At 71.1% G+C, this 900,874-nt stretch carries 850 protein-coding genes, 11 tRNA genes, 62 pseudogenes and 2 riboswitches (2 of these 925 running past the window's edge); of the genes and pseudogenes, 472 read left to right on the top strand and 451 right to left on the bottom strand.

Features of this window, described 5'->3' with window-relative positions:
- Positions 1-2,036, top strand: the 3' portion of a protein-coding gene (locus ACXKR8_RS38915; protein WP_458269227.1) for an NPCBM/NEW2 domain-containing protein. 730 nt of this gene lie to the left of the window's left edge; the window shows 2,036 of its 2,766 coding nt (coding positions 731-2,766); the start codon falls outside the window, past its left edge; the stop codon is at positions 2,034-2,036.
- Between the two features lie 832 nt (positions 2,037-2,868).
- Here ACXKR8_RS38915 and ACXKR8_RS38920 read toward each other — a convergent pair.
- Positions 2,869-3,819, bottom strand: coding sequence for a GlxA family transcriptional regulator (locus ACXKR8_RS38920; protein ID WP_458269228.1), 951 nt, complete (start codon positions 3,817-3,819; stop codon positions 2,869-2,871).
- Between the two features lie 71 nt (positions 3,820-3,890).
- Here ACXKR8_RS38920 and ACXKR8_RS38925 point away from each other — a divergent pair, with 71 nt between their 5' ends.
- The 6 genes from ACXKR8_RS38925 to ACXKR8_RS38950 all read left to right on the top strand — a co-directional run bounded on the left by ACXKR8_RS38925 (position 3,891) and on the right by ACXKR8_RS38950 (position 9,720).
- Positions 3,891-4,649, top strand: a complete 759-nt coding sequence (locus ACXKR8_RS38925) for a DJ-1/PfpI family protein (RefSeq protein ID WP_458275204.1) — start codon at positions 3,891-3,893, stop codon at positions 4,647-4,649.
- A gap of 563 nt (positions 4,650-5,212) precedes the next feature.
- Positions 5,213-6,058, top strand: a complete 846-nt coding sequence (locus tag ACXKR8_RS38930; RefSeq protein WP_458269229.1) for a DUF4397 domain-containing protein — start codon at positions 5,213-5,215, stop codon at positions 6,056-6,058.
- A 106-nt stretch (positions 6,059-6,164) separates the two neighbouring features.
- Positions 6,165-6,884 carry a class F sortase gene (locus tag ACXKR8_RS38935; protein WP_458269230.1) on the top strand — a complete coding sequence of 240 codons (720 nt, stop codon included), beginning with the start codon at positions 6,165-6,167 and terminating at the stop codon, positions 6,882-6,884.
- Between the two features lie 59 nt (positions 6,885-6,943).
- On the top strand, positions 6,944-7,495 hold the full coding sequence (locus ACXKR8_RS38940) for an RNA polymerase sigma factor (protein WP_458269231.1): 552 nt from the start codon (positions 6,944-6,946) through the stop codon (positions 7,493-7,495).
- The gene (locus tag ACXKR8_RS38945) at positions 7,482-8,318 is read left to right on the top strand and encodes an anti-sigma factor (RefSeq protein ID WP_458269232.1); all 837 of its coding nucleotides are present in this window, start codon (positions 7,482-7,484) and stop codon (positions 8,316-8,318) included. The genes ACXKR8_RS38940 and ACXKR8_RS38945 overlap by 14 nt, the downstream gene beginning before the upstream one ends.
- A gap of 227 nt (positions 8,319-8,545) precedes the next feature.
- A protein-coding gene (locus tag ACXKR8_RS38950) for an IS3 family transposase (protein WP_458269233.1) occupies positions 8,546-9,720 on the top strand; the annotation gives its coding sequence in 2 pieces (ribosomal slippage) (positions 8,546-8,819 and positions 8,819-9,720; 1,176 coding nt in all).
- Here the strand turns inward: ACXKR8_RS38950 and ACXKR8_RS38955 are convergent.
- A complete protein-coding gene (locus ACXKR8_RS38955) occupies positions 9,681-10,844 on the bottom strand; it encodes a transposase (RefSeq protein ID WP_458269234.1) in 1,164 nt (387 codons plus the stop codon). The genes ACXKR8_RS38950 and ACXKR8_RS38955 overlap by 40 nt on opposite strands.
- Before the next feature lie 219 nt (positions 10,845-11,063).
- Positions 11,064-11,264, bottom strand: a complete 201-nt coding sequence (locus ACXKR8_RS38960; RefSeq protein ID WP_458269235.1) for a hypothetical protein — start codon at positions 11,262-11,264, stop codon at positions 11,064-11,066.
- Positions 11,265-11,385: 121 nt separating this feature from the next.
- On the opposite strand from ACXKR8_RS38960, the gene ACXKR8_RS38965 reads away from it, so the two are divergent.
- Complete coding sequence (locus ACXKR8_RS38965; protein ID WP_458269236.1) at positions 11,386-13,638, top strand: tetratricopeptide repeat protein; 2,253 nt, start codon at positions 11,386-11,388, stop codon at positions 13,636-13,638.
- Between the two features lie 260 nt (positions 13,639-13,898).
- On the opposite strand, the gene ACXKR8_RS38970 is transcribed toward ACXKR8_RS38965, so the two are convergent.
- The 3 genes and pseudogenes from ACXKR8_RS38970 to ACXKR8_RS38980 form a co-directional block, all read right to left on the bottom strand.
- Positions 13,899-14,072: a hypothetical protein gene (locus tag ACXKR8_RS38970; RefSeq protein WP_458269237.1), complete on the bottom strand. Its 174-nt coding sequence runs from the start codon at positions 14,070-14,072 to the stop codon at positions 13,899-13,901.
- Between the two features lie 381 nt (positions 14,073-14,453).
- Entirely contained in the window at positions 14,454-19,475 is a 5,022-nt protein-coding gene (locus tag ACXKR8_RS38975) for an NACHT domain-containing protein (protein WP_458269238.1), read from the bottom strand.
- 78 nt (positions 19,476-19,553) lie between these two features.
- Positions 19,554-20,676: pseudogene (locus tag ACXKR8_RS38980) on the bottom strand (IS630 family transposase).
- Between the two features lie 153 nt (positions 20,677-20,829).
- Here ACXKR8_RS38980 and ACXKR8_RS38985 point away from each other — a divergent pair.
- The gene (locus tag ACXKR8_RS38985; RefSeq protein WP_462100017.1) at positions 20,830-23,205 is read left to right on the top strand and encodes a Shedu anti-phage system protein SduA domain-containing protein; all 2,376 of its coding nucleotides are present in this window, start codon (positions 20,830-20,832) and stop codon (positions 23,203-23,205) included.
- A gap of 173 nt (positions 23,206-23,378) precedes the next feature.
- Here the strand turns inward: ACXKR8_RS38985 and ACXKR8_RS38990 are convergent, their stop codons facing one another.
- Positions 23,379-23,564 carry a hypothetical protein gene (locus tag ACXKR8_RS38990; RefSeq protein ID WP_458269240.1) on the bottom strand — a complete coding sequence of 62 codons (186 nt, stop codon included), beginning with the start codon at positions 23,562-23,564 and terminating at the stop codon, positions 23,379-23,381.
- A 35-nt stretch (positions 23,565-23,599) separates the two neighbouring features.
- Between ACXKR8_RS38990 and ACXKR8_RS38995 the strand changes: the two genes are divergently transcribed.
- Positions 23,600-25,285 carry a hypothetical protein gene (locus ACXKR8_RS38995; RefSeq protein WP_458269241.1) on the top strand — a complete coding sequence of 562 codons (1,686 nt, stop codon included), beginning with the start codon at positions 23,600-23,602 and terminating at the stop codon, positions 25,283-25,285.
- 101 nt (positions 25,286-25,386) lie between these two features.
- On the opposite strand, the gene ACXKR8_RS39000 is transcribed toward ACXKR8_RS38995, so the two are convergent.
- On the bottom strand, positions 25,387-26,154 hold the full coding sequence (locus ACXKR8_RS39000) for a hypothetical protein (protein ID WP_458269242.1): 768 nt from the start codon (positions 26,152-26,154) through the stop codon (positions 25,387-25,389).
- 138 nt (positions 26,155-26,292) lie between these two features.
- Here ACXKR8_RS39000 and ACXKR8_RS39005 point away from each other — a divergent pair, with 138 nt between their 5' ends.
- From ACXKR8_RS39005 to ACXKR8_RS39015, 3 genes and pseudogenes are all read left to right on the top strand, one after another.
- The gene (locus ACXKR8_RS39005; RefSeq protein WP_458269243.1) at positions 26,293-26,445 is read left to right on the top strand and encodes a hypothetical protein; all 153 of its coding nucleotides are present in this window, start codon (positions 26,293-26,295) and stop codon (positions 26,443-26,445) included.
- A gap of 65 nt (positions 26,446-26,510) precedes the next feature.
- A pseudogene (locus tag ACXKR8_RS39010) lies at positions 26,511-26,942 on the top strand (precorrin-6A/cobalt-precorrin-6A reductase); the annotation flags it as partial.
- A gap of 139 nt (positions 26,943-27,081) precedes the next feature.
- Positions 27,082-28,098 carry a hypothetical protein gene (locus ACXKR8_RS39015; protein ID WP_458269244.1) on the top strand — a complete coding sequence of 339 codons (1,017 nt, stop codon included), beginning with the start codon at positions 27,082-27,084 and terminating at the stop codon, positions 28,096-28,098.
- 110 nt (positions 28,099-28,208) lie between these two features.
- Here the strand turns inward: ACXKR8_RS39015 and ACXKR8_RS39020 are convergent, their stop codons facing one another.
- The 4 genes from ACXKR8_RS39020 to ACXKR8_RS39035 are packed head-to-tail and all read right to left on the bottom strand — an operon-like array spanning position 28,209 to position 31,285.
- Positions 28,209-29,435 carry a hypothetical protein gene (locus ACXKR8_RS39020; RefSeq protein WP_458269245.1) on the bottom strand — a complete coding sequence of 409 codons (1,227 nt, stop codon included), beginning with the start codon at positions 29,433-29,435 and terminating at the stop codon, positions 28,209-28,211.
- 37 nt (positions 29,436-29,472) lie between these two features.
- Positions 29,473-30,762: a site-specific integrase gene (locus tag ACXKR8_RS39025; RefSeq protein WP_458269246.1), complete on the bottom strand. Its 1,290-nt coding sequence runs from the start codon at positions 30,760-30,762 to the stop codon at positions 29,473-29,475.
- A complete protein-coding gene (locus tag ACXKR8_RS39030) occupies positions 30,759-31,049 on the bottom strand; it encodes a helix-turn-helix transcriptional regulator (protein ID WP_458269247.1) in 291 nt (96 codons plus the stop codon). The genes ACXKR8_RS39025 and ACXKR8_RS39030 overlap by 4 nt, the downstream gene beginning before the upstream one ends.
- Entirely contained in the window at positions 31,046-31,285 is a 240-nt protein-coding gene (locus ACXKR8_RS39035) for a hypothetical protein (RefSeq protein ID WP_458269248.1), read from the bottom strand. Before ACXKR8_RS39035 ends, ACXKR8_RS39030 begins: the two co-directional genes overlap by 4 nt.
- 586 nt (positions 31,286-31,871) lie before the next feature.
- Here ACXKR8_RS39035 and ACXKR8_RS39040 point away from each other — a divergent pair.
- From ACXKR8_RS39040 to ACXKR8_RS39050, 3 genes are all read left to right on the top strand, one after another.
- Positions 31,872-32,060, top strand: coding sequence for a hypothetical protein (locus tag ACXKR8_RS39040; RefSeq protein WP_462100018.1), 189 nt, complete (start codon positions 31,872-31,874; stop codon positions 32,058-32,060).
- The gene (locus tag ACXKR8_RS39045; protein ID WP_462100019.1) at positions 32,060-33,274 is read left to right on the top strand and encodes an IS1380 family transposase; all 1,215 of its coding nucleotides are present in this window, start codon (positions 32,060-32,062) and stop codon (positions 33,272-33,274) included. Before ACXKR8_RS39040 ends, ACXKR8_RS39045 begins: the two co-directional genes overlap by 1 nt.
- Before the next feature lie 211 nt (positions 33,275-33,485).
- Positions 33,486-33,543: transfer RNA gene (locus ACXKR8_RS39050), tRNA-Lys, on the top strand.
- 207 nt (positions 33,544-33,750) lie between these two features.
- Here the strand turns inward: ACXKR8_RS39050 and ACXKR8_RS39055 are convergent.
- Entirely contained in the window at positions 33,751-34,749 is a 999-nt protein-coding gene (locus tag ACXKR8_RS39055; RefSeq protein WP_458269249.1) for a hypothetical protein, read from the bottom strand.
- A 238-nt stretch (positions 34,750-34,987) separates the two neighbouring features.
- Here ACXKR8_RS39055 and ACXKR8_RS39060 point away from each other — a divergent pair, with 238 nt between their 5' ends.
- Positions 34,988-36,403 carry an IS1380 family transposase gene (locus ACXKR8_RS39060; RefSeq protein WP_458267506.1) on the top strand — a complete coding sequence of 472 codons (1,416 nt, stop codon included), beginning with the start codon at positions 34,988-34,990 and terminating at the stop codon, positions 36,401-36,403.
- A gap of 151 nt (positions 36,404-36,554) precedes the next feature.
- Here ACXKR8_RS39060 and ACXKR8_RS39065 read toward each other — a convergent pair whose 3' ends face one another.
- From ACXKR8_RS39065 to ACXKR8_RS39110, 10 genes are all read right to left on the bottom strand, one after another.
- On the bottom strand, positions 36,555-38,339 hold the full coding sequence (locus ACXKR8_RS39065; RefSeq protein WP_458269250.1) for a hypothetical protein: 1,785 nt from the start codon (positions 38,337-38,339) through the stop codon (positions 36,555-36,557).
- Between the two features lie 195 nt (positions 38,340-38,534).
- Positions 38,535-39,362 carry a transposase gene (locus ACXKR8_RS39070; protein ID WP_462099892.1) on the bottom strand — a complete coding sequence of 276 codons (828 nt, stop codon included), beginning with the start codon at positions 39,360-39,362 and terminating at the stop codon, positions 38,535-38,537.
- A 204-nt stretch (positions 39,363-39,566) separates the two neighbouring features.
- A complete protein-coding gene (locus ACXKR8_RS39075) occupies positions 39,567-39,755 on the bottom strand; it encodes a hypothetical protein (protein ID WP_462100020.1) in 189 nt (62 codons plus the stop codon).
- Positions 39,756-40,032: 277 nt separating this feature from the next.
- A complete protein-coding gene (locus ACXKR8_RS39080) occupies positions 40,033-40,626 on the bottom strand; it encodes a DUF4365 domain-containing protein (RefSeq protein WP_458269251.1) in 594 nt (197 codons plus the stop codon).
- 458 nt (positions 40,627-41,084) lie between these two features.
- The gene (locus ACXKR8_RS39085; protein ID WP_462100021.1) at positions 41,085-42,500 is read right to left on the bottom strand and encodes an IS1380 family transposase; all 1,416 of its coding nucleotides are present in this window, start codon (positions 42,498-42,500) and stop codon (positions 41,085-41,087) included.
- 153 nt (positions 42,501-42,653) lie between these two features.
- Positions 42,654-43,559 carry a restriction endonuclease gene (locus ACXKR8_RS39090; protein ID WP_458269252.1) on the bottom strand — a complete coding sequence of 302 codons (906 nt, stop codon included), beginning with the start codon at positions 43,557-43,559 and terminating at the stop codon, positions 42,654-42,656.
- Positions 43,560-43,738: 179 nt separating this feature from the next.
- A complete protein-coding gene (locus ACXKR8_RS39095) occupies positions 43,739-44,797 on the bottom strand; it encodes a beta family protein (RefSeq protein ID WP_462100022.1) in 1,059 nt (352 codons plus the stop codon).
- A 747-nt stretch (positions 44,798-45,544) separates the two neighbouring features.
- Positions 45,545-45,618 (bottom strand) — tRNA-Pro (locus tag ACXKR8_RS39100).
- A 231-nt stretch (positions 45,619-45,849) separates the two neighbouring features.
- Complete coding sequence (locus tag ACXKR8_RS39105; RefSeq protein ID WP_458269254.1) at positions 45,850-46,218, bottom strand: STAS domain-containing protein; 369 nt, start codon at positions 46,216-46,218, stop codon at positions 45,850-45,852.
- 75 nt (positions 46,219-46,293) lie between these two features.
- Entirely contained in the window at positions 46,294-46,542 is a 249-nt protein-coding gene (locus ACXKR8_RS39110) for a hypothetical protein (RefSeq protein WP_462100023.1), read from the bottom strand.
- Between ACXKR8_RS39110 and ACXKR8_RS39115 the strand changes: the two genes are divergently transcribed.
- A complete protein-coding gene (locus ACXKR8_RS39115) occupies positions 46,535-48,367 on the top strand; it encodes a cytochrome c biogenesis protein DipZ (RefSeq protein WP_458269255.1) in 1,833 nt (610 codons plus the stop codon). The genes ACXKR8_RS39110 and ACXKR8_RS39115 overlap by 8 nt on opposite strands.
- A 120-nt stretch (positions 48,368-48,487) precedes the next feature.
- On the opposite strand, the pseudogene ACXKR8_RS39120 reads toward ACXKR8_RS39115, so the two are convergent.
- Positions 48,488-49,099 (bottom strand): annotated as a pseudogene (locus ACXKR8_RS39120) (TetR/AcrR family transcriptional regulator); the annotation flags it as partial.
- 101 nt (positions 49,100-49,200) lie between these two features.
- Between ACXKR8_RS39120 and ACXKR8_RS39125 the strand changes: the two are divergent.
- Positions 49,201-49,902 carry an SDR family oxidoreductase gene (locus ACXKR8_RS39125; protein WP_458269256.1) on the top strand — a complete coding sequence of 234 codons (702 nt, stop codon included), beginning with the start codon at positions 49,201-49,203 and terminating at the stop codon, positions 49,900-49,902.
- Between the two features lie 184 nt (positions 49,903-50,086).
- On the opposite strand, the gene ACXKR8_RS39130 is transcribed toward ACXKR8_RS39125, so the two are convergent.
- Complete coding sequence (locus ACXKR8_RS39130; RefSeq protein ID WP_458269257.1) at positions 50,087-50,980, bottom strand: LysR family transcriptional regulator; 894 nt, start codon at positions 50,978-50,980, stop codon at positions 50,087-50,089.
- A 132-nt stretch (positions 50,981-51,112) separates the two neighbouring features.
- On the opposite strand from ACXKR8_RS39130, the gene ACXKR8_RS39135 reads away from it, so the two are divergent.
- Positions 51,113-51,478: a YybH family protein gene (locus ACXKR8_RS39135; protein ID WP_458269258.1), complete on the top strand. Its 366-nt coding sequence runs from the start codon at positions 51,113-51,115 to the stop codon at positions 51,476-51,478.
- An 80-nt stretch (positions 51,479-51,558) separates the two neighbouring features.
- Here the strand turns inward: ACXKR8_RS39135 and ACXKR8_RS39140 are convergent, their stop codons facing one another.
- Positions 51,559-51,825, bottom strand: a complete 267-nt coding sequence (locus tag ACXKR8_RS39140) for a DUF6479 family protein (protein ID WP_458269259.1) — start codon at positions 51,823-51,825, stop codon at positions 51,559-51,561.
- A gap of 189 nt (positions 51,826-52,014) precedes the next feature.
- On the opposite strand from ACXKR8_RS39140, the gene ACXKR8_RS39145 reads away from it, so the two are divergent.
- Positions 52,015-53,064, top strand: coding sequence for an aldo/keto reductase (locus tag ACXKR8_RS39145; protein ID WP_458269260.1), 1,050 nt, complete (start codon positions 52,015-52,017; stop codon positions 53,062-53,064).
- A 16-nt stretch (positions 53,065-53,080) separates the two neighbouring features.
- Here the strand turns inward: ACXKR8_RS39145 and ACXKR8_RS39150 are convergent, their stop codons facing one another.
- Positions 53,081-53,746 (bottom strand): ArsR/SmtB family transcription factor, encoded by a 666-nt coding sequence (locus ACXKR8_RS39150; RefSeq protein ID WP_458269261.1) that lies wholly within the window; start codon positions 53,744-53,746, stop codon positions 53,081-53,083.
- 114 nt (positions 53,747-53,860) lie between these two features.
- Between ACXKR8_RS39150 and def (ACXKR8_RS39155) the strand changes: the two genes are divergently transcribed.
- Positions 53,861-54,568: a peptide deformylase gene (def, locus tag ACXKR8_RS39155; protein ID WP_458269262.1), complete on the top strand. Its 708-nt coding sequence runs from the start codon at positions 53,861-53,863 to the stop codon at positions 54,566-54,568.
- Between the two features lie 16 nt (positions 54,569-54,584).
- Here the strand turns inward: def (ACXKR8_RS39155) and ACXKR8_RS39160 are convergent, their stop codons facing one another.
- From ACXKR8_RS39160 to ppk2, 6 genes are all read right to left on the bottom strand, one after another.
- The gene (locus tag ACXKR8_RS39160) at positions 54,585-54,923 is read right to left on the bottom strand and encodes a P-II family nitrogen regulator (RefSeq protein WP_458269263.1); all 339 of its coding nucleotides are present in this window, start codon (positions 54,921-54,923) and stop codon (positions 54,585-54,587) included.
- On the bottom strand, positions 54,920-56,254 hold the full coding sequence (locus ACXKR8_RS39165) for an ammonium transporter (RefSeq protein WP_458269264.1): 1,335 nt from the start codon (positions 56,252-56,254) through the stop codon (positions 54,920-54,922). Before ACXKR8_RS39165 ends, ACXKR8_RS39160 begins: the two co-directional genes overlap by 4 nt.
- A gap of 196 nt (positions 56,255-56,450) precedes the next feature.
- Positions 56,451-57,101, bottom strand: a complete 651-nt coding sequence (locus tag ACXKR8_RS39170; protein ID WP_458269265.1) for a carbonic anhydrase — start codon at positions 57,099-57,101, stop codon at positions 56,451-56,453.
- A gap of 72 nt (positions 57,102-57,173) precedes the next feature.
- Positions 57,174-57,704, bottom strand: coding sequence for a cupin domain-containing protein (locus tag ACXKR8_RS39175; protein ID WP_458269266.1), 531 nt, complete (start codon positions 57,702-57,704; stop codon positions 57,174-57,176).
- 47 nt (positions 57,705-57,751) lie between these two features.
- Positions 57,752-58,837: a magnesium transporter CorA family protein gene (locus tag ACXKR8_RS39180; RefSeq protein ID WP_458269267.1), complete on the bottom strand. Its 1,086-nt coding sequence runs from the start codon at positions 58,835-58,837 to the stop codon at positions 57,752-57,754.
- Positions 58,830-59,744: a polyphosphate kinase 2 gene (ppk2, locus tag ACXKR8_RS39185; protein WP_458275205.1), complete on the bottom strand. Its 915-nt coding sequence runs from the start codon at positions 59,742-59,744 to the stop codon at positions 58,830-58,832. The genes ACXKR8_RS39180 and ppk2 overlap by 8 nt, the downstream gene beginning before the upstream one ends.
- Positions 59,745-60,099: 355 nt before the next feature.
- On the opposite strand from ppk2, the gene ACXKR8_RS39190 reads away from it, so the two are divergent.
- Positions 60,100-60,351: a hypothetical protein gene (locus ACXKR8_RS39190; protein ID WP_458269268.1), complete on the top strand. Its 252-nt coding sequence runs from the start codon at positions 60,100-60,102 to the stop codon at positions 60,349-60,351.
- 114 nt (positions 60,352-60,465) lie between these two features.
- Positions 60,466-60,885 carry an STAS domain-containing protein gene (locus ACXKR8_RS39195; RefSeq protein WP_458269269.1) on the top strand — a complete coding sequence of 140 codons (420 nt, stop codon included), beginning with the start codon at positions 60,466-60,468 and terminating at the stop codon, positions 60,883-60,885.
- 64 nt (positions 60,886-60,949) lie between these two features.
- On the opposite strand, the gene ACXKR8_RS39200 is transcribed toward ACXKR8_RS39195, so the two are convergent.
- Both ACXKR8_RS39200 and ACXKR8_RS39205 read right to left on the bottom strand, forming a co-directional pair.
- A complete protein-coding gene (locus tag ACXKR8_RS39200; RefSeq protein ID WP_458269270.1) occupies positions 60,950-62,773 on the bottom strand; it encodes a discoidin domain-containing protein in 1,824 nt (607 codons plus the stop codon).
- 271 nt (positions 62,774-63,044) lie between these two features.
- On the bottom strand, positions 63,045-65,528 hold the full coding sequence (locus tag ACXKR8_RS39205; RefSeq protein WP_458269271.1) for a beta-L-arabinofuranosidase domain-containing protein: 2,484 nt from the start codon (positions 65,526-65,528) through the stop codon (positions 63,045-63,047).
- Between the two features lie 273 nt (positions 65,529-65,801).
- Here ACXKR8_RS39205 and ACXKR8_RS39210 point away from each other — a divergent pair, with 273 nt between their 5' ends.
- Positions 65,802-66,266, top strand: a complete 465-nt coding sequence (locus ACXKR8_RS39210) for an ATP-binding protein (RefSeq protein WP_458269272.1) — start codon at positions 65,802-65,804, stop codon at positions 66,264-66,266.
- A 313-nt stretch (positions 66,267-66,579) separates the two neighbouring features.
- Positions 66,580-67,404 (top strand): Fpg/Nei family DNA glycosylase, encoded by an 825-nt coding sequence (locus ACXKR8_RS39215; RefSeq protein WP_458269273.1) that lies wholly within the window; start codon positions 66,580-66,582, stop codon positions 67,402-67,404.
- Between the two features lie 68 nt (positions 67,405-67,472).
- On the opposite strand, the gene ACXKR8_RS39220 is transcribed toward ACXKR8_RS39215, so the two are convergent.
- Entirely contained in the window at positions 67,473-67,739 is a 267-nt protein-coding gene (locus tag ACXKR8_RS39220; protein WP_458269274.1) for a GlsB/YeaQ/YmgE family stress response membrane protein, read from the bottom strand.
- Between the two features lie 226 nt (positions 67,740-67,965).
- Here ACXKR8_RS39220 and ACXKR8_RS39225 point away from each other — a divergent pair, with 226 nt between their 5' ends.
- Together ACXKR8_RS39225 and ACXKR8_RS39230 are read left to right on the top strand one after the other, a co-directional pair.
- Positions 67,966-68,274, top strand: a complete 309-nt coding sequence (locus ACXKR8_RS39225; RefSeq protein WP_458269275.1) for a hypothetical protein — start codon at positions 67,966-67,968, stop codon at positions 68,272-68,274.
- 137 nt (positions 68,275-68,411) lie between these two features.
- A complete protein-coding gene (locus tag ACXKR8_RS39230) occupies positions 68,412-68,987 on the top strand; it encodes a DUF421 domain-containing protein (protein WP_458269276.1) in 576 nt (191 codons plus the stop codon).
- A gap of 38 nt (positions 68,988-69,025) precedes the next feature.
- On the opposite strand, the gene ACXKR8_RS39235 is transcribed toward ACXKR8_RS39230, so the two are convergent.
- From ACXKR8_RS39235 to ACXKR8_RS39270, 8 genes and pseudogenes are all read right to left on the bottom strand, one after another.
- Entirely contained in the window at positions 69,026-69,502 is a 477-nt protein-coding gene (locus ACXKR8_RS39235; protein ID WP_462100024.1) for an arylamine N-acetyltransferase, read from the bottom strand.
- Positions 69,445-69,878, bottom strand: a pseudogene (locus tag ACXKR8_RS39240) (arylamine N-acetyltransferase family protein); the annotation flags it as partial. The pseudogene ACXKR8_RS39240 and the gene ACXKR8_RS39235, both read right to left, overlap by 58 nt.
- The gene (locus tag ACXKR8_RS39245; RefSeq protein WP_458269278.1) at positions 69,875-70,837 is read right to left on the bottom strand and encodes a DMT family transporter; all 963 of its coding nucleotides are present in this window, start codon (positions 70,835-70,837) and stop codon (positions 69,875-69,877) included. The gene ACXKR8_RS39245 and the pseudogene ACXKR8_RS39240, both read right to left, overlap by 4 nt.
- Positions 70,838-70,994: 157 nt before the next feature.
- Positions 70,995-72,014, bottom strand: a complete 1,020-nt coding sequence (locus ACXKR8_RS39250; protein WP_458269279.1) for a DNA polymerase Y family protein — start codon at positions 72,012-72,014, stop codon at positions 70,995-70,997.
- A gap of 5 nt (positions 72,015-72,019) precedes the next feature.
- The gene (locus tag ACXKR8_RS39255) at positions 72,020-75,586 is read right to left on the bottom strand and encodes a DNA polymerase III subunit alpha (protein ID WP_458269280.1); all 3,567 of its coding nucleotides are present in this window, start codon (positions 75,584-75,586) and stop codon (positions 72,020-72,022) included.
- Positions 75,587-75,869: 283 nt separating this feature from the next.
- Positions 75,870-76,577: a class I SAM-dependent methyltransferase gene (locus ACXKR8_RS39260; RefSeq protein ID WP_462100025.1), complete on the bottom strand. Its 708-nt coding sequence runs from the start codon at positions 76,575-76,577 to the stop codon at positions 75,870-75,872.
- A 454-nt stretch (positions 76,578-77,031) separates the two neighbouring features.
- Positions 77,032-77,700 (bottom strand): class I SAM-dependent methyltransferase, encoded by a 669-nt coding sequence (locus ACXKR8_RS39265; protein ID WP_458269282.1) that lies wholly within the window; start codon positions 77,698-77,700, stop codon positions 77,032-77,034.
- Between the two features lie 78 nt (positions 77,701-77,778).
- A complete protein-coding gene (locus tag ACXKR8_RS39270; protein WP_458269283.1) occupies positions 77,779-78,177 on the bottom strand; it encodes a VOC family protein in 399 nt (132 codons plus the stop codon).
- Between the two features lie 93 nt (positions 78,178-78,270).
- Between ACXKR8_RS39270 and ACXKR8_RS39275 the strand changes: the two genes are divergently transcribed.
- From ACXKR8_RS39275 to ACXKR8_RS39300, 6 genes are all read left to right on the top strand, one after another.
- On the top strand, positions 78,271-79,323 hold the full coding sequence (locus tag ACXKR8_RS39275; RefSeq protein WP_458269284.1) for a helix-turn-helix transcriptional regulator: 1,053 nt from the start codon (positions 78,271-78,273) through the stop codon (positions 79,321-79,323).
- Between the two features lie 30 nt (positions 79,324-79,353).
- Positions 79,354-79,944 carry an HAD family hydrolase gene (locus ACXKR8_RS39280; RefSeq protein ID WP_458269285.1) on the top strand — a complete coding sequence of 197 codons (591 nt, stop codon included), beginning with the start codon at positions 79,354-79,356 and terminating at the stop codon, positions 79,942-79,944.
- A gap of 132 nt (positions 79,945-80,076) precedes the next feature.
- A complete protein-coding gene (locus ACXKR8_RS39285; protein ID WP_458269286.1) occupies positions 80,077-81,168 on the top strand; it encodes a bile acid:sodium symporter in 1,092 nt (363 codons plus the stop codon).
- A 355-nt stretch (positions 81,169-81,523) separates the two neighbouring features.
- The gene (locus tag ACXKR8_RS39290; protein ID WP_458269287.1) at positions 81,524-82,288 is read left to right on the top strand and encodes a COG4705 family protein; all 765 of its coding nucleotides are present in this window, start codon (positions 81,524-81,526) and stop codon (positions 82,286-82,288) included.
- A 24-nt stretch (positions 82,289-82,312) separates the two neighbouring features.
- Positions 82,313-83,119, top strand: coding sequence for a COG4280 domain-containing protein (locus ACXKR8_RS39295; RefSeq protein WP_458269288.1), 807 nt, complete (start codon positions 82,313-82,315; stop codon positions 83,117-83,119).
- Positions 83,119-83,334 (top strand): hypothetical protein, encoded by a 216-nt coding sequence (locus ACXKR8_RS39300; RefSeq protein WP_458269289.1) that lies wholly within the window; start codon positions 83,119-83,121, stop codon positions 83,332-83,334. The genes ACXKR8_RS39295 and ACXKR8_RS39300 overlap by 1 nt, the downstream gene beginning before the upstream one ends.
- Before the next feature lie 9 nt (positions 83,335-83,343).
- On the opposite strand, the gene ACXKR8_RS39305 is transcribed toward ACXKR8_RS39300, so the two are convergent.
- Positions 83,344-84,204, bottom strand: a complete 861-nt coding sequence (locus ACXKR8_RS39305) for an aldo/keto reductase (RefSeq protein WP_458269290.1) — start codon at positions 84,202-84,204, stop codon at positions 83,344-83,346.
- 110 nt (positions 84,205-84,314) lie between these two features.
- Here ACXKR8_RS39305 and ACXKR8_RS39310 point away from each other — a divergent pair, with 110 nt between their 5' ends.
- The gene (locus ACXKR8_RS39310) at positions 84,315-85,214 is read left to right on the top strand and encodes a LysR family transcriptional regulator (protein ID WP_458269291.1); all 900 of its coding nucleotides are present in this window, start codon (positions 84,315-84,317) and stop codon (positions 85,212-85,214) included.
- A 46-nt stretch (positions 85,215-85,260) separates the two neighbouring features.
- On the opposite strand, the gene ACXKR8_RS39315 is transcribed toward ACXKR8_RS39310, so the two are convergent.
- The 8 genes from ACXKR8_RS39315 to ACXKR8_RS39350 form a co-directional block, all read right to left on the bottom strand.
- Positions 85,261-86,376: a MerR family transcriptional regulator gene (locus ACXKR8_RS39315; RefSeq protein ID WP_458269292.1), complete on the bottom strand. Its 1,116-nt coding sequence runs from the start codon at positions 86,374-86,376 to the stop codon at positions 85,261-85,263.
- A 61-nt stretch (positions 86,377-86,437) separates the two neighbouring features.
- Positions 86,438-88,108 carry a phospholipase D family protein gene (locus tag ACXKR8_RS39320; RefSeq protein ID WP_458269293.1) on the bottom strand — a complete coding sequence of 557 codons (1,671 nt, stop codon included), beginning with the start codon at positions 88,106-88,108 and terminating at the stop codon, positions 86,438-86,440.
- 77 nt (positions 88,109-88,185) lie between these two features.
- Positions 88,186-89,496 (bottom strand): iron uptake transporter deferrochelatase/peroxidase subunit, encoded by a 1,311-nt coding sequence (gene efeB / locus ACXKR8_RS39325; RefSeq protein WP_458269294.1) that lies wholly within the window; start codon positions 89,494-89,496, stop codon positions 88,186-88,188.
- Positions 89,496-91,541, bottom strand: a complete 2,046-nt coding sequence (gene efeU / locus ACXKR8_RS39330; protein ID WP_458269295.1) for an iron uptake transporter permease EfeU — start codon at positions 91,539-91,541, stop codon at positions 89,496-89,498. Before efeU ends, efeB begins: the two co-directional genes overlap by 1 nt.
- A gap of 84 nt (positions 91,542-91,625) precedes the next feature.
- Positions 91,626-92,822 carry a sensor histidine kinase gene (locus ACXKR8_RS39335; protein ID WP_458269296.1) on the bottom strand — a complete coding sequence of 399 codons (1,197 nt, stop codon included), beginning with the start codon at positions 92,820-92,822 and terminating at the stop codon, positions 91,626-91,628.
- Positions 92,819-93,487, bottom strand: a complete 669-nt coding sequence (locus ACXKR8_RS39340; RefSeq protein ID WP_458269297.1) for a response regulator transcription factor — start codon at positions 93,485-93,487, stop codon at positions 92,819-92,821. The genes ACXKR8_RS39335 and ACXKR8_RS39340 overlap by 4 nt, the downstream gene beginning before the upstream one ends.
- Positions 93,488-93,491: 4 nt before the next feature.
- Positions 93,492-93,746 (bottom strand): FMN-binding protein, encoded by a 255-nt coding sequence (locus ACXKR8_RS39345; protein WP_462100026.1) that lies wholly within the window; start codon positions 93,744-93,746, stop codon positions 93,492-93,494.
- Positions 93,747-94,047: 301 nt separating this feature from the next.
- Complete coding sequence (locus ACXKR8_RS39350) at positions 94,048-95,487, bottom strand: ferredoxin reductase family protein (protein ID WP_458269299.1); 1,440 nt, start codon at positions 95,485-95,487, stop codon at positions 94,048-94,050.
- 130 nt (positions 95,488-95,617) lie between these two features.
- Between ACXKR8_RS39350 and ACXKR8_RS39355 the strand changes: the two genes are divergently transcribed.
- From ACXKR8_RS39355 to ACXKR8_RS39370, 4 genes and pseudogenes are all read left to right on the top strand, one after another.
- The gene (locus ACXKR8_RS39355; protein WP_458269300.1) at positions 95,618-96,085 is read left to right on the top strand and encodes a protein-tyrosine phosphatase family protein; all 468 of its coding nucleotides are present in this window, start codon (positions 95,618-95,620) and stop codon (positions 96,083-96,085) included.
- A 91-nt stretch (positions 96,086-96,176) separates the two neighbouring features.
- Positions 96,177-96,539, top strand: coding sequence for a YciI family protein (locus tag ACXKR8_RS39360; RefSeq protein WP_458269301.1), 363 nt, complete (start codon positions 96,177-96,179; stop codon positions 96,537-96,539).
- Positions 96,536-97,870 (top strand): annotated as a pseudogene (locus tag ACXKR8_RS39365) (RNA polymerase sigma factor). The gene ACXKR8_RS39360 and the pseudogene ACXKR8_RS39365 overlap by 4 nt, the downstream one beginning before the upstream one ends.
- Before the next feature lie 233 nt (positions 97,871-98,103).
- Positions 98,104-98,547, top strand: coding sequence for a hypothetical protein (locus tag ACXKR8_RS39370; RefSeq protein WP_458269302.1), 444 nt, complete (start codon positions 98,104-98,106; stop codon positions 98,545-98,547).
- Between the two features lie 38 nt (positions 98,548-98,585).
- Here ACXKR8_RS39370 and ACXKR8_RS39375 read toward each other — a convergent pair whose 3' ends face one another.
- Positions 98,586-99,197, bottom strand: coding sequence for a LysE/ArgO family amino acid transporter (locus ACXKR8_RS39375; protein WP_458269303.1), 612 nt, complete (start codon positions 99,195-99,197; stop codon positions 98,586-98,588).
- Between the two features lie 68 nt (positions 99,198-99,265).
- Between ACXKR8_RS39375 and ACXKR8_RS39380 the strand changes: the two genes are divergently transcribed.
- The gene (locus tag ACXKR8_RS39380) at positions 99,266-100,150 is read left to right on the top strand and encodes a LysR family transcriptional regulator ArgP (protein ID WP_458269304.1); all 885 of its coding nucleotides are present in this window, start codon (positions 99,266-99,268) and stop codon (positions 100,148-100,150) included.
- 16 nt (positions 100,151-100,166) lie between these two features.
- On the opposite strand, the gene ACXKR8_RS39385 is transcribed toward ACXKR8_RS39380, so the two are convergent.
- Positions 100,167-100,913, bottom strand: a complete 747-nt coding sequence (locus ACXKR8_RS39385) for a Mut7-C RNAse domain-containing protein (RefSeq protein WP_458269305.1) — start codon at positions 100,911-100,913, stop codon at positions 100,167-100,169.
- Between the two features lie 185 nt (positions 100,914-101,098).
- On the opposite strand from ACXKR8_RS39385, the gene ACXKR8_RS39390 reads away from it, so the two are divergent.
- Positions 101,099-101,281 (top strand): hypothetical protein, encoded by a 183-nt coding sequence (locus tag ACXKR8_RS39390; RefSeq protein WP_462100027.1) that lies wholly within the window; start codon positions 101,099-101,101, stop codon positions 101,279-101,281.
- Between the two features lie 189 nt (positions 101,282-101,470).
- Here the strand turns inward: ACXKR8_RS39390 and ACXKR8_RS39395 are convergent.
- The 4 genes from ACXKR8_RS39395 to ACXKR8_RS39410 form a co-directional block, all read right to left on the bottom strand.
- A tRNA-OTHER gene (locus ACXKR8_RS39395) sits at positions 101,471-101,608 on the bottom strand.
- Between the two features lie 115 nt (positions 101,609-101,723).
- A complete protein-coding gene (locus ACXKR8_RS39400; RefSeq protein WP_458269307.1) occupies positions 101,724-102,455 on the bottom strand; it encodes a DUF7873 family protein in 732 nt (243 codons plus the stop codon).
- A gap of 82 nt (positions 102,456-102,537) precedes the next feature.
- Entirely contained in the window at positions 102,538-103,143 is a 606-nt protein-coding gene (locus ACXKR8_RS39405) for a hypothetical protein (RefSeq protein ID WP_458269308.1), read from the bottom strand.
- 116 nt (positions 103,144-103,259) lie between these two features.
- Positions 103,260-104,375: a serine hydrolase domain-containing protein gene (locus ACXKR8_RS39410; RefSeq protein WP_458269309.1), complete on the bottom strand. Its 1,116-nt coding sequence runs from the start codon at positions 104,373-104,375 to the stop codon at positions 103,260-103,262.
- An 86-nt stretch (positions 104,376-104,461) separates the two neighbouring features.
- Between ACXKR8_RS39410 and ACXKR8_RS39415 the strand changes: the two genes are divergently transcribed.
- From ACXKR8_RS39415 to ACXKR8_RS39435, 5 genes are all read left to right on the top strand, one after another.
- The gene (locus tag ACXKR8_RS39415; RefSeq protein WP_458269310.1) at positions 104,462-105,343 is read left to right on the top strand and encodes an AraC family transcriptional regulator; all 882 of its coding nucleotides are present in this window, start codon (positions 104,462-104,464) and stop codon (positions 105,341-105,343) included.
- A 39-nt stretch (positions 105,344-105,382) separates the two neighbouring features.
- The gene (locus ACXKR8_RS39420; protein ID WP_458269311.1) at positions 105,383-106,099 is read left to right on the top strand and encodes a Type 1 glutamine amidotransferase-like domain-containing protein; all 717 of its coding nucleotides are present in this window, start codon (positions 105,383-105,385) and stop codon (positions 106,097-106,099) included.
- 54 nt (positions 106,100-106,153) lie between these two features.
- Positions 106,154-106,858 (top strand): transglycosylase SLT domain-containing protein, encoded by a 705-nt coding sequence (locus ACXKR8_RS39425; protein ID WP_458269312.1) that lies wholly within the window; start codon positions 106,154-106,156, stop codon positions 106,856-106,858.
- 139 nt (positions 106,859-106,997) lie between these two features.
- Positions 106,998-107,549: an RNA polymerase sigma factor gene (locus tag ACXKR8_RS39430; RefSeq protein WP_458269313.1), complete on the top strand. Its 552-nt coding sequence runs from the start codon at positions 106,998-107,000 to the stop codon at positions 107,547-107,549.
- Positions 107,546-108,196 (top strand): hypothetical protein, encoded by a 651-nt coding sequence (locus ACXKR8_RS39435; RefSeq protein ID WP_458269314.1) that lies wholly within the window; start codon positions 107,546-107,548, stop codon positions 108,194-108,196. The genes ACXKR8_RS39430 and ACXKR8_RS39435 overlap by 4 nt, the downstream gene beginning before the upstream one ends.
- 39 nt (positions 108,197-108,235) lie before the next feature.
- Here the strand turns inward: ACXKR8_RS39435 and ACXKR8_RS39440 are convergent, their stop codons facing one another.
- Positions 108,236-108,976 carry an HNH endonuclease family protein gene (locus ACXKR8_RS39440; RefSeq protein ID WP_458269315.1) on the bottom strand — a complete coding sequence of 247 codons (741 nt, stop codon included), beginning with the start codon at positions 108,974-108,976 and terminating at the stop codon, positions 108,236-108,238.
- 220 nt (positions 108,977-109,196) lie between these two features.
- On the opposite strand from ACXKR8_RS39440, the gene ACXKR8_RS39445 reads away from it, so the two are divergent.
- The gene (locus ACXKR8_RS39445) at positions 109,197-109,850 is read left to right on the top strand and encodes a DUF4232 domain-containing protein (RefSeq protein WP_458269316.1); all 654 of its coding nucleotides are present in this window, start codon (positions 109,197-109,199) and stop codon (positions 109,848-109,850) included.
- Between the two features lie 29 nt (positions 109,851-109,879).
- Positions 109,880-110,674: a precorrin-6A synthase (deacetylating) gene (gene cobF, locus ACXKR8_RS39450; RefSeq protein WP_458269317.1), complete on the top strand. Its 795-nt coding sequence runs from the start codon at positions 109,880-109,882 to the stop codon at positions 110,672-110,674.
- Here cobF and ACXKR8_RS39455 read toward each other — a convergent pair.
- The gene (locus ACXKR8_RS39455; RefSeq protein WP_458269318.1) at positions 110,641-111,417 is read right to left on the bottom strand and encodes a cobalt-precorrin-6A reductase; all 777 of its coding nucleotides are present in this window, start codon (positions 111,415-111,417) and stop codon (positions 110,641-110,643) included. The genes cobF and ACXKR8_RS39455 overlap by 34 nt on opposite strands.
- Positions 111,418-111,517: 100 nt before the next feature.
- Here ACXKR8_RS39455 and ACXKR8_RS39460 point away from each other — a divergent pair, with 100 nt between their 5' ends.
- The 3 genes from ACXKR8_RS39460 (at position 111,518) to ACXKR8_RS39470 (ending at position 113,604) form a co-directional block, all read left to right on the top strand.
- Complete coding sequence (locus tag ACXKR8_RS39460) at positions 111,518-112,279, top strand: DUF2470 domain-containing protein (RefSeq protein WP_458269319.1); 762 nt, start codon at positions 111,518-111,520, stop codon at positions 112,277-112,279.
- A 25-nt stretch (positions 112,280-112,304) separates the two neighbouring features.
- Positions 112,305-112,439: riboswitch (cobalamin riboswitch) on the top strand.
- Between the two features lie 40 nt (positions 112,440-112,479).
- The gene (locus ACXKR8_RS39465; protein WP_458269320.1) at positions 112,480-112,698 is read left to right on the top strand and encodes a CbtB domain-containing protein; all 219 of its coding nucleotides are present in this window, start codon (positions 112,480-112,482) and stop codon (positions 112,696-112,698) included.
- Positions 112,699-112,731: 33 nt separating this feature from the next.
- Complete coding sequence (locus tag ACXKR8_RS39470) at positions 112,732-113,604, top strand: CbtA family protein (protein ID WP_458269321.1); 873 nt, start codon at positions 112,732-112,734, stop codon at positions 113,602-113,604.
- A gap of 16 nt (positions 113,605-113,620) precedes the next feature.
- On the opposite strand, the gene ACXKR8_RS39475 is transcribed toward ACXKR8_RS39470, so the two are convergent.
- Positions 113,621-114,583 (bottom strand): aldo/keto reductase, encoded by a 963-nt coding sequence (locus ACXKR8_RS39475; RefSeq protein ID WP_458269322.1) that lies wholly within the window; start codon positions 114,581-114,583, stop codon positions 113,621-113,623.
- On the bottom strand, positions 114,580-114,966 hold the full coding sequence (locus ACXKR8_RS39480; protein ID WP_458269323.1) for a winged helix-turn-helix transcriptional regulator: 387 nt from the start codon (positions 114,964-114,966) through the stop codon (positions 114,580-114,582). The genes ACXKR8_RS39475 and ACXKR8_RS39480 overlap by 4 nt, the downstream gene beginning before the upstream one ends.
- A gap of 121 nt (positions 114,967-115,087) precedes the next feature.
- Here ACXKR8_RS39480 and ACXKR8_RS39485 point away from each other — a divergent pair, with 121 nt between their 5' ends.
- The gene (locus ACXKR8_RS39485; protein ID WP_458269324.1) at positions 115,088-115,945 is read left to right on the top strand and encodes an SDR family oxidoreductase; all 858 of its coding nucleotides are present in this window, start codon (positions 115,088-115,090) and stop codon (positions 115,943-115,945) included.
- 710 nt (positions 115,946-116,655) lie between these two features.
- A pseudogene (locus ACXKR8_RS39490) lies at positions 116,656-118,361 on the top strand (lysylphosphatidylglycerol synthase transmembrane domain-containing protein).
- Between the two features lie 30 nt (positions 118,362-118,391).
- Here ACXKR8_RS39490 and ACXKR8_RS39495 read toward each other — a convergent pair.
- Complete coding sequence (locus tag ACXKR8_RS39495; RefSeq protein WP_458269326.1) at positions 118,392-118,751, bottom strand: hypothetical protein; 360 nt, start codon at positions 118,749-118,751, stop codon at positions 118,392-118,394.
- Between the two features lie 131 nt (positions 118,752-118,882).
- Here ACXKR8_RS39495 and ACXKR8_RS39500 point away from each other — a divergent pair, with 131 nt between their 5' ends.
- Complete coding sequence (locus ACXKR8_RS39500; protein WP_458269327.1) at positions 118,883-119,611, top strand: GntR family transcriptional regulator; 729 nt, start codon at positions 118,883-118,885, stop codon at positions 119,609-119,611.
- Positions 119,612-119,628: 17 nt separating this feature from the next.
- Here ACXKR8_RS39500 and ACXKR8_RS39505 read toward each other — a convergent pair whose 3' ends face one another.
- From ACXKR8_RS39505 to ACXKR8_RS39535, 7 genes are read right to left on the bottom strand one after another with little or no spacing between them, the layout of a single operon-like run.
- Complete coding sequence (locus tag ACXKR8_RS39505; RefSeq protein WP_458269328.1) at positions 119,629-121,554, bottom strand: primary-amine oxidase; 1,926 nt, start codon at positions 121,552-121,554, stop codon at positions 119,629-119,631.
- Positions 121,551-123,050: an APC family permease gene (locus tag ACXKR8_RS39510; protein WP_458269329.1), complete on the bottom strand. Its 1,500-nt coding sequence runs from the start codon at positions 123,048-123,050 to the stop codon at positions 121,551-121,553. The genes ACXKR8_RS39505 and ACXKR8_RS39510 overlap by 4 nt, the downstream gene beginning before the upstream one ends.
- A 43-nt stretch (positions 123,051-123,093) precedes the next feature.
- Entirely contained in the window at positions 123,094-124,554 is a 1,461-nt protein-coding gene (locus ACXKR8_RS39515) for an aldehyde dehydrogenase family protein (protein ID WP_458269330.1), read from the bottom strand.
- A gap of 42 nt (positions 124,555-124,596) precedes the next feature.
- Positions 124,597-125,445: a carbohydrate ABC transporter permease gene (locus ACXKR8_RS39520; RefSeq protein WP_458269331.1), complete on the bottom strand. Its 849-nt coding sequence runs from the start codon at positions 125,443-125,445 to the stop codon at positions 124,597-124,599.
- Positions 125,446-125,447: 2 nt separating this feature from the next.
- Positions 125,448-126,416, bottom strand: a complete 969-nt coding sequence (locus ACXKR8_RS39525) for a carbohydrate ABC transporter permease (RefSeq protein ID WP_458269332.1) — start codon at positions 126,414-126,416, stop codon at positions 125,448-125,450.
- A 3-nt stretch (positions 126,417-126,419) separates the two neighbouring features.
- Positions 126,420-127,742 carry an extracellular solute-binding protein gene (locus ACXKR8_RS39530; protein WP_458269333.1) on the bottom strand — a complete coding sequence of 441 codons (1,323 nt, stop codon included), beginning with the start codon at positions 127,740-127,742 and terminating at the stop codon, positions 126,420-126,422.
- On the bottom strand, positions 127,739-128,662 hold the full coding sequence (locus tag ACXKR8_RS39535) for an N-acetylglucosamine kinase (RefSeq protein WP_458269334.1): 924 nt from the start codon (positions 128,660-128,662) through the stop codon (positions 127,739-127,741). Before ACXKR8_RS39535 ends, ACXKR8_RS39530 begins: the two co-directional genes overlap by 4 nt.
- Before the next feature lie 809 nt (positions 128,663-129,471).
- Between ACXKR8_RS39535 and ACXKR8_RS39540 the strand changes: the two genes are divergently transcribed.
- From ACXKR8_RS39540 to ACXKR8_RS39550, 3 genes are all read left to right on the top strand, one after another.
- Positions 129,472-130,017 carry an ROK family protein gene (locus ACXKR8_RS39540; protein ID WP_462100028.1) on the top strand — a complete coding sequence of 182 codons (546 nt, stop codon included), beginning with the start codon at positions 129,472-129,474 and terminating at the stop codon, positions 130,015-130,017.
- A 291-nt stretch (positions 130,018-130,308) separates the two neighbouring features.
- Positions 130,309-131,925 (top strand): PP2C family protein-serine/threonine phosphatase, encoded by a 1,617-nt coding sequence (locus ACXKR8_RS39545; RefSeq protein WP_458269336.1) that lies wholly within the window; start codon positions 130,309-130,311, stop codon positions 131,923-131,925.
- A gap of 97 nt (positions 131,926-132,022) precedes the next feature.
- Positions 132,023-132,529 (top strand): DinB family protein, encoded by a 507-nt coding sequence (locus ACXKR8_RS39550; RefSeq protein ID WP_458269337.1) that lies wholly within the window; start codon positions 132,023-132,025, stop codon positions 132,527-132,529.
- A 13-nt stretch (positions 132,530-132,542) separates the two neighbouring features.
- Here ACXKR8_RS39550 and ACXKR8_RS39555 read toward each other — a convergent pair whose 3' ends face one another.
- Positions 132,543-133,127, bottom strand: a complete 585-nt coding sequence (locus ACXKR8_RS39555) for a TetR/AcrR family transcriptional regulator (RefSeq protein ID WP_458269338.1) — start codon at positions 133,125-133,127, stop codon at positions 132,543-132,545.
- Positions 133,128-133,253: 126 nt separating this feature from the next.
- Between ACXKR8_RS39555 and ACXKR8_RS39560 the strand changes: the two genes are divergently transcribed.
- The 3 genes from ACXKR8_RS39560 to ACXKR8_RS39570 all read left to right on the top strand — a co-directional run bounded on the left by ACXKR8_RS39560 (position 133,254) and on the right by ACXKR8_RS39570 (position 137,109).
- Positions 133,254-134,561 carry an MFS transporter gene (locus tag ACXKR8_RS39560; RefSeq protein ID WP_458269339.1) on the top strand — a complete coding sequence of 436 codons (1,308 nt, stop codon included), beginning with the start codon at positions 133,254-133,256 and terminating at the stop codon, positions 134,559-134,561.
- A gap of 574 nt (positions 134,562-135,135) precedes the next feature.
- Positions 135,136-136,497 carry a ricin-type beta-trefoil lectin domain protein gene (locus ACXKR8_RS39565; protein WP_458269340.1) on the top strand — a complete coding sequence of 454 codons (1,362 nt, stop codon included), beginning with the start codon at positions 135,136-135,138 and terminating at the stop codon, positions 136,495-136,497.
- A 237-nt stretch (positions 136,498-136,734) separates the two neighbouring features.
- Positions 136,735-137,109 carry a VOC family protein gene (locus ACXKR8_RS39570; RefSeq protein WP_458269341.1) on the top strand — a complete coding sequence of 125 codons (375 nt, stop codon included), beginning with the start codon at positions 136,735-136,737 and terminating at the stop codon, positions 137,107-137,109.
- 62 nt (positions 137,110-137,171) lie between these two features.
- Here the strand turns inward: ACXKR8_RS39570 and ACXKR8_RS39575 are convergent, their stop codons facing one another.
- Positions 137,172-137,816 carry a TetR/AcrR family transcriptional regulator gene (locus tag ACXKR8_RS39575; protein WP_458275206.1) on the bottom strand — a complete coding sequence of 215 codons (645 nt, stop codon included), beginning with the start codon at positions 137,814-137,816 and terminating at the stop codon, positions 137,172-137,174.
- A gap of 128 nt (positions 137,817-137,944) precedes the next feature.
- Between ACXKR8_RS39575 and ACXKR8_RS39580 the strand changes: the two genes are divergently transcribed.
- Positions 137,945-139,492 carry an FAD-dependent monooxygenase gene (locus ACXKR8_RS39580; protein ID WP_458269342.1) on the top strand — a complete coding sequence of 516 codons (1,548 nt, stop codon included), beginning with the start codon at positions 137,945-137,947 and terminating at the stop codon, positions 139,490-139,492.
- A 46-nt stretch (positions 139,493-139,538) separates the two neighbouring features.
- On the opposite strand, the gene ACXKR8_RS39585 is transcribed toward ACXKR8_RS39580, so the two are convergent.
- Positions 139,539-141,902 (bottom strand): HelD family protein, encoded by a 2,364-nt coding sequence (locus ACXKR8_RS39585; protein ID WP_458269343.1) that lies wholly within the window; start codon positions 141,900-141,902, stop codon positions 139,539-139,541.
- Positions 141,903-142,294: 392 nt separating this feature from the next.
- On the opposite strand from ACXKR8_RS39585, the gene ACXKR8_RS39590 reads away from it, so the two are divergent.
- On the top strand, positions 142,295-143,209 hold the full coding sequence (locus ACXKR8_RS39590; RefSeq protein WP_458275207.1) for a GNAT family N-acetyltransferase: 915 nt from the start codon (positions 142,295-142,297) through the stop codon (positions 143,207-143,209).
- Between the two features lie 7 nt (positions 143,210-143,216).
- Here ACXKR8_RS39590 and ACXKR8_RS39595 read toward each other — a convergent pair whose 3' ends face one another.
- The gene (locus ACXKR8_RS39595; protein ID WP_458275208.1) at positions 143,217-143,942 is read right to left on the bottom strand and encodes an SDR family oxidoreductase; all 726 of its coding nucleotides are present in this window, start codon (positions 143,940-143,942) and stop codon (positions 143,217-143,219) included.
- Positions 143,943-144,115: 173 nt separating this feature from the next.
- On the opposite strand from ACXKR8_RS39595, the gene ACXKR8_RS39600 reads away from it, so the two are divergent.
- Positions 144,116-144,481, top strand: coding sequence for a nuclear transport factor 2 family protein (locus ACXKR8_RS39600; RefSeq protein WP_458269344.1), 366 nt, complete (start codon positions 144,116-144,118; stop codon positions 144,479-144,481).
- Positions 144,482-144,527: 46 nt separating this feature from the next.
- Here the strand turns inward: ACXKR8_RS39600 and ACXKR8_RS39605 are convergent, their stop codons facing one another.
- Positions 144,528-145,043 carry an MmyB family transcriptional regulator gene (locus ACXKR8_RS39605; RefSeq protein WP_462100718.1) on the bottom strand — a complete coding sequence of 172 codons (516 nt, stop codon included), beginning with the start codon at positions 145,041-145,043 and terminating at the stop codon, positions 144,528-144,530.
- Positions 144,949-145,356: a helix-turn-helix domain-containing protein gene (locus ACXKR8_RS39610; RefSeq protein WP_462100029.1), complete on the bottom strand. Its 408-nt coding sequence runs from the start codon at positions 145,354-145,356 to the stop codon at positions 144,949-144,951. Before ACXKR8_RS39610 ends, ACXKR8_RS39605 begins: the two co-directional genes overlap by 95 nt.
- 41 nt (positions 145,357-145,397) lie before the next feature.
- Here ACXKR8_RS39610 and ACXKR8_RS39615 point away from each other — a divergent pair, with 41 nt between their 5' ends.
- The 4 genes and pseudogenes from ACXKR8_RS39615 (at position 145,398) to ACXKR8_RS39630 (ending at position 148,140) form a co-directional block, all read left to right on the top strand.
- Entirely contained in the window at positions 145,398-146,507 is a 1,110-nt protein-coding gene (locus ACXKR8_RS39615; RefSeq protein WP_458269346.1) for a DNA alkylation repair protein, read from the top strand.
- Positions 146,504-147,070, top strand: coding sequence for a P-loop nucleotide/nucleoside kinase family protein (locus tag ACXKR8_RS39620; protein WP_458269347.1), 567 nt, complete (start codon positions 146,504-146,506; stop codon positions 147,068-147,070). Before ACXKR8_RS39615 ends, ACXKR8_RS39620 begins: the two co-directional genes overlap by 4 nt.
- A gap of 119 nt (positions 147,071-147,189) precedes the next feature.
- Positions 147,190-147,597, top strand: a pseudogene (locus ACXKR8_RS39625) (helix-turn-helix domain-containing protein); the annotation flags it as partial.
- Between the two features lie 78 nt (positions 147,598-147,675).
- The gene (locus tag ACXKR8_RS39630) at positions 147,676-148,140 is read left to right on the top strand and encodes a DUF5959 family protein (RefSeq protein ID WP_458269348.1); all 465 of its coding nucleotides are present in this window, start codon (positions 147,676-147,678) and stop codon (positions 148,138-148,140) included.
- A 187-nt stretch (positions 148,141-148,327) separates the two neighbouring features.
- Here ACXKR8_RS39630 and ACXKR8_RS39635 read toward each other — a convergent pair whose 3' ends face one another.
- The 13 genes from ACXKR8_RS39635 to ACXKR8_RS39695 all read right to left on the bottom strand — a co-directional run bounded on the left by ACXKR8_RS39635 (position 148,328) and on the right by ACXKR8_RS39695 (position 159,482).
- A complete protein-coding gene (locus ACXKR8_RS39635) occupies positions 148,328-148,969 on the bottom strand; it encodes an alpha/beta fold hydrolase (RefSeq protein ID WP_458269349.1) in 642 nt (213 codons plus the stop codon).
- The gene (locus ACXKR8_RS39640) at positions 148,969-150,585 is read right to left on the bottom strand and encodes a sensor histidine kinase (RefSeq protein ID WP_458269350.1); all 1,617 of its coding nucleotides are present in this window, start codon (positions 150,583-150,585) and stop codon (positions 148,969-148,971) included. The genes ACXKR8_RS39635 and ACXKR8_RS39640 overlap by 1 nt, the downstream gene beginning before the upstream one ends.
- Complete coding sequence (locus ACXKR8_RS39645) at positions 150,582-151,328, bottom strand: response regulator transcription factor (protein WP_458269351.1); 747 nt, start codon at positions 151,326-151,328, stop codon at positions 150,582-150,584. The genes ACXKR8_RS39640 and ACXKR8_RS39645 overlap by 4 nt, the downstream gene beginning before the upstream one ends.
- Complete coding sequence (locus ACXKR8_RS39650; RefSeq protein WP_458269352.1) at positions 151,325-153,010, bottom strand: streptophobe family protein; 1,686 nt, start codon at positions 153,008-153,010, stop codon at positions 151,325-151,327. Before ACXKR8_RS39650 ends, ACXKR8_RS39645 begins: the two co-directional genes overlap by 4 nt.
- A 235-nt stretch (positions 153,011-153,245) precedes the next feature.
- Entirely contained in the window at positions 153,246-153,815 is a 570-nt protein-coding gene (locus ACXKR8_RS39655; RefSeq protein WP_458269353.1) for a TetR/AcrR family transcriptional regulator, read from the bottom strand.
- Between the two features lie 178 nt (positions 153,816-153,993).
- Positions 153,994-154,881: an RNA polymerase sigma factor SigJ gene (gene sigJ, locus ACXKR8_RS39660; protein ID WP_458269354.1), complete on the bottom strand. Its 888-nt coding sequence runs from the start codon at positions 154,879-154,881 to the stop codon at positions 153,994-153,996.
- A complete protein-coding gene (locus tag ACXKR8_RS39665; protein ID WP_458269355.1) occupies positions 154,881-155,690 on the bottom strand; it encodes an SDR family oxidoreductase in 810 nt (269 codons plus the stop codon). The genes sigJ and ACXKR8_RS39665 overlap by 1 nt, the downstream gene beginning before the upstream one ends.
- Positions 155,687-156,079: a hypothetical protein gene (locus tag ACXKR8_RS39670; RefSeq protein ID WP_462100030.1), complete on the bottom strand. Its 393-nt coding sequence runs from the start codon at positions 156,077-156,079 to the stop codon at positions 155,687-155,689. Before ACXKR8_RS39670 ends, ACXKR8_RS39665 begins: the two co-directional genes overlap by 4 nt.
- Positions 156,080-156,195: 116 nt before the next feature.
- A complete protein-coding gene (locus ACXKR8_RS39675) occupies positions 156,196-156,807 on the bottom strand; it encodes a hypothetical protein (protein WP_458269357.1) in 612 nt (203 codons plus the stop codon).
- The gene (locus tag ACXKR8_RS39680; RefSeq protein WP_458269358.1) at positions 156,791-157,282 is read right to left on the bottom strand and encodes an RNA polymerase sigma factor; all 492 of its coding nucleotides are present in this window, start codon (positions 157,280-157,282) and stop codon (positions 156,791-156,793) included. The genes ACXKR8_RS39675 and ACXKR8_RS39680 overlap by 17 nt, the downstream gene beginning before the upstream one ends.
- Entirely contained in the window at positions 157,279-157,926 is a 648-nt protein-coding gene (locus ACXKR8_RS39685; RefSeq protein ID WP_458275209.1) for a class F sortase, read from the bottom strand. The genes ACXKR8_RS39680 and ACXKR8_RS39685 overlap by 4 nt, the downstream gene beginning before the upstream one ends.
- Positions 157,927-157,998: 72 nt before the next feature.
- On the bottom strand, positions 157,999-158,343 hold the full coding sequence (locus ACXKR8_RS39690) for a sortase-dependent protein (RefSeq protein ID WP_458269359.1): 345 nt from the start codon (positions 158,341-158,343) through the stop codon (positions 157,999-158,001).
- Between the two features lie 167 nt (positions 158,344-158,510).
- Positions 158,511-159,482: an aldo/keto reductase gene (locus tag ACXKR8_RS39695; RefSeq protein WP_458269360.1), complete on the bottom strand. Its 972-nt coding sequence runs from the start codon at positions 159,480-159,482 to the stop codon at positions 158,511-158,513.
- 217 nt (positions 159,483-159,699) lie between these two features.
- Between ACXKR8_RS39695 and ACXKR8_RS39700 the strand changes: the two genes are divergently transcribed.
- The 4 genes from ACXKR8_RS39700 to ACXKR8_RS39715 all read left to right on the top strand — a co-directional run bounded on the left by ACXKR8_RS39700 (position 159,700) and on the right by ACXKR8_RS39715 (position 165,162).
- Positions 159,700-161,925 (top strand): MMPL family transporter, encoded by a 2,226-nt coding sequence (locus tag ACXKR8_RS39700; RefSeq protein ID WP_458269361.1) that lies wholly within the window; start codon positions 159,700-159,702, stop codon positions 161,923-161,925.
- A complete protein-coding gene (locus tag ACXKR8_RS39705; RefSeq protein ID WP_458269362.1) occupies positions 161,922-163,493 on the top strand; it encodes an MFS transporter in 1,572 nt (523 codons plus the stop codon). The genes ACXKR8_RS39700 and ACXKR8_RS39705 overlap by 4 nt, the downstream gene beginning before the upstream one ends.
- A 41-nt stretch (positions 163,494-163,534) precedes the next feature.
- Positions 163,535-164,125: a TetR/AcrR family transcriptional regulator gene (locus ACXKR8_RS39710; protein WP_458269363.1), complete on the top strand. Its 591-nt coding sequence runs from the start codon at positions 163,535-163,537 to the stop codon at positions 164,123-164,125.
- Between the two features lie 131 nt (positions 164,126-164,256).
- Complete coding sequence (locus ACXKR8_RS39715; RefSeq protein ID WP_458275210.1) at positions 164,257-165,162, top strand: TrmH family RNA methyltransferase; 906 nt, start codon at positions 164,257-164,259, stop codon at positions 165,160-165,162.
- A gap of 7 nt (positions 165,163-165,169) precedes the next feature.
- Here the strand turns inward: ACXKR8_RS39715 and ACXKR8_RS39720 are convergent, their stop codons facing one another.
- Positions 165,170-166,639, bottom strand: coding sequence for a cellulose binding domain-containing protein (locus ACXKR8_RS39720; RefSeq protein WP_458269364.1), 1,470 nt, complete (start codon positions 166,637-166,639; stop codon positions 165,170-165,172).
- Between the two features lie 507 nt (positions 166,640-167,146).
- Here ACXKR8_RS39720 and ACXKR8_RS39725 point away from each other — a divergent pair.
- A complete protein-coding gene (locus ACXKR8_RS39725) occupies positions 167,147-168,463 on the top strand; it encodes an extracellular solute-binding protein (RefSeq protein ID WP_458269365.1) in 1,317 nt (438 codons plus the stop codon).
- A 262-nt stretch (positions 168,464-168,725) separates the two neighbouring features.
- Here the strand turns inward: ACXKR8_RS39725 and ACXKR8_RS39730 are convergent, their stop codons facing one another.
- Positions 168,726-168,953, bottom strand: coding sequence for a hypothetical protein (locus ACXKR8_RS39730; protein WP_462100031.1), 228 nt, complete (start codon positions 168,951-168,953; stop codon positions 168,726-168,728).
- Between the two features lie 8 nt (positions 168,954-168,961).
- Here ACXKR8_RS39730 and ACXKR8_RS39735 point away from each other — a divergent pair, with 8 nt between their 5' ends.
- From ACXKR8_RS39735 to ACXKR8_RS39765, 7 genes and pseudogenes are all read left to right on the top strand, one after another.
- On the top strand, positions 168,962-169,456 hold the full coding sequence (locus tag ACXKR8_RS39735) for a carbohydrate ABC transporter permease (RefSeq protein ID WP_462100032.1): 495 nt from the start codon (positions 168,962-168,964) through the stop codon (positions 169,454-169,456).
- Complete coding sequence (locus ACXKR8_RS39740) at positions 169,453-170,292, top strand: carbohydrate ABC transporter permease (protein ID WP_458269367.1); 840 nt, start codon at positions 169,453-169,455, stop codon at positions 170,290-170,292. Before ACXKR8_RS39735 ends, ACXKR8_RS39740 begins: the two co-directional genes overlap by 4 nt.
- A 42-nt stretch (positions 170,293-170,334) precedes the next feature.
- Positions 170,335-171,909 carry a beta-N-acetylhexosaminidase gene (locus ACXKR8_RS39745; protein WP_462100033.1) on the top strand — a complete coding sequence of 525 codons (1,575 nt, stop codon included), beginning with the start codon at positions 170,335-170,337 and terminating at the stop codon, positions 171,907-171,909.
- Positions 171,906-172,157, top strand: a pseudogene (locus ACXKR8_RS39750) (GntR family transcriptional regulator); the annotation flags it as partial. The gene ACXKR8_RS39745 and the pseudogene ACXKR8_RS39750, both read left to right, overlap by 4 nt.
- A gap of 85 nt (positions 172,158-172,242) precedes the next feature.
- Entirely contained in the window at positions 172,243-172,476 is a 234-nt protein-coding gene (locus ACXKR8_RS39755) for a UTRA domain-containing protein (protein ID WP_462100034.1), read from the top strand.
- Positions 172,477-172,559: 83 nt separating this feature from the next.
- Complete coding sequence (locus ACXKR8_RS39760; protein ID WP_462100767.1) at positions 172,560-172,694, top strand: hypothetical protein; 135 nt, start codon at positions 172,560-172,562, stop codon at positions 172,692-172,694.
- A gap of 26 nt (positions 172,695-172,720) precedes the next feature.
- The gene (locus ACXKR8_RS39765) at positions 172,721-173,401 is read left to right on the top strand and encodes a GNAT family N-acetyltransferase (protein ID WP_458269370.1); all 681 of its coding nucleotides are present in this window, start codon (positions 172,721-172,723) and stop codon (positions 173,399-173,401) included.
- A 17-nt stretch (positions 173,402-173,418) separates the two neighbouring features.
- Here ACXKR8_RS39765 and ACXKR8_RS39770 read toward each other — a convergent pair whose 3' ends face one another.
- Complete coding sequence (locus ACXKR8_RS39770; RefSeq protein WP_462100035.1) at positions 173,419-174,030, bottom strand: ABC transporter permease; 612 nt, start codon at positions 174,028-174,030, stop codon at positions 173,419-173,421.
- 183 nt (positions 174,031-174,213) lie between these two features.
- Positions 174,214-175,176 (bottom strand): annotated as a pseudogene (locus ACXKR8_RS39775) (ATP-binding cassette domain-containing protein).
- A 99-nt stretch (positions 175,177-175,275) separates the two neighbouring features.
- Between ACXKR8_RS39775 and ACXKR8_RS39780 the strand changes: the two are divergent.
- Positions 175,276-175,989, top strand: coding sequence for a TetR/AcrR family transcriptional regulator (locus ACXKR8_RS39780; protein ID WP_458269373.1), 714 nt, complete (start codon positions 175,276-175,278; stop codon positions 175,987-175,989).
- A 14-nt stretch (positions 175,990-176,003) separates the two neighbouring features.
- On the opposite strand, the gene ACXKR8_RS39785 is transcribed toward ACXKR8_RS39780, so the two are convergent.
- Positions 176,004-176,255 (bottom strand): DUF72 domain-containing protein, encoded by a 252-nt coding sequence (locus tag ACXKR8_RS39785; RefSeq protein WP_462100036.1) that lies wholly within the window; start codon positions 176,253-176,255, stop codon positions 176,004-176,006.
- Positions 176,234-176,812 carry a DUF72 domain-containing protein gene (locus tag ACXKR8_RS39790; protein WP_462100037.1) on the bottom strand — a complete coding sequence of 193 codons (579 nt, stop codon included), beginning with the start codon at positions 176,810-176,812 and terminating at the stop codon, positions 176,234-176,236. Before ACXKR8_RS39790 ends, ACXKR8_RS39785 begins: the two co-directional genes overlap by 22 nt.
- A gap of 165 nt (positions 176,813-176,977) precedes the next feature.
- On the opposite strand from ACXKR8_RS39790, the pseudogene ACXKR8_RS39795 reads away from it, so the two are divergent.
- Positions 176,978-178,404: pseudogene (locus ACXKR8_RS39795) on the top strand (NADP-dependent succinic semialdehyde dehydrogenase).
- A gap of 63 nt (positions 178,405-178,467) precedes the next feature.
- Here the strand turns inward: ACXKR8_RS39795 and ACXKR8_RS39800 are convergent.
- Positions 178,468-178,929: a DUF5709 domain-containing protein gene (locus ACXKR8_RS39800; RefSeq protein ID WP_458269376.1), complete on the bottom strand. Its 462-nt coding sequence runs from the start codon at positions 178,927-178,929 to the stop codon at positions 178,468-178,470.
- 193 nt (positions 178,930-179,122) lie between these two features.
- Between ACXKR8_RS39800 and ACXKR8_RS39805 the strand changes: the two genes are divergently transcribed.
- Complete coding sequence (locus ACXKR8_RS39805; RefSeq protein ID WP_458269377.1) at positions 179,123-182,593, top strand: FtsX-like permease family protein; 3,471 nt, start codon at positions 179,123-179,125, stop codon at positions 182,591-182,593.
- A 98-nt stretch (positions 182,594-182,691) separates the two neighbouring features.
- Complete coding sequence (locus ACXKR8_RS39810; protein WP_458269378.1) at positions 182,692-185,613, top strand: hypothetical protein; 2,922 nt, start codon at positions 182,692-182,694, stop codon at positions 185,611-185,613.
- A gap of 37 nt (positions 185,614-185,650) precedes the next feature.
- Here the strand turns inward: ACXKR8_RS39810 and ACXKR8_RS39815 are convergent, their stop codons facing one another.
- Positions 185,651-186,415: a class I SAM-dependent methyltransferase gene (locus ACXKR8_RS39815; RefSeq protein WP_458269379.1), complete on the bottom strand. Its 765-nt coding sequence runs from the start codon at positions 186,413-186,415 to the stop codon at positions 185,651-185,653.
- A gap of 147 nt (positions 186,416-186,562) precedes the next feature.
- Positions 186,563-188,110 carry a hypothetical protein gene (locus ACXKR8_RS39820; RefSeq protein WP_458269380.1) on the bottom strand — a complete coding sequence of 516 codons (1,548 nt, stop codon included), beginning with the start codon at positions 188,108-188,110 and terminating at the stop codon, positions 186,563-186,565.
- A gap of 311 nt (positions 188,111-188,421) precedes the next feature.
- Here ACXKR8_RS39820 and ACXKR8_RS39825 point away from each other — a divergent pair, with 311 nt between their 5' ends.
- Together ACXKR8_RS39825 and ACXKR8_RS39830 are read left to right on the top strand one after the other, a co-directional pair.
- On the top strand, positions 188,422-189,651 hold the full coding sequence (locus ACXKR8_RS39825; RefSeq protein WP_458269381.1) for a hypothetical protein: 1,230 nt from the start codon (positions 188,422-188,424) through the stop codon (positions 189,649-189,651).
- Between the two features lie 201 nt (positions 189,652-189,852).
- On the top strand, positions 189,853-190,644 hold the full coding sequence (locus ACXKR8_RS39830) for a pentapeptide repeat-containing protein (RefSeq protein WP_458275211.1): 792 nt from the start codon (positions 189,853-189,855) through the stop codon (positions 190,642-190,644).
- Positions 190,645-190,684: 40 nt separating this feature from the next.
- Here ACXKR8_RS39830 and ACXKR8_RS39835 read toward each other — a convergent pair whose 3' ends face one another.
- Entirely contained in the window at positions 190,685-193,564 is a 2,880-nt protein-coding gene (locus ACXKR8_RS39835) for an FtsX-like permease family protein (RefSeq protein ID WP_458269382.1), read from the bottom strand.
- Positions 193,561-197,211 carry an ABC transporter permease gene (locus ACXKR8_RS39840; RefSeq protein ID WP_458269383.1) on the bottom strand — a complete coding sequence of 1,217 codons (3,651 nt, stop codon included), beginning with the start codon at positions 197,209-197,211 and terminating at the stop codon, positions 193,561-193,563. The genes ACXKR8_RS39835 and ACXKR8_RS39840 overlap by 4 nt, the downstream gene beginning before the upstream one ends.
- Positions 197,212-197,375: 164 nt before the next feature.
- Here ACXKR8_RS39840 and ACXKR8_RS39845 point away from each other — a divergent pair.
- Positions 197,376-198,736, top strand: a pseudogene (locus ACXKR8_RS39845) (MFS transporter).
- On the opposite strand, the gene ACXKR8_RS39850 reads toward ACXKR8_RS39845, so the two are convergent.
- On the bottom strand, positions 198,693-199,682 hold the full coding sequence (locus ACXKR8_RS39850) for a zinc-binding dehydrogenase (protein WP_458269385.1): 990 nt from the start codon (positions 199,680-199,682) through the stop codon (positions 198,693-198,695). The pseudogene ACXKR8_RS39845 and the gene ACXKR8_RS39850 overlap by 44 nt on opposite strands.
- Positions 199,683-199,810: 128 nt before the next feature.
- Here ACXKR8_RS39850 and ACXKR8_RS39855 point away from each other — a divergent pair, with 128 nt between their 5' ends.
- Positions 199,811-200,056: a hypothetical protein gene (locus tag ACXKR8_RS39855; RefSeq protein WP_458269386.1), complete on the top strand. Its 246-nt coding sequence runs from the start codon at positions 199,811-199,813 to the stop codon at positions 200,054-200,056.
- Position 200,057: 1 nt separating this feature from the next.
- Here the strand turns inward: ACXKR8_RS39855 and ACXKR8_RS39860 are convergent.
- Positions 200,058-200,289 (bottom strand): annotated as a pseudogene (locus ACXKR8_RS39860) (FAD-dependent oxidoreductase); the annotation flags it as partial.
- Between the two features lie 71 nt (positions 200,290-200,360).
- Positions 200,361-201,556 (bottom strand): annotated as a pseudogene (locus ACXKR8_RS39865) (NAD(P)/FAD-dependent oxidoreductase); the annotation flags it as partial.
- On the opposite strand from ACXKR8_RS39865, the pseudogene ACXKR8_RS39870 reads away from it, so the two are divergent.
- Positions 201,543-202,566, top strand: a pseudogene (locus ACXKR8_RS39870) (LacI family DNA-binding transcriptional regulator). The pseudogenes ACXKR8_RS39865 and ACXKR8_RS39870 overlap by 14 nt on opposite strands.
- Positions 202,567-202,598: 32 nt before the next feature.
- Here the strand turns inward: ACXKR8_RS39870 and ACXKR8_RS39875 are convergent.
- Both ACXKR8_RS39875 and ACXKR8_RS39880 read right to left on the bottom strand, forming a co-directional pair.
- Positions 202,599-204,053, bottom strand: a complete 1,455-nt coding sequence (locus ACXKR8_RS39875) for a dihydrolipoyl dehydrogenase family protein (protein WP_458269389.1) — start codon at positions 204,051-204,053, stop codon at positions 202,599-202,601.
- A 126-nt stretch (positions 204,054-204,179) separates the two neighbouring features.
- The gene (locus ACXKR8_RS39880; RefSeq protein ID WP_458269390.1) at positions 204,180-205,169 is read right to left on the bottom strand and encodes an LLM class flavin-dependent oxidoreductase; all 990 of its coding nucleotides are present in this window, start codon (positions 205,167-205,169) and stop codon (positions 204,180-204,182) included.
- A 208-nt stretch (positions 205,170-205,377) separates the two neighbouring features.
- Here ACXKR8_RS39880 and ACXKR8_RS39885 point away from each other — a divergent pair, with 208 nt between their 5' ends.
- Positions 205,378-206,253 (top strand): TIGR04222 domain-containing membrane protein, encoded by an 876-nt coding sequence (locus ACXKR8_RS39885; RefSeq protein ID WP_458269391.1) that lies wholly within the window; start codon positions 205,378-205,380, stop codon positions 206,251-206,253.
- Positions 206,254-206,273: 20 nt separating this feature from the next.
- Positions 206,274-207,468, top strand: a pseudogene (locus ACXKR8_RS39890) (MbnB/TglH/ChrH family RiPP precursor modification enzyme); the annotation flags it as partial.
- A 4-nt stretch (positions 207,469-207,472) separates the two neighbouring features.
- Here ACXKR8_RS39890 and ACXKR8_RS39895 read toward each other — a convergent pair.
- From ACXKR8_RS39895 to soxR, 15 genes and pseudogenes are all read right to left on the bottom strand, one after another.
- Positions 207,473-208,222 carry an SDR family NAD(P)-dependent oxidoreductase gene (locus tag ACXKR8_RS39895; RefSeq protein ID WP_458269392.1) on the bottom strand — a complete coding sequence of 250 codons (750 nt, stop codon included), beginning with the start codon at positions 208,220-208,222 and terminating at the stop codon, positions 207,473-207,475.
- Positions 208,219-208,881: a TetR family transcriptional regulator gene (locus ACXKR8_RS39900; RefSeq protein WP_458269393.1), complete on the bottom strand. Its 663-nt coding sequence runs from the start codon at positions 208,879-208,881 to the stop codon at positions 208,219-208,221. Before ACXKR8_RS39900 ends, ACXKR8_RS39895 begins: the two co-directional genes overlap by 4 nt.
- A 3-nt stretch (positions 208,882-208,884) precedes the next feature.
- Positions 208,885-209,868: an NADPH:quinone oxidoreductase family protein gene (locus ACXKR8_RS39905; protein ID WP_458269394.1), complete on the bottom strand. Its 984-nt coding sequence runs from the start codon at positions 209,866-209,868 to the stop codon at positions 208,885-208,887.
- On the bottom strand, positions 209,868-210,740 hold the full coding sequence (locus ACXKR8_RS39910; RefSeq protein WP_458269395.1) for an SDR family NAD(P)-dependent oxidoreductase: 873 nt from the start codon (positions 210,738-210,740) through the stop codon (positions 209,868-209,870). The genes ACXKR8_RS39905 and ACXKR8_RS39910 overlap by 1 nt, the downstream gene beginning before the upstream one ends.
- Entirely contained in the window at positions 210,737-211,753 is a 1,017-nt protein-coding gene (locus tag ACXKR8_RS39915; RefSeq protein WP_458269396.1) for a phosphotransferase family protein, read from the bottom strand. Before ACXKR8_RS39915 ends, ACXKR8_RS39910 begins: the two co-directional genes overlap by 4 nt.
- Entirely contained in the window at positions 211,750-212,481 is a 732-nt protein-coding gene (locus ACXKR8_RS39920) for an HAD family hydrolase (protein WP_458269397.1), read from the bottom strand. Before ACXKR8_RS39920 ends, ACXKR8_RS39915 begins: the two co-directional genes overlap by 4 nt.
- Positions 212,478-213,401 carry an acyl-CoA dehydrogenase family protein gene (locus ACXKR8_RS39925; RefSeq protein WP_462100038.1) on the bottom strand — a complete coding sequence of 308 codons (924 nt, stop codon included), beginning with the start codon at positions 213,399-213,401 and terminating at the stop codon, positions 212,478-212,480. Before ACXKR8_RS39925 ends, ACXKR8_RS39920 begins: the two co-directional genes overlap by 4 nt.
- 55 nt (positions 213,402-213,456) lie before the next feature.
- A pseudogene (locus ACXKR8_RS39930) lies at positions 213,457-213,774 on the bottom strand (acyl-CoA dehydrogenase family protein); the annotation flags it as partial.
- Between the two features lie 34 nt (positions 213,775-213,808).
- Entirely contained in the window at positions 213,809-214,456 is a 648-nt protein-coding gene (locus tag ACXKR8_RS39935; RefSeq protein ID WP_458269399.1) for an NADPH-dependent F420 reductase, read from the bottom strand.
- A gap of 28 nt (positions 214,457-214,484) precedes the next feature.
- Positions 214,485-215,255 (bottom strand): EI24 domain-containing protein, encoded by a 771-nt coding sequence (locus ACXKR8_RS39940; RefSeq protein WP_458269400.1) that lies wholly within the window; start codon positions 215,253-215,255, stop codon positions 214,485-214,487.
- Positions 215,256-215,356: 101 nt separating this feature from the next.
- Entirely contained in the window at positions 215,357-215,722 is a 366-nt protein-coding gene (locus ACXKR8_RS39945) for a GNAT family N-acetyltransferase (RefSeq protein ID WP_458269401.1), read from the bottom strand.
- A 10-nt stretch (positions 215,723-215,732) separates the two neighbouring features.
- Positions 215,733-218,663 (bottom strand): hypothetical protein, encoded by a 2,931-nt coding sequence (locus ACXKR8_RS39950; RefSeq protein ID WP_458269402.1) that lies wholly within the window; start codon positions 218,661-218,663, stop codon positions 215,733-215,735.
- A gap of 101 nt (positions 218,664-218,764) precedes the next feature.
- Positions 218,765-222,154: an ABC transporter permease gene (locus ACXKR8_RS39955; RefSeq protein WP_462100039.1), complete on the bottom strand. Its 3,390-nt coding sequence runs from the start codon at positions 222,152-222,154 to the stop codon at positions 218,765-218,767.
- Positions 222,155-222,296: 142 nt separating this feature from the next.
- Positions 222,297-223,241, bottom strand: coding sequence for a DUF6891 domain-containing protein (locus ACXKR8_RS39960; protein WP_458269404.1), 945 nt, complete (start codon positions 223,239-223,241; stop codon positions 222,297-222,299).
- Positions 223,242-223,419: 178 nt separating this feature from the next.
- A complete protein-coding gene (gene soxR, locus ACXKR8_RS39965) occupies positions 223,420-223,920 on the bottom strand; it encodes a redox-sensitive transcriptional activator SoxR (protein WP_458269405.1) in 501 nt (166 codons plus the stop codon).
- 64 nt (positions 223,921-223,984) lie between these two features.
- Here soxR and ACXKR8_RS39970 point away from each other — a divergent pair, with 64 nt between their 5' ends.
- Positions 223,985-224,383: a PPOX class F420-dependent oxidoreductase gene (locus tag ACXKR8_RS39970; protein ID WP_458269406.1), complete on the top strand. Its 399-nt coding sequence runs from the start codon at positions 223,985-223,987 to the stop codon at positions 224,381-224,383.
- A gap of 105 nt (positions 224,384-224,488) precedes the next feature.
- Entirely contained in the window at positions 224,489-224,770 is a 282-nt protein-coding gene (locus ACXKR8_RS39975; RefSeq protein ID WP_458269407.1) for a hypothetical protein, read from the top strand.
- Positions 224,771-224,849: 79 nt separating this feature from the next.
- Here ACXKR8_RS39975 and ACXKR8_RS39980 read toward each other — a convergent pair whose 3' ends face one another.
- The 3 genes from ACXKR8_RS39980 to ACXKR8_RS39990 all read right to left on the bottom strand — a co-directional run bounded on the left by ACXKR8_RS39980 (position 224,850) and on the right by ACXKR8_RS39990 (position 226,043).
- Positions 224,850-224,993 (bottom strand): hypothetical protein, encoded by a 144-nt coding sequence (locus ACXKR8_RS39980; protein ID WP_458269408.1) that lies wholly within the window; start codon positions 224,991-224,993, stop codon positions 224,850-224,852.
- 192 nt (positions 224,994-225,185) lie between these two features.
- Positions 225,186-225,689 carry an O-acetyl-ADP-ribose deacetylase gene (locus ACXKR8_RS39985; protein WP_458269409.1) on the bottom strand — a complete coding sequence of 168 codons (504 nt, stop codon included), beginning with the start codon at positions 225,687-225,689 and terminating at the stop codon, positions 225,186-225,188.
- A 48-nt stretch (positions 225,690-225,737) separates the two neighbouring features.
- Positions 225,738-226,043, bottom strand: a complete 306-nt coding sequence (locus ACXKR8_RS39990; protein WP_458269410.1) for a hypothetical protein — start codon at positions 226,041-226,043, stop codon at positions 225,738-225,740.
- A gap of 236 nt (positions 226,044-226,279) precedes the next feature.
- Between ACXKR8_RS39990 and ACXKR8_RS39995 the strand changes: the two genes are divergently transcribed.
- Positions 226,280-227,116, top strand: a complete 837-nt coding sequence (locus ACXKR8_RS39995) for a phosphotransferase family protein (RefSeq protein ID WP_458269411.1) — start codon at positions 226,280-226,282, stop codon at positions 227,114-227,116.
- Positions 227,117-227,281: 165 nt separating this feature from the next.
- On the top strand, positions 227,282-228,280 hold the full coding sequence (locus ACXKR8_RS40000) for an alpha/beta fold hydrolase (protein ID WP_458269412.1): 999 nt from the start codon (positions 227,282-227,284) through the stop codon (positions 228,278-228,280).
- On the opposite strand, the gene ACXKR8_RS40005 is transcribed toward ACXKR8_RS40000, so the two are convergent.
- Positions 228,178-228,879: a GNAT family N-acetyltransferase gene (locus ACXKR8_RS40005; protein WP_458269413.1), complete on the bottom strand. Its 702-nt coding sequence runs from the start codon at positions 228,877-228,879 to the stop codon at positions 228,178-228,180. The two genes, ACXKR8_RS40000 and ACXKR8_RS40005, sit on opposite strands and share 103 nt — an antisense overlap.
- 100 nt (positions 228,880-228,979) lie before the next feature.
- On the opposite strand from ACXKR8_RS40005, the gene ACXKR8_RS40010 reads away from it, so the two are divergent.
- The gene (locus ACXKR8_RS40010; RefSeq protein WP_458269414.1) at positions 228,980-229,372 is read left to right on the top strand and encodes a PPOX class F420-dependent oxidoreductase; all 393 of its coding nucleotides are present in this window, start codon (positions 228,980-228,982) and stop codon (positions 229,370-229,372) included.
- A gap of 39 nt (positions 229,373-229,411) precedes the next feature.
- On the opposite strand, the gene ACXKR8_RS40015 is transcribed toward ACXKR8_RS40010, so the two are convergent.
- Complete coding sequence (locus tag ACXKR8_RS40015; RefSeq protein ID WP_458269415.1) at positions 229,412-230,083, bottom strand: GntR family transcriptional regulator; 672 nt, start codon at positions 230,081-230,083, stop codon at positions 229,412-229,414.
- Between the two features lie 199 nt (positions 230,084-230,282).
- Here ACXKR8_RS40015 and ACXKR8_RS40020 point away from each other — a divergent pair, with 199 nt between their 5' ends.
- From ACXKR8_RS40020 to ACXKR8_RS40030, 3 genes are all read left to right on the top strand, one after another.
- Positions 230,283-231,812, top strand: a complete 1,530-nt coding sequence (locus ACXKR8_RS40020) for an NCS1 family nucleobase:cation symporter-1 (RefSeq protein WP_458269416.1) — start codon at positions 230,283-230,285, stop codon at positions 231,810-231,812.
- 4 nt (positions 231,813-231,816) lie between these two features.
- Positions 231,817-232,575, top strand: a complete 759-nt coding sequence (locus tag ACXKR8_RS40025) for an aspartate/glutamate racemase family protein (protein WP_458269417.1) — start codon at positions 231,817-231,819, stop codon at positions 232,573-232,575.
- Positions 232,576-232,644: 69 nt separating this feature from the next.
- A complete protein-coding gene (locus ACXKR8_RS40030; protein ID WP_458269418.1) occupies positions 232,645-234,408 on the top strand; it encodes a cholesterol oxidase substrate-binding domain-containing protein in 1,764 nt (587 codons plus the stop codon).
- A gap of 124 nt (positions 234,409-234,532) precedes the next feature.
- Here the strand turns inward: ACXKR8_RS40030 and ACXKR8_RS40035 are convergent, their stop codons facing one another.
- Positions 234,533-236,053 (bottom strand): M14 family zinc carboxypeptidase, encoded by a 1,521-nt coding sequence (locus tag ACXKR8_RS40035; protein WP_458269419.1) that lies wholly within the window; start codon positions 236,051-236,053, stop codon positions 234,533-234,535.
- A 217-nt stretch (positions 236,054-236,270) separates the two neighbouring features.
- On the opposite strand from ACXKR8_RS40035, the gene ACXKR8_RS40040 reads away from it, so the two are divergent.
- Positions 236,271-236,687, top strand: coding sequence for a VOC family protein (locus ACXKR8_RS40040; RefSeq protein WP_458269420.1), 417 nt, complete (start codon positions 236,271-236,273; stop codon positions 236,685-236,687).
- Positions 236,688-236,725: 38 nt separating this feature from the next.
- Here ACXKR8_RS40040 and ACXKR8_RS40045 read toward each other — a convergent pair whose 3' ends face one another.
- The gene (locus ACXKR8_RS40045) at positions 236,726-237,670 is read right to left on the bottom strand and encodes an SDR family NAD(P)-dependent oxidoreductase (protein WP_458269421.1); all 945 of its coding nucleotides are present in this window, start codon (positions 237,668-237,670) and stop codon (positions 236,726-236,728) included.
- A 180-nt stretch (positions 237,671-237,850) separates the two neighbouring features.
- On the opposite strand from ACXKR8_RS40045, the gene ACXKR8_RS40050 reads away from it, so the two are divergent.
- The 7 genes from ACXKR8_RS40050 (at position 237,851) to ACXKR8_RS40080 (ending at position 244,997) form a co-directional block, all read left to right on the top strand.
- Positions 237,851-238,432, top strand: coding sequence for a TetR/AcrR family transcriptional regulator (locus tag ACXKR8_RS40050; RefSeq protein WP_458269422.1), 582 nt, complete (start codon positions 237,851-237,853; stop codon positions 238,430-238,432).
- A 91-nt stretch (positions 238,433-238,523) separates the two neighbouring features.
- The gene (locus tag ACXKR8_RS40055; protein WP_458269423.1) at positions 238,524-238,964 is read left to right on the top strand and encodes a nuclear transport factor 2 family protein; all 441 of its coding nucleotides are present in this window, start codon (positions 238,524-238,526) and stop codon (positions 238,962-238,964) included.
- Positions 238,965-239,061: 97 nt separating this feature from the next.
- Positions 239,062-240,465: a Si-specific NAD(P)(+) transhydrogenase gene (gene sthA, locus ACXKR8_RS40060; protein WP_458269424.1), complete on the top strand. Its 1,404-nt coding sequence runs from the start codon at positions 239,062-239,064 to the stop codon at positions 240,463-240,465.
- 325 nt (positions 240,466-240,790) lie between these two features.
- Positions 240,791-242,902, top strand: coding sequence for a helix-turn-helix domain-containing protein (locus ACXKR8_RS40065; RefSeq protein ID WP_462100040.1), 2,112 nt, complete (start codon positions 240,791-240,793; stop codon positions 242,900-242,902).
- On the top strand, positions 242,883-243,206 hold the full coding sequence (locus ACXKR8_RS40070) for a tetratricopeptide repeat protein (RefSeq protein ID WP_462100719.1): 324 nt from the start codon (positions 242,883-242,885) through the stop codon (positions 243,204-243,206). The genes ACXKR8_RS40065 and ACXKR8_RS40070 overlap by 20 nt, the downstream gene beginning before the upstream one ends.
- Before the next feature lie 148 nt (positions 243,207-243,354).
- The gene (locus ACXKR8_RS40075) at positions 243,355-243,717 is read left to right on the top strand and encodes a YciI family protein (protein ID WP_458269426.1); all 363 of its coding nucleotides are present in this window, start codon (positions 243,355-243,357) and stop codon (positions 243,715-243,717) included.
- Positions 243,714-244,997 (top strand): RNA polymerase sigma factor, encoded by a 1,284-nt coding sequence (locus ACXKR8_RS40080; RefSeq protein ID WP_458269427.1) that lies wholly within the window; start codon positions 243,714-243,716, stop codon positions 244,995-244,997. Before ACXKR8_RS40075 ends, ACXKR8_RS40080 begins: the two co-directional genes overlap by 4 nt.
- On the opposite strand, the gene ACXKR8_RS40085 is transcribed toward ACXKR8_RS40080, so the two are convergent.
- Complete coding sequence (locus ACXKR8_RS40085) at positions 244,994-245,815, bottom strand: SAM-dependent methyltransferase (RefSeq protein WP_458269428.1); 822 nt, start codon at positions 245,813-245,815, stop codon at positions 244,994-244,996. The two genes, ACXKR8_RS40080 and ACXKR8_RS40085, sit on opposite strands and share 4 nt — an antisense overlap.
- 148 nt (positions 245,816-245,963) lie before the next feature.
- The gene (locus tag ACXKR8_RS40090; RefSeq protein ID WP_458269429.1) at positions 245,964-246,953 is read right to left on the bottom strand and encodes a phosphatase PAP2 family protein; all 990 of its coding nucleotides are present in this window, start codon (positions 246,951-246,953) and stop codon (positions 245,964-245,966) included.
- A 222-nt stretch (positions 246,954-247,175) separates the two neighbouring features.
- Here ACXKR8_RS40090 and pgm point away from each other — a divergent pair, with 222 nt between their 5' ends.
- Positions 247,176-248,813, top strand: coding sequence for a phosphoglucomutase (alpha-D-glucose-1,6-bisphosphate-dependent) (gene pgm, locus ACXKR8_RS40095; RefSeq protein WP_458269430.1), 1,638 nt, complete (start codon positions 247,176-247,178; stop codon positions 248,811-248,813).
- Between the two features lie 38 nt (positions 248,814-248,851).
- On the opposite strand, the gene ACXKR8_RS40100 is transcribed toward pgm, so the two are convergent.
- The gene (locus ACXKR8_RS40100; protein WP_458269431.1) at positions 248,852-249,271 is read right to left on the bottom strand and encodes a DUF1003 domain-containing protein; all 420 of its coding nucleotides are present in this window, start codon (positions 249,269-249,271) and stop codon (positions 248,852-248,854) included.
- 55 nt (positions 249,272-249,326) lie between these two features.
- Positions 249,327-251,081 carry an MFS transporter gene (locus tag ACXKR8_RS40105; protein ID WP_458269432.1) on the bottom strand — a complete coding sequence of 585 codons (1,755 nt, stop codon included), beginning with the start codon at positions 251,079-251,081 and terminating at the stop codon, positions 249,327-249,329.
- 113 nt (positions 251,082-251,194) lie between these two features.
- On the opposite strand from ACXKR8_RS40105, the gene ACXKR8_RS40110 reads away from it, so the two are divergent.
- Positions 251,195-253,381 carry a DEAD/DEAH box helicase gene (locus ACXKR8_RS40110; RefSeq protein ID WP_458269433.1) on the top strand — a complete coding sequence of 729 codons (2,187 nt, stop codon included), beginning with the start codon at positions 251,195-251,197 and terminating at the stop codon, positions 253,379-253,381.
- Between the two features lie 66 nt (positions 253,382-253,447).
- On the opposite strand, the pseudogene ACXKR8_RS40115 reads toward ACXKR8_RS40110, so the two are convergent.
- The 3 genes and pseudogenes from ACXKR8_RS40115 to ACXKR8_RS40125 all read right to left on the bottom strand — a co-directional run bounded on the left by ACXKR8_RS40115 (position 253,448) and on the right by ACXKR8_RS40125 (position 260,787).
- Positions 253,448-257,682: pseudogene (locus ACXKR8_RS40115) on the bottom strand (galactose-binding domain-containing protein).
- A 497-nt stretch (positions 257,683-258,179) separates the two neighbouring features.
- Positions 258,180-259,382, bottom strand: coding sequence for an FAD-dependent oxidoreductase (locus ACXKR8_RS40120; RefSeq protein ID WP_458269435.1), 1,203 nt, complete (start codon positions 259,380-259,382; stop codon positions 258,180-258,182).
- A gap of 163 nt (positions 259,383-259,545) precedes the next feature.
- Positions 259,546-260,787 carry a globin domain-containing protein gene (locus ACXKR8_RS40125; RefSeq protein ID WP_458269436.1) on the bottom strand — a complete coding sequence of 414 codons (1,242 nt, stop codon included), beginning with the start codon at positions 260,785-260,787 and terminating at the stop codon, positions 259,546-259,548.
- Positions 260,788-261,355: 568 nt separating this feature from the next.
- Between ACXKR8_RS40125 and ACXKR8_RS40130 the strand changes: the two are divergent.
- The 7 genes and pseudogenes from ACXKR8_RS40130 to ACXKR8_RS40160 all read left to right on the top strand — a co-directional run bounded on the left by ACXKR8_RS40130 (position 261,356) and on the right by ACXKR8_RS40160 (position 269,194).
- A pseudogene (locus ACXKR8_RS40130) lies at positions 261,356-262,800 on the top strand (ABC transporter substrate-binding protein).
- 80 nt (positions 262,801-262,880) lie between these two features.
- Positions 262,881-263,864: an ABC transporter permease gene (locus ACXKR8_RS40135; RefSeq protein WP_458269438.1), complete on the top strand. Its 984-nt coding sequence runs from the start codon at positions 262,881-262,883 to the stop codon at positions 263,862-263,864.
- 58 nt (positions 263,865-263,922) lie between these two features.
- Positions 263,923-264,786 carry an ABC transporter permease gene (locus ACXKR8_RS40140; RefSeq protein ID WP_458269439.1) on the top strand — a complete coding sequence of 288 codons (864 nt, stop codon included), beginning with the start codon at positions 263,923-263,925 and terminating at the stop codon, positions 264,784-264,786.
- Positions 264,770-265,819 carry an ABC transporter ATP-binding protein gene (locus tag ACXKR8_RS40145; RefSeq protein ID WP_458269440.1) on the top strand — a complete coding sequence of 350 codons (1,050 nt, stop codon included), beginning with the start codon at positions 264,770-264,772 and terminating at the stop codon, positions 265,817-265,819. The genes ACXKR8_RS40140 and ACXKR8_RS40145 overlap by 17 nt, the downstream gene beginning before the upstream one ends.
- The gene (locus ACXKR8_RS40150) at positions 265,816-266,937 is read left to right on the top strand and encodes an ABC transporter ATP-binding protein (RefSeq protein WP_458269441.1); all 1,122 of its coding nucleotides are present in this window, start codon (positions 265,816-265,818) and stop codon (positions 266,935-266,937) included. The genes ACXKR8_RS40145 and ACXKR8_RS40150 overlap by 4 nt, the downstream gene beginning before the upstream one ends.
- Positions 266,934-268,190: a 6-phospho-beta-glucosidase gene (locus ACXKR8_RS40155; RefSeq protein ID WP_458269442.1), complete on the top strand. Its 1,257-nt coding sequence runs from the start codon at positions 266,934-266,936 to the stop codon at positions 268,188-268,190. The genes ACXKR8_RS40150 and ACXKR8_RS40155 overlap by 4 nt, the downstream gene beginning before the upstream one ends.
- 32 nt (positions 268,191-268,222) lie before the next feature.
- Positions 268,223-269,194, top strand: a complete 972-nt coding sequence (locus tag ACXKR8_RS40160) for an N-acetylglucosamine kinase (RefSeq protein ID WP_458269443.1) — start codon at positions 268,223-268,225, stop codon at positions 269,192-269,194.
- A gap of 94 nt (positions 269,195-269,288) precedes the next feature.
- Here the strand turns inward: ACXKR8_RS40160 and ACXKR8_RS40165 are convergent, their stop codons facing one another.
- The gene (locus ACXKR8_RS40165; protein WP_458269444.1) at positions 269,289-269,804 is read right to left on the bottom strand and encodes an Lrp/AsnC family transcriptional regulator; all 516 of its coding nucleotides are present in this window, start codon (positions 269,802-269,804) and stop codon (positions 269,289-269,291) included.
- A gap of 216 nt (positions 269,805-270,020) precedes the next feature.
- Here ACXKR8_RS40165 and hppD point away from each other — a divergent pair, with 216 nt between their 5' ends.
- From hppD to ACXKR8_RS40195, 6 genes are read left to right on the top strand one after another with little or no spacing between them, the layout of a single operon-like run.
- A complete protein-coding gene (hppD, locus tag ACXKR8_RS40170) occupies positions 270,021-271,094 on the top strand; it encodes a 4-hydroxyphenylpyruvate dioxygenase (protein WP_458275212.1) in 1,074 nt (357 codons plus the stop codon).
- 11 nt (positions 271,095-271,105) lie between these two features.
- Positions 271,106-272,305, top strand: a complete 1,200-nt coding sequence (locus ACXKR8_RS40175; RefSeq protein ID WP_458269445.1) for a homogentisate 1,2-dioxygenase — start codon at positions 271,106-271,108, stop codon at positions 272,303-272,305.
- On the top strand, positions 272,272-273,183 hold the full coding sequence (locus ACXKR8_RS40180) for a hypothetical protein (protein WP_458269446.1): 912 nt from the start codon (positions 272,272-272,274) through the stop codon (positions 273,181-273,183). The genes ACXKR8_RS40175 and ACXKR8_RS40180 overlap by 34 nt, the downstream gene beginning before the upstream one ends.
- Positions 273,180-274,451 (top strand): fumarylacetoacetase, encoded by a 1,272-nt coding sequence (gene fahA / locus ACXKR8_RS40185; protein WP_458269447.1) that lies wholly within the window; start codon positions 273,180-273,182, stop codon positions 274,449-274,451. The genes ACXKR8_RS40180 and fahA overlap by 4 nt, the downstream gene beginning before the upstream one ends.
- 3 nt (positions 274,452-274,454) lie before the next feature.
- Positions 274,455-275,210, top strand: a complete 756-nt coding sequence (locus ACXKR8_RS40190; protein WP_458269448.1) for a CoA transferase subunit A — start codon at positions 274,455-274,457, stop codon at positions 275,208-275,210.
- A complete protein-coding gene (locus ACXKR8_RS40195; protein ID WP_458269449.1) occupies positions 275,210-275,854 on the top strand; it encodes a 3-oxoacid CoA-transferase subunit B in 645 nt (214 codons plus the stop codon). The genes ACXKR8_RS40190 and ACXKR8_RS40195 overlap by 1 nt, the downstream gene beginning before the upstream one ends.
- Before the next feature lie 58 nt (positions 275,855-275,912).
- Here the strand turns inward: ACXKR8_RS40195 and ACXKR8_RS40200 are convergent, their stop codons facing one another.
- The gene (locus ACXKR8_RS40200; RefSeq protein WP_458269450.1) at positions 275,913-276,605 is read right to left on the bottom strand and encodes a GntR family transcriptional regulator; all 693 of its coding nucleotides are present in this window, start codon (positions 276,603-276,605) and stop codon (positions 275,913-275,915) included.
- Between the two features lie 177 nt (positions 276,606-276,782).
- Between ACXKR8_RS40200 and ACXKR8_RS40205 the strand changes: the two genes are divergently transcribed.
- The 11 genes and pseudogenes from ACXKR8_RS40205 to ACXKR8_RS40255 all read left to right on the top strand — a co-directional run bounded on the left by ACXKR8_RS40205 (position 276,783) and on the right by ACXKR8_RS40255 (position 288,350).
- The gene (locus ACXKR8_RS40205) at positions 276,783-278,024 is read left to right on the top strand and encodes an amino acid ABC transporter substrate-binding protein (RefSeq protein WP_458269451.1); all 1,242 of its coding nucleotides are present in this window, start codon (positions 276,783-276,785) and stop codon (positions 278,022-278,024) included.
- Positions 278,021-278,905 carry a branched-chain amino acid ABC transporter permease gene (locus ACXKR8_RS40210; RefSeq protein ID WP_462100041.1) on the top strand — a complete coding sequence of 295 codons (885 nt, stop codon included), beginning with the start codon at positions 278,021-278,023 and terminating at the stop codon, positions 278,903-278,905. The genes ACXKR8_RS40205 and ACXKR8_RS40210 overlap by 4 nt, the downstream gene beginning before the upstream one ends.
- A complete protein-coding gene (locus tag ACXKR8_RS40215; RefSeq protein ID WP_458269453.1) occupies positions 278,902-280,722 on the top strand; it encodes a branched-chain amino acid ABC transporter ATP-binding protein/permease in 1,821 nt (606 codons plus the stop codon). The genes ACXKR8_RS40210 and ACXKR8_RS40215 overlap by 4 nt, the downstream gene beginning before the upstream one ends.
- Positions 280,719-281,489 (top strand): ABC transporter ATP-binding protein, encoded by a 771-nt coding sequence (locus tag ACXKR8_RS40220; RefSeq protein WP_458269454.1) that lies wholly within the window; start codon positions 280,719-280,721, stop codon positions 281,487-281,489. Before ACXKR8_RS40215 ends, ACXKR8_RS40220 begins: the two co-directional genes overlap by 4 nt.
- Positions 281,486-282,367: pseudogene (locus ACXKR8_RS40225) on the top strand (FAD-dependent monooxygenase); the annotation flags it as partial. The gene ACXKR8_RS40220 and the pseudogene ACXKR8_RS40225, both read left to right, overlap by 4 nt.
- Before the next feature lie 91 nt (positions 282,368-282,458).
- Positions 282,459-283,118, top strand: a complete 660-nt coding sequence (locus tag ACXKR8_RS40230; RefSeq protein ID WP_462100042.1) for an aromatic-ring hydroxylase C-terminal domain-containing protein — start codon at positions 282,459-282,461, stop codon at positions 283,116-283,118.
- Positions 283,115-283,921: a TIM barrel protein gene (locus ACXKR8_RS40235; protein WP_458269456.1), complete on the top strand. Its 807-nt coding sequence runs from the start codon at positions 283,115-283,117 to the stop codon at positions 283,919-283,921. The genes ACXKR8_RS40230 and ACXKR8_RS40235 overlap by 4 nt, the downstream gene beginning before the upstream one ends.
- Positions 283,918-285,648 (top strand): dihydroxy-acid dehydratase, encoded by a 1,731-nt coding sequence (locus ACXKR8_RS40240; RefSeq protein ID WP_458269457.1) that lies wholly within the window; start codon positions 283,918-283,920, stop codon positions 285,646-285,648. Before ACXKR8_RS40235 ends, ACXKR8_RS40240 begins: the two co-directional genes overlap by 4 nt.
- Positions 285,645-286,541, top strand: coding sequence for a fumarylacetoacetate hydrolase family protein (locus ACXKR8_RS40245; protein WP_458269458.1), 897 nt, complete (start codon positions 285,645-285,647; stop codon positions 286,539-286,541). Before ACXKR8_RS40240 ends, ACXKR8_RS40245 begins: the two co-directional genes overlap by 4 nt.
- A complete protein-coding gene (locus ACXKR8_RS40250; RefSeq protein WP_458269459.1) occupies positions 286,538-287,416 on the top strand; it encodes an NAD(P)-dependent oxidoreductase in 879 nt (292 codons plus the stop codon). The genes ACXKR8_RS40245 and ACXKR8_RS40250 overlap by 4 nt, the downstream gene beginning before the upstream one ends.
- A gap of 142 nt (positions 287,417-287,558) precedes the next feature.
- The gene (locus ACXKR8_RS40255) at positions 287,559-288,350 is read left to right on the top strand and encodes a GNAT family N-acetyltransferase (protein ID WP_458269460.1); all 792 of its coding nucleotides are present in this window, start codon (positions 287,559-287,561) and stop codon (positions 288,348-288,350) included.
- On the opposite strand, the gene ACXKR8_RS40260 is transcribed toward ACXKR8_RS40255, so the two are convergent.
- Positions 288,313-288,846 carry a hypothetical protein gene (locus tag ACXKR8_RS40260; RefSeq protein WP_458269461.1) on the bottom strand — a complete coding sequence of 178 codons (534 nt, stop codon included), beginning with the start codon at positions 288,844-288,846 and terminating at the stop codon, positions 288,313-288,315. The two genes, ACXKR8_RS40255 and ACXKR8_RS40260, sit on opposite strands and share 38 nt — an antisense overlap.
- 9 nt (positions 288,847-288,855) lie before the next feature.
- Between ACXKR8_RS40260 and ACXKR8_RS40265 the strand changes: the two genes are divergently transcribed.
- Positions 288,856-288,993: a hypothetical protein gene (locus ACXKR8_RS40265; protein WP_458269462.1), complete on the top strand. Its 138-nt coding sequence runs from the start codon at positions 288,856-288,858 to the stop codon at positions 288,991-288,993.
- A gap of 773 nt (positions 288,994-289,766) precedes the next feature.
- Complete coding sequence (locus ACXKR8_RS40270; protein WP_462100720.1) at positions 289,767-290,996, top strand: LCP family protein; 1,230 nt, start codon at positions 289,767-289,769, stop codon at positions 290,994-290,996.
- Between the two features lie 13 nt (positions 290,997-291,009).
- On the opposite strand, the gene ACXKR8_RS40275 is transcribed toward ACXKR8_RS40270, so the two are convergent.
- Complete coding sequence (locus tag ACXKR8_RS40275; protein WP_458269464.1) at positions 291,010-291,471, bottom strand: VOC family protein; 462 nt, start codon at positions 291,469-291,471, stop codon at positions 291,010-291,012.
- A 102-nt stretch (positions 291,472-291,573) separates the two neighbouring features.
- Between ACXKR8_RS40275 and ACXKR8_RS40280 the strand changes: the two genes are divergently transcribed.
- Positions 291,574-292,566, top strand: a complete 993-nt coding sequence (locus ACXKR8_RS40280; protein WP_458269465.1) for a helix-turn-helix transcriptional regulator — start codon at positions 291,574-291,576, stop codon at positions 292,564-292,566.
- Between the two features lie 39 nt (positions 292,567-292,605).
- On the opposite strand, the gene ACXKR8_RS40285 is transcribed toward ACXKR8_RS40280, so the two are convergent.
- From ACXKR8_RS40285 to ACXKR8_RS40305, 5 genes are all read right to left on the bottom strand, one after another.
- On the bottom strand, positions 292,606-294,363 hold the full coding sequence (locus ACXKR8_RS40285; protein ID WP_458269466.1) for a glycosyl hydrolase family 8: 1,758 nt from the start codon (positions 294,361-294,363) through the stop codon (positions 292,606-292,608).
- 127 nt (positions 294,364-294,490) lie between these two features.
- The gene (locus ACXKR8_RS40290; RefSeq protein WP_458269467.1) at positions 294,491-295,195 is read right to left on the bottom strand and encodes a peptidyl-tRNA hydrolase; all 705 of its coding nucleotides are present in this window, start codon (positions 295,193-295,195) and stop codon (positions 294,491-294,493) included.
- Between the two features lie 47 nt (positions 295,196-295,242).
- Positions 295,243-296,823: an aspartate-alanine antiporter-like transporter gene (locus tag ACXKR8_RS40295; RefSeq protein WP_458269468.1), complete on the bottom strand. Its 1,581-nt coding sequence runs from the start codon at positions 296,821-296,823 to the stop codon at positions 295,243-295,245.
- Positions 296,824-296,992: 169 nt separating this feature from the next.
- Positions 296,993-297,673 (bottom strand): ThuA domain-containing protein, encoded by a 681-nt coding sequence (locus tag ACXKR8_RS40300; RefSeq protein ID WP_458269469.1) that lies wholly within the window; start codon positions 297,671-297,673, stop codon positions 296,993-296,995.
- Between the two features lie 63 nt (positions 297,674-297,736).
- Positions 297,737-298,768, bottom strand: coding sequence for a LacI family DNA-binding transcriptional regulator (locus tag ACXKR8_RS40305; RefSeq protein ID WP_458269470.1), 1,032 nt, complete (start codon positions 298,766-298,768; stop codon positions 297,737-297,739).
- A 191-nt stretch (positions 298,769-298,959) separates the two neighbouring features.
- Here ACXKR8_RS40305 and ACXKR8_RS40310 point away from each other — a divergent pair.
- The 4 genes and pseudogenes from ACXKR8_RS40310 (at position 298,960) to ACXKR8_RS40325 (ending at position 304,268) form a co-directional block, all read left to right on the top strand.
- Positions 298,960-300,110, top strand: a pseudogene (locus ACXKR8_RS40310) (Gfo/Idh/MocA family protein).
- A 3-nt stretch (positions 300,111-300,113) separates the two neighbouring features.
- Positions 300,114-301,256, top strand: coding sequence for a dihydrodipicolinate synthase family protein (locus ACXKR8_RS40315; protein WP_458269472.1), 1,143 nt, complete (start codon positions 300,114-300,116; stop codon positions 301,254-301,256).
- Positions 301,253-302,116: a sugar phosphate isomerase/epimerase family protein gene (locus tag ACXKR8_RS40320; RefSeq protein ID WP_458269473.1), complete on the top strand. Its 864-nt coding sequence runs from the start codon at positions 301,253-301,255 to the stop codon at positions 302,114-302,116. The genes ACXKR8_RS40315 and ACXKR8_RS40320 overlap by 4 nt, the downstream gene beginning before the upstream one ends.
- Positions 302,117-302,330: 214 nt before the next feature.
- A complete protein-coding gene (locus ACXKR8_RS40325) occupies positions 302,331-304,268 on the top strand; it encodes a glycoside hydrolase family 9 protein (protein ID WP_458269474.1) in 1,938 nt (645 codons plus the stop codon).
- 28 nt (positions 304,269-304,296) lie between these two features.
- On the opposite strand, the gene ACXKR8_RS40330 is transcribed toward ACXKR8_RS40325, so the two are convergent.
- A complete protein-coding gene (locus tag ACXKR8_RS40330) occupies positions 304,297-304,617 on the bottom strand; it encodes a hypothetical protein (protein WP_458269475.1) in 321 nt (106 codons plus the stop codon).
- Between the two features lie 148 nt (positions 304,618-304,765).
- On the opposite strand from ACXKR8_RS40330, the gene ACXKR8_RS40335 reads away from it, so the two are divergent.
- Positions 304,766-306,181 (top strand): IS1380 family transposase, encoded by a 1,416-nt coding sequence (locus ACXKR8_RS40335; protein WP_458267506.1) that lies wholly within the window; start codon positions 304,766-304,768, stop codon positions 306,179-306,181.
- Between the two features lie 151 nt (positions 306,182-306,332).
- Here the strand turns inward: ACXKR8_RS40335 and ACXKR8_RS40340 are convergent, their stop codons facing one another.
- Complete coding sequence (locus ACXKR8_RS40340) at positions 306,333-307,280, bottom strand: carboxylate--amine ligase (RefSeq protein WP_458269476.1); 948 nt, start codon at positions 307,278-307,280, stop codon at positions 306,333-306,335.
- 191 nt (positions 307,281-307,471) lie between these two features.
- On the opposite strand from ACXKR8_RS40340, the gene ACXKR8_RS40345 reads away from it, so the two are divergent.
- The 3 genes from ACXKR8_RS40345 to ACXKR8_RS40355 all read left to right on the top strand — a co-directional run bounded on the left by ACXKR8_RS40345 (position 307,472) and on the right by ACXKR8_RS40355 (position 311,802).
- Positions 307,472-308,692: an NAD(P)-binding domain-containing protein gene (locus ACXKR8_RS40345; RefSeq protein WP_458269477.1), complete on the top strand. Its 1,221-nt coding sequence runs from the start codon at positions 307,472-307,474 to the stop codon at positions 308,690-308,692.
- Between the two features lie 714 nt (positions 308,693-309,406).
- A complete protein-coding gene (locus tag ACXKR8_RS40350) occupies positions 309,407-310,504 on the top strand; it encodes a hypothetical protein (RefSeq protein ID WP_462100043.1) in 1,098 nt (365 codons plus the stop codon).
- Positions 310,501-311,802 (top strand): glycoside hydrolase family 16 protein, encoded by a 1,302-nt coding sequence (locus ACXKR8_RS40355; RefSeq protein ID WP_458269479.1) that lies wholly within the window; start codon positions 310,501-310,503, stop codon positions 311,800-311,802. The genes ACXKR8_RS40350 and ACXKR8_RS40355 overlap by 4 nt, the downstream gene beginning before the upstream one ends.
- Positions 311,803-311,840: 38 nt before the next feature.
- Here the strand turns inward: ACXKR8_RS40355 and ACXKR8_RS40360 are convergent, their stop codons facing one another.
- From ACXKR8_RS40360 to ACXKR8_RS40395, 8 genes are all read right to left on the bottom strand, one after another.
- The gene (locus tag ACXKR8_RS40360; RefSeq protein WP_458269480.1) at positions 311,841-312,653 is read right to left on the bottom strand and encodes a polysaccharide deacetylase family protein; all 813 of its coding nucleotides are present in this window, start codon (positions 312,651-312,653) and stop codon (positions 311,841-311,843) included.
- 32 nt (positions 312,654-312,685) lie between these two features.
- Entirely contained in the window at positions 312,686-313,630 is a 945-nt protein-coding gene (locus ACXKR8_RS40365) for a glycosyltransferase family 2 protein (RefSeq protein WP_458269481.1), read from the bottom strand.
- A complete protein-coding gene (locus ACXKR8_RS40370; protein ID WP_458269482.1) occupies positions 313,630-314,961 on the bottom strand; it encodes a lipopolysaccharide biosynthesis protein in 1,332 nt (443 codons plus the stop codon). Before ACXKR8_RS40370 ends, ACXKR8_RS40365 begins: the two co-directional genes overlap by 1 nt.
- Positions 314,958-316,301, bottom strand: coding sequence for a glycosyltransferase family 2 protein (locus ACXKR8_RS40375; protein WP_458269483.1), 1,344 nt, complete (start codon positions 316,299-316,301; stop codon positions 314,958-314,960). Before ACXKR8_RS40375 ends, ACXKR8_RS40370 begins: the two co-directional genes overlap by 4 nt.
- Complete coding sequence (locus ACXKR8_RS40380; protein WP_458269484.1) at positions 316,298-317,074, bottom strand: glycosyltransferase family 2 protein; 777 nt, start codon at positions 317,072-317,074, stop codon at positions 316,298-316,300. Before ACXKR8_RS40380 ends, ACXKR8_RS40375 begins: the two co-directional genes overlap by 4 nt.
- A 310-nt stretch (positions 317,075-317,384) precedes the next feature.
- Complete coding sequence (locus ACXKR8_RS40385; protein ID WP_458269485.1) at positions 317,385-319,493, bottom strand: putative bifunctional diguanylate cyclase/phosphodiesterase; 2,109 nt, start codon at positions 319,491-319,493, stop codon at positions 317,385-317,387.
- The gene (locus ACXKR8_RS40390) at positions 319,490-320,296 is read right to left on the bottom strand and encodes an SAM-dependent methyltransferase (RefSeq protein WP_458269486.1); all 807 of its coding nucleotides are present in this window, start codon (positions 320,294-320,296) and stop codon (positions 319,490-319,492) included. The genes ACXKR8_RS40385 and ACXKR8_RS40390 overlap by 4 nt, the downstream gene beginning before the upstream one ends.
- Before the next feature lie 76 nt (positions 320,297-320,372).
- Complete coding sequence (locus ACXKR8_RS40395; protein WP_458269487.1) at positions 320,373-321,281, bottom strand: aldo/keto reductase; 909 nt, start codon at positions 321,279-321,281, stop codon at positions 320,373-320,375.
- Positions 321,282-321,476: 195 nt separating this feature from the next.
- Here ACXKR8_RS40395 and ACXKR8_RS40400 point away from each other — a divergent pair, with 195 nt between their 5' ends.
- On the top strand, positions 321,477-323,603 hold the full coding sequence (locus tag ACXKR8_RS40400) for an ArnT family glycosyltransferase (RefSeq protein ID WP_458269488.1): 2,127 nt from the start codon (positions 321,477-321,479) through the stop codon (positions 323,601-323,603).
- 60 nt (positions 323,604-323,663) lie between these two features.
- Here ACXKR8_RS40400 and nagB read toward each other — a convergent pair whose 3' ends face one another.
- The 3 genes and pseudogenes from nagB to ACXKR8_RS40415 form a co-directional block, all read right to left on the bottom strand.
- Positions 323,664-324,446: a glucosamine-6-phosphate deaminase gene (gene nagB / locus ACXKR8_RS40405; protein ID WP_458269489.1), complete on the bottom strand. Its 783-nt coding sequence runs from the start codon at positions 324,444-324,446 to the stop codon at positions 323,664-323,666.
- Between the two features lie 189 nt (positions 324,447-324,635).
- Positions 324,636-324,731: pseudogene (locus ACXKR8_RS40410) on the bottom strand (ArsR family transcriptional regulator); the annotation flags it as partial.
- 37 nt (positions 324,732-324,768) lie between these two features.
- On the bottom strand, positions 324,769-325,533 hold the full coding sequence (locus tag ACXKR8_RS40415; protein ID WP_458269490.1) for an AraC family ligand binding domain-containing protein: 765 nt from the start codon (positions 325,531-325,533) through the stop codon (positions 324,769-324,771).
- Between the two features lie 54 nt (positions 325,534-325,587).
- On the opposite strand from ACXKR8_RS40415, the gene ACXKR8_RS40420 reads away from it, so the two are divergent.
- The 6 genes from ACXKR8_RS40420 to ACXKR8_RS40445 all read left to right on the top strand — a co-directional run bounded on the left by ACXKR8_RS40420 (position 325,588) and on the right by ACXKR8_RS40445 (position 333,371).
- Positions 325,588-326,802 carry an MFS transporter gene (locus tag ACXKR8_RS40420; protein ID WP_458269491.1) on the top strand — a complete coding sequence of 405 codons (1,215 nt, stop codon included), beginning with the start codon at positions 325,588-325,590 and terminating at the stop codon, positions 326,800-326,802.
- Between the two features lie 123 nt (positions 326,803-326,925).
- On the top strand, positions 326,926-330,138 hold the full coding sequence (locus ACXKR8_RS40425; RefSeq protein ID WP_458269492.1) for a LysM peptidoglycan-binding domain-containing protein: 3,213 nt from the start codon (positions 326,926-326,928) through the stop codon (positions 330,136-330,138).
- 37 nt (positions 330,139-330,175) lie between these two features.
- Positions 330,176-331,387: a transglycosylase family protein gene (locus ACXKR8_RS40430; RefSeq protein WP_458269493.1), complete on the top strand. Its 1,212-nt coding sequence runs from the start codon at positions 330,176-330,178 to the stop codon at positions 331,385-331,387.
- Between the two features lie 70 nt (positions 331,388-331,457).
- Complete coding sequence (locus ACXKR8_RS40435) at positions 331,458-331,865, top strand: hypothetical protein (RefSeq protein WP_462100044.1); 408 nt, start codon at positions 331,458-331,460, stop codon at positions 331,863-331,865.
- Entirely contained in the window at positions 331,862-332,545 is a 684-nt protein-coding gene (locus ACXKR8_RS40440) for a hypothetical protein (protein WP_462100045.1), read from the top strand. The genes ACXKR8_RS40435 and ACXKR8_RS40440 overlap by 4 nt, the downstream gene beginning before the upstream one ends.
- 151 nt (positions 332,546-332,696) lie before the next feature.
- Entirely contained in the window at positions 332,697-333,371 is a 675-nt protein-coding gene (locus ACXKR8_RS40445) for a hypothetical protein (RefSeq protein WP_458269495.1), read from the top strand.
- 84 nt (positions 333,372-333,455) lie between these two features.
- Here the strand turns inward: ACXKR8_RS40445 and ACXKR8_RS40450 are convergent, their stop codons facing one another.
- Positions 333,456-333,848, bottom strand: coding sequence for a YciI family protein (locus ACXKR8_RS40450; RefSeq protein WP_458275213.1), 393 nt, complete (start codon positions 333,846-333,848; stop codon positions 333,456-333,458).
- Positions 333,849-334,097: 249 nt separating this feature from the next.
- Between ACXKR8_RS40450 and ACXKR8_RS40455 the strand changes: the two genes are divergently transcribed.
- The gene (locus tag ACXKR8_RS40455) at positions 334,098-335,906 is read left to right on the top strand and encodes an MFS transporter (RefSeq protein WP_458269496.1); all 1,809 of its coding nucleotides are present in this window, start codon (positions 334,098-334,100) and stop codon (positions 335,904-335,906) included.
- Positions 335,907-335,960: 54 nt separating this feature from the next.
- Here ACXKR8_RS40455 and ACXKR8_RS40460 read toward each other — a convergent pair whose 3' ends face one another.
- The 7 genes from ACXKR8_RS40460 to ACXKR8_RS40490 form a co-directional block, all read right to left on the bottom strand.
- Positions 335,961-336,332 (bottom strand): VOC family protein, encoded by a 372-nt coding sequence (locus tag ACXKR8_RS40460; RefSeq protein ID WP_458269497.1) that lies wholly within the window; start codon positions 336,330-336,332, stop codon positions 335,961-335,963.
- Positions 336,333-336,364: 32 nt separating this feature from the next.
- Entirely contained in the window at positions 336,365-338,170 is a 1,806-nt protein-coding gene (locus tag ACXKR8_RS40465) for a SpoIIE family protein phosphatase (RefSeq protein WP_458269498.1), read from the bottom strand.
- Positions 338,171-338,281: 111 nt separating this feature from the next.
- The gene (locus ACXKR8_RS40470) at positions 338,282-339,883 is read right to left on the bottom strand and encodes an APC family permease (protein WP_458269499.1); all 1,602 of its coding nucleotides are present in this window, start codon (positions 339,881-339,883) and stop codon (positions 338,282-338,284) included.
- A gap of 160 nt (positions 339,884-340,043) precedes the next feature.
- A complete protein-coding gene (locus tag ACXKR8_RS40475) occupies positions 340,044-340,499 on the bottom strand; it encodes a MarR family winged helix-turn-helix transcriptional regulator (protein ID WP_458269500.1) in 456 nt (151 codons plus the stop codon).
- A 105-nt stretch (positions 340,500-340,604) separates the two neighbouring features.
- Positions 340,605-340,808: a cold-shock protein gene (locus tag ACXKR8_RS40480; protein WP_380501362.1), complete on the bottom strand. Its 204-nt coding sequence runs from the start codon at positions 340,806-340,808 to the stop codon at positions 340,605-340,607.
- Positions 340,809-341,030: 222 nt separating this feature from the next.
- Positions 341,031-341,954, bottom strand: coding sequence for an alpha/beta fold hydrolase (locus ACXKR8_RS40485; protein WP_458269501.1), 924 nt, complete (start codon positions 341,952-341,954; stop codon positions 341,031-341,033).
- Positions 341,876-342,244 carry a hypothetical protein gene (locus tag ACXKR8_RS40490; protein WP_458269502.1) on the bottom strand — a complete coding sequence of 123 codons (369 nt, stop codon included), beginning with the start codon at positions 342,242-342,244 and terminating at the stop codon, positions 341,876-341,878. Before ACXKR8_RS40490 ends, ACXKR8_RS40485 begins: the two co-directional genes overlap by 79 nt.
- 86 nt (positions 342,245-342,330) lie before the next feature.
- Here ACXKR8_RS40490 and ACXKR8_RS40495 point away from each other — a divergent pair, with 86 nt between their 5' ends.
- The 5 genes from ACXKR8_RS40495 to ACXKR8_RS40515 all read left to right on the top strand — a co-directional run bounded on the left by ACXKR8_RS40495 (position 342,331) and on the right by ACXKR8_RS40515 (position 346,673).
- Positions 342,331-343,281, top strand: a complete 951-nt coding sequence (locus tag ACXKR8_RS40495; RefSeq protein WP_458269503.1) for a helix-turn-helix domain-containing protein — start codon at positions 342,331-342,333, stop codon at positions 343,279-343,281.
- A 112-nt stretch (positions 343,282-343,393) separates the two neighbouring features.
- Positions 343,394-343,978: a pentapeptide repeat-containing protein gene (locus ACXKR8_RS40500; RefSeq protein ID WP_458269504.1), complete on the top strand. Its 585-nt coding sequence runs from the start codon at positions 343,394-343,396 to the stop codon at positions 343,976-343,978.
- A gap of 89 nt (positions 343,979-344,067) precedes the next feature.
- On the top strand, positions 344,068-344,739 hold the full coding sequence (locus ACXKR8_RS40505) for an NAD(P)H-binding protein (protein ID WP_458269505.1): 672 nt from the start codon (positions 344,068-344,070) through the stop codon (positions 344,737-344,739).
- A 90-nt stretch (positions 344,740-344,829) separates the two neighbouring features.
- On the top strand, positions 344,830-346,122 hold the full coding sequence (locus ACXKR8_RS40510; RefSeq protein ID WP_458269506.1) for an FAD-binding protein: 1,293 nt from the start codon (positions 344,830-344,832) through the stop codon (positions 346,120-346,122).
- A gap of 86 nt (positions 346,123-346,208) precedes the next feature.
- Positions 346,209-346,673: a MarR family winged helix-turn-helix transcriptional regulator gene (locus ACXKR8_RS40515; RefSeq protein ID WP_458269507.1), complete on the top strand. Its 465-nt coding sequence runs from the start codon at positions 346,209-346,211 to the stop codon at positions 346,671-346,673.
- A 234-nt stretch (positions 346,674-346,907) separates the two neighbouring features.
- Here ACXKR8_RS40515 and ACXKR8_RS40520 read toward each other — a convergent pair whose 3' ends face one another.
- Positions 346,908-348,239: a DUF2079 domain-containing protein gene (locus tag ACXKR8_RS40520; protein WP_462100046.1), complete on the bottom strand. Its 1,332-nt coding sequence runs from the start codon at positions 348,237-348,239 to the stop codon at positions 346,908-346,910.
- Between the two features lie 458 nt (positions 348,240-348,697).
- Between ACXKR8_RS40520 and ACXKR8_RS40525 the strand changes: the two genes are divergently transcribed.
- The 5 genes from ACXKR8_RS40525 (at position 348,698) to ACXKR8_RS40545 (ending at position 354,078) form a co-directional block, all read left to right on the top strand.
- The gene (locus ACXKR8_RS40525) at positions 348,698-349,933 is read left to right on the top strand and encodes an ISL3 family transposase (protein WP_458274984.1); all 1,236 of its coding nucleotides are present in this window, start codon (positions 348,698-348,700) and stop codon (positions 349,931-349,933) included.
- 20 nt (positions 349,934-349,953) lie between these two features.
- On the top strand, positions 349,954-350,625 hold the full coding sequence (locus tag ACXKR8_RS40530) for a response regulator transcription factor (RefSeq protein WP_458269509.1): 672 nt from the start codon (positions 349,954-349,956) through the stop codon (positions 350,623-350,625).
- A gap of 104 nt (positions 350,626-350,729) precedes the next feature.
- Complete coding sequence (locus ACXKR8_RS40535; RefSeq protein ID WP_458269510.1) at positions 350,730-351,410, top strand: GntR family transcriptional regulator; 681 nt, start codon at positions 350,730-350,732, stop codon at positions 351,408-351,410.
- Positions 351,407-352,345 carry a dihydrodipicolinate synthase family protein gene (locus tag ACXKR8_RS40540; RefSeq protein WP_458269511.1) on the top strand — a complete coding sequence of 313 codons (939 nt, stop codon included), beginning with the start codon at positions 351,407-351,409 and terminating at the stop codon, positions 352,343-352,345. Before ACXKR8_RS40535 ends, ACXKR8_RS40540 begins: the two co-directional genes overlap by 4 nt.
- Complete coding sequence (locus ACXKR8_RS40545) at positions 352,342-354,078, top strand: IlvD/Edd family dehydratase (protein WP_458269512.1); 1,737 nt, start codon at positions 352,342-352,344, stop codon at positions 354,076-354,078. The genes ACXKR8_RS40540 and ACXKR8_RS40545 overlap by 4 nt, the downstream gene beginning before the upstream one ends.
- Before the next feature lie 17 nt (positions 354,079-354,095).
- Here the strand turns inward: ACXKR8_RS40545 and ACXKR8_RS40550 are convergent, their stop codons facing one another.
- On the bottom strand, positions 354,096-355,421 hold the full coding sequence (locus ACXKR8_RS40550) for an acyltransferase family protein (RefSeq protein ID WP_458269513.1): 1,326 nt from the start codon (positions 355,419-355,421) through the stop codon (positions 354,096-354,098).
- 82 nt (positions 355,422-355,503) lie between these two features.
- Here ACXKR8_RS40550 and ACXKR8_RS40555 point away from each other — a divergent pair, with 82 nt between their 5' ends.
- A complete protein-coding gene (locus ACXKR8_RS40555; RefSeq protein ID WP_462100047.1) occupies positions 355,504-356,259 on the top strand; it encodes a GNAT family N-acetyltransferase in 756 nt (251 codons plus the stop codon).
- Here the strand turns inward: ACXKR8_RS40555 and ACXKR8_RS40560 are convergent.
- The gene (locus ACXKR8_RS40560) at positions 356,193-356,714 is read right to left on the bottom strand and encodes a PadR family transcriptional regulator (RefSeq protein ID WP_458269515.1); all 522 of its coding nucleotides are present in this window, start codon (positions 356,712-356,714) and stop codon (positions 356,193-356,195) included. The genes ACXKR8_RS40555 and ACXKR8_RS40560 overlap by 67 nt on opposite strands.
- 82 nt (positions 356,715-356,796) lie before the next feature.
- Here ACXKR8_RS40560 and ACXKR8_RS40565 point away from each other — a divergent pair, with 82 nt between their 5' ends.
- Positions 356,797-357,276, top strand: a complete 480-nt coding sequence (locus tag ACXKR8_RS40565) for a hypothetical protein (protein WP_458269516.1) — start codon at positions 356,797-356,799, stop codon at positions 357,274-357,276.
- Here ACXKR8_RS40565 and ACXKR8_RS40570 read toward each other — a convergent pair.
- The 3 genes from ACXKR8_RS40570 to ACXKR8_RS40580 all read right to left on the bottom strand — a co-directional run bounded on the left by ACXKR8_RS40570 (position 357,260) and on the right by ACXKR8_RS40580 (position 360,242).
- Entirely contained in the window at positions 357,260-357,676 is a 417-nt protein-coding gene (locus ACXKR8_RS40570; protein WP_458269517.1) for a HEAT repeat domain-containing protein, read from the bottom strand. The genes ACXKR8_RS40565 and ACXKR8_RS40570 overlap by 17 nt on opposite strands.
- Before the next feature lie 28 nt (positions 357,677-357,704).
- Positions 357,705-358,874, bottom strand: coding sequence for a magnesium and cobalt transport protein CorA (locus tag ACXKR8_RS40575; RefSeq protein WP_458269518.1), 1,170 nt, complete (start codon positions 358,872-358,874; stop codon positions 357,705-357,707).
- A gap of 402 nt (positions 358,875-359,276) precedes the next feature.
- Positions 359,277-360,242, bottom strand: a complete 966-nt coding sequence (locus ACXKR8_RS40580) for a DUF1152 domain-containing protein (RefSeq protein WP_458269519.1) — start codon at positions 360,240-360,242, stop codon at positions 359,277-359,279.
- Positions 360,243-360,369: 127 nt separating this feature from the next.
- On the opposite strand from ACXKR8_RS40580, the gene ACXKR8_RS40585 reads away from it, so the two are divergent.
- The 4 genes and pseudogenes from ACXKR8_RS40585 to ACXKR8_RS40600 all read left to right on the top strand — a co-directional run bounded on the left by ACXKR8_RS40585 (position 360,370) and on the right by ACXKR8_RS40600 (position 363,831).
- Positions 360,370-360,443: transfer RNA gene (locus ACXKR8_RS40585), tRNA-Met, on the top strand.
- Between the two features lie 172 nt (positions 360,444-360,615).
- Positions 360,616-362,159: pseudogene (locus tag ACXKR8_RS40590) on the top strand (DEAD/DEAH box helicase).
- 173 nt (positions 362,160-362,332) lie between these two features.
- Entirely contained in the window at positions 362,333-363,001 is a 669-nt protein-coding gene (locus ACXKR8_RS40595) for a hypothetical protein (protein ID WP_458269521.1), read from the top strand.
- Positions 363,001-363,831, top strand: coding sequence for a hypothetical protein (locus ACXKR8_RS40600; RefSeq protein ID WP_458269522.1), 831 nt, complete (start codon positions 363,001-363,003; stop codon positions 363,829-363,831). The genes ACXKR8_RS40595 and ACXKR8_RS40600 overlap by 1 nt, the downstream gene beginning before the upstream one ends.
- Positions 363,832-363,924: 93 nt before the next feature.
- On the opposite strand, the gene ACXKR8_RS40605 is transcribed toward ACXKR8_RS40600, so the two are convergent.
- Both ACXKR8_RS40605 and ACXKR8_RS40610 read right to left on the bottom strand, forming a co-directional pair.
- The gene (locus ACXKR8_RS40605) at positions 363,925-364,158 is read right to left on the bottom strand and encodes a DUF6458 family protein (RefSeq protein ID WP_458269523.1); all 234 of its coding nucleotides are present in this window, start codon (positions 364,156-364,158) and stop codon (positions 363,925-363,927) included.
- 139 nt (positions 364,159-364,297) lie between these two features.
- Positions 364,298-365,112: pseudogene (locus ACXKR8_RS40610) on the bottom strand (RNA polymerase sigma factor SigF).
- Between the two features lie 274 nt (positions 365,113-365,386).
- Here ACXKR8_RS40610 and ACXKR8_RS40615 point away from each other — a divergent pair.
- The 5 genes from ACXKR8_RS40615 (at position 365,387) to pgi (ending at position 370,292) form a co-directional block, all read left to right on the top strand.
- Positions 365,387-365,791, top strand: a complete 405-nt coding sequence (locus ACXKR8_RS40615) for an STAS domain-containing protein (RefSeq protein ID WP_458269525.1) — start codon at positions 365,387-365,389, stop codon at positions 365,789-365,791.
- Between the two features lie 106 nt (positions 365,792-365,897).
- Positions 365,898-366,371 (top strand): ATP-binding protein, encoded by a 474-nt coding sequence (locus ACXKR8_RS40620; protein WP_458269526.1) that lies wholly within the window; start codon positions 365,898-365,900, stop codon positions 366,369-366,371.
- A gap of 417 nt (positions 366,372-366,788) precedes the next feature.
- Positions 366,789-367,370, top strand: coding sequence for a response regulator (locus ACXKR8_RS40625; protein WP_458275214.1), 582 nt, complete (start codon positions 366,789-366,791; stop codon positions 367,368-367,370).
- Positions 367,367-368,569 (top strand): sensor histidine kinase, encoded by a 1,203-nt coding sequence (locus ACXKR8_RS40630; RefSeq protein ID WP_458269527.1) that lies wholly within the window; start codon positions 367,367-367,369, stop codon positions 368,567-368,569. Before ACXKR8_RS40625 ends, ACXKR8_RS40630 begins: the two co-directional genes overlap by 4 nt.
- A 58-nt stretch (positions 368,570-368,627) precedes the next feature.
- Positions 368,628-370,292, top strand: coding sequence for a glucose-6-phosphate isomerase (gene pgi, locus ACXKR8_RS40635; protein WP_458269528.1), 1,665 nt, complete (start codon positions 368,628-368,630; stop codon positions 370,290-370,292).
- Positions 370,293-370,314: 22 nt separating this feature from the next.
- On the opposite strand, the gene ACXKR8_RS40640 is transcribed toward pgi, so the two are convergent.
- The gene (locus ACXKR8_RS40640; protein ID WP_458269529.1) at positions 370,315-371,109 is read right to left on the bottom strand and encodes an SDR family NAD(P)-dependent oxidoreductase; all 795 of its coding nucleotides are present in this window, start codon (positions 371,107-371,109) and stop codon (positions 370,315-370,317) included.
- 88 nt (positions 371,110-371,197) lie between these two features.
- Between ACXKR8_RS40640 and ACXKR8_RS40645 the strand changes: the two genes are divergently transcribed.
- A complete protein-coding gene (locus ACXKR8_RS40645) occupies positions 371,198-372,058 on the top strand; it encodes a thioesterase family protein (protein ID WP_462100048.1) in 861 nt (286 codons plus the stop codon).
- Between the two features lie 29 nt (positions 372,059-372,087).
- On the opposite strand, the gene ACXKR8_RS40650 is transcribed toward ACXKR8_RS40645, so the two are convergent.
- Entirely contained in the window at positions 372,088-372,966 is an 879-nt protein-coding gene (locus ACXKR8_RS40650) for a helix-turn-helix transcriptional regulator (RefSeq protein WP_458269531.1), read from the bottom strand.
- A 153-nt stretch (positions 372,967-373,119) separates the two neighbouring features.
- On the opposite strand from ACXKR8_RS40650, the gene ACXKR8_RS40655 reads away from it, so the two are divergent.
- Positions 373,120-375,525, top strand: a complete 2,406-nt coding sequence (locus tag ACXKR8_RS40655; protein WP_458269532.1) for a Tex family protein — start codon at positions 373,120-373,122, stop codon at positions 375,523-375,525.
- Positions 375,526-375,684: 159 nt separating this feature from the next.
- Here the strand turns inward: ACXKR8_RS40655 and ACXKR8_RS40660 are convergent, their stop codons facing one another.
- The 3 genes from ACXKR8_RS40660 to ACXKR8_RS40670 form a co-directional block, all read right to left on the bottom strand.
- Positions 375,685-377,313, bottom strand: coding sequence for a glycoside hydrolase family 13 protein (locus tag ACXKR8_RS40660; RefSeq protein WP_458269533.1), 1,629 nt, complete (start codon positions 377,311-377,313; stop codon positions 375,685-375,687).
- A 127-nt stretch (positions 377,314-377,440) separates the two neighbouring features.
- Positions 377,441-380,422, bottom strand: a complete 2,982-nt coding sequence (locus tag ACXKR8_RS40665; protein ID WP_458269534.1) for an AAA family ATPase — start codon at positions 380,420-380,422, stop codon at positions 377,441-377,443.
- Positions 380,422-381,585, bottom strand: coding sequence for an exonuclease SbcCD subunit D (locus ACXKR8_RS40670; protein ID WP_458269535.1), 1,164 nt, complete (start codon positions 381,583-381,585; stop codon positions 380,422-380,424). Before ACXKR8_RS40670 ends, ACXKR8_RS40665 begins: the two co-directional genes overlap by 1 nt.
- Positions 381,586-381,689: 104 nt before the next feature.
- Here ACXKR8_RS40670 and ACXKR8_RS40675 point away from each other — a divergent pair, with 104 nt between their 5' ends.
- Both ACXKR8_RS40675 and ACXKR8_RS40680 read left to right on the top strand, forming a co-directional pair.
- Positions 381,690-383,180: an AAA family ATPase gene (locus ACXKR8_RS40675; RefSeq protein ID WP_458269536.1), complete on the top strand. Its 1,491-nt coding sequence runs from the start codon at positions 381,690-381,692 to the stop codon at positions 383,178-383,180.
- A 2-nt stretch (positions 383,181-383,182) separates the two neighbouring features.
- Positions 383,183-383,854, top strand: a complete 672-nt coding sequence (locus ACXKR8_RS40680; RefSeq protein WP_458269537.1) for a maleylpyruvate isomerase N-terminal domain-containing protein — start codon at positions 383,183-383,185, stop codon at positions 383,852-383,854.
- On the opposite strand, the gene ACXKR8_RS40685 is transcribed toward ACXKR8_RS40680, so the two are convergent.
- From ACXKR8_RS40685 to ACXKR8_RS40695, 3 genes are all read right to left on the bottom strand, one after another.
- A complete protein-coding gene (locus ACXKR8_RS40685) occupies positions 383,832-384,914 on the bottom strand; it encodes a protein kinase family protein (protein ID WP_458269538.1) in 1,083 nt (360 codons plus the stop codon). The two genes, ACXKR8_RS40680 and ACXKR8_RS40685, sit on opposite strands and share 23 nt — an antisense overlap.
- A 131-nt stretch (positions 384,915-385,045) precedes the next feature.
- Positions 385,046-386,569 carry an MFS transporter gene (locus ACXKR8_RS40690; protein ID WP_458269539.1) on the bottom strand — a complete coding sequence of 508 codons (1,524 nt, stop codon included), beginning with the start codon at positions 386,567-386,569 and terminating at the stop codon, positions 385,046-385,048.
- 116 nt (positions 386,570-386,685) lie between these two features.
- On the bottom strand, positions 386,686-387,489 hold the full coding sequence (locus ACXKR8_RS40695) for a MerR family transcriptional regulator (protein WP_458269540.1): 804 nt from the start codon (positions 387,487-387,489) through the stop codon (positions 386,686-386,688).
- 118 nt (positions 387,490-387,607) lie between these two features.
- Between ACXKR8_RS40695 and ACXKR8_RS40700 the strand changes: the two genes are divergently transcribed.
- From ACXKR8_RS40700 to ACXKR8_RS40730, 7 genes are all read left to right on the top strand, one after another.
- Positions 387,608-387,898 carry a YiaA/YiaB family inner membrane protein gene (locus ACXKR8_RS40700; protein WP_458269541.1) on the top strand — a complete coding sequence of 97 codons (291 nt, stop codon included), beginning with the start codon at positions 387,608-387,610 and terminating at the stop codon, positions 387,896-387,898.
- A 20-nt stretch (positions 387,899-387,918) separates the two neighbouring features.
- Complete coding sequence (locus ACXKR8_RS40705; protein ID WP_458269542.1) at positions 387,919-388,686, top strand: hypothetical protein; 768 nt, start codon at positions 387,919-387,921, stop codon at positions 388,684-388,686.
- Between the two features lie 189 nt (positions 388,687-388,875).
- Complete coding sequence (locus ACXKR8_RS40710) at positions 388,876-389,688, top strand: MHYT domain-containing protein (RefSeq protein ID WP_458269543.1); 813 nt, start codon at positions 388,876-388,878, stop codon at positions 389,686-389,688.
- Between the two features lie 38 nt (positions 389,689-389,726).
- Complete coding sequence (locus ACXKR8_RS40715) at positions 389,727-392,225, top strand: sensor histidine kinase (protein ID WP_458269544.1); 2,499 nt, start codon at positions 389,727-389,729, stop codon at positions 392,223-392,225.
- Between the two features lie 11 nt (positions 392,226-392,236).
- Complete coding sequence (locus ACXKR8_RS40720) at positions 392,237-392,653, top strand: roadblock/LC7 domain-containing protein (protein ID WP_458269545.1); 417 nt, start codon at positions 392,237-392,239, stop codon at positions 392,651-392,653.
- A gap of 52 nt (positions 392,654-392,705) precedes the next feature.
- On the top strand, positions 392,706-393,053 hold the full coding sequence (locus ACXKR8_RS40725; protein ID WP_458275215.1) for a DUF742 domain-containing protein: 348 nt from the start codon (positions 392,706-392,708) through the stop codon (positions 393,051-393,053).
- Positions 393,034-393,636, top strand: a complete 603-nt coding sequence (locus tag ACXKR8_RS40730) for a GTP-binding protein (protein WP_458269546.1) — start codon at positions 393,034-393,036, stop codon at positions 393,634-393,636. Before ACXKR8_RS40725 ends, ACXKR8_RS40730 begins: the two co-directional genes overlap by 20 nt.
- Before the next feature lie 42 nt (positions 393,637-393,678).
- Here ACXKR8_RS40730 and ACXKR8_RS40735 read toward each other — a convergent pair whose 3' ends face one another.
- Complete coding sequence (locus ACXKR8_RS40735) at positions 393,679-394,482, bottom strand: lysophospholipid acyltransferase family protein (protein WP_458269547.1); 804 nt, start codon at positions 394,480-394,482, stop codon at positions 393,679-393,681.
- A gap of 159 nt (positions 394,483-394,641) precedes the next feature.
- Complete coding sequence (locus ACXKR8_RS40740; protein WP_458269548.1) at positions 394,642-395,088, bottom strand: DUF4395 domain-containing protein; 447 nt, start codon at positions 395,086-395,088, stop codon at positions 394,642-394,644.
- A gap of 178 nt (positions 395,089-395,266) precedes the next feature.
- On the opposite strand from ACXKR8_RS40740, the gene ACXKR8_RS40745 reads away from it, so the two are divergent.
- The 5 genes from ACXKR8_RS40745 (at position 395,267) to ACXKR8_RS40765 (ending at position 400,306) form a co-directional block, all read left to right on the top strand.
- Positions 395,267-395,680 (top strand): TlpA family protein disulfide reductase, encoded by a 414-nt coding sequence (locus tag ACXKR8_RS40745; protein WP_458269549.1) that lies wholly within the window; start codon positions 395,267-395,269, stop codon positions 395,678-395,680.
- A 225-nt stretch (positions 395,681-395,905) separates the two neighbouring features.
- Positions 395,906-396,691 carry an electron transfer flavoprotein subunit beta/FixA family protein gene (locus ACXKR8_RS40750; RefSeq protein WP_458269550.1) on the top strand — a complete coding sequence of 262 codons (786 nt, stop codon included), beginning with the start codon at positions 395,906-395,908 and terminating at the stop codon, positions 396,689-396,691.
- A gap of 51 nt (positions 396,692-396,742) precedes the next feature.
- Positions 396,743-397,711 carry an electron transfer flavoprotein subunit alpha/FixB family protein gene (locus tag ACXKR8_RS40755; RefSeq protein ID WP_458269551.1) on the top strand — a complete coding sequence of 323 codons (969 nt, stop codon included), beginning with the start codon at positions 396,743-396,745 and terminating at the stop codon, positions 397,709-397,711.
- Between the two features lie 90 nt (positions 397,712-397,801).
- Positions 397,802-399,214, top strand: coding sequence for an acyl-CoA synthetase (locus ACXKR8_RS40760; RefSeq protein ID WP_458269552.1), 1,413 nt, complete (start codon positions 397,802-397,804; stop codon positions 399,212-399,214).
- Between the two features lie 84 nt (positions 399,215-399,298).
- Positions 399,299-400,306, top strand: coding sequence for an NUDIX hydrolase (locus tag ACXKR8_RS40765; protein WP_458269553.1), 1,008 nt, complete (start codon positions 399,299-399,301; stop codon positions 400,304-400,306).
- On the opposite strand, the gene ACXKR8_RS40770 is transcribed toward ACXKR8_RS40765, so the two are convergent.
- Both ACXKR8_RS40770 and ACXKR8_RS40775 read right to left on the bottom strand, forming a co-directional pair.
- Positions 400,273-400,626 carry a winged helix-turn-helix transcriptional regulator gene (locus tag ACXKR8_RS40770; RefSeq protein WP_458269554.1) on the bottom strand — a complete coding sequence of 118 codons (354 nt, stop codon included), beginning with the start codon at positions 400,624-400,626 and terminating at the stop codon, positions 400,273-400,275. The genes ACXKR8_RS40765 and ACXKR8_RS40770 overlap by 34 nt on opposite strands.
- Positions 400,627-400,636: 10 nt before the next feature.
- Positions 400,637-401,137: a DUF1990 family protein gene (locus ACXKR8_RS40775; RefSeq protein WP_458269555.1), complete on the bottom strand. Its 501-nt coding sequence runs from the start codon at positions 401,135-401,137 to the stop codon at positions 400,637-400,639.
- Between the two features lie 125 nt (positions 401,138-401,262).
- Between ACXKR8_RS40775 and ACXKR8_RS40780 the strand changes: the two genes are divergently transcribed.
- The 8 genes from ACXKR8_RS40780 to ACXKR8_RS40815 all read left to right on the top strand — a co-directional run bounded on the left by ACXKR8_RS40780 (position 401,263) and on the right by ACXKR8_RS40815 (position 407,552).
- The gene (locus ACXKR8_RS40780; protein WP_462100721.1) at positions 401,263-401,994 is read left to right on the top strand and encodes a DUF4184 family protein; all 732 of its coding nucleotides are present in this window, start codon (positions 401,263-401,265) and stop codon (positions 401,992-401,994) included.
- A gap of 62 nt (positions 401,995-402,056) precedes the next feature.
- Entirely contained in the window at positions 402,057-403,271 is a 1,215-nt protein-coding gene (locus ACXKR8_RS40785; RefSeq protein ID WP_458275216.1) for a geranylgeranyl reductase family protein, read from the top strand.
- 76 nt (positions 403,272-403,347) lie between these two features.
- Positions 403,348-404,211, top strand: coding sequence for a sensor histidine kinase (locus ACXKR8_RS40790; protein WP_462100049.1), 864 nt, complete (start codon positions 403,348-403,350; stop codon positions 404,209-404,211).
- On the top strand, positions 404,178-404,459 hold the full coding sequence (locus tag ACXKR8_RS40795) for an ATP-binding protein (RefSeq protein WP_462100050.1): 282 nt from the start codon (positions 404,178-404,180) through the stop codon (positions 404,457-404,459). The genes ACXKR8_RS40790 and ACXKR8_RS40795 overlap by 34 nt, the downstream gene beginning before the upstream one ends.
- Entirely contained in the window at positions 404,459-405,124 is a 666-nt protein-coding gene (locus tag ACXKR8_RS40800) for a response regulator transcription factor (RefSeq protein ID WP_458269558.1), read from the top strand. The genes ACXKR8_RS40795 and ACXKR8_RS40800 overlap by 1 nt, the downstream gene beginning before the upstream one ends.
- A gap of 17 nt (positions 405,125-405,141) precedes the next feature.
- The gene (locus tag ACXKR8_RS40805; RefSeq protein WP_458269559.1) at positions 405,142-405,903 is read left to right on the top strand and encodes an enoyl-CoA hydratase family protein; all 762 of its coding nucleotides are present in this window, start codon (positions 405,142-405,144) and stop codon (positions 405,901-405,903) included.
- The gene (locus tag ACXKR8_RS40810; RefSeq protein WP_458269560.1) at positions 405,900-406,409 is read left to right on the top strand and encodes an NUDIX hydrolase; all 510 of its coding nucleotides are present in this window, start codon (positions 405,900-405,902) and stop codon (positions 406,407-406,409) included. Before ACXKR8_RS40805 ends, ACXKR8_RS40810 begins: the two co-directional genes overlap by 4 nt.
- Positions 406,410-406,745: 336 nt before the next feature.
- Positions 406,746-407,552: an acyltransferase gene (locus ACXKR8_RS40815; protein WP_462100051.1), complete on the top strand. Its 807-nt coding sequence runs from the start codon at positions 406,746-406,748 to the stop codon at positions 407,550-407,552.
- A gap of 112 nt (positions 407,553-407,664) precedes the next feature.
- Here ACXKR8_RS40815 and ACXKR8_RS40820 read toward each other — a convergent pair whose 3' ends face one another.
- On the bottom strand, positions 407,665-407,997 hold the full coding sequence (locus tag ACXKR8_RS40820) for an EthD domain-containing protein (protein WP_458269562.1): 333 nt from the start codon (positions 407,995-407,997) through the stop codon (positions 407,665-407,667).
- 68 nt (positions 407,998-408,065) lie between these two features.
- Here ACXKR8_RS40820 and ACXKR8_RS40825 point away from each other — a divergent pair, with 68 nt between their 5' ends.
- Positions 408,066-408,647 (top strand): TetR/AcrR family transcriptional regulator, encoded by a 582-nt coding sequence (locus ACXKR8_RS40825; RefSeq protein WP_458269563.1) that lies wholly within the window; start codon positions 408,066-408,068, stop codon positions 408,645-408,647.
- Between the two features lie 44 nt (positions 408,648-408,691).
- On the opposite strand, the gene ACXKR8_RS40830 is transcribed toward ACXKR8_RS40825, so the two are convergent.
- The gene (locus ACXKR8_RS40830; protein ID WP_458269564.1) at positions 408,692-409,960 is read right to left on the bottom strand and encodes an MFS transporter; all 1,269 of its coding nucleotides are present in this window, start codon (positions 409,958-409,960) and stop codon (positions 408,692-408,694) included.
- Between ACXKR8_RS40830 and ACXKR8_RS40835 the strand changes: the two genes are divergently transcribed.
- Positions 409,951-411,156, top strand: coding sequence for an ROK family protein (locus ACXKR8_RS40835; protein WP_458269565.1), 1,206 nt, complete (start codon positions 409,951-409,953; stop codon positions 411,154-411,156). The genes ACXKR8_RS40830 and ACXKR8_RS40835 overlap by 10 nt on opposite strands.
- On the opposite strand, the gene ACXKR8_RS40840 is transcribed toward ACXKR8_RS40835, so the two are convergent.
- Positions 411,143-411,976 carry a GNAT family N-acetyltransferase gene (locus ACXKR8_RS40840; protein ID WP_458269566.1) on the bottom strand — a complete coding sequence of 278 codons (834 nt, stop codon included), beginning with the start codon at positions 411,974-411,976 and terminating at the stop codon, positions 411,143-411,145. The two genes, ACXKR8_RS40835 and ACXKR8_RS40840, sit on opposite strands and share 14 nt — an antisense overlap.
- Before the next feature lie 210 nt (positions 411,977-412,186).
- On the opposite strand from ACXKR8_RS40840, the gene ACXKR8_RS40845 reads away from it, so the two are divergent.
- Positions 412,187-412,510 carry an SHOCT domain-containing protein gene (locus ACXKR8_RS40845; protein WP_458269567.1) on the top strand — a complete coding sequence of 108 codons (324 nt, stop codon included), beginning with the start codon at positions 412,187-412,189 and terminating at the stop codon, positions 412,508-412,510.
- On the opposite strand, the gene ACXKR8_RS40850 is transcribed toward ACXKR8_RS40845, so the two are convergent.
- Entirely contained in the window at positions 412,465-413,052 is a 588-nt protein-coding gene (locus tag ACXKR8_RS40850; RefSeq protein ID WP_458269568.1) for an ATP-binding protein, read from the bottom strand. The two genes, ACXKR8_RS40845 and ACXKR8_RS40850, sit on opposite strands and share 46 nt — an antisense overlap.
- 290 nt (positions 413,053-413,342) lie before the next feature.
- On the opposite strand from ACXKR8_RS40850, the gene ACXKR8_RS40855 reads away from it, so the two are divergent.
- From ACXKR8_RS40855 to ACXKR8_RS40875, 5 genes are all read left to right on the top strand, one after another.
- The gene (locus ACXKR8_RS40855) at positions 413,343-414,458 is read left to right on the top strand and encodes a PLP-dependent cysteine synthase family protein (protein ID WP_458269569.1); all 1,116 of its coding nucleotides are present in this window, start codon (positions 413,343-413,345) and stop codon (positions 414,456-414,458) included.
- Between the two features lie 7 nt (positions 414,459-414,465).
- Complete coding sequence (locus ACXKR8_RS40860) at positions 414,466-414,810, top strand: TetR/AcrR family transcriptional regulator (protein WP_462100052.1); 345 nt, start codon at positions 414,466-414,468, stop codon at positions 414,808-414,810.
- Complete coding sequence (locus ACXKR8_RS40865) at positions 414,807-415,109, top strand: TetR/AcrR family transcriptional regulator (RefSeq protein ID WP_462100722.1); 303 nt, start codon at positions 414,807-414,809, stop codon at positions 415,107-415,109. The genes ACXKR8_RS40860 and ACXKR8_RS40865 overlap by 4 nt, the downstream gene beginning before the upstream one ends.
- A 75-nt stretch (positions 415,110-415,184) precedes the next feature.
- Positions 415,185-415,937: an ABC transporter ATP-binding protein gene (locus ACXKR8_RS40870; protein WP_458269571.1), complete on the top strand. Its 753-nt coding sequence runs from the start codon at positions 415,185-415,187 to the stop codon at positions 415,935-415,937.
- Entirely contained in the window at positions 415,934-416,671 is a 738-nt protein-coding gene (locus tag ACXKR8_RS40875) for an ABC transporter permease (protein ID WP_458269572.1), read from the top strand. The genes ACXKR8_RS40870 and ACXKR8_RS40875 overlap by 4 nt, the downstream gene beginning before the upstream one ends.
- A 63-nt stretch (positions 416,672-416,734) precedes the next feature.
- Here ACXKR8_RS40875 and ACXKR8_RS40880 read toward each other — a convergent pair whose 3' ends face one another.
- Together ACXKR8_RS40880 and ACXKR8_RS40885 are read right to left on the bottom strand one after the other, a co-directional pair.
- Complete coding sequence (locus ACXKR8_RS40880) at positions 416,735-417,229, bottom strand: SRPBCC family protein (protein ID WP_458269573.1); 495 nt, start codon at positions 417,227-417,229, stop codon at positions 416,735-416,737.
- A gap of 91 nt (positions 417,230-417,320) precedes the next feature.
- Complete coding sequence (locus ACXKR8_RS40885; RefSeq protein ID WP_458269574.1) at positions 417,321-418,154, bottom strand: DeoR/GlpR family DNA-binding transcription regulator; 834 nt, start codon at positions 418,152-418,154, stop codon at positions 417,321-417,323.
- Positions 418,155-418,372: 218 nt separating this feature from the next.
- On the opposite strand from ACXKR8_RS40885, the gene ACXKR8_RS40890 reads away from it, so the two are divergent.
- Entirely contained in the window at positions 418,373-420,772 is a 2,400-nt protein-coding gene (locus ACXKR8_RS40890) for a hypothetical protein (protein WP_458269575.1), read from the top strand.
- 63 nt (positions 420,773-420,835) lie between these two features.
- Here ACXKR8_RS40890 and ACXKR8_RS40895 read toward each other — a convergent pair.
- From ACXKR8_RS40895 to ACXKR8_RS40915, 5 genes and pseudogenes are all read right to left on the bottom strand, one after another.
- A pseudogene (locus tag ACXKR8_RS40895) lies at positions 420,836-423,282 on the bottom strand (right-handed parallel beta-helix repeat-containing protein); the annotation flags it as partial.
- A gap of 143 nt (positions 423,283-423,425) precedes the next feature.
- Positions 423,426-424,280, bottom strand: a complete 855-nt coding sequence (locus ACXKR8_RS40900) for an MOSC domain-containing protein (protein WP_458269577.1) — start codon at positions 424,278-424,280, stop codon at positions 423,426-423,428.
- A gap of 159 nt (positions 424,281-424,439) precedes the next feature.
- Positions 424,440-424,925 (bottom strand): DUF6643 family protein, encoded by a 486-nt coding sequence (locus tag ACXKR8_RS40905; RefSeq protein WP_458269578.1) that lies wholly within the window; start codon positions 424,923-424,925, stop codon positions 424,440-424,442.
- Positions 424,926-425,210: 285 nt separating this feature from the next.
- A pseudogene (locus ACXKR8_RS40910) lies at positions 425,211-426,103 on the bottom strand (PAC2 family protein); the annotation flags it as partial.
- Positions 426,104-426,194: 91 nt separating this feature from the next.
- Entirely contained in the window at positions 426,195-427,187 is a 993-nt protein-coding gene (locus tag ACXKR8_RS40915; RefSeq protein WP_458269580.1) for a glycoside hydrolase family 18 protein, read from the bottom strand.
- A gap of 128 nt (positions 427,188-427,315) precedes the next feature.
- Between ACXKR8_RS40915 and metH the strand changes: the two genes are divergently transcribed.
- From metH to ACXKR8_RS40930, 3 genes are all read left to right on the top strand, one after another.
- On the top strand, positions 427,316-430,813 hold the full coding sequence (metH, locus tag ACXKR8_RS40920) for a methionine synthase (RefSeq protein WP_458269581.1): 3,498 nt from the start codon (positions 427,316-427,318) through the stop codon (positions 430,811-430,813).
- 65 nt (positions 430,814-430,878) lie between these two features.
- On the top strand, positions 430,879-431,601 hold the full coding sequence (locus ACXKR8_RS40925; RefSeq protein WP_458275217.1) for an HAD family hydrolase: 723 nt from the start codon (positions 430,879-430,881) through the stop codon (positions 431,599-431,601).
- Positions 431,602-431,893: 292 nt separating this feature from the next.
- Complete coding sequence (locus ACXKR8_RS40930) at positions 431,894-433,555, top strand: ABC transporter substrate-binding protein (RefSeq protein ID WP_458269582.1); 1,662 nt, start codon at positions 431,894-431,896, stop codon at positions 433,553-433,555.
- 79 nt (positions 433,556-433,634) lie between these two features.
- On the opposite strand, the gene ACXKR8_RS40935 is transcribed toward ACXKR8_RS40930, so the two are convergent.
- Positions 433,635-434,306 (bottom strand): response regulator, encoded by a 672-nt coding sequence (locus tag ACXKR8_RS40935; protein ID WP_458269583.1) that lies wholly within the window; start codon positions 434,304-434,306, stop codon positions 433,635-433,637.
- 44 nt (positions 434,307-434,350) lie between these two features.
- Entirely contained in the window at positions 434,351-435,211 is an 861-nt protein-coding gene (locus ACXKR8_RS40940; protein WP_458269584.1) for a RecB family exonuclease, read from the bottom strand.
- 97 nt (positions 435,212-435,308) lie between these two features.
- Between ACXKR8_RS40940 and ACXKR8_RS40945 the strand changes: the two genes are divergently transcribed.
- The 3 genes from ACXKR8_RS40945 to ACXKR8_RS40955 all read left to right on the top strand — a co-directional run bounded on the left by ACXKR8_RS40945 (position 435,309) and on the right by ACXKR8_RS40955 (position 438,183).
- On the top strand, positions 435,309-436,499 hold the full coding sequence (locus ACXKR8_RS40945; protein WP_458269585.1) for a site-2 protease family protein: 1,191 nt from the start codon (positions 435,309-435,311) through the stop codon (positions 436,497-436,499).
- 44 nt (positions 436,500-436,543) lie between these two features.
- Positions 436,544-437,509 carry a tRNA (adenine-N1)-methyltransferase gene (locus ACXKR8_RS40950; protein WP_458269586.1) on the top strand — a complete coding sequence of 322 codons (966 nt, stop codon included), beginning with the start codon at positions 436,544-436,546 and terminating at the stop codon, positions 437,507-437,509.
- A 110-nt stretch (positions 437,510-437,619) separates the two neighbouring features.
- Positions 437,620-438,183: a hypothetical protein gene (locus ACXKR8_RS40955; RefSeq protein ID WP_458269587.1), complete on the top strand. Its 564-nt coding sequence runs from the start codon at positions 437,620-437,622 to the stop codon at positions 438,181-438,183.
- A gap of 29 nt (positions 438,184-438,212) precedes the next feature.
- Here ACXKR8_RS40955 and ACXKR8_RS40960 read toward each other — a convergent pair whose 3' ends face one another.
- Positions 438,213-438,500 carry a ferredoxin gene (locus tag ACXKR8_RS40960; RefSeq protein WP_458269588.1) on the bottom strand — a complete coding sequence of 96 codons (288 nt, stop codon included), beginning with the start codon at positions 438,498-438,500 and terminating at the stop codon, positions 438,213-438,215.
- Between the two features lie 216 nt (positions 438,501-438,716).
- Here ACXKR8_RS40960 and arc point away from each other — a divergent pair, with 216 nt between their 5' ends.
- From arc to ACXKR8_RS41040, 16 genes and pseudogenes are all read left to right on the top strand, one after another.
- Positions 438,717-440,483 (top strand): proteasome ATPase, encoded by a 1,767-nt coding sequence (gene arc, locus ACXKR8_RS40965; RefSeq protein ID WP_458269589.1) that lies wholly within the window; start codon positions 438,717-438,719, stop codon positions 440,481-440,483.
- A gap of 196 nt (positions 440,484-440,679) precedes the next feature.
- On the top strand, positions 440,680-442,200 hold the full coding sequence (dop, locus tag ACXKR8_RS40970) for a depupylase/deamidase Dop (RefSeq protein WP_458269590.1): 1,521 nt from the start codon (positions 440,680-440,682) through the stop codon (positions 442,198-442,200).
- Between the two features lie 200 nt (positions 442,201-442,400).
- Positions 442,401-442,619, top strand: a complete 219-nt coding sequence (locus ACXKR8_RS40975; protein ID WP_458269591.1) for a ubiquitin-like protein Pup — start codon at positions 442,401-442,403, stop codon at positions 442,617-442,619.
- 11 nt (positions 442,620-442,630) lie between these two features.
- Complete coding sequence (locus ACXKR8_RS40980) at positions 442,631-442,792, top strand: hypothetical protein (RefSeq protein WP_458269592.1); 162 nt, start codon at positions 442,631-442,633, stop codon at positions 442,790-442,792.
- A gap of 72 nt (positions 442,793-442,864) precedes the next feature.
- Positions 442,865-443,710 (top strand): proteasome subunit beta, encoded by an 846-nt coding sequence (prcB, locus tag ACXKR8_RS40985; RefSeq protein WP_458269593.1) that lies wholly within the window; start codon positions 442,865-442,867, stop codon positions 443,708-443,710.
- Positions 443,711-443,767: 57 nt separating this feature from the next.
- Positions 443,768-444,514 carry a proteasome subunit alpha gene (gene prcA / locus ACXKR8_RS40990; protein ID WP_458269594.1) on the top strand — a complete coding sequence of 249 codons (747 nt, stop codon included), beginning with the start codon at positions 443,768-443,770 and terminating at the stop codon, positions 444,512-444,514.
- A 159-nt stretch (positions 444,515-444,673) separates the two neighbouring features.
- Entirely contained in the window at positions 444,674-446,035 is a 1,362-nt protein-coding gene (gene pafA, locus ACXKR8_RS40995; RefSeq protein WP_458269595.1) for a Pup--protein ligase, read from the top strand.
- Between the two features lie 171 nt (positions 446,036-446,206).
- A complete protein-coding gene (locus ACXKR8_RS41000; RefSeq protein ID WP_458269596.1) occupies positions 446,207-447,223 on the top strand; it encodes an FKBP-type peptidyl-prolyl cis-trans isomerase in 1,017 nt (338 codons plus the stop codon).
- Between the two features lie 62 nt (positions 447,224-447,285).
- Positions 447,286-447,657, top strand: a complete 372-nt coding sequence (locus tag ACXKR8_RS41005; RefSeq protein ID WP_458269597.1) for an FKBP-type peptidyl-prolyl cis-trans isomerase — start codon at positions 447,286-447,288, stop codon at positions 447,655-447,657.
- 141 nt (positions 447,658-447,798) lie between these two features.
- Positions 447,799-448,808, top strand: a pseudogene (locus tag ACXKR8_RS41010) (helix-turn-helix transcriptional regulator).
- Between the two features lie 26 nt (positions 448,809-448,834).
- On the top strand, positions 448,835-449,779 hold the full coding sequence (locus tag ACXKR8_RS41015) for a helix-turn-helix transcriptional regulator (protein WP_458275218.1): 945 nt from the start codon (positions 448,835-448,837) through the stop codon (positions 449,777-449,779).
- Positions 449,776-450,021, top strand: coding sequence for a hypothetical protein (locus tag ACXKR8_RS41020; protein ID WP_458269599.1), 246 nt, complete (start codon positions 449,776-449,778; stop codon positions 450,019-450,021). Before ACXKR8_RS41015 ends, ACXKR8_RS41020 begins: the two co-directional genes overlap by 4 nt.
- 10 nt (positions 450,022-450,031) lie before the next feature.
- Positions 450,032-450,277 (top strand): hypothetical protein, encoded by a 246-nt coding sequence (locus ACXKR8_RS41025; RefSeq protein WP_458269600.1) that lies wholly within the window; start codon positions 450,032-450,034, stop codon positions 450,275-450,277.
- Between the two features lie 109 nt (positions 450,278-450,386).
- Positions 450,387-450,683 carry a Sec-independent protein translocase subunit TatA gene (gene tatA / locus ACXKR8_RS41030; RefSeq protein WP_458269601.1) on the top strand — a complete coding sequence of 99 codons (297 nt, stop codon included), beginning with the start codon at positions 450,387-450,389 and terminating at the stop codon, positions 450,681-450,683.
- A gap of 91 nt (positions 450,684-450,774) precedes the next feature.
- The gene (gene tatC, locus ACXKR8_RS41035) at positions 450,775-451,761 is read left to right on the top strand and encodes a twin-arginine translocase subunit TatC (RefSeq protein WP_458269602.1); all 987 of its coding nucleotides are present in this window, start codon (positions 450,775-450,777) and stop codon (positions 451,759-451,761) included.
- Positions 451,762-451,942: 181 nt separating this feature from the next.
- Positions 451,943-454,825, top strand: a complete 2,883-nt coding sequence (locus ACXKR8_RS41040; RefSeq protein ID WP_458269603.1) for a DEAD/DEAH box helicase — start codon at positions 451,943-451,945, stop codon at positions 454,823-454,825.
- Here the strand turns inward: ACXKR8_RS41040 and ACXKR8_RS41045 are convergent.
- The 4 genes from ACXKR8_RS41045 to ACXKR8_RS41060 are packed head-to-tail and all read right to left on the bottom strand — an operon-like array spanning position 454,807 to position 461,630.
- On the bottom strand, positions 454,807-456,573 hold the full coding sequence (locus ACXKR8_RS41045) for an allophanate hydrolase (protein ID WP_458269604.1): 1,767 nt from the start codon (positions 456,571-456,573) through the stop codon (positions 454,807-454,809). The two genes, ACXKR8_RS41040 and ACXKR8_RS41045, sit on opposite strands and share 19 nt — an antisense overlap.
- Positions 456,570-460,190 (bottom strand): 5-oxoprolinase/urea amidolyase family protein, encoded by a 3,621-nt coding sequence (locus tag ACXKR8_RS41050; RefSeq protein WP_458269605.1) that lies wholly within the window; start codon positions 460,188-460,190, stop codon positions 456,570-456,572. Before ACXKR8_RS41050 ends, ACXKR8_RS41045 begins: the two co-directional genes overlap by 4 nt.
- Positions 460,187-460,825, bottom strand: coding sequence for an urea amidolyase associated protein UAAP2 (locus ACXKR8_RS41055; protein ID WP_458269606.1), 639 nt, complete (start codon positions 460,823-460,825; stop codon positions 460,187-460,189). The genes ACXKR8_RS41050 and ACXKR8_RS41055 overlap by 4 nt, the downstream gene beginning before the upstream one ends.
- Before the next feature lies 1 nt (position 460,826).
- Complete coding sequence (locus ACXKR8_RS41060; protein WP_458269607.1) at positions 460,827-461,630, bottom strand: urea amidolyase associated protein UAAP1; 804 nt, start codon at positions 461,628-461,630, stop codon at positions 460,827-460,829.
- A gap of 124 nt (positions 461,631-461,754) precedes the next feature.
- On the opposite strand from ACXKR8_RS41060, the gene ACXKR8_RS41065 reads away from it, so the two are divergent.
- Complete coding sequence (locus ACXKR8_RS41065) at positions 461,755-462,465, top strand: TetR/AcrR family transcriptional regulator (RefSeq protein ID WP_458269608.1); 711 nt, start codon at positions 461,755-461,757, stop codon at positions 462,463-462,465.
- Here ACXKR8_RS41065 and ACXKR8_RS41070 read toward each other — a convergent pair whose 3' ends face one another.
- Complete coding sequence (locus tag ACXKR8_RS41070; protein WP_458269609.1) at positions 462,466-464,004, bottom strand: amino acid permease; 1,539 nt, start codon at positions 464,002-464,004, stop codon at positions 462,466-462,468.
- Between the two features lie 508 nt (positions 464,005-464,512).
- Here ACXKR8_RS41070 and ACXKR8_RS41075 point away from each other — a divergent pair.
- Positions 464,513-464,806, top strand: coding sequence for a hypothetical protein (locus ACXKR8_RS41075; protein ID WP_458269610.1), 294 nt, complete (start codon positions 464,513-464,515; stop codon positions 464,804-464,806).
- A gap of 171 nt (positions 464,807-464,977) precedes the next feature.
- Positions 464,978-465,430: pseudogene (locus ACXKR8_RS41080) on the top strand (ATP-binding cassette domain-containing protein); the annotation flags it as partial.
- Between the two features lie 496 nt (positions 465,431-465,926).
- Here the strand turns inward: ACXKR8_RS41080 and ACXKR8_RS41085 are convergent.
- A complete protein-coding gene (locus tag ACXKR8_RS41085; protein ID WP_458269611.1) occupies positions 465,927-466,565 on the bottom strand; it encodes a DUF433 domain-containing protein in 639 nt (212 codons plus the stop codon).
- A 212-nt stretch (positions 466,566-466,777) separates the two neighbouring features.
- Here ACXKR8_RS41085 and ACXKR8_RS41090 point away from each other — a divergent pair, with 212 nt between their 5' ends.
- Complete coding sequence (locus tag ACXKR8_RS41090; RefSeq protein ID WP_458269612.1) at positions 466,778-467,122, top strand: hypothetical protein; 345 nt, start codon at positions 466,778-466,780, stop codon at positions 467,120-467,122.
- 22 nt (positions 467,123-467,144) lie between these two features.
- On the opposite strand, the gene ACXKR8_RS41095 is transcribed toward ACXKR8_RS41090, so the two are convergent.
- The 4 genes from ACXKR8_RS41095 to ACXKR8_RS41110 all read right to left on the bottom strand — a co-directional run bounded on the left by ACXKR8_RS41095 (position 467,145) and on the right by ACXKR8_RS41110 (position 469,296).
- Positions 467,145-467,789 (bottom strand): hypothetical protein, encoded by a 645-nt coding sequence (locus ACXKR8_RS41095; protein ID WP_458269613.1) that lies wholly within the window; start codon positions 467,787-467,789, stop codon positions 467,145-467,147.
- A 151-nt stretch (positions 467,790-467,940) separates the two neighbouring features.
- A complete protein-coding gene (locus tag ACXKR8_RS41100; RefSeq protein WP_458269614.1) occupies positions 467,941-468,492 on the bottom strand; it encodes a DUF6907 domain-containing protein in 552 nt (183 codons plus the stop codon).
- Between the two features lie 364 nt (positions 468,493-468,856).
- The gene (locus ACXKR8_RS41105) at positions 468,857-469,048 is read right to left on the bottom strand and encodes a hypothetical protein (protein ID WP_458269615.1); all 192 of its coding nucleotides are present in this window, start codon (positions 469,046-469,048) and stop codon (positions 468,857-468,859) included.
- Positions 469,045-469,296, bottom strand: a complete 252-nt coding sequence (locus ACXKR8_RS41110) for a hypothetical protein (RefSeq protein WP_458269616.1) — start codon at positions 469,294-469,296, stop codon at positions 469,045-469,047. Before ACXKR8_RS41110 ends, ACXKR8_RS41105 begins: the two co-directional genes overlap by 4 nt.
- Before the next feature lie 97 nt (positions 469,297-469,393).
- Here ACXKR8_RS41110 and ACXKR8_RS41115 point away from each other — a divergent pair, with 97 nt between their 5' ends.
- Positions 469,394-470,158: a GntR family transcriptional regulator gene (locus ACXKR8_RS41115; RefSeq protein ID WP_458269617.1), complete on the top strand. Its 765-nt coding sequence runs from the start codon at positions 469,394-469,396 to the stop codon at positions 470,156-470,158.
- A gap of 604 nt (positions 470,159-470,762) precedes the next feature.
- Positions 470,763-471,191, top strand: a pseudogene (locus ACXKR8_RS41120) (ABC transporter permease); the annotation flags it as partial.
- Positions 471,192-471,224: 33 nt separating this feature from the next.
- Here the strand turns inward: ACXKR8_RS41120 and ACXKR8_RS41125 are convergent.
- The 4 genes from ACXKR8_RS41125 to ACXKR8_RS41140 form a co-directional block, all read right to left on the bottom strand.
- A complete protein-coding gene (locus ACXKR8_RS41125; protein ID WP_458269618.1) occupies positions 471,225-472,049 on the bottom strand; it encodes a DUF4389 domain-containing protein in 825 nt (274 codons plus the stop codon).
- Positions 472,050-472,154: 105 nt separating this feature from the next.
- Complete coding sequence (locus ACXKR8_RS41130) at positions 472,155-473,021, bottom strand: Fpg/Nei family DNA glycosylase (protein WP_458269619.1); 867 nt, start codon at positions 473,019-473,021, stop codon at positions 472,155-472,157.
- A gap of 66 nt (positions 473,022-473,087) precedes the next feature.
- Complete coding sequence (locus ACXKR8_RS41135; RefSeq protein ID WP_458269620.1) at positions 473,088-473,660, bottom strand: hypothetical protein; 573 nt, start codon at positions 473,658-473,660, stop codon at positions 473,088-473,090.
- Between the two features lie 77 nt (positions 473,661-473,737).
- Entirely contained in the window at positions 473,738-474,697 is a 960-nt protein-coding gene (locus ACXKR8_RS41140) for a GlxA family transcriptional regulator (protein WP_458269621.1), read from the bottom strand.
- A gap of 120 nt (positions 474,698-474,817) precedes the next feature.
- Between ACXKR8_RS41140 and ACXKR8_RS41145 the strand changes: the two genes are divergently transcribed.
- Positions 474,818-475,117, top strand: coding sequence for a putative quinol monooxygenase (locus ACXKR8_RS41145; RefSeq protein WP_458269622.1), 300 nt, complete (start codon positions 474,818-474,820; stop codon positions 475,115-475,117).
- A gap of 3 nt (positions 475,118-475,120) precedes the next feature.
- On the opposite strand, the gene ACXKR8_RS41150 is transcribed toward ACXKR8_RS41145, so the two are convergent.
- Positions 475,121-475,828: an SDR family oxidoreductase gene (locus ACXKR8_RS41150; RefSeq protein WP_458269623.1), complete on the bottom strand. Its 708-nt coding sequence runs from the start codon at positions 475,826-475,828 to the stop codon at positions 475,121-475,123.
- 101 nt (positions 475,829-475,929) lie between these two features.
- On the opposite strand from ACXKR8_RS41150, the gene ACXKR8_RS41155 reads away from it, so the two are divergent.
- Positions 475,930-476,763, top strand: coding sequence for a helix-turn-helix transcriptional regulator (locus ACXKR8_RS41155; protein WP_458269624.1), 834 nt, complete (start codon positions 475,930-475,932; stop codon positions 476,761-476,763).
- Between the two features lie 34 nt (positions 476,764-476,797).
- Here the strand turns inward: ACXKR8_RS41155 and ACXKR8_RS41160 are convergent, their stop codons facing one another.
- Entirely contained in the window at positions 476,798-477,544 is a 747-nt protein-coding gene (locus tag ACXKR8_RS41160; RefSeq protein ID WP_458269625.1) for a response regulator, read from the bottom strand.
- Complete coding sequence (locus ACXKR8_RS41165; protein WP_458269626.1) at positions 477,529-478,857, bottom strand: sensor histidine kinase; 1,329 nt, start codon at positions 478,855-478,857, stop codon at positions 477,529-477,531. Before ACXKR8_RS41165 ends, ACXKR8_RS41160 begins: the two co-directional genes overlap by 16 nt.
- 224 nt (positions 478,858-479,081) lie before the next feature.
- Here ACXKR8_RS41165 and ACXKR8_RS41170 point away from each other — a divergent pair, with 224 nt between their 5' ends.
- Both ACXKR8_RS41170 and ACXKR8_RS41175 read left to right on the top strand, forming a co-directional pair.
- The gene (locus ACXKR8_RS41170; protein ID WP_458269627.1) at positions 479,082-479,780 is read left to right on the top strand and encodes an ABC transporter ATP-binding protein; all 699 of its coding nucleotides are present in this window, start codon (positions 479,082-479,084) and stop codon (positions 479,778-479,780) included.
- Complete coding sequence (locus tag ACXKR8_RS41175; RefSeq protein WP_458269628.1) at positions 479,777-482,230, top strand: ABC transporter permease; 2,454 nt, start codon at positions 479,777-479,779, stop codon at positions 482,228-482,230. The genes ACXKR8_RS41170 and ACXKR8_RS41175 overlap by 4 nt, the downstream gene beginning before the upstream one ends.
- Before the next feature lie 43 nt (positions 482,231-482,273).
- Here ACXKR8_RS41175 and ACXKR8_RS41180 read toward each other — a convergent pair.
- Positions 482,274-483,802: pseudogene (locus ACXKR8_RS41180) on the bottom strand (sensor histidine kinase).
- Positions 483,799-484,566, bottom strand: coding sequence for a response regulator transcription factor (locus ACXKR8_RS41185; protein WP_458269630.1), 768 nt, complete (start codon positions 484,564-484,566; stop codon positions 483,799-483,801). Before ACXKR8_RS41185 ends, ACXKR8_RS41180 begins: the two are co-directional and overlap by 4 nt.
- 283 nt (positions 484,567-484,849) lie before the next feature.
- On the opposite strand from ACXKR8_RS41185, the gene ACXKR8_RS41190 reads away from it, so the two are divergent.
- The 4 genes from ACXKR8_RS41190 to ACXKR8_RS41205 all read left to right on the top strand — a co-directional run bounded on the left by ACXKR8_RS41190 (position 484,850) and on the right by ACXKR8_RS41205 (position 489,249).
- Entirely contained in the window at positions 484,850-485,704 is an 855-nt protein-coding gene (locus ACXKR8_RS41190; protein WP_458269631.1) for an FAD:protein FMN transferase, read from the top strand.
- On the top strand, positions 485,701-487,188 hold the full coding sequence (locus ACXKR8_RS41195; RefSeq protein WP_458269632.1) for a ferredoxin reductase family protein: 1,488 nt from the start codon (positions 485,701-485,703) through the stop codon (positions 487,186-487,188). The genes ACXKR8_RS41190 and ACXKR8_RS41195 overlap by 4 nt, the downstream gene beginning before the upstream one ends.
- An 86-nt stretch (positions 487,189-487,274) precedes the next feature.
- Entirely contained in the window at positions 487,275-487,820 is a 546-nt protein-coding gene (locus ACXKR8_RS41200) for an FMN-binding protein (RefSeq protein ID WP_458269633.1), read from the top strand.
- A gap of 265 nt (positions 487,821-488,085) precedes the next feature.
- Positions 488,086-489,249, top strand: a complete 1,164-nt coding sequence (locus ACXKR8_RS41205) for a DNA gyrase subunit B (RefSeq protein WP_458269634.1) — start codon at positions 488,086-488,088, stop codon at positions 489,247-489,249.
- Positions 489,250-489,293: 44 nt separating this feature from the next.
- On the opposite strand, the gene ACXKR8_RS41210 is transcribed toward ACXKR8_RS41205, so the two are convergent.
- The 6 genes from ACXKR8_RS41210 to ACXKR8_RS41235 all read right to left on the bottom strand — a co-directional run bounded on the left by ACXKR8_RS41210 (position 489,294) and on the right by ACXKR8_RS41235 (position 494,063).
- Positions 489,294-489,692 carry an MmcQ/YjbR family DNA-binding protein gene (locus ACXKR8_RS41210; protein WP_458269635.1) on the bottom strand — a complete coding sequence of 133 codons (399 nt, stop codon included), beginning with the start codon at positions 489,690-489,692 and terminating at the stop codon, positions 489,294-489,296.
- Positions 489,693-489,823: 131 nt separating this feature from the next.
- Positions 489,824-490,033 (bottom strand): hypothetical protein, encoded by a 210-nt coding sequence (locus ACXKR8_RS41215; RefSeq protein ID WP_458269636.1) that lies wholly within the window; start codon positions 490,031-490,033, stop codon positions 489,824-489,826.
- A 75-nt stretch (positions 490,034-490,108) separates the two neighbouring features.
- Positions 490,109-491,041: an IS3 family transposase gene (locus tag ACXKR8_RS41220; RefSeq protein ID WP_458266876.1), complete on the bottom strand. Its 933-nt coding sequence runs from the start codon at positions 491,039-491,041 to the stop codon at positions 490,109-490,111.
- Positions 491,017-491,307 carry a transposase gene (locus ACXKR8_RS41225; RefSeq protein ID WP_458266877.1) on the bottom strand — a complete coding sequence of 97 codons (291 nt, stop codon included), beginning with the start codon at positions 491,305-491,307 and terminating at the stop codon, positions 491,017-491,019. Before ACXKR8_RS41225 ends, ACXKR8_RS41220 begins: the two co-directional genes overlap by 25 nt.
- A gap of 62 nt (positions 491,308-491,369) precedes the next feature.
- Positions 491,370-492,914 (bottom strand): alpha/beta hydrolase-fold protein, encoded by a 1,545-nt coding sequence (locus ACXKR8_RS41230; RefSeq protein WP_458269637.1) that lies wholly within the window; start codon positions 492,912-492,914, stop codon positions 491,370-491,372.
- Positions 492,915-493,073: 159 nt separating this feature from the next.
- Positions 493,074-494,063, bottom strand: a complete 990-nt coding sequence (locus tag ACXKR8_RS41235) for an Lrp/AsnC family transcriptional regulator (RefSeq protein ID WP_458269638.1) — start codon at positions 494,061-494,063, stop codon at positions 493,074-493,076.
- Positions 494,064-494,233: 170 nt separating this feature from the next.
- Between ACXKR8_RS41235 and ACXKR8_RS41240 the strand changes: the two genes are divergently transcribed.
- Entirely contained in the window at positions 494,234-495,091 is an 858-nt protein-coding gene (locus ACXKR8_RS41240; RefSeq protein ID WP_458269639.1) for an oxidoreductase, read from the top strand.
- A gap of 39 nt (positions 495,092-495,130) precedes the next feature.
- On the opposite strand, the gene ACXKR8_RS41245 is transcribed toward ACXKR8_RS41240, so the two are convergent.
- Positions 495,131-495,811: a hypothetical protein gene (locus tag ACXKR8_RS41245; protein ID WP_458269640.1), complete on the bottom strand. Its 681-nt coding sequence runs from the start codon at positions 495,809-495,811 to the stop codon at positions 495,131-495,133.
- A 122-nt stretch (positions 495,812-495,933) separates the two neighbouring features.
- Positions 495,934-496,842 carry a DNA-3-methyladenine glycosylase family protein gene (locus ACXKR8_RS41250; protein WP_458269641.1) on the bottom strand — a complete coding sequence of 303 codons (909 nt, stop codon included), beginning with the start codon at positions 496,840-496,842 and terminating at the stop codon, positions 495,934-495,936.
- Positions 496,843-496,932: 90 nt separating this feature from the next.
- Between ACXKR8_RS41250 and ACXKR8_RS41255 the strand changes: the two genes are divergently transcribed.
- Positions 496,933-497,895, top strand: a complete 963-nt coding sequence (locus ACXKR8_RS41255; protein WP_458269642.1) for a helix-turn-helix transcriptional regulator — start codon at positions 496,933-496,935, stop codon at positions 497,893-497,895.
- Positions 497,896-498,071: 176 nt separating this feature from the next.
- Here the strand turns inward: ACXKR8_RS41255 and ACXKR8_RS41260 are convergent, their stop codons facing one another.
- The 3 genes and pseudogenes from ACXKR8_RS41260 to ACXKR8_RS41270 all read right to left on the bottom strand — a co-directional run bounded on the left by ACXKR8_RS41260 (position 498,072) and on the right by ACXKR8_RS41270 (position 499,355).
- Positions 498,072-498,476, bottom strand: a complete 405-nt coding sequence (locus ACXKR8_RS41260; RefSeq protein ID WP_458275219.1) for a nuclear transport factor 2 family protein — start codon at positions 498,474-498,476, stop codon at positions 498,072-498,074.
- 90 nt (positions 498,477-498,566) lie between these two features.
- Positions 498,567-498,718 (bottom strand): annotated as a pseudogene (locus ACXKR8_RS41265) (flap endonuclease); the annotation flags it as partial.
- 94 nt (positions 498,719-498,812) lie between these two features.
- Positions 498,813-499,355, bottom strand: coding sequence for an RBBP9/YdeN family alpha/beta hydrolase (locus ACXKR8_RS41270; protein WP_458269643.1), 543 nt, complete (start codon positions 499,353-499,355; stop codon positions 498,813-498,815).
- A 334-nt stretch (positions 499,356-499,689) separates the two neighbouring features.
- On the opposite strand from ACXKR8_RS41270, the gene ACXKR8_RS41275 reads away from it, so the two are divergent.
- Positions 499,690-500,925: an ISL3 family transposase gene (locus tag ACXKR8_RS41275; protein ID WP_458274984.1), complete on the top strand. Its 1,236-nt coding sequence runs from the start codon at positions 499,690-499,692 to the stop codon at positions 500,923-500,925.
- Positions 500,926-501,638: 713 nt separating this feature from the next.
- Here ACXKR8_RS41275 and ACXKR8_RS41280 read toward each other — a convergent pair.
- A complete protein-coding gene (locus ACXKR8_RS41280; RefSeq protein WP_458275220.1) occupies positions 501,639-502,577 on the bottom strand; it encodes an AraC family transcriptional regulator in 939 nt (312 codons plus the stop codon).
- Between the two features lie 315 nt (positions 502,578-502,892).
- On the opposite strand from ACXKR8_RS41280, the gene ACXKR8_RS41285 reads away from it, so the two are divergent.
- From ACXKR8_RS41285 to ACXKR8_RS41295, 3 genes are read left to right on the top strand one after another with little or no spacing between them, the layout of a single operon-like run.
- Positions 502,893-503,654 (top strand): MBL fold metallo-hydrolase, encoded by a 762-nt coding sequence (locus tag ACXKR8_RS41285; RefSeq protein ID WP_458269644.1) that lies wholly within the window; start codon positions 502,893-502,895, stop codon positions 503,652-503,654.
- Positions 503,651-504,460, top strand: a complete 810-nt coding sequence (locus ACXKR8_RS41290) for an MIP/aquaporin family protein (protein WP_458269645.1) — start codon at positions 503,651-503,653, stop codon at positions 504,458-504,460. Before ACXKR8_RS41285 ends, ACXKR8_RS41290 begins: the two co-directional genes overlap by 4 nt.
- 31 nt (positions 504,461-504,491) lie before the next feature.
- Entirely contained in the window at positions 504,492-504,980 is a 489-nt protein-coding gene (locus tag ACXKR8_RS41295; RefSeq protein ID WP_458269646.1) for a zinc-binding dehydrogenase, read from the top strand.
- A gap of 73 nt (positions 504,981-505,053) precedes the next feature.
- Here the strand turns inward: ACXKR8_RS41295 and ACXKR8_RS41300 are convergent, their stop codons facing one another.
- Positions 505,054-506,013 carry a 5'-3' exonuclease gene (locus ACXKR8_RS41300; protein WP_458269647.1) on the bottom strand — a complete coding sequence of 320 codons (960 nt, stop codon included), beginning with the start codon at positions 506,011-506,013 and terminating at the stop codon, positions 505,054-505,056.
- A 127-nt stretch (positions 506,014-506,140) separates the two neighbouring features.
- Here ACXKR8_RS41300 and ACXKR8_RS41305 point away from each other — a divergent pair, with 127 nt between their 5' ends.
- Positions 506,141-507,040, top strand: a complete 900-nt coding sequence (locus ACXKR8_RS41305) for an oxidoreductase (RefSeq protein WP_458269648.1) — start codon at positions 506,141-506,143, stop codon at positions 507,038-507,040.
- Positions 507,041-507,062: 22 nt separating this feature from the next.
- Here ACXKR8_RS41305 and ACXKR8_RS41310 read toward each other — a convergent pair whose 3' ends face one another.
- On the bottom strand, positions 507,063-507,815 hold the full coding sequence (locus ACXKR8_RS41310) for a gamma-glutamyl-gamma-aminobutyrate hydrolase family protein (RefSeq protein ID WP_458269649.1): 753 nt from the start codon (positions 507,813-507,815) through the stop codon (positions 507,063-507,065).
- 181 nt (positions 507,816-507,996) lie between these two features.
- Here ACXKR8_RS41310 and ACXKR8_RS41315 point away from each other — a divergent pair, with 181 nt between their 5' ends.
- A complete protein-coding gene (locus ACXKR8_RS41315; protein WP_458266600.1) occupies positions 507,997-509,397 on the top strand; it encodes an IS1380 family transposase in 1,401 nt (466 codons plus the stop codon).
- A 200-nt stretch (positions 509,398-509,597) separates the two neighbouring features.
- Here the strand turns inward: ACXKR8_RS41315 and ACXKR8_RS41320 are convergent, their stop codons facing one another.
- Positions 509,598-510,350: a FadR/GntR family transcriptional regulator gene (locus ACXKR8_RS41320; RefSeq protein WP_458269650.1), complete on the bottom strand. Its 753-nt coding sequence runs from the start codon at positions 510,348-510,350 to the stop codon at positions 509,598-509,600.
- Between the two features lie 204 nt (positions 510,351-510,554).
- Between ACXKR8_RS41320 and ACXKR8_RS41325 the strand changes: the two genes are divergently transcribed.
- The 6 genes from ACXKR8_RS41325 (at position 510,555) to ACXKR8_RS41350 (ending at position 516,823) form a co-directional block, all read left to right on the top strand.
- The gene (locus ACXKR8_RS41325) at positions 510,555-511,916 is read left to right on the top strand and encodes a glutamine synthetase family protein (RefSeq protein WP_458269651.1); all 1,362 of its coding nucleotides are present in this window, start codon (positions 510,555-510,557) and stop codon (positions 511,914-511,916) included.
- 11 nt (positions 511,917-511,927) lie between these two features.
- Positions 511,928-513,298, top strand: coding sequence for an aldehyde dehydrogenase family protein (locus ACXKR8_RS41330; protein WP_458269652.1), 1,371 nt, complete (start codon positions 511,928-511,930; stop codon positions 513,296-513,298).
- A 14-nt stretch (positions 513,299-513,312) separates the two neighbouring features.
- The gene (locus tag ACXKR8_RS41335) at positions 513,313-514,113 is read left to right on the top strand and encodes a 3-oxoacyl-ACP reductase (protein ID WP_458269653.1); all 801 of its coding nucleotides are present in this window, start codon (positions 513,313-513,315) and stop codon (positions 514,111-514,113) included.
- A 150-nt stretch (positions 514,114-514,263) separates the two neighbouring features.
- Positions 514,264-514,596 carry a hypothetical protein gene (locus ACXKR8_RS41340; RefSeq protein ID WP_458269654.1) on the top strand — a complete coding sequence of 111 codons (333 nt, stop codon included), beginning with the start codon at positions 514,264-514,266 and terminating at the stop codon, positions 514,594-514,596.
- 9 nt (positions 514,597-514,605) lie between these two features.
- Positions 514,606-515,787, top strand: a complete 1,182-nt coding sequence (locus ACXKR8_RS41345) for a glutathionylspermidine synthase family protein (protein ID WP_458269655.1) — start codon at positions 514,606-514,608, stop codon at positions 515,785-515,787.
- A gap of 52 nt (positions 515,788-515,839) precedes the next feature.
- Positions 515,840-516,823 carry a DUF2510 domain-containing protein gene (locus tag ACXKR8_RS41350; RefSeq protein ID WP_458269656.1) on the top strand — a complete coding sequence of 328 codons (984 nt, stop codon included), beginning with the start codon at positions 515,840-515,842 and terminating at the stop codon, positions 516,821-516,823.
- Between the two features lie 63 nt (positions 516,824-516,886).
- Here the strand turns inward: ACXKR8_RS41350 and ACXKR8_RS41355 are convergent, their stop codons facing one another.
- On the bottom strand, positions 516,887-518,086 hold the full coding sequence (locus ACXKR8_RS41355) for an amino acid deaminase/aldolase (protein WP_458269657.1): 1,200 nt from the start codon (positions 518,084-518,086) through the stop codon (positions 516,887-516,889).
- 93 nt (positions 518,087-518,179) lie between these two features.
- Complete coding sequence (locus ACXKR8_RS41360; RefSeq protein WP_458269658.1) at positions 518,180-519,157, bottom strand: serine hydrolase; 978 nt, start codon at positions 519,155-519,157, stop codon at positions 518,180-518,182.
- Positions 519,158-519,295: 138 nt separating this feature from the next.
- Here ACXKR8_RS41360 and ACXKR8_RS41365 point away from each other — a divergent pair, with 138 nt between their 5' ends.
- Positions 519,296-520,045: an SseB family protein gene (locus tag ACXKR8_RS41365; RefSeq protein ID WP_458269659.1), complete on the top strand. Its 750-nt coding sequence runs from the start codon at positions 519,296-519,298 to the stop codon at positions 520,043-520,045.
- A 37-nt stretch (positions 520,046-520,082) separates the two neighbouring features.
- Here the strand turns inward: ACXKR8_RS41365 and ACXKR8_RS41370 are convergent, their stop codons facing one another.
- A complete protein-coding gene (locus tag ACXKR8_RS41370) occupies positions 520,083-520,385 on the bottom strand; it encodes a hypothetical protein (RefSeq protein WP_462100053.1) in 303 nt (100 codons plus the stop codon).
- Positions 520,386-520,777: 392 nt separating this feature from the next.
- On the opposite strand from ACXKR8_RS41370, the gene ACXKR8_RS41375 reads away from it, so the two are divergent.
- Complete coding sequence (locus ACXKR8_RS41375; protein WP_462100054.1) at positions 520,778-521,209, top strand: hypothetical protein; 432 nt, start codon at positions 520,778-520,780, stop codon at positions 521,207-521,209.
- Here ACXKR8_RS41375 and ACXKR8_RS41380 read toward each other — a convergent pair.
- Positions 521,206-521,559 (bottom strand): DUF1844 domain-containing protein, encoded by a 354-nt coding sequence (locus ACXKR8_RS41380; protein WP_458269661.1) that lies wholly within the window; start codon positions 521,557-521,559, stop codon positions 521,206-521,208. The two genes, ACXKR8_RS41375 and ACXKR8_RS41380, sit on opposite strands and share 4 nt — an antisense overlap.
- Before the next feature lie 440 nt (positions 521,560-521,999).
- Between ACXKR8_RS41380 and infC the strand changes: the two are divergent.
- From infC to ACXKR8_RS41425, 9 genes and pseudogenes are all read left to right on the top strand, one after another.
- A pseudogene (gene infC, locus ACXKR8_RS41385) lies at positions 522,000-522,698 on the top strand (translation initiation factor IF-3); the annotation flags it as partial.
- 241 nt (positions 522,699-522,939) lie between these two features.
- Complete coding sequence (gene rpmI / locus ACXKR8_RS41390; RefSeq protein ID WP_458269662.1) at positions 522,940-523,134, top strand: 50S ribosomal protein L35; 195 nt, start codon at positions 522,940-522,942, stop codon at positions 523,132-523,134.
- Between the two features lie 89 nt (positions 523,135-523,223).
- Positions 523,224-523,625, top strand: coding sequence for a 50S ribosomal protein L20 (rplT, locus tag ACXKR8_RS41395; protein ID WP_458269663.1), 402 nt, complete (start codon positions 523,224-523,226; stop codon positions 523,623-523,625).
- 160 nt (positions 523,626-523,785) lie between these two features.
- Positions 523,786-524,643, top strand: a complete 858-nt coding sequence (locus ACXKR8_RS41400) for a TrmH family RNA methyltransferase (protein WP_458269664.1) — start codon at positions 523,786-523,788, stop codon at positions 524,641-524,643.
- Positions 524,644-524,688: 45 nt separating this feature from the next.
- Positions 524,689-525,825 carry a sensor histidine kinase gene (locus ACXKR8_RS41405; RefSeq protein WP_458269665.1) on the top strand — a complete coding sequence of 379 codons (1,137 nt, stop codon included), beginning with the start codon at positions 524,689-524,691 and terminating at the stop codon, positions 525,823-525,825.
- A 103-nt stretch (positions 525,826-525,928) separates the two neighbouring features.
- A complete protein-coding gene (gene pheS / locus ACXKR8_RS41410) occupies positions 525,929-527,053 on the top strand; it encodes a phenylalanine--tRNA ligase subunit alpha (RefSeq protein WP_458269666.1) in 1,125 nt (374 codons plus the stop codon).
- A complete protein-coding gene (gene pheT / locus ACXKR8_RS41415; RefSeq protein WP_458269667.1) occupies positions 527,053-529,575 on the top strand; it encodes a phenylalanine--tRNA ligase subunit beta in 2,523 nt (840 codons plus the stop codon). The genes pheS and pheT overlap by 1 nt, the downstream gene beginning before the upstream one ends.
- A gap of 158 nt (positions 529,576-529,733) precedes the next feature.
- Positions 529,734-530,654, top strand: a complete 921-nt coding sequence (locus ACXKR8_RS41420; RefSeq protein ID WP_458269668.1) for a pseudouridine-5'-phosphate glycosidase — start codon at positions 529,734-529,736, stop codon at positions 530,652-530,654.
- Complete coding sequence (locus ACXKR8_RS41425) at positions 530,654-531,610, top strand: carbohydrate kinase family protein (RefSeq protein WP_458269669.1); 957 nt, start codon at positions 530,654-530,656, stop codon at positions 531,608-531,610. The genes ACXKR8_RS41420 and ACXKR8_RS41425 overlap by 1 nt, the downstream gene beginning before the upstream one ends.
- Here ACXKR8_RS41425 and ACXKR8_RS41430 read toward each other — a convergent pair.
- Complete coding sequence (locus ACXKR8_RS41430; protein ID WP_458269670.1) at positions 531,607-532,389, bottom strand: methyltransferase domain-containing protein; 783 nt, start codon at positions 532,387-532,389, stop codon at positions 531,607-531,609. The two genes, ACXKR8_RS41425 and ACXKR8_RS41430, sit on opposite strands and share 4 nt — an antisense overlap.
- Before the next feature lie 191 nt (positions 532,390-532,580).
- Between ACXKR8_RS41430 and ACXKR8_RS41435 the strand changes: the two genes are divergently transcribed.
- The 4 genes from ACXKR8_RS41435 to ACXKR8_RS41450 all read left to right on the top strand — a co-directional run bounded on the left by ACXKR8_RS41435 (position 532,581) and on the right by ACXKR8_RS41450 (position 535,561).
- Positions 532,581-533,045, top strand: a complete 465-nt coding sequence (locus ACXKR8_RS41435; protein WP_458269671.1) for a MarR family winged helix-turn-helix transcriptional regulator — start codon at positions 532,581-532,583, stop codon at positions 533,043-533,045.
- Between the two features lie 91 nt (positions 533,046-533,136).
- Positions 533,137-534,009 (top strand): HipA family kinase, encoded by an 873-nt coding sequence (locus tag ACXKR8_RS41440; RefSeq protein ID WP_458269672.1) that lies wholly within the window; start codon positions 533,137-533,139, stop codon positions 534,007-534,009.
- Positions 534,010-534,058: 49 nt separating this feature from the next.
- On the top strand, positions 534,059-535,033 hold the full coding sequence (locus ACXKR8_RS41445; protein ID WP_458269673.1) for a 2-dehydropantoate 2-reductase: 975 nt from the start codon (positions 534,059-534,061) through the stop codon (positions 535,031-535,033).
- Positions 535,034-535,141: 108 nt separating this feature from the next.
- Positions 535,142-535,561 (top strand): hypothetical protein, encoded by a 420-nt coding sequence (locus tag ACXKR8_RS41450; protein ID WP_458269674.1) that lies wholly within the window; start codon positions 535,142-535,144, stop codon positions 535,559-535,561.
- Between the two features lie 16 nt (positions 535,562-535,577).
- Here ACXKR8_RS41450 and hemC read toward each other — a convergent pair whose 3' ends face one another.
- Positions 535,578-536,519 carry a hydroxymethylbilane synthase gene (gene hemC, locus ACXKR8_RS41455; RefSeq protein ID WP_458269675.1) on the bottom strand — a complete coding sequence of 314 codons (942 nt, stop codon included), beginning with the start codon at positions 536,517-536,519 and terminating at the stop codon, positions 535,578-535,580.
- Between the two features lie 184 nt (positions 536,520-536,703).
- Between hemC and ACXKR8_RS41460 the strand changes: the two genes are divergently transcribed.
- Positions 536,704-537,060, top strand: coding sequence for a DUF805 domain-containing protein (locus ACXKR8_RS41460; protein ID WP_458269676.1), 357 nt, complete (start codon positions 536,704-536,706; stop codon positions 537,058-537,060).
- Positions 537,061-537,128: 68 nt separating this feature from the next.
- Here the strand turns inward: ACXKR8_RS41460 and ACXKR8_RS41465 are convergent, their stop codons facing one another.
- Entirely contained in the window at positions 537,129-537,986 is an 858-nt protein-coding gene (locus tag ACXKR8_RS41465; RefSeq protein WP_458269677.1) for a 3-hydroxybutyryl-CoA dehydrogenase, read from the bottom strand.
- A 127-nt stretch (positions 537,987-538,113) separates the two neighbouring features.
- Here ACXKR8_RS41465 and ACXKR8_RS41470 point away from each other — a divergent pair, with 127 nt between their 5' ends.
- The 9 genes and pseudogenes from ACXKR8_RS41470 (at position 538,114) to argH (ending at position 547,778) form a co-directional block, all read left to right on the top strand.
- Positions 538,114-538,902: an SDR family NAD(P)-dependent oxidoreductase gene (locus ACXKR8_RS41470; RefSeq protein ID WP_458269678.1), complete on the top strand. Its 789-nt coding sequence runs from the start codon at positions 538,114-538,116 to the stop codon at positions 538,900-538,902.
- 56 nt (positions 538,903-538,958) lie between these two features.
- The gene (gene argC / locus ACXKR8_RS41475; protein ID WP_458269679.1) at positions 538,959-540,002 is read left to right on the top strand and encodes an N-acetyl-gamma-glutamyl-phosphate reductase; all 1,044 of its coding nucleotides are present in this window, start codon (positions 538,959-538,961) and stop codon (positions 540,000-540,002) included.
- Positions 540,003-540,037: 35 nt separating this feature from the next.
- Positions 540,038-541,192, top strand: coding sequence for a bifunctional glutamate N-acetyltransferase/amino-acid acetyltransferase ArgJ (gene argJ, locus ACXKR8_RS41480; RefSeq protein WP_458275221.1), 1,155 nt, complete (start codon positions 540,038-540,040; stop codon positions 541,190-541,192).
- A gap of 14 nt (positions 541,193-541,206) precedes the next feature.
- Positions 541,207-542,151 carry an acetylglutamate kinase gene (gene argB, locus ACXKR8_RS41485; RefSeq protein WP_458269680.1) on the top strand — a complete coding sequence of 315 codons (945 nt, stop codon included), beginning with the start codon at positions 541,207-541,209 and terminating at the stop codon, positions 542,149-542,151.
- A gap of 86 nt (positions 542,152-542,237) precedes the next feature.
- Positions 542,238-543,382 (top strand): annotated as a pseudogene (locus ACXKR8_RS41490) (acetylornithine transaminase).
- A 5-nt stretch (positions 543,383-543,387) separates the two neighbouring features.
- On the top strand, positions 543,388-543,924 hold the full coding sequence (locus tag ACXKR8_RS41495) for an arginine repressor (protein ID WP_380500999.1): 537 nt from the start codon (positions 543,388-543,390) through the stop codon (positions 543,922-543,924).
- Positions 543,925-543,974: 50 nt separating this feature from the next.
- Positions 543,975-544,973 carry a hypothetical protein gene (locus ACXKR8_RS41500; protein WP_462100055.1) on the top strand — a complete coding sequence of 333 codons (999 nt, stop codon included), beginning with the start codon at positions 543,975-543,977 and terminating at the stop codon, positions 544,971-544,973.
- 177 nt (positions 544,974-545,150) lie between these two features.
- Entirely contained in the window at positions 545,151-546,350 is a 1,200-nt protein-coding gene (locus ACXKR8_RS41505; RefSeq protein ID WP_458269683.1) for an argininosuccinate synthase, read from the top strand.
- A gap of 6 nt (positions 546,351-546,356) precedes the next feature.
- Positions 546,357-547,778, top strand: a complete 1,422-nt coding sequence (gene argH / locus ACXKR8_RS41510; RefSeq protein WP_458269684.1) for an argininosuccinate lyase — start codon at positions 546,357-546,359, stop codon at positions 547,776-547,778.
- A gap of 92 nt (positions 547,779-547,870) precedes the next feature.
- Here argH and ACXKR8_RS41515 read toward each other — a convergent pair whose 3' ends face one another.
- Positions 547,871-548,608: a lysophospholipid acyltransferase family protein gene (locus ACXKR8_RS41515; RefSeq protein ID WP_458269685.1), complete on the bottom strand. Its 738-nt coding sequence runs from the start codon at positions 548,606-548,608 to the stop codon at positions 547,871-547,873.
- 248 nt (positions 548,609-548,856) lie between these two features.
- On the opposite strand from ACXKR8_RS41515, the gene ACXKR8_RS41520 reads away from it, so the two are divergent.
- From ACXKR8_RS41520 to ACXKR8_RS41550, 7 genes and pseudogenes are all read left to right on the top strand, one after another.
- The gene (locus ACXKR8_RS41520) at positions 548,857-549,444 is read left to right on the top strand and encodes an RNA polymerase sigma factor (RefSeq protein WP_458269686.1); all 588 of its coding nucleotides are present in this window, start codon (positions 548,857-548,859) and stop codon (positions 549,442-549,444) included.
- Between the two features lie 119 nt (positions 549,445-549,563).
- Positions 549,564-550,064, top strand: a complete 501-nt coding sequence (locus ACXKR8_RS41525) for a GNAT family N-acetyltransferase (RefSeq protein WP_458269687.1) — start codon at positions 549,564-549,566, stop codon at positions 550,062-550,064.
- 237 nt (positions 550,065-550,301) lie between these two features.
- A complete protein-coding gene (locus ACXKR8_RS41530) occupies positions 550,302-550,892 on the top strand; it encodes a GNAT family N-acetyltransferase (RefSeq protein WP_458269688.1) in 591 nt (196 codons plus the stop codon).
- An 83-nt stretch (positions 550,893-550,975) separates the two neighbouring features.
- Positions 550,976-552,172: a precorrin-6y C5,15-methyltransferase (decarboxylating) subunit CbiE gene (gene cbiE, locus ACXKR8_RS41535; RefSeq protein WP_458269689.1), complete on the top strand. Its 1,197-nt coding sequence runs from the start codon at positions 550,976-550,978 to the stop codon at positions 552,170-552,172.
- 365 nt (positions 552,173-552,537) lie between these two features.
- Entirely contained in the window at positions 552,538-556,275 is a 3,738-nt protein-coding gene (gene cobT / locus ACXKR8_RS41540; RefSeq protein ID WP_458269690.1) for a nicotinate-nucleotide--dimethylbenzimidazole phosphoribosyltransferase, read from the top strand.
- Between the two features lie 170 nt (positions 556,276-556,445).
- A pseudogene (gene cobA, locus ACXKR8_RS41545) lies at positions 556,446-557,665 on the top strand (uroporphyrinogen-III C-methyltransferase).
- A gap of 18 nt (positions 557,666-557,683) precedes the next feature.
- Positions 557,684-558,499 carry a TrmH family RNA methyltransferase gene (locus ACXKR8_RS41550; RefSeq protein ID WP_458269692.1) on the top strand — a complete coding sequence of 272 codons (816 nt, stop codon included), beginning with the start codon at positions 557,684-557,686 and terminating at the stop codon, positions 558,497-558,499.
- A gap of 30 nt (positions 558,500-558,529) precedes the next feature.
- Here ACXKR8_RS41550 and ACXKR8_RS41555 read toward each other — a convergent pair whose 3' ends face one another.
- A complete protein-coding gene (locus ACXKR8_RS41555; RefSeq protein ID WP_458269693.1) occupies positions 558,530-559,102 on the bottom strand; it encodes a TetR/AcrR family transcriptional regulator in 573 nt (190 codons plus the stop codon).
- Between the two features lie 144 nt (positions 559,103-559,246).
- Here ACXKR8_RS41555 and ACXKR8_RS41560 point away from each other — a divergent pair, with 144 nt between their 5' ends.
- Positions 559,247-560,383 carry a LacI family DNA-binding transcriptional regulator gene (locus ACXKR8_RS41560; protein ID WP_458275222.1) on the top strand — a complete coding sequence of 379 codons (1,137 nt, stop codon included), beginning with the start codon at positions 559,247-559,249 and terminating at the stop codon, positions 560,381-560,383.
- An 860-nt stretch (positions 560,384-561,243) separates the two neighbouring features.
- Here the strand turns inward: ACXKR8_RS41560 and ACXKR8_RS41565 are convergent.
- Positions 561,244-562,425: pseudogene (locus tag ACXKR8_RS41565) on the bottom strand (serine/threonine-protein kinase); the annotation flags it as partial.
- A gap of 464 nt (positions 562,426-562,889) precedes the next feature.
- On the opposite strand from ACXKR8_RS41565, the gene ACXKR8_RS41570 reads away from it, so the two are divergent.
- The gene (locus ACXKR8_RS41570) at positions 562,890-563,075 is read left to right on the top strand and encodes a hypothetical protein (RefSeq protein ID WP_458269694.1); all 186 of its coding nucleotides are present in this window, start codon (positions 562,890-562,892) and stop codon (positions 563,073-563,075) included.
- 126 nt (positions 563,076-563,201) lie between these two features.
- On the opposite strand, the gene ACXKR8_RS41575 is transcribed toward ACXKR8_RS41570, so the two are convergent.
- The 5 genes from ACXKR8_RS41575 to ACXKR8_RS41595 form a co-directional block, all read right to left on the bottom strand.
- Positions 563,202-563,273: transfer RNA gene (locus tag ACXKR8_RS41575), tRNA-Val, on the bottom strand.
- 19 nt (positions 563,274-563,292) lie between these two features.
- Positions 563,293-563,364: transfer RNA gene (locus tag ACXKR8_RS41580), tRNA-Val, on the bottom strand.
- Between the two features lie 19 nt (positions 563,365-563,383).
- Positions 563,384-563,455, bottom strand: a tRNA-Val gene (locus ACXKR8_RS41585).
- Between the two features lie 45 nt (positions 563,456-563,500).
- Positions 563,501-563,571 (bottom strand) — tRNA-Cys (locus tag ACXKR8_RS41590).
- Positions 563,572-563,601: 30 nt separating this feature from the next.
- A tRNA-Gly gene (locus ACXKR8_RS41595) sits at positions 563,602-563,673 on the bottom strand.
- 269 nt (positions 563,674-563,942) lie between these two features.
- Between ACXKR8_RS41595 and ACXKR8_RS41600 the strand changes: the two genes are divergently transcribed.
- Genes ACXKR8_RS41600 through ACXKR8_RS41610 form a run of 3 tightly spaced genes read left to right on the top strand, consistent with a single transcriptional unit; the run spans position 563,943 to position 566,714 of the window.
- On the top strand, positions 563,943-564,968 hold the full coding sequence (locus ACXKR8_RS41600) for a chorismate-binding protein (RefSeq protein ID WP_458275223.1): 1,026 nt from the start codon (positions 563,943-563,945) through the stop codon (positions 564,966-564,968).
- A gap of 52 nt (positions 564,969-565,020) precedes the next feature.
- Positions 565,021-565,842, top strand: coding sequence for an aminotransferase class IV (locus ACXKR8_RS41605; protein WP_458269695.1), 822 nt, complete (start codon positions 565,021-565,023; stop codon positions 565,840-565,842).
- Positions 565,843-565,847: 5 nt separating this feature from the next.
- Positions 565,848-566,714, top strand: a complete 867-nt coding sequence (locus ACXKR8_RS41610; protein ID WP_458269696.1) for a GNAT family N-acetyltransferase — start codon at positions 565,848-565,850, stop codon at positions 566,712-566,714.
- A 19-nt stretch (positions 566,715-566,733) separates the two neighbouring features.
- On the opposite strand, the pseudogene ACXKR8_RS41615 reads toward ACXKR8_RS41610, so the two are convergent.
- Positions 566,734-567,232, bottom strand: a pseudogene (locus tag ACXKR8_RS41615) (DsbA family protein).
- 121 nt (positions 567,233-567,353) lie between these two features.
- A complete protein-coding gene (gene tnpA, locus ACXKR8_RS41620; RefSeq protein ID WP_458269698.1) occupies positions 567,354-567,782 on the bottom strand; it encodes an IS200/IS605 family transposase in 429 nt (142 codons plus the stop codon).
- Positions 567,783-567,829: 47 nt separating this feature from the next.
- Between tnpA and ACXKR8_RS41625 the strand changes: the two genes are divergently transcribed.
- Positions 567,830-569,047: an RNA-guided endonuclease InsQ/TnpB family protein gene (locus ACXKR8_RS41625; RefSeq protein ID WP_458269699.1), complete on the top strand. Its 1,218-nt coding sequence runs from the start codon at positions 567,830-567,832 to the stop codon at positions 569,045-569,047.
- Between the two features lie 83 nt (positions 569,048-569,130).
- Positions 569,131-569,583, top strand: a complete 453-nt coding sequence (locus ACXKR8_RS41630; RefSeq protein ID WP_458269700.1) for a hypothetical protein — start codon at positions 569,131-569,133, stop codon at positions 569,581-569,583.
- A 28-nt stretch (positions 569,584-569,611) separates the two neighbouring features.
- On the opposite strand, the pseudogene ACXKR8_RS41635 reads toward ACXKR8_RS41630, so the two are convergent.
- A pseudogene (locus ACXKR8_RS41635) lies at positions 569,612-570,201 on the bottom strand (CGNR zinc finger domain-containing protein).
- A 191-nt stretch (positions 570,202-570,392) separates the two neighbouring features.
- Positions 570,393-570,806 (bottom strand): SsgA family sporulation/cell division regulator, encoded by a 414-nt coding sequence (locus tag ACXKR8_RS41640; protein ID WP_030248700.1) that lies wholly within the window; start codon positions 570,804-570,806, stop codon positions 570,393-570,395.
- A 276-nt stretch (positions 570,807-571,082) separates the two neighbouring features.
- Between ACXKR8_RS41640 and ACXKR8_RS41645 the strand changes: the two genes are divergently transcribed.
- Positions 571,083-571,154 (top strand) — tRNA-Val (locus tag ACXKR8_RS41645).
- A 61-nt stretch (positions 571,155-571,215) separates the two neighbouring features.
- Here ACXKR8_RS41645 and ACXKR8_RS41650 read toward each other — a convergent pair.
- On the bottom strand, positions 571,216-571,722 hold the full coding sequence (locus ACXKR8_RS41650) for an isochorismatase family protein (protein ID WP_458269702.1): 507 nt from the start codon (positions 571,720-571,722) through the stop codon (positions 571,216-571,218).
- A gap of 92 nt (positions 571,723-571,814) precedes the next feature.
- Between ACXKR8_RS41650 and ACXKR8_RS41655 the strand changes: the two genes are divergently transcribed.
- Positions 571,815-571,886 (top strand) — tRNA-Val (locus ACXKR8_RS41655).
- 64 nt (positions 571,887-571,950) lie between these two features.
- Here ACXKR8_RS41655 and ACXKR8_RS41660 read toward each other — a convergent pair.
- Complete coding sequence (locus tag ACXKR8_RS41660) at positions 571,951-572,679, bottom strand: 3'-5' exonuclease (protein ID WP_458269703.1); 729 nt, start codon at positions 572,677-572,679, stop codon at positions 571,951-571,953.
- Positions 572,680-572,849: 170 nt separating this feature from the next.
- Between ACXKR8_RS41660 and ACXKR8_RS41665 the strand changes: the two genes are divergently transcribed.
- The 4 genes from ACXKR8_RS41665 (at position 572,850) to ACXKR8_RS41680 (ending at position 577,429) form a co-directional block, all read left to right on the top strand.
- Positions 572,850-573,431 (top strand): DUF4365 domain-containing protein, encoded by a 582-nt coding sequence (locus tag ACXKR8_RS41665; RefSeq protein WP_458269704.1) that lies wholly within the window; start codon positions 572,850-572,852, stop codon positions 573,429-573,431.
- A 57-nt stretch (positions 573,432-573,488) separates the two neighbouring features.
- A complete protein-coding gene (locus ACXKR8_RS41670; protein WP_458275224.1) occupies positions 573,489-574,724 on the top strand; it encodes a hypothetical protein in 1,236 nt (411 codons plus the stop codon).
- 102 nt (positions 574,725-574,826) lie between these two features.
- Entirely contained in the window at positions 574,827-576,800 is a 1,974-nt protein-coding gene (gene thrS, locus ACXKR8_RS41675) for a threonine--tRNA ligase (RefSeq protein WP_458269705.1), read from the top strand.
- Positions 576,801-576,865: 65 nt separating this feature from the next.
- Positions 576,866-577,429: an HIT family protein gene (locus tag ACXKR8_RS41680; protein WP_458269706.1), complete on the top strand. Its 564-nt coding sequence runs from the start codon at positions 576,866-576,868 to the stop codon at positions 577,427-577,429.
- Positions 577,430-577,434: 5 nt separating this feature from the next.
- Here ACXKR8_RS41680 and ACXKR8_RS41685 read toward each other — a convergent pair whose 3' ends face one another.
- Positions 577,435-579,051, bottom strand: coding sequence for a hypothetical protein (locus tag ACXKR8_RS41685; RefSeq protein WP_462100056.1), 1,617 nt, complete (start codon positions 579,049-579,051; stop codon positions 577,435-577,437).
- Positions 579,052-579,219: 168 nt separating this feature from the next.
- Positions 579,220-581,420 (bottom strand): annotated as a pseudogene (locus ACXKR8_RS41690) (elongation factor G-like protein EF-G2).
- A 237-nt stretch (positions 581,421-581,657) separates the two neighbouring features.
- Between ACXKR8_RS41690 and pgsA the strand changes: the two are divergent.
- From pgsA to ACXKR8_RS41765, 15 genes are all read left to right on the top strand, one after another.
- The gene (gene pgsA / locus ACXKR8_RS41695; protein ID WP_458269709.1) at positions 581,658-582,308 is read left to right on the top strand and encodes a phosphatidylinositol phosphate synthase; all 651 of its coding nucleotides are present in this window, start codon (positions 581,658-581,660) and stop codon (positions 582,306-582,308) included.
- Positions 582,305-583,306 carry a phosphatidylinositol mannoside acyltransferase gene (locus ACXKR8_RS41700; RefSeq protein WP_458269710.1) on the top strand — a complete coding sequence of 334 codons (1,002 nt, stop codon included), beginning with the start codon at positions 582,305-582,307 and terminating at the stop codon, positions 583,304-583,306. The genes pgsA and ACXKR8_RS41700 overlap by 4 nt, the downstream gene beginning before the upstream one ends.
- The gene (locus ACXKR8_RS41705) at positions 583,303-584,487 is read left to right on the top strand and encodes a glycosyltransferase family 4 protein (RefSeq protein WP_458269711.1); all 1,185 of its coding nucleotides are present in this window, start codon (positions 583,303-583,305) and stop codon (positions 584,485-584,487) included. The genes ACXKR8_RS41700 and ACXKR8_RS41705 overlap by 4 nt, the downstream gene beginning before the upstream one ends.
- 2 nt (positions 584,488-584,489) lie before the next feature.
- Positions 584,490-585,032, top strand: a complete 543-nt coding sequence (locus ACXKR8_RS41710) for a LemA family protein (RefSeq protein ID WP_458269712.1) — start codon at positions 584,490-584,492, stop codon at positions 585,030-585,032.
- A 110-nt stretch (positions 585,033-585,142) separates the two neighbouring features.
- Positions 585,143-586,084, top strand: coding sequence for a pyridoxal 5'-phosphate synthase lyase subunit PdxS (pdxS, locus tag ACXKR8_RS41715; RefSeq protein WP_458269713.1), 942 nt, complete (start codon positions 585,143-585,145; stop codon positions 586,082-586,084).
- A 94-nt stretch (positions 586,085-586,178) separates the two neighbouring features.
- A complete protein-coding gene (gene pdxT, locus ACXKR8_RS41720; protein ID WP_458269714.1) occupies positions 586,179-586,775 on the top strand; it encodes a pyridoxal 5'-phosphate synthase glutaminase subunit PdxT in 597 nt (198 codons plus the stop codon).
- A gap of 73 nt (positions 586,776-586,848) precedes the next feature.
- Positions 586,849-587,610, top strand: coding sequence for a YebC/PmpR family DNA-binding transcriptional regulator (locus tag ACXKR8_RS41725; protein WP_458269715.1), 762 nt, complete (start codon positions 586,849-586,851; stop codon positions 587,608-587,610).
- Between the two features lie 164 nt (positions 587,611-587,774).
- Positions 587,775-588,320, top strand: a complete 546-nt coding sequence (gene ruvC, locus ACXKR8_RS41730) for a crossover junction endodeoxyribonuclease RuvC (RefSeq protein WP_458269716.1) — start codon at positions 587,775-587,777, stop codon at positions 588,318-588,320.
- Entirely contained in the window at positions 588,317-588,925 is a 609-nt protein-coding gene (gene ruvA, locus ACXKR8_RS41735) for a Holliday junction branch migration protein RuvA (RefSeq protein ID WP_458269717.1), read from the top strand. Before ruvC ends, ruvA begins: the two co-directional genes overlap by 4 nt.
- 8 nt (positions 588,926-588,933) lie before the next feature.
- Complete coding sequence (gene ruvB, locus ACXKR8_RS41740; protein ID WP_458269718.1) at positions 588,934-590,019, top strand: Holliday junction branch migration DNA helicase RuvB; 1,086 nt, start codon at positions 588,934-588,936, stop codon at positions 590,017-590,019.
- A gap of 209 nt (positions 590,020-590,228) precedes the next feature.
- On the top strand, positions 590,229-590,708 hold the full coding sequence (gene yajC / locus ACXKR8_RS41745; protein ID WP_458269719.1) for a preprotein translocase subunit YajC: 480 nt from the start codon (positions 590,229-590,231) through the stop codon (positions 590,706-590,708).
- 150 nt (positions 590,709-590,858) lie between these two features.
- A complete protein-coding gene (gene secD / locus ACXKR8_RS41750; protein ID WP_458269720.1) occupies positions 590,859-592,655 on the top strand; it encodes a protein translocase subunit SecD in 1,797 nt (598 codons plus the stop codon).
- A gap of 4 nt (positions 592,656-592,659) precedes the next feature.
- Positions 592,660-593,817: a protein translocase subunit SecF gene (secF, locus tag ACXKR8_RS41755; protein ID WP_458269721.1), complete on the top strand. Its 1,158-nt coding sequence runs from the start codon at positions 592,660-592,662 to the stop codon at positions 593,815-593,817.
- 19 nt (positions 593,818-593,836) lie between these two features.
- Positions 593,837-594,382: an adenine phosphoribosyltransferase gene (locus ACXKR8_RS41760; protein WP_458269722.1), complete on the top strand. Its 546-nt coding sequence runs from the start codon at positions 593,837-593,839 to the stop codon at positions 594,380-594,382.
- 119 nt (positions 594,383-594,501) lie between these two features.
- Positions 594,502-596,976 carry a RelA/SpoT family protein gene (locus ACXKR8_RS41765; RefSeq protein ID WP_458269723.1) on the top strand — a complete coding sequence of 825 codons (2,475 nt, stop codon included), beginning with the start codon at positions 594,502-594,504 and terminating at the stop codon, positions 596,974-596,976.
- 53 nt (positions 596,977-597,029) lie between these two features.
- Here the strand turns inward: ACXKR8_RS41765 and ACXKR8_RS41770 are convergent, their stop codons facing one another.
- Together ACXKR8_RS41770 and ACXKR8_RS41775 are read right to left on the bottom strand one after the other, a co-directional pair.
- A complete protein-coding gene (locus ACXKR8_RS41770) occupies positions 597,030-598,259 on the bottom strand; it encodes a DUF349 domain-containing protein (protein WP_458269724.1) in 1,230 nt (409 codons plus the stop codon).
- Positions 598,260-598,446: 187 nt separating this feature from the next.
- Positions 598,447-599,331 carry a peptidylprolyl isomerase gene (locus ACXKR8_RS41775; protein ID WP_458269725.1) on the bottom strand — a complete coding sequence of 295 codons (885 nt, stop codon included), beginning with the start codon at positions 599,329-599,331 and terminating at the stop codon, positions 598,447-598,449.
- Between the two features lie 200 nt (positions 599,332-599,531).
- On the opposite strand from ACXKR8_RS41775, the gene ACXKR8_RS41780 reads away from it, so the two are divergent.
- Genes ACXKR8_RS41780 through aspS form a run of 3 tightly spaced genes read left to right on the top strand, consistent with a single transcriptional unit; the run spans position 599,532 to position 603,284 of the window.
- Positions 599,532-600,242, top strand: a complete 711-nt coding sequence (locus ACXKR8_RS41780; protein ID WP_458269726.1) for an MBL fold metallo-hydrolase — start codon at positions 599,532-599,534, stop codon at positions 600,240-600,242.
- Positions 600,243-600,255: 13 nt separating this feature from the next.
- Positions 600,256-601,521, top strand: a complete 1,266-nt coding sequence (gene hisS, locus ACXKR8_RS41785; protein ID WP_458269727.1) for a histidine--tRNA ligase — start codon at positions 600,256-600,258, stop codon at positions 601,519-601,521.
- Positions 601,518-603,284, top strand: coding sequence for an aspartate--tRNA ligase (gene aspS, locus ACXKR8_RS41790; protein WP_458269728.1), 1,767 nt, complete (start codon positions 601,518-601,520; stop codon positions 603,282-603,284). Before hisS ends, aspS begins: the two co-directional genes overlap by 4 nt.
- A gap of 119 nt (positions 603,285-603,403) precedes the next feature.
- Here the strand turns inward: aspS and ACXKR8_RS41795 are convergent, their stop codons facing one another.
- Together ACXKR8_RS41795 and ACXKR8_RS41800 are read right to left on the bottom strand one after the other, a co-directional pair.
- The gene (locus tag ACXKR8_RS41795) at positions 603,404-603,583 is read right to left on the bottom strand and encodes a Uma2 family endonuclease (RefSeq protein WP_458275225.1); all 180 of its coding nucleotides are present in this window, start codon (positions 603,581-603,583) and stop codon (positions 603,404-603,406) included.
- Positions 603,580-603,708 (bottom strand): hypothetical protein, encoded by a 129-nt coding sequence (locus ACXKR8_RS41800; RefSeq protein WP_458269729.1) that lies wholly within the window; start codon positions 603,706-603,708, stop codon positions 603,580-603,582. The genes ACXKR8_RS41795 and ACXKR8_RS41800 overlap by 4 nt, the downstream gene beginning before the upstream one ends.
- 145 nt (positions 603,709-603,853) lie before the next feature.
- Between ACXKR8_RS41800 and ACXKR8_RS41805 the strand changes: the two genes are divergently transcribed.
- Complete coding sequence (locus ACXKR8_RS41805; protein WP_458269730.1) at positions 603,854-604,099, top strand: AbrB/MazE/SpoVT family DNA-binding domain-containing protein; 246 nt, start codon at positions 603,854-603,856, stop codon at positions 604,097-604,099.
- Complete coding sequence (locus ACXKR8_RS41810) at positions 604,099-604,392, top strand: hypothetical protein (RefSeq protein WP_458269731.1); 294 nt, start codon at positions 604,099-604,101, stop codon at positions 604,390-604,392. The genes ACXKR8_RS41805 and ACXKR8_RS41810 overlap by 1 nt, the downstream gene beginning before the upstream one ends.
- 54 nt (positions 604,393-604,446) lie before the next feature.
- Here the strand turns inward: ACXKR8_RS41810 and ACXKR8_RS41815 are convergent.
- The 3 genes and pseudogenes from ACXKR8_RS41815 to ACXKR8_RS41825 all read right to left on the bottom strand — a co-directional run bounded on the left by ACXKR8_RS41815 (position 604,447) and on the right by ACXKR8_RS41825 (position 607,073).
- Positions 604,447-605,081 (bottom strand): annotated as a pseudogene (locus tag ACXKR8_RS41815) (TNT domain-containing protein).
- A 119-nt stretch (positions 605,082-605,200) separates the two neighbouring features.
- A complete protein-coding gene (locus tag ACXKR8_RS41820; protein ID WP_462100057.1) occupies positions 605,201-605,995 on the bottom strand; it encodes a hypothetical protein in 795 nt (264 codons plus the stop codon).
- Positions 605,902-607,073: pseudogene (locus ACXKR8_RS41825) on the bottom strand (transglycosylase domain-containing protein). The gene ACXKR8_RS41820 and the pseudogene ACXKR8_RS41825 overlap by 94 nt, the downstream one beginning before the upstream one ends.
- Before the next feature lie 128 nt (positions 607,074-607,201).
- Between ACXKR8_RS41825 and ACXKR8_RS41830 the strand changes: the two are divergent.
- On the top strand, positions 607,202-608,548 hold the full coding sequence (locus ACXKR8_RS41830; RefSeq protein WP_458269734.1) for a replication-associated recombination protein A: 1,347 nt from the start codon (positions 607,202-607,204) through the stop codon (positions 608,546-608,548).
- Between the two features lie 341 nt (positions 608,549-608,889).
- Positions 608,890-609,504 (top strand): 30S ribosomal protein S4, encoded by a 615-nt coding sequence (gene rpsD / locus ACXKR8_RS41835; protein WP_458269735.1) that lies wholly within the window; start codon positions 608,890-608,892, stop codon positions 609,502-609,504.
- 76 nt (positions 609,505-609,580) lie between these two features.
- On the opposite strand, the gene ACXKR8_RS41840 is transcribed toward rpsD, so the two are convergent.
- A complete protein-coding gene (locus ACXKR8_RS41840; protein WP_458269736.1) occupies positions 609,581-611,776 on the bottom strand; it encodes an ATP-binding protein in 2,196 nt (731 codons plus the stop codon).
- Positions 611,777-611,994: 218 nt separating this feature from the next.
- On the opposite strand from ACXKR8_RS41840, the gene ACXKR8_RS41845 reads away from it, so the two are divergent.
- The 17 genes and pseudogenes from ACXKR8_RS41845 to ACXKR8_RS41925 all read left to right on the top strand — a co-directional run bounded on the left by ACXKR8_RS41845 (position 611,995) and on the right by ACXKR8_RS41925 (position 629,772).
- A complete protein-coding gene (locus ACXKR8_RS41845; protein ID WP_458269737.1) occupies positions 611,995-612,471 on the top strand; it encodes a DUF948 domain-containing protein in 477 nt (158 codons plus the stop codon).
- A 5-nt stretch (positions 612,472-612,476) separates the two neighbouring features.
- Positions 612,477-612,827: a DUF6167 family protein gene (locus ACXKR8_RS41850; RefSeq protein ID WP_458269738.1), complete on the top strand. Its 351-nt coding sequence runs from the start codon at positions 612,477-612,479 to the stop codon at positions 612,825-612,827.
- Positions 612,827-615,502, top strand: a complete 2,676-nt coding sequence (gene alaS / locus ACXKR8_RS41855) for an alanine--tRNA ligase (RefSeq protein ID WP_458269739.1) — start codon at positions 612,827-612,829, stop codon at positions 615,500-615,502. Before ACXKR8_RS41850 ends, alaS begins: the two co-directional genes overlap by 1 nt.
- On the top strand, positions 615,499-616,023 hold the full coding sequence (gene ruvX, locus ACXKR8_RS41860; protein WP_458269740.1) for a Holliday junction resolvase RuvX: 525 nt from the start codon (positions 615,499-615,501) through the stop codon (positions 616,021-616,023). The genes alaS and ruvX overlap by 4 nt, the downstream gene beginning before the upstream one ends.
- 200 nt (positions 616,024-616,223) lie before the next feature.
- Positions 616,224-617,942: an endolytic transglycosylase MltG gene (gene mltG / locus ACXKR8_RS41865; protein ID WP_458269741.1), complete on the top strand. Its 1,719-nt coding sequence runs from the start codon at positions 616,224-616,226 to the stop codon at positions 617,940-617,942.
- The gene (locus tag ACXKR8_RS41870; RefSeq protein WP_458269742.1) at positions 617,942-618,763 is read left to right on the top strand and encodes a shikimate dehydrogenase; all 822 of its coding nucleotides are present in this window, start codon (positions 617,942-617,944) and stop codon (positions 618,761-618,763) included. Before mltG ends, ACXKR8_RS41870 begins: the two co-directional genes overlap by 1 nt.
- Positions 618,764-618,868: 105 nt before the next feature.
- Positions 618,869-620,053, top strand: a complete 1,185-nt coding sequence (gene aroC / locus ACXKR8_RS41875; protein ID WP_458269743.1) for a chorismate synthase — start codon at positions 618,869-618,871, stop codon at positions 620,051-620,053.
- A complete protein-coding gene (locus tag ACXKR8_RS41880) occupies positions 620,050-620,577 on the top strand; it encodes a shikimate kinase (protein WP_458269744.1) in 528 nt (175 codons plus the stop codon). Before aroC ends, ACXKR8_RS41880 begins: the two co-directional genes overlap by 4 nt.
- Positions 620,574-621,684: pseudogene (gene aroB, locus ACXKR8_RS41885) on the top strand (3-dehydroquinate synthase). The gene ACXKR8_RS41880 and the pseudogene aroB overlap by 4 nt, the downstream one beginning before the upstream one ends.
- Complete coding sequence (aroQ, locus tag ACXKR8_RS41890; protein ID WP_458269746.1) at positions 621,681-622,112, top strand: type II 3-dehydroquinate dehydratase; 432 nt, start codon at positions 621,681-621,683, stop codon at positions 622,110-622,112. Before aroB ends, aroQ begins: the two are co-directional and overlap by 4 nt.
- A 113-nt stretch (positions 622,113-622,225) precedes the next feature.
- Entirely contained in the window at positions 622,226-622,942 is a 717-nt protein-coding gene (locus tag ACXKR8_RS41895; protein ID WP_458269747.1) for an AAA family ATPase, read from the top strand.
- Positions 622,943-623,006: 64 nt separating this feature from the next.
- Positions 623,007-624,129, top strand: a pseudogene (locus ACXKR8_RS41900) (M24 family metallopeptidase).
- A gap of 91 nt (positions 624,130-624,220) precedes the next feature.
- Positions 624,221-624,787 (top strand): elongation factor P, encoded by a 567-nt coding sequence (gene efp, locus ACXKR8_RS41905; protein ID WP_458269749.1) that lies wholly within the window; start codon positions 624,221-624,223, stop codon positions 624,785-624,787.
- A 2-nt stretch (positions 624,788-624,789) separates the two neighbouring features.
- Complete coding sequence (gene nusB, locus ACXKR8_RS41910; RefSeq protein WP_458269750.1) at positions 624,790-625,230, top strand: transcription antitermination factor NusB; 441 nt, start codon at positions 624,790-624,792, stop codon at positions 625,228-625,230.
- A 169-nt stretch (positions 625,231-625,399) separates the two neighbouring features.
- The gene (locus ACXKR8_RS41915) at positions 625,400-626,416 is read left to right on the top strand and encodes a hypothetical protein (RefSeq protein ID WP_458269751.1); all 1,017 of its coding nucleotides are present in this window, start codon (positions 625,400-625,402) and stop codon (positions 626,414-626,416) included.
- A 613-nt stretch (positions 626,417-627,029) separates the two neighbouring features.
- Positions 627,030-627,737 carry an AAA family ATPase gene (locus ACXKR8_RS41920; RefSeq protein ID WP_462100058.1) on the top strand — a complete coding sequence of 236 codons (708 nt, stop codon included), beginning with the start codon at positions 627,030-627,032 and terminating at the stop codon, positions 627,735-627,737.
- Positions 627,738-627,867: 130 nt separating this feature from the next.
- Complete coding sequence (locus tag ACXKR8_RS41925) at positions 627,868-629,772, top strand: helix-turn-helix transcriptional regulator (protein WP_462100059.1); 1,905 nt, start codon at positions 627,868-627,870, stop codon at positions 629,770-629,772.
- A gap of 7 nt (positions 629,773-629,779) precedes the next feature.
- Here ACXKR8_RS41925 and ACXKR8_RS41930 read toward each other — a convergent pair whose 3' ends face one another.
- Positions 629,780-630,940, bottom strand: coding sequence for a winged helix DNA-binding domain-containing protein (locus ACXKR8_RS41930; protein ID WP_458269754.1), 1,161 nt, complete (start codon positions 630,938-630,940; stop codon positions 629,780-629,782).
- A 78-nt stretch (positions 630,941-631,018) separates the two neighbouring features.
- On the opposite strand from ACXKR8_RS41930, the gene ACXKR8_RS41935 reads away from it, so the two are divergent.
- From ACXKR8_RS41935 to ACXKR8_RS41950, 4 genes and pseudogenes are all read left to right on the top strand, one after another.
- Positions 631,019-631,816: a class I SAM-dependent methyltransferase gene (locus ACXKR8_RS41935; RefSeq protein WP_458269755.1), complete on the top strand. Its 798-nt coding sequence runs from the start codon at positions 631,019-631,021 to the stop codon at positions 631,814-631,816.
- Positions 631,817-631,908: 92 nt separating this feature from the next.
- Positions 631,909-632,229: pseudogene (locus tag ACXKR8_RS41940) on the top strand (type II toxin-antitoxin system Rv0910 family toxin); the annotation flags it as partial.
- A 199-nt stretch (positions 632,230-632,428) separates the two neighbouring features.
- Positions 632,429-633,202 carry an SDR family NAD(P)-dependent oxidoreductase gene (locus ACXKR8_RS41945; protein ID WP_458269757.1) on the top strand — a complete coding sequence of 258 codons (774 nt, stop codon included), beginning with the start codon at positions 632,429-632,431 and terminating at the stop codon, positions 633,200-633,202.
- A gap of 27 nt (positions 633,203-633,229) precedes the next feature.
- On the top strand, positions 633,230-633,907 hold the full coding sequence (locus ACXKR8_RS41950; protein WP_458269758.1) for a GntR family transcriptional regulator: 678 nt from the start codon (positions 633,230-633,232) through the stop codon (positions 633,905-633,907).
- An 80-nt stretch (positions 633,908-633,987) separates the two neighbouring features.
- On the opposite strand, the gene bldD is transcribed toward ACXKR8_RS41950, so the two are convergent.
- Positions 633,988-634,491, bottom strand: coding sequence for a transcriptional regulator BldD (gene bldD, locus ACXKR8_RS41955; RefSeq protein WP_123503214.1), 504 nt, complete (start codon positions 634,489-634,491; stop codon positions 633,988-633,990).
- Positions 634,492-634,813: 322 nt separating this feature from the next.
- Between bldD and pyrR the strand changes: the two genes are divergently transcribed.
- From pyrR to metK, 15 genes and pseudogenes are all read left to right on the top strand, one after another.
- Positions 634,814-635,425 (top strand): bifunctional pyr operon transcriptional regulator/uracil phosphoribosyltransferase PyrR, encoded by a 612-nt coding sequence (gene pyrR, locus ACXKR8_RS41960; protein WP_458269759.1) that lies wholly within the window; start codon positions 634,814-634,816, stop codon positions 635,423-635,425.
- Complete coding sequence (locus ACXKR8_RS41965; protein ID WP_458269760.1) at positions 635,422-636,399, top strand: aspartate carbamoyltransferase catalytic subunit; 978 nt, start codon at positions 635,422-635,424, stop codon at positions 636,397-636,399. Before pyrR ends, ACXKR8_RS41965 begins: the two co-directional genes overlap by 4 nt.
- Positions 636,396-637,685, top strand: coding sequence for a dihydroorotase (locus ACXKR8_RS41970; RefSeq protein WP_458269761.1), 1,290 nt, complete (start codon positions 636,396-636,398; stop codon positions 637,683-637,685). The genes ACXKR8_RS41965 and ACXKR8_RS41970 overlap by 4 nt, the downstream gene beginning before the upstream one ends.
- Positions 637,686-637,755: 70 nt before the next feature.
- Positions 637,756-638,325, top strand: a complete 570-nt coding sequence (locus tag ACXKR8_RS41975; RefSeq protein WP_462100060.1) for a PH-like domain-containing protein — start codon at positions 637,756-637,758, stop codon at positions 638,323-638,325.
- Positions 638,325-639,452, top strand: a complete 1,128-nt coding sequence (gene carA / locus ACXKR8_RS41980; protein ID WP_458269763.1) for a glutamine-hydrolyzing carbamoyl-phosphate synthase small subunit — start codon at positions 638,325-638,327, stop codon at positions 639,450-639,452. The genes ACXKR8_RS41975 and carA overlap by 1 nt, the downstream gene beginning before the upstream one ends.
- On the top strand, positions 639,445-642,750 hold the full coding sequence (carB, locus tag ACXKR8_RS41985; protein WP_458269764.1) for a carbamoyl-phosphate synthase large subunit: 3,306 nt from the start codon (positions 639,445-639,447) through the stop codon (positions 642,748-642,750). The genes carA and carB overlap by 8 nt, the downstream gene beginning before the upstream one ends.
- A gap of 103 nt (positions 642,751-642,853) precedes the next feature.
- Positions 642,854-643,954: a quinone-dependent dihydroorotate dehydrogenase gene (locus ACXKR8_RS41990; protein ID WP_458269765.1), complete on the top strand. Its 1,101-nt coding sequence runs from the start codon at positions 642,854-642,856 to the stop codon at positions 643,952-643,954.
- A gap of 4 nt (positions 643,955-643,958) precedes the next feature.
- Positions 643,959-644,810, top strand: coding sequence for a dihydroorotate dehydrogenase electron transfer subunit (locus ACXKR8_RS41995; protein ID WP_458269766.1), 852 nt, complete (start codon positions 643,959-643,961; stop codon positions 644,808-644,810).
- Positions 644,811-645,772: pseudogene (locus tag ACXKR8_RS42000) on the top strand (dihydroorotate dehydrogenase).
- Positions 645,769-646,608, top strand: coding sequence for an orotidine-5'-phosphate decarboxylase (pyrF, locus tag ACXKR8_RS42005; RefSeq protein WP_458269768.1), 840 nt, complete (start codon positions 645,769-645,771; stop codon positions 646,606-646,608). The pseudogene ACXKR8_RS42000 and the gene pyrF overlap by 4 nt, the downstream one beginning before the upstream one ends.
- A gap of 357 nt (positions 646,609-646,965) precedes the next feature.
- Positions 646,966-647,289, top strand: a complete 324-nt coding sequence (mihF, locus tag ACXKR8_RS42010; RefSeq protein WP_182442798.1) for an integration host factor, actinobacterial type — start codon at positions 646,966-646,968, stop codon at positions 647,287-647,289.
- 48 nt (positions 647,290-647,337) lie between these two features.
- Positions 647,338-647,895 carry a guanylate kinase gene (gene gmk / locus ACXKR8_RS42015; protein ID WP_458269769.1) on the top strand — a complete coding sequence of 186 codons (558 nt, stop codon included), beginning with the start codon at positions 647,338-647,340 and terminating at the stop codon, positions 647,893-647,895.
- A 25-nt stretch (positions 647,896-647,920) separates the two neighbouring features.
- The gene (gene rpoZ, locus ACXKR8_RS42020; protein ID WP_030248832.1) at positions 647,921-648,187 is read left to right on the top strand and encodes a DNA-directed RNA polymerase subunit omega; all 267 of its coding nucleotides are present in this window, start codon (positions 647,921-647,923) and stop codon (positions 648,185-648,187) included.
- Between the two features lie 92 nt (positions 648,188-648,279).
- The gene (gene coaBC / locus ACXKR8_RS42025) at positions 648,280-649,482 is read left to right on the top strand and encodes a bifunctional phosphopantothenoylcysteine decarboxylase/phosphopantothenate--cysteine ligase CoaBC (RefSeq protein ID WP_458269770.1); all 1,203 of its coding nucleotides are present in this window, start codon (positions 648,280-648,282) and stop codon (positions 649,480-649,482) included.
- 140 nt (positions 649,483-649,622) lie between these two features.
- The gene (gene metK / locus ACXKR8_RS42030) at positions 649,623-650,831 is read left to right on the top strand and encodes a methionine adenosyltransferase (protein ID WP_458269771.1); all 1,209 of its coding nucleotides are present in this window, start codon (positions 649,623-649,625) and stop codon (positions 650,829-650,831) included.
- 83 nt (positions 650,832-650,914) lie between these two features.
- Here metK and ACXKR8_RS42035 read toward each other — a convergent pair whose 3' ends face one another.
- Positions 650,915-651,631, bottom strand: coding sequence for a C39 family peptidase (locus tag ACXKR8_RS42035; protein WP_458269772.1), 717 nt, complete (start codon positions 651,629-651,631; stop codon positions 650,915-650,917).
- A 53-nt stretch (positions 651,632-651,684) separates the two neighbouring features.
- Positions 651,685-652,053 (bottom strand): YbjQ family protein, encoded by a 369-nt coding sequence (locus ACXKR8_RS42040; protein WP_458269773.1) that lies wholly within the window; start codon positions 652,051-652,053, stop codon positions 651,685-651,687.
- Between the two features lie 72 nt (positions 652,054-652,125).
- Here ACXKR8_RS42040 and ACXKR8_RS42045 point away from each other — a divergent pair, with 72 nt between their 5' ends.
- Positions 652,126-654,312: a primosomal protein N' gene (locus ACXKR8_RS42045; RefSeq protein ID WP_458269774.1), complete on the top strand. Its 2,187-nt coding sequence runs from the start codon at positions 652,126-652,128 to the stop codon at positions 654,310-654,312.
- 41 nt (positions 654,313-654,353) lie between these two features.
- Here ACXKR8_RS42045 and ACXKR8_RS42050 read toward each other — a convergent pair whose 3' ends face one another.
- Positions 654,354-654,983 carry a hypothetical protein gene (locus ACXKR8_RS42050; RefSeq protein ID WP_458269775.1) on the bottom strand — a complete coding sequence of 210 codons (630 nt, stop codon included), beginning with the start codon at positions 654,981-654,983 and terminating at the stop codon, positions 654,354-654,356.
- A 220-nt stretch (positions 654,984-655,203) separates the two neighbouring features.
- Here ACXKR8_RS42050 and def (ACXKR8_RS42055) point away from each other — a divergent pair, with 220 nt between their 5' ends.
- The 5 genes from def (ACXKR8_RS42055) to ACXKR8_RS42075 all read left to right on the top strand — a co-directional run bounded on the left by def (ACXKR8_RS42055) (position 655,204) and on the right by ACXKR8_RS42075 (position 660,562).
- Positions 655,204-655,749, top strand: a complete 546-nt coding sequence (def, locus tag ACXKR8_RS42055) for a peptide deformylase (protein WP_458269776.1) — start codon at positions 655,204-655,206, stop codon at positions 655,747-655,749.
- Between the two features lie 38 nt (positions 655,750-655,787).
- Positions 655,788-656,717, top strand: a complete 930-nt coding sequence (gene fmt / locus ACXKR8_RS42060) for a methionyl-tRNA formyltransferase (protein WP_458269777.1) — start codon at positions 655,788-655,790, stop codon at positions 656,715-656,717.
- Positions 656,718-656,847: 130 nt separating this feature from the next.
- Complete coding sequence (locus tag ACXKR8_RS42065; RefSeq protein WP_462100061.1) at positions 656,848-658,221, top strand: RsmB/NOP family class I SAM-dependent RNA methyltransferase; 1,374 nt, start codon at positions 656,848-656,850, stop codon at positions 658,219-658,221.
- 41 nt (positions 658,222-658,262) lie between these two features.
- Positions 658,263-658,946 (top strand): ribulose-phosphate 3-epimerase, encoded by a 684-nt coding sequence (gene rpe / locus ACXKR8_RS42070; RefSeq protein WP_458269779.1) that lies wholly within the window; start codon positions 658,263-658,265, stop codon positions 658,944-658,946.
- Positions 658,947-659,101: 155 nt separating this feature from the next.
- Positions 659,102-660,562: a GuaB1 family IMP dehydrogenase-related protein gene (locus ACXKR8_RS42075; RefSeq protein ID WP_458269780.1), complete on the top strand. Its 1,461-nt coding sequence runs from the start codon at positions 659,102-659,104 to the stop codon at positions 660,560-660,562.
- Positions 660,563-660,576: 14 nt separating this feature from the next.
- Here ACXKR8_RS42075 and ACXKR8_RS42080 read toward each other — a convergent pair whose 3' ends face one another.
- Together ACXKR8_RS42080 and ACXKR8_RS42085 are read right to left on the bottom strand one after the other, a co-directional pair.
- On the bottom strand, positions 660,577-661,317 hold the full coding sequence (locus tag ACXKR8_RS42080; protein ID WP_458269781.1) for a DUF5995 family protein: 741 nt from the start codon (positions 661,315-661,317) through the stop codon (positions 660,577-660,579).
- A 53-nt stretch (positions 661,318-661,370) separates the two neighbouring features.
- On the bottom strand, positions 661,371-662,234 hold the full coding sequence (locus ACXKR8_RS42085; protein WP_458269782.1) for an NAD-dependent epimerase/dehydratase family protein: 864 nt from the start codon (positions 662,232-662,234) through the stop codon (positions 661,371-661,373).
- 131 nt (positions 662,235-662,365) lie between these two features.
- On the opposite strand from ACXKR8_RS42085, the gene ACXKR8_RS42090 reads away from it, so the two are divergent.
- Entirely contained in the window at positions 662,366-663,235 is an 870-nt protein-coding gene (locus ACXKR8_RS42090; protein WP_458269783.1) for a helix-turn-helix transcriptional regulator, read from the top strand.
- A gap of 131 nt (positions 663,236-663,366) precedes the next feature.
- Here ACXKR8_RS42090 and ACXKR8_RS42095 read toward each other — a convergent pair whose 3' ends face one another.
- A complete protein-coding gene (locus ACXKR8_RS42095) occupies positions 663,367-663,489 on the bottom strand; it encodes a hypothetical protein (protein WP_458269784.1) in 123 nt (40 codons plus the stop codon).
- Positions 663,490-663,651: 162 nt separating this feature from the next.
- Here ACXKR8_RS42095 and ACXKR8_RS42100 point away from each other — a divergent pair, with 162 nt between their 5' ends.
- The 6 genes from ACXKR8_RS42100 to ACXKR8_RS42125 all read left to right on the top strand — a co-directional run bounded on the left by ACXKR8_RS42100 (position 663,652) and on the right by ACXKR8_RS42125 (position 669,512).
- Entirely contained in the window at positions 663,652-664,467 is an 816-nt protein-coding gene (locus tag ACXKR8_RS42100) for an IclR family transcriptional regulator (protein WP_458269785.1), read from the top strand.
- Positions 664,468-664,614: 147 nt separating this feature from the next.
- Positions 664,615-666,072 (top strand): MmgE/PrpD family protein, encoded by a 1,458-nt coding sequence (locus ACXKR8_RS42105; RefSeq protein WP_458269786.1) that lies wholly within the window; start codon positions 664,615-664,617, stop codon positions 666,070-666,072.
- Between the two features lie 35 nt (positions 666,073-666,107).
- Entirely contained in the window at positions 666,108-667,025 is a 918-nt protein-coding gene (locus ACXKR8_RS42110) for an isocitrate lyase/PEP mutase family protein (protein WP_458269787.1), read from the top strand.
- Between the two features lie 5 nt (positions 667,026-667,030).
- On the top strand, positions 667,031-668,278 hold the full coding sequence (locus ACXKR8_RS42115) for a 3-isopropylmalate dehydratase large subunit (protein WP_458269788.1): 1,248 nt from the start codon (positions 667,031-667,033) through the stop codon (positions 668,276-668,278).
- Positions 668,278-668,805 (top strand): LeuD/DmdB family oxidoreductase small subunit, encoded by a 528-nt coding sequence (locus tag ACXKR8_RS42120; protein ID WP_458269789.1) that lies wholly within the window; start codon positions 668,278-668,280, stop codon positions 668,803-668,805. The genes ACXKR8_RS42115 and ACXKR8_RS42120 overlap by 1 nt, the downstream gene beginning before the upstream one ends.
- 5 nt (positions 668,806-668,810) lie before the next feature.
- Complete coding sequence (locus ACXKR8_RS42125) at positions 668,811-669,512, top strand: MBL fold metallo-hydrolase (RefSeq protein WP_458269790.1); 702 nt, start codon at positions 668,811-668,813, stop codon at positions 669,510-669,512.
- A gap of 36 nt (positions 669,513-669,548) precedes the next feature.
- Here the strand turns inward: ACXKR8_RS42125 and ACXKR8_RS42130 are convergent, their stop codons facing one another.
- The gene (locus ACXKR8_RS42130; RefSeq protein WP_458269791.1) at positions 669,549-670,781 is read right to left on the bottom strand and encodes a DUF3533 domain-containing protein; all 1,233 of its coding nucleotides are present in this window, start codon (positions 670,779-670,781) and stop codon (positions 669,549-669,551) included.
- Positions 670,782-670,928: 147 nt separating this feature from the next.
- Positions 670,929-672,896: a discoidin domain-containing protein gene (locus ACXKR8_RS42135; protein WP_458269792.1), complete on the bottom strand. Its 1,968-nt coding sequence runs from the start codon at positions 672,894-672,896 to the stop codon at positions 670,929-670,931.
- 175 nt (positions 672,897-673,071) lie between these two features.
- Here ACXKR8_RS42135 and ACXKR8_RS42140 point away from each other — a divergent pair, with 175 nt between their 5' ends.
- Positions 673,072-674,085, top strand: a complete 1,014-nt coding sequence (locus tag ACXKR8_RS42140; RefSeq protein WP_458269793.1) for a LacI family DNA-binding transcriptional regulator — start codon at positions 673,072-673,074, stop codon at positions 674,083-674,085.
- A gap of 91 nt (positions 674,086-674,176) precedes the next feature.
- Here ACXKR8_RS42140 and ACXKR8_RS42145 read toward each other — a convergent pair whose 3' ends face one another.
- Positions 674,177-675,268: a Gfo/Idh/MocA family protein gene (locus tag ACXKR8_RS42145; protein ID WP_458269794.1), complete on the bottom strand. Its 1,092-nt coding sequence runs from the start codon at positions 675,266-675,268 to the stop codon at positions 674,177-674,179.
- Positions 675,269-675,494: 226 nt separating this feature from the next.
- Entirely contained in the window at positions 675,495-680,561 is a 5,067-nt protein-coding gene (locus tag ACXKR8_RS42150; protein WP_458269795.1) for a hypothetical protein, read from the bottom strand.
- Positions 680,562-681,022: 461 nt separating this feature from the next.
- On the opposite strand from ACXKR8_RS42150, the gene ACXKR8_RS42155 reads away from it, so the two are divergent.
- From ACXKR8_RS42155 to ACXKR8_RS42180, 6 genes and pseudogenes are all read left to right on the top strand, one after another.
- On the top strand, positions 681,023-682,642 hold the full coding sequence (locus tag ACXKR8_RS42155; protein WP_462100062.1) for a hypothetical protein: 1,620 nt from the start codon (positions 681,023-681,025) through the stop codon (positions 682,640-682,642).
- Positions 682,633-686,703 (top strand): RHS repeat domain-containing protein, encoded by a 4,071-nt coding sequence (locus tag ACXKR8_RS42160; protein WP_462100063.1) that lies wholly within the window; start codon positions 682,633-682,635, stop codon positions 686,701-686,703. The genes ACXKR8_RS42155 and ACXKR8_RS42160 overlap by 10 nt, the downstream gene beginning before the upstream one ends.
- Positions 686,700-686,786, top strand: a pseudogene (locus tag ACXKR8_RS42165) (hypothetical protein); the annotation flags it as partial. The gene ACXKR8_RS42160 and the pseudogene ACXKR8_RS42165, both read left to right, overlap by 4 nt.
- An 84-nt stretch (positions 686,787-686,870) precedes the next feature.
- Positions 686,871-687,824, top strand: a complete 954-nt coding sequence (locus tag ACXKR8_RS42170) for a putative adhesin (protein WP_462100064.1) — start codon at positions 686,871-686,873, stop codon at positions 687,822-687,824.
- On the top strand, positions 687,824-688,246 hold the full coding sequence (locus tag ACXKR8_RS42175; RefSeq protein WP_458269797.1) for a DUF7919 family protein: 423 nt from the start codon (positions 687,824-687,826) through the stop codon (positions 688,244-688,246). The genes ACXKR8_RS42170 and ACXKR8_RS42175 overlap by 1 nt, the downstream gene beginning before the upstream one ends.
- Before the next feature lie 30 nt (positions 688,247-688,276).
- Positions 688,277-688,774: a YcxB family protein gene (locus ACXKR8_RS42180; protein WP_458269798.1), complete on the top strand. Its 498-nt coding sequence runs from the start codon at positions 688,277-688,279 to the stop codon at positions 688,772-688,774.
- Here ACXKR8_RS42180 and egtD read toward each other — a convergent pair.
- From egtD to ACXKR8_RS42205, 5 genes and pseudogenes are all read right to left on the bottom strand, one after another.
- Positions 688,771-689,749 (bottom strand): annotated as a pseudogene (gene egtD / locus ACXKR8_RS42185) (L-histidine N(alpha)-methyltransferase). The gene ACXKR8_RS42180 and the pseudogene egtD sit on opposite strands and share 4 nt — an antisense overlap.
- Positions 689,746-690,510, bottom strand: coding sequence for an ergothioneine biosynthesis protein EgtC (gene egtC / locus ACXKR8_RS42190; RefSeq protein WP_458269800.1), 765 nt, complete (start codon positions 690,508-690,510; stop codon positions 689,746-689,748). The pseudogene egtD and the gene egtC overlap by 4 nt, the downstream one beginning before the upstream one ends.
- The gene (gene egtB / locus ACXKR8_RS42195; RefSeq protein ID WP_458275226.1) at positions 690,510-691,865 is read right to left on the bottom strand and encodes an ergothioneine biosynthesis protein EgtB; all 1,356 of its coding nucleotides are present in this window, start codon (positions 691,863-691,865) and stop codon (positions 690,510-690,512) included. The genes egtC and egtB overlap by 1 nt, the downstream gene beginning before the upstream one ends.
- Positions 691,866-691,957: 92 nt before the next feature.
- Positions 691,958-693,223, bottom strand: coding sequence for an ergothioneine biosynthesis glutamate--cysteine ligase EgtA (gene egtA / locus ACXKR8_RS42200; RefSeq protein WP_458269801.1), 1,266 nt, complete (start codon positions 693,221-693,223; stop codon positions 691,958-691,960).
- A 191-nt stretch (positions 693,224-693,414) separates the two neighbouring features.
- Positions 693,415-694,698 (bottom strand): ThuA domain-containing protein, encoded by a 1,284-nt coding sequence (locus ACXKR8_RS42205; protein ID WP_458269802.1) that lies wholly within the window; start codon positions 694,696-694,698, stop codon positions 693,415-693,417.
- Here ACXKR8_RS42205 and ACXKR8_RS42210 point away from each other — a divergent pair.
- The 10 genes and pseudogenes from ACXKR8_RS42210 (at position 694,697) to ACXKR8_RS42255 (ending at position 703,514) form a co-directional block, all read left to right on the top strand.
- Positions 694,697-695,650, top strand: coding sequence for a transposase family protein (locus ACXKR8_RS42210; protein WP_458266773.1), 954 nt, complete (start codon positions 694,697-694,699; stop codon positions 695,648-695,650). The genes ACXKR8_RS42205 and ACXKR8_RS42210 overlap by 2 nt on opposite strands.
- Before the next feature lie 427 nt (positions 695,651-696,077).
- A pseudogene (locus tag ACXKR8_RS42215) lies at positions 696,078-697,328 on the top strand (alginate lyase family protein); the annotation flags it as partial.
- 93 nt (positions 697,329-697,421) lie between these two features.
- On the top strand, positions 697,422-697,793 hold the full coding sequence (locus ACXKR8_RS42220; RefSeq protein WP_458275227.1) for a ricin-type beta-trefoil lectin domain protein: 372 nt from the start codon (positions 697,422-697,424) through the stop codon (positions 697,791-697,793).
- A gap of 181 nt (positions 697,794-697,974) precedes the next feature.
- Positions 697,975-699,324 (top strand): uracil-xanthine permease family protein, encoded by a 1,350-nt coding sequence (locus ACXKR8_RS42225; RefSeq protein ID WP_458269803.1) that lies wholly within the window; start codon positions 697,975-697,977, stop codon positions 699,322-699,324.
- A 62-nt stretch (positions 699,325-699,386) separates the two neighbouring features.
- Positions 699,387-699,896 carry a hypothetical protein gene (locus ACXKR8_RS42230; protein ID WP_458269804.1) on the top strand — a complete coding sequence of 170 codons (510 nt, stop codon included), beginning with the start codon at positions 699,387-699,389 and terminating at the stop codon, positions 699,894-699,896.
- A 204-nt stretch (positions 699,897-700,100) separates the two neighbouring features.
- Entirely contained in the window at positions 700,101-700,724 is a 624-nt protein-coding gene (locus ACXKR8_RS42235) for a pyridoxamine 5'-phosphate oxidase family protein (protein WP_458269805.1), read from the top strand.
- 162 nt (positions 700,725-700,886) lie between these two features.
- Complete coding sequence (locus ACXKR8_RS42240) at positions 700,887-701,396, top strand: SigE family RNA polymerase sigma factor (RefSeq protein WP_458269806.1); 510 nt, start codon at positions 700,887-700,889, stop codon at positions 701,394-701,396.
- The gene (locus tag ACXKR8_RS42245) at positions 701,396-701,965 is read left to right on the top strand and encodes a hypothetical protein (protein WP_462100065.1); all 570 of its coding nucleotides are present in this window, start codon (positions 701,396-701,398) and stop codon (positions 701,963-701,965) included. Before ACXKR8_RS42240 ends, ACXKR8_RS42245 begins: the two co-directional genes overlap by 1 nt.
- Positions 701,938-702,666, top strand: a complete 729-nt coding sequence (locus ACXKR8_RS42250) for a hypothetical protein (RefSeq protein ID WP_462100066.1) — start codon at positions 701,938-701,940, stop codon at positions 702,664-702,666. Before ACXKR8_RS42245 ends, ACXKR8_RS42250 begins: the two co-directional genes overlap by 28 nt.
- A complete protein-coding gene (locus tag ACXKR8_RS42255) occupies positions 702,660-703,514 on the top strand; it encodes an alpha/beta fold hydrolase (RefSeq protein WP_458269808.1) in 855 nt (284 codons plus the stop codon). Before ACXKR8_RS42250 ends, ACXKR8_RS42255 begins: the two co-directional genes overlap by 7 nt.
- 18 nt (positions 703,515-703,532) lie before the next feature.
- On the opposite strand, the gene ACXKR8_RS42260 is transcribed toward ACXKR8_RS42255, so the two are convergent.
- Complete coding sequence (locus tag ACXKR8_RS42260) at positions 703,533-704,276, bottom strand: VOC family protein (protein ID WP_458269809.1); 744 nt, start codon at positions 704,274-704,276, stop codon at positions 703,533-703,535.
- A gap of 4 nt (positions 704,277-704,280) precedes the next feature.
- A complete protein-coding gene (locus ACXKR8_RS42265) occupies positions 704,281-704,748 on the bottom strand; it encodes a PPOX class F420-dependent oxidoreductase (RefSeq protein WP_458269810.1) in 468 nt (155 codons plus the stop codon).
- 111 nt (positions 704,749-704,859) lie between these two features.
- Here ACXKR8_RS42265 and ybaK point away from each other — a divergent pair, with 111 nt between their 5' ends.
- The 14 genes and pseudogenes from ybaK (at position 704,860) to ACXKR8_RS42335 (ending at position 717,485) form a co-directional block, all read left to right on the top strand.
- A complete protein-coding gene (ybaK, locus tag ACXKR8_RS42270) occupies positions 704,860-705,363 on the top strand; it encodes a Cys-tRNA(Pro) deacylase (RefSeq protein WP_458269811.1) in 504 nt (167 codons plus the stop codon).
- Positions 705,364-705,445: 82 nt separating this feature from the next.
- A complete protein-coding gene (locus tag ACXKR8_RS42275) occupies positions 705,446-706,678 on the top strand; it encodes a sensor histidine kinase (protein WP_458269812.1) in 1,233 nt (410 codons plus the stop codon).
- A gap of 25 nt (positions 706,679-706,703) precedes the next feature.
- The gene (locus tag ACXKR8_RS42280; protein WP_458269813.1) at positions 706,704-707,375 is read left to right on the top strand and encodes a response regulator; all 672 of its coding nucleotides are present in this window, start codon (positions 706,704-706,706) and stop codon (positions 707,373-707,375) included.
- Positions 707,376-707,508: 133 nt separating this feature from the next.
- Positions 707,509-707,639, top strand: a riboswitch (FMN riboswitch).
- Between the two features lie 234 nt (positions 707,640-707,873).
- A complete protein-coding gene (locus tag ACXKR8_RS42285) occupies positions 707,874-708,527 on the top strand; it encodes a riboflavin synthase (protein ID WP_458269814.1) in 654 nt (217 codons plus the stop codon).
- The gene (locus ACXKR8_RS42290; RefSeq protein ID WP_458269815.1) at positions 708,524-709,180 is read left to right on the top strand and encodes a nicotinamide mononucleotide transporter family protein; all 657 of its coding nucleotides are present in this window, start codon (positions 708,524-708,526) and stop codon (positions 709,178-709,180) included. Before ACXKR8_RS42285 ends, ACXKR8_RS42290 begins: the two co-directional genes overlap by 4 nt.
- A pseudogene (locus ACXKR8_RS42295) lies at positions 709,177-710,456 on the top strand (bifunctional 3,4-dihydroxy-2-butanone-4-phosphate synthase/GTP cyclohydrolase II). The gene ACXKR8_RS42290 and the pseudogene ACXKR8_RS42295 overlap by 4 nt, the downstream one beginning before the upstream one ends.
- 52 nt (positions 710,457-710,508) lie before the next feature.
- A complete protein-coding gene (gene ribH / locus ACXKR8_RS42300; RefSeq protein WP_458269817.1) occupies positions 710,509-710,991 on the top strand; it encodes a 6,7-dimethyl-8-ribityllumazine synthase in 483 nt (160 codons plus the stop codon).
- A gap of 80 nt (positions 710,992-711,071) precedes the next feature.
- Entirely contained in the window at positions 711,072-711,341 is a 270-nt protein-coding gene (locus ACXKR8_RS42305; RefSeq protein ID WP_458269818.1) for a phosphoribosyl-ATP diphosphatase, read from the top strand.
- Between the two features lie 99 nt (positions 711,342-711,440).
- Positions 711,441-712,289 (top strand): ATP phosphoribosyltransferase, encoded by an 849-nt coding sequence (gene hisG / locus ACXKR8_RS42310; protein WP_458269819.1) that lies wholly within the window; start codon positions 711,441-711,443, stop codon positions 712,287-712,289.
- Positions 712,290-712,303: 14 nt separating this feature from the next.
- Positions 712,304-712,771, top strand: coding sequence for a PH domain-containing protein (locus tag ACXKR8_RS42315; protein WP_458269820.1), 468 nt, complete (start codon positions 712,304-712,306; stop codon positions 712,769-712,771).
- Positions 712,772-712,891: 120 nt separating this feature from the next.
- Positions 712,892-714,261 (top strand): annotated as a pseudogene (locus ACXKR8_RS42320) (hemolysin family protein).
- Positions 714,258-715,277 carry a hemolysin family protein gene (locus ACXKR8_RS42325; RefSeq protein WP_458269822.1) on the top strand — a complete coding sequence of 340 codons (1,020 nt, stop codon included), beginning with the start codon at positions 714,258-714,260 and terminating at the stop codon, positions 715,275-715,277. Before ACXKR8_RS42320 ends, ACXKR8_RS42325 begins: the two are co-directional and overlap by 4 nt.
- 76 nt (positions 715,278-715,353) lie before the next feature.
- On the top strand, positions 715,354-716,283 hold the full coding sequence (locus ACXKR8_RS42330; protein ID WP_458269823.1) for an ABC transporter ATP-binding protein: 930 nt from the start codon (positions 715,354-715,356) through the stop codon (positions 716,281-716,283).
- Positions 716,280-717,485: an ABC transporter permease gene (locus ACXKR8_RS42335; RefSeq protein WP_458269824.1), complete on the top strand. Its 1,206-nt coding sequence runs from the start codon at positions 716,280-716,282 to the stop codon at positions 717,483-717,485. Before ACXKR8_RS42330 ends, ACXKR8_RS42335 begins: the two co-directional genes overlap by 4 nt.
- Before the next feature lie 28 nt (positions 717,486-717,513).
- On the opposite strand, the gene ACXKR8_RS42340 is transcribed toward ACXKR8_RS42335, so the two are convergent.
- Both ACXKR8_RS42340 and ACXKR8_RS42345 read right to left on the bottom strand, forming a co-directional pair.
- On the bottom strand, positions 717,514-719,436 hold the full coding sequence (locus ACXKR8_RS42340) for an AAA family ATPase (protein WP_458269825.1): 1,923 nt from the start codon (positions 719,434-719,436) through the stop codon (positions 717,514-717,516).
- Between the two features lie 420 nt (positions 719,437-719,856).
- Positions 719,857-720,138 carry a hypothetical protein gene (locus ACXKR8_RS42345; RefSeq protein WP_458269826.1) on the bottom strand — a complete coding sequence of 94 codons (282 nt, stop codon included), beginning with the start codon at positions 720,136-720,138 and terminating at the stop codon, positions 719,857-719,859.
- 358 nt (positions 720,139-720,496) lie between these two features.
- On the opposite strand from ACXKR8_RS42345, the gene ACXKR8_RS42350 reads away from it, so the two are divergent.
- Complete coding sequence (locus ACXKR8_RS42350) at positions 720,497-720,775, top strand: helix-turn-helix domain-containing protein (RefSeq protein WP_458269827.1); 279 nt, start codon at positions 720,497-720,499, stop codon at positions 720,773-720,775.
- 267 nt (positions 720,776-721,042) lie between these two features.
- Here ACXKR8_RS42350 and ACXKR8_RS42355 read toward each other — a convergent pair whose 3' ends face one another.
- The 4 genes from ACXKR8_RS42355 to ACXKR8_RS42370 form a co-directional block, all read right to left on the bottom strand.
- A complete protein-coding gene (locus ACXKR8_RS42355) occupies positions 721,043-721,243 on the bottom strand; it encodes a hypothetical protein (RefSeq protein ID WP_458269828.1) in 201 nt (66 codons plus the stop codon).
- Positions 721,243-721,431, bottom strand: a complete 189-nt coding sequence (locus ACXKR8_RS42360; RefSeq protein WP_458269829.1) for a hypothetical protein — start codon at positions 721,429-721,431, stop codon at positions 721,243-721,245. Before ACXKR8_RS42360 ends, ACXKR8_RS42355 begins: the two co-directional genes overlap by 1 nt.
- The gene (locus ACXKR8_RS42365; protein WP_458269830.1) at positions 721,428-721,841 is read right to left on the bottom strand and encodes a hypothetical protein; all 414 of its coding nucleotides are present in this window, start codon (positions 721,839-721,841) and stop codon (positions 721,428-721,430) included. The genes ACXKR8_RS42360 and ACXKR8_RS42365 overlap by 4 nt, the downstream gene beginning before the upstream one ends.
- Before the next feature lie 93 nt (positions 721,842-721,934).
- Positions 721,935-723,119: a helix-turn-helix domain-containing protein gene (locus tag ACXKR8_RS42370; RefSeq protein WP_458269831.1), complete on the bottom strand. Its 1,185-nt coding sequence runs from the start codon at positions 723,117-723,119 to the stop codon at positions 721,935-721,937.
- 205 nt (positions 723,120-723,324) lie between these two features.
- Here ACXKR8_RS42370 and ACXKR8_RS42375 point away from each other — a divergent pair, with 205 nt between their 5' ends.
- From ACXKR8_RS42375 to ACXKR8_RS42390, 4 genes are all read left to right on the top strand, one after another.
- Entirely contained in the window at positions 723,325-723,867 is a 543-nt protein-coding gene (locus ACXKR8_RS42375) for an NUDIX hydrolase (protein WP_458269832.1), read from the top strand.
- Between the two features lie 50 nt (positions 723,868-723,917).
- Positions 723,918-724,178 carry a hypothetical protein gene (locus ACXKR8_RS42380; protein ID WP_458269833.1) on the top strand — a complete coding sequence of 87 codons (261 nt, stop codon included), beginning with the start codon at positions 723,918-723,920 and terminating at the stop codon, positions 724,176-724,178.
- A 6-nt stretch (positions 724,179-724,184) separates the two neighbouring features.
- Positions 724,185-724,361 (top strand): hypothetical protein, encoded by a 177-nt coding sequence (locus ACXKR8_RS42385; protein WP_458269834.1) that lies wholly within the window; start codon positions 724,185-724,187, stop codon positions 724,359-724,361.
- Positions 724,362-724,532: 171 nt separating this feature from the next.
- The gene (locus ACXKR8_RS42390) at positions 724,533-725,087 is read left to right on the top strand and encodes a helix-turn-helix domain-containing protein (protein WP_458269835.1); all 555 of its coding nucleotides are present in this window, start codon (positions 724,533-724,535) and stop codon (positions 725,085-725,087) included.
- 121 nt (positions 725,088-725,208) lie between these two features.
- Here ACXKR8_RS42390 and ACXKR8_RS42395 read toward each other — a convergent pair whose 3' ends face one another.
- The 13 genes from ACXKR8_RS42395 to ACXKR8_RS42455 form a co-directional block, all read right to left on the bottom strand.
- The gene (locus tag ACXKR8_RS42395) at positions 725,209-725,364 is read right to left on the bottom strand and encodes a hypothetical protein (RefSeq protein ID WP_458269836.1); all 156 of its coding nucleotides are present in this window, start codon (positions 725,362-725,364) and stop codon (positions 725,209-725,211) included.
- 124 nt (positions 725,365-725,488) lie between these two features.
- Entirely contained in the window at positions 725,489-726,295 is an 807-nt protein-coding gene (locus ACXKR8_RS42400) for a phage antirepressor KilAC domain-containing protein (protein ID WP_458269837.1), read from the bottom strand.
- Positions 726,296-726,701: 406 nt separating this feature from the next.
- Entirely contained in the window at positions 726,702-727,688 is a 987-nt protein-coding gene (locus tag ACXKR8_RS42405) for a glycoside hydrolase domain-containing protein (protein ID WP_458269838.1), read from the bottom strand.
- Positions 727,688-728,563, bottom strand: a complete 876-nt coding sequence (locus tag ACXKR8_RS42410; RefSeq protein ID WP_458269839.1) for a hypothetical protein — start codon at positions 728,561-728,563, stop codon at positions 727,688-727,690. The genes ACXKR8_RS42405 and ACXKR8_RS42410 overlap by 1 nt, the downstream gene beginning before the upstream one ends.
- 88 nt (positions 728,564-728,651) lie before the next feature.
- The gene (locus ACXKR8_RS42415) at positions 728,652-728,993 is read right to left on the bottom strand and encodes a hypothetical protein (protein ID WP_458269840.1); all 342 of its coding nucleotides are present in this window, start codon (positions 728,991-728,993) and stop codon (positions 728,652-728,654) included.
- Positions 728,994-729,738: 745 nt separating this feature from the next.
- A complete protein-coding gene (locus ACXKR8_RS42420; RefSeq protein ID WP_458269841.1) occupies positions 729,739-730,116 on the bottom strand; it encodes a hypothetical protein in 378 nt (125 codons plus the stop codon).
- Between the two features lie 36 nt (positions 730,117-730,152).
- Positions 730,153-730,527 carry a hypothetical protein gene (locus tag ACXKR8_RS42425; protein WP_458269842.1) on the bottom strand — a complete coding sequence of 125 codons (375 nt, stop codon included), beginning with the start codon at positions 730,525-730,527 and terminating at the stop codon, positions 730,153-730,155.
- A gap of 70 nt (positions 730,528-730,597) precedes the next feature.
- Positions 730,598-732,742 (bottom strand): Kelch repeat-containing protein, encoded by a 2,145-nt coding sequence (locus tag ACXKR8_RS42430; RefSeq protein WP_458269843.1) that lies wholly within the window; start codon positions 732,740-732,742, stop codon positions 730,598-730,600.
- 178 nt (positions 732,743-732,920) lie between these two features.
- Complete coding sequence (locus tag ACXKR8_RS42435; RefSeq protein ID WP_458269844.1) at positions 732,921-733,400, bottom strand: hypothetical protein; 480 nt, start codon at positions 733,398-733,400, stop codon at positions 732,921-732,923.
- Positions 733,401-734,171, bottom strand: coding sequence for a hypothetical protein (locus tag ACXKR8_RS42440; RefSeq protein ID WP_458269845.1), 771 nt, complete (start codon positions 734,169-734,171; stop codon positions 733,401-733,403).
- 4 nt (positions 734,172-734,175) lie between these two features.
- A complete protein-coding gene (locus ACXKR8_RS42445) occupies positions 734,176-734,727 on the bottom strand; it encodes a hypothetical protein (protein ID WP_458269846.1) in 552 nt (183 codons plus the stop codon).
- Positions 734,718-734,927 carry a hypothetical protein gene (locus ACXKR8_RS42450; RefSeq protein WP_458269847.1) on the bottom strand — a complete coding sequence of 70 codons (210 nt, stop codon included), beginning with the start codon at positions 734,925-734,927 and terminating at the stop codon, positions 734,718-734,720. The genes ACXKR8_RS42445 and ACXKR8_RS42450 overlap by 10 nt, the downstream gene beginning before the upstream one ends.
- A 10-nt stretch (positions 734,928-734,937) precedes the next feature.
- On the bottom strand, positions 734,938-736,317 hold the full coding sequence (locus ACXKR8_RS42455; protein ID WP_458269848.1) for a hypothetical protein: 1,380 nt from the start codon (positions 736,315-736,317) through the stop codon (positions 734,938-734,940).
- A 109-nt stretch (positions 736,318-736,426) separates the two neighbouring features.
- On the opposite strand from ACXKR8_RS42455, the gene ACXKR8_RS42460 reads away from it, so the two are divergent.
- On the top strand, positions 736,427-736,714 hold the full coding sequence (locus ACXKR8_RS42460; protein ID WP_458269849.1) for a hypothetical protein: 288 nt from the start codon (positions 736,427-736,429) through the stop codon (positions 736,712-736,714).
- A 10-nt stretch (positions 736,715-736,724) separates the two neighbouring features.
- Here ACXKR8_RS42460 and ACXKR8_RS42465 read toward each other — a convergent pair whose 3' ends face one another.
- The 16 genes from ACXKR8_RS42465 to ACXKR8_RS42540 form a co-directional block, all read right to left on the bottom strand.
- Positions 736,725-739,958, bottom strand: coding sequence for a phage tail tape measure protein (locus tag ACXKR8_RS42465; protein ID WP_458269850.1), 3,234 nt, complete (start codon positions 739,956-739,958; stop codon positions 736,725-736,727).
- Positions 739,959-740,059: 101 nt separating this feature from the next.
- Positions 740,060-740,518, bottom strand: coding sequence for a hypothetical protein (locus tag ACXKR8_RS42470; protein WP_458269851.1), 459 nt, complete (start codon positions 740,516-740,518; stop codon positions 740,060-740,062).
- A gap of 89 nt (positions 740,519-740,607) precedes the next feature.
- Positions 740,608-741,831 carry a phage tail tube protein gene (locus ACXKR8_RS42475; RefSeq protein ID WP_458269852.1) on the bottom strand — a complete coding sequence of 408 codons (1,224 nt, stop codon included), beginning with the start codon at positions 741,829-741,831 and terminating at the stop codon, positions 740,608-740,610.
- On the bottom strand, positions 741,809-742,069 hold the full coding sequence (locus ACXKR8_RS42480) for a hypothetical protein (protein WP_458269853.1): 261 nt from the start codon (positions 742,067-742,069) through the stop codon (positions 741,809-741,811). The genes ACXKR8_RS42475 and ACXKR8_RS42480 overlap by 23 nt, the downstream gene beginning before the upstream one ends.
- A gap of 16 nt (positions 742,070-742,085) precedes the next feature.
- Positions 742,086-742,526, bottom strand: coding sequence for an HK97-gp10 family putative phage morphogenesis protein (locus ACXKR8_RS42485; RefSeq protein ID WP_462100067.1), 441 nt, complete (start codon positions 742,524-742,526; stop codon positions 742,086-742,088).
- 8 nt (positions 742,527-742,534) lie between these two features.
- Positions 742,535-743,062, bottom strand: coding sequence for a hypothetical protein (locus ACXKR8_RS42490; RefSeq protein ID WP_458269855.1), 528 nt, complete (start codon positions 743,060-743,062; stop codon positions 742,535-742,537).
- A gap of 25 nt (positions 743,063-743,087) precedes the next feature.
- Entirely contained in the window at positions 743,088-743,228 is a 141-nt protein-coding gene (locus ACXKR8_RS42495) for a hypothetical protein (protein ID WP_458269856.1), read from the bottom strand.
- Between the two features lie 3 nt (positions 743,229-743,231).
- Positions 743,232-744,122, bottom strand: a complete 891-nt coding sequence (locus ACXKR8_RS42500; RefSeq protein ID WP_458269857.1) for a hypothetical protein — start codon at positions 744,120-744,122, stop codon at positions 743,232-743,234.
- A 95-nt stretch (positions 744,123-744,217) separates the two neighbouring features.
- Positions 744,218-744,664, bottom strand: coding sequence for a hypothetical protein (locus ACXKR8_RS42505; RefSeq protein ID WP_458269858.1), 447 nt, complete (start codon positions 744,662-744,664; stop codon positions 744,218-744,220).
- A gap of 78 nt (positions 744,665-744,742) precedes the next feature.
- Entirely contained in the window at positions 744,743-745,726 is a 984-nt protein-coding gene (locus tag ACXKR8_RS42510; protein ID WP_458269859.1) for an HNH endonuclease signature motif containing protein, read from the bottom strand.
- 98 nt (positions 745,727-745,824) lie between these two features.
- Positions 745,825-747,330, bottom strand: a complete 1,506-nt coding sequence (locus tag ACXKR8_RS42515) for a hypothetical protein (RefSeq protein WP_458269860.1) — start codon at positions 747,328-747,330, stop codon at positions 745,825-745,827.
- A gap of 154 nt (positions 747,331-747,484) precedes the next feature.
- Positions 747,485-748,519 (bottom strand): IS3 family transposase, encoded by a 1,035-nt coding sequence (locus ACXKR8_RS42520; protein WP_458274906.1) that lies wholly within the window; start codon positions 748,517-748,519, stop codon positions 747,485-747,487.
- Positions 748,516-748,914 carry a transposase gene (locus ACXKR8_RS42525; RefSeq protein WP_458266979.1) on the bottom strand — a complete coding sequence of 133 codons (399 nt, stop codon included), beginning with the start codon at positions 748,912-748,914 and terminating at the stop codon, positions 748,516-748,518. The genes ACXKR8_RS42520 and ACXKR8_RS42525 overlap by 4 nt, the downstream gene beginning before the upstream one ends.
- Positions 748,808-750,541: a hypothetical protein gene (locus ACXKR8_RS42530; RefSeq protein WP_458269861.1), complete on the bottom strand. Its 1,734-nt coding sequence runs from the start codon at positions 750,539-750,541 to the stop codon at positions 748,808-748,810. The genes ACXKR8_RS42525 and ACXKR8_RS42530 overlap by 107 nt, the downstream gene beginning before the upstream one ends.
- A complete protein-coding gene (locus tag ACXKR8_RS42535) occupies positions 750,538-750,921 on the bottom strand; it encodes an XkdF-like putative serine protease domain-containing protein (protein ID WP_458269862.1) in 384 nt (127 codons plus the stop codon). Before ACXKR8_RS42535 ends, ACXKR8_RS42530 begins: the two co-directional genes overlap by 4 nt.
- A gap of 10 nt (positions 750,922-750,931) precedes the next feature.
- Positions 750,932-752,140: an NUDIX hydrolase gene (locus ACXKR8_RS42540; RefSeq protein WP_458269863.1), complete on the bottom strand. Its 1,209-nt coding sequence runs from the start codon at positions 752,138-752,140 to the stop codon at positions 750,932-750,934.
- Between the two features lie 59 nt (positions 752,141-752,199).
- Between ACXKR8_RS42540 and ACXKR8_RS42545 the strand changes: the two genes are divergently transcribed.
- On the top strand, positions 752,200-752,694 hold the full coding sequence (locus tag ACXKR8_RS42545) for an HNH endonuclease signature motif containing protein (protein ID WP_458275228.1): 495 nt from the start codon (positions 752,200-752,202) through the stop codon (positions 752,692-752,694).
- Here the strand turns inward: ACXKR8_RS42545 and ACXKR8_RS42550 are convergent.
- The 16 genes from ACXKR8_RS42550 to ACXKR8_RS42625 all read right to left on the bottom strand — a co-directional run bounded on the left by ACXKR8_RS42550 (position 752,691) and on the right by ACXKR8_RS42625 (position 765,605).
- Positions 752,691-754,571, bottom strand: coding sequence for a phage portal protein (locus ACXKR8_RS42550; protein ID WP_458269864.1), 1,881 nt, complete (start codon positions 754,569-754,571; stop codon positions 752,691-752,693). The genes ACXKR8_RS42545 and ACXKR8_RS42550 overlap by 4 nt on opposite strands.
- Positions 754,572-754,585: 14 nt before the next feature.
- Positions 754,586-756,229 carry a phage terminase large subunit gene (terL, locus tag ACXKR8_RS42555; RefSeq protein WP_458269865.1) on the bottom strand — a complete coding sequence of 548 codons (1,644 nt, stop codon included), beginning with the start codon at positions 756,227-756,229 and terminating at the stop codon, positions 754,586-754,588.
- Positions 756,198-756,737 carry a hypothetical protein gene (locus ACXKR8_RS42560; protein ID WP_458269866.1) on the bottom strand — a complete coding sequence of 180 codons (540 nt, stop codon included), beginning with the start codon at positions 756,735-756,737 and terminating at the stop codon, positions 756,198-756,200. The genes terL and ACXKR8_RS42560 overlap by 32 nt, the downstream gene beginning before the upstream one ends.
- A gap of 22 nt (positions 756,738-756,759) precedes the next feature.
- Entirely contained in the window at positions 756,760-758,901 is a 2,142-nt protein-coding gene (locus ACXKR8_RS42565; RefSeq protein ID WP_458269867.1) for a hypothetical protein, read from the bottom strand.
- 12 nt (positions 758,902-758,913) lie between these two features.
- Entirely contained in the window at positions 758,914-759,270 is a 357-nt protein-coding gene (locus tag ACXKR8_RS42570; protein WP_458269868.1) for a hypothetical protein, read from the bottom strand.
- 35 nt (positions 759,271-759,305) lie between these two features.
- On the bottom strand, positions 759,306-759,584 hold the full coding sequence (locus tag ACXKR8_RS42575) for a hypothetical protein (protein ID WP_458269869.1): 279 nt from the start codon (positions 759,582-759,584) through the stop codon (positions 759,306-759,308).
- A gap of 21 nt (positions 759,585-759,605) precedes the next feature.
- Positions 759,606-760,145, bottom strand: a complete 540-nt coding sequence (locus ACXKR8_RS42580; RefSeq protein WP_458269870.1) for a hypothetical protein — start codon at positions 760,143-760,145, stop codon at positions 759,606-759,608.
- Positions 760,142-760,327 carry a hypothetical protein gene (locus tag ACXKR8_RS42585; protein WP_458269871.1) on the bottom strand — a complete coding sequence of 62 codons (186 nt, stop codon included), beginning with the start codon at positions 760,325-760,327 and terminating at the stop codon, positions 760,142-760,144. Before ACXKR8_RS42585 ends, ACXKR8_RS42580 begins: the two co-directional genes overlap by 4 nt.
- Positions 760,328-760,371: 44 nt before the next feature.
- Positions 760,372-761,238 (bottom strand): SGNH/GDSL hydrolase family protein, encoded by an 867-nt coding sequence (locus ACXKR8_RS42590; RefSeq protein WP_458269872.1) that lies wholly within the window; start codon positions 761,236-761,238, stop codon positions 760,372-760,374.
- A 22-nt stretch (positions 761,239-761,260) separates the two neighbouring features.
- A complete protein-coding gene (locus ACXKR8_RS42595; RefSeq protein WP_458269873.1) occupies positions 761,261-761,542 on the bottom strand; it encodes a hypothetical protein in 282 nt (93 codons plus the stop codon).
- 20 nt (positions 761,543-761,562) lie between these two features.
- Complete coding sequence (locus ACXKR8_RS42600) at positions 761,563-761,754, bottom strand: hypothetical protein (RefSeq protein WP_458269874.1); 192 nt, start codon at positions 761,752-761,754, stop codon at positions 761,563-761,565.
- Complete coding sequence (locus ACXKR8_RS42605) at positions 761,751-762,110, bottom strand: hypothetical protein (RefSeq protein WP_458269875.1); 360 nt, start codon at positions 762,108-762,110, stop codon at positions 761,751-761,753. The genes ACXKR8_RS42600 and ACXKR8_RS42605 overlap by 4 nt, the downstream gene beginning before the upstream one ends.
- Positions 762,110-762,244: a hypothetical protein gene (locus ACXKR8_RS42610; RefSeq protein ID WP_462100068.1), complete on the bottom strand. Its 135-nt coding sequence runs from the start codon at positions 762,242-762,244 to the stop codon at positions 762,110-762,112. Before ACXKR8_RS42610 ends, ACXKR8_RS42605 begins: the two co-directional genes overlap by 1 nt.
- A gap of 538 nt (positions 762,245-762,782) precedes the next feature.
- Positions 762,783-762,998 (bottom strand): hypothetical protein, encoded by a 216-nt coding sequence (locus tag ACXKR8_RS42615; RefSeq protein WP_458269877.1) that lies wholly within the window; start codon positions 762,996-762,998, stop codon positions 762,783-762,785.
- A gap of 97 nt (positions 762,999-763,095) precedes the next feature.
- Positions 763,096-763,806, bottom strand: coding sequence for a hypothetical protein (locus ACXKR8_RS42620; RefSeq protein WP_458269878.1), 711 nt, complete (start codon positions 763,804-763,806; stop codon positions 763,096-763,098).
- Between the two features lie 152 nt (positions 763,807-763,958).
- Positions 763,959-765,605: a TROVE domain-containing protein gene (locus tag ACXKR8_RS42625; RefSeq protein WP_458269879.1), complete on the bottom strand. Its 1,647-nt coding sequence runs from the start codon at positions 765,603-765,605 to the stop codon at positions 763,959-763,961.
- 492 nt (positions 765,606-766,097) lie between these two features.
- Between ACXKR8_RS42625 and ACXKR8_RS42630 the strand changes: the two genes are divergently transcribed.
- Positions 766,098-766,283, top strand: a complete 186-nt coding sequence (locus tag ACXKR8_RS42630; protein WP_458269880.1) for a hypothetical protein — start codon at positions 766,098-766,100, stop codon at positions 766,281-766,283.
- Positions 766,284-766,552: 269 nt separating this feature from the next.
- Here ACXKR8_RS42630 and ACXKR8_RS42635 read toward each other — a convergent pair whose 3' ends face one another.
- The 9 genes from ACXKR8_RS42635 to ACXKR8_RS42675 all read right to left on the bottom strand — a co-directional run bounded on the left by ACXKR8_RS42635 (position 766,553) and on the right by ACXKR8_RS42675 (position 773,570).
- Entirely contained in the window at positions 766,553-768,598 is a 2,046-nt protein-coding gene (locus ACXKR8_RS42635) for a helicase HerA-like domain-containing protein (RefSeq protein WP_462100069.1), read from the bottom strand.
- Positions 768,599-768,837: 239 nt separating this feature from the next.
- Positions 768,838-769,206, bottom strand: coding sequence for a hypothetical protein (locus ACXKR8_RS42640; protein WP_458269882.1), 369 nt, complete (start codon positions 769,204-769,206; stop codon positions 768,838-768,840).
- Between the two features lies 1 nt (position 769,207).
- Positions 769,208-770,974: a hypothetical protein gene (locus ACXKR8_RS42645; RefSeq protein WP_458269883.1), complete on the bottom strand. Its 1,767-nt coding sequence runs from the start codon at positions 770,972-770,974 to the stop codon at positions 769,208-769,210.
- A gap of 137 nt (positions 770,975-771,111) precedes the next feature.
- Positions 771,112-771,672: a hypothetical protein gene (locus tag ACXKR8_RS42650; protein ID WP_458269884.1), complete on the bottom strand. Its 561-nt coding sequence runs from the start codon at positions 771,670-771,672 to the stop codon at positions 771,112-771,114.
- A gap of 15 nt (positions 771,673-771,687) precedes the next feature.
- A complete protein-coding gene (locus ACXKR8_RS42655) occupies positions 771,688-772,722 on the bottom strand; it encodes a DUF2637 domain-containing protein (protein ID WP_458269885.1) in 1,035 nt (344 codons plus the stop codon).
- Positions 772,723-772,805: 83 nt separating this feature from the next.
- Entirely contained in the window at positions 772,806-773,018 is a 213-nt protein-coding gene (locus tag ACXKR8_RS42660; protein WP_458269886.1) for a hypothetical protein, read from the bottom strand.
- Positions 773,015-773,164 (bottom strand): hypothetical protein, encoded by a 150-nt coding sequence (locus tag ACXKR8_RS42665; RefSeq protein ID WP_458269887.1) that lies wholly within the window; start codon positions 773,162-773,164, stop codon positions 773,015-773,017. Before ACXKR8_RS42665 ends, ACXKR8_RS42660 begins: the two co-directional genes overlap by 4 nt.
- Positions 773,161-773,340 carry a hypothetical protein gene (locus ACXKR8_RS42670; protein ID WP_458269888.1) on the bottom strand — a complete coding sequence of 60 codons (180 nt, stop codon included), beginning with the start codon at positions 773,338-773,340 and terminating at the stop codon, positions 773,161-773,163. The genes ACXKR8_RS42665 and ACXKR8_RS42670 overlap by 4 nt, the downstream gene beginning before the upstream one ends.
- Positions 773,337-773,570 carry a hypothetical protein gene (locus ACXKR8_RS42675; RefSeq protein WP_458269889.1) on the bottom strand — a complete coding sequence of 78 codons (234 nt, stop codon included), beginning with the start codon at positions 773,568-773,570 and terminating at the stop codon, positions 773,337-773,339. Before ACXKR8_RS42675 ends, ACXKR8_RS42670 begins: the two co-directional genes overlap by 4 nt.
- A gap of 181 nt (positions 773,571-773,751) precedes the next feature.
- On the opposite strand from ACXKR8_RS42675, the gene ACXKR8_RS42680 reads away from it, so the two are divergent.
- A complete protein-coding gene (locus ACXKR8_RS42680) occupies positions 773,752-774,051 on the top strand; it encodes a hypothetical protein (RefSeq protein WP_458269890.1) in 300 nt (99 codons plus the stop codon).
- A gap of 335 nt (positions 774,052-774,386) precedes the next feature.
- Here ACXKR8_RS42680 and ACXKR8_RS42685 read toward each other — a convergent pair whose 3' ends face one another.
- The 5 genes from ACXKR8_RS42685 to ACXKR8_RS42705 form a co-directional block, all read right to left on the bottom strand.
- Positions 774,387-774,788, bottom strand: a complete 402-nt coding sequence (locus tag ACXKR8_RS42685) for a type II toxin-antitoxin system death-on-curing family toxin (RefSeq protein ID WP_458275229.1) — start codon at positions 774,786-774,788, stop codon at positions 774,387-774,389.
- A 13-nt stretch (positions 774,789-774,801) separates the two neighbouring features.
- A complete protein-coding gene (locus ACXKR8_RS42690; protein WP_458269891.1) occupies positions 774,802-774,999 on the bottom strand; it encodes a hypothetical protein in 198 nt (65 codons plus the stop codon).
- A 113-nt stretch (positions 775,000-775,112) separates the two neighbouring features.
- Positions 775,113-775,466, bottom strand: coding sequence for a helix-turn-helix domain-containing protein (locus ACXKR8_RS42695; protein ID WP_458269892.1), 354 nt, complete (start codon positions 775,464-775,466; stop codon positions 775,113-775,115).
- Between the two features lie 40 nt (positions 775,467-775,506).
- Entirely contained in the window at positions 775,507-775,635 is a 129-nt protein-coding gene (locus ACXKR8_RS42700) for a hypothetical protein (RefSeq protein WP_458269893.1), read from the bottom strand.
- Between the two features lie 77 nt (positions 775,636-775,712).
- A complete protein-coding gene (locus ACXKR8_RS42705) occupies positions 775,713-776,156 on the bottom strand; it encodes a helix-turn-helix domain-containing protein (RefSeq protein WP_458269894.1) in 444 nt (147 codons plus the stop codon).
- Positions 776,157-776,363: 207 nt separating this feature from the next.
- Between ACXKR8_RS42705 and ACXKR8_RS42710 the strand changes: the two genes are divergently transcribed.
- The 8 genes from ACXKR8_RS42710 (at position 776,364) to ACXKR8_RS42745 (ending at position 782,739) form a co-directional block, all read left to right on the top strand.
- Positions 776,364-776,630, top strand: a complete 267-nt coding sequence (locus tag ACXKR8_RS42710; RefSeq protein ID WP_458269895.1) for a helix-turn-helix domain-containing protein — start codon at positions 776,364-776,366, stop codon at positions 776,628-776,630.
- 92 nt (positions 776,631-776,722) lie between these two features.
- Positions 776,723-777,655: a hypothetical protein gene (locus ACXKR8_RS42715; RefSeq protein WP_458269896.1), complete on the top strand. Its 933-nt coding sequence runs from the start codon at positions 776,723-776,725 to the stop codon at positions 777,653-777,655.
- Positions 777,656-777,663: 8 nt separating this feature from the next.
- Complete coding sequence (locus ACXKR8_RS42720; protein ID WP_458269897.1) at positions 777,664-779,040, top strand: replicative DNA helicase; 1,377 nt, start codon at positions 777,664-777,666, stop codon at positions 779,038-779,040.
- A gap of 42 nt (positions 779,041-779,082) precedes the next feature.
- Positions 779,083-780,018 carry a hypothetical protein gene (locus tag ACXKR8_RS42725; RefSeq protein WP_458269898.1) on the top strand — a complete coding sequence of 312 codons (936 nt, stop codon included), beginning with the start codon at positions 779,083-779,085 and terminating at the stop codon, positions 780,016-780,018.
- A gap of 82 nt (positions 780,019-780,100) precedes the next feature.
- Entirely contained in the window at positions 780,101-780,889 is a 789-nt protein-coding gene (locus ACXKR8_RS42730) for a DNA-methyltransferase (protein ID WP_458269899.1), read from the top strand.
- Complete coding sequence (locus ACXKR8_RS42735; protein ID WP_462100070.1) at positions 780,883-781,593, top strand: hypothetical protein; 711 nt, start codon at positions 780,883-780,885, stop codon at positions 781,591-781,593. The genes ACXKR8_RS42730 and ACXKR8_RS42735 overlap by 7 nt, the downstream gene beginning before the upstream one ends.
- A gap of 119 nt (positions 781,594-781,712) precedes the next feature.
- On the top strand, positions 781,713-782,201 hold the full coding sequence (locus ACXKR8_RS42740) for a hypothetical protein (protein WP_458269902.1): 489 nt from the start codon (positions 781,713-781,715) through the stop codon (positions 782,199-782,201).
- 61 nt (positions 782,202-782,262) lie between these two features.
- Entirely contained in the window at positions 782,263-782,739 is a 477-nt protein-coding gene (locus tag ACXKR8_RS42745) for a hypothetical protein (RefSeq protein ID WP_458269903.1), read from the top strand.
- A 53-nt stretch (positions 782,740-782,792) separates the two neighbouring features.
- Here ACXKR8_RS42745 and ACXKR8_RS42750 read toward each other — a convergent pair whose 3' ends face one another.
- The gene (locus tag ACXKR8_RS42750) at positions 782,793-782,996 is read right to left on the bottom strand and encodes a hypothetical protein (RefSeq protein ID WP_458269904.1); all 204 of its coding nucleotides are present in this window, start codon (positions 782,994-782,996) and stop codon (positions 782,793-782,795) included.
- Between the two features lie 101 nt (positions 782,997-783,097).
- Between ACXKR8_RS42750 and ACXKR8_RS42755 the strand changes: the two genes are divergently transcribed.
- The 14 genes from ACXKR8_RS42755 (at position 783,098) to ACXKR8_RS42820 (ending at position 789,335) form a co-directional block, all read left to right on the top strand.
- Positions 783,098-783,442 carry a hypothetical protein gene (locus ACXKR8_RS42755; protein WP_458269905.1) on the top strand — a complete coding sequence of 115 codons (345 nt, stop codon included), beginning with the start codon at positions 783,098-783,100 and terminating at the stop codon, positions 783,440-783,442.
- A gap of 98 nt (positions 783,443-783,540) precedes the next feature.
- Entirely contained in the window at positions 783,541-783,948 is a 408-nt protein-coding gene (locus ACXKR8_RS42760) for a hypothetical protein (RefSeq protein WP_458269906.1), read from the top strand.
- Positions 783,945-784,565 carry an ead/Ea22-like family protein gene (locus ACXKR8_RS42765; protein ID WP_458269907.1) on the top strand — a complete coding sequence of 207 codons (621 nt, stop codon included), beginning with the start codon at positions 783,945-783,947 and terminating at the stop codon, positions 784,563-784,565. Before ACXKR8_RS42760 ends, ACXKR8_RS42765 begins: the two co-directional genes overlap by 4 nt.
- Positions 784,566-784,618: 53 nt before the next feature.
- Positions 784,619-784,963 (top strand): hypothetical protein, encoded by a 345-nt coding sequence (locus tag ACXKR8_RS42770; protein ID WP_458269908.1) that lies wholly within the window; start codon positions 784,619-784,621, stop codon positions 784,961-784,963.
- 249 nt (positions 784,964-785,212) lie between these two features.
- On the top strand, positions 785,213-785,533 hold the full coding sequence (locus tag ACXKR8_RS42775) for a hypothetical protein (protein ID WP_458269909.1): 321 nt from the start codon (positions 785,213-785,215) through the stop codon (positions 785,531-785,533).
- Positions 785,534-785,633: 100 nt separating this feature from the next.
- A complete protein-coding gene (locus ACXKR8_RS42780) occupies positions 785,634-785,999 on the top strand; it encodes a hypothetical protein (protein ID WP_458269910.1) in 366 nt (121 codons plus the stop codon).
- A 13-nt stretch (positions 786,000-786,012) separates the two neighbouring features.
- On the top strand, positions 786,013-786,177 hold the full coding sequence (locus tag ACXKR8_RS42785) for a hypothetical protein (protein WP_458269911.1): 165 nt from the start codon (positions 786,013-786,015) through the stop codon (positions 786,175-786,177).
- On the top strand, positions 786,177-786,923 hold the full coding sequence (locus ACXKR8_RS42790) for a hypothetical protein (RefSeq protein WP_458269912.1): 747 nt from the start codon (positions 786,177-786,179) through the stop codon (positions 786,921-786,923). Before ACXKR8_RS42785 ends, ACXKR8_RS42790 begins: the two co-directional genes overlap by 1 nt.
- Positions 786,924-787,182: 259 nt before the next feature.
- A complete protein-coding gene (locus ACXKR8_RS42795) occupies positions 787,183-787,716 on the top strand; it encodes an HAD domain-containing protein (RefSeq protein ID WP_458275230.1) in 534 nt (177 codons plus the stop codon).
- Positions 787,709-787,936, top strand: coding sequence for a hypothetical protein (locus ACXKR8_RS42800; protein WP_458269914.1), 228 nt, complete (start codon positions 787,709-787,711; stop codon positions 787,934-787,936). The genes ACXKR8_RS42795 and ACXKR8_RS42800 overlap by 8 nt, the downstream gene beginning before the upstream one ends.
- The gene (locus ACXKR8_RS42805; protein ID WP_458269915.1) at positions 787,929-788,294 is read left to right on the top strand and encodes a hypothetical protein; all 366 of its coding nucleotides are present in this window, start codon (positions 787,929-787,931) and stop codon (positions 788,292-788,294) included. Before ACXKR8_RS42800 ends, ACXKR8_RS42805 begins: the two co-directional genes overlap by 8 nt.
- Positions 788,295-788,414: 120 nt before the next feature.
- Positions 788,415-788,624: a hypothetical protein gene (locus ACXKR8_RS42810; RefSeq protein WP_462100071.1), complete on the top strand. Its 210-nt coding sequence runs from the start codon at positions 788,415-788,417 to the stop codon at positions 788,622-788,624.
- Positions 788,617-789,030, top strand: a complete 414-nt coding sequence (locus ACXKR8_RS42815; protein WP_458269917.1) for a DUF6221 family protein — start codon at positions 788,617-788,619, stop codon at positions 789,028-789,030. The genes ACXKR8_RS42810 and ACXKR8_RS42815 overlap by 8 nt, the downstream gene beginning before the upstream one ends.
- Positions 789,027-789,335 (top strand): hypothetical protein, encoded by a 309-nt coding sequence (locus ACXKR8_RS42820; RefSeq protein ID WP_458269918.1) that lies wholly within the window; start codon positions 789,027-789,029, stop codon positions 789,333-789,335. Before ACXKR8_RS42815 ends, ACXKR8_RS42820 begins: the two co-directional genes overlap by 4 nt.
- A gap of 182 nt (positions 789,336-789,517) precedes the next feature.
- On the opposite strand, the gene ACXKR8_RS42825 is transcribed toward ACXKR8_RS42820, so the two are convergent.
- The 22 genes from ACXKR8_RS42825 to ACXKR8_RS42930 form a co-directional block, all read right to left on the bottom strand.
- Positions 789,518-789,859: a hypothetical protein gene (locus tag ACXKR8_RS42825; protein ID WP_458269920.1), complete on the bottom strand. Its 342-nt coding sequence runs from the start codon at positions 789,857-789,859 to the stop codon at positions 789,518-789,520.
- 175 nt (positions 789,860-790,034) lie between these two features.
- Positions 790,035-790,238 (bottom strand): hypothetical protein, encoded by a 204-nt coding sequence (locus ACXKR8_RS42830; protein WP_458269921.1) that lies wholly within the window; start codon positions 790,236-790,238, stop codon positions 790,035-790,037.
- Positions 790,235-790,618: a hypothetical protein gene (locus tag ACXKR8_RS42835; protein ID WP_458269922.1), complete on the bottom strand. Its 384-nt coding sequence runs from the start codon at positions 790,616-790,618 to the stop codon at positions 790,235-790,237. Before ACXKR8_RS42835 ends, ACXKR8_RS42830 begins: the two co-directional genes overlap by 4 nt.
- Positions 790,615-791,583: a coiled-coil domain-containing protein gene (locus ACXKR8_RS42840; protein WP_458269923.1), complete on the bottom strand. Its 969-nt coding sequence runs from the start codon at positions 791,581-791,583 to the stop codon at positions 790,615-790,617. The genes ACXKR8_RS42835 and ACXKR8_RS42840 overlap by 4 nt, the downstream gene beginning before the upstream one ends.
- Positions 791,573-791,890 (bottom strand): hypothetical protein, encoded by a 318-nt coding sequence (locus ACXKR8_RS42845; protein WP_458269924.1) that lies wholly within the window; start codon positions 791,888-791,890, stop codon positions 791,573-791,575. Before ACXKR8_RS42845 ends, ACXKR8_RS42840 begins: the two co-directional genes overlap by 11 nt.
- The gene (locus ACXKR8_RS42850; protein ID WP_458269925.1) at positions 791,883-792,209 is read right to left on the bottom strand and encodes a hypothetical protein; all 327 of its coding nucleotides are present in this window, start codon (positions 792,207-792,209) and stop codon (positions 791,883-791,885) included. The genes ACXKR8_RS42845 and ACXKR8_RS42850 overlap by 8 nt, the downstream gene beginning before the upstream one ends.
- A complete protein-coding gene (locus ACXKR8_RS42855; RefSeq protein ID WP_458269926.1) occupies positions 792,202-792,444 on the bottom strand; it encodes a hypothetical protein in 243 nt (80 codons plus the stop codon). Before ACXKR8_RS42855 ends, ACXKR8_RS42850 begins: the two co-directional genes overlap by 8 nt.
- A gap of 69 nt (positions 792,445-792,513) precedes the next feature.
- On the bottom strand, positions 792,514-792,813 hold the full coding sequence (locus tag ACXKR8_RS42860) for a hypothetical protein (RefSeq protein WP_458269927.1): 300 nt from the start codon (positions 792,811-792,813) through the stop codon (positions 792,514-792,516).
- Positions 792,810-793,103 (bottom strand): hypothetical protein, encoded by a 294-nt coding sequence (locus ACXKR8_RS42865; protein WP_458269928.1) that lies wholly within the window; start codon positions 793,101-793,103, stop codon positions 792,810-792,812. The genes ACXKR8_RS42860 and ACXKR8_RS42865 overlap by 4 nt, the downstream gene beginning before the upstream one ends.
- A 3-nt stretch (positions 793,104-793,106) precedes the next feature.
- Positions 793,107-793,292 (bottom strand): hypothetical protein, encoded by a 186-nt coding sequence (locus ACXKR8_RS42870; protein WP_458269929.1) that lies wholly within the window; start codon positions 793,290-793,292, stop codon positions 793,107-793,109.
- Positions 793,292-793,489, bottom strand: a complete 198-nt coding sequence (locus ACXKR8_RS42875; protein ID WP_458269930.1) for a hypothetical protein — start codon at positions 793,487-793,489, stop codon at positions 793,292-793,294. The genes ACXKR8_RS42870 and ACXKR8_RS42875 overlap by 1 nt, the downstream gene beginning before the upstream one ends.
- Positions 793,486-793,956: a hypothetical protein gene (locus ACXKR8_RS42880; protein WP_458269931.1), complete on the bottom strand. Its 471-nt coding sequence runs from the start codon at positions 793,954-793,956 to the stop codon at positions 793,486-793,488. Before ACXKR8_RS42880 ends, ACXKR8_RS42875 begins: the two co-directional genes overlap by 4 nt.
- Complete coding sequence (locus tag ACXKR8_RS42885) at positions 793,949-795,508, bottom strand: DNA cytosine methyltransferase (protein ID WP_458269932.1); 1,560 nt, start codon at positions 795,506-795,508, stop codon at positions 793,949-793,951. The genes ACXKR8_RS42880 and ACXKR8_RS42885 overlap by 8 nt, the downstream gene beginning before the upstream one ends.
- A gap of 43 nt (positions 795,509-795,551) precedes the next feature.
- Positions 795,552-795,998, bottom strand: a complete 447-nt coding sequence (locus ACXKR8_RS42890; RefSeq protein ID WP_458269933.1) for a hypothetical protein — start codon at positions 795,996-795,998, stop codon at positions 795,552-795,554.
- Positions 795,999-796,034: 36 nt separating this feature from the next.
- Positions 796,035-796,508: a hypothetical protein gene (locus tag ACXKR8_RS42895; protein ID WP_458269934.1), complete on the bottom strand. Its 474-nt coding sequence runs from the start codon at positions 796,506-796,508 to the stop codon at positions 796,035-796,037.
- A gap of 59 nt (positions 796,509-796,567) precedes the next feature.
- Positions 796,568-796,741, bottom strand: a complete 174-nt coding sequence (locus ACXKR8_RS42900; RefSeq protein WP_462100072.1) for a DNA methyltransferase — start codon at positions 796,739-796,741, stop codon at positions 796,568-796,570.
- On the bottom strand, positions 796,738-797,322 hold the full coding sequence (locus ACXKR8_RS42905; protein ID WP_462100073.1) for a hypothetical protein: 585 nt from the start codon (positions 797,320-797,322) through the stop codon (positions 796,738-796,740). Before ACXKR8_RS42905 ends, ACXKR8_RS42900 begins: the two co-directional genes overlap by 4 nt.
- Positions 797,323-797,410: 88 nt before the next feature.
- Entirely contained in the window at positions 797,411-797,947 is a 537-nt protein-coding gene (locus ACXKR8_RS42910) for a hypothetical protein (RefSeq protein ID WP_458269936.1), read from the bottom strand.
- Between the two features lie 51 nt (positions 797,948-797,998).
- Complete coding sequence (locus tag ACXKR8_RS42915; protein ID WP_458269937.1) at positions 797,999-798,349, bottom strand: hypothetical protein; 351 nt, start codon at positions 798,347-798,349, stop codon at positions 797,999-798,001.
- A 51-nt stretch (positions 798,350-798,400) separates the two neighbouring features.
- Positions 798,401-799,168 (bottom strand): methyltransferase, encoded by a 768-nt coding sequence (locus ACXKR8_RS42920; RefSeq protein WP_458269938.1) that lies wholly within the window; start codon positions 799,166-799,168, stop codon positions 798,401-798,403.
- Positions 799,169-799,208: 40 nt separating this feature from the next.
- Complete coding sequence (locus ACXKR8_RS42925; protein WP_458269939.1) at positions 799,209-799,502, bottom strand: hypothetical protein; 294 nt, start codon at positions 799,500-799,502, stop codon at positions 799,209-799,211.
- A 15-nt stretch (positions 799,503-799,517) separates the two neighbouring features.
- Positions 799,518-799,874 (bottom strand): hypothetical protein, encoded by a 357-nt coding sequence (locus ACXKR8_RS42930; protein WP_458269940.1) that lies wholly within the window; start codon positions 799,872-799,874, stop codon positions 799,518-799,520.
- Positions 799,875-800,057: 183 nt separating this feature from the next.
- Between ACXKR8_RS42930 and ACXKR8_RS42935 the strand changes: the two genes are divergently transcribed.
- Positions 800,058-800,327, top strand: coding sequence for a hypothetical protein (locus ACXKR8_RS42935; protein WP_458269941.1), 270 nt, complete (start codon positions 800,058-800,060; stop codon positions 800,325-800,327).
- 62 nt (positions 800,328-800,389) lie between these two features.
- Here the strand turns inward: ACXKR8_RS42935 and ACXKR8_RS42940 are convergent, their stop codons facing one another.
- The 33 genes from ACXKR8_RS42940 to ACXKR8_RS43100 form a co-directional block, all read right to left on the bottom strand.
- Positions 800,390-800,998 carry a hypothetical protein gene (locus tag ACXKR8_RS42940; protein ID WP_458269942.1) on the bottom strand — a complete coding sequence of 203 codons (609 nt, stop codon included), beginning with the start codon at positions 800,996-800,998 and terminating at the stop codon, positions 800,390-800,392.
- A gap of 136 nt (positions 800,999-801,134) precedes the next feature.
- Entirely contained in the window at positions 801,135-801,698 is a 564-nt protein-coding gene (locus ACXKR8_RS42945) for a LuxR C-terminal-related transcriptional regulator (protein ID WP_458269943.1), read from the bottom strand.
- An 85-nt stretch (positions 801,699-801,783) separates the two neighbouring features.
- On the bottom strand, positions 801,784-802,410 hold the full coding sequence (locus tag ACXKR8_RS42950) for a PDDEXK family nuclease (RefSeq protein ID WP_458269944.1): 627 nt from the start codon (positions 802,408-802,410) through the stop codon (positions 801,784-801,786).
- A 14-nt stretch (positions 802,411-802,424) separates the two neighbouring features.
- Positions 802,425-804,449 (bottom strand): AAA family ATPase, encoded by a 2,025-nt coding sequence (locus ACXKR8_RS42955; protein WP_458269945.1) that lies wholly within the window; start codon positions 804,447-804,449, stop codon positions 802,425-802,427.
- Positions 804,446-804,673, bottom strand: coding sequence for a hypothetical protein (locus ACXKR8_RS42960; RefSeq protein WP_458269946.1), 228 nt, complete (start codon positions 804,671-804,673; stop codon positions 804,446-804,448). The genes ACXKR8_RS42955 and ACXKR8_RS42960 overlap by 4 nt, the downstream gene beginning before the upstream one ends.
- Positions 804,674-804,694: 21 nt before the next feature.
- Positions 804,695-804,949: a hypothetical protein gene (locus ACXKR8_RS42965; protein ID WP_458269947.1), complete on the bottom strand. Its 255-nt coding sequence runs from the start codon at positions 804,947-804,949 to the stop codon at positions 804,695-804,697.
- A complete protein-coding gene (locus ACXKR8_RS42970; protein ID WP_458269948.1) occupies positions 804,949-805,326 on the bottom strand; it encodes a hypothetical protein in 378 nt (125 codons plus the stop codon). Before ACXKR8_RS42970 ends, ACXKR8_RS42965 begins: the two co-directional genes overlap by 1 nt.
- Positions 805,327-805,404: 78 nt before the next feature.
- Positions 805,405-805,926, bottom strand: coding sequence for a single-stranded DNA-binding protein (ssb, locus tag ACXKR8_RS42975; protein ID WP_458269949.1), 522 nt, complete (start codon positions 805,924-805,926; stop codon positions 805,405-805,407).
- Positions 805,927-805,977: 51 nt separating this feature from the next.
- Positions 805,978-806,562 carry a hypothetical protein gene (locus ACXKR8_RS42980; RefSeq protein ID WP_458269950.1) on the bottom strand — a complete coding sequence of 195 codons (585 nt, stop codon included), beginning with the start codon at positions 806,560-806,562 and terminating at the stop codon, positions 805,978-805,980.
- Positions 806,559-806,684, bottom strand: a complete 126-nt coding sequence (locus ACXKR8_RS42985) for a hypothetical protein (protein ID WP_458269951.1) — start codon at positions 806,682-806,684, stop codon at positions 806,559-806,561. Before ACXKR8_RS42985 ends, ACXKR8_RS42980 begins: the two co-directional genes overlap by 4 nt.
- On the bottom strand, positions 806,681-807,268 hold the full coding sequence (locus ACXKR8_RS42990; RefSeq protein WP_458269952.1) for a hypothetical protein: 588 nt from the start codon (positions 807,266-807,268) through the stop codon (positions 806,681-806,683). Before ACXKR8_RS42990 ends, ACXKR8_RS42985 begins: the two co-directional genes overlap by 4 nt.
- Positions 807,265-807,411 (bottom strand): hypothetical protein, encoded by a 147-nt coding sequence (locus tag ACXKR8_RS42995; protein ID WP_458269953.1) that lies wholly within the window; start codon positions 807,409-807,411, stop codon positions 807,265-807,267. The genes ACXKR8_RS42990 and ACXKR8_RS42995 overlap by 4 nt, the downstream gene beginning before the upstream one ends.
- Positions 807,412-807,464: 53 nt before the next feature.
- On the bottom strand, positions 807,465-808,097 hold the full coding sequence (locus tag ACXKR8_RS43000) for a hypothetical protein (RefSeq protein ID WP_458269954.1): 633 nt from the start codon (positions 808,095-808,097) through the stop codon (positions 807,465-807,467).
- Positions 808,094-808,294 (bottom strand): hypothetical protein, encoded by a 201-nt coding sequence (locus ACXKR8_RS43005; RefSeq protein WP_458269955.1) that lies wholly within the window; start codon positions 808,292-808,294, stop codon positions 808,094-808,096. The genes ACXKR8_RS43000 and ACXKR8_RS43005 overlap by 4 nt, the downstream gene beginning before the upstream one ends.
- Positions 808,295-808,349: 55 nt before the next feature.
- On the bottom strand, positions 808,350-808,529 hold the full coding sequence (locus ACXKR8_RS43010; protein WP_458269956.1) for a hypothetical protein: 180 nt from the start codon (positions 808,527-808,529) through the stop codon (positions 808,350-808,352).
- A gap of 30 nt (positions 808,530-808,559) precedes the next feature.
- On the bottom strand, positions 808,560-809,033 hold the full coding sequence (locus ACXKR8_RS43015; protein WP_458269957.1) for a hypothetical protein: 474 nt from the start codon (positions 809,031-809,033) through the stop codon (positions 808,560-808,562).
- A 36-nt stretch (positions 809,034-809,069) separates the two neighbouring features.
- Positions 809,070-809,927 (bottom strand): hypothetical protein, encoded by an 858-nt coding sequence (locus tag ACXKR8_RS43020; RefSeq protein ID WP_458269958.1) that lies wholly within the window; start codon positions 809,925-809,927, stop codon positions 809,070-809,072.
- Complete coding sequence (locus tag ACXKR8_RS43025) at positions 809,924-810,265, bottom strand: HU family DNA-binding protein (RefSeq protein ID WP_458269959.1); 342 nt, start codon at positions 810,263-810,265, stop codon at positions 809,924-809,926. Before ACXKR8_RS43025 ends, ACXKR8_RS43020 begins: the two co-directional genes overlap by 4 nt.
- A gap of 78 nt (positions 810,266-810,343) precedes the next feature.
- Entirely contained in the window at positions 810,344-810,604 is a 261-nt protein-coding gene (locus ACXKR8_RS43030) for a hypothetical protein (RefSeq protein ID WP_458269960.1), read from the bottom strand.
- Entirely contained in the window at positions 810,601-811,188 is a 588-nt protein-coding gene (locus ACXKR8_RS43035; protein WP_458269961.1) for a 3'-5' exonuclease, read from the bottom strand. Before ACXKR8_RS43035 ends, ACXKR8_RS43030 begins: the two co-directional genes overlap by 4 nt.
- A complete protein-coding gene (locus tag ACXKR8_RS43040; RefSeq protein ID WP_458269962.1) occupies positions 811,185-811,514 on the bottom strand; it encodes a hypothetical protein in 330 nt (109 codons plus the stop codon). The genes ACXKR8_RS43035 and ACXKR8_RS43040 overlap by 4 nt, the downstream gene beginning before the upstream one ends.
- The gene (locus tag ACXKR8_RS43045; protein ID WP_458269963.1) at positions 811,514-811,639 is read right to left on the bottom strand and encodes a hypothetical protein; all 126 of its coding nucleotides are present in this window, start codon (positions 811,637-811,639) and stop codon (positions 811,514-811,516) included. The genes ACXKR8_RS43040 and ACXKR8_RS43045 overlap by 1 nt, the downstream gene beginning before the upstream one ends.
- On the bottom strand, positions 811,636-812,466 hold the full coding sequence (locus tag ACXKR8_RS43050) for a phage antirepressor N-terminal domain-containing protein (RefSeq protein WP_458269964.1): 831 nt from the start codon (positions 812,464-812,466) through the stop codon (positions 811,636-811,638). Before ACXKR8_RS43050 ends, ACXKR8_RS43045 begins: the two co-directional genes overlap by 4 nt.
- Before the next feature lie 62 nt (positions 812,467-812,528).
- A complete protein-coding gene (locus tag ACXKR8_RS43055; RefSeq protein ID WP_458269965.1) occupies positions 812,529-813,083 on the bottom strand; it encodes a hypothetical protein in 555 nt (184 codons plus the stop codon).
- A complete protein-coding gene (locus ACXKR8_RS43060; RefSeq protein WP_462100074.1) occupies positions 813,080-813,898 on the bottom strand; it encodes a Rad52/Rad22 family DNA repair protein in 819 nt (272 codons plus the stop codon). The genes ACXKR8_RS43055 and ACXKR8_RS43060 overlap by 4 nt, the downstream gene beginning before the upstream one ends.
- Positions 813,895-814,050 carry a hypothetical protein gene (locus tag ACXKR8_RS43065; RefSeq protein WP_458269967.1) on the bottom strand — a complete coding sequence of 52 codons (156 nt, stop codon included), beginning with the start codon at positions 814,048-814,050 and terminating at the stop codon, positions 813,895-813,897. Before ACXKR8_RS43065 ends, ACXKR8_RS43060 begins: the two co-directional genes overlap by 4 nt.
- Before the next feature lie 47 nt (positions 814,051-814,097).
- Positions 814,098-814,538 carry a hypothetical protein gene (locus tag ACXKR8_RS43070; protein WP_458269968.1) on the bottom strand — a complete coding sequence of 147 codons (441 nt, stop codon included), beginning with the start codon at positions 814,536-814,538 and terminating at the stop codon, positions 814,098-814,100.
- Positions 814,535-814,870 carry a hypothetical protein gene (locus ACXKR8_RS43075; RefSeq protein WP_458269969.1) on the bottom strand — a complete coding sequence of 112 codons (336 nt, stop codon included), beginning with the start codon at positions 814,868-814,870 and terminating at the stop codon, positions 814,535-814,537. The genes ACXKR8_RS43070 and ACXKR8_RS43075 overlap by 4 nt, the downstream gene beginning before the upstream one ends.
- Positions 814,867-815,151 (bottom strand): hypothetical protein, encoded by a 285-nt coding sequence (locus ACXKR8_RS43080; protein WP_458269970.1) that lies wholly within the window; start codon positions 815,149-815,151, stop codon positions 814,867-814,869. Before ACXKR8_RS43080 ends, ACXKR8_RS43075 begins: the two co-directional genes overlap by 4 nt.
- Positions 815,148-815,459, bottom strand: coding sequence for a hypothetical protein (locus ACXKR8_RS43085; RefSeq protein WP_458269971.1), 312 nt, complete (start codon positions 815,457-815,459; stop codon positions 815,148-815,150). Before ACXKR8_RS43085 ends, ACXKR8_RS43080 begins: the two co-directional genes overlap by 4 nt.
- Positions 815,456-816,274: a phage antirepressor KilAC domain-containing protein gene (locus tag ACXKR8_RS43090; RefSeq protein WP_458269972.1), complete on the bottom strand. Its 819-nt coding sequence runs from the start codon at positions 816,272-816,274 to the stop codon at positions 815,456-815,458. Before ACXKR8_RS43090 ends, ACXKR8_RS43085 begins: the two co-directional genes overlap by 4 nt.
- A 100-nt stretch (positions 816,275-816,374) precedes the next feature.
- Positions 816,375-816,581: a hypothetical protein gene (locus ACXKR8_RS43095; protein WP_458269973.1), complete on the bottom strand. Its 207-nt coding sequence runs from the start codon at positions 816,579-816,581 to the stop codon at positions 816,375-816,377.
- Positions 816,578-816,790 (bottom strand): helix-turn-helix domain-containing protein, encoded by a 213-nt coding sequence (locus ACXKR8_RS43100; protein ID WP_458269974.1) that lies wholly within the window; start codon positions 816,788-816,790, stop codon positions 816,578-816,580. Before ACXKR8_RS43100 ends, ACXKR8_RS43095 begins: the two co-directional genes overlap by 4 nt.
- 245 nt (positions 816,791-817,035) lie before the next feature.
- Here ACXKR8_RS43100 and ACXKR8_RS43105 point away from each other — a divergent pair, with 245 nt between their 5' ends.
- From ACXKR8_RS43105 to ACXKR8_RS43120, 4 genes are all read left to right on the top strand, one after another.
- The gene (locus ACXKR8_RS43105) at positions 817,036-817,497 is read left to right on the top strand and encodes a helix-turn-helix domain-containing protein (RefSeq protein WP_458269975.1); all 462 of its coding nucleotides are present in this window, start codon (positions 817,036-817,038) and stop codon (positions 817,495-817,497) included.
- Between the two features lie 76 nt (positions 817,498-817,573).
- Positions 817,574-818,059: a hypothetical protein gene (locus ACXKR8_RS43110; RefSeq protein WP_458269976.1), complete on the top strand. Its 486-nt coding sequence runs from the start codon at positions 817,574-817,576 to the stop codon at positions 818,057-818,059.
- 44 nt (positions 818,060-818,103) lie between these two features.
- Positions 818,104-819,630: a recombinase family protein gene (locus ACXKR8_RS43115; RefSeq protein WP_458269977.1), complete on the top strand. Its 1,527-nt coding sequence runs from the start codon at positions 818,104-818,106 to the stop codon at positions 819,628-819,630.
- 468 nt (positions 819,631-820,098) lie between these two features.
- Positions 820,099-821,280 carry an acyl-CoA dehydrogenase family protein gene (locus ACXKR8_RS43120; RefSeq protein WP_458269978.1) on the top strand — a complete coding sequence of 394 codons (1,182 nt, stop codon included), beginning with the start codon at positions 820,099-820,101 and terminating at the stop codon, positions 821,278-821,280.
- A 28-nt stretch (positions 821,281-821,308) separates the two neighbouring features.
- Here ACXKR8_RS43120 and ACXKR8_RS43125 read toward each other — a convergent pair whose 3' ends face one another.
- Positions 821,309-821,539 (bottom strand): hypothetical protein, encoded by a 231-nt coding sequence (locus ACXKR8_RS43125; RefSeq protein WP_462100075.1) that lies wholly within the window; start codon positions 821,537-821,539, stop codon positions 821,309-821,311.
- Positions 821,540-821,955: 416 nt separating this feature from the next.
- On the opposite strand from ACXKR8_RS43125, the gene ACXKR8_RS43130 reads away from it, so the two are divergent.
- The 8 genes and pseudogenes from ACXKR8_RS43130 (at position 821,956) to ACXKR8_RS43165 (ending at position 828,896) form a co-directional block, all read left to right on the top strand.
- Positions 821,956-822,399, top strand: a complete 444-nt coding sequence (locus ACXKR8_RS43130; RefSeq protein ID WP_458269980.1) for an Lrp/AsnC family transcriptional regulator — start codon at positions 821,956-821,958, stop codon at positions 822,397-822,399.
- Positions 822,400-822,429: 30 nt separating this feature from the next.
- Positions 822,430-824,105: pseudogene (locus ACXKR8_RS43135) on the top strand (amidohydrolase).
- A 621-nt stretch (positions 824,106-824,726) separates the two neighbouring features.
- The gene (locus tag ACXKR8_RS43140) at positions 824,727-825,098 is read left to right on the top strand and encodes an HD domain-containing protein (protein WP_462100076.1); all 372 of its coding nucleotides are present in this window, start codon (positions 824,727-824,729) and stop codon (positions 825,096-825,098) included.
- A gap of 48 nt (positions 825,099-825,146) precedes the next feature.
- A complete protein-coding gene (locus ACXKR8_RS43145; RefSeq protein WP_458269983.1) occupies positions 825,147-825,548 on the top strand; it encodes an LppU/SCO3897 family protein in 402 nt (133 codons plus the stop codon).
- A gap of 106 nt (positions 825,549-825,654) precedes the next feature.
- Positions 825,655-827,331, top strand: a pseudogene (gene lnt / locus ACXKR8_RS43150) (apolipoprotein N-acyltransferase).
- Positions 827,332-827,396: 65 nt separating this feature from the next.
- Positions 827,397-828,231, top strand: a pseudogene (locus tag ACXKR8_RS43155) (polyprenol monophosphomannose synthase).
- Positions 828,232-828,334: 103 nt separating this feature from the next.
- Positions 828,335-828,658, top strand: a complete 324-nt coding sequence (locus ACXKR8_RS43160; protein WP_462100077.1) for an FxsA family protein — start codon at positions 828,335-828,337, stop codon at positions 828,656-828,658.
- 64 nt (positions 828,659-828,722) lie between these two features.
- Positions 828,723-828,896 (top strand): hypothetical protein, encoded by a 174-nt coding sequence (locus ACXKR8_RS43165; protein WP_462100078.1) that lies wholly within the window; start codon positions 828,723-828,725, stop codon positions 828,894-828,896.
- A 154-nt stretch (positions 828,897-829,050) separates the two neighbouring features.
- On the opposite strand, the pseudogene ACXKR8_RS43170 reads toward ACXKR8_RS43165, so the two are convergent.
- From ACXKR8_RS43170 to ACXKR8_RS43185, 4 genes and pseudogenes are all read right to left on the bottom strand, one after another.
- Positions 829,051-829,426, bottom strand: a pseudogene (locus ACXKR8_RS43170) (RNA polymerase-binding protein RbpA).
- 264 nt (positions 829,427-829,690) lie between these two features.
- Complete coding sequence (locus ACXKR8_RS43175) at positions 829,691-831,073, bottom strand: MFS transporter (RefSeq protein WP_458269988.1); 1,383 nt, start codon at positions 831,071-831,073, stop codon at positions 829,691-829,693.
- Positions 831,074-831,110: 37 nt separating this feature from the next.
- Positions 831,111-831,919 (bottom strand): annotated as a pseudogene (locus tag ACXKR8_RS43180) (glycerophosphodiester phosphodiesterase).
- 56 nt (positions 831,920-831,975) lie between these two features.
- Positions 831,976-832,410: a winged helix-turn-helix transcriptional regulator gene (locus tag ACXKR8_RS43185; RefSeq protein ID WP_458269990.1), complete on the bottom strand. Its 435-nt coding sequence runs from the start codon at positions 832,408-832,410 to the stop codon at positions 831,976-831,978.
- A gap of 118 nt (positions 832,411-832,528) precedes the next feature.
- Between ACXKR8_RS43185 and ACXKR8_RS43190 the strand changes: the two genes are divergently transcribed.
- Complete coding sequence (locus ACXKR8_RS43190; RefSeq protein WP_458269991.1) at positions 832,529-833,377, top strand: MBL fold metallo-hydrolase; 849 nt, start codon at positions 832,529-832,531, stop codon at positions 833,375-833,377.
- Positions 833,378-833,440: 63 nt separating this feature from the next.
- Here ACXKR8_RS43190 and ACXKR8_RS43195 read toward each other — a convergent pair whose 3' ends face one another.
- Complete coding sequence (locus ACXKR8_RS43195; RefSeq protein ID WP_458269992.1) at positions 833,441-833,623, bottom strand: hypothetical protein; 183 nt, start codon at positions 833,621-833,623, stop codon at positions 833,441-833,443.
- A gap of 137 nt (positions 833,624-833,760) precedes the next feature.
- On the opposite strand from ACXKR8_RS43195, the pseudogene ACXKR8_RS43200 reads away from it, so the two are divergent.
- Positions 833,761-834,274: pseudogene (locus ACXKR8_RS43200) on the top strand (DinB family protein).
- A gap of 195 nt (positions 834,275-834,469) precedes the next feature.
- Here the strand turns inward: ACXKR8_RS43200 and ACXKR8_RS43205 are convergent.
- Both ACXKR8_RS43205 and ACXKR8_RS43210 read right to left on the bottom strand, forming a co-directional pair.
- Positions 834,470-834,664: a hypothetical protein gene (locus tag ACXKR8_RS43205; protein WP_458269994.1), complete on the bottom strand. Its 195-nt coding sequence runs from the start codon at positions 834,662-834,664 to the stop codon at positions 834,470-834,472.
- 334 nt (positions 834,665-834,998) lie between these two features.
- Positions 834,999-835,184, bottom strand: coding sequence for a hypothetical protein (locus ACXKR8_RS43210; RefSeq protein ID WP_462100079.1), 186 nt, complete (start codon positions 835,182-835,184; stop codon positions 834,999-835,001).
- Between ACXKR8_RS43210 and ACXKR8_RS43215 the strand changes: the two genes are divergently transcribed.
- The 3 genes and pseudogenes from ACXKR8_RS43215 to ACXKR8_RS43225 all read left to right on the top strand — a co-directional run bounded on the left by ACXKR8_RS43215 (position 835,174) and on the right by ACXKR8_RS43225 (position 837,408).
- Positions 835,174-836,229: a hypothetical protein gene (locus ACXKR8_RS43215; protein WP_462100080.1), complete on the top strand. Its 1,056-nt coding sequence runs from the start codon at positions 835,174-835,176 to the stop codon at positions 836,227-836,229. The two genes, ACXKR8_RS43210 and ACXKR8_RS43215, sit on opposite strands and share 11 nt — an antisense overlap.
- A gap of 22 nt (positions 836,230-836,251) precedes the next feature.
- Complete coding sequence (locus ACXKR8_RS43220; protein WP_458269996.1) at positions 836,252-836,788, top strand: NUDIX hydrolase; 537 nt, start codon at positions 836,252-836,254, stop codon at positions 836,786-836,788.
- Positions 836,789-836,852: 64 nt separating this feature from the next.
- Positions 836,853-837,408: pseudogene (locus tag ACXKR8_RS43225) on the top strand (flavoprotein).
- 121 nt (positions 837,409-837,529) lie between these two features.
- On the opposite strand, the gene ACXKR8_RS43230 reads toward ACXKR8_RS43225, so the two are convergent.
- From ACXKR8_RS43230 to ACXKR8_RS43245, 4 genes and pseudogenes are all read right to left on the bottom strand, one after another.
- Positions 837,530-837,733 (bottom strand): DUF4236 domain-containing protein, encoded by a 204-nt coding sequence (locus ACXKR8_RS43230; protein WP_458269998.1) that lies wholly within the window; start codon positions 837,731-837,733, stop codon positions 837,530-837,532.
- A 220-nt stretch (positions 837,734-837,953) separates the two neighbouring features.
- Positions 837,954-839,500 (bottom strand): annotated as a pseudogene (locus ACXKR8_RS43235) (amino acid permease).
- A 168-nt stretch (positions 839,501-839,668) separates the two neighbouring features.
- Positions 839,669-841,306, bottom strand: a complete 1,638-nt coding sequence (locus ACXKR8_RS43240; protein WP_462100081.1) for a hypothetical protein — start codon at positions 841,304-841,306, stop codon at positions 839,669-839,671.
- Between the two features lie 128 nt (positions 841,307-841,434).
- A pseudogene (locus ACXKR8_RS43245) lies at positions 841,435-841,617 on the bottom strand (hypothetical protein); the annotation flags it as partial.
- A gap of 385 nt (positions 841,618-842,002) precedes the next feature.
- Between ACXKR8_RS43245 and ACXKR8_RS43250 the strand changes: the two are divergent.
- The 3 genes and pseudogenes from ACXKR8_RS43250 (at position 842,003) to ACXKR8_RS43260 (ending at position 843,614) form a co-directional block, all read left to right on the top strand.
- Complete coding sequence (locus ACXKR8_RS43250) at positions 842,003-842,395, top strand: ankyrin repeat domain-containing protein (RefSeq protein WP_458270002.1); 393 nt, start codon at positions 842,003-842,005, stop codon at positions 842,393-842,395.
- A gap of 59 nt (positions 842,396-842,454) precedes the next feature.
- Positions 842,455-842,976: a GNAT family N-acetyltransferase gene (locus ACXKR8_RS43255; protein WP_458270003.1), complete on the top strand. Its 522-nt coding sequence runs from the start codon at positions 842,455-842,457 to the stop codon at positions 842,974-842,976.
- Positions 842,977-843,043: 67 nt separating this feature from the next.
- Positions 843,044-843,614 (top strand): annotated as a pseudogene (locus ACXKR8_RS43260) (DoxX family protein).
- A gap of 7 nt (positions 843,615-843,621) precedes the next feature.
- Here the strand turns inward: ACXKR8_RS43260 and ACXKR8_RS43265 are convergent.
- On the bottom strand, positions 843,622-844,287 hold the full coding sequence (locus ACXKR8_RS43265) for a phosphatase PAP2 family protein (RefSeq protein ID WP_458270005.1): 666 nt from the start codon (positions 844,285-844,287) through the stop codon (positions 843,622-843,624).
- Positions 844,288-844,407: 120 nt separating this feature from the next.
- Between ACXKR8_RS43265 and ACXKR8_RS43270 the strand changes: the two genes are divergently transcribed.
- Entirely contained in the window at positions 844,408-845,157 is a 750-nt protein-coding gene (locus tag ACXKR8_RS43270) for a hypothetical protein (protein ID WP_462100082.1), read from the top strand.
- A gap of 5 nt (positions 845,158-845,162) precedes the next feature.
- Positions 845,163-845,858, top strand: coding sequence for a GDSL-type esterase/lipase family protein (locus ACXKR8_RS43275; protein WP_462100083.1), 696 nt, complete (start codon positions 845,163-845,165; stop codon positions 845,856-845,858).
- 14 nt (positions 845,859-845,872) lie between these two features.
- Here the strand turns inward: ACXKR8_RS43275 and ligD are convergent, their stop codons facing one another.
- Positions 845,873-846,913 carry a non-homologous end-joining DNA ligase gene (gene ligD, locus ACXKR8_RS43280; RefSeq protein ID WP_458270007.1) on the bottom strand — a complete coding sequence of 347 codons (1,041 nt, stop codon included), beginning with the start codon at positions 846,911-846,913 and terminating at the stop codon, positions 845,873-845,875.
- Positions 846,914-846,988: 75 nt separating this feature from the next.
- On the opposite strand from ligD, the gene ACXKR8_RS43285 reads away from it, so the two are divergent.
- Positions 846,989-848,056, top strand: coding sequence for an ATP-dependent DNA ligase (locus tag ACXKR8_RS43285; RefSeq protein ID WP_458270008.1), 1,068 nt, complete (start codon positions 846,989-846,991; stop codon positions 848,054-848,056).
- A gap of 7 nt (positions 848,057-848,063) precedes the next feature.
- On the opposite strand, the gene ACXKR8_RS43290 is transcribed toward ACXKR8_RS43285, so the two are convergent.
- On the bottom strand, positions 848,064-849,536 hold the full coding sequence (locus ACXKR8_RS43290; RefSeq protein WP_458270009.1) for a DHA2 family efflux MFS transporter permease subunit: 1,473 nt from the start codon (positions 849,534-849,536) through the stop codon (positions 848,064-848,066).
- 49 nt (positions 849,537-849,585) lie between these two features.
- Positions 849,586-851,235, bottom strand: a complete 1,650-nt coding sequence (locus tag ACXKR8_RS43295) for an APC family permease (protein ID WP_458270010.1) — start codon at positions 851,233-851,235, stop codon at positions 849,586-849,588.
- A gap of 186 nt (positions 851,236-851,421) precedes the next feature.
- Between ACXKR8_RS43295 and ACXKR8_RS43300 the strand changes: the two genes are divergently transcribed.
- From ACXKR8_RS43300 to ACXKR8_RS43315, 4 genes and pseudogenes are all read left to right on the top strand, one after another.
- Positions 851,422-852,276, top strand: coding sequence for a PIG-L family deacetylase (locus ACXKR8_RS43300; RefSeq protein ID WP_462100084.1), 855 nt, complete (start codon positions 851,422-851,424; stop codon positions 852,274-852,276).
- A gap of 108 nt (positions 852,277-852,384) precedes the next feature.
- A pseudogene (locus ACXKR8_RS43305) lies at positions 852,385-852,951 on the top strand (carbohydrate-binding protein); the annotation flags it as partial.
- Between the two features lie 73 nt (positions 852,952-853,024).
- Positions 853,025-855,121, top strand: a complete 2,097-nt coding sequence (locus ACXKR8_RS43310; RefSeq protein ID WP_462100085.1) for a carbohydrate-binding protein — start codon at positions 853,025-853,027, stop codon at positions 855,119-855,121.
- A 137-nt stretch (positions 855,122-855,258) separates the two neighbouring features.
- The gene (locus ACXKR8_RS43315) at positions 855,259-855,501 is read left to right on the top strand and encodes a discoidin domain-containing protein (RefSeq protein WP_462100086.1); all 243 of its coding nucleotides are present in this window, start codon (positions 855,259-855,261) and stop codon (positions 855,499-855,501) included.
- Between the two features lie 98 nt (positions 855,502-855,599).
- Here the strand turns inward: ACXKR8_RS43315 and ACXKR8_RS43320 are convergent.
- The 5 genes and pseudogenes from ACXKR8_RS43320 to ACXKR8_RS43340 all read right to left on the bottom strand — a co-directional run bounded on the left by ACXKR8_RS43320 (position 855,600) and on the right by ACXKR8_RS43340 (position 859,856).
- Positions 855,600-856,779 (bottom strand): annotated as a pseudogene (locus ACXKR8_RS43320) (GDSL-type esterase/lipase family protein).
- Positions 856,780-856,846: 67 nt separating this feature from the next.
- On the bottom strand, positions 856,847-857,416 hold the full coding sequence (locus tag ACXKR8_RS43325) for a TetR/AcrR family transcriptional regulator (RefSeq protein ID WP_458270014.1): 570 nt from the start codon (positions 857,414-857,416) through the stop codon (positions 856,847-856,849).
- Between the two features lie 88 nt (positions 857,417-857,504).
- Positions 857,505-857,873, bottom strand: a complete 369-nt coding sequence (locus tag ACXKR8_RS43330) for a VOC family protein (protein WP_458270015.1) — start codon at positions 857,871-857,873, stop codon at positions 857,505-857,507.
- Positions 857,874-857,883: 10 nt separating this feature from the next.
- Positions 857,884-858,906: an LLM class flavin-dependent oxidoreductase gene (locus ACXKR8_RS43335; protein WP_458270016.1), complete on the bottom strand. Its 1,023-nt coding sequence runs from the start codon at positions 858,904-858,906 to the stop codon at positions 857,884-857,886.
- Positions 858,906-859,856, bottom strand: a complete 951-nt coding sequence (locus ACXKR8_RS43340) for an ATP-grasp domain-containing protein (protein WP_458270017.1) — start codon at positions 859,854-859,856, stop codon at positions 858,906-858,908. The genes ACXKR8_RS43335 and ACXKR8_RS43340 overlap by 1 nt, the downstream gene beginning before the upstream one ends.
- A 137-nt stretch (positions 859,857-859,993) precedes the next feature.
- Here ACXKR8_RS43340 and ACXKR8_RS43345 point away from each other — a divergent pair, with 137 nt between their 5' ends.
- Positions 859,994-860,935 (top strand): NADP-dependent oxidoreductase, encoded by a 942-nt coding sequence (locus tag ACXKR8_RS43345; protein WP_458270018.1) that lies wholly within the window; start codon positions 859,994-859,996, stop codon positions 860,933-860,935.
- 13 nt (positions 860,936-860,948) lie between these two features.
- On the opposite strand, the gene ACXKR8_RS43350 is transcribed toward ACXKR8_RS43345, so the two are convergent.
- From ACXKR8_RS43350 to ACXKR8_RS43375, 6 genes are all read right to left on the bottom strand, one after another.
- Complete coding sequence (locus ACXKR8_RS43350) at positions 860,949-861,629, bottom strand: response regulator (RefSeq protein WP_458270019.1); 681 nt, start codon at positions 861,627-861,629, stop codon at positions 860,949-860,951.
- On the bottom strand, positions 861,626-862,948 hold the full coding sequence (locus ACXKR8_RS43355) for a sensor histidine kinase (RefSeq protein WP_458270020.1): 1,323 nt from the start codon (positions 862,946-862,948) through the stop codon (positions 861,626-861,628). Before ACXKR8_RS43355 ends, ACXKR8_RS43350 begins: the two co-directional genes overlap by 4 nt.
- Positions 862,949-862,987: 39 nt before the next feature.
- Positions 862,988-863,710: an ABC transporter permease gene (locus tag ACXKR8_RS43360; RefSeq protein WP_462100723.1), complete on the bottom strand. Its 723-nt coding sequence runs from the start codon at positions 863,708-863,710 to the stop codon at positions 862,988-862,990.
- Positions 863,711-863,797: 87 nt separating this feature from the next.
- Entirely contained in the window at positions 863,798-864,730 is a 933-nt protein-coding gene (locus ACXKR8_RS43365; protein ID WP_458270022.1) for an ABC transporter ATP-binding protein, read from the bottom strand.
- A 190-nt stretch (positions 864,731-864,920) separates the two neighbouring features.
- Complete coding sequence (locus tag ACXKR8_RS43370; RefSeq protein ID WP_458270023.1) at positions 864,921-865,439, bottom strand: hypothetical protein; 519 nt, start codon at positions 865,437-865,439, stop codon at positions 864,921-864,923.
- Between the two features lie 136 nt (positions 865,440-865,575).
- A complete protein-coding gene (locus tag ACXKR8_RS43375; protein WP_462100087.1) occupies positions 865,576-866,952 on the bottom strand; it encodes a TIM barrel protein in 1,377 nt (458 codons plus the stop codon).
- Between the two features lie 88 nt (positions 866,953-867,040).
- Here ACXKR8_RS43375 and ACXKR8_RS43380 point away from each other — a divergent pair, with 88 nt between their 5' ends.
- Positions 867,041-867,952, top strand: a complete 912-nt coding sequence (locus ACXKR8_RS43380) for a LysR family transcriptional regulator (RefSeq protein ID WP_458270026.1) — start codon at positions 867,041-867,043, stop codon at positions 867,950-867,952.
- Between the two features lie 31 nt (positions 867,953-867,983).
- Here ACXKR8_RS43380 and ACXKR8_RS43385 read toward each other — a convergent pair whose 3' ends face one another.
- The 11 genes and pseudogenes from ACXKR8_RS43385 to ACXKR8_RS43435 all read right to left on the bottom strand — a co-directional run bounded on the left by ACXKR8_RS43385 (position 867,984) and on the right by ACXKR8_RS43435 (position 880,116).
- Positions 867,984-868,967 (bottom strand): GNAT family N-acetyltransferase, encoded by a 984-nt coding sequence (locus ACXKR8_RS43385; RefSeq protein WP_458270027.1) that lies wholly within the window; start codon positions 868,965-868,967, stop codon positions 867,984-867,986.
- Positions 868,968-869,017: 50 nt separating this feature from the next.
- The gene (locus ACXKR8_RS43390) at positions 869,018-869,281 is read right to left on the bottom strand and encodes a hypothetical protein (RefSeq protein WP_458270028.1); all 264 of its coding nucleotides are present in this window, start codon (positions 869,279-869,281) and stop codon (positions 869,018-869,020) included.
- Positions 869,282-869,511: 230 nt separating this feature from the next.
- Positions 869,512-869,982 (bottom strand): DUF1877 family protein, encoded by a 471-nt coding sequence (locus ACXKR8_RS43395; protein ID WP_458270029.1) that lies wholly within the window; start codon positions 869,980-869,982, stop codon positions 869,512-869,514.
- A gap of 200 nt (positions 869,983-870,182) precedes the next feature.
- Positions 870,183-871,100 (bottom strand): serine hydrolase domain-containing protein, encoded by a 918-nt coding sequence (locus ACXKR8_RS43400; protein ID WP_458270030.1) that lies wholly within the window; start codon positions 871,098-871,100, stop codon positions 870,183-870,185.
- A 307-nt stretch (positions 871,101-871,407) separates the two neighbouring features.
- Positions 871,408-872,517, bottom strand: coding sequence for a tetratricopeptide repeat protein (locus ACXKR8_RS43405; RefSeq protein ID WP_458270031.1), 1,110 nt, complete (start codon positions 872,515-872,517; stop codon positions 871,408-871,410).
- A gap of 226 nt (positions 872,518-872,743) precedes the next feature.
- A complete protein-coding gene (locus ACXKR8_RS43410; RefSeq protein WP_462100088.1) occupies positions 872,744-873,022 on the bottom strand; it encodes a hypothetical protein in 279 nt (92 codons plus the stop codon).
- Positions 873,023-873,129: 107 nt separating this feature from the next.
- Positions 873,130-875,565, bottom strand: coding sequence for an FAD-dependent monooxygenase (locus ACXKR8_RS43415; protein WP_458270033.1), 2,436 nt, complete (start codon positions 875,563-875,565; stop codon positions 873,130-873,132).
- Between the two features lie 39 nt (positions 875,566-875,604).
- Positions 875,605-876,234: an acyl-CoA-like ligand-binding transcription factor gene (locus tag ACXKR8_RS43420; RefSeq protein ID WP_458270034.1), complete on the bottom strand. Its 630-nt coding sequence runs from the start codon at positions 876,232-876,234 to the stop codon at positions 875,605-875,607.
- 56 nt (positions 876,235-876,290) lie between these two features.
- A complete protein-coding gene (locus tag ACXKR8_RS43425) occupies positions 876,291-877,289 on the bottom strand; it encodes an alpha/beta hydrolase (protein ID WP_458270035.1) in 999 nt (332 codons plus the stop codon).
- Between the two features lie 27 nt (positions 877,290-877,316).
- The gene (locus ACXKR8_RS43430; RefSeq protein WP_458270036.1) at positions 877,317-878,216 is read right to left on the bottom strand and encodes a S1 family peptidase; all 900 of its coding nucleotides are present in this window, start codon (positions 878,214-878,216) and stop codon (positions 877,317-877,319) included.
- A gap of 231 nt (positions 878,217-878,447) precedes the next feature.
- Positions 878,448-880,116: pseudogene (locus tag ACXKR8_RS43435) on the bottom strand (FAD-binding dehydrogenase).
- Between the two features lie 157 nt (positions 880,117-880,273).
- Here ACXKR8_RS43435 and ACXKR8_RS43440 point away from each other — a divergent pair.
- Positions 880,274-880,882 carry a TetR/AcrR family transcriptional regulator gene (locus ACXKR8_RS43440; RefSeq protein WP_458270038.1) on the top strand — a complete coding sequence of 203 codons (609 nt, stop codon included), beginning with the start codon at positions 880,274-880,276 and terminating at the stop codon, positions 880,880-880,882.
- Positions 880,883-880,901: 19 nt separating this feature from the next.
- On the opposite strand, the gene ACXKR8_RS43445 is transcribed toward ACXKR8_RS43440, so the two are convergent.
- The gene (locus ACXKR8_RS43445; RefSeq protein WP_458270039.1) at positions 880,902-881,633 is read right to left on the bottom strand and encodes an alpha/beta hydrolase; all 732 of its coding nucleotides are present in this window, start codon (positions 881,631-881,633) and stop codon (positions 880,902-880,904) included.
- Between the two features lie 130 nt (positions 881,634-881,763).
- Here ACXKR8_RS43445 and ACXKR8_RS43450 point away from each other — a divergent pair, with 130 nt between their 5' ends.
- The gene (locus ACXKR8_RS43450) at positions 881,764-882,150 is read left to right on the top strand and encodes a winged helix-turn-helix transcriptional regulator (RefSeq protein ID WP_458270040.1); all 387 of its coding nucleotides are present in this window, start codon (positions 881,764-881,766) and stop codon (positions 882,148-882,150) included.
- Positions 882,151-882,245: 95 nt separating this feature from the next.
- Complete coding sequence (locus ACXKR8_RS43455; RefSeq protein ID WP_458270041.1) at positions 882,246-883,277, top strand: aldo/keto reductase; 1,032 nt, start codon at positions 882,246-882,248, stop codon at positions 883,275-883,277.
- 19 nt (positions 883,278-883,296) lie between these two features.
- Here ACXKR8_RS43455 and ACXKR8_RS43460 read toward each other — a convergent pair whose 3' ends face one another.
- Positions 883,297-884,925: a GDSL-type esterase/lipase family protein gene (locus ACXKR8_RS43460; RefSeq protein WP_458270042.1), complete on the bottom strand. Its 1,629-nt coding sequence runs from the start codon at positions 884,923-884,925 to the stop codon at positions 883,297-883,299.
- A gap of 578 nt (positions 884,926-885,503) precedes the next feature.
- On the opposite strand from ACXKR8_RS43460, the gene ACXKR8_RS43465 reads away from it, so the two are divergent.
- Positions 885,504-887,093, top strand: coding sequence for a carbohydrate binding domain-containing protein (locus ACXKR8_RS43465; RefSeq protein ID WP_458275231.1), 1,590 nt, complete (start codon positions 885,504-885,506; stop codon positions 887,091-887,093).
- A gap of 142 nt (positions 887,094-887,235) precedes the next feature.
- Here the strand turns inward: ACXKR8_RS43465 and ACXKR8_RS43470 are convergent, their stop codons facing one another.
- Entirely contained in the window at positions 887,236-888,999 is a 1,764-nt protein-coding gene (locus ACXKR8_RS43470; protein ID WP_458270043.1) for an ATP-binding SpoIIE family protein phosphatase, read from the bottom strand.
- A 428-nt stretch (positions 889,000-889,427) separates the two neighbouring features.
- Between ACXKR8_RS43470 and ACXKR8_RS43475 the strand changes: the two genes are divergently transcribed.
- Entirely contained in the window at positions 889,428-890,021 is a 594-nt protein-coding gene (locus tag ACXKR8_RS43475; protein ID WP_458270044.1) for a VOC family protein, read from the top strand.
- 20 nt (positions 890,022-890,041) lie between these two features.
- Here ACXKR8_RS43475 and ACXKR8_RS43480 read toward each other — a convergent pair whose 3' ends face one another.
- A complete protein-coding gene (locus ACXKR8_RS43480) occupies positions 890,042-890,623 on the bottom strand; it encodes a TetR/AcrR family transcriptional regulator (protein WP_458275232.1) in 582 nt (193 codons plus the stop codon).
- A 136-nt stretch (positions 890,624-890,759) separates the two neighbouring features.
- On the opposite strand from ACXKR8_RS43480, the gene ACXKR8_RS43485 reads away from it, so the two are divergent.
- Positions 890,760-891,869: an FAD-dependent oxidoreductase gene (locus ACXKR8_RS43485; RefSeq protein ID WP_458270045.1), complete on the top strand. Its 1,110-nt coding sequence runs from the start codon at positions 890,760-890,762 to the stop codon at positions 891,867-891,869.
- An 872-nt stretch (positions 891,870-892,741) separates the two neighbouring features.
- Positions 892,742-893,050 carry a hypothetical protein gene (locus ACXKR8_RS43490; RefSeq protein ID WP_458270046.1) on the top strand — a complete coding sequence of 103 codons (309 nt, stop codon included), beginning with the start codon at positions 892,742-892,744 and terminating at the stop codon, positions 893,048-893,050.
- Between the two features lie 293 nt (positions 893,051-893,343).
- Here the strand turns inward: ACXKR8_RS43490 and ACXKR8_RS43495 are convergent, their stop codons facing one another.
- Positions 893,344-893,742, bottom strand: a complete 399-nt coding sequence (locus ACXKR8_RS43495) for a LamG-like jellyroll fold domain-containing protein (protein ID WP_458270047.1) — start codon at positions 893,740-893,742, stop codon at positions 893,344-893,346.
- Between the two features lie 62 nt (positions 893,743-893,804).
- Here ACXKR8_RS43495 and ACXKR8_RS43500 point away from each other — a divergent pair, with 62 nt between their 5' ends.
- On the top strand, positions 893,805-894,203 hold the full coding sequence (locus ACXKR8_RS43500) for a membrane dipeptidase (protein WP_458270048.1): 399 nt from the start codon (positions 893,805-893,807) through the stop codon (positions 894,201-894,203).
- On the opposite strand, the gene ACXKR8_RS43505 is transcribed toward ACXKR8_RS43500, so the two are convergent.
- From ACXKR8_RS43505 to ACXKR8_RS43520, 4 genes and pseudogenes are all read right to left on the bottom strand, one after another.
- Positions 894,156-894,923 carry an FG-GAP repeat domain-containing protein gene (locus tag ACXKR8_RS43505; protein ID WP_458270049.1) on the bottom strand — a complete coding sequence of 256 codons (768 nt, stop codon included), beginning with the start codon at positions 894,921-894,923 and terminating at the stop codon, positions 894,156-894,158. The genes ACXKR8_RS43500 and ACXKR8_RS43505 overlap by 48 nt on opposite strands.
- A 145-nt stretch (positions 894,924-895,068) precedes the next feature.
- Positions 895,069-895,563, bottom strand: a pseudogene (locus ACXKR8_RS43510) (LamG-like jellyroll fold domain-containing protein); the annotation flags it as partial.
- Positions 895,521-896,720, bottom strand: coding sequence for an IS3 family transposase (locus ACXKR8_RS43515; RefSeq protein ID WP_462100089.1), 1,200 nt, complete (start codon positions 896,718-896,720; stop codon positions 895,521-895,523). The gene ACXKR8_RS43515 and the pseudogene ACXKR8_RS43510, both read right to left, overlap by 43 nt.
- Positions 896,721-896,750: 30 nt before the next feature.
- On the bottom strand, positions 896,751-900,041 hold the full coding sequence (locus ACXKR8_RS43520) for a hypothetical protein (protein WP_458270050.1): 3,291 nt from the start codon (positions 900,039-900,041) through the stop codon (positions 896,751-896,753).
- Between the two features lie 448 nt (positions 900,042-900,489).
- Between ACXKR8_RS43520 and ACXKR8_RS43525 the strand changes: the two genes are divergently transcribed.
- Positions 900,490-900,874, top strand: the 5' portion of a protein-coding gene (locus ACXKR8_RS43525; RefSeq protein WP_462100090.1) for an RHS repeat domain-containing protein. It continues 5,858 nt past the right edge of the window; the window shows 385 of its 6,243 coding nt (coding positions 1-385); its start codon is at positions 900,490-900,492; its stop codon lies off the right edge, out of view.

The following is a 900,874-nucleotide window of genomic DNA, read 5'->3' on the forward strand; positions in this document are numbered from 1 at the left end:
GCAGCGCCGACAGCTGCTCCAGCACCGCCGCCGCACAGGCCAACGGCAAGCCGCTGTGGGCCAGTGAGAACGGCTCGCAGGACATGAACACCGGCGCCCCGGCCCTGATCCGCTCCATCACACGCGGCTATGTCGACGCCAAGATGACCAGCTACTTCAACTGGCCGCTGATCGCCGCGATCTACCCCAACCTGCCCTACGCCACGGTGGGCCTGGCGACCGCAGGGTCGCCGTGGTCGGGGAACTACAGCATCGGCGAGAACACCTGGGCCACCGCCCAGGTCACCCAGTTCGCCCAGCCCGGATGGAAGTTCATCGACTCCGGCTCCGGATACCTGGGCGGATCGGAGTCCAACGGCAGCTACGTGACCCTGAAGTCACCCAACGGCACCGACTACTCCACTGTCCTTGAGGCCACCACCGCCACCACCGCCCAGACCGCCACCTTCTCGGTCAAGGGCGGCCTGTCCACCGGCACGGTCCACGTCTGGGCCACCGACGTGAACAACCCCGACCCCGCCACGGACTTCATCCACACCCAGGACATCACCCCCACCGCCGGCACCTACTCCCTGACCCTGCAGCCCGGCTACGTCTACACGGTGACCACCACCACCGGCCAGGGCAAGGGAACCGCCACCGCACCGGCCGCCCACGCCCTGGCGCTGCCCTACTCCGACAACTTCAACAAGGACGCGGCCGGCACCGAGGCCAAGTATGTCTCCGACATGCAGGGATCGTTCGAGGTGCAGAAGTGCGCCGCAGGCCGCTCGGGGATGTGTCTGCAGCAGATGGCCGCCGTCAAGCCGATCGAGTGGCAGGACGACAGTGACGCGTTCACCCTGGTCGGCGACCCGACCTGGACGAACTACTCGATGCAGGCAGATGTCGAGCTGACCAAGCCCGGCACGGTCGACCTGATCGGCCGCGCGGGTACCCAGACCCGGCCGCAGTCGCACCAGCAGGGCTACTACTTCCAGATCAGCGACACCGGAGCCTGGACGATCTTCAAGAGCGACTCGGGCGGTGTCCGCACCGTGCTGGCCAGGTCCTCCACGACCGCCCTGGGCACAGGCACCTGGCACAAGCTGAAGCTGTCGTTCGACGGATCGCTGATCACCGCGTCGGTCGACGGCAAGGACGTCGGCGTGGTCAACGACAGCAGCTACACCGCGGGGCAGGGCGGACTCGGCCTGACCTCGTACGTCACCGACCAGTTCGACAACCTCTCCTTCGCCCGCACCACCAAGCAAGCCCCTGCCGTGTCGCTCACCGCCGCGCCGTCTACCCCGACGGTCCAGCTCGGCGTGACCGTCACCGTGACCACCACCGTCACCGTCCCCTCCCGTGCCAAGGCCGCGGAGGGCGTCAACGTCACCCTCACGGCACCCGGGTTCACCTTCGACCCGCAGGCGCAGGTCTTCGGTGAGATCAAGCCCGGCCACAGCGCCACCGCGACCTGGCAACTCACCGCCCCCACCGACAAGGCGGCCAAGACCACCCTCAGCGCCTTCGCCACCTTCGCCGAAGGCGGCGTCGCGCACTGGCTCCGCCAGGACTCCCAGCTGGCAGCGGTCTACCCGCCCCCGCCGTCCGGTGTCAACAACGTCAGCGACCTGCAGTTCATCTCAGCGACCAACGGCTGGGGCCCGGTCGAGCGGGACGAGTCAGTCGGCGGCTCCAACGCCGGCGACGGCACACCACTGACCATCAACGGCACCGTCTACGCCAAGGGCCTGGGCACCAACTCGATCAGTGACGTCACCATCTACCTCGGCGGCAACTGCTCGAAGTTCACCTCCACCGTCGGTGACGACGCCGACGCCGGCGGCAACGGCACCATGACCTTCAGCGTCCTGGGCGACGGCAAGACCCTGACCGCTACCGGCACGGTCAAGGGCGGCGACCCCGCCCAACAGCTCACCGCCGACCTCACCGGTGTGCAGATGCTCGACCTGGTAGTCGGCGACGCCGGAGACGGCAACGCCTACGACCACGGCGACTGGGCCACACCCACCCTCACCTGCACCAGCTGAACACCACCACAGTCACGCCGGGCCCGGCCGCAGACCGTGCGGCCGGGCCCGGTCACTTCCGCTCGCATCCCTAGGGCGCCGGATCCCCGTGCACCGCTTTCGCATCGGTGCCGCGATTTCGGAGTTCCTGCGTGACGGCCGATCCGTCACTGCGCCCGGTGAGGGTGTTGGACTGCGTGTCATGCGGCCGCACCCGGTCGAGGTCAGGTACACATGCGAAAGCACATTGTGCAGTAGAGGCCTCAGACATGGACCAGCCCTTACCCACGCAGACGACCCTTGCCCTGTCCGGTGTCCCGGGCAGTACCGCAGCCGCGCGCCACCACACGCAGGCCTTCCTAAAGCAGTTGCGCCCACCCCTACCCACGCCCCTGATGCAGGATGCCGTACTGGTCGTCAGTGAGCTTGTCGCCAATGCGATCCGTCACGCACCCGGCCCCTGCACCCTGCATCTGCTGCGCGGGACGAACAGTTGGTGATTACGGTCACCGACAGCAGTCCCGACGTGCCGGTTGCGCGCACCCCCAATCTGGAGAGCCCAACGGGTGGCTTCGGGCTGTACCTCCTGGGCCACGTGGCCGCCCACACCGCGGTTCGCACCGGTCGGAACAGCAAGAAAATCACCGTCACCCTGAGCTCAGACCCCTCCTGACGGGCTTCAGGCGGGTTGTCCCGATGGATGCAGGCCCCGACAAGCCCACGTCACCGTGGGAAACAGGGGCGGCCACATGAGCGTGAGGCGATCGGCAACCCGCGGGCTGATCGCGCGCACATCCACTCCGCAGCGCCAGCTGACAGAAGCGATCTGATGTGTCCCGATCGGAGGCACGGCTCAAGGGGGGCCGAACGTGCGCCGGTAGGCGGTCGGGCTGGTACCGGTTGCTTTGCTGAACCGGGCGCGAAAGTTGGCGGCGCTGCCGAAACCGGCTCGTCGAGCTACCTCGTCGATGCCGCTGTCACCGGATTCGAGCAACTGCTTGGCCAGGTCGATCCGTGCAGTCAGCAGCCACTGAGTTGGCGACACTCCGGCCTCTTCGACGAAGCGTCGGGCGAACGTCCGCTCCGAAAGGGCAGCGTGCTCGGCCAGTCTGCGGACCGGCAGTGACTCGCCCAGGTGGTGCAGCGCCCATTCCCGGGTGCGGGCCAGCGATTGCCCGGATGTGTGCGGTACGGATTGCTTGATGTACTGGCTCTGGCCGCCGATGCGGTGTGGGGCGGCGACGGCGAGTCTGGCCGCGGTGTTTGCGGCAGCCGCGCCGTAGTCACGGCGTACGACGTGCAGGCAGAGGTCGAGTCCGGCGGACGCGCCGGCGGAGGTGAGGATCTGACCGTGGTCCAGGTAGAGCACGTCGGGGTCCACGGTGACAGCAGGGTGGCTGCGGGCCAGGCGCTCCGCCGTCCGCCAGTGCGTGGTGACGGTCAGTCCGTCCAGAAGTCCGGCCTCGGCCAGGGCGAAGACGCCGGAGCAGATGGACACTATCCGCACACCGGCCCTGTGGACCCGGCGCAGCGCCAGCAGGGCGGACGCCGGAACCGGTCGGTCCAGGTCGTACCCCGGCACGACGAGAGTGTCGGCCCGAGCCAGTTGGCTCAGTCCGCGATCGATGCTCAGCGAGAAGCCGTCCACGCTCGGCACCGCTCCCGGTTCGGGTGCGCACAAGGTGATGCGGTAGCGGTCGGGTAGCGAGCCGAAGACGAGCAGCGGAACGCCGAGGTCGAAGGTCACGACGCCGTCCAAGACCAGAACCGCGATGTTGGTGACGGGGTGAGCTAGAGACGGCATGGCAGGAAAGTAGCAGATATTGTCAAAACTGCCACTCGATTGAAGGTTCAACAATTGTTAGCGTGAGCGGCATGGACAAAGAGGGAACAACCGAGAATGAGCGTCCGCTCGAAGTCGCCATGCTTCTCTTCGGAGGCCACACTGCGCTTGACTTCGTTGGTCCGCACATGGCCTTCGCAGCCGCGGGCATGAGGATCCACCTCGTCTCTGCCACGCTTGATCCGGTCGTGGCCGACACCGGGATCGCCGTAGTGCCCACAACGACGTATGACGAGTGCCCCACCCAGGTGGACATCTTGTTCGTGCCCGGTGGAAATGTGGAGCAGGTGATGCGCGACAGCAGGGCTCTGGCCTTCCTGGTCGACCGTGGTGCGGCTGCTTCGTACGTCACCTCCGTCTGCACCGGATCCCTCGTCCTAGCTGCGGCCGGCTTGCTGGACGGCTACCGCGCAGCGACACACTGGTCCACTCGCTTGCATCTGGAACGGCTGGGTGTCGAGGTATCGGCAGAGCGCGTGTGCATCGACCGGAACCGTTTCTCCGGCGGTGGCGTGACAGCCGGAATCGACTTCGGCCTGACGATCGTCGCCCACGTCCTGGGCGAAGAGGCGGCGAAATTCTCCCAGCTGGCCATGGAATACGACCCGCGACCGCCGTTCGACGCCGGTTCTCCGGACGGGGCAGGGACTGAAGCGGTGGCGCTGTTCAACCAGTTCATCGCACGGGCCGACGCGAGGCTCGCGAACGCGGTGTCCGATGTGCTCGCACACCGAGCCGTGCCGGGCGTCCTTCCCATCGAACCCTACGGCGGGAGGATGGGAAGGGCGTAGCTAGTGCGGTGGCCGGGGAGGTTTGCCGGGTTGCGGCGTCCGGTGCGGTGCCTCGCAAGGCGGAGGGTCGGCCCTGTACTGGATGTACTGGGCCGTGCCCGACAACGTGGCGAGGTGCCGTGCCGGGCGTCGCAACACGGTGGACCTAGCCGGTCACCGCACTAGCTGGTTCACTGCGGGGGTGCCCTGAGGCGAGCGCTCGACACAATCCAGGCTGGACAAGCGGGTTTTTCCGGTCGGCGGTCGCCCTTTTCGGCACCTTGCGGGCCGCAACTGTCGGTGACGGCTATGCCGGTGGCCCCCGGTCCCAGAGCTAGAGCCAGGTGGCGGAGCCGGGTTCGAAGCAGGTGGGCCGCGCCCTGAAGGTGGCGGACGCAGGCATGCAGGTGTCCGTGCCGCCCAGTGGTCGACCCCGGCCCCCCAGGGCCTGGGAGCCGGAAGGTGTCCGGGGCGGGGTGAAAGTCCCTGCGCGGCTGCATCCGGATGCGCCGGGCCGGCCGAACTCATGGTTGTGGACACGCAGAGGGGCAGGCCCTCTGCGGTCCGGAACCAAAGGAGACGCCATGAGTTCACGTGTGGTGAAGGCGGCAGCCGGGATGGGAACCGTCGCGGCAGTGGCCCTGATGGGTGCAGGAGCGCTGGCCCAGCCTGCCGCGGCTGCGGGCGGCAGCGCCACCGTGAGCGTGCTGCACGCGGTGCCGGGACTGGACGTCGACGTCTATGCGAACGGCAAGGAACTGCTCCCGGACTTCAAGCCGGGCACGTTGACCGCTCCCCTGAAGCTCCCCGCCGGCACGTACGACATCAAGATCTTCAAGACCGGGGCCGGCCCTGACGGCACCCCGGCGATCGAGAAGAAGGTACCGGTGCCGGCCGGGGTGAATGCCACCCTGGTGGCGCACCTTACCGCGGACGGCAAGCCGACCCTGGACGCGTTCGTCAACGACATGTCGAAGGTGCCGGCCGGCAAGGCCCGGCTGACGGTCCGCCACGTCGCGGCGGCTCCCGCCGTCGACATCCGCGCGGGCGGCACACCGGTGTTCAAGAACCTGACCGACCCCGGAGAGGCCAAGGCCGTGGTCGCCGCGGGGATGGTCAAGGCCGATGTCGTGCTCGCCGGCACCACCATGGTGGCCATCGGCCCGGCCGAGCTGAACCTCGCCGAGGGCACCAACACGGTGGTGTATGCCTGGGGCAGCGCCGCGGACAAGAACCTCGCGCTGAAGACGCAGACCCTGACGGGCCTGTGGTCCAGCCCCGGGGTGCCGGCCGGGGAGAGCGGCGCCGCCCTGTCACGTGGCGGTGACGTGAACGACGCCCTCCCGTGGCTGGTCGGCGGCGGCGCCCTCTCGCTGGTCGTGGCCGGCGCTGCGGTCCGTCGGCTGCGGGCCACCTCCTCTGCCCGCTGACCTGGCAGATACAGCGCCGGGACAGGTGCGCCGGTCGGCGCCCGGGGCCCGGCCCCGGGCGCCGACCGGTCCCGTCCCCTGCGCGATCCGTTCCGGGAGGCCACCGTTGACTCGCACCACCGCACAGCGTCGCACCGTCGCAGTCCTGATCGTCAGCTGTGTCACCGCCCTGGCCTGCCTGATTGCCGCGGTCGCTCTCAGCCTGTCGGCGACCTCGCACGCCAGCCCGGCGGACTTCGGCACCGCAGTATCCGCCCCGCCCGCGCCGTCGTCCGTTGCACCGGGCCGCACGGGCACGGCCGCCGCCACAGCATCACGGCCCGCAGCGCTGGCCAGTGGGGCGTCGCCTGGCGAACCGGCACAGGCCTCAACCGGCCTGACCCCGGTCCGACTACTGATCCCGCGCCTGGGCGTGGACGCAGCGGTAGAGGCCGTGGGCGTCGCAGCCGACGGGACGGCGGCGATCCCCGAGAATCCCCACCAGGTGGGCTGGTACCGCTACGGCCCACGCCCGGGCGATCGTTCCGGGTCCGCGGTCATCGTCGGACATGTGGACTTCGCCACCGGCCGGCTCGGTGTCCTGGCCGCACTGGGCTCGCTGCGCGAGGGCGACCGCATCCTGGTCCAGGACGCCCGGGGCAGGCAGCGCACCTTCGTCGTCCGGGCCCGAACGAGCGTGCCCAAGCCGCAACTTGCCGCCTCCGGGGCGTTCCGCCGCGACGGCGACCCGGTGCTCACCCTCATCACCTGCACCGGACCCTATGTCAAGGACCGCGGCGGCTACCAGGACAACCTCGTGGTCACGGCAGTCGCGGAGCATCCGTGAGACCCTCCTGGGGCGGATCCCACGTCCTGGCGGCCGGAGGGTCCGCTAACCTGTGCGGCGTGACAGGGACGGGCGACGACCAACTCGCCGAGGGGTTCACCCGCGGCGACGAGGCGTGCCTGGCGGAGATGTACCGCCGCTGGGGCGGCCTGGTGTACGCCGTCGCCGCTCGCTCCCTCGGCGACCCCGACGAGGCACAGGACATTACCCAGCAGATCTTCGTCGGAGCCTGGCGCAACCGTGCGGGATACACCCGGGATCGCGGGTCACTGCGGGCGTGGCTGCTGGGCATAGCCCGCTACAAGGTGGCCGACGCGCTCGCCCTGCGAGCCCGCCTGCTGCGCGCGGCCGACGCCGCAGCCGCCGTCAACGCCGGGGCCGATCCCCACAACGGCGCCGAGGCCGTCGTCGACCAGGTCCTCCTCCTCGACGAACTGTCCCGCCTGCCCCAGGCCCAGCAGGACGTCCTGAGAATGGCGTTCTTCGAAGACCTCACCCAGGAGAAGATCGCCCAGCGCACCGGTTTGCCCCTGGGCACCGTCAAGAGTCACACTCGGCGCGGGCTCATCCAGCTCAAGCGCAGACTGGAGGTGGACGATGCAGCACATTGACGAGGACACCCTCGCGATGATCGCACTCGGTGAGGCATCCGACCCCACCACCGCGGCGCACCTGCAGCAGTGCGACCAGTGCCGGGCCGATGAGGCCCTGCTGCGACGAGCCGTCACCGGACTGCGCAACGCCGACCCGCTGGAGAACTCCCGCTTCCCCGCCCCTCCGCCCCACGTGTGGAAAGGCATCGCCGAGCAGCTGGGCACTGCCGCCGACATCGTCGCCTCCCGCCCACAGACGGGCAATCACCCCACCGCACCCGACGCATCGCCCGATCGACCCGCCGCGCCGCGGGCGCAAGGCGCAGGCCACGGAATCCCCGCGGACGCCACGTTCCTGCATGACCACTCCACCACACACCCGGAACACGGACGGGCCCGCCTGCGGCGCCTGCCCCGCTCCAGGCTGGCGCTCGCCGCCTGTGCGACCGCCCTCGGTGCCGCCCTGGGAACCGGCGTCACATGGTGGGCCGTCGGCTCCCACCACGCCACTCAGCAACAGGCTTCCCACCAGTTGCAGCCCATCCTGCCCGCAGCAGCAGGCTACGCCAGCCTCAGCAACACTCACGGCGAACGCGTCCTGGACATCACCGTCAAAGGACTGCCCGAGACTTCGGGCTACTTCGAGGTCTGGCTCATGGACAGCAGCCACACCAAACTCATCTCCATCGGCACCCTCGCACCCGACGGCCACGCGGTACTGCCCGTACCGGACAACGTCAGCCTGTCCGAGTACTCGACAGTCGACGTATCGGTCCAAGCCTACAACGGCAGTCCGGCGCACTCCGGCAAGAGCATCGTCCGCGGGCACTACGGCAGCTGACCTGCCCCGCCCGGACGCAGCGGCTCAAACCGCCGCCGACCCCAGGCAGCGCCTGAGCCGGGGCCGGGCTCTTCCTCGAGCTGCCGCAAGATTCGCCCTTCCCGTGCACTATCCGTGCGCACGCTCGTGGGGGAGCGGCCGAGATACGGCCGCTCCCCGGGCCTTTGCCCTTGATCGAGGACACCCTGATCATTGGATCGTGAAGATCCATAGGACAGGAGTTCCCGTTGGGGACGTTGAAGTACTCGCCTGAGTTTCGGGCCGATGCCGTCGCGCTGTACCGGGCAAGCCCCGGACGTACGTATGCCGCGGTGGCCAGGGGCCTGGGAGTGAACCACGAGACGCTGCGCGTGTGGGTGCGTGAGGCCGAGCAGGCCGCCGTGCCCGGCGCCGCGGAGTCGAGCGCCCTGGAGAAGGAGAACAGGCAGCTCAAGGCTCGGGTGAAGGAACTCGAGCTGGAGCGGGAGATCCTGCACCGGGCAGCGAAGTATTTTGCCGGCGAGACGAACTGGTGAGCCGCTTCACCTTCGTCGCCGACCACCACAGCGCCTACGGCGTGAAGCGGCTGTGCAGGCTCCTGCACGTCTCCCGTTCCGGGTACTACCGCTGGCTGCGGGCCGCCCCGGCCCGCGCCGAGCGCGAGCACGCCGACTTGGCACTGACGGTTCGCATCGCCGCGATCCACCAGGAGTCCGACAGCACCTACGGCAGTCCCCGGATCACCGCCGAGCTGCGCGAGGAGGGCCGGCCGGTGAACCACAAGCGCGTCGCCCGGCTGATGCGCCGCAGCGGGATCATCGGGGTGCACCTGCGGAAGAAGGTCCGCACGACCGTCCCCGCACCCGACGCGGTCCCGGTGCCGGACCTGCTCCAGCGTGACTTCACCGCGCCGGGACCCAACCAGAGATACGTCGGAGACATCACGTATCTCCCGGTCGGCGAGGGCCGGTTCCTCTACCTGGCAACGGTGCTGGACCTTTACTCCAAGCGCCTGGTGGGATGGTCGATCGCCGACCACATGCGCACCGGGCTGATAGCCGACGCGCTGCGGGCCGCCGCCGGCACCCGCGGCGGGGACCTGCGCGGAGCGATCTTCCACAGCGACAACGGGGCCCAATACGTCTCCAAGGAGTTCGCCGCCCTGTGTGGCGAGTTCGGCGTGGTCCGATCGCGCGGGGCCGTCGGCACGAGCGCGGACAACGCCGCCGCGGAGTCGTTCAACGCCAGCCTGAAACGGGAGACCCTCAAAAGCGCCAAACGCTGGCCCGGCGCCCGCGCCGCCCGCCTGGACGTCTTCCGCTGGCTGACCCGCTACAACACCCGGCGACGACACTCCGCCCTTGGCCAGCAGAGCCCGATCCACTACGAACAACGATCAACTACGCTGGCCCTCGCCGCATGACACCCGGTGTCCTCAATCAAGGGTGAAGCCCCGGAGGCCACCACCCAGGCCGTGTTGACCTGCCAGGACTTGGAGGGCAACAGCCCGAGTCCGACCCGCTTGATCGCCTTTACCCGGTCCTCCACCTCGTCGTGATCGCGGTACAAAGCGTCGAGGAACCAGGCCTGGCCGGAGCCGGGGACGGCGCAGAGGCCCTGGTGGGCGGGGATGTTGGTGGCCACGATCTGGTAGCGCCAGCCGGTGTGCTTCTCGAAGGCGGTGAGCTTCTTGGCGTCGCGGCGCGAGGGCTTGACCCGGCGCACGATCAGCCGCAACCCAGTGGGCCAGCCCGACAGGTCGCGCAGGCCGGTGATCTCGGCGACCTGGTAGGTGACGGTGCCGCCGTCCTCGGCCTCGATCTCGTGGATGCTGCCGTCCTGGCGCAGTGCCGCCGTCCACACGTGTCGGGGCAGCAGGGCGATGGCTTGCTCGTCGGCTTGGTTGATGGCCCAGCCGGTGACGAAGCGGACCCGGCGTCGTGTGGTGGTCAGGGCCTGGAGGTGGTCGAGCAAGCCGTGGGAGAAGGCCGCGCCGTCGATGCGGACCAGCAGTTTCGACCACAGGGGCAGCGGGATCTGCCGCAGGGAGGCGGCCAGGACCGTCTTGTGGTCGGCGATGTCGTTGGGAGCGGCGTTGCCCGGCCGCAGCAGCATGGCGACGCACTCGCGGGTGTTGGCGACCCAGGCTCCCAGCGGCATGTGTCCGAACGATCCTTTGTAGGTGCCGGCCGCGCCTTCCTTCTTGCTGGTGCAGGGCACGATGGTGGCGTCCAGGTCAAGGACGTACCAGCCGGTCAGTACCCGGCCGGCGACCTGTATCCAGGGGAACCCGCCGGGCCGCAGCGTCAGCCAGGTCCACACCACGCGCCGGATGGCGGCCCGCACCCGTTCGATGCGCGCGGCGACCGGGGCGTCGATCGCCTCCAGGGTGCGGCGCAGTGTGCTGTCGGAGACTGGGCTCGGGAACAACGGGCGCCAGTGGAACTGGAGGTGCTCGGCCTCCAGGAGGTTCGTGGCTCCCAGGGCGATTGCGCAGGCCAGCTGGACCAGTGCCAGGCCGCGGTCCCGCCAGCCTGGCTTTATCACCGAGTTCCGGCTCCAGATGTACGTCAGTTCTGACTCCACCGGTTCCCGCCGGGAACCGGTGTTGCTGAGAGCTGACTCCACCCTGCTGACGATCACTCGGGGGCCTCCCTCCTTGGGTGCCGATCTGCCGGCCGGAGGAGCGGGTCAAGGCCCTGCACTCCCGAAGCTGCCGTGAAGTGACAAGTAGCTCTCAGTAGTCGGTGTGCCCGTAGGTGACGTTCATGTGCGGTACTGGGCGAGGGTTGCGGTGATGGCGGTGATGAGGGTGAGGGTGGCGGCGAAGGTGGTGGCGGCGCGGGTGAGGGCGGCGGGGTAGGTCGCGCTGTCGCGACGGGCCAGGACGCCGGCTGCGACGGCGGCCAGGAGGGCGAGGGCCACGGCGAGTGCGGCGGCGAGAAGGACGATGACGATGCGGTCCACGACGTGGTCTCCCTGCGAGGGCGGGATGCTGACGTGACCGAAGATTCCGGAACCCGTGGTCAGCAGGCGTCAATCGGTGGATGCTGACGAAAGTTGAACGCGCTGGCCGGGAGGGGGCGGGGTGGACGAGGGGATCCGCGAGCGTGGTGGGGCGTTGACGGTCCTGCGCCAGCGGATGGCCGACGGCCTGGCGATGGCTGGCCTGACCGTGCCCGACGTGGTGCGCAAGACGGAGCTGAGTAGCACCACGATCCGAGGGGCGCTGCGCGAGGGGGATCCGCCCCCCTCGCGTGCCACGGTGGCGGCGTTCGCCAAGGCCCTGGGGGTGCCGGCCCAGGAGTGGCTGGACCTGCTGCGGGCCGCCACAGGTGCTGGGTCAGGGCCCGAACCGGTGGCCGAGGCGGCCCCGGGCAGGCCGATCGCGGCCTGGGATGCGTATGACCTGGAGGTCCACCCCGCGGGGGCCTCCACGGCGGGGGCGGCTGGTTCGGCACGGGGTCTGCCGGAATACGTCGAGCGCGCCCATGACCGGGCGCTGGCCGAGGCCGTGCGCCAAGCCGATGACGGCAGCAGTGCGATGGTGGTGCTGGTGGGGTCGTCCTCGACGGGCAAGACGCGGGCGTGCTGGGAGGCCGTGCAGCCGCTGGCGGGCGCGGGCAAGGGGTGGCGGCTGTGGCATCCCTACGACCCGACCCGCGCGGACGCCGCGCTGGCCGACCTGGGCCGGGTCCGCCCGAACACGGTGGTGTGGCTGAACGAGGCCCAGCACTACCTCGGCGACCCCCGGCACGGTGAACTCATCGCCGCCGCCCTGCACCGCCTGCTCACCGACCCCGGGTGCGGTCCGGTGCTGGTCCTGGGCACCCTGTGGAACAACTACGCCACCGAGTACACCGAACTGCCCACGCCCGGCACCCCCGATGCGCACAGCCGGGTCCGCGAGCTCCTGGCCGGGCGCACCCTCACCGTGCCGGACACCTTCGACGCCGCCGCGCTCAGCATCGCAGAGGACAAGGCCGCCGCCGGCGACCGCCTGCTTGCCCAGGCCCTGCAGCGTGCCCGCGCCCACGGCCGGGTGACTCAGGACCTGGCCGGGGCCCCTGAGCTGATGCGCCGGTACGAACAGGGCACACCAGCCGTTCGGGCACTGCTGGAAGCCGCGATGGACGCCCGCCGGCTGGGCGTGGGTCCATACCTGCCGCAGCCGTTTCTGACCGATGCCGCCGCCGACTACCTGACCGACCACGACTTCGCCCAGCTGACCGACGACTGGGCCGAGATCGCCTACGCCGACCTCGCCCGGCCAGTCCACGGCAAGCAGGCGCCCCTGACGCGCGTCAACCCGCGTCCCGCACGGCGCCCCCCGGGGCCGCCACCGGCCCCCCGGGAAGCCCCCGGGCCGGGCCCGGCGGTGCTGCAGCTGGGAGACTTCCTCGAACAGCACGGCCGCACCCACCGCCGGCGCCTCTGCCCGCCCGCCTCCTTCTGGCACGCCGCCGACGCCGGCGACACCACCGCCCTGAACCGGCTGGCCGCGATGCGGGAGGAGGCAGGGGACCGGCAGGGAGCCGCGGACCTCCTGCAACGCGCCGCCGACGCCGGCGACACCACCGCCCTGAACCGGCTGGTCGAGATGCGGGAGGAGGCAGGGGACCGGCAGGGAGCCGCGGACCTGGCCCAACGCGCCGCCGACGCCGGCAACACCACCGCCCTGTACCGGCTGGCCATGATGCGGGAGGAGGCAGGGGACCGGCAGGGAGCCGCGGACCTCCTGCAACGCGCCGCCGACGCCGGCGACACCACCGCCCTGTACCGGCTGGTCGAGATGCGGGAGGAGGCAGGGGACCGGCAGGGAGCCGCGGACCTGGCCCAACGCGCCGCCGACGCCGGCAACACCACCGCCCTGTACCGGCTGGCCATGATGCGGGAGGAGGCAGGGGACCGGCAGGGAGCCGCGGACCTCCTGCAACGCGCCGCCGACGCCGGCAACACCTTCGCCCTGTACCGGCTGGCCGTGATGCGGGAGGAGGCAGGGGACCGGCAGGGAGCCGCGGACCTGGCCCAACGCGCCGCCGACGCCGGCAACACCACCGCCCTGTACCGGCTGGCCATGATGCGGGAGGAGGCAGGGGACCGGCAGGGAGCCGCGGACCTCCTGCAACGCGCCGCCGACGCCGGCAACACCACCGCCCTGCACCGGCTGGCCATGATGCGGGAGGAGGAAGGGGACCGGAATGGAATGGAAGTGATTCTGCAGCAGCTCGCTGATCGGGGCGGTCAGATGAACCACGACTACCGTCCATTTGTTCGGAGACTGAAGCGGATGTGGCCGTACGGGCTGGACCCCGATGGCTCGCCGTCTGTCCCGTGGTGAACCGGGACAATGAGCTGCCAGAATAGTTACGAAGAGTTACTTGTCACTTCGCGGCAGCGTCGGGAGCGCAGGGCCGTCAAGGGGGAGCGCCCGCAGGCGGAGCCTGTGGTCGAACGATCATGACGCGGGACGGAAGCCTGCCACCATCACGGCGCGGAGGAAGGTTCCACCACAGCCGCCTGGAGTCAGAACTCACCTACAGAACGCACCTTCAAGATCGCCTGGCGGAGTCAGAACTGACGTACATCTGGAGTCAGGTCTCACATGCGAAGCCACCAGCCCGGCCCGCTGCCTGCGGGGAGTACGGCGGCCAGCGCGCGGGCCAGGCCGAGCCGGTCGGCGACCTTGCGCAGCAGCACGATGCCCGCCTGCCCGACCAGGTTCTTCCCGTCGGCCCGCACGGCGAGCCGGTGATCCCATTGGGTACTCTGCACCTGTTGGGTGTCTCTTCTCTGCGGCGTTCTTGATCTCAGCAATCAGATCATCGCAGGTGGGAGGCACCCTTCTGCTGTCGGTGCGTCAGCTCGCATTCTCTCCTGAATATATGAGGTTGAAGGCCCCAGGTTCCTCTACCCCTGGCACATCAGCTGTAGACCGCCCGCACTCCGGGGCGGTCTACCCCCACCTGTAGGAACAGCGAGCCGAGCGGGCAGTGGTAGCCCTACGAGTCGCAGCGGACCACCAGTGCGTCCCGCCACCTCTGCCAAAACTCCCAGCTCGCCCAGGTGCACCTGCTGGTCGTGCAGCACTCGGTCAGCCTCGAACTACGCCACGGCCAAGTGGCCAGGACTGCATAGCAGCCAGAACCTACTTATTCAGCGCCGGCTTCTTCTTACGTGGTGGATCCTTGGCTGCACGATCATGCGGCCGTCGGGCTCCAGCCCGACCGATTGGCTGAACTCCTGCCAGACCCGCGATTCGGCGGTGACGGGCTGGCGTTCGCCGAGGATTCCCTGGACTAGGCGGAGGTCAAGGGTGTCGAGGTGGGCAAGGACCCAGTCCTCGGCTGCGAGCAGGCTGCTTCCCTGGCCCGTGGGACGGCCGTGGTTGTGGTGCTGGACCTGCAGCACTCCGTCGGCGTCGTACCAGAGGGGTTTGCTCGGGTGCTGACGGAGGTTGGCGGACTGCAGCAGCCATCCGCTGAGCATGCTGACGTGGACCGGGCTGTCGATGGAGCAGTCACGGCCCGCGCTGGACCAGGTGTAGTCCTGGGTCACCGGCCATGCACTGACAGGCTTTCCCCGCGGACCTAGCGCCATGTCCGGCCCCTCCCCAGCAATGGGGCTCGGGAGCCACGGCGAGCGCTCCTCGGTGGTCGGACCCGCTTGCCACTGCCTGGCAAGTCGATGCAGCCGCGCATCGCGGGCTGCCGTCTGCCGCTCGCGCCAGGCGGCTACGCCGCCGTCGCTGTCGTCTGTTTCGATCCCCGAGTACCCGTAGACGTCCTGCAGGAGTGGGATGTCGGGGAGCCGTGTCGAGCTTGGCTCCTGTGGTGTGTCGTGAGCCTGCTGGGGCTCTTCAACCTCGGATCCCCGTGCACGGACGTGCCATTCGTCGTCGCCTGCATCAAGATCGAGGGTGGGCAGGAGCGGGATTTGTGCGAGGTAGACGCCGTGGTGCTCGCGAGGAGCCGGCATCCAGCGCCCCATGAGCGAGCGAGTCTTCAGGAACCTTAGGAGGGCGGGGCGTTGAGCCTTCGCAACAATCCAGCTGTGGATGAGGTGCCACTGCTCTGCCTGCCCCTCGCTCATGTCCCAGCCCTGGCCGGCCCAGCTGTCGCGCACGTACTCGTAGAGCACAGCCCAACGTCTCCCGGCCTCGTCAGTTCGCACGGCGAGGTCGGAGAGGTCCGGCAGGTTCTCCTTGCTTGAGATCCACTTGTCCAGTTCGTCGTCGGGCCCTGGCAGCCAGGGAGTAGCGGGTGCCCGGAAGTCGGCCGGATCGGCGGGGAAGGTCGATTGATCGACGCGCTCTTCCAGGGCCTCGTCATCCTCGTCCAGGAGGTGCCGGGCTGGCGGCAACGTCGGATCGATGTCGAGTAGCCCCGGGTCGGGGCCCTGGAAGACCGGTGCGTCGTCGTCGTAGATCTCCCGCACGTGGTGATGGTTGGCCAGTCGCTCAACCAGTTCGTGCAGGGCGAGCCATTGGTACTTTTTGCCGAAGCGCTCGGCCTTGTGGTCCTGGCGAGCCGAGGAGGGTGCGCCGCGGAATTGGTCGAACTCACCGAACAGGTCCGGTGACCACCCCAGGTCGTCGACACGTGCCGCGATCCACCGTGTGGCCCAGTCGGTGTCGATGGGTGAGTCGGCGAGGACTTCGTCCTCGGTGGGCTGTACCTGGCAGCCTTGGAGGTGGGCGAGCTGTGTGTTATCGAGGATTTGGTGGGCGGTGCCGCTCTGGTCAAGGAGGGCCTGGACGGCCTCCGGTGTCCCCAGTGCGGTTCGGACGTCAGCGGGCAGGCTGGCGATGAAGGCGGGAATTCCGTCGGTGGACAAGCGGGGCGGATCGCTGCGGCGTTCTCGGCGGGGCCGGGGCCGCAGGGCGGTCAGCGGTAGCTTGCTGAAGTTGCCTACCGCAGGCTCCACTTGGTAGCGGGCGAAGTCTCCGAAGGCTGAAAGCGAGGACAGGATCGATCCCCAGGACTGTCGGGGGGATTCTGGGTTGCGCGGGTAGCGTTCCTTGATCTGGTCCTCGGTCGGGGCTGGTCCTACGGGCGGGCATGCGTGGGGGTGTGCCGCGACGGAAGCCTGCTCGTGGGTGATCACTGCGGTGCTGGATGCCAAGCTGATGGTCCGGGTGGCGGCGTGGCACACCAGCACGTTCCGCGAAGCGTGCACGGGACCGCCCGGATCCCCGTAGACGCGATCAAGCAGCAGTTCTGCAAACTGGCGCAGCTCGTCCGGTGCGCTGCCGGTGCGGGCGAAGACCCCGTATCCGACCAGGATCAGGCGTTCGAACAGGTAGGGGTCATCGACCTTGGCCGCGTCCTGGCGAAGGAATCGTTCGGCGATGTCGAGCAGTGTCTTGGGGTGACCGAGCAGGAGCTGTACGAGGGCTTTGGTGGCTCGATCGCGAAGGAAGCGGTTCGGGGACGTCAGAGTCCAGGTCAGGGTCGTCGCCGCCAGGCGCACAACCTCGTCATCAGCCGGACGTGGCCTGCTCGGCGGGATGTTGTCCCGGGTTCGGGCTCGCGGCTGGAGAGTGCGGCCGGGCGTTGGGCTTTCGTCTAGGCGCAGGTGCGCGGGCAGCGGGTACTGCTCTGCCCAGCGAAGCAGCCGGTGCAGGGCTGTGGGGTGAGTAAGCGCGTAGTAGGTCTGCCGGCCCCATGAGGCGTCCCGGTCCGGCCGAGTGCGGCGGATGAGATGGCCATGGAGGTGATCCGCGTTCAAGCAGTGCCCGGGTTCGGCGGTGACCGCGATGATCGCCTCCAGCAGCCTTTCACTCAGTCCGTAGGCTTGGCCGGCCTCCCTCAGAAGTGCCACGGTCCTTTTCGTAACGCTTGCCGCGCTGCGCAGCGGCAGAGTGGTGACCAGACTGCTGGCCATGGCACGTTGCCGGCGCCCCTCCGGTGAGGCATCGGTGTCGTCCTGTGAGGATGGGTGGGTCAACAGGTCGGCCAGCTCGCGTCCGGTGGTCTCGGGTAGCAGCACAGTTGCCGCTTCCAACTGGTTCCCGGGAGCGTCCTCCAGCCATGCGCGCAGAGGGGACCCGGCAGCCAGGGTCTCGCTGGAACCGAGGTTGCCGAGCTCGTCGCGGTGCAGGTTCAGGACGGCGTGCACGACGCGGTCGTCGCCGAACGCCTGGTAGGGGAAGCCGATCGCGATCTGGCCCGGGAGCGCGAAGGCGCGCTCGTTGGACAGAAGCCCGTGGGCCAGGAGCTGGCCCAGCATGGTGTCGGGCCATTCTGTGCGGTGGGGTGCGAAGGCGTCGACCACCGCGCGGGCCTGCGTTCGGGACAGGACGGACATTCCGTCCTGGGCCATGTGCGCTGCCAGCGTCTCCAGTGCCTGGTGGACCGGCTGGTCGGCCGGGTCCAAGCGCAGTTTCTGGCAGATCTGGCGCGAGCGCATGTCCACGAAGGCGTCGAACACGGCGCTGCGGTCGCGAAGGACCTGGACGCTTCCCTCTCCGTAGTGTTGACGTACTGCCTCGCGCAAGCTGTCCACGTAGAGCTTGACGAACAAGGGGTTGGTGAACGCGGGTGCGAGCATCGGGACTTGGGGCAGGGCTGAGGGGAGGTCTCTCAGATAGGACTCAAGGGCTTCCATCTCGCGGCCCTTGAAGCCCGGGTGGGAACTCTGCGGGCCTTCGAAGTGCTCAGGCAGTACGAGGTCTTTCAGGGTGGTCCGGCAGGAGACGACGAGCGCGATGTGCGGGTAGGCCTCCAGGAGTCCTTGGAGACGTGGTAGCTCGGTCTTCCAGCCGCTGGGGTCGTCGGCGTCGTTCAGAGCGTCGATGATGAGCAGGAAGCGACAATCGCTGGCCTCTCCGACCGCGTTCATGGCCTGAAGCAGGTCACGGTGCGCCATGTCGCCCAAGCCGCAGTGGCGGCCGAGCTGGGTCAGAACGTCGTGCCCCTGCAGTTCCTGTCCGAACAGGACCAGCGCCGGCCGGTTGCCGTCGACCGCGCGCCGGGCAGCGTCCACGAGCAGGTGGGTCTTCCCCTGACCGGCTTCTCCCAAGAGCAGCCAGGCCCGACTTTCTGCGGCCTGCGCCGAATCGCTGCCCAGTTCGTCCCCAAGGCCTTCGGCCGCGCGAATGGCCCGATCCACAGAGCCGTGATCCTCGGCCAGGCCACCTACCCGGTTGCTGAGCTGGACCGCACGGCTCTCGGGCAGCTGCTGGGTCAATTCGGACGCTTCCAGCAGTCGCGCAGTGTCCTTGATTCGGGCGGTGACCTTTTCGAGTACGGCCTTGATGTCGTTGACGAGGTCGTAGCCGTCGGAGGCGGGCAGGCCCTTGCGGGGGCCAGGCCCGGGCAGTTCCCGCAGCAGGGTGTCGGCTGCGACCTTCGCCTGCGCCAACAGCGGGTCGATGGTCGAACGCGCTTGCGCGACGATCGGCTGCTCGTGCAGGGCCGTGAGCAGGAGCTCCCACTCCTGGGTGACTCGGGCGACAGCCTTGTGCAGGTCCCTCGAGCGTCTGGCGAGGCGTTCGCGGTATTCAGGGGGCAGCGCACATGCGTCGATGATCCTGCTCAGGGGCAGCGGCACGTGGTTCAAGGGCGTGTAACGCGATTCCGCCGCACGTTCCGAGGCGGTCATTTGCTCTCGGAACCAGTCCGGGCCAAGAGCACGCTGCTCGAAGAAGAACCAGCGTCGGCCCTCGTTGCCCGGCCGATTCAGACGCTCAAGCAGTTCTCCTCCGCCGACGAACTCGATCGTCATGTCGTCCAGCCCGGGCAGGTCCTTCTTCCACCGGGTGACCTCCGTGTTCCAGCGGTCGCGTGCCCCTACCCGAGTCCGTCCCTTCGGGGTGATCGGCGTTGGATCCGGTAGGTCGAACGGAACCAGGAAGGTCAGCTTGACGATGTTGCGGCTGGCACGGTTCGATCCCACCGTCTCGGCGCTCTCACGGGCCAGGGGACGGAGCGCGTCTACGTCAGCGACGAACTTCACCTGGAAGCCGTGGGCGGTCCCGTCGGGAGCCAGGTCGTACCACTCGACTCCTCCGTCGGGAGCGGCGGTCTTGATGGTCTGCCATCCCGGTGGTGCTTCGTCGCGCAGTTGAAAGCACAGCTCCTCAAAGGCCCGATGCTGGCTTCCCTCCCAGGGGCGGATGGCCCACCATGTGCGCCCTGCCTGGGTCGGTTCGTTGAAGGACTGCTCTTGCGCCACTTCGCTCCCGCATCCGCTGTCGCTGGCCGATGGGACAAGGCTAGTGCGTTGACCGGGTGACTTCGCCGGGTCGGTGGGCTATGCGACGGCGAGGAGGGGGCGTCCGCCCCAGCGGATGCCCTTCTCGCTGCGGATGCGGGCGCGTTCGCGGTGTTGAGCGGCCAGGACGTCGGGGTGGCGGGCGTGGGTGTTACGCCAGCGCAGGTAGGCGTGCAGTGCCCGGGTCTGGACGGTGTGGGTTGGGGTGGTGGGAGTTGGCCAGGGTGAACTGCCGCAGGGGTCCGAAGTGGGCTTCGATCGGGTCGGCCCAGGAGGCGTTGGTCGGGGTGAAGCACAGCTCGACCTGGTGCCTCTTCGCCCAGGTGCGGATTCTGGTGCCTTTGTGGGCGGACAGATTGTCCATGATCACGTGTATAGGTTCGCCGTCGGGGCGCGCGGCGCGGATCGACTTGAGCGCGGCCAGGGAGTTCGCGGCACTCTTACGGCGGCGGTTGACGCCCCACAGGGTGTCGGTGCCCACCGAGTAGCAACCGTGGAAGTAGGTCACTCCGTGGGTGCGGTGGTAGGTGGCCGGCAGTCTGTCAGGGTGACCGGACAGCGCCCAGCTGGACCCGGCGGTGGGGCGGATGCCGAGCGGTCCGAACTCGTCGAACGCGAAGACGCGCTGCGGTGCGTGCTCCAGAAGGTACTCGATGCGGTCGAGCTTGGTGTCGTAGTGCGGGTCGGTGGACTCCTTCCAGGTGCTGGTGCGCTGGAAGGTGACGCCACGTCGGGCCAGCAGGCATCGTAGGCCCTCGCGTCCCAGGCCGATTGTCCGGCCCGGGACTGTGGGGAGGTAGGCGGCTAGTTTTCGCAGGGACTAGCGGGTGAAGGGCTGGCCCAGTCGGGTCGGTCGGGTGGTGGCCGTCGTGACGACGAAGTCCTCGTCGTCACGGCTGAGCTGGCGGGGACGGCCTCCCGCCCACTGAGGGTCCAAGCAGGCCAGGCCGATCTCGTTGAACCGGTGGATGACGTCGCGCACCGTGTCCTCGTCAGCGGCCACCAGTTGGGCGATGACCGGGACCCGGTTCCCGCCCGCCGAGGCCAGCAGCATCATCGCCCTGCGGTAGCGGACCGTGTTCATGGTTCCGCGCCGCACGATCTGCTGCAGCTTCTGGCCCTCCTGGTCGGATAACCGACGGACCCTGACTGGCTCTGCCACCACGCCTCCGCGAAGCCGGAACGGACAAGCCCAACGCCCCCACCGTCCCACACCCCACCGACCCGGCGAAGTCACCCGGTCAACGCACTAGATGAGCGCCCTGACAACGAGTGTCCGAATCTCACCGAGGAGATCGGCCTGCCGAAAATCGGGATGCACGACCTGCCGCACACGGCGGCCACCATCATGATCAGCGAGGGTATGCCGATCGCCCTGGTCTCCAAGACCCTGCGCCACTCCACCCTGGCCACCACCCTCAACCTCTACGGCCACCTCCTCAAATACGCCGCCCACGACACCGTCGCAGCCCTCGCTGGCGCCCCCTGGACCGCGCCGACGCCCAACACATCCCTCACCGCCCCGCCACCACCCTGCGCTTCGCCGCCTGACGCACCGTCCGGGAGGAACAGTCCCGATCGTCCGACACGTAACGGCCCCGCCGTCCATCCTGGATGTATGACGCCCAGCGACCCCGTCCCGGCACACGCGCAGCAAGCGATCACCGCGGTGACGCGGTACGACCTCTTCAAGTACCTGCGCGGGATATCGGTCCCCTGGTGGGGGAAACTGGACGAGGTCGCTTTCCTGGAGGGCCTGTACGACCTTGACCGTCTGCCCTCCACGGACATCCGCTTCGCGACCTGTCGCGACGACATCCACCAGCACCGGTTCAACAATGACGACTGGCCCAACGACTGGGTCTTCAAGTACGACCCGTTCGAGCTCGCCAGCGGGCCGGACGAGACGCTGCTCGCCTTCCTGGCACGGCTGGTCCATCCCGAGGTGGCAGCCGACGTCGAGGAGGCTACGGAGCACGTCGGGGAGTTGAACCGGCTTCTGGCACCGGACGGATGGAGCCTGCGCCCCTATCAGTTCCTCTCCGGGCGCCCTCTCTACTCTCCGGTCCGTGTCGCGCCGACGGGCCCGCTGATACCGCTTCCCCTGGAGGACGAGGATGCGGGCAAGCTCGACCTGGTCCTTGGCCAGACCTACAGCCTCCTGGACTGCGGCGGCGAGGAATCCGCACGCGACCTGCTGCGCACCGCGGTCCTGACCCTGCGCCGCGACGACGACGGCTATTTCCACCCCATCCCAGGCGACGGATGGACCAAGAGCACCTACGAGGCGGTCCTGACTGTGGAGCGCGAGCTCCTGCCCACCTGTACCCCGCAAGTGCAGGAGGTGATCTGGCGGACGCTGGAGAGCGTGCTTGGACCGCTCGGACGCATCGACGTCCAAACCCTCGTGGTCGAAGGCGACACCCGGCCGCTGCCCAACATCCCGCCGGACTGGCACGACCAGGCTCTGGCTCCCGCCACCCCCATCGTTCGCGGATTCCGCCTCCCCTTCACCACCACCGAGTTCGACGTCACGCGCGCAGACTTCGCCGATCTGGAGATCCGCGGCCCGCAGGACGGCGGCGGGTTCCACTACCTCTACGACGCCCGCACACGTCGCATGATCACCGACTTCGTCCTCGACGACCGACCCCAGGTCGCGACCCTGTGCAACGTCACCATCATCAAGAAGGGCGACACCTTCACCCCCAGGATCAAGCTCTGGAAGAAGGACAAGAAGAAGGCCGGGGAGACCCCCGTCGCACAGATGCTTCCCGACACCGGGGCCACCCGGACCGTCAAGGCGCTCGTCGACACCGGGGACGTCCACGAGAACTTCTGGAAGGTCATCAACTTCCTCCAGGGCTGCGCCGGCCTGCGCACGCCCGGCGACTCCCTCCAGCTGGTGGCCGGTGACGAGGCCCAGCTGGCCCAGCTGCTGACCGGCCAGGATCGGACGATGGTGCTCGGCGCGGTCAGGACCGCGATCGGCGGTGGACTCACCGAGGCCGACATCCGGTTGATCAGCAACCGCAGAGAGCAGCTCCAGAGGTTCGAGCGGCTGCTGACCGATCCGGGCTACTTCGAGCAGGAGGAGAACCGGTCGTCGACCCGCGGAGCGGAGGCGGTCTGGCAGGCCTTCTTCGAGGCGAACCAGTGGATCTTCGGCTACGGCCTCAACCTCATCGCCTGCGAGTCCATCGACGACGGGAAGCTGGAACGCATCACCACCGGTGCCGACCTCTTCGGTGGGGCCGGGAAGCGTATCGACGCGATCATGCGGTCCAAGGGCCTGATCAGCAGCATGCTGTTCTGCGAGATCAAGACCCACGAGACGGAGCTGCTCGCCAGGACCCCGTACCGTTCGGGCGTCTACCAGGCATCGAAAGAACTGGGCGGCGGGGTGGCGCAGGTGCAGAAGACCGCCAGCAAGGCCCAGCAGCTCATCTCCCGCAAGTTCCTTGCCCGGATCTACGAGGAAGACGGCACCCCGACCGGCATCGAGCTGTCCACCGCTCGGCCCCGGCAGGTGGTGGTGATCGGGAGCCTGCGCGAGTTCACCCACAACGGCGACGTGAACCCGGAGAAGATGAGCTCCTTCGAGCTGTACCGGACGTCCATCCAGGACGTCGAGATCATCACGTTCGACGAGTTGCACGCGCGGGCGCGCTTCATCGTCGAGGACCGCTGAGCCGCATCTCCACCAGGGTGCTGGGGCGCGGTGCACGCTGGAGGAGACGCGTACGGCCGCGGCGACTGCAGCTTTCGCACAGCGGTGGATAGACAGTGCTGACCCAGGCGAACTTTCCGCGCCCCATGCCGGTATCGCCTCCGGCCCGGACTGGCTGAGGCAGTACTGCCCGGTCAGCGGAGCCGTTGCTCCTGCCAGTGGGGATGAGTGGCGTAGGCCTGGGCCAGGGCGTGCAGGGTGCGCTGGCCCAAGCCGGTGTCCGGAAGCCAGCGGCTGTCACCTCTGCCGGAGTGGTGGCAGGCGTTGGCGCGGACGGCCCGCTGGTTGGACGGCAGGGTGTCAGTGCCGGGTGGGACCATGTCTGACGGTCTGTGATGACGACGTGGGGTGTGGTGTGGCGATCAAGTGGGCGCGTATCAAGCAGCCTCGGTTCAACCGCGTGGTGGAGGCTTTGGTCCACCGGATGTACGACGCCACGGCCACCGTACGGGCCTTGGACGGACGCGGGGGTGACGGCGGAATCGACATCGACGTCGTCCAGGGCGGCCGCCTGCGCATCTTCCAATTGAAGTACTACCCCGACGGTTTCCCTACCTCGGCACGGGGCCGCCGGCGCTCGGTCGAGAATTCGTTCAAGCGGGCGATGGAGCACGACCCCTATGAGTGGACGCTGGTGGTGCCCTGCAACCTCACCGCTTCCGAGGACGCGTTCGTCCGGGATCTGGGTGCCGGCCGGTCAGTGAAGATCAGCGTTCTGGGCGTTGCGGCCCTGGACAGTCGCCTTGCCGCGCATCCTGACCTGGCTGCCTACTTCACGCGCAAGGAGCTGCGCCAAGCTGCGCGGGACTACAACCAGGAGAAGGCATTCCTCCTGGATCCCCAGCACCTGCCTGAGCGTATCCAGGCCCTGGGGCAGATGGGTGAGCAGCTGGACCCCCACTGGGCGCCGGGCTTCACCTGGTATGACGGCGAACTCGTCAGCACCGTGTATCCCAAGCACCCCCGCGCTTACGAGGTCAGCCCGATCACCATCCGCCTCGATGGGCATTGGCGCCCTGACGACACGCATCTGCGGACGGCCTTCATCAGGTCCATCGGCTACGGGCTCCCCGAACCCCTCACCCTGCCCCCGGAGGTGGTAGAGAGCCTCAGCATCGAGGGGCCGGCCTGGCTCGCGCGCACGGACCAGCACGTGGAGGTGTCCTGGGTACCGGTGCGCTGCGAGCCTGTGGACATCAAGGGCGAGCTGGTCTTCTTCGACGAGGGCGGGGACCGCCGGGTCTCCTACCAGGCGGTGGTCGAGCACCACGGTGCCGGGCCCCAGGGGCGCTCACTGGTCCTGCGCCTGTTCGGCCTGGTCGTCGTACAGGTCATGCTGCCCTCCAACGACACCGCACCGGTGGACCTCGAGGTCTCCACCGACATCGCCGGCGCCGATACCACTGCGGCACTGCTGGCCTTCGGTCTCGATGGGCACCTCCACACCCCGGGCCGCTTCGAGATCCACTTCGACGGGGACCGGTTCCTCGGCGCACGCACCTATCCGCCGAGGCCGACAGACGAAGCCGAGCTGGTTGCTCGCCTTCACGAGATGGTCAAGGACCTGGCACGGCTCCAGGACTACTGCGGGCAGTACTTTCCCGTCCCATCCCGCACCACCGCCCAGGAACGGATCGACCTGCGGATCGCACGCCTGCTCATCGAGGGAGCGTGCGTCATCGATCCCTCGGTGCGGATCATTACGATGACCCTCAACGGCACCGACGGCCCAGGGCTCCGCGGCATGCTCGCACCCGGCCCCCAGGGCCTGCGGGTAGTCCACAGCGCCTACGAACTCGAATTCGCCGGCCACAGCCTGCCCCTTGGCCAGATCAGTATGTTCCACACCCAGGTCAGCGCGCAGAACCGAGAAGCAGTCCTCCAGGCCTTGGACTCGGGCACAGCTTCCGGCGAGGCTCTGTCTCTGGTCCCGATCGGGGAGCAATGCTTCCGCCTCTACAAGCCAGAACTTCGAACCGACGACTCCGACGTGCTGACACCGATTCCACTCGCCCTTCCCGGTCTGCCAGAGCCCCGTTGAAGAGAGCGCGAGCAAAGTCCCCGAAATCTGGTGCAAGCGTCGTGCCTGGAGCCGAGCCGGGAACCTACGGCCATCGAGCCGCGAAAAGCTGCCCGAGAGGGTCATGCGCCGAGCGGATTACCGAAGGCGTCGATATCGGAGTCCTTCAATACCACGCGGGGCGGCCAAAATACGCTACCCAAATGAGGAGGCCAAATCTGCAGGTAGCCCGGCCCGTTGGCGGGCATCCTCCGCAGTACCGAATCCCCGGTGAACGATCCGCCGAAGACCTGAACGACGAAGCAGCCGAAGACAAGAGTCGCGCATATAGAAAGATCCTCCTGCTGCGGATTCGCAACTCTGTCCTCGCGGGCGTACAGCCGATGCCGAACCTGCACGGGCATTCCAGTGGATTCCATCGCCGCGACGCGCACCTGAACACTCGTCGGTGGTCCTGCCTGGCGCATTAGGAACTCACGCTGCGCCTGAGTGAACACGCGATGTCGCGTCTGAAACTCCAAAACCATCACCTTGAGCGTCGCCCAAGTGGCAATGACCATTTGTTGCTCGGTGCTCAGAGAGGCACTGTTGCCCAGAATCATGGGCGCCAGCCAATGCTTCACTTTTCCGTCGTAGGCGCCCATCCATATGTTGTTGCACGGCCTGCATACGGCAGCGATCTTTATTAGCGACAGCTTGTAAGCTCGCGACCGGCTGAAAATCTCCGCCGCGCCGGGTCCTACGACCGTACGCTCAGCTGTAATACTGGCGCCAACGACTTCTTCGGTAAGAACATCGTCAAGCCACTTGGAGATGACGTCTTCTTTCGTCATCTCCACTTCGGCAGAAGAAACGCCACAGAAGATGCAATTCAATTGCCGCTGTGCCATGGAACGAAGCCTACGGGGAACTACTGGCACGCGCGACGGTTTTACCGCTTCTGTTCTGGCAGCGCCACAGCCTGCGGCGGTAGGGGCGGAAGCGGTGCTCGGTGGTGCGCCATCTACTACTGCCCTGACCTCCCAGCAGTGGCACGAGGTTTCCAGGCAGGGTGCCCGAGGCCGGGCCGTCACGGGGCTGACTCCGCCGTCTTCGCCGCCTTCAACGCCTACGGCCACCAGGACCGCGGCATCAAGGTCTACGACTTCAACGGCCATGAGAGCGGCGGCGAACAGCAGTAGGTCGCCCAGCTGCGCTGGCTGCCCCGGTACCTGACCGGCTCCGGGCGTTGACGGCCGCGGGCCCGCTGCGGGTGCTGCTGCTCGGCGGGACCGCCGAGGCCCGGCAGCTGGCCGGCGAACTGGCCGGGGAGCCGGGCATGCTGGTGACCGTCGCGCTGGCCGGACGGGTGGCCGAACCGCTGCGGCCCGCCGCCGCCGAGCTGCGGGTCGGCGGCTTCGACGGGGCGGAAGGGCTTGCGTCCTGGCTGCGGGAGCAGCGGATCGCGGCCCTGGTCGACGCCACCCACCCGTTCGCGGCCCGGATCAGCGCCAACGCGGCGCAGGCCGCGGCGGCGGCCGGGGTGCCGCTGCTGGCACTGCGCCGGCCTGACTGGACCCCGGTCGACGGTGACCGCTGGCACCCGGCCGGGTCGCTGGAGCAGGCCGCCGAGCTGCTGCCGGGGCTGGGCGCACGGGTGTTCCTGACCACAGGTCGGCTGGGCCTGGCCGCCTTCGCCGGACCGTCCGCATCTGGGGCCCTGTCCGAGCAGTTCAGGACCGCGCTCGACCGCCCGTCTACGGCGTGATTGTGGATGTGCCTGGTTTCCACTGGTGCTTGACTGGTGTGATGACTGACGCGACGTGTCGGCCCGGGCCATGGGCGTCGGCACCGCGACGATGAGCGGAGCGGTTGCAGTTCTTCTCGGAAGGCAGAGCACCTTGGGCACAAGCAACTCTCTCGGGCGGTTTCTCTACTGGTCCGAGCGCGCCGTGCGGCAGTTCGCCGAGGACAACGGCGTCGAACTGGAGGCGCGACTGAAGCGCCAGGTGTCGGTGTCGGTCCCAGGCATAGCCCAGGCTGTTGTCGGCAACTCAGACCGCCGGACCCGCGATCTACTCGAAGAGACTCGTCGGATCGAGAAGAAGATCGGGGCCGACGCACTGAAGGTCCTCGACAGGCCGCCGCCAGCCGCCTTCGTGAAGGCTGTTGGGCGGGTAAACTTCGCGGAGTTTCATGGGAGCTACGCGCACAACAAGGGCGCGCTTGTCCACCTGAAGACCCACAGTGACACTGGGCAGCGAGTGGACCTGTGCCTATTCGGGAGCATGGACAACGTCCGCGGGTACGGAAAGCTCGACCATTTCGTCGACGGCTGGTTCTCCTCCGCCTGGTACGCCATTGAGGAGCTCCTGAACAGCCATGGCCAGAGGAACACCTCCCAGTGGGACGACAGCGAGTCCCGCTCTGTCGAGGCATTGAAGATCGCCCTTGAGCACGGCACCAGCCGCGCCACCCAGGCCGGGAGACCTGAGACCCGTGGCTTCACCGTCGGCCACGCCGAAGACTGCGAACTCATGGCAGAGGTCTACACCGACGTAATCCTCACGCCCAGCCGTTGGAATTGGACCTCCCAGGACGGAGAACTGGCCGAAGCACAGCGAATCATCGTCGGACGCCCGCTGTGGGTGCGCACCGCGACCCCCGAGGCGGTAGTCCGCTACGCCGAGCTGCGTAACGGCCCGTACTGGGCCCGCTGGTCGCGGCTGATGAAGGTGGACAGGTTCGTCCGCCGCCGATTCGCCCGACTGCCCCTTGTTCGGCATAACCCCGCACCACTCCCGCCGCCCCAGGTGGCGGAGCTCGATCCGCCACCAGCAGGCCGGAGCGCATGACCTGCTCTATCCGGGCAGTTGAGACCTCGCGCTGGCGAAGCAGCCCAGGAAGCCCTACGGCCGTTGACTGCTCGCAGCGGAGACCCGTCCGATGGGGATTCGCGCGCCAGTCAGTCGCGATCCCCGTACGCGTAGCCGTCGTGCCAGGTGTGGTCGCACCGGTGTCGGGGGAGACGTTCGAAGTGCTCAAGGCCCTCTAGCTGATGCAGTGAAGCCGGTGCGTCGTGCAAGGTCAGCAGTAGCGCCCATGCTTCGTCTGAGGTGTCGGCGGAGTCAGGCACTGTCCCATCGGCGAGTTCCTCGGCGAGCTTGTCGAGGCATCGGGCGAAGTCGATACGCCACTGCTTCGTGTTCTTCCAGGTGTCTTCGGGCAGCCTGGCGAATATCTGCCCAGAGACCACGTCCTCCTTCGTGATGGCGGTGTCACCGAGGAACTCTGCGTCGTCCAGCGCTTCGTCGGAGAGCCGCTGGAGTCCTGCGTACAGCACGGCGGCAGTGCGGGGCGTTAGCCGCCAGGCGGTTGCGGCGAGGTCTTCGGGTCGCGAGGGGATAGGGAAGAGGCGTGCGAAGTCTGGAAGAGAGTTCCCGCAGCAGGCGACATCGAGCGGAGGGACCGACTCATGCTGCCAGCCGCTGCCAAAGTCGGCGATGACGGGGATACGGCTCCAGGAAGCCACTTCATCGGCTTCCGCCTGGTTGAGCGCAGTGCAGATGACCTCGTCGGCGATGAGGTCCGTGCCCGCGATGAAGCTGCCGTCGTTGACCAGGTATTCGATGGCGCCAGCCAGGTCTTCGGGGTCGTGCTCGAAACGCTCCCCTGGCACCACTGCTGTCCACCCTTTCGCGTCGGCGGCAGCCAGGACGAGAGCTGGGCTACGGACGTGATACTCGGTCAGACGGGCCATGCGGACCACCGAGCCAGGCAGTTCGTGCAGCCGCAGACCCTGCACATGTGCGCTGTGCACCGTCCCGCACCCCCCTGCACCGCTGGAGTCGTTCTCCCGGGTGACGGCCGGGGATTCGCTCCGGCAGGGCCAGGCCCCTAGTGCGGCGTACAGCAGGCCCTGATGCAGGTCCGCCTCCTGTGTGGCAGACAGTTGGAGGCTGAGAGCGTTGACCTGGGCTTCGGCCAGCAGGTAGGGCCTCCGGTGAAGTGCAGCGCGCAGGAGTTCTGCAGCGTAGTCGGCGAACTCGCGAGTGGGGCAGCTGAGGACCTGCCGCAGCGTCTCCGGCCGGTCAGGGGTGCTGGTCAAGGCGAGTACCCGGTTGTCTTCGTCACGGTATTCGCAAAGGAAGTCATGAATGGTGCTGGAGAGGACGGGCGGATTGGCAGACACAGGTGACTCCCGAGTGTTGGAGGGTATGCGGGGGCGGTCAGCGAACGATGCGCAGGCGTGGTGTTGCGCCTTGACGCGCAGTCGGTGGTGTGGACCGGGGTGATGCGATGGGGTTGGGGGAGGGGCGGGCGGCGTCTGCGCGGCGTTGGCCGAGGTGGGTGCTGAGGGCGTCGCCGGCCAGGTGGATGGAGCGCCGGTCTGGGTGCAGGTAGCGTTCGGTGGTGTTGATGTGGCCGTGTCCGGCGATCTTCTGCAGCACGTGGATGGGCACTCCGGCGTCGGCCATCCAGGTCAGGCCGGTGTGCCGCAGGTCGTGGCGGCGCAGGTGCTCGTAGCCGAGCTTGACGACGACCTCGTCCCAGTGGGTGGCGTCGCGCAGGACGGCGGTGGAGATCCGGCCGCCGCGCGGGCCGCGGAACAGTCGCGCTTCGGGGTTGTATCCGAGGACGGTCATGCGGGCCTGGACCAGGGGACGGATCTCGGCGATCAGCGGGACGGTGCGCCGGCGTTTGCCCTTGGTGTTCTTGTCAGCCAGGCCGCCGGGGCTGGGGGTGGTCTGGCGGCACAGGTCCCAGGTCCAGTCGGTCAGGTTGATGTCCTTGACGCGTACCCCGGAGACTTCTCCGATGCGGGCGGCGGTGCAGGCGGCGAAGCGCACCACGTCGCCCCATCCGGCGAAGGTGTCGTGCGAGCGCTCGACAAGCGCGTCGGCGAGCGTCTCCACGCTTTCCCAGTCGGGCAGGGCCAGGCTGCGGGGGTCGTCGAGTTCGTCCTCGGCCTGCTTGTACAGGCGCTGCCAGTCCTTCATCCGGCAGGGGTTGTAGGTGATGATGCCGTCGCGTACGGCCTGCTCCATGATGCGGACCAGGGGGGCCAGGGTGTTCTTGACGGTGGAGCGGCCGACCTCCTCGGCGATCCAGTGGGCCAGGACGCGGTCGGTGACGCCGTGGGTGATGGCGTTGACCGGCAGGTGGCCCATGGCGGGAAGGATGCGCAGGCGCCAGCCGCAGAGGTAGGGGTCCAGGGTCTTGGGTTCCAGGCCGCGCATGGCCAGGTCCCAGTTCTCGCTGCCGTATTCGGCCAGGGTCGAGGTGAAGACGGTCGGGGCGATGCCGCGTTTGGCCGCGCGCTCCAGCCGGGCGATCCAGTCCTTGGCCAGGTCCTCGGAGGCCATGGACTCCGATATGGACTTGCGCCCCTCCTGCGGGTCGGTCCAGCGCACGCGAGCCCGGTAGCGGGTCTCGGGGCGGCGTTCGGGCCGGTGCTCGATGTCCGAGGTCAGGTCGATGCCGATCGGCACCAGATCGGTGAGAGGGTTCTTCGTCATGCTGCCGCCCCTTGCGGGTCCACGCGTCGAGTGGAGAGCCAGGCTTCGACGTCGGCGGCGCTGTAGGAGTAGTGACGCGGGGCCAACTGGACGAACGGCGGCCCCTGGACAGGGCGGGAGGTGCGCCAGCGGCGCAGCGTCGAGGGATCGACCTTGAGCAGCGTCGCCAGTTCCTCGGTGCTGTACCAGGTGCCGTGCAGCAGGGAGCCCTCAGCGTCCGCTGCTGAGGTGGTGGCCAATGCGAGGATGTGTTTGACCTGGGCGTCGTTGAGGAGGTGACGTGTCACAGGGCACCGCCGGGCCGAGCGAGGCCGATCGCCTCCGTCGGCAGATGGGGGAGTAGTCGGGACAACGCGCCCTGCTCGTGCCACCGGGGGGTGCCGTAGACGCCTTCGGCCTGCGGGGTGTCCTCCCGGCGCTGCTCGGTCGTATCGGTGGGCACCAGGAGGCTGACCCGGTGACCGGTCCGGGTGGGGGCGGTTTCGAGCATCGCGTTGCCGCTGGAGGCGACCAGGACGTGCATGGGGTGGGACCTTCCGTTGGAGCCGTTGGTGCTTGTGTCTCCACCCTCGCGATCACGGGGAGTGTGCAAAATCGCCACCGGTGTGGTATTAGCCGTGCTCTGCAGGTGGGACCGGCGACGCCACCGCTGACTGCGGGCCTCGGTCAGGGAGCCGCCGAGCGCGATTCCGTGCTGCTGACCCCAACGGGTGGGGCGGGTGACTGCACTGCCCGCCGGACTGAAACTGGAGGTATCCGTTGTTTCCGAGCGGTTGTCCCGGCAGAACCGCATCCTGTTCACGACCGAGGTGAATACAGCCTCAGGGGCCGCCCCCAGAGCCACGGATGGACTCCCTGGGACCTACCGGCACCAGCGGGACCGGCCTGCTGCCAGCGCGGGCGAGTACGTTGTGACCATGCCCCTGAACAGCCAGTATGTGGGCCTTGGCGCTATCGCTAGATCTGAAGGCTCCGGATGGGACCTCAGCCCGAATCCACCGATGAATGACCTGTCCGAGGCCTGGACATAACGACGCGGATGCCCTCTGACCTGGGACGATGGGACTTCCTACAGAACCAAGTCGCCAGAACGAGAGAACATCCGCGAGATGCAATCCTGCCATGCCGCCACAGCGGTTTCCGCCGTCTTCGACGAGCCGAACCTGATCGCCGATGCCGGGCTGCTGTCGCTGGTCCGGCTGGCCGAGCGGGCCGGCCTGCGGCAACTGGCCGCGCGTCCGCGCTCCGCATCGAGGGCGCCGACAACAGCGGCGGAGCCAACCCGGCCGCCAAAGTGATGTCGCTGATCAGCGCGATGTGCGCGGGCGCGGACAGCATCGACGACGCGGCGCGGCTGCGGCACGGCGCGATGGACCGCGCCTTCACCTCGGTCCGCGCGCCCTCCACCCTGGGCACCTTCCTGCGCTCCTTCACCCACGGCCACAACCGCCAGCTCCACCGCGTTCACCGCGACTTCCTGGCCCGACTGGCCCGCAGCACCCCACTGCTGCCCGGCGCCGACACACTGATGTTCATCGACATCGACCCCACCCACCGCCGCGTGTACGGCCACGCCAAGCAGGGCGCGCAGGTCGGCCGCCTCAAGGGCCAGCGCACCCTGCACCCGATCCTGGCCACCCTGTCCACCCCGATCGCCCGGCCCGTGATCGGCGCGGTCCGCCTGCGCCGCGGCAAGGCCGCCGACGTCCGCGGAGCCGAGAGCTTCGTGAGCGAGGCCCTGGCCATAGCGAAGGAGACCGGCGGCACCGGGATCCGCCTGGTCCGCGCGGACAGCAAGTTCTACACCGCCGACGTGGTCGCCGCCTGCCGCCGGGCCGGCGCCCGATTCTCCCTGACCACCGGCATGAACCCCTCCATCGCGGGCGCGATCTCCCGCATCCCGCAGGAGTCCTGGACGGCGATCCGCTACCCGGACGCCTTCGTCGACCCCGACACCGGCGAGATGGTCTCCGACGCCGAGGTCGCCGAGATCCCCTACACCGCCTTCACCGGCCGAAGGAAGTCCGAGCACGTCACCGCCCGGCTGATCGTGCGCCGGGTCCGCCGATTGAACGCCGAAGTGGCCCAGGGTCAGGGCGAGTTGTTCACCGCCTGGCGTTACCACCCCGTCTTCACCGACAGCTCCTTCGCGGTGCTGCAGGCGGAACTGCACCACCGGCAGCACGCCGTGGTGGAGCAGGTGATCGCGGACGGGAAGTCCGGGCCTCTGGCCCACCTGCCGTCCGGGAACTTCCAGGCCAACGCCGCGTGGCTGACCCTGTGGGCGATGTCGCACAACCTGCTGCGGGCCGCCGGTGCGCTGACCTCGGTCTTCCACGCCAAGGCCACCACAGCGACCCTGCGCGCCCACCTGGTCCACGTCCCGGCCCGGCTCGCGCGCACCGCGCGCACCAAATTGACGGTGCATCTGCCCGAGCACTGGCCCTGGCGCGACGCCTTCACCGCCCTGTTCGAGGCCGTCCACTCCCCACCGCCGCGCCCGGCGGCCTGACCGCCACAAGATCCCGCACCGCGACGGCCCGACGGCCACCGGCGACAGCGCCACCAACCGCTCCCGACCCCGCACAACCCCTCGGACAGGCCGCGACCCGCGCACGGCGGCTACCGCACACCCTCAACCTGTTGCCCCCAGCGGCCGACCGTCCACGGGCAGGAGAGCAACCCCGAAATGATCAGCCGGTGGATTCGGGCTCAGGGGTTGTCGCTCAATTGGCGGAGCTGTGGACTTTTAATCCATAGGTCACGGGTTCGAGCCCTGTAAGATTGATTCCGGTAAATGCCGCATTTGAGCTGGCCGGCCGAGGGTCGACGCAAATAACATCCTCTCAATGATGCTAGGCAGAATTGGCGCCGCGTTGTCAGGGGGCAAAGGGCGGCTTCTTGGCGGTCTTCGACCGTGGTGTCCGAATTTCAAGGAGTGCGCCCGGGCAGGCGGCAGGCTATGTGCTTCGGAATGAGGAGATTCAGCTAGGCGCTAGGTTGGGGATCTTCGAGGCTCGCCGCGGCAGTAGCGACCACTTCGCGGCGCTCCTGCTCAGCGTCTGCGAGGCCGTCAGCGATCTGAAGGAGTAGTACGCGTTCGGTATCGCTGCTCGTTTGGTGCTCGGCGATAGCGCAAGCGAAGGCTCTGAGCGCGAATCTGAGTTGAGTACCCTCAAGGTTCGCCATCAAGCCGTGGCCGGCTGCGTGCATCCAAGCTGCGGTTGCCTCGTTGGGTCGTGGGCCGACCAAATCCAACACGCTCAAGAACGCCTCGATTGCCTGCGGAAGTATCCGCCAGTGAGCTGGCTGCTGGAGCATCGCTGCGGCCGGACCGGGGTACCCGCCGTGGTCACAGGCCAAGTAAACGAGGTCCTCAGGCTCCAGAATGAAGTCGGCCACCCCAGCACGGGCAAGCTGGAGCACGTCATCGCGTATATCGCCCTCGAGCAGGTTTGACTCGTCGAGGGCATGAAGTAGCGCGACGGTGCCGAACGTTGGGCAGCCAGCGTTTCGGGCGATTCCGCGGAGGGCGACGTCGTCGCACCACAGCGAAGCGCCCCGCTCCATGCAGTGCTTGATGACCGTAAGCCAGGGATGATCGACTTCCGTCGGTGTCGTGATGATCGTCTCGAACGAGTCAACTTCACCGAGCTGCCTCTCCAGGGCATTGGCGCGAGTCATGAGAATCGCGCTGTCCGTGTCGGGAATGGTGAGGTATTGCGGCTTCTGCTGAAGGGCTCCGAATGCGAGCATGGCCATCGGGCCGGGAACCCGTCGAACCTCGGCACAGGAATTCAAACACTCGTAACTGGTGGCGGCATCGACGGCGACACTGGTGAACGCGGCACGCAGTTGCTTCCACCGCTTAGGGAGCTCGCAGGCTACGACAAGGGCGCTCGCGTCCACCACAACCTCGCCGTCCAGGGCCACGTGTGCATCGCGGATCTCCTCTGCGAACTCCCTCATCCGCGTCGGCACTGCCAAGATCGGTCCGTGCGCACGTGTGAGAAGCGCCTGCGTGTAGGAGCGATTCTGAAGCGTGCAGACCTCGTGGTACGGGCCTCGGTGATTCACGAGCCCTTGGCGTGTGGTGACTGAGCGTCACCTGGATGCAGAGACGGTGCCCCTACCTGCAATGATGCGAGTTATCTAGAAACGTATCGTCGCGAGGTGGGGCACCGAATCCGTGGGGAAGAATACTGGACGTCTGACCGATCTGGCCATGTCGGCTGACAGGAGGCGGCAGGTCGGGCATGCGGGTGGGGTGCATCTGCAGGTGCTGGCCGAGCGGGCGGGGCTGGCAGGGGCGCTGACGCAGGCGATGCGGCGCCCGGGTTTCCGGCCGGGGCACGAGCGGGGGCGGGTGCTGGTGGACCTGGCCTGCGCGATCGTGCTGGGGGCGGTGGCGATCGGCGACATCGCGGTGCTGGAGCATCAGCGCGAGGTGATGGCGGGCGGCCCGGCGGTGGCGTCGCCGCCCACGGTGTGGCGGGTCCTGGACGAGGTTGGCGAGCTGCAGGTGCGCCGGGTCGCCCGGGCCCGGGCGACGGTGCGCCGGCAGGTGTGGTCCTGGCTGGAGAACCGGCCGCAGGGGTTCCCGTGGATCGTGGTGGACGGTGCGGCGCTGACCGGTTGGACGGTGATCGACTCCGATGCCACGCCGGTGGCCTGCGCCTCGGAGAAGGAGGGCGCGGCCGGGACGTACAAGAAGGGCGTCTACGGCCTGTGCCCCATGATCGCTTTCTGTGACAACACCGGGGAGATGCTCGCGCAGGAGCTGCGTCCCGGCGACGCGGGCTGCAACAGCGCCGAGGACAACATCGCCTGCTTCGCCGCCGCGGTCGAGCAGCTGCCCGCCGCCTACCGCCGCAAGATCTTGTTCCGGATCGACGGGGCCGGGTTCTCCCACGGGCTCCTGACGTGGATCGCGAAGGCCGGTGGCCGTCGCCACCCCTCCTTCACCTGGCAGTACTCGACCGGCTGGGCGTTCACCGACCGTGAGATGACGGCCGTGACGGCGCTGGACGAACTGGAGAAGCAGGAGCGCAAGCAGGGCCGTTCGGTGTGGCAGGCCGCCCTCGACGCCGACGGTGCCGCGCGTGAGGACGCGCAGGTCGCCGACATCACCGGACTGCTCGGCGACCTCTCGCTCTGGCCGCCCGGGCACCGGGTGATCGTGCGCCGCGAACCGCTGCACCCGCGCTACGTCAAGGACGCCTCACCCTACGAGCTCGAACACGGCATGCGGCTGCAGACGTTCGCGACCAACACTCCCGACCGTCAGGCCTCATGGCTCGATGCCCGCCACAGGACTCACGCCCGGGTCGAGGCGAAGATCCGCGACAGCAAGGACGCGGGCCTGAACCGGTTCCCCTCGCGCCACATGAAGGTCAACCAGGCGTGGCTGCTGGCCACCGCGCTGGCCTGCGACCTCCGCAACTGGCTCCAACTCCTCGGCTGTGAGGGCGAGATGGCCAAAGCCACCCCAAAGACCCTGCGCTTCCGCTTCCTGCACGTGCCCGCCGTGATCGTGCGCGGCCAGCGCAAACGCACCCTCAAGATCCCCAGAACCTGGCCCTGGGCGAACGCGGTCGTCCAGGCCTTCCGCCGCCTCATGGCCCTGCCCTACCCAACCTGACCTGGGCAAACCGCCCAGCAGAGCATCGAGAGGAGGCCGACCCGCAGTCCCCGGGCCCGTGGAACCCGGCGCCACCGACGCGACAGTCGACGCGCAGCCCTACCCGGCGAAGCCCGCCAGGCAGAGCAAAAGCGACAACCCGGGCACACGATCAACGGGCCGCTGCGGTGAAAGATTCAGGCGGGAGCCTTCCTGAACGGCGAAGAGACTCAATCAGCGCCTCAGCAGGGGCCCGCGCTGCGAAATCAGCAGCGAGAGAATCCAATTTAGCTGCATAGTCGGTCACCACTTCGAGCGCCTCAGGATTGCGGGTCGTGTGCCTGGCGAGGGCAGCCTGGAAGCGCTCGACAAGTTCAGGACCTTGAGGCGGGATAATGGGCTGGCCCAATGCGTTGACCTTGTTGCCACGGGACAACAGGATCGTCACAACTCGTCGGAGCAGGTCTTGGTCCTCCGGCCAACGGTCAATCAGGTCTAAAGCCAGACTGGCATCTTGTGGACTGAAGCCGAAGTAGGCGTGCAGGGCGAGCCACAGTTGTGCGTGCTCGGCAGTAACGATGGGTGGATTGAGTTCTGCCATCCGCTCCCATGCCAGGCCCCAGCGCTGTTGAGAGTAGGCCGATGCTATGAAGTCCCACTCGGTCGTCACGTGGTGTGGATTTTCGCCGATGGATGCCCGGCAGTGGTCGTCGACGACCGACCAGTCTCGGTTGTTCCACGAGTCCCAGATCAGGGATCGGCGCAATGTCTCACGTTGTCCAGCAGCAAGCTCCGGCCGTCCGAGGATCTCGGCTGCGAGTGCGGCAGCTTCGCCGGAGCGCCCCAATCGGGTCAGCAGGTGCCATTGCCTCATTCTCAGCGGCGCATTGGCAAACCGGCGGAGAGCGCTTGTACATGCATCGAGTGCTTCCTCGAGATCTCCGGCGGACTCGAGGACCTCGACGAGAGTCTCGGCGCCGAGCGGCGAGGCCGTCACGTGCGGGCGAAGTCGCCTCTTGGCGGCATGCAGATCGCCACGGGCGGCCTCACTGCGCGCCTGGAGCATCTCGTACCCGTCGATGGTGATGAGGCCCGATGCGCGGAGAGCCTCCAACCTCTGGATGGGCCAAGTCCCTGAGTCCGCCAGGCGCGAGACCGCGTACACGACGATATCCAGGTCGAGATCCCCGGCGTTCTCCAGTACGTTTTGCCACCCCTGCACGCTCGTTGCCCGGTTCGGCTCTCCGCTCACCATGAGTCTGATGGCAGCTGAGTACTGTGGGTCCTGTGCGGAATCAGCTATCACTTCCGCTCCCACGGTGTCACCCAGCGAGAGTGCAACCCGCACACCTAGAAACGCTACGAGCCCGCATGCTGCTTCCCGCGCGAGGGCATCGCCGGCTGGCCACGCCGTTGCGAGCCGCTGAGCCGTGTCAAAGTCGCTGGCCATGATGTGGCAGTGCAGCAGCTCCACCAGCGGCTCCTCGCTGGGTCCAGCCCACGCAAGCCTCTGCTCGCGGGCGGTTCTGCACAGGTCCATCGCACGCCTGAGGTCGAGGGTTGGCACATGAGACATGCTGGCGGCAACACGGGCCAGGAGCACGCGGGCCAAGGCCACCTGCAGCATGCTGCTGTGGGGAGATGCCTCCAGCGCTTCTTCCAGGTACCGCATGGCCTCACTGAGGTCGCTGGCTGCGTGTGCGGAGTGGGCTAGGAAGATTCGATAGAACGGTTCGATGTCGATCTGTTCGACCGAAGCCTGCCGCAGCTCTGCTGTTCCTGTGGGGAATCCAGGCCCCTCGTGTTCGATGACGCAGCGGATCCAGGTGCAGAGCAGGTCGGGCGCGCCTGCAGCTACGGCCTTGACGAGACTTGCGTGCGCGGCGGTGAACTCTCCGGCTCCTGCCAGGGTCCAGGCAGCGAAAGCGTGGTGGCGGCCGGCCTTGTCCCCGGCCATGGTGGCGGCTAGGGAATAGGCCTGTGCCGCGAGTAGGGGAAAGCCATGATCTGCCGCGAAGACAGCTGCGGCCGCGCTGAGACGGCCGCCTGCACCATGAAGGTACCTCTCGGGGTCTGCAAGCAAGGCGGAGACTGTGGCCTCAGGAGTCTCGCGGCCTCGGAACGTGTCAAGTCAAATGAGACGTTCGTACGGTTATGCGCTCTGTTGTGCTGATTCGGGTTCTCTGCGTTTGGCGGGGTCGTTGATCCACGCCTGATCGGGGATCTTGGGCGGGCGGGGGCGGCGGGCGAAGCGTTCGGGGTGGCGGGCGTATGCCTCGTTGAGCGTGACGGCGCGCTGGTCCTGGACTTGGCCGGCGGTGCCGAAGTGCACGGACGCAGGCGTGTGCAGCCCGATGCCCGAATGGCGATGCTCATGGTTGTAATAGGCAATGAATGAGTCGAACCACTCGCGTGCGTGGTTCAGGGAGTCGAACCGCGCCGGGTAGTCGGCCATGTACTTCGTGGTTTTGAACTGGCTTTCGCTGTACGGGTTGTCATTCGAGACCTTGGGGCGCGAGTGCGAGCGCGTCACGCCCAGATCGATGAGCAACTGCGAGACTTTCTTGCTGGTCATCGAGGTGCCGCGGTCCGCGTGCAGGTGCTCGGGGGCGATGCCGTTGCGTTCGACGGTCTCGCTGATCAACTCCTCGGCGCGCTCGGCCGATTCGGCCATCTCCACGGTGTAGCCGACGACGTAGCGGCTGAAGATGTCGATGATGACGTAGGCGTGGTACCAGATGCCCTTGTCTGGTCCGGCCAGTTTGGTGATGTCCCAACTGAAGACCTGCGAGGGGGCGGTGGCCACGAGTTCGGGGATGGACTTGGCGGCGTGGGTGGCCTGGCGGCGGCGCTCGCCGGTCTGGCCCTGGGCCTCCAGGATCCGGTACATCGTGCGCACTGAGCAGTAGTAGCGGCCCTCGTCCAGTTCGCGCGCCCAGATCTGGGCAGGTGCCAGTTCGGCATAGGCCGGGCTGTTCATCAGTGCCAGGATCCGCGCGCGCTCCGCCGGAGCCAGAGCTGAGGGCGGCGAGGGGCGCGGAGCGCGCTCGCGCGGCGGGGGCGGGTTGAGCCGACGGTTAGTGCGTGGCCCGTGAGCGACCGGTCAGCCGGCAGGCCGCAGTGGTGTTCAACTCCCGCTCCAGCGACTGGAAGAGCTCGTCGGCGACCTGCTCGGCCTCGGCTTTCAGCCCGCACTCTTGGAGAGCAGTTCCAAGAGTGCGGAAGCTTTTCCCAGCAGCTCCAGGGCGGCGTCCTTCTGCGCCAGCTCCCGTTCCACGACGGCCAGCCTCTTGCGCAGCCGCTCGGCCTCGGCTGCTTCGGCGGGCCTCTTGGGGCGTGCGGGCGAGGTCCGCCGGTCGGCGAGCGTGGCCATCGCTCCGGCGTCTCGCGCGGCCCGCCACTCGATGATGTGCGAGTGGTACAACCGCTCGCGGCGCAGGACCGCGCCCTTCTCCCCGCTGGGGGCGGCATCGTACTCAGCGACGATCCGCAGCTTGTATTCCGCCGTGAACCGTGCGCCGCTTCGGCCGCGGGGCCGGGTCGGGCTCGGGGGCTGTGCGTGAGGTGGTGGTATTGGAAGCCATGCCGGGAATCTCCTGTCTCGCCCATCCAGACTAACCCGGACGAACCGGACGTCTCAGTCGAGACTGTCAGAGAGGGCCTCGGGACAGCGTGACGGCTAGCTGCAGGGCCATGAAGTGGTCGCACTCACCTGCGTCACGCAGAATCCGGCCGGTGTCTGGTGGAAGGTGTCGTGACGCGGTCGCAAGGACGCTGGGGTCGGCCGTGTGTGTCTGCAGTGCCAGCCTCTCGAAGGCCTCGTGAGCGCTGGCATCGAGGGGCTGGCTGGCAGGGACAAGGATCTTCCACGAGCGGCCGGTGAAGATGACCCTTTCCAATGTGACGTGCTGCCAATAGAGCTTATCGTTCACGTCATCAACGAGAATCACGACTACCGGCAGCGAGTGCTCCAACCAGTACCGGAGATGCTTGTCCGGCCTCTGGCCCTTCTTCGCATCAGGGCCGAAGTACCACCCACCGCCGTTCTGTGCGGGCTTGCGGAAGTACTTCTGCCGGCCGGTCTTCAACTGCAATCCGATCAAGCGCCCCGTTGCGTATAGCTCCCCCTTGGGTTCCGCTTGGCAGTCGATGCCGTAGTCCTCGATGGGTTGGTCGCGAAACAGCCAGCCCCATTTCTTGAAAACCACTTGCGCGAGACCCACACCGAGTTGTGACTCTGCCACCGAAACCTCCAGCCGAACTCGTACTACTGCCGCGAGCGGCTTGGAAGCCAGGCTATGCCCATCCACTGACAGCCAGCGCTGGATGGATACGGGCGCTAGCCGCTTTGGGGCCCGCGCAGGGGAAGGGGCCGTTGAAAAGATCATGCAATCCGAGGCGGTTTGACCATCCGCGCGCATGCCGCCCCACTGATCGGCTGATGGGTGTCAGAAGTCCGTGTCGAGCAGGGTGTACGGTCGCCGATCAAGTTTTGCCATCCGTGACTTGTTACGGATCCAGCCTGAATCTTTCACCGCAGCGGCCCGTTGATCGTGTGCCCGGGTTGTCGCTTTTGCTCTGCCTGGCGGGCTTCGCCGGGTAGGGCTGCGCGTCGACTGTCGCGTCGGTGGCGCCGGGTTCCACGGGCCCGGGGACTGCGGGTCGGCCTCCTCTCGATGCTCTGCTGGGCGGTTTGCCCAGGTCAGGTTGGGTAGGGCAGGGCCATGAGGCGGCGGAAGGCCTGGACGACCGCGTTCGCCCAGGGCCAGGTTCTGGGGATCTTGAGGGTGCGTTTGCGCTGGCCGCGCACGATCACGGCGGGCACGTGCAGGAAGCGGAAGCGCAGGGTCTTTGGGGTGGCTTTGGCCATCTCGCCCTCACAGCCGAGGAGTTGGAGCCAGTTGCGGAGGTCGCAGGCCAGCGCGGTGGCCAGCAGCCACGCCTGGTTGACCTTCATGTGGCGCGAGGGGAACCGGTTCAGGCCCGCGTCCTTGCTGTCGCGGATCTTCGCCTCGACCCGGGCGTGAGTCCTGTGGCGGGCATCGAGCCATGAGGCCTGACGGTCGGGAGTGTTGGTCGCGAACGTCTGCAGCCGCATGCCGTGTTCGAGCTCGTAGGGTGAGGCGTCCTTGACGTAGCGCGGGTGCAGCGGTTCGCGGCGCACGATCACCCGGTGCCCGGGCGGCCAGAGCGAGAGGTCGCCGAGCAGTCCGGTGATGTCGGCGACCTGCGCGTCCTCACGCGCGGCACCGTCGGCGTCGAGGGCGGCCTGCCACACCGAACGGCCCTGCTTGCGCTCCTGCTTCTCCAGTTCGTCCAGCGCCGTCACGGCCGTCATCTCACGGTCGGTGAACGCCCAGCCGGTCGAGTACTGCCAGGTGAAGGAGGGGTGGCGACGGCCACCGGCCTTCGCGATCCACGTCAGGAGCCCGTGGGAGAACCCGGCCCCGTCGATCCGGAACAAGATCTTGCGGCGGTAGGCGGCGGGCAGCTGCTCGACCGCGGCGGCGAAGCAGGCGATGTTGTCCTCGGCGCTGTTGCAGCCCGCGTCGCCGGGACGCAGCTCCTGCGCGAGCATCTCCCCGGTGTTGTCACAGAAAGCGATCATGGGGCACAGGCCGTAGACGCCCTTCTTGTACGTCCCGGCCGCGCCCTCCTTCTCCGAGGCGCAGGCCACCGGCGTGGCATCGGAGTCGATCACCGTCCAACCGGTCAGCGCCGCACCGTCCACCACGATCCACGGGAACCCCTGCGGCCGGTTCTCCAGCCAGGACCACACCTGCCGGCGCACCGTCGCCGGGGCCCGGGCGACCCGGCGCACCTGCAGCTCGCCAACCTCGTCCAGGACCCGCCACACCGTGGGCGGCGACGCCACCGCCGGGCCGCCCGCCATCACCTCGCGCTGATGCTCCAGCACCGCGATGTCGCCGATCGCCACCGCCCCCAGCACGATCGCGCAGGCCAGGTCCACCAGCACCCGCCCCCGCTCGTGCCCCGGCCGGAAACCCGGGCGCCGCATCGCCTGCGTCAGCGCCCCTGCCAGCCCCGCCCGCTCGGCCAGCACCTGCAGATGCACCCCACCCGCATGCCCGACCTGCCGCCTCCTGTCAGCCGACATGGCCAGATCGGTCAGACGTCCAGTATTCTTCCCCACGGATTCGGTGCCCCACCTCGCGACGATACGTTTCTAGATAACTCGCATCATTGCAGGTAGGGGCACCGTCTCTGCATCCAGGTGACGCTCAGTCACCACACGCCAAGGGCTCGTGAATCACCGAGGCCAGTCGCCCAGGCTGGCCTCACGTTCCAAGAGGAGCACGAGCTCACGAAGCTCACCCAAGATCATGACCCCATGCGTCAAGAACCGTACGCACTCTTCGACTGCCGGCGCGGTGTAGCCCGACGCTGAGATCATCAAGCCGTGTACGTCCGCTCGGGTCATGATGCGGACCAGGTGTCGGCTGACGGGGTTAACGTCCAAGGGCTTGGCCCACCATTTCACCTCCACCAGATATGTCCGCCCGTCCAGTTCGACCACTCCGTCGATTTGCTCAGCGGCCTCCCCGTCCTCCGTGCGCAAGGTGAACGACTCGCGGATCCCGATCCCGTCCAGAGCGAAGACGACGTTGAGAACCTTCTCCAACTCCATCCCTCGTTGGCGCGGGTTCTCCATGGCGAACAGGACCGCGACCTGCTTCCTCAGGTCCGTGTATAACTCCCTGCGCTTGCGCAACTCGGTCTCGGCAGCGTGACGGTGCGCCAACTGGGCCTCTCGTTCCTGGTCGCGCTCGTTCTGCATACGTGTGAAGGAGTCCTTCACTCCCACGACCCGGCGAATCTCCGCTACGAGTCCGCGTGCCTTGAGCTGATCGGCCGGCCAGCAGGTCGAGTAGTCCTCGAACTCCGTCACCCGGCGCAGTAGGGCACGCCGCACACCAAGACCCTGGTCGCCTTGCTCGTTGAGGCTGGCGATGACCTCGCGGAGGATCCTGTACTTGCTCACCGCTCCTCGATCAGCGGCGAGTTGCCGCCGGTAGCCCACGAGCAGGCTCTCGCTTGTTCCTGCCCCGCGCAGAAAGCTGAGGACATCGTCCTTGCTTCGGCACAGCAGCGGAATGGTGTCGGTCAGCAGTGCCATGAGCTCGGGAGGCCAGTGATATGCGTCGTCGTGGGTCATCGATGCGGCGGTCCAGCCTCTGAGCGATGGCGTCGGCCGCACGGCGCGGCTCCGTTCATCATCCGTCAGCGCTGGGTCGCACGTCCTGCACTCTGCCCAGATGCCTGATATCTCTGCGTAGACGTGGGGCAGCGGTGCGTACGGCAAGCGCTGATGAATGCACGGCGCTGCCCAGGACCCTATGGGGTTCCCTCGGCGCGGATGCGCTCGCTGACTGCCGCCAGGTGGTGCGAGGTGGTCCAGGCTCGCCATTCCCTGGGGCCTCCGGGGCCGGTGGGGTAGTTGGTTGCTCGGGCCGCGATCTGGCGGTCTCCCCATGGGGTGGGCAGGGCGCGCGGGGGCCAGAATTCGGACGCTGTCAGGGTGCGGCACAGGGCGAAGGACTCGTGGTTCTCCCGGGTCCGGGCGACCAGGACCTGCCATTCGTCGTCGGTGGTGTACCGCAGGTTCGCCCGGCCCCGGTATGAGGGTCCCGCGGGGTGAACCGGGTGGGTGACGCCGTAGTCGGCAAACGTGGGCAGTGTGCCGGCCGCGGCGTGGGTGAGCTGATGCCAGAGGCTGACCTCCCAGCGGTGCAGCCGCTGCGGACGGTAGGTCGCACGGGTGGGAACGGTCCGGGGGAACGAGCCGGCTGCCAGGCTGATGCGCCGCCACGGCATCCGGTGCGACCAGGACAGCAGCCCCAGCATCTCCGGCAGGGCCTGTGCAACTGCGCGGGCGTCGGCCACATAGCGGGCGTCGAGCAGCAGGTCCACCTCCTCCGGAGCGAGCCTGACTGCCTCCAGTACGGCCTGGACCCGATGCTGCAGTAAGCCGGAGCCGGAGCCTCGTGGTTGGTCGCCCAAGGCGACCCGTAGGCAGGCCCCGTGACGGTGCAACGTTTGCGCTTGCATGGCCTCGATGAGCGCGGCAGGTGGGTCGGTCGGTCGGACGACCGGTATGACCGGTTGCTTGAACTGGTCCAGGCCCTCGCTGAGCCATGCCAGGCCGCCTCCGCCGAAGCCGGTCCCAACCGGGCCCAGGTGACGCAGCGTGCCGCAGTCGAGCGTGATGACGACACCTGCAGGAAGGTAGAGTCGAGCCTGGTCGAAGAACCTCTGGACGGTGCCACGCTGCTGGCCCTCCAGGACGACCTCTAGGACAGGGCGGATCTCCTCCTGGACTCTGGTGCTGGTCTCGCTCAGGGCGATGAACTCACCCTGTAGCCCCCTGAGGATCGGCACGTATCCCATCGGCATCCCCCACAGAGCCGTGGACCTGCCCGCCAGGCCCGAGCCGTACTCCGTCAGTGTGCGCAGGGCCCCGAACCTTGACCAGACCGCGTCATGCCGAAGCGGATAGGGCTGAGGCTAGTGGGGCTGGGCTTGGGAGGCGGGGCCGAATGGAGCCGCAGTCGTCGGGTCGACGGGCTGCTTGCGCGAGCTGGAGCCACCGGTGGGATGTTCCACACGCGGCCCTGGGTCCTCGTGTCCCGCCCCACTGCTGTTCGGCAAGGGTGGCTCTGACCGGCTCTGCGCCGACCGCAGGACACTTGCTGCAGGGTTGGAGGGTGCCGAGGCTGTCTGCTGGCGCGTCAGCGGGAGCATACAGCCGCTGTCACGCACAGTGGCTGTCTGCTGGCGCGTCAGCGGGAGCATACAGCCGCTGTCACGCACAGTGACCTGAGGCGGGAGCGGAGGAGCTCTCCATGCAATTTCCCACAGGGCTTCCGGCGGCTCGGATTGAGCTATTCCTGAGGGCAGTCAAAATTACCTCTGCGTTCCAATCGCCGAACGCGATAAATGGACTCAGAGATGGCCGTTTCCAGTGCGGAGCGTGAGCGACGGGAAGCTCCGTGCAGGCGTTCTGGTCCCCAGTTGGTCCCCAGCGGGGTCGTAACCCCCTTGACTGGAGCCCGCCGGAACGTCCTTGACTCCTGACGGTCCGTCATGCAGAAGGCCGCTGACCTGGACTTTCGTCCGGATCAACGGCCTTCGTCTTCACTGTCGGGACGACAGGATTTGAACCTGCGACCCCCTGACCCCCAGTCAGGTGCGCTACCAAGCTGCGCCACGTCCCGAAGCTGCGCTGCCTTGCGGCTTTGCGGCCTGCGCCCGGTCCTCTGGGCACAGGAAGAACAATACAGCACGTCGGGTGGTGATCGCGCCCACCTTTCGCGCGGGGTTGGCGGGGCGTCTGCGGGGCGGATCCGCTGGTCAGGGCGGGGGTGGGTCAGGGGTGGGCGTGGATGGGGCGGAGGCGGGGCGGGGATCGGCCGGGGATCGGCCGGCGGTGGGGCGGAGGCGGCGGGTCAGCTGGGGTCGGGTTGGAGCTGGAGGGCCTCGGTGACGTCGGCGTAGAGGGGGATGGTGAGGCTGATGCCGGTCAGGTCCAGGATGCGGCGGACCGGTGGGGTGGGGGCGGCCAGGCTGAGGCTGCCGCCGACGTTGCGGGTCTCCTTCATGGCGCGGATCAGGATGGTGAGACCTGAGGAGTCCATGAAGGGCACTTGGGCCAGGTCGAGGACCAGATGACGGCGGCCCTGCCCCAGTTGGACGGCGAGTTGGTGGTGCAGCATCGTCGCGGTGTTGATGTCGAGCTCACCACGGACCGAGACCACGGCCCGCTCCGGTCCATGGGTGGTGACACTGACAGTCAGCGGGACGGACTCGGAGGGCACAGCCCACCTCCGGATATGTAGGGGACAAAGGGAAACAGGGGCAAGGTGACGGGGACAGCGGGAAACAGGTGACCGCTACCCGCGACGGCGCGGGTCATGTTCACCCGGGGAGGGAATCGCCTCCGCGGTAGTAGAGGGCGTACGGGGGCGGTAGAGGTAGAGGTAGAGGTAGAGGTAGAGGTAGAGGTAGAGGCAGGGGCGGTTGGTGGCCGGTGGTGGCCAGTCGGCCGTGCTGGGGGGTGTGCCTCCGAGGTGGTTCCCAGGCGGGGGGCCTAGGCTGTGGCCGCGCAGTGGACCGTCCCCCAGGAGGAACCCCTTGATCACCTTGCTTCTGATCGGGTTCGTGGGGGGCCTGATCACCGGCATCTCGCCCTGCATCCTGCCGGTTCTGCCGGTGGTCTTCCTGTCCGGAGGGGTTCAGGGCGCGCAGCGAGTCCAGGGGGCGCAGGGAGTTCAAGGAGCGCACGGAGACCAGGGGGCGCAGGCGGACCGTCGGCGTCCGTACCTGGTGGTGCTGGGGCTTACCCTCAGTTTCGCCACGTTCACTCTGGTCGGGACGCTGCTGCTGAGTTCGCTGCCGCTGCCGCAGGACATCATTCGGTGGGCCGGGCTCACCGTGCTGGTGCTGCTCGGGGTGGGCATGCTGTTCCCGCAGGTGGAGGCGCTGCTGGAGCGGCCGTTCTCGCGAATTCCGCAGCGCAGGGTCGCCGCGGACCGGGGCGCGTTCGTGCTCGGGCTGGCGCTCGGGGCCGTCTATGTGCCCTGCGCCGGGCCGGTGCTCGCGGCGATCACGGTGGCCGGCGCGACCGGTCGGATCGGGGCCGACACCCTGGTGCTGACCCTGGCCTTCGCGGTCGGCACCGCCCTCCCGCTGCTGGGGTTCGCGCTGGCGGGACGGGGACTCGCCGAGCGGCTGCGCTGGTTCCGCAGCCGGCAGCGGGGGATCCGGATCGGCGCAGGGGTGGTGGTGATCGCCCTCGCTGTCGCGCTGACCTTCCATGTCACCGACGCCGTCCAGCGGGCCATCCCGGACTACACCTCCGCGCTCAACAAGGCCGTCGACAGCCCGCACGGGGTGAGCAAGGCCCTGGCCGGGCAGCAGGGTTCCGGAACAGGCACGGGCACCGGCTCAGGATCCGGCTCGGGCTCGGGCTCGGACGCCAAGGCGGGGACGGTGCCGTCGTTCGCGCTCGCCGACTGCGTGCAGGAAGCCAGTACGGGTGAGGGTTCGGCGGGCCTGCAGGACTGCGGTCCGGCGCCCGCGTTCACCGGGATCCAGCAGTGGCTGAACACCCCTGGCGACGCGCCGGTCAGCCTGGCCTCGCTCAAGGGGAAGGTCGTCCTGATCGACTTCTGGGCCTACTCCTGCATCAACTGCCAGCGCGCGATCCCCCATGTCAACGCCTGGTACTCGGCCTATCGGGCCGACGGCCTCGAGGTGATCGGGGTGCACACGCCGGAGTACGCCTTCGAGCACGTCCCGGGCAATGTCGCGGCGGGCGCGAAGCGGCTCGGCATCGGCTATCCGGTCGCCCTGGACAACGACTACAAGACCTGGAACAGCTTCGGGAACCAGTCCTGGCCGGCCGAGTACCTGATCGACTCCACCGGCACGGTGCGGCATGTCGGCATCGGCGAGGGCGAGTACCCGGCAACCGAGGCACTGATCCGTCAGCTGCTCAGCGCGGCCAGCCCCGGGGTGGTCCTGCCTGCCGCGACCGAGGTCGCCGACACCACGCCGACCTCGGCCACCCAGACCCCGGAGACCTACCTCGGCTCGGCCCGTGCGGACAACTACGCAGGCCACACGCCGCTCAAGCCCGGCACGGTGACCTTCGGCTACACGGCCTCCGTCCCCGGCGACGCCTTCGCGCTGGCCGGCACCTGGAAGGTGACCGACGAGTCGCTGACGGCCAAGGCGAGCGCCGGGATCATGCTCAGCTTCGAGGCGGACAAGGTCTACCTCGACATCGGTGGCACCGGGACGATCACGGCGACGGTGGACGGGAAGACCACCAGCTACCCGGTCTCGGGGGCGCCCAACATCTACACCCTGGTCGACCGCAGGGCGGGGACGGCCCAGTCGCAGGACATCCTGCGGGTTACCCTCTCGCCAGGTCTGAGCGCGTACTCGTTCACCTTCGGCTGAGGGGCTATGAGGCTGCGTTCAGGGACGAGCGGCGGAGGAGTCGGCGGACGAAGCGGCGGAGGCAGTAGTAGCTGACGGGGCGGCCGGCTTGCCTGCGACGGAGCCTGACGGGGCGTCCGGCACGCCCGCGGCGTCCAGCAGGACGCCGGCCATCGCGACGGCCAGGCCGGCCAGGGGCTGTGCCTGGACCACGGTGCGGTCCCCGGCGCCGTCGAAGACGATGGTCAGCTGCCGGGCCAGGGTCTCCGGGGAGGGTGCTCCCGCGCGTGCGGCCTGGGTGTGGAAGAACGCGGTCAGGTCCTGCTTGAAGCGGCGGGCGACCAGGCTCGCGGGGTGTTCCGGGTCCTTCAGCTCGGTCGCGGTGGAGACGAACGGGCAGCCCTGGTACTGCGGGCCAGCCGAGAGCTCGTCCTGTCGCTCGAACACGTGCAGCATCAGCGCGCGAGGCGGACGGGGGTCGTCCGCGGACGGCAGCAGCAGCGCCTGGTAGCGGGGGCCGCTGCGTTCCAGGCTTGCCGCGAGCACCTCGTCCTTGCTGTCGAACAGCTGGTACATCGACCGCTTGGAGACCCCGGCGGCCTTGCACAGCGCGTCGACGCCGATGCCGACACCGTCCCGGTAGAAGAGCCCGGCGGCGGCGTCCAGCAGGCGGTCACGGGGGCTGGTACGCGGGCTGGTGCGGGGTGCGGCTGCGCGGGGCGCGCGGGCTGCACGGGGCTCTGGCGTGGTCATACCCCGAGGTTACGCCCGGCTGTGGCGATTGGAAACCGATCGGTGTATGTTCGGTGGAAACCGATCGGTTTCCAACCGTCGGCCCAGCATAGGGAGAGATCATGACTGAGATCGCAGGCGCCACCGTCCTCGTCACCGGTGGCAGCAGGGGCATCGGCAGGGCGCTGGTGGAGGCGCTGTACGAGCGCGGTGCGAAGAAGGTCTACGCCACCGCCCGCGACGCCTCGACCGTGCCGCACTCCGCAGCCGTTCCGCTGGCGCTGGAGGTCACCGACCCCGACTCGGTGGCGGCCGTCGCGGCCCAGGCCCAGGGCGTGACCATCCTGATCAACAACGCCGGGCGGGCGATCAGCGCGTCCTTCCTGGACTCGCCGGTCGAGGACGTCCGGAGCGAGTTCGAGACCAACTTCTACGGCCCGCTGCTGCTCGCCCGTGCCTTTGTGCCGATCATCGAGCGCAATGGCGGCGGCCACCTGCTCAATGTGCACTCCGCGCTGTCCTGGGCGGCGCTGGCCGGCTCCTACAGCGCCTCCAAGGCGGCCCTCTGGTCGCAGACCAACTCGCTCCGGCTGGAGCTGAAGCCGCGCGGCATCAATGTCACCGGTCTGCATGTCGGCTATGTCGACACCGAGTTGGTCGCGCACATCGACGCACCGAAGTCCTCGCCCGCGGACGTCGCCCGGCAGGCGCTGGACGGGATCGAGACCAACGCCTACGAGGTGCTGGCGGACGAGGTGTCACGTCAGGTGAAGCAGGGTCTGGCCGGAGACATCGGCGCCCTGTATCCGCAGCTGGCCGGTTAGCCGGGCAGTCGGCCTGCCGGGTGACCGAGGGTCGGGGCCCGGCTGGACGCCCCCGGTGAGGGATGTGCGGATGAGATGAAAGAAAAGGGTGCGCAAGCCGTTGATTACTGTGACGTGTACGTGCCATCCTTGGGGTGCCCGGACGGCGCTGGTCGCAACCCGCCGCCCGGGCACACATCTCCGTTCACGCCGGGAGCGTGAACTCCCTTCTGCAGTACCGCAGTAGCTCCTCCAGCGCGGTACTCCGAGGCGTCGTCCAGACCAGCGCAAGCACGGCCGGTGTGTCGATGTCCATGAGCGGGACGGCCGCCAGTCGGCCCGCGTGGGCGGCGGCCATCGACTCGGAGAGGACGGCGACCCCGAGCCCGAGGACGGCGAGGTCGGCGATCGCGCCGGGCGCACTCGCTTGCAGGGCGATGTCGGGGCTGAGCCCGGCGGCGGCGCAGGCGGTGTCGAACACGGTCCGGATGCCGGTCCCCTGGGGCAGGCAGACGATCGGGTACGCGCAGACCTCGTCCAGGGTCGAACCGTCCCGCCCGGCCAGCGGGTGCTCGGGCGGGACCAGGGCGACCAGCCGCTCGCTGACGATCGGCAGGGACTCCAGGCCCGGCGGCACCGCGCCCGACGCGCCGATCAGGGCGAGGTCGAGCGTGCCGCAGCGCACCCGGTCGACGAGTTGGTCGGAGGTGTCCTCGGTCAGCGTGATCTGGATGCCGGGGTGGGTGCGGTGGAACGCGGCCAGGGCGTCGAACAGCGGGGTGACCGTGCAGGCCGTGACCATGCCGACCACCAACCGGCCCCGGACCAGGCCGTTCACCTCGTCCACCGCCTTCTGCAACGCGTCCACGGAGGCGAGTGCGGCACGGGCGTGGCCGAGCGCGGCGGCCCCCGCCTGGGTCAGCGTCGCGGTGCGGCCGGTACGGCCCGAGCGGTCGAGCAGGCTTGCGCCGAGTTCGTGTTCGAGCTGCCGGATCTGGGCGCTGACCCCGGACTGACTGATGTGCACGCGCTCGGCGGCGCGGGTGAAGTTCGCCTCTTCGGCGACCGCGACAAAGTACTCCAGCTGCCTCAGTTCCATAGCCACTGATTCTAGTAGCGAGAAGAACCATCTGTTGGCTTTCTGATGCGGGCGGTTCCAGACTCGGAGAGAGCCGGAACGAGGCACCGAACGCCAGGCACCACGCATCACTCAGACCAACAGGAGGCAGCAGTGTCCGAGAACGAGCGAGCGATGAAGCCCGAAGACCTCACCCGCCTCTTCGTCGAACGTGGCAACGCCGGCGACGCCGCCGGGATCGCGGCCCTCTACGAGGAGGACGCGGTGATGGCCTACCCGACCGGCAGTCAGACGGTGGGACGCGAGGCGATCCGCGAACTGTGGGAGGAGGTGCTGTCCCATGCGCCCCACTTCGAGCCGGAGCAGCCGCTGCCGACCCTGCTCTGCGGCGACCTGGCACTCACCTCCACCCCGCCCAAGGACGGCACGGGCGCCAGGGCGCAGGTGGTTCGCCGCCAGGCCGACGGCAGCTGGCTGCGGGTCCTCGACCAGCCCGAGTTCAACCCGCCGGAGGCGTAGCAACCCGGAGGCCTGGCCGCGGAGGTGTACCAACTCTCGGAGGCGTAGCAACCCGAAGCCGTAGAACGAGGGGGCGGGCCTCAGCCTCTGGGCGCGGCATCGCCCGTCGGGGCCTGATCGCCCTGCGGGGCCTCGCCGGGCGTGGAGGCCGGGGTGGACCAGGAACCGGAGCCGGGGGAGGGCGCGTGCGGTACCGGGGCGGCGCTGGGCGGCGGCTCCTTCTCCTTGCGGCGGGAGCCGAGGACGAAGGCGGCGATCAGGGCGACGACCACGACCACGCCGATGATCAGAGCGATCAGGCCCGAGGACATGCCGCCCCCGGAAGCCTGCAGGATCTGTGTGTTCATGCTTTCTCGGCTACCCGCAGACCCATGGGCCACACCTGAAGCTCACCACACCCGCAGGTCAGCGGCCCGGCGGGCAATCCAGCAGGAAGCCCGGCGGGCAGTCCGGCCGCCGGGCGGGGGCTTGCCTTGGAGCGCACTCCACGTCCTAGAGTCCGCGGCACAAGGACTGGCCAGCAAAGGAGCATGACCATGCGCTACCGCGTCCTCGGCGGCACCGGCATTGAGGTGAGCACCTACTGCCTCGGGACGATGATGTTCGGCGCGGTCGGCAACCCCGACCACGACGACTGCGTCCGCATCATCCGCACGGCCCTCGACGAGGGCGTCAATTTCATCGACACGGCGGACATGTACTCCGCGGGCGAGTCGGAGGAGATCGTCGGCAAGGCGCTGCTGGGCCGCCGCGACGAGGTGGTGCTCGCCAGCAAGGTCCACTTCCAGATGGGGGAGGGGCGCAACCGGAGCGGCAACTCGCGGCGCTGGATCGTCAAAGGGGTCGAGGAGAGCCTGAAGCGGCTGCGGACCGACTGGATCGACCTCTACCAGGTGCACCGCCCCGATCACTCGACCGATGTCGAGGAGACGCTCGGGGTCCTGGGCGACCTGGTGCGCGAGGGCAAGATCCGCGCCTTCGGCTGCTCGACCTTCCCGGCCGAGGAGATCGCCGAGGCCCACCATGTCGCCGAACGGCGCGGGCTGTCGCGGTTCCGCACCGAGCAGCCGCCCTATTCGATCCTCGCCCGGGGCATCGAGTCCTCGGTGCTGCCGGTCTGCCGGCGCTACGGCATGGGCGTGCTGACCTGGAGCCCGCTCGCCTCCGGCTTCCTCACCGGCAGGTACCGGCAGGGCCGCCCGATCGACCTCTCCACCGGGCGGGCCCAGCTCACCCCGGCCCGCTTCGACCCCGCCATCCCCGAGAACCAGGCCAAGCTGGCGGCCGTGGAGCAGCTCACCCAACTCGCCGCCGGGATCGGCTGCAGCCTGCCCGAGCTGGCGATCGCCTTCCCGGCCGCGCACCCCGCGGTCACCTCGGTGATCATCGGGCCGCGCACCGGGGAGCAGCTGGCGCAACTCCTCAAGGGGGCCTCGCTGGTGCTCGACGACACCGCGCTCGACCGGATCGACGAGATCGTGCCGCCGGGGGTCAACCTCTACCACCCGGACGGCTCCTGGCGTCCGCCCGCGCTCGACGACCTGGCCGGACGCCGCCGTCCGCCGGCAGACCGCGCCGCGGCCTAGGGGTACGGCGGGTTCTTCAGGCCTGGTCGGACGGACCCGTGGCCGGCAGGAGGGGGAAGAGGCGGGTGATCAGGGCGACCGGGCGGGCGCCTTCGGGGCGGGCGGCGGGATCGTGTTCCCTGGCACGGTAGTTGGCCAGGGTCTGGCGCACCGCGTCGGCCACGGCGGTCAGTTCGTCGGGCGTCAGGTAGACCACGGCGCTGAACGCCTCGTCCCGGCGCCACTCGGGCGGGGCCTGGTCCCGCTGGGAGAGCCAGCGCTGGTGGCTCTCGTCCTCCAGCCCGCGGGCCAATACGCCGAAGCCCTCCCCGGCGGACGTGGACGCGCCCGCACCGGACACGTGGGAACCGGACACGTGGGAACCGGACACGTGGGAACCGGACACGTGGGAACCAGAGGGGGAGGTGCCGGACGGGTCGACCACGGCCGTCGGGGCCCGGCGCAGGCGCCAGGGACGGGCCCGGCCGCCGGTCTGCGGGACCTCCTCGATCCTTCCGTAGCGCGCGAGTTGACGCAGATGGAACGAGCAGAGACCGGAGCTGTGGCCGAGCCGGGCGGCCGCCTCGGTCGAGGTCACCGAGCCCAGCTCGTCCAGCAGTTCGAGCAGGGCGCGCCGGAGCGGGTGCTCCGGCAGGTCCTCGCCGGCACGCGGGTGCGGGGTGCGTACTTCGTCCTCGGTCACTTTGCAAAGTCTGCTAGTTTGCAAAGTGTCCGGTCAAGGTCAAGCAGCCTTGTTGACCGGCTTTTTGAGGCGATGAAGCCTGAGGTCCTGAGGTGAGGAAGGGTGATGGCCGCAGTGTCCGCGCATCATGACCGTCCCGGCGCGGTCGACCGTCGGGTCCGGGTGCAGGGCGTGCCTGTCGACTCCTACCCGAGGCTGCCCCCGGAGGCGGGTCGCGGCTCGGTCCGGCGGATCACGGTGGTGGGGGAGGAGGTGCTGCACCGCCCCTGCCGTGCGGTGACCGAGTTCGGCACCCCCGAACTGGCCCGGCTCATCGACGACATGTTCCTCACCATGTACGTGGCCGACGGCGCGGGGCTCGCCGCCAACCAGGTCGGCGTCGACCTGCGGCTCTTCGTCTACGACTGCCAGGACGAGGACCGCGTCCGGCACGTGGGCCACATCGTCAACCCGGTCCTCGACGAGCCCGATCCGGCCCACCGGGTGCTGATCGAGGACGGCGAGGGCTGCCTCTCGGTCCCCGGGGCGGGCCTGGAGGTGGCCAGGACCGACCACGCGCTGGCCCGTGGCTTCGACCAGGACGGGAACCCCCTGGTCATCGAGGGCACCGGCTACTTCGCCCGCTGCCTGCAGCACGAGACCGACCATGTGAACGGCTTCCTCTACCTCGACCGGCTCTCCAAGCGGGACCGGAAGGAGGCGCTGCGGCAGATGACGGAACGTCAGGAGCAGGTCTTCGCCGAGCGTGCGGCCAAGGCCGCGGGTCTGGACCGACGGGTCTCCGAGCCGGACCGACGGGTTTCCGAGCCGCCGGCCTCCTGAAACGGAAGGGCCCGGCTCAGAGCGCGTCGGGCCCGCGCTCACCCGTGCGGACGCGGACCACGGTCTCGACCGGGACGCACCAGACCTTGCCGTCGCCGATCTTGCCGGTGTGGGCGGCGGCGACGATCGCGTCCATCGCCGCATCGGCGGCGTCGTCCTCGACCACGATCTCGATCCTGGCCTTGGGGACCAGGTCGATCCGGTACTCGGCGCCGCGGTAGACCTCGGTGTGGCCGCGCTGGCGGCCGTAGCCGCTGGACTCGGTGACGGTCAGTCCGTTGATGCCGAGGTCGCGCAGGGCGTCCTTCACCGCGTCCAGGCGGAACGGCTTGATGACGGCGGTGATCAGCTTCATGGCGCGATGGTCTCGTTCCGATGGGCGGCGGTCCCGGCGAGGGCGCCTTGGTGGATGACGCCGTGATCGTATGCGGTCTCCGCGTGTTCGGCGAGGTCCAGCCCCGAGAGTTCGTGCTCGGCGGGGGCGCGGAAGCCCAGGAAGCGGTCGATCAGCTTGCCGAGCCCGTAGCTCATCGTGAACGCGTAGGCCCCGGTGGCGAGTACGGCCACGACCTGCCGCCACAGCTGGTCCAGGCCGCCGCCGTGCAGCAGGCCCTCGGCGCCGCCGGTCATCATGCTGGTGGCGAAGACGCCGATCAGCACGGTTCCGGCGATCCCGGCGACCAGGTGCACGCCGACCACGTCCAGCGAGTCGTCGTAGCCGAAGCGGAACTTCCAGGACACCGCGTAGGAGCAGAGCACCCCGGCGACCAGGCCGATCACCAGCGCGCCGAGCAGGTCCACCGAGCCGCAGGAGGGGGTGATGGCGACCATTCCGGCCACCGCGCCGGAGGCCGCGCCGAGGGTGGTGGGGTGGCCGTCGCGGAACTTCTCCACGGCCAGCCAGCCCAGCAGTCCGGTGCAGGCCGCCGCCTGGGTGTTGAGCAGGGCGGCCGCGGCGAGGCCGTTGGCGCCCAGCGCGGATCCCGCGTTGAAGCCGAACCAGCCGAACCACAGCAGCCCGGCGCCGAGCAGCACCAGCGGCAGGTTGTGCGGCCGCATCGCCTCCCTGCGGAAGCCGAGGCGCGGGCCGAGGACCAGGGCCAGCGCCAGCCCGGACGCGCCGGAGTTGACCTCGACCACCGTCCCGCCGGCGAAGTCCAGGGCGTGCAGCTGTGCGGCGATCCAGCCGCCGGGGGAGAACACCCAGTGCGCGATCGGTACGTACACCAGCAGGGTCCAGATCACCACAAAGGTCATCCAGGCGCTGAACCTGGCCCGGTCCGCGATCGCGCCGCTGATCAGGGCGGCGGTGATGATCGCGAAGGTGAGCTGGAAGGTGGCGTAGAGCAGGGTGGGGACGTGGCCGGTCAGCGTCTGCGGGGTGATGCCGCGCATGCCCAGGTGCTCGAAGCCGCCGAGCAGGCCGACGCCGCCGAGGTCGTGGCCGAAGGCGAGGCTGTAGCCGGCGGCCAGCCAGACGACGGTGACCAGCGCGATCGACACAAAGCTCATCATCAGCATGTTGAGCACGCTCTTGGTGCGGACCATGCCGCCGTAGAACAGGGCGAGCCCCGGGGTCATCAGCAGCACCAGGGCGGTGGAGATCAACAGCCAGGCGGTGTCGCCGGCGCTGAGGCCGGCCGGTGCGGCGGCGCTGAGAACAGCGCCGGAGCGGGAGTCGGTCATGGGGTGGCGGTCTTCCTTGTCTCCCGGTCCGGCGGTTGGATCCGGTGGCTGACGGGACGTCGGGAGAGGGTGATCAGGACAGCCGGGTGACCTTGATGGTCGCCCGGCTGTATTTCCTGTCGCGAACAGAAGTGTTTCGCCAGCGTTTCGCGTTACCTGGAGATGTCCTGGAGGAGGCAGATGTGTTTCCGCAACCTCACCGTTTGGCGGGTTCGGCGGATTCGACGGATTCGGTCGGCCCCACGACCAGGCGGGCGCTGCCGTCCGCCAGCCGGTAGGACATGCCGACGACGGCGACCCGGCCCGCGGCGACGGCCTCGGCCAGCAGCCTCGATCGCTCCAGGAGCTGCTCGACCGTGCGGCGTATGTGCAGGTCCACGATGTCGTCGGGCTCGGTCAGCCCGGCCGCGCGGGCGGCCAGCACACTGGGGGTGACCCGGCCGACCACGTCGCCGACGTAGCCGGGCTGCTCCGTCCCGCGCTCCACCGCGCCGATGGCCGCGCCCACCGCACCGCAGGCGTCGTGCCCGAGCACCACCACCAGCGGGCAGCCGAGCACGGTGATCCCGTACTCGATGCTGCCGAGCACCTCGGGGCCCGCGACATGCCCCGCGGTACGGACGACGAACAGGTCGCCCAGGCCCCGGTCGAAGATGATCTCGGCCGCGAGCCGGGAGTCCGAGCAGCCGAACAGCACCGCGAACGGGTACTGCGCCGGAGCGAGGGCGGCGCGGTGTGCGGCGTCCTGGTTGGGATGCTCGGCGAGGCCGTCGACAAAGCGGCGGTTGCCCTCCAGCAGCAGGCGCAGGGCTTGGTCGGGGGCGAGGTGAGCAGTGGCTTCGGGCACGTCGTGATCATACGGCGGACGCAGCGGAGCGGCCCGGAGGGGGCCGGGTGGGGCCGCTCGGACCCGTGGCGTCTAGGAGGTGGGGAGCGGCTCGCCGCACTGGCCGCAGTAGCGGGCCGAGGCTTCGGGGGAGAGGCGTCCGCAGCCGGCGCACACCCGGTTCAGGCGGCACGGCCCCTCGCCGCCGCCGCTCTCGCCGTCATCCGGCAGGTGCAGACCCTTGATGCTCAGGGCCGGGCGCCGCTGGTGCACGGTGAGGTACACCAGCCCCTCGGGTCCGGCGCGCAGTGCCCGCCGGGAGGCCCGGGGCAGCCAGGCCACGCTCCGCGGGGCCAGCACTTCGCCGTCGTCGTCGATACCGCCCCTGGCGACCGCGCCGCCGCTGAGCCGGCCGCCGCCCTCGACCACGACCAGCAGCACGTCCAGGTCCTCTTCGACATGCTCGGCGACCTCCGCCCCGGGCGGCAGCCGCACCAGATTGGCGTCCAGCTGCCGCCCCGCCTCGGCCAGCCGCCACAGTGCCCCGCCCTGCTCCGCCGCGGCCTGCGCCAGGCACTCGTCCAGCCCGAGCAGCACCTGCGGCACATTCCGTGTGGGGGACATCGGCTGCCGCCTCCTGGCGATCGAGGACAAAAGGACGAAGGGTCGGGTCAGATCCAGTCCCGCCGTCGGAAGACCAGATACAGCAGCAGCGACAGTACAACCATGATCGCGGACGACACCCAGAAGCCCGCGTGCGTTCCGAACCCCGGATAGGGGACGTTCTGGCCGTAGAAGCCGGTCACGGCCGTCGGGACCGCGATGATCGCGGCCCAACTGGTCACCTTCTTCATGATCAGGTTCATCCGGTTGCCCTGCACGGTCAGATTGGTCTCCATCACCGAGGTGACCAGGTCACGCAGTGACTCGGTCCACTCGGTGGCTCGCAGCACATGGTCGTAGACGTCCTGGTAGTAGGGCATCATCGCCTCGCTCACCACGTGCAGGTCGCGGCGCAGCAGGGAGTTGACGACCTCGCGCATCGGCAGCACCACCCGGCGCAGCCGGACCAGGTTCTTGCGCAGCTCGAAGGAGTTTCGCTGGACGGTGTGGATCGCGTCCCGGCCCTCTTCGAACAGCAGGCTCTCCAGCGCCTCGATCCGCTCGTCCAGATCCTCCACGGCGTGGAAGTGGCTGTCGACGATGTAGTCGAGCAGGCCGTGCAGCAGAAAACCCACGCCCTCCTTGGCCAGCTCGGGGGTGTCGTCCCAGCGGGAGACGATCTGGTCGAGGTCGAAGTGGTCGTCCTTGCGGATGGTGATCAGCGCGTTGGGGGTGATGAACGCCGAGACCTCCTCGGCGTGCAGCTGCCCGTCCTCCGGATTGCGGCAGACCGCGTGCGCACTGAGGAAGAGGTGTGTGCGGTAGTGGTCCAGTTTGGGCCGCTGCCGCTCCTGCCCGGCGTCCTCGACGGCGAGTTCGTGCAGCCCGAACTCCTCGGCGATCATGCCGAAGTCGGCCGAGGTCGGGTCGCAGACGTCCAGCCACACCGTGCAGTCCGGCTCGCAGATGTAGTCGGATATCTGCTGGACCGGGAAGTCCTCAAGCTCCAGCACGCCCTTGCGGTAGAGCCGGGTCCTGGCGTTGCCGGCGGTCCCGTCCCGTGCGGTCTCGTCCCGCACGGTCTCGTCCCGCACGGTCTCGTCTCGTGCAGTCCCGTCCCGCACGGTCTCGTTCCGTACGATCGGCTCAGTCATGGCCACGGACCAGCGAGAGCTCGGTCGCCTCCGCACTCACTTCCTCACCCACCTCCAGCAGGTTCGCCGCCGCGCCGACGATCCGCGGATCCGCCGTGCCGACGACCTCGGCGTCCTTGTCGGTGTAGTCGAACCGGGCCAGGACGCTGCGCATCGCCTCGACCCTGGCCCGCTTCTTGTCGTTGCTCTTCACCACGGTCCAGGGGGCGTGCCCGGTGTCGGTCTTCTGGAACATGGCGACCTTGGCCGCGGTGTACTCGTCCCACAGGTCCAGCGAGGCCAGGTCCATCGGGCTGAGCTTCCACTGCCGCACCGGGTCGATCTGACGGATGGTGAAGCGGGTGCGCTGCTCCTCGCGGGAGACCGAGAACCAGAACTTCACCAGGGCGATGCCGTCGTCCACGAGCATCTGCTCGAACGCTGGCGCCTGCCGCACGAACCGCTGGTACTCGTCGTCGCTGCAGAACCCCATGACCCGCTCCACCCCGGCCCGGTTGTACCAGGAGCGGTCGAACAGCACGATCTCGCCCGCAGTGGGGAGGTGCTCGACATAGCGCTGGAAGTACCACTCGCCGCTCTCGCGCTCGGTGGGCTTCTGCAGGGCCACCACCCGGGTGCCGCGCGGGTTGAGGTGCTCGGTGAAGCGCTTGATGGTGCCGCCCTTGCCGGCCGCGTCCCGGCCCTCGCAGACGATGACGATGCGCTGGCCTGTGGTCTTCACCCAGCTCTGCAGCTTGAGCAGCTCTATCTGCTGCTGCCGCTTGTGCAGTTCGTACTCCGGCCGCTGCATCCGCTCGTGGTACGGGTAGTTCTCGCGCCAGGTCTCCACCGCGCTGCCGTCGGGGCGGATCAGGATCGGCTCGTCCTGGTCGGTGTAGTCGATGCGGAAGTCGGAGAGCAGTTCGATGCCATCGAGCAGGGCCCTGGCTTGGAACCCGGTGTGGTCAGGTGACACGGGTCGTCCTCTCTTCTCTTCTTCCTCTTCACCGCTGTCGGCGCACGTATTCACGGTAGGGAGGCAAGGTGAACGCAGGACAGACACGCGTACACATCCGGCTACGTCCGCCCGGCGTCCACTGACGTCCTTCCGGCGTCCCCTTACGTCCCCCCGTGTCCACTGACGTCCCCCGCGTCCACTTACGTCCGCTGTACGCGCGCGAGCGTAGGGTTAACCGTCAGTCATGGAAGCGCTGGGGAGAGTGGCGTCGTCGACGACGGGTAGGTGGCAGGACAGTACCCACCCCCCGTAGGAGGGCAGTACCGTGTGGGCATGGCGGCGACTGCGATCCCGCTCCGAAGAACCACCTACTCAGGCTCAGTCGGCACCGCTGCCGCGCCTCGGCATCCGTCCGGCCGTCCCCACCCATCCAGCAGCCTCGCTGGACTACGTCCTGGCCCAGGCCACCGCGCTGCTCTCGTGCGCCCGCGCGGCCAGGGACGGGGTGGAGGTCCAGCGGCTGCTCCAGTGGATAGACGCCCGCCTGGACGAACGCCTACGGCTCACCCGCCCCTAGGCAGCCAGCCAGCGCCCACATCCCTGAGGTGTCCCCGGCGACTGCCTGGGGTTCGTAGGATGGGGCCGACGGCCCATCAGGTCCGCGACCGACCGACCCCGCCCGGGAGATCCCGTGCCCGACCTCGACAGCGCCCCTGAGTACGACCGTGCGCTGACTCTCTCCGTCCGCACCCACCCCACCGGGCTCCCGGTGCTGAGCGTGAGCGGCGACCTGGACTTCCGTACCGCCCCGCTGCTGCGCAAGAGCCTGGACGGCCTGCCGATGGACGCCGGATCCACCCTGGTCGTCGACCTCTCCGGGGTCGGCTACTGCGACTCCACCGGGATCGCGGTCCTGGTGATCGCCCACCGCCGGACCCGGGCCGCCTCCGCCGCGCTGGCCCTGGCGGGCGCCGACGCCGAGCTCACCCGGATCCTCGGCATCGTCGGCCTGGACCAGACCTTCGCCCTCTACGCCACCGTCGACCAGGCCGTCGCCGCGGCCGCGGCCGGCTCATCCGCCGCGGCAGCAGCCGTCGCCGAGCGCGGGTGAGGGGTGGGGCCGCCCGGTTGGGCGGCCCCACCCCTCTGGTGGTGCCGACAGCGCCTTGCGGACGTCAGCTGCCGAGGACCTGGAACTCATAGAGCGAGTAGCCGTAGGCCGTGGCCCGCTGCGTCCCGTAGACCCGGACGTAGCGGCCGGTGCCGGTGACGTTCAGGGTCTGGTTGCCGCCGGTGCCGGTCGTGGTGGAGTAGATGCTGGTCCAGTTGACGCCGTCGGTCGAGGTCTGGATCTGGAAGGCCTTGGCGTACGCGGCCTCCCAGTTGAGCTTGACCTGGCTGATGCTGTGGGTCGCGCCCAGGTCGACCTGGACCCACTGCGGGTCGCTGAAGGCGCTGGACCAGCGGGTCCCGGTGTCACCGTCGACCGCCGCCGAGGCCGGGAAGGTGGCGTTCTCGGTGGACGAGGCGGTGGCCGGATGGCCCTGGGACAGCAGCGTGCCGGTGCCAGTGCCCGTCGAGGGCGTGCCGTTGACCGAGAACTCGTAGAGCGAGTAGCCGTACGCGGTGCCGCGCTGGGTGCCGTACACCCGGATGTAGCGGCCGGTGCCGGTCACCGCCAGATCCTGGACGCCGCCGGTGCCGGTGGTGGTGGAGTAGATGCTGGTCCAGTTGACGCCGTCGGGGGAGGTCTGGATCTGGAACGCCTTCCCGTACGCCGCTTCCCAGTTGAGCGTCACATGGCTGATGTCGTAGGACTGGCCGAGGTCGACCTGGAGCCACTGCGGGTCGCTGAAGGCGCTGGACCAGCGGGTGGTGGTGCTGCCGTCGACCGCCGCCGAGGCCGGGGTGCCGGCGTTCTCGGTGGAGGAGGCGGTGGCCGTCTTGCCCTGGGCGATGTCGGTTCCGCCGCCGGGGTTGGTGCCCCCGCCGGGGGCCTTGTTGTAGACGGCGACGTAGTCGATGTTCATCTGGCCGCCGGAGACCGTGGCCGCGTTGGGGCCGCCGCCGAAGGCCGCCGGGAAGCCGCCGCCCATGGCCAGGTCGTAGATGATGAAGAAGGGGTGGTCCACGGCGTTCGCCCAGGTGGTGGCGTCGACCTGGCTGGAGTTGACGGTGAAGTAGTTGGTGCCGTCGAGGTACCAGCGGATCTGCTCGGGCGAGACCGAGCGGTCGATCTGCACGGCGTAGGTGTGGTACGCGGTCTGGCAGCCGGCGCAGGCGTGCTCGCCGCTGCCGATGCCCGAGGTCTCGTTGCAGGGGCCGCCCGGGTCGACGCCGCAGTGCAGCGTGCCGAAGACGGAGCTGCGGCTGTTGATGTCCTCCAGGATGTCCACCTCACCGGAGCCCGGCCAGGCGGTTCCGGTGCGCAGCGTGGAGCCGAGCATCCAGAAGGCCGGCCAGTACCCGGCGCCGTTGGCCGTGGTCAGGTTGGGCTGCTGGATGGAGGACTGCATCTCGACCACGCCGCCGGGAGGGGCGCCGAAGGTGGCGGCCTGGGTCTCGATCCGGCCCGAGGTCCAGTTCGAGTTGGGGTCGCTGCCCGAGTGCAGGGCCTTGAGGACCAGGTGCCCGGCGCCGTCCTGGTAGACGTTGGCGGTGCTGTTGCTCATGGTCTCGATCTCGCCGGTGCCGAAGCTGCTGCCCGGCCCGGTGTCGTACTTCCAGTTCCCGGCGTCGACGCCGCTTCCGGAGGCGCCGTTGAAGTCGTCGCTCCAGGTGGTGGTGAACCCGGTGGGGGCTGCGGGCACCGTGGCCGGGGCGACGGCGGCGGGAGCGGCCGCGGCGAGGGCGACCGTGGATCCGGACGCGCTGGGGGCTGCGGCGAGGCTGAGGCCGCCGAGGCTCAGGGCGCCGGCGGCGACGACTGCGGCGAATCGCTTGGTCCTGAAGCGGGGGTGGCGCTCTGGTGTGCTGCGTGCTGTGCGGCCCGTGAACATGGGTCTCCTTAGCGGAGGGTGCAGGCCCGCAGGGGAGTGCGGACGTGCGGGTGGGGGCCTCCGGCCCGGGGCTCGGCGCTGTCCGAATCGCTGGGCGAACGGGTGGATCGCTGGGCGAATCATTGGGTGAATCACTGCATGGATCACTGGGTGGATCATGGGGGATGATTCAGAGAGCGCTCTCAGAATCGAGACGCTACCAGGGGTTGACGACGTTTCGTCAACCCCTGTGCAGCTCCGGAACTGCGGCCCGAGCCACCGCGCCGGTCCGTCAGAGGAGTTGCCAGAGGTGGTCACTGGTGCCGTTGTCGCCGAACTGGACCACCTGGGCGCTGTCGGCGGTCGACATGCCCGCCACGCCCAGCACCTTCCCGGAGTTCTGGTTGCGGATCCGGTACCAGCCGCCGCCGTTGTCCAGGAGCTGCCAGAGGTGGTCGCTGGTGCCGTTGTCGGCGAACTGAACCACGTTGGCACTGTCGACAAGTGACATCCCGTCAACACCCATCAGATTCCCGGAGTTGAGATTGCGGATCCGGTACCAGCCACCGCCGCTGTCGACGAACTGCCAGAGGTGGTCGGCGGTGCCGTTGTCCTCGTACTGGACCACCCGGGCGCTGTCGGCGGTGGACATCACGTCCACGCCCGCCAGTTTGCCGGAGTTCTGGTTGCGGATCCGGACATAGCCGTTGCCCGGCGTCCAGGCCCGGCCGGCGGCCGAGGTGGTGGGGAAGGCGCTGATCCGCAGCCGGGCCGCGCCCATCGGGATCAGGGTGACCGTCTCGGTGGCGGTCGTGGTCAGCGCGGGGCTGTCCTCCAGGGTGGTGACCACGTGCTGGCTGTCCGCGGCCCAGGAGGGGATCCGCTGGGCCGGGGCGGTGATCCGCACCGGCGTCCCGCTCTGGGTGAAGGGGTTGGCGGCGAGCGCGCCCCCGGCGGCGGTGAAGGCCAGGCCGGCCGTGGGCGCGGCCGGGTTCAGCGCCAGGCCGTAGTTCCACGGGGTGGTGGCGTGCACCGCGAACTCGGGGAACTCGGCGCTGCCCGCGTACTGGACATAGCTCTCGCCGATCTGCAGCGAGTACTCCAGCGGTCCGTGCGAGACCGACACCGCGCTGTGGTCGCTGCCCCAGGTGCGGACGGCGGTCTGCTGCGGCAGCCGCAGGGTGACCGTGTCGCCGTTCGCCCAGGTGCGGCTGACCCTGGTGTACGCGGGACCGGCCGGTGCGCTCACCGGCTGCCCGTTGACCGCGAGTTGGGGGCTGCCGCACCAGCCGGGGATGCGCAGGTAGAGCGGGAAGGCGAGGCTCTTCGGCAGCGAGAGGGTGAGGGTGATCGTCTCCGCGAAGGGGTAGTCGGTGGTCTCGGTGATGGTCACCGCGGTGCCGTCGGCGACCTTGGCGGTGACCGAGCTGGCCGCGTACATCGCCGCCGCCAGGCCCTTGTCCGGGGTGGCCAGCCACAGCTCCTCGGTGAAGTAGGGCCAGCCCATCCCGTAGTTGTGCGGGCAGCAGCGGTACTGGTCGACGCCCGGCATATAGGCCTGCATGGCCCAGTTGTTGTCGAACTGGCCCTGGGTCTTGGCGTTGTCGTCCAGGTCGGTGCTGTTGGCGGCGGTGATGTAGTGGACCCCCTTGCCGTTGGGATCCAGGGCCGCCGGAAGGGAGTTGAAGGCCAGCTCCTCGCAGCGGTCGGCCCAGAGCGGGTCGCCGGTGATCCGGTTCAGCAGCTGGTGGCTGGCCATGAACTCGACGATGCCGCAGGTCTCGAAGCCCTGACGGGGATCGCCGTAGCCGGGCCGGGCGTTCTCGTCCCCGGCGAAGCCGCCGCCGGGGAACTGCCCGTAGGCGTTCATCACGGTGCTGTAGTTCTGGTACGCGGACTGGCTGAGCGCGGCCGAGGGGGAGCGCAGCGCGTACTGGGCCGGCTCGCGGAAGCCCTGGGCGATATTGACGTTGTGCAGGCTGGGGAGGTTGTTCACCCAGTTGGCGCCGCCGGCGTGGATCTTGTCGCTGAGGCTGAGCAGCGCGGCGTCGCCGGTGCGGTTGTAGAGCCAGAAGACGCTGTCCAGCGCGTCGCCCCAACGGAAGGACACCCAGCTGCTGTTGAAGGCGCCCGGGCCCTGGGCGTTCATGTAGTGGAAGAAGTTGCTGAGCAGCGGGACGATGCGGCTGTCCCCCGAGTACTCCTGCCAGGAGCGCAGCGCCCAGGTCAGCGGCAGGAAGGGCCAGAAGTCGGGGCCGCCGTTGAGCGAGGTGCGCAGCGCGGTCGGGCCGAAGAAGCCGTCGGGCTGCTTGGTGGCGACGATGGCGTCGATCCAGCTCTTGGCGCCGGCCAGCGCGGTGGCGTCCTGGGTGGCGATGGCCAGGTCCACATAGCCGCGGAGCCAGTAGGGCACCTCCTCCCAGCCGACCTTGCCCGGGTCGACCCAGCCGGAGTTGGCCTTGACCAGGAAGTGGGAGGTGTCCTGGTAGCGACCGCACAGGCCGTTCAGCTGTAACTGGAGCTGGCCGGCCAGCCACCCCCGGGCAGTGACGCTGCCCGGCGGCAGCCGGAGGAAGGCGGTGGGCTGGAGCGGGGCGGCGTTGGGCGCGTACAGCCCGCCGGGGGCGGGGGTGACGGTTGCTCCGGCGGGGGTGACGCTCGTCCCCGCAGGGGTGGCAGCGGGCGTGGCGGCGGTTGCCTCGGGCGGGCGCAGGAGCAGGCCTGCGGTGCCGGTGGCCAGGACGGTGCCGACGAACTGGCGTCGGTTGAGGGGCATGGCGAACTCCTGGGACGACGAAGGGGTGGGGTCGTTCCAACGTTGGAAGGGCGGTCGCAGTCGGAATAAGAGCATGCGTTGCCCTGCCTGTCCAGGAAAATGACGGAAGTTGGGGGAAGGGGATGGGTGATTTATCCGTATCTCAAGCTTTTTAACGTTGAAATAATAGGTGTCGGACTGGGGGGATTGCCCTGCTGGAACCGGGGTAGAGGATGCGCTGTCGCTCAAGAGGCCAGCAGGGGCCAGGGGCGCGCGGCGGGAAAGCGGGCAGGAATGGACCAGGTAGTGGCGGGCGCGGCGCAGGAAGAGAACCCGCTGCGGGACGTGCCCGTCCGGGCCGGAGACACGCCGGTCCGGGCCGGAGTCGCCTATGACGGCCGTCCCGGCACCATCGGCGCGGCCCGCGACTTCGCCGCCGGCTTCCTGCGGCAGGCCGAGGCCGAGCACCGGATGCCGGTCACCGAGCTGCTGACCGATGACGTCAGGCTGGTCGTGAGCGAGCTGGTCACCAACGCCGCCAAGTACGCGCCGGGCCCGTGCCTGCTGGATCTGGAGATCCTCGACGACGCGCTGCGGATCACCCTCTGGGACACCGAGGCCGCGCTTCCGATCCCGAGCGGGGCGGACGCGAGCCGGGTCGGCAGCCACGGTATGGAGATAGTCCTCGCCCTGTGCCGCCGCTTCGAGGTGGAGCGGCAGGCCGGCGGCAAGCGGGTCCAGGTGGACCTGGCGTTCTGAGCGGGGTGGCCGGCCGCCTGCCTGCTCGCCTACCTACCTACCTACCTACCTACCTACCTACCTACCTGCGCGCGCGCCTGCTCGCGCCCGCCCTGCTTGCTGTCGCACCGGGAAGTCGCTGTGCCCGGAGCCACGTATATGAGAGTCGCGCACCTGAGAGCCCCGCACAGGGAAGCCAAGCAGCTGGGAGTCGTACCCCGGGGAGTCGCGCAGTCGGCAGCGTCCCGGCCACGGGAGAATCCGGGTACGGGGGTCCGGCGCCGGGTCGGTTCCGTACCGGGGAGTTCCCCGGAGGGGAGAGTGGCGGGGTCGTATGCCAGAGGGTGATTCGGTGTTCCGGGTGGCCGCGGACCTGCGCGCGGTGCTGGCCGGTCGGCTGCTCACGGTGGCGGATCTGCGGGTGCCGGCCCACGCGACGGCGGACCTGGTCGGACGCCGGGTGCTGGAGGTGGTGCCGCGCGGGAAGCATCTGCTGACCCGGCTGGACGGCGGGCTGACCCTGCATACGCATCTGCGGATGGACGGCCGCTGGAAGGTCTTCACGGCCGGTGAGCGCTGGAACGGCGGGGCCGGCTGGCAGATCCGCGCCGTCCTCGGGACGGCCGAGCACACCGCCGTCGGCTACCGGATGCCGGTGGTGGAACTCCTGCCCACGGCGCGGGAGGAGAACGCGGTCGGCCACCTCGGCCCCGATCTGCTGGGCCCGGACTGGGACGCCGAGGAGGCGCTGCGCCGACTGGCCGCGCAGCCGGACAGGCCGCTCGCGCTGGCCCTGCTCGACCAGCGCAATCTGGCGGGGGTCGGCAATGTCTACGCCAATGAGCTGTGCTTCATGGCGGGGGTCACCCCGTGGACGCCGGTCGGGCAGGTGGCGCGGCTGGACCGGGTGGTGGCGCTGGCCCACCGGCTGCTGCTGCTCAACCGCCTGCGCCACGGCCATGTCACCACCGGTGACACCCGCGTTGACCGGCGGCACTGGGTCTACGGCCGGGCCCGGCAGCCCTGTCTGCGCTGCGGCACCAGGATCCGCACCTCCGGCATCGGCGCGCCGCCGCAGGACCGGGTGGTGTTCTGGTGCCCGCGCTGCCAGTCGGGGCCGGTCAGTACGCTCGGGGCGGGCCACGCCACTGTGCCCTGACCACGCCACTGTGCCCTGACCCCTGGTCAGGTGGGGGGTCAGGGCACAGTGGCGTGGTCAGGCGGGGGTCAGGCCCGTCGGCGGTTGGTATAGGCGGGGGTGGCGAGGGCGACCAGGACGGCGGCGACACCGATCTGGAGCAGGTGCCTGATCCAGTCGATCCCGTTGGTGTGGCGCACGCCCACGTAGTTGGAGATCCAGTTGCCTATGAACGCGCCGGCGATGCCGATGATGATCGTCAGCAGGATCGGGACCGGGTTGCGGCCTGGAACGGCGATCTTGGCGAGCACACCGATGATCAGACCTTCGATGATGAGCGCGACGAGCCAGAGCACGATGCCTCCTGGTTGCGGGCTGCGGCCCGCCTGATGGGCTGTCAGTTCCGGCGTTGCTGACCGGAACTGCCGACATCTCGCATGTGCCCGGCATCCCGGTGGCCATGCCTGCCGTATTCTCGCCAACTTTGCGTCCGGTCGGGGAGTGGTTGGCCGGAACCGGGGCAGACAGGCTCGGGATACGTGGATCGTCGGATGCACGGCAGGGACGGAAGGGGGTGGGCGCATGATCGCCGACGGTACGGGGATGATGGCGCAGGCGGCGCTGGCGGAGGAACTGCGGGAGCAGGCAAGCAGTTTCGTCAACCAGCATGTGGACGTGTGGGTCGCGGTCGAGGACGACGGCACGCTGGTGCTCGCCGCCGCGGATCCGGTCCTGGTGTTCCAGGCCGCCGCCGACTGGCTGGGGGAGGAGGCGGCCTACCAGGTCGTCGACGCCCGCTGGGAGCGCCGGGCGGTCGAGCCCGACCAGGCGTTGCGGCTGACCCTGCGGCGTGCCGCGGCCGGCGCGGAGGCGCCGCGTACGGCTGACTGACGGTCACCGAGGTCACTGACGGCCCTGGTGCAGGCCCGGGGCGGCTCGCGGGTGTCATGATGCTGACCGGTTTCAGCGTCATGCCCTGCCCCGCTTGCCCCCTCGCCCCTGCCTGCCCCACGCCTTACGGAGGATCCATGTGGCACGACCTGTGGTCGGTCCAGGTGCCCATCGCGGAGAAGGTCATCCGTACGGTGCTGGTCTACGCCCTGTTGCTGGTGCTGTTCCGGGTGGCCGGAAAGCGCGGTCTGGCGAACCTGAACACCTTCGACTTTGTGGTGATCTTCCTCCTCTCCAACGTGGTCCAGAACGCGATCATCGGGGCGGACAACAGCCTGCTCGGCGGCGTCATCGGCGCGATCACCCTGGTCGTTGTCAACGCCGCTGTCACCAGTTGGCTGGCCCGCGACAGCCGGGCCGAGCGCCTGCTCGAGGGCACGCCGACCACGGTCATCGAGGACGGCACACTACTGACCAAGGCGCTGCGGAGGCTGTCCCTCCGCAGCGGCGAGATCGAGCAGGCCGTCAGGCTGCAGAACGGCGACGGCATCGACGACGTGGCCCTCGGCAGCCTCGGCCCGGACGGCCAGCTCGTGATCACCCTCAAGCACTCCGAGCAGAACGCCACCCGCGGCGACGTCGAGGCGCTGGAGGCCCGCCTCGCCTCGATCGAGCAGCTGCTCGTGAACCTGACCGCCGGGCCCCGCGCGTGAGCCGTTGACCTTCCCTGCCGCCGGCCTTCGGCAACCGCCTACAGGGGAGGAAAACCCGCCTCCAGGCCGAAGCGCTCGGCCAGCGTGCTGCGCACCGCCCCGGCGTCCGGAAGCTCCTGCTCGACGGTTCGGCCGTCGGGCAGGGCTTCGACCAGGCGGTTGCCCCGGAGAGTGAGTCGCGATTCCACGCCCGGGAGCTGGACCAGAGCCTCGCGGGTGAACGCGGAATCGGGATGCCCGGCGTTGAAGTGGTTCGCCACCGTGTAGTCCACGAGGTGGTACGCGTCGAGGGTGAAGGAGTAGAGGCCGAACCAGGAGTCGCCGCGGCGGACCTCGAGTACCAGCGCCCCGCCGTCCCCGCCGTCCCGCCGTCCTCGGCGTCCCCGCCGTCCTCGCCGTCCTCGCCGTCCTCGGTGATCCGGTACGTCCAGCCGTCCTGGTCGGCCGTCCGGCCGGGGACCAGCCGCAGCGGGTCCAGCGGCCCGAAGCTGCCGCAGCCGACGTCGGCCAGCCACGCCTCACCCGCGACGGTGACGCGCAGCAGCATGTGCGTACGGGGCCGGATCGACCGGGAGCCCAGGCGGGTCCGGCCATCAGCCCCGACACCTCGAAGCCCAGGCTGAGCAGGACCGCCGCGAAGAGCAGGTTCTGCTCGTAGCAGTAGCCTCCGCGCCGGGCGCCGACCAGCTTGTCCTGGATGTCGGGCAGGGCCAGGGAGATCCCGCGCCCCTGGAGCTGGTCGAGGTTCTCGAACGGGACGGCCAGGCGGTGCGCCCGGTGCAGCCGACGCAGGGTGGCCGCGTCCGGCGAGAGGCTCTCCGCCGGCGCGGCGATCCGTTCGAGGTAACGCCCCAGGTCCAGCGCGGACACGTCGAGGTCCAGGCCGGTCATGACGCCGCCGCTCGGCGCCGGAGCAGCTTCGGCCCTGCCACGGCCAGGACGGCGCCCACGAGCATGAACAAGGAGCCGATCAGCTGGCCCGTGCCGATGGACTCGTCCAGCAGCACGAAGGAGAGCACCGTGCCGGAGACGGGAACCAGGAACATCAGCACGGACGCGGTGGTGGGGCCCACCTCGCGCACGCCGCGGTAGAACAGCGCGTAGGCGATCGCGGTCGGGCCGAGCACCAGGAAGGCCATGGTCCACCAGAAGTCGGCCGAGAGGCCGCTCCAGGCGACGCCGCCCAGGTCCGGCACGGCGAGCGCGGCGAGCACCAGTGATCCGAAGGCCATCGAGTAGGCGGTGGCCTTGACCGGCTCGATCTGCACCAGGATGCGCTTGCCGATCATGGTGTAGGCGGCCCAGCTCACGGCCGCGACCACGTACGCCAGCTCGCCCAGCAGGCGGTTCCGGCCGCCGCCGGCGTCGGCGACGCCGAGGAAGAAGAGCACCGCGCCCACGGCGCCGACGGTCAGCCCGGCGACGCGGTGCCACTGCGCCTTCTCCCAGCGCAGCAGGAGCGCGGCGGCCGTGGTCAGGATCGGGCTCAGGATGGGCACGATGATCGCGCCGTCCACGGCGGGTGCGTAGGTGAGGCCGAAGAACAGGAAGGCGTTGTAGACGAAGACGCCCAGGAAGCCCGCGACGGCCAGCGGCCTGATCTCGGACTTCCGGAGGCCGGCGCGCCCGGGCAGGATCAGCGGCAGGACCAGCAGCAGCACGAGGGCGCCGGAACCGAACCTGACGGCCGCGGCGACGCTGTGCGGGATGTCCTCCACGACGATCTTCGAGACCACGAATCCGCTGCCCCACAGCGCCATCGTGACCAGGAGCGGCGGCAGCGGGTGGCGCAGGCCGCCCGTGGGGCGGTCGGCGGCGGTGGCGTCGGCCGCCTTGGTGTCAGTGGACATGGACTGGTACCAATGTCGCGCCTACCGCTTCGGTGTTCATATCCCCATGCCCCCGTGCCAGCCAATGATCTTCGCGAAATAGAAGATCATTCAAGATAGGGGAGGGCAACCCCTGGTCCGGATACTGAGACGATAAGCGGAGCAGGATCAATCCGGACTATTTACGGAGATGTTCGCCCGCTACCGTTTCCTCCCGCGGGGTCCACTCCGTCCTCATTGACATCGAGCCGGGCTTCAGCATGCCCGGCCATCGAGCGGTTATGCGGTCGATGACGGGTTCCAGCCGGCGGGCGTTGTGCGCCTGACGGTCGAAGGTCAGTTGATAACCGGAAAGCTCCGCGGCCGCCAGTTCCTCGGCCCGCAGGGACAGCGAGGAAACCCGTGCCCGCTGCAGGCCCAAGGCGTCATGCAGCGCATACGCGTGGCCGACCAGGAGCGGAGTATGCGCGGTGGGTTCCGAAAGGGTGCGGCTGCGCGTGGTCGCGGAGCGGTCCGCATAACGGACGGAAAGCGTGAGGACGCGTGCCGTCCGAGCGTCGTTCCGCAGCTTGTCCCCGATTTCCACGGCCAGGCCGAGCAGTGCCCGACGCCGCGCCGATTCGTCGATCCTGGCACGGTCGAAATGGTACTCGAAGCCGATCGGCCGGGCCGCTGATCTCGGAATCACCGGCGTCGTGTCCAAACCGCGGGAGCGCTGATGGAACAGGCTCCCCTGCTTCCTTCCCAGGATTCTCTGCAGCGTGCCTTCCGGAACGCCGGCGACTTTTCCAACGGTGTCCAGTCCGTACCCTTTCAGCACCCTGGATGTTTTCGCCCCCACTCCGTCGAGCGAGCCGATCGGCTTGGCGCGCAGAAATTCAGAGACATCGCCCGGGCGGTCCATGAGGATTCGCACCGCCCCGGGGTCGCCGTCGCGTGCCACCATCCTGGCGAGCATGGGATTGGACGCCAGCCCTATGGTGCAGTCCACGCCGTAGGTGGCAAGGCAGCGCATGCGCACCATCCTTCCGATGTCGACGGGGCTCATCCGGAAATACCGCGTACTTCCGCTCACATTCGCCAGGGCGGCGTCAGGGGGGAGTGCTTCCACCACCGGGGTGATGCCGCCCAGCACCCTGATCAGCGATTCCCATGCCGCCTGGCCGCCCTCTACCGGCTGGGCGTAGATGATGTTCATCCCACTCACCCGGCGCCGCCCGGGCTCGAGTGCCACAGCTTGCGCCCGTTCTGGGTGCCGTCCCCGGCGGGCTTGAGGTCGGACCACGGGTGCATTTCGGCGCCGTTGCCCATCCGGATCGTGCGATTGTTCTGTTCCTGCTCGGAAGTCGGCCTGGTCCGGCTGTCTGCCAAATGCGCCGCGACAGCGTCCAGTCCGCCACTGCGGCGCATATCCGCCAGTTGTGAGAGATCCCAGGCGGCGGAACCGACCACGCTGATGGAGCGAGGGCCGCGGCGCTGCACTTTTCCCCGGACCAGCAACAGGCCGCTGTGAAATATCGTGTGCGCGTACTCCGCCTGGCTGTCACTGAAGAAGGCCAGGTCCACCAAGCCGGTGCCGTCGTCCAGGGTGGCGAACAGGATGCGTTTGCCGGTCCGGTTGGGCGGGGTCTGGTTGGCGACCTTGGCGCCGGCGACCAGGACCTGCTCCCCGGTCCTCAGGTCGTGCAGCCGGCGGGCCGGGACGGCCCCGAGCTCGGTGAGCAGCTGGTGGTGGTCGGTGATCAGGTGCCGGGTGACGTCCAGGCCCAGCACGGACAGCTCCGCGCCGAGCTCCTCCTCGGCGGTCATCACCGGCAGGCCGGTGAGGGCCGGAGCGGCAGTGTCGTCGCCGGCCAGGGCGAGCTGGGTGGGGACGGCGGTGTTCTGCTGCTGCCGGTGCAGCTCGGCGACCTGCAGCAGCAGGTCGCGCCGGGGCCGGCCCTGCGCCAGCGGGTTCAGCGCGCCGATTTGGACCAGGCGCTCGGCCACCGGCAGCGCGGGGCGGGCGCGGGTGAACCAGTCCGGGACCGAGGCGTAGGGCTGCCCGGCGACCATGCGGGCGACCTGCTCGGCGGAGATGCCCTGCACCTCGGACAGGGACAGCCGCACGCCCCACCGGAGCCCGTCGGCGGTCTCGACCGGCTCGGTGCGGTAGTCGGCGGCGGAGTGCTGGACGTCCAGCGGCAGGATCGGCACCCCGCGCCGGCGGGCGTCGGCCAGGATCAGCCGCGCCGGGTACATCCCCGGGTCATGCGTCAGCAGTCCGGCGTAGAAGGCGGCCGGGTGGTGGGTCTTGAGCCAGGCGGACTGGTAGGTGGGCACGGCGAACGCCACCGCGTGGGCCTTGGCGAAGCCGTACGAGGACATGGCGAGCAGGATCTCCCAGACCTCGTCGACCACCTGCTCCGCGTACGTCTTCCTGGCCTCGGTCCGGAACCAGGTCTCGACCTTCGGCAGCCGCTCCTTGTCCTGCATCGCCCGGCGGGCGACATCGGCCCAGCCGAGGTCGCAACCGGTCATCACCTTGACGATCCGCATCACCTGCTCGTTGAACACCACCACGCCCAGGGTCTCCTCCAGCGCCGGGATCAGGTCGCGGTGCGGGTAGTGGGGGCGGCGGCGGTCGTTCCGCACCTCGATGAACGGGGTGATCATGTCCGCCGCGACCGGCCCCGGGCGGAACAGGCTGATGTCGACGACCAGGTCGTGGAAGTCCTCCGGCTGCAGCCGCCCGATCAGCTCCCGCTGGCCGGGCGACTCGATCTGGAAGCAGCCCAGCGTCTGCGAGCTGCGGATCAGCTCGAAGGTGGCCGGATCCCCGGGCGGGAGCTGGGCCGGGTCGTCCAGGTCGAGGGTCCGGCCGGTGGTGCGGTGGATCTCGGTGACGGCGTGCGCCATCGCCGACTGCATCCGCACCCCCAGGATGTCCAGCTTGAGCAGGCCCAGGTCCTCGACGTCCTCCTTGTCGAAGAAGCTCATCGGCAGGTTCTCGCCCGGGGTGGGCATCACCGGGGTGCGGTCCAGCAGGGTGGCGTCGGAGAGGATCAGCCCGCAGGGGTGCATGGCGATGCCGCGGGGCAGCGCGTCCAGGCCCTCGACCAGCTCCCACAGCCGCCCGTACTTCTCCGCGTGGGCGGCCACCTCGCGCAGCTCGGGGAGCTCCGCCAGGGCGGCCCGCACATCACCGGCGCGGATGTGCGGGAACGCCTTCGCCAGCCGTCCGATCTCGTCCGGGTCGATGCCCAGGGCGGCGCCGGCGTCCCGGATCGCGTGCCGGACCCGGTAGGTCTCCGGCATCGCCACCGCCGCCACCCGCTCCGCGCCGAACCGCCGGAAGGCGGCGTGGTAGACCTCCAGCCGGCGGGCCGACTCCACGTCGACGTCGATGTCCGGGAGCGAGCGGTGCAGCGGGGAGAGGAAGCGCTCCATCAGCAGGCCGTGGTCGACCGGGTTGGCGGTGGCGATGCCCAGCAGGTGCACCACCAGCGATCCGGCTCCCGAGCCCCGGGCGGCGGTCCTGATGCCCAGCTCGCGGGCCTCGTCGACCACCGCGGCGACGGTGAGGAAGTAGGTCTCGTAGGACAGGCTCCTGATGATGTTCAGCTCGTCGTACAGGCGTCCCCAGAGTTCGGTGTTCCCCTGGTAACCGCGCTGCTGCATGGCCTCGAAGACCCGGGTCCGCAGCACCTGGTGGGCCGGCTGCCGGTCCGCGCCCACCAGGTGCGGTTCGGGCAGGTGGGCCCCGCCCTGGCTCAGGTTCGCCGCCGGGGCGAGCAGGCCCAGGTCCGTGTGCGGATCCAGCCGGCACTCCTGCGCGGTGCGCTCGGTCGCCGCGAGCAGGCGGGCTGCTCCGCCGTGCTCCTGGCCCGCCGCGGCGGCGATGTGCTCGGCGAGCTGCGCCATGGTGGCGGCGGGCTTGAGCCAGCGCTGGCCCTGGTCGAGCCGGCGCTCGTCGATCGGGACCAGCCGGCGGGCCGCGTCCAGCACGTCGGCGACCGGCGCCTGCGACTGGTCGGCGTAGCGGACGGCGTTGCTGAGCACGGCCTCGACGCCGAGGTCGGCGGCCAGGCCGACGGTACGGGCGGCCAGCCGCAGCGAGCCGGCCCCGGTGCCGCCCCGGTGGTGGGCGACCGCGGCCAGCCGCAGCCGGTCCCCGAACACCTCGCGCCACGGCGCGAGCAGCGCGACGGCACGGTCCTGGCGCCCCGCGGCCAGGGCGCGGAGCGGTTCGGAGTCGGGGCCGAGCAGCACGGTCAGGCCGTCATTCGCCCACTGCTGTACGGCGGACCAGGGCAGCAGCGGCCGACGGGAGCCCGGTCGGCGGGAGCCCGGGGCCCGGGCTCCCGGGTCGTGGGAGCCCATGGTGCGGGAGCCCGGGTCGGGGGAGTCCGAAGCAGGGGAGCCCGGGTCGGCGTGGGCGGCGGTCAGCAGACGGCACAGCGCGGCCCACCCGGCCGGGTTCCGCGCCAGCAGGGTGACCCGCGGCGCGGACTCGTCCACGAACGCGCCTCCGCGCACCGGCGACCGGCGTCCGGGGGACGCGCTCCGCGGCTGTTCGAACGCGGCGACGGCCAACTCGGCGCCGAAGACCGGCCGTACCCCGTGGTCCCGGCACGCCTTGGCGAACCTGACCACGCCGGACACGGTGTCCCGGTCGGTCAGCGCCAGCGCCCCCATGCCGTGCTCGGCCGCCCGGCGCACCAGTGCGTCGGGGTGGGAGGCGCCGAAGCGCAGCGAGTAGCCGGATGCGACCTGCAGATGCGTAAACACACCGCGGCCTCCCTCCTCCCACTCATCCTCATGCCCGACATATCCCTTTCGTCTGCTCAGCCTACGCCAATGTTCGAACAAGCATTCGATCGCGAGGTTAGCAGTGAACCACGAGGTGGCACCGGGGCGCGTGTGGCTGAGTGCCTGAGTTGGCCACCTGCGCGTGATCGTGAACGCCAGGGCAGGCCGATTGTCACTGGGGGTGCTGCCCTGTCGGAAGGTGGAGTCCGTGGTCATGCCATTTGCTGCCCCGTGCACTGGCGTGGCGGCCGGTGTGTGCGCGTCACAGAACGCGCGCCAGCTGGATGAGCTCACTGGTCTGCATGGTGAACAAGCCGCCGTGTCCATCGACGATGGATCGGACCTCGGCGAACAGGGCTGACCGCCTGTCCGGCGGCAGAATCCGGTAGGACGACAGGGAAAGCAGGAGGTCAAGATACCTGCCGGTGGTGAAGGGATGGGTCGCCTGGTAGGTCCTGAATTCCAGGTCTCCGAACCGTGCGTCGGCGGCCAGATCGCGGCCGGACGGTGTCGATGCCCAGACGTCGTCGTCCTCGGGAAAGGGATCACGGAGCGTGTGCTGCCCCGGAGCAGCAAGGTCATAGGCGTCGTGCAGGGCCCGCAGGTCGTCCCGCAGTTGCCCGGCTGGAAGGATGTTGGAATTCCACAGGAGGGCAAGTGCGCCGCCGGGCCTCAGCGCCCGGACCGCCAGGTTCCAGCGTTCCTCCGCATCTATCCAGTGCCAGGACTGCGCCGCGATCAGCAGGCCGAACCCCCTGTGCAGCCCCGCGTAGTCCTCCAGCGGCGACTCCACTACCGAAACCTGCGGGTAGGCGCTGATGTTGCGCCGCAGCACCCGCGCCATCCGCGTGTCCGGTTCCACGCAGGTCAGCGCGAGCCCACGGGCCGCGAAAGGTACCGTCGCCTTTCCCGTCCCGGCACCGGCCTCCAGCACGGGAGCGCCGGCCTCCAAGGCCGCATAGGCAAGCACCCCCTCGACCAGGGGTTCCGAATATCCGACCCGGCCTGACTCGTAAGGGCCGGTTGCCTCCCCGAATGTGCCGCGCCGATCCCTCATAGCCGCCATGGCGTGGACGTTATCTGTCACCAGTGGCCTTGTCGCTCCCACAGTTGCGGGCCGTCAGCTTCGGCCATTGCACCCTGGACCCCGGTGACCAGCGTCGCGCCGACTGCCAGATGGTTCTGACAGGGCTGAACCAGGTCCTGATCAACGCGGAGCAGGTCGGCGCATCGCTGTCCCCGGGGCCGGACCACGAACGTTGCGGGCGCGAACCGTGAGCGCCGGGGGCCTGTCAGGTGTTCGTGTTGAGGCCGGGCGCGGCGAACCAGTTCGCCCTCAATGCGGAGCAGCACCCAGTCGATGGCTGACCCGATGTGACGTCCCGTCAACGAGCCGAAATCGGGGCAGCCCCCACCCGACGGTCCTACTCGGGGACCCTGGTCATGGTGGCGACCCAGGCGCGGATGCCGGCCGGGTCCAGGGTGATCTCGATCGTGGTCCGGACCAGGGAGTCGATCCGCAGGGTGTCGGCGAAGGCGCCGATGATGTCGTCCCGGGTCAGCCGGTGCGGGCTCATGATTCCGGGTGGCCTGGGCTTCTCCAGGTCGCTGAAGCACAGCAGGAAGTAGCGGCCCCCGGGGCGTAGCGCCGCGTGCAGACCGCTGGTGAAGGCGGGGCGGTCGTCCGGATCGAGCATGTGGAACAGGCCGGAGTCGAGCACGGTGTCGAACTGCTCGCCCAACGCGGCCAGTCTGCGCGCGTCGTGGTGCAGGAATCGCGCGGTGGAGCCGCGCTGACGGGCCTTGTCCTCCGCGACCCGCAGCGCGGTGGCCGCGAGGTCCAGGCCGGTGGCGTCGAGGCCGAGATCGGTGCACATGAGCACGTGCTCGCCGGTCCCGCAGCCGATGTCCAGCACCCGCCCCCGGATGGCGCCCGACCGCGCGAGGTCGAGGAACGCCTGCTGCGGGCGTCCGATCTCCCACGGTGGCCGGACGGCGTACAGGTCGTCCAGCCGCTGCCAGGGGTTCACCGCATGAGCCGCATGCGTCACGTTCGCGGCATTCGCGTCGTCGTCCGAGGGCTGTCCGGCCATATGAGCGCCTCCGATCACCGTCGATCGTTGTCGTTCGTTGTCGTTCGACTTTACGCCGGTCGGGCGGTCGCTCCGGCGTCAGCGAGCGAACTTCTTGACGGCCTCCGGGGTGACCGGGGTGAAGAAGTTGACGAGGTTGCCGTCCGGGTCGCGGAACAGGAGCGACCGGTTGCCCCAGGGCATCGTGGTGGGCTCGGTGACGAAGTCGGTGATGAAGCCGGCCAGGTTCCGGTGCACGCCGTCCACGTCGTCGACCAGGAATTCGATGATCACGGTGTGGTTGTCGGCCGGCCGGGCGGAGTCGGCTGCGAACAGCACCACGGTGCGGGTGCTGCCGATCGCGAGGGTGCCGCTGGTGGTCCGAAGCTCGGCGAAGTCCTCGGTGGACCATTCCGCCGACACCCCGGTTGCCCGCTCGTAGAAGTCGACGAGGCGCGCGACGTCGTCGGTGATGATGCGGATCGAGACGAAGTCCATGGTGATCTCCTTGGCTGGTGGAACCGATGCACCTCGCACGCTAGAACAGATAGAGGACAGAAACGGTCCAGTATTCACGCTAGGCTCGGCGGCATGGCTCGACCTACTGGCCGCGTGCTCACGCTCCTGGAACTGCTGCAGTCGGGCGGCATCCGGACGGTGGCCGAACTCGCCGACCGGCTCGGCGTCGACGGGCGCACCGTGCGGCGGTATGTGGACCACCTGGTCGACCTCGACGTGCCCGTCGAGTCGGTGCGTGGCCGCTACGGCGGATACCGGCTCGCCGCCGGGTACCGCTTGCCCCCGCTCATGCTCAATGACGACGAAGCCCTCGCCGTGCTGCTCGGCCTCGTCGCGGGCCGCCGGGCGGGACTGCTGACGACGGCAGGCACCGCGAGCGAGACGGCGGCGGCCAAGATCCGCAGGGTGCTGCCCGAGCGTCTCGCCCGTCGGCTCGACGCGGTCCTCGAATCCCTCGCCTTCACGGCTCCACCCGGTGAGTTCGCCACCCCGGAGACCGGGATCCTGCTCACCATCGCCGACGCGGTGCGCAATCGCCGACCGATCGCGATCAGGTACACCGCCCGGGACGGCCGACGCAGTGAACGCACACTGCACCCGTACGGGATCGTCACCCATTCCGGCCGGTGGTACGTCACGGGCGCCGACCCTGCGATCGACCCCGACGTCGACCCCGGAACCGGCCAGGACCGGACCTTCCGGCTCGATCGCATCGCGGACGCGAGGGCCCTGGCGGGCTCGTTCGAGCCGCCGGCCGGACTCGATCCGGCCCAGCGCGTGCTGTCCGGGCTGGCCGAGGCCCCGTACCGGTACGAGGTGAGCCTGCGGATCCACGGGACGGTCGAGCAGATCCGCACCCGGCTTCCGGCCGGCGTCGCGAGCCTGGCGGAACTCGCGCCCGGGGGAGAGCCGGTGCCTGGGGGCGAGCCGGTGCCCGAGGGCGGCGAAGATCCGTCCACCGAGCGCTGGTTCCGCGTCGAACTGCGGGCGGAGCGGCTCGACTGGCTGCCCTCGGTACTCGCGTCGCTCGACCGTCCGTTCGTCATCGAGCGACCGGACGAACTCCGGGACCTCGTGGTCGCGCTCGCCGGTCGGCTCACGGCCTCCGCTCAGGGCAGCCACTGAAATTCGCCGGCCGCGCTATACGCTGAAGCGATGATCATATCCCTGCCGCCCGGCGACTTTCGGGCCTACTTGTTCGACTGCGACGGCACCATCGCCGACTCCATGCCGCTGCACTATCTGGCGTGGAAGCAGGCCCTCGACGAATGGGACTGCGTGTTCCCTGAGGACCTCTTCTACGACTGGGGCGGCCGACCGGTGGCGGACATCATCGCCTCGCTCAACGAGCGCCAGGGACTGGCCATGCCGGTCGAAACCGTCGCGCTGTGCCGGGAGGAACTGTTTCGAAAGTTCCTTCCGCGAATCACCGCGGTCCCGGGAATCCTGCCGCACATCGCATACGCCTCGCAGCACCTGCCGACAGCCGTCGTCTCCGGCAGCACCCGCGATTCCGTCACCGCGTCGCTGACCGCGCTCGGACTGCTCGACGCCTTCGACGTGCTGGTGTGCGCGGGCGATTACAGCAGGGCCAAGCCCGACCCCGAGGGATTCCTCCTCGCCGCCGCGCGCCTCAATGTCCCGGCGGCGGACTGCCTGGTGTTCGAGGACACCGAGAGGGGGATCCAAGCCGCCACGGCAGCGGGGATGGCCTCGGTCCGCGTCCCGCAACCCCGGCGGGGATGAACCACGCAGCCACGATTTCCCGTCGGATTCTCGGCAAACCACTCGTTCTGGTGAAAGTGCCGGGCGGGCCGCGACTTTTACGGGCGGGGCGTGATCGGATGTCTGCGAACGAGTTGCGGAGGGGGATCCGGAATGGCAACAGTTCGGCAGGAACCTGTATGCGCCCGGTTGGGCGCCGTGCTGCAGCGGCAGCTGCTGTGGATCATGCTGGCGGCGTACACCCTGGCGGCCCTGCTGCCCGGGCCGGGGGTGGCGATTCGCGGGGTGTCGCTGGGACGGGTCGGTGCGGCCGAACTTCCTTTGCAGGCCGGGCTGCTGGCGCTGGTGGTCTTCAACGCGGGGCTGACCGCCAAGGTCGAGCAGTTGCCCACGCTGCTGCGGCACCCCGGTCCGCTGCTGCTGGGCGTGCTGATCAACGCGCTGCTGCCCACGGTCCTCCTGGCGGCGGCCTCGGTCGCGGCCTCGGGCTGGCACAGCCAGCGTGAGGCGCAGAGCCTGCTGACCGGGCTCGCCCTGATCGGGGCGATGCCGGTGGCGGCCGGGGCCACGGTCTTCTCCCAGGGCAGCGACGGCAACGCCACCCTGAGCCTGGGGCTGGTCCTCGGCTCCACGCTGCTCAGCCCGGTCACCATCCCGCTCGGTCTGTACCTGGCCGGCTTTCTGGCCAGCGGCGACTACGCGAGCGACCTGCACGCCGCCGCACGGACCGGCGGCGGGCTGTTCGCCGTCCTGGTGGTGCTGGTGCCGTGCCTGCTCGGCCTGCTGACCGGGCGGCTGGTCAGCAGGATCGGCCCCGGACCGCGGCCGGCGCGGCCGTTGATCCGGCTGGTGAACCTGGCGGTGGTGGTCACCCTCAGCTACACCAACGCCTGCGGTGCGCTGGGGCAGGTGATCCGGCGGCCCGACCCCGACTTCCTGGCCCTGGTGGTCGTGGCGGCGGCAGCCATGTGCGGGTTGTCGTTCCTGACCGGTTGGGTGATCGCGGGTCGGCTGCGGATCGACCGGGCCGACTCCATCGCGCTCACCTTCGCGTCCGGGATGAACAACAGCAGCGCCAGCGCGGTGCTGGCGGCGACCCGGATACCGGACCACCCGGCGGTGCTGCTGCCGATCCTGGCCTACAGCGTGCTGCAGAAGATCATGGCCGGATCGGTCGGCCGGATGGTGCCGGCCGACCGGCCCGACGGGGTGGCCGGGAGCGTCCCGGAGCGGATCCGGGCCTGAGCCTGTTACCGCAGTGTTAGGTCCCGGTCGGGAGAGTGAGCCGGTCAATACCCTGCACCAGGAGGGAGTCCGGCGATGTCGCGAGAGCGCCTTCGGCAGTGGCTGCGGACCTTTGACGGTCGTGAGGTGCTGCTGTTCGTCGCCCAGGCGGTCGTGCTGTGGTTCGTCTCCACCTGGCCGTCGTAGCCGCGGCCGGCCTCACCGCGGCTGGTTCCCTCCGGGTCGGTATCCGTTCGAGGACCTCATAGACCTCATAGAGGGGTGCGTCATCATTTCCGCCATGCCGACGACTGGCCAACACCGGAGGAACGGGTCAGCGGCACCCGTTCAGCACGCGCTGAGCAAGGTTCCTGAGGTGACCCTCTACTTCTGGATCACCAAGGTGCTCACCACCGGGATGGGCGAGACCACCTCCGACTTCATGGCCACCCATCTGAACCAGGTGATCGCGGTCGCCCTGGGCGGGCTCGCCTTCGCGGCGGCGCTGATGCTGCAGTTCTCGGCGCGCCGCTACACGGCGTGGATCTACTGGACCGCGGTGGTGATGGTCAGCGTGTTCGGGACCATGGCCGCCGATGTGCTGCATGTCGCCCTGGGCATCCCCTACGCGGTGTCGACCGCCTTCTTCACCGTGGTCCTCGCCGCGGTGCTGGGCACCTGGTACGCGGTGGAGCGGACGCTGTCGATCCACAGCATCCACACCCGCCGCCGCGAGGGCTTCTACTGGGCCACGGTGATGGCCACCTTCGCGCTGGGCACGGCCGCGGGCGACTGGACCGCGACCACGCTGCACCTGGGCTACTTCTCCTCCGGCGTCCTGTTCGCGGTGCTGATCGCCGTCCCCACCGTCGCCCACCGCTGGTTCCGGATGAACCCGATCCTCGCCTTCTGGTTCGCCTACATCGTCACCCGCCCGCTCGGCGCCTCCTTCGCCGACTGGATGGCGGTCTCCCGCCTCAGGGGCGGCCTGGCCTGGGGAACCGGGCCGGTCAGCCTGGCCTGGGCCGTGGTCATCCTCGGCTTCGTGGCCTTCCTGGCCTTCTCCCGCAAGGACGTCGCAGGGGCGGAAACAGGGGCGGAAACAGGCACGGAGCCGAGTTGGGAACCGGTCGCGGAATGAGGTCCGAGGGATGAGGTCCGAGGGATGAGTACGGCCTGGGCGTTGTTCGCCACGGTGTTCCTGGCCTGCGCGGTCGAGGCCGTGGAGGCGCTGACCGTGGTCCTGGCCGCCGGGGCGGGCCGGGACTGGCGTTCCGCGCTGCAGGGGATGTTCGCCGCCCTGGCGGCTCTGGCCGTGACCGTGGCCGTCCTCGGGCCTGCGGTCGGGCTGATCCCGCTGGGCGCGCTGCGGCTGGTGGTCGGGGCGCTGCTGCTGGTCTTCGGGCTGCAGTGGCTCCGCAAGGCGATCCTGCGCGCGTCCGGCCACAAGGCCCTGCACGACGAGGCCGCCGCCTACGCCGCCAAGTTGGCGGCGGCCGGGGCCGCCGCCGCGGGCGGACGCGGGCGGGTGCGCGACTGGTACGCCTTCACGCTCTCCTTCAAGGGCACCTTTCTGGAGGGCCTGGAGGTCGCCTTCATCGTGGTGACCTTTGGCGCCAACCAGCACGATCTGCCGGTCGCGGTCCTGGGCGCGGCAGCCGCGGTGGCCGTAGTGGCCGGCCTCGGCCTCGCGGTCCGCGCCCCGCTGGCCCGGGTTCCGGAGAACACCCTGAAGTTCGCCGTGGGCACCATGCTCACCTCGTTCGGACTGTTCTGGTCCACCGAGGGAACCGGTGCCCACTGGCCCGGCGGCGACGCCGCCCTGGTCGTCCTGGTCCCGGCCACCGCGCTGCTCGCCCTGGGCGGCACCGCGCTGCTGCGCCGCGGCGGCGGCGGGACGGTCGGGGCCACCGGGGCCACCGGGACGACTGAGACGACCGAGACGACCGAGACGACCGAGGTGGGGCTGTGATGAAGCGCATCCGCTCCTTCGGCCGGTTCTGGTACGACTTCGTCGTCGGCGACGACTGGCGGATCGCCCTGGGCGTCGTCCTGGTGCTGGGCGTCACCGCGGGGCTGGTCCAGCAGCACCTCAACGCCTGGTGGCTGCCACCGGCGGCCGTCGCCGTCCTGCTCGCCCGGTCGCTGCGCCTCGCGGTGAAGGCGAAAGCCTCGGGCCGCCGGTAGCCCGCGGGCTCAGGCCGCGTTGAGGCGGCTCAACTCCTCGGGGGACAGGGTCAGTTCCAGCGCGGCGACGGAGTCGCGGATGGTCTCGGGGCGGGAGGAGCCCGGGATCGGGATCACCACGGGGGCCTTGGCCAGCATCCAGGCCAGGCAGACCTGCTGGGCGCTGACCCCGTGCTGCTCGGCCACGTCCGCGAACGCGGCGAAGCGCGAGCCCAGTTGGCCGGCCTTGGAGATGCCGCCCAGCGGGCTCCACGGGAGGAACGCGATGCCGAGCTCCGCGCACAGCTCCAGCTCCGGCTCGCTGGAGCGGAACGCCGGCGAGAACTGGTTCTGCACGCTGACCAGCCGTCCGCCCAGGATCTCGTTCGCCAGCCGGATCTGCTCCGGGTCGGCGTTGGAGATGCCGGCGGCCCGGATCTTGCCCGCGTCGAGCAGGTCGCGGATCGCGCCGACCGACTCCGCGTAGGGGACCGTGGGGTCGGGGCGGTGGAACTGGTAGAGGCCGATCGCCTCCACGCCGAGCCGCCGGAGCGAGGCCTCGCAGGCCTGCTTGAGGTATTCCGGCGAGCCGTTCTGGGTCCAGGAGCCGTCGCCGGGACGCAGGTGGCCGCCCTTGGTGGCGATCAGCACGTCGGAGGTGTCGCCGCCGAAGCCTGCCACCGCCTTGGCGATCAACGACTCGTTGTGGCCGACCTCGTCCGCGTGCAGGTGGTAGGCGTCCGCGGTGTCGAACAGCGTCACCCCGGCCTCCAGCGCGGCCTGGATCGTCGCGATGCTGCGCTGCTCGTCCGGCCGGCCCTCGATCGACATCGGCATCCCACCGAGACCGATGGCGCTGACCTTGACACTGCCGATGGTGCGAGTGTGCATGGGGATTCTCTCCTCGAGGTTTCCTGAGCTACCACCTCACCCTGCACCCTGGTCGATTAAGCTGTCCAACAGAAGATACTGATCCCTTTGAGCGCTTCTGGTGATGAATCGTGGAACTGCGGCAACTCGAGTACTTCGTCGCGGTCGCGGAGGAGTGCCATTTCACCAGGGCGGCCAGGCGGCTGCAGGTCGCCCAGTCCGGGCTTTCGGCCTCGATCCGCTCGCTGGAGCGCGAGCTGGGGGCCGCCCTGTTCCTGCGCAGCACCCGGTCGGTGGAGCTGACCGCGGCCGGGCAGGCGCTGCTGGTCGAGGCCCGGCGGGCGCTGTCCGCGACGGACGCGGCCAAGGACGCCGTCGCCGCGGTGCAGGGGCTGCTGCGCGGCAGCCTGTCCATCGGCTCGCTGCAGTGCCTGCACGTGGTGCACCTGCCGGCGGTGCTGGCCCGGTTCGCCGCCGACTATCCCGGTCTGGAGATCCGGCTGCGCCAAGGGGGGTCGAACGAGCTGACCGAGCAGGTGCGCACCGGACGGCTGGACATCGCCTTCGTCTCCCGCCCGGCCCGCTGCCCGGAGAGCCTGCTGGTGGATCTCCTGGACGCCGAGCCGCTGGTCCTCGCCTGCCACCCCGGTCACCCCTTCGCGGCCCGGGCCCAGGTCGATCCGGCCGAGTTGCGGGAGGAGCGGTTCATCGACTTCGAGCCGGACTGGGGCACCCGTGACCTGGCCGACCAGGTACTCGCCGCCGCGGGGGTCGATCGCCGGGTCGCGCTGGAGGTGACCGATGTGCACTCGCTGCTGGACCTGGTGGTCTCCGGCCTCGGCGTCGCCCTGGTCCCGCAGTCCTTCACGGTCAAGACCGACCGCGCCTGCTTCGTCCCGCTGGCCGGGGCGCAGCCGCGCTGGGAGACGGTCAGCGTCACCGGCGACCCGGTCAACCCGGCAGCGGCGGCGCTACTGCGCGAGGTCCACCGCAGCAGAGTCGGCGCCGAGCCCGCGGGAGCGCGGAACTAGGGTCGGCGCTCCCGCGCCCGACCGGTCGGTTCCCTCGCCCGGCCGGTCAGGTGACGATCAGGCGGAGGCCGAGTTCTGCTGTGTCGAGGGCGAGGAGGTCGCGGTTGCGTTCGGACCAGCGGCCTGAGGAGAGGTCCTCGCGGAGTCTGGTCACGGCCCGCTGCTCGGCCTCGGGGCCGACTCTGGTCCACACCGACACCGCGCGGCGCACCTGTTCGTCCAGGTAGGCCTCGGGCCGGCGCCAGTGGGCCTCGAAGAAGCCGTCGGCGCAGTCCCACGGAATGAGCACCGGCTCCGCGCGGCCGCCGACCGCGCGGGTCAGGTCGGCCAGCGAGGGCCAGCCGACCAGGAGGTCGGCGAACTCGGGCAGGTAGTCGCGGGTGAGCCAGAACCGCTGGCGCCAGTCGGTGGCACTGGCGTCGTAGGTGAACACCACCACCCGGCGGGCCACCCGCCGCATCTCGCGCAGGCCCGCGATCGGGTCCTGCCAGTGGTGGACGGTGCTGAAGGCCATCGCGGCGTCGAAGGACTGGTCCTCGAACGGCAGGCTCTCCGCAGCGGCGGCCACGCACGGCGCCGAGCCCGGGGGACGCTGCGCCCGCATGACCGCCGACGGCTCCACCGCGGTGACCTCGCGGTCGGGCGGCTCGTAGGAGCCGGTGCCGGCCCCGACGTTCAGTACGGTCCGGGCGTCCCCGAGCGCGTCCCAGATCCTCGCGGCGATCCGCGGCTCGGTGCGCCGGGTGGCCGGGTAGGCGGAGCCGATGGTGTCGTACAACTGCGGGCCGAGCATTTTGAGTTGTTCCTCCGGCGTGGTCCTGATCCCCATGGCCCGTGCCTCCAGTTCTCGGTCGATGGCCGTCACCATGGCGGCCGCGCGGTCGCGCTGTTCCAGTAGCAGGCCGCGCAGCCGGCGCAGCCGCGCGACCGCGTCGGTGGCCGGGTCGTCGACCAGATCCGCGATCTCGCGCAGTCCGAAGCCCAGCCGCCGGTAGGCGAGCACCTCCCGCAGTCGCTCCACGTCGCCCGCCGCGTAGGCCCGGTACCCGGCCGGTGTCCGCGCGGACGGTCGCACCAGGCCGATCTCGTCGTAGTGGTGCAGCGTGCGGACGCTCACGCCGGCCAGTTCGGCCACACGTCCCACGGTCAGGTGTTCCTCCATGCCGTCGACTGTGCTGCATGACGCCACGTGAGGGTCAAGCGGGCTTCGCTCCAGCACCCTCCTAGAACGCGTTGGGCCGGCGCAGGGCGCGGGGGCGGCCGTCCGGGTCGGCGAGGAGGCGGGCGGGGAGGGCAGCCAGGGCGGTGGCGGCGGGGGAGAGGCGCGGGGCGGTGTAGCGGCGGAGCCGGCCGGGCGGACGCGGGCCCTGCCGCCCGGCCCGGTGCCAGGCGTCCAGGGCGGACGCGGCGGCGGCGAAGGCGTCGAACGCGGCGACGGGGTCGCAGAGGCTGTCACCCGCGGGTTCTGGGCGAGCCGGGCCCTCGGCCTGGTTCTCGTCGTCGTCCGGGTCCGGGTCCGGGTCCGGGTCCGGGTCCGGCAGGTCCAGGTGTTCGCGGCTGAGCCGTAGCCGCAGGTCTCGGGCGTAGACCCGGGCGCCGTCGCCCAGGCCGCCGGGGTCGCGCGGCTCGCGCGGGTCCTCCGCTTCGTCGAGGACGGCGCAGCTCAGTTCCGAATCATGAGTCCAGGAGCGGAGGTTGACGTTGTCCGAGCCCACCGCCGCCCAGACGTCGTCGATCACGCAGACCTTGGCGTGGACGTAGACGGGCGTCCCGGCGTGGTTCTCCACGCTGTAGACCGCGAAGCGGTCGCCGCCCGCGCGCTGCAGCAGTTCCATGGCCCGGACCCGGCCGAGCAGGTTCATCGGTCCGGAGAGCCTGCCGTCCTGGTCCGGGAAGCCGGGGACGACGGCGACCATCCGCAGCTCGGGCCGGGTGGCCAGGGCTTCGGCGAAACCGGCGCAGACCTGCGCCGACCACAGGTACTGGTCCTCCAGGTAGACCAGGGCCCGGGCCCGGCGCAGCGCCTTGCGGTAGCCGCGGGCGATGCTGCGCTCGCCGTCCGGGGCGAAGGGGTAGCCGTGCCGCAGCGGCGGGTAGGTGCGCAGCAGTTGCACCGTCGCGGTCCCGCGCGGCTCCGGGTCGGGGAGCTGCTCGGGCAGCGGATCGGCCACCGTGTCCTGGCGCCGGGCCAGTTGCCGCAGCCGTCCGGGCAGGCTGCGGCTCAGCGGCGAGGGATCCTGCCAGCGCTCCCGGAATCCGGCCTCGACATCTCCCACCGCCGGTCCGCGGATGGCGAGTTGGAGGTCGTGCCAGGGCGGCCGGGGGCCGTAGGGGTCGGAGATCGGCAGCGGGTTGGGGTCGCCCCGATGTGACGCATTGTCACGTCGGCTGTGGCACAGGTCGATTCCACCGACGAAGGCCACATCCCTTTCGGGGCGGTCGGTATGACGGAGCACCACGAACTTCTGGTGGTGCGAACCGCCGGGCCGCACCCGCATGTCCAGCAGGCACTCGCCGCCCGCCGCCTCGATCTCCGCACCGAGGTAGGCGTTCTCGCGTTCGCTGAAGGCCAGCCGGTCCAGGTGCGAGCGCCACACCAGCCCCTTGACCACGACCCCGCGCCGCGCGGCGTCGCACAGCACCTCGCCGATCGCACTGCCGGGACCGTCCAACTGCTCGTCCGGATCCCCGCGCCAGTCGGTGAACAGCAGCACGTCACCGGACTGCTGCGCCTTGACCGCGGCCAGGAGTTCGGCGAAGTAGGTGGCGCCGTGCACCAGCGGCCGGACCTGATTGCCGCGGGACCAGGGCAGCCCGTCACCGCGTCGGGCGTCCAGCCGGGTCGCCGGGTTGCCCCGCTCGCCCGGGGCGAGCAGCCAGTCCTGGAGATCCATGGGGTCGGTCCTCTCTCCCGGTGGGGTTCAAGGACCGACTACCCGCGTTGCCCCGTTTTCCTCAGGCGATCAGGCGATCAGGTGGCGAGCAGTCCGCGTCCCAGCCAGTCGGAGTCGTCGGTGACGCCGGGCAGGACGTAGAAGTAGCCGCCGCCGGTCGGGGAGATGTAGTCGACCAGCGGTTCGTCGATCAGCCGGGTCTGCACCGCCTCGAACTGGCGCTTGACGTCCTGCTGGTAGCAGCAGAAGGCCAGGCCCATGTCGAGGTTGCCGACCGCGTCGATGCCGCGGTCGTAGTTGAAGCCCCGGCGCAGGATGCGGGAGTCGTCGGACTTCGCGGTGCGCGGGTTCGCCATCCGGATGTGGGCGTCCAGCGGGATCGCGTTGCCCTGCGGGTCCTTGGCGTAGTCGGGGATGTCGGTCTCGTTGGCGCCGTCCAGGGGCGCGCCGGTGTCCTTGCGGCGGCCGAACATCAGCTCCTGCTCGGTGAGCGAGACCCGGTCCCAGAACTCCACCAGCATCCGGATGATCCGGATCACCTGGTAGCTGCCGCCGGTGGCCCAGGCGGGCTCGCCGCCGCCCGCGTCCACCCAGACCAGCTTGTCCATCTCCCGGCTGGAACTGGTGTCGGGGTTGGCGATCCCGTCCTTGAAGCCCAGCAGATTGCGCTGCGCGCCGCTGGGGCGCGGGGTGTTCTGGAAGCCGTCGATCCGCCACTTGACCTGGATCAGGCCGCGGGTGTGCTTGGCGAGGTCGCGCATCGCGTGCAGCACGGTGTCCTGGCGGTCGGCGCAGATCTGCAGCGAGAGGTCGCCGTGCGACTCGGCGGCCGTGAGGTTGTCATTGGGGAAGGTCCGCATCGGGGTCAGCCGGCGCGGCTTCAGGGCGGCCAGGCCGTAGCGGGCGTCGAACAGGGACGCGCCCACCCCCACCGTGACGGTCAGGCTGTCGGTGGGCACGACCGGGCCGAGGATGCCGTTGTCGGACGGCGGGGCGCCGACGCCCAGGTCCGGTGGGGTGCCGCCGGAGGTGAGGAAGCGGATCCGCTCGGTCAGGGTGCGCAGCAGCTGCTCCAGGCCCTTGCGGTCGGCGGCGATGACGGTGCAGGAGAGGAAGGCCGCGAAGCCGGGGGCGGGGGTGGTGACCCCGGCCTGGTGCGCGCCGTGGAAGGGGACCGCGCCGCCTGCCGGCGCGGCGGCGGACTCTGCTGCGGATTCCGGGCTCGCGGCCGAGGCGGAGCCGGCGGTCGTCAGGGTGACCGCGCCGGCTGCCACGGCGGCGCCGACCGCGCCCGCGCCCAACGCCGACTTCATCACCGTGCGGCGCGAAGTCCCGTGGCCGAAGGGGCAGCTTCCGGTCGAGGGCTGGTGCTGGTGCTGATCAGTCATCAGGCGGACTTCCGGATCTCGAGCAGGTCGGGGATCGGGGCGAGGTCCTCCAGCAGCTGGCCGGTCGCTCCGTTGATGGTGGCGCGGGTGGTCGGGTCCAGCTGCTGCACCGGCGTCCAGGCGGCGCCCCGGTGCGCGGCGTCGAGCAGGGCCGTCAGCCGGGCGATGTCGGCGTCCACCCCGGTCAGCAGGGCCGGGCTGCGCTTGGCGATCAGCGGGCGCAGCACCGAGAGCAGTTCCTGGGTGCCGGTCAGGTTGGCCTGGACGGTGGCCAGGTTGCTGCCGCTGCCCTCGTCGGTGTCGCCGGTCAGCTCGAACTGGAGCGCGTTCTCCAGGATCTCGTGGGTGCGCAGCGGCAGGTCGGTGGGGTCGAAGTCCTGGGTCGGGAAGGCCTTCCGCAGCCCGGTGACGTCCGCCGTCAGCTGGTCCGCGACCGGGGCCAGGCTCGCCGCGGACTGGCCGTGCCACAGCCCGTACTCCAGCCGGTGGAAGCCGGTGAAGCCGGGGTCGGTGACACCGCCGGGCAGGCCGTCGGCCCGGCCGTTGATCTTCTGGTCGAAGTCGGCGAAGGTGCCGTAGGCCGCGCCCAGCGAGGCGTACTGGAGGTGCGCGGTGAGCCAGTCGGTCCTGGCCGCCGTCAGGTCCCCGCCGTGCAGGTCGGCCTGCAGCTTGGCGGTCTCGGTGGTCAGCGTGGCCAGGCCCGCGTTCACATAGGCCTTGTAGGAGGCCAGCGGGGCGTCCAGCTCGGCGGCGGACAGCGGCAGCACCGCCTGCACGGACGCGCTGCCGCCGCTGACCCGGACGGGCGCGGAGGTGACCGCCGTGCCGCCGGTGGGCACGCAGCGCCAGGCGTAGCTGCCGTTGCCGATGGTGGCGGTCAGGGTGCGGGTGGTGCCGGGGGCCAGGCCCTCGATCTCCCCGTAGACGGCGTTGCTGGCCGGGTCGATCAGATAGACCTCGGAGGTGGCCTTGCCGGTGTTGTGCATCTGGAAGGTCTGCTGGCCCGGCTTGGGGGCGGTGAAACCCTGGCCGCAGGCGGTCGGTGAGACCGAGACGGTGGCCGCGGCGGCGGGTTTGCCGCTGCTGGCGGCGATCACCGCGACCGCGACCACGGCGGGCACGGTCACCACGGCGGTCGGCAGCAGCCAGCGCGGACGGGAACGGGCGGCGGACGGCTCGGTCCCGCCCTCGGCTTCAACGGCTGCGGCAGCGGCAGGCACGGGCGCCGCCTTGGGCAGCCGCAGCCCCTGGACGAACAGGGCCATCACGATCACCAGGTAGGCGACGTAGGCGCCGAGCTGCAGCCAGGTCATCTGGGTGGTCAGGTTGAACACGCCCTGGACCAGGGTCGCGTACCAGGAGTTGGCGTCGACGCTGCCGCTGAGGTCCACCGCGAAGCTGTGGCCGCCGGGCAGCACGCCGCCCTCCTGCAGGTCGCGCAGGCCGTAGCCGAGCACTCCGGCGGCGATCACGATCAGCCCGGCGCCGGTCCAGCTGAAGAACCGGGTGAGGTTGATCCTCAGCACCCGCCGGTACAGCGCCCAGCACAGCCCGGTCGCCAGGACCAGGCCGACGGCCGCGCCGATCAGCGGCCCGGTGCTCTCACCGGCCGTCTGCGCGGTGGTCCAGATGAACAGCGCCGTCTCCAGGCCCTCGCGGCCCACCGCGAGGAAGCTGGTGGCGACCAGCATCCCGGAGCCGACCGCGAGCGCGGCGTTGACCTTGTCGCGGATCTCGCCGGAGAGGTTGCGGGCGTTGCGCCGCATCCAGAACACCATCGCGGTGACAAAGGCCACCGCGACGACGCTGAGCGTCCCGCCGAAGGCCTCCTGCGCGGTGGCCGAGAGATTGTTGGCGGTGAAGGTGAGCACGGCGCCGAAGCTCAGCGAGAGGGCGAGCGCGGCCAGCACCCCGGTCCACACCTGCGGCAGCCGGGACCTCTGGTCCGAGCGGACCAGGGTGGCGACCAGGATGGACACGATCAGTCCGGCCTCCAGCCCCTCCCTCAACCCGATCAGAAAACTCGGAAACGCGTCGTCCCACATAACAGGTTCCCTGGTTCCTTGGTCTCGTCGGACTTGTCCCGGCAGGCTTGCCCCGTTTAGCTGAGGCATACCTTACTAGGACGGTCAGGAGCCCGGCAGACGGAGGGTGACAGTTAGTCCGCCCTCGGGTCTCGCACTGGCGGTGACCTCCCCGCCGTGGGCCCGGGCCACCGCCCGGACGATGGACAGGCCCAGACCGGCCCCGGCCTTGGCCTCCCGGCTGCTGGGCCGGGTGCCGGGCCGACTGCTGGGCTGGCTGCTCTGCCGGGTGTCGCGGCCGCGATGGAAGGGCTCGAACAGCTGGTCGAGGTCGGCCTGGTCCAGCAGCGGCCCGTCATTGCTGACGGTCAGTTCGGCCCAGTCGCCGACGGGTCCGGTGGCGATCCTCAGCAGGCCGCCGTCGCGGTTGTAGCTGACCGCGTTCTCCAGCAGGTTGGTCGCCGCGATGCCCAGCAGCGCGACGTTCCCGCGCAGCGGTGCCGCCGCCAGGTCCGTGTCCAGAAGCAGGCCCCGCTCCCGGCACCGGGCGGTGATCTGGTCCAGGGCCTCGGCGGCCACGTCGGCCAGGTCGTCGTCCACCGGCTCGGTGACCCGCTGCTCCGAGCGGGCCAGCGTGAGCAGGGCGTCGATCAGCCGCTGCGCCCGCGTGGTGGAGTAGGCGACGTCCTGGCCCATGGTGCGCCACTGCGCCTGGGTCGGGTCCGGTTTGGCGAGGGTCACCTCGACCGCGGCCCGGGTCAGCGCGAGCGGGGTGCGCAGCTCATGGCTGGCGTTGGCCACGAACCGCCGCTGGGTCACAAAGGCGGCGTCCAGCCGCTCCAGCATCTGGTCGAAGGTGTCGCCGAGCTCCTTCAACTCGTCGGCGGGGCCTGGCAGGTTGAGACGTTCGTGCAGGGTGGTGTCGGTGGCCCGGCGGGCGGCGGCGGTGATCGCGGCGATCGGACGCAGCATCCGGCCGGCCACCCACCAGCCCACCAGCGCGGAGGTGGCGACCACCACGAGCAGCAGGATCAGCGCGATCCGCAGCAGATGCGAGGCAGCGGCGTCGCGGATCTGGTCGGAGAGGCCGATGAAGTGGTCGTGGTCCGGGTCCAGGCTGCTGGGAATCGCGTTGTCGGGCAGCGGCTGGAAGATCAGCCGGTAGAAGGCCGTGGTCAGGGCGAGCACCAGCAGGCTGCCGCCGACCGCGAACAGCGCGGCGTAGGTGAGGGTGAGCCGGGTCCTGATGGTCAGCGCGGGGCGTTTGGCCCAGGCCGCGCGCAGCGGTGGCAGCGGGTTCACGTCACGATCCGGTAGCCGGCCCCGACCAGGGTCTCCACCAGGTCCGGGGCGCCGAGTTTGCGGCGCAGCCGGTTGACGGTGACCCGGACGGTGTTGGTGAACGGGTCGGCGTGCTCGTCCCAGGCGCGTTCCAGCAGCTGCTCATGGCTGAGCACCGCGCCGTCCGCGGCCAGCAGGATCTGCAGCACGGTGAACTCCTTGGCGGTCAGCGTGATCGGACGACCGGCCCGGTGCACCGTCCGGCGCAGGGTGTCCATCCGGAGGTCGCCGCAGCTCAGCACGATGGACTGGGACCGGCCCTGGTGCCTCCTGCGGCCCAGGGCCTGGATCCGCAGGGTGAGCTCGGCGAAGGAGAAGGGCTTGCCGAGGTAGTCGTCCGCGCCCAGGGTCAGCCCGTCCACCCGGTCGTCGGTTCCGGCGAGGGCGGTGAGCATCAGGATCATCGGCGTGTCCGGCCGGCCGGTCAGCTCCCGGCACACCTCGTCGCCGGACCGCCCGGGCAGGTCGCGGTCCAGCACCAGGACGTCGTACGCCCCGTTGACCTCGACCTTGGCCAGGGCGTCGTCGCCGTCATGGCTGACGTCCACCGCCATGCCCTGGTCGCGCAGCCCCTCGGCGATACGCTCGGCCAGGCGTTGTTCGTCCTCGACGACCAGGATCCGCATGCCCTCATCCTCTCCCGGCCTTGTCGAGCGCTGCCTGCAGGGACCGGGCGTAGCCGATGGAGGTGTAGGTGGCGCCGGAGACCACGTCGATGTTCGCACCCTGCGCGGCCAGCGCCTCGGTCCGCAGCACCGGCAGCGCGTAGGAGTCGATCGCCCGGCTGCGCCCGCCGTCGGTCTCCTGCAGCACCACCACCTCGGTCAGCTTGCCGCCGGTCAGCACCGCCTGCACCTGCACCGGGCCGTACCGGGTGTCGACCACGGTGCCGGTGAACCGGCCGCTGGGCGGCGGGGCGGCGACGGTGCTGGGCCCGGCGGACGCGCTGCCGGCGGGGGCCGTGGGGTCGGAGGCGCAGGCCGGTGCCGCTGCGGGCTCGTGTCGACGGCCAGGGCGGAGCGGGGCGCCCCGGCGGACTGCGCCTTCAGCCCGACGACCAGGGCGATGCCGGTACTGGTGGCCGCGAGGGCCATGGTGATCCTGCGCACGCTGGTGCGGCCTTCCTGGGACGGTGGATCAGAACGGTGGATCAGAACAGGGGTCAGAACAGGGGTCAGAACGGGGATCAGAACTCGAACGCTTCGGTGTGGATCCGGCGCCGGGGGACTCCGGCGCGGTGCAGCTCCCGGCGCGCGGCCTGCGCCATCCCGGCCGGCCCGCACAGGTAGACCTCGCGCTGCGCCAGGTCCGGGACCAGGCGGCGCAGGTTCTCGGCGCGCAGCGGGTCCTGGTCCGGCCCGTGCCGGGGCCCGACCAGCGGATGCAGACCGAGGCCGCGGTGCGCGGCTATCGCCTTCAGCTCCGGGTAGAGCAGCAGTTCCTCGGTGCGGGAGGCCCGGTAGAGCAGGACCAGGTCCGCACCCCGGCCGGGCAGGGTCTCGTACAGGGCCCGGATCGGGGTGATCCCGGCGCCGCCGGCGATCAGCAGCACTCGCCGGGTGCCGCGGCGGCTGCGGCGGCGTGCGGTGAAGGCGCCGTACGGGCCCTCGAACCAGACCCTGGTGCCGGGACGCAGCCGGGCCAGCGAGGCGCTGGAGTCGCCGAGGTCCTTCACCGTGATCCGCAGTCGGTCCACCCCGGGGGCCGCCGAGAGCGAGTAGGGGTGGGACTGCCACCAGAGGCCCCGGGCCAGGAAGCGCCAGCGCAGGAACTGCCCGGCCTCGGCCCGCAGCAGGTGCAGATCCCGACCGGCCAGGTACAGCGACACCGCGCCCGGCCCCTCCGGCACGACCTGGGCTATCCGCACCTGGTGCCGCAGCGAGCGCCGCAGCGGGACCGCGACCCGGAACAGCAGCAGGGCCGCCGCCACCACCGCGTGCGCCCCGGACCACAGCACCCGGTTGCGCAGCGAGGTGGAGAAGTCGGCGCCGACCGCGAACTCATGCGCGAAGGCCAGCCCGACCGCCAGGTAGACCAGCAGATGGACGTGGTACCAGGACTCGTACGACAGCCTGCGCCGCACCGCCCGCGCGGACACCACCCCGACCAGCAGGAGCAGGCCGAGTGAGACCGCGGACAGCCAGACGTCGGTGTAGTCCACGACCACGCTCACGGTCTCCGCCAGCGGGTTCGTCCCGGTCTGCCAGGCGTAGCCGGCCACGATCAGCGCCGCATGGGCGCAGGCCAGCACGACGGTGTACTCGCCCAGCGCCCGGTGGTAGCGGACGGTCACATCCGAGCCGACCCGGTTCTCCAGCCAGGGCACCCGCGCCATCAGCGCGACCAGCACCAGCAGCAGGTACGCGGCCAGCAGCCCGGCGATCCGTCCGGCGGCGGTCAGATACGCGGCCGTGTTGCCCAGGGATCCCGGGATGGTGTTCTGCCACCAGAGGAACAGCACCGGCAGCACCCCGGCGCCGATCACCAGCAGCAGCGCCCGCGACCAGACCGGCCCAGGGCCTGGCAGCCCCGGCAGTCCGGCCGGTCCGTGCGGCGGGGGCGCGGCCCGGTGCCGGGGCGGGCCTGCGGGGGCCGAGCCTGCGGGGGGCGGACTGACCGTCGCCATGAGCGGATCCCATCGAACGGCGGAGTGGTGGACGCACCACTCTCGCCGCCGGCCCCTAACACTGCGGTAACAGCGGACTTTGGCTGTGCGCGGGCCCGCCGCCGCGCGGGCCGCTGGCTACGCTCGTTCCGTGAACGCTGCCCCGGAGGAACAACCCGCCCTCCCGGAGGACTCCGCCGCCTGGGAGCCCGCCGCGGCCGGGGTCCTGCGGCTGCCCTCGGGCCGGTTGGTCCGCGGCCGGGGGCTCCGCCGTCCGCTCCCGGCCGGTCCGGTGCCTGCCTTCGCGCTGTATCTGCTGGGCCATGAACCGCCGCCGGTCCCCTGGGCGTCCCACTGGCTCCGCTGGCCGGACTTCTGGCTGCCGTCCGACCGCGCCGCCACCGGCACCGCGCTGCGCGAGGCCTGGGCGCGGGCCGCGACCGAACGGGTCGAGATCGCCTGCGCCGGCGGCCGGGGCCGCACCGGCACCGCGCTGGCCTGCCTCGCCGTCCTGGACGGGGTGCCCCGGCAGGAGGCGGTCGGCTACGTCCGCGCGCACTATGCACCGCACGCCGTGGAGACCCCCTGGCAGCGCCGCTTCGTCACCCGCTTCAGATAAATATCTGCTCCGGTCGTCGATATCGGCCGATGCCGTTCGTATGGAGGGTGAGCGGTCGGAAGCGCCGCTCACCGAACCAAGGAGGAACACCATGAAGCACTACCTGCTCAGCGTGATGCAGCCGGCCGAGGGCAAGCGGCCCGCACCGGAGGTCCTGGAGCAGATCGGACGCGATCTCGAGGTCTTCCACCAGGACCTGCGCGCCGCCGGGGCCTGGGTCTTCGCCGGTGGGCTGCACGACCGGAGCACCGCCACCGTGGTCCAGTCGAAGGCGGGGGAGGTGCTGATGACCGACGGCCCCTACGCCGAGGGCAAGGAGTTCCTCGGCGGACTCTGCATCGTCAGGGCGCCCGATCTGGACGCGGCGCTGGAGTGGGGCCGCCGGGCCGCGCTGGCGAGCACCCTGCCGATCGAGGTTCGGCCGTTCATGGGCGAGGTGGAGGGGCAGGAGTGACCACCGCGCCGGGCCCGGTGGACGTGGAGCGGGTCTTCCGCGCGGAGTACGGCCGCGCGGTGGCCGTCCTGGTGCGCGCCTTCGGCGACATCGACCTCGCCGAGGAGGCGGTCCAGGACGCCTTCACCACGGCGTTGCAGCGCTGGCCGTCGGCCGGCCCGCCACCGAGCCCGGCCGGCTGGATCATCACCACCGCACGCAACCGGGCCATCGACCGGCTCCGCCGGGAGGCCTCCCGCTAGGACCGCTATGCCGAGGCGGCCCGAACCGCCCTGCTGCACGCCGACAGCGACAGGGCCGGTTACAGCGCCGGCTACAGCGGCAGCGACGCCGCACCGACCGAGGAGGGCCCCGTGCGCGACGACCGGCTGCGCCTGGTCTTCACCTGCTGCCACCCCGCGCTCGGCACCGCCGCCCAGGTCGCGCTCACCCTGCGGCTGCTCGGCGGGCTCAGCACCGCGGAGATCGCCCGGGCCTTCCTGGTGCCGGAGCCGACCATGGCCCAGCGGCTGGTCCGGGCCAAGGGCAAGATCCGCGACGCCCGGATCCCCTACCGGATCCCGTACGAGGCCGACCTGCCGGACCGGCTCCGCTCGGTGCTCGCCGTGGTCTATCTGATCTTCAACGAGGGCTACGCCGCCAGCTCCGGCGACCAGCCGGTCCGGGAGGACCTGGTGGCCGAGGCGGTCCGGCTCGGCCGGCTGCTGGTCGAACTGATGCCGGACGAGCCCGAGGCCAGGGGCCTGCTCGCGCTGATGCTGCTGGCCCGCTCGCGCCAGGCCGCCCGCTCCGCCCCGGACGGGACACTGGTGCTGCTCGCCGACCAGGACCGGGCCCGCTGGGACCGCGAGCTGATCGCCGAGGGCCAGGACCTGGTCCGCGCCTGCCTGCGGCGCAACCAGCCGGGCCCGTACCAGATCCAGGCGGCGATCAACGCGGTGCACAGCGACGCGACCGAGGCGGCCGGCACCGACTGGTGGCAGATCCGACAGCTCTACGACCAGCTGTTGACGCTCGCCCCCAGCCCGGTGGTGGCTCTGAACCGGGCGGTCGCGGTGGCCGAGACCGAGGGACCGACGACCGCCCTGGCCCTGGTCGACACCCTCGCCCTCGACCTGGACGGATACCACGTGTTCCACGCCGTCCGCGCCGATCTGCTGCGCCGGCTGGGCCGCCATGCCGAGGCCGTCCTCGCCTACCGGGCGGCCCGGGACTGCACCGAGAACACCGCCGAACGCGCGTTCCTCGAACACCGCCGCGACCAGTCGGAACGCGTCGAGGCCGCCGGGAAACACCAGGAGGGCCGGTCCTTGACGGACCGGCCCTCCTGACTCCGCTGTGTCCCCCACCCGGGAACGCGGAGAGCGGGCGGGCGCGGTCGGACGGGTGTGACGCCGTCCGTCGCGTCCAGTCGACGGCTGCGGGGGACCGGGAGCCGCTCCGGTCCTTCGCTGCCGCCAAGCTTGGCTGCCTGCTGTGATCACTATCCTGCCCCGCGCTTGTTAAGGGCGTGATGCGGATGCGTGTCGTGAACGTACGAGTTCTGGCCGCTATCGTCGCGATCATGCCGATGCCCGAAATCCTGCCGATCCGCCATGAGCCCGACCACCGCACCGAGACCATCGGCCGCCATCGCGGCGGGCAGTTCTTCGGCTACGCCACCGGGGTCCGCGGCAGCGACCGCTTCTACGCGGTGCTGCACCTCTTCGACCATGACGGCACCCACCTGCACACCAGGGTCTGGCCGACGGCGGCGGACCGCAGCGAGGACCCCCGGGTGGACGAGGTGCTGGCGAAGCTGGAGGACTGGCTGACCGCCCTCCCCGGGCGCGAGTACGGCGACATCGCGGTGCGCAGGTTCGAGGAGACCATCGACGGCCAGCAGTTCGGCCTGGTCGCCGAGTCGCACGGGGACTACCCGGAGGGCGCGGAGGAGGACGACTGGATCGAGCTCTACCCGGCCGGCCTGGGCTTCCACGCCCCCTGGGACGGCCACTACGACACCTGAGCAGAAGCCGCAGAGCCCCGCCGACCCCGTCAGCCCGGTCAGCCCCGGCCGAACATGACCACGCCCAGCGCCGTCATGGTGCAGGCGATCACGGCGTCCAGCACCCGCCAGGCCTGCGGGCGGGCGAAGAGGCGGCCGAGCAGCCGCGCGCCGAAGCCGAGCCCGGCGAACCAGAGCACGCTCGCGGTCACCGCGCCGGCGCCGAAGGCCCAGCGTTCCGATCCGTAGCTGTTGGCGACCGAGCCCAGCAGCAGCACGGTGTCCAGGTAGACATGCGGGTTCAGCCATGTCAGCGCCAGACAGGTGAGCACGCTCGCGCGCAGCGAACGGCTCGGGCCGCCGCCCGGGTCCAGCCGGGAGGGGCGCAGCGCGCGCCGGGCCGCGAGCAGTCCGTAGCCGACCAGGAAGGCGCCGCCGACCCAGGCGACCACGGTGAGCGCGCCCGGCCAGGACTTCAGCACCGCGCCGACCCCCCTGATGCCGAGCCCGATCAGCAGCGCGTCGGACCCCGCGCAGATCGCGACCAGCACAGGTACGTGCTCGCGCCGGATCCCCTGCCGCAGCACAAAGGCGTTCTGGGCGCCGATGGCCACGATCAGGGACAGTCCGGTGCCGAATCCGGCGGCCGCCGCGAGCAGAGTGTGGGGCATGACCTGAGACTAGGAACGGCAGCTCCATCAGACCAGCTAATGTTTCTTCAGTAACATAAGCGATTGTGATGACAGACCTTCCTCTGGACCAGGTCCGCACCCTGCTCGCCGCCGTGGACGAGGGCACCTTCGACGCCGCCGCCCGCGCCCTGCGGGTGACGCCGTCCGCGGTCAGCCAGCGGATCAAGGCGTTGGAGCAACGGACCGGACGGGTGCTGCTGCTGCGGTCCAAGCCGGTCGAGCTGACCGCCTCCGGCGAGGTCGTGGTCCGCTTCGCGCGCCAACTGGCCCTGCTGGAAAGAGATGCCGGCGCCGAGCTGGGCCTGGCCGAGACCGGCCGGCCGACCCGTTTGTCGATCGCGGTCAACGCGGACTCGCTGGCGACCTGGTTCCTGCCCGCGCTCGCCGCGGCGGCCGCGCAGCTGCCGATCTGCTTCGACCTGCACCGCGAGGACCAGGACCACACCACCCAGCTGCTGCGGCAGGGCCTGGTCATGGCCGCGGTCACCTCCTCCCCGCACCCGGTGCAGGGCTGCACCGTGCGCAGGCTGGGGCAGATGCGCTATCGGGCCATGGCCGCCCCCGGGTTCGTCTCCGACCGGCTGTCGCACGGCCCGCTGCGGGAGGTGCTGGGCGACGCCCCGGTGGTGGTCTTCGACCGCAGGGACGACCTGCAGGACGGGTTCCTGCGCCGACTGGCCCCTGGGCGGGCGGCTCCCACCGCCCGGCACTACGTCCCGGCCTCCGAGGCCTATCTCGAAGCGGTGGCGGCCGGCCTGGGCTGGGGCATGATCCCCGACGCCCAGGCGGCGCCCCACCGGGCCTCCGGCGCCCTGGTCGACCTGGCCCCCGACCGGCCCGTGGACGTCCCGCTCTACTGGCAGCAGTGGAAGCTCGACTCCCCGGCGCTCACCGTCCTCGCCGAGGCTGTCGCCCGCGCGGCGGCGTCCTGATCACGTTGGGTCCGGCTCAGCTCCGCGCGGCGCAGCCCCGTGCGGCAGCGGTGAGCTGCTGTGCCTCCTCGACGATCGCCTCCAGCCGGGCGTGGTGGGCGCCGCGCCAGTAGACCTGGGCGCAGTCGTCGCACTGGGCGAAGACGTCGTAGGAGCGTTCGGTGCCGTCGTGCAGCTGCTCGTGCAGGGTTGCCTTGTCGGCGGGGCGCAGGGTGCCGTTGCAGGAGGTGCACCGGGTCCACGGCCGCAGCTCCGGGGCGAACCGGGCCAGCACGTCCTTGAGCTGCTCGGGCGGCCGGTGGCTGTAGATGTACGCCCCGGCCCACAGCTCGCGGCGGCGCAGCAGCCCGCGGTCGCGGCTGAGCATGACCCGCTGCTCGGCGGCGGAGCGGGTGGCGAGGGCGGCGTCGCCGATGTCCACGCTCTCGTAGGCGGCGTCGATGCCGAGCAGCCGCAGCCGGCGGGCGAGCGTGCCGAGGTGGACGTCCAGCAGGAAGCGGGTCGGGCCCGGCAGCTGCTGCGGTCTGGCCACGGCGTCGACGGTGACCGTCTCGCCGTCGACCGGGAGGTGCGCCGTCCGCACCTGGCGTCCGTCCACCACCAGGGTGCCGACCTCGGTGAGCGGGATTCCCAGGGACTCCACGACATGGCCGAGCGTCGACGTGCCGTCGGTCAGGAGCGGCGAGCGCCCGGTCCGCCGGGCACCGGCGACGAAGATGTGCAGTTCAGGGGCGAATTCTATTGAGATCTCCGGTCTCTCCACCTCGTCAGCATGCCAGCGGGCGGCAGGTCCCCGCCAACCCTTTCCGAGCAACGGACGGGCGGCGGACCACAGCACGGGTGGTCCGGGCGCGATCCGGGCGCCGCGGGGGCGCACACTGGGGTATGGCCCTTCCCAGCGCACACGCATGCAGCCTCTGTTCCGCCGACGGTACGACCGGAACGACCGTGCACGAGGACCTGGTGGTCGGTGCCCCGCTGTCCATGGAGGACCTCGACGACGCCCAGCGGCTGGCCCGCTTCGCCGGCAAGTACGTGCACGACGGCTGCGAGGTGGTCGAGGTGCGCAAGGTGGAGTCCGACAGCCTCGGCGGCTACGCCTGGTCGGTCCGCTTCCTGGAAGGCCACTGAGCCTCGAAGGCCACTGACCGGTCCACCGACCGCTTCGGCCCTGGCGGCGGACGTGGCGAGACCCCGGAGCGATATCCCGCTTCCGGGGCCTCTGTGAGGTGCCACCTGGATTTCACGCCGGCACATTTAAGACGTCAGGTCAGTCCTGAGTTCGCATCGCTCTGCCATTGAGCGCACCCGGGCACGGAGAGCCCGGGGCCGGATTCGAACCGGCAGCCTGCGACGGGGGCCCGACGTCATTCGATCCGGCGATCGGTGACGATACTGAATCTGGAGCGAGAGTCTGAAGGTGATGGCGGTTGCCTCTACCACTTGGGCTACCCGGGCCTGTGGTGCCCGGGGGAGGATTCGAACCTCCACTTGACCGCGTTGTCAGTCTCAGCGTCAGTTTCAGCTTGCGCTCCTCGCGCACCCCGCCCGAAGGCGGGGAGTCTGTGGGGGACTACTCGAAGAGGTACCCGAACACCGCGCCGCCGACCCGCTGGTCGACCACCTCGGCGCCGTTCGCCTCCTCGCGGGCGAACTTCACTGCCTGCTGCAGCTTCTCCACCCGCTCCAGCAGGTCGTTGACCCGCCGGGCCGGCAGCGCGCCGGAGAACTTCACCAGGGTCCAGTACCCGACGGTGACGTCCTCGGTGTAGACGTCGACCTGGGCCGGGTGCTCCTTGGTGGCCTCGGCCTTGACGTGGTTGCGGTAGACCTTCTTGGTGCGGTGGGTCCGCACCGGGTCGGTCCGCCAGGAGTCCGTGGACTCGTCCTTGGTCCAGCTCTCGGACGGGTCGAGCACCGGCAGCTTCTTGACGAAGGTGTGCAGGTCGACCAACTGCTTCTCCAGGAACAGCAGATAGCTCACCGGTGCGCCCTCGACCAGCCTGCGGCCGTCCACCGTGACATCGGCCTTGGCGGTGCAGTTCGCCCAGTCCTTGGTCGCGGTGACGTCGAACAGCCGGGTGAGGGTCGCCGCGGTGGCGGCGATCGCGTCCTCGGCCTTGACCTGCACCCGGGTCGACTCGGGCGGGAGTACCTCGCCCTCCTCGTCCTTCGGCTGGTAGGTCCGGCTGAGCCCGGACAGCAGCGCGGTCTTCTGCACATCGTGGTGGGCGGCGGTGAGTTCGGCGAAGGACTTGGTCTTGACGCCCTTCTCCACCGCGATGATCTGGTTGAGCTTGGCCACGCTCTGCTCCTCTCCCTCTTGTCACTGATCCCTCGTGGACTGATCGAGACGGTACAGCAATCGAGTGACAGTTCGGACCGAATTATCCCGCGGCGCGGACCGCGCCGAGTTGCGTCTCCAGCGACAGCAGGGTCATCGTCCCGGCGTACAGCTCGCTTGTCCCGGCGGTGAGTTGGGCCGCGATCGAGTTGCTCACGCCGTCCACGCAGGCGTCCGCGCCCAGCCCCAGGTGGCCCAGCGCCTCGGCCCAGGAGCCCTGCGCCCCGGTGTCCGGCAGCGGCCGGAGGGCCTGTGCGGCCGCCACATCGCTGCCCAGCTGACTGCAGTCGCTGCCAAGGGCGTTGAAGTCCTGCCGGATGTTGTCGGTGGCGATCCGGTCTGAGTCCCCTGTGAGCAGGGTGACGGCCTGCTGCCCGCCGCCGACGTACCAGGCCTTGACGGCAGGGGCGCTGGCGGCGCCGATCCGGATCGGCGGCGGCGCGGGCGAACTACTGTTGGTGGCAGCGGAAGGAGCGCTGACGGGATGCCGACTTCCCTGGCCGCCAGTAGAATTGACGGTCAGTCCGATGGCGATCGCCGCGGCGGCGGCGACGCCGACGATCCACCGTCTGCGGACGGTTCTGCCGTCCCGCGGCACCGGCGGCTCACTGCCGAGGATGTCGCTGCCGAAGTCGTCGTTCTCACTCATCGCATCCGCCCCTTCGACCTGCCCGAAGGCTACCCGGCAGCAGCGCCGGCGCGGTAGCGACAGCGAGCGCGGGCCCGCGGCACGTCCACCAGGTGACCCGCACGGGGCCGGCGCGGTCAGTGCAGGCCGCTGTAGGCGGCCAGCACGATCTCCATGCCGCGGTTGTCCTCCTGCCGTTCCCGGTCGATCATCTGGTTCATCACATAGGCCACCGTCATGCGTGCACCGGGATCGCTCACCACCAGCGAGCCGCCCCAGCCGCCCCAGCCGAAGGTGTTGCCGAACTTGCCGAAGCCCACCGTCCAGGCCATCGGCGTCCCCAGCACGCGGTCGTCGCCGCGGAACACCTCCTGCCACGCGGGCTCGCAGCCCCGGGCGGACAGCAGTCGTACGCCGCCGGCCGAACCCTGGTTCGCCAGGACCGACTGGACCAGGGCGACCGAGCGGGCGTTGCCGAAACCGTTCACCGCGGGGAGCTGCGCCCGGCGCCAGGCAAAGGAGTTGGCGTCGCTGACCCGGATCACGGCACCGGTGTGCTCCCGGCGGGTGCCGTCCGGTCCTGGCGGTGCGGTGGCGGCGTACTCGTCGGTCAGTGACGGCGGCGGGATGAGCGGTGCGACGCGGTGGTCGTGCTCGGCGGAGAGCCCGAGGTGGAAGTCCGCGCCCAGCGGCTCGGCCACCTCTTCGGCGAAGAACTCGCCAGGACTGCGACCGGTGATCCGGCGGACGATCTCACCCACCAGGAAGCCGAAGGTGAGCGCGTGATAGCCGGCGGCCGTTCCCGGCTCCCACGCGGGCGCCTGCGCGGCCAGCCCCGCCGTCACGCCCTGCCAGTCGTAGAGCTCCTCGACCGCGGTCGGCCCGGACAGGTCCGGCAGCCCCGCGGTGTGCGACAGCACGTGCCGTACCAGCACGTTCTCCTTGCCGGCCGCGGCGAACTCGGGCCAGTAGGCGGCCACCGGCGCAGCCAGGTCCAGCTCGCCCCGGTCGGCCAGGATCAGCGCGCACAGGGCGGTCATGTTCTTGGTCGTCGAGTTCACACCGGTGAGGGTGTCGCGCTCCCAGCTGACGGAGCGGTCCGCGTCGGCGTAGCCGCCCCAGAGGTCGACCACCGGCTCACCGTTCAGGTAGACGGCCGCCGAGGCGCCCACGTCGTCCTTGCCGAGCAGAGCGGCGAGTGCCTCATGGACTGCGGCGAACCGCGGCTCGAAAAATCCCTTAATGTCTGTCATGGGGGTAAGCCTCAGACAACGCCGGGGCTTCCGGCCCGACAATTCCCGCACGCGTTTTGTCGGGCGGGGCGCGAGGACGGACACAGGTGCTGGAGCAGCTGAATCAGGCGCTGGACCACCTGGAGGCCTGCCTGGACCAGGAGGTCGACATGGCCGAGGTGGCCCGGATCGCGGCGGTGTCGGAGTACCACTTCCGGCGGCTGTTCTCCGCGCTGGCCGGGATGCCGCTCCCGGTCTACCTGCGGCGCCGGCGGATGACGCTCGCCGGGGCCGAGGTACTGGCCGGGGAGCTGACCCTGCTCGATGTCGCGGTGCGCTACGGGTACGGCTCGGGCGAGGCGTTCGCCCGGGCCTTCCGGTCGGTGCACGGCATCGGGCCGGGCGAGGCCCGGCGCACGGGCGCGGTGCTCACGGCACAGCCGCGGATGTCCTTCCGGGTCGTGGTCGAAGGAAGTACGACCATGCGGTACCGGATCGTGGAGAAGGAGCGGTTCCGGGTCGTCGGCAGGAAGGCCCGGGTCCCGCTCGTGCACGAGGGGGCCAACGCGGCCGCCGCGGCGCACGTGGAGAGCCTGGACGAGCGGACGATCGTCCGGATGAAGGCGCTGGCCGGCCGGGAGCCGGAGGGGATCCTGTCGGCGGTGGTGTACCTGACCGACAGTCGGGAGGAGGGCACCGAGGCGGACTACTGGGTCGGCGTGGTGACCGGTCCCGAGGCAGCCGCCGAGGAGCTCGACGCGCTCGACGTGCCGGCCGGGACCTGGGCGGTCTTCGACAACCACGGGCCCTATCCGAGCGCGCTCCAGGACCTGTGGCGGGACGTGTTCACCCAGTGGTTCCCCTCGAACCTGTACACGAGCCGGCCAGGTCCTGAGCTGCTGCGGACGCAGCCGGTGGAGCTCGGCGCGGAGACCGACTCCCAGCTGTGGATCCCGGTCGAGCGGAGCAGCGGGAGCGCCGGGGCCTGAACTTTGCCCGGTACTGACCCGTGCAACTAGGGTCGCCCGATGCGCATGTATCTCTCCTCGTTCCGGATCGGCCACCACCCCGACCGCCTGCTCGCCCTGCTCGGCGACGCCCCGGGACCGGCCGAGGTCGCCGTGATCGCCAACGCGATGGACGGCCAACCGCAGCACGAGCGGACGGCCGGGGTCGAGCGGGAGTGCGCGGCGCTGGCCGCGCTGGGACTGCGTCCGGTCGAGGTCGACCTGCGGGAGTACTTCGACCAGCCATCAGCGGCCCCGGCGGCGGAGGCCCTCGCAGCGGCGCTGGCGCGGTTCCCGATGGTCTGGGTCCGCGGCGGCAATGTGTTCATGCTGCGCTACGCCCTGGCCCGCAGCGGTGCGGACGCCGTGCTGACCGACCTGCTGCGCCGCGACGCCGTGGTCTACGCCGGATACAGCGCGGGGCCCTGCGTGCTCGCGCCCAGCCTGCGCGGGCTGGAGCTGTGCGACGACCCGCGGGCGGTGCCCGACCGCCACCCCGGCGCGGCCGTGGTCTGGGAGGGTCTCGGCATCCTCGACCACGCCGTCGTGCCCCATGTCGATTCCCCCGGCCACCCCGAGACGGAGGCGCTGGGGCTGGTCGCCGACGGCTACCGCGCCGCCGGGGTCGCCCACCGCACCCTGCGGGACGGCGAGGTGCTGCTGGTCGACGGCGCGTCCGTGCAGCTGCTGGGGCTGCGGCAGCTCGGAACCGGGGCGGGTGCGGTCGCGTCGGTGTGATCAGTCCCGCGGCGACGGTTGATACGTTGGCTGGACCTGACCAGGAGGCGAAGGATGCCAGCAGCACAGAGCCGGCGGCGATGGGGATGGGCCGTGGTGGTGGCCGCGGTCGTGGTGATCGGCTGGGCCGCCCAGCACCACGGCGGCAGCGGTGGCGGCCAGGCAGGCGCCGCAGCCACCCCGTCGAGACCGGCCTCCGCGACGGCCTCCGCGTCCGGGTCGTCCAGAGCGAGTTCGACCCCCAGCGCCTCCTCGACCCCGCTGGACCAGAACGACACCGCGCTGTTCGCACCCCAGGTGGTCACCTACGCCAGGAAGGCGGGCATCGACCCGCAACTGCTGATGGCGATCCTCTACAACGAGTCCTACAAGCCGCACGACCCGTCCTTCCAGCGGTCCTGGCAGCGGATCAAGCCCGATGCCGCCTTCGGCATCGCCAATATGCACAAGGCCGCCTTCGACGACACCAAGAAGGGCCGCGACTTCGCCTCCAGGAACTGGCAGGAACTCCCGGACGACCCGGGCCTCGCCATTGAGGCAGCCGCCTACTACCTGCACGACCTGGACACCCAGCTGCCCGCCCACCCCGTCGGCGGCCACACCAGGGACGAACTGATGGCCCTGGGCTACAACACCGGCGCAGGCAATATGCGGGCCTTCGCCCGCGGCGTCAAACCCGGCCCCCAGGCCCAGACCTACCTGGACACTCTGCACCAGAACTGGTCCAAGGCCGGCGCCGAGGTCAAGGCCGCCGAGTAGGTGCCCCGCCTGCCCTCGGGGAGGCGTGTTCGGGGACGCGTGTAACGCTTTCGGACGCTCGAGCCAAGTAGAGATGTAAGGCATTGCTCGTCCGTTCAAGGAGTCGTCCGTGCAAGCGGAGCATTCAATAGCGCCACCCGTGCGTGACCCGGCCGGGTTCGCCGAGTTCTACCAGCAGCAGTTCGACGCTGTGCTGGGCTTCGTCACCCGGCGCACCGACAGCCCGCACCTGGCCGCGGACCTGACCGCCGACATCTTCCTGGCCGCGCTCGAACAGGCGCACACCTACGACGCCCGGCGCGGCGCACCGGTCGCCTGGCTCTACGGCATCTCCCGCAACGTGCTGGCCGCCCACTTCCGGGGCAGCGCCCGCGAACAGCGGGCCGCGGCCCGGATCGCCGGCCGGCGGCTGCTGGACGACCAGGACGTCCATGCGATCGAGGGCCGCATCGACGCCGCCCGCGACGCCCGGCAGTTGGCCGCACGGCACGCCGCCCTGTCCGAGCCGCTGCGCGCGGTGCTGGACCTGGTGGCCCTGGACGCGCTGACCACCCGTGAGGCCGCCCAGGCCCTGGGGATCAGCGCGGCCACCGCCCGGGTGCGGCTGCACCGCGCCCGCAAGGCCCTGCAGCACGTCGACACCCAGACCGTCACTTCTTCCCTGCACGCCGTCTCGGAGGCCCGCTCATGACCACTCCCGTGCACTTCCAGCAGCGGCTCGCCGAGGAACTCACCGCCCGCGCCGCCACCCTGCCGCCCACCGCAGCGGTGCCGCTGCGGCCGCGCCACACCAGGCGGATCGCGGTCACCGCGCTGGGACTGGCCGCGGCCGCCACCGCTGTGGTGCTGATCCCGCATCCGGCCGCTCACCCCGCCGCCCCGCAGGCCCCGCAGGCAGGAGCGGGCCGGAGCACCGCCCCGGTTCCGAGCAGCAGTGCGCCGGTCCTGGGCGACGCCGCCTACACGGTGAAGTCCAACCAGGACGGCACCGTCACCGTCGAGGTGATGAACGTGCACGGCCTGTCCGGGCTCCAGGCGGCGCTGCAGAAGCTGGGCATCCGAGCGGTGGCCATGGCCCAGTCGGCCTCCTGCCATGAGCCGACCCCGTACGGGCTGCCCGGACTCGAGGCGGTGATGTCCGACGATCCGAACAACGGGCGGCTGAGCGTGATCCGGCCCAGCGCCATCCCGAAGGGGGAGACGCTGCTGTTCGCGGCGGCCAAGGCGCCCAACGGCGGGATCGGGAGCCTGCAGGGGATGCTGGTCCGGCACGTGCCCGGCTGCTACCCGCTGGACGACTCCGTCGGCGGCGTCGGCGGCAGCACCGGCAACCCGTAACCGCCGCGTCCCGGGGCGGGTGACGGGGGCGGGTGACGGCTACTCGGTGGGGAGGGTCTGGCTGGGGCAGCCGCTGAGGACCTTCTGCATGGCGGACTTCTCCGGGGCGGTGATCCAGAGCTTGTACTTCACCTTGACGGCGATCTGCCGGGCCACGTACTTGCAGCGGTAACCGGTGTTCGCCGGGAGCCACTCCGAGGCGTCGCCGTCGCCCTTGGCCTCGTTGGCCGGGCCGTCGGCGGCGATCAGTTCCAGCGGGTCCTCGGCCAGGTCCAGCCGCTGAGTGGCGGTCAGCTGGGCGGCGCCGGTCACCCAGGCGTCGCCGAGCGGGACCACATGGTCGATCTGGATCTTGGCCGAGTCCGGGCCGCGGACGAAGTGGATGGTCTTGCCGGTGTAGGGGTCCTGCAGGGTGCCGGTGGCGACGGTGCAGTGGCCCGACTTGTAGCTGACCCCGGTCAGGTCGCGGGCCAGTATGTCGTCCCTGGTGTCGCAGTGGTTGTGGCCACCGGGGTCGCCGTTGTTGTCGGTCCAGGCCGCGCCGAACTTCAGCCGGTCGTAGCCGGTCATGCTGCCCTTCGGACGGACCGTCAGCCCGGCCAGCGACTTGGCCGCGGCCGAGCCGCCACCTCCGTCGCCGGACGTCCCCGCGGTGGAGGTGGTACGGGCCGTCGACCCGTCGCCCGATCCGTCGCTCGACGTCCCCTGGACGGGGTGGCAGCCGGCCAGGCCGGCCATGACCACGGCGGCGCTCACTACGACGACCTGCAACCTGCGCACTCGGGCTCCCTCGGCGAACGGATGCCCAGCATAGGGGCTGGGCCGACGGCACCGCGCCGTCTCCGGATCCACTGCCCGGGTACGGTGGAGACATGCCCCCCGCCGCTCCGAGCGGCTCCGGACCGGGGGGTCACCGCGCCGGGGTGAAACCGTGACATCCAGTCAGAACCGCATGCCGCAGCCTTACGTCCCCTCAGGTATGAGACCTACGATCATGTCCATGCCTCTCCCTGTTCGACTCGTGCTGACCGCCGCCGCGCTCGGGCTCGCCCTCACCGGGTGCGGCAGCGCCGGGGGAGGCTCCGCGCCCGCACCGTCGAGCAGCGGCAGCGGCGGCGCGACCGCGCCGGGCACGTCCGGGTCCGGGGCGGCCGGCACCGGTTCGCCGACCCCCGCCCTGCCGACCGGCCCGGCCGGCAACGGCAGCTCCAGCCCGACGCAGGCGTCAGGGACGGGGGCCTGCATCGGCAGCCACCTCGCCGTCACCGCGGGCCAGACCGGTGCCGCCGCGGGCCACGTCGGTGCGCGGGTGGTCTTCAAGAACACCTCCAACGCGGCCTGCACCCTCTACGGCTTCCCGGGTGTGGCGGGGCTCGACGCCAACGGCAAGCAGCTCGTCCAGGCCAAGCGGGTCACCTCCAGCTTCCTGGGCACCGCCAAGGAGGCGTTTGTCACGCTCGCCCCCGGCGGGTTCGCCTCGGCGCTGATCGGCGGGGTGGACATCCCCAGCGGCAATGCCACCAGCTGCCCCAACTACCCCGCGCTGCTGGTCACTCCGCCCGGCACCAGGGCGTCCAGCAAGGTCGCCCTGCAGATGCCGGGCTGCCCGACCCTGGTGGTCTACCCGATCGTCGCCGGGATCCCGACGATGTAGGTGATCTCCCATGCGGCAGACTCGCGGGCATGAAGAAACTCCTTGTCATCGGCATCGGGGCGGGCGATCCCGACTACCTCACGCTCCAGGCGGTCAAGGCCATCGGCCGGGCGGACGTCTTCCTGGTCCTGGACAAGGGCGAGGAGAAGAGCGATCTGGTGCGGCTGCGCCAGGACATGCTCGCGCAGTACGCCCGCCCCGGGCACCGGGTGGTCCAGGCCGGCGACCCGGACCGGGACCGCGCCGCGGCCCCGGCCGCCTACGCCGCCGCGGTCCGGGACTGGCGGGCCCGCCGGGCCGACCTCTACCAGGCGTTCGTCCGCGACGAGGTGCCCGCCGACGGCACCGGCGCGCTGCTGGTCTGGGGCGATCCCTCGCTCTACGACAGCACCATCGCCGCGGTGGACGAGGTCCTCGCCCGCGGCGAGGTCGCCTTTGAGGCTGGGGCCGCCTTTGAGTACGCCGTCGTCCCCGGGATCAGCTGCGTCTCCGCCCTCGCGGCCGGCCATCGGATCCCGCTGAACCGGGTCGGGCAACCGGTGACGGTCACCACCGGCCGCCGGCTCGCCGCGATGGCCCCCGCCGACATCCCGGACGACGTCGCGGTGATGCTGGACGCGCACGACGCCTACGCCGGGCTCGCCGAGCCGGAGGCGTTCACCATCTACTGGGGCGCCTACATCGGCACCCCGGACGAACTGCTGCTCTCCGGGCCCGTCGCCGAGATCGCGCCGACCATCCAGCGGGTACGCGCCGAGGCCCGCGCCCGCAAGGGCTGGATCATGGACACCTACCTGCTCAGACGAGCCCGCGAAGCCAGCTGACCACGAAGCCAGTTGACCGCGGCGGCCACGTCCGTGACCGTCTCCACCCCGGGCTCCGCCGCCGGACGCCGCACCACGACCACCGGCAGCCCGGCCTCCCTCGCGGCGATCAGCTTGGCGGCCGTGGCCGCGCCGCCGCTGTCCTTGGTGACCAGGACGTCGATCCGGTGCTCGCGCAGCAGCGCCCGTTCGCCATCCAGGCTGAACGGGCCGCGGTCGAGCAGCAGTTGGCTCCGGGCCGGCAGCGGCGTCCGCGGCGGATCGACCGATCGGACCAGGAAGAACAGCTCGGACAGCCCGGCGAAGGCGGCGAGGCCCAGCCGACCCGTCGTCAGAAAGACCCGCGACCCAAGACCCGGCAGCAGCTCGGCGGCCTGCTCCAGCGACCCGGCCTCGTGCCAGCGGTCGCCGTCGACCGCGGTCCAGCCGGGCCGGCGCAGCGCCAGCAGCGGCACCCCGACCGCCGCCGCGGCCTGCGCCGCGTTGGCGCTGATCCGCGCCGCGAACGGGTGGGTGGCGTCGACCACGGCCGCGATCCGCTGCTCCCGCAGCCACGCCGCCAGCCCCTCGGCCCCGTTGAACCCGCCGACCCGCAGCTCCCCGGCGGCGGGCGGCAGCGGCTCGGCCACCCGCCCGGCCAACGCGGTGGTCACCGTCAGCCCCGGCTCCCGCCCCAGCTCGCCGACCAGCCGCCGCGCCTCCCCGGTCCCGCCCAGCACCAGCACCGCGGTGAGCGCAGACATGGATGAACCTCCCTTGTCGCTGACCACACCGTAGGGGTACTTGGCCTGGAAGCGAAGAATCTATAAGGTAAGGCTTGCCTAACTAGATGGATCCGGACGGATGGAGAGCCGCGTGGACCTCGCCGAGAGCCGAGCAGCAGAGTCAGCGGAATCGCGTGCGCATGAGCCCTCGGAGGCCGAGGTGGTGCGCAGCGTGCTGCAGCGGGCGACCTCGCTCACCGCCGTCGCCAACGGCAGCCGGCATGAACTCCTCGGCCCCGACCTGGTCGTGGTGGAGCGGGGCGAACTGCGGCTGCGGGTACCGGCCGACAGCAGGCTGGCCCGGGAGGCCGCGATGGTGGCCGGGGAGGGCAGCGGGCTGCCGCTGGTGCTGGAGTGGACCGATGTCGCCCCGCTGGCGGTCAGGGACCGGGTGCGGACCAGGGTGCGGCTGGCCGGCCTGCTTGCCTCCCGCCATGGCGGGAACGCCCGCCGTGCGCAGCAGTCGGACGGCACGGTGTCGCTGCTGCTGGACGTGCGCCAGGTGGCCCTCGCCACCGCCGGGACGAGCACCCTGGTCGACCCGGCGGAGCTGCTGCGGGTGGAGCCCGATCCGCTGGCGACGGTCGAGTCGGCGCTGCTGATCCACCTCGCCGAGGACCACCAGGACCATGTCGCCGCGCTGCTCGGCCTGATCGATCCTCAACTGCTGCGCGCGGTGGTCAGCGTGAGTCCGCTCACACTCGACCGCTACGGAATCGTGCTGCGGCTGACCCGCCGGCACTCCCATCAGGACGTCAGGCTCTCGTTCGGCGAGCCATTGCCGGACGCGGAGCAGGTGGGGCACCGGCTGCATGCGCTGCTCGCGGGTCGTCCGGCGTGATTGACGCGCTGCGTACAGGTCCGTAATCTCAACCCTGAGTGATGGCATGAGGAAGCTGGTGGAAATCCAGCACGGTCGCGCCACTGTGAGCGGGACACCGGACGTATCCAGATGAACGGTGCCTGCAAGTCAGACAGTCATCCATCACTCCGCTCCATTCGCTGAGGGACGCACGATCCCACTCAAGGAGGCTCCGACTCATGAGCAGTCTGACCGCACCCCCCGTCGCGATACCGACACCTGTCGTCCTCCCGGTGTCCAAGGCAGTCCTCTGGCTGTTCGGCACCGCGCTGATCGCGCTGGCCGTGTACTACTTCATCGGCGTTGACCAGGGCGCCTACTCCGTGTTCGGCAACGACATGCACATCCACGAGTTCGTGCACGACTCCCGCCACTTCCTCGGCTTCCCCTGCCACTGACGCGCCGCCGAGTAGAAGCACGGACAACTGGACATGGAGAAGAGACTCATCCTGCGCGGCATCATCGCCGGCGCAGTCGCCGGGCTGCTTGCGTTCGTGTTCGCACGGATCCTCGCCGAGCCCGTCATCAACACCGCGATCAATTACGAGAGCGCCCGCGACGCGGCCCAGGACGCCCTGGACAAGGCGGCCGGGGTCACCGTCCCTGACGCCGGGCCCGACATCTTCAGCCGCACCATCCAGGCCAATATCGGCATCGGTGTCGGCATGGTGTTCTTCGGCATCGCCATGGGCGCGCTGTTCGCTGTCGCCTATGCGGTCTGCCTGGGCCGGGTCGGCAATCTGAAGCCCCGCAACCTGGCGCTGCTGGTGGCGGCCGGCGGCTTCCTCGGCATGTACTTCGTGCCGTTCATCAAGTACCCGGCCAACCCGCCGTCGATCGGCCACCCCGACACCATCCACGTCCGGGGCAACCTCTATCTGGCGATGGTGCTCTGCTCGGTGCTGTTCCTGATCGGCGCGGTGGTGCTGGGCAAGCGGCTGCAGCCGCGCTTCGGCAACTGGAACGCCACCCTGCTGGCGCTGGCCGCCTACGCGGTCGCCATCGGCGTGGTGATGGCCCTGCTGCCGCAGCTGGGTGAACTGTCGGCCAACGTCAAGGAGTTCGGCCACCATGCGACCGAGACGCCGCTGCCGCTGACCGACAGCAAGGGCGCCATTGTGTTCCCCGGCTTCCCGGCGGACACGCTGTTCTCGTTCCGGTTCTACTCGGTCGCCGCGCAGTTGCTGCTGTGGGCCGTGATCGCCCTGGTCTTCGGCCCGATGGCGGAGCGGCTGCTCAGCCCGCGCCGCGAGCCGGCCGAGGCGCCGAACGCCCCGGCCCAGCCGGAGCCGGTCTCGCTCTGACGGACAATTGGGCGCGTCAGCCCAGCAGCCCCTCCGTCCGCAGGTCGTCCCACAGTTCGGCCGGGACGGGGCGGGCGATCATCGCCGCCGCGTCGGCGGCCTCCGCCGCCGAGCGGGCGCCGACCAGGACGCTGCGGACGGCGGGGTGGTCCAGCGGAAAGCGCAGCGCGGCGGCCCGCAGCGGCACGCCGTGGCGTTCGCAGACCGCCTTGATCCGCAGCGCGCGTCCCAGCAGCTCGGCCGAGGCGGGGGAGTAGTCGAAGGTGGCGCCGGGGCGCGGGTCGGCCAGCAGACCCGAGTTGAAGGCGCCGCCGACCACCACCCCGGTGCCGCGCCGCTGGGCCTCCGGCAGCAGCTCGGTCAGGCCGTCCTGGTCCAGCAGGGTGTAACGGCCGGCCAGTAGCACCACGTCCACGTCGGTCTCCCGGACGAAGCGGGTGAGCAGCGCGGACTGGTTCATCCCGGCCCCGATCGCCCGCAGCACGCCCTCGCCGCGCAGTTTCTCCAGCGCCGGGTACGCCTCGGCGAGGGCCTGCCGGCCGTGGTGGTCCGGGTCGTGGATGTAGGCGATGTCGATCCGGTCCAGCCCCAGCCGCAGCAGGCTGTCCTCGATGCTGCGGCGCACCCCGTCGGCGCTGAAGTCCCAGACCCGGCGGTGGGTGGCCGGCACCGCGAAGCCGTTGGCCAGGTCGTCGCCGCTGACCTCGGCGACCGGCTCCAGCAGTCGGCCGACCTTGGTCGACAGCGCGTAGGAGTCACGCGGCCGCTGTCCCAGCGCGGCGCCGAGCCGGCGCTCGGCCAGACCGATGCCGTAGTGCGGCGCGGTGTCGAAGTAGCGCACGCCGGCGTCCCAGGCCGCGTCGACGCAGGCGGTCGCCTCGGCGTCGCTCACCGCGGTGTAGAGGTTGCCGAGCGGGCCCGCGCCGAGACCCAGCTCGGTGACGACGACCCCGCTGCGTCCCAGCGTCCCGGTCCTCATGCGGCCCGTCGCTTTCCGGCCGCGTCGCGGACCTGCTGGGCCTCGACGATCTGCGGCATCCGCTGCTCGACCCAGCAGACCAGCTCCATGACCAGCTCCGCGGCCTCGACGCCGGACGCGGTCAGGCTGTACTCGACCCGGGGCGGGATCTCCGGATACGCCTCGCGCAGCAGGAAGCCGTCGCGTTCCAGGGTCTGCAGGGTCTGCGCGAGCATCTTCTCGCTCACCCCGTCGATCCGCCGCCGCAGCTCGCTGAAGCGATAGGTCCGCTCGGCCAGCGCGCCGAGGGCGAGCACACCCCAGCGGCTGGTGACATGCTCCAGGACCAGCCGGGAGGGGCAGTCCTTGCTGAAGACCGTGAACGGAATCTCACTAACTGACATGACACCAGCTTACTCCAAAGTGGGTACTTCCGAATCGAAAGTGGCTCGCCTAGCGTAGGAAGCGCAGGAATTGTCCGTTTCTGTTCGACTTGGGTTCCACGCAACGATCGGAATAGCTCTCATGACCATCCTTGTCACCGCCGCCACCGGCCAGCTCGGCCGCCTCGTCGTCGACAGCCTGCTGGAAAAGGTCCCGGCCGACCAGATCGCGGTGGCGGTGCGCAGCCCCGAGAAGGCCGCCGACCTCGCCGCGCTCGGCGTGGACGTACGCCGGGCCGACTACGCGGAGCCGGAGACCCTGAAGGCGGCACTGGCCGGGGTGGACCGGCTGCTGCTGGTCTCCGGCACCGACATGGGCGCCCGGGTCGGCCAGCACCGGGCCGTGATCGAGGCCGCGAAGGAGGCCGGCGTGGGCCTGATCGTCTACACCAGCATCCTCGGGGCCGACGACGCGACCTTCGGCCTGGCCGACGACCACAAGGCCACCGAGGCGGCGCTGCGCGGCTCCGGTGTCCCCTTCGCCCTGCTCCGCAACGGCTGGTACACCGAGAACTACACCGCCCAGATCGGCACCTTCCTGCAGTTCGGCGCGGTCACCGGCAGCAGCGGCGACGGCCGGGTCGCCAGCGCCGCCCGCCGTGACTACGCCGACGCCGCCGCAGTGGTGCTGACCACCGAGGGCCACGACAACGCGGTGTACGAGCTCAGCGGCGACACCGCCTGGAGCTTCAGCGAGTTGGCCGCCGAGGTGGCCGCGCAGTCCGGCAAGCCGGTGGTCTACCACGATGTGCCCGCCGACCAGCATGTGCAGATCCTGCTCGGCGCGGGACTGCCCGAGCCGGTGGCCCGGATGCTGGTCGACGTGGACGCCGGCATCGGCCGCGGCGAACTGGCCGCCACCCCCGGCGACCTCTCCCGGCTGATCGGCCGCCCCACCGCCCCGCTGGCCGACTCGGTGCGGTCGGCGCTGGCAGGCTGACCGGTCCGGTCGCAGCTGGTGCCCCGGTACTCCGGTACTCCGGTACGAGGGGGTACGGGAGACTGATTCCCGTGATCACAGCAGCGACCGGTGAGCAGCACGACCGAATAGGCCCCGGCGAGCTGCTGCTCGCCGTCCGGGCCCGGCGGCCCGAGGCGCTGATCCGCTGCGTCCTCGGGCTGCTGCTGCTCGCCCCGCTGCTGCTGTTGGCCGGGACGGCCGCCCACACCGCGGCTCCTTCCCCCGCACCGACCTCCGCGACGCCGTTCGGCGTAGTGGCGGCCGTGGCGCTGGCCGCCCTGCTGCTCCTGCCGGTGGCGTTCACCGTCCGGGGGCTGCTGCGGCGGGACGGGCGGCGGCTCGCCGACGGGGCCTTCGCCGCGGCGGCCGCCTGTGCGGCGGCCTTCGCGGCCAACCGCTGGCTGGTCGGCCCGGGCCCGGTCCCGGTGCCGCCGGGCGTGCTGCTGACGGCCCCGGTGCTGGCCCTGATGACCGCGGCCGGGGTGGGTCGGATCCCGCGCTGGCGGGTCTGGCTGGCCGGCGCCGTGCTGCTGGAGCTGCTGTCGGCGCTGACAGTACGTCATATCAGTGGTGTCGCCCTGCTGATCCCGCCGCTGATCGGCTGGACCGTGGCGCATGCCGCCACCTACGCGCTCGGCTCACCCAATGAACGCCCCTCCCTGGAAGGCCTCTTCGGGAGTCTGCGGCAGATGGGCTTCGCCCCGGAGGCCGCGTTCCGCACCGACGGCCGACCCGACGACCGGCAGGGCCACCGCTATCTGGTCCACCAGGCGGACGGGCAACCGCCGTTGGACGTCCTGCTGCTGGACCGCGAGCAGTCCGCGTCCGGCTTTCTGCACCAGGTCTGGCAGCGGCTGCGGCTGCGGACCGCCCCGCGCCGCCGCAGCCCGCTGTCGCTGCACGCCGCGCTCCAGCGCGAGGCCCTGCTCTGCTACGCCGCCCAGGCCGCCGGAGCCCGCACCCGCAATCTGCTCGCCACCGCGGAACTCGGCCCGGACGCGGCCGTCGCCGTCTATCAGCCGCTGACCGGACGCACCTGGGACCAGCTCGCCGACGAGGAACTGACGGATCGTCTCCTCGCCGACATCTGCCAGCAGGTGCGATTGCTGAACATCCGTCAGCTGGCCCATCGTCAGCTGGTCCCGACCTCGCTGCTGCTGGACCATGAGCACGGCGCGGTCCATCTGCTCGACCTCGGCAACGGCGACATCGCGGCGGGCGACCTCGCGCTGCGGCTCGACCTCGCCCAGCTGCTGACCACCCTGGCGCTGCGGGTCGGCCCGGCCCGCGCGGTCGCCGCGGCGGTCGCCGTGCTCGGCCCGGACCAGGTCGGCTCGGCCGTACCGCTGCTCCAGCCGCTGGCGCTGTCGCGGGCCACCCGGGCCACGCCCGAGCTGCTGACCCAGCTCCGGGACGAGATCCTACGCGCCAGGCCGCAGGCCCCGGTCGAGCCGGTACGGCTGCAGCGGCTGCGGGCCGGGACCCTGGTCACCCTGTTCGGCAGCGCCATCGCCGGGTACTCGCTGCTGCTCCAGCTCTTCGCGCGGAACGCCAACCCGATCGCCGCCCTGGCCCGGGCCCAGTCCGGGTGGGTGGCCCTGGCGGCGGTCGCGGCGGGGGCTGGCTTCGTCGCCGCGACGATGAGCTTCGTGGGCTTCGTCCCCGAGCGGCTGAATCTGCGTCAGGCCGGGCTGGTGCAGGTGGCGGGCTCGTTCGTGAACCTGGTGACGCCCAGCGGGGTCGGCGGGATGGCGATCAACACCCGCTTTCTGCAGCGGGCGGGCATCCAGCCGCGGCAGGCGATCGCCAGCGTCGGCACCAGCCAGGTGGTGGGCCTGGTATTGCACCTCCTGCTGGTGCTGGTGTTCGGCTATCTGGCCAGCACCCGCTACACCTCCTCGCTCTCGGTCTCTCCCGGACTGCTCACCGGGCTGTTGGCCGCCGCCGTGCTGCTGCTGGTCGCGACCGCCGTCCCCCGGTCCGCCGCTGGCTCGCCGCGAAGCTGCAGCCGCTGTTCACCGGGGTGGTGCCGCGGCTGCTCGACCTGCTCCAGCACCCCGGCCGGCTGGTCGTCGGCGTGGTCGGCCAGCTCGGCGTCTCGCTGGCCTCCGCGGCCGCCCTCTCCCTCTGCGCCCGGGCCTTCGGCCAGCATCCGGGCTTCGCCGCGGTGGCCGTCGCCAATCTGGTCGGCGGCGCCATCGGCGCGGCGATCCCCACCCCGGGCGGTGTCGGCGGGGTGGAGACGGCGCTGCCGCTGGCCCTGGAGCAGACCACCGGGATGGCGGCAGCCGCCGCCGTCCCGGTGGTGCTGCTGTACCGGCTGCTGACCTTCTGGCTCCCGGTCCTCCCCGGCTGGCTCGCCTTCCTCTGGCTCCAGCGCCGCCGGGCGATCTGAGGCCGACCTGCACACGGGGGCCGTCGACCATCAGTCGGGCAGGGGCGTTCTGTGCCGGTTCCCGGTGAGGGCGACGCGGATGAGGAGGCCGCCCCCGAGCACGATCATGGCGGAGCCGACCGCGATGGCGGGCGGACTCCCGGCGTGCTGGGCCGCGTTCTCGGCGGCCATGGCGTCGTAGTTGGATCTCGGCTTCCCTCCGGTGTCGACCGGTATCCCGCCGTCCCAACACACGTCGCCCGGGTACATCACGTCCGAACCGCACATCACCGGCCCGCTGGTGGGGAGGCCGATGAAGAGGAGGGCGAGGATGCCGACCGCCATGAGCAGCAGGCAGCCGCCGATCTTGTGCGAGTGAAGGGGATCCGCCACGCGGTCGCGCTGGGACATCACATGCCTCCTCGAAAGTCGCACCGGCCCTGCTGATCGGCCGTCACACTATCGTAGGGATTGTTCAACAATCCAACAAGATGCCTACCGGTAGAGTGTGGTCTTTCGTTCAACAATTCAGAGGGGGAAGCGTGGACGGCAGCGGTTCCGGGGCCTGGGTCGCGGGTCTGGAGCAGGACAGGGCCTCGCTCGGGCGCGGCAGCATCGCCGAGAGGGTGGCCGGCGTTCTACGGGACCGGGTGTCCCGGGGACTCGTCCCGCCCGGAGCCCGGCTCTCGGAGGAGGCCATCGGCGCCGCTCTCGGCGTGTCCCGCAACACCCTGCGCGAGGCCTTCCGGCTCCTGGCCCACGAACGCCTGCTCGTGCACGAGTTGAACCGCGGTGTCTTCGTGCGGACCCTGACCAGGGATGATGTCGTGGAGCTGTACCGGCTGCGCCGCCTTGTCGAGGGAGCCGCCGTGCGTGAGCTGGCCGGCGCCCCCGAGCAGGCGATCGCGGCGGTGCGCAGGGCCGTCGAGGACGGCGAGCAGGCCGCGGCCGACCGGTACTGGCCGGACGTCGCCAGTGCCGACCTGCGCTTCCACCAGGGCATCGTGCAGTTGGCCGGTTCGCCGCGGCTGGAGGAGTTGATGCTCCGCGTCCACGCCGAACTGCGCCTGGCCTTCCATGCCATGGACAACCCGCGCCGGTTCCACGAACCGTACCTGGTCCGCAACCGTGAGCTGCTGACAGCCCTGGAGTCCAGGAGCACCCAGCAGGCCGAGCTGCTCCTCTCGGCCTACCTCGCGGACGCGGAAAGACAGTTGCTACGCGCCTTCGACGACCTGCCGATCCCGCCGAAGGCCGGCGAGGCGTCCTGATCCGAGTCCTGAGCCCGCTACTCGCTGCCGTGGCAGTGGCTGGCCCCACCCCCCGTCGAGGCCGGGACGTCCAGGGTCGGGTTGCGGTCGAAGAAGCCGGAGGGCTTCAGGGTGAAGCCGCAGCGGTCGACCGGCATCACCGGCCAGTCCTCCGGGCGGGGGAAGTGGGTCGGTCCGAAGGTGTGCCAGAGCACCAGGTCGGTGTCGGTGAGCGGGTGGTCGGCGGCAACGAAGGCGGGCAGTCCCGCGCCACCGGGGTGCTGGTTGACGAGGTCACCGGCCGAATAGCGCTGGTCCGGGTCGTACTTGGTGACCCACAGGTGCTTGGTGGCGAAGCCGGCCCGGCCGTAGAGCGAGGAGGAGGGGTCGGCCAGCAGCGTCGGGTTGGGCTGCGGGTGGAGGGTGTAGCCGACCGGCTGGCCGAGCCCGTTCCTGGAACCGGAGTTGACCACACGCCAGACCCGGCCCCGGTCGGGGGCGTTCAGCCGGGCCGCCGACGACTCCCGCTCCAGCGGGGTGATGGTGCGGGTCAGCGCATTGCCGTAGGGGTTGTCCGGGCCGACCGGGCAGCCGTGCACGTCGATCTCCTCGACCGAGTTCTCGGTGCCGTCCACGGTCATGTCCAGCCGGGCGCTGAACAGGTGCTGGTGGCCCGGACCGCCGAGGCCGGGCGCGACCTCGGTGGCATAGGGCCAGTCCTCGCCCCGGTAGGCGGAGGTGAACAGGATGCCGGTGAGCTTGATCTCCAGCTCGATGGTGCCGTCCAGGTAGAAGTACCAGTAGAAGCCGTAGTCGTAGTTGCCGACGGTGGAGAAGAAGGAGACCACCAGACGCCGCTGCCGCCGGGTCTGGGCCGAGCCGTTGAAGATGTCGGTGTGCTTCCAGAGGATCCCGGCGTCCTCCTCGTGGATGCAGACCGCGTTGCCGATGGTCTGCGGCAGCCCGTTGTCGTCGGCCACGGTGGCGTCCAGGTAGCGGATCTCGCCGAGGCAGTCGCAGCCCAGCTCAAGGGAGTTGGCGAGGCGGCCGACCAGGTACTCGCCGCTGTCGAAGTAGTTCTGCCAGTAGCGGGTCGGGCCCGGGTCGCCGTAGGGGACGACCATCTCCGGCACCGAGGCGCGGTAGATGATCGGACGGCGGCGGCCGCCCTCGTCATAGGCGATCTGATGCAGGGTCAGTCCCTCGCGGGCGTCGAAGCCCACCCGCAGCGACCAGTTCTGCCACTCCAGCAGATTGCCGTCCAGGGTGAAGCTGGGGCCCTCCGGCTGGGTGATCTCGATCGGCTTGAGCCCGGTCCTGGCCGGTCCGCTGACCTCGGCGCGGTTGTAGTCGCCCGAGGTGGCCGGGATCGGCAGGTCGAGTTCGTCGACCAGCTTGAAGACCCGGCCCTCGACCAGGTCGACATAGGCCGCCACCCCGTCGATCGGGTGCGCCCAGGCCAGATCCTGGTCGTCGGTCTGCAGGAAGGCCAGCACCCGGACCATCCGCCGGCCCTGCTCGTCCGGCTCGTCGTAGGAGCCGGCGGTGAGCGGGCAGGCCCGGATCCTGCTGACGTCGGCCAGCCCGCGCTTGGCCATCGCCTCGCACCAGCCCTGGTCGGCGTGGACGATCTCCTCCGCCCGGGCGAAGTCCTGCATCAGGATCGGGACCTGACCGTCCGTCAAGGCGTCCAGCACCCGCTGCGAGCTGATCGTCCGGTCGGCCAGCGACACCACCACGTCCTGCGAGGCGCCGGTGACCACGTCGATCAGCAGGGCGCGCAGCGAGCGGCGCAGCGGTGCGCCCGGCAGGTGCGCCAGCACCTCGCCCTTGGGCTGCTCCTCCAGCCCGAAGTAGGCGAAGCGGGTGTTCGGGCCGAGCAGGCCGTGCTGGTCGAGCACCGCCCTGCCCGTGGCGAACTCCTCGGCCGAGGCCGGGTCGAGCGGATGGGGACGTGCGGTCATGTGAGGTCTCCTTGCAGGACGGCGGGCTCGGCCTGGGGGGCGTCGTCGTCGGCGACCAGTGAGCCGATCCGGTCGGCCAGCCCGGGGTCGCGGCTGACCAGGATCCGGGCGTAGCCGACCGAGACCAGCACGAGGGCCAGCGAGGCCCAGGGGAACCAGCTGTAGGGGGCGTCCTGGCCGGACTTGGCCAGGTAGTACAGCGGCACGATGATCACCAGCGCGCCCAGCCCCGGCAGCACGGCGTGGCGGACGACGGAGAACTCCTGCGGGCGGTGCCGGCGGTAGTAGACCGGCAGCGAGATATTGGTGAAGAGGTAGACCACCAGGATCGGAATGGTGCCCATGGTCCCGGACTCGGCGAAGAAGGTGATCGCGTCCAGGTGCCCGGTGGAGCCGCCGATCAGATGGCCCAGGGCCCAGCCGCCGAGGACGACCATGGAGATCGCCACGAACAGCACGGTGGCGTTCACCGGTGTGCGACGGGTCGGGTGGACCTGGCCCACCCAGCGCGGCAGCAGGCCCTCCCGGCCGGAGTTGAAGAGCAGTCTGGCCTGGGCGTTCACGCCCGCGATCAGGGCGCCGAGGGTGGAGGTGAGCCCGGCCAGGAAGGCGAAGAAGGCCAGCACCCCGAGGGTGTTGTCGGCCACGGTGATGAACGGGATGTCGGCCCCGGCGAGGGTGTCCACGTTGTAGCCGAAGCCGGTGACCGTGGCGTAGGCGAAGAGCAGGTAGCTGACCACCATGATGGCGATGGAGAAGAACACCGCCCGCGGCACGTTGCGGCGCGGGTCGCCGGTCTCCTCGGCCAGTGCGGCCGAGTTCTCCCACCCGATGAACAGGTAGATCGCGAGCGGGAACCCGGCGGCGAGGCCGGAGAAGCCGTTGTGGATGTGGGAGGGCTCGAACGGGGTGAGCGACAGGTGTCCGGAGTGCTGGATGATCACCGCGACCGAGACCACCACCAGCACCAGCATCTCGAAGGCGAAGAAGAACCCGGCGAGCTTGGTGGAGATGGCCACGCCGCGGGTCATCACCAGGACGGCGAGGCCGGTGAGGACGACGGTGAGGATGCCCCAGGGCACGGTGGTGTGGGTGTAGTGCTCGATGGTGATGGAGAGGAAGCCGCCGGAGATCGCGATGATCGAGGACATGGCGATGATGTAGCCGATGACCGCGACCAGCGCGGTGGTGACCGCGCTGGTCGGGCCGAGGCTGCGGCCGATGTAGGTGATGAAGCCGCCGGTGGACGGCAGGGCCTTGCAGAACTCGGAGAGGGTGTTGCCCAGCAGCGCGATGGCGACGCCGGCCACCAGGATGGTCAGCGGCGAGGCGATGCCGGCGGTGACGGCCAGGAAGGCGAAGCCGAAGAAGAAGCTCATGGCCGGGCCGATGTTGGCCATGGTGGCGGCGGCGATGTCGACCAGGCCGAGGGCGCCTCGGCGCAGCCGGTTGTCCTGCTCGGGGACGGGTCTCGGTGCTTCGGTGTTGTCGGTCATGGCGAGTTGACTCCCTGTCAGTTAGGGCTGTCAGTACCGGGGGTCAGTACGGGTAGTGCGCGGGGCCGTCCGTCACCGTGCGCCAGCGGCGTTCGGTGAACTCCTCCAGGTTGGCGTCGCCGCCGGAGCGGCCGCCGAGGCCGGAGGCCCCGATCCCGCCGAACGGGGCCAGTGCCTCGTCCTGCGGGGTGGCGTCGTTGACGTGCGTCATGGCGCTGTTCAGCCGCCGGGCCACCGCCGAGGCCCGGTGCGCGTCCGCGCCGAGCACCGAGCAGACCAGCCCGTACCGGGTGTCGTTGGCGAGCGCGACCGCTTCCTCCACCCCGTCGACCACGGCGATCGGCGCGATCGGGGCGAAGACCTCCTCGGTCCACAGCGCGGAGGAGGGGTCCACGTCCACGACCACGGTGGGACGGAAGAACAGACCGTTGTTGGTGCCGCCGGTGAGCACCCGGGCGCCGGCCGCGACGGCCTCGCCGAGCATGTCCCGGGCCCGGGCCAGCTGGACCTCGTTGATCATCGGCCCCAGGCCGACCTGCTGCCGGAAGGTGTCGCCGACGGTGATCGCCGCCGCCCGGTCGGTGAGGTTGCGCAGATAGGCGTCGGCGACCGCGCGGTCGACGATGTGCCGTCCGGCGCTGATGCAGGTCTGGCCCTGGTAGTGGAAGCTGGACCAGGCGCCGATGATCGCGGCCTGGTCCACGTCCGCGTCGTCCAGCACCAGCAGGGCGTTGTTGCCGCCCAGTTCCAGCGAGGTCTTCTTGAGCAGGCCGCCCGCGGTGCGCGCGATCTCCCGGCCGACCTTGGTGGAGCCGGTGAAGTGGACCATCGCCACCTCCGGGTGCTCGACCAGCCGGCGGCCGACCTCCTCGCCGCCCGGCAGCACCTGGAGGATCCCGGGCGGGGCCCCGGCCTCGGCGAAGAGTTCGGCGATGGCCAGCCCGCCGCAGACCGGGGTCTCCGGGGAGGGCTTGAGCAGCACCGCGTTGCCCAGGGCCAGCGCCGGGGCGATCACTCGCATGCCCAGCACCAGCGGGAAGTTCCACGGCGTCAGCGCCGCGACCACGCCCACCGGCACCCGCTCGGACAGCGAGACCCGTCCGGCGTGGCCGGTCTGCAGGATCTCGCCGATCGGACGGGAGGCCAGCGCCGCCGCCTCGATCAGTTCGCTCGCGGCGGCGCCGATCTCGTAGTCGGCCTTGCCGCCGATGCTGCCGGTCTCCCGGACGATCAGGTCCCGGATGGTGTCCGACCGTTGCAGCGCGTCGGCGACCCGGCGCAGCACCGCCGCCCGCTCCTGGTAGCCGCGTGCGGCCCACTCCCGCTGCGCGGTAGCGGCGGAGGCCGCGGCGGCGTCCACGTCCGCCAGGTCGGCGCTGCCGGCCGTGGCGAACACCTCGTTCGAGCCCTTGTCCCGGACGCCGAGGGTGCGACCGCCCTGCGGGGGACGGAACGCCCCGTCCACAAAGATGGCACCTGACCAGCGGGGTTCCTGCTTTTCCACGATCGGCTCCTCTGTCCTTCTGGGGTCCTTCTGGGGGTGGGGTCAGCCCTTCACGGCGCCGGCCGAGAGGCCGCCGACGACGAAGCGCTGGAAGGCGATGGCGAGCAGTACGGGTGGCGCCGAGGCGATCAGGCCGCCGGCCGCGACCAGGCCGAAGTCGGTGCTGTAGCGGCCGGTGAAGTCGGCGATGGCGACCGGGATGGTCTTGGCCGCCGGGGTGGAGGTGAAGATCAGGGCGTAGAGGAACTCGTCCCAGGACAGCAGGAAGGCGAACATCAGGGTGGCGAAGATCCCCGGCCGGGCGCTGGGCAGGATCACTCGGAACAGTGCTCCCATCCGAGAGCACCCGTCCACCCGTGCGGCCTCCTCCAACTCCGGGGGGATGCTGAGGAAGTAGTTGCTGAGGATCCACAGCACGAACGGTGTGACGTAGGAGCAGTAGACGACGATCAGGCCGAGGTCGCTGTCCAGCAGTCCGAGCGCGCTCATGGTCAGGTAGAGCGGCACCAGCAGCGCGATCGGCGGCAGCATGTAGGTGGTGAGGAAGACCATCATGGTGAACCGGCGGAACCGGAACCGCAGCATCGCGAAGGCGTAGGCGCCGAAGATGCCCACCCCCATCGAGATGGCGGTGGTGCCGACCGCGACGATGGTCGAGTTGACGACGGACTGCCGGAAGGCGGCGGCCACGTCCTGGCCCTTGGCCTGGAGGATGTCGCTGTAGCGGCTGAAGTCCAGGTGGCTGGGGATCCAGTGGTATGGGCGGGCGGCCAGCGCGGTCGGCGGGGTGACGCTGGCGACCGCCATCCACAGGAACGGCGCCAGGATCACCACCGCGACCAGCACCGCCGCGACATGGATGAAGACCCGGTACCGCCTGCTGCTTCGCATGGTCACATCAAACTCATCTCATTGCGGCGGAGCGTCCGCAGGTAGACCGCGGAGAGCAGCAGGATGCAGACGACGATCACGTCCGCCAGCGCCGAGCCGTAGCCGAAGCGCTGGTCCGAGAAGGCCTGGACGTAGGTGAAGTAGGCGATCGTCTGGGTGCCGTTGGCGGGGCCTCCGCCGGTCAGGATGTAGACCAGGTCGAAGACCTTGAAGGCGTCGATGGTGCGCAGCACGATCACCACCGACACGCTGGGCAGCAGCAGCGGCGCGGTGATCGACCAGAAGGTGCGGATCGGCCCGGCCCCGTCCACCCGGGCGCTCTCGTGCACCTCTTCCGGGACCGACTGCAGCCCGGTGAGCAGGAAGAAGGCAACCAGCGGTGTGGTCTTCCAGACGTCGGCCAGGACCAGCATATTGAGCGCGCTGGTCGGGGTGCCGAGCCAGGAGTGGTAGTCGGGGATGAGGTGAAGCTGCGTCAGAAGTGCGTTCAGGAAGCCGTACTGGGCGTTCAGCACGCCGCGCCACATGGCTCCGTTGACCACCGTGGGCAGCGCCCAGGGCAGCACCACGATGGCGCGGAAGAGCCAGCGGCCGCGCAGCGGGGCGTTCATCAGCAGGGCCAGGCCCATGCCCAGGGCGAGTTCCAGGGCGGTGGAGGCGAGGGTGAAGTAGAGGGTGCGGCCGATGGTGGACCAGAAGTCGGCGCTGCTGAAGATCTCGGTGTAGTTGTGGAGGCCGACGAAGGGGGTGCTGGTGGCGACCGCGCTGTTGACGTCGAAGAACGAGATCAGCACGGTGCGCAGGACCGGGTAGACGATGATGCCGAAGACGACGACCGTGGCGGGGAGCAGGAGCAGCAGCGCCAGCCGGCCCTGCGAGCTGGGCTTCCGCCGCTGCTTCTGTTTCCTTCGCTGCGTGGAGTGCGGCTCCGGTCCCGGGTGGTCGGCGGCTCGCAGTCGGGTCTCCGCCAAGGTTCAGCCCGCCATCAGCGGGGTCGCGTTCTTCACCGCGTCGTCCAGGGCGGCCTGGGCGGTCTTCTTGCCCAGCAGCGCGTTCTGCAGCTCCACCTGGATGATCTTCGATATCCCGTTGTAGTTCACCACCTGCGGCCGGACGATCAGGTCGTCCAGCTGCTTGGCGGCCGCGGCGAAGATCTCCGGCGAGCCCTGCACCACCGCGGGGGAGGTGTAGGAGGCCTTCCAGATCGGCAGCGCGTCCTTGGCGTAGGGGTCGAGCACCGGCTCGCTGGTGAGCCACTCGATGTACTTCCAGGCGGCGTCCTGGTTCTTGCTGCCGGCCGAGACCGACAGCGCCATCGCGCCGTTGACGCCGGGGCGCTTGCCGCCGGGTCCGGCCGGGGTCTGCAGCACCTCGATCTGGCCGACCACCTTGGAGTTGGCCGGGGTGTTGGAGGAGCCCAGGTAGTAGGTCCAGTTGATGCCCATCGCGGCCTGGCCGTTGTTGAGCGTCTTCTCGACGTCCTGCTCCAGGAAGGTGGTGGAGGCGGGGTTGGTGAGGCCGTCCACGATGGTCTGCCGCATCCAGGCCAGGGCCTCCACCGCGCCGCCCTGGTTCAGCGCCAGCTTGCCGGAGCCGTCCAGGAAGCTGCCGCCGAAGGCGCCGACCAGCTGGGTGTAGTCGCACATGATCGCCTCGGCCTGGGACCAGCTCCAGGCCAGCGGGTACTTCACCGCCCCGGACTTCTTCAGGGTGCGGGCGGCGGCCAGCACCCCGGCCCAGGTGTCCAGGGTGGCCGGGTCCACCCCGGCCTTGGTGAGCATCGCCTTGTTGTAGTAGAAGAACTTGGTGTCCAGGCCCCAGGGGACGCCGTACTGCTTCTTGTCGTACTCGGCGGTGGCGAGCGCGCCGCCGAGCATGGTGGTCTGCCAGTCGGCGGGGTAGCGGGCGGTGAGGTCGGCGACGATGCCCTTGGCCCCGAACTCGGCCGGCCAGATCACGTCGATCAGCACCACGTCGTAGGTGCCCGCGGCGGCGGCGGTGACGATCTTGTCGTGCAGCGCCTCGTAGGCCACGAAGACCGGGGCGATCTTGATGTCGGGGTTCTTCTTCAGGAACCCGGCCGTCATCGCGGTGACATCGGTGGTGCTGTAGCCGGCCTGCTGCATGAACAGCACATTGAGGGTGCCGGCCCCGCTGCCGGTGCTGCCCTTCTTCGCGGTGGCGCCGGTGACGCTGCAGGCGGAGAGAGCGGCCGTGGCGCCGACGGCGAGGCCGCCGAGCAGGACCTGGCGGCGACTGGTGAGGGCGGTCTGGAAGGGTCTGGGTGCGGTGCTCATGGTGCTGCCTCCGGAGTGAGGGGTTCGGCGGGCAGGGCTGCGGCGAGGGCGAGGGCGCCCAGCACCGGCGGGCGGTCGACGACGTCCACCGACAGCTCGGGGGAGGTTCGGTGAAGAACCGTCAGAAAACGTCGGTGCAGTCGTGGTTGTGCGGCGATGACGGCGCCGCCGGCCACCACCCGGTCGGCGCTGACCCCGCGGGCGAGCAACTGCTGGACCAGCTGGGCCAGATGGGCCCCGGCCCGGTCGATCACCCGTAGCGCGACCGGTGAGCCCTCGTCGGCGGCGGCGAAGACCTCCCCGGCGTGGCTGCCCCAGATGTCGGCGGAGCTGTCCAGGCTGAGCGCCATCGCCAGTTCGGGGCCGTCGCCGGCGCCGAGGCTGCCGAGGAGGCGGACGGTGAGCCGGTCCCCGGTGCGGTCCGCGTCCAGCTCGGCCAGCACCGCGCGGACCGCCTCGCGGACGATGCCGGAGGCCCCGCCCTCGTCGCCGAGGATCCAGCCCCAGCCGCCCGCGGTCAGCAGCCGCTGCCGGGCGTCCCTGGCCACGGCGATCGCGCCGGTCCCGGAGACCACCCCGATCCCCCCGGCCACCCCCATCGACCAGGGCATCAGCTCCGCGTCGTTGACCACCCGGACCGGTCCCGCGGTGTGCCGCGCCAGTGCCCGTTCCAGGACCAGGCACTGCTCGGTGCTGTCGCAGCCGTGCGCGCCGACGGCCAGCGGCCGCCGCAGGGCGTCCTCGCCGAAGGCGTCACGGAGCAGCGCGGCCAGCGCGGCGGCGTCCGTCTCCGGGGAGCGGGTGCGCCAGCCGGTGGTGCGGATGATCTGCTCGCTGACGACGACGCCGTCCCGCGCGGTGGCGAGATGGGTCTTAGTGGCTCCGACATCGATACCGAGGACAGAGAAAGCTTGACTCATAGGATCTGTCACCGAACTCTCCGCCGACAGATGTCGGCGCTGACGGGCTATCCTTGGCGAAGCGAGCCAGCTGAGGAAGCCTGGGCGTTCGTTAGGTTAACGAACCCATGGGGTCGTCACAAGGTCGGCAACGTAACTTTGCGGTTACTGCGGTCACTGCGGTCCTGCGTTCGGACAGCGGTGCGGGACAGGGATGCAGGACAGGAATGGAGACAGCCCGATGAGCGGCTATGAACTGCCGGACAGCGCCCGCGGCGTGCTGCGCACCCTCGCCGTCGGCGGGGCGGCGACCAGACCCGCGCTCGGTGAGGCGCTGGGGCTGTCCAAGGTCACCATGTCGGCGGCGATGTCCGAACTGCTGAAACTGGACCTGGTGGAGAGTCAGGGCTCCTCGCGCGGACCGACCGGACGCAGCGCCGTGCTCTACTCGCTGTCGCCCGCCGCCGGGCACGTCCTCGGCGTCGAGGTCGGCGCGACCCGGCTCCGGGTCGCCGCGCACACCCTGGACGGCCGTCAGATCGCCGCCCGCACCGAGCCGCTGCCCAGCCACAGCCTCAATGTCACCGAGGCGGCCGCCGCTGCCGCGAGCCGGCTCACCGAGCAGGTCCTGGACGAGGTCGGCGACACCAGCGGCGCGCTGCGGGACGTGGTGATCGCCGCCCCCACCCTGCCGCTGCAGCACGGCGGGGACAGCCAGCTCCCGGACGGCTTCGAGAAGCTGGCGGCGATGCTGCCGGTCCCGGCCGGGGTCCGGGTCTCGGTCGAGAAACAACGTCAACTGCGCCACCGTCGCCGAACACCGGATCGGGGTGGCCCGGGACCAGGACATGTTCGTCTACCTCCAGGTCGGGGTGAAGATCGGCGTCGGCATCGTGGTCGGCGGCAAGCTGCTGCGCGGCGCGCACCGGGCGGCCGGCGAGGTCGCGATGATGCCGTTCCCGTGGACCCCGGCCGCCCCGCCGCAGCGCGCCGGTCTTGAGGAGTACCTGGGCTCGGACGCGCTGATGGAGCGCTGCGCCGCGCACTGGCCCGCCCACGCGGGCGCCGCGCCCAAGGACGCCGAGGCGCTGTTCGAGGCCGCGGCCCGGGGCGACACCGACGCCCGGCGGATGGTCGACGCGCACTCCCGCGACATCGGCCGGCTGGCGGTCGCGGTGCTCTCGGTGATCGACCCCGGGCTGATCGTGCTCGGCGGCGGGGTCGGCCAGAACCAGCTGGTCGTCCCCGAGGTCCGCCGCACCGTCCAGGCCCTGGCCTGGGACACCGAGGTCACCGTCGGGGCGCTCGGCGACCACGCGACGCTGCTGGGGGCGGTCCACACGGCGATCGACCGGACGCTGGACCGGATCGCCTGAGGGTCGGTCAGGGGTGCCGGGGCCGCGCTTGCCGCCGGGCCGGATCCCGGGCCGTGCTGCCGCCATCCGGGGGAGCGCACAGCGCGCCAGCGGGGCGTGCGCCGACCCGGTCGCAATACTCCGGAGCAGGGAGCCGGACGCGGCTTTTGACGCCGCCGGAGCAGGGTCGGACTGACCACCGTAGTCCGCTCGGAAGCCGCTGAGAGCGGGTGCGCCGAAAATACCTTCCATTGAGCGCTATCTGCGAGCGGGGAAGGCGATCATGGGGAGGGCGGGGCTAGCGTGCTACAGGTGACCTCCACCCCAGAGCGCACCGGCGCCGCGGGCGAGAAGGCCCGGGGATATCCCCGCACTGTGGCGGCGGGGCGCGAGTACTGGCGCGCCTCCGGCCTCGATGCCGAGCTGCGCGCGCTCAACGCGCGGATCTCCCGCTACCGGGGCGGCCGCCGCGTCGACACCCTTCGGCTGCAGACCGAGCTGAACAGCACCTTGTTCGAGCTGGAGCAGACCGAGGGGCGGCTGCGGGAGTGCCTCCTGGAGCTCGGCGCCCACAACGACCGCAGCGCGGACGCCCACGCGGCAGCGCTGCGGCGGCTCGACGCGGTCTGCCGGCTCAGCGGGCTGCTGGTGGGCGAACTGGCCGGGGGCGAAACGGTCCTGCTGGAACGGGCGACCCGGCTGCTGGCCGAGGAGTTCGCCGCCCAGGTCTCGGTCTTCCTGGAGGCCGACCCGGCGACGGCCGACGGGACGCTGCACGAGGCCGCCACCGCGCCGGGACGGCGCGAGAGCGGAACCGATGACGGTGGCTCAGGCGCGGACGAGGGTGCTGGACTGGGGCGGGCACCGGCCGCGGCGGCCATGGACGCGGCGCTGAGGATCCACCGGATCGGCCGACCGCTGCTCCAGCGCCACGACCCGGGCCCGTCCGGTCCGTCCGGCCCGTCCGCCGGGCCCGTCACATCCGGTGCGCCGCCGGCGCACGGGGCGCTGCTGGGGGTGCCGCTGCAGGCGGGGGGTCGGATGCTGGGCTCGCTGGTGATGCTCAGGGCGGAGGACTTCGCCATCCAGGAGCTGGGCCTGGTGGAGGAGTTGAGCCGGCAGTTGGCGCTCGCGCTGGGGTCCGAGCGGGGACGCCTCCGGGAGGCCGGCGCGGCCCAGGTGCTGCAGTCGAGCCTGCTGCCCAGCGCGCTGCCGCCGGTCCCCGGCGTGCAGGTGGCCGGCAGCTACACCGCGCCGCGCGGCGGCGGCGCCGTGGGCGGGGACTTCTACGACGTCTTCCCGGTCCGGGACGGCTGGGGCCTGCTGCTCGGCGACGTCTGCGGCAAGGGCGAGGAGGCCGCCGCGGTGACCGCCGTCGTCCGCCACGGCACCCGCGCGCTCAGCGTCTGGGACCCGTGCCCGGAGGAGGTGCTGGAGAAGGTCGGCCAGGTGATGGCCCTGCAGAACACCAGTGACCGTTTCGCCACCGCCGTCTTCGCCTGCCTGCGTCCCGAGCCGACCTGCGGCCCCGGGGCGGTCCGGCTGAGCGTGGCCAGCGCCGGACACCTGCCGGCCGCGGTGGTCCGGGCCAGGGGCGAGGTGTCCTTCCTCAAGGGCGGCGGCTGCCCGCTCGGCATCACCGGGCTGTCCGAGGTCTCGGTGGAGGAGGTCGTGCTGCAGGCGGGCGACGCCCTGCTGCTCTACTCCGACGGGGCCACCGAGGCACGCGACGCCAACGGGGAGTTCTTCGACGAGCGCGGGCTCGCGGCGGTCCTGGCCGAGACCGAGGGGATGTCGGCGGAGGCCATGGTGTGGGCGATCGAGCAGCGGGTGCGGGGTTTCGCGGGCGGTGCGCCGCAGGACGACATGGCGCTGCTGGCGGTGCGGGTGGAACCGCATGCGGTGGATGCGGACGGCGGCCCGCCGTAGGGTGCGGACGGCGGCCCGTTAGGGTGGCGATCTTGGTGCCGCCGGCACCCCGGCGCCGCCACGCGCGCCCGTCCCTCCCATGAAAGGCCCGGCCAGTATGACCATCGAACGGATCGGTCCGTCCTCGACCGCCGGCGAGCGCGAGATGCTGCGCGACTTCCTCGACTTCCACCGCGCCACGCTCGCCATGAAGTGCGAGGGGCTGTCCGACGAGGACCTGCGACGGGCGTCGATGCCGCCGTCCACGCTGTCGCTGCTGGGCCTGGTGCGGCACATGGCCGAGGTCGAACGGGCCTGGTTCCGCCGGGTGTTCGACGGTGAGGACGTCCCGCTGGTGTGGTCGGACGCGGGGGACTTCCAGGTGGCCTACGACGCCCGGGACGCTGACCGCGTGCAGGCCTTCGAGGCCTGGGAGGCGGAGGTCGCCCGCTCGCGGGAGATCGAACGGGCGGCGGAGTCACTGGATCTGACCGGCTACAGCGCGAGGTGGGAGGAGGACGTCTCGCTGCGGATGGTGCTGCTGCACATGATCCACGAGTACGCCCGCCACAACGGCCACGCCGACTTCCTGCGCGAGGGGATCGACGGCGTGGTCGGCGTCTGAGCCTGCGGCAGCCTCAGCCCGTCGCCGCGTCGATCAGCAGGGCGGCGATGGTGCGGGCCGTGGCGGCGGCGGCGGGGTTGCGGTCCATCCGGGCGGTGAGGCTCGCGCCGTCGTAGAGCACGACCAGCTGCTGGGCCAGCTGCGCGGGCTCGGCCGCGCCCGCGGCCGTGGCCAGGTCCGTGAACAGCTTCCGGATCCATGCCCGGACCTCGTCCGTGACCTCGTTGATGGGGCTGTCCCGACGGGCCTCCGCGCTGGCGTTGGCGAAGGCGCAGCCGCGGTAGTCGGGTTCGGCGAAGACCTCGCCGAGCGCGTCGAAGACGCTGAGCAGCTGCTCCCGCGGGACGTCATGGCGCGAGACCGCCTCGGTCAGCCGGCTCCGGCGGACCGCCTGCCGGCCCCGCAGATAGGCGCGGATCAGCTCGTCCTTGCTGCCGTAGGCGCTGTAGAGAGTCGCTTTGGCGACTCCGGCGCGCTCGATCACCTTGTCGATACCGACGGTGTGCACGCCCTCCTCGTAGAAGAGCTCATTGGCGGCGGCCAGCAGCCGCTCGCGTGCGGTGGGCCTTTCCGCTGGTGCTGCTGCTCTGGTAGCCATGACTTGACAGTACCAGACAGATCTGTCTAGTGTCAGGTTCACCAGACAGACCGGTCTGGCTGAAAGGCCCGCTCCCGTCAGACACCGACTCCGATCCTGAAGCCGCTCGGCGAAAGAAGTCCTTCGATGTCCTCCCTGCCGACCTTCCCCGTGACCGACCCCTTCGTCCGCCGAGCCTGGCGGCTCCCCTCCGGCGTGGCCTTCTACCTCCAGGCGTCCATCGTGGTCGCCTTCCTCGCCGCCTCCAGCGCGCCGACCCCGCTCTACGCCGTCTACCAGGGCGAATGGGGTTTCTCTCCGATCACCACCACCATGGTCTTCGGCGTCTACGCGCTGGCTGTGCTGGCCGCGCTGCTCACCGTCGGGTCGCTGTCGGACCACATCGGACGCCGTCCGGTGCTGCTCGCCGCGATCGGGCTGCAGGCCGTTGCCATGATCGTGCTCACCACCGCGGGCGGTGTCAGCGAGCTGATGATCGCCCGGGTGGTGCAGGGTCTTTCGACCGGCGCGGTCGGCGCCGGGATGCTCGACCTGGACAAGGCCAAGGGCACCATCGCCAACGCGATCGCCCCGATGACCGGCACCGCCACCGGCGCCCTCGCCTCCGGGCTGCTGGTCCAGTACCTGCCGGCCCCGACCCACCTGGTCTACCTGGCGATCCTCGCGGTGATGGTGCTGCAGGGCGTCGGCGTCGTCCTGATGCGGGAGACCTCCACGCCCAAGCCCGGCGCGCTCGCCTCGCTGCGGCCCCGCTTCGGCGTCCCCAAGGCGGCCCGCGGGCCGCTGCTGCTGGCGGCCCCTGTCCTGGTCGCGGTCTGGGCCCTGGCCGGTCTCTACGGCTCGGTCATCCCGGCGGTCCTGCGCAGTGTGCTCGCTTCGCACTCGCTGCTGCTCGGCGGCCTGGCCCTGTTCGTGCTGGCCGGCAGCGGCGCGCTGAGCGTGCTGCTGCTCCGCAACGTCGCGCCGGGACGGGTGATGCTGCTCGGCACGGTGGCCCTGATCGTCGGCGTCGGCCTCACCCTGCTCGCCGTCGACCACAGCTCGGCGGCCTGGTTCTTCGTCGGTACAGCCGTGGCCGGAACCGGCTTCGGCGGCGGCTTCCAGGGCGCGATCCGCACCGTCGTCCCGCTGGCCGCCCCGCACGAGCGGTCCGGGCTGCTGTCCACCATCTATGTGATCTCCTACCTGGCGATGGGCCTGCCTGCGGTGATCGGCGGCTTCCTGGTCGTCCACGGCGGCGGACTGCTCACCACCACCCGCGAGTACGGCGTGGCCGTGATGGTCCTGACCGCCCTCGCCCTGCTGGGCCTGGCCGTCCCGAGGCGCGGCAGCCGGCCGCCGCTGGTGGTGGCCGGCGGCACGGCTGCCGCGACGGCGCCGAGCGAGGCCGTCGCCAAGTCCGAGTCCGCAGCGGCGGCGTACGCGAAGCGCTGAACCGCATCACACTGACCAGTACCGCAGCAGCCGCCCTGGCTGCTGCGGTACTGGTCAGTAGGGGGATGGCTGCTCTCTCCACCTAGTGAACGCAGCTGTCCGTAGTGTCGGATCTGTGCGGAGGGGGAAGCCGCTTCCGGTGCTATTAGGAAACTTTCCTTACGGTATCCCTTGACGAGATGTCATGGCCGATAGTTAACTCTGGCGCGACAGGCATGAGCATGTGTCCTGGCAGGAGCCGGTTCCGGGAATTGGTACAGACCTTGACCCGGGTTCGGTCTGCGAGTTGAATCACGATCTGAAGCATGAGGCCTTACTCGTCCGTTCAACTTCTGAATCCAGCCTGCCTGCTGACGAAACGTCGGACGCGGCGCGGTTTCAGGGCTGCCGGACGGCTGGGGTTCCCCGCCACGGTCGCCAGCTCCGACTCCTACCCCCACACGTCGGCGCACCGCCCCCCACTCTGGTTCCACACGCAGCGGGGCCCTGATGCTTTCAGGGTCCGCGCTGCGGGCGGAGCGCCGATCCTCTTCGGAAGCACCCCCACTTCCGACTGCACGCAGGAGGAATCCCCGTGACTTGGTCACGTCGAAAGAGAATGCTCGTCGCCTCCACGCTGCCGGTGGCAGCCGTGGCGATGAGCTTCTCCACCACCGCGTCCTCCCAGGCCGCCTCCAGCTTCCCGGCCCACTACGCCGCCCCTTATCTGTACATCAACAGCGGCAACGCCGGTGACCTGGCCAGTGACATGGCCGCCACCGGGCTGAAGAACTACACGCTGGCCTTCCTGGTCCCCAAGTCGGGCTGTACCCCGCAGTGGGGCGCCGGCGGCTCGGTCGGATCGTTCACCTCGCAGATCAACACGCTGAAGTCGGCCGGCGGCAACGTGATCCCCTCGTTCGGTGGAGAGCCGGACGGCAACAACCCCAACGAGATAGCCCAGACCTGCACCTCGGTCACCTCGTTGACCGCCGCGTACGCCAACATCGTCAACACCTACGGGGTCAACCGGCTGGACTTCGACATCGAAGGCAGCGTGATCGACGACTCGGCCTCCAACACCCGGCGCAACCAGGCCCTGGCCGCGCTCCAGGCGCAGAACCCCTCGGTGCAGATCGACTACACCCTCGCGGTGGACCCGAGCGGCCTGCCGTCGGAGCAGCTCAACCTGCTGAAGGACGCCAAGAGCAAGGGCGTCAACGTCAACCTGGTCAACATCATGACCATGGACTTCGGCGACGGGCAGAACGCCTACAACGACGCCATCTCGGCCGCCAAGGCCACGGCGTCGCAGCTGGCCAGCCTGTACGGGATCTCGACCTCGGCGGCCTACGCCAAGATCGGGCTCACCCCGATCGCCGGCCAGAACGACGACAACGAGAACTTCACCCAGGCCAACGCCACCTCGCTGGAGAGCTTCGCCGCCACCAACGGCGTCCAGGAGCTGTCCTTCTGGGAGGTCGACGGCTACGACAAGGGCGCCGGCTACGCCTACTCCAAGATCTTCAACAAGATCACCGGCGGAACCACCACCCCGCCGCCGCCCCCGCCCACCGGCGGCGGACAGATCACCGGCTACGGCGGCAAGTGCGTCGACGTGGCGGCCGCGAGCAGCGCCAACGGCACCGCCGTGCAGCTCTACACCTGCAACGGCACCACCGCGCAGAGCTGGGCGTCCTCCAACGGGACGCTGCAGGCCCTGGGCAAGTGCCTGGACGTGACGGCCGCCGGAACGGCGAACGGCACCAAGGTCGAGCTCTACGACTGCAACGGGACCGCTGCCCAGCAGTGGACCCACCAGTCCAACGGTGAACTGGTGAACACCGGCTCGGGCAAGTGCCTCGACGCCACCGGCCCCAGCTCCGCGGACGGTACCCGGCTGCAGATCTGGACCTGCTCGGACGGCGCCAACCAGCAGTGGAACCTCGCCAGTTGATGTCCACCCGAAGTTGATATCCGTCCGGTGCGGCAGCCACAGCTGACCGCGCCGGAACCCGGGGAACCCCGGGCCGCCCTCTCCGGCGGCCCGGGGTTCCCCTCGTTGGGCCCGCGCCCGCTGGGGACCGGCCCGCAGCAACACGCGGCGGCCGGCACGTGTCGCCACGGAGCGCCACGCGGCGGCCGGTCGAGGGGTGTGCCAAGCTGGCACCTCCTGTCACGAGGGAGAAAGAACATGCTTGGTTCGGCCCCTGTCACGGCCTTCCTGCCGTCCACGGATCCGGTCCGGTCGCGGGCCTTCTACGAGGGCGTGCTCGGCCTGACCGTCTCCGCGTCGGACGCGTTCGCGCTGGTACTGGAAGGCGGGGGCACGACGATCCGGGTCACCCACGTCGAGACGTTCGAGCCCCAGCCGTTCACCGCCCTGGGCTGGGTGGTCCCGAACATCGCCCCAGTGATGGCGCAACTCCGGCAGCATGGCGTCGAGTTCGTGGTGTTCGAGGGCATGGGCCAGGACGCCGATGGAACCTGGACCGCTCCGGGCGGCCACCGCATCGCCTGGTTCAAGGACCCGGACGCCAATCTGCTGTCGCTCACCCAGTACGCCTGAGACCGGCTGCGCGGCGGCCGCTCAACTGCCGCTCTCGGCTGGCATGGGCCTGCGCCCGGTGCTTATCCACCGTACTGGTCGGCCAGGCCCTTCCCGAGGAGGCGGAAGGCGCGGTCGGCGTCCTCGACGGCCTCGGGGTAGACCTCGTCGGCGGTGCGCCCGGTGGCGATCTTCCGCCAGTTTTCATGGGCGAGGACCTGGTGCACCGCGACGAGCTGCGTGGCGGCTACGCGCGGCGCCAGGTCGTACGGCTCCGCGGCGGTTGCCTCGCGCAGGGCATCGGTGAGGGCGTCCTGGTCCTGAGTGCTGAACCTGGCCATGCGCGCCAGCAGGGCCGGGTGGGAGTACACCAGGTTGAGGAAGGCGAGCACCGCCGGGTGATCGTTGAGCCCGGTGACCGGGTTGCGCTCACGCAGCCCACCGCTGAAGTGGTGCCGCAGCGCGGTCAGCGGCGACTCGCCGTCGGCGCGGTCGCGCACGACCCGGGCCGCCTCGCCCTGGTGGTCGGCGAACCTGTGCACCACCAGGTCCTCCTTGGTGGGGAAGTACCGGAACAGCGTCGGCTTGGAAACCTCGGCGGCGGCGGCGACATCGGCCACCGAGACCCGGTCGTACCCGAGGTCCAGGAACAGCGAGATCGCGGCCTCGGAGATGGCCTGGTGCGTCCGCTCCTTCTTGCGCGCCCGCAGGCCCCCCTGCTCGTTCATGCCACTCATGCCGCTCACCGTAGCAGGCAGCGCAACCTGGTCTTTATTGTTACTGAGTTGCTTTTTTAACCCGGTTGCTTTTTCATGGAGGTCGAACGAGTCGAACCAGGCATGGACGAGGAGTACAGATGACCAGCGTGCTGATCGTGGGGGCCGGACCGACCGGGTTGACCCTGGCCTGCGACCTCGCCCGGCGCGGAATCGCGGTCCGGATCATCGAGCAGGCCCCGGAGTTCCCCCGCAGCTCGCGGGCCAAGGGGCCCAACCCGCGCAGTCTTGAGGTGCTGGCGGATCTGGGCGTCGCCGACCAGGTGGTGGCCGCCGGGATGGCCGGCCCGCTGATCATGCGCAAGTACCGGGGTGGGCAGCCGATCGCCGACACGGACCCGTACGCGGACTCCAGTCCGACCCCCGACGCGCCCTACGACCGGGGTGCGCTGCTGGGCCAATGGCGGCTGGAACAGATCCTGAGGGACCGCCTCGCCGGGTACGGCGTGAGCGTCGAACTCGGCACCGAACTGACCGGACTCACCCAGGACGACGCCGGGGTCGTCGCCACGATCGCCGACGGCCGCCGGATGGAGACGTCCTACCTGGTGGGCTGCGACGGCGGCCACAGCGCGGTCCGCAGGCTGCTGGGCGTGCCCTTCGCCGGCGAGACGTCCGAGGAACAGGTGATGGTCTGCGGGGACGTCGAGTTGGACGGGCCGGACCGCGGCGTCTGGCACCAGTGGTTCGACGAGGACGGCGCGGTGATGCTCTGCCCGATCCCCGGCACCAGGTCGGGCTGGTGGTTCCAGGCCGGCCCCGAACGGGACGAGCGGGGCGGCCTGGTCGCGCCCTCGCGGGAGAGCTTCCAGCGGCTCTTCGACCGGCACGCCAGGATGCCCGGCGTCCGGATCGACGAGGCGGCCCTGCTGTCGACCTACCGGGTCAATGTGCGCATGGTCGACCGCTACCGGGTGGGCCGGGCCTTCCTTGCCGGAGACGCCGCGCATGTCCACTCCGTCGCCGGCGGCCTGGGCATGAACACCGGCATCCAGGACGCCTTCAACCTGGGCTGGAAGCTCGCACTGGTCCTCACCGGCCGGGCCGGGGGCGGGCTGCTGGACAGCTACGAGGACGAGCGGCTGCCGGTGGCCGCCTGGACGCTGAACACCTCCTCCGAACGCCTGCGCGCCGTCCTGGAGGCCATCAAGGCGCCGGGCGGCGGCCTGGACGCGGCGGCCACACCGGAGACGACCACACTGGGCCTCGGCTACCGGTGGAGTTCGCTCTCCCGCGAGGGGGGCGGGCGCGGCGGGCAGGGAGGTCGGGAGGGTCGGCTGCGGGCCGGGGACCGTGCCCCGGACGCCCCCTGCCGAGACGCCGCGACCGGCGCCCCGACCCGCCTGTTCGAGGTCTTCGCCGGCCCGCACTTCACCCTCCTCGGCTTCGGCCCCGACACAGCCGACGCCCTGCGGGAAGCCGTCGCACAACACGGTGACCTCCTCCGCGCCTACCCGGTGGACGCCGGCCCGGAGGGACTGCTCGACGACCAGGGGCACGCCCGGTCCGCCTACGGGACGGCCGAGGACACGCTGGTGCTGGTCCGCCCCGACAACTACGTGGCGCTGATCGCCCCGGCGGGCGGCACCCGGGCGGTTCTGGACTACCTGGCCACCCTCGGCCGCTGACCCCCGCCGACCCGCGGCCCTTGGCCCCCGACCGCCCCGGTTTCGGTCAGCGGGGGTCCAGCCCCTCCAGCATCTGCGGCAGTTCCCCGCTGTGGATGACCCCGAGGCTCTTCGTCGCGCGGGTGAGGGCGACATAGAGGTCGTTCACACCACGTGTGTGCGCCGCGAGGATCTCCGTGGGCTCCACGACCAGGACCGCGTCGAACTCGAGCCCCTTGGCCTCGGCGGCCGTCATCAGGACCACGGGCGACTCCAGTGCTGATGGATCGTCAATAAGAGTGACACCATCCAACTCGACGAGCCCGTCGATCAGTTCGGACGGCCAGCCCGGGGCATGGATGACGGCCATCCGGCCGCCGTCCAGCGCCGCGATCTCCTCCTCGACGGTGCTGCGCAGCGCCGGCCCCCGGTCGTCCTCGGGGATCCGGAGGCTCCACGGACGGACCCCGCCGCTGCGTACCGCACTGGGGGCGGTGAGCGCCGGGTCGACCGCCCGTAGGACGCCCTCGGTGATCTGCATGATCTCGGCCGGGGTCCGGTAGTTGATGGTCAGCTCGACCGTGCGCCAGCGTCCCGCCGTGTATTCGTCGAGCGCCTCACCCCAGGAGCTCAGCCCGGCCGGCGCGCCGGTCTGTGCCAGGTCGCCCACGATGGTCATGGAACGGCCGGGGCAGCGGCGGGTCAGCAGCCGCCAGGCCATCGGGGACAGTTCCTGCGCCTCGTCCACGATCACATGCCCGAAGCCCCAGGTCCGGTCTTCGACCGCGCGTTCGGCCAGCGGCCGGTACGCCTTCTCGCCGAGGTACTGGCGCGCCAGCATCTCCGCGTCCATCTCGACCAGCCCCACCCCGAAGTCGTCGAGGACGATCTTCGCGAACTCCAGTTCCTTGGCCTCGGCGGCAGCTTCGGCCCGGTGGGAGGTGGCGCTGCCGGGAAGCAGGCCGAGCAGTTCGGCGGCCTCGTCGAGCAGCGGGACGTCGGCGGTGGTCCAGCGGTCGGCCTGCTGATCCGAGCCCGCCAGCTGGTCCGGGTCCGAGTTGCCGCGCAGCACGGCGGCGCGTTCGGCCTCGGAGAAGTCCGGCATGGACCTGGCCAGCAGTTCCGGGGAACCGAACAGGGTGGTGAGCAACTGCTCCGGGCTCAGTAGCGGCCACAGCTTCTCGGCCAGGGCCCGGAACTCTGGCTCGTCGACGAGCGAGTCGGCGAGGTCGGCCACGGCGTCCAGGTCCATGCGCGCGTCCGGGTTCTTGGCGCCCCGGTTCTTGGCGATCCGCAGGGCCAGCTCCGAGGAGAGCCGCTCGACCAGGTCGAAGTGGGCCACATTGTGGGGTTCGGCGGACCTGTGCGCAGCGGCCTGGGCCCGCTCGCAGAGGGCTCGACCGATCTCCAGCACCTCCTGGTGGGCCGACCTCCGGCCCACCGTGATGGTCAGTGACTCCTCCGGCAGCCAGCGCAGCCCGTCCAGCGCGTCGGCGAGCACCCGCGCCATCCGCGCGTCGCCCTTGACCGCGGCCGCCTCGGCGCTCTCGGTGTCCGACCCGGTCACGCCGGGGTAGAGCGCGCCGATGCTGCTCAGCACGACCTCGCTCTCGCCGAGGGCGGGCAGCACCTGGTCGATGTAGCGCAGGAACGTCGTGTTCGGCCCGATGACCAGCACACCGCTCTTGGCCAGCCGGTCGCGGTGGGTGTAGAGCAGGTACGCGGCACGGTGCAGGGCGACCACGGTCTTGCCCGTGCCGGGACCGCCCTGCACGACCAGCACGCCGCCGAGTTCGGAGCGGATCACCCGGTCCTGTTCGGCCTGGATGGTGGAGACGATGTCGCCCATCCGCCCGGTCCTGGGCGCGGTGAGCGAGGCGAGCAGGGCGGTCTCCCCGCTGAGCTCGGAGCTGTCCCGGCCCTCCAGGGCGCTCACGCCGAAGGCGTCGTCGTCGAAGTCGATCACAGTCCGGCCCTTGCTCCGCAGGTGCCGTCGCCCGGCCACGCCGCCGGGCACGGCCGGGGTGGCCCGGTAGAACGGCTCGGCGGCGGACGCCCGCCAGTCGGTGAGGAGCGGCTCCTGGTCCTCGTCGGCCAGGGCGATCCGGCCGATGTACTGGCGCTCGCCGTCGGCGCTCTCGATCCGGCCGAAGCAGAGCCCGTACTCGGCGGCGTGCAGGTCCGAAAGCCGGCGGGTGTGGTGGATCTCCAGTGTGTCGCGCTCCATGCGGGACTGGATCGTGCCGCCCTTGTCCCGGAGGTGGATCTCGCGCAGCCGGGCCGCTGCGAGTTCGCGCTGGGCATCGAGGCGTTCGTACAGCGCACCGACGTACTCGTTCTCCGCTCGCAGTTCTCCGGCCCGCCAGCCGTCGGCGGGTCCGTTGCTTCCCCCTGAATTGAGTTCGGACGATGACGATGATGTGGGGACCAAGACTGGCTCCATTCCGGGGTATTTCTGGCCTCGGCCGACAATTCTGCGGCAGGACCAGGGCCTTGCCGCAAGCCCCCCGGTGCGCTATAGATTAGAAGTGGAGAAGAGTGGTTTTCCTCCTCTCCCTCCGGTCCGGTGGGGACGGAAAAGGGTTTGCGCGCACAGCCGCCCAGCAGGTAGAACTTGCTTTCGGATCCCTGCCCGGCACGGGCGAGGACCAGCGTAGCGAGAGGGGGGATAAGCCGATGCGTTCCATGACCATCGCGCCGGTTCCTTCCCGGGGTGCCGCCGACAGCTGACCCCGGAGTGAACGGGCACATCTTCCCCAGGAAAGTGCCTTGACCCCAGAACGCAACGATCTGCCAGAACACCACGATCTGACCGTGCGCCGGATGATCGGCCGCGAAGAACTCGAACTCTTCTGCCAGTTGCCCTATGTCCTCAACGAGGAGTTGGCGGACGATCTCGACTCCGGCCGCCGACGGCCCGAGTGGATGTGGATGGCCCTGCGGGGCGACCGCCTGGTCGCCAGACTCGCCTGGTGGGGACAGCAGGGGGACGATGCCCCGCTTCTGCTCGACGTCTTCGATCTCGACGACGCCACGCCGGAACCGGGGCTCGTGGACATCGGCGAGCGGCTGCTCAGGACCGCGATGGCCGAGACCCTCCCGGCGGCCGGCCCCCCGCCCGAGTACAGCCGGTTCGTCCCCGCCCAGTGGCGCGACGACGCGATGGCCAGACGCGCGGTCGAAGACCGGATGGCGGCCCTGCAACGCACCGGTGCCCGACTTCTCGTCGAACGGCTGCGCCTGGAGTGGCGGCCAGGAGCGCCGATCCCCGCGCCGAGGGCCCGCCTGCGGTTCAGGGCGGTCAGCGGCCGCGAGGAACTCGTCGGCTTGATGGCCCGCGTGCTGGAGGGAACCCTCGACGCGCACAGTCGCCAAGATCTCGACGGGAACCCGCCCGCGCGGGTGGCCGCCGAGCAGTACGACGACGAGTTCATGAACTACCGCAGCCCGCAGGACTGGTGGCGGGTCGCGACGCTGCCCGGCGGTGAACCCGTGGGCTTCGTCATCCCCGCTCGCAACAACTACAACCCGATCATCGCCTACGTCGGCGTCCTGCCCGGGCAACGGGGGAACGGCTACATCGACGACCTGCTCGCCGAGGGCACCAGGATCCTCGCGGCGCACGACGTCCCACGGATCCGGGCGGCCACGGACCTCGGCAACACTCCTATGGCGCAGGCGTTCCAACGCGCCGGATACGTCAACTTCGAGCGGGCCATCACCATGACCTGGAGCTGACGTGCGGTCAGCCCTGTGCGGTGGGCCGGACGACGAGTTCGTTCACGTCGACGTTGTCGGGCTGGGCGATCGCGAACCCGATCGCGTCGGCGACGGCGGACGCGGGGATGGCGAGCTGCTCGGCCGCCGCCCGCACCGCGGCGCGGGTCTGCGGATCGCCGCCCTGGTCCAGGAGTTCCGAGCGGGTGAAGCCAGGGCTGACCACCGTGACGCGCACCTCGGTGTTCTCCTGGCGCAGCCCCTCCGACAGCGCTCGGACGGCGAACTTGGTGGCGCAGTACACCGCCGCGGTGGGGTCGACCCGGTAGCCCGAGGTGGACGCGACGTTGACGACATGGCCGGCGCCCTGGGCGCGCATGATCGGAAGCACGGCGGCGATGCCGTGCAGCGTGCCGCGCAGGTTCACGTCGATCATCTGGTTCCACTCCTCGACGCGCAGGGCGTCCAGGGTCGACAGCGGCATCACGCCCGCGTTGTTGACCAGCACGTCGATGCGGCCGTGGCGCCGGTGGGCGGCCTCGACGAACGCGCGGACGCTGTCCAGGCTGGTCACGTCCAGCTGGTGGTGATCGGCTGCGCCACCGGCGGCCCGTAGCTCGTCGACCACGGCCGCGAGCCGCTCGGTGCGCCGGGCGCCGAGGACGACATGGTGGCCGTCGGCGGCCAGTCGGCGGGCGGTGGCCTCGCCGATGCCGCTGCTGGCCCCGGTGATGAGAATGATCTTGCTGGTCATGGCCGTGGTCACAGATGCTCCTGAAGCCGCTGGGACGTGCGGCGATCCCGCCGCGCGCTTCCGCTCAGCCTGCGGCCGTCCTGACCAGGGCAGAAGGCTGTGCCTTCCTAGGTGTGCCACACCTAGGAAGGCACAGCCTTCTGCGGCCACGGCGAACCGGGCACTGTGGAGCCATGACACAGCGCATCAGCGAGCAGCAGGTACAGCAGTGGGTCGAGGGCTATGTGGCGGCCTGGACCAGCGGCGACCCGGCGGACATCGAGGCGATCTTCGCCAAGGACGCGGAGTCCTACGAATGGCCCTATCAGACGGCGTGGGTGGGCCGGGACGCGATCGTCGCCGGCTGGCAGGAGCGGGCAGCCTGGCAGGAGGGCGGATGGGCGTTCGACTGGACGCTGCTGGCCATCAACGGCGACACCTTCGCGATCAGCGGCACCGGGGTCTACACCGAGCTGGGGAGGTTCGACAACCTGTGGGTGGTGACCCTGGGCGGAGACGGCCAGGCCCTCAGCTTCCGGATGTGGAACAACGAAGTCTGACCACGCCCGGCTCGCGGCTTGTGGCTATCGGCCTCTGGCCAACGCCTCACGCCGACGCGTACAGCGAGCCCAGGTACGCCAGCGCCTCCGCGCTGCGCGTGCCCGGCTGCGCCGTGCCGACGAGCAGCTGCTGGCCGGGAGCGTCGCGGACGTCGAAGGTCTGATAGGTGAGCTCGATCCGCCCGGCGTCCGGGTGCACGAACACCTTGTACGCGCGTGCCAGCCCGCCGACGGTCTGGTCCTCCCACAGCTCGCAGAACTCCGGCGAGGCCCCCAGCATGTCGTCCACCAGTGCACGCATCTCAGGATCGCCGGGGAAGTAGCCGGCGTTCAGCCGCAGCGCGTGCACGCTGGCCGCCGCGACCGTGGACCATTCCACGAACACCTCGCGCGCCCGGGGATGCCCGAACAGCACCCGGATGATGTTGCGGGAGCCGTCGAACGGGGACAGCAGGGCGTCGGCGAGCTCATTGGTGGCCAGAATGTCGAAGACCGGACTGAGTACGTACGCGGCGGCGGCCGGGAAGGAGTCGAGCAGCTGCAGCAGGGAGGGATGGACCAGATCCCGGCTGCTGCGCCGGGGCCAGGTTCGGGTTGAGCCCGGCCAGGCGGTACAGGTGGCCGCGGGCGTCGGCGTCGAGCTTGAGCGCACCCGAGATCGCGTTCAGCACCTGCGCGGAGGGATTGCTCTCGCGGCCCTGCTCCAGCCGCGCGTAGTAGTCGGCGCTGACCCCGGCCAGCACGGCGACCTCCTCGCGGCGCAGCCCGGCGACCCGTCGGCTGCCCCCGCCGAACAGACCCGCCTCCGCGGGCTCGATCCTGGCACGCTGGGCCCGGAGAAAGCCGCCGAGCGGGCCGGTCGCTTGATTTGTCACGATGACCACCTTATGTCCTGCCCGATGCTGAGGAGAGAATCTTGCCGTTCGCCGACGACCTCATTGGTGACCACACCGCGAAACTGCTGGTCAACGCGATCCAGGCGGCGGCGCCCGGCGCTTCGCTGCCGGCCCTGCGGTCCGCCGCGGGAGATCTGGGGGGAAGGCCGCTGCGTGAGCGCAGCGACCTGCTGCGCGATGCCCTGCTCGCGGACCTGCCGGGCGACTACGCGGCGCTGGCCAGTACAGTCCGCGCCGCCGCCCAGCAGGGCGCGCCGCCCTTCACCGGCTGGCTGATCTGGCCGGTCACCAGCGCCGTCGCCGCCAAGGCGATCGCCGACGGAAGCCCCGATGCCTTCGACGACGCGCTGGGGCTGCTGGCCGAGCTGACCTCCGGGCTCACCGCCGAATTCGCGATCCGGGGCTTGCTGGCCCACGATCTGGACCGCGCCCTGGCCGTCGTGCGGACCTGGACCGCCTCACCCGACGAGCACGTCCGCCGGTTGGCCTCGGAGGGCACCCGGCCGTTCCTGCCGTGGGCGGTCCGGGTACCGGCCATCCTGGCCCGGCCGCGCGAGACGCTGACCGTCATCAACGCCCTGTACCGGGACGAGAGCGAGTACGTACGTCGCTCGGTCGGCAACCACCTCAACGACCTGAGCCGGCAGCAGCCGGACCTGGTCGTCGAGACCGCAGCTGGCTGGTTGGCCGTCCCGGACGAGAACACGCCGCGGCTGGTCCGGCAGGCCCTCCGGACGCTCGTCAAACAGGGCCACCCCGCCGCGCTCGACCTCATGGGCTTCGCGCCCGCCACGGTTGAGGTCACCGGCCCGGTGCCGGCCGGCCCGGAGATCCCGTTCGGCGGCGAACTGGCCTTCACCGCGACCGTCGTCAACACCGGCACCGAGCCGGTCACCCTGGCGATCGACTACGTCGTGCACCACGTCAAGGCGACCGGCAAGCAGAGCCCCAAGACCTTCAAGCTCACCACGGCCACCCTTGCCCCCGGACAGAAACTGGAACTCTCCCGGCGGCACTCGTTCCGCCCGATCACCACCCGCCGCTACTACCCGGGAACGCATGCAGTCGAGCTCCAGATCAACGGCGTACGCCACGGCCGCCACGACTTCACCCTGCTGGCGGCACTGTGACCGCTCCTCTCGCTGTCCTGGTCAACGGGCTGCCCGGTGCGGGGAAGACGACCCTGGCACGCACCCTGTCCCGCCAGCTGGGCCTGCCGCTGTTCAGCAAGGACGTGATCAAGGAGGCTCACGCCGATGTGCTGGGCACCGAGCATGCCAACTGGCCGCAGCGGCGCTGGAATGCCGCACTCGGCGCTGCGGCCAGCGAGACGATGTGGGCCCTGCTGGCAGCCGCACCTGCCGGGGCCGTCCTGGAGTCCTACTGGCCGACCGACGTTCGCGACCTCGTGGTGCAGGGCCTGCAGCGCGCCGATAACCCTGCTGCCGTGGAGATCTGGTGCGATGTCCCATGGGGGACCGCCCAACGTCGCTGCGAAGCCCGTCATCCACGTCATCCGATCCATGGTGACCTGCCGACGGACGACGAGTGGGAACGCTGGCGCCGCACCGCTCGCCCGCTCCGCATCGGCCCGACCCTGCACATCGACACGACCTGCCCGGTCGACCTGCAGGCCGTCATCACCTGGACCCAGCAGCCCGAGCACGGCAGTCACACACCAGGGCCTGGATGACCCCAAATAACGTGAAGGCACTTGCGAAATACTGTGAACAACGCTGCTGCTGAACTTGGTCGGGTGATGTCGGGCTATTTGCCGGACAGTGCGCTGGTGGCTTCGGTAGTCCTTGTGGGGTGAGGCATCCGCAGGGTGGTGGCTTGGCTGACGTTGAGAGGGCCGTCCGGGAGCGGGCCCGGCTTCAGGTCTTAACTGGCTGCGAGTCTGGCGAGAAGAATCGGGAGATTGCTGCTGCGTTGCGGGTCTCGGAGCGGTCGGTGGAACGCTGGCGGCGCCAGTGGCGTGAGAAGGGTCTGGCCGGGCTGGCATCGAAGGGATCGCCCGGCCGGCCGCGACTGTCGGACACGCAGATAGCCACGCTGGAGCGGGAGTTGGAGCGCGGATCGCTGGCCCACGGGTGGGCCGACCAGCGGTGGACGCTGGCCAGCGGGAAGACGCTGATCGGCCGCCTGTTCCATGTCTCGTACACGGTGGAGAGTAGGTGGTGGCTGCTTCGTCGGCATGGCTGGATAGAAGGAAGACCCCAGGTCCCCGGTGTCCTGCGATGAGTCGTACGGCATGATTCAGGCGAGCTGAACATTCGAGGGGCGTGGAGGCCAGTAGTGTCGGAGCCGGTCGACCTGATTGACCTGTCGGATGCAGAGGGCAATTCTTGCATCGTTCGTGTGACCCGCCGCTTCCAGCCGGGCATCCTCCCCGGCCACGACATCCTGTGCGCGGACGTCCTGGCCTCCGCCAGTTTCGTCGATGCTCGGCTGGAGCTCTACCTGTTCCAGGACGACCTGGCAGCATGGGATCTCCAACTCGACCAGCTGGACATCGGTGGCGACGCCTCGATTGGAGGGGACCGCGGCTTGAGCCTGGGGTTCCACCTGCATGAGGACCACTCGGTGTCGGTAACCGTAGACGATCCTGATCGACTGACCACGGTGCTGTGGATGCGCCCGGCATCGGACTGGATCGAGGAACACCGCCGTCGACTCGCCCAGCTCCGGCAGACATGGCCGAGCGAGGTCATCGAGACCTCGCCGATGGTCTACGCATGGAAACCGGACCGCCGTAGCTGACCCACATTGATCGTCACAGCCGCCCGCACACTCAGGCTGTGAGGCTCCCGCCGGGCATGAAAGTTCGTTGCCCGCTGCACTGATCGCCGGGGTTTGATGAGCAGCCCGGTCCCGGTGAGGCAGCCGTGGATGAGGTGCTGGCGGTACTGGATCTTCTTGAGCCTGCGTTGTGCGAATGGGCGGGGTGTCATCGGCGGAGGGCCTTGGTGGCTGAGGTCAGGAACTGGGGCAGATGGGGGCCGAAGTCTGGGCGGGGTGGTTCGGGGCAGCCGGGGAGTTCGTCGCTGTTCGGCAGGAGGCGGCGGAGTGCATCGACGGTTTGGCGTTGGTGGTAGGGGTTCTCCGGGGCTGAGGGGAGCACGCTGATCGGCATGGTGAGCGTTGCCAGTTCGGTGTCGGAGACGCCTCGTAGGGTTTGGCCGTCAAGCAGGGCGTGAATGGTCTGCTCGAAGGCGCCCTTGTCGGTGAGGCCGCTGTGGGTGCGGGAGTCCACGGCGGGGTCTCCTGCGGTTGCGGGCCAGGCCAGGAGCAGGCTTGCGATCCGGTCCGGGAAGGACAGTGCGAGGCGGACGGCTACCGAGCACCCGTTGGATCCGGCCATCACGGACACGGGGTGGTTGGGAAGGACGGGTGTGAGGTGTTCGACCTCGGCGTCCCAGTTCGGTGGGTGGTGGAGGCGGTTGGGTGCCAGCACCGTGAAGCCTTCTCGTTCGAGGCCGGCTGAGATTCCCGGTGCTGCCCAGAACCGGTCGGCGTCCATGCCGTACTCCCAGAGGCCGCCGTGGATCAGGAGGACTGAGGGGTTGTCAGAACGATGGTGACGTGTCATCAGGTTCCCGTCTCGTGGGGTGTTGGCTTGGCTCCGTCTCGGTATTGCGGCGAGGCTGGGTTGTCGCTGGTGCGGGCACGGGAAGTCAGCTGATCGGGTGGACCTGGCGGGTCGGTGTGGCGGGGGAGTAGGACTTGGAAGGTGGCGCCCCGGCCGGGTTCTGAGTGCAGTTCGATCCGGCCGCCGTGGGCGGTGACCAGGGAATGGGCGATGGCCAGGCCAAGCCCCGCGCCGGCGCCTGTGGTGCGGGTGCGGGAGCTGTCGGCGCGGTAGAAGCGTTCGAAGATGCGGCGTCCTTGTTCGGGGGTGAGGCCCTGGCCCTGGTCGGCCACCTCCAGCAGGGCGTGGTCGCCGAGGGTGCCGACGCCGATGCGGATGGGGGTGCCCTGCGGTGTGTGGGTGATGGCGTTGCCGACCAGGTTGGTGACGACCTGGCGCAGTCGGGCCTCGTCGGCGAATGCCGGGGCGTGGGTCGGGGGGCCGCCGCCGGGGCCGGTCAGTTCGACCGGGCGGGTCGGGTCCAGGGCCTGGACGTCGTGGAGGGCGTCGGCGGCGAGGGTGCGCAGGTCCATGGGGGCCCGGTCGAGTGGCAGCACAGCACTGGGGTTGTCGTTGCCGGCCGCGCTCAGGGAGCGTTCGTCGAGCCGGGCCAGCAGGAGCATGTCCTCGACCAGGCGGGCCAGTCGGGTGGACTCGCGGGCGATGTGCGCCATGGTGCGGTCCACGTCCTCGCGTTCCGGCAGCGCGCCCATCCGGTAGAGGTCGGCGAAGCCCTTGATGCCGACCAGGGGGGTGCGCAGCTCGTGACTTGCGTCGGCGACGAAGCGGCCCATCCTGGCCTCGGACTCGGCGCGGGCGGCGAAGGCGGTCTCGATCTGGACCAGCATGCCGTTGAGCGCCGCGGTCAGCCGGCCCATCTCTGTTCCCGGGCCGGCCTGGACCGGGACCCGGCGGGACAGGTCGCCGCCGGCGATGGCGGCGGCGGTCTCCTCGATACGGGTCAGCGGCCGTAGCCCGGACCGGACGGCGAGCCAGCCGATGGCGGCCAGTGCGCTGAGCAGGGCCAGTCCGGTGGTGAGGGAGATGGTCCACATCCGGTTGATGGTGGTGTCCACCTGGCTCATCGGGGTGGACACCACCACGCTGCCGTTGCTTCCTGCCCGCGGCAGGGCGATCGTGCGCCAGTGCTGCTGCCCGTCGTGGCTGGGGAGGGTGAAGGCGTGGCGGGCGTGGGCGGCTACCGCGGCGGAGTTGAGCACGGGGAGGGCGGGGCTGTCCGGGGTGGGGGTGTGGGCCGGGTCGACCACGGTGTCGACGGTTCCGTCGGCGTGCAGGTAGGTGATGACCGGGTCGCCGAAGAGGCTCTGGCCGAAGGTCCCGCCGAACTGGTTGAGTTGGGCTGCGCCGCGGGCGACGGTGGGCGGCAGTGGGGAGAACAGTTCGGCGGAGGCCTGCAGTTGGCTGTCCACGCGTTGGAGCAGGTAGCCGCGCAGGGCGCTGTTGACCACGACGCTGAACAGCAGCAGCCCGACGCCCAGCAGGGTGACGGCGAGCAGCAGCAGTCGGGTGCGCAGCGAGGTCCTGGCGAGTGCGCGCAGGGTCGGGGTGGCGTTCACGGCTGGGGACCGCGCATGACATAGCCGATGCCGTGGACCGTGTGGATCAGTTTGGGGGCGCCGGTGTCGATCTTGCGGCGCAGGTAGCTGATGTAGGTGTCGACGATGCTGGGGTCGCCGCCGAAGTCGTACTGCCATACCCGTTCCAGGATCTGGGCCTTGGAGACGGTGCGTCCGGCGTTGGCCATCAGGTAGTGCAGCAGGCGGAACTCGGTCGGGGACAGGTGTATCGGTGTGCCCGCGCGCAGGGCCCGGTGTCCTTCGGGGTCGAGGGTCAGATCCCCCACCAGGAGGGCGGTGTTGGGGTCGCCGCTGGTGCGCCGCAGGATGGCGCGGATCCGGGCGATCAGCTCCTGCAGGTCGAACGGTTTGGTGACGTAGTCGTCGCCGCCCAGGAGCAGGCCGTTGATCTTGTCCTGGGTGGTGTCACGTGCGGTGAGGAAGAGCACGGGTATGTGGCCCCGGCGTGGTCCGGTCGTGGGTTGCGGCTGTTCGCGTAGTCGGCGGATGACCTCGAAGCCGTCCATGTCCGGGAGCATCACGTCCAGCAGCACCAGGTCGGGGGGTTCGCGCAGCGCCGTGGCCAGGGCCTCTTCCCCGGTCGCGGCGGAGGTCACGGTGAAGCCGGCGTAGCGCAGGGTGGCGGGCAGGAGTTCGCGGACGGTGGGCTCGTCGTCGACGACGAGCAGGTTGCCTGCGGTGCGGGAGGTCGCCTGGAGGGGATCTCGCTCAGTTCTGGTCATGGTTGCCGTTCAGCGATCGTCGGGGTTCCAGTGGTCGGAGATGACAGCGATGAGGACGGGAGCGGGGCGGCGGGAAGCAGGGCGGACGGGGGCGGGACGATCGGCTGCGCCAGTTGCCCGCCCACCGACCCGGCAGGGCGGCGAGGGCGTCGGGGCCCGCTTCGCCCGGGTCGCACGGCACCCTGCAGCAGGCTGCCGGTGAACCCCGCCGCTGCTCCGACCAGCAGGCCCAGAACGGCGGCCTGCAGCGCGCTGCCGCTGAGGCCGGCCTGCATCCCGATCAGCTGGGTGTTGAAGACGTCGACAGCGACCTGCCCGGAGGCCGGGATCAGGGTCGCGGCTGCTGCCATCAGCACGGCGGTGACCACGCCCAGGCGCAGGGCCAGGAGCAGGTGCCGGTGGTACCAGGCGCGGCCGTCCGACGCCTCGCCCGCCTCGACCGCGTCGCCCACCTTCCCCGCCTCGCCGCCTACCCGCGGGGTACGCGCGGCGGCGACATAGCCGCAGACCAGCAGGACGACGCCGACCAGCAGCAGGGCGACCGTCCACAGCGGCAGCCCGCCGACCTGGGTGCTGCCCAGGCTCTGGGTGTGGCCCGAGGTGCCGCAGGAGCCCTGCAGGTTTCCCAGCAGCGAGGTGAGCGCATTGCCCTGGCTCTTGGTCTGACCCATCGTCGTGGTCCAGGGTGACCCGACGCCCAGGGTCAGCGCCACGAGCACCAGGTTCGGCACGGCCAGCAGGACCGCGCCGGCGGCCGTCATCCCGTTGCCGCCCAGGGCGACTCCGGCGATGGTCACGACCGTGAGCAGCACCGCCATCAGTGCCAGGAGCACCCCGGTGACCGCGGAGACGCTCGGCCCCCAGCCCAGTCGCAGCCGGCTTGTCGCGATCGCCCGGGGGAACGGGGTCCGGCGCGCCGCCAGGCAGCCGACGGCGAGCACCAGCACCACCCAGAGCAGCCCGCCCAGCACCGTCGAGCCGAGACCGGTGCGGAAACTCAGCGAGGACAGGGCGCCGGTGATCCCCCCGCTGCCGAACAGACGGTCCGTCAGACCGCCGAGCAGGCCGCTGAGGCCGCCGCCGGAGCCGCCTTTCCCCAACAGGCCGCCGAGGCCCCCGCTCAGGCCGCCGGAGCCCCCCGTCCCGCCGAGCAGGGAGCCCGTCCCGGACTTGCAGCTACTACCGCCGCCTCCGCCGCCGCCCAGGCCGCCCATCCCGTTCAGCGCGGACGTCGGGATCTGGATGGTGCCGCGCGCGAGACCGGCCACGGCCGCGAAGAGCAGCGGCACCACGGCCACCACGCCGCCCGCGCGTGCGGCGAGTTCGGCGCCGGTCAGGGGCGGGCGGCGCCGTAGCGGTCGGAAGAACATCAGCGCCAGGACGACGGTGCCGACCAGCGTCACCCCGAGCGGCATCAGATCGACCGCGCCGCCCAACGAGATGTGGATGAGCCCCGAGTCGGTGCGCGCCGACCCGAAGGCGACCGTGCTGCCGACGGACATGGCCAGCACGGCCGCGGTCAGCGAGCCCAGCGACCCCACGGAGCCGGCGCCCAGCAGGGACAGGGCGACCACGGTGACCGCGACCATGGCGGCGATCGCCGCGGTGGCGGCGGTCATCCCTTCCACGGCGTTGCGCAGCGGTGCCCCCGAACTGCGGGCGCCGACTTTGATGGTGGACATACCAGGAGCCTCTCGTCTGCTTCCGGCCTTCGGATTCGGCCTTGCCGGGAAGCCTGGCCCAGGCAGTTGACCGGTCTCGGAGAGGTCTGGGAGTTCTCTGAGAGGTCGTGGGGGCAGTCGGCAGGAGGATGCCGGGGGAGCGGGTTCCGGTTCTCAGGACATTCCCAGGAACCGGTGCCCGGGACGGGTGCCCGCACCGGTGCCCCCGCCCGGCACCCCCGACCGTCGCCGTGGGCTATCCGGTCTTGAACAGGCGGGTGCAGGCGCGGGTGAGCGTCTCCCGGAGCACCTCGGTGGGCAGGTCGGCCAGCGAGGGCACGGCCGCGGCGACCCCGACGGTGATGTAGAGGGCGGCGCGCTGGTCGGGTGTGGGGTCGTCGCCGTAGAGGACGGTGACGGCGCGTTCGCGCATCGCCTCGAACGAGGCGGTGTCGGTCCCCGGCACGACCTTGATCGACGGATTGGCGTGCAGGATGCTCAGCGCCTCACGCTGGGCGACCAGCATGTCGACCAGCCCGGCGACGACGACGCGGATCCGCTCGGCGCGGGACCGTTTGGTCTCGGCGACGTCGAGCAGGTCGTCCATGGCCTGGAACTCGGGCACGACGATCGCGGTGAGGATCTCGGCCTTGGTGGGGAAGTAGTAGTAGACCGCGGCCTTGGTCACCCCCATCTCGTCGGCGATCTGCTGCAGCGTGGTGCCCTCGTAGCTGCGTTCGGAGAACAGCCGGCCGGCCGTGTCGAGGATGCGCTGCCGGGTCTGTCGTGCCTGTTCGGCTCGAGTGAGGGGTTCGGGATCCGTCATTGTCGCCTTCGTGTGCCGTGAGTGATGTCCGCAGGTTCGGTGCTTGTGTCGTGGCACCTGCGGAAACTATCGCATCACCTGCTGAGCGACAGGTCAACCACTTGCCACATGGCTAGTGGTTGACCTAGGCTTCACCGGCCAATCGGCTAGTGAGTGTGTGATCGAGGGGTGCCGGCGCTCAGGTCGCGGACGGACTGTGCAGCTTGTCCGGCGCCCGAATGAAGTCCACCCGGACGATGAGGTGGTCGGAGACGGTGAGCGCCACCACGGTGGTCAGCCGGGTGCCGTCGAACAGGCCGAGGCCCGGTTCGCCGTTGACCGAGACCAGCCGGACGGTCTCGCCCGGTTGGATCATGTCGGCCACCCCGAGCAGGAAGCGCGCCACCCGGTCGGCGCCGTACACCGGCTTGCGGGCGGAGGTGACCTGGCCGCCGCCGTCGCTGGTCAGCACCACGTTCGGGTCCAGTGCCGCGACCAGGGCGCTGAGGTCGCCACCGGTCGCCGCCTGCAGGAAGCTGCGCACCGTCGCGGTGTGCTCGGCCGGTCCGACCCGGACCCGCGGCGCCTGGGCGTTGACGTGCGCCCGGGCGCGGGCGGCGAGTTGGCGGACCGCGGGTGAGCTCCGGCCGACCACCCGGCCGATCTCGGCGAACGGCATGCCGAACAGGTCGTGCAGCACCCAGGCCGTCCGCTCGGCCGGGGTCAGCGATTCCAGGACGACCAGCACGGCGAAGCTGATCTGGTCGTCCAGGGTGACCCGGTCGGCCGGGTTCTGCCCGGTGGGCGCCTCCGCCACGATCGGCTCGGGCAGCCAGGGCCCGACGTAGACCTCCCGGCGCACCCGGGCCGAGCGCAGCGCGTCCACGGCGGCGCGGACCACGGTGGTGGTCGCCCAGGCTTCGACGTCCTGGATCGGGTCGCGGGCGTCGGCTGCGGACATCCGCAGCCAGCAGTCGGCGACCACGTCCTCGGCCTCGGCATGGCTGCCGAGGACCGCGTAGGCGAGCTGGACCAGGCGTGGTCGCGCCTGCTGGTAGGCGGCGGCGAGTTCGGCGTCCCGGCTCATCACTGCCCCAACCCGGCGCGCGACTCCCGGCCCGCGCCGTCGCCGACGCTGCCCGAGCTGCCGGCGTTGTCGGCGAGCCACTGGTCGAAGGTCTGGCTGCCGCGGGGCCCGGCCCCGGTCGGCAGCAGGCCGCCGCTCGCGACGGCCTTTCCGGCCGCGCCCGGAAGCCGCAGCGGCAGCAGCGGACGGCGGGAGCCACGGGCCCGGAGCAGGCGGCGGACCATGTCCGTCATCTGCTCCTGCCGGGGCCCGGCGAGCTCGGGCGCCAGCCCCACCGGCTCGCCGACCGCCAGCTCGACCAGCGCCTCGGCCACCTCGCGGGCGGCGACGGGCTGGCTGAGCATGCGCGGGGCCACCGCCAAGGGGCCGCCGCGCTCCAGCATCTGCGCCGCGAACTCATGGAACTGAGTGGCTCGGAGCACGCTGCCGGGGACGCCGCCCGGAACGTCCTCGGCCAGCACGAGGGCCTCCTGGCGCCGCTTGCCCAGGTAGTAGCCGAGGTCGACCCGGTCGACGCCGACGATCGACAGCGCGACATGGTGCGAGACCCCGGCGCGCTGCCCGGCGGCGAGCAGGTTCCCCGTGGCTGCCTCGAAGAACCGGATCGACTTGGCCGCGCTGGTCGAGGTCACATTGCTGACGTCGACCACCACCGACGCTCCCCGCAGGGCCTGGTCCAGGCCCTGCCCGCTGACGACGTCGACGCCGACCGACCGGGCCAGCACCACCGGCGTGTGACCGGCGGCGTGGACCGCCTCGACGACGAACGCTCCGACCACGCCGGTGCCACCGGCCACTGCGATCCTCATGACGCCACCTTTCCCGATTCGTTCCTACCGCCGGGCAGCAGCAGGAGCAACGCGAGCAGCACGATGCCGCCGAGCGTGACGATGTTGCCGACCTGGTCGGCGGTCCCGTACATGTCCAGGTGGGACATGTGGAACACCAGGTGCGGGATGCCGCAGGCGAGCCAGGCCACCGCGGTCAGCCGCAGGGTCTCCTCGCGCGGACGCAGCACGGCCCAGGCGCTGATCACCAGCAGCGCCAGATACAGGCTGCCGACGTCGCGGACCAGGTGCTCGTTGTAGGGGCCCATGGCCGACACCCAGTGGTGTCCCTGGACCGGGAAGGACCGGTAGAACGAGCGGGGGGCGAGGGCGGCCCAGAGTCCGGTGTCGGCGGCCGAGAGTGCCAGCACTCCCGCCACCAGTTGTCTGCTGCGAGTTCTCATGGCAACTAGACGGAACAGGGGCGGTCGGATGTGACATCCGCACCCCTCGGTGTGACGCGGACCACCACCCGCGCAGAGCGCACCTACCCCCGGGCGCGGCTGGTGGGGGTGCTGGACAGTCCGGAGCCGGACGGGGTCGCCGTGTGGGCCGGAGGGGGCAGGACCTCGTGGGTGGAGGTGGCCGAGCCGCGCGGGAAGCGCGGGGTGGGGCTGCTGGAGGCGGCGCTGCTGCTCACCGTGGGCGTGGGTGTCGCCGTGGCCGTGGGCGTCGGTTTCGCGGGCGGACGGGTGGCCGGCGCCGAGGGGTGGGCCGGTGCGCTGGTCGCGGGGGGTGCGAGCGGAGTCACCGGGACGACGGTGGCGGTCGGCCGCCCGGTCAGCAGGACCGGCAGCGCGATCGCCGTCGCGGCGGTGAGGGCCAGCACGCCGCCGAGGGCGGTGCGTCTGCGTCGTCGCCTGGTCGCGCCGCGGCGGATCCGGTCGAAGGAGCCGGGGTCCGCGGCGAGCGGCGTCTCGCTGCCGGGGCCCAGCAGCGTGACCAGCAGTTCGTCGTGGAAACCGTCCTCCGGGAGATCCGGGAGATCCAGAAGGTGCGGGAGATCCGGGAGGTCCACGGGGTCCGCGGGGTCCGCAGAGCGCGCGGAGGAGGAACCCGAGGAGTCCCGCGGGTCCGGGCCCTCAATGCGTCCGATCAAGGCGTCCTCCCAGCTTGGCGCGCAGCAGTTCCCTGGCCGCGTGCAGATCGGCCTTCACGGTGTTCTCGTTCCGTCCCATCAGCACCGCGACCTCCCGGACCGGAAGGTCCGCGTAGTAGTAGAGCAGGACCGGCGTGCGCAGCCGTTCCGGCAGTGACTGGACCAGCAGCCGGATGCTGCTGTCCGGCCCCTCGCCCTGCCGCCGCAGGACCGCCTCCGTGGTGGCCCGGCGCATCGCCCGGCGTTCGCGCTCCACCTTGCGCCAGTGGTCCCGGACCAGGTTCGCCGCCGTGACGTAGAGGAAGCCGCGCGGCTCCTCCACCTTGGTCCAGCGCGCCCAGAGCCGGGTGAACGCCTCGGAGGCGATTTCGCGGGCGGTGCCGTCGTCGTCGACCAGACGGCGGCACCAGCCCGCGAGGCGGGGATAGAGCGCGGCGAACAGCTCGGACGCGTCGGCGTCGTCCGACCGGCTCAATGCGTCGTTCCCGCTGCTGGGGCGGCGAGGGAGGCGTACACGACCACATTGTCGAGGTAGCCGCTCCCGTTGCTGCCGCGGGGGCCGCCGCAGGTGATCAGCCGCAGCGCGGGGTGGTCGACGTTCCCGTACACCGCATCGGTGGGGAAGTGCGCCTTGGCGACGGTCTGCACCCGGTCCACGGTGAACGCGGCCGAGGCCCCGTCGGCCAGCCGGACGACGATGCGGTCGCCCGTCCTGAGCCGGGAGAGGTGCAGGAACACCCCGTCCCCGTACTGGCCGACGGTCACATGCGCCAGGATCACCGAGGGGCCGGTCTGACCGGGAGTCGGCGACCCCTGGTACCAGCCGGCCGGGGCGTGCGCCGCGATCGGCGGCACCTGCACGCTCCCGTCCGCCGCGAGCCCGAGCCGGATCACGGGGGTGTCGACCCCGATGCTGGGGATCTCCAGCCGGACCGGTATCGAACGCGCGAGCGGGTGCGGTGGGGTGCCGGTCGTTGCGCCGCCGGGCGCCGTCGTGACGTTCCCGGCTGCGACCTGCGACGGCGCGGTGCTGGCACCGGCACCGGCACCGGCACCAGGGCTGCTGCCGGTGCCGTTGCCGCAACCGGCCAGCAGCGACGCGGCGACCACTGCGGTCAGCACCGCGCCCACCGCCCGCCGGTTCGGCCCCGGCCCCGGACGTCCCGTTCCCTCGGTTACTCCTGGCAAGGGTCAGCCCCGGACCTTGGACCTGCGGCGCAGCACGACCACACCGGCCGCGCCGAGAGCCGCGACGCCCGCCGCCGACGCGCCGAGGACGGCGGTGTCACTGCTTCCACCGGAGACCGGCGGAACACCCGTGTCCGGCGCGCCCTGCGGCACGGCGCGGACCTGGCCGCCGGCCCGGGTCGGGGTGGGACGGGCCGTTCCGGCGGGACTGGCGCTGGCCGTCGGCGCGGATGCGCTGGTGGGCCGGGCCGTGGCCGTGGGCGTGGGGCTGGCCGCGAGCGCGGGGCCGGCGGCGAGCAGCACCGCGCCGCAGGCCACGGCGAGCGGGAGCAGGGGGTTTGTGCGCATGGAGCGGCTTCTCTCTCGTCGGCCCGCCGTCAGGGGATGACGGCGGGCGCTGGTGTGAACGTGCGGAGAGACGAAGCAGCTCAGCGGCAGGTTGCAAAGGAATGGCAAAGTCTTTTTCGGTCACCGGAACGGGGCTCGGGAAGGATGTGCGAGGCCAGCGGCACGGGCTACGCGAAGCCCGCCACCGCGCGCGGGGCGTAGGGCTGCTCCAGCTGCTTGACCTCGTCCTCCGTCAGCGTCAGCGCATCCGCGGCGATGGCGTCCTCCAGGTGCTCCAGCTTGGTCGCGCCGACGATCGGGGCGGTGACCGTCGGGTTGTGCAGCAGCCAGGCCAGGGCCACCTGGGCCCGGGGCACGCCCCTGGCCTCGGCGACCTGGGTGACCGCGTCGACGATGGGCCGGTCGGCCTCGCCGTACAGGCTGCGGCCGAACTCGTCGGTCTCGCTGCGGGCGCTGGTGGCGTCCCAGTCGCGGGTGAGGCGGCCGCGGGCCAGCGGGCTCCACGGGATGACGCCGATGCCCTGGTCCGCGCACAGCGGGAGCATCTCGCGCTCCTCCTCGCGGTAGAGCAGGTTGTAGTGGTTCTGCATGGTGGCGAAGCGGGTCCAGCCGTGCCGCTCGGCCAGGTAGAGGGCCTTGGAGAACTGCCAGGCGTACATCGAACTGGCTCCGATGTAGCGGGCCTTGCCCGCCTTCACCACGTCGTGCAGCGCTTCCAGGGTCTCCTCGATCGGGGTCGCGGGGTCCCAGCGGTGGATCTGGTAGAGGTCGACGTAGTCGGTGCCGAGCCGGCGCAGGCTGTTGTCGATCTCGGCCATGATCGCCTTGCGGGACAGCCCGCCGCCGTTGGGGCCCGGACGCATCGTCCCGTGCACCTTGGTGGCCAGCACGATCTCGTCCCGGCGGCCGAAGTCGGCCAGGGCCCGGCCGGTGATCTCCTCGCTGCTCCCGATCGAGTACACGTTCGCGGTGTCGAAGAAGTTGATGCCTGCCTCGATGGCGCGGCGGATGAACGGGCGGCTGCGCTCCTCGTCCAGGCTCCAGGGGCTCCGGCCGCGGCCGGGATCGCCAAAGCTCATGCAGCCGAGGCAGATCCGGGAGACGTCGAGACCGGTCGATCCGAGCTTCACATACTTCATGGCTGAGAAGTCCTCAGGGTTGGAGGGTCCTTGTATCGACCGTATGCCCACCCTGCCCGGGCGGAGACACCGATCGGCCGGTTCACACCTGCTCGCCGACCCACCCGCCGAGGTGTCGGCAGAGCGCTCCTGCGGCGGCTCTTTACTTGACGGCCGGTTAGTAGAGTGGCAGCCTCAGCTTACCGGCTGTTAAGTAAGTAGCGGGTGGAGGAGAGACATGTCCACGTACTTGTACCGCTTGGGGCGCTGGTCGTTCCGGCATCGCCGAGCGGTGTTGCTGATGTGGTTGGTGGGGCTGGTCGCGGTGGTGGTGCTGGCTCAGGCCAGCGGCGGCAAGACGAACGACAACTTCAGCGTCCCGGGGACCCAGTCCCAGCAGGCCGCTGACCTGCTCAAGCAGAAGATCCCCGCCTTCTCGGGCGGATCCACCCAGATCGTGGTCGCCGCCGACGGGCAGGCCAAGGTCACCGACCCCGCGGTGCGGACCGGCATCGAGACCGCGCTGGCCAAGATCAGGACCGGTTCGCAGGTGGCGACGGTGTCCGATCCGTTCCAGGCCCGTACGGTCTCCGCGAACGGCAGGGCGGCGCTGATCACGGTCCAGTACACCGAGGGCATCGCGCAGGTGAAGGACGCCTCGCTGACCGCGCTGCAGAACGCGGTGCAGCCGGTACGGGCCTCCGGCGCGCAGGTGGAGTTCTCCGGCTCGGTCTACCCCGGCTCCCGGCCACCGGTCTCGGAGCTGCCGGAGATCATCGGCATCGCCGTCGGCTTTCTGATCCTGCTGGTCACCTTTGGCGCCTTCGTCGCGGCGGGGCTGCCCATCCTGACCGCGGTGATCGGGGTCGGGGTGGCGCTGATGGGCATCACCGCCCTCGCCGCGGTGGTCGACGTCGGCTCGGCCTCCACCGCACTGGCGATCATGCTGGGGCTCTCCTGCGGGATCGACTACGCCCTGTTCGTGGCCTCGCGACATCGTTCGAACCTGATGCGCGGGATGACGGTGGAGGAGTCCGTCGCACTGGCGGTGGGCACCTCGGGCAGTTCGGTGGTCTTCGCGGCGCTGACGGTGATGGTCGCGCTGTGCGGGCTGAGCCTGGCCGGGATCCCCTTCCTCACCGTGATGGGGCTGTGCGCGGCCGGATCGGTGCTGATCGCCCTGCTGATCGCGCTCACCCTGGTGCCCGCGCTGCTCGGCTTCGCCGGGATGCGGGTCACCCGCTTCCTGAAGCTCCCCGGCCGCCGCGGACCGGGTCGGGCCGAGCGGACCGCGATCCGCGGGGTCAGCGACCCCGAGCGCACCGCCGGAGCGGTGTGGGCCGGATTCGTGGTGCGCTTCCGGATCCCGGTCCTGATCGCCGGGGTGGCGCTGCTGGCCGTGATCGCGCTGCCCTCGGCCAAACTGCAACTGGGGCTGCCCAGCGGGCAGACCATGCCCGCCGCCAGCACCGCCCACAAGTCCTACGACCTGATCAGCGAGACCTTCGGCCCCGGCTACAACGGTCCGCTGCTGGTCGTCGCCGACCTGACCCACGCCGCCGGCCCGGCGGCCGGCCAGCAGCTCACCACCGCCCTGCGGCAGCAGTCCGGCGTGGTGTCGGCGAATCTGTCGATCACTCAGAACCAGACCGCGATCATCCAGGTCATCCCGGCCACCGGACCCAATGACGCCCCGACCGCGCACCTGGTCAACCAGATCCGCCACGACGCGGTGGCCATCACCGGCCAGACCGGCGCGAAGATCCTGGTCGGCGGCACCACCGCGGGCAACATCGACACCTCGAACAAGCTCTCCAGCGCGCTGCCGGTGTTCCTGGTCGTGGTGATCGGCCTGGCCCTGGCGCTGCTGACGCTGGCCTTCCGGACCGTCCTGATCCCGATCAAGTCCGTGGTCGGCTTCCTGCTCTCCGCCTTCGCCGCGTTCGGCGCCGAGGTCGCGGTGTTCCAGTGGGGCTGGGCCAAGAGCCTGTTCGGGATCACCCCGTCGGAGACCATCAGCTTTCTGCCGATCCTGCTGATCGCGATCATCTTCGGGCTCTCCAGCGACTACGAGATCTTCCTGGTGTCCCGGATCAAGGAGGAGTTCACCCGCGGCGGCGACGCGGTGGAGGCGGTGCGACGCGGCACCGGGATGTCGGCCCGGGTGGTCTCCTCGGCCGCGCTGATCATGTTCGCGGTGTTCGTCGCCTTCATCGCCGGCGACAACGCCACCATCAAGGCGATCGGCTTCAGCCTCGCCGTCGGCGTCTTCCTCGACGCCTTCGTGGTCCGGCTCACCCTGGTCCCCGCGGTGATGGCGCTGGTCGGCAAGCGGATCTGGTACCACCCGCGCTGGTTCGACCGCTACGTGCCCGACCTCGACATCGAGGGCGACCGGCTGGAGCAGGCACACCCCGGGCCCGGGAGCACGCCGCACCCGAAGAACGTGAGGGAATCCGCATGAGCACCGAAACCGTACGTCCGGATGACGGCCCGGACGGCCTGGACGGCGACGGCCCGGCCGCCGCCTCGTCGCGGCGCTGGTGGGCGCTGGCGGCGCTCGCCGTGGCCATGCTCACCATCGGCCTGGACACCACCGTGCTGACCGTGGCGCTGCCCACCCTGGCCGGCGACCTGCACGCGTCCACCGCCGACCTGCAGTGGTTCTCCGGCGCCTACACCCTCGCCCTGGCCGCCGCGCTGCTGCCGGCCGGGGCGCTCGGGGACCGCTTCGGCCGCAAGCGGCTGCTGCTGGGCGCACTGCTCGGCTTCGGCGGCGCGTCGGTGTGGTGCGCCTACTCCGGCGGCTCCGGGGATCTGATCGCCGCCCGTACCGTCCTCGGCCTCGCCGCCGCGGTGATGATGCCGCTGTCGATGGCGGTGCTGCCGTCGCTGTTCCCGGTGGAGGCCGAGCGCTCCCGGGCCTTCACCATCTGGGTCACCTCCACCGCGGTCGGGCTCCCGCTGGGGCCGATCATCGGCGGATATCTGCTGGACCACTTCTGGTGGGGCTCGATCTTCCTGATCAATGTGCCGCTGGTGGTGATCGGGGTGGTCGCCGTCGCGATGCTGGTCCCCGAGTCCCGCAGCAGCCGTCCGCTGCCGCCCGACCTGCCCGGGGTGGCGCTGTCCTCGCTCGGCCTGCTGGGGCTCACCTACGGCTTCATCAAGGCCGGTCAGGACGGCTGGGGCGGCACCACCGCGCAGCTCTGCATCACCGCTGGCATCGTGCTCCTGCTCGGGTTCGTCGCCTGGCAGCGCCGGGCCAGGCACCCGCTGATCGACCTGGGGCTGTTCGCCGACCGGGCGTTCAGCGCCGGCACCGGCTTCGCCACCGCGGTCAGCTTCGGCCTGTTCGGGCTGCTCTTCGCGGTGCCGCAGTACTTCCAGGCGATCGAGGGTGCGAGCCCGATGGGGACCGGGCTGCGGCTGCTGCCGATGATCGGCGGCCTGCTGGTCGGCACCCGCCTGGTCGGACTCATCGCGGCCAGGGCGGGCTCGGGCGCCGTGGTCGCGATGGGCTTCGGCCTGCTCACGGCCGGTCTCGCCATCGGCGCGACCACCACCGTGCACACCGGGTACGGCGTCACCGCCACCTGGCTGGTGCTCACCGGAGCCGGGATGGGCATCGTGCTGCCCACCTCCATGAACGCCGCCCTGGGCACCCTTTCGGCCGACCGGGCCGGTGCGGGCTCGGCGCTGATCGGAGCGCTGCGCCAGGCCGGCGGCACCATCGGCATCGCCATCCTCGGCACCATCCTCAACGACGGATACCGCAACGGGCTGGGGGCCGCGGCGAAGCCGCCGGTGTCCGACAGCGTCTCGGCCGGCGTCGCGACAGCGCACGCCCTCGGCGACGACGGGCTGCTGCGCACCGTGCAGACAGCGTTCGTGCACGGTATGGGCGCTACCCTGTGGACCTGCAGCGGCATCTGCGCGGTCTCCGCCGTCCTGGCGGTGTTTCTGCTGCCCAGGCGGCTGCCGGCCGGGCAGGGCAGTGAATCCGAGCCCGTGTCGACGGTCAGCATATGAGCCGGCAGGCAGGTCCTGCGGAACGAACCGGAAGGGACGTCGTGAGCGACGCAGCAGGGCAGGCCACGGACCGTGCGCACAGTGGGGAGCAGACCCGCGCGCGGTTGCTGGACATCGCACTGGACCTCTTCGCCGAGAAGGGCTTCGATGCCACCACCCTGCAGGAGATCGCCGACCGCCTCGACGTGACCAAGGCGGCCCTCTACTACTACTACCCGAGCAAGCAGAAGATCCTGGAGGCCATCCTGGCGGTCGGGCACCGGCGCGCCATCGAGCTGCTCGACCAGGCCGAGGCGCAGCGGTCGCAGTCGGCGCGGGTGGCCGTGGTGGTCGAAGGCATGATCGAACTGGCGATCCAGCAGCGCCGTACCGCCTCGATCCTGAACCACGATCCCGCGCTGTTCCGCAGCAACACCTTTGTCACCGACAGCGCCGCCCGCCGGTCCCGGCTGCAGGAGCTGATCTACGGCCGGAACCCCAGCGCGGCCCAGCGCAGCGCGTTCCAGCTGGCGACCTGCATCGGCGACGCGGTCGCCCGGCTCGGCGACCTCACCGACGAGGAACTGCGCGAGTCGCTGCCCCCGGTCGTCTACCGCACCCTCGGCCTGCGGCGGCCGTCCGCCCGTCCGTAGGCCCGGGCCTGGCCCTGGCCCAGGCCCGGGCCTGGCCCTGGCCCTGGCCCTGGTCCTGGCCTTGGTCCTGGCCCAGGCCCGGGGAAGGGTAACGTGGTCAACCGGACCACCAGGAGGGCGCGTTGGCCGCAGTGCAGCGGATCACCACACGGAACGCACGGTTCCAGCAGTGGCAGGCGCTTCTGACGAACCGTCACAAGCGTTCCAGAGCTGGTGAGTTCTTGGTCCAGGGGGTCCGCCCGATCACCCTTGCGCAGGAGCACGGCTGGCCGCTGCGGGCACTGCTGTACGACGCGGAGCGGCCGTTGTCGCGCTGGGCGGGGGAGTTGCTGCGGAGCTGCCCCGTGGTGGAGCGGGTGGCGATGGCGTCCGAACTGCCGGCCGAGCTGGGCGAGAAGAACGAGACGCCGCCGGAGCTGGTCGCGGTGGTCGGGATCCCGGCGGACGACCTGGCCCGGATCCCGGTCCGGGACCGCTTCCTCGGCGTGGTCTTCGACCGTCCGAGCAGTCCCGGCAACATCGGCTCGATCATCCGCTCGGCCGACGCCTTCGGCGCGGACGGGCTGATCGTGACCGGCCACGCCGCCGATGTGTACGACCCCAAGTCGGTTCGGGCGAGTACGGGTTCGCTGTTCGCGCTGCCCGCGGTACGGGTGCCGTCGCAGCGCGAGGTGGAGCAGTGGCTGGACCGGGAGCAGGCCGGCGGCCGTACGGTCACCGTGGTCGGCACCGACGAGCACGGCGAGACCGAGCTCTACGGATTCGACTTCACCGGCGGACCGGTGCTGCTGCTGATCGGTAATGAGACCGCCGGCCTCAGCGCGGGCTGGCGCGAGCGCTGCGACCGGACGGTGCGCATCCCCATGTCCGGCAGCGCCAGTTCGCTCAACGCGGCCAACGCCGCCACGGCGGTGCTGTACGAGGCTGCGCGGCAACGGGCGCTGCGGGAAACGGAGTCGGGGCGGGCGGTGCTGCCCAGGCAGGCTGGGCGGGCTGAGCAGACCGAGCGGGCTCAGCAGGCTGGGCAGCACCACTGACGGAAGGTCAGTTCGGGACAGTGTCGGTGAAGTGGGTGCCGGCCGCGTAGTAGCCGTTGACCACGCTGGTCACGGCCGCCGGGGTGAGCGCGTTGGTGTTGTAGTAGACCCAGTTGACCTTCTCGTCCCAGGTACGGGCGCCGTTGAAGGGCAGGTCGATGAACCACTCGTTGAAGTCGATGGTCATCTTCTCCCGCGGGTAGTACTTGCCGTTGCTGGAGAAGACCTGCGTGCCGTCGATGTAGTAGGTCACCGTGCCGCCGGCGACCGTCTCGACCAGGGTGTGCCAGCCCTGGAGGCTGCCGATGGTGTCGTTGGTGACCCGGTCGAAGGCGTCGGAGCTGTACCAGCTGGTGGTGTACATCGAGTTGGCCGGTCCGCCCCAGCCGCCGTTGGGCAGGTACTCGAAGTCGTCCTCGCTGTAGAGCGAGTCGTCCGGGGTGATGGTGTAGAAGGTCTCGTTGACGTGGTCGCCGTTCTGACCGGTGGTGGGGGCGTCGTTGAAGTAGACCCGGGCGGCGTAGGTGCCCTCGAAGAACTTCTTCCCGGTGGTGTCGATCTCGGCCTGCTTGGTGCCGGCGCTGGTGCCGTCGGTGCTGGCGGTGAGGTCCATGGCCTTGCCGCCCTGCGCGGTGGGGTCGCTGGGGAAGCTGAAGGTGCTGGCGGACCAGGTGTCCGCGACCCCGGGGCCGCCTGAGCCGGTGCGGATGGCCCAGCCGTGCGCGGCGATGTTCGGATCGGTGGCGCCGGTGTAGTGGAAGTCGTCGAACAGCGTGGCACCGGACGCCGGCGGCGAGGTGGGCGGGGGCGAGGTGGGCGGGCCCGTGGTGGGCGGCGCGGTGGTCGGGGGCGCGGTGGTGGGCGGAGCGGTGGTCGGCGGGGCGGTCGGGTTGCCGCCGGGCGCTGTGCCGGAGACGATCGCGCCGTCGACCGAGACGGTGACCTTGCTGTTCGGGCCGTAGCTGCTCTGACCTGCGATGAAGGAGTAGTCGTCGGCCTGGTTCACCGACTGCCAGTCCTGCCGCCACAGCCGCAGTTGCAGGTCCTGGGTGGACGCGCCGGGGGCGAGCGTTCCCGCGCCCGCGCCGAAGTCGACCTCCAGGTAGTGGTCGGCGGTGGCGGTCGGGGTGGCCAGGGCCACCACATGGCCGGTGACATTGGCGCAGCCCACCACCGCCCAGGCGCAGGAGAACTGGTACGGCGAGCTGCCGTCCGCGCTGAAGTAGTAGCGGATCGCCACCCGGGAGAGCGCCAGCGGCGAGCTGCCGGTGTTGCTGACGGTGAACCAGGGCTCCGACTCGTCCGCGGTGGCTCCGGTGGTGGTGGTCCTGTACTGCAGCGCGACGGTCGGGGTCGCTGCGGCCTGGGCGGTGCTGATCAGCCCGGCCGTGCTGAGTCCGCCGGCCGTCAGGGCGATGGCGGCGATCAGGGCGGCCCGGCGGCGATGGGGGCGCGCGGGACGTCGGGAGGCGTGCATGGGGGTCTCCTCGTCGTGACATGGAGGTGGGGAAAAAGGGTCGGTGCAGGGGGAGTTGGCAGTGGGCAGCGGCGGCTACGGTCCGTGAGGGTGGGGTCGGACCGGGGCGGTGCCAGTGCCGGTGCCGGGTCGGGCGCCGGACGCGGCTCCCAGCCTCCAGGGGGCTGGGCGACCGCGTCCGGCGCGATCGGATCGACCTGGCCCTGCGGCCTCCGGTGGCGGCGTGATTCGCTCTGGATCGGTCGGCGAACTCCGCAAGAGCTAACCACCGGTTAAGTCTTGGACCGGTCGGGGTCCAAGATGATGCTCTGCTCGAATCTTGTCAAGAACCTAGTTGGTGCAGGCCAATTGGCGATGTCTGCTGCGGTTGTGTGGTTCGTCCGCGATGCGCTGAGCAACCATCAGAAGCCATTGACATGACCAAAGGTAAGGTGCCAGCATCTGGCCTCACCACAGCGGATTCGGCTCGGCCCGACCGCGCACCCCGCCTCGTCAAGGAGGAACGCCATGCACAGACGTACCTGGACCGCACTCGCCGTCGGACTGACTCTGGCCTGCACTGTCACTGCCTGTAGCAGCGGCGGTGGCAGTGGAGCGACCAAGGCAGGGGCGCCGGGCCCGGCCGGCTCCGCCAAGGCCAGGACGTTGACGGTCTGGTACATGGACGGCGACCTCTCCGACAAGGCCGTGGCCGCGATCAACGCGGCGTTCACCAAGGCCACCGGGGCCCAGGTGAAGGTCCAGATCCAGGAGTGGGACAACATCAACACCAAGCTGACCACCGCGCTGGCCGGGGACAACCCGCCGGATGTGCTGGAGATCGGCAACACCGACGTGCCGATGTTCGCCGCCAGCGGCGGGCTGACCGACATCACCAGCCAGGTACCGGACATGACGGCAGGTCAGACCTGGCTGCCCGGCCTGATCGGCCCGGCCACGGTGGACTCCAAGGTCTACGCCGCACCGCTGTTCGCCGGGAACCGCGCCGTGGTCTACAACAAGACCATCTGGGCCAAGGCCGGCGTCACCGCGCCGCCGACCAGCTTCGCCCAGTTCACCGCCGACCTGGACAAGGTCAAGGCCGCCAACCACGCCGCCGACTTCTCCGCGATCAACATGCCCGGCAAGTACTGGTACAGCGCGCTGCCCTTCGTCTGGGACGCGGGCGGCCAGATCGCCGTGGACAGCGGCGGCAAGTGGACCGGGGCGCTGGAGTCGCCGGCCGCGCAGCAAGGCCTGCAGGCCTGGAAGTCCTTCCAGAACACCTACTCGGCGAAGTCCTCGCGCGACGTCAACGACCGTACGCCGGACCAGAACGCGCTGTTCGCCTCGGGCAAGACCTCGGCGATCGTGGTGACCTCGATCAACACCGCGGTCAAGGACAACCCGGGGATCAAGGACCAGATCGGCACCTTCCCGTTCCCCAGCACCACGCCCGGCAAGACCCAGCCGGTCTTCCTCGGCGGCTCCGACCTGGCCGTCGCCACCAAGAGCAAGAACCAGGACCTGGGGATCGCCTACCTCAAGGCCGCCACCAGCACCGCGGTGCAGACCTCGGCGATCGTCGGCATCGACGGCTGGACCCCGGCCTCCACCCAGCTGCTGGACCAGACCGTGTCCACGCTGCCGCCGACCTCGCAGGCCTTCTTCACCGCCGCCAAGAACAGCGTGGCCACCCCGTCCACCCCGGGCTGGGGCACCATCGAGGCCGACGACTCGATCAACAGCTTCCTCGCCGACATCGCCACCGGTCGCAAGTCGACGGCCGACGCCGCCAAGGCCTTCGACGCGCACCTCGACCAGGCGCTGAACGCCGCGCAGTGACCATGACCACCGAGACGGGCCTCGAACCCGAGCTGACACCGGAGCAGGCCGCCGCCCCCGCGGTGGGGGCGGCGGGCGCCCGGCCCCGCCGCGGACGCGGACGGCGGGGCCAGGCCCTGCCGTACGCGCTGCTGGCGCCGGCCGCGCTGATCCTGGCCCTGGTGATCGGCTATCCGCTGGTCCGGCTGGTGGTCATCTCGCTGCAGGACTACGGCCTGCGCGCGCTGTTCACCGGCACCACGCCGTGGATCGGCCTCGCCAACTACCGGGCGGTGTGGAACGACGACCAACTGGTCCCGGTCCTGGTCCGCACGGTGGGCTTCTGCGCGGCGCTGGTGGTGGGGACGCTGGTGATCGGCATGCTCACCGCGCTGATGATGCGGGCCCTCGGGCCCAGGCTGCGCACCGCCGTCACCCTGTCGCTGATCGCGGCCTGGGCGGTGCCCAACGTCGCGGCGACGCTGCTCTGGGAGTGGCTGTTCCAGCCCACCTACGGGGGTGGTCAACTGGCTGCTCACCGAGGCCCGGGTGTTCGGCGACTTCCAGCAGCACAACTGGCTCTCCAACTCGCTGTCGGCCTTCGGGGTGGTCTGGACGCTGGTGGTGTGGCAGTCGGTGCCGTTCGTCGCACTGACCCTCTACGCCGGGCTCAGCCAGATCCCGGACGAGTACTACGAAGCGGCGGAGCTGGACGGGGCCGGCTACTGGAGCCGGTTCCGGGTGATCACCGTGCCGTTCCTCCGGCCGATCCTGCTGCTGGTCGCGATCATGTCGGTGATCTGGGACTTCAACGTCTTCAACCAGATCTGGATCCTGACCAAGGGCGGTCCGGTGGGCGGCACCACCACGCTCGGCATCTGGTCCTTCACCAAGGCCTTCGCCGCCCAGTCCTACGGGCAGGGGGCGGCGATCGCGGTGGTCTCGGTGCTGCTGCTGCTCAGCCTGACGGTCTACTACGTGCGCCGTCTGGTGCGGTCGGGAGAAGAACTATGACGAGTCGTCAGGCCACAGGTGTCAGGCGGGGTGCGCTCAACACCGGGGCGGTGCTGTTCTGCGCGGTGTGGGCCTTCCCGGTCTACTGGATGCTCAACACCGCGTTCAAGCCCCAGGGCGACATCCTCAGCTCCACCCCGCACTTCCTGCCCTTCCCGTTCACCCTTGCCAACTTCTTCAGCGCCGTCCGCCGTCCGCACTTCGGCACCGACCTGCTCAACAGCGCGCTGGTCACCAGTGCGGTGGTGGTGGTCGCCATCGGCCTCGCGTTTCTGGCCGCCACCGCGCTGACCCGGTTCCGCTTCCTCGGGCGGCGCGGGTTCCTGATCATCGTGCTGGCGGTGCAGATGGTGCCGCAGCCGGCCCTGGTCATCCCGCTGTTCCTGGGCCTGAAGAGCCTGCACATGCTGAACAGCCTGATCGGCCTCTCGCTCACCTACACCGCGTTCGTGCTGCCGCTGACCATCTGGGTGCTGCGCGGCTTCCTGCAGGGCGTCCCGGTGGAACTGGAGGAGGCGGCGATGGTGGACGGAGCCGGACGGCTCACCATCATCCGCCGGATCCTGCTGCCGCTGGTGATGCCGGGGGTGGTGGCGACCAGCGTGTTCGCCTTCATCACCGCTTGGAACGACTACACCTACGCCTACGTGATGATGGACGACCAGGCCAAGTACACCCTCCCGGTCTGGCTCGCCTCCTTCAGCACCGCCGTCGGTACCGACTACGGCGGCCTGATCGCCGCCACCAGCCTGTTCGCGATCCCGGTGATCGTGTTCTTCATGCTGGTCCAGCGCCGGCTGGTGGCCGGCATGACCGCGGGCGCGGTCAAGGGCTGAGCCGTCGCGCACTTCATCCAACCCGAGCCCAGGGCAACCCTGTTGTATCCGATCCGGAAAGGCCACAGTGATCATCCCCCGCCCCGCCGCCGTCGAGCGGCACACCGGCGCTTCACCCTCGACCGGGGGGCGCGGCTGTCGGTCGGCCCCGGCGCCGAACGTCCGGCCGCTCTGCTCAGGGAGTACTTTGGCGCCCAACTCGGCTCCGGTGTCGGGGAGGAGGCCCCGACGGTTCGGCTGGCCCTCGGCCCTGATCCGGACCACGGCGGTCCCGAGCACTACACCCTCGTCATCACCCCCGAACAGGTCACCCTCACCGCCTCGGCCGCGGCGGGTCTTTTCCACGGCGTGCAGACGCTCCGTCAGTTGTGGACTGATGAAAGTCATTTGCCCTGCCTGACGCTGACGGACTATCCGCTGCTGCCCTGGCGCGGCTTTATGCTCGACGTCGCTCGGCATTTCATGCCTCTGCCGTACCTGCGTCAGCTCGTCGACCGGCTGGCGTTCCACAAACTGAACGTGTTGCACCTGCATCTGACGGATGATCAGGGCTGGCGGATCGAGATCGACGGGCACCCCCGGCTCACCGAGGTCGGCGCCTGGCGCACCGAGTCAATGGTCGGTCCTTCCGGCAGCGACCGCTATGACGGCGTTCCGCACGGCGGCTACTACACCCAGCGGGAGCTGCGCGAGCTGGTCGACTACGCCGCGGACCGTGGGGTCACCATCGTTCCGGAGATCGAACTGCCTGGGCATGTAAGGGCGTTGCTCGCTGCCTATCCGGAGCTTGGGAACCATCCCGAGCGTCCGCAGCCGGTGTGGACCGGGTGGGGCATCAGTGAGGACATCCTCGGCGTCAGTGATGCGGCCCTCGACCTCTGCCGGGAGGTGCTGGACCAGGTGCGGCGGGTGTTCCCGTCCGAGTACATCCATATCGGCGGCGAGGAGTGCCCCACCACGCAGTGGGAGGCCAGCCCGGCGGCCCGGGAGAAGGCCCGGCGGCTGGGCCTGGCCGGACCGGACGAGCTGCGCGCCTGGTTCCTCAAGGAGATGGCGGACTTCCTCGCCGTGCACGGTCGGCGCAGCATCTGCTGGGACGAGAGCGGCCACGCGGCCGGGTCGCTGCCGGAGGACATCACCGTGGTGCCCTGGCGCGACGCCGCCCACGGCGCGGGGGCGGTGCGGCGCGGGCACCAGGTGATCATGGCTCCGCACCGATTCACCTACCTCGACTACCAGCAGCACGACCATCCGGAGGAGCCGCCGGGGCAGCCGGGGCACCGGATCACCCTCGCGACCATCCACGGCTTCGACCCGCTGGACGGCGGTCTGCCGGTCGCGGACGGTCACGACCCCCGCCCCGGAGTCCTGGGCGCCCAGGCGCAGTTGTGGACCGAGTTCGCCCCGACCCCGGCCCATGTCGACTACCTGGTGTTCCCCCGGCTCTGCGCCTTCGCCGAGGTGGTCTGGAGCGGGGGCGGCGACTACGCCGAGTTCCTGGGGCGGCTGGAGCCGCACTATGCCCGGCTGGCGGCGCTGGGGATCCGTGCGGCGCCCGTCGAGCGTGGCGCCGACCGTCCGGAGTACACCCAGCTCGCTGGGAGAATGCAGCGGTGACCACCACCGACACCACCGATGCTGCTGACACCACCGACACCGCTGACACCGCCGATGCCGCGCGCAGGCCGACGGCGAAGCGGGACCGGGTCCGGCAGCATCTGCTCGATGTCATCGAGAACGCAGGCCCCGGCACCAGCCTCGCCTCCGAGCGGGACCTGGCCGAGGAGTTGGGGGTGTCCCGGCCCACGGTCCGGGCCGCCATCGACGAACTGATCGGGACCGGGCACCTGGTGCGCCAGTGGGGGCGCGGCACCTTCACCAGCCCGGAGAAGGTCACCCAGGAACTGAGCGACGGCCCCTCCGCCGCCTTCGCCGTCCCCCCGGCCGAGGGTGCCTGGACCAGCCGGGTGGTCGAGTTTCCGCACCGCCCCGGCCGGGCTGCGGGCGGCCCGGCTGCTGATCGGGGAGGACGAGCCGGTGCTGCGGGTGGTCCGGCTGCGGCTGGTGGACGACGAGCCGATGTCGATCGAGCGGCTGGAACTGCCGGCCCTGCTGGTACCGGGGCTGACCAGCACGGACATGGGAGGACGGCAACTTCTACCGGCTGCTGCGCGAGCGCTTTGAGATCGTGGTCTGCGACGCGGTGCAGACGCTGGAGCCCGCTGTGGCCAACCCGGACCAGGCCGATCTGCTGGACATCGCGGTCTATGCCCCGATCCTCCAGGTCGAGCGGCACCACCCGGGACACCCTTGGCCGCACCGTCGAGTTCGCCCACGCCGTCTACCGGGGCGACCGTTACCGCATCACCTCCCACCTGCGCTTCGACACCACCTCGGGGTAGTCGCGGGCTGCGGCTAGGGTGGGTTGATGACTATCGACGCGGAGCTTGTTCGGCGGTGGCAGCGGGGCTGGAGTCTGGCTCGGGGGCTGCCGCCCGCGGAGGCGATCGAGGACGGGCTGCGGATCAGGTGTGGCCAGCCCAGCCGGGAGGTCGAGGTGCTGGCCCTGCGCGCGGACGAGGTGCCCGGGTCGGTGGCCCGGCTGGCGGCAGGCGTGGCAGCCGAGCGGCTGAACACCTGGCTGACCGTGCCCACGCACCGGCCGGTCGAGGTGGCAGCTGAGGTCGAGGCCGCCGGGCTTGAGCTGCTGCATCGTTCCGAGTCGCTGATGACCGCTGAGCTGGCCCGGCATCCGCGGTACGCGCCCGCCGCGCCCTACCGGAGCGAGGTGCGGCAGGCCGGGCCGGTGATCACGGTGACGCTGCACCACCCCGCCGCTGAGGAGCCGGTCGCCCGCGGCACGGTGGCGATTGTCGGCAGCGACGCGATCGCCGACCGGATCGAGACTGCCGCCGCCCACCGCCGCCGCGGCCTGGGTCGGGCCCTGATGAGCGCCCTGGTCCAGGCCGCCCTCGACCAGGGCGCCCGCACCGGCCTGCTCATCGCCAGCGTCGACGGCCAGCACCTCTACTCCTCCCTCGGCTGGCACCCCTACGCCGCCGTCCTGATCGCCCACGCACCGAAGGGTTCCTCCGCCGAACGGGCCTGATGCCGTTCCCTTCGCCGTCACCGGCCGTGCCGGGTGAAGGCTCGGACGGCCAGGGGGCGGAGAGGGCGAGTAGCAGGGCTGACCAGGCCAGAGTGGCCGTGACGGGGTGGGCCAGCGGGCCAGGGCTGTGGCGCCCCGGTGGCGACGGTGCTGCTGCCGAAGAGGTGGCGGGTGGCGGCGGCGACGCTGCTGATCGGGTTCCAGTCGGCGACGGTGCGGAGCCAGCCTGGCATGCCCGCGGTGGGGACGAAGACATTGGTGATCATGCCGATCGGGAAGACCAGCACCGAGAGCTGGGCCGCTATGTCCTCCTTGCCGATGGCCAGGCCGAGGTAGAGGCCGACCCAGTTCATCACCAACCGGAACAGCAGCAGCAGCGCCAGCGCGCCCAAGGCGTCCGCGAGGCCGCCCCGGGCGCGCCAGCCGGTGGCGAGGGCGATGCCGAGCATCATCACCAGCACCACCGCGCTGACCAGCAGGTCGGCCAGGGTCTGCCCGAGCAGTGAGGCGGAGCGGGAGATCGGCATGGTCCGGAGCCGGTCGGTGACGCCCCGTCCGACGTCGCGGGCCGCGCCGACCATGCTGGGCACCACCCCGTTCACCGCGATCAGTACGAAGAGGCCCGGCATCAGGTAGTCGCGGTAGCTGCCGCCGCCGGGACCTGCATCGCGCTGCCGAAGACATAGCCGAACACCACCAGCATGGCCAGCGGCGCGGCCAACGAGGCGGCGATCAGGCCGGGGAGTGGCGGTAGTACAGCAGCACCCGCAGGGTGAGGGTGCGGGCGTCGGTCAGGGCATGACTGGCGCTCATCAGCGGGTCGCCTCCAGCGGGGCCGCGGCGGTCAGGGCGAGGAAGGCGTCGTCCAGGGAGGGCCGGCCGAGGGCCACGTCCACGGCGGTGACCCCGGCCGCGTCCAACTCCCGCACCAGGGACGGCAGGGCGAGCGTCCGGTCGGCGCGGGCCGGGTCGGTGAGCGCGCTGACGCGGAACTCCCCTGGTCGACGGCGGGTTCGCCGCCGGTGAGCACGGCCAGGACGGCGGCGGCCCGGGCCAGGCCGGTCGCGTCGGCGAGGGTGACCTCGACCCGCGTGCCGATCGCGGACTTGAGCTGCTCGGGCGGTCCCGAGGCGATCACCCGGCCGTGGTCGACCACGGCGATGTCGTCGGCGAGCCGGTCCGCCTCGTCCAGGTGGTGGTGAGCAGGACGGTGGTGCCGCCGTCCCTGAGCTCCCTGACGGTGGCCCAGATCTCCTTGCGGCTGGCCGGGTCGAGGCCGGCGGTGGGCTCGTCCAGGAACAGCACGGCGGGGCGGGTGACCAGGCTGGCGATCAGGTCGAGCCGTCGCCGCATGCCGCCGGAGTAGGTGCGGACCAGGCGGTCGGCGGCCCCGGCGAGGCCGTGCCCGCTGCAGCAGTTCCTCGGCGCGCTGCCGGGCGCCGCGCGCGCCGAGGTGGTGCAGCCGGCCGATCAGGTGGCAGGTTGTCGCGGCCGGTGATCCCCTCCTCCACGGCGGCGTGCTGCCCGGCGAAGCCGATGCTGCGGCGGACCTGGTCGGCGTCGCGGACCACGTCGAACCCGGCCACCCGGGCCTCGCCCGCGTCCGGGGCGGAGAGCGTGGCGAGGATCCGGACGGCGGTGGTCTTGCCCGCGCCGTTGGGGCCGAGCAGCCCGCAGACGGTGCCGGCCGGGACGGTGAGGTCGAGCCCGCGCAGGGCGTCGGTGCGACCGAAGCGCTTGTGCAGGCCGGTGGCGGAGACGGCAGGGGGTCCCATGGGGATCCTTTCCCGGTACTTATCTACGTACGATGTACGTAGAAGGGTGGCAGGGTCAGCGTACTACTACGTACGATGTACGTGTCTAGACTGATTTCCGTGAAGCCCAACGCCCCGGAGATGATCTGGCTGCGCCCCGAGCGCACCGGCCGCGGGCCGGAGCCCGCGCACAGCCGCGCCGCGATCGCGGCCGCCGCCACCGCCATCGCCGACGCGGACGGGCTCGACGCCGTCTCCATGCGCAAGGTCGCCGCCGCGCTCGGCGCGGGAACGATGTCGCTCTACAACTACGTGCCCAAGAAGGAGCACCTGTTCGACCTGATGCTGGACGCGGCGGCGGGTGAGTACGCACTCCCTGACGCACCGTCCGGCGACCCCCGCGCCGACCTCGCCCTGCTGGCCCGCGAGGAACTCGCCGCGATGCGGCGGCACCCCTGGATGCCGGGCCTGTCCGTCAGCCGCCCCTCGATGGGCCCGCACGCCCTGCGCTGCACCGAGTACTTCCTCGGCGTCCTGGCCGACGCCGGAGTCGAATGGGACGGCGGCACCAGGATGGAGATGTTCGCCCTGTTCAACGGCTTCGTCTGCCAGTTCGCCGAGTGGGAGCGCACGGCCGCCAGGGGCGGCAGCGAGCAGTGGCAGACCGAGCTGATCAGCTATCTGACCGGGGTGATCGGCACCGGCGCCCACCCGCACCTCGCCGCCGTCCTCGCCGCCGGGGCGGGCGCCGCCCCCGTCGATGCCGATACGGTGTTCGCACGCTCGCTGGACCGGCTGCTGACGCTGATCGTCGGCGGCGGAAGCAGGTCCTAGCAGGTCTTGGCAGCTCAGCCGGGCAGCAGCTCCTGGAGGGCCTGGGCCGCCCGCTGGGCCTCGCCGCCGCAGCAGGTGTTGAGGACGGCGTGGACGGTGGCGGCCTGCTGGGACAGGGTGACCAGGCGCTCGGCCCAGGCGGCCAGCTCCCGCTCCGAGTAGGCATAGCGGAAGCGGTCCTCCTTGCTGCCGCCGACCCAGGCCTCGCTGTGCCCGTGCAGCCGGACCACCGCTGTCGACGAGGTCACCGCCAGCAGTGGCGGCATCGCGCCCGGGTGGTCCCGCGGCATGTCGACGCAGACATAGGCGGCGTCGCGCGAGCGCAGATAGTCCAGGTGCGGGCCTGCCTGGCCGGGTCGGCGAGCCAGGAGGAGTGGCGGAACTCGACGGCGGCCGGCAGCGGGTGGCAGCGGTTCCAGCGCCTCGCTGATCCGTTGCTCCACCGCCGGCCGGCGGTGCACCAGGGCGGGAACTGCAGCAGCACCCGGCCCAGCCGGCCCGCCTCGGCCAGCGGCGCCATCGCCTGGTGGAACAGCTGCCAGGCCTGCTCGGGGTCGCGGGGTTCGACCCGCCCGGGGTGGCCGGTGAGGGCGCCGAACGCCTTGACGTCCATGACGAAGCCGTCCGGGGTGCTCTCCGCCCAGCGCCGCACCGTCGCGGCCGCCGGGATCGCGTAGTACGGCGAGTCCGCCTCGACCAGGCCGAAGCGGGAGGCGTAGTGGGCCAGTCGCTGCCCGGGGGTGCGGGTGCCGGGCGGGTACCAGCCGGACGAGGTCAGCTCCCGGTCGGCCCAGCCCGCGGTGCCCACAAGAATCGCGCTCATACCGGCCCGACTGCCCCGCCGGGCGGCTTTGGATGCCGGTGGCGACCCGGCGGGTATCAGTGGGGGGCAACAGTGACGGGTATCAGCGAGGGGTATCAGCTGGGCGGGGCGGGGCAGGGATCAAACAGTTCCGAATCATCACGAATCGAGAGGAGAGGGCCGGTAATGCCCATCGCCAGCGTCAATCCCGCCACGGGGGAGACCCTCGAAACCTTTGCACCGTTGGACGCGGACGGCGTCGAGGCCTGCCTCGCCCGCGCCTCGGCCGCCTTCGCCGAGTACCGGACCACCGGCTTCGCCGAGCGCGCGGCACTGCTGCGGGCCGCCGCCGACCTGCTGGAGGCCGAGCGGGACGACACCGCGCGGACCATGACCCTGGAGATGGGCAAGCCGGTCGGGCAGGCCGTCGCCGAGGTCGACAAGTGCGTCAAGGCCATGCGCTGGTTCGCCGAACGCGGCGGCGCGGCGCTGCTCGCCGACGAGCGGATCGACCCGGCCGACGTCGCCGACGCCGGGGCCGAGGCCGCCGTGGTCCGCTACCGGCCGCTCGGCCCGGTGCTGGCCGTGATGCCGTGGAACTTCCCGCTCTGGCAGGTGATCCGCTTTCGCCGCGCCCGCGCTGATGGCCGGGAACACGGCGCTGCTGAAGCACGCCTCCAACGTCCCGCAGACGGCCCTGCTGCTTGAGCAGGTCTTCGTCCGCGCCGGGTATCCGCAGGGCTGCTTCCAGACGCTGCTGGTGGCCTCCGACGCGATCGAGGGCGTGATCCGGGATCCCCGGGTGGTCGCGGTGACCCTCACCGGCAGCGAGGCGGCCGGCCGCTCGGTGGCCGCGATCGCCGCCGACGAGGTCAAGAAGAGCGTGCTGGAGCTGGGCGGCAGCGACCCCTTCCTGGTGCTGCCCTCAGCGGACGTGGCCAAGGCGGCGAAGGTCGCGGTGACGGCCAGAGTGCAGAACAACGGCCAGTCCTGCATCGCGGCCAAGCGCTTCATCGTCCACGAGGACGTCTACGAGGCCTTCACGGCGGCGTTCGTGGAGGGGATGGTCGCGCTGACCGTCGGCGACCCGCTGGAGCAGGGGACCGACGTCGGGCCGCTGTCCACCGAGGCCGGACGGGCCGACCTGGAGGAACTGGTCGAGGACGCGCTGCGGCAGGGGGCCAAGGCCCAGTGCGGCGGGCAGCGCCCGGCCGGGTTCGAGGCCGGCTGGTACTAACGAGCCGACGGTGCTCACCGGGATCACTCCGGAGATGCGGATCCACTTGGAGGAGTGCTTCGGTCCGGTCGCCACGCTCTACCGGGTGGCGAGCCTGGACGAGGCGGTGGCGCTGGCCAATGACACGCCCTTCGGCCTCAGCTCGAGCGCCTGGACCACTGACCGGGCCGAGCAGCTCAGGCTGGAGCGGGATCTGCAGGCCGGCGGGGTCTTCTTCAACGGCATGACCGCCTCGCACCCGGCGCTGCCCTTCGGCGGCGTGAAGCGTTCGGGCTTCGGACGCGAACTGTCCGGGCACGGGATCCATGAGTTCTGCAATGTCACCACGCTCTGGTACGGCGCGGGCTCCGGTCTCGACGCCGACGCGGAGGGCTGAGCGGAGGGCTGAGGGCCCGGGCGCGGCCGGGGCGGGCTGTCAATCCAGCCGCCCGGACGCCGCCTACCGCTCGGGGTCGTCGGTGATGTGCATCGCGGCCTCCTCGGCGGAGGCGGCTGAGCCGTCGATGCCCACGTCGGAGCCGACCATGCCGTCGTGCTCGTCGTGGGCGCCCTCGCCGGGGGCGACCAGGCGGCCGGATCGCGCGTCGCCGACCTCGCCGTCGCGCAGCTCGCCGTCGGTGTCCGAGGAGTCGCCGAGATCGTCGCCGTCACCGGGGTCGTTGTCCGGGACCTCCTCGGCCAGCCGCTGGTCCAGGCTCTCGCCGCGGCGCTGCTCGTCGGCGGTGATGCCGTAGTGCTCCGCGCCCAGCGGCCGCTCGGGGGGTGAGTAGCCCTCGTCCAGGGCCTCGTCCACGCCGCGGTCGAGCAGGGTGTCCTCGGGGTCGAGGACCCCCGAGTCGTCGATCTGGTCCGCACCGGGATCCGGCTGGTAGACGTCGTCGCCCATGGTCTCGTCGCTCATGGCCTTTTCTCCTTGTTCGTGCAGTGGCTACTGAGTACGTCTGCCCGTTTTGGGATCTTTGACTCTGTCGATTGATTGCTGCAATTCCATCAATATTTGCAAAGGACTCCCTGGTTTTCTCCAGCTGCCGCAGACTGTGCCGCATTGAACGCCGTGGTTGGGTGTGGTTCGGCATCAGCGCAGGGGGAGTCGCGTGGCCCGGAGACCGACCGGCAGCACCGCCCGAAGGGCGCTGCCGCCCGCTGTCCGCGGCTCCGTGCACCACGGTCTGGTGCTGGCCGCGACCGCGGTCACGGTGCTGCTGGCGAGTACCGTGCTGGCCGCCCTCGCGGCGCTGACCACCAGCTCGGTGGACGCCGGCGCGGCGGCCCGGCTGCTCGCGGACCCCAGGGCCGAGGTCGGGGTGAGCGCCTCCTACGGCGCGGCCGGCCTCCCGGCCGCCGACCGGGCGGTGCGCGGCAGCGTCGCGGCGGTGTTCGGCGAGGTGCCGGAGCACACCTACCTGGCCCTCTACGGTCTCGACCTGCTGGTGCTCAGGGGTGCCCGCCCCGGCACGGTGGCCGCCCAGCTGCAGCTGCACCCGGTGGCGCTGCAGGGCGCCGCCGCCCACGCCCGGCTGGTCTCCGGCAGCTGGCCGGACGGCGCGGCCGATCCGTCGGACGCGCAGTTCACCGCCCCCGCCGCCGCTGGGGTGGCTGGGGTGGCCGGGGTGGCTGGGGTGGCCGGGGTGGCCGAAACGGTGGACGCCGCCATTCCGCAACTGCTGGCCGGACGGCTGCGGGCCGGCCCCGGCACCCTGCTGACGCTGGCGGACCCCACCGGCCGGGTGGTCACCGTGCGGGTCACCGGGGTCTATGCCGCCACCGGGGCGCCCGGCTTCTGGCCCGGAGCGGTGGGCGTGGCCACCGACGGCGACACCAGGGCCGGGAACCTGTTGGTGGTCGCCCCGGCCGCCATGGTCGGCCAAGCCTCCTTCCATGCGGAGATCCAGGTCTCCTGGAGCGCCCTGCCGGACCTGGACCGGCTGCGGGCCGCCCAACTGCACGGCCTGAGCCGCCGGGTGGGCGACTTCTCGGCCAGCGACACCGGCAGCTCCGTGTTCCACGGGCAGCAGCCCCCGCTGGAACGGGTCTCGGTGGCCTCCACGCTGGCGGACGCGGTGGACGGCCTGGCCGTGCCGATGGTGGTGGCCCGCTCCGCGCTCTACCTCCCGGCCGCGCTGCTCGCCGTACTCGCGCTGGTGGCACTGATCTTGACGGCTCGTCAACTGGCAGCGCACCGGCGGGACGAGCTGGTGCTGCGGCAGACCAGGGGAGCCGGGACCGGGGGTCTGCTGGCAGCGGCGGCGGGGGAGTGGGCGGTGGTCGCCCTGCCGGCCGCGCTGGCGGCGCCGTTCCTGGCCGGGCCGCTGCTGCACGGGCTGCACGCGATCGGCCTGGTGGTCGCCCGTCCGCCCGCCGACGCCCTGGTCGCGCCCGCCTGGGCGGCCGTGGCGCTGACTGTGCTGATCCACGCCGGGGCGACCCTGCTGCCGGTGCTGCTCGCGGTCACCGGGGGTGACCCGGTGTCCAGGCTGCGGCTGCGCGGGGCCCGCGGTGCGGCGGCGCAGCGGGTCGGCGCGGACCTGGCACTGGCCGCGGTCGCGGTCCTCGGCTACCTCCAACTGGCCCACTACCGGAGCACGGTGAGTAACTCGGGTACGGACGGACTGGCCGACGTGGACCCGGTGCTGGTACTGGTGCCCGCGGTGGCGACGCTGGCGGCGGCCGTGCTGCTGCTGCGGCTGCTGCCCCTCGCCTCGTTCCTGCTCGACCGCTTCGGACGCTCCCGCCGGGGGCTGGTACTGCCGTTGGCGGCTTGGCAGTTGGGGCGGAGGTCGGCCCGCAACGCGGGCCCGGTGGTGCTGATGTGTCTGGCCGTGGCGGTCGGTGCGCTGGCCACCACGGCGCTCGCCGGGCTGGACCAACTCGCCACCGACCAGGCCGGGTTCGCGGTCGGCGCGGACGTCCGGGTGGACCAGCAGGACGTCCTGACCTCCCCGCCGGAGGCGCTGCGGAGCGCCCTGGCCGCGCTGCCCGGCGTCACCGCGGTGACCCCGGTCAGCGATACCGCCGCCACCAACAGCAACGGCCGGCTCGACGAGGTCATCGGTATCGACACCCGGCGGCCCACCCCGGGCGGGCCGCCGCCGCCCGCCCCGCTGTTGCGCTCCGACCTGGCCGGCCCCGGCTTCCCGGCCCGGCTGGCGGCGCTGAGCAGCCGGACCCCGCCGGACGGCCTGGTGTTCGCCGGACGCCCCAGCGCGCTGCGCCTGGACGAGACCCTGTCCAGCAACGGCAACCCCGCGCCGCCGCAGCTGGCGCTGACCCTGGAGGACGCCGCCGGGGTCGATTCCACGGTCACCGTGCGACTGCCCCCGGCCGACGGGGCACGGCACCTGGTGGAGGCACCGCTGGCCGTCCCCGGCGGCGGGACGCGCAGCTACCCGCTGAAGCTGACCGGGATCGCCGTCGTGGTCCCCGCGGAGCAGGAGCGGGCCCGGCTCACCCTGACCGTGCACCGGATCGGCGCGGTGGGGCCGGCGACCGGTGCTGGGCCCGCGACCGGTGCTGCGGCTGCGGCTGAGCCGAGTTGGCAGAGTGCGCTGCCGGGCGGGCTGATCTGGGCGGACCGCACCCCGCAGGCCCTGTACGCGGTGGAGGCGGACTGCACCACCGACGACGGGTCGGGCGACTCCTATGCCGTGGCGGGCCCGGCGGTCTGCGCCCTGCACCCCAGCGGCACCGACCTGCTCGCCGCCGAGATCGGCACCGCGCCCTACGGCAGACCGACCCAGGGCGGCGCGGCGGCGCTGATCGCCCCGGTGCTGGGAGCAGCCCCGTTGGTGCTTCCGGCGCTGGGTGACGCGGTGGCGATGGCGGAGGGGCAGCAACGGGTGGGGGACAAGGTCACCCTGGACCTCGACGACGGCCATGCGCTGCTGCTGGTCATCACCGGCACCGTGGACGCCATCCCCGGCACGGTCCGTACCCAGGGCCACTACCTGGTGGACCAGCGTGCGCTGGCCGCCGCCGAGGCGGGGATCGGCGAACCGCAGACCGCCCCGGACAGCTGGTGGTTGAGCAGCGGGGAGCCGGAGGCGACCGCGGCGGCGGTGGCCGCCGATCCCTCGCTGGGGACGGCGCAGACGGTGGACCGGGTGCGGGCCCAACTGCTGGACGATCCGTTCCGGGCCGGGATGCGGGCGGTGCTGGCGCTGTGCCGGCTGCTGGCGCCCGGCTTCGCGGTGATCGGTTTCACCGTGCACGCGGTGGTGACCACCCGGGAGCGGCGGCGGGAGTTCGCCCTGCTGCGGGCGATGGGAGTGCGCCGGGGCGGGTTGTCGACGCTGCTGTGGGCGGAGCAGTTGAGTGTGGCGCTGTTCGCGCTGGTGCCGGGCGCGTTGCTGGGAGCCGGTCTGGCGGCGCTGGTGCTGCCGCTGGTGACGGTGGACGACGCCGGGTCCGCGCCGTATCCGTCCTTGCTGCTGACGGTGCCCTGGCCGCGGGTGGCGCTGGCGGCGCTGCTGACGGCGGGCGCGATCTGTGTGGTGGTGATGTCCTTGGCGCGACTGCTGGCGCGAGTGGACCTGGTGCGGGTGCTGCGGGCGGGGGAGGGGACATGAGCGGCTCTCGGTGGACGACGCCTCGTCAGCCGGGCGGGTCTGGGGCGCGGATGGGTCGGCGGACAGGCCCGCGGCTGGGCCGGAGGGTGGGTCGGCGGTTGGGCCCGCGGATCAGCCTGGCCGGGCGGGAGGCCAGGGGCGACTTCCCGCTGCTGGTCTGCCTGGCACTGCTGGTGGCGGCGCTGACCGGGCTGGGCGCGCTGGTGCCGACCGTGGTGGCCGGACGGCAGGACGCCGCGCTGCGACAGCGGATCGCCGCCGCCCAGCAGACCGCGCCGCTGATCACCGTCGGCGCGGCGGCGATCCCGCCGGCGTTCGGGTTGAAGGACCCCTTGCAGCTGTTGACCACGGCCCTGGCGGTGACCGGCCCCCGGCTGGCTGCCGACGCGGGCCCCGCGCTCGGTCGGTCGCTGCACTACCGCAGGTCTGAGGTCGACTATGTCTTCGGCCAGTTGACGGGCGGGCCGCCCGCCCCCGACCCGCGGATCCTCAACAGCGTGGGCGCCTTCTCCTACATCAGTGACGGTTCGTCACATGTCCGGATGGTCGCCGGAACCTACCCGGCGGCGGTCACCCCGGCGAAGGCGTCGACGCAGTTCGCGGTCTCCCAGGCCACCGCCCAACGCCTCGGGCTGCGGGTGGGACAGCCGTTCACCGTGCGCTACGGCGACGAGGCCGGGGACGAGGCCACCACCCGGGTGGTGCTGTCCGGCATCTACCTGCCGAGGCTGACCGGCGACAGCTTCTGGAACGACCACGCCGCGCTGGACCAGCCGTTGCAGTACCCGCTGCCGACCAGCGGCCGGGACCAGGTCTCCTTCCACGGACTGATCGGCGCGGATGCCCCGGTCCGGCTGTCCGACGACGGGGTTCCGCTGCCCATCCTCGGCTGGGAGCTCGACGTTACCCCGGACCGGGCCGCCGTGGCCCAGGCCGCGCGACTGCCGCAGGCGCTGGCCGGCTACGGCAACGCGCTGCGGCGGGGCGAGTGCCAGATCGCCGACGGCGACAGCATCGATGACAATGGCGTTGACAGCAGTGGTGACGGTGGTGGCAGCGGTAGTGACGGCGGTGGCAGCGGTGACAGCCTCGGTGAGCCGAGCTGCTTCGCCGGTGACTGGCCGGTCCTCCCCTACACCTGGACCGACGGGCTCTCGCCGGTGCTGGACTCGTTCGGCCAGGAGCGGCGGCAGGCGGACGCGGTGCAGTCGTTCGCGCTGGCCTCGGTCGGCAGCGTGCTGCTGGCCACGGTCTTCGTGGCGATCCGGCTGCTGCTGCGGCGCCGGGAGCCGCAGCTGCGGTTGCAGCGGGCGCGGGGCGCCTCGGTGCTGGGCCTGGTCCTGCTGCGGTCGGCGGTGGCGACGCCGGTGGTGGTGCTGGCGGCGGCGGCCGGGTGGGCGGTCGGTGAGCGGGTCGGCGAGACCGGCACCTCGGGGTCGCCGCAGCCGGCCTGGGCGTTCGGTTCGGCCGCGGTGGCGTGGCTGCTGCTGCCGCTGCTGACCTGGCTGGCCGTCCGCGAGCCGCGTACGGTGCGTCGGGTCGGGCGTCGTCGGGGCCGGGGTCGGCCCGGGGCAGGGCGGCGGGAGGTGCTGGAGGGCACCGCGCTGCTGCTGGCCGTGGCCGGGGTGGTGTCGCTGCGGCGGCGCGGGGCCGTCCCGACCCAGGGGATGGAGACCCAGGGCGTCGACCTGTCGATGAGCGCGGTTCCGGTGCTGGTGGCGGTGGTCGGGGTGCTGCTCCTGCTGCGGGTCTACCCGGCGCTGCTGCGACTGCTGGCGGCACGGGTCGCCCGGGGACGCGGCGTGCTGGCCTTCGTCGGGCTGGCCCGGGCCGGGCGGGACGCGACGGCGACCGGGCTGGCCCTGTTCGTGCTGGTGCTGACGCTGGGGACGGCGGTGTTCGGCGGGATGGTCGCGCGGACCATCGCCGACGGGGTGACCACAGGGGCGGCCTGGAGCACCGGCGGCGACGCGGTGGCGCTGACCGAGGGGAACCGGACGCCGACGGCGCTGCCCAGGTCCTCCCCGGTGCGGGCGGTCGAGGAGCAGTCGCGCTCGCTCACCCTGACCGCCGACCGGGACGGAACGACGCTGACCGGGACGGTGCTGATCACGGTCGATGCGGCGCGGCTGGCGGCGGTCGAGCCTGATTCGGCACTGGCGAGAGCACTGCTCTCGAAGGCGAGCGGTGCTCCACTGACGCGCCCCGACGGTTCGGTGGAGATCCTGGCCCTGGCCGACCCGGTCCTGCTCGCCAGAGAGCCCAGCGGCGACCTCGCCGCGGCCTCCTTCGCCAACACCGACCGGAAGCACCCGGTACGGCTGCGCCCGACGGCGCCGCTCGGCGCCGCCGAACTCCAGGACCCGGCCCTCGGCCCGCTCACCGCCCAGCTCCCGCCCGGCACCGGGCTGCTGGTCGCGGACATCGCGGCCGAGCGCACCCTGGCCCCGCAGACCGCGGGCCGCACCGCGGTCCTGCTCTACGGCCACGACCCCGCCGCGCTCCGCTCCGCGGGGACCACCGCGCTGGGCACCCTCGCCGAGGTCCGGCTGCACGCGGACGTCCTGGCGGGCGCGAGGAACGACGGACTGGTCGGCGAACTGCGCCGGATCTACACCCTGAGCAGCGTGCTGACGGTTGGATTCGGGCTGCTCGCGGTGGCGCTCGAGCTGGTGCTGACCGCGCGCGAGCGCGGCCGTACCAGCTCCTACCTGCGGACCCTGGGTCTGGGCTCAGGACCGGCGGCGGCGCTGCAACTGCTGCAACTGCTGCCGTTCGCCTGCGCGGCGGCGGTGGGCGGGGTGCTGCTCGGCGTGGCCGAGCCCCGGCTGCTGGGCACGGCCCTGAACCTGCGCCAGTTCACCGGCGGCCCGGTGCAGCCCGCCCTGCACACCGACTACCGGCTGACGGCGGCGCTGGGTCTGGGCCTGGCCCTGGTGGTCCTCGGCGCGGCGGTGCTGGAGACCCTGGTGTCCCGGCTGCGCCGGCTCGGGTCGGTGCTCAGACTGGGGGAGATCTGACTGTCTGACGAATCGTCATGCCGTTTGTGTCGGAGGGTCAGACCGGCTTGCGTGCCTCGATCAGGAACCGGGTGGTGTGGGCCAGGAACGGCCCCTGGGCGAGGATCTGCTCGTGCAGCGCTTCCAGTCGGTCCCGGTACTGGTCCACGGTGAACCCCGGCACCATCCAGATCACCTTGCGCAGGAAGTAGACCACCGCGCCGATGTCGAAGAACTCGGTCCGCAGCGACTCCGCGCGCAGATCCACCACGGTGAGACCGGCCGCCTCGGCCGCGCTGCGGGCGTCGTCCGGGTGGCGGCCGCGCCTGGTCCGCTCGGACTGCGGCCCGAGGAAGTACTCGACCAGCTCGAACACGCTCGCCGGGCCCACCTGCTGGGAGAAGTAGCTGCCGCCCGGCCGCAGCACCCGGGCGATCTCGTCCCACCAGGTGGTGACCGGGTGCCGGCTCACCACCAGATCGAACGCCTCGTCCGCGAACGGCAGCGGCGGGGAGTCGGCGGTGGCGACCACCGCGGCGCCACGCGGATGCAGCAGGCGGGTCGCTTTGGCGACATTGGGCGGCCAGGACTCCGTGGCCACGGTGAGCGGCGCCAGTGTCGGGGTCGACCCGGCCAGCACCTCACCGCCGCCGGTCTCCAGATCCAGCACGGCGGAGGCCCGCGCGACGCGCGCGCCCATGGCCCGCTGGTAGCCCCAGGAGGGGCGCTGCTCGGTGGCCCGTCCGTCCAGCCAGGAGAAGTCCCAGCCCTCGACGGAGACGGCCTCCGCCTCGGCGACGAGTTCGTCAAAAGTTCGTGACATAGGCCGATGGTCGCCGGAGGGCGGGGGCGGCGCCACTCAAATATCGCCCGGCGGGGCGTTCGGCAGGGTGCCGGCGGGGTACGGGAACGGCCCGGTGCCCGCAGGGATCCATCCTGCGGCGCCGGGCCGTTCGTGGTGCCTCTGCTGTCAGCTGCGGACCGAGGCGATCGCGGTACCGAGCGCCTCCTTGATGCGCGGACCGATCCGGGCGAAGCCCAGCTCCTTCATCGCCGCACGCAGCAGTTCCTCGTCGCTGCGCTTGACGCCGTCACTGTCGATCCAGCCGACCACCGAGACCAGTTCGTCGGCGGAGTACGCGGTGACCGGACGGCCCGGCGTGAACGCCGGCTTCGGCAGGGCGGTGCCTTCGGCGGGTGCGGCAGCGGGGGCGGGGGCAGCGGCCTTGGTGGCCTTCGCCGCCCGGGGCTTGGCCGGGGTGGCCGCCTTGGTGGCGGCAGCCTTCGTGACCTTGGCCTTGGGCTTGGCCACGACCGGCGCCGCAGGCTCAGCGACCACGGCGGGCTCAGCAACGGCCTCGACCTCAGCGGCTGCGACCTCGGTGGCCTCGACCTCGGGGGCGATGGTCTCGGCGACGGTGGCCTCAGCGACCTCGACCTCAACCTCGGCCACCTCAACCGCGGTCACCTCGACCTCAGCCTCGGCCGCGACCTCCGCCGGGTCAGGGGTGATGACCTCGGTGATGGTCACCTCCTCCTCGCGCGGAGCGGGGACCAGGCCCTGCGGGGTGGCCTCCACCGCCGCCTCGGCCGGCTCCGCCTCGACGGTGACCGCGACCTCGGCTTCGCCGAACTCGCGGTTGACTGCCTCGGCCACGGCCTCGGCGTCCGCCCGGGCCTCCGTCAGTTCCGCGACCAACTCGCCGTACCCCTGCTCCACCAGGGCCGCGCGCAGGGCGTGCAGCGCCGGGAGGCGGTGCAGGGTGCCCTCGTCGGAGGCCAGGCGGTCGACCAGGTCGGTCAGTTCGTCGAGCGACAGCGCGGCGGGGTTGCTGTCGACCCGGAGCCGTCCCAGCTCGGCCAGCGCCGTGCAGGCGTCGTCCACGGCCTGGACTGCGGTGTCCAGGAACTCCAGGTCGGCGGGCAGCACCGGGTGGGCGTCGGTCAGCGACAGCGCGGCCCAGTCGGCGCGCTCCGCCGCCGCCGCGACCAGCGCGGCGTGCAGCACACCGCGCCGGGGGCGCTTGGCGACGGCGAGGCCGCGTGCGGCCTTGCCCAGGTTGAGGCGCTGGCCGAAGGACAGCTTCGCGCCCTGCTCCTTGCGCCACTGCCCGCTGCCGGTCGCCGCGGCGAAGGTGTCCAGGTGCTCGGACTCGTACGCGGTGGGGACCAGCACCTCGAGGGTGGAGCGCACCCTCAGCGTCAGTGCCAGCGCCCGGCCGACCGCGACGACGGTGTCGAGCTCGCCCAGTGTGGTCTCCTGGGCGATGCGGGCGGCCGCCTCGCGGGTGGCGGGGAGGTCGCGTCCGCGCAGTTCGGCGAGGACGGTGGAGGCGGCGCGGGCCTCCTCCGGGCTGTCGACGGTGTCGACGGCCGCGTACCAGGCGTGGGTCTCGGCGGTGAGGGTGAAGCCGCCGAGGGAGGCGTAGTCAATGAGGTTCTGGCGGGCGTCCGATGATGCGTCACCGGTACTGGCCGGTGTCGTCTCGTCGAGGGTCTGGGTGTCGAGCGCGGTCATAGTGAAATCCGATTCGTGGCAGGGAGCACTGCGGCGTCGGGTCGTGCGGAGCGCCTCAGGGGTGGTGACCGTCCGGCGCGGTGTTCCGTACGCGCGAGCGCCCACGATACGGGTGAGCCAGGGTGCCGCGCACGCACCCCCGGTTTCACCACGTGGTGTTGCCCCGGTCGGCCCAGTCCCGCGGAGCCGTTCGAAGGTCGACTACACGAATTCTTCACAACTGTATTGCCCCGCGGCAGACCGCAGAGGAGGCTGTCCGGGAGCGAGAGGCACCACGGAAGCAGTCCCGATCCTTTTCGCAGGGGGCACACATGAAGGCAACAAGTCGCTTACGCACGCGCGCGCTCGCCGCGGTCGGCGTGTTCGCGCTGCTCACGGTCGGCACGGTGGGCGCGGGTCAGGCGTCCGCAGTCGGCGCCGACGCGGCGGGGACGGTGACGTACACCGTCGTCGACCTCGGCACGCTCGGCGGAACCGCCAGCAACGCCACCGCGATCGACGGCGATACGGTCGTCGGCTCGTCCAGCACCACCGGGAACACCACCACCCATGCGTTCAGCTACAACCTGCGCACCCACCGGACGACCGACATCGGCGCCCTCGGCAGCCTTGGCAGCACCGGTAGTTCGAGCACGGCGACGGCCGTGGACGGCTCACTGGTGCTCGGCTCGTCCCACCGTCCGGGCGATCCCGCCACCTACGCGTTCGTCTACGATCTGCGCACCCGCCGGGTGACCGGCATCAGCGGCCTCGGCGGCAGCTCCACCAGCCTCGTGGGGGTCACCGGCCACACCCTGGTCGGCACGTCCACCACCGCGGGCGACGCGCAGACCCGTGCGTTCAGCTACGACCTGCGGACCGGTGCCAGGACCGACCTCGGCAGCCTGGACGGCCCGTCCGGGAACAGCTACGCGACCGGGGTCAGCGGATCCTACGTGGTCGGCGACTCGACGCCGGCCGGCAATCCGCCGTTGGCCCGGCGCGGGTTCGTCTACGACCTGCGGACCCACCGGACGACCGACATCGGCAGCCTCGGCGGTACCTTCACCAGGGTCTACGGGATCAGCGGGCACACCGTCGTCGGCCAGTCCCAGTCGACCGTGCCCGGCTACGGCGGGCTGGCGGTCTTCAGCTACGACCTGCGCACCCGGCTGATGTCCACGACCGGGCCCGGACTGAAGATCAGTCCGCTGATCAGCGGGAACACCATTGTCGGCAGTGACTCCCTGATCGAGTACAGCTACAGCCTCCGCACGCACACGACCACCGTGATCGGTCCCGGGATCGGGGTCACCCAGGCCAACGGCATCAACGGCAACCTGGTGGTGGGGGACGTGTTCGCGGCGAACTCCTTCGCCTTCGCCTACCGGATCAGCAGCAACAGCTTCACCCGGCTGCCGGCCCTGGGCGGCCTCAACTCCACGGCGAACCAGTCCAACCGGGCCGGGGTGGTGGTCGGCAGCGCGGCCCTGACCCCGCCGGACCCCTACACCGCCAACGGCCCCTACCACGCCGCGGTCTGGGTGCCCCACCGCAGCTGAACCAGGGTCGGCCGGGCTTTGCCCTAGGCTGGTCACGGCTCGTCGCCCCCGCCGGGCGGCGGCCGTGACCAGCACCTCCCCGCCTCGTCCGGAAGCACCCGACCCGTGCCCGAGAACCACCAGCCCGAACAGTCCGCGCAGTCCGCAGCGTCCGCACAGCCCGCACAGCCCGCAACGTCCGCACCGCCCGAGGGCGGCGAGCTGCGGGCCGACTGCGCCAACTGCTTCGCGCTCTGCTGCGTCGTCCCGGCCTTCGCGGCCTCGGCCGACTTCGCGATCAACAAGAACGCCGGGCAGGCCTGCCCCAATCTGCGGCAGGACTTCGGCTGCGGCATCCACACCCGGCTGCGGGACAAGGGATTTACGGGCTGCACCGTCTACGACTGCTTCGGCGCGGGGCAGAAGGTCGCCCAGGTGACCTTCGGCGGCCAGGACTGGCGGCAGGCGCCGAAGACGGCACGGCAGATGTTCGAGGTGTTCCCGGTGATGCGGGATCTGCACGAACTGCTCCACTACCTCACCGAGGCGCTGCGGCTGCCGGCCGCCCGCAGCGTCCACGACGAGCTCCGGGCCGCCCTGGACCGGACCCGGGCGCTCACCCTGACGCGCCCGGACACGCTGCGCCGGACGGACGTGCCCGCGCTCCGGGCAGAGGTCAATGTGCTGCTGCTGCGCGCCAGCGAACTGGCCCGGGCCGAGGTGAAGGCGAAGGGGAAGCGCAAGGACCACCGCGGGGCCGATCTGATCGGCGCCAAGCTGGCCTCCGCCGACCTGCGCGGCGCCAACCTGCGCGGGGCGTACCTGATCGGCGCCGACCTGCGGCGCGCGGACCTGCGCGGGGCCGATGTCATCGGCGCTGACTTCCGTGGCACGGACGTCCGGGGCGCGGATCTGACCGGCGCCCTGTTCCTGATCCAGTCCCAACTGGACGCCGCGGTCGGCGACAGCACGACCGTGCTGCCGCCGACGCTGGCCCGACCGGCGCACTGGTGACGCACGACTCAGGTATCAACTGTCCTTTTTCGTAGGCGTTCTACTGCCCTCCGCCACCGGCCCGCAGTTCCACCGCGATCTGTCGGCGGCCGATCACCGCCGCCTCCGCGGCGACCACCCCGGCGGCGAGCAGCAGCAGCCCCAGCCCCGGTGCCAGCAGCGGGAGCCAGTGCGGCTGGAGGCCGACCGCGCGGCCCGGGTCGGTGTCGCCGGCCAGCGCGGAGAGATCGACCGAGGGGCCGAAGAGCGGGATGGCGACCAGCCCGAGACCCGTTCCGGCGAGGACGCCCAGCAGGATCTGCGGCAGCGCCTCGACCAGGATCAGCCGGTAGCCCTGACGCGGCGTCATCCCCATCGTGCGCAGCCGGGCCAGCAGCGAGGCCCGTTCCGGCACGGCCTGGAGCAGCGACAGCAGGACGGCGATCAGGGTCAGCAGGGCCGCCGCGGCGACGGTCCACGCATACAACTGCTCCGCGCCGTTCTGCAGCGGGGTGGCGACCAGGGTCTGCGCGGCCACCTCGGAGCGGATCCGCAGCGCCACCAGGGTGTGCCCGGCGTGGGCCTTGACCGTCGCCCGCAGGGCTCCGGCGTCCACCGGGCCGCTGAGCAGCAGTGAGCTCGGCGCGATCGGCTTCCCGGTGCTGAGCAGCGGGGGCAGGGCGGTCTGCGGGACGACCATGAACTCGCCCAGCGGGTTGGCGAGGTCGTGCGGGAGCGTGCCCACGACGCGGACGGTGAGCGGGCCGAAGGCATGGGTGTCGAGGGTGTGCGGGCCGGCCCCCATGGAGGCCGCCAGCGCCCGCGAGGCCAGCACCGGGATCGGACCCGCGCTTCCGCCCGCGCTTCCGCCGCCCGCGCTGCCGCCTGTGCTGGCGCTGCCCGCGCTTCCGCCCGCGCCGCCGCCGCTGTACCGCAGCAGCGAGGGGGCGAAGGTGCCCGCGTCCACGCTGCGCGACAGGGCCGCGTAACGGGTCGGGTCCACCCCGTCGAGCTCGAAGAGCAGGCCGTTCGGGGCGTAGGTCTCCGGCTGGTCCACCCCGATGCCCAGCACCGACCGCACCCCGGGGCTGCGACCGACCGCCGTCACCAGCGCGGCCGGGAGCGGGCCGCCCTCGCTGCTGACCGAGGCGTCCGCGCCTACCAGCCGGAGCGACTGGGCGGCGTGGGCATCGGTGACGCCGCCGAGCACCTCGGTGCCGAACGAGGTCACGGTGAGCGCCAGCAGCAGGGCCAGCAGCGGCAGCAGCGAAACCCCGGCGGAGGAGCGTCCGGCCCGGGCCAGCCCCAGGAACGCCACCGCCCCGCCGCGCCTCGCGGTGGGCCGGGACGCGACGCGCAGCGGCCACGGGTAGAGCCGGACCAGCAGCAGTGCGCCGGCCAGCCCCAGCAGCGCGGGCGCGCCGCTCAGCAGCGGGTCGACCCCGCCGGCCGCCGCGCCGCCGCCGGGGGCCAGGCCCTGCCTGCGCACGGACACGGCGGCCGCCACGGCGACCAGCAGCGTGGTCAGTTCGGCCACGGTCCGCCGCCGGGACGGACGTGCCGTGAGCAGTCCTTCCGCCCGTGCGGTCGGCTGCGGACGGCTGTGCCCGGCCAGGCAGCGCAGCGGAACGGCGGTGCTCGCCACCGCCCAGACCGCGAACCCGGCCAGCGCGGGCACCGTCCGGTGCGGGGCGGGGAGCAGCAGGAAGGCCGCTCCCGCACCCAGCACCGCGCCGGTGGTGGTGCAGACCAGGGTTTCGCCGAACAGGAGGCGGGCCAGGCCGGGCATGCTCGCGCCGCGTCCGCGCATCAGTGCGAGTTCGTTCCTGCGCCGGTCGGCGGCGAGACCGCCGGCCATCAGCAGCACCGCGAGCACCGCCCCCGCGCAGCCGCTCACGCCGATGGTGAGCACCGGGGTGATCGCGTCGTTCTGCGAGGTGAAACCGGTGAGCAGGTCCGGCAGGCCGGTGCTGACCTGCATGCCGCCCGGCAGGCTGTCCAGACTGGCGAGGGTGGTCGAGTCCGGCCCGGTGACCAGGTCGGCGAGCTGGGTCAGCGCCGGGCCGACCTGGTCGACCTGGAGGCTGCCCGGCGCCAGCGGGAGCCACCAGTACGCCTCGACGTCGCCGATCGCGGTGAGCGTGGCCGTGGCGCCCGGTGCGACCAGGGCCTCGGCGTGCCAGAAGTGGATCGTGGTCATCGGCAGCGTCTCCAGGGCCGGAGCAGCGAGCAGCGGCTCCGCCGTCCAGTACGCCGCCCTGGGGTCGCTGGGGCGGAGGATGCCGACGACGTGGATCAGCAGCGGGCGCCCATGGGCCGGGCTGAGGTGCAGGGTGGCGCCGAGACGGAGCCGCAGGGCGTCCGCGGTGGAGTTGGTGATCGCCACCTCAAGAGTTGATGCCTCGTCAAAGGGCTTTTCTTGATCGATGATTGGGCCTCGTGGCAGCCTTCCCGAGAGCAGCCGGGCATGGGTGGCCGGGTCCGGCTGCGAGTCCAGGGTGAGGATCGGGGGCACCCCGTTGGGCGCGGGCAGCCCGGGGTCGGTCAGCTGGTCCGAGGCACTGGTGGTGTGCAGGCCGCTGCTGACGTCCTGAGGTCGAACGCTGAGCGGCGGATGGACGGCGTCGCTCAGCGAGCCGGCGTCGGCGACGAGGCCGGCCGGCGCGAGATAGGAGTTGGCGACGCCACGGTCGTCGATGTCCCGGCCGACCACGGAATGGCCCTCGATACTGCGGCCCAACTGCGGGGCCGAGGCCAGTGACCGGTTCAGCGCCTGGTCCTGATAGCGCTCCAACTGCCGTGGGAAAGACGTGGCCAGAAAGACCGTCAGCAGAGTCAGCAGGGTCAGCGCCAGCGCCGCACCCTTGGCACTGCCCAGCCGGGTCCGGGTCCAGGACGTCACCGCGGTTGAGTCGGACGGTGTCCTGCGGGTGCTGCTCATGACGCCTCCCGATCGCGCAGCACCCGGGTCGGTTCGCCGCTGCGCAGCCCGGCCAGGGCGGCGACCAGCAAGGGGACGGTGCCGACGGCCAACAGCAGCAGGCCCAGCTGCCCGCCCGGGATCCGCACCAGCAGCGGCGGGGTCGGCCGGGCCGCCTGCGGGGTCAGGATCAGCAGCGGGACGACCAGCCGGGTCAGCAATTCACCCAGCGCCACGCCGATCCCCATCCCGACCAGGACCGGCAGCACCAGTCGCGCCGTGGTCGCCCGGGCCAGCAGAACCGCTGACGCGCCCAGCGCGCGCAGGACCGCGGTCTCGCCCCGCTGTCTCCTGAGCATCGACACCGTGCCCATGGCGAAGCCCACCCCCGCCAGCAGCGCGGCCAGCGCCATCGCCGCGAACAGGGCGGTCTCGGGCCCGGTGCCCAGCGGATCGGTCCGCAGCGCCGCCTCGGTGTCGTCCCTGGTGTAGACGACCCGGACGTCGGGCAGCGCCCGCAGCTCGTCGGCGACCCGGTCCTGCGCCACCCGCTGCTCCGCGCCGGGTGCACCGTCGACCCGCAGCCACCACTCGCTCGGCAGCAGGACCGTGCCGCTGCTGCCGGCCTGGGCCCGACGGTCGTAGGAAGCCAGATCGACCAGCACCGCGCCGCCGTAGGTCGCCTCGGTGGAGCCGGCCAGGCCGGACCCCTGGACCGGCCCGGAGCCGCCGGACCCCTGCTCCGCCTCGACGCCGGTGCCGGGAATCGCATCGACCACGGCGGTGATCCGGATCTGTACCGCCCCGGCGCCGCCCGGCAGCGCCACGACCGAGCCGACCCGCGATCCGGTGGCGTCCAGGAACCCCTGGTCCACCACGGCGGGCAGCGGGCCGTCGCGTCCGGGCGGTTGCCGGGCGCTGAGCACGACGGTGGAGGCCAGCAGGGTCGGGTCGCCGGGATCGATCGCGGTGGGATCGCTGCCGACCCGGCCGCTGTCCAGGCTCAGCGTGAGCGGGGTCCCGGCGCTGCTGACGGCGGACCGCACCCGCCCGGGGAGGTAGAGCTCGGTCTCGGTGCCGTCGGAGTCGACCGCCCGGTCGCCCGGGCCCGCGTCGAAGACCGCCGACCAGGAGAAACCGGCAGGCAGCGGCACACTGGCGAGTGCGGTCGAGGGGGCGCCGGTCTGACTGGTGCGCACGGCGTCGATGGTGAAGTCCTGACGCACCGACCTGGTCGTCGAGACCGGTGACAGCAGACTGATCGAACTGATCGTCAACGGGTAGGCGGGGACGCCGCTGCCCGCCGCTGTGGTCAGGTCGAAGACCAGGCTGTGCACGGCCCCGTCCAGCGGCACCGACCGCGGCTCCTGGAGGTAGCTCAGGCCGTAGCGGTCGGTCAGGGTCAGCCGCAGCCGGTCGCTGTCCTGGTTCATCCCGGCGGTGCCGAGGTGCTGCCCCTTTACGCCTATCAGACCGGAACTCACCTTCAGGACAAGGGTGCTGGGTCGGCCGGGCAGCTGGATGCCCTGCTCCGCGGGCGGCAGCGGGGGATCGGCGAGCGGGCGCAGCAACTGCGCGGCGGTCCTGCCGTGGGTGAGGTCCGGGCGCCAGTCCAGCAGTCCGGACTCGGTACGAGTGTCCAGGGCGAGCAGCTCGCCGGTGCGTCCCGCGCTGAGGCTCAGCGAGTTCCGCGCCACCGGCACGGCCGCGGCCACCCCCGGCACCGGCGCGATGGCGCCGCCCTGCCCGTAGGCGGGGAGGCCGGTGTCGGCGATCCTGACGTCCGCGCCGGTGTTGAAGGTCGCCTGGTCCGACTGGGACTGCTGCCAGCTGGCGTTCTGGCCCAGCGCCAGGATACCGACAGCGGTGGCCAGGGCCAGCACCACGATCGGCCCCGCCCCCTGCTGCGGACGCCGGGACAGCTGCCAGCCCACCAGCGCGCCGGGCAGCCCGCGCAGCCGGGAGACCAGCCGGTCGGCGAGGTGGGCGGCGAGCGGCAGCAGCCGCAGGGCGGTGACCGAACCGGCCAGCAGGACCAGGGCCGGGGCGGCGACCAGCACCGGATCGATGCCGAGCCCGCCGCCGGTTCCGCCCGTTGCCGCGTCTCCGCCGTCGGCGACGCCGGTCAGCGCGCCCTGGCCCGCGTAGTGGTCCAACTGCCAGTAGGCCGCCGCGGCCAGGACGATCAGGGCCAGGTCCACGCCGCCGCGGACCAGCCCCGGCAGCGCGGCGCGGCGGGCGCGCGCCCCGATTCCACCGCTGGTCCTGGCCCTGCTGCCGGTTCTGGCCCGGCTCCTGGCGTCGCCGCGGATCTCGGCCAGATTCTGCAGCAGGGTCGGTCCGAGCAGCACCAGCGCACAGACCGCGGCGCTCAGCAGCGTCGCCCACCACACCGCGCCCGGTAGCGGCCCGTCCAGCCGCAGGCCCGCGCCCCGGCCTGCGTCCAGGCCGAGGCCCGCACCCGGCCGTGTGGCCGGACCGTAGGCGGCGAGCAGTCGGATCAGCGGGCCGGCCAGCAGCGGCGACAGTACGACGGCGGGCAGAACCAGCAGCGCGGCCTCGATCGCGGAGAGCCGGCCGAGCCATCCCGGTGCCGCGCCCCTGGCCCTGAGCAGGCCGTTCTCCGGCACCCGCTCCTCCGCCAGCAGCCGGGCCGCGAGCAGCAGGGTGAACAGCGCGAGCAGGGTCAGCTGCAGCACACCCACCAGCAGGGTTGATCGGGACACCAGTACCGACCGTTGCAACTGCAGCAGCAGGGAGGGGAGTTCGCTGCTGCCGGTGAAACTTCCACTGACCGAGTCGCCGATGGAGCCGCCCAGCTCGCCGCCGGAACCGCTGGTTCCGCCGGCGCCCGGCGGGGTGGCGAGCGAGGTCAGGACGGCGCTGTCGGCGGCGGCAAGGGCGTTCAGACCGCTTGCCTGAAGTTGCCCCAGGTCGGGGACGGCCAGCACGTCCAGGGTGTCCTGGACCACGGCCCCCGAGCCGAAGCTGCGGTCGTCGAGCAACAGCGGGCCGTAGGTCGCTCCGCCGCCGCTCTGCAGTACGCCCTTGCCGTGCAGGGGGTCGAGCTGCCAGTAGCGGTCCTCGCTGTCACGGGGGGCGTAGACACCGACCAGTTGGATCCGGAGCGCGCGGTGGTCGATCAGGCCGTGCAGGGTCAGCACCGAGCCGAGCGGCGCCGCCAGCCGCTGCAGGGCGGCGCCGGGCACGTCCACCGGGACCACCCCGGCCGGGGCCGCCTGCTGGTTCGGCCAACTGCCTTGGATGAGGCGGAGTTTGCTGTGGTCGAGGGCAGCCAGAGAGGCGGTGTCCTGGGTTGTCGGCGCGCCCGGTTTCACCACCCGGCCCGCCTGCGCGGGAAGCACCAACGGGCTTGACTGCGCCAGCGGGTAGAGCGTGAACGGCACCCCGGGAAAGGCGTGTCGGGCGATTGCCTGCGCCTTTTTCTGCGCCTTTGCCCTTTCCTGGTAGCTGAATTGGGCCTGGAGCAGCAGCGGGGTCGCCGCCGCGTCGGTCCCTGTCAGCGTGCGCCGCACCCCGGCGTCGCCGATCGAGGAGGTGAACCCGGCCAGGGTCGCCAGCACACAGGTGGAGAACAGCACAGTGAGCAGCGCGGCGCCGATCAGCAGCCGTTGCGCCCGCAGCCGCTGCAGCACAAAGCCGATCAACTCGCGCCCCCCGTCGCCGTGTTCGTCGGCACATCCTAGAGAGCGCTCTCCCAAAGATCCAGGGGGTATCCCCGAGCAACTTCAGCACGTACTCTTCGACCACCAAGCGATTCCTGAGGAGCTGAAATGCCCGGCTGCCCGAGCATGCGTTGACGTTGTAGGTCATGTCCGACCTGTCCTCGCATGCAGCCTCGGTAACTCAAGGAATCCCTGTGCCGTTCGTTTCTCCTGCCACACCCCTGTCCAGCCTCTGGCGGGACGGTGACTTTCGCAGACTGTGGGCGGGTCAGACCGCCTCCCAACTCGGCGCACAAGCCAGTCAGGTGACCCTGCCGCTGCTGGCTGTGGTGTCGCTCAACGCCGGTCCTGGCCAACTCGGCGTACTGCGCGCGGTGGAGCAGGCGCCGATCCTGCTGTGCTCGCTCCTGGTCGGCGCCTGGGTGGACCGCTGGCGCTCCCGTACGGTGATGGCGCTGGCGGACCTCGGCCGGGCTCTGGTGCTGGCGGTTGTGCCGATCGCCTGTCTGCTCGGCAGGCTCGGCCTTCCGGTGCTGCTGATCGTCGCCTTCCTGGTCGGCGTGCTCTCGGTGTTCTTCGATGTGGCCTACCAGGCCTCGTTGGTACGGCTGGTGACGCGCAGTCAACTCATTCAAGGAAACAGCGCGCTGGAGGGCAGCAGATCCGCGGCGCAGATCGGCGGCCCCGCAGTCGGTGGCGCGGCCGTGTCACTGTTCTCCGCGCCGATGGCCGTCCTGACCAGTGTGTTCTTCTTCGCGCTGTCCTTTCTGTCGATCCGCCGCATCCACCGCCCCGAGTCGTTGCCCGAGCCCGCCGAGCAGCGCATGCGGCTGGGGCGGCAGATTCACGAAGGTCTCCAACTCGTGTTGCGAGATCCCTGGTTGCGGTCGGTGGGTCTGGCCTCTGCGGTCTTCCAGTTCAGCTTCGCCGCTCTGATGACCGTCTATCTGCTCTTCCTGCCACGCGGACTGCATCTGTCGGGCATCGCGGTCGGCCTGGTGCTCGCGGCGATGGGACCGGGTGCGGTCGTGGGTTCGCTGCTGGCGGCCAGGCTGCCGAGGAGGTTCGGCTACGGCACGGTGCTGGTGTCCTCGGCGGCGCTCGCCGACGCCGTGATGCTCGGCGTGCCCGCACTGCACGGCTCCTCCGTCGTCACCATCCCCTGCTACTGGTCGTCAACTTCCTGTTCGGCGGCCTCAGTCAGTTGGTCGACGTCAGTGTCATGGCCGTTCGGCAGGCGGTCACCCCGGTTCGGTTGCAGGGCCGGGTGGTGGCGAGCATCAATGTCATCGGGATGGGGCTGACGCCGCTCGGTTCACTGCTCGGCGGCTGGCTGGCCGGCCAGTGCGGGCTGCGCCGGAGTCTGCTGCTGGCCGCCATCGGGCTGGCGTTCTCGCCCCTGCTGCTGGCCCTCTCCCCGCTGGCCCGCCTGGGGAAGGAACTGCCGGGCCGTACCGCCCCAGCTAGGGAATCAGCACGGTCTTGCCCACCGTCGCCCGAGCGCTGATCGCCTCATGCGCGGCGGCCGCGTCGGCGAGCGGGAAGCTCTGTCCGACCAGCGGCTTCAGCCGGCCGTCCGCCGCCGCGGCCAGCGCCTCGCGGGTCTGCCGCAGCTGCTCCTGCGGGCTGCGCGGACCCGTCGGCGGCCCGAAGTAGGCGGGGGTGAGGATGCCCCGCTCGGCCACCACCGCCGGATCGAGCACGGTCCTCACCCCGCTGGCGAAGCCGAAGGTGACAAAGCGTCCGCCCGGGGCCAGCAGCTCGAACGCCTGGCCGGCGATCTCCCCGCCGACCGCGTCCAGGACCACGGTCACCCCGTCCGGCGCGGCGGCCCGTACCTGGGCCGGCCAGTCCTCCGCGGTGTAGTCGACGGCGGCGTCCGCGCCCAACTCCCGTACCAGTTTCAGCTTCTCCTCGCCGCGGGCCAGCCCGATGATCCGCTCGGCGCCGGCCGCGCGGGCGAGTTGGATCACCTGGGCGCCGACCGCGCCGGCGGCGGACTCGATCAGGACGGTGTCGCCCTTGCCGATGCCGGCCGTCTCGATCAGGCCGACCGCGGTCCGCCCGGTGCCGAGCAGCGCCACGGCGTCGGTGCTGCTCAGCTGGTCCGGCAGCGGGTGGGCCATGGCGGCGACCAGCACGGCCAGCTCCGCGTACCCGCCCTGGGTCGCGGTCTGCCCGGCGACCCGGCGTCCGACCAGTTCCGGATCCGTCCCCGCGCCGACCGCGCGGACCACTCCGGCCACCTCGCGTCCCGGCGTCCAGGGCAGCCCGGCCGGGGCGGCCGGGGAGACGCCCTGCATGCTGCCCGCCCGTATCTGGGTCTCGATGAACTGGACCCCGGCCGCCTCCACCTCGACCAGCACCTCGCCCGGGCCCGGAACCGGATCGGGCACCTCTTCCCAGCGCAACTGCTCCGGTCCGCCGAACTCCCGCACCACGATGGCACGCATCAGCGTGCTCCCTTCCCTCGGCCTGACGACTCCCAGGCTCGACGCTATGCGGCCGACCGCCGCCCGGACCTCGGCCCAGGGGACTACGCCCGCTACGACTTTGGTGCTGGGCTTCTGCCGCCCCCCGGGTGCCGTTCGCCGAGGTGGAGGTGGTCTGCTCGGACCAGGCCGAGCACCGCCGCCGCGCGACCGAGCGCACCGTGGACATCCCGGACCTGCCGCTGCCCTCCTGGGAGGAGATCGCCGCCCGTCGCTACGAGGCCTGGGACCGGGAGCACCTCGTGGTGGACACCGCGCACCGCGCGGTCGAGCCGTGCGTGCGGGAGATCCGCGAGCAGCTTCCGACGGCGGGCAGCGACCCGTCCCCGCGGTGAACTACCGCTGGGCGTCCCGCCCGGAGACCAGTTTCCGTGCTGCGACCTGCACCGGGTCCCAGACCGGGGAGAACGGCGGCGCATAGCCGAGGTCGAGCGAGACCACCTGGTCGACGGTCATCCCCGCGGTGAGGGCGACCGCGCCGATGTCCACCCGCTTGGCCGCGCCCTCGGCCGACGATCTGCAGGCCGAGCAGCCGCCCGAGCATCTTCCGTCGGCCGGCGAGCATCGGCCCGGCCGCGAGGCCGGCTGGTGCGGCGTACCGCGGCCCCGGCGGCTGGTGATCACGGCCTTGTCGTCGGCTCAACCCGGCTGCGGTGGCCTCGCGTTCACGCAGTCCGGTGCGGCCCAGTGCGCAGACCTTGCTCACGGCGGTGCCCACCACCTGCCGGCCGCCGCCGATGTTGGTGCCGATCACCAGGCCGTGCTTATTGGCGTGGGTGCCGAGCGGATGTGCTGGTGCCGGCCCGAGACCAGGTTGAGCACCTCCACGCAGTCACCGCCCGCCCAGATCCCGTCTGCTCCCTCCACCCGCATGGAGGAGTCCGTCCGCAGCCGCCGGACTCGCCCAGCGCCAGCCCGGCCGCCCGCGCCAGCGCCGTCCGGGGCCGGACGCCGAGGCCGAGCACCACCACGTCGGCCGGTGCTCGCCGGCCGTGGTGAGCACGGCGCGGGGGCCGGCCCGAGGCGTCCAGCAGCACCTCCTTGGCCTCGGCGCCGGGGATCACCTGGATGCCCATCCCCTCCATCGCCTCGCGGACCAGCCGGCCCATGTCGGGGTCGAGGGTGGCCATCGGCTCGGCGAGCGGTGCACCATGGTCACCTCCAGGCCGCGCTGCACCATGGCCTCGGCCATCTCCACCCCGATGTAGCCGCCCGCGACCACGACCGCCCGGCGCACGCCGTGGTCCAGGCCGCTCCAGGGTGGCCAGCAGTGCGGCGCCGTCGTCCAGGGTCTGCACCCCGTGCACCCCGGGCGCGTCGAACCCGGGCAGCGGCGGTCGCAGCGGCTCGGCGCCGGTGGCGATGACCAGCTGGTCGAACCCGGTCCAGCCCTCGTCGCCGTCCCCGGCGGTGTCGGTGCGGCGGCTGCGCACCCGGCGGCGGTCCAGGTCGATCTCGGTCACCCGGGTCCGCAGCCGCAGGTCGATCCCGTGCTCGCGGTGCTCGGCCGGGGTCCGCGCGATCAGCGCGTCCCGCTCGGCGACCTGCCCGCCGACCCAGTAGGGGATGCCGCAGGCCGAGTACGAGGTGAAGTCCCCCTGCTCGAACGCGGTGATCCGCAACTGGTCAGGACCGCGCCTGCGACGCGCCTGCGACGCCGCCGACATTCCGGCGGCATCCCCGCCGACGACCACCAGATGCTCCGTCACTGCGAACCGCCTCTGTTCCGCCCCGCGACGCCCGGGCCGCCCCCGGACCCTCCCGACCCTATCCGCGGGTGCCGCCACCCCCGTGCGGGGCACCACGGCACCGGCCGGACGTATGCTGCCCTGCATGACCACGCGCTATGGATCCAGGCCGACCATGAAGGACGTCGCGGCCAGGGCGGGCGTGGGGCTGAAGACGGTCTCGCGGGTCGTCAACGGCGAGGCGGGCGTCACCTCGGACATGACCGCGCGGGTCCAGGACGCCATCGCTGAGCTGGGGTTCCGTCGCAATGACAGCGCGCGGCTGCTGCGCAAGGGCCGGACCGCCAGTGTGGGACTACTGCTGGAGGACATCGCCGACCCTTTCTCCGGCCAGCTCAGCCGGGCCATCGAGGAGGTGGCCCGCGCACACGGCTCGCTGCTGTTCACCGGCTCCAGCGGGGAGGAGTCCCGGCGCGAGCAGGAACTGGCGCTGGCGTTCTGCGCCCGCCGGGTGGACGGCCTGGTGCTGGTGCCGGCCGGGAACGACCACCGCTATCTGCTGCCGGAGCTGGCCGCCGGGATCGCCGCCGTGTTCGTCGACCGCCCGGCCCAGCTGATCGACGCCGACGCGGTGCTCACCGACAACACCGGGGGAGCGCGAGAGGGCGTGGCGCACCTGATCCGGCACGGTCACCGCCGGATCGCCTTCCTCGGCGACCTGCCGCACATCCACACCGCGGCGGAGCGGCTCCGCGGCTACCGGGAGGCGATGGCGGGCGCCGGCCCTGCCGGTGGACGAGCACTGGGTGGCGATGGCGCCGACCGATCCGTCCCAGGTGGCCGTCTCGTTGGACCGGGTGACCGGCGGCCCGGCGCCGGTGACCGCCGTGCTCTGCGGCAACAACCGGATCACCCTGGGCGTGCTGCGCCGGCTGCCGTCCCTGCTCCGCCGTCCCGCGCTGGTGGGCTTCGACGACCTGGAACTGGCCGATCTGCTCACCCCCGGCCTGACCGTGGTCGCCCAGGACCCGGCGGCACTCGGCCGCGCCGCCGCCGAGCTGCTGTTCCGCCGGCTCGCGGGCGACGACGCCCCGCCGCGCCGGATCGTGCTCCCGGCTCGGCTGATCCCGCGCGGCTCGGGCGAGACCGCTCCCTGACGGTCGGTCAGGGAGCTTGTCCCACAACGAGGTCAGCCCCGGTAGGTCTCCAGCAGGCGGAGCCACACCTCGCTGATGGTCGGGTACGAGGGGACCGCGTGCCACAGCCGGGCGATCGGCACCTCGGCGGTGACGGCGATCGTCGCCGAGTGCAGCAGCTCGCTGACGGCCGCGCCGACGAAGGTCGCCCCGACCAGTACCTCCCGGTCCAGGTCGACCACGATCCTGGCGTGGCCCCGGTAGCCGTCCGCGTAGAGGCTGGCCCCGGCGACATTGCCGATCTCGTAGTCCACCGCGCGCACCCGCAGCCCGGCCTGCTGCGCCTGGGCGGCGGTCAGGCCCACGGCGGCGACCTCCGGGTCGGTGAACACCACCTGCGGGACCGCCCCGGCGTCGGCCGTGGCGGTGTGCGCGCCCCAGGGCGCGGTGTCCAGCGGACGGCCCGCGGCCAGGGCGCCGATGGCGTCGCCGGCGATCCGGCCCTGGTACTTGCCCTGATGGGTCAGCAGCGCACGGTGGTTGACGTCGCCCACCGCCCACAGCCAGCCGCCGTCGACGGCGGTGACCCGGCAGCTGTCGTCCACGTCCAGCCAACTGCCGGGCTCCAGGCCCACGGTGTCCAGACCCAGGTCCTCGGTGCGGGGCGCGCGACCGGTGGCGAAGAGGATCTCGTCCACCTCCAACTCGCCTCCGTCGTCCAGCCGCAGGGTGACCGGCCCGTCGGCGTCGGGGCGGCGCAGCTCGGTGACCGAGACCTCGGTGCGCACATCCACGCCCGCTTCGGTCAGCCCGGCGGTGACCAGCTCCCCGGCGAACGGCTCCACGTTGGGCAGCAGGCCGGAGCCGCGGACCAGCAGGGTGACCTCGGAGCCCAGGGCGTTCCAGGCGGTGGCCATCTCCACCCCGACCACCCCGCCGCCGACCACGGCGAGCCGGTTGGGGACGGTGGCGGCGGAGGTCGCCTCCCGGCTGGTCCACGGCTTGGCCTCGGCGATGCCGGGAAGGTCGGGGACGATCGCCCGGGTGCCGGTGGCCAGCACCACGGCATGACGGGCCGTCAGAGTGACGCTTCCGCCATCCGGTTGGAGCACCAAGACCCGACGGGGGCCGTCCAGGCGGCCCTGGCCGCGGACCAGGTCCGCGCCGATGCCGCGCACCCAGTCGACCTGGCCGTCGTCCTTCCAGTGAGAGGTGAAGGAGTCGCGCCGGGCCAGCACCGCGGCGGCGTCCAGCCGTCCGGTGACCGCCTCGCGAGCGCCGGGCAGCCTCCTGGCCTCGGCCAGGGCGACGGCGGGGCGCAGCAGCGCCTTGCTCGGCATACAGGCCCAGTACGAGCACTCGCCGCCGACCAGCTCGCTCTCGACGACCGCCACGGTCAGCCCGGCGGCCCGGACCCGGTCGGCGGCGTTCTCGCCGACCGGACCCGCCCCCACCACGACCACGTCGTAGTCGGTGCTGCTGTCCTTCTCCTGCGGAGTGCTCGTCATGCGCTTCCCGTCCTCTAGGCAGATAAGTCGATCCTGCCCGAGTTCCACTGCCCCTGTCCGGTTTCGCCATGCGGTGTAAGCAATCGGTCAGCCCTCTGGACCGGTTAGCCCGCCGAACCGGTCCGTTCACCCGCCCAGGCGCGGGACCACCCGGTCGGCGAACAACCGCAGGCTCTCCCAGCCGGCGTCGATCGGCAGCCCGCCGCAGAGCGGGTGCAGCAGCAGGGTGCCCAGGGGGCCCTCAGTGGCGGCCACTGCCAGGCACTCGTCCGGGGTCAGGCAGGCGTAGATGCCCTCGGCGCGCAACTGCTCCGGGGTGGTCGCGGCGCTGGCCATGGCGGAGGAGATGTCGGCGGTCTGCCAGCCCGCGTAGGTGCGGGCCTCGTGCAGGAAGCAGTCGCCGTACTCGGCCCAGGCCTTGTCCGGGTCCTCGGTGCAGTAGATCATCGCGGTGCGCTCGGGCGGCAGCGAGGCGAAACCGCTCTGCAGACCGGCTTCGGCGGCCAGCGTGTCGTAGTACGCGACCAGCTCCGGCAGGTAGGCGGCGGTGAAGAACGGCAGCCCCAGCCGCACCGCCCGGCGCACCGCCACCCGGGACGAGCCGCCGACCATCAGCCCCGGGTGCGGACGGGTCAGCGGCGGCGGCGTGACCCGCACCGTCCGCCCCCGGTACTCGAAGGGCTCGCCGGTCCAGGCCTTCAGCAGGGTCTCCAGCACCTCGTCCTGGAGTGTGCCGCGCTGCTTCCAGTCCTTGCCGAGGGCGGTGTACTCCTCGGGGCGGTAGCCGAGCCCGGCGACCAGGGTCAGCCGGCCGCCGCTGAGGTGGTCCAGCACGGCGACGTCCTCGGCCAGCCGCAGCGGCTCGTAGAGCGGGGTGAGCAGGGCGCAGATGATCACCCCGATCCGCCCGGTGGCGCCGAACACGGCGGCGGCCGTGGTCAGCGGGGACGGGCTCCAGCCGTCGTCGGCGCCGTGGTGCTCCTCCAGGGTGACCAGGTCGAAGCCATGGCTGTCGGCGAAGGCCGCCATCTCGACGGTGGCCCGGTAGCGGGCCGACACCTCACGGCGGTCGAGGCCGGGGGTGACCTGGTTGAAGCGCAGGGTGGTGAGGGTCATCGGGACCTACCTCCAGCAGCTGACGCAGTGTCAGATATGGGCATGCCTACCATCCCGAGGAGCGGACCTCAAGGCATGCGTACACTGCACCGACCCAACCGGGAAACCGCCGGGCCGCACCCGGGCGTGCTGTCCGACGGACGGGCGTGCACCGCCGAAGACCCCCGCCCGGAGCTGTCGGAGCCTTGTTCCCCTCACGGAGGACGCCATGACCAATCCCTGGGGCCTCAGCGGCCCCCAGTTCCTCGGCCTGTACGTCGGCGCCGCCGCGGTGTCGTTCGTGCTGGTGCTGGTGCTCCGGTCACTGCTCCGCGGCTCGGGCCCGGCCGATCCCGGCCCGGTGGACGTCTACACCGCGGCGGCCGTGGCGGGCGGCAGCGACCGGGTGGTCGACACCGCCGTCTACGCCCTGGTCGAGGGCGACCACCTGCGCACCGCCAGGGACCGGACGCTGACCGTCTGCGGCGGTCGACCGGACGAGCCGGTGCAGCAGGCGGTGCTCGACTCCTTCGGGACCCGCGACAGCGCCACGCTGAGCGAGGTGCGCGGCTGGGCCGGGAAGACCCGCCAGGTCCAGGAGGCGGTCTTGGACGCGGTCGATCGGAAGCTGCTGGTCAGTGCGCGGCGGCGGGTGCTGGCCCGGTTGACCGGGCTGCTGCCGCTGGCGGTGCTGGTGGTCGGGATCATGCGGGCGGTGAACGGGGCGCGGCTCGACCGGCCGATCAGCAGCCTGGTGGTGCTGATGGCGCTGACCGTCCCGCTGGTGCTGATCCCGATGTCCGGCCCGCCGGAGCAGAGCCGGGCCGGGCTGCGGATGTCCCGGGCGGCCCGGCGGGCGCCCAGCGGCAGCGGGCTGGTCGGCGCCGCCTACACCTCCACCGGCGCACTGGTGCCCACGGCGGTGATCGCGGTGGCCGCGCTGGGCGCGGGCGGGGTGCAGGACCAGGACCTGCGGTCCGCCCTGTTCGGCAGCGTGGCGGCCACGGCGGGGGGCGGTGCCGGCGCGACCAGCAGTTGCGGTGGGTCGAGCTGTGGCGGCGGAGGCTGCGGTGGTGGGGGAGGCGGCGGCGGGTGCGGCGGGTGAGCGGGGGTTCTGGATTCGGCCTGGGGTTCGGGATCGGCTGGCGGCCGCAGATCGATCTGACGGTGGAGCGGTTGGCCGGAGTCGACTTCGTCGAGGCGGTCGCCGAGAACCTCGACCCGGGCCGGCTGCCGGAATCCCTGCGGGTGCTGCGCGAGCGCGGCTGCACGGTCCTGCCGCACGGGGTCGCGCTGTCGCTCGGCGGCGCGGAGCGTCCCGACCCGGTGCGGCTATCCCATCTTGCCGCGTGTGCAGAGGAGTTGGGGTCGCCGCTGGTGAGCGAGCACATCGCGTTCACCCGTGCGGGCGGCCTGGACGCCGGCCACCTGCTGCCGATTCCCCGTACCCGGGACGCGCTCGGCGTGCTCGCCGAGAACGTCCGGATCGCCCAGGACGCGCTGCCGGTGCCGCTGGCTCTGGAGAACATCGCCCCGCTGTTCAGCTGGCCGGAGGAAGAATTGACGGAGGGTCAATTTCTTTCGGAGCTGGCCGAACTGACCGGCGTGCTGTTGCTGGTGGACGTCGCCAATCTGCACACCGCCCAGGTCAATCTGGGGACGGATCCGGCCTCGGTGCTGGCCGCGCTGCCGCTGGAACGCGTGGCGTATGTCCATGTCGCGGGTGGCGTGGAGCAGGACGGCATCTGGCACGACACCCACACCCACCCGGTCACTGAACCTGTGCTGGCCCTGCTGGCCGACCTCGCCTCACGGCTGCCCGCAGGCTGCAGCATGCCCGGCGTCCTGCTGGAACGCGACGGTGACTACCCGCCGGATGCGGAGCTGGCGGGCGAACTGGCCGCGATTCGCATGGCGGTGCAGCGGGGCGCCGCAGCCAGGACTCATCATGCCGCTTCCTGACGCTGACCCCGGCCTCGACGCCGGCCCCGACTCTGACGCCGGCCCCCGTGCGGCTCTCGCTGCCGCGCAGGAGGCGCTGCTGGCCGCGTTGGTGGCGGGCGGGGAGTCGCCGCCGGGGTTCGACCCCGAGCGCCTGCGGATCCAGTCCCGGGCCCTGCTGGCCAAACGCGGACGCCAGGCCGCCGCCCACCACGCCTGGCTGGTGCAGGCCCTCCCGGTCGGCGACTACCGCGCTCACTTCGCCGACTACGCCGCTGCCCACCCGCTGCGCGCGGGCAGCCACGCCGATGCCGTTGCCTTTGAGCGATTCCTCCAAGCACGCGGTCTGCTGCCCCGCGCCGCGCGACCCCGCTGGTGGCGGCTCAGCCGCCGTCGAGCAGGATGAGTTCTCCGTTCAGATAGGACGAGGCGTCGCCGGCCAGGAACAGCGCGGTGCCCACGATCTCGTCGGCCGCGGCGATCCGGCCCAGGCTCACCCGCTCGGCGGTCCGGGCCTGGAGGGTCTCGGTGGGCAGGGAGCGGTGCAGGCTGTCGGTGTGGAAGGTGCCGCAGACGATCGCGTTCACCCGGATGCCTCGGTGGCCGAACTCCTGCGCCGAGGCCTTGGTGAGGGCGTTCAGCCCGGCTTTGGCGGCGGCGTAGACGACGGTGAACGGCGACGGTTGCAGAGACGCCTTGGAGCTGATGTTGATCACCGAGCCGCCGGGGCCCATGTGCTCGACGGCGAGCGCGGTGAGCCGCAGCGGGCCCTTCAGATTGACCGCGATGGTCTTGTCGAACAGCTCGGAGGTCACCGCCTGGAGCGACGGCGGCACCGGGGCGATGCCGGCGTTGTTGACCAGCACGTCGATGCGGCCGAACTCGGCGACGGTCGCGGTCACCAGCGCCTCGCACTGCTCCCAGTCACCCACATGGCAGCCGAACGCCAGCGCTCTCCCGCCGAGTGCGCGGATCTCCTCGGCCACTGCCTGGCAGGGTGCGAGCTTGCGGCTGGCGACGACGACGTCCGCGCCGGCCTCGGCGAATCCCAGCGCCATGGCCCGGCCGAGCCCCTTGCTGCCGCCGGTGACCACCACGACCTTGCCGTCGGCGCGCAGCGTGGGAATGCTCATTCGCTCGCTCCCAGTTCCAGTTCCAGTTCCAGTTCCAGTTCCGGCTCCAGCTCCGGGTCTGGGCCGTCGGCCGCGTCGCGGGCGATGCCCTCGACCAGATAGCGGATGTGCAGCGCGAACAGTGTGTCGGCGTCCTCGGCCGACACACCCCCGGCGTCGCCGCCCGGCCGCACCCCGCGCCTGGCCCCGCCGACCGGCGGCTCCGCGCCTGCTTCAAGCGCCACAAAGCCCACCGTCGCCCACATCACCAGCCGGCAGGCCCGCACCGCGGCGTCGGCGGCGAGGCCGTCCCGGCGCATCGCCTCCACCAGCGGACGGGAGGCCTCGACGTAGGCCTGTCGGCGTGGGGCCACGATCAACCGGCTGTCGCGCATCTGCCTCAGCCGGAGCCGAAGTTCGGCGGCCCAGCGCGGGGCGTAGGCGGTCCAGGGCTCGTCCTCGGCTCCGGGCGGGGCCAGGTCGGCGAGCAACTGGTCGGCGATGGCCTCGATCAGCGCCTCCTTGTTGCCGACCCGGCTGTAGAGCGGGACCGGCGACACCCCGAGGCGGGCCGACACGCTGCGCATGCTGACCGCGTCGAGGCCCTGCTCGTTGAGGATCGAGACGGCCGCGGCGACGATCTGGTCGGCGTCGAGGGCGAGGTCATGGGGCTTGGCCACGGTTCAGGCTCCTCCGAGTACGAGTTTGCCGAGGACGGCGCGGTCGGCCAGGCGCCGCAGGGCGTCCGGAAGTTGGTCGAAGTCCACGGTGCCGGTCACGGTGTTCCGCAGCCGGCCCGCGCCCACCAGCGCGGACAGTTCGGCGTGGACGCCGTCGAGTCCGGCCCGGGAGTAGCCGCCGGCGAACACCCCCACCAGCGAGGTGTTGCCGAGCACCCACTGGTGGGCCGGGATCTCCGGCCAGGAGCCGCTGGCGAAACCGACCGAGAGCAACCGTCCGCCCCGGGCCAGCGCGCCCGCCGCCTCGGCCGCGAGCGTCCCGCCGACCGGGTCGTAGACCAGGTCGACGCCGTGGCCCCCGGTGGCCTCGCGGAGCGCGGCGCCGAGCGGGGGTCCGTCGCGGTGGTTCAGCGCCACCTCGGCGCCGAGGTCGCGGCAGTACTGCGCGCGGTCATCGCCGATGACAACGGCGATGACTCGGGCGCCGAGCGCCCGTCCGAGCTGGATCGCGGCGCTGCCGCTCCCACCGGCGGCGCCCAGCACCGCCAGCCGGTCACCCGGGGCGAGCCGGCCCCGTGCGACCAGAGCGAGCCAACCGGTGAGGTGCGGGATCCAGAAGCCCGCCGCCCGGGCGTCGTCGAGACCGTCCGGGACCGGGAAGGTGGAGCCGGCCGGGGCCAGGCACTCCTCGGCGAACGAGCCGTGTCCTTCGGTGAACGCCGTCACCGCCAGCACCCTTGTCCCGAGGGGTACGTCGACCCCGGTTCCGACCGCGCTGACTGTGCCGACCACCTCCTGCCCCGGGGTGAACGGCAGGGCCGGTGTCAGCGGGTAGGTGCCGCGGCACATCAGCACATCCGGCAGGCCGATCCCGGCGGCGCTGACCCGAATGCGCAGCTGCCCGGGGCCCGGTTCCGGCGGATCGATCTCGACCTGGCGGAGCACCTCCGCGGGTTCGCCGTGCCGCTGCACCTGCCAGGCCCGCATCAGGGGCCCTCCGTTCCGAAGTCGCGGGCGGTCTCCTCGGGGAACAGCATGGCGGCGATATGGGAGAAGTCGCCCGCCGCCGGTGGCAGTGAGGAGCCGCCGCACACCCCGAGGATCTGGCCGGTGATCCAGGCCGAGTAGTCGGAGGCGAAGTAGACCACGGCACGGCCCACATGGGCCGGGTCGCCGAGGGGGCTGGCGAGCGGGTCGGCCGCCGCGAGCGGGGTGCCGCTGCGGATCAGCGCCAGGTTCTCCTCGGTGGTCGCCGCCGCGCTGGACTCGGTGTCCATCCAGCCGGGCCGGATGCCGTTCACCCGGATGCCGAAGCGCCCCAGCTCGGCGGCGGCGAACCGGGTGAGTTCGTCGACGGCGGCTTTGCTCACCGAGTAGCTGCCCATGAACGCCGCGGGTCGGGCACTGGCGATGGACGACATGGTGATGATGGACCCGCCCCTGATCCGCATCAGCCGGGCCGCGTGCTTGATGGTGTGGGCGGTGCCCAGCACATTGACGCCGAGCGGCAGCATCCAGTGCTCGGCGGTCAGATGGAGCAGCGAACCGGGCATCGCGGTCCCGGCGTTGGCCACCGCGATGTCCAGCACACCGTCCGCCGCCGCCGCGTCGACCGCCGCGGCGACCTGGTCCTCGTCGGTGACATCGGCGGTGACTGCCCGCACCCCGACCAGTCCGGCGGCGGCCAGTTCGTCCCTGGTCGCGGCCAGGACCTCGGGTTCCGGTCCGCAGATGGTGACCTGGGCCCCGGCTGCGGCGAGGGCGATCGCGGTGGCCTTGCCGAGGCCGGTCCCGCCTCCCGTCACCAGGGCCGTGCGGCCGGTCAGCGACAGCACCGGGGGTTGGCTGGGCTCGCTCACGTCAGGTCTCCTCGCTCGATGACGGTGATGGCGCTGTGCAGCAGCAGGTCGGCCTGGCGGCCGAAGTGCGCGTGCACCGGATGGGGGGACTGGCCACGGAGGAACATGGCGTAGCTGCCTTCGAGGACGACCGCGAGCTTCCAGCGGGCGAACACGTCGTACCAGCCCAGCGCGCCCACGTCGCGGCCGGACCGGTCGGCGTAGCGGGCGATCAGTGCGGAGCGGCTTGGGAGTTGGTCGACGGCGAAGGCGGGCTCCTTGCTGACGCCGAGCCGCAGCGTGCCCTCCGGGCCCGGATGGAAGACCAGCGCCCAGGCCAGGTCGACCAGGGGGTCGCCGACGGCCGCCATCTCCCAGTCCACCACCGCGAGCAGCCGGGGCGGCGATTCGGGGGCGAAGAGCACGTTGTCGAGCTTGTAGTCCCCGTGGCAGAGCGCCGCGGGCTGATCAGGGGGCTGGTTGGCGTCGAGCCAGGCGGCGATCCGGTGGGCGGCCGGCAGCTCCCGTCCGTCGTAGGACTCCAGTTGGGCCAGCCAGCGTGCGGTCCTGCTCCGGTCCGGGGCGGCGGCCGAGCGGTCGAGGTCGGCGAGGCCGCAGGCCCGCCAGTCCACGGCGTGGATCGCCACCAGGGCGTCGACCAGCTGGTCCAGGGCCGCGGGTTGCTCGGCGGGGGAGTGGGCCCAGGCCGCCGGGATCCGGTTGCGGACCGGCACCCCGTCGATCCGCTGCATCAGGTAGAACGGCGCACCGAAGACCGCCGGGTCCGCACAGGCCAGCACCGGGCGGGCGATCGGCACCGGCTCGTCCTTGATGGCGTCGAGGATGCGGAACTCGCGCAGCACATCGTGCGCAGAGGACGCACTGGCGTGCTTCGGCGCCCGGCGGAGCACCCACCGGTCCTGGTCGCGGGTCACCGCGAAGGCCTCGCAGGAGCCACCGCCGGTCAGCGGTTGCACACTGACGGGTCGTCGGTCACCGAGCCGTGCGTCGAGGAACCGCTCCAGGGGGGTCATCGCGCCCTCTCCCGGTGCAGGATCTCCCGGCGCACGATCCCGGGCACCTCGGCGAGCGCGGTGATCACGAAGTCGGCCTGGACCAGAGGCGGTTCGGGCCCGGCGTCGACCGTCAGCCAGGCCGTGCGCATGCCCAGCGCGGACGGCCCGTGCACGTCGTGGCGCGGGCTGTCGCCGACGAACAGCGCCTCCGCGGGCTGGCAGAAGGCCTTGGTCAGCGCGACCCGGTAGATGCCGGGATCGGGCTTGCAGGATCCGGCTGCCTCGGAGCTGGTCGCGGCGTCGAGCAGTTCGCCGAGGCCGAGCCGGTCGATGAGCCCGGCCAGTTGCTCCTGGTCCATGTTCGAGACGATCTGCACATGGACGCCCATCACCCGCAACTCGCGCAGGGTGTCCACGACGTCGGCCCGCAGTGTCGCCGCCTCGATGGTGGCCCGGTACTGGCGGTCCACGGCGGCCCGGGCCACCACGGGGTCGAGCTCCCGCCCCAGCGCCGCCGCCGTCGCGGTGAACGCCTCGGCGAACAGCTCGCGGTGGGAGTAGAACTGACTCCTGGTCACCGCCCGGTACGCGAGGCCCAGGCCCTCCCGGTATGCGGCCCGCAGCTGCCGGTCGGCGGCCTCGACGCCCACTGCCCCGGCCACGAACCTGAGTTGCTCCAGATGCACCCCGCGCAGCGCCCGGTCGCTGAACAGCGTGCCCGCGAAGTCGAAGAGGACGGCCTTCATATCACGCCCGCCGCCGCCCGCAGTTGGGCCCATTTGGCCTCGGCGGCGGGCCGGCGGCTGGGGATGTGCTCGGTCGGCCAGCCCTCGACCGGGGTGTGCCGCGCGAGCAGGGTGCGGGCGAGGACCGACTTGTGCAGTTCGTCGGGGCCGTCGCCGATCGGCCCGAACCGGGTCGACCGGTACCAGGACTCCACCGGCAGATCGCTGGAGTAGCCGAGCGCTCCGCAGACCTGGATGGTGCGGTCGAGCACACCGAGGACCACCTTGGACACATGGGCCTTGACCATGCCCAGCTCGGCCCGGACGGCCTTGGCGCCGTGCCGGTCCATCCGCCACGCGGTCTGGAAGGTGAGCAGCCGGGCCGCCTGGATCTCCATGTGCGAGAGCGCCACATAGTCCTGCACCATCTGGTGTCCGCCGAGCGGCCGACCGTGCGAGGTCCGCGACACCGCCCGCTCGCACATGATGTCCAGCGACCGCTGGGCCTGTCCGAGCCAGCGCATCGCATGGTGGATCCGGCCTCCGCCGAGCCGCTGCTGGGCCAGGACGAAGCCGTCGCCGGGGGCGCCGATCAGGTGGTCGGCCGGCACCCGGCAGTCGTGGAACCGAATCTCGGCGTGGTTGCCCGGGCGTCCGAACTCCACCTCCGGGTGGGCCATGGTGCCGATGTCGCGGACGATCTCCATGCCCGGGGTGCCGGCCGGCACCACGAACACCGAGGCGTGCCGGTGCGGTCGGCCCTCCGGCGTGGTCTCGGCGAAGACCAGCACGATGTCGGCCACCGAGGCGTTGGTGATGAACCACTTGTGGCCGTTGAGCACCCACGCGTCGCCGTCCAGCACGGCGGTGGTGCCCAGTACGGTCGGGTCGGCGCCGGCCGTGGAAGGGCTCGGTGAGGGCGAACGCGCTGGAGATCTCACCGCGCAGATTGGGCCAGAGCCAGCGCTCCTTCTGGGCCTCGTCGGCGCCGTGGGCCAGCAGTTCCATATTGCCGCTGTCGGGGGCCTGCACCCCGAAGACGGTCATCGACATCATGCAGCGGCCGATGACCTCGGACATCAGCGCCAGTTTCAGCTGGCCGAAGCCGGTCCCGCCGAGGCGCGGGTCCAGGAACGCACCCCACAGTCCCTGTGCCTTCACCTGGTCCTGGAGATGCTGCCGGACCACCAGCCATTCGTGGTCCGGCAGTTGGTCGAAGACAGGCTCAAGCGGAATCAGCTCGCGGTCGATGAAGGAGCGCATCCAGACGAGCTGCTCCTCGAAATCCTGGTCGGTCTCGAAGTCCCACGCCATGGATTACAGTGTTATCACACCGTCTCCCACTCAACTACCCCCTGACCACCGCGAAGTTGAAGTTCCCGTCGCCGAACGCGCCGAGGAGGCGCAACCACAGCGGCATCAGCAGTTCCGTCGCCCCCGCGCTCGACAGGTCGCCCAGGTCCAGGATCTGCCCGGCGGCCCAGCCGAAGGATTCCAGCAGTGCTGCGACCTGGGCCTTCGCCTCGGGGTCGTTGCCGCTGAGGAAGACATTGTGGTGGCCGGGGATCAGACCCGGTTCGACCATCACCGTGTTGGTCATGGTGTTGAGGGTCTTCACCACCCTGGTCTCCGGGAACGCCTTCTGCAGCTGCTCGGCGACGCTCGCCCCGTCCGGGGTGACCACGCTGGGCGGGAACCCGGCCGAGAAGTCCAGCGCGTTGGAGACGTCCACCAGGACCTTTCCACGCAGGTTCGCCGCGCCCGCGGCCTGCAGCGCCGCCAGCGACACCAGGCCGCCGGTGGCGTTGACCACCAGCTCACTGCCCGCGGCGGCGTCGGCGAAGGTGCCGTGCCCGCCGCCGCTCTCGGCGGCCCACCGGGTGGCGTCGGCGTTGTCGGCGGTGCGGGAGCCCATCGTGACGTCATGGCCGAGCGAGACGAGCTTGCCGGCGAGCCGTCGGCCGACATCTCCGGTTCCGAATACGGCGATCTTCATGGCGGGACACTCCTTCATCGGTCCTGGTTCATTGGTCCGTGGTGGGGGCGGTCACGGGGGACCCGTTCGGGTCCAGCTCGCGGACGAGCAGGGTCGCGCCGGCCACCGCGCCCGGCATGGCGAACACGGCGACCAGCGGGATCAGGAACAGCAGCACCAGCGGCACGCCGAAGCCCAGCGCCAGCGGCAGCCGTCCACGCAGTCGGCGTACGCGCTGACGGAACGTCAGGCTGCGTCGCTGGAAGGCGAGTGCGGTCAGCTGCTCGGTGAGGAAGAAGCCGGAGACGCAGATCCCGACGACCGGGATCACGGTCTGGCCGACCACCGGGATGAAGCCGAGCACGAACAGCAGCAGGCCGATGCAGGCGACCAGCAGCACCGAGGCCAGCGCGTCGCGCAGCCCCCACAGCAGTTGGCGCCACCACGGCAGGCCAAGCGGAGCGGGCCCGCCGCCCTCGATCTGCTCGACCCGCTCCGACAGCGACTCGTAGAACGGCTCCCCGATCAGCAGGGTCACCGCGGTGAAGGTGACCACGGCGAGCATCAGCCCGCCGCCGACCAGTATCAGCGCCGCCAGATCCCTGGTCGTCGTACGCAGCCCGGAGGACCAGTGGTCGGCGAACGGGGTGAGCCAGTCGGCGAGGTCCCCGACCCAGGTGACCAGCGCGGCGAGCGCGGCCAGGTAGAGCAGCAGCGACACCAGCCCTGGCAGCAGCCCGAACCCCCACCACCGGCCGTGCCGCATGGCCCAGCGCTGACCGTGCAGCAGATGGCGGAAGCCCCGTATCAGTTGACGCATGGGATGCAGTGTGCCGCACGACGAGGCCGGGGTGGCCATCCGGGTGCGGGGTCACGGTGCGGCGGTGACTGCGGGCGTCGCGGTCGTCACGGTCGCTGCGGTCACCAGAGCGAGGAGTGCTTCTCCACATAGGCCGCCGCGCGCTGGACCAGTTCGGGATCGGCGGGCGGGGCCTGGTCCGGATGGGTGTCGGCCCAGTGCTTGAGGTAGGGGCAGAGCGGGACGACCGGGCGGCCTTCAGCCGCTGCCGCGCGGTAGAACTCCACGGCGAGCCTGCCACCGATGCCCTGGCCCTCGTGGGCGGGCTCGACGATGGTGTGCACGCCGACGCGGGCGGCGGGGGCGCCCGGGTCGCCCTCCAGGAGGAAGTAGTCGATCCGGCCTGCCTGCCTGCCGTCGACCAGGACCTCGAGCAGGCTGTGACCGTCGTCCTGCAGCTGGAAGCTGTCCTTCTCCACGCTGTCCACGCTCTCCTCCTCAGCTCTGCCCCAGTCGCAGCACCGCGCCCAGGCGGCGCCCACGCGCGACGGCGGTTTCCACCACCGCCGCGCCGAGGACCAGCAGGGCCAGGCCGGCCCCCAGGGCCAGGGTAAGCCGGTAGTCGGTCCGAAGCGCGGGTTGGATCGGACCGCCGGTGAACTGACGCAGATTCAGTGAGTCGCCCATGAGCCGCGGCTCCAGCAAACCGAGCAGGGTGCCGCCGACGGCGGCGGCCACCGCCAGCGGGACCAGTTGCAGCAGGTGCAACGCCCCCGCCGCCCTGCTGCCGAGGCCGAGGGTGCGCAGGAACGAGGTGGTACGGCCGCGCTCGGCGGAGGTGAGCACCAGTTCCAGGGCCACGGCGAGCAGCCCGAACAGCACGGCGAGAGCAGTGCTCTCGGCGTAGATCGTGCCGACGCCCCGGGTCAGGCCGTCCTGGCGCAGGGCGGCCAGCGCCTCGGAGCGGACCCGGATCTGCGCCAGCGGGCCGAGCACCTGGGCCCCGGCGGTCCGCAGCGCGGTGGCGGTGGCGGTGGCTGTTGCCGTGGCAGGGGCTGTGGGGCCGGTGTCGTGGAGCAGGACCACGGTGCTTCCTGAGGACTGCTGCGGCAGCAGGTGCTCGGCGGAGGCGGTGGTGATCAGCAGCGGGGTACCGGGGGTGATGTGGGCAGTGATCGGGCCGAGCAGCGGATCCCGCAGGTCGGCGGGGGTGAGGGTGCCGCTGGGGTCCAGCTTCAGATGGACGGCGGGCTGGCCGTAGGCCTGGAAGGAGGCGGTGAAGCCGCCGCTGCGCTCCCGGGCCCGGAGGGTGGGGGAGGCGACAAAGGGGAGCTGGTAGGTGCTGCTGCCGAGATCCTTGGGAGCAGTGCTCAACTCCGAGAGCAGTGCTCTCGCGAGGGGCGAGGAGGGCGCGACCGCCGTCAATTGGTGCGGATCCACCGTGATCACGGCGACCGAGGAAATCCCGGCCCCGTCCGCCTCGCCCACCAGATTGAGCACGTGCGCCTGCTCGACAGCGGCGCGTATGCCGTTCGCCGCGCCGGGCTGCGCGCCCGCTGCCGCGCCCGCCTGCGCGCCCGCCTGCCCGCCCGTCGCCGCGCCGGCCAGCGCGCCCAGCGTTGGCGTGCTGTTGCCCTCCGTCGTCGCGGAGGCGTCCGCGCCGGTGCTCCAGGCCGCGCCCACGGCCGCGCCGTCGCCGACCGTCCGCTGCACCAGGCCGCCGAACACCGCCGTCCCCAGCGTCAGCACCAGCACGAACAGCGCCAGCCCGGTCGCCGAGGCGTCCCGCGCGGCCCGGGACAGGCCGACGAACGCCAGCAGCCCCGACCCGCGCCGGGTCTGCCGTGCCAGTAGCCGCAGCACCAGCGGATACACCCGCAGCAGCACCAGCACAGCGGCAACCGCCACCAGCACCGGCACCGCGCTCAACTCCCCGTCGGCCCCCTGCGACCGCAGCGCGACCACGCCCGCGACCGCCGCCAGCAGCACCGTCAGCTCCAGCACCGCCCGTCGCCCGCCGACGGCCCTCCTCCCGGCGGACCGGCCCGCGCGACGGGAACCCGCCGAGGAGCGCGACTCCCGTACCGCGAACCAGGTCAGCAGCGGCACCAACAGCGCCGCCACCACGGCGGCAGTGGCGGCGGGCACCGGCTGCGGCGAGCCGGAGGTGCCCGAGGGGGCGAGCGACTGCCCCAGCACCCAGCCGAGCACCGCGCTGACCAGCACCACCGGCCAGGCGATCGCGCTGCGCAGCAGTATCAGCCGCAGCGCGGACGCCCCGCGGGCCCGCTGCAACCGCAGCTCGCGGTCCCTGCGGCGCAGCAGCAGTCGGACCGCGACGACGGCGGTGGCCAGCGCGACCGCCGCCAGCGAGGTGACGGCGAACGCGCCGACGATCCTGGCCTGGTCGTCCTCGGCGGTGAAGGCGGTGAGCAGCGGGGTCAGCCCGTCCGACACCAGGAACGGGCCGGTTTCCTGGCTGCCGAGCTGGCAGCTCGGACCGCCGGTGATCTCGTCGGCGCCGTGGCACAGGGCCGCGTTGAGGTCCACGCTGTAGCCGGACAGCGGCCCGGTCAGCGTGCGGGCCCTGGCGACTGTCGCCCGGCCCAGGTCCGCCCGCAACTGCCAGGTCACCAACGGGCCCTGCACCCCGGCGTAGGTCAGCAGGTCGGCGGCGTCGGTGCCGACCAGGCCACGGGCGGCCAGTACCGTCCCTGCCGTGTTCTGCTCCGGATAGCGGAGCGGCTGGGCCAGCGTCGCCCGGCTGACCCAGAAGCCGTCGGCGGTGGCCAGCAACTGGAACACCCCGCTGACGACCAGCGTCACGTTGGGCGCGGGCTCCTCCATCTCGGCCGGGTTCTTGAAGCGGAGCTTCAACTGACTTCCGGTCCGCACGCCCAGCGCCTGCGCAGTGGCCTGGGAGAGGGCCACCTGCGGCGGGGTGCCGACCGGCGTCAGATCGGCCGGCGCGTGGCCGCTGATGTAGCGGAGATGGGCTGAGGTATCCGGGATATGACTGATGGTCAGGTTGCTGTCGGTGACAGTCAGGTCCGGCGGACGGGGTGAATCCAGGGCCGCCGCCTCATAGTCGTAGCTGCCGCCCCCGGCTCCGCTCCCGGTCACGGACAGGCTCTGGGCCGCGGCGCCGCTGAGCCGGTCGGTCAGCTTCGGGCCGTCCGCCAGCACCGTCGCCATGGACAGGGCGGGCGGCCCGGTGGCGTTCTCCACCTCGGGGACGGTGCTCACGGTCAGCAGCGGGGCCTGGGCCTGCGCGCTGGTGATCCGCTGCCGCAGCGCCTGGTCCTCCTGCCGGCCGACCAGCGCCGGACCCAGCGCGCACAGCGCCGTCAGCACCGCGACCAGCAGCGCCAGGCAGGCCAGCAGCGGCAGATCCCCGCGCGCCTCCCTGCGCACCAGCCGCAGCGCCATCGAACCGCCCCTCCCCGTCCCGTCCGTCCCCGACGCCGACCTGTCCGACAACGACCCCGTCCCGTCCGTCCCCGACCCCGTCCCGTCCGAACCCCCGCGGCTCATCCGCCCTCCCCGGCCCGGAGCACCCGTACCAGGTCCACCCTGGCCAGTAGCCGGGCCAGCGCCATCACCACGGCGCTGATCGCCCCGGCCGTCACCAGCGCGGTCAGCCCCACCCTGCCCCATGGCAGCACCAGCCGCAGCGGCGGATACGGGACCTGCCCGCTGTCGTCCACCGTGATCAGCGGCAGCACCGCGCCCGCCAGCGCCGTGCCCATCAGCGCGCCGGGGACCACCGCGAAGAGAGCGATGCTCAACTGCTCCGCCCCCAACAGCGAGGACAGCTTTCTCGACCGCATGCCCATGGCTCTGAGCAGTGCGAACTCCCGTCGCCGCTCCCGGCTGGAGATCACCGCGTGGACCGTGAAGCCGACCACGGCGAAGCAGGGGGCGAGGATCCGGCTCAGTTGCAGCACCTTCCGCAGCCCGCTGCGGAACGGGTCGGCGCGCAGGGCCGCTGCTGCCTGCACCTTGGTGACGGCGCTGCCCAGCGCGGGCTGCGCGTTGATCGCGGCGGCCGTCCTGGCGCTGTCGTCCGTGGTCAGCCACCAGAGCGCGGGGTCCTGCTGGGGAGCCCCGCTGACCGTCAGCGCGGCGGCGAGCTGCCGCTGGTCGGCGACCAGGTGCCCCTGCCCCCGGCCGAGACCCGGCAGGGAGTCCACCCGGCCGACGATCCTGGCGGGGACCCCGCTGCCGGTGCCGAGGTCCAGGGTGGTGAGACTGCCCACGGCGAGGTGGCTGTCCTTCAGGGCGAGGGCATCGGCCCGGACCGGGAGCGGGGCCGGCTTCGCGGACGGGGTCGCGACCAGGCGCAGCTGGCTGTTGGGCTGGGTGTCGACGACATCCATGCCGGGGAACTCGCCCGCCCCCGCCGGAGTGCCCCGGAATCCGGTGCTGATGCCCACCCGAAGCAGGTCGGGGCCGCCCGCCGCAATCGTGCACACGCCCGGCATCCCGTAGTTGTAGTTCCCGGAGACATTGCCCTTGCAGGCCCCCGCCGTGGCGTCCGCCGCGCCGTCGGTGCGGTCGGCCCAGGCCTGGCCCGACGGCAGCTGCGCGGCCCACCTGTCGGCGGCGCCGGTGCGCGAGCCGATCCGGTGCAGGTCGAGGTCCAGCAGCGCCGGATGCACATTGGGCTGCGGGAACAGGGTGATCGCGGTCACCGTCAACGGGTAGGCGCGGGGGTGGCCGCCGCTCAGCGGCACGTCCAGCGGGACCGCCACGGTGTGCCTGGCCCCGTCCGCGGGCGGCAGTACGCCCGACACCGTGCTGGCCAGTCCCGAGGCGTCCTGCAAGGTCACTTCCAGGCGCGGCGCGGCGGTGTTGCCGCCACTGCGCAGCGTCTCGTCCAGCAGCAGCGCGGTCGGAGCTTGCGGCGGCGCGGTCGGCTGTCCCGGCAGGGCGGTGCCGAAGACAGCCGGGGAGCGGGTGTCGGGCGCGGCCCCGGCGATGGTGCCGACCAGGCTCACGGTCACCCCGCCGGGAACGTTCGCCGTGGTCTCGGTCACCGGCGTCACCGCGGTCACCCCCGGCAGCGCGGCATAAGCAGCACGCAGCACGGTGGCCGGGTAGGTGCCGTCGCCGGACGGGTCGATCCGGACGTCCGCGCCGACGCTGAACGCAGCCTGGTCGGCGGCGAGGCCGTCCAGGCAGGCCAGCGCGGTGGTCGCGAGCGCGCCGACCGACACGGCCAGGCACATCAGCACCACAGGACCGGCGTTGCGGGCCGAGCGCCGGCTCAACTGCCACCCCGCCAGCGGCAGCACCAGGCCACCGCTACGGCGGCCGAAGCCGTCCAGCAGCCGGGACGTCAGCGGCAGCAGCCGGAGCAGCAGCAGCGCCGCGGCCCCGCTCGCCAGCACCGGGACCAGCACCAGCACCGGGTCCACCGACAGCCCGCCGCCCGCGTCGGAGCCGGCCACCACCGAGCGGTGCCGGTCCAGTTCCAGGTAGCCGAGCACGGCGACCACCAGCAGCGCCAGGTCGGCGCCCATCCGCTGCGCGGCCGCGGCCCGCGCGCCCCGGGCCACCCGCAGCCGCAGCGGCGGCAGCACCGGCAGCAGCACGGACGCGCCGTGCACCAGCAGGGTCAGCCCGACCGCCGCCCAGGCGGCCGGACCGAGCGTGCCGGGCTGCAGCAACCCGGCCAGGAACGGCGCGGCGACGGCGGCGGGAATGCCGGTGACGGCCCACTCGGCGGCGGCGCCCCGCAGCAGCCGCGCCGTGCCGGCCCCTCGGGCCTGCTGCAGCGCCAGTTCGCTGCGCCGGTGCAGGGTCAGCTGACGAGCCGTCAACACCAGTGCGGTCAGTGCCAACGCGGCCAGCAGCGCGGTCGGCAGATAGAGCGCGGAGCGGGCCACCACGGTCGGCACGGCCAGGGCGTCGATGGCCTGCGGCAGAGCGGAGAAGACGGTCAGATTGCTGAGCGGCGGCTGCGTCCCCCGGAACACGGAGAGGCTGGTCTGGCTGCCGGAGAAGGCCCGGACCCGGTCGTGCAGCCCGCCGAGGCTGCTCGAATCGAGGTGGGCGAAGTCGGGCTGGACCCCCCAGTGCGCGGTCAACTGCCCGTTCAGCACGGCGCTGCCGTTCAGCGCGGCGGGGGAGACCAGCAGCAGGTTCTGGGTGCTGCTGTCGGTGCCGGACAGGTCTCCGGCCATGCCGGGCCAGAATCCGGCCGCGCCGCGCTGCTGGTAGACAGCGGCGATCCGCAGCGTCATGGTGCGGCTGAAGGCGTCCTGCAGGTGGAGGGTCGATCCTGGCTTCAGGCCCAGCCGCTGGGCCAACTGCTGCGGTACGGCGGCGTCCACGGCGGCGGTGGATCCGGTGGCGACCCGGACGTCGGGCAGCGAGGTGAACGCGGCGGCGGTGGCGTCGCCGACCCCGGCGGGCCAGTGGCCGGCCACCAGTCGGCCGAACTCGGCCGCGTCCTGCACCGCGACCGGGTGCAGAGTACTGCCGCCGGGGCCGGCCGCGGTGGTGCCGCTGCCGTTGCTGCCACCGTCGATGCCGGTTACCGAGACCGGCGAGGTGTCCAGCAGCCCGAGGTAGGTCCGCTGCGGCACGTCCCCGAAGACCCGGCCGGTGGCGGCCCGTACGTCCCGGTCGGCGGCGGCCATTCCGTCGGCCTGGAAGTTCGCGGTCACCAGCACCTGGGCGCCGGCCGTCGCGGACAGCCGCTGGGCGGCCCCGCGGTCGACGGAGGTGCCGGCCAGCGCGGTGAGCGCGGCCAGCACCGCTGCGGAGAGCAGGACGGTCAGCGAGACGGCGGCCAGGATCAGCCCGTGCTGGGTAGAGCGTCTGACCGTGCTGGGAAGACGGAGGCGGCGGCGGTCCACGGCGGCGGGTCGGTGATGCGGTGGTGGCGGTGGTGCGACGGCCGTAGCGACCACGTGGGTCCCCCCGTGGTCTGGATCATGAATTGGTCACGGTGCGTCACAGTCTTACCGGGCGCGGAGGGTAGGTGCAAGGAATATCGGATATTCCGACCGGTTCCGGAACCAACCCGTCTGACTGGCCTGCCCTTGTTCCCAGCTACACCGGCAGTCGCTTCAGCCACTCCAGTGAGGTCACCTTGAGCGCGCTGTCCGGCGAGCCGTCCCACTCCACCCGCAGCCCGGCCGCGGTCAGCTCGGCCACCACCTCGGCGCCGATCTCGGCGGTGGTGGCGGGAACGGCCGCGGTGGAATCGGTGAAGTGGCCGTAGGCGAGCCACAGCGCCCCGCCGTTGGCCGCACCCTCGGTGGCCTGCTGGTGGAAGAAGACAAAGCCCCGTGCGCCCTCGGCCGCCTCCGCCCCGATCTCGCCGCGCCCGCAGGTGCCGCAGCAGGCGAAGTTCATCCGCGCGGTGACGCCCCGCGCCTCCAGCGCGGTGAAGGCCTCCGCCAGCCGGTCCGGGTCGGTGACGGCGGGCCAGGACTGCTGCTCCCGCTCGCGTTCCCGCCACGGCCCGACGACGATGCGGCAGGCCTGCTCCAGACTGACCTCGTGCTCCGCCGGATCGAAGTGCTCCTGCACCGCCCGCGCCACGTCCCAGTACCCGTCGAAGCCGCAGCGGATCAGCGACTGGGCGAACTCCTCGGCCTCGGCGCGGGCCTCCTGGTCCAGCGTGGGGGTCGAAGTGAGGTCCAGCCGGGTCCAGGCCACGGCGCCGCCCCAGGCCGCCCCGTCCCTGATCCAGTCCAGGAACAGCTCGGTGACCTGCCCCGGGCCCTCCGACTCCGCCCCGAACTGCCGCTCGGGCCCGCCCGCCCGGTGCTCCACCTCGTACACCCCGTCGTCCCGCCGCCAGGCCTGCAGGAACACCTCGTCCTGGCGCGGCTCGCAGTCCCGCTCGACGATGACGTAGCGGTCACCGTCCGTGCCCACCCGGGCGAGTACGGCAGCGAGGACGGTCGCGGTCGGACGGCTGAGGACCACCCCGTCCTCGGTGCTGAGCAGAACGGGCAGGGGAGCGGCGGCGTCGGCTGCGGTATCCATCCCCGCATCCTGCCAGCGCCCACCGACAGCGCGGCGGCCGCCACTGCGCCGGCCGCCACCGCGGGGGCGGCCAGCGGCCAATCGCGCTGGTGGTGTCCCTGCTGCACTTGGAGAACTTCCGCGCCAGGGGCGTCCACGGCCCGGCCCTGGCCCGCGTCCTGGCTGCCCCGGAACGCGGTCAGTCGTCGGCGGTCTGGACGGGCCCCTCGTCCGGGCATCGCGCGCCTTGGCATACCTCGCCCAGCAGACGGCGGGGGCCGGGGCCGTCGCGGCCGAGTTCGTCGCCGGGGTTCGACAGGCGGCAGGTCCGCAGTGACAGGCAGCCGCAGCCGATGCAGCCGTCGAGGTTGTCGCGCAACCGCTGGAGTTGCTCGATCTGGGTATTCAGTCGTTCGCGCCACGTTGCCGACAGGCGCGCCCAGTCCGCTTTGGTGGGGGTGCGTTCCTGGGGCAGTGAGGCGAGCGCCGCACCGATCTCGGCGAGCGGGATGCCCAGGTTCTGCGAAACCCTGACGAACGCCACCCTTCGCAGCGCATCACGCCGGTACCGGCGCTGGTTGCCGGCCGTCCGGCGGCTGGAGATCAGCCCTTTGGCCTCGTAGAAGTGCAGGGCGGACACCGCGACGCCACTGCGGGCTGCGAGTTCTCCTACGGTGAGTTCGGCGACCGTGATGACCATGCACGGAATCGTCCCATGCTCCGGTGCTTGACCTCAAGTTGACTTGAGGTTCTAACTTGGGGCCATGAACTTCACCGACGCCGAACTGGCCTATTTCCGGACTCAGCGGCTGGGCCGCCTCGCGACCCTCGCAGGCGACGGAACCTTGCAGAACAACGCGGTCTGCTACCACGCGAACACCGACATCGGAACGATCGACATCGACGGCTGGAACCTGGGTGCCAGCCGCAAGTTCCGGAACGTCGCCAAGACCGGCGAGGTCGCCTTCATCATCGACGACCTCACCTCGGTCGACCCCTGGAAGGTGCGCGGCATCGAGATCCGCGGCCGGGCCGAGGCCTTGACCGGCCAGGACCGCGGCAGCGAACACGTCGGCGCCGAACTGATCCGCATCCGTCCCCGCACGATCTTCACCTGGGGCATCGAACCCGACGCCGCCGGTATGACGCGTCGATCCGCATGATTCGGCCTTCTGGGAGCGTGTTCCAGCAGCGGGCAACCCGCCTGCATTTCCTGATCTTTCGCCAGTCACCGCACTGGCCGCACCGCTCCCGCTATGATCCCCGCCATGGGGGAGATCTGCTGCGGAACGTGCGGTTCGGAGCGGCTCGGGCCGCTGGGTGAGCTGCGGACGGACAACGAGGCGCGGCTGGGGGCGATGCACAGCCTGACGCTGCGGTTCCGGCGGCCGGGCGTGTTCAAGCCCCGGCCCGAGTACCAGGCGGCGTACGGCCGGATCTGCCGCGACTGCGGGGCGCTGACCGCCTTCCTCGACCCGACGGCGCTCAGTCGCTTCAACGCCGAGGCGGACACGGTGCTGCCGGTGGAGTTCGACCCGTACGACACCTGAGCTCGGCTCACGGGTCGGCCCTACGGGCGAGGCGAACTCGCCTGACGGAGGATCGGGATGGCGTTACTGACCCACGCTCCTAGGCTGCAGTCCGTGCCACGGCCAGGAGGTGCGAAGCTGCCGCCAGCAGCGCCGGATGGGCGTCCGCAAGGCGGGCCGCCGCCAGGGCCGACAGCAGGACCGGGTCGTCGTCCGCCAGTGGCTGCCCGGCCCTCTGCTCCACCGCCTTCACCAGGCCCCACAAACGAGCTGTCAGCCGCGGTGAGCCGGCGCGCGTCCCCGAGTTCTGTGCTGCATCCGGCCCGTACCCCAGCCACGGTCAGCCGCTCCGCCTCGGCATAGCCCGCGCCGTACCACGCGACGACCTTCGCGCCGTCCTCGTCCGTCGCCACCCCGGGAGTCTCCGAGGCCGGCACTACCGCTCCAGCTCCCGACGCAGGAGGTCGTACGACTCCTCGTCGAAGGCGACGAGCCGTACCGCCTCCACGGCGGTCGCGGCGGTGCGCAGGGTGTGGACCGCGATGCGGGCGGCTTGGTCCGGCGGGTAGCCGTAGACGCCGGTCGAGATGGCGGGGAAGGCGACGGATCTGGCGCCGAGTCCGTCGGCGACCTCGAGGCTGCGGCGGTAGCAGGAGGCGAGGAGTTCGGGTTCACCCTGGTCGCCGCCCTCCCAGACCGGGCCGACGGCGTGGATCACATGGGCGATCGGCGGGCCGAGGTCGAACGCGGGTGTCGCCATCGCGTCGCCGGTCGCGCACGGGCCGATCGCGGCTCCGGCCCTGGCCAGTCGCGGCCCGGCCGCGCGGTGGACGGCGCCGTCCACACCTCCGCCGCCCATCAGGGACTCATTGGCTGCCGTGACGACGGCGTCGGTGCTCTCGCTGGTGATGTCACCCAGCACCACGGTGATGGTGGTCATCCGTCGATGCTCTCATCCGCCACGGCCGCGGGCACCCCTGTTCCGGGCTCAGTTGGAAATCGACGAGTAGCCGGGGGCCATGGTGCAGGTGCCGGCCTTGTTGATCGTGTAGTCGACCGAGGTCAGCAAGCCGATGTAGCCGTCCATGGACCGGCCCGGCGTCGGCGGGCAGGTGATGGTGGCGCCGTGGACGACGAAGGAGTAGGTCAACGTACCGGAGCGGGTCTCCTGCCAACCGGTCTGAGTTCCGCCGGAGCCGCCGTCCGGGCTGCCTTCGATGCGGTCGCCCTCTACGCCGCAGCCGCCGCAGTCGCGGATCTGGACGTCCCAGGGAGTCGAGTCGGTGATCGTCACGACGAATCCCGTCGGCTTGGCTGCGCCGTCGCTGCTGCATCCCGCCGCCGTGAGGGCGACGACCGCGGTCGCCAGAAGTAGCGTCCACCGCCGCGAAATGGTCTCTGACCTGCGCATATTGTCCCCGCCCCGTACTGCCCGATGCTGTGAATCATGACTGTGACACGCGGGTTCGATCACCGCACTGCGATTTCCCTCACAGCCTTGGAAGCGGAAGAGCTGCAGGATCTTGTCCCATGACCTCTCTTCACTGGAGCACTCACGCGGTGGAGCTGGGGCCCCGCAGTGTGAGCAAGCGGTTTGGGTCTGGGAATCGTGAGAAGTGCGAGCGGGAGTGGCGGGCGCTGACGTTGCTCGGCACGTATGCGGCGGGGCTGGCTCCCGAGCCGCTGCGGGTGGACCTCGCTGCCGTGGAGCCGGTTGTGGTGATGTCCCGGCTGGCCGGTGAGCCGCTGCGTGGGCAGTCGCTGACCGAGCAGCAGATCAGGGCCCTGGCCGCGGCGGTGGGCGAACTCCATATCGCGGTGCCGCGGGAGATTCTGGCCACGGTTCCACCCAGACCCGGTCGGCATCAGGAACTTGTCGCCCACATCCGGTCCTGGGTGCCGCGGGCTCGCTCTCGGGTCGACGGCGAGGTGGCCGGGGCCATGGACTTCGGCCTGGCCTGGTTGGCCCGCTCGGACATGGGCAGGGCCGGACAACTGGACGTTCCCCCGGTCTTCGGGCCAGGGGACGGCAACCTCGCCAACTACCTCTGGGACGGCGCCCGGGTGCGGGTCGTCGACTTCGAGGACTCCGGCCTCAGCGACCGCGCCTTCGAACTGGCAGAGATCACCGAACATGTGGCCGGTTGGGTGGACCAGCCCTTTGACGTCGACACCTTCCTGAACCAGTTCGATCTGACCACGGCGGAATCCGTTCGGCTGCGTGAGTGCCGCAGATTGCTCGCCCTGGTCTGGCTGTTCCTCCTCTGCTTCGACTCCTTCGCCTCCCTCGACGACGGACGGAGTCCTCGGAATCCGCCGGGCACCGTGCTGCGGCAGGCCCGCCGCCTGCGGGAGCTGCTCTCTTGAGCGAGAGCCGGCGGCGAGGCCCCCAGCGAGCCCGCGCCGAGGCATTCGAAAAGGGCTTCGACAACGGTCCGCGAAACGACCACGTTTGAGTGACATTGCGGAGCAACCCCCCGTCCCCAGTGATAGATCTTCGGATTCGATGTCCGCGATCGTGGGGAGCCACGCATGTCAATCGACACAACCTCAGTGGCGCCGCTGCTGCTTGACGCGCCCGCGGTTGTGGTGAGCGAGCACCGGCTCACCTTCGACGGCTTCGAGTACGTGGCGCGCGTCGCCCGGCAGGGCGCCGGGGTGACCGCGCCGCTGGTCATCCTGGGCGGGTCCTCCCAGGACCGGTTCTCCTGGGCCCGGCACGAGACCGCGCTGCTGCCGCTCTGCGACGTGGTCACGGTCGACCTCCCCGGCTACGGCGAGGCCGACCCGCTTCCGGAGAAGTACGGCATGGACTTCCTGGCCGCCGCCACCCGGCACATGGTGGACTCGCTCGGCCTGGGCGAGGTCAACCTCTTCGGCGGCTGCTTCGGCGGGGCGATCGCGCTGCGCTTCGCCCAGCACTACCCGGACGCGGTGGAGCGGCTGATCCTGGTCGGAATGACCACCTTCGTCCCGCCCGAGTACGAGCAGGCCGCGAACCGCTGGCTGGGGATGCTCGACGAGGGCCGGTACGCGGCGATGGCGGAGGAGCTGGTGCTCCGCTTCATGGCCCCGCCGGGCACCGGCTCCATCCGCCGCCACGCCGCGATCGGGCGGCTGATCCACCGCCAGTTCATGGAGCAGACGCCGCGTCAGTTCGGGATGGCCGTGGCCGACCACAACCGCCGGCTGATGCGCCACGAGTGGTACCGCCCCGAGCCCGTGCCGCCGGTCCCGGTGCTGGTGTTCACCGGCGAGCACGACTCGCTGACCCCGCCCGCGATGGGCCGCCACCTCGCCGGGCTGCTGCCCGGCGCGGCGTTCACCACCGTCCGCGACGCGGACCACCTGGTGCACATGGAGCGGATCGAGGAGTTCACCGACCTGCTCGGCCGCTTCCTGACGGACTGCCCGGTCGACGCACTGCCCTACTGCAACGAACTGGAGTACCCGGGCTCGGTCGGGTCGGTCGCCACCGTCGGCTCGGCCGGCACCGTCAGCACGTTCGGCTCGGTCGACCTGCCCAGGTAGGTCACCGGCCCGGGGTAGGGCACGTCGATCTCGTGGAAGCCCAGCCGGTCGTAGAAGGCCCGCGCGTTGGTGTTGGTGCTGACCATGGCGAGGTAGACCGCGGGCACGCCCTTGGCGTGCAGCGCGGCGAGAAAGGCGTCCATCAGCGCGCGCCCGTGGCCGGAGCGCTGGTGCTCGGGCAGCAGGTCGATGTGCAGATGGGCCGGGTAGCCGGCCAGTTGAGGGACGATCATCCGCTCCGGCCAGTGCAGCAGTCGGATCATCATCTCGGTGGGCGTGGACGGCTCGCCGGCCGGCGGCGGGAAGCGGTCGGTCACCGTCGGCAGCCATTCGGTCCGGAACCGCGCGACGAAGGCCTCGGTGTCGGCCGTCCCCAGCACATAGCCGACGGCCCGTTCCCCGTCGTCGACGACAAAGGTGAGGTCGGGTTCGAGCACCGCGTACGGGGCGGCGAAGATGCTCGGGATCAGCTGCGGGTCCGGGTAGACCTCTCGGGAGTCGCCGCCCTCGTGGGCGGTGCGGACGCAGATGTCGTCCAGCGCGGCGCGGTCCTCGGGCCGGTAGGGGCGGACGAAGGGGCGGTGGCGGGTCGGGTGCATGGGTTGATCGTGGTCCATCTGAGAGCGCTCCCACAAGGCTTGCGGCCTGCTGGCCCGAGGACGGCCCAGGACGGCCCGTGCCGGGCATAGGCTGTCTGCTATGGCCTCCTCCTCCGCCCTGGACCTCCTCGGCTCCGGCAAGTACCTGCTGGTCACCACCTACCGCAAGGACGGTCGCACCGTCCCCACCCCGGTCTGGGCGGTTCGCGACGGCGACGCCCTGGGGATCTGGACCGTCGCCGACTCCGGCAAGGTCAAGCGCATCCGCAACCGCGGCGAGGTCCTGCTCGCCCCCTGCGATGTGCGCGGCAACCGCAAGGGGGACGACGTCCCCGGTCTGGCCGAGATCCTCCCCGCCGACCAGACCGGCCGCTACCGCGACCTGCTCAAGCAGAAGTACGGCCTGATCGGCCGACTCACCCTGTTCGGCAGCAAGCTCCGCCGCGGCGACACCGGCACCGTGGCGATCAGGATCACGCTCAGTTCCGAATAGCACAAGCACAAGCCCAAGAAGCCCCTGGCGTACCGGCTCCTACTGCTCCGCCTGCTCCGCGCCGAAGAGCAGTTCCCGGGTCACCAGCCGGTTCACCCGGACGTGCTCCAGGGCGCAGGCCCGGGCCCGGTCCGGGTCGCCGGAGGCGATGGCGGCCAGCAGTTGGCGGTGCTCGCCCAGCAACTGGTCCCAGTGCTCGTTCTGCCGGGTGAGCCGGCGCAGCCTGCCCTCCAGCGGTTCCAGCGCCGCGGCCAGCAGGTTGTTGTCCGCCATCGCCAGGATCCGCTCATGGAACCGGGTGTTGAGCTCGGTGATGTCCTCGGCCACCCGCTTCCCGGTGGCCAGCGCGGCCCGGTCCAGCAGGTCCTCCAGCGCGCGCAGCTCGGCCGGGGTGGCCCGCTGCGCTGCCAGTCCGGCCGCGAACACCTCCAGCGCCTCGCGCAGCTCGAACAGCTCGTCCACGTCCTTGGAGGTCAGCCCTCTGACCACGACCCGGCGCGGGGAGAGCGCGACCACGAAGCCCTCGGCGGTCAGGGTGCGGATGGCCTCGCGCACCGGGACCCGGGAGACGCCCATGGCCTCGGCCAGCTCGCGTTCCACCAACCGGCTGCCCGGCGGCAGTTGCCCGCTGACGATGCGTTCCCGCAGCTCGGCCTGTACCCGTTCGCGCACGGCGGCCAGCGGCTGCTGCGCGTCTGCTGCGGTTGCCACGGCCTGCTCCCGAGTGCTGGTGATCGTCCCGGCCCCAAGCCTAGCGGCGCCGACCGACCACCGGCCGTGCTGACCGACCGCCGGCCGTAACCCACAATTCACCGGGCGAACAAGGACGTAACACAAGGGGCGTTGCCCGGTCCGCGGTCGCGGTCCCATTCTCGGAGGAACAGCTTTGGTATACCAAGCACCGCCCAGCATGGAGGCGATCGTGACCGTTACGTCCAGTACCGAAGTGCCCGAGAGACCAGCACTCGACAACCCTGACCCCCGGCTCCACAACGAGGACCTCGCCCCCGCGAAGGACCGCAACTGGAAGGTCTTCGACCTCTTCGCGATGTGGATGTCCGACGTCCACAACCTGGGCAACTACACCTTCGCCGCCGGGCTGCTGGTCCTCGGCATGAGCGCCTGGCAGATCTTCAGTTCGCTGCTGCTCGGCTTCGTGATCATCTACTTCGGGATGAACCTGATGGGCCGGATCGGGCAGACCACCGGGGTCCCGTTCCCGGTGGTCGCCAGGATCAGCTTCGGCGTCTGGGGCGCCAACATCCCCGCGCTGATCCGGGCCGTGATCGCGGTGATGTGGTACGGCATCCAGACTTATCTGGCCTCGGTCGCGGTGGACGTGCTGCTGCTCACCGCCGCGCCCAGCCTCACCTCCTGGACCCACCACAGCTTCCTCGGCCTGGACGCCCTCGGCTGGGTGTCCTTCCTGGTGCTCTGGGTGGCCCAGGCGCTGATCATCAGCCGCGGCATGGAGTCGGTCCGCAAGTTCCAGGACTTCTGCGGCCCGGCGATCTGGCTGGTGATGCTCGCCCTGGCGATCTGGATCCTCAGCAAGGCGCACTGGAGCATCCCGCTCACCAGCTCGCTGAAGCACGTCTCCACCGGCGAGCAGGTGCGGCAGTGGTTCGGGGCGGTCGGTCTGATCCTGTCGACCTACGGCACGCTGATGCTCAACTTCTGCGACTTCTCCCGCTTCGCGCCGGACCGGAAGACCGTCAAGCGCGGCAACTTCTGGGGCCTGCCGGTCAACTCCACCGCCTTCGCGCTGCTGTCGGTGGTGGTCACGGCGGGCAGCCTCAAGGTCTTCGGGCACGCCATCACCGACCCGGCCGAGCTGATCGCCAAGGTCGGCAACACCGCGGTGCTGGTGATCGGCGCGCTGACCTTCGCGATCGCCACCATGGGCGTCAACATCGTCGCCAACTTCGTCTCGCCCGCCTACGACCTGGCCAATGTCTGGCCCAAGCGGATCAACTTCAAGCGCGGCGGCATGATCAGCACCGTGGCCGCGCTGGTGGTGCTGCCGTGGAACCTCTTCTCCAACCCGACCGTGGTGAACTACTTCCTGGGTGGCCTGGGCGCCTTCCTCGGCCCGCTGTTCGGGATCATCATCGTGGACTACTACCTGGTCAAGCGGGGTGTGATCGACGTCGCCAAGCTGTTCACCGCGGACGAGACCTCCCCGTACTACTACAAGCGGGGCTTCAACCCCAAGGCCGTCGCGGTGTTCGCGCCGACTGCCGCGATCAGTGCGGTGATCGCCCTGGTCCCGGCGTTCTCGCAGGTCGCGCCGTACTCCTGGTTCATCGGCACGGCGAGCTCGGCGCTGCTCTACCGGCTGGTGGCCGGCGGCGGGTCGAACCCGGCCCAGGCCCCGGCCGCCAACCCCGACCCGGCTGCGAACACCGCAGCACTCGCCGCCGAGGCCGAGGTCAGCTGAACCGATGCGGATCCTGGTCACCAACTGCAACACCACCGAGGCGATGACCGAGGAGATCTGCCAGGGTGCCCGGAGCGCTGCTTCTCCGGGCACCCTGATCCACGGTCTGACGCCGAGCTGGGGCCCCGAGTCGGCCGAGGGCTGGCTGGACAGCTACCTCTCCGCCGCCGCCGTGCTCGACCTGCTCAGGGGCGAGGCGGAACGCGCCGGCGCGGCGGGCGGCGAACCGTTCCACGCCGTGGTGATGGCAGGGTTCGGCGAGCACGGCCGCGAGGGCGCGCGGGAGCTGCTGGACGTCCCGGTGGTCGACATCACCGAGGCCGCCGCCCATCTCGCCTGTCTGCTGGGCCGCCGCTACGCCGTTGTCACCACCCTTGACCGCACCCGCGGCCAGATCGAGGACAGCCTGCACACCGCCGGCGTCGGCGCCCACTGCGCCGCCGTGGTCGGCACCGGCCTGGGCGTGCTGGAGCTGGACGACGAGCGGCGCACCCTGGCCGCGGTCGGCGCGGCGGCGGTACGGGCCAGGGCGGCCGACGCCGAGGTGCTGGTGCTGGGCTGCGCCGGGATGACCCGCTGGCGCGGCGAGATCGCGGCGCGGACCGGGATGCCGGTGGTGGACGGGGTCGGGGCGGCGGTCCGGCTGGCCGAGGCTCTGGTCGGGCTGGGGCTGAACACCAGCAGGATCGGCTCGTACGGGCGTCCGCTGCCCAAGCGGCGGGTCTGGTCCGCACCCGCGACAGCGCCCGCGCGCGTGCATTGACTTCTCTGTGTCAAGGTCCCAGCTTGGCATCTGACGTTCCGTCAGTTCCGAGGTCCGGAGGACCGTGCCATGGATTCGACCAGCCCGACCGCCAACCGCTCCGACAGCCACCCCACCCGCCGCGCGGTCCTCGGCGGCGCGGTCGGGGCGCTCGCCCTCGGGGCGGTGCAGTGGACGCCGCTCGGCCGGATCCCGGCCGCGAGCGCCGCCACCACCATCGCCGCGCCACCGGCCTTCCCGGCCGGCATCAGCCTCTACCAGCAGACCTTCCAGAACTGGTCCGAGGAGGTGACCGTCAACGGCCTGTGGAGCTGCGTCCCGGCCACCCCCCAGGACGTGGTCACCCTCGCCAACTGGGCCCACGCCCAGGGCTGGCGGCTGCGCCCGCTGGGCGGCGGCTACAGCTGGTCACCAGTGGTGGTCGACCCGGGCACCCCGGCCGCCAACACCGTCCTGGTCGACTGCACCCAGCACCTCACCGCCGTTACCGTCCACTCCGGGACGCCCGCCTCGGTCACCGCGCAGCCCGGCGTCACCATGGACTCGCTGCTGGCCACCCTCAAGGGGGCCGGCTACGGCCTGACCGCCTTCCCGGTGATGGGCTCGGCCACCCTCGGCGGCGTGCTCGCCACCGGCGGCCGGGGCACCGGCGTCCCCGCCGCGCACGAGACCCCGTTGCCGGGCCACGGCTACGGCTCGGTCGGCAACCTGGTGGTCAGCCTGACCGCCGTGGTCTGGGACGCCGCGTCCAGCAGCTACCTGCTGCGCACCTTCCAGCGCACCGACCCGCAGATCCAGGCCCTGATCACCAATGTCGGCCGGGCCTTCGTCACCGAGGTGGTGCTGCGGGTCGGCGCCGACCAGCGGCTGCGCTGCCAGAGCTGGTTCAACGTCAGCGCGGCCAACCTCTTCGCCCCGCCCGCGAGCGCCGGCTCGCAGTCGCTGGCGAGCTATGTCAGCGGCTCCGGACGGGTGGTCTGCATCTGGTTCCCGTTCACCAGCTCGCCCTGGCTGCGGGTGTTCACACCCACCCCCAGCAAGCCCTGGACCAGCAGGGCCGTCAGCAGCCCGTACAACTACCCCTTCAATGACATCGTGCCCAAGAACATCTCCGACCTGCTCTCGGAGATCATCGGCGGCACCGCCTCGATCACCCCGACCTTCACCGCCGCGCAGATGGACGCCATCAGCGCCGGGCTGATCGCCACCGGCAGCTGGGACCTCTGGGGCTGGTCCGCCGACATGCTGGCGTACGTCCGGCCGACGACCCTGCGGATCACTTCGACCTGCTGGAACGTCATCACCAGCCGGGCCAATGTGCAGCGGGTCGTCAGCGAGTTCTTCGCCGCCTACAGCGGCAAGATCTCCGCCTACCAGGCGCAGGGCCGGTATCCGATGAACGGACCGATCGAGATCCGAGTCACCGGCCTTGACAACACCGCTGACTGCGGAGTCCCCGGCGCGCTGGGGGCGCAGCTGTCCCCGCTGCGGCCGCGCCCTGACCACCCGGAGTGGGACACCGCGGTCTGGTTCGACATGACGACGATCCCGGTCACCCCCTACGCGCACCAGTTCTGCGGCGAGATGGAGGCCTGGATCCGGGGCAACTTCACCGGCTCCTACGGGCAGGTGCACGCCGAGTGGTCCAAGGAGTGGGCCAACACCCCGGCCGGGGCCTGGACCGACAGCGCTGTCATCGCCGGTGACATCCCCGCCTCCTACCGGGCCGGCCAGGCGGCGGGGGACGGCTGGGACGCGGCGGTGGCCACCCTCAACGCGCTGGACCCGAGCCGGGTGTTCAGCAGCGCCTTCCTGGACACAGTCCTCCGCTGAGGCGCGGTGCGGCGCGGTGCCTGGGCCGGCTGCCGAGCCCAGGCCCGCCCCGGCGCTCAGGCCCGCCCCGGCGCTCAGGGCCGCCCCGGCGCTCAGGGCCGCCCCGGCGCTCAGGCCGCCGTGCTCAGGCCCGGCGCGGCGCCAGGGCCGGTGCGGCGCTCAGGCTCGGACTCAGGCTCGGCGTCGCGCCGACGCCCGGCACCGCGCCCAGGATCGGCGCGACGCTCGGGCCCGGCACCGCGACCACCTCCGGCCGCGGCCCGAGCGCCTGCGGCGGAAGCGCCTGCGCCTGCCCGGGCTCCCGCCCCCGCCCCCGCACCTGCTCCTGCCGCGGCTGCCGCCCCTGCTCCTGCGCCAGCAGGCAGTGGTAGGTGGCGAGGGCGGTACGGGCCTGGTGGGCCACCTGGCGGGCGATCGGGATCCAGGCCGCCCGCAGCTCGTTCACATAGGCGATGCTGCGCAGCAGCAGCATCGCGTCCAGCTCGGCGTGCAGCCGGATCGCCCGCGGGTCCGTGGCGCCGTCCAGCAACTGCAGCAGCATCGCGGTCGCGCGCAGCGGGATGCGGTGTGCCAGGGCGTCCAGCGAGGAGACCCGGGCACAGGTCAGCAGCGTCGGCGGAACGCCGGGATGTCGCAGCGCCGGATCCCAGTCGTCGGCCAGTCCGGGGCAGACCTGCACCGCGCGCTCGGCGGCGCGCAGCAGCGGCCCCTCGCCCTTCTCCCCGACCGCGGCCGGGGAGAAGTACGGGCGTCCGCGCTCCAGCAGCCGGGCCAGCTGGACCCCGCTGCGGCGCAGCGCGTTGGCGCTCCCGTGCAGGGCGGTCCAGGCCGCCGGGTGCAGGGACTGATCGCTCATCAGCGGGCTGCCCCACATCGGGACCTCCACGATCGCGGTGACGCCCCCGTAGAGGTGCGGGTAGTACCAGGTCGAGTCGGCCGCGGTCTCCGACTGGCTGGCGAAGCTCTCCGGGACGCCGGGCGGCGGCATCACATAGATGCCTGGCCCGGGGCTCGGCCAGTACATGGCGTCGCAGGTGCCCACCGCTACCGGGATGCCCAGGTCGGCGGCGGAGGCGGCGAAGGGGGCGGCCAGGCCGGGGATGTCTCGGGTGAGCTGGATCCAGCTGCCGTCCACGTCCGCGCCGTGCAGCGAGAACTGCAGGAACGGCCGCAGTTCGTCGATGAGTTCGGCGAGCGCGCGGGTCTCCGGCAGTGCCTCGCCGGGGGAGCGCAGCGACGGGGCCCACTCGGGCTGCTCGTCGGTGACCGGGCGGAAGAAGTGCCGGTGGTGGTCGTAGAGGCTGCGCCGCTGGCGCGGCCCGGTCTCGTGCCGCAGCGCCCCGTCCGGGTCGAGGCAGAGCAGGAAGTTCCAGGTGGTGGGGGTGGTCAGGGCGTTGGCGCGGGCCGGCCGGGTGAGTTCGGCGAGGGCGTGTTCGGCCAGGGCCAGCACGGTCGCGCCGCCGAGCGGCTCATTGGCGTGCGGGACGGCGACGACCAGGACGTTCCGCCCGTCCGGGCCGTCCGGGCCGCCCGGCCGTCCGACGGACAGCAGTTCCAGCGGCCGTCCCTCCCGCGAGGTGCCGATCCGGCGCAGTCGGCACCGGTCCGGATGGGCCGCCGCGAGCATCCGGGCGGACCGGCTCACCTCCGCCACAGTCGGACAGCGATCCTGCAGGAGATGATCGTTACTGCCGCGCACGATGTTCCGCCTCCCACTTTGCAGGACCATCCAACTGATTCTGCCGCTTCGGAGGGGTGGTTCGCGAGGTTGTTGGCAACCGCAGAGGTGCCGCCCGGCGCGATACTGGGGGTGAAGGGGTAGTGAAACGGTCGTGGAAGCTCGGTGAGGAGCAGTGGTACCGATGGATGACAACGCCCCCGCACCCCAGGTCTGGCCGACCCTGCGCAGCAGCGACGCCCCCGCGCTGATCAGCTTTCTGGTGCGGGCCTTCGGTTTTGAGGTGACCGCCCAGTACGGCGGGCCGGACCGGATCGACCACGCCGAACTGGCCTGGCCGCTGGGCGGCGGCATCATGCTGGGCTCGACCCGTCCGGACGACGCCGAGGACGACTGGTCGCTGCGCCCCGGCCATTTCGGCGCCTATGTGGTCACCGACGACCCGGACCGGCTGATCGCCAGGGCCCGGGCCGCCGGAGCGGAGATCACCACCGAGCTGCACGACACGGACTACGGCTCGCGGGACTTCGCCGCCCGTGACCCCGAAGGCAACCGCTGGTCCTTCGGCACCTACCGCGGGGAGCCGCGCAAGGCGCTCTGAGCCCGCCGCCCTACAGTCCTACAGCTCCTCAAAAGGCCTCACAGCCCCAGCGTGTCCAGCGAGACCTGCCACAGCCGCTCGGCGGCAGCCGGGTCCAGCGCGTGCGCGGCGACGCCGTGGCGGGTGCCCTCCTGGTGCGGCTCGGCCTCGTTGCAGTCCTCGAAGTAGCGCCCGCCGACGCCGTCCAGCAGCGGGGAGACCGCGAGCAGCACGGAGGTGGCCGCGCCCTGCTCCGGCGTCTTCCACCGCGGAGCGCCGCCACCGCTGGCCGCGCGCATCCGGTCCAGCTCGGCCGGGTCGACATAGCGCTGCAGATTGGTCATGATCGCGCCGGGCATCAGCGCGTTGACGGTGATCCCGTCGGCCGCCCAGCGCCTGCTCGCCTCGACGGCGAACAGCACATTGGCGGTCTTGGACTGGCCGTAGGCGCTCCAGGCCTCGTAGGGGCGCTGCTGGAAGTGGATGTCCTCGAAGACGATCCCGGAGCGCAGGTGCGCGCTGGAGCTGACCGAGACGATCCGCGCGCCCCCGGCCGCGGCGAGCGAGCGGTGCAGTCCGGTGGCGAGGGCGAAGTGCCCGAGGTGGTTGGTGGCGAACTGCAGCTCCCAGCCCTGCGGGGTGCGCAGCTCGGGGGAGGCCATCATCCCCGCGTTGTCGACGAGCAGGTGCAGCGGGCCGTCCCAGCCGGCGGTGAAGGCCGCGACGGACGCCTGGTCGGCCAGGTCCAGCGGGGCGACCAGGGGCCGCTTGCCGCCGGTGGAGTCGGCTATGTCGTCGGCGGTGCGGTCCCCGGCGGCGGTGTCGCGTACGGCGAGGGTCACCTCGGCGCCGGCCGAGGCCAGCGCGCGGGCGGTCTCCACGCCGATGCCGGAGGCGCCGCCGGTGACGACGGCACGGCGGCCGGAGAGGTCGATGCCGGCGATGACCTCGGCGGCGCTGGACTCGAAGCCGAAGGGAGTGGTCAGACGGGTGGGCGCAGTCATGGCTGTCGACTCTTTCCGATGGAGGCGGCGAGACGGTGTCAGTACGCGTCGGGACGCGGCGGCAGGGGGCGGTGGACGGGGGACCGGTAGGATGGGAACCGGAGGAGCCTCCGCTGAGCCCACTGTAAGTGGAGCTTCCTCCGTTTTGCAAACCGGAACCACCACCCCTGAGGAGCGACCGTGCCGGCCACCGGTCCCAGCACCCCCCGCCCGCTGCGCGCCGACGCCCAGCGCAACCGGGAGCTCCTGCTCGCCGCCGCCGTCCAGGCGTTCTCCCAGGACGGCCCCGACGTCACCCTGGACGCCATCGCCAAGCAGGCCGGCGTCGGCATCGGCACGCTGTACCGGCACTTCCCGACCCGCGAGGCCCTGGTCGAGGCCAGCTACCGGAACGAGCTCGGCCGGCTCTGCGACGCCGCCGCCGAACTGCTCCGCGATCAGGCCCCGGACCGGGCGCTCCGTGCCTGGATGGACCGCTTCGTCGACTACATGACCACCAAGCGCGGCATGGCCGACGCCCTCCGGATGGTCATCGCCTCCGGCGGCAACCCCTTCGCCCGCAGCCGGGACCAGCTGCTCGCGGCGGTTGGCACGCTGCTCACGGCCGGCGCCGAGGCCGGGACGGTGCGCTCCGACGTGGCCGCGGACGATGTGCTCACCGGGATCAGCGGCATCACCCTGGCGGCGGGGGATCCGCCCCGGCGGGACCAGGCCGGCCGTCTGCTCGACCTGCTGATGGACGGCCTGCGGAAGCACTCCTGACTGGTCGTCAACTAACTGGTCTCCGTCTCTTCACTTCTCTCTTCCCGCTCCCCACACTGATATCTGACGCTGCATCAGATGAGGGGTAGCCATGCTGTCGCTGCAGGAGATGTCGGACCGGATCGAGATCCAGGACCTGCTGGTCCGCTACGCCCACGCCGTGGACACCCGGGAGTGGAAGCTGTTCGCCGAGCTCTTCACCGACGACGCCGTGGTCGACTACACCGCCTTCGGCGGCCCGCGCGGCACGGTCGAGGAGGTCACCGCCTTCCTTGCTTCCGTGCTGCCGATGTTCTCGGCCACCCAGCACCTCATCGCCAACAGCGCCGTCGTCCTGGACGGCGACCGCGCCACGGCCCGCACCATGTGCCAGAACCCGATGGCGCTGCCGGGTGAGGAGGGCCAGGCGGGCCTGCTGCTCTGCGGCCTCTGGTACGTGGACGAACTCGTCCGCACCCCGGACGGCTGGAAGCTGCGCGAGCGCTCCGAGGACAAGGCCTACTCCATCGTCCTCAAGCCCCCGGCGGCATAGCCCGCAGGCTCCCGGGGCCCGGCCCGCAGGCGCCCAAGACCCAGCCAGGAAAAACCCGCGCTTCCGTCAGGGCCCGGTCGGCTGTCAGACTCGCCCCGTGCCCGAATTCGACATGCTTGTCATCGGATCCGGCCCGGGGGGCCAGAAGGCCGCGATCGCTGCGGCCAAGCTCGGCCGCCGGGTCGCTGTCATCGACCGCCCTGACACGGTCGGCGGCGTATCCATCCATACCGGCACCATCCCCTCCAAGACCCTGCGCGAGGCGGTTCTCTACCTGACCGGCCTGACGCAGCGTGATCTCTACGGCCAGAGCTACCGGCTCAAGGACGAGATCACCGTCGCCGACCTGACCGCCCGCACCCAGCACGTGGTGGGGCGCGAGGTCGACGTCATCCGCAGCCAGCTCTCCCGCAACCAGGTCACCCTGCTCGCCGGGACCGGGCGGTTCACCGACGACCACACCGTCGCGGTACGGGACATCACCGGCCAGGACCGGCTGGTGACGGCGGAGCACATCGTGATCGCCACCGGCACCCGCCCGGCCCGTCCGGACCTGGTGGAGTTCGACGAGCGCACCGTGCTGGACTCCGACAATGTGATCAACCTGGAGAAGGTCCCCAGGTCGATGGTGATCGTCGGGGCCGGGGTGATCGGCCTCGAGTACGCCTCGATGTTCGCCGCCCTGGGCAGCAAGGTCACTGTTGTGGAGCAGCGCGAGGGGATGCTGGACTTCTGCGACCTGGAGGTGGTCGAGGCGCTGAAGTACCACCTCCGCGACCTCGCCGTCACCTTCCGCTTCGGCGAGAAGGTCGCCGCCGTCGAGCGCCACCCGCGCGGCACGCTGACGATCCTGGAGAGCGGCAAGAAGATCCCCGCCGACGCGGTGATGTACTCCGCCGGCCGCCAGGGCCTCACCGACGAACTCGACCTGCAGAAGGCGGGCCTGTCCGCCGACGGACGCGGCCGGATCACGGTGGACGAGCACTACCGGACGGTCGTCCCGCACATCTACGCGGTCGGCGACGTCATCGGCTTTCCGGCGCTGGCCGCCACCGCGATGGAGCAGGGCCGGACGGCGGCGTACCACGCCTGCGGCGAGCCGGTGCACCCGATGCTCGACCTGCAGCCGATCGGCATCTACACCATTCCGGAGATCAGCTACGTCGGCCGGACCGAGGACCAGCTGACCGATGCCAGCGTCCCCTTCGAGGTCGGGGTGGCCCGCTACCGTGAGCTGGCCCGGGGCCAGATCATCGGCGACGCGCACGGGATGCTGAAGCTGCTGGTCTCCCCGGAGGACCGCAAGCTGCTCGGGGTGCACTGCTTCGGCACCGGCGCGACCGAGCTGATCCACATCGGCCAGGCCGTGATGGGCTGCGGCGGCACCGTCGACTACCTGGTCGACGCGGTCTTCAACTATCCGACCCTCGCCGAGTCCTACAAGGTCGCCGCGCTGGACGCGACCAACAAGATCCGCCAGATCGACCACCTGCGGGACTGAGGGCGGCCTGTTCCAGCTTCCGGGCCGGCTCCTCCCACCGCCGTGGGAGCAGTCGGCCCGGAAGGTTCTCCCCCCGGGTTGAGTGCTCGGCGTGCCCACCCCCGTGGCGACACACCGCACCGCACCGTGCTCGGCGCTGACCACCCGTACACCTCGACGCGCCCGCTCCGGGCGCCGGACCCATTCTTGACGGGCGGGTCGTCCGGCGGAATGGCGTTGATCTGTCACTCCTTGGCGTTCATGTGTTGTCCGTATGGCGTCCCGTCGCAGCCATGGCCTAGGTTCTTACGCGGGCCGCGGAGTGGTCGGAACGATGGGGGATGCCGTGACGGAGAGCCTGGGTGCGCTGCTGCGCGGGTTTCGCTTGCGGGCCGAGTGGACCCAGCAGTCCCTCGCGGAGCGGTCGGGGGTGTCGGTCCACGCGATCAGCACGCTGGAGGCCGGGCGGCGGCTGCCCCGGCTGTCCTCGCTGCGCCGGTTGGCGGACGCGTTGAATCTGGAGTCGGCGGACCGTCAGCGACTGCTGCGCGCCGCGGCCACCCCGGGTTCGTTAACCGCGACGGAAACGGAACCGGCCCGAGCCGACCTGCGGCCTGCCCCGGCCGAGCAGGCCGTAACCGAGCCGGCCGCGACCAGCGGCGCCTCCGACAGCACCCCCGGCGCCCCCGGTAGCACCGGCACCGCCGACACCCGCGCCCCCGACGGCCAGGACGTCGCCGCGGTGAGCGCCCCGCCGAGCGGGTCGCGCCGGCCACCTTGGCCGACACCCGCCCAACTGCCGGCCGACATACCGGACTTCACCGGGCGTGCCACCGAACTGGCGGCCGTCACCGGCCTGCTGGCCAGTGCGGAGGCCTCCACCCGGCTGATCGTCGTGTCCGGGGCCCCCGGGGTGGGGAAGACCTCCCTGGCCACCCACGCGGCCCACCGGCTGCGGCGGGTCTTCAGTGACGGCACCCTGTTCGTCGACCTGCACGGCGCCGGCCCGGCGCCGCGGGACCCGGCGGACGTGCTGACCTCGCTGCTGCGGTCGATGGGCATTCCGGGGCGGGCCATCCCCGACGATCCGGCCGATCGGTCGGCCCTGTACCGGTCGCTGCTCGCCGACCGCGCCGTGCTCCTGGTGCTGGACAACGCGGCGAACAGCGCTCAGCTGCGGCCGCTGCTGCCCGGCGGCGGTCCCAGCGCCGCCCTGGTCACCAGCCGGGCCAGTCTGGCCGGCCTGGCCGGTGCGACCTGGCTGGAACTGGCGCCGATGAGTGCGCCCGAGGCCGCCGCCCTGTTCGCGGCCACCGCGGGCCGGGACCGGGTCGCACCGGACGAGGCGGCCGTCGCCGACGTGGTCGCCAGCTGCGGCCGGCTCCCGCTCGCGGTGCGGATCGCCGGTGCCAAGCTGGCGTCCCGGCCGGCCTGGACGGTGCGACATCTGGCCGACCGGCTGGCCGGGCACCGGCGGATGGACGAACTCCACGCCGAGGACCTCGATGTGCGCGCCAGCCTGATGCTCAGCTATCGCGGGCTGGAACCCGCGGTCGCGCGGGCCTTCCGGTTGCTCGCGCCGCTCGAGTACCCGGCCGCCTCGCTGCGCACCGTCGCCGCTCTGCTCGACCTGCCCGTCTACGACGCGGAACGCCTGCTGGACCGGCTGCTGGACGCCCACCTGGTGACCAGTCCCGCCCCCGACTACTACGGATTCCACGACCTGCTCCGCAGCTTCGCCAAGGAGCAGTCGCTGCACGAGGACGAGGGCCAGGTGCGCCGCCACTCGCTGGCCCGTGCCGTGCGCGCCTCGCTCACCGACCTCGCCGGGCAGATCCCGCACCCCCGGCCGGACGAGGCGCCGGAGCGGGCCGACGCCGCGGCCGAACCCCGCCACAGCGGGCCGGCCGCGGGCGCCGTGGTGCCGGACATCGAGCAGGACAACCTGATCGCCGCGCTCATGCTGCTGACCTCCGCCCCCAACCTGGACACCGTGCTCGCCGCGGAACTGCTGGAACTCCTGCAGCGCCCACTCGTCCTGACCGGGCGCTGGACCGACCTGTCCCGCTGCGCCGCCGCCGTCGAGCAGGTCGCCGAGGGCTCGGCCCGCACCACGGCCCACCGGGTCCAGGCCCGCGTCGCGATCCACCGCGACGACCGGCCCACCGCGCACCGACTGGTGTCGCTCACCCTCCAGCAGGCGCGGGCGGTCGGCGACCAGCCCGGAGAGATCAGCAGCCTGGTCATGCTCGGCACCCTGCACGGCCGTTGCGGCGACCACGCCGCCGCCGCGGCCGCCCTGGAGCAGGCCGTCCAGCTCGGACAGGGCGCCAATGTGCCGGTCCAGCTGACCATGGCCCACAACTACGCCGGCGAAACAGTACCTCCAGCTCAACCGGCCCGACACCGCGCTCCACCACCTGCGGACCGGGCTTGCGCTGGCCCGTGCCAACAATGACGAGGACCTCACCGCCATGGCGCTCTACCTGCTCGGCGCCGCGCACAGCCGCCTCGGCGACCATGACACCGCCCTCGGCCACCTCCGGCAGGCGCTGCGCCTGGCCCAGACCCGAGGCTCCGCCCACAGCGAGGCCATCGCCCACTTCCACCTTGGCCGGACCCTGCACGCCGCCGGGATGCACGACGAGGCCAACCGCGCGCTCACCGTCGCCGCAGAGCGGTTCCACACCCATGGAGACCACCATCGCGCCGCCCAGGCCCTGAAGATCATCCAATCCGGGCCCGCCGCGAAGACCCGGTAGCACCCGGACCCACCGGGATCCGGACCGGCGGAAAAGAATTCCACGACACCTGTCCGCTGGTGTCGAGAGCGTCGCTGCGGTGACGACCTCCCTGTGAAAGGCTCCCGGCAGGGGAGCCGGAAGCACCCGGAAGCACAGGAGTCACCCCATGAAGTTCATGCTGATGATCTACGCCAACCAGGAGACCTGGGACGGCCTCTCGGCCGAGGAGATGGGCCAGGGCATCGCCGAACAGGACGCCTTCAACACCACCTTCTTCGAGACCGGTGAGCTGATCAGCGCCTACGGCCTCGCCGACGCCGCCACCGCCCGCACCGTGCGGGTCCGGGCCGGGGCGGCGGCGGTGACCGACGGGCCCTACCTGGAGACCAAGGAGTACCTGGCCAGCTTCTGCCTGCTGGACTGCCAGGACGAGACCAGGGCGCTGGAGATCGCCGCGCGGATGCCCTTCGCCGCGTTCAACGCGGTGGAGGTGTGGCCGGTCATGCACGAGGCGGTGCCGCAGCTGTGAGCTCGGAGCCCGCCGATCCCGGCCGGCGTGTCGAGGACCTGCTCAGGCGTGCCGCGCCGCAGGTCCTCGGCGCGCTGGCGCGCCGCTACGGGCAGTTCGACGCCTGCGAGGACGCGGTGCAGGAGGCGCTGCTCGCGGCGGCGACCCAGTGGCCCGCCGACGGGGTGCCGGACAACCCGCAGGGCTGGCTGCTCACCGTCGCCTCGCGGCGGCTGATCGACCAGATCCGCAGCGAGAGCGCCCGCCGCGAACGCGAGCAGCGGCTCGCCGCCGCGGTGCCGCCGGCCGAGCTGCTGGCGCCCGCGCCGGGGGAGCGGCCGGAGGTGGCGGAGCAGGACGACACGCTGACCGTGCTGTTCCTCTGCTGCCACCCGGTGCTGACCGCGCCCTCGCAGATCGCGCTGACCCTGCGCGCGGTCGGCGGCCTCTCCACGGCCGAGATCGGCCGGGCCTTCCTGGTCCCCGAGGCGACCATGGCGCAGCGGATCAGCCGGGCCAAGCAGAAGATCAGGGACGCCGGGGCCACCTTCACCATGCCCCCGGCCGAGGAGCGGGCCGAACGGCTGAAGGCGGTGCTGCACGTCCTCTACCTGATATTCAACGAGGGCTACAGCGCCTCCTCCGGCGACCACCTGCAGCGCGGCGACCTCACCGCCGAGGCGGTCAGGCTCACCCGCCAGCTGCGCGCCCTGCTGCCCCAGGACGGCGAGGTGACCGGGCTGCTGGCGCTGATGCTGCTCACCGACGCCCGCCGGGCCGCCCGCAGCGACGGCCAGGGCAATATCGTCCCGCTGGCCGAGCAGGACCGGAGCCGCTGGGACGCCACGCGGATCACCGAGGGGGTCGCCCTGCTCACCGGGGCGCTGACCACCACCCGGCTGGGCCCGTACCAGGTCCAGGCGGCGATCGCGGCCGTCCACGACGAGGCGGCGAGCGCCGGGGACACCGACTGGCCGCAGATCCTGGCGCTCTACGCGACGCTGGAGCAGCTCACCCCCAACCCGATGATCACGCTCAACCGGGTGGTCGCGCTGGCCGAGGTCAAGGGCCCGCGCGCGGCGCTGGAACTCTTGGCGACGCTGGAGGGTGAGCCCTCGCTGGCCCGGCACCACCGGCTGCACGCGGTGCGGGCCCATCTGCTGGAGGCGGAGGGCGACCGCGAGGCCGCCAGGGAGGCCTACCGGCTGGCGGCGCGGCTCACCCTCAGCCTGCCGGAGCGGCGCCATCTGGAGGCCCGCGCCAGACGCCTCGCCGCCGACCCCGGTCCCGACCCCGCTTAGGGCTTGCGGCCGACGCCGGCCCAGACCGAGCGGATGGTCGGGTCCGCGCCGGGCGCGGGGCGCCAGTGCGGGGCCGAGACCAGGCCGGGCTCCAGCAGCTCCAGGCCGTCCAGGAACCGGGAGACCTGGTCGTGCGGACGGTAGGTGATCTTCTGCGGCATGAGCTCCCGCATCACCTCGGCGTGCCTGGCCATGACCTCGACATAGATGTCCGAGGCCGGCTGGGAGAGCGCCAGGTGGCTGCCGGAGGGGAGGGCCGCCATCACCTCGGCCACCAGACCCGCGGGATCGTCCTCGTCCGGGATGCAGTGCATCAGACCGAGCATGACCACACCGACCGGCCGGCTGAAGTCCAGGGTCTTCGCCGCCTCCTCCAGCACCTTGGCGGTGTCCCTGGCGTCCGCGTGGATGTACGCGGTGACGCCGTCGGGGTGGCTGGTCAGCAGCGCCCTGGCGTGGGCGAGCACGATCGGGTCGTTGTCGACGTAGACGATCCGCGACGCCGGGGCGACCCGCTGGGCCACCTCGTGGGTGTTGTCGGCGGAGGGGAGCCCGGTGCCGATGTCCAGGAACTGCCGGATGCCGACCTCGGCGGCGAGGAAGTGCACCGCGCGTCCGAGGAAGGCCCGGTTGGCGCGCACATTCTCGGTCACCACATTGCCGGCGGCCATGATCAGCTCGGCCACCTCGCGGTCGGCGGCGAAGTTGTCCTTGCCGCCGAGCCAGTAGTCGTAGACCCGGGCGATGTGCGGGACACCGGTGTCGAGCCCCGTGCTCGGGGGATCGAATGCCTCCGGACTCGTCCAACCCTTGACCATGCCTGCCCCCACCCGCGTCGACGTGCGCTTCCGGACCGGCCGACCGCTGACCGCAGCCCGGCGGGGACATCGTAGGCATACGACGGGGCCGCCGGGGCGGATTCGTTCACGTCTGCCACGTAATAACACGCTTACGCAGAAAGCCGGTTCAGCTCTGCGAGGCTCCGGAGGAGGCCTCTTCCAGCGGGTCGGCGCCGTTCCCGGCCGGCCTGCGCGGCGAGGGCAGCGCCGTCACCGTGGCCGCCTCCGACGAGGCCGCGCCCCGGCCGCCGCGCAGCCGGCGGCTCACCCGCGCCGACAGCCGCAGCAGCGGGTCCGTCCCCCACAGGCCGATCGCGGCCACCGTCGCGCCGGCCACCGCGTCCAGGAAGTAGTGGTTGGCGGTGCCCATCACCACCATGGCGATGACGAACGGGTACACCAGCCCCAGCACCCGCACCACCCGCGACCCGGCGTAGCGGTACAGCAGCACCCCGCACCACACCGCCCAGCCCACGTGCAGGCTCGGCATGGCCGCGAACTCGTTGGTGACGTCGCCGAGGCCCTTGGGCGTACCGCCGCCGCCGCCCCACCAGCCGATGTTGGCGTGCTCGGCCAGGGTGTCCACGAAGTCGTAGGCCGGGCCGAGCATCCGCGGCGGCGCGGTGGGGAAGGTCACAAAGCCGACCAGGCCGAGCATGGTGGTCAGGCCCAGCCAGGTGCGGGCGTGCCGGTAGTGGCCGCGGTGGTAGCGCCACAGCCAGAACAGCACCCCGACGGTCAGGATGTAGTGCAGCGTGGCGTAGAGGTAGTCGGCGGGTATGCCGAGCCAGGCGTGGTCGTAGAAGGTGTGGTTCAGCCAGTGCTCGGGGCTCAGGTGCAGCCACCGCTCCAGCGAGAGGATGTCCCGGCCGTGCTGCATGGCCCGGCCCTCGGCCCCGTTCACCAGCAGCCTGCTGCCGTCGTAGACGGCGTAGACCACCAGCAGCAGCTCCCAGCTCCAGGTGGTCTTCCAGCGCCAGCGGAACCTCCGCGGGCCGCGGCTGGGCGCGGGAGCGGAGTCGGCGGCCGCGGCGAAGGGGCGCGCGGCGGGCGCGCTCTCCCGCGAGTTCACCAGAGCTTCATCGGGGCCGGGAGGTACCGGCAGGTTGGTCGACACCGGGTCATCCTCTCCTGAGACGCTTACGAGATTCACATCTGGGTACCTGTTCCGCGCAAATCTTTACCTACGGGTGTTCGCTCCGGTTGCCGGAGCAGCCCGGTCCGGCGCACGGGAACGCATGGAACCGCGCCGATCCGGGCAGGTGGGCCGGGTGCGCCTGCCCGGCTCGACCCGGCTGCGCCATCATGGAGACGACGCGGGACGACGAAGGAGCGACGCATGGTTCACGAGCGTGCCGGACAGCAGGCCAGGCCCACCGACCTGGTGGACGTGGCCCGGCTGGTGACCTCGTACTACACGCTCACCCCCGACCTGGCCGACCCCGGGCAGCGGGTCGCCTTCGGCACCTCGGGACACCGCGGCTCCTCCCTGAACACCGCCTTCAACGAGGCCCACATCGCCGCGACCAGCCAGGCCGTCTGCGACTACCGGGCCCGGCAGGGCACCACCGGGCCGCTGTACCTCGGCATCGACCCGCACGCCCTGTCCGAGCCGGCCCAGGCCACCGCGCTGGAGGTGCTGGCCGCCAACGGCGTCACCGTGCTGATCGACAGCAACGACGGCTACACCCCCACCCCCGCCGTCTCGCACGCCATCGTCGCCCACAACCGGGGCCGGACCGCCGACCTCGCCGACGGCATCGTGGTCACCCCCTCGCACAACCCGCCCGGCGACGGCGGCTTCAAGTACAACGCCCCGCACGGCGGCCCCGCCGACTCGACCGCGACCTCCTGGATCCAGGACCGCGCCAATGAGCTGATCGAGAAGGGCATGGCGGACGTCCGCCGGATCCCCTACTCCCGCGCGCTGGCCGCCGACACCACCCGGCGCTTCGACTTCCTCGGCTCCTACGTCGCCGACCTGCCCTCGGTGCTCGACCTGGACGCGGTCCGCTCGGCCGGGGTCAGGATCGGCGCGGACCCGCTGGGCGGCGCCTCCGTCGCCTACTGGGGCCGGATCGCCGAGCAGCACCGGCTGGACCTGACCGTGGTCAACCCCAGCACCGACCCCACCTGGCGGTTCATGACCCTGGACTGGGACGGCAAGATCCGGATGGACTGCTCCTCGCCCTACGCCATGGCCTCGCTGATCGAGCAGCGCGCCGCGTACCAGGTCGCCACCGGCAACGACGCCGACGCCGACCGGCACGGCATCGTCACCCCGGACGCCGGGCTGATGAACCCCAACCACTACCTGGCCGTGGCCATCTCCTACCTCTACGCCCACCGGGACGGCTGGGCGCAGGACGCGGGGATCGGCAAGACCCTGGTCTCCTCCTCGATGATCGACCGGGTCGCCGCCGACCTGGGCCGGAAACTGGTGGAGGTTCCGGTCGGCTTCAAGTGGTTCGTCGACGGCCTGGTGGACGGCAGCATCGGCTTCGGCGGCGAGGAGTCCGCCGGGGCGTCCTTCCTGCGCCGCGACGGCAGCACCTGGAGCACCGACAAGGACGGCATCCTGCTGGCGCTGCTCGCCTCCGAGATCATCGCGGTGACCGGCCGCAGCCCGTCCGAGCACTACGCGGACCTCACCGGCCGTTTCGGCGCCCCCGCCTACGCCAGGGTCGACGCCCCGGCCACCCGCGACCAGAAGGCCGCCCTGGCCGCGCTGTCGCCCGAGCAGGTCACCGCCGACGAGCTGGCCGGCGAGCCGATCACCGCGGTGCTGACCCGGGCCCCGGGCAATGACGCGGCCATCGGCGGCCTGAAGGTCTGCACCGACAGCGCCTGGTTCGCGGCCCGCCCGTCCGGCACCGAGGACGTCTACAAGATCTACGCCGAAAGCTTCCAGGGCGAGGCCCACCTGGCCCGCGTCCAGGAGGAGGCCCGCACCCTGGTCACCACCGTCCTCGGCTGAGCCCGGGCCGGGCGGGCGGTCCGGGCAGGCAGGGGCGCTCAGCCGTTGCCCTCGCCGGACATCAGGCGGCGGTGGAGCTCGGTGGTCATCGCGTGGATGGCGCGGGTCAGCTCGGTGTTGGTCTTGAGCTCCAGCTCCTGCTCGACGAAGTCGTGGTCGGCCTTGGCCTGCTGGAACGCGGCCTGGCGGTTCTGGCCGATCATGACGAAGGTGGAGAGGAAGATCGCCTCCAGCGAGACCACCAGGGTCAGCGTCGGCCAGGGGCTGCCCTCGACCAGCAGCATCCAGACCGCGAAGCCCACCGCGTGGATGTAGACGAAGAGCATCGAGCCGGCGAACTTGGTGATCCAGTCGGCGATCCGCACCTGCAGGTCGGTGGCCTGTCGGTTGAGGTGGGCGTCCACCACGGGGTGGTGCAGGGGCTGAGGCTGGGCGTGGTGGTGCTGCTGCTCGGTCATGGGCGCGCCTTCCCGGCGGGTCAGGGTCTGTCGTCTGTCGGGCGGGTCCGGCCGGTCAGGGGCGAAGGGTGCCCGACGCAGCATCATCCCTGATCGGCGCGGCCGGCGCGGGCCCGTTCGGCCGACCGCTGTCACGGCCCCGCAGCAGTGAGGCCAGGGCGGCGACCACGGCCATCGCCGCGGCGGCGATGAAGACCACGGTGAGGCCCTGGTGCAGCGGTCCCGAGATGAGGTGCGGGAAGAACTCGGTGCCGGTCAGGGTCGCGGCGTTGTGGGCCGGCAGGGTCTGCAGCACGCCGGAGGGGGCCAGCAGATGGCCGACCGGGTTCTGCCCGAGGAAGGCCGCGAACAGCGTGGACACCGGCGGCAGATGGGCCACCGAACCGGCCACCCCGGCCGGCACGCCCTGGGCCTGCAGCCCCGAGCTCAGCGTCTGCGGCAGATTGCGGGCCAGACCGGTCACCATCAGCGAGAAGAAGATGCCGATCGACAGCGACATCCCGGAGTTCTGGAAAGTCGCCCGCATCCCGGACGCCGCGCCCCGCCGCTCGGGCGGCACGCTGCCCATGATGGCGGAGGTGTTGGGCGCGGAGAACATGCCCTGGCCGATGCCGTTGGCGAAGACGATCACCGCGAACACCGGGTAGGAGAAGTCGACCGGGAGGAAGAGCAGCCCCACGAACGAACCGGCCATCAGCAGCAGCCCGCCGGTGGCGAAGGCCCTGGCCCCGAAGCGGTCGGACAGGTACCCGCTGATCGGTCCGGACACCAGGAACCCGGCGGTCAGCGGGATCAGCGCGATCCCGGCCCACAGCGGGGTGTCCTCGTAGGCGTAGCCGTGCAGCGGCAGCCAGACCCCCTGCAGCCAGATGATCAGCATGAACTGCAGCCCGCCCCGGGCGATCGCGGTGAGCAGCGCGGCCGCGTTCCCGGCCGCGAAGGCCCGGATCTTGAAGAGGCCCAGGTGGAACATGGGTTCGGCGACCCGGGTCTCGACGATCCCGAAGACGATCAGCAGCAGCACCCCGGCCCCCAGCGCCCCGAGCACCGTGGGGTTGGTCCAGCCGGTGGGGTGGCCGCCGTAGGGCTGGATGCCGTAGGTGATCCCGGCGAGCAGCGCCAGCGCGCCGAAGGTGAAGGTGAGGTTGCCGGCCCAGTCGATGCCGGCCGGACGGCTGGCGCCGAGTTCGCGCAGGCTGCGGTAGGACCAGATGGTGCCGACCACCCCGATTGGCACATTGATCCAGAACACCGCCCGCCAGTCGACGGTGGCCAGCACCCCGCCCGCGATCAGACCGAGGAACTGCCCGGAGAGTCCGGCGATCTGATTGACGCCCAGCGCCATCCCGCGCTGCTCGGCGGGGAAGGCGTCGGTGAGGATGGCGGCGGAGTTGGCCATCAGCATCGCGCCGCCGACGGCCTGCAGGATCCGGAAGCCGATCAGCCAGAGCGCGCCGCCGGCGCCGTGCATCGGGTCCAGCGACAGCGCCAGCGAGGTGATGCTGAAGACGGCGAAGCCCAGGTTGTAGATCTTCACCCGGCCGTAGATGTCACCCAGTCGCCCGAGGGCGACCACCAGCACGGCGGTGACCAGCAGATATCCCATGATCAGCCAGAGCAGATAGCTGATGTTCCCCGGGGCCAGCGGGTCGAGGCCGATGCCCCGGAAGATGGCCGGCATGGCGATGATCACGATGGAGGCGTCCAGCGTGGCCATGAAGACGCCGAGCGTGGTGTTCGACAGAGCCACCCACTTGTAGCGCGGGCTGGGGGGCGACTGCTGCGAGGACTGCTTGGCTATGGCACGCACGCCGCCATCCTAAGAACCTTAGTTGGCATAAGCAATAGTGTCCGAGCGGACCCCACCCGGTCGGACCCGGCCCCTACCATGGGCCACGCGCCGAACGCCGAACCGGGGGACCGATGAGCACCGCACCGTACGATCCGCAGCACCCTCGTCCCGGTCGCCACAGCCGTGAGCTGCTGCAGAAAGCCGCCGATCTCCGCACCCGGGCCAGGAGCCTGCTGGCCGACCATGAGCAGGCCCGCAGCGCCGTCGAGCAGGCGGTGCGGCCGGTGCGGGACGCCCTGGTCGGCGCCGCGCTGGATGCCATGCCGGTGGCCGAGCTGGCCAGGACCACCAGCGGGCAGCTCCGGGTGGCCGCGCTGGAGCAGGCCGGCCTCGGCACCGTCGGCGCGGTGCTCCGCACGCCGCCGGAGACCCTGCGCAGGCTGCCCGGGGTCAGCCGGCTCAGCGCGGACCAGGCCCTGGCCGCCGCCCAGCAGTTGGCCGAGGCCGCGGACCACGCCATCAGCGTCACCCTGGACGTCGACCGCCAGGACGCCCCGTCCACCGCGCTGGTGCTGGCCCTGAACCGGCTGGTGGTCGCCGGATCCGAGGTGGACCGGGCCAGGGAGGCCGCCACCCGGCTGGACCGCGCGATCACCCCGCTGCTCGCCGAGGCCGCCCCAGCCCGCTCCCGGCTGCGGCACACCCTCTCCGGCCGGGGACGGCGCGCGTCCGCGCTGCCCGCCGTCGCCGCGCTGCACACCCTGCTGGCCGAGGCCGCGGCGGACGAACTGCCGCTGCTGCTCAGCCAGGCCGGGGTGGACCTGCTGCGCCCGGCCCCCTCGGCGGCCGAGGCCTGGATCGACTTCGAGCTGCGCGCCGCCGACCACTACAGCGTGCTGGACCGGGTCGGCGGCCCGGACCCCGACCCGGAGGCGTCCACCGGGCACCTCCCGGCCGAACTGGTCGGCCGGATCAGCGCCCAGGAGCTGGACCGGTCCCAGCTGCGGGTCTCGCTGCGCGGCTACCAGGCCTTCGGCGCCCGCTTCGCGCTGGCCCGGCGCCGGGTGATCCTCGGCGACGAGATGGGCCTCGGCAAGACCGTCCAGGCCATCGCCGCCATGGCCCACCTCAGCGCCACGGGCGGAACGCACTTCCTGGTGGTCTGTCCGACCGGGGTGATCGTCAACTGGATGCGCGAACTGGAGCGCCGCAGCGTCCTGCCCGCCGTCCGGGTGTACGGGGACGGCCGCCAGGACGCGCTGCGGGCCTGGCGGCAGCACGGCGGCGTCGCCGTCACCAGCTACGGCATGCTGCGCTCGCTGCCCGAACCGGCCGAGGTGGCGGCGCTGGCGATGCTGGTGGTGGACGAGGCCCACTTCGTCAAGAACCCGAAGACCCAGCGGTCCCAGCTGGTGGCCGGCTGGGTCGGCCGGGCCGAGCGGGTGCTCTTCCTCACCGGCACCGCGATGGAGAACCGGGTGGATGAATTCACCTCCCTGGTGGCCCAGTTGGGCACACCGCCGGAGCTGCTCGACACCCTCCGCGCGGCGGCCCGCGCCGACGACTTCCGCAAGGCGGTCGCCGCCGTCTATCTGCGCCGCAACCAGCAGGACGTCCTGGCCGAACTCCCGGGCACGGTACGGACGGACGAGTGGGCCGAGTTCTCCGCCGACGACCTCGCCGCCTACCGGTCCGCCGTCGCCTCCCGAAACTTCATGGCGATGCGTCGGGCCGCCTACCAGCACCCGGAGCAGTCAGCCAAGTTGTCACGACTGCGCGAGCTGGTGTCGGAGGCGGCGGCCGACGGGCTCAAGGTCATTGTCTTCTCCTGCTTCCGCGAGGTGCTGACCGCGGTCGACACGGCGCTGCGCGACCATGACGCCCCGGTCTTCGGCCCGCTGGACGGAAGCACCCCTGCGCTCGACCGGCAGCGACTGGTGGACGACTTCAGCGCGGTGCCGGGACACGCGGTGATGGTCAGTCAGATCCAGGTCGGCGGAGTCGGATTGAACATCCAGGCAGCCTCGGTGGTGATTCTCTGCGAGCCGCAGACCAAGCCGTCGTTGGAGAGCCAGGCGGTGGGCCGGGTCCATCGGATGGGCCAGGTGCGGCGGGTACGGGTGCACCGGCTGCTGGCGGCGGACAGCATGGACCAGCGGCTGGTGGAACTGCTGCACCGCAAGGAGCAGGCCTTCGACGCCTACGCCCGCCGCAGCGAGCTGGCCGAGACCGACCCCGGGGCGCTGGACATCTCCGAGGAGTCGCTGGCCCGGGAGTTGGTCGAGGACGAGCTGCTCAGACTGGCCGCCACCGCGTGAAGCCGGGGGCTCCTCCTCTCGGAGGAACCCCCGGCCGTCATGCGCGCACTGCTACGTGCTCACCGGCTACGGGTTCACCGTGATCGTGAACGTCGAGGTGGTGTTCTCGATGTTGATGAAGTTGTTGCTCTCGGTCAGGTGGTTGAACACCGCCGTTCCGACCGCCGGACCCTGTCCTGCCTCGGGCAGCTGGTTGGCCCAGATGCCGTAGCCGGACTTGGCGTTGTAGGCGTCACCGCTCTGCTGCGCGCCGGTGATGGACACATCGGTGAAGATGGTGTCGGTGACCGGGTTCTGAGCGGTGCTGCCGACGTAGTCGGTCTGGAACATGATGCCGGAGTAGGTCGGATCGGTGATGTCCACGCTGTTGACCCGGATGCCCCGGAACGGCTGCGTGGCCGAGAAGACCCAGATGGCGGGGAAGACCTGCCCGCTCCAGAAGTGCCCGCCGTCACGGACCAGCGAGACGTTCTGGATCGTGGTGGGCAGCGTCCCGAAGCCCTGGAAGGGGTAGCCGAAGTTCAGCGAGCTGATGGTGATGCCCGCATACGTCAACGTGTCGGCCACGTACAGGTTCTGCATTGATGTTGTTCTCGCCGCCGTAGACGGCGATGCCTGCCGCCCGCCACGGGGTGACCGCGGTCAGGTTCTGGAAGGTGTTGTTGGTCAGGTCGGAGGAGTTGTGGTCCTGGGCGGCGAACAGCGCGAAGCTGTCGTCACCGGTGGACCGCGCCTCGTCATTGCTGACCAGGTTTGCCCGAGCTGCCGTTGGTGAGGTTGATGCCGTCCGCGTAGGTGTCACGGATGCGCATGTTGGTGGCGGTCAGGCCGGTGACATGGGTGCCCCAGATGGCCACGACCGTGTGCTCGACCCAGATGTTGTCGATCGTCAGGTTGGACACGTCGGTGAGGTCGAAGACCTTGCCGGGGCCGTCGATGCGGGAGGTGTAGTTCCCGAAGAAGGCGAACCCGCTGAAGGTCGAACCGTTGGCGCTGGCCTGCACCGAGAATCCGGCGTCGGTGTTGGCCTGGGTCTGGTCGGTGCTGAACTGGGTGTACCAGGGTCCGGCGCCGACGACCTTGATGGCCTTCTGGCCGACCTGGAACTTGCCGGTGGTCTGGTACTGCCCGGCGGGCAGGTAGACGCCGGTGTAGGTGCTGGAGTTGGCGACGGTGGTCAGGGCGTTCTGCACGTCCTGCTGCGCGAAGCCGGCCGGCACCAGGTACTTGGTCGGGTCCGGGTTGGCGATCGGGGCGACCTGCTCGGTGTTGATGTAGTCGATCGCGTACTGCGAGGTGTTGGCCGCGTCCTTCTGCAGCCGGATCACACTGTTCGCCGGCACCGGGGTGTTCAGGACGAAGCTGGCCTCGTCGTAGATGTGACGCGGTCCAGCGGCGCTCGGGTCGTTACCGGGGCCGGTCTCGGCACCGTAGAGCCAGGCGAACTTGGAGTTCAGGGTGATGGTCTGGGCGAAGGTGCCGTTGACGTAGACGTCCAGGGTGGCCGTTGGTGCCGCCACCGCCCGGAGCGTCCGGGATGGAGAAGCGGGTGACCAGGGTGTTGGTCGGGTCAGTGGTGTTCCACTGGACATACGCGCCGGTGGAGTTCAGCGTGACCGCCTTGCGGCCGGAGGCCTCACCGGCCAGGTCGCCGATGGTGCGGTTCGGCCCGACGACCGCTGCGCCGCCGCCGATCATGCCGTCCTCGGCCTCGTAGGCGTCGTAGGGCATGTTCGCCCCGCGACCGACGAAGAACGAGGTGTCGGAGGTGTTGTTGCCCTGCTTGATCGGCAGTTCATTGGCGTCCACGGCCACCTGGGTGTGCAGGGTGTACTTGCCGTTGGCCGCGGTCCAGGAGCCCAGCGCGACCGGGCTGCTGGAGGCACCAGCGGCCAGGCTGCCGGAGTAGCTGCCGGTCAGGGTCTTGACCACACTGTTGTTGCTGTCGAGCAGGGTGAGGGTGATCGCGTGCGCGCCACTGGCGGTGGCCACCGTGCCCTGGTTCTTCAGCGTGACGTTGAAGTTGACGGTGTTGCCCGCGGCCGGGGTGCTCGGGGACCAGGTGACCGCTGAGGGCACCAGGTCCGAGCTCTGCACCGGGGTCACGACCAGATTCGTCGGGTTGGTGTAGGAGTTGTTGGCGTCATTGAGTTCGACGACGGTGTTGGCCTCGTCGACCTTGGCGGTCAGCGCGTAGCTGCCTGCGCTCTGGGTGCCGATGCTGGCGCTGACGGTGCTGCTGGCACCGGCGGCCAGGGCGCCCACGGCGGCCGTGCCGACCTTGGTGGTGCCCAGGTAGAAGTTGACGTTGGTGGCGCCCGAGGCCGCGGTGCCGGTGTTCTTGACCGTGGCCGAGGTGGTGATCGCGTCGGTCTCGATCGGGGCGGTGGGGGTCCAGGAGGAGGCGGTGACGGTCAGGTCGGGGTTGGGGGCGGGGATGCCGATGACCTGGAACTCGGCGGCCTGGCCGCCGGGGGCCCCGGTGTTGCTGGTGATCGACAGCTCCACGTCGGACACCCGTGCGGTCACCGGGATGGTGACGGTGTTGCCGGTGGCCGGGTTGAAGGTGTAGGCCTGCGCGGCCGAGATGCTGGTGAAGCCGGTCGCGCTCTGCTCACGGCCCAGCACCTGGATGGTCTGGGTACGGGTGCCCCAGGAGGCGTCCGGGTTGAGCTTGACCACCACCGAGGAGACATCCGCGTTGGCGCCCAGCTGCACGGTGAGCTGCGAGGGGTAGGAAGCCCCTCGAAGTAGGTGGTCACGTCGTTGTCGTTGGCGTTGGTGGCGACGAAGGTGAAGGTGGCCGGGGTGCCGGTGATCGTCTTGCCGATCGCCAGGTTCGTCCCCGTGCCCCCGCCGGTGCCGGTGCGGGTGACGGTGTTGCTCGCGGCGGACTGGTTCCCGGCCGCGTCATGCGCCTTGACGTAGTACGAGACGGTGGCCGTGTCCGGCTGCGAGTCGGTGTAGGTCAGCGCGGTCACCGTGGTGGCGAGGGCGCCGTTGCGGTAGACGTCGTAGCCGGTGACGCCCACGTTGTCGGTCGACGCGGTCCAGGTCAGGGCGATCTGGCCGGAGGCGGGCGAGGTGTAGGCCAGGTTGCCCGGTGCGGTCGGCGGGGTGGTGTCCACCGGGGCGGTGCCGGTACGGGTCACGGTGTTGCTGTTGCCGGACTGGTTGCCCGCCGCGTCGTGCGCCCGCACGTAGTAGGAGACGGTGGCGGTGTCGGGCTGGGCGTCGGTGTAGGTCAGCCCGGTCACCGTGGTGGCGAGTACGCCGTTGCGGTACAGGTCGTAGCCGGTCACGCCGGTGTTGTCGGTCGAGGCGTTCCAGGTCAGCTTGATCTGACCGGAGGCGGGCGAGGTGTACGCAAGCCCGGTCGGCGCGGTCGGCGGAGTGACATCGCCGCTGGTGGGCCCGTAGACCTCGAACTCGGAGATCTGGCCGGCCGGCCAGCCGGTGTTCGCGGTGATCAGCAGCCGCAGATAGCGGGTGGTGGCGGTGGGGACGGTGATGGTGACGGTGTTGCCGGTGGACGGGTTGAAGGTGTAGCCCGCCGAAGCGACCAGGCTGGAGAAGTTGCTGTTGTCGGTGCTGCCCTGGACCGTCAGTGTCTCGGTCCTGGTCGCCCAGGAGGTGTCCGCCGGGAGCTTCAGCACGACCTGGTTGACGCTCACCGACGCGCCGAGGTCGACCTGCAGCCACTGCGGGAAGGCGCTGTTGCTGCTCTCCCAGTAGGTGGACTGGTTGCCGTCATTGGCGTTGCTCGCGGTATAGCTCTGACTGACCCCGCTGGAGCTCATGGTCTTGCCGAGCGCCAGGTTGGCGGACGTGCCTCCGCCGGTCGCCCCGTAGAGCTCCAGTTCGGACAGCTGCGCCGCGGCCCAGCCGGTGTTGGCGGTGATGTTGATCCGCAGGTAACGAGTGCTGGTGGCACCGAAGTTGATGGTCACCGTGTTGCTGCTGTTGGGGTCGAAGGTGTACCCCGTCGAGGCCACGATGGTGGAGAAGGTCGATCCGTCGGTGCTGCCCTGCACGGACAGGGTCTCGGTCCGCGCTCCCCAGCCGGTCGGGAGCTTCAGCACCGCCTGGTTGACGGAGGTGGCCGAGCCCAGGTCGATCTGCGCCCACTGCGGGAACGCCCCTGAACTCTCCCAGTACGACGCCTGGTTGCCGTCGTTGAGGTTCCCGGTGACGTACTGCCCGTTGGTACTGCTCGCGGTGGCCGTCTTGCCCAGGGCGAGGTTGGTGCCGGCAGCGGCTGCCGGGAGCATGTTGAACACGGGGAGCATGGCGACGAGCATCCCGACCAGCGCCAGGACGGCCGTCCTGAGGCTGCGGGTTCTCGCTCGGTCATGACTGGTACTGCGCGGACTGCTGCTTGTGAGCATCCTCTTCCTCTGCTTCTGCTTCTGTTGGGGGCGCGCCGGGTCGCTGGAGTGACCGGGTGGGTGGGGGCGCGCGGCAGTGTGCAGCTGAAGGGGACATCACGTGCCTCTCCGGGGTGGCGGAGCGAGCCGTAAATTGCAGATCCAATCCTGTCGATTACCGACAGGATGATAGATATTTGCAGCTACCGGGCAGGAAGTTACAGAGCTGCCATGGCGACGTCAATGGATTGCGCAGACTTGGCTGCAGCCGCAATCCCGGTCATTGGCGACCTTGCAGGCCAAGGGAAGTGATGCCAAGTCAGGCAGTTGCGTGCTTCGCATGCGGATGTGCCAGCAGCACGTCGTCAAGTTGCTGACGGCTGGTGCGGCCCTGGGTTCTTCCTGGGATCTTCCTGGGTTCCAGCTGGGCTCTAGCGGCGGGACCACTGGGCGGGCCGGGCGCCGGGCAGCGCGAACCGGGGGTTCGCCTCGGCCTTGCCGAGGACCAGGTCGGCAGTGAGCCGCCCGATCAGCGGGGCGTACTTGCCGCCGTGTCCGGAGCAGGGCGAGACGATCACCAGCGAGCCGGCCCGGTCCAGGACGAAGTCCCCGCTGGGGGTGCTGGTCCGCAGGCTGGTCGCCGCCGCGAAGGGCTCCAGGTCCAGCCCCGGCAGCCGCTGCCGCACATAGTCGCTGACGGCCTGGCGCGAGGCCGGGTCCACCGCGCCGCTCCTGGTGCAGGCGGTGGTGACCCGGCCGTCGTCCAGCAGGCTGAGCTTGAACGCGCCGAGGACGCCGTCGGTGCCGCCGTCCGCCCCGGAGGGCAGGCCCATCACCTGGGGACCGCCCCGGCGGCTCGGCCCGCTCGGGCCTGCCTGGCCTCCCTGGTGGACGAATACCGGCCAGCCGGGGCGGGGGCCGGACTGCTCGCGCCGTCGGAAGTGGAACACCTGCTGCTGGGTCACCGTCAGCGGCGGCAGCCGCACGGCGAGCCCCAGCTCGGGCAGCCAGGCCCCGGCGGCGACCACCACCTGCTCGGCCCGGATCGGCGATCCGTCCAGGCCGGGGCCGCGCAGCAGGAGCTGCCCGGAGGGCAGTCGCTCGAGTCCGGAGACCCGGACCCCGGTGCGCAGCTCCGCGCCGTGGGCGACGGCCAGGCCCACGCAGGCCGCGACGGTGGCGTCCGGATCCAGCCAGCCCGCGTCGGGGTGGTGCAGCACCGGGCCCTGGTCGAAGCACAGCTGGGGCCAGCGCTCGGCCGCCGCCTCGGCCGCCAGCAGCTCGTGCGGCACCCCGGCCGCGGCCAGCCGGGCCGCCAGCCGGACCGGATCCCGGCGGGCGCCGAAGTCCAGCGCCCCGGTCCGGTGCCTGAGCCGGGTTCCGGCCTCCGCCTCCAGCTCCTGCCAGCAGGCCTCGGCCTGCCCGGAGAGCTCCACATAGAGGGGGTCGGCGCTGCTGCGGGCATAGACCTGCGAGCTGCCGTGCGAGCTGCCCTGCCGGTGGCCGGGACGGTAGGCCTCGACCAGCACGGTGGACACCCCGCGCCGCGCCAGCTCCCAGGCCGTGGCCGCGCCGGCCAGGCCGGCCCCGATGACGGCGACCTGGTACGGGTCGGTGGAGTCATGGGTGGTCATGGCACCCCCACAGTGCAGCGGCCTTACCGGAGCGGTGTCTGAACGACTGTCAGCCCCCAGTACAGCCCTGCCGTGTTGCCGCCAGGTTTCCAACAGCAGCACGCCCCGCTACACGCCCCCACCGCACGCCGTGCGCCCGCGCCCACACGCCCGGGCCGGAGGCCTACCGCGGGCGGATCCAGGGCACCGTCCGCTGTCGCCGCATCAGCAGCCACTCCGCCCGGCTCTTGGCCGGCTCCGCCGACCGCGAACGGGACTCGTAGGGGTCGTAGTGGATCCGCTGCGGCGGAACCCCGAGCAGCGCCTCCAACTGGACCCGGACCGCGTCCACCATCGCGGCCGGTCCGCTGACAAAGGTCTCCGGCCATTCGTCCGGTGCTGTCAGCCGACGCAACTGCGAACCGTAGCGCGTGAGTTCACGCAACAACGCGGCCCCGGACGACTCCGCCTCGCCGGCCCGCGGCGGCTCCTCGATGATCAGTTCCAGCTGCAGTCCGTCCCCGACCAGCCGCTCCAGCGCCGTGACGTCGTAGACCGCCTCCTCGCTGGTGGCGGTGAGCAGCAGCCGCAGCCGGTACGGCACCGCCGCCGATCCCGCCGCCTCCACCAGGGCCTTGGTCGGCGCCCAGCCGGTGCCGCCGGCGATCAGCAGCAGCCCCGGCGCGCGGTCGGCGGGCAGCCGCATCGTGCCGAGCGCGGGGCCGAGCCGGATCGCGCCGCCCTTGCCCACCTGCTCCACCAGCACCGTGCTGAGCAGCCCGCCCGGCACCCGGCGGACATGGAAGTCGAGGGTCCCGTCCGCGCGCGGCGCGTTGGCGACCGAGTACGGCCGCCAGACCTGCGGCAGTTCGGGGACGGTCAGCGTCGCGTACTGGCCGGGGACGAAGGGGTACGGCTGCCGGGGGCGCACGGTCAGCACGGCCAGGTCCGCGCCGTGCCGCTCGTGCTGGACCACCTCGCCGTCCCAGGAGGAGGGCACCGACGCGGGCACCTCGGCCGCCGCGGCGATCATGACCTCGGAGATGATCCCGTACGCCGCCACCCAGGAGGCCTCGATCTCGGGGGTCCAGGCGGCCCCGCAGAAGTACTTCAGGGTGGCGACCAGGCTCGCGCCGACGGCGGGGTAGTGCTCGGGCAGGGTGCCGAACTTGCGGTGGTCGAAGCCCAGGTCGCGCAGGTACGCCACCAGCGTGTCGGTGTCCGCCACATGCGTGGCGGCCGTGGTCAGGGCGGCGAAGAGGCGGTCGCGCTGCTCCTCCATCCGGGCCGGGAACATCTCCCGGACGCCCGGGTTGTGGTGGAACAGGTGGGAGTAGAAGTACCTGGACAGCTGCTCGGCGCGGCGTTCCACGACCGAGAAGCTCCAGGTGATGAGGGCGGGGTCGACCGATCCTGGTGCAGGCATTCCGGTCCTCGGACTCCGTGGTCAGTTCATGGCCTGGCAGTAGAGACGGCTAGAGGATAGCGAACCGTTGATCGTGAGTCGCGATCACGCACGAATCCTCTACACACCCGGTTCCCTGCACCGGATTCCGAACATTCTTGTTCGCTCAGTCCACCGTTGCACAACCGTCACTGAAGCCAAAAGCCGCAGCCACGTACATAACCACCAGTCTTGTTAGGAAGGGTTCTTGACAGTTCCCCCAATGCCCGCGACCCTTACCCAACATCACTTAGTAAAACTCCCTAACTAACACTCGGCCACGGAGCGAAAGGCAAAAACCCTCATGTTGAGAGGCACTTCGAAGAAGAGAGCAAGGGCGCTCGGCGTGACCGTCGTCGTCGCGTCCGCGCTGCTCGTCAGCGCCTGCGGTTCCGGCGGGTCCAGCAAGAGCAACCGACAAGGCGACCGGGGGCAAGCGCGGCGGGTGCTGACCATCGCGAACGTCCAGGGCGGCCTGTGGACCTGCTCGTTCAACCCGTTCAACAACTCGTCGAACTTCCTGTCGGCCGGCACGGTCTACGAGCCGCTGATGTTCGTCAACGCGCTGCAGAACGACAAGACCACTCCGTGGCTGGCCACCAAGTACGCCTGGAGCAACAACAACAAGACCGTGACCTTCACCATCAGGAAGGGGGTGAAGTGGAGTGACGGCCAGCCGATGACGGCCGACGACGTGCTCTACACCTTCAACCTGCTGAAGACGAACCCGGCGCTCGACCTCAACGCCATCTGGGCGGTCCTCTCCTCGGTCAAGAAGGTCGGCGACGACCAGATCGCGGTCAACTTCAACTCGCCCGCGCTGCCGTACTTCTACTACATCGCGGACCAGGTCCCGATCGTCCCGCAGCACGTCTGGTCCACCGTCAAGGACCCGGTCTCCTACAAGGACGACAAGCCCGTCGGCACCGGCGCGTACGTGATCAACCCCTGCACGCCGCAGAACATCACCTACACGGCCAACCCGACGTACTGGCAGCCGGGCCTGCCAAGGTCACCACGGTCAAGTACCCCGCGTACACCAGCAACGACCCGGCCAACAACCAGCTCGCCACCGGCCAGGCGCAGTGGGGGAGCCAGTTCATCCCCAACATCGACAAGTTCTACACCCAGCGCAGCAAGGACAACCACACCTGGTCGCCGCCGACCACCCAGGTCTCGCTGTTCCTCAACGAGAAGGTGGCGCCGCTCGACAACCCGGTGGTCCGCAAGGCCCTCGCCTATGCGACGGACCGTCAGAAGGCCTGCACCATCGGCGAGGGCGGCCAGGAGCCCCCCGGCCACCAGCTCGGTGTCATCCCCGAGACCTACCCCCAGTGGGTGGACCCCTCGGTCAAGGCGTCCGACGACTACAGCTACAACCCGCAGAAGGCCGACCAGCTGCTGGAAGGCATCGGCGCCAAGAAGGGCCCGGACGGCATCTATGTGCTGAACGGCAAGAAGCTCAGCTTCTCCGTGGTCAACCAGGGCGACTACGGCGACTGGGTGGCCACCCTGCAGGTCGTCGCGCAGGGCATGAAGGCGGCCGGCATCGGCCTGACCATCGACAACCTGAGCTCCGACGCCTATGACAACAAGCTGTTCAACGGCACCTACGAGATCGGCTACTACGGCGAGACCGGCGGCCCGACCCCGTACTACGAGCTGCGCCAGTGGCTGTACTCCAAGAACAGCGCCCCGATCGGCAAGCCCGCCGCGACCAACTTCGAGCGGTACAGCAACCCGGCCGCCGACCTGCTGTTCGACCAGTACGCCGCGACCTCGGACCCGGCCACCCAGAAGAACATCATCGGCCAGATCGAGAAGCTGATGATCGACGACGTCCCGGTGATCCCGGTGACCGAGTCGGTGGCCTGGTACCAGTACAACACCTCCAAGTTCAGCGGCTGGCCGACCAAGGCCGACCCCTACGCCCTGCCCGCGGCCTTCAACTTCCCCGACATCGGCCAGGTGCTGCTGCACCTCCAGCCCAAGTAGGCAGCCCCGCGGCAACCGCACCGACCGCACCGCCAAGCACAGCTACACGGACAGCTACAAAGAGAAGAGAGGTCCACAGGGTGAGATTTCTGATCCGCCGCCTGGGGTTCTTCGTGCTCACCCTGTGGGCCGCACTGACCATCAACTTCGCCATCCCGCACCTGCTGCCCGGCTCGCCGGTCACCGCGATGATGGCGCGCTACCACGGACACCTCACCGGCAAGTCGCTGGAGGCGGTCGAGACCGCCCTCGGCATCAACACCCACGCCAGCCTGCTGTCGCAGTACTTCACCTACCTGGGGAACTGCGCCACGCTCAACTTCGGCACCTCGGTGCAGGAGTTCCCGGCCTCGGTGACCAGCATCGTCGGCGCGGCGATCCCCTGGACGCTGGGCCTGGTCGGGGTCACCACCGTGTTCGCGTTCATCCTCGGGACCGGCATCGGCGCGCTCGCCGCCTGGAAGCGCGGAAGCAAGCTGGACAGCATCCTGCCGCCGCTGTTCGTGGTCGGCACCGGGCTCCCGTACTTCTGGGTGGCCATCGTCCTGATCATGGTGTTCGCCGACATCAACCCCTGGCTGCCGTCCGCCTTCGGCAGTGACAGCAGCTATGTCCAGGGCTGGAACAGCGACTTCATCGGCTCGGTGCTGCAGCACGCGATCCTGCCGGCCATCTCGATCCTGGTCACCTCGATCGGCGTCTGGGTGCTGACCATGCGCAACACCATGGTCACCACCCTCGCCGAGGACTACATCAGGATGGCCAGGGCCAAGGGCCTGTCCGGGCGCCGGATCATGATCGACTACGCCGCCCGCAACTCGATCCTGCCGAACCTCACCGGGTTCGCCATGTCGCTCGGCTTCGTGGTCAGCGGCGCCGTCCTGGTCGAGTACGTCTTCGACTACCCCGGGGTCGGCTTCCAGCTGGTCCAGGCGGTCAACAACGAGGACTTCCCGGTCATGCAGTGCCTGTTCCTGGTGATCACGGTGGCCGTGCTGGTGTCGGTGCTGCTCGCCGACATCGCGACCGCCCTGCTCGACCCCCGAACCCGGAACGCCCGGTAAGCAGCCCGCGAGGGCCCTCCAGCAGGGCCTTCCGGCAGAGCGCGAGGTAACAACCCACATGGCAACCCTGTTCAGAGCGATCCGGCACAACGGCAAGGCCGCCGCCGGACTGCTGATCCTGCTTCTCTTCGTCATCATGGCCGCGGTGCCCAACCTGATCGTGCCGGGCAACCCGGCCACCATCACCGACGCGGTCTCCCAAGGCAGTTCGAGCAAGCACCTGCTCGGGACCACGGCCCTCGGCCAGGACGTCCTGGTCCAGGTGGTGCACGGGGCCCGCCCGGCCCTGCTGATCGCCGTCGTGGCCGGCCTGCTGGCCACGGTGATCTCGGTGCTGGTCGGCATCTCCGCCGCCTACCTCGGCGGGGCCTGGGACGACGGCCTCAACCTCTTCACCGACGTGGTGCTGGTCATCCCCACCCTGCCGCTGGTGATCGTGATCGCCGGCTACTTCTCCCACCACAGCATCTTCGTGCTGGTGATCGCGCTGGTGGTGACCGGCTGGTCCTACGGGGCCCGCCAACTCCGCTCGCAGGCGCTGTCGCTGCGCAACCGGGACTTCCTGGAGGCGGCCCGGGTCCGCGGCGAGCGCCGCTCGTACGTGATCTTCTTCGAGCTGCTGCCCAATATGACCTCGCTGATCGTCGCCAACTTCCTCGGTTCGGCGCTCTACTCCATCCTCACCGCCTCCGGCCTGGAGTTCCTCGGCCTGGGCGACACCAGCAACTCCGACTGGGGCACCATGCTCTACTGGGCGCAGAACCAGTCCGCGCTGCAGACCGGCCAGTACATCTGGGCGGTGGCCCCCGGGCTCTGCATCGCCCTGCTCGGCACCTCGTTCGCGCTGCTGAACAACGCTTTCGACGAGATCAGCAACCCCGCTCTGCGCCCGGTGAGGAGGCTCCGTGTCGCCGCGTCCTGACACCCAGGAAGTACAGGCCCGGGAAGCACAGGCCCGGGAAGCGCACGCCCGGGACGTCCCGCTGCTCGACGTCCGCGACCTCACCGTCGAGTACGCCACCGCCAAGGGCTCCGCCCTCGCCGTGGACAAGGTCAGCTTCACCCTCCGCCGCGGCGAGTTCCTCGGCATCGTCGGCGAGTCCGGCTGCGGCAAGTCCACCCTGCTGTTCGGCATCGCCCAACTGCTCAGCCCGCCCGCCGGGATCACCGGCGGCAGCGTCGAGTTCAAGGGCCGCAACCTGGTCACCATGACCGAGAAGCAGCTCAACACGGTGCGCTGGTCCGAGCTCTCGGTGGTGATGCAGAGCGCCATGAACGCGCTCAACCCGGTGACCACCATCGGCGCGCAGTTCCGCGACGTGCTCCGGGCGCACAGCTTCGACACCGACATCAACACCCGCTCCCGCGAGGTGATGGAGCTGGTCGGCGTCGACCCGGTGCACCTCGGCAGCTACCCGCACCAGCTCTCCGGCGGAATGCGGCAGCGGGCGATGATCGCCATGGCGCTGCTGTTCACCCCCGACCTGATCATCATGGACGAGCCCACCTCGGCCCTGGACGTGGTCGCCCAGCGCTCGCTGATGGTCCAGATCAAGGAGCTGCAGCGGGAGTTGGGCTTCGCGATCATCTTTGTCACCCATGACATGTCGCTGGTCAGCCACTTCTCCGACCGGCTGATCGTGATGTACGGCGGGCAGATCGCCGAACTCGGCGCCACCCGTACCGTGTTCGACACCCCGCGGCACCCCTACAGCCGGGGGCTGCTGGACGCCTTCCCGTCCATCCGCGGCCCCCGCGTGCCGCTGCTGGGGATCCCCGGCTCCCCGCCCGACCTCGCCGAACTGCCGGTCGGCTGCCGCTTCGCCGCCCGCTGCCCGCAGGTGATGGCCGGCTGCACCGCGGTCGAGCCCGCACTGTACGACGTCGACCAGGTCCTGGTGCGCTGCCTGCTGCACGCGCCGGACCGGGTCGGTCAGAAGGAGACCCCGGTATGAGCCAGCATCAGCAGTCCTACCCGCTGCCGTTCCCGTCCGAGGTCCCGTCGCAGGCCCCGGACGACGTCCCGCTGCTCCGCACCGAGGGGCTGACCCGGCACTTCCAGATCGGCGGGATCTTCTCCAAGAAGAACCTGCACGCCGTCGACGGCGCCGAACTCAGCATCGGCCGCGGCGAGATCGTCGCCCTGGCCGGCGAGAGCGGCAGCGGCAAGTCCACCGTGGCCCGGCTGCTGGCCAAGGTCTACAAGCCGACTGCCGGCGAGATCTGGTTCGACGGCAAGCCGCTGTCCCAACTGCGCTCCCGCACCGATGTGCTGGCCTACCGCAGCCAGGCCCCGATGGTGTTCCAGGACCCGTTCAGCTCGATCAACCCGGTCTACCGGATCTCCCACGGCATCCTGCGCACCCTCAAGCTGCACCGCCCCGAGCTCAACGCCGAGCAGCGCACCGAGGAGGCCAAGCGGCTGCTCACGGTCGTCGGGCTGACCCCCGCCGACCAGTACCTGGCCAAGTTCCCGTACGAGATGAGCGGCGGCCAGCGCCAGCGCATCGGCTTCGCCCAGGCCCTGGCGTCCAACCCCAAGCTGATCATCGCGGACGAGCCGGTCTCCATGCTGGACGTGTCGATCCGGATCGGCCTGCTCAACCTGATGACGGAGCTGCGGGACCAGCAGGGCGTCTCCTTCCTCTACATCACCCACGACCTGGCCAGCGCCCGCTACGCCGCGGACCGGCTGATCGTGATGTACGCCGGGCACATCGTGGAGCAGGGCCCGATCGAGGAGATCCTGGCCGCGCCCAAGCACCCGTACACCCAGCTGCTGCTGGCCACCGTGCCGGACCCGCGGGCCCCGCTGGCCGATCTGGCGGGCGTCGACAAGGGGGAGCCGCCGAAGGTGGTCGACCCCCGTCCCGGCTGCCGGTTCCGGGCCCGCTGCCCGGTCGCGGTGTCGCAGTGCGCCACTGTCACCCCGGAGCTCCGGCTGCTCGGCGACCGGCACCAGGCCGCCTGCCACGTGGCCGTGTCCGGCGCTGCCGCCACGCCCGACACCGGGCTCGGCGCGCCCCTCACGGCCCCCGCCCGGGCCCTTCCGAACCCCAGGGACCACGCATGAAGCTCGTCATCGTCGGCGGAGGATCGACGTACACCCCGGAGCTGGTGGACGGGATCGCCCGGCTCCGGGCCCGGCTGCCGGTCACCGAACTGGTGCTGGTCGACCCCGCCGCCGAGCGGTTGGCGCTGGTCGGCGGCCTGGCCGCGCGGATCATGGCGGCCCAGGGCCACCCGGCCCCGGTCCGCTGGACCAGCGATCTCAAGGACGGCGTCGAGGGCGCGGGCGCGGTGCTGCTGCAACTGCGCATCGGCGGCCAGGCGGCCCGGCAGCGGGACGAGACCTGGCCGCTGGAGTGCGGCTGCGTCGGCCAGGAGACCACCGGCGCCGGCGGCCTGGCCAAGGCGCTGCGCACGGTCCCGGTCGTCCTGGACATCGCCGAGCGCGTCCGCGAGTACGCCGCGCCCGACGCCTGGATCATCGACTTCACCAACCCGGTCGGCATCGTCACCCGCGCCCTGCTGGACGCCGGACACCGCGCCGTCGGCCTGTGCAATGTCGCCATCGGCTTCCAGCGCCGCTTCGCCGCCGGAGCCGGGGTGGCCCCCGAGCAGGTCGCGCTGGACCACTTCGGCCTGAACCACCTCACCTGGATCCGCGGCGTGCGGATCGACGGCGAGGAGGCGCTGCCGCAGATCCTGGACCAGCGGCTGGACGAGCTGGCGGAGGAGATCGAGCTGCCGTCCCCGCTGCTGCGGCGGCTCGGCGTCATCCCCTCCTACTATCTGCGCTACTACTACCAGCACGACGTGGTGGTCCAGGAGCAGCGCGGGGCCGAGACCAGGGGCGCCGCCGTCGCCGCGATGGAACGGCAGCTGCTGGAGATGTACGCCGACCCGGCCCTGGACCACAAGCCCGAGCTGCTGGCCAAGCGCGGTGGCGCCTTCTACTCCGAGGCCGCGGTCAACCTGCTGGCCTCCCTGGTCGGCGACACCGGCGACGTCCAGGTCGCCAATGTGCGCAACAACGGCACCATGCCGTTCCTCGGCGACGACGCGATCATCGAGGTCCCGGCGCTGATCGGGGCCCAGGGCGCGGTTCCGCTGCCGCTGGCCCCGGTCCCCGGCCGCTTCGCCGGACTGATCGCCCATGTCACGGCCTATGAGGAGCTGGCGCTCGAGGCCGCCGTCCACGGCGGCCGGGGGCGGGTCTTCGACGCCCTGCTGGCCCACCCGCTGGTCGGCCAGTACGACCGGGCTGAGAAACTCACGGATCTGCTGCTGCGCGAGAACAAGGACTTTCTGGGGTGGATCTGACGCAGCATCACCACACGGGGGAGAGTACGGACATGGACGGTACGGGGGGACTCCCGGCGGTGCTCGCCATCGACGGGGGCAACAGCAAGACCGACCTGGCCCTGATCGCCGCCGACGGCAGCCTGCTGGCCAGCGTCCGGGGGCCGGGGTCGACCGCGCCCAACGGCGGCACCCTGGCCCCGATGGTCGCCGAACTGGCCGCCAGGGCCGGGCTCGACCCGGCGGCCGGCCCGATCGCCCGGCACACCTCGGCCTGCCTGGCCAACGTCGACCTGCCGGAGGAGGAGGACGCGCTCTCCGCCGAGCTCGCCCGGCTGCGCTGGTCGGAGAGCTCCCAGGTGCTCAACGACACCTTCGCGCTGCTGCGTTCGGGCACCCACCGGCCCTGGGGGGTCGCGGTGGTCTGCGGCGCCGGGATGAACTGCGCCGGCGTGGGCCCGGACGGGGGCACCGCCCGCTTCCTGGCCCTGGGCCACCACACCGGGGACTGGGGCGGCGGCCGCTGGCTCGGCAGCGAGATCATGTACACCGCGATGCGGGCCGAGGACGGACGCGGCCCGGACACACTGCTGCGGAAACGGGTCGCCGCCCACTTCGGCGAGACCTCGATGCACGACGTGGCGGTCGCGGTGCACCAGGGGCGGCTGACCTGGGACCAGGTGATGACCCTCAGCCGGGTGCTGTTCGCCACCGCCGACGAGGGCGACCCGCCGGCGATCGCCCTGGTGGACCGGCAGGCCGAGGAGGTGTTCCTGATGGCCCGCTCGGTGCTGGACCGCCTGGACCTGGCCGGTACCGACGTCGAGGTGGTCCTCGGCGGCGGCATCCTGGCCAGCAGGCACCCGCTGATCACCGAGGGGGTCGAGACCAGGCTCAAGGAGCACGCCCCCGCCGCGCTGCCCCGCTACGCCGACGTCCCCCCGGTCGCCGGCGCCGCCCTGCTCGGCCTGGACCACCTGGGCGCCCCGGCGGAGGCCCTGGCCCGGCTGCGCACCTGCTACTGACCCCCACGCGCTACTGCCCCCCGCGCTACTGACCCCCACGACGGTCGGCGCCCCGCGATCCAGCGGGGCGCCGACCGTCGGCATGTGCGAACGGCTACTTGTCCCGGTAGGACGGGACCCGGCTGGGCCGGGGCCGCCGCTCGGAGTCGAGGAGCGGGAGCCGGCGCGGGGCGACCACCTCGGACAGCGCGATGACGCTGGTGGACCGCACGATGGCGGGGATGCGGTTGATCCGGATCAGGATCTGCTGCAGATGCTGGTGCGAGCTCGCGGCGACCCGGCAGTGGACGTCGGCGGGTCCGGAGGCGCCGTAGGCCTCCAGGATCTCCGGCACCCGGGAGAGCTCCTCGGCGATCTGGTCCAGGCCGCCCTGGGCGATCTCCAGGCTGACGAAGGCCAGCACCGGGTAGCCGGCCGCGGGGAGGTCGAGGTCGGGCCCGTAGCCGGTGATCACCCCGCGCTCCTCCAGTCGCTGGATCCGGGCCTGGGCCGTGGCCCGGGACACCCCGGCGAGCCGGGACAGCTCCAGGTAGCCGACCCGCGGGTGCTCGGTCAGGGCGCGGATGAGCAGGGTGTCCAGCTGGTCGAGACTGCTGCGCACTTCTTCCATGTCGAGCCCGCTCCCGTGAACTTTACTTGGCAATATGTCTAGCTTACCGACGGGATGTTGTCACAGCGCGCAGATGAGCGTCTACTGCCACTCATCCTTCCGCCTCTCCACCAGGGAGTGTCTGCCATGACCCAGCCGTTGACCGATGTCGACCTCACCACCCTGATCGGCGTGGTCGCCCACGACGACGCCGCCGACCCGTTCCCCGTCCTCGGCATGGACCACATCCGCTTCTACGTGGGCAACGCCAAGCAGGCCGCGCACTACTACAGCACCGCCTTCGGCATGACCTGCGTGGCCTACCGCGGCCCGGAGACCGGCAGCCGCGACGCCGCCGAGTACGTGCTCACCTCCGGCAAGGCCCGGTTCGTGATCACCGGCGAGGTGCACGCCGGGACCGCCGTGGGCGAGTCCGTGGCCGTGCACGGGGACGGCGTGGTGGACCTCGCCATCGAGGTGCCGGACGTCGACCGGGCCGTCGCCTTCGCCCGCTCCCAGGGCGCGACCATCCTGGAGGAGCCGCACGACCTCCAGGACGAGCACGGCACGGTGCGCCTGGCCGCGCTGGCGACCTACGGGCAGACCCGGCACACCCTGGTGGAGCGCTCCGGCTACACCGGCCCGTTCCTGCCCGGCTTCGCCCCGCACGGCCCGCTGTTCCACGGCAAGCCCGCCGCGCACCCCAAGCGCTACTTCCAGGCGGTGGACCACTGCGTGGGCAATGTGGAGTCGATGGACGAGTGGGTCGGCTTCTACAACCGCGTCATGGGCTTCACCAACATGAAGGAGTTCATCGGCGACGACATCGCCACCGAGTACTCCGCGCTGATGTCCAAGGTCGTGGCCAGCGGCAACCACCGGGTCAAGTTCCCCATCAACGAGCCGGCCGCGGGCAAGCGGAAGTCCCAGATCGACGAGTACCTGGAGTTCTACGGCGGCCCCGGGGTCCAGCACCTGGCCCTGGCCACCGGCGACATCGTCGCCAGTGTCCGGGCGATGCGGGAGATGGGCGTGGAGTTCCTGGACACCCCCGACACCTACTACGACACCCTGGGCGAGTGGGTCGGCGACACCCGCGTCCCGGTGGAGACCCTGCGTGAGCTGAAGATCCTGGCCGACCGGGACGAGGACGGCTATCTGCTGCAGATCTTCACCAAGCCGCTGCAGGACCGTCCGACGGTGTTCTTCGAACTGATCGAGCGGCACGGCTCGTTGGGCTTCGGCAAGGGCAACTTCAAGGCGTTGTTCGAGGCCATCGAGCGCGAGCAGGCCCGTCGCGGCAACCTCTGAGGAGACGTCCCATGGCCCACTACCGCCATCTCGGCGACGTCCCGCCCAAGCGCCACACCCAGCACCGGACCCCCGAAGGCGGGCTCTACTACGAGGAGTTGATGGGGGAGGAGGGCTTCTCCTCCGACTCCTCGCTGCTCTACCACCGGAACATCCCCTCGGCGATCGTGGACGCCACGGTCTGGGAACTGCCCGAGCAGTCGCTGACCGCCAACCACCCGCTGCTCCCGCGCCACCTCAAGCTGCACGAGCTGACCGCGGGCCAGGAGTGGAAGGAGACCGACGCCGTCACCGGCCGCCGCCTGGTGCTCGGCAACGGCGAGGTGCGGATCGGCTATGCGGCGGCCGGTGTGCCCTCGCCGCTGTACCGCAACGCCATCGGTGACGAGTGCGTCTACGTCGAGTCCGGCCGGGGCGCCGTCGAGACCGTGTTCGGGACGCTGGAGGTGCGTCCGGGCGACTACGTCCTGCTGCCCCGCGCCACCACGCACCGGTGGGTGCCCGGCGGCGACGAACCGCTGCGGCTCTACACCATCGAGGCCACCAGCCACATCGCGCCCGCCAAGCGCTATCTGTCCAAGTACGGCCAGCTGCTGGAGCACGCGCCCTTCTGCGAGCGGGATCTGCACGGCCCCACCGGGCCGCTGCTGGCCGAGGGCACGGAGGTGGAGGTGCTGGTGAAGCACCGCACGGCCACCGGCATCGGGGGCACGCGGTACGTCTACCCGCAGCACCCCTTCGACGTGGTCGGCTGGGACGGCTGCCTCTACCCCTACACCTTCAACATCGCCGACTACGAACCGATCACCGGCCGGATCCACCAACCCCCGCCGGCCCACCAGGTCTTCGAGGGCAACGGCTTCGTGATCTGCAACTTCGTGCCCCGCAAGGTCGACTACCACCCGCTGTCGATCCCGGTGCCGTACTACCACTCCAACGTCGACAGCGACGAGGTGATGTTCTACGTCGGCGGCGACTACGAGGCCCGCAAAGGCTCCGGCATCGCCCCCGGCTCGGTCTCCCTGCACCCCGGCGGCCATGCGCACGGGCCGCAGCCGGGCGCTTACGAACGCAGCATCGGCGCGGAGTTCTTCGACGAGCTCGCGGTCATGGTCGACACCTTCCACCCGCTGCAGCTGGGGGAGGGCGGCCTGGCCAGTGAGGATCCCGGCTATGCGTGGACCTGGGCGGGCCGGGGGCCGGCCCGGTGACGGCGATCCCCGAGCTGTTCCGCGCCCTGTGCGACGACGCGGCGATGTTCCCCCCGGGCAGCGCGACCGCCGAGGCCGCGCTGCCCGCCCACCGCAGCTACCGCGAGGCCTGGTTCGCGCCGCTGGTGGGCCCGTTCCTGGTCGGCACCGCCCAGTTGGCCGCGGTCGCGGCAGCGGCCGACCCGGGGCAGCCACCGCTGCGGTCGGTGCTGGTGGTTCCCGGCGGACCCGCGGAGCTCCAATCCGCCCTGGACGCCGCCCCTGGCTGCGGGCTGGAGCTGGTCGGCGTGGAGCTGGCGTCACCCGCCACCGGGACGCCGGCCCAAGCCGCCGGCGCGGCCGTGCGGGCCCTGCGGGACACCCTGCCGCCGGGCCTGGGCGGGGTGGTCGAAGTGCGTCGCGGCAGCCGGGCGGAGCTGGCCGAGGCCCTGGACGTGCTGGCGGGCACCGGATACCGCGCCAAGCTGCGCACCGGCGGCGCCACGGCCGAGGCCTTCCCCGACGCGGCGGAGGTGGCCTCGTTCCTCCTCGGCTGCGTGGCCCGGTCCCTGCCGTTCAAGTGCACCGCAGGGCTGCACCAGGGGGTGCGCCACACCGATCCGGTCACCGGTTTCGAGCACCACGGCTTCCTGAACATCCTCGCCGCCACCGGCGCCGCCCTCGCCGGAGCCGATCCGAGGGAGGCGGCGGCGCTGCTGGAGCAGCGCGACGGCGACCACATCGCCTCCGTCATATCCGATGTGACGGAGCGTCAATCTGCCCTCGTTCGTGCCTCCTTCACCGGTTACGGCACCTGCAGCATCACCGAACCACTGGCCGAGCTCGCCGCGCTCGGCCTTCTCCCCGTACCGCACCCGCCTCTCCCGGAGCACATATGACCACCACCACCTGGGTGGACCTGCCCGCAGGCAGCCCGTTCGGGCCGGCCAACCTCCCCTACGGCGTCTTCAGCCAGGGCGAAGGACCCCGCAGGCTCGGCGTCCGGATCGGCGACCAGGTCCTGGACCTGGCCGCCGCGGCGCGGGCGGTCGGCGCCGACCCCGGGCCGCTGGCCGAGCCCTCGCTCAACCCGCTGCTGGCGGCCGGACGTTCACAGTGGTCGGCGGTGCGCCGCACGATCGTCGGGTGGCTCACCGACCCCGCCCACCGGGCCGCGGTGGAGCCGCAGTTGCATCCGCTCGCGACCGTGGCGCTGCATCTCCCCTTCGAGCCGGGCGACTACGTCGACTTCTATGCCTCCGAGCACCACGCGGCCAATCTGGGCGCGCTGTTCCGCCCTGGCAGCGAGCCGCTGACGCCCAACTGGAAGCACCTGCCCATCGGTTACCACGGCCGCGCGGGCTCGCTGGTGGTCTCCGGCACGCCGGTGGTCCGACCGTGCGGGCAGCAGAAGGCTCCTGATGAAGCGTCACCCCGCTTTGGACCCTCCCGGCGGCTGGACATCGAGGCCGAGGTCGGCTTTCTGGTCGGCGCCCCCTCGCCGCAGGGCAGTCGGGTTTCCCTGGCCGGCTTCCCCGACCATGTCTTCGGGGTGTGCCTGGTCAACGACTGGTCCGCGCGCGACCTGCAGGCGTGGGAGTACGTGCCGCTCGGGCCCTTCCTCGGCAAGTCCTTCGCGACCTCGCTGTCCGCGTGGGTGGTGCCACTGGAGGCGCTGGAGCACGCACGTACCGAGCCTCCGGCCCGTGACGTTCCGCTGCTGCCGTACCTCGACGACAGCGCCGCACCGCCGTGGGGGCTGGACCTCTCCCTGGAGGTGGCGCTCAACGGCCACCCGGTCTCCCGGCCGCCGTTCGCCGCCCTGTACTGGACGCCGGCGCAGCAGCTGGCCCATATGACGGTCAACGGCGCGCCGCTGCGGACCGGCGACTTCTACGCCTCCGGCACGGTGAGCGGTCCCGACCCGGACTCCCGGGGCTCGCTGATCGAGCTGTCCTGGAACGGCCGGCAGCCGCTCACCCTCCCTGACGGGAGCAGTCGGACCTTCCTGGAGGACGGTGACGAGGTGGTGATCACCGCCACCGCGCCGGGGCCTGACGGTGCGCGGATCGGTTTCGGCGAGGTCCGCGGGCGCATCCTGCCCGCGACGGACCTTGCCTCCGCCCCGGCCCCCGAGACGGCCCTTGCGACGGACGGGAAGGGCTGACCCATGGACAAGACCGCGACCTCGGCGGCCGAGGCGGTCGCCGACATCCACGACGGCGCGAGCCTGGCCGTCGGCGGATTCGGACTGTGCGGCATACCGGCCGTGCTCATCCAGGCCCTGCTGGCGCAGGGCGCCACAGATCTGCAGGTGGTGTCAAACAACTGCGGCGTGGACGACGCCGGTCTGGGGCTGCTGCTGGGGGCCGGCCGGATCGCCCGGGCGACCGGCAGCTACGTCGGGGAGAACAAGGAGTTCGCGCGGCAGTACCTCTCCGGCGAACTGGCCCTGGAGCTGGTGCCGCAGGGCACGCTGGCCGAACGGCTGCGGGCCGGGGGCTGCGGCATCCCCGCCTTCTACACGCCCGCGGGCGTGGGCACCCAGGTCGCCGAGGGCGGTCTGCCCTGGCGCTACGGAGCCCACGGGCAGGTCGCGGTCGCCTCGCCGGCCAAGGAGACCCGTGACTTCGAGGGCGCCGAGTACGTGCTGGAGCGGGCGATCACCACGGACTTCGCCCTGGTCCGCGCGGCCCGCGGGGACCGGCACGGCAACCTGGTCTTCCATGCCTCCGCCCGCAACTTCAACCCGCTGGCCGCGATGGCCGGCCGGCTCACCGTCGCCGAGGTCGAGGAACTGGTCGAACCGGGGGAGCTGGATCCGGACGGGATCCACCTGCCGGGCGTCTTTGTGCAACGCGTCGTCGCGCTGACCCCGGAGCAGGCGGCGGACCGTCGGATCGAGAAGAGGACGGTGCGGGCCTGATGCCCTGGACCCGTGACCAGATGGCCGCCCGCGCGGCCCGCGAACTCGCCGACGGGATGTACGTCAACCTCGGCATCGGCCTGCCCACCCAGGTCCCCGACCATGTCCCTGCGGACGTGCACGTGGTGCTCCAGTCCGAGAACGGGGTGCTCGGCACCGGCCCCTATCCCACCGCCGAGCAGGTGGACCCGGACCTGATCAATGCCGGCAAGGAGACGGTGACGGTCCGTCAGGGAGCTTCCTACTTCGACTCCGCGCTGTCCTTCGGCATGATCAGGGGCGGCCACATCGATCTCGCCATCCTCGGCGCCCTCGAGGTGTCGGCCGCGGGCGACCTGGCCAACTGGACCGTGCCCGGGAAGATGATCAAGGGCATGGGCGGGGCGATGGACCTGGTCCACGGCGCGCGCCGGGTCGTGGTCCTGATGGAGCACACCGCCCGGGACGGCAGTCCGAAACTCGTCGACAGCTGCTCCCTGCCGCTGACCGGACGCGGCTGCGTGCACCGGGTCATCACCGACCTGGGCGTCTTCGACCTGGCCGGGGACGCCGTGGTGCTGGTGGAGGCCGCCCCCGAGGTGTCCGTGGCCCGGATCGTGGCGCAGACTGGCGCCCGGGTGCACATCCCGGGAGGCGCCGCGTAACACGGGCCCGGCCCGCGTACCAAGAGCCGACCCCGCCTGTCCGTCCGGTGGGGTCGGCTCAGCCGCGTGACATCCGGCGCGGCACGCCGAACACCTGGACCAGGGTCTGGTGGGTCGAGCGCAGGTGCTCACGCATGGCGCGGGTGGCCTCGCGGCGGTTTCCCGCCGTGATGGCCGCCGAGATGCGCTCATGCGCGCCCAGTTCCTCGCGGGACCAGATGTGCGGTTCCAGGCTGGGGATGAGGTGGTGCAGCCGGGTGACCTCGTCGGCCAGCGAGGCGATCATCCGCGCCGCACGGGCGTTGCCGGCCACCTCGGCGATGCCGATGTGGAAGTCCGCGGCGCTGGTCAGCGCCAGGTCCAGGTCGTCGGCCGCGCTGCGGTGGGCGTGCAGGGCATCGGTCACCTCCTTGGCGCCGCTGTGCAGTTGGGCGAAACGGGCGGCGGCCTGGCCGGCCAGCTCCGGCTCCAGCAGTTCGCGCAGCTGGAAGACGTCGCGAAGGTCCTCCAGGCCCAGCGAGCGCACCACATAGCCCTTGCGGGGCAGCACCGTCACCCAGCCGTCCTGCACCAGCAGCCGCAGCGCCTCGCGCACGGGTGTCTTGGAGACGCCGAACCGGGCGGCCAGCTCTGCCTCCAGCACCGTGGCTCCGGGGGCGAGACGGGCGTGCAGGATGTCGTCCTTCAACAGCAGGTAGACCCGTTCGGTCAAGGGCTGTTTGGTCTCGCTCGTGCTGGCGACGGTCGTCACTGCACCCCTCCGCATGGGATACCCGGGGATAAGAAATATCTGGCGCCAGCCTACTCCCAGCCCGGAGGGCACAGGTGCGAACCAGCTCTGCGCAATCTCTTGACGCTGGAACATCAGTGATATATCTCTAAGATCCCACTGGCGATCGCTCAACGAAGACGATCAGGAGAGCCGCGCATGCGTCCCACCACTCATGCCCCTTCGCACCACAGATCCCGCCTCGCCCTCTGCCTGGGAGTTCCCCTGCTCCTGGCCGCCGCCGGGTGCAGTGCGAGTTCGACCACCCACAGCGCCTCCAGCGCGGGAACCATCACCATCGGGATGTCGCTGCCGCTCAGCGGCGCCGTCGCCGACAACTCCAAGAGCGGCTACCAGGGCTACCAGCTCTGGGCGGACCAGCTCAACGCCCACGGCGGGCTGCTGGGCCGCAAGGTCAAGCTCGTCGTCCTGGACGACGGCTTCACCCAGAGCACCGCCATCTCGGACTACAACAAGCTGATCGGCCAGCAGCACGTCGACCTGCTGCTCGGCACCTTCTCCTCGTTCCTGAACCTGCCGGTGGCCGAGGTCGCCGAGCGCAACAAGTTCGTCTACATCGAGCCCTCCGGCGGCGCCGACTCGATCTTCGCGCGGAACTTCAAGTACCTGTTCTTCGCGCAGCCGGCCACCACGGAGCGGCTGCCGGACCAGTTCGTCGCCCAGATCGCCGCGCTGCCGGCGGCCCAGCGCCCCAAGACCGCCGCCTTCGTCACCCAGGACGACCCCAACACCTCCGAGGCCGTCAAGCTGTTCAAGACGGAACTGGCCAAGCTCGGGGTGAAGTCCGTCTACGACTCCACCTATGCGCCGGACACCTCCAACTTCGACGCCATCGCCAACTCCATCAAGCACGCCGACCCGGACCTGGTGATCGACGGCGCGCTCGCCGATGACGGCGTGGCACTGATCCGCTCCTTCCAGAAGGTCGGCTTCACCCCCAAGACCCTGTACCAGACCAACTCGCCCTCCGACCCCGGCTACGCGGCCTCGGTGGGAGCCAAGAACACCGAGGGCGTGCTCACCACCCTCGCCTACAGCCCCGCCGCACCCACCACCGGCAACGCCGACTTCGTGTCCGCGTTCCAGGCGAAATACCACACCGCCCCCTCCGACGACGCCGCCAACTCCTTCACCGCGGGACAGGTCCTGACCGCCGCGGTGACCGCGGTCGGCAAGCTCGACCAGAGCGCGATCGCCGACTGGCTGCACAAGAACACCGTGCAGACCATCGTCGGTCCGCTGTCCTGGGACGCCGCCGGCAAGCCCAAGGGCTCGATGCTGCTGGCGCAGTGGCAGAACGGCACACTGCAGATCGTTGCCCCGGCCGCCGAGGCCACCAGCAAGCAGGTCGAGTGGGCCAAGCCGGAGTGGTCGCAGTGATCCTGCTGCTCCAGACCCTGATCTTCGGCTGCCTGATCGGCGGCGTCTACGCGCTGATGTCCTCCGGCTTCACCCTGATCTTCGGCGTGATGGACGTCATCAACCTGGCCCAGGGCTTCCTGCTGATCACCGGCGCCTATCTGTCCTGGTGGATGTGGCAGCGGACCGGCCTTGACCCGCTGCTGCTCGGCGTCCTGTCCTCGGTCGCGCTCTACGGCATCGGCTGGCTGCTCTACAAGGCCGTCGTCTCCCGGGTCCAGCGGGTCGATCCCGGGCTGACCCTGGTCGCCACCTTCGCCGTCGCGGTCGCCGGGGAGGGCGTCCTCGCGCTGATCTTCGGCACCGCCGACCGCAGCGCCACCCCCTCCTACTTCAACACCTCCTTCCACCTCGGCTCGCTGACCGTCCCCAAGGCCCAGCTGTACGCCTGCGTCGGCGCCCTGGTCGTCCTCGGCGGCCTGTACGCCCTGCTCCGCGGCACCTTCCTCGGACGGGCGATCCGGGCCTGCGCGTCCAGCCGGGACGGAGCGGAACTCGTCGGGATCGACGTCGAGCGCTCCATGGCGCAGATGTTCGCCCTCGGCGCGGCCACCACCGGCTTCGGCGGTGCGGCCCTGTCCGTCCTCTACCAGTTCCTGCCCGACTCGCAGGACATCTGGATCGGCCGGGTGCTGTGCGTGGTCGTCCTCGGCGGTCTGGGCAGCCTGCCCGGAGCCCTGGCCGGAGCCGTGGTCCTCGGCCTCGGCGAGGCCCTCACCTCCACCTACTGGGACGTGCGCTGGACCACCGCCGTCCCCTACATGCTCATCCTGGCCATCCTGCTGCTGCGCCCCCAGGGCCTGTTCGGCACCACCCTGCGACGCGAAGGAGCCCGGGCATGACCGTGCGCGACCGCCGCCTGCTCCGCTGGGGCGCACCCGCCCTGGGCCTGCTGCTACTGGCCCTGGTGCCGCTCAGCGGCGACATCTACTACCAGAACATGCTGATCATGACGTTCATGCTGGCCGTGCTGGCCAGCGGCTGGAACACGATGGCCGGGTACACCGGCTACGTGTCCCTGGGCCACAGCGCCTTCATCGGCATCGGCGCCTACACCGCCGGCGTCACCGCCGCCGACTGGGGCGTCTCCCCGTTCCTGGTCGCCCCGCTCGGCGGGGTGGCCGCCGCCCTGGTCGCGCTGCTGCTGTCGGTGGTCACCCGCCGCACCCGCGGTCCTGCCTTCGTCATCGTCACCTTCGCCCTGCTGGAACTGCTCGGCCTGATCGTCCGCAACTGGGCCTCGGTCACCGGCGGCAGCAAGGGCCTGCTGCTGCCGCTGCCCACCTGGGGCGTCGACATCCAGGACTGGCCCTTCTACTACACCCTGCTCGGCCTGCTGGTGCTGGCCGTCGGCCTGTCCGCCGGCATCGCCCGCACCAAGCTCGGCATCGGCCTGGTCGCGATCCGCGACGACGAGGACAAGGCCGCCGGCATCGGCATCAGCACCCCGGCCTACAAGTCGCTCGCCTTCATGGCCAGCGCGGTCCTGGTCGGCATGGCCGGAGCCGTCTACGGCTACTACATCTCCTTCCTCGACCCCGGCGCGATGTTCGACATCGTGCTCAGCGTCGAGGCGGTGCTGGCCGCGCTGATGGGCGGCCGCGGCACGGTGTGGGGGCCGGTGCTGGGCGCGTTCATCCTGGAACCGCTGTCCGAGGTCACCAACTCCCACCTGGGCGGCTCCGAGGCGGGCGCGCTGCGGCTGATCTTCTTCGGCGGCCTGCTGCTGGCGGTCACCCTGCTGCTGCCGCGCGGCATCCTGCCGCAGGCCGCCGAACTGCTGCGCCGGCGCCGCGCCAAGGGCGCGACCAGCCCGGTCGGACGGCGGCTGGACGACGCCGCGCTGCCGGCCACCCCGGCGATGCGCAGCCGGGGCCGGGCGGACGACCCGGCCCTGCTGCGACTGACCGACGTGACCCGGCGCTTCGGCGGCCTGGTCGCCGTGGACGGCTGCGGCTTCGAGGTCCCCCGCGGCTCGATCACCGCGCTGATCGGCCCCAACGGCTCCGGCAAGACCACCGTGTTCAACCTGGTCGACGGCACCTACCCGGTCAGCTCGGGCCGGATCGACTTCGACGGGCAGCGCATCGACCCGCTCGGGCCGACCAGGCGGACCTTCGCCGGCATCGGCCGCACCTACCAACTACCGCGCCTGTTCCCGAGTCTGACGGTTCTTCAAAATGTCGCCGCAGCCTGCGGGGAGTTCCGTCCCGGCAACCTGCTGCGCAGTGCCGTCTCCGGCGCGGAGGCGGCCCGGGCCACCGAACTGCTCGAGTTCGTGGGCCTGGGCGACTACCTCACCGCCCGCGCCACCGACCTGTCCTACGGGCAGCGCAAACTCGTCGAACTCGCCCAGGTGCTGATGCTGGAACCGCAGTTGATCCTGCTCGACGAACCCTGCGCCGGGATCAACCCGACCCTGATCCGGCGCATGGCCGCCCTCATCCAGGCCCTCAACCAGGCCGGTCAGACCTTCCTCATCGTCGAGCACGACATGAACTTCGTGCTCTCCCTCTCCGACCCGGTCGTGGTCCTGTCCCGCGGCGCCGTCATCGCCCACGGCACCCCCGACGAGATCAGGGCCGACGAGCAGGTCCGTGAGGCCTATCTGGGCGAGGACTTCGCCCTGGACGCCGCCACCACCGGAGGAACAGCATGATCGAGATGCACTCCGTCGTCGCCGGCTACGGCGGCGGCGACGTCCTCCAGGGGCTGGACCTCGTGGTGGAGCCGGGCAGCATCACCTGCATCGTGGGTCCCAACGGCGCCGGCAAGTCCACCGTCCTGCGCGCCATCAGCGGCCAGATCCACCCCCGCAAGGGCGAGATCCACCTGGACGGCGCTCCCATCCACGGCCACACCCCGGCCGCCGTCATCAACGCCGGCATCGTCCAGGTGCCGCAGAACAACGGCCTCTTCGCCGACCTGACCGTCCGCGACAACATGCTGCTCGGCGGCTACCTGATCCGCCGCGACAAGGCCCGGCTGCGCCGCCGCATCGCCGAACTGGCGGAGGTCTTCCCGATCGTCCGCGAACGCGCGGACGAGAAGGCCGCCAACCTCTCCGGCGGCCAGCGCCGCATCGTCGAGTTCGCCCGGGCCCTGGTCCTGGAACCGCGGATGGTGCTGCTGGACGAACCCACGCTGGGCCTGGACCCCAAGGCCAGCGCCCTGGTGTTCGACAGCACCCGGATGATGCGCGATCTGGGCACTACCGTGCTCATGGTGGAACAGAACGTACGATTCGGGCTCAAACTGGCCTCCCAGGGCGTGGTCATGGAACGCGGCCGGGTCCTGCTCGCCGACACCTCCGAGGCGCTGCTGGCCCGTCCCGACATGGCCGCCATGTTCTTCGGCTCCTCCACCCCGCCACCGGACCCGGGCGAGCCCAGCACCCGTACCCATCGAGAGGACGCGCACCTGTGACCCCGAGCACCACCCCCGTCGCGATCGTCGGCGCCGGGCCGGTCGGCCTCAGCGCCGCCGTCGCCCTGGCCCGGTTCGGTGTGCGCAGCACCGTCATCGAGCGCAGCACCGGCAGCTTCGAGCACCCCAAGGCCCGCGGCGTCCGGGTGCGCACCATGGAACTGTTCCGGCAGTGGGGCCTGGAGCCGGAACTGCGCGCCCGTGCCCTGCCGCCCGAGGCGATGCGCTTCATCTACTGCGACACCCTCGCCGGGCGGGAACTGGCCCGCACCCCCGAGCTGGAGCCCCGCGCCTTCGACGGCAGCCCCACCACCAGCTGCCGGGTCGCCCAGGACGCGGTCCACGCCGCGCTGCTGCGCCGCGCCGGCGAGGAACCGCTGATCGAGCTGCGCACCGGGGTCACCGCGACCTCGGTCACGCAGACCCCGGAACAGGTGCAGATCGTTCTCGACGACGGCAGCACGCTGACCGCGGACTACCTGGTCGCCGCCGACGGCCTCGGCTCCCGCATCCGCACCGGACTGGGCATCCAGCTGACCGGAGAGCCGGTGGTGTCCTGGTGGCAGAGCGTCTACTGGCACGGCGACCTGGACCGCTGGGCCGCGCACCGGCCCTGCATCCAGTTCGTCACCGGCGCCGACACCGGCCGCCATGTCCAGATCGCCTTCGTCGACGGCCACCGCCGCTGGATCACCCTGATCGCGCTCCCGCCCGGCCAGGACCGGCCCGAGGACCCGACACTCCAGCAGGCCGCGGACGCCGTCCGCGGCGCCGTCGGTGACCCGGAGATCTCCGTCGACATCCGTGACATCGCCACCTTCCGAGTCAGCGCGATGAACGCGGACCGCTACCGCGAGGGGCGGGTGTTCCTGGCCGGGGACGCCGCGCATGTGCTGCCGCCCACCGGGGGCATGGGCATGAACAGCGGCATCCAGGACGTCCACAAACCTGGCCTGGAAGCTCGCCTTCGTGCTGGCCGGACACGCGGACGCGGCCCTGCTCGACAGCTACGACGCCGAGCGCCGCCCGGTCGCGAACGCCAACCTCGCCTGGAGCCTGGAGAACGGCAAGCGGTTCCCCGCGATCCGCCAGGCCCTGGCCACCGGGGACACCGCCCGCGCCGGTGAGCTGCTCGACGCCCAGGGCGGCCACGTCAGCGCGCTCGGCCAGGACCTCGGCTTCGCCTATGCGAGCGGCGCGATCCTTCCCGACCACAGCCCCGCACCAGACTTCGCCCCCGAGCACTACACCCCCAGCGCCCGCCCCGGCCACCGCGCCCCGGCCGTGGCCCTGCCCGACGGACGCTCCACCCTGGACCTGTTCGATGACAGCTTCACCCTGCTGACCGGCCGCGACGGACAGCCCTGGCAGGACGCTGCCCAAGAGGTGGGCAGTGGAGCCTGGCTCCGCACCCTCGCCGTCGACCAAGGCCCGCTGGCCGAGGCCGCGGCGGATCTGCACACCGCCTACGGCATCAGCACCGGCGGCGCCGTCCTGGTCCGACCCGACGGCCATGTGGCCTGGCGCGCCGCCGCCCTGCCCGACGACCCGGCCGGCGCCCTCCGCACCGCCCTCACCGCGCTGCACCTGACCGCCGCCCACCCCGCGGCCACCGGCGGCCGGCCATGACCCTGCGCTACAGCGCCCACCTGAACACCCTGTACGGGACGCTGCCCGTGGTCCAGCGACCGGCCCAGGCCGCCGCCGACGGATTCCGCTGCGTGGAGCTCTGGGCCCCGCACCCGGACGAACGCGACCGCCTGGCCGTCGAGATCGACCGGCACGACCTGCGGGTCGCCTGCGTGAACACCGGCGAGGGCCCCTACGCGGACGACTTCGGGCAACTGGGCAATCCCGCCGCCGACTCCTGGTGGCGCGAGGACTTCACGGCCACGCTGCGCTTCGCCCGCCGGATCCGCGCCGGAGCGATCAACGTCCTGGCCGGAGGCCGCATCGCCGGCTCCTCGCGCGAACACCAACTGGGCACCGCCCAGGCCAATCTGGCCTGGGCGCTGAGCACCCTGGGCGAGGAGGGCGACCCGCACCTCCTGCTGGAACCGCTCAACGCGGCCGACCGCCGCTCCCCGCTGCTGCGCGGAGTCGACGACGCCCGCGCCCTGATCGAGCGGCTGGGCCGACCGCCTTCGCTGCGGCTGCTGTTCGACGTCTACCACCTGTTCCAGGAGGAGAGCGACCTGCTGGCGGTGCTGCGGGACGCCGAGGACTGCATCGGCCACATCCAGATCGCCGACTGGCCCGGCCGCGGCCGCCCTGGCACCGGCCGCATCCCCTTCCCCGAGCTGCTCGCGGCGATCGAACACCTCGGCTATGAGGGCTGGATCGGCCTGGAGCACTTCCCGCACCCCGCCGAGGAGCCGGCCGTGGCACCCGTCCCGAACCGCCGGACCGTCGCCACCGGAGGCACCGCATGACCCGGAACCCGGCCGACAGCTCCCGCACCACCTCGAACCCGGTCGACAGCTCCCGGCTGGACGGCGACCAGGGCTTCGCCGCCCGCTCCTTCCTGCGCTCCGGTGGCCTGACCAGCGACCAGGTCCGACTCCGCCCGGTGATCGGCATCGCCACCAGCTGGAGCGAGCTGAACCCCTGCAACCTGCCCACCCGGCCGATGGCCGAGGCGGTCAAACGCGGCGTCGCCGCGGCCGGCGGGATCGCCCTGGAGTTCCCGACGATCTCGCTGGCCGAGTCGCTGATCCACCCCACCACCATGCTGCTGCGCAATCTGATGGCGATGGACGTCGAGGAGATGATCACCGCAAGCCCCATCGACGCCGTGGTCCTGCTCGGCGGCTGCGACAAGACCGTGGCCGCCCACCTCATGGGCGCGCTGAGCGCGGACAAACCCGCCCTGTCGCTGACCACCGGACCCCGGCCGTCCGGCCGCTGGCGCGGCGGCGACCTGACCATCGACGACTCCTGGCGGCTGGCCGACGAGCGCCGCAGCGGGCTGCTCGACGACCAGGCCTGGCGCGAGGTCGAGGGCTGCATCAGCCCCGGCCCGGGCGTGTGCAATGTGATGGGCACCGCCGTCACCCTGGCGATGATCGCTGAGATCCTCGGCTTCGCCCCACCGGGCACCAGCCTGCTGCCGTCGGGCAGCCCCGAGCGGCTGGCCGCCGCCGAGCAGGCCGGCGTCCGGGCGGTGGAGCTCGCCCGTGAGCCGGTGCTGCCCAGCAGCCTGGTCACCCGAGAGGCGCTGACCGACGCCTGGCGGCTGGTGTGCGCCACCGGCGGTTCCACCAACGCCGTCATCCACCTCCAGGCCCTGGCCGGCCGCGCCGGGGTCGACCTGAGCACCCGTCAACTGCGGGAGGTCAGCGAGAGCACGCCCACCCTCGGCCGGGTCCGCCCCAATGGCCCGCACAGCCTGGCCGACCTGCACGACGAGGGCGGAGTGCCGGGCGTGGTAAGGGAGTTGGGCGGTCTGTTGCACCTGGACCGGCCCACCGCCGAGGGCGCCAGCTGGCGCGAGGTCGCCGCCAGGACCGCACCCGGCGCGGGCCGGGCGCTCCGTCCGGCGGCCGACCCGGTCCACCCCAACGGGGCGATCACCGTGCTGCACGGCAGCCTCGCCCCGAACAGCGCGGTCATCAAACGCAGCGCCGCCTCGGCGCAACTGCTCCAGCACACCGGACCGGCCCTGGTCTTCGAGGGCCTGGACGACCTCCGCGCCCGCATCGACGACCCCGACCTCCCGGTCACCGCGGACACCGTCCTGGTGCTGCGCGGGGCCGGGCCCATCGGCGGACCCGGCATGGCCGAGGTCGGCGGACTGCCGATCCCGGCCAAGCTCTACCGGGCCGGAGTCCGCGACATGGTGCGGCTCTCCGACGCCAGGATGAGCGGCACCGCGGCCGGCACCGTGGTCCTGCACATCGCCCCGGAGGCCGCGGTCGGCGGCCCGCTCGCGCTGGTGCGCGACGGCGACCCGATACGCCTGGACGTCCCCGCCGGAACCCTGGACCTGCTGGTCCCCCCGGACACCCTGGCCCAGCGGGCCCACCACACCCCACCGGCCGCCGCACCCCGCCCCGAGCGCGGCTACCGCCGGCTGTACGCCGACCACGTCGGCCAGGCCGACCAGGGCTGCGACTTCGACTTCCTGCGCGCCACCCCGAAGGAGACCCCGATCCCATGAAACTCGTCAGTTTCGGCCCCGCCCGTGCCGAACAGCCCGGCGTCCTCGACGGCGACACGGTCCTGCCGCTCGCCCCGCTGCTGGCCGACCTCGGCGTCCCCGGGGCCGGCATGAACGCCGTCCTCGGCCTGCTGCCCCACCTGCGCCCACTGATCGCCGACCTGCTCGCCGACCCGACGGCGGACCGGATCGCGCTGGACGCGGTGCGGCTCGGTCCGCCGGTGCCCGCGCCGCCCACGCTGATCGTCATCGGCGGCAACTTCCACGCCCATGTCGCCGAGATGGCGGGCATGAACGGCGGCAAACCGCCGCAGCAGCCGATCATCGTGCCCAAGCCCACCACCAATGTGATCGGCCCGCACGATCCGGTGGTCAAGCCCGCCGTCACCGCCGAACTCGACTACGAGGCCGAGATGGGCGTGGTCATCGGCCGCGTCGGACGCCACATCCCGCGCGAACGGGCGCTGGAGCACGTGGCCGGATACATGAACATCCAGGACATGACCGCCCGCGACCAGATCCTGCCGCCCGGCGAGCCCTGGATGCACGTCCAGATGGGCCGGGCCAAGGGCTTCGACGGCTCCAGCCCCTGCGGCCCCTGGCTGCTGACCGCCGACGAGGTCGCCGACCCGCAGAAACTGCGGGTCCGGATGTGGGTCAACGACGAACCGCGCCAGGACGGCAACACCGACGACATGGTCGTGGACGTCGCCGGGCTGGTCGAGAGCGTCAGCGCGGTGTTCCGGCTGCGCCCCGGCGACATCCTGATCAGCGGGACGCCGGCCGGGGTGGGCGCGAAGATGGACCCGCCGCGGTTCCTGCAGCCGGGCGACCGGATCAGCATGTCCGTGGACGGTCTCGGCCGCACCGACAACCCGATCGTGGCTTGGTGAGCGGGGCCGCCCCGACCGTCGCCTTCCTGGGCCTGGGGGCGATGGGTGCGCCCATGGCCGCCCGACTCCTGGAGGCCGGTCACCGCGTCGTCGTCTGGAACCGCACCGCGGCCCGCGCCGAGCCGCTGCGCGCGGCCGGCGCGCGGGTAGCGGCCACCCCGGCCGAGGCCGCCCGTGCGGCGGACCTGGTGCTGGGCTGTCTGCTCGACGGAGCCGCCGTCGAGCAGACCTACCTGGGGCCCGACGGCGCCGCCGAGGCCGCACGGCCGGGCCTGGTGTTCGTCGAGCACGGCACCTTCGCCCCCAGTCTCGCCCGCGGCATCGGCGCCCAACTGGCGTTGCGCGGAGCCCGGTTCCTGGACGCACCGGTCACCGGAGGTCCGGAGGGCGCCGCGGCGGGGACGCTGACCACCATGGTCGGCGGCCCGGCGGCGGCGCTCGCCGAGGTCGCCCCGGTGGTGTCCGGCTACGCGGCGCGGATCCGCCATGTCGGCGGCCAGGGCGCGGGGTTGGAGCTGAAGCTGGTGAACCAGATGCTGGTGAGCTGCCATGTGGCCGCCGCCGCCGAGGCGGTGGCACTGCTGCGGGGCAGGGAGGTGGACCTGGAGGTCGCCCGTGAGGTGCTGGGCTCCGGCTGGGCCGCCAGCGCCATGCTCGACCGAACCCTGACCCGGCTGACCCAGGACCTGCCAGGCCCCTCCGGCGCCACCCTGGCCGGCCTGATCGAACCCCAGCGGCTGGCGGCCGAGTTGGCAATCCAGGCCGGGGTGCCGCTGGCACTGCTCCCAGAGGCCCAGTCCCTGTTCGCCCGCGCCCGCGACCTGGGCCTCGGCGGCAACGACCTGTCCGGTTTGGCAGCGGCGGTCATCGCTTGACGCTGAGCTGCGCCGCCCACGACGGTCGGCGCCCCGCTGAGTGGCGTGGGCGCCGACCGTCGCGCCGTGTCACCGATCATCGTCGGCGATGGGAAGCGGGTCCGCGGCAATTTCAGTTGCGTCCGTCCATAGACTGAATCGCATGTCAGCTACGCCTCTGCAGCGCATCGCCGCCTTCCGTGCCTCCTTCGCCCGGCGTCAGGCCGATGTGGTGACCGAGATCCCCGGTGGCGTGGTGGTCCTGGACCAGAAGTACGCGGCCTCCCACGTGGACAACCTGCTCGTCATCGAGGGACCGACCACCCCCGCCGACCTGCCCGCCCTGGCCGATGCCGCTCTCGGCCACCTCCCGCACCGCCGGATCACGGTGCTGGACGACGCCGTCGGCACCGCCTGCGCCGCTGCCCTCACCGCGGCCGGTTACGCACACGAGACCGAACTCGTCATGTCCCATACCGGCCCCGCCGCCGCCACCGCCGTCCCCGGCCAACCCGCACAGACCGTCTCCCTGGCGGACCTGCGGCCCGCCCTGCTCCGCCAACTGCGGATCTGGATGCCCCAGGCCGAAGACGCCGTGATCGACCAGCTCGCAGACCGCCGAACAGCCCGGCTCCACGGCGCCGAGCAGGTCCGTTTCCTCGCCGTCCGCGACGAGAACGGCACTGTCGGGTCCTGGGCCGATGTCTACCTCGACGCGTCCCAGGGAATCGCCCAGATCGAGGAGATCGTCACCGCCGACGCGCACCTGCGGCGCGGCTACGCGGACACCACCCTCGCCACCGCCCTGCAGCACGCCGCGGATTGCGGCCTGGTCTTCCTCATCGCCGACCCCGACGACTGGCCGCACACCTGGTACACCCGCCGAGGCTTCGCCGCGATCGGCCACTCACACGTCTTCACTCGCGCAGCCCCCGCAGCCCGCGCAGCTCACTGATCCGCAGCAGGCGGGCCAGCAGCAGGAACAGGGCCAGCATCACGCCGCCACCCGCGATCAGAGCAATCGCAGAACCCGCGGCGGGGGAAACGACTGCTCCGGGGCAGGCGTGGGCGGCGCCCCAGCCGACGACACCTGCGGTCGCGCCGGCCAGGGCGAGCTTGCCGTAGGTACGCAGCAGGCGTTTGCCGTCCAGGCGGCCCTCCATCCGTCGAAGACAGAGATCCACACGGCCATCCAGAACGGCGTGCGGGTGTCGTCGAAGGCATAGAAGCCCCCCGGCCCGGGGGAGCTGTGCGTCGGCAGCGTTGGCGTAGCGCGTCACCACCGTCAGGGCGAAGACCTGCGGCAGCAGGAAGCGGGCGAACGTCACCGTCAGCTCGAAGAGCTGATGGTTGCCGGGTGTGTCCGGCATGTACAGCCCCACCAACTGAGGCGCCATCAGCACCGCGACCGCCGTGCCCACCGCGAGCACGCTCAGCACCAGGGTGACCAACCGCTGTTCGTGCGCCCGCCCGCCGTCGGCGTGCTCGATCCTGGCCCGCGCATCCCGGTGGCCCTGGACACCACGGTGCCCACCGCCATCAACGCCGACGAGTGCATCAACCCGCCGGGCTCCGCCCCGCCGCGCCGCTTCGCGTGACGCCCCCGCCCGCTGGACTCCGCCTGCGGAGCCAACCCTGCCTGCTCAGCCATGCCCCCAATCTCGTTGCAGTGATAATCCGTATACGCCTGGTAGTGATGCGGTGTCGCCCGGTGACCAAAGGCGTCGTAGTCGTCCATTTCGCTCGGTTTGCATACGCTTTCGCTCCGGGTAGGAAAGAACACCAAATGATGTCCAGGCGGTCTCGAATGGATATAGTCCGCTGCAGGCGGCTGCCGGGGAGAGCGCAGCCGCTGGGCCGCACCTCGGGGGTGGCGGCGGTCCCGGAGACAATTCAGGGGGCGAACCACCCTTGTCACAAGGCAACAACGGCAGCGCACCACAGCCGCCGCAGCAGTCCTGGGAGGGCAGGGCGGCAGCCAGAAAGGCGTCCGAATCGCGGCGCGGAAGCGCCGGACGCGGCCGGAATCGCAAGGCTCCGCCGCCTCGCGGTAAGCGAATAATCAAGTACGCCGCGTACGGAACGGCCGGCGCCCTGGTGCTCGGAACAGGAACGGCCTTCGGTTACGCGGCTTACCTCAACTCGCAGATCAAGACCAGTCATTTCGCCGGCGACCATAAACTCCCCCCGCCGAAGACCGACGCCCAGGGCCACAGCGCGTTGAACATCCTGCTGATCGGCACGGACACCCGGGACACCGCCGCCGATGTCGCTCTCGGCGGAGCCGGCGACGACAGCGGACCCGGCAACGCCGATGTGGAGATCATCCTGCATGTCTCGGCCGACCGCAGCAACGCCTCCATGCTGAGGCATCCCCCGGGACACCGACACCGACATCCCCGCCTGCACGGACCCTCGCAACGGCACCAAGTACCCCCCGAAGCACTCCATCATCAACTCCAGCTTCGGTCGCGGCGGTTCGGGCTGCACCGAGGCGGCTGTGGAGGCGCTGACCGGGATCTCCATCACCGACACCATGACCGTGGACTTCAGCGGGGTGGTGAAGATGGCGGGGGCCGTGGGCGGCGTCCCGGTCTGCCTCAGTCAGAACATCAACGACAACTACGTCTACTACGACAAGACCGGTCGCCACGAGCAGGGTTCGCACCTCATCCTGGCCGCCGGGAACCACATCGTGCTCCATTCGACGCAGTCACTGCAATGGCTGCGCACCCGGCACGCCTTCGCCCCGGACGGCAGCGACATCGGTCGCGCCGACGCCCAGCACATGTACCTCAACTCGCTGATCAGGACCCTGCGTTCGAACGGAACGGTGACTGATCCGAGCAAGGTGCTGGGCCTGGCACAGGCAGCGATCAAGAGCATCGTCTTCTCGGACAACCTCAAAAGCGTCACCAAGCTGGTGGGCCTCGCGGACCAGCTCAAGGGCGTCAAGACGGACCGGATCGTCTCGGTGACCATGCCGTTCGCAGCGGACCCCGCCAACCCCAAGGCTTGGCTGGTCCCCGCACCGGGAGCGGCCGCGCACCTGTTCTCGATGATCGCCAACGACGTCCCGCTGGACAACTCCACGATCGCGTCCGCAAAGCCCTCTGCCGCGCCGAAGCCCGCGCCGACCAAGGGCGCGACCCCGCCGCCGGCCAAGGGCAGCTTCGCGGTGACAGTGGTCAACGCCAGCGGTGGGAAGTTCCAGAACCGGGCGGCCGGGATGACCACCGCGCTCAAGGGGATGGGATTCGCCGAGGCCAAGGTGGGCAGCAGCCCGCCGAGCGCCGAGAACACGACCACGCTGAAATTCCCCGCCTCGCTCAAGGCCCAGGCGCAGGAGGTCGCCGACGCACTGCACCTCTCGGCGGGCGCGCTGAAGCCCAGCACCACGGTCACCGGGGTGACCCTGGACATCGGCCTGGACTGGGCCGGCGGCGACGACTTCCGATCCACGCTGCCCAAGCAGGGCAGCATCCCCAAGGAGGCGAGCGCGAGCGTCCAGAACGCCGCCAACAACAGCAAGTGCATGAAGGTGATGCCCCAGTACCAGTGGCACGGCAGCACACCCCCGGCGGAGCCCAGCAACAGCTGACCCGCCCTCGGTGTCAGTCCAGGCAGAACTCGTTGCCCTCCGGGTCGGTCAGCACCAGGAAGCCGCCGCTCAGCGGGGGAGCGGGTTCGTCGCGGCGGACCCGGGTCGCCCCCAGGGCGACGAGACGGGCGCACTCGGCCTCCAGCGCGGCCATCCGCTCCGCTCCCTGCAGACCGGGAGCCGCACGGACGTCGAGGTGGACCCGGTTCTTGGCGACCTTGTCCTCCGGCACCTGCTGGAAGAACAGCCGCGGGCCGTGCCCGTCCGGGTCCTCGATCGCCGATCGGGTGTTGCGCTGCTCCTCCGGTACGCCGGCCCGGGCGAGGAACTCGTCCCACGCGGCCAGCGGGTCGGCGCCCTCGGGCAGTTCGACCCCGGGCGGGGCGGGGTGGACGTAGCCCAGCGCGTCGCGCCAGAAGGACGACAGCGCGCGCGGGTCGTGGGCGTCGAAGGTGACCTGGAGGTGGCGGCTCATCGGGTTGCTCCGTTCGCAGCAGGTATGGCGTAGTGGCTACGGAGCCACTCTGACACCCCTGGCGGACAGTATCGGTCCGCTATCTCTGGCAGGCTGGGCAGCATGAACGTCGCAAGCGGTGACGAGCTGGGGACGACGGAGCGGGTGCTCACCCTGCTCGGGCTGCTGCAGCAGCGCCAGGTCTGGACCGGCCCCGAACTCGCCGAGCGACTCGGGGTCACGCCGCGCACGGTACGGCGTGATGTCGAGCGGCTGCGCACATTGGGCTATCTGGTGCACGCCGGCCAGGGTGTCGGCGGCGGTTACCAGCTCGGCCCGGGGCAGGACCTGCCACCGCTGCTGCTCGACGACGAGGAGGCGATCGCCACCGCGGTATCGCTGCTGGCCGGCGCGGGTGGCGCGGTCGCAGGGGCCGGCGACGCCGCGCTCCGGGCGCTGACCAAGCTCGACCGGGTGCTGCCCACCCGGCTGCGGCCCGAGGTGCGGGCGCTGGCCGGCTCGGTGGAGTTCTTCGGCGGAGGAGGCCGCACGCCGGTCGACCCCGAGGTGCTCCTGACGCTGGCCAGAGCCTGCCGTGACGAGGTCGAGGCCGGCTTCGGCTATCCGGCCGAGGGGGAGGTGCGACCGCGCCGGGTCGAGCCCTACCGTCTGGTCGCCTCCGACCGGCGCTGGTACCTCCTCGGCTACGACCTCGACCGCGACGACTGGCGCAGCTTCCGGGTCGACCGGATGACCGGAGTGTCCGCACGGACCTGGTGCTTCCGCCCGCGCCCGGCACCCGACGCGGCGACCTATGTGCAGGAGGGTGTGGCGAGCCGGGTCTACCCGCACCAGGCACGCTTCCTCGTGCACGCGTCCGCCGACACGGTGCGCGCGGCGGTTCCGGCCTCGGCGGCCGTGGTACGGCCGCGGGGGGACGGGCAGTGCGAGGTGCTCAGCGGCGCCGGCAGCCTCGACTTCGTGCTGATGCACGTCCTGCTGCTGGGGCACGGTTTCGAGGTGCTCGACCCTCCTGAACTCCGCGAGCGCTGCCGGGTGTTGGCGGAGCGACTGCTGTCGGCGGGGACGGGCATCGGCCCGGCGGGAACGAGCTAAGCCGCCAGGCCGATGCAGTAGTGCTGATGTGACGATGGATCAGACGACGATGCGGTCCAGGTTCGGAGCGCCCGCCGAGGGGTTGGAGAAGGTGATGGTGTTGCCGCTGCCCGCGTTGAGTTGGACGGTGACGGTCTTGGTGACCACGGTGTTGTAGTCGGGTGTCTCGGGGAAGCTGACGGTCTGCGCGCTGCCGTTGACGGTGACGATCGCGGTGCGGGCCTGGCCGACGCTCATGAAGTAGACGGTCAGGGTGTAGCTGCCGGTGGCCGGTTCGGAGATGCCGGTGAAGGTCGCGGTGCCGCCGTTGCCCAGGTAGCTGAGCTTCTTGCCGCCGCTGCAGTGCGCGCAGCTGGTGACGGTGGTGCCGCCCGCAAGCGTCGCCGCCTCAGCCTCGTAGGACTTGTTGCCACCGGTCGGCGGGGTCGTCGTCGGCGGAGTCGTCGTGGGAGGCGTGGTCGTGGTCGGCGGAGTCGTGGTGGGCGGAGCCGTCGTCGGGGGAGTGGTCGTCGGCGGCGTCGTGGTCGGAGGCGTCGTGGTCGGCGGGGCCCCGTTGCCTGACGGGTTCCAGTAGTCGCCGGCCATCACGATGTAGACCAGGGTCTTGATGGTCTCGCCGAAGTAGCCGTCACCGAACGGATTGGTGGCCAGCTGCGCCCAGATCGCGTCGGTCCAGGTCTGGTCGCCCGCGGCCATCGCGGACGGGCCGACCGAGTCACCGGCCTCCTCCGCCTGGTCGCTGGTGGAGTAGGGGGTGCAGTCGAGCTTGGTGTGCGGGTAGACCTTCTGCGGGTTGCCGCCGGACTCGCCCTTCAGGCAGGCCGATTCCTTCTTCGCGGTCGTGTACGACGCGGAGGCGGTGGTGCTCCCGTACAGCAAAGCGTCGGTGCCCAGGTGCCAGGGAACCCGGATGGAGTTGTAGCCGACGATGTTGTCGGGCTGGTCCTCCTGGAAGTTCGCCGCGGCCGGCTTCGGGCTGGTGGTGTTGGCGTTGCGGATGAAGTCCGACATCAGGCCGCCGGTGGCGGAGTACCCGGCGGTGAACTCGGTGATCAGCGACTCGGTCTTGTCGACGACCTTGTTCCAGTCGTGCGCGGTGTCGTACGCGGCGAAGGCCCGCAGGTGGTCGACCATGTAGTCGGACGGACGCGAGTCGTCGGCGAAGCTGTCGTCGTCCTCGGTCTTGAGGTGGCCGTCCGAGGCGACGTCATGGGCGTAGAAGCTGGCCAGCCAGGCCTTGGCGTCGGCGGTGTAGCCGCCCCACTGCTTGTCGGCCAGGACCAGCCCGTAGCCGACGTCCAGGTCGCCGTCCGTGGCGCCGTCGGGCGTGCCGGTGTCGGCGTACTTGCAGGTCTTGCCGTCGAGCTTCCACTCCATCAGGCCGTCGGCGTCCTCGTGGTCCTTCACCAGTTGCCACAGGCCGTTGAACTCGGTCTGCGCGGCGGTGTCGTAACCGGCCATCAGCGGCACGATGTTCATGCCGTAGCCCTGGGCCTCGGACACGGTGCCGTTGTTGGGCGCGTCGTCGTCACCCTTGGTCGAGACGTAGTACTCGTTGGAAGCACAACCCTTAATCAGGTAGGTCGACTTCCAGGAGTCGTACTCCTTCTCGACGGCGGTGTCCCGGCTCGCCTGCGAGGCGGACGGCATGACGCCGACCTTGTACGTCACATGCGTCGGGAACGGGAACGCCGTCGTGGCCGCGCTCGCGGTCGGCCCTTCGAGAGCGACGAAACCGAGCGCGGCGGTGGCGAGGGCGGCTACGCCGGCTATCGCCCGGGTGAGTCTTTTGGCCATCGCTGAGGGTGCTCCCTTGTCTGTGGGGGTGGGGAGTGCCTATTAAGTTAGGTAGGCTTCCTAACTCGTTACGACAGTCAGAATCTTCTCCTGAAGGGGTCGTGTCAAGACACGGCGTGTGAGAACGTCACCCCCGCAGCAGCGCCGGATGCTCGGCGACGACCGTGCTGGAACCCGGCGCGATCTCGGTGAAACCCGCGTCCCGCACCATCGGTAGACCCGAGGCGGCCAGCGCCGCCCACCGCTCGGGCCCCGCCGTGCGGACGGCGAGCGGGAACCCGGCCGCACGCCAGGCGGCCCGCTGTTCGGAGGTGAGCGCCCACCAGGCGAGCTGCGCCCCGTGCCCGGCCTGGGCCATGGACTTGCCGGTGGACATCGGCACCTCCGGGTTGAACCACAGCACCGGGACGCCGGGGTCGGGCGCGCCCGGCGGCTCGGGGTCGTCCAACTCGGTTCCGGAGACCTGGAGTTTGACCAGTTCCTTCGGCCAGCCGTCGAGCGGGACCGGTGGGAACACCCGCACCTCGGCGGTCTTCCCGGCGAGGGTGATCCCGGGCAGTTCCTCGGCCCTGCGCCACTCCCCGCCCCGTGCCCGGCGGACCACCTTGCGGATCCTGGCGTCCTGCCAGGCGTGGACGGCCTCCGCCCACTCCCCGTCCGGCTCCGTGGTCCGCTCGTCCGAGAGCAGGGTGAGCACGGCGCGGGCCGCCGTCTCCAGGGCGTCGGTGTGGGCGGGCGGATCGGTGCGCTCGATCCGCACCACCAGGGGCAGGACGAACTGGGGTGCGGCGTCACGGTCGGCCGCGCGGTCGGCGAAGGGGCTGCTGGTCACCGCCCCATCCTCTCAGCTCCCCGGCTGAGCCCAGGATCGCCCAGCCGTCACAGCCCCACGATCAGCTGAATGCAGATGATCTTCACCAGGATCGCCAGCGCGAACAGCGTTGAGTAGCCGGTGTTGATCCGGCTGTCCCGCACCTGGGCGTTGGCGTGGGCCGTCAGCGCCGGGTTGCCGACGTACCCCGCGAGCAGCCCCATTGACCGTTCCCGGCTCTGCCCGAGCAGGCGGCAGACCAGCAGCAGCAGCGAGTAGCTCAGCACCGCGCCGATCAGCAGCAGTGCCAGCAGCTTCAGCCCGAACAGCGAGAAGGCATTCACCCGGAAGGCATAACCCGAGGTCAGGCCGACGATGGCGAGGAACAGCAGCAGCCCGATCTGACGCAGGGTGAGGTTGGCACGGGTGGGCAGGGTCCAGACCAGCGGTCCGGTACGCCGCCGCCAGCCCAGGAACATGCCCATCAGCAGCGGTCCGGCCGCCGCGCCCAGAGCGAGCCTGGTCGAGCCGAAGGTGACCGAGGGGATGCCGATCAGAAAGCCCAGGCAGAGCCCGAGCCCCAGGCTGACCGCGCTCACCTCGCTGGCCGCTCCCTCGGCGTCGCCGAGGTAGCGGGTGATCCCGTCCGCCTCGCCACGCGGGGCGACCACCCGGATCCGGTCGTCCAGCTGCACCACCAGGTCGTCGTGGACCAGCAGGTCCACGTCCCCGCGCCGCAGTCGGGAGGCCCTGGCCCCGAAGTGCTCGCCGAGGCCCAGCTCGGCGACGGTGTGTCCGGCCAGCTTCGGGTTGGTGAGCAGGATCCGCCGGTAGTCCACGCGTTCCCGGTCGTCCAGCAGATGGTGCGGTGAGCGGGCGCCGAGGAAGGCCACCCCGATCGCCACGTCCTCCTCGCCGCCGACCAGGACCACCTGCTCGCCCGGGTGCAGCAGATCCAGGCCGAGCGCCACGGCGGTCTCGCCGCCGACCGGTTGGTGAGCGCTCACCAACAGCCGCCCGGTCGCCACCCCCGGCACCTCGCGCAGCCTTACGCCCCGCTCCACGGTGACGGTGACCGTCGCCAGCCGGTCCGGGAGGCCGTCGCCGGGATCCCGGCGGGCGGTCCACGGGCGGCGCCTGGCCAGCACCGAGAGAAAGAGGATGGTCACGATGATGGCCAGCGGATAGCCGATGGCGTAGCCCACCGCGGGCTGGGTCGGATCCTTGGCTGCGGCCTGCGCGGCGGCCAGCCCCGGCGTGGTGGTCCCGATCCCGGCGTAGCCGCCGGCCAGGTAGGGGCCGCTGATCCCGAACAGCGCGTGCCCGCCCCAGCCCACCGCCAGCGCGGTGAGCACCAGGGCGACCACCGCGCCGAGCATCACCGGCAGCTGCCGTCCGACCTCGCGGAAGAAGGCGGGACCCGACTCCAGGCCCACGGTGTAGACGTAGAGCGCCAGGCCCTCGACCGACAGCGCGGTGGGGACGGCTGGGCCGATGCCCTTGTCCAGCGCGCCCACGGCCAGCCCGGCGAACAGCACCCCGGCGGCGCCGAGCCGGACCGGCCCGAACCGCACCAGGCCCAGCAGTGAGCCGAGGGCGATCACCCCGAACAGCGTCACATACGGGTAGTCGATGAGGAACTGACGCACGGCCTCGGGCCTTCTTTCGCTCGTCCGGCAGCGCCGTCCGGCGGGCCCTGGGAAGCCAACCACCGGTACCGGCGCCGCGGCCGACGACACGGAGCCGCGCGGCCGAACGGAGCAGCGGCGTCATCCCTGAGCGAGTGGCATCCCTGGACGGGCGTCCCCTGGGCGGGCGTCATCCCTGGGCGGCGCCCCCGCACACCCAGCGCAGCGCGCCGGCCAGGTGCTCCCGGAAGTCCGGGTCCGCGTACGCGCTGATGTGGTGGCCCAGCGAGGTGTAGAAGGACCGTCCCCCGTCCGCGGGCTCCTGGCACCAGACCAGCGGATGGTCCGCGCCCATCAGCCCGCCCTGGTAGTGGACCTCGTCCACCGAGGCCAGCACTCGCACGCCCACGTCGCGCGGATTGCTGCGGAAGTCGTACCACTCGTCGTCCCAGGCCCACTGCTCCGGCAGGTGGGCGGTGGCGGGGTGGGCCCGGTCCAGCACGGTGACCACGGCGGGCTGCGCCGGCGGGTGGCTGCGGAAGCGGGCGCCGAGCAGGGTGCCGTAGTAGGGCCAGTCGTACTCGGTCCCGGCGGCGGAGTGGATGCCGAGGAAGCCGCCGCCTGCGGCGTGAAACCCCTCCAGCGCCTTGCGTCCGTCGTCGGTGAGCACCTGGCCGGTGGTGGAGAGGAAGACCACGGCGCGATAGCCGGCCAGGTTCTGTTCGGTGAAGGCCTCCGGATCCTCGGTCGCGGTCAGCCCGAGGCCCTCGGCGGCGGCGAGCTGGCTCAGCGCCTCGATTCCGGCCGGGATGGAGTCGTGTCGGAAGCCTGCGGTCCGGGTGAGGAGCAGGACCTGGGGGAGGGGTGGCATATGTGTGATCCTGTAGTTGGAGAGCGCTCTCCGAGGGAGCGTAGGCGGCACTGCGTCAACCGGTCAAGAAGGCGTGGCGGGGCCGCTGCTGGCCCGGACGGCCAGGCCGACGGGCAGCGTCAGGACACGAACCGGTTCGCCCCCCGGGCCGCCGTCGCCCCGCATCGCCAGCCGGATCGCCTCCGCGCCCATCCGCTCCAGCGGCATTCGCGCCGTGGTCAGCGCCGGGGCCAGGTCGGCGGCCAGCGGGATGTCGTCGAACCCGGCCACGGCGATCCCGTCGGGCACCCCGATCCCTCGCTCGCGCAGCTCGGCCAGCACGCCCACGGCGCAGACGTCGGAGAGCGCCAGGATCGCCCTGGGCCGGCCCCGTTCCAGCAACCGGGCGGTGGCGAGCCGTCCGCCCTCCCGGCTGAACTCCGCCTCGGCCGTCCGCTCCTCGCTCAGCGACAGGCCGGCCTCGCCGAGCGCGGCGCACACCCCGGCCAGCCGCTCCGCCGACACCCGGAACCGGGCCGGGCCGGTGACCACGGCGAGGTCCCGGTGCCCGGCGGCGAGCAGCGCCCGGGTGAGCTCCGCCGCCCCGCCCCGGTTGTCCGGGAGGACGGTGTCGTACCCGTCGCCGTGGTCGGTGACGGCGGCGACCACGCCGCCCTCGGCCCGGTAGGCCGCCAGCGCGGCGTCGATCGCGGCGGTGGCGTCCGGGTCGGTGTAGCCGGAGCCGGCCAGCACGATCGCGCGGACCCGCTGGGCGTGCAGCATCCGGATGCACCGCAGCTCAGTGGCCGGGTCGCCGCCGGTGTTCAGCACCATGGTCAGCAGCCCCGACTCGGCCGCGGTGTCGGTCGCGCCCTTGGCCAGCGCGCCGAAGTACGGGTCGGCGATGTCGTGCAGCAGCACGCCGACGGTGGCGGTGCTGGACCGCGCCAGCGCCTGGGCCGGGGCGTTGGCCAGGTAGCCGAGCTCCTCGGCGCTGGCGCGCACCCGGGCGGCGAGGGTGTCGCCGACGGTGCGGGCCGAGCCGTTGAGCGCACGGGAGGCCGTGGCCAGGGACACCCCGGCATGGCGCGCCACTTCACCCAGGGTCACCGCCATCGCCGCCCCACCTCCCGCTCTGCTCGTTCGCCTGCGCCGCACTCAGCTGTTCGTACCGGCGTCGGCCGAGGTCGTACCGCCGTCGGCGAAGGCTATCGCGACGCAAGCACTTGACCGACCTGCCGGAAACGCTTAGGTTCACGCCCTGGAAAGCGCTTTCCTGAACAGACTCTACCGGAAGGACCACACCGATGACCCGTAGGACGATCGGCATCGCGATGAACGGCGTCACCGGGAGGATGGGCTACCGCCAGCACCTGCTGCGCTCGATCCTCGCGATCCGCGCCGACGGCGGCATCGACCTCGGCGGCGGCGAGGTGCTCTGGCCCGAGCCGATCCTGGTCGGCCGGGACGAGCACCGGCTGCGCGCCATCGCCGAGCGGCACGGCCTGGAGCGCTGGACCACCTCGCTGGACGAGGCCCTCGCCGACCCGCTGACCGAGATCTACTTCGACGCCCAGGTCACCCCGGCGCGGGAGAAGGCGCTGCGCGCCGCCATCGCCGCCGGAAAGCACATCTACACCGAGAAGCCCACCGCCGAATCCCTGGCCGGGGCACTGGAGTTGGCCCGACTGGCGGAAGAGGCCGGGGTCCGCAACGGCGCCGTCCAGGACAAGCTGTTCCTGCCCGGACTGATGAAGCTGAAGCGACTTGTCGACAGCGGCTTCTTCGGCCGGATCCTCTCCGTCCGCGGTGAGTTCGGCTACTGGGTGTTCGAGGGCGACTGGCAGTCCGCCCAGCGGCCCTCCTGGAACTACCGCGCCGAAGACGGCGGCGGCATGATCCTCGACATGTTCCCGCACTGGCGCTATGTGCTGGACGAGATCATCGCCCCGGTCCGCTCGGTGTACGCGCACAGCACCACCCACATCCCGGTCCGCTACGACGAGAAGGGCGCCGAGTACCCGGCCACCGCCGACGACGCCGCGTACGGGATCTTCGAGCTGGAGGGCGGCATCGTCGCCCAGATCAACTCCTCCTGGGCGGTCCGGGTGGACCGGGACGAGTTGGTGGAGTTCCAGGTGGACGGCACCGAGGGCAGCGCCGTGGCCGGCCTGCGCGAGTGCCGCTTCCAGCACCGCGCGGCCACCCCAAGCCGGTCTGGAACCCGGACCTCCCGGCCACCGAGGACTTCCGCACCCAGTGGCAGGCCGTGCCCGACAACCGCGAGTTCGACAACGGCTTCCGGACCCAGTGGGAGCTGTTCCTGCTCCATGTGGCGACCGGCTCCGACTACCGCTGGGACCTGCTCGAAGGCGCCAAGGGCGTGCAACTCGCGGAGTTGGGCCTGCAGTCGGCCCGCGAAGGCCGCCGCCTTGACGTCCCGGCCCTGGAGCTCTGAGTCATGACGACCTATCAGCCCTTCGCCTCCCGCACCGCCTACGCCGCTGCCCATGTGGTCGCCGACCCCGACGGCGGCAACGCCCCCGGCGCCCCGGCCGCCGTCGACTGGGACGCCACCCTCGCCTTCCGGCGCCACCTCTGGTCGCTGGGCTTCGGCGTCGCCGACGCCATGGACACCGCCCAGCGCGGGATGGGCCTGGACTGGGCCGCCACCAGCGAGCTGATCACCCGCAGCGGGGCCGAGGCCGCCGCGGTCGGCGGGCTGCTCGCCTGCGGTGCCGGAACCGACCAACTCACGACTCCCACAACCAGTCTGACGGGTATTCAGCAGGCTTATGAGCAGCAGCTGGAGACCGTCGAGGCGGCCGGCGCCAAGGTCATCCTGATGGCCAGCCGGCAGCTCGCCGCCGCCGCCAGGGGACCGGAGGACTACCACCAGGTCTACGGCGAACTGCTGCGCCAGGTCCGCGAGCCGGTGATCCTGCACTGGCTCGGCGACATGTTCGACCCGGCTCTGGCCGGGTACTGGGGCGCGCCGGGCCTGGACGCCGCTGCCGACAGCGTGCTCGCGCTGATCAAGCAGCACACCGACCGGATCGACGGCATCAAGGTCTCGCTGCTGGACGCCGACCGGGAGATCGCGCTGCGCAGCGCCCTGCCGGAGGGCGTCCGGCTCTACACCGGCGACGACTTCCACTACCCGGAACTCATCCGCGGCGAACAGGGCGAGCAGGGCGAACAGGGCGAACAGGGCGAGCAGCGGGAGCAGGGCGGGGAAGTCCGGCACAGCCATGCGCTGCTCGGGGTGTTCGACCCCATCGCGGTCCCGGCCGCCGCCGCGCTGCGCGCCCTGGACGCGGGCGACCTGGACCGCTACGACGTGCTGCTCGCCCCCACCGTCCCGCTGGCCCGGCACCTCTTCGCCGCGCCGACCTTCCACTACAAGACCGGCATCGTCTTCCTGGCCTGGCTGGCCGGGCACCAGGAGCACTTCGGCATGGTCGCGGGCGCGCAGAGCGGCCGTTCGGCCACCCATCTGGTCGAGCTGTACCGCCTCGCCACCGCGGCCGGCGTGCTCCCCGACCAGGATCTGGCCGCGGCCCGGCTGCGTCAGTTCGCCGCCCTCAGCGGGGTGACCGTATGACCGGCATCCAGGCGGGCGCCCACCAGCCCGGCATCCAGCGGCTTTCGCTCAATCAGATCACCACCAGGGGCTGGACCCTGACCGAAGCGGTCCAGGGCTGCGCCGAGGCCGGCATCCCGGCCATCGGCCTGTGGCGCGACAAGGTCGAGGAGGCGGGGGGGCCGGCCCGTGCGGCTGAACTGGTGCGCGCGGCAGGGCTGGTGGTCAGCAGCCTCTGCCGGGGCGGTTTCTTCACCGCACCCCTGGACAGCAAGGCCCGCACCACCGCGCTGGACGACAACCGGCGCGCGATCGAGGAGGCCGCCGTCCTCGGCACCGACACCCTGGTGCTGGTCTGCGGCGGGCTGCCGGAGGGCAGCCGCGACCTCCCCGCCGCGCGCGAGCGGGTCCGCGACGCGCTCGCCGAGCTGGCCCCGTTCGCCGGGGAGCACGGGGTACGGCTCGCGGTCGAGCCGCTGCACCCCATGTTCTGCGCCGACCGGGCCGTGGTCTCCACCCTCGGCCAGGCCCTGGACCTGGCCGAGGAGTTCCCGGTGGAGCAGGTCGGCGTGGTCGTCGACAGCTACCACGTGTGGTGGGATCCGCAGCTCTACCCGCAGATCGCCAGGGCCGGCGACCGGATCGCCGCCTACCAGGTCTGCGACTGGACGCTGCCGCTGCCGGCCGACGCCCTGCTCGGACGCGGCCATGTCGGCGACGGCGTGATCGACTTCCCGCCGCTCAGCCGAGCGGTGGCCGCGGCCGGCTACACCGGCTGGATCGAGGTCGAGCTGTTCAACCAGGAAGTCTGGGACACCCCAGGCGAGCAGACACTGCGTCAGCTGATCGATCGTCATATCAAGCACGTCGATCCCAGCTGATCAACGGTCGCGGGTGCCGGGCGCTACGCGTCGGCGGTGGCGTCGGCGCCCGCGTCGGCGCCATCACCGATACCGAAGTGGTACCTCCCCCGGCCCTCGGCCCGACTCCAGCTCTTGACCGCTCCCCGCCCAGGTCAGTACCGTCCTCGATTAAACAAGTAAAGAACGTTAACCAGTCGCTCGGCGCTGCCGGGCGGCCTCTGAGGAGACCTGCATGGGATCGTCGGCTCGCCGAGCAGCGACAGCCGTGGCCGTGAGCGCCGGGCTCGCCGCCGCTGTCATACCGCTCACCACCGCCCAGGCCGCGACCGTCAAGGGCGAGTTGCGGACGGACCAGGTCGGCTATGCCAACCACGACACCAAGATCGCCTACCTGATGGCCGGCGCGGCGGTGTCGGGCGAGACCTACAAGGTGGTGGACTCCCGCGGCCGGACCGCCGCGAAGGGCAAGGTCGGCAAGGTCAGCCGGGGCTCCTGGAACGCCGCCTACCCCGACGTCTACCCGGTCGACTTCTCCCGGGTGACCCGGAGCGGTACCTATCGCATCGTCATGAGCGGTCCGGTGAAGACCAGTTCGGACACCTTCAAGGTGGAGCGGAGTTCCGCGCTGTACGGCACCCTGGTCGCCGACGGGGTGAACTTCTACCAGAACCAGCGCGACGGCGCCGACGTGGTCAAGGGCGCGCTGAACCGCAAGCCGTCGCACCTCAACGACGCCCACGCCACCGTCTACAAGCTGCCGACCTTCGACCAGAACAGCGACAACGGCGACATCATCAAGGGCACCGGGCTGACGAAGATCGCCGGAGCCGCTCCGGTGGACGTCACCGGTGGCTGGTTCGACGCGGGCGACTACCTCAAGTTCACCTTCACCACCGCCTACGCGGACGACCTGCTGTTCGCCTCCGCCCGCGCGCTCGGCCACAGCGCGCCCGCGTCGCTCAGCGCCGAGGCGCAGTTCGGCAACGACTGGCTGAACAAGATGTGGAACCCGGCCACCAAGACCCTCTACCTGCAGGTCGGCATCGGCAGCGGCGACGCCAAGGGCACCTTCTTCGGCGACCACGACCTGTGGCGGCTGCCGCAGGCCGACGACACCGACAACGCCGCGACCGACCGCTACGCCGCGAAGAACCGGCCTGTCTTCGAGGCCGCCGCGCCCGGGGCCAAGATCTCCCCCGCGATCGCGGGCCGGGTCGCCGCCTCCTTCGCCCTCGCCTCCCAGGCCGACGCCGCGGCCGGCCGCAAGGCCAAGGCCAGGACCGAACTGGCCGACGCCACCTCCCTCTACGCCCAGGCCGACACCAGCCCCAAGGGCACCCTGGTCTCCGCCGCGCCCAGCAGCTACTACCCCGAGTCCATCTGGCACGACGCGATGGAGCTGGGCGCGAGCGAGATCGCCCTCGCCGAGCAGGGCCTGCACCGCCCCAAGTCCGAGTACGGCACCTATCTGACCCAGGCCGCGACCTGGGCCAAGGACTACATCGCGACCGACTCCGGCAAGGACACCCTCAACCTCTACGACGTCAGCGCCCTGGCCCACGCCGACCTGGCCACCGCGATCCGCCGGGCCGGCAGCCCGGCCGGGCTCGCGGTCACCCGCGCCGACCTGATCGGCGACCTCAAGGCCCAGGTCGCCTCGGCGGCCAAGACCTCAGCTGCGGACATCTTCCGCGCGGGCGGCGACTACACCAACTTCGACGTGGACTCGCACAGCTTCGGCTTCATCTCCACCGAGGCCCTCTACCGCGCGGCCAGCGGCGACCACAGCTACCAGGCCTTCGCGGGGGAGCAGCGGGCCTGGCTGCTCGGCGGCAACGCCTGGGGCACCAGCTTCATGGTCGGGGCCGGCACCACCTTCCCCGACTGCACCGGCTCGCAGATCCCCAACCTCTCCGGCTCGCTGAACGGCAAGGCGCCGGTGGACACCGGCGCCGTGGTCAACGGCCCCAACAGCACCGACATCTTCAGCGACGGCCTGGGCGACCTGCAGGACGGCACCAGGAAGTGCGAGAAGGACTCCTTCACCGAGTTCACCGGCCACGGCAGCGAGTACGTGGACGACGTCCGCTCCTGGCAGACCAGCGAGGAGGCGCTGGACATGACCGGCAGCGCGATCCTCGCCGGGGCGCTGCAGTCCTCGGTGAGGTAGCCGATCCTCGGTGAGGTGAACCAGCTGGTCAGGCCGGGAGCCGGCACCGGACCCAGCGGGCCGCGGTGCCGCTGAAGCGGACGGCCTCGGCGACCGCCGGGGCCGGATCGTCCCGGCAGAGCCAGGCCCGCTCGGTGCCGCGGCGCGGCCGCAGTTCGGACGGCAGGCGCTTGCGCTGCCAGGCCCAGACCGCGGCCGAGGGCAGGTCCAGCTGCCCCAGCCCGAAACTGCGCACCCGCTGCCGCGCACCGCGCGGCAGCGGGCGGCCGGTCAGGTCGAGGTGCAGGGCGCGCACCACGTCCAGCCCGTCCACGGTCTCCAGCAGCCGGAACTGGCCTCGGTGATTCACGAGCCCTTGGCGTGTGGTGACTGAGCGTCACCTGGATGCAGAGACGGTGCCCCTACCTGCAATGATGCGAGTTATCTAGAAACGTATCGTCGCGAGGTGGGGCACCGAATCCGTGGGGAAGAATACTGGACGTCTGACCGATCTGGCCATGTCGGCTGACAGGAGGCGGCAGGTCGGGCATGCGGGTGGGGTGCATCTGCAGGTGCTGGCCGAGCGGGCGGGGCTGGCAGGGGCGCTGACGCAGGCGATGCGGCGCCCGGGTTTCCGGCCGGGGCACGAGCGGGGGCGGGTGCTGGTGGACCTGGCCTGCGCGATCGTGCTGGGGGCGGTGGCGATCGGCGACATCGCGGTGCTGGAGCATCAGCGCGAGGTGATGGCGGGCGGCCCGGCGGTGGCGTCGCCGCCCACGGTGTGGCGGGTCCTGGACGAGGTTGGCGAGCTGCAGGTGCGCCGGGTCGCCCGGGCCCGGGCGACGGTGCGCCGGCAGGTGTGGTCCTGGCTGGAGAACCGGCCGCAGGGGTTCCCGTGGATCGTGGTGGACGGTGCGGCGCTGACCGGTTGGACGGTGATCGACTCCGATGCCACGCCGGTGGCCTGCGCCTCGGAGAAGGAGGGCGCGGCCGGGACGTACAAGAAGGGCGTCTACGGCCTGTGCCCCATGATCGCTTTCTGTGACAACACCGGGGAGATGCTCGCGCAGGAGCTGCGTCCCGGCGACGCGGGCTGCAACAGCGCCGAGGACAACATCGCCTGCTTCGCCGCCGCGGTCGAGCAGCTGCCCGCCGCCTACCGCCGCAAGATCTTGTTCCGGATCGACGGGGCCGGGTTCTCCCACGGGCTCCTGACGTGGATCGCGAAGGCCGGTGGCCGTCGCCACCCCTCCTTCACCTGGCAGTACTCGACCGGCTGGGCGTTCACCGACCGTGAGATGACGGCCGTGACGGCGCTGGACGAACTGGAGAAGCAGGAGCGCAAGCAGGGCCGTTCGGTGTGGCAGGCCGCCCTCGACGCCGACGGTGCCGCGCGTGAGGACGCGCAGGTCGCCGACATCACCGGACTGCTCGGCGACCTCTCGCTCTGGCCGCCCGGGCACCGGGTGATCGTGCGCCGCGAACCGCTGCACCCGCGCTACGTCAAGGACGCCTCACCCTACGAGCTCGAACACGGCATGCGGCTGCAGACGTTCGCGACCAACACTCCCGACCGTCAGGCCTCATGGCTCGATGCCCGCCACAGGACTCACGCCCGGGTCGAGGCGAAGATCCGCGACAGCAAGGACGCGGGCCTGAACCGGTTCCCCTCGCGCCACATGAAGGTCAACCAGGCGTGGCTGCTGGCCACCGCGCTGGCCTGCGACCTCCGCAACTGGCTCCAACTCCTCGGCTGTGAGGGCGAGATGGCCAAAGCCACCCCAAAGACCCTGCGCTTCCGCTTCCTGCACGTGCCCGCCGTGATCGTGCGCGGCCAGCGCAAACGCACCCTCAAGATCCCCAGAACCTGGCCCTGGGCGAACGCGGTCGTCCAGGCCTTCCGCCGCCTCATGGCCCTGCCCTACCCAACCTGACCTGGGCAAACCGCCCAGCAGAGCATCGAGAGGAGGCCGACCCGCAGTCCCCGGGCCCGTGGAACCCGGCGCCACCGACGCGACAGTCGACGCGCAGCCCTACCCGGCGAAGCCCGCCAGGCAGAGCAAAAGCGACAACCCGGGCACACGATCAACGGGCCGCTGCGGTGAAAGATTCAGGCTGGGCGCCGGTCCTGGGATTGAAGTCGACCAGTTTGTACTGCCCGTCCCGCCGGTCCAGCCGCCAGTCCAGATCCGCCACGCCGCGGTAGCCGATCCGCCGGCAGAACTCCGCGGCCTGCTCGGCGAGGGCGGGATTGCGCAGCGCCCGGGCCCGGGTGGTCACCCCGGCGCCCGGCGGCCAGGAGCGGAGCTTGATCCCGGTGAAGACGACCGGGTCACTGCCGTCGGCCGGACAGTAGAGATGGCTGAACCAGTCCTCGGAAAGGTCGTTGGGGATGCACTCCTGCACCAGGACCGAGAGCGGGGTGCCCGGCGGGCAGGCCGCCCGCAGCTCTCGCTCGTGCTGGACCACGGTGGTGTGGTCCACCACCGGTGAGCTCAGCCGGGTCCAGGGCGCCAGGTTCTTCAGCACCAGCGGGTAGCCCCAGTCCCGGCCGATCGCCAGCAGCGCCTCCTGGTCGACCGGGGCCAGCGAGCGCGGGGTCGGCACGCCGTGCTCCTGGCAGAGCCGGTACAGGCCCGCCTTGTCGGCCAATCGCCGCGGCAGGGCCGGGGGAATCGGCGGCAGCAGGAAGTACTCGGCCAGCCGGTCGGCGTGCTCCGCCAGCAGCAGCGCGGCCTCGTCGTCGGTGGCGACCGGGACGCTGCGGCAGCCGATGGCCCGGCCGATGCCGACCAGCAGGTCCACCAGCGCGTCGGGCTGCTCGAGCCCGGTGGTGGGACGGACGAAGCGGCCCACCCGGTACCGGGACACCGCCGCCGGGGTGAGCCGGTCCTCGACCATGGCGTGCACCGGCACCCCGCGCCGGCCGAGGGTACGCAGCACCCCGACGCCGCCCGCGTGCTGCGGATAGCGGCCGACCTTCACGAGCAGGGCCGGGACCGTGCGGTCCAGATCGGGACCGGAACCATGCATGGCGACCTCGAAGCTGGGCCTGCGACCGATCGTTGCTGCCCATTCTCCGAGTCGGCCCGGCACACCGCGAGCGGAGCAGCGGCCTGCGCGGCGGGCGCGTTAACTCCAATGGCCGAACCGATGTCCGGGTGAACCGGAAACGGGTGTGGACTAGATGCTGACCCGTGTCGAGGAGTCGAGGAGGAGCACCCATGACCGTTCCCCGCTCCAAGGCAGTCCCGGTCACCGTGATCGGCGCCGGTCCGTACGGCCTGGCCGCTGCCGCGCACCTGCGGGCCCGCGGGGTGTCCTGCCGGGTCCTCGGTGAGCCGATGGACAGCTGGCGTGCACGGATGCCGGCCGGGATGTTCCTGAAGTCCACCCCCTCGGCCTCCAGCATCTCGGATCCGGCCGGGGCCTTCAGCCTGGACCGGTTCCGCGCGGCCGAGGGCCGCCGCTCCGAGGGCGACCTGCACCCGGTGCCGCTGGACGAGTTCGTCCGCTACGGCCTGTGGTTCCAGCAGCAGTGCGTACCCGAGCTGGAGCGGACGGTGGTGCGGCAGGTGGAGGCGAGGGCCGGGGAGTTCCAGGTCACCCTGGAGACGGGCGAGGACTTCGCCAGCCGCTCGGTGGTCATGGCCACCGGCCTCAGCGCCTTCGCCCACATCCCGGACGAGCTGGCCGAGGCCGCCGCGGCGGGCCTGGTCTCGCACCCGGCGGAGTACGACGACCTGTCCCGCTTCACCGGGCAGCGGGTGGCCGTGGTCGGCGCCGGACAGTCGGCGCTGGAGAGCGCCGCGCTGCTGCACGAGGCCGGTGCGGTGCCCACGGTGGTGGCCAGGACCCAGGAACTGCTCTTCGGCACGCCCCCGACCAGCGACCGGCCGACCGAGCGGCCGCTGCCACAGCGGCTGCTCAAACCGGCCTCCCCGCTCGGCCCCGGCTGGTCGCTGCGGACGTTCGCCGACGCCGCCGGGGTCTACCGGCGGCTGCCGGTGCCGGTGCGGGACCACTTCCTGCGCACCGTGCTCGGCCCCTCCGGCGCCTGGTGGCTGCGGGACCGGGTGGTCGGCCGGGTGGACGTGCTCACCGGCCGGTCGGTGCGGTCCGCGGTCGAGGCCGGCAGCGGGGTGCGACTGACCCTGGCGGACCGGACCGGGGGCAGCACGGTGCTCACCGTCGACCATGTCCTCTCCGCGACCGGCTACCGGGTCGACCTCGCCCGGATGGGCCTGCTCGCGCCGGGCCTGCGCGGCGGGCTGTGGCGGACCGGCGGGGCCCCGCACCTCTCCGCCGGGTTCGAGTCCTCGGTGCACGGCCTGTACTTCACCGGTCTCGCCGCCGCGGCGACCTTCGGTCCGGTGCTGCGCTTCGTCTGCGGCACCGGCTTCGCCGCCGGACGGATCAGCGCCGCCGTGGCGGCCCGCGGATGACCGAGCAGGGCAGCCGATGACCGACAGCCCGGGGGTGGTCGCGGCGGTCGGACCTGGCCACTCGGCCACCGCGGTCGCGGGCCGGTCCGGCTCGTGGGGCCGCAGCCGGGTGATCGCCGCCCGCGCCGCGCTGCCGGCGGCGCTGCTGCTGTGGCTGCTGTCGCTGCGTCAGGTGGACCTGGACCGGATGGGCGACCTGGGCCTGATCCAGGTGCTGCCGGTGCTGTTCTGGGTCGCCGCGGCGCTGCTCACCCTCGGCTTCGCGCTCGCCCTGCACGAGCGGCGGATCGGCACCGCCTGGCTCGTCGGCTACGTCCTCGGGCTGATCGCGGTGATCCACGCGACCCCGACCCTGCTCTACCCGACCCTCCGCTACTCCTGGGCCTGGAAGCACCTCGCGGTGATCGACGCGATGCTGCGGCACGGCGGGTCGGTGCCGCACGCGGGCGCGCTGGGCATCTACAACCAGTGGCCCGGCTTCTTCGACCTCAACGCGCTGCTGCTGCGGGCCACCGGGCTGCATTCGGCGCTCGGCTACGCGGCCTGGACCCCGCCGGTGGTCAACGCCCTGCTGCTGGGCCCGCTGCTGCTGCTCTACCGGTCGGTCACCCAGGACCGGAGACTGGTCTGGGGCGGGGTCTGGATCTTCTTCTCCTGCTCCTGGGTGGGGCAGGACTACTTCTCCCCCAGGCGTTCGCGTTCCTGCTCTACGTCGTGGTGCTGGCCCTGGTGTTCCGGCAGCTGTCGGTCCGGCCGGAGGCCGGGGACCGGGGCTGGGCGCCGAGCCGGCTGCTGCTGGTGCTTGAGGCGGCGATCATCTCCTCGCACCAGCTCACCCCGCTGATGCTGCTCACCGTGCTCGCCGCGCTGTCCCTGCCGCGGGCGAACCGGCGGATCACGCTGCCACCGCTGCTGGGCGCGCTGGCCATGGTGCTGCTCTGGGACGGCACCGCGGCCCGCCCGTACATCTCGGCGAATCTGCACAGCTTCGGCCGGGCACTGCTCACCCCGGACGGCAATCTGGTCTCCGGGCTGGCCGGGCTGGGGACGGCCGCCCCCGGACAGGTGCTGGTGGACTGGGTCGACCGCGGCCTGTCCGCGGCCGTGGTGCTGCTGGCGCTGGTCTGCCTGGTCCGGCGTCCCTGGGTGCGGCGCACCGGACTGCCGCTGGCCGCGCTCTCGCCGCTGCCGCTGCTCGCCGCCAACAGCTACGGCGGGGAGATGATCTTCCGGGTCTACCTGTTCGCGCTCCCGGCCACCGCCTTCCTGGTCGCCGCCCTGGTGCTGCAGCCCGGGCCCCGGCAACGGCTGCGCACGGCTGGCTCGGTGCTGCTGCTGGCGGCCCTGCTGTGCGGACTGTTCGTCAGCTACTACGGCAAGGAGGCGATGAACCGGTTCACCCCCGCCGAGGTCGACGCGGCCCGGTACGTCACCGGCAGCGCGCCGCCGGGTTCGGTGATCGTCACCCTCACCGACAACATCCCCGGCATCTACGCGCACTACGAGGACCACGACCTGGTGCAGCTGGCCCAGCAGGCGCAGCCGGAGACGACCCTGCTGGTGCGTGATCCGCTGGCCGGGCTGCGGGCCGCGGTGCAGGGGACCGCTCCCGGCGTCCCCGCCTATCTGGTGCTGACCCGCGCCCAGGCAGCCGAGTGCTACCTCACCGGGCTGCTGCCGGCCGACACCTCGGCCCGGCTGCAGGCCGCGGTCGGGCACTCGCCCGGCTACACCGTGGTGTACCGGAACGCGGACGCGGTGGTCTACCGGTTCGTCCCCACCGCCGGACGACCGGCCGAGGCGGTCCGATGAGGAGCCTGCGGCCGCCGCCGACCGCGACCGGCCTCGGGCTGGCCCTGTCCGGCTGGGTCGCGCTGGCCGTCACCGCCCTGCCCGCTGCCGGATTCCTCCGGGTCCTGGTGGTCACCGCCTTTCTGCTGCTCTGTCCGGGAGCGGCGGCGGTCCGGATGGCGGCGGCCGGGCCTGGGCGGCCCGGCCGGGGGCTGCGGACGCTGGAGTCCGCCGTGCTCACCGTGGCGCTCAGCCTGTCGATCGGTGCGCTGGTCGCCGAGGCCTTCTTCCTCGGCCACAGTTTCAGCGCGACCCGGGTGCTCGCCGTGCTGGCCGCCCTCACCACTCTGATGGCACTGTTCACCGACCTCGGCCCACGGCTCCGGCGCCGCTCCCGATGCCGCCGCTCCCGACCAGCGGCGGGGACGGCGGCGGTGGCGGCGGTCCGCGGGAGCCGGCCCGGTGGCGGCGCGCTCCGGGCGGCGCTGGCGGTCGGGCTGCTCACGGCCACCGCTGCCTGCGCCGGACAGGGGGCGGCCCCGGTCGGCCCGGACTCCGTCGCCGCGTCCGTCCCCTCCGTCGCCTCGGAGGCGGCCGCACCCGCCGCGCCCGGCCCCTGGCACAAGGTGTTCCAGGACGACTTCAACGGCTCCGCCCTGGATTCCAGCAGTTGGACCACCTGCTACGACTGGAACCTGTCCGGGTGTACCAATGCCGGGAACCACGAGACCGAGTGGTACCTGCCCAGCCAGGTGGCGGTCGGCGGCGGGGTGCTCAGCCTGACCGCCGACCGCCGCAGCACCCTGGGGTCCGACGGCGCCACCTACCCCTGGACCTCGGGCATGGTCTCCACCGGGCGGGACTCCTGGGACGGCACGCCCCGGCGCACCTTCACCCGCGGCTACTTCGCCGCCGCGGTCCGGATCCCGGCCCAGGGCGGCATGTTCCCGGCGTTCTGGCTGATGCCGGACACCCGCACCACCCCGCCCGAGCTCGACATCGCCGAGTTCATCGGCTCGACCCGGTCGGTGGTGATGACCGTGCACTGGGCCGGCCCCGACGGCCGGGACACCAGCCGGCACCGGTACTACGGACCGGTGGACTTCCCGGCCGGCTACCACGTCTTCGCGCTCGACTGGGAGAGCGACTCGCTGACCTGGTACGTGGACGGCGTGGCCCGGTTCAGGACCACCGACCACGTTCCCGATGTGCCGATGGAAATGCTGCTCGACCTGGCCGTCGGCTACCCCGCCGCGCCGCCGGCCTCGGTGGACTCGGCCGTGATGAAGGTCGACTGGGTCCAGGTCTGGCAGCACTGACCCGGAACCGCCGCGGCGGACGTCAGTGGGAGCGGACGTCAGTCGGTGGGCGGGCCGCCGACCGGCCGTCCCAGGCCGGCCCTGAGCCGGCGGTAGGCGCGCCAGCCCTTGGTGCGCCAGTGCTCGGGGAACGGCGCCACCGGGGCCCCGGTGCCCTCGGTCCAGGCCTGGAAGAGCTCCGGCGGGGTGTCCGCCCTGACCATCAGCCGGGAGATCCGCAGCGGATCGTCGGTCGGCGAGCTGAAGGCGTAGCCGACGGCGGTGGCCGAGGACCAGCCGGCCTTCTGCACCTTGCGGCGGACCGAGGGGCTGGAGTATCCGTGCGGATAGGCGAACGCGTCCACCGGATGCGACAGCAGCTGCTCCAGCTCCCGTTTGCAGCCCGCCACCTCGTCGCAGAGCCGCCGCCCGGACTGGGTGTCCAGCTGCGGATGGGTGCGGGTGTGGCCGCCGATGTCGATGCCGAAGGCGTCCAGGGTGGCGATCTGACGCCAGTTCAGCATCGCGGCGGGGGGCAGCAGGCTGCCCTCGGACGTGCCGCCCGGCGGGTGCACCGCCCCGGTGGTGACATAGAGGGTGGCCGGCAGGCCCCGCTCCTCCAGCAGCGGGGCCACGGTCCAGTAGAAGTCGGCGAAACCGTCGTCGAAGGTGAGCACGGCGGAGCGCGGCGGCAGGGTCGGACCGCCGCGCAGCGCGGCGACCAGCCGGCGCAGCGGCACCACGGTGAGCCCGGCGTCGGCGATCCGGTCGAGCTGCTCGGTGAAGACCCGCGGCGTCACGGTGAACGGCGCGATCCAGGCCGGCGGGTCGTCGACCACCGAGTGGTAGAGGAAGACCGGTATCCGGTTCATGGCGGCGCACCCTCTCATGGCGGAGCTCCCTCTCATGGCGGCGCTCCGTCGGGACGGTGCGAGGCGCCGCGCAGCCGGCCGTCGGTGTAGCCGAGCAGCGCGCCGCCGACCCCGGTGACCACGGCCGCCGCGGTGCCGGGGCTGCTGCCCGAGCCGGGACGCAGCCCGCGGACCAGGGCCCGGGGGAGGGCCGAGCGCAGATAGGCGCGCTCGCTGGACAGCGCGGGCCCCGATCCGGCGTGCCGGGCCACCGCGGCCTTGGAGAGGCCCTCGGCGTAGCAGCGGGAACGGAAGTAGGACCAGCGGGTGCGTGCCTCCGGCACATGGTGCCGGACCACGGCGGCCGGTTCGTAGAGCAGCACGCCGTGCGGCGCGCGGGCGGCGATCCGCAGGCACAGCTCGGTCTCCTCGCAGCCCAGCGGGCGGGTGCCGACCCGGCCCAGGTCGGTCCGGAAGCCGCCGGCGGCCAGCACCGGGGCCCGCCGGAAGGACATATTGGCGCCGATGAAGTTCCGTACCGGCGAACGCTGTTCGGGCATCCCCCGGTAGCAGCAGCCGATCACCCAGTCGAACTCCGGCGGGAACCAGCCCGGGCGGCCGGTCTCCCACCAGGGCAGCACCAGGCCGCCGACGCCGAGCACGTCCGGGTCGGCGTAGCCGTCGAGCAGCCGGCTGCTCCAGTCCGGGTCGGCGGCGGCGTCGTCGTCCAGGAAGGCGACAACCTCGCCGCGGGCGGCGGCGACCCCGGTGTTGCGGGCACCGGAGAGGCCCTGCCGCTCCTGGTTGGGGAGCACCCGGACGCCGGGGAACCCGGCCCCGGCGCGGTCGGCCAGCTCCGGGCAGTGGTCCACCACCAGCAGCAGCTCGTCGACCGGGCCGCTCTGCTCCTGGACCGAGGCGATCGAGGCGGACAGATCCCGCCAGCGGTCCACGGTGTAGGCGCAGACGATCACGGAGAGCGACGTTCGATCGGGCATCACGACCTCCTCGGGGGTGGGACGGGCAGCCAGCGCGGCAGGGTGAGCAGCAGCGGCAGGCCCAGCGCGCACTCGGCCGCCAGCCAGGCGACCCCCACCCCGGTGACCCCGAGCACCGGCAGCAGCCAGATGCTCAGGCCCAGCACCAGCACGCACAGCACGGCCTGCAGGCCCACCGCCCAGGACAGCCGGCGGCGGGCCCTGGCCACGTCGACGGCCACGCTCAGCAGCAGGTTGGGCAGCGCCGACAGCGCCAGCAGCCGCAGCAGCGCGGTGCCGTGCGCGGCGTACTGGGGGCCGAACAGGGCGAGCAGCCAGGGCGCCGCCACCACCAGCAGCAGTGCCGCGGCGGCCAGCAGCACCGCGTTGTGCCGCAGCACCCTGCGGGCGTGCTCGACCAGCCGCTCGGGGGCCCTGGCCGCCTCCACGATCAGCGAACTGCCCATGTTGTAGGCCACCAGGAAGAGGGTGTAGGCGATCACCCAGGCCAGCGAGAAGTACGCGCTGCCCTCGTCGCCGAGCCGGTTCAGCACCAGCAGCGGCACCACGTTGTACGCGGCCAGCCGGAACAGCGCGCCGACGTAGTCCGCCGCCGCGTAGCCCAGCACCCGCTGCGGTGCGGCGGCGTCCCGCTGGGCCTGCCGGTGGGCCGGCACGGCGTGCCGGAACAGGAAGACATTGGTCACCACCAGGGCCACCACCAGGGCGCCGACCCAGGAAGCCAGGATCCCTGCCCCGAGCGCCAGGATCCCGCAGAGCGCCAGCAGGGCCGCCTTGACCGCGGCGAACAGCGCGTTCTCGCCCAGCACCCAGCCGGTGCGGCGCAGTCCAGTCAGCGCCCCGTCCTGGAGCACGAAGATCGAGTAGCCGACCGCCCCGGCCACGAAGCAGACCGCCACCTCCGGCTGCCGCAGATAGCCGAGCCCCGGCGCGACCTTCGGGATCAGCAGCAGGAAGGCCACCGCGACCAGGGTGCTGCACAGGGCGCTGGCCGCGTAGCAGCGCAGCGCCAGCCGTCCGGCGTGCTGCCCGGCCGCCGGGACGAACCGGACCAGCAGGTCGGCCAGGTTGAGCTGGCCGACGCCGGAGAGCAGCATCACCGCCGACAGCGCGGCATAGCTGCGGCCGACCGTCGCGGTGTCGTACCAGGAGGTCGCGAGCACCCAGAAGGCCGCGCCCAGGGCCGCGGCGAGGAGCGAACTGAGGGTCAGCACATGGCCGTTGCGCAGCAGCGGCTCGCCGTCCAGGGCCGCCCGGGCCCGGGCCCTGAGCAGGGTGGGGTAGCTGCACGGCCGGGGCAGTGCGGCCGGGGTCTCCACCCGGGTGGTCATGGCCGGCCGGCCCGGTGCAGGCTGAGCAGATAGCCGAGCGGGCCGTACAGCAGCCCCTGCAGCTCCAGCAGCGAGAGCCGCCCGGACCAGCCGCCGCTGTCCGCTGCTGCCTCAGGCCTGCGGCGGGTGGCGGCGTGGTGCAGGCCGCGGGGCAGTCTGCGGGCCAGGGCGGGCAGCATGGCCGGCTCATTGGCGATGGCGGCCGCCAGGAAGGCGCCGAACCCGGCGCCGTACCCGAACGCCTGGGCGGGCAGCGCGTCCTGGTCCCGGCTGGGGCGGTGCCAGACGATCGCGTCCGGACGGTAGGCCAGCTCGGCCCCGGCGACCAGGGCCCGGAAGAAGCCGAGCAGGTCGTCGCCGCCCCGGGCGGCGGTGCCGGTGCCGGTGGCCGGGTCGAAGCCGCCGATCCGGCGCAGCAGGTCGGTGCGGAAGGCCATGTTGGCCCCCGAGCCGAACCGACCCGCGGTGAACGGGAACAGCGGGTCGTCCGGCGGTTCGGCGAGCGACCAGGTGCGGGGGCTGAAGCCCTTGTCGTAGCCGCCGTGCCGCTGCAGGTCGGCCTGGGCCCTGGTGGCCAGCTCGGCCGGCAGGATCAGCCCGGTCACGCAGCCGATCCGCGCGGAACCCGCGAAGGCCTCGGCGATCGCGGCCGGCCACTCCGGGTCGACCAGGGTGTCGTCGTCGGTGAAGGCGGCGATCCGGCCGGTCAGCTCGGGCAGCGCCCGGTTGTGGGCCCGGGCCAGACCGGCCACCGGCTCGTAGAGGTAGCGGACCCGCCCGGGGTAGCGGCAGCGGACCAGCGCCTCGGTGTCGTCGTTGTCGGGGGCGTTGTCGACCACCAGCAGCTCCAGCCGCGGATAGCCGGTGCCGAGCAGGGAGTCGAGGCACTGGCGCAGCGCGCCGGCCCGGTTCCTGGTGGCGACGACCACGCTGATCGCGGGCGGCTCCCGCAGCACCCGGGCCCGGCGGGCCCGGCACGGCGGGTCGCCGGACGCCGGGTCGCTCGTCCTGGGGTCGCTGGACGCCGCGCGGGCGTCGGCGGCGAGGTGTCCGGCGAGCGGGGCCGCCAGTTCGCGACGGGCGGCGTCGACCAGCGCCTGGCGCGTCCCGGCGGGGTCGCCGGGTCGGCCGGTCACGGTGACCACTCCGAGCGGGTGTCCGTGCAGTCGCACCAACGCCAGTACGCGCCCGTCCGGTTCGATCGGCCCGGCCCCACCGGGTGCGCGCAGCACGCCCGGTGCGTCCAGGTCCAGGTCGGCGATCCGGACGGCGGTCCAAGGCGAGTCGCGGGCGACGAGGCAGGGGCAGGCCGGGTCGGTGCGCCGGTCGGTGCCGTTCATCGCTCCCCCGGGGCGACGGGTTCCGCGGACCGGGCGCCGGGGCGCTCGGCGAGCAGGGTCCGCAGCACCCGGCGGCCGTCGGAGACGGCGTGCAGGTGCGAGCGCCCGTGGCGGCGGGGGAGTTCGAGGCTCGGGACCTCGGCGATCCGCAGTCCCGAGCGGAGGGCGTGCGCGATCATCTCGGCCTCGATCTCGAAGCCGGTGGAACGCAGGTCGAGCTCGTCCAGGAAGCTGCGCCGGAAGGCGCAGTAGCCGTAGCAGAGGTCGGTCAGCATGGCGTCGTAGAGCCGGTTGACGACCGTCAGCAGGGCCCGGTTGCCGAGCGAGCGGATCCTGGTGAGGTCCAGCGAGCCGCCGCCGGCCACGAACCGCGAGCCCTTGACGAAGTCGTAGCCGTTGTCCAGGAAGTGCAGGTAGTGCGGGATCTCGCCGGGCCACATGCTGCCGTCCGCGTCCAGCATCACCACGTACTCGCCGCTCGCCGCCTCGAAGCCGGTGCGCAGCGCGTTGCCCTTCCCGGCGCCCCGCTGCGGGACGCTGACCACGGTCGGCAGGCACTGCGCCGCCATCCGCAGGGTCGCGTCGCTGGAGTCGCCGTCGACCAGGATCACTTCGTCCACGCAATGCGGTATCTGCTCGAAGACCCAGGCGATGTTGCGGGCCTCATTGTGGGCCGGTACCACCAGGCTGACGGTGTGTCGGGTCCTGGGCAGGTCGTCCTCACGGCGCAGCGGGTGCGGTTTCGGACTGGTTCGGGGCAGCGGAATGCTCACAGCGCACGACCTCTCCATGGGCGACGGCAGTGCCGAGGTCCGGGGCACGCCGATGGGAACGAGGGTGCGGTCGCAGAGCGGAGCGCGCCCCTGAGGAAAGCGAACGACCGACGGGGGCAGCGGGCCCGGTAGCGGGCGGTCTGCCACGGACGTCTTGCGACTCCGCTCGATCTCGGACGCCGAAGCGCCAACTGACTGGCAAATGTGCGGTGCCAGGGATTCATCATCTGCGGGTGCTCACACAGAGTCAAGTTGTCCTGAGGACATTTCTCCGAAATGATGTCGAATGCCTCGATCGGCTTCCGAACCGCTACGCCGTGTAGCCGCTTTCGGCGATTCGCCGGGAGATCTCCTCCGGCCGGACCGGCCTGCCGTAGTACCACCCCTGGGCCCAGTCGCAGCCCATCGCCCGCAGCCGTTCGGCGTGCGCCGCGGTCTCCACCTCCTCGGCGGTCACGGTCAGCCCCAGCGTGTGCGCCAGCGAGACCACGGCGCCGACGATCCGCCAGCCCAGCGACTCGTCCCTGGTGGGGTCGTGCAGGTCGGCGACGAAGGAGCCCGCGATCTTCAGCCCGGAGACCGGCAGGTCCCGCAGGTAGGAGAGGTTGGACCAGCCGGTGCCGAAGTCGTCGATGGCCAGCGACACCCCCATCTCCACCAGCGCGTGCAGAGCGTGCAGCGACTCGTCGTCCCGGCCGACCACGGCGCTCTCGGTGATCTCCAGCTGCAGCAGCCGCGGGTCGAGGCCGGTGCTGCGCAGGATCCGCGCCACGTCGGGCACCAGCCCGGCGTTGCGGGTCTGCCGGACCGACAGGTTGACGTTGACCTGCGGCGCGGCGGCGCCGAACCGGCGTACCCACTCGGCCGCCTGGCCGCAGGCCTGCTCCAGCACCCAGCGGCCCAGCGGCATGATCACGCCGGTCTCCTCCGCGGTGGCCACGAACTCGTCCGGGCCCAGCACCCCCAGCTGCGGGTGCCGCCAGCGGACCAGGGCCTCGACCGCGACCAGCGCGCCGTCCGGCAGCGCGCAGAGCGGCTGGTAGTCGATGAAGAACTCACCGCGGTCCAGCGCCACCGGCATCCGCACCGACACCGCGTAGCGGTTGACCGAGAGGGCGTTGCGCCCCGGGTCGAACAGGGTCCAGCGGCCCCGGCCCTGCTCCTTGGCCCGGTAGAGGGTCAGATCGGCGGCCCGGACGGCGGCCATCGGGGTGGTGGTGGCCACGGTCCGCTCCAGCACGCCCACGCTCGCCCCCACCGAGAGCTGGTGGTCGCCCACCAGCACCGGTTTGGCGAGGGCGTTCAGCACCGTCTTCGCGACCGCGACCGCCTGCTGCTCGCCGCTGCAGTTCTCCAGCAGCACCACGAACTCGTCGCCACCGAGCCGGGCCAGCAGATGGCCCATCGGGGTGAGCACCGACCCCAGCCGGTCGGCGATCGCGGCCAGCAGCTGGTCCCCGGCCTCATGGCCGAGGCTGTCGTTGATGACCTTGAAGCCGTCGAGGTCGATGTAGCACAGCCCGATCCTGGCCCCCGGCGCCGGATCCTCGAACAGCGCCTCCAGCTGTTCGAAGAACGCCGCCCGGTTGGGCAGGCCGGTCAGCGGATCGTGGGTGGCCTGGTGCCGCAGCCGCTCCTGCAGCCGGTAGCGGTCGGTGATGTCCTCCAGCATCGCCACCTGGTACTGCGGCGCGCCGTCCTCGTCCCGGATCAGCGAGACGGTCAGATGGGTCCAGACGACCTCCCCGTCGCGCCGGTAGTAGGGCTTGTCGAACTGGAACCGGTCCCGCTTCCCGCTGATCAGCTCCTCGTACGCCTCCCACACCCCGGGGGTGTCCTCCGGGTGCACCAGGTCGTCGACCCGGCGCCCCTCCAGATCCTCCGGGCGCGCGCCGAACAGCTCCAGCAGCGAGGGGTTGACCTCCAGGATCCTGCCGTCGATGTCGCCGATGCCGATGCCGATGGCCGCGCTCTCGAACAGCGCCCGGAACCGGGCCTCGGAGGCGTGCAGGGCCCGTTCCGCCTCCTCCCTGGCGGAGTCGGCGGCCAGCCTGATGCTCTCCTGCTCGTGCAGGGTCTGCTCCCGCAGCGCCACCGCCCAGCCGACCGCGAAGGCCCCGGCCAGACCCGGTCCGCGGTCGTCGGCGAGCGGCGGTTCCTGCACCAGCCCCACCACCCGGGCGAGCATCGCCGGATCGGTGTAGTGGGCGTGCACCAGCATCGCCCCGGCCTCCTGGGCCAGCGCCGGGTCGAACGGGTCCTCGTTCCTGGCCCGGTTCAGCAGCGCCGTGGTCCGGGTCACCAGCCGGCGCTTGGTGCCCGCGGTCAGCGTGCCCCCGTGACCGTCGTGCAGCAGCGCGGCCCAGGCCTCGCCGAACCGGTCGACCGCGCTGACGTCCTGCGGCGGCGGAGCGTTCACGAGCGGCGTCCCACACCGACCATGCCGACCAGGCGTTCCGGGTGCTCCTCCACCGCCGCGGGGTTCTCCGGGTGCCACTGGGAGAAGTAGACGACGCCGGGCTCGACCAGCTCGAAGCCGGCGAACATGCCGGTGATCCGCTCCATGCTGCGCATGGTCAGCGGGGTCGGGGTCCGGGCGTAGAGGTCCTGGTGCGGCCCGGTCTGGTCGGGACGGCCCTCCAGGCCGGCGTGCGAGAGCACCAGCATGCTGCCCGCCGGCATGGCCTGGTGGAGCTGCCGGAGGATCGCCTCCGGGTCCTCCTCGTCGCTGATGAAGTGCAGCACCGCGACCAGCAGCACGGCGACCGGCTCGCCGGCCGCCAGCAGCCCCGCCACGGCCGGCTGGGCGAGCAGGCCGGCGGTGTCCCGCATGTCCGCCTCCACCACCTCGCTGAGCGGGTCGTCCTTCAGCATCAGCCTGCTGTGCGCCACCGCGACCGGGTCGCGGTCCACATAGACCACCCGGGCCTGCGGTGCGGTCTCCCGGGCGATCTCGTGCACCGCGCCGAAGGTCGGGATCCCGGAGCCGATGTCCAGGAACCGGGTCACCCCCTGCTCGGCGACGTACTGCACCACCCGGAGCAGAAAAGCCCGGTTGGCCCGCATGATCACGGGCAGGTCCGGCCACAGCTCCATCGCCTGCCGGGCCATCTCCCGGTCCACTGCGAAGTTGTGCGATCCACCGAGGTAGTAGTCGTAGACCCGGGCCGCGTTCGGCTGGTCGAGATCCGTTCCCGCGGGCACCCACTTCGGTCGCGACATATTGGGACCTCTTTGAGTGGAAGCAGACAATGGTCAGTAAAAGCCTCCTACCCCTGCATAACTGCTGCAACTCGCGTTATGCCCGCTGCGGCAGCGGGTCGAGGGCGGCCAGCTCCTCCGCCGAGAGCCGCAGCGCCCCCGCGGCCAGGTTCTGGACCAGGTGCTCCGGGTCGCCGGTGCCGGGGATGGCCAGCACGTGCGGGCCGCGGTGCAGCGTCCAGGCCAGCCGGACCTGGGCGACGGACGTGCCGTGGGCGCGGGCGGCGGCGAGAAGCTCAGGGCTGTCGGCGCCGGTGGCGCCGGTGGCGCCGCCCTCGCGGCCGGCCCCGGCGATGGCGAAGAACGGGACGAACGCGATGCCCTGCTCGCCGCAGGACCGCAGCAGCTCCTCGTCCGCCGCGGTCCGCGCGTCGATGCTGAAACGGTTCTGTACGCAGACCACCGGAGCGATCGCCTGGGCCTCGGCGAGGTGCCCGGCGGTGACGTTGGAGATGCCGAGGTGCCGGATCAGCCCCGCCTCGCGCAGCTCGGCCAGCGCGCCGAAGTGCTCGGCCAGCGGACCGGGACTCATCAGCCGCAGGTTCACCACGTCCAGGTGGTCCCGGCCCAGCTGCCGCAGGTTCTCCTCGACCTGGCCGCGCAGCTGCTGCGGCGTCGCCGAGTACCACGCGCCGGAGGGGTCCCGGCCGGGACCGACCTTGGTGGTGATCACCAGCTCCTCCGGGTACGGCGCCAGCGCCCGGTTAATCAGCTCGTTGGCGGAGCGCAGCGCCGAGAAGTAGAACGCGGCGGTGTCGATGTGGTTCACGCCCAGCTCGACCGCGCGTCGCAGCACCCCGAGCACCCGCTCCCGGTTGCTCGGCGTGCCGGCGTCGAACGCCCCGCTGCCGGTGAGCCGCATGGCGCCGAAGCCGATCCGATGGACCGTCAGGTCGCCGAGTTCCCAGGTGCCGGACGCTGCCGCGGTGATCGTCTCTGAAGTCATCGGGGCAGTCTGCCACAGGGTCAGGGGGCTGGCCCGGCCGCGGGTCCGGAGGTGGGTCCGGCCGCGGGGTGAGCTGTGAATTGGGCAAAAGGGAGCTCTCGGGCGAGCCAAGGATTCGTCAGATTTGTCCCATCATTCACGCATGCGGGCGTTTCGCTCCCAGTGAGAGCTATCTCCGCCCGGCAGGCTCGGAGCATGGCAACAACCGCGACCCGTGTCCTCGCCGTCCCCCGTCCCCGACCCCTGGCCGAGCCCCGCCACGCCCGTCCGGTGCTGATACTGATCACCGCCGTCGCGGCGCTGCTGTACGCCTGGGACATCGGGCACAGCCAGTTCCACCCCTTCTACGCCGACGCCGTGCGCAGCATGGCCGGCAGCTGGAAGGCCTTCGCCTACGGGTCGTTCGACCCCGGGAACACCATCACCCTGGACAAGCTCCCCGGTTTCCTCTGGCCGCAGGCGCTGTCCGCGCGGCTCTTCGGCTTCCACGCCTGGGCGCTGACGCTGCCGCAGGTCATCGAGGGCGTGCTGAGCGTGCTGGTGCTCTACCGGGCGGTGCGGCGCTGGGCCGGGGTGAACGCGGGGCTGCTCGCGGCCGGGTTCCTGGCGCTCACCCCGGTCGTCGCCGGACTGTTCCGGACCTCGGTCGAGGACCCGGCCTTCCTGCTGCTCCTGCTGCTCGCCGCCGACGCCACCCAGCGCGCCGCGCGCGAGGCCCGGCTGCGGACCCTGCTGCTGGCCGGGGTGTGGGTCGGACTGGCCTTCCAGGCGAAGATGCTGGAGGCCTTCGCCGTCCTGCCCGCGCTGGCCCTGGTCTACCTGGTGTCCGCGCCGACCGTGCTGCGGCGGCGGCTGGTGCACCTGGGGGTGGCCGGGGCGGTGACCCTGGCCGTGTCCGCCTCCTGGATGCTGCTGGTCACCCTGACGCCCGCGGCCGACCGTCCCTATGTGGACGGCAGTACCAACAACTCCGCGGTGAGCATGGTGGTCGGCTACAACTTCCTCAACCGCTTCTCGGCGGTGGGCGTGGACGCCGCCGATACTGGCAGCGTCTCGGCGGTGCAGAACGCCGGGGGCGGCGCCGGCCACGCGGCCCGTGCCGGCCATGCTGCGGGCGGCCAAGACGTGGGCCGCCACGCCGCGGGGCAGGCCCAGCAGGCCCAGGCGGGCGGCTGGGGCGGCAGCGACGGCGGATGGGGCAAGCTGGTCTCCGGGCCGATGGCCGCCGAGGCCGGCTGGTTCTACCCGCTCGCCCTGGCCGCCCTCGGCCTCGGCCTGTTCCAGCGCCGACGCCTGCCGCGGACCGACACGCTGCGGGCCGGACTGCTGCTCTGGGGCACGTGGTTCGGGGTGTTCTTCGTGGTCCTCAGCGCGGGCAGCGTCGGCGGCCACACCTACTACATGGGCGTCGTCGCTGCCCCGCTCGCCGCGCTCAGCGGCGCCGGGACGGTCCTGCTCTGGCGCGCCTACCGCTCCGGCGGACGCAGCGCCTGGGCGCTCCCCGGCACGGTCGCGGTGACCGCGGCATGGGGAGCGAAACTGGCGTCGGACTACCCGACCTTCCTGCCGCTGCTGGCTCCGGGTGTGCTGCTGCTCGGGCTGGTCTCGGTGGTCCTGCTGAGCCTGCCGCTGCTGCCGCTGCTGCGGCGAGGCGGCCTGGTCGGGGCCAGGGCCGGGCTCGCGGTGGGACTTGCGGCGATGCTGGTCGCTCCCGCGGCCTGGACCGCCTCGGTCCTCGACCCGGCGTACGGGCACTCCGCGATGGGCGCGGTCGGGCCGCCGGCCCGGCACATGATGGGCTTTCAGCCGACGGCGAATCAGTCGACGGCGAAGCCGAGGCCGAAAGCCGCGACCGGGGCCGGCGGTGCCTTCGCCGCCGCGATGCAGGGCTCCGGGACCCTGACGAAGAGCCAGGACGGGCTGTTCGCCTACACCCAGGCGCACCGGGGCAGCGCCCGCTACCTGTTCGCCACCACCAGCTGGGCGCTGGCCTCCCCGTACATCCTGGCCACCGGCGCCGCGGTGATGCCCATCGGCGGCTTCACCAACCAGGCCCCGACGCCCACCCTGGGCACGCTGCAGCGCGAGGTCGGGGCCGGGGCCCTGCACTACGTGCTGCTCAGCGACGGGACGTCGGGGTTCGCCGGCTTCGGCGGTGGTCAGCAGAGCGGTCGGCAGGCGGAGGGTACTCAGGCAGCGGGTACCGGTGTGCGGACGGCCGCCGCGCAGGCCTCGGCCTGGGTCAGCAGCAGCTGCGCCGCGGTCCCGCCGAGCGCCTACGGCGGGGGAGTGGCCGGCACCCGGCTCTACCACTGCGGTTAGTCGGCGCCTGGACGGATGGGTGGCGGCTCGACCGAGCCGCCACCCATTTTTGATACACCGTCAGATCGACTGCCAGGTCGGCTTCGCCGCGTAGGTCGCGCGGAAGTAGTCGGCCAGCTTCAGCCCGGAGGCCGCGGCCTCGTCGACGACCACGGTCGCGTGCGGGTGCAGCTGCAGCGCGGAGGCCGGGACCAGGGCCGAGAGCGGGCCCTCGACCGTCGCCGCCACGGCGTCGGCCTTGCCCTCGCCGGTGGCGAGCAGCACCAGGTGGCGGGCGTCGAGGATGGTGCCGATGCCCTGGGTGATGACGTGGTGCGGGACCTCGTCCAGGCTGTCGAAGAAGCGGGCGTTGTCGACCCGGGTCCGCTCCGTCAGCGTCTTGATCCTGGTCCGGGACGCCAATGAGGAGCAGGGCTCGTTGAAGCCGATGTGGCCGTCCGTGCCGATGCCGAGCAGCTGCAGGTCCACCCCGCCGGCCTCGGCCAGCGCCCGGTCGTAGGCGAGGCAGGCCGCGGCGATGTCCTCGGCGCTGCCGTCCGGGCCCATGAAGGAGCTCTCGGTCAGGCCGAGCGGCTCGACGACCTCGCGCAGGACCACCGAGCGGTAGGACTCGGGGTGGCCCTTGGGCAGGCCGACGTACTCGTCCAGCTGGCAGATCCTGGCCCGGCTGACGTCCAGGTCGGTGCCGCGGGCCCGGCCCGCCAGCGCCGTGTAGATCGGCAGCGGGGTGGATCCGGTGGCTACGCCGAGCAGCGCGTCCGGCTTACGGGTCAGCAGGTCGGCGATCGCCGCCGCGATGAGCTCGCCACCTGCGGCGGCGTCGGGAACGATCACAATTTCCATGCTGGTCCCATTCGTTCTGAAGCGTGCGCGAGATGCCGCTTGATGGTATAGACCAATTTAGCAGAACGCGCCTTCCGCCCGCCGAATTGACCGTACCTCGGACACCCTTCCGGGGCTCTTTGGACAGGCCCATAGTAAAGGACCTTAATCAGATCGGCGCCAATCGTCTCCCAACGGCCCCCGGTCGGTTCAGGGCAGGGTCGCGGACAGCAGGACCAGCAGCGGGACCACCCGCTCGCCCGGCACCTCGTAGCGCCCCCGGGAGGTGGCCCGCAGCCAGCCGGCCAGGTCGGTGACACGTTCATTGAGACCCATGGCTCCGTCACGTAGCTACGTAACTTTTGACAAGTGGGCGGTGGTAGCGGCCCGGAGTGGTGCCGAAGGCGTGTCGGAAGGCCTCGATGAAGGCGCTGGTGCTGCTGTAGCCGCAGGCCGTCGCCACGGCGGTGACCGAGCCGCCGCCCGCCAGCAGCCTGAGCGAGTGGTGCAGTCGGAGCTGGGCCCGCCACTGCGGGAAGGACATCGTGGTCTGCGCCCGGAACAACCGGCTCAGCGTGCGCTCGCTCGCGCCCACGGCCGCGCCCAGCTCGGCCAGGGAACGCGGATCGGCCGGGTCGTCCTGGAGCAGGGCGGCGACGTCCCGGAGCCGGGGATCCTCCGGGGTGGGCAGCCACAGCGGCAGCGCCTCCACCCGGCGCAGCTGGTCCAGCGCCACCTGCTCCAGATTGCCCCGCTGGCGCTCCGTCAGCTCCCGGTCGGTGACCAGGGCCATGATCACTTCGCGCAGCAGCGGGGTCACCGCGAGCACGGTCGGCCGGTCGAGGCGCAGCGGATTGACCGCCACGTCGAAGACCAGCGAAGCCATCCGGGTCGGCCCGTGCGCCTGGTGCGCGTGCGGCACCCCGGCCGGCACCCACACCGCCCGGAACGGCGGGACGATCCAGGAGCCGACGTCCGTGGACACCTGCAGCACCCCCGCGCTGGGGTGGATCAGCTGGTGCTCGGCATGGTGGTGCCAGTCGACCCGCTCGCGGTGCGACAGCGAGAGCAGGGTGGGACCGTCCAGATCCTGGCTGGTTGTCGACATAGATAGGCAGAATACCGGTAGCCCGCAGGCGGCCCCACTGGACAGGCTTGGCCCATGACGACATCTGCCGCCGACACCTCCCTCACCGCCCCGCAGGAGCGGCCCCCTCCCTCCACCTGGCAGCGGATGCGGCTGTGGGGGATCGCCCACGCCGTCGACGACCTCTACCAGGGCCTCGTCCCCGCCTGCGTCCCCTACTTCGTGCTGGACCGGCACTACGGGTACGTCGCCGCCGCCGGCCTCACCATGGCTGCCACGCTGGGCAGTTCGGTGCCGCAGCCGTTCATCGGCATCCTGGTCGACCGGCGCCGACTGCCCTGGCTCGCCGCCGCGGGCGTGGGTCTCGCCGGGACCGCGCTCGGGATCTCCGGGCTGCTCCCCTCCTACACCGCGGTCTGGACCCTGGTCCTGCTCTCCGGGCTCGGCGTCGCACTGTTCCACCCCGCCGCCGGACGCGCCGCCCGAGAGGCCGCCGGGGACAGCGCCGGGGCGATGAGCATCTTCGCGGCCGGCGGCAGCGTCGGCTTCTTCCTCGCCCCGGTGCTGGCCACCCCGGCCCTGGTCGCCTGGGGCGTGGGCGCCACCGCGCTGTTCATCCCCCCGGCGCTGCTGATCGCCTTCGTCCTGCTGCGGCACCAGCGCCGGGCGGCGGCCGCGGCCGGGGGCGGGGCCCTCGCGGCGGTGCTGACCGGCACCGACCGCTGGCGCCCCTTCCTGGTCCTGACCAGCATCGAGGTGGTGCGCTCGGTGACCTTCTTCGGAGTCAACACCTTCATCGAGCTCTACTGGCTCCGCGACCTCCACGCCTCCCGCGCGGTCGCCGGAACGGCGCTGGCCTGCTTCCTCGGCGGCGGCGTCGCGGGCACGCTGCTCGGCGGCCGGATCGCGGACCGGATTGGTATGGTCCGCACGGTCCAGCTCGGCGCCGCGCTGGCCGTCCCGATGCTGGTCGGCCTGCGGCTGGCCCCCGGCAACGGCTTCCCGGCGGCCCTGGTGGCGCTGCTGTTCGCGGTCCTGGCCGGGATCGCCCTCAACATCCCCTTCGCGGTCCTGGTCAAGCTCGGCCAGGACTACCTGCCCACCCGCCCCGGCACCGCGGCCGGGGTTACCCTCGGCCTCGCTGTCAGCGCCGGCGGCCTGGTCTCCCCGCTGCTGGGCCTGATCGCCGACGCGCACGGACCGGCCGCGGTGTTCACGGTGCTCTGCGGAGTACCGCTGGTGGGCCTTTGCCTCGGGCTGGGCCTGAGCGAACCGGGGGAGCGAATCTGACGGCTCCGTGGGGCCCGTTTTGCCATGTCCCCTACCGAATGATGTGACAAACCGTCACCCTGTTCACCAGACCCACATGCGAGCACACTTTGAGCACACATGAGGAGAACGGGGGAAGCGCCCATGGCAGGCACCGTGCCGCGCACCGTTGCCGCGCTGGTGCGCGCCCTGGTGAGCCTGGCGCTGCTGCTGCTTCTGCTGGTCGTGTTGCCGGTGGCCCTGCTCTACGGGACGCTCGCGCTGGCCGGGCCCGGCGGGTTACCGCTGCCGTCGAGTCTGCCCGCGCTGCTCACCGACCCGGACCAGGGGCAGCTGTTCGTCTGGGTGCTGGCCGCCGTCGGCTGGCTCGCCTGGGGGATGTTCGCGCTGGGCGTGTGCATCGAGCTGACGGCCCGGTTGCGGGGCAGGGCAGCCCGGCGACTGCCGGTCCTCGGCTGGTCGCAGCGGGCCGCGGCGCTGCTGCTGGGGGCGGTGTTCGCACTGGTGCCGGCAGCAGGGGCGTTCGCGGCGCCCTCGGTCTCCCCGCCGCCGGGCGTCACCGCGAGCGCCACGGCGAACGGAGCCGCCGTGCAGGCCGCGGCCGCGCAGGCGCACTACACCGTGCGGGCCGCCCGTCCGGCCGAGACGCTGTGGACCATCGCCCAGACGCAGTTGGGCAGCGGGGCGCGCTGGAACGACATCGCCGCCCTCAACCAGGGCCGGGTGATGGACGCCCATGGCACGGTCTTCTACGCGGACGGCGCGCTCGCGCCGGGCTGGAAGCTGCTGATGCCGGCCGCGGTGCCGGCCGAGGCCGCGACGGGCAGCACGGTCACCGTGCACCGGGGCGACAGCCTGACCGGCATCGCCACCGCGCACCACGTCCCCGGCGGCTGGCAGTCGGTGTACGCCGCCAACCGGGCGGTGGTCGGCCGGGATCCGGACGTGATCCAACCCGGTGAGAAGCTCCGCCTCCCGGGAACGACCGCTGCCCACAACCCCGCCCCGCACCCCGTTCCACGGCCGGCCGTCACCGTGCCCGGCGAACCCGCGCTGCGTCCCACGCTGCCCGATTCGCTCATCCCGGTCCCCGCTCCCGCCATGGTCACCGCCCCGCGCACGGCCACGGCTCCGCGGGCCGGATCGGCCAACCCGCTCCAACTCCCGGTCAGCATCGGCGCCGGCGCGCTCCTCGCCGCCGGGCTGGTCGGTCTGCTGGCCCGCAACCGCGTGCTGCAGCAGCGCCGCCGCCCGCCCAGGCGCCGGGTGGCGATGCCCGGCATCGAGGAGCAGCTGTACGAGACCTTCCTCCGGGCCATGGCCGACCCCGCCGGGCTGGACCTGCTCGACCGCACCCTGCGCACCCTCGGCATGACCTGCCTGGACACGGACACCGAACTGCCCGCGCTGGCCGCCGTCGCGCTGCGTCCCGGCGGGAGCGTCGATCTGCACCTGATCGACCCCGCGCCCGCCGTCGCCCCGTTCACCGGCTCGGCCGACGGCCTGCTGTGGCGCTGCCACGCCCCGGACGCCGACCTGCTCTCCGCCGAACGGGCCCGCGACGTGCCGGCGCCCTACCCGGCGCTGGTCACCCTCGGCCGCACCGTCGACGGCGTGCAGATCCTGGCCGACCTGGAAACGGTGCGGCATCTGCACCTGGACGGCACTCCGGGGGAGGTCGCCGCCGTCAGCCGGGCCCTGGTCGCCGAGCTCGCGGCGAGTCCGCTCGCGGGCCGGATGCGGCTGATCGCCCTGGGCGGCGCGGCGCCCCTGGTCGGCCGTCTGATCCACGGCACGGACGCCGAACGGCTGGCCACCCGCGCCGATCCTGAGCTCGCCCTCGCCGATCTCCAAGCCCACCGGCACTCCCTGGAAAAGGCCCTGATCGAGTGTCAGGTGATGCATCCGCGCGCGGCCCGCTCGCAGGGCGTGGCCGTGGACCTCTGGGCCCCTTCGCTGCTCTGCACCGATCAGCAGTTGACGCCAAGTCAGTTCCAGTCGCTCAGCGGCGTGCTGGCCGGGCCCGAGCACCACTGCGTGGCCGCCGTCACCCCCGCTGTCCCCGGGGCGCCCGGCTGGCATCTGGACGCCGGGCCCGGCCACCACCCGGTGTCCGGCAGCCTCCCCTTCGCGGTGGAGCTGCAGCGGCTCAGCGAGCAGGAGTTCGCGGCGACCATCGCCCTCCTCTCCGCCGCCCAGCAGCCCTCCGACCTGCCCGAACCCGCCTGGACCGACCACCATCCGGACGAGGAGGAGCCGGAACCCGACCCGGACGGCGATCCCTTCCTGATCCCGGTCCTCGCCTCGCACTCCCGCGCCACGGGCGGCGCCGCCCCGGCGTCGGCGACCTCGGTCCCGCTGCTGGCCCCGGACCTGCCGGGCGGGGGTGGTGGCGTCGGCGGCATCGCTGCCTTCGGTGCGCGCGGCAGCAACACGGCCGGTGGGGGCCGGGACAGCCTGCTCCCCGTCCTCAGCTCCGGCCGCCGCGCGGCGGAAGCCGCGGCTGCCTCCTCCGACGCCGACCGCGCCTCCGCCCCCGACCGCGCCGACGACCCCGGCCCGGCCCCCGCTACCGCCCCCGGCGGCCCCCGGGCCGCCTTCCCGCCGCGGATCCTGATGCTCGGCCCGGTCCGGGTCATCGGCGCGGCCGGGGCCACCCCGGCCGGTCCTGCTTCGATCAGTCAACTCACCGCAGTCGCAGCCCTGTTGATCACCCACCCCGAGCCCGACCCACGGCTGCTGGACGCCGTCCTCGACCCGGTTCCCTATGCCGCCGACCGGCTGATGGCGGCCCGCAGCGCCCCCCAGGCGCGGTTCGCGGCGATGTCCCGGCTCCGGGAGTGGCTCGGTGCGGGACCTGACGGGGTGCCCTGGCTGCCCGAGTCCGCCTGGCGCCTGCACCACGCCGTCAGTTGCGACTGGGCCGACTTCCAGGAGCTCTACCGGCTCGGTATGAACGCCCGCGGCCCGGCCGAGGACGCGGCCCTGCGCCGGGCCCTCGACCTGGTCCGCGGCGGCCCGTTCGCCGGGGCCCACCAGCTGTACCCGTGGGCCGAACCCTTCCGGCAGGACATGATCTCCGCCGTCATCGACGCCTCCCACGAGCTGGCGAAGCGCTGCTTCGCGGCAGGCGACCTGCCCGGCTGCGAGGCCGCCCTGCACCGGGGCCTCGCCGCCGTCCCGGAGGCCGAGATCCTGCACCGCGGCCTGATCCGGCTCTACGCCACCGCCGGCTACCGGGACCATGTGGCCGCGTCCATCACCCGCCTTGCCCAGGTCAACGACGCCCTTGGCTGCCTCGACTACGAACCGGAGACGCTCCAGCTCTTCAGCATGATCTCAAGTCACCGCAGCTGACCCTGACGATGCGTCAGCAGGCAGAAGGAGAACCGAGATGAACCTCACCAACGGACGCCACCGCCGACCGCAGCCCCCCAGCGCCGCCGGCGTGACCCTGGCCAGGGCGGCAGGCGCGACCGCGGTCGGCGCCGCCGCGCTGCCGGTGCTGGCGTCGGGGCAGGCCCACGCCGCCTCCTCCTCGGTCTGGGACAAGGTCGCCTCCTGCGAGGCCGGCGGCGACTGGCAGATCAACACAGGCAACGGCTACTACGGCGGGCTCCAGTTCTCCGCCTCCACCTGGGCGGCGTACGGGGGGACGCACTTCGCCAGTAGCGCCAACCGGGCGACCGAGGCGGAGCAGATCACCATCGCCCAGAAGGTGCTCAAGGGCCAGGGGCCCGGCGCTTGGCCGGTCTGCTCGGTCCGGGCCGGACTCACCCGCAGCAACGGCGCCGCGAAGCAGGAAGCCCCCGCCAAGGCCCAGGCCTCTGCCAAGGCCGAGGCCCCCGCCAAGGCCACCACGAAGCCCAAGCCCGCAGCGACGACCAAGGCCGGCACCGGTCACACCGTCGAGCACACCGTCCGGCACGGCGAGACCCTCTCGGGCATCGCCGAGGCGCTGGACGTCCCCGGCGGCTGGAAGCCCCTCTACGCCGCCAACCGCGCCGTGGTCGGCGCCAACCCGAATCTGATCCTCCCCGGCGAGCGCCTCACCTGGCACACCCCCGCCACCACCAGTACCCCCGCCACCACCAGCACCCCGGCCAAGCCCGCCCCGGACAAACCCGCTCCCGCCAAGCACGCCCCCGCCAAGAAGCCGGCCCCGGTGAAGCACGCGCCCGCCAAGAAGGCGTCCGCCGCCTTCGTCCGGCCGGTCACCGCCCACTACTGGATCTCCGAGGGCTACGGCGTCCCCGGCCCCTGGCAGGCGGGTCACCACACCGGCGTGGACATCGCGGTCCCGGTCGGCACCACCGTGCGCGCGGTCGGGGCGGGCACCGTGGTCAAGGCCGAGTGGGGCGGCGACTACGGGAAGATGGTCATGGTCAGGCACGCCGACGGCCGCTACAGCCTCTACGCCCACCTTTCCAGGATCGATGTCCACGTCGGCGAGGCGGTCTCGGCCGGAACCACCCTCGGCCTGTCCGGGGCGACCGGCAATGTCACCGGACCGCATCTGCACTTCGAGGTGGACACCACCGAGAAGTACGGCTCCGACATCAACCCGATCAGCTGGCTCGCCCAACACGGGGTGTCGCTCACCTGACCGACAGCGGATTCCTTCCCCGGTATCGCATAGGGTGCATCGACGCGCGCGCCGATCGGAAGGACCTCCTGTGCGGCCCCTGTTCGGACTGCTCGGTGTGCTGGTGGTCCTCGGCACCCTCTCCTCGGTGGTGCGGACGCTGGTCATTCCCCGGCCGTCCCGGTCCAGCTTCACCCGGGTCGTCAGCCAGGCCCTCTACATCCCGTTCCAGGCCGTCGCCGACCGCTGCGGCAGCGTCGAGCGCAAGGACAAGGTGCTGGCCCCGGCCGCGCCGCTGTCCCTGCTGCTGACCCTGATCCTCTGGCTGGCGTCCTTCATGCTGGGCTACGCCCTGCTGGAGGCCGCCGTCAGCGACCTGGACGCCAGGGCGGCGGTCGGCGAGGCAGGATCGTCCCTCTTCACCCTGGGCTTTCTGAGCAGTCACCGGAGCGCCCTCACCGCCGTGGACTTCTGCGCGGCGGCGACCGGCCGATCGTGATCGCGCTGCAGATCGGCTACCTGCCCGCCCTCTACTCCGCCTACGCGGCCCGCGAGGCCGAGGTGACGCTGCTGCAGTCGCGGGCCGGGAGCCCGCCCTGGGGGCCCGAGATCCTGGCCCGCTACGCCCAGGCCGAGCTGCTGGACTCGCTGCAGGAGCTGTTCAGCAACTGGGAGCGCTGGTCGGCGCAGGTCAACGAGAGCCACACCACCTACCCGGTGCTGATCCTGTTCCGCTCGGCCCGGGCCACCCGCAACTGGCTGGTCTCACTGCTCTCGGTTCTGGACGCGGGCGCGCTGCACCTGGCCTTCAACCCGTCCAGCCCGCAGACCCAGGTACGGCTGGCGCTGCGGGCCGGTTTCGTCTGCCTGCGCGACCTCGCCGAGGCCCGGGGCATCGGCTACAACCCGGACCCGCTGCCGGAGGACGCGCTGGACCTCAGCTACCAGGACTTCCTGGACGGGGTGGCCCGGATGCGGCAGCAGGGCTTCCCGATGGAGCGCACCCCGGAGCAGGCCTGGCCGCACTTCCGCGGCTGGCGGGTCAACTACGAGGGCCTCGCCTACGCGCTGGCCCACCACATCGACGCCGTGCCCGCCGCCTGGTCGGGACAGCGCCGTACGCCCTCGGTGATCCTCACCCCGACCACACCCCAGGACCGCCGCCCGGCCACGGGGTGAACACGTTTCTTCACCGTTCGGTAGCAGCAGGTTAAATGATCCTCAACTGTCCCCACTCGGAGTGGTGCTAGCGGAGTCCATGTGCGACGCTACCCAGGTCGGCATGGGGGCGACCGAGAGGCAGGGCCAAGTCGTGATGGAATTGGATGCCGTGAACGACGGTGACCTGAACAACGGGGATCCACGCGGGCTGTTCGCGACCTACCTCGATGCCGCGCAGCGGCGCGGCGACCGTCCGTTCACGGCGTTCCGGGCCGGTGAGACCGTGCTGCGCCCGGGCGACATGCTGTTCCCGGCGGACCCGGCCCACCCCGCCGCCCCGGCCTACCTGGACGTGGGCGCGGAGGTGCACGCGACCGGCGGACTGCCGGTCGGACGGTACCCGGTGTGGCTCCGGGTCGAGTCCAATGCCCAGGGCGACCCCCAGGTGGTGCTGGCCGTGGTCCCGTTCGGGGGCAAGCGGCCGGTGCGCTGGACCACGGACGCGCGGACCATGTGCCCGGTCCGGTCCGACCTGCTCTGTCTGGGGCCGGTCGCCGCGGATCCCCGCACCCGGCTGCACCTGCTGGCTCTGGCCTGCCCCGAGATCCACCGCCGCGGCCTGCGCGAACCGGCGGTGAGCGGGCTCTGCGACCGGGCCCTCGCCACCGCGCCGGAGGTCGACCCGGTCCCCGGCGCCTTCCGCAAGGGCTGGCAGGTGCTGACCGACCCGGCCACCGGGGCGGACCTGGTCGGCCTGCTCACCTCGGCCCGGCACGGCCTGCAGTCGATCGGCCACGCCGCCGACGGCTCGGTCGCCGCCTACGTCCTCGACCTGACCACCTGACCACCTGAGCACCTGACCACCTGAGCACCTGACCACCTGACCGCTGCACCCACCGCCGGCCCGAGGGCCCGAGGGCCCGTGGGCTCAGGACTGGAAGTCGGGCAGCGAGATCACCGGCTGGACATGGATCGGCATGTTCAGCGGACGTCCGCCGGGCCCGGGGGCGGTGGAGATGTAGGCGGCGAGCCCGTACGCCGCCTCGGGGGTCGGCACCTCGACGACCCAGTAGCCGGCCAGGAACTCCTTGGTCTCGGGGTAGGGGCCGTCGGTGACCACCGTTTCGCCGCCGCTCCCGGCCCGGACGATGCGGGCCTTGTCCGGCATGTCCAGGCCCTGGGCGTCGATCAGCTGTCCGTACTCGGGGATCTTCTTCAGGACGCCGCCCATGAAGGCGATGTGCGCCTGGAGCTCGTCCTGGGTCCACTCGGTGATGGCCGGGAATCCGGCCGACTCCTGGCTGAACTGCATCAGCAGCATGTACTTCACGGCGTGCTCCTCGGGTTCTCGCCTCAGTGCGCCCTTCCGGCGCCCTCGTCCATGAGTCGGAGCGGGCAGCCGGTTCTCTACATGCCGACCGTAGTTCTTTGCGACGAGTTCTGAGCGGATGCGGGGGTCTGCGCTCCCGTGCGCCCTCGGCGGGCACCAGTGCGCTCAGATGGATAGATGACAATTGCATCTAATCTTGAGAAGGTTGTACGCAGCAACCAGTGAAAGAAGGATAAACCTATGGCCGGCGACACCGCGCCCGCTCTGCCAGCCGCAGATCCGCACGCCGAGCACGGTCCCCGCTACAAGTGGGTCGCGCTGTCCAACACCACGCTCGGCATGCTCATGGTGATGATCAACCAGTCGATCGTGCTGATCGCGCTGCCTGACATCTTCAAGGGCATCAAGCTCAATCCACTGGACCCCCACAACACCAGTTACCTGCTCTGGATGATGATGGGCTTCATGGTGGTGACCGCCGTGCTGGTGGTCTCCTTCGGCCGGCTCGGCGACATGTTCGGCCGGGTCAGGATGTACAACCTGGGCTTCGCCCTGTTCACGGTCTGCTCCATCCTGCTCTCCCTCACCTGGGGCAGCGGTAGCCAGGCCGCGCTGTGGCTGATCGGCTGGCGGGTGGTGCAGGGCATCGGCGGCGCGCTGATCTTCGCCAACTCCACCGCGATCATCACCGACGCGTTCCCGGTCAACCAGCGCGGCACCGCGCTCGGCATCAACGTCATCGCCGGTATATCCGGCAGCTTCATCGGGCTGATGCTCGGCGGCGTGCTCGGCCCGGTCGGCTGGCGCTGGATCTTCCTGGTCTCGGTCCCGGTCGGCATCTTCGGCACCATCTGGGCCTATCTCAAGCTCAAGGACACCGGGCAGCGCAACCCGGCCAAGATGGACTGGTGGGGCAACCTCACCTTCGCGGTCGGCCTGATCGCCATCCTGGTCGGCATCACCTACGGCATCCAGCCCTACCACGGCGCCAGCACCGGCTGGGGCAACCCCTGGGTGATCGGCTCCATGGCCGGCGGGGTGATCGTGCTGATCCTCTTCGGCTTCATCGAGACCAGGGTCGCCGAGCCGCTGTTCAACCTCTCGCTGTTCCGGGTCCGCGCCTTCGTCGCGGGCAATGTGGCCAGCCTGCTGACCGCGCTCGGCCGCGGCGGCCTGCAGTTCATCCTGATCATCTGGCTGCAGGGGATCTGGCTGCCGCTGCACGGCTACAGCTTCAGCAGGACCCCGCTCTGGGCCGGCATCTATATGATCCCGATGACGGTCGGCCTGCTGATCGCCGCTCCGATCTCCGGGCTGCTCTCGGACCGCTTCGGCTCCCGGCTGTTCACCGTCGCCGGGACGCTGCTCAACGCGCTCAGCTTCGGCCTGCTGATGGTGATCCCGGTGAACTTCTCCTACCCGGTCTTCGCGCTGATCCTGATGCTGAACGGCCTGGGCGCGGGCCTCTTCGCCTCGCCCAACCGGGCCGAGATCATGAACTCGGTGCCGGCCAACCGGCGCGGGGTCGGGGCCGGGATGACGGCGACCTTCCAGAACTCCGCGATGGTGCTGTCCATCGGCGTCTTCTTCAGCCTGATCGTGGTCGGCCTGTCCGCTCATCTGCCCAGCGCCATGTACAGCGGTCTGGCGGCCCAGGGCGTACCGGCCGGGACCGCGCACCAGGTCTCCCAACTGCCGCCGCTGGCCGTGCTGTTCGCGGCCTTCCTGGGCTACAACCCGATGCAGCAACTGCTCGGCCCGCATGTGCTGCAGGGCCTCCCGGCGGGCAAGGCCGACTACCTGACCGGCCGCAGCTTCTTCCCGCACCTGATCACCGGGCCGTTCCAGGACGGCCTGACCGTGGCCTTCTGGTTCGCCCTGGCCGCCTGTCTGATCGCCGCGGTGGCCTCGGCGCTGACCGGCGGAGTCAGGCCGCAGAAGGCCGGCGCCGTGGCGCAGGTGGAGGAGTTCCCCACACCGGCCGTGGGCGACGAGCCGGTCTCCGCCACCGACGTCCGCCAGGCCCTGCACACCCCCGGCGACAGCTGAGCCGCAGGGGCTGAGCCGCAGGGCCGCAACCCCCACGGCGGTCTGCCACCCCTCTCACTCGGGGGTGTGGCAGACCGCCTCCACGTTGTTGCCGTCCGGGTCGCGGACGAAGGCGCCGAAGTAGGCAGGGTGGTACTCGGGCCAGAGCCTGGGCTCGTGCAGCACCTCGGCTCCGGCCGCCACGGCGGCGTCGAAGAAGGCCTGGACGGCGGCCCGGTCCGGGGCGGCGAAGGCGATGTGGGATTCGCGGAAGCCGTCGCCGGTGGACTGGACGCCGAGCCAGAAGGTCGGCATCGGCGCGATGCCGTAGCCGATGACCTGGCCGAAGTCCATCAGTCGGCCGCTGCCGAGGGGGGCCAGCGCGGCGTCGTAGAACGCGGCGGCGGCGGCCAGGTCGGTGCACTGGATCGCGAGGTGGTCGAGCATGCGGACATCCTCGCCCATCCCGGGCCGCGCTGTCAGGCGGTCAGCAGCGGACGGTGCGTCAGGACGTCGGCGGTCAGGTCGTTCTGGATCAGGAACACCGCCACGTCGTCCGCGCGCGGCGTCCGGGCGAGGCAGGGCACGACCAGGTGGTCGGCCAGCCGGGCCAGCCACTCCGCGTCGGTGCCGGGGGTGCTGGTGACCCAGTCCTCGACCGTCGCCAGCAGCCGTTCCAGCGAGGTTCCGATGTCCTCGTCCCTGGTCTCGATCAGCCCGTCGGTGTAGAGCAGCAGCGCCTCCCCGGCCGCCAGCACGGTCTCCGATTCCGGGTAGAGCGCCGCCGGGTCCACCCCGAGCGGCGGGCCGCCGGGCAGGTCCAGCTCCACCGCGGTCCGCTGTCCGGCGTGGATCCTGGCCGGCTGCGGATGCCCGGCCCGGGCCGCGCTGACCGCCCCGGTGGCCGGGTCCAGCGAGAGGTAGCAGCAGGTGGCGAAGAGGTCGGTGTCCAGCTCGGCCAGCAGCCGCCCGGTCCTGGACAGCACCTCGCCGGGGGAGTGCCCCTCGGCGGCGTAGGCGCGCAGGGCGATCCGCAGCTGGCCCATCACCGCCGAGGCCTCGACGCTGTGCCCCTGGACGTCGCCGACGACCAGGCCGACCCGTCCGTCCGGCAGCTGTAGCAGGTCGTACCAGTCCCCGCCGACGGCCATCCCGGTGGTGCCGGGCAGGTAGCGGACGGCGGTGCTGTGGCCGGGGACGGCGGGCAGCCGCCGCGGCAGCATGGCCCGCTGCAGTTCGGCGGCCCACTGGTGCTCGGTGTCGTAGAGGCGGGCCCGGGAGAGCGAGTGCGCCAGGATGCCGCCGATGGCGGTGAACAGGGTGCGCTGCTCGTCGTCGAAGGCCCGGTGCCCGGCGAAGCCGAAGAGGCAGGCGCCGTGCCAGCCGTCCGAGCCGGACAGCGGCAGGACCGCCCAGGAGCGGGTTTCGGCGCTGCCGACCGGGCCGGTGCCGACCGGGCCGCTGCCGTTCGGTCCGCTGCCGTTCGCGGTCGGTGCCGGGGGCAGCACCAGGCCTTCGAGGAACAGCGGCTGGTCCTCCTTCACCGCCCGTCGCATCGACTCCCAGGCGGCGTCGCGCAGCGGGCACAGATCGGACCGCAGCACGCCGTGGGTGCTGAACGAGCCCGGTTCGGAGCAGAATCCGTCGACGTCCGGGTTGGCGTCGATCAGCAGGTTCTCGGCGCCCAGCGCCGGCCTGGCGATGTCGGCCATCACCCGGGTCACGTCGGCGACGCTGGCCGCACGGGCGAGGGCCCGGGTCAGCGTGAGCAGGAAGGCGTCGGCGGCCAGTGGCTGCTGCCCGGCGCTCGTGCCGCCGGGCCGGGGTGCGTGCGGGCCGGCCGGCGCCGGCCGCGGCGCGAGCAGCGGGCCGGCCTGGTCCGGGTAGCCGGGCTCGGGGGCCTCGCCGGTGCGGTCGAGGATCAGCCCGGTGAGCCGCTGCGGCCGGCCGTCCGGATCGCGCAGTACCTCGCCGCGGTCCTCCAGCTGCCGGATGCCGCCGTCGGGGCGCACCACCCGGTAGTGGTGGCGGTAGCTGCCGAACCGGTCGAGCAGTTCGGCGAGGGTGGCGGAGAAGCGGGCGGCGTCGGCGGGGTGGAGCACCTCGCCGAAGGCCTTGGCGCGGCCCTCGACGTCGTCGGGGGCCACGCCGAACATCTGGCAGACGGCGTCATCCCAGAGGATGTCGCCATTGATGAGATTCCACTCGTAGGCACCTGCCCGGGCGGCGTGGGCCGCTACGGCGAGAGGCGGGGTGTGGGCGGCGGGCTGTTGCTCGTGGTCCATTCCGCTGCGTCTCCGAAGGATCGGGTTCGGTTTGCGCCAAATAGTCCACTTTCTGGCGTTAAGAAAAGCATACGTAGAATGTTCATAGGATCGGGTGGGTTGTGTCCGGCCTCACTTCACCACGGCGATCGGCGGAGCGTCCGTGCCCGCCGCGCCCACCGGCACGTCCGGGTCGCGGAACCAGGACCCCTGCAGGGCCCACTGGATCAGCATCAGCACCACGCCGAGCAGCAGCGAGCCGATGCCGATCACGGTCACCCCGCCGGTCTCCCCGAACAGCGGCAGATTGATCGAGGTCTCGCCGTAGGTGGGGTCGGCGTAGACGTCGAAGGCGGCGTAGCAGAAGAAGAACAGCAGCAGCAGGCCGCCGAGGCCCGGTAGCAGGCCCTTGAAGAGGAAGTTCCTGAGGCTGCGGGTGAGCACCTTGCGGAAGTACCAGACGCAGGCGAAGCCGGTGAGGCCGTAGTAGAAGGCGATGCCGAGGCCGACCGAGGCGATGGAGTCGGTGAGGACGTTGCCGCTGATCAGCACGAGCAGTACATAGAAGCCGATCGAGGCCAGGCCCATCGCGATGGTGGACCAGGTCGGGGTGAGGAACCTGCGGTGCACCCGGGCGAACTGCGAGGGGATCGCCTTGTGGGCCGCCATCGAGAAGCTGGTCCTGGCCGTGGGCAGGATCGTGGTCTGGGTGGACGCGGCCGAGGAGGTCAGCACCATGAAGATCAGCAGCTTGGCCATGAACCAGCCGAAGCCCTTGTCGCCGAAGACGGCGTTGCCGAGCCCGGACAGCACGTCGCCGGAGTTGTCCGGGTTGCCGAGACCGATGCCCTTGGCGCCGACGCCGGCGAAGGACTGCGCCGAGGTCGACACCAGGGCGTAGATGAGCAGCAGCAGCACGGTGGAGATCACCGCCGCGCGTCCCGGCGTGTGCTCCTTGTCGGCGGTCTCCTCGTTGACCGAGACCGCGGTGTCCCAGCCCCAGTAGATGAACACCGCGGCGAGGATGCCGGAGGTGAGCGCGCTGACCGAGGGCACGTCGAAGGGGTTGAACCAGGACCAGGCCAGATGGATCGAGCCGGCCGGCGCACTGCTGGAGTAGGCCTTGACCAGGGCGGTGATCGAGAAGACCACCAGCATCAGCACCTCGACGCAGAGCAGCCAGCGCTGCAGAGCGGCCGAGATCTCGATGCCGACGTAGCAGATGGCCGTCATCACCGCGATCCAGATCACCCCGGCCACCGTGGTCCAGGTGGTGCTGTTCGCCAGCCCGGGGAAGCCGATCAGCTGGAAGCCGTAGGAGCCGGCGATCTGGGCCAGGTTCGCCATCACGATGACGTCCGCGACGATGATGCCCCAGCCGCCCATCCAGCCGGTGCGCGGGCCGAAGGCGCGGGCCGCCCAGGTGAAGGTGGTGCCGCAGTCCGGGTCGATCTCGTTGAGTTCCTTGTAGGCGTACGCGATCAGCAGCATCGGGATGAACGCCAGGATGGTGACGATCGGCGCCTGCAGGCCGACCCCGGCCACGATGATGCCCAGAGTCGCCGCCAGGCTGTACGCGGGGGCGGTCGAGGCGAGGCCGATGGCGACCGAGGAGAACAGGCCCAGGGCGTTGCCCTTGAGGCCTTTCTCGCCCGCGCCCGACCCGGTCGGACCGGGGGAGGACGCGGCAGAGGCGCCGGACGCGGCGGGCGGTGCCGGTGGGGGTGTGCTCATCAGGGTTACCGGGCCTTTCACGGTCGGACCTGGAGCGCGTTGACGCGCCGCCATGGCCGGATGGTAAAGCGCGACGGCTCGTATCCGACAGCCTGACGGCACGTCAAACGGTAAAAACTTCAATAGCGTCCCCGGTCAGACACTCTGCGCCGGATCCTGCTCAGGACTCCACGAGGCGGCGCAGCAGGGCCACCGAGTCGATCAGGGTCCGCTGCTCGTCCGGATCCAGCCGGGTGCGTACCGCGTCGAGCAGCCAGCCCTCCTTGGCGGTCCTGATCTCGGCGAGCAGGGCCAGACCGGCCTCGGTCGCCGCCATCACCACCTGGCGGCCGTCGGTGGGGTGCGGGCGGCGTCCGACCAGCCCCTGCTCCTCCAGTGCGCCGAGGGTGGCGCCCATCGACTGCGGGCGCACCCGCTCGGCGCGGGCCAGCGCGGCCGGGGTGTCCGGCCCCTCCGCCGCCAGCCGGTGCAGCACGGCGGCCTGGGACAGGGTCAGTGCGGCGCCCTCGTGCGTGGCGCGCATCCGGCGCATCAGCTGCCCGGTCAGCACCCGCAGTTCGGCGGCGACCCGGGCCAGCTCCTCCTCGTGGACCATGCCGCCCACGCTATAACTCATCAGGTGAACTGACAAACTCGACCCGGTCCGACCTGGCCGGGAACCAGCTGCGCCCCGTACCGGACGAACCGGTACGGGGCGCGGCTGGTGCTCCTGCGGTCCGGGTCAGATGACGCGGATGTTCTCGGCCTGCGGGCCCTTCTGGCCCTGGGCGATCTCGAACTCCACCTGCTGGCCCTCGAGCAGCTCGCGGTAGCCCTGGGCGTTGATGTTGGAGTAGTGGGCGAAGACGTCGGCGCCGCCGCCGTCCTGGGCTATGAAGCCGAAGCCCTTCTCCGAGTTGAACCACTTCACGGTGCCGGTTGCCATGCTGCTCCCTGTCAGGAGTTGGGGGCGTGCCTGGTGCCCGCCCTCAGGGTTGAGGTGATCGCCCTGGTCCTCCGACTGGTGCACAGCACAACGCCCACGGCCAAGGACCGCGGGCACTTGAGACTTCGGAACCACGACTGCTGCCGGGAAAGGTATCGGATATGCGTTCGCCTCGCTACGGTGAGCAGGCAACAGTATGGTCAACTCGGCCGAAACCATGCGCTATGAGAGGTCCTTCGTCCGAATGTTGGGACGCTCGGGGCCGTCGCGGAGCAGTTCGCGCCACTGCTCGACGCTCCAGTCGCCGGGGTCCGTGCCGGTGATGAAGTCCTCGACCAACTCCCGGAAGCGGTCAGGGTCGTTGTGGAACGGGAAGTGGCCCGCGCCCTCGAAGATCTCCAGTCGGCTGCCCGGCATCGCGTCGTGCGCGCGGTGGGCGTGCCGGACCGGGACGATGCTGTCGCGCGAGCCCCACACCAGCATCGTCGGCATGCCGCGGACCAGGTAGCAGCGGTCGAGCATGGTGACCACCTGTCCACGCCAGTCCACCACCGCGCGCAGGGTGCGGATGAACGCGCTGCGGGCGGTGGCGTCCGGCAGCGCGTCCACCAGGTTGAGCAGGTCCGGGGCGTCCTGGCCGAGGTCGGTGTTGAGGAGTTTCATCAGCCGGATGACCAGGTGGGTCTGCGTCCGCATGGTCGGCAGTCTCAGCGCGGAGAGCATCAGATCCGCCCCCGGCAGCGACACCGCGCGCAGCACCGGGTTCAGTTCGCGGCCCACGCCGCCGGTGCTGACCAGCACCAACCGCTCGGTGCGCTCCGGGAATTGATACGCGAACTGCATCGCCACCCCGCCGCCGAGCGAGTGCCCGACCAGCGTCGCCCGCTCGATGCCCAGCACCCCGAGCAGGTCCCGCACGCCGTTGGCGTAGGCGGCCACCGAGTAGTCGGCACGGGGCTTGTCGGAGTCGCCGTGGCCGAGCAGGTCCGGGGCGATCACGGTGTGCTTCCTGGCCAGTCCCGGGATCACCTCGGCCCAGGTGGCGGACGAGTCGCCGATACCGTGGATCAGCAGGACAGCGGGGCCCGAGCCGGCGATCCGGTAGGCCCGGCGATAGCCGTGGACGACATGGTGCCTGACGGGCACGGGCCCACCTCCTCCTGCTCATCCGAGCGTAGGACGGCGGTGCTACCGGGGGTTACTGGCAGGTTTCGTCTCGGAGAAGGCTGCTGCCCGCCGCCCGGGCTGCGGCCGCTGCTCTGTTGGGTCTGTTGGGTCTGTTGGGCGAGTTCGGCCAGAACTCGTTGGGTGTCCCGGTCGGGCAGGTCGCTGCTGCCGGCCAGCGGCGGCCGGGGGCCGGGCTGGCGGCGGTGATTGCGCTCCAGGGCGTAGCCGAGCAGGACGATGAGGACGAGGGCGATCGCTGCGGTGGTCATGGCAGTAATTGTTCTCTCCTATGAATCCTGCCAGAAGTGGCAGTAGAGACCTATCCCCACTAAATCCTGCCAGCTAAGGTGGCTGCATGCTGAGGACCGTCGCCGCCGTGCTGATCGACCAGACCGCCCCGTTCGAGTTCGGGGTGGTCTGCGAGGTGTTCGGGATCGACCGCACCGACGACGGGGTGCCGCCGTTCGACTTCCGGGTCTGCGGCGAGCGGCCCGGCGAGCCGCTGCGGCTGAGCGTGGGCGCGCAGATCATCCCGGAACACGGCCTCGACGCCCTGCTGGACGCCGACCTGGTGGCCGTCCCCGCCTCGACCATCCGCGAGGACTACCCGCCGGTCCTGCTCGACGCGGTACGGGCCGCGTCCGCGCGCGGCGCGACCATCCTCAGCGTGTGCAGCGGCGCCTTCCTGCTCGGTGCGGCCGGACTGCTGGACGGCCGCCGCTGCACCACCCACTGGCGCCACGCCGAGGAGTTCGCCCGGCGCTTCCCCGCGGCGAAGCTCGACCCGGACGTGCTGTTCGTCGACGACGGCGACATCGTCAGCAGCGCGGGCACCGCCGCCGGGATCGACGCCTGCCTGCACCTGGTCCGCCGCGAGCTCGGCTCGGGCCCGGCCACCGCGATCGCCCGCCGGATGGTCGTCCCCCCGCAGCGGGACGGCGGCCAGCGCCAGTACATCGCCGTGCCGATGCCCGAACGGGACGCGGACAGCCTGGAGCCGCTGCTGGTCTGGATGCTGGAGACGCTGGACACCGAGCACACGGTCGCCTCGCTGGCCGGCCGGGCCCGACTGTCCACCCGTACCCTCGCCCGCCGCTTCGCCGCCGAGACCGGCACCACCCCGCAGCGCTGGCTCGCCACGCAGCGGGTGGCCCGGGCCCGGCAGTTGCTGGAGGAGTCCGCGCTGGGGGTGGACGAGATCGCCCGGGTCTGCGGCTTCGGGACGGCGGCGCTGCTGCGGCACCACTTCCGGCGGGCGGTCGGGGTCACCCCGATGGACTACCGGCGGACCTTCGCCCAGGGGTAGCCGGCGGGCAGGGGTGGTCGGTGTGCCGGGGTAGTCGGCCCGGGGCAGCCGGCGGCCGGGGGGCAGCCGCCGCTCGGGCCGGATTGTCGGACCCGGGGTGTTCAATGACCGCATGAGCGAATCCCTCGTGGTCCGGGCCGAGGACTGGTACGGCCGCGACCTCACCGGCGGCAGCTACACCCAGTACAGCTTCCTGGACACGGACTGGACCGAGGTCACCACCCAGGGCGCGGTCTTCAACGAGTGCACCTTCGCCGGGGTGGCCTTCAACGCGTCCCGGCACACCGGCGCCGCGTTCACCAACTGCACCTTCCGCAGCTGCAACTTCTTCGACACCACGTTCACCGACTGCAAACTGGTCGGCAGCGTGTTCCAGCGCTGCACCTACACCCTGTTCCAGGTGAGCGGCGGGGACTGGTCCTTCACCGGCCTGCCCGGGGCGGACCTGCGCCAGGCGAGCTTCGAGAACGTCCGGATGCGGGAGTGCGACCTCGCCGCCGCCCGGCTGGAGAAGGCCACCCTGACCGGCTGCGACCTGTCCGGGGCGATGCTGCACGGCTCCAAGCTCAGCGGCGCGGACCTGCGCGGCAGCGACCTCTCCTCGCTGGACCCGCTGACCGTGGAGATACGCGGCGCGGTCATCGACCTGAACCAGGCCGCGCAGATCGCCACCGCGCTGGGTCTGCACGTCCGCTGACCCTGCCCGTCCGCTGACCCGGCCCGTCCGCTGGCCCTGCGGGCGCGCTGGCCCTGCGGCTCGGGCGGTCCGCTCCTAGGATCAAGGGCATGCGTACCGTCATCGCCGGAGGACACGGCCAGATCGCCCTGCACCTGGAACGCCTGCTCGCCGCCCGCGGCGACACCCCGGTGGGCCTGATCCGCAGAACCGGGCAGGAGCAGGATCTGCGCGACGCGGGCGCCGAGCCGGTGCTGTGCGACCTGGAGTCCGCCACGGTCGAGCAGGTCGCGGAGGTACTGGCGGGCGCGGACGCCGCCGTGTTCGCGGCCGGAGCGGGGGCCTCGGGTGGCGCCGGCCGCACCGACACGGTGGACCGGGCCGGCGCCGTGCTGTTCGCCGACGCGGCCGTGCTGGCCGGCGTGCCGCGCTTTGTGCTGCTCTCCTCGATGGGCGCCGACCCCGAGCGCCCGGACGGAACCGACCCGGGTTTCGCCGCCTATCTGCGCGCCAAGGGCGCCGCCGACGCCCACCTGGCCGGCCTGGAAGCCCTGGACCGGACGATCCTGCGCCCCGGCAGCCTCACCGACGACCCGGCCGCCGACCGGGTGCTGCTCGCCGAGCACACCGGCCGCGGCAGCGTGCCGCGGGCCGATGTGGCCGCGGTGATCGCCGCCCTGCTGCAGGCCCCGGCCACCAGCGGGCTCACCCTGGAGCTCATCGCCGGGGACGCCCCGGTCACCCGGGCCGTGCAGGACGCCGCCGCCGCCGGGTCGGCCTGACCGGCCCGGAGGCGTCACCACGCGTCCGACTAGGGTGGCGATCACGGGCAGCCGATCCTGGCACTCGTCGTCGGTAGGGGAGCAGGACGCATGTCGAGCAGCAACGGTGTGACCAACTGGGCCGGGAACATCACCTTCGCCGCGGACCGGGTCCACCGCCCCACCGAGCTGGACGAACTCCGCCGGTTGGTCGCCGGGGCGCGCTCGGTCCGGGTGCTGGGCACCGGCCACTCCTTCAACCGGATCGCCGACCCGGACCCCGGCGGCACCCTGCTCTCGGTGGCCGGCCTCCCGCCCCGCTACCAGGTCGACCCCGGACGTACGACCGTCACCGTCGCGGCGGGCATGCGCTACGCCCAGGTCGCGGAACTCCTCCAGGCGGACGGTCTCGCGCTGGCGAACCTCGCCTCGCTGCCGCACATCTCGGTCGCCGGGGCGGTCGCCACCGGCACCCACGGCTCCGGCGACCGCAACCAGGGCCTGGCCGCGGCGGTGGCCGGTCTTGAGCTGGTCGGCCCGGAGGGCGACCTGGTCCGGCTCGCCCGCGGCGCGGCGGGCTTCGAGGGCGCACCGGTCCACCTCGGCGCGCTGGGCGTGCTGACCGCGGTGACCCTGGACGTCGAGCCCTCCTTCGAGGTGTCCCAGCATGTCTACACCGGCCTCAGTCTGGACGCGCTCACGGCACATCCGGCGGCGGTGACCGGCGCGGGCTACAGCGTCAGCGTCTTCACCGACTGGCACGCGCCCGAGGCCGAGGTCTGGCTGAAGTGCCGCAGCGACGGAGCCATCGCGCCCGCCTCGCTGCTCGGCGCGGTTCCCGCGGACCGTCCGATGCATCCGGTCCCCGGCGTCCCGGCCACCCACTGCACGGTCCAACTCGGCGTCCCCGGCCCTTGGCACCAGCGGCTGCCGCACTTCCGCCCGGACTTCACCCCGAGCTCGGGGGAGGAGGTGCAGTCCGAGTTCCTGCTCCCCAGGGCGGCGGGCCCGGCGGCCTTCACCGCCCTGCGCAGCCTCGGGGCCCGGATCGCACCGGTGCTCCAGGTCTCCGAGATCCGCACGGTGGCGGCGGACGACCTCTGGCTCAGCCCGGCCTACGGGCGTAACTCGGTGGCCTTCCACTTCACCTGGATCAAGGACGAGGCCGCGGTCGCCCCGGTGCTGGCGGCGGTCGAGGCGGCACTCACTCCCCTGGGCGCCCTTCCGCACTGGGGCAAGACGTTCACGGCCGGCGTGGGCGAGGTGACGGCCCGCTACGAACGGGCCGCGGACTTCCGCAAGCTGGTGGCCGGGCTGGACCCGGAGGGCAAGTTCCGCAACGGCTTCGTGCGCGGGGTCCTCGGCGACCTCGGCGACCGCGGCGAGCGCGGCGTCGCGGACTGAAAAACTTGCATGCGCTGGCTAATTGCAAGCGCGCTATACTGGCGTATGCGCAACCGCGGTTCTCGTCACAGTCACAGGAGGCCTTGATGACCGCCACCGATCCGGCCCTGACCGCCCTGGCCCAGGGCTGGTGCGCCCTGTCCCTGCTGCACGGCAGGATCGAGGCCCACATCGAGCGCCAGTTGCAGGCACGGCACGGGCTGAGCGTCCGCGAGTACTCGCTGCTGGACGTCCTGAGCCGGCAGCACGACGGGACGGGCGGGCATCTGCAGATGAAGCAGGTGGCCGACGCCGTGGTGCTGAGCCAGTCCGCGACCACCCGCCTGGTCACCCGGCTCGAGGACCGCGGCCTGCTCGCCCGCTACCTCTGCCCGACCGACCGGCGCGGCATCTATACCAACGTCAGCGACGCCGGACTGCGGCTGCTGGAGCAGGCCCGGCCCACCAACAACACCGCTCTGCGCGAGGCCCTCGACCAGGCCGCCGCCAACCCGGAACTCGCCCCCCTGGTCCGCGCCGTCGAAGCGACGCACACCGCGGCGATTTCCTGAGGATTTCTTCGGCCGGCCGGTCGTCCTCGAATTTCCCCCTGCGCCGACGCCATGCGAAGCGGTTGGCAGCGAATATCGGTCCGCACCCGCGCCCTTCTGGGCGCGGCCCTCGCTGCGGCCCTGGCATTCGGTTTGGCGGCGATCTGGGTCAGCGGCGCGATGCGACCTGCGGTCAACCGCCGATCGAATGCAAGCTGTCGCCTGCGAAGGCCACCACCAGCACCTATGTCCTCGTCAACACCGCCCAGGGCCTCGGCGGCAGCGCCCGGGCGGAGGAGCCGTTGAGCGGGCGGGGAGCGCAGTTGGTCGTCTGTCTTCCCATCGATACACCGTGACGCCAGCGCCCTTGGCCACCTCTCGGTAGCCGAGCGGCGTCAACCCCTCCTCAGCGGTGATGAGTTGACGCTTCGGCAGAGGAAAGTCGCCGGGGTCGTCCAGGGTCGCCACCCAGTCCGCGACCGGACGGGACCACGGTCCCGATGCGTCCGGCGGGGTGAGGTAGGGGAACAGCGACACGGTGCAGCGCCCGGTCAACTGCGGGGCGAGCTGGTTCGCCGCCGCCACCCTGGCCCCGTCCGGGATCACGGAGAGCGCCCGCAGCTCCGCCCGTACCACCGGTCCGGGCGGGGCGAGTTGGGGCAGCGGCACCATGGACGCGGTCAGCGCCACCCCCACCAGCAGCGCCGCGGTCGTCACCGCGCGCCGGGCAGCGCGACCCCAGCCGGGACGGCGCAGGGCGTCGGCGAAGGCCAGGAACAGCACCGGCATCAGCGTGGCGTTGTAGTGCTCCCGGGTGCTCCAGTACTCCGGTTGCAGGGCCGAGAACCGTGCTGCCAGCGGGAGTGCCAGCAGCAGGACCAGCGGTGAGCGCAGGGCCAGCAGCAGCGTCGGCGCGAGCAGGATCAGCAGTGTGGTGCCCTTGGCGTCCGTCCCCTGCCAACTGCCGTTCCCTGCCTGGCTCGCGTAGCTGTAGACACCGTCCGGGTTCGCCGCCGGGACGAGCACGAACACGGCGAGTGCGGTCACCGCCGCCGCTGCTGCCACGGTCGCCGCGCCCAGCAGGCGGCGTCCGCACCCGAAGACGTACAGGCCGAGGCCGGCCAGCAGCAGTCCCTGGTCCTCCTTGACCAGCAGCAGCGGCAGGGCCCAGCACACCGCGGCCCGATACCGTGCGCAGGCCAGCGCCTCCACGGCGAACGCGATCAGCGGCACCGCGAAGGCGATCTCATGGAAGTCGCAGGACACCGCCTGCCACAGGCCCCAGGAGAGTCCATAGGCGACTCCCAGCCGCAGCCCCGTTCCGGCGCCGCCGATGCTGCGCACGGCGAACCGGGTGACCGGCACGACCGAGGCCGCGAACAGCACCGCCTGGGCGAGTTGGAGCGTGAGTGCGTGGGGGAAGACCCGGTAGACCGGAGCGAGCAGCGCGAGCACCGGGCTGAAATGGTCTCCCAGCAGACTGAACCCGGTGCCCTTGAGCGCCGCCACCGGGGCCCGCAGGTGTGCGTAGCCGCGTACCCCCTCCTCGAAGATGCCGAGGTCGAATCCGGTGGTCTGCAGATGCATCTGCCGGGAGACGGCGACCGTACCGTAGAGAATGCAGAACAGTGCGGCGAGAGATATCGGAAGGAAGCGAGGCGGAATCACCCTGCGACGCTAGAAGGGCTCTGCTGAAGGGAAGCTGAAGAATTCTGAGGATTACTTCAGCTTTATCGGGAGATTTATCGGCGGAGCGGATTTCCTACTATGCTGGGTCTTCAAACTTGATGGGCCGTCAGCGGCTTGAGCCAATTGACTGTCACGTTGGGTGACGATGCCGGGTGTGGTGTGCCCCGGATGCAAGGAGCCCGCAGGGATTGGTGATCATGGTTCTTGTCTAGAGAAACCGATCACGAACACCTGCGGGCTCGAACATCAACGATACCTGTGCCGATACGGACGCGACACTGCTGCTGGGCCTGGAGGGGCTGGGGGTGATCAAGGTGGAGGAGGTCGGGCCGGCTCTCGTCGTGCACGTGGCGACGGTGGACGAGGGTGCGCGGGCATGCCCGGAGTGCGGAGTGCTCTCCACGACGAGGAAGGGCCCACGTCTCACCCGCCCCCGCCAACTTCCTTACGGTGGACGACGTGTGGATCTGCACTGGCACAAGTCCCGTTGGTTCTGCGCGGAACCGCTGTGCCCGCGCGGCTCGTTCACCGAGCAGGTCCGCGAGGTGCCAGCGGGGGCCCGGCTGACCCGCGCGCTGCGGCGCGAGGCCGGACGCGTGGTGGCCGACGACGGCCGCACGGTCGTACAGGCCGGCCGTGACCTGGGCATCTCCTGGCCCACTGCCCAAGCTGCCTTCGAACAGTACGCCGAGCTCGTCCTGCCTGATCAGCCGCCCGTGACCGAGGCCGTCGGCATCGACGAGACCCGCAGGGGCAAGCCGGTCTGGCGGGAGAACCCCGAAACGGGCACATGGGAACTGGTCGCCGACGCCTGGCATATCGGCTTCGTCGACGCGGTCGGCGGCCAGGGCCTGCTCGGGCAGGTCGAGGGCCGCAACGCCGCCTCCGTCGCCGCCTGGCTCACCCTCCAGCCCGAGACCTGGAAACAGCGGGTCAGGTACGTGGCCATCGACCTGTGCGCCACCTTCCGCGCCGCCGTGCGCACCGCCCTGCCCCACGCCCGAATCGTCGTGGACTGCTTCCACGTCGTCCAGCTCGCCCAGCGCCACCTGGCCGACCTGCGCCGCCGCCTCACCTGGAGGCACCACGGCCGCCGCGCCCGCAAGGGCGACCCCGTCTGGAGCGTCCGCAAGCTCCTGCGCCGCAACAAGGAAGACCTCACCACCACAGAACTGGCCACGCTTGCCGACGAGTTGACCGATATGGGTACCTACGGCAAGCAGATCCTCGACGGCTGGCGTGCCAAGGAGCTCCTGCGCGACCTGCTGCGGCTCACCGCCAAGCACGCCCACGTCCTTCCCGACCGCTCCGCGGTCTCCGCCGCCCGCTACCGCTTCCAGGCCTTCTGTGCCGACCGCCCCTACCTGGTCGAACTGGTCACCCTCGCCGAAACCGTCGACCAGTGGTGGCACGGCATCGAGAACTACATCAAAACCGGCATAACGAACGCCGCATCCGAAGGCAACAACCGCGTGATCAAGCTCGAAGCCCGCAAGGCCTACGGCTTCCGAAACCGCCGGAGCCAACGCCTGCGATCACACTGCGCAACCACCCGAAGGGCACGCGGAAAGCTGACGACCCATCAACTTTGATGACCCACTATGCTGGCCCGATGCGACTTCTGATGGTCGAGGACGAGGAACGCCTTGCGCGTTCGCTCCAGCAGGGCCTCCGAGGCGAGGGCTATGTCGTGGACCTGGCCGGCGACGGCCACACCGGCCTGGAGCTCGCCCGCAGTGGGACGTACGCCGCGGTCGTGCTCGACCTGATGCTGCCGGGGCTGAACGGGTTCAAGGTGTGCCAGGAACTGCGCCGCGCCGGGAACATCGTCCCGATTCTGGTGCTGACCGCGAAGACCGGCGAGTACGACGAGGCCGAGGCGCTGGACTGCGGCGCGGACGACTACCTCAGCAAGCCCTTCTCCTATGTCGTGCTGACGGCTCGTCTGCGCGCCCTGCTGCGGCGTGGCGCGGTGGGCGGTCGCGGGGCGGTGCTGGTGGTGGGCGACCTGGCACTGGATCCGGCGGCCCGGCGATGTGTGATCGGTGGGGTCCGGATCAGCCTGACCAACAAGGAGTTCGGGGTGCTGGAGTGCCTGGCCCGCCGCCCCGAACAGGCGGTGCCCAAGACCGAGATCCTGGACGCGGTCTGGGACAGCGCCTTTCGCGGCGACATCAACATCGTCGAGGTGTATGTGGCGGCGCTGCGGCGCAAGCTGGACGCGGCGGGAGCCGACTGTGCGATCCAGACGGTACGGGGCGTCGGATACCGGCTGACGGCCTGAGCCCGCCCTCTCCCTTGACGCCTGCTGTTCTGCGGGGCTAGGTTCGATCGCACATCATATATGAGATATCTGATGTGGAATCAGCCACCCCCCGGGAGCCTCGCGTGCCTGACACCCTGCCCCGTCCCGGCTCGTTGCCGTCCCGTACCGAGGCGGTGCTCGACGCCATCCGGCACTCCATCCTGGCCGGTGAGCTGAAGCCGGGGCAGGCGCTGGTCGAGACCGAGCTGGCGGCTCGGCTCGGAGTGTCGAAGACGCCGGTGCGGGAGGCGCTGAAGACCCTGGCCGGCTCCGGACTGGTGGTCATGAGCCCCTACCGGGGGGCTTCGGTCTGCGAGTTGGACCAGGGGATGGTCCGCTGCGTCCACGAGATGCGGCTGCTGCTGGAACCCGCGGCCGCGGCCCGCACCACCGCCGCCGCCGCTGCCGCTGGCGGCCGTCGCTGGGAGGCTGCCGTGGAGGCCCTGGACCGGGCCGATCTGGCCACCGACTCCGCCGACCGCTCGCTGGCCAACCGTGACTTCCACCGGGCGCTCTACGCCGGCTGCGGCAACCCGCTGCTGGTGAAGTCCCTGGACGAGCTGCGCGACCGGACCGCGCTCGCGGCCGGGGCGGCCTGGGCGGCCGCGCCGTCCTGGGAGGTCGAGGCACGCGAGCACCGGGCGATCCTGGCGGCCGCCGAGACGGGGGACGCCGACCTGGTGCGGACGCTGATGCACAGTCATCTCAGCGCCTTCGCCGCCCGCATGTTCGCCGACGCCGACTCTGTCGGGGCGGAAGGATGACCGTGCGCCGGACGCCACTGGACACGGTCGTCGCCATCTCGGTCACCCCGTTCCACCCGGACGGCAGCATCGACTGGGACGCCCATGCCGCCCTGATCGCCCGCCTGGTCGCCCATGGCATCGGCACGGTCACCGTCAACGGCAACACCGGCGAGTTCTACGCGCTGAGCCCGGCCGAGGCCCGCCGCGCGGTCGAGTCCGCGGTGTCGGCGGCAGGCGGCGGCGCGCACGTCATGGTCGGCGTGGGCCTGGACCTGGCGACCGCGACCAGCGCCGCCCGCCATGCTGCCGCTTCGGGGGCAAGCTCGCTGATGGTGCATCAACCGGTGCATCCCTACCGCTCCGCCGAGGGCTGGATCGACTACCACCGCGCCATCGCCGAGGTCGCCCCGACCCTCGGTGTGGTGCTCTACATCCGGGACGAGCGGATCGGCGGCGCCCAGATCCGGGCCCTGGCCGACCGCTGCCCCAACCTGATCGGGGTGAAGTACGCCGTTCCCGACCCGGTCCGCTTCGCCTCTACCGCCTCTACCGCCTCTACCGCCGGGGGCACCGGATCGGACGTCCGGTCGGACGGCCTCAGCTGGGTGGCCGGGCTGGCCGAACTCTCCGCCCCCGGGTACTGGGCGGTCGGTGCGACCGGCTTCACCTCCGGCCTGGTCAATGTCGTGCCCAAACTCTCGCTGGCCCTGCTCGCCGCACTCCGGGCCGGCGACCGCGCCGAGGCCATGCGCGTCTGGGAGTCGGCCCGTAGCTTCGAGGAACTCCGTGCCGCCGACAGTGCCGCCGACAACGTAAGCGTGGTCAAGGAGGCCCTGGCTCAACTCGGCCTCTGCGACCGCGCGGTACGGCCCCCGTCGCGGCTGCTCCCGGGCCCGCTCCGGGCCCGCATCGCCGCGTCGATCACCGACTGGGGACAGGAGGGCTGGCTATGAGCGGCAAGCCTCTGCGCAGCGCCGCCTGGTTCGGCGACGACAGCGGCCTCGGAGGCGGCCTCCGTGCCTTCAGCCATCGCTCTCGGCTGCGGCAGCTCGGGTACCTGCCCGAGGAGCACCTCGGCAAGCCGGTCATCGCCGTCCTCAACCCCTGGTCCGAGATCAACCCGTGCCATATGCACCTGCGCGAACGGGCCGAACAGGTCAAGCGCGGTGTCTGGCAGGCCGGAGGGTTTCCGCTGGAGTTCCCGGTGGCCACCCTCTCCGAGACCTTCCAGAAGCCCACCCCGATGCTCTACCGCAACCTCCTCGCCATGGAGACCGAGGAACTGCTCCGCTCCTATCCCATCGACGGCGCGGTGCTGATGGGAGGCTGCGACAAGACCGTCCCCGCGCTGCTGATGGGCGCGGCCAGCGCCGGACTGCCGGCCCTGGTCGTCCCGTCCGGGCCGATGCTGCGCGGACACCACCGGGGACGGACCCTGGGCAGCGGTACCGATCTCTGGGCCTACTGGGACGAGTACCGGGCCGGACGGATCAGCGAGTGCGAGATGTCGCAGCTCTCCTGCGGTCTGGCCCGCTCGCCGGGCCACTGCATGACCATGGGCACCGCCTCGACCATGACCGCGGCGGCCGAGGCCCTCGGCATGGCGCTGCCTGGATCCTCCGCCATTCCTGCGGTCGACTCCGCCCACCACCGGATGGCCGCCGCGAGCGGCCTCCGCATCGTCGGGCTGGTTCGCGAGGACACCACCCCCGCCGTGGTCATGACCCGCGAGGCATTCGAGGACGCGGCCGCGACCGTCCTCGCCCTCGGCGGGTCCACCAACGCCCTGATCCACCTGATCGCCATGGCCGGACGGGTCGGCGTCCCCTTCTCGCTGGAGGACTTCGACGCCATCGGCCGCCGGGTGCCGGTGCTCGCCGACGTCCGCCCGGTGGGGGAGTACCTGCTGGAGGACTTCTACTACGCGGGCGGACTTCCGTCCCTGCTGCGGCAGTTGAGCACCGTCCCGGGGGCGCTGCACCCGGATCGGCCGACCGTCGCCGGCCACCCGTTCGGCGCGTACTACGCCGACGCGGAGACCACAGGACCCGCCATCCGCACCCCGGGCAAACCGGTCGCCGAGGAGGGCGGCCTCGCCGTGCTGCACGGCAACCTCGCCCCCGGCGGCGCCGTGATCAAGCACCTGGCCGCCACCCCCGCACTGCTGCGCCACACCGGCCCGGCCGTCGTCTTCGACTCCTACACGGAACTGCGCGAGCGCATCGACGACCCGGCCCTCGGCATCACCGCCGACACCGTGCTGGTACTGCGCGGCGCGGGCCCGCTCGGCGGCCCCGGAATGCCCGAGTACGGGATGCTGCCGATCCCCGCGTACCTGCTGGAGGCAGGGGTGACCGACCTGGTCCGGATCTCCGACGCCAGGATGAGCGGCACCAGCTACGGCACCTGCGTGCTGCACATCGCCCCGGAATCCCACGCGGGCGGCCCGCTCGCGCTGGTCCGCACCGGGGATCCGATCACCCTGGACGTGGAGCGGCGACTGCTCCAACTCGAAATCGAACCAGCGGAGTTGGAGTCACGGCGGCTCGCCTGGACGCCCCCGCAGCCGGTGTTCCGCCGCGGCTACGGCTCTCTCTACGCCGAGCACGTCACCCAGGCCGACGAGGGCTGCGACTTCGACTTCCTGGCCCACCCGGGACGCGACCCCTTCCCTGACCCGCACTGAGCGTCTGCGGCACCGCGTCAGCCCACCACTGATGCGGGCTCGGCGGCCATCCCTTCCTGCAACTCACCTCCCGCGCTGCGCCCCTGAGGCAGAATCACCAGCGCCGCGCCCAAGGCCAGCCCGAGTGCCGGGAGCAGCGGGAAGCGTCCGTCGTGGGCGAAACCCTGCACCGCGAACCGGCACAGCGCAGCGACACTCGCCGCCAGGCCCAGCCACAGCAGCAGCGGCCACCGCACCGGCCCGTCCGGCCGGACCCGCGCCCCGATGCCGGTCAGCGCGCGCTCCAGCGGCTGCAGCAGCACCACGATGCCGGCCAGGACCGCTGTGAGCAGCAGCAGCCAGGGCAGCCGCAATGCCCACCAACTGCCCGACCCGTAGACCGGTTCGGGCGCGATCCCGGTCAGGTAGAACGCCGCCGCCGCGACCAGCACCGGCAGCATGTGCCAGAGGTAGAGAGTCATGCTGGCCCCGCCGACGGGCCGGACACTCTGCCACACGCGCTCCCGCGCCAACCACCGCCGTACGACGGGCGCGGCCAGCAGGCACAGGCCGATCTGCGCCACCGCCCAGGACAGCATCGCCACCGAGGGGGGATTGGTGTTGCTCACGGTCTCGTCGCTGACCAGGATCAGGCTCACCGGGAACGGGCCGAAGCCGACCAGCCCCGCGAACGCCACCGCTCCCACCGCCGCCATCGCGGCGGGGAGGAGTTGACTGCGCGTCAGCAGCCCGTCCCGCCAGCAGAATCCAAGCTGATAGGCGACGCCCCAGACCAGCACATAGTCGACCAGGCCGACAAAGGGCGCGTGCGCCGCCAGCACCAGCAGATCGACCGCGACCGCGACCGCCCCCAGCATCAGGGGTGCCAGCAGCCCCCACCGCCGATGCGCCGCGTGCAGGGCCGGTGTGAGCGCGCTGAGCAGCAGATACACCGGCAGGAACCAGAATTGCATCCCCATCGCCCAGCCCACCATCGCCAGCGTCCCCGGATCGACGCCCACCCCCGCGCTGATCGCCACCGCGAGCAGGACCAGGCCCGAGTACACCGCCGTCGGCAGCAGCAGCCGCACCGCGCGCCCCCGGATCCACGGCACGCCCGCGCCCCCGTCCGCACGGTGCCGGGCCCATGAACCGCCCGCCGCGTAGCCGCCGGCCAGGAAGAACAGCGGCATGATCTGGAAGCCCAGGGTCAGCCACTGCGTCCAGGGGATCGTCGCCAGCAGCTCGGGCGCGCGCAGCGTGCCGTCCGGCTGCCGCACCAGCGCGGTGATCAGCCAGTGGCCCAGCACCACCAGGCAGATCGCCAGGGCCCGCAGGAAGTCGACATAGCGGTCTCTCGTCATGTCGGGAATGCTGCCCTGCCACCCCTGGCCGGTCGGGGTAAAACCGGATGCCGCAATCGATTCGTGTCCGCAACAATGGAACATGCTCATCGATCACTGGCCCCTGCTGGGCCTCCGCGTCAGCACGCCCCGGCTGGAGCTGCGACTCCCCCAAGGCGAGGAGCTTGCTGCGCTGGGCGACCTCGCCGCCAGGGGCGTCCACGATCCGGCCCTGATGCCCTTCAACTACCCCTGGACCGACCTGCCCCCGGCCGAGCGGGCCCGCTCCGTGATCCAGCACTTCTGGCAGCGGCTGGGCACCTGGACGCCCGAGGACTGGTCGCTGCTGCTCGGGGTCTTCAAGGACGGCGTGGTCGTCGGCGTGCAGGAGGTCGCCGCCGGCGACTTCGCCATCCTGCGCGAGGTCCGCACCGGCTCCTGGATCGGCCTGGAGCACCACGGCCAGGGCATCGGCACCGAGATGCGGGCCGGCGTGCTGCACCTCGCCTTCGCCGGGCTGGGCGCGGAACAGGCCAGGTCAGGTGCCTTCTCCGACAATCCGGCCTCGCTCGCGGTCTCCCGCAAACTCGGCTACGAGCCGGACGGCGTCAACCGCCAGGTGGTCCGCGGCAAGGCCATCACCGAACACCGGCTGCGCATCACCCGCGAACGCTGGCAGACCGGCCCCCGCATCGACGCCACCATCGACGGCCTGGCCCCCTGCCTACCCCACCTCGGCGCCACCGCGCCCCGCTGCACCTGTTTCCGCCCCCGGTCCCGCCCCCGCCGCGGCTATGGCGCAGCGTCCGCGAGGATGACCGGGATCTCGTCCATCCAGGCGAGGACCGCCTCCTCGTAACGGATGCCAAAGGCCAGCGTCGCCCGCTGATAGGGATCGAGCCCGTTCGCCGCCGCTGTCGTCAGGTAGACGGCCAAGCGCCGTTCGTGCTCGACGCGGTGCCCGGCAATGAACTCCAGCAGCTTTTCGCGATCGATCGAGGCGCCGAAGGCCAGGGTGAGCAGCAGCGGAAAGCGGATCTGCTCGGGTCCCGGTGGCTGGGCGAGCCAGGCCGCGAACGCCTCGCGGCCCGCGTCGGTCAGCCGGTACGGACGCCGCGATCGCGGGCCGGTGGGGCCGGCCTGGATCAGGCCGCGCTCGGCCATCGCGGCCAACTCACGGTAGATCTGACTGCGGGTCAGGCTCCAGAAGTCACCGATGAACGCCTCGGCGATCTCCACCAGCTCAAACCCGCTGGCCTCGCCCGCATGCAGGAAGCCCAGCAGTGATGCCGCGGTCGGATTGAGTTCGGCCATCGTGCCTTCCAGTCTTGACAGTCCACTGTGGACGGTGTTGGCTCCGTTGTGACAGTCCACTGTGTCATGTCGAGGGGGAACCATGCGCACTGCCCTACTGGTCGTCCACATCCTGGCCGGAAGCCTCGGCCTGCTCGTCGGCCCCGCGGCGATGCTGGTACCGAAACGGGCGGGCTGGCATCCCCGGCTCGGCCTCGCCTATCAGGCCCTGACCTCCCTGCTCTGCCTCAGCGCCTTCGGTCTCGTGGCGGAGAAGCCCACCCTGTGGTGGCTCGGCGTCATCGCCGCCGCCACCTGGTCCGCCGCCCTCGGCGGCTGGTGGGCCCGCCGCCGGCGCTTCAACGGCTGGCTGCTGTGGCACATCGGCCTGATGTGCGGCTCCTACATCTCCTTCGTCACCGCCTTCCTCGTCGTGAACCTCGGCCTGGGCTCACCCGTCGCCTGGATCCTCCCCACCCTGCTCGGCACCCCCCTGATAGCCCGAACCACCCTCCGCGCGACCCGGGCCCACGCCAAGGAATCGCCGAGCACCGGCGACCTCCTGGTCAGGGAATCTCGGTGAGGGCGAGTACGGCTTCCTCGCGCACCGAAGGGTCGGCGTGGCCGAGGAGGGGCCGGATCAGTGCGGCTGCCGCTGGGTCCTGGGTCGCGCCCAGGATGTAGAGGGTGTGACCGATGAGTTCGGGTTCCGAGCCCTCCAGTTCGGGCACCAGTGCCGTGAACAGCTCCAGTGGCAGACGGTAGTGGTTGAACGCCTCACTGATCGAGTTCAGCGCCGACTCGCGGACAGTCCGGTCGGGCTCGTTGACGGTGAAGGCGACCAGGCGGGCTACAACCAGCACGGCAGTGGGAGCGTCGAGTGCGTGGCCGCGCAGAAGGTCGCCGAGTTCGGCAGCGGCGATGTCCCGTGTGCGAGGCGTGCGGTCGGTCAACGCCTCCAGGGCCCGGTGCAGGGCGTTCACATGGCGTCCTCCTGAGAGTGCCTGCCCGTCAGAGCCAGTTGCGGCGTTTGAAGACGAGGTAGAGGGTGGCGCAGACGGCTCCCATCAGGGCGATGGCGAAGGGGTAGCCGAAGGCCCATTTCAGTTCGGGCATCTTGGCGAAGTTCATGCCGTAGACGGTGCCGATCAGGGTGGGGGCGAAGAGGATCGCCGCCCAGGAGGAGATCTTCTTGATCTCGTCGTTCTGGGCGTGGCCGGCCTCGGCCAGGAGTTTCATCTCCTCGTTCTGGGCCTGGGAGACCAGGGTGGCGTTCACGGTGAGGATGTTCTGCAGCATCTGCCGGAAGCCGTCCACCCGCTCCGCCGCCGTGGTGGCGTGGTCGGCGACGTCGCGGAGGTAGCGCTGGAGTTCCTCGTTGGTGCCGTACTTGAGGAAGCCGGCCTCCAGGTTCTTCAGGATCTCCAGCAGCGGCCGGGTCGCCCGCTGGAACTCGATCACCTCACGGGAGAGCTCGTAGATGCGCCGGGAGACCTGCTTGTCGCCCCGGAACACCTCGGTCTCGATCTCGTCGATGTCGTGCTGCAGCCCGCCGATCACCGGCGCGTAGCCGTCCACGACGGCGTCCAGCACGGCGTAGAGCACCGCCTCGGGGCCGAGCGCCAGCAGTTCGGGGTCGGCCTCCAGCCGGCGCCGGACGGCGGAGAGGTCGGGGGACTGGGAGTGCCGGACGGTGAGCACGAAGTCCGGGCCGACGAAGAGGTGGATCTCGCCGAAGTCGACCTCCTCCACGTCGTCCAGGTAGCGGGCGGCGCGCAGCACCACGAACAGGGTGTCGCCGTAGCGCTCCAGCTTGGGCCGCTGGTGGGCGACGATGGCGTCCTCGACGGCCAGCTCGTGCAGCCCGAAGCGCTCGGCAGCCTGCAGCAGTTGGGCGGCGGCCGGGCGGAACAGGCCGATCCAGACCAGGCTGCCGGGCTTGCCCGGGACCTGCTGGTAGATGTCGTCGAGGCTGGTCGGCGTGGCGACCCGGATCCCGTCCCGGTAGACCGCGGCGTCGACGATGGAGCGTTCCAGCGACACCGGCTCGGAGCGGTGCTCCTGCCGGGGATCCATCGAGTGCTCGGGGGCTCGGGGCCCTGCCGAACCGGCAGGGTCGGCCACCGGCCGGGAGAAGGGCCGCTTGCTCGCGCGGACGGCACGTACACGCCATTCGGACATGGCTGGATACCTCCAGGGGTTGTCCCGCGACCCGGGGTTCCCCTGCACGCGTGCGACGGGGCCGGGCTCCGCGGACCGCGACCCAGGAGGAGGGAAACGCTCCTAGCGTCGAACGGGGCGGAGGCGGGGTGCGCAGCGGTACGGGGACCGGGAACCGGAAGGAGAAAGTGGGGGCCGGGGGCGGGTCCGACTTCGACCCGGACTACTGCTCTCCACTGCTTCTCACCTCCTTGCTGTCGCCACCTGTCGCAACCTCGGACGTCAACTCACGTCACAGCCACCTGGCAGTGTAGTCGGACCGGCCCGTATCTGTGCCCGCCGGGGTCGGTTCGGAAACGTCCAGTGCGAGAACACTTGAGTGCGAGAACACTTCAGCGCGAGAACACTTCCGTGCGAAAACCTTCAGTGCGGAAACATTCGGGGCGGGCGCCAGGCCGGCAGCCCCTCCCGGAACGACTCGACCAGGGAACTGATCTGCCGGGTCAGTTGGGTCCGCTCCAGCAGCCCCAGGTACAGATTGCGCTCGGCCAGCCCCACCAGGTCGACCGTGAAGTACACCGCCATCAGCGGATTGACGAACAGTTCGCTCCTGCTGGTCCGCTCAGTGAACTGGACGTCGCCGACCTCCCCGCGCAGCGCCGCCGCGATCGAGCCGTTGACGATGCTCGGATGGGTCGGGGTGGAGGCCTGCGCATGCGCCACCGCGTCCAGGTAGAGGGCGCCCTCCCTGCTGTCGCGGGGGATCGAGAGCGCACCCAGGTAGGCGCCGTCCCGCTCCAGCGCGGCCAGGTTCTCCAGCACCTGGACGTGGTTCACGCCGTGGAAGGCGTCGATGCCGAAGCCCAGGCAGCTGACCAGCCGCTGCGGGATCTCCGGCATGCCGCTGACCGCGCCCAGGCTGGCCATGTCCTCCTCTGGGGTGCCGAGGCCGGACTCGTCACCGCGCATCAGGATGTCCGTGCCGCCGTCCACCAGCACGATCGCGTCCACCCCGCCGAGCTGGTCCACCAGGGCCCGGTACGCGGCGCGCAGGGGCGCCACGCCGGTGCGGCTCAGCGCGTGGACGGTGCTGGGCATGCCCTGCAGCTCCAGCCAGCGGGCCAGCGAGCGCTCGGGGAAGTAGTCGCCGCGCGCGACCGTGCCGGGGCGGATCGCGGCGACGTCAGGGGCCAGCCAGACCCCCAGGTCGAGCCCGTCCAGGTCGGCGAAGGAGAGGTTCGCCAGATGCACCTCCTTGCCGGAGGCGCGCAGCGCCAGGGCGAGCGGCAGCCCCGCGTAGATGTCGAAGCCCCCGCCCGCGCCGGCGACGAGGATCCGGCGGGCGTCGCGCAGCCGGGTGAACAGCGGGGGTTCCAGGAGGGAGAACACCCGCCGGACCCTAGCGAAGCCGGGGCCGGGCGGCACGGGAATCCGGTCTGCCGACCCGACTGCCGACTGACCTGGGGATTAATGGACGTGGGTTGATCCACGGGCTCTGCTACAGTTGAGGAACCGACGCGGGGTGGAGCAGCTCGGTAGCTCGCTGGGCTCATAACCCAGAGGTCGTAGGTTCAAATCCTGCCCCCGCTACTTGAACTCTGTAGGCCCGGCGTTCTCGCTGGGCCTACAGAGTTTTGCGTGTGAGTCCGCTCACCCCCTGCGGAGAAGACTCTCCGCCGCCCCCTGGCTCGTTCTTGCGATCCTCCGCGCCCAGTGCTGCGGAGCTCTCCTCGAAGCGTGCCGCTACGAGGAAAGGTTCTCTGTGAACCATCGCACCAGCCGTTCAAACGACCAGCGCACCGGCACCCGCTTCGGCAGGCCCGCCGGGACCAGCACCCGCAGCGGCGGTGGCAGCAGCGCCGGCGGCCAGTTCCGGGGCCGTCCGGCCCAGGGCCCGCCGCGCCGCCGTACCAACACCGCCCCGCAGGGCGAGTTCGAGATGCCGGTCAGCACCACCCCGGCGCTCCCGGCCGTGACCAGCTTCGCCGACCTGGACATGCCGAACGCCCTGCTCTCCACCCTCACCCGTGAGGGCGTCACCGAGCCGTTCCCGATCCAGGGCGCGACCCTCCCCAACACCCTGGCCGGACGCGACGTCCTCGGCCGCGGCCGGACCGGCTCCGGCAAGACCCTGGCCTTCGGCCTGGCGCTGCTGGCCCGCACCGCGGGCCGCCGGGCCGAGCCCAAGTGCCCGCTGGCCCTGGTCCTGGTCCCGACCCGTGAGCTGGCCCAGCAGGTCACCGACGCGCTCACCCCTACGCCACCGCCGTGAACCTGCGGATCACCACGGTCGTCGGCGGCATGTCCATCGGCCGCCAGGCCGGTGCGCTGCGCCGCGGCGCCGAGGTGCTGATCGCCACCCCCGGCCGGCTCAAGGACCTGATCGACCGCGGCGACGCCCGGCTCGACCGGGTCGGCATCACCGTCCTGGACGAGGCCGACCAGATGGCCGACATGGGCTTCCTGCCCCAGGTCACGGCGCTGCTGGAGCAGGTCATCCCGAACGGCCAGACGATGCTGTTCTCGGCCACCCTGGACCGCAACGTGGACCGCCTGGTCCGCCGCTTCCTGACCGACCCGGTCACCCACTCGGTGGACCCGTCGGCCGGCACCATCACCACCATGGAGCACCATGTGCTCTATGTCTCGGATACCGACAAGCGCGCCGTCGCCGTCGAGATCGGCGCCCGCGACGGCCGCGTGATCATGTTCATGGACACCAAGCACGCCACCGACAAGCTGGCGAAGGAGCTGCTCGCCAACGGCGTGCGCGCTGCCTCGCTGCACGGCGGCAAGTCCCAGCCGCAGCGCAACCGGGTCCTCGAGCAGTTCAAGGAGGGCCACATCACCGCGCTGGTCGCCACCAACGTGGCGGCGCGTGGCATCCACGTGGACAACCTCGACCTGGTCGTCAACATCGACCCGCCGACCGACCACAAGGACTACCTGCACCGCGGCGGCCGTACCGCCCGGGCCGGCGAGTCCGGCACGGTGGTCACCCTGGTGCTGTCCAACCAGCGCCGGGAGATGGCGCGGCTGATGGCCGACGCCGGGATCACCCCCAACAACGACCGGGTCTCCTCCGGCGGCGACGCCGAGCTGGCCCGGATCACCGGCGCCCGCAAGCCCAGCGGCGTGCCCGTGGTCATCGCCGCTCCGGCCGCCGCGGTCCCCACCCAGAGCTCGCGCGGCCCGCGCGGCGGCGGTAGTGGTGGCGGCGGCAACGGTGGCGCCGGCGGCAGCCGCGGCCGTCGTCCGCGCCGTCCCGCCTCGGGCGGCGGCGCCCGCCCGACCCGCGCGGCCTGATACACCGACAAAACCTGACACACAGGCAACTGCACTGTCTGAAGGGCCCCGTACCGCTCCGGTACGGGGCCCTTCGTCATGCCACTCGGACATGAATTCGGGGAATCCGGTAAGTCGCCTGTCAAGGCAGCACGTTGTGGAACACGTGCTGCAATCCGCAGGAAAGGAACGGCATGTCCACAGGTTTGATCATTGTGATCGTGGTGGTGGCCGTCGTCGTGGTCGCCCTGATCGGGGTTGCGGTCGCGATGCCGCAGATGCGCAGCCGCCGTCTTCAGCAGCAGTTCGGGCCCGAGTACGAACGAACGGTGTCCGAGCACAGCGGGGACACCAAGGAAGCCGAGCGTGAGCTCTCCGAGCGCGTCAGCAGGGCCGACGAGCTGGACCTCCACCCCCTGGAGGCAGCCCAGCAGGAGCGCTACCTGGCCCGCTGGACCGCACTGCAGGAGCAGTTCGTGGACGCGCCGGCCAAGGCGGTCATCGACGCGGACCACCTGCTGACCGAGGTGCTGCGGGAGCGCGGCTACCCGGACGACGACCAGTACGCCGCCCTGTCCGTGCACCACGCCCGGGCACTCGACGGCTACCGCGTCTCCCGTAAGGCGGCCGAGCGGGCCGACCAGGGCGACGCGACCACCGAGGAGCTCAGGGACGCCTTCGTACGGGCCCGCGAGACCTTCGACGAACTGGTACGCGACAACGGCGACAGCTCCACCGGCACCACTACGGCCGCGCCCACCACCAAGGCCGCACCCGCCGAAGCCGCGGCAGCCACCACCGAGGAACCGAGCGAGCAACCGGTCAGCGAGCCGGCCAACGGGACGACTGAGAGGACGAACTGATGACTGACCCCCGGTTTGCCGAGCGCGGCGAGAACCTCCAGAGCCGTGCCCTGCGTGAGAACGACGACCCCGAGCAGGAGACCCCGGAGGTCACCGAGACCGAGGCCGGATCCGACTCCGACGTCGCGTATCACGCCGACCACGACCACGACCACGCCGACCAGGACGACCCCCGCGCCCCCGCCACGGCCGAGGCCGCGAGCACGCCGCTCGGCGACGACGTGGACGACGCCGACGACGTGAACCACGTGGACGACGTCGACCGTGACGCGCTGGGAGAGCACGACCAGCAGGACGAGTCGGACCGGAAGTCCTCGTCCGCCGACAGCGCCGTCTTCGGCGGCAGCGCCTTCGGCAGCACGGACACCGGCCGAAGCACCGACCAGGACTTCGACCGGGACACAGACCGGGACACGGACCGGGACGCCGACCTGGTCACCGCGGGCGCGGCCACCTCCGCGGCCACCTCCGCGGCCACCACCTCCGCGGCCACCACCCCCGCGGCCACCACCCCCGCGGCGACCGACCCCAATGCCAACCGGTTCTTCGAGGACTCGGTCTCGGAGAAGCTGCGCGACCGCTGGCAGACCATCCAGATCGACTTCGTCGACGACCCGCGCCACGCCGTGGAGCAGGCCGAGACCCTGGTCGAGCAGGTCTCCACGCAGCTCACCGAGGCCATATCGGCCCGTCGGAACGAACTGCACGGCCGTTGGAGCAAGGACGGCGGCGCCGCCAGCGCCGCGCACGACAACGCCGTCCCGACCGAGGACCTGCGCACCGCGCTGCAGGAGTACCGCCGGGTGCTCAACCAGTTGCTCACCCTCTGATCGATCCGCACGCGTGTGAAACGCACGTGAAAGGGCCCCGATGCGAGTACCACCGCATCGGGGCCCTTTCACGTCCAATTCAGCTTCAACGGACTATTCGTAGTAGCGGCGTTCGCGGACGATCTCCTCGCCCTCGCCGATGCCGCCGACACCCATCGGCGGACGGCGACGCCGGTACATGCCGGCGATGGTGACGACGCCGAGCAGGCCGGCGGCCATCAGGATCACCCCGACGATCGTGAGGTTCATTCCTGACACATGCCAGTTCACGCCGAACGTGAGAATCGCGCCCAGCGCGAAGACCCCGATACAGCCTCCGATACCCATGTCCCAGACACTCCTTCACACGTCGGTGTTCCCTACTGCCGGAACCTGCGCCTACCCGCGATCCGTCCCCGGACACGCCTGCGGCGCCGAGCCCGGATCAGCTCGGCGCCGCCGTCAGCAGCAGCCCTTCGCAGCAGTTCTAATCCTCCGTCAGCAGGCCCTCGCGGAGCTTCAGCAGGGTCCGCGACAGCAGGCGGGAGACATGCATCTGGGAGAGGCCCAGCTCCTCGCCGATCTCGGACTGGGTCATGTCGGCGACGAACCGCAGCGACAGGATCAGCCGGTCGCGCGGGGCGAGTCCGGCGATCAGCGGCTTCAGCGACTTATGGTTCTCGATGCCGGCCATGCCCGGGTCCTCGTAGCCGATCCGGTACGCCCGGCTGCTCCCGGTCCGCTCGTCCTCGTCCGTCGCGTCCAGCGAACCCGCCGTGTAGGCGTTGCCCGCGCACAGGCCCTCGGCCACCTCGGCCTCGCCGATCCCCAGCTCCCGCGCCAGTTCGGCGGTGGTCGGCGCGCGGTCCAACGCCTGCTGCAGCCGGTCGGTGGCCTTCGCCAGGTCCAGCCGCAGCTCCTGCAGTCGTCGCGGCACCCGGACCGCCCAACTGGTGTCCCGGAAGAACCTCTTGATCTCACCGCTGATGGTCGGCAGCGCGAAGGTGGGGAACTCCACCCCCCGGTCGAGGTCGAACCTGTTGATCGCCTTGATCAGGCCGATCGTGCCGACCTGGATGATGTCGTCCATCGGCTCGCTGCGGGTGCGGAACCTGGCCGCCGCGCGTACTTCACCAGGGCCAGGTTCAACTCGACCAGGGTGTTGCGGACGTAGGAGTACTCGCGCGTCCCCTCCTCCAGCTCGCGCAGCCGGACGAAGAGGACCTTGGACAGGGCCCGGGCGTTCGCGGGGGAGACCGCCCTGGCCGACGGAATCTCCGGCAGATCCGGCAGATCCGGCAGGGGCGCGTCCGCCGGGGACGGGCCCGCTAAGCCCTGTCGCGCCGCCGTCCGCTGCGGGCTGATCGCATGTGTGGTCACGGATGCTCCTTCTTCGGGGTCCGCGTACGTGACTGGCGGTCATGTCCGGGCCGTGGGTGTGAGCCGCTCCACCTTCCCCATACCCTCGATCTGCTGGGGGATTCCCCCGGCGCCGGTCGCTTCCGGCCTGGTTTCGGATACGGTGGGAGGCGCTGTGGATCAGCTCACAGACCGGCCGAGGGACGAAAGAGGACAGATGGACCATGGAGGCGTCGGGGCATCCGACTCCGGCAGTCTGCCGACCGTTCCGGTCGGTGGCAGCGACCGGTTCACCGTAGGACTGCGGACGCAGGACGGTGTCGCCGTGCTCACCCTGCACGGGGAACTGGACCAGGACACCGCGCCCCCGCTCCGTGCACTGCTGGACCAGGCGCTGGACGCCGGTCCCGGGCGGGTCGTGGTGGACTGCGCGGATCTGGAGTTCTGCGACTCGACCGGGCTGAACGTCCTGCTCGGGGCGCGGCTGCGGGCGGAGTCCGAGAACCGGGTGATCGAACTGGCCGCGCTGCGGTCGGCGGTGGCCCGGATGTTCGAGATCACCGGGGCGTCGACGGTGTTCACCGTCCACGCCTCGCTGGACGCGGCACTGGCGATCTCTTGAGCGGGTTCCCGGGCAGGTGTTCACCCCTGGCCCCGGGGCAGGAGGACAGCAGAGGAAGAGACGCAGTGGGCAGGCCGGCACGCGGAGCACAGCGGGGTGAGACGCCATGAGTACGACCCGTCCCCAGGGACCCGACGGCGCCCCGGTGCGCCCTGGTCTGCCGCCGGGCGGCCAGACCAGGCGGCTCGCGCTGTCCGGCACCCGGGGGGTCGTCGGCCGCTGCCGCGACTTCACCCGGACGGCCCTGCACGACTGGAACTGGCTTCCGGCCCGCAACGACGAGCAGGAGGCGGTGGCCGAGGACGTGCTGCTGCTGGTGTCCGAGCTGGTCACCAACGCCTGCCTGCACGCGGGCGGCCCCAGTGAGCTGACCCTGCACTGCACCGACGCGCTGCTCCGGGTGGAGGTCTCCGACGGCAGCGCCTCGCCGCCGGTCCCGCGGACGCCGCACGAGGCGACCCGTCCGGGCGGGCACGGGCTGCACATCGTGGCCCGGCTGGCCCTGAACTGGGGCACGGTCGCCCGGGAGTCCGACAAGACGGTCTGGCTGGAGGTCCGCTCGCCGCTCGCGAGCACCTGACCGGCGGAGCCGGCGGCGGGTCATCGGTGGCATCGCTGGCATCGGCGGCGTGAATCGGATGGGAACCCGGCGGCGTCCGGAGCGCGGCAGACGGGCACCCCCCCGTAGTGCCCGCCCACCAGGCGCACACACGCACCACGCGCCCCATCCTGGTCGTACTCGAACCGACCCACCACCCCCGTCCGGTGGTCGTCGGACCGCCAACCGGGGGTGACCTGGTGGTACGCCAGGATTCGCCCGCGCATTCGCGCTGGGGTACGGTCACGCGGAGTTCCCTGGACGACGTCAGGACACCCCGTGGTTCCACCTCTGCCGCATGACGCCGCCGCCGGCACCGGGCCCGGTCCGGCCGGTCCGCCGACGCTGCTCCGGGTCGTGGTGGTGGACGACGAGGCGCTGATCCGGTCCGGGCTGGCCATGATCCTCGGCACGGCCCCCGACATCGAGGTGGTCGCCACCTGCTCCGGCCCGGAGGCCCTGGCGGTGATCCAGGAGCAGCGCCCGCACGTGGTGCTGCTGGACATCCGGATGCCGGACGTGGACGGGCTCACCCTGCTCCGCCGCATCCGTGAGCTGCCTGACTGCCCCCAGGTCGCCATGCTGACCACCTTCGACACCGACGAGTACCTGGACCGGGCGGTGGCGCTCGGGGCGGGCGGGTTCCTGCTCAAGGACACCGAGCCGGAGCTGCTGGCCCGCTCGGTCCGCGCCGTCGCCACCGGCGCGGGCTGCCTGTCCGCGCCGGTGCTGCGGCGGCTGCGGGAGAGCGCACCGCGCGGCGGCGGGGCGTCCGGCCGGGCGATCGACGGGCTCAGCGAACGGGAGCGGCAGGTGCTGGCCCTCCTCGGCCAGGGGCTCTCCAACATCGAGATCGGGGCCAGGATGCACCTGGGCGCCGCCACCGTGAAGGACTACGTCAGCGCCGTCCTCACCAAGCTGGGCGTCGCCAACCGGATCCAGGCGGCGGTCCTGGCCGAGCGCGCCGGGCTGATCCAGTGAACCCCCGCGCCGCGATCGCGGACCTGCCGCTGTGGCTGCGCCGGGGCGCGGTCACCCTGCTGCTGGTCGCCGCGTCCACGGTGGACGCGCTGCTGAACTTCCCCGCCCCGCGCGACTGGACCTTCACCGTCTCGATCGTCGCCACCGCCGCCCTGCTGCTGCGCCGCCGACTGCCCCGGACGGCCCTGCTGATCACTCTGCCCGGCCTCTACGCGGGCACCGCCGCGGTGGCGGCGATGGCCGCGCTGTACTCGGTCGCCCGCTCCCGCCGCCCGGTCCGGCAGGTGTGGATCGCCGCCGGGCTGGTCGGGATCGGGATGTTCATCCCCTGGCCGCTCGGTGACTTTCCCAAGGAGACTGCCAGTGACCAGGCCCAGAACCTGATCTACGCGGTGATGCTGGCGGCCGGCCCGGCCGCGCTGGGCCTGCTGGCCAGAACGAGAGCAGCGCTCTCGGAACGGATCGCTGAACTCGCCGTGCTGCGCGACCAGGAGCGCGAGCTGCACGCCGAGACCGTGCTGGCCCGGGAGCGGGCCAGGATCGCCCGGGAGATGCACGATGTGGTCTCGCACCAGGCCGGGCTGATCGCGGTCCAGGCCGGGGCGCTCCAGGTCACCTCGACCGACCCGGCGGTCAAGGCCACGGCCGGGACGCTGCGCGGGCTGGCGGTGGCGACGCTGGAGGAGCTGCGCAGCATGATCCTGGTGCTGCGCGCGGCCGGCGCCGGACCGACCGAGCTGGCCCCGCAGCCCCGGCTCACCGACCTGGCCCGGCTGGTGGCCGAGTCCGAGGTGGCAGCGGTGCTGCTGATGCCGGGGCCAGGATCAGGGTCAGGACCAGGACCGGCCGGGGCCCTGCCCGCGCTGCCCGAGCCGGTGGAGCGGGCCGCGTACCGGACCGTGCAGGAGGCGCTGACCAATGTCCGCAAGCACGCGCCGGGGGCCGGGACCGAGGTCCGGCTGCGGGCCGAGGGCGACCGGCTGCTGGTCTCGGTGGTGAACGGGCCGCCGCCGCGCGAGGTCCGCTCCTGGAAGGACCTCTCCGACCTGCCCGGCGGCGGCCACGGCATCGTCGGCCTGCGCGAGCGCGCGGCCCTGCTCGGCGGCAGCCTGACCACCGGTCCGACCGCCGACGGCGGGTTCGGCGTCCTGCTGAGCCTGCCGGTGGCCGCCCCGCCCGAGGACCGGTCTGCGGGATAGGCTCGCTTTCGTACTGATGTATCTGCAGTGATCTGGTATCTGGAATGGAGTCAACGCGATGGCCTCCGAGGGAACCCGTTCCGACCGGCTGCCGCTCGACCGCTCGCCGGAGTGGGCCGAGCTGGGAAAGCACCGGGCACAGCTGGGGGAGGTGCACCTGCGGGAGCTGTTCGCCGCCGACCCGCGGCGCGGCGAGCGCTACGCCCTGCAGGTGGGCGACCTCTACCTGGACTACTCCAAGCACCTGGTGACCGACGAGACGCTGGCCCTGCTGCGGCAGCTGGCCGCCGGACGCGGGGTGGCCGAGCTGCGGGACGCGATGTTCCGCGGCGACAAGATCAACATCACCGAGCACCGCGCCGTCCTGCACACCGCCCTGCGCGCCCCGCGCGACGCGGTGATCGAGGTGGACGGTGAGAACGTCGTGCCGGCCGTGCACGCGGTGCTGGACAAGATGGCCGCCTTCGCCGACCGGGTGCGTTCGGGGGAGTGGACCGGGCACACCGGCAAGCGGATCCGCAATGTTGTCAACATCGGCATCGGCGGCTCCGACCTGGGCCCGGCGATGGCCTACGAGGCGCTGCGCGCCTTCACCGACCGCGGGCTGACGGTCCGCTTCGTGTCCAACGTGGACGGCGCCGACCTGCACGAGGCGGTCCGCGACCTGGACGCCGCGGAGACGCTGTTCATCGTCGCCTCCAAGACCTTCACCACCATCGAGACCCTCACCAACGCCACCTCGGCCCGCGACTGGCTGCTGACCGAGCTGCGCGCGGACAAGGACGCGGTCGCCAAGCACTTTGTCGCCCTGTCGACCAATGGACCCGGGGTCTCCGACTTCGGCATCGACGTCGCCAACATGTTCGAGTTCTGGGACTGGGTCGGCGGCCGCTACTCCTACGACTCCGCGATCGGCCTGTCGCTGATGCTCGCGATCGGCCCGGACGCCTTCCGGGAGATGCTGGCCGGCTTCCACCTGGTCGACGAGCACTTCCGCACCGCGGCCCCGGAGGACAACGTCCCGCTGCTGCTGGGCCTGCTCGGGGTCTGGTACGGGGCGTTCTTCGACGCCCAGTCGCACGCGGTGCTGCCGTACTCGCACTACCTCTCCAAGTTCACCGCCTACCTGCAGCAGCTGGACATGGAGTCCAACGGCAAGTCGGTGGACCGGGACGGGCAGCCGGTGCGCTGGCAGACCGGCCCGGTGGTCTGGGGCACCCCCGGCACCAACGGCCAGCACGCCTACTACCAGCTGATCCACCAGGGCACCAAGGTGATCCCGGCCGACCTGCTGGGCTTCGCCAGGCCGGTCGCCGACCTGCAGCCGGGCCTGGTCGCCCAGCACGACCTGCTGATGGCCAACCTCTTCGCCCAGGGCCAGGCGCTGGCCTTCGGCAAGACCCCGGAGGAGGTCGCCGCCGAGGGCGCCCCGGCCGAGCTGGTGCCGCACAAGACCTTCAAGGGCAACCACCCGACCACGACCATCCTGGCCGAGGAGCTCACCCCCTCGGTGCTGGGCCAGCTGATCGCCCTCTACGAGCACAAGGTGTTCGTCCAGGGCGCGATCTGGAACATCGACTCCTTCGACCAGTGGGGCGTGGAGCTCGGCAAGGTCCTCGCCAAGAAGATCGAGCCGGTGCTGGTCGACGGCGAGGGGCTGGACGCGCTGGACTCGTCCACCGGCACGCTGGCCACCCGCTACCGCACCCTGCGCGGACGCTGACCAGTCGTCACCTGACGTGAGGTCACCAGGGCATCGCCACGCCGCCGTTGGGGCGCAGGATCTGTCCGGTCACAAACCGGGCGGCGTCGCTGACCAGGTAGCGGACGGCGTGGGCGATGTCCTCCGGCTCGCCGATCATCCCCAGCGGGGACATCCGGCGCAGCGGTTTCTCGGCGGCGGCGCGGGCGGCCTCGTCCACGCTGCCGTCCGGCAGCAGGTAGTGCCGCTCGGTCATCGCGGTGCGCACCAGGCCCGGTGCCACCGCGTTGACCCGGACCCCGAAGCGGCCGACCTCGACCGCCAGGTTCTTGGTCAGCTGCACCACGGCGGCCTTGGACACCGAGTAGCTCATGATCTCCGGCTGCGCGGTGTCCATCGCCCCCGAGGCAGTGTTGACGATGCTGCCGCGGCCGGCCGCGGACATGATCCGCGCGGCGGCCTGGCAGCCGTGGAAGGTGCCCCGGAAGTTGACGTCGAGCACCGCGTCCAGGTCGGCGACCTCCACGTCGACCACCCGGCCGGTGCGGATGATCCCGGCGACATTGCAGAGGATGTCCAGCCGCCCCTGCTCGGCGGCGGTGCCCTCGATCAGCGTGAACACGGCCGCCCGGTCGGTCACGTCCAGCGCGGCGCCGCTCGCGGCCTTGCCGATGCCCTCGGCGGTGGCCTCGGCGGCGGCCCCGTTGATGTCGGCGCAGACCACGTAGGCGCCCGCGGCGGCGAGTTGCTGGGCGGTCGCTCGTCCGATGCCGCTGCCCGCGCCGGTGACCACGGCGACGCGTCCGGAGAGGTCGAACGGATCTGCTTGACTCGTCATGGGATCAATGGCTACCAGGATGACCTTGAAGGTGGAAGCGGTAGTACAGTCCTTTACTGATCAGTAACTTATTGAGGGGAGATCCGTCGTGACCGCAGCGGCAGAGCTGGGCCAGGCGTCGGAGTTCGACCGGGGGACCGCGGTGCGGGCGCGCGAGGGCCTGCCGTCCGTCTACGACGCCGAGCTCGACCCCGGCTGGCGGATCGGCGGCGGCATCAACGGCGGGCTGCTGCTGGCCCTGGTCGGCAACGCCCTGCGGCAGGAGCTGGCCAGTGGCGGCCACCCGGACCCGCTCTCGCTGAGCGCCTACTACCTCTCGGCCGGACGGCCCGGACCGGCCGAGATCCGCACCGAAGCGGTCCGCCGCGGCCGCAGCGTCAGCACCGGCGCGGCCACCCTGCTGCAGACCGCCGCGGACGGCTCCACGGTCGAGCGGCTGCGGGTGCTCGCCTCCTACGGCGACCTCTCCACCGCCGAGGGCGACGTCAGGACCAGCGCCACTCCGCCCGAGCTGCCGCCGGTGGACCAGTGCATCAGCACCGCCCAGGCGCTGCCGGACTTCCTGGCCAACGCCGCCCTGCTGGAACGGCTCGACCTGCGGCTGGACCCGGCCTGCGTGGGCTGGGCATTGGGCAAGCCCTCCGGGGTCGGAAAGATCCAGGGCTGGCTCCGGCTCGCCGACGGCCGCGAGCCCGACCCGCTGATGCTGCTGCTCGCCGTGGACGCGCTGCCGCCGGTCACCTTCGACCTCGGCCTCTACGGCTGGACCCCCACCCTGGAGCTCACCGCCCACGTCCGGGCCCCGCCCGTCCCCGGCTGGCTCCGGGTGGTCCACTCCACCCGCAACCTGGCCGGCGGCTTCCTGGAGGAGGACGCCGAGGTCTGGGACGAGTCCGGCCGCCTGGTCGCCCAGTCCCGCCAGCTCGCGGTGGTGCCGCGACCGGCTTAGCCCGGTCGGTCTTAGCTCGCCCAGTGCGCTCAGGACTCGTGCCGGTGGTCCCAGTACGGGGCGTCCGGGTGGTCGAGCAGCCACCGCAGCCGCTCCCGGCTGACCTCGTCGGCGGGGGAGTAGACCTGCATCCGCAGATCCGGGGCCGAGATGATGTCGAAGTGGCTGACCAGCACCGACAGCCGGCCCACGGCGGGGTGCTGGTAGGTCTTGGTGCGGCTGCCGTGGGCGCCGACGTCCTGGGTCTCCCACATCGCGGCGAACTCCGGGCTGGCCGCCGACAGTTCGGCGACCAGGCGCTCCCAGTCCGGTTGGCCGAGGTGCCGGCCGTATTCGGCCCGGAACGCCGCCACCAGCAGCGGCAGTTCCTGCGCGCGGTCGACCAGCGAGCTGCAGCAGGCCGGCACGGTGAAGGACAGCCAGAGCAGGTTGTTGCCGGGCCCGGCCTGCTTGTCGGGCCCGTCCTGCACGCTCCGGGGCCACAGCGCCGCGTAGGGGAGGTTCAGGGCGAGCACGTCGAGGCGGGAGTTGACCACGCAGGCCGGCAGCGTGGCGAAGTCGTCCAGCACCGCCCGCACCGCCGGATCCAGCACGGTGCACGGCGTCGGATCGGGCGCGGCCGGGACCTCGGCCAGCCGGTAGAGGTGGCTCAGCTCCGGGCGGTCGAGCCGCAGCGTCCGGCCGATCGCGTCCAGCACCTGCGGGCTGGCGTTGATCGGGCGACCCTGCTCCAGCCAGGTGTACCAGGTCACGCCGACCCCGGCGTGCAGCGCCACCTCCTCCCGGCGCAGGCCCGGCGTCCGCCGCCGGGGACCCGGCGGCAGCCCCAGCTCCTCGGGGGTGATCCTGGCCCGCCGACTGCGCAGAAAGGCAGCGAGCTCCGTACGGCGAGCGGTCGCGGTGGTCATCGTCCCAGTGTGAACCGGGGGTCTGACAATCCGCTCCGGCCCGGCCCGGCCGGCTCCGTCGACGCCGCGACCCGCCGGGGGCGGAGGTGTTCCCGGCGTGCCGGTGACGGCACAATGCTGAGTGGCATCCCTGCGAGAAGGCGGTAACACAGCGTGTCCCCACTGAGTGCGTCCAGCCACACTGCGTCCATCCAGCAGACCATCGCCGAGGAACTCGGCGTACGGTCCGGGCAGGTCCAGGCCGCCGTGGACCTGCTCGACGGCGGGGCGACCGTGCCCTTCATCGCCCGCTACCGCAAGGAGGCGACCGGGGAGCTGGACGACACCCAGCTGCGCAACCTGGAGGAGCGGCTGCGCTACCTGCGCGAGCTGGAGGAGCGGCGGGACGCGATCCTGGAGTCGATCAGCAGCCAGGGCAAGCTGGATCCGGCGCTTGAGGCGCAGATCCGCGCCGCCGACTCCAAGGCCCGGCTGGAGGACATCTACCTCCCCTACAAGCCCAAGCGCCGCACCAAGGCCCAGATCGCCCGGGAGAACGGGCTGCAGCCGCTGGCCGACCTGCTGCTCGGCGACCCGACCCGGGACCCGCAGGCCGAGGCGGCCGGCTACCTCGGCGAGAACGTCCCCGACGCCGCAGCCGCGCTGGAGGGGGCCCGGGCGATCCTGGTCGAGCGCTTCGGCGAGGACGCCGACCTGGTCGGCGGGCTGCGCGAGCGGATGTGGGGCCGGGGCCGGCTCTCCGCCAGGGTCCGTGACGGCAAGGAGGAGGCCGGGGCGAAGTTCTCCGACTACTTCGACTTCGCCGAGCCCTTCACCAAGCTCCCCTCGCACCGGATCCTGGCCATGCTGCGCGGTGAGAAGGAGGACATCCTCGACCTCACCCTGGAGCCCTACACCGACGAGGCCGACGCCGAGGCCCCCGGCGGCTACGAGGCCCGGATCGCGCAGAAGTTCGAGATCGCCGACCGGGGCCGCCCCGGCGACCGCTGGCTGCTGGACACCGTCCGCTGGGCCTGGCGCACCCGGCTGCTGGTGCACCTCGGCATCGACCTGAGGCTGCGGCTGCGCACCGAGGCCGAGGACGAGGCGGTCCGGGTCTTCGCCGCCAACCTGCGCGACCTGCTGCTCGCCGCCCCGGCCGGCACCCGCGCCACCCTGGGCCTGGACCCGGGCTTCCGGACCGGCGTGAAGGTCGCCGTGGTGGACGCGACCGGCAAGGTGGTCGCCCATGACACCATCCACCCGCACGTCCCGGCCAACCGCTGGGACGAGTCCATCGCCACCCTGGCGAAGCTCTGCGCCACCCACAAGGTCGATCTGATCGCCATCGGCAACGGCACCGCCTCGCGGGAGACCGACAAGCTGGCCGGGGATCTGATCAAGCTGCACCCGGACCTCAAGCTCACCAAGGCCGTGGTGTCCGAGGCCGGCGCCTCGGTCTACTCCGCCTCCGCGTTCGCCTCGCAGGAGCTGCCGGACCTCAATGTCTCGATCCGCGGCGCGGTCTCCATCGCCCGGCGGCTGCAGGACCCGCTGGCCGAGCTGGTCAAGATCGACCCCAAGTCGATCGGCGTCGGCCAGTACCAGCACGACCTCTCCGAGGCCAAGCTGTCGCGCTCGCTGGACGCGGTGGTCGAGGACTGCGTGAACGGTGTCGGGGTGGACGTCAACACCGCCTCCGCACCGCTGCTGACCAGGGTGTCCGGCATCGGCGCCACCCTGGCCGAGAACATCGTGGCGCACCGCGACGCCAACGGTCCGTTCCGCAGCCGCAAGGCGATCAAGGAGGTGCCCCGGCTCGGCCCCAAGGCCTTCGAGCAGTGTGCCGGCTTCCTGCGGATCCCCGGCGGCGAGGACCCGCTGGACGCCTCCAGCGTCCACCCCGAGGCCTATCCGGTGGTCCGGAAGATCATCGCGGCCACCGGCGGCGAGCTGCGGACGGTGATCGGCAACGGCGCGGTGCTGCGCGGCCTGCAGCCGTCCGCCTTCGCGGACGAGAAGTTCGGCGTGCCGACCGTCACCGACATCCTGCGCGAGCTGGAGAAGCCCGGCCGGGACCCGCGGCCCGCGTTCCGCACCGCGGCGTTCAAGGAGGGCGTGGAGAAGCTCTCCGACCTGGAGCCGGGGATGCTGCTGGAGGGCACCGTCACCAATGTCGCGGCCTTCGGCGCCTTCGTCGACGTCGGCGTGCACCAGGACGGCCTGGTCCATGTCTCGGCGCTGTCCAGGACCTTCGTCAAGGACCCGCGCGAGGTGGTGAAGTCCGGGGACATCGTCCGGGTGAAGGTGCTGGAGGTGGACATCCCGCGCAAGCGGATCTCGCTGACGCTGCGGCTGGACGACGAGGCCCAGCCCAAGCAGGAGCGGGAGCGCGGGCCGCGCCAGCCGCAGCAGGAGCGGGGGCCGCGGCAGGGGCAGTCGCAGCAGCAGCGCACGCCCCGGCCGCGGAACGAGAAGCCGGGCGGCGGTGGCTCAGGCAACTCCGGTGGCTCCGGCGGTTCCGGGAACTCCAACAGCGCGATGGCGGATGCCCTGCGCAGGGCCGGTCTCACCCGCTGACCTCGGCACTGTGCCATCGGACGATGGCACAGTGCATCCTGGCGTGCCATTGGCTGGTCGGCCGGTTCGGCGCTCGTACGATGATCTAAGGAAGCCCCGCCCGCTCCCCCGTGCGGAAGGGGCTTCCTGTCTTCTTTTCGGCGCCAGTTGAGCCGAAGCTCAGCTCCAGCGCAGCCAGACCGCGGTGTCGGTCGGCAGCAGCGACCCGTCCAGCGGCCCGCTCGCCAGCAGCACGCCGGCCCCGGTGGGCAGCGCCACCGGGGTCGGCCCCAGGTTCACCACGCAGCGGAAGTCGCCCTCGCGGGTGAAGTCCAGCACGTCGTCGGCCGAGGGCAGCCAGCGCATCGGGCCGTCGCCGAGACCCGGTTCGGCCCGGCGCTGCCGCAGGGTCTCCCGGTAGAGCTCCAGGTGCGAGCCCTGGATGCCGGACTCCGCCGCCGCGGTCAGGTCCTTCCAGGCGGCCGGCTGGACGTCCAGCCAGGGCGGCGCCTGCTCGGCGCCGAAGCCGAACGGCGGGTGCGTTCCGCTCCACGGGATCGGCACCCGGCAGCCGTCCCGGCCGCGGTCGGTGTGGCCCGAGCGCAGCCAGGTCGGGTCCTGGCGCAGCTCGTCCGGGATGTCCTCGACCTCCCACAGGCCCAACTCGTCGCCCTGGTAGACGTAGACCCCGCCGGGCAGCGCGCAGCTCAGCAGCGCGGCGGCGCGGGCCCGGCGGGTGCCGAGCTCCAGGTCCACCGGCTGGCCGAAGCGGGTGGCCCGGTCGAAGCCGTAGGTGGTGTCGACCCCGCCGTAGCGGGTGACGTGGCGGGTGGTGTCGTGGTTGGACAGCACCCAGGTCGGCGGGGCGCCGACCAGGGCGTGCGAGGCCAGGGTGTCGTTGATCACCCCGCGCAGTGCCGCCGCGTCCCAGGCCGACTTCAGGAAGGCGAAGTTGAAGGCGGTCTGCAGCTCGTCGGGGCGCAGGTAGCGGGCGAAGCGGTTCGGGTCGTTCTCCCACAGCTCGGCCACGAACACGCGCTCGCCGGGGTAGGAGTCGGCCAGCGCCCGCCAGCTGCGGTAGATCTCATGCACGCCCTCCTGGTCCCGCCAGGGGTCGGGCTTGCCGTGGTGCCCGGCCGAGTCCGGCAGTCCGGCCTCCTTGACCAGGTGGTCGGTGACGTCGATCCGGAAGCCGTCGGCGCCGAGGTCCAGCCAGAACCGCAGGATGGACTCGAACTCGGTGCGGACGGCCGGGTTGTCCCAGTTCCAGTCGGGCTGCTCGGGCGCGAACATGTGCAGGTACCACGCGCGGTCGGGCCCGTCGGTCCGCTTCCAGGCCGGGCCGCCGAAGTGCGACTGCCAGTCGTTGGGCGGCAGTTCGCCGTCCTCGCCGCGGCCCGGGCGGAAGTGGAACAGCGCGCGCTCGGCCGAGCCCGGGGCCGCGGCCAGCGCCGCGCGGAACCAGGGGTGCTGGTCCGAGCAGTGGTTGGGGACCAGGTCGACGATCAGCCGCAGCCCGGCCGTGTGGCATTCGGCGATCAGCTGCTCGGCCTCGGCGAGGGTGCCGAAGCGCGGGTCGATGTCGCGGTAGTCGGCGATGTCGTAGCCGCCGTCGGCCAGCGGGGAGACGTACCAGGGGGAGATCCACAGCGCGTCCACGCCGAGTTCCACCAGGTAGGGGAGTCGGCTGCGGATCCCGGCGATGTCGCCGGTGCCGTCGCCGTTCCCGTCGGCGAAGCTGCGCGGGTACACCTGGTACAGGGCCGCGCCGCGCCACCAGGGCTGGGAGTCGGAGTGAGTGTCCGTCATGCTGTCGCGCCTCCGGGGTACGGGTGGAGTCTGGGGCGTAGGGCCTGTCCCGCAAACCCTAGGCCGGACGGTCCCCGGCGAGGGACCCCGGGGTCTGGTCCGACCGGACGGGCCCCCCACCCCCGCCCTACCCGGTGCCGTGCTGGTGCAACGTCGATCCGCTGCGGCCCTTGCGGACCTCCAGCTGGACCGGGATGCGGCCGCGCAGGTCGCCGACATGGCTGACGATGCCCACCGCCCGGTCCCGCTCGCGCAGCCGGTCCAGCACGTCCAGCACGTCCTCCAGGGTGTCCTCGTCCAGCGAGCCGAAGCCCTCGTCGATGAACAGGGTGTCCAGCGGCATGCCCCCGGCTTCGTCGGTGACCACGTCGGCCAGGCCCAGCGCCAGTGCCAGCGAGGCGAAGAAGCTCTCGCCGCCGGAGAGGGTCGAGGTGTCCCGGCTGCGGCCGGTCCAGCCGTCCAGCACGCTCAGGCCGAGCCCGGAGCGGCCGGCGCCCCTGGCCCTGGCGTCGTTGTGGGCGAGGGTGTAGCGGCCCTGGGACATCACCCTGAGCCGGGCCCCGGCCGCCTCCGCGACCTGTTCCAGCCTGGCCGCCAGGACGTAGGTCTCCAGCGACATCCGCAGGCTGTTGCCTGCGCTGGTGCCGGAGGCGAGATAGGCCAGGTCGGAGACCTGGCGGTGCTCGGCGGCCAGCGGCGCCAGCCGGCGCAGCTCGGCGTCGAGGCCGGCACTGAGCCGGTCCAGCGCCTCGCAGCGCTCCCGCGCGCCCTGCACCGCCGCATAGGCGGAGCGCAGCGCCGCGTCGGCGGCGTCCAGCACGGCCCGGTCGGCGGCCGGATCGGCGGCCGGCCGCCGGACCGCTGCCAGCAGGTCGGGGTCGGCCAGCTCCGCGCCGACCTGCGCCAGCTCGTCCCGGTGCCGCTCCAGGGCCGCCCGCAGCCTGGCGATTTCGGAGGCGGGGAGCGCGGCCTGCGCCGCCTGCTCGGCGTCGCCGAAGCCCTCCCGTTCGGCCGCCTCGCGCACCTCCCGCTCGGCCCGGGCCAGCGTCTCGGTGCCGGCCGCGGCCTCGCGCACCGCGGCTACGGTCTCGCCCAGCCGGTCCGCGAGCGGCGACAGCTCGGCGAACCTGGCCGAGACCGACGCGGCCCCCGACCTGCCCCGCTCCAACTGCTCGGTCAGCCGGGCCTGCTCCCCGGCCAGTGCCTCCAGCCGCGCGGTCCTGGCCGCGACCAGCTCCGCCGCCTGCCCGGAGGCCGCGGTGCGCAGCCCGTGCTCGTGTTCCAGGAGATCCAGCTGCTCCTGCACCCTGAGCCCGTTCGCGGCCAGCTGCCGCACCTGCTGGTACTCCGCCTCCAGCCGCTGGACGGCCGCCCGCAGCTCGGCCGCGGTGCCCTCGCCGGCGACGGCGGCCAGCGAGGCCGACTCCTGCCCCAGCCCTTGCAGCTCGCCGCCGGCCTGTTCGGCCGCGCGGGCGGCCTCCCGGTAGCGCTGCTCGGCGCGCTGCTCCTGCTCCCTGGTCACCTGGCCGGGCCCGGGCCGGGCCGGGGCCGGATGCTCGGCGGACCCGCAGACCGGGCAGGCGCCGCCCTCCGCCAGGCCCTCGGCCAGCTCGGCCGCCATCCCCTGCAACCGGCGTTCGCGCAGGTCGAGCCAGGCCTCATGGGCGCCGGCCGCGTCCTCGCGCCGGCGCAGCTCACGCTGCCGGGCGTCGGCCAGCCGGGCCGCCAGCGCCTCCGCCTGCTCGGCGGCGGCGCCGCGGCGGCGGGCCTCGGGCAGCTGCTCGTCCAGCTGGTCGGTGCGGACGGCGGCCTGCCGGGCCCGGTCCAGCGCCGCGTCGCCCCGCTGCCGCTGCTCGGGCCACTCGACGGCGAGCCACTGCTCGGCCTCGGCCCGTACTGTCTCGGCGTCCTCGCGCTCCGCCTCCAGCCGGGCCTGGCCCCGCTCATTGGCGCGGTACTGCTGCTCGGCCGAGAGCAGGGCGCGGAGCCCGCCCAGCTCCTCCCGCCGCTGCCGCTCGGCCGCGACCAGCTCCTCGCCGCCGGCCCGGGCGTGGACGGCGGGCAGCGCGGCCCGGCTGCGCTGCTCCTGCTGCTCGAACCGGGCCTGGGCCTGGGCGGCCTCGCGGTGCAGCCGCAGCAGCGGGGCAACCGCCTCGGCCCGCTGCGCCCGCTCCAGCCGGACCGAGGCCGCGTGCTGCTGCTCGGTCTGCTGCTCGAGATCGCCCGCGCGCAGCACTGCCCGCCGGTGCCGCCGCTGCCGGTCGGCCAGCACCCCCACCTCGCGGGCCCTGGCCTCGGCCAGCGCCCGGCGCTGCTCGACCGCCTGCTGCCGGCACTCGGCCACGGTCAGCTCCTCGCGGGCCTGCACCCGCAGCTGCGCGGCCCAGCCCAGGGCATCGTCCGCTGCCGACGCCGGGGCCGGTTCTTCCGTGCCCGCGGCCTGCCGCAGCCGCTCCAGTCGGGCACCGACCTCGCCGAGCACCGCCTGGCAGGCCTTCTCGGTCTGCTGCCGACGCTCCGTCAGCCACCCCTCCACCGCGCCGAACCGCGCGGTGTCGAACAGCCGCCCGAGCAGATCGGCCCGGTCCGGCGCACTGGCGTGCAGGAACCGGGCGAACTCGCCCTGGGGGAGCAGCACCACCTGGCAGAACTGCTCCCGGCTCATCCCCAGCAGCTGCTGGACCTCGGCCCCGACCTCCTGGTGCGACTTGCTGCTCGGCCGCCACTCGCCGCCGTCCCCGGAACCGGCCGACCACTCCCGCAGCAGGGTCTGCGCCTTGTCGACGGTGCTGCCGCTGCCGCGCTTCTTGGCCCTGGTCTGCTCCGGGCTGCGGGTGATCTCCAGCCGCCGGCCGCCGAGCGTCACCTCCAGCCGGACCTGGGTCCTGACCTCGGCCGAGGCATGGTCGCTGCGCAGCCTGGTCCGCGGCCGCTGGCCCGGCACCGCGCCGTAGAGCGCGTAGCAGACCCCGTCCAGCACGCTGCTCTTCCCGGCCCCGGTCGCCCCGCGCAGCAGGAACAGACCGCCGGAGGCGAGCGCGTCGAAGTCCACCGTCTGGGTCCCGGCGAAAGGCCCGAAGGCGGTCACCGTGAGTGAGTGCAGCCGCATCAGCCCTCGTTCCCCTCGCCGCGCGCGCCGACGCCGACGGCCTCCACCGCGGTGCGCAGCAGCAGTTGCTCGGCCGGGTCGGGATCGCTGCCGCGGACATGCCGGACGAAGCCGAGGGCGATCTCGGTGTCGCCCCGCCCCCTGGTCCGCGCCGCGTACGAGGCCAGCCCGTCCCCGCCGCCGCCGACCGGCTCGAAGGCCAGCTGCAGGGTGTGCGGGAAACGGGTCCTGAGCTGCTCCATCGCCCGCTCCGGGCGGTCCGGGTCGGTCAGGGTGGCCTGCACCCAGGCCTCCCGGTGCCGCTCCAGCGCCGGATCCTCCAGCAGTGCAACCAGCGTGCCGCGGATCCGGGCCAGCTTCCTGGGCACCGGGCAGTCGATCCGACGGGCCGTCAGCTCGCCCGCCGGGCCGAGGTCGACCAGCCACATGCTCTTCCGGTGGTCGGCCTCGGAGAAGGAGTACGCGAGCGGCGAGCCGCTGTAGCGCAGCCGCTCGTGGAGGATCTGACTGCCGTGCAGATGACCGAGTGCGGCGTAGTCCACTCCTTCGAACACCGCGGCCGGGACGCTCGGCACCCCGCCCACGGCGATGTCCCGCTCGCTGTCGCTGGCCTCGCCCCCGGCGACGAAGGCATGCGCCAGCACCACCGACCTGGTCCCGGCCGGACGGGTCGCCAGATCCGCCCGCACCCGCGCCATCGCCGCCCCGAGCACCGCCGCGTGGCTGACCGCGTCGGCCCCCAGCTCGCTGCCGGCCAGGGCCGGTTCCAGATAGGGCACCCCGTAGACCGCGACCGGCCCGTGCTCGTCGGCCAGCAGCACCGGCTCGCCGCAGCGGCCCACCTCGGTCCGCAGATGCACCCCGGCCTGCTCGATCAGCCGGGCCGCGATCCCCAGCCGCCGCGCCGAGTCGTGGTTCCCGGCGATCAGCACCACCGGCACCCGCAGCTCCGCGAGGCGCTGCAGTATCCCGTCGAACAGCTCCACCGCGCCCAGGCTGGGAATGGCCCGGTCGTAGACGTCCCCGGCCACCAGCACGGCGTCCACCCGTTCCAACTGAACCGTGTCGACGAGGTGATCGAGGAAGGCACGCTGCGCCGGAAGCAGGTCCTCCCGATGGAGGTTCCGCCCCAGATGCCAGTCGGAGGTGTGCAGGAGTCGCATAGCCCACGACAGTAACAACGACCACTGACAATCCCGGCCGCGCCGTCCATGTGCGAGGAGTACAGTCCTAAGGGGTGTAGTCCTCACGGATGGGAATGGTGGCGATGGCCGAACGGCGACAAGGTGGCGTCAAGCCCAGCCATGTCTTCGACCGGGAGGTCGAGTGGGCTGGGCTGGCCGCGTTCGTGGCACGGAAAGTCCCGCAGGCGATGCTGGGCGTGGTCAGTGGCAGGCGGAGGATGGGCAAGACCTATCTGCTCCGGGCGCTGGTCGCGGAGCACGGCGGCTTCTACTTCGGGGCGACGGCGGCGACCGAGGGGGAGTCGTTGCGGCAGTTCGGCGCGGCTCTGGCCAGGCACGCGGGCGCACGCGTGCCACTCACCTTCGCCACCTGGGACGACGCGATCTCCTACCTGTTCGACCTGGCCCTCCCCGATCGAAGCCAGGGCCCCTTGCTGGTGGTGCTCGACGAGTTTCCCTATCTGTCCAAGGTGGCGCCGGAACTGCCCTCGCTGATCCAGCGCGAGATGGACCGTTTCCAGGTCGAGGAGAGCCGGATGCGGCTGCTGCTCTGCGGGTCGGCGATGTCCGTCATGGGCGGTCTGCTCGCCAGTACGGCGCCACTGCGCGGGCGGGCGCAGCTTGAGTTGATCGTCCAGCCGTTCGGCTACCGCTCGTCCGCCGAGTTCTGGGGAGTCGCCGACAGCCCCGCACTCGCGGCCCGACTGCACGCCGTTCTCGGCGGAACCCCGGCCTATCGGCGGCAGTTCCTCGCCGAGGACGTCCCCGAGCGCCTGGAGGACTTCGACGACTGGCTCTGCCGGACCGTGCTCTCCCCGCTGAGCCCGCTCTTCCGCGAGGCGCGCCATCTCCTGGCGGAGGAGGCCGACATCCGTGACACCGCGCTGTACCACTCGGTCCTGGCCGCCGTCGCCGAGGGCAATGCGACGCGGGGCGGCATCGCCGGCTATATCGGCCGCAAGTCGGTGGACATCTCGCACCCGCTCAATGTGCTGGAGGACAGCCACCTGCTGGTCCGGGAAGCGGATGTGTTCCGGGCGGGGAAGTCGCAGTACCGCATCACCGAACCACTGATCAACTTCTACGAGGCGGTGATGCGCCCGGCATGGGCCCGGCTGGAGAGCGGGCAGGCCCGCGAGGTGTGGGCGCAGTCGGGCGAACGCTTCGCCGCCCAGGTGTTGGGCCCGCACTTCGAGGCGGTCTGTCGCGCGTACATGCTCGGTGCGGGCGGAGCCCTCCTGGACGGCTACCTGGGCCAGGTGGGCAGCGGCGTCGTGGTCGACCCGGCGATACGGCAGCAGATCCAGATCGACGTGGCCGTCACCGACAGCGGATCCGGGGGCAGCAGCGCCTCGGTCGCGATGCTCGGCGAAGCCAAGTGGGGCACGGTGATGGGCCTCAAGCACCTGGAACGCCTGACCCGGGCCAGGGACGTCCTCACCGAGCGCGGCATGGACACCGGCCGATGCGCACTCGCCTGCTTCAGCGCGGCCGGTTTCAGTGACGCGCTGCGCGCCGAAGCCGCGCGGGAGGACGTACTTCTGCTGGGTCTCGAGCAGCTCTACGGTGGATGACCATGGAACTGAACGTGGTGATGGCGGCCTTCCGCAGTGAGGCCGACCGGCTGGGGCAGGTCGTCGAGGGGTTCAGCGAGGCCGACTGGCGGCGGCCGACGGGCTGTGTGCCCTGGTCGGTCGCGGATCTGCTCGCACATGTCAGCGGGGCGGTCGGCCGGCTGCCGCCGATGCTCGCGGAGCGGCCGCCGGCCCGGGCCGAGGTGTCGGCGGCGGACTACTACCGGCCGGACGGGCGCTTCTCGCTGGAGACCAACGCCCTGCGAATCGCCTCGGCCCAGCAGCACGCGGGCGGACCGGCGCTGGTCCAGGAGTTCGCCGCGGTCCGGGAGCAGGTGGACAAGCTCTGCGCGGCCGAACCGGACACCCGGGTGGTCCGCACCCGGCACGGCGATCCGATGCTGCTCTCCGCGTTCATGCTCACCCGGGTGGTCGAACTCGCCGTCCACGGCCTGGACCTCGCCGCCGCGCTGGACCGCGACCCGTGGATGACGCCGCAGGCCGCCGACCTGGTCGAAGGCCTGCTGCTGGGCCCCGGCCGGACCGCGGCGGACGCGGTGCCCGAGTGGGATCGGATCACCTTCCTCCGCAAGGCCACCGGACGCCTTCCGATCAGCGCCGGGGAGGCCGGGCGGGTCGAGCGCTCGGGGGTCACCTGGCTGACCCTGGGCTGAGGAAACCGTTTCCGAGCCTGCGGATCTGCTCCAACGGGTAGGGGTTCTGCCGGCTCCGGCGCTGGAACCCGGTGATGAACTCCGACAGCACCGCGGCGACCGGCGCGTGCCGGGTGATGACCGCCGCGGCCTCCGCCGGGATCCCAGTGGGCTGCTTGCCCTCCGCGACGGCGCGCACCAGCGCGGAGCGGCCGTCCCGATCCTCCCTCCGGTAGCCATACAGCGCGGTGACCAGCCAGTTCACCAGATAGGTGGCGGTGTAGGCGCGGTCGTAGCCCTGGTGCCGGTCGAAGAAGTCGGCCTCCTCCCGCGACAGCTCGAACCCGGAGGTCATGGCGAGGCCGTAGTCCGCGAAGTAGAGGCGTCGGCCGTCGGTGAGGATGTTCTCGAAGTGCGCGTCGAGGTGCAGCAGCCCGTGGCTGTTCATGAACGAGGTGCCGGCCGCCAGTTCCCGCTCCACCATGGCGCAGGCCCGGTCGGTTGCCTCGTCCCCCGCTTCGACCTGGGTGTTCAGCCACTGGTGCAGGTTCTGCGGGAGGTACTCCAGGAACAGCGCGACGCTCGCCGAGGACCGCTCCAGCGCCTCGATCCGGCGGCGCACCGGCGATCCGCCGCCCCAGTAGCCGACGGCCCGTTCGATGTCGGCCAGTTCCTCGGGCAGCGGCGTCGAGTCCGGCAGCACCCGCCAGTGGTACATCAGCGGGAAGCCCTCGTGCTCCGCCGCGAGCACCCAGTCCGTGGTCATGGTGTGCACCGCGAGCTCGCGCCAGGCCCCGAAGCCGGGACCGCCGAGGGCGCCCACGCCGTAGTGGCAGAAGACGGGCAGATCGAACAGGTTCGCGGTGGACCGGAGGTGCTCGGGCTGCCGCTCCAGGTCGGTGAGCGGCACCCGCTTCACAAAGACCGGGGTTCCGGCGACCTCCAGCAGGGCCGACTTCCCGCCGATGCCGGATCCGATCGACGCGGATGCGTCCAGGAGCCCGCCCAGGGCGTGATCACTGTGAACGGCCAGGGCGGCCGAAACAGCACTGTGGGAGGCCAGCCGTGCAGCGTGCGACATGTCAGGGCACTTCATTGTTTCCCCCACCTCGGCACCGACCTCGACCTCTGACCGCACCCTACGGGACGGCAAAGGCCCGGCCGGCCCTGCCTGGGGGGTGGCAGGACCGGCCGGGCCGGTACGAGGGTCGGTCAGACCTTGGCGTCCCAGGCGACCGCGGCGTCCTCCGCCGCCTCCGCCTCGGCCTCGGCCTTCACCGCCGACGCGGCGGCGATGATCGCCGGGCGCTGCAGCCGGGTGAGGCCGAACAGGGCGACCGCGACGGTCAGCAGCAGGGCGCCTGCCGCGATGGCGAAACTGGAGGTGAACTGGCTCTCGGCGGGCAGCGGCGGGATCCCCGCCGGCAGGCCGGTGATCAGCTTGGACGCCAGCAGCGAGGTGACCACGGCGGAGGCGATGGAGCTGCCGACCGACCGGGAGATGGAGTTGATGCCGTTGGCGATGCCGGTCTGCTCGATCGGGACGCTGGCCGCGATCAGGGCCGGCATAGAGGCGTAGCCGAAGGCGATGGCGATGCCCGCGAGCATTCCGGCGATGATCACATTGGGGGTGCTGCCGTGGCCCCAGGCCAGCCAGGCGAAGCCGACCACACCGACCAGGGAGCCGATGGCCAGGGTGTAGCGGGCGCCGATCCGGCGCACCAGGATGCCGCCGACGGGCGCGGCGACCAGCGAGACCAGCGCGCTGGGCAGCAGGTACTCGACCGAGGCGCGCAGCACCGAGGCGCTGAAGCCGTACCCGGCCAGCCGCTCCGGCATCTGCACCAGGTAGGAGATGCCGATGAACTGGGCGAAGGAGGCGAAGCCGACGAACAGTCCGGCGACATTGGTGAAGGCGACCTGGCGGTGGGTGAACATCCGCATGTCCACCAGCGGGTTCTTCACCCGCAGCTCGACCAGCACCCAGACCGCGGCCATCACCACGGCGCCGACGAAGCAGGCGATGATGCGCTCGGAGGACCAGCCCCAGGTGTGGCCCTGGGAGATCCCGAGCAGCAGCAGCACCAGGAAAGCGGCCAGCGTGCTCGCGCCGAGGAAGTCGATCCGTCCGCCGGTGCGCTTGCCGCTGTCCGGGACCACCAGGGCGACGGCCAGCAGGGCCAGCGCGGAGACCGCGGTGGAGAACCAGAACACCGAGTGGTAGTCCGGGTGGTGACCCTGCGTCAGTAGCCCGGTGACCACCAGGGAGAGCCCGCTGCCGAAGGCCAGGGTGCTGCTGACCATGGCCATCGCACCGTGCAGCTTCTCCTGCGGGACCTCGTCCCGGATCACCGACAGGGCCAGCGGGAAGATCGCGGTGGCGGAGCCCTGGAGCACCCGGCCGACGATCAGCAGGCCGAGCGAGGTGGTGCTCGCGGCCAGCACCGAGCCGATGATCATGACCACCAGCACTGCCAGCAGGGTGCGCTTCTTGCCGTACTGGTCGCCGACCCGGCCCAGCAGCGGGGTGAACACCGCGGCGGAGAGCAGGGTGGCGGTGGTGACCCAGCTGACGCCGGCCGCGCCCGCGTGCAGGTCGCTGCCCAGCAGCGACAGGATCGGCACGACCTGGGTCTGCGCCATGGCGACGACCATGGCGGCGAGGCCGAGGGCCAGGATCAGGGGGGTGCTGCCGCGGCGTGTGGACGCGGCGGGCGTGGTCAGAGCGTGGCTCATGGGGTCAGCGGTCCTTCGGAAGGTTCATGCGCTGGATACTTTATGGCATCAAGCAATAAGGGAACCGTAGGCCAGAAGGTTTACAACGTCAAGTTAAAGGTTGATGTCAGTAAGTATCAAAGGTGGGAAGTATCGGCGTCGGGCTCGGCCGCCCGGCGGGCCGGCGCCAGCTGGGTCAGTACGTCGCCCAGCTCGCCGTGCACCCTGCGGTCCATCGCCAGTGAGAACTCCACGTCCACCACGGTCCTGGCCACCGGCCGCAGCCGGGCCAGGGTCTCGGCCAGCCGGGCCGCCTCGCCGGAGGTCATCCGGGCCTCGAGCCGTCCCAGCAGCTGCTTGTTGATCAGCTCGACGAAGAGGTCGGCCAGCGCGTCCGCGCTGGCCCGCACCCCCTGCGCGGTCTCCAGCACGGCGGCCAGCGGGATCCCCTCGGCCACCAGCGCGGCCGAGGCGTCCAGCAGCCGTCGGCTGACATGGCTGACCACATCGCCCTCGACCTGGACGTAGCCCAGGGCCCGGGCCGTCTCCAGAGTCGCCGCGTCGGCCTGCCCGGCGTAGGCGGAGTCCAGCTCGTCCAGGGTCAGCGGCACCGGGGTCTCCTCGGACCAGGGGGCCGTGATCGCGCTCTCCAGGCCCAGCAGCTCGGCCACGTCCCGGCCGTCCTCCCAGGCGCTGAGCAGCTCGGCGATGCCGCCCAGGGTGTGCCCGCGCTCCAGCAGGTCGGCGACGATCCGCAGCCGGGCCAGATGGTCCTCGGAGTACCAGGCGATCCGCCCCTCCCGCCGGGGCGCGGGCAGCAGCCGGCGCTCGCGGTAGAAGCGCAGCGTCCGCACCGGGATGCCGGCCTCCCGGGCCAGCTCCTCGGTGCGGAACTCGCGCGCGGGGCGCCGCGGCGCGGTAGGGACAGTGGTATCGCTCACCCGAGCGAGCCTAGCCGCCCGCGGGCGCCGGGCGGTCTGAGTACCGGCCCCGGAGAAGGAGCCGCGGTTGAGTATCCGTACTCATGCTGCGGCGGCGGCGCTGGCGGATCCTACGGACATGGCCAATCCTGTGAGACACAGCACCACTGCTGCCTACTACATGCAGGCGATCCTGTCCTTCGGCATCTCCGTGGGCGCCATGGGCATCGGCATCGCCTACCTGGCGGCCGACGCCTGGATCCGCGCCTTCCTGGCGCTCGGACTCCTCTACGTCGTCACCTCCGCCTTCACCCTCGCCAAGGTCATCAGGGACCGCCAGGACGAGGACCAGGTCGTGTCCCGGGTGGACCAGGCCCGGCTGGACAAGCTCCTCGCCGAACACGACCCCTTCCGGGTCGACGTCTCCTGACGCCGGACACAATGGCGGGCGTGACCGACGAACCGATCCCGCCCGTACCGGAACCAGCAGTTCCGGGCCCGCCCTCCGAGCGCTGGACGGACCCCGAGCGCTGGGCGGACCAGCTGCGCCGGCTGGAGCCCCCGGCCTGGCGCCGGCGCACCCGGGGCGAGCGCCGCTGGTCGGTGACGCTCGCCCTGCTGGTCGCCGTCTGCGTCCAGCTGGCGCTGCCGAGCCGGCTCACCATCAGCCCGCACTGGCTGCTGCCCGCGCTGGAACTGCTGCTGATGGCCGCGCTGCTGGTGGCGAACCCGCACCTGCGCCTCGAACGGCACACCCCGCTGCTGCGCACCCTCGGCCTGCTGCTGGCCGGCGCGGTCAGCGTCGCCAACGGCGGCTCGGCGGTGCTGCTGGTGCGCGGCCTGCTGCACGGCGACTCGGGTGTCAGCGCCACCTCGCTGCTGATGGCGGGCGCGGGCGTCTGGCTGACCAACATCATCGCCTTCAGCCTCTGGTACTGGGAGTGGGACCGCGGCGGCCCGGCCGCCCGTGCGCTGGGCACCCACGCCTATCCCGACCTGCTCTTCCCGCAGATGCAGCAGCAGGGTGTGGCGCCCCCTGACTGGGAGCCGCAGTACCCGGACTACCTCTTTGTGGCTTTCACCAACGCCACCGCCTTCAGCCCCACCGACACCCTGCCGCTGTCGCGCTGGACCAAGCTGCTGATGACCATGCAGTCGATGGTCTCGCTGCTCACCCTGGCGCTGGTGATCGCGCGCGCGGTGAACGTGCTGCAGTAGCGCACGCTCGACCGACACAGGTCAGTCCCAGTGCAGCACATCCGCCCCAGCAGTGCAGTGGAATCGTCAATCTCCGCGTAATCGAGTGAATGCTCTCGGTAGCGTCCGCTGCGCCCGGCGGGTGCACTCCTGCCCCACCGGTCCAGGGTCGGGAGCAGTGGGGACGTAGCGATGGTCGCAATGACTGGCATGGGTGGTACGACTGAGCTGGGCTATGGCTGGCTCACCCCGGCACTCTCTTACACCATGGCCGTCGTCGGCTCCGCCCTCGGCCTGCGCTGCATGGTCCGGGCCGTCGCCGCGGACGGCCGCTCCCGCAGGAACTGGCTGATCACCGGGGCGTCCGCGATCGGCGTCGGCATCTGGACCATGCACTTCATCGCGATGCTCGGCTTCACCGTGGTCGGCACCGAGATCCGCTACGACGTGCCGCTCACCCTGCTCAGCCTGCTGGTGGCGATCCTCTTCGTCGGCGCGGGGGCCTTCGCCGTGGGCTACGGCCGGCACCGCGGCCGCTCGCTGCTCCTCGGCGGCCTCACCACCGGGCTGGGCGTCGCCGCCATGCACTACCTCGGCATGTACGCGTTGCGGCTGCACGGGACGGTCGGCTACCGGCCGGTGACCGTCGGGATCTCGGTGGCGATCGCGGTGGTGGCCGCCACCGCCGCGCTCTGGGCCGGGCTGAACGTCCGCGGCCCGCTGGCCGCGGGCGCGGCGTCGCTGGTGATGGGACTGGCCGTCAGCTCGATGCACTACACCGGGATGTACGCGGTGGTCATCGCCCTGCGGCCGGCCCAGCAGCCGCTCCCCGGCGCGACGGTGATGCAGTTCATCTTCCCGCTCGCGGTGGGCCTCGGCTCTGCCCTCTTCCTCACCTCGGCCTTCGTCGCCCTGTCACCCACGGTGCAGCAGCCCCCGGTGCAGCAGCCCCCGGCGGGCCACCCGGCGGGCCGCCCCGCGGCCGACCGGCCCGCTGCGCCGCGCTCCGCCGCCACCCGTTGACCCCCACCCGCCGTCCAGCTGCGAACAACGAGGTCGTGATGCGCCAACCCAGGGGAACCGTCCCCACCGGCCCGGACCGCCCAGCGCGCCCGCGCCCGGCCCACGCGGGGCCGCCCGCCGACGAGCGCGACGGGCTCCCGGCGACCCGCCCGTGGGCGGACCCGCCGGTGGACCCCGCCCCGGCGCCCCGTCCGCTCCGGTTCCGGCTGCGCCCCCGCACCGTCCGGGCCAGGATCGTGTCCCTGCTGATGGTGCCCGTCGTCTCGCTGATGGCCCTGTGGGGCTTCGCCACCGTCACCACCGCGCAGGACGTGGATGCCCTGGTCCGGCTCAAGCAGGTGGACACCCTGCTGCTGACGCCGGTCGATGGTGCGGTGACCGCGCTGCAGGCCGAACGCACCGCCGCCGCCGAGGAGGCCGCCGCCCCCGGTCCAGGGCGTGCGGACGCGCTGCGGGCCCGGGGCCGGGCCACCGACGCCGCGCTGACCACTCTGAACACCGACATCGCGATCGGCGCGGCCAACAACGCGGGCCTCGGCGCCGCCCTCCCGGCCCGGTTGGACGCCTTCAGCACCGCCGCCGCCGGACTGCCCGCGCTACGGGCCCGGGTCGCGGCGGGGCAGGCCGGCTGGGCGCAGACCCTGGCCGGCTACAACGGCGTGGTGGCCGCGGCCTTCGGCATCGACGGTGCGCTGAGCGGGGTGCGCAACACCGCCGTCGCCTCCGACCCGCGGGTGCTGCTGGAGCTCGCCCGCGCCCGCGACCTGCTGGCCAGGGAGGACGCCGCGGTGCAGTCCGCGCAGGCGGCCGGAGCGATGAGCGCGGCCCAGTACCAGGAGTTCACCGGCGCGGTCTACGGCCGCCCGGTCCTCGCCGACGCCGCGGTGCCCGACCTCCGCCCGGCGGACCGGGCCGCCTACCTGGCGGTCGAGCGGGGCCCTGCCGCCGCTGCCCTGCGCAGCCTGGAGGACGCCGTCCGCGCCACCGGCACCGGCAAGGGCCTCGCCCGCAGGGTGCCGACGGACCAGTGGGCCAGTGCCGCCGGCGACCTGGAGCGGCAGTACGCCGCGGTGGAGTCCGCCGCCGGCGCGGGCTCCGGCGCGGCCGCGGACCCGTACCGGCTCGGGGTGCTCACCAGGAACGGCGCCGCGGTGCTGTTCGGGCTGCTGGCGGTGCTGCTCTCGCTGCTGATCTCGGTCCGGATCGGCCGCCGGCTGGTGGTCGAGCTGGTCGACCTGCGCGACTCCGCGCTGGACCTCGCCGCCCGCCGGCTCCCCGAGGCCATGCGCAGGCTGCGCGCGGGCGAGGACGTGGACGTCGACGCCGAGGCGCCGCTGCCGGCCGCGGCCGAGGACGAGCTCGGCCAGGTCGGCGCGGCGCTGAACACCGTGCAGCGGGCCGCCCTGCAGGCGGCGGTGGAGCGGGCCGAGGTGATGTCCGGGGTCTCCGGGGTGTTCGTCAACCTGGCCCGGCGCAGCCAGGTCCTGGTGCACCGTCAGCTGGCGCTGCTGGACACCATGGAGCGCCGCACCGAGGACCCGGCCGAGCTGGAGGACCTGTTCCGGCTGGACCACCTCACCACCCGGATGCGCCGCCACGCCGAGGGCCTGATCATCCTCTCCGGAGCCGCGCCGGGACGGGCCTGGCGGCGCTCGGTGCCGCTGCTGGACGTGGTGCGCTCGGCGGTGGCCGAGGTCGAGGAGTACTCCCGGGTGGAGGTGCATCCGCTGCCCCGGGTGTCGGTGGTCGGCGCGGCCGTCGCCGACCTCACCCACCTGGTCGCCGAGCTGGTCGAGAACGCCACCAGCTTCTCCCCGCCGCACACCAAGGTGCTGGTCAGCGGCGAGCGGGTGGGCGCCGGTTATGCGCTGGACATCGAGGACCGCGGTCTCGGCATGAGCGCCGGAGCCGTCGCCGAGGCCAACCGCAGGATCGCCGAGGGCCAGCAGGCGGACCTGTTCGACAGCAACCAGCTCGGCCTGTTCGTGGTGAGCCGGCTGGCCCGCCGGCACGGGGTCCGGGTGTCCCTGCGCACCTCGCCGTACGGGGGGACGACGGCGGTGCTGCTGCTGCCCACGGCGATGCTGACCGCCGACGAGCCGGACCGCCGCACCGCGCCACGAGCGGTCCCCCCACTCACCCGCAGACCCGAGCCCGAGCCCGAGCCCGAACCCGAGCCGGAACTCGAGCTGGAGCCGGTGCCCAGGTCCGAGCGCCGCCCCGAACTGGTGGAGCCGCCGCCCGTGGTCCGAAGGGTCCCCGACCGCTCACCAGGTCCGTTCAGCACCGTCCAGACCCCCGCGGACGACGAACTCCCGCACCGGATCCGCCAGGCCAGCCTGGCCGCCCCGCTGCGCGAGGCCCCGGCCGGGGACGCCGAGGACCAGGACCTCACCACCGCGGCGGCCGGCCGCAGGCCCCTCAGCCCGGAGAGCGTCCGCGCCACCATGACCGCCATGGCGGACGGCTGGGCCCGCGGCCGTACCGCCGGACCCGCGCCGGTCCCCGTGCCGGCTGCCACCGACAGCCCCGAGTGAAGGAGAGACCCATGGTCGTCGCACTCCGCCAGACCGGCGAACTCAACTGGCTGCTGGACGAGTTCGTCTCCGGAGTCACCCGGGTGAGACATGCCGTGGTGCTCTCCAGGGACGGACTGCCGCTGGGCGCCTCCGCCTCGCTCAGCCGCGAGGACGGCGAACACCTCGCCGCCGTGGCCTCGGGCTTCCACAGCCTGGCCCGGGGCGCCGGGGACTACTTCGAGGCCGGCCGGGTCCGGCAGACCGTGGTCGAACTCGACGACGGCTTCCTCTTCGTGGTCGCCGCGGGCAACGGCAGCTGCCTGACCGTGTTCAGCGAGGTGGAGGCCGACGTCGGCCTGATCGCCTACGAGATGGCCCGCCTGGTCCAGCGGGTGGGCGAGCACCTCTCCAGCCCACCGCGCTCCGCCGCCCCGAAGGGGGGATGACCCCGTGCAGCACGGCTCCGAGCCCCGCTGGTACGACGACGACGCCGGGCCGATGGTCCGCCTCTACGCGCTGACCAGGGGCAGGACCCGGGGGAGCGGGGAGCTCTTCGACCTGATCGCGCTGATCTCCGCGGACACCCCCTACGGCAGGGACAGCCCCTACGGCCCCGAGGTCGGCCTCGCTCCCGAGGCGGCCGCCATCCTCGACCTCTGCCGGGACCAGCCCCAGTCCGTCGCGGAGATCGCCGCCGACTGCGACCTCCCGGTCGGCGTCATCCGGGTCCTGCTCGGAGACCTGCACGACGCCGGTCTGATTCACGTCGCCCGCCCGGTCCTGCCCACCATGCTCCCCAACGAGCGCATCCTCAGAGAAGTGATCAATGGCCTCCGCGCACTCTGACCGGCGACCCGACGACTCCGCCGGTCCCGACCTCACCCTGAAGATCCTGGTGGCGGGCGGCTTCGGCGTCGGCAAGACCACCCTGGTCGGCTCGGTCAGCGAGATCCGCCCGCTGCGCACCGAGGAGCGCCTCACCGAGGCCGGACGCGAGGTGGACGACACCGGTGGCGTGGAGCAGAAGACCACCACCACGGTGGCGATGGACTTCGGCCGGATCACCATCCGGCAGGGGCTCTCGCTCTACCTCTTCGGCACGCCCGGCCAGGACCGCTTCTGGTTCTTCTGGGACGAGCTGGCGCACGGCGCCCTCGGCGCGATCGTCCTCGCCGACACCCGCAGGCTGGAGGACTGCTTCCCCTCGGTGGACTACTTCGAGCGCCGGGCGATCCCGTTCGTGGTCGCCGTCAACTGCTTCCAGGGGGCACGCAGCCACGCCGCCGAGAAGGTGGCCCTGGCGCTGGACCTGGACGCCGGGACCCCGGTGCTGCTCTGCGACGCCAGGGACCGCGACTCGGGGAAGAAGGTCCTGGTCACCCTGGTGGAGCACGCCAGCCGCCGACACTCGGCCCGACTGCTGGCCTGACCCCGGGCGCTCAGCCCTGCTCGGCCTCAGCCCTGCTCGGCCTCAGCCCTGCTCGGCCGCTGCCTTGGCGTCGGCCTCGGCCTTGGCCGCCCGGCGGGCCGCCTTCTCCGCCGACTCCTTCTCGTCCTCGGCCTCGGCGACCTCCAGCGTCGGCGCGGTGCCGCCCAGGTGCGCGGGCAGCCACCAGGTGTCGTCCGGGCCGCTGGGGGCGTCCGGGTAGTTGGCCTGGGCGCGGTCGATCAGCTCGGTCATCGCCGCCCGCAGCCGCCGGGTCACCATCACCGGCTTGTCCTCGGGGGTGAGGTGGATCGGCTCGCCGATGATGATGGTGACCGGGGTGTGACGACGGGTCAGCGTCTTCGGGCGGCCCTTGGTCCAGAGTCGCTGGGTGCCCCACACCGCCATCGGCAGCAGCGGGACGCCGGCGTCCGCGGCCATCCGGGCCGCGCCGGTCTTGAACTTCTTCAGCACGAACGAACGGCTGATGGTGGCCTCGGGGAAGACCCCGACCACCTCGCCCGCCCGGAGCGCCGCGACCGCGGTCTCATAGGCGGGCTGGCCGTCCGAGCGGTCCACCGGGATGTGCCTCATGCCGCGCATCAGCGGCCCGGAGATCCGGTGCCGGAAGACGTCGTCCTTGGCCATGAAGCGGGTCTTGCGCTTGCCGGCCTTGAGCGCGCCCCAGCCGGCAAAGATGAAGTCCAGGTAGCTGACGTGATTGCTGACCAGCACGGCACCGCCGGTACGCGGGACGTTGTCCGCGCCGATGATCTCGATCTTCAGGTCCAGGGCGCGGAACAGCGTCCGTGCGGTCCCGATGATCGGCGGGTACACGAGATCGGCCACGATCAGTCCTCACTGCCCAGGGCTGAGTCGCCCGCTTCGACGGTATGTCGATGTATCGTCCCTCGCTCGCCAGTGCTGTGTCACTCCGGGTAGCACCGGTATTCGAAAGACCGCGGTCACATCGCCGGGGCCCACCCTACTGTTCGGATCTGAGCGGACCTACCGCCCGGCCGGACGCACCCGGTCCTCTCCCAGCCGGAGCAGCAGGTAGACCTCGCAGCCGAGGCAGTAGCCGAAGGCCGCGTTGAGGAAAGCGGCCGCCAGCGCCAGGCCGGTCGCGGCGATGCCGAGCCAGGTGGTCCCGGTGAGGTAACCCAGCGTGCCGATCAGGGCGAAGCCGAAGCCGATCCCCTGGGCGAACCGCGGCGGCGCCGCGGCCTCCAGTTCGACCGGCGGCTGCAGTCGTGGGCGAACGAACCGGCGGTAGAGCCAGCCGTAGGGCGAACGTCCGAGCCCGGCGAAGGCGCCGATCGCGAAGACCAGGGTCTGCGCGGCGAGCAGCCAGCCGCTGCCGGTGATCAGGACGACCGCCAGCACCACACTGGTCAGGGTCGCGGCGAAGCGCGGGCCGCGCGGGTCGATGGCGGCAGGGGTGGGTGAGGACATGGCGGACTCCAGACGGAAAAGGAACACAAGGGGGGTTCGCGGAGGCTGGTCAGCGACAGCGCGAGGCCACGGCGCGGCACAGGTCGATGACCAGGCGCCGGGTGAGTACGCCCCCGGAGGAGTCCATAGAGCGAATGGTACGCGCGCTTCCGCACCGCGAGGGCGCATGCTTGTTCCCATGACTGGACTGGTGGTGTGCCTGGCGGTACTGGCGCTCTCGGGCGCTTACGGCCTGCTGCGCGCACGTCGTGGTGGGAGGTTGCGGGTGCGCGGGCGCGACGGCGGAGTACGGCTCAACGCGCAGGACCTGGGGGCGGAGCTGGGGGAGCGGGCCACCCTGGTGCAGTTCTCCTCGGCGTTCTGCCAGCCCTGCCGGGCGACCAAGCGGGTGCTCGGCGAGGTCGCCGGCATGGTCGAGGGGGTGGCCCATGTCGAGATCGACGCGGAGTCCCAGCTCGACCTGGTGCGCCGGCTGGACATCCTGCGCACCCCCACCGTGCTGGTGCTGGACGCCCGGGGCGACCTGGTCCGCCGCGCCGTCGGCCAGCCGCGCCGCGCGGACGTGATCGCGGCGCTCGGCGAGGCGGTCTGAACCGGTCAATAGGTGCAACGTCACAGTGACTCGGAGTTGCGGCGTGCATCACGATGCACTTGCGTGAGGGAGTATGGGGCGACGGTGGGCGACCAGGGTCTGGCTGCCCGCCGCAGCGGCAGAGGGACCCGCGTCGGGGCGTAAGCTACTGACGGGTAGCCGGGACGCACCGCCCCTTGCCCTACGCAACAGTTGCCGGACGTGACCAGTAACAGGAGACAGGCCGTGAGCTTGAGGATCGTAGTCTGTGTGAAGTACGTGCCCGATGCGACGGGCGACCGTCGTTTCGCCGACGACCACACCACCGACCGGGATTCCGTTGACGGACTCCTCTCGGAGCTGGACGAGTACGGCGTCGAGCAGGCGCTGAAGATCGCCGAGGCCTCCGGCGACGCCGAGGTCACCGTGCTCACGGTCGGCCCCGACGACGCCAAGGACGCCCTGCGCAAGGCACTGTCCATGGGCGCCGACAAGGCCGTGCACGTGAACGACGACGACATCCACGGCACCGACGTGATCGGCACCTCGGCGATCCTCGCCAAGGCGATCGAGCAGACCGGCTTCGACCTGGTCGTCTGCGGCATGGCCTCGACCGACGGCACCATGGGCGTCATCCCGGCGCTGCTCGCCGAGCGCCTCGGCGTCCCGCAGGTCACCCTGCTCTCCGAGGTCAGCGTCGAGAACGGCACGGTCAAGGGCCGCCGCGACGGCGACACCGCCACCGAGCTGCTGGAGGCCTCGCTTCCGGCCGTGATCTCGGTGACCGACCAGTCCGGCGAGGCCCGCTACCCCTCCTTCAAGGGGATCATGGCCGCCAAGAAGAAGCCGGTGCAGGCCCTGGACCTGGACGACCTGGGCATCGAGGCGGACCAGGTCGGCCTCGGCGGCTCCTGGACCGCGGTCGAGAGCGCCACCGCCCGTCCGGCCCGCACCGCCGGCACCATCGTCAAGGACGAGGGCGAGGGCGGCAAGGCCCTGGCTGAGTTCCTCGCCGCGCAGAAGTTCATCTGAGCCCAGCGCTCACGACATCTTTCACCACTGAGATTTTTGGAGAGCTGAGCAATGGGTGAAGTCCTCGTCCTGGTCGACCACGTGGACGGTGCCGTCCGCAAGCCGACCCTCGAACTGCTGACGCTGGCCCGCCGGATCGGCGAGCCCTCGGCGGTCCTCCTCGGCGCCGGTTCCGCCGCCGCCGACCTCGCCGCCAAGCTCGGCGAGTACGGCGCCGCCACGGTCTACACCGCCGACGCCGCCGAGTTCGCCGACTACCTGGTCGTCCCCAAGGTGGACGCCCTGGAGCAGATCGCCAAGGCCGGCAGCCCCGCCGCCGTCCTGGTCACCTCCTCCGGTGAGGGCAAGGAGATCGCCGCCCGCCTCGCGCTGCGCCTCGGCTCCGGTGTGATCACCGACGCCGTGGACGTCACCGCGGGCGACGACGGCCCGATCGCCACCCAGGCGGCCTTCGCCGCCTCCTTCACCACCACCTCGCGGGTCTCCCGCGGCGTGCCGGTGATCACGGTCAAGCCGAACGCCACCGGCCCCGAGACCGCGCCGGCCGCCGGCGCGGTGCAGCAGGTCGAGGTCGCCTTCGGCGCCGCCTCGACCGGCACCAAGGTCACCTCGCGCACCCCGCGGGTCTCCACCGGCCGTCCCGAGCTGACCGAGGCCGCGATCGTGGTCTCCGGCGGCCGCGGCGTCGGCGCGGCCGAGGGCTTCGGCGTGGTCGAGGCGCTGGCCGACTCGCTCGGCGCGGCGGTCGGCGCGAGCCGCGCCGCGGTCGACGCCGGCTGGTACCCGCACAGCAACCAGGTCGGCCAGACCGGCAAGCAGGTCTCGCCGCAGCTCTACGTCGCCAACGGCATCTCCGGTGCGATCCAGCACCGGGCCGGGATGCAGACCTCGAAGACCATCGTCGCCGTCAACAAGGACGCCGAGGCGCCGATCTTCGAGCTCGCGGACTTCGGCGTGGTCGGCGACCTGTTCAACGTCCTCCCGCAGCTCACTGACGAGGTCAAGGCGCGGAAGGGATAACCCGTTCTGGGTGGGGCGCGGGGAACTGGTGCGGGTGGGTTTCGCGCAGTTCCCCGCGCCCCTGTGGGGTTTGCCGGGTTATCGGGGAGGGTGAACTTGCTGCTCAAGGCGCTTGACGGGTCGCAGGACCGTGCCGACGCGGTGTCCGTCGACGGGACGACGTTGTCGCGGGAGCAACTGCTCTCCGCGGCCGGGGCGGTGGCGGCGCGGATCGCCGGGGCGCCCGCGCTGGCCGTGCTGGCCAGGCCCTCCATCGAGACCGTGGTGGCCACCGTCGCCGGGCTGCTGGCCGGAGTTCCGGTGGTGCCGGTGCCGCCGGACGCCGGGCCCAAGGAGCGGGCGCACATCCTGGGCGACTCCGGCGCACCCCTGCTCGCCGTCACCGCCGCCGACCGGGACACCGACGGCTGCGGCGCGACCCTGCTGACGGTCGATCCGACCGAGCGTGGCGAGGCCCCCGCCGAGCCCGCCGACCAGAGCCGCACCGCCTTCCTGCTCTACACCTCCGGCACCACCGGCGCGCCCAAGGGCGTGGTGATCAGCCGTCGCGCGGTCGCCGCCGGCCTGGACGGCCTCGCCGAAGCCTGGGCCTGGACCCCGGCCGACACCCTGGTGCACGGCCTGCCGCTGTTCCACGTCCACGGCCTGATCCTGGGTGTGCTCGGCCCGCTGCGGATCGGCGGCCGCCTGCGCCACACCGGCCGCCCCACCTCCGAGGCCTACGCGGCGGCCGGCGGCACCCTCTACTTCGGCGTCCCCACCGTCTGGTCCCGGATCGCCGCCGACGTCCCCGCCGCCAAAGCCCTCGCCTCCGCCCGCCTCCTGGTGTCCGGCAGCGCCCCGCTCCCGGTCCCGGTGTTCGAGCAGCTCAAAGCACTGACCGGCCAATCACCGGTCGAGCGCTACGGCATGACCGAGACCCTGATCACCCTCAGCACCCGCGCGGACGGCGAGCGCCGCCCCGGCAGCGTCGGCCTGCCGCTGCCGGGCGTCCGCACCCGACTGGTCGCCGAGAACGGCGACGCCGTCCCGCACGACGCCGAGAGCCTGGGAGAGCTGCAGGTCAGCGGCCCGACCCTGAGCGACGGCTACCTGGGCCGCCCCGACGCCGATGCGGAGACCCGCACCGCCGACGGCTGGTTCCGCACCGGGGACGTGGCCGTGATCGGCCCGGACGGCTTCCACCGGATCGTCGGCCGGGCCTCGGTCGACCTGATCAAGAGCGGCGGCTTCCGGATCGGCGCCGGCGAGGTCGAGGCCGCGCTCCGGGACCACCCGGCCGTGCTGGACGCCGCGGTGGTGGGCGCCCCCGACGCCGACCTCGGCCAAACCGTGGTGGCCTTCGTGATCCCCCGGGGACCGGTCACCGGCGAGCAGCTGACAGCGTTCGTCGCCGAACGGCTCTCGGTCCACAAGCGCCCCCGCCGGGTGCTCCTGGTGGACGACCTCCCGCGCAACGCTCTCGGCAAGGTCCTCAAGCAGCAGCTGCTCCAACAGCTGTGACCCGGACTGGCCGGGAATGCACCCTCGACGGTCGGCCGCCCACTCTGCGTACGATGCTGCGAGCAGTCGGCGAACAGGGGCGGCGTGTCACAGGGCAGTGCGATCGTCTGGGTCAACGGGGCATTCGGCGCCGGAAAGACCACTACGGCACGGGAGTTGCAGGCGCTGATTCCCGGGAGCACGGTGTTCGACCCGGAGTCGGTCGGGACGTTTCTCGGCCATCTGCTGCCCCCGGCGGAGTTCGCCGCGGTCTCGGACTTCCAGGATCTCGCCGCCTGGCGCCGACTCGTCCCGGAGGCCGCCGCGGCGATGCTGGCGCAGCGCCCCGGCACGCTGGTCGTCCCGATGACGCTGCTGCGCGAGGACTACCGGGACGAGATCTTCGGTGCGCTGGCCGCCCGCAGGATCCCGGTGCACCACCTGCTCCTACACGCTGAGGAAACGATCCTGCGCAAACGGATCGGCCAGTGGCGACTCGAGCACCTGGACGCCTACCAACGGGCCCGGCGCTGGCTCGAGCAGGACGCCGTGGCGGTGGACACCACCGAGCTGACGCCACGTCAATCCGCAGAGAGAATCGCCGAGATCGTCCGCTCCGGGGCGGCCCGCTGCCAGATCGTCCAGGACCCGGTCTCCAGCCGGGACACCCTGGCCGCCGCCGTGCTGCTCTTCGACGACCAGGACCGCGTCCTCCTGGTCGACCCGGTCTACAAGCCCGGCTGGGAGTTCCCCGGCGGCGTGGTCGAGGACGGCGAGGCGCCGACCGCCGCCGCCGTCCGTGAGGTGATCGAGGAGCTCGGCCTGCGGCTCGACCCGTCCCGGCTGCGGCTGCTGGTCTCCGACTGGGAGCCGCACCGGGGCCCGCGCTCGGGCGGGATGCGGCTGGTCTTCGACGGCGGACGACTGACCGCGGCCCAGCGGGCCGACCTGATCCTGCCGGACGCCGAACTGCGCGCCTGGCGCTTCGTCAGCGAGGCCGAGTCGGCCGAGCTGCTGCCGGAGAACAAGCGCAACCGCTTGGCCGCCGCGCTCCGCGCCCGGGAAGCAGGCGAGCAGCGCTACCTGGAGGCCGGCGAACCGGCCCCGTTCTGAACCTCGGCCAGATGGGCCTCGGCCCAGCTGCCCAGCGCCTCCAGAGCAGGCTCCAGCGCTTGCCCCGCCGCCGTGAGCCGGTAGTTGACACCCAACGGCGGACCCGGCACGACCTCGCGCACCAGCAGGCCCGCCATCGACAGCTCGGTCAGCCGGTCCGAGAGCATCCGTTCGCTGATACCGGGAATGGACCGGCGCAGCTCGGCGAACCTCGCCTCGCCCTGCAGCAGCACGGCCAGGACCAGCCCGGTCCAACGCTTGCCCAGCAGCGCGAAGACGCGGGTCAGTGCTTCGCCTGCGCCCGTGCATTCCTGTGCCATGGGTTCGATGCTACTTGCTGGCCGCCCGGGCGAACCGACGCATGACCTGCCCGCACCGCCGCACATAGAGCTTCTGGAACAGCGGGACCAGCGGCCCGCCCGCCCGGGTGAACCAGCGGTCCGGACGGCTGAAGGCATTGACGGTGAACCACACCTCCCCCTGCTCCAGCTGCACCAGGAAGCCCTCCTCACCGCACTCGGGGTGCCCGGGCAGGGTGCCGTAGCCGAATCCGGCCTCGCTCGCCGAGTCCACCGCCCAGACGACCGCGCACGGGGCGGCCAGAAAACCCATCCGCACCGTCACCCGGACCCCCGGAGCGGCCCGATCAGCGTCGGCACGGGGCCTGACCCCGACCGCCCGGTGCAGCCGCCAGGTCAGCACCGCCTCCCCAGCCGCGGCGAAGACCTCGGGCCCGCTGCCCAAACGCACCCGGCGGTGCACCTCTGCATACCCGTCCGGCAGCGAACCGGAACGAGTGGCGCCAATCTCACGATACGTAAAGGGCTCCATTCCACCGGAGCCTACTGCCGCGCCGCCGGCCGCCGAACCCGGCAGGATGGCCCTGTGCCCTTCACCTTCAGCCACCCCGCTGCCGTCCTCCCCTCCTGGCCGGCGGCCGCGGGCGGGGACCGCTGATCGCGTCCGCGCTGGTGGCCGGTTCGCTCGCACCCGACCTGCCGTTCTTCGCCGACAGCCTGCTGCCCGGAAGCTACGGCCTGGGCGACGCCACCCACAGCCCCTGGGCGGTGCCCACCGTGAACGTCGTCCTCGCCGCCGGGCTGGTCGCCGGCTGGCACGGGCTGCTGCGGGAACCCCTGGTGGCCCTGCTCCCGGCCCCCTGGGCCGACCGCGCCGACACGCTCTCCGCCCCCCGCCGCAAGCCCGGCACCCACACCTGGCAGGACGCCGCCTGGTTCGCCGGCTCCGCCGCGATCGGCGCGGCCACCCACCTCGGCTGGGACGCCTTCACCCACCACGGACGCGCCGGAGTCCGGCGCTTCCCGGTCCTGAACCGCGAGATCCTCGGCATGCCCGGCTACCAGGCACTCCAATGGAGCACTTCCGCCATCGGCCTGGGCCTCCTCGCCACCAAAGCCGCCCGCACCCTGCGCGACACCCCGGCCGAACCCAGCCCCGTCCTCCCCACCAGCACCAGGCGCCGAGGTACCGCCCTCATCGCCGCCGCCACCCTCACCGGTGCCCTGCACCGCGGCCTGCGCGACGTGACGGGCCGTCCGAGCGCGTCCCAACTGGTCGCCGTCGCCTCCTTCGGCGGAGGCGCGGGCGCCGCGGTCGGCGCCGTCCTGCACGCCGTCAGCACTCGGCTGACGGCCCGCAGCATGATCCGGCCTCCCACTGCCCCGTAAGATGGGGAAGCGTGACGCAGACCCAGGGCCCCAGCGGCGACCAGCCCCCGTCGATCGACGAGCTGACCAGCAATGAGTTCACCGACGACGAACTGAGCGGTGTGTGGGACGTGGTGGTCGTCGGCGCCGGACCGGCCGGGGCCTCCGCCGCCCACGCCGCCGCCTCCGCCATCACCGCCACCGGCGCGGCGCCCAGGGTGCTGCTGCTCGACAAGGCGGCCCCGCCCCGCTACAAGACCTGCGGCGGCGGCATCATCGGCCCCTCCCGCGACGCGCTCCCGCCCGGCTTCGTGCTGCCGCTCAGGGACCGGGTGCACGCCATCACCTTCTCCCTCGACGGCAAGCTGCAGCGCACCCGACGCTCCAAGCGGATGCTGTTCGGCCTGATCAACCGGGACGAGTTCGACCAGCAGTTGGTCCAGTGCGCCGAGAAGGCCGGCGCGGTCCTGGCCACCGGCGTCACCGTCACCGGCGTCCAGGAGAACACCGACGACCACGCCGTCCTGACCCTGCAGGACGGCCGCACCGTCACCGCCCGCGCCGTGGTCGGCGCGGACGGCAGCGCCGGACGGGTCGGCGCCCACGTCGGCGTCAGCTTCGAGCAGGTGGACCTGGGCCTGGAAGCCGAGATCCCGGTGCCCCCCAGCGTCGCCGCGGCCTGGTCCGGGCGGGTCCTGCTGGACTGGGGCGGCAGGATCCCCGGCTCCTACGGCTGGGTCTTCCCCAAGGGCGACAGCCTCACCGTCGGCGTCATCGCCGCCCGCGGCCAGGGCGCGGAGACCCGCGCCTACCTCAAGGAGTTCATCCGCAGGCTCGGCCTGTCCGGATTCACCCCCTCGATCGAGTCGGGCCACCTCACCCGCTGCCGCTCCGAGGACTCCCCCCTCGCCAAGGGCCGGGTCCTGGTGGCCGGCGACGCCGCGGGCCTGCTGGAGCCGTGGACCCGCGAGGGCATCTCCTACGCCCTGCGCTCCGGACGGCTCGCGGGGGAGTGGGCCGCCAAACTCGCGGCCGCGGCCGACCCCACCGACGTCCGCCGCCAGGCCCTCAACTACAGCTTCGCCATCAAGGCAGGCCTGGGCGTGGAGATGCGCACCGGCCGCAAGCTGATGACCGCCTTCGAACGCCGCCCCCAGGCGTTCCACGTCGCCGCGGTGGGCCTGCGCCCGGCCTGGAAGGCCTTCGCCCGCGTGGTCCAGGGCCACACCACCTTCGCCGGCCTCACCCGCGAACACGGCCTCGGCCGCCAAACCGTGGACCTCCTCACCCGCCGCTGAGTACTCCCCAGGGAGTACCCCCACCGCCCCCACCCGACGGACGCCCAAGCACGCTCGGATGACCTAACGTGCAGGAATGGACCACCCGAGAGCCCGCGGCCGGCACCTGCTCGCCGTCGTCGCCATCGCGCTGATCCAGCTGGGCGGCACCCACATCGCCCAACGCGGGCAGCCGGGCCGGCACCAGCTGGACCAGCTCGGCTATGCCCTGCTGCTCCTCGGGCCGGCCCTGCTGCTGCTCCGCAACCGCTTCCCGCTCCCCGTCTGCCTGGGCACCACCGCCGTCGCCGGGGCCTACCTGCTAGCCGGCTACGCCTACGGCCCGGTCTTCCTCAGCGTCATCGTCGGCTTCGTCACCGCGGTCCTCACCGGCCACCGCCGAGGCGCCTGGCTGGCCCTCACCGGCCTCTACCTCACCCTCACCCTCACCAGCTTCCGCGGCTGGCAGGCCCTCGGCCTCCTAGCCTGGCTACTGCTCCTCGCCCTCGCGGCCGAAGTGATCCGCAACAAAGCGGACCAGCGCGAACAGCGCCGCCAGGCCCGCGCCGAACGCGAACAGCGGATCGCCGACGAGCAGCGCATCACCATCGCCCGCGAACTGCACGACGTCCTCGCCCACAGCATCTCGCTGATCAACATCCAAGCGGGCGTAGCCCTGGAACTCCTCGACGGCGACCCCGAACAGGCCCGCACCGCACTGACCACCATCAAACAAACCAGCAAAGAGGCCCTCGGCGAGGTCCGCCAAGTCCTCGGCACCCTCCGCACCCCCGGCAGCACCGCCCCCCGCCTCCCCGCCCCAGGCCTCGCCCGCCTCCCCGAACTGATCTCCCAGGCCCGCACCGCCGGACTCACCGTCACCCTCCACACCCACGGCACCCCCGCCCGCTGCCCCAAGGCATCGAGTTGGCCGCCTTCCGCATCGTCCAGGAAGCGCTGACCAACGTCATCCGCCACTCCTCAGCCCGCACCGCCGAAGCCGACATCCACTACACCCCCCACGCCCTCACCCTGGACCTGCGCGACCCAGGCCCCCTCTCCGCCACCGGCGGCCCCCGGGCCGGCGGCTCCGGCAGCGGCCTCACCGGCATGCGCGAACGCGTCGCCGCCCTTGGCGGCAACCTGACAGCCGCCCCCAGCGCCACCGGCTTCCACGTCCACGCCGAACTACCGCTCCAGGAGCCCTGATGATCAGCGTCCTCCTCGCCGACGACCAACTCCTGGTCCGCGCGGGCTTCCGCTCCCTCCTGGACGCCCAGCCCGACATCGAGGTGGTCGCCGAAGCCGACGACGGCCGAGCCGCCCTCGCCCTCGCCCGCGAACACCTCCCCGACGTCGTCCTGATGGACATCAGAATGCCCACCCTGGACGGCCTCGCCGCCACCCGCCTGATCTCCTCGGACCCGACCCTCGCCGCCACCAAAGTAGTAGTCCTCACCACTTTCGAACTGGACGAGTACGTCTTCGAAGCCCTGCGCTCCGGCGCCGCCGGCTTCCTGGTCAAGGACACCGAACCAGCGGACCTGGTCCGCGCCGTCCGCGCGGTCCACAACGGCGACGGCCTGCTCTCCCCAGGCGTGACCGCCCGCCTCATCGCCGAGTTCGCCACCCGCTCCAAACAACCCGAACAGTCGACACCCCTCGCCCCGCTGACCGACCGTGAACGCGAAGTAGTAGCTCTCGTCGGCCTCGGCCTGTCCAACCACGAGATCGCCGGCCGCCTGGTCGTCAGCCCACTCACCGCGAAGACCCACGTCAGCCGCGCGATGGTGAAACTCGGCGCCCGCGACCGGGCCCAGCTGGTGGTCCTCGCCTACGAGTCCGGCCTGGTCCGCCCCGGCTGGCTGGGCTGACGGGATAATCTCCTGCCATGGAGCCCCCACTTGTCCGCTACCAGGTCGACCGGGCCGTTGCCACCCTCACCCTGGACTCCCCACGCAACCGCAACGCCCTCTCCTCCACCCTCACCGCCCAACTGCAGCAACACCTCGCCGAGGCCGCGAAAGACCCCACCGTCCGCGCAGTAGTACTGACCCACACCGGCGGCACCTTCTGCGCCGGCGCGGACCTCTCCGAGGCCACCACCGGAGACCCCACGGCCAACCCCCGCCGCCTGGTCGCCGTCATGCGCGCCGTGATCGAGCTGCCCAAGCCGGTCATCGCCCAGGTGGACGGCCACGTCCGGGCCGGCGGCCTGGGCCTGCTCGGCGCCTGCGACCTGGCCCTGGCCGGCCCCAGCTCGACCTTCGCCTTCACCGAGGTACGCCTCGGCCTCGCCCCCGCCGCGATCTCGCTCGCCCTGCTGCCCCGCCTGGACCCCCGCGGCGCGGCCCGCTGGTACCTCACCGGCTCGGTCTTCGACGCCGCCGAAGCCCACCATATCGGCCTGCTCACCCAAGCCCCCCAAGACACCTCCCAGGCCCTCACCCCCCTCCTGGACGCCCTCCGCCTGGCGTCCCCCCAGGGCCTCGCCGAGACCAAACGCCTGGTCACCGCCGAGGTCCTCCGCACCTTCGAACGCGACGGCGAATCCATGGTGGCCCAGTCCGCCCTCCTCTTCGGCTCCACCGAAGCCCGCGAGGGCATGCTCGCCTTCCTGGAACGCAGGCCCCCGCTCTGGGCCGAACAATGACGGTCCTCACCACCCTCACCGTCCCCTGGATCCCGCTCCAACACCGCATGGACGTGGTGCTCACCCCCCACCTCCCCGAGGCCTACTCCGTCACCACCGCCTTCGTCCTCGCCCTGGACGCCGACCACCGCACCCTCCTCACCCACGTGAACCGCCCCAACCGCGGCTGGGAAATCCCCGGCGGCCACCTGGACCCAGGAGAGTCACCCCTGGCCGCCGCCGTCCGAGAACTGGCCGAAGAATCAGGCCTCTCCGTGGACCCAAAGGACCTCACCCTCCTAGGCGGCCTGCAAATCACCCTGGCAGCACCCCCACCCCCCACCTACACGTACCCGGCCCAGGCCTTCATGGCCTACTACGCCCTGCGCCTCCCCACCCGAGGCGCGGCAACCACCCCCCACCCCACCTCCGAATGCACCGAAGCCGCCTGGGTCGACAGCGCCCAACTCGACCACCACTGCCCAACCGCCCCCTGGCGCCCCCTCCACGCGACCCTCACCCGCTGAAGCCACGGCGAACTCAACCCCGCTTTTTCCCCACCCCCGCACGGGAGGGGGTGGGACGGGGCGGGGTGGTCGCGGCAGGGGCCGTCAAAGCGAGAAACGGGTGCAATCGGCGAAATAAAGGCACCTCGACTAAAAGCACCCGTTTCGCAGCAGGCCCCAGAGCGACTTCCCCGACCCGGCCCGCCCCCGCCCCCGCGCACAAACCCGCGCCGCAGGCAAACCCCAGGCCAGCGCAGCGCCCCGCGCCGCAGGCAAACCCCAGGCCAGCGCAGCGCCCCGCGCCGCAGGCAAACCCCCACCTCCCACAAAGATCAACCCTCCAGCTACCGTCTACCCATGCCAACCCTCGCCGAGAAGCTCCGCGCCACCACCCGCCGAGCCACGACCACCCTGGTCCACCGCGGCTGGCAGTGGATCCAGGACACCGGCGCGGTCAGCGCCGCCCGCCCCGGCCGCTACCGCTTCGGCGCCCTCGGCGAGTGCACCCGCCTCACCTTCCCCCTCGGCTCGGTCTTCAACGAGCAGTGGATCCGCCTGGGCAGCCACTGCATCATCGGCGAGGGCGTCTCCCTCTCCGCAGGCTTCCTCCCCGGCCTCGACCTCGGCCCCGACCCGATCATCACCATCGGCAGCGGCTGCGTCATCGGCCGCGACAGCCACATCGTCGGCCATCACTCGATCACCATCGCCGACGACGTCTGGACCGGCCCCCGGGTCTACATCACCGACGAGAACCACTCCTACGACGATCCGAACCTGCCCATCGGCAAGCAGTGGCCCCGCAACGAGGCGGTCTCCATCGGCGCCGGCAGCTGGATCGGCACCGGCGCGGTGATCCTCCCGGGCGCCACCCTGGGCCGAAACGTCGTCGTCGCCGCCAACGCGGTGGTCCGCGGGACCGTCCCGGACCACAGCATCGTCGCCGGCGCCCCCGCCCGCGTCGTCCGCCGCTACACCCCCACCGAGGGCTGGCAGCCCCCCATCCGCACGACGCCCCCCAAGCCCATCCCGCCAGGCATCACCCACGAGGAACTGGTAGCCCTCATCGGCTGGAACCTCCACCCCCCCAAAGAAAACCCCACCCCCACCCCCCAAAACCAAACTCCCACCCCACACCCCCACAACCAAACCCCCACCACCTAACGAAGGGTCATGGGAATACGACTGGTCCCGGCTTCGCCCCGTAGCAGAACGACCGGACCGACCAGTCGATCTGACGGACCGACAGCGGGATCGGCTGGAGCCGTTACGCTCCCTAGACCAACTGCACCCTGCGGTCCAGAACGGCCGAGTGAATACCGACGGACGTCTCCCGCATATAGGCACCCCGCCGTTCATGTGCCTTCTGGAATTCCTCCGTCGCGAGGGCCTCGCGCATCCCCTCCTCCGACTCAAAGCCGATCCGCACAATCGCGTCGATCGGCTCCTCCTCCCCGTCCGCCGCGAGGTCCGTTAGGTAGTACTGCACGTACTCCTTGACCTGGGGAAGCGCCACGTACGTCGGTCCGTACTCCAGTTCCATGAATCGACGGAAGTCCTCCGTGGAAACTTCCGGGCGCTTCCTGATCACCGTCATCAGCCTGAGCATGCTGCCGCCACCACCTTCCTGAACACCTGTTCATTGCACGCTACCATGAACAGGTGTTCAATGAACCGGTGACCAAGACAGACAACCGCGACCGCGACCTACGCTCCGAACTCGTAGCCGCCGCGATCGCCATGCTGGCGCAGCCCCAAGCGGTAGCGGTTCCTTCGCTGCGCTCGATCGCCCGGACCTGCGGCGTCGCCCCCTCGGCCGTGTACTGGCACTTCCCCTCCGAAGCGGACCTGCGCTCCGCCGTGCTCGACACCGAATACGCCTCACTGGTCGAAGCGGTCGAGTCGGCCCTCGACGCCACGGACGACCCCGCCGATCACCTAATCGTCGCTGGCGACGCCTACATCGCCTGGGGTATGGCCCACCCCGGCGCCTACCAGCTCCTGTTCGAGAGCAGTGACGCACTGCCGGAGACCAGAGCCGCGCACGGCCCCCGCCTCCAGGCGCGCATCGTGGAACTCGCCCGGCTCGTCGACCCGGACGCACCCTTCGCCTCCGCACTCCTGCTGTGGTCGGCCTGGCACGGTGTCGTCTCCCTCCGGCTCCACAAGAACGAGTGGGACTGGGGAATGACCGCGCAGGAAGCGAACCGCCGACTGATCCAGGCGCTGACGCAAAGAAAGGGACTTGACGGCCTGTAGGAACCCTAAAAGGGACTTGACGGCCTGTAGGAACCCTAGGAGTCCTAGGAACCCTGAGAACCCCCCGAAGCCCTCCGCACCGCCAGCGCAGCGACCCCCGCCAGCCCCGCCAGCACCGCCACCGAGAGCAGCGCCCGCGGCAACCCCACCCCCTGCGCCAGGAACCCGATGATCGGAGGTCCCAGCACCATCCCCCCGTACCCGAGGATCGACGCGGTCGCCACCCCCTTCGGCCCACTCATCGCACCGGCTTGATCGATCGCCAGCGGAAATATGTTGGCCAACCCCAGCCCCACCAGCAGGAACCCGCCCAGCGCCAGCGGCAGCCACGGGCTGAGCGCGGTGACCAGCATCCCCCCGCAGGCGACCCCGGCCCCGGTGACCAGTACCCGGGTGGCCCCGAACCGCTCCACCAGCCGGGTACCGCTGAGCCGTCCCGTGGTCATCGCCAACGAGTACGCGGCGAACCCCGCCGCCGCGACCGAAGCCGTGGCATGCAGGTCCGAACTCAGATGCAGCGTCCCCCAGTCGGCGAGCGCCCCTTCCCCATAGGCGTCGCACAACGCGACCAGCCCCAACAGAACAACCAGAAAACCCGCCCCCCGCATCCCGGGCCCGCCCCCGCCCCCGGCCGCCCTCACGTCCCCCGCCACAGGCTGCTCCGCAGGCCCCACCCGATGCCGCATCAGCGGCACCCCTGTCACCGCCGTCACCACCAGCCCGAACACCGCCAGCAGCCCCAGATGCTGAGCCGCCGTCAACTCCCCGGCCAGCAGCCCGCCCAGACTCGCCCCGACCAACCCGCCCATGCTGTAGGCCGCGTGGAAAGCCGGCATGACGGGCCGTCGGATCGACGCCACCAGGTCGACCGCCGCGCTGTTGATGCCGACGTTCATCGCCCCGTACCCGGCCCCGAACAACAGCAGCACCCCGCCCAGCGCCACCACCGAATGCGCCTGGGCCGGCAGCGCCACCGACGCGCACAGCACCACGGCCGAAACCAGGATCACCGGATGGTTCCCGTAGCGCACACACAGCCGGCCCACCGGCCCCATCACCACCACCGCGCCCACCGACACACACAGCAGTGCCAGCCCCAGCTGCCCGGCCGAGGCCTGCACATCCGCCTTCACCGCCGGGATCCGCACCACCCACCCCGCGAACAGGAACCCGTCCAGCGCGAAGAACGAGGTGAGCGCATAACGTGCCGGGGTCCAAGCCGAGATCGACCCACCCCCCGCGGTAGAAGAAGCCATACCGACATCTGTTTTGTTTATTTGCGGCACAAACTCATAATAGAAGCGTGCAGTCAACCCACACAAGTCCCGATCGGGGCCGCGCCGCCCTGGGCCCGGCCCTCGCCCTGGTCCACACCGGCGCCGCGCCCACCCGCTCGGTGCTCACCGGCGCCCTCGGCGTCACCCGGGCCACCGCCGGAGCCATCACCGGCGAGCTCCAGGCCCTGCGCTTGATCACGGTGGACGCCAGACCGGCCGGCGGAACCAGGGGCAGACCCTCGCACCGCCTCGCCGTCGACCCGTCAGGCCCGGTCGTGCTGGCCGCGCAGATCCACGCCGACGGCTTCAGCATCGCCCTGGCCACCCTCGGCGGCGTGCTCGACCGCCCCGAGGACTTCCCCCTCCCCAGCCCCGCCACACCCGAACGCGTCCTACACGCCGTGGTCGCCGAAGCCGCCCGCAGAATCGCCGCCGACCCGCGCCGCTGCGTCGGCCTGGGCCTGGCCCTGCCGACCCCGGTGGCCCTGCCCGAGCGGATCGCCGTCGCCGCGATGTACCTGGACTGGCCCTCTGGCACGCCGGTCGGCGAACTGCTGGAACAAGAAGCAGCCAAAGCCGCCCTCCGCATCCCCGTCGACCTCGCCAATGACGCCAACCTGGCCGCCCTCGCCGAGCACCGGCACGGCGCGGGCCGCGGCGCCAAGCACCTGCTCTATGTGACCTCCGGCCACGCCGGGGTCGGTGGCGCGCTGGTGGTGGACGGCAGGCTGCACACCGGCAGCGCCGGCCTCGCACTTGAGGTCGGCCAGGTCACCGTCGATCCCGACGGACGCCGCTGCCCCTGCGGCAACCGGGGCTGCCTGGACGTGGAGGCCGACCCGCCCGCGCTGCTCGCCGCCGCCGGGCGCGAACCCGATCCCGCCCGCCCGCTGCTCGACCAGGCCGCCGAGGTCCTGGCCGAGTCCGCCGCCGGACACCCCCGGGCCAGGGCCGCGGTCGAACACGTCACCGACCGGCTCGGCCTGGGCATCGCCGCCGTGATCAACATCCTCAACCCGGACCGGGTGGTCCTCGGCGCGTTCCACAGCTCCCTGCTCGCCGCGGTCCCGGACCGACTGACCCGGGTCGTCGCCGAGCGCTCCTACTGGGGCCGCAGCGGCCGGATCCCGATCGCCGCCGCCGAACTGGACCGCTCCGAACTGGCCGGCGCCGCCGAACTCGCCTGGGCCCCGGTCCTCGCCGACCCCCTCGCCGCACTCACCTCTCGGTAGCATCCGCTCCACGCAGATACGGAGTAGTCGTACTCAGCACCGCGAACCCCAACCGCTCCAGAATCGGCCGACTCTGATCGGAGGCGTCGACCTGCAGATACCGATACCCGCGCTCGGCCGCGATCCGGGCCCGATGGGCGATCAACGCCCGGTAGATCCCTTTGCCGCGCCAGCCGGGCGCGGTCCCACCGCCCCACAGGCTGGCGAAATCAGTCCCGGTATGCAGTTCCATCCGAGCCGCGCACACCGGCTCGTCCCCGGCCATGGCCACGACCGCGACGACACGGTCAGGGTCCCCAGTCAGCTGAGCCAGCAGCCGATTGCGGAACCGAGCGACGTCCTCCTCGAACGCCAACGTGTGCACCCGCGCCACCAGATCCACCCCCTCGGCGTCCGTCACCGGCACCAGTCGCACCCCCTCCGGCAGCAGCACCGGCTCCGCCGCCTGCCGCGCCACCTCGGCGACCAGCAAGGTCTCCTGCGGCTCGGGGACGAACCCGGCGGCCAGCAACCGGGCGCCGAGGTCGGCCGGCCGGTCGTGCCCGTAGAGCTTCCACTCCACTTCGAGCCCCAGCCCGGCGAAGTACGCCGCCTGCTCGGCGATCACCGCGTCGGCGGAGCCGGCGTCCAGGTCCGACCAGACCACCCCGTTCCAGTCGTCCACCGACCCGACCTGCCGCACCACCGCGCCCACACCGCTGCCGCCCGCCCCGCTGCCGCCCGCCCCGCCCACTCGCTCGACCCGGGCGCCGGGACTCTCGGGCCGCAGGCCCTCACGCATCTGGCGGTCGAAGACCGCACGTACCTCATCGTTGTCCATTCCAGCCATCCCACCACCGGCCAAGCGGAACCAGCAACACCATTTCGGCGGGCCGGAAGCACGCACCGGAGGCGCGCATCGGAAGTACCGCCGCCCCCCGCCCCGTACCCCCACGGGAGCAGCCCGGAAGCCCGCCCCCGCACGATGCCCGCAGGGCCCTACGCGAGGGATTCTCGACACCAGTAAGTCCCACCACAACCCGAGGAGCGCATGATGCACACAACCCTGCTGGCGGACGGCTGGCACGGCGGCCCCGGGCCGTGGATCCTGCTGGTGCCGCTGTTCTGGATCGCCGTCGCGGTGTTCCTCCGCAAGGTGGTCTTCCACGGCCGCGGCCGGCACTGGGACCACGGCGAGCACCAGGGGCGCAACCGTGGCCCCTGGGCCGCCGCCGGCTACGGACGGCAGGCCCCGGCGCCGTCGCCGATCGACACCCTCAACCGCCGCTACGCGGAGGGCCAGATCGACGAACTCGAGTACCGCGAGCGCTACGACCTGCTCAACACCGCAGCCGAAACGAACTCATCGAGCTGATCCGCCGGCTCATCGGGGTCCGCCGACCAGGCCAACCGCAACGGCCGAGCCCCAGCCCCCTCCGCAACGACCCCGGCCTCCGCCGCAGCGACCTCGACCTCGACCACGTCGTCATCGGGCTCGGCCGGAACGACCTCCGCGGCGAACACGGGATCAGCCTGCAAGGCGAACCACACCACCTTGCCGCCGTCCTCGACGGCCTCCGCGCCCCACTCCTTGCTGACCGCGGCGACGAGCGCGAGCCCGCGACCGCTGATCTCGTCCTCCCCCGGCTGCAGCAGCCGGGGGAGCGTCGTCCCGCTGTCATGGACCTCGCAGCGGAGCGACCCGTCGGAACAGGTCAGTCGCAGCACGCAGTCCGTGCCCGGGCCGACGTGACGATGCACGTTGGCGAGCAGTTCGGTGACGCCGAGGACGGTCAGGTCGACCAGTTCGGCGAGATTCCAGTGCCGCAGATGCGCGGCGACGATTCGGCGGACCACGGTCAGTCGCCGGGGTTCCGCGGTGAGGTGCAATTCGTAGTGACGGTCCGACTCATTCACGCGTCGACTCCTCCGCCTTCGCTGGAGACCGACTCCGCGCCTGCTCTGGAAACTGCGCAGAGTTACCACGTGGCTACGTTCCGAGATATCTACAGGGTCACCCCGACGCGGCACTTGCGCAACGCGTGGGCGATCCGGGTCCATGCTGCACGTTCGACCGCCGGAGCGTAACCGTCCGGGCACGTTGGGTTGCGGAACATGCGCCGCCGTATGGCATATTCCAAAGATTTATGGGGAATGGAGGGCGGTTACGATGCGCCGAGACGCAGGTTTGGCGAGGAAATACAGGAATGCGGCGGAAAGTAGCCATGAGAACCATCGATGTGGACCGCAGTGACGCCGACTACCGGATGTGGCTGAAAGAAGCGGTGCGAAAGGTCCAGGCGGACGCCAATCGCTCCGCCGACACCCATCTGCTGCGCTTTCCGCTCCCGGAGGAGTGGGGCATCGACCTGTACCTCAAGGACGAGTCCACCCATCCGACCGGCAGCCTGAAGCACCGGCTGGCCCGTTCGCTGTTCCTCTACGCGCTGTGCAACGGCTGGGTGCGGCCGGGCCGGCCGGTGGTGGAGGCGTCCAGCGGGTCGACCGCCGTCTCCGAGGCGTACTTCGCGAAACTCATCGGCGTCCCTTTCGTCGCGGTCATGCCGCGCACCACCAGCTGCGAGAAGATCAGTCTGATCGAGGCCCAGGGCGGCAGCTGCCACCTGGTCGACGACACCCGGACGCTGTACGCGGAGTCGGCCCGGCTCGCCGAGGAGGCCGGCGGGCACTACATGGACCAGTTCACCTACGCCGAGCGGGCTACCGACTGGCGCGGCAACAACAACATCGCCGAGTCGATCTACGCTCAACTCCGGCTGGAGCGCTTCCCCGTTCCGACCTGGATCGTCGCCACGGCCGGCACCGGCGGCACCTCGGCCACGCTGGCCCGCTACGTCCACTACACCCAGGTCGACACCAGGATCTGTGTCGCGGACCCGGAGAACTCCTGTTTCTTTGACGGCTGGGTCACCGGCGACAGCGCGGTCACCTGCGACAAGGGCTCCAGGATCGAGGGCATCGGACGGCCCAGGATGGAGCCCAGCTTCATCCCCGGCGCGATCGACCGGATGATGAAGGTCCCGGACGCCGCCTCGATCGCCTCGCTCCGCGCGCTGGCCGCGGTGATGGGCCGCAAGCCCGGCGGTTCCACCGGGACCGGGCTGTGGAGCGCCTTCAAGATCATCTCTGAGATGCTGGCCGCCGGCGAGCACGGCAGCGTGGTCGGCCTGATCTGCGACCCTGGCGACCGCTACCTCGACAAGTACTACTCCGACGACTGGCTCGCCGCCCAGGGCCTGGACATCGCCCCCGCCGCCGCCGTCATCGAGCGCTTCCTGGCCACCGGCGCCTGGACCGGATAATGGCGGGGTGACCCCAGCCCCCGCCTCCGCCGCACCAGAGCCCCAGCCTCAACAGTCCCCACCCACGACGGCCCGCAAGGTCGGCCGCCGCCCGGGCGGCGCGGACACCCGCGGCGCGGTACTGGCGGCGGCCCGGGCGGAGTTCGCGGCGCACGGCTACGAGAAGGCCAGCATGCGCGGCATCGCCCGGGTGGCCGGGGTGGACCCGGCCCTGCTGCACCACTACTTCGGCAGCAAGGACCGGCTGTTCCTGGCGGTGATCGACTTTCCGCTGGACCCCAGGACCGTGGCCGAGCAGATCGTCGCGGGGAGCGGAGCGGCACCGGCGAGCGGATCGCCCGCTTCGCGCTGACCCTCTGGGACGACCAGGGCGTCCGCGACCGCCTGCTCGCGGTGCTGCGCGGCGCGGCCGGCAGCGAGGAGATCGCGGCGATGCTCCGGGGCTTCGTGCTCCGAGAACTGGTCGGACGGATCGCCGAGGGCCTGGACCTGCCGCAGCCGGAGCTCCGGGTGGAGCTGGCGATCTCCCAGCTCATCGGGCTGGCGATGGCCCGCTATGTGATCGCGGTGGAGCCGGTCGCCTCCGCCTCGGCGGAGGAACTGGTCCCGCTGCTGGCCCCCACCCTCCAGCGGTATCTGATCGGCGACTGAAAGCCCCGCGCGACAGCCCGGCCCCATACCCTCCGATCCTTGACAGCGGCATCCGCGCCCCCTGAAACTCATCACATGATGAATTCTAAGGCGGGCCACCAGCCCGCCGTCTCGGTGCACGGCCTGCGCGTGGTCCGCGGCGGCCGCACCGTCCTGCACGAGCTGGACCTCGACGTCCCGGCCGGCTCCGTCACCGGCCTGCTCGGTCCCAGCGGCTGCGGCAAGACCACCCTGCTCCGCTCCGTGGTCGGGGTGCAGCGGATCTCGGCCGGCACGGTCACCGTCCTCGGCGAACCCGCCGGCCGGGCCGGCCTGCGCTCGCGGGTCGGCTATGTCACCCAGGCCCCCTCCGTCTACACCGACCTCACCGTCGGTGAGAACCTCCGCTACTTCGCCGACATCCTCGGCGCGCCCAGGACCGATCCGGCCCGGGTGGCCGAGCAGGTCGGTCTCGGCGACCGGATCGACCAGGCGGTCGGCAGCCTCTCCGGCGGCCAGCGGGCCCGGGTCTCGCTCGCGGCAGCGCTGCTCGGCGCGCCGGAACTGCTGATCCTGGACGAGCCCACGGTCGGCCTGGACCCGGTGCTGCGGCGCGACCTGTGGGACCTCTTCCACCAGCTCGCCGCGACCGGCACCACCCTGCTGATCAGCAGTCACGTCATGGACGAGGCCACCCGCTGCACCCGGCTGCTGCTGATGCGCGAGGGCCGGCTGCTCGCCGACGACACGCCCGCGGCGCTGCTCGCCGCCACCGGGACCAGCGACGTCGAGGCGGCCTTCCTGCAGCTCGTCGGCGCGAACGCCGACAACGACGGGACCGCCCGATGAGCCTGCGCCGCACCCTCGCCACCGCCCGCCGGGTCCTCGCCCAGCTACGCCACGATCCCCGCACGCTGGCCCTGCTGCTGGTCGTCCCCTGCGTCCTGCTGGTCCTGCTCAAGTACGTCTTCGACGGCGAGCCTCAGGTGTTCGACCGGATCGGGGCGCCGCTGCTGGGGATCTTCCCGATGATCGTGATGTTCCTGGTCGCCTCCGTCGCGACCCTGCGCGAGCGCACCAGTGGCACCCTGGAGCGGCTGCTCACCATGCCGCTGGCCAAGGCCGACCTGCTGCTCGGCTACGCCCTCGCCTTCGGCCTGGTCGCGCTGGTCCAGGCCGCCGCGGTGTTCGGCCTCACCATCGGGCTGCTCGGCCTGCACATCGCCGGGCCCTCCTGGCTGCTGTTCACCGTGGCGCTCGCGGACGGCCTGCTCGGCACCGCCCTCGGCCTGTTCCTCTCGGCCTTCGCCGCCACCGAGTTCCAGGCGGTGCAGTTCCTCCCGGCCTTCCTGTTCCCGCAACTGCTGCTGTGCGGGCTGTTCGCGCCCCGGGACTCCATGAGCGGCTTCCTGCACGCCGTCTCCGACGTGCTCCCGATGTCCTACGCGGTGGACGCCATGAACAGGCTCACCGGCGACTCCGGCGTCAGCGGCCCGGTCCTGGTCGACCTCGGAGTCGTCGTCGGCTGCGTCCTGCTGGCCCTGGCCCTCGGCGCAGCCACCCTCCGCCGCCGCACCGCCTGAGCCCCGCGCCGCGACCGACCCCACGCCGCGACCGACCCCTGCACAGCGACCGACCCGGAGCCCTCAGCCGGTCCCCGCGCAGCGGGAGTCGAGTCGGGTGACGGCGGTGCGGACGGAGCGGGCGATGCCCGGGCGGGACAGCCGGGCCGCGGCGCGGACGGTCAGCGCGGCGTCGATCGCGATGGTGAACCGCAGCACGGTGCCGCCGTCGGGGGAGGGGGCGAGCAGCCACTCCTCCATCCAGGCCAGCACCCCGGGGATGGTGGTCTGCTCCACCCGGTAGACGAAGCGGTCCGGCTCGTCCCAGACGACGACGCTCTCCACGAAGCGCGCGCCCCCGCGCAGGGTCACCGCCCGTCCTGCCCCCACCCCGTGCGGGGGCGGCCCGGTGTAGGCGGCCGAGCGCAGCGCGGTGAACCAGAGCGGCCAGGTGGAGGGGTCCGCGGTGAGCTCCCGGAACACCTCGCTCGGCTTGGCCCGGAGCTGGGACACAAAGACCAGTCGGGTCGGCGCCCGCTCCAGGAACTCAGCGGTCACCGGACGCAGTCGCTTCGCCATGGGCACCCCGTGCACGGTCGTCGCAATGGTTCACAGCAATGGTTAGCAGCAACGGTTAACAGTAAAGGGGTGCAGTCTAGTTGAGGGACTGTCAGTCGGACAGAGGGGGCCCCGGCACGGTCCCGGCGATGATGACCTCGCGGACCTGCTCCGATACCGCCGAGCGGATCTCCAGCGGCAGGCCGACATCGGTGACCAGGGTGTCGACCTCGTTGAGCGAGGCGAAGGTGGACAGGCCGACGGTGCCCCACTTGGTGTGGTCGGCGACCGCCACCACCCGCCGCGCGGAGGCGACGAAGCTGCGGTTGGTCTCGGCCTCGGCCAGGTTCGGGGTGGACAGTCCGGCCTCCAGCGAGATGCCGTGCGAGCCCAGGAACAGCAGGTCGAAGTGCAGCGAGCGGATCGCCCGGTCCGCGATCGGCCCCACCAGCGAGTCGGAGGGGGTGCGCACCCCGCCGGTCAGCACCACCGTGGCCGCCTGGGCCGGGGCCGTGCCGTGCCGCAGCGCGTTCTCGAAGACGTCGGCGACCCGGACCGAGTTGGTCACGATGGTCAGGCCCTCGACCTGCAGCAGATGGTGCGCCAGGGCGTAGGTGGTGGTGCCGCCGGAGAGGGCCAGCGCGCTGCCGGGGGTGACCAGCCGGGCGGCCTCCCTGGCGATGTCCTCCTTGGCGGTCAGCTCCAGCGCCGACTTCGCCTCGAAGCCCGGCTCATGGGTGCTGGCCTCCAGCACCGGCACGGCCCCGCCGTGCACCTTCTCCACCATGCCCTGCCTGGCCAGCGCGTCCAGATCCCGACGGACCGTCATGTCGGAGACGTTCAGCCGCCGGGTCAGCTCATTGACGCGCACGCCGCCGCGCCGCCGTACTTCGTCCAGGATCAGGGCACGCCGCTGCTCCGCCAGGAGATTGCTGTTCTCGGCCACCCGTGTGCTGCCTTTCCACGCCGCTGCTTCGGGGGCCATCCTCGCACGCCGCCACCACCCGGACCATGTGGATCCGGCTGCGCACCGGCCGGGAACGCGAGAGCATGCCTCCGTTGCCGGTGCGCCGGTCCCTGCGCGGGTACTGGTGCGGATAGCGCTAGCAGCAACGGCGGGGCCGGCGGGGCGTCGAGCAGCGGGTCGAGCACAGGGGGACGGGCATGCAGCAGAAGCAGAGCAGCGGCACAGCGGCCGAGGCGCCGGGGGCGGGACCGGCCCTGGCCCTGGAACTGCTGGTCCACGGCGTCGGCGGGACCACCCCACAGGACATGCTGGCCGATCCGCACCTGGTCCAGCTCACCGGTGACGCCGTGGCCGGAACCTATCGTCGCTGGCCCGACCGCGACGCCGAGCAGCACCCCGAGGACCACCGGGACGGCGCGGTCGAGGAGGCGTACTCCTGGGCCGGGCTGACCTCGGGCTCGGCCGGCCGGGCGCTGTGGCTGCTGCTGCTCCCCTTCATGTTCGCGAACCTCGCTCACTGGATGCGTCCGGCGGCCCCGCGCACCGCCCGCGCCCAGGGCCTCTACGACATCGTGGTGCGGGTCGTCGCCGCCAGCCTGACCGTGCTGCTCACCGCCGCCGCCTGCGAGGCCGCGCTCGACCTCACCGCCTGGCAGTGCGCGGGCACCGCGGCCTGTGCGGCGCACCACAGCTGGCTGGGCTTCCTCTCCGCCGCCAGGGGCGAGTGGTGGAGCGAGCCGGGACGCCGGCTGGCCCTCGCCGCCGTGGTCCCGCTGGCCCTGGTCGGCGTGCTCTGGTGGCTCTCCCACCTCACCTGGACCAGCTACGAGGCCCAGCGGCCCGCCGACTCCCCGGACAGCCGCAGGGAGGACGTGGCGCCGATGGAGATGCCCGGCTTCTGGTACGGGATGCGGCTGGTGCGCCGGCTGCGGATGATCCATGTCGCGGTCGGGATGCTCACCATCGCCCTGGCGGTGCTGCTGCCCGCCCTGCGCCACGACCGCTCGGCCGGCGGCACGCTCGCGGTCCTGGGCTGGATCCTGGTCGGCGCGGTCGCCGTCCTCGCCGCGGGGGTGGTCTCCGCCCTCGCCCGCAGCAGCCGCCGGGAGACCACGCAGGACAACCGCCCCGACTCGCTGGTCCTGCGCGGCCTGCACTGGGCCTCGCTGGCCCTGCTGGTCCTGGTCGCGGTGTACGCGGGCTGGGCCCGGCCCGGCTGGCAGTCCAGCGGCCGGCTGCCCGGCGCGGGCGGCGTCTTCACCGTGCTCTGCCTGCTGCAGCTCGCCCTGGTGCTGCTGCTCGTGGTCGCCTCGCTGCTGCTGCGGGCGAAGGGCAGGGGCGAGCCTGCCAAGGTCGCGGAAACCCCGGTGGTCATCCCCGGCCCCCGCCACGCCAACGGCGAGAGCGGCGACAACGCCAACAGCGAAGCCCCCGCCGACACCGCCTTCGGCGGCCCGGACGGCCCTGCGCTGCTCGGTCTGGCCGGGCCGGCCACCGCGATGCTCGGCATCGGCCTCGGCAATCTGTTCACGGCCGGCGCCACGGTCTGGGCCGCGCAGTGGCTGATGGGCAAGGGCACCCTCGGGGTCACCCTGCCCGGACCACCGCTGCTGCTGATCTGGCACAGCAGCGGGATCCCGGTGCTGGCCGCGCTGCTCCTGCTGCCGCTGCTCGTGATCGCGCTGCGGATGGTGCGTCAGAAGCGGGCCTTCAGGGCCCAGGTGAACGCCGCCTACCGGACCGGCGAGCACAGCTCGCCGACCAGGACCGGGCAGATCGCCGGAGCCCTGGCCAAGGCCGGGCTGACCGATGGCGCACCGCTGCTGATCGGGGCCATCGCCGCGCTGGCCTTCCTGCTGGCCCTGGGCGCGGTGGTCGGGGCGCTGGTCAGCGGCCGTACCCCGGCCCTCGCCGCCGACGGCGGACCTACCCTGATCGGCTATGCCGCGACCACGCTGCAGTCGGTCGGCGGCTGGCTGGTCGGCATGTTCGTGCTGGCGCTGGTGGCGGTCGGCCGGGCCGCCTACCAGCAGATCGCCACCCGGCGCACGGTCGGCGTGTTCTGGGACATCGGCACCTTCTGGCCGCGCGCCGCGCACCCGTTCGCGCCCCCCTGCTACGCCGAGCGCGCCGTCCCCGACCTGCACTGGCGGATCCGCACCTGGCTGCACCAGGACCCGGAGCGGCGGCTGGTGCTCTCCGGGCACTCCCAGGGCACCGTGCTCGCCGCCGCCGCGGTCTGGCAGCTCGACGCCGAGACCAGGGCCAGGGTCGCCCTGCTCACCTACGGCTGCCCGCTGCGCCGCCTCTACGGGCGCTTCTTCCCGGGCTTCATGGGTCCTGACGACCTGGTCCGGCTGCACCAGGACGCCCCGTACTGGCGCAATCTGTTCCGGGTCACCGACCCGATCGGCGGTCCGGTCCGGGTGGCGGTGCCGCCCGGCGAGCAGCCGGTGGACGCCCCGGCGCTGACCGACCCGCTGGTCTACGACCGGGACGAGCAGCACCCGCTGCCGGTCCCGATCTACGCCCACTCCGACTACCGGGCCGACCCGCGCTTCATCGCTGAGCGAGACGTCCTGTTGGGTCAGCTCTGACGGCCGGGTCGGCGCCGACCGCGTCGGCCTGACCGTGCCCGCGCCGACCGTGCCCGCGCGGACCGGGAGGTCCTCCGGGATGAGCAACTGCAGCTGCTCCGTGGTCAGGTCGGCGACCTGTGCCAGCCGCACCGCGTGCCGCTCGATCATGGTCTCGAAGACCTGGCGGGCGGTGCGGCCGTTGCCGAAGGAGGGCCCACGGGGGAGCACCTCGTAGTGCTCCAGCAGGGCCGCCGCGGTGTCGTCGGCCAGCTCGTACTCGTGCTCCTGGGCCTGCCGCCTGGTGATCTCCAGCAGCTCGGGCGCGGAGTAGTCGGCGAAGGTGACGGTGCGTGAGAAGCGGGAGGCCACGCCGGGGTTGGAGGCGAGGAAGCGCTCCATCTCGGCGGTGTAGCCGGCCACGATGACCACCACCTCGTCGCGGTGGTCCTCCATCAGCTTGACCAGGGTGTCGATGGCCTCCCGGCCGAAGTCCCGGCCGCCGTCCTCCGGGGCCAGGGCGTAGGCCTCGTCGATGAACAGCACCCCGCCCAGCGAGCGCTGGAACACCTCGGAGGTGCGCTGCGCGGTCGAGCCGACGTGCTCGCCGACCAGGTCGAGCCGGGCCACCTCGACCAGGTGGCCGCGCTGGAGCACGCCCAGCGCCGCCAGGATCTCGCCGTAGAGTCGGGCCACCGTGGTCTTGCCGGTGCCGGGGGAGCCGGTGAAGACCAGGTGACGGCGCAGCGAGGGGCCTTCAGCCCGGCCTGCTGCCGCCTGCGGCCCACCGAGATCAGGTCGATCAGAGTGCGGACCTCCTGCTTCACCGTGTCCAGGCCGATCAGCGAGTCCAGCTCGGCCAGCGACTCCTCGGCCGGACGGCAGTCGGGCAGCGGCGCGATCGTCGCCGAGCGCGGCTCCGGCACCCGCGGCGGGACGGCGGCCCCGGCTCCGGCGGCGGCCGAAGCGCCGGCCTGCGCCGGGACGGCGTCGCGCCAGGCCGAGGCGGTGGAGCTGGTGGCCCGGACCGGCTCGGCGGCGGGGGCGGGCACCGGGTGCTTCACATCGTCGGAGACGCAGCTGTCGACTACCGGTCCCGGCTCGGAGAACTCAAAGCCGCCGCGGGCGTTCTGCTCGGCCCGGCAGCGGGTCAGCACGGTCCGGCAGCCGTCGATCACATGGAAGCCGAAGCCCTTCCCCTGGGTCGCGGTGCAGTCCTCGAAGGTGCCGCGGCCGCTGGTCGAGACGTAGAACGCGGCCTCGCTGCTGCCGCGCACCCCGCACTCGCGGAGCACCGGGTCGGCGCCCTTGGTGACGATCGCCCCGGTCGCCACGTCGGCGATCTCGCAGCCGGTGAGCAGGCCGCCGCTGTCGTGGTCGCGGAACCACAGGCCGACGTTGGCGTCCTGGATCCGGCCCCGGTCCATCCGCAGCGACGCGCCGCCGCTCACCGACACCGCGGTCTTCCTGACCTGGGTGAAGGAGCAGCCGACGGCCTCCGCCGCCGAACCCCGGTCCAGCACGAAGAGGGCGTCCGGGACGTCGTGGATCCTGCAGTCGGTGAGCTTCACCAGGGCGCCGTCGATCACCCAGACGGCGGGGTAGTCACCGGTGCTGTCGCGGATCTCGCAGTCGACCGCCTCGGCGGCCGAGCCCGCGTCCCAGACCGACAGGCCGTTCTTGCCGAAGGAGCGCAGCATGGTCCGCTCCAGCAGCAGGGTGGAGCGTCCGCGCAGGTCGGCGCCGTTCTCCGGGACGTCGTGGATCCGGCTGCCGACCAGTTCCAGCCGGGCCTCGCTGTCCAGGGCGAGGCCGTTGTCGGTCACCCGGTGCACCGCGCAGTCGGTCAGCCGACCGTGGGAGCGGTCCTCGGCCTGGATGCCGTTGCCGTTGATCTCGTAGAACTCGCAGCCGACCGCGTCCACCGCGCTGCCCTCGCCGGTCAGCACCAGCCCGGCGCCGGTGGCGTGGTGCACCCGGCAGCGCTCCAGCCGCGCGGTGGCCCCGCTGCGGACCACCACCCCGGTCTGTCCTGCGGCGATCACCTCGCACTCCTCGAACAGCGCGGCCGAGCCGTCGGCGACCCGGATGCCCAGGCCGCCGGGGTTGTCGACGGTGCAGCGGCGGACCGCGAAGGGTCCCGTGCCGCCGCGCACCTCGATGCCCACCGAGGACCTGGTGACGATCCGGCAGTCGGTCAGCTCTCCGGCGGTGGCGCCGGCATCGATCAGCACGGCCGGGGCGGAGCCGTCCTGGCTCTCCAGCACCAGCCCCTCGACCGTGGCCGGGGCCAGCAGGGTCAGCGCGGTGCCGGTGGCCGGCTCGATCCGCACGGTTCCCGGGCCTTCCCCGGCCCGGACCGTCAGCTGCTTGTCGAGGACCACGTTCTCCCGGAACACCCCGGGACCTATGGTCACCGTGTCCCCGGGCTCGGCCGCCGCCAGCGCCTCGGTCATCGTCGTGTACTCGCCGGAGCGCCGCCGCCATCGGGAAGCTCCGTCCAGCGTCACCCTAACCACGCCTGCTCCCATGGTGATTCGCTGCCCCCAGCTTCCTTGTGCTGCCCCGCCCACGCTACTGCCTGCGGCACCCGCCCGCGCGCCTCTCCCTTCCCAACGAGCCATCGGGCCCTCCCGTCACTCGACCCCTCACCCGACCCTGTCACTCGACCCTGTCACTCGGACCCGGGGACCGGCCCGGATCGAGGCTGGGGGACAGGCCCGGACTCCAGCACGGTGACCCGGTCGCCGACCCGTACCTCGCCCAGCGGGCCGACCGGGGTCATCTGCATCCCGAAGGCCAGGTCGTCCCCGAACCTGCGGTGCCGGGCCAGCGCCCGCAGCGGCTCGGGGCCGCGTCTGGCGCCGGTCGCCGGGTCCAGGGTGGTGATCACGCAGCGTCCGCACTGCTGGTCGACCCGGAACTCGGTGCCGCCCACCCGGATCCGCTTCCAGCCGGTCTCGGCCCAGGCCTCGGCGCCCTCCACCACGAAGTTGCTGCGGAACCGGCCCATCGGCAGCGGCGCCCCCTTGACCGGGTCGTCCGGGTGGTCCGCCGCGATCAGCGCGTTCAGCGCCGCGAGTGAGGCGGTCGAGGTGAGCAGCAGCGGATAGCCGTCGGCGAGGCTGGTGGCCACCTTCATCGGCCGCCGCTCGGCCTTGTCCTGGAAGGCCAGCCGCAGCTCGGTGCCGAGCACCGCGCTGAACCAGGCCGCGGCCTCGTCCCCGGCGTCCACGATCTCGAAGGCGAGGCCGAACAGGGTCACCGGCAGCAGCGGGCCGCCGTGCGGCTCGTCCACGGTGAGGGTGCCCGCGCCGGGCGCGGTGACGGACAGGGTGCCGGGCACCGGGATGACGGCGCCGATCTGGCCCAGCCGCGGATCCTCCCGCTGGGACACCATCTTCCCGTTGGCGTCCACCAGCATCCAGCGCCGGTCGCCCGCCAGGCCCCAGGGCTCGACCTGGACCCTGGTCAGCGGGACGGGGGCCAGGGACTTCACCGGATGGACGCGCAGGTCGACGAGCAGCATGCGCCCATGGTGCCAGTCGTTTCACCGGAAAATAATTCCGGTCATTGATCCGATCAATGACCCGATCAATGAATCAGGCAATAAGCAGGGGCCGGTCAGCACATGGCTGACCGGCCCCGATGACCTGCTCGACTTCCCCCCGAGTGGTCCCAAGCAGACTTAGAACCCCTGGTAGCCACCCCGCTGCTGCTGCGGCGGGTACTGCTCCTGGTACTGCACCGGGCGCAGCGGCGCGACGGGCGCCACCGGGCGCTGGTACGCCGGGTTGGGCTGCGGCGGCGTCCCGTACTGCTCCGGGTAGCGCTGCGGCGGCACGGCGGCCTGCTGCGGGAACGCCTGGGGGAACGACTGCGGGAAGGCCGGCGGCGTGTACTGGGCGTACTGCGGCTGCTGCGGCTGGCCGTAGTTCGGGCTGCTCGGGCCGGGGCCCAGCGCCAGTCGCTGCACCGGCATGGCCGGCGCGCTGCTGTAGCCCGGGTCGTAGCGGAAGCCGGGGTCGTAGGCCGGCGGCAGGGCCGACGGCACATTGATCGGGGCGATCTGTGGCACCCCCCGCTCAGCCACCAGGCTGTCGTAGATCGGGGTGTCCGAAGCGAAGGACGGGGCGTAGTAGCCAACTCCGTCGTAGGCGCGAGGGGAGGTCATGACGCATACGGTAAGCCCACAATGTGCCTGCTGAGGAGAGTGGAACGGCAGGTAGTTCGTGTGTTCTCAGCAGCTCATGATCGACCAAACGGTCGAAAGTATGAAAAACGGTCAGATCACACCACGGGCGTGTCAGCAGCTCATACACCATCTTCACTGAACCTTAATAGAACGGAAGTTCAGCAAAGGGGCAGGCCGGGGCACGCCGGACAGGCCCGGCCGTTCACCCGAACAGGCGGGCGCGGGCCGTAGGCCCGCGCCCGGCGTGTGGGATCCCCGTCAGTCCCCGGAATCGCCTTCGCTGGCCTTTCCCGGGCCGGTCTCGTGCCGCGGCGGCTGATTGTCCCGGCGCTTGAGATAGCGCTCGAACTCCCGCGCGATGGCCTCGCCCGAGGCCTCCGGCAGCTCGGCCGTGTCCTTGGCCTCCTCCAACTGCTGCACGTACTCCGCGACCTCGCTGTCCTCGGCGGCGAGCTGGTCCACCCCGAGCTGCCAGGCCCGGGAGTCGTCCGGCAGCTCACCCAGCGGGATCCGCACGTCGAGCAGGTCCTCGACCTTGTTCAGCAGGGCCAGCGTCGCCTTGGGGTTCGGCGGCTGCGCCACATAGTGCGGTACCGCCGCCCAGAAGGTCACCGCGGGGATCCCCGCGTGCGCGCAGGCCTCCTGGAGCACCCCGACGATCCCGGTCGGGCCCTCGTACTTGCTCTCCTCCAGATCCAGCGTGGTCGCCAGATCACCGTCCGAGGTGACCCCGCTGACCGGAACCGGGCGGGTGTGCGGAGTGTCCCCGAGCAGCGCGCCCAGGATCACCACCATCTCCACGCCGAGTTCGTGGGCGAACCCGAGCAGTTCCTGGCAGAACGACCGCCAGCGCATGCTGGGCTCGATCCCCGGATCAGCACGATGTCGCGCGTTTTCGGCTCGGTCACCCGCACCACCGACAGCCTCGTCGTCGGCCAGGTGATCCGGCGTACCCCCTCGTCCATCCACACGGTCGGACGGTTGACCTGGAAGTCGTAGTAGTCCTCCGCGTCGAGCGCCGCGAAGATCTTGCCCTCCCAGATCTCGTCCAGATGTGCCACCGCGGACGACGCAGCGTCGCCCGCGTCGTTCCAGCCCTCGAACGCGGCCACCATGACCGGGTCGATGAGCTCGGGCATGTCCTCGAGCTCGATCACCCAGGGCCTCCCTCCACGCGTGCCGTGGAACGGCGAGTTCCACGGACTGTAAGTGCCCAAGCCTACGGCGAACCATGCCGTCGCCGGGTTCTCAGCTCGCCCAGTCGCGGTGGTAGGCCGCCCAGTCCGCCGCCGTGGCGGTGAAGTCCACGTACACCGCGACGCCGAACTTGGTCCGGCCCTCGTCGCCCAGCCGCACCCCGCGGATCGCGGCGGCCATGGTCTCGGCCGAGCCGTGGTGGCCCATGGTCGACTCGGTGTACGCCGGGAGCCCGATCAGCAGGTCCACCGAGGCCGGGACGGACTGCTGCGCCAGCCGGGTCTGCTGCTCGATGTAGCCGGTGAACAGGCTCGGGGTCGGCATCCCGCTGTCGTAGGCCATCACCGCCACCTGGTCGACCCGGTCGGCCACCTGGGCGAGATAGTCGGCGGACCACCACTTCGGATGGCCTGCCAGCGCCCCGACCAGGTGCGCCCCCGGCACCGGCTCGGTCTGCGGGACGGAGACCGAGAGCACCCCGCCGCGCTCGGTGGTCAGCGCATGGGCCCTGGCCAGGATGTCCAGGAAGTGCGGATCGCCGGTGTGCACCGGTTCCAGGTCGACGTGCACCCCGTCGAACCCGGCGGCCAGGACCTGCCCGACCGAGGCCTCGACCCGGTCGGTCGAGGCCGCCAGGTTCAGCCCGGGGCCCTCGTCGTCCAGCACCTGGCCCAGCCAGGCCTGCACCCTGACCCCGGGGATCGCCTTGTGCAGCGCCCCGATCACCCAGCCGGCGTCCGGGTAGAGGGTCGGGTCCAGCGAGCCGTCGAACCGCAGCGGACCGGTGTGCACGAACAGGTCGCGCACTCCGCCGCCCTGCAGCTGCCGCGCCAGCGCGTCCACGTCGGCCTGGGTCTTCTCCCCGTCCACCCAGGCATGGCCCAGCCACACCGCGTCACCGCCCCGGGACCTGGCGTCCGCGCGCGGGCTCCCCAGCGAGTCCACCCAGAACCCGCCGGTCAGGCCGCTCACCGCGCCGATGACCGCGAGCAGCAGCACGCTCACCAGACGCAGGGACCACCGGCGCCACTGCCGAAACTTCATGCACGTGCCTCCCTCGCCTTCCCTGGGACTCGACCAGGGCCTGATCGGTTCCCGGGCGGACGCTCTAAGCTAGGCATCGCGCCTACAAGCGCACCGTCGACAGCCGTCGCACCCAGGGAGCCAGCAGCATGACGACCACCCAGCAATCCCGCGCCACAGCCCTTCGAGAGGCCCTGGCCACCAGGGTGGTGGTCGCCGACGGCGCCATGGGCACGATGCTGCAGGCCCAGGACCCGACCATGGACGACTTCCAGGGGCTCGAGGGCTGCAACGAGATCCTCAACGTGACCCGCCCGGACATCGTCCGCGGCGTGCACCAGGAGTACTTCGCGGTGGGCGTCGACTGCGTGGAGACCAACACCTTCGGCACCAACCTCTCCGCACTGGGGGAGTACGACATCCCCGAGCGGATCTTCGAGCTGGCCGAGGCCGGGGCCAGGATCGCCCGCGGGGTCGCCGACGAGTTCGAGGCCGCGGACGGCCGCCCGCGCTGGGTGCTGGGCTCGATCGGCCCCGGCACCAAGCTGCCGTCGCTGGGTCACCTGCCCTACGCGGACCTCAAGGAGGGCTTCCGGCTGAACGCCGCGGGTCTGATCGCGGGCGGCGCCGACGCGCTGCTGGTGGAGACGAGCCAGGACCTGCTGCAGACCAAGGCGGCGACGCTGGGCGCGAAGCAGGCGCTGCGCGAGTCGGGTGTGGACCTGCCGGTGATCGTGCAGGTGACCGTGGAGACCACCGGCACCATGCTGCTGGGCTCGGAGATCGGTGCGGCGTTGACCGCGCTGGAGCCGTTGGGGGTCGACCTGGTCGGGTTGAACTGTGCCACCGGGCCCGCCGAGATGAGCGAGCATCTGCGTTATCTGGCGAAGAACGCCCGGGTGGGCCTGTCCTGCATGCCGAACGCGGGCCTGCCGGTGCTGACGAAGGACGGGGCGCACTATCCGCTGAGCCCGGTCGAGCTGGCCGACGCGCACGAGGTGTTCACCCGTGAGTACGGCATCGGTCTGGTCGGCGGCTGCTGCGGTACCACCCCCGAGCACCTGCGCCAGGTGGTCGAGCGGGTGCAGGGGCAGCCGGTGGCCGGGCGCGAGCCCAGGCCGGAGGCCTCGGCCTCCTCGCTCTACCAGTCGGTGCCGTTCCGTCAGGACACCGCCTATCTGGCGATCGGTGAGCGCACCAACTCCAACGGCTCGCGCAAGTTCCGCGACGCGATGCTGGCCGCGGACTGGCAGGGCTGTGTGGAGATCGCCCGGGAGCAGATCCGTGAGGGCGCGCACCTGCTGGACCTGTGCGTGGACTACGTGGGCCGGGACGGCGTGCAGGACATGAGGAAGCTGGCGGCGCTGCTGGCGACCGCCTCGACCCTGCCGATCGTGCTGGACTCCACCGAGCCGCAGGTGCTGCAGGCCGGTCTGGAGATGCTGGGCGGCCGGGCGGTGCTGAACTCGGTGAACTTCGAGGACGGCGACGGCGACGATTCGCGCTACGGGCGGATCGCGGCGCTGGCGCGGGAGCACGGTGCGGCGCTGATCGCGCTGACGATCGATGAGGACGGGCAGGCGCGGACCCGGGAGAAGAAGGTCGAGGTGGCCGAGCGGCTGATTGCCGACCTGTGGACCCGGTTCGGTATCGAGGAGTCCTCGATCCTGGTCGACTGCCTGGCCTTCACCCTGGGCACCGGGCAGGAGGAGTCGCGCAGGGACGGCATCGAGACGATCGAGGCGATCCGTGAGCTGAAGCGGCGTCACCCGGCGGTGCAGACCACGCTGGGCCTGTCCAACATCTCCTTCGGCCTCAATCCGGCGGCCCGGATGGTGCTGAACTCGGTGTTCCTGAACGAGTGCGTGGAGGCGGGGCTGGACTCGGCGATCGTGCACGCCGCGAAGATCCTGCCGATGGCCCGGATCCCGGAGGAGCAGCGCCGGGTCGCCCTGGACCTGGTCTACGACCGGCGGCGGCCCGAGAACGGCGACACCCCGGCCTACGACCCGTTGCAGAGCTTCCTGCAGCTGTTCGAGGGCGTCAGTGCTGCATCCGTGCGGGCGGGCAAGGCCGAGGAGTTGGCGGCGCTGCCGTTGGAGGAGCGGTTGCAGCGGCGGATCGTGGACGGTGAGCGCAAGGGCCTGGAGGCGGATCTGGACGAGGCGCTGGGTGTGATGCCGGCGTTGGAGATCGTCAACAAGGTGCTGTTGGAGGGCATGAAGACGGTCGGTGAGTTGTTCGGTTCGGGTCAGATGCAGTTGCCGTTCGTGCTGCAGTCCGCTGAGGTGATGAAGGGTGCGGTGGCGTATCTGGAGCCGCACATGGAGAAGTCGGACGACCAGGGCAAGGGCACCATCGTGCTGGCCACGGTCAAGGGCGACGTCCATGACATCGGCAAGAACCTGGTCGACATCATTCTGACGAACAACGGCTACACGGTGGTGAACCTGGGGATCAAGCAGCCGGTCTCGGCGATCCTGGAGGCTGCGCAGGAGCACCGTGCGGATGTGATCGGGATGTCGGGGCTGCTGGTGAAGTCCACGGTGATCATGAAGGAGAACCTGCAGGAGCTGAACCAGCGCGGGATGGCGGCCGACTTCCCGGTGATGCTCGGCGGCGCCGCTTTGACCCGGGCCTATGTCGAGCAGGACCTGCACGAGATCTACCAGGGCGAGGTCCGCTACGCGCGTGACGCGTTCGAGGGCCTGCGGCTGATGGACGCCCTGATCGGGGTCAAGCGCGGGGTGCCCGGCGCGGTCCTGCCGGAGCTGAAGCAGCGCCGGCACGCCAGGGTCGAGGTCGAGGAGCCGGCCGAGAGCACCACCCGCTCCGAGGTGGCCACCGACAACCAGGTGCCCTCGCCGCCGTTCTGGGGGGACCGGGTGGTCAAGGGCATCGGGTTCGGCGACTACGCCTCCTGGCTGGACGAGGACGCGCTGTTCAAGGGCCAGTGGGGGCTGAAGGCCGCCCGCGCGGGCGGCCCGTCGTACGAGGAGCTGGTGGAGAGCGAGGGGCGGCCGCGGCTGCGGATGTGGATGGACCGGCTGCAGACCGAGGGCCTGCTGGAGGCGGCCGTGGTCTACGGCTACTACCCGGCCGTCGCCCAGGGCAACAGCCTGGTGCTGCTGGGTGAGGACGGCGGGGAGCGGACCCGGTTCACCTTCCCGCGCCAGCGCCGCGGCCGCCGGCTGTGTTTGGCGGACTTCTTCCGTCCCGAGGAGTCGGGGGAGAAGGACGTGGTGGCGCTGCAGATCGTGACCATGGGCAACCGGATCGGCGGGGCGACCAAGGAGCTGTTCGCGAGCAACTCCTACCGCGACTACCTGGAGCTGCACGGCCTGTCGGTGCAGCTGGCCGAGGCGCTGGCGGAGTACTGGCACGCCCGGGTCCGCGCCGAGCTGGGCTTCTCCGGGGAGGACCCCAAGGAGATGAAGGAGATGTTCGCCCTGAAGTACCGGGGCGCGCGGTTCTCGCTGGGCTACGGGGCCTGCCCCGAGCTGGAGGACCGGGCCAAGATCGCCGACCTGCTCCGGCCCGAGCGGATCGGGGTCCAGCTCTCCGAGGAGTTCCAACTGCACCCGGAGCAGTCCACCGACGCCATCGTCATCCACCACCCCGACGCCAAGTACTTCAACGCGCGTTAACCTGCGGTAATCCTGGGCGGGGCACGCTTATGCTGGTCTGCCCCGTCCAGGAAAGTTGTGTGCACGTGACCACCTTCGCCACCGCGCCGTCCCTCGACCGCGAATCCACCGGTCTGCAGGCCGTGCTGCTGGACCTGGACGGCACGCTGGTCGACACCGAGGACTTCTGGTGGGAGGCCGAGTCCGGGCTGCTCGCCGAGCTGGGCCACCCGCTGGACCCGGCGGAGCGGCAGGTGGTGGTCGGCGGGCCGATGAGCCGGGTGGTGGCGCACCTGCTCGCGGTGACCGGGGCCGCGCTGACGGCCGAGGAGTTCGGCCCGATGATCAACGAGCGCTTCGCCGAACTGGTCGGCCGGGGCGTCCCGGTCCGCCCCGGCGCGCTGGCGCTGCTCAAGGAGCTGGCGGCCGAGGGCGTGCCGACGGTGCTGGTGTCCGCCTCGCACCGGCGGATCATCGACCTGGTGCTGCGGACGCTGGGCCCGGAGCATTTCGCCTTCTCGGTGGCCGGGGACGAGGTGGAGCGCACCAAGCCGCACCCGGACCCGTATCTGGTCGCCGCCGCCCGGCTCGGGGTCGACCCGGCCCGCTGCGTGGTGGTGGAGGACTCCCCGACCGGTGTGGCCTCGGGGGAGGCTGCCGGCTGCCGGATGGTCGTTGTGCCGTCCGTCACACCCATCGGACCGGCCCCCGGCCGGACCGTGCTGGCGTCCCTGGAACTGCTGGACGTGGCCCTGTTGCGCCGTCTGATCCCGGCCGTCGAGGTCGTTGCTGACGGGCAGTCAAGGTAACTACCTGCTAACGCCAAATCGGGCATATCAGCATATTGTCCTTCAATTTTCGGATCTTCACAGAACCCTGCGTCAGGGTTGTCTGCAAGCGGGCGGAATCGTATGGCACGCTACAGGCGACCGAACCACTGTGCGCTCAGTGCGACACCCCTCGCGGTGGTGTCCGCAGGCGCTCGACACCCTCACGCCTCGCCGCCGCAGCCTTGCGGTCGACCCCGTCCAGGGGTGGTGGCGCGGTCGTACGACCTCCGGTACCGGTGCCCACAGCTCCGGCCAGGACACGAAGGATGACATGTCTGCAGCGAAACGACTGGGGACGCTCGGCTGCGTCGGCCTGCTCGCAACGACCGCCGCGTGCGGCTCCTCGGCCTCCAGCGGGGTCGCCGGGGTGCCGAAGACCACCATGAGCATGGGCACCGTCAGCGCCTACACCAGCCTCGACCCGGCCGGCGCCTATGACGCGGGCTCCTGGATGGTCTTCTACAACGTCTACCAGGGTCTGCTCACGTTCCTGCCGGGATCCACCGTGCCGACCCCGGACGCCGCGCAGAAGTGCGACTTCGTCGGCACCGACTACCTGACCTACCAGTGCACCCTGATCAAGGGCCTGACCTTCTCCAACGGGGACCCGCTGGACGCGGCCGCGGTGAAGTTCTCGCTCGACCGGGTGATGACCATCGGCGGCGAGACGCTGCCGGACAAGACGCCCGCCGACAACGGCTCCGGCGTCAGCGGCCTGCTCAGCACCATGAAGTCGATCGACATCAGCGGCACCACCACGGTCACCTTCCACCTGAAGACCGCGGACGCCACCTTCCCCGACCGGCTGGCCTCCGGCGTCGGCGAGATCGTGGACCCCAAGGCCTACTCGGGGACCCGGGTGCTCCCCGGGGTCGGCGGCACCGTGGTCGGCTCCGGCGTCTACAAGGTCGACTCGGTGCAGACCACCAAGGACAGCTCCGGCACCGAGGTCCCGACCTCGATCAAGCTGTCGCTCAACCCGAGCTACCAGGGCGCCTACAGCAAGATGAAGCCCGTCAACTCGGGCGTCACCCTGTCCTACTTCGACGCCCCTTCGGACATTCGCAAGGCCCTGGACAGCGGCAAGATCGACCTCAACGCCAACAGCGACCTCGCCTCCAAGGACATCGTCGAGCTCGAGGGCTCGCAGCAGCTGGGCAAGGGCCTCCAGGTCGTCGAGGGTGCGGGCAGCAACACCCGGATGATGGTGCTGAACACCAAGACCGCGCCGTTCGACAACGTGGCGGTGCGGCAGGCGATCGGCAAGCTGATCGACCGCGACGCCATCGCCGACACCTACGAGCACACGGTCACCCCGCTGTACTCGGTGATCCCGCAGGGCATCGGCGACCAGACCACGCCGTTCGAGTCCAGCCCCTACGACGTCAAGCCGCTCAGCCCGTCGGTGGTGCGGAAGTCGCTCAAGGGCGTCACCCTGCCGATCCCGTTCACGCTGACGTACGCCGCCAACTCGGTCGGCGGCAACGCCGAGGCCGCGCAGATCAAGAAGACCCTGGAGGCCGGCGGCATCTTCAAGGTCAAGCTGGCCACCGAGCCCACCCTGGGCAAGATGATCCCGCTCTGGGCCGGCCACAAGCTGCCCGCCTCACTGACCGGCTGGCAGCCCGACTACCCGGACCCGGACGACTACGTGTCCCCGTTCGTGGGCGCCAACAACACCTTCGGCAACGGCTACGCGCCGTCGACCATCATCAAGAGCCTGACCCCGCTCAGCCTGAAGCAGCCGAACCGGGCGGACGACTCCACGGCGCAGACCTTCGCGACCATCCAGAAGCAGTTCGCCGAGGACGCGGCCTACATCCCGCTGTGGCAGAACAAGCAGTTCATCGTGACCCAGGCCGATGTCACCGGGGTCCCGCTGACCCTGGACACCGCCTCGATCATGCGGTTCTGGATGATCGGCAAGAGCTGACCCCAGGCATTGCCGCAGGGGCCGGGCTCGGGCGCAGTGCCCGAGCCCGGCCCCTGCCGCGTCCTCCGGGGGACGGCCCTCAGCCGTTGCCGGGCCGGACCAGCCCGCTCTCGTAGGCGAACACCGCCGCCTGCACCCGGTCCCGCAGCCCCAGCTTGGTCAGCACATGCCCGACGTGGGTCTTCACCGTGGTCTCGCTGACGAACAGCTCCCCGGCCACCTCGGCGTTGGACAGGCCGCGGGCGACCAGCTTCAGCACCTCGACCTCCCGCTCGGTCAGCGTCGCCAGCGAGGGCGGCGGGGCCTCGTCGCCGGAGGGCAGCCGCCCGGCGTACATGTCCAGCAGCCGCCGGGTGACGCTGGGGGCCAGCATCGCCGCGCCGTCCGCGACCACCCGGATCGCCTGCACCAGCTCCTCGGCCGGGACGTCCTTCAGCAGGAAGCCGCTGGCCCCGGCGCGCAGTGCCTCCACCACGTACTCGTCCAGGTCGAAGGTGGTCAGCACCAGGACCTTGGCCGGGCCGTCGCGGCCGGGCCCGGCGATCCGGCGGGTCGCCTCCACCCCGTCCATCCGCGGCATCCGGATGTCCATCAGCACCACGTCCGGCTGCAGCACCCGGACCTGGTCCAGCGCCTGCTGGCCGTCGCCGGCCTCGCCGACCACCGCGATGTCGGTCTCGGCCTCCAGAATCATCCGGAATCCGGTGCGGAGCAGCGGCTGGTCGTCGACCAGCAGCACTCGGATCGCCACAACTTGCTCCACTCGTCAGAGGCCCACAGGAATCACGGCCGTGATCACAGCTCTACAGGGAGAGGGTATGCCGGGGGAGTGCCGCCGAAGGCCGGGCACAGCGCCTGGTACGAACACCAGTCGCAGAGCCGGTTGCGGTTGGCCGGCCACTCGCCGGTGGCCAGCGCCCGCTGGATCGCCTCCCACAGCGCCAGCAGCTTCTGCTCCACCGCCTTGAGATCGGCCGGGTCGGGGTCGTAGGAGACGATCTGCCCGCCGCCGCCCAGGTAGACCAGCTGCAGCCGGCGCGGCACCACGCCGCGCAGCCGCCACAGCACCAGCGCGTAGAACTTCATCTGAAACATGGCCTTGCCCTCGTAGTCCCGGGCCGGGGCCTTGCCGGTCTTGTAGTCGACCACCCTGACCTCGCCGGTCGGGGCCACGTCCACCCGGTCCACATAGCCGCGCAGCCGCAGCCCGGACTCCAGCTCGGTCTCCACATAGAGCTCGCGCTCGGCCGGCTCCAGCCGGTTCGGGTCCTCCAGCCGGAACCAGCTGTCCAGCAGCTTCTCCGCGTCGCCGAGCCAGCCGGCCAGCTCGCTGCCGTCCGCGTCCGCGGGGAACAGCTGGGCCAGCTCCGGCCGCTTCTCCAGCAGCCGCTGCCACTCCGGGCGCAGCAGCGCCCGCGCCGCCTCCGGGGTGCGCCGGCCCGCGGGCGCGTCGAACAGCCGCTCCAGCACGGCGTGCACCACCGTGCCCCGGGTGGCGGCGGGACTGGGCGGCTCCGGGATCCGGTCGATCACCCGCAGCCGGTAGAGCAGCGGGCAGGTCATGAAGTCCCCCGCCCGCGAGGGCGAGAGCGCCACCGGTACGGTGGCCGGGCGGGCGGTGTCGGTCGCTGGGCGGACGGTGTCGGGCGATTGCATGGCCCGACCCTATGCCCGGGCACCGACAGCGCACCGGCGGACCGCGTAGCCTGGCGGACGGGCCCGTCTCCGGGCGCACCGCCGTGAGGGAGCCGCAGTGAGCGACAGCAAGGGGGACCGCCCGCCCGGCGCGCTGCTGATGGGGCGCCCGTTCGGGGTGCCGGTCTACGTCACCCCGGCCTGGTTCGTCATCGCCGCGCTGATCACCTGGACCTTCGGCGGCCAGATCGAGGTGCTGCTGCCCGGCCTCGGCCGGACCCGCTACCTGGTGGCGCTGTTCTTCGCGGTGGCCTTCTACGGCTCGGTGCTGATCCACGAGCTGGCCCACACCGTGGTCGCGCTGCGGCTGAGCCTCCCGGTGCGGCGGATCCAGCTGCAGTTCTTCGGCGGCGTCTCCGAGATCGAGAAGGACGCCGACACCCCGGGCCGCGAGTTCTGGCTGGCCTTCGTCGGACCGCTGCTCTCCCTGGTGCTCGGCGGGGTGTTCCTGCTGGCGCTGCAGCTGGTGCAGACCGCGACGGTGCCCGGCGTGCTGATCGCCGCGCTGATGCTCAGCAACTTCGTGGTGGCCGCCTTCAACCTGCTCCCCGGGATGCCGCTGGACGGCGGCCGGATGCTGCGGGCCGCCGTCTGGAAGGCCACCGGCAAGCCGATGGCGGGCACCCTGGCCGCCGCTTGGGCCGGAAAGCTGCTGGCCCTGCTGGTGCTGGTCGGCATGCCCACCTGGGCCGCCTACCAGGGCCCGCGGCAGACCCTGACCACGCTGCTGATCGACGCGGTGCTGGGCGCGATGCTGGCCGCGATCATCTGGAACGGGGCCGGCAGCAGCCTGCGGATCGCCCGGCTGCGCGAGCGGCTGCCCGAGCTCAGCGCCCGCGGCCTGGCCAGGCCCGCGGTGGAGGTGTCCGCCGACACCCCCCTCGCCGAGGCGCTGCGGCAGCTGGAGCAGGCCGAGGCGCGGGCCCTGGTGGTGGTCGACGGCGCCGGACGGCCGACCGCCCTGGTCCGCGAGCACCTGGTCAGGACCATCCCCGAGCACCGCCGCCCCTGGACCGCCACCGGGGCGGTCTCCCGGGAGCTGGAGCCGGGGCTGCGGCTCTCCGCCGAACTGGCCGGGGAGGAGTTGCTGGACGCGCTGCGGGCCAGCCCGGCCGCCGAGTACCTGGTGCTGGAGTCGGACGGCGCCACCCTGGGCGTGCTCGCCGCCGTGGACGTGGAACAGGCCTTCGCGCTGGCGATGGCCGGGCAGTCGCCGATCCCGGTCCCCTCGGCCGCCCCGGCCGCCTGAGGGCGTGGTCAACGGGCCCTGCGGGCTCCTCTAGACTGAGCGGCATGTCAGAACCGACCGGCGCCGCCCGCCGCCGCGGGCCTTTTCAGGTCGGGGACCAGGTCCAGCTCACCGACCCCAAGGGTCGCCACCACACCATCACGCTCGAGCCCGGCAAGGCGTTCCACACCCACAAGGGCGCCTTCCCGCACGACGAGCTGATCGGGGCCCCCGAGGGCTCCGTGGTGCGCACCACTGGGAACACCGCATACCTCGCGCTGCGCCCCCTGCTCTCCGACTACGTCCTCTCCATGCCGCGCGGCGCCGCGGTGGTCTACCCCAAGGACGCGGGGCAGATCGTCACCATGGCCGACATCTTCCCCGGTGCCCGCGTCGTCGAGGCCGGCGTCGGCTCCGGCGCGCTCAGCTGCTCCCTGCTCCGCGCCGTGGGCGACAGCGGTTCGCTGTCCTCCTACGAGCGCCGCGAGGACTTCGCCGAGATCGCGAAGAACAACGTCGAGCGCTACTTCGGCAGCCCGCACCCGGCCTGGAAGCTCACCCTCGGCGACCTCCAGGACAACCTGGTGGAGACCGAGGTCGACCGCATGGTGCTGGACATGCTCGCCCCGTGGGAGTGCCTGGACGTGGCTGCCAAGGCCCTCGTCCCCGGCGGGGTGATCTGCTGCTACGTGGCCACCACCACCCAGCTGTCGCGCACCGTCGAGGCGCTGCGCGAGCACGGGAACTTCACCGAGCCGCAGGCCTGGGAGTCGATGGTCCGCAACTGGCACGTCGAGGGCCTGGCCGTGCGCCCGGACCACCGCATGATCGGGCACACCGGCTTCCTGCTCACCTCCCGTCGGCTCGCCGACGGAGTGGAGCCGCCGCTGCGCCGCCGCCGCCCGGCCAAGGGCGCCTACGGCGACGTGGAGGCCCCGGTGCCGCCCAAGACCGGCCGCTTCCTCAAGGCCGCCGAGGACGCCGCGCCGGAGCTCGCCGAGGACACTGTTCAGGAACCTGAACAGGACTGAACCGCCGTCAGACCCTTCTGCCCGCCCGGACCGCACCGGGCGGGCAGCGGCATTTCCGGTATGGGAAGCTTCTCGGCGAAGTCGTACCACGCACCGCGGAGAGGGACGAGATGGACCAGCAGCAGGGACTCGCCCACACCCGCACCCGTCCGGCGCACTGGCTGGGCACCGCCCTCGCCCTCGGCGCCGTGGTCGCCGCGGCGGTCGCACTGGCCCCGGCCGGCGCCGCGGCCCCGGTCGCCGACGGACCGCACACCGTCCCCGCCTCGGCCGCCCCCGACCCGGCCCGGGTGGCCTTCCCGCTGGACTGCGCCGGGCTGCCGACCAAGGTCACCCAGCGCTTCAGCGCCGACACCAGCGGCAACGGCTCGGTGGTCACCGTGGTGGCGGTGCACTGCGACGCGCAGAACGGCACCCCGCCGGACGGCCTCTACGTGCTGCGGGCCGGGCCCGGCGGGAAGCCGCGGATCGCGGCCACGCTGATCAGCCCCGGCCAGAACCTGACCGTGCGGAAACTCGGGCTGCGGGCCGACGGCGCGATCCACGCCTCGGTCGACGGCTACTCCTCGGCGGACGCCCCCCGCTGCTGCCCCGACCTGCACCAGACGTACACCTGGACGCCGGGACCTGACGGCTACTCACGTACCGTCACCGTGCCACTCTCGCAAGTGTGACCTTGATCACATAGCGCCCCCGGATGCCTTCAGTCGGCGTCCGGCCCGTACACCTCGACCAGGTCCCGGCTGCGGCGGACGTGGATGCAGTCGCCGGGGCACTCCTTGGCTGAATCCACCACGTCCTGAAGCAGCGTCAGCGGTACCGGGACCGTCGCGCCGGGCTCGGCCAGCAGCTCGTCGCCAGCGCCGCGGACATAGGCCAGGCCGTCGATGTCCAGCTCGAACACCTCGGGCGCGTACTGCACGCAGATGCCGTCCCCCGTGCAGAGGTCCTGGTCGATCCACACCTCAAGAGGCTCGTCCTGCGAGGACATACCGCCCGCCGTTCCTGGTTGTGACAAGTCTTGACCCGATCGACTGTACAACTGCTCGCTTCCGGACCGTCACGAGTGGGTATCCCCGTACCGAGGGGACGTGCGCAAGGGTGAAGATCAGACACACCCCTTCCGACTTTCTGATCTAGGGGTTCCAACGGGACACGGCGCGGGTAGGGTCGGGTCACGTTCAGCTCCCCGGAGGAGGTGAGGACCGTGGCAGCCCACGACGACGACTACACCCGCGGCGGCAGGCCCGCACGGGGTTCTGAGGAAGCCCTCAGTCAGGTTTCCTTTCTTGAGCAGGAGATTGCCGTCCTGCGCCGCAAGATCGCAGAGTCCCCGCGACACGCGAGGATCCTCGAGGAGCGGGTCGTAGAACTCCAGACCAACCTGGCCGGAGTCACCGCTCAGAACGAGCGGCTCGCCTCGACCCTGAGGGAGGCCCGCGACCAGATCGTGGCCCTCAAGGAGGAGGTGGACCGGCTCGCCCAGCCGCCGGCCGGCTTCGGCACGTTCCTGACCGCCAACGAGGACGGCACCGCCGACATCTTCACCGGCGGCCGCAAGCTGAGGGTGAACGTCACCCCGAGCCTGGCCCTGGACGAGCTCACGCGCGGCCAGGAAGTCATGCTCAACGAGGCACTCAACATCGTCGACGCGATGGAGTTCGAGAGCATCGGCGACATCGTCACCCTCAAGGAGGTCCTCGAGGACGGCGAGCGCGCCCTGGTCACCGGACACACCGACGAGGAGCGGGTGGTCCGGCTCGCCGAACCGCTGCGCGGGATCAAGCTCCGCTCCGGCGACGCCCTGCTGCTGGAGCCCCGTTCGGGCTACGTCTACGAGGTCGTCCCCAAGAGCGAGGTCGAGGACCTGGTCCTCGAGGAGGTCCCGGACATCGACTACGACCGGATCGGCGGTCTGGGCAGCCAGATCGAGATGATCCGCGACGCGGTCGAGCTCCCGTACCTGCACGCCGAGCTGTTCAAGGAGTACGAGCTGCGCCCGCCCAAGGGCGTCCTGCTCTACGGCCCGCCCGGATGCGGTAAGACCCTGATCGCCAAGGCGGTCGCGAACTCCCTGGCCAAGAAGGTGGCGGAGGTCACCGGACAGCCCCAGGGGAAGAGCTACTTCCTCAACATCAAGGGCCCCGAGCTGCTCAACAAGTACGTCGGCGAGACCGAGCGGCAGATCCGCCTGGTCTTCCAGCGGGCCCGTGAGAAGGCCAGCGAGGGCACCCCGGTCATCGTCTTCTTCGACGAGATGGAGTCGCTGTTCCGCACCCGCGGATCCGGTGTCAGCTCGGACGTGGAGAACACCATCGTCCCGCAGCTGCTCGCCGAGATCGACGGCGTGGAGGGCCTGGAGAACGTCATCGTCATCGGGGCATCCAACCGCGAGGACATGATCGACCCGGCGATCCTGCGGCCCGGACGGCTGGACGTCAAGATCAAGATCGAGCGTCCGGACGCCGAGGCGGCCAAGGACATCTTCAGCAAGTACCTGAAGAACTCGCTGCCGCTGCACCCCGACGACGTCAAGGAACACGGCTCCTCGGTGGACGCCACCATCGACGCCATGATCCAGGCCGTCGTGGAGCGGATGTACACCGAGACCGAGGAGAACCGCTTCCTGGAGGTCACCTACGCCAACGGTGACAAGGAGGTCCTGTACTTCAAGGACTTCAACTCCGGCGCGATGATCCAGAACATCGTCGACCGTTCGAAGAAGATGGCCATCAAGGACTTCCTCGACAAGGGCCAGCGCGGCCTGCGGGTGACCCACCTGCTCGCCGCCTGCGTGGACGAGTTCAAGGAGAACGAGGACCTTCCCAACACCACCAACCCGGACGACTGGGCCCGCATCTCCGGCAAGAAGGGCGAGCGGATCGTCTTCATCCGCACGCTCGTCACCGGCAAGCAGGGCGCCGACTCCGGCCGCTCCATCGACACTGTCGCCAACACCGGGCAGTACCTGTAGGAAGCTGGACCGCCACCGTCCGGCTGCGGCTCTGCCCGCAGCCGGACGGTTCGCGTCCGGATACCTCTTCAAGACCCATCAGGAACAACTCCGGGCGGTGATCTCCCGGTTGTCAGTGCGCAGTTCTAGGCTCGGGTTACCGAACCGGGCCGACCGCGGGCGGTGAGTCGTCAGCGGCAGTTCGAAGGAGGGCCGCATGACTGTACGGCGCGTCATGGGAATCGAGACGGAGTACGGGATCTCCGTCCCGGGGCACCCCAACGCCAACGCCATGCTCACCTCGTCGCAGGTGGTCAACGCCTACGCGGCGGCGATGCACCGGGCGCGGCGGGCCCGCTGGGACTTCGAGGAGGAGAACCCGCTGCGCGACGCGCGGGGCTTCGACCTGGCCAGGGAGACCGCGGACGCCAGCCAGCTGACCGACGAGGACATCGGCCTCGCCAACATCATCCTCACCAACGGCGCCCGCTTCTACGTGGACCACGCCCACCCCGAGTACAGCTCGCCCGAGGTCACCAACCCGCTGGACGCGGTGCTCTGGGACAAGGCCGGCGAGCGGATCATGGAGGAGTCCGCGGTCCGCGCGCTCCAGGTGCCCGGGGCGCTGCCGATCCACCTCTACAAGAACAACACCGACAACAAGGGCGCCTCCTACGGGACCCATGAGAACTACCTGATGAAGCGGTCGACCCCGTTCGCCGACATCGTCAAGCACCTGACCCCGTTCTTCGTCTCCCGGCAGGTCTTCACCGGCGCGGGCCGGGTCGGCATCAACCAGGACGGCTCCGCCGACGGCTTCCAGATCAGCCAGCGGGCGGACTACTTCGAGGTCGAGGTCGGCCTGGAGACCACGCTCAAACGGCCCATCATCAACACCCGCGACGAACCCCACGCCGACGCCGAGAAGTACCGCCGGCTGCATGTCATCATCGGCGACGCCAACCTCTCCGAGATCTCCACCTACCTGAAGCTGGGCACCACCGCGCTGGTGCTCTCCATGATCGAGGACGGCTTCATCAATGTGGACCTGGTGGTGGACCAGCCGGTCCGCACCCTGCACCGGGTCTCCCACGACCCGGACCTGGGCCACCTGCTCTCGCTGCGCAGCGGCCGGAAGATGACCGCGGTCCAGCTCCAGATGGAGTACTGCGAGCTGGCCCGCAAGTACGTCGAGGACCGCTTCGGGGCGGACGCCGACGACCAGACCAAGGACGTCCTGGACCGCTGGGAGGACGTGCTGGGCCGGCTGGAGAGCGACCCGATGAGCCTGTCCCGGCAGCTGGACTGGATCGCCAAGCGGGAGCTGCTGGAGGGCTACCGCAACCGGGACGGCCTGGACTGGGACAGCCCCCGGCTGCAACTGGTCGACCTGCAGTACGCCGACGTGAGGGCCGAGAAGGGCCTCTACAACCGCCTGGCGCAGCGCGGGCGGATGGACAGGCTGCTGGACGAGGCGGACGTGCTGCGGGCGGCGCACAAGCCGCCGGAGGACACCCGGGCGTACTTCCGCGGGCGCTGTCTGGAGCAGTACGCCGACCATGTGGCCGCGGCCTCCTGGGACTCGGTCATCTTCGACCTGCCGGGGCGGGACTCGCTGCAGCGGGTGCCGACCCTGGAGCCGCTCCGGGGCACCCGCAAGCACGTCAAGGCGCTGCTGGACCGGTGCCGCACGGCGGAGGAGCTGGTCCGGGTCCTGTCCGGCGGGGCCGGCTCCTGAACATCTGTCCGCTTCGGGCGTAACCGCTCCGTAGTCAGGCATCACTACGGGTGAACGCGAAAGCTGATGGGCATCATCCCAGCAGCACCGGACGTTGAAGACGTAGCGCAACTGGACACGCAAAACGCGAGGCGGTTGTCACCCCTCGTGTATAGGGTCTGACCAGCAGTGCCGAACACTATCCGAGCGGGGTGAGGGACATGGCGACCAAGGACACCGACGGCGGCCAGCAGCGGGCGAACCGCTCCTCCGAGGAGGTCGAGGAGGACCAGGTCGAGACGACCGAGGCCTCCGACCTCAAGGAGCGCAAGGCAAAGCTCGACGAGGACGTGGACTCCGTCCTCGACGACATCGACGAGATCCTCGAGTCCGACGCCGAGTCTTTCGTCCGGAGTTACGTGCAAAAAGGCGGCCAGTAGCCTTAGGGATCATGGAATCCAAGGTCACGGACACCCGCAAGCGCGATGAACGGCGCGCGCTGAAGGGTGCTCCGATGCGGTTCCCGAAGGCATGGAGCGTTGTCGTCGACACCGCCTGCGATCTGTTTGAATCCCGACCCGGAACACGTGGATCACGCCCGCAAAGCGGGTAGGGTCCGAGCCATCCTCTGCTTCAACTGCGGTGGCGGGCTCCGGCGTGGGGCCGACTATCTGGAAGGGAACGTGTGGAAGCCAACACTCGTGGCACCGGGCGTCTACCGGCTGCCTTCTTGACACCGGGGTCGTCGTCCTTCGTCGAATTCCTGGCGGACCACCAGCCGGAGCTGCTGCCCGGGCGCAGGGTGCTGCCCCCCGGGTTCCAGCCGCTGGAGGCCCCGCACGGGACCACCATCGTCTCGGTCACCTTCGACGGCGGGGTGATCCTCGCCGGTGACCGCCGCGCCACCATGGGGAACCTGATCGCCCAGCGGGACATCGAGAAGGTGTTCCCCGCGGACGAGTACTCCGCGGTCGGCATCGCCGGCACCGCGGGCCTCGCCGTGGAGATGGTCCGGCTGTTCCAGCTGGAGCTCGAGCACTACGAGAAGATCGAGGGCACCCAGCTCTCCCTGGAGGGCAAGGCCAACCGCCTGACCACCATGATCCGCGGCAACCTCGGCATGGCCATGCAGGGCCTCGCCGTGGTGCCCCTCTTCGCCGGCTACGACCTCGACCTCGGCCGCGGCCGGATCTTCAGCTACGACGTCACCGGCGGCCGCTCCGAGGAGCTCGGCTTCGCCGCCACCGGCTCCGGTTCACTCTTCGCCAAGGGCTCGCTGAAGAAGCTCTACCGCCGCGACCTGACGGCCGAACAGGCCACCACCGCGGTCGTCCAGGCCCTCTACGACGCCGCCGACGACGACTCGGCGACCGGCGGCCCGGACCTGACCCGGGGCATCTTCCCGATCGTCGGCGTCATCACCGAGGACGGCTTCCGCCGGCTCCCGGACGAGGAGGTCGGGGCGCTGGCCCGGAGCATCCTCGACCACCGGCTGGAGTTCCCCAACGGCCCCCAGGCCGGGCTGCTCTAACCCCTTCCACTTATCTGCTTACTTGTTCACCCGACTGATCAGAAGGGGCGACCGCCGGTGTCGACGCCGTTCTACGTCTCACCCCAGCAGGCCATGGCCGACCGCGCGGAGTACGCCCGCAAGGGCATCGCGCGCGGCCGCAGCGTGGTCGTGCTCACCTATGCCGACGGCATCGTCTTCGTGGCTGAGAACACCTCCCGGGCGCTGCACAAGGTTTCCGAGATCTACGACCGCATCGCCTTCGCCGCGGTCGGCCGCTACAACGAGTTCGAGAACCTCAGGATCGGCGGCGTCCGCTACGCCGACCTGCGCGGATACTCCTACGACCGCGCGGACGTCAACGCCCGCGGCCTTGCCAACGTGTACGCCCAGACCCTGGGCACGATCTTCTCCAGCACCGGCGAGAAGCCGTACGAGGTGGAGCTGATCGTGGCCGAGGTCGGCAAGGCCCCGGCCGACGACCAGATCTACCGGCTGACCCCCGACGGCTCGGTCGTCGACGAGCAGCACACGGTCGCGGTGGGCGGGAACTCCGAGTCCATCAGCACCTATCTGGAACAGCGCCACACCGAGGGGCTGACCCTCCCCGAGGCGCTCAAGGTCGCGGTCGAGAGCCTGGCCCGCGACCCCAACGGGGGCCAGGCCAGGACGCTGACCCAGGACCAGCTGGAGGTGGCGGTGCTCGACCGGGCCCGCTGGCAGCAGCGCAAGTTCAAGCGCCTGGTGGGCGACCAGCTGGGCCGCCTGCTCGCGGGTGACGAGACCGCCGCCGGAGACCAGGAAGAAGCACCCGAGGAGGGCTGAGCCGCCCTGCTCACCGGGGGCGCGCGCGGACGGACCCGCCGGCGCTCGCCCCCGCCCCTCGGCCGAACTGACGGTAGATCACGACGCTGGGGCACATCCGGTTTCGGACACGGTCCCACAGTGCACATCTTGAGTGAGGGCCGGCGAAGGGGAGAGACCATGGACCGCAGAATCTTCGGACTGGAGAACGAGTACGGCGTCACCTGCACCTTCCGCGGCCAGCGACGGCTCTCCCCGGACGAGGTGGCCCGCTACCTCTTCCGCCGGGTGGTCTCCTGGGGCCGCAGCAGCAACGTCTTCCTCCGCAACGGCGCCCGGCTCTACCTGGACGTCGGCTCGCACCCCGAGTACGCCACGCCCGAGTGCGACGACGTCGCCGAGCTGGTCACCCACGACAAGGCGGGGGAGCGGATCCTCGAGGGCCTGCTGGTGGACGCCGAGCGCCGGCTCCACGAGGAGGGCATCGCCGGGGACGTCTACCTCTTCAAGAACAACACCGACTCGGCCGGGAACTCCTACGGCTGCCATGAGAACTACCTGGTGGGCCGGCACGGCGAGTTCTCCCGGCTGGCGGACATCCTGATCCCGTTCCTGGTCACCCGGCAGCTGATCTGCGGGGCCGGCAAGGTGCTGCAGACCCCGCGCGGCGCGGTCTACTGCGTCAGCCAGCGGGCGGAGCACATCTGGGAGGGCGTCAGCTCGGCCACCACCCGCTCCCGGCCGATCATCAACACCAGGGACGAGCCGCACGCCGACGCCGAGCGCTACCGCCGGCTGCACGTCATCGTCGGCGACTCCAACATGTCGGAGACCACCACCCTGCTCAAGGTGGGCGCGACCGACCTGGTGCTGAAGATGATCGAAGCCGGGACGGTGCTGCGGGACCTCACCCTGGAGAACCCGATCCGGGCGATCCGCGAGGTCAGCCACGACCTCACCGGCTCCCGCCAGGTCCGCCTCGCCAACGGCCGGGAGGCCAGCGCGCTGGACATCCAGGAGGAGTACTACACCAAGGCCAGCGACTTCGCCGACGCCAAGGGCCTGCGCACCGGGACCATCGCCCAGGTGCTGGAGCTCTGGGGGCGCACCCTGGAGGCGATCAGGGCGCAGGACTTCGCCAAGGTCGAGCGGGAGATCGACTGGGTGATGAAGTACCAGCTGATCGAGCGCTACCGGGAGAAGCACGGCATGAATATGTCGAACCCGAGGGTGGCCCAGATCGACCTGGCGTACCACGACATCCACCGCCGCCGGGGGCTGTTCTACCTGCTGCAGAACAAGGGGCAGGCCGAGCGCACCACCAACGACCTCAAGATCTTCGAGGCCAAGTCGGTGCCCCCGCAGACCACCCGGGCCCGGCTCCGCGGCGACTTCATCCGCCGCGCCCAGGAGCAGCGCCGCGACTTCACCGTCGACTGGGTGCACCTCAAGCTGAACGACCAGGCCCAGCGGACCGTCCTCTGCAAGGACCCGTTCAGGTCGGTGGACGAACGTGTGGAGAAGCTGATTGCCGGTATGTAAGCCGTATAAGCGGCTGAATGTAACAAATCGGTCCCTGTGTCCGCTCAATTGTGGACGCAGGGGCCGCGGAGCTTGCTGATGTGTCCGCAGAAGGTCATAGAGTGGCGAGGACTGACCGTCCGAACCGTTCCGCTCCGACCAAGACGTCGGCAAGACCTCCTAAGGACCATCGTGCGCCGACTCGCCGCTGGGCTGCTCATCGTCCCGGCTCTGCTCCTGACCGGCTGTGGCAGCAGCTCCAAGGCCAAGTCCGCCGACACTGCCAAGCCCCAGGCTTCGGCTTCGTCGTCCGCGACTCCGGCCCCCGTGCCGGTGCCCAAGGTCGTGGACACCACGACCAACCTGCCGAGTGTGGCCGGCGCCTTCGGTACCACGCCCAAGGTGACCATCCCCAGTGGCGTCAAGCCCGACGGCAACTTCGTCGTGCACACCCTGAAGGAGGGGTCGGGCGCGAAGGTCACCTCCACGGATGTCGCGGTCACCAACTTCTCGGTGGTGGACTGGAACACCGGTAAGGCGATCAACAGCGCCTACACCAAGGACAGCGCCCCGCTGGTGCTGACCCTGTCGGCCGGCACCCTGCCCGCGCTCAGCGAGGCCGTGCTCGGACACGCCGAGGGCAGCCGGGTCGAGGTGGTGGCTCCCCCCGGCGCGGCCACCGCGCAGATGGACCCGAGCAACCTGTCGCAGATGGGCGTGACCGCCAAGGACACCCTGGTCTTCGTGGTGGACATCACCAAGAAGGTCGGCGCCAAGGACGACATCAGCGGCAAGCAGGCCGCCTCGCCGGCGAACATGCCGAGCGTGGTCGCCCCGTCCGGCAAGGCCGCCACCTTCACCATCCCGGACAGCACCCGCAAGCCCACCAAGCTGCTGACCTCGGTGCTGATCAAGGGCACCGGGGCCAAGGTGCTGTCGGGCCAGACCATCCTGGTCCAGTACACCGGTGCCACCCTCGCCGACGGCAAGGTCTTCGACTCCTCCTGGAACGACGCGGGCGTGATGGGCACCGTCATCGGCCAGGGCAAGGTCATCCCGGGCTGGGACCAGGGCCTGGTCGGCCAGACGGTCGGCAGCCGGGTGCTGCTCTCCATCCCCTCCGCGCTCGCCTACGGCGCCCAGGGCCAGAGCCCGATCCCGGCCAACGCCAACCTGGTCTTCGTCGTCGACATCCTCGGCGCGGCGTAACGTACTGTCCTGAACTGTCCGGTTCCGGGGGCTGCCCCCGGCCCCAACGAGGAGAACCAACCGTGAGCATCGAGAAGCCGGAGATCGACTTCCCGGGCGGCCAGCCGCCGGCGACGCTGCAGATCAGGGACATCTGGGAGGGCGACGGCGCGGAGGCCAAGCCCGGCCAGAACGTCAGCGTCCACTACGTCGGCGTGGCCTTCAGCACCGGCGAGGAGTTCGACGCCAGCTGGAACCGCGGCTCCGCGTTCCAGTTCCCGCTCGGCGGCGGCCGCGTCATCGCCGGCTGGGACCAGGGTGTCGCGGGCATGAAGGTCGGCGGTCGGCGCGAGCTGATCATCCCGCCGCACCTGGGCTACGGCGACCGCGGCGCCGGCGGCGCCATCAAGCCGGGCGAGACCCTGATCTTCGTGGTCGACCTGCTGGGCGTCTGACCGCAGCGCGGTCTTGAAGCGCGGCCCCGCCTCTACCACAGCAGTGGTGGGGGCGGGGCCGCGCTTTTGCCGTCGGCCCCCGGACCGGTACGGTCGTGTGCGCCGGCCTATTCCGTGGTCGCGCACAGGGAAGGGTGTGCGATGCCCATCGCCAAGTCCGAGCGTCTGATGAACCTCGCGCTCTGTCTGATGAACACCAAGCGACCGCTGAGCAAGCGCGAGCTGCGGGACTCCATCGAGGCATACCGGGAAGCCGCGGACAGCGCCAGCGAGGACTCCTTCAACCGGATGTTCGAGCGGGACAAGGACGACCTGCGCGAGCTGGGCCTGGTCATCGACGTGGACGAGAGCGCCCTCGACGGCGAGCTCGGCTACCTCGCCCGGCGCGACCGCAACCGGCTCCCTGAGATCTCCCTGGACGCCGAGGAGGCCGCCGCGCTGAGCCTGGCGGCCGGCGTCTGGCGGCAGGCCCGGCTGGCCGGGGCCGCCAGCGGCGCCCTGCACAAACTGCGCGCCGCCGGCGTGCTGGTGGACCAGGGCACCGAGGCGCACACCGGCGCCCTGGAGCCCAGGATCCCGGCCCGCGAGGCCGCCTTCGAACCGCTGCTGGGCGCCGCCCGTGACCGCCGCCCGGTCACCTTCGCCTACCGCAAGTCCGGCGCGGCCCAGCCGGAGCCGCGCAGCGTGGAGCCGTGGGCGCTGGAGTGCTGGCACGGCCACTGGTACCTGGCCGGCTTCGACCGGGACCGCAAGGACGTCCGGGTGTTCCGGCTGAGCCGGATCACCGGCCGGGTCAAGGTCCGCAGCGACGCCTTCGGCGCCGAGGTCCCGACCATGTCGACGTCCGGCAGCATGTGGCGCGCTTCGCGGGCGAGGGCGCCACCGCGACCGCCCGGATCCGGCTGCGCCGGGGCGCGGCCTTCCCGCTGCGCACCAAGGCGCTGCAGTCCGAACCGGTCGACGCGGAGTGGGACGAGCTGGAGATCCCGTTCGGCCACGGCCTGGCCTCCGACCTCAGCGAGTTCGGCGCGGACGTGGTCGTGGTGGGCCCGGCCGAGCTGCGGGCCGACGTGATCGCCAGGCTGCGCGCCGTGGCCGGTGCCACTACTGATGCCGGTGCCACTACGAGTGAGGGAGCGTCCGCGCTGTGAGCAACGCCATCGACCAGACCCGCCGGATGCTGTCCCTGGTCACCTATCTCCGGGAGCGCCCCGGCGCCCGCGTCGCCGACGTGGCCCGCGCCTTCGGCATCACCGAGCGCGAGCTGACCGGCGACCTCAGCGTGCTGCCGATGTGCGGCACCAGCTTCCGCGGCGGCGACCTGCTCGACATCGACACCGACGGCGAGCGGATCTGGTGGCACAACGCCGACGACGTGGCCCAGCCGCTGCGGCTGTCCTCGGACGAGGCGATCTCGCTGCTGGTCGCGGCGCGCGCGGTGGCCGGGCTGCCGGGCCTGCGCGAGCGGGACCGGGCCGCGCTGAGCCGGGCCGTGGTCAAGCTGGAGGCCGCGGCCGGGGACGCGGCCGAGGGCAGCGCCCGGGTCGGGGTCACCTTCGAGGCCGAGGGCAGCGTCTTCGCCGACGCGGACCGGGCCATCACCGAGCGCCGCCGGCTGTGGCTCCGCTACTACTCCTCGGGGCGCGGGGAGATGACCGAGCGCGAGGTCGACCCGATCCGGCTGGTCACCGAGGGCCACACCTATCTGGAGGGCTGGTGCCGGGTCTCCGAGGACCGGCGGATCTTCCGGCTGGACCGGATCGCCGACATCGAGGTGCTGGACATCCCCTCCGACCCGCCGCCGCTGGAGCTGCGGGACCTCTCCCAGGGGCTGGTGCGCCCGGCCGAGGACGACCCGCAGGTGGTCATCGAGGTCGGCCCCGGCGGCCGCTGGGTCGCCGAGTACTACACCTACGAGGAGGCCGCGGAGCTGCCCGACGGCGGCCTGCGGATCACCCTGCGCACGCCCGACCCGTCCGGCCTGCTGCGGCTGGCGCTGCGGCTCGGCGCGGACGGGCGGATCACCGCCCCGCCCGAGCTGGCCGAGCGGGCCCGCTCCACGGCGGCGGACGCGCTGGCGCGCTACGGGGCGGCGGGCGCGGCGGACGGCGGCGCGGCGTGAGCGTGCCGACCCGGTTCCGGGCCTCCTGCACCGACTGCCGGTCGACCTCGGAGCTGGGCGCCGAGGCGTTCCGGCTGGCGCTGGGCGGCAGCAGCGAGCGCACCTTCTACTCCTTCACCTGCCCCTCCTGCGGCGCGGCGGTGCGCAAGCGCGCGGGCGAACGGATCGTGGCCGCCCTCACCGTCGCCGGCGTCCGCACCATGCGCCTCTACCTCGGCCACCAGCCCACCGCGGTGCCCTAGCATGCAGCACATGTCCTGGACTGTTGTCGCTGTTGTGAGCCTCTCCACCGCCGGGCTGCTGGTCCTGGGGTGGTGCGCGCTGCTGGTGTACCGACAGGTGCTCGCGCTGTCGCGGGAGCTGGACGCGGGCGCGCGGCGGATCTCCGGCGCCGCCCGGAATCTGGAGCACGCGGGCGCGCCGCTCGCCCGCCGGGGCGGAGAGATGGCCCCCGGACGTAGTCTTCCGTTCACCGAAGCGGGATCCGGCTCCGCGTAGGATGAGGGCGAAGGCCACCTGCCCTCAAGATTTTTCCCCGCCCATCCGGACCCTTCTGCAGGCCTGATGCGTATCATCAGCGCAGAGACCACGACGAAGAGGGACAACCATGCTCGAGAACCGCGGACTTGAACTGATCATCCTGGCGGTCGTCGTGCTGCTGCTCTTCGGAGCGAAGCGGCTGCCCGACTCCGCCCGTGCCCTCGGCAAGTCGCTGCGCATCCTCAAGTCCGAGGTGGGCGCGATGAAGTCGGACGACAAGAACCCCGAGGTCAAGGTCGCCGCGACGGCTCCGGCCGAGCCGGTCGTCGTTGCCCGGACGATCCAGGCCGCCCCCGGCGAGGCCGCGACCGCCCGCCCGGTCGCCGACACCGTGCCGCAGCCGCAGCCGACCAACCAGGCCTGAGGCCCTACCAGGCCTGAGGACCGACCAGGCCTGAGGTCAGCCGCCGCACCACCACTCCATCCACCCACCCCGCAGGGACTGAAGCCGCACGGTGAGCGACACCACGCCGAAGGAAAACGAGGGGCGGATGCCCCTCTCGGACCACCTCCGGGAACTGCGTAACCGGTTGCTGATCGCGCTGGCCGCGCTGCTGGTGACCACGATCGTCGGCTGGGTGATCCACAACTGGCTGATCGACCAGCTCACCGGTCCGGCCTGTCGGATCAATGTGCACGGCTACGGCCAGCGGACCGCGCAGTGCGAGAACGGCCTGCTGGTCAACACCGGCGTGCTGGCCCCGCTGTCGCTCAGCTTCAAGGTGTCGATGATGGCCGGCTTCGTGCTGGCCAGCCCGGTGTGGACGTACCAGCTGTGGGCCTTCGTGGCCCCCGGGCTGTACAAGAAGGAGAAGAAGTACGGCCTCGGTTTCACCGCCGCCGCCGTGCCGCTGTTCCTGGTCGGCGCCTACCTGGCCTACTGGATCTTCCCCAAGGCCCTGTCGATCCTGGTCAGCTTCAACCCGCCCGGCTTCTCGCTCGCCTTCTCCGGCGCCGAGTTCCTGGACTTCTTCATCCGGATGGTGCTGGTCTTCGGCATTTCGTTCGAGCTGCCCCTGCTGGTGGTGGCGATGAACTTCCTCGGCATCCTCAGCGCCGCCAAACTGCGCAGCTGGTGGCGCGCGATCATCTTCCTGATCTTCGTGTTCGCGGCCGTCGCCACGCCCACCGGCGACCCGCTGACCATGAGCGTGCTGGCCATCCCGATCTGCGTGCTGTTCCTGATCGCCCTCGGCATCTGCACCCTCAACGACCGGGCCAAGGCTAGGCGCCGCGTCATCGAGAACCCGGACCTGCTCCTGGACGACGACGTCGCCTCCTCGCTGGATCTGACCCCCTCCGAGTTCGCCTCCCCGGGCGAGACCCCGGAGCCGGTGTCGGCCGAGGAGTTCGCCCACGCCGAGCCGATGATCTACCACCCCGACGACGAGCCGGCCGGCGTCCCCGGGGCCCGCGGCGAGCGGATGGACGACATCACCTGATCACCGCCCGCGGCACGGTCTGCGTCACCGCCTGAGCCGGGGCCGAACCGCCGGGAAAATCATTGGGTCAAGTGTCAGTCCCGGCGGGTAGCCTCTGGTGGAGATGCAGATCCACGATGACGCAGACCGAGGCACGCCCCACCGCGCTCCCGTGCGCCCGACCCGGGAGGAAGGTGCCGCGATGACCTCCGCAGCTCCTGATGACCACGCTGTTGACGAGCTGAGCCCTTCCGAGCGCTACGCCGCCTCCCGGCGACTCGCCAAGGAGCAGGCCACCGCCCTGTTCGCGTTCCGCGAGCTGTACGACTTCCCGCTGGACCCGTTCCAGATCGAGGCCTGCCAGGCGCTGGAGGCGGGCTCCGGGGTGCTGGTCGCCGCGCCCACCGGCTCCGGCAAGACCATCGTCGGCGAGTTCGCGGTGCACCTCGCGCTCGCCGAGGGCCGCAAGTGCTTCTACACCACGCCGATCAAGGCGCTGTCGAACCAGAAGTTCGCCGACCTGGTCAAGCGCTACGGCGCGGACAAGGTCGGCCTGCTGACCGGCGACAACACGGTGAACAGCGAGGCCCCGGTGGTGGTGATGACCACCGAGGTGCTGCGTAACATGCTCTACGCGGGCTCGCAGACCCTGAACGGCCTCGGCTACGTGGTCATGGACGAGGTGCACTACCTGGCCGACCGCTTCCGCGGCGCGGTCTGGGAGGAGGTCATCATCCACCTCCCCGAGTCGGTCACCCTGGTCTCGCTGTCAGCGACGGTCTCCAACGCCGAGGAGTTCGGCGACTGGCTGGACACCGTCCGCGGCGGCACCAAGGTCATCGTCTCCGAGCACCGCCCGGTCCCGCTCTGGCAGCACGTGCTGGCCGGGCACAAGCTGTACGACCTGTTCACCACCCGCGTCGCCGAGGAGCGCGCCTCCGGGCGCAAGCGCGAGGGCGGCGGGGCGCGCGGCGGCGAGGCCGACGTCAACCCGGAGCTGGTCCGGCTGGCCCGCTCCGAGCAGGACCGGCGCGGCGCGGGCCGGGACCGGTTCGAGAAGCGCGGCCGGGGCCGCAGCATGCCGACCGGCCGTCCGGGTCGCGCCTACACCCCGAGCCGGGCCGAGGTCATCGGCCGGCTCGACGACGAGGGGCTGCTGCCGGCGATCACCTTCATCTTCAGCCGGGCCGGCTGCGAGGCCGCGGTGCAGCAGTGCCTGCACTCCGGGCTGCGGCTCAACAGCGACGCCGAGCGGGCCCAGGTCCGCGCCCTGGTCGAGGCCCGCACCGCCAGCATCCCGGACGAGGACCTGCACGTCCTCGGCTACTACGAGTGGATCGACGCGCTGGAGCGCGGCGTCGCCGCCCACCACGCCGGGATGCTGCCGACCTTCAAGGAGGTCGTCGAGGAGCTGTTCCTGCGCGGCCTGGTCAAGGCCGTCTTCGCCACCGAGACGCTGGCGCTGGGCATCAACATGCCGGCCCGCTCGGTGGTGATGGAGAAGCTGGTCAAGTGGAACGGCGAGACCCACGCCGACGTCACCCCCGGTGAGTACACCCAGCTCACCGGGCGGGCCGGCCGGCGCGGCATCGACATCGAGGGCCACGCGGTGGTGCTCTGGCAGCCCAACCTGGACCCGGCCGGGCTGGCCGGGCTCGCGGGCACCCGCACCTATCCGCTGAAGTCCTCGTTCAAGCCCTCCTACAACATGGCGGTGAACCTGGTCTCCCAGTTCGGCCGGCACAAGTCGCGCGAGCTGCTGGAGACCTCCTTCGCCCAGTTCCAGGCGGACCGCTCGGTGGTCGGCATCGCCCGGCAGGTGCAGCGCAACGAGGAGGGCCTGGAGGGCTACCGCGAGGCGGTCAACTGCCACCTCGGCGACTTCGAGGAGTACGCCGACCTGCGCCGCGCGCTCAAGGACCGGGAGAACCACCTCGCCCGCGAGGGCGCCAACCAGCGCCGCGCCAGCGCCGCCGACTCGCTGGAGAAGCTCAAGGCCGGAGACGTCATCCACGTCCCCACCGGGCGCTTCGCCGGGCTCGCCCTGGTCCTCGACCCGGGCGTGAAGGCGGTCAGCGGCCACGGCGGCCGGCACGACCGGCAGGACCACAGCGAGGGGCCGCGACCGGTGGTGCTCACCGCCGAGCGCCAGGTCAAGCGGCTGGCGATGATCGACTTCCCGGTCCCGGTGGAGGCCATCGAGCGGGTCCGGATCCCGCGCAGCTTCAACCCGCGCAGCCCGCAGTCCCGGCGCGACCTGGCCTCGGCGCTGCGGAGCAAGGCCGGGCACCTGGAGCCGGAGCGCACCCGCAAGGGCCGCGCCGCGGCCGCCGACGACCCCGAGATCTCCCGGCTCCGGGCGGAGCTGCGGCAGCACCCCTGCCACGGCTGCGACGAGCGCGAGGACCACGCCCGCTGGGCCGAGCGCTACGACCGGCTGCACCGGGACACCCAGCAGCTGGAACGCCGGATGAAGTCCCGCACCCACACCATCGCCCGCACCTTCGACCGGGTCTGCGCGCTGCTCACCGACCTCGGCTACCTGCGCGCCGACACCGTCACCGACGACGGCCGCAGGCTGGCCCGGCTCTACGGCGAGCTGGACCTGCTGGCCTCCGAGTGCCTCCGCGAGGCGGTCTGGGAGGGGCTGACCCCGGCCGAGCTGGCGGCCTGCGCCTCGGCGCTGGTGTACGAGTCGCGCCGCGCCGACGACGACGGCGGCACGCCCAAGCTCCCGGACGGCAGGGCCCGCGAGGCGCTGGGCGAGATGATCCGGCTCTGGGGCCACCTGGACGCCCTGGAGGAGCAGCACAAGCTGTCCACCGAGGACAACGTCGGCCAGCGCGAGCCCGACCTCGGCTTCGCCTGGACGGCGTTCCGCTGGGCCTCCGGCACCCCGCTGGACGCGGTGCTGCGCGAGGCGGACATGCCGGCCGGCGACTTCGTCCGCTGGACCCGGCAGCTGATCGACGTCCTGGGCCAGATCGCCAACGCCGCCCCGGAGAACGGCACGGTCCGCGCCACGGCGCGGAAGGCCGTGGACGGGATCCGGCGCGGCATCATCGCCTATTCGTCGGTCGGCTGAGTCGGCAGTGAGGCCAGGTAGCTGCGCCAGCCGCCGTGGGCGGTGATGTCCGGGGCGTCGGTGAGGGCGGCGGGTTCGCAGAGGAAGCCGGCGGCGGTGCTGCCGTCGGCGAGGCGGACCCTGCCGATGGCCATCGGTGACGGGAGGTCGGCGACCAGCCGTCCCAGGCCCTCGGGGGGCAGCTCCCAGACCTCGGCCTCGATCGCCGCGCCCCCGCTCGGGATCCGGACCAGGCCGGGCTTGGGCGGGGTGGTCGGCAGGGCGTGCAGCCGGTAGTCGGAGGCGGTGGCCGTCGCCGCGACCAGCCGCGCGCCCAGCGCCAGTAGCTGCGGGTTCAGCGGCTCCCCGCTGAGGTGCGCGCCCACCACGGCGAGCCGCACCGGAGCGGCCCGCTCCAGCAGCCGGGCGACCAGGCCGAGCCTGGCCTCGGTGTGCGCCCGCCCGATCAGCATCACCCCGAACGGCCCGCCCCCCGCGGCGGCTGCCGGCCCAGCGACGTCCGGCTCCGCTGCCCTCGGCTCGGCCCCTCCCGGCCCCGCGGCCCCCGGCACCACCGTTTGCGGGACGGTTCCGGCCGGGACGGCCACTGCGCAGAGGCCGAAGAGGTTGGTGGAGTTGGTGTAGCGGCCGAGTCGGCTGTTGGTCCCCAGGGGATCCGCGGCGACCTCGGCCAGGGTCGGGTGGCCCGGGGTGGTCGGCAGCAGTAGCGCGTCCGCCTCGCCCAGGCCGGCCAGCGCGGCGTCCCGTAGCCGGGCCAGTTCCTCCTGGTCGGCGTAGAGGCGGTGGGCCGGGATGTCCCTGGCGGCGCCGATGATCGCGGCGACGGTGGGATCGAGACCCGCCTGCGGGGTGTCGGCGTGCTTGTCGACGAACGCGCCCACCGCGGCATACCGCTCCGCGACGAACGCGCCCTGGTAGAGCAGCTCGGCGGCGCGGCTGAAGGGTTCCAGGTCCAGCGGCAGCAGCTCCGCTCCGGCGTCGGCCAGCTGACGGACCGTCGCCAGCCAGGCCGCGTCCCAGCCCGGGTCGAGATCGCCGAGCTGCTCCAGCGGTGGCACGGCCACCCGCCAGGGCCCGGGTCGGCGGGCCGGGGGCTCGGCCGGGGTGTCCAGCAGCAGCGCGTGGGCGCGTTCGGCCTCGTCCAGGGTGCGGGCGAAGACGCTGACGCAGTCCAGGCTGCGGCAGGCCGGGACGGTTCCGGTGAGCGGGATGCTGCCATAGGTTGGCTTGAGGCCGACGATGCCGTTGAACGCGGCCGGGACCCGTCCGCTGCCCGCGGTGTCCGTGCCCAGGGCCAGGTCGGCGATGCCCAGCGCCACGGCCACCGCCGAGCCGGAGCTGGAGCCGCCGGACACCAGTCGGGGGTCCAGCGCGTTGCGGACCGCGCCGTAGGGGCTGCGGGTGCCGACCAGGCCGGTGGCGAACTGGTCCAGATTGGTGCTGCCCAGCACCACCGCCCCGGCGGCGCGGAGCCGGGCCACGGCCGGGGCGTCCCGGTCGGGCAGGTAGGCGTAGCCGGGGCAGGCGGCAGTGGTGGGCAGCCCGGCCACGTCGATATTGCCCTTCACCGCGAAGACGGTCCCGGCCAGCGGCAGTGCCTCCCCGGCGGCGAGCCTGGCGTCGATCGCCCGCGCTTCGGCCTCGGCCTCGGGCTGCGGGCGCAGCGCGATCCAGATCTCGGGGCGGGCGGCTTCGGCGTCGCGCCGGTAGGCGGCGCGTACCCGTGCGAGTGCGGGGCCCTCGGTCATGCGGCCTCCTCGGCCTGAGCGGTGGTGGGTGCGGTGACGGGTGCGGTGGTCGGTGCGAGCAGCACCAGGGGGGACCCGGCCTCGACCTGGTCCCCGGCCCGTACCAGCAGTCGTTCTACCACGCCGTCCTGAGGGGCAGTCAGCACGGACTCCATCTTCATGGCCTCGACCGCCACCAGCCGCTGGCCGCGGACCACCCGCTGCCCGGGTGCCACGTCGACCTTCCAGACGCAGGCGGTGAACTCGGCCGCGAGCAGCGCGCCGCCCTCGGGGACGGTGACCGCCTCGCTGGGCGGGGTGCTCACCACCGCCGCCTCGGCCCGGTCGAACTCGCCGGCCTGCTCCCAGGCGTCCCGCTCGGCGCCGAAGGCCGCGCCCTGGGCCTCCCGGAAAGCGGCGATGTCAACGGCGTTGTCATCGAGGAAGCGCAGATGGTCGGCGAGGGCGAACTCGCCCTCCTCGATCCGCAGCGGCAGCCGCCCGGCCGCCATGTCGGCGCGCATCTCCAGCAGTTCGTCCGCGCCGACCGGGTACCACCTGATCCGGTCGAAGAAGCGCAGCAGCCAGGGCGAGCCCGGCTCGAACGGCCCGCGCTGCTGCCAGCCGGACCACACCTGCACGGTGCGGCCCACGAACTGGTAGCCGCCGGGCCCCTCCATCCCGTAGACGCACAGATAGGCGCCGCCGATGCCGACCGAGTTCTCCGCGGTCCAGGTGCGGGCCGGGTTGTACTTGGTGGTGACCAGCCGGTGCCGGGGGTCCAGCGGGGTGGCCACCGGCGCGCCCAGGTAGACGTCGCCGAGGCCCAGCACCAGATACTCGGCGTCGAACACGGTCCGGTAGACGTCATCGACACTGTCAAGGCCGTTGACTCGGCGGATGAACTCAATGTTCCAGGGGCACCAGGGCGCGTCGTCGCGGACCCCGGCCATATAGCGGGCGATCGCCTCCCGGGTGGCCGGATCGTCCCAGGACAGCGGCAGGTGCACGGTGCGCGAGGGCACCCGCAGCTCGCTGGTCGGCGGCAGCCGCCGCTCCGCCTCCTGCACCAGTGGCAGCAGCACGGCCGGCGGCAGTACGGCCGGGTCGGTGTGGATCTGCAGCGAGCGGATGCCAGGGGTGAGGTCGACGACGCCCGGCAGGTCCAGCGCGGCCAGCGCCTCGGCCAGCGCGTGCACCCGCATCCGCAGCGCCAGGTCCAGCTGCATCGGACCGTACTCGACCAGCAGGTTGTCGTCGCCGCTGCGCCGGTAGCCGACCTCGGGGCGGTCCTCGCGGGCCGGGGTGCGGGCCAGCACGCCGCCGTCGGTGATCGCCGCCCGGTCCGCGCCGTCCACGGTGACCGGGCGGAAGCGGACGCTGTCACCGGGCCTGAGCTGCCCCAGCTTCCAGCGGTCGGTGCTGAGCACGGTCGCCGGGCAGACGAAGCCGCCCAGGGACGGGCCGTCCGGGCCGAGCAGCACCGGCATGTCACCGGTGTAGTCAACGGCGCCGACCGAGTACGGGGTGTCATGGATGTTGGAGGGGTGCAGCCCGGCCTCGCCGCCGTCCCGGCGGGCCCAGTCCGGCTTCGGCCCGACCAGTCGGACGCCGGTGCGGGCGCTGTTGAAGTGGACTTTCCAGTCGGCCGCGTAGAAGGCGAGCACGTCCGCCTCGGTGAAGAACTCAGGGGCCGCGTGCGGGCCCTCGGCGGCGGCCAGCGACCAGGAGCGGGTGAACTCCGGCCGCTCGCCGACCGGGACCGGGCCGGTGCTGCCTTCGTTCGCCGCCGCCCCGGCCGCCGCCTCGCCCGCCGCCTCGGTCGGCCGCAGCACGTCTCCGGCGCGCAGGGCCCGGCCGCCGTGGCCGCCGAAGCGGCCCAGGGTGAAGGTCGCCGCGCTGCCGAGGAACCCGGGGACGTCCAGACCCCCGGCGACCAGCAGATAGCTGCGCAGCCCGGCCCCGTCCGGCGCGGCCACGGCCAGTTCGGAACCGGCCGGGACGGTCAGCGGCTCCCACTGCGGCACGGCCGCGCCGTCCAGGGTGACCAGGGCCGGCGCGCCGGTCACGCAGACGGTGGTCGCCGCGCCGAAGCGCAGCACCGGGCCCTCCAGGGTGCACTCAAGACCCGGCGCGCCCTCCGGATTGCCCAGCGCGCGGTTGCCGAGCCGGAACGAGCGGTCGTCCATGGGACCGCAGGGCGGCACGCCGACGTTCCAGTAGCCGGTGCGGCCGGGCCAGTCCTGGACGGTGGTCAGCGTGCCGGGGCGGAGCACCTCGATCCGGGGCCGGGGGTCGGTGATACCGGCCAGGGTGGCGGTGCTGTGGGTGGCGGCGCGGACCGGTGCGGCGGCGGTGGCCGCGCGCAGCAGGCCGAGGTTGGTCTCGATGCCGTCGACCCTGGTTCGGGCGAGTGCCGCGTCCAACCGGTCCAGGGCGTCCGCGCGGTCCTCGCCGTGGGCGATCACCTTGGCCAGCATCGGGTCGTAGCTGGTGCCGACCTCGGTCCCGGTCTCCACCCAGGTGTCCACCCGGACGTCCTCAGGGAAGGAGACCCTGGTCAGCAGGCCCGCGCTGGGCCGGTGGCCGTGGTGCGGATCCTCGGCGTAGACCCGGGCCTCGACGGCGTGTCCGCGCGGCGGCCCGATCTGCTGCACCACCGAGCGGTCGCCCTGGGCCAGCCGCAGCATCCACTCCACCAGGTCAACGCCGTGGACAGCCTCGGTGACCGGATGCTCCACCTGCAGCCGGGTGTTCACCTCCAGGAAGGACGCCTCCTCCCTGGCCGCGTCGTAGACGTACTCGACCGTTCCGGCGGAGCGGTAGTCGAGCGAGGTGCAGAGCGCGGCGGCGGACTCGGCCAGCTGCTTGCGGACGATGTCGGGCAGGTCGGGGGCCGGGGCCTCCTCCAGTACCTTCTGGTTGCGGCGCTGCAGTGAGCAGTCCCGGTCGCCGAGGGTGACCACCCGTCCGGCGCCGTCGCCGAAGACCTGCACCTCGACATGGCGGGCCCGTTCGACCAGCCGCTCCAGGAACATCCCGGCGCCGCCGAAGTTCGCCGAGGCCACCCGCTGGACGCTGTCCCAGGCCTCGGCCAGCTGGTCGGGGGAGTGGCAAGGCCGCATGCCGATACCGCCGCCGCCCGCGGTGGCCTTGAGCATCACCGGGTAGCCGAGCCCGGCCGCCGCGTCCAGCGCCGCTGCCAGGTCGGGCAGCAGCCCGGTGCCCGGCAGCAGCGGGACGCCAGCCGCCTCGGCGGCGGCACGGGCGGTGTGCTTGGCGCCGAACACCTCCAGCTGCTCCGGGGTGGGGCCGACGAAGACCAGCCCTGCGGCCTCCACCCGGCGGGCGAAGCCGGCGTCCTCGGACAGGAAGCCGTAGCCGGGGTGAACCGCCCCCGCGCCGGTGTCCAGGGCGGCCTGGAGCACCAGGTCGGCGCGCAGATAGCTGTCCTTGGCCGGGGCGGGGCCGAGCCGCACCGCCCGGTCGGCGAGCCGGACGTGCGGGGCGCCCCGGTCCGGGTCGGAGAACACGGCCACGGTGCGCAGGCCGAGCCTGCGGGCGGTACGGATCACCCGGACCGCGATCTCGCCGCGGTTGGCGACCAGCAGGGTGTCGAACAGCGTGTCAACGGTCATGACGATCCTCCGAGGTGACTGATGGTCATCCGGACCGGAGTCGGATCGAAGCCGTTGCAGGGGTTGTTGATCTGCGGGCAGTTGGAGACCAGCACCAGCACATCCGTCTCGGCCCGCAGCGTCAGCGAGCGCCCCGGCGCGGAGAGCCCGTCCACGATGCCCAGCGTGCCGTCGGCCTCCACCGGGACGTTCATGTACCAGTTGACATTGCCGACCAGATCCCGCTTGCCCAGGCCCCAACGGGTGCCCTCAGCAAGGAAGTTCTCCACGCAGGCGTGCTGGGACCAGGTGTGGTGGCCGTAGCGCAGGGTGTTGGACTCCTTGCTGCAGGCGCCGCCGATGGTGTCGTGCCGCCCCACCTCGTCGGCGGTCACCGTCAGCAGCGGAGTGTGCTCATTGGAGAGCAGCACGCTGCCGGTGGTCAGGAAGATCGAGCCCTGGGCCTGCAGGGTGTCGGCCGCGCTGTAGCGGACCGCGGTGTCGTGCAGGTCGTAGGCGAGGAAGTCCACGGCCTGGTTGCCGTGCAGGTCGGTGACGGTCAGCGACTGGCCTCGGAGCAGCGCCGAGGACCAGGCCGCGCGGGCCGGTACCTCAACGGATACCTCAGCGGTTACCTCAGCGGTTATTGATGTCATGTCAGATCCCCCTGGCGGCGCAGAACTCGGCGGTGTTGAGGTAGGCCCGGTGCGCCTCCGGCGTCGCGTCCCACCTCGGGTCGTCCGGGCCGGTGGGCGTGCCGCGCCAGGCGGTGACCTCCAGCGGGCCGCAGTGGTACTCGGGCCGCGGGTCCAGCGGGTGCGGGACGTTGGCGATCAGCACGGTCAGCGGCTGCTCCGCCCGGAGCACCACCGCCGTGCCGGGCCCGGCCGGGCCGGTGTGCTCCAGCGAGCCGTCCGGGCCCACCCGTACCCCCTGGAACAGCGACAGCGAGGGGCCGAGGTCGCGCGGGCCGAGGCCGTTCTTGGCGGCGGCGAGCAGCAGCAGTTCCCGTCCGGCCGGGGAGGCCGACTGCGGCGTCCCGTCGCCGTAGCGGGCGGTGTTGCGGGCCAGGGTGGACGTTCCGCAGAGTGCGTCGTGCCGGCCCGAGCCGTCCTCGGTGATGGTCGCCAGCACCCGGCCCTGGTCCGAGAGCAGCAGGCTGCCCGCGCCCAGGTAGGCGTTCCACTGCACCTTGGTGGTGTCGGCGGTGCTCAGCCGCTCCCAGGGCCGGTCGGCGACGTACAGCAGCAGATGGGCGCAGGCCGCGCCGGTCGGATCGGCCAGCCGCAGCGAGCTGCCGCGGGCCAGCACCTTGTGCGCGTAGGTGCCGCCGGGCACGGTCTCGGCCCAGACCAGTTCCTCGGCGCCGACACCGGGCGGGGCCTCGGGCCGCTCCACGGCGGTGGCCTGGGCACGGGCGTGGTCCCGTGCGGCATAGGTGGTACCGGTCGCCGAACGCACGGTCAGCCTCCTGGCGGTTAGTTTCTGTCGCTTGACAGAAATTAAGCGGCCGAGACTTCGCGCCCGTTGCTCCGAGGTTTCCCCGCGGTAACGCCTCCCCGGTGCGGTGTGCCAGGATCGGGGAATGTCCACCACCGCCGGTGCCGCCCCCGCGCCCCGCGCCAGGGTCGGCCGCCCCCGGGCCCAGGGTCCCGTTGCCGACGGAGTGGCCCCGCGCGACGGGGTCCTCGCCGCCGCCGCCGAGCTGTTCACCCGCCACGGCTACGGCGCGACCACCACCAGGGCCATCGCCGAACGCGCCGGACTGCGCCAGGCGTCGATGTACCACTACTTCGCCGGCAAGGAGGACATCCTCGCCGTGCTGCTCGAAGGCACCGTCCGACCCTCGCTGGACCTCGCCCGCGCCCTGGTGGCGCACCCCTCCGCGCCGGCCGAGGCCCGGCTGTGGGCGCTGTGCCGGGCGGACGTGGCGCTGCTCTGCGGCGGTCCGCACAACCTGGGCGCGCTCTACCTGCTGCCCGAGGTGGCCACCGACCGCTTCGCCGCCTTCCACCGGGTCCGCGCCGAGCTCAAGCGGTCCTACCGAGATCTGCTGGCGGCGACCGCGGCGGCGGCGACCGTTCCCGCCGCCGAGCTGGAGCTCCGCGCCGACCTGGTGTTCGGGCTGATCGAGGGCGTGATCCTGATCCGGCGTCAGGACCCGGACCCCTCGGCCCCCGCCCTCGCCGTCGCGGCGGCGGACGGCGCGCTGCGGCTGTCCGGCGCGCCCGAGCCGGCCGTCGTCACCGCCGCCGCGCAGGGTGCCGCCCTGCTCGACACCCTGCGCGCGGGCTGACTAGCGGGTCTCTGAACCCCTCCGCTGCGCCCGGTACGCGACCAGCCCCAGCAGCAGCGCGCCGCCCAGGAACAGCAGGGTGAAGTACTGCAGGTACCAGTGGCCGCCCTGCGGGTCGTAGACCTCGGCCCGGGGCCAGGCCAGGTTGACCGCCATGGCCACCCCGTAGAGCACGGCCAGCAGGTTGATCGGCAGGCCCCAGCGGCCGAGCGAGAACAGCGGGCGGCCGGTCTCGTCCGTCCCGGAGCGGCCGCCCAGCGGCACCCCGCGGAAGCGGCGCAGCAGCATCGGCCCGGTCACCATCGCGTAGGCGAAGTAGACCAGCACGATGCAGGTGGTGCCCAGGGCCAGGTAGACCGAGGCGGAGACCAGGCTCAGCGCCATCGCCGCCGCCGCGAGCACGCCGACCACCACGGCCGGGGCGTTCGGGGTGCCGGTGCGGGTGCCGACCGCGGCCAGTCGCCGGGAGGCGGGCAGCGCCCCGTCCCTGGCCATGGAGAACACCATCCGGGCGCCGGCCGTCTGGATCGCCAGGGTGGCCACGCAGACCGCCACGGCCACGTCCAGCAGCAGCGCTCGGCCTACCCCGCTGCCGAGGCGGCTGGTCAGCACATAGGACAGGCCCTGTCCGGCCAGGTTGCCGTCGGTCAGGCTGGGCGCGGCCAGCACCCCGCCGAGCAACACCAGACCGCCGCCGATCCCGGCCGCGGCGACCGCGCCGAGGATGGTGCGCGGCGCGGTGCGGCTGGGGGAGCGGGTCTCCTCGGACATCTCACCCGCGCTGTCGAAGCCGACCAGGACGTAGGCGGCGCTGAACGAGGCGATCAGGAACACCCCGAGGTAGCTGCCCCCTGACTGCCCGGTGTGCAGCACCACGCCGGCGCCGCGCTCGGTGTGGGTGAACAGCAGCACCGCCATCAGTGCGATGCCGATCAGCTCGCAGGTCACGCCGACGCTGTTGATCAGCGACATCACTCTGATGTCAACGACGTTGACAATGGTGGTGGCGACCAGCAGCACCAGGCCCAGCAGCACCGCGTTCTCCGCGCCGCTGTGGGTGGTGGGGGAGGGGTCGCCGCCGACGATCTGGAAGCCGGACCAGATCGCGGGCAGCACCACCTGCAGCGCCAGGGCCGCCGCCGAGACCACGACGATCTGCCCGATCACCATCAGCCAGCCGGCGAACCAGCCGAAGGCGGGCGTGCTCAGCCGGGTCGCCCACTGGTAGACGGCGCCCGAGATGGGGTAGCGGGCGGCCAGTTCGGCGAAACAGGCGGCCACCGCCAGCTGGCCGACCAGCACCAGCGGCCAGGTCCAGACGAAGGCGGCGCCGCCGAAGGAGAAGCCGAAGGCGAAGAACTGGAACACGGTGGTGAGCACCGAGATGAAGGAGAAGCCGGCCGCGAAGGAGGCGTAGCGGCCGAGTCTGCGGTGCAGTTCCTGGCGGTAGCCGAAAGCCGCCAGGGCGCCGGCGTCGATGCCGGAGCTGATGGCGTCCGGGGCTGGTGCCGGTGCGCTGATGGTGCCGGGTTCGGACATGGATGTCCCCTGTCGCTCTGAGGCGGTACGCGGGTGCTGCTGGACGGAGCGACAGGTGGGACGGGTCCGTGGCGGCGGACGTCGTGATTGGCAGTCAGAGAAGCGTCCGGTCGTTGCGTTCGCGCTAACCCGGCGTTACGGCTGCGGAAACCGTGCGGCGCAACCCGTCCGACACGGCCGCGATATGGCGGGGAAACCTCGGGACCTTAATTTCTGTCGTGCGACAGGTATTAAGTGCTCCTCCTGCGGGCTCCGGTGGCGGCCGGGGCCCGCTCTTCCTCGTCCTTCCCTCTTCATTAGACGCGATATAGCGTGTTGACACGCGACAGTCGCGTTCATATGCTCGGTACCGGATAGTCGAGGTCGAGGAGGGCGTGATGGCCGCAGGCCCGAGCGCACGGTCTACGGCGTCACCGGGTCCGGAGCCGGTGAACTGCGGGAATGGCTCTCCGAGCTGATCGGCACCCCGGTCAAGGAGTACCCCCGCTACGAGGCCGCGCTCTCGCTGATGGGAGTGCTGCCGCCGGACGAGGCCCAGTCGCTGCTCGAGACGCGGCTCGCCGTGCTGGAGGTCCACATCGCCGAACATCGGGCGCTGCTCCCCGAGTTGGGCCGAACGCTGCCCAGGGTGTTCCTCATCGAGGGCGAGTACAGCCTCGCGATGACGACCGCCGAGGCGGAGTGGACCAGGCAGTTGCTCGCGGGCATGGCCGACGGCTCGCTCAGCGGAATGGACGGCTGGCGGCAGTACCACGCCACCGGCCACGCCCCCGAGGAGTGGCTCGCGCTCGAAGAGAACTGAACGAAAAACCCCGCCCAGGTGCGACAACACCGGGCGGGGCCAGGAACCTCGGCACCGACTTGCGACAACAAGGCTCGGCACCTACGAGGCACTCACACCGTCCATCGTAGCCCGAGTCCCCAGTCGCTGATCAGTAGCGGAACGATCAACGAACGAAGGGACAGCACCGCCATGACCAGCCCCGCCCCGCCCGCAACCAGGGCAGCCACCACCCGCACCCCCGCCGTCCAGGCCGCCGACCTGGTGAAGACGTACCAGGTCAAGGGCCGCAACGAGCCGGTCCGCGCGCTCGACGGGCTCAGCATCTCGGTCGAGCCCGGCATCGTCTTCGGCCTGCTCGGCCCCAACGGCGCCGGCAAGTCCACCACCGTCAAGATCCTCACCACCCTCGCCGCCGCCGACAGCGGCCGCGCCACCGTCGCCGGGATCGACGTCGCCGCCGACCCGGCCCGGGTGCGTCGCGCCATCGGCGTGGTCGCCCAGCGCTCCGGCGCCGACCCGGTCGCCACCGGGCGCGAGAACCTGCTGCTGCAGGGCCGCCTCTACGGCATGCGCGGTGCCGAGCTGAACCGTCGCGCGGACGAGCTGCTCGGCCGGTTCGACCTCACCGCCGCCGCGAAGCGCCAGAGGCACCCGAGTCTGCGCCGCAGCCCACCGCGTGGCAGCCGGTACGGCTCGCGTCAGGGGTGCCAGTACTTCGGCTTGTGCTTGCGGGGGTCCTGCATCTCGAAGCGAGACTTCGGCGCATGCTCCAGGCGCGAGATGCGAACAAGCCGCTGGCTGTCCGCTGCCTCCAACTCGGACATCACGATGGGCATCGCAGCTGCAATCGCGCCCATTGACAGGCCCACCCCGACAACGCCGTCTACGGTCTGGCTATATCGGACATGGTGGATCTTTGCTTTCATGATGGCCTTCGTCTCGTCGGGGTTCTCTAGCTGTGCCTTGTCCCGGGTGAGGAAGACGTCATAACCCTTCTTGGCCGCATCCCGTAGCAGCGGGATGTCCTTCTTGCCTGACCAACCGATGCGTGTGACGTGGTCGATCTGATGGCGGGGGAGTAAGAACCCGAGGACGTCGAGCAGCTGTACGGCGGAGTTCTCGTCGACGAGTATGCGCATTAAGCGGCGCGTCCTCCTGGGGCGTAGCTGTCGACGTAGGCCGCGAAACTCTGGGCATCGCGGGCTGCTGCTGCGGTGACCGACGGGTAGTAGTCGGCGATGCGCTCTGGTGGGACACCGTCGCGGATCAGGGCGGCGATCTCGTCCGATGGCACTCGAGTGCCATGGATGACGGGCTGGCCTCCCTGCGTTTCGGGGTCGACGGAGACATGCTCGTAGGGTCGCAGCAGATGCGGCACGACGACGCCGGCCCGGGGTGCGAACGGCTCGAAGATGTCCGCAAGGGTGGCGATCACGCGCTGGCCGGGCTGCCTCAAGAGGTCGGTGGCGTGTTCGTCGTCGCCGCACAGGGCGATGGACTTGCCGTCCGAGACAAGCCTGTACGCCGACAGGTGGTCAAGTTCGCCGAGCTGGCGCAGGTTGTCTACTGCGGCGCGCAGGGCCTGGAGCGAAAAGTCCTGACGCAGCTTCGCGAACGCCCGTAGGGCGAGCACATCACGGAAGGAGTAGATGGCACGGGGCCGGCTTGAGAGCTCGGGTGCAAGGAAGTGGCCCTTGCCGCGATCCGTCCGCCAGCTGCGGATCTGGCCTGTGGTGGCACCGGACAGCGCCGCAGCCATCTGCGTGGAATACGCCATGCCCCGTCACCTCCATAGGTCAGTATCCCCAGCCTGCCATGCCATGACGCACTATCCGACCGGCGATGCCTGTGGACAGTATCGAAAGGGCGCTGTCTTCTGTGTGACACTCGCGGATTCCGTTACTCGAAGGAGTGGCCGCCGGATGGCTACGGCAGCAGCCTGTTGCGCCACGGATGGCAGGCATGCCAGGTGCGGTTCACCATGGAGCCATGAACGTATACGGGGGCCGCTCAGTTCATGTGCGGCCAGCCACATCCTCCGGGCCTCATGAGGTCGAGGTAGATGTCTACGAGGAAGCACCGCCCCGCGTCGTCGCGACGGTCGCCGTGACGACATGGTGGGACGTTGTCGTTGTGGAGCGAAGCTTCTCCGTCCAGTCCGGCAGGCGCCAGGTCGACGATGCCGTGAAGCCCCTGCTCAACGCGAAGTCGGCAAAAAGCACCTGGCCTCCTGATGCTGAGACGGCGACCGACGAGGACGGCGAAGAAGACGAGGAACAGACCGAGGACCAGGAGGCGCAGTCCGGTGCCGTCACTAAGCCGACGAACGAGTAGATCCCAGTCGAAGCAGGAGCTCCTACGGGCAGGCCTCGCCGAATTTGACGGCCTTGAAGGACACGGGCTGCCCGGTCAGCTTCGTACCAGCCGCCGGCGACTGCGAGCAGACCTGCCAGTTCGACTCGATGATCACGATCCGGCCCTGACCGGAAGCATCGCCGACCGACAATGAGGTGTCCGACGGGAGCGCGTCCCGCGCGGCCGAGACGGCCTTGCCGTGGAAGTTCGGCATCGTGGTGCCGGCCTTCGGGGTGGAGGTGCCCGCGTCATGCTGCGGGCAGGTCTCGTCGGTCTTGACGGCGCCGAGGTCGACGGTGGCATCCGTGGACCTGGTGCCAGGAGCGGGCGTCTGGGTGCAGACCTTCCAACCCCGGTCGAGGATCTGGTGCCGGTCGCGGCCGAGGGCGTCGTGCGACTTCAGCGTGTCGAAGCCGGCCGCCTGGGCGGTGTCCTGGGCGCTCTGTAAGCCCTTGCCGACAAGGTTGGGCAGCGTGCCGGTCTTCGGGCTGGCGCTGCTCGGCGGCGGGCTGGCGGAGGTGCTCACGGGAGCCGTGCTGATCGAGAGGCGCGGTGGGGAGGCGGCAGTGCCGGTCTTGGTGTTGCAGCCGGCCAGTGCGAGCGCGGCTGCGGTGACTGCTGTGGCCGCGACGATGCGGTATTGCACGTTGGTCTCCCAGAGAGTGATTGGGGCACAGCGTGTCAGTGCGTCGGCTGGTGACTACGGAGTACGACCGAGCCGTTACCTAGTGTTCGACTGTGTCGAGGGCGGGGGCCCTGCTCGACCTTGGCCAGGACCCCCGCGCGCAGCCTACGGGCTAGATTCCCGGCTCCCAGTCGTCGGTCCACGTCGGCGGTGCCGGGGTGCCTTGGTCGGGCATGTCCTCGACGCGCAGGCTGTCAAGCAGGTCGGCGAACTCCCGGAGGCGACCAGCCTGGGGGATGAGGTGGTCGGCCAGGGTCCGGATCTGGTCCGGGGTCATCTCGGCCGGGGCGTCGTCCCCGTCGAGGTAGACCAGGCCGCAGATCCCGCGACGGGCCAGGGTGTCCGCGAACGGAGTCCATACGATCTCCGTGCCCAGCAACGAGTGGGGGCCGAGTGGCTTCCAGGAAATAGTGGGAACCCCGACTTCCACCTCCAGGGAGATCATCACCTCGGAGGTGTGGTCCTGCTCGGACGCCACGTCTCCCTGGATCTCGTGCGGGCGGCCCTTGCACCAGTCCGGGCACGGGCCGAGCAGGTCGATGTCCGGCCGCGGGTGGGCGTGGATCCACTGGAGGTGGTCCATTTCCTCCTTGGTAAAGCGGTACTCGTCGTCCACGCTGGTCTCCTCGTACATGGCGAGGGCCCCGGCGCTGGATACGAGCACAGCGCCGGGGCCGGTCGGCACCGCCCGTACCCGTGGCCTCCCAGACTTTTCACTGGGTACGGGCGGTTGTTGGACACCGTCCGGGTGCCGCTGGGGAGCATGACCCACCCGGACGGTGGTGTTGCCCCGCCCGGCCGAAGGGGGTTCAACGGCCAGGCGGGAGTTCAGAGCTGGTACGTCCGAGTCGTCGTACTCGGCGGGATCTTCCGCTTGCACTTGCCGACGCACGCCACGACGGTTCCGCCGGCACCGGAGTCGCTGTGGATCTCCCGGACGATGCGGTTGGCCGCACCCCAGGATCCGCACCGATGGCAGTACCCGGGTGCGGTGCCGGTGGGCTCGGGGATGCGGATCCTCGGCCGGGTCACGGCAGTGTCGCCAGGATCGCGTCGGCTGCGGCTTGGATCGCCCGCAGGAGCCGTATGTGCTGCCGGTAGCAGGCCGGGTGGTCGAGCGCGACGAGCGGCGATGTTCGATCGTCGGGGTCGAGGCGGACCAGGGTGCCTGCGGTCGGGTCCGGGCAGTAGCTGCAGTGCCTGACGGTCGCGATCATCATGGTGCTGTCCTTCCGGGCTGGCTGACTTCGGCCCAGACAGTGACCGTGCCGGTGATGCCGCTGGTGCCCCAGTCGTCGCCCTGCTGGACTGCGGTTAACGCGTCCTGGTACTGCCGGTGGGGCAGGCGGGCGCGGATGGGTGCTGCGATCCGGATGCGGGTCGGGCCGATCTCGGTCACCTCGGCGGGCGCGTCGGCGGCGCTCTCCAGGGCGGCACGGAGCTGGACCGCTCGGTCGCTGAGCTGCATAGCCACCCCTCTGCTAGCACGATGTAACCGTGCCAATACGGTAGCGGGTGTGCCGATACTCTGTCATCACCACCGCACCGTGCTAGGGAGAGTCGACATGACCGAGGATGACGCCACACCGCCATACCTGCAGGTCGCCGAAGCACTGCGGGAACGCATCACAACCGGCGCACTCGTACCCGGCGCGCGCCTCCCCTCCCTCACCGAGCTGAGCGCCGAGTTCGGGTACAGCGGCACGGTCGGCCAGCGCGCCTATGCCGTCCTCGTCGACGAGGCCCTGGTCGTCTCCCGACCCGGCGCCGGGCACTACGTCCGTTCCCAGGAACCGGCGACCGAACTGATCCACTACCCGCGCGCACCCGCCGGGTCCGGCTCGCCCACCGAGGCCACCCTCGCCGAGCAGGGCGTCGAGGCCTACTGGAAGCACGAGTCCCAGACCGCCGCGGCCACCGAGCAGGTAGCCGCGCGCCTGGGCATCGAGGCGGGCGACGCGGTCATGCACACCGTGTACACCTACGTCGCGGCCGAGCGGCCGGCGATGCTCGCCGAGTCCTGGGAGCCGATGGCCATCACCGGATCCAGCCTGGTCGTCCTGCCGGAGGCCGGACCGCATGCCGGTATCGGTGTGGCTGACCGGATGGCGATCCTGGGTATCGACGTCGGCATACCGGTCGAGCGAGTCCGGGCGCGGACGGCCACCAGGGCCGAGGCGACCCGCTTCGGCGTCGCACCAGGCGTTCCCGTGATGGTGGTCGAGCGGACGTACTACGACCAGGCCACCGGGAAGCCGGTGGAGATCGCCGACCTGGTGCTGCTCGGGTCGCGCTGGGTCTCGGTGTACGGCACCCCGCCGTCGGTGTAAGACAAAAAGCCCCCGCCACCTGCGGTTGCAGGCAGTGGGGGCAATGTCGAGGTCGCGCACCCGATCGTCCGCCGCGGCGACGGAGTACCAAGCCAAATGGACGCCACGGTGATCAGGTGCGGTCCTCATGCACCCACTGGATGACGTCCGAGGGGATGTAGCACGTCGGCCCATCGAATGGCTGGTAGATCACCCATCCAGCAATGACCTTCACGAAGCCTCCGGCCTCTTGTACGAGTCCTTCGCCATAGTCGTATGACTCTCGGAATCGGATCAGCATGGGCCCGAATCCTGGCTCTGGCACATTGCCGCTCATCGTGCACCTCCGCTGCTCGCCTACCTCCAGCGTGCGCCTGCCTGCCGGGTTGTGCGCGCGGGGCGGGGTCAGCGCGGTTGCTGTTCCGAAGGAAACGGGGAGTGCTGGCGGCGCTTGGCCCGGCGCTTGTTCGCGAGAGCGGAACAGGCCCATGCCAGGGGGACGACCATGCTGCCGCGGAGGGCCTGCGCCCAGCTGTCGGGCACCCAGTAGTGGCCTATGGCGACGCTTGCGCACCAGAGCGCGGTCATCATCGCGACCAGGACGCTCCAGTGCCGTTGTCTCCTCGCGCTGCAGTCAGTGATCATCATCCTGCTCGGCTGGGCGGGCGGTGCGCACTACCCCGGCGGGGCGCTCGGACTGCTGATCCTGGTCCTGGTGTCCTCCGCGCTCGGCACCATCTTCGGGGCGTTCTCCAACGCGCTGGGCATGCTGGTGCGGGAACGGGAGTCGATCATCGGCATCAACGCCTTTCTGCTGCTGCCGCTGACCTTCCTCTCCTCGGCCTTCATGCCGCCGGGCCTGATGCCGCACTGGATGCAGGTGGTGGCCCGGTTCAACCCGGTCAACTGGGCCCTGGAGACCAGCCGTGCGGCCATGTCCGCCGACGCGGACTGGTGGTCGGTGCTCAGCCACGGCGGCTGGACCCTGCTGCTGGCCGGCTTCGCGGTCTGGTTGTCGCTGCGCACCTTCCGCTCCTACCAGAAGTCCGTCTGACCAGGGCGGCGCCCGGCGCTGCTTCCTCCGGTCTCAACGGGCGGAGGAAGCAGCGCTGCTGTTGTCGCTGTTGTTGTTGTCCATGCCGTTGTCAGTGGCGATGTTCTCGACCGTTCCGCTGACCAGCCCCACCACCAGGAGCAGCACCAGCAGCCCCTTGCCGGCGCCGCTGAGCAGCAGCGGCCGGGTGGCCGAGTAGGCCCCGGACGCACTGCCGGGCACCGCGCCGAGCGCCACGTCCGAGTCGTCGCCGAAGAGCCGCTTGGGATACGCCGAGGTGAGCATCATCAGATAGGCGGTGACCCGCATGCTGAAGCGCAGCACCGCCGCCGTCGCCTCGAACATCGGCCGCGGCATCCGGCCCAGCACCAGCACCACCAGCCAGAGGAAGAACGACAGGGCGAGCCAGCCGGTGCTGAGCAGGCTCTGCACGATCCCCGCCGGGATCACCAGCAGCAGCCGGAAGAACACCGCCAGCCGGTTCAGCTCACCCGGCCGTACCTCCACCTGGATCGGGTACTCGGCCGTGGGCCGCAGCGCGAACGGCGGATAGCGGTCCACCAGCAGCATCGCGCTGCCGCTGACCCGGGTCTGGTAGCCAAGGAAGCCGGTCAGGTACCGGGCCGCGAACTCGGGCAGCCGTCCGGTGAGCAGCGCGCCGAACCAGCCGATGATCACTACGAAGAACGCCGCGATCCCCAGCAGCCACAGCACGATGAACTGCGGAATCAGCAGCAGCCAGCGCAGCAGCACGGTGAGCCGTGACTGCTCTCCCGGTTCCGGGACGTCCAGCGCCGGCAGCCACTCCGCCGCCGCGCCCGGGCTCGGGAGGGTGTTGGTCCAGCCGGTCTGTGACATGCGGAGCGCTCCGTTCGGCGTGCTGACCCCCACTCAGGTCAAGCCTCGCAGCCGCCCCCGCGCTCCGCTCGCTGGGACGGGCGGATTGATCCACTCGGGGCGGGTCTACTTCAGCAGCCGGGACAGCCGCCGGTCCGCGAGCGGCTTGCCCCCGGTCTGGCAGGTGGGGCAGTACTGCAGCGACGAATCGCTGAAGGACACCTCGCGGACGGTGTCCCCGCAGACCGGGCAGGGCTGCCCGGTCCGGCCGTGGACCCGCAGCCCGCTCTTCTTCTCGGCCTTGAGATCCCTGAGCGGCAGCCCTTTGGATCGTTCGATCGCGTCGTTCAACGTCGTGCCGATCGCCGCGTAGAGGCGGGCGGTCTCGTCCTCGGAGAGGTTGGCGGCGGGCTTGAACGGGGACATCCGGGCCACGTGCAGGATCTCGTCGGAGTAGGCGTTGCCGATCCCGGCGATCACGCCCTGGTCGCGCAGCATGCCCTTGATCTGCCGGCGCTCGCGGTGCAGCAACTCGGTGAACGCGGCGAGGGTGAAGGCCTCGGAGAGCGGATCGGGGCCGAGTCTGGCGACCCTGGGCACCTCCTGCGGATCCCGGACCACATAGACCGCCAGCCGCTTCTGGGTGCCGGCCTCGGTGACGTCGAAGCCCGCCCCGTCGGGTTCGCCCAGCCGTACCCGCAGGGCAAGCGGACCCTTGCTCGGACGCGGCGGCGCCTCCGGGAGCGCGTCGTTCCAGCGGATCCAGCCAGCCCGGGCCAGATGGATGACCAGATGCAGACCGCCGACCTCGAAGTCGAGGAACTTGCCGCGCCTGGTCACGCTCTCGAACACCCGGCCCTCGAGCGCGCTCGGCGGCGGGTCGTAGGTCTTCAGCGCATTGATGGCCAGCGGGTACACATGGGCGACCGGACGGCCGACCACATGCTCGGCCAGGAACCGGGTGAGGGACTCGACCTCCGGCAGTTCAGGCATGCCCACCAGTCTGCACCGGAGCCACCGCCGCTGCGCTCCCTGTGCTGTGTGCCACTGGGGTCGGCGTCAGTCGACCGCCAACACCTCCTGCAGCAGCCCGTAGACGAACCGGGCCTTGCGGTAGTGCGGGACGCCGTCCTCGTCGGGGAGGGCGAACCGGCTGACCCAGCGGTTGGCCGCGTCCTCCGGCAGGTGCTTGACGTCGGGGAACAGCTGCTCCAGATCGCTGACCACGTACTGCCACGGCGCGAGCTCGCCGGACGCGGGCACGGCCGGCGGGTGCGTCTCCGGCGCGCGCACCAGCCACTCCTGCCAGACTCCGCCGCCGGGCCCTTCGACGGCCTCGAAGCGCAGCTCGGGCCACAGCGGCAGGGACCAGTGGTGCAGCAGGCAGGTGAGATCGCCGGTGCGCTGCTCACGGACCGACAGCTGCGGCCCGAGCACCGCCACCCAGCGGGCCACTCCGCGCGGCGCCCGCTTCGACCGGACGAAGCGCTGCCAGTCGGCGTTGACCTGGCGCATCTCCCCGGCCGAGAAGCCGAGCCCGCTGCGCGCCCGCTCCACCAGGCCCGGCTGGAAGTCGGCCATCCGCCGCAGCAGCACCAGTTGGAACTCCACCACACCGAACGCCTGCGTCATCGCGCCAGGATCTCACGGCCCGGCACCGATCAGGTCAGCTGCGCCGGCGCCGACCACCTCAACGGCGACCGACCACCTCAGCTGCGCCGGTACTGGCCCGCGGTGGTGCCGGTGCGGTCGCGGAGCAGGACGCGCAGGGTGTTGGCGTTCTCGTAGCCGACGCGTCGGGCGATCGCCTCCATCGTGTGGTCGGTGCTGCGCAGCAGGTGGGTGGCCTGCTCGATGCGCAGGTCCTGGACGAAGCGGACGGGGGAGGTCCCGAGCACGGCGCGGGTGGTGCGTTGCAGGGTGCGCTCGCTCACGCCGAGGGCGCGGGCGGCGTCCCTGACGCTCAGCGGCTGGTGCAGATGGTCGCGGGCCCAGCGCTCGAACGCGGCGACGGTGGGGTCGGCGGCGGCCAGCGTGCCGATCATCGTGTGGGCGGTCTGGGAGGGCCGTTCGTCGATCACCAGGTAGTTGGCGACCAGATCGCTCAGCGCGGGGCTGCTCCGGCGGACCAGGGTCAGCGCCAGGTCGACGTGCCCGAAGGCGGCGCCGGCGGTGGTGACGCCGTCGCAGCTGGTCACCATCCGGTTCTGATCGAGCGTCACCCGCGGGTAGCGCCGCCGGAACAGCGGAGCGAGCCACCAGGTGGTGGTGGCGTTCAGGCCGTCCAGGATGCCCGCCTCGGCCAGCAGGAAGGTGCCGGCGCAGGCCGAGGCGATGGGCGTGCGCCGGTCGCGGGCCCGGACCAGCAGCTCGCGCGCCGGGGCGGAGGCGGGGCCGGACAAGTACGCCACCAGTTCCTCGGGGCGCCGTTCGGCCACGGCGGGGACCAGCAGCAGATCGCAGTCCTCGGCCTCGGCGACGGGGGCGGTGCTGACGGCGAGTCCGCCGCCGGTGCGGACGGTGTCGGTGAAACCGACCATGGTGACCTGCCAGGGCGGTGGCGGCTGGGGCAGCCGCTCCCGCAGCTCATTGGCGCACCGCAGGATGTCCAGGACCGCGGCCAGCCCTGAGTCGAAGACGCCGTCGAGGACGAGCACAGCTACACGCATGGCGGAAACGGTATCGGATCTGCCGGATGCGCCACTGATCGACCGGACGCGCAGCCCATAGTTTCGTGGTGGTCGGCCGAACAGACGGATTCCGACCGCACGATCAGGATGGAGCACACGATGGCGCAGGTAGGTTTCCGGGTCCGGATCGAGGCCCTGCCCGAGTACGCCGACCAGGTGGAGGCCGCACTGCGGGACGCCCTGCAACTGGCCCGCGAGGAGCAGGGCACGATCACCTGGTTCGCCTTCAAGGAGAGCCCGACCGTGTTCGGGATCTTCGACACCTTCGCGGACGAGGAGGGCCGCACCGCCCACTACAACGGCAGGATCGCCGTCGTGCTGAGGGAGATCGCCCCCACCATGTTCGCCACCACCCCGGAGATCATCACCACCGACCTCCTGGCAGTCAAGCTCCCCTGACGGTTACCAGGGAAGGGGGCCCTCGGCGTCGAAGTAGCCTCCGGTGGGGCCGTCGGGGGCGGTCTGGGCCATCCGGACGATGATCTCGGCGCCCTGTTCGACGGTCTGCACGCCGGTGTTGCCGTTCAGGTCGGTCTTGGTGAAGCCGGGCTCCACCGCGTTGATCCGCATCTCCGGGAACGCCTTCGCGTACTGCACGGTGAGCATGTTGACCGCGACCTTGGACGCCGGGTAGGCCACGCCCGGGTAGGTGTACCTCGGGGTGCCCGGGGTGGTGACCTCGGTCAGCGAGGCCAGGCCGCTGCTGACATTGACCACCACCGCGGCGGCGGAACGCCGCAGCAGCGGGAGGAACGCGTGGGTGACCCGCACCGTGCCGAAGACATTGGTGTCGAAGGTCTGCCGCATCAGGTCGGCGGTCACGTCCGCGGCGCCGATCACCGCATTGCCGTCCCCCCGCTCCTCGACGCCGGCGTTGTTGATCAGTACGTCGAGGCCGCCGGCGGCCTCGACCACCTTCACCGCGGCCTGCACGGACGCGTCGTCGGTGATGTCGAGCTGGACCGCCCGCGCGCCCAGCTGCTCGGCGGCCCGGCGGCCCCGTTCGGCGTCCCGGCTGCCGAGGAAGACGGTGTGGCCCGCGGCGACGAGCCGGCGGGCGGTCTCGAAGCCGAGACCCTTGTTCGCTCCGGTGATCAGTGTCGTTGTCATGCCTCCACGATGCTGCGAAGTCGCGTGGTCAGCCAGGCGTCCCATTTTCCTGGGACTGCCAGTACCAGGACGATCCGGGCGCGGCGGTGCACAGTGGTGACATGGCGACCACGGAGTTCGGGCACACGGTGCGGCGCTGGCGCGACCGGGTCTCCCCGGAGGCGGCGGGCCTGCCGGTCGGCGGCCACCGCCGGGCGGCCGGGCTGCGCCGCGAGGAGCTCGCCCTGCTGGCCGGGATCTCGGTCGACTATGTCACCCGGCTCGAACAGGGCCGGGCGACCAACCCGTCGGAGCAGGTCGTCGAGGCCCTGGGCCGGGCCCTGCGGGTGTCCGCGGCCGAGCGCGACCACCTGTTCCACGTCGCCGGGCTGGTGCCGCCGGGGCAGGGCACGGTGCCCGCCTTCATCACCCCGAGCGTTCAGCGGATGCTGGACCGGCTGACCGCCACGCCCGTCGCGGTCTCCGACGCGGCCTGGACGCTGCTGCTGGCCAACCCGCTGTACACGGCGATGATGGGTCAGTTCCACGGCAGCGAGCGCAACGCGGTGTGGCGCAACTTCCTCGGCTCGGGCAACCGCCGGGTCCGGCACACCCCGCAGTCCCAGCGTGCGCTGGAGGTCTCGCAGGTCTCCGCGTTGCGGGCGACGGCGAGCCGGTATCCGGCGGACCAACGGGTGCGGCGGCTGGTCGCCGACCTGCGCGCGAACAGTGCCCGCTTCGCCGAGCACTGGGATTCCGGAGCCGTGGGCCGGCCCGAGGCCGCACGCAAGACCATCGACCACCCGCAGGTGGGCGCTCTGACGCTGGACTGCGACGTGCTGAGTGTGGCCGGCAGCGACCTGCGCATCATGATCTACACGGCTGAGCCCGACACCGAGGACGCCGAACGCCTGGCGCTGCTCGCGGTCCTCGGCACCCAGGAATTCGTCGGCTAGCGGCCTCCTCCCGAGGGACGCGAGGGGTGAGCGGCTATCCGCGTTCGGACGGCGTGCCCGGGGAGATCAGACCGGTCTCATAGGCGAGCACCACGGCCTGGACCCGGTCGCGCAGGCCGAGCTTGGAGAGGATGCGGGCCACATGGGTCTTCACCGTGGTCGCGCTGAGGGTGAGCCGCTCGGCCAGCTCGGCGTTGCTGAGGCCGGTGGCCAGCAGCCGCAGCACCTCCAGTTCGCGGGGCGTCAGCTCGGACAGGTCGCGGTGCACGGTGGACCTGGCCTCGTCGCGCGGAGCGAAGCGCTCGATCAGCCGGCGGGTGATGGTCGGGGCGAGCAGGGCGTCGCCGGAGCGGACCAGGCGGACCGAGGCCACCAGGTGCTCCGGGGTGACGTCCTTGAGCAGGAAGCCGCTGGCGCCGGCGGTGAGGGCGGCGTAGACGTAGTGGTCCAGGTCGTAGGTGGTGAGGATGAGCACCTTGGTGCCGTCCGTGCCGTCGCTGGTGTCCCCGCCCGCCAGGCCGCCCGCCAGGCCGCCCGCCGTGCTGCTCGCCATGATCTGCCGGGTGGCCTCCAGGCCGTCCAGTTCCGGCATCCGGATGTCCATCAGCACCACGTCCGGCCTGGTGCGCCGGACCGTGGCGACGGCGTCCGCGCCGTTGACCGCCTCGCCGACCACCTCGATGCCGTCGGCGGCGAGGATCATCCGGAAACCGGTGCGGACCAGCGCCTGGTCGTCGGCGATCACGGCACGCAGGGGCGGTTGACTCACGTGGTGCTCCATGGGATTCGGGCCTTGATCCGGTAGCCGCCGCCGATCGTACGCCCCGCGTCAAGCGTGCCGCCGTAGACGGCCAGGCGTTCGCGCAGGCCGAGCAGGCCACGGCTGTTGCCGGACAGGGACTGCACCCCGGGGGTGCCGCCGGTGTCGACGACCTCGATGGTCAGCGCGTCCTCGTCGTGGTCGATGGTGATGGCGGACGCGGCCCCGACGGCGTGCTTGATGGTGTTGGTCAAGGCCTCCTGGACCACCCGATAGGCCGTCAGATCGGTTCCGGAGGGCAGCGGTTGGGGTGGCAGCGAGACGGAGACGGTGACCGGCAGCCCGGCGCCGCGCACCCGTTGCACCAGGGAGGTGAGCTGGCCCAGCCCCGGCTGCGGTTCGAGTTCGTCGGGGGAGGGACGGCCGTTGGCCGGCGTCCGGCTCGGTCCGGTCCCGGAGACTGCCAACAGGCCCATCACATGCCGCAGTTCGGCCATCGCCGCCCGGCCGCCGGCCTCGACCGCGAGCATCGCCTCCTTGGCCAGCTCGGGAGAGGTGTCCAACACCGTTCGTGCGGCCCCGGCCTGAATGACCATCACACTCACATTGTGGGTGACCACATCGTGCAGTTCGCTCGCGATCCGGGACCGTTCCTCCTCGACGGCCCGGCGCATCGCGGCCTCCTGCTCCTGCTGCAGCTCGGTGAAGCGCAGCTGGGTGGCGGCCAGCCGCAGCCGCCAGAACCGTCCGGCACTGCCGAGCAGGCCCAGGACCAGCATCAGGACCAGCAGCCCGCGCAGGTTCGGCGCGGCGTTCTGGAAGGTCGCGGCGACCAGGATCGCTCCCAGTGTGAGACTGCCCATCACGGTGGCCGGACCGCGGCCGTGGAAGGCGACCGCGCCGATGGCGAGGCCGCAGGCCAGCACCGCGGCGAAGGTGGGAATGTAGTAGGCGATCTCGACGGCGATCAGCACCACCCAGAAGGTGGCGAGCGGGAACCTCCGCCGTGCGGCCAGCGCCAGGCCGGCCAGCGCCGGGACGAGATAGTCCGTGGCGTCCGGCGCCACCGGGGCCAGCAGTCCGAACGGGTCGGGGACGGGGCGAGGACCGGGGCCGGGCGGCGGCGGGGCCAGCGGCGGTGGGGTCGGCATCGGCAGCCTGCCCTGCCAGCCGATCACGCTGTGCCGCAGCGACAGCAGCACCACGACCGTCACCAGCACCGCGACCACCAGGTCGGCCCGCAGCGACCAACGGGGCAGCATGGGCCGCTGCCCCTCGGGGCGGAGCACCGCGCGCACATGTCGACCCAGCTCGCGCCCTTGCAGTATGTCCATGCCGCCATTCTCGGAGCCGTGCGCGGCTTTGCGCATCCCTCTCGGTGTCCCACCTCGACGCCGGGCGGAGTACATCGCAGGGATGACCCCGCGGCGGGATCCTCCGCTCGGCCGACGAAAGGTCGGTTCGACGGCCGACGCGGGCCAACCCCGGCTGCTCATAACTTCGTTGAGGCCGGGGGAACAGCCGCCGGCCGGGAAGCGACGAGGACAAGGACGGACCCATGGGGAATGTGATCGAACTGGAAGGCGTGGTCAAGCGGTACGACAGCGCCGGGGCCCCGGCACTGGGGCCGCTGACCCTGGCCGTCGCCGAGGGGGAGGCCGTGGCGATCACCGGCCCCTCCGGAAGCGGCAAGTCGACGCTGCTGAACCTGGTGGCGGGGCTGGACAAACCGAGCGAGGGCCGGGTGTCGGTCGGCGGTCTGCGGATCGACGGCCTCGGCGAGAAGGCGCTGGCGCGGTTCCGCCGGGAGCGGATCGGGATGGTGTTCCAGTTCTTCAACCTGCTGGACGATCTGACCGTCGTGGACAACATCCTGCTGCCGGCCCAACTCGCCGGGTCGGCCCGGGGCAAGGCGATGGAACGGGCGTCCGAGCTGATGGAGGTGCTGGGCATCGCCAAGCACGGCCGCGCCTACCCGGGACGGCTGTCCGGCGGGGAGCGGCAACGGGTCGCCGTCGCCCGGGCGCTGATCAACCGCCCGGCGCTGCTGCTGGCGGACGAGCCCACCGGGGCACTTGACACTGCGTCAGGGCACGAGGTGCGACAACTGCTGGTCGATCTGCACCGCAGTGGTCAGACCGTGGTCCTGGTCACCCACGATCTGGCGCTGGCCGAGGCCTGCGCCGAGCGCACGGTCCAACTGGTCGACGGGATCGTCGCGGTGGACCGCAGCAGCAGTGCGGAGGCCGTGCGATGAGCCCGCTCCGCAGCAACCGCGACCGTCGTGGTGGGCGTCGGATCCGGCTGGGCCGGGTCGGCCGGCGGCGGGTGCAGACCGTGGTGATGACGCTGTCCGTGCTGATGGCGGTGGCCTCCGCGGTCGTCGCCGGGGCGCTGATGGTGAGCGCCTCGGCGCCGTTCGACACCGCGTTCGCCAAGCAGCACGGCGCGCAGCTCACCGCGCAGATCGACGAGAGCCGCGCCGACGCCGGCCGGATCGCCGCCACCGCGCAGCTGCCGGGGGTCACCGCGAGCTCGGGCCCGTACCAGACGGCGCAGATCGACCCGCCCGGCCCCGGCGGGATGGACATGCAGCAATCGGAGACGATCGTCGGCCGGTCCGCTCCCACCGGTGGCGTGGACGACCTCCTGTTGAGGTCCGGGCGCTGGGCGACCAAGCCGGGGGAGATCGTGCTCTCGACGGACGCGGACTCGGTCGCCCCCGACACCGCGCTCGGCCACACCATCAGGGCCTCCACCGCCGTCGGCAGTCCCACCTTGACCATCGTCGGCCTGGCCTCGTCGGTCACCGACAGCGCCGACGGCTGGGTCGTCCCGGCGGAGATCGCCGCGCTACGCGCGCCGGGGGCGGCCGCCGGTGCGCAGATGCTCTACCGCTTCAGTTCCGCCGCCACCACGGCCGAGCTGAACGCCGACCGGGCCGCCGTCGCCGCGGCGCTGCCGGCGGGCGCGATCGTCGGCGCGCAGTCCTACCTCGACGTCAAGCTGGCGGCCGACGAGAACACCGCGCTGTTCGTCCCGGTGATGATGGCCTTCGGGGTGCTGGGCCTGCTGATGTCCGTGATCATCATCGCCAGTGTGGTGAGCGGGGCGGTCGGCGCGCAGATCCGCAGGATCGGCATCCTCAAGGCCATCGGACTGACCCCGGGTCAGGTCGTGCGGACCTATCTGGCCCAGGCGCTGGTGCCCTCCGGCATCGGGGCGGTCGGCGGAGTGCTCCTCGGCAATCTGCTGGCGATGCCGCTGATGAGCGACGCCGGGCAGATGTACGGCGGCGGGTCGCCGGGCGTGGCCTGGTGGATCGACCTGGCGGTCCCTGGCGCCGCTCTCGCCCTGGTCGCCCTGGCGGCGCTGGTGCCGGCCCTGCGGGCGGGCCGGCTGCGTACCACCGAGGCGCTCGCGGTCGGCCGTGCGCCCCGCAGCGGACGCGGCCAGTGGGCCCAGCGGCTCGCCGCCCGGCTGCCGCTGCCCAGGGCGGTGACGCTGGGGCTCGCCTCGCCCTTCGCCCGTCCGGTCCGCTCGGCGGCGCTGCTGGCCGCGGTGCTGTTCGGCACCACGGCGGCGACCTTCGCCATCGGACTCACCTCCTCCGCCAGTGCGGTGACCGCGGCGCGGGAACCCGCTCAGAAGATCCCGGTCACGGTGTTCCTGGGCTTCCCCGGCGGCCCGGCCGGCCCCGTGCCCAAGGGCGGCCCCGTGCCCAAGGGCGGCCCCGGGCCCGCACCGGCAGGCGGTGGCGGTGGCGGTGGCGTGGACACCAACCCGGATCCGGCGAAGACACTGGCCGCGATCCAGGCCCAGCCCGGCACGGCTGCCGTCATCGGGCAGACCGAGAGCACCGTCACCGTGGCCGGGGGCACCGGGGCGATCCAGGTGCGGCTCTACCAGGGGCCGTCCAGTCCCGAGTCCTTCGCACTGATCACCGGACGCTGGTTCAACGGCCCCGGCGAGGTGGTGGTGCCGACCCACTTCCTCGACACCACCGGACACAAGGTCGGTGACAGCATCACCCTGGTCGACCAGGGAGTGCAGGTGCCGGTGCGGATCGTCGGCGAGGACTTCGACCCCGGCAACGCCGGTCTGGTCATCAACACCGACCTGGCCACCCTCGCCGCCGCCCAGCCGAAGCTGCACCCCGACTTCTACGATGTGATCCTCAAGCCCGGCACCTCGGTGTCCGGCTACGTCAACGGGCTGAGGACGGCGCTGAAGTCGACCGACGCCCGGGTCGATGCCAACCAGGCCGGACACGTCAACCCCACCGTCCTCGCCTTCGACGCCCTGGCGGTGCTGCTCACCTTGATGCTGGTCTCCGTCGCCGGGCTCGGCGTGCTCAACTCGGTGGTCCTGGACACCCGGGAGCGGGTCCACGACCTGGGCGTGTGCAAGGCCATCGGCATGACGCCGGGTCAGACCGTCGCCCAGGTGCTGACCTCGGTCGCCGGGGCGGGGCTGGTCGGCGGGGCGGTCGGCGTGCCGGTCGGGCTGGCGCTGCACGACTTCATCCTCCCGCTGATGATGCGGGCAGCAGGCAGCGGAACCCCGTCCCAGATCCTGAACGTCTACGGGCTGCCGGAGCTGGTACTGCTCGCGGCGGGCGGCGTGGCGATCGCGATCTGCGGCGCCCTGCTCCCGGCCGGCTGGGCGGCCAAGGCCCGGACCGCCACCGCGCTGCGGACGGAGTGAGCCGGCGGCGGCCGGAGGGGGCTGGAAAGCACATTCGTGGCGCTCATCCGACGTCGTGGGGCAGGAACAGGGTGAAGACGGTGCTGCCGGGGGTGCTGGCCAGGGTCAGATTGCCGTGGTGGGCGGCGGCGATGGCCGCGGAGATGGACAGGCCCAGTCCGGCCCCGGTGCTGCCCGGTTCGCGTCCGGGGTGGCGGCGGTCGGCGCGGGTGAAGCGTTCGAACAGGGTGTGCTGGAACTCGTACGGGATGCCGGGGCCGTCGTCGGCGACGGTCAGGACGCAGGGGCTGTCCGGCCGCTGCTCCAGGCAGACGGCGACGTTGGTCCCGGGCGGGGTGTGCAGGCGGGCGTTGGCGAGGAGGTTGGCGATGGCCTGGGCGAGTCGATGGCTGTCTCCGGTGATCTCGATCGGGGATTCCGGCAGGTCCAGGGTCCACTCGTGGTCCGGCCCCGCCGCCCTGGCGTCCTCGGCGCAGTCGAGGACGAGCCGGCTGAGGTCGACCGTCCGCGTTCCAGCGGTCGCCCGGCGTCCAGGCGGGCGAGCAGCAGCAGGTCGTCGACGATGCCGCTCATCCGCGTCGATTCGGCCGCGATGCGCTGCAGCGAGCGCCGGGTCCGGTCGGAACCGGCGTCCTGGCGGCGCAGCGCGAGTTCGGCGTGGCCGCGGATGGAGGCCACCGGTGTGCGCAGTTCGTGGCTGGCGTCGGCGGCGAAACTGCGCAGCCGTTCCTCGCTGGTGTGACGCTTGGCCAGGGCATCCTGGACGTGGCCGAGCATCTGGCTCAGTGCGGCGGTGACCTGGCCGGTTTCGCTGCGGGGGTTGTCCGGGGCGGCCGGCGCCGGGAGGGTGACCTGGCCGGAGTCGAGCCGCAGGGTGGTGACGGCGGCGGCGGTGGCCACCACCTCCCGCAGCGGCCGCAGGGAGTGCCGTACCCACAGGGCGCCGGCGACACCGGTCAGCACCAGAGCGCCTCCGAAGACCGTGGAGGCCACCAGCGCCAGCTGGTCGACCGTGTCCTGGACCGGCGCCAGCGGCAGCCCGGTGATCAGGAGGTCGGAGCCCTTGCCGGTCGTGGCGTAGAGGCGGTAGTCGCCGAGCGCGGACAGGCGGACGCTGTGCGCGTGCCCGTCCGCCGCCAGCTTGGACAGGTCGGCCTGGTCGGTGCGGGTGAGGGTGACGACCTCCTGGCCGGCCAGGCGCACCACCGCCGCCGCGGCGACCTTGCCCGCGGACATCCGGGCCCCGAAGGTCCCCACGCTCTGGCCCCGGGTGTCGGCGTCCGGGTCGTGCCCGTCGGTGTGGCCCGGGTCGTACTGGCCGCCATTGGTGATCATTTCCAGGGTGCCCGGGAAGCGTCCCTGGGCGCTGGCCAGTTGCTGGTCCAGTTGGCCGGTGAGGTAGCCGCGCACCGCGAGGACGAGGGCCAGGCCGACGGTCGCACAGCTGATCGCGAGCAGCACGACCAGCCCCCAGGTCAGCTTGCCGCGAAGGGTGCTCGGGCGCAGCCGGGCGAAGCGGGGGAGGTGGATGCGGCGCCGGCCGGCCGAGCCCTCGGAATACGTGGCGGTCATGAGGCGGTGGCGGGCTTGAGGACGTAGCCGGCGCCGCGCACGGTGCAGATCATCGGCGGCCGGCCGGTGTCGATCTTTCTGCGCAGGTAGGAGATGTACAGCTCGACCACGTGCGCGCGGCCGCCGTAGTCATAGGACCAGACCCGCTCCAGGATCACGCTCTTGCTCAGCACCACGCGGGGGTTCTGCACCAGCAGTCTCAGCAGCTCGAACTCCGTGGGCGTCAGCTCGATGATCTCTCCGCCGCGGGTGACCTCGTGGGCGGCCTCGTCCATGGTCAGGTCGCCGACGACCAGCAGGGTCCGGTCGGTGTCCGGGCGGGCAACGCCGGAGCGGCGCAGCAGCCCGTGCAGCCGCGCGGTGACCTCCTGCAGACTGAAGGGCTTGGTGACGTAGTCGTCGGCGCCGGCCCGGATGCCCGCGACCCGGTCCTCGACCGCGTCGCGGGCGCTGAGGAACAGCACGCACACCAGCGGCAGCCGGGCGCGGATCTCGCGCAGCACGGTGAACCCGTCGGCGTCGGGAAGCATGATGTCGAGCACGACCGCGTCCGGCTGGAAGTCCTCAGCGGTGCGCAGGGCCGAGGCGCGGTTCGCGGCGGGGCGGACGTCGTAGCCCTCGTCCTGCAGCGCGCCGCACAGGACCTCGGTGATGTCGGGCTCGTCGTCGACCACGAGCACCCGCACCGGGGTGCCGTCGGGCCGGAGCAAGGGGGCGTCGCTGTCGGCGGGGCCTGCCCCGGCGCCTGGGGATGGTGTGTACATAGTGCGTCCACATCTACCGGGCGCAGATGTGATTCGGCTGTGACATTCGCTGCCGCGAGCCCTGCCGCGGACCGCTCGCGGACCGCCCCGGCCGCCTGGGCGTCCAGCGTCATCGCAGGTCAGAGCTTTTTTGATGGGTCGGTGATGGCAGCCCGCTCCGGTCGTCGGGGCGCGCGGGGGCGGCGGCGTTGAGAGCGTTCTGAGAGCTGCGGCGGGCACGGTGAGGGCAATCCGCCAGGTGAGGGCGGTGCCCCTGCTTCCTCCGACAAGGACCACCGTCACGATGACCATGTCGCCGCTCCACCCAGAGAACCGGTCCGCCCGCGGTTCCGGCCCGCGCGCGGTGCCGGTGCCGTCGTCGGCGCTGTCGCGGTACCTCCACACCGAGGAGGTGATGGGCACCGTGGTCTCCATCGATCTGCGCGGCTGCGCGGCCGAGACCGCCGAGCAGGGGATCACGCAGGTGGTGGCCTGGCTGCACCGGGTCGACGCCGTCTACAGCACCTACCGGCCGGACAGCGCGGTGTGCCGCATCGACCGGGGTGAACTCACCGTCCAGGAGGCGGGACGCGAAGTCGCCTCCGTCCTGGACCGGTGCGAGCGGCTGAACCGCGAGACCCGCGGTTACTTCGACGCGTGGGCGGCCGGGACCCTGGACCCCTCCGCGCTGGTCAAGGGCTGGGCCGTGCAGCGCGCCGCGGAGGAGCTGACCGCGCGCGGCCTGACCGACTTCTGCCTCTCGGCCGGCGGCGACATCGCCTGCCGCGGCGGACGCACCCCGGGCGAGCCCTGGCGCATCGGCATCCAGCACCCGCACGACCCCGGGGCGCTGGCGGCCGTGCTCCACGCCACCGACCTGGCCGTGGCCACCTCCGGCAGCTACGAACGCGGCGCCCACATCCTGGACCCGCACACCCGCCGACCCCCCGAGGGACCGGCCTCGGTCACCGTGTGCGGACCCGACCTGGGCACCGCGGACGCCTACGCCACCGCTGCCTTCGCCATGGGCCGCGACGCCCCCGCCTGGACCCAGACCCTCCCCGGCCGCGGCTACCAGGCCATGACCGTGCTGGACGAGGGCACCGTCTACACCACGACCGGCTTCCCCCTGGCCGACGAGAGCACGGAGCTGCCATGACCGCCCCCCGCACCCGTACCCGTCAGGCGGCACCCCGCGCAGCGCAGGGCCGGGCCCAGCGATCCGGCAACCTTCCACGGGGCGGTACCCGCGGGTCCGGTCCACAGCAGTCCGGCCTACAACGGTCCGGTCCGCGCCGGTCCGGTCCGCGACGGCTCCCGGCCCGTGGGCGCCCACTCGCCGTCGACCTGCTCGCCGTCGCCACCGGACTGGGCCTGGGGATCTCGCTCGCCCTCGGGATCACCGGGCAGAGCGCACACGACCTGACCCTGCCCGGCGGCCTGATGACCGCGATCGGCCGTGTCACCGGCATGCTCGCCGGATACGCGATGATCGTCACCGTGCTGCTGTCCGCCCGGATACCGCCCCTGGAACGCACCCTGGGCCAGGACCGGCTGACCGCCTGGCACCGCCGCCTCGCCCCCTGGGGCCTGTACCTGATCGTGGCCCACGCGGTCTTCATCACCCTCGGGTACGCCCGCGCCGCCAAAACCGGCCTGCTCGCCCAGATCTGGCAGCTGCTGTGGACCTACTCCGGAGTGCTCTCCGCCACAGTCGGCACCGCCCTGCTGGTGATGGCCGGCGTCACCTCCTACCGCCGCGCCCGCCGCAAGCTCGCCTATGAGACCTGGTGGGCCATCCACCTGTACACCTACCTGGGCCTGGGCCTGTCCTTCATCCACCAGGTCGACACCGGGACCCCCTTCATCGTGCACCCCCTCGCCCGGACCTGGTGGTACACCCTGTGGCTCGGCACTCTCGCCCTGGTCATCGCCTTCCGCATCGTCCTCCCGCTGTATCGCTCCTGGCGCCACGACCTCAGGATCGCGAAGATCACCCCGGCCGGCCCCCACACCTGGGCCATCACCATGACCGGGCGCGACCTGAAGTCCCTCCCGGCAGCGGGAGGCCAGTTCATGATGTGGCGCTTCCTGCGCCGCGGACTGTGGTGGCAGGCCCACCCGTACTCGCTGTCCGCCGCCCCCACCGCCGGCCAACTGCGGATCACCGTCAAAGAACTGGGCGACCACAGCACCGCGCTGTCGCGACTCGCCCCCGGCACCCGGGTCGCCTTCGAGGGCCCCTACGGCGTCTTCACCGCCGACACCCGCGCCACCACCACCAGGGACGTCCTGCTGATCGGCGCCGGGGTGGGCACCACCCCGGTCCGGGCCCTGCTCGACGAACTCCCGCCCGACGTCCACGCCGTGGTGCTCCTGCGCGGACGCACCCACGCCGACATCGCCCACCTCGACGAGTTCACCCGGATCCTGGCCCGACGCCCCGGCCGACTCCACCCGCTGACCGGCCCCCGGCAGGAGATCCGCATGGACGCCGCCGCTCTGCTGAGCCTGGTCCCCGACATCGCCCGCCGCGACCTCTATGTGTGCGGACCCGACGCCTTCACCCGCGGCGTCATCGAGGCCGCCGGCAAGGCCGGCGTCCCGCCCAAGCAGATCAACTACGAAGACTTCTCCTTCTGAGCACCGCCCACCACCGACCCCCGCACCCCTCACCACCGACCGCACCCCGCATAGCCCACCACACCCCTCACTCCACGGGAGAACCGATGCGCCGAGCCCCGCTCGTCCTGGCCGCCACCATCATCGGCACCACCAGCGTGCTGCTCTTCAAACCCAGCGAAGCATCCATCGCGGTGGCCGCCAGCAGCTCGGCCGCCAAGCCGGCCACCGTCACCACCAGCGGTGGCACCACCGTCGCCACCGGCTCCGCGATCACTACCCAGTTCGGCAACACCCAGGTCCAGGCCACCATCAAGAACGGCAAGATCACCGAGGTCAAGGCCCTGCAGATCCCCAGCAACGAATCCCGCTCCGAGGAGATCAGCAGCGCCGCCATCCCCACCCTGCGGCAGAGCGCCCTGACCAAGCAGAGCGCCGTCATCGACACCGTCAGCGGCGCCACCTTCACCAGCAAGAGCTATGCCGCCTCGCTGCAGTCGGCCCTCGACAAGGCCGGCTTCAAAACAGCCGACGGCGCCACCGCCCCCACCGCCGCTCCCACCGAAGAAGCCGGCAGCCGCGGCGATCACGGCGACCACGGTTTCGGCGACCACGGCGACCCGGCCGGTGACGGACCGCCACCGGCCAACTGACGCGCGCGACCTCCCCACGCGGGAATTCCGGGGCGCGCAAAACTGACGAAAATTGGTGACCCCGGGGCCGCCGGGAACAGTGCCGTACGCGGCCTTGCCGGGCCCGTCGCAGCGATCCGGCGGCAGTTCGAGACCCCGGGATCGACCGCCTCCTGACAGGCGCTCAGGCGCCCGTCCAGGCGACTGGCAAATATGGTCTGACCTGGTGTTTTCCACGATTTCGCTTAAACTGGGGAGCTCCGCTGGACACCTCGGAGGGGACATCATGAGTGACGGCGCCAACGCGTACGACGCCAGCCGGCTGCAGGTGCTTGAGGATTGGGAAGCAGTCCGGAAGAGGCCCGGGATGTACGTCGGCTCGACCGGTGAACGCGGCCTGCGTCAGCTGCTGTTCGAGGTCGTCCACCGGCCCGTCAACCAGGTCCTGGCCGGCCACGCCAACTGCGTCGACATCACCCTCACGTCCGATGGCGGCGTGCGCATCGCCGACGACGGGCCGGGCGTCGGCGTCGACGAGGCGGGGGGCATCGGCACGTCCGACCTCCAAGTCCAGCTGACCCGCCTGCAGTTCGGGATGGAGACCGGCGATCGCGATGACGTGAACCTCAGCCCCGTCCGCGTGGGCCCCTTCGTCGTCAATGCCCTGTCGAGCCGGCTGACGGCGGAAGTGCGGCGCGGGGGAGCCCGCTGGGTCCAGGAGTACGCGCGCGGCGTGGCCGTCACCCCGCTCACCGAGGCGGGGACCTCGACCGGAAGCGGGACCACCATCACCTTCTGGCCCGACGCCGAGATCTTCGAAACCGTGGAGTACTCGTTCGACGCGCTGGCCGAGCGTTTCCGGGAACTGGCTTCGCTGAACCGGGGCTTGGAGATCCAACTGACCGACCAGCGCCGTCCGGACGACGCTCGGTCGTCGCGGTTTCGCTACCGGGGCGGGGCCCGGGACTTGGTCGCCTTCCTTGACGAGCAGGAGGAGGCACCCATTCATCCGCACATCATCGGCTTCGAGCGGGAGGACACGCGGATGGCGGGGACGATGGAGGCGGCCCTGCGGTGGCGTGGCTCCCCGGGGGAGCGGATCCGGGGCTTCGCCAACAGTCTGCCCACCAGCGACGGCACCCACGAGCGCGGCTTCCGCGACGGTCTGGTGGCCGCCCTCACCGCGTACGCACGGGAGCGGCAGTTGTTGACAACAGCAGACCCCGACCTTGATGCCGACCGCATCGGCGAGGGCCTGACCGCGGTCGTGTCGGTGAAGCTCGACCAGATCGAGTTCGAGGGCTCCACGCGTGACGTGCTGGGAAACGCCGCAGCGCGCGCCTGCGTCGGGCAGGCCGTCCAAGAGCACCTCGCCGGGTGGCTGGACGGCCATCCGGAGCAGGCCGCGACCATCGTCAACCGGCTTGTCCAGAACGCCCGCTCCCGGTAAGCCTGTTCAAGCCCAGTCTCCGCGCCAGTGCCCGACCTGACAGCTCAGGACACGTTCGGATGCTGCTCCTGGTACGCCTTGGCCAACTGCTTCGGCGCCCGGTCCAGCCAGGCCTCGACCATCAGCTCGTGCAACTCGGCGGCCTTGATCCGGTCGAGCAGGACCAGGACCGCCGGGTAGCCGTCGAAATGCGGGATGGTGAAGTAGACGTCCGGGTCATCGGCCAGCAGAGCTTCCTTCACGCCCAGGTCCGCCACCCGCACGCCCAGGATCGGCCCCTTCGGTGCCGCCTCGCCGAGGGCTGCCAGATCCGTCTTGTGGAGCCCCCGCTCCCAGCTGAAGTTCCTGTTGCCGACCCGCCACTGGGCGGATCCGCGCGAGGTCACCTCGCTCGTGCCCGGCAGCCCCGCGGCAATCCGGCGTACGTCTTCCCAACTGGCCATCGCCACGACTCCTGATCGACGCGGTAGAGGTAACTGCCAGCTTCTCCGTCCCCCGGCGGGGCCGCAACCCCGGCTCCCGGGGCCGGTCGGCGGCTCAGCCGGCCCGCAGGGCGCGGGGTCCGCGGGGTCGGCTACTGGGGGAGCAGGCCGCCCCCGGTGCCGTTGGGCGCGGCGACCATGGATCGCCAGGCCACGGCGGCGGCCTTCTCCTTCAGGGGTGCGTTGGCGACAACGTGGTCGGCGATGAGATCGTGGAACTGCCGGTCGGTGTAAGGAATCCAACCGTGCGGCTGGTTGCGTCCGAAGTGGTACGTGACGTTCGACCCCGGCAGCTTGTCCACGCGGGCCTTGAACGCGTTGACTGCACTGTTCAGGAAGTAGGTGTCTGGAGGCCGACCGATTTCGAAGACAGTCTTTTATGCTGCTAGTGCTGCGCTTAGTGTGGACCCACTCTCGTATTCATAGGGAGATAGGTAGCCGAGCTCACGTTGAATCCTGTGTCGATTGTAGTAAGACTCGGTGTATTCAAATATTGCACTCCCGACCTGCTTTATTGTTGTCCACACGTGCAGGTGGATCAATTCCTTTTTCAGGGTTGCGTTGAACGACTCTGCTGCGGCGTTGTCGAAGCAGATCCCCGTCTTTCCTACCGAAGGCAGGATTCCGCTGTCAAGACATTGGTCGCGAAATTTACTACCGGTGTACTGACTGCCACGGTCTGTATGCATGACGACTTCACCCTGTGCCGGCTGGCGATTTCGGATCGCCATGTCTAGCGCCTGGATCACCATGTCTTCGCGCATGTGGTCAGCGACCGACCAGCCGATGAGCTTCCGCGAATACCCGTCGATGACTGTCGCCATATAGGCCCAGCCTTCTGCGGTGTGAATGTAAGTGATGTCACCGTACCATATCTGGTCTTTCTTTTCCGGGACGAAATTCCGCTCGACGAGGTCCACCAGGCCGCGCCTGTTCGCCGGATCCTGGACGGTGGTGGCCTTGTAGGGCCGTGGATGGATGCACGCCAGCCCAGCGGCCCTGGCCAGGCGTCGGACGCGCTTGGGTGACACGCGCTCGCCCTGGCGGGCCAGCTGCGCGTGTATCCGGTCGATCCCGTAGCGACCCCTGTTGACTTTGTCGATAGCGATGATGAGTCGGGTAAGTTCGACATCGCGTCGTGCGTGTGCGGACTCCTCACGGCGGATCCACGAGTAGAATCCGGTACGCGATACGTCCAGCATCTTGCACATGAAGTTGATGGGATATATGAAGCGGCGTGGCTTGCCGACCTGCTCGTCGTGGACTTGCAGGATGAAGGCGAACTTTATTGGTTCTGGCTCGCAAACCACGCCGCTGCTTTTTTTAGGAAGTCCCGCTCCATGCGGAGCTTCCGTACTTCGTCTTCGAGTTCCTTCATATGGACGCGCTCGTCGATGGTCAGCGGCTTGTCTTTGATGCTTCCGCTCCTCTTCGCGGCATTTACCCAGTTTCCTAGGGTTCCCTCGTTCAGACCGAGGTCCCGGGCAATCTCAGCCACGGGCCGGCCGGAGCTCACCACTAGCTCTACGGCCTCTGCCTTGTACTCCTGGGTGTACTTCTTCCGCTTTGAAACCATCGTGCACTTCCCACTTGACACTTGAGTGAACTACTTCCAGTGTCCACGAAAGTGGTCGGGGTTCAGTCGGCGTCGCCGACATAGAGGGTGAGCTGCCCGTCGATCTTGTGGCGGAGCGAATTCCAGTGGGTTTCGATGTAGCTGGCGAGGTCGTAGTGCTGCTTCCAGTGGGCGGCGACGCCGTGGTCGATCGTCCCGGTCGACTTGTCCCAGATGGGCGCGGGGTAGCCGTCCTTGCCGCGTGGGGAGAACGCGGCCTGCCAGGCGTCCCACTGCCCGATTCCGGATCGCCCGTGATCGCCGAGCGCACGTTCCCAGCTGTTCTCCTGGCCCATCGTCCACAGGGTCCGCCCGCTGATCTCCCGGGCCGAGGGGACGTCCACGTGGAGGTAGGCATGCGGGGTGACGTAGGCGGAACTGTCCTGGTAGAGGTCGACCGACTGGAGTGCGGTGAAGTCGAGCGGATCGGGGTAGCCCGCCCACGCCCCCCGGTACAGGTCGGGGTAGAAGAGCTGGGTCGCCACCGTGGTCCAGCCGCCGGTGGATCCGCCGGAGAGAACCCGGGCCCACGCCTGGCCGAAGGTACGGAACCGCCGGTCCAACTCCGGCAGGAGCTCCTTGTACAGAGCCGTTCCGTACGGGCCGATGTTCGCGGTGTCCACGCCGTAGGAGTCGTCGAAGAACGGGTTCTCGTGGCGGAAGGCCACGACGATGAACGCGGGGGCGGTACCCGAGAGCCAGTACCTGCTGAAGTCGTTCGCACCGCTCTCAAGGAATCCGCGGGGCGCATCCGGGTCGTAGTGGCCTTGGGTCACGTTCATGGGATAACGGACCGACCTGTTGGCCGGGTCGTCGTAGCCCAGGGGCAGCAGTACGTCGGCAGCCACGTACATGGAGCGGCCCCAGAACGCCGACAGTGCCGCACTGCGGATCTTGACGTGCTTCACATGCCTGGAGTCGGTCGGATTGCCCTGCTGCGCCGTGCCGCCCGCCGGTACCGGCTCGCTCGGCTTGATGGCGGTGTCGACGGTGAGGAGGAGTGTCTGAGGAGCGGTACCGGCCCTGACCGTGAATGCGGTGGTCGGTCCGTAGAGGTTCCCGGTGGAGTTGAACACGTCGTTGCCGTCGCCACCGGGCAGGTGCAGGTGGACGGCGGGACCGCTCGCCCGGGCGAAGCGGGTGTACACGTTGACGAAGGCCTGCGCGTGATAGGTGCCGGCCGGGAGGTCGGCGGCGTCAGCGAGCGGATATCCGGTTGACGAGGCGTCAAGTGCGAAGCAGGTAGTGGTTCCTGGCCGGAGGTCCTGCACGTCCAGTCCCCAGAACGGTGCACCGTCCGTGACGTCCGCGGTCTGTTCACGGGGCTCGCTGGTCGGGTCGCGGGTGAGGATGACGTAGACCCGGCCCGTGACGGCAGCCCTGCTCGCTGCGGGGGAGAGCGTCACATACGCGGTGATCTTGGGTCTGGCGCGGTCCGTCGCCGCGCTCGCGGTACTGGCGGCGCCCAACGCGCTCGCGGCGCCGGCGGGCATGGCCGGAGCGACCGCGAGAACGCCACCGGCTCCGGCGACGCCGGCCACGAATGTTCGACGGCTCAGTGGATTCACGCTGACTCCTGAGTGGCTACGCGCACGAGATGACACGTGTCACTGTAGGGAGAACGGCCACCCCGGTTCAATGGGTAGAGATGTCATCATTGGATGAACTGATCATTTCGGAACGGGGTCACGGCCTGCTTCGCCCTTGATCGGGTCGAGCACCTGCTGTTATGAGCGGGTGAGGCGGCCTTGGTGGATCCGGGTGCCTGCCTGCTTGAGGCGGTGCAGGACCGGGACGACGTCGACCAGGGCGACGGCGGGCAGGGAGCCGACTCTGTCGGTGACGTAGGTGTAGAGGTCGTCCATGGTGCGGCAGGTGACGGTGACCAGGAGGTTCGCGGAGCCGGTGACGGCGGCGGCGAACGTGGTCTCGGGGTGGCGGGACAGCGCTTCCCCGGTGGCTCTGAGTTGACCTGGGTTGACGGTGAGCCAGAGGTAGGCGGTGGCGTGGAAGCCGAAGCGGGCGTAGGCGAGGTCGACGGCCAGGCGCAGGGCCTGTCCGTCGAGCAGTTCCTCCAGGCGTGTGGAGACGCGGGTCTTGGACCAGCCGGTCGCGCGTGCCAGGTCGACCACGCCGGTGCGTCCGTCGCGTGCCAGTTCCGCCAGCAGCGGGGCGTCCGTCTCGCTGAGGACTTCGGTGCGCGAGCCGGGTTCGGGCTGCGGCGGTGAGTCGTCGCGGTGGTGCAGCACGGCGGTCTCGGCGGGGGTCAGGGGCTCGCCGAAGGCTCGCCACTTGGCGTCGGTGCCGCGGTGCATGTGGAGCACGGCGTAGGCGTGGAAGCCCAGGACCTTGGCGGTGCGGGGGAGGCGGTGCAGGACGGAGCCGTGGGGGTGGCTGGGGTCGCTGCGGGTCTGGCAGACGATCTCGGAGCCGCCGGAGGTGACGCTGACGTAGGCGGTGTCCTCGCGCGCGGCCAGGGCGTCGGCCAGGGCGTCGGCGGCGTCGGGCCGGCACTGGACCCGCACGAACCAGGTCTGATCACGCGAGCTGCGGTGACCGGGCAGGACGCGGACGCGGACCGCGCCGTCGGCGACCAGGGCGCGGTAGCGCCGTGCCGCGGTCTGTTCCGAGACGCCGGTGACTTGCGCGATGTCGCGGAACGACGCGCGCCCGTCCTGCATCAGGCACTGCACGATCCGCCGATCAATTTGATCCATGACAGAAGTATAGGAAGGTTCGAGACATCGAGATGGAAGTTTAGTTCGGTTCTGCTGCCTTCTCCCGTTGGATCTCCCGGTGGGCCAGCACAGTGGTGACACGAGGCCCGAGCACGCCTCCGCCGAGGCGACCGGATCGGCGTCTCCCACGTTTCTGCAAGGAGTTCGCGATGAGTGACGTACTGCCCGGCGGCACCCCGCGCCTGACCGTGACCCGCGTCGGCTACGGCGCGCTGCAACTGGCCGGCCCGATGGCCTACGGCCCGCCGCGCGACCGCGACGAGGCGCTGGCCGTGCTGCGTGCGGTGGTGGAGGCGGGGATCACGCACCTGGACACCAGCGACTACTACGGCCCGCACCTGGTGAACGGGCTCATCCGCGAGGCCCTGCACCCCTACCGCGAGGGCCTGCACATCGCCACCAAGGTCGGCGCGCGGCGCACCCCGGACCGGGGGTGGCCGGCCGCGTTGTCGCGCCCGGAACTGGTGCAGGCGGTGCACGACAACCTGGACCACCTGGGCCTGGAGGTGCTGGACCTGGTGAACCTGCGCATGACCGACACCCTCGAGGCCGAGGACATCGTCGAGCCGTTCACGGTTCTGGCCGAGCTGCGCGAGCAGGGTCTGATCCGCAGTCTGGGCGTCAGCAACGTCAGCAGGGAGCAGGTTCGCGCTGCTCAGCGGATCGCGCCGGTGGTCGCGGTGCAGAATCACTACAACATCGCGTACCGCCGGGATGACGCCCTGGTGGACTGGTGCGCCGGGCAGGGCATCGCGTTCGTCCCCTTCTGGCCGCTGGGCGGATTCCGGCCGCTTCGGGCCCAGGCCCTGGAACAGGTCGCGGACGACCTCGGTGCCACGCCGCGGCAGATCGCCCTGACCTGGCTGCTGCACCGCTCGCCCACGATGCTGCTGATCCCCGGCACCTCCACCCGTGCCCACCTCGCGCAGAACATCGCCGCGGCCACGATCGCTCTGCCGGACCAGGCCCTGCGCACCCTCGACGCCATCGCCGACGCGGCCAACTGAGCACCGCGGTCCCGTCCCGCCGAGGCCCGCCCCCGACTCCTAGCCGCGAATGATCGCGGGGAAGGACGCCGCCGCGTCGACGTAGTACTTCCGGACCAGCGGGCCGAATCCGGCCTGCGCGTTGCCGAGGATCATGGCCTTGATGACCTGGGCGCACTTCGCGTCAGTGAACGCCGACACCTTCGCGACGGTGCCGGCGCCGCCGAGGGCGAACGGGATCCACGCATTCCGGGACTCCGTCGTGGCGCTGACGTCCGGGTCGAAACCCAGGAAGAAGTGGCGTCCGCCGAGCTCCTGCCCGGTGGCCAGGAGCACGATCACGTGGAAACCGGTGCCGTCCTTGTTGTTGAACGTGCTCTTGGCTCCGCCCACGTGCCCTGTCGGACCCTTGACGGTCACCGCGCGGTCGCTGTGCAAGATGTCGCTGATCGCTGTCCACTTGGCCGCGATGTCCAACGCCGCCGACAGATCGGCGGGGTCGTACAGTCCCCCTGCGCCGGGGCTCAACCGGTCGCCCACGTCCTTGGCGCGCTCCCCGCAGAGCTTGTCCAGCGTTCCGTTGAAGAAGGTGGAATCGGTCGGCATCTGCAGCCAGACCTTGAGGCGGTCGAGAGCGCCGGCCGCCACCGTGTTGTCGATCGCCTGCGAGATCCGAGCCCGCAGTGTCGCGATCGCCGGGGTGGTCACGTCCCCGGCTTGAACGTACGCCTGCTCGATCATGAAAGCTCCCCCCTGCCAACTTCCTTGTCCCAACTATGGCGCAAGGAACCAGCGCCGGTGGTGCAACCAGGGAATGGAGCAACCCCGCACGCACGCCGCCAGCTCTCCGTGCCGACCGCGGCTCAGCCGGCGACCCGCAGATAGTGCGCCCAGTAGCCCTGCAGTTCGCCGTAGCCGGAGGCGAGCCGGCGGAACTCCGGCTCGTCGACCGGGTGCCCGTACGCCCGGGAGGCGGCGCGGGCCAACTCCCGGTCGTAGGCGATGTGCTCCATCCGTCCGAGCCCGCGGATCATCAGGAACGACGCTGACCAGGGGCCGATGCCGGGCAGTTCGAGGATGCGTTCGCGGACCGTGCCGTGGTCGCCGCCGCGAAGGAAGTTCTCGTCCAGGTCCAGCCACCGGAGGATCGAGCCGTGGAGGAAGCCGGCCTTGCGCCGGTTGCCTATCAGGGCGGTCAGCTCGTCTTCGTCCAGGGCCGCCAACTGCTCGGCCTCCGGGAAGGCCCACAGCACCCGGCCGTCCCGTTCCATCCGATTGCCCACGGCCTCCACCAGAGCCTGCTTCATGGTCCTGGCCACCGGCATCGGAACCCGCTGGCACAGGATCGCCCAGCACAGCAGCTCGAACGGCGAAGGGAACTTGACCTGGTGGTAGCCGTACAGCTGGTCCGTCACCCGCTGGAATGCCGGGTCGTGACGCGCGGTGGCGTACAGCGGCGACAGGTCGTCGTCCAGGCCGAGGTAGAAGCCCAGCCGGTCGGCGGCGGCACGGGCAGTCGGCCCGTCGATCGGGCCGTCCGCCGTCAGCTCGCAGTCCAGACCGGTGCCTCCGGGCGCGGCGGTGAGCCGGGCGGCCAGCGTGGTGGAGTGCTCGCGCAGGGCGAGCGTCAGCGCCGCCCCCGAGGAGCCCTGCTGCCCGGTCATCGCCGGGAAGGAGCCGATGAAGGCGAGCGAGGCGCCGAAGTCGAAGGGCTGCCGCGCCGGGAGGTGCAGGCTGACGGCGGACCGGTGCTGGGTGGTGGTGCTGCTCATGGGACTGTCCTCCGGAGGTCTCGGTGCTTGCCTGGTACCACCGTCCCGCTGAAACCTGACATGGTCCGTCAGGTTTTATGCTGGGTTCCCATGAAGGCCGACCGACTGCTCTCGATCATGCTGCTGCTGCAGACCCGGGGCCGGGTCACGGCCGTGGAACTGGCTGAGCGGCTGGAGGTCTCGGTCCGTACCGTCTACCGGGACGTCGAGGCGCTCTCCACGGCTGGTGTGCCGGTATGGACCGAGCGCGGACGCAACGGCGGAATCCGCCTGCTGGCCGGCTACCGCACCGACGTGACCGGGTTGACCCATGACGAGGCACGGGCGCTGTTCGTGCTCACCGCCGACGGGACGCATGACGCGCTCGGTCTCGGCGGTGCCATCGCTTCGGCCCTGCGCAAGGTCATGGCGGCGCTCCCGGCGCCGTACCGTGCCGACGCCGAACGCACCAGCGAACGCATCCTGGTCGACCCGGCTCGCTGGCGCGCCGCCGCGCCCGCGGCCGTCGAGCTGGCGGAGCTCCAGCAGGCCGTCTTCACCGACCGCCGGCTGGAGCTGGTGTACCAGCACAGCGGCAGCACCGAGCCGCGTGGCTACACCGTCGACCCGTACGGCCTGGTCAGCAAGGCCGGGGTCTGGTATCTGGTCGCCGACCGGGACGGCGAGCCGCAGCTGTTCCGGGCGGACCGGGTCCGCTCCGCGGCCACCTCGGCCGAACCGGTCCGCCATCGTCCGGGCCAGGGCTTGGCCGAGGTCTGGTCCGTGCTGCGCGAGCAGGTCGAGCGCAGTTCGGACGAGGTGCTGGTCCGCTGCCTGGTCCGGCGCACCCGGCTGGACATGTTCCTGCGGCTCCAGTCCGCCAACCTGCTCGGTGTACCCGTGCAGCCGACCCCCGGCGCCGACTGGACCTCGCTCGACCTGGGCTTCCCCGCCCTACCCGCAGTCCGCGCCCTGCTGGTCCACGGCGCCGACGTCGAGGTTCTCGACCCGCCCGAGGCCCGAGCCGAACTCGCCGCCGCAGCCGCTGAGGTGGCTGCCCTCTACCACGGCTGAACGCGGTCGACTGAACGCGGTCGACTGAACGCGGTCGACTGAACTCCGTCGACTGAACTCCGTCGGCAGGACGCGAGGTCGTGCTCTGCGTTGGCCTCGGCCGGGCCTTCGAACTCGGCACCCGCGTCGACAACAACCAGCGCTGGGCCCTGTCCGGAGGGGCAGGAGGCTCTGGGTCAGGCCCTGGCGATGGCCCGGCCCGGCATCGGCTCGGCGAGTGCCAGCCGCCATTCGGGTGCACCGAAGGCGTTCGCGAAGTACTGCGTCTCGTGCACGACCTGCCCGTGCGCGAATTCCATGGTGCTCACTGTGTGGGTGGGCACTCCGTCGTAGGTGATGACGCACTCGCTCACCCACAGATCTCCGCTGCCGGTGATCCGGTGGACCGTGAAGTGCCGACTGGCAGGGTGGCCGCCACGCTGGGCGGCGATCGTCTCGCGGCCCCGGAATCGTTCACCTGACTGGGGGTAGTCGAGGATCGCGTCCGCAGCGTAGATGGCGTGCTCGGCCTCGGTGTCCCCACGTTCCGATGCCTGCCAGTGCTCCTCAATTCCGGCCCTGGTCCGGATATCGGGATCCATCGCCTTGTCCCTTCTGCAGGTGGCAGGAACGATCGGGGGGGGGCCGACGCCCCGGCGTTCGGAGAGTTCTTCGAGGGCGATGGGGCCGAGGGGCTCGCGGGGGAGGGCGGGGTCGAAGGCGGCGAGGGCGCCGTACTGGGCGCCGTTCACACTGTACTTCTCGACTTCTCGATCAGCAGGGCATCGTCGGTGTGCTGGAGCGAGCCGACGCCCTTGAGGGGGTAGAGCACCTGCACAAACCGCACTGCTGTTCAGGAACTGGCGACCTGTCCATGAGCGGCGCTGCGCGAACTCATCGACCTGGTGCCGCAGTTGCCGAATGACTCAGGTGTGGCCTCAGCCGGCGGTCTCGGTGAGGAGATCTCGGAGGAGATCCTCACCCTGAGGCCATGGACCGAAGCCGGCTTCAGGGTTGACATGGCCGGCGTCGCCGAGGTCCACGAACCGTGCGCCCCACTGTTCGGCCAGCAGACGGGACGAGCCGATCTCTGCCCAGGGGTCGGTGCTGCTGGCCGCCAGGACCGCCGGGAACGGCAGGGGGCCCGCCGCGGGCGGGCCGAAGCCGGCGATCGGTGCGCCGTGGGCTGCCGAGTGGTCGATATCGGGCGGCGCCACCAACAGCGCCGCACGGACCTGGGCGTGGTGTCGGTGAGCCCAATGGGCGACGGTGTGGCAGCCGAGGCTGTGCGCGACCAGCACGACCGGTCCTGTGGCCCGCTGGACCGTGTCGTGCAATTCGGCGACCCACTCGTCCCGGTCCGGCCGTTCCCAGTCCCGCTGCTCGACCCGAACGGCGCCGAGCCGGTCACGGAGCCAGTAGGACTGCCAGTGAGCACGCCCGGAACCACCCAGGCCCGGTACGACGATCATGTTCTCCATGGCGGAGACGGTAACGCCCCGGCCGCACTGCCGTCGACCAATCAAGAGGTCCCGCCATACGGGGTCTTCAAACTTGATGGGCCGTCAGCGGCTTGAGCCAATTGACTGTCACGTTGGGTGACGATGCCGGGTGTGGTGTGCCCCGGATGCAAGGAGCCCGCAGGGATTGGTGATCATGGTTCTTGTCTAGAGAAACCGATCACGAACACCTGCGGGCTCGAACATCAACGATACCTGTGCCGATACGGACGCGACACTGCTGCTGGGCCTGGAGGGGCTGGGGGTGATCAAGGTGGAGGAGGTCGGGCCGGCTCTCGTCGTGCACGTGGCGACGGTGGACGAGGGTGCGCGGGCATGCCCGGAGTGCGGAGTGCTCTCCACGACGAGGAAGGGCCCACGTCTCACCCGCCCCCGCCAACTTCCTTACGGTGGACGACGTGTGGATCTGCACTGGCACAAGTCCCGTTGGTTCTGCGCGGAACCGCTGTGCCCGCGCGGCTCGTTCACCGAGCAGGTCCGCGAGGTGCCAGCGGGGGCCCGGCTGACCCGCGCGCTGCGGCGCGAGGCCGGACGCGTGGTGGCCGACGACGGCCGCACGGTCGTACAGGCCGGCCGTGACCTGGGCATCTCCTGGCCCACTGCCCAAGCTGCCTTCGAACAGTACGCCGAGCTCGTCCTGCCTGATCAGCCGCCCGTGACCGAGGCCGTCGGCATCGACGAGACCCGCAGGGGCAAGCCGGTCTGGCGGGAGAACCCCGAAACGGGCACATGGGAACTGGTCGCCGACGCCTGGCATATCGGCTTCGTCGACGCGGTCGGCGGCCAGGGCCTGCTCGGGCAGGTCGAGGGCCGCAACGCCGCCTCCGTCGCCGCCTGGCTCACCCTCCAGCCCGAGACCTGGAAACAGCGGGTCAGGTACGTGGCCATCGACCTGTGCGCCACCTTCCGCGCCGCCGTGCGCACCGCCCTGCCCCACGCCCGAATCGTCGTGGACTGCTTCCACGTCGTCCAGCTCGCCCAGCGCCACCTGGCCGACCTGCGCCGCCGCCTCACCTGGAGGCACCACGGCCGCCGCGCCCGCAAGGGCGACCCCGTCTGGAGCGTCCGCAAGCTCCTGCGCCGCAACAAGGAAGACCTCACCACCACAGAACTGGCCACGCTTGCCGACGAGTTGACCGATATGGGTACCTACGGCAAGCAGATCCTCGACGGCTGGCGTGCCAAGGAGCTCCTGCGCGACCTGCTGCGGCTCACCGCCAAGCACGCCCACGTCCTTCCCGACCGCTCCGCGGTCTCCGCCGCCCGCTACCGCTTCCAGGCCTTCTGTGCCGACCGCCCCTACCTGGTCGAACTGGTCACCCTCGCCGAAACCGTCGACCAGTGGTGGCACGGCATCGAGAACTACATCAAAACCGGCATAACGAACGCCGCATCCGAAGGCAACAACCGCGTGATCAAGCTCGAAGCCCGCAAGGCCTACGGCTTCCGAAACCGCCGGAGCCAACGCCTGCGATCACACTGCGCAACCACCCGAAGGGCACGCGGAAAGCTGACGACCCATCAACTTTGATGACCCGCCATACGTCGGCAATGCAGGAACGAATGCGCTGGGACACGGTGCGAGCGTTTGACGCAATGGGGCGAGCGGAACGCGCATTGATTCACTCGTCGAGCGCTCTCATGATTCAGGAATGACTCTTGAGGGCGTTCCGCTTCCATTTGAACTCTCCAGCGGAATCACCCAGGGCTTCCTCTCCCCGTTGCTGCGCGAATTGACGGAGGCATCGCCGGATCCTGCGCTGGAACCTCGCTGTCGTTCTGCTCGGGTCAGTGCTGGTCGGGATGAGCCGTTCGTTCGGCCTGCTGCTGGTGGTGGGCGGTATGGCGGTGGGCCTGGTGGGCAGCGGGCTGATCGCCCGTTCCGTGGACAGTCCCACGGTTGCGCTGTGGGTGCCCGCTGCCGCCGTGGGGCTGGCGTTGGTGATCACCTGGCCGCTCCTGCCGGAGTCTCCCGGGCAACCGGGCGGACGGGTGGACTGGCCCACTCCACCCGCACGCTCGCCGTGGAGTCCGTTCCGCGGGACCGGGCGTCGGTCGGATCGGGGATCGATGAACTGCTGATCAATGTCGGCGGATCGGGCGATACTCGACGGTGGTTTGGCCCTGACCTGGACAGCCGTCGACGTGGCCACCGATCCTCGCCATCGGGCAAGTCTGCTACGGCGACTGGCGGAACGGTGAACACAGCACCACTGAACACAGCCCCACTGAACACAGCATGACTCACCCGGCGGTGGGACCTCGATCGTGTCCTGCCTGCGTGCGCAGCTGCTCCGTTCGCTGCCAGGTCCCGGGCGGTTCGCCGTGGTGGCGGCGGAAGGCGGTCGCGAACGCGTACGGCGAGCTGTAGCCGACGCTGCGGGCGATGCCGGTGATGCCGAGATCGCCGGTGCGCAACTGGTCCCGGGCCAGCGCCATCCGCCAGTCGGTCAGGTAGTGCATCGGGGTCTGACCGAGGACGTCCCGGAAGATGCGAGCGAAAGCGGCCCGGGACAGACCGCTGATGGCGGCGAGTTCGGACACCGACCAGGGATGGCCGGCGTTCTCGTGAATGGCCTGGAGCGCCGCGCCCAGTCTGGGATCCGCGGATGCCCGGCACCAGCGGGGGGCGGTCGGGCTGTTACGGAAATCGTTGCGGATGGCGAGCATCAGGAGGACATCGAGGAGTCGGTCCAGCATCGTGGTCTGACCGGGTTGGGGAGTGGCCAACTCATGGGACAGCAGCGTGATCACGTCCCGCAGTGGATCGCCGACCGCGGCGGAAAGGGTGAGCACCTGCGGCAGCGCCTCAAGGAGGCCACTGCCTATGTCGCCCGAGAACCGGTAGGCACCGCAGAGGAAGACCGTCGCCCGCGGGTCCTGGGATTTCCCGTCCTTCCTGTGCCGAGCCCGGAACTCCTCCGGTTCGAGGCAATCGGCGCCCGCCTCATGCCCGATGCAGTGGTCAGGGCCGCCGCGCACGAGCGTCACCTCACCTGGCACGAGTTCCACCGCGCTGGCGGGACGGTCCAGCCACAACCATCCCCTGCCACGGACGACCGCGTGCACGGACAGTTGAATCGACCCGCTCAGCCGCAGGCCCCACGGAGGTTCGGCCACCGTCCGGGCGAAGGAGGCGCTGGAAGCCCGTGCCCTCGCGAGGTGGTCGTGGAGTACATCCATGCGACCAGTATCGGCCACGCGAATACGCCGGGCCACAGCGCGAGCGTTTGACGCAGGAGGATGAGCGGAACGCGCATTGATTCACTCGTCGAGCGCTCTCATGATGAAATCCCGACCGGATGAACGATGTGCGGTATTGGGTCCGTCCTCCCGCGCTCCGGACACGGGCTGTCAAAGCTGACGAAAAGATCCGTTTATGAGATTGAATATGCAGGGCAGGCGATATCCGCTGGTCCGTTTTGAGAGTTCGGAAAGGGTGGTCTCATAATGTCGTCCGGTCTGTCCTACAGAGTCCATACCGCCGGTGAGCCCGGCATGAGCAAGACATCCGTTCTGGTGACGGGCGAGCACGAGGCTCTCCTGATCGACGGTCAGTTCACGCTCTCCGAGCAGCACCGGGTGCTGGCGGATGTCATCGACTCGGGCAAGCAGTTGACGACGGTGTTCGTCAGCGCCGCCGACCCGGACTACTACTTCGGTCTGCAGGTCGTCCGGCAGGCGTTCCCGAACGTCAAGGTGGTCTGCACGCCCGCGACCCTGTCCAAGATCGAGGCGACCTGGCAGCAGAAGCTCCAGACCTGGGCCCATCTGGGCGCCAACCTGGCGACCGACGTGGTCATTCCCACCCTGGTGGGATCGGACCGCTTCGAACTGGAGGGCCACCCCTTCGAGATCCGCGGCGGGCATCCGGACCTGCAGTGGCGCACGGAGTACGTGTGGCAGCCCGAGGACCGGGCCGTACTCGGCGGGGCACTGCTGTGGGCCCAGTTGCACGCGTGGACCGCGGACTCGCCCACGGCCGCCGAGCGGGCGGCATGGGACGAAGTCCTGGCCCAGGTCCAAGGACTGGATCCACAACTGGTGGTAGCCGGGCACGCCGCCGCAGATGCCACCATGGATGCCTCAGTGGTGGACGCCAACCGTGCCTATCTGGCGGCGTTCGACAAGGAACTGGCCGGAGCGGCCGACTCCGCGTCGCTGCGCGCCGCGATGCTGCGCCATTACCCGGACCTGGGGCTCGGCGTGGCCCTGGAACGGGGCAGCAAGGTCGCCACCGGTGAAACGACCTGGGGTTGAGCGAGACGTTGACCGCCGTGGAGCCATGCCGGGCCCCGGAGCCGGGGCCGGAGCCGGGGCCCGGCACGGCGCCGTGGTCGTATGCCGGGATCGAATGCGCGCTGACGGCGGCCCTGATGTTCGTCGTGGTGACGGCGGTCCGCTGGCTGCTGGACCCGGCCTCCCCGGTCTTCATCGCCGACCTGCACACGGCACTGGCCGTGATCGGCGTCCTGGTCGCGCTCTTCCTGCTGGGACTGATCCTCAGCCCGCCGGGACGCAGGTCCGGTGCCCACCTCAACCCGGCCGTCAGCCTCGCCCTGTGGCTGATGCGCGCCTTCCCCGGCCGCGCCGTCGTCCCGTACCTCGCGGCCCAGCTGGTCGGTGCGCTGGCCGGTACGGCCCTGGGCCGCCTCGTGTGGGGTCCGGTGCTCGATGAAGCGGCCCTGAGCGGGGGACTGGCCCTCCCCTCCCCTCACCTTCCTGCCGCTGGGGTCTTCGCCATCGAAGTACTGAGTTTCACCGCGGTGACCCTGCTCGTCGGGTTCTTCCTGGTCCACCCCGAGTACGTCCGGCCCATGCCCTACGCCGTCGCCTTGGCGGTCGGCCTGATCATCGCGCTGCTGGGCCCGGTCAGCGGCGGCGCCGCCAACCCCGCACGTCAGCTGGGACCGGCCCTGGTCTCGGGGAACACCGTGGACCTGTGGGCCTACCTCACCGCACCACTGCTCGGTGCCGCCCTCGGCGCCCTCGCCCACCACTACCTGGTCCCCAAGTGCGCACCCCCGACGACCTACTGCCTCAGCGGCCGCCCCGCCCCGCACTGACCATCCATCACCCCGGAGAGAGAACAACACCGTGCGTGTCATCGAAGTTCACGCCTATGGCGGTCCCGAGGTCCTGCGGCCCGCTGAGCGCCCCGACCCCGAAGCACGACCCGGCGTGGTCCGGGTACGCATGGCCGCGACCACCGTCAATCAGGCAGACCTGAAGATCCGCTCCGGACAGGCCTCCGGTCGGCTCGGCGAGCTGGCCCCGCCCTTCGTCCTGGGGTTCGACATCGCCGGCACCCTGATCGACGGTGCCCCCTTGCTACCGGCCCTGCGCACCGGCGGTTCCTTCGTCTCCGTCACCCAGGCCCGCATCCCTACCGCCGAACGCGGCATCCGCGTCACCGCCGTCCGCGGAGCGCCCGACGGCACCCGGCTCAGGGAAATCCTGGAACGGCTGGCGAGCGGGAAGCTCACCACCCGCGTCGCCGGAGTCCTGACCTTGGAGCAGGCCGCCGAGGCCCACCACCGAACCGAGGCCGGCGGCCTGCCGGGCCGACTCGTACTGACGACCTGACTCCTCACGGCGATCATCGGGGTGACGGGCCGGCCCCGATCCGGGCGCCGGTGTTGAACCATGGGGTGCTGACCTACTTTCCCGCTTGGGCGAGGGTGTCGAGGAGGCGCCTGATGGGGGTGCCGAGGCCCCAGCGTTCGGAGAGTTCTTCGAGGGTGATCGGGTCGAGGGGTTCGCGGGGGAGGACGGGGTCGAAGGTGGGGAGGGGGATGTCGGTGGCGACGCTGACGACCTCGGGGGCGACGGCGAGGTAGTCGGCGCCCTCGATGATGCGCTTGCGCTGGGCCGGGGTGAGTTTGCTGTCCGGGTCGGCGGCTGCGGCCTGGATGGCGGCGAGGTCGCCGTACTGGGCGATGAGCTTGGTGGCGGTCTTCTCGCCGATGCCGACGACGCCGGGAAGGCCGTCGCTGGGGTCGCCGCGGAGCACGGCGAAGTCGACGTACTGGGTGCCGTTCACGCCGTACTTCTCGATCAGCAGGGCGTCGTCGGTGTGCTGGAGCGAGCCGACGCCCTTGAGGGGGTAGAGCACCTGCACCCCCCGCGCGTCGTCCACCAGTTGGAACAGGTCCCGGTCGCCGGTGACCACGTCGACCGGGCCCGGGTGACGGGTCGCCAGGGTGCCGATGACGTCGTCGGCCTCGTAGTCGGCGACGCCGATGCGGGCGATGCCGAGGGCGTCCAGGACCGCTGCGATCACCGGGACCTGGGGTGACAGGGTGTCAGGGACCTCCTCCTGGCCCTCGGTGGTGGGTTCGGCGGCCAGCCGGTGGGTCTTGTAGGTGGGGATCAGGTCCACCCGCCACTGCGGCCGCCAGTCGGCGTCCCAGCAGGCCACCAGCTGGTCCGGGGAGTGGTCGTGGACCAGCCGGGTGATGAACTCCAGCATCCCGCGCACCGCGTTGACCGGCTGCCCGTCGGGGGAGCGGATCGAGTCGGGCACGCCGAAGTAGGCGCGGAAGTACAGGCTGGCCGTGTCCAGCAGCATCAGCCGGGGCGCGGTCGCGGCGGGGCTCGCGGGCGGGGTTGCGGTCATGCTCCGCATCATGCCGTACGGGTACGACAACGCCGCATATTGGTGTTTCTTGACAGTGTTTCGGGCGCGCACCAGGCTGAGGGCGCCCGTGTCGCACCATCGCACTTGTTCACTTCAGGAGGGCCGCATGGCCTGGACCGCCGCCGACGTACCCGACCAGACCGGCCGGACGGTGCTCATCACCGGCGCCAACACCGGCCTCGGCCTGGAGACCGCCACCGTGTTGGCCGGGGCCGGGGCCACGGTCGTGCTCGCCTGCCGCAACCCGGCCAAGGCCAAGGCGGCGGCCCTGGAGATCGGCGGCAGCACCGAGCTGCTGGCCCTGGACCTCGCCTCGCTGGCCTCGGTACGCGAGGCCGCCGCCGAGGCGCACGAGCGCTTCGACCACCTCGACCTGCTGATCAACAACGCCGGTGTGATGGTCCCACCGCACAGCCGCACCGCCGACGGTTTCGAGCTCCAGTTCGGCACCAACCACCTGGGCCACTTCGCGCTCACCGGTCTGCTGCTCGACCTGCTCACCGGCACCGAGGGCTCGCGCGTGGTCGTGCTCAGCAGCCTGGCCCACAAGATGGCCAGGAGGGGGATCGACTTCGAGGATCTGCAGTCCGAGCGCAGATACCGCCGGATGGACGCCTACGGCCGGTCCAAGCTGGCCAACCTGATGTTCATGTACGCCCTGCAGCGCCGCCTCGCCGCCTCGGACGCGCCGACCATCGCCGTCGGCGCGCATCCCGGCCTCTCCTCGACCGAACTCGTCCGGCACCTGCCGGCGCCGGTCCGGACGCTGTACAGCCTCGGGGCGGCCGCCCTGGTCCAGCCGCCAGCCCTCGGCGCGCTGCCGCCGCTGCGCGCCGCCACCGACCCGCTGGTCAGGGGCGCCCACTACTACGGCCCGGACGGCCCGTTCGAGACCCGCGGCTTTCCCGTCCTGAAGGCATCCATCGCGCCGGCCCACAACCAGGCCGCCCAGGAACGCCTGTGGGCCGTCTCGGAGAGCCTGACCGGGGTGACCTACCCCAGCTAGCCCAGCTGCCAAGCAACCCGGGCTACCCCAACTGAGCAGCGACCGGGACCGGGACCGGGGCGGGGTTCGGGACCAGACGCCGGGTCGAGGCGTGCACCAGGGCCTCGGCCAGGCGCAGGTCGGAGCCCTGCTCGGGGTGCCACTGGACGGCGAGGGTGAAGCCGGGGCCCTCCACCGCCTCGACGGTGCCGTCGCCGTGGTGGGCGCTCGCGGTCAGTCCGCTGCCCAGGCGGCGTACGGCCTGGTGGTGGTAGGTGGGCACGTTCCGGGGCTCGGCGCCGATGACGTCGGCCAGCCGGGTGCCGGGGACCGGGGTGACCGGGTGCGCCGCGTAGACACCCGGCGCGGGGGAGTGGCTCTCGTGTCCGACCAGGTCCGGGAGGTGCTGGACCAGATCGCCGCCGCAGGCCACGTTGAGCAGTTGCATGCCCCGGCAGATGCCCAGCAGCGGCAGCCCCTGGGCCAGGGCCGCCGTGATCAGCGCCAGCTCCCAGGCGTCCCGCTCCACCCCGGGCGGATCGGTGCGGGGGTCGGGCTGGGCGCCGTAGCGGGCCGGGTCCACGTCGGGGCCGCCGCTGACGACCAGTCCGTCCAGCCGTGACAGCACGTCAGGGGCGGTGGCCGGGTCGTCCGGGGCGAGCAGGACGGCGATCCCGCCCGCGGCCTGGACCTGCGCGGAGTACTGGACCGGGAGCAGGACGGCCTGCTTCCCGGCCCAGACGCCCCAGCCGGCGGGGGTGAGGTACGTGGTGATACCGATCAGCGGACGGGACACGTGGTGGATCCTCCCATGCCAAAAAGCAGAAGCAGAAGCAGAAGCAGAGGACAGCCTCAGCCCGAATCCACCGATGAATGACCTGTCCGAGGCCTGGACATAACGACGCGGATGCCCTCTGACCTGGGACGATGGGACTTCCTACAGAACCAAGTCGCCAGAACGAGAGAACATCCGCGAGATGCAATCCTGCCATGCCGCCACAGCGGTTTCCGCCGTCTTCGACGAGCCGAACCTGATCGCCGATGCCGGGCTGCTGTCGCTGGTCCGGCTGGCCGAGCGGGCCGGCCTGCGGCAACTGGCCGCGTCCGCGCTCCGCATCGAGGGCGCCGACAACAGCGGCGGAGCCAACCCGGCCGCCAAAGTGATGTCGCTGATCAGCGCGATGTGCGCGGGCGCGGACAGCATCGACGACGCGGCGCGGCTGCGGCACGGCGCGATGGACCGCGCCTTCACCTCGGTCCGCGCGCCCTCCACCCTGGGCACCTTCCTGCGCTCCTTCACCCACGGCCACAACCGCCAGCTCCACCGCGTTCACCGCGACTTCCTGGCCCGACTGGCCCGCAGCACCCCACTGCTGCCCGGCGCCGACACACTGATGTTCATCGACATCGACCCCACCCACCGCCGCGTGTACGGCCACGCCAAGCAGGGCGCGCAGGTCGGCCGCCTCAAGGGCCAGCGCACCCTGCACCCGATCCTGGCCACCCTGTCCACCCCGATCGCCCGGCCCGTGATCGGCGCGGTCCGCCTGCGCCGCGGCAAGGCCGCCGACGTCCGCGGAGCCGAGAGCTTCGTGAGCGAGGCCCTGGCCATAGCGAAGGAGACCGGCGGCACCGGGATCCGCCTGGTCCGCGCGGACAGCAAGTTCTACACCGCCGACGTGGTCGCCGCCTGCCGCCGGGCCGGCGCCCGATTCTCCCTGACCACCGGCATGAACCCCTCCATCGCGGGCGCGATCTCCCGCATCCCGCAGGAGTCCTGGACGGCGATCCGCTACCCGGACGCCTTCGTCGACCCCGACACCGGCGAGATGGTCTCCGACGCCGAGGTCGCCGAGATCCCCTACACCGCCTTCACCGGCCGAAGGAAGTCCGAGCACGTCACCGCCCGGCTGATCGTGCGCCGGGTCCGCCGATTGAACGCCGAAGTGGCCCAGGGTCAGGGCGAGTTGTTCACCGCCTGGCGTTACCACCCCGTCTTCACCGACAGCTCCTTCGCGGTGCTGCAGGCGGAACTGCACCACCGGCAGCACGCCGTGGTGGAGCAGGTGATCGCGGACGGGAAGTCCGGGCCTCTGGCCCACCTGCCGTCCGGGAACTTCCAGGCCAACGCCGCGTGGCTGACCCTGTGGGCGATGTCGCACAACCTGCTGCGGGCCGCCGGTGCGCTGACCTCGGTCTTCCACGCCAAGGCCACCACAGCGACCCTGCGCGCCCACCTGGTCCACGTCCCGGCCCGGCTCGCGCGCACCGCGCGCACCAAATTGACGGTGCATCTGCCCGAGCACTGGCCCTGGCGCGACGCCTTCACCGCCCTGTTCGAGGCCGTCCACTCCCCACCGCCGCGCCCGGCGGCCTGACCGCCACAAGATCCCGCACCGCGACGGCCCGACGGCCACCGGCGACAGCGCCACCAACCGCTCCCGACCCCGCACAACCCCTCGGACAGGCCGCGACCCGCGCACGGCGGCTACCGCACACCCTCAACCTGTTGCCCCCAGCGGCCGACCGTCCACGGGCAGGAGAGCAACCCCGAAATGATCAGCCGGTGGATTCGGGCTCAGGCGAGGAAGCCGCGGAGCAGGGCCGCGGTGCCGGCCAGGTGCTCCCGCATCACCGTGCGGGCGCGGTCGGGCCGGCCGCCGAGGATCGCGGCGACCAGCTCCCGGTGCTGCCGTTCGCTGTGTTCGAGGTTGGGCGGCAGCAGCGGTATGCAGCCGAGCAGGTCGTTGACGGTGGCGCGGACGGCCGCGTACTGGGTGGCGACCGAGGTCGAGCCGCACAGCTCGGCGACGGCCAGGTGCAACCGGGTGTCCTGGCGGCGGTAGTCCGCCAGCGGGGCCTCGGCGGTCGCGGCCAGGCAGTCGCGCAGCCGCTGCGCCTCCGCGCCCTCCGGCGGGCGTGTCGCACAGAGTTCGGCCGCGCCGACCTCCAGCACCTCGCGGAACAGCAGGGTGTCCTCCAGTCGGTCGCCGAGCAGCCCGGCACGCCGCCGCAGCTCGCTGCCGTCCGCCGTGGCCGGGTCGTCCAGAGGGTCACCGCCGGGACGGCGGACGAAGGCGCCGCCGTAGCGGCCGCGGCGGACCTCGAGCAGCCCGGTGTCCTGCAGGACCTTGAGGGCCTCGCGCAGCGTCACCCGGCTGACCTGGAGCCGTTCGGCGAGGTCCCGTTCCGGGGGCAGCCGCTCGCCCTCGGGCACCAGTCCGAGCCGGATCAGCTGCAGCAGCCGCTGGACCGTCTCCTCAAAGGTGTTCCCCGAACGGACCGGCCGCAGCACCGCGGCCAGCGGATCGACTTCTACTGCCTCTGTCATCGAGCCCCTTCCCTTTCAATGGTACAAGGACATACCTTTAACTCGCTCGGCCACCCGCGACCTCGTCAGAAGCCGCCGGCGACCCGGCAGAAGCTGCTGGTGGCCCCCCAAGAAGCCGCCAGCGGCTCCCCCAGAAGCAGCCCGTAGCGCCACCGCAGAAGCAACCCGTAGCGCCACCGCAGAACAGCAGTCGGAGGCAAGCCCGTGACAGACCGCAAACCCCCGCTCAGCGTCCAGGAGCTACGCCGCCTGGTCGCCGCCGGGGAGATCCACACCGTCGCCCTCGCCTTCACCGATATGCAGGGCAGGCTCCAGGGCAAGCGCTTCGCCGCCGGGTTCTTCCTGGACGACGTGCTCGCCCACGGCAGCGAGGGCTGCGCCTACCTGCTCGCCGTGGACGTCGAACTGAACACGGTCGACGGCTACCCGATGGCCTCCTGGGACACCGGCTACGGCGACTTCGCGCTGATCCCCGACCTGGCCACGCTACGGCTGACGCCCTGGCAGCCCGGCACCGCCCTGGTCACCGCCGACCTGGCCTGGCAGGACGGCAGCCCGGTCCCGGCCTCGCCGCGGCAGATCCTGCGGCAGCAGCTCGACCGGCTCGCCGAACGCGGCCTCAGCGCCTGGGCCGGCACCGAGCTGGAGTTCATCGTCTTCCAGGACACCTACGAGGACGCCTGGAACCGCGGCTACCGCGCGCTCACCCCGGCGAACCAGTACAACGGCGACTACTCGCTGCTCGCCACCGCCAGGATCGAACCGCTGCTGGCCCGTATCCGCAACGAGATGGGCGCGGCCGGGATGGTCGTGGAGTCCGCCAAGGGGGAGTGCAACCTCGGTCAGCACGAGATCACCTTCCGCTACGACGAGGCGCTCACCACCTGCGACCAGCACAGCGTCTACAAGTCCGGGGCCAAGGAGATCGCCGCCCAGCAGGGGCAGTCGCTCACCTTCATGGCCAAGTACAACGAGCGCGAGGGCAACAGCTGCCATGTGCACCTGTCGCTGCGCGACGCCGAGGGACAGTCGGCCTTCGCGGGCGAGGACGGCGGGATGTCGCCGCTGATGCGGCACTTCCTGGCCGGTCAGCTCGCCGCGATGCGTGAGCTGACCCTGCTCTACGCGCCCAACATCAACTCCTACAAGCGCTTCCGCCCCGGCTCCTTCGCTCCCACCGCCGTCGCCTGGGGCCGCGACAACCGCACCTGCCCGCTGCGCGTGGTCGGCCACGGCCCCTCGCTGCGCTTCGAGAACCGCGCCCCCGGCGGCGACGTCAACCCCTACCTCGCGGTGGCCGCGATGATCGCCGCCGGGCTGCACGGGATCGAGCAGCAGCTGGAACTGCCGGAGCCCTGCACCGGAAACGCCTACGAGGCCGACTACGACCACCTCCCCAGCACCCTGCGCGAGGCCTCCGCGCTGTGGGCCGGCAGCAAGCTGGCCGAGGCCGCCTTCGGCAGCGACGTGGTCCAGCACTACCTGCGGATGGCCGAGGTGGAGCAGGACGCCTACGACAGCACCGTCACCGACTGGGAGCGTTTCCGCTCCTTCGAGCGAATGTGAGCCCGGATCAAATGACCGACGAGCCGCTGATCGTCCTCAACCCCGCCACCGAGGAGGTGATCGCCACCGTCCCGGCCACCACCCCGGCCCAGGTGGACGCCGCCGTGGCCCGGGCGGCCAAGGCCCAACAGGGCTGGGCCGCGCTCGCCCCCGGCGACCGGGCCCGGCTGCTGCGCCGCTTCGCCGACGCGGTGGACGGCGCGCTGGACGAACTGGCCGGGCTGGAGCTGCGCGAGGCCGGCCACACCCTGGGCAACGCCCGCTGGGAGGCCGCCAACGTCCGCGACCTGCTGGAGTACGCCGCGGGCGGCATCGAACGGCTGACCGGTCGACAGATCCCGGTGGCCGGCGGCCTGGACGTGACCTTCCACGAGCCGCTGGGCGTGGTCGCCGTCATCGCGCCCTGGAACTTCCCGATGCCGATCGCCGGCTGGGGCTTCGCGCCGGCCCTGGCGGCCGGCAACGCGGTGCTGCTCAAACCGGCCGAGACCACCCCCCTGACCGCGCTGCGGCTGGCCGAGCTGGCCCTGGCCGCCGGGCTCCCCGAGGGCCTGTTCCAGGTGCTGCCCGGGTACGGACCGGTGACCGGGCGCGCCCTGGTCGACCACCCCGGCGTGCGGAAGGTGGTCTTCACCGGCTCCACCCCGGTCGGCAAGGAGATCATGGCCCGCTGCGCCGGGCAGCTGAAGCGGGTCACCCTGGAACTCGGCGGCAAGAGCCCCAACCTGGTCTTCGCCGACGCCGACCTGGCCCGGGCCGCCGCCACCGCGCCGATGGCCTTCCTGGACAACGCCGGGCAGGACTGCTGCGCCCGGACCAGGATCCTGGTCCAGCGCGAGGTCTACGACGAGTTCCTGGCCCTGTTCGCCCCGGCGCTGGCCGCGGTCAGGGTCGGCGACCCGGCCGATCCGGCGACCGAGATGGGACCGCTGATCTCGGCCGCCCAGCGGGACCGGGTCAGCGGCTATCTGACCCCGGATCAGAAGGTGGTCGCCCGGGGTGAGGCCCCGTCAGGACCCGGCTTCTGGTTCCCGCCCACCCTGCTCGCCCCCGAGGACCCGAACAGCCCGGCCGCCACCGAGGAGATCTTCGGCCCGGTCGCCGTGGTCCTCCCGTTCACCGACGAGGCGGACGCGCTGCGGCTGGCCAACGGCACCCGCTACGGCCTGTCGGGCTCGATCTGGACCCGGGACCTGGGCCGGGCCATGCGGCTGGCCCGGGGCGTCAACGCGGGCAACCTCTCCGTGAACTCGCACAGCTCGGTCCGCTACTGGACGCCCTTCGGCGGCTTCGGCGAGTCCGGGCTGGGCCGCGAGCTGGGTCCTGACGCACTGACCCACTTCACCGAGACCAAGAACGTCTTCTTCAGCACCGAGGAATAGGGAGCACCGGAGCAGTGAGCACCGCAGCAGTGAGCACCGAAGAGAGCATCTGCCGCCGCCTGGTCGGCCGTACCGCCGTGATCACCGGCGCGGGCAGCGGGATCGGCCTGGCCACCGCGCGCCGGTTGGCGAGCGAGGGCGCGTACGTGGTCTGCGGCGACATCGACGAGGCCGCGGGCAAGGCCGCCGCCGAGGAGGTCGGCGGGCTGTTCGTCCGGGTCGACGTCACCGACGCGGACCAGGTCGAGGCGCTGTTCAAGGCCGCGTACGACACCTACGGCAGCGTCGACATCGCCTTCAACAACGCCGGGATCTCCCCGCCCGACGACGACTCCATCCTCACCACCGGGCTCGACGCCTGGCGCCGGGTCCAGGAGGTCAATCTGACCTCGGTCTTCCTCTGCTGCAAGGCCGCCCTTCCCTATATGCAGCGGCAGGGCCGGGGCTCCATCATCAACACCGCCAGCTTCGTCGCGGTGATGGGCGCGGCGACCTCGCAGATCTCCTACACCGCCTCCAAGGGCGGGGTGCTGGCGATGTCGCGCGAGTTGGGCGTCCAGTTCGCCCGCGAGGGGATCAGGGTCAACGCGCTCTGCCCGGGCCCGGTCGACACCCCGCTGCTGCGCGAGCTGTTCGCCAAGGACCCGGAGCGGGCCGCCCGCCGCCTGGTCCACATCCCGCTCGGCCGCTTCGCCCGTCCCGACGAGATCGCCGCCGCGGTGGCCTTCCTGGCGAGCGACGACTCCTCCTTCATGACCGCCAATGAGTTCCTGGTGGACGGCGGCATCGGCGGCGCCTATGTGACCCCGCTGTAGACGACCCCGCTGCAGGCCTCCCCAGCGCGGGACGTACGCTGGCCCCCGGTAAGAGCCGTAAGTAAGAGGGCAACGGGGGCCGCAGTGGTGTCAGCAGAATCCAGCAGCGTCGGCAGGCGCAGAATGCGCTCGGGCGGAGTCGCGCTCGGGATGGTGAGCACCCTCGCGCTGGTGCTCACCTCCTGCGGCAGCGCGGCTGACAAGCGCTGCGTGGACTCGACGAACTACAAGACCGTCGCCGACAGCCTCTGCAAGAGCACCGCGGGCGGTGGCTACGCCGACACCGACCGCTACCAGTGGTACCAGAAGGGCGGCACGTCGACCTACGTCGGCGGCTACCACCGCTACTACGGCTCCGGCTCCAGCAGCCATGTCGGCAGCAGTTCCGGCGGCTCCGACGACGGCACCTCGGGCAGCACCGGCGGCAAGGGCGTCTCCCGGGGCGGCCTCGGCGGCCACGGCAGCGGCTCGCACGGGGGCTGATCAGTTTCCATGCAGCGCCATCGCATCGAGCCCCGCCCCGACTGGCAGCGCATCGTCGAGGAGCAGGGCCTGATCTACCCGCTCACCCGCTTCCCGGACGACAGCCTCCGCCCGTACTGGGACGAGTCCGCGTACTACAGCTTCAGCATGGCCGAGATCGAGGCGCTGGAGGAGACCGTCGCGGAGCTGCACACCATGTGCCTGGCCGCCGCCGCGCACATCGTGGAGCACAACCGCTTCCGCGACCTGGGCATCACCGACCAGGTGGTCGCCGCGACCATCCGCACCTCCTGGCGCCGCCGCGAGGAGCAGCCCAGCATCTACGGGCGCTTCGACCTGCGCTACGACGGCACCGGGCCGGCCAAGCTGCTGGAGTACAACGCCGACACCCCCACCAGCCTGGTCGAGGCCGCGAGCCCGCAGTGGTTCTGGATGGAGCAGCGCTTCCCCGGCGCCGACCAGTGGAACTCGCTGCACGAGCGCCTGGTCGAGGCCTGGCGCCGGCAGGCGAAACTGCTGCCGCCGGGGCCGGTCCACTTCGCCCACTCCGAGGTGGACGAGCTCGGCGAGGACCAGATGACCACGGTCTACCTGATGGAGACCGCGCGTCAGGCCGGCCTGGACACCGTGCCGATCTCGGTCGAGGACATCGGCTGGGACGCGCTGGCACATCGTTTTGTCGACAAGGACCTGCGCTTTATGCGCAGCGTCTTCAAGCTCTACCCGTGGGAGTGGCTGGTCTCCGACGACTTCGGCAGCCATGTCCTCAACAGCATCGACCAGGGCGGAGGCACCGGCGGCACCTGCTGGATCGAGCCGGCCTGGAAGATGCTGCTGTCCAACAAGGCCCTGCTCGCCATCCTCTGGGAGCTCTACCCGGACCACCCCAACCTCCTTCCGGCCCAGCTGGACGGACCGGGTTCGCTGACCTCCTATGTGGCCAAGCCGCTGCTGGGCCGCGAGGGCGCCGGGGTGGTCATCGCCGAGGCCGGGGAGCCGACCGAGCCGCTGGACCCGCAGCAGAAGTACTGCTGGCAGCAGTTCGCCCCGCTGCCCGACTTCGACGGCAACCGCACCGTGCTGGGCGCCTGGGTGGTGGACGGCGAGCCGGCCGGCCTCGGCATCCGCGAGTCCGCGAGCCTCATCACAGATGAGTACGCGCGCTTCCTTCCGCACCTCATTCTCAGCTGATCCTCAGCGCCGGTTGATCGCACGCTTATCGAATTGGCCGTAGATTGCGGCTGTGAGTACGACGACCCCGGCCGGCTGGTACCCGGACCCCAAGCCCAATGACCCCGCCCACCCCGGTCAGCGCTGGTGGAACGGCTCCGAATGGACCGTCAGCACCAAGTCCGACGAGGTGCTGACGATCGGACCCGTTCCGGCCAAACGCCCCCGCCCCCGGCGGGGCACCGTGCTCGCCGGTACGGTGGCGGCCCTGCTCGGTCTCGGCGTCGGCAGCCTGACCACCTACCTGATCATGGACGGACGCAACTCGACCACCAACACCTCCAGCGCGCCCCCGCAGCGCTTCAACTCCGGGGGTGTCCCCGGTGAGGGCGGCTCGGGCGGTACCGGCGGCTCGGGCGGCTCGGGCGGTCTCCCCACCGCCCCCTCCGCCCCGGGCGGCAGCGGTGGCTCCGGCGGCGGCTCCGGCGGTCTCCCCGGCGGCGGTGGAGCCGACAGCACCACCGCCGTGGACCTCCTGGACGGCCTCTCCCTCCCCATCCCCGCGGGCTGGACCGGTGGCACCACCCAGGACGGCCACGCCGGCCTGTCCATAGGCAAGTACAGCTGCTCCCAGTCCACTGACGGCTGCACCCTCGGCGGCGCCAACACCGAGACCCTCAAGGCCTCCGTCAGCGACGGAGCCAAGGCCGCCGCCGAGGCCGACATCGCCGGTGCGGTGAAGGAGGCCTACGGTGACGTCAACAGCCACCAGCAGCTGGAGGCCCAGGCGGTGACCGTGGCCGGACGCTCCGGCTACCTGATCCGCTGGAAGGTCGACGCCAAGGTCGGCAACGACGGCACGGTCGAGACCGTGGTCTTCCCGACCAGCGACAACAAGACCCTGGTCGCCCTGCACCTGGGCTTCGACACCGCCGCCAAGGCGCCCGCCCTCTCGGTGATGGACACCATCGTCGCCGGGATCAAGGACGTCGACACCGCCAGCCTGTCCGGCGGCGCCACCGGAGGGACCGGCGGCACCACCGGCAGCAACTCCTGACCTGACACACCAAAGGAGCCCCGCCGAGTCCGCTCGGCGGGGCTCCTCCATGAGTAGTGCGAGCTACAGGAAGGTCTTGCCCTCGCCCCGGTAGGTCGGCACCGTCTCCACGATCCGGTCGCCCTCGACCAGCTGCAGCTCGGCGAAGCGCTCGCACAGCTCCCCGGCCTTGGCGTGCCGGAACCACACCTTGTCGCCGATCAGCAGGTCGTCCGCGGCCGAGCCCAGCAGCGGCGTCTGCACCTCGCCGGCGCCCTCCTGCGGGTCGTAGCGCAGCCCCTCCGGCAGCACCGGGACCGGCGAGCGGTCGGCGCCGGCCGCACCGGACGCCGGGTAGCCGCCGCCGAGCACGGTCACCACGCCGACGCCGGGCCGCCGGACCACCGGCTGTGCGAACAGCGCCGCCGGGCGGCCGTGGAACGAGCGGTAGTTGTCGAACAGTCGGGGGACGTAGAGGCCGGACCCCGCCGCGACCTCGGTCACCGCCGGCTCGGCGACGGTGCTCTCCACGCTGCCGGTGCCGCCGCCGTTGACGTACTCCAGGTCGGCGACCGCCCGCACCGCGGCGACCACCGCGGCGCGGCGCTGGGCCAGCTCGGCGCGGGCCTTGCGCTGCATGGTCTGGATGATCCTGGAGCGGAACGGGCGGCCGCTGATGCTGTCGCCCACACCCGCGATGTGGCCCTCGTAGGCCATCAGGCCGACCACCCGGAAGCCGGGCCGCTGCTGCACCAGCCGGGCGAAGTCCGCCAGTGCCTCGGGGGTGCGCAGCGGGGAGCGCCGGGCGCCGACCCGGAACCGGCCGCCGAACAGCTGCAGCGCGGTGTCCAGCTCCAGGCAGACCCGGACCTCTTCAGAGCCGTCGCCCCTGGCCCCGTCGATCAGGTCGAGCTGGGCCGGGTCGTCCAGCAGCACCGAGATCGCCCCGGCCAGCTTGGGGTCGGCGGTCAGCTCGGCGTAGCCGGCCCGGTCGGCGGAGGGGTAGGCGAGCAGGATGTCGTCGAAGCCCGCGCGGGCCAGCCAGATCGACTCGGCCAGGGTGAAGCTCATGATCCCCTGGAAGCCGTCCATCCGGAGCACCCGCTCCAGCAGGGCCCGGCAGCGCACCGACTTGCTGGCGACCCGGATCGGCTTGCCCGCGGCGCGCCGGACCAGGTCCTCCGCGTTGGCGTCGAAGGCTTCGAGGTCCACGATCGCCACCGGGGCGTCGAGGTGGGCGGTGGCGCGGTCGTAGCGCGTGCGGTCTGCGGAGGGGGTCACCATGCGGGAAGCCTGCCACATCCGGGCTACCTGCCGGTAGGGCGGATTCGGAATCGGCTCATGTTTTCCCCGCCAAGGCCCGTCGGTCCGGTCGGTTCAGGTGCCGACCAGGGCTCCGGCCGCGGCCTCGGCCACCGACTCGATCAGGGTGATCCCCTGCGCCATGGTCCGGTTGCCGTCGGAGACCACGGAGATCAGCAGCTGGTGGCCGCCGCGGTCGATCCGCCCGGTGCTGTTGACCACCCAGAGCCCGGTGGTGGAGCGCGGCAGCCAGCCGTTCTTCAGTTCGAACCCGCCGGTGGCGGCCGCGCTGACGCCCCACTGCTGGTCCGTCTCGACCTGGCTCAGCAGGCCCTGGACATAGCCGCGCGAAGCGGAGTCCAGCAGCGAGGAACTGGTGAACACCTGGCGCAGCAGCTTCACCTGGTCCGCCGCGGTGGTGGTGGTCACGCCCCAGAGGATCCCCTCCCCGCTCTCGGTCGAGGTCATCCCGAACCGCTTGTTGGCCGCGTCCATCCCGGGCGCTTTGCCCAGGGTGGTGTAGAGGCTGTCGGCGGCCGCGTTGTCGCTGTGCTCGATCATCTTGGTGGCGAGCGCCTGCTCCGCCGAGGTCAGCTCGGTGCCCTGGTCCTGGGTCTGCAGCAGCAGCGTGGCCAGGACGTCCAGCTTGGCGATGCTGGCGCAGGCGAACGCATGGTCGGTGCCGCCGTAGGTGAGCGTCTTCCCGGTGGTCAGGTCCGTCACCGAGACCGAGGCCGAGCCGGCCGCCTGTGCCACCGCGTCCTTGAGCGCCTCGGTGCTGCCGACCGCGACCGTCCTGGGGGTCTTCGCGGTGGCCTTGGGCTTCGGCGTGGGCTTCGTGGACGCCGGGCCGCCGCCGACCGTCCGCGCGGGGGAGGACACCGCGTCCGAGGAGGGTGGGACGGGCCGGGCTCCGGCCGGGGAGGGCTGGTTGAGCAGGACCGCGGTGAGCACGGCCACCGAGGTCACACCGACCACCGAGGAGAGGATGCCGACCCGGGAACGGCTGCGCGGCTTGGCTCTTCGCCGTTGGCCCGTACTCCTGTGCGACATGAGTAAGGACAATAGACAGCGGTTCTCCGAAGTGGGTGGGAGATTCGTGAGAATCTCCTGGAAAGATCCACGGAGGGCCGATCGGCCTGGCATATGGGGTGGTCCGTCCGGGTGTGGCCGATCGACTAGGCTCGCCGGGTGCAGCGCAAGAACATCCCTGACCCGGGGTTCTCGGGTGACGACGGTGCGGCGGAGCCCCGACTGGCGGAGGCGCTCTCCCGTCACGCGGAGCAGCCCTCGGCCGACACCGAGCAGGAGCTTCTCGCCGCCCTGGTCGGCGCGAGGCTGATGGTCCCGATCGTGGCGATCCTCGGCGAGTCCGAGACCGGCGCGGACGGTCTGACCCACGACAAGTCCAGCGACATGGCCGTCCCCACGGTGCGGACCCCGGACGGACGCACCGGCCTGCCCGCGTTCACCTCGCTGGAGGCACTGGCCCGCTGGCGCGCCGACGCCCGACCGGCGCCGGTCCCGGCCGACCAGGCGGTCCGGGCCGCCTGGTCCGAGCAGGCGGACGCGCTGCTCATCGACCTCGCCGGGCCCGCCTTCTACGAGCTGTCCGGCGCGGCCATGCGCGCCGTCGCCGAGGGCCGCGCCAGGATCGACCCGCTGCGCGACCCGGAGGTCGCCGAGGCCGTCCGCGGGGAGCTGGCGCGGCATCCGGCCGTGCTGCGGGCCCATCTGCTGCCGAGCACGGAGACGGACGCGCTGCTGGCCCTGATCCCGGACCCGGCCGTCGATCCCGCCGCGCTGGGCCCGTCGGTACGGCAGCTGGCCGCCGCGCTGGCCGACCATGAGCTGCTGCGGATCAGGCTGGACCGAGGGCTCGACCTCGCGGTCGTCCCGGCCTCCCCGGCCGAACCGGCCGAACCGCTCTACACCCGCTGACGCCCTGTCGAGCGGGCGACCGCTCCTGGCCGCTGGTTCAGCCGAGCGCGGCGGCCGCGGCCTCGGCCTCCGACTCGATCAGGGAGATGCCCTGCGCCTGCGAGGTGTTGCCGTCGGAGACCACGGAGATCAGCAGCTGGTGGCCGTCGCGGTCGATCCGCCCGGTGCTGTTGATCACCCAGAGCCCGGTGCTGGAGCGGGGCAGCCAGCCGTTCTTCAGTTCGAACCCGCCGGTGGCGGCCGCACTGACGCCCCACTGCTGGTCGCTCTCGACCTTGTTCAGCAGGCCCTGGATGTAGCCGCGCGAGGCGGAGTCCAGCTGCGAGCTGCTGGTGAACACCTGCCGCAGCAGTTTCAAGCTGGTCCGCCGCGGTGGTGGTGGTCAGCCCCCAGTAGCCCTCGCTGCCGCCGTGGGTCGAGGTGAGCCCGAACCGCTTGTTCGCGGCGTCAAGGCCGCTGTGGCCGCCGATGGCGGTGTAGAGGCTGTTGGCGGCGTCGTTGTCGCTGTTCTCGATCATGCTGGTCGCCAGCGAGCGCTGGGACTGGGTCAGCGTGCCGCCGCGGTCCTGGGTCTGCAGCAGCAGGGTGGCCAGGATGTCCAGCTTGGCGATGCTGGCGGTGACAAAGGCGTGCCCCTTGCCGCCGTAGCTCAGCGAGGCCCCGGTGGCCAGGTCCACGACGGCGACGGAGACCTTTCCGGCCGCCTGTGCCGCCGCTGCCTCAAGGGCGTCCATGTCGGCTTCCGAAGCGGTCGGACCCGCCGGCGCTGCCGCCGTCCTGCTCGGCGTCGCGGTGGCGGTCGCCGCCGGGGTCGCCGAGGGGGTCGGCGTTCCGGCGCCGGAAAGCGTGGCCGAGCCGGCCGTCGAGGGGGTGACGGCCGAGGGGGTGACGGGGGTGACCGAGCCGGCGGCGACGGCCGCCCCGGCCGCTCCGCCGTGCAGCAGCAGGGTCGTCGCCCCGGCCACCAGCATCACCCCGGCCGTCGCGCAGGCGATCGCCGTCCGCGGCGTGATCCGCCGCTGGGGCCGCTCCTGCGGCGGCGCCGTGCCTCTGCTCCACATGCCCAGTCACGCTAGGCACCCTTCCTCTGATCCGACTGGGAGGAAGATGGGGGCTTCCTGGGAGCACGAACGATCCAGTCCCTCGACCAGTCCCCTCGACTAGCCGTAGACGGGGCCGGTGAACTTCTCGCCGGGGCCGGTCCCGGGCTCGTCCGGCACCAGCGAGGCCTCGCGGAAGGCGAGCTGCAGCGACTTCAGGCCGTCCCGCAGCGGCGCCGCGTGGTAGGTGCTGAGATCCGGCGCGGCGGCGGTGAGCAGCCCGGCCAGCGCGTTGATCAGCTTCCTGGCCTCGTCCAGGTCCTTGTGCTTCTCGCCGTCCTCGGCCAGCCCCAGGTTGACCGCGGCCGCGCTCATCAGGTGCACGGCGGTCGTGGTGATCAGCTCCACCGCCGGGACGTCGGCGATGTCGCGGGTCAGGTCGTCGAGGTCGGGGCTGTCGGGCTGGCTGCTCATGGGTACTCGTCTCACCGGTCGTGGAGGGAAGGTCGGGGAAGGCTGGTCGTGCGTGGATGTCAGTCCGAAGTCTGCCCGATGCGCCCCCGGCGGCGGGAATTCTGCGCTACGCCTGAACGCTGCTATAGTCAACACTGACCGGCCAGGTTGTCATGCCCGTGGGGCAGGATGCCAGGCCCGCAAGTGGAGGCTCCCTCCCACCCGCATCGACCCCAGGGTCGTCGGGTTCCGGTCCGGTGGTCCGCGCCCTACCAGCGTGGCACCACCTCAGCGCGTATCGCGGACATTGTGCTCCGCGGCTGCGTGCCCGGTTTCCGTGGAGCCCCGCCTGCGTGTCATGCGGGGCTTTTTTCGTGCCCGCGGTGCGGCGCCCGGTGCGTCGGACACACCGCGGTACGAATGAAGTCCTGTATGACGGTAAACCAGTCCGCATAACGCGACTGCCGCCGGCAGTCGCGAGGTGCAACCGAGGAGGATCCATCAGCACTGAGCCCCGCATCAACGACCGGATTCGCGTCCCTGAGGTGCGACTCGTCGGTCCCAGTGGCGAGCAGGTCGGCATCGTGCCGCTTGCCAAGGCCCTGGAACTTGCGCAGGAGTACGACCTGGATCTGGTCGAGGTCGCGGCGACCGCCCGGCCGCCGGTGTGCAAGCTCATGGACTACGGCAAGTTCAAGTACGAGTCCGCCATGAAGGCCCGTGAGGCGCGCAAGAACCAGGCGCACACGGTCATCAAGGAGATGAAGCTCCGGCCGAAGATCGACCCGCACGACTACGACACCAAGAAGGGTCACGTCGTCCGGTTCCTCAAGCAGGGTGACAAGGTCAAGATCACGATCATGTTCCGTGGTCGTGAGCAGTCCCGCCCCGAGCTTGGCTTCCGGCTGTTGCAGCGCCTCGCGTCGGATGTGGAGGAGTTGGGCTTCATCGAGTCCAACCCGAAGCAGGACGGCCGAAACATGATCATGGTGCTCGGCCCGCACAAGAAGAAGACCGAGGCCATGGCCGAGGCCCGCGAGGTCGCCGCCATCCGCAAGGCCGAGCGCCAGGGGCGTCCGGCCAGGGATGACGAGTCCGACGAGGTCGACGAGGCCCCGGTGGCCGCCGAGACCGACGCGGCGTCCGAGACCGACGAAGCCCCCGAGGCCGAGGCGCCGCAGGAGCTCGACGAAGCCGCGGAGGCGACCGAGGAGGTCGCTGCCGAGGCCGACGTCGCCCCTGCCGACGCCGAGGCCGCGGAACCCAAGGAGGTGGCAGCCAGCTAGGCTGCCACGTCCGCCCGGCCCCCGGCATCCGCCGGAGGGTCCTGGAGAACCACAGCGCTCCCGCTCGCGCCCCGGCGCACGGGCGGGAGCGGACCGACGAGGAGAGTACGGCGACATGCCGAAGAACAAGACGCACTCCGGTGCCAGCAAGCGCTTCAAGATCACTGGCTCCGGCAAGGTGCTGCGCCAGCGCGCCGGCCGTCGTCACTACCTTGAGCACAAGCCGTCCACGCTGACCCGTCGTCTGGCCGGCACGGTCGAGGTGTCCGCGGCTGACGTCAAGAAGGTCAAGAAGCTTCTCAAGAAGTGATCCTGCGCCTCCGCGCAGCCGACCCCCTCGATCCATTCGTTTACCGGACCGCGTGAGACTTACCGCGGTCCCCACCAAGGAGTAACAACGTGGCACGCGTCAAGCGGGCAGTAAACGCCCACAAGAAGCGCCGGGTCGTCCTCGAGCGCGCCAAGGGTTACCGCGGCCAGCGCTCGCGGCTGTACCGCAAGGCGAAGGAGCAGCTGCTGCACTCCTTCACCTACAACTACAACGACCGGAAGAAGCGCAAGGGCGACTTCCGTCAGCTGTGGATCCAGCGCATCAACGCCGCGGCGCGTGCGAACGGCATGACGTACAACCGCCTGATCCAGGGCCTGAAGCTCGCCAACGTCGAGATCGACCGGAAGATGCTGGCCGAGCTGGCCGTGCACGACGCCGGTGCGTTCGCCACGCTGGTCGAGGTCGCTCAGAAGGCCCTCCCGGCCGACGTGAACGCTCCCCGCAGCGCCGTCGCCGCCGACGCGGCCTGAGGCCGGCTCCGTCACCGCAGCGTCACCCGGTAAGCAGTCACCCGGTATGTCGTCACCCAGCAGCAGCTGAGACCAGAACCCGCAGGGGGATCTTCCCCTGCGGGTTCTGGTCTTTCCGCCCGGACTTCCGGACTCCCGGACCGTCGAAGTGAGAACCGCGATGCCCCAGCAGCCGTCCCCCGAGCTCACCTCGCTGCGCTCGCCCCGGGTCAGCGCCGCCCGCCGCCTCTCCCGCCGCGCCCAGCGCGGCAAGGAGCGCCGCTTCGTCGCCGAGGGCCCGCAGGCCGTCCGTGAGGCCGTGGCGTACGGGACGGTCCCCGGCGGCGAGCAGGCCGTGGTCGAGATCTACACCACCTTCGAGGCCGCCGAACGGCACGCCGAACTGCTGGACGACGCCCGCGCCGCCCGGATCCCGGTCCTCTCCGTGACCGACGAGGTGATCGAGGCGATCTGCCAGACGGTGACCCCGCAGGGAATCGCCGCGCTGTGCCGCTTTGTCGACACCGATTTCGAGCAGCTGCTCGCGGCCGGCCCCCGGCTGGTCGCCGTGCTCGCCAACGTCCGCGACCCCGGCAACGCCGGGACGGTGCTGCGCACGGCCGACGCCGCCGGGGCGGACGCGGTGGTGCTCACCGACGCCTCGGTCGACCTCTACAACCCCAAGGCGGTCCGCGCCTCGGTCGGCAGCCTCTACCACCTGCCGGTGGCGGTCGGGGTTCCGGTCGAGCAGGTGGTCAGCGGCCTGCGCGCGGCCGGGGTGCGGATCCTGGCCGCCGACGGCGCGGGCAAGCGGGACCTCGACGCCGAGCTGGACGACGGCGCCCTGGGCGGCCCCACCGCCTGGGTCTTCGGCAACGAGGCCTGGGGCCTGCCCGAGGCCACCCGCGCGCTGGCGGACGAGGTGGTGCGGGTGCCGATCCACGGGCACGCCGAGAGCCTGAACCTCGCCACGGCCGCCGCCGTCTGCCTCTACGCCTCCGCGCGCGCGCAACGCGCTCCCGGCGGGTGCCGCGAGTAGCCCAGGATTCGCTAGGGTGATTCAAAGCCCGGAGGGAGGGCGGCCGTGACCGACACACAGCAGGCCCGTGTGGTCGTGCCCCCTGCCGTGCTCCGGGAGGGTCCGGGCGGCGGTGCGGGCTGGCTCGACCCGGAGGAGCTGCCGGACGGCCTGGTCGTGGCCGACGCCGACCAGCGCGTGGTCTGCTTCAACGGCGCGGCGGCCCGGATCAGCGGCATCAGCGCCGCCGACGCCCTCGGCCGCACCCTCGCCGAGGCGCTGCCGCTGGAGGATCTGGAGGGCCGCCGCTGGTGGCAGCTCACCGACCCCTACGGCGGCCTGCTGATAAGGACCCGCCAGCCCGAACGCAATCTGCTGCTGCCCGGCGGCCGCGAGGTGCTGGTCTCGGCCCGCTACCTGCGGGTCGGCGGCGGCACCGGACCGGTCCAGCGGGTGGTGGTGACCCTGCGCGGGACGGAGGCCAGGCGGCGTACCGAGCGCAGTCACGCCGAGCTGATCGCCACCGTCGCCCATGAGCTGCGCAGCCCGCTGACCAGCGTCAAGGGCTTCACCGCGACCCTGCTGCAGAAGTGGGAGCGGTTCACCGACGACCAGAAGAAGCTGATGCTGGAGACCGTCGACGCCGACGCCAACCGGGTCACCCGGCTGATCGCCGAGCTGCTCGACATCTCCAGGATCGACGCCGGACGGCTGGAGATCCGGCGCCAGAAGGTCGACCTCCCGGTCGCGATCCGGCGCCATGTCGACGGCAAGATCGCCGCCGGAACCCCGTCCGAGCGCTTTGTGATCCGGGTCCACGAGCCGCTGCCGCCGCTCTGGGCCGACGCCGACAAGGTCGACCAGGTGCTGGGCAACCTGCTGGAAAACGCGGTGCGGCACGGTGAGGGAACTGTCACCATCGAGGTCCGGCCCGAGCAGGCGGTCCTCGCCTCCGGCCAGCGGCGGGAGGTGACGGCGGTGACGGTCTGCGACCAGGGCCCCGGCATTCCGCAGGAGTCCATCCCGCGCGTCTTCACCCGTTTCTGGCGCGGCAGCAAGCGCGGCGGCACCGGTCTCGGCCTCTACATCGTCAAGGGCATCGTCGAGGCGCACGGCGGCAGCATCGCCGTGGACCGGGTCCCCGAGGGCGGGGCGAGGTTCCGATTTACCCTGCCCGCCGGCATTCCGGAGTTCATGCTCTGAGCTGGGCGGGCGTCGCCACTTCAGAACCTCAGTAGACTCGTCCATTGGCATCGTGCGATGCCGCATGTCCGCACGATCCACGCAGGAGCACGGGAAGAGAGAGATGTCCGCACCGAACAAGTCCTACGACCCGGTCGAGGTAGAGGCGTTGAAGCCCGAAGAGATCGAGCGCCTGCGGGACGAGGCACTGGCCGCGTTCGCCGCCGCCACGGACCTCGCCGCGCTGCAGGAGGCCAAGGTCGCCCACAGCGGTGACCGCTCCCCGCTCTCGCTGGCCAACCGCGAGATCGGAGCCCTGCCCCCGCAGGCCAAGGCCGAGGCCGGCAAGCGGGTCGGGCAGGCCCGCGGCGCCGTCGGCAAGGCCCTGGCCGAGCGCCGGGTCGAGCTGGAGGCCGAGCGCGACACCCGGGTGCTGACCGAGGAGGCGGTGGATGTCACCCTCCCCTACGACCGCGCCCCGCGCGGCGGCCGGCACCCGCTGACCACGCTCTCCGAGCGGCTCGGCGACATCTTCACCTCCATGGGCTACGCCATCGCCGAGGGCCCCGAGGTCGAGGCCGAGTGGCTGAACTTCGACGCCCTGAACATGGGCCCGGACCACCCCGCGCGGTCCACCCAGGACACCTTCTTCCTCCAGGACGCCAAGGGCGAGCTGACCGACGGCGTGGTGCTGCGCACCCACACCTCGGGCGTGCAGATCCGCTCGATGCTGGCCGCGTCCGAGCCGCCGATCTATGTGATCTGCCCGGGCCGGGTGTTCCGCTCCGACGAGCTGGACGCCACCCACACGCCCGTGTTCAGCCAGATCGAGCTGCTGGCCGTGGACGAGGGCCTGACCATGGCCGACCTCAAGGGCACCCTGGACCACATGGTGGTCTCGCTGTTCGGCGAGGGCATGGCGACCCGGCTGCGTCCCAACTACTTCCCGTTCACCGAGCCGTCCGCCGAGATGGACATGGTGTGCTTCTCCTGCCGCGGCGAGTCCGTCGGCAACCCGGACCGCCCCTGCCGGACCTGCTCCTCCGAGGGCTGGATCGAGCTGGGCGGCTGCGGGATGGTCAACCCGCGGGTGCTGGTCGCCTGCGGGATCGACCCCAACCGGTACAGCGGCTTCGCGTTCGGCTTCGGCATCGAGCGCCTGCTGATGTTCCGCCACAACGTCGAAGACATGCGAGACATCGTCGAGGGTGACCTTCGTTTCACCCTTCCGTTCGGGATGGAGATCTGATGCGCGTCCCGCTTTCCTGGTTGCGGGAGTACGTCGACCTGCCCGCAGGTGAGACCGGCCGCGACGTGGCCGCCCGACTGGTCCGGGCCGGCCTCGAGGTCGAGACCGTGGAGCAGGTCGGCGCCGACCTGAAGGGCCCGCTGGTGGTGGGCCGGGTGCTGGCCATCGAGGAGCTGACCGGCTTCAAGAAGCCGATCCGCTACTGCCAGGTCGACGTGGGCGACGCGAACGGCCACGGCGGCCCGCAGAACATCGTCTGCGGCGCCCGGAACTTCGCCGTCGGCGACAAGGTCGTCGTGGTGCTGCCCGGCGCGGTCCTGCCAGGACCGTTCCCGATCGCCGCCCGGCAGACCTACGGGCACACCTCCGAGGGCATGATCTGCTCGGCCCGCGAGCTGGGCATGGGCGACGAGCACGACGGCATCATCGTGCTGCCGCCGGAGTTCGAGCCCGGCACCGACGCGGTCGAGCTGCTGGAGCTGGTCGACGAGGTGCTCGACATCGCCGTCACCGCCGACCGCGGCTACTGCCTGTCGGTGCGCGGTGTGGCCCGTGAGGCCGCCATCGCCTACGGGCTGCCGCTGAGCGACCCGGCCCTGCTGGACGTGCCGCCGGCCAACTCCTACGGCCCGCTGGTCAAGGTCGAGGACCCGGCAGGCTGCGACCGCTTCGTCGCGCGCGGCGTCGTCGGCGTGGAGCCGACCGCGCTGTCCCCGATCTGGATGCAGCGCCGGATCCAGAAGGCCGGGATGCGCCCGATCTCGCTGGCCGTCGACATCACCAACTACGTCATGCTGGAGCTCGGCCAGCCGCTGCACGCCTACGACCGCAGCCGGATCGACGGCGCGATCACGGTCCGCCGCGCGCTGGCCGGCGAGCAGCTGCGCACCCTGGACGGCGTGGTCCGCACCCTCGACGCCGAGGACCTGCTGATCTGCGACAACTCCGGGCCGATCGGCCTGGCCGGGGTGATGGGCGGGGCCGGCACCGAGATCGCCACCGCGGTCGTGGACCCGGAGACCGGCCAGGTCAGCGGCACCACCGACATCGTGATCGAGGCCGCGCACTTCGCGCCGGTCTCGATCGCCCGCAGTGTGCGCCGCCACAAGCTGCCCTCCGAGGCCGCCAAGCGCTTCGAGCGCGGGGTGGACCCGGAGGCCGGCAAGGCCGCCGCGCAGCGTGCCGTGGACCTGCTGGTCGCGGTGGCCGGCGGCACCGCCGAGGCCGGTGTCACCGACATCGCCGCCGCGCACCCGCTGCACAGCATCACCATCGCGGCCGACCACCCGGACCGGGTGGCCGGTCAGGAGTACGGCCGGGAGACCGTGGTCCGCCGGCTGCAGGAGGTCGGCTGCCACGTGGTGGGCGGGGATGTCCTGGTGGTCACCCCGCCGAGCTGGCGGCCCGACCTCACCGACCCCAACGACCTCGCCGAGGAGGTCATCCGGCTGGAGGGCTACGAGGAGCTGCCCTCCACCCTGCCCCAGGTCCCGGCCGGGCGCGGGCTGACCGACGCCCAGCGGCTGCGCCGCCGCACCGGCCTCGCGCTGGCCGGCGCCGGCTATGTCGAGGTGCTGAACTACCCCTTCCTCGGCGAGCCGGAGCTGGACGCGCTCGGCCTCGACCCGGACGACGACCGCCGGAAGACGGTCAAGCTCGCCAACCCCATCTCCGACGAGGCCCCGGCGCTGCGCACCACGCTGCTGCCGGGCCTGCTCGCCGCGCTGCGCCGGAACACCGGCCGGGGCGCGACGGACGTGGCGCTGTTCGAGCAGGGCCTGGTCTTCCGGATCGACGGCACCGACCCCGAGGCGCTGTTCCGGTCCCCGCGGCTGCCGGTCGACCGCCGTCCCACCGACGAGGAGATCGCCCGGCTGAACGCGGCGCTGCCGCGGCAGCCGCACCGGGTCGCCACCGTCCTCGCGGGCAACCGCGAGCCCGACGGCTGGTGGGGCAAGGGCCGCCCCGCGACCTGGGCCGACGCGGTCGAGTCGGCGCGTACCTTCGCCGAGGCGGCCGGGGTCGAGCTGACCGTGCGCCAGGACCAGCACGCGCCCTGGCACCCGGGCCGCTGCGCCGCGCTCTACGCGGGCGACCGGCTGGTCGGCCACGCCGGAGAGCTGCACCCGCGGGTGGTCAAGGCGCTGCACCTGCCGGAGCGCACCTGCGCGATGGAGCTGGACGTCGACCTGCTCATGGCCGAGGGTCCGCGCCCGGTCGAGGGGCCGAAGATCTCCTCCTTCCCGGTCGCGACCCAGGACGTCGCGCTGGTCGTGGCTGACTCGGTCCCGGCCGCCGAGGTCGAGCGGGCGCTGCGGGCCGGCGCCGGGCCGCTGCTGGAGTCGCTGCGGCTGTTCGACGTCTACACCGGTGAGCAGATCGGCGCCGACCGGAAGTCGCTGGCCTACGCCCTGCGCTTCCGCGCCGCCGACCGCACCCTGACCGCGGAGGAGGCGAGCGCGGCCCGCGAGGCCGCCATCGCCGAGGCCGTGGTCCGCACCGGAGCGGTGATGCGCGGCTGACCCCGCGTCCGTAGTAACCACAGCGGCCGGTCGTTCCCTGCGAGGGGACGGTCGGCCGCCGTGGTTTGAGCGGGCGCCGCGAGCGACAGGATCAAGGGCAGAAAGCCAAGCGCTGCTGCCTGTGCGCTGTCCTGTGCTCCAGGAGGTCGAACGCCACCATGCCCGACGCACCGATACGCCTGTCCCGTGAGGTCCGCGACGCCGTGGAGCGGGGGCGTCCCGTGGTCGCGCTGGAGTCGACGATCATCTCGCACGGGCTGCCGCGGCCCCGCAATCTGGCGGTGGCGCAGGAACTGGAGGCGCTGGTCCGGGCCGGCGGGGCGGTCCCGGCCACGATCGCGGTGCTGGACGGGGTGGCCCGGGTCGGGCTCGGCAAGAACAGCCTGGAACGGGTCGCCCAGGACGAGGGCATGCGCAAGCTCGGCTTCCGCGACCTGGCCCCCGCGGTCGCACTGGGGGCCAGCGGGGCCACCACGGTCTCCGCGACCGCGTTCCTGGCGCATGCGGCGGGCATCGCGGTGTTCGCCACCGGCGGCCTCGGCGGCGTCCACCGCGACTGGGTCACCCTGCAGGACGAGTCCGCCGACCTGGGGCTGCTGGCCCGGGTGCCGATCACCGTGGTCTGCGCGGGGGTGAAGTCCATCCTGGACGTGCCCGCCACGCTGCAGCGGCTGGAGACCCTGAACGTGGGCGTCGTCGGCTACCGCACCGCCGAGTTCCCCGGCTTCTACCTGCGCGGTTCCGGGCTGCCGGTCGACTGGACCATGGACAGCCCGGAGCAGGTCGCCGCCCTGATGCGGGCCCGCTGGCAGCTGAACACCGACCTCACCGCGCTGATCGTGGCCAATCCGGTGCCCGAGGCCGAGCAGCTGGACCCGGCCCTGCACGACCGGGTGCTGGCCGAGGCGCTGAGCGCCGCGAGCAGGGACGGGATCACCGGGCAGGCGGTCACCCCCTATCTGCTCGGCTACCTGGTGGAGCACACCGACGGGGCCTCGCTTGAGGCCAATCTCGCCGCGGTGCGCGGCAATGTCGCCCTGGCGACGGAGATCGCCCGCAGCCACGCCGCGCTGCGCTGATGGCCGCGCAGCCCGGCCTGCTGGTGATCGGCGACCTGGTCACTGACATCGTCGCCCTGCACGGCAAGCCGCTCACCGCGGACACCGACACCGCGGCGCGGATCTCGCTGCGGCCCGGCGGCTCGGCCGCCAACACCGCCGCCTGGGCCGCGGCGGCCGGGGGAGCGTCGGCTGCAGGATCGTCGGCTGCCGGATCGTCGGCCGGGGGAGCGGAGGTACGGCTGCTCGCCCGGGTCGGCGCGGACTCGGCGGGCTGGCACCGGGAGGCGCTGGAACGCGCGGGCGTACGCCCCCGCCTGCGGGTCGATCCGGAGCGGCCGACCGCGGTGGTGATCTCGCTGGTGAACGCCGCGGGGGAGCGCACCTTTGTCACCGACCGCGGCGCCAGCGGCGCGCTGGGCCGGGCCGACTGGGAGGACTCGCTGCTGGACGGCGTGGGGCGGCTGCACCTCTCCGGCTATCTGCTGTTCGGCGCGGAGGGGCGCGCCCTCGCGGCGCACGCCGTGGTCCGGGCGCGGGCCCGGGGCATCGGCGTCAGCGTGGACCCGGCCTCGGTCGGCCCGCTGCGGGAGTACGGCCCCTCCCGCTTCCTGGACCTGCTGGGCGGGGTGGATCTGCTGCTCCCCAACCTCGACGAGGCCAGGGCGCTGACCGGGACGGACGATCCGGAAGCAGCCGCGGCGGTCTTGAGCGCCCGCTGCCACTGCCTGGTCGTCCTGAAGCTCGGCGCGGCCGGGGCGCTGCTGGCCGACCACGGCACCCGGCTCGGCGCTGTCCCCGCGGCGCCGGCCACCGCGCTGGACAGCACCGGGGCGGGCGACGCCTTCGCCGGCGCCTTCCTGATGGCGCGACTGGGCGGCGCCGAACCGCTGGCCGCGGCGGTTGCGGGCTGCCGCAGTGGGGCGCTGGCAGTCGGCCAGGTGGGCGGCCGACCTCATACCCGTGAGCAGGCCTAGCAGGCCCAGGCCAGGACCGAGCGGTTCAGGGTCGCGTGGAAGCCACCGCTCTGCGACAGGGCCCGCTGCTCGGCCAGGAAGGCGGCGGCGGCCGGCTCGGTGAGCTGCCCGGCCGCGCAGGCCCGCTCGGCCGCGCGGCGCAGCGAGATGATCAGATCGAGCTCGTCCAGGGTCCGGTAGACCGCCAGCTCGACCTCGATCCGGATCTGGCCGAAGCCCGCCCCGACCAGCAGTCGGCGCAGCTGGCGGCCGATGTCGCGCTGGGCGATCTGCGCGCCGACCTGGGCCGACACCGCGGCGGCGGTGTCCCGGTCGGCCGAGGCGACGGTGAACGAGGACCAGTCGGGTTCGCAGACGCCCAGGGTGCCGCCGGGGCGGAGCACCCGCCGGGCCTCGGCCAGCACGGCGGCCGGATCGGCGACATGCTGAAGCACCCGTTCGATCCGGACCACGTCGAACACGCCGGGGCGGAACGGCAGCCGGCCGCCCTCGGCCTGGGCCAGCCGGGCCGGGAGGTCGCGGTCGGTCAGCCGGGAGCGGCTGGCGTTCAGCATCACCGCGCTGCTGTCGATGCCGACGGCCAGCGCGCCGTCCTCCTCCAGCAGGGCCAGTTCATGGCCGCTGCCGCAGCCGAGGTCGAGCACCCGGTCGCCGGGGCGGACCGACAGCCGCTGCTGGAGCCGCAGCTTGGGGGAGTGCAGCCCGGTGTGGGCGTGTTCGAGGTAGTCGATCAGTGCCTGCGGACGGGGGCTGGCGTCGACGTCGGAGAAGCTGCTCATGGTGGCGGAATCCTCTGCGGGGGCCCAGGCGGACGGCCCTCGCGGGGGCTGCTTCCCGGTGGTCGCTCCCACCCTGTGCCCGCCAGTCGCGTGGCCGCCCATTCTGCCGTAACCGGGGGGTCCGATGTGCGGCATGGGAAACTTTCGCTATCCTTGAGTCCGCAAGTATTCGATGCGAGAGGGGGACTCCGATGGCCGAGGCGATGACCCAGGCGCTGGAGGCGTCGCTGCGGCTGGTGCGGGCCCAGGCGGCGCTGGTGAAGCGGTTCGACTCGCGGCTGTCCGGGCTGCACGGGGTCAGCTTCGCCGACCTGATGGTGCTGATCCAGCTCGGCCGGGCGCACGGCGGCCGGATGCGCCGGGTGGACCTGGCGCAGGCGCTCGGGCTGTCCGCGTCCGGGGTCACCCGCGGGCTGATCCCACTGGAGCGGATCGGCCTGGTCGTCCGCGAGCCCGATCCCCGCGACGCGCGGGTCGCCTACGCGGCGCTGACCCCGACCGGGCGGGTGCGGCTGGCCGAGATGCTGACCGCGGCCGAGGAGGTGGCGGCGGAGGTCTTCGCAGGTGAGAGCTGGGACGACGGCGGTCTGGGACAGCTCTCCGGGCTGCTGGCGGCGCTGACCGGAATGGAATCGGCAGGGCTCTGGCGTGGTTGACCCAGCAGACCGGCGTGCGGCAGATCAGCGGGCAGTGGACCAGCGGGCAGGGGACCGGCGGGCAGTGGACGGGCGGCGAGAGGCGGAGCGGATGGCGGCGACGGCAGGACTGGCCGAGGTGACGGCGCTGGACTACCTCACCCCGCTGCGCACCGGTGGCTCCGTTCCCGGCATCGTGGAGACCGACGACCTGGGCACCTATGTGGTGAAGTTCACCGGCGCAGCCCAGGGCCGCAAGGCGCTGGTCGCCGAGGTGATCGTGGGGGAGCTGGGGCGGCGGCTGGGCCTGCCCGTCCCCGAGCTGGTGCTGGTCCGGTTCGATCCGCGGGTGGCCGAGGGGGAGCCGGATCCGGAGGTGCAGGACATCCTGCGGGCCAGCGACGGACTCAATCTGGGCATGGACTTCCTCCCCGGCGCGGAGGACTTCGCCCCGCGCCGGCTGCCGCCGCCGGTGGCGGTGACCCCGGCCGAGGCCGGGCGGGTGGTCTGGTTCGACGCCCTGGTCGGCAACGTCGACCGGACCGTGCACAGTCCCAATCTGATGGTGTGGCACCGCAAGCTCTGGCTGATCGACCACGGCGCCGCGCTGATCTTCCATCACCGCTGGTCAGGCGCCGATGACGCGGTCGCCCGGCGCTATCCGATGACCGACCACGCCCTGGGCGGCTTCGCCCCCGACGTCGTGGCCGCCGACGCCGCGCTCGCGCCGCAGGTCACCGAGCAGCTGCTGGCCGAGGTGGTCGGACTGGTCCCGGACGAGTGGCTGGAGCCCGAACCCGGCTTGGACTCGCCGGAGCGGCAGCGCCGGGCCTATGTCGCCCAGCTGGCGGCCCGGGCGGCCTGCTCGGCCGCGTGGCTGCCGGACGGATTCGCCGACGCCGAGGAGCTGGCCCGGGCCGAGGCGGCCAGGGTCGCGGCGACCCTGGCCGGGCGTCCGCCCTGGCTGCAGCACGTCCGCGCCTGATCAGGTCGGGCCTGGTGCGGCGGCCACCCGGCGGGTTAGGTTCGAGCCCATGCGGATCTGTGTGCTGGGAGCGGGAGCGGTCGGCGGGTTCATCGGAGCGCGGCTGGCGGACGCGGGGGCGGAGACCTCGGCGCTGGCGCGCGGGGAGACCCTGGCCGCGCTGCGCAAGCACGGCTGGCGGCTGCAGCAGCAGGGCGGCCTGCTCACCGCACCGGTCCTGGCCAGCGACGACGCGGCCGAGCTCGGCGTCCAGGACGTGGTCGTGCTGGCGGTCAAGGCGCATGCGCTGCCCTCGGCGCTGCCCGCGCTGACCCAGCTGATCGGCCCGGACACCGCCGTGGTCGCCGCCATGAACGGCGTGCCCTGGTGGTTCTTCGAGGGCTTCGGCGGCCCCTGCGAGGGGCGGCAGTTGACCAGCGTGGACCCGGACGGGCGGATCGCCGCCGCGGTGCCGGCCGGCAACACCGTCGGCTGCGTGGTCCACCTCAGTGCCAGTACCTCGGAACCCGGCCTGGTGCAGCACCACGGCGGGGCCCGGCTGATCCTCGGCGAACCCGACAACACCGACTCGGCCCGGGTCCGCGAACTGGCGGCGCTGCTGGCCACGGCCGGATTCGCGACCGAGGTGTCCACCGAGATCCAGCGCCAGGTCTGGTACAAGCTCTGGGGCAACATGACCATGAACCCGGTCTCCGCGCTCACCGGCGCGACCGGGAACCTGATCCTGGACGACGAGCTGGTGATGGCCTTCTGCCATGCCGCGATGCAGGAGGCCTCCGAGATCGGCGGCCGGATCGGCTGCCCGGTGGCCGAGCGCCCCGAGGACCGCAGCCAGGTCACCCGCAAGCTCGGACTCAGCCGGACCTCGATGCTCCAGGACGCCGAGGCCGGACGGCCGATCGAGCTGGACGCCCTGGTCGGCGCGGTGCGCGAGATCGGCGGCCTGGTCGGCGTGCCGACCCCGCACATCGACGCGCTGCTCGGACTGACCCGGCTCAGCGCCCGGGTCCGCGGCCTGTACTGACGGGCCGTCGCCGAGCGGCCGTTAGCGGGTTCCGTTCCCGGGTAGCCGGCGAGTCAGACGTCAACGCAGACGTCGGCGAGGTCGAAACCCGGATGGGGTGTGCCAGTCATGTTGCTGCTCGGACTGCTGATCGTGGCCGTTGCGGTCGCCTTCGCGATCGTGGTGATCGCGGACAATCTCGGTGGGGGTCCCCACTACTCGGTGAGTCTTTTCGACCACCACCTCGGCACAGTGAACACACTCGGCGCGTTCCTCGCGGGGATCGCCCTGACCCTGGTCTTCTGCCTGGGACTGCTGATGCTCTCGGCGGGTGCCCGGCGTGGGCATCGGCGCAGCTCGGAGCTGCGCGCCGCCCGGCGCGAGCGCAAGGCCGCGGCGAAGGCCGACCTCGGCACCGGCGTCAGCGGCACCGGCGTGAGCAACGGGACGGGCGTCAGCAACGGGACCGACCCGGTGGCGGAGGACGACGACACGGTCCGGAGCCCGGTGCTGACCAAGCGCCGCACCCCGAACCTATTCAGCCGCTGATCCGTCGGGAAAGGCCCTAGTGCGGGATCGCGTTGATGACCTCGTGCGCCCCCTGCCGCAGCAGCGTCGCTGCCACGGAGGTGCCGAGGGCATGCGCGTTGCGGTCCCACTCATGGGCGTCCAGCACGGTCTTCCCGTCCGGGCTGAACACCCGGGCGCGGAGGGACAGCCTGCCGTCGAACTCGGTGGTGGCGAAGGCCGCGATGGGGGAGTTGCAGTGGCCCTGCAGCACATGCAGCAGCATCCGCTCCGCCGTGGTCTGCCGGTAGGTCTCCGCGTCGTTGAGCGCGCCGACGGCCTCGATGGACCGCTCGTCCTCGGCCCGGCACTGCAGCACCAGGGTGCCGGAGCCGACGGCGGGCATCATCTCCTCGACGTCGAGGATCTGGGCGATCCGGTGGCTCAGTCCGATCCGCTCCAGACCGGAGACGGCCAGCAGTACCGCGTCCACCTCGCCCGCGTCCAGCTTCGCCAGCCGGCTGTTGGCGTTGCCGCGGAACGGCACCGGCTCCAGCTCGGGGTAGCGCTGCGCGAGTTGGGCGACCCGGCGGACCGAGGAGGTGCCGATCCTGGTCCCGGGCGGCAGTTGGCCCAGCGTCAGGCTGTTCCGCTGCGTGGCCGGGAGCACCAGCGCGTCGCGCAGGTCGTCCCGCTTCAGGTAGGCGGCGAACACCGTCCCGGCCGGGACCGGACGGTCGCCGGGGACGTCCTTGACGCAGTGCACGGCCAGGTCGACGTCGCCGGAGAGCAGCGCCTCGTCGATCTCCCGGGTGAACGCGCCCTTGCCGCCCAGCTCCACCAGCGCCCCGGACCAGCGGTCGCCCGAGGTGGTGAACGGCACGACCTCGGTGGTGATGCCGGGGTGCGCGGCGGCGAGTTCGGCCCGTACCCGCTCGACCTGGGCGAGGGACATCGGGGAGGACCGCGCGCCGATGCGGATCAGTTGAGGATCTGACATGGCCTCAGCCTAAGGGGTGGGCCGCAGGGTTCTGGAACCGGGGTGCCTCGAAATAGGCCAAAACGGATGGAATTGCCCGGTGGTCGAAAGCGTGACCTGATATGCGTTGACCGTTCCTTACGCAGGCCATACATTCTGCATTCTGCTTGGCCGGACGACGGCCTCACACGGGAACAGGAACGCAGTGAACTGGTACTTGGACGTCATTAAGAACTACGTCGGATTCAGCGGCCGGGCCCGCCGCCAGGAATTCTGGATGTTCTTCCTCTTCAACTTCATCATTGAGATCGTCCTGGCCGTGGTCGACGCCGCCATCGGCAGCAGCATTCCGGGGCTCATCTACGGTCTCGCGGTTCTTCTTCCCGGCCTCGCGGTGTCCTTCCGCCGCCTGCACGACACCGGTCGCAGCGCCGGCTGGCTCTTCATCGGCCTGATCCCGCTCATCGGCACGATCATCCTGATCGTCTTCTTCGCGCTCGAGGGCGAGCAGGGTCAGAACAAGTACGGGGAGAGCCCCAAGCAGATCGCCGCGTACGCCTAAGCCGTAACGCGCACGGAGGGCCACCGGCGATGCCGGTGGCCCTCCGTGCGTTTCCGCGTCCCCGGCCCCTAGTACTGGTAGAAGCCCCGGCCGGACTTGCGGCCGAGCAGGCCGGCGTCGACCATCCGCTGCAGCAGCGGGGGCGCCGAGTACAGGGGTTCTTTGAATTCGTGGTACATCGACTCGGCGATGGAGACGATGGTGTCCAGGCCGATCAGGTCGCACAGCCGGAGCGGACCCATCGGGTGGGCGCAGCCGGCCTCCATGCCCTTGTCGATGTCCTCGGCGGTGGCCACCCCGGTCTCGAACATCCGGACGGCGGAGAGCAGGTACGGCACCAGCAGGGCGTTGACCACGAAACCGGCCCGGTCGCGGGCCCGGATCGGCTCCTTGGCCAGGACCTCGCGGGCGAACTCCTCGGCCCTGGCGACGGTCTCGGCCGAGGTGGTGAGGGTGGGGATGATCTCGACCAGCTTCTGCACCGGCGCCGGGTTGAAGAAGTGGATGCCGAGCACCTGCTCCGGGCGCGAGGTCGCGGAGGCGAGCTTCACGATCGGGATCGAGGAGGTGTTGGACGCCAGGATCGCGTCCCGGCGCTCCACCACCTGGTCCAGCTCCCGGAAGATGGCGGTCTTGACGTCCTCGCGCTCGGCGACCGCCTCGATCACCAGGTCGCGGTCGGCGAAGTCGGCGAGGTCGGTGGTGAAGGAGATCCGTGAGAGCGCCCCGTCCCGGTCGGCCTCGGCGAGCTTGCCGCGGCGGACGGCGGTGTCCAGGGAGCCGGTGAGCCGGGTGCGACCGATCTCCAGTGCCTCGCCGCTGGCTTCGGAGACCTTGACCTCGAGTCCGGCGCGTGCGAAGACCTCAGCGATCCCCGACCCCATCAAGCCGCAGCCGACGACCCCTACTCGCACGATGTCGTTCACGTCATTGTCCTTCCAGCGTGTCCGCGCCCTGCCGCGACGTGCGGCGTTCAAGAATGGCACTTCGGCCCGGTGCGGTGTGCCACCGCCCTCCCCACCTCGGCGGCCACCGGCGGTAGAGGAGTCCACCATGGCGCTGCGCACGCTCGAAGGACAGGTCGCCCTGGTCACCGGGGCGGGCCGGGGCATCGGCCGGGAGATCGCGCTGGGACTGGCCGAGGAGGGGATGCACCTCGGCGTCATCGGTCGGAACCGGGAGACCCTCGCCGACACGCTCAGGGCCTGCGTCAGGCACGGTGTGAAATGCGTCGCAGTGGCCGCCGACGTCACCCGCTTCGGGGCGGTCCGCGAAGCCGTCCGCAGCATCGAGCGCGATCTGGGGCCGGTCGATCTGCTGGTCAACAACGCCGGCCAGGTCGACCGGGCCGAGGTGCCGCTGTGGGAGGCGGACCCGGACCAGTGGTGGTCCGTGGTGGAGACCAATCTGCGCGGCCCGTTCCATCTGATGCGCACCGTGCTGCCCGGCATGGTGGAGCGCCGGCGGGGGCGGGTGGTCAATCTGAACTGCGGGTTCTTCGCGCTGCGCCCGGAATGGCGCTACTCGGCCTACGCCACCTCCAAGGCGGCGCTGCTGCGGCTCAGCGACAATGTCGCGGGCCCGCTCCGCCCGCACGGGGTGACCGTGCTGGACCTCAGCCCCGGCGTGGTCGCCACCGGGATGACGGCGGGGATGCCGATGTTCGCCGACATGGTGGACTGGGGAAGCATCCCCCTGCTGGTCTCCACCGTGGTGGACGCCGGACGCGGTCGGCTCGACCCGCTGCACGGCCGCTTCCTGCACCTCGGCCGGGACGACATCGGCGGCCTGCTGGAACAGGCCGGGCCGAGCGTTCAGCACGATGCCAGGACGCCGTACTAGCCGATTGCATGAATGTGCCTTCCTTCGTATAGTTATCCCGACGCGGAGGAGGAGTCATGGCAGTCCCAGCCAAGGCATTCACAGCAGCGGTGGCAGGAGCGAGCGGGTACGCGGGCGGCGAGGTCCTGCGCCTGCTGCTCGCCCACCCGCAGATCGAGATCGGCGCGCTGACCGGCGGGTCCAACGCCGGAACCCGGCTCGGCGAACTGCAGCCGCACCTGCTGCCGCTCGCCGACCGCGTACTCCAGCCGACCGACGCGGAGACCCTGGCCGGACACGACGTGGTCTTCCTCGGCCTGCCGCACGGGCAGTCCGCCGCCGTCGCGCAGCAGCTGGGCGCGGACGTGCTGGTGGTCGACTGCGGCGCCGACTTCCGGCTGAAGGACCCGGTCGACTGGGAGAAGTTCTACGGCTCCCCGCACGCCGGGGTGTGGCCCTACGGCCTCCCCGAGCTCCCCGGCGCCCGTGACGCCCTCAAGGGCAGCCGACGGATCGCCGTCCCCGGCTGCTACCCCACCGCGGTCACCCTCGCTCTGATCCCCGCGTACGCCGCCGGGCTCGCCGAGCCCGAGGTCGTGGTCGTCGCCGCGTCCGGTACCTCCGGGGCCGGCAAGGCCGCCAAGCCGCATCTGCTGGGCAGCGAGGTGATGGGCAGCATGAGCCCCTACGGCGTGGGCGGCGGCCACCGGCACACCCCCGAGATGACCCAGAACCTCTCCCAGGTCGCCGGTGAGCGGGTCGCGGTCTCCTTCACGCCGACCCTGGCGCCGATGTCCCGGGGCATCCTGGCCACCTGCAGCGTCAAGGCGCGGCCGGGGGTCACCGCCCAGCAGATCCGCGCCGCCTACACCACGGCCTATGCCGCGGAGCCCTTTGTGCACCTGCTGCCCGAGGGCCGCTGGCCGTCCACCGCCGCCGTCCTCGGCTCCAACCACGCCCTGGTCCAGGTCGCCCTCGACGAGAGCGTCGGCCGGATCACCGTGGTCAGCGCCATCGACAACCTGACCAAGGGCACCGCCGGCGGCGCGGTCCAGAGCATGAACATCGCCCTCGGCCTGGCCGAGGAACTCGGCCTTCCGCAGACTGGAGTCGCACCGTGACCAGCCCCAACCCCACCGCAGCAGGGCCGGTCGGCATCGGCGTCACGGCGGCCAAGGGCTTCCGCGCGGCCGGTGTCACCGCCGGGATCAAGGCGTCCGGCACCCCCGACCTGGCGCTGGTCGTCAACGACGGGCCCTCCCTCGCCGCCGCCGGGGTGTTCACCTCCAACCGGGTCAAGGCCGCGCCGGTGCACTGGTCCGAGCAGGTGCTCAAGGACGGGCAGGTCTCCGCGGTCATCCTCAACTCCGGTGGCGCCAACGCCTGCACCGGGCCGCTCGGCTTCCAGGACACCCACGCCACGGCGGAGAAGGTCGCCGAGACCCTCGGCCTCAACGCGGCCGAGGTGGCCGTCGCCTCCACCGGGCTGATCGGGGTCCGGCTGCCGATGGACATCCTGCTCCCCGGGGTCGAGCTGGCCGCCGCCGAGCTCCATGCCGACGGCGGCGAGGCCGCCGCGGTCGCCATCAAGACCACCGACACGGTCCACAAGACCGCTGTCGTCGCCCACCCCGGCGGCTGGACCGTCGGCGGGATGGCCAAGGGCGCCGGCATGCTCGCCCCCGGTCTCGCCACCATGCTGGTCGTCCTCACCACCGACGCCGCGGTGGATCCGGCCGGTCTGGACGCCGCCCTGCGCTCCGCCACTCGCACCACCTTCGACCGGGTCGACTCCGACGGCAGCATGTCCACCAATGACACCGTGCTGCTGCTGGCCTCCGCCGCCAGCGCGGTGACGCCGGACCAGGACGAGTTCACCGAGGCGGTCCGCGCCGTCTGCGCCGACCTGGCGCTGCAGCTGGTCAGCGATGCCGAGGGCGCGAGCAAGGACATCCGGATCGACATCGTCAACGCCGCCACCGAGGCCGAGGCGGTGGACGTCGCCCGCAGCATCGCCCGCAACAACCTGCTCAAGTGCGCCATCCACGGCGAGGACCCCAACTGGGGCCGGGTCCTCGCCGCCATCGGCACCACCAGCGCCGCCTTCGACCCGGACGCCCTGGACGTCGCCATCAACGGGGTCTGGGTCTGCCGGGCCGGCAGCGTCGGCGAGGACCGCGAGCTGGTGAGCATGAAGGACCGCCAGGTCGTCATCACCGCCGACCTGCACGCGGGGCCGGCCGCCGCGACCGTGTGGACCAACGACCTCACCGCCGACTACGTCCACGAGAACAGCGCCTACTCCAGCTGAAGGGCAGTACGGCCGTGCATATCGCACCCAAGGGCGAACAGGCCCGCAACAACACCGCACTCCCCAAGGCGCTCACCCTGATCGAGGCGCTGCCCTGGCTGGAGCGCTTCCACGGCAAGACCGTCGTGATCAAGTTCGGCGGCAACGCCATGATCGACGAGTCGCTGAAGGCCGCCTTCGCCCAGGACGTGGTCTTCCTGCGCTACGCCGGGCTGCGCCCGGTCATCGTCCACGGCGGCGGCCCGCAGATCAGCGCCCAGCTGGAGAAGCTCGGCCTGACCTCCACCTTCACCGCCGGGCTCCGGGTCACCACCCCGGAGACCATGAACGTGGTCCGGATGGTGCTGGCCGGGCAGGTCCAGCGGGAGCTGGTCGGCCTGCTGAACGAGCACGGGCCCTTCGCGGTCGGGATGACCGGCGAGGACGCCCACACCATGACCGCGGTCAAGCGCTACGCCGTGGTGGAGGGCGAGCAGGTCGACATCGGCCTGGTCGGCGACATCGCCCACGTCGAGCCGGGAGCCGTCAACGCGCTGCTCGACAACGGCCGGATCCCGGTCATCTCCTCCATCGCCCGCGGCAGCGACGGCGGGATCTACAACATCAACGCCGACACCGCCGCGGCCGCGATGGCGGTGGCGCTGAACGCCGAGATGCTGGTCGTCCTCACCGACGTCGAGGGCCTCTACGCCGACTGGCCGGCCAGCGACGACGTGATCAGCCAGCTGAGCACCACCGAGCTGGAGAAGATGCTGCCGAGCCTGGCCAGCGGGATGCTCCCGAAGATGGAGGGCTGCCTGCGGGCGGTCCGGGAGGGCGTCGGCACCGCGCGGGTGCTCGACGGCCGGGTCCAGCACAGCCTGCTGCTGGAGATCTTCACCGACGAGGGCATCGGCACCATGGTCGTGCCCGACACCGAGACCGACTCCGAACCGATCATCACAGGGGGGCTGGCATGACCAGCAACGAGGCTCCGAACGCCCAAACTCCGAACGCCCAGGCTCCGAACAACGAGGCGCTGACCCAGCGGTGGCAGCACTCGCTGATGAACAACTTCGGCACCCCGCGCATCCCGCTGGTCCGCGGCGAGGGCGTGCACCTCTGGGACGCCGACGGCAAGCGCTACACCGACTTCCTCGGCGGCATCGCGGTCAACGCCCTGGGCACCGCCCATCCGGCGATCGTCGCGGCGGTCACCGAGCAGATCAGCACCCTCGGCCACATCTCCAACTTCTTCCTGACCGAGCCCACGGTCCGGCTCGCCGAGCGGCTGGTCGCGCTGTCCGGCCGGGACGGAGCCAGGGTCTACTTCTCCAACTCCGGCGCCGAGGCCAACGAGGCCGCCTTCAAGATCGGGCGGCTCACCGGCCGCACCCACATGGTCTCCGCCCACGGCGGCTTCCACGGCCGGACCATGGGCGCGCTCTCGCTCACCGCCCAGCCCGCCAAGCAGGACCCGTTCCGGCCGCTGCCCGGCGACGTCACCCACGTCCCCTTCGGTGATGCCGAGGCGCTGCGCGCCGCGGTGACCACCGAGACCGCGCTGGTCATCCTGGAACCGCTGCAGGGCGAGAACGGCGTGGTCGTGCCGCCCGCCGACTACCTGCTCGCGGCCAGGGAGATCACCCGGGCCACCGGCACCCTGCTGGTCCTGGACGAGATCCAGACCGGTATCGGCCGCACCGGCCACTGGTACGCCCACCAGGCCTTCCAGGACGTCGACCCGGATGTGGTCACCCTGGCCAAGGGCCTCGGCGGCGGCCTGCCGATCGGCGCCACCATCGCCTTCGGCGACGCCGCCGAACTGCTGCACCCGGGCCACCACGGCAGCACCTTCTCCGGCAACCCGGTGGTCTGCGCCGCCGCCAACGCCGTCCTCGACACCATCGAGCGGGAGGGGCTGCTGGACCAGGTCAGCAAGGTCGGCGAGCGGCTCCGCAGCGGCATCACGGCCATCGGCGACCCCCTGGTCGACCACGTCAGGGGCGCCGGGCTGCTGCTCGCATCGTGCTCACCGAGCCGGTCGCGGCCCAGGTCCAGGCGGCGGCCCAGCGGGCCGGCTTCCTGGTCAACGCGGCCGTCCCTGATACGGTCCGTCTCGCCCCGCCGCTCATCCTCACCGAGCGCGACGTGGACGCCTTCCTGGCCGTCCTGCCCGGCATCCTGCGATCCGTACGAGAGGCCGACTGACCGCCATGGCCGACCACCAGCCCGCTCCACCCACGGGTCCGCTGTTCCAGCTGCCGCAGACGCGGACAGCCCGGCACCGGCGCATCGTGGATCTGCTGACCCGTCAGCCCATCCGTTCGCAGAGCCAGCTGGCCAAACTGCTGGCGGACGACGGCCTCGCGGTCACCCAGGCCACGCTCTCCCGCGACCTGGACGAGCTGGGCGCGGTCAAGATCCGCAACCAGTACGGCACCCTGATCTACGCCGTCCCGGCGGAGGGCGGGGACCGCACCCCGCAGGCCCCGATGGGCGAGTCGGCCAATGAGAGCCGGCTCGCCCGCCTCGCCTCGGAGCTGATGGTCTCCGCCACCGCCTCCGGCAATCTGGTGGTGCTGCGCACCCCGCCCGGTGCCGCCCAGTTCCTGGCCTCCGCCATCGACCAGTCCGGCATCCACGAGATAATCGGCACCATTGCCGGCGACGACACCGTGCTGCTGATCACCCGTGATCCTTCCGGCGGTCAGGCGCTGACGGACCATCTGCTGCACCTGGCGCAGTCCTGAGCGGAACCGCCGCCCGCCGCGAGGGTCCTGCGGCGACTGAGGGTGACTGGTTGACGCCCCTCCGCTTCGGCTCCCATACTGGCCGGACGCGAGGCGAGGGGGGAAGCCATGGCGGTCACCGGCCGACGGCTGCTCGGGGAGCGGCGGTACTCACGGCAACGGCACTACTGGCGGCCTGCGGGGGTGGGGGTTCCGGGTCGTCGTCGAGTGCGGCCCCGGTCCCCAGCACCTCGCCCCCGCCCACCGCTCTGACGGACAGTGAGTATGTCGCGGCGCTGGCGGCCATCGACCAGCCGGTCACCGCGGCCCTGGCCAAGGCCGCGGCCGGCGGCAGCCGGGCCGATCTGATCGCCGCCTCCGCTGCGGCCAGCGCCGCGGCGGCCAAGGTGGACCAACTGGCCGTGTCCGACGCGACCAGCGCCAGCAATGCCACCCTCTCCCGGGATCTCTCGGCGGTCTCCGCCGATCTGAGTTCAGCGGGCTCGGGGGCGGACGGCCAGGGCGGCACTGCCTGCGCCGCGGCGGTCCCGGCGGTGGAGGCCGGGAAGGCGGCGAGCCTCAGCGTGCTGGCCGCCGAGGCCAAGGACCTGGCCGCGGGCGGCCATCCCACCGGACTGACCGTGCCGGCCTTCCCCAAGCAGCAGAACCGTTCCCTCGCCAACGGCACCGTTCTGCACAGCGCCGACCGCACCGGGAACGGCAAGCTGACCATCGAGAACGGCGGCAGCGGCGCCGCGGTGATCACCCTGCGCCGGAGCGGCAAGCGCTCGCTGGCCGTCTATCTGCGCAAGAACGCCAGCTACACCGTCAAGGGCATGCGGGACGGCAGCTACACCGTCTACTTCTCCACCGGCACCGACTGGGACGCCAAGCACAAGGGCTTCACCTCCGGCTGCGCCTACCAGAAGTTCGACACGCCGCTGAAGTTCAGCACCAAGTACACCTCCTCGTACGTGGAGTACACCACCTACACGATCAGCCTCTACGCCACCGCCGGGGGCACGGCGAGCACCAGCGACATCCCGCCGGGACAGTTCCCCGCGCCCTGAGCCGGCGGGCCGGCGCCCTCCTCGCCTTCTCTCCTGCTCCCGTTCTCCCCTGCAGCTGCAACCTGGTCCGGCGCGCCCTGACCCGGTTGGCATTCCATGCAGAGTAGTGCATAATTATGCCTATCGCTGCATGGTTGCCCGCGTCTCGCGTGAGCACTGTTGATGAGGGAGAGAGACATGGCTGAGCGCGTCGTACTTGCCTACTCGGGCGGTCTGGACACGTCCGTCTGTATCGGTTGGATCGCCGAGGAGACCGGCGCCGAGGTCATCGCCGTGGCGGTGGACGTCGGCCAGGGCGGCGAGGATCTGGACGCCATCCGGCAGCGCGCGCTCGACTGCGGCGCGGTCGAGGCCGAGGTCGCCGACGCCCGCCAGGAGTTCGCGGACGAGTACTGCCTCCCCGCCCTGAAGGCGAACGCGCTCTACCAGGGGCAGTACCCGCTGGTGTCGGCGCTGTCGCGGCCGGTCATCGTCAAGCACCTGGTCGCCGCCGCGAAGAAGCACGGCGCCAGCACCGTCGCCCACGGCTGCACCGGCAAGGGCAACGACCAGGTCCGGTTCGAGGTGGGGATCAACTCGCTGGCCCCCGACCTCACCTGCGTCGCCCCGGTCCGCGACTACGCGATGACCCGCGACAAGGCGATCGCCTTCGCCGAGGCCAAGAACCTCCCCATCGTCACCACCAAGAAGAACCCCTACTCGATCGACCAGAACGTCTTCGGCCGCGCCGTCGAGACCGGCTTCCTCGAGGACATCTGGAACGCCCCGATCGAGGACGTCTACGAGTACACCCAGAACCCGGCCGACCCGCGCGAGGCCGACGAGGTCGTCATCTCCTTCGAGGCGGGCGTCCCGGTCGCCATCGACGGCCGCAAGGTCACCGTGCTGCAGGCCATCGAGGAGCTCAACAAGCGGGCCGGCGCCCAGGGCGTCGGACGGCTGGACATGGTCGAGGACCGGTTGGTCGGCATCAAGTCCCGGGAGATCTACGAGGCCCCCGGCGCGATCGCGCTGATCACCGCGCACCAGGCGCTGGAGAACGTCACCGTCGAGCGCGAACTCGCCCGCTACAAGCGGCAGGTCGAGCAGCGCTGGGCCGAGCTGGTCTACGACGGCCTGTGGTTCTCGCCGCTGAAGCGCGCGCTGGACGGCTTTGTGAACGAGGCCAACCAGAACGTCTCCGGCGACATCCGGATGGTCCTGCACGGCGGCCGCGCGGTCGTGAACGGCCGGGCCTCGCAGAAGTCGCTGTACGACTTCAACCTCGCCACCTACGACACCGGCGACACCTTCGACCAGTCGCTCTCCAAGGGCTTCATCGAGCTCTTCGGGATGTCCTCCAAGATCGCCGCCAAGCGTGACCTCCAGCAGGGCTGATCGCACATGAGCACCGAGAATCTGCGCCTCTGGGGCGCGCGCTTCGCCGACGGTCCCTCGGAGGCGCTGGCCAAGCTGTCCGCCTCCGTGCACTTCGACTGGCGGCTGGCCCCCTACGACGTCGCCGGCTCCAAGGCGCACGCCAAGGTCCTGCACAAGGCCGGCCATCTGACCGCCGATGAACTGGCGCTGATGCTGGACGGCCTGGACGTCCTGCTGGCCGATGTCGAGTCCGGCGCCTTCACCGGCACCGTCGCCGACGAGGACGTCCACACCGCGCTCGAACGCGGTCTGCTGGAGCGCCTAGGCGCGGACCTCGGCGGCAAGCTGCGGGCCGGCAGGTCCCGCAACGACCAGATCGCCACCCTGGGCCGGCTGTTCCTCCGGGACCACGCCCGCATCATCGGCGGCCTGATCCTGGACCTCCAGGAGGCCCTGGTCGGCCTCGCCGAGGCCCACCCGGACACGGCCATGCCGGGCCGGACCCATCTGCAGCACGCCCAGCCGGTGCTCTTCGCGCACCATGTGCTCGCCCACGTCCAGGCGCTCAGCCGGGACGCCGAGCGGCTGCGCCAGTGGGACACCCGGACGGCGGTCTCGGCGTACGGCTCCGGCGCGCTCGCGGGCTCCTCGCTGGGGCTCGACCCGCAGTTCATCGCCGCCGAACTGGGCTTCGAGGGCGGCTCGGCCGCCAACTCGATCGACGGCACCGCCTCCCGCGACTATGTGGCGGAGTTCGCCTTCGTCACCGCGATGATCGGCATCAACCTCTCCCGCATCGCGGAGGAGGTGATCATCTGGAACACCCGCGAGTTCGGCTTCATCACGCTGCACGACGCCTTCTCCACCGGCTCCTCGATCATGCCGCAGAAGAAGAACCCGGACATCGCCGAGCTGGCGCGCGGCAAGTCCGGCCGCCTGATCGGCAACCTGACCGGGCTGCTCGCCACCCTCAAGGCACTGCCGCTGGCCTACAACCGGGATCTGCAGGAGGACAAGGAGCCCGTCTTCGACTCCTGCGACACCCTGGAGGTACTGCTGCCGGCCTTCACCGGGATGATCGCCACCCTCACCGTGCACGACCAGCGGTTGGAGGAGCTGGCCCCGGCCGGCTTCTCACTGGCCACCGACATCGCCGAGTGGCTGGTCAAGCAGGGGACGCCGTTCCGGGTGGCGCACGAGGTGGCCGGCGCCTGCGTGAAGTTCTGCGAGCCGCGCGGTCTTGAGCTGTCGGATCTGACGGACGAACAGTTCGCCGAGATCTCCCCGACGCTGACCCCCGAGGTACGGGAGGTGCTGACCGTGCACGGCTCGATCGCCTCCCGCGACGGCCGCGGCGGCACCGCGCCGTCCGCGGTGGCGGTGCAGCTCGCCGAGATCAAGGAGGATCTGGCGGTCCAGCAGGACTGGGCCGAGGCCTCACGCTGACGCCCCGTCGGCCTCACGCTGACGCTCTGTCGACTTCAGGCTGACGCCCCGTCGGCCGGGGCCAGGATCCAGCCGGCCGGCCAGGCCAGGGCTCAGGCGGCCCGCGGCAGGTCCTCGGCTGCGGCGGCTGACGCTGCCGCAGCTGCGGCCCGGCTCGCCAGGGCCTTGGCCTTGGTCGCGTAGATGTCGACGTACTCCTGCTCCGACAGGGCCAGGATCGCCGCCATGATCTCGTCCGTCACCGCGCGGAGGACGAAGCGGTCCTCCTCCATGCCCGCGTAGCGGGAGAAGTCCAGGGCGGGGCCGAAGCGCACCTCGGGGCGTCGGCCGAGCTTCCACAGCAGCTTTCCGCTGGGCTGCACCAGATCCGTGCCGACCACGCCGACCGGGACCACCGGGACGCCGGCGGCCAGCGCCAGCCGGGCCACGCCGGTCCGGCCGCGGTGCAGCCGGCCGTCGGGGGAGCGGGTGCCCTCCGGATAGATGCCGAACAGCTTCCCCTCACGCAGCGTCCGCAGTCCGGTGTCGATCGCCGCGGCCGAGGCCCGTCCGCCGCTGCGGTCGACCGGCACGGCTCCGGCGCCGGTGAAGAACCAGGCCATCAGCCGGCCCTTGAGCCCTTTGCCGGTGAAGTACTCGGCCTTGGCGACATAGTGGACCTGCTGAGGGGCGAGCAGCGGCACAAAGATCGAGTCGCAGAACGACAGGTGGTTCGGCGCGATGATCGCGGGCCCCTCGGCCGGGACGTGCTCCAGACCGGTCACCCGCGGGCGGAACAGCACGCGCACCAGCGGGCCGATGAGCACCTTCTTGAGCAGCCAGTAGAACACGCTGAAATTCCTCCGTCGGCGGGCATCGGGGGCGGTACTGCCTGACGCTATCGGTCCGGTGTTACCTGGAGGAGTGCTGACTGACGTGGCGTCGGTTACATTCTGTTGATCGGCCGATTACAGCGGAGTGATGGCGGTGTTGCGCCGGATGTCACCCGTGCGGGTGGTACGGCGGGCCGTGCGGAGCCGGAGCACGGGCGGCCGCGTCCTGCTGGGTGACCGTTCAGGAGCCCTGCCCAGGAGAGCCATTGACGCCGACCGCCGCCGACCCCGCCCTGCGCGGCGCCTTCCTCGGCCTGCTCCGCGCCTTGGCCGCCACCCGCGGCCTGGACCCGGAGGATCTGGAGCAGCGGGTCTGGCTGCGCGCCGCGGCCGAGCCCCGGGTCTCCCGGCCCGAGGCCAGGCTCAGGGCGCTGACCCTCCAGGAGTTCCAGGCCGCGACGGTCGAGGAGGCGCGCCACGCTCAGGCCCGTCACGCGGCGTACTCACCGGCCCCGGGGCGCGGCCGGGGCGATGACGCGTGGTCAGTCGGGCCCGAGCCGCTGGCCCTGGCCGCCGAGCAGGCCCGGGAGCTGCGTGCCGCGGTGGCCCGGCTGCCGTCCCGCTGCCCGGCGCTGCTGGCCGCGCTGCTGGAGTCGCCGGCCTTCAGCTACCGCGAACTGGCCGAGGAGCTGTCGATGCCGCGCGGCAGCATCGGCCCGACCCGGTCCCGCTGCCTGGACTGCCTGCGGCGACTGCTCCAGGGAATCGACGGCAGGGATTCGACGGCAGGGAAGGATCCGACGGCAGGGATTTCGATGGTTGAGAAGGGTGGCCGATTGGGTAGTGGGCTTTAAACGTACGCCCGGTCCCGACGCTTTCTGTGCTCGGGACCGACCCACCTCCGGTCAGGGCAACCCGGTCGCATCCCCTCATCCTCGCGGCCGGGGTACACAAGAAAGGGAGGAATGCGCGCATGGGCATGAGCGTGACCACCTCGATCGCCACCGAGGACGAAGCAGAGCGGATTCTCAAACTCCAGTACCTCTGCTACCAGAGCGAGGCAGAGCTGTACGGGGACTGGGCCATCGAGCCCCTGACCCAGACGCTGGACAGCCTGCGTACCGAGTTGAAGGAGCGGCACGTCCTGGTGGCCCGGCTGGGCGACGAGGTCGTGGGCAGCGTACGCGGCTGGGTCGACAGCGACGGGGTGGGGCGGATAGGTCGCCTCTGCGTGCATCCCCGGATGCAGCGGCACGGTCTGGGCACCCGGCTGATCCACGGCATGGAGCAGGCGCTGGCCGCCGGCGACTCCCCGGTGCGCGCGTACCGGCTGTTCACCGGAAACCGGAGCCTCGGCAACCTGCGGCTGTACCAGCGCCTCGGCTACCGGCAGACCGAGGTCGAGGAAGTCAGTGGTCGCCTCAGCTACATCGGCATGGAGAAGCAGGTGGAGCAGCTCGCCGCGACGGCGTGACCTGCCTCCCGACCCGCTGCCCGACCCCCAGCCCGACCTGCTGCCCGACCCCGGCCGCACCTGCTGCCCGACCCGCCCGACCGCTGCACCGACCTGTCGCCCCGCCCCGGCCGTCCCTGGACGGCGGGACCGGGGCGACAGGTCTGTCCGGGTGGTAGGGGTGACGGCGGCCCCCTTCCTGCAGCATGATCGTTCCATCAGCCCCGCCGAGGAGCGGCGACAGGCAGGAGCCCGGTGATGACGTCCACCTTTCCCGAGATCTCGATCAGCACGGATCGACTGGTGCTTCGGGCGTTCGAACCGGAGGACGTGCCGGCGCTGGCCGACATGATGGGCGACGAGCTGGTCCGCACCTGGACCACCGTGCCGCTCTCCTACTCCGCCGAGGACGCCCGCAGCTGGGTCGCCCTCGGCGCCCCCGCCGAGCGGGCCCAGGGCCGGGGCATCGTCCTCGCCGTCCATGAGTTCCTGACCCAGCGCCTGGTCGGCTGCGTCCGGCTGCGCCGGACCGACTGGCGGCTGCGGGCCACCGAGGCGACCGTGGTCACCGGGCCCTGGGCGCGCGGCGAGGGCTATGCCGCCGAGGCCCTGCTCGGCGTGGCGCACTGGCTGTTCGAGGACCAGAAGTTCGAACGCCTGGAGCTGCGCACCGCCGCCGGGAACACCGCGGCCCAGCAGGTGGCCCAGAAGATCGGCTGCATCAGCGAGGGCGTGCTGCGCAACGCCTGGATCGTCCGGGGCAGTGAGGCCGCGGGGCAGAGCCGCAGCGATCTGATTGTGTGGAGCCTGCTTCCGGAGGACCTGGACGGCCTGGCTCCGAACTGGTGACCGGACCCGATACGCTCGCCCGGCGTAGTCACTCCAATCATTCAGAAGCATGACTCAGCAGGGAAAGTGGGGGAGCAGCCTCGATGGCTGACCGGGTCACGGTGATCGGTTGGGACGGTTCGCCGCTCTCGCAGACAGCACAGGCCGCCCTGGACGCGGCGACGCTGGTCGCGGGCGGCACCTACCAGTTGCAGAACCTGAAAATCCCCGCCGGAGCCGACCGGATGGCCCTGGGCAGCGTCGAACTCGTCGCCCGCCGGGTCGCCGACCACCGCGGTGCCGCGGTGGTCGTCGCCGAGGGCGATCCCGGCTTCTTCGGCGTCGTGCGGACCCTCCGCAAGCCCGAGCACGGCCTGGAGCTGGAGGTGCTGCCGGCCGTCTCCTCGGTCGCGGCGGCCTTCGCCCGCGCCGGGATGCCCTGGGACGACGCCCAGGTCGTCAGCACCCACGGGCGCGGCCTGCGACGGGCCGTCAACATCTGCCGCGCGTACCCCAAGGTCGCCGTGCTCACCTCGCCCGGCGCGGGCCCCTCCGAGCTGGCCCTGATGATGCGTGACGTGCACCGGACCTTCGTGGTCTGCGAGGCCCTCGGCACCCCCGACGAGGACGTCACCGTGCTCACCTCGGACCGGGTCCCGGACCACCTCTGGCGCGACCCCAATGTGGTCCTGGTGATCGGCGGCAGCCCGCGCGACCCGGTCCCGGCCTCCGGCTGGCTGGCCGGACGCGCGCTGGACTACCCGGGCCCCGAGCGGGGCTGGGCGTTCGCCAGCGAACCCGGCAGCGCCCGCGGCTACGGCGAACTGCCCGCCGCCGTCCGGGCGCTGGTCCTGGCCCGGCTCGGCCCACGCCCCGGCGACCTGCTCTGGGACATCGGCGCGGGCACCGGCGCGATCGCCCTGGACGCGGCCAGGTGCGGCGCCGCCGTCATCGCCGTGGACCGGGACGAGGACGCCTGCGTCCGGCTCGACGCCGCCGCCCGCAGCCACGGGGTCGAACTGCAGACCGTGCACGGCACCGCCCCGGCCGCGCTGGCCGACCTCCCCGAGCCGGACGTGGTCCTGGTCCGCGGCGGCGGCGAGATCCTGCGCGACTGCCTCGGCCGCCGCCCGGAACGCGTCGTCGCACTTCCCGCGACCCTGCCCGAGGTCGAGGAGGTGCGCCGGGTCTTCGCCGAGGTCGGCTACACCGTGGACGGCACGCTGCTGCACGCCTCCCCGCTGGTCGAGCAGGCGCTGCGCCCCGCCGCACCGGTGTTCGTGCTCTGGGGAAACCGCTGATCCGACGGCTGCTCGGAAGCCCTGCCGAGGCCTTGCCGATTCCCGCTGTTCGAGACTGCTGCCCAGCCTGTCACCGCTGGCCGGTAGGCTGACGCCTGGTTCTCGCGAGCCGGTGGCGTGTTCTTCGAACGTGGCGCAGGCCACACCCGGAGTGGGCGAACTGGTTCGCATCCGGGCCGGACGGACCGGGAGAATGCCGGTACGTCCGGGGCGATCGTGCCGGTTGCCCCGGTTCAGTCGTTGTTGTTGGGAGCAGACCGGTGCCTGCCGGTCCGTCACAGCGAGGCGAGGACCGGAACGATGGGTGCTGCGGTCCTTGATCGCGCCGCCAAGGACGCCACGCGGCCCTGGAAGGAGCCAGTGACATGAGCGATACCGGCCACGTCCCGACAAGGGGGCTGACCGAGCCGCCGCTCGCCACGACCGGTGCGGAGCCGACCCCACTCGGGGCGACGCCCCCGGGTGGCGAGCAGCCTGCCCGTGATCCCTTCGGCACCGACGCCTCCCAGGGGCAGAACCAGGTCTACGCGCAGGGCTACGACGCGGCGACCTACGACGCGGCGACCTACGACGCGGCGACCTACGAGGCAGCGACCTATGAGCCCGCGACCTACGACGCGGCGAGCTACCAGCCACAGGCCTATGACGCACCGGGCTACGACGCACCGGGCTACGACCAGGTGCCGCCGCAGGGCCGCGCCCAGCAGCCCGGCCAGACCCCGCCGCCCGGCCCGGCCCGGCCCGCGTACACCTTCCTCGACCTGCCCGACGGGCTCGACGAGGAGGACGAGGACGAGCTGCTGATGCCGGGTCCGACCGGATCCTGGAGCGAGCCGGTGCAGCGCGAGGCGCAGCCCGAACCGCAGTCCGAATCCCGGCCCGAGCCGCAGCCCGAGGCCTTCGCGCCCGCTCCGGCCCCGCCCGCCGGAGAGCCGATCGCGCCGTCCTGGCCCACGCTCACCCCGCCGCCGGCCGAGCCGGTCGCGGAGACCCCCGTGCCCGCCGCGGCACCCGAGCCGGTCCAGCCGGCGGCCGTCCCGCCGGTCGCCGAGCAGGCCCAGCCGCAGCAGGTCGTCGCCGCGCCGCGCCGCCCGCTGCACGCGGGCCCGCCCATTCCGGACCCCTCGCTGATGACCGGTCAGGTCCCGGTGCGCTCACTGGCCGACCGCGGCCCCTCCGCCCACGGCGACTCGCCCTTCACGGTCCCGGCCCCGCCCACCCCGCCGTACGGGGTGTCGTCGACGGCCACCGCCCAGCACCCCGGTCCCGAGTACCTGGACCAGCCTTCCAGCGGTGGAGCGGCGCCGCGTGCGGCGGTCGACCTGCTGCAGACCGCCGAGCCCGAACGTGAGTCCGAGCCGGTGCCAGTTGTGGCCGAGGCCCCGGTCGAGGCCGTCACCGAGGCCCCCGCCGAGGCTGTCGCGGCGCCGTCCGCACAGCCTTCCGCACCGCCGGTGACCCCGACCGTGCCGCTGCAGATGCCCTCACCGGAGAGCACCCTCGGCGCGAACGCCACGCCCGTTGCTACTCCCGTCACCACCCCCGTCGCGGCACCCGAGCCTGAGGTCGAACCCCAGCCCGAAGCCGTAGTGGAGCCCGAGCCGGCGGTCCAGGCAGTGCAGCCGCCGGTCCAGCCGCAGGCCGGCGCGCACGGCGCCGGATCGAGCCGGATCTCTGCCTTTATGGCGCCCCCCGCGCCGCACCACTTCGTCCTCCCCGAGGAGCCCGCCGCCGCGCCGAGTGCGGAAACGGTTCCTGAGCCGCCCGCCCCGGTGGCCGAAGCCCCGGCGGACCAGCAGGCTTCCGTCCAGTCGGCCCTCGTCCAACCGGCCCCGGTCGAGCAGGCCCCGGTCGTCCCGGCCCCGGTCGTCCTGGCCCCGGAGTCGCCGATCCACGAGCTCCCGGTGCCCGAGGAGGCCGCGGTGCCCGAGGAGCTTCCGGCACCCGAGCCGCAGGCCGACGAGACCCGGGTGTTCGCGCCCGAGCACACCGCCCTCGGGACCGGCCGACTGGCAGCGCTGACCCCCCTGCCGGTGGAGCCGCAGCCCGAACCGGTGCAGCAGGAGGCCCCCGAGCCCCGCGTCCTGGTCGTCGACGGCGGCAGAGCCGTGGCCGACGTCCAGGCCCGACCGGAACCCGAACCCGTCGAGGTTCCGGCACCTCAGCCCGCCGTGGAGCCCTCCGTGCAGCCCGCCGCAGAATCCCCCACCGCCGTTGCGGACATCCCCGCCGTCCCCGTCCCCGTGACCGAAGCCGCCGACACCGCCGCCGTCACGGACAACCCCGCCGCCACGGACGCCCCGGCCGACGCGGACGCCTCCGCCCTCGCCGAGATCCCCGCCGCCAGGACGGACCCCGCGCCGCCCTACGACGACGAGATGCGCGACGCCGTGCACCGGGTGATGCGCGAGCGCCGCGACATCCGCAACGGCTTCCGCCCGGACCCGATCCCGCACGAGGTGCTGATCCGGGTGCTGGAGGCGGCCCACACCGCCCCCAGCGTCGGCTACTCCCAGCCCTGGGACTTCGTGGTGATCCGCTCCGCGAAGACCCGGGCCCGGATGCACGAGCTGGCGGAGCGTCAGCGCGAGGCCTACGCCGAGTCGCTTCCCAAGGGCCGGGCCAAGCAGTTCAAGGAACTGAAGATCGAGGCCATCGTCGAGACCCCGGTCAACATCGTGGTCACCGCCGACCGCACCCGCGGCGGCCGGCACACCCTCGGCCGGCACACCCAGCCGCAGATGGCCCCGTACTCGGCGGCCCTCGCGGTCGAGAACCTCTGGCTCGCCGCCCGCGCCGAGGGCCTGGGGGTCGGCTGGGTCAGCTTCTTCGACGAGCAGGAGATGATCCGCGAGCTCGGACTGCCCGAGCACCTGGACGTGGTCGCCTACCTCTGCGTGGGCTATGTCAACGAGTTCCCCACCGAGCCCGAGCTGGCGCAGGCCGGCTGGGCCAAGAAGCGCCCGCTGTCCTGGGTCGTCCACGAGGAGACCTACGGCCGCCGCGCGCTGCCCGGCGAGGAGCCGCACAGCGTCCTGCAGGAGACCCTGCGCGGCATCCGGCCGCTGGACGCCAAGGCGCTCGGCGAGGCCTGGGACCGGCAGAAGCGGATGACCAAGCCGGCCGGTTCGCTCGGCATGCTGGAGATAATCTCCGCCCAGCTGTGCGGACTGTCCCGGAAGTGCCCGCCGCCGATTCCCGAGCCCGCCTGCGTGGCAGTCTTCGCCGGGGACCACGGCGTGCACGCCCAGGGGGTCACCCACTGGCCGCAGGAGGTCACCGCCCAGATGGTGGCCAACTTCCTGTCCGGCGGCGCGGTGGTCAACGCCTTCGCCGCCCAGGTCGGCGCCGAGGTCTGCGTGGTGGACGTCGGTGTGGCCACCGAGCTGCCCCCCGCCATCGACTCGGGCCGCACCACGGGGCTGCTGCCCCGCAAGATCCGGCTCGGCACCGCCGACATGACCGTCGAACCGGCGATGACCCGGGACGAGGCCCTGCGTGCGGTCGAGGTCGGCATCGAGACCGCCCGCGACCTGGTCGCGGCCGGCAACAAGGCGCTGGTCACCGGTGACATGGGGATCGCCAACACCACCGCCGCCGCCGCGCTGATCTGCGTCTTCACCGGCGAGGACCCCTCGGTGGTGACCGGTCGCGGCACCGGCATCGACGACGAGACCCATGCCCGCAAGGTCGCGGTCATCCGCACCGCGCTCGACCTGCACCGCCCCGACCCCGCCGACCCCATCGGCGTACTCGCCGCGGTGGGCGGCCTGGAGCATGCGGCCCTGGCCGGCTTCATGCTGGGTGCGGCGAGTCTCCGTACGCCGGTCATCCTGGACGGCGTGGCCGCGGGGGCTGCGGCGCTGGTGGCCAAGGCGATCGCGCCCGAGGTGCTGGCGGCGTGCATCGCCGGCCATCGCTCGGCTGAGCCCGGCCACAAGGCGGCTCTCGCGAAGCTGGGGCTGCGTCCGTTGATCGACCTGGACCTGCGGCTGGGGGAGGGGACGGGTGCGCTGCTGGCCCTTCCTCTGGTCCAGTCCGCTGCGCGGGCCATGCATGACGTTGCTACGTTCGACTCGGCAGGGGTTACTGAGAAGCACTGACGCTCGGCACCGTCGTGGTACTTGTTCGCGCACGCTTTGTATCAAGCACAGCCCCGCGCCCCTAGGGGTTGCAACTGACGGTAAGTCGCAACTGCTCAGGGGCGCGGGGAACTGCGCGAACAGCAACCCCCCATCCACCCGCACATCGACGCACCACAGGAGCCACCCGCATGCCTACCGACGACGCAACCCCGCCGTACCCGGTAGGCCTCCGCCTCACCAACCGCCGCGTCGTCGTCCTAGGCGGCGGCACCGTCGCCCAACGCCGCCTCCCGGCCCTCCTCGCGGCCGGCGCCGACGTCCACCTGATAGCCCCCGAGACCACTCCCGCCGTCCAGGCCATGGCCGACGCCGGTGAGCTGACCTGGCATCCCCGCCGCTACGCCGCAGGCGACCTCGCCGACGCCTGGTACGTCCTGGCCGCCACCGACGATCCGGCCGCCAACACCGCGGCCTCCGCCGAGGCCGAGGCGAACCGCACCTTCTGCGCCCGCAGCGACGACGCCTCCGCCGCGACCGCCTGGACCCCCGCCACCGGGCGCCAGGACGGCACCACCGTCGCCGTCCTCTCCGGCGACCCGCGCCGCTCCGCGGGCCTGCGCGACGCCGTCGTCAACGGCCTGCGGGACGGCAGCCTCGCCGCCGCGCACCACCGTGGCCGCACCCCCGGCGTCGCCCTGGTCGGCGGCGGTCCCGGCGACCCCGACCTGATCACCGTCCGAGGCCGGCGGCTGCTCGCCGAGGCGGACGTGGTGGTGGCCGACCGGCTCGCCCCCCGCGAGCTGCTGGACCAGCTCCCGCCGCATGTCGAGGTCATCGACGCTGCCAAGATCCCCTACGGCCGCTTCATGGCCCAGGAGGCCATCAACAACGCCCTGATCGAGCACGCCAGGGCGGGGAAGTTCGTGGTCCGGCTCAAGGGCGGCGACCCTATGTCTTCGGCCGCGGCATGGAGGAGCTGATCGCCTGCACCGAGGCGGGCATCCCGGTCACCGTGGTCCCCGGCATCTCCAGCTCCATCAGCGTGCCCGCCGCCGCCGGGATCCCGGTCACCCACCGCGGCGTCACCCATGAGTTCAGCGTCATCTCCGGCCATGTCGCCCCCGAGGACCCCCGCTCCCTGGTCGACTGGGACGCCGCCGCCAGGATGCGCGGCACGCTGGTGCTGCTGATGGCGGTGGAGCGGATCGGCGCCATCGCCGCCGCCCTGGTCGCGGGCGGACGCAGCCCGGAGACCCCGGTCGGCGTGGTGCAGGAGGGCACCACCGCGGCCCAGCGCCGGGTGGACGCCACCCTCGCCACCGTCGCCGCCGTGGTCGAGGCGGAGCAGATCCGGCCGCCGGCCGTGATCGTGATCGGTGATGTCGTCGCCTTGGCACACCGCGCCTGACAGGGCAGGATCGACACCGTGGCCGAGCTCATCACGATCGAAGACCCGCAGGACCCCCGTCTGCGCGACTTTGTCGCCCTGACCGACGTCGAGCTGCGCCGCCGGCGCGAGCCCGAGGAGGGCCTGTTCATCGCCGAGGGCGAGAAGGTGATCCGGCGCGCCCGCCAGTCCGGATACCGGATGCGCTCGATGCTGCTCTCGTCCAAGTGGATCGACGTGATGCGCGATGTCATCGACGAGGTCCCGGCGCCGGTGTACGCGGTCTCCCCGGCGCTCGCCGAGCAGGTCACCGGCTATCACGTGCACCGGGGCGCGATCGCGTCGATGCAGCGCAAGCCCCTGCCCGAGGTCGAGGAGCTGCTGCGCGGCGGCAGCCGGATCGCCGTGCTGGAGGGTTTGACCGACCACGCCAACATCGGTGCGGTCTACCGCAGCGCCGCGGCGCTCGGGGTGGACGCGGTGCTGCTGTCGCCGGACTGCGCCGACCCGCTCTACCGGCGTGCGGTCAAGGTCTCGATGGGGGCGGTCTTCACCGTCCCCTACGCCGTTCTCAGCTCCTGGCCGCAGGATCTGGAGAAGGTCCGCGAGGCGGGTTACAACATCCTCGCGCTGACTCCGCACCATGACGCCGTGCCGCTGGCCGAGGTGCCCGAGGAGCGGCTCAGGAAGAGCGCGGTGATGCTCGGCTCCGAGGGCCACGGGCTCTCGCCGGAGGCCCTCCGCGCCGCCGACGAGTGGGTCAGGATCCCGATGTCGCACGGCATCGACTCGCTCAACATCGCCGCGGCGGCGGCCATCTCCTTCTACGCCCTGGCCGAGTACACCAAGGGCTGACCCGACACCAAGGGCTGACCTGAACGGAGGTCAGCCGGCCCCGATCAGCAGCTCGGTGGCGGCGACCGTGGCCGCGGCGACCCGCTCCCTGGGCCAGCGCTGCGGATCCTCGACGCTGGAGATCAGGTACCCGCGCAGCAGCAGGTAGAGGATGTCCGCGGCGCGTTCGGGCTCGGACACCTGGTCCGCCAGCAGCACGCCGAGGATCCGCTGGTGCTCCGCCCTGGCCTCGGCGCGGGCGGTGTCCCGCGCGGTCGAGTCGGGGACGGGCATCGAGAGCATCTCGACCCACAGGTGCCGCAGGATCTCGTCCTCGCTGTTGCTGGTCCACCAGTGGACGTACTCCAGGATGCGCTCCCGGCCGGTGAGCGCCCCGAGCTTCTCGTCGGCGTCCACCCGCCAGACGTCCTGGGCCAACCGGACGGCGTTGGCGAGCAGTTCGGCGCGGCTGTGCACATAGTGCGTGACCATCGTGGTCGATCCACCGAGGTGGTCGGCCACGGTGCGGATGGTCACGGCCCGCGGCCCGCGCTCCCGGGCGACCGCGATGGTTGCCCTCGCGATCGCGTCAAGGCGCTCGGAGGCATCGACGTCCAGCGGCATGCACCCACCTTATCGGGTGCCGTCCGGGCGGAGCCTGATATCGATCGTCCAGGCCTGAAGATCAAATGATCTGAATCGATCGCCAAAGCGGCTGTGCGCCGGTACGCTTCCCGACGAAGCACTGACGAAGGAGAAAGCGTGCCCATGTCCGCCGAGCAGCGCCGCCGCCGGATCCTCGAGGTGGTGCAGGAGCGGGGCAGCATCCGGGTCACCGAGCTCGGCGCCGAGCTCGGGGTCGCGCCGGTGACCGCGCGCCGCGATGTCGCGGCCCTGGCCACCCAGGGCCTGCTGCGCCACGTCTACGGTTCGGTGTCCTGGCCCGAGCGCACCCCGGCCTATCTGCCGGTGCCGGTGGACCGCGCCCGCCCGGCGGCCGACCCAGACCGGGCCGGGCCGGTGCTGGGCATGCTGATCCCCTCCGCCGCCTACTACTTCGCCGAGGTGGTGCGCGGGGCGCAGAGCGCCGCGGCGGCGGCGGGGGCCAGGCTGGTGCTGGGCATCTCCGGCTACCGCCCGTCCGAGGACGAGGCCCAGGTGGGGCGGCTGCTGGAGAACGGGGTGGACGGCCTGCTGCTCACCCCCAGCTGGGATCCGGACAGCCCGGTGGCCGAACAGGCGGACCGTTTCAGTGCGTTGGCGGTGCCGTGCGTGCTGGTGGAGCGCCGGGTCTCGTCGGTGACCGCGGTGGCCGCCGGGCTGGACCGGGTCTGCTCCGACCACGCCTACGGGGCCTTCCTCGCGGTGCGCCGGCTGGCGGAGCTGGGCCACCGCCGGATCGCGCTGGCGGCCCACCGCAGCCCGACCGCGACCTCGGTCCGGGCCGGGTACCTCGCCGCGCTGGACGCCCTGGAACTGGGCGAGCCGCCGGTCGCGGTGATCGACACCTATTCCCTGGAGACCAATCCGGTCGGCTTCGAGACCGCAGTCAAGCAGCTGTTCGAAGCGGTCCACGGCCATGGGGTGAGCGCGGTGGTGGTGCACAACGACGTCGACGCGATCATGCTCACCCAGCGCCTGCTCGACCTCGGCGTCCAGGTCCCCCGGGACCTCTCGGTCATCGCCTACGACGACGAGGTCGCGGCCTTCGCCGACACCCCGCTCAGCGCGGTGGCGCCGCCCAAGCGCGAGGTCGGCGAATCCGCCGTCGACCTGCTGCTGCGCCGGCTGGCCGAGGAGCGGGACCCCGGCCGGGACGGCTCCGGCCCGGCGCCGCGCCGGCATCTGGACCTGCTGCCCCGGCTGACCGTCCGCGACTCCTGCCGCCCGTTCGAAGAGCGGTAGTCAAGAGCGGTGATCCCGCGGGCGATCGATCGATCGAACGACCTCGCCGACGCCCGGCCCGAACAGCCTCAGCCCTGCTGCCCCGCGACGGTTCCGGTTCCCGGCCAGGTCTCGCTCATCGTCCCGTTGGCGAGCGGGACATAGCGGGTGGTGCTGGCCGGCCGGGTCCCGGACGCCGCGGTGTGCTCCTCGCGCAGCACCGCCCCGTCGGCGATCTGCCAGCTGCCGGTGGCCTGCGGATCCCCGGCGGAGGAGTGCGAGGCCAGCAGAACCGGTTCTGCACCCGCCGTGGGGGACAGTCCGAACAGTTCCACCAGATCCTCGGGCACAGTGCCGTCACGGCGCGTCAGCACCACCACGGCCGCTGCCGCCCCCCGGTAGCGGGCCGGCAGCACGGCGGTCAGTGACACCGGCGCGGACGCCGGGTCGGTGAGGGTCGAGTGCCCGCCCTTCAGCAGCACGGTCGAACCGTCGCTGGGATCGGTGTAGCCGCGGTCGGCCCAGTCCGGGCTGACCTCGCCCGCGGCGGCGGGCACGCCGACCAGCCCCTGACCGGCCGCGATGTCGGCGACCGGCGGACGCGTCGGCGCGGGCGCGGTCACCACGGCGCCCGGCGCCCGGCGCAGTCCCTGGGAGCCGCGGTCCTCGCAGCCCTGGGCCGCGGCGATGGCCAGCGCCGCGATCACCGTCACGGTGACGAAGACCGTCAGCCGCTGCCGCAGCAGCCGACGCCGCGAGGGCGGCCCGGTCGGACGGCCGGCGGGCCGCGCGCCGGGCGGCGGGGTGCGCTGCCCCTGCGGCCGGGTCTGCTGCGGTGCGGTCGGCGGGGGAGTGGCCGGCTGCGGCTGCCGCATCGTCGGCGGCATCGGCCGCCGCCCCGCCGGCCGCTGCGGACGCACCGCGGGGCGCTCGCCGCGCCGCTCGGGCGCCCGCTCGCCGGGCCTGTCGCCGGGCCGCTCGCCGGAACGCTCAGTGGTCCGCTCGCCCGGCCGCTCCCCGGCCCGACTGCCCGTCCGGTCTCCTCCGGCTCGACCGCCGTTCCGGTCGCCCGTCCGGTCGCCGGTCCGCTCGCCGGGTCTCTCGGCCGGTCGTGGCCGGAGCCGCTCGGCGGGGTGTTCACCCAGCTGCCCGGGCCGCGGCCGACCGGTGGCGCCGGCCCGTACCCCGGACTCCGCGGCCGGCCCCGGCTGCTGCGGCCGGGGCAGCTGGCTGAGCCCGATCGCGGTGCCCCGGGCCGTCAGTTCCCGCAGCCGGTCGTGCAGTTGGACGGTGGTGGGCCGGTCCGCGGCCTCCTTCGCCAGGCAGGCCCTGATCACCTGGACCAGCGCGCCGGGGACGTCGGTGAGATCCGGCTCCTCGTGCACCACCCGGTAGAGCATCACCTCGGAGCTGCCCGAGCCGAACGGCGAGTCCCCGGTCGCGGCGTAGGCCAGCGTCGTGCCCAGCGCGAACACGTCGGTCGCGCTGGTCACCGCGATGCCGCGGACCTGCTCGGGTGCCAGGAAGCCGGGCGAGCCGACCGCCGTGCCGACGTGCGTCAGCGTGCTGGCCCCGGTGGACCAGGCGATGCCGAAGTCGATGATGCGCGGACCCTTGGGCGACAGCAGGATGTTGGACGGCTTGAGGTCCCGGTGCACCACCCCGGCCTCGTGGACGTGCACCAGGCCGTCGGCCAGCGCCGCGCCGATCGCGGTCACCTCCGGCCACGGCAGCGGCCCCTCGTCGCCGACCCGCTTGTAGAGCGAGGGCCCGGGGACGTAGGAGGTCGCCAGCCAGGGCCGTTCGGCGTCGATGTCGGAGGCCACCAGCCGGGCGATGCAGCCGCCCCTGATCCGGGCCGCCGCCGACACCTCGCGGGCGAAGCGGGTGCGGAACTCCTGGTCCTCGGCCAGCTCCGAGCGGATCAGCTTGAGCGCGACCTTCTGGCCCTTGCGGTCCGAGCCCAGGTAGACCACGCCCATGCCGCCCGTACCGAGCCGCCGGTGCAGGCGATAGGGGCCGACGACTCGCGGATCCTCCCGCCGGAGCCGCATCATCGCCACATTTCCGTCCCGCCGTCAGGTCCCCGAGCCGGGGCGTGATCTGCTTGCCAGCCGACAGCTTACGGACTGCCGTGGGCGGTGTGCTGATACGCAACGCCTGGGAGGTCCGTGGGATTGTCTGACTTCCCGTCGGACGGCCCCCTTCCGGGTCTCGCCGCGGGCCTCGGCGGCGCTCGTTCTGACCTGGGGTTACGTCCTCCGCTCAGGGGTGGTCTCAGGGGTGTCCCTGATGCCCCCGGCACCGGCTCTCAGCCTCCGGTAGTAGTCCCCTGGTACCACGGTCCTCCTTCCGGATGCCGTCCGGACGGTCCCGGGGCATGACGCCCGGCAGGGGGTCCCGACCGTAGTTTTGTACCAGCGGTGGGCGGGCAGCTCGTCCCCCGAGGTACTCCGCCCACCGCGACAGACTTCGACCGGCAGCAGACCGTTCGACCGGAACCAGACCGAGAGTGGGAAACCAGGCCATGTCCGTGTACACGGGAGGACCCGTACGGCGCCGTCGCCCGTCCGTCCGCGCCGGCGAGACCAGGAACCCGCTGGTGGCCCTGGCCATCGCGCTGCCGGTCGCGGCCCTGCTGGCCTTCGCCTTCGGCGGCTGGTCGCAGTTCACAGTGCAGGCCACCTCGGTGGTGCACCTGATCGGACGCTGACCCGGCGTCCCCCGTACTGCGGCGTCGTGTCCGGACTGTCGGTGAGGGCAGCCCGGGCGCGGCGATCGCGCAGCGTTTGGCACCAACGAAGAAGGCCCGTCCACCTGGACGGGCCTTCAACTGCTGTGCGCGATACTGGGATTGAACCAGTGACCTCTTCCGTGTCAGGGAAGCGCTCTCCCGCTGAGCTAATCGCGCGAGACGTACCGATCTTGCGTGCGCGATACTGGGATTGAACCAGTGACCTCTTCCGTGTCAGGGAAGCGCTCTCCCGCTGAGCTAATCGCGCGGGACCTACCGATCTTGCGTGCGCGATACTGGGATTGAACCAGTGACCTCTTCCGTGTCAGGGAAGCGCTCTCCCGCTGAGCTAATCGCGCGGGTGCTCCGGGCGGCGAACCACTCGGAACCTTAGTACGTTGTTGAGGTGGAGACGGGATTTGAACCCGTGTAGACGGCTTTGCAGGCCGTTGCCTCGCCTCTCGGCCACTCCACCGAGTGAGAGCCCAGCTACGACTCTCATCCGAGCGGATGACGGGATTCGAACCCGCGACCCTCACCTTGGCAAGGTGATGCTCTACCACTGAGCCACATCCGCGTGGATCTCCAGTCGGCGCTCCGCTTGTCTCCGCGCGGCCCGCTTCCTGGCGACGTGTTGAACTTTAGCGGATTACGGGCCCAACTCAAATTCCGTTACCCGGGACGCGCCGCCGCAGACCCCCGCGATGACCTGCGGCACCAGTCCGCACAAGCGTTTCCCCACCCCAGAACCTAGACTTCGCCGGACTCCAGGGCGCGGCGATCCCGCACCTTCCGCACAGAATCACGAGTGACACAGTGACCCACCCGCTTCCCCCGCTCACTCCGATGGCCCGGTTCGACGGCCGGATCGCCTCCGGGCTGCTCGACGTGACCGACGACCCGGCGGCGCTGGACAGCAGCGGGTTCTGGGCCGTCGTGGCCGACTTCGAAGGCCGGATCACCTGTGCCCGCTTCGCCCATGTCCGCCCCGCGCCGGCCCCCGCCGCCGACGTGCCCGGCTGGCGCGGTCCGGCCCGTACCGACTGGACCAGCTCGCTGGACCACGCCGCCTACACCGCGGGCGTCCGCGAGATCCGGGAGCGGATCGCCGCGGGCGAGGTGTACCAGGCCAACCTCTGCCGGGTGCTCTCCGCGCCGCTCCCGGATCCGGTGCACGGCGCCGACGTGGACGCCCTCACCGCCCGCCTCGCCCACGGCAACCCCGCCCCCTACGCCGGCACGGTCCGGCTCCCGGCCCACGGCGTCGAGGTGGCCACCGCCTCGCCCGAGCTCTTCCTCGAACGCCGGGGCGGCCGGGTCAGCTCGGGGCCGATCAAGGGCACCGGCCGGACCGAGGACGACCTGCTGGCCAAGGACTACGCCGAGAACGTGATGATCGTCGACCTGGTCCGGAACGATCTCGGCCGGGTCTGCGCCACCGGCAGCGTCTCGGTCCCCGACCTCTGCGCGGTCGAGAAGCACCCCGGCCTGGTGCACCTGGTCTCCACGGTCGAGGGGGAACTGCGTCCAGGGCTGGGCTGGCCGCGGCTGCTGGACGCGACCTTCCCGCCCGGATCGGTCACCGGTGCGCCCAAGTCCAGTGCGCTGCGCCTGATCCGGGCCCTGGAGACCGCCCCGCGCGGCCCCTACTGCGGGGCGGTCGGCTGGGTCGACGCCGACCGCCGCGAGGCCCGGCTCGCCGTCGGCATCCGCACCTTCTGGATCGACCGCGAGGACCCGTCAGGACCGCGGCTCCGCTTCGGCACCGGGGCCGGGATCACCTGGGGCTCCGATCCGGAACGGGAATGGGACGAGACGGAACTCAAGGCCGCCCGCCTGCTCGCGGTAGCGTCTGACCCATCACCGCAGTAACTCACCGCAGTAACGACGAATCACCGCAGTAACGACGAACGGGAGCACCATCGTGCGGATCTGGGTCAATGGCGCGCTGCAGGACTCCGCCGCGGCCAGCGTCTCCGTCCTCGACCACGGGATGACCGTGGGCGACGGGGTCTTCGAGACCGTGAAGGCTGTCGACGGCGCCCTCTTCGCCCTCGGCCGGCACCTGGACCGGTTGGAGCGCTCCGCCCGTGGGCTGGGCCTGCCGGCGCCGGACCGCGCGCTGGTCCAGCACGCCTGCGCCGAGGTGCTCGCCGCCAACCCGATGCCGCTCGGCCGACTCCGGATCACCTACACCGGCGGCCTCGCCCCGCTCGGCTCGGATCGCGGCGACAGCGGGCCGACCCTGGTCGTCGCCCTCGGCGAGACCGTCCGCCGCCCCGACGCCGCCGCGATCGTCACCGTCCCCTGGACCCGCAACGAGCACAGCGCGGTGGCCGGGCTGAAGACCACCTCCTACGCCGAGAACGTGGTCGCCCTGGCCCGCGCCCACGAGTACGGCGCGGCCGAGGCGATCTTCGGCAATACCGCGGGCCGGCTCTGCGAGGGCACCGGGTCCAACATCTTCGTGGTGCTCGACGGACGGCTGCTCACCCCGCCGCTCACCTCGGGCTGCCTGGCCGGAGTCACCCGGGCGCTGGCCCTGCAGTGGCTCGACGCCGAGGAGGCGGACCTGCCGCTCTCGGCGCTGGAGGAGGCCGAGGAGATCTTCCTGACCGGCACCCTCCGCGACATCCAGGGCGTCTCCCGGGTCGACGACCGCGAGCTGCCCGGCGCGCCCGGGCCGATCACCGCCAAGGCGATCGCCGTCTTCACCGAGCGCTCCGCCGCCGACCTGGAGCCGTGAGGGCCATGACGACCACGATCCGGCCGTCCGGCCCGGAGACGGCCACCCCCGGCGGCGGCCGCAGCCGGGCGTACTCGGTGTGCGTCAACGGGCGGATCGTCGGCGGGCTGACCGTGACCGCGACCGGCGGCGCCGGGCCGCGCAGCGGCTGGATCGACGGACTGGCGGTCGACCGGCGCGACCGGGGGCGCGGACGCGGGCTGATCGCGGTGCTCGCCGCCGAGGAGGTGCTGCGGTCCTGGGGCTGCGGCAGGGCCGAGGCCAGGGTGCCGGCCGGGCTCGGCGAGGAGGCCGGGCTCGGCCTGGCCCGCACCCTCGGCTACACCCTGCGCTGCACCAATATGCGCAAGGCCCTGCCGGACGCGCCCCCGCCGCTGCCGGACGGCAGCACCGGCCGGGCGATGCGCGAGGACGAGTACGGACCCTGGCTCGCCGCCGAGACCCAGATCTACATCGCCGAGCTGGTCGCCCACGGCCTCACCTTCGAACAGGCAGGCGCCAAGGCCTACGCCGACCACGCCGCGGTGCTGCCGCACGGCCTGGCCACCCCGGACACGGTGATCTCCCTACTGGAAAGCGCAAGCGAGAGCAGGAGCGGCGCCGGCCCGATCGGCAGCATCTGGGTGAACACCCGGCAGAGCAGCATGCCGGACGGCTCCCCGCTGGCCTGGGTCTTCAACATCGTGGTGGACGAGGCGCAGCGCGGCCGCGGCCACGGCCGGGCGCTGATGCTGCTCGCCGAACGCGAGTGCCTCGCCCGCGACGTGCACCACCTGGGCCTCAACGTCTTCGCCGACAACAGCACCGCGCGGCGGCTCTACACCTCGCTCGGCTACACGACCTTCCTGCACGTCCTGCACAAGCAGCTGTAGCCCCGGCTCGGCGGAAGCGTCAAGGGCCGAGCAGGGCGACGATCTGCTCGCGCAGCCCGTCCTGGCTCCTGCCGCCGTCGAGCCGCTTCCCGGCCACCACATAGGTGGGCGTCCCGGTCACCCCGATGGCCTTGCCCTCGGCGTGGTCGGCGTCCACCACCAGCATGTGCCGTCCGTCGATCAGCGCCGTGTCCATCTCCTCGGCGTCCAGGCCCAGCTCCCTGGCAATGTCCACCAGCAGTGCCTCGCCGCGTCGGCCGAGCTCCTCGGCCCGCGCCAGCACCGCCTCGACATAGGGCCAGCCCTGCCCTTGTTCGAAGGCCTCCTCGGTGGCCTGGGCGGCGGCGAAGGCGTGCTTGTGCTTCTCCAGCGGGAAGTGCCGCAGCACGATCTCCAGCCGGTCGCCATAGGCCGCGCGCAGCGCGCGGACGTCGTCCAGGGCGGTCGCGCAGTCCGGGCACTGCAGCTCGCACCAGTACTCGACCCTGGGAGTGGGGTGGGAGGGAACTATCGCTCATGCCCGTCAGTCTCCCATCCCTTGATCTTCGCAGGGAATTCCGGCCTTTGGGCCGGGCGGGAATGCGATCCCTGGTACGGAGGCGCGAAGCGCCGGAGGTCTCTGCGCGGTTGTGGTGTCGCTCAGACGGGACGCTTCTGATTCTCGATGTAGTCCTTGACGATGCTGAGCGGTGCGCCGCCGCAGGACCCTGCGAAGTACGAGGGTGACCAGAAGACGGACCCCATGCCGATCCGGTTGATGCGGCCGGTGTACTCCGCCCGCAGGTAGCGGGAGCTGACGCCCTTGAGGGAGTTGACGAGCTTGGACAGGGCGACCTTCGGCGGGTAGTGCACCAGCAGGCGGACGTGGTCGCCTTCGCCGTTGAACTCCCGCAGCTCTGCGCCGAAGCTCTCGCACACGTCGCTCATGATCGCCTCACAGCGCGTCAGCATCGCGTCGTTGAAGGTCTCGTGCCGGTACTTGGTGACAAACACCAAATGTGCATGCAGGTTGTATATGACGTGGTTTCCCCGCCGGATATCGGGGTCCGGTTCCCAGCGTGGTGACATGCGCCAAGTGTAGTGTGGTCGTACTGACCTTGAAGGGGGTGGGCTGGATGATCCGCGCGTACAAGTTCCTCATGCGGCCCACCGTGGCTCAGGCCCAGGCTCTGGGCGAGATGCTGCGTGATCACTGCGGCTTGTACAACGGGGCGTTGCAGGAAAGGCGCGACGCCTACCGCCACGTCTCGAAAACGAGCATCAAGTACGGGACGCAGTCCGCTCAGCTGAGGGACATTCGGGCATTCGACCCGGAGCGTCACGGCCGGTGGTCCTTCTCCTCGCAGCAGACCACCCTGCGCCGTCTCGACAAGGCGTTCCAGGCGTTCTTCCGCCGTGTCAAGTCCGGTAACACGCCCGGCTACCCGCGCTTTCGCGGGGTGAGCTGGTTCGACACCGTGGAGTTCCCCAAGGACGGCGACGGCTGCCGGTGGGACTCCCTTCCCGGTCACGCCACGCGCGTCCGGTTCCAGGGTGTGGGCCACGTCAAGGTCAACCAGCATCGCGCCGTAGTCGGCAAGGTCAAGACCGTCTCGGTCAAGCGCGAGGGCCGCAAGTGGTTCGTCGTGCTGACTGCCGAGCAGGACCAGCCGCAGCCGTTCCCGCCGACCGGCAGTGACCTCGGCATCGACCTCGGCATCGCCAACTTCCTCGCCGACTCGAACGGCGGCTTTGTTCCGAACCCGCGCCACGCCCGCACCGCCACAGCGAAGCTTGCCGCCGCACAGCAGGCCCTCGCCCGCTTCCCGCGCGTGCGCTGTGACAAGCGCACCGGCAACCACCGCCGGGCGGTGGAGAAGGTCGCCAACCTGCACGGGAAGGTCCGTCGCCAGCGCCTGGACCATGCGCACAAGACCGCCCTCAATCTGGTGCGCGCGCATGACTTCATCGCGCACGAAGCCCTCAAGATCCGCAACATGTCCCGCGCAGTCGCACCCAGGTCCGACCCCCAGACGCCGGGCGGCTTCCTGCCCAACGGCGCGGCGGCGAAGACCGGGCTCAACCGCAGCATCGCCGACGCCGGATGGGGGGTGTTCCTCACGATCCTCACCAGCAAGGCTGAAAGCGCCGGTCGGCAAGTGATCGCCGTGGACCCCCGCAACACCTCCCGCACCTGCCCGCGCCCCCAGTGCGGACACCTCGCCAAGGAGAACCGGCCCACACAGGAGAAATTCCACTGCGTCGCCTGCGGCCACACCGCACACGCCGACACAGTGGCAGCCACCAACGTTCTACGGGCCGGGCTGGCCCGTCGCTACGCCAACACGGCTTAGCGAGAAGCCCCGTCCTTCAGGGCGGGGAGGAGTCACTACGAGGGACCATGGACGGGAACGGCCAGCGAAGGAGAAGTGGGCAGATGACCGCGATCGTGTGCATGGCACTCTCGGCAGCCGGAGTGGTGATCGCCGTGCTGCGCGGCGTCCGCGGACGCTTCCGCTCGGCGCTGCGCTGGGCGGCCGTCGCCCTGGTGCCCACCGGGCTCTATCTGACCGGCCTGATCACGGTGTTCCGCCGGATCGGCAGCGCGCTCGGCAGCTGGGCCACCCATCTGGTGTTCGACCCGAAGGTCTGGACCGGGGTGGCGATGCTCGGCGCCGCCGTGCTGGTCCTGCTCGCCACCGGCGTCGGCCGCGGCGGCGCCTCCAAAGGCGCCAAGGCCGCCAAAGCCGCAAAGGCCGACCGGGCGGAGGCCCTCCAGCCCAAGGCCGGCCCGCCCCAGCCCGGGGCGCCCAAGGCCGTCGCCGCCAAGCAGCAGTCCGCCGACGACTTCTCCGACATCGAGGCCATCCTCAAGCGCCGCGGAATCTAGCGGCTCAGCGGCTCGGCGGCCCAGCGACTCAGGCCTGGACGGACCCGGCCAGCGCGTCCGGCGACTCCGCCGCGGTCCGCTGCCGGGCCCGGTAGGCCGCGACGTGCATCCGGTTGCCGCAGGTGCGGCTGTCGCAGTAGCGGCGTGAGCGGTTGCGGGACAGGTCCACGAAGACCCTGGCGCAGTCGGGGGCCTCGCAGTGGCGCAGCCGTTCCCGCTCACCGGCCACCACGATGAAGGCCAGCGCCATCCCGGCCTCCACCGCCAGGTGCTCCGCCAGCGCCGCGCAGGGCGCGAAGTAGTGCATGTGCCAGCCGTGGCCGTCGTGGTTGGTCAGCCGGGGGTGGAGCCGGCCTTCGCCACCATGGTGTTGACCAGCTCGGCGGCGGTCTCGGTCGAGCGGGCCAGGAACACCGCCCGGAACTGGGCGCGGACCTGCCGCACCGCGTCCAGGTCGGTCGTGGTGAGCGCGCCCACCTCGCTGATCTCGTAGCGGACCACAAAGTCCCGCAGCGCCGCCAGATCCGGCAGACCCTCCTGCCCCGCCGCCTCGGGGGCGGTGTTCAGCAGGTCGACGAGTACGTCGAGGGCCCACTGCGTGTCATGGGTGATCAGCACGTGCGACTCCCTGTGGCTCCGGCCCGGTTGGCGGCGACTCTACCGCTGCCGGGGCCGGACATGCGTGAGCCGCCGCGGTCCAGGTGCGGACTGCGACGGCTCACGCGGCACGGCGAGGTACAGGTGGTGCGGTGGTGCGTTTCCGTGCCCCCGAGTAGCACGGCTGCGCACGGTCGAAGGGATGGAGTGGTTCAGTTCTCGGCGAGAATGTGCGAAAGCTCCCGGTCGAGGTCGAAGTGGCGGTGCTCGGTGCCCGGGGGCACCGCGGCATCGGTTCGCTTGAGGAACGACTCCAGCGCACGCGCCGGGGCTTCCAGTAGGGCTTCTCCTTCCGGAGAGCTCAGGGCGATGCAGACGACTCCTTGCCCGTGGCTCCGGGAGGGCCAGACACGGACGTCTCCGGTCCCGGTCGGCCGGTGCAGCCCCTCCGCGAGGAGATCTCGGGCGAACACCCAGTCGACGGTCTCGTCGGCGCCGGTGTGGAAGGTGGCGTGCACGGCATAGGGGTCGGCAGTGTCGTAGCGCAAGCCCGCGGGGACGGGCAGTGATGACTCGCTCGACACGATGAGGCGCAGGTGCAGCTCGCAGCTGACCGTGGTGTTCATAAGCGCCAAGGCCTTTCGCTCAGTGTGCGCTCGGGGATCGCACGTCGGCGAACGGACCATCCCACCTCCGCGACCGGTGTAAACCCGTCTGTCCCGATTAGTGCGTACCTGGTACCCCTTACGGCGCAGCAGTCACTACCGTCACAGCGGTCACTCCACTGTGGTCCAAACCGGCCACGGATGACATTCCATGGTCGAGAACCAGTCATCCGGTGAGGTCAGGAGCATGCCGTCGGATGCGGTAAAGTTTTCCTCAGTCAGGGCGGCAAACACCCCGCGCGATTAGCTCAGTGGGAGAGCGCTCCGTTCACACCGGAGAGGTCGCTGGTTCGAACCCAGCATTGCGCACCGCGGCAACAGCCCCGCAGGTCATCGACCTGCGGGGCTGTTGCGTATGTCCTGGACGGTCTCAGAAGCGGATCTCCTGGTACGGCAGCACGTCCACGCCGGCCGCGGCCAGTTCGCGCTCGATCCGCGCCGAGATCTCGGCGGCCGGCTCCCCGTCCGGAAAGGTGCCGTGCGCACCGCCCGCCACCACCACCCGGTAGCCCTGGGCCAGGCCGGAGACCGCGGTCGCCCGGATGCAGTACTCGCTCTGGAATCCGGCGAGGACCAGGACGTCGTCCTGCGGCAGCCGCTCGGCGATGCCGGTGCCCAGGAAGCCGTCCGAGCTGAACTTGTCGGCGACGAACTCCTCGGGGAAGGGCTGGTGCACCAGCTCCCAGCCGGGGCTGCCCGGTGCGTCCGGATCCTGGGCGCCGCCGTTGTTGCGGATGTGGACCACGGTCGCCCCGGCCTGGCGGGCGCGTTCGAGCAACTCGGTGAGCGCGGCCGCGACGGCGGGGGCGTCGGGGACGGGGGTGGGGGGTTCCAGCATGTTGCGCTGGACGTCGATCAGCAGCAGTGCGGTGGCCATGTCGAAAAAGTAGCACGTGTGTTCGATTGGCGTCTGCTGGAAAGGTGTTTGGGACACCGGCGGCCGCGATGCTAATGTTCCTTCTGTTGCCCGCGCGATTAGCTCAGTGGGAGAGCGCTCCGTTCACACCGGAGAGGTCGCTGGTTCGAACCCAGCATTGCGCACCGGAAAACCTGAAGGCCCCTCAACTGAGGGGCCTTCAGTGCTAGCTGGGGCAAAGTAGGCGGCTCAGGCCGCCTGGTCGTCCACCTGGCGGCGCAGCGGCCAGGAGGTGTCCACCCGTTCCGGCGAGCCGCTCCTGGTGAACCACTGCTGCAGCCCCCGGGCCTGCGCCGCGTGCCAGACCGCCTGCCGCAGGTGCAGCTCGGCCGGGCCGATCGCCCCCAGCCGGGTCTCGAAGCGTGCGCCGATCGCCCGGACCAGGCCCATCGCCGCCGTCGCGTCCGCCGCCGCGTCGTGCGCCGCGCCCAGCTCCACCCCGTAGTGCGCGCACAGGTCGGTCAGCGTGCGGCGGCCCTTGCGGTAGCGGTCCAGGTGCCGGTCCAGCACCCGGGGGTCCACCACCAGCAGCGGCGCGCTGGCCGCGTACTGCGCCAGCGAGCTGCCGCGGTGCCGGCGCAGCTCGCGGTCCAGCAGGGTCAGGTCGTAGGGGGCGTTCATGATCACCAGCGGCAGGCCCGCCCGTGCGGTTTCGGCCAGGGCGCGGGCGATCTCCTCCACCACCACCCGCGGCGGACGGCCGTTCCGGCGGGCCCAGTCGTCGGTGAGGCCGTGGATCTCGGTGGCCCCGGCCGGGATCGGCAGCCCCGGATCCGCCACCCACTCCCGCCGCCGCACCGGGCCGCCGGCGGCGTCCTGGACCACCAGCGCCGCCGTCACGATCCGGTCGTGCTCGACGTCCACGCCGGTGGTCTCGGTGTCGAAGGAAGCCAGCGGTCCCTCGTACCAAAGCGTCATGGCGGCCCCCTTCGCGAGTGGTGACAATCAGGGATACCCGACTACCCACCGCATTCAACCCTGCTCCGAGCTGCGGATCTGTTTCGCGGTGCTTCCGGGCGGAGACAACACAAGTGACGACCCGTCCGGTTCGGACCGAGGGCCGTCGCTCGACGGGGAAGACGGCAGCGATGGCGCTGATACAGCCTGAACCGGCCACACCGCCCCAGGGGTGGAGCGGCGCCGGTCCGGGGCAACCGATGCGAGGTCAACTCGCGGTCACCTCCTGCATGGAGACGCTCCAGGTGGGATATCTGCACGCGGTCGCCGCAGCGGCCGGCTGCGCACTGTCCTCGCCGTTCCCCGACAACGGGATCGACTGGCACGTCAGCCACGGCAGCGCCGAGCACACCGAGGACGACGAGGCCACCATCAAGGTCCAGCTCAAGTGCACCTACCAGATCGCCCCCGGGCCGGCCGGGCCGTACTTCAGCTTCACCCTCGACAACGAGCACCTGCGCAAACTCGCCCACCAACGGGTCGCCGTGCACAAGATCCTGGTGGTCATGCTGGTTCCCCGGGAGGTCGACCAGTGGCTGCTGGCCCGGCCGGACCGGCTCGAAGTGCGGCACTGCTGCTACTGGGTCAACCTGGCGGGACAGCCGGTGACCGGGAAGCGCAGGACGAATGTCCGGATCCCGACGGACCAGGTCTTCGACGATCGCTCGCTGTGCGCCATCATGACGCGAGTGGGAGCGGGCGAACGTCCTTGAGCACCCTTCAGGACCGACCCCGACCCACTCCAGCCGGGAGGGAATGACGTGACAGCCATGCGACGCGACGCCCGACCAGAGGCCGTGGACGCGCTGGGCCGTGAGCTGGTCCGGGCCAGGGGACCGCGCTCCGGCGGCGAGGACGGCACGCTGCCCGACCCGGCCCGGATCGACCCGGCCGTGCTCAGCACCCTGCTGGCCCGGCACGGCTGGCTCCGCCGCGGCGGGGCCCAGGGCCGCTACACCCGGTGGACCCCGCCCGACGACCTGGAGCCCGACACCAGCCTGCTGATCCCGGCCGACCGCGGCTTCGACGACAGCGTCGACCTGCTGGACGAGGCGGTCGCCGCGCTCTCCCGCTCCGGCGTCCCGTCCGCCCGCGCCATCCTGGCCGCGCTGCTGGTCCCCGGCGACGAGATCCACTGGCGCCGGGACGTGCCGGGGGTCGGCGGGGCCGTGCCCTGGGGCGCCGAGGAGGAGTTGCACGCGGCCGCCCGGGCCATGCTCTCCGCCGCCGCCAAGGCCGGGCACTCGCGCGCGGCCTACTTCGGCGCCCGGCTCGACGGCTACGCGGCCGAATTCCTGGAACGGGTGCTGGTGGTCGCCCCCGGCACCGGGGCCGGGCTGCTCACCGCCTACGCCGCCGCCCCCGACGACAGGGCGGTGACCACCACCCTGGTCCGGGCCCTGGAGGTGACCCGGGACGCGATCGACCTGCAGCGCGCCACCGGCCGTCCGGACGCCTTCGACGACGGGGTGCGACTCGGCGTCAGCCGGGAGCTGATCGCCTCGCTGGTGCAGCTGGTCCGCGGCAGCGAGGGGGCCGAGATCGCGCTGTCCTGGGCCGCCTCGGTCGGCCCGCCGCGCGACTTCGTCAACCGCCGGCTGCTGCTGGAGTTCTCCCCGGGCGACCTGCCGGTGCTGGAGGCGGCGGCCGAACGCCTCGAGCACAGCGAGCCCGCGGTCGCGGTCGAGCTGACCGGCGCGGTGGTCCGGCTGAAACGCCCGGTCCCCAGCGGCGAGGGCCAGATCCGGCTGCGGGTGCTGACCGGCGCGGACGTGGACGAGGTCAAGATCAGGCTCGGCGAGGAGGACTACCGGGTAGCGGTCGAGGCGCATCTCGCCGGCGTCCCGGTCCGGCTGCGCGGCAGGCTGGAACGCAAGGGCGGCTTCCGCCGGCTCAGCGACCCGGCCGGGGTCGAGCCGGTCCAGCTGGACGCGGCCGAGCGGGAGCGGATGCTCAAGACCCTCCGGCTCCGCGCCGGGCTCGGACAGGGCGACGCCGAGGGGTAGCGGCCGCCGGGTAATGGCTGCGCGAGCATCCACGGACTCTCGGTACCATCGTGACCGCAGCAGTAGCTGCTCAGGAGCATTGCCGAGAGTCAGGAGAGTCCGGTGTCGGACGTCCGTGTGGTCATCAGTCGCGAACCCGATCGGGAAGAGCGTGTGGTGACGACGGGCACCACCGCGGCGGACCTCTTCCCCGGCGACCGCGCGATCATCGCCGCCCGCGTCGGCGGCGAGCTGAAGGACCTGGCCTACGTCCTGGCCGAGGGCGACGAGGTGGAGCCGGTCGCCATCGACAGCGCCGACGGCCTGTCGATCCTGCGCCACTCCACCGCGCACATCATGGCCCAGGCCGTGCAGGAGCTGTTCCCCGAGGCCAAGCTGGGCATCGGCCCGCCGGTCAAGGACGGCTTCTACTACGACTTCGACGTCGAGAAGCCGTTCACCCCGGAGGACCTCAAGGCCGTCGAGAAGAAGATGACGGAGATCATCAAGCGCGGGCAGAAGTTCTCCCGCCGGGTGGTCACCGACGAGGCGGCCCGGGTCGAACTCGCCGACGAGCCCTACAAGCTGGAGCTGATCGGGCTCAAGGGCGGCGCCACCGGCGAGGACGGCGCGGACGTCGAGGTGGGCGGCGGCGAGCTGACCATCTACGACAACCTGGACCCCAAGTCCGGCGAGCTGTGCTGGCGCGACCTGTGTCGCGGCCCGCACCTGCCGTCCACCCGGATCCCGGCGTTCAAGCTGATGCGCAACGCCGCGGCGTACTGGCGCGGCAGCGAGAAGAACCCGATGCTGCAGCGCATCTACGGCACCGCCTGGGCCACCAAGGACGACCTCAGGGCGCACCTGGAGTTCCTCGAGGAGGCCGCCAAGCGCGACCACCGCAAGCTGGGCACCGAGCTGGACCTGTTCTCCTTCCCGGACGAGATCGGCTCCGGGCTCGCGGTCTTCCACCCCAGGGGCGGGCTGATGCGCCGCGCGATGGAGGACTACTCGCGCCGGCGGCACGAGGAGGAGAACTACGAGTTCGTCTACACCCCGCACGCCACCAAGGGCACCTTGTTCGAGAAGTCCGGCCACCTGGACTGGTACGCCGACGGCATGTACCCGCCGATGCAGCTCGACGAGGGGGTGGACTACTACCTCAAGCCGATGAACTGCCCGATGCACAACCTGATCTTCGACTCCCGCGGGCGGTCCTACCGCGAGCTGCCGCTGCGGCTGTTCGAGTTCGGCACGGTCTACCGCTACGAGAAGTCCGGTGTGGTGCACGGCCTGACCAGGGCCCGCGGCTTCACCCAGGACGACGCGCACATCTACTGCACCAAGGAGCAGATGGCGGAGGAGCTCGACACCACCCTGACCTTCGTGCTGGACCTGCTCCGCGACTACGGTCTGACCGACTTCTACCTGGAGCTCTCCACCAAGGACCCGGAGAAGTTCGTCGGCACCGACGAGGCCTGGGAGGAGGCGACCGAGACCCTGCGCAAGGTCGCCGAGAAGCAGGGCCTCCCGCTCACCCCCGACCCCGGCGGCGCGGCCTTCTACGGCCCGAAGATCTCGGTCCAGGCCCGGGACGCGATCGGCCGCACCTGGCAGATGTCCACGGTGCAGCTGGACTTCAACCTGCCCGAGCGGTTCGACCTGCAGTACACCGCGGCGGACGGCACCCGGCAGCGTCCGGTGATGATCCACCGCGCGCTGTTCGGCTCGATCGAGCGCTTCTTCGCGGTGCTGCTGGAGCACTACGCCGGCGCGATGCCGCCGTGGCTCGCCCCGGTCCAGGCGGTCGGCATCCCGATCGGCGACGCCCACGTCGAGTACCTGCAGGGCTTCGCCGCCGAGGCGAAGGCCAAGGGCCTGCGGGTGGACGTGGACGCCTCCTCGGACCGGATGCAGAAGAAGATCCGCAACCACCAGAAGCTCAAGGTCCCGTTCATGCTCATCGTCGGCGACGAGGACATGGAGGCCGGCACGGTCTCCTTCCGCTACCGCAACGGCGAGCAGAAGAACGGGATCGCCCGGGACCAGGCCCTCGCCGAGATCCTGGACGCGGTGGAGCGCCGGATCCAGGTCTGACGCCGGCCCCGCTCCGGCGGGGGGATTTCTCAGGGGCGGTCCCGATCGGGGCCGCCCCTCGGCCTATGCTGATCGTTATGACGACGGAGCCGGAGCAGCAGAACGGGGTGGGCGTCCCCGACGCCTTCGAGCGCCTTTGGACGCCGCATCGCATGGCGTACATCAGGGGCGAGAACAAGCCGACCGGCCCCGAGCCCACGGACGGCTGCCCCTTCTGTGCGATCCCGGCCATGTCGGACGAGGACGGCCTGATCATCCGCCGGGCCGGTCACGCCTACGCGGTGCTCAACCTGTACCCCTACAACTCCGGCCACCTGATGGCGGTCCCGTACCGGCACGTCGCCGACTACACCGAGCTGACGCCGGAGGAGACCGCCGACGTCGCCGTGCTCACCAAGCAGGCGATGACCGCGCTGCGCGCCGCCTCCGGGGCGCACGGCTTCAACCTGGGCATGAACCAGGGCACCGTGGCCGGCGCCGGCATCGCCGCCCACCTGCACCAGCACGTGGTGCCGCGCTGGGGCGGCGACACCAACTTCATGCCGGTGGTCGGCACCACCCGGGTTCTGCCGCAACTCCTCGCGGACACCCGCAAGATGCTCGCCGACGTCTGGCCGGAGGCCGAGTAGCACCGTCACATGTCGTACTCGTCGACCTTGCTCGGCCGCGCGCCCTGCACCTCGGCGCCCAGCAGCTGCGAGCGGTTCTTGAAGCGCTCGACGTCGACGTCGTGGTCCGCCAGGACCTGCATGGTCGCCTGGTGGACCGCGCGCAGCACCGGGGTGGCCACCCGGAGCGCGTCGTCCGCCATGAAGCGGTGGGTCCACGGCTTGTTCGCCCAGGCGGAGCGCAGGCCGAACGGCTCCGGCAGCTTCAGGGTGCCGCCGAGCCAGTCGAGCATCGACTGGCCCCAGGGCCAGGTGAAGGGGGCGCGCACGGTCAGCCGCACCACCTCGTCCGGGGTCATCACCGGGAGGTGGACCGTCCGCTCCTCCCAGAACTTGCCGGTCTTGGCGACCTGCTTCTCCTGCGGCTTGGCCTTCTTGCCGAACATCGCCGCCATCGGCCCGATGGCGTGCCCGGTGACCTCCACCCGCAGGGTGTTGTGCAGCAGGGTCACGTTGACCAGTAGGGTCACCACCAACTGGCCCTCCCACAGCACGAACTGGGCGCCGAGGTAGTGCCGCGGGCCGTTGCCGAAGGTCTGCCGGTTCGCCAGGTCGGTTATCGCCGAGGCACGCATCCTGGAGCCGTCCATCCGGTCGGCGCCGAACGGCCGGTCGATCTCGTCGGCGCCCTCGCCGATCGCCTGCACCACCCAGTGCTCGACCGTCATCTGCGGTATTCCGTTGTCGGCCATGCTGCTGCGGGACATCTGCTTGAGGTGGTCCTCGATCTTCCGGATCACGTCCCAGGGGTGGAACGGCCGGATCTCGGCCACCCCCTCGCGCGGGTCGATCTGCTCGGCCAGCTGCCAGGCCCCCCAGCGCCGCCCCATGCCGAGTATCCCCTTGGCCCCGGCGTAGTGGAGCACATTGGTGTCCTGCTCCTCGACCAGCGCCTCCAGCGACTTGCGCAGCACCTCGGCCCGGTCGTCGGCGGGACCGATCGGGACCGCGTCACGGACGATCGGGCCCACGCCGCTGCCGTCGAGCACGGCGTTCCAGCGCTCGCGCAGCTGCTCCGCCGCGCGCAGGCAGAACCGGTGGGCGACGAACCAGCCGGCCACCGGGACCAGCATCATCACCCGGACGTAGAGCCCGGCGTAGCCGTGGGCCAGCGGGCGCCAGGCGAACAGCGCGGCGAGCAGCACCGCGACGGTCAGCGCCGCGCCCCCGTACAGCGACCTGCGCTCCGGGGCGCTGTTGCGGCGGATCGCGAAGGCGGCGAGCCAGATCAGGGTGCCGGGCAGGAACAGGAAGCCGGCGAAGAAGGCCACGGCGGTGAGCCGCTTGTCCCGCTCCCGGCGCAGCGATCCGGCCGCCACGCAGTGCTCGACGATCAGCCGGGAGTCGGTGCCGAAGGACGGCACCAGCGGCTTGCGCCCGGCGCTGAGGGTGCGCTTGATCACCGCCCGGCAGAACGCCTCACCGAGGGGGGTGAACAGGCCGGTGCGGCCGGTCTTGTGCTTGGTGTTGTCGTCGGTCTCGGTCAGGTCGCTGACCTTGCCGTCCCGGTAGGCGAGGGAGGCGAGCGCGGCGGTGGCCGCGGTGTGCGGCGCGTCCGTGCGCGGGATCTGCGGCCAGACCACTGCGGTCCCCTCCCGACTGGTGTCCCGGCGGGACGGTTCCCCCGGTTATCCCCCCGAACCGCACTGATCATCCGCTGAGCGGGGGTCAGGAGGCCGGATCAGCAAGGATATCGCTGCCGATCACCCGGCGTCAGGCCGTCCTTCCTAATCAGGCCATCGCGGCGCCGGTCAGCCGGTGGGGAGCACCCGGGACGCCACCGCGTCCGGCATCGGTTCGTGCCGGACGTAGGCGCGGGTGAAGTCGCCCGCGCCGTGCGACAGCGAGCGCAGGTCCACGGCGTAGCGGACGATCTCCAGCTCCGGGACCTCGGCCCGGACCAGGGTCCGGCCGGCTCCCACCGGCTCGGTCCCCTGCACCCGCCCGCGCCGCCCGGACAGGTCGCTGAGCACCGCGCCCACGTACTCGTCGGCGACCAGCACCCGCAGCTCGGCGACCGGTTCCAGCAGCCGCACCCCGGTCTCCGCGGCGGCCTCGCGCAGCGCCAGCGCGCCCGCGGTCTGGAACGCGGCGTCGGAGGAGTCGACCGAGTGCGCCTTGCCGTCCACCAGGCTGACCCTGATGTCCACCACCGGGTAGCCGGCGCTGACGCCCCGGGCCAGCTGGGCCCTGACCCCCTTCTCCACCGAGGGGATGAACTGCCTCGGGACGGAGCCGCCGACGATCCGGTCGACGAACTCGAAGCCTGCCCCGGTGGGCAGCGGTTCCACCTCGATCTCGCAGATCGCGAACTGGCCGTGCCCGCCGGACTGCTTGACGTGCCGTCCGCGTCCGCGGGCCGCCCCGCCGAAGGTCTCCCGCAGCGGCACCAGGTAGGGGACCGGGTCGACCTGGACCCCGTAGCGGGTCCGCAGCCGCTCCAGCAGCACATCGGCGTGGGCCTCGCCCAGGCACCAGAGGACCAGCTGCCGGGTGTCCGGGTTCTGCTCCAGCCGCAGCGCCGGGTCCTCGGCGACCAGCCGGGCCAGGCCCTGCGAGAGCTTGTCCTCGTCGGTCTTGCTGTGCGCCTCGACGGCGACCGGCAGCAGCGGCTCCGGCATCTGCCAGGCGGCCACCAGCATCGGCTCGGCCGGGGCGGAGAGGGTGTCGCCGGTCTGGGCCCGGGCGAGCTTGGCGATGCAGACGATGTCCCCGGCGACGGCCTGGGCGACCTGGCGCTGGGTGCGGCCGAAGGGGAGGATAGTGCGCCGACCCGCTCGTCCACGTCGTGGTCCTGGTGGCCCCGGTCGGTGAGGCCGTGTCCTGACACATGGATCTGCTGGTCCGGGCGCAGCGTCCCGGAGAAGACCCGGACCAGGCTGAGCCGCCCGACATAGGGGTCGCCGCTGGTCTTCACCACCTCGGCGGCGAGCGGGCCCTCGGCGTCGCAGCAGAGCGCGGGGCGCGGCCTGCCGTCGGGGGTGGTGGCCCCGGGCAGCGGGCGCTCGGCGGGGGAGGGGAAGGCGGCGGTGACCAGCTCCAGCAGCTCGGCGCTGCCGAGGCCCTCGCGGGAGCCCTCCAGCGGCAGCGCGGAGGCGAGCACCGGGTGGAACGCGCCCCGGGCGACCGCGCGTTCCAGGTCGTCCACCAGGGTCTTGGTGTCGATCTCCTCGCCGCCGAGGTAGCGGTCCATCAGCGCCTCGTCCTCGCTCTCGGCGATGACGGCCTCGATCAGCCGGTCCCTGGCCTCGGCGGCGGCCGCCCGCAGCTCCGGGTCGGGGGTGTGCTCGACCCGGTGCCCGTCGGCGTAGTCGTAGCAGCGGCCGCTGAGCAGTCCGAGCAGCCCGGAGATCCGCGGGGTGCCGTCGGGTCCGGCCGGGCCGTGGTTGAGCGGCAGGTAGAGCGGCAGCACGGCCTCGGGGTTGTCGCCGCCGAAGGCCTCGCGGCAGAGTGCGACGGTGGCGGCGAAGTCGGCCTGCGGGGCGTCGAGCTTGGTGACCACCAGGGCCCGGGGCATGCCGACCGCGGCGCACTCCTCCCAGAGCATCCTGGTCGCGCCGTCGATCCCGTCGGTGGCCGGGACCACGAACAGGGCGGCGTCGGCGGCCCGCAGCCCGGCCCGCAGCTCGCCGGTGAAGTCGGCGTAGCCGGGGGTGTCCAGCAGGTTGATCCTGGTCCCGGCGTGCTCCAGTGGCACCAGGGACAGCTGGACCGAGCGCTGCTGCCGGTGCTCGATGTCGTCGTAGTCGGAGACGGTGGTGCCGTCCTGGACCCGGCCGGCCCTGCTGAGCGCCCCGGTGGCCAGGGCCAGGTTCTCGGTGAGGGTGGTCTTCCCGGCGCCGCTGTGGCCGACCAGCACGACGTTCCTGAGGTGTTCGAGCCCCAGTGGCCGGCCGGCCGTCGGAGCCCTTCCGGCGGCTCCCGGGTGCCCGTTCGTCCTGTTCTCGCCCATGGCGTTCTCCTCCCGCGCACACTCCAGTGTCTGCCACGGGGGACCGCGCAGAGTGGGTGGAGGGTCACCCGCGGTGAGGGTGAGCTTGGCACCGGCACGCGCCGAGGTCCATAGCTCCCGCACGGGCGGCGTGCCCGCCCCCGAGCAGTGCCGCCGCCACGGATACGATGTCCCAGCCTGGGGCCGCCGCTGGTCCCTCGTCGTCAGCACAGCCAGATCGGAGCGGTCGGTAGGCCCATGCTCAACAAATACGCGCGAGCTTTCTTCACGCGGGTCCTCACCCCCTTCGCGGCGTTCCTGCTGCGCATCGGTGTCAGCCCGGACACGGTCACCCTGATCGGGACGGCCGGGGTGACCGCGGGCGCCCTGGTGTTCTTCCCCCGGGGCACCTTCTTCTGGGGCACGCTCGTGATCACCGCCTTTGTCTTCTCCGACCTGGTCGACGGCAATATGGCCCGGCAGTCGGGGACCTCCAGCGTCTGGGGCGCGTTCCTCGACTCCACCCTGGACCGGGTCGCCGACTCGGCCGTCTTCGGCGGCATTGCCCTCTGGTACGCGGGCAGGGGCGACAACCTGCTGCTCTGCGCGGTGACGCTGTTCTGCCTGGCCAGCGGCCAGGTGGTGTCCTACACCAAGGCGCGGGCCGAGAGCCTGGGCCTGAAGTGCGACGTCCAGGGGCTGGTGGAGCGGGCCGAGCGGCTGGTGGTGACGCTGGTGGCGGCGGGCCTGTCCGGGCTGCACGCCTTCGGCGTCCCGTACATCGACTGGCTGCTGCCGATCGCGCTCTGGCTGATCGCGGTGGGCAGTCTGATCACCGCGGTCCAGCGGATCGTCACCGTGCGCAGGGAGGCCGCCGAAGCCGTGGCGGCCGGGGAGGGCCTGCTGTGAGCGGGCTCAAGGACAACCTCACCTACGCCGCCTACGCGGCCGGCTGGGGCGCCGTGAAGCGGCTGCCGGAACCGGCCGCCAACGCCCTGTTCCAGCGGATCGCCGACCTGGTCTGGAAGCGCCGCGGCAAGGGCGTGCTGCGTCTCGAGGCCAATCTGCGCCGGGTCCGCCCGGAGGCCACCGATACCGAGATCGCCGAGCTGGGCCGGGCCGGGATGCGCAGCTACCTGCGCTACTGGTGCGAGTCCTTCCGGATGCCGGTGTGGAGCCGGGAGCGGATGCAGGCCTCCTTCGACCCGCAGTTCATCGAACGCCTGGACGAGGCGATGGCCTCCGGCCGGGGCGCGGTGCTGGCCCTGCCGCACATGGGCGACTGGGACCTGGCCGGCGCCTGGGTGGTGCTCCGCGGCTACCCCTTCACCACCGTCGCCGAGCGGGTCAAGCCGGAGAAGCTGTTCGACCGCTTCGTCGCCTACCGCGAGGGCCTGGGCATGGAGGTGCTGCCGCTGACCGGCGGCGCCAACACCCTGGCCACGCTGGCCAAGCGGCTGCGCGCGGGCGGCCTGGTCTGCCTGGTCGGCGACCGTGACCTGTCCGCCTCCGGGGTGGACGTCAGCTTCATGGGCGAGCCCGCCCGGATGCCGGCCGGGCCCGCCGTGCTGGCCGTGCAGACCGGCGCGGCGCTGCTCCCGGTCACCCTCTGGTACGACAGCACCCCGGTGATGAAGGGCTGCGTCCACGAGGAGATCCCGGTCCCGGAGACCGGCAGCAAGCGGGAGAAGGCCGCGACCATGACCCAGGGCCTCGCCGACGTCTGGACCCAGGGGGTGCGCGAGCACCCGCAGGACTGGCACATGCTGCAGCGGTTCTGGCTGGCCGACGTGGACCAGGACCGACTCGCCCCGAGCACCCAGGCCGCCCCGGCGGCGGCCGCCGAGGCACCTGGCGCCGCTGGGGCCGAGACCACCGAGGCCGCCCCTGAGGAGACCGTGCAGTGAGGATCGGCATCGTCTGCCCCTACGCCTGGGACGTCCCCGGCGGGGTCCAGTTCCACGTCAGGGACCTGGCCGAGCACCTGATCCGGCTGGGCCACGAGGTCTCGGTGCTGGCCCCGGCGGACGAGGACCTGCCGGTGCCCGCCTACGTGGTCGCCGCCGGCCGGGCCGTCCCGGTGCCCTACAACGGCTCGGTGGCCCGGCTGAACTTCGGCTTCCTCTCCGCCGCCCGGGTCCGCCGCTGGCTCCACGACGGCGGCTTCGACGTGCTGCACCTGCACGAGCCGGTCACCCCCAGCCTGTCGATACTGGCCTGCTGGGCCGCCAGCGGCCCGATCGTGGCGACCTTCCACACCTCCAACCCGCGCTCCCGGGCGATGATCGCGGCCGAGCCGCTGATGCAGCCCGCCCTGGAGAAGATCAGCGCCCGGATCGCGGTCAGCGAGTACGCCCGGCGCACCCTGGTCGAGCACTTCGGCGGCGACGCCGTGGTCATCCCCAACGGTGTGGACGTCGGCTTCTTCGCCGGTGCCGAGCCCCGCCCGGAGTGGAGCGGCGGCACCATCGGCTTCGTCGGCCGGATCAACGAGCCCCGCAAGGGCCTGCCGACCCTGCTGGAGGCGCTGCCCCGGATCATCGCCGCCTGCCCGGACGTCCGGCTGCTGGTGGCCGGCAAGGGCGACGAGGAGGAGGCGGTCAAGGGCCTCCCGGCCGAGGTCAGGTCCAGGATCGAGTTCCTCGGCATGGTCACCGACCAGGAGAAGGCCAGCCTGCTGCGCAGCGTCGACCTCTATGTCGCCCCCAACACCGGCGGCGAGAGCTTCGGCATCATCCTGGTCGAGGCGATGTCCGCGAGCGCCCCGGTGCTGGCCAGCGACCTGGACGCGTTCCGGCAGGTGCTGGACGGGGGCGCGGCCGGCGAGCTGTTCCCGGTCGAGGACGCCAGCGCGCTGGCCGAGGCGGCGATCCGGCTGCTGGGCGACCCGGCCAGGCGCGCGGAGCTGCGCGAGGCCGGCTCCCGGCACGTCCGCCGCTTCGACTGGGAGACCGTCGGCGCGGACATCCTCTCCGTCTACGAGACCGTCACCACCAGCGCCAACGCGATCGTCGACGCCGAGGAGCCCGGCGACAGCACCGGCGGCTGGCGCGCCCGCTTCGGCCTGGCCCGCGACTCGACCCCCTAAGGTTGCCCCTCGTGAGTACTTGGATCTGGGTCGTCGTCGCGGTCGTTGCCATCGGTCTCTACCTCAGTTGGACCGCGGGGCGTCTTGACCGGCTGCACGCGCGGATCGACGCCGCGTGGGCCGGGCTGGACGCGCAGCTGCTGCGCCGTTCGGCGACGACGCTGGAGCTGGCGACCTCGACCCGGCTCGACCCGGCCTCGTCGATCGTGCTCTACCAGGCCGCGCACGCGGCCAGGACCGCGGACCAGGAGCAGCGCGAGGTCGCCGAGAGCGAGCTGAGCCAGGCGCTGCGGGCCGTGTTCGGGGTGCCGGAGCAGGTCAAGGAGCTGCGGGCGGCGACCGGCGGCGAGGACATCGTCACCGACCTGGCCTCGGCGGTGCGCCGGGTGCCGATGGCGCGGACCTTCCACAACGACTCGGTGCGGGCCGCCCGCGCGGTCCGCAGGCACCGGGTGGTGCGGCTGCTCCGGCTCTCCGGGCACGCCCCGTTCCCGCTGACCTTCGAAATGGACGACGAGGCTCCGGCGGCGCTGACCCTCGGCTGACGTTCGAGCGTGACACGCACCACTGCGGAGTGTCCGCATAGTGCCAGGTGGACCAGGTGGAGCATCGGTTAGGGTCGTTGCAGGCCTACCATTGGGCTTATCGCATCACCATGTCCGTGTCTTCAGTGAGGTCATACGTGTCCACCAACACCCCCGCCCCCACCAGCAACCCCGCGGTCGGTACGGCCCGCGTCAAGCGCGGCATGGCCGAGCAGCTCAAGGGCGGCGTGATCATGGACGTCGTCAACGCCGAGCAGGCGAAGATCGCCGAGGACGCCGGCGCCGTGGCGGTCATGGCCCTGGAGCGGGTCCCCGCCGACATCCGCAAGGACGGCGGCGTCGCTCGCATGTCCGACCCGGACATGATCGACGGCATCATCGAAGCCGTCTCCATCCCGGTCATGGCCAAGTCCCGGATCGGCCACATCGTCGAGGCCCAGATCCTGCAGTCGCTCGGTGTCGACTACATCGACGAGTCCGAGGTGCTGACCCCGGCCGACGAGGTCAACCACAGCGACAAGTGGGCCTTCACCACCCCCTTCGTCTGCGGCGCCACCAACCTGGGCGAGGCCCTGCGCCGGATCGCCGAGGGCGCGGCCATGATCCGCTCCAAGGGCGAGGCCGGCACCGGCAACGTGGTCGAGGCGGTCCGCCACATGCGTCAGATCCGCGCCGACATCGGCCGACTGCGCGCGCTGGACAACAACGAGCTCTACGCCGCCGCCAAGGAGCTCCGCGCCCCGTACGAGCTGGTCGCCGAGGTCGCCGCGCTGGGCAAGCTCCCGGTGGTGCTGTTCTCCGCCGGCGGTGTGGCCACCCCGGCCGACGCCGCGCTGATGATGCACCTCGGCGCCGAGGGCGTCTTCGTCGGCTCCGGCATCTTCAAGTCCGGCGACCCGGCCAAGCGCGCCGAGGCCATCGTCAAGGCCACCACCTTCTGGGACGACCCCAAGGTCATCGCGGACGTCTCGCGCGGTCTGGGCGAGGCCATGGTCGGCATCAACTGCGACACCCTCCCCGAGTCCGAGCGCTACGCCAACCGCGGCTGGTAGCAAGCACCGAGGGTGGGGAGCGTGGGTCCTCGGGCCGCGCTCCCCACCTTCCTCGTTTCCGCCCGATCACCAGAGTCCCGAAGAGGTTTCCGCTGTGAAGAGTTCCCCCGTCATCGGTGTGCTCGCCCTGCAGGGCGACGTGCGGGAGCACGCCCTCGCCCTGGCCGAGGCGGACGCCGTGGCCCGTCCGGTCCGCCGTCCCGAGGAACTGGCGGAGATCGACGCCCTGGTCATCCCCGGCGGCGAGTCCACCACCATGTCCAAGCTGGCGCTGATCTTCGGCCTGATGGACCCGCTGCGGGCCCGGGTCGCGGCCGGGCTGCCGGTCTACGGCTCCTGCGCCGGCATGATCATGCTGGCCGACAAGATCCTGGACGGCCGGGACGACCAGCAGAGCATCGGCGGCATCGACATGACCGTGCGCCGCAACGCCTTCGGCCGGCAGAACGAGTCCTTCGAGCAGTCGGTGGACTTCCGCGGCCTGGACGGCGGCCCGGTCCACGGCATCTTCATCCGGGCGCCCTGGGTGGAGTCGGTCGGCGAGGGCGTCGAGGTGCTGGCGGACCTGGGCGACCAGCGCATCGTCGCGGTCCGGCAGGGGAATCTGCTGGCCACCTCGTTCCATCCGGAGCTGAGCGGGGACAGCAGGGTGCACCAGTACTTCGTGGACCTGGTCCGCGCCGCGGGGTGACCTCCGCCGTCGCGGGCGACGGTAGGATCTCCCTGTTCATTTCTTTGGTGTTGCGTATTGAAGGAGCTATTCGATGTCCGGCCACTCCAAATGGGCTACCACCAAGCACAAGAAGGCCGTCGTCGACGCCAAGCGCGGCAAGCTCTTCGCGAAGATGATCAAAAACATCGAGGTCGCCGCGCGCACCGGCGGCGGTGACGTGGCCGGAAACCCGACCCTCTACGACGCCATCCAGAAGGCCAAGAAGAGCTCGGTCCCGATCGACAACATCAACCGCGCCGTGAAGCGCGGCTCCGGGGCCGAGGCCGGCGGCGCCGACTACTCCACGATCATGTACGAGGGCTACGGCCCCAACGGCGTCGCGGTGCTGATCGAGTGTCTGACCGACAACCGCAACCGCGCGGCCTCCGACGTACGCGTGGCGATGACCCGCAACGGCGGCTCGATGGCGGACCCGGGCTCGGTGTCCTACATGTTCACCCGCAAGGGCGTCATCGTCGTCGCCAAGGGTGACAAGCTGGACGAGGACACCGTGCTGGACGCGGTCCTGGACGCCGGCGCCGAAGAGGTCAACGACCACGGCGAGAGCTTCGAGGTCATCAGCGAGGCCACCGACATGGTCGCGGTCCGCACCGCGCTGCAGGACGCCGGGATCGACTACGACTCCGCCGACGCCAGCTTCGTCCCCAGCATGCAGGTCGAGCTGGACGCGGACGGCGCGCGCAAGATCTTCAAGCTGATCGACGCCCTCGAGGACAGCGACGACGTGCAGAACGTCTTCGCCAACTTCGACCTCTCCGCCGAGGTCGTCGCCGAGCTGGACGAGGAAGAGTAGAAGCCGCCGTTTCGCCGCCCGGCACCCCCGCGGGTGCCGGGCGGCGGCATGTCCGGGGGCGGGTTGTCGGCGGCGACCGATAGCCTCACCACGCAAGGGGCGAAGCAAGTTCCAAAAGCAAGGCCCGCAAGCAAGGTCCAAATGCAGAGGGAGAGGCAGGGCGCGTGCGTGTACTCGGTGTGGACCCGGGCCTGACCCGCTGCGGCGTCGGCGTGGTCGACGGCACGCCGGGCCGCCCGCTGCACATGGTCGCCTGCGGCGTCGTCCGCACCCCGGCGGAGCTCGACGTGGCCCGCCGGCTGCTGCAGATCGAGCAGGGCCTGGAGCTGTGGTTCGACCAGCACAAGCCCGAACTCGTGGCCGTGGAACGGGTCTTCGCCCAGCACAACGTCCGCACCGTGATGGGCACCGCCCAGGCCAGCGCGGTCGCCATGCTCTGCGCCACCCGGCGCGGCATCCCGGTCACCCTGCACACCCCCAGCGAGGTCAAGGCCGCCGTCACCGGCAACGGCCGCGCCGACAAGGCGCAGGTCGGCGCCATGGTCACCCGGCTGCTGCGGCTGGACGCGCCGCCCAAGCCGGCCGACGCCGCCGACGCCCTCGCGCTCGCCATCTGCCACATCTGGCGCGGCGCGGCCACCGACCGCATCGCCGCCGCCGTCGCCCGCACCAGTGGTCCGGGCGCCCGTCCCAAGGAGTACCGCCGATGATCGCTTTCGTCAGTGGCCAGGTGGCCGCCCTGGGCCCGGCCTCGGCCGTGATCGAGGTCGGCGGCGTCGGCATGCTGGTCCAGTGCGCCCCCGCGGTGCTCGCCCCGCTGCGGCTCGGCGACACCGCCAGGCTGGCCACCTCGCTGGTGGTCCGCGAGGACTCGCTCACCCTCTACGGCTTCGCCGACGACGACGAGCGGCAGACCTTCGAACTGCTGCAGACCGCCAGCGGCATCGGCCCCAAGGTGGCCCAGGCCATGCTCGCCGTGCACAGCCCGGACGCGCTGCGGATCGCGGTCCAGCGCGGCGACGCCAAGGCGCTGACCGCCGTGCCGGGGATCGGGCCCAAGGGCGCCCAGAAGCTGCTGATCGAGCTCAAGGACCGGCTCGGCGCACCCACCGGCAGCGTGCCGCCCCGGCAGCGCGCCCTCGCCGCAGGCCCGGCCCCCTGGTCGGAGCAGCTGCACGCGGCCCTGGTCGGCCTGGGCTTCGCCCCGCGCGAGGCCGAGGACGCCGTGGTCGCGGTCACCCCCGAGGCCGAGGCCCAGGCCAAGCCCGACATCTCGGCCCTGCTCCGCAGCGCCCTCCGTACCCGCACCCGCTGAGGACTGCCATGAGCGCCTATGACGAATCCTCATCCCCGTCCTCCTCCCCGGTCTCCACCGCCGCCGACGGCGAGGACCGCGCGGTCGAGGCCGCGCTGCGCCCCAAGGACCTGGGCGAGTTCATCGGCCAGGAGCGGGTCCGCGAGCAGCTCTCGCTGGTCCTCCAGGCCGCGAAGCACCGCTCCGCCACCCCGGACCACGTGCTGCTCAGCGGCCCGCCCGGGCTCGGCAAGACCACCCTGTCGCTGATCATCGCGGCCGAGATGAACGCCCCGATCCGGATCACCTCGGGGCCGGCCATCCAGCACGCGGGCGACCTCGCCGCGATCCTCTCCTCGCTGACCGAGGGCGAGGTGCTGTTCCTGGACGAGATCCACCGGATGTCCCGTCCGGCCGAGGAGATGCTCTACATGGCGATGGAGGACTTCCGGGTCGACGTCATCGTCGGCAAGGGTCCAGGAGCCACCGCCATCCCGCTGGAGCTGCCGCCGTTCACCCTGGTCGGCGCGACCACCAGGGCCGGACTGCTGCCGCCCCCGCTGCGCGACCGGTTCGGCTTCACCGGCCACATGGAGTTCTACGCCCCGGCCGAACTGGAGCGGGTGATCCACCGCTCGGCCCGGCTGCTGGACGTCGACATCGACGCCGACGCCGCGGCCGAGATCGCCGGACGCTCCCGCGGCACCCCCCGGATCGCCAACCGGCTGCTGCGCCGGGTCCGGGACTTCGCCCAGGTCAGACATGACGGCGTGGTCACCAGGGAGATCGCCTCGGCTGCCCTGGCGGTGTACGAGGTGGACGCCCGCGGGCTCGACCGGCTGGACCGGTCGGTGCTGCACGCGCTGCTGAAACTCTTCGGCGGCGGCCCGGTCGGGCTGTCCACCCTGGCCGTCGCGGTGGGGGAGGAGAGCGAGACGGTGGAGGAGGTGGCCGAGCCGTTCCTGGTCCGTGAGGGCCTGCTGGCCCGCACCCCCCGCGGCCGGATCGCCACCGCCGCGGCCTGGGAGCACCTGGGCCTCACCGCTCCGCAGGCCCCTCCGCACGCCGTGCTCCCCACCCAGCAGGAGCTGTTCCCGCCCCGCGCGGAGGACTGACCAGAGGGGTGACCCGAAGCCTGATCGGTGCATGATCACACGAACGGGAGTGCGAGGTACTCGCGCTTCCTGGAACCCGGATGACATGCTCTACGTTGTCCGTCCACGGCGGGTCGCCTAGACTCCGCCGATGCCACCCTGATAATCGTGGCAGCCCGCCCCCCATGACAGGCCGCTTCCGCTGCGGCCTCGCAAAGGATCCGTCAGTCGTGAATCCCACTCTCCTCCTCATCATGGTCGTCATGCTCGGGGCCATGTTCCTGATGACCCGCTCTGCCAAGAAGAAGCAGCAGACGGCCCTCGAGATGCGCAACAAGCTGGAGCCCGGTTCCGGAATCCGCACCATCGGCGGTATGTACGCCCTGGTCAAGGCCGTGAACGACGACTCCGTCGAGCTTGAGGTCGCCCCCGGCGTCTATGCCATCTACGCGAAGAACGCCATCGCGACCGTCATGGACGGTGCCGAGTACAACCGCATCGTCCACGGCGACGTCGAGGACGACGAGGTCGAGGACGACGACGCGTCCGAGCTCGAGGCCCTGACCGCCGACGAGGCGGCAGCGCCGATCGCGTTCGACAAGGCCCCCGGCCTGGAGAAGCCCGCGGACACCCCTGAGGACGAGGCTGTCGACAAGGCCGAGGCCGCTGTCGAGGAGCCCGCCGCAGACAAGGGCGTCAGCGCCAAGTAGCCTGCCCCCAAGGGCAGACGTACCGGGGGCTCCGCCTCCGGTCGGCTTCACCCCGACCGCTGCGTCGTGGCCGTGCCCACCCCCTGTCCGCCGGACCTCCGGCGGTGGTGGCGCGTCCCACCCACGGCATGGACAGAGAGAAACGAGAAGGTGGCATCACCGAAATCCCGTCCGCGTGACGGATACCCGGGGCGCGCGCTGAGCCTGATCCTGGTGATCACAGCGGCCCTGGTGGCCATCATGTTCGCCACCGGGAACACCACCCCGCACCTCGGCGTCGACCTTGCCGGCGGCACCAGCGTCACGCTCAAGGCTTCGCCGCCCCCCGGCAAGCCCTCGAGCGTGGTCAACAGCGGCAGCCTCAACGAGGCCAAGGCGATCATGCAGAAGCGGGTCAACGCCTTCGGTGTCTCCGAGGCCACGGTGCAGACCCAGGGCAGCGACACCCTGGTGGTGACGATCCCCAAGGGCACCGACCCCACCAAGATCGAGGCGGAGATCGGCAAGACCGCGCTGATGTACTTCCGCCCGGTCCTGGCCACCGCGCCCTCCGGTGTCACGGTTTCCCCGGCCCCCTCGTCCTCCGCCACGGCCTCGACCTCCGCGACGCCCAGCGCCTCGGCGCCGGTGGCCAAGGCTCCGTCCGGCTCCGCCACCCCCTCCGCGTCCAAGACGCAGGGCGACGCGGTGACCAAGGACCTGACCGCGGCCGGTGCCACCGCCACGGCCAAGTCCACCGCCACGGCGAAGTCCACCGCCAAGGCGGCTTCGACGGCCACCCCGTCGGCTGTCGCCAGCGCGCCGGCCGCCGACACCTCCTCGCTGACCCAGGGCACCGTGCCGGCCGACCTGACCGCCCAGTTCGCCGCCCTGGACTGCTCCAACTCGACACAGCGGTCCAAGGACTACCAGACCACGGAGACGGCGAACGCGGTCGCCTGTGACATCAACCCCACCAGCGGCGTCTACTACAAGTACGCGCTGGGCCCGGTCAAGGTCCCCGGCACCGACATCAGCAGCGCCTCCTCGGGCCTGAACCAGCAGAACGGCGAGTGGGAGGTCAACCTGACCTTCAACGACGCCGGCAACAAGGCGTTCGCGGCCACCACCACGGTGCTGGCCAAGAACAGCGCGGCTCCCCCCACGGACCGGTTCGCGATCCTGCTCGACGGCGGCGTGGAGTCGGCCCCCTCGGTCTCGTCCCCGATCATCGGCGGCCAGGCGCAGATCACCGGCAGCTTCACCCAGTCCACCGCGAACGACCTCGCCACCGTGCTGAACGCCGGCGCCCTGCCGCTGCAGCTCAAGGCGCAGGACACCACCACGGTCTCGCCCGAGCTCGGCAGCAGCCAGCTCAAGGCCGGCCTGATCTCCGGCGCCATCGGCCTGGCCCTGGTCGTCCTCTACTCGCTGCTCTACTACCGGGGCCTCGGCCTGGTCGCCATCGCGGGCCTGATGGTCTCCGCCGTGCTCACGTACTCGATCATGTGCCTGCTCGGGGCGTCGATCGGGTTCGCGCTGAACCTGCCGGCGATCTGCGGCGCCATCGTGGCGATCGGTATCACCGCGGACTCCTTCGTCGTCTACTTCGAGAGAATCCGCGACGAACTCCGGCACGGCACCTCGCTGCGCCCGTCCGTGCAGCGGGCCTGGCCCAAGGCCCGGCGCACCATCCTGGTCGCGGACTTCGTGTCCTTCCTGGCCGCCGCGGTGCTGTACTTCTTCACCGTGGGCAAGGTCCAGGGCTTCGCGTTCACGCTGGGCCTCACCACGCTGCTGGACATTGTGGTGATCTTCCTCTTCACCAAGCCGCTGATCACCCTGCTGGCCCGCCGCAAGTTCTTCGCGGACGGCCACCCCATGTCCGGTCTCGACCCCAAGCGCCTCGGCGTCCGTCCCCCGCTGCGCGGTGGCCGTCCGTCCGCCGCCACTCCGAAGGAGGCCTGAGCAGATGTCGCGCTTCGGCAACATCGGCCACCGGCTCTACACCGGCGAGGTCGGCTTCGACTTCGTCGGCCGGCGGAAGATCTGGATCGCCATCTCCGGCGTCATCCTGATCGCCGCCGTGTTCGGCCTCGGTCTGCGCGGGCTGAACCTGGGCATCGAGTTCAAGGGCGGGGAGATCTTCACGGTCACCAAGCCCGGACTGACCATCAGCCAGGCCCAGGACGCAGCCAACAAGATCACTGGTGACGGCACCTCGCTGGTTCAGAAGTCCGTCAGCACCAAGGACGGCCAGACGATCACCATCCAGATCAACTCCTCCGAGAACGTTGATCCGAACAAGGCCGTCGCCGCGCTGTCCACCGATCTGGGCGTGCCCACCAAGAACATCAGCACCCAGTCGATCGGTCCCAGCTGGGGCAAGGACATCAGCCAGAAGGCCCTCTACGGCCTGATCGCCTTCATGGTCCTGGTGACCGTCTACCTGGCCGTGGCCTTCGAGTGGCGGCTCGCCGTCGCCGCCCTGGTCGCGCTGCTGCACGACCTGGTCATCACCATCGGCGTCTACGCGCTGCTGGGCTTCACCGTCACCTCCGGAACGGTGATCGGCTTCCTGACCGTCCTCGGCTACTCGCTGTACGACACGGTCGTCGTCTTCGACGGCCTCAAGGACGCCACCAAGTCGCTCGGCAGCCAGTCCAGGCTGAACTACAGCGACGCGGCCAACCGCTCGCTCAACGGCACCCTGGTCCGGTCGATCAACACCACCGTGCTGGCGCTGCTGCCGGTCGCCGCCCTGCTGTTCATCGGCGGCGGCCTGCTCGGCGCGGGCACGCTCAACGACATCTCGCTCGCGCTCTTCGTCGGCCTCAGCGCCGGCGCCTACTCCTCGATCTGCGTCGCCACCCCGCTGGTGGCCTGGCTCAAGGAGAAGGAGCCCGAGAACATCGCGCTCGCCAAGAAGGTCGCCCTGCGCCGCGCCGCCGACGCGAAGGCCGAGGCCGCCGGCCTCACCGTCGCCCGGGACGAGGAGGCAGTGAGCCTCGAGGCCGACGAGGAGAACATCCCCGTCGGCAGTGGCAGCGGCAGCAGCGCCGGCGGTGTCCGGCGCCAGCCGACCAGCCGCAGCCGCAGCGACCGCCGGTCCACCGGCAAGCGCAAGTGAGCGAGAGGCAGCAGACCGTATGAGCACCGACGACCTGGCCGCACGCCTGGCCTCCCGGATCCGCGACGTCCCCGACTACCCCAAGCCCGGAGTGGTCTTCAAGGACATCGCCCCGCTGCTCGCCGACGCCGAGGGCTTCGCCGCCCTCGTCGACCACCTGGCGGCACGGGCCAGGGCGCTGGGCGCGACCAAGGTCGTCGGGCTCGAGGCCCGCGGCTTCATCCTGGCGGCCCCGGCCGCCTACGCCGCCGGCGCGGGATTCGTCCCGGTCCGCAAGGAGGGGAAGCTCCCCGGAGAGCTGTACCGCCAGGCGTACGAGCTGGAGTACGGCTCGGCCGTGGTCGAGGTCCAGCAGGACGCCTTCACGCCCGGTGAGCGGGTCCTGGTGGTCGACGACGTGCTCGCCACCGGCGGCACCGTCGAGGCCTCGCTCGACCTGGTCAAGCGGGCCGGCGCGGAGCTGGCCGGGGTGGTGGTGCTGATGGAGCTCGGCTTCCTCGGCGGCCGCGAGCGGCTCGCCGCGCACCTGGGCGACGCACCGCTGGAAGCGATCATCTCGATCTGAACCTGCACGGCTGGGGCGGGTCACCGGAAGCTGCGGTGGCCCGCCCCAGCCATGTCCCGGGCGCCCGGCCGACGGCCCCGGCGATGCCCGGCGAACGGCTGTCGCCCCAGCTCGGTACCATGGGAACCCGCAGTCACTCGCATCGAGGAGAGCACTTGCCGGAAGAGGTCGTGCCCACCGCTGCCAACGCGCAGGACGGCGCCCCCGCCGCAACCCCGGCCGTGAAGACCCCGGCCGTGGCTGTTCCCGCTGTGGCGATCCCGGTCGCCAAGGAGCCGGCGCCGGGCCCGCGCCCCGCCACGCCTCCGTCCAACCGCGTCCGCAACCGGCTGGCCCGGCTCGGCGGCCAGCGCAGCAGCACGCTCAATCCGGTGCTCGAGCCCCTCTTCCGGATCGTCCGCGGCAACGACCCCAAGGCCGACCTGGCCACCCTGGAGCGCGCCTACCAGATCGCCGAGCGCTGGCACCGGGGCCAGAAGCGCAAGAGCGGCGACCCGTACATCACCCACCCGCTGGCCGTCGCCACCATCCTCGCCGAGCTGGGCATGGACACCGCGACGCTGATGGCCGGGCTGCTGCACGACACCGTCGAGGACACCGACTACGGCCTGGAGACGCTGCGCCGCGACTTCGGCGACACCGTCGCCATGCTGGTCGACGGCGTCACCAAGCTGGACAAGGTCAAGTTCGGCGAGGCCGCCCAGGCCGAGACGGTGCGCAAGATGGTCGTCGCCATGGCCAAGGACCCCCGGGTCCTGGTCATCAAGCTCGCCGACCGGCTGCACAACATGCGCACCATGCGCTACCTCAAGCGCGAGAAGCAGGAGAAGAAGGCCCGCGAGACGCTGGAGATCTACGCCCCGCTGGCGCACCGGCTGGGCATGAACACCATCAAGTGGGAGCTGGAGGACCTCGCCTTCGCGATCCTCTACCCCAAGATGTACGACGAGATCGTCCGCCTGGTCGCCGAGCGCGCCCCCAAGCGCGACGAGTACCTGACCACGGTCACCGACCAGGTCATCGGCGACTTCCGGGCGGCCAGGATCAAGGCCACCGTCACCGGCCGGCCCAAGCACTACTACAGCGTCTACCAGAAGATGATCGTGCGCGGCCGCGACTTCGCCGAGATCTACGACCTGGTGGGCATCCGGGTCCTGGTCGACTCGGTCCGCGACTGCTATGCGGCGCTGGGCACCATCCACGCGCGGTGGAACCCGGTGCCGGGGCGGTTCAAGGACTACATCGCCATGCCCAAGTTCAACATGTACCAGTCGCTGCACACCACGGTGATCGGCCCCGGCGGCAAGCCGGTCGAGCTGCAGATCCGCACCTTCGACATGCACCGCCGGGCCGAGTACGGCATCGCCGCGCACTGGAAGTACAAGCAGCAGGCCGTGGCGGGCGCCTCCAAGGTCCGCACCGACACCCCCACAGGCAAGGGCGGCAAGGCCGACACCGTCAATGAGATGGCCTGGCTGCGGCAACTGCTCGACTGGCAGAAGGAGACCGAGGACCCCAGCGAGTTCCTGGAGTCGCTGCGCTTCGACCTCTCCAACAACGAGGTCTTCGTCTTCACCCCCAAGGGCGACGTGATAGCGCTGCCGGCCGGGGCCACCCCGGTCGACTTCGCCTACGCGGTGCACACCGAGGTCGGCCACCGGACCATAGGGGCACGCGTCAACGGGCGCCTGGTCCCGCTGGAGAGCACCCTCGACAACGGCGACCTGGTCGAGGTCTTCACCTCCAAGGCCGCCAACGCCGCCCCGTCCCGGGACTGGCTGGGCTTCGTCAAGTCGCCCCGGGCCCGCAACAAGATCCGGGCCTGGTTCTCCAAGGAGCGCCGCGAGGAGGCCATCGAGCAGGGCAAGGAGGCCATCACCCGGGCGATGCGGAAGCAGGGCCTGCCGCTGCAGCGCATCCTCACCGGCGACTCCCTGGTCACCCTGGCCCACGAGATGCGCTACCCGGACATCTCCTCGCTCTACGCCGCGATCGGCGAGGGTCATGTCTCCGCGCAGACCATCGTGCAGAAGCTGGTCCAGGCCCTGGGCGGGGAGGAGGGCGCGACCGAGGACATCGCCGAGACCACCACCCCGTCCCCGAGCAGCGGCCGCCGCAACCGGCGCTCCGCCAACGACCCCGGCGTGGTGGTCAAGGGCGTCGCCGACGTCTGGGTCAAGCTGTCCCGCTGCTGCACCCCGGTGCCCGGCGACCCCATCGTCGGCTTCGTCACCCGCGGCAACGGCGTCTCGGTGCACCGCGCCGACTGCGTCAACGTGGACGCCCTGGCCCAGCAGCAGGAGCGGATGGTCGAGGTCGAGTGGGCGCCCACCCAGTCCTCGGTGTTCCTGGTGGCGATCCAGGTCGAGGCGCTGGACCGGTCCCGGCTGCTCTCCGACGTCACCCGGGTGCTGTCCGACCAGCACGTCAACATCCTGTCGGCGGCGGTGCAGACCTCCCGGGACCGGGTGGCGATGAGCCGCTTCACCTTCGAGATGGGCGACCCCAAGCACCTGGGGCACGTGCTCAAGGCCGTCCGCGGGGTCGAGGGCGTCTACGACGTCTACCGGGTCACCTCGGCCCGCCCGAAGTAGCCGCAGACGTGCGGAGGCCCCCACCGTTCGTCGGTGGGGGCCTCCGCGCGCTGTCAGCCGCCGAACTCCTGGAGGCCCTTCAGGGCCTGGTCGAGCAGCTCGAGGCGGCCCTCCAGCTCCTTCTCCAGCTTCGCGACCCGGCCGTTGTCGTTCTTGGCGCGGGCCGCCTCGATCTGCTTCTCCAGCTTGTCCACGGCCGCCTGCAGCAGGCCGGTCATGCCCTGCGCACGCGCCCGGGCCTCCGGGTTGCTGCGCTGCCACTCGGCGTCCTCGGACTCGCGGATGGCGCGGTCCACGCTGTGCAGCCGGGCCTCGAGCTTCGGCCGGTTGTCGCGCGGGACGTGGCCGATCTCCTCCCAGCGCTCGCTGATGCTGCGGTAGGAGGCCTTGACGGCCTTCAGGTCACCGATCGGCAGCAGCGCCTCGGCCTCGACCAGCAGGGCCTCCTTGAGCTTCTGGTTCTCCCGCTCCTCGGCGTCCCGCTCGTCGAACACCGACGAACGCGCCTGGAAGAACACGTCCTGCGCGCCCCGGAAGCGGGCCCACAGCTCGTCCTCGGCTTCGCGTTGGGCCCGGCCGGCGGTCTTCCACTCCGCCATCAGCTCGCGGTAGCGGGCCGCCGTGGCGCCCCAGTCGGTCGAGCCGGACAGCGACTCGGCCTCCTTGGCCAGCTTCTCCTTCACGTGCCGGGCCTCGTCGCGCTGCAGGTCCAGCGTCGCGAAGTGGGCCTTGCGGCGCTTGGAGAAGGTCGAGCGGGCGTGCGAGAAGCGGTGCCACAGCTCGTCGTCGGACTTGCGGTCGAGCCGCGGCAGGCCCTTCCAGGTGTCCACCAGCGCCCGCAGCCGGTCCCCGGCCTCGCGCCACTGGGTGGACTCGGCGAGCTGCTCGGCCTCCGCGACCAGCACCTCCTTGGCGGCCTTGGCCTCGTCCTGGGCCTTGGCCCGGGCCAGCTTCCGCTCCTCGCGGCGGCTGTCCACCTCGCCGACCAGCGCCTCCAGGCGGGTGGCCAGCACCGCCAGGTCACCGACCGCGTGCCCCTCGGCGACCTGGGCCTTCAGGTGCTCGATCGCGGTCATCGCGTCCTTCGCCGCCAGGTCCGTGGTACGGACCCGGCGCTCCAGCAGGCCGATCTCGACGGCGATGCCCTCGTACTTCCGGGTGAAGTAGGCAAGAGCCTCGTCGGGGGAGCCCGCCTGCCACGAGCCGACGACACGTTCGCCCTCGGCCGTCCGGACGTAGACGGTCCCCTCGTCGTCGACACGGCCCCACGGGTCGCTGGTCACAGCGCCTCCTCCATATGGCGGCCCTTCGTCCGGGGACGAGGGCCGCCTTCCACAGTTCGATGTCCGGCCGGGCATCAGCTTCGCCGCCGGGTCAAGGCACCCTACAAGACGCCAAGATAGGCGACTTGCACCGGTGCTGTCCGTATCCCGGCGGCGAAAACTGCCTCAGCGCGCCGTCAGGCCGTGATCAGCCCTTCTTGACGGTGACCGAGTTCATCACCACGGTCTGCAGCGGGTGCCCGTCATCCGTGCCGTTGGCGTTGTCGGAGCCGGCCGCGGCGATCTTCGTCAGTACGTCCATGCCGCCGGTGATGGTGCCGAACGGCGTGTAGCTGGCCGGGAGCTGGCTGTCCTTGTAGACGAGGAAGAACTGGCTGCCGTTGGTGTTCGGGCCCGAGTTCGCCATCGCGACCGTGCCGGCCGGGTAGGTGCCGCCCTTGAGCGCCGGGGCGGTCAGGTTCTCGTCCTTGAAGGTGTAGCCCGGGCTGCCCGAGCCGGTGCCGGTCGGGTCGCCGCACTGGAGCACGTTGAGGCCGCCCGAGGTGAGCCGGTGGCAGCTGACGTGGTCGAAGTAGTGCTGCGCCGCCAGGAACGCGAACGAGTTCACCGTGTGCGGGGCGTTCGCCGCGTCCAGCTTCAGGGTGACCGCGCCGCAGTTGGTGTTGAGCGTCGCCGTGTACGGCGCGGTGGTGGTGATGCTCATGGCCGGCTCGGTCTTCCACTGCTTGGTGCCCGGCTTGCCCGCCGCCGGGGTGGTGCAGCCGGCCACGTGGGCGGACCCGGCCTTCGGCCCGGCACTCGCGGACGCGGAAGGGGCGGCCGAGGACGCCGCCGGGGTGGTCGCCTTGGCCGCCGTCTTCTTGTGACCGGTCCCGGCCACGGCCCAGGCACCCGCACCCACGGCCGCCACCGCGACCACGATGGCGCCCACGATCGCGGTCCGCTTGCGGGCCCGGCCCACGGCCTGCGCCCGGTTCCGGGCCTGGCGCTCGTACTTCAGCCGCTCCAGCTCGCGCCGCCGCTTCTCCTTGTCCTTCGGGAGGGGCTTGCTTGGCCTGTCGTTGGGTGCCACCGACCGTCACTCCTTCATGTCCGCCACGTTCGCCACACCGAGCCGGTGGGGGATCTCCGTAACCGCTGGCCGCTCAGTGTAGGGATGGAATCTGTAAGGCTGCCGTCAGCCCCACCCCCGGACGGCGTCGTAACGGGTTCGCGATCGTCCCACCACCGCCGGTAGGCTGCCACCATCCTTCTAGGTACATAAGGAATCACGTGTTCATCGCCGGTTTTCCCGCTGGGGCCTGGGGCACCAACTGCTACCTGGTCGCCCCCGCCGCCGGCGAGGAGTGCGTCATCGTCGACCCGGGGCACCAGGCCACCGCCGGGGTCGAGGAGACCGTCCGCGAGCACGGCCTCAAGCCGGTCGCGGTGATCCTCACCCACGGGCACATCGACCACGTCGCTTCGGTCATGCCGATCTGCGGCGCCCGCGGCATCCCGGCCTGGATCCACCCCGACGACCGCTACATGCTGGCCGACCCGGAGAAGGCGCTCGGCCGTGCCTTCGGCGCCCAGCTGATGGGCGAGCTCACGGTGGGCGAACCGGACGACCTGAAGCTGCTCACCGACGGCAGCGTGCTGGACCTCGCCGGGCTGCGGTTCACCGTCGACCACGCCCCCGGGCATACCAGGGGGTCGGTGACCTTCAGGACCCCCGCCGCGCCGGAGCTGCCGCCGGTGCTCTTCTCGGGAGACCTGCTGTTCGCCGGCTCCGTAGGACGTTCGGATCTCCCCGGAGGCGACCCCGACGCTCTGCTGAAGTCGCTGGCCCGCGTGTGCCTGCCGCTCCAGGACGAGACCGTGGTCCTCTCCGGACACGGCCCCCAGACCACCATCGGCCGCGAGCGCGCCACCAACCCGTACCTGCTCCAGGTCGCGGGCGCGACCTCGGCCGAACCCGGCGCACCCCGCCGGGGACTCTGATTCGAGACGAGACGTGAGTAGTTCCTTCCAGGCCCCCAAGGGCACGTACGACATCCTGCCCGCCGACTCGGCCCGGGTCCTCGCCGTGCGCGAGGCCATTGCCGCACCGCTGCGCCGGGCCGGATACGGCTACATCGAGACCCCGGTCTTCGAGGACGTCAAGCTGTTCTCCCGGGGTGTCGGCGAGTCGACCGACATCGTCTCCAAGGAGATGTTCACCCTCACCACGCTCGGTGGCGACGAGCTGGCGCTGCGGCCCGAGGGCACTGCCTCGGTGCTGCGCGCCACCCTGGAAGCCAATCTGCACCGGATCGGCAATCTGCCGGTCAAGCTCTGGTACAGCGGCTCGCAGTACCGCTACGAGAAGCCCCAGAAGGGTCGCTACCGCCAGTTCTGGCAGGTCGGCGCGGAGGCCATCGGCGCGGAGGACCCGCAGCTCGACGCCGAGCTGATCATCCTGGCGTCCGACGCCTACCGCTCGCTCGGGCTGCGGAACTTCCGGATCCTGCTGAACAGCCTCGGCGACAAGCAGTGCCGTCCGGTCTACCGGGCCGCCCTGCAGGAGTTCCTGGGCGGCCTCGACCTGGACGCCGACACCGTCCGCCGGGCCGAGATCAACCCGCTGCGAGTGCTCGACGACAAGCGTCCCGAGGTGCGGAAGCAGCTGGTCGGCGCGCCCGCGCTGGCCGACTACCTCTGCGAGGACTGCAAGGCGTACCACCAGCAGGTCCGCGAGATCCTGACCGAGGCGGAGGTCGCCTTCGAGGACGACGCCAACCTGGTCCGCGGTCTCGACTACTACACCCGCACCACCTTCGAGTTCGTCCACGACGGCCTGGGCGCGCAGTCCGCCGTCGGTGGCGGCGGACGCTACGACGGTCTGTCCGAGATGATCGGCGGCCCCGCGCTGCCCTCGGTCGGCTGGGCCCTCGGCGTGGACCGCACCGTTCTCGCGCTGGAGGCCGAAGGCATCGAACTGCCCGTCTCCGCCGCCACCGACGTCTTCGCCGTCCCGCTCGGCGAGCAGGCCCGCCGGGTGCTCTTCGGCGTGGTGACCGAACTCCGCCGGGAGGGCCTCTCCGCCGACATCGTGTACGGCGGCAAGGGCCTCAAGGCCGCGATGAAGGCCGCCGACCGCTCCGGCGCGCGCTACGCGCTGGTCGCCGGGGAGCGAGATCTCGCCGACGACCTCGTCCAGCTCAAGGACCTCACCACGGGCGACCAGACCCCGGTCGCCCTGGACGCTCTCGTTACCACCCTGAAGGAGAAGCTGAAGTGATCCGCAGCCATGAAGCCGGCACGCTCCGCCCGGAGCACGCCGGCACCACCGTGACCCTCGCAGGCTGGGTCGCCCGCCGCCGCGACCACGGCGGTGTCGCCTTCATCGATCTGCGCGACGCCTCCGGCACCGTCCAGGTCGTCGTCCGCGACCTGGAGGCGGTCTCCGAGCTGCGCTCCGAGTGGTGCGTCAAGATCGTCGGCGAGGTCCGGATCCGCCCCGAGGGCAACGCCAACGACGACATCCCGACCGGCGCGGTCGAGGTCGTCGTCAGCGAGCTGACCGTGCTCTCCGAGTCCGCCGCGCTGCCGTTCCAGGTCGCCGAGTACGAGCCCGGCTCGGTGAACGAGGAGGTCCGGCTCCGCTACCGCTACCTGGACCTGCGCCGCGAGGGCCCGGCCAAGGCGCTGCGGCTGCGCTCGCGCGCCACCCACATCATCCGCACGGTGATGGAGGAGAACGACTTCCTCGACATCGAGACCCCCTACCTGACCCGCAGCACGCCCGAGGGCGCCCGCGACTTCCTGGTCCCGGTCCGGCTCCAGCCCGGCCACTGGTACGCCCTGCCGCAGTCGCCGCAGCTGTTCAAGCAACTGCTGATGGTGGCCGGCATGGAGCGGTACTACCAGATCGCCCGCTGCTTCCGCGACGAGGACTTCCGCGCCGACCGCCAGCCGGAGTTCACCCAGCTGGACATCGAGGCGTCCTTCGTCGACCAGGAGGACATCCTGGCTCTCGGCGAGAAGCTGGCCGCCCGGATCTGGAGCGAGGTGCACGGCTATGAGGTCCAGCTGCCGCTGCCCCGCCTCACCTACGCCGACGCGATGGCGCGCTACGGCTCGGACAAGCCCGACGTCCGCTTCGACAACGAACTCGCGGACCTGACCGAGTACTTCGCGGGCACCGAGTTCCGGGTCTTCCAGGCCCCCTACGTCGGCGCGGTGGTCATGCCCGGCGGCGCCTCGCAGCCGCGCAAGCAGCTCGACGCCTGGCAGGACTGGGCCAAGGCCCGCGGCGCCCGCGGCCTTGCCTACGTCCTGGTGGACGAGGACGGCTCGCTCCGCGGCCCGGTCGCCAAGAACCTCTCCGAAGCCCACCTGGCCGGCCTGGCCGCCGCGGCCGGCGCCAAGCCCGGCGACGCGGTCTTCTTCGCCGCGGGCAAGCGCACCGCCTCGCAGGAGCTGCTGGGCGCCGCGCGGCTGGAGATCGGCCGTCGCTGCGACCTGATCGACGAGAGCCGCTGGGCTTTCCTCTGGGTCGTCGACTTCCCGATGTTCGAGCCGATCGAGGACGCCGCGGGCGAGTTCCAGGGCTGGCACGCGGTGCACCACCCCTTCACCGCGCCGACCGCGGAGTCGATGGACACCTTCGACAAGGACCCGGGCAATGCCCTCTCCAACGCCTACGACCTGGTCCTGAACGGATCGGAGATCGGCGGAGGCTCGATCCGTATCCACCAGAAGGACGTCCAGAAGCGTGCCTTCGACGCGATCGGCCTGTCGGAGGAAGAGGCGCAGGCCCAGTTCGGCTTCCTGCTCGACGCCTTCGACTTCGGCCCCCCTCCGCACGGCGGCATCGCCCTCGGCGTGGACCGCCTGGTCGCCCTCCTCGGCGGCTACGACACCATCCGCGACGTGATGGCCTTCCCGAAGACCTCCACCGGCGGCGACCCGCTGACCGGCGCCCCGACCCCGATCACCGCGCAGCAGCGCAAGGAGGCCGGCGTCGACGCCAAGCCCAAGTCGGAGCAGCCCGAAGCCTGACCCGACGCTCTGACCGACAGCCACTGATGCCCGCCGCGTTCGCACGCGGCGGGCATCAGTGGTCTGCTCAGGCCGGATAGGGGCGCCAGGTGGTGTACCCGCGCGGGGCCGACTGGTACTCAAGGAGGTGCCAGGTGCCAGGTGCCGGCACGCGGGTCGACGATGAGGTACCAGCCGATGCCGTGCTCGGCATAGAGCTCCCGCTTGGTGTGCCAGTCGTCGTGCCAGGCCCGCTTGCCGGGCGAGACGACCTCGACGACGACCAGCAGCAGCTGCGCCGGCAGGTCGCGGACCGTCAGGTCGACGTCCTCAGGTCGTGCAGCATCATCGGGTTGCCCTGCATGACGATCTCGCCGCCGTAGTACTGGGCGCGCACGCCGCTGGGCTCCTGGAAGTCCGCCCAGACGCGGTCCATGGCGGTCATGCCGGGATTCTATCGAGTGGGACCGACCGGTCTAAGTCCCGGCGTAACCATGAGTGACCGGAAAGGCGATGTAGCACAGTGCTACTGTGGGAATATGGCGACGATACTGGCTCGGCGGGCGCGCATCCGTGGCGATCGGCATCAGGTGACTCTTCCCCCGGAGATCCGGGAAGCGCTGCATGTGCGTTCCGGTGACGAGATCGAGTTCGCGGTGGACGAGGACGGCCGGGTCACGGTGCGCGGATTCGTCTCGATCCCGGCTGACCAGGCCTGGTTCTTCACGCCCGAGTGGCAGGCGGGGGAGCAGGAGGCGCGGGAGCAGAAGGTGCGGGGTGACGGCGACGGCTACGACACCGACGAGGAGTTCCTCGCCTCCTTCGAGTCCGACTGATGCCCACCTACCTGCGACTGCTCCGCTTCAACCGCGACTGGGGCCGTCTTACTGCCGAGCAGCAGGCCTACTTCCGTCTCGCTGTGGCTGCCTTCGTAGCCGACCTTCGCAAGGGCGAAGGTTTCCGACCGAGTCTGCGTGTCAAGAAGATGGCCGGGTTCGACGTCTGGGAGATGACGTGGGCGGCGGACGGCCGGGCGACGTTCAGCTATGGCGAGGAGACCCGCCCCGGTGAGGTGCACATCGTGTGGCACCGGATCGGGACGCACGACATCTTCCGCAAGCCGGAGTGACCCTGCGCCCGCACCCCAGGAGGGGTGCGGGCGGACGGTGCCGGGGCCCTGCTGCTAAAGCCGGGTGAGGTAGCCGTTGTTGACGAGCCAGAGGACGTTGAGGGGGGCAGGGGCGCCGGGGACGAGGGTGGCGTCCAGCTGGTACTGCCAGCCGAGGCCGGGCTGGCCGAACCAGGGGGCGATCGGGCCGGCGTCGACGGTGAAGGGCTTCACGACGCGGTAGTCGCGGTAGTTGCAGCTGGCGGCCGGGGTGCTGTCCAGGCTGGACGGGGGATGGAGCGGGCGGCGTAGGGGAGGCCCTCGGGGGCGAGGAACGCGCCGTACTCGCTGCCGTAGCGGTCGACGTCCTGGCCCGGCTCCAGGGTCTGGGTTGTCTCGATGGGTTGGCCGCCGGGGGTGAGCAGATAGCCGTTGTCCGGCGGGTAGATCCAGCCGGGGGAGCCGGAGTTGGCGGTCGGGCTGTAGTACTGGGCCAGCAGTTGGCTGTCGCTGAGGCTGCCGGAGCGGTGGTAGCCGAGGAGTTCCAGCCCGACCCGCCCCAGCAGCGGCAGCTGCTGCGGGCCGAGCCGGAAGTCGTTGGCGTGGTAGGCGGTGGAGCACTGGTCCAGCGGGGTGCCCGCCGCCTGCGCGCCGGTCGCGCCGAGCACGGTGCCGGTGAGCAGGGCGCCCGCCGCGAGAAGGGCTGCCACGGTCCGTCGGATGTACAAAGTTCCCCCTGGTCAGGATCTGTCACTGTCCGTACTCGTACGGTGACCATCCAAGAGGATCTGCCGGTGTGCAGTCAAGGGCGCACAGATGTGCGAGGTGCCTACGGTCGCTCCGTGCTCAGGAACGCCTGCAGGGTCCGGGCCGGCAGACCGTCGCCGGTGATCGCCGTCCGGCCCGCGACACCTTTCAATGAACGGGATTTCCCGTCGAACTTCAGACCGGGGCCGTCACGGAAGACGGCGATGGCAGTGGCCAGCCGGCCGTCGGCGGCGACGGCCCAGGCGGAGTCGTCGGAGAGCGATTCGCCGGTGACGCCGCAGTCCGTCCGCTTCAGGGGCGTCACCGGCAGGGCGGCGGTCTTCGACCGCACGGGTTCGGGTTCGGGGTCGCGCACCAGGGTCTGCCAGGCCGTCGTGGCGGGCCCCGCCGCCATCTCGCACAGCAGGTTCGATCCGATCGGCTTCCGCGCGAAGGCCTGGGTCGGGGCAGCTTTGGCGCGGTAGAGCACGCTGTGGGCGTCGGAGACCTCGGCGAGCAGGTGGGGGGTGGTGTGCAGACCACCCGAGGCCAGGGTGGCGTAGGCGTCGGCGATGTCCAGGACGTGCGGGTCGACTTCCCCGCTGTACAGGGCGGTGGTGGAGGAGAGGCCGAGGGTGTGGGCGGACACGCCCATCCGGATCACCGCGGCCCGTATCGCGGGCGCCTCCGCCTTGAACGCCGCATCGTTCGGCACGGTACTGGCCTGGTTGATCCCTGAGCCGGTGAGCGCCTCCCTGTGGGCGGTGACGATGCCGGCCGCGGTCAGCGGGTTGAAGATCTGGCCGGCCGGCACCGCTGACTCGGTGGCGTCGTTGTATTCGCGGGTGTCGAAGTCATGGCCGCTGTACAGGGCCACGATCGCGCCGTCGGAGGGGCGGACCGAGGCAAGGCCGACCCGCACATCGGCGTCCGCCTTTCGGCCGGTCGAGAGCTTGGCGAGGATCTGCTTCCGCACTGCTTGGACCGCGGCCGCCTGGCGGGGCGCTGGACGGTGGTCACCACGTGCAGTCCACCCGTGGCGATCTGCTGGTCGGAGAAGCCGGCGGCGCTCAGCTCGTTCTGCACCACGGCCATCAGATAGGGGGTCTGGTCGCCGACCGTGTGCTGGCGCAGCGGCTGGAGCTGCGGGAAGGCCGTCTGCCGGGCCTGGTCGGCGGTCAGCCAGCCGGAGGAGGCCATGCCCGTGAGCACATAGGTCCAGCGGGCTTTGATCACCGGAAGGATCGCCGGGTTGGCCACCGGATCGTAGGCGCTCGGGGCCTGGATGACCGCGCCCAGGTAGGCGGCCTGGGCGACGTCCAGGGCGCCGACGTCCTGGCCGAAGTACGCCTGGGCGGCGGCTTCGATGCCGTAGGCGCCGCGTCCGAAGTAGATGGTGTTGAGGTAGTTCTGCAGGATCTGGTCCTTGCTCTGCTGCCTGGAGAGCTTGACCGCGATGAAGATCTCGGTGAGTTTGCGCTCGGCGGTCCTGGCGCTGGTCAGGAAGGCGTTCTTGACGTACTGCTGGGTGATGGTGGAGCCGCCCTCCAGCGCCTTGCCCTGGAGGTCGGCGACCACCGACCGGGCGATGCCCTGGGGGAGACGCCGGACTCCTGGTAGAAGCCGCGGTCCTCCGCGGCGAGGACGGCGTGCCGGACCGTCAGCGGGACCTGGGCCAGCGGTACCGCGCGGCGGCTGGTCACCCCCTCCGTGCCCAGGACCGATCCGTCGGCGTAGGTCACCACCGTGGCCTGCATGGTGGTGTCCCGGTCGGGGTCGGGGACGCGGACCCGCAGGTACACCACCACGCAGACGACGGTGAGGATCAGCGGGGGCCCGAGCACGAGCACGCACAGGAGCCGCCAGGAGGGGAGCCAGCGGCGGCAGCCGCGCTTGCCCGCGCGGGGGTAGTCGATCGGGCGCCGCCACCGGGACCGGGGGGTTGTTGTCTGCATATGGTCGGATAATTGATCAAGGATGTTGGTATTTGGTCAGGTTCTCGTCAAGTTCTGGTGTGGGCGGACCAGGGGTCTCCCCCTGCCGGCAGTCAGGCGCTTCTGCGGCGGTGTCGTAGGGTCAGTGCGTGGAACCTGACCTGTTTACCGCCGCTGCCGAGGAACGCCAGGCGCAGGAGCCGACGCGCTCGCCGCTGGCGGTGCGGATGCGGCCGCGGACGCTGGAGGAGGTGGCCGGGCAACGCCGGCTGCTGAATCCGGGATCCCCGCTGCGGCGGCTGGTGGCCGGGGCCGGCGGGCCCGCGGCGACCTCCTCGGTGATCCTCTGGGGGCCGCCCGGGACCGGGAAGACCACGCTCGCGTATGTGATCAGCCAGGCCACCGAGAAGCGATTTGTCGAGTTGTCGGCCATCACCGCCGGGGTCAAGGAGGTGCGGGCGGTCATCGAGTCCGCCCGCCGGGAGATGGGCGGGTCGGGGCGGGAGACCACGCTCTTCCTGGACGAGATCCACCGCTTCTCCAAGGCCCAGCAGGACAGCCTGCTGCCGGCCGTGGAGAACCGCTGGATCACGCTGATCGCCGCGACCACCGAGAACCCCTTCTTCTCGGTGATCTCCCCGCTGCTGTCCCGGTCGCTGCTGCTGACCCTGGAGTCGCTGACCGAGGACGACATCCGGGAGCTGCTGCGCCGCGCGGTGGAGGACGAGCGCGGGCTGGCCGGTGCGGTGACGCTGGCGGACGACGCCGAGGAGCACCTGGTCCGGATCGCCGGCGGGGACGCCAGGAAGGCGCTCACCGCGCTGGAGGCCGCGGCCGGCACCGCGCTGGAGCTGGGGCAGACCGAGGTCCTGCTGGAGACGGTCGAGCAGGCCGTGGACAAGGCGGCGGTGCGCTACGACCGGGACGGCGACCAGCACTACGACGTGGCCAGCGCGCTGATCAAGTCGATCCGGGGCAGCGACGTGGACGCCGCGCTGCACTACCTGGCGCGCATGATCGAGGCGGGCGAGGATCCGCGGTTCATCGCCCGGCGACTGATGATCTCGGCGAGCGAGGACATCGGCCTGGCCGACCCCAATGCGCTGCCGATCGCGGTGGCGGCGGCCCAGGCGGTGGCGATGATCGGCTTCCCGGAGGCCTCGCTGACGCTGTCGCACACGGTGATCGCGCTCGCCCTCGCGCCCAAGTCCAACGCCGCGACGATCGCCATCGGCGAGGCGCTGGCCGACGTGCGGAAGGGCCTGGCCGGACCGGTGCCCTCGCATCTGCGGGACGGCCACTACGCCGGCGCCAAGAAGCTCGGCCATGCCCAGGGCTACGTCTACCCGCACGACCTGCCGGACGGGGTCGCCGCCCAGCAGTACGCGCCGGACGCGGTGCACGGGCGGACGTACTACCGTCCGACCCGGCGCGGCGGGGAGTCGCGCTATGCCGACATCGTGGAATGGGTCCGCGGCAAACTGCGGGGCCAGTAGTTCCCCGGCCAGGGGCGACCTGGTCAGGAGCGCGGCGGGGATCCGGTAGGCTTGCCCGAAGCGAGATGTCCCGTGCCCGGATGCGAGTCCGGCGTCACCAGCGGGGCGTCATACAGGGAACCGCCGCCAGTGCGGGGTGGTTCCAGGAGCGTCGCGCACCTTCGGGTGTCGCGTGCAGCCCACCACCTTCCGAGGCGGTGGGCCTGTCGTGTGCTGCACATTGTGCCCGGTTCCGGAGAACGGCTGACCACCACGCCCCGCGTGCGGTGGTTTCCCCGGACCGCGAGAAGCGACCTCCTTCAACAGTGGTGAGCCAGTTCCCATTCAAAGGAGTTCGGTTCGTGACGAACCAGAAGCGCCCCAAGGTCAAGATTGCCCGCGCCCTGGGCATTCCGCTGACCCCGAAGTCCGTCAAGTACTTCGAGGCCCGCCCCTACCCGCCCGGCCAGCACGGCCGTGGGCGCAAGCAGAACTCGGACTACAAGGTCCGTCTGGTCGAGAAGCAGCGCCTGCGCGCTCAGTACGACCTGAGCGAGACCCAGATGGCCCGCGCGTTCGACCGTGCCCGCAAGGTCGAGGGCAAGACCGGCGAGGCGCTGATCAGCGAGCTCGAGACCCGTCTGGACTCCCTGGTCCTGCGTTCGGGCATCGCCCGCACGATCTACCAGGCCCGCCAGATGGTCGTCCACGGTCACATCGAGGTCAACGGTGGCAAGGTCAACCGTCCCTCGTTCCAGCTCAAGCCCGGCTTCGTGGTGACGGTCCGTGACCGTTCCAAGGAGAAGACCCCGTTCCAGGTCGCCCGTGAGGGTGGCAACGCGGGTGAGGGTGCGACCGTGAAGTACCTCGAGGTCAACCTGAAGGCCCTGGCCTTCCGTCTGGACCGCGCGCCGCAGCGTCGCGAGGTTCCGGTCATCTGCGACGAGCAGCTCGTCGTCGAGTACTACTCGCGTTGATCCGCGGATAGCTCCCGCTGGGCCCCTGCCGTCTTCGGACGGCAGGGGCCCAGTGCGTTGTCCGCCGAGGCGCCGGCTAGGTGTTGGCCGGCGCCGGGCTGCGCGGCGCGGTCGGGACGGGACGCGGCCCCGGTACGCCGCCACCCGGCCCCGGCCCGCCACTGGGGCCCGCCGCGCTCTGCACGGCGCGGGCGACCGCCGCGTCCAGGTCGAGCAGGGTGCCCCGGCGGAAGGACTCGGCGGCGGCCTGCTCCGGCAGTTCGGCCAGCACCCGGACCTCGCAGGCCATGTGCGCGGCGTTGAAGCTGCGCGAGCCGAACAGCGGGATGCCGACCGAGCGCCAGATGCTGTGCGCCGCGCCCTGCAGCAGCCGGGCCTCGCCGAGGTCGCCCGCGGTGCCGTCCTCGGCCGGTTCGGTCGCCAGCAGCGCCAGCACCTCGATCCCCAGCACCACCCCGACCAGGTCCCGGAAGCCGTGGCTCAGCTGCACGCACTCGCGCGCGTGCTGCCGGGCGCTCCGCAGGTCGCCGCCGAGCCATTCCGAGTACGCGACGGCGAACAGCCCGTAGGCGTAGGCCCACTGCTCGCCGAAGTCCTCGCAGATGTCCCTGACCTTGCCCATCCAGATCGCACCGCCCGCGGTGTCGCCCTGGAAGATCATGGAGAGGCCCAGCTCGAACATGGCCATCACCACATTGCTGTTGAGCTCGCCCAGCTTCTCGTAGTGCCACAGCGCCTCCTCGAACAGCTCCGAGGCCCGGGACAGCTCGTCGCCGATCAGCGCGGCGCAGCCCTGCCGGTGCACCGCGTAGGCGAGGGCCCGGTCGTCGCCGGTGTCCAGGGCCTGGCGGCGGCACTCCTCCAGCGCCGGCCTGGCCCGCGGCAGGTCGCCCTGCAGCGTCGCCATGTAGCCGGTCACCCACAGCGCCTTGGCCCGGGCCTCGGTCGGCTCGTCGGACAGCGCCAGGGCGCGGTCCAGCCAGTGCCGGCCCTCGCCGAGGTGTCCGCAACCGACCCAGAAGTACCAGAGCGTCCCGGCCAGGAAGAGCGCGAGCTGCTCCTCGCCCGGCTCGGTGAGGCAGTAGTCCAGGGCGGTGCGCAGATTGGTGTGCGCGCGGTGGGTGCGGTCGCTGGTCTGGGTCTGCCGGGCGCTGAACCACTCGATCTCGCCCCAGGTGGCGAGGCCCAGGTACCAGTCGCGGTGGCGGCGGCGCATCCGCTGCTCGTCGCAGGCCTCGCGCAGCCAGCGCGCGCCGTACTCGCGCAGGGTGTCCAGCAGCCGGTAGCGGACCCCGTGCCCGCCGGCCCCGTCACCGCCGGCCCCGTCGCCCTCGTCGCGCAGCACGATGGACTTGGCGACCAGCTCGGACAGCACGTCCAGGACCTCGTCGGCCGGCAGCCCCTCGCCGGAGCAGACGTACTCGGCGGCGTCCAGGTCGAAGCCGCCGGCGAAGACCGAGACCCGGGCCCAGAGCAGCCGCTCGGCCGGGGTGCACAGCTCATGGCTCCAGCCGATCGCGGTGCGCATGGTCTGGTGCCGGGGGAGCGCGGCCCGGGCGCCGCCGGTGAGGATCCGGAAGCGGTCGTCCAGGCGTTCGGTGATCTGCTCGACCGAGAGCACCCGCAGCCGTCCGGCCGCCAGCTCCAGCGCGAGCGGGATCCCGTCCAGCCTGCGGCACAGCGCGGCCACCGACTCCGCGTTGCCGGCGGTGAGCCGGAATCCCGGCACCACCGCGGCGGCCCGCTGCACGAAGAGCTCCACCGCCTGCGCGTTCGGGCTGTCGCTCGGCAGCGGCGGCACCTGCAGCAGGTGCTCGCCCGGGACGCCCAGCGGCTGCCGACCGGTGGCCAGGATCCGCAGCTCGGGGAGGGCTGCCAGCAGCTGGGCCGCCAGCACCGAGGCCGCGTCCACCAGGTGTTCGAAGCCGTCCAGCACCAGCAGCAGGTCACGGCTGCGCAGATGGTCGACGATGACGTCGACGGCCGGCCGGGCGGTGCTGTCGGTCAGCCGCAGCGACTCGGTGACGGCGTGTTCCAGCAGCGCGGGATCGCTGACGAGGGAGCACTCCACCACCCACGCGCCGTCGTTCAGCTGTTCGGCGGCGAGCGCGGCCGCGCGGAGGCCGAGCCGACTCTTGCCGACGCCGCCCGGGCCGACCACGGTGACCAGCCGGGCATGCTCCAACAGCCGCCGGGCCTGGGCCAGTTCGGTGGACCGGCCGACAAAGGCGGTGGTCTCCGCCGGGAGGTTTCCGTGGTGGCTGCTGGACATCGGTCTCCCTGTGGGCATACGAGGGCAGTCTCCCCGTTCGGCCTAACGAGCGACCCGGCCGGTTGGTTACGCCCCGGTACAGCCGCTGTCGCCTGCGCGGTACAGCCGCCGCGGCCTGCGCGGTGCGGTGCGGTGCGGTCCGAAGAGCGGGGCCCGGCGCGATAGGGTTCCTGCACGCCCACAGCCGAGGGAACGACGAGCCAACGAGGGAGCGCCAGGTGTCCGGTGGAGAGGTCGCGGGCCTCGTCGTCGCCGTGTTCTGGGCGGTGCTGGTCACCCTGCTCGCCGTCGTCCTGATCCGGCTCGCGGGCGCGCTGCGCGAGGCCACGGCGCTGGTCGCCGCGGTCGCCGACCGTACCGTGCCGCTGCTCGACGAGGCCGCGGAGACCCTGCGCGCCGCCAACGACCAGCTGGTCCGGGTGGACGAGATCACCGCCAACGTCCAGGACGCCGCCGCCAACGCCAACGCGCTGTCCTCCACCATGGCCGCCACCCTCGGCGGCCCGCTGGTGAAGCTCTCCGCGTTCAGCTACGGCGTGCGCAGCGCCGTCGCCAAGCAGCGCTCGGCCGGGCACCCCGAGCGGCACGTCCCGCACCAGACCGAGCGCGAGCTGATCGCCCGCATGGTCAGGGCCGAGGTGCGGACCGCCACCGCGCGGCGCGGGGTCTTCGCACGACTGCTCAAGAAGGGCTGAGGACGATGCGCCGGATCTTCTGGATGGCAGTGGGCGCGGGCGCGACCGTGTGGACCTACCACAAGGCCCAGCAGGTCGCCCGCAGCATCACCCCCGGCAGCCTGGCCGACAGCGCCGCCCAGGGCGCGGTCGACCTCGGCGCGGCAGCACGCTCCTTCGCGGGCGAGGTGCGCGCCGGGATGCTGCAGCGCGAGCTGCAGCTCAACCGCCAGCTCGGCCTGGACGGCAGCGTGCTCGCCGCCGGATCCGAGGCGCAGGTGCTGCGCGGACAGGTGCGGAAACGGGTGGAGATCCAGCCCGCCGTGCCCTCTACTTCTACTGATATCACCCCGTACAACCGGAATGAGGACCTGTAATGGAGTCGGCTGAGATCCGCCGCCGCTGGCTGCGATTCTTCGAGGAGCGCGGCCACACCGTGGTCCCCTCGGCGTCGCTGATCGCAGACGACCCGACGCTGCTGCTGGTCCCGGCCGGCATGGTGCCGTTCAAGCCCTACTTCCTCGGCGAGGTCAAGCCGCCCTTCAAGCGCGCCACCAGCGTGCAGAAGTGCGTCCGCACCCCGGACATCGAGGAGGTCGGCAAGACCACCCGGCACGGCACCTTCTTCCAGATGTGCGGCAACTTCTCCTTCGGCGACTACTTCAAGGAGGGGGCGATCCGCTACGCGTGGGACATGCTCACCTCCCCGCTGGAGGCCGGCGGCTTCGGCCTGGAGCCCGAGAAGCTCTGGATCACCGTCTACCTGGACGACGACGAGGCCGAGTCGATCTGGCGCGAGCAGATCGGCGTCCCGGCCGAGCGGATCCAGCGCCTGGGCAAGAAGGACAACTTCTGGTCCATGGGCGTCCCCGGACCCTGCGGCCCCTGCTCCGAGATCAACTACGACCGCGGCCCCGAGTTCGGCGCCGAGGGCGGCCCGGCCGTCAACGACGAGCGCTATGTGGAGATCTGGAACCTGGTCTTCATGCAGTACGAGCGCGGCGCCGGCGACGGCAAGGACGACTTCCCGATCCTGGGCGACCTCCCGGCCCAGAACATCGACACCGGCCTCGGCCTGGAACGCCTCGCGATGATCCTGCAGGGCGTGCAGAACATGTACGAGACCGACACCCTGCGGGTCGTGATCGACAAGGCCACCGAGCTGAGCGGCGTCCAGTACGGCGCGGCCAAGGGCTCGGACGTGTCGCTGCGGGTCGTCGCCGACCACATGCGCACCTCGGTGATGCTGATCGGGGACGGGGTCACCCCCGGCAACGAGGGCCGCGGCTATGTGCTGCGCCGGATCATGCGCCGCGCCATCCGCAATATGCGGCTGCTCGGCGCCCCGGGCCTGGTGGTCGGCGAGCTGGTCGACACCGTCATCAGCACCATGGGGCAGCAGTACCCGGAGCTGGCGACCGACCGCAAGCGGATCGAGACCGTCGCCCTGGGCGAGGAGGCCAGCTTCAACCAGACCCTGAAGGCCGGCACCGCGATCCTGGAGACCGCGGTGGGCGACACCCGCGCGGGCGGCGGCACGGTCCTGGCCGGGGACAAGGCGTTCCAGCTGCACGACACCTACGGCTTCCCCTTCGACCTGACCCTGGAGATGGCCGCCGAGCAGGGCGTCTCGGTGGACGAGGACGGCTTCCGCCGCCTGATGAAGGAGCAGCGGGACCGGGCCAAGGCCGACGCCAAGGCCAAGAAGATGGGCCACGCCGACGTCTCCGCCTACCGCGAGGTCGCCGACCGCTCCGGCACCACCGACTTCACCGGCTACGCCTCCACCCTGGGCGAGGCCAGCGTGGTCGGCCTGCTGGTGGACGGCGTGCCGGCCCCGGCCGCGACCGAGGGCGACGAGGTCGAGGTCATCCTGGACCGCACCCCCTTCTACGCCGAGGGCGGCGGCCAGCTCGCCGACCACGGCCGGATCCGCTTCGACTCCGGCGCGGTGGTCGAGGTCCGCGACGTGCAGCAGCCGGTCAAGGGGCTGACCGTGCACAAGGGCAGCGTGCTGGTCGGCGAGATCACCCTCGGCGCCGCCGCGCACGCCCAGGTGGACGCCGACCGGCGCCGCGCGGTGTCGCGGGCCCACTCGGCCACCCACCTGACCCACCAGGCGCTGCGGGACGCGCTCGGCCCGACCGCCGCCCAGGCCGGTTCGGAGAACGCGCCCGGCCGCTTCCGCTTCGACTTCGGCTCGCCGACGGCCATCCCCGGCTCGGTGCTGACCGATGTCGAGCAGAAGATCAACGAGGTGCTGGCCCGCGAGCTGGACGTCACCGCCGAGGTGCTGACCATGGACGAGGCCCGCAAGCAGGGCGCCATCGCGATGTTCGGCGAGAAGTACGGCGACGCGGTGCGGGTGGTCACCATCGGTGACTACTCCAAGGAGCTGTGCGGCGGCACCCATGTCGCCAACACCGCCCAGCTGGGCCTGGTGAAGCTGCTCGGCGAGTCCTCGATCGGCGCCGGGGTGCGCCGGGTGGAGGCGCTGGTCGGCGTGGACGCCTACAAGTTCCTGGCGCGTGAGCACACCGTCGTGGCGCAGCTGACCGAGCTGGTCAAGGGCCGTCCCGAGGAGCTCCCGGAGAAGATCGCCGGAATGCTGGGCAAGCTCAAGGAGGCCGAGAAGGAGATCGACCGCTTCCGCGCCGAGAAGGTGCTGCAGGCCGCGGCCGGTCTGGCCGCACAGGCCGAGGACCTGGCCGGGACGGCGCTGGTCGCCGCCCGGGTGCCGGACGGCACCTCGGCCGACGACCTGCGCAAGCTGGTGCTGGACGTGCGGGCCAGGCTCGCCAACGGCGCCGGCGACCGCCCCGCGGTGGTCGCGGTGTTCAGCGTGGTGAACGGCCGTCCGCTGACCGTGATCGCCACCAATGAGGCGGCCCGCGGCCGCGGGATCAAGGCCGGCGCGCTGGTCCGGGTCGCTGCCAAGACCCTCGGCGGCGGCGGCGGTGGCAAGGACGACGTGGCCCAGGGCGGCGGCACCGACCCGGGCGCCGTGGACGAGGCCGTCGCCGCGGTGCGCCGTGAGGTCGGACAGGCATGAGCCGCGCTCCAGTCCAAGGGCCCGGCTTCCGGCGCGGGCGGCGGATCGGCGTGGACGTCGGCGACGCCAGGATCGGGGTGGCCTCCAGCGACCCGGACGGGATGCTGGCCACCCCGGTCGAGACCGTCCCGGCCGGTCGCCGCTCGCAGGCCCGGCTGGTCGAGCTGGTGGAGGAGTACCAGGCGGTCGAGGTGGTGGTCGGCCTGCCCCGTTCGCTGAACGGGGGCGAGGGCCCGGCCGCCGCCAAGGTCCGGCTGTACGCGGGCGAGCTGGCGGCCCGGCTGGCGGCCGGGCCGGCGCCGGTCCCGGTGCGGCTGGTGGACGAGCGGATGTCCACGGTCAGCGCGACCCAGGGGCTGCGGGCCTCCGGGGTGAAGGCCAAGAAGGGGCGCTCGGTGATCGACCAGGCCGCGGCCGTGGTGATCCTGCAGAGCGCGCTCGAGCGGGAGAAGTCGACCGGCTTCCCGGCAGGTCAGGCGGTCGAGGTGGTCGACCCTTCCACCATTGCGCCAGAAGGGTGACGTAGGTCATACCATCGGCGCGCTGCCGCGTCCCCGCCCGGGGAAAACGGATGATTTGTCCTATTGCGGCGCGTGGCCTGTGGTGCCTTAGGGTAACGTTCCGCATCACGGCGCGCCGATGGCACGCCGGTTCGATCGTCGGCGGGGAAGTCCCGTCCGGCCGGAGGGGATGCCGGTCGCCACGTCGTCCAAGGGGAAGCATGACCGACCAGGACCGGGGCTACGGAGCCGAGCCGCGGGGACAGGGCCGCCCTCAGCAGGGCAATCCCAGTCCCTACGCGGGATCCGTCGGATATCCGCAGCAGCAGCCGCCCCCCGGCTGGGGCGACCCGCAGGACCCGTACGGGACCGGACAGCATCCGGTGCAGCAGCCCGGCTATCCCCAGCAGCCGCAGCCCCAGCCCCAGCCTGGTTACCCGCAGCAGCCGCAGCCCCAGCCCGGCTACCCGCAGCATCCCCAGCAGCCCGGCTACCCCCAGCAGGGGTATCCGCAGCAGCCGCAGTACCCCCAGCCGCAGCAGCCCGGCTACCCGCAGCATCCCCAGCCCCAACAGCCCCAGCCCCAACAGCCCCAACAGCCCCAGCCCCAACAGCCCGCGCCCGCCCCGGTGCTGGGCCCAGACGGCATCGACTGGGAGGCCGAGGCCGCCGCGCTGGAGGCGCAGGAGCAGGACCCGTACCAGGAGCCGGTCGGCGAGACGCCGGTGTACCAGGAGCCGCAGCCGGCGGCGGACCACGGCGACGGCTATGCCGCCGACGAGGACGAGTACCAGCCCTTCCTCGCCGCCGAGGACGACAGCCGCTCCGGCGAGCGCCGCCGCAAGCAGCAGGGCCGCACCGAGCGCAAGCGCAGCGGCGGAGCCTGCCTCGGCATCGCCCTCCTGATGGCCGCGGTCCTGGCCGGCCTCGGCTACGTCGGCTACGGCGTGTACAAGACCCACTTCGGGCCGCCGCCGGACTACCAGGGCGCCGGTACCGGCTCGGTGTCGGTGATCATCAAGGACGGCGACGTCGGTTCGGACATCGGCAAGACGCTGCAGGCCGACGGCGTGGTCAAGAGCTCCGCCGCCTTCGTCAAGGCCTACAACGACAACTCCAAGGCGACCGGTATCCAGCCCGGGGCCTACAGCATGCCGACCAAGATGTCCGCGGCCAACGCGGTGGCCTTCCTGGTGAAGGCCAACGGCGGCGACGCGCTGATCGTCCCGGAGGGCCTGCAGGCCGCCAAGATCTACCCGCTGATCGACGCCAAGCTGGGCCTGCCCAAGGGCGCCGCCGCGGCCGCGGCCAAGGCCGACGTGGCCAAGCTGGGCCTGCCCGCCTTCGCCCACGGCAATATCGAGGGCTTCCTCTATCCGGCCCGCTACTCGGTGCCCAAGGGCATGACGGCGGACGACCTGCTGAAGGAGATGGTGGCCACCGCGACCGCCAAGTTCGACTCGCTCGGCATGGACTCCGGGGCGTCCGCGGTCAAGCTCAGTTCCGGCTACCAGGTGCTGATCGAGGCGAGCATCCTGCAGGCGGAGGGCAACAACTCGAAGGACTTCGGCCAGATCGCCCGGGTCCTCTACAACCGGCTGAACACCGACGACACCCAGGGCAAGCTGCAGCTCGACACCACGCTGCAGTACGCGCTGAAGAGCACCCACTTCACCAACGCCCAGAAGAACAACGACAGCGCGGGCGGCTACAACACCTATGTGAACAAGGGGCTGCCGCCCGGCCCGATCAGCAACCCCGGTGACGCGGCGATCCAGGCGGTGCTCAGTCCGACCCCCGGGAACTGGGCGTACTTCATCGCGCTGTCGCCCACCGACACCCGCTTCACCCAGACCTTCGACCAGTTCAAGGTCTATGTGAAGCAGTACTGCACCGCGCACCACCAGGGCTTCGACCCGGTCGCCGGAGCGTGCACCTGATGCGCGCGGCGGTCCTGGGCTCGCCCATCGCCCACTCGCTCTCCCCGGTGCTGCACCGGTCGGCGTACGCGGCGCTGGGGCTGACCGAGTGGCGCTACGACAGGTTCGAGGTGGCCGAGTCCGGGATGGCCGGCTTCCTCAAGGAGCTGGACGTCCCGGGCGAGGGCTGGGCCGGGCTCTCGCTGACCATGCCGCTGAAGCGGGTGGTGATCCCGCTGCTGGACCAGGTCAGCGACACCGCCCTGGCGGTGGACGCGGTCAACACCGTGCTGTTCCACCCGGACGGCCGCAGGACCGGCGCGAACACCGACGTCCCCGGGCTGGTCGCCGCGCTGCGCGAGCGCGGGGTGGACACGGTGGACAGCGCCGCGGTGCTGGGCGCCGGCGCCACCGCCTCCTCGGCGCTGGCCGCGCTGGGGCAGGTCTGCACCGGGGAGATCACCGCCTATGTCCGCAGCCCGGAGCGGGCCGCGCAGATGCGCGACCTGGGCGAGCGGATCGGCGTCAAGGTGGCCACCGCCCCCTGGGAGCGCGCGGCCGAGGCCTTCCGCACCCCGCTGACCGTCTCCACCACCACGGTCGGGGCCACCGACCACCTGGCGGACGCGGTGCCGCAGTCGCCGGGGGCGCTGTTCGACGTGCTCTACCACCCCTGGCCGACCGTGCTCGCCGCCGCCTGGGCCCGGCGCGGCGGCACCGTGCTGGGCGGGCTCGACCTGCTGGTGCACCAGGCGCTGCTGCAGTGCCAGCTGTTCACCGGCATCACCCCGGGCCCGCTGGCCGCCATGCGCGCCGCGGGCGAGGCGGCCCTGGCGGGCTGATCCGAACTGCCCCGGCGGGCGTCCGTCCCGTGGACCGGTTCCCAACTCCGGTGCCCGGCGTGGGAGGATCAAGGCGACCTACGTCCGGAATCTTGAGGAGCACCGTTGGGTACCTTGCGCTGGTTGACGGCGGGGGAGTCGCACGGCCCCGCACTCGTGGCGACGCTGGAGGGCCTCCCGGCCGGCGTCCCGATCACCTCCGCAGCGGTCGCGGAGGCGCTGGCGCGTCGTCGGCTCGGCTACGGCCGGGGTGCCCGGATGAAGTTCGAGCAGGACCAGGTCACCTTCCTCGGCGGGGTCCGGCACGGCCTGACCATGGGCAGCCCGGTCGCGATCATGGTCGGCAACACCGAGTGGCCCAAGTGGGAGCAGGTGATGTCGGCCGACCCGGTCGACCCGGAGATCCTGGCCGGCCTCGGCCGCAACGAGGCCCTCACCCGGCCCCGCCCCGGCCACGCCGACCTGGCCGGGATGCAGAAGTACTCGCTGGACGAGGCCCGGCCGATCCTGGAGCGCGCCAGCGCCCGGGAGACCGCGGCCCGGGTCGCCCTCGGCGCCGTCGCCCGCTCCTACCTCAAGGAGACCTGCGGCATCGAGCTGGTCTCCCATGTGGTCGAGCTGGGCGGCGCCAAGGCCCCGGCCGGGGTGATCCCGGTCCCCGCCGACGAGGCCCGGCTCGACGAGGACCCGGTGCGCTGCCTGGACGCCGACGCCGCGAAGCGGATGGTCGCCGAGATCGACCAGGCCCACAAGGACGGCGACACCCTGGGCGGCGTGGTCGAGGTGCTCGCCTACGGCGTCCCGGTCGGCCTCGGCTCGCACGTGCACTGGGACCGCCGGCTTGACGCCCGCCTCGCCGCGGCGCTGATGGGCATCCAGGCGATCAAGGGCGTCGAGGTCGGCGACGGCTTCGAGCTGGCCCGGGTCCCCGGCTCGCAGGCCCACGACGAGATCGTCCCCGGTGAGAACGGCGTGCGCCGCACCTCCGGGCGCTCCGGCGGCACCGAGGGCGGCCTCTCCACCGGTGAGCTGCTCCGGGTCCGGGCCGCGATGAAGCCCATCGCCACCGTCCCGCGCGCCCTGGCCACCATCGACGTGCGGACCGGGGAGGTCGCCAAGGCGCACCACCAGCGCTCCGACGTCTGCGCCGTCCCGGCGGCCGGGATCGTCGCCGAGGCGATGGTCGCGCTGGTGCTGGCCGACGCGGTCTGCGAGAAGTTCGGCGGCGACAACGTCAGCGAGACCCGGCGCAACGTCCAGGGCTACCTCGACCACCTGGTGGTCCGGTGAGCCCGGCCAGGACCGGCCCGCTGGTGGTGCTGGTCGGCCCGCCCGGCTGCGGCAAGTCCACCGTCGGCGCGGTGCTGGCGGCCCGGCTCGGGGTGGGGCTCCGCGACACCGACAGTGACATCGTCGCCCTCTCCGGCAAGCCGATCGCCGACATCTTCGTCGACGAGGGCGAGACCCACTTCCGCGAGCTGGAGGCGGAGGCGGTCCGCGCCGCCCTGCGCGAGCACGAGGGGGTGCTGTCGCTCGGCGGCGGCGCGGTGCTGCGCGAGCAGACCCGGGCCCTGCTGGCCGGCCACGCCGTGGTGTTCCTTGAGGTCACCCTGCACGACGCGGTGAAGCGGGTCGGCCTGGACGCCCCGCGTCCGCTGCTGATCGGCAACCCCCGGGCCCGCTGGCGCGAGCTGATGGCGCAGCGCCGTCCCCTGTACACCGAGGTCGCCCGCGCCGTGGTCGGCACCGACGGGCTGACGCCCGATCAGGTCGCCGAGGCCGTCCTCAACGCCCTTGAGCTGGAGAAGGCATGACGGAGAATCACCGCACCACGAGGATCCGGGTCGGCGGTACAGCAGGCACCGCTCCCTACGACGTGCTGCTGGGCCACCAGCTGCTCGGCGAGCTGCCCGCGCTGATCGGCACCTCCGCGCAGCGGGTGGCGGTGATCCACCCCGAGGCGCTGGCCGCGACCGGCGAGGCGATCACCGACGACCTCAAGGCGCAGGGCTACCAGGCCATCGCGCTGCAGGTGCCCAACGCCGAGGAGGCCAAGACCGCGACGGTGGCCGCCTACTGCTGGTCCGTGCTGGCGCAGACCGGCTTCACCCGCACCGATGTGATCGTCGCGGTCGGCGGCGGCGCGACCACCGACCTGGCCGGCTTCGTGGCCGCGTCCTGGCTGCGCGGCAATCCGCTGGATCGCCATGCCGACCACGCTGCTGGGCATGGTGGACGCGGCCGTCGGCGGCAAGACCGGCATCAACATCGCCGAGGGCAAGAACCTGGTCGGGGCCTTCCACCCGCCGGCCGGGGTGCTGGCCGACCTGGCCACCCTGGAGTCGCTGCCCCGGCACGACTACATCAGCGGCCTGGCCGAGGTGATCAAGACCGGCTTCATCGCCGACCCGGTGATCCTGGACCTGGTCGAGTCCGACCCGCAGGCCGCCACCAGCCCGACCGGCCCGCACACCGCCGAGCTGATCGAGCGCTCCATCAAGGTCAAGGCCGAGGTGGTCTCCGGCGACCTCAAGGAGTCCGGCCGCCGGGAGATCCTCAACTACGGCCACACCCTGGCCCATGCCATCGAGCGCAATGAGCGCTACAAGTGGCGGCACGGCGCCGCGGTCAGCGTGGGCATGGTCTTCGCCGCCGAACTCGGGCGGCTGGCCGGGCGGTTGGACGACGCCACGGCCGACCGGCACCGCGCGGTGCTGGCCTCGGTCGGACTGCCGCTGACCTACCAGGCCGAGGCCTGGCCCAAGCTGCTGGAAACGATGAAGCTGGACAAGAAGTCCCGCGCGGACATGCTGCGCTTCATCGTCCTGGACGGCCTGGCCAAGCCCACCGTGCTGGAGGCCCCCGACCCGACCCTGCTGGTCGCCGCCTACGTCGAGGTCGCCAGGGAGGCCGGCGAGTGAGCGAGCCGCAGCGGGTGCTGGTGCTGAACGGCCCCAACCTGGGCCGGCTGGGCAGCCGCGAGCCCGACGTCTACGGCTCCACCTCCTACGCCGGGCTGGTCGAGCGCTGCACCGCGCTCGGCAAGGAGCTGGGCCTGGCGGTCGAGGTCCGCGAGACCAACGACGAGGGGGAGATGATCCGCTGGCTGCACGAGGCCGCCGACGGAAAGCTGCCGGTGGTGATCAACCCCGGCGCGTTCACCCACTACTCGTACGGGATGCGGGACGCCGCCTCGCAGCGCACCGCGCCGCTGATCGAGGTGCACATCTCCAATCCGCACACCCGCGAGGAGTTCCGGCACACCTCGGTGATCTCCGCGGTCGCCTCCGGCACCATCGCCGGATTCGGCATCGGCTCCTACGAGTTGGCCCTGCGCGCGCTGGTCTGAGGGCGCCCGGCGCTGCGGCCGGGAACCCGGGGTAGGCGTTCTTCGTCGACAGGGCAGCGGCACGATATCGTCGGCCCAGGCAACAGGGTCGACGGAAGCAGGAGGTGGGCACGGTGAGCGAGGGCCACTACCAGGGCAGCCTGCCCGAGCCCACGCCGGGGCCGCCCCGGGCCACCCTGCAGCTGCGCGCCGTCCCGGAGAGCGCCGCCACCGGGCACTTCGCCATGCCCGACGCGCCGCCGCCGGGCATGGCGCAGCCGCACCCCCAGCCGCTGGGCCCGGTCGCGGTGCTGCTGATCGGCCCGGCCGGCGCGGGCAAGACCTCGGTCGCCCGCTACTGGGCCGACCACCGGGGCACCCCCACCGCGCACATCAGCCTGGACGACGTCCGCGAATGGGTCCGCGCCGGCTTCGCCAACCCCCAGTCGGGCTGGAACGAGCACTCCGAGGCGCAGTACCGGCTGGCCCGCCGGACCTGCGGCTTCGCGGCCAGGAACTACCTCGCCAACAGCATCTCCTGCATCATCGACGACGCCGTCTTCCCGGACCGCCCGGCGATCGGCCTCGGCGGCTGGAAGCGCCATGTCGGCCCCGCCCTGCTCCCGGTGGTGCTGCTGCCGGGCCTGGACGTGGTGCTGGCCCGCAACGCCGAGCGCTCCGGCGTCCGCCGCCTCGCCGACGAGGAGGTGGCCCGGATCCACGGCCGGATGGCCGGCTGGTACGGCTCCGGGCTGACCATCATCGACAACTCCCGACTGGACGTGCCCGGCACCGCAGCCGCGCTGGACCAGGTCGTCGCCCGCAGCCTGGCCCAGCCGCAGCCCTGGTAGCGACCTCTACTCCGTAGGAGCGTGCCGAGCGGCGGCTTCGGCCGGGCGTACCTACGCTCGGAGCATGGCCGAAGTCCACGCAGAACGCCGCGACCCGGCTCCGCGCGCGGTGCAGCGCCGCCGGTCTTGACGCCGCCCTGGTCACCCGCCCCGCCAACGTCCGCTGGCTGACCGGGGCGCCGGAGGCGCAGGCGCTGCTGCTGACCCGGGACGCCGCGCTGGTCGCGCCGCCGGTCCCGGTGCGCGCCGCGGACTCCGACGGCGGGCTCGACTGCGTCCCGGTCCCGGCCGGCGAGGACCCGGCGGTGGTGCTGGCCGAGGCGCCGGCCGCCCGCAGCACCGCCCGCGCCACTGGTCGCGTTCTCGGGGTGGAGGAGCACGACCTCACCGTCACCCGGCACCGGGCCGTCGCCGCGGCGGCCGGCGGCGGGCCGCTCCAGGATCTGGGCCCGGCGGTGGAGCAGCTGCGCACGGTCAAGGACGAGGGCGAGATCGGCTTTCTGCGGATCGCCGGGGAGATCGCCGACCAGGCGCTGGGCGAGCTGCTGGAGTCGATCATGGTCGGCCGCACCGAGCGGCACCTGGCGATGGAGCTGGAGCGCCGCATGATCGACCACGGCGCGGACGGCGCCGCCTTCCCGGCCCGGGTCGGCGCGGGCGACCACTCGGGCCTGGCCTGGCACGTCCCCGGCGACCGCAGGGTCGAGGACGGGGAGTTCCTCACGGTGGCCCTGGGCGCCTGCTACCGGGGCTACCGGACCGCGGTGACCCGTACCTTCGTGGTCGGCCTGAGCCCGGCCGACTGGCAGGCGGAGCTGCACCGCCGGGTCTTCGACGCGCAGCGGGCCGCCCGGGAGTCGCTGGCCGTCGGCAGCGGCTGCGACGAGGCCGACCGGGCCGCCCGGCGGGTCCTCGACGCGGCCGGAATCGACGGTCCGCAGGACCGGGAAACCGGGGCCGCGGAGGGGGTGGGAGGGGGCGTCGGGCTCGAGATCGGGGAGCAGCCGCATCTCGGTCCCCAGGAGTTGGGTAAGCTTGACAATCGTGTGCCGGTAACCGTCGGCGTCGGGGTGTACATCCCGGGCAGGGGCGGGGTCCGGATCGAGGACACGCTCGTCGTGCGACCGTCCGCGGACGGTGGCCCCGAGCTGCTCACCATCACCACCAAGGAGCTCCTCGCCCTGTGACCCCCCGGGGGTCCGCGGACACCGTTTTCTTGGTGCTGGGATCGATCCGTTCCTTGACAGACAGCGATATATCACAGGAGTTAGTGCGACCGTGGCTTCCACCAACGACCTCAAGAACGGCATGGTGCTCAAGCTCGACAATGGCCAGCTCTGGTCCGTCGTCGAGTTCCAGCACGTCAAGCCCGGCAAGGGCCCGGCCTTCGTGCGTACCAAGCTGAAGCACGTGCTGTCCGGCAAGGTCGTCGACAAGACCTTCAACGCCGGCGTGAAGGTCGAGACGGCCAGCGTCGACAAGCGCGGGATGCAGTTCTCGTACAAGGACGGTGAGGACTTCGTCTTCATGGACCTGGACACCTACGAGCAGATCAACATCACCCGTACGGTGCTCGGCGACAACGCCAACTACCTGCTCGAGGGCTTCGAGGCCACCGTCGCGATGTACGAGGGCTCGCCGCTGTACGTCGAGCTGCCGACCTCGGTCGAGCTGGTCATCGAGTACACCGAGCCCGGCGTCCAGGGCGACCGCTCCACCGGCGGCACCAAGCCCGCCCGCCTGGAGACCGGCCACGAGATCGGCGTCCCGCTGTTCATCACCACCGGTGAGAAGATCAAGGTCGACACCCGCACCGGCGACTACCTCGGCCGGGTGAACAGCTAACCGTGTCCACCGCACGCAACAAGGCCCGCACGCGCGCCTTCCAGATCCTCTTCGAGGCGGACCACCGGGGCGTCGCCCCGCAGTCCGTCCTCGCTGACTGGGTGCGCCGCGCCCGGACCCCGGACGAGGGCACGCCGCAGGTCAGCGAGTACACGATGGAGCTGGTCGAGGGCTACACCCAGTACGCCGCCCGGATCGACGACCTGCTCTCCACCTACGCGGTGGGCTGGACGCTGGACCGGATGCCCATCGTGGACCGCAATGTGCTGCGCCTTGGCGCGTACGAGCTGATCTGGGTGGACAGCGTCCCCGACGCCGTCGTCCTGGACGAGGCGGTCCAGATCGCCAAGGAGTTCTCCACCGACGACTCCCCGGCGTTCGTCAACGGTCTGCTGGCCCGGCTCCTGGACCTCAAGCCCTCGCTGCGCGCCACCCGCGACTGACGAAGGCACCCCAGAAGGCCCGGTGCGCTCCCCGCGGGGAGCGCACCGGGCCTTTCGTCGATCGGGTGTGATCACCCATGGTGACAGTTCTGTGACACAGCGTGCGCTTGCGGCGGACGGGGCGGGGGAGGACGGCAGTGACGTACCCGCACCGCCCCGAGGAGCCTCCATGGCCGCCAGGCACGCCCGCACCCGTCCGACCGCCAGGACCGCCGCGCCCGCCTCCTGCCCCGGCACGTCCCGCCGCGCCGCCGAGCCCCGCTCCCGGCCGTGCGCACCGGAGGCCGCGCCCGGGCCCCGGTTGATCGGCATCATCACCAGCCGCGAGGACTTCGAGGAGCTGCGCCGCGACGGCGGCACCGAGTACACCTCCTTCGCGGTCTACCTGCACGACATGGAGGGGCTGATCCAGCGGATCCGGCAGTCCGGCGGCACGGTCAGGGGCCGCGCCTTCCACCCCGGCGACCTGGTCGAGTACTGCGAGCGCCGGGGCCTGTCGCTGGCCGACCCGCAGAGCCACACCGCGTACACCGCCGACCCGGACGCCGACGTCGAATGGGTCTGCTACGAGGACGAGCCGCTGGACGAGTTCCTGGGCCGGCTGGTCCGGGCCCGGCGGCGCGGACTCGTCCACCGCAGGCTGGAGCGGATGCTCGCGGAGACCGCCGAGGCGGCGGCGACCGGGGTGTTCCCCGAGGAGCCGCTGCGGGCGGCCTACGAGCGCGGGGCGGAGACCCTGCGGCGGATGCTGCTGGGGGCGGGGCCCGGCAGGTTCCGGCTGGTCTGCGCGCTGCAGCCGGCCGGCGAGAGCCCGGTGGAGGCCTGGGCGGACCTGCTGCTGGAGCGTCCCGGGGCGGGTCCCGAAGACGGGGCCGGGGCCGGGTCCGGCGGCGCGGTGCTGCGGATCGAGGACGCGGATCTGGACCTGTTCTGCTCGCTGCTCTGCACCGGCTACGCGTTGGGACTGCCGGGCGGGGCGCTGCTGTCCGGGATGTGCGAGCAGCGCGGCTCGGTGGCCTGGGGCTGGGGCTTCGACGGCGGCGCCGTGGACCGGGGCTTCCACCCGCGCAACGCCGCCGACGTGCTGCTCGACCTGTCGGTGCCGGCCGTCTCCTGGATCGCGGTCTGCCTCCCGGGCGCCGAGGCGGCACCGGGCTTCCCGCTGGACGAGATCGCGCTGGACTGACCCGACGTCGAAGTAGCGGTGGATACCGCTGCAATGCTGGGCTCCGCGCGGGGCTGTGGGAGCAGCTCCGCGCGGAGGGACGCGGGGGTGGCGCACCGTCAGGCGGCGGGCACCCGGTCGAGGAAGCCGTGCACGTTCTTTGATCCGCCCGTCCGCGTCGGCGACCAGCACGTCGAAGCCGACGAACAGCGCCTCGCCGCCGGCCGGGCCCAGCTCCCAGGTGAAGCGGGCGATGTCGTGGTGGGCGTCGACCGGGCCGCCGAGGGTGAACACCAGCCCGGCGAACTGGGCCTGCACCGCGGCCAGGGTGGCGTCCACGGCGTCCCGGCCCTCGGCGGCGACCAGCGGGTCGGTTATAGCAGCCGTCCTTGGCCCAGAGCTCCGCCACCAGGGCCCGGCGGGCGGCCGGGTCGGTCTCGTTCCAGCTGGCGATGTAGCGCTCGGCAAGGTCCTGGAGGGTGCGGGTGTCGGTCATCGGATGCTCCTCTGCTGCGGTCGGGGACTCCTTGTCCCCGCAGGTCAAAAAGCTACGCGGGCACGGGAATCGCGGAATCCGTCGTGCTTAGGTACTTCCGGGCGCGGGTTCGTCCGGGTGGGTCGGTAGGGTGCGGTGGTGCCTTCCCATCTGTACGGACGCGAGGACGAACAGGCCGCCGTCGAGGCCCTGCTGGCCGCCGCGGCCGGGCCGGGGCGCAGCGGGGCGCTGGTGCTGCGCGGGGAGCCGGGGATCGGCAAGACCGCGCTGCTCGACCACGCCGCCGCCACGGCCGCCGGCAGCGGCTTCCGGGTGCTGCGCACCACCGGGTCCAGTACGAGGCGGAGCTGCCCTTCGCCGGCCTCTCGCTGCTGCTCGCGCCCGCCCTGGACCGGCTGCCGGGGCTGCCCGCGCCGCAGCGGCGCTCGCTGGAACGTGCCTTCGGCCTGGCCGAGACCGGCAGCGCGGGGCCCGGCGACCGGCTGCTCGCGGGCCTGGCCGTGCTCTCGCTGCTGGCCGAACTCGCCGAGGAGCAGCCGCTGCTGTGCGTGGTCGACGACGCCCAGTGGCTGGACCGGGAGTCCACCGAGGCGGTGCTGCTGGCCGCGCGGCGGTTCCAGCACGAGGGCGTGGTGCTGCTGCTCGCCGCCCGTGACGGGGAGGGCTCCTGGGCCGCCCCCGGTCTGCCGGAGCTGCGGCTGCGTGCCCTGGCCGACCCGGCCGCCGAGGCCCTGCTCGCCGCGACCACCGCGCTCGGCCGACCCGGGCGGCGCCGGATCCTGGCGAGGCCCATGGCAACCCGCTGGCCCTGACCGAGCTGCCGACCGTTCCCGGCAGCGCCGGTGACGACTCGTCAGCGGCGCTGCCGGTCACCGGCCGGCTCCGGCTCGCCTACCACGGGCAGGTCACCCGGCTGCCGGCCGCCACCCAGTCGCTGCTGCTCGCCGCCGCGGCCGAGGAGACCGGCGAGCTGGACGTGGTGCTGCGGGCCGGGGCCCTGCTGGGCGGCGGGGCCGAGGATCTGCGGGCGGCCGAGGAGGCCGGGCTGGTCCGGGTCGAGGCCGGGACCCGGCTGGTCTTCCGGCACCCGCTGCTGCGCGCCGCCGTGCTGCAGCGGGCCCCGCTGGTCCAGCGGCTGGCCACCCACCGGGCCCTCGCCGAGGTGCTCACCGACGACCGGCGCCGGGTCTGGCACCTCGCCCTGGCCGCCACCGGACCGGACGAGCGGCTCGCCGCCGAGCTGGAGCGCACCGCCGAGCACGCCGCCCGGCGCGGCGGTCACACCGGGGCCGCGGCCGCCTATGAGCGGGCCGCCCGGCTCAGCCCGGCCGCGGCGGACGCCACCCGCCGCCACGCCTACGCGGCCGAGGCCGCCGCCGAGGGCGGCGAGCTGGACCGCGCCGCCGGGCTCGCCGAACAGGCGCTGCGCCGGATCGCCGCTGAGCCGGGCCCGGCCGATCCGCTGACCCTGGCCCAGCTGCTGTTCGTCCAGGGCCTCACCCGGTTCTGGCACGGCGACCACCAGGGCGCGCTCGACCTGCTGCTGCGCACCGCCGAACTGGTCACCGAACCGGCGCCCGAGCATGCCGCGCGGGTGCTGATCCAGGCCTTCCACGCCGCCTGGTACCTCGGCGAGGAGCCGGTCGGCCTGGTCCGGAACCGGCTGGCGGCGCTCGCCCCCGGCCCCGAGGAGTGGGCCGCGCCGCTGGTCGGCTACCTGGTGCAGGTCACCGGCGCGCTGCTCGGCCAGGACGGCGACGGCGACGCGCCCGGGCCCGCGCCGGTCGCCGAGGTGGCCGCGCGGGCCCGGGCGGCCGGTGCGGCCGTGCCGGTCGACCTCGGCACCGTCTGCGGGGCGGCGCTGATCCTCGGCGACGACACCGGGACCGTCCGGCTGGCCGGCGAACTGGTCGCCGAGGCCCGGGCGGGCGGCGCGGTCGGGGCGCTGCCGACGCTGCTGTTCTTCCTGGCCGAGGGGGAGCTGTTCACCGGGCTGCCCGGGGACGCGCTGGCCCATGCCACCGAATCGCTGCGGCTGGCCGAGGACACCGGCCAGCGGCAGTGGGCCAGCCAGATGCACAGCTTCCTCGCCTACCTGACGGCGATCGGCGGCGACACGGCGGCGGCCAGGGAAAGCGCCGGGAACGCCCTGGCGGCCGGGGCCGCCGGACGCCCCTGGACGCAGTGGGCGCTGGGCCTGCTCGACCTCGGCCAGGGCCGGGCCGAGGAGTGCCTGTCCCGGCTGGAACCGCTGGTCCACGGCCCGCAGCGACACCATGTCGGGGCCCTGCGGGCGGTCCCCGACCTGCTGGAGGCGGCGGTCCGGCTGCGGCAGCCGGAGCGGGCGGAAGCGGCCTTCGGGTACTTCCGGGACTGGGCCGGCCGCAGCGGGCAGCCCTGGACGGCGGCGCTGGTGCTCCGCTGCGAGGCGCTGCTCAGCGCGGACGCGGGCGCGGAGCGGCAGTTCCTGGCCGCGCTAAAACTGCACGGCGAGCAGCACCGCCCCTGGGACCGGGCCCGCACCGAACTGCTGTACGGGGAGTGGCTGCGCCGCGAGCGCCGCAGGACCGACGCCCGCGCCCCGCTGCGCGCCGCCCTGGACGCCTTCGAGCAGCTGGGCGCCGTCCCCTGGGCCGAGCGGGCCCGCACCGAGCTGGGCGCGACCGGGACCACCGCGCCGTCCCAGGGGCGCCCGCCCGGAGCGCTGGCGCTGCTCACCCCGCAGGAGGCGCAGATCGTCCGGCTGGCGGCGCAGGGGCTGTCCAACCGGGACATCGCCGCGCAGCTGTTCCTCAGCTCACGGACCGTCGGCTACCACCTCTACAAGGCGTATCCCAAGCTGGGGGTGGCCTCGCGGGGGGAGTTGGCAGGACTGCTCTGATACTGCGTCAGCTGCTGGACAGCTTGCGCTCCAGCGGGGTGCGGAAGCGCGGGGTGATCCGTACCTCGCCGATGAACGCGGTCAGCGTCGCCGCCTCGGCCTCGACGGCGGCCACGGCGTCCGCGCCCACCTGGTCCAGCAACTGCCAGACGAGTTCGCCGTTCGGGCGCTGGGCCCAGCCGCCGACGATCCGGCCGTCCCACCAGACGGTCGGGCCGATATTGCCGGTGCGGTCGAACAGCTCGGCGGTGTGCTGCGGCGGGAGGTACCAGTCGCGCTGCCGCCAGCCCATCCCGGTCGGGTCCAGGGCCGGCAGCAGCGCCGCGTACGGGGCCGATTCCGGTGCGGGCTCGGTGTCGCCGGGCAGGACGTAGCCGGTGCCCTGGTTCTCCAGCGGCACCTTTTCAGCCTGCACCGCCAGCAGCGCCTTTCGGACGTCGCCGAGGGTCCAGCCGGTCCACCAGGCCAGGTCGGCCTCGGTGCCGGGACCGTAGGTCGCCAGCCAGCGCCGGACCAGCTCGGCCCGGGCCCCGGGGGCTGCCAGTGGCGGGAACGGCTCGCCAGTGACCCAGCGGTACTGGCTGGAGGTCCAGGAGCCGCGCGGCCGGTCCCTGCGGATCCGGTTCTCGGCGGCGAGCACCCGCAGCACCCGGCTGGCGACGGTCTGCGTGGCCTCGTAGGGCTTCCCGGCGGCGACCACCACCCGTTCCCGCAGCGCGGGCACCGCCGCGCTCAACTCGGCGCCGGTGAGCGGCGTGCCCGCGGCAAGCACCTCCAGGGCCTGCTGCTCCGCCGCCGCCAGCCATGCACTGCCCCAGCCCCCGCCGTCCGCAAGGAACGCCAGCAACCCCTTGCGCTCCTTGGCGGCGACCGCGCGCGCCGTGGACGCGTCCACCACCGCGGCCAGCTCCCGGCCGACCACGAACATGGTGCGGCGCATGGCGAGCAGCCGGAGCAGGCTCACCTCCTGGTAGAGCGCCTGCTCCAGGGCGGCCGGGGTGGCCCCGGCCATCCGGGCGGCGACGGCCAGGAACACCGTGGCCGGGTCGGTGCCGTGCAGCCCGACCAGGGTGTCGGCCACCTGCTCGGGCGTGGCGGCCCGCGCGTCGGGTCCGAGCAGATGGCGGGCGGCGAGACGGGCGCGACGGTCGGCGTCGGTGAGCTGCACGGTCGGTGGCCTTCCCTGGTTGATCACTGGCGGAACGCGGTCGATAGTGTGGCGGTTCCAGCGAGCTTAGGGGTGAGGATGACCGGGATACGCGAGCAGCGCGGGGTGTTCGGTGAGGTGGCGGACGCCTATGAGGCGGCCAGGCCGGGATATCCGGAGGCCCTGGTGGACGAGGTGCTCGACTACGCGCGGCTCGGCGACGCGCCGGTGCTGGAGGTCGGCGCGGGCACCGGCAAGGCCAGCACCGCCTTCGCCGCACGGGAGCTCGAGCTGACCTGCCTGGAGCCGGACGCCCGGATGGCCGCCGTGCTGGCCCAGGCCTGCGCGCCCCACCCGCGCACGGCCGTGGTGGTGTCCGGCTTCGAGCAGTGGCGTCCCCCCGCCGCGCGGTTCGGCCTCTTGTTCAGCGCCCAGGCCTGGCACTGGGTCGACCCCGCCACCCGGTGGACCCTCGCCGTCGAGGCGCTGCGCCCGGGAGCGGCGATCGCCCTGTTCTGGAACCGGTTCAGCATCCGCGACACGGAGCTGCGCTCCGCGCTGACCGCCGCGCACGGCCGCCATGACGCCGCCGCGCTGGTCCCGGCCACGCTGGGAGCGGACGAGACCGCGGCGGTGAACTCCTGGCCGCTGACCGACATCCTGGCCGACGACCGCTACGTCGACGCCGAGACCCGGCGCTACGACTCCCGCCACACGTTCAGCACGGACCGCTACCTCGACCTGCTGGCATCGCTCTCCCCGTACCGGATGCTCCCGGACGGCCAACGCGACGCGCTGCTGGCCGACATCGCCCGGACGGTCGGCGCCCAGGGCGGTTCGTTCGAGCTGGAAACGGCCACGCATCTCTATCTCGCCCGTACCCGTCAAGTTTCTTGATGGTTCGTCAGATTCTGGTTAGCCTCACCGGACCGGTGACCGTACGGCCGCGCCGTGCGGCTGCCCCGTGGCCGGACCGTGGAGGAGACGTCATGCCCGAGGTATCAGTCAGCGTGTCCGTGCCCGCGCCCGTCGACAAGGTCTGGGCGATCATCAGCGACTTCGACCGCTTCGGTGAGTGGAACACCATCCACACCGCGTTCCCGGGCGGGGCGCCCGCGGCACTGGCGGTCGGCAATGAGTTCAGCGAGAAGATGACGCTGATGGGGATGCCCTCGGAGGCGGCCTGGACGGTCACCGAACTGGAGCCCGGGCGGTCCTGGAAGCTGGCGGGCAAGGGCCCGATGGGGATCACCCTGATGCAGCACTACGTGCTGGCCGAGGACGGCGAGGGGACGCTGGTGACGGTGGAGAGCGAGTTCAAGGGCGCGGCCGTCAACATGATGGCGGCCCGGGTCAAGGACGCCACCACCACCGCCTCAACGAGTCGCTGCGCAAGCTCACCGCCCTGGTGTCGTAGCCGACGTGGCCGACGCAACCGGCGAGGCCGGCCCGGGTGGCGCCGGGGGTGGCGGCAGCGGCCGGGCCGCCGGGGGTGGGTAGGGTCGCGGTATGCCCACAGCACTCATCACCGGCGCGACCGCCGGAATCGGCGCGGCCTTCGCCCGTCGCCTCGCCCAGGACGGCCTCGACCTCGTCCTCGTCGCCAGGGACGCGGACCGGCTGGCCGACACCGCCGCCGCGCTGGCCGAGGAGTTCGGCGTCGGCGCGGAGGTCCTGTCGGCCGACCTGGCCACCGACGCCGGGATCGCCGCGGTGGAGGCCCGGTTGACGGATCCGGAGCGGCCGGTCGACCTGCTGGTCAACAACGCCGGGATCGGCTTCAGGGACGGCTTCCTCAAGGTGCCGCTGGCGGAGGAGCTGACCATGGTCAAGCTCCACATCGAGGCGGTGCTGCGGCTCACCACGGCGGCCGTGCCGGGGATGCGGGAGCGCGGGCGCGGCTATGTGATCAACGTGGCCTCGGTGGCCGCGTTCGTGCCGCGCGGGACGTACGGGGCCAGCAAGGCCTGGGTGGTCCAGTTCACCCAGGGCGCGGCCCGCGACCTGGTCGGGACCGGGGTGCGGCTGCTGGCGCTGTGCCCCGGCTTCACCCACACCGAGTTCCACCAGCGGGCCGGGCTCGACATGTCGGACCTGAACGGCTGGATGTGGCTGTCGGCGGAGCAGGTCGTCGACGAGGCGCTGCGGGACCTGGCCAGGGGCCGCACGGTCAGCGTCCCCTCGCGCCGCTACAAGGCGGTGGTGGCCGCCGCGCGCAAGGCTCCGCTCGGCCTGCTCGGCGGAATCTCCTCCCGCGCCGGGCGACGTCTCGACCGCCGCTGAGTCGGCGGTCCGCAGGAGGAGGTCGCCATGAACCCCGAGCCGCCCGGGACGCCCCGTCCCCCGCTCGTGCCGGAACGCCGCAGCCTCCGGGAGCAGGTCACCCAGGCGCTGCGGGCCGCGCTGGTGGTCGGCGAGCTGCGGCCGGGCACGGTCTACTCCGCCCCGGTCCTCGCCGCGGAGTTCGGCGTCTCCGCCACACCGGTCCGTGAGGCGATGCTGGACCTGGCCAAGGAGGGCCTGGTCGAGACCGTCCGCAACAAGGGCTTCCGGGTGGTCGCCGTCACCGAGCAGGACCTGGACGACTTCACCGAGATCCGGGCGCTGATCGAGATCCCGGCCACGGTCGAGGTGGCCCGCCGCGCCGACCGGGCCGAGCTGGAGCAACTGCGGCCGCTGGCAAGGGAGATCGTCGAGGCGGCCAAGGCCGGGGACCTCACCGGCTGCGCCGAGGCCGACCGCCGCTTCCACCTGGCCCTGCTCTCGCTCGCCGGCAACCGGCACCTGGTCGGCACGGTGGGCGAACTCCGGAAGCGCTCACGGCTGTTGGGCCTGGCCGCGCTGGCCGCGGCGGGCCGTCTGGTCGCCTCGGCCGAGGAGCACGAGCAGCTGCTCGACCTGATGCTCGCCCGCGACCTCGACGGCACCCGGCGACTGCTCCGGGCCCATCTCGGCCGGCTCCGCCCGCTGCCGGCCGAGGAGTTGTGAGGACCGAGGGGCGCTGAGCGCGGCAGTGGCCCGCCCCCACCGCGGGGACGGGCCACTGCTGTGACGTTTCTGCAGCTCGGTCAGACCGAGTCGTCCTCGCGCACCGCACGGCGCGCGTCCGGGTCGAGCACGCCCCAGCTGATCAGCTGGTCCACCAGCAGCGAGGCGGGCTGGTCGTAGATCACTGCGAGGGTCCGCAGGTCGTCCTGGCGGATCGAGAGCACCTTGCCGTTGTAGTCGCCGCGCTGGCTCTGGATGGTCGCCGCATAGCGCTGCAGCGGTCCTGCCTTCTCGGACGGGACCTGGGACAGCCGCTCCAGGTCGAGCACCAGGCGCGGCGGCGGCTCGGCCGCCCCGCCGGGGGTGCTGCCGGGCAGCAGTTCCTGCACCGGGACCCCGTAGAACTCGGCCAGTTCGGCGAGTCTCTGCACGGTCACCGCACGGTCGCCGCGCTCGTAGGAGCCGACGACCACGGCCTTCCAGCGGCCCTGTGACTTCTCCTCGACGCCGTGCAGGGAAAGCCCCTGCTGGGTGCGGATCGCCCGCAGCTTGCCGCCGAGCTGCTTCGCGTAGTCGCTGGACAAATGGTCTCCCCGGACGTGATGTGGCGTGACGCTCTGAGTGCGCTGTACGAAAATCTGTACTGGCCCTGTTCTTGCCCTGAGACGGTGCGGAGGATGGACATCCGTCGCCCGGCCGTAACTCACTGTGAGGTTACGCAGAGTGATATGACTTCGTCAAGCTGAATGGGGCAGTCGTGCGACGCCCCGGGCGGCATGATCCGCCCGACGGCGTCCTGATAGGGTGGACGGCGGCCACTGACCCGAACGGGGCCGGTGACCAGCACACTCCACAGACATCCTTTAAGGCCCGTCCAGTGAGGCGGGGAAGGAGGTCGGCTTCGGCATGACCGCAACAGACCGTACCCAGCGCGACAGCACCCCCGGCGGCTCCCGCCAGGTCCTGGACGAGAGCGACATCGCCCGTTCACTGACCCGTATCGCCCACGAGATCGTGGAACGCGCCAAGGGCGCCGAGGACGTCGTCCTGCTCGGCATCCCCACCCGCGGCATCCTGCTCGCCCGCCGCCTGCAGAGCAGGCTGGCCAAGATCGCAGGCCGGGACATCCCCTTCGGCACCCTGGACATCACCATGTACCGGGACGACCTGAGGCTGAAGCCGGCCCGCGCCCTGGAGCACACCGAGATCCCGCCCGGCGGCCTGGACGGCAAGCTCGTGGTCCTGGTCGACGACGTGCTCTTCTCCGGCCGCACCGTCCGGGCCGCGCTGGACGCCCTGGGCGACCTCGGCCGGCCGCGGGCGGTCCAGCTCGCCGTCCTGGTCGACCGGGGCCACCGCGAGCTGCCGATCCGCGCCGACTACGTGGGCAAGAACCTGCCCACCTCGCTGCGCGAGGCGGTCAAGGTGAAGCTGGCCGAGATAGACGGCCAGGACGCCGTCCTGCTCGGCCAGAACGACAGCGGCCAGAACGAGGACTCGAACGGGAGCGCCCAGTGAAGCGACACCTGATCTCCACCGCCGACCTGACCCGCGACGACGCGCTGCTGATCCTGGACACTGCCGAGGAGATGGCCCAGGTCTCCACCCGCGCCGTCAAGAAGCTGCCGACCCTGCGCGGGCGCACCGTGGTCAACCTCTTCTTCGAGGACTCGACCAGGACCCGCACCTCCTTCGAGGTGGCCGAGAAGCGGCTCTCCGCCGACGTGATCAACTTCTCGGCCAAGGGCTCCTCGGTCTCCAAGGGCGAGACCCTCAAGGACACCGCGCTGACGCTCCAGGCGATGGGCGCGGACGCGGTGGTCATCCGGCACGGCGCCTCCGGCGCCCCGCAGCGGCTGGCCGAGTCCGACTGGCTGCACGGCAGCGTGGTCAACGCCGGCGACGGCACCCATGAGCACCCCACCCAGGCCCTGCTGGACGCCTTCACCATGCGCCGGCACCTCAACCCGGGCCTCGGCCGGGACCTCGCCGGGCGCAGGATCACCATCGTCGGCGACGTGCTGCACAGCAGGGTGGCCCGCTCCAACGTCCGGCTGCTGCACACCCTGGGCGCCGAGGTCACCCTGGTCGCCCCGCCGACCCTGGTCCCGTTCGGCATCGAGACCTGGCCCTGCGCCCTCTCCTACGACCTGGACGCGGTGCTCCCCAAGAGCGACGCGGTGATGATGCTCCGGGTCCAGCGCGAGCGGATGAACGCCGCCTTCTTCCCCACCCAGCGCGAGTACTCGCTCCGCTACGGCCTCGACGCCAAGCGCGCCGCGACCCTGCCGGACCACGCCATCGTGATGCACCCGGGCCCGATGGTCCGCGGGATGGAGATCGCCTCCGAGATCGCCGACTCGGCCCGCTCCACCATCGTGGAGCAGGTCACCAACGGCGTCAGCATCCGGATGGCCGTCCTCTACCTCCTGCTCGGCGGCTCCGAGCCGGCGCTTTCCCCTGCACGTCCCCTTGAGGAGCACAGCAAGTGACCAGCTACCTGATCAAGAACGCCCGCGTCCTCGGCGGGGAGCCGCAGGACCTGCGCCTCAAGGACGGCGTGATCGCCGAGATCGGCGCCGCGCTGGAGCCGGCCGAGGGCGACACCGTGGTCGAGGCCGAGGGCCTGATCGCCCTGCCCGGCCTGGTCGACCTGCACACCCATCTGCGCGAGCCCGGCCGCGAGGACGCCGAGACCGTCCACACCGGCACCCGCGCCGCCGCCAAGGGCGGCTTCACCGCCGTCCACGCCATGGCCAACACCTTCCCGGTGGCCGACACGGCCGGGGTGGTCGAGCAGGTCTGGCGGCTCGGCAGGGAGTCCGGCTACTGCGACGTGCAGCCGGTCGGCGCGGTCACCATCGGCCTGGAGGGCAAGCAGCTCGCCGAGCTGGGCACCATGGCCGACTCCGCCGCCTCGGTCCGGGTCTTCTCCGACGACGGCAAGTGCGTGGACGACGCGGTGATCATGCGCCGCGCGCTGGAGTACGTGAAGGCCTTCGGCGGGGTCATCGCCCAGCACGCCCAGGAGCCCCGGCTCACCGAGGGCGCGCAGATGAACGAGGGCGCGGTCTCCGGCGAGCTGGGCCTGATCGGCTGGCCGGCCGTCGCCGAGGAGTCGATCATCGCCCGCGATGTGCTGCTGGCCGCCCATGTCGGCTCCCGGCTGCATGTCTGCCATGTCTCCACGGCGGGCTCGGTGGAGATCATCCGCTGGGCCAAGTCCAAGGGCTGGGACGTCACCGCCGAGGTCACCCCGCACCACCTGCTGCTGACCGACGAACTGGTCCGCTCCTACGACCCGGTCTACAAGGTCAACCCGCCGCTGCGCACCGAGGCGGACGTGCTCGCCCTGCGCGAGGCCCTCGCCGACGGCACCATCGACGCCGTCGCCACCGACCACGCCCCGCACCCGTCCGAGGACAAGGACTGCGAGTGGGCCGCCGCGGCCATGGGCATGGTCGGGCTGGAGACCGCGCTCTCGGTGGTGCAGCAGACCATGGTCGACACCGGGCTGATCGGCTGGGCCGAGGTCGCCGACCGGATGTCCTACCGCCCGGCCGCCATCGGCGGACTGGTCGGCCACGGCCGTCCCGTCTCGGTGGACGAACCGGCGAACCTGGTCCTGGTGGACCCCGCGTACCGTGGAACGGTGAACCCCGACACCTTTGCCAGCCGCAGCCGGAACACCCCCTACCGTGGCCGTGACCTGCCCGGACGCGTGGTCGCCACCTTCCTCCGCGGCCGGGCCACGGTCCTGGGCGGGGAGCTGGTATGAGCCTCCCAGCCTTTCGGGCCTCCCGAGTCCGCTCGCCGCCGAGGCGCCGCACTCCGCGCCGGTCACCCATGTGGGCGATCTGATCGGCTGGATCGTCGGGCTGCTGGTGCTCATCGCGCTGATCTACTGGCTGATGCGCCAGGGCTGGCTCTGGCGCAGGACCCAGCAGTCGGGGATCCCGCCGCTGCCGGTCGCGCCCAAGCGCGGCACCGCGCCGATCCTGGAGCTCGAGGGCCGCTACTTCGGCAGCACCACCGCGGGCGACTGGCTGGACCGGATCGTCGCGCACCGGCTGGGCGACCGCAGCCTGGTCGAGCTGACCCTGAGCGCCGAGGGCCTGAACGTCGTCCGCCCGGCCTCGACCAGCTTCTTCGTCCCGATCACCGCGCTGCGCGGCGCCCGTACCGACCGGGGTATCGCCGGCAAGGTCGTCCCCGACGGCGGCCTGCTGGTGGTGACCTGGGAGCACGGGGACAAGCTGCTGGACACCGGGGTCAGGGCCGACAACCCCGACGAGCACGAGAGCTGGGTCACCGCGGTCGAGGTCCTGCTGCGGGCCCACGCCAAGGTGACCGGCGACCTCTCAAACGAACACGCAGCGAGTGAACACGCAGCGAGTGAACACAAGGAAGGCGCATGATGACCGCACGTACCGAGAGGAAGCCGGCCGCCTACGTCCTGGAGGACGGGCGGGTCTTCCGCGGCCAGGCGTACGGCGCGATCGGTGAGACCTTCGGCGAGGCGGTCTTCAACACCGGCATGACCGGCTACCAGGAGACGCTGACCGACCCCTCGTACCACCGCCAGATCGTCACCATGACGGCCCCGCAGATCGGCAACACCGGCGTCAACGACGAGGACGGCGAGTCCGCCCGGATCTGGGTGGCCGGCTATGTGGTCCGCGACCCCGCCCGGCTGCCCTCCAACTGGCGCTCGCAGCGCTCGTTGGACGAGGAGCTGGTCAACCAGGGGATCGTCGGCATCAGCGGGATCGACACCCGCGCGCTCACCCGGCACCTGCGCGAGAACGGCGCGATGCGCTGCGGCATCTTCTCCGGAGAGGCCCTCGCCGACGACGCCACCCTGCTGCAGCGGGTCCGGCAGGCCCCGCAGATGGTCGGTGCCGGCCTCTACGCCGAGGTCTCCACCACCGAGGCCTACGTGGTCCCGGCGATCGGCGCCAAGCGGTTCACCGTCGCGGCGCTGGACCTCGGCATCAAGGGGATGACCCCGCAGCGGATGGCCGAGCGCGGCATCGAGGTCCATGTGCTGCCCGCCGACGCCACCGTCGAGGACGTCTACGCGGTCAACCCGGACGGCGTGTTCCTCTCCAACGGCCCGGGCGACCCGGCCACCGTCGATCTCACCGTGATCAAGGCGGTGCTGGAGCGGAAGACCCCGCTGTTCGGGATCTGCTTCGGCAACCAGATCATCGGCCGGGCGCTGGGCTTCGGCACCTACAAGCTCAAGTACGGCCACCGCGGCATCAACCAGCCGGTGCAGGACCGCACCACCGGCAAGGTCGAGATCACCGCGCACAACCACGGCTTCGCCGTGGACGCCCCGCTGGACGGCGAGACGCAGACCCCCTACGGGCGCGCCGTGGTCTCCCACGTCTGCCTCAACGACAACGTGGTGGAGGGCCTGCAGCTGCTGGACCAGCCCGCGTTCAGCGTCCAGTACCACCCGGAGGCGGCGGCCGGTCCGCACGACGCCGCCTATCTGTTCGATCGCTTCGTAGAGCTTCTGGAGGGCCAGCGTGCCTAAGCGCACAGACATCCACTCGGTCCTGGTCATCGGCTCCGGCCCGATCGTCATCGGCCAGGCCGCCGAGTTCGACTACTCCGGCACCCAGGCCTGCCGGGTGCTCAAGGCCGAGGGCCTGCGGGTCATCCTGGTCAACTCCAACCCGGCCACGATCATGACCGACCCGGAGATCGCCGACGCCACCTATGTCGAGCCGATCACCCCGGAGTTCGTCGAGAAGATCATCGCCAAGGAGCGCCCCGACGTCCTGCTGCCCACCCTGGGCGGCCAGACCGCGCTGAACACCGCCATCTCGCTGCACGACAACGGGGTGCTGGCCAAGTACGGCGTCGAGCTGATCGGCGCCAATGTCGAGGCCATCAACAAGGGCGAGGACCGCCAGCTGTTCAAGGGCGTGGTCGAGGCGGTCAAGGCCACCATCGGCTACGGCGAGTCCGCCCGCTCGGTGATCTGCCACAGCATGGACGAGATCATCGCCGGCGTGGACACCCTCGGCGGCTACCCCGTGGTGGTCCGTCCCTCCTTCACCATGGGCGGCGCCGGCTCCGGCTTCGCCCACGACGAGCAGGAGCTGCGCCGGATCGCCGGGCAGGGCCTGACCCTCTCGCCGACCACCGAGGTGCTCCTGGAGGAGTCCATCCTCGGCTGGAAGGAGTACGAGCTGGAGCTGATGCGCGACCGCAACGACAATGTCGTGGTCGTCTGCTCGATCGAGAACTTCGACCCGATGGGCGTCCACACCGGCGACTCCATCACCGTCGCCCCCTCGATGACCCTGACCGACCGCGAGTACCAGCGGCTGCGCGACATCGGCATCGCGATCATCCGCGAGGTCGGCGTCGACACCGGCGGCTGCAACATCCAGTTCGCGATCAACCCCGACGACGGCCGCATCATCGTCATCGAGATGAACCCCCGGGTGTCCCGCTCCTCCGCGCTGGCCTCCAAGGCCACCGGCTTCCCGATCGCCAAGATCGCGGCCAAGCTCGCCGTCGGCTACACCCTCGACGAGATCCCCAACGACATCACCGAGAAGACCCCGGCCTCCTTCGAGCCGTCGCTCGACTACGTGGTGGTCAAGGTCCCGCGCTTCGCCTTCGAGAAGTTCCCCAGCGCCGACGCCACGCTGACCACGACCATGAAGTCGGTCGGCGAGGCGATGGCGCTCGGCCGCAACTTCCCCGAGGCGCTGAACAAGGCGCTGCGCTCGCTGGAGAAGAAGGGCTCGCAGTTCACCTTCGTCGGCGAGCCGGGGGACAAGGACGAGCTGCTGGTCCAGGCGGGCATCCCGACCGACGGCCGGATCAACACGGTGATGCAGGCCATCCGCGCCGGAGCCACCCAGCGCGAGGTCTTCGACGCCACCAGGATCGACCCCTGGTTCGTGGACCAGCTCTTCCTGATCCACGAGATCGCCGAAGAGGTCGCCGAGGCCGACAAGCTGGACCCGGAGACGCTGCGCCACGCCAAGCGGCACGGCTTCTCCGACCTGCAGATCGGCGAGATCCGCGGCCTCAACGCCGACGTGGTCCGCGAGGTGCGGCACGCGCTGGGCATCCGCCCGGTGTTCAAGACCGTGGACACCTGCGCCGCCGAGTTCGCCGCGAAGACCCCGTACTTCTACTCCTCCTACGACGAGGAGACCGAGGTCGCGCCGCGGACCAAGCCCGCGGTGCTGATCCTCGGCTCGGGGCCGAACCGGATCGGTCAGGGCATCGAGTTCGACTACTCCTGCGTCCACGCCTCCTTCGCCCTCAGCGAGGCCGGCTACGAGACGGTGATGGTCAACTGCAACCCGGAGACCGTCTCCACCGACTACGACACCTCCGACCGGCTCTACTTCGAGCCGCTCACCCTGGAGGACGTGCTGGAGATCGTCCACGCCGAGACCCTGGCCGGGCCGGTCGCGGGCGTCATCGTCCAGCTCGGCGGGCAGACCCCGCTCGGCCTGGCCCAGGCGCTCAAGGACAACGGCGTGACGATCGTCGGCACCCAGCCCGAGGCCATCGACCTGGCCGAGGAGCGCGGCGCCTTCGGCCGGGTGCTCCGCGACGCGGGCCTGCCCGCGCCCAAGCACGGCACCGCCTTCTCCTTCGAGGAGGCCAAGGCCATCGCCGACGAGATCGGCTACCCGGTGCTGGCCCGTCCGAGCTACGTCCTCGGCGGACGCGGCATGGAGATCGTCTACGACGAGCCCTCGCTGGCCGACTACCTCAAGCGTCACGCCGGGCTGATCTCCGAGCACCCGGTGCTGATCGACCGCTTCCTGGACGACGCCATCGAGATCGACGTCGACGCCCTCTACGACGGCACCGAGCTCTACCTCGGCGGCGTGATGGAGCACATCGAGGAGGCCGGCATCCACTCCGGCGACTCCGCCTGCGCGCTGCCCCCGATCACCCTCGGCGGCTACGACATCAAGCGGCTGCGGGCCTCCACCGAGGCCATCGCCAAGGGCGTCGGCGTGCTCGGGCTGATCAACATCCAGTTCGCCATGGCCGGCGACATCCTCTACGTGCTGGAGGCCAACCCGCGGGCCTCCCGCACCGTCCCGTTCACCTCCAAGGCGACGGCGGTGCCGCTGGCCAAGGCGGCGGCCCGGATCTCGCTCGGCGCCAGCATCGCCGACCTCCGCAAGGAAGGCATGCTGCCCAGGGAGGGCGACGGCGGCACGCTGCCGATCGACTCCCCGATCGCGGTCAAGGAGGCGGTGATGCCGTGGAGCCGCTTCCGCGACATCCACGGCCGCGGCGTCGACACCGTCCTCGGCCCGGAGATGCGCTCCACCGGCGAGGTGATGGGCATCGACACCACCTTCGGCATCGCCTACGCCAAGTCCCAGGCCGGGGCGTACGGGGCGCTGCCGACCAAGGGCCGGGTGTTCGTCTCGGTGGCCAACCGCGACAAGCGCAACCTGGTCTTCCCGACCCGGGCGCTGGTCGGGCTGGGCTTCGAGGTGCTGGCCACCTCCGGCACGGCGGAGGTGCTGCGCCGCAACGGCATCAACGCCACGGTGGTGCGCAAGCACAGCGACGGCGAGGGCGCCGACGGCGAGCGGACGATCGTGCAGCTGATCCATGACGGGGAGGTCGATCTGATCATCAACACCCCCTACGGCACCGGCAGCCGGCTGGACGGGTACGAGATCCGCACGGCTGCGGTGGCACGGTCGGTGCCGTGTCTGACGACGGTCCAGGCGATGGGCGCGGCGGTGCAGGGGATCGACGCGCTGCTGCGGGGCGACATCGGGGTTCGTTCGCTGCAGGAGCATGCCGCCCAGCTCAACGCAACTCGCTGACGCGAGGCACCCACCAGGGGCGCGGGGAAGGGTGCGGGTTCGTTTCGCGCAGTTCCCCGCGCCCCTGGGTGCTGCCACGTGATCTCTGCTGGAAGGCTTCGTTGTGTACCGCTTGTTGTTCAATCTGGTCTTTCGGCGGATGGATCCTGAACGGGCCCACTACCTGGCGTTCTTCTGGATCCGTCTCGCGGCGTCGGTGCCGGTGCTGCGGACCGTCGTGGCGCGGGTGCTCGCTCCGCGGGACCCCGCGCTGCGGGTGAAGGCGCTGGGGATGGACCTGCCCGGGCCGTTCGGGCTCGCGGCGGGTTTCGACAAGAACGCCGTCGGGATCGACGGGCTGGCGATGCTGGGCTTCGACTACGTCGAGATCGGTACGGTCACCGCCGAGCCGCAGCCGGGCAACCCCACGCCGAGGCTGTTCCGGCTGATCGAGGACCGCGCGCTGGTCAACCGGATGGGCTTCAACAACGAGGGCTCCGCCGCCGTCGCCGCCCGGCTCGCCGCCCGGCCCGGCGCGTCGCGGACGGTTGTCGGCGTCAACATCGGCAAGACCAAGGTGGTCCCCGAGGCCGAGGCGGTCGCCGACTACGTCACCAGCACCGAGCGGCTGGCCCAGCACGCCGACTACTTCGTCGTCAACGTCAGCTCGCCCAACACCCCCGGCCTGCGTAATCTGCAGGCGGTCGACCAGCTCCGGCCGCTGCTCACCGCGGTCCGGGCGACCCTGGACGCCCACGCGCCGCGCGGGCACGTCCCGCTGCTGGTCAAGATCGCGCCGGACCTCGCCGACGCCGACATCGACGAGGTCGCCGACCTGGCCCTTGAGCTCGGCCTCGACGGCATCATCGCCACCAACACCACCATCGGCCGCGAGAACCTGCGCACCGACCCCGCCAAGGTCCAGGCCGCGGGCATGGGCGGGCTCAGCGGGGCGCCGCTGCGCGAGCGCTCGCTGGAGGTGCTGCGCCGGCTGCACGCCCGTACCGACGGCCGGCTCACCCTGGTCTCGGTCGGCGGCATCGAGAACGCCGACGACGCCTGGGCCAGGATCACCGCCGGGGCCACCCTGATCCAGGGCTACAGTGCCTTCATCTACGAGGGTCCCTTCTGGTGCCGCAGGCTCCACCGCGGCCTCTCCGTCCGACTCCGCGCGAGCGGGCATGGAACCCTGAGCGAAGCAGTCGGCGCGTCGAACGGAAGGTGAACGCATGGCGCACCCCCTCCAGACCCGGGCGGACGTCCTCGACCTCACGCCCCTGGGCGCCTACCACCGCATCCTGCTCCGGGCCCCCGGGGTGGCCGAGCGGGTCAGACCCGGCCACTTCGCCGCCGTGGCCGTCGGCGGCGAGGACTCCTCGATGCTGCTGCGCCGGGCCTTCTCGATCCACCGGGCCGACCCGGCGCAGGAGACCATCTCGCTGATCGTCGCCGAGCGCGGCCGCGGCACCAGGGAACTGCTGCGGGCCAGGGCGGGTGACACCGTCGATCTGGTGGCGCCGCTGGGCACGGCCTTCCCGCCGCCGGTCGGGGCGGTGACCGCGCTGTTCGTCGGCGGCGGCTACGGGAGCGCGCCGCTGTTCCCGCTGGCCGAGCAGATCGTCGCCCAAGGCGGCGCGGTCGGCTTCATCCTCGGCGCGTCCAGCGCGGACCGGCTGTTCGGCGTCGACAGCGCCCGGCAGCTCACCCCGGACGTCCTGGTCACCACCGACGACGGCTCCAGCGGGATAAAGGGCCAGGTCACGCTGCCGCTCGCGGAGGCGGTCAAGGCCATCGGCGCGGAGGCCGTCTACTCCTGCGGCCCGATGGGCATGCTCCAGGCCGTCACCGGGATCGCCACCGCCGAGGGCGCCCGCAGCTTCTGCGCGGTGGAGGAGGTCATGGCCTGCGGGGTCGGCGTCTGTATGACCTGTGTGCTGCCAGTGGTGGGGGAGGACGGGATCAGCCGCTTCGTCCGGTCCTGCGTGGAAGGGCCCTGCTTCGACGGCACCCGGGTCCGCTGGAACGACATCGGCACCGTCCCCGCCGACCTCTACGGCGCGGCCGCGATGGGAGTGCGCTAGATGGACGCCACGGACGTGGACCTCAGCTCGCCGTTCGGGAACGGCACCCTGCCGAACCCGGTCACCACCGCCTCCGGCTGCGCCGGCTACGGGCGGGAGCTGGCGAAGTTCCTGCCGCTCACCGAGCTGGGCTCGATCACCACCAAGACGATCATGCCCTACCCGCGCTCCGGACGGCCCACCCGCGGATGGCGGAGACGCCCAGCGGGATGCTCAACTCCATCGGCCTGCAGGGCTCCGGCATCGAGCACTTCGTCGAGCAGGAGCTGCCCTGGCTGGCCGAGCGCGGCGCCCGTGTGCTGGTCTCCATCGCGGGGGAGCGGGTGGAGGAGTTCGCCGAGGCGGCGCAGGCGCTGAGCGGGCGACCCGGGGTGATCGGCATCGAGGCCAATATCTCCTGCCCCAATGTGGCCAACCGCGGCCTGGTCTTCGCCTGCAACCCGGCCACCTCCTACGACGTGATCGCGGCGATCCGCGAGGTGGCCGACCCGGGGCTGCCGCTCTACGCCAAGCTCACCCCGGACGTCACCTCGATCACCGAGATCGCGGCGGCCTGCGTCCGGGCCGGGGCGGACGGCCTCTCGATGATCAACACCCTGCTCGGCATGGCCATCGACACCACCACCCTGCGGCCTGCCCTGGCCGGGGTCTCCGGGGGCCTGTCCGGGCCGGCGATCCGCCCGGTCGCCGTCCGCTGCGTCTACCAGGTGCACGCGGCGATGCGGGCCGGAACCATGCCGACGGTGCCGATCCTCGGCATGGGCGGCATCAGGACCGGCCTGGACGCCCTGGAGTTCGTCCTCGCCGGCGCCTCCGGGGTGGCGGTCGGCACCGCGATCTTCAACGACCCCTCGGCCCCGCTGCGGGTCCTCGGCGAACTGCGGCAGGCCCTGGCCGAACGCGGCTTCGCCAAGCTCACCGACGCCATCGGCTTCGCCCACCACCAAGGAGTCCCGACATGACCGCGCCGCCCGTCCCCTTCGGCACCCGACTCCGCACGGCCATGGACAGCCGCGGCCCGCTCTGCGTCGGCATCGACCCGCACGCGGCCCTGCTGGAGGCATGGGGCCTCGGCGACACCGTCGCGGGCCTCGAACGCTTCTCGCGGACCGTGGTGGAGGCCCTGGCCGGCGAGGTGGCCGTGCTCAAGCCGCAGAGCGCCTTCTTCGAGCGCTTCGGCAGCAGGGGCGTCGCTGTGCTGGAGCAGACCGTCGCCGACGCCCGGTCGGCCGGCGCGCTGGTGCTGATGGACGCCAAGCGCGGCGACATCGGTTCGACCATGGCCGCCTACGCGGACGCCTTCCTGGCGCCGACCAGCCCGCTGTTCTCGGACGCGGTCACCGTCTCGCCGTTCCTCGGCTTCGGCTCGCTCCGCCCGGCCTTCGACGCGGCCCGGGCCAGCGGCACCGGGATCTTCGCGCTGGCGCTCACCTCCAACCCGGAGGGACACGAGGTCCAGCACGCGGTGGGGGCGGACGGGCTGACCGTCGCCCAGTCGATCCTGCGCCGCCTCGCCGCGGAGAACGCCGACGCGGACCCGCTGGGCTCCTTCGGCGCGGTGGTCGGCGCCACCCTCAGGGACATCAACGCGGACCTCGACATCAACGGCCCGCTGCTGGCCCCGGGCGTCGGCGCGCAGGGGGCCACCCCGGCCGATCTCCCCAAGGTTTTCGGCCCGGCCGCGGGCAGTGTGCTGCCGAGCGTTTCCCGCGACATTCTGAAGCACGGACCGTCGGTCGGGGCGCTGCGGGAGGCGTCCGCACGATTCGTGGACGAGGTGCGCGCGGCCATCGGTTGAATGTTCGACTATTCGCTCATTCGTGTGGCGGATTGGTGAACGCCTTGTGATGGCCTGAGCTGCGGTTACGGTCCGGGCCGTGCGGGCATACCGCTTCGTCCGAACCACGCGGCGCCCGGTGGTGCGAGTTGATCTCGTATTCCGGGGGGCTATGTCCGGAAAAGTCCTGGTCGACAGAGTCTGACCAGGACTTTTCTGTCGTTTTTCCTGACGTGGACCCCGCAGAGGGGTAGTGTCCGGCGATAGGTCCAGAGAGGGGCAGTTTCCACGTTGCTCTCGCAGGTCAGAGCCGCTAGGTTCCTCGACGGTCTTGTGTAAGTCCCTGTCCCATTCATTCGAATCACCGAGGTGAACGGCGTGGCACTTCCGCCCCTTACCCCTGAGCAGCGCACCGCTGCGCTCGCCAAGGCAGCTGAGGCTCGCCGGGAGCGCGCCGAGATCAAGAATCGGCTCAAGCACTCCGGCGCGTCGCTCCACGAGGTCATCAAGGCCGGCCAGGAGAACGACGTCATCGGCAAGATGAAGGTGTCGGCGCTTCTCGAGTCGCTTCCGGGCGTCGGCAAGGTCCGTGCCAAGCAGATCATGGAGCGTCTCGGCATCTCCGAGTCGCGCCGTGTCCGCGGTCTCGGCACGAACCAGATCGCTTCCCTGGAGCGCGAGTTCGGCGGCGCTTCCGCCTGATCTGTCCCGATGGTTCGGAAACCCGCCAGGTTCCTGGATAATCGGTACATGAGTGAACGTCCGCGGCTGACCGTGCTCTCCGGCCCCTCCGGTGTCGGCAAGAGTACGGTCGTCTCGCATATGAGGCAGAAACACCCCGAGGTCTGGCTCTCGGTCTCCGCCACCACGCGCAAGCCGCGTCCTGGCGAGAAGAACGGTGTCCACTACCACTTCGTCGACGAGGACCAGTTCGCCAAGATGGTCGCCAACGGCGAACTGCTGGAGTCGGCCGTCTTCGCGGGCAACCACTACGGCACCCCGCGCAAGGCGGTGCTGGACAAGCTGGAGCTCGGCGAGCCGGTGCTGCTGGAGATCGACCTCCAGGGCGCGCGCCAGGTCCGTGAGTCGATGCCGGAGGCGCAGCTGGTCTTCCTGGCCCCGCCGTCCTGGGACGAGCTGGTCCGCCGGCTGACCGGGCGCGGGACGGAGTCGCAGGCCGTCATCAACGAGCGGCTCGCCGCCGCCAAGGTGGAACTGGCCGCCGAAAGTGAATTCGACTCGACCCTGGTCAATACCTCCGTCGAGGGTGTAGCGGCCGAACTGCTAACCTTGCTCAACGTAGTCTGATCTTTTTTGACGGAAGGTTTCCCGCGTGTCCTCTTCGATGACAGCGCCCGAAGGCATCATCAACCCGCCGATCGATGAGCTGCTCGAGGCCACCGACTCCAAGTACAGCCTGGTGATCTACGCGGCCAAGCGGGCGCGCCAGATCAACGCCTACTACTCGCAGCTCGGCGAGGGCCTGCTGGAGTACGTCGGCCCGCTGGTCGACACCCATGTGCACGAGAAGCCGCTCTCGATCGCGCTCCGCGAGATCAACGCCGGTATGCTCACCGCCGAGGCGATCGACGCGCAGTAGTCCTGACCACGCCATGCACAAACGGCAGCACGCCGCGATCCGGAAGACGACGGATCGCGGCGTTTGCTTTGATCCCAGGGAGTTGAGTGGCAGTGAACGTCGTTCTTGGTGTCAGCGGCGGGATCGCCGCCTACAAGGCGTGTGAGCTGCTGCGGCGATTCTCGGAGTCGGGCCACGACGTGCGGGTGGTGCCGACCGCGTCGGCGCTGCACTTCGTCGGCGCGGCCACCTGGTCGGCGCTCTCCGGGCATCCGGTGTCCACCGAGGTCTGGGCGGACGTCCACGAGGTCCCGCACGTGCGGATCGGGCAGCGCGCCGACCTGCTGGTGATCGCCCCGGCCACGGCCGACCTGCTGGCCAAGGCCGCGCACGGGCTGGCCGACGACCTGCTGACCAACACCCTGCTGACCGCCCGCTGTCCGGTGGTGTTCGCCCCGGCGATGCACACCGAGATGTGGGAGCACCCGGCGACCCGGGAGAACGTCGCCACGCTGCGCCGCCGCGGGGCGATCGTGATCGAGCCGGCGGTGGGGCGGCTGACCGGCGCGGACACCGGCAAGGGCCGGTTCCCGGACCCTGAGGCGATCTTCGAGCTGTGCAGCCGGGTGCTGGCCCGCGGTGCCGCCGCCGGGGAGCAGGACCTCGCCGGACGCCATGTGGTGGTCTCCGCCGGGGGCACCAGAGAGCCGCTGGATCCGGTGCGCTTCCTCGGCAACCTCTCCACCGGCCGCCAGGGCTATGCGCTGGCCTCGGTGGCCGCGGCGCGCGGGGCCCGGGTCACCCTGGTGGCCGGGCACACCGAGCTGTCGGATCCGGCCGGAGTCGACCTGGTCCGGGTCGGCACGGCGGAGGAGATGCGGGTCGCGGTGCTGGCCGCCGCGGCGGACGCCGACGCGGTGGTGCTGGCCGCCGCGGTGGCCGACTTCCGTCCGGCCGAGTACGCCGCCGGGAAGATCAAGAAGGTGGACGGGGTGGAGCCGGCGCCGGTGGCGCTGGTGCGCACCCGCGACATCCTGGCCGAGCTCTCCCGGGACCGGCCCAGGCCGGGCCAGGTGGTGGTGGGCTTCGCGGCCGAGACCGACGACGTGCTGGCCAACGGCCGGGCCAAGCTCGCCAGGAAGGGCTGCGACCTGCTGGTCGTCAACCAGGTCGGCGGGGGGCTGGCGTTCGGCAGCGCGGACAACGAGGCGGTGATCCTGGCCGGCGACGGTTCCGAGACCGAGGTGCCGTTCGGGCCCAAGGCGGCGCTGGCCGACGTGGTGTGGGATCTGGTCTCCTCACGACTGGCCGGTTGATCCAAAAGCTGGACCGGTTGGGCCGCCGGAGGGTTCCGTTGGCTAGACTCCCGCAGTAGTCCTCAATAAGTCTTTCCGGACCGCCCGCGCCATTCGGGCCGGGTGGTTCAGTCAGCAGCCGCTGCAACCCAGGGAGCGCTGTGTCTCGCCGCCTGTTTACCTCTGAGTCCGTGACCGAGGGTCACCCGGACAAGATCGCTGACCAGATCAGTGACACGATTCTCGACGCACTGCTCAAGGACGACCCGCACTCCCGGGTCGCCGTTGAGACGCTGATCACCACCGGCCAGGTGCACATCGCCGGTGAGGTCACCACCAAGGCGTATGCGCCGATCGCGGCCCTCGTCCGTGAGAAGATCCTCGAGATCGGCTACGACTCGTCGAAGAAGGGCTTCGACGGCGCCTCCTGCGGCGTGTCGGTGTCCATCGGCGCGCAGTCCCCCGACATCGCCCAGGGCGTCGACGACGCCTTCGAGGCGCGGGTCGAGGGCGACGACGACGAGCTGGACAAGCAGGGCGCGGGCGACCAGGGCCTGATGTTCGGCTACGCCTGCGACGACACCCCCGAGCTGATGCCGCTGCCGATCAGCCTGGCGCACCGCCTCTCCGAGCGGCTGTCCGCGGTCCGCAAGAACGGGACCATCCCGTACCTGCGCCCGGACGGCAAGACCCAGGTCACCATCGAGTACGACGGCGACAAGGCCGTGCGGCTCGACACCGTCGTGGTGTCCTCGCAGCACGCGTCCGACATCGACCTGGACTCGCTGCTCGCTCCCGACATCCGCGAGTTCGTGGTGGAGCCGGAGCTCAAGGCGCTGGCCGACGCGGGCATCGACCTGATCACCGACGGTTACCGGCTGCTGGTGAACCCGACCGGGCGGTTCGAGATCGGCGGCCCGATGGGCGACGCCGGCCTGACCGGCCGCAAGATCATCGTGGACACCTACGGCGGGATGGCCCGGCACGGCGGCGGCGCCTTCTCCGGCAAGGACCCGTCCAAGGTGGACCGCTCGGCGGCGTACGCGATGCGCTGGGTGGCCAAGAACATCGTCGCCGCGGGTCTGGCCCGCCGCGCCGAGGTCCAGGTCGCCTACGCGATCGGCAAGGCCGAGCCGGTGGGCCTGTTCGTGGAGACCTTCGGCACCGAGACCGCCCCGGTCGACGCGATCCAGCTCGCGGTGACCCAGGTCTTCGACCTGCGCCCGGCCGCGATCATCCGCGACCTGGACCTGCTGCGGCCGATCTACGCCCAGACCGCCGCCTACGGCCACTTCGGCCGCGAGCTGCCGGACTTCACCTGGGAGCGCACCGACCGCGCCGAGGCGCTGAAGGCCGCCGTCAAGGGCTGACCAGTCCGACGCGGGCTGATCCACGGCACCGAGCAGGCCCCCGTCCGGAGCGATCCGGGCGGGGGCCTGCTGTGGTCCGCCGGTCAGCTGATGACCACGGCCATGTCGTGGTAGGTGGAGTAGCCGGCCTGGAACTTGGTCTTGTTGACCCAGTAGTAGCCGCGCGCAGGGTCGTTCACATAGACGCCGTGCGGGGTCACCCCGACCAGGGTGATCGCATGCTCGGCCGGGCCCGCGTAGGGGATCAGCCGGCCGTCGTAGGCCCGGTAGTACGTGCTCTTCTTCGCCCGCCAGAGGTAGTCGATCCAGACCACCGCCGGGTGCCCGGCCCGGAGCTGCAGATACAGCTTCGCCGGGGAGTAGTTCTGCTGGGCGATCAGCACCTTCGCGCCGTTGGCCTTGGCGGCGGCGGCGATCCGCGGGTAGAAGACCCCGTAGCCGGTGCCCCGGGACTCGCTGCCGTTGGGGTTGCCCACGAAGGCCCGGTAGGGGTCGCCGGAGGTCTTGCCCGAGTAGCCGAAGTGAGGGTGCTTCAGATCGACGCCGATGGAGCTGAGCAACTGCTTGTCGCTGCGCTGGTGCCCCCGGTAGGCGAGCACCATCCGCAGCGCGGTGGCCTCGCAGTCGTTGGCCTCCTGCTGCCGGTACATCGGCACCCGCATGCTCCGCGAGGTCGGGAGGGTGGCGGCGGCCGCGCCGGTGGCGGGGATCAGGCCGAGCAGCAGGGTGGCTGCTCCGGCGGTGAACAGGGCGCTGCGGAGGCGGCGCCTTCGGGTCGAGCGGACTGGGCGTCCGGGCATGCTGATGTATCCCCCCTGGTCGGGTCGTGCGCTGGTACGGTCGGCTGCGGTGGTCAGCCCACCGGGCTGATGACGGCGGCTGTGCCGTAGGCGCAGATCTCCGTTCCGTTTCCGCCGGCCTCGGTGACGTCGAACCTCATGGCGAGAACGGCGTTCGCCCCCCTGGCCCTGGCTTGTTCGACGAGCCTGTCCATGGCCTGGTTCCGGCTTTCCACAAGGGTTTTGGTGAGCCCGCGGAGCTCGCCCCCGGCCAGCGACTTGAGGCCCGCGCCGATCTGGGAGCCGAGGTTGCGGGAGCGGACGGTGAGTCCGAAGACCTCTCCGATCACCCGGTCGACGCGGTACCCCTGGACATCGTTGGTGGTGACCACCAGGACCTCGGTGCTGTGCTGTCCGCCGCCGAAGTCGTCAAGATTCGTCATGCTTCGCATTCTGCCTTTCCAAGGTCATCTCGGCAGCGGAAACTGTCGGTCCGCTCTGATAGGACTACGGGTATGAACGGCACTCCTGACTCCGAATCCGCTGCCGCACCGGAGGCCGGTGCCGGGTCGGGGGAGCAGCTGGAGCTGGTCCGGTTCGAGCTCATGAAGGCCAGGGCCAGGGCGAAGCCCCGGGTGAACCCCAAGGCGACGACCAGTCATCTGCCGGTGGCGCGGGTGGTCGTGAACAAGGGCGTGCTGGTGATCGACCAGTACTTCGACTACTCCGTTCCGGTCGATCTGGACGAGATCGCCCAACCGGGTGTGCGGGTCAGGGTGCGCTTCGGCGCCAAGATGGTGGACGGGCGGCGCGAGGGCGGCGGTCTGATCGACGGCTTCGTGGTGGCCCGGCTGGCGAAGTCCGACTACTCCGGGTCGCTGGCCCCGCTGCTCCATGTGCTCTCGCCGGAGCGGGTGCTGACGCCGGAGCTGCTGCGGCTGTGCCGCGCGGTGGCCGACCGCTACGCCGGGACGCTGGCCGATGTGCTGCAGCTGGCGGTGCCGCCCAAGCGCAACCGGGCCGAGGCGGAGCCCTCGGCCGAGCCGCTGCCGGCCCCGGCGGCGCCCGAGCCGGGCAGCTGGCTGCGCTATCCGCTGGGGGAGGCGTTCCTGACCGCGCTGGCGGCGGGGGAGTCGCCGCGCGCGGTGTGGGCGGCGCTGCCCGGCGGCAGCTGGGCCGAGGAGCTGGCGCGGGCGGTGGCGGCGACGCTGGCGTCCGGGCGCGGGGCGCTGGTGGTGCTGCCGGACGGCCGGTCGGTGGCGCAGCTGGACGCGGCGCTGCTGGAGCTGCTGGGCTCCGGACGGCATGTGGCGCTGACGGCGGAGCACGCCCCGGAGGAGCGCTACCGGCGCTGGCTGGCGGTGAGCCGCGGCTCGGTGCGGGCGGTGGTGGGGACCAGGGCGGCGATGTTCGCGCCGGTGGCGGACCTGGGCCTGGTCGCGGTCTGGGACGACGGGGACGACCGGCACAGCGATGAGCATGCCCCCTATCCCCATGCCAGGGACGTCCTGCTGCTGCGGGCGCTGCCGTCGATGGCGAGCACTTCAGGCGAGGGCAACGCGGGTTCGGCAGGTTCCCCGGGCGCGGCCGGGGCGGCGGTGCTGATCGGCGGTCTGACCGTGACCGTGGAGTCGGCGCAGCTGCTGCACACCGGCTGGGCCCGGCCGCTGCTGGGCGAGCGGGCGGAGGTGCGCCGGGCCGCGCCGCTGATCCGTACGGTGTCGGAGCGGGACCAGGCCAATGACGCCGGGGCGCGCGCGGCCCGGCTGCCCTCGCACGCCTGGAGCACGGCGCGGGAGGCGCTGACCCGGGGCCCGGTGCTGGTGCAGGTGCCCCGGCGCGGCTATGTGCCCCGGCTGGCCTGTGTGCGCTGCCGGGCCCGGGCCCGTTGCCGGCACTGCGCAGGCCCGCTGGAGCTGCGGGACGCGGAGGGCGTGCTCTGCTGCGTCTGGTGCGGCCGGCTCGACCCCGACTGGCACTGCGTGGAGTGCGGCTCGACCAGGCTGCGGGCCCAGGTGGTCGGGGCCAGGCGCACGGCGGAGGAGCTGGGGCGGGCGTTTCCGCTGGTCCCGGTGCGGACCTCGGGCCGGGGCGAGGTGCTGGCCACGGTGCCGGACGCGCCGGCGCTGGTGGTGTCGACGCCGGGGGCCGAGCCGGTGGCGGAGGGCGGCTATGCCGCCGCGCTGCTGCTGGACGGCTGGGCGCTGCTGGGCCGGGCCGATCTGCGGGCCGGCGAGGACACCCTGCGGCGCTGGCTGAACGCGGCGGCGCTGGTCCGGCCGAGGGAGCAGGGCGGCTTGGTGGTGGTGGTCGCCGACGAGGGGCTGCGCCCGGTGCAGGCGCTGGTGCGCTGGGATCCGGCCGGGTTCGCCGGGGTGGAGCTGGCGGAGCGGGCCGAGCTGCACTTCCCGCCGGTGTCCCGGATGGCCTCGGTGACCGGCAGCGCGGCCTCGGTGGAGGATCTGCTGGCCCTGCTGCGGCTGCCCGAGGGCGCGGACGTGCTCGGCCCGGTGCCGGCCTCGGGCTCGGGGTCTGGTTCGGGCTCTGGCTCGGGCTCCGACGAGGAGCGGGTGCTGCTGCGGGTGGAACCGGGGCGGGGCGCCGAGCTGGCCACCGCGCTGAAGGCGGCGCAGGTGGCCCAGCTGGTCCGCAGGTCGGCCGAGCCGGTGCGGGTCAGGATCGACCCGCTGGACATCGGCTGACCGCGGCCGCCGGGGGTGGGTCCGGGTGGAACCGGGTTTGCTCAGGGGCCGGGCGCCGGAGAGCTCTCGGGAGGCGGCCGGGCGGCCGGGTCGCGCCGGGCGGAGGGGATGGCCCGGGACAGTCCGCCGGGGATCTGCACCCCGCTCCCCACCCCCGCAGCAAGGCTGCCGCCCGGCCCTGACCCCGCGGTCTGGGCCGGGACCTGGTGCGGGCCCGGCACGCCCGTGTCCGTGCCGCCGCCCGCCGCCGCGGCCGCGGCCTGGATCTCGGCGAAGGCCTGCTCGTGCCCGCTCGGCAGCGATCCTTCGGCCGCGGTGTCGGCCGGGCGGCGCACCCCGTACCTGCGGTGCACCGCCTGCTTGGTGACGCCCAGCGCGGAGCCCACGGCGTCCCAGGAGAAGCCGAGCGAGCGGTCGAACTCGACGGCGGCCGCCACCAGCCCCTCCACGCTGTCCCGCAGTTCCTGGGCGAGCCGGACGGTGGGCGCGGGGGCGCGGCCGTAGACCACGAATCCGGCGGAGGTGGTCGGGCGGCGGGGCCGGTAGACGTTGCCCAGCTGCGCGGTGAGCGTGCGCAGGGCGTCCACCTGGCGGCGCACCCGCTCGATGTCCCGCACCAGCAGGTGCAGGCTGGCCCTGGCGCGGGCGTCGTGAGTGGCGTGTTCGGCCATGTTGTTTGGGGAGCCTCTCGGAAAACCGGCGGTCAATCTTCCTTGACCAACGTTCCCGAGCCCGTTCAGTCACGGCGAGGGCGTGCGGAAGCAGATACGGGGCGTGCGCGCGCCGCTGTTCGACCGGCGGCGATTTGCCGCCTGCCCCCTCAGTACACTGGTGCTTCTGTGCACGAGGGCCTTCTGCACGCCTCCACCCTGACCGACGGGAGCCCGTTCCGTGGCGATTCAGCCCATCCGTATCTTCGGCGACCCGGTGCTCCGGTCGGCCGCGCTACCGGTGACGGTGTTCGACAAGGAGCTGCGGAACCTGGTCAGGGACCTCACCGAGACCATGAAGGACGCCCCGGGCCGGGGTCTGGCGGCCCCTCAGATCGGGGTCTCGCTGCGGGTCTTCACCTACCACGTGGACGGGGTCTTCGGTCATCTGATCAACCCCAGCCTGGACCTGAGCGACGAGGAGCAGGACGGCCCCGAGGGCTGCCTGTCGCTGCCGGGGCTCACCTTCGACTGCAAGCGGGCCTTCGGCGTCGTCGCCAAGGGCTTCAACGAGTACGGTGACCCGGTCACCATCGAGGGCACCCAGCTACTGGCCCGCTGCATCCAGCACGAGACCGACCACTTGGACGGCATCATCTTCATCGACCGGCTGGACCGCGAGCAGCGGAAGGCGGCGCTGCGGGCGATCCGTGAGGCCGAGTGGGCCGGCGACTCCGCGCCGCAGGTCCGGGTCTCCCCGCACAGCACCTTCGGCCGCGCCCTGTAAGCAGCTCATCACTTCTTCCCGAGAGGCCGCACCCGCGTATGAAGCTCGTCTTCGCCGGTACCCCCGAGCCCGCCCTGCCCGCGCTGGAGGCGCTGATCGCCTCCGGGCACGAGGTCGCCGCCGTGGTCACCCGTCCGGACGCCCCCGCCGGGCGCGGGCGGAAGCTGGTCGCCAGCCCGGTCGCCCAGCTGGCGGAGCAGGCCGGGATCGAGGTGCTCAAACCGGGACGGCCGCGCGAGCCGGAGTTCCTGGAGCGGCTGGCCGCGATCGCGCCCGACTGCTGCCCGGTGGTCGCCTACGGCGCGCTGCTGCCCAAGGCGGCGCTGGACGTCCCGCGCCTCGGCTGGGTGAATCTGCACTTCTCGCTGCTGCCGGCCTGGCGCGGCGCGGCCCCGGTCCAGCACGCGGTGATGGCCGGGGACGAGGTGACCGGCGCGTCCACCTTCCTGATCGAGGAGGGGCTGGACTCAGGACCGGTCTACGGCACCGTCACCGAGCTGGTGCGTCCCGGCGACACCAGCGGTGACCTGCTGGAACGGCTGTCCCGCTCGGGTTCGCGGCTGCTCACGGCGACCATGGACGGGATCGAGGCGGGCACCCTGGAGGCCCGTCCGCAGCCCGCCGACGGCATCAGCCTGGCGCCCAAGATCAGTGTCGAGGACGCCAGGGTGGACTGGACCGCCCCCGCGCTGCGGGTGGACCGGATCGTCCGCGGCTGCGCGCCCGCGCCCGGCGCCTGGACCCTGTTCCGCGGCGAGCGGCTGAAGCTGGGCCCGGTCCGGCTCGCGGCCGGCCGCTCCGAGCTGGTGCCGGGCGAGATCGCGGTGGCCAAGAACACCGTCCGGGTCGGCACCGGCAGCCATGAGATCGAGCTGGGCGAGGTCCAGCCGCAGGGCAAGAAGCGGATGTCCGCGGGAGACTGGGCCCGTGGCTCGCGCCTGGAGACCGGCGAGCGCCTCGGCAGCTAACAGCACTCTCCGTTCGTCACTCTCCGTTCGTCCATAACCAACGTCAGCACCTTGCGAGGCAGCACATGAGCACACCCCCCACCGCCAAGGCCCCCGTCCGCACCGCCGTCCGAAGAAGGACCCGGCCCGGATGCTCGCCTTCACCGCGCTCCGCGCCGTGGACGAGCGCGACGCCTACGCCAACCTGATCCTGCCCTCGCTGCTGCGCAAGGCCGAGAAGAACGAGAACTTCGACCGCCGCGACGCTGCCTTCGCCACCGAGCTGGTCTACGGCACGCTGCGGATGCGCGGCAGCTACGACGCGGTCATCGGCGCCTGCATCGACCGCCCGCTGAGCAAGGTCGACCCCAACGTCCTGGACGTGCTGTCGCTGGGCGCGCACCAGCTGCTGGCCACTCGGATCCCGGCGCACGCGGCCGTGTCCGCGACCGTGGAGCTGGCCCGGGTGGTGCTGGGCGACGGCCGGGCCAAGTTCGTCAACGCGGTGATGCGCAAGATCAGCACCCAGGACCTGGACACCTGGCTGGAGCAGGTCGCGCCCCCGTACGAGCAGGACGCCGAGGACCACCTCGCGGTGATGTACTCGCACCCGCGCTGGGTGGTCTCCGCGCTCTGGGACTCGCTCGGAACATGGCAGCCCGCGCACTGCGGCCGGGCCGCCGTCTCCGAGCTGCTCGCCGCCGACAACGCCCGCCCCGCGGTCACCCTGGTCGCCCGTCCGGGCCGGTCCACCGCGCAGGAGCTGCGGGACTCGCTGCCGGCCGAGGACACCGCGCCGGGCCGCTGGTCCCCGTACGCGGTGCAGCTGGTCGAGGGCGGCGAGCCGGGCCTGGTCGAGGCGGTCAAGGAGAACCGGGCCGGGGTCCAGGACGAGGGCAGCCAGCTGGTCGCCGCCGCGCTGGCCGCGGCCCCGCTGGAGGGACGCGACGGGCTGTGGCTGGACCTCTGCGCGGGCCCCGGCGGCAAGGCCGCGCTGCTGGCCGCGCTGGCCTCGCAGCGGGACGCCTTCCTGGTCGCCTCCGAGTCGCAGCCGCACCGTGCGGCCCTGGTCGCCAACGCGCTGGACGGCAACCCAGGACCGTACGCCGTGGTCACCGCGGACGGGCTGCGGCCCGCCTGGCGGCCCGGCTCGTTCGACCGGGTCCTGGTCGACGTGCCGTGCAGCGGCCTGGGCGCGCTGCGCCGCCGCCCGGAGTCCCGCTGGCGCCGCACCCCGGCGGACATGGCCCACTTCGGCCCGCTCCAGCGCGGCCTGCTGACCTCCGCCGTGGACGCCACCCGCCCCGGCGGCGTGATCGGCTACGCCACCTGCTCGCCGCACCTGGTGGAGACCAGGACGGTGGTGCAGGACGTGCTGCGCGCCCGTGACGACCTGGAGCTGATCGACGCCCGCCCGCTGCTGCCCGGCGTCCCGGACCTGGGCGAGGGCCCGGACGTCCAGCTCTGGCCGCATCTGCACGGCACCGACGCGATGTACCTGGCCCTGCTCCGCAAGAAGGCCTGACCCTCCAGCAGTTGACCACCCCTCAGATGAAGGTTTGGGACATGCCTCAGATCAGCCCCAGCATCCTGTCAGCGGACTTCGCCCGGCTCGGCGAGGAGGCCGAGGCCGTCCGCGGCGCCGACTGGCTGCATGTGGACGTCATGGACAACCACTTCGTGCCGAACCTGACCCTGGGCCTGCCGGTGGTCGAGTCGCTGCGCAAGGCCACCGACATCCCGCTGGACTGCCACCTCATGATCGAGGACCCCGACCGCTGGGCCCCGCAGTACGCCGAGGCCGGCGCCGGTTCGGTGACCTTCCACGTCGAGGCCGCCGCCGCGCCGGTCCGGCTGGCCCGGGAGATCCGCGCGCTGGGGGCGCGGGCCTCGATGGCGCTGAAGCCGGCCACGCCGATCGAGCCCTACGAGGACCTGCTGCCCGAGCTGGACATGATCCTGATCATGACCGTGGAGCCGGGCTTCGGCGGCCAGTCCTTCCTCGACATCATGCTGCCCAAGATCCGCCGCACCCGGCAGCTGATCGACCGGCACGGCCTGCAGCTGTGGCTGCAGCTCGACGGCGGGGTCTCGGCCGAGACCATCGAGCGCTGCGCCGACGCGGGCGCCGACGTCTTCGTGGCCGGGTCGGCCGTGTACGGGGCCGAGGACCCGGCCGAGGCGGTCCGCAAGCTGCGCGAGCTGGCCGCCGCGGCGACCGAGAACTCACCCTGGGTGCACCAGCACTGACCTGCTTTGTGGGAAACCACAAACGCGGGCCGCTCCTTCCGCCGGCCGGTTGTGCGTAAGCGCAGGATGGGCCGCTCGGCTGGACCCTTCGCGTCATATGTACGAGAATCGAACGTTGGGTGCAGGGCGTGCCCACTGCAGCAGAGAGTCCCCACATGCGCTTCTTGAACCCCCAGACCGGCAGCTACGACGAGCGCTCCACGGTGCCGTACGACCTGACCTACGACGACGTGTTCATGGTGCCCAGCCGCTCCTCGGTGGGCTCCCGGCAGGCCGTGGACCTCTCCTCGGTGGACGGGACCGGCACCACGATCCCGCTGGTGGTGGCCAATATGACGGCCATCGCCGGACGTCGGATGGCCGAGACCGTGGCCCGCCGCGGCGGTCTGGTCGCGATCCCGCAGGACATCCCGTTCGAGGTCGTCGCCGATGTCGTCGACTGGGTCAAGCAGCGCCACCTGGTGCACGACACCGCGATCACCCTGGCCCCCGGCGCCACCGTCGCCGACGCGCTGTCGCTGCTCCCCAAGCGGGCCCACGGCGCCGTGGTCGTGGTCGAGGACGGCAAGCCGGTCGGCGTGGTCACCACCGCCGACTGCCAGGGCGTGGACCGCTTCACCAGCCTCTCCGCGGTGATGTCGGCCGATCTGCTGCTGCTGGAGGAGGGCATCGCCCCCAGGGACGCCTTCGAGCGGCTCAACAACGCGCACCGCAAGCTCGCCCCCGTGGTCGACGCGCGCGGCGACCTGGTCGGCATCCTGACCCGCAAGAACGCGCTGCGGGCCACCCTCTACACCCCCGCCGTGGATGACCGGGGCCGGCTGCGGATCGCCGCCACCGTCGGCATCAACGGCGATGTCGCGGGCAAGGCGAAGTCGCTGCTGGAGGCCGGGGCGGACGTGCTGGTCGTGGACACCGCGCACGGCCACCAGGAGTCGATGATCAGCGCGCTGCGGGCGGTGCGCGGCCTGGACCCGCAGGTGCCGATCGTGGCCGGCAACGTGGTCGCCGCCGCCGGGGTGCGCGACCTGGTCGAGGCCGGGGCGGACATCCTCAAGGTCGGCGTCGGCCCCGGCGCCATGTGCACCACCCGGATGATGACCGGCGTCGGCCGGCCCCAGTTCTCCGCGGTGCTGGAGTGCGCCGCCGAGGCCCGCCGGCTCGGCAAGCACGTCTGGGCCGACGGCGGCGTGCGGCACCCGCGCGACGTGGCCATGGCGCTGGCCGCGGGCGCGTCCAACGTGATGATCGGCTCCTGGTTCGCCGGGACCTACGAGTCGCCCGGGGATCTGCAGACCTCGGCCGACGGCCGCCAGTACAAGGAGAGCTTCGGCATGGCCTCGGCCCGCGCGGTGCGCAACCGGACCTCCGACGAGTCCTCCTACGACCGGGCCCGCAAGGCGCTGTTCGAGGAGGGCATCTCCACCTCGCGGATGTTCCTGGACCCGGCCCGGCCCGGCGTCGAGGACCTGATCGACTCGATCGTCGCGGGCGTCCGCAGCTCCTGCACCTACGCGGGCGCGCACTCGCTGGAGGACTTCCACCAGAAGGCCGTGGTCGGCGTGCAGAGCGCGGCCGGCTACGCCGAGGGCAAGCCGCTGCACGCCAGCTGGTAGCGCTCACCGGCTGTTCAGCCCGCGCCCCCGCCTGCGTCCGTGGAGGGCCCGAGCGGGGTGAGCAGGCAGCGGCAGACCAGCCCGGTGGCGTCGTCCAGCGCGGCGGAGGCCACCGCGCGGGGGAGCGGGCGGTCGCGCAGCTCCCAGAAGGTGACCGCCGAGGCCCAGGCGGCGTCCCTGGCCCGGTCGATGCTCCAGGAGCTGAGCAGGTGCAGCAGCGGCTCGGCCTGCTCCAGTTCCCCGGGCGCGGGCATCAGCTGCTCCCGCACCTGCTCCTCGACCTGGGCCAGCAGGTCGTTCACCCGGTGGAAGTCGGTCGCCAACTCCTCCGGGGAGCAGCCCAGCGCGGCGCAGGCGTCGACCACGGCCAGCGGCAGGTCGTGCTCGATATGGGCGTTCATCCCGGACAACGCGAACTGCACCGGCAGGATGCCGGGGTGCAGCCGGAACTCCAGCAGCGGCCGCCAGCAGGCGGGGGCACGCGGGGCGGCCAGCGCGTCCAGGAAGCGGTCGGCGAACAGTACGTCCAGGGGGGCGACCTCGGCGGGGGAGCGGAACAGGTCGCCCGCGGCGAGGTGGTCGGCGACCGACCGGGTGACGGTCAGATAGGCGCCGCCGAACACCGCCACCCCGTCCTGCGGCGGCAGCCCGGCGAGGAGCAGCCGCAGCCGCCGCACGATCTCGGCTACGCCGGCATCGATGCCGCTGCCGATGCCGCTGCCGCTGCCGCCGCTGGTCCGGGCTTCGGTGGTCATACGATCCAGCCTGCCCCGGCCCGGGCGGGACGGCGATCCGGAAGATCCAGGGTCTACAGCACGCCGGCGTCGCGGGCGGTCCAGACCGAGGGGTAGAGCGGACGCCAGCCGAGCTCCTCGCGGAGCGGGAGGTTGTCGGCGATGCCCGACCACGGGTCCGGGTCCTGCAGCTGCCCGGCCGGGTCCGGCAGGGTCAGTCCGGCCAGCCGGTGGATGTCGTGGGCGCTGGCCGGGGCGTCGTCGGAGGCGTTGTAGATCCTGCCTTCGACACCGGGCGTGCGCAGGGCGCGGAACAGCGCCTGGGCCACGTCCGCGTGGTGCACCAGCGGCAGCTTGCGGTGCGCGGCCCAGTCCGCGGTCCGCGGCAGCGCCTCCCGCAGATGCGGGTCGCCCTCGCCGTAGACGTAGGCCAGCCGGACGATCACCAGTGGCAGTCCCTGGGCGGCGTGCAGTTCCAGCAGCCCGAGGTCGGCCTGCGCCTTGGACGCCGGGTAGGCGCCCCAGGCGGCGTCCGGGCGCAGCTCGTCCCCGGCGCGGGCCGGCCGGCCCCGGCCGGCGCCATAGACCAGGTTGGTGCTGGTGTGGACGAAGCGGCCGACCCTCGCGTCCAGGGCCTGCCGGCCCAGGGCGAGGGCCGCGTCGCGGTTGACCGCCCAGGCCTCGTCCGCCGGGACGCCGCGAAAGGCTGCGGCGACATTGATGACGGCCGTGGCGCCGTCCAGGGCCTTGGCCCGGTCGGCCTCCTCGCGGAGGTCGCCGAACACGGCCTCGGCGCCGAGGGCGGTGAGCGGCGCGGCGCGGTCCTCGTCCCGGACCAGGACCCGGATCCGCTCGTCCGCGCCGCACCACTGCAGCAGGCGGGGGACCAGGCGCTTGCCGACCTGGCCGGTGGCACCGGTGACCAGAATGACGCTCATGGTTGGGTTCCGTTTCTCTCGGGGTCTGTCGCCCTCACCTTGCTGCGGCGTCAGGCCTCGGGGGAGAGACCTCTTGATCGGGGGATCGGGAGTCCCTGGTTAGCCGGACGCCGCCGGTGGATGCTGGAGGCATGGACCGCGCCCAGCTCGCCGACTTCCTCCGCCGCTCCCGGACCCGCCTCAGCCCGGCCGACGTGGGCCTGCCCGAGGGCGCGCGGCGGCGCACCCCGGGGCTGCGGCGCGAGGAGGTGGCGCAGCTCGCGGGGATGTCCGTGGACTACTACACCCGGCTGGAGCAGCGGCGCGGGCCGCACCCGTCCACCCAGTTGCTCGCCGCGCTGGCCCGGGCGCTGCGGCTGACCGGGGACGAGCAGGACCACCTCTACCACCTGGCCGGGCAGGCCCCGCCGCGGTCCACCGGCGGTGGCGGCGGGCACGTCCGTCCCGGGCTGCTGCTGATCCTGGACCGGCTGTTCGACACCCCGGCGCAGGTGACCTCGGACATCGGGGACGTGCTGGCGCAGAACGCCATGGCGGCGGCGCTGCTCGGGGACAACAGCGCGCTGCCGGCCGGGGAGCGCAATATCCTCTGGCGCTGGTTCGCCGTGCCGGCCTCCCGCGAGCGCTTCCCCGAGGAGGAGCGGGACCGGCTGGGCCGGATCCACGTCGCGCAGTTGCGGTCCGTGGTCGCGGCCCGGCCCGACGACCGGCGGGCGGCCGCGCTGGTGCGGCAACTGCTGGACTCCTCAACAGAGTTCGCGGCGCTGTGGGCCGAACACGATGTCGCGGTGCGGCGCGGGGACACCAAGACGGTGCTGCACCCGCAGGTCGGAGCGATCGAGCTGGACTGCGAGGTGATGCTCGGCGCCGACCACCGCCAGCGCCTGATCGTCTACACCGCCCGCCCGGGCAGCGTCGCCCAGGAACGGCTCGACCTGCTCCGCGTGGTCGGCCTGCAGGACCTGTCCCGCCCGGAGGACCGTGATACCCCGGTGCGCTGAGATCTGGACCGGCCCGGCGCACCTGATGACGCGTGTACATGCCATAATAAGGCTGCGTTCAATTGGCCCTGAACGCGGTGCGGCGCCCCCGTCCAGCGAGAGCGGGGGCGCCGTGCCGATCTGACCAGGTCTCAGATGTCCTCCGGGCGCCGGGCGTTGGCGCGCGAACCAGAGAGCGCCACAGCGCCGACCAGCACCGCGAGCAGTAGGCCGCAGTCCAGGTGGAGGACGGTCGCGCCGAGGGCGTCCAGCACCGGCAGGGCGACGAACGGCAGCAGCGCGGAGACCAGTCGGGACGGCGGGTAGGTGCGTCCCAGCGCGGTGTTGTGTACGGCGGTGGGGAACAGTTCCGCAGCGCGCGCGGGCCGGCAGCGAGCTGAGTGCCGGGAGAGTTATGGGGCCTATAGTTTCACATTGTGACAAGCTCCGACTTCGAGACCGAGGACCACTCCGCCGGCGCCGACCCCGGGCGGGTCCGCGGCGCGGAGACCGCGCGGCGCGCGCTGCGGCTGATCGAGACGCTGATCGCGGAGCAGCCGGTCCGCCTGGAGACCCTGGTGGAGCGCACCGGGCTCACCAAGAGCACCGCGTACCGGCTGATGCGGGTGCTCCAGGAGGAGGGCTACGCGGAGAAGTTCGGCCCCGACGGCTATCGGGCCGGACCCCGCTGCGCGGTGTTCGCCGAGGTCGGGGCGCTCAATGCGCACACCTACGCCCCGGTGCGGGCGATCCTGCAGCAGCTGGCCAGGGCCACCGGTGAGACGGTGACCCTGCACCAGCGGGCGGGCGACCTGGTGATCCTGGTGGCCGGGGTCGAGGACGAGACCCACGCGCTGCGCATGGTGAGCACGCTGGGTGAGTCGAACCTGCTGGTCCGGGGCGCCAGCGGGCTGGCGGTGCTGGCCCATCTCGACCCGGCCGAGGCCGAGCGGATCGTGCTGCGCAATGTCGAGGGCCGGCCCGAGCAGGCGGAACTGCTGGACCGGTTGCGTACGGTGGCCGCCCGCGGCTTCGCCCTGTCCAGCGGGGTGAACCACCCCGGCGTACGCGGCATCGCCGCACCGGTGCTCAGGGACGCGGCGCCGACCACCCTGTCGGTGGCCGTGGTCGGCCCGGCCGAGCGCTTCACCGAGCACCAGGCCCGTGCGGTCTCGGCGCAGCTCATCGCCTGCTGCGGACGGCTGGCGGCCTACTTCACCGCGGCCGGCCAGGGCGGTGTGCGCGAGAACTGACCCAGCACCGCCCCCTCCTTCCGCCCCCGTTGCGTGCGTTTCCGCAGCGGGGGCGTTCGTTTGTCTGCTTGACACCCGTCGAATCACTATGTGAATCTGAAGTTGCACAATATGAACTTCCCGAATCACAGTGTGGAGATGAGTGCCATGTCCCTCCCGACCGACCCCGACGGTCCCACCGGGCAGCTGGCGAGCTGGCTGGCCGGCACCCGGCTGGAGCAGATCCCCGGCCGGGTACGGCGGCGGGCCGCGCACCTGGTGCTGGACGGGCTCGGCTGCGCGCTGATCGGCGCGCAGCTGCCGTGGTCCAGGACTGCCGTCGAGGCGGTGCTGGCCATGGAGGGCACCGGTGACGTGCCGCTGATCGGCTGGGGCCGCAGCACCAGCGCACCGGCTGCGGCCGTGCTGAACGGCACCTTCATCCAGGGCTTCGAGCTCGACGACTACTACCCGCAGGCCCCGCTGCACACCGCCTCGCTGCTGTTGCCCGCGCTGCTGTCGACCGCCTCCCAGCTGGACCAGGTCAGCGGCGGCGATCTGCTGCTGGGCACGGTGCTTGGCATCGAGACCGGCACCCGGGTCGGCCGGGCGCTCAACGGCCCGGAGATGCTCACCCGCGGCTGGCACTCGGGCTCGGTGTTCGGCACCCACGCCGCCGCCGCGGCCTGCGGCGTGCTGCGCGGTCTCGACCCTGCCTCCTTCGAGGACGCCCTGGGCCTGGCCGGGACGCAGTCCGCCGGACTGATGGCGGCGCAGTACGAGGCCATGTCCAAGCGGATGCACCACGGCTTCGCCTCCCGCAACGGCTTCTACGCGGCAGGCTTGGCGCAGGTCGGCTACACCGGGATCAAGCGGGTCTTCGAGCGTCCCTACGGTGGCTTTCTCTCCACCTTTGGCGCCGGCCACCAGCCCGACGCCACCCAGATCACCCACCAGTTGGGCGAGCAGTGGAACACCGAGGGCATCACCGTGAAGATCCACGCGGCGATGGGCGGCCTGCACCCGGCCATCGACCTCGCCCTCGCGCTGACGGCCGGCCGCGAGACCACCGCCGGCCGCGAGACCACGGCCGACCAGCAGATCACCGCCGCCGAGATCGAGCGGATCCGGATCGAGGTGCCCGCTGCGATCTACCACCACGGCTGGTGGCAGCCCGAGCGCCCGCTGACCGCCATCGGCGCGCAGATGAACATCGGCTACGCCGTCGCCGTCGCCCTGCTGGACGGGCAGGTCCGTCCCGAGCAGTTCACCGAGGCCCGCCGGGACGCGGACGAGGTGTGGGAGCTGATCGCCAGGACCGAGGTGGTCCAGGTGGACACCCCGCAGCAGCCCGACTGGCAGCTGCCGGGCTACAACACCCGGCTCACCGTGACGCTGCGCGGCGGGGAGGCGCTGACCTCCGCGGTGAACCAGCCGCACGGCGGCCCGGACGACCCGCTGAGCAATACGGAGATCGTCGAGAAGTACCGGGCGCTCACCGCCAGGGTGATCGACCCCGGCCGCGCCGCCGCGATCGAGCGGCTGGTCCTGGGCCTGGAGCAGAACGACGACCTGGCCGGACTCATCGAGCTGCTGGCGGCCCCGGCCCGCGGCGCCCTGGACTGAACCCCCACCCCCTCCGAGATCGAGGAACACCACCCATGTCCCTTTCCCCGCACGACCGCCCTCCGGCGGTCTCGCCCGGCGCGCGGCTGCGCGCCCTGCTGGCCGGGGGCGGTCTGATCACCGCGCCCGGCGTCTATGACGGGCTCACCGCCGCCCTGGTCGCCCGTACCGGGTTCGGCGCCGCCTATCTGACCGGCGCGGGTGTCGCTGTCGGCGGCTTCGGGCTGCCCGACATCGGTCTGCTGACCCAGACCGAGATGGCCGACCGGGCCCGGGTCGTCGCGACCGCGCTCGGCGACGTACCGCTGATAGCCGACGCCGACACCGGCTATGGCACCCCGATGAACGTGGTGCGCACGGTGCGTGAGTTCGAACGGGCCGGGGTCGCCGCGATCCAGTTGGAGGACCAGGCGTTCCCCAAGAAGTGCGGGCATCTCCCGGACAAGGAGCTGATCCCCGCCGCTGAGTTCGCCGACAAGCTCGCCGCCGCCCTGGACGCCCGCACCGACCCGGACCTGGTACTGATCGCGCGCACCGACGCCCGCGGACTGCTCGGGGTCGGCGCGGCCGTCGACCGGGCCAATCTCTACGCCGAGGCGGGCGCGGATGTGGTCTTTGTCGAGGCCCCGCAGAGCGTCGCGGAGATCGAACGGATCGCCGCCGAGGTTCACGACGTCCCGCTGCTGATCAATATGGTGCAGGGCGGACTGACCCCGGACACCGGGCCCGAGCGGCTGGCCGCGCTCGGCTACCGGATCGCGATCCACCCCGGCGCGCTGCTGGGGCCCACCGTGCTGGCCGGCTTCGACTCCCTGGTCCGGCTGGGCGGCACCCTGCCCAGCGACCTCACTCCGGGGCCGCAGGGCCTGTTCGAGCTGGTGGGGTTGCGCGAGTGGTCCGCCATCGGTGAGCGCTACCGCAGCACCCGTTCTGAGAACAGGGCAGGTGTCTGATGGGGATGACCATGATTGAGAAGATCCTCGCCCGCAATGCGGGCCTGGATGAAGTGACGGTCGGTCAGACTGTGGTCTGCGAGGTCGATATGACCGTGATGATCGATCTGCAGTTCGCCACCAGCTGGGTCCAGCCGCTGCGGATCAACGACCCGGCCAAGGTCGCCGTGGTGATGGACCACGCCGTCCCGGCGCCTTCCGTCCTGGACGCCGCCGGCGGGACCAAGGCCCGTGCCTTCGCCCGGGATTTCGGCATCGAGAAGTTCTACGACGTCGGGCAGCACGGCATCTGTCACCAGGTCATCGCCGAGAACGGGCTGGCCCGCCCCGGTGAGATCCTCGCCTGCACCGACTCCCACACCTGCGCCGGCGGCGCCTACAACACCGCCGCCCGGGGCCTCGGCCCGGCCGAGGTGTACTCCATCCTGTGCACCGGCACGACCTGGTTCCAGATCGCGCCGACCATCCGCTACGAGTTCACCGGCAGCAAGCCGGCCGGCGTCTCCGGCAAGGACGTCTTCCTGCACCTCGCCGGGACCTACGGCGACGCCACCAACCACAACCTGGAGTTCGGCGGCCCCGGTCTGGCCTCGATCCCGATGAACGACCGGCGCACCATCGCCACCCAGGGCGCCGAGATATCCGCCGACTTCTCCACCTTCCCGGCCGACGACCTGTGCCGGGAGTTCATCGACCGGCACACCCCCGGCGCGGCCGACTACCGCGCCGCCGACCCCGATCCGGACGCCGACTACGCGGCCGTGCGACGCGTCGACCTCGATGCGCTGGTGCCGTATGTGGCCCGCCCCGGGACGGTCAGCCACAACGCGTTCCCGATCACCGAGATCGAGCGGCGGCCGGTGAACCAGTGCTTCATCGGCTCCTGCGCCAACGGCCAGCTGGAGGACCTGGCGATCGCCGCCGCCATCGTGCGCGGCCGCCAAGTCGCCCCCGGGGTAAGGCTGCTGGTCACCCCGGCCTCGCAGCAGGTCTACCGGGACGCGATGCGGGCCGGCTATCTGCAGGACCTCGCCGACGCCGGGGCGGTGGTGACCAACTCCACCTGCGGCGCCTGCTTCGGCTACCACATGGGCCTGCTCGGCCCCGGCGAGGTCTGCCTGACCTCCAGCACCCGCAACTTCACCGGCCGGATGGGCAGCCCCGACGCCGAGATCTACATGGCCTCACCCGCCACCGTGGCCGCCTCCGCCCTGACCGGATTCGTCACCGACCCGCGTGGGGAGATGAACTGATGGACACTCAACTGAGCGGCCGGGTCTGGGTGGTCGGCGACAGTGTCACCACCGACGCGATGTATCCGGCCTTCGCCATGAAGCTGCCGATCCCCGAGGCGGCCCGGCACGTCTTCTACGAGCTGCGCCCCGGCTGGACCGAGCAGGTCCGCCCCGGCGACATCCTGGTCGCCGGACGCAACTTCGGTCTCGGCTCCTCCCGTCCGGTGGCCGCGCTGTTCCGGGAGCTGGGCGTGGCCGCGCTGGTCGCCGAGGAGTTCAACTCGCTGTTCCTGCGCAACGCCATCAACCACGGCCTGCCCGCGCTCACCGTCCCCGGAGTCACCGCGGCCTTCGCCGACGGCGACCGGATGACCCTGGACTTCGCCGAGGGGTGGATCCAGCAGGCCGGCACCGTCGAGCACGGAGGTGCTGGCAGCAGGCTCCAGGGCGGCCCGTTGCCGCCGCTGGTGCTGGAGATCCTGGCGGCCGGCGGCATCCTGCCCAAACTCGCCCGCGAGGGCTACCTTCCGATCCCGAAAGGCTGACCCCCATGCATCAGCAACTCGCACCCGGCCTGACCCGGGTGGCCACCAGCAAGCGGGACAACGCCTTCCTGGTCGACGGCGACGACGGCCTCACCCTGGTCGACGTCGGCTGGGCCAAGGCCCCCGGGGCGCTGCTCGCCGCCCTGGCCGAACTCGGCCGCGCCCCGGCCGACATCAGGCGGATCGTGCTCACCCACGCCCACCCGGACCATGTGAAGGGCGCGGCCGAACTCCGCCGCCGCACCGGCGCGCGGATCCTGATCCACGCGGCGGACGCCGACTGGCTGCAGGCCGGCCGGGTGCCCGCGGCCGGGCGCTCCGGTTCGGTCGGCCGGCTGATCGACCGACTGCCGCTGCTGCACTGGCAACCAGTCACCCCGGACGGTCTGCTGACGGACGGTCAACTCATCGAGGGCTCGGACGGACTGCGGGTGCTGCACACCCCGGGCCACAGCCCCGGCCATGTCGTGCTGGTCCACGAACCCACCCGGAGCGTGCTGCTGGGCGATGCGCTGTTCCACCGCGGCGGGCTCGCCCTCGGCCCGGCCGCCCTGGCCGCCGACCCGGCCACCCGGGGCAGCAGCCTCCGCCGCATCCCGGACAGCGTCGAGGTGGTCGGCTTCGCCCACGGCGAGCCGATCTCGGCCGCGGGCATCCCGGCCTTCCAGCAGTACCTGGAGCAGCTCACCAAGGAGCCGCCGCGATGAACCCCGAACGCTGGACCCCGAACGCGGGACCCCGACCTACGCGTCGCCGGGGTGAATCCGGTGGAAGCCGCGGCTGTCGTACCAGCGGGTGATGCCCAGGCCCAGGCCGAGGGCGATGGCCAGCCCGATGGCGAGCATGATCCAGGCGCGCTGCAGGCCTGCGTCGGCCCTGGCGTCGAAGTACATGATCGCCCGGACTCCGCCGCTGATCTGCCGCATCGGCTCGAACTGGGCCAGGAAGCGGTAGAAGCCGGGCACGGCCTCCAGCGGGATGGTGGCGCCCGCCGAGGGGATGGCCAGGGCCACGAAGAAGAACATGCTGACGACCTGTCCGAGGCCGCCGAAGATGGCGACCACGGCCTGCACGCCGATGCCGACCACCGCGCTGGCGCAGACCGCGAACAGCCACAGCTGGAACAGGTGCGGCATGGCCAGCCGCACCACCACCGCCGTGGCCAGCACCACCACGGTGGCGGTCACCAGCGACAGCACCGCTGACATGGTCATCTTGACGAGCAGGGTGTGGAAGCGGCTGATCGGCACCGGTTTGCGCACCTGGCGGCGCGGGCCCAGCTCGCTGGGCGCATAGCCGAGGGCGGCGTCCACCCCGCTGCTGATGATGTTCGCGCCGAGGAAGCCCGACATCACCACCAGCAGGGCCACATAGAAGGCGGTCAGCCCCAGGCCTGTCCTGGTGGCCAGGGCGTGCCCCGGCGCGGTGGTGGTGCTGATCGGGTCGGCCAGCAGCATGGCCTGGGCGGTGCTCGGCCTGCCTCCCGCGGCGTGCAGTTTGGCGGTCAGCTGGGCGCCGATCTGCTTCGAGGAGGCCCGGACGGCCTGCTGTTCCACGGCGGTGGACAGCGAGGAGGCCAGACTGCCGGCGCCGGGGTTGGTCAGCAGGGTGACCTGCGGCCTGCTGGTGGTACTGGCCGTCCCGGCGGGGGCGGTGATGCTGGTGAGCGCGGCGGTGAAGTCGGCCGGCACCGAGATGGCGCCGTAGAGGTGGCCGGAGTCGAAGGCGTCCTGTGCCTGCGCCGGAGTCATGATCTTCCAGTCCACCCGCTGGCCCGGGTCCGGCGCGGCGGCGATCCCCCGGATCATCTGCTCACCCAGGGGACCGGCGTCACGGCTGATCAGCCCGACCGGGAGGTGGTGCATCGAGCCCTGGGGGTTGCCGATCCCGCCGGAGTACACCAGGGCCAGACAGAAGGAGACCAGGGTGACCAGCACGGAGGGGAAGACCCACACCGGCCACTTGCCCAGGATCATGCTCGCCGTGGCCCTCGGCGGACCAGGCGGGCTCGGCGGAGCCGGTGGGTCGGGGGGAGGCGGTGGGGAACCCTGCGCGGTGGCCATGGCACTCGTCCCCTTCTCGGTCGTCCTGCTCAAACTAGTGCAGGACGACCGATTTCACGCTCAATGCTGATAGGTGCGCATGTCGGCCACGCTCCACCAGCTTCCGCTGGCGGCGGTGAGGGTGATCCGGATGTAGCGCACCCGCTGGTTGTGCAGGTCGACGGTGGTGAACTGGCCGGTGCCGGTCGCGTCGGCGACGGCGGTGGTCCAGTGGCTGCCGTCGGTGCTGGTGGTGACGGTGTAGCCGCGGGGGTAGTCGCCGATGGAGGCGCCGGTGTCGAAGACCGCCTGCTGCAGCCGCCGCACCTTGCCCAGGTCGGTCTGCAGGTACTGCCCGGGGGTCTGGGCGGCACCGGTGGAGTAGCGGGTGCTGGCGTCGTCGTCCACGGCGTTGGCGGGGGTGTCGGTGGCGCCGGCCGGGGAGGCGGTGGCGGTCCAGCCGCTGGGGTCGGTCTGCCGCAGCGCGGTCCTGGTCCCGGAGCTGCCGTGCCAGACGAAGGTGGCCAGCGCGCCGCCGGGCAGGGTGTAGTCGAAGTGCTGGTTGCCTTCCTGCACCGCGAAGGTCTGCGGGTTGTCGTTCTCGTTGTGGGCGACCAGGACGGTGCTTCCGTCCGGGTTGCGGAAGGCGGTGTCCTCCACCTGCCCGTTCCAGCCGGTGGTGCCGAAGGAGGTGTTGGCGATCCGGACCGCGCCCGGCTGCACGAAGCGGGCCAGGTGGCCGAGGGTGTAGTACTCGGCGTTGCGGGTCACCGTCCCGTCCGGGGCGACGGTCAGCACGGCGGTGCAGCCGGTGCAGCCGCCGACGTGCGGGCCGCCGGCCGGGTCCAGCGCGATGTTCCAGTTGACCACGGTCTTGGCCCAGTTCCGGGTGGCCCCGATGACCAGGTTGCGGGCGTGCCACTTGAGGGTGTCCGAGAAGGTGTTCGCCGGGACGCCGGACACGCTGCCGGAGCACTCGGTGAAGTAGATGTCCTTGCTGGGGAACTGGTTGTGCAGCGCGGTCATCGCGCTGGGGTCGCCGGAGTAGCAGTGGTAGGCGGTGCCGGAGACGTACTTCGCCGCGCTGGACTGCAGCAGTTGCTGCGGGTAGTCGTTGATGTCGGCGGTCTCGTCGGGAGGGGTGTTGGCGGCGTCGTTGGGGTGCTCGGTCCAGTTGTGGTCGTAGCCGAGGATCGTGGTCCTCAGGCCTGCGGCGTGCAGCATCGGGCCGAGCTGGTCGATGACCTTGGCCTCCTGCCAGGAGGGCATGTCGGTGCCGGGGTAGCCGGCCGGGGTGCGGTTCTGCGGCTCGTTCTGGACCGTGATCGCGTCCACCCGCACCCCGTTGGCGCGGTAGGCCTGAATGAACTTCACCAGGTAGGCGGCATAGGCGCGGTAGACCTTGGGGTCGTCGATCAGCCGGCCGCCGGTCAGCGAGCCGCCGGTCTTCATCCAGGCGGGCGGGCTCCACGGGGTGGCCAGGATCTGCAGCTTGGGGTTGAGCTGCTCGGCCTGGCGCAGCAGCGGCAGGATCTGCTTCTGGTCGTGCGCGACGCTGAAGTGCTTGAGGCTGTAGTCGCTCTGCCCGGCCGGGACGTCGTCGTAGGTGTAGGCCGCGGTGGTGACGAAGTCGGAGGCGCCGACCGGCTGGCGCAGGTAGTCCAGGCCGTCCCCGGTCCTGGGGTCGAACAGCGACTTCATGGCGGCGGTGCGGGCCTGCGGCGCGAGGGCGGAGAGCACCGCCGCGGAGGAGTCGGTGAGGGCGGCGCCGAACCCGGTCATGGTCTGGAAGGTGCGGCTGGGATCGACCACCACCGTCGGCGGCGCGGTCGCCGGGGCGGCCGGGGTGCTGGTGAAGGCGACGGTGCCCAGATTCGCCATGGTGTCGGTGCCGTCCGGGGTGGTGATCCACACCTGGGCCGAGTCGGCGGGACGCGGCGGGTGCCGCCGGTCGGCGGCGGAGGCGCTGCCGAGTCCGGAGCCGGCGATCGCGGTGGCGACCAGGGCGCAGCTGGTGGCGATCAGCACGGTGGTACGAGGAGTCCGCATGGGTGGCTGCTCTCCGTTTCACGGGTGGAACGGGACAGGGATGAAACAAAATGAAACTATTTCTGGAACATCCGCGAAACCCAGGTAAGCGGCCGTGGTTTGGGCTGTCAAGGTTTTGTACAGGAAGCGCGGCAAGCGGCTAGGCTGCGAGGTATGAAACGAAACCCTGTAACACGTGGGTAGGCCGCCGGGGTCCAGGGTCACGGTCCGCGCCATCGCCGCCGAGGCGGGCGTGTCGATCGCCACGGTGTCGCGGGTGATGAACGGTCAGGTCCAGGTCACCCCGGAGACGGCAGAGCTGGTCCGGCGCGCGGTCGACCGGCTCGGTGCCCCGGCTCCGGCCCGGCGCGGCGCGACCGGGGGCGCGGTCTATGTGCGCTGCCCCTATGTGCTCACTGACTACTTCGGACTGATCGTCTCCTCGATCGCTGAGGCTCTGGACCTGCACCACCGACGGCTGGTGCTGGGGGCGGGGGAGGCCGCCCAGCACACCGCCGTGCTGGGGACGCTGCCGCAGGACCCGACCATCGCCGGGGCGATCCTGATCCTGCCGCCGGAGCCCAGCGCGGAGATCGAGGCGCTGCACGCCCAGGGCTTCCCGTTCGTGGTGGTCGACCCCAGGACGCTGCTGCCGCGCGGCATCGCCTCGGTCTCTGCGGCGCACGTCGCCGGCGCCCGCAGTGTCACCGCGCACCTGACCGCCCTCGGCCACCGCCGGATCGGGGTCATCGGCGGCCCCCGGGAGTGGCTCGCCAGCGAGTCCCGCGTGGTGGGCCACACCTCGGCGCTCGCCGACGCCGGCACGCTGAGCCCGCCCGAGCTCTTCCGCAGCATCGAGCCCACGGTCGCCGGGGGTTACCGAGCCGCCGGGGAACTGCTCGACCTGCCGGAGCGGCCGACCGCGCTGGTCGCCTTCAACGACAAGGCCGCGGTCGGCGCGATGCGGGCGGCCCAGGAGCGCGGGCTGCGGGTTCCTGACGATCTGTCGATCGCCGGATTCGACGACATCGACCTCAGCCACAGCACCGTGCCGATGCTCACCACGGTGCGTCAACCGCTGGCGGAGATGGGCCGGTTGGCGGTCTCACTGCTGATCCGACTGCTGGAACGGCAGGCCGTCGACACCCTCCACATCGAGCTGGCCACCCGCCTGGTGGTCCGCGGCTCCACCGGGCCGATGGCTCGCTGACGGTTCGTCAGGCCCGGCCCCTCACTGACAGGTCGTCAGGTCCGGCCCCTCACTGACAGGTCGTCAGGTCCGGCCTCTTGCTGACGGTTCGTCAGGCCTGGTCGGCCCAGGGTTCACGGGTGGTGGTCACCGCGCCGCCGGTGCGCAGCGACTCCAGGATCGCCAGGCTGAGCTGGTGGTCCTGGCAGCCCTCGGCCAGCGGATAGGGCGCGGGGCCCTCGCCGCGGCACCAGGCGACGGTGTCGAGCAGCAGGTCGGTGACGGCCAGATCGTCCTCCGAGAGCCTGGCTCCGACCAGCCGGTTCCGCCACAGCACCTCGCCGTCGACGCTGATGTGGTCCAGGTCGACGCCTTCGAGGTTGAGGTCCACGCCGGCCCGGCGGCGCACCAGCGGCGAGTCGACCACGCTGCGCGGGTCCGCCAGCCGGGTCAGGGTGTCGTCCACGATCTCGCCGTGCGAGCCGCGGACGGTGAGCCGCCGGGCCCGCAGCGGGTTCCACCACTGGTTGTCGGTGAAGTCGTACAGGCCCATCGGGCCGCCGAAGTCGAGGGTGGCCAGGGTGGTGGCGGCGGGCTTGGCGGCGTCGTCGCCGGTCCAGCCGTCCCGGTTCAGCGGGTCGACCAGCGGTGCGGTGAAGTTCTGGGCGTGCACGGTCGCCGGGGTGAAGCCGACCCCGAGCAGCCTGCGGATCAGCGCGACGGCGTGGTAGAGGTGGGTGGAGGAGATCTGCACCGAGCCGACCTCGCCGATCGCGCCGAGGTCGACCAGGGCGCCGCGGACGGCGTGCGCGGGCATCCGGGTGTACTGCTCGGCGACCTGGACCGCGTCGCTGTCGCCGACCGCGGCCCACAGCGTCCGCAGGCCCGCCAGGTCGGCGGCGGGCGGGGTCTCGGCGAGGACCTTGGCGCCGGCCTGGACCAGCTCGGTGATCACCCCGGGGCTGGCGTCCCAGGGCACGCAGGGGATGACGAACTCGCTGTCGGTCGCCGCGAGCAGCTCGCTGACGGTGCGGAAGGTCGGCACGCCCCAGGCCGCGGTCACCTGGGCGCCGCGGTCGGCGCTGCGGCTGACCACACCGGACACCCGCAGCCGGGAGGGGGCCTGCCGGGCCAGCCGGAGGAAGAACTCCGACCTCCAGCCGGTGCCGATCAGGGCGAAGGTTCCCGCTGCGTCCGTGGTCATCGGTGCGCCTCTCGTGTGCGGTGGCTCGTGCCGGTGCCCGCGTGCTCGGCGACGCTCTCGAAGGTGGCGGCGCTGTCGTGACTGGGCATGCCGCCCAGCTTAGGTGACCTGGGAGGGGCGTCCCCGCCGCAGTCGGCGCACGGGAACGGCGGGCACGTTTCCGCACCCGCCGTTCCCGCCGTTCCCGCTGTGCAGCCGTGTTGCTGTGTCGCTTGGGGGCGACGGGTCAGGCGAAGTAGCCGCTGCAGTCGATGATCAGGTCAGTGGTGCCGGAGCTGTGGTTGTAGGCGGTGATCTGGTCGGAGGCACTGGTGGGAATGAGCGCCAGGTTGGCCGCGGTGGTCCCGAGGTTCCAGTTGAGGTTGGAGGTGCCCGGTTTGGTGGTGCCGGTGGGGTAGAAGACGGCGGTTCCGAGCTGCGCGGTGTTGGTCACGGTGAGCATGGTGATCAGGGTGGGTGTGGTCGCGGTGGTGATCTGCTGGGTGCTGGCCGGTGTGGTGACGTAGGTGTTCATGGGGGGCATCGGCGCCACCGCGTTGGCGCCGGTCCCGTTGCGGGTGTCCACCATGCGGGTGGGGTTGACGGCGTGGAACTTCTGGCCGCTGGTGTCGGTGGTGTAGTAGCCGGAGATGTCGACGATGACGTCGGTGTTGCTGCTGTGGTTGGCGATGGTGATGGCGCCGGTGCTGCTGAGCGGAACGTCGGCGGCGGTGGACGCGAGGCCGATGGCGTTCGCGGTGGTGTAGGTGAGACTGGTGAGTGTCGGCTGGGCGGCGCCGGCCGGGTAGGCGTCCAGGAAGCCGTTGCCGTCCTGGCCCACGGCGGTCAGGTTCAGCGCGACGGCGGAGGCCGTCGCCGGGACGCCGTCGGTGTTGCCGATCTGCAGGGTGAAGGAACTGCCGGCCGCGACCAGGCCGGTGGCGTGCAGGTTGGTGTTGGCCACGCTGGTGCGGGTGTCCAGGGCGCGCGTGGCTACTGGCAGCGGGGTGTAGGTCTGGTCGCCGACCAGGCCGGCGTCACTGGTGAAGTAGCCGGTGACGTCGACGATCAGGGCGACGGTGGTGCTGCTGCTCCCCGCGTTGTAGAGGTCGATTCTTCCGTCGGCGCCGACCGGGACGATCTGGTAGCCGGTGGTGTTGTTGTTCGCGGTGTAGTTGGTGGACGAGGTCAGCGGGTGCTGGGTGCCGTCGGCGTACGCGGTGACGAATCCACTGCCGGTCTGGGCGGCCACGGTGACGTCGATCGCCACGGCGGTCACCGAGTTGGGGATCCTGACGGCGGTGCCGCTGATGGGTGCCACGGTGAGGCCGCTGATCTGCAACGCGGTGGTCGTGCCGCCGGCGATGCTGCTCGCGCCGACCGGGGCCTTGGGGCTGGTGTTGGTCACCCCGGGGCCGGTGGCGGTACGGGTGTCCAGCACCCGGGTGGCGGTGACGGACTGGTGGTAGCTCGCCGGGGTGTAGGGCTGGGCCGGCGGCAGTGCGGCCGCGGACCAGGTCTTCACCTGGGCCAGTCGGCCGGTGAAGTAGTCCGCCACCGCGCCGGCGTTCTGGTCGGCGCCGACCCGGAAGGCCGCGCCCGCGCCGGTGGCCGGGGCGGTGTGGGTGCCAGTGGCGACCAGGACGTCGTGGACGTACAGGTTCATGGTCTTGGTGGTGTGGTTGTAGGTGGCGGTCAGGTGGGTCCAGGACCCGAGTTGGACGCTGCCGCCGATCACGTCGTCGTAGGCGGCGGCGGTGCCGGCGCCGGTGTTGAGGCTGAACTTCCAGCCGCTGCTGGTGGCCAGCAGACGCAGGCCGGAGTCGGCCGTCCCCTCCTGGGACAGCACGGCGCCGTAGGCGGTCGGGTCGGCCCAGGCGGAGACGGTGAAGTCCTTGGTCAGGTCGACGGCCTTGGTGCTGGTGGTCAGGCTGTCGTGTTCGGCGGCGATCAGGTCGACGTCCGGACTGAAGGCGTCGCCGGTGTTGGCGCTGACCCCGGAGCTGCCGGTGAGGTTCAGCGGGGTGCCGCTGGTGTCATCGGCGGCGGTGGTGGGGGCGGTGGCGTCGGCGCCGTAGTCGTTGAGCTGCCAGGCGTGGGTGGCGGTGCTGGGGGTGGACGGTACGCCGGGGACGATGGTCGGGTTGTTCGTCAGGCTGGGGAGGACCAGGGCGGTGGTGCTGCCGGTGGTGGGGTCGGTGGCCCAGAGGTCGGGGATGCCGTTGCCGCTGAAGTCGGCGGCGCGCAGGATCCGACTGGCTCCGGCGTTCCACCCGGACGAGTAGATGGTGTATTGGCCGGTGGTGGCCAGGGTGGTGCCGGTGGGGGTGGACAGGGACAGGCCGGTCCACAGGTCCAGGGCGCCGGTGGTGGCGTTCCACAGGTACAGCGCGGTGCCCGAGGACAGCTGGGCGGTGGCGATGGTCCAGCTGTTCCAGTCCTGGGTGCCGTCGGGGGTGTTCAGCGCACTGAGCGCGAAGCAGCCGCCGTCCACGCACATCGGGTCGAATCCCGAGTCACCGGTGTAGCCGTTGGGGGACTGCGCGTAGAACAGCACCAGCCGGTTGTTGACGGTGGCCAGCACGTCGGGGATGCCGGTGCCCTTGCCGCTGGTGTTGCCGGCCGTGGCGACCTGGGTGGCGGTGTTGCCGGACTCGTCCTCGAAGGAGCCCGCACTGATCACGAACGGTGCGGAGTCGGAGCCGGCGTCGGTGGGATCGCCCAGGCGCAGCGAACCGCTGCTGCCGTCGTTGCAGACCACGCTCCCGCCGCCGGCGTTGGCGCCGGTGGGGAAGTAGGCCAGCACGTCCTGTTCGCCGTAGCCGCAGAAGTCACCGGTGACGGCCTGTGCGCCGTTCCAGTCGCCCGGGCTGACGGTGGCGGTGTTGATGCCCAGGCCGTTGGCGCCGATGTTGGTGCCGTTGGGGGCGACGGTGCCGTTGGCGCCACCGCCGGCCAGCCACAGGCCGGGGGGCAGCGCGGTGCTGGCGTTGCCGGGCACGATCAGGTCGGGGAAGCCATCACCGGTCAGGTCGCCGTCCTTGGCGGCCGGGCTCAGCGGGCTGCCGTCGAACCAGGTGGTGACCGGTGAGCCGAGGTTGCCGCCGGGGGACAGCGCGCTGACGGTCAGGGTGTTGACCAGCCGCTGCAGCCGCACGCTGACGGTGGCGCCGGTGGTGGCCGACACGGTCTGCGGGGCGTCCTGGTTGACCTGGTAGATGTACCCGGAGACGGTGGTGCTGCCGGTGGGCGGGGCGAAGTTGAACGAGCAGGTCGAGCCGACCGCCTGGATCGTTCCGGCCGGAACGTCGAGGGTGGGGCAGGTCACCGCGTCGGCGGGCGGGCTGGGGTTGGGGGTGATGGTGGGCGCGCCGGGCCGGGTCGGGTCCCAGGTGAAGGTGCACGGGGCGGACCAGGCGGAGGTCAGCGTGCTGTCGGTGGTCTGCGCGATCCAGCTGAACGAGGTGGCGGCACCGCCGGCCTGCGCCTTGTAGAACGCCTCACTGGGCGTCAGTACCGCGACCTGTCCCGAGGCCCCGCCGTAGGTGTCGGAGGCGATGCCGTTGGCGCTGGTCAGCAGGTTGGTCTTGGCCGTGTCGCTGGTCTTGTACAGGTGGAACGTGGTGGTCAGATGCGCCTTGGTGACAGTGGAGACCGGGGCGTACAGGGTGACCGAGGTGTCTCCGAGGGTGGTGCCCGAGCAGTGCGTGGCCGGTGAGGTGTACAACCCGGCCGGGGTGTTGGGGTACTGGTCGTAGGTGACGGTCAGCTGGGCGGTCTTGGTGTCGAACTGCTTGAAGGCGTAGTTGTCGCTGTGGTCGGCCGCCCGCATCACCAGGGTCTGGGTGCCCTTGCTCGTGGAGATGTCATTGATGATCTGGTCCTTCACCTCGAACGTCGGGGTGTAGTTGGCGGGGCAGCTGGAGTTGTAGCCCAGGGCGAAGGAGTGCGAGTCGACGGAACTGCCCAGGTTGCTCACCCAGGCGTTCCAGGTGGCGTTGGAGGAGGTCAGCGTGCCCGAGGGGGCGTAGAAGTTCACGGTCTGGTTGTGCCCCGAGGTCGGGCAGGCCCAGGAGTAGTCCTCCTTGATGCCGAACACGGCGTCGTAGATCTTCGCGCCGCGCAGGGTCTTCAGGTCGACCGGGAAGTCGAACAGGCTCATCGCCTCCCCCTGCACATCGCCGCTGTTGCCGACCTCGGCGTCACCGCTGTAGGAGACGCTCTTCTTCCAGTAGCTGTCGCCGCCGACCCCTGAACCCGGGCTGGACCAGCCGGTGTTGCCGTACTCCGGGGAGAACGTCGGATCCAGGAAGACCGGCCAGACCGTTCCCGGCCCGGTCAGCAGTGCACTGGGCGCGGCCAGGGCGATGGACCCCGGGCGGGCGGCGACCTTCAGCGTGGCCACATGGGCGTTGCGGCCGGGGGCGCCGAACGTCGAGGTGGGGGCGGTCTGGCCGGCCGCGGCGGCGCGGTCGGCGGTGGCGGCCTGGGCCTGGGACTCGGCCTGGACCTGGGACTCGGCCTGCGGCGTGATGCCGCCGGCGGGGGGCTGGGTGGGTGCGGGCGCGGTGGCCGAGTCCCAGGCGCGGGCGGCGGGGGCGGTGTAGAGCGGCCGGCCGGCCGGGTCGGTCACGGCCAGATCGCCGGCCGCGTCGGACTGGACCTTCAGCCCGCGGGTGGTGGTGGTCTTGCTGGTGAGCAGGCTCGCCAGCCGGGGGTCGCGGGCCGCGGCCGGGGTGCGCACGGTGAACACGTCACTGACCGCTCCGCTGGTCTGCACGGTCACCGTCAGATCCACGCCGGGCAGGACGTCGGCGTACACGGCGCTGGGTCCGGACAGCTTCGGGTGCGGCAGGGTGATCGGCAGGGTCAGGGACAGGCCCTGGCCGCCGCTGTAGAGCGAGGCGAGCGGGGCGGCGCCGCCGCCGGACAGGACCACCTGGTTCAGCGAGGCGGCCGGGGACAGGGTTCCGTCCGGGTTCGCCTTGAGGGTCGCGTCCAGGTTCGTCCACTTCCCGTGCTGGCGCACGCGGCTGGGCAGGGCCGACTCGGTCAGCGTCAGGGTGCCGTTCGGGTTGGCCTCGGTCAGCGAGGTCTCTGAGGTCAGCGACGTGACTTCCACCGGCTTGCCGGTCGACCGGGCCCGCGCCGAGGCCTGTTGCGCGGACAGCAGCCCGGTCGGGGCCGCCGCGGCGGCGGCCGGCGTGGGTGCGGTGGTGGGAGCGGCCGCCTGAGCGGTGGCGGTGGCGGTGAGCGTGGCCGCGGCGAGGGCGGCGGCCAGCAGGGCCGCCATCCCTCCGCGGTGCGCGCGCATGCGTCGTTGTATCGTCATTGCCCTTTTTGTTCCTGTCGGCACGGGTCGGGGCGCCGATCGCCCCCCGTGGTCGGAGTATTGCCGAGCCGGGACTCCGGTGGCTCTGGCCATGACAGAAGGGGAGGGCTAATAGTCGCATTCATGACTTTCGTCATTGAATCTTGGGGAGATCTTTACCCGGATGGTGATTTCCGAGGAATTGACGTCTTGCCTTCGGGCTAATGCAAGAAAGCGGAACGGTTAATTCCATATGTTATTGTGGCGCAGCTCACCCAATCTTTTGTTCAGGAAATTCAGCATATGGGTGGATTGCCCTCGACTTCCTTGTCCTGGGTCGCTGCATTGCACCTTCGGACGGCTGCTAACGTTCGCGTGATCAACGCTGACTGGACATGGACATGCGGTCCTGACGTCGGCGTTCGCTGATCGGCGAGACGGTCACCAGTACGTGGGGGGCAGTGGTGAAGGCGAAGCTCTGGTGGAGCGGGCATCGGGCGGTCTGGGTGCGGGTCGCCCTGATCGTCGCGGCCGCTCTGATCGCCCAACTGGGCATCACCGGCTCGGCCCTGGCCACCCCGAGGGCGGCGACGGCTGAGGCTGCGGCGCCGAAGCCGGCGTTGGGCCACCCGGTGCCGGTGACCGAGGTCAAGTCCAAGGCCGCGCCCCGCCCCAAGGAGCCGGCGAACTACACCGCGACCGCCACCCACTTTCCGGCCTCCTCCACCAGCGCGGTGCCGCTGAAGCAGGGCGGGTCGGCCGGGAACCCGGTGTGGGGGCAGGCGCTGCCGGACAAGAAGGGCGGCTACGCCGGCCCCTCCTCACTGGGTGTCAAGGTGCTCGGCCACAGCGCGGCCACCGCCGTCGGCGTCAGCGGCCTGCTCGCGCAGGTCACCCCGGCCGGGGCCGGTCGCGGCGCGGTGCGGGTGGGCGTGGACTACTCCTCCTTCGCCCAGGCCTACGGCGGCGACTACGCCTCCCGGCTGCACCTGGTGAGCCTGCCCGCCTGCGCCCTGACCACCCCTCAGCTGGCTGCCTGCCGGGTGCAGACGCCGTTGGCGACCACGAACGACGGGTCGGCGAAGTCGCTGTCCGCCACGGTGACCCTGGGCGCGGCCGCGGCCGGGGCCTCCTCGCTTGCCACCGAGGCGACGCCGTCGTCGGCCGCCGCGGGCGGTGCGATGCTGATCGCGGCGACGGCGTCGGTCTCCTCCGGCAGCGGGGGCGGTGCGGGCGGCCAGTACGGCGCGACCTCGCTCAAGCCGTCCGGTTCCTGGAGTTCGGGCGGCTCGTCCGGCTCCTTCGACTACTCCTACCCGATCACGGTTCCGCCGGCGGTCTCGGCGCTGGCGCCCACGATCGGCCTGTCCTACGACTCCGGCAGCGTGGACGGGCAGACCGCTTCCACCCAGTCCCAGTCCTCGTGGATCGGCGACGGCTGGTCGATGGCGGACTCCTTCATCGAGCAGTCCTTCGTCACCTGCGGTGACGATCCGGAGGGCGTGACCCTGCCGGCCGCCGACAAGACCGGCGACATGTGCTACGACGGGCCGCTGCTGAGCCTGTCCCTGAACGGCACCACCACGCAGCTCATCTGGGACGCCACCAAGGGAACCAAGGGCACCTGGAAGCCGGCCAGCGACGACGGCGACGTGGTCACCCATGTGACCGACAGCAGCAACGGCTCCGGCACCTACAACACCGACTACTGGACCGTCACCGACCGCTCGGGCACCGTCTACCAGTTCGGGCGCAACGAGCTGCCGGGCTGGACCTCGGGCAAGCCCACCACCAAGTCGGTCGACTCCGAGCCGGTGTACTCCGCCAACGCCGGTGACCCGTGCCACTCCACCTCGGGCTTCACCGCCTCGGTGTGCACCATGGCCTACCGGTGGCACCTGGACTACGTCACCGACCTGCGCGGCAGCGCGATGGCCTACTACTACGGGCAGGACACCAACTACTACGCCGAGGACAACGGGGCCCACAACGTCCCCTACATCCGCGACTCGCACCTGGACCACATCGACTACGGCTTCACCGCGGGCAACGCCTACGGGACCGTCCCGAGAAGGTGCAGCTGACGCCCGGCGAGCGCTGCGTGTCCGGCACCTGCGACCCGTTGAACGCCACCAACGCGCCGAACTGGCCGGACGTCCCGTTCGACCTGATCTGTGCCCAGGGCGCCACCTGCACCAGCTACGGGCCCGCCTTCTTCTCCACGCTGCGGCTGACGAAGATCGAGACGGAGCAGTGGAACGGCACCGCCTACAACGACGTCGACACATGGTCGCTGGGGCAGTTGATCCCGACCACCGGGACCTTCAACACCTCGACCCTGTGGCTGAGTTCGATCACCCATACCGGTGACGACACCAACGCGGGCGGTCCTGCGGCCGCGCTGCCGAAGGTCAGTTTCACGCCGACGATGCTGGCCAACCGGGTGAACTACACCACCGGTGTGGGGGCCGGGTTCGGGCCGCTGAACCGCAACCGGATCGGGGCGATCACCACCGAGACCGGCAGTGTGATCAGCGTCCAGTACGAGCTGGTCACCCCGTGCACCGCGGCGAGCATCGCCTCGCTGACCCCGTCGACCAACACCGCCTCCTGCTTCCCGGTGGTGTGGGCGACGAGCGGCAGCCCTTACACGGACTGGTTCAACAAGTACGTGGTGAAGTCCGTCTCGCAGTCCGACCCCTCGGGCGGCTCGGCGGGCCTGTTCACCGGATACAAGTACATCGGTGCGGGGGCCTGGCACTACGACGACAACGACCTGGTGCAGGCGAAGTACCGCACCTACGGGCAGTGGCGCGGCTTCGGGGACGTGCAGACCCGCACCGGACAGGGCACCGACCCGCTGACCGAGTCCGAGAACTGGTACTACCGCGGCATGGACGCGGACTGGCTCTCGTCCAGCTCCACCCGTGCGGTCACCCTGACCGACTCCCAGGGCGGCAAGCACACCGACAGCGACCAACTCGCCGGGAACCTGCTGGAGACGGCCACCTACACCTACGACGGCGGCCCGGTCGACCACTCCAGCATCAACTCGTACTGGGTCTCACCGGCCACGCTGACCCGGCCCCGCACCGGACTGCCCGCGCTGACCGCCAACGCGGTCGGCCAGGTCGAGAGCTGGAACCGGCAGGCCCTGACCGGCACCACCCCGACGGCCTGGCGCACCACCGAGTCGGACACCACCTTCGACACCAACCCCGATTCGCTCACCTTCGGGATGGAGCTCTACTCCTACTCCCACGGTGACCTGGCCCGGGCCGGCACGGCCACCTCGCAGGAGACCTGCACCCGGACCGCGTACGCCCCGGCGAACACCACATTGAACCTGGTCGGCCTGGTCGCCGAGACCGAGACCGACGACAAGCCGTGCGGCGGCAGTTCACCGGCCGGTGCCAGCGCCCCGACCGCGGCGCAGACCAACGCGCTGACCGCGCCGACGACGCTGAACAAGGCCACCGACGTGGTCTCGGACACCCGCACCTTCTACGACAACCCGACCCTGGCGTCCACCTGGCCCCAGGCCACCTCGCCCAGCTGGCCGCAGGCCGCGCCGACGCTCGGTGACGACTCGGTGGAACAGGACGCGACCGGGTACAGCGGCGGCGCGTTCACGTACAAGACCAAGACCGCCACCGTCTACGACGCCTACGGCCGCCCCACCGCGGCGTTCGACGCCAACGGGAACGAGACCGACACCTCGTACACCACCACCACCTGGCTGACCACGACCGGGATCAAGGCGACCAACGCCCTGCACCAGAGCGCCACCACCGTCCTCGACCCCGAACGCGAACTGACGCTCTCCTCGACCGACATCAACGGCGTCACCACCACCGTGCACTCGGACGGACTGGGCCGCACGCTGGCGGTGTGGAAGAGCTCGCGCGCCACCAGCCTTCCGGCCAACCAGGTCTACAGCTACTCGTTCCCCGCCTCCGGTGTGACCGCCCCGGTCGTGGTGACCAGCCAGCAGATGAACGACGAGTCGGGCTACTCGACCTCCACCATCCTGTACGACGCCCTGCTGCGGGAGCGGCAGACCCAGGACCAGGCGGTCAGCACCGGCACCGGACGGGTCGTCAGCGACACCTTCTACGACACCCACGGCTGGACCTACAAGACCAACACCAACTACCTGGATCCGACCGCCAACCCGGGCTCCGGTCTGGTGACGGTCGCCGACAACAAGGCCGACCAGCAGACCCTGACCTCCTACGACGGCCAGGGCCGACCCACCGTGGTCACCGCCCTGGACGACTCCCAGGTCAAGGAGAAGGCCTACACCCAGTACTTCGGCGACCGCACGGTCTCGGTGCCCCCGACCGGGGCCCCGGCCGGAGCGACCGTCGTCGACGCGCTGGGACGCACCACCGAGAAGGACCAGTACGCCACCGCGCCCACCGTCAGCACCGCAGTGGCCGGCGGGTTCACCACGGCCGGCATCACCGGCGGGACCACCCAGGCCACCAAGTACACCTTCAACGCCCAGGGCCTGGCCTACCAGACCATCGATCCGGCCGGCGACACCTGGAGCACCGGCTACGACTTCCTCGGCAACCCGGTCACCAAGTCCGACCCCGACGCCGGCTCCACCCCGGCCAACTCGCCCACGCTCTACGACGCGGTCGGCAACACCCTGCAGTCCACCGACTCGGCCGGACACACCCTGTCGTTCACCTACGACAAGCTGAACCGGAAGACCGCCGAGTACGACGCCACCCTGGCGAACCAGTCCACCGGCAACCAGATCGGCTCCTGGACCTACGACAACAGCAACAACGCCGTGGCCGGGATGACCTACCCGATCGGGCAGCTCACCACCCAGACCTCCACCACCCCCGACGGCACCTTCACCACCCAGGCCCAGGGCTTCAACATCTTCGGCGAGTCCCTCGGCGAGGCCTACACCGTCCCCGGCAGCACCGCGCTGGCCGGCACCTACACCTACAAGCACTCCTACACCCCCACCACCGGCCTGCCCAAGGCCACCCTGGTCCCGGCCGCCGGCGGCATGGCCCAGGAAGTGCTGACCACCGGCTACTCGGCCTACCGCGGCCTGGACGAGCCCTCCACCCTGGGCGGGGCCAACGGCTACGTCCAGGACATCTCCTACACCGCCCTCGGGCAGGTCGCCCAGGAGGTCGTCGGATCAGCCACCAACAAGGCCTCCGTCTCCAACACCTACGACCCGCACACCGGGCGGCTGACCGACCAGAACGTGGTCAACACCGCGGTCTCCAGCACCCCGCTGGACGACACCAGTGACACCTACGACCCTTCCGGCAACGTCACCTCGCAGACCGACGTCCGCAACGGCACCACCACCGAGACCCAGTGCTACGGCTACGACGGCCTCGACCGCCTGGCCCAGGCCTGGACCACCTCCAGCGCCGCCAGCAGCTGCAGCACCCAGCCCACCAGCGCGAACGTCACCAGCACGGTCAGTGACGGGGTGGCCGGCAGCGCCTACTGGACCAGCTGGAGCTACGACGTACTGGGCCAGACCAAGACCCAGACCCAGCACTCGCTGACCGGTGGTACCGACACCACCACCACCGACGTCTACGGCGGCAGCGCCACCGGATGCCCCACCAGCAGCGGCCCGCACACCCTGGCCACCTCCACCGTCACCGGAGCCAGCAGCAGTAGCAGCACCTACTGCTACAACGGCCTGGGCTCCACCACCTCCCGCGCCACCCCGGCCGGCCAGCAGACCCTGACCTGGAACGACGAGGGCGAACTGCAGAGCGCCAGTACCGGGAGCAACACCACCAGCTACGACTACGACGCCACCGGCGCCGTGATCGAACGCGCCGACCCCGGCAGCACCACCCTGTTCCTGCCCAGCCAGCAGATCACCCTCAACACCACGACCAACATCCTGACCAACCTGCGCGCCTACGCCCTGCCGGGCGGCGGCGAGGCCGTCGTGTCCAACACCGGCTACGGCTTCACCCTCTCCGACCAGCACGGCACCGCGACGGTCAGCCTCGACAGCACCGCGAAGAACCCGTCCTGGCAGCAGTACACCCCCTACGGCGCCCCCCGCGGCCCGGCCCCGGCGGCAGTTGGCTCGACCCCAACGGCTTCCTCGACAAACCCCAGGACAGCAGCGACGCGCTGACCACGGTCGGCGCCCGCCAGTACGACACCACCCTGGGCCGCTTCATCAGCCTGGACCCGGTCTTCGAGGCCGACCCCCAGCAGGCCAACGGCTACACCTACGCCTCCAGCAACCCCGTCACCTTCAGCGACCCCACCGGCCTGGACAACTGGTGGGCCGACCCCACCATGAACGTCCCCACGGTGCCCGGCGCACCCCCCATCTCGCAGAGCCTGGCCGAGGCCCAGGGGTTCGGTGCCCTGTGCACCGCGGAGAACTGCAGCACCTACGACCCCAAGAAGGCCGCGGCCGACCGCTCCCGCGCCGCAGCTGAAGCCGCCGCCGCCCGCGCCGAGGAAAAGGCCCGCGCCGCAGCCGAGGCCAAGGCCCGAGCCCAGGCAGCAGCAGCCCACCGCCACTGCTCCTGGTACGACGCGGTCTGCCAGGTACAGGTCCACGCGGCAGCCATTCTCGAAGCCGCCCTGATCGTCGCCGCGGTCGCCGCCGTCATCGTGATCTGCGTGGTCGCGCCAGAAGTTGCCATCGCCGCAGCCGGAGCCTTCGGCGAAGCCGCCCTGGGCGGGGCCACGCTGGAGATGGCCGCAGTCGCCGGAATTTCGGCAGGCGTGAGCACAGCCGCCACCGGCGCCGGCCTGACGACACTTGCGGTGGGGGCAGGAGTCGTCGCCAACCTCGCAGGAGCTGAAAGCTACGCCGTCGGGGAAGGAGGCGGGGGCGGAGGGCTCAGGGGATCCAAGCCGGGTTCCAACGAACCCGCATCCGTCACCGAGGGCGGGCGAGGTGGTGGCCAGGCGGTAGCAGGGCACGGTTTCTACTACACGGCGGATGGAAAGACGAAGGTTCCCTCAGGGACCTATCTACACTTCTATGTGAATCATGGCGAAAAACTGGACGATTCGGTCGGAAACGCTATCGAGGGCGGGTCGCGTACCATCAAGCCCGTGGAGACATATGGGCCGGGGTCGTCCGTCCCTGACTACACAATCGCTCCTCCGGCAGGGCTGAACATCCTGACTGGGTCGACCACCGTCTCGGAGCCGACCCGCCTGTCGACGCTCCTTGGTAATGGGTCGATCGGTGGCGTCGTCCACCTGTGCATCTGTAGGGAAGTTGCTTTCTGATGACCTATTTCGAGGACTTGTCGCCTTACTCCTACAGTGTCGATGCTGATTCGCCGGGAGACGGGACACTGCTCAACGTCGGGTGGCTCGGCGAAGGGCACAGCTATCCGGTGGGTGTTTCTTCCGATGAGTTGATCGCTGGACTTGTCCGTCTGTGCGCGGATCCGGTGAATCTGACGCGGGGGGTCCACTTCTGCGACATCTGTCCTGCGATTTCTCCCGATGAGCACCGGAGCAGGTGGAGGGAGTTCACTACATTTCAGTCGAAGTATGGCGAGGTTTCGATCGGCAATGGTGAGCTGAGAGCCATCGGGACCTCCGGGCGGATCTATGCGGCGCCAACTCTTGTGATTCACTACGTTGCCGCCCACTACTACCTCCCGCCCGAGGATTTCGTGGACGCCGTAGTAGCAGCTGCTTGACTTTCTGCGGTCCGAGAGTGGGAGGGAAAAATGGACATCACCGTGACCGTGCGGTTGTCCGCGGGTGAGGTCGATGCGATGGCTGCGTCGCTCACGAAGTTCGAGCGGATGCGCAGCATTCCCGGTCTTGTGCTGATCGGCGCGCTGGCCGTGGTGGCGCTGATCGCGCTGCCGGCGTTGCCGGCCGGCGTGGCCGTGGTGGGCTTCCTGCTGATGGGCGCGCTGACCTTCTCCTGGTTGCGGGGCGCCCACAAGGCCGGGGCCGCGGCCAGGGAGTTCACCCAGCAGTCCGTCGTCGCGGCCTCGGACCAGGGGCTGCTGGTCACCCGGGGGACGAGCACGTCGGAGACGGAGTGGTCGGACGTCGTTCAGGCCACGAAGACCAAGACCGGCTGGATCTTCGTCTCGCGCCGCGGCGAGGCGACCACCGTGATCCCCAGTCGGGTGCTGACCGACGCCGAGGTCGGTCAACTGACCACCCTGCTGTCCACCTGGTCGGCGCGGAGGTATCGCCGCTCGCCGTTCTAGCGGGCGGTGGCGAGGATGAGGGCGAAGCCGGCCTTGTGGTCGGCCCAGAGCCGGTCGGTGCGCAGGCCGGCGGCGGTCAGTTCGGCCTGCAGCCCGTCGGTGCTGAACTTGGCGCTGCTCTCGGTGATCCACTCCTCGCCGGGCTCGAAGTGCACCGACAGGTCGAGTTCGCGGATCTTGACGCGCTGCTCCACCCGACTGCGCAGCCTCATCTCGATGTGCTGTTCGTTGCTGTTCCACACCGACAGGTGGTCGAAGGCGTCCGGGTCGAAGTCCGCGTCCAGTTCGCGGTTCAGGACCTGCAGCACATGCTTGTCGAATTCCGAGGTGACACCCTGACTGTCGTCGTAGGCGGTGGTCATCTCCTGCTGGTCCTTGACCAGGTCGGCGCCGATCAGCAGGTAGTCGTCGGGGCGCATGATGCCGCGGAGCCCGCGCAGGAAGGGGCCGCGGGAGGTCCGGCGGAAGTTGCCCAGCGTGCCGCCGAGGAAGGCGATCAGCCGGGGGCCGTTGTCGGGCAGCTCGGGCAGCACCAGTTGCGTGGTGAAGTCGGCCCGGAGCGCGTGCAGGACGATCCCGGGTACTCCCGGACGAGCTGGGCGCTGGCCTGGTGCAGCGCGTCCGCGCTGACGTCGACGGGACGTACTGCAGGCCGTCAGGACCCAGCGCCTCGATGATCAGCTTGGATTTCGTCGAACTTCCGGACCCCAGTTCGGTGAGGCTGCGGGCCCCGGTCCGGGCGGCGATCTCCTCGGCGTGGAGCTGCAGCAGTCCCAGCTCCGCCCGCCACACCGGGTACTCCGGGAGCTGGGTGATCTCCTCGAAGAGCTCGCTGCCCCGGGCGTCGTAGAACCAGGTGGGCGCCGTGGTCTTGGGCCTGCGGGTCAGACCGGCGCGGATGTCGGCGCGCAGCGCCCTGGCGTAGAACTCGGCTTCCAGGGTGTCGGTGTAGCCGTAGCCGCGGGTGCCAGTCATGAGGGCCTCTCTTCGTTCGACAGAGGGGTGATGCGGACCTGGTGGTCACGGTCGGTCAGCAGCAGCGCGTGCTCGGGCACCTCGCGCCAGCCGGCCCCGTCGTCGCAGGGTTCGGACGCCACCAGCACCTGGTCGGCCGCGCCGCGGTACCAGAGCGTGTCGCCCCAGCGGACCGCGGCGATGGTCAGACCGTCGGTGAGCAGCAGGTTCAGCCGGGCCTGCGGGCGTGCCGCGGCGACCGCCAGGGTCACCGCGGCCAGTGCGTCGCCCGGTGGATCCCCGGCGGCGAGTCGCTCGTGGACCAGGGCCCAGAGCAGCGCGGAGTCGCAGGAGGCCTCGATCCCGAGCAGATCGGCGCCGGTCAGGGCGGTGCGGACGTCCTGGGGGAGTCGCTGCCAGCCGTCGACCGCACCGTTGTGGCTGAACAGCCACCGCCCGGTGCGGAAGGGCGCGCAGGCGGCGGCGTCCAGGCTGGTGCCCGGGGTGGCGTCGCGGACCGCGGCCAGGATCGCCCCGCTGTGCAGGGTGCGGGCCAGGTCGGGCAGCTCGGTGTCGGTCCAGACCGGTACCGCGCGGCGGTACCGGGCCGGTGCGTCCTCGCCGCCGGGCGGGTACCAGCCGATGCCGAAGCCGTCGGCGTTGATCGTCCCGTGGGTCTGCCGCCGCGGCTCCCAGGACTGCCGGTAGAGGCTGAGCGGCCGGTCCGCCAGCAGCTCGGCGAGCGGGCGCACCGGTCCCAGCCAGGCCAGGTGACGGCACATCAGCGGGCCTCCGCCGCGGGGGTGCGGTCGGCGTCCCGTGCGGTGCGGAAGCCGGAGAAGATCTGGCGCCGGATCGGCAGGTCCCAGTTGCGGAAGGTCGACCGGCAGGCGACCGGGTCGGTGCCGAAGGAGCCGCCGCGCAGCACCTTGTAGTCGCCGCCGAAGAAGACCTCGGAGTACTCGGCGTAGGGGAAGACGGCGAAGCCGGGATAGCCGGTGAAGTCGGTGCTGGTCCACTCCCAGACGTCGCCGAGCAGCTGCCGGGCGCCGGACGGGGCGGCGCCGTCCGGGTAGGAGCCGGCCGGGGCGGGCTCCAGGTGGCGCTGGCCGAGGTTGGCGTGGCGCGGGCCTGGATCGTCCTCGCCCCAGGGGTGGCGCAGGCTGGTGCCGGTGGCCGGGTCGTGCCGGGCGGCCTTCTCCCACTCGGCTTCGGTGGGCAGCCGCCGCCCGGCCCAGCGGGCGTAGGCGTCGGCCTCGTACCAGCAGACGTGCAGCACCGGCTGGTCCGCGGGGAGCGGCTCCACCCGGCCGAAGCGCCGCCGCAGCCAGCGGTCTTCTCCACGACCGTCGCGCAGCCAGAACAGCGGGGCCTGCAGCTGTTCCCGCTGCCGGTGCTCCCAGCCCTGCGGGCTCCACCAGCGCTGCTGGGTGTAGCCGCCGTCCTCGACGAACTCCTGGAAGGCGGCGTTGGTGACCGGAACGGCGTCCAGCCAGAAGCCGCCGACCTCGACCCGGTGGGCCGGGCGTTCATTGTCCAGCGCCCAGGCGTCGGTGGAGCTGCCCATGGTGAACGGGCCTGCCGGGACCAGGACTTCGGACGGCAGCGCGGCCGCGTCGGCCGGTGCGGGCGGCGGGGCCGGGGCGTGCAGCACCGGCGGTCCCTGGCGCAGCTGGTGGGTGGCCAGCATGGTCTCGTCGTGCTGCTGCTCGTGCTGGGCGAGCATGCCGAAGACAAAGCCCCCCTCGAACAGCGGGCTGCCCGCGGTCGGCGCCGCGGCCAGCACCTCCAGGGCCTGGTCGCGGACCTCGGCCGCGAAGCTGCGGGCCTGGTCCGGTGGCAGCAGCGGTAGGGCGGGGCGGGTGGCCCGGGGGTGCTGGAAGGCGTCGTAGAGCGGGTCCAGGTCCGGACGCAGGGCGGGGCGGCCGCCGGCCGTCCGGACCAGCCAGATCTCCTCCTGGTTGCCGATGTGGGCCAGATCCCAGACCAGCGGGGACATCAAGGGCGAGTGCTGGGCCGAGAGCTCGGCGTCGTCCAGGCAGTCGGTGAGGGCCAGGGTCCTGGCCCGCGCCGTCTCCAGAGCCACCCGGGCCCGCTCCTGCGGCGTCGATGCGGGCGCGGGCCCGGGCGCCGGCATGGACGGCGGCGGCTGCGTGGGCTCGGACGGCGGCGCGGGCATGGGCGCGGGCGCCGCCGTGGACGTGGCCTGCGGCGGTGTGTGCTGCGGCGTCATCGCGTTGCGCCTTCCGTGAGGTCGGTTGCGGCTCCGGTGCGCAGGGCGTCGAGCCGGTCGTCGGCGGGACAGCGGCCCCGCTCGGGGTAGCGCTGGGCGAAGCGGGCCACCGCCTGCTGCAGGTCCGCCGGGGTGTCGGCCCGGGCCAGCGCCGCGCGGGCCAGTTCGAAGCAGGTCCTGGCGCAGGCGCCGAGCTGCGGGTCGGCGGGTCCCTGCCCGGCCGCGCGCAGCCAGACCGACCAGGGCGGCAGCTCGCCGCCCTCGGTGAGGGCCTCGGTGGCCCGGTACGCGGCGCGGGCGGCGGACGGGTCGTCGAGCAGGGCGGTGACCAGTAGGGCGGCCACGATCCAGTCGTCGCCCCGCTGGGCGTCGATCATGCGGAGTTCCAGCCAGCCCCGGGGCCGGACCGGGGGGAACAGCGTGGTCAGGTGGTATTCGGCGTCGCCCAGGGTGGGCGGGGGGCCGGCCTGTGTCCCGTGCAGCCAGGAGCGCAGCGACAGCTCCGGCGGTGCGGTCCACGACTCGGGCTCGGGGCGGCGCAGGGCGAGTACCCCGGCGTCCAGGGCGTAGTGGGCCCAGTCGGTGCGCGGATCCCCGTGGGGGCTCGGCGGGCGGGTGCGGCCGGGGTCCATGTTCGCCCAGACCGCCTGCCGGCTGGAGCGCCAGCCGGTGGGCCGGCCCTGCCACAGCGGCGAGTTCGCGAAGGCGGCGACCAGCACCGGGCCCAGCCGGTGCAGCAGCGCCCAGCGGAACCGGTAGCCGGTGCTGCTGTCGCTTTCGTCGCCGGCGTCGACGTTGATCTGGACCGAGGCGGTGGCGCGCATCATCATCCGGCCCCAGGGGCCGGAGCGGTCGAAGTACGCCTCCATCGCCCCGTAGCGGGGCTGGTCCAGCACCCGGCCCGGGGTGCGGAAGGGTTCCAGGCCGCATCCGGCGGCCACCAGGCCTGCCGCGGCCAGCGCCTCGCGGAGGGCGGCGAGGTCGGCGGCGGTCTCCCGCACGCAGCGCACCGCGCTGGGGGCCCGGCTGGAGCTGAGCTCGACCTGGCCGCCGGGTTCGAGGGTGATCCTGCCGCCGTTGGGCAGTTCGGTCAGCGGTGCCAGCGCGGACCGCAGCCGGTCGAAGGGCACCGCCGCGGTCGGATCCGCGTGGTCGCGGACCAGCCATTCCAGTTCGATGCCGGTGTGCTGCGGTGGGCCGGTCTTGAAGGAGATTCCGGCGATGTGTGTCAGCGCTTCGCGTTCTCCGAACTTGGTACCCATGGCCTCGCTCCTCTCGTTCCGATCCATCACCAATAACCCGATACCTGCCGATTATGCGATGAGACTCGGAAATCCTGCGCGGCGAGCCGGGTGGAGCGGGTGGAGCGGGCGGAGGTGGGCGGAACGCGACGGACCCCCGGCGCGTGGTGCGCCGGGGGTCCGTCGGATGGTTGGGTGATTGGGTCGTTGATTCAGGCGGGGAGGTGCCACTGCTGGTTGGCGCCGCCGGAGCAGTCCCAGATCTGCAGCCGGGTGCCGTTAGCGGAGCTGGGTCCTGTGGCGTCCAGGCAGCGGCCGGAGCCGGTGTTGACCAGGGTGTTGTTGCTGCCGACGGTCCATTTCTGGGCGTTGGTGCCGTTGCAGTCGTAGAGCTGGACCTTGCTGCCGTTGGCGGTGCCGGCCGCGGTGACGTCCGCGCACTTGCCCAGGGCCTTGAGGGTGCCGTCGGTGCCGACGGTCCAGCTCTGGGCGCTGGTGCCGTTGCAGTCGTAGAGCTGCACGGCGGCGCCGTTGGCGCTGCTGGCCCCGGCCACGTCCACGCACTTGCTGCCGTAGCCGGTGATCGGTCCGACGTGGGTGCCGACCGGCGGCGTCGTGGTCGGCGGCGGGCTGGTGGGCGGGGTGACGGTGCCGGCGCCGGCGAGCCACTTCAGCCCGTTGAGGACCAGGCTGTTCTGGTCCGCGCTGGCGAAGGTCGACGACAGCGTGGTGTTGGTGGCGTAGTCCATCGCGTTGTGGCCGAAGTTGGCGTAGATCATCTTGTAGTTGCGATTGGTCCAGACGATCGGGTAATAGCCGCTGTACCAGGTCTGGTTGGGATCGGTGCCGACCGGGAAGCTGGACGGGTCGATCGAGGCCAGGATGTCGATGTTGGGGTTCTGCCGCAGGTCGTTGGTCCAGCTGTACCACTCGCTCACCGAGGAGGTGATGGTGGCGGGCAGCGCCGCGGTGGCGGGGTTGGTGTGGTCCTCGATCTTCAGGGTCTCCGAGGTCGGTCCCCAGCTGTTGGTCTGGAACGCGCCGGTGCCCAGGAAGGTGCTGTAGTACCAGGGCCAGATGCTGGGGTCGGTGTTGAAGGCGGAAACATGGAAGCCCATCCAACCGCCTCCGCCCTGCACGTACTGCTGGAAGGCGGTCCGCTCGGCGGCGGTCTGCGGTGCGTCGTCCAGGAACAGCACCACCTGGTAGTTCTTCAGGTTGGCGGTGTTGAGCTGGGTCCAGTCGGTGGTGGACGTGTAGGTGAAACCGTTGGCGGCCCCCTGCTGCGGGAACCACTGGTTGGCCTCGTGGTCGAAGCTGATGTGGGCGGCGTCGTAGGTGCCGTCGTAGAAGGCGATCACCTTGAACGGGGTGGTTGTTGCTGCCCGGGCACTGCCGGAGCCTGGGGCCGCTATCAGCCCGAGCAGGAGCGCGCACAGGGCGAGCAGGCCTAACGGCGCGGTGTACGAATAACGATCGTGGTATTGCCCGGACATGAAGCAGGCCGTGCGGTGGAGTGGTGTTGTGACGCATCACCCGGGCCGCACGGCCTTGTCCAAGCGTATCTTCACCGGCCTCCAGCCGCGGCGACTCGGCAAACTCGTCGCCGAACTCGCCGGCGTCTGGACTGCTGCCGAGGAATCCCGGCTGCGTGAACGCCGAGGCCACGAGCGGTTGCGTGCGGCCGGGGCCGGCCCCGACCACGATCTGGTGTTCGTGGACCGGATCATCGTGACCCTGGTGGCGCTGCGCTTCCAGCTCCCGCACGCGGCCCTGGCCGAGCTGTACCGAGTGGACCGCTCCACGGTCACCCGCGCGATCCGTGAGATCAGACCGCTGCTGGCCGCACGCGGATTCGCCGTCAAGGACCATCCCGAGCTGCGGCTTCGCACCCTGGCCGACGTCTTCGCCTACGCGGCGGCCGAGGGCGTCGAGCTGCGATTCGACGGGACCGAGGTCCAGGTCCGCCGCCCGCGCGCCAACAAGCCCGGCCGACGTGCGTTCGTCTCGGGCAAAAAGAAGATGAACACCAAGAAGGCCACCGTCGTCACCGACGGCCAGGGCCGGACTCTGTGGGCCGGGGCGTTCCGCCCCGGGCGGATGCACGACCAGACGGCGGTGCGCACCGAGGGAATCGCCGACCTGTTCAGGCAGTTCCCACAGGTCAAAGCCAAGGTCGACGCCGGATACCGGGGCCTGGCGAAGGAGTTTCCCGACCAGGTCCAGGCTCCGCCGCTCAAACCGAAGAAGGACGCGACACCCCAGGAACTCGCGGCCTGGAACGCGGAACGCCACCAGCAGTCGTCGGAGCGCATCTGCGTGGAGCACGCCAACGCCGAGCACAAGCAATGGCGCACCCTGCAACGCTTCCTCGGCCGCCGCGAAGACTTCGACGAGACCTACACAGCCGTAGCCGGCCTGGTCTCCGACCGCGCTGCCGAGAGGTGATCACCCATCAGACAACCCGCCAGGCCGACACGCCCTGACCTCAATCGCACACAGCGCCGTAACAGTGCGCGGTTGGTGGGGAAGGTGGAGCGGGTCGGGACCATGAGCGGACCCCTTCTGGGTGGGTGCTGACGGGGGTTCAGGAAGTGAACCGGGGAGCGCTCTCCCGCTACTTCTCTCGCGACTTGATTGAACTCAAATCGCATGGTCACGTCAATGGTCTGGGCCAATATTCCGACATCTGTCGAGGCCCGAGGGGGTGTTGGCGCAGGTCGAGGCACTTCCACGGAGCAGTGCGGGGAAGGCTATTGACGGGTGATTGGTTCAGACCTATCTTTTCAGGCGACTCGGCATGTTCATGTTGCTGATACGTATTCATATCTGTGAATGCCAGGGATTTGTTCCACCCCCACAGGAAGGCATCCCCATGCGTTCGTCCCCTCTGCACGGTCGTCTGCCCCGACGCCGCCGCGCGCTCTTCGGCGTCACCGGCCTGTTGGTCGCCGTGCTCGCCGGAGTGCTGACCGTCCCCTCGGGCAATGCGGCCACGACCACCCCCGCCGCGGCCGCCGTCCCCGCCGTGGCCCCCGCCCCCACCTCGTTCGTCCACCCCGGTGTCGGGGTCAGCCTGACGCAACTCGCCTATGTGAAGACCCAGGTGCAGGCCGGGGCCGAGCCCTGGAAGAGCGCCAACACCCAGATGATGACCAGCAGTTACGCCTCGCTGACGCGAACCCCCAAGGCGCGCGCCAACGTCGAGTGCGGCCCCGTCTCCAACCCCAACAACGGCTGCACCGACGAGCGCCAGGACGCGATAGCGGCCTACACCGACGCCCTGGCCTGGTACATCACCGGAAACGCGGCCTACGCCAAGGAGTCCATCAAGCTGATGGACGCCTGGTCGTCCACCATCACCGAGCACACCAACGCCAACGCCCCGCTGCAGACCGGCTGGGCCGGATCCATGTGGCCGCAGGCCGCGGAGATCATCCGCTACACCTACACCGGCGGCTGGGCGAACCAGGCGCGCTTCGGCACCATGCTGAAGAACGTCTACCTGCCCGAGATCATCAACGGCTCCAACAGCAACGGCAACTGGGAGCTGGTGATGATGCAGGCGGCGGTCGGCATCTCCATCTACCTCAACGACACCGCCGACTACGCCAAGGCCATCAACAAGTACCTGGTCCGGGTCCCGGCCTACATCTATCTGACCTCGGACGGCGCCCTGCCCAAGACCGTCCCCAGCCAGAACCTCAACACCAGCGCGAAGATCATCTCCTACTGGCAGGGCCAGTCGACCTTTGTCGACGGGCTCACCCAGGAGACCTGCCGCGACTTCACCCACACCGGCTACGGCATCGCCTCGATATCCAGCGTGGCCGAGACCGCGCTGATCCAGGGCCAGGACCTCTACCCGGAGGTCGGCCCCCGGCTGCAGCAGGCGCTGGGCTTCCAGTCGAAGTACGAGCTCGGCGCGGCGGTGCCGTCCTGGCTCTGCGGCGGCAGCGTCAACAAGGGCCTCGGCCCGGTCACCGAGCCCGGCTTCAACGCCCTGCACAACCGTGAGGGCATAGCGATGGCCAACACCCAGACGCTCACCGAGCAGAAGCGGCCGCAGGGCAGCAACGACCTGTTCGTCGCCTGGGAGACCCTCACCAACGCCGACAACCCCGACGTCGTCCCGACCGGCGGCACCACCCCGCCGACCTCGGCGCCGCCGACGACCACCCCGCCGACGACCACTCCGCCGAGCACGTCCGCCGGGCAGATCACCGGCTACGGCGGCAAGTGCGCGGACGTCACCGGGGCCAAGACCGCCAACGGCACCGCGATCGACCTCTACGACTGCAACGGCACCGCCGCGCAGAGCTGGACCGTCGGCACGGACGGCACGCTGAAGGCGCTGGGCAAGTGCCTGGACGTCACCGCGGCCGGAACCGCCAACGGCACCAAGGTCGACCTGTACGACTGCAACGGCACCGGGTCGCAGGTCTGGACGGCGGGCAGCAACGGCTCGCTGGTGAACCCGCAGTCCGGCAAGTGCCTGGACGTCACCGGGCCGAGCACGACCAACGGCACCCCGCTGCAGATCTGGACCTGCGGCGGTTCGGCCAACCAGCAGTGGGCGCTGCCCGCCTAGGCGGGCCGGGTTCCCGAGGGTCACTGGCGACCCCGCGCAACGGCCGGGCGGCATCCGCCCGGCCGTTGCGCTGCCCGGAGTACCCGGTGCCGGGCCACGCCGACGGGGTCCGCAGGGAGGACCCGCCGCTGGCCTAGCGTGATCGTGACGTGGGGGCCGGGACGGGTGCAGGGAGCGCGGGATGGGCTGGGGTCTCGGCTTGAAGCTTCACGGCGACGGCAAGCGCATCGCCGTCGGCGAGGTCGTCAAGCCATGGGAACGGTTGACCTGGGGCCGCACCGTCGGGCTCGGCGCGCAGCACGTCGCGTCGATGATCGGGGCCTGTTATGTGGCCCCGCTGCTCATGGGTCTGGACCCGAACCTGACCGTGATGATGTCCGGTGTCGCCACGATGCTGTTCCTGCTGATCACGCGTGGAACCATTCCCAGCTACCTGGGGTGCAGCCTCTCCTTCGTCGGTGCGGCGACGACCATCAGGGCCCAGGGCGGCAGCGCCGCTGAGATCACCGGCGCCATGCTGGTCGTGGGCCTGGCGCTGGTGCTGTTCGGCGCGATCGTCCAGCGCGGCGGGGCCCGCATCATCGAGGCGGCGCTGCCGCCGGCGATCACCGGCGCCGTCGTCATGCTGATCGGCTTCAACCTGGCCCCGGTGACGGCGGGCACCTACTGGCCGCAGGACCAGTGGACGGCGCTGGCGACGATGGCGGCGACCGGCTTGGCGCTGGTCGCGCTCCGCGGCTTCGGGTCGCGGATCGCCATCTTCCTGGGGCTGGTGTTCGGCTACGCCCTGTCGTGGGGCCTGGACCGGATCTTCGGCAAGATCCACTCGGCCGACTCCTCCGGCAAGGTGACAGACCACTGGCGGCTGAACCTGTCCGGCGTGGGTCCGGCCAAGTGGGTCGGACTGCCGGACTTCCACGCTCCGCACTTCTCGGGGTCGGCGGTCCTGGTCGCGCTGCCGGTGGTGATCGCGCTGATCGCCGAGAACACCGGCCACGTCAAGGCCGTCAGTGAGATGACGCGGGCCGACCTCGACGGCTACATGGGCATCGCCATCGCCGCCGACGGCATCGGCACCGTGGTGTCCACGGCCGTCGGCGGGGGAGCGACGACCACCTACGCCGAGAACATCGGCGTCATGGCGGCGACCCGGGTGTACTCCACCGCCGCGTACTGGGCGGCGGCCGGGTTCGCCCTGCTCTTCGGTCTGTGCCCGAAGTTCGGCGCCATCGTCGCGGCGGTGCCGGGCGGGGTGCTGGGCGGGATCACCGTCGTCCTCTACGGCATGATCGGCCTGCTCGGCGCACAGATCTGGGTGCGCAACCGGGTTGACCTGTCCAACCCGGTCAACCTGATCCCGTGCGCCGCCGGGATCGTCATCGGGGCCGGCGGCGTGACCATGCACATCTCGGACAGTTTCCAGCTCGGCGGCATCGCCCTGGGAACCGTCGTCGTCCTCGTCGGCTACCACGGCCTGCGGCTGCTCGCCCCAGCCCACCTGAGGGACGCGACCAAGCCCCTGGCCGACTGAAACCCTACGAGCGGTGTGACCCTCGGCGGTCGCAGCACATGGCACCGGTTAGGGTCGGTCGCATGGACACCAGGACCGTCGGCACCCCGCTCCACCTGCGGGCCACTCCGGTTCGGCGGCTGCTGTCGGGCCTTCCGCTGGTGCTGGTGGCGCTGCTGCTCGGCGCGATGGAGGTGGGCGCGCTGCTGGACGGCGGCGTTGTGATCCTGATGGTCCTTATGGTTCCGATCATTGCCCTGCTGCTCTGGGCGGCGGTCCGTTCCTTCCGTCTGGAGCTGGTGCTGACCGACGACGCGCTGACGGTCCGCGGCCTGGCCCGGACCCGGACGGTGCCGCGCTCCGCGATCGACGCGGTGCTGCCCTCGGCCGGCGGAGGCGTAGCCGTGGCGGCCGTCCTCTTCGGGGTCTCCGGGGTCAGGCTGCCCACCGTCCGCTGGCACGCCGCGGACGGGTCCGCGCGGATCACGCCGCTGTTCCTGCTCGCCCCCGGCGGCGCCTCCCGCCCCAGCCGCTGGCAGACCGCGCAGCTGGCCACACTCCAGGAGTGGGCCGCCGAGCGCCAGGCGTACTGACGGCCGGGCTGGGGCGGAATCGGGGGTGTGCGTCCGATCGGCCAGGAATGCCGGGGCGGGGGAGCCGTTCGTCCGGATCGGGTCCGGTCCTGGGCAACTATGCCGTTATATCCCTATCTGATGTGCCGTGGGCGGAGAAGATGGGGAGTGTCAGGGGCATGCGCCCGGGGTCGGCCGGGCGCGGCGGCGGGAAGGCGGGAAGCCATGGACGACCTGGGCGCGGGGCCGGGCTCGATCGGTGAGCAGTTGCTGCAGGAGGAACTCGGCACCCAGGCCCGGGCGGAGGCCTTCTACCGGGACCAGACGCTCGATCACCTCAACGCCCGGATGCGGGAGTTCGTCGCCGAGCAGGAGATGGTGTTCATCGCCACCGCCAACGGCCAGGGGGAGTGCGACAGCTCGATGCGGGCCGGACCGCGCGGATTCGTGCAGGTCCAGGACCCGACCTCGCTCGCCTACCCCGACTACCGGGGCAACGGGGTGATGGCCAGCCTCGGCAACGCCTACGAGAATCCCCACATCGGGATGCTGTTCCTCGACTTCTCCCGGTACCGGATCGGACTGCACGTCAACGGCACGGTCCGGCTGGTCCGCGACGAGGAGATGCGCGAGCAAAACCCGGAGCTCCCGATCGACCCGGTGCCGGGCCGGCGGGCCAGGATCTGGGTCCAGGTCACCGTGCAGGAGGCCTACATCCACTGCTCCAAGCACATCCCGCACCTGGTCGCGATGCCGATCGACCGCTCCTGGGGCACCGACAACGTGCGCCGCAAGGGCGGCGACTGGTTCGGCGCCGCCGCCGAGCAGCGGGCCGCCCAGGAGGGCTGACCGCGGGGAGGCCCGCCTGGGGCCCAACCCGCCCCGGCCCGGATCGGAGCCGACACGCTGACGTAAAGTCCGCTGGGATCGGAAGCAGCGTTTGTCGGCGGCCGGGTTGTCTGAGCAGGTGAGGGGGCTCCGCAGGGGAGGCCGCGAGACGGGGGGCCGGGTGTGGGTGCGGACGACGTCGCGTTCACGGAGTTCGTCGCCGAGACGCACAGCCAGTTGGCGAGATCGGCGCGGTTGCTGACCGGGGACTGGCATGCGGCCGAGGATCTGGTGCAGGCCACGCTGATGAAGGTCTACCGGCAGTGGCGCCGGGTGGCGGCGGCGGACTCCGCGCTCGCCTATACGCAGCGGATCATGCTGAACCTGTTCCTGACCTCGCTGCGCCGCCGCTGGCACGGTGAGTCCGCGCAGGACGAGCTGCCGGAGGCGGCCGAGGCGTCCGCGGACTTCACCAGCGCGGTGGGCAGCCGCGACGCGCTGTCCCGGGCGCTGCGGCAGCTGCCGCGACGGCAGCGGGCCGTGGTGGTGCTGCGGTACTACGAGGACCTCTCCGTGGAGCAGACGGCACACCTGCTCGACTGCTCCACGGCGACCGTGCGCAGCCAGGCTTCCCGGGCCCTGGCGAAGCTGCGCTCCGACGCGGGATCCGCTCAGCTGACGCGGGAGGCGTAATGTCCGAGCTTGATGCCGAGGGGGCGCTGCGCGCCCAGTTGAACGCCCTGGTGGAGGACCGTCCGGCGACCCGTTCGCCGGCAGCCCTGGTGATCGCCAAGGTGCGGCGCAGCCGCAGGCGGCGGGCCGTGGCGGGTGGGCTGGCGGTCGCCCTGGCGGTGACCGGCGGAACGCTGCTGGGTCTGCACCGCCCCGTCCACCCGCCGGTCCCGGCGAAGCCGGTGCCGCTCTGCCAGGTGCCGCTGCCCTCGGCCTGGGCGACGGCGCTGACCGACCCGGCGAACGTCCTGCCCAAGGGGACGACCCTGGTCGCCGCCGCGCCGGACGGGTCACGGGTGTTTGTCCAGGACGGCAACCAGGTCCTGCAGCTGACCGACCACCTCAGGACCCGCAGCACGGTGCTGACGCTCCCGGCCATGCCGGCCGGGTTCCCGAAGGCGACCTGGTCGGTGGCCGGCAGCTTCGACGGCAGCTGGCTGGTCCTGGCGCTGACCCCGAGGACCAGCAGTACGAGAACACCCTCGGCCTCTATGCCTGGAACATGTCCACCGGGCAGACCAGGACCCTGATGGCGGCGGCGGCGCACCCGACCCAGCAGTTGGGCTTCTGGGCGGCGGGATCGGGCCGGGTGGCCTGGGAGAGCGAGCCCTTCATGCGCGAGGGCTCGCTCGGGGACAGCTCAGGGAAGAACCATCTGATGACCCTCTCCTCCGGCGACGAGCAGGATCCGGGCGGCATCGTCCGGGTGTTCCTCGGGGACACCATGCTGGTCCTCGGCCCGGGCAACGTGCCCAGGACGGTCTCGCTGAGCGGCGGACGTCCGCTGCCGGTGCCCGCACAGCTGACGGCGTTCCTGAAGGCGAGCGGGACCTGGGCGTCGAACACCGGCAACGGCCCGGCCTTCAGCTGGGGCCGGGCCACCACACCGGTCAAGGGCGCGGACGGCAAGGAGATCGGCACGGGACCGGCGAGCTGGGACCTCTGGTGGCAGGGCAACCCCCCGGTCGTCGAGATCACCGCGCCGACCGGCTACTTCGTCGGCGGCGTGAACCCGATAGCACCGGACTACGCGGTCGCCACCTTCGTCCGCGCCGGACAGCCGATCGCCGACGACACCGGCTCGGAGGAGATCCTGATCGACCTGCGGGACCACAGCTACGCGCCGCTGACCGCCGGCCAGAACGACGCCCTGAGCAGCACCGGACGGGCGATCGCCCTGGCGGACCTCCCCAGGTTGTCGGTGCCGGTCACTAGGCTCGGTTCATGCTGACGACGACGGAGATCGATCTCGAACTGAGCGACGGTCGCACGCTGCATGTCTACGACGCCGACGCCGCAGCCGGCACGACCCGCACGGCGGTGGTCTGGCACCACGGCACGCCCAACATCGGTGCGCCGCCCGAGCCGCTGTTCCCGTTCGCGGAACGCAACGGCCTCCGCTGGGTCTCCTACGACCGGCCCGGCTACGGCGGCTCCACTCGGCACCCGGACCGGGACGTGGCCTCGGCGGCCGCCGACGTCGCGGTGATCGCCGACGCGCTGGGCCTGGACCGGTTCGCGGTGATGGGCCACTCCGGCGGCGGACCGCATGCGCTGGCCTGCGCCGCGCTGCTGCCCGAGCGGGTCCTCGGCGTGCTCTGCGGGGCGTCGCTGGCCCCGTTCGACGCCGAGGACCTGGACGACTGGTTCACCGGCATGGTCGCCTCCGGCGAGGCGGAACTGCGGGCCGCCGTCGAGGGACGCGCGGCGCTGGAGCAGGTGCTCGCGGCCGGTGACTTCGACCCGGAGATGTTCACCCCGGCCGACTTCGCGGCCCTGCAGGGGGAGTGGGCCTGGCTGGGCTCCGTGGCCGGGAAGGGCCTGGACAACGGCATCGGCCCGATGGTGGACGACGACCTGGCCTACGTCCGGCCGTGGGGCTTCGACCCGGCGCGGATCGTCGCGCCGGTCGTGCTGCTGCACGGCGGCCAGGACCGGATCGTGCCCAGCTCCCACGGCGAGTGGCTGGCCCGGCACTGCCCCTCGGCCGAGCTCTGGCGGCGCCCGGACGACGGGCACATCTCGGTGCTCGGCTCCGGGGAGCAGGCCCTGGGCCGACTACTGGAACTGATCGGATGAACGGGACCGGATGAGCGGTCAGCGCGGCGGCAGGCCTCCGGTCGCCGGGCTGCGCCCGGTCAGGCAGTAGCTGCCGCCGGCCGGGTCGGCCATCACGATCCAGTGCGGGCCCCGGCCGACCGTGTGCGCGCCCAGCGACTCGTGCCGGGCCCGGACCGCCTCGCGGTCGGAGCAGGCCAGGTCGAGGTGGGCGCCGGCCGGGCGGGGGACGTCCAGGCGCTGCAGCAGGAACCGGACCGGCAGCGCGGCGGGCGGCCGGAGCACATGGAACTCGGGAAGGGAACCCGGCAGCGACTCCCAGCCGGTGAGCTCCGCCCAGAACGCCACCTCGGCCGCGTAGGCCGCCGGGGCGATGTCCAGGGCGAGCTGGTCCAGCCGGCTGGACGAACCGTCGGGGGCCTCGGCCGCGACCGGACGGGTGGCCTCGCCCTGCCAGGGGACCAGGCAGAACAGCTGGCCGCCCGGCGACCGCAGCACTGTCCAGTCGCCATGGTCGCCGACCACGGTGGCGCCCAGGCCGAGGGCCGTCGCGCTGGTGGCCGCCACATCGTCCACGGCCAGGTCGGGGTGCGCGCCGCCGGCGTCGCCGACCGCCTGGAGCTTGAGACAGGCGTCGGCGTCCGGCGCCAGCAGGGTGGCGAACTCGCCGTGCTCGCCCCGGCGGTCGGAGAGCCGGGTGCCGGTGACCGCGGTCCAGAACTCCGCGGCCTCGGCGAAGCGGTCCGCGGGCCGGTCGATATAGGCATAGGTCCATCTGATCAAGGCGTCAGCCCTCCGCGAGGTCGGCCGGGAAGCCTCCGGTGGCGATCGGGCCCCAGCGCTCCGGGGTGATCCGGACCAGCGCCTTGCCCTGCTTCAGCATGGCCGCGCGGTACTCGTCCCAGTCCGGGTGCTCGCCCGCGATGCAGCGGAAGTACTCGACCAGCGGCTCCACGTCCTGGGTCGCGTCGATCACCTCGGCGCTGCCGTCCACCTGCACCCAGGGGCCGTCGAAGTCCTCGGAGAGGACCACGATGCTGACCCGGGGGTCGCGCCGGGCGTTGCGGGCCTTGGCGCGCTGCGGATATGTCGACACGACGATATGTCCGCTGGAATCCACCCCGCAGGCCACCGGCGACGCCTGCGGCCGTCCGTCCGCCCGGGTGGTGATCAGCAGCCCGCGGTGGCGCGGGCGGAGGAAGTCGAGCAGCGCCTCGCGCTCGACGGCGGTGCTGGTGGCGATTCGTCGGCTCATGCCGCGCAGTCTATGGTCGGAGCCCAACCGGAAGGTCCGGGGCGCAGCCGGCAGCTCGGGGCGCAACCGGCAGGTCCGGGGCACGGACGCGGCGTCAGGAGTCGGACGGGCATGGCGAAGAAGGCGAAGCGCGGAGGTCAGGGCACCCCGGCGACGGTGGCGCTGGACGCGGCCGGAGTGGTGTTCACGGTGCACGCGTACGCGCACGACCCGGCCGCGGCCTCCTACGGCGAGGAGGCCGCCGGGGCGATGGGGGTGAGCCCGCTGCGGGTGTTCAAGACCCTGGTCGCCGAGGTCGACGGCACGCTCACGGTCGGGGTGGTCCCGGTCGCGGCGCGGCTCGACCTCAAGTCCCTGGCCGCCGCGGTCGGCGGCAAGCACGCCGCGATGGCCGACCCGGCCGCCGCCGAGCGCGCCACCGGCTACGTCCTCGGCGGGATCTCCCCGCTCGGCCAGCGCAAGCGGCTGCGCACCGTGCTGGACGACAGCGCGCTGGCCCACCCCACCGTCTTCGTCTCGGCCGGCCGCCGGGGCCTGGAGGTCGAGCTCTCCCCGCAGGACCTGCTCACCCTCACCGGAGCCGTCCCCGCCCCGATCGGCCGCCACAAGGACTGAGCCGCAAGCTGGGAGCAGGCCAAGCGCAGGCCAAGCGCAGGCCGAGGGCATGCCGAGCGCCGGGCCCTCTAACGTAGGGGGCATGCACTTCCTCCAACGCTGCCGTTCGCTGGCGCGCGCGCACCCGTACTGGGCGGACGGGTTGCTGGCGGTCGTGCTCTACGCGGTCACCCTGATGTGGCCGACCAATGACCACGTCCCCGCCGAGTGGTCGAATCTCAACCCGCTGCGGGTGCTCGCCATCGCCGGGATCCCGGTGTTCGCCCCGCTGGCCTGGCGCCGCCGCTACCCGGTCGCGGTGCTCGCGGTCTGCGTGGTCGGCACGCTGGGCTTCATGTACGTCGGCCCGGTGCGCGGCCCGATCCTGCTGGGCTCGGCGCTGGCCGTCTACACCGTCTCCTCCGTGGTCGAGCGCAGGCAGGCGCTCGGCATCGGCGCGATCGCGGTGCTCTGCCTGGGCGGCGTCAGCATGCGGCTCTCCCCGGAGGTCTGGGACCGCCCGGTCAACGCCATAGCCTTCGTCTGGACCGCCCTGGCCGTGGCCGTCGGCGAGGCGGTGCGCAACCGCCGGGCCTTTGTCGCGGCGATAGAGGAGCGCGCCCGCCGCGCCGAGCACACCCGGGAGGAGGAGGCCCGCCGCCGGGTGGCCGAGGAGCGGATGCGGATCGCCCGTGAGCTGCACGACATCGTCGGCCACCACATCGCCCTGATCAACGTCCAGGCCGGGGTGGCCTCGCACGTCCTGGACACCCAGCCGGAGCAGGCCAGACAGGCGCTGGCGCACGTCCGGGAGGCCGGCCGCTCCGCGCTGGCCGAGCTCAGCGCGACCGTCGCGGTGCTGCGCCAGGGCGACGAGTCGGACACCCCGCACGAGCCGGTGCCGGGCCTGGAGCGGCTGCCGGCCCTGCTGGAGACCTTCGGCCGGGCCGGGCTGCAGGTCAGCCGGGAGGACGAGGGGGTGCCGCGGCGGCTGCCGACCACGGTCGACCTGACCGCCTACCGGGTGGTCCAGGAGTCGCTGACCAATGTCCGCAAGCACGCTGGGACCTCCGCCGCCCGGGTGCGGATCGCCTACCGCCGCGACGAACTGCACATCGAGGTGGAGGACGACGGGCCCGGCCCGGGGACCCCGGCCGGGCCCGGCACCGGGCACGGGCTGATCGGGATGCGGGAGCGGGCGGTGGCCGTCGGCGGCAGCTTCCGGGCCGGGCCCGAGCCCGAGGGCGGCTTCCGGGTCTGCGTCGACCTGCCGCTGCCCCGGGTCGTCGCCCAGCGATCCGCCACCGCCCGCAGGGCCAGGACCACCGCACCATGAGCACGGCGTGAGCAAGGGAAGCACAGTGACGATCAAGGTAGTCATCGCCGACGACCAGGTGCTGGTCAGGGCCGGTCTCAAGGTCCTGGTGGACTCCGCCCCCGACCTGGAGGTGGTCGGCGAGGCCGCCACCGGGCGCGAGGCCGTCAGCCTGGCCCGCGAGGCCCGCGCCGACGTGGTGCTGATGGACATCCGGATGCCCGACATGGACGGCCTGGCCGCCACCCGCGCCATCACCGCCGACGAGGACCTGGCCGGGGTCCGGGTGCTGGTGCTGACCACCTTCGAGGTCAATGAGTACGTCTTCCAGGCGCTGCGGGCCGGCGCCAGCGGCTTCCTCGGCAAGGGCGCCGAGCCGGAGGACCTGCTGGACGCGATCCGGGTGGTGGCCCGCGGCGAGTCGCTGCTGTCCCCGGCCGCCACCCAGGGCCTGATCGCCCGCTTCCTGGAGCAGCCCGACAAGCGGCCGCCGCGCAGCCCGGAGCAGTTGTCCGTGCTCACCGACCGGGAGCGGGAGATCGTCGCCCTGGTGGCCGGCGGCGGCTCCAACGACGACATCGCCGAGGAGCTGGCGGTCAGCCCGCTGACCGTGAAGACCCACGTCAGCCGGGCCCTGCTGAAGCTCGGCGCGCGTGACCGGGCCCAGCTGGTGGTGCTCGCCTACGAGTCGGGCCTGGTCCGCCCCGGCGAGAGCTGAGCCCGTCCGCAGCTGAGCCCCGTCTGCAACTGAAACGCGAGCGCGGCGTGACGCAGCGCACACGGCGGACGCCTGTGCGCTCTTGCCAAACCCCGGGCGGATCATGGCAGACTGGAGACAACAAGTACGACGTTTGCGCACTCCGGGGTCGGTGTAATTCCGAACCGGCGGTTACAGTCCGCGACCCGGCCGCTTCCAGCGGTCGGTTGACCAGGTGAAACTCCTGGACCGACGGTGAAAGTCCGGATGGGAGGCAGTGCGCTGCGGACAGGGTTCGCTCTGCGTTTGCAGTAGTCCGTCGGTGCCCCTGGGCACTGTCGGGTCTTCTTCTGCGCAGCCGTCCCCGGAGCTGTATGTCCGCATCATCTCTCCCGCAATGCCCCCCGGAGCCCGCGCCAGACAGCGCGAGGAGGATCCGGTGGGCATTTCTTTCGTTCCAGAGCTGTTCACGACGGATGTCCGCGCGCTGCGCCGGTCCGCTGTCGAGGAGAGCTGAAAATGTTCACGGGAATCATCGAAGAGCTGGGTGAGGTCCTCTCGGTGGAGGATCTGGGGGACTCCTCGCGGATCCGTCTGCGCGGACCGGTGACCACGCAGGACGCCCGCGAGGGCCAGTCCATCGCTGTGAACGGCGTCTGTCTGACCGTCCTCGACACCGACGAGCAACTCGCGGCGACACCGGGCGAGTTCAGCGCCGACGTGATGGCGGAGACGCTGCTCAGGTCCAGCCTCGGCGCGATCGGCACCGGCTCCCGGGTCAATCTGGAGCGGGCCATGGCGCTGGGCGCCCGGCTCGGCGGCCACCTGGTGCAGGGCCATGTCGACGGCACCGCCGTGCTGCTCGCCCGCAGCCCCGGCGAGCCCGGCGCGGACGGCAATCCGCAGTGGGAGGTGCTGCGGTTCAGCCTCCCCGCCGCGCTGTCGCGCTACCTGGTCGAGAAGGGCTCGATCACCGTGGACGGGGTCAGCCTGACCGTGGTCGAGGCCGAGACCGAGAGCTTCACGGTGAGCCTGATCCCGGCCACCCTGACCCACACCACGCTGGGCGCCAAGCAGATCGGCGAGCCGGTCAACCTCGAGGTGGACGTCCTGGCGAAGTACGTCGAGCGGCTGCTCGGCGACCGGGTCGGGCAGGGGGGTGAGCCACGGTGAGCGGGCTCATACAGGACCTGAACAGCCAGGCGTTCACCGTCTTCGGCGAGCACATCAAGTGGTCCGACCTGATCGGCAACCTGCTCGGCCTGGGCGCGCTGGCGCTCGGCTGGCGGCGCTCGGTGCTGAGCTGGCCGGTGCAGCTGCTGTCCGGGCTGGTCCTGGTCGCCGCCTACTGGTCGGCCGACCTCAGCGGCGGCGTGGGCAAGCAGCTGGTGGTCATCGTGGTGTCGGTCTGGGGCTGGCTGCAGTGGCAGCGCGGCCGCCGCGGCACCGGCGAGCTGACCATCCGCTTCGCCACCTGGACCGAGCGGGCCTGGCTGGTGGCCGGCACCGCCGCCGGAACAGTGGGCGTCGCGCTGCTGTTCCAGAAGTACGACCTCTCCTGGGCCCCCTGGCAGGACGCCTACCTCTTCACCGGCACCCTCGCCGCGATGATCGCCCAGGGCCGCGGCTGGGTGGAGTTCTGGTTCGCCTGGCTGGCCGTCGACCTGGTCGGTGTGCCGCTGGCGTTCAACAGCGGCCTCGCCTTCTCCGGTCTGATCTACATCGTCTACTTCGTCCTGGTCATCGCCGGGATGCGGTCCTGGTGGCTGCGCACCCGCACCCAGCAGTCCCCCGCCACGATCGTCCCGAAGGGGGCCACCGCATGAGTATCACCCTGGACCCGATCACCCTGCCGCGGCAGGACGCGGATCTGACGCTGGACACCATCGAGTTCGCCATCGCCGAGATCGCGGCCGGCCGCCCGGTTATCGTGGTGGACGACGAGGACCGCGAGAACGAGGGCGACATCGTCTTCGCCGCGAGCGCCGCCACCCCCGAGGTGATGGCCTTCACCGTCCGCTACAGCTCCGGCGTGGTGTGCGTGCCGATGACCGGCGCCGAGCTGGACCGGCTGAAGCTGCCGCCGATGACCGCCGTCAACGAGGACCGCAAGGGCACCGCCTACGCCGTCTCGGTGGACGCCCGCGACGGCGTCAGCACCGGCATCTCGGCCGCCGACCGGGCCCGTACGGTCCGGCTGCTGGCCGAGGCCGGCACCGTGGCCACCGACCTGACCCGGCCCGGGCACGTGTTCCCGCTGCGGGCCAGGGACGGCGGGGTGCTGGAGCGTCCGGGACACACCGAGGCGGCGGTCGACCTGGCCCGGCTGGCCGGGCTCGCCCCGGCCGGCGGCATCGCCGAGGTGGTCAACGACGACGGCAGCATGGCCCGGCTGCCCGACCTGGTCCCGTTCGCCCGCCGGCACGGCCTGGCCATCATCTCCATCGAGGACCTGATCGCCTACCGCCGCCGGACCGAGCGCGGGTCACCCGGGCCGCCGTCACCGCGCTGCCGACCCGCCACGGCGAGTTCACCGCCATCGGCTACCTCAGCCAGCCGGACGGGGTGGAGCACATCGCCCTGGTCGCGGGCGGTCTGGACGCCGCCGGTCAGCTGGCCGGGGGCGGCGAGAACGTCCTGGTCCGGATCCACTCCGAGTGCCTGACCGGGGACGCCTTCGGCTCGCTGCGCTGCGACTGCGGCCCGCAGCTGCAGGCCTCGCTGGAGCGGATCGCCGCCGAGGGCCACGGGGTGCTGCTCTACCTGCGCGGGCACGAGGGCCGCGGCATCGGCCTGCTGCCCAAGCTGCGCGCCTACCAGCTGCAGGAGAACGGCCGGGACACGGTCGACGCCAACCTGGACCTCGGCCTGCCGGCCGACGCCCGCGACTACGCGGCGGCGGCGCAGATCCTGGACGAGCTGGGCGTGGGCTCGGTGCGGCTGCTCACCAACAACCCGGAGAAGCACCTCGCCCTGGAGAGCCACGGGATCACCGTCAAGGAGCGCGAGCCGGTCGCGATCCAGGCCGGCGAGCACAACCTGCGCTACCTGACCACCAAGCGCGACCGGATGGGGCACGAGCTGCCCTGGCTCGCGCAGTAACCCCCCGACTACCTGTTCCATCACTGCGGCAACGAACGAGGAGAGCAAGAAGATGAGCGGCGAAGGCGCACCCGTGCTGAGCGTGCAGGACTGCCGGGGCCTGCGGGTCGCGGTGATCGCTGCCCAGTGGCACGAGAAGGTCATGGACGGCCTGATCGAGGGCGCGCAGCGGGCGCTGAAGGAGTACGGCGTCGAGGAGTCGGTGCTGCTGAGGGTCCCCGGCAGCTTCGAGCTGCCGGTCGTCGCCAAGGGCCTGGCCCAGCGCGGCTACGACGCGGTGGTCGCCCTGGGCGTCGTCATCCGCGGCGGAACCCCCCACTTCGACTATGTGTGCGAGGCGGCCACCATGGGGCTCACCCAGGTCTCCGTGGACACCGGCGTCCCGATCGGCTTCGGCCTGCTCACCTGCGACAACGACGAGCAGGCGCTGGACCGGGCCGGGCTGCCCGGCTCCCGCGAGGACAAGGGCTTCGAGGCCACCTCGGCGGCCCTGGCCACCGCGGTGCTGCTGCGCGGCATCTCGCAGAACCACTGAGGGCTGTTCACGGGGTTCACCGTCCGTTCCCTGGACGCTCACGCGGACCGGGCGGGGGACCCCGTAGGGTGGGAGCCATCATGGCGCAGAAAACATTTGAGGGGCTCTTCGTCGAGCTCCAGCAGAAGGCCGCATCCGGCGACGCGGGCTCGCGTACCGCCGAGCTCGTCGGCCTCGGCGTGCACGCGATCGGCAAGAAGGTGGTCGAAGAGGCCGCCGAGGTGTGGATGGCGGCCGAGCACGAGTCGGACGAGCGTACGGCCGAGGAGATCTCCCAGCTGCTCTACCACCTCCAGGTGATGATGGTCGCCCGCGGCCTCAGCCTGGAGGACGTGTACGCCCATCTGTAGACCCCGCCCTTGAGCAGTCAAAGGGAGCGGGGCACCGAGCACATCCGGTGCCCCGCTTTTTTCATGTCCGAAACCGGATCACCACGAAAGGCACGTTCCATGCTGCGTATCGCCGTTCCCAACAAGGGGTCCCTCTCCGAGCCGGCGTCGGCGATGCTGCATGAGGCGGGCTACCGGCAGCGCAAGGACTCCAAGGAACTGGTCCTGGTCGACCCCGAGAACCAGGTCGAGTTCTTCTTCCTGCGCCCCCGCGACATCGCCATCTACGTCGGCTCCGGCCGTCTGGACGTCGGCATCACCGGCCGTGACCTGCTGCTGGACTCCGGCGCGGACGCGGAGGAGGTGCTGGCGCTGGGCTTCGCCGGGTCCACCTTCCGCTTCGCCGGGCCCAAGGGCATCGCCACCGGCGTCAAGGACCTGGAGGGCCGCCGGATCGCCACCTCCTACACCGGCCTGGTCAAGGCCTACCTGGCCGAGCACGGCGTCACCGCCTCCGCCGTCACCAAGCTGGACGGTGCGGTGGAGACCGCGGTGCAGCTGGGCGTCGCGGACGTGATCGCGGACGTGGTGGAGACCGGCACCAGCCTGCGCAATGCCGGGATGGAGGTGTTCGGCGAGCCGATCCTGGTCTCCGACGCCGTGGTGATCCGCCCGACCGGGGCCGAGCAGGACACCAGGGCCGACCAGTTCCTGCGCCGGCTGCAGGGTGTGCTGGTGGCCCGCAGGTACGTGATGATGGACTACGACATCCGGGCCGAGCGGGTCGCGGAGGCGGTCGGGCTCACCCCCGGCCTGGAGTCGCCCACGGTCTCGCCGCTGCACAGCGAGGGCTGGGTCGCCGTGCGGTCGATGGTGCTCCGCAAGGAGGCGCAGCGGATCATGGACGACCTCTGGACCATCGGCGCCCGGGCCATCCTGGTCACCAACATCCACGCCTGCCGCCTCTAGGAGGTTGCTGAAGCATGACCGCCGGCCCCAGCCTCACCGTCCTCGGCCCGCCCCGGCTGCCCACCAGCTGGCGGCCGCTGCTGACCAGGGTGGTGCTGCTGGGGCTTGCGCTGGTCAGCGTGGGCTTCTTCAGCACCATCGCGGCGCTCGGCCCGGAGGACTGGCAGCGGCACGACCGGATCGGCATCGGGGTGTCCGGGCTGCTGTTCGCGCTGGTGCTGCTGGTGCTGGCGCGGCCGGTGGCCCGGGCCGACCGGACCGGGCTGACCGTGGTCAACTTCGTCCGGCGGCGCCGGCTGGACTGGGCCGAGATCCTGGGCGTCAACCTGCGCCGGGGCGACCCCTGGGTGCTGCTCGACCTCGCCGACGGCAGCACCCTGGCGGTGGTGGCGATCCAGCCGGGCTCCGGGCTGCGGCAGGCGGTCCGGGCCGCCCGGGAGCTGCGCGCCTGCGTCGAGGCCTACGGCACGGCGCTGCGCTGAGTCCACGCTCGAACCACGGCTCGGCGCCGAACCGCCGCGTCGAATAGGTGAGCGTGAGCCGATCAGGCATCCTTGACGGACTGTCCCACCGTCCGCGAGTCCGGAGAAGATCGCTCACCGATGGAACCTGCGAGTCCCACCGCCGCCTGGCTGCTGCTGGGGGTGGCCCTGCTGCTGATCCTCGCCAACGGGCTGTTCGTCGCCGCCGAGTTCGCCCTGGTCACCGTCGACCGGGGGGCGGTGAACCGGGCCGCTGAGGCCGGGGACCGCCGGGCGCAGGGGTGCGGCGGGCGCTGCACACCCTCTCCTTCGAGCTCTCCGGCGCCCAGCTCGGCATCACCGTCACCTCGCTGCTGGTCGGCCTGCTCGCCAACCCGGCCCTGGCCACCCTGCTCTCCCCGCCGCTGCACGGGATCGGCGTGCCCTCCGGCGCCGTGCACGGGGTCGCCGCCGTGTTCGGGATGCTGGCCGCCACCGTGGTGCAGATGGTGGTCGGCGAGCTGGTCCCGAAGAACTGGGCGATCTCCCGTCCGCTGCAGGTGGCCCGCTCGGTGGTCGGTCCGCAGCGGGTGTTCACCACGGTCTGCCGTCCGGCCATCACCCTGCTGAACGGGGCGGCCAACCGGCTGGTCCGGGCCCTGGGCATGGAGCCGGCCGAGGAGTTGGCGTCCGCGCGGGGCGCCGAGGAGCTGGTCGCGCTGGCCCGGCACTCGGCCAGCGAGGGCGCGCTGGAGATGGACACCGCCGACCTGTTCGTGCGCACCCTGGGCCTGGGCGAGCTGACCGCGCAGAGCGTGATGACCCCCCGGGTCGAGGTCCGCTCGCTGCAGGAGCTGGCCACCGCCGCCGACGTGGTCAATCTGACCCGGGCCACCGGCCTTTCCCGCTTCCCGGTCTACCGGGACAGCATCGACGAGGTCACCGGCATCGTCACGCTCAAGGACGCGCTGGCGGTCCCCGCCGACCGCCGCCCGGCCACCCTGCTCGCCGGGCTGATGTCGGCCCCGCTGCTGGTCCCGGAGACGCTGCCGGCCGAACGCCTGCTGGAACTGCTGCGCCGGCAGCACAGCATGGCGGTGGTGGTGGACGAGTACGGCGGCACGGCCGGGGTGGCCACCCTGGAGGACGTGGTGGAGGAGATGGTCGGCGAGGTGCTGGACGAGCACGACACCTATGAGCACCCCGAACTGCGGTCGATCGCCCCGGTCGACGGCCGTCCGGCCTGGGAGGTGGACGGGCGCTGCCGGGTGGACCAGTTGGAGGCGGTCGGCTTCCACGCCCCCGAGGGCCCCTACGAGACCATCGCCGGACTGGTCGCCGACCGGCTCGGCCGGCTGCCGGCCGAGGGCGACAGCTGCAGCCTGCCGGGCTGGCGGCTGACCGTGCTGGACGTGACCCGGCACCGGACCGAGGCCGTGCTGCTGGTCCGCCTCGACGACGGCTTCCACGGCAGGTCCGAGCACGGCGACGAGCGGGGGGCGGAGCAGTGAGTGCAGTTCTCCAACTCGGCATCTCGATCCTGCTGGTGCTCGGCAACGGCTTCTTCGTCGGCGCCGAGTTCGCCCTGGTCTCGGTGCGCCGCAGCCAGGTGCAGCCGCTGGCCGAGAGCGGCAACCGCCGGGCCCGTACCGTGCTCTACGCGCTGGAGCACGTGTCGGCGATGATGGCCGCCGCGCAGCTCGGCATCACCGTCTGCTCGCTGCTGCTGGGCGCACTGGCCGAGCCGGTGATCGCCCGGCTGCTGGAGGGCCCGGCCGGGGCGCTGGGGATCCCCTCCGGGCTGACCCATCCGCTGGCCTATGTGATCGCGCTGGCCGTGGTGGTGTTCCTGCACATGGTGATCGGCGAGATGGTGCCCAAGAACATCGCACTGGCGAGCCCGGAGCGGGCGGCGATCTGGCTGGGCCCGCCGCTGGCCTGGATCGCCCGGGCGCTGCGGCCGGTGATCTCCTTTCTGAACTCCTTCGCCAACCTGCTGCTGCGACTGCTGGGGGTGGAGGCCAGGGACGAGGTGGAGTCCGTCTACACCAGCGAGGAGCTGGCGCACCTGCTGCAGGACTCGCGCGAGGCCGGGCTGCTCGGCCGGGGTGCGCAGGAGCGGCTCGCGGACGCGCTGGAGCTGGGCCGGCGGCCGATCCGCGAGGTGCTGATGGCCCGTGAGCAGCTGGTCAGCGTGGACAGCTCGGTGACGGCGCGGCAGCTGGAGGAGCTGGCGGTCGGCTCCGGGTTCTCCCGGTTCCCGGTCGTCGGCGGTAACGGCGCGTTCCTGGGGTACCTGCATGTGAAGGACGTCCTGGACCTGGAGGACCGGGAGGCGCCGGTGCCGCAGTCGCTGTGGCGCGGCATCCTCACCCTGCCGGACCGGACGCCGTTGGACGACGCGCTGGGCGCGATGCGCAGGGCGACCTCGCACCTGGCCGCGGTGGTCGACCAGGACGGCCGCCCGGTCGGCCTGGTGACGATGGAGGACGTACTGGAGGAACTGGTCGGCGAGGTCCGGATCTGATAGCACAGTCATTCGCACAGATCATTCGCACGGATCATTCGCACAGGTGCTGTCACGGGGTGAAGGGGAGCAGGCAGTGAGCGATCGCAGACTGGAGGTCGACCGAGTCTCCAAGCGGTACGGGGAGACGGTCGCCCTCAGTGAGATGACGTTCGACGTACGGGCCGGGGAGATCTTCGGCTTCGTCGGCAGCAACGGGGCCGGCAAGACCACCACGATGCGGATCGCGCTCGGGGTGCTCGCCGCCGACGCGGGGGAGGTGCGCTGGGACGGCGCGCCGGTGGATCTGCAGACCCGCAGCCGGATCGGCTACATGCCGGAGGAGCGCGGCCTCTACCCGCGGATGAAGGTCGGCGAGCAGCTGGAGTACCTGGCCAGGCTGCACGGCCTCAGCCGGGCCGACGCGGTCCGGGCCACCGGTGAGTGGACCCGGCGGCTCGGCGTGGACGGCCGGATCGGCGACGAGGTGCAGAAGCTCAGCCTCGGCAACCAGCAGCGGGTGCAGCTGGCCGCGGCGCTGGTGCACCACCCGGAGATCCTGGTGCTGGACGAGCCCTTCTCCGGCCTCGACCCGGTCGCGGTGGACGTGATGAGCGAGGTGCTCAGGGAGAAGTGCGACGAGGGCGTCCCGGTGATCTTCTCCAGCCACCAGCTGGAACTGGTGGAGCGGCTGTCCGACCGGGTCGGCATCGTCAGGGCCGGCCGCATGGTCGCGGTCGGCCCGGTCGCCGAACTGCGCGGCCAGGGCACCGAGGAGCTGGTGGTGGACGCGCCGCAGGCCCCGCCCGGCTGGGCGGACGGGCTGGCCGGGGTCACCCTCCGCTCGCACGAGGGCCGGCGCACGGTGCTGGCGCTGGGCGAGGGCGCGGACGACCAGGCGGTGCTGCGGGCGGCCCTGGCGACCGGCCCGGTCCTGGAGTTCGCCCGGCGGCTGCCGACCCTGACCGAGCTGTTCCGGGACGTGGTCAGCGCCGATCTGCAGAACGAGGAGGGGGCGGCGGCATGAGCGACAAGCTTCGGATCGGATCGCGCGAAGCGATCAAGCTGGTGGCCTGGCGCGAGATCATCGTCCGGGTCCGCAGCAAGGCCTTCCTGATCCTGATGGGGATCACCGCCGTGGCGGCGGTGGCCTTTCCGCTGATCACCCACTACGCCAACCTCAGCCCGGGGGCCACCAAGATCGCCGTGGTGCAGCAGGACGCCGCGCTGGCGCCGGTGCTGCAGGCCACCGCGGACCAGCTCGGCCAGAAGGTCACCGTCAGCACCGTCGCCGACCACACGGCCGGTGCGGCCGAAGTGAAGTCGGGAACGGTGGACGTGCTGGCCGAGGCCGGGCCGCAGGGCATCCAGGCCACGGTGAAGCGCACTCTCAGCGACGGCACCAAGCAGCTGTTCTACGTGGTCGGCCAGCAGCAGGTGCTCTCGTCGCAGATCACTGCTCTCGGCAAGGACCCGGCCCCGGTGCTGCAGGCCGTCGGCGGCACCCGGGTCGCGGTCAGCACCCTGGAGCCAGCCGCTGCGCAGAACGGCCAGCGGATCGCCATCGCCATCGTCGCGGCCCTGCTGCTCTACATGACGCTGATGTTCGTCGGCGCGTCGGTGGCCCAGGGCGTGGTGGAGGAGAAGTCCAGCCGGGTGGTGGAACTGCTGCTCTCCACCCTGCGGCCGTGGCAGCTGCTGGCCGGCAAGGTGCTCGGCGTCGGCATCCTCGGCCTGGTGCAACTGCTGGTCCCGGCCGCCCTCGGCGTCGGCGTCGGCCTGGCCACCGGGGCGATCACGCTCTCCCTCAGCAGCTCCGTCGGCACCGTGCTCTGGGCCCTCGCCTGGTACGTGGTGGGCTTCGCCCTCTACGCCCTGGTGTTCGCCGGGCTCGGGGCCACCGTGTCCCGGCAGGAGGACGTGGGCGGGCTGACCTTCCCGGCGACCGCCCCGCTGATCCTGGCCTGGGTGGTCGGCATCACCGTCGTGCCGTCCAACCCGGGCAGCTCACTGGTGATGTGGCTGTCGATGATCCCGCCGTGCGCCCCGGTGCTGATGCCGATGCGGATCGCCATGGGCGTCGCGCCGCTCTGGGAGGTCCTGCTCTCGCTGGCGCTCACCATCGCCTTCGCCGCGCTGCTGCTGCGGGTCGCCGGGCGGGTCTACCGCAACTCGGTGCTGCGCAGCGGCGCCAGGATCCCGCTCCGGGAGGCGCTCAAGGCGGCCTGACGGGCCGTCAGCTGAGGCGACGTCACAGCTAGCTGGTGGGGCGGCCGTCGATCAGTTCGCCGTAGGCCTGGAGCACATCGGGGAGCCGGAGTGTGGCCAGGTCCTGGCGGGTCGGCGGCTCCGCCATCATCGAGAGCCGCAGATCGCGGTAGGCGCAGGACTTCTCGTAGAGGGTGCGCATGAAGCGGCCGTTGCCGAGGTCGTCGATCCAGCCTTCGCGGACCACATGGGCGCAGATGCTGCGCAACTCCTCCAGCGCCTCCTCGTCCCAGAAGTCGCCGTCGCCCTCGGCCAGCGCCACCCCGATCGAGGTCAGCTCGGCGGGGCGGTAGCTGGGGAAGTCCACCCGGCTGGTGAAGCGGGAGTTGAGGCCCGGGTTGGCGGCCAGCAGCCGGTTCATCCCCTCCGGGTAGCCGGCCAGGATCACCACAAGCCGGTCCCGGTTGTCCTCGGCCCGCTTCAGCAGCACCTGCAGCGCCTCGTCGCCGTAGGCGTCGCCCTTGCTGTAGCCGGAGTTGGCGAGGCTGTAGGCCTCGTCCACGAACAGCACCCCGTCCAGCGCGGAGTCGATCAGCTCATTGGCCTTCACCGCGGTCTGGCCGAGGAACTCGCCGACCAGGTCCGCCCGTTGGGCCTCCACCAGGTGGTCGCCCGACAGCAGCCCCAGCGCGTAGAAGACCCGGCCCAGTATCCGGGCCACCGTGGTCTTGCCGGTGCCGGAGGGCCCGGAGAAGACGAAGTGACGTTTTGGCGGCTGCACCGGCAGGCCCTGGTCGGCGCGCAGCTGGGCCATCCGCAACTGCGCCGACAGCGCCAGCACCTGACGCTTCACCGGCTCCATGCCGACCATCCGCTCCAGTTCGGCCAGCGCCGCCTCCAGCTTGGGGCGGTCCGGCTGGGAGCTGGTGCCCGGCGGCAGCGGCGCGGCCGAGGCGGCGGCCCGGTGCCGGGCGCCGCCGGGGCCCTCGCCGTCGACGGCCTCGTCGTTCTGCGGGCCGGGGTCGAGCAGCCCTGGCAGGTAGGCGCTCTCGAACTCGCCGCCGTCCTCGGTCTCGGACTGCTCGGCGCCCTCCGGGATGTCGGCAGTGTCCGGGTAGGTGTCGTAGAAGGAGCTCTCATAGACCTGCTCGGACAACTGGTCCGGGAACTGCTCCGGGGCGAGCGGGATCGGGCCGCCGCCGCTGGCGTGCCGGGGGCGTTGCGGACTGGGCGGCGCCGGGACCTCCAACATGGCCGGATCCACCCCGTCCTCGGCGGTGATCGCGGCCAGTCGGGCGGCGGTGTCCATGAACCCCGGGTCCACCCGGTGCACCGCCCGGTACAGCGACAGCGCCGCCGCGCTGCGCCCGCCGCCCTCGTACGCGCGGGCCAGCCAGTAGCGCAGCTCCTTGCGCTGCGGCTGCTCGGAGCGGCAGCGGGCCAGCGAGCCGGCCAGCGGCAGCTCGGCCTGGCCGCACATGTCGAGCCTGACCCTGGCCATCCCGCCGAAGAGGCCGGCCTCGATGCCGAGCAGCTGGTCCTCCAGCAGCCCGTCGGTGTCCCGGATCAGCTGCTCCCAGTCCTTCGTCAGATAGGAGCGACACGCGTGCAGAAAGCGCACCGAGGCGTCCGCCTCACGGGCCGGACAGTCGGTCAGCGCGTGCTCCAGCTCGGCCAGGTGCCGTCCGTCCAGCCAGTGCGAGGCATGGGCCAGGGAGAGGTCCCTGGCGTCCTCCAGCACCGGTTGGACCCACCAGCCGAGCCAGTACCACGAGCTCAGCGGGCGCCGGTGGCGGCGGCGCTGCTCGCCGAAGCGCTCCCGGTTGCGGTACATCGCCAGCAGCGCGGCCGAGGTCTCCGAGCGCAGCGCGTGCAGGCCGAGCCAGGCGTCGGCCATCCCGGGGTCGATCCGCACCGCGGCGCGGAACTCCTCCTCGGCGCGGGTGTACGCACCCGCGGTGTACGCGTCCATGGCCCGTAGCCAGGCACGGTCGGCCAGGCTGCCGGGCCGCCTTCCGTCAGTGTCCTCTGTCCCCACCGGTCAGTCCCCCTGCTGTGCGCGGCTGTGCCGGTCACGCAGCGTCCGAACGCGGGCCGTCCCCCCACGGATGACCTTGCGGACAACGCTCCATGACGCTTCGTCGGCGGATGCGGACCGGGTCCGCGCCCTGCTGGCATGGTACCGGTGGCGTGCTGATCCGGAAGGGTGCCGGACGGCGACGGCCTGGCGTGAATGTGTCGCACGCCTGAGCGGTTGAGGCCAGTGTGACACTTGTGATCACGGGGAGTCACGGCGAGGTGTCGGGCCGGACGCGAACGCAGAACGACCCGGCAGCCACGGGGTAACAGTTGCCCTAAAGGTACTGAGCGACCATGGACGCATCTTCCCTAGTCAGAGGGGGTCTTGCATGCGGTGTCGCCCGCCCGGCGTTCCGGCGGCGCCGGACTCGGCCTCTGAGAGACGGCTGGCCAGGTCTTGGACCATGGACAGAAGGTCGCCCACCGTGGCCGCTAGGCGCTGGGCCGTCTGGATGGCAACCGCCGGTGGTGCGGTGCCAAGGTCGCGTTGTCCGAATTCCTCAAGGTAACGGGCCGCGATGCGCAGACGCATCTCTTGGCCTTCGCTCAGCACGGTGCGCGTGTCTTCGGGATTTTGTCTGCGCGAGTTGCTCATGGGTGGCGGTGCTCCGTGAAGTGGACGGTTGAGGGCAGGGCGCTAAGCCGCGTCTTGTGCGTCGGGCGTCCCAGGGCGTGGGGGAGCAATGTGACGCTGGGGTTACGTAACTGCATATGCCAGTTTCCGACGGTAGAGCGTTGAACTGCTGCTCAGTCAGAAAACGAGGCAATGCGTGGCCGCTGGGGCTGGAGCGCTCCCACGGGAGGGGCGTAAGCCCGCTAAGTCGAACATGCATTCGAGGCTAAAGCCGGGCGAGCTGACGATCAACCCGCAGGGCCGCATCCGACCACCTTGATCCAAAAAGCGGCCATATCTGTCCTGGTCTGTGCGCATCCTCACCCCCAGCGTTGCTTTCGTGTCTAAAGATCCAAACGCCCGGCACCTCTTCAGCGAGCGCGTGAGGATCGGCCGTAACGTCCGAAGTCCCCGGGACTGGCGCGACAAGCGGCAAGAGCCCCTCGCCGAGTTCGCCGGCTTCAGCGACCGCACCCTGCGCCGGATTGAGTCCGGAGACACCAGCGTTGGCGTCAACAAGTTCATCCTGGCGGCCAAGGCCCTTGATGTACCCCTGCACTGGCTCTTTACCGAGGACTGGCCGCAGTGGATCGAGGAGTACGAGGCCGGCAAGGAGTGAAACCGGCGCTTGGTAAGCGACCCTGACTCCGCTCCCAGGCGCCGTACATGTGCGCTCCCTATGAATTTCCCAGCGGTGGTGAACAGGCGTGCGCTCCCGGCGTGCGCTACCCTGCCTCGCGCTCTGGCGCGGCCTGCGCCCCCGGCTACTCTGTCGCACATCGACCCCGCACGGTCGCTTTCGGTCGTCACTCATCCGGGTGGCTCATGCTCATGTCGAACGCTGGTGCCCCGCCCGGCCGGAGGGGGTTCACCGGCCGGGCGGGAGTCAGAGGGAGTACGTCCGCGGCCGCTCGGCCTTGGGCCGGCGGCGATCGCAGCACTGGACGATAGTCGCACCGGCCCCGGAGTCGGAGTGGACCTCGCGGACGATCCGGGCTGACGCGCGCCACTTGCCGCAGTTCCGGCAGCACCCGGCGGCGGTCCCGGTCGGCTCGGGGATGTCGATGCTCGGGATGGTGGACGGCATCACGACGCCTCCGTGGTGTGGTGCAGGCAGGCGCAGGGCTTCTCGACCCAGCCGAGGTGCTCGTGCTGGAAGCCGGGGTACGGGCAGGCCGGGCAGCCGTGGACGAACGAGGGGTCCTTGTGGCCTACCGAGCACTCCGGCTGCATGTAGCCCTGCGGGCGCGGCAACGGGGCAGCAGGGGCGGTCATGACGCGACCGCCAGGACTGCTCTCAGGGCCTGCGCGAGGCCCGCAGCGTCGACCAGGGCCTCGGGGTCGTCCGGGTCCGGCGGGACGAGCCAGTGGATCCCTGGGGGCTCTATCGTCGTCGGGCCGGGGACCACGATGAACGTCGACTGGCCGAAGGGCTCCGTGCCGACGACGTCCCAACTGTCGGCGGTGCCGGCCTGGACGAGGAAGTACAGGCGTGGCCGGGCCGTGTTGACGTCCCATACGACCGGGCCCGGCGCCCGCCCGGTCTCGTGGTCGAGGATCTCCAGGGCGTCGAGGCCGGGCAGCTGCGGCACCACGATGGCGTCCCACCAGCGGCCCGCCGGGAGGCAGGCGCAGGTGTCCGGCTGCGGCATCCATACGGGGCCGATGGTCTGACGCGTCCTCATGCTGATCTCCCTGTGACTAGTTGCCCACAGTCACAGGGTGATCGCATTCCGCATGGCTAACTATCACTCTTCGGTGATAGTCGGCGACTTGGGCTACAGGCCGACCCAAGCGGCGTAGTTCGACAGGCTCTCCGGCGCCGCCCGGCGCGCAGACAGGAGGCCTGCGATCGTCTCCCGCACCCCAGTGCTGTACCGGGTCTGCTGCGGCGCCAACTGGCGGGCCGCCAGCAGACTCCGCAGCGCCTCGTCCGTACGCCCGGTCCACAACTGCGCCCGGGCGATCTCAGCCCGGTGGTGCGCCGCACGGGACGCCGGCCAGTCGTCGGGCACCATCACGGTCTTGGCGACATCCAAGGCCTTCGCGTACAGGTCCTGGTCGACCAGGGCGCTCACTCGGTGCGCGACTACATTGAAGGGCCCGAACGACAACCAGTACACCTTTGCCGCGTCACCGGTCCGCTCGGCGATCGCCCCAGCCGCGGCGAGGTGCCCGTCTGCTGCATCCCCGTCCTTGTCGCGTGCGGCAAGAACAGCGCCGCCGAGGTGGATCTGCCCGGTCACCACGTCGCGGGCCCGCCCCGGCTCAGCCAGGGCCGCGGTAGCGGCACCTACGGCGACCAGACGCCGCCCGGTGCGGTACTCCCCGGCCCGCAGGTACGCCAGGCCCCGCAGGTACTGGCGGATCGAGGCCACTATCGGGTCCGAGCCGCGCTCAGCCGCCCACGCCATCCGCTCCAAGGCAAGGGCGGACAGGTCCTGGTAGCCGAGCTTGGTGCACACGTCGTAGGCGGTGCGGTAGGTCGACGCGAGGACCGCCCAGGCCTGGTCCGACAGCTCGGTGTGCGCCGCGGTCGTGGTCTCCAGGATCAGCGCGGGCAGCTCGCTGGCGGCCGTGCGGAGGTCGGTCGCGCGGATCAGCATGCACATCCGTTCCGCCTCCTCGGCCAGGTCGGCGAGCGGGCGCGGGCTGATCTCCGGGTCGACGCCGAGGTCGTAGACGTCAAGGGCCCAGCGGATCGGCTGGATCAGCACGTCCAACTGGTCGGCCTGCAGCTCGGCCAGGTACGGCTGTCCGACGAGGTCCGCGACCTGGACGGCCAAGACTCGGGCGATGCTGGCCGTGACGCTGGGCGTCGACTGCTTGTTGCCTTGCTCGATTTTCGACAGGAGGCTGATGGACACGCCTGCCTTCTCGGCGAGGCCGGTCTGGGTGAGGTGTCGCATCTTGCGGTAGCGGGCGATGCGCTGGCCGATGCTTTCGGGCGTGGACGCGGGCATACTGGACTCCGTTCTGGACTCGACATCTGGAACGGTACTCGTCGCGGCGCGGTGGGTATACGCGATCCGCCCTCGTCGCCTTCGGGTACGGGGGCGGTTGCTTGTCCCGGCCGCGCCTCCCATACCCCTGTCCGTGCCGCTCTGACCCGCACAGTCTGCGATAGCGTCGCACCCACCACCCGGGACGAGCGAGCGGGGCAGCGGCATGTCGGTATGGAAGAACCTCGGCGAGCACACGGTGTACGAGAACCCGTGGCTGCGGATCAACCTCGCCGACGTCGAACTCCCCGACGGCCGGCACCTGGACCACTACCTGATGCGCCTGCGACCGGTCGCGCTGTGCACCGCGGTGAACGAGGCCAACGAGGTGCTGCTGCTGTGGCGGCACCGGTTCATCACCGACACGTGGGGCTGGGAGCTGGCCGCCGGGGTCGTCGAGGTCGAGAAGGGCGAGTCCCTGGAGGAGGCTGCGGCCAGGGAGATGCTGGAGGAGACCGGGTGGCGGCCGGGGCCGCTGAAGCACCTGCTGACCGTCGAGCCGTCGAACGGGCTCTCCGATGCGCTGCATCACGTCTACTGGTCGGAGTCCGCGGAGTACGTCGGGCATCCGGAGGACGACTTCGAGTCCGAGCGCCGGGAGTGGGTTCCGCTCGCTGATGTGCCGGACATGGTCGCGGGCGGTCATGTGCGGTCGGCGAACGCTGTGGCGGGCCTGTTGATGCTGCACCAACTGCGACTCGGACACTGACCGGCCCGGCCTCCCGTCCACTTGTCCGACCTTGCCCGTAGCATCGCCCCGTGCCTGAGACCCCTGCGTTCCCTGCTGACCTGATCGCCCTGCAGCGCGCCATGTTCGCCGCGCAGGACCGTCGCGCGTCCGTGGCGGCTGACCCGGATGCTGACCCGGGCGCGCTAGGGGAGGCGACGCGGGCGGAGGCGGCTGCTGCGGTCGCGCTGAACGCCCACCCCGGCAAGATCGCCGCGCAGGCCGGGGGTCACTGGGAAGACCTCTGGCACGCCGCCCGCCAACAGGACGAGTCCGCCCCGCCGGTAGACTGACCTGCGATGCACCACGATCCACACGCCGCGCAAGACGCCGCCAACCACGCCATACGCCAACTCGCCGCCTCGGTCACCGTGTGGACGCCGGAGGACCTGGCCGAGCTGGACCGGCTGCGGAGGGTGTGGGCTGCGGCGCGAGAGATCGCCGGGGCCAGCGAGGGTGAGCTACTCGGGGTGTAGCCCGGCCCAGTCCACCGCGAGGTACACCAGCCTGCGCACCGCGTCGACGTCCGTCACTCGGGCCGTGCCGCGAACACCGCTCTCGGGCTGCATCCTATGCACCCCCTGCATTGACAGGACTATGCAGGGGGTGCATAGTTGTCTCATCGGCCCAGCGACACGGAGGACACCATGAACACCAACGTCGACCAACTCACGCTCCAGATCAAGCACCAGCAGGCCGAAAAGCTCCTCGCCGTCGCCCAGCAGTGGCCCGTCGGCTCCCGCTGGACCACCGCTGACGGCGACCTGGCCACCGTCGTCGGCTTCGACTGCGACCTTGAAGAGCCCTGGCTCCTCGCCGACTACCTGCTGGACGGCGAGCCCCAGCTCGAAACGCCGGAGAACTTCGCGGGAGACCCCAGCGCCCTGACGCGGGCCGACGACGACATCGAGACCGCCGACCGGGCACGCGCCCTCAGCCGAGGCCGAGGCGTCCCCCAGCACCCCACCCTCTGGGACACCCCCGCCACAGCCGGGCAGATCCTCGCCGTCCGGGCCTTCCTCGACGCGACCTACGCGCAGATCGAAGCAGACCGTGCAGCGCGGAAAGCAGCCGAGCTGCGCAGCGAGCGGATCGCGGCCATCGCCGGACTCTGCGGCAGCCAGACCGCCGCCGCCCGACTCCTGGGGATCGACCAGTCCACCGTCAGCCGCGCGATCAACAGCCTCCCCGTCATCCCCTGACCGTCGCTGACCCCGGACGCGACGAAGCCCCGCCCGGCCGGAGTGCGGCACGGGCAGGGCAGCGGGCACAATGGTGCAGCGAACCGCCCGCCCCCGCTGGTCCCGGGGGCGGGCGGCACTGCTAGATCACCGCACAGATCACCGCCGTCGCGCCGACCTTCATGATCTCGACCTGCCACTGCGGCAAGCTGTGCTTCTTGCCGTCACGGTTGATCAGCCAGTCGACGAAGTGCGTCAACAGCCACACCACAGCGGCCTTCTTACCCTTACCTGACATGAGCTTCCTCCTTTCTGGATCAGGTGCCGGGCAGTCTTCCACCCAGCACTGACAACCCCGGTCGGACGCCGGGGAAGTAGAAGAACGGGCCGCCCCGGTGAAGGGCGGCCCGCAGAACGATCAGCTACGCGGCGGCCTGCCGCTCCCAGTGCTCGACTATCAGGTCGACACCCTCGCTGGTCGCATAGGCGACCGGGAACTTGAAGCCGTTCTTCGTCTCCAGCTTGACCTCGAAGTGGCCACCCTTCACGTGCACAGTCCTCGGCAGATTCCGATTGCCCCCGTGGGCGGACGTCTGCTTCCGGAAGATGCTCTCAGTGACCAGCCACTCGGTCATCTTTCGCACGCTGGTCTTGAGGATGTCCGCGAGCTCCGTCATACCGATCAGACCATCGGAATCCATGAACTGGTCCCACTTGCCGGCCTTGGGTGCGAGGACCCTGTTCTCGGCGGTGAGTTCGGCCGCTCGGGCCTCTGCAGCCTCTCGTGCCTCCAGCTCCGCCGCCCAACCCCGAAGGGCGACGGCGTGCGTCGGCATCTGGAGCACCTCGGCGATCCGAGTCTGCACAGCGAAGTACGTCTGAGCCTCGGCCACCTCGGGCTTCCGCGGGTCGCCGTTCATGGCCAGCAGGTAGGCGCCATACCGAGTGAGTCGGAAGTCCTGCAGTTCACGCGCGGCCCCGGAGCCGATGGGAACCAACTGCGATGCGGGTCGAAAATGGTCGCTGGGGTTCATGCCGCTGTTCTTGGCGGCAGCAGCAGCCCTAGCGATTACCCCGGGGACGCGCTCCCACTTCGCGTATCCGAGCAGCGGGGAGATCTCGCGGCACGACCAGTACTCGCCGGTCTCATCTTGGCGACGGATCTGATCGAACAGGCCGCTCCCGGTAGGCGTCACGGAAGCAGGCAGGTTAAAGTCGGTGTTGTCCAAGGAGCTCATCCTTCGGGCCATGCCCCCGGCGGTCTTCACCCGCGTGGGGGCTTTCTCGTACAAGCGGACCTTCAGATCGAAGGCCTATGCGAGAGCCTACGCCTACCTACCGTCACGATGCCACCAATGGCCGCATGAGCCACTGCATGACGGGACAGCACATAGACCCCGCGAAGACTGGTTAGGTCGCCCTAAGTGACACTTTCACCAGTGAACGCGGAGCGTGAGGTGGGCGGCCTATGAAAGTAAGGTCTAGACAACAGAAGCGCCCCGCCGCCTGCCGGAGCAGGGGCGGGGCGTGATCTTTGCGGTGGCGGGAAGCTCGGCGGATCACTTCCGGGATGGGGAAGTGACAGCAGAACGGCCCCTGCCGAAGCAGGGGCCGAACGCCGAGCGGGCCGGGGCTCTACGCCTTCGCGAACGCCTCGACGAGCACCCCGACCGGAATGCTGTCCGCCGTGTCCGCCGCGGACGTCTTCTGCCGCATGACGCTGAGCTTCACGTCACCATCCAGCAGCGGCACCGACACCCGCGGCCCCGCACCCAGCACAGCGATGTGCTCAACCCGCCAGACACCCGCGGCATTCAGCACCGCGACCCGGAGATTCACCGAGCCCAGGTCGGACGCGAAGGACACGTACACCGCACCCCAGTACGCGCCGTTACGCGGCGGCAACGGCACCACCAGCACCCTCGAGGTGTCCAGGAAAGCGCCGGTCACATCCTGCCCGAACCCATCAGGCAGGGCAGTCGTCTGAAAAGCCATCTCGTCCTCCGACGAAGAAGCCGGCGGAACCGGCGGGACAACAGGAACAGGCTTCGGGGACACCGGGCGCGGGAACTGCCCGAAGTCCGCAGCCTCGGCGCAGTCGACGTCAGCGGCACCACCCAGCAGCATCCCGCCGGGCTGCCGGATCGTCGCCGACGGATGCCACCGGCCACCGGACCAGGCAACCGTCTGCCACAAGTACCGGATCCCGGCACCGTGCGCACCAGCGATCACGCTGTAGCCGCCGTAGCAGCCCACCCGCGCCAGCGGCAGAACCGACAGGACACCCTGGAAATACGCAGCGACACTCGACCACGAGGTGTCCGTATCCACCGCAAAGTGGAGCACCACACTGCCCGGCAGGCCCACGGCCTTGCGCTGCCGCTCAGCCGACTGCGCATCCGCGACACCAGCAGCCCGGCCCTGCAGCGCACGCCCAGCCGTCGACTCGTACACCGTCACCACAGCCAGCCCCGCAGCCGGGTAGGACACCACCTCGGACGCCGTCAGGTTCTTCGACGCATCCGGGGAGAAGTACCGGGCCACCCAATGCGCGCCCGTCGCCAGGATCTGCGCGACCGTCGGACGATCCCAGGCCACATCCAGGCCCATGAGTTCGGCCATCAGAACCCCATCTTCTTAAACAGGTCCCGGATCGCGTCGACCACCTGCTGGCCCGTGCACGACGACGGGACCGGCGTCGGTGCGGGGATGGGCTGCGGCGTCGGGGGAGTCGGGTCGGCCGGCCACGGGCTCGCGTCGCCGGTCAGCGCCGTGAAGTCAACACCGAGCTGCGCCCTGTCCCAGCCCTGCGCATCCAGACCCGTCTTGGCACTCTCGAAGTCGTCGTCCAGGGCAACCCACACCTCGTCGAAGTACTTCTTGAAGAACGCCCACGTCATCCGCTGCCGCTTGCCCCACGTCACCACGTCGAGGCCGTCCGCGTCGAAAGCCCCGATCGTGACGCAGTGACCGCCGTCGAGCTTCGCGCCCTTGACGACATCCCACGGCTGCCCGGCGTTGAACTGGTCCATCGCGGAGTCGGGGAAGTTGAACCCGGCGTAGACCTGCCCGAACAGGGCGATGGCCCACTTCAGCTCGTCCAGGTTCGAGATGTCGACCTTCGCGTAGGCCGCGATCTTGTGGCCGCCGACGCCGGTCTTCTGCCAGTACTTCAGGACGTCCTGCATCACGCAGCCGTTGTCCGTCGACGAGTCACCCGGCCGGTAGCCACCGACGGCCTCGTACCCGGTCAGGGCGTCCTGGTCGGTGATCTGCTGAGTCGCGCCCTGCCCGTACCGGGTATCACCGGCGATCTTGTGGCCGGTCCCGGCGAACGTGCAGTCACCCAGCTGATCGTTAAGAAGCATCTGCCAGGACGAGACCTGGCTCAGCCAGTCCGCCGACGCCGGGGCCGGACCCAGGGCCTTGGAGTACTTCGCGAACTTCAGGTGCGGACGGGCGGGCTCGGCGGGCAGCCGGCCGCCGCGGAACGTCAACGGAGCAGTGGACATGAGGGTCTCCTCGGGGAGGGCACGGAAAAACCCCCGGCCAGAGGCGGCACGGGGGCGAGAAAGATGGGGCAGGTCAGCGGTCGCGGTGCCGGTCCTCCGGCCACGTCCCGTGCAAATGCAGGCCATGCAGCTCGCCGACCTGCTGGGCGACCGCGGCCATATCGTCACGGTGATCCGCCAACTGCTCCTGCTGTGCGCCGAGCCGCGCGGCCTGCGCCTCAACCCGGACGGTCTGCTCGGCGTTATGCCGGTCCTGGCGGTGCTTCGTCACCAGGTGATGCGCCGCGACAACCGGCGTCGTCCAGATGATGCTTGCCGCGGTATTGCCAGCCACCGCAGACCAGTGATCTAGGAAGCACCAGACATCGAAGGCGGCCAGCAGGAGAACTGCGGCCAGCCAGAACCAGCGCTGCATCACGGCCTCCCCGGCCCGGTCGAGACCGGTGTCGGCGAACGGTGCGGGGCGGCCTGCTTCTGAGTCGTCGCGGACTGCGACGGAGGCGCGGCCGGGGACGGTGAGGGGTCCTGCCGCGCCGAGCACGAGTAGTGCGTCGACCCGGAGGAGTCCGGGGTGCAGTCGTAGACCGTGCCGTCCGAAGCGGTGAACGTCCAACCCGACGGAGCCGGACCGGCGGGACCCGTAGCACCATCCTTGCCGTCCTGGCCCACAGCACCAGCGGGACCTGCCGGGCCCGGCACGGTCGAGTCCGCACCCGCGGCACCCGCCGGTCCAGCCGGCCCGACAGCACCGGCCGGACCCGCGGGCCCGGCGCTCGGATGGATCATTGACAGGACCAGCTGTGCGATCGCCACCGCATTCGGACTCGAACCCGCCGGGCCCGCGGGACCCTGAGGCCCGACCACCGACGCACCTGCGGCACCCGGAACACCCTGCACGATCGTCGTCGCCGGTGGGGCCGACGGCGTCACGCCGTGTTGCTGCAGCTGAGTCCGCGTCTGATCCAGGGCAGTGCTGAGCTGGGTGATCGCCGTCGACTGCGCTTTCTGGTCAGCCTGCTGCGCATCCAGAGTCGACCGCAGCGTCGCGAACTGCACCACAATGTACGCGCAGCCCGCGAAGAACAACACCACGGCAAGGACCCGCAGCGTCGCCTCCCACCGCAGCCGCCGCGGCACCTCTGGAACGACAGGATCAGTCACTACCCGGCCCCCTTCGTCGCAGTCCACGCCGCCACCACGACCGCCAGGAACGCTGCAACCACCGACAGGACCGTCATCCACCGGCCGAACGTCATCCCGGGCCGGGTGGCGTTTGCCGTCTCCAGTGCCGTGATCCGGTCCACCGCCGGTTTGATCACGTCCTCGCGCAGCTTGCGGACATCATCGACACGGTCCCGTTCAAGGCGCCTGGCCAGCTCGGCGACCGCGCGCTGGTCCGCCTGGTACACGTCCAGTGGGACCGCAACACGAGACAACTGCGTGATCCGCTCGTCCAGCGCGCGATGCTCGGCCGACGTGCGCATCTCATGGGCCTCAAGGCGGCGCCCGAGTTCTCCGGGGGTGACATCATCGGGCACTGCGCCCCCTCAATTTGTGCAGGTGGAACGGGTCGATCAGGTGCCCTGTGCCGGCGATGGGACCTTCTGGGCCGATGCCGAGACCTTCGCGATGACTTGGGTGCGGGTGAACATCGCCACGACCGCCGTCGCCAGAGCTAGCACCAGGGCCTGCTGGTCCGCAGACCAGTGCAGGCCGAAGCCGACGAACAGCGCGACCGCGGCCTGGACGCAGCCCAGGACCGCGGCGCCGACACCGTCGTGCACGGACCAAGCGACGAGCAGGCCGACCGCGGCAGCAGCTGCGGCATTGACCACCGCCTGCTGGTCCATGGTCGTGTGCAGCCAGAACGCCGACACGAACTTCACGACCACGGCCACCAGGGCCAGCCAGAGCGCCGGCTCCCTGCCGAAGATCTTGGTCACGGGCATGAGGGTCTCCTTCATGGGGTACGACGAAACCCCGGACCGGGCGGTCGCGGGGCTGCGGTGGGGGCGAGAGTCAGATGAGCTGGGTGACCCCGGTCGGCGGCCAAGGCGGCGTACCGTAATTGACCGTCGCGGCCGACGAGAACGACCCGACACACTCCGGCGCCTGGACCAGGACGAGGTTCGAGATGTAGAGCAGCTTCGAGCTGGCGGGCGTACCGCCCTCCGTCGGCACCAACGACGCGAACGCGGCCCCGGCCGGAGCCTCAACGTAGTTCTGCACGTGCGTCCACGTCGCCGCCACCAGCGTCATCGTGCTGCTCGATGTCGAGAGGTAGTTCCCGAGACGGTCGTACCAGTTGACCCTGGACGAGAAGTTGGTGGTGCCCGGCGGCGAGTAGAACCAGCCGTCGGCGAGATACCACTGAACGTTGCCGTAGAACTCATTCGTCCCGGCGACGACGGGCAGCAGCTCCGACTGGGCGAACGCCTGGACGGCGACACCGTTGGGTGTCAGCAGCCCGGAGAACGGGAACCCGCCCTGGGTCTGCGCAGCAGACTGGGTGATCGTGCCGCCGGTCGCCGTCCAAGGGCCCACGCCGCTGGTGAACGTCGGATTGGAGTCCAGCGGGTTGTTCGGCAGGAGAGTCGTGTCAACCTCCCCGACGAGGAGGTTCATGTTGTTGAACAGCAGTGTCGTCCAGGCGCTCGTGACGTTCTGACCATTGGGTTCCGCGGCGAGGTGGTAGAGGTCCCCGGTCGCGGACGCGCTGTACACGGCGATCGGCATGGAGTACCCAACGAGGTTCGTCCAGGTCCCGGAGTGCCGCTGGGACCATTCCCCGCTGATGGGCAGCGCACCGGGCAGTACCGGCCAGCTGAGGTAGTCCGACGCCGTACCGGTCTGATGCTGCTGGAGCACGATGTGGTAGACGCTGCCGTTGGTCAGGCCCGTCGCGTTCACCGGCACCGACACCACCGGCACCGACACCAGCGTCGAGGACTCTGTCTGCGTCGGAACCGCATTCAGGTTCACGGCCACGATGTCATACGACCCGCCACCAGTTCCGAACGCAAAGACAGGGAAGAATCTGGTCCCGCCCCAGTTCGACGACACCCAGTTGTCACCCGGTCCGGCTGCAGTGACAGCCAGGACCGTGACGGTACTGAGCGACAATCCACCGGTGCCCGCGCCGCCGATGATCACAATAAGGTCGTCAGCGACCGCCAAGTCGAAACCCGGCCCGAATGCCTGATTTGCAGCTGGCAGCGCAGGACCGGTCTGCCACGGCCCGAGCGAGCCGTCCGCGTTGATGGCGGCGTAATAAACGGTGCTGACCACGGCCAGACTGGAGATGACCCCGCCGATCACGAACAGCCAACCATTCACGGCGGCTGTCATCGGACTCATCAGTGTCACTGGAAGGGGCGGCCCGGTCAGCCAGGAACTGATCTGCCCGTTGTTGACTTGGGCGTAGTACGTGGCGGCCTGGAATGCAAAGCCGGTGTTACCGCCGATGTAATACACGTACTCGCCGTAGCCGACCATGGACCCGAGTTGACTGACGGCAGGCAGGGCCGCCTGGGCGGACCAACTGCCGATGGATCCGGTGTTGCCATCCCAGCTTGCTGCCCACACAGATGAGACCACCGTGGCGCTGGCGACACCGGTGCCACCGCCAATGACAACGAGGAACCCATTGGCGATGGCGACAGCTGCACCATTTGTGCCGACAGGCAGGGACTGCTGAGGGGTCGGTGGCGCCAAGGCCCCACCGCCGACGTACTCGAAGGTGTTGACGCCAGCAGTAGCTGCAGATGTTGAGGGATCCTGGCCGCCGACACTCACCGCGAAATTGCCAGAGCATGCGAAGGACGAAGTCACCGACACGCCGCTCGCCCCGGCAGCCGGCACCGGGTACGGGCTGGTCGTGACGCCACCGGAAAGGTAGCCGGAGTTGTAGTTCGCCGAGGCCAGCCGCCCGGCGGCGGTCAGCCCCTGCGGTGCTGCGAGTTGGCCCAGGACCGCGGCGGGCAGCGACACGGACGCCAGGGGGTTCCCGCTCGTATTGGGGTTCCCGGAGCCGTTGTCCGGCCACAGGCTCACCAGCATGTCCGCACCGGCCCCGGCGGGCAGCACCGGAATAGCGACCCGGCCGATCGTCGTCCCCGACATCGTGAACGGCTGCCCCAAATCGGTGCCATTGCCGTAGGTCAAGAACACAGGTGACGCGCCACCGCCCGGCGACGTGATCGGAGTCCCGAAATAGCTCGCCGTCGCCCCGTGCGCGCATAGGAACTGGTTCAGCTGCCCAGAGGCATTCGTCGTATCGAGGTTCCCAGGCAAGCCGTTCTGAGCGGCAGACCACACAGGGGTCGTCACTGGTCCACCTCCCCTAGACGTGCATCCAGTACAGCGACATGTTGCAACCGGCCGCATTCAACAAGAGGGTGCCGCCGGATGACTGGAAGGCCCTCAACTCCAGGAAATCGCCGACGTTGAGGAAAATCGGGGCGTTGACTTCGAAGCCGCCGAAGTTCGCGACCGCGTTAGCCGGAAGAATCGTCTGCGCATAGGCGACCGCAGCACTGTTGACATAGGGCTGAACGCCACGGTTGCCCGTGGCGTTCGTGACGGCGAAACTCGCCGCACCCCGCAGCCAGTACCAGCCGGAAACCACGGCCGTGTACCTCGTATTGTTCGTCACATTACTGTGACCTGTGTAATTGTCGTACAGCGACGTGTCGAACTGCATCGCAGTGAACGCAGCATTCGCAAGGGCAGCCTGCGGGGTGGTAATCGTCAGGATCGCCATCGGCGTGTTACGCAGGAACTGAACATTCGCGGCGTTCAGGATTTCCAGACTCGAAGCCATTCACGCCACCTTCGTAAGCAGGCCATTGCTGTACGCGAAAGACCTGAACGACTGCACATAGGCATTGGACCCCTGCGCCACCGTGTACTCCGCAATCGCCTTGAGCTGATTGATCGACGCGGCAGTCACATACGTCGTCGCCGTCCAACGCGCCCCCGAGTCCTCCCACGTCGCCGTCACCAACCCCGACGCCGTCTGGTCGAACACCTGGAACTCGAAGCCGTAGGTCTGCGTCGTCCACACCGACCCCGTCGGCGACGTCGACGCCCCCGAGGCCTGATTCGACCGGAACCACGTATAGCTGTGCGACGCGTTACCCGCCGACGCCAGGACCAGCCAGTACGTCGTACTCGCCGTCAAACCGGTGACCGGCAGCGGAATCGGCACCCTGACCGTGTTCGTGCCACCCGTCGCCAGGTTCGCGTACTCCGCCGTGACGACCGTCGACACCAAGGCGCTCCCCGACGGCGCACCACCGGACGAGGCGTAAAGCGAGAGCGTCGTCGGCGCCAACAGAGACCCCGACGCCGTAGCAGTCGAGACCGGGACGATCACATAGCCGATCGCCGTCTGACCCACCGCAGTCGTGAACGACTGCGCTAGGAAAAGGGCGTTCGTGTTCGACGTCGCCGCCCCGGCAGTCGTCTGCCCCGCGGTCTGCACCGCGGCATACAGGTACTGCGTCGTATGGGCACCCAGGAACTGGTTGATCTGCCCCGCGTTGCCCTGCTGGCCGGTCGTAGCGCCAAGCCAGACTGGTACAGCTGACATGGCCTCACATCCCCGTAAAACTGAAGGACGACTGCAAGATCAACGTGTCCGTTGTCGGCACCACCACCGACGGCGAGACCGCCCAGTGGTCGAGCATCACCCCAGCCGACTGCGGGGAGCCCGCATTCGAGGAGCCGTTGGCGAAGACACCAGCCTCGGTGACCGTCCAGGTCGTCGCGGGCTGCGGGAAGTAGAACAACCAGGTCACGGACGCCGGGATCGAAGCGGTGGCCGGTCCGTTCGCGCCGGCGCCGACCGTCTGCCGGCCGAGCTCACTGAAGAGGGCCACGTCCGACGCGGCCACCGTCCCCGCCCCCGAGCCGACCGCGCCCCACAGCGGCGTCAGGTACACCGGCGACGTCAACCCCAGTGCGGTCGCCTGGTCCTGAACCCCTGACCAGACCAGCGCCGCGGCGATCGCCGACACCCCGGCGGTGCACATGATGTTGTCGCCCTCACGGCGATCCCGCACCGTACCGTCCGGGCGTACCACCGTCAGGGACAGACGCCCATGGATCCCCAGCGCCGCGGCGCCCGGCTGCAGCTTCAGGCCCATACGACACTTCCCCACGTTGCTGCATCCCAGGCCGGGTTCGCCTGGTGGGTGACGGTCGCGGAGTCCGCGATCGTGGCCTGCTCGTCCGTCTCGGCGAAGTCACCGAAGCCGTTGATCAAGTCCCCGGTCTGGTCCTGGTTCTGCAGGTTGAGGGCCCCCAGCACGTCGACGATCGTCGTCGGGCGCACTACACCGGGCATCGCCGCCCCCTCACAGTCGGATCGCGGTGACCGACGCTTGCCGGTAGCCGCCGTCAGTGATGAACGCGACGCTGTTCGCGATGATGATGAACGTGTCGTTGATGCCCGGGATGTAGCTGTTCTGCGAGTCCGGGACGAACCGGTTCACCACCCTGCACGTCTGGCCGGACCGCGCCCAGCCGAGCCACTCCGGGGTCGTAGTGAACGTGTGCCGCTCAGCCGCGAAGGCGTACTCGGTGCGCTCGCGCTGCGCCCGGGCCAGCGCCATCGGCACCGTCGTCAGCGACGAGTCGTTGATGTACTCCGAGTACACGCCGCCGTTCGGGCCCGTATATGCCGACTGCGACGGGTGATCGTTGGCGACCGCCACCACCGGAACCTGGTAGTCGTACCAGACCTTCAGGACAACACCCGAGCTCGGGGCAGTCGCCGAACCGAGGAACCAGCCCCCGAATGCGTTCTGCGTGATGAACCAGCTCGTCCCGGCCGGGATCGCGCTGCCCGCGTCGACGGTCGTTACCGACCTCAGCGCGCCGTTGACGTGCAGCATGGGGCTGCCCGTGACTGTGTACCGCAGCGCCCATGACGTCTGGGAGCCGTTGCCGACGAAGACGTCAGTCGGGGCTGTGATCAGTACCGGACCGTGGGGGATCGTCTGGTTCGCACCCTGGATCAGGATCCGGTTGCGGATGGTCGTCCCGTCCCACTCATACGTCGGAGTCGACGACAGATCAAAATGGGCCTCGGTCAGCGACCCCGCGCCCGCAGCGGTCGGGGTGGTAGTGAACGTGACGCCGCTGGGAAGCGCGGTGGTGGCGTCGTAGAAGTGCAGGTTCCGGAACTCGTCCACGTACCAGCCATAGGGCGTGACCTGCGACGCCAGCTGGGCAAGCTTGCGCCAGGCGTCGCTGAGCCGCGTGTAGTTGAACACCACGCTCGCCAACTGCGGTCCCGGCGCCACGAAGCCGCCGTTGCGGACCGTCGCCGCACTGATCCCGCAGTTGGCCTGGGCGGTCAGGGACACGATGATCTGGTCCACGGTCATGCCGTTGAAGATCCCGTGGACGACCTGGTTGTCGGCGTAGAACGTGTAGTCGGTGCACTGCAGGTCCCATTCGTTCAGGTTCGTTCCCTGGACGGACAGGACCGGATTCGTACACACCCCGGCGAAAAGGGTCTGGGATGCCCGGTTGTCGTAGAGCTTGACCTGGCTGAGCGTCGGCACGTAGAAGCTGCTCGTGCCGCCCGCGTACTCGTCGATCAGCGGCATCGTGGCAGTGTCGCCCTGCCGCCCGAAGTTCTGGCTGATCGTCAGCTGCTGCTGGGTGCCGGACCAGGCAAGGCGGCTGGTGTAGTCGGTTGGGCTGCCGCCGGGGGGTGTGACGGTCAAGGTCAGGCTGGGGGTTGCGACCACCCGGACACCCCCGTCGTATTACGGATGAAGCACGGTCGGGGTCAAAGGGGGATGGTGGTGGATTACGCTGCGCGATACTGCGCGGATGACGACATCACCGCAGGTTGTGCAGCCGCCCCGCATTCCCCTCGGGGTCGGGATCAAGTACCGGGACGGCGACCTGGTCACCGGATCGCTCTGGCAGAAGTGGCGCACGCCTATGGCGGGCGCCACCCTTCAGACGGTCGGCGTCCCAGGTCAGCGCATCACTGTCGTCATCTCCACGCCTGCGGGACAGACGCGCCGGGTGCCGGTACGAAAGGAACAATCCGCCCGTACCGCGGCCTGGGTCGTCGCGTTCAATGCCTGGCGCGAGGCCACGCAGAGCACCTGAGGAGAAGGGGTCAGCCCCGGATGTGAACTCCGGCCCTGGCCAGCTGCTGCGTGATCGACTTTCCGACCTGGTCCGCCAGTTGGTTCATGGCCTGCTGGTTGGACACGACGGCCCCGCGCAGGTCGATCGTGACTGCCAGGTTCGCACCCCCGCCACCGCCCGCGTAGGCCATGCTCGGCCCTGCACCGGCCAGGGACACACCGCCGGTCACGCTGGCATGAGCGGTCCCAGTGAGGGAGTTCGACAGGCTTGCCACAGCCCTCTGCGCCACCGAGGCGTACTGCACGACACCCGCTGCGATACCGTGCGGGATCCACTGGCCGACCTGCGAAGCGAACTCCTTGGACGGCGAGCCGATACCCAGGAAGCTCTTCGCCGCATTCAGGGCCCCGCTCGCCAGATTCTGCAGTGAGGAGAAGAGGCTCCCGCCCGCGCCCGTAACGCCCTGCACGATGCCGTCGACGATGGCCTTCCCGATGCTCAGGAACTTGGAGCCGATGTTCTTGACCGCGTTCCAGGCGGCGTCGAGCTTGGAGGTGATCGCCGACTTGACCTTGTCGAACGTGCTGGACACGGTGTGCCAGACGTCCTCGACCGGGTTGATGATCGCCGTCTTGATGCCGGACCAGACGACACTTGCTGTGGCCTTGATCCCTGACCATGTCGTGGCCAGGAAGTGCTCGACCGCATGGATCGGGCCCTGCATCTCGGTCCAAATCAACTGGATCGGGCCAAGGACGTACTTCGCGAACAGGTCCCACGCGACCTTTGCCGCCTTGGTGATGAAGTTCCAGACGCTGACGAAGAACCCCGAGATCGCATTCCACGTCGCCTTCGCCCCCGCGAAAGCAGCCTCGTGGAAGTGGTTCCATACGCCCAGGAGGATCGCGATCGGCAGCGCGAAGATGACCAGCAGAAGCGGCCACCACTTCTGGAAGAAGCCACTGATCGCGTTCCAGACCGTCATCGTCACCGAGGAGACTGCGTTCCACGCGGCCTCCAAGGAGTGCCATACGGTCATTGCGGCGCTGACCACCGCGTTCCAGGTGGTCTCCAGCGCGTGCCCCACCCAGACCGCTGCCGTGGCCAGGGCGTGCCATGCCACGGTCAGGGCGCTGACCACCGCCATCCCGGTGACGCGCAGAGCCGAGAAGACGGCGTTGACGATGTCCCGGAACGTCTTGAAGTGCGTGTAGGCGTAGATGAGTCCGGCCACCAGGGCCGCGATCGCGATCACGATCAGCCCGATCGGGTTGGCGTCCGCCTCGGCGTCGAACAGCGCCATCTGCGCGATGACGACCTTCTGGATCGTCGACCACGCTTCGGTCGCGATCCGCCAGGCCTTCATGGCTCCGGCGGCAAGCAGCGCGCCGCCGGCCACGGAGAGGATCAGGCCCGCCCATTTCTGATGCTGGGAGATCCACGTGGCCATGGGGCCGATCACGCCGGCGATGATCCCGGCGATCGACGACACCGCAGGCAGCAGCACGGTGCCGAGCGAGATCCCGGCGGCCTCCACGGACGCCTTCGCGACGGCCATCTTCTGGTTGAACGTGCCCTGGATCGCCGACCAGTTGTCGACTTCGGAGCCCGACTTGTGCGCGGCGGCGGCGATCGTCGCCACGTTGTCCTTGAACGTCTCCGCGTGCTGCCCGGACAGCATCAGGATGGTGTTCAGGCTGGTCGTGCCACCGGTCATCTTCGCCAGCGCAGCATTGAACGTCTGCGCCATCGGCGTGTTGGCCTGCAAGGCGGTCGCGAACGAGGAGGACTTCTTCGTCAGCTGCTCGAACTGCAGGTACATCTTCTGCTGCGCCGGCGGCAGCGCCTGGATCGCGGTGTTGAAGTCCTTCGTCGAGGTGGTGCCGGCCTGCCAGCCCGCGGCCATCTTCTTCATGGTCGGCGGCATCTGTCCGAGCACCGTGTTGGCCTGGGCCGCCGCGGCCTTCGACGCGTTCAGGGTGTTGACCATGACCGCGCCGCCCTTGGTGTGGGCGGCGATCGCCTTCACCAGGATGTCGAACGTGCCCGTCAGGCCGTTCTTGCCCAGGTTGCTCGACAGCTTCAGCGAATTGATGCCGACGGCCGTCATTTCCTTGTTCATGACTGCCGTCGGGTTCCCCAGCGACCCGATCGTGTGCGCCAGGTCCATGGTGGCCCGCTGCGCAGTGACGTTCTGCGCCGTCATCGTCGCGACCGCACCGGCGACCTGGGCGAATGACAGGTGGGCCGACGCGCCGATCGCCGCAACGTTGCCCAGCGAGGACCCGAAGGCCTCCATCTTCATGTCGCCCGCACCGACGGTAGCGATCATCGCGTTCATCATCTGAGTCGCGGTGCCACCGGAGGTCCCGAAAGCGTTCATGGTCCCGGTCAGGGCCTGGCCAATGGTGTCCAGATCGGCGCCGCCGACCTTGGCTCCCTCGGCGGCGACCTTGAGGACATCCAGGGCCTTCTGCCCGTGGAACCCCGCCGATTCGACGTGGTACATGCCCGCAGCCATCTGGTCCGTCGTAGTGCCGGTCGCCGTGGCCAGCGCCAACATCCCCGACCGGATCATGCCGATGTTCTGCTGCGACTCCCCGGCGTCGGTGACCAGGTGCTCCGTCATCGACTCAAAGTTGCCCGCAGACTTGACGGACTCGTATCCGATCGCGGCCACGGCCAGGGCGCCGTACTTCATGGCCTTGGACGCGATGTCAGCGCCCTTGGCGGCGAGTCGCTGCTGCTCAACCAGGCGGGCCTGGGAGGCTGCCGCGGCGTCCGCCGCGGCACGCCCCTCCGTAGTCGACAGGTACGCCGCCCGGCTCACATCGGCCTGGTGACTCCCAGCGGCAGCAGCTTCCTTCGCCGCCAGGGCAGAGCGCTTCTGGGCTGCCGTCAGCTCACCGAAGGCGGCCGTCAACCGCGTCGCTGCCGCTGCATCGCCGTTTTCGGCGGCAGCCAGCTGCGACTGCGCCTCCAGCAGCGCCCGCTCCGCATCAGCCTGCGCCTTGGCGGTCTCCGCCACGCGCGCCTGCGCCCCACTGACCCGGGCATCCGCCAACCGCAACGCATCCGCACCGGACGCGGTCTGCAGCAGAGACTCGTCGATCCGCGCCCCGGCCTCGGTCGCCGCAGTAGCGGCCCGCGTCGCAGTTTCGGAGAACTGGCCCAGACTGCCGTCGACGCGCTCCAGGACGCTGGACATCCTGTCCGTGGCCTCAAGGACCGCCAGGATCGTGAACGCTTCACCGAGTGCCACGAGGGCTCGCCCTCCTGTTCTGGGCTCGCTCTTCGCGACAGATCAACTCGATGTACAGCAGGTAGTCGTCGACCTCGCGCTGAGGCCGGTCGGTCAGGTCCTCACGCCTCAGCCCCAGCTGCTTCCACAGCTCCCGCTCCAGCAGGAACGTCGACATCGACGGGGGCCCCGGAGTCCCCATCCGGATCGCCGACGCCGCCTTCGCCATGAAACCGGGCCTGCTCGGCAGCCGGCCGCGGCTTGTTGGACTCCTCGACGGCCTCGTGGATCAGCGAGAACACCGAGTCCGGCAGGCCGCGCAGCGACTGCATGTTGATCGGCCACACGGTGCCGTTGGCGTCATCCAGGTTCCAGCCGATAATCGACGCCAGCACCGTCTCCGACCTGGACCTGAACACATCCGGGGCAGGGCGGGGCTTGCCGTCCACGACGGTCATCGCCTGCAGGGCCGTGGCCGACTTCTCCGTCGCACCGTGGGTGAGGTGCTGCTTGAGCTCGACCCAGTACTCCTTTTCGGGGTGCGGGATCGTGATGCGGTGGGTGCCGTCGTAGGCGGACATGAAGCCCATGGCTGTACTCCGAGGGTGAGGGTTGGGCATGCGAAAGCCCCGGGCCAGATGGCTCCGGGGCTGCGTGGTCGGGTGGTGATCTAGTAAGGGAGGTAGGCCGAGTTGATCACCGTGGCCTGGACGGTGTACTGGCTGGCCCCGCTGAGGGGGCGGCTGGCCTCAAAACTCAACGCCTGCATCACGACGCTGTCGGACTTGAGGTCGATGGGGTCCTTGACCAGGACGATCTGCGGCATCGTGATGGCGATCGAGCCCGCCGACGCGGGGTGCGCCAGGGTCACGGTCAGGACGCCGGTGGTCTGGTTGATCATGCGGTTGAAGTCGCCGTAGGTGGCGTCGTCGAGCGAGGACCAGACCATGTCGAGGGTGCCGGAAACGTGCAGCTGCGTCGGGGTGAGGAACGATGGTCCGTGCAGCCCGCTGTAGGTGTACGTGTCCTTGATCATGTTGTCGATCGACACATTCACGTTCGCGGCCTCGGACCGGTTCGTGCCGTAGAACGACACGCTCGCCTCGGCGAAAACGAACGGCGTCTCGTTCGCGATGCTGATCGCCGACGGGGTGTCCAGCACCGCCACGGACATCGCCATGATGTCCGCCGTCACCGCGCACGGCTCGTTGGACACCGGTGCCTTCAGGTCGAACTTGTTGACCTTGCACCCGGCCCACTGCTGCGACTGCCGGCCGCCGATGTTCCGCTCGATCGTCAGCGACGGCAGCGTGTTCTGCTGCTGAATCGTATGCGTGAACGGCGCGGTCACGATCTTGATGGGGGCGGATGCCAGGTGCCCGTAGGTCCAGGCCTGGTCGACCGTCAGTACCGAGCCCGCCACGCCGGTGACCTTGCGGACCTCCGCCGTGGTCGTCGGACCGCTGGCGTTGACGTCGAGCTGCACGATCGAACCGATCACGATCGAGCCGATAGCCGTTACCGTGCACACCGACGTGGCTGCGGTGACCGGGGCGCTGACGGTGGTCGCCGACGTCGAGCCCGTGCCGGTGATACCCGCGCCGGCGATGTTGTCCGCGCCGATCGACGCGACCATCATCGCCATGCCGTTCGACGGGAACAGCGGCCCGTCGATCGCACCCGCGTGCTTCTGCTCGCCCACCAGGTTGTACACGTTCCGGTCGCGCAGGCCCATCATCAGCGACGGGGAGAACCAGCCCGGGTCGGCCTCCATCGTGTTCCCGGTGTCCGGCAGGAACGTCGACGGGGTCAGTGGGGTGTTGGGCGTGGCCTCCTTTGCCATGCCGGTTGCGGAAAGAGCACCATCGGCCTCAGTGATCGTCGGAACCGGCACCGGGCACCTCCTCGGTCACGTCGGGGTCCGGCGTGCTGCCGGTGGAGTCGGGGTCGGCCGCGGGCGCCTTGGCTGCCTTGCGGCGCGGCGCGCTGGGCGCGGACATTTCCTCGATGTCCGCACGGGCCAGCAGCCCGGGCGCGGCATCGTCGGGGACTTCGAATTCGCCGCCGGGATCGACCTCGACCCCGACCGTCACGAACGTCGTCGGCAGCACGCCGGCATAGCGGAGCCTCACGGCACCTCCCAGGGGGTCAGGGCTGAAGTTGAGCGGTGATCGCGGACCGCATGGCCGCCTGGATCACGGCTTCGAGCGGGCGGATCGCACGCTCGGGGAAGGGGTCCGGGCGAGTCCCCGGGTGATGCACCACGCGTGCGAACATCGGACCGCCGGGCCCGTCCCAGCGCAGCGCCTGTGCGTTGCGCGGGCGGATATCGTGCGGCGCGGTACCCGACAGCACGAACCCCGCATAGGGCACGTTGGCGGTGAACGTCAGGACCACTGAGGCCGCGCCGGCCACCCGCTCCGACCGGATCGAGTCCTTCAGGCGCCCGGCGCCCGGGCCCTTCCCGACCGGGGCGGCCTGCCGAAGCCGGTCCTTGACCAGCGGCTCGACCTGCTCCGCCCACCGGGCCGCGGCCACCCGCCAGTTGAAGCGGGAAAGCGGCGAGCCCTGCGCACCGGTGACCTTCACAGTCAGAGTCACGCCTGGACCGCCTCATAGATCTCCAGGGACAGGCGGGCGTCGAAGTACAGCATTCGCTGACTCGACACCGCGTGAACCGGGGCGTACTCCAACCGGAACCGCTCACCGACCGAAAGGATCTGCGTCACACCCTCAGGCCCCGGCGTCTGCTCCGACGGGGCCCCCTGCGCGTCGATGTACAACGTCGTCGGCGTTGACCAGATCTGCGCCATCACCGCGTCGACGAACGCGGGGAACTCCGAGTCGAGCGTCGGGCTGTTGGGGTTGGCCAGGTACGACAGCCACACGTCGACATCCCACTGCAGGTGCTTGAACCCCGCAGTGCTCGGATCGCTACCAGGCTTGGCCCGCGGCCCGGCCTGCCGCTCCGCGCGCATCGAACCGCCCCACACGAACGCCACCGGACCGTCAAGGTTCTGCGACACCGGCGGAGTGATCTTCGCGACCAGGGGTTTTGTCTGCCCCGGGACTGGCAACCCGTCGAACACCGAGGCGATATAGCGCTGGACGCTGAGAAGCGGCACTGCGGCCTCCCCTCGGCGGTGTCTGCTACCAGGGCTTGGGGGCGTTCACCGTGCGGGTCTTCGTTCCACCGCGCCGGCCGATGTGCCTGTTCGCGACCGCCGCGCGCTTCTTGGCCGCAGCGATGCGCTTCGCCGTACCGGTTGTCGTGGTCTTCTTCGCCGCCATGGGTCACATCCGTCGCATAAAGGGCTCCAGGAGCCACTCGTATCCGGTCTGGACATCGGCGACACCGTGGCCGCCCTCGGTCAGGGTTCCGGCGATGTTCTGCACAGAGATGCTGGTGATGCCCGACTCCAATGCCTGCGCAGACGCAGCCAGAGCCGCAGCCCAGATCACGTTCGCAGGCAGCGCCGATACGCACACCCCGGCCTCGTGCGGATTCGCCAGCGCCGAGGACAACGTGATCGTCCCCGGTCCGGACTGTGCGGTACCGACGCCGTTCGGGAGGTTCATCGGCGACGTCGCCGCCACCGACAACACGCTGACGGTCTCGGTCTCGGAGCCGTCGTAGGCGAAGCCGCTGGCACCGGTCCAGCCCGTCACGTCATCGACATGCAGAACCGTGTCGCCGGCGGCAGCAGCCGCGGTTAGGGACGTGTGCGGCCAGCCGTTCGTGTAGCTGACCAGAAGCCGGGTGGAGTTCCGACCGAAGGCCAGCGGCGGGATGTAGCCCGGCGCGACCGTGATCGATGCCCCACCATCCGGGCCGGTCGCCGACGCCGCATCCGAGTAGAGGTTGATCAGCGGATGCTCGACCTCGTACTGGCCCGCGGGGACCGTCGACCATGACCGTGGCCACGACCGGTTCCGCGACGTCTGGATCGCCAGCACCTCAGTCACGGGCCAGCGGGACATGATCAGCAGGCCGTTGTCCGTGCCTGGCTGATGACCCACCCGCCGCGCACCCGGACCAGTCAACTGCTCATTGTCGACCGTGGCCCGCAACACCTGGTTGCAGTACGTGTCCACGATGCTCGTCGCCCGCCAGCAGATGTTCGTCAGCTCCGCCAACTGCGCGGCACTGTCCGAGCCCGGCTGCGGAATGATCTGCCAGGACACGCCCGTAGGTGAGTTGGAGACCATGTCAGGGGTGATGTAGGGAGTCCCGGTCGGCACTGAGGGTCACCCCTTCCGGTGCGGCGATGGATGGGCCTCTATGCGTCGGCTGCCGGCTTGGCGGCCGTGCGCTTGTAGGCGCGCTTCGCTGCCGGCTTGGCAGTGGTCTCGGCGTCGGACTCCGCATTGGGCTCAGAGTCGCCTTCCGGCTGTTCCTCGTCGTCGTCCGCGGTCTCCGGCGTTGCGGCAGACTCCGAAGCAGGCTGCGGCTCGGTCGGCTTGACCAGGGCCGCACCCAGGAGCTGCTGAATCTGCAGCATCGCTTCGAGCAGTGTCGCCGGGTCCTTTGCCCGCTCCGTTGCCTCGGCGATCAGTCGGGTCTGGCGCTCTACGTCGGTCTCCCAGTCAGGCTTGCCCTGGTGGGCGAACCCGTAGAGCTCATCGGAGAGCTCGTCGGGGAAGTTGAAGGCGTCGCCGTCGGCTTCGAAGTGGCCATGGACGGGGTGGTCGAGCGCGGTTGCGCCCGTGCGCGTGTACAGGCGCATGCTGGCTCTCCAATCTGAGGGTGGACATGCAGAAGGCCGAGAACAGGGGGCTCTCGGCCTACGGGGTGAAGATGTTGGTCAGCGGCGGACCTTGCGCTCCGCGAGGTTCTGCGAGCGAGTCAGTGCTTGCAGGTGGGTCGGGTTTACGCAGCGCCTGACGTGGCAGGCGTGGTGCACATCGTGGGCCTCCGGCACGGGGCCGAATGCGAGCTCGAACGAGTGGCGGTGCGCCTGGACCTGCACGCCATGCCGCAGGCTGAACTGGCCGTACCCGGTCCCCGGATTGACCGCCGCAGTCCACAGCCAGCAGGATCCGGTCTTCTCGACCTTCTCCCAGAATCGCTGCCCCGGCGTGCGCTGCCGTGGACGCTCCACGTTCGGGTCCCTCAGCCACTTGCGATAGTGCGGGCGGCAGATCGTCCGCTTGTACACCGGCTGCTCGCAGGCGATCTCCGTACAGACCGTCGGCCTTTCGGCCTTGGGCTTCGCAGGGATGATCTCCGGAGTGTAGCCCCAGAAGGCACCATGGTCGCCGCGCCGAAGGTTCTCTCGCTGCGTCACGGGTTCAAGATGTTCCGGGCGAACGCATGAGCGGCGACGGCAGAGATGGTCAAGAACCAGCCCGTCCGGGATCGGGCCCAACTGGTACTCATAGGCGTTCCGATGCGCAAGTTGCGTTCGTCCCTTACCCCCGAAGACGCCATATCCGGTCTTGGTGTTCATGCAGCCGGTCCAAGCCCAGCATGGGCCCAACTCCGGCTTCCCCTCTGGGGTTGGTCCGCTGGTATTTACCTGCGCCCAGAACAGACGCTCGCGGGGGCCGGTCGTCTCGCCGTGCTTCATGGCGCGTCGGACGTGCATTTCGCACATGCTTCGCCGTTTCGGCGGACGGCTGCAGGCGTCAATTGAGCACGTCACGTCCTGCTTCACATAGCGCCGCGACTCGTGGACGGGGTCGCCGTAGAGCCGCCAGCGGCGGTAGTGCATTGAGCACCAGCCACGTCCGAACGCGTGCTTGCCGCAATCGGGGATGGAGCAGTCCACATCGGAGTTGACGGTCACAGGGGCTCCTTGGTCGGAGTGGGGCTGCCTGCTCCCCACTCCAACCAAGGTACCAATTCCGGCGGTCCGCGTCAGGCGAATCGGCGGTTTACTGCAGGTCAGCTCACGCAGGAGAGCGAAGCCATGGCCACCGGAGCCTTGTTAATGAACGCACCCATACTTTTGATCTCGAATTCCCGTCGAGGCCCTCCGCCGGCGGTGTTGGCGACGCGGCTGATCCCGTAGTCGAACTGGACCATGTCGCGCAGCGCCCGGTACTCCAGCACGCTGGAGATGTTGGCCTGCGGGAACGGCACCCGGTCGGTCCGGGCGATGATCGTGCCCGGCGGCAGGGAGACGTGGACCTCGATCGGGACGGTCACACCACCCGCAGGGGCGTTGACGATCGACCCGACACGACCACCGGCGGTGGTCGAGATACGGCCCGAAGCGTCGGTCTGCAGAAACGTGGTCGCGGCACTGGAGCCGAGGACGAGGTTCGCGATCTCCTGCGCCTGCACCGCGTTGACCATGATCGCGGTCGGGGAGCACTTGACCTGCTGCCACAGGGGCAGGAACAGCAGGTTCTCGATCTCGGCGATGCTGCCGCCCGACAGGGTCAGGGCCGCGCCGTTCAGCGAGTTGCTGATGGAGGGGTTCGCGGTACCGGAGCCGGGGGTACCCCACTGGCCGACACCGTTGTAGTCCCCGGCCAGGGAGGCGAGGAGCCCGTCGTAGTCAGCGGCGTTCGCGGAGCCGTTGTCGCCGGACGCCAGGTAGGTGGGGACGGTGTTCGCCGTACCCTGCCAGACGGTGGTGAGGTCCGGGAGCCCGGTGCCGGACGGCAGGGCGTTGTTGGAACTGATGACGCGGGTCATGGTGACCGCGTTGACCGTGGTGGTCGTGTAGTAGTACCAGGTGGTGCCGTTCGCGGACTGGAACCAGTCGTAGCAGACGGCGCCGCGCACGGCCGGGACGGTCGCGGACACCGAGTTGGTGGAGCCGCCGCCCGACGCACCGCTGTTGCTGTTGCCGCGGCTGTTGCCGGACCCGTAGTAGTAGCCGCTGCCGGTCCTGGCCGCGACCCCGACGTACACGGTGGTGGTCGCCGGGATGGTGCCGCCGGTGGTGGACTGCACCAGCGTCGGGGCTGAGGGCTGCGCGAGCGCGAAGGACTGCGCGCCGATGAGCTTGCGGTCATCGCCGATCAGGACCTGGTTGAGGACGTTGAACGTCGCCGTGGCATACGGGTCGTCGTAGCCGGTCGCCAGGTCGTAGGCGTCCTGGGTGGCCATGCCGGCCAGCCCGGTGCCCTTGTAAGCGGCCTGGAAGTCCTGCTCGTTGAACACGACCTCGGACGCCGCGTAGTCGAACGGGATCGAGGGGTCGGGCTGGGCGTTCGTCGCGTTCAGGATGGAACGCCACACGGCGTACTTGTTACCGTCCGGGCTCTTGGTGCGGGTCACGATGTCGCGCATGGGGGTCACGACGGGAACGAGTGTGACCAGCGGCGACAGGTCGTAGCTGACGATGCCGGTGCCAGTGGTGATGCCGGTCGTCTGGGCCTTGGTGATGGCCTGCATGGCTCCGAGGGTTTCCTCGGAAATCTCCTGCATGGTGCTCAAAGGGTGCCTCCTGGGCATGGCAAAGCCCCCGGGCGCTTGGCGCTTCTCGGGGCTGGTCTGGGGTGCTGGTAGGGCGCTTAGCCCCGCTGGATCTCCTGGAGCCGGGCGATGGCCTCGGACGGAACGTGTCAAGTCAAATGAGACGTTCGTACGGTTATGCGCTCTGTTGTGCTGATTCGGGTTCTCTGCGTTTGGCGGGGTCGTTGATCCACGCCTGATCGGGGATCTTGGGCGGGCGGGGGCGGCGGGCGAAGCGTTCGGGGTGGCGGGCGTATGCCTCGTTGAGCGTGACGGCGCGCTGGTCCTGGACTTGGCCGGCGGTGCCGAAGTGCACGGACGCAGGCGTGTGCAGCCCGATGCCCGAATGGCGATGCTCATGGTTGTAATAGGCAATGAATGAGTCGAACCACTCGCGTGCGTGGTTCAGGGAGTCGAACCGCGCCGGGTAGTCGGCCATGTACTTCGTGGTTTTGAACTGGCTTTCGCTGTACGGGTTGTCATTCGAGACCTTGGGGCGCGAGTGCGAGCGCGTCACGCCCAGATCGATGAGCAACTGCGAGACTTTCTTGCTGGTCATCGAGGTGCCGCGGTCCGCGTGCAGGTGCTCGGGGGCGATGCCGTTGCGTTCGACGGTCTCGCTGATCAACTCCTCGGCGCGCTCGGCCGATTCGGCCATCTCCACGGTGTAGCCGACGACGTAGCGGCTGAAGATGTCGATGATGACGTAGGCGTGGTACCAGATGCCCTTGTCTGGTCCGGCCAGTTTGGTGATGTCCCAACTGAAGACCTGCGAGGGGGCGGTGGCCACGAGTTCGGGGATGGACTTGGCGGCGTGGGTGGCCTGGCGGCGGCGCTCGCCGGTCTGGCCCTGGGCCTCCAGGATCCGGTACATCGTGCGCACTGAGCAGTAGTAGCGGCCCTCGTCCAGTTCGCGCGCCCAGATCTGGGCAGGTGCCAGTTCGGCATAGGCCGGGCTGTTCATCAGTGCCAGGATCCGCGCGCGCTCCGCCGGAGCCAGAGCTGAGGGCGGCGAGGGGCGCGGAGCGCGCTCGCGCGGCGGGGGCGGGTTGAGCCGACGGTAGTGCGTGGCCCGTGAGCGACCGGTCAGCCGGCAGGCCGCAGTGGTGTTCAACTCCCGCTCCAGCGACTGGAAGAGCTCGTCGGCGACCTGCTCGGCCTCGGCTTTCAGCCCGCACTCTTGGAGAGCAGTTCCAAGAGTGCGGAAGCTTTTCCCAGCAGCTCCAGGGCGGCGTCCTTCTGCGCCAGCTCCCGTTCCACGACGGCCAGCCTCTTGCGCAGCCGCTCGGCCTCGGCTGCTTCGGCGGGCCTCTTGGGGCGTGCGGGCGAGGTCCGCCGGTCGGCGAGCGTGGCCATCGCTCCGGCGTCTCGCGCGGCCCGCCACTCGATGATGTGCGAGTGGTACAACCGCTCGCGGCGCAGGACCGCGCCCTTCTCCCCGCTGGGGGCGGCATCGTACTCAGCGACGATCCGCAGCTTGTATTCCGCCGTGAACGTGCGCCGCTTCGGCCGCGGGGCCGGGTCGGGCTCGGGGGCTGTGCGTGAGGTGGTGGTATTGGAAGCCATGCCGGGAATCTCCTGTCTCGCCCATCCAGACTAACCCGGACGAACCGGACGTCTCAGTCGAGACTGTCAGAGAGGGGGACTGCATGTCGGCCGCGATGCGGTTCTGCTCACCGGCGTCGGTGGTCTGGTACAGGCTCTGGCGGCGCTGCATGGCCTTGGTGACGTCGGCGGACAGGCCGCCCCGGTCCATGCCGCGCAGGTCACGCGGGACGGCTCCGTTGGTGAAGACCTTCGGTGCGGCAGGCTGCTCTTCCAGCGCCTTGACCATCCCCGTCAGCTCCTCGTACCTCTCCGCCAGCTGAGCGAGGTCGGCCGCCTGCTTGGCGATGACCTGCTCCTGTGTGGCGCTGTAGGTGGCGAGTGCCGTGGTGGCTGCGTCGGTGGCGATGCTCTTGAGCACGTCGTCCGTGTTGGTCTGCTTGGTTACCGTGTCGTCGTCGGGGACGGCGTCGGCGGGGGTGCCGACCTCGGCTGCGGGTGCGGGGGTGAGGTCGGAAGCGTCGGGGGCGGGAGCCGCAACGGGCTCGTCCGCAGGAGCCTCATCGTCGGCCGACGCGCCGGAGACCATAGTGATCTTCTCCGGGTCGACGATGCCGACGAGCTTGCCGTTGGCATTGAAGACCGCGACCATCTCCGGCTTGTCGCCGTCCGCCTTCGCCATCTCGGTGACGGGCTGCCCGGCGACGGGCTTCGGGTCGGGCGGCTGAGTACCCATGGCCGGCTCCTGCCCGGAGGCCGCGGTCGCTTCCTCGGACGGCGTGGGGGTCGGCATGTCGGGCTCCTCGTTGGCGGTCTTGGCGACCGGCAGGCCGCTGTCATCGGTGGTGGGCGCGGCAGGCAGGCTGGCCAGGACCTTCTGAAGGGAGTCGACCGCGCCGCGGATCGCGGCCTCGTTGCCCGCAGACAGGACGCGCCCGGCCTTGCGGACCTGGCCGAGGGACTCGACGGTGTCCAGGTGTGCAGGGTCGAACCCGGCGAGGGCCTTGCCGACGGACTCCAGCAGTTCGCCGCAGTCGGCCTCGGACTGCTCGTCGACCGCGAACGGAGCGAGGATCGAAATGGCGTAGTCGATGGCGCAGCAGGCGTCCTGGAGGTCGAAGGCGTTGCCCATGTCGTCCTCGTCGCCGGCGGCGGCTTCGAGCATTTCGCGGTCGGCGAGCATGTCGACGGCGACCTTGGCGCGGGCCAGGATGCTGGTCCACTTGCGGGCGGTGGCGGCGTCGACGGCTTCCCAGGCGGGGGAGCCGGGGTCCATGGGGCTGCCGGGGGCGTCCATGTCGGGCTCGGCCATGGGCATGGTGACGTCCATGCCGTCTGGGCTGTCGTCGAGGTCCATGTCCTTGGCGACCGGCTCGGTGGGTGCGGTGGCGGCCGGGCGGCCTGCCTGGTGGATCATCTTGGCGATCGCGGCGGGGCTGCCCGTCATCGTCACCACCTCCTGGTTCGGTTCGGGTTCGGATTTGGCGAGCAGGTTGCGAATGGTGTCCGGGGCGAGGAGGCCGGTGCTGTCCTGCTTCATGAGCAGGAAACCCGGGACGCCGTTCGCGGCTTTGCCGACGAGGTCGACGCGGGGGATGTTGGCTTCGGTGGCTTCGGTCCACTCGTCCTCGTCGAGGAGGTCGGTCATGGGTCACTCCTTCGATGAGGTCGGCGCCGGGCGACGCCCTGGGGTGAGAAGCCGGTGACCTGCCCGGATTTGACGAGCCGCCAGGCGGTCTCGTCGCAGATCCCGCCGATGAGCCAGTCCCCGGCCTTGATGACCACGTCGTTGCCTTGGTCCCAGTCGGGGCCTCGGTAGATGTACGACTCGGTCACGGTCATGTGGCCGAGGGTCCCCTCGGCGTGAAACAGGCCCACCTCGGCACCGCCGGGCAGGAAGCTCCAGCAGGCCTTCTCCAGCTCCTCGGCGGTGAAGAAGTCCCGTGCGCCGTCCGCGCCCTTCGCAATTCGCGGGTCTTGGCCGGCTTGATAGGCCAGGCCGAGAACGAACCTCTGGTCTTTAGCCACGGCGACCTCCTCAGGCGGGCACGACGGCGCAACGGCACCTTGGGTGGGCGGGAACGGATCGATCGCCGCTAGGGAAGGTCGTACCGAGAGCCACGGGGCCAGCCCCGGCGTTGGCGAGGCAGCGCGGGCATACGTTGCCGGACGGGTCGATGAGCCACTGGACCCGGCTGACGCCGAGCTGCTGGTAGCCGAACAGGGCGGCCAGCCCAGAGGAGCGGGTGATCTCGGTGAGGGCGATTGTGACTGCGGTGTCCAGCCGTCCGAGCGTGCTGGTGATCGCCTTGCCGAGAGCTGCGATCGTGGCCCCGATGAGCAGACCGTTGACGAGCTCCCGGGCGATGTCCCGGCGGCGCGTGTCCGCGATCTGCTGCGCAGTCCTGGTTGCCCCATTGAGCAGTTCGTCTAGGTCGGACCCGCCACCGGCTTCGTCCACCTGCCTGCGCGCACTCTCGGTGTCGCCGGCGGTCCAGCCGCCCAGCTGCGGGCGCGTCTGGTCGACGGTGGCGTGGGCGGCGGTGAGGCCGATCAGATAGCCGTCGGTGTAGATCGCGGGCAGGAGTACGGCGACGGGCGTCTCGAAGTCAAGGCTGCGAATGGCAAGCCAAGCGACCGCGGCTTCGGTCAACTGGGCCTTATCCGGCTTCTCGTCGTCGCCAGGCGGCTGGTGGGCGGCGAGGTAGTCTCCTGCCAGCGCCTGTGCCGCTGTTCCTCCGAGAACGCCGGTCATGGCGTCTCGAAGTTGAGCGGCCCAATGGTCGGCCGTGCGCTCGTCGAGGCTCCAGCCGGGCCAATCTGTGGACGCCTCCATGTCGGAGGCGTCACCTTTTGGGACAGTGGCCGTCTTCTCCACCTCGGCTACGCCGTCGATCGCAGCCAGGACCGCGTCGAGGTTGTCGAGCAGCTCCTGGCGGACCGATGGGTTGCCGGGCAGCTGGGCCGGATCCCACCAGGCGATGGCCTCGACGGCATCGCCATCGGGGTCGTCCGGATTGGAGAGCCAGTCGCGCTCAAAGATGTTGAGGTCGGCCTCGTGGGCAACGGTGTAGACAAAGCCTTGGTAGATGCCGTTCGGCGAAGTCCACGCCCCCGTGAAGTCGCCATCAGGAAATGGCAACCCGGTTTCCTCTTGCCATTCGCGAACCGCCGCCTGCCTAGGCGTCTCGTTCCCTTCGAGATGTCCCCCCGGAAACTCAAAGGTGCCCGCCGCAGGATCGGACATGTGGCCTCCCCGGGCGGTATTATTGACTCATGCTCAGTTTTGATTCACTGCCACCGCGCATGAGGAAGAAAATCCGGATCATCGACAGTGGATGCTGGGAGTGGACCGGCGCAGTCAGCACGAGCGGCTACGGGCGGACCTACTGGGACACAAAGGCACGCGAGGCGCATCGGGTGATATACGGCCTGCTAGTCGGGCCGATTCCCGAAGGTATGGTCCTGGACCACATCTGCCACACAGAGAAATGCTTGATGACCGGACGGGACTGCTCTCACCGACGCTGCCAGAATCCCGACCACCTACGCCCGGTGACCCGAGGCGCGAACGCAATGCGTTCCGCAAGCCCGCCGGCCATGAATGCAGCCAAGACGGCATGCGATCAGGGTCACGAATACACCGATACGAGTTCCAAGATCGACGGCGGGACTCGGCGTTGCCTCATATGTCGACGCGAAGCGGACAAGAGGCGCCGCCCACGTGGCCTTCCTCGGACGGGGAGCACTCGGACGCGCGAGTTCCGGCCCATGCCGAACTTCCCAACCCATCGGTCCTAGTCAGGCGGTACATCCAGATCAAGCGCCCGCTGGAGCATCAGGACCCGCCCCGTATCAGCCGCTCGAATAACGAGGCCCGAGACTGCGACTTCACCGGTGGCCTTGCGGACGTCCGCCTGCCCGGCCTGGTTGAGTTGGTGGCCAGTGCGGGCGTCGACGCTACGGAACTCGAAGTCCCGCCACTCGCGGGCGCGGCGCCGGGCCTTGCGGAACGCGCGGAAGGAGGCGAGCTCGCGCTTGGCCAATTCGGCGTCGACCACCTCCTCGTCCTCGTCGTCCTTGCGGCCGATGAGGTCGTAGCCCGTGATGCCCGTGGCCGAGGTGATGCCGACGGTCGGCGCACCCTCCTTGGCCACCGGCGACCCCATGACGGGCTGCGGCGGAGGAGCGGCAGGCATCGCCGCAGTGCCGAATTCCTGCTCGGCCAACGGAATGTTCTTGATCGGAGGGGAGGGCTCGACGCCCTCCGCGCCGCCGAATACGGTGCGCGGCAGTTCAGTGCCGGGCATGGGAGCGCCGGTGCTCTGGTCGATGTCTCCTGCCAGTGCATACAGCGACGCGAGCGGGATCGGACCGGATCGCTCCGTGAAGATGAACCGGGGCACGGGGATGCCGTCCGGTTCGGGCTTGCCGTAGCGCATCTCGCGGATGTCGGACGAGCTGATCGCACCGAGGTCCACGTAGATCTTGTCCGCCTGGGCCTGCTGGTAGCGGTCGGTCTGCTCTTCGCCCAGGTCGAAGGCGAAGGCCAGCGGCAGGCCGAGGTCGTCCTGGAGGAAAGCCGACAGGATCGTCTGGACGTGACGCAGCAGCGGCAGGTCACCGACGCGGTGCTGCACGTCCGCCTGGGACTCGCCTGACGACCTGTTGACGGATTCGGTGAACCCCAGGTCGGACGGCACGACGTGGTAGGCGGCGCACGTCTTGCGCATCAGGAACAGCGAGAACGTGTCGGAGAAGTCCTTCTCGTTGGACCACTCCAGCTTGGAGCCGCCGGGCATCCACTTGATCTGGTTCTTCGCGGCCTGGTCGCCGAGCACGAACGCGTCCCAGTACTCCTGGAACTGCTCGATCTGGTCCGGCGTCCACGTCTCGGGCGCGGAGGCGAAGCCGGCCGGGATGTTGCCCTCGGTGAAGCGCTGCAGGAAGTACTGCTGGAACCTCAAGTCCGTGTTGGCGTTGAGGAGGATCGTCTCCAGCGGCGCCTGCCCGTAGGGGCTTTCGGAGAGCTTGCGGAACGGCAGGTAGACCAGGTCATTGCGGGTGAACCAGCTCCACGGCAGGCCGTTCGCGAACTGGACGTATGCCTCGGCCGGCGGTTCCGGGGAGTTGCCCCAGTAGTCCAGCAGCGGGGCGATCGTCGTCCCGTCGACCACGCGCAGCCCAACAGTGCGGCGGCCGCGGTTGGCCATGCGCGACAGGGCGCCGGCGTCGTAGGCGAGGATGTCGTACAGCCACGCAGCGATCCATACCGAGAACGGCATCTGCCGGTCCGGCTTCTCCAGCGCGGCCATTCCGAGCGGGATCGCGTCGGTGACGTCGCCGCCGAAGCCCTTCTTGGCGACCAGGGACCACTCCAGGGAGCGGATCGAGTCGATGCGGTGCCAGATGCACATCTGGGCCACGTCATAGGACCTGATCAGGCCCTTCAGGGTGTCGAACGCGACGCGCTCATGGGCTCGGGGGCGGGTGGTGATGTTGTAGCCGGAGACGAAGTTCTGGCTGCGCGGGGTGCGCGAGTATCCGTCGTAGGGCTGAAGCGGTGCGCTGGGGCTGAACGGGGACGCGGCCGTCATCTGGGAGGCGATCTCGCCCGCAGCCATCGCCGCTGGAATGTTCTTGCCGTACTTCTTGGCGATGCGGCGGGGGTCAGCCATGGAGCGGGCCCCCTCTATCGGTCGGCGTTCTGTTGTCGGTGGGCTGCGTTGCGGGCTCGCTGGCGAGCGACCGCTGGATCTTCGGGGTCTTCGGCATTGACCGTCGGGTTGACGGGCACTGGTTCCGGGGGTTGGGCTTCGGCCTTGGCCTGGGCGATCGCCGTAGCCTTGCGGCGGGCGTACTCAATCCACGCCTGGGCGCCCGTGCCGTCGAGCAGCATCTGAGCGAGGGCCTGGCTGGCAGCGTCAACCTGGTCGTCGTGAGCCGCGTTGGGGAACCCGGCGGCCTCGTCGATGAGTTCTTCCGGGTCGAACAGTGCGATCGCCGCCTCGGGCAGGAATACGTTTCCGGCCTCGATGACGGGGGCTACGGCGTTGGCGCGGGCGTACTTGGACTCGGTGGGGTTGATCGCGACGATGCCCGGGATGTGGGTCCGCAGGGTGTCGATGATCGCGGTTCCGTTGGCCTTGTCCTCGACGTACTTGGCGGTTGCGCCGGGCCAGCGGGCGACCATGGCCTTGAAGGCGGTCACGGTGTCCGTGAAGCTGAGGCGCTTGTGGACCTGATCGAGCAGGTACACGGACGCGCCGCGCCTGGCCCAGACTTGACCGACGACGTAGTCGCTGGATTTGGTGTCTTTGAACGCCATGTCCCAAGACATGATCAGTTCGTCGCAGTCCTCGACCTGATAGGCACCGGGGACTGTGGGGTGCTGCGACCACAGCGGTTCCCGGTAGCGGCGCCACCAGGGGCGCTGCCACACGTTGCCTGCGTCGGGGGAGGGCCGCCCCTGGTAGAGGGCGTTGAACACCCTGGTGCCTACCTGAATGCGGATCGCTTCCCATTCGGCTGGGGTCCGCCCTCGGGCCGAGGTGAGCCATTCCCCGGGCTCGCGACCCAGCGGGTCCGACTCGCCCTTGGTGGGATCATGGTCGGCCAGGGCCGGGATGTTGACGACCCGCCAGCGGGAGCCATCTTCGGCGGCAATGAGCCGGCCTGCGAGGTCGTCTTCGTGCCAGCGGGTCAAGATGACGATTACGGGCGCGCCGGGCGCCAGGCGAGTGGAGCCGACCGACTGCCACCAGCCCCATACCCGGTCGCGGTAGTAGGCGGACGCGGCCTGGTCCTTGTCGGCGAAGGGATCGTCCACGACAAGGCAGTCAAGGGGGCGACCGGTGAGGCCGGATCCGATGCCTACGCAGACGATGCCGCCGCGGCGCCCGTTGAGCTGCCAGCGTTTCGCGGAGCCGTAGTCCCGGGCGATTTCCAGGCCGACGTCGAAGGTTCCTTCGTCGCCGTTGTTGGAAGTGATCCAGTTGCGGACGTCGCGGCCGAAGGTCTCAGCGAGGGACTGCGAGTAGGACGCGATGCCCATGCGCCGCTCGGGGTCCTGCGTGAGGGCCCACAGCGCGCCGGTCTTCGTGACGCGCTGACTCTTGCCCTCCTGGGGAGGCATACACACGATCAACCGGGCGTCGGGTGTGGAGTAGGCCCACATGATCTCGCGGTCGATCAGGTCGAGTGCGGGGGTCTGCACGGTCGTGGCGTCGACCAGCGCGGCGAGATCTCCGGGAGTTTCCCACTTCGGGCCGCGGGCCCGCTTTGCCGCGCGGCGGCGCTCGACCTCAGCCTGGAGGCTCCTCAGCTTCGTCATCATCTGGAGCTTCGTCACCAAGAGCGGCGAGCTGCTCCTGGGCATCAACGATGGCTCGGTTGAGGGCTTCAACGGTGAATGCCCCCTCGATCTTCACGGCTTGGTCGAGGCCGCGGAGCTTCGAGACCTGGGCGTTGATTTTCAGAAGGCGGTCGGCGGCGGCCAGATTCGGGCTCTTGTCCAGGAGGGGTTCGCCGGTCACCGGATCGGCTGCGATGCGCCCGCTGGCGGAGACGTGGAAATGCTCGCCGCGGAAGATCTCGTGGATTTCTTCGGCGAGGTACTCCAGCTCGATGAGCTGTTCCTCGCGGTAGACCTCAAGTTCGGCGTCCTGGCCGGCGACGGCCGCCTGCAGGGTGCGGGTGAAGTCCTTCGTGGCTGCCTGCACCGAGGGGTAGCCGAGTTCGGCGTAGAACGTGGAGTAGGGGATCTTCTTGCGGCGGTAGGCGACGAGCTTGGCGCGCCGGTCGGCGATCACGACCTGCTCGCCCTTGTTGGGACGTCCGGCCATCAGGCACCTCCGTCCGGCTGTGTCATACCAGGATCCAGGTCAGCGCGGTCGCCGACGGAGCCAGGGTAACTTTCGACCACTGGCTGGCGAGGCTGGTTGATGCGGCGCCTTCTATGGCTTCACCGGAGACAGCGGTGATCGTCGCGGTGTGCCCGGAGGCGTCGGTGCGGACGAACTCCAGGCGCTTGTGCGCGGGGAAGTCCACGACGGTCGGCAGGTTCTGGACGACATTGCCTGCGGTGGCGTCGACTTCCAGCAGGGTGGCGATGTATGGGACCGTCCCAGTTGCCGTGACCTTGGTGGGTACGGGGTTGGCGTCGATGATGTCGAAGCCGGGCGGACCGTCCAGGACCAGGCTGCCGCGGGTCCAGGTGCCGCCTAGGACGACTTCGCCTTGGGCCGCGCCCATGTCGGAGCCGTTGTTGCGGTCGCCGAAGCGGGGGATCGACGTCTCGGTGTCGATCTTGACGTGGAAGGTCGGGCCGACGCCCGCCGAGCCCTTCCCGATGACCTGCACCAGGTAGACGCACGCCTCGATGCTGATCAGCGTCCCGGTGATCGAGTGGACCGACCCGACACTGGAGTAGTAGTTGCCGACGGGGCACAGCGCCCCGTTGCAGTACAGGATCCGCAGCCCGTAGATGTCGGTGTGCTCAGGGGTGTAAACGGCCCAGGTGTAGCCGCCCCCGATACAGCTGTTCTCCAGGATGCTCAGGTCGTTGTTGCCGTCGGCGGGCATTAGCAGGCCGATGCTGTAGCCGCCAGCGAAGGCAGCGAACCCGGCGTACTCGCCGCGGGCGACGGACCCGGTGGTGGAGAAGTAGGAGTCGTGGACGCGGAGGTTGGCCAGACTGCTGCCGTCGAGACCGCAGTAGGTGAGGCCTGTCTTGGAGTGCGCTGTCAGGATCGACCCGGAGAAGTCGAGGTACAGGTTGTTGAACTTGTCGGCCTGCGCCCAGCCGTGGGCTTGGGCGGGTCCGCCGATGACGCATGGGTTGCCGTTGCCGACGCTGTTGCCCTGTGCGGACTGGTTGGCGAAGATCCCGAAGGACACGAAGGTGCTGCCGGTGGTGTTGGGGTAGTTCGACAGCCAGTGCTGCATTCCGGCGGAGCTTCCGGCTCCCGACCATGTCAGGGTGACCTTGGGGCCGGTCGGCGGGACGATCGGTAGCGTGATCTGGGCGTTGCCCTGCGTGCTGCCGTCGATGATCAGCGGGCCGCCGATGCCGTAGAACTTCCCAGGCGCCGGCGGGGTGTTGATCTCCGCCTGGCCGGAGTGGGCCAAGGCGTAGGCGACGGCGTCGTTGACGCACCTCTGGATCGCCGCGGTGTCGTCGGTCGCCCACATGAACGTGGCACCGGTGACGCTCGTACCGGCGCTGAACGACAGGGTGACCTGGCTCGCTGACTGCTTGCTGAGGATCGTGCCGACCGCGGTATCGCCAGAGGCCGAGGCACCGTGGATCAGGCAGATCATTCCGGTGACGGCGTTTCCGAAAAGGCCTGATACGGAGGTGACGATCGGGCTGCTGGCGTTCATGACCGCGTCGATCACGACCTGGCCGTCACCGACCGCGCCACCATGGGCGATGAGGTCGAACACGTAGGCCGGGCTGCCACCGGAGGGCGCCGACCATGTGGCAGCAGCCGGGCCGGTCGCGGTGAGGACCGTGCCCGCAGCGGCGGTTCCGCTGACAGCGACACCATGGACACCCGCGACGACGGGGGCATCTGCGGTGCCGGCCAGATCCCCCGCGAGCTTGACGATCCCCTGGGTGCTCGTGGTGGCCGCGCCGGCGGTCGCGGCAGCGCCCAGGCCGAGTGCGGTGCGGGCTGCCGCCTGGGTGTTGCCGCTGGTGCCGCCCTGGGCGATCGGGAGCGGGGCGGACAGGTGTGTGCCGGTGACGGTCGGGGTGCTGTTGGTGCCGCCGAGGTCCCCGCCGATCTGGACTCCGCCACCGCCAGACCCGAAGGTGTACGGCCCGTGCCCGGCCCAGGTCCCGGCGGCCTTGGGCCCGTAGTAGACGATCGCATTCGGGTCGGTGTCGTCGATGTAGTAGCAGCCATCGAAGCCGACGCTGTCCGCGGGCGCGCCTTCGCCGTGGAGCCAGCCGGCACCTACCGGTCCTTGGACGCCGGTGGGGGAGATGATGACGTCAGGCACGTTACCTCCCCGTCATGGTGCGGCTACGGGTGTGGCGGTGAACAGTCCGCGGACCCAGGTGGTGGCGTCGGACAGGCTGGGGTCGGCCCAGAGGGCGAGCGCGTAGGTCTCACCGGGTGCGAGGGATGCGGTGGCGGTGGCAGAGAGGACCGCCATGACCGTCCTGGCGGCCGTGTCGACGGTGATGTAGCCGCTCGCCGTGGCGCTGGTGCTGCTGATCCGGGTGATGGGGGTGCCGGCCTGCCGGGTGCTGGTGCGCAGGGTGAGGGTCCACGTGTAGGTGCTGATGTCCGTGGTCGGGAACCCAAAGGACTGCTTCCACTGGGAGCCGACTGGGCTGCTGGTGGTCCAGGGGAGGGGCAGTGTCACGGGCGGTCCCCTCTCCTGGGCGCGGGTGGTGCGGGTCAGGCTGAGGGGTTGGCCTGTTGGAGGAGGGTCTTGATCTCGGCGAGGTCGGCGCGTACCTCGGCGACGTCGTTCTTGAGGTCCACAGCGACGGTGGACGCGATCTGGGCGACCTGCTGGCGGGTGGAGTCGAGGAGCGCGGCAACGTCGGTGGTGACGGCGGCCCGGAAGCCGTTGACGAGGGGCATGAGTTCGGCCAGTAGTGCGTGGACCTTGGTCTCCTCCGTCTCGAACAGCTCGACGATGGCGGCCTTGAGGGAGATGAGCGAGAAAGGCACGGAGGTCTCCTTGAGGGTGGGTCAGCGCTTGTAGGTGATGCCGCCGCGCCGCAGGGCCCGAGTCACGGCCTCGGCGATGTCGCCTTCGCTGGTCACGGAACCCTGGACGGTGATGTTGGCGACGAGCGGCGTCAGCGTCTCGGCGGCACCGGCGAGCGCGGCATAGGTGGCGCAGGGCCACGGCCGCTGCTCGGTGGACTCCATGCCGTCGGACTGCTCGCAGTGGTCGCAGTCGACGCGCTGGTACCCGGCGATCGGGTAGTGCAGGTTGAGCACGGCACTCGCTCCGGGATGCTGGTCGCGGACGGCCTGCCACTCGGCGGTCGCTGCGTCTAGCGCTGCTGCCTGTTCGGCCTTGATGCGCTCGGCGGCCTGCTCGGGCGTCTCGGGCTCCGGGGCGGTCTCGAACGTCGCCTCGAAGCGCAGGCTGACGCTGACCGGATGGTTGAGCCCGTAGCCACCGTGGTCGATGCTCCACTCAGCGACGGGGATCTCAACCCCGTTGAGCTGAACGACCATTCCGGGGTAGTCGGGCAGCGTGCACAGGCGGGGAGTGTTCACGACTGGTCTCCGGCGCACCGCTTGCACGGCAGCTGCCGGTGGTGCGTGAGGCAGGAATGGTCTCGGGCGGCCTCGTAGCGAGGTGCTGGCCCGTTGTAGAACGCGTACTTGCGGGCCTGGTCCCGGTTGATCGCACGGCGCATCGAGCGGGTGAACGCGGCAGGGTGGATCGCGGTGGTCATGAGGGTGTCCCTTGAGGGTGAGGGGTTCTCGGTGTGGTCCTGCGTCAGGCGGTGTATCCGGGCAGCCATCCGGCGGCAGCCGCGGCTGCGAGCATGGCTTCGGAGGTTTTCGCGCAAGCACTGTCGTAGGGGTGCATGCCGTCGAAGGTGTGGCGTCCGGGCGGGGTCGCGACGCCGGGCCAGGTGTCGATGCTGTTGGTCACGGACTCGGCGGTGGCGCGACAGTCGGCGGTGGTGACGCGCGGGCTAGCGACGGCCGCGACGGCGGCCAGGATCTTGGTGTTCACGTCGGCTTCGCCCTGCTGGTACGTGGCGGTGACGCCCTGGCTGATCGGGATGAGCGCGCATACAACGCCGGTGACGGCGGGCGTGAACGACAAGATCTGGTTCAGCAGGGTGACCAGGTTGGTCTGGTAGGCAGCCAGGTGGGCGGTGTTCCCGGCGTCGTTGGTCCCGATGTGGATCGTCACGATGTCGGGCTGCTGGGCGGTGAGCGCGGCGGCCATGCCAGCCATGATGTTGGGCAGAGACCAGCCGCCCTGGGCGTTGTAGCTGAGCTGCATGGCGATGTTCTGCTGGTCGAGGTGTTCGATCATCCAGCCGGGGTAGCCGATGCCGTCGCTGGAGCCGAGGCCGGCGGTGATGCTGTCGCCGCACACCATGACCTTGACGGTGGCCTTGGGGGTGATGCCCATCTCGGTGCGCCATTCCTTGCGGAAGGCGGCGTGGGCGCGGCGCTGCTGGCCGATCAGGTACTGGAGCTGGTCGAGCAGGGACTGCTGGCTGAACCGCGGGACTGCCCCGTCCCAGCCGACGTAGGAGCTGTTCTCGATGTAGCCCTTGGTGGTGGAGCCGTTGGCGATGGCGGTCGCGGTCTCGGCGGAGTAGGCGGCGGGGCTCGCGGTGCTCATGACGCTCCCAGGTGAGGGTAAGTCAGTTCGAGAAGTGCTCGTAGCAGACGGCGATCGCGAGGGTCGAGCCGTCTGCGGTGATCGGCGCGATGGTTACCGCCGGTTGGGTCTGCGGGGCGGCGAGGTACAGCGGGTCCTTGCGGTCGTAGAAGCGCAGCCCCCGGTGCCCGCTGGTGTCGGTGGCGTAGTACGGCTCCAGTTCGATCTGGTGTGCGCGTTCCCAGTCGGCGAACTCGCGTAGGCAGAGCGCGCAGACGAGGCCGTTGAACCGGCAGGACGCGCGGCTGAGGCCGTCGATGGGCATGTCGCCTCCGAGGTGAGGGGTTACTCGGGGTCGGGGATGAACTCGGCCGCTGCTGCCCGGCGGGGGTCGCAGCCTCGACCGTCGTGGTGCCACCCGGTGTCGGTCTGGACGGCGTCCCGGCCGCAGCGGGAGCAGGTGCCGTAGGTCGGGTTCCAGTCCTGCGGGAGGGTGAACGGGGCGATCAGGGCGCGGGCGGGGTCGTCCTCGGTCAAGCTGCTCCGATCCGGCTGAACTCGTAGATCCCGGAGATGCTGAGCAGCCCGGCCCGGGATGGGTGGGGGTCCCAGACCTGGTCGCCGAAGCTGAAGACCACGGCGTGGGTGACTCCGCGCACGGAGGGGCCGTAGGCAATTCCGATGGGGACTATGGCGGCTGGCGGCCGTTGCTGGACCTTCCAGCCTCGGGCGTTGGCCCAGTCGACCATGCGGTTCAGCCAGTCGTCGTGCTCGGCGAAGTGCGGCACGTCGTCCAGGTCGAGGTCGAGGAGCGAGGCGACGGCGGCTTGGAGGCAGTTTCCGATCCGGCCCTGCGGGTCGCCGACCATGATGGTCTGCGTGATCTCGGCCATCACTCGGGTTCGTCGTCGGTGTCGAACTGCGGGCACTCGCACGGCCAGTCGTCGAGGCTGCTGGCCCGGCATTTCCCGCCCTGCGCGTGCTCGGTGGCGAGGTGACCGCAGGAGCAGTACAGCCAGGCGTCCACGGTCACCTCGGGTACAGCGCGTTCTGCGCTGCGTACCGTCGCCCGCAGCAGAACGCGGGTAGCCAGTCCAGCCAGCACGACACCCCATCGCGGCAGACGCGATGCCAGAGGTTCCCGGCGTGCTGCTCGGACCACCACCAGAACTCGTGACGGGCATGACGGATGAAACGCATGGTCACCACCTCGACATGAAGCGCGGCGTGAAGGCCTCAGCGATCGAAGCGGTGCCGTCCTGCGGCACCGGACCACAGCACAAAGGGCACGGTTCACCCGCACCGCAGCCGCAGGCACCGTGCTCGCAGAACCCGGCATGCGCCGCGAAGTCGCAGCACTCCGGGCCCCAAACGCGATCGGGGTGGTTCTCGCAGACGTGACCGAGGTCGCGGCAAGCGGTGCAGGCGGGCATGGTCACCGCCTTCGGTTTGTGGGTGCGCGGCCCGGGAGGGTCAGGCCTCGACCGGGCCGCGCACCACCACCCGCCACCCTCGAAGCGGGCGCGGGTACCTCACCGCCAGGGGGGACGTAGCGGCGAGGAGTATCAGGCGGCGACGGAGGCCAGCCGACCGCTCATCTCGGCCTCGACCCGGAGCACGTCCAGCGCCCGGTAACGCGGGTGCTTGGACGCCGGGTTGACCGGGGCGAGCTTCTCGCGGTGAGCCCAGATCCGGATCCTGCCGGGTGGAACACCGGCAGCTGCGGCGCCTTGATTCGTCGACCATGTGACCGAACGGAGGTCACCTTCGAAGACAACCATGGTCACCCCCGGCATGGGCATGCGAAAGGCCCCGAGCGTTTGGCTCGGGGCCTTCGAAGGCATGGGTATCTGCCGAAAGTGTTACACGGCAACCCGATCAAGCACAAGACGCCTGTTCGTACGCCTCCTGAGCTGCGACTTCACCCGCATGGGTGGCGTACTCGGCGTCGGTCAGCAGCGCGCCGCATGCCGGGTTCCGGCACTCGATGTACTCCTCGCCGTCCTCGTGCGCAAGGGTGCGAAGCGCGCACCTCGGGCACGGGGCGGCCAGCTGGACCCGCAACGAGTCGCGGCGGGTGAACCGCGTCACGGCCCGGTGCCACTGGTCGATCTGCGCGGCAGGGTTGGCGGAGTCCCGGTCGTGGATCTCGGTCGCGGCCGGGTGGTGGACGAGCGCCCAATCGAGGTGGATCAGCAGGAACGTCACTGCTCCCGACGCGGTTGGTCCCTCGCGTCCTCGGTCCGGGCGGCCGTTGAGGTGCCGCAGTTCCCGCAGGTCGTCCTCAAGTTCCGTCAGGCCGCCGACGATCATGTCCGTCATCAGTCGGGAGGCCTGTCCGGGCCAGGAGGGAATGTGGATGCGGCCGATGGTGCCGGTCTGCTTGGCGGCGGTGCCGTACTCAGCTTCGAGCCAGACGGCGGCGAGGAGTTCGGGGAGTTCGGCGAGCTGGTGGTAGGCGCGGCCCTGGCAGCCGAGGCAGTGGATCGGGTTGCCGTAGACGGGGGTGAGTTCGTGGGGCTGGTCGGCGGCTTCGGCGCGCCTCCATGCTGCGTTGTGGTGCGAGGGGCATGGGGTGAGGACGGGCATGGCGCAGGCTCCCGGTGTGGCAGGAGTGGCAGGGGCTGCCCTAAGTGTGGCACTTGTGGCGGCCGAGAGTGCCACCTTGTGGCTGAAGTGGCGCCCTTGACGCACCGCGGCCCCTCGCCTGCCTACTGCGAGGGGCCGCGGTTGACGTCGGGTCAGGTGTTCTGCTCCCAGGGCCAGTGCGCGTTCGCGCCGGCTTCCAGCATCGGAACCATGCGGAACGCCTGGTCGGTTAGGCCCCCGAACGTGTGCCGGTTTCGGGTGCCGGACGGCGCGTGACCGGTGCGGTACCCGGCGAGGTTCCAGGTGTACAGCGGCGCGGTCTCCGGGAGGGCCTTGTCGACGCTGGTGTGGTTGTTGGCCTGCTCGTCGGTGAGGATCACGACCCGGTCGTGGCCGCTGTAGTGGCGCTGGACGGCTCCGGTGGTGTCGGTGCCGCCGCCGATGAAGTAGCCCTGTTCGTTCCAGCGCTTGACCTCGGACAGGACGGACCCGCCGGGGGTGAGCGCGAACTGCTTGCTGGGCACGGCGGAGCCACTGTTCGGGCCGTAGCCGTAGCGGGCTCCGTCCCAGACGTCGGAGAACGACACAATGTCGGCCTGGGCGCACCGGTAGCCCAGGGCGATGCCGAAGACCACGGCGGCGTCCCAGCGCATGACGGTTCCGTCCTTGCTGAACGCTTCACGCATGGACCCGGAGGTGTCGACCAGGACCAGGGTCCGCCCGGGGAGCTTCGGCACGTTGACCAGCGAGTGCCCGAGGGCCTGCTCCAGCGCCCAGGACCACCGCAGCGACGGTGCGGCGCGGTAGGCGGAGTAGAACCGCATGGGCAGCTGCCGGGACCGGGCGACCTCGGCCGGGTCGGCGAGCTTTGCCGCTACCTGCTGCGCGACGGCGCCGGACACCCCGGCCTGGTCGAAGTTGCGGAGGTTCCGCAGCAACGCCATGTAGCCCATGGACGGGATCACGGCCTCCCACGCCTGGGCGTCCATCGGGCCCTGGAGCCAGCCGGCCAGCGCCTCCCACGTCATGCCCGCGCCGTTCAGCCACCCCTCGGTGCCCTCCGTGCTGGCGGCGGACGCGAGCAGGCCGCGGCGATCGGCCACCGGTTCGGCCATGAGTTGGGCGCGGCGACGCACGATCCGCAGCCGGTCGGGGATCTCGTTGTCCCGGTTGTGGCGTCGGTCGATGGCGTGCTTGAACAGGTCGCCCTGGTAGGGCTTGTCGTCGGCGGGGCTGGGGTGGACGAGTTCGATGACGTCGCCGAAGCGGTAGCCCTTGCTGTCGGTGTCGTACTTGAGGAGGGAGCGCTCGGTGTAGAGGCGCCGGACGGCGTCCTCGATGCCGCGCTTGACGGGCTTGGGGACGTTGCGGCCGTAGCGGCTGGTCCAGTAGGCGAGGAGTTCGCCGGGCTCGTCGGGGCGCTGGAGGGCCGCGTCGATGGCCTGCCTGGACAGTCCGGGTGCGTTGGCGTCGAGCCGGGCCTTGGTGAACTCGGCGGCGCCGACGATCGCGGCGGTGCGCATGTTGGCGTCGCCGCGGAGCCAGCCGAGGAGGGCGGCGGTCCAGGCGGGGTCCTGCACAGCGAGTTCGCGGACCAGGGTGGTGTAGCGGTCGTCGCGGGTGCCGCCGGACTCGTAGAAGGTGTCCTGGCCGACGAAGTTGGCGACTGCGAGGAGGAACAGTTCGGACTTCGCGTCGCGGAGGTACCCGGCGCCGCCCTGGTGGGTGAGGCCCGGGGTGGTGTTGGTGACCGGGGACGACACGGTCGGCTTGGCGGTTCGGGTGTTGAAGCGGGACATAAAGAAACCCCTCACGAAGGAGGGGAGGAGATGCAGTGGGGTGCCCGAGATCGGAAGCGGCGACGGGCTTGGGTCATTGCTCTACCCGTTGAGCTACCGATGGCCTGAGCCATCGAGCGGGACTCGAACCCGCAGCACATGAAGTATCCGTTGCCTGCGCACCGGGCACCCCCGATGCATGTCCTCCCGAGATCAGAAGCGGTACCGGCGGCTTATTTCGAAGAAGTAGCCGGGACCTGCGCACCGGGAGGTGCATATGAAGTTGTGGTCCAGAGATCAAGGTCGGTGGAGGAAACAAGGCGCTCTGGCCGCTGAGCTACACCGACCGGAGTCGGAGGCGGGATTCGAACCCGCGACATCCCCATTACAAGTGGAAGTAACCCCTACCTGCGCACCTGGACGACGCCCACGGTACCCGATCCAGGCAACAGTGCGTGACTTGATTCTCCTGAACCTTGCGCATCATCAGTTCCAGGGCGTCACCATGGGCGTATGGGTGACGACACGTCGGTCTTCATCAAGGTGAAGACGCAGCAGCAGGCCGAGGCTTGGGCCGTGGTGCTGGCGAGCATGGGGTTGGACGTGTCGAAGCCGTCGAACTCGGTGGTGGTGTCGGGTGATGGGCGCTGGGTGGTTCGGGCGGGATCGCGGTATGAGTCCCGGCGCGAGGTGTCGTAGCGCCACCCCGCCCCATGCGCCGGCCCCGCTGCGGGGGACAGCGGGGCCGGGCTGTCGCGACGGTCTTCCGCGTCGGTGCATCGAGTCTGCACCCAGGGCGGGGCGGGCGTCAGGTGGACGGTGGGACGATCACGGCGGTCAGTGGATGAGCCAGTGCGCGATGATCCCGACCAGGCAGATGATCGGGATGGCCTTCGAGCACCACCGGTCGACGCGCCGCATCCGGCAGCGCACCCAGTACAGAACGCGGCTGCGCGTCGACTGCCTGGTCACTGGTCGCTGCTGACCGTGAGCGGCAGCCCGTATTCGCCGGAGGCGTCGGGGTTGCGGGTGATGGTGCCGTCCTTGGTCAGGCGGCTGACGGTGTTCTCGACGGTCTTGCGGGTGACGCCGGTGATCTGGGTGATCTCGTCGAGGTGCAGGTATCCGACCTCCAGGCCGATCGGATCGCGTCGCTCAGTGAGGACGGTCAGGATCTTGGCCTGCGCAGTCGGCTCCTTGGCCAGGATCGGCCCCCGCTGTGCGGGCATCCACCCTGATCCGCTCTCATCCTCGTCGGCCCCGGTGGCAGCAGCGGGGCCGACTGGGATCAGGGCGATGTCGTGGCGGTCCTCCCAGTCGGGGAAGTCTGCCGGGGTGACGATGCGGTCGGGGTCGTAGTGGCCGGCTGCGGACTCCAGGATCCACAGGCGCATCATCTCGGCCCGTTCGTCGGGCCCGACGGCGTAGCCGACGCCGAAGGTGCGGCGCGGGTCGTCTTCGGGCATGTCGGGGTCGTAGATCAGCGTGTCGTCGTCGCCCTTCCAGAATGGCGGGATCTTCGACGGGTCAGCGCCCTCGAAGGCGTCGGGGAGGTCGACGCGGTGCTTCTGCGCACTGTCGGAGCGCAGCAGCAGCAGGGCGCCGCCGTAGAAGACGTTGTCGCGGATCGCCGTGTCGCCGCCCATCTTGTCCAGGTTGAGGATCTGGCCGCACAGCACCAAGCACATGCCGAGCGAGCGGCCCTGCTCGGCGATCGCGGAGATGATGAACGCGGCCTCTGCCCGGTTCAGGGCCTTGTCGCCGAGGAGTTGCGCGAATTCGTCGAGGACGACAGCGACGAACGGCATGGTGTCGGTGGCCTCGAAGTTCTTCATGCGCAGGCGCTGGGATTGCAGGACGCGGTGCAGGAGGAGGGCGTAGGCCAGGCGCAGTGCGCCCATGGCGCCGTCGATGCCGCAGCCGGCGTGCGCGGCCATGTCCTCGACGTCGGGGTTCGAGGAGCCCTTGGGGTCGGCGTAGATGATCGCGACGCCGTTGACGTGGTAGCTGAGGGCCAGGAGCTGCAGGGCGCCGCCTTTGCCGGAGCCGGTGACGCCGGCGACCAGGACGTGCCGGGCGCCGCCTTTCTGGTCGAAGATCTGGATGCGGGACGGGCGCCCGGAGATCCCGGTGCCCAGTTCGACGAAGCCGTTCTTGTTGGCGCGCAGCGCAGCCGGCCCTGGCAGCGCCTTGCCTTCTTCCAGGGGTGAGCGGTCCATGAGCCGCAGCTTGGCTTTGCGCGGGTTGAGCGTCGGTTCCACGGACACCAGCAGGGTGGTGGTGCGCAGGGCGCCGGCGATGCGGTAGGCGTCGGGGACGGTGATGTGGTCGGTGTCCTCGTCGGCGACGATCCATGCGGCGACTCCGCCGGTGGCGGGGTCGGGGACGGCGCCTTCGAGGTGGGTGCCGGGCATGCAGCCGGACGTGGAGCCGACGCGGCGCATCCACAGGGCGTCGAGGTTGCTGTACTGCTGCTCGGCTACCGTGGGGGCCACGGTCTGGACCAGGATGCGCCGGGAGCTGGCGTGCGGGCCTGGGGTGATGTGGACCTGCTCGACGGGTACTTGGTAGACCCCGGAGATGGTTTCCCGGGTGACGGAGACCTGCTGGCCGGGCCGGGCCTCGATTGTGCCTTCCCATGCCTCGGGGCTGTGGCCGGTCAGGGTGAGGTGGTTGCCGGGGTGGGCGGCGCGGTCGGCGGAGATGTAGCTGTGCCATCCCTGCAGAACATCCTCGGCAGGGCTGGCGGCCGGTGCCGGTGCGGGTTGCGCGCTGGGCGGGGTGAGCGGACGGGGTTTGCCGTGCAGGATCCGGCGCAGGGAGAACGCGACGTACCCGGTGCCAGCCCACCAGGCCAGGGATACGGCGCCGGCCATGGAGGGCAGTGCCATCCATCCGGCGATCAGGGAGTCGGTGCCGGGCCAGCCGTGCAGGGTCGCGGTCGCCGCGGCGGTGGCGGTAGCGATCGCGGAGACGAGGAACGGTTTCGCGGTGGGCGCGCAGGATGTCGCCACCGGGCAGGGCGTCCAGGGCGTGGTCGGACAGCAGCCGGGTGTAGTTCGCGCCAGCGACCAGGGCCGGCCCGGTGAGGAGAATGCTGACGGTGCTCGCGGCCTGCGGGTCGAGCAGCGGCATGGCCACGGCGGTCAGCAGGGGTGCGCCGACCTGGGCCAGGGCGAAGCGCTTCTCGGTGCCCGGCTTGTGCGCGTGCCGGACTGCGCTGCCGGCTTGGGTGTCGTTGGTGGTCACGGTTCTACTCCTGCCTGTACCAGTCGCGGTCGGCCATCTCGACGGGGGAGCGGTCGCGGGCCTCCTGGATGCCGCCGTGGTCGGTCACGTTCTGCTGCTCCGCTGCAACCGCAGCGCGCGCGGCCTCGTCGGTCGCGTTGGCGTAGGCCAGGGCTGCAACGGACAGGCCGATCATGATCCGGGCGACCTCGTTGGTCTCGGCTACGGTCGCGCTGTCCACGTGGAGGGTGGCGATCTGCTCGGCGGTACGGCCCGTGGTTTCCGCCTGATGGATCATCAGGGCGGCCAGTTCCCCGTTCGCCCTGGCCTCCTTGCGTACCGCCCGGGCCAGTTCGCGTGTCTCCCCGAGTAGCTCGCGGTAGGTCAGCGTCATCTCAGCTCCCCTGCTTGTCCTGGTAGAAGGCACGCTCGGCGGGAATCGTCAGCGGGGAGTCGACGACCGCCTTGTAGATTCCGCCGTGCCGGGTGTTCGCGTTGGCCGACAGGACCTTGACGGCCTCCGTGCTGCGCTGGGCATTCCTCTGAACCTCTTGGGCTCTGCCGTGCAGTACCTTGGCGCGCTCGGCGAGGCGCAGCAGCACCATGGAGAGCGTCACGCCGCCCTTGACGGCCTTCGCCTCCTCGAACAGGCGGTTGGCCCGGGTGAAGAGCAGCTCCGCATGCGCCTGGGTCTCTCTGGTGGCCTCCTCGATCCTGGCCAGCCTGGTCGCGTCTTCCGAGAGACGACGCTCGAATTGGCGCAGGGTGCGGATCTCGCCCCGGCCCATGACGTGCTGCACGCCGTCGGCGCCGGTGAAGCTGACGGACTTCGCGCCGACAGCGTTGACTCGGACAGGTGCCGCAGTTGGGGCCGCTTGGGCTTTCGGTGGAACGGCTGCAGTCGTGGGTGCCGGCTTCGTCGGCGTCATCGGCTTCTCCCGTTCTGATACGGCCACCGGCGGGGTGCTGGCCGCGCTGGTCTCGGGGGCTGTCTTCTTGGATTCCTGCGCTGCCGCTGGGGCGGGCTGCTTGGTCATGTCGGCGGTGGATCCGCTGGCCGGCTTCAACTCCGGCTGCACCTTCTGAGGCTTGATGGCGTTGCGGGTCCTGGCTTCGTCCATCTGCTTGGCTTCTGCGTGGTCGGCGGCCCGTTGGTCGTCCCACCCGTCTTTCGCGCCGTCGCGGTACGCCTCGACCTTGCCGGCGGTGGCGGCAACCTTGGTGCCTTGGCGGTACCCGGCCTCGCGTGCGGGCTGCGTGCGCAGCGGGGGCCGGCCGGTGGCCTCGGGTGTGGCCTTCGCTGTGCTCGCCGGGCTGCTCTTGGAGTCGGCCTTCGGGACGGCTTTCGTCGAGTCGGTGTCCGGGCCGGCCTTGGCGCCCGTCTTGGGGTCAGGGGCCTTTGCTGCGGCGATCTTCGCACCGAGGCCCTTGGGGTCGTTGACGGTCCCGGTGGGCTTGGGCGGGCCAGCCGTGGCGTCCTTCTGGGCCCGGTCGTTGGGGGCTTTGATGTCTGCGGCCTTCGCGGCCGGGGCGCTGCGGTCGGCCTTGTCGTCCCGCTTGGACGCGGTGTCGGCCTTTGCTGTCTTGGCGCTGGAGGTCTTCGCGTCGCTGCTGTTGCCCTTCTTCAGGTCCTTGTTGTCCCGGGATGCGGTGTCGGCCTTGGCCGCTTTGGTGTCAGCGGTCTTCCGGTCGGAGGTGTCAGCCTTCTTGACGTCCCCGTTGTGGCGTCGGTGCTGCTGGGACTGCTTGTTGTTCAGGTCGGCGGTCTTCGCGTCCCGGGCGGTGCGGTGCTGGCCGTCGTGCTTGGCCAGCCGATCGGACTTGTTCGCGCTGGTGCTGGTGGCTCCGGAGACGCGGGTCTCCTTGACCTCATGGGAGCGCTTGGTCGTGGTGCCGGTGCGGGCCAGCCGTGAGGCCAGGGCGCGCACGAGGGCAGTCACCGCACCGTCCCGGCTGGTGCCCTGTCCCGTGCTGTCCTTGGCCGTGCTGCTCGCCGCCTCGGCCTCCTGGCCCATGGACGCGGTGGTGCCCAGCGGTGTCACCGGGCGGGCGGGCTCGACCGGTGTCAGGATCCGGGCCAGCGGCCCGGCCTGCGGGGCGACGGTCGCCGGGTCAGCGGGCGTCGGGTCGGGTCGTACCGTCGGCTCAGTGGCTGTCGCCATCACCAGAATCCTCTCAATCGGTTGACCCCCACCCACCCCCCACCCGACCCCGAGAGAACAGGAATAGGGCTCTGGCCTGCGCAGTAGCGCCGATTGGGCGTTTTCCCGGCAGGTGGGGGGTGGGTGGGGGGAGGTTGTTAACTACGGGCGGGCAAGCGCTTCTTGACCCAGCCGCCGACCAGGACGACACCGATCGAGCCCATGACGACCAGCCCGACCTCGGACCCCGAGCCACTGCTGGCGCTATTCACGGTGCTGGACGTGTCGCCCATCGCGGGCGTGTCGGTGACGGGGTAGACCTTCCCGCAGTCCGAGATCGCCCCGTAACTGTCCCCGGCCTTCGCCACGCATGCCTGGACTGCGAGACGGCGCGCCCTCTGGACTGGGGTTTCCTGGGCTGCCGCCTTGGCCTGGGCCGCTGCCTGCTGCTCCTGCGCGAGGGTGACCCTCGCGGCATCGACGGCGATCTGGGCCTCGCGGACGTTGGCGTCGGCCTGGGCGGACTCGTAGTTCGACACGGCGAACATGCCCGACGCGGCCAGGACAACGGCGCCGGCCCCGATCGCAGCCTTCGCGCGAGGCGAGAGCCCGGCGCTCGGGGCGCGGCCGTCCTCGGCTACCGGCGGAGACTTCCAGGCCGGGACCTGGGTGATGTTGTAGGCGGGGTCGTTGTAGTCGCCGTAGGGGGAGTGGTTCACGGTTCTTCCTTGATCTCAGGCGGTGAGGGTGCGGACGTTGTCGGAGCCGAGCGCGGCGAGGTGGGGATCGTCGCGCTCGACCTCCAGGCGTCGGGCGTTGGCGAACTGGCGGGAGTGCGGGAGCTTCGCCGCCTTCAGGGCGGCGATCATGTCGGACTCCTTGGGGCGCTTTCCGGTGTCCGCGTAGAGCGCCTTGATGGCGTCCCGTGCGGCGCCACGGACGTCGACCTTGGAGCGCCCTGATGGCGTCTTGCTGGGGCGCTTCGATGGCGCTTTGGGGACGGTGTCCGTGGCGCTCTGGTCGTCGTCGGCGGGGCGCTCTGATGGCGCTTCGGTGGCGTCCGCCATGGCGCTCTGGGGCATCGCCCGAGGGCGCTTTGCAAGGTCCACCGTGGCGCTCTGCGTGGCGCTTTCGGCAGGCGCCTGTGGCGCTTCGGCGGCTTGGGTCGGGGCGCCATGGGTTGTGGCTCGGGGCGCTTTCAGGGCGGGGTCCATGGCGGCCGGGAGCGGGAGGTCCAGGACGTAGCAGCGCACTAGGCTCCAGGTCCCGGTGAGGTCGAAGACCCACCGGAGCGGGTGCAGGCTCGGGCGCAGCAGGCCGCCGTTGCGCCGCTTCGCCGCGGCCCGGACCTCCGACATCAGGCCCTCGAAGAGGATCACTGCGGAAGGTGGCATGAGGGCGGCGACGTCGCGTCCGGTCGGGTCGCCGATGTGCTCCCAGTTGATCCACGACGACAGCAGGGTGAAGGCGATGATCAGGATCCGCCACAGGGTGGCCGAGCGGCCGTGGATGCCGGCGCGCATGACGACGATGGACAGGCCGGCCGGGGCGCCGTCGAACGTCATTGGCACGAGCCAGGCGGCGCGCTGGGACAGGGACATGTGGCCGGCGCCGAATGCGTGCAGGCCGATGAAGCTGGCGGACCATCCGGCGAGGGCGACGACGAGTACGAGGGCGAAGCCGAAGCCGCCGAGTCCGGTGTCGCGGAGCCAGAGTGCGGCACCGCGGATCCGGTCGGCGGCTCGGGCGCGCTGGCCTTCGTCGTTCACGGTCTGCCTTTCAAGTGGTGGGGAGGCGGCTGGCCTGTGCCGTGGGGGAACGGTGTCCAGGTCGGCCGCCCGATTGGGGGGTGTTACGCGTCGCCGAGGGCGCTGAGGGTGATGGCGTGTCCGCCGTTGAGTTCCCGGAGCCGGGTGAGGGCTGCGCGGTAGTCGTCGGTGAGGGCGGCGCGCTGGGCGTAGGTGAGGTGAGCGGAGTTGATGAAGGCTTGGGCGAGGTCGTTGGCGGTCTTGGTCGCGGCGGCGATCTCGTCGGGGGTGCCGGGCTGTTCGGGCGCGGTGCTCATTCCTCGCCGTCCTCGTCCTGGCTGCTGAGCCACATGTCGAGGATGTTGGTCCCGTCGAGGGTGGTGAGTCCGCCGAGGATCTCGGCGATCTCGGGGTCGGCGGCTTCGCGTTCGGGGCCGTCGCCGATGATCGTGGGGCGGCTCATGCGGCACCGCCGTAGGGGTGGAGGCCAGCGGTTTCGCGTTGGTTGGCGATGTCGGCGGCGTGGAGGTGGGCTGCGGCGCGGGCGGTGAGTGCGGCGTGGCTGGCGGGGGTTTCAGTGGCGTGGCTGGCGCGTTCGAGGAGGTCCTCCGCGCGGTGGTAGTGCTCTTCGCCGGTCATGCGGCACCGAAAGCGAGGTCGGCGTGGTGGGCGTCGTACCGGTCGCTGGGCCCGTAGACGTCGGGGTGGAAGCGGGCGGTGAGCGGGACCGGGGGCGCGGCGGGGATCACGCGGCGCTCGGGCTGCACGATGCGCAGCGGCTCGCGGGGGATGTCGACGCCGCGCAGGACCGCGAGGGTCGTGACCTGCGGGGTGGGTGTGCTGCTGAGGTGCTGATCGCTACTCTGCATGGAAGGGCCTACCCGATCGCTTGACGGTGGTGGGTGGGTCTGGCCCCAGTCGCCTGCCGGGAAAGCTGCGACTGGGGCCGTTCTGTTGCTGAGCGGATCGTGCTCGCTCATGGACTACCGTACAGCGCCCGCTGTACAGTAGTCCAGTGAGCTTGCGCTCCCAAATCGGGAGGAAGCTGTTTTGCCTGAACAGGCGGAAGAAATTGAGGAGGTGCGGCGCGTGCTCGACGCCGTGGCTTCGCTCGAAGCTATGCATGACCCGGCCGAGCAGGCGGTGCGAGCCGGTGCGCTCCTCGCGGAGTGGCCGGTGCAGCAGGCCAAGCTGCGGGGGATCAGGCAGCAGGCCGTGATCACGATGCGGGCCCAGGGCGTCAGTTACCGGAAGATCGCGTCCGCGCTGGGCATCTCGCTGGCGCGCGTTCAGCAGATCGAAGCCGGAGAGCGCGGAAGCAAGCCCAAGCCCGACCCGCCTGCCGAGTAGTCCCCACAAGCAGCAGCGCCCGACCCAATAACCCTGGGTCGGGCGCTGCGTCGTGCGGTGTGTCAGTCACCCAGGGGAATGGCAGCGGACGCGGAAGCGCCGCGGTCTCGCACGATGAGGGCCGCGGCGCCCCGCTGCACCCCTGGGGCTTGGCTGCCTTGGGTGCGTGCTGCGGGCTGGCCCTTGCCGTGGGGGGTGGGTGAGGGCCGCTCACGCAGGACACGGACGCTACGCCCCGGCCGTGGCGGAGGCCAGACCCGTGTAGCGGGAACCTTTGTGCGGGCATGGCAGCGCCCGCCGCTCCGGAAGGAGGGCGGGCGCCGGGGTGCAACGTGCTATTCGCAGCCGCTCCACTCGAAGAGCGCCCGTAGCCGATTGGCGATCTCCGAAATGTCGATCAGCGATTGCGCAGCAGCCAGGGCGAGGGCCTCCTGGGCGTCCTCGTCGTTTGACTGGACCTGGCGCAGGCCGTTGATGTCCAGGAAGACGACAGTGCAGTGCCAGGCCGTTCGCTTGTTGCCGTCGATGAACGAGTGGTTGCCGGCCAGTGAGTGGAGAAGGGCCGCAGCCTTGTCGTAGATCCCCGGGTAGGGGTCTACCCCGAATACGTGAGTGCGGGGTCGTGCTACCGCGCTCTGGAGTAGCCCGAGGTCCCTGACTTTGGCTTCCGTGCCGAACTCTGCGAGGACGGCGGTTGCGATGTCGAGGACGTCTTCGACATCGAGGTAGTCGGTGATTGGTAACTCCGGGCTACTTGTCGGCCAGTCGCTTGCTCAGTCCGAGGTTGTTGCGGACGGCGCGGGCGGTGGCTTCGGCGATGCGCTGGCGGCGGGCTTTGGCGAGGACGGCGTCGCGGGCGTAGTTCTTCATGCTGGCGTCCTCCTTCGCGGCGGCGCAGCGGATGGTGGTCATCTCTTCGTCGGTGAAGGTGATGTTCAGCGCGGGCATGGTGTCCGCCTTTGGTGTGGGTGACGTGTTCGTGACGAGGGTGCGTCAGTAGGTACCGCTTTTGGTACCTGTTTTGAATGTACCCCGAAATAGGTCTACGACTCTACGAGTCTTCAGTCACTCTTCCCGAACGGGTGACGATCGTCGGTGACGATGTGGGCGCGCACCTCGGACCATGCCGTGGCCTTCCGCCGCGGTTCCCCGGCCGGCACAAGCTGAAGCTCCAGCTCGTAGCCCATGGCGTGCAGGTACCGGGCGAGCTGCTCGACGCTGATGTCGTGGCCGCCGCCGAGGGCCCGCATGAGGTCGCGGCGGTGGCTGCCTGCCCGGGAGGCGATGTCGTCGACGCTGAGCTCGGAGGCGAGGTGGGCGCGGCGCAGGCACCGGGCTGCTTCGCGGCGCAGCCGGGCGACGGCGAGGCGTCGGGCTCCGTCCGGGGTGGCGGCCAGGCGGTCGTACAGGGTCATGCCCGCCACGCTACGCCCCGGCCCCGCCCGGTCGCCTGGGTCATCCGTGCCCGACGCCGCTGTCGGGCACGACGAAAACGAACAGCAGCATGGCGAGGAGCAGCAGGATCACGGGCGTGAGGCAGATCAGCAGCAGGATTGGCCGTGACGGGCTGTAGGGGCGTGACATGAGGCCAGGGTCCCAGCGTGCGGCGGGGTCCGGTAGGGCGCGCGATAGGCGCGCGGGGTCAGGCGGATGGCGGGGTGCTACTCGACGGGGTCGTCGTCTGCCAGGGAATCGAAGCCCCGTGTCTCGGCGGGGTCGATGATTTTGCTGCCAGTGAGCAGTGCCATGGACTTCATGAGCCGCACATAGGCCGTCCGCTTGCCTGGCGGGACGCCGAGCAGTTCAGCGGCGCGCTCGATCTCGTACGACGGCGTCCGGGGGGCGACGTCGTCGAAGTCCTCCGGCTGGGCGGAGCCGGCGCGAATCATGACCTCGGGCAGCTTGACCTTCAGCGCTTTGGCGAGGCCGCGCTGCCCGTCGATGGCGGGGATGGCTTGGCCGCGTAGGAAGCGGCTCATCTGGGCTGGGTCGTTGCCGGATGCTTCGGCGAGGCGGGAGATCATGCCGCGTTTGGTGGTGTCGTAGCCGACGAAGGCGGCACGTTCTCGCAGCCAGCGAGCGAAGTCCTCGTGCTCGCTGCTCATCCCCGCCCTTTCGTGTGCGCGCCCATGGTCACGGGCAGATCGTAGCGTGTGCGCTACCCGCTGTCATGAATGCGGGGGTGGGTTTGCGCAGGTGGTGGCCTATTTCAGCTCTTGGCGGCGGGGCACGTTGGCACACATGTGCATGTAGCCCTACAGGAAATGAGGTAGACTTCCTGTAGGAGCACATGGAGCCTCGGTGCTTCTACCATGCCCATTCGCACCCACTCGGAAAGGTCACCCGTGGCCGCCAAGTACAAGCTCAACCTGGCCAACCTGCGGGCCGCTGCGACCCTCGCAGGGGACGTTCGGCGAGACGGCCGCCTGCATCTGTCTCGAATGGCACTCCGCTCTGGAGTCGACGCCGGAGTCCTCAGCCGGATCACCCGCAACCAGAACGGGCCCAGCCGCGACACTCTCGGCCAGCTCGCCAACGCCTACGAACTCACTGTCGACCAGCTGATCAGCGCGGACTAACCACAGCCCCAGCCCGATCATCCCTGCACATCAGCTGGAGTCTGCGTGATCCCGAACAGCCCGGATGCCAACCGCCGCAAGGTGGTGCGCCCATGGGCATCAAGCTGATGGTCGAGATCATGGATCACTGGCAAGACGCCGGGCTCACCGCTGGCGAGCGCGCCGATCTGCTCGTTCTGGCTGAGAACGCAAAGGACTCGACCAGGGAGACCTTCGGCCCCGTGCACGAGGACTACATCCTCAAGCGTGTCGGCAAGAAGGCCGCTGCATGGCGGGTAGCGATCTCTGCACTCAAGGCCAAGGGCGTTCTGGAGTACGCCATCCGGGACGGCCGCGAGATGTCTGGCCAGCCTGGTCGGCATGCGGTCTACCGCTTCCCCGTCCTGTGCCCGGAAGCCCCTCACGATGGCCTGCGAGGGCAGTGCACCCGTTCGGAACGCGTTAGCCGTCAGCTAACCCATTCCGAGCCGGGCGACGATGGGATGGGTTATCCCTCAGCTAACGCGCTCGACGGAATGGGTTATCCCACAGCTACAGAACGGGTTAGCCCTCAGCTAACCCCTACTCCTCCTATCTCCTCGAGTACTACCTCCTCCACCCCTGCCGACCCGTCTGCCTCACCCACCACAGGAGGAGGCGGAGGAGACCAGCAACAGGACGAACAGCGGGCCGAGCAGTTCCTCCAGTCGCTGCCCTCGCCCTGGGGCGTCGGACGGGCAACCGCGCGAAGGCAGGCCCCGCTGCTCCTGGAAGCCATCGCCCGGCAGGGGTGGGACCTCGACGCGGACCTCGCCGCCCACCTCACGGCTGACCGTGGCCCCGTCAAGACCTACGCCGGTGCGCTCGCATTCCGCATCGACGACCTGCCCAAGAAGCCCACCGCGAGGACCCGCGCCTCGCCCGTCCTCGAGACCTGCGACCGCTGCCGCGACCAGCCCCGCCCCGGCTGGGTCGACTACACCGACGAGACCACCGGCCGCGACAAGACCACCCGCTGCACCCACCCTGCCGACCAAGCCGCCTAAGGACCAGCATGACCACCACCACCGAGGCCCCGACCTCGAGCGAACATGACGACCGGGATGCCCGCCGGATCGCCGTCGAACAGCCCGTCCTCGGCGCGCTGCTCGCCGCTACCCCGAGCTACGACACCGTCAGCGACGTCGCCCAAGTCCTCCGCGGCGGCGGAGACTTCGCTCGGCCCGCCCACGGCCTGATCTACGAAGCCGTCCTGCGGCTGCACGGCCGCGACAACCCGACCACCCCGATCGCAGTCGCTACCGAGCTCGAGCGCAACGGCAGCCTCGTCCGCGCCGGCGGGGCACCCTACCTGCACAAGCTCGCCTCCCTGGCCTACCCCGGACCGTCCGCCGCCTACTACGCCAACCAGATCCGCGGCCTCGCCCGGCTCGAGGACTTCTTCAACACCGCCGTCCGCGGCGCCCAGCGGGCCCGAACCGCCGACCCCGAAGACCCCGACGAGGCCATCGGCGGCCACCTCGCCGAGGTCGAGCAACTCCTCGCCGGGAGCCTCGACGACGACGATGCCGACTTCGGGCGCTTCGGCGACAGCCTTGACGAGCACCTCGACTCCCTCGAGGCCGACATCGCGAAGCCCTTCGCCGTCACCGGATTCGAGGACATGGACTCCCTGATGAGGCTCGAGGTCGGGCAGCTGATCCTCGCCGCGGGCAGGCCAGCCATGGGCAAGTCCGCGTTCGCTCTCGGGGTGGCCACCGCTACGGCCGCCACCGGTCGCCCGGTGCTGTTCTCCTCGCTCGAGATGAACCGCCGCGAGGTCTCCAACCGGATCATCGCCGCCCGTGCGCGCGTCGGATTCCACCACCTCAAGCGCGGCAAGGCCGGGATGGACGACGACGACTGGTCCCGCATCGGCCGGCACCTCGAGCATCTGCGGGACCTGCCCTTGTGGATGGACTACCGGGCCCGCAATACCCTCGGCCGGATCCGGGCCCGTGCGAAGCAGGTCACCCGCGAGACCGGGCTCGCGCCGCTGGTCGTCATCGACTACTTCGGGCTGCTCGAGCCCGACCGCAGTGGTCGGCGCCAGGAGAACCGGTACGCCGAGGCCACCGAGATGAGCCGCGAGCTGAAGCTGATGCCCCGTGAACTGGGCTGCACCGTGCTGGCCCTGGCCCAGCTCAACCGCGGGCCGGAGCAGCGGACGGACAAGCGGCCTGTCGCCTCGGACCTGAGGGACACGGGTGCGCTCGAGCAGGACGCCGACGCGGTGATCCTGATCCACCGCGAGGACGCGTACGACAAGACGTCGTCGCGCTCCGGCGAGGCCGATCTGATCGTTGCCAAGCACCGCAACGGGCCGACTGCGGACATCACCGTCGCCGCGCAGTTCCACTACTCCAGGTTCGTCGACATGGCGCAGAGCTGACGGACTGCCGGGCATCCTGAATTCACCCTCACGAGGAGCACCGTGGACATCCGACCGCAAGACCTGCCCGAACTGCGAGCCAATCTGGTTGCGTGCAGCGAGAGCCCGAAAGGGATCGAGTGGTGGAATCGGCGCACCTTCGAACCGGCTTCCTGGGTCGAGGATCACGACGGCAGCGTCCTCGTTGTCGATCCGAGCCCCGAACAGCGGCGCACCTCTGAGATGAGCCGCCTCCGTTCTGCCGACTTGTTCTACGTCTCGGACGACATGACCGATCTCGCTGAAAGCGCCGCCGAATCGCTGCCGGACTTCCGCGTCGAGACCTTCGACGTGCCAGCGACCGAAGGCTTCATGGTGTTCGGGCACCCGCTCCACAACGTGATCGTGGAGCACGACGACACCCTCGGCCATATCCAGGGAGTCGCCTGGGGGATCGCCTCCAACACGGACCTCGGCCTCTCGTTGTGGCTCTCGTTCTACGCGAACCTGGAGCACGACTGGGACAGCATCATGGCCATCAACCCTGGCCTCGGCCGTGGCGGCGCATGGCCCAAGTGGATGTACGAAGTCGACGCCGAATGGTCATTCGCCCCCGCCTCGGCGCAGGTGTCCCCGCAGAACTCACCGCTCTACCTATGGGGTCGAACCGTCATTGCAGCCTGGCTGCTGATGCAGCAGTCCCTGGCCACAGTGGAGCAGCTGGAGCCTGACCGCGCCGCTCGGAAGCGTCTGCGTCGCGAGGGTCACGAGCCGGCCGGTGTCCGCGTGATCGAGCTGCGCCGCCCGAAGCACACCTCAGGCGAGCCCGGGGAGTCGGGACGGAACTACGTGCACCGCTGGATCACCCGTGGTCACTGGCGTCAGCAGTGGTACCCCAGCCGCGAGGTGCACCGCCCCGTCTGGATCGCCCCGCACGTCAAGGGCCCCGAAGGCGCGCCGATGATCGGTGGGGAGAAGGTCTACGCCTGGAAACGGTGAGGCCGTCTGACCCTGTGGCCGGCTCCTTGCGCCCGGCATCATTGAGCCACGAAGCCCACCCACACCACGAAGGAGACCCCGCATGGAAGCTGCCCTCCTCGCCCTCGACCTCAAGCCCCCGCCCGGCGGCGAGGTCCTGTACGCCTCCGACCGGTGCACGGTCATCTGGGGCGACTGCCGCGACCCGGCCGTCATCGCATCCGTCCCCGCCGGGTACGGGCTGCTGTGCACCGACCCGCCCTACGGCGTCAACTACCGGAGCAACGTCGGCCGGAACTTCGACCGCTTGCAGGGCGACGACGGCACCGTCGACTGGCCCGGGGCCCTGGCTGAGTGGGTCGGCCCCGAGGGGACCAATGTGCGCGGCCTCGCCAGGAACCGGCACTGCTACGTGTTCGGCTACACCCCTGACCAGGTGCGTGGTGCCATGCGCCTTGGCGGCACAGCCCAATTGATCTGGGACAAGTGCATGACCGGACTGGGCGATCTGACCTCGCCCTGGGGGCCAGGGCATGAGCCGATCGCCTTCGGGGTGCACAGCAAGTCGAACATCTCCCGGGCCTCGGAGGGCACGCTGGCTGCCCGGCTGCGGCACGGCAGTGTGATTCGCGTGCCGCGCCCCAATGCGGCTTCGGTGACCCGGCACCCGACGGAGAAGCCCGTTCTGCTGATGTCGCAGTTGATCGAGTCGTCCACGGTGCGCGGCGACCTGGTCGTGGACCCCTGCGCCGGTTCGGGCAGCACGGCCGTCGCCGCTGTGCTGATCGGTCGCCGGGCGTTCGTCGTGGAGATCGACCGGACCTACGCCGAACTGACCGTCACCCGCGTCAAGGCCGCCGAGAAGATCGCCGACCAAATCGCCAAGTGCTGACCACGCCCACCACCACCACCATGGAGACCCGGATGTCTGACGACTACACCGACCACAGCGCCGACTACCGGCAGGGCCTGACCGACACCGACGGCAGCCCCCGCGACCAGGACCCGCCCGAGGAGCAGCCCGCGCCCGCCGAGCCCGCGACGATCGCGTTCGCCACCGGCCAGGAGGTGACCCTGCACCACTGGAACCTGGACGCGTTCGGCCCAGACAGTGCGATCGAGTGGCTGCTGTACGGCCGCGTCGACCCAGGCGCCGCAGGCCCGGAAGGGGCGGGGGGCGCACATCACCCTCGCAGTGCTGCCCGGCCGCGCACCCCTCCGGTCGGTGGACGTGGACGTCGAGGTCACGTCCTACGGCTCCGGGACACCCGTCATGAAGATCCGCTGGACCGAGCACCGATGACGACCGAACCTCCGCTCGCCCATATGCGCTGGATCGAGCAGCGCCCGTGCGGCTGCATCACCGCCGGGATCGTCGCGGACTGGGGCGACGGCGTGCACCTGTTCCCGACTCTCGCCGAGGTGACCGCCCATCACTACCCGATGCCGTCCGACCGGCTCCGCGCCGCCGAGCTGGGGCTGACGCTGCGCCTGGTCACCGCCCGGGAGTTGCGCGACCTGCACGGCGGCGGGCGCTGGAACTGTGCCGACCACACGGTGCAGGAGCTGATGCACGGCCCCAGCCACCCTGCCTGACCTGCCTGCCTGACCTGCTGGACCCGGCAGCGGTACCGTCTGAGCTGATTGATAGGCCCTAGTTATCGGTCCGCCGGTTCAGACGTTCAACATCCGATCAATGACCTGGAGGAACCCTCATGCCCGCCGACCGTCCGACCCGCGCGTGCCCGCACCGCTGGTGCCGCCGCACCCACACCGCCCTCGCCGCGACCGGCGCCGTGTTCCTCGCCGAGATCCTGTTCCACGGCCTCGCGTCGATCCTCTTCACAGGCCTGCTGGCCGTGGTCTCCCTCGCCGTGTACTCCATGGTCCACGGCAAGTCCCCGATGGAGGGCGCCTTGGACGACCTGCCCCTCGCCGGGATCAACCTCGTTGTGCGCCCCGGTTGGGCGCGTGCGGCGGTCGGCTGCGACCTGTTCTACGCCGCCACCGGGCTGTTCGGGGTCGTGCTGCTGCCGATGCCCTCGCAGCACGGTACGACCGTCCCGACCGCGGACACTGCGGGGTTCGTTGCTCTGGTGGTCACGGTCGCGCTGACGGCCTTCACCCAGTACGCCCACCGGCAGGCCACCCGCCCGGCGAAGCCCAAGCGGGTCCTGGTGCCGGCGCTGAGCAGCACGATCTGAGGACCGCCTTCCGCCGCCTGGTCGTTGGCCGGGCGGTACTCACCCCGACAGGAGACCGCACGTGACCGAGCTTGACGCCATCCTCTGGACCGGCGAGAACATCGTCGAGGTCTTCGCGTTCATGTACCCGACCAAGCCGATCTATGCCAACGACCTGTCGCACATGAACTTCACCAACGCCGACGACCTGATCGCCATCCAGACCGACACGGGCCTGGCGGTGGCGTTCAAGGGCGACTGGATCACCCGCGACGACATGGGAGATCTGGACGTCCGCAAGAAGGACGTGCCCGTCGAGGCGTGCGCGGCGAAAGTCCGAGCCGAGGCCGCCGCGCAGGGTCCCGCACCGTTCGATCTGCTCACGATCCGCTCGGCGCTGGAGAAGTTGCCCGCGACATGCCGCTACCACGGCGAGCGCATCGAACCCGAAGGCAGCAGTTGGGTGTCGCTGAGGGAGTCGTGCTGCGATACCGGCCTGCCGTCCGTACTGAGGCGTCGGGCGATGGACGTGCTCGACAGGATCGAGGCCGCCCGGTGAGCAGCCGTGCGCTTGTCTGCTGGCCGGCGCATGCGGGGCCGGGGTGGGGCGGGTCAGGCGTCGGGGGAGAGCGGGGTGGCCTTCAGTGCTTCCCTGGCGAGGGTGCGGGCCGTCTCGTGGTTGACGTCTGCGGCCTTCCCGATGGCCCGCCAACTGAGTCCGGCGGCGTGCGCGGCGGCAATGTCGAGGGCGCGGGCGCGCTGGGCGGCCTTCACGTCCTCGGCTCGCTGTCGGAGTCGCGCTTCCCAGTCGGTCATGTGCCGGATCGTCCCATGATTCTTGTCTAGAAGCTAGACGGGAGTGGGCTGACCTGCGATGCTTAGTGTCTAAGATTTAGACAGAGAGGCTGGAGATCAGCATGGGCGTCGACTTCTCCCACACCGAGGCGCACTGGGCGTACGGCGGTTTCGGGCGCTTTCGTACCGCGCTCGCCAAGCACGAGGGCATCGACCTCGACCAGATGGAGGGCTTCGGCGGCGACATGCCCTGGGCTCCCGTCGCCACCCCGCTCAAGCCGCTCCTCGACGACTCCGACTGCGATGGCGAGATCAGCCCCGAGGACTGCGCCACCGTCGCGCCCCGTCTGCGGGAGGTCATCAATGCGGTATGGCCGGGCGACTGCCACGACCGACACGACGGGCTGGCCTTGGCTGACGGCATGGAGGCTGCCGCCGAGGCTGGCGAGCCGTTCGAATTCTGCTGACCCCTCCACCACCGAGACCGGAGCCTGACCATGACCGACCCGACCCCGACCACCCCCACCGATGCCGCGATCGCGTACCGCTCGAAAGGAGCCTGACCGTGTCTGACGTCACCCCGATCACCCGCGACGAGACCACCGCGCCCGAGGAGGCTGGCCTTGCGGGGGCCGTGAACGTCCTGCTGTCCGGCCTGCCCCGCGTGAAAATCACCCCGGCCACCATCGACCAGCACCTCATCGACCAGTGGTACGAACGCGAGCGGAAGTACGGCGAGGAGATCGCCGCGCTCAAGGAGCAACTGGCTGCCGCTCCCGCCCAGGCTCTCGACAAGGCAGCCGACTTGGCTTTCGAGGTTGGCCAGGCGTACCGCGCTGGCCGGTACGGCGAGGAGCTGTCTGGCCGTGATACCCGCGATGCCTGCGAGAAGGTCGGGTGGAAGCTCCGGGCGCTGGCCGACCCGGCTGACGAGCATGCTGCCCGCGAGGCCCGTGACGGGTGGGAGGGATGATCGCCGCCACCGACGAGACCGCGACCGAGCTGACCCCGCTCCTGCGGAAGATCCTCACCGAGATGGGCAAGGAACCCGGTGCGCACCTGCTCCGCCCGGAGGTCCTCGGCGCCCTCGCCGTACGTGCCACGGTCGCTGCCGCCGCGGTCGTCGGGAACCCGCTCGCCGGCCACCACTGCACCGGGTGCGGATGCGGGACCGACGCCCAATCCACCCCGCCCGAAAGGACCATCGTGACCACCACCGACAAGCCCGCGTCGCTCCTGACCAACGCCATCGAGAAGCTACGCGCCGCTGCGTCCGCTGCGACACCTGGCCCGTGGAATGCCAGCGCAGTCGAGAACGACCCGTACATCGACGCAGGTAACGTCCGCGACGGGGGCTACGGAGCCGTGGCGATGACGGAGCGCGATGCCGACAAGGGCGGCATGGCCGACGCCGAGTGGATCGCCCTGCTGCACCCCGGCGTCGGGCAGGCCGTGCTGGACCTGCTGGAGCTGCACCGGGACGTCATCGTCGCCCGCGCCCTTGCCGACGGCGGCGGTGACCATGCGGTCGACCTCGGCGGGGAACTCGCGCTGACCGTCGCCCGGCAGATCCTCCGCGTCGCCAACTGACCTCTGCTGCCTGTGCTTCGGGGCCAGGCGGCACCCAACGAAGGAGCAACACCGTGAGCAACCCGACCGAGCCTGACGCCCAGCACGCCGCGATCGTCACGGCGATCCGCGCCTTCGCGTTCTGGAACTACGGCCTTGACGACACGGACCCGAACAGCGAGTACGCCGAATGGGTGCCAGACCTCGCCACCGCCCTGCAGGCCGTGCTGCTGCCCCGCCGTGGTGATTCGGTCGAGGCGTGGCTCAAGGCCCAGCGGGACGAGTACATGCAGGGTGGCATTACCGCCAACGCGATCGACAATCTGCTCGACGACTACCGTCTGCACGCCGACATGGGTACGCCGCTCGGCGAGCACGTCTGCGAGCAGCACTGCGACTGCGGCGGAGGCGGGGAGTGAGCGCCCGCACGATGTACACCCGTCACTGCGCCGAACCCCACTGCCCGGGTCACCTGATGTGCTTCGCGTGCCGTGGTGACGTCTGCCACGAGACCGGGTGCGGCAGCTGCTCCTGCGGCCCGGAACCGTGCGCGTGGGCGTCATACAAGCCGGACTGCGAGCCGTGGGACCCGGAGTGGCCGCCGGACACGGTGGTCGAGCTGGTCTGGCCGGAGCTGCGGGCGGTCGAAGCGACAGAGGGGGGAGATCGTGGCTGACCTCACGTCCCGCGCCCGCCACGTCGAGATCACCCTCGACCTGGAGAACGCCCCCGACGTCCCGTGGCCCTGGGAATCAGACGCCGGATCGGTTGTGCCCGATGAGATCGTGCTCGGCTACACCCGCTGGCCTCGCGGCGGCCGGATCACCGTGACCGCCCACGTCTTCGGGATGCACCGGGACACCGACGGGACTATGACGTCCAACCGGCTCGACATCGAACTGGATCGACTGCCGGGCGGTCTGCCGGAGTGGGCGCAGCAGTTGGCTGATCAGCACATGCCGGTGGCGTTCCAGCCGAACCGGGCCTGATTTGGGGTCTGAGCTGCACGAATACGGCGTGATCAAGGGTCAGATCTGAGACACTGGAAGCACCGCAAAACACCACCAACTCCCGCAAAGGGGAACCCTCATGGCTGATCTCCTCGACCCCGCCAACGTCGAACGCGCCCTCCGCCAGTTCATCGCCGGTGAGGTCGACTACGACATCCACAAGAACTTCGAGTGCGGCGAAGAAGACGGCGAAGACAGCTATCCGGACCTGGCCGACGCGTTCCTGGGCTACCTCGAAGCCGACGCGGCGGAGACTGCCACCGACCGGGCGGACGCGGACAGCGACGTGTTCGCGCTCATCGCCGAGATCGCCAGCAGGCTCACGGACGCCACCGACGAAGGCGAGTACCACGCCGCCAGCCTCATCGGGGACCTCGCGAACGGACGCAAGACGATCACGGAGGCCCGCGAAGACCTCGCGGACATCACGTTCCGGCACGTCTAAGGAGATCGCCGCGATGATGTACAACCAGCTCGACCGGTTGCTGCTCCTCGACAGCCTGGAGATCGCCCTCGACGGCGGCTGCGGGCTCTGCGGTACCGAGCAGCTGCACCTGTGCGCGGGGTGCGGGCTGTGCCGCTGCTACGACCACGACACCTGCGTGCGACCGGCGGGTGCGTGATGGCCGAGCGCCCCTGGTACCCGCACCAGAACACCACCCGTGGCCACATCGACCCGCCCCGCTGGGCGAAGTCCACATGGGAACCGTCCGACCCGGCACGGCGCGTCGAGAACCGCGAGCACGACCGCCGCCGCCGCGAGGCCAACCCCGTGCTCGCGCCCGGGATGCTGGTCATCCTCAACCGGCAGCCGAAACGCATCGTGGAGATCCGCGAACAGCCCGATGACCTCTGGCCCGAGGCGTTCGAGAAGCAGTGGCTCGGATGCCTCGCCGACCATGAACGGTTCCACCCGGACAAGCCACGACTGGAGCGGGCGGCCTGGCGCGACCGGCCCGTGGTCGTCGTCCTTGTGGCCGATAAGCCCCGCGCGAAGGAGGAGCACTGGCAGTTCCCGGCTTCCTACCGCTGGGACGTCCTCCCGGAGCACTACTCCGTATGCCGTTCCTGCGGTCAGTTACCGCCGTGTGACGAGGAGATCGCCGACGAAGCGGTCGACCGGGCGGTCGGCCGGACCGAGCACCTGATGTCGATCCAGTCGGGGTGCTGCCTGGGCTGCGGTGAGGCGATCACGTCCCGGATGACCGCGACCCGGTTCCCGGGCCCGAACCTGTGGCGCCCCGACATGGGCGACGGGACCGCTGTGTTCCATGCCCGTGCCGGGTGCTCCACCTTCGTGTACCAGTACCGGGAGCTGTGGCAGTCCAAGGGTCACGCGCCCGCCGAGCAGACACTGCCGCTCTCATGAGAGGCCTGCGATGACCGCCCGCTGCGACCTGACCGAGCTGCCTGAGGACATGTGCGACCACTGCCGCCCCACGCCGCCGGCCCGGCCCCGCCCGTCCACGCACCAGGATGTGCGCTGGCTGACCGCCCAGTACCCCGGCCGCTGCACGGGCTGCGGTGACCGGTGCCAGGCCGGGAGCAGCATCATCCGCGACGGCGACGACGGGTGGCTCGCCGACTGCTGCGGCGAAACCCGAATGACCATCAACCTGGAGGACACGATGCCCCGCCCGCTGCTCCTGATCGACGTCGACGGCCCGCTGAATCCCTACGCCGCGAAGCCCTCCCGCCGACCCGAGGGCTACGACACCCACCGGATGCGCCCCACGGGCTGGGAGGGACCGCACGTGAAGCCGCTGCGGGTCTGGCTCAACCCCGCCCATGGACCGGCGCTGCTGGCCCTGCCGTTCGAGCTGGTCTGGTGCACGACGTGGCAGGCCGAGGCGAACGACTGGATCGGCCCGCACCTCGGCCTGCCCGCCCTGGAGCACGTGCCGTTCGAGGAGGTTCGGGTGCCGTCGCGGAAGGACGGGACGTACTTCAAGACGTGGGAGGTCGTCCGGTGGGCGCGGGGCAGGCAGTTCGCGTGGGTTGACGACGAGGTCACCGACGCCGACCGGGAGTACATCGCCGACATCCACCCGGGGCCTGCGCTGCTGCTGACGATCAATCCGGCGGTTGGGCTGGTGGACGCGGACTTCGAGCGGCTCGCCGAGTGGGCGGGAAGCCTAGAGCTGGAGGCCGACCGTGGCTGAGCCCGCCTTCGGCCGCCTGAGTATCAACATCAACACCGCGACCGAGGCTTCCCTCCTCGCCCGCCGCACCGAGCTGGGCATCACCATCACGGAGCAGGTCCGGCGTGCTGTCGCCCTGCTCGACCTGTTCGACCGCGAGACGCAAGCGGGGAACCGGATCAGGCTCGTCGGCAAAGGGCCCGACCAGGAGCTTCTGCTGCTCGGGGGCGGTCGTGGCTGACACCGAGGACTTCGACGGTTGCAGTTCGTCGAGTTGCCGCCCGCGCAACAAGCCGTGGCAGCACACCTACGCCTGGGGCCTGTGCGCGCATGCCCCGGAGTCGGCCCGGCCCGAGCCGAGGGTCACGCTGCTGGGCGCGTTCCAGGCCGACGACGGCGGCATGTCGATCGGGACGACGTCGTACACCGTGACCGAGCTGGCCGCGAAGATCGAGACGGCGCTGCGGGAGGTCGGGATCACGCTCGGCCCGAAGTCCCTGGAACTGCTGGAGGGCGGCCACCGGATGCACCTGACCGGCAGGGAGTACAGCGCCATGGCACTGACCGTGGCCACGATGCTCGCAGGGGAGTACCCGTGACTGCGACCACCGACGTCGCTGCCCTGCGCGCCGCGTCCGCTCACCTCCAGACCCGCCGCGACGGCCTCCCCGCAGGCCTGAACCTCCTCGTCGCCGACGTGTTCGACCAGTGGGCGCGAAATGGGCGGCTGGGACGCGGACCAACTGCACCGGATGGGCGGCCCGGAGACGGTCGCTCTCGCCCGCGCTCTGCTGGCCCGAGTGGGGGAGCGGACCTGCATCTGCGGGACCGCGCCCGATCCGGGGATCTGCCCGATCAGCCACAGCAAGGGACTACCTGCGGGCGGCCACTGCGCCTGCGTTCACGCCAAGGAGGCCACCGATGCCTGACGTCTCGCTCGCGGACCTCGCCGCCGCCGTCCGGGCCGGGCTCGACGCCGAGGCCGAGGGCGCCCAGGCGGCGACCCCGGGCCCGTGGCGTTCCGAGCACTGGGCCGACGGGCAGCACCGGGTACGCGGCGCTGGGAGCCGACTCGTCCACTGCGACGGCGGCTACCCGTCGGACTGGCCAACGGGCGTCGTGAACCCCCGGGCTGACGCCGACCACATCGAACGCCATGACCCGGACGCGACGCTGGCCCGTGTCGCCCGGACCCGCCGGCACGTCGAGCTGCTGGTCGGCGAGGAGCACGGCTTCGGCTGGACGGAGCAGTGCCACGGCGAGCCCTGCCTCTGCGGCCGGGATGAGCGGGTCCGCGCCTACCTGACGCTGCTGCTGACCACGGAGGAAGCGTGACCGAGTACCCGAACCATGTCGCTATCGCCCAGAAGCTCTTGGAGCAGCAGGGTGAGATTGCCGACTTCAAGGCCCGCACCGAACGGGCCGAGGCGACGATCTCCCGCGTCCGGGCCGAGTGCGACCGCATCGAAGCAGCGGTCCGCGACAACCCCCAGGACCATGCCTTCGACGCCGGGTACCTCGCTTCGCTCAAATGGATCAGGCACGCGCTCGACGGCACCGAGGACGGTGACGGCGAGGCGGTCGCGGACATCCCGCTGACCAGCAGGAACGTGACGGACATTGAGGGCGGGCGTCAATGACGACTGGTGGTCCAATCTGCCATCCTGATCCCATGACGACTACCGCCCCTGTGGCCACCGCTCCTGCCCGCCGCCGTGTCTTGCTGCGTGCCCTGGCTGCGGCTGATGGGCCGAGCCGGCTGCTGCAGCGGATCCTGCCCGACAAGGCAGGCGAGCGGGTCGAGGTTGCGGCGTTCAGCTCGTCAATCTGACCCCAGCACGTCCCGCAGGTGTGTCTGGGCTTCGGCGTCGGTAAGGCGTTTGCGCCGGGTCTGGATGGCAGGTGTGCCCCACCGGTACGTGCGGGAGAAATTGGACGGGAAGCCGCGGACGTCGACGCTGATGGTGACCTGGTACGCGGTGCCGTAGGGGTACCGGTGGCGGGCGTCGACGGTAGCCCGGCGCCAGGCCCCGGCGGCGTAGATCCACAGCAGGGGCTGGTCGCCGTGGGGGTAGACGAGGATCTCGGCCTCGGGTTCGCCGGGGCGCCAGGGGCGTACCTCGAGGGCCTCTTCGGCGGGGGTGTAGTCGGGCGGATCGTCCATGGTTCGAATATACGTTCGATGAGGTGAGGGTGCACCGCAGCCCCCGCAGGTCACGGCCATGTGTCAGACCCAGCACCTAGCGTCATCCCTGCGCACCAGGACGCCACGGCGACCCAGGCACCGCGCACACGGAGGCGGCCCACCCGACATACGGGGTGGGCCGCCTCCGACCCGTTCACCAGATCGGCAGCCGCAGCCGACGCGCGATCCGCTCCCGCCACCGCTGCTCCAGCGCTGTCCGCCGGGCCATGTCCGCAGCCTGCTCCCACAGACTCGTTCCCGTGTAGATCGGCATCTCGTAGGGCCTGCCATCGCTGTCGCGGGAGAGCCGCATGCAGTGGTCGGCGAGGCGGTTGAGGGCTCTGGACTGGGCGCTCACTGGTACCCCAGCTCCTTCTCCAGCTCGGCGATCCGGGCGGCCATCTGCGCATGCTCGGCCTTGATCTCGCTGTCGGCGCGGACCGGCGTGTTGCTGAGGAACCGGGCCGTGAGGTGCATCAGGGTGATCGTCGGGACGGACAGCGGCCAGAAGAGGCCGTTCAGGAACGCCCCGAGCTGGTCGTCGCCTCGGGAGTGGTTGTCGAAGAACTTCACCGCATCCGCCAGGATCACCTCGGGCGGCTTGCTGCCGATCTTGGAGTAGCTGGCGACGTAGTCGTCGATGCTCGCTGCCCGCCAGCGGCCGTACAAGCGGCGGGCAATGAGCGCACCGACGGCTGAATAGGCCGCCAAGACGGCGGCGACGATGAGAGAAATCACTGCTGCTCCCGTTCCCGCTCGTACATCCCGAGTTCCTCGTCGAGCCGTGTCAGGTCGTCCGCTGCCCGCCGGTGCCGGCACTGCCCGGGGCAGCCCTGGGCGCACTCGTCCACGCGGCAGGCATCAGCCGCGCCGGCCGGGGTGGGCGCGGCACCGAGAGCCACAGCCTCCCGCAGAGTGCGGAGGGCCCACCGAATCCAGGCGTTGAACTTCGCCTGATCAGCATCAGCAGACAGAAGCGCCGCCGTGTAGTCGAGCCGATCGGTCGCCTGGTGGATCACGCTGAGGTGCTGGAGGGCCTGCTCGGCGCGCCTGTGCTGTTCCAGCACCCGGGTCCTGAACTGGTCGCGCTCGGCCTCGGCGGCCTGCGCCCGTTCCTGCCAGTGCAGCGCGTTCTGCTGCTGCTCGGCGGCGGTCTCCTCCACGGCGGCCAGCTCGGCTTCCAGCCCGCGGACCTTGGCCTGGTGCCGGTCGTCCGAGCACACCAGCGGGACGGACGCCATGGCCCGGTCGCGTTCGGCCCCGGCATCCACCGCGCGCTGCTGCGCCTGCTCGAACTGGTAGGCGCTGTGGACCGCGTGAGCGCGCCAAACATGCCAGGCCCGGTGGCGCGCGGACTGCCACGCCGACCGGAAACGGTTCAGCTCGGCCTCCGTCGACTTGGCACGCCGCCGCCATCGGGCCGCCGTCTCTCGCTCCTCTTGCAGGCCTCGGTCGAGATCGTCGTTCGCTCGACCTCGGGCGTCGGCTCGGCCCCGGGCGAAATCCCGCTCGATGCTGACCTTCCTGACCTCGGCGCGGAGCCGGTCCAGCTCCGGCTGCACCACGGCCAGGACGGCGTCCGTGAGGGCGTCGACCGGCCCGTACAGTTCCGTGAGCACCGTCATGCGCATCGCCGTCCCACGGACCGGGGCAGCGCGCAGGGCTTCGGCGAGCTGGTCGCGCAGGGACGGGTCAGCGGGCACGGTCGGTCTCCTCGGCGTCGGGGAAGGCACTGGCGTACTGCGGGCATTCGTCCTCGTGATCGAACGGGTCCGGGTAGCAGGCGCAGGGCCGCAGGAACGCGATCACCAGGTTGGCGATGTCGTACTCGCTCAGGCCGAACCCCATGCCGCCGGGTGCGAGCGCGGGGAACGTCCGGCGCTTCAGCTCGGTCCGCAGGTGCCCAGCGAGGCGGTCGCGCTGCTCGGTGTCAGCGGCGACGGGGATCGGCGGCGGCGGGGCAGGCAGGCTCACCATCGCACGCAACAGGCCGTCGTAGAGCTCAGCCACGGTCCTGCTCCTTCCATTCGGCGGCGAGACGCAGCGCCTCGGCGACGGTCCGGCCGTCGGCCCGGACCAGCGGGGCGTGCTGCTTGGCGATGCTGCGGGCGAGACCGCTGCCGGTGATCCGCGCGGCGTCGGCCTTCGACTCCGACCAGAGGCGGTCCTCGTGCACGGTCAGGAACATCCCGCAGTGCTCGATCACCCACCGCCCGTCCTGCTGCTGCTCCACCGTCACGTCCCAGCGCCAGGCTTCGAAGAACCCCTCGGGCAGGCAGGTCACGGTGTAGCGGGACGGGCGGACAGTCGGATCAGGCAGGTCAGGCACGGCGGGTCTCCTCGATGGTGAAGTGGATGATGATCTCGTCGTCCACGGGCAGCACCCGCAGCGCGTCGTCCGACAGCGACTGGTCGTCCCGCAGTTGGTGGATCTCCCGGTACTTCATCTCGGCGGCGGCCAGCGCCTGGTACACGTCGGCGCGGGTAGCACCCCACGGCTGGGCGGCGGGGACGGTGTACTCGATGCGACGGGAGATGATCTCGCGGCTGCTGTAGGTGGCCATCAGTTTCCCTCCAGTGCGTATCCGGTGCGGCGGGGCTGCCCGGTACGGGTCAGCGCGGTGGCGGTGGACTCAGGCATCGGCGTTCCTCTCGGTGGCGCGGGCGGCGTGGATCAGCTCGTTCGGGGTGTGGCCGGCGCAGTTCCAGCTCCCGTTGCCGTTCAGGGCCCGGTAAGTGGCGGAGTCGACGAGGCGGTAGCCCAGGCCGGCGAGTCGCGGCGGGGCGAAGTGCTCCCGGGCCTCGCCCTCGGTCGTGATCGTCCAGCCGCCTTCGCCCGTGACGGTGGCTACTGCTGCGGCGCAGACACACCCGCAGGGCCACGCCTCGACCCAGATGCCGGACGCGAGCAGCTCCACCTCGGCCCCGGTCATGCCTGGCCGTCCTCGGGCAGCACAGCAACAGGAGCGGCCGGTAGCGCGAGCTGGCCATCAACCTCGACCGCTGGGTACGGCGGCAGCAGGTCGGCCCGCGCAGCCTCGTGATCCTCGTCATCGCGATCGCAGACCGCGCGGACACCGTCCTCGGTCACGTCCCAGCAGATCGAGCGCGCCCACTCGGCGGCATCACGGGCGCTATCCCAGTGCGGGACGCCCTCGCCGATCTCGGCGTCGGTCTTGCAGACGTCGCACAGGATCGTCAGGCAGGTGTGGGACTTCAGCACGGCTCAGCCCTCCTTCGTGGTCGGGTTGGTGCGCTGGGCGGCGACGATGTCCTTGACCTCGCAGACCGGCAGGCCGAACCGCATCGCGACCCGCAGGTGCGGGGTGTGCTGCTCGCCGCGCCGGTAGTCGTGCCGGGCCTTGGCGGCGCGCCACATCAGGTACATGCGGCGCTCACGGGTCTGCGGCATCAGGTCTCCTGGCTGGTCGGGGTGGTGGTCTCGTCGGCCATGTCCAGGCCGAGTACGGCGGCGGTGCGGCAGGGCCAGCGGACGGCGTGGACGATGCCGGGCTCGGCAGGGTGGCAGCGGGCGCAGACCCTCGCCAGGGCCCGGCCGTCGAGGAAGGAGATGATCGGCTGGTGGCCGAATTCCTCGCGCCCGGTCATCGGTGGGCCTTGGGCGCGGCGGCCGGGGCGGAGGCAATGGCTGCGGCCACGGCGATCCAGCCCTTGTGCCACGCCTGGTCGAGCAGGTACGGCGAGCCGGGGTCGCGCTGGAGCCACCCGCGGTGCCCGGTGACGGCGGCGAGCCACGGCACCCCGGTCGGGTGCTCGTCGCGCCAGTGCCCGGCGGAGCGGTCAGCGGCGTAGTGCGTGACGGCGGACACCGCGAGGGCTGCCGACGCGCGGCGCCAGCCCAGGCCCAGGCGCAGCCCCCGGTCCGCGGCATACAGCGCGAGGGCCTGGGTCGCGGTGTACGTCGCCACATGGGATGCGCAGGCACGGGCACCACGCGGGCCAGGGTCGCCCTTCGCGGTCGCCTCGGCATCCCGCTGGGTCCAATGGTCCCCGACCTCGTGAGCAGCCGTCAGAACCGCGTAAGAGGCGGCGAAACGAGTAGCGGTGTCAGGCATGACGGTGCTCCTTCAGGTGGTGGGGAGGGCGGAGGACAGGACGCCGGCGGCGGGCGGCCAGCGGCACTCCGGCGGCAACGGACACGACGTGCGCGGCCAACAGAGGCGGGACCGCGTTCCCCGCCTGCTCGAACTGCTTCGTGCGGGAGCCGCGCCATGGGTAGTCGGGCGGGAAGGACTGCAGGATCGCCGCCTCTTGGACGGTGATGCGGACGGTCTCGGGGCTGGCGAACTGCGACTCGCCGCCGGGGTTGCGGTCACGATGCCCGGGCGGGGCGATGCGGTTGGTCGCGCAGACCGTGGTCGCGGGGCGTTCCTGCGCCCAGCCCCAGCGGTGGGCCTCGCCGGTGAACGTCGGTGCCGGCTCGTCCACGGTGCGGTTCTCCCGCTCGCCGTGGTGCTCCTTGAAGTTGTCGGAGTCGCGGCGGTTCTTCAGCACCCAGGAGACGTCGTTCCCGCGGTGGCCGAAGAACAGGGTCCCGGCGGGCTCGTCCATCGACCGGACGCAGGCGTTGGCGTCGGTGTTGTTCCGCAGCACCCACTCGATGCGTGCGGCGTTGTTGCCGAACGTCATCATCGGCGCGGGTTCGTCGGCCTGGCGGACGGCGGCGCGGGGCTGGTTGCCGTTGCGCAGCGACCAGGAGCGGGTCTTCTCCGTCAGCGCCCAGGATGGCCCGTCGGCGGAGAACTCGTTCCCGCCGGGGGTCTGACGGTCGCCCCTGATGTTGACGACCTGCTCGCCGGCCCAGCCGAGGGCTTGGGCCATGGAGACCCAGCGCGGGAGTTCGGGGGCGAACAGGGAGTCCTGGCCGAGGTCGGCGAGGGCGTCCTCGCGCTTGGGGTCGTAGTGCGTCGGCTCCGGCGCGGCGATGGTGCGGACACGGGAGGTGATGAGGATGGCGCGGCGCCGGGTCTGGGGGACGCCGTAGTCGGCAGAGTTCAGGATCCCCGTCCATGCGGACCAGCCGAGGCGGCGCAGTTCCTCGACGTAGACCTCCCAGAGCGGAAGGACGGCGGGAACCTGCTCCAGCGCAACCCATTCCAGGATGCCGCCGGCGGCGAGGAGTTCGGCTATCCAGCGGGCGGGCTCCAGGACGAGGGCGGCGCAGGCGGCGTCCGTGCGGGCGGCGGCTTCCAGCTGCGCCGTGGTGCGCTGCTTCTCCGGTGCCTTCTTGGCGTTCGCGGCCTGCTGCTCGGCCAGTGCGACGGGGTAGATCGCGGCCCGGACCTCGCCTCGGCAGTCCTCGCCGCGGAAGAGTCGGCGGATGCCGTCGGCGAGGACGTCCAGGACGCGGCGCCCGGTGCCCTTGCCGGCGGAGGAGAACAGGGTGCACGGCGGTGACGCGATCAGGCCGCGGATCAGGTGGGCGAGGTGCCGGGTGGGGTAGGTGGCAACGTCGGTCCGGATGGTGAGGTGCCCTGCGGCCTGGCGGGTGAGGCAGGCGGCGTGGTCCCATTCCAGGCCGATGTCGGTGATGCCGAGGTAGCGGCGCAGTCCCTCGGACCAGCCACCCGGGCCGGCGAACAGGTCAATCACGTCAGTGCTGGTCACGGCGGTCCTTTCGGTTTGCGGTCGGGTCGGGGTCGGTCCGACCTCAGCCGGCGTGGCAGCCGGTCTGGTGCACGGGCACCGCACCGCACAGGCATCCGGGGGCGGTGACGTCGGTGCGGCCGAGGACGCGGCACACGGTGGCGGTGAACGCGGCCTTCAGCTCGGCCAGCAGCTCGGCCGTAGCCGTGCCGGTGAGTTGGTCGGTGGTGGCGACCTGCATGGCGACCTCGTACCCGGTGGTGGTGCTGCACCAGGCGTGGGCGGGGTGCGGGGTGAGGTCGGCGCTGACGAGGGCGTCGGCCCAGTGGGCGAGTTCGGGGTGATCACCGATGCGGGACCATTCGAGGCGGGCGGCGCGGGCCTGCTCCAGCTCGGCGCGCAGGCGGGCGACCTCGGCGAGGAGGTCGGTCGCGTCGCGCCAGCCCAGCCCGTCATCGCGATTGACGCGGGCCTGGATCACGGAGAGGTTCTGGTCGGTCAGGGGTTCCATCGGGGGCTCCAAGGAGGATCGGGGCGGGGTGGGCGGTCAGGTGGCCAGGAACGGCAGGTGGATCGTCTGCGGGTTGTCGTCGGCCCGTTGGAGCCAGAACCCGTCGCCGTCCTGGTCGTGGTGGCGGCCGTCGGGGTACCAGCCGGACAGGGCGGCCAGTCGTTCCCAGGTCCAGCGCTGGCCGCGTGAGCCCCAGCCGTCCTCGGGCCGGTTCATCAGCCACGGGCGGCCGTCGGCGGGGTGGATGCGGACCAGGACGCGGTCGGTGAGGGCTGCCATGGTCTCGGTGCGGGCGAAGACGGGGCAGCTGTCGCACGCGCCGTCGCGGATGCAGGACCCGTAGCCGCCGTACCCGGCGCGGCGGGTGTCCTGGGACTCCATGTAGTGGGAGTAGTCGGTGGGCCGAAGGGTGCATTCGTCGTCGGCGAGGGAGCCCAGCGAGAACCGGTTCCAGCCCTGGCCGTCGGGACCGCCCGGTCGGTGCGCGGGTACACGGAGACGGATGGGCATGGTCGGAGCCTTCCTTGGTGGTGGGTGTGTCGGCCAGGGCGGCGACAGCAGGACGAGGGTCAGGCGAAGAGCACGGACTGCTGCAGGCGTTTCGCGGCGGCTTCGATGTACGGCTCGTGCCGCTCGATCCCGACGGCGCGGCGACCGGTCTGGCGGGCGGCGTCCAACGTCGAGCCGGACCCGGCGAACAGGTCAAGCACCAGGCCGCCGGGCGGGCACGCGTAGGTGATCAAATCCAGAAGGACCGGCACCGGCTTCTCGGTTGGTGCACACCGCGCCGCACCGAAGGGCAACGCCGCACGGAGCGGGCCAAGCGGAGTCCGTCATCTTCGTAGCGGTGCGCACCAATTGCCCCGGTGTGCGGAACGCGGGCAGCGCTCGCGGACACCGATCGGTCTCTGCCGTCGAACTCGGCCGGGATGCGCGGCGGCTGGTGGTACAGGCCCTCCCAGGGCCCCTGGTACCAGTGGGTGGCCGTTTCGTGGACGCGGCGGAACCTGTCCTTCGCGAACCCGGAGCCGTTGTGCTTCTCCCAGATGTAGTCCTGGGAGAGCTTCCATCCGGCAGCGGTGAACTCGTCGCGCCGGTCGAGGAACATCCGCATGCTGCCGAAGCACCACATGCTGCGCGCCGTTGAGGCTGCGAGGGTGGGCCACCCGTCGGGCCACCGGTCCCACGCGAGGCTCGTTTCGGCGTAGGGCGGGTCGGTGACGACCAGGTCGGCGGTCAGGTTGAGCTGGGGCAGGATCTCCCGGCAGTCGCCGAGGTACAGGGTGACGTCGCCGTCGGTGAAGTACGGCTCGGGGACTGGCATGGGCTGGGCCTTCCTGGTGTTGGGGTGTCGGCGGGTTGGGTGATGCGGGAGGCGGGCGGGGCTGCCGGTATGGCAGCCCCGCCCGGCGTCAGCGGGACGTGATGCCAGCCCGAACGGCAGCGGCGACCTGCTCGCCGACCATCGCGCCGATCTGCTCGGTGACCGCATCGCGGGCGGCCTTCACCGCGTCGGCGATCTCCGCCTTGAACGCCCGGTCGACCTCGGCGCGGACGGCCTGCTGGAGCAGGGTGCCCTTCTCGTTGCGGTACCGGTCGGCGGGCTCGGTGAGCTGCTTGCGGGCCTCGTCGGCGATGATCTCTGCGAGGGTCGTCTCCGCGCCGACCTTGTCGCCATACCCGTTGGTCTTGGTGATCGGCCGGGCGAGGGCCTCGTCGATGCTGGGCCGGACGGCGTCGCGGATCTCCTCCTTGCGGACCTCCATGACCGTGTCGTTCAGTCGGGGCCAGCGGTCGTCCTTGGTGAGCTTCGCGAGGATCTGGCCGGCGATGACGTCGGCGATGGTCTGGCCGCCGATCTCGTAGCGGTCGCCGTCCTCGTCGGTGCCGAAGACCTGGTTGACGACGGTGTCGAGGGTGAGGCTGTCGACGCTGACGGTGATGTTCATGGGGTGGTGGGCCTTTCGGTGGTCGGGGTGGCTGGGCGGGAAGAGCACGGGTCAGGTGGAGGCGATGCGCTGGAGTTCGGCGATGACCGCGTCCCGGTCGGGGTTGGCCAGCACGTCGGGGCTGTCCAGGCCGAGGAGTTCCACGGCCAGCTCCTCCAGGTCGCGGTGGTCGTCGTCGTCGTGGAGCTGGTAGGCGTAGGGCTGGCCCATGTCGTCGCGGGTCAGGTACCAGCCCGACAGGTGGCAGGCCCAAGCGGCGAGGCCCAGCCGGACGTCGTTGCCGTCGATGTGGTCCTCGGGCCAGATGGCGTGCGAGGTCTGGATGGTGAACCACGCGTCGGTGGTGAAGGCGTCGGGGTCGGCGGTGATGCGGTCGAGGATCTGCTGGGCGAGAGCGGACACGGCGGGCCTCCGGGAGGTCGGTGGTAGGTGATCAGGGCAGCCGGGCGGGGATCAGGCGTCGAGCGCGGGCAGTACGGCGATCACGGTGTTCACGCCCGTCCCGGACACCTGGAACGAGCCCTCCGGCAGCGGCTCCAGCGCCCCGCCGGCCTGGTCGAGCAACGCCCGGAATCCCTCGGCGATGCGGCCGGATCGGAACGTGACGCTGTTCGACATCACCGCGACGAGCAGGCCGCCGGGCTTGAGGAAGCGGTGGGCGTGGGTGACGTGCGCGATGTCGGCCTGCTTCGCGAACGGAGGGTTCATCACCACCCGGTCGTAGCCCTCCGCGTCGAACAGCCCGCTGAGGCTCGGGTCGAGGGCGAGGAAGTCGCCCGCGATCAGGCGCCTGGCGTAGCCCGCTTCGTCAAGTGCCTGCACGTTGGCGGTCTGGAGTTCGACGCAGTCGACGTGGCAGCCGAGTGCGGCCACCGGTTCGGCGATGGCCCCGCGTCCGGCGGACGGTTCCAGGACGGTCATCCCGGTGTGCAGGTCGGCGAGGGTCAGCAGCCGGTGGACGACGCTGGGCGGTGTCGGGAAGTATCCGAGGTCTCGGGGGGTGGTGATCTCGCCGGTGGAGAGGATCGCGTCGAGGATGTCGGCGGCCGGGTTCGGGAACACGTGGGCGGCGGCTTTACGGTTCCACTTCCCACCGGCGGCTTCGAGGGTCTTGTTGGTGAGGGTGTAGAGCTTGCGGTCGAGCTGGCCGGTGAGGCGCAGTTCGTGGCCGGTGGTCTCGGCGTGGTCGAGGACGGTGAGGACATCGGTCGGGATACGCATGGCGGGGGTTCCTTCGGGAGGGCGGGGCGCGGGCGGAGGGTCAGTTGGTGGTGCGGATCTGCTTGCACGTCTCGCAGGTGACGTCCGCCAGGTGCTTGGCGAACCGGGTCTCAGCCCAGGCCTTGTCCATGCCAGCGGGTGCACCGCAGAGCGTCTGCGAGCCGTTCTCGCTGGCGCTGTACTTCACCCGGTAGAAGCTGTCTCCGCGTTTGCGGGCGATGCGCTTGCGGATGTGTATGGGTCCGGCCAGGGCGGCGGCGGACTGCTCCTCGTGCTGGCGCTTCTGCTCGGCGAGGAGTTCGGCGACGGCCTGTCGAGCCGCGTCCTCGGTCATGCCGGTGAAGTCGGTCTATGCGGCCTCCAGGACGCGGACTGCGAGGGCGTGGTAGCAGGGCCGGTGGTGGGCGGTGGTGGCCTTGATGCCGTCGGGGCAGGTGCACCGGTCGGCGGTCGTGAGGTGGATGCGGGTCCCGTCGGTGCTGACGGTGCGGTAGATGTCGGGGCGCTGCTCGTGGATGCCGCCGTCCTCGATGAGTTCGAGGGCGGCGTTGGCTTGGGCGGTGGTGAAGCCGGCGTGTGCGGCGATCCGGCGGATCTGGGTGGTGAGCGAGGTCAGGGCGGCGGTGAGGGTGGCGCGGGACGTCTGGGCGGCGGTGCGGATCGCGGCGGTCAGGCGGCGGGCGATCTTGCGGCTGGTGGCGTTCACGGTGACTCCCGAGCTATCCGGTTCGGCTGGCCGCCGTTCCGTGTAGCTACAACCTAGCGAACGTGTAGCTACACAGCAAGCGATTCCGTAAAAAATCATGTAGCTACACCCAAGATCTTCTTCGGCGATCCGTGTAGCGACACGCCATTGCCCGAATGTAGCTACGCGCCGTACCCTGCGAACATGACACCCGCCAAGCCCACCCACACGCCACCCAGGCAAGTCCGCATGCCTCACGACGAATGGTTTGCCCTGGAAGAGGCAGCTGCCGCCGAAGGCAAGACACGCACCGACGTGCTGCGCGACTTCGCCCGCTGGTACCTCCATCGACCAGGTGTCACGCGGCCCACGCGACCGGAACCCGGCGCTTGGTCTCGGCCCGGGTACATCCCGCCGGACGCACAGGCCAAGATCGCTGCCGCCTCGGAGGCCCTGCAGACCGCCGCCGAGTAGCCCCAGCCCCGCCCCGAGCCGACCGTCAGCGACGGCCGGCGCCTCCGCACGCCCCGGGCCGGTCACCGCTGCTCACCGCCGCTGCGCAAGACGCCAGTCCGACGCGCCGCAGACATGACCTGCGCCTTTCGCTCCCGAAGGCAGGCATCCGAGCAGGTCTTCAGCTGCGTCTTGCCCGGCCGAAAAGCGATCTCGCCACCGCAGGTGACGCACGGCTGGCGCTCCTTGCGCAACTGCTCCCCGCGAATGGCCCCAGCTCTAACGGCACCCTCGTGTCGCTGCTCCGTGGTGGGGTGCAGATTTTTGGCGGCGTTGTCACGCATCACCTTGCGGCCCGCATCCGATACGACGACCTTGCGACCCTTCTTCGGCCTTTCTCTCGGCTCCATTCCGCCGCGCTTCGCAAGGAGCGTGCGCTGGCCATCTCCGTATTCGGGCGAACAGATCGAGGCGTGCTTCACCAGCCCGGCAAGGCGACGGAGTTCGTGCCGGTCGATGCCGTGGCGGTTGCCTGTATGGAGCGCCAGGACCTTGTACGGGCCGCGCCCGCAGAACGGGCAGAGGCAGGCTGCGATGGCCTCGCGGATGGCTTCCTGGGTTGGTGCGACAACTTGGCCGTGCTGGCCTTCGGGGGAGCGTTCTTGCTTGGTCTTCGCGTCGATGCGGTCCACGGCGGCTCCGCGAGACCGACGGCGTTCGCTTCGCCCGCTCACTGTCCGACCTCCGGCAGTACCCGCATCTGCCAGGCGATGAGGACGGCGTTCGCCCGGTCGCGGGCACCGGCGACAAGGACCCGCAGCGGGGCCGTCACCGCCACGCCCCGGGCCGCTCAATCGCACCAGTACGCCGACCCCAAGCCACCAAGGCCGTACGCGAGCCGGTACCGGACGTGTCGTACCACCAAGCCAGCCGGTACTTCACCTGATCCAGCGACAAGGACAGGCGCGCAGCGATCTGAGAGTTGTTCAATCCCTCCGCAAGCAGCTGCAGAACCTGCGTACGACTGGCACTGAGATCCGAAGACACAGGAGCCCGCCTAACAGCCTGCGAGGCACGCGCAGCGCCTCCTGCCCGCAGACTCGGCCCAGCACCGCCCCGGGACCGCGCTGCGGCCGATACGTCGGCAATGGTGGCCGGGTCGAGGATCGCCAGCGCGAAGCCGGCCACGACCGCGCCGATACGCCTGTCTACGCCAAGAAGCCGGTACAGGCGCCGCAGCCGAACCTTTACCTCATGAGGCGTCCAGCCGCAGACCTTCGCGATCTGCGGGTTCTCCAGCCCGGCGGCGATCAGACGAAGGAGCTGCTGGTCACTGGTCGACAGGCGCGGCCCGGTGCGGAGCGGGTGCTGTCGGCGGGTGAGGGTGGGCATGGCGGCCTCCTGGGGTGCGGCGATTCTTGTGTGGCGGCGAATGTGTTCCGGCTGCGGGTGCCGTGGTGGCGGGGGCGGCAGCGGGTCAGCCGGACTGGCCGTGCTCGAAGCGGGCGGAGCGGGCGGCGCGGTATGCCTCGCGGATTGATGGATCATCGTCGGAGGAGAAGCGACCGCCGCTACTGCAGCCGCAGGGGATGCGATCTCCGTAGCCGCTGAACTCAATGCCGTAGTGCCTACCGGATGGACAGCAACACCAGGCGCGGTAGTTGTCCCAGCATCCGAGGACGGCGCCTGTGCGCTCGTCGATGCAGGGCGCTGTCCCTTGGAACTCGTCCATCCAGAAGTCGCCGGTGCCCTCGCATGAGACCTCGTAGGTGTCCGGGTCGGGGATGCTGCCGACTGCGAGGATCAGGTCCTTTTCGGACTGGCCGGTGAAGGCATGGAGCATGTCGTTGTAGTCGCTGTCTGGCGCGATGCCCTTCACCTCGAAGAAGACCTTCTGCGCGGGGAGCCAGAAGTCGGGCAGGTAGCGGGTGTTGGCGAGGGTCAGGCCGTTGTCCGTGACGTGCGTCGGGTAGGGGCCGACCTCGTAGCCCTGGGGCTCGTACTCCCATGGGATGCCCAGGGCGTTGAAGAACACGGCCCACCTGGCTTCGAGGCGGCTGCGGAAGTGGTGGCCGGCGTACCGGGTCTCAATTGCTTTGATCATGGTTGTCTCCAGGGTCAGCAGGCGAGGTGTGTGTCGTGTCCGCGGGCGGCCCAGTCGGCGTCCAACCGGTGGCCGCAGACGGTGCATTCGGGATGCTCTGGAGCCCCGGAAACTGCCCCGGTTCCCCCTACCTGCCCCCACCTAAAGGTGGTGGGCGGGGGCAGGTGGTGGAGTGAGGACGGGGGCAGGTCCTGCCCCGGGCCTTGGGGGCAGGTCTCATCTGGGGTTTCTTCAAAACCTGCCCCCGACTTCGGGGCACTATCTTTTGGAAACCTGCCCCGGGGCGGGGGCAGGTCTTCGGACTGCAGTTTCCTGATCCGGATCGCCTGCTCAATCTTGTCCTTCCGGACCTTGACCCCAGCCTCGCCGAGGACCTTTGTGACCCTCTCCCGACCCCAGTCGGAGGGCACATCCTGGGCATCGAGCCATGCGGCGATCTGCCCCGGGCTGACAGGCATCGGGGTGTCGATCGGAACAAGGACGGCGGAGGTGACAGGGCGCCCGTCCTCCTCGGCCTCACCGTCGAGCTGGACCGAGGTGAGGGTGAAGCCGATCTTGCCGAGTTCCTCGGTGTCCTTCTGCTTGTCGGTCGCAACGATGACCCGCGACCCTTCCTTGGTGACGGTCAGTTCGGTCTGCATCGCCCCCTTGACGGCGGTGGACCCGCGGCCGTGGTCCCCGCTCAGGCCCTTGTGGTGGACCAGCAGCAGGCAGGCCCCGGAGGCGCCACGGAGCTCCTCCATGCGGTGGACGACGCGGCCCATCTCGGTGGCGGAGTTCTCCTCCACACCGACGGTGACGCGGGCCTGGGTGTCGACGATGATCAGGGCGGGGCGCAGGCGTCGGCAGACTTCGATCAGGACGAGCCACTCGACATCCATGGCCTGCACCGGGCGCGGCAGGAACTTCACTCCGGTCATCCGCATGCCGTTCTGCTTCTCCCAGGCCCTCACGCGCTTGCGGATACCGCGGGCACCCTCGGCAACGAGGTAGATGACCAGCCCTTGGGAGGTGGCGTGGCCGTGCCAGTCGGAGCCGGTGCCGACGCAGCCGGCGAAGTCGAGGGTGACGAAGGACTTGCCGTGTCCGGAAGGACCGTTGACGCGGGCAAGTGAGTCGAGGAAGAGCATGTCGGCGATCAGGGGCTGCAGGTTGGGGATGTTGTCGAGGTCGTCGGTGTCGAGGAGTTCGCCGATTAGAGCGGCGATCTTCTGTTCGACGACGTCTTGGTCCTCGGGATGTTCTTCGGCGCCCGGGTCGTCAGCCTGCTGCTCGGCGGCGGGAGCCTCGTTGAGCTGGTCCAGGGTGATGAGGTCGCCGGGTCCCAGGCCAGCCGAAAGGTGGTCGGCGACGTCCTTGCCAACTGCGGGCAGCAGGAGTTGGCAGGGGATGTGGTGGCGGGTCAGCGACGCGATGACCTTGTCGGCGTGGGTCAGGCCCTCGCCCTTGGGGTCGCGGTCGGCGATGACGATGACCTGCGCGCCGACCAGGGCTTGGCTGTAGTGCTCCTCCCAGCCCATGCCGGTGCCGCCGGGCATGGTGGTGGCGATCGCACCTGCGGCTGTGAGCCGGTCGGCGTCCTTCTCGCCTTCGACGACGTAGACGATGCTTCCGTCCTTGGCAGCGACGGCGACTTGGGGGAGCCGGTACAGGACGCGGTTGGCCCGCTCGGGGTGCTTGCGGGTGCCATTGGGCAGGCGGGGCCGGAACTTCTTGGGGAAGTACCGGTCGACGTACTGAACGACGGTGCCTTCGGCGTCGATGTAGGTGTACGAGGTGGCGACGCGGCCGATGACGTCTTTGGCCTTGGCCTCATAGAGGTCGGTCATGGCAAGGCCCAGGGGTGCGACATATTCCTCGGGGTTGCAGCCTTTGAAGCAGTGGACGAGGACGCGCTTGTCGTGGCCGATGGCGAGGGCGACGGTGTCGGGGGCGTCGCCGTTGTGGCACAGGCCGCGGGTGCGGGCGGTGCCGCCGCGGGCGATGATGCGTTCGCCGCGGTCGCGCAGGGCGTCCATAACTGTCTCGAAGGCGCTCACTGGTGGTCACCTCCGGGAAGGTTGTCGACGGCCTTGTAGAGGTCGTGGATGGTGCGGCGGGTGGCGGCGGTGCGGTCGGGCTGGAGTTCGATGTGCGCGGCGAGGCAGCCGATGAGGACGAGGTAGCGGGCGGATTCGGGGACGCGGGCGCGCCAGGCCGGTTCCTCGGGGTGGTGCGGTTGGGCGCCCGGACGGTAGTCGTCCTGGTTGGTGCTGGTGCTCATCCGGGCGGTGCTCCTCGTGGATCAGAAGAGGGTGAGGGGTGGGGGCGGGGTGCAGCCGTAGGGGCCTGGTGCGTGCGGGTGGTGGGCTCGGGGTGGTGCGCGGCCGGTGGAGATGGCGGCTGCGGTGACGGCGTTGAGGCGTTGACCGTCGGGGAGGTGGATGGCGAGGGGGTGTGGGTGGGGTTCGAGGAGCCGGCCGGTGGGGGTGGTGATGCAGGGCGCGCCGCACAGCGGGCAGGTGGTGCTGCTTGCTGTGCGTGCGCTGCCCTGGTTCATCAGGCTTCCTCGGGTCCTTCGGCGTTGACGTCGGTGATTTCGCCGGTGTCCTTGTCGATGACGAGTCCGGCGAAGATCGCGGAGAGTTCGTCTTCGAGTTCGAGGGGCAGGACGGCGGTGCCGGTGCGGGCTTCGACGGAGCGGCGCAGGATCTGTTCGACGGTGGACAGGTCCATGCGCAGGACGGCTTCGATGCGGCGGATCCGCAGGGTCGGCAGGGTGTTGCCGGTGTCGTTGTCGGTGATGGTGGACTTGTTGTCGACCAGGGCGATGACGACCTGCATGCGGTCGGGGCGGTCCAGGAGGGGCCGGACGATCGGGTCCAGGCCGTTGGCGTCTCCGGTGGGGAGGGCTGCGGCGAGTTTGGCGCTGCTCATGTGGTGTGCCTTTCGGTTTGGGTGTGGACTGGGGTGGTGTGGCCCGGGGCCGACCGAACCGGCCCCGGGCCGGCCGGGTCAGAAGGGCGGCGCGTCGGGGAAGCCGCCCTGCTGCTGCGGGGTGTTGCCCCAGCCGCCCTGCTGGGCCTGCTGCGGGGGCGCCTGCTGGCCCCACCCGCCGCCGTTGCCCTGCTGAGCGGACTGCTGCGGGGCGCCGTTCTGCTGGGCCGGGTTGTTGGGCTGTGCCCGGGAGACCTTCGCGGAGGCGCGGGCCAGGTTCGGGCCGATGCTGTCGAGCTTCACGGCGATCTTGGAGCGCTTCGCGCCGGTCTCCTTGTCCTGCCAGTTCTCCTGCACGGCGCGGCCGACGGCGACGACCTCCATGCCCTTGGCCAGGGATTCGGCGGCGTTCTCGGCGAGGGTCTTGAATGCGGTGCAGTCCCAGAACGTGGTGTCGGCGTCGGCCCACTCGCCGGTCTGCTCGTTCTTGGTGCGGCGGGAGGTGACGATGGTGAACTTGGCGACGGCCATGCCGCTGGGGGTGAACCGCATATCGGGGTCGGCGGTCAGCCGGCCGTTGAGGGTGATGGTGGCGCTCATGCTGGTTTTCCTTTCGTTGGTGGGCCCGCGGGTGCGGGCACCGGCGGTGGGTCAGGCGGCGAGCTGCTTGGGCTTGCGCCAGTTGTGCTGGACAGCCCATCGGTTGACGGTGCGGCTGGCGACGCCGACGGCTTCGGCGCACTGGTCGTGGGTAGCGCCGCGGCCGATCAGTTGCCGGACGGCTTCGCGCCGGTCGGTCCAGGCCGCCAGCGGGACGCGGTAGCCGGCGACGACCTGTTCGATCGCGAGCGGGTCCGTGTCCTCGGGGACGTGCTGGGCGCAGGCGGTGCAGTGGCGCCGCCCGCAGGGCTCGAAGACGGCGTTCTCGGCCCAGTCGTGGCCGCTGCGGCACACGCCCCGGTAGGTGGGCATTCCGAGTGCCTCGGCCTGCTGGGCGTACAGGCGCTGGCGGTCGGTGTAGTCGGCCAGGTGGTCTGCGGCCAGGCAGTTGCCGAGGCCGCAGGTGGTGGTGACGCGCCCGACGGCGCGGCGCCCGCGCTGCTCTTCGAGGGACAGGTGCCGGACCGACCGGCGGCGGCGGGTGCGCAGGGTGGGGGAGCCGTGGTGCATGGTCCCGGTCCACAGCAGGTGGCCGCCGTCTGCGCCCCGGGTGTACTGGTGCCAGTCGTGTTTCACCGCTTCCTCCTGGGGGTGCGGGGCTGCGGGCCGCGCAGGCATTTGCCGACGCCGATGCCGAGCAGCAGGGAGGCGGCCAGGGCGCCCAGGACGGCGACGGTGACGACGAGTGCGGTGGTCATGAGGCCAGCCCCTCGGGCCAGACCGCTCGCTCGACTGCGGCCCGGTTGGGCTTGGGCATGTCGGTGATGGGGTGGCCGGCCCAGTCCCGGCCGGCGGCCATGAGGACGACGGCGTCGGCCTGGTTGTCGTCTCCGCCGGTCGCCCAGTCGGGCCAGCGTCGGGCGACGGCGTCGACGACGACGTTCTTGGTCGCGGAGCCCTTGCCGGTGGCGTAGAGCATCCGCAGCGAGGGGGCCATGAGGCCGACGGGGATGCTTCGGCCGGTCAGGGTGCGGTAGAGCTCCCACCACAGCCAGGCGCGTTCGTGGCCGCCGCCGCCCAGGGATGCGAACGAGGGGGCTTCGAGGACGACGAGGTCGGGGTGGCCGACGACCAGGAGGACCTGGCCGAGGAGCACGGTCATGGCCTCCAGCCGCTGGCGGTGGGGCAGTTTGGTGAGGGGGTTCTTCTTGTCGGTGTAGCCGACGGTCTCGCACCATCCGTTGGAGGAGGCGATGCCGGTGGCGGTCAGGCTCGTGTCGAGGCCGATCACGGTGGGCCCGGTGGTGGTGGCCGTGGTTTCGGGGGCGAGGAGGTCGGTCACTGGTCGTCCTTGGGTCGTCGGGTCAGGTCGCTGACCAGGTAGGCGATGAGTGCGATCGCGGCCAGGAGCAGGGCGCCCACGCGGATGGGGTGGACGCGTTCGGTGATGCCGATGAGTAGGAGGTAGGCGTCGATATGGGTCATGGGATTCCCCCGGTTGCGGTGGGTGCGCGGCGCCGCTGGTGGCCGCGCACCGGTCAGGTGCTGGCGAGTTGGGCGAGGAGTCCGACGCTGACCATCGGGCGGGTGTCGGCTTCCGGGTCGGGTGCGACCGTGTGCGCGTACCGCAGGTCGGGTCTGGCGGGGATCGGGATCTCGGCGGTGTCGCCCATGCCCATGGGGTCGCGCACGTCGGCTGCGTTCACGGTCTGGGTGTCGGCGTCGGGGTCGGTGGTCCCGGTGCCGGCCGTGGGCGTGATGGCTTCGGGCGCGGTGAAGTAGCTGCCGGGCAGGTCGGCCGGCGCCGGAACATCGATGCCAGTAGCGTCGACGGGAACCCGCAGCGCGGTCAGCATCCCTTCCAGCCGGTCATGGGCCAGCTGCAGGATGTCGCGCTCGCCCCTCAGTTCGGCGTTTGCCTTGCCGGCCAGGTGCAGCGCCTGATGCCAGCCGCGGCGTTCGGCCGCTACGGCTGCCCGCAGCTGCCCGGTCTCGGTGGAGTGGATCTCTTGGAGTTGGCACCTCTCGCGCTGCACCGCGGCGTGGAAGTCCTCGGCGGAGGGACGCTGGCGCAGTTCGGCCAGCTCGATCTGCATGCTGGTCCACTGGGCGCTGTGGCGCCCCGGGGTAGGGCTGGCGGGTGTACGGCGGAACAGGGCGAGGAGGTTCATGACGCCACCTGCTCGCCGGCCTGGGCGTGGAAGCGGGCGTCGCGGATCGCAGCGGCCTGGGCGGTGCGCCGGTCGATGGCTGCGGCCCGGTACTTCTCGTTGAGGTAGAAGGCGAGGATCAGGAGCGCGATGCAGGCGCACGCGGCGACGGCGAGGATCGCGAGGCCGATGACGAGGAAGTACGGGTGCTGGTCCATGAGGTCTCCTGGTGGGTGCCGCGCGCAGGCTGCTGGCCTGCGCGCGGCGAGCGGGTCAGGTTGTGGCGGTGCGGGCCGGGATGCCGTGCACACGGTCGTGGTGGTCGGCGATCAGGCCGTCCGCATGGTCGGGGTCGTGGCCGAGGACCACGGTCGGGCAGGCCGTCGACGCGGTGCAGGTCCGCTGCACACCGGGATCCGGCAGCGGCAAGGTCGCGGTCGTGAGCTGGGTCATGGCAGGCCTCTCGGACAGGTGAGGGGTGGGCTACTTCGCGGGGCTGGTCACGGCGGGCAGCGACCCGGCACCGGACACGAGCGGCACACCGCCGGCGCCGGCCGGGATGTAGATCACCGAGGAGTTCTTGCCGGACTGGGCGATCTGCACCAGGGCCTGCGTCATCTCCCACTGCACGTACAGCGGCGTCAGGGTCCCGGAGATCTGGTTCTGGGCCTCGCGGATCCCGACGGCGTCGGCCTGCCGGATCGCGGCCTGCTCCTGGTGGACCTTCAACTGCTGGGCCTGCGTGGAGATCTGGATGTTCGTGGTCTGGACCTGGTTGTTGGCCTTGATGATCGCGATGTGGGCGGCGTTGTTCGCGTCGGACGTGGCCTGCGAACGGCCGAAGGCCTTGAAGCCCCAGGTGAAGGCCATGACGACGGCCAGGATCAGGACGAGGATCCCGAGGCCGGCGGCGGCCCAGTTGAAGACCTTGCGGGGGGTGACAGCGGTGTAGCTCACGGGTGGTGCCTTTCGGTTGAGGGTCGGTCTGGACGATCAGGCGGTGGTGAGGACGGGCTTGCCGCGGCCCCAGTCGACGAGCGGGACCGGTCCCAGGGCGGGCGGCACCGCGGGCATCGGCGGCTGGTTCTCGGCCGGCGGCTCGGCGTCGGCGGGGAGTTGGGACATCGCCTGGGTGTCGCCGTTGCCGGTCAGCTCCCGGATCGCGGCGGCACTGACGGCCGTCGTCCTCTCCGCGTCTGCCTCCTCGGCATCCGTGGTGGCGGGGATGCTGTGACCCAGGCCAGTCATCACGTCCGGGTCCTCGTCGTCCTCGGCGAGGTCGGGCAGCGCCTTGTCGCGGACGGTTGCGGCGACGGTGCTGCTGGTCTCGCCGAACCCGGGAACGTCCTTCGGCGCCGGCACGCTGATGCCCTCGGCCGTGGCCTCGGGGACCCGGCGGTGCGACACCCGTTCCCGCACCTCGGCCTCAGCCACCCGCACCGCGGCCTGGGCCTGGGCGAGCGTGACGGGCTCCTCGCCGGGGCCCGTTCCCGCGATGGCCTCGATGCGGCGCACCGTCTCCAGTGGGCCCAGGCCGATGTAGTGCGACTCGATCTCGGCGGCCTGCTGCGCGTAGTGCTCCATCAGTTCGCGGGCCGTGGCCTCGGTCCACCGGTACGCGTCCTTGGCGGGGGTCTCCTCGGTCAGCGGCAGCCATGCTCGGCCGTCCCAGTAGTCCGGGGTCCAGTCGCCGCGGTTGCTGTCCACGACGGCCCACAGGGAGCCCTTGCGGCGCATCGCGATGAACGCGGCAGCACCGCGGGCGTGACCCGGGACCAGGGTCTTGATCTCGGCAGGGGAGTGCCGGGCGGTACGCGCGGCGGGGCGGCGCGGAGTCTTGGTGCGGCTCATCGGGCACCGCCGACCAGCGACCCCTTGGGGGCCTTCGAGATCGCCGAGCCGTTCAGCGGGACGGCCTTGTCGCCGTTGGCGAGGTCGGCCAGGTTCTGCCCCGGCACGAACCTGACCTTCGTCCGCGCCGGCACGGTCACGCTTTCGCCCGTCTGCGGGTTACGCGCCTTCCTGGCCTGGGTGGTGACGGTCTTGAAGGTCCCGAAGCCGGTCACGGCGGCGGTGCCGCGGTCGGCGAGTTCGCGGGCGATGGCGTCGAGAACGGCCTCGACCGCGCCCGGTGCCGCCTTCGACCCGAGGGTCTTGGCGACGGCTTCGATCAGTGATGCCTTGTTCATGTGGTTCTCCGGAAGCTTTGAGGGTCTAGTGGGGCCTGGCCGGGCGCAGACGAATCCGCAGGCCAGGAGGGATGAGGGTCAGAGGTAAGTGATCTCGTTGCAGTGCAGGCAGCGGAACCCGTTCACGCGGACCCGGGCGTCGTACTCGCCCCCGCAGCGCGAGCAGTCCCGCCGCTCCTCCCGCTCGTACGCCAGCGGGCACGACCCCGGGATCGGGACCAGGCGCGGAGCCGGGACCAGGCCCGGCTCCGGCGGGCGGTAGTGCCACTGGGCGGACATGGCACGGGACGGAGGCAGCGAGACCTGCGGGCGCGGACGGAAGGCAGCAAGGAGGCTCATGACCCACCGCCCGTCACCGCGCCGTACAGGGCCTTCGCCCACTTGGCATCGCCGAGCGCCGTATGCGCCACGTCCTCGGCGGGGCGCGGAACGCCGACCGCCTCGGAGATCTCATACGAGCGCCACGGCCGCCCCAGCGCCTCCGTGCGGCCCTTGGCATGCAGCCAGCCGGCAGCCATCGCGACCACGTCGTCCGGCCGGTAGTGCCAGGTGGTCTTGAGCTGGAACTCCTGCATCAGCGCCGTCAGGAACCGGTCGTCGAACGCCGGGTTCGACCCGATCAACACCGCGCCGCGCAGGATGGTCTGCAGGTCGGTCAGGAACTCGGCCCGCGTCAGGTTGAACGGCGACGCCCCGGGGGTCGTCACACAGGCATCCCAGCCGTCACGGACACAGAACCGCTCCTCGAACCCGCCGACTGCCAGGCCCTTGGGGTCCGCGTTGGTCAGGTCCGGGCGGACCTGCCACACGTACTCCTCGTCCGGCAGCCCCGGGTCGCGGACGATGACCGCGACCTCCCAGAGACTGTGGATCCGCGCGTTCAGGCCCGTCGTCTCCGTGTCGATGAACGCGAGGCGGCTCATCGGACGATCCTCGGCTTCCATGCGGCGGCAGCCCGAGCGGCTTCGATTGCGGCAAGCGCCGACCCCAACTTGCCGGCGAGCTGCGCGTTCTCCGCGTCCCGGCTTTCGAGCTGCCGTTCCAGCTCGCCGATACGGCCCCAGGCGGTGTCACGGTCCCGGTGCGCCTTGTACAGCGCGGCCTCGGCGTCGACGACACGGGCGGCCTTGTCAGTCAGGGGCTCGATGTTCCGCAGGTGCGCGGCGGCGTCGGCCCGGGACTCCTTCAGGGCCGAGGTCAGGGACGCGACCTCGGCGCGGAGCCTCTCGTTCTCCTGCTTCGCAGACATCAGCCCTCCTCGGGCGAGCGGTGGTGGCGGGCGCTGCGGACCGCGGCCTCAGCGGGGATGGCCAGCAGAAACAGGGCGCAGGCGGCGTAGACGACAGCCCAGAAGTGGGCGAGGAAGGCGCTCACGCCGCGCCGTCCTCACGCTGCGGGTACTTGTCGGCGTAGAACTCGTCCCAGACCTTGTCCATCAGCGGCCGGTCCGCCTCGGTGTACGACTTCACCGGGCGCTCGCGGCCATCGACCAGACCCACCGAGTCCTTCGGCTTCTCGCCGTGCGTCATCTCGAACGCCAGCGAGACGCGCCGGCCGAACGGCGACCGGATGGCCTTGATGTCGACCGGGCGCAGGCCCTTGTCCTTCAGGTACGGCTCGACCATCAACGCCCGGTCCTGCAGCGGGATCGAGGCGATCTCCCCGGCCGCCTCGGCGTAGTGGTGCAGCTGCCGCGAACGCTTCCACTTCGGGTCGACCGTGTCGTCCATCGCGGCGATCAGCTGCACCAGGCCGACGCAGCGGCGGATCCGCCGCAGCTCGATCTCCTCGGCAAGGACCGTGAGCTGCTCGTCCGAGGCGCGCTCGTTGATCGCACCGCCCTTGACCCAGTAGTTGCGGACCATGTCAGTGGTCTCGCTCTGGTAGGCCATCAGGATGGGGCGGACGTCGGCGGCGACCTTCGTCTCGTTCACCGTGGCCAGCCACATCAGGAAGGTCTTCTCGTCAACCACCACCATCTGGCGGGTCTTGCCGTCCGAGGCAACCGTGGCAACTTCCCTACGGTTGGCCCAGGACCGCTCGCGGATCTTCCGGAGTTGGGCGGAGTAGTCCAGCCCGATCCCCTCGACCGCATGGCGGAAGACGATGTACGGCTCGCCGTCGACCCGAATCGTGTGGACGGAGCCCGCCGAGAGGTCGAGCTTGACGATCTCGGTGGGTTGGTTGGGTACGGTAGGCATTGGATCTCCTTGGTTCGGATCGATCTGGGTGGGGGCCGCTACGTGCGGCCCCCACTGGTACGTCAGGCTGCGGACGGCTCGTCAGCCGCAGGGGGCAGTGCCCGGGGTGGTGCTGTGACCCCCGGCAGTGAGAGGTGTCCGGCCTGCCACGCCTCGGCAATGAGTTCGCGGCCCGCAGGCCTGAAGGTGAGACGGTGCGAGCGACTGCGAGTGGGCCTCACCTCGACGCCGGGCACCGTGTGGATCACCCCGGTCTCTTTGTCCACCACCTGAGCCACGCCGGCCGCGGTCATCTCGGCAAGCAGCCGGTTCGCGAAAGCACCTCGGACCGTGGTCACGAACTCCCGCTGGATTTCGGTCGGGTAGTTAGCAACCACCCAGGCCGTCAGCGCGTCCGAGTCCGTGACCTTCGCTTCAGGGTTCGGCTCGGGAAGTGTCACCGTGGCAACGGGCGTCCCGTCAGGGAGGAGCACGGCGATCTGGCGCGTCCCGGAGTCGTGCTGAGCCTGGTCGAGACCAGCCTGAACGCTGCCGCGGATCTCTTTCAGGCGTTCGGCCACCGCATCAGACAGCGCTTTGAGCTGGGCCTCTTCCAGGGCTAGATCGCGGAGGCTCATGCGGCCACGCTCCCGAGCATCAGGCCTCGCGCCTCGTGGTACTCGGCGATGGTGCCCTCGTCGATGCTGTGCCCGTAGGACGACATGAACTGGTTGGCCAGTGCGTCAGCAAAGCCGACTTGGCCTGCGGCCTTCTCCATGAGGCTGCGGGCGAAAGCGCGATCGGCTTCGCCTTCCGCCATGGCAGCCATGTCGGGTACGACCCCGGCCTGCTCGGGCTCCGCTGGCGATCCCCCTGCGGCGGGGTTGTCGCCCGCTTCGGCCGGTGACTGTGGCTCCGGCTTGACCGGTGGGTCCTCGGGCAGGCTCTCGGCAGCCTCAGGGGCCGCGTAGGCGGCCGAGCGGATGACGACAGGCTGCGTCTGCCCGTCGTTGTAGAGGGAGAGCCCGAACTGGTCGCCCAGGTTCACCGCGCACCGCTTCAGAGCCTGCGACAGGGCGGTCTTCATGCCCATGTCGTGGGCGTCCGCCAGATTGGGCTGGTTCTGACCCGACCCGCAGGCCGCGTCATCCCAGTGCGTCAGGACCGATCCGTTCACGTCCTTCACGGTCAGGCGGACCTGGGCCCTGTAGATCACTGTCCAGCGGCCCTTGTTGATCTCGACTTGGGAGATGCAGGCGAGTTCGAGGGTCTCGTCAGACCACCCGCCGAACCCGAACACCCGGATCAGCCAGCGGCGGATATCCCAGGCCTCCAGATGTGAGTTGCCCCGCAGATGCTGTACGCGCTGGGCTTGCAGCGGGCCTGTGAGCACAGCGACCTGCTGTGAGGTGAGGTTCACGGAACGCTCTCGCTTCTCATTGGGATTCGTCACTTCGCACCTCCGCTGGTCGGAAGGTCGGGGAAGAGGTCGTGCAGCCCGGTGGCGCAGTCCTGGGCCAGGTCGCGGCTTGAGAACGCGCACGTCGACCGGCGCTTGCCATTGAGGCGGTACCGGACGCGCCAGGCCCCGTTGGCGGTCTCCATCACGCGGACCTTCGACAAGCGGGAACCGGGCTGCGGCAGCGGGCCGGTCACAGTGCACCGCCGATCACGTCGACGTGCGTCAGGGCGATCCCGCCGGGGTAGCCCTCGATCGACACCACCGGCTGGCCGTGGCCCAGCTCCCATGCCGGAGTCCGGGTCACTGTCTCCAGGCACTTGCACTCCAGGCCCGGCGCAACACCGGGGCGGAACCCCGGGTACGCCACCACGCGGATGCCGATCGGGTACTCGTGGTTCCAGCGCGCCGCCGACACGGCCGCAGCCCGGAGCACGGAGACGACGCCGTCCTTGCCGAGGAGGATCCTGTCGCCGAAGAACGCCACCACATGGCCCGGCTTGGCGCCGACCCGCATCCCGACCGTGGCGACCTTGCCGCCGACCATCTGCGTGAACTGCTTCGCGAAGACACCGCGGCCGTCGAGCTTCGCGTCGATGGCGGTGTACGACTTCGGAGTGAGGAGGACGTTCACCGGCAGGCCTCCCTGTTCGAGCAGGCCCGCGTGCAGCAGCCCTGGTAGTAGCGGCGATCGCACGGGCGCTCGCAGGACAGGCACAGCCAGCCAGCGAACGACGCCAGCAGCGCAGTCCTCTCGGCCGCGGCTTGCTCCTCCGACCACCGGAACACCGGGCCGTCGCCGTGACGCGGATCGAACGGGTCCTGCAGGTGATCGGCGTCGAGCGAGCAGCGCAGACGGCCACCGGTGGCATGGGTGAAGGTCGAGCGGCAGGGGAGAGGCTCGAACGCGCCGGCCTCGTACGAAAGGGGCACGGTCTGGAGCGAAGACCACGGATCGAGGCTCATCGCGTCACCTCGGCCAGCCGGCGCCGCAGGTCAGCAGCCTCAGCCTCAAGCCGGGCCACGTACACGGCGTGCGCCACCTGCGGATCCGGGGACTCCAGCAGCCCCTCCAGGTACGCAACGTAAGGCGACCTGGCCCTACGCGCCGCAGCAAGCTCGACCTCGACCCGGGCCCGGTCCTCAGCAGCCGTCGCATACCGGCGGGTCAGGGCAGGGAAGTGCTCCACCGTGGCCCGGGCCACACCGGCGCCGCCCCGGCGGCGCACCAACGACGAGGCGCTCATGACGCCACCGCCGCGGGGTGAGTGGTGTAGATCCCGGCGAGGCTGAACTCCACGTCCTGCCACGTCGCGAACAACTGGTCACACAGACCGCTGCCAGCCGAAGGGGACTGGTAAGCGATCGGACCCATCGGGGTACCGCCCAGCACTGCCGCGTAGGCCGCGAACACCTTCGGGGCGTCAGCCGTACCCGACAGGTGGCCCTCGCTCGTCAAGGTCCACCCAACGGGCGGCAAGTGCGGGTGGCCCGTCCGCAGGGCAACCAGTGCAAGCACCGGGCCGAGCTGGGGGTCGCGGATGATCCTCGTCATCGGACACCGCCGGCGATCGCGGCGGGCAGCGGAGCCTGAACCGGGGCCGTGCCACCGAGCCGCTTGTGCAACTCATGCAGGCCCTTCACCGTCACCCGCACCTGCGGCGGATCCAACACCAGGTCACCGGTACGCGGGTGGAAGTGCGACTGCGGGATCTCGGAGAGCCAGCGGCGCTCCACCGCGTACTGCTTCGCCCGGTGCTTCTGGTCCGCGCCCTGCCGGCACGCCCATCCGTACTCCCGCAGCACCGTGAACAGGCGGTCCCGGCCCAACTGGATCCCGGGGTCACGGGACAGGAACTTCGCCGTGTCCGCAACCGCGTAGTCCTCGTCACCCGACGCCAGGACCGTCCAGCTGTGCGCGATCGGCTCCAACTCCGCGACCCGGGCCTCAGCGACCAGACGCCCCTGCTCCGACTCGATCGCCGCCTGCAACGCTTCGAGCTTCGTCATCTCACGCGGGGCGATACCAAGCTCGGCTTCGCGGGTCTTCGCCGCGAAGTACGACTGTGCGGCGGCGACCTCCGGCTTGTTCGGGTCGCCGTTCATCGCCAGCAGGTACGCGGCATGGCGGGTCAGGCGGTAGTCACGGCGGCCAGCACCGTTCTCACCTGCGATTTCCTGCGATCCCAGGAAGTGGTCCTCGATGTTGAGGCCCTCGTTGTGGGCACTCGTCATGGCCCGCGTCAGGGCCGGCGCGAGGTTCTCCCAGCGGGAGTAGCCCATCAGGACCTGCAGCGAGCGCGCCGACCAGCGGCCGTCCTCGCCTGCGATGGAGTCGAACGGCGAGCCGTTCTGGGGAATGATGGACACGAGGTGCCATCCCTTCGGTTGAGGTTGCGGGTGGTGCTTCGCGGCCTGGCTGCCTGCTCGGATGGCCCCGAGTGGAGCGGCCGGGCCGATTTGCTGGGGCTCAGGCGGCGGTGCGGTGACCTGCGGCCAGGGCGGCCGTGGCTTCTTCGCGCTGACGGATGATCAGGGCTTCAAGCTGGGCAAGCGAGATGGGGTAGCCGGGGTACCAGGCAGCCTTGGCGGCTTCGCGTGGTGTCTGGGCGTCGCGCCGCAGTCGGGCCTGGGCGAGGACGGCGGCAGCGCCTGCGAGGGCTTCGTCTCGGGTCATGCGGCCACCGGCCAGAGGTCGTCACGCTTGAGGCCGTAGGGCTCGCCGAGCTTGTCCACGGTCGACAGCTTCGGCTCGCCGATGCCGTTGAACAGGCGGGAGATGGTGCTCTTGGGGAGCCCGGTGCGCTTGTGGATGCTGTAGTCCGTCTTGTCGCCCATCGAGGCTGCGACTTCGCGAAGCTTGGCTACGTTGATCAGGGGTTCCATGGTTCACCTCCTGGTTCCAGAGACGGGGCAAGTTCCGCTCCTGGAACTAACGTAGCGCACTGGTTCCACTCATGCAACATGAACCGGACGGGCTACTTAAAAATCATGCACGCGCCTACCTGCGGTGCGGCAGAAAGCCTCATGTGTCACCCGTGAGACTTACGCCCCAGGGGGTGGCGTAGCGGCTACGTTCCACGCGTGGAACCATAGTCACGGGCGGGACTCGACCCGCTACCGTGAAAAGCATGGGGAGCGAAGGCGCAGACATGACAACCAGGGTTGAACGGTTCGGCGCGTACTTCTCCGACGCCCTCAGGGGCGCTGGCTACGACATCGACGCACTCCGCGGCGGCGCCAGGGTCGCGATCGCCAAGCGGGTAGGTGTCTCAAAAAGCACCGTGGGCCGCTGGATTGACGGCGAGGCCATGCCAAGTCCCGAGTATTTTGAGGCACTTGCTGACCTCCTCGGCGTTCGGATGAGGGAATTTCTTGTCGAGTCGGGGATTATTTCGGCCGAATCTCTAACGAACCTCAACGACCCAAAGGTACGATCGCGTCCCATCACCCCCGCTCAGGCGCTCGATGAGCTGGCAATCCGCAATCCAGGGAATCGGGCCGTCATTGCCGCAGCGATCGCCGCTGCACGCAAGATCGAAAGCAGTGACGGTCAGAGCGAGCCCGACGGGGGTACGGCTGCAGAGAGATAGGCGGGATGAGCGTGCGTAGGATCTTCGGGGGATCATCGGCGTCCTGACGCTGACGGGAATCGCATCAGGTGCTGGAATGACTGGCATCGGCCTCGCCCATGGGGAGGTGAACCTCTCCGACCAGGGAACCACCGTCTTCATCGGGTCGCTCCTGGCCGCAGCGTTCCTCATGCTCTGCTGGTCCATCAGTCGACAGAAGAGCCTTCAGGGCAAGCGTGACGAACTCGACCGCGAGCGCGAGCAGCTCTACGCGGCCCGCGCGGCGCTGGACCTGGAGTCCGAGCGACTGTGTCGTGAGAGCGATGTGAACGATCGGAAAAGGGACGAAAAAGCGCAACTCGAACGCGAGAACGGTCTAAGGGCGCTGGAGCGCGAGCGAGTTGCCACGAACGCGCAATATGCTAATAGCATCGCAGAGGTGGAAGCGAACGCCTACAAAAAGGGCCTAGAGCACGCGCAACGTGGATTTGTCGACGATGGCCCTGGCGACGGCAACGTCATTCACCTGCCAATTACCTGGCGTCCGCTCGACACCCACACGCCCCGCGCCGGCGAGCACTGAGGGATGCGATGGCAGCGAAGGCGGTAGACGCGGACTCAGCCCCTGTGCCCGCGATCGGTTACATCCGCGTCAGCATGGCCCGCGAGGAGATGATCTCCCCGGAGCTGCAGCGCAAGTCCATCGAAGACTGGGCCAGGCGCGAGAACCGCCGCATCGTCGAGTGGGTCGAAGACCTCGACGCCACCGGCCGGAACTTCAAACGCAAGATCATGCGCGCGATAGCCAAGGTCGAATCCGGCGTCGCACGCGAGATCGGAGTATGGAAGTACTCCCGCTTCGGCCGCGACCGCTACGGCAACGCCGTCAACATCCAACGCGTCGAAATGGCAGGCGGCCAACTTCAGTCCGCCACCGAGCAAGTAGACGCCCGCACCGCCATGGGCCGCTTCCAGCGCGGCATGCTCCTGGAGTTCGGAGCCTTCGAGTCAGACCGCGCCGGAGAGCAGTGGAAGGAAACCCACGCCTGGCGCCGCGGACACGGCCTGCCGGCCCAGGGCGGCAAGCGCTTCGGCTACATCTGGCACCCGCGCTGCCTGCCCCAACTGGACGGCAGTTTCCTGATCCAGGAGGAGAAGTACCTCCCGGACCCAGAGCTGATCGACGTCATCATCAGCCTCTACCAGCGCTACGTTGCCGGGTCCGGCTTCACCGCACTCACGCACTGGCTCAACGGGGCCGGCATCCTCAACGCCCAGGGCAGACCCTGGGGTCACACCAGCGTCCGCAACTTCATGGACTCCGGATTCCCGGCCGGCTATCTGAGAGTTCACAACCCGCTCTGCACTGTGACGCCCTACAGCAGCTACTGTCCCGAGCACATCTATCTGCGCAGCGAGGACGAGCAGTACAGGCACGCCGCTATCATCAGCGACACCCAATGGCGCCAGTATCTGCGCCGACGCGACTTCACCAAGTCCGCCCCGCCTCGCGCCCGGAACGCGGTCTACCCGCTCACGGCGCTCCTCAAGTGCACCTGCGGAGGCTCCTTTTCCCTCCAGGGCGGCTCTGGTCTCCGCAAGTTGATGTCGTGCTCCATAGGCCGGGACCGCGGTCCATCCGCCTGCGACCAGCCCAAGCAGCTGCGCGAAGAGCTGGAAGTCCAACTCTTCGACTGGCTGCAGCGGTTGGGCGCGGGGATTGATCAGATGCCAGCGATCCCCGTCGTGCCACCTCGGCAGTCCGATGCAGACCATGTGCGGCTCCAGGCCGAACGGGAAGTGCAGCGGCTGGAGCGGGCGATCAAGCGGCACCTGCGGGCCTACGCGCTGGCAGTCGAGGACGACCCCGATGGGACCCTCGAAGAGGAGTTCAGGATCACGCTGAGTGATCTACGTCGGGAGAAGGCCGTCGCGGCGAAGCAGTTGGCGGCCGAGGAGGACACCAGTGCCGAAGAGACGGAGCGGGCGGCGGCCGTGCAGGTCGCGATCGGCCTTGTCGCAGAGTGGTTGACGCTGGTCCCCGCCGAGAAGAACGCCCTGTTGAGGCAGGTCATCGACCATGCGGTGGTTAATTCGGACGGGGCTCTGACGGTCATTCCGTCGTGGGAAAACCAAAATCGCCGGTCCAGCTGAGCTGCTCAGAAAACCACGGGGGAACGGCTTCTGAGCAACCCAGCAAGATCGGCGATTCGTTTTAGAGCAACCGTCAGGGAACGGCTGCCGGGTCGTGTCCTGGAGCGCACGATTGTCTCGTTTTCTGCGCTGAACAGAACGTAGTTCCTGTTGAGGCGGCAGGTCAAGGGGCTGCGGACGGACCACCCGCAGGTGGGGCCCGCCGGAACCGGTGCCGGTGGGCCCGGGCGCCCCCGGTTGTGGACTGGCTCCGGGTCAGGCCACCGGGTCCGGGCACGCATGATTACGCTCGGTCACATACTCGACGGTATGTGGTGACTCGGGCCGCTGAATGGGGCATACTCACCTCGCCACGCATGTTAGCGAGCGTTCACTCCGACCGGGTGACGGCGCTGCCGGTGGCCGGCACGGAGGCGCCCGCGACCCGGAGGCGCCCAGGCCGCGACGTGCAGGAGGCGTGAAGCCGCGATGAGCCAGTCGAGCCGCTCGGGTGAGTCCCCGAAACCGTTGGACCGCCAGCTCCCCAGCGAGGAGGCCGCCGACCTGCTCGCCCTGACCAGGGAGCTGGTCGCCCGCGAGCTGCTGCCCGAGGCGGCGGAGGGCGAGGCCGAGGGCCGCTTCCCGCGCGAGACCATGCGCCTGCTCGGCCGCTCCGGACTGCTCGGCCTGCCCTACCCGGAGGAGTACGGCGGCGGCGACCAGCCCTACGAGGTCTACCTGCAGGTGCTGGAGGAGCTGGCGGCCGGGCGGCTCACGGTCGGCATGGGCGTCAGCGTGCACACCCTCGCCTGCCACGCGCTGGCGACCTTCGGCAGCGAGACGCAGAAGCAGGCCTGGCTGCCGGAGCTGCTCGGCGGCGAACTCCTGGGCGCCTACTGCCTGTCCGAGCCGCAGGCCGGATCCGACGCGGCGGCGCTCAGCACCCGCGCCGAGCTGGACCCTGACGGCGGCGCGTACACGGTCACCGGGACCAAGGCCTGGATCACCCACGGCGGGGTCGCCGACTTCTACAGCACCATGGTCAGGACCGGCGGCCCCGGCGCGAGCGGGATCAGCGTGCTGCTGGTGCCCGGCGACACCCCCGGCGTGGTGGCGGACGCCCCGGAGCGGAAGATGGGCCTCAAGGGCTCGCCGACCGCCCAGATCCGCTTCGAGGGGGCCCGGGTCCCGGCCGAGCGGCTGCTGGGCGCGGAGGGGCAGGGCTTCTCCATCGCGCTGTCCGCGCTGGATTCCGGGCGCCTGGGCATCGCCGCCTGCGCGGTCGGGGTGGCCCGCGCGGCCCTCGACTACGCGGTGGAGTACGCCAGGACCCGCACCCAGTTCGGCCGTCCCATCGCCGAGTTCCAGGGGCTGTCGTTCATGCTCGCCGACATGGCCACCGCGGTGGAGGCAGGGCGCGCGCTCTACCTCTCCGCGGCCCGCCGCCGGGACGCCGGCCTCGCCTTCGGCAAGGAGGCCGCGATGGCCAAGCTGTTCTGCACCGACGCGGCGATGCGGGTCACCACCGACGCGGTGCAGGTGCTCGGCGGGTACGGCTACACGGCCGACCACCCGGTGGAGCGGTACATGCGCGAGGCCAAGGTGCTCCAGATACTCGAGGGCACCAACCAGATCCAACGCATGGTGATCGGCCGCAAGCTGACGGGCTGAAAGGGCCGACGGGCTGACTGCCGGTCAATCAGCTCCGCTGGGCCGGGATCCGGGGCCGCACCGGCTTCGATCCCGGCCCGCCGACGTGGGAGAACGGCTGCCGGCGCCAGTCCAGCTCCGGCGGCAGCGCCAGCAGGGCCTCCAGCGAGGGCTCGGGGTCGAAGTCCGGCTCGTCCTCCAGGTCCTCGGCCTCGTCCACGGCGCGTCCTGAGCCGGGGCAGACGGCGGGGGAGAAGGGGTGCCAGGCCGTCGGCAGCATCGCGTGCTGCGGGAACTGGTACTCGTCGCCGACCAGGGCGATCGGACGGTCGCAGTCGGGGCAGCGGAGCCGCTGGATGTCCCAGGTCTCGCCGTCGCCGGGGTCGGTCCCAGCATCGGCTCGACGGCAGGCGTCAGCTCATCGGTGGCAGGCATGTGATCCCCCTTGGAGAAGGATGGCGACGACCCTTCGCAGTACGCAGGGGGGCGGTCACCACACTGGTGCGCTCCCCCCGGTCCCTCGTGTGTCCCCGGGAGGGGAGGAGTCATATGCCAGGACTGCCCAGCACAGGCCGCCCATAACCCTGCGCTAAGACTTCCTTGACCCGGCCCACTGTGTCCTTGGTCACACTGGCGCTGCGCCACCGATACCCGGGCTGTACGCGGGAGCCGCCGCAGTCGGATAGCCTCCGGGACGTGGAGGAACTGGATCGTCAGATCGTGCAGCTGCTCGTCGCCGACGGGCGGATGAGCTACACCGACCTGGGCAAGGCCACCGGCCTGTCCACCTCGGCGGTGCACCAGCGGGTGCGCCGCCTGGAGCAGCGCGGGGTGATCCGCGGCTACACCGCCATCGTCGACCCCGAGGCCGTGTCCCTGCCGCTGACCGCGTTCATCTCGGTGAAGCCGTTCGACCCCAGCGACCCCGACGACATCCCGGAGCGGCTGGCCCCGCTGGACGAGATCGAGGCTTGCCACAGCGTGGCCGGCGACGAGAACTACATCCTCAAGGTCCGGGTGTCGGTCCCCAGCGACCTGGAGCACCTGCTCGCCAAGATCCGCACCGCGGCCGGCGTCTCCACCCGCACCACGGTGGTGCTCAGCACCCCCTACGAGGCCCGCCCGCCCCGCCTGAGCTGAGCAGACCGGTCGCCGGGCAGACTGGTGCCCATGGACCACGCTGCCCCCCGCCCCGCCCTGCCCGCCCCGGACGAGCCCGCCGTGCGCACCCTGCTGCTGCGCGGCGGCGACGTCTACAGCCCGGCCGACCCCTTCGCCACCGCCCTGCTGGTGCAGGACGGCACGGTCGCCTGGGTGGGCTCGGACAGCGCGGCCGAGAGCTACGCGCGGGACGCGGACGCCGTGGTCGACCTCGCCGGGGCGCTGGTCACCCCGGCCTTTGTGGACGCCCATGTGCACGCCACCTCGACCGGTCTGGCACTGACCGGCCTCGACCTCACCGGCTGCCCCGGCCTCGCCGAGGCGCTGCGCCGGATCGAGGAGTTCGTCGGCGCACAGCCCGCCGCCGCCAGGACCGGGGGCGTGCTGATGGGCCACGGCTGGGACGAGACCGGCTGGCCCGAGGGCCGTCCGCCGACCCAGCAGGAGCTGGACCGCGCCTGCGGCGGCGCGGCCGTCTACCTCTCCCGCACCGATGTGCACTCGGCGCTGGCCTCCACCGCGCTCCGGGCGCTGGTCGGCGGCGGCCCTGAACAAGGCGATGGCGGGGCCTCAGGCAGAGACGCCGGCCCGCTCACCGGGGACGCGCACCACGCCGTGCGCCGGGCCGCGCTGGCGCATCTGACGCCGCGCCAGCGCGAGGACGCACAGCGGGCGATGCTGCGCCGGGCCGCCGAGCTGGGCATCGGCTCGGTGCATGAGTGCGCCGGACCCGACATCTCCTCCGAGCAGGATTTCACCGCCCTGCTGGCGCTCGCCGCCGAGGGCGGCGGCCCCGAGGTGTTCGGCTACTGGGGCGAGCTGGGCGCGGTGGACACCGCCCGCCGGCTGGGTGCGGTCGGGGCCGGCGGCGACCTCTTCGTGGACGGCGCGGTGGGCTCGCACACGGCCTGTCTGCAGCACCGCTACGCCGACCGGGCGGGGGAGGGCGCCGAGTACCTGACCGCCGCGCAGATCACCGGGCACCTGCTGGCCTGCACCGAGGCCGGGATCCAGGCCGGGTTCCACGCCATCGGCGACGCCGCACTGGGCGCCGTGGTCGCCGGGGCCAGGCCGCCGCCGAGAAGCTGGGCCTGGCCCGGGTGCGCGCGCTGCGGCACCGGGTGGAGCACGCCGAGCTGCTGGACGCGGACGGCATCGCCGGCTTCGCCGAGCTGGGCCTCACCGCCTCGGTGCAGCCCGCCTTCGACGCCGCCTGGGGCGGCCCGGAGGGGATGTACGTCACCCGCCTCGGCGCGGAGCGGGCCGCCGCGATGAACCCCTTCGCGGCCATGGTCAGGGCCGGCATCCCGCTGGCCTTCGGCTCCGACGCGCCGGTCACCCCGCTGGACCCCTGGGGCGCCGTCCGCGCCGCCGCGTTCCACCGCACCCCGGCCCACCGGATCTCGGTCCGGGCCGCGTTCACCGCCCACACCAGGGGCGGCTGGCGCGCGCTGGGCCGGGACGAGGCGGGTGTGCTGGTCCCGGGCGCACCGGCCGACTACGCCGTCTGGGCGCCGACCGAACTGGTGGTTCAGGCCCCCGACGAGCGGGTCTCCAACTGGTCCACCGACCCCCGCTCGGGCGTGCCGGGCCTGCCGGACCTCACTCCGGGCGGCGATCTCCCGCGCTGCCTGGCGACCGTGGTGAACGGCCGCACCGTGCACCTGGCCCGGGACGAGGGTTAGAGCGCCGGGCGGTCGCGGCTGTCCGGATACCGCCGAACGGCGGGTGTCCCGATCACCCGATGGACTGGTTCACAGCGCTCTGACCTGCGGTTTTACTCCGTTTGGGCAGGTCGGAGGGCGGTTGACAGGCGACCGGAGGCGGCGAGTAGGTTCGGCGGCGTCCACCTTCCGGAATCCTCCGCAGACCGACCGACCGGAACACCTCCACGCAAAACCCGGGACCACAACTGGGCCATAGAGCGGCGTCCCCGTCAGGGGAGCGCCGACAGGCAGCCAGGTCCAGTCGCTCCAGGCCCGGGGAGCGCGGGCGCCGGCAGGCCAACCGGGTCCGGTCGGTTAGGTGAGACCCGGGCACGGCCCGGACGCTCAGTAGACAACGGCCTTCGGTCGATCCGCAGCCAGCGGCTCCCAGGTCGGACCGAAGAGCGTTCGGGCCGCGCCCGTCGGCACGAGCACAGAACTACGAGGAGGGGGAGAGCCGGATGGGCATCACCCTCGCCGCCGTGGACGCGCTGGCGGACCGCGCGCACGCCGGGCAGGTCGACAAGAGCGGCGTTCCCTACATCCAGCAACGTCCGCGCCGTCGCGGCCGGCCTCGCCCCGTTCGGGACCGGGCTGCGGATGGCCGGGCTACTGCACGACACCGTCGAGGACACCGGGACGACAGCGGCCGGGCTGCTCAGTGCGGGTGTGCCGGCCGCGGTGGTGGGCCTGGTGCTCCGGGTCAGCAACCGGCCCGGCGTCCCCTACGAGGAGATGCTGCGGGAGATCAGCGGCGACTACGCCGCCTGCCTGCTGAAGATCTCCGACAACGCCCACAACAGCGTCCCGGAGCGCGCCGCGCTGCTGCCCGAGGCGCAGCGCGACCGCCTGGCCGCCAAGTACTCCCACGCCCGTGCGCTGCTGTGGCCGGCCGTGGCCGCGGAGGACGTGGCGTCGATCCTGGAGATCGTCAACCCCTCGCTGCTGGCGGTGCTGGGCGCGAGCCGCTGACCCGGCGCAGACTGGGAGGAGACCCTCTCCGAACGGGACGGCCGCGACATGTCCGAGCATCAAGCGTCAACGCAGACCGAGCAGGACGGCTACTGGACCACCGCCAGGATCGCCCTGGTCTTCGTGCTCGGGGCCCTGGTCGTCGCCGCCCTCAGCTACGGCGGCGCGCACCTCTCCGCGGACCGGGTCGGCCCGGTGCACCAGCCCGCCGTCCCCGCGGCCAAGCAGGGCGACTGCGTGGGCCGGACCGGGGACCGGGCGGTGGACTGCGGCAGCGACGCGGCGCAGTTCGCGGTGGTCCAGTCCTTCCCCGGCTCGACCGACCGGAACCAGTGCGCGGACGTCCCCGGCAGCGAGTTCGCCCTGGTCCAGCGGGTCACCGCGACCACCCAGGGCACCGTGCTGTGCGTCGAACCGCTGCGGGTGGATCCGCGCTGGCAAGGTGAGTAAGAGCCGGTCCCACCAGCCGTCGGGCGGACCCGCAGGCCGTTTCCCGGCCTTCACGCTGTACGGTCTTCGGAAACGTACCTCCAACGCGTGAGTGAGTGTGGCGCTCGTGGTCCTCCCCCTCGACCCAGGTCTGCGTGTCGACGACGCCGACTCGGGCGCTGCCGCCGACGCGTCTCCGCCCGCGGCCTCCCGGCTGGCCCGGCGCCGGCGGAAGCTCAGGGCCGGCTTCCCGCGCACCGTCCTGGCGCTGGCCTGCGGTGTGCTGCTGGCGCTGTCCTTCCCGCCCTACGGGGTGTGGCCGCTGTCGCTGGTCGCCGTGGCCGGGCTCAGCCTGCTCACCCACCGCCGCACCGCCCGGCAGGCCGCCTGGACCGGGTTCGCCTTCGGCGCGCCCTTCCTGATCTGGCTGCTGGCCTGGCTGACCGTGATCGGCGCGGACGCCTGGCTGCTGCTCGCCGTGTTCGAGTCGCTGTTCCTGGCCCTGATGGCGGCCGGGCTGGCCACCGTCTCCCGGCTGCCCGGCTGGCCGCTCTGGACCGCCTGCCTCTGGGTGGCCCAGGAGTGGGCCAGGGACCGGGTTCCGCTCGGCGGCTTCCCCTGGGGCCGGCTCGCCTTCGCCAACACCACCTCGCCGTCACCCCGTTGGCGGCACTCGGCGGCGCCCCGCTGGTCAGTTTCGCGGTGGCGCTCAGCGGAGCACTGCTGGCGGCCGCCGTGCTGGCGCTGCGCGGCGACGACCTGCGCGGCAACGTCCTGCGCGGCCCTGAAGGGGCCGGGAAGCGCCGGAAGGCGCTGGGCGCGGTGGCCATCGCCCTGGCCGCCGGCGTGGTCGGCTACGCCGTGCCGCTGCCGACCGCGGGCACCACCGCCGGGGGCCCGGCCCAGGCCGACATCGCGGTCATCCAGGGCAATGTCCCGCACGCCGGGATGGACTTCCTCGGCCGCCCGATGCAGGTGCTGCAGAACCACGTCGCGGCCACCGAGAAGCTGGCCCAGCAGGTCGCGGCGGGCAAGGTCAAGCGTCCGCAGCTGGTCATCTGGCCGGAGAACTCCTCCGACGTGGACCCCTACACCACGCCCGAGGCCTACTCGGCGATCCAGGGCGCGGTGGACTCCATCGGCGTCCCGATCCTGGTCGGTGCGCTGGTCGACGGGCCGGACGCGCAGCACGTCCAGAACGAGGGCATCGTCTGGGCCCCGTCCGACGCGGTCCACCCCGGCCCCGGCGCGCACTACACCAAGCAGCACCCGGTGCCCTTCGGCGAGTACGTTCCGTTCCGCTCCGTGCTCTCGAAGTACATCACCCGTTTGCAGCGGGTGGCCCGTGACTTCGCCCCGGGTACCAGTACCGGTTATCCTTCAGGTCGGTCCGCCAGGATCGGTGACGTGATCTGCTTCGAAGTGGCGTACGACGGCATCGTGAGCGACGCGGTCAGCAAGGGAGGCCGGGTACTCGTGGTGCAGACCAACAACGCCACGTACGAGCACACCGGCCAGCCGGACCAGCAGTTCGCCGATGTCGCGGCTGCGGGCCGTCGAACACGGACGGGCCGTCCTGATCGCCGCCACCAGCGGGATCAGCGCGGTGATCGAGCCGGACGGCAGCGTGCTGAAGCGTACTCAGCTCGCCACCGCCGCCGAGATCGAGGCTTCGGTCCCGCTCCGCGACCCGCTGACCCTCGCGGACCGGGTCGGCGCGGTGCCGGAGTGGATCCTCGCCATGATCGGCCTGCTCGCGGTCGGGGCAGCCGTTGCGCTCCGGAGGCGCGCGGGAACGCGTTGAGGACCAGACGGGTCCACGACGAGACACCAACGCTGAAGTGATGCAGCAGAAGAAGGGGCCGGTCCGTGACGGACAGCAGCATTGAGGGCACCGAGACCTTCGGTGACCTGGGCAGGATCCTCGTGATCATCCCGACCTACAACGAGCTGGAGAACATCCCGCTCATCACCGCCCGGGTCAGGGCTGCCGTGCCGGAGGCGCACATCCTGGTCGCGGACGACAACAGTCCGGACGGCACCGGGGCCGAGGCCGACCGGCTGTCCGAGTCGGACCCGCAGATCCAGGTGCTGCACCGGAAGGGCAAGGAAGGCCTCGGCGCCGCCTACCTGGCCGGCTTCCGCTGGGGCATCGAGCACGGCTTCGACGTCCTGGTCGAGATGGACGCGGACGGCTCGCACCAGCCGGAGCAGCTCCCGCGCCTGCTCACCGCCCTGCGCAGCGGGGCCGACCTGGCCCTGGGCTCGCGCTGGGTGCCCGGCGGCGAGGTGGTGAACTGGCCGGTGAGCCGGCAGCTGATCTCCCGTGGCGGCAGCTTCTACTCGCGGACCATGCTGAAACTGTCGGTCCGCGACGTCACCGGCGGCTTCCGTGCCTTCCGCAAGCAGACCCTGCTCGGCAATCGGCATGAACGAGGTGGCCTCGCAGGGCTACTGCTTCCAGGTCGACCTGGCCTGGCGCACGGTCCGGGCCGGGTTCACCGTCGCCGAGGTGCCGATCAGCTTCGTCGAGCGCGAGCTCGGCGCCAGCAAGATGAGCCGCAACATCCTGGTCGAGGCACTGCTCCGGGTCACCGTCTGGGGAGTCAACTACCGGCTCGGACGCGTGCCCGCCCCGGTGGCCGAGGTCGAGCCCGCGGTTGAGCCCGAGGTCGGGGCCGAGGTGCAGAGCGCCCGCAACTGAGTGCACCCTGGTCAACGGAACACCTTTCCGGTTCCGCACGTTGACCAGGCAAGAGGCATGTCCGTGCAGCGGCGTGCCCGAGCGCAAGGGGAGTGGCAGCACGGTGAGCCAGGTACAAGCGAATACCCGTCCGCGACGAGGGCTGCGCAGGTTCCTGCCGCTGGTGGTGGCCGCCTGGGTGGTTCTGGAGATCTGGCTGCTGATCCTGCTGGCCGGCTGGATCGGCGGGCTCGGCCTGTTCGCCGTGCTGGTCGTCTCGGCGCTGCTCGGCGGCTGGGTGATCAAGCGGGCCGGGCTGCGGGCGCTGCGCAGCGCCACCGCCGGCATGCGCGGCGGCCCCGGAGCGGCCCCGGGCGCGGCCCCGGCGGCCGACCGATCGGGAACGAGACCAGGACGGCGGTCACCATCGCCGGAGGGCTGCTGCTGATCCTCCCGGGGCTGCTCTCCGACCTGCTCGGCTGGCCTGCCTGTTCCCGCCACAGCGGCCCTGCTTGCGGCGTTTCCCGGACCGCTGGGTCCGCCGCAGCACCGAGCAGCTGCGGATCCACCGTCCGGACGGCCGGGTCGTCCCGGGCGAGGTCATCGTCGGCGAGGTGGTCGACCCGGACCCGTTCACCAAGAACGACCCCTACGGCTACGGCACGGACCGGGACCAGTTGCGCTGAGCGCTCCGGACCGGGGCTCGCGTGGGCTCGTGGGTGTGGGCGCAGCAACACGGCAGGACCGCAGAAACACGGCAGGGCCCGGGACGCGGCACCTGGTGGTGGTGCCTCGTCCCGGGCCCTGCCGTGCCCGCCCTGGTGGGGGCGGGCGCCTGGATCAGGCTGACTTGCGGTTGTCGCGAGGATGGACGGCGATGTTCATCCGACCGGACCGCAGTACTGCGAGCCGTTCGGCGAGCACCTCCTCAAGCTCCTCGCGGGTGCGCCTTTCCATCAGCATGTCCCAATGCGTCCGGGCCGGCTTGGCCTTCTTCTCCTCCGGCTCCTCGCCATTGAGCAGTAGGGCCTCGCTGCCGCAGAAGCGGCACTCCCACGCGGTGGGAAATCTCGGCCTCTACAGAGAACGGCACCTCAAAGCGGTGGCCGTTCGTACATGCGTACTCGACGGTCTGGCGCGGGGCCAGGTCGATGCCGCGGTCGGTCTCGTAGCTGGTGGCCCCGAGTCGCGTGCCGCGGAGAGCTCGCTCACTCATGAATCGTGCCTCCCGGGCTTATGGCCCACAGGACTGGATGTCGCTGTCTTCGTCAGTTGGTGCAACGTGCGGCAACCGTCGAAGATTCCCGGTGGGGAGATGCGTCTTCCGTCGTGCCGCCCCTGTTTGTACCCACACCCATCCGATTTGTCACATCTGAGCACAGATATCACCCTGAGTTGCGAAACTTTCGCATGCCGTGACGGTAGTGGGCGGGGGATTCGCGGCGTACACTGCTCGACTTCCCCGAAGCCGCCGGTCCATTCACAGCCGGTCGGGGACCGGGTTGCCCACCGCCTCGACGGCCCGCCGGACCGGGACCCGGAGCAGCAGCAGGAAGCCGATCACAAAGAACACCAGCAGCGAGATGATCGCCACCCGGTAGCTCCCGGTCAGCTGGTAGGCGAGGCCGAACACCAGGGGCCCCATCCAGCTGGTGCCGCGGTCGCTGATCTTGTAGAGGCTGAAGTACTCGGCCTCGCGTCCGGCCGGGATCAGATGCGAGAAGACCGACCGGGACAGCGCCTGGCTGCCGCCCAGCACCAGGCCGATCAGTATCGCCAGGACGAAGAACCAGGCCGCGCTGTCGGCGGGCATGACGTAGCCGAGGGCCAGCGTGAAGACCCACCCGACGAGCGAACCGAGGATGGTCCGTTTGGCGCCGAAGCTGCGGGCCAGTCGGCCCAGCAGCAGGGCCCCGGCGATGGCGACCACCTGGACCACCAGGATCGCGGTGACCAGGGTGCCCTGGCCCATGTGCAGTTCCTTGCTGCCGAACAGGGAGGCCTGCGAGATCACGGTCTGGATGCCGTCGTTGTAGAACAGGAAGGCGACCAGGAAGAGCAGTGTCAGCGGGTAGCGGCGCATTCCGCGCAGGGTGGCGGTCAACTCGCGCAGGGTGCCCCCGGCCGCCTGCTGCTCCATCTGCTCCATCTGCTCCATCTGCTGCTCGGGTGGGACGGTGGCCAGCGCCGCGCCGTACTGCGGGCGGGTGGGCAGCCGCCGCATCGGCAGGATGGTGAAGGCCGCCCACCAGGCCCCGGCCGAGGCCAGGCAGAGCCGGACCGCCGTTCCCTGGGTCAGCCCGAGCGCGGCGTGCCCCTCGTACATGGCCAGGTTGATGATCAGCAGCAGGCCGCCGCCGCCGTAGCCGAAGGCCCAGCCCCTGGACGAGACTGCGTCGCGGTCGTCGGGGGCGGCCAGCCCGGGCAGGAAGGAGTTGGCGAGCGCGGCCGAGACGGCGTAGCAGATGTTGGCCAGCACCAGCAGGCCGCCGCCGAGGAGGTAGCGGTCCCCGCGGAGGAAGAACATGCCGAGGGTGGCGGCGGCACCGAGGTAGGCGAAGCCGCAGAGCAGCCGGCGGTGCAGCCCGGTGCGGTCGGCGACGGTCCCGGCGACCAGCATCACCACGACCGAGAGCAGCACCGAGGCGGAGACCGCGTAGGGGTAGAAGGAGCCGGCCCGGACCGGTATGCCCAGCGGGTGCACATCGCCGTGGGCGTCGGCGGCGTTGGTGGCCACGGTGGTGAGGTAGGGGCCGAGGAAGACCGTCAGCACGGTCGCCGAGAAGGCGGCGTTGGCCCAGTCGTTGAAGAACCAGCCGTACTGCTGGCGGCGCAGGACGGCTGTGTCGGGATCGGTGCTCACGTGCGGTTGTGCTCCCCCTGGGTCCGGCCCGGTTCTGCTACTGGCCGGGCCAGGCGCCGCGCTCGATCAGCGCATCGCGCAGGATGTCGATGCGATCCGCCATGATGCCATCAACTCCGAGGTCGAGGAGGGCATGTACCTGATCAGCGGTGTCCACGGTCCAGACATGGACCTGCAGGCCGAGCGCGTGGGCCGTCCGGACGAACGGGCGGTCCACCAGCGGGAGGCCGTTGGCGGGCCAGTGCACCGGCACCTGGACGCAGACCGCCTGCCGCCGTGCGGCCGCGCCGAGCAGCCGGTCCACCGGACCGGGCCGCTGAGCGAGCGCAGCCGCAGGCCGAGGATGGCGCGCGGGGCCAGCGAGGCGGCCAGCCGGGGCCCGGCGGCGGCCCGGACGGCGGCCAGCCGTCCGTCCGAGAAGGAGCCGACGCAGACCCGGTCCCAGGCGGCGGCTCGGCGGATGGCGGCCACCAGCGGGCGGACCGCGCCGGGGGCCTTCACATCGACGTTGAAGCGGGCGTCGGGGAAGGCGTCCAGCAGCTCCTCGAAGCGCGGGATGGGCTCGCGCCCGGCGATCCGCGCGGTGGCGACCGCCCGCCAGGGGAGTGCGGCGATGGCGCCCGCGCCGTCGGTGGCACGTTCCAGCCGGGTGTCGTGGAAGGCGACCAGGACGCCGTCCGAGGTGGCCTGGACGTCCGTCTCCAGGTACCGGTAGCCGAGCGCGACCGCACGGGTGAACGCCGCCATGGAGTTCTCCGGGCCGCCGAGGTCCCCGCCGCGATGGGCGAAGGCGAGCGGCCCCGGGTGGTCCAGGAACGGGTGGCGCGGAAGGCGTCGGCTGGTCACGGGCAGAAGTATGCATCCCCGGGGAGTGCGCCGGGAGGTTCGAGGGGCTGCTGATCTCAGCCGGCCCGGCGGCTGGGGTCCAGGCCCGGGTGGAGGCGCGGGTTGCGGCGCGGGTTGCGCCCCGGGTTGTCGGCCGACTGCGTTGCGGCGGGGGCGTCGCGGGCCGCGCGCACCTCGGCGAGGTGGTCCTCCGCCCAGCGGCACACCTCGACCAGCAGCGGCGACAGCGATGCCCCCAGCGGGGTGAGCGAGTACTCGACATGCGGGGGCACCACCGGGAACGCGACCCGCCGGACGATCCCCTCGGCCTCCAGGGTGCGCAGGGTCTGGGTGAGCACCTTCTGGCTGATGCCGCCGACCGCGCGCTGCAACTGCGCGTGGCGCAGGGTGCGGTCCAGCAGGGCGTACAGGATGAGCGCGCTCCACTTGTCGGCGATCAGGTCCAGCACTTCGCGTGAGCCGCAGTTCGGGTCGAACACGTCAGGTTCCACGGACGCCTTCTCGCGGGTATAGGCACCAGAAAGTACGTACTTCCCTGGTGGACGGTACCGGTCCTACGGTCGCTGGCACCAGCACTCCAGCCATGTCACGGAACCGGGGAACTCCATCATGTCCGAGCCGTTGTCCGACCTGCTCGCCCTGCACACCCACACCGCCGCCGAAACCGGACTGAGCGTCAACTCCTATCTGCTGGAAGGTCCGAGGGGTGTCGTCGTGATCGACACCAGCCTGCTCAACTCCGACATCGCGGCGCTCGGCGCCCGGCTGCGGGCGCTGCGGAAGCCGCTGCTGGCGGTGTTCGTCACCCACGCCCACCCGGACCACTTCAACGGGGTGCACGCCCTGGTCGGGGACAGCGACGTCCCAGTCTACGCGACCGGGGGAGTGGCCCGGACGATCCGTCGGATCGCCGACGCCAAACGGGCCCAGTGGGGGCCGGTCTACGGCCCGGAGTGGCCCGCGGTGACCGGGTACCCGACGGTGGAACTGGCCGACAAGGAGCAGGTCGGGATCGACGGCGCGACGTACACCGCGCGGGAGGTCGGACCGGCCGAGAGCCATGCCGACAGCTTCTTCCTGGTCCGGCCGAGCGGCGGCCGGACGGTCGCCTTCATCGGCGACCTCGCCTTCCACCACGTCCACTCGTACACGGCGGACGGCCACAGCGGGCTGTGGTTGGAGGCGTTGGACGCCCTCGCCGTCGAACTGGCGGAGGCCACCCGGCTGTTCCCTGGCCACGGGGTGCCGGCCGGGCCCGAGTTGTTCGCCGCCCAGCGGCAGTACCTGCTGTTCTACCGGGAGGTGGTCCGCCGCCTCGCCGACGGCCGTCCCGCGCTGGACGAGGCGGCCAAGGCCGAGCTGGACCGCGAACTCCAACGCTTCCTCCCCGGCGCCCCGCTGACCTGGATGATCGGCCTCGGCGCGGACGCGGTGGCCGCGGAGCTGGCGGGTGGGTAGACGTAGACAGCCGTCCGGCCCGCACGGAGCACTGTGCGGGCCGGACGGCTGGGTTCCCTCTGCTCAGCGGCGGGTGCGGCGACGCGGGGTGTAGGTCGTGGTGCCGACTCCGGAGAGGTGCAGGGCGAGCAGGGTCAGGCCGAGCAGCATCAGACTTGTCGGCGAGAAGACTCTGTCCACAGCGATGTTGGCCGCGTTGATCACGAAGGCCACGCCGAACGCCACAGCGGCAGCTATTCCAAGCATGGGGAACCTCTTTCGACAGGGGTGCGGACGACGGAAGCCTCCATCGCCTCTGCCGAGCCCCTACCCCGGCCCGCCCCATGGATTCGCCCGCATAATCCAGGTGCTGACGACATGGCATTCAGGTACGGTCAGCGGCCATGACTCTTCCCCGTGACCGTCCCCCGTTCACCGCCGACGAGCGCACGCAACTGGTCGGCTGGCTCGACATGCAGCGTGCGATCGTCAGCTGGAAAGTGCGAGGGGCTGTCCGAGCAGGACGCCCATCGCGCCACCCTGCCGGACTCCCCGTACATGACGATGGCGGGCGTGGTCTCGCATCTGCGCTGGGTCGAGCACTGCTGGTTCGAGGTGCTGTTCCTGGGCGGCCCGGCCGAGGGCCCGCAGTTCGACGATGGCCCCGAGGACGCCGACATGATGGTCGACGGAATCCCGCTCGCCCAGCTCCTGGCGGAGTACCAGCAGCAGTGCGCGGTCTCCAACAAGATCGTGGCAGCCCACGCCCTGGACGAGGCGGGCCGCCACCCCGACTTCCGCTCCGCCGCGGGCAGCCTGCGCTGGATGCTGCTCCACATGCTCGAGGAGACCGCCCGCCACATCGGCCACCTGGACGCCATCCGCGAACTCCTGGACGGCAAGAAGGGCTACTACTGACCACAGTTCAGCGGGAGTACGTCCGCGCCGGCGGGCTCGCCGGGATCCGGCGCTTGCACGGGCCTGTGCATTCCACGACGGTTCCGCCGGCCCTGCAGTCCCCGTGGATCTCAGCGACGAGCCGTTTGGCCGGACCCCAGGCTCCGCAGCGTCGGCAGTACCCGGGCGCGGTCCCGGTCGGCTCCTCGTCGGCGCTCACTTCGTGGCCTCCGCAGTGTGGTGGGTGCAGGCGCAGGGGCGTTCCTGCCAGCCGAGGACCGGGTGCCGGAAGCCGGGGTACGGGCAGGCCGGGCAGCCGTGGCGGAACGTGGGGTCGGTACGGCCGACAGAGCACTCGGGCTGCAGGTAGCCAGACGGCCGCGGCGCCGGGGCGTCGGTCGGGGCGGTCACGATCGGCTCCCGGTGTGGCCCGAGCAGGCCGCGATAGCCCAGACCAACGGGTGCCCGGGACGGTCCTCGGTGGTGACGTGCCCGGCTGGGTGGAGCGGGACCTGATCGTCGCCGCAGACGATGCATGCCCGCTCGTGGAGCTGGTCGTCGGTGTAGGCGGGTGCGTCGCCACACGGCGCGGAAAGTTGAGGCATGTACACAGCGTCGGCATCCTGGCCGGTCAGCATCAGGGCCACCGTGAGTACCCACCATGTCCCCCTCGGTCGCCGGTAGCCTCGTAACCCACCGTGTAGACCCGACAGCTCGGGAGCAGGGCATGACCCCACCCACATCCCTACCTGCCCATCTCCTCAACGACCCTGGGTTCGTAGCAGCCTGCCAGGAACGTCGCATCGGCGACGTCTTCCTCCTCCTGAAGATCCGCGCCGGGATCTATCCGGCCCGCATTGCCCGCCTGACCACCAGTCGCCGTCACCGAGTACATGAGCGGCAGCCGGGTCATCACCAACATGGACGTCATCGAGCGCATCGCCGACGGCCTCCACATCCCCGGACACCTCCTCGGCCTCGCCGGGCGGGCATGGGAGCCTGACTCTCAAGCCGTCCCGCAGGCCGGCACCTCGGTGAGCGTCGAGACGTGGGACATCCTCGACACCCTCACCCGCTCCGCCGCCAGTCCCGAAGTGCTCCTCCATCTCGAAGCGGCCGTCCTCCGGAACGCCATGCTGTACCCGTCGACCCCGCCACTTCAGCTGATCCCGGCGATGACCCGGCAAATGGCCAAGGTTCACGAGTTCGTTGGCCACCCCCAGTCCGTCACCGCACGGCGCCGATGCGTCCAGCTCCTCGGCGTCCTGTGCGGGCTTCTCGGGTTGGCGTTCCTGGACACCGGCGACGCCGGCCAGTCCAGCGCCCTGATCCACCTCGGGCAGATCGCCGCCGCAGAGGTCGATGACGACGGCCTGACCGCATGGCTCCTGACGATGCAGAGCATCAGCCTGTACAGCACCCGCCGCACCGAGCAGGCTGTGGAAACTCTCGGCCGCGCCGACCGCCTCGCCATCAGTGCGCCACCCCGCCGCCGGGCATGGATCAGTGCGAGTCTGGCCCGCGCCCATGCCGCCCAGGGCCAACAGTCGCAGGCCCTGGCCGCACGGGACCGCGCCGAGGAGCAACTCGCTTTCGGCGGTGATATCGGGGGTATCGACTTCTTCGACGCAGCGCGGCTGGAGGGCATCTCCGGTACCACGCATGTGCTCCTTGGGGAGTACGACAGCGCCGCGGGTCTCCTGGGGAGCGCCCTCAGCCATCGGGCCCGCGATGACGTCAAGGGTCGTGCGCTCCTGATGTTCGACCTTGCAGAATGCCGCATCGGGCAGGGCGAGATTGAAGAGGCCTGTCACCTGGGGCATGCTGCGCTCGACATGGTCGACGGCAGCATCGTCCAGCCCACGGTCATCCGAGCCCAGGCCCTGCAGCGCAGCCTCCAGCCGTGGCGCGCGGCATCAGGGGTACTGGAATTGACCGGGCGCGTGAGAGAGTCGCAGGCACGGATCCGCGACTGAGAGGACTAGGCAGGTGCGCTGGGTGAGCCATGGACGCCGCCTTGTCTACGGCAGCGACTACGTCAACGTGTGGCTGGACGACGTCGAGATTCCAGGCGTCGGCAGAGTCGACCACCACGTACTGACGATGCCCCGCGCTTCAACCACGTCGGTGGTCACTGACGACCAGGGCCGGTTCCTGCTCCTGTGGCGGCACCGCTTCATCACCGACCGGTGGGGCTGGGAGGTACCGGCGGGGTGGACCGAGCCGGGGGAGGACCCGGCTGCGGCGATCCGCCGGGAGGTCGAGGAGGAGACCGGCTGGCGGCCGGGGAAGTCGGTGCCGCTGATGGAGTACGACGCTCTCGCGGGGATCTCCACCATGCACTTCCACTGCTTCCACCTGACGGACTGCACATACACCGGCGCTCCGAAGGACGCGAGCGAGTCGACGCGGGTCGAGTGGGTGAGCGAGGACGACGTGGTGAAGCTGGCCCTGGGCGGCGAGATCGCCGACGGCCCTTCCCTGGCGGCCCTGTCCTACTACCTCGGACCGTACCGGCTGGCTCGGCGAAGCTGAGGTCTGGGCCGCGGGCTCGGGGGCGGTTTGCGTGGTTGCGCCGGCCTGGGGTTGGGTGGCCGGTATGGCTGCTGATCGTGTGCTGTACCTCTTTGGCTCCGCCGCACCGCCGGTCTTCGACGTCGCCTCCGTCGTGGAGCGGGCCCAGGCGGACGGGTGGGACGTCTGCCTCGGGCTGACACCGACCGCTGCGGCTTGGCTGGAGGGCGACCTTCCGGCCCTGGAGGCGCTGACCGGGCACCCGGTCCGCAGCACCTACAAGCTGCCCGGACAGCCGGACGTGTGGCCTGCGGCGACGGCCGTCCTGCTGGCTCCGGCGACGTTCAACACGATCAACTCCTGGGCGCTGGGGCTGACGACCTCGTTCGTCGTCGGGGTCGCGGCGGAGGCGATCGGGAAGGGCATCCCGCTGGTGACGATTGCCGTGTGTCAACGCCGCCTTTGTCAGCCACCCCCAGTTCGACCGCAGCGTCGCGGACCTTCGCGGTGCCGGCGTGCAGGTGCTGCTGGGCGAGGGCGGCTTCGTGCCGAACCTGCCGGGGCAGGGTGATCCGAGGGCCTATCCGTGGGCTCTGGCCCTGGCTGTGGTGGCACGAGCCGGGACGGGTGCGCTCGGATGACTCTCGGCGGCGGGCTGCGCCCTACGGCGGCCGGCGCGGCGAAGCCCAGCACCAGGGGGCAGGTCAGGTGCTGGGCTTCGCTGTGGTGGCTGCCGTTTGCGTCAGGAACCGGTGGGCCTGGTCAGCGGTCGTTGCGGCTGCGGCGGGTGCTGGTGCGGCGCCAGGAGAAGGGGCCGGGGAGGTCGACGCTGCTGGTGCGCTGACCCTTGGTGTTGACGGTCATATGCTCGCGGCCGACGCCGGTGGAGAGCGACATCGAGTGTCCGTTGATGTTCAGGCGCACGCCGGGGAAGATCTTGAAGGATTTGTGAAAACGGAGCGGCATCTGAGGCTCCCTCAGGTAGGCAGGCGGACGGTTCCGTGGCCAGCGTCTGCCCAGCCCTGGTGATTCAACTCCTGCCCGCGGTGCGGGCATCCCGCGTCCGGTGCGGGCCCCGCGTCGGCACAGGCCCCCGCCCCGGTGCGAGCCCCCGCCCCGCCCCAGCGGGCTCCGCTCCGGTGCGGGCGCCCACGGGAAGCGGGCGCCCGCACCGGAAGCGGTCGGTTCAGATGGTGCCGAGGTCGCGTTCGACGGCGGCGAGTTCCTCCGCCGTGCCCTGGACCTTGGGGCCGGTGAACCAGGTGTGCGCCGAGGCGAGCCACCAGATGCCGGCGAAGCCGATCACCACCACCACGGCGATCGGGGCGTAGTTGAAGGACTTGGCGGTGACCGGGCTGACCTGCGGGAGCATGAACAGCCACGGTGATCACCACCACCCAGACCACCGCGAGCACGCCGACCGGCCGGCTCCAGCGGCCCAGGTGCCAGGGCCGCGGACGAAAGCTCTCGCCCTGGAGCAGCCGCAGGAAGGTGGGATCACATAGGCGATGTAGAGGCCGATGACGGCGATGGAGGTGACCGCCGCATAAGCGGTGGAGTTCCACAGATACGGCAGGCCGAGCACGAAGGCCCCGCCCGCCGCCAGCCAGACCGCGTTGGTGGGCGTGCGGGTGCGGGAGTTGATGCGGTGCCAGAGCGCCGACCCCGGCAGCGCGCCGTCCCGGGAGAAGGCGTAGATCATGCGGGAGTTGGCGGTGACCGAGCTCATCCCGCAGAACAACTGGGCGCCGATTCACCACCAGCAGCAGCAGTTTGCCGCCGGTGGCGCCGACCGCGTCGATGAAGATCTGCGCGGGCGGGACGCCGGTGGCGCTGCCCAACTCGCCGCTGTAGCTTTGGATGGCGAAGGTGATGCCGATCAGCAGCACCCAGCCCGCCACCAGCGAGACCACGATGGACATCACGATGCCGCGCGGTCCGGAGCGGGCCGCGTCGTGGGTCTCCTCGGTCATGTGCGCGGAGGCGTCGTACCCGGTGAAGGTGTACTGCGCCAGCAGCAGGCCCAGCGCGGCCACGTACAGGGTGCTGTGCCAGCCGGTGGTGTTGGCGAAGTGGGTGAAGACGAAGGACGCGGACTGGTGGTGCGAGGGGCGATGGCGAGCGCACCGACGATCACCACCACACCGACGATGTGCCACCAGACGCTGATGTTGTTGAGCATGGCGACCAGCCGCACCCCGAAGGTGTTGAGGGCACCGTGCAGCAGCAGGATCAGCCCGAACAGGATCACGGTGTGGCCGGGAGTGGCGCTGAACCACCCTGGATGTCCAGCAGGGCGTTGAGGAACTGGGCCGCGCCGAAGTCGATGCCGGCGGTGACCGCGACCTGTCCGACGAAGTTGAACCAGCCGGTGAACCAGCTGACCACGGGTCCGCTGCGGCCCGGCGCCAGCTTGGCGGCCCAGTAGTAGAGACCTCCGGCGGTCGGGAAGCTCGAACAGACCTCGGCCATCGACAGCCCGACCAGCAGGGTCATCAGGCCGACGAAGGGCCAGCCCCAGACGATCAGGACCGGGCCGCCGGTGTTCATGCCGTACCCGTAGAGGGTCAGACAGCCGGAGATGATGGTGAAGGAGACGGCGAAGTTGGAGAACCCGGACATGGTCCGGGACAGCTCCTGGGCGTAGCCGAGTTCGTGCAGCCGCTGCTCGTCGGCGCTGCGCTCGGGTTGGGGGGAGACGGGGGCGTCGGACGGGGCGTGCTCTGAGGACATGCGCACCTCTCATCGGGTGCGGACCGCTCAATGGTATGGGAGTGGTCCATTGGCGCACTATTGAGCCCGTGCCAGGCCCAGCCGTCAAGAGGCGGCGGTCCGGGACTTGGACGGCGAGGAGCCCCCGGCGGGACGGCCGGGGGCCCCAGGTAGTGCGATGACGCTCCGTCAGGGCAGTTGCAACGCAGTGGTGATGGGCTTGGTGATCTCCCCGGTGCGCTCCTCCGGACGCTCCGCCAGGTCCGCTCGATCCGGGTCAGGACCGGGCGGGATCGGCGGCGGATTCTTGGCCAGCGACAGCGACAGCGCCCCGGCCGGGGCCTCGGTGCGGCTGTCGGAGTGCGGGAGCAGCGCGATCACCGCGTCCCGCTGGTCCGCCGGGGTCTCCTCGTCCAGCGGGTCCGGCGCGGCCGGGACCTGGAGCCGGACCGGCGGGTGGACGCCGAGCCTGGCGTAGCCGCGGCCGGGCGGGGTGTGGCTGGACGGGGTGATGTCCAGCGCCGCGCCCAGCGCGTCCGGGGCGAGGTCCGGGTCCAGCGGGCCGAGGACGACCCGGGCCCTGGCGGCCGAGCGGACCGTCCGGCTTGATCCGCGCAGCGCGTCCAGGTGGTCGGCGACCACCACGGTGATGTGGGCGGTGCGGCCGTGCCGGAGCGGGACCTCCAGCAGGTCCTGCGGGTCGGTGCGGCCCTCCGCCTGGGCCAGTTCGCTCAGCTCGGCCGGGTGGTCCAGCAGCAGCCACAGCGGCCGGACGGTGTCGGCCGGGGGAGTGCCGCCGGTGCGCTTGGCCAGGTTGTGGGCGTCCATCCGGCGGTGGGTCTCGTTCACCGCCCACTCCAGCGCGGCCAGCGCGCCGTGCAGGCTGGTCTCCACGGTGTGCACGCCGGGACGGCCGACCAGGCAGGCGTGCTCGCCGGTGCCCGCGCCGTCGATCACCACGATGTCGCCGTGCACCAGCGCCTGCAGCGCGAGTGAGCGCAGCAGGGTGGAGGTGCCCTGGCCGTGGGTGCCCAGCGCCAGCAGGTGCGGCTCGCCGGCCCGGGGTCCGGTGCGCCACAGCACCGGCGGCTGGTGGGTGGTGCCGGCGCCCTGACGGACCGGGATCATCCGGTTGGTGCTGGTGGTGTCGGTGAACCCGAGCACCACCTCGCCCTGGGCGGTGACATAGGGCTGCGCCAGGATGTCGGTGGGCAGCGGGGTGAGCACCGCGACCTGGAGGTGGTTGGTCTCCTCGTCCCAGGTGAAGCGGTACTCGCGGGTGCGCCCCGCCTTGCTGTGGATCACGTTCTCGATCCGGGCCCTGGCATGCGGCTCGGTGTCGGTGAAGTACGCCGGGTAGCGCAGTTCCAGCGAGCTGAGCCGGCCCTCAGGGTCGAACTCCCAGCTGCCGAAGGCGTCCTTGAAGTCGCCGCCGTGGCTGTAGAGCGGGGCCGGGTCGGAGTCGTGCACCAGGTACGGGGTGAGCGCGGTGTAGATCGCGTTCAGCTTGAGCTGGCTGGTGTCCGGGGCCGGGTCGGGGGCCGGCGAGCGGTCCCGTCCGGCCCAGGCGGCGCTCCCCATCAGGCTCAGCAGCGCCAGCAGCGGGCCGTAGGGGAGCAGGGCGACGGCGGCGATCACCGCGACGGCCAGCAGCAGGGCCGGGCCGCGACGGTCCTTGGGCAGACCGCCCCACCACTTCACGGTCCAGCGGCCGTGCGACCGCAGGCCGCGGCCGATGGTGAGCAGCGGCCCGAACATGTCGGCGGCGTGGTCGCCCGCGGTGCGCGCGATATCGCGTCCGCGGGAGAGGTGCTGGGTCAGGGTCATCGTTCTCTCCGGCGAAGGGCGGCACGGCGGGCATGGCGAGCACAGCGGGCATGGCGAGCGCAGCGGGCGTGGCTGGCACGGCCGGCGTGGCGGGGCGCGGTCACGGCGGGTGGGCTCAGAACTTGATGCCCGCTGAGGAGGCCGGCCAGGCTGGCGCCGCCGGCCGTGATGCTCGGGGCGATCGCGGTGCCGGCCAGGTAGAAGCCGAACAGGGCGCAGACCAGCGCGTGCGAGATCTTCATCCCGTCCTTGCGGAAGAAGAGGAAGGCGATGACGCCGAGCAGGACGACTCCGGAGATGGAGAGAATCACGTGGAGCTCCTCGATGTGGTGGGGACAGGCGCGGGGATGACGCCTTGACGGACGAGGTTGGTATCGACGGATCAGCAGGTGATAACAGAATGTCCCTATATAGTGACAAAAAGTGACAGAAAACGGATAGGCGCAAACGGGTGGTTTTTCCGTTAAAGCCGCAACCAAGCCGCAGTCAAGGCGATCGTGTCCGTCGGTACGGCCCGGTCGCGCGCGGCGCGCGGCACGTTCGCCCGTACGGGTGCCCTGGTCGGCCGTGGTGACCGCATGCTGGGACGGCATGCGCGCCGGGGTGAGTAACGGGACGTGAACCCGTCACACTGGCGTGGCTCGCGCGGTCGTACGGGCGTGCGGGAATCGAATGGACGTTGAGGAGTGGTGGGCGATGAGTGAGCCGGTTGACCCCGAACTGGTCGAGCTGGCGGGGCGGGTCTTCGACGCGGCACGGGCCGGGGACGCACCCGCGCTGGCCGCCTATGTGGACGCGGGCGCGCCCGCGGACCTCTGCAACGACCGCGGCGACTCGCTGGTGATGCTGGCCGCGTACCACGGCCATGCCGACGCCGTCCGCACCCTCCTGGAGCGCGGCGCCGACGCCAACCGGATCAACGACCGGGGGCAGACGCCGCTGGCCGGGGCGGTGTTCAAGGGCGAGGACGCGGTGATCGAGGCGCTGCTGGCCGGCGGCGCCGACCCGCACGCCGGGCAGCCCTCGGCGGCGCTGACGGCGGAGATGTTCGGGCGCACCGAGCTGGTGAAACGGTTCGGCTCCTACTGAGGCCCGGCGCTCATCCAGTCCATTTCATTGCGGCGCCGGGCACGGCTTAAGCTCCTCGGATGGATATTCGAGTCGTGGGCTATGCCCACCCCGACGCACAGCGCCTCATTGCCGAGGTCCAGGAGGAGTACGTCCGGCGCTACGGCGATCCCGACATCACCCCGGTCGACCCGGCCGAGTTCGACCTGCCGCGCGGCCTCTTCGCCGTCGTCTACGACGAGGACGGCCGCGCCGTCGGCACCGGCGCCTGGCGGGCCCGCGAGGCCGGTGAGACCGGCCTGGCCGACGGCGACGCCGAGCTGAAGCGGATGTACACCGTGCCCTCGGCGCGGGGACGCGGCCTGGCCCGGCGGATGCTGCGCTTCCTGGAGCAGGAGGCCAGGAGCGCCGGGCGGCTGCGGGTCGTGCTGGAGACCGGCACCGAGCAGCCCGAGGCGCTGGCGCTCTACGCCTCCGAGGGCTACCTCCCGACGGTGAAGTTCGGCATCTACCGGGAGCACCCGATGAGCGTCTGCCTGGCCAAGCCGCTCGACGCCGGCGAACTGACCGGGGCTCAGGCCGCGCAGACCGCTCAGGCCTAGCGCGCGAACGCGGGGGATCCGCAGCAGACTGGGTGCTGTTGCTGTCCCCAGCGAAAGGCCGCATGCCATGCCCTGTCTTCACCGCAAGGACCTCGGACTGCTGACGCTGCGGCTCGGCGTCGGCGGCGTGCTGTTCGCGCACGGCTCGCAGAAGCTGCTCGGCTGGTTCGGCGGCGGCGGTCTGGAGGGCACCGCCAAGGGCATGGAGAAGATGGGCTTCACCCCCGGCAGGCAGAGCGCCATCGCGGCCGGGCTCGGCGAGGCGGGCGGCGGCGCGCTGCTCGCCCTCGGCCTGGCCACCCCGGCGGGGGGCGGCGGCCGCGGGCGCGATGGCGGGCGCGGTCTCGGTGCACGCGCCGGCCGGCTTCTTCAACCACACCGGGGGCTACGAGTACCCGGCCTTCCTCGGCTTCGTCGCCGCGAGCATCGGCCTGGCCGGACCCGGCCGCTACTCCCTCGACCACCTGACCCGGCACCGCCTGGACCGTCCGACCACGGTGCTGCTCGCCTTCGCGCTGAGCGCCGCCGCGGCGACCGCGGTGGTCAGCCGCCGGGCCGTACCGGCCGCGGCTCCGTCGGACGAAGCGGCGGAGGACCAGGCACTGGACGACGGCACCGACGAGGCATGGGACGCCTGAGGCTCCCTCAGTCAGCCGCTGGGTCCACGGGCGGCTGATCGCGGCCCACCCGCCGCAGCAGGGCGGCCAGCGGCGGCAGCAGCGCGCAGCTGAGCGCGCCCGCCAGCAGCCAGCCGGCCAGCACGTCGGTGGGCCAGTGCACGCCCAGATAGACCCGGCTCGCCCCGACGGAGCCCGCCCACAGGGCCGGTAGCACGCAGACGGCCAGTCGGGCCGGCCGGCCGCGGCAGTGGCCGAGCAGGGCCGCGGCCAGGCCGACGGCGATCAGCGCCGAGGTGGTGGCGTGCCCGGAGGGCATCGCGGCGCCTCCGGCCCGGGCGGCCCAGTCCGGCCGCGGCGGACGTGGCCGGCTCAGCGCGGTGGCGAGGCTCAGCCGCAGCGCCTCGGCCAGGGCCAGGGCGACGACGCCGACCAGCGCGCCGCGCCAGCACCAGGCCAGGCTGCCGGTGGCGATCGCCCCGGCCAGGGCCGCCAGGGCGTAGGCCGGCGCGCCGGTGCCGGTGGTCGTCACGCCGATCGCGGCGTCGGTCCAGCCGGTGGTGCGCCGCTGCAGCGCCCAGCGGTGCACTGAGGCGTCCAGCCCGAAGGGCGTCCCGTGGCGGAGGGCCACCACGGTGACGAGCGCGGCCAGCAGCGTGAACGCCGTGGCGGCAAGCCAGAAGCGCAGGCGCATGGCAACCCTCCGGTCCGAGCGCACCGTACGGTGGGGTGGGGTGGGGACGGTGCTGATTGTCGTCTACCTCCTTGTAGACATTCGAATCGCCGGACCGTCGGCCCGACTGAACAAGGGGGAGTGTTCGTGCGTCTGTGGCTGCGTCGGCTGCTGTCAGCGGTGTCCGCCCTCCTGGTGCTGCTGGTCGTCGCGGGCCTTTCGGTCTGGCTGTCGGTGCGGGTCACCCCGCTGCAGTCGGTGTCCGCGATCGGGCAGAGTGTGCAGGTGGGGGCCGCTTCACCGAGCCTGAGCCCGTCCGGGCCAGGGGAGTTGGACCTGTTCGGCCAGGTCATTCCGACCCGGCCGCGGTTCGACGGACCCATCCGGCCGCGGCTGAGGCTCACTCACATCTCGCTGAACGCCCAGGCGAACACCATCACCAAGCCGGGGCAGCAGGGGGAGGTGGAGGCCGGCCTCAGCCGGGCGCTCACCTCCGGCTGGACCCGCTACCTGCTGTGGGAGTCCCTGATCGCGGTCGGCTTCGCGGCACTGATGGCGGTCGCCATCGCCGGGATCGCCCGCTCCAGCCGCGCCGCGATGTTCCGGATCCTGGCCGCGGCGGTGGTCGCGGTCTGCGCCCTGAACGCGGTCGGCGTCTATCTGCTGGCCTCCTCGACCCCCAAGGCGCTGCGGCAGGTGCGCAGCGTCGCGGACCTGGTCGGGGAGAGCCCGGCCGCTGCGCCCACGCCCGGCGGACCCGCCCTCGGCGGAGTCCAGGCGGTGGTGATCGGCGACTCCACCGCGGCCGCGATCGGCAACCCGCTGGTGGCCCACCCAGTGCCCTGGACAAGGCCTGCGGCCGCAGCCGGGACTCCTACGCGGTCGACCTGAGCACGGTGAACCACTGGAACACGCTCAATCTGGCCTGCAGCAGCGCCACCATCCGCGACGGGCTGGTGGACCCGCAGCAGCTGGGGACCGTCCAGGCGCCGTCGCAGCTCTCGGTGGCCGCGCAGGCCTCCAAGGCGTCGGTGGTCATCGTCAGCATCGGCGCCAACGACATCCACTGGTCCGCGCTGACCGCGCTGTGCGCGGCCGCGGACGCCTGCGACGACCGGGCCTCCACCGCCTACTTCCAGCAGCAGATCGCCGGGTTCGCCACCGACTACTACGAGTTGCTCGGCGACCTGGCCGCGCTGCCGCAGCACCCCCGGGTGCTGATCAACGAGTACTACAACCCCTTCGGCGAGGACGTCGACTGCCTCAAGCCGCAGGGCATCACCGCGGCCAAGGCCAAGATCCTGCAGTCCCGGCTGGACGGCCTCAACACCGTGCTCCGCCAGGGCGCGCGGACCTTCGACTTCACCGACGTGGCCCAGCACTTCGAGGGGCACCAGCTCTGCAGCGACCAGTCCTTCGTCCAGGGCCTGGACGCCGACGCCCCGCTGCACCCCAACGCGGCCGGCGAACTGGCCATCGCCCTCGCCGACCAACAGGCCCTCACCGAGGCCACCCCGAGCCCCAGCCCCAGCCCCAACGGTACCGCGACCGGCGCCGGCACCCCGAGCTCCACCGGCACCCCCACGCCCTAGGGTCGTCGAGGCGCTCAGGCCTCGGGGTCAAGCTCAGCGTCGGGCTCGGGCTTGGCCTTGGCGCGGCTCGGTTGGACCCGTTTGGGTTCGCCGGCCATCTTCGGGTGGTCCGGCGGGTAGGGGAGGTCGCCGAGGCCGTGGTCCCGCTGGTCGCGGTCGGCGAGTTCCAGGGCGGGGGTGAGGTCGAAGGCGTGCTGGTCCAGCTCCGCGTGCAGGTCGCCGACCTCGGCGTAGCGGGCCGGCATCGAGACCAGGTCGAAGTCCCGCGGTTCGACGCTCTCCAACTCCTCCCAGCGCAGCGGCGCGGAGACCGGGGCGTGCGGAAAGGGTCGGACCGAGTAGGCCGAGGCCATGGTGCGGTCCCGGGCCATCTGGTTGTAGTCGACGAAGATCTTCTCCCCGCGCTCCTCCTTCCACCAGGCCGTGGTCACCTGCTGCGGCCGGCGCCGCTCCAGCTCACGGGCCAGCGCGATGGTCGCCCGGCGCACCTCGACGAAGGTCCAGCGGGGCTCGATCGGCACGAACACATGCAGGCCCCGTCCGCCGGAGGTCTTCGGCCAGCCGCGCAGCCCGGCCTCGGCCAGCACCTCCCGGAGCTCGGTCGCGGCGGTGACGGCCTCGGCGAATCCGGTGCCGGGCTGGGGGTCGAGGTCGATCCGCAGCTCGTCGGGGCGGTCGGTGTCGGCGCTGCGCACCGGCCAGGGGTGGAAGGTCAGGCAGCCGCGGTTGGCGGCCCAGACCAGCGCCGCGACCTCGGTCGGGCAGGTCTCGTCGGCGAAGCGCCCGCTGGGGAAGGTGATCCTGGCCGTCGGGATCCAGTCCGGGAGCTCCTTCGGCGCCCGCTTCTGGAAGAACGAGGAGCCGGTGACGCCGTCCGGGTAGCGCTCCAGGGTGGTCGGCCGGTCCCGCAGCGCGCGCAGGGCGCCCTCGCCGACCGCCAGGTAGTACTCGGCCAGGTCGCGCTTGGTGAGACCGCGCTCCGGGAAGTACACCTTCTCCGGGTGCGTCACCCGTACGGTTCGCTCGCCGACCTGCAGTTCCAGTGGCTCTGCCATGACCTCACGCTAGAACCCCGCCCGGGCCCGCGCCTCCGGGAGGCGGCGGGCGGGGGGCCGTCCGACAATCGGATCATGGACCTTCCTGTGATGCCGCCGGTCAAGCCGATGCTGGCGAAGGCCGCGGCGGCCATTCCGCCCGGCCTGCAGTACGAGGCCAAATGGGACGGGTTCCGCGCCATCGTGCACCGGGACGGGCCGGAGATCGTGATCGGCAGCCGCACCGGCAAGCCGCTCACCCGCTACTTCCCCGAGCTGGTGCGGGCGCTGCTGGAGCAGCTGCCGGACCGCTGCGTGGTGGACGGCGAGATCATCCTGGTCTCCGGCGACCGGCTGGACTTCGACGCGCTGCAGGAGCGGATCCACCCGGCCGAGTCGAGGATCCAGCTGCTGGCCGAGCGCACCCCGGCCTCCTTCGTCGCCTTCGACCTGCTGGCCCTCGGCGACTCCGCCCTGCTGGACACCCCGCTGCGGGAGCGCCGCCCGGCGCTGGAGCAGGCCCTGGCGGCCGTCACCGGGCCGGTGCATGTGGCGCCCGCGACGATGGACCTCGCGGTGGCGCAGGAGTGGTTCAGCGTCTACGAGGGAGCGGGCCTCGACGGTGTCATCGCCAAGTCCCCCGAGCTGCTCTACCGCCCGGACCAGCGGCTGATGGTGAAGGTCAAGCACGAACGGACCGCCGACTGCGTGCTGGCCGGCTACCGCGAGCACAAGAGCGGCCCGGTGATCGGCTCGCTGCTGCTCGGACTCTACGACGCGGCTGGCCGGCTGCAGCATGTGGGCGCGTGCGCGTCCTTCCCGATGCGCCGCCGCGAGGAGCTGATGGCCGAGCTGGCCCCGCTGCGGATGGACGACCCGGCGCGGCACCCCTGGGCCGACTGGCGGAACGAGGAGGCGCACGCCACCGACCGGATGCCCGGCGCCCCCAGCCGCTGGAGCAGTGGCAAGGACCTGGAGTGGACCCCGCTGCGGCCCGAGCGGGTCTGCGAGGTCGCCTACGACCACATGCAGGGCGACCGCTTCCGGCACACCACCCAGTTCCGCCGCTGGCGCCCGGACCGCGAGCCGGAGAGCTGCGGCTTCGACCAGCTGGACGAGCCGGTGCGCTACGACCTGGCGAGCGTGCTGGCTCGCCCCAGTTGACGGTACGTCAGCCGGTTTGCCGGTGCGCCGGGTCGGCGTCACGTGCCTGCGGGACGCGGCCGGGAGGGCCGTTCCGCCACCGTCCGCCGCTGACGCCGTCGCGCATCCGCAGGGCGGTGTAGAGGGCGCACAGCAGCGCGATCACGGCCAGCACCAGGTAGGCCGTCCGGTAGGCGCCGACCGGGGGAGTGCCGACCGAGCCGGACTGCCGCAGCGTCGAGGCCGCCAGCACGCCGGACACCAGGGCCGGGGCCATCCCGCCGGACATCTGCCGGAGCACCATGTTCAGCGTGGAGGCCCGGCCCACGTCCGCCTGCTCCACGGTGGCGAAGGTGGCCACCATCGCGGGCATGAAGACCGCGCCCATGCCGACCCCGAGCAGGAACATGTAGCCGCGGAAGGTCCAGATGTCGGTGTGCAGCCCGCAACTGGTCATCGCGGCCAGCACCAGGCCGACGCACAGCAGGCCGCCCGCTATCAGCCGGCGCGGGCCCAGCCTGCCGTACACCCGGCTGACCACCTGGACCATGGCCAGCACGCCGATCGCCTCGGTGAAGGTGCTCGACCCGGACTCGACCGCGCTGAACCCCCGTCCCTCCTGCAGGAACAGCGGGGCCATGAACATCGCCCCCTGGAACGGGATCAGCCCGAACAGGTTGACCACCCCGGCGTCCCGGAACATCCGGGTGCCGAACAGCCGCAGCCGCAGCATCGGCTCGGCGATCCGCAGCTCCAGGGCGACCGTCGCGGCCAGCAGCAGCGCGCCGGCGAGCAGTGCGGCCAGGATCGGCGCGGACGTCCAGCCCCGCTGCGCCCCCTCGCTCAGCCCGTACATCAGCGAGCCCATGCCGGCCGCGGCGAGCAGCAGTCCGGGCAGGTCGAAGCGGCCGGGGGCGGGCTGCCGCTGCTCCTTGAGGCAGAGCAGGCCGAAGGCGACGGTGGCCAGACCGACCGGCAGGTTGACGTAGAAGACCCAGCGCCAGGAGAAGCCGTCCACCAGGAAGCCGCCGAGCAGCGGGGCGACGGCCGGGGCCATCTGCTGGGGGACGGTCATGAAGCGGGACACCCGCACCCGCTCCTGGGTGGTGAAGGTGCGGAACAGCATGGCGTTCGCCACCGGGGCGAGCATCCCGCCGGAGAGGCCCTGCAGACCCCGGTAGGCGACCAGCTCGCCGAGCGACCCGGCCGTGCCGCAGAGCGCGGACGCGGCGGTGAAGGCGACCATCGCGATCAGCAGCACCCGCTTGGTCCCGAACCGGTCGCCGAGCCAGCCGGAGGCCGGGATCACCATGCCGACGCAGACCGGGTAGACCACCACCACCCCGTCGATCGCGGCGGCCGAGACATGGAACTGCGCGGCGATGGACGGCAGCGCCACGGTGGTGATGGAGGCGTCCATCACCACCAGGAACAGGGTGAGGACGAACATGGTGGGCACGACGAACCGCTGGCTCACACTCCGCTGGCTCCGCTCGAACATATGCTGAGCATACTCACCATGTGTCAGGGCTGAACATGCCCCTCGTCACTTACATGTTGTCCGCGGCAACGGCCTCGGGGGCCTGCGCCGGGGGCAGGCTCCGGCCGGCCCGTACCGCCCAGACGAACACCGCCGCCGCGACCGCCGCCACGGTGATCGAGTCGTACGGCGCCGGGAGGTGGTCCGAGCCCTTGAACGAGCCCAGCCAGGAGAGCAGCGTCAGTGCCAGCAGATAGACCACCAGCCAGGAGCCGCTGAGCAGTTCGGCGCGCAGCGAGGGGCGCGCGGACCGCTGCTCCGGCGAGTGCTCGGGGCGGAGGAAGAAGAAGATCAGCAGCCCGATCAGCACCATCGGCAGCGCCAGCCGCAGATCGTGCCAGCCGGACCAGTAGACGAACTCGCTGGCCACCACGAAGCTGACCGGCGCGATCCAGACCAGCCCCGGCACCCAGCCGCGGAGCCCGCCGTCCGAGCGGCCGCGGAAGACCGAGACGGCGACCGCGGAGGCGGCGTAGATCAGCAGGTACATGTCGCCCATCACGCTGACGATCTGCTGCCAGCCGCTGAACGGCAGCAGGAAGACCACGATCACGGCGAGGTTGAGCAGTAGGGCCCGGTGCGGGATGCCGTGGCGTCCCACCCGCATGAAGAAGCGCGGCAGGGTGCCGTTCTTGGCCAGCGCGTAGGTGTGCCGGGCGTCGATCGCCACCCCGACGTAGGCCGAGCCGCCGGGGGAGACCACCGCGTCCACGTAGAGCAGGCTGGACACCCACTGCAGGTTGAGGATCAGCGCGAGCTGGCCGAACGGCGAGTCGAAGGTCACGCCGGACCAGCCGTGGCCGAGCAGGCGCTCGGGGACGGTGTAGAGGAAGGCGAACTGGAGCGCCAGATAGAGCACCAGGGCCAGCCCGATGCCGCCCAGGACCGAACCCGGCATGCTGCGGCGCGGGTTGCGGGCCTCGCCGGAGAAGTCCAGCGGGGCCTGGAAGCCGTTGAGCGAGTAGACGATGCCGCCGCCGGCCAGCGCGCTGAGCACCGCGGCGTAGCCGTAGGGGGCGAAGCCGCCGTGGGCCGGGTCGGACAGCCGGCCGGAGTGGAAGCCCGAGGCGAACAGCGCGACCACGGTGAGCACCGGGACGACCACCTTGAAGACCGACACCAGGTTGTTGAAGCGGGCGAAGAGCTTGACCCCGAACCAGTTGAGCAGGGTGAGCACCGCACTCAGCGCCAGCGCCACGGCCAGGCCCCGGCCGGTGAGGCTGCCGTCGTGGTAGACCCATGGGAGGTAGTGCCCGGCGTACTGCATGATCGCGCTGATCTCGGCGGCGGTGCCGCCCACGGACAGCAGGGTGGACCAGCCGATCAGCGTCCCCACCAGGCGTCCGCTGGCGAACAGCGGCCAGCGTACGGTGCCGCCGCCCTCCGGCCGGGACACCCCGAGCTCCACCATCACCAGGGCGACCAGCGCGCACAGCAGCCCGGCCGCGAGCCAGGCCAGGATCGCGGCCGGGCCGGCCGTCTGCGCCGCGTACATCGCGGCGAACAGCCAGCCGGAGCCGAGGATGTTGGAGAAGCCGATCGCGGTGAGGCCCCAGAAGCCGAGGTCGCGGCGGAGCCTGCGTTCCTCGGTCAGCGCCTCGGGGGCGGCCGGCTGGGCGTCCTGACTGGCGTCCTTGCCGGCGTCCTGACTGTCCGACACGCGTTCCTCGTTCCGTCGTCCCGCTGGGCCGGGGCCTGAGCTGTCAGGTTACCCATGAATCGTGACATGTCCCGCACTGAAATCCTGGCAGGCCAGGCGTCATGAGCCGGACGCGCGCAGCGCATAGGGTGGGAGGGTGCCGTTCGCACACCGCTTCTCCCGGACTCTCTCGGAGGTCTGCAACCGATGGATCGTCAGCTGACGTTGATGGCCGTGCACGCCCATCCCGACGACGAGGTGCTGTCCACCGGCGGGGTGCTGGCCAATGCCGCGGCCGAGGGCATCCGCACCGTCCTGGTCACCTGCACCAACGGGGAGCAGGGGGACGGGCCCGGCGGCATCAAGCCCGGCGAGCCCGGACACGACGAGGCGGCAGTCCGCGCGCTCCGGCTGACCGAGCTGGCCGAGTCGGTGGGCCTGCTGGGCATCTCCGACGTGGAACTGCTGGGCTACAGCGACTCGGGCATGGTCGGCTGGGAGGCCAACGCCCGCCCGGAGGCCTTCGCCAACATCCCGCTGGACCAGGCGGCCGACCGGCTCGCCGCGCTGATGGAGCGCTACCGGCCCGATGTCGTGGTCACCTATGACGAGAACGGCAACTACGGCCACCCGGACCACATCCAGGCGAACCGGATCACCGTGGCGGCGATCGAAAAGAGCGGGATTCCGGCGAAGTTCTACCACACCGCGATCTCCCGGAGCGGGATGACCAGCCTCTTCGCGTACCTGCGTGAGACCGGCGCCGACCTCGGGGACTTCGAGCCGTCCGACGACTTCGGCACCCCGGACGAGCTGATCACCACCACGGTGGACGTGTCGGCCCAGGTGGACCGCAAGCGCAAGGCGCTGGAGGCGCACGCCAGCCAGGGCGACAGCATCTTCATGCTGCGGATGCCCGAGGCGGGGCAGCAGCGGATGTTCGGCCAGGAGTCCTTCGTCCGGCAGTTCAGCCGGGTGCCCACCCCTGAGCACGAGGACGACCTGTTCGCGGGCTGCGCTAGCGGGCTGCGTTGGGTTCCGGAACCGCGCTATCCAAGTTGAGTATTTTCATGAGTGTGCCAAAGCCTTGCGTACCGCTGTCGATGCGGCTACGTTCCCCTGCGGCGTGCTGCTTTCCGCTGCGCACGCACCTCGCAGGGAGGGACACCCATGAGGCACCGCTCGAACGCAGCTCCACGCGCCTGGACCGGACTGGTCGTCACCGCGTTAGTCGCCGCATCCGCGCTGGTCCCGCTCACCGGGGCGGCGGCCGCGGCGGCCACCACCGCCCCTGCGGCCACCACCACCGCCGGGGCGACGGTCCCGTTCACCAGCTATGAGGCCGAAGCAGGCACGCTCAGCGGCGGAGCCACCGCCGTGTCGCTGACCGCCGCGCCGACCACCCAGTACTCGAGCCCGGCGGTGGAAGCGTCCGGGCACGCGTACGTGCAGCTCACCGGCACCGGCCAGGGCGTGCAGTGGACCAACAGCACCGGTGCGCCGATCAGCGCGCTCAACCTCCGGGAGAGCATTCCGGACTCGGCCACCGGCGGCGGCACCACGGCGACCCTCGACCTCTACGTCGACGGGGTGTTCCGGCAGGCGCTGAACCTCAACTCCCGGCAGAGCTGGTTCTACGAGGGCGGCGACAACCACTACAACGGCAGCGACCAGAACCCGGCCGACGGCGACCCCCGTGAGTTCTTCGACGAGTCGCACACCTTCGTCACCGGCGCGCCGATCGCCGCCGGCAGCACCATCACGCTGAAGAAGGACGCCGCCAACACCGCCGCGTTTCTACTACATCGACGTGGTCGACGTGGAGAACCCGCCGCCGCCCGCGGTGCAGCCCGCCAACTCCATCTCCATCGCCAGTTGCGGCGCGGTGGCCGACAACACCCCGACCAACGGGTCCGCGGACAGCGCCGCCGTCGACAGCACCGCGGCCATCCAGAACTGCATCAACCAGGCCCAGACCCAGGGCAAGATCCTGTGGATCCCGGCCGGGACCTTCTACCTCAAGGGCACCACGGGCCTGAAGGCCCAGGGCATCACCATCGCCGGCGCGGGCGAGTGGTACAGCACGATCTACCGCGACGTGCCGCTGCCCAACAGCACTCCGTTGGCCGCCACCTTCGAGCTGACCTCGTGCAATGTCCACGACTTCCACATCGACACCGACTCCACCAGCCGGGAGATGGTCGACGGCGGCGGCGGCGCGATGGACACCTCCGGGACCAACTGGGTCGCCGACAGCATCTGGAGCCAGCACGTCGAATCCGGCTACTGGGCGTCCGGCACCGGCGGGACGGTCCAGAACGCCCGGGTGACGGCGGTGTGGGCGGACGGCATCAACCTCAACAACGTCTCGCTGAACAACACCGTCGGCAACAACATCACCGCGACCAACAACTTCGTCCGCGGCACCGGTGACGACGGCATGGCCATCAACTCGGTGGACTACAACACCGATTCCAATGGCAACAAGACCTACTACACCCCGATGTCGCACATCACGATGACCCACAACACCGTCATCGCGCCCTGGGGCGGCAAGGGCATCGGCATCTACGGCGGCAGCAACCAGGACGTCGAGAACAACTACATCGCCGACACCGCCCGCTACATCGGGCTCGGCGCCGGTCGGTTCGGCGTCAACGGCAGCGACCTGCTCACCGCCACGGTCAACGGCAATGTCGTGGTCCGCTCCGGCGGCAACGGCTACAGCCAGGGCCAGCCGGCGCTGCAGGTGGGCAATGGCGGCGACGGCCAGAACGTGGGCATCGTCGACCATGTGACCGTCACCAACAACACCGTGCTCAACTCACTGTACGACGGGGTGGGCTTCTCCACCTCCACCAACACGCTGCTGCAGAACAACACGGTCACCTCGCCCGGGCGCAACGGCATCGTCATCCAGCCGCCGTTCTACCCGGCGCCGACCGGCTCCGCCACCATCACCGGCAACACCGTCACCGGTCTGAGCAGCGGCATGGTGCCGTACGTCAACAACTCGTCCGGCTTCACCGCCACGCTGAGCGGCAACAGCTGGCAGAGCGGCGGCGGCACCCCGGAAGGACCGTACGGCGGAACCGCCGCAGCCGTGCCCGGCCTGGTCCAGGCCGAGAACTACGACACCGGCGGCCAGGGCCTCGGCTACAACGTCGCCTCCGTCAACGGCAGCGGCAACAGCTACGGCGGGGACGGCGTCGACCTGGAGGCCACCTCGGACACCGGCGGCGGCTACAACGTCGGCTGGACCTCCGGCGGCCAGTGGTTCCGCTACACCGTCAACGTCGCCACGGCCGGCACCTACACGGTCAGCCTGCGGACCGCCGCGCCGAGCGCGGTCACCGGCGCCCTGCACCTCTCCAACGCCGCCGGGACCAACCTCAGCGGCGCCGTCAACCTGCCGGCCACCGGCGGCTGGCAGACCTGGGCCACCGCCACCGCGCAGGTGGTACTGCCGTCCGGACAGCAGGTGCTGACGGTCAATCAGGACAACGGTGGCTGGAACCTCAACAGCCTGCAGTTCGCCCTGGCCGGCGGCGGCGGTTCCGCGTCGCTGACGACCAGTCCGTCCGCGCTGAGCTTCGGCAGCCAGGTGGTGGCCACGACCAGCGCCGCCCAGGCGGTCACGGTCACCAACACCGGGACGGTGGCGGCCTCGGTCGCCTCGGTCGCCGCGACGGGTGACTTCAGCCAGACCAACACCTGCGGCACGGCGATCGCCGCGAAACGCCTCCTGCACCGTCAGCGTCAGCTTCAAGCCGACCGCCACGGGTGCCAGGACCGGTTCGCTGACCATCACCGGCAGTGCGACCAACAGCCCGAGCACGGTCACGCTGACGGGCACCGGAACGGCGGCCGGCAGCACCAACCTGGCCGCGGGGCGGCCGACCAGTGAGTCCTCGCACAATGACGTCTACGGGTCGGGCAATGTGACCGACAGCAACCAGGGCTCCTACTGGGAGAGTGCCAACAACGCCTTCCCGCAGTGGGTGCAGGTGGATCTGGGATCGTCCCAGTCGGTTGAGCCGGGTGGTGCTGCAACTGCCGGTCGGCTGGGGCGCGCGGGACGAGACGCTGTCCCTGCTCGGCTCGACCGACGGAGCGACCTTCAGCACCGTGAAGGCCTCGGCGACCTACACCTTCACCCCGTCCAGCAACAACACCGTCACCATCACCTTCCCGGCCACGTCGCAGCGTTATCTGCGGGTCAATGTCAGTGCCAACACCGGCTGGCCGGCCGCCCAGATCTCCGAGTTCCAGATCTGGAACCAGTAACCAGTAACCGGTAACCGGTAACGCACCAGGACGCGGTTCCGCCGCCGGGCTTCGGCTCGGCGGCGGAACCGCGTTCTGTGCGTCCGCGCGCGGTGTGGTCAGGCGCTGGGCGCAGTCGGGAAGGGGCCGTCGGCGGTGAAGGCCAGCGCGGCGAAGCGCTCGCCGATGCGGCGGTGGGTGGCGGCGTCCGGGTGGAGCCGGTCGGGCAGCGGCAGCTCGGCGGTGTCGTCCGGGCCGTAGAGGTCGAGGCCGTCGAGGTAGTGCAGGTTCGGGTCCTCGGCCGCGCGCTGCCGCACGATCCGGGCCAGCTCCTGCCGGATGACGACCAGGGACAGTTTGCCGCCGGCGCGCTCGGCGGGATCGCCCATGGCCTTGAACCGCAGCTGTCCGCTGCTGAGGTCCGGGGCGCTGGGGCCCGGGGTGTCCTCGTGGATGGGGCAGAGGATGGGCGAGACGACCAGCAGCGGTGCGGTCGGGTGGCCCTCACGGATGGTGTCGAGGAAGCCGTGGAGCGCCGGGGTGAAGGCACGCAGCCGCATCAGGTCGGTGTTGACCAGATTGATGCCGATCTTGAGGCTGATCAGATCGGCGGGGGTGTCCCGCATGGTGCGGGCGGTGAACGGGTCGAGCAGGGCGCTGCCGCCCAGGCCCAGGTTGATCAGTTCCACGCCGCCGAGGGAGGCGGCGAGCGTGGGCCAGGTGGTGCTGGGGCTGGCGGCGTCGGAGCCATGGCTGATCGAACTGCCGTGGTGCAGCCACACCTGGCGGCCGTGGTCCGTCGCGGGCTCGACCGGGGCGTCGGTGCGCAGCGCGACGAGAGCGGTGCTCTCGTTGTGGGGCAGCCAGATCTCGATGTCCTTGAGGCCGTCCGACAGGCCGCTGAAGCGGAGGGTGCCGGGCGGTCCTGACTGGTGCGTGGCGGACCCGTCGGTCATGTCGATGCTCAGTGTGTTGCCACCGGTCACATTGCCCTGGTCGGCAAGGCGGCCGTCGACGAGCAGGTCGTAGACCCCGTCCGGACGGGGCGGGTAGCCGACGTAGGCGCGCTTGGTGGGCAGGGTGTCCAGTTCGACGGCGGTGGCCCGGCTGCGGAAGACCAGCCGCACCCCGGAGGGCTGGGCCTCGGCCATGGCCAACTGCGGGTCGGTGTTTCTGCGCGCGGGCCCAGGCCGGCAGCCGGTGCGGCAGCAGGCCGTGCTCGGTCTGCTGCAGGTCGATGGCGCCGCGGACTATGGCCGAGGTGATGGGCGTGGTGATCCAGTGCTGCTGGGTGCTCATGGTGTGGCCTACCGGTCGAGATCGTTGGGTTGGCTCGGGGAGGGGGCGGAGCGGAGGGGGCGGGGCGTCAGGGCGCGGGCCAGTTCCGCAGCAGGGCGTCCAGGGCGTCCAGGGTCCGGAGCCAGGTCTGCTGGGTGTCGGGGGCGCTGTGGCTGAAACCCCCGCCCATCTCCAGGGACACATAGCCGTGGAAGACGCTGCCCAGCAGCCGGACCGCGTGGGTCTGGTCCGGCTCGGTCAGGTCGTAGCCGCGCAGCAGCGCCCGGGTCATCTGGGCGTGCCGGACGCCGGCGCTGGCGGCCGCGGTCTCCGGATCGAGCCTGAGCTGGGCGGCGGTGTAGCGGCCGGGATGCTCGTGGGCGTAGTCGCGGTAGACATTGGCCAGGGCGCTCAGGGCGTCCTTGCCGGCCCGGCCGGCCAGGGCGTCGGAGGCCCGGTCGGCGAGCTCCTCCAGGGCGAGCAGGGCGATCCTGGTCCTGAGGTCCTGCGCGTTCTTCAGGTGCGAGTACAGGCTCGCGACCTTGACGTCGAACCGCCTGGCCAGCACGGAGAAGGTCACCTGGTCGAAGCCGACCTCGTCGGCGAGTTCGGCTCCGGCCAGGGTGAGGCGTTCCGTGGTCAGTCCTGCGCGTGCCATGACCTTCCTCCCTTTCGACAAGACCCACCGTATATTTGCCTAACACTTATAGGCAAATGGGTATATCGCTTAGGGAATCGGTCGAGCGTCAGTGCAGGCTCAGGCAGAAGGGATGCCCGGCCGGGTCGAGGAGGACCCGCCACCGGTCGCTGTCCGGCTGGTACTCCGGTTTGGCCGCGCCCAGCTCCAGCAGCATCGCCTCGGCCTCGTCGAGGTCGTCCACCGCGAAGTCGAGGTGGAACTGCTGCGGCACGGCCTGTCCTGGCCACTCGGGGGGCCGGTAGTCGTCCACCCGCTGGAAGCCGAAGAAGAGCCCGTCCGCGCGGGTCAGCCCGGCGAATTCCCCGTCGGACTCGGGGTGGGGCTCGAAGTCGGTGACCTGTTGGTAGAACGCCGCCAGCGCCTGGGGATCGGCGCAGTCGAAGTTGATCGCGGTCAGCTTCATTCGCAGGGGCACGGGCACTCCGTCAAGGTCGGTTCGGGGCGATGACGTCACGGCCGAAGCGTTCCATCTCGCTGTGTTGGGGCGAGAACTGAAGCAGCATCAGATCGACCCCCGCCCGCTCGTAGGCGTCGATCCTGGCGGTGATCTGCTCGGGGGTGCCGATCAGATTCGCGCGCAGGCCGCGGTTGGAGACGCTGTACTCCTGCAGCGAGACCTCGGACTCCAGATGCGAGCCCTCCACGAAGTCCTGGTAGGAGGCGTAGGCCTCGGGGGAGGAGCGCACGTCCAGGATCCGGCGCAGCTCCTGCTGCGCCTCCTGCTCGGTGTCGCGGCAGATCACATAGCCGGAGACGCCGAAGCTGAGCGGGGGGAGGCCGCGGGCCGCCCGGCGTTCGCGCATGTCGGCGATCTTGGCGGCGATGGTCTCCGGCGGATCGCCGTGCATCACGTAGGCGTCGCCGCGGGAGGAGATCAGATCCTTGGCGGTGGGGGATTCACCGCCCATGTAGACGGTCGGCCGACGGCTCGGTTTGGGTTCCAGCACCGCGCCCTCCAGGTCGTAGAGGGCGCCGTGGTGGGTGACCGTCTCCTCGGTGAGCAGCCGGTGCAGCACCTCCAGCCATTCGTCGGTGCGGGAGTACCGGGCGTCGTGCACGTCGAAGGGGACGCCGTACTGGGCGGCCTCGTCCTTCCACCAGGAGGAGACCACATTCAGGCTCAGCCGGCCGGGGGCGATGGTGTCCAGGGTGGACAGGGCCTTCGCGGTGAGCGCGGGCTGGTGGTAGTTGGGACGCACGGCGAGCATGAGTTCGAGCTGGGTGGTGACCGCGGCGACGGCGGGGGCCAGGGTCCAGGCGTCGATGCTGGGGGCGCGGTGACCCTTGATGTCGTTGAGGTTGAGTTCGGCGATCAGGGTGAGGTCGAAGCCCTGGCGCTCGCTGGCGACGGCGAGGTCGCGGAGGTACGGCCAGGCGACGGACATCCCCTCGTCGGGGACGTTGCGCAGCCAGCCGCCGAAGATCGGCATCCAGTACCCGTAGCGCATCAGCGGTTCTCCTCCTGGTCGCTCGACTCCTCGGCGATCAGTCGCTTCAGCAGGCGGGCCACCTGTTGCGGCCCGGAGCGCGGCGCGGCGGCGTCGACCTCGGGGTTGTAGTTGGTGTTGGTGTTGACGTCATAGGTGACCAGGCGGCCGTCGGTGGTCTCGATGAACTCGAAGCCGGCCACCTCGATACCGTGCCGGCGGGCGAAGTCCAGGTACTGCTTGAGCACCGGGTGGTCGAAGCCCTCGCGCAGCGCGAACAGGCTGGGCGCCGGCTGGTTCGGTGCGAGCGGGTCGCCGTCGATGGCGCAGGCGTCGGCCGGGCAGAGCTGGAAGCCGCCGCGGGCGGTGTCGGCGGTGAGCGCGTACACCACCTCGCCGTCCACCACCTCGACCCGGGTGATCTGCGGCTCGGCGGCGACCAGGTACTCCTGGAGCAGGGTGATCCCGTCCACGGGCGGCTGGTAGCCGGGGTCGGCGAGATGGTCGACGAGGGCGTCGGTGCTCTCGAAGAGGGCGACCCCGAGCCCCTTGCCGCCCTGGTTGTGCTTGGCGATGAAGGGCGCGGGCATCCTGGTCGCCGCGTCCACCAGCGCGTCCCGGCCGACCACGGCCAGTGTGCGGGGGACCTCGATGCCGGCCGCGCGCAGGGCGGTGAGCTGGTCGACCTTGCTCATCTCCAGCTCCAGCACCCGGCGGCCGTTGATCACCCTGCGGCCGTGCGCCTCCAGCCAGCTGAGCACGGCACGGGTGTGGTCCTTGGCCAGCCCATGGCCCCGGGTGTGGGCGGAGGCGCTCATCCTGGACCAGAAGACGCCCTGCGGCGGCTCGGCGTCCAGGTCGAGCAGGCCCGCGCCGAGCAGCCAGGGCTCATGGTCCACGCCCTCGGCCGCGAAGGCGGCGGCGAACGGCGGGTACCAGTCCGGGTTCTCGTGGATCACATAGGCCTTCACCCGGGGTACCGCCCTTCGCCGTTCCGCTCCGCCCGCGGTCCGAGGCTAGCGCACGACATGTTGCCGCAGTACGCGCTCAATACTCGGCGGCGATGATGGTGCTGGACGACGCATCTGCGACGAAGTGAGGAAATGCCATGGCCAAGGCCTACACCTACTCCCGGCACGGCGGCCCCGAGGTCGAGTCCTTCGCCGACCTGCCGCGTCCGGTTCCCGGTCCGGGCGAGCTGCTGGTGGCGGTCCGCGCCGCCGGGGTGAACCCGGTGGACTGGAAGCGCCGCACGGGCTACCGGCCGCTGGGCGCACCGGAGGGGGAGCTCCCGGCCGTGTTCGGCGGCGAGGCCGCCGGTGTGGTGGAGCAGCTTGGCGACGGGGCCGAGGGCTTCGCGGTCGGTGACGAGGTGTTCGGCAACACCGTGGGCGGCGCCTACGCCGAGTACGCCCTGCTGCCGGTGTCGCTCGCCGCGCCCAAGCCGGAGGAGCTGACCTGGGCCGACGCGGCGACGCTGCCGATCGCGGCGGCCACCGCCTACGACGGGGTGCTCCAGCTGGCGCTGCCGGCCGGCGCGACGCTGCTGGTGACCGGAGCGGGCGGCGGGGTGGGGGCGGCGGCGGTGCAGATCGCCGTTCACCGGGGCCTGAAGGTGCTGGGCACGGCGAGCGCCGCCAAGAAGGAGTTCGTGGAGTCGCTGGGCGCGGTGCACATCGCCTCTGGTCCCGGTATCGAGGACCGGCTCCGGGCCGCCGCACCGCAGGGGGTCGACGCGGTCTACGACCTGGTCGGCGGCAGTGCGCTGGAGCAGGCGGCCGAGCTGCTGGCCGACCGTGACAAGCTGATCAGCGGCGCGGACCGGGAGACGGTGGCGAAGCTCGGCGGGGTTCCGGTCGCCCGCGTGCGCACTTCGGCGGTCCTGGAGGCGGTGGCTCAGCTGGTCGTGGACGGCGTCCTGCGCCCCTATGTGACCGCCACCTTCCCTCTGGTCCAGGCGGACGCCGCCCTCCGCACCGTCGAGGAGGGCCACGCCCGCGGCAAGATCGTCATCGAGATCCCGGCTCCTACGGTCGAGGAGTCCTGGTAGTCCTGACGGTGGCTCAGTCCTGGCCCAGGATGCCGCGTTCGTACGCGGCGGCCACGGCGGCGGCGCGGTCGCGGACGCCTAGTTTGGTGTAGAGGTGCATCAGGTGGGTCTTGATGGTGGCCTCGCTGACGTGCAGTTCGCGGGCGACGGCCTGGTTGGTGGCGCCGGCGGCGACCAGCCGGAGCACGTCGAGTTCGCGGGGGCTGAGGCTGCCCGGTTCGCGGACGCCGAGCCGGCCCATCAGGGTGCCGGCCACGGACGGCGACAGGACCGGCTGGCCGGCGTGGGCCGCCCGCACCGCGCGGATCAGCTCCTCGCGCGGGGCGTCCTTGAGCAGGTATCCGGTGGCCCCGGCCTCGATGGCTGGCAGCACGTCCCGGTCAGTGTCGAAGGTGGTCAGCACCAGCACCCGGGCCGGATGCCGCAGTTCGCGCAGCCGGAGGATGGCCTCCACGCCGCCGGTGCCGGGCATGCGGAGGTCCATCAGCACCACGTCGACCGCGATGTCGGTGCGCTGGGCCTGCCGGACCGCCTCCGCTCCGTCCCCCGCCTCGCCGACGACCTCGAACCCGGCGTCGCCGGCGAAGACCCCGCGCAGGCCGTCGCGCATGACCGGGTGGTCGTCCACGATCAGCAGCCGGATCGGGCTTGCCGTGCTCGTCGGGCCTGTCGTGTTCGTCGGGCTCGGGCTCATCGGGCTGCTCCCAGGACCGGGCCGGGGACCGGGACGGTGGCGTTGACGGTGGTGCCGTAGCCGGGGGTGGACTCCAGGTTGAGCTTTCCGGAGAGGCGTTCCAGCCTGCGCCGCATCCCGGCCAGCCCGTAGCCGTCGCCCCCGGTCCCGGTTCCGTCGCCCCCGAAGCCGTCTGACCCGGCGCGGTCGGCCTCGGCGCGGTCGGCGGGCACGAAGCCCACGCCGTCGTCGGCGACGTCGAGCAGCAGGGTGTCGTCGAGGTAACTGAGGGTCAGATGCACCCGCGAGGCCCGGGCGTGCTTGGCGACGTTGGACAGGGCCTCCTGGGCCACCCGGAACAGCGCCGCCTCCACGTCCGCGCCGGCCGGGGCCGGGATCCCGGTGGTCTCGATCTCGGCCGGGATCGCCGAGTGCTCGGCCCAGCCCCGGGCCAGCGCGCCGATCGCCTCGGGCAGGGTGGCCTGCTCCAACTGCTCCGGCCGCAGCGCCCGCACCGAGCGGCGGGCCTCGGTGAGGTTGGCCCGGGCGAGTGCGGCCGCCAGATCGAGATGGCGGGTCCACTCCGCCTCGTCCTGGCGGGCCTGCTTGGCGGCCTGGAGTTGGGCGACGATACCGGTCAGCCCCTGGGCCAGGGTGTCGTGGATCTCGCCGGCCAGTCGCTGGCGCTCGTCCACGATGCCTGCTTCGCGTGCCTGGACCAGGAGTTGGGCGTGCAGGCCGGCGTTCTCGGCCATCGTCGCCTGCAGTCGGCGGTTGGTCTCGCCCAGTTCCTCGACGATCCGGCCCCGCTCGGTGTTCTGCACCATCACCCGGTTGGTGAGCCCCACCAGGATCAGCACCACCGTCATATTGAAGCCGGCCATCAGCAGGTAGATGAGGGTGTGGGTGTTCCAGGCGACCGGATAGCCGTCGGTCTGCGAGGCCGCCAGGACCGCGGCGATCAGGGCGAATCCAGCTCTTCGCCGGCCCGGTGGCAACTCGTCGGCGAAGAAGTAGCCGCTGATCGCGAACACCCCGTACCAGGGGTTCACCCACACCAGCACCCCCGCCAGCAGGGCGTGCACGCAGAAGACCAGGGTCCGGAGCGAATTCGGCACGCCGGTGGTCGGGTAGCGGCTCAGACCCAGCGCCCAGAGGGCGGTCAGGGCCACCGTGACCAGACCCCACCGACCGTGGCCGGCGGACCAGGAGGGGTGGCCGCCCGGCAGGGTGAGCACGGCCAGCAGCGTGGCCACGGTCAGCATCGGCAGCAGCAGGATCCGGGCGATCTGGTCGGCCCGGCTCTGCCACGCACTCGGACTGGTCGTCACAGCGGTCATGGTCATGATGGTGCCACCTCCCTTCCCAGCGAAACAGCGTCATTCCCAGCGGAACAGCCGCGCTGCCCCGGCGCCGCAGATGATCGCGTACCCGGCCAGGACCAGCAGCGCGGCGGCCGGCGGCCAGTGCCCGGCGATGGACGCCTGCACCGCCCGGACGCCGGCGCCCAGCGGGCTGTAGTCGCTGATGGTGCGCAGCACCGGGTTCATCGTCGGTCGGGGGATCCACAGCCCCGCGAAGAACATCAGCGGGAAGAAGACGGCAAGACCCAGCGCGTTGGCGATCCGCTCGTTCGGCGCCACGGCGGTGATCAGCATCCCGATGCCCAGCACGGCCGCGGCGACCAGCAGCAAGGACACTGCGAAGCCGCCGAGTTGACGCGGCGCGGGTGCTCCGGAGACGGTGGCGACCACCAGGATCAGCACATCGATGACGATGCCCAAGCCCAGGTAGATCACCGCCTGGGCGCCGAGAAGTCGGTTGGGCGGCACTGGAGTCGTGGACAGCCGCCGCAGCACGCCGTTCTCCCGGTAGCCGGTGAGCACCGCCGGGAGCAGGTTCACCGCCACCATCAGGAACACGTACATCATCACGATCGGCACATAGACCTGCAGCGGGCTGAGGCCGCCGAAGGACCGGCTGGCGTGCCGGGTGGCGGGGACGACCCCCAGCACCACCACGGCGACGACCGGGATCAGGGCGGTCCACAGGACCGAGCCCGCGGAGCGGAGGAACAGCAGCCCCTCGATCCGGGCCAGCAGCCAGAACGGGCTCCGGCGGCCGGCCGGTGCGGTGGGCGCGGCGGGGGAGGGGACGCGGAAGGTACGGCGGTGGCCATCAGATTCTCCTCAACTGTCCTGGTTGGTAGGCTGGTTGCTCTGCTGGGTGATGGCCAGGAACGCGTCGTCCAGGCTCGGCTGCTCGACCCGCAGCCGGTGCGCGAGCACCCCGTGCCGGGCGAGCCGGGTGGCCACCGCGGCCAGGGCGTCCGGGCCGCCGACCACCAGCAGCTCCTCGCCGCGCCGGGTCACCGACTCGACCTCGGGCAGGTCGGTGAGCAGGCTGTCCTCGATCGGGGCGGACGGGACGAACCGGATCCGCTGCTGCACGTCCATCCGTGCGGTCAGTTGCTCGGGCGTGTCCAGGGCGACCACCCGACCGGCGTCGATCACCGCCACCCGGTCGCACAACCGCTCGGCCTCCGCCATGAAGTGGGTGACCAGCAGGATGGTCACGCCCCGGTCGCGGACCGACTCGATCAGCTCCCAGGTGTCGCGCCGCGCGGCCGGGTCCAGGCCGGTGGTCAGCTCGTCCAGGATCGCCACCCGCGGGTTGCCGAGCAGCGCCAGCGCGATCGACAGCCGCTGCTGCTGTCCGCCGGAGAGCTTGCCGAACCGGGTCCCGGCCTGCGGGCCGAGGCCCAGCACCTCGAGCAGTTCCCGCCAGTCGGCGGGGCGTTCGTAGAAGGAGCTGAACAGCCGCAGGGCCTCGCCCACCTTGAGGTTGGCCGGCAGTGCGCTGTGCTGGAGCTGCACGCCGAGGCTGGCGACCACCTGGGCGCGGTCCGCGACCGGGTCGAGGCCGAGCACCCGGAGCCGGCCGCCGTCGGCCCGGCGCAGCCCGCTGACGCACTCGACGGTGGTGGTCTTGCCGGCCCCGTTCGGCCCCAGGATGCCGAAGATCTCACCCTCGTCCACGGTGAACGACACATCGGCCACGGCCGTCCGTTCGCCGTACCGCTTGTGCAGCTGGTCCACCTCGATGACCGGTACCGGCACCATGTCCTGACTCCCGCCCGCTGTCCGCGACTTGCCGGTCGGCGCGGTTCGCCGACCTGCGTCCAGTCTCGGCGCAGGAGGGGGTGCGGCGAATCGCCCGACCAGCCAGAGCGCGGCGGACGTCGGTGGAGGCCGGGCATCAACCGATCGGTGGATGCCCGGCGACGGTGGGCCGGCGCATGGTGCGAGCCCGCTACGAGCTGCCGTCCTCCTTGGCCTGGTTGGCCTGGTCGGCCTTGTCCTCGGCGGCGTGCACCTCTGCGATGAATTCGTCGGCCGGCAGTCGCTCCAGGGTGCCGCCGAAGCGGGCGGCCACCTTGTCGGCGGGCTCGGCCGAGGCTTCGTGCACCTCGGCGACCAGCAGGGACTCCCCGTCCCGCACCCTGGCGCCAAGGACGATCAGGGCCGCCCCGCCCTGGTAGAAGTACCGGTTCTCGGCGCCGCCCGCCAGCACCGCGCCGGCGGTGGCGCCCACGGCCGCGACCGCGGGTCCGCCCAGCATGCCCAGCAGCCCGCCCGCCACCGCACCGAACACGGTGGGCACCCCGGCACCGCGGACATGGCTGACGGGCACCTCGAGCGTCCCCTCCGCAGAGCGCTCGATGATCGCCGCCTGGCGGAGGCCGTGCAACGACTTTGCCTCTTCGAACGCCGACCGGCACTGGTCCGGGCCGGTGAACGACATCAGCAGCACATGGTGACTGTCCGCCATATCGGCTGTCCTCCGCGGGGTTGGGCCCGACCCCGGCCACCTGCCGGGTCTCCTCCAGTGAACCCCACCGCACAGCGCCCCCGCCAGGCAGGCACGGCCACTCGTGACCGGCTGCCCCCGGCAGGTTCACGAGAGTTCACGATCCCAGGATCAGGGTGTCCTCCAGTACGGGGACAAGCCCGCCCACCTGGGCCAGGTGGTGGCGCAGGACCTTGGCCGACTGGGCGGTGTACGCCTCGTAGAGGTCCTCGGGAAGCACGCCGGAGGCGTGGTCGCGGAGCCACTGGGTCATGCCCTGGCTGAGGGATCCCTCGGCGGCGTCGGCGATCTGCCGCTGGGAGAGCGGTGTGCGGTCGAGGGCGGGCATGAATTCCACGGCCAGGTGGCCGTCGTAGCCCGCCGCGAGCAGCTCGCGCAGCAGCGCCGTCCAGTCGATCGCTCCGGAGCCGGGCGGGAGCCGGTTGTTCTCGGCGACGTGGAAGTTCACCAGCTTGCCCGCGCAACTGCGGATGGCGGCCTTCCAGTCGGCCTCCTCGATGTTCATGTGGAAGATGTCCAGGCAGACGCCGCAGTTCTCGCCCACCTCGTCGGCCAGCCGCAGGGCCTGGTCGGCCCGGTTGATGAGATAGGTCTCGTACCGGGTCAGCGGCTCGATGGCGAGCCGGATGCCGTGGTCGTCGGCATGTCTCTGCGCCTTCCGCAGGGCGGAGACGTACCAGTCCCACTCCAGCTGCGCGTCGGCCATCGGCACCAGCTTGCCGACCGTGCAGGGCACGGTGACGAAGGTTCCGCCGAGCGCCGAGACGAGGTCGATGGTCTCGATCAGGTAGGTGAGGCCGGCCTGCCGAATGAACGAGTCCTCGTGGACCAGGTCGCGGCCGCCCATGAACAGGGCGAGGCCGCCGGCGCAGGCGATCCGGTGCTCCTTGAGCAGCCGCGCGGTCGCCGCGAGATCGGTGCCGCGGGGGTCGGCGGAGATCTCGATGGCGTCGTAGCCGCAGCGCGCGAGCCGGGGCACGGAGACCTCCAGCGGCTCCGGGCGCATCCAGTTGTGTGCGGACAGGCGCATGCTCATGCCGCACTCCCTGATGTTGGTCACGGCCAGGGCTGGCTGCGCCGTGGCGTCGAGCAGTTCGACGGTGATGAAGCGGAGCGTGGTGTCGCCGTCGTTGTGCAGGTCGTGCAGGGCCGACGGCCTATGGGTGTAGGCGAAGAACTGGGTGTCGCCGACACCGTAGGAGCGGCGCTGCCGCTGCCATCCGCTGTCGCTGAGCTGCCACTGGACGGCTGTTCCCGGCGCGGTGCAGGTCCAGAAGTAGTTCAGGGCGTGGCAGTGCAGCGGCGCCCGGACCCCGGGCTCGAGGTGGACCTCCCAGACCCGGACGGCACTGTTCTCGAACAGCAGCCGGGTGCCCACCTGCCGGTTGTGGGGCGCCGCCGCGATCTCGCTGTCCGAAGGCCTGTCGTCCGCGACGTCGGCGTCGGCGGCCGTGGTGCTCTGCTGGATGTCCATGTCCCGAGAATGGCCCGTTCAGCACCTCAAGTCTAAGACTTCCTACCTAAGGATTTACATAGGCTACATCTATATGTAACGTCACCGTATGAGCCTGCGGCAGTTCGAGTACTTTGTTGCGGTGGTCGAGGAGGGCTCCCTCAGCCGGGCGGCGGCGCGGCTCCTGGTCGCCCAGCCGTCCCTGTCCCAGCAGCTCAAGGCGCTGGAGCAGCGGGTGGGGGGCGCCCTGTTCGAAAGGCTGCCGCGGGGGATGCAGCTCACCCCGGCCGGCCGTGCCTTCCTGCCGGAAGCGCTCGCCACCTTGCGCGGCGCGGAGCGCGCCTACCGTGCCGCGCGGGCGGCCGTCAGCGGCGAATCGGCGGAGCTGCACATCGCCACCGTCTCCTCGATCGCGGCCGGTGTGCTGCCGGACGTCATCCGGAGCTGGCACGACCAGTACGCGCAGTGCCCGATCCGGCTCGAGGAGTTCAGCCATCGGGATCCGATGGAGGAACAGGTGCGCAACGGCCTGGCCGACCTGGCCGTCGGTCCGCGGCCCCGCGGGTGGGACGGCCCGATCTTCTCACTGGGATACGAGGAGTTCGTGGTGGTCCTCCCGAGGAGCCACCCCCTGGTGCGGGACAACCCGGGGGCCCCGGACGCCGGCATCGAGCTGCGCGCCCTGGCGGACCAGAGCTGGGTCCTGTTCGGGCAGGGCCACGGCCTCAACGACCTGATCGGCGGCTACTGCGCGAGCGAGGGGTTCCGGCCGACCCCGGCGGTACGCACCTGGCAGGTGGACGCGGCGGCGCGGCTGGCCGCCGCCGGGGTGGGGCCCGCCCTGCTCCCGGACAACGCGGTGCCGCCGGGTCTGGACGCCGCCGTCCTCTCCTGCCGACCCAGGCGCTTCCGCGAACTGACCTGCTATCTGCGCAGCGAACCGCACGGTCTGGTGCAGCGCTTCCTCACTCTGCTGCAGGACACCGCCCAGCTGGTGCAGCCCGGTGCTGCGGGCGGCTGAGGCTCCCGGGCGGCGCGGGCGCGGTCCGCACTCACTCGCCGTCGCCATCGCTGCCATCGCTGCCATCGCCGTCGTCGCTCCAGGTGATGCCCGCGATTCGCCAGCCAGCGGGCGTCCGCACGAACTGCAGGGACTTCGTTCCGCTCCCGGTGAAGGGGGTGCCGCGCAGGACGCCGGACTTGGCGTAGCGGGTGAGGCGCTGGGCGACGTCCCCGGAGACCAGGGTGGTCCGGCTGGTCTCCCACTCCTTGAAATCGGTCAACTCGCCATTGGTCAGCAGCTCCTGTCGCGGCGTCAGGAATCGGACCAGGGACTCGGTCTTGACCGGATCGGTGTGGCTCACGATGACCGCGCCCGGGAGGAAGGAGGATTCCAGCGCGCCCAGGTCGACCTTTCGGCCGTGGGTGTTGGTGAAGGCGTCGAAGAACGCCGCGGCCAGGGCGTCGATCTGCTCCTCGTCCGAGACCGCGTCCAGGGTGTCGGCGGGCCGGTGGTCGAGCCAGTCCTCGGGGGTGATCGACCAGATCTCCGTGGGCTCGTCGGCCGAGTCGTCCGCCTCCTGGAAGGTCAGGCCGAGACGGCGGGCGGTGCTGATGCTGCGGGTGTTGGCGGACAGGGTGTGCCAGATGATCCGGCGGACTCCCCGTTCCCGGAAGGCCCAGTCGATCAGCAGCCCGGTCGCGCGGGTGACCAACCCGCGACCCTCGGCCGCCGGCTCCAGCCAGCAGCCGACCTCGGCGACGCCCGTCGCGGCGTCGATGGAGACGAACATGACGCCGCCCACCAGCACCCCGTCCAGACGGATGCCGTGGATGCCCGCGCCGGTCAGGGCCTGCGCGTCCCAGTAGCGGCGCAGGACGACCTCGGCGGACACCAGGTCCGTGGCGACGAAGCTGCGGCCGACCCAGGGCGCGATGTGGGTACGGCACCGGTCGAGGTTGGCGAGGAACTCCCCGGCCCGCCAGGGCTCCAGCGGGGCGAGCTGCGCTCCGGGACCGAGGGACCGTGCGTACATGCGGAACTCCAGTGGATCAGTGCCGAGTCGATGGCCAGATTACGGCACACCTATGCGCTGGGCGGGTCGGCGCCGCGTCGGGTCTCGGTGAGGTGGACGCCGATGTACCGGGCGAGGGTCAGCGGATCCTGGGCGTCGTCGGCCTGGAAGGCGATGCGGCGCAGCAGGCTGACGCTGTTGAGCGCCACGCCCTCGCGGGCGGCTCGGATGCTGCCTCGGCTGGAGCAGGCCGGGCTGGTGGACCGGCGCCGGGTGCAGACCGCATCGGGCCTGCGGGGGCGTGCCCGGCTGCTGGTTCCGTCGGTGGCGGCCAATGCTGTCGTCCCAGACCCCGCACCGGCGGCGGACGGAGGAGAGACGCCCGCTGAGGTGGCGGCATCGCAGCTCCCGGTACCGCAACCGCATCTGGGGGTTGTGTCCTCGGCGTTTGTCGTGGGAGTTGCGGGCTCGGGCCTGACGAAATGACGGGCGAACCGGGCATGGAACCCGACTGTCCCTCGGCCCATGACTCAACCTGCACAACAGTCAGCTCATAAGCACACAGTCAGTACCAGAACGCCTTGATGACGGCCTGACCGGCCCCAGCGGCTGCTCGGTAGAAGCGGACGATGCCTTCGTGGTGGCTCAGGTAGATCTCTCGGGCGAGTGTCGGGTCGCCCAAGCTTGCAGAGATCGCGGCACCTGAGGCGTCCCAGAGTGCGTCGAAGGAGGCCGCCTCCAAGAAGGCCGCCGCTTCTCCGACGTGCTGCGGGTGCAGGATCAGGAACGGGGGGCCGTCCTCGCGGGGAACGAGTTCACCGCCGAAGATCGGCAGTCCGCTCGGGTTGCCAGGGTCGGTGGGGCCGTCAGGGGCGCCGGTGTAGAGGTGGTTGACGCCCGCGAAATCCTTCGCGATCGAGTCGGCGATCCCTGCGGTGTACTCCTCCTGGTGGTCGGCCCAGGCCGCCAGCATGAAGGCCTCGACCCACGCACCGTCCGCGTGGATCTCCTCTGGTGGGGCAGCCCGAAGGTGCATGTGGAAGCTCACTGGGTTCGCCTTTGCAAGGTGGTCCGGTTCGACCAGGTCGGGTCGAGGTGGGCTCGGCGACCGGCTTCGCCACTCCAGGCCCGCCAGTCGCAGCAGCCTCAAACCAGGTCACGCACGCAGCACTCCGGGGTCCTGCCGCTCCCTGGGCTGCGAGCCGTCATTCTTTTTCATCCGAGGAACGCTCGCCTTTATAGGCGGGCTACGATCTCTTCGTCTATGAGGGCTGTTATAGAGGTTCGCCGGGAGCCGCCCCCTTCCACGTGGGCGGTTACGGTCACCACCGCTTCCTTGTCCGGGGATATTATGCAGAGCTGGCCGTAGAGGCCTGCCATTTTGTACGTTTTTTCCCCGGTGGTGCACCAGACGCCGAGGCCGTAACCGTCCGAGAGGCGGAAGCCTTCGGCTGTTGGGTCCTTCATGGTCGGGACGGTTTCAGTCGCGATTCGTGCGCAGTATTCGGCGGGGACCAGCTGGCGGCCTTCGTGGCGGCCCTCGTCGAGCAGGAGGCGGCCGAAGCGGGCCAGTTCGGACGTCCTCAGGTAGAGGGCGCTCTCCGCTACCGGATGGCCGAGGGGGCAGGTGTGCCACTGGGGGTTGTGGATGGACAGCGGGGTGAAGAGGCGGGGCAGCAGGTAGTCGCGGACGTTGGCGCCGGTCGCGGCGCGCAGGGCGCGGGCCGCTATGTACGGGCCGATGCCGGTGTACCTGAAATACGTGCCGGGCTCGTGCGCGAGCGGGGTCGCGAAGAAGTCAGCGGCTAGGTCCGGGACTACGACGGGGTCGTAGGCGGACCAGGAGTACGGGCTGCCGGACGTCATCATGAGCAAGTGCCGGAGCGTGACCTGGTCCAGGCGGGGCGCGGCAGAGCCAGCCAGCTCGGGGTAGTACTTGAGGGCGGGGTCGTCCAGGGCGAGGCGGCCTTCGGCTTCGGCGATGCCAAGCGCTACGGAGGTAAAGGTCTTCGAGACCGACCGCACGTCGACCCGGTCGTCCGAGCGGAGCCTGCGTTCGACCGGCTCGGCACCGCGGCGGTAGATGTGCACTCCGTAGAGTTCCATGCCCTCTCGTTCGGCGGACCGGACCAGGGCGTCAATGAGTTCTCGCATGGCGGGGAGCCTAGTAGCGGGGTCTGACATTCACGGCTGTCCGCGCCGCGTCACTATGGCCCCAGGGCCCCGGAGCGTTCCGTGCTCAACCGGGTTTGAGGCTGTTGTGACTGGCGGGCCTGGAGCGGCGAAGCCGGTCGCCGAGCCCACCTCGACCCGATCAGCGTCCTCGCGCTCCCCGGCATCCCATGATCGATCAGACATCCAGGGAACACTCCGGGGTCCTGGATCATCGGGACTCTGAAACGCCCCTGACTGGTTGACCCAGCGGACCGCTACGATGGATTGCAGCCAAACGGAATTGGCGTCAACCGTTGAATATGATCTTGGCGATTTCCTTTTCGCTGGCCCCGCACCTACGGGCCTCCCCGGCGAGGCTTTCTATTTCGGAACCTCTATTGTGTCCCCTGAGGAATATCCCGTACTCGATCATTGCTTCAATGTCTTCGATCTCAACTGCTTTTCGGTAGAACTCGTCAGATTTCGCCACGAGTCCTTGATCTTCGTATAGGAGGGCAAGGTTGAGGAAGGAGTTTACCTCCCCTTCCTCGGCTGCGCGGAGGTAGTACTGCTCGGCTTCGGCGACCCGTTCAGAATCTGACAAGTACACGGCATACGCAAAAGCAGTACCCTCCTCTTCGGCTTCCAGCGCTGCGCGGAAGGCCGCATCGGCCTCCTGGAACTGTTGCGTGTCGGGATCGCTCTCGGCGAGGAATTCTGCACGTGCGAGGATTGCTCCGGGTACCTGGAGGTCGATAGCCGCCTTGAGATGCCGTTCCGCCCGCTCCGGCATGTCTGCAGCGATCTCTGCCGCAGCGAGGGGCACGAGGGCGGCTTCCCGTCCCATGGCGACGGCCTTCGTGAGCCAGCGCAGCGCTTCCGCGTGCTCGCCTCGTTCAGAGAGGTGTTTGCCAAGGTTGGCCATTCCCAGAACGTCGCCGGAGGTAGCAGCAGTCGTGAGAAGAGTGGCGGCTTCGTCGCTGCGGCTGGGATCATCCCTGAGGAAGACACCGAAGTCGTTGAGTGAACCCGGTATTTCGGCGGCGACGGCTCGTCGATACCAGTTCTCCGCCTCGGACTGGTCTCCTATCTCCTCGGCCAGGAGCGCCGCCAGCCAAAGAGAAACAGGGCGCCCCATTTCGTGGGCAGCTTTGAGGTGGTCACATGCGTCCGCGTAGCGGTGCAATTGGATTAGGAGATCGGCCAGGGCTTCGTGGGATGCCGCGTCGCCAGATGCCGCCCTTGCCTGGAGGTATTCTTCGGCTGCTTCAGGGTGATCCCATTCAAGAATGACGTCGAGTACGGCGTCGGCGTTTTCGTCGCTGGCGGATCCCCAGTCGTCTATGAGTGCAGAGAGTCTGGCTTCATACGATTCAGGACCCTCCTTGGTAGCGCCTGCTGCCTTTGCTTTCGCCATGTCTGCGTCTTTTCCGTCGTTAGGAGATCCCGGCAGCAGCAGGTTTCTCAACTGCTGCTGCCGGGACGCATATGAACCCGTTGCTCTTGCGGCTGCCGTGCTGGCCTCGTCCCAGCTCAGACGGCCGGGGGACAGCTTTTAGATCACCTCGCAAGTCTGTCAGGCCCACCCGGCGTCCAAGCAAGGGAATTACCCCAGGCCGCGGTCCAGCAGCTGTGCGGTGCGGTCAGCGGCGGGTCAGCGTTGCCACGTCGTGGCTGAAGCCGACCACTATTCTGTGGTTCGGGGAGACGGCCAGGCTGGAGGGTCGGTGGGGGAAGGCGAACTCGCGGCCGATCTGCTGGCGGGTGGTCAGATCCCATAGGCGCACTGTTCCGTCGTCGCTGCCGGTGCTGGCGACCGGACGGCCGTTCAGTGTGGTCGTCGCCACCGCCCGCACGCTTCCGTCGTGGCCGGTGAGGGGTTCGCCGAGGGATTGTCCTGTGGTGAGGTCCCAGACCTGCACCGATCTGTCGTGGCTGCCGGTGACGGCGACGGGTCGGCCGTTCAGTACGGTCGTCGCGACCGCCCGAACGCTTGCATCGAGGGATTCGCCGAGGGGGCGGCCTGTGGTCAGATCCCACATCGTCCGTTGTGGCCGGTGAGGGGTTGTCCGAGGGGCTGCCCGGTGGTGAGGTCCCAGATCCGCACCGATCGGTCGTGGCCGCCGGTGACGGCGACGGGTCGGCCGTTCAGCTCTGCCGTGGCGACTGCTCCGATCGGGCCGTCGTGGCCGGTGAGGGGTTCGCCGACCGGGCGGCCTGTGGTCAGGTCCCACACCCGCAGGCTCGCGTCCCAGCTGCCGGCCACGGCGATCGGTCGGCCTGCGAGGACGCATGTCGCCAGCGCCGTCACCCAGGTGTCGGGGCCGTTGTCGCTGGTCAGGGGTTCGCCGTGGGGCCGGCCGGTGGTCAGGTCCCAGCTGCGCACGGTGTTGTCCTCGCCGCCGGTGACGGCAACTGCGCGGCCCTGCACGTCCGCTGTCGCCACCGCCGTCACCTGGCCGGTGTGGCCGGTCTCGGCGGGCCAGAAACGGCGATCGGCTCCGGAGCCGGTGGCCCACTCCACGCCCCACTGTGCGGCGGGCTCGCCCTGCACCGGTACGGCGGTGATCCGCGCCGCCAGCTCGCGGTCCCCGAACCGGGCGGCGTCCAGCGCCAGTACCTGCCGCCGTACGGCGGGGCCGGCTTGGCGGTGCAGATCAATCGACTGCCGGTACACGGCAGCCGCCAACCGCGCGGCAGGATCCGAGGCCCCGTTCAGCAGCTTCAGCACCTGACTGGAGAAGGAATTCACCAGGAACCCCGGATCCGTCAGCCGCCGGTCCGCCTCCGATCGGTCGGGTCGAGGTTCCGAGGCCTTCGGCTCGCTGCGAGCGGGCTGAGCGGGGCGGCGGCTGCGGAGGGCGGCGCCGAACCACTGCTCTGCGGCTGCCCGTAGGGCGTCCAGCTCGGCCGATTCGGGGCGGGGTGAGGCGGATGCCCAGGCTACGTAGCAGTCGGGGCGGATCAGCAGGGCGGTGGCCGCAGGTGCGGGTGCGGGTGCGGGTGCAGGTGCAGGTGCAGGTGCGGGGGAGTGGGGCTGGAACTGGGGCTGCGCGGTGATGATGTCCACCCGGTCGAGCCACTCCGTGAGCGCCCCGGCGACCGACGCGTCCGGGGTCAGGTCGAGCAGCAGCGGGCGTGCGGTTCTGGTGATCTCCGCCAGCCGCACCGTCCCGGTCGGTGTGTGCAGGTCCAGGTCCGGGGCGAACCGGCCGACCAGAGGATGCGCGTTGCCGCTGCCGCCCATGACGTAGCGGATGTCGCTGCCCGCGGTGAGGTCGGCGAGGTGCTGGACGGTGTTCGGCTGGTCGAGGAGTTCGGCGAACAGCTCGCGCAGCGCGGTGACGTCGCTGCCGGGTGCGGTGAGCGCGGCTTGCGCCTGGGCGTTGACCACCATGCGGGTGGCGGCTTGCCGACGCTCGGTCTCGTAGCTGTCAAGCAGGTCGGACGGGGCGCCGCCGCGGATCTCGGCGGCGAGCTTCCAACCGAGGTTGATCGCGTCCTGCAGGCCGAGGTTGAGCCCGGGGCCGCCGCCGGCGGCGTAGACATTAGCGGCGTCGCCGACGAGGAACACCCGGCGGTCCCGGAACCGTTCGGCCACGCGGGTGTTGCCACCGGTCAACCGGCGCAGCACATGCGGTCCTTCGCCGGTCGGCGGCCCCAACGGAATGTCAACGCCCAGTACCTGACGAATGCTTACCCCGAGTTCGTCGAGGCTCATCGGTGCCTGGGACTCGGGCTGGTTCCACTCCGTGGTGCTGATCAGCGGCGGGTGGCCCGGGAGCGGGGCGTAGCTGAACCCGCCGCGCTCGGTGCGCTGGGGCAGGAACGGCAGGATGCTTCCGTATCCGGGCACGTTCAGTGCGCCGCTGGCGGGATCCACCCATGCCGCCGGGACGGTGGCATGCGCCGTCCGGTTGGTCCTGCGGTCGTAGCTGATGCCGGGGAAGCCGATCCCGGACTGCTTGCGGGTGACGCTGTGGGCCCCGTCCGCGCCGACGGCGAACCGAGCCCGCAACTGGTAAGTCCCTTCGCCGGAAGCGATGTTGACGGTGACAGCCTTGTCGTCCTGAGACAGTTCGACGACCTGGTGGCCGCGCCGGATCTCCACCCCGAGTTCGGCGGCCCGCTCCTGGAGGATCCGGACGATGTGGTGCTGGGTGGCAGGCAGGCCGTAGATCGGGCTTTCCGGCAGCAGGCTGAGGTTCAGGCCCATCGCGGCGAACATGAAGTAGGCGGAGTTCGGCCGCGGCGGTCCGGCCGCGCCGCTGAGGCGCTCGTACAGGCCCCGGCGGTCGATCATTCGCACCACCTGACCGAGCAGCCCGTTGGCCTTGGGCTCCTGGCTCGGCGCGGTCAGGCTTTCCAGCACCACCGGTTGCACCCCGACCAGGGCCAGTTCGCAGGCCAGCATCAGCCCGTTCGGGCCGCCTCCGACGATGACGACATCGGTATCGGTGATCATTGACGTGTCCCCCTACTACGGGCTTTGCTGCGGGCTTTGCTAGGGAGTGGGAAGGCCGTTGGCGACCCGGTCGAACACCTCGCGCAGTACCGCGGCGAGCGGGGCGGGCGGATCCACGCTCAGGCAGTGCTCCATGGCCACGGCGCTGCCGGCGCCGACCACCGCGGCCACCAGCTTCGGGTAGACGTCACGCACCGGATCGGTTCCGGTGCGCTCGGCGATCGCCTTGGCCAGTTCCTTGTCCGCGGCGGCGCTCACCTTGACGATCTCTCCCTGCAGCGCCGGTTCGGCCAGCATGAGCCGGAGCCCGTCCGTCCAGCGCTGGTCCGGGGGAGTGCTCGCGCCGGATTCCCCCTGTGGCACGAACTGGGCTTGTACGGCGCCGGCGATCGACTCCCACAGGGGCTCGCCGGCCGGCCGCGCGCGCAGTTCGTCGGCGACCCGCAGCATGCGTTCCAGATGGCTGGCGGCGATCGCCTCGGCCTTGCCGGAGAAGTAGTTGCGGAAGGTGCGCACGGATACGTTCGCCGCAGCGGCGATGTCCTCCACCGTCACGTTCTCCCAACCGCGTTGGACGCAGAGGCGGATCGTCGCCCGGCTCAGCGCGACCCGTGTCTCCCGCTTCTTGCGCTCCCGCAGACCGGGGCGGGCGTCGTCTTCCTGTGGCATATGAGCCACTGTAGCAATAATTGCCGAAGGGGCAAGATTGCCGGTACGGAAAGTTTCTAGGCGCCGGACTGGGCCAGCAGGCGCTGGAGCCATCGGGTACGGGCCTGGCGGGCGTCCCGGCTGAGGGCCGCCTGCGGTGCCAGGCTGTCGAAGCCGTGGCAGGCGCCCGGCCATACATGCAGTTCGGCCTGGCCGCCGGCCTGCCAGATGGCGTTCGCGTAGGCCACGCCCTCGTCCCGGTAGATCTCTGCCGAACCGACGTCGACATAGGCGGGTGGCAGCCCGGACAGGTCGGTGGCGCGGGCGGGGGCCGCGTAGGGCGGCAGGTCCGCGGCGCCGTACTCAGTGCCCAGCAGCGCCTGCCACGCGGTGGTGTTGGACGTCAGGTCCCAGGGGTCGTGGCCGGTCACCTGACGGCTGGAGAAGGTGTTGCCACGGTCGTCGAGCATCGGACTCAGCAGCAGTTGCCCCAGTGGCCGGGGACCGCCGCGGTCCCGGGTCAGCAGGGCGAGGGCCGCGGCGAGCCCGCCGCCGGCGCTCTTTCCGCCGAGGATGACGCGGGTCGCGTCGATGTCCAGTGGGCCCGCGTGCCCGGCCGCCCAGGCCAGCCCGGCGTAGCAGTCCTCCAGCGGTTCCGGGTAGCACGCCTGCGGCGCCAACCGGTACTCCACCGAGAGCACGGCCAGGCCCAGTGGCAGGGCCCATTCGCGAAGGACCCGCGGCACCACGGACCACGCGTTGCCCATGACCATGCCGCCGCCGTGCAGGTAGTACAGCAGCGGCAGCGGCCCGACGAGGCCGGCCGGGCGGGCGCTCACCAGGGTGACCTCGGGGCCGTCCGGTGGCCCCGGCACCCGGAGTTCCGTCACCGCGAAACGGCCGTCGGCGCGGAGGTCCTCCGTGCTGGGCCTGGGCCGGGTCGCGGCGTCCCACTGCTGCCGGGCCTCGAGGTTGTCCGGGGTGAGCGGCTCGATCGACCCCCTCGACCCCTTGGCCAAGGCCGCCAGGGCGACGCTCAGTTCGGGGTCGAAGGGGGGAACTCGCCTGTGGTGCATGGGGTGTAGCCAATCACACGGCAGGGCTCACGGCCTGGGCAGGGTGCAGCCCGGGAGGGTGAGGTCAAAGCGGTTCCCCGCGGCCACGCAGGCGGGGATCTCGTAGGTCTCCTCGGCGTAGTTGGTGCCCTCATGCACCGTCACATTGCCGTTCTGGTCGACCTCGCAGGGGTTGTCCAGGGTGCAGCGGGCGCCGTCCTCGTTGCCGGTGTTGTTGACGGCGACCACCAGGCCGGTGGCGGTGTCGATGACCGGCGAACCGGAGGTTCCACCGATGGTGTTGCAGGTCGAGGTGTAGCGGACCGAGTCCTTCCAGATCCAGTTGCTCTCATGCAACTGGAAGACGAAGCCGTCGACCGAGCAGGAGTAGATGGTCTTCCAGTAGCCGGAGACGACCTTGATGGCCGCGCCCGCGGTCGGATGCGTCGCGGACAGCCGCAGCGGCGCGATGCCGTACGAGGACTGGATCTGCGCGTAGGTCTTGCCCAGCTGGTAGATGGTGATGTCGGTGTCCGTCATGGTCGCGTACGCCACCTTGACGGCGCGGAGCGTGGCGAGCTTGCGCCCGGTGGAGCTCAGCAGGCTGAAGCTGCGGGTGGAGGACTGGTTCACGACCACCTGGCCGGGGTTGAGGAACCCGGTCTCCAGACAGTGGCCGTTGGTCATCACCAGCGCGGGGTCGCTCGACACGGACGAGGGCATCGCTATGACGGAGCCCGAGCAGTCGTCGAGCGCGACCGTCCCGGCGTAGGTCACGGTGACCGCGGCGGGGGCGGGGGCGGGGGCTGTCGCCGGTGCTTGTGCTGGTGCGTGGGCCGACGTGGGTGCGTGGGCCGGGGTGGCGGCGGTGGCGGGGCCGGCCAGGCCCAGCAGCACGCCCGCGGCGGCGACGAACGCGGCCAGGGTGGCGCGGAGCGGATGCTTCATGGAGGGGTGCCTCTCGTGACCGAGCGTTCGGTTGATTGTCATGGACATCATCGCGAGATGACCTGTCCAGGACAAGACCGCCGTCGAGAGCGCCGGCTTCAGCGATCGTCAGCCGATCAGCGACTCTTCCCCGCCACGGTGGTCATGATTCGCTCGACCAGGAAGTGGAGATCTCCCACGGTGCCGGGGAGCGGGCTCGGTGCCCGGCCGCCCCTGGCGGCGGCTGTCCGTTCAGGCTGTCGCCGCCGCCGCGGCTCGCCCCGCCTGGCGGCCGGAGAAGAGGCAGCCGCCGAGGAAGGTGCCCTCCAGCGAGCGGTAGCCATGCACCCCGCCGCCGCCGAACCCCGCCACCTCGCCGGCCGCGTAGAGGCCGGGCAGCACCTCGCCGTCGGCCCGCAGCACCCGTCCGGAGAGGTCCGTCTGCAGGCCGCCGAGGGTCTTCCGGGTGACGATGTTCAGCCGGACCGCGATCAGCGGGCCCGCCTTCGGGTCGAGGATGCGGTGCGGCGCGGCGGTCCGGATCAGCCGGTCGCCGCGGTAACGCCGGGCGTTGCGGATCGCCATGGTCTGCAGGTCCTTGCCGAACGGGTTGTCCAGATCCCGGTCGCGCGCGGTGATCTGCGCCTCCAGGTCGGCCAGGTCGATCAGCGGCTGGTCGGTCAGCCGGTTCATCCCGGCCACCAGCTCCGGCAGGGTGTCCGCGACCACGAAGTCGGCGCCCTGGTCCAGGAACGCCTGGACCGGGGCGCTCGCGCCGGAACGCGCCCGCTTCAGCACGTCCGGGATGCTCTTGCCGGTCAGGTCCGGGTTCTGCTCCGAGCCCGAGAGCGCGAACTCCTTCTCGGCGATCCGGTAGGTCAGCACGAACCACGAGTAGTCGTGGCCGGTGTCGGTGATCGCCTTGAGGGTGCCGAGGGTGTCGAAGCCGGGGAAGTTCGGCGCCGGGAAGCGGCGCCCGTTGGCGTCCAGCCAGAGCGAGGACGGTCCTGGCAGGATCCGGATGCCGTGCCGGGCCCAGATCGGGTTTCCAGTTCTGGATGCCCTCGGTGTAGTGCCACATCCGGTCCCGGTTCACCAGGCGCGCGCCGGCCTGCTCGCTGATCCCCAGCATCCGGCCGTCCACGTGCTCGGGCACGCCGGAGATCATCCGCTGGGGCGCCTTGCCCAGCCGCTCCGGCCAGTTGGCCCGGATCAGGTCGTGGTCGGCGCCGATGCCGCCGGAGGTGACGATCACCGCCTGCGCGGCCAGTTCGAACGCCCCGGCCTCCTCGCGCGAGGACGCGGTGCCGCGGGCGGCGTCGCTGGGCGCCAGCACCGCGCCGCGGACGCCGGTCACCGCGCCGTCCGTCAGCATCAGGCCGTCCACCCGGTGCCGGAACCGCAGCTCGATCCGACCCCGCTCGACCTGGGCGCGGACCCGGCGGACGAACGGCTCCACCACGCCGGGACCGGTGCCCCAGGTGATGTGGAACCGGGGCACGCTGTTGCCGTGGCCGTCCGCGTGGTAGCCGCCGCGCTCGGCCCAGCCCACCACCGGGAAGAAGCGCACCCCCTGCTCGCGCAGCCAGGACCGCTTCTCGCCGGACGCGAAGTCCACATAGGCGCGGGCCCACTGCCGGGCCCAGAAGTCCTCCCCGAGCGGGTCGTCCAACCCGCGGTCGAAGCCGGCCGTGCCGAGCCAGTCCTGCCAGGCCAGCTCCGGGGAGTCCTTGATGCCCATCCGGCGCTGTTCGGGGGAGTCCACCAGGAACAGGCCGCCGAAGGACCAGAACGCCTGGCCGCCGAGGCCGGTCTCCGGCTCCTGGTCCAGTACCAGCACGCGCCGGCCGGACTCGGCCAGCTCCGCGGCGGCCACCAGCCCGGCCAGCCCCGCACCGACGACGATCACATCAGCGTCCATGTGCCCTTACCTGTCTTCTTCCGTGGCGGCCCGCAGCCGAGGTGGCCCTCCGCTGCGGCGGCCTTCCTCCGTGGTGCCGACAAGGTATCCGATGCATCCGCGTATCGGATACATCCATGTATCGTGAGTTCGCACCACCCCGGCCGAGGAGGGCCCGATGCCGAAGGGCACCACCGCGCGCCGCCCGCGTACCCGGGCCGCGCTGCTCACGGCGGCGCTGGCGGCCTTCGCCGAGCACGGCTTCCAGGCCACCACGATCGAGCAGGTCTGCGCCCGGGCCGGCTACACCCGCGGCGCCTTCTACTCCAACTTCACCAGCAAGGACGAGCTGTTCCTGGAGCTGTTCGACCAGCACAGCGAGCTGACCGTGCTGCGGCTGGACGCCGCCATGGCCTCGATCCCCACCGAGGACTTCACGCTGGACCGGCTGGCCGAGCGGGTCTGCGAGATCGAACCGGACGAGCGCGACTGGTATCTGGTCACCACCGAGTTCACCCTGCACGCCATCCGGAACCCGGAGACCGCCCGGATCCTGGCCCGGCACGACGCCCGGCTCCGCGAGGCGCTCGCCCGGGGCATCACCGGGCACCTCCACCGGGCCGGACTCACCCTCACCGTCGGCGCGGAGGAACTGGCCCGGCTGCTCGTCGCCATCCGCGAGGGCGGGCTGGCGCAGAGCTACGTCGAACCCGAGCAGTTGCCGCCGGGGCGGCTGGAGCGCCTGTTCCTGGCCCGCATCCTGACGGCCGTCACCGAGCCCGGCTGATTCCTGAGCTGATGCTACGTCAGGCGAGCTTGAGCAGCAGGTTGCTGAGTTCGGTCGGAGTGGTGATCATGCAGTCATGGCCGGTCGGCAGTTCCCACACCTGGGCCGGGGTGCCGTTGGGCTGGAGCGCGGGCACCGGCCGCCGGGTCATGCCGTCCCGCAGGCCGCCGACGCAGTGGATGTGCGTGCGCGGGACGGTGTCCGCGGCCGGGTTGTCCATCCGGACCGGCTGCTGCAGGCAGAGTGCCGACTCGTCCGAGAGCAGGGTGCGCAGCCACGCGGCGTCCGCCGGGTCGGTGACCCCGAACAGGCCGTGCGGAGGCAGCATTTCGGGCAGCGGCGGAATCCGCCAGTTGGCATCGGACTTCGCGGCGAGGTCGATCAGGGTCTGGGTCACCGGCATGACGTCGACCGCGCTCTCACCGTCCTGCGGGACCATCGCGTCGAGGTAGACCAGGTGGGCGATCCGCTCCGGGACCTGGTTGGCCGCGGCCGAGATGACCAGCCCGGCGTAGCTGTGTCCGACGAGGACCACCTCGGTCAGGTCGTCCTCGATGATCAGCCTGACGATGTCCGCGACATGCGTGTCGAGGCCCACCTCGGGACCGAGCAGGTGCGCCTTGTCTCCGTGGCCGGTGAGCGAGGGTGCGAGTACCCGGTGCCCGGCGGATGTGAGGATGGGAACCACCCGCTCCCAGCATGCGCCGCTGTGCCAGGCGCCGTGGACCAGGAGGTAGGTCGGCGTGTTCATGAGTGTCTTCGCTTCCTGAAGGTTACTATGTGTTCCTCGGTAATTTTTTGTTACCTCGATCAGGTTGATACAGCCACCGCACTCTGCGCAATAAGGCACATTTCGGTGCCCCGGTTCTCTGGAGGTAACCATGACCACGGCGGACCACGAGCCGGCGCCGGCTGCTGACGGGTGCCGGCCTCGGGAAGTCCTCGACATCGTCGGGGACAAGTGGTCGCTCCTGGTCGTGCGCAATCTCAAGGACGGACCGCGTCGCTTCAGCGAACTCAACCGGGGCATCGAGGGCATCAGCAAGCGCATGCTCACCGTCACCTTGCGCAGCCTGGAGCGCGACGGACTCCTGACCCGAACCGTCCGCAACATCATGCCGCCCCACGTCAGCTACCAGCTGACTCCGATGGGCGTGACCCTCCGCGAAGCAACCGCGCCGCTGTTGGAGTGGAGCATCGGGCACCTGGCATTCATCGATGCCGCGCGCGCCGAGTACGACGCCCGCTCGCCGGAGCTCCACGATTAATCGCTGCCGCTGCTCAAAGGCATCAGATTCAACTGTTGGACAGCTTGATTCCCGGGCGGCAGACTCAGGAGCGGATTCCGAATCTGGAGGCACCGATGGAGTACCGCACGTTGGGCAGCACCGGCACGGTGGTGTCCGCGCAGTGCCTGGGCACGATGACATTCGGCAATGAGAGCAGCGAGGAGGTGTCCCAGGCCCAGCTCGACCGGTTCGTCGAGCGGGGTGGGAACTTCGTGGACACCGCCGACGTGTACTCCCGCGGCGTCTCGGAGGAGATCGTCGGCCGTTGGCTGGCCGCTCGGCCGGGCGCGCGGGACCAGGTGGTCATCGCGACGAAGGGACGGTTCCCGATGGGCGGGGGCCCCAACGACCTCGGCCTGACCCGCGTCCACCTGTCCCGGGCGCTGGACGCGAGTCTGCGGCGGCTCGGGGTGGAGACCGTCGACCTCTACCAGGCGCACGCCTGGGACCCGTTGACGCCGATCGAGGAGACGCTCGGCTTCTTCGACGACGCCGTGCGCGCGGGCAAGATCCGCTACGTGGGCGTCAGCAACTTCCTCGGTTGGCAGTTGCAGAAGGCGTCGCTGCTGGCGCAGTTCCGCGGGCTCGCGCCGATCGTGACGCTGCAGCCGCAGTACAACCTGCTGAACCGCGACATCGAGTTCGAGTTGGTGGACGTCTGCCGCAACGAGAGCATCGGGATCCTGCCGTGGTCGCCGCTGGCCGGCGGCTGGCTGACCGGGAAGTACCTGCGCGACCGGAGCCCGACCGGCGCGACCCGGCTCGGCGAGGACCCGCGGCGCGGCATGGAGGCCTACGGCCCCCGCAATGCCCAGGAGCGCACCTGGCAGGTCATCGACGCGGTTCGGCAGGTCGCCGAGGGACGCGGGGTGTCCATGTCGCAGGTGGCCCTGGCCTGGGTCGCGGACCGGCCCGCGGTCACTTCGGTGATCCTCGGTGCGCGCACACTCGAACAGCTCGATGACAACCTCGCCGCGGCCGGCCTGCACCTGTCGGAGAAGGAGACGGAGCGGCTCGACGAGGCGAGCTCGCCGATCGTGTCCGACTATCCGTACGGCACGCCCGGAGTTCAGCAGCGCTCGCGTGCTCTGGACCCCTCCGACTGAGAGGCGGGTCCGGCCGCCGTCACGCGGCGCTGAGGTCGAACTCCTCCCAGGGGCCGATCGCGGTGCGGTTGGCGATCAGCGCGGCCGCGCCCGCGTTCTCCGCCGTCACGTACTGCCCGTTGATCTGCGCCTTGAGGCTCACGCTGCCGTCGGCGTTGTCGACGAGCTGGAAGGTCTCCCAGGAGCCGACGGCCGTCCGGTTGGCGATCAGCGGGGCCGCGCCGGCGTTCTCCGCGGTGACGTACAGGTTGTCGGCGTGGGAGCGCAGCGCGATCAGGCCGGTGCCGAGGCTGATCTCGTCGAACTGTTCGGCGGTGCCGACGCTGGTGCTGCTCGCGATCAGCGCTGAGCCACCGCCGTTCGGCGCGGTGACGTACTTGCCGTTGGCGTGCGCGTGCAGCGAGATGACGTTCGCCGGGGGCGGGGCGGTGGCGCCGAACACGCTGAGGTCGACCGCGTTGGCGATGGCCTGCAGTCCGGCTTCGTTCGGGTGGAGATGGTCGCCGGCGTCGTAGGCGGGCAGGTACCGGGTCGGGTTGGCCGGATCGTGAGTGGCGGTGTCCTGGTCCACGATGCCGTCGCAGCCGCTGCCCGAGCCGCGGATGAAGGAGTTGATCGACGCGCGGGCGTTCTCACCGGCCTGCGTCCAGCCGCTGGAGCCCTGGTACGGGGTGAGCGTCGAGCACAGGAAGGACAGCCCCGCCTGATGCGCCTGGGAGATCAACGTCTGCAGCCCGCTGATGAGTTGGGCGCCCGTGGGCGGATTGCCCGAGCCGAGGTCGTTGATCGGGTCGTCGGAGAAGATCACCCAGCGCACTCCGGGCTGACCGATCACGTCGCGGGAGAACCGGTTGAGCGCGCTCTGCCCGGCGCCGTCGCTGAGCAGCTTGTTGCCGCTGATGCCCTGGTTGAGCACACCGACCGTGAGGCCGCTGCTCGACAGCCGGCGGGACAGGTCGTTGGGCCAGCGCTTGTTGGAGTCCTGGGACGAGGCCACACCGTCGGTGATGGAGGCGCCGAGGGCGACCACCGCGCCCACCGCAGCCGTGTTCTGTACGTCCAGATTGGTCAGGAAGGCGTAGCTGCCGTTGCTGCTGGGGGAGTTGAGGGTCGCACTGGCGCTGACATCGCCGCCGGCCACGTAGTTGGTCTGGGTTCCCTGCTGGTGGTAGGTCGCCGAGCCGGTCGAGTTCGGCAGATAGAAACTGACTGCCACGTCGGACTGCGCGGTGACCGCGAAGGAAACGGTGTCGCTGAGCGCGATCGCGCCGGCTGCGACGGTCACCGAGGACTGCCCGCCGAAGGTCACCGCGCGGTCGGTGCTGGTCGAGACCGAGGAACCGGAGGTCCGCTGCGCGACATGGACGTCGCTGACGGTCAGCGGGGTCGAGCCGAACGCGTTGGAGATCCGTAGCCGGGCCGAACTGCCGCCGATGCTGGTGTGGACGATCTGCCGCAGTGTCTGGTTGCTGTAGGAGGGACCCCCGCTCTGCGGGGACACCGACCAGGTGCCAGTCCAGCCAGTGGCGGCCGACGCCGCGGGTGTTGCTGCGGCGCGGGCGGCGGGCGCGGCGGGCGCGGCGCGGGCAGCGGGCGCGGCGGTGGCGGCGGCCGGCGCGGGCGGGGCGAACAGCCCGACGGCGAGCACGGCTCCTAACAGACCCGGCGCCCAACGGGTGAAGGCGGAGAACGCATGGCGTGGCACAGGAGACTCCATGGGTGGGGGAGGGTGCGACGAGTCAGGTGACGGCTGCGGGCAGCCATGACCCTCTTGCCCTCGATTCATCACGCCAACCCCGCTGCCGGGCAGATAGCTCGGATGTCTTGTGGCATGTAGCCGGTGTTCACGGCTCGTTCGCGATGTACAGCCTCCTGACATCGGATGACTCCATGGCGGGGCGGCCCGCTGGTGGCTGGCGACGGCCGATGAGGTCTCCTCGCAATTGGTCCAGACCTATTGACGGGCCTCGTCGGCCCTTCTACGCTCCGGTCGGCACACCCCCACATGTCCCCACCTCACCCAGAGCCGGGCGTCACGCCCCCACGCGCTGGTCATGCCCATGGCGCTCGGCGGGAAGGGAGCACAGCATGTTCCGTCGGAGGTCTCGTACTCCACGTCAGCCCGGTGATTTCCCCCCTCGTCCGGATCTCGGTCGCGGATCGCAGGTGAACCGGACCCGCCGCGCCAAGCACGGATCAACCGTCCTGAAGCGCTCCATCGCCGGAATGAGCGCCGCCGCCGTCATCGGGACCGGCATCGTCGTGGTCGGGACCGGCGCGGCCGGGGCTGCCACCACCAACCTGGTGGCCAACCCCGGATTCGAGAGCGGGCTCTCCGGCTGGACCTGCTCCGGCGCCTCCGGCGCGGTCGCCGTCAGCAGCCCGGTCCACTCCGGCTCCTCCGCGCTCAAGGCCACGCCGACCAGCTCGGACACCGCCCAGTGCAGCCAGACCATCAGCGTGCAGCCCAACTCCCAGTACACGCTGAGCGCCTACGTCCAGGGCAGCTACGTCTACCTGGGCGCCACCGGCACCGGCCTCACCAGCGCACCGTCCACCTGGACGCCGAACAGCCCGTCGTACAGCCAGCTCAGCGTCGCCTTCACCACCGGGGCGAGCACCACCTCGGTGACCGTCTACCTGCACGGCTGGTACGCGCAGCCCACGTACTACGCGGACGACGTGTCACTCACCGGCCCCGGCGGCAGCAGCCCCCCGCCCACCACCGCGCCGCCGACCACGACGCCGCCGAGCACCACCCCGCCGACTACGACGCCCCCGACCACGGCCCCACCCACCACGGCCCCGCCCACCACCACGCCGCCGACTACGACGCCGCCGACCACCACCCCGCCGGGCAGCACCTGTGCCACCAAGCCCCGGCCGTCGGGCAAGGTGCTGCAGGGCTACTGGGAGAACTGGGACGGCGCCCTGAACGGCGTCCACCCCGGCCTGGGCTGGATCCCCATCACGGACAGCCGGATCGCCGCGCACGGCTACAACGTCATCAATGCCGCCTTCCCGGTGATCCTCTCGGACGGCACCGTCGAGTGGCAGGACGGCATGGACGCCAACGTCAAGGTCGCCACCCCCGCTGAGATGTGCCAGGCCAAGGCGGCCGGGGCGACGATCCTGATGTCGATCGGCGGCGCCGCCGCAGGCATCGACCTGAGTTCCAGCACCGTCGCCGACAAGTTCGTGGCGACCGTCGTCCCGATCCTCAAGAAGTACAACTTCGACGGAATCGACATCGACATCGAGACCGGTCTGACCGGAAGCGGCAACATCAACACGCTGTCCGCCTCCCAGGCCAACCTGGAGCGCATCATCGACGGCGTGCTGGCCCAGATGCCCGCGGGCTTCGGCCTGACCATGGCCCCGGAAACCGCTTACGTCACCGGTGGAAGCATCACCTACGGGTCGATCTGGGGTTCCTACCTGCCGATCATCAAGAAGTACGCCGACAACGGGCGACTGTGGTGGCTGAACATGCAGTACTACAACGGCAGCATGTACGGCTGCTCCGGCGACTCCTACTCGGCCGGTACGGTCCAGGGCTTCACCGCGCAGACCACCTGCCTGAACAACGGCCTGACCGTCCAGGGCACCACGGTCAAGGTGCCCTACGACAAGCAGGTGCCCGGTCTGCCGGCCCAATCCGGCGCGGGCGGCGGCTACATGGCGCCGAGCCTGGTCAGCCAGTCGTGGAACGCCTTCGGCGGTGCGCTGAAGGGGCTGATGACCTGGTCGATCAACTGGGACGGCTCATTGGGCTGGACCTTCGGCAACAACGTCAAGTCCCTGCAAGGCCGTTGATGTCCTGCTGAGCAACCGCCGGTGATGACGCCCCGAGCCCGGCCCGGGCTCGGGGCGTCATCGGTTGTGCGGCAGGGTCCCGCTGCGGTCAGCGTTCGGTGACCAGACCCAACAGGACGCCGACACCCTGGGTGAGCTGCCGTCAGCTGCCGTCGTCCGGGCCCGAGGTGTCCGGGCCCGGGCCGGACTCCTCGGCCAGCTCGAACCACACCGTCTTGCCCTCCGGCTCCGGCCGCACGGCCCACTGGTCGGACAGGATGTCGAGCAGCACCAGCCCGCGCCCCGAGGACGCCAGCTCGCCGGGGGTGCGCCGGTGCGGCAGCTCGTCGCCGCTGTCGGAGACCTCCACCCGCAGAGTGCGGCGGCCCGGTTCGCCCGACACCGCGGCGATCAGCACCGCCGCCTGGTCGGTGTGCACCAGCACATTGCCCAGCAGCTCGGACGCGAGCAGCACGGCCGTGTCCACCAGGTCGGGCTGCCCCCAGTCGTGCAGCAGCGCCCGCAGCTCCACCCGTGCCTCCGCCAGGCCCTCCGCCTGGTCCTGCTCGATGGCGATCAGCACGCGCCGCACCGGCCGTACGGGTTGCTGGGCCCTGGTGTCGCGGCGCAGCAACAGCAGCGCGATGTCGTCCTCGTTGCGCGGGGTCAGCCGCTCCTCGCCGTTCTCCGTCACCGGGCCGACCACGCTGTGGATCAGCCGGTCGGCCATCCCCTCCAGATCGTCGGTCGGGCCGGGGGACATGGTGTCCTGCACCCGCGCCCAGCCCTTGTCCAGGTCGCGCCCGCCGGTCTCGAGCAGCCCGTCCGTGCACAGCAGCAGGATCTCCCCGGGCTGCAGCTCCATGACATTGACCGGGTAGTCGTCCTCGTCGGGCATCAGCCCGAGCGGCAGCCCGCCCCGGATGTGCTTGATCATGCAGGTGCCGTCCGGCATCCGGAGCAGGGGGTGCGGATGCCCGGCCCGCGCCAGGTGCAGCGTGCCGGACGCCGGGTCAGCCTCGATGTAGAGGCAGGTGGCGAATCTGTCCTCGTCCAGCGAGGCCAGGAAGCGCGACGTGCGCGCCAGCACGGCGTCCGGCCCGTGCCCCTCGGCCGCGTAGGCGTGCACCGCGGTACGGAGCTGCGCCATCAGGCTCGCCGCGCGCAGATCGTGGCCCTGGACGTCGCCGATGACCAGCGCCAGGCGGTTGCACGGCAGGTCGATCACGTCGTACCAGTCGCCCCCCACCACGAGCCCGCCGCCGGTCGGCACATAGCGGGAGGCCACGGTCATCCCGTGGTACTCCGGGGTGCCCCGTCCCATGCTGCTCCGCAGCCCGCGCGACAGGGCCAGCTCGGCCTCCCCGGTCTGGCCCCGGTCGAGCGCCCGGGAGATCAGCTGGGCCAGGGTGACCAGCGTGTTCCGCAGGCCGCTGTCGAAGTCGACCCGGTCGACGAAGGCCACCAGCCACACCCCGGTGATCCGGCCGGTGCTGACCAGCGGCAGGAGCGCCCAGGAGAGGCTGCCCTTCCGGGCCGCCAGCCTCCACGTGGTCGGGAAGCGCTCGCGGTACTCCTCCACGGTCTCGATGTACACCGCGCGGCCGGTGCGCAGCACCTCGGTCGCCGGATGGTCGGTGCCGATCGGCATCCGGACGGTACGACCGTGGCCGGAGCGGTAGCCGTACCGGCCGAGCAGGCTCAGCCACTTCTCGGTGACATCGAAGATCGCCATGCCGTCCAGCGGGAACTCCGGCGATTCGAGGGACCCCACCGCCTTGAAGACCTCCTCCACGGAGGTCGCCTCGGCCAGCGCCCGGCCGGCGCTGAGCATCGCCACATCGCGCTGCCGGGGGGAGTCGATGCGGGCGCGGGCGGCGGTGTCCTGTGCGGCTTCGGCCAGGGGGCCGTCGTCATGATCGTTCATCCATGGCCCCTTCGACTCATCCGCCTACCCGTCCGTTCCTCGGCCTGCCCGTCCGTTCCATGCTCCGTCGGGACGGCGATCCCTGCAGCACGGTGCACGCGGTGGCCGTGGCCCGCTGCTCAGCTGGCGGGCCCGCGCGCGGCGTGGTAGCGACGCTCGCTGCGGCCGAGGCGATAGCGCACGCGGTGGAGAGGATCGATCTCGCCCCCGGTGCGGAGGGGGGCGGCCTCACTGGCCGCGACTCTGCTGCTGGCGCCCGGGCTGCGTGGCGGCACGGAGATCGGCGAGGCAAAGGGCACGGAGCGGGACGCCGTTCAGGCCGCGCCTAGTCGTCCCCCGCCGGGGGCGGCCTTCGCCGCACGTCCGGCCCTCGCTGACAGTGGCAGCGACAATGGGTAGGAAACGGGTTCGAGGACTGGGGGAACGAGATGCTGACCGGCATCGTGATCGACGCGCTGGACGTCCCACGCATGGACCGCTTCTGGCGGGACGCGACGCGGGGCCTGACGGGCGGCCTGCAGTTGCGCTTCGTGCCGGCCGCGCAGCCGAAGCAGGCAACCAAGAACCGGCTCCACCTCGACCTGGCCGGAGGGCCGGACTGGCAGGCAGAGGTAGCACGCCTGCTCGCCCTCGGCGCAACGCGGATCGACATCGGCCAGGGGGATGTGCCGTGGGACGTGCTGGCCGATCCGGAGGGCAACGAATTCTGCGTGCTGCGTCCCGGACACCCCGGAGTACTCGCCGACGCCGGCCTCGTCGCGATCTGCCTCGATGTCGCGGAGGAGGATTGCTACCAGCAGTCCGCCTTCTGGCAGGCCCAGGCCGACTGGCACGCGGTCGAGTACCTCCCCTCGGGCGTACGGCTGCGCCGGACCTCCACCAGCGCGGTCTCGCTGGTCATGGGGCCGCCTGCTGCGCCTAAGGCGGCGCGCAACGAGCTGCGGTTGGAAGTCACCCGGCACGACCGGGAATCCGGGGAGTTCCTCGACGCCGGCGGAAACGAGTTCCACGTCACCTGCTGAGCCCATCCTCGCAGCCCGGGTCAGCTGCTCGGATGGGAGGCTGTCCAGCCGGTTTCGAGCAGGGCGAAGGCCTCGTCGGCAGCCCGGCGCGGTTCTGGGTTCTGCAGTATCAGGCTGCGTGCCGCCAGGGCGAACCGGGCCAGGGCGGCGCAGCTGATGTCGTCCTCGGGCGCGCCCGCAGCTTCCGCGATGGCCCGCGCCAGGGCCGCTTCGTGGCGGGTCCACATCCGTTGGGAGTAGTCGCGCAGCGCGGGGGTCTCCTGTACCAGACGGGTGAAGTCCGCGAACCGCGGGTCGGCGGTGTGGACAGCGAACCGGGTCTGGCTCAGCAGCAGATGCTCGCGCAGCGCCTGCGGGATCGACCGGCCGGGGGGCCGCTCGCGCACGGCTGCGACGAGGGCTGCTTCCAGGTCGTCGTCCTGGTCGAAGACCAGTGCCTCCTTGCCGGTGAAGTACTTGAAAAGGGTGGTCACCGAGACATCTGCGGCGTCGGCGACGTCTTTGACGCCGACCTGGTCGTAGCCGCGTTCGAGGAAGAGTTCGAGTGCGGCGTCGGCCAGAGACTGCCGGGTCTGGGCCTTCTTGCGCTCGCGGCGCCCCATGGTTTCGGTCACCTCACCACTGTAGCTCGACATGCATCCACTAAGAAAGTGTTGTCATTGTACTTATTTAGCGAGTGTGCTTTTGTGGTGGTCCCGGCGCCGCCCGGCGACCCGCCACTACTGCAAGGACACACCCATGCACTCTGCCCGCGACCCTCGCATCGCGATCGTCGGCGCCGGCCTCGGCGGCTTGACCTGCGCCCGGATCCTGCAGCAACACGGTCGCGCCGTCACAGTGTTCGAACGCGAAGCCGACGCCGACGCCCGCCCGCAGGGCGGCTCCCTCGACATGCACCCCGACACCGGCCAGGCCGCCCTGCGGTCGGCAGGCCTGCTCGACCGGTTCCACGCCCTCGCCCGCCCCGAAGGCGACGAGTGGCGGGTGTTCGACCATGCCACCGGCACCCTCCTCGCGCAGCAGGGGCCCACCGCGGGAGGCGGCCGCCCGGAAATCGACCGCGGCCAGCTGCGCGGCCTGCTGCTGGACTCGCTCGTCCCGGGCACGGTGCGGTGGAACCGGACCGCCACCGGGGTCACCCCGCTGACGGGCGGCACGTGCCGCCTGCTCCTGGGTGGCGGTACACCCGAGGAGTTCGACCTGGTGGTCGGCGCCGACGGCGCCTGGTCGCGGATCCGCCCGGCCCTGTCGCCCGTCGTACCCCACTACACCGGTGTCTCCTTCGTCGAAACCGGCATCGACCAGTGCGACACCCGCCACCCCGAACTCGCCCGGCTGGTCGGCAACGGATCGCTGCTGGCGAAGGGCATCGGCCGGACCCTGGTCGCCCAGCGCAACAGCAACGGTCACATCCGCGGCTATCTCGCCATGCGTGAGGCGCAGGACTGGCACACGGCCGCCGGACTCGACCTCAGCGACCAACAGGCTGTGCGGGAGCACCTGTTGAAGATGCTCGACGGCTGGGACGAAAGCCTGCTGCGGATCCTGCGCGACAGCGACCACACTTTCGTCAACCGACCCCTGCACGTGCTGCCCGCCTCGTACACCTGGGCGCAGGTTCCCGGCGTGACGCTGCTCGGCGATGCCGCGCACCTGATGCCGCCGGTCGGGCTGGGGGCCAACCTCGCCATGCTCGACGGCGCCGACCTCGCCCACGCCCTCGTCACCGAACCCGGCGTCGGCGACGCCATCCGCGCCTACGAGCGCGTCATGCTGCCCCGCTCGACCGAGGCCGCGACGGGCAGTGCACAGGGCCTGGACCACCTCGTTCCCGCGACGGCCTCCTGAACCAACTCCGCGACGTGCGACGGGAATGCTACTGGAGGAGGCCGCCGCATCGTGGATCGCCGTCCGGCGCAGGGTCGCCTCCTCGGCGAGCAGCACCGCGCCGTGGATGTCGCCCGCTGTGGCGGCGATCTCAGCGCGGAGAGTCATGCTCCGGAGGCTGCGCTCCTCGTCGGGCCGATCGGAATGCCGGGACCAGCGCGCGGCGGCCGCCAGGTCGCCCCAGCGGAGGTTGTGCCAGGGCTCGTCCGCCAGCTTCGCCTGGTTCGGCGATATCGCCTCGGACGCCTTCACCCATGCGAGGGGTGGATGGTGGGGTGTGTCTGCTGGCTGGGGTTGTGGGGGCTTTCGGTGGTCAGTATGACGAGGTTGGTGCCGGTTCGGGCGGTGGTTGGTTCTCGTGTGTCGGATACGCATGGGGAGGAGGGGAAGGTCTCTGGTCGCACACCACCACTGGAGACTGACGAGGATCCTGTTGCGGGGGCTGTCCGGCGGTTGGCTGGGCGGCCCCTTGGGCTATGTGGTGGCTGGGGTGAGGGCGCAGGTGCCGTTGGTGTGGGTGTGGGTGAGTCCGCGGTCGATCAGGGTTCGTAGGTTGAGGGCGACGGTGCATGCCACCGGGTGGTCTCCACCGCCGGTAGGCGGCCTGCCATGCGGGGCCTGCGGCGGCCTGGCGGCGGTCCGCGAGTTGGACGTGGTGCGGGCGGACGGTGAGGAACCGATCGGTTTTCACCGTCGTGCAGCGCTGGCGTAGGGCGTTGCGGTGCCCTGGTGGGTTGCGCGTGCGTCCAGCCCCGTTCAAAGCGGCTGTCCTCACAGCGGGTACTCGGGGGTTCAGCCCGCGATGGCGCCGGTCGAGGGACTCCGGAAGGGGGATGGACAACAGGCAGTGGGCCTGGAACTCTCTAGCCGTGCTGATCTTTTTCGAGATATTCGCGCTGCTTATGCTCGGTGCCTTCGGCTTCGGTCTGGTCCTGTTCGCTGATGTTCGAGGCATCGGCTCCCACTACGCCGCCCGAAACCGCGCCGTTGTCGGGGCAGCGATGGCCAAGGGCCAGGACGTCGGCCGGCTCCTTGTCTTCGGCAAGACTCGCAAGGTCGGTGCCTTCCTCATGATCCTCAGCGGCCTCGCTCTGCTGGTCGTGCTCCCCGGCTTGATCGCCACCCTTACCGGCAACCCCTGATGGGGTTTCCGGGTTGGTGAGTGAGACTCGATGAGTGGCCTCCATCAGGTGCGCACTGGTGACCCCGGAACCCGCCGCTACTACAACAAGCAACGTGCACGCGACCTTGACTACAACCCGCCCTCCGGCACGTCGGCAATCGGCTCGCGGCAGGCGATGATCGCCCGGGAGTGGCCGCCGCGGTCGCAGTTGCTGGTGAGGTTGCCAGCCGATCGCATGTCGCGGAGCAGGCGGTGGCGCCGAGGGTGGTGGTCGCGGTGTGGACAGGTGTCGGTACTGGTGCTTGCCTCGGACTACCAGCGCATCCTCGAAGTGCGACTGGCGGGGTCCGTTCGCCAGTGGCGTTTCGGACCTCGGAGTGCGGGCTCGTTGGGGATCAGTGACCTTGCAGGTACAGGGCGCTTGCCTGGTCGGGGGCGAAGGCGGAGCTCCACACGGACCTGGCTGAGGTTGGCGCTGGCGTTCTCGCCGTACGCGCCGTGGTAGAGGCGTCGGCCGATCTGAAGGTTCCAGGTGGTGCCGGTGTATTGGTCGGAGCTGACCTGGGTGCCGTTGACGTACAGGTACATCCGTTGGGTGCTGGCGTCGTACACGCCGGTGAGCTGGGCCCAGGTGCCGAGATGCGGGGCGTTGGGGCCGGTGGTGGGTCCGTAGATCGGGGTGAATGCGGCTGTGGTGGTGTCGTCGTTCATCCGGTTGAAGCCCCAGGCAGCTGCGGTGGCTGGAGTCCCACCCGCGCCCCGAGGTCGCGGGCGTGGAGCACGTCGGCCTCGGCGTCGACTACGACGGCGTCGACCACCAGCCCACCGGGCCGGCCGACGTCTCCCGCTATCCGGTGCTGCTGCGCGAACTGGCCGCCCGCGGCTGGTCGCAGTCCGACCTGGAAGGCGCTGACCGGCCGCAATGTCCTCCGTGTGCTCCGCGCGGCGGAGGAGCAGGCGGCCGAACCGCTCTGGCCGACCACCCCGCTGCGCTGAAGGGTCTCCGCCGCGATGAGTCCCGCCGGAGGTGGCGCGGGCGCCGGCCGGGGGCGCGCCGCTGCGAACGCGGTGGCGCGACCCCGGCCGGCCCGGCACCGAGCCGGTTTACAACCTCTGCCGGCCGGCTACCACCCGTGGCCGATCTGGACGCGGGTGGAGAACGCGGTGGCTGAGCGTGGGTAGAGCCAGAGCAGGCCGGCGTCGTCGCGGGCGATGACGTCCTGGTTCCCGTCCTTGTTCCAGTCGGCGAGGCCGGCGAAGGTGAAGACGCCCCAGCCGCTGCCGATCTGGGAGCGGGCGCCGAAGCCGTTGGAGCCGTTTCCGGGGTAGAGCCAGAGCAGGTCGGCGGCGTCTCGGACGATGAGGTCCTGGTTGCCGTCGTGGTTGAGGTCGGCGACACCGGCGAAGGTGTAGCCGTTCCAGCCCGTGCCGATCTGCACGGCGGTGCCGAGCCCGGCCCCGCTGCCGGTGCCGGGGAACATCTTCAGGGTGGCGTCGGGGTAGCGGGCGATGATGTCGGGGTTGCCGTCACCGTTGAAGTCGGCCACGCCTGCGAAGGTCAGCCCGGCCCACCCGCTGGCGAACCGGATGGTGGGGGTGGCCAGGTCGTGTGCGGCGTCGCCGGGGTAGAGCCTCAGGGCTCCGTCGGGAGAAGCGGCGATCAGGTCGAGGTGGCCGTCCTTGTTGAAGTCGGCGATGCCGGCGAAGGTGTAGCCGGCGAAGCCGGAGCCGAGGTAGATGGCGGCTGAGGAAAAGCCGTTGGAGCCGTTGCCCGGGAAGAACCACAGCTTCCCGCCGGCGTCGGCGGCGATCACATCGGGGTTGCCGTCGCCGTTCCAGTCCGCGGTGTCGGCGAAGGTGTACGGGGCACTGCGGCCGGGGATGCCGGCCATGGCCGAGATCTGACTCTCGTTCAGTGCTGTTCCGCTCCATGCCTGGACGTCGGACAGGCTTCCGTTGAAGTAGCCCGTGTGGGCGCCGTTGGCAATTTCGTCGCCGAGGGAGAAGGGCCCCCCTGAACAGGCTGGAACTGACGGCGGTGTGGGTACCGCGGGCAACCGGGCGGTCGTTGAGGTAGAGCGCGGTCGCATTGGTGGCGGGGTCGTAGGTGACGGTCAGGTGGGCCCATTGGCCGATCAGGACGGTGCCGCCCTGAATGCAGTCGTACGCCCGGGTGGTGTCGCTTGTGGCCAGGCAGAAGGCCCACTGCTTGTTGGTCTGGGAGTAGAGAAGGAAACCGGAATTGTCCACGCCGTCCTGGGAGGCGACCACACCGCCCGCTGCGGTGGGTCGGACCCACGCGGAAATGGTGAAGGCGGCGGAGAGGTTCACCGCGGGACCGGCGGAGGCCAGGTGTCCTGTGCCGCTGGTGGTCGGGGTGATGCCGTCGGAACCCGTGTTGAGGAGTGCGTCGGGGGCGAAGGCGTCACCGGTGTCCCAGACGGTGCCGGTGGTGCCGGTGGAGGCCGACCGATTTCGAAGACAGTCTTTTATGCTGCTAGTGCTGCGCTTAGTGTGGACCCACTCTCGTATTCATAGGGAGATAGGTAGCCGAGCTCACGTTGAATCCTGTGTCGATTGTAGTAAGACTCGGTGTATTCAAATATTGCACTCCCGACCTGCTTTATTGTTGTCCACACGTGCAGGTGGATCAATTCCTTTTTCAGGGTTGCGTTGAACGACTCTGCTGCGGCGTTGTCGAAGCAGATCCCCGTCTTTCCTACCGAAGGCAGGATTCCGCTGTCAAGACATTGGTCGCGAAATTTACTACCGGTGTACTGACTGCCACGGTCTGTATGCATGACGACTTCACCCTGTGCCGGCTGGCGATTTCGGATCGCCATGTCTAGCGCCTGGATCACCATGTCTTCGCGCATGTGGTCAGCGACCGACCAGCCGATGAGCTTCCGCGAATACCCGTCGATGACTGTCGCCATATAGGCCCAGCCTTCTGCGGTGTGAATGTAAGTGATGTCACCGTACCATATCTGGTCTTTCTTTTCCGGGACGAAATTCCGCTCGACGAGGTCCACCAGGCCGCGCCTGTTCGCCGGATCCTGGACGGTGGTGGCCTTGTAGGGCCGTGGATGGATGCACGCCAGCCCAGCGGCCCTGGCCAGGCGTCGGACGCGCTTGGGTGACACGCGCTCGCCCTGGCGGGCCAGCTGCGCGTGTATCCGGTCGATCCCGTAGCGACCCCTGTTGACTTTGTCGATAGCGATGATGAGTCGGGTAAGTTCGACATCGCGTCGTGCGTGTGCGGACTCCTCACGGCGGATCCACGAGTAGAATCCGGTACGCGATACGTCCAGCATCTTGCACATGAAGTTGATGGGATATATGAAGCGGCGTGGCTTGCCGACCTGCTCGTCGTGGACTTGCAGGATGAAGGCGAACTTTATTGGTTCTGGCTCGCAAACCACGCCGCTGCTTTTTTTAGGAAGTCCCGCTCCATGCGGAGCTTCCGTACTTCGTCTTCGAGTTCCTTCATATGGACGCGCTCGTCGATGGTCAGCGGCTTGTCTTTGATGCTTCCGCTCCTCTTCGCGGCATTTACCCAGTTTTCCTAGGGTTCCCTCGTTCAGACCGAGGTCCCGGGCAATCTCAGCCACGGGCCGGCCGGAGCTCACCACTAGCTCTACGGCCTCTGCCTTGTACTCCTGGGTGTACTTCTTCCGCTTTGAAACCATCGTGCACTTCCCACTTGACACTTGAGTGAACTACTTCCAGTGTCCACGAAAGTGGTCGGGGTTCACGGTGAGGTTCTGGGTGCCGATGCTGTCGATGGTGCTGGTGAGGGCGCTGCCGGCGGTGTTGGTGCCGATGTCCTGGAAGTCCCAGGCGTGGTTGGCGGTGGTGGTCGTGGTGGTCGTGGTGGTGAGAGTGGGGTTGTTGGCCAGGTTGGCGGGCAGGTAGGCGGTGCTGGTGCCGGTGGCGGGGTCGGTGGCCCACAGGTCGGGGATTCCGGTGCCGGCGAGGTCGGCGGCTTGCAGGATGCGGGTCTTGCCGGTGTTCCAGCCGCTGGCGACGGTGTACTGGCCGGTCGTGGTGAGGGTGGTGCCGGTGGGGTCCAGCGCGAGGCCGGTCCACAGGTCCAGGTCACCGGTGGTGCGGTTCCACAGGTAGAGGGCGGTGCCGGTGGGCAGCTGGGTGGTGGCCAGGGTCCAGCTGTTCCAGTCCTGGGTGCCGTCGGGGGTGTTGAGCCCGGTCAGGACGTTGCAGCCGCCGGCGCAGAGGCCGAAGTCGCTCGGGTCGCTGTAGCCGTTCGGGGTGGTCGAGTAGAACAGGAAGAGCTGGTTGTTGATGGTGGCGAGCAGGTCGGGCAGGCCGGTGCCCTGTCCGCTGGTGTTGCCGGCCGCCGCGACCCGGGTGGCGTTGTCGGAGTTGTCGTCCACCAGCGAGCCGGCGCTGATCTGGAAGGGAGCGCTGCCTCCTTCCAGGCCGCCGAGGTTGAGCGGGCCGGTGGTGCCGTCGTTGCAGGCGATGGTGCCGCCGCCGGCGTTGGCACCGGTGGGGAAGTAGGCCAGCACGTCCTGGGCGCCGTTGCCGCAGAAGTCGCCGGTGACGGTCTGGGCTCCGTTCCAGTCGGTGGGGGTGGCACTGGTGTTGAAGCCGAGGCCGCTGATGCCGATGTCGACCGCGTTGCCGCTGACGGTGCCGTCGCTGTCGCCGGGGGCGAGCCACAGGCCGGGCGGGAACGCGGTGCCGCCGCTGCTGCCGGGGACGAGCAGGTCTGCGGTGCCGTCCAGGGTGAGGTCGCCGTCCTTGGCCGGCGGGCTGAGCGCGCTGCCGTCGAACCAGACGGTGTCGGACGCGCCGATGTTGCCGCCTGCGGACAGGGCGCTGACGGTCAGGGTGTTGACCAGGTGGGAGAGCGGGACGGAGACGGTGGTGCTGCCGGTGGCGGTCACCTGGACCGGGGAGGACTGGTTGACCTGGTAGACGTAGGCCGCGATGGCGTCGGTGGTGCCGCCGGTGGTGGGCGGGTCCAGGACGAACGAGCAGACGGTGCCGATCGGTTGGGTGGTCCCGATGGTGCTGTCGCGGGTGGCGCAGGTCTGGGCGCCGCCGGTGGGTGCGGGGTCGGGGGACACGCTGGGGGCTCCGGGTTTGGTCGGGTCCCAGGTGAAGGTGCACGCGGTGGACCAGCTCTTGGAGGCCAGTGTGCCGTCACTGCTTCTGGCGATGAAGGCGAACGTGGTGGCCGCGCCGCCGGCCCGGGCTTTGTAGAAGGACTCGGGCACGGTGAGGACGGCGGACTGTCCGGAGCCGCCGGTCCAGGTGTTGGAGGCGATGCCGTTGGCGGGGGTGAGCAGGTTGGTCTTGGTGCTGTCGGAGGTCTTGTAGAGGCTGAAGGTGGTGGTCAGCGAGCTTTTCATGACGGTGGACTGGACGGCGTACAGGGTGACGCTGGTGTCGCCCAGCACGGTGCTGGTGCAGTTGGTGGCCGGTGAGGTCTTCAGCCCGGTGGGGGTGTTGGGGTACTGGTCGTAGGTGACGGTCAGTTGGGCGGTCTTGGGGTCGAACTGCTTGAAGGCGTAGTTGTCGCTGTGGTCGTCCGCCCTCATCACCAGCGTCTGCGTGGGCTTGGGGGTGGTGCCGTTGATGTCGTTGTTGATCTGGGTCTTGACGTTGAAGGGCGGGGTGTAGTTGGCGGGGCAGCTGGAGTTGTATCCCAGGGCGAAGGGGTGCGAGGCGACGGAGCTGCCGAGGTTGCCGACCCAGGCGTTCCAGGTGGCGTTGGAGGAGGTGAGGACCTGGCTGGGGGCGTAGAGGTCGACGGTCTGGTTGTGTCCGGAGGTCGGGCAGGCCCAGGAGTAGTCCTCCTTGATGCCGAACTCGGCGTCATAGATATTCGCGCCGCGCAGGGTCTTGAGGTCGATGGGGAAGTCGAAGATGCTCATCGCCTCCCCCTGCACGTCGCCGCTGTTGCCGACCTCGGCGTCACCGCTGTAGGAGACGCTCTTCTTCCAGTAGCTGTCGCCGCCGACCCCTGAACCCGGGCTGGACCAGCCGGTGTTGCCGTACTCCGGTGAGAGCGTCGGGTCCAGGTAGACCGGCCAGACGGTTCCGGGTCCGGTCAGCAGCGTGGTGGGCGCTGCCAGGGTGATGGACCCGGGGTGGGCGTCGGCCTTCAGCCCGGCTACGTGGGCGTTGCGGCCGGGGGCGCCGAACGTCGAGGTGGGGGCGCTCTGGGCGGCGGCGGTCCGGGGGATCACCGAGCTCTGGGTCGTGGGGGTGACGCCGGTGGTGCCGGTGCTCCTGGTGGTGAATGCGGTGGTCGAGGGTGCGGTGGCCGAGTCCCAGGCGAGTGGGGTGGGAGCGGTGTAGAGGGGGTGGCCGGCGGCGTCGGTGACGGCGAGGTTCCCGGCGGTGTCGGACTGGACCTTGAGTCCGCGGGTGGTGGTGGTCCTGCTGGTGAGGAGGGTGGCGAGTTGGGGGTTGCGGGCTGCGGCGGGGGTGCGGAGGGTGAAGACGTCGCTGACGGCGCCGTCGGTCTGGACGGTCACGGTCAGGTCTACGCCGGGCAGCACGTCGGCGTACACGGCGCTGGAACCGGACACGGTGGGGCGGGGGAGGGTGATCGGCAGGGTCAGGGACAGGCCCTGGCCGCCGGTGTAGAGCGAGGCGAACGGGGCGCTGCCGCCACCCGACAGGACCACCTGGTTCAGCGAGGCGGTCGGGGACAGGGTTCCGTCCGGGTTCGCCTTGAGGGTGGCGTCCAGGTTCGTCCACTGCCCGTGCTGGCGCACCCGGGTGGGTACGGCAGACTCGGTCAGCGTCAGGGTCCCGTCCGGATTCGCCTCGGTCAGCGAGGTTCCCGAGGTCAGCGAGGTGACCTCCACCGGCTTTCCGGTGGACTTCGCGCGTGCCGTGGCCTGCTGCGCGGACAGCAGCCCCGCGGGAGCCGCCGCAGGCGCCGCGGCCTTGCCGGTGGCCGCCGCGGCAGCGTGGGGAGCGGTGGCTGTGAGTGTGGCTGCGGCGAGTGCGGCGGCCAGCAGCGCTGTCACCCCTCTGCCATGTGCGTACAAACGTCGTTGTAGTGCCATTGCCCTTTTTGTTCCTATCAGCCCGATCCGAGGTGCGCAGATCGCCCCCGTCATCGCGAGTATCGCCGGATGAGGACTTCCTGTGCCGCTATCGAAGACAGCGGCAATGGCCCAATAGTCGGATTCATTGCTTACGTCATCGAACCTTGGGGAAATCTTTACCTATATTGGCGAAGGGTCCAGGCTGCGAGGCCTGGGCGGCAATGACCTATGGCCTCCATAGCATGGGGAGGTTTGCCTGGATTCAATCCCGGCCCAGGCCTCTGATATAAGACTGTGGCGTACGTCACAGGAACATTTGCCAGATAAATTCAAGATATGGGTGAATTGCCCTTGAATCCACTGAGGGAAGTTTTCAGATGCTGCTTTTCCTGACTGCTACGGTTCGCGTGATCAACGCTGACCCGGCATGTGCATGCAGCTGTGGCCCCAGCGTTCGCTGATCGGCGACATGGTCATCGGGACGCAGGGGGCAGTGGTGAAGGCGAAGCTGTGGTGGAGTAGGCACCGGTTGGCGTGGGTGCGGGTCGCGCTGCTCGTCGCGGCTGCGCTGATCGCCCAACTCGGCATCACCACCACTGCCTTGACTACTCCCGCGGTGGCGGCCGCAGGCGCGGCGCCGAAGCCGGCACTGGGCCACCCGGTTCCGGTGACAGAGGTCAAGTCCAAGGCGGCAGTTCTTCCGAAGCAGCCGAAGAACTACACCGCGACCCCGACCGCGACCCGCTTCCCGGCGTCCTCCGCGGGCACCGTCCCGCTGACGCAGGCGGCGAAGGGTCGGTCGGCAGCCAACC

Source organism: Streptacidiphilus sp. PAMC 29251 (genome assembly GCF_054208735.2).

Bases quoted from the DNA above. Each gene is read 5' to 3' on its own strand.
- ACXKR8_RS38920 (WP_458269228.1), bottom strand. From the start codon at position 3,819: ATGCCGTCTCTAGCTCACCCCGTCACCAACATCGCGGTTCTGGTCTTG.
- ACXKR8_RS38925 (WP_458275204.1), top strand. From the start codon at position 3,891: ATGGACAAAGAGGGAACAACCGAGAATGAGCGTCCGCTCGAAGTCGCC.
- ACXKR8_RS38930 (WP_458269229.1), top strand. From the start codon at position 5,213: ATGAGTTCACGTGTGGTGAAGGCGGCAGCCGGGATGGGAACCGTCGCG.
- ACXKR8_RS38945 (WP_458269232.1), top strand. From the start codon at position 7,482: ATGCAGCACATTGACGAGGACACCCTCGCGATGATCGCACTCGGTGAG.
- ACXKR8_RS38985 (WP_462100017.1), top strand. From the start codon at position 20,830: ATGCACGACCTGCCGCACACGGCGGCCACCATCATGATCAGCGAGGGT.
- ACXKR8_RS38990 (WP_458269240.1), bottom strand. From the start codon at position 23,564: ATGGTCCCACCCGGCACTGACACCCTGCCGTCCAACCAGCGGGCCGTC.
- ACXKR8_RS39000 (WP_458269242.1), bottom strand. From the start codon at position 26,154: ATGGCACAGCGGCAATTGAATTGCATCTTCTGTGGCGTTTCTTCTGCC.
- ACXKR8_RS39015 (WP_458269244.1), top strand. From the start codon at position 27,082: ATGGGCGTCGGCACCGCGACGATGAGCGGAGCGGTTGCAGTTCTTCTC.
- ACXKR8_RS39025 (WP_458269246.1), bottom strand. From the start codon at position 30,762: ATGACGAAGAACCCTCTCACCGATCTGGTGCCGATCGGCATCGACCTG.
- ACXKR8_RS39035 (WP_458269248.1), bottom strand. From the start codon at position 31,285: ATGCACGTCCTGGTCGCCTCCAGCGGCAACGCGATGCTCGAAACCGCC.
- ACXKR8_RS39040 (WP_462100018.1), top strand. From the start codon at position 31,872: ATGCAATCCTGCCATGCCGCCACAGCGGTTTCCGCCGTCTTCGACGAG.
- ACXKR8_RS39045 (WP_462100019.1), top strand. From the start codon at position 32,060: ATGTCGCTGATCAGCGCGATGTGCGCGGGCGCGGACAGCATCGACGAC.
- ACXKR8_RS39060 (WP_458267506.1), top strand. From the start codon at position 34,988: ATGTCGGCTGACAGGAGGCGGCAGGTCGGGCATGCGGGTGGGGTGCAT.
- ACXKR8_RS39065 (WP_458269250.1), bottom strand. From the start codon at position 38,339: ATGGCCGGGGACAAGGCCGGCCGCCACCACGCTTTCGCTGCCTGGACC.
- ACXKR8_RS39070 (WP_462099892.1), bottom strand. From the start codon at position 39,362: ATGAACAGCCCGGCCTATGCCGAACTGGCACCTGCCCAGATCTGGGCG.
- ACXKR8_RS39075 (WP_462100020.1), bottom strand. From the start codon at position 39,755: ATGGCCACGCTCGCCGACCGGCGGACCTCGCCCGCACGCCCCAAGAGG.
- ACXKR8_RS39085 (WP_462100021.1), bottom strand. From the start codon at position 42,500: ATGTCGGCTGACAGGAGGCGGCAGGTCGGGCATGCGGGTGGGGTGCAT.
- ACXKR8_RS39090 (WP_458269252.1), bottom strand. From the start codon at position 43,559: ATGACCCACGACGACGCATATCACTGGCCTCCCGAGCTCATGGCACTG.
- ACXKR8_RS39095 (WP_462100022.1), bottom strand. From the start codon at position 44,797: ATGCCGATGGGATACGTGCCGATCCTCAGGGGGCTACAGGGTGAGTTC.
- ACXKR8_RS39125 (WP_458269256.1), top strand. From the start codon at position 49,201: ATGACTGAGATCGCAGGCGCCACCGTCCTCGTCACCGGTGGCAGCAGG.
- ACXKR8_RS39130 (WP_458269257.1), bottom strand. From the start codon at position 50,980: ATGGAACTGAGGCAGCTGGAGTACTTTGTCGCGGTCGCCGAAGAGGCG.
- ACXKR8_RS39140 (WP_458269259.1), bottom strand. From the start codon at position 51,825: ATGAACACACAGATCCTGCAGGCTTCCGGGGGCGGCATGTCCTCGGGC.
- ACXKR8_RS39145 (WP_458269260.1), top strand. From the start codon at position 52,015: ATGCGCTACCGCGTCCTCGGCGGCACCGGCATTGAGGTGAGCACCTAC.
- ACXKR8_RS39160 (WP_458269263.1), bottom strand. From the start codon at position 54,923: ATGAAGCTGATCACCGCCGTCATCAAGCCGTTCCGCCTGGACGCGGTG.
- ACXKR8_RS39165 (WP_458269264.1), bottom strand. From the start codon at position 56,254: ATGACCGACTCCCGCTCCGGCGCTGTTCTCAGCGCCGCCGCACCGGCC.
- ACXKR8_RS39175 (WP_458269266.1), bottom strand. From the start codon at position 57,704: ATGTCCCCCACACGGAATGTGCCGCAGGTGCTGCTCGGGCTGGACGAG.
- ACXKR8_RS39180 (WP_458269267.1), bottom strand. From the start codon at position 58,837: ATGACTGAGCCGATCGTACGGAACGAGACCGTGCGGGACGGGACTGCA.
- ACXKR8_RS39200 (WP_458269270.1), bottom strand. From the start codon at position 62,773: ATGTTCACGGGCCGCACAGCACGCAGCACACCAGAGCGCCACCCCCGC.
- ACXKR8_RS39205 (WP_458269271.1), bottom strand. From the start codon at position 65,528: ATGCCCCTCAACCGACGCCAGTTCGTCGGCACCGTCCTGGCCACCGGC.
- ACXKR8_RS39210 (WP_458269272.1), top strand. From the start codon at position 65,802: ATGGACCAGGTAGTGGCGGGCGCGGCGCAGGAAGAGAACCCGCTGCGG.
- ACXKR8_RS39215 (WP_458269273.1), top strand. From the start codon at position 66,580: ATGCCAGAGGGTGATTCGGTGTTCCGGGTGGCCGCGGACCTGCGCGCG.
- ACXKR8_RS39225 (WP_458269275.1), top strand. From the start codon at position 67,966: ATGATCGCCGACGGTACGGGGATGATGGCGCAGGCGGCGCTGGCGGAG.
- ACXKR8_RS39230 (WP_458269276.1), top strand. From the start codon at position 68,412: ATGTGGCACGACCTGTGGTCGGTCCAGGTGCCCATCGCGGAGAAGGTC.
- ACXKR8_RS39245 (WP_458269278.1), bottom strand. From the start codon at position 70,837: ATGTCCACTGACACCAAGGCGGCCGACGCCACCGCCGCCGACCGCCCC.
- ACXKR8_RS39250 (WP_458269279.1), bottom strand. From the start codon at position 72,014: ATGAACATCATCTACGCCCAGCCGGTAGAGGGCGGCCAGGCGGCATGG.
- ACXKR8_RS39265 (WP_458269282.1), bottom strand. From the start codon at position 77,700: ATGGCCGGACAGCCCTCGGACGACGACGCGAATGCCGCGAACGTGACG.
- ACXKR8_RS39270 (WP_458269283.1), bottom strand. From the start codon at position 78,177: ATGGACTTCGTCTCGATCCGCATCATCACCGACGACGTCGCGCGCCTC.
- ACXKR8_RS39275 (WP_458269284.1), top strand. From the start codon at position 78,271: ATGGCTCGACCTACTGGCCGCGTGCTCACGCTCCTGGAACTGCTGCAG.
- ACXKR8_RS39280 (WP_458269285.1), top strand. From the start codon at position 79,354: ATGATCATATCCCTGCCGCCCGGCGACTTTCGGGCCTACTTGTTCGAC.
- ACXKR8_RS39285 (WP_458269286.1), top strand. From the start codon at position 80,077: ATGGCAACAGTTCGGCAGGAACCTGTATGCGCCCGGTTGGGCGCCGTG.
- ACXKR8_RS39295 (WP_458269288.1), top strand. From the start codon at position 82,313: ATGAGTACGGCCTGGGCGTTGTTCGCCACGGTGTTCCTGGCCTGCGCG.
- ACXKR8_RS39300 (WP_458269289.1), top strand. From the start codon at position 83,119: ATGAAGCGCATCCGCTCCTTCGGCCGGTTCTGGTACGACTTCGTCGTC.
- ACXKR8_RS39305 (WP_458269290.1), bottom strand. From the start codon at position 84,204: ATGCACACTCGCACCATCGGCAGTGTCAAGGTCAGCGCCATCGGTCTC.
- ACXKR8_RS39315 (WP_458269292.1), bottom strand. From the start codon at position 86,376: ATGGAGGAACACCTGACCGTGGGACGTGTGGCCGAACTGGCCGGCGTG.
- ACXKR8_RS39320 (WP_458269293.1), bottom strand. From the start codon at position 88,108: ATGGATCTCCAGGACTGGCTGCTCGCCCCGGGCGAGCGGGGCAACCCG.
- efeB (WP_458269294.1), bottom strand. From the start codon at position 89,496: ATGACTGATCAGCACCAGCACCAGCCCTCGACCGGAAGCTGCCCCTTC.
- efeU (WP_458269295.1), bottom strand. From the start codon at position 91,541: ATGTGGGACGACGCGTTTCCGAGTTTTCTGATCGGGTTGAGGGAGGGG.
- ACXKR8_RS39340 (WP_458269297.1), bottom strand. From the start codon at position 93,487: ATGCGGATCCTGGTCGTCGAGGACGAACAACGCCTGGCCGAGCGTATC.
- ACXKR8_RS39350 (WP_458269299.1), bottom strand. From the start codon at position 95,487: ATGGCGACGGTCAGTCCGCCCCCCGCAGGCTCGGCCCCCGCAGGCCCG.
- ACXKR8_RS39360 (WP_458269301.1), top strand. From the start codon at position 96,177: ATGAAGCACTACCTGCTCAGCGTGATGCAGCCGGCCGAGGGCAAGCGG.
- ACXKR8_RS39370 (WP_458269302.1), top strand. From the start codon at position 98,104: ATGCCGATGCCCGAAATCCTGCCGATCCGCCATGAGCCCGACCACCGC.
- ACXKR8_RS39375 (WP_458269303.1), bottom strand. From the start codon at position 99,197: ATGCCCCACACTCTGCTCGCGGCGGCCGCCGGATTCGGCACCGGACTG.
- ACXKR8_RS39380 (WP_458269304.1), top strand. From the start codon at position 99,266: ATGACAGACCTTCCTCTGGACCAGGTCCGCACCCTGCTCGCCGCCGTG.
- ACXKR8_RS39405 (WP_458269308.1), bottom strand. From the start codon at position 103,143: ATGAGTGAGAACGACGACTTCGGCAGCGACATCCTCGGCAGTGAGCCG.
- ACXKR8_RS39410 (WP_458269309.1), bottom strand. From the start codon at position 104,375: ATGACAGACATTAAGGGATTTTTCGAGCCGCGGTTCGCCGCAGTCCAT.
- ACXKR8_RS39420 (WP_458269311.1), top strand. From the start codon at position 105,383: ATGCGCATGTATCTCTCCTCGTTCCGGATCGGCCACCACCCCGACCGC.
- ACXKR8_RS39425 (WP_458269312.1), top strand. From the start codon at position 106,154: ATGCCAGCAGCACAGAGCCGGCGGCGATGGGGATGGGCCGTGGTGGTG.
- ACXKR8_RS39435 (WP_458269314.1), top strand. From the start codon at position 107,546: ATGACCACTCCCGTGCACTTCCAGCAGCGGCTCGCCGAGGAACTCACC.
- ACXKR8_RS39445 (WP_458269316.1), top strand. From the start codon at position 109,197: ATGCCTCTCCCTGTTCGACTCGTGCTGACCGCCGCCGCGCTCGGGCTC.
- cobF (WP_458269317.1), top strand. From the start codon at position 109,880: ATGAAGAAACTCCTTGTCATCGGCATCGGGGCGGGCGATCCCGACTAC.
- ACXKR8_RS39455 (WP_458269318.1), bottom strand. From the start codon at position 111,417: ATGTCTGCGCTCACCGCGGTGCTGGTGCTGGGCGGGACCGGGGAGGCG.
- ACXKR8_RS39460 (WP_458269319.1), top strand. From the start codon at position 111,518: ATGGAGAGCCGCGTGGACCTCGCCGAGAGCCGAGCAGCAGAGTCAGCG.
- ACXKR8_RS39465 (WP_458269320.1), top strand. From the start codon at position 112,480: ATGAGCAGTCTGACCGCACCCCCCGTCGCGATACCGACACCTGTCGTC.
- ACXKR8_RS39470 (WP_458269321.1), top strand. From the start codon at position 112,732: ATGGAGAAGAGACTCATCCTGCGCGGCATCATCGCCGGCGCAGTCGCC.
- ACXKR8_RS39475 (WP_458269322.1), bottom strand. From the start codon at position 114,583: ATGAGGACCGGGACGCTGGGACGCAGCGGGGTCGTCGTCACCGAGCTG.
- ACXKR8_RS39480 (WP_458269323.1), bottom strand. From the start codon at position 114,966: ATGTCAGTTAGTGAGATTCCGTTCACGGTCTTCAGCAAGGACTGCCCC.
- ACXKR8_RS39485 (WP_458269324.1), top strand. From the start codon at position 115,088: ATGACCATCCTTGTCACCGCCGCCACCGGCCAGCTCGGCCGCCTCGTC.
- ACXKR8_RS39495 (WP_458269326.1), bottom strand. From the start codon at position 118,751: ATGTCCCAGCGCGACCGCGTGGCGGATCCCCTTCACTCGCACAAGATC.
- ACXKR8_RS39505 (WP_458269328.1), bottom strand. From the start codon at position 121,554: ATGACCGCACGTCCCCATCCGCTCGACCCGGCCTCGGCCGAGGAGTTC.
- ACXKR8_RS39510 (WP_458269329.1), bottom strand. From the start codon at position 123,050: ATGACCGACAACACCGAAGCACCGAGACCCGTCCCCGAGCAGGACAAC.
- ACXKR8_RS39520 (WP_458269331.1), bottom strand. From the start codon at position 125,445: ATGCGAAGCAGCAGGCGGTACCGGGTCTTCATCCATGTCGCGGCGGTG.
- ACXKR8_RS39530 (WP_458269333.1), bottom strand. From the start codon at position 127,742: ATGAGCACCGCACCCAGACCCTTCCAGACCGCCCTCACCAGTCGCCGC.
- ACXKR8_RS39535 (WP_458269334.1), bottom strand. From the start codon at position 128,662: ATGAGTCAAGCTTTCTCTGTCCTCGGTATCGATGTCGGAGCCACTAAG.
- ACXKR8_RS39550 (WP_458269337.1), top strand. From the start codon at position 132,023: ATGACCATCGAACGGATCGGTCCGTCCTCGACCGCCGGCGAGCGCGAG.
- ACXKR8_RS39555 (WP_458269338.1), bottom strand. From the start codon at position 133,127: ATGGCTACCAGAGCAGCAGCACCAGCGGAAAGGCCCACCGCACGCGAG.
- ACXKR8_RS39560 (WP_458269339.1), top strand. From the start codon at position 133,254: ATGTCCTCCCTGCCGACCTTCCCCGTGACCGACCCCTTCGTCCGCCGA.
- ACXKR8_RS39570 (WP_458269341.1), top strand. From the start codon at position 136,735: ATGCTTGGTTCGGCCCCTGTCACGGCCTTCCTGCCGTCCACGGATCCG.
- ACXKR8_RS39575 (WP_458275206.1), bottom strand. From the start codon at position 137,816: ATGAACGAGCAGGGGGGCCTGCGGGCGCGCAAGAAGGAGCGGACGCAC.
- ACXKR8_RS39580 (WP_458269342.1), top strand. From the start codon at position 137,945: ATGACCAGCGTGCTGATCGTGGGGGCCGGACCGACCGGGTTGACCCTG.
- ACXKR8_RS39590 (WP_458275207.1), top strand. From the start codon at position 142,295: ATGATCGGCCGCGAAGAACTCGAACTCTTCTGCCAGTTGCCCTATGTC.
- ACXKR8_RS39595 (WP_458275208.1), bottom strand. From the start codon at position 143,942: ATGACCAGCAAGATCATTCTCATCACCGGGGCCAGCAGCGGCATCGGC.
- ACXKR8_RS39600 (WP_458269344.1), top strand. From the start codon at position 144,116: ATGACACAGCGCATCAGCGAGCAGCAGGTACAGCAGTGGGTCGAGGGC.
- ACXKR8_RS39635 (WP_458269349.1), bottom strand. From the start codon at position 148,969: ATGACACGTCACCATCGTTCTGACAACCCCTCAGTCCTCCTGATCCAC.
- ACXKR8_RS39645 (WP_458269351.1), bottom strand. From the start codon at position 151,328: ATGACCAGAACTGAGCGAGATCCCCTCCAGGCGACCTCCCGCACCGCA.
- ACXKR8_RS39650 (WP_458269352.1), bottom strand. From the start codon at position 153,010: ATGTCCACCATCAAAGTCGGCGCCCGCAGTTCGGGGGCACCGCTGCGC.
- ACXKR8_RS39655 (WP_458269353.1), bottom strand. From the start codon at position 153,815: ATGACGGATCCCGAACCCCTCACTCGAGCCGAACAGGCACGACAGACC.
- sigJ (WP_458269354.1), bottom strand. From the start codon at position 154,881: ATGAGCCGGGACGCCGAACTCGCCGCCGCCTACCAGCAGGCGCGACCA.
- ACXKR8_RS39665 (WP_458269355.1), bottom strand. From the start codon at position 155,690: ATGAGGATCGCAGTGGCCGGTGGCACCGGCGTGGTCGGAGCGTTCGTC.
- ACXKR8_RS39690 (WP_458269359.1), bottom strand. From the start codon at position 158,343: ATGCGCACAAACCCCCTGCTCCCGCTCGCCGTGGCCTGCGGCGCGGTG.
- ACXKR8_RS39695 (WP_458269360.1), bottom strand. From the start codon at position 159,482: ATGAAGTATGTGAAGCTCGGATCGACCGGTCTCGACGTCTCCCGGATC.
- ACXKR8_RS39700 (WP_458269361.1), top strand. From the start codon at position 159,700: ATGTCCACGTACTTGTACCGCTTGGGGCGCTGGTCGTTCCGGCATCGC.
- ACXKR8_RS39705 (WP_458269362.1), top strand. From the start codon at position 161,922: ATGAGCACCGAAACCGTACGTCCGGATGACGGCCCGGACGGCCTGGAC.
- ACXKR8_RS39720 (WP_458269364.1), bottom strand. From the start codon at position 166,639: ATGCACGCCTCCCGACGTCCCGCGCGCCCCCATCGCCGCCGGGCCGCC.
- ACXKR8_RS39725 (WP_458269365.1), top strand. From the start codon at position 167,147: ATGCACAGACGTACCTGGACCGCACTCGCCGTCGGACTGACTCTGGCC.
- ACXKR8_RS39740 (WP_458269367.1), top strand. From the start codon at position 169,453: ATGACGAGTCGTCAGGCCACAGGTGTCAGGCGGGGTGCGCTCAACACC.
- ACXKR8_RS39760 (WP_462100767.1), top strand. From the start codon at position 172,560: ATGCCCCGATCCTCCAGGTCGAGCGGCACCACCCGGGACACCCTTGGC.
- ACXKR8_RS39765 (WP_458269370.1), top strand. From the start codon at position 172,721: ATGACTATCGACGCGGAGCTTGTTCGGCGGTGGCAGCGGGGCTGGAGT.
- ACXKR8_RS39770 (WP_462100035.1), bottom strand. From the start codon at position 174,030: ATGCCGGGCCTCTTCGTACTGATCGCGGTGAACGGGGTGGTGCCCAGC.
- ACXKR8_RS39785 (WP_462100036.1), bottom strand. From the start codon at position 176,255: ATGCCGCCACTGCTGGCGGTGACCTCGTCGACAGCGGTGGTCCGGCTG.
- ACXKR8_RS39790 (WP_462100037.1), bottom strand. From the start codon at position 176,812: ATGAGCGCGATTCTTGTGGGCACCGCGGGCTGGGCCGACCGGGAGCTG.
- ACXKR8_RS39800 (WP_458269376.1), bottom strand. From the start codon at position 178,929: ATGAGCGACGAGACCATGGGCGACGACGTCTACCAGCCGGATCCCGGT.
- ACXKR8_RS39815 (WP_458269379.1), bottom strand. From the start codon at position 186,415: ATGTCACGAACTTTTGACGAACTCGTCGCCGAGGCGGAGGCCGTCTCC.
- ACXKR8_RS39820 (WP_458269380.1), bottom strand. From the start codon at position 188,110: ATGACCGCGCTCGACACCCAGACCCTCGACGAGACGACACCGGCCAGT.
- ACXKR8_RS39825 (WP_458269381.1), top strand. From the start codon at position 188,422: ATGAAGGCAACAAGTCGCTTACGCACGCGCGCGCTCGCCGCGGTCGGC.
- ACXKR8_RS39835 (WP_458269382.1), bottom strand. From the start codon at position 193,564: ATGAGCAGCACCCGCAGGACACCGTCCGACTCAACCGCGGTGACGTCC.
- ACXKR8_RS39850 (WP_458269385.1), bottom strand. From the start codon at position 199,682: ATGCGTGCCATCGTGGTGCGGGAGTTCGGCGGACCGGAGCAGTTGCGC.
- ACXKR8_RS39875 (WP_458269389.1), bottom strand. From the start codon at position 204,053: ATGACGAGCACTCCGCAGGAGAAGGACAGCAGCACCGACTACGACGTG.
- ACXKR8_RS39880 (WP_458269390.1), bottom strand. From the start codon at position 205,169: ATGACCCTCACCACCCTGCGCTTCAACCAGGTCACCCCCGGCCTCGAC.
- ACXKR8_RS39885 (WP_458269391.1), top strand. From the start codon at position 205,378: ATGACCAATCCCTGGGGCCTCAGCGGCCCCCAGTTCCTCGGCCTGTAC.
- ACXKR8_RS39895 (WP_458269392.1), bottom strand. From the start codon at position 208,222: ATGAGCATTCCCACGCTGCGCGCCGACGGCAAGGTCGTGGTGGTCACC.
- ACXKR8_RS39905 (WP_458269394.1), bottom strand. From the start codon at position 209,868: ATGCGGGCCTGGCAGGTGCAGCGGCACGGCGAACCCGCGGAGGTGCTC.
- ACXKR8_RS39915 (WP_458269396.1), bottom strand. From the start codon at position 211,753: ATGACCCCCCTGGAGCGGTTCCTCGACGCACGGCTCGGTGACCGACGA.
- ACXKR8_RS39920 (WP_458269397.1), bottom strand. From the start codon at position 212,481: ATGAAGGCCGTCCTCTTCGACTTCGCGGGCACGCTGTTCAGCGACCGG.
- ACXKR8_RS39935 (WP_458269399.1), bottom strand. From the start codon at position 214,456: ATGAAGATCGCCGTATTCGGAACCGGAGATGTCGGCCGACGGCTCGCC.
- ACXKR8_RS39940 (WP_458269400.1), bottom strand. From the start codon at position 215,255: ATGCGTCAACTGATACGGGGCTTCCGCCATCTGCTGCACGGTCAGCGC.
- ACXKR8_RS39950 (WP_458269402.1), bottom strand. From the start codon at position 218,663: ATGGCGCTGCGGCTGGTGCGCAGGGAGGCGCGCGGGGATCTGCCGCTG.
- ACXKR8_RS39960 (WP_458269404.1), bottom strand. From the start codon at position 223,241: ATGGATACCGCAGCCGACGCCGCCGCTCCCCTGCCCGTTCTGCTCAGC.
- soxR (WP_458269405.1), bottom strand. From the start codon at position 223,920: ATGGTCATCACGGTCGCCGAACTCACCGTAGGAGAACTCGCAGCCCGC.
- ACXKR8_RS39970 (WP_458269406.1), top strand. From the start codon at position 223,985: ATGAACTTCACCGACGCCGAACTGGCCTATTTCCGGACTCAGCGGCTG.
- ACXKR8_RS39975 (WP_458269407.1), top strand. From the start codon at position 224,489: ATGGGGGAGATCTGCTGCGGAACGTGCGGTTCGGAGCGGCTCGGGCCG.
- ACXKR8_RS39985 (WP_458269409.1), bottom strand. From the start codon at position 225,689: ATGACCACCATCACCGTGGTGCTGGGTGACATCACCAGCGAGAGCACC.
- ACXKR8_RS39995 (WP_458269411.1), top strand. From the start codon at position 226,280: ATGACCTCTCTTCACTGGAGCACTCACGCGGTGGAGCTGGGGCCCCGC.
- ACXKR8_RS40000 (WP_458269412.1), top strand. From the start codon at position 227,282: ATGTCAATCGACACAACCTCAGTGGCGCCGCTGCTGCTTGACGCGCCC.
- ACXKR8_RS40005 (WP_458269413.1), bottom strand. From the start codon at position 228,879: ATGCACCCGACCCGCCACCGCCCCTTCGTCCGCCCCTACCGGCCCGAG.
- ACXKR8_RS40010 (WP_458269414.1), top strand. From the start codon at position 228,980: ATGGCCTCCTCCTCCGCCCTGGACCTCCTCGGCTCCGGCAAGTACCTG.
- ACXKR8_RS40020 (WP_458269416.1), top strand. From the start codon at position 230,283: ATGGAGGCGATCGTGACCGTTACGTCCAGTACCGAAGTGCCCGAGAGA.
- ACXKR8_RS40025 (WP_458269417.1), top strand. From the start codon at position 231,817: ATGCGGATCCTGGTCACCAACTGCAACACCACCGAGGCGATGACCGAG.
- ACXKR8_RS40030 (WP_458269418.1), top strand. From the start codon at position 232,645: ATGGATTCGACCAGCCCGACCGCCAACCGCTCCGACAGCCACCCCACC.
- ACXKR8_RS40040 (WP_458269420.1), top strand. From the start codon at position 236,271: ATGGATGACAACGCCCCCGCACCCCAGGTCTGGCCGACCCTGCGCAGC.
- ACXKR8_RS40045 (WP_458269421.1), bottom strand. From the start codon at position 237,670: ATGACTGCGCCCACCCGTCTGACCACTCCCTTCGGCTTCGAGTCCAGC.
- ACXKR8_RS40055 (WP_458269423.1), top strand. From the start codon at position 238,524: ATGCTGTCGCTGCAGGAGATGTCGGACCGGATCGAGATCCAGGACCTG.
- ACXKR8_RS40075 (WP_458269426.1), top strand. From the start codon at position 243,355: ATGAAGTTCATGCTGATGATCTACGCCAACCAGGAGACCTGGGACGGC.
- ACXKR8_RS40085 (WP_458269428.1), bottom strand. From the start codon at position 245,815: ATGGTCAAGGGTTGGACGAGTCCGGAGGCATTCGATCCCCCGAGCACG.
- pgm (WP_458269430.1), top strand. From the start codon at position 247,176: ATGGTTCACGAGCGTGCCGGACAGCAGGCCAGGCCCACCGACCTGGTG.
- ACXKR8_RS40100 (WP_458269431.1), bottom strand. From the start codon at position 249,271: ATGACCGAGCAGCAGCACCACCACGCCCAGCCTCAGCCCCTGCACCAC.
- ACXKR8_RS40110 (WP_458269433.1), top strand. From the start codon at position 251,195: ATGAGCACCGCACCGTACGATCCGCAGCACCCTCGTCCCGGTCGCCAC.
- ACXKR8_RS40120 (WP_458269435.1), bottom strand. From the start codon at position 259,382: ATGACCACCCATGACTCCACCGACCCGTACCAGGTCGCCGTCATCGGG.
- ACXKR8_RS40125 (WP_458269436.1), bottom strand. From the start codon at position 260,787: ATGCCTGCACCAGGATCGGTCGACCCCGCCCTCATCACCTGGAGCTTC.
- ACXKR8_RS40140 (WP_458269439.1), top strand. From the start codon at position 263,923: ATGGCAACCCTGTTCAGAGCGATCCGGCACAACGGCAAGGCCGCCGCC.
- ACXKR8_RS40150 (WP_458269441.1), top strand. From the start codon at position 265,816: ATGAGCCAGCATCAGCAGTCCTACCCGCTGCCGTTCCCGTCCGAGGTC.
- ACXKR8_RS40155 (WP_458269442.1), top strand. From the start codon at position 266,934: ATGAAGCTCGTCATCGTCGGCGGAGGATCGACGTACACCCCGGAGCTG.
- ACXKR8_RS40160 (WP_458269443.1), top strand. From the start codon at position 268,223: ATGGACGGTACGGGGGGACTCCCGGCGGTGCTCGCCATCGACGGGGGC.
- ACXKR8_RS40165 (WP_458269444.1), bottom strand. From the start codon at position 269,804: ATGGAAGAAGTGCGCAGCAGTCTCGACCAGCTGGACACCCTGCTCATC.
- hppD (WP_458275212.1), top strand. From the start codon at position 270,021: ATGGACCACATCCGCTTCTACGTGGGCAACGCCAAGCAGGCCGCGCAC.
- ACXKR8_RS40175 (WP_458269445.1), top strand. From the start codon at position 271,106: ATGGCCCACTACCGCCATCTCGGCGACGTCCCGCCCAAGCGCCACACC.
- fahA (WP_458269447.1), top strand. From the start codon at position 273,180: ATGACCACCACCACCTGGGTGGACCTGCCCGCAGGCAGCCCGTTCGGG.
- ACXKR8_RS40190 (WP_458269448.1), top strand. From the start codon at position 274,455: ATGGACAAGACCGCGACCTCGGCGGCCGAGGCGGTCGCCGACATCCAC.
- ACXKR8_RS40195 (WP_458269449.1), top strand. From the start codon at position 275,210: ATGCCCTGGACCCGTGACCAGATGGCCGCCCGCGCGGCCCGCGAACTC.
- ACXKR8_RS40205 (WP_458269451.1), top strand. From the start codon at position 276,783: ATGCGTCCCACCACTCATGCCCCTTCGCACCACAGATCCCGCCTCGCC.
- ACXKR8_RS40215 (WP_458269453.1), top strand. From the start codon at position 278,902: ATGACCGTGCGCGACCGCCGCCTGCTCCGCTGGGGCGCACCCGCCCTG.
- ACXKR8_RS40220 (WP_458269454.1), top strand. From the start codon at position 280,719: ATGATCGAGATGCACTCCGTCGTCGCCGGCTACGGCGGCGGCGACGTC.
- ACXKR8_RS40235 (WP_458269456.1), top strand. From the start codon at position 283,115: ATGACCCTGCGCTACAGCGCCCACCTGAACACCCTGTACGGGACGCTG.
- ACXKR8_RS40240 (WP_458269457.1), top strand. From the start codon at position 283,918: ATGACCCGGAACCCGGCCGACAGCTCCCGCACCACCTCGAACCCGGTC.
- ACXKR8_RS40245 (WP_458269458.1), top strand. From the start codon at position 285,645: ATGAAACTCGTCAGTTTCGGCCCCGCCCGTGCCGAACAGCCCGGCGTC.
- ACXKR8_RS40255 (WP_458269460.1), top strand. From the start codon at position 287,559: ATGTCAGCTACGCCTCTGCAGCGCATCGCCGCCTTCCGTGCCTCCTTC.
- ACXKR8_RS40275 (WP_458269464.1), bottom strand. From the start codon at position 291,471: ATGAGCCGCCACCTCCAGGTCACCTTCGACGCCCACGACCCGCGCGCG.
- ACXKR8_RS40280 (WP_458269465.1), top strand. From the start codon at position 291,574: ATGAACGTCGCAAGCGGTGACGAGCTGGGGACGACGGAGCGGGTGCTC.
- ACXKR8_RS40285 (WP_458269466.1), bottom strand. From the start codon at position 294,363: ATGGCCAAAAGACTCACCCGGGCGATAGCCGGCGTAGCCGCCCTCGCC.
- ACXKR8_RS40300 (WP_458269469.1), bottom strand. From the start codon at position 297,673: ATGCCACCCCTCCCCCAGGTCCTGCTCCTCACCCGGACCGCAGGCTTC.
- ACXKR8_RS40305 (WP_458269470.1), bottom strand. From the start codon at position 298,768: ATGGCGGTGACCCTGGGTGAAGTGGCGCGCCATGCCGGGGTGTCCCTG.
- ACXKR8_RS40315 (WP_458269472.1), top strand. From the start codon at position 300,114: ATGACGACCTATCAGCCCTTCGCCTCCCGCACCGCCTACGCCGCTGCC.
- ACXKR8_RS40320 (WP_458269473.1), top strand. From the start codon at position 301,253: ATGACCGGCATCCAGGCGGGCGCCCACCAGCCCGGCATCCAGCGGCTT.
- ACXKR8_RS40325 (WP_458269474.1), top strand. From the start codon at position 302,331: ATGGGATCGTCGGCTCGCCGAGCAGCGACAGCCGTGGCCGTGAGCGCC.
- ACXKR8_RS40335 (WP_458267506.1), top strand. From the start codon at position 304,766: ATGTCGGCTGACAGGAGGCGGCAGGTCGGGCATGCGGGTGGGGTGCAT.
- ACXKR8_RS40340 (WP_458269476.1), bottom strand. From the start codon at position 307,280: ATGCATGGTTCCGGTCCCGATCTGGACCGCACGGTCCCGGCCCTGCTC.
- ACXKR8_RS40345 (WP_458269477.1), top strand. From the start codon at position 307,472: ATGACCGTTCCCCGCTCCAAGGCAGTCCCGGTCACCGTGATCGGCGCC.
- ACXKR8_RS40355 (WP_458269479.1), top strand. From the start codon at position 310,501: ATGAGGAGCCTGCGGCCGCCGCCGACCGCGACCGGCCTCGGGCTGGCC.
- ACXKR8_RS40360 (WP_458269480.1), bottom strand. From the start codon at position 312,653: ATGAACCGGATACCGGTCTTCCTCTACCACTCGGTGGTCGACGACCCG.
- ACXKR8_RS40365 (WP_458269481.1), bottom strand. From the start codon at position 313,630: ATGCCCGATCGAACGTCGCTCTCCGTGATCGTCTGCGCCTACACCGTG.
- ACXKR8_RS40370 (WP_458269482.1), bottom strand. From the start codon at position 314,961: ATGACCACCCGGGTGGAGACCCCGGCCGCACTGCCCCGGCCGTGCAGC.
- ACXKR8_RS40375 (WP_458269483.1), bottom strand. From the start codon at position 316,301: ATGAACGGCACCGACCGGCGCACCGACCCGGCCTGCCCCTGCCTCGTC.
- ACXKR8_RS40390 (WP_458269486.1), bottom strand. From the start codon at position 320,296: ATGTCGCGACCGAAGTGGGTGCCCGCGGGAACGGATCTCGACCAGCCG.
- ACXKR8_RS40395 (WP_458269487.1), bottom strand. From the start codon at position 321,281: ATGACTTCAGAGACGATCACCGCGGCAGCGTCCGGCACCTGGGAACTC.
- ACXKR8_RS40400 (WP_458269488.1), top strand. From the start codon at position 321,477: ATGGCAACAACCGCGACCCGTGTCCTCGCCGTCCCCCGTCCCCGACCC.
- nagB (WP_458269489.1), bottom strand. From the start codon at position 324,446: ATGGAAATTGTGATCGTTCCCGACGCCGCCGCAGGTGGCGAGCTCATC.
- ACXKR8_RS40415 (WP_458269490.1), bottom strand. From the start codon at position 325,533: ATGTCGACAACCAGCCAGGATCTGGACGGTCCCACCCTGCTCTCGCTG.
- ACXKR8_RS40420 (WP_458269491.1), top strand. From the start codon at position 325,588: ATGACGACATCTGCCGCCGACACCTCCCTCACCGCCCCGCAGGAGCGG.
- ACXKR8_RS40425 (WP_458269492.1), top strand. From the start codon at position 326,926: ATGGCAGGCACCGTGCCGCGCACCGTTGCCGCGCTGGTGCGCGCCCTG.
- ACXKR8_RS40430 (WP_458269493.1), top strand. From the start codon at position 330,176: ATGAACCTCACCAACGGACGCCACCGCCGACCGCAGCCCCCCAGCGCC.
- ACXKR8_RS40450 (WP_458275213.1), bottom strand. From the start codon at position 333,848: ATGCTGCTGATGCAGTTCAGCCAGGAGTCGGCCGGATTCCCGGCCATC.
- ACXKR8_RS40455 (WP_458269496.1), top strand. From the start codon at position 334,098: ATGGCCGGCGACACCGCGCCCGCTCTGCCAGCCGCAGATCCGCACGCC.
- ACXKR8_RS40460 (WP_458269497.1), bottom strand. From the start codon at position 336,332: ATGCTCGACCACCTCGCGATCCAGTGCACCGACCTGGCCGCCGCCGCC.
- ACXKR8_RS40465 (WP_458269498.1), bottom strand. From the start codon at position 338,170: ATGGACCACGAGCAACAGCCCGCCGCCCACACCCCGCCTCTCGCCGTA.
- ACXKR8_RS40470 (WP_458269499.1), bottom strand. From the start codon at position 339,883: ATGAGCACACCCCCACCGGCACCGCCCGCCGCGTCCGGCGCCTCTGCC.
- ACXKR8_RS40475 (WP_458269500.1), bottom strand. From the start codon at position 340,499: ATGAGTTATAGCGTGGGCGGCATGGTCCACGAGGAGGAGCTGGCCCGG.
- ACXKR8_RS40480 (WP_380501362.1), bottom strand. From the start codon at position 340,808: ATGGCAACCGGCACCGTGAAGTGGTTCAACTCGGAGAAGGGCTTCGGC.
- ACXKR8_RS40490 (WP_458269502.1), bottom strand. From the start codon at position 342,244: ATGACCACCGCAGCGATCGCCCTCGTCCTCATCGTCCTGCTCGGCTAC.
- ACXKR8_RS40495 (WP_458269503.1), top strand. From the start codon at position 342,331: ATGCTGAGGACCGTCGCCGCCGTGCTGATCGACCAGACCGCCCCGTTC.
- ACXKR8_RS40500 (WP_458269504.1), top strand. From the start codon at position 343,394: ATGAGCGAATCCCTCGTGGTCCGGGCCGAGGACTGGTACGGCCGCGAC.
- ACXKR8_RS40505 (WP_458269505.1), top strand. From the start codon at position 344,068: ATGCGTACCGTCATCGCCGGAGGACACGGCCAGATCGCCCTGCACCTG.
- ACXKR8_RS40510 (WP_458269506.1), top strand. From the start codon at position 344,830: ATGTCGAGCAGCAACGGTGTGACCAACTGGGCCGGGAACATCACCTTC.
- ACXKR8_RS40515 (WP_458269507.1), top strand. From the start codon at position 346,209: ATGACCGCCACCGATCCGGCCCTGACCGCCCTGGCCCAGGGCTGGTGC.
- ACXKR8_RS40520 (WP_462100046.1), bottom strand. From the start codon at position 348,239: ATGCATCTGCAGACCACCGGATTCGACCTCGGCATCTTCGAGGAGGGG.
- ACXKR8_RS40530 (WP_458269509.1), top strand. From the start codon at position 349,954: ATGCGACTTCTGATGGTCGAGGACGAGGAACGCCTTGCGCGTTCGCTC.
- ACXKR8_RS40540 (WP_458269511.1), top strand. From the start codon at position 351,407: ATGACCGTGCGCCGGACGCCACTGGACACGGTCGTCGCCATCTCGGTC.
- ACXKR8_RS40545 (WP_458269512.1), top strand. From the start codon at position 352,342: ATGAGCGGCAAGCCTCTGCGCAGCGCCGCCTGGTTCGGCGACGACAGC.
- ACXKR8_RS40550 (WP_458269513.1), bottom strand. From the start codon at position 355,421: ATGACGAGAGACCGCTATGTCGACTTCCTGCGGGCCCTGGCGATCTGC.
- ACXKR8_RS40555 (WP_462100047.1), top strand. From the start codon at position 355,504: ATGCTCATCGATCACTGGCCCCTGCTGGGCCTCCGCGTCAGCACGCCC.
- ACXKR8_RS40560 (WP_458269515.1), bottom strand. From the start codon at position 356,714: ATGGCCGAACTCAATCCGACCGCGGCATCACTGCTGGGCTTCCTGCAT.
- ACXKR8_RS40565 (WP_458269516.1), top strand. From the start codon at position 356,797: ATGCGCACTGCCCTACTGGTCGTCCACATCCTGGCCGGAAGCCTCGGC.
- ACXKR8_RS40575 (WP_458269518.1), bottom strand. From the start codon at position 358,874: ATGTCCGAATGGCGTGTACGTGCCGTCCGCGCGAGCAAGCGGCCCTTC.
- ACXKR8_RS40595 (WP_458269521.1), top strand. From the start codon at position 362,333: ATGTCCACAGGTTTGATCATTGTGATCGTGGTGGTGGCCGTCGTCGTG.
- ACXKR8_RS40600 (WP_458269522.1), top strand. From the start codon at position 363,001: ATGACTGACCCCCGGTTTGCCGAGCGCGGCGAGAACCTCCAGAGCCGT.
- ACXKR8_RS40605 (WP_458269523.1), bottom strand. From the start codon at position 364,158: ATGGGTATCGGAGGCTGTATCGGGGTCTTCGCGCTGGGCGCGATTCTC.
- ACXKR8_RS40615 (WP_458269525.1), top strand. From the start codon at position 365,387: ATGGACCATGGAGGCGTCGGGGCATCCGACTCCGGCAGTCTGCCGACC.
- ACXKR8_RS40620 (WP_458269526.1), top strand. From the start codon at position 365,898: ATGAGTACGACCCGTCCCCAGGGACCCGACGGCGCCCCGGTGCGCCCT.
- ACXKR8_RS40625 (WP_458275214.1), top strand. From the start codon at position 366,789: ATGATCCTCGGCACGGCCCCCGACATCGAGGTGGTCGCCACCTGCTCC.
- pgi (WP_458269528.1), top strand. From the start codon at position 368,628: ATGGCCTCCGAGGGAACCCGTTCCGACCGGCTGCCGCTCGACCGCTCG.
- ACXKR8_RS40640 (WP_458269529.1), bottom strand. From the start codon at position 371,109: ATGACGAGTCAAGCAGATCCGTTCGACCTCTCCGGACGCGTCGCCGTG.
- ACXKR8_RS40650 (WP_458269531.1), bottom strand. From the start codon at position 372,966: ATGACCACCGCGACCGCTCGCCGTACGGAGCTCGCTGCCTTTCTGCGC.
- ACXKR8_RS40660 (WP_458269533.1), bottom strand. From the start codon at position 377,313: ATGACGGACACTCACTCCGACTCCCAGCCCTGGTGGCGCGGCGCGGCC.
- ACXKR8_RS40665 (WP_458269534.1), bottom strand. From the start codon at position 380,422: ATGCGGCTGCACTCACTCACGGTGACCGCCTTCGGGCCTTTCGCCGGG.
- ACXKR8_RS40670 (WP_458269535.1), bottom strand. From the start codon at position 381,585: ATGCGACTCCTGCACACCTCCGACTGGCATCTGGGGCGGAACCTCCAT.
- ACXKR8_RS40675 (WP_458269536.1), top strand. From the start codon at position 381,690: ATGGCCGAACGGCGACAAGGTGGCGTCAAGCCCAGCCATGTCTTCGAC.
- ACXKR8_RS40680 (WP_458269537.1), top strand. From the start codon at position 383,183: ATGGAACTGAACGTGGTGATGGCGGCCTTCCGCAGTGAGGCCGACCGG.
- ACXKR8_RS40685 (WP_458269538.1), bottom strand. From the start codon at position 384,914: ATGTCGCACGCTGCACGGCTGGCCTCCCACAGTGCTGTTTCGGCCGCC.
- ACXKR8_RS40690 (WP_458269539.1), bottom strand. From the start codon at position 386,569: ATGAGCCACGCTCTGACCACGCCCGCCGCGTCCACACGCCGCGGCAGC.
- ACXKR8_RS40700 (WP_458269541.1), top strand. From the start codon at position 387,608: ATGGCCAATCCTGTGAGACACAGCACCACTGCTGCCTACTACATGCAG.
- ACXKR8_RS40710 (WP_458269543.1), top strand. From the start codon at position 388,876: ATGGGTGGTACGACTGAGCTGGGCTATGGCTGGCTCACCCCGGCACTC.
- ACXKR8_RS40715 (WP_458269544.1), top strand. From the start codon at position 389,727: ATGCGCCAACCCAGGGGAACCGTCCCCACCGGCCCGGACCGCCCAGCG.
- ACXKR8_RS40720 (WP_458269545.1), top strand. From the start codon at position 392,237: ATGGTCGTCGCACTCCGCCAGACCGGCGAACTCAACTGGCTGCTGGAC.
- ACXKR8_RS40725 (WP_458275215.1), top strand. From the start codon at position 392,706: ATGGTCCGCCTCTACGCGCTGACCAGGGGCAGGACCCGGGGGAGCGGG.
- ACXKR8_RS40730 (WP_458269546.1), top strand. From the start codon at position 393,034: ATGGCCTCCGCGCACTCTGACCGGCGACCCGACGACTCCGCCGGTCCC.
- ACXKR8_RS40740 (WP_458269548.1), bottom strand. From the start codon at position 395,088: ATGTCCTCACCCACCCCTGCCGCCATCGACCCGCGCGGCCCGCGCTTC.
- ACXKR8_RS40745 (WP_458269549.1), top strand. From the start codon at position 395,267: ATGACTGGACTGGTGGTGTGCCTGGCGGTACTGGCGCTCTCGGGCGCT.
- ACXKR8_RS40755 (WP_458269551.1), top strand. From the start codon at position 396,743: ATGGGTGAAGTCCTCGTCCTGGTCGACCACGTGGACGGTGCCGTCCGC.
- ACXKR8_RS40770 (WP_458269554.1), bottom strand. From the start codon at position 400,626: ATGGCACAGGAATGCACGGGCGCAGGCGAAGCACTGACCCGCGTCTTC.
- ACXKR8_RS40775 (WP_458269555.1), bottom strand. From the start codon at position 401,137: ATGGAGCCCTTTACGTATCGTGAGATTGGCGCCACTCGTTCCGGTTCG.
- ACXKR8_RS40790 (WP_462100049.1), top strand. From the start codon at position 403,348: ATGGACCACCCGAGAGCCCGCGGCCGGCACCTGCTCGCCGTCGTCGCC.
- ACXKR8_RS40800 (WP_458269558.1), top strand. From the start codon at position 404,459: ATGATCAGCGTCCTCCTCGCCGACGACCAACTCCTGGTCCGCGCGGGC.
- ACXKR8_RS40805 (WP_458269559.1), top strand. From the start codon at position 405,142: ATGGAGCCCCCACTTGTCCGCTACCAGGTCGACCGGGCCGTTGCCACC.
- ACXKR8_RS40810 (WP_458269560.1), top strand. From the start codon at position 405,900: ATGACGGTCCTCACCACCCTCACCGTCCCCTGGATCCCGCTCCAACAC.
- ACXKR8_RS40815 (WP_462100051.1), top strand. From the start codon at position 406,746: ATGCCAACCCTCGCCGAGAAGCTCCGCGCCACCACCCGCCGAGCCACG.
- ACXKR8_RS40820 (WP_458269562.1), bottom strand. From the start codon at position 407,997: ATGCTCAGGCTGATGACGGTGATCAGGAAGCGCCCGGAAGTTTCCACG.
- ACXKR8_RS40840 (WP_458269566.1), bottom strand. From the start codon at position 411,976: ATGGACAACGATGAGGTACGTGCGGTCTTCGACCGCCAGATGCGTGAG.
- ACXKR8_RS40845 (WP_458269567.1), top strand. From the start codon at position 412,187: ATGATGCACACAACCCTGCTGGCGGACGGCTGGCACGGCGGCCCCGGG.
- ACXKR8_RS40855 (WP_458269569.1), top strand. From the start codon at position 413,343: ATGCGGCGGAAAGTAGCCATGAGAACCATCGATGTGGACCGCAGTGAC.
- ACXKR8_RS40870 (WP_458269571.1), top strand. From the start codon at position 415,185: ATGATGAATTCTAAGGCGGGCCACCAGCCCGCCGTCTCGGTGCACGGC.
- ACXKR8_RS40875 (WP_458269572.1), top strand. From the start codon at position 415,934: ATGAGCCTGCGCCGCACCCTCGCCACCGCCCGCCGGGTCCTCGCCCAG.
- ACXKR8_RS40880 (WP_458269573.1), bottom strand. From the start codon at position 417,229: ATGGCGAAGCGACTGCGTCCGGTGACCGCTGAGTTCCTGGAGCGGGCG.
- ACXKR8_RS40890 (WP_458269575.1), top strand. From the start codon at position 418,373: ATGCAGCAGAAGCAGAGCAGCGGCACAGCGGCCGAGGCGCCGGGGGCG.
- ACXKR8_RS40900 (WP_458269577.1), bottom strand. From the start codon at position 424,280: ATGCTGCTCGTCGACCTGCGCGTCCATCCGGTGAAGTCCCTGGCCCCC.
- ACXKR8_RS40905 (WP_458269578.1), bottom strand. From the start codon at position 424,925: ATGACCTCCCCTCGCGCCTACGACGGAGTTGGCTACTACGCCCCGTCC.
- ACXKR8_RS40915 (WP_458269580.1), bottom strand. From the start codon at position 427,187: ATGAAGTTTCGGCAGTGGCGCCGGTGGTCCCTGCGTCTGGTGAGCGTG.
- metH (WP_458269581.1), top strand. From the start codon at position 427,316: ATGACGACCACCCAGCAATCCCGCGCCACAGCCCTTCGAGAGGCCCTG.
- ACXKR8_RS40930 (WP_458269582.1), top strand. From the start codon at position 431,894: ATGTCTGCAGCGAAACGACTGGGGACGCTCGGCTGCGTCGGCCTGCTC.
- ACXKR8_RS40940 (WP_458269584.1), bottom strand. From the start codon at position 435,211: ATGCAATCGCCCGACACCGTCCGCCCAGCGACCGACACCGCCCGCCCG.
- ACXKR8_RS40950 (WP_458269586.1), top strand. From the start codon at position 436,544: ATGTCAGAACCGACCGGCGCCGCCCGCCGCCGCGGGCCTTTTCAGGTC.
- ACXKR8_RS40955 (WP_458269587.1), top strand. From the start codon at position 437,620: ATGGACCAGCAGCAGGGACTCGCCCACACCCGCACCCGTCCGGCGCAC.
- ACXKR8_RS40960 (WP_458269588.1), bottom strand. From the start codon at position 438,500: ATGTCCTCGCAGGACGAGCCTCTTGAGGTGTGGATCGACCAGGACCTC.
- dop (WP_458269590.1), top strand. From the start codon at position 440,680: ATGACTGTACGGCGCGTCATGGGAATCGAGACGGAGTACGGGATCTCC.
- ACXKR8_RS40975 (WP_458269591.1), top strand. From the start codon at position 442,401: ATGGCGACCAAGGACACCGACGGCGGCCAGCAGCGGGCGAACCGCTCC.
- ACXKR8_RS40980 (WP_458269592.1), top strand. From the start codon at position 442,631: ATGGAATCCAAGGTCACGGACACCCGCAAGCGCGATGAACGGCGCGCG.
- pafA (WP_458269595.1), top strand. From the start codon at position 444,674: ATGGACCGCAGAATCTTCGGACTGGAGAACGAGTACGGCGTCACCTGC.
- ACXKR8_RS41015 (WP_458275218.1), top strand. From the start codon at position 448,835: ATGCTGTCCCTGGTCACCTATCTCCGGGAGCGCCCCGGCGCCCGCGTC.
- ACXKR8_RS41025 (WP_458269600.1), top strand. From the start codon at position 450,032: ATGTCCTGGACTGTTGTCGCTGTTGTGAGCCTCTCCACCGCCGGGCTG.
- tatA (WP_458269601.1), top strand. From the start codon at position 450,387: ATGCTCGAGAACCGCGGACTTGAACTGATCATCCTGGCGGTCGTCGTG.
- ACXKR8_RS41040 (WP_458269603.1), top strand. From the start codon at position 451,943: ATGACCTCCGCAGCTCCTGATGACCACGCTGTTGACGAGCTGAGCCCT.
- ACXKR8_RS41045 (WP_458269604.1), bottom strand. From the start codon at position 456,573: ATGACCGAGGGCCCCGCACTCGCACGGGTACGCGCCGCCTACCGGCGC.
- ACXKR8_RS41050 (WP_458269605.1), bottom strand. From the start codon at position 460,190: ATGACCGTTGACACGCTGTTCGACACCCTGCTGGTCGCCAACCGCGGC.
- ACXKR8_RS41055 (WP_458269606.1), bottom strand. From the start codon at position 460,825: ATGACATCAATAACCGCTGAGGTAACCGCTGAGGTATCCGTTGAGGTA.
- ACXKR8_RS41065 (WP_458269608.1), top strand. From the start codon at position 461,755: ATGTCCACCACCGCCGGTGCCGCCCCCGCGCCCCGCGCCAGGGTCGGC.
- ACXKR8_RS41070 (WP_458269609.1), bottom strand. From the start codon at position 464,004: ATGTCCGAACCCGGCACCATCAGCGCACCGGCACCAGCCCCGGACGCC.
- ACXKR8_RS41075 (WP_458269610.1), top strand. From the start codon at position 464,513: ATGGGAGTGCTGCCGCCGGACGAGGCCCAGTCGCTGCTCGAGACGCGG.
- ACXKR8_RS41085 (WP_458269611.1), bottom strand. From the start codon at position 466,565: ATGGCGTATTCCACGCAGATGGCTGCGGCGCTGTCCGGTGCCACCACA.
- ACXKR8_RS41090 (WP_458269612.1), top strand. From the start codon at position 466,778: ATGAACGTATACGGGGGCCGCTCAGTTCATGTGCGGCCAGCCACATCC.
- ACXKR8_RS41105 (WP_458269615.1), bottom strand. From the start codon at position 469,048: ATGATGATCGCGACCGTCAGGCACTGCAGCTACTGCCCGGACCCGACC.
- ACXKR8_RS41110 (WP_458269616.1), bottom strand. From the start codon at position 469,296: ATGCAGCTCAGCGACCGAGCGGTCCAGCTCCGTGCCGCCCTGGAGAGC.
- ACXKR8_RS41115 (WP_458269617.1), top strand. From the start codon at position 469,394: ATGACCGAGGATGACGCCACACCGCCATACCTGCAGGTCGCCGAAGCA.
- ACXKR8_RS41125 (WP_458269618.1), bottom strand. From the start codon at position 472,049: ATGTCACAGACCGGCTGGACCAACACCCTCCCGAGCCCGGGCGCGGCG.
- ACXKR8_RS41130 (WP_458269619.1), bottom strand. From the start codon at position 473,021: ATGCCTGAACTGCCGGAGGTCGAGTCCCTCACCCGGTTCCTGGCCGAG.
- ACXKR8_RS41135 (WP_458269620.1), bottom strand. From the start codon at position 473,660: ATGACGCAGGCGTTCGGTGTGGTGGAGTTCCAACTGGTGCTGCTGCGG.
- ACXKR8_RS41140 (WP_458269621.1), bottom strand. From the start codon at position 474,697: ATGCGTGTAGCTGTGCTCGTCCTCGACGGCGTCTTCGACTCAGGGCTG.
- ACXKR8_RS41145 (WP_458269622.1), top strand. From the start codon at position 474,818: ATGGCGCAGGTAGGTTTCCGGGTCCGGATCGAGGCCCTGCCCGAGTAC.
- ACXKR8_RS41150 (WP_458269623.1), bottom strand. From the start codon at position 475,828: ATGACAACGACACTGATCACCGGAGCGAACAAGGGTCTCGGCTTCGAG.
- ACXKR8_RS41155 (WP_458269624.1), top strand. From the start codon at position 475,930: ATGGCGACCACGGAGTTCGGGCACACGGTGCGGCGCTGGCGCGACCGG.
- ACXKR8_RS41160 (WP_458269625.1), bottom strand. From the start codon at position 477,544: ATGGAGCACCACGTGAGTCAACCGCCCCTGCGTGCCGTGATCGCCGAC.
- ACXKR8_RS41165 (WP_458269626.1), bottom strand. From the start codon at position 478,857: ATGGACATACTGCAAGGGCGCGAGCTGGGTCGACATGTGCGCGCGGTG.
- ACXKR8_RS41170 (WP_458269627.1), top strand. From the start codon at position 479,082: ATGGGGAATGTGATCGAACTGGAAGGCGTGGTCAAGCGGTACGACAGC.
- ACXKR8_RS41175 (WP_458269628.1), top strand. From the start codon at position 479,777: ATGAGCCCGCTCCGCAGCAACCGCGACCGTCGTGGTGGGCGTCGGATC.
- ACXKR8_RS41185 (WP_458269630.1), bottom strand. From the start codon at position 484,566: ATGTACACACCATCCCCAGGCGCCGGGGCAGGCCCCGCCGACAGCGAC.
- ACXKR8_RS41190 (WP_458269631.1), top strand. From the start codon at position 484,850: ATGACCATGTCGCCGCTCCACCCAGAGAACCGGTCCGCCCGCGGTTCC.
- ACXKR8_RS41195 (WP_458269632.1), top strand. From the start codon at position 485,701: ATGACCGCCCCCCGCACCCGTACCCGTCAGGCGGCACCCCGCGCAGCG.
- ACXKR8_RS41200 (WP_458269633.1), top strand. From the start codon at position 487,275: ATGCGCCGAGCCCCGCTCGTCCTGGCCGCCACCATCATCGGCACCACC.
- ACXKR8_RS41205 (WP_458269634.1), top strand. From the start codon at position 488,086: ATGAGTGACGGCGCCAACGCGTACGACGCCAGCCGGCTGCAGGTGCTT.
- ACXKR8_RS41210 (WP_458269635.1), bottom strand. From the start codon at position 489,692: ATGGCCAGTTGGGAAGACGTACGCCGGATTGCCGCGGGGCTGCCGGGC.
- ACXKR8_RS41225 (WP_458266877.1), bottom strand. From the start codon at position 491,307: ATGGTTTCAAAGCGGAAGAAGTACACCCAGGAGTACAAGGCAGAGGCC.
- ACXKR8_RS41235 (WP_458269638.1), bottom strand. From the start codon at position 494,063: ATGGATCAAATTGATCGGCGGATCGTGCAGTGCCTGATGCAGGACGGG.
- ACXKR8_RS41240 (WP_458269639.1), top strand. From the start codon at position 494,234: ATGAGTGACGTACTGCCCGGCGGCACCCCGCGCCTGACCGTGACCCGC.
- ACXKR8_RS41245 (WP_458269640.1), bottom strand. From the start codon at position 495,811: ATGATCGAGCAGGCGTACGTTCAAGCCGGGGACGTGACCACCCCGGCG.
- ACXKR8_RS41250 (WP_458269641.1), bottom strand. From the start codon at position 496,842: ATGAGCAGCACCACCACCCAGCACCGGTCCGCCGTCAGCCTGCACCTC.
- ACXKR8_RS41255 (WP_458269642.1), top strand. From the start codon at position 496,933: ATGAAGGCCGACCGACTGCTCTCGATCATGCTGCTGCTGCAGACCCGG.
- ACXKR8_RS41260 (WP_458275219.1), bottom strand. From the start codon at position 498,476: ATGGATCCCGATATCCGGACCAGGGCCGGAATTGAGGAGCACTGGCAG.
- ACXKR8_RS41270 (WP_458269643.1), bottom strand. From the start codon at position 499,355: ATGGAGAACATGATCGTCGTACCGGGCCTGGGTGGTTCCGGGCGTGCT.
- ACXKR8_RS41280 (WP_458275220.1), bottom strand. From the start codon at position 502,577: ATGGATGTACTCCACGACCACCTCGCGAGGGCACGGGCTTCCAGCGCC.
- ACXKR8_RS41285 (WP_458269644.1), top strand. From the start codon at position 502,893: ATGAGCAAGACATCCGTTCTGGTGACGGGCGAGCACGAGGCTCTCCTG.
- ACXKR8_RS41300 (WP_458269647.1), bottom strand. From the start codon at position 506,013: ATGACCGCAACCCCGCCCGCGAGCCCCGCCGCGACCGCGCCCCGGCTG.
- ACXKR8_RS41305 (WP_458269648.1), top strand. From the start codon at position 506,141: ATGGCCTGGACCGCCGCCGACGTACCCGACCAGACCGGCCGGACGGTG.
- ACXKR8_RS41315 (WP_458266600.1), top strand. From the start codon at position 507,997: ATGCAATCCTGCCATGCCGCCACAGCGGTTTCCGCCGTCTTCGACGAG.
- ACXKR8_RS41320 (WP_458269650.1), bottom strand. From the start codon at position 510,350: ATGACAGAGGCAGTAGAAGTCGATCCGCTGGCCGCGGTGCTGCGGCCG.
- ACXKR8_RS41330 (WP_458269652.1), top strand. From the start codon at position 511,928: ATGACCGACGAGCCGCTGATCGTCCTCAACCCCGCCACCGAGGAGGTG.
- ACXKR8_RS41340 (WP_458269654.1), top strand. From the start codon at position 514,264: ATGGTGAGCACCCTCGCGCTGGTGCTCACCTCCTGCGGCAGCGCGGCT.
- ACXKR8_RS41345 (WP_458269655.1), top strand. From the start codon at position 514,606: ATGCAGCGCCATCGCATCGAGCCCCGCCCCGACTGGCAGCGCATCGTC.
- ACXKR8_RS41355 (WP_458269657.1), bottom strand. From the start codon at position 518,086: ATGGTGACCCCCTCCGCAGACCGCACGCGCTACGACCGCGCCACCGCC.
- ACXKR8_RS41360 (WP_458269658.1), bottom strand. From the start codon at position 519,157: ATGTCGCACAGGAGTACGGGCCAACGGCGAAGAGCCAAGCCGCGCAGC.
- ACXKR8_RS41375 (WP_462100054.1), top strand. From the start codon at position 520,778: ATGTCGGCTTCCGAAGCGGTCGGACCCGCCGGCGCTGCCGCCGTCCTG.
- ACXKR8_RS41380 (WP_458269661.1), bottom strand. From the start codon at position 521,559: ATGAGCAGCCAGCCCGACAGCCCCGACCTCGACGACCTGACCCGCGAC.
- rpmI (WP_458269662.1), top strand. From the start codon at position 522,940: ATGCCGAAGAACAAGACGCACTCCGGTGCCAGCAAGCGCTTCAAGATC.
- ACXKR8_RS41400 (WP_458269664.1), top strand. From the start codon at position 523,786: ATGCCCCAGCAGCCGTCCCCCGAGCTCACCTCGCTGCGCTCGCCCCGG.
- pheS (WP_458269666.1), top strand. From the start codon at position 525,929: ATGTCCGCACCGAACAAGTCCTACGACCCGGTCGAGGTAGAGGCGTTG.
- pheT (WP_458269667.1), top strand. From the start codon at position 527,053: ATGCGCGTCCCGCTTTCCTGGTTGCGGGAGTACGTCGACCTGCCCGCA.
- ACXKR8_RS41420 (WP_458269668.1), top strand. From the start codon at position 529,734: ATGCCCGACGCACCGATACGCCTGTCCCGTGAGGTCCGCGACGCCGTG.
- ACXKR8_RS41425 (WP_458269669.1), top strand. From the start codon at position 530,654: ATGGCCGCGCAGCCCGGCCTGCTGGTGATCGGCGACCTGGTCACTGAC.
- ACXKR8_RS41430 (WP_458269670.1), bottom strand. From the start codon at position 532,389: ATGAGCAGCTTCTCCGACGTCGACGCCAGCCCCCGTCCGCAGGCACTG.
- ACXKR8_RS41435 (WP_458269671.1), top strand. From the start codon at position 532,581: ATGGCCGAGGCGATGACCCAGGCGCTGGAGGCGTCGCTGCGGCTGGTG.
- ACXKR8_RS41440 (WP_458269672.1), top strand. From the start codon at position 533,137: ATGGCGGCGACGGCAGGACTGGCCGAGGTGACGGCGCTGGACTACCTC.
- ACXKR8_RS41445 (WP_458269673.1), top strand. From the start codon at position 534,059: ATGCGGATCTGTGTGCTGGGAGCGGGAGCGGTCGGCGGGTTCATCGGA.
- ACXKR8_RS41450 (WP_458269674.1), top strand. From the start codon at position 535,142: ATGTTGCTGCTCGGACTGCTGATCGTGGCCGTTGCGGTCGCCTTCGCG.
- hemC (WP_458269675.1), bottom strand. From the start codon at position 536,519: ATGTCAGATCCTCAACTGATCCGCATCGGCGCGCGGTCCTCCCCGATG.
- ACXKR8_RS41470 (WP_458269678.1), top strand. From the start codon at position 538,114: ATGGCGCTGCGCACGCTCGAAGGACAGGTCGCCCTGGTCACCGGGGCG.
- argC (WP_458269679.1), top strand. From the start codon at position 538,959: ATGGCAGTCCCAGCCAAGGCATTCACAGCAGCGGTGGCAGGAGCGAGC.
- ACXKR8_RS41495 (WP_380500999.1), top strand. From the start codon at position 543,388: ATGGCCGACCACCAGCCCGCTCCACCCACGGGTCCGCTGTTCCAGCTG.
- ACXKR8_RS41505 (WP_458269683.1), top strand. From the start codon at position 545,151: ATGGCTGAGCGCGTCGTACTTGCCTACTCGGGCGGTCTGGACACGTCC.
- argH (WP_458269684.1), top strand. From the start codon at position 546,357: ATGAGCACCGAGAATCTGCGCCTCTGGGGCGCGCGCTTCGCCGACGGT.
- ACXKR8_RS41525 (WP_458269687.1), top strand. From the start codon at position 549,564: ATGGGCATGAGCGTGACCACCTCGATCGCCACCGAGGACGAAGCAGAG.
- ACXKR8_RS41530 (WP_458269688.1), top strand. From the start codon at position 550,302: ATGACGTCCACCTTTCCCGAGATCTCGATCAGCACGGATCGACTGGTG.
- cbiE (WP_458269689.1), top strand. From the start codon at position 550,976: ATGGCTGACCGGGTCACGGTGATCGGTTGGGACGGTTCGCCGCTCTCG.
- cobT (WP_458269690.1), top strand. From the start codon at position 552,538: ATGAGCGATACCGGCCACGTCCCGACAAGGGGGCTGACCGAGCCGCCG.
- ACXKR8_RS41555 (WP_458269693.1), bottom strand. From the start codon at position 559,102: ATGCCGCTGGACGTCGATGCCTCCGAGCGCCTTGACGCGATCGCGAGG.
- ACXKR8_RS41560 (WP_458275222.1), top strand. From the start codon at position 559,247: ATGTCCGCCGAGCAGCGCCGCCGCCGGATCCTCGAGGTGGTGCAGGAG.
- ACXKR8_RS41570 (WP_458269694.1), top strand. From the start codon at position 562,890: ATGTCCGTGTACACGGGAGGACCCGTACGGCGCCGTCGCCCGTCCGTC.
- ACXKR8_RS41600 (WP_458275223.1), top strand. From the start codon at position 563,943: ATGGCCCGGTTCGACGGCCGGATCGCCTCCGGGCTGCTCGACGTGACC.
- ACXKR8_RS41610 (WP_458269696.1), top strand. From the start codon at position 565,848: ATGACGACCACGATCCGGCCGTCCGGCCCGGAGACGGCCACCCCCGGC.
- tnpA (WP_458269698.1), bottom strand. From the start codon at position 567,782: ATGTCACCACGCTGGGAACCGGACCCCGATATCCGGCGGGGAAACCAC.
- ACXKR8_RS41625 (WP_458269699.1), top strand. From the start codon at position 567,830: ATGATCCGCGCGTACAAGTTCCTCATGCGGCCCACCGTGGCTCAGGCC.
- ACXKR8_RS41630 (WP_458269700.1), top strand. From the start codon at position 569,131: ATGACCGCGATCGTGTGCATGGCACTCTCGGCAGCCGGAGTGGTGATC.
- ACXKR8_RS41640 (WP_030248700.1), bottom strand. From the start codon at position 570,806: ATGAACACCACGGTCAGCTGCGAGCTGCACCTGCGCCTCATCGTGTCG.
- ACXKR8_RS41650 (WP_458269702.1), bottom strand. From the start codon at position 571,722: ATGGCCACCGCACTGCTGCTGATCGACGTCCAGCGCAACATGCTGGAA.
- ACXKR8_RS41660 (WP_458269703.1), bottom strand. From the start codon at position 572,679: ATGACGCTTTGGTACGAGGGACCGCTGGCTTCCTTCGACACCGAGACC.
- ACXKR8_RS41665 (WP_458269704.1), top strand. From the start codon at position 572,850: ATGGCGCTGATACAGCCTGAACCGGCCACACCGCCCCAGGGGTGGAGC.
- ACXKR8_RS41670 (WP_458275224.1), top strand. From the start codon at position 573,489: ATGCGACGCGACGCCCGACCAGAGGCCGTGGACGCGCTGGGCCGTGAG.
- ACXKR8_RS41680 (WP_458269706.1), top strand. From the start codon at position 576,866: ATGCTGATCGTTATGACGACGGAGCCGGAGCAGCAGAACGGGGTGGGC.
- pgsA (WP_458269709.1), top strand. From the start codon at position 581,658: ATGCTCAACAAATACGCGCGAGCTTTCTTCACGCGGGTCCTCACCCCC.
- pdxS (WP_458269713.1), top strand. From the start codon at position 585,143: ATGTCCGTGTCTTCAGTGAGGTCATACGTGTCCACCAACACCCCCGCC.
- ACXKR8_RS41725 (WP_458269715.1), top strand. From the start codon at position 586,849: ATGTCCGGCCACTCCAAATGGGCTACCACCAAGCACAAGAAGGCCGTC.
- ruvA (WP_458269717.1), top strand. From the start codon at position 588,317: ATGATCGCTTTCGTCAGTGGCCAGGTGGCCGCCCTGGGCCCGGCCTCG.
- ruvB (WP_458269718.1), top strand. From the start codon at position 588,934: ATGAGCGCCTATGACGAATCCTCATCCCCGTCCTCCTCCCCGGTCTCC.
- secF (WP_458269721.1), top strand. From the start codon at position 592,660: ATGTCGCGCTTCGGCAACATCGGCCACCGGCTCTACACCGGCGAGGTC.
- ACXKR8_RS41760 (WP_458269722.1), top strand. From the start codon at position 593,837: ATGAGCACCGACGACCTGGCCGCACGCCTGGCCTCCCGGATCCGCGAC.
- ACXKR8_RS41765 (WP_458269723.1), top strand. From the start codon at position 594,502: ATGGGAACCCGCAGTCACTCGCATCGAGGAGAGCACTTGCCGGAAGAG.
- ACXKR8_RS41800 (WP_458269729.1), bottom strand. From the start codon at position 603,708: ATGACCGCCATGGACCGCGTCTGGGCGGACTTCCAGGAGCCCAGCGGC.
- ACXKR8_RS41810 (WP_458269731.1), top strand. From the start codon at position 604,099: ATGCCCACCTACCTGCGACTGCTCCGCTTCAACCGCGACTGGGGCCGT.
- ACXKR8_RS41840 (WP_458269736.1), bottom strand. From the start codon at position 611,776: ATGTCCAGCAGCCACCACGGAAACCTCCCGGCGGAGACCACCGCCTTT.
- ACXKR8_RS41850 (WP_458269738.1), top strand. From the start codon at position 612,477: ATGCGCCGGATCTTCTGGATGGCAGTGGGCGCGGGCGCGACCGTGTGG.
- alaS (WP_458269739.1), top strand. From the start codon at position 612,827: ATGGAGTCGGCTGAGATCCGCCGCCGCTGGCTGCGATTCTTCGAGGAG.
- ruvX (WP_458269740.1), top strand. From the start codon at position 615,499: ATGAGCCGCGCTCCAGTCCAAGGGCCCGGCTTCCGGCGCGGGCGGCGG.
- mltG (WP_458269741.1), top strand. From the start codon at position 616,224: ATGACCGACCAGGACCGGGGCTACGGAGCCGAGCCGCGGGGACAGGGC.
- ACXKR8_RS41870 (WP_458269742.1), top strand. From the start codon at position 617,942: ATGCGCGCGGCGGTCCTGGGCTCGCCCATCGCCCACTCGCTCTCCCCG.
- ACXKR8_RS41915 (WP_458269751.1), top strand. From the start codon at position 625,400: ATGGCCGCCAGGCACGCCCGCACCCGTCCGACCGCCAGGACCGCCGCG.
- ACXKR8_RS41935 (WP_458269755.1), top strand. From the start codon at position 631,019: ATGACCGGGATACGCGAGCAGCGCGGGGTGTTCGGTGAGGTGGCGGAC.
- ACXKR8_RS41945 (WP_458269757.1), top strand. From the start codon at position 632,429: ATGCCCACAGCACTCATCACCGGCGCGACCGCCGGAATCGGCGCGGCC.
- ACXKR8_RS41950 (WP_458269758.1), top strand. From the start codon at position 633,230: ATGAACCCCGAGCCGCCCGGGACGCCCCGTCCCCCGCTCGTGCCGGAA.
- pyrR (WP_458269759.1), top strand. From the start codon at position 634,814: ATGACCGCAACAGACCGTACCCAGCGCGACAGCACCCCCGGCGGCTCC.
- carA (WP_458269763.1), top strand. From the start codon at position 638,325: ATGACCGCACGTACCGAGAGGAAGCCGGCCGCCTACGTCCTGGAGGAC.
- ACXKR8_RS41995 (WP_458269766.1), top strand. From the start codon at position 643,959: ATGGCGCACCCCCTCCAGACCCGGGCGGACGTCCTCGACCTCACGCCC.
- pyrF (WP_458269768.1), top strand. From the start codon at position 645,769: ATGACCGCGCCGCCCGTCCCCTTCGGCACCCGACTCCGCACGGCCATG.
- gmk (WP_458269769.1), top strand. From the start codon at position 647,338: ATGAGTGAACGTCCGCGGCTGACCGTGCTCTCCGGCCCCTCCGGTGTC.
- ACXKR8_RS42035 (WP_458269772.1), bottom strand. From the start codon at position 651,631: ATGCCCGGACGCCCAGTCCGCTCGACCCGAAGGCGCCGCCTCCGCAGC.
- ACXKR8_RS42040 (WP_458269773.1), bottom strand. From the start codon at position 652,053: ATGACGAATCTTGACGACTTCGGCGGCGGACAGCACAGCACCGAGGTC.
- ACXKR8_RS42045 (WP_458269774.1), top strand. From the start codon at position 652,126: ATGAACGGCACTCCTGACTCCGAATCCGCTGCCGCACCGGAGGCCGGT.
- ACXKR8_RS42050 (WP_458269775.1), bottom strand. From the start codon at position 654,983: ATGGCCGAACACGCCACTCACGACGCCCGCGCCAGGGCCAGCCTGCAC.
- fmt (WP_458269777.1), top strand. From the start codon at position 655,788: ATGAAGCTCGTCTTCGCCGGTACCCCCGAGCCCGCCCTGCCCGCGCTG.
- ACXKR8_RS42065 (WP_462100061.1), top strand. From the start codon at position 656,848: ATGCTCGCCTTCACCGCGCTCCGCGCCGTGGACGAGCGCGACGCCTAC.
- rpe (WP_458269779.1), top strand. From the start codon at position 658,263: ATGCCTCAGATCAGCCCCAGCATCCTGTCAGCGGACTTCGCCCGGCTC.
- ACXKR8_RS42075 (WP_458269780.1), top strand. From the start codon at position 659,102: ATGCGCTTCTTGAACCCCCAGACCGGCAGCTACGACGAGCGCTCCACG.
- ACXKR8_RS42080 (WP_458269781.1), bottom strand. From the start codon at position 661,317: ATGACCACCGAAGCCCGGACCAGCGGCGGCAGCGGCAGCGGCATCGGC.
- ACXKR8_RS42085 (WP_458269782.1), bottom strand. From the start codon at position 662,234: ATGAGCGTCATTCTGGTCACCGGTGCCACCGGCCAGGTCGGCAAGCGC.
- ACXKR8_RS42090 (WP_458269783.1), top strand. From the start codon at position 662,366: ATGGACCGCGCCCAGCTCGCCGACTTCCTCCGCCGCTCCCGGACCCGC.
- ACXKR8_RS42105 (WP_458269786.1), top strand. From the start codon at position 664,615: ATGTCCCTCCCGACCGACCCCGACGGTCCCACCGGGCAGCTGGCGAGC.
- ACXKR8_RS42110 (WP_458269787.1), top strand. From the start codon at position 666,108: ATGTCCCTTTCCCCGCACGACCGCCCTCCGGCGGTCTCGCCCGGCGCG.
- ACXKR8_RS42115 (WP_458269788.1), top strand. From the start codon at position 667,031: ATGACCATGATTGAGAAGATCCTCGCCCGCAATGCGGGCCTGGATGAA.
- ACXKR8_RS42120 (WP_458269789.1), top strand. From the start codon at position 668,278: ATGGACACTCAACTGAGCGGCCGGGTCTGGGTGGTCGGCGACAGTGTC.
- ACXKR8_RS42125 (WP_458269790.1), top strand. From the start codon at position 668,811: ATGCATCAGCAACTCGCACCCGGCCTGACCCGGGTGGCCACCAGCAAG.
- ACXKR8_RS42130 (WP_458269791.1), bottom strand. From the start codon at position 670,781: ATGATCCTGGGCAAGTGGCCGGTGTGGGTCTTCCCCTCCGTGCTGGTC.
- ACXKR8_RS42135 (WP_458269792.1), bottom strand. From the start codon at position 672,896: ATGCGGACTCCTCGTACCACCGTGCTGATCGCCACCAGCTGCGCCCTG.
- ACXKR8_RS42145 (WP_458269794.1), bottom strand. From the start codon at position 675,268: ATGACCACGGACGCAGCGGGAACCTTCGCCCTGATCGGCACCGGCTGG.
- ACXKR8_RS42150 (WP_458269795.1), bottom strand. From the start codon at position 680,561: ATGCGCGCGCACCGCGGAGGGATGGCGGCCCTGCTGGCCGCCGCCCTC.
- ACXKR8_RS42170 (WP_462100064.1), top strand. From the start codon at position 686,871: ATGAACGTCCCCACGGTGCCCGGCGCACCCCCCATCTCGCAGAGCCTG.
- ACXKR8_RS42175 (WP_458269797.1), top strand. From the start codon at position 687,824: ATGACCTATTTCGAGGACTTGTCGCCTTACTCCTACAGTGTCGATGCT.
- ACXKR8_RS42180 (WP_458269798.1), top strand. From the start codon at position 688,277: ATGGACATCACCGTGACCGTGCGGTTGTCCGCGGGTGAGGTCGATGCG.
- egtC (WP_458269800.1), bottom strand. From the start codon at position 690,510: ATGTGCCGTCACCTGGCCTGGCTGGGACCGGTGCGCCCGCTCGCCGAG.
- egtB (WP_458275226.1), bottom strand. From the start codon at position 691,865: ATGCCGGCGCCCGGGCCCGCGCCCGCATCGACGCCGCAGGAGCGGGCC.
- egtA (WP_458269801.1), bottom strand. From the start codon at position 693,223: ATGGGTACCAAGTTCGGAGAACGCGAAGCGCTGACACACATCGCCGGA.
- ACXKR8_RS42210 (WP_458266773.1), top strand. From the start codon at position 694,697: ATGAAGCAGGCCGTGCGGTGGAGTGGTGTTGTGACGCATCACCCGGGC.
- ACXKR8_RS42205 (WP_458269802.1), bottom strand. From the start codon at position 694,698: ATGTCCGGGCAATACCACGATCGTTATTCGTACACCGCGCCGTTAGGC.
- ACXKR8_RS42225 (WP_458269803.1), top strand. From the start codon at position 697,975: ATGGGCTGGGGTCTCGGCTTGAAGCTTCACGGCGACGGCAAGCGCATC.
- ACXKR8_RS42230 (WP_458269804.1), top strand. From the start codon at position 699,387: ATGGACACCAGGACCGTCGGCACCCCGCTCCACCTGCGGGCCACTCCG.
- ACXKR8_RS42235 (WP_458269805.1), top strand. From the start codon at position 700,101: ATGGACGACCTGGGCGCGGGGCCGGGCTCGATCGGTGAGCAGTTGCTG.
- ACXKR8_RS42245 (WP_462100065.1), top strand. From the start codon at position 701,396: ATGTCCGAGCTTGATGCCGAGGGGGCGCTGCGCGCCCAGTTGAACGCC.
- ACXKR8_RS42250 (WP_462100066.1), top strand. From the start codon at position 701,938: ATGTCCACCGGGCAGACCAGGACCCTGATGGCGGCGGCGGCGCACCCG.
- ACXKR8_RS42255 (WP_458269808.1), top strand. From the start codon at position 702,660: ATGCTGACGACGACGGAGATCGATCTCGAACTGAGCGACGGTCGCACG.
- ACXKR8_RS42265 (WP_458269810.1), bottom strand. From the start codon at position 704,748: ATGAGCCGACGAATCGCCACCAGCACCGCCGTCGAGCGCGAGGCGCTG.
- ybaK (WP_458269811.1), top strand. From the start codon at position 704,860: ATGGCGAAGAAGGCGAAGCGCGGAGGTCAGGGCACCCCGGCGACGGTG.
- ACXKR8_RS42275 (WP_458269812.1), top strand. From the start codon at position 705,446: ATGCACTTCCTCCAACGCTGCCGTTCGCTGGCGCGCGCGCACCCGTAC.
- ACXKR8_RS42285 (WP_458269814.1), top strand. From the start codon at position 707,874: ATGTTCACGGGAATCATCGAAGAGCTGGGTGAGGTCCTCTCGGTGGAG.
- ribH (WP_458269817.1), top strand. From the start codon at position 710,509: ATGAGCGGCGAAGGCGCACCCGTGCTGAGCGTGCAGGACTGCCGGGGC.
- ACXKR8_RS42305 (WP_458269818.1), top strand. From the start codon at position 711,072: ATGGCGCAGAAAACATTTGAGGGGCTCTTCGTCGAGCTCCAGCAGAAG.
- hisG (WP_458269819.1), top strand. From the start codon at position 711,441: ATGCTGCGTATCGCCGTTCCCAACAAGGGGTCCCTCTCCGAGCCGGCG.
- ACXKR8_RS42315 (WP_458269820.1), top strand. From the start codon at position 712,304: ATGACCGCCGGCCCCAGCCTCACCGTCCTCGGCCCGCCCCGGCTGCCC.
- ACXKR8_RS42335 (WP_458269824.1), top strand. From the start codon at position 716,280: ATGAGCGACAAGCTTCGGATCGGATCGCGCGAAGCGATCAAGCTGGTG.
- ACXKR8_RS42340 (WP_458269825.1), bottom strand. From the start codon at position 719,436: ATGGACGCGTACACCGCGGGTGCGTACACCCGCGCCGAGGAGGAGTTC.
- ACXKR8_RS42345 (WP_458269826.1), bottom strand. From the start codon at position 720,138: ATGAGCAACTCGCGCAGACAAAATCCCGAAGACACGCGCACCGTGCTG.
- ACXKR8_RS42355 (WP_458269828.1), bottom strand. From the start codon at position 721,243: ATGCCGTCCACCATCCCGAGCATCGACATCCCCGAGCCGACCGGGACC.
- ACXKR8_RS42360 (WP_458269829.1), bottom strand. From the start codon at position 721,431: ATGACCGCCCCTGCTGCCCCGTTGCCGCGCCCGCAGGGCTACATGCAG.
- ACXKR8_RS42365 (WP_458269830.1), bottom strand. From the start codon at position 721,841: ATGAGGACGCGTCAGACCATCGGCCCCGTATGGATGCCGCAGCCGGAC.
- ACXKR8_RS42370 (WP_458269831.1), bottom strand. From the start codon at position 723,119: ATGCCCGCGTCCACGCCCGAAAGCATCGGCCAGCGCATCGCCCGCTAC.
- ACXKR8_RS42375 (WP_458269832.1), top strand. From the start codon at position 723,325: ATGTCGGTATGGAAGAACCTCGGCGAGCACACGGTGTACGAGAACCCG.
- ACXKR8_RS42385 (WP_458269834.1), top strand. From the start codon at position 724,185: ATGCACCACGATCCACACGCCGCGCAAGACGCCGCCAACCACGCCATA.
- ACXKR8_RS42390 (WP_458269835.1), top strand. From the start codon at position 724,533: ATGAACACCAACGTCGACCAACTCACGCTCCAGATCAAGCACCAGCAG.
- ACXKR8_RS42395 (WP_458269836.1), bottom strand. From the start codon at position 725,364: ATGTCAGGTAAGGGTAAGAAGGCCGCTGTGGTGTGGCTGTTGACGCAC.
- ACXKR8_RS42405 (WP_458269838.1), bottom strand. From the start codon at position 727,688: ATGGCCGAACTCATGGGCCTGGATGTGGCCTGGGATCGTCCGACGGTC.
- ACXKR8_RS42415 (WP_458269840.1), bottom strand. From the start codon at position 728,993: ATGCAGCGCTGGTTCTGGCTGGCCGCAGTTCTCCTGCTGGCCGCCTTC.
- ACXKR8_RS42425 (WP_458269842.1), bottom strand. From the start codon at position 730,527: ATGCCCGTGACCAAGATCTTCGGCAGGGAGCCGGCGCTCTGGCTGGCC.
- ACXKR8_RS42435 (WP_458269844.1), bottom strand. From the start codon at position 733,400: ATGGCTTCGAGTCTGGAAATCCTGAACGCCGCGAATGTTCAGTTCCTG.
- ACXKR8_RS42440 (WP_458269845.1), bottom strand. From the start codon at position 734,171: ATGTCAGCTGTACCAGTCTGGCTTGGCGCTACGACCGGCCAGCAGGGC.
- ACXKR8_RS42445 (WP_458269846.1), bottom strand. From the start codon at position 734,727: ATGGGCCTGAAGCTGCAGCCGGGCGCCGCGGCGCTGGGGATCCATGGG.
- ACXKR8_RS42450 (WP_458269847.1), bottom strand. From the start codon at position 734,927: ATGCCCGGTGTAGTGCGCCCGACGACGATCGTCGACGTGCTGGGGGCC.
- ACXKR8_RS42460 (WP_458269849.1), top strand. From the start codon at position 736,427: ATGACGACATCACCGCAGGTTGTGCAGCCGCCCCGCATTCCCCTCGGG.
- ACXKR8_RS42470 (WP_458269851.1), bottom strand. From the start codon at position 740,518: ATGTCCGCCTACGACGGCACCCACCGCATCACGATCCCGCACCCCGAA.
- ACXKR8_RS42495 (WP_458269856.1), bottom strand. From the start codon at position 743,228: ATGGCGGCGAAGAAGACCACGACAACCGGTACGGCGAAGCGCATCGCT.
- ACXKR8_RS42505 (WP_458269858.1), bottom strand. From the start codon at position 744,664: ATGCGCCTGTACACGCGCACGGGCGCAACCGCGCTCGACCACCCCGTC.
- ACXKR8_RS42525 (WP_458266979.1), bottom strand. From the start codon at position 748,914: ATGGCTTCCAATACCACCACCTCACGCACAGCCCCCGAGCCCGACCCG.
- ACXKR8_RS42530 (WP_458269861.1), bottom strand. From the start codon at position 750,541: ATGACCGACCTCCTCGACGAGGACGAGTGGACCGAAGCCACCGAAGCC.
- ACXKR8_RS42540 (WP_458269863.1), bottom strand. From the start codon at position 752,140: ATGTCCGATCCTGCGGCGGGCACCTTTGAGTTTCCGGGGGGACATCTC.
- ACXKR8_RS42545 (WP_458275228.1), top strand. From the start codon at position 752,200: ATGAGGAAGAAAATCCGGATCATCGACAGTGGATGCTGGGAGTGGACC.
- ACXKR8_RS42550 (WP_458269864.1), bottom strand. From the start codon at position 754,571: ATGGCTGACCCCCGCCGCATCGCCAAGAAGTACGGCAAGAACATTCCA.
- terL (WP_458269865.1), bottom strand. From the start codon at position 756,229: ATGATGACGAAGCTGAGGAGCCTCCAGGCTGAGGTCGAGCGCCGCCGC.
- ACXKR8_RS42560 (WP_458269866.1), bottom strand. From the start codon at position 756,737: ATGGCCGGACGTCCCAACAAGGGCGAGCAGGTCGTGATCGCCGACCGG.
- ACXKR8_RS42585 (WP_458269871.1), bottom strand. From the start codon at position 760,327: ATGACCACCGCGATCCACCCTGCCGCGTTCACCCGCTCGATGCGCCGT.
- ACXKR8_RS42590 (WP_458269872.1), bottom strand. From the start codon at position 761,238: ATGAGCACCGCGAGCCCCGCCGCCTACTCCGCCGAGACCGCGACCGCC.
- ACXKR8_RS42595 (WP_458269873.1), bottom strand. From the start codon at position 761,542: ATGCCCATCGACGGCCTCAGCCGCGCGTCCTGCCGGTTCAACGGCCTC.
- ACXKR8_RS42605 (WP_458269875.1), bottom strand. From the start codon at position 762,110: ATGGCCGAGATCACGCAGACCATCATGGTCGGCGACCCGCAGGGCCGG.
- ACXKR8_RS42615 (WP_458269877.1), bottom strand. From the start codon at position 762,998: ATGGTTGTCTTCGAAGGTGACCTCCGTTCGGTCACATGGTCGACGAAT.
- ACXKR8_RS42620 (WP_458269878.1), bottom strand. From the start codon at position 763,806: ATGCCCGTCCTCACCCCATGCCCCTCGCACCACAACGCAGCATGGAGG.
- ACXKR8_RS42625 (WP_458269879.1), bottom strand. From the start codon at position 765,605: ATGTCCCGCTTCAACACCCGAACCGCCAAGCCGACCGTGTCGTCCCCG.
- ACXKR8_RS42630 (WP_458269880.1), top strand. From the start codon at position 766,098: ATGGGTGACGACACGTCGGTCTTCATCAAGGTGAAGACGCAGCAGCAG.
- ACXKR8_RS42640 (WP_458269882.1), bottom strand. From the start codon at position 769,206: ATGACGCTGACCTACCGCGAGCTACTCGGGGAGACACGCGAACTGGCC.
- ACXKR8_RS42645 (WP_458269883.1), bottom strand. From the start codon at position 770,974: ATGGCGACAGCCACTGAGCCGACGGTACGACCCGACCCGACGCCCGCT.
- ACXKR8_RS42660 (WP_458269886.1), bottom strand. From the start codon at position 773,018: ATGAGCACCGCGCCCGAACAGCCCGGCACCCCCGACGAGATCGCCGCC.
- ACXKR8_RS42665 (WP_458269887.1), bottom strand. From the start codon at position 773,164: ATGAGCCGCCCCACGATCATCGGCGACGGCCCCGAACGCGAAGCCGCC.
- ACXKR8_RS42670 (WP_458269888.1), bottom strand. From the start codon at position 773,340: ATGACCGGCGAAGAGCACTACCACCGCGCGGAGGACCTCCTCGAACGC.
- ACXKR8_RS42675 (WP_458269889.1), bottom strand. From the start codon at position 773,570: ATGCAGAGTAGCGATCAGCACCTCAGCAGCACACCCACCCCGCAGGTC.
- ACXKR8_RS42690 (WP_458269891.1), bottom strand. From the start codon at position 774,999: ATGCCCGCGCTGAACATCACCTTCACCGACGAAGAGATGACCACCATC.
- ACXKR8_RS42695 (WP_458269892.1), bottom strand. From the start codon at position 775,466: ATGACCCTGTACGACCGCCTGGCCGCCACCCCGGACGGAGCCCGACGC.
- ACXKR8_RS42700 (WP_458269893.1), bottom strand. From the start codon at position 775,635: ATGTCACGCCCCTACAGCCCGTCACGGCCAATCCTGCTGCTGATCTGC.
- ACXKR8_RS42705 (WP_458269894.1), bottom strand. From the start codon at position 776,156: ATGAGCAGCGAGCACGAGGACTTCGCTCGCTGGCTGCGAGAACGTGCC.
- ACXKR8_RS42710 (WP_458269895.1), top strand. From the start codon at position 776,364: ATGCCCATTCGCACCCACTCGGAAAGGTCACCCGTGGCCGCCAAGTAC.
- ACXKR8_RS42715 (WP_458269896.1), top strand. From the start codon at position 776,723: ATGGGCATCAAGCTGATGGTCGAGATCATGGATCACTGGCAAGACGCC.
- ACXKR8_RS42720 (WP_458269897.1), top strand. From the start codon at position 777,664: ATGACCACCACCACCGAGGCCCCGACCTCGAGCGAACATGACGACCGG.
- ACXKR8_RS42730 (WP_458269899.1), top strand. From the start codon at position 780,101: ATGGAAGCTGCCCTCCTCGCCCTCGACCTCAAGCCCCCGCCCGGCGGC.
- ACXKR8_RS42740 (WP_458269902.1), top strand. From the start codon at position 781,713: ATGCCCGCCGACCGTCCGACCCGCGCGTGCCCGCACCGCTGGTGCCGC.
- ACXKR8_RS42750 (WP_458269904.1), bottom strand. From the start codon at position 782,996: ATGACCGACTGGGAAGCGCGACTCCGACAGCGAGCCGAGGACGTGAAG.
- ACXKR8_RS42755 (WP_458269905.1), top strand. From the start codon at position 783,098: ATGGGCGTCGACTTCTCCCACACCGAGGCGCACTGGGCGTACGGCGGT.
- ACXKR8_RS42765 (WP_458269907.1), top strand. From the start codon at position 783,945: ATGATCGCCGCCACCGACGAGACCGCGACCGAGCTGACCCCGCTCCTG.
- ACXKR8_RS42780 (WP_458269910.1), top strand. From the start codon at position 785,634: ATGGCTGATCTCCTCGACCCCGCCAACGTCGAACGCGCCCTCCGCCAG.
- ACXKR8_RS42785 (WP_458269911.1), top strand. From the start codon at position 786,013: ATGATGTACAACCAGCTCGACCGGTTGCTGCTCCTCGACAGCCTGGAG.
- ACXKR8_RS42790 (WP_458269912.1), top strand. From the start codon at position 786,177: ATGGCCGAGCGCCCCTGGTACCCGCACCAGAACACCACCCGTGGCCAC.
- ACXKR8_RS42795 (WP_458275230.1), top strand. From the start codon at position 787,183: ATGCCCCGCCCGCTGCTCCTGATCGACGTCGACGGCCCGCTGAATCCC.
- ACXKR8_RS42810 (WP_462100071.1), top strand. From the start codon at position 788,415: ATGGGCGGCTGGGACGCGGACCAACTGCACCGGATGGGCGGCCCGGAG.
- ACXKR8_RS42815 (WP_458269917.1), top strand. From the start codon at position 788,617: ATGCCTGACGTCTCGCTCGCGGACCTCGCCGCCGCCGTCCGGGCCGGG.
- ACXKR8_RS42825 (WP_458269920.1), bottom strand. From the start codon at position 789,859: ATGGACGATCCGCCCGACTACACCCCCGCCGAAGAGGCCCTCGAGGTA.
- ACXKR8_RS42855 (WP_458269926.1), bottom strand. From the start codon at position 792,444: ATGGCCACCTACAGCAGCCGCGAGATCATCTCCCGTCGCATCGAGTAC.
- ACXKR8_RS42860 (WP_458269927.1), bottom strand. From the start codon at position 792,813: ATGACCGGGGCCGAGGTGGAGCTGCTCGCGTCCGGCATCTGGGTCGAG.
- ACXKR8_RS42870 (WP_458269929.1), bottom strand. From the start codon at position 793,292: ATGCCGCAGACCCGTGAGCGCCGCATGTACCTGATGTGGCGCGCCGCC.
- ACXKR8_RS42875 (WP_458269930.1), bottom strand. From the start codon at position 793,489: ATGACCGGGCGCGAGGAATTCGGCCACCAGCCGATCATCTCCTTCCTC.
- ACXKR8_RS42880 (WP_458269931.1), bottom strand. From the start codon at position 793,956: ATGCCTGACACCGCTACTCGTTTCGCCGCCTCTTACGCGGTTCTGACG.
- ACXKR8_RS42890 (WP_458269933.1), bottom strand. From the start codon at position 795,998: ATGGAACCCCTGACCGACCAGAACCTCTCCGTGATCCAGGCCCGCGTC.
- ACXKR8_RS42895 (WP_458269934.1), bottom strand. From the start codon at position 796,508: ATGCCCATCCGTCTCCGTGTACCCGCGCACCGACCGGGCGGTCCCGAC.
- ACXKR8_RS42905 (WP_462100073.1), bottom strand. From the start codon at position 797,322: ATGCCAGTCCCCGAGCCGTACTTCACCGACGGCGACGTCACCCTGTAC.
- ACXKR8_RS42910 (WP_458269936.1), bottom strand. From the start codon at position 797,947: ATGAACATCACCGTCAGCGTCGACAGCCTCACCCTCGACACCGTCGTC.
- ACXKR8_RS42920 (WP_458269938.1), bottom strand. From the start codon at position 799,168: ATGCGTATCCCGACCGATGTCCTCACCGTCCTCGACCACGCCGAGACC.
- ACXKR8_RS42925 (WP_458269939.1), bottom strand. From the start codon at position 799,502: ATGACCGAGGACGCGGCTCGACAGGCCGTCGCCGAACTCCTCGCCGAG.
- ACXKR8_RS42935 (WP_458269941.1), top strand. From the start codon at position 800,058: ATGACACCCGCCAAGCCCACCCACACGCCACCCAGGCAAGTCCGCATG.
- ACXKR8_RS42945 (WP_458269943.1), bottom strand. From the start codon at position 801,698: ATGCCCACCCTCACCCGCCGACAGCACCCGCTCCGCACCGGGCCGCGC.
- ACXKR8_RS42950 (WP_458269944.1), bottom strand. From the start codon at position 802,410: ATGATCAAAGCAATTGAGACCCGGTACGCCGGCCACCACTTCCGCAGC.
- ACXKR8_RS42960 (WP_458269946.1), bottom strand. From the start codon at position 804,673: ATGAGCACCAGCACCAACCAGGACGACTACCGTCCGGGCGCCCAACCG.
- ACXKR8_RS42965 (WP_458269947.1), bottom strand. From the start codon at position 804,949: ATGAACCAGGGCAGCGCACGCACAGCAAGCAGCACCACCTGCCCGCTG.
- ACXKR8_RS42970 (WP_458269948.1), bottom strand. From the start codon at position 805,326: ATGAGCAGCGCCAAACTCGCCGCAGCCCTCCCCACCGGAGACGCCAAC.
- ssb (WP_458269949.1), bottom strand. From the start codon at position 805,926: ATGAGCGCCACCATCACCCTCAACGGCCGGCTGACCGCCGACCCCGAT.
- ACXKR8_RS42985 (WP_458269951.1), bottom strand. From the start codon at position 806,684: ATGACCACCGCACTCGTCGTCACCGTCGCCGTCCTGGGCGCCCTGGCC.
- ACXKR8_RS42995 (WP_458269953.1), bottom strand. From the start codon at position 807,411: ATGACCCATATCGACGCCTACCTCCTACTCATCGGCATCACCGAACGC.
- ACXKR8_RS43000 (WP_458269954.1), bottom strand. From the start codon at position 808,097: ATGAACCTCCTCGCCCTGTTCCGCCGTACACCCGCCAGCCCTACCCCG.
- ACXKR8_RS43005 (WP_458269955.1), bottom strand. From the start codon at position 808,294: ATGGACCAGCACCCGTACTTCCTCGTCATCGGCCTCGCGATCCTCGCC.
- ACXKR8_RS43010 (WP_458269956.1), bottom strand. From the start codon at position 808,529: ATGACCCAGCTCACGACCGCGACCTTGCCGCTGCCGGATCCCGGTGTG.
- ACXKR8_RS43020 (WP_458269958.1), bottom strand. From the start codon at position 809,927: ATGAGCCGCACCAAGACTCCGCGCCGCCCCGCCGCGCGTACCGCCCGG.
- ACXKR8_RS43025 (WP_458269959.1), bottom strand. From the start codon at position 810,265: ATGAACAAGGCATCACTGATCGAAGCCGTCGCCAAGACCCTCGGGTCG.
- ACXKR8_RS43030 (WP_458269960.1), bottom strand. From the start codon at position 810,604: ATGAGCCTCCTTGCTGCCTTCCGTCCGCGCCCGCAGGTCTCGCTGCCT.
- ACXKR8_RS43035 (WP_458269961.1), bottom strand. From the start codon at position 811,188: ATGAGCCGCCTCGCGTTCATCGACACGGAGACGACGGGCCTGAACGCG.
- ACXKR8_RS43040 (WP_458269962.1), bottom strand. From the start codon at position 811,514: ATGTCTGCGAAGCAGGAGAACGAGAGGCTCCGCGCCGAGGTCGCGTCC.
- ACXKR8_RS43050 (WP_458269964.1), bottom strand. From the start codon at position 812,466: ATGCCTACCGTACCCAACCAACCCACCGAGATCGTCAAGCTCGACCTC.
- ACXKR8_RS43055 (WP_458269965.1), bottom strand. From the start codon at position 813,083: ATGAGCCTCCGCGATCTAGCCCTGGAAGAGGCCCAGCTCAAAGCGCTG.
- ACXKR8_RS43065 (WP_458269967.1), bottom strand. From the start codon at position 814,050: ATGGAGACCGCCAACGGGGCCTGGCGCGTCCGGTACCGCCTCAATGGC.
- ACXKR8_RS43075 (WP_458269969.1), bottom strand. From the start codon at position 814,870: ATGAGCCTCGATCCGTGGTCTTCGCTCCAGACCGTGCCCCTTTCGTAC.
- ACXKR8_RS43080 (WP_458269970.1), bottom strand. From the start codon at position 815,151: ATGAGCGCCTCGTCGTTGGTGCGCCGCCGGGGCGGCGCCGGTGTGGCC.
- ACXKR8_RS43085 (WP_458269971.1), bottom strand. From the start codon at position 815,459: ATGACGAGGATCATCCGCGACCCCCAGCTCGGCCCGGTGCTTGCACTG.
- ACXKR8_RS43095 (WP_458269973.1), bottom strand. From the start codon at position 816,581: ATGACCCGAGACGAAGCCCTCGCAGGCGCTGCCGCCGTCCTCGCCCAG.
- ACXKR8_RS43100 (WP_458269974.1), bottom strand. From the start codon at position 816,790: ATGGAACCCCTGATCAACGTAGCCAAGCTTCGCGAAGTCGCAGCCTCG.
- ACXKR8_RS43105 (WP_458269975.1), top strand. From the start codon at position 817,036: ATGGGGAGCGAAGGCGCAGACATGACAACCAGGGTTGAACGGTTCGGC.
- ACXKR8_RS43110 (WP_458269976.1), top strand. From the start codon at position 817,574: ATGACTGGCATCGGCCTCGCCCATGGGGAGGTGAACCTCTCCGACCAG.
- ACXKR8_RS43120 (WP_458269978.1), top strand. From the start codon at position 820,099: ATGAGCCAGTCGAGCCGCTCGGGTGAGTCCCCGAAACCGTTGGACCGC.
- ACXKR8_RS43125 (WP_462100075.1), bottom strand. From the start codon at position 821,539: ATGCTGCCGACGGCCTGGCACCCCTTCTCCCCCGCCGTCTGCCCCGGC.
- ACXKR8_RS43140 (WP_462100076.1), top strand. From the start codon at position 824,727: ATGGCCGGGCTACTGCACGACACCGTCGAGGACACCGGGACGACAGCG.
- ACXKR8_RS43145 (WP_458269983.1), top strand. From the start codon at position 825,147: ATGTCCGAGCATCAAGCGTCAACGCAGACCGAGCAGGACGGCTACTGG.
- ACXKR8_RS43190 (WP_458269991.1), top strand. From the start codon at position 832,529: ATGTCCGAGCCGTTGTCCGACCTGCTCGCCCTGCACACCCACACCGCC.
- ACXKR8_RS43195 (WP_458269992.1), bottom strand. From the start codon at position 833,623: ATGCTTGGAATAGCTGCCGCTGTGGCGTTCGGCGTGGCCTTCGTGATC.
- ACXKR8_RS43215 (WP_462100080.1), top strand. From the start codon at position 835,174: ATGGACGTCATCGAGCGCATCGCCGACGGCCTCCACATCCCCGGACAC.
- ACXKR8_RS43210 (WP_462100079.1), bottom strand. From the start codon at position 835,184: ATGACGTCCATGTTGGTGATGACCCGGCTGCCGCTCATGTACTCGGTG.
- ACXKR8_RS43230 (WP_458269998.1), bottom strand. From the start codon at position 837,733: ATGCCGCTCCGTTTTCACAAATCCTTCAAGATCTTCCCCGGCGTGCGC.
- ACXKR8_RS43240 (WP_462100081.1), bottom strand. From the start codon at position 841,306: ATGACCCTGACCCAGCACCTCTCCCGCGGACGCGATATCGCGCGCACC.
- ACXKR8_RS43250 (WP_458270002.1), top strand. From the start codon at position 842,003: ATGAGTGAGCCGGTTGACCCCGAACTGGTCGAGCTGGCGGGGCGGGTC.
- ACXKR8_RS43255 (WP_458270003.1), top strand. From the start codon at position 842,455: ATGGATATTCGAGTCGTGGGCTATGCCCACCCCGACGCACAGCGCCTC.
- ACXKR8_RS43265 (WP_458270005.1), bottom strand. From the start codon at position 844,287: ATGCGCCTGCGCTTCTGGCTTGCCGCCACGGCGTTCACGCTGCTGGCC.
- ligD (WP_458270007.1), bottom strand. From the start codon at position 846,913: ATGGCAGAGCCACTGGAACTGCAGGTCGGCGAGCGAACCGTACGGGTG.
- ACXKR8_RS43285 (WP_458270008.1), top strand. From the start codon at position 846,989: ATGGACCTTCCTGTGATGCCGCCGGTCAAGCCGATGCTGGCGAAGGCC.
- ACXKR8_RS43290 (WP_458270009.1), bottom strand. From the start codon at position 849,536: ATGTTCGAGCGGAGCCAGCGGAGTGTGAGCCAGCGGTTCGTCGTGCCC.
- ACXKR8_RS43300 (WP_462100084.1), top strand. From the start codon at position 851,422: ATGGATCGTCAGCTGACGTTGATGGCCGTGCACGCCCATCCCGACGAC.
- ACXKR8_RS43325 (WP_458270014.1), bottom strand. From the start codon at position 857,416: ATGGCACGCGCAGGACTGACCACGGAACGCCTCACCCTGGCCGGAGCC.
- ACXKR8_RS43335 (WP_458270016.1), bottom strand. From the start codon at position 858,906: ATGCGCTACGGGTACTGGATGCCGATCTTCGGCGGCTGGCTGCGCAAC.
- ACXKR8_RS43345 (WP_458270018.1), top strand. From the start codon at position 859,994: ATGGCCAAGGCCTACACCTACTCCCGGCACGGCGGCCCCGAGGTCGAG.
- ACXKR8_RS43350 (WP_458270019.1), bottom strand. From the start codon at position 861,629: ATGAGCCCGAGCCCGACGAACACGACAGGCCCGACGAGCACGGCAAGC.
- ACXKR8_RS43355 (WP_458270020.1), bottom strand. From the start codon at position 862,948: ATGACCGCTGTGACGACCAGTCCGAGTGCGTGGCAGAGCCGGGCCGAC.
- ACXKR8_RS43365 (WP_458270022.1), bottom strand. From the start codon at position 864,730: ATGGTGCCGGTACCGGTCATCGAGGTGGACCAGCTGCACAAGCGGTAC.
- ACXKR8_RS43370 (WP_458270023.1), bottom strand. From the start codon at position 865,439: ATGGCGGACAGTCACCATGTGCTGCTGATGTCGTTCACCGGCCCGGAC.
- ACXKR8_RS43375 (WP_462100087.1), bottom strand. From the start codon at position 866,952: ATGGACATCCAGCAGAGCACCACGGCCGCCGACGCCGACGTCGCGGAC.
- ACXKR8_RS43380 (WP_458270026.1), top strand. From the start codon at position 867,041: ATGAGCCTGCGGCAGTTCGAGTACTTTGTTGCGGTGGTCGAGGAGGGC.
- ACXKR8_RS43385 (WP_458270027.1), bottom strand. From the start codon at position 868,967: ATGTACGCACGGTCCCTCGGTCCCGGAGCGCAGCTCGCCCCGCTGGAG.
- ACXKR8_RS43395 (WP_458270029.1), bottom strand. From the start codon at position 869,982: ATGCACCTTCGGGCTGCCCCACCAGAGGAGATCCACGCGGACGGTGCG.
- ACXKR8_RS43400 (WP_458270030.1), bottom strand. From the start codon at position 871,100: ATGCGAGAACTCATTGACGCCCTGGTCCGGTCCGCCGAACGAGAGGGC.
- ACXKR8_RS43405 (WP_458270031.1), bottom strand. From the start codon at position 872,517: ATGGCGAAAGCAAAGGCAGCAGGCGCTACCAAGGAGGGTCCTGAATCG.
- ACXKR8_RS43415 (WP_458270033.1), bottom strand. From the start codon at position 875,565: ATGATCACCGATACCGATGTCGTCATCGTCGGAGGCGGCCCGAACGGG.
- ACXKR8_RS43420 (WP_458270034.1), bottom strand. From the start codon at position 876,234: ATGCCACAGGAAGACGACGCCCGCCCCGGTCTGCGGGAGCGCAAGAAG.
- ACXKR8_RS43425 (WP_458270035.1), bottom strand. From the start codon at position 877,289: ATGCACCACAGGCGAGTTCCCCCCTTCGACCCCGAACTGAGCGTCGCC.
- ACXKR8_RS43430 (WP_458270036.1), bottom strand. From the start codon at position 878,216: ATGAAGCATCCGCTCCGCGCCACCCTGGCCGCGTTCGTCGCCGCCGCG.
- ACXKR8_RS43440 (WP_458270038.1), top strand. From the start codon at position 880,274: ATGCCGAAGGGCACCACCGCGCGCCGCCCGCGTACCCGGGCCGCGCTG.
- ACXKR8_RS43445 (WP_458270039.1), bottom strand. From the start codon at position 881,633: ATGAACACGCCGACCTACCTCCTGGTCCACGGCGCCTGGCACAGCGGC.
- ACXKR8_RS43450 (WP_458270040.1), top strand. From the start codon at position 881,764: ATGACCACGGCGGACCACGAGCCGGCGCCGGCTGCTGACGGGTGCCGG.
- ACXKR8_RS43455 (WP_458270041.1), top strand. From the start codon at position 882,246: ATGGAGTACCGCACGTTGGGCAGCACCGGCACGGTGGTGTCCGCGCAG.
- ACXKR8_RS43465 (WP_458275231.1), top strand. From the start codon at position 885,504: ATGAGCGCCGCCGCCGTCATCGGGACCGGCATCGTCGTGGTCGGGACC.
- ACXKR8_RS43470 (WP_458270043.1), bottom strand. From the start codon at position 888,999: ATGAACGATCATGACGACGGCCCCCTGGCCGAAGCCGCACAGGACACC.
- ACXKR8_RS43475 (WP_458270044.1), top strand. From the start codon at position 889,428: ATGCTGACCGGCATCGTGATCGACGCGCTGGACGTCCCACGCATGGAC.
- ACXKR8_RS43480 (WP_458275232.1), bottom strand. From the start codon at position 890,623: ATGGGGCGCCGCGAGCGCAAGAAGGCCCAGACCCGGCAGTCTCTGGCC.
- ACXKR8_RS43485 (WP_458270045.1), top strand. From the start codon at position 890,760: ATGCACTCTGCCCGCGACCCTCGCATCGCGATCGTCGGCGCCGGCCTC.
- ACXKR8_RS43490 (WP_458270046.1), top strand. From the start codon at position 892,742: ATGGACAACAGGCAGTGGGCCTGGAACTCTCTAGCCGTGCTGATCTTT.
- ACXKR8_RS43495 (WP_458270047.1), bottom strand. From the start codon at position 893,742: ATGAACGACGACACCACCACAGCCGCATTCACCCCGATCTACGGACCC.
- ACXKR8_RS43505 (WP_458270049.1), bottom strand. From the start codon at position 894,923: ATGGCCGGCATCCCCGGCCGCAGTGCCCCGTACACCTTCGCCGACACC.
- ACXKR8_RS43515 (WP_462100089.1), bottom strand. From the start codon at position 896,720: ATGGTTTCAAAGCGGAAGAAGTACACCCAGGAGTACAAGGCAGAGGCC.